The sequence below is a fragment of the Pantoea sp. PA1 genome, from assembly GCF_056856975.1.
Window position 1 is genome coordinate 905281 of record NZ_JBXGEE010000001.1, and the last position, 909165, is coordinate 1814445.

Annotated in this window: 848 protein-coding genes, 9 tRNA genes, 2 other RNA genes, 13 pseudogenes, 1 riboswitch and 3 other annotated features (2 of these 876 cut by a window edge); of the genes and pseudogenes, 408 read left to right on the forward strand and 464 right to left on the reverse strand. The window is 56.7% G+C overall.

The features are described 5' to 3' along the window. The 5 genes from AC1V0D_RS04475 to AC1V0D_RS04495 form a co-directional block, all read left to right on the forward strand. Nucleotides 1–790, forward strand: partial view of a sugar ABC transporter ATP-binding protein gene (locus AC1V0D_RS04475; protein WP_482907039.1) — the 3' portion only. It extends 737 nt beyond the left edge of the window; the window shows 790 of its 1527 coding nt (coding positions 738–1527); the start codon falls outside the window, past its left edge; it ends in the stop codon at nt 788–790. A 17-nt stretch (nt 791–807) separates the two neighbouring features. Then, entirely contained in the window at nt 808–1875 is a 1068-nt protein-coding gene (locus tag AC1V0D_RS04480) for an ABC transporter permease (protein ID WP_482907040.1), read from the forward strand. Nucleotides 1876–1886: 11 nt separating this feature from the next. Then, nucleotides 1887–2684, forward strand: coding sequence for an SDR family oxidoreductase (locus tag AC1V0D_RS04485; RefSeq protein WP_482907399.1), 798 nt, complete (start codon nt 1887–1889; stop codon nt 2682–2684). A gap of 173 nt (nt 2685–2857) precedes the next feature. Beyond that, on the forward strand, nt 2858–4285 hold the full coding sequence (locus tag AC1V0D_RS04490) for a YchO/YchP family invasin (RefSeq protein WP_009090579.1): 1428 nt from the start codon (nt 2858–2860) through the stop codon (nt 4283–4285). A gap of 177 nt (nt 4286–4462) precedes the next feature. Further along, complete coding sequence (locus AC1V0D_RS04495; protein ID WP_482907041.1) at nt 4463–5785, forward strand: methyl-accepting chemotaxis protein; 1323 nt, start codon at nt 4463–4465, stop codon at nt 5783–5785. A gap of 90 nt (nt 5786–5875) precedes the next feature. On the opposite strand, the gene AC1V0D_RS04500 is transcribed toward AC1V0D_RS04495, so the two are convergent. The 3 genes from AC1V0D_RS04500 to AC1V0D_RS04510 form a co-directional block, all read right to left on the reverse strand. Then, nucleotides 5876–6076, reverse strand: a complete 201-nt coding sequence (locus AC1V0D_RS04500; RefSeq protein ID WP_046101707.1) for a hypothetical protein — start codon at nt 6074–6076, stop codon at nt 5876–5878. 102 nt (nt 6077–6178) lie between these two features. Next, nucleotides 6179–6661 (reverse strand): MarR family winged helix-turn-helix transcriptional regulator, encoded by a 483-nt coding sequence (locus tag AC1V0D_RS04505; protein ID WP_009090576.1) that lies wholly within the window; start codon nt 6659–6661, stop codon nt 6179–6181. Between the two features lie 321 nt (nt 6662–6982). Beyond that, nucleotides 6983–8527 (reverse strand): methyl-accepting chemotaxis protein, encoded by a 1545-nt coding sequence (locus AC1V0D_RS04510; protein ID WP_140028458.1) that lies wholly within the window; start codon nt 8525–8527, stop codon nt 6983–6985. A 406-nt stretch (nt 8528–8933) separates the two neighbouring features. Between AC1V0D_RS04510 and AC1V0D_RS04515 the strand changes: the two genes are divergently transcribed. After that, entirely contained in the window at nt 8934–10505 is a 1572-nt protein-coding gene (locus AC1V0D_RS04515; protein WP_482907042.1) for a putative bifunctional diguanylate cyclase/phosphodiesterase, read from the forward strand. Nucleotides 10506–10544: 39 nt separating this feature from the next. Here AC1V0D_RS04515 and AC1V0D_RS04520 read toward each other — a convergent pair whose 3' ends face one another. Further along, on the reverse strand, nt 10545–11618 hold the full coding sequence (locus AC1V0D_RS04520; protein ID WP_046101710.1) for a porin: 1074 nt from the start codon (nt 11616–11618) through the stop codon (nt 10545–10547). A gap of 909 nt (nt 11619–12527) precedes the next feature. Here AC1V0D_RS04520 and AC1V0D_RS04525 point away from each other — a divergent pair. The 6 genes from AC1V0D_RS04525 (at nt 12528) to spy (ending at nt 19415) form a co-directional block, all read left to right on the forward strand. Continuing rightward, the gene (locus AC1V0D_RS04525; RefSeq protein ID WP_482907043.1) at nt 12528–13748 is read left to right on the forward strand and encodes a bifunctional succinylornithine transaminase/acetylornithine transaminase; all 1221 of its coding nucleotides are present in this window, start codon (nt 12528–12530) and stop codon (nt 13746–13748) included. Next, a complete protein-coding gene (gene astA, locus AC1V0D_RS04530; RefSeq protein ID WP_009090571.1) occupies nt 13745–14776 on the forward strand; it encodes an arginine N-succinyltransferase in 1032 nt (343 codons plus the stop codon). Before AC1V0D_RS04525 ends, astA begins: the two co-directional genes overlap by 4 nt. After that, nucleotides 14773–16242: a succinylglutamate-semialdehyde dehydrogenase gene (astD, locus tag AC1V0D_RS04535; protein WP_482907044.1), complete on the forward strand. Its 1470-nt coding sequence runs from the start codon at nt 14773–14775 to the stop codon at nt 16240–16242. Before astA ends, astD begins: the two co-directional genes overlap by 4 nt. After that, nucleotides 16239–17567 (forward strand): N-succinylarginine dihydrolase, encoded by a 1329-nt coding sequence (astB, locus tag AC1V0D_RS04540; RefSeq protein ID WP_140925177.1) that lies wholly within the window; start codon nt 16239–16241, stop codon nt 17565–17567. Before astD ends, astB begins: the two co-directional genes overlap by 4 nt. A 50-nt stretch (nt 17568–17617) precedes the next feature. Continuing rightward, nucleotides 17618–18613, forward strand: coding sequence for a succinylglutamate desuccinylase (gene astE / locus AC1V0D_RS04545; RefSeq protein WP_009090568.1), 996 nt, complete (start codon nt 17618–17620; stop codon nt 18611–18613). 307 nt (nt 18614–18920) lie between these two features. Beyond that, nucleotides 18921–19415, forward strand: a complete 495-nt coding sequence (gene spy / locus AC1V0D_RS04550) for an ATP-independent periplasmic protein-refolding chaperone Spy (RefSeq protein WP_009090567.1) — start codon at nt 18921–18923, stop codon at nt 19413–19415. 73 nt (nt 19416–19488) lie between these two features. Here the strand turns inward: spy and cho are convergent, their stop codons facing one another. From cho to AC1V0D_RS04570, 4 genes are all read right to left on the reverse strand, one after another. Then, on the reverse strand, nt 19489–20349 hold the full coding sequence (gene cho / locus AC1V0D_RS04555) for an excinuclease Cho (protein WP_009090566.1): 861 nt from the start codon (nt 20347–20349) through the stop codon (nt 19489–19491). 67 nt (nt 20350–20416) lie between these two features. Beyond that, nucleotides 20417–21301: an aromatic amino acid DMT transporter YddG gene (yddG, locus tag AC1V0D_RS04560; RefSeq protein WP_111207448.1), complete on the reverse strand. Its 885-nt coding sequence runs from the start codon at nt 21299–21301 to the stop codon at nt 20417–20419. A gap of 60 nt (nt 21302–21361) precedes the next feature. Then, nucleotides 21362–22186 (reverse strand): ammonia-dependent NAD(+) synthetase, encoded by an 825-nt coding sequence (nadE, locus tag AC1V0D_RS04565; protein ID WP_009090562.1) that lies wholly within the window; start codon nt 22184–22186, stop codon nt 21362–21364. A 118-nt stretch (nt 22187–22304) separates the two neighbouring features. Further along, nucleotides 22305–23507, reverse strand: coding sequence for a multidrug effflux MFS transporter (locus AC1V0D_RS04570; RefSeq protein ID WP_046101715.1), 1203 nt, complete (start codon nt 23505–23507; stop codon nt 22305–22307). A 296-nt stretch (nt 23508–23803) separates the two neighbouring features. On the opposite strand from AC1V0D_RS04570, the gene osmE reads away from it, so the two are divergent. Continuing rightward, complete coding sequence (gene osmE, locus AC1V0D_RS04575) at nt 23804–24139, forward strand: osmotically-inducible lipoprotein OsmE (protein WP_009090559.1); 336 nt, start codon at nt 23804–23806, stop codon at nt 24137–24139. A gap of 104 nt (nt 24140–24243) precedes the next feature. Here the strand turns inward: osmE and AC1V0D_RS04580 are convergent, their stop codons facing one another. The 6 genes from AC1V0D_RS04580 to hxpB all read right to left on the reverse strand — a co-directional run bounded on the left by AC1V0D_RS04580 (nt 24244) and on the right by hxpB (nt 29571). Next, nucleotides 24244–24654, reverse strand: a complete 411-nt coding sequence (locus tag AC1V0D_RS04580; RefSeq protein ID WP_482907045.1) for a DUF6515 family protein — start codon at nt 24652–24654, stop codon at nt 24244–24246. A gap of 187 nt (nt 24655–24841) precedes the next feature. Further along, entirely contained in the window at nt 24842–26233 is a 1392-nt protein-coding gene (locus AC1V0D_RS04585) for an L-cystine transporter (RefSeq protein ID WP_140028467.1), read from the reverse strand. 151 nt (nt 26234–26384) lie between these two features. Next, nucleotides 26385–26975, reverse strand: coding sequence for a metal-dependent hydrolase (locus AC1V0D_RS04590; RefSeq protein ID WP_009090554.1), 591 nt, complete (start codon nt 26973–26975; stop codon nt 26385–26387). 138 nt (nt 26976–27113) lie between these two features. After that, nucleotides 27114–27875: a 2-dehydro-3-deoxy-D-gluconate 5-dehydrogenase KduD gene (gene kduD, locus AC1V0D_RS04595; RefSeq protein WP_307744907.1), complete on the reverse strand. Its 762-nt coding sequence runs from the start codon at nt 27873–27875 to the stop codon at nt 27114–27116. Nucleotides 27876–27891: 16 nt separating this feature from the next. Further along, nucleotides 27892–28728: a 5-dehydro-4-deoxy-D-glucuronate isomerase gene (gene kduI / locus AC1V0D_RS04600; RefSeq protein WP_009090546.1), complete on the reverse strand. Its 837-nt coding sequence runs from the start codon at nt 28726–28728 to the stop codon at nt 27892–27894. 174 nt (nt 28729–28902) lie between these two features. Continuing rightward, nucleotides 28903–29571 (reverse strand): hexitol phosphatase HxpB, encoded by a 669-nt coding sequence (hxpB, locus tag AC1V0D_RS04605; protein ID WP_009090544.1) that lies wholly within the window; start codon nt 29569–29571, stop codon nt 28903–28905. A gap of 144 nt (nt 29572–29715) precedes the next feature. Here hxpB and AC1V0D_RS04610 point away from each other — a divergent pair, with 144 nt between their 5' ends. Beyond that, a complete protein-coding gene (locus AC1V0D_RS04610) occupies nt 29716–30252 on the forward strand; it encodes a YniB family protein (RefSeq protein WP_009090542.1) in 537 nt (178 codons plus the stop codon). Between the two features lie 8 nt (nt 30253–30260). Here the strand turns inward: AC1V0D_RS04610 and AC1V0D_RS04615 are convergent, their stop codons facing one another. After that, nucleotides 30261–31154, reverse strand: coding sequence for a fructosamine kinase family protein (locus tag AC1V0D_RS04615; RefSeq protein WP_009090540.1), 894 nt, complete (start codon nt 31152–31154; stop codon nt 30261–30263). Between the two features lie 78 nt (nt 31155–31232). Continuing rightward, nucleotides 31233–31553, reverse strand: coding sequence for a type V toxin-antitoxin system endoribonuclease antitoxin GhoS (gene ghoS, locus AC1V0D_RS04620; protein WP_009090539.1), 321 nt, complete (start codon nt 31551–31553; stop codon nt 31233–31235). Between the two features lie 350 nt (nt 31554–31903). Here ghoS and AC1V0D_RS04625 point away from each other — a divergent pair, with 350 nt between their 5' ends. The 15 genes from AC1V0D_RS04625 to AC1V0D_RS04695 all read left to right on the forward strand — a co-directional run bounded on the left by AC1V0D_RS04625 (nt 31904) and on the right by AC1V0D_RS04695 (nt 45691). After that, nucleotides 31904–32665, forward strand: coding sequence for a DUF481 domain-containing protein (locus AC1V0D_RS04625; RefSeq protein ID WP_009090538.1), 762 nt, complete (start codon nt 31904–31906; stop codon nt 32663–32665). A gap of 246 nt (nt 32666–32911) precedes the next feature. Then, nucleotides 32912–34840: a threonine--tRNA ligase gene (thrS, locus tag AC1V0D_RS04630; protein ID WP_009090537.1), complete on the forward strand. Its 1929-nt coding sequence runs from the start codon at nt 32912–32914 to the stop codon at nt 34838–34840. A gap of 3 nt (nt 34841–34843) precedes the next feature. Further along, entirely contained in the window at nt 34844–35395 is a 552-nt protein-coding gene (gene infC, locus AC1V0D_RS04635) for a translation initiation factor IF-3 (RefSeq protein WP_033736278.1), read from the forward strand. Between the two features lie 100 nt (nt 35396–35495). Beyond that, nucleotides 35496–35693, forward strand: coding sequence for a 50S ribosomal protein L35 (gene rpmI / locus AC1V0D_RS04640; RefSeq protein WP_009090535.1), 198 nt, complete (start codon nt 35496–35498; stop codon nt 35691–35693). A 40-nt stretch (nt 35694–35733) separates the two neighbouring features. Continuing rightward, nucleotides 35734–36090 (forward strand): 50S ribosomal protein L20, encoded by a 357-nt coding sequence (rplT, locus tag AC1V0D_RS04645; RefSeq protein WP_006118956.1) that lies wholly within the window; start codon nt 35734–35736, stop codon nt 36088–36090. 117 nt (nt 36091–36207) lie between these two features. Then, nucleotides 36208–36333: a sequence feature (Phe leader region), on the forward strand. After that, entirely contained in the window at nt 36213–36257 is a 45-nt protein-coding gene (pheM, locus tag AC1V0D_RS04650; RefSeq protein WP_106120997.1) for a pheST operon leader peptide PheM, read from the forward strand. (Overlaps the previous feature by 45 nt.) Before the next feature lie 71 nt (nt 36334–36404). Continuing rightward, entirely contained in the window at nt 36405–37388 is a 984-nt protein-coding gene (gene pheS, locus AC1V0D_RS04655; RefSeq protein ID WP_009090534.1) for a phenylalanine--tRNA ligase subunit alpha, read from the forward strand. A 14-nt stretch (nt 37389–37402) separates the two neighbouring features. Beyond that, on the forward strand, nt 37403–39790 hold the full coding sequence (gene pheT, locus AC1V0D_RS04660) for a phenylalanine--tRNA ligase subunit beta (RefSeq protein WP_482907046.1): 2388 nt from the start codon (nt 37403–37405) through the stop codon (nt 39788–39790). 4 nt (nt 39791–39794) lie between these two features. Continuing rightward, the gene (gene ihfA / locus AC1V0D_RS04665; RefSeq protein WP_003853259.1) at nt 39795–40097 is read left to right on the forward strand and encodes an integration host factor subunit alpha; all 303 of its coding nucleotides are present in this window, start codon (nt 39795–39797) and stop codon (nt 40095–40097) included. A 169-nt stretch (nt 40098–40266) separates the two neighbouring features. After that, the gene (gene btuC, locus AC1V0D_RS04670) at nt 40267–41250 is read left to right on the forward strand and encodes a vitamin B12 ABC transporter permease BtuC (RefSeq protein ID WP_058956573.1); all 984 of its coding nucleotides are present in this window, start codon (nt 40267–40269) and stop codon (nt 41248–41250) included. Nucleotides 41251–41290: 40 nt separating this feature from the next. Next, nucleotides 41291–41836 carry a glutathione peroxidase gene (locus tag AC1V0D_RS04675; RefSeq protein ID WP_058956572.1) on the forward strand — a complete coding sequence of 182 codons (546 nt, stop codon included), beginning with the start codon at nt 41291–41293 and terminating at the stop codon, nt 41834–41836. Continuing rightward, nucleotides 41837–42586: a vitamin B12 ABC transporter ATP-binding protein BtuD gene (gene btuD, locus AC1V0D_RS04680; protein ID WP_154928114.1), complete on the forward strand. Its 750-nt coding sequence runs from the start codon at nt 41837–41839 to the stop codon at nt 42584–42586. It abuts the gene before it with no gap. A 68-nt stretch (nt 42587–42654) separates the two neighbouring features. Then, the gene (locus AC1V0D_RS04685; protein WP_009090526.1) at nt 42655–43113 is read left to right on the forward strand and encodes a C40 family peptidase; all 459 of its coding nucleotides are present in this window, start codon (nt 42655–42657) and stop codon (nt 43111–43113) included. Between the two features lie 294 nt (nt 43114–43407). After that, nucleotides 43408–44154, forward strand: coding sequence for an EAL domain-containing protein (locus AC1V0D_RS04690; protein WP_046101724.1), 747 nt, complete (start codon nt 43408–43410; stop codon nt 44152–44154). Nucleotides 44155–44239: 85 nt separating this feature from the next. After that, on the forward strand, nt 44240–45691 hold the full coding sequence (locus tag AC1V0D_RS04695; protein WP_058956569.1) for a protein adenylyltransferase SelO: 1452 nt from the start codon (nt 44240–44242) through the stop codon (nt 45689–45691). A 7-nt stretch (nt 45692–45698) separates the two neighbouring features. On the opposite strand, the gene AC1V0D_RS04700 is transcribed toward AC1V0D_RS04695, so the two are convergent. After that, nucleotides 45699–46745 (reverse strand): 3-deoxy-7-phosphoheptulonate synthase, encoded by a 1047-nt coding sequence (locus tag AC1V0D_RS04700; protein ID WP_009090520.1) that lies wholly within the window; start codon nt 46743–46745, stop codon nt 45699–45701. 153 nt (nt 46746–46898) lie between these two features. Then, complete coding sequence (ppsR, locus tag AC1V0D_RS04705) at nt 46899–47726, reverse strand: posphoenolpyruvate synthetase regulatory kinase/phosphorylase PpsR (RefSeq protein ID WP_058956567.1); 828 nt, start codon at nt 47724–47726, stop codon at nt 46899–46901. Between the two features lie 430 nt (nt 47727–48156). Here ppsR and ppsA point away from each other — a divergent pair, with 430 nt between their 5' ends. Next, nucleotides 48157–50541 (forward strand): phosphoenolpyruvate synthase, encoded by a 2385-nt coding sequence (gene ppsA / locus AC1V0D_RS04710; protein ID WP_009090516.1) that lies wholly within the window; start codon nt 48157–48159, stop codon nt 50539–50541. 78 nt (nt 50542–50619) lie between these two features. Here the strand turns inward: ppsA and rprA are convergent. Further along, an RNA gene (gene rprA / locus AC1V0D_RS04715) (antisense sRNA RprA) lies at nt 50620–50727 on the reverse strand. A gap of 292 nt (nt 50728–51019) precedes the next feature. Then, nucleotides 51020–52138: an AI-2E family transporter YdiK gene (ydiK, locus tag AC1V0D_RS04720; protein ID WP_033736275.1), complete on the reverse strand. Its 1119-nt coding sequence runs from the start codon at nt 52136–52138 to the stop codon at nt 51020–51022. 204 nt (nt 52139–52342) lie between these two features. Here ydiK and ydiJ point away from each other — a divergent pair, with 204 nt between their 5' ends. Continuing rightward, nucleotides 52343–55396 carry a D-2-hydroxyglutarate dehydrogenase YdiJ gene (gene ydiJ, locus AC1V0D_RS04725; RefSeq protein ID WP_009090507.1) on the forward strand — a complete coding sequence of 1018 codons (3054 nt, stop codon included), beginning with the start codon at nt 52343–52345 and terminating at the stop codon, nt 55394–55396. Between the two features lie 33 nt (nt 55397–55429). Here ydiJ and AC1V0D_RS04730 read toward each other — a convergent pair whose 3' ends face one another. Then, complete coding sequence (locus AC1V0D_RS04730; RefSeq protein ID WP_482907047.1) at nt 55430–55834, reverse strand: hypothetical protein; 405 nt, start codon at nt 55832–55834, stop codon at nt 55430–55432. Between the two features lie 388 nt (nt 55835–56222). Between AC1V0D_RS04730 and sufA the strand changes: the two genes are divergently transcribed. Genes sufA through AC1V0D_RS04765 form a run of 7 tightly spaced genes read left to right on the forward strand, consistent with a single transcriptional unit; the run spans nt 56223 to nt 62885 of the window. Next, nucleotides 56223–56597 (forward strand): Fe-S cluster assembly scaffold SufA, encoded by a 375-nt coding sequence (gene sufA, locus AC1V0D_RS04735; protein ID WP_009090504.1) that lies wholly within the window; start codon nt 56223–56225, stop codon nt 56595–56597. Between the two features lie 7 nt (nt 56598–56604). Further along, nucleotides 56605–58098, forward strand: coding sequence for a Fe-S cluster assembly protein SufB (gene sufB, locus AC1V0D_RS04740; RefSeq protein ID WP_046101730.1), 1494 nt, complete (start codon nt 56605–56607; stop codon nt 58096–58098). Between the two features lie 42 nt (nt 58099–58140). Beyond that, nucleotides 58141–58887, forward strand: a complete 747-nt coding sequence (gene sufC / locus AC1V0D_RS04745) for a Fe-S cluster assembly ATPase SufC (RefSeq protein WP_009090499.1) — start codon at nt 58141–58143, stop codon at nt 58885–58887. Next, a complete protein-coding gene (gene sufD / locus AC1V0D_RS04750; RefSeq protein ID WP_482907048.1) occupies nt 58862–60142 on the forward strand; it encodes a Fe-S cluster assembly protein SufD in 1281 nt (426 codons plus the stop codon). The genes sufC and sufD overlap by 26 nt, the downstream gene beginning before the upstream one ends. Beyond that, the gene (gene sufS / locus AC1V0D_RS04755; protein ID WP_058956645.1) at nt 60142–61365 is read left to right on the forward strand and encodes a cysteine desulfurase SufS; all 1224 of its coding nucleotides are present in this window, start codon (nt 60142–60144) and stop codon (nt 61363–61365) included. The genes sufD and sufS overlap by 1 nt, the downstream gene beginning before the upstream one ends. A gap of 21 nt (nt 61366–61386) precedes the next feature. Beyond that, nucleotides 61387–61803 (forward strand): cysteine desulfuration protein SufE, encoded by a 417-nt coding sequence (gene sufE, locus AC1V0D_RS04760; protein WP_009090494.1) that lies wholly within the window; start codon nt 61387–61389, stop codon nt 61801–61803. A gap of 56 nt (nt 61804–61859) precedes the next feature. Beyond that, a complete protein-coding gene (locus AC1V0D_RS04765) occupies nt 61860–62885 on the forward strand; it encodes a L,D-transpeptidase family protein (RefSeq protein WP_482907049.1) in 1026 nt (341 codons plus the stop codon). Between the two features lie 76 nt (nt 62886–62961). On the opposite strand, the gene AC1V0D_RS04770 is transcribed toward AC1V0D_RS04765, so the two are convergent. From AC1V0D_RS04770 to AC1V0D_RS04795, 6 genes are all read right to left on the reverse strand, one after another. Next, a complete protein-coding gene (locus AC1V0D_RS04770; protein ID WP_009090492.1) occupies nt 62962–63198 on the reverse strand; it encodes a major outer membrane lipoprotein in 237 nt (78 codons plus the stop codon). 303 nt (nt 63199–63501) lie between these two features. Continuing rightward, complete coding sequence (gene pykF / locus AC1V0D_RS04775) at nt 63502–64914, reverse strand: pyruvate kinase PykF (RefSeq protein ID WP_009090491.1); 1413 nt, start codon at nt 64912–64914, stop codon at nt 63502–63504. Between the two features lie 351 nt (nt 64915–65265). Further along, nucleotides 65266–65342, reverse strand: a tRNA-Val gene (locus tag AC1V0D_RS04780). Nucleotides 65343–65353: 11 nt separating this feature from the next. Further along, nucleotides 65354–65430: transfer RNA gene (locus tag AC1V0D_RS04785), tRNA-Val, on the reverse strand. Between the two features lie 3 nt (nt 65431–65433). Beyond that, nucleotides 65434–65510, reverse strand: a tRNA-Val gene (locus tag AC1V0D_RS04790). Between the two features lie 153 nt (nt 65511–65663). Then, entirely contained in the window at nt 65664–67037 is a 1374-nt protein-coding gene (locus AC1V0D_RS04795) for an MATE family efflux transporter (RefSeq protein ID WP_140028477.1), read from the reverse strand. Between the two features lie 208 nt (nt 67038–67245). On the opposite strand from AC1V0D_RS04795, the gene AC1V0D_RS04800 reads away from it, so the two are divergent. Further along, nucleotides 67246–67905 (forward strand): riboflavin synthase, encoded by a 660-nt coding sequence (locus tag AC1V0D_RS04800; protein WP_009090489.1) that lies wholly within the window; start codon nt 67246–67248, stop codon nt 67903–67905. A gap of 238 nt (nt 67906–68143) precedes the next feature. Here AC1V0D_RS04800 and cfa read toward each other — a convergent pair whose 3' ends face one another. Both cfa and punC read right to left on the reverse strand, forming a co-directional pair. After that, entirely contained in the window at nt 68144–69292 is a 1149-nt protein-coding gene (gene cfa, locus AC1V0D_RS04805; protein WP_009090488.1) for a cyclopropane fatty acyl phospholipid synthase, read from the reverse strand. Between the two features lie 308 nt (nt 69293–69600). Next, nucleotides 69601–70803: a purine nucleoside transporter PunC gene (punC, locus tag AC1V0D_RS04810; RefSeq protein WP_482907050.1), complete on the reverse strand. Its 1203-nt coding sequence runs from the start codon at nt 70801–70803 to the stop codon at nt 69601–69603. Between the two features lie 106 nt (nt 70804–70909). Between punC and punR the strand changes: the two genes are divergently transcribed. Beyond that, complete coding sequence (punR, locus tag AC1V0D_RS04815) at nt 70910–71815, forward strand: DNA-binding transcriptional activator PunR (RefSeq protein WP_009090486.1); 906 nt, start codon at nt 70910–70912, stop codon at nt 71813–71815. On the opposite strand, the gene purR is transcribed toward punR, so the two are convergent. Then, on the reverse strand, nt 71812–72837 hold the full coding sequence (gene purR, locus AC1V0D_RS04820) for an HTH-type transcriptional repressor PurR (RefSeq protein ID WP_009090485.1): 1026 nt from the start codon (nt 72835–72837) through the stop codon (nt 71812–71814). The two genes, punR and purR, sit on opposite strands and share 4 nt — an antisense overlap. 281 nt (nt 72838–73118) lie before the next feature. On the opposite strand from purR, the gene cydH reads away from it, so the two are divergent. Continuing rightward, nucleotides 73119–73208, forward strand: coding sequence for a cytochrome bd-I oxidase subunit CydH (gene cydH, locus AC1V0D_RS04825; protein WP_122983609.1), 90 nt, complete (start codon nt 73119–73121; stop codon nt 73206–73208). Between the two features lie 47 nt (nt 73209–73255). On the opposite strand, the gene AC1V0D_RS04830 is transcribed toward cydH, so the two are convergent. Next, nucleotides 73256–74044 carry a C40 family peptidase gene (locus AC1V0D_RS04830; RefSeq protein WP_058956560.1) on the reverse strand — a complete coding sequence of 263 codons (789 nt, stop codon included), beginning with the start codon at nt 74042–74044 and terminating at the stop codon, nt 73256–73258. A 365-nt stretch (nt 74045–74409) separates the two neighbouring features. Here AC1V0D_RS04830 and AC1V0D_RS04835 point away from each other — a divergent pair, with 365 nt between their 5' ends. Continuing rightward, entirely contained in the window at nt 74410–74745 is a 336-nt protein-coding gene (locus AC1V0D_RS04835; RefSeq protein WP_179291196.1) for a Grx4 family monothiol glutaredoxin, read from the forward strand. 43 nt (nt 74746–74788) lie between these two features. Here the strand turns inward: AC1V0D_RS04835 and rnt are convergent, their stop codons facing one another. From rnt to AC1V0D_RS04855, 4 genes are all read right to left on the reverse strand, one after another. Continuing rightward, nucleotides 74789–75457, reverse strand: coding sequence for a ribonuclease T (gene rnt, locus AC1V0D_RS04840; RefSeq protein ID WP_009090480.1), 669 nt, complete (start codon nt 75455–75457; stop codon nt 74789–74791). Nucleotides 75458–75576: 119 nt separating this feature from the next. Beyond that, the gene (gloA, locus tag AC1V0D_RS04845; protein WP_482907051.1) at nt 75577–75984 is read right to left on the reverse strand and encodes a lactoylglutathione lyase; all 408 of its coding nucleotides are present in this window, start codon (nt 75982–75984) and stop codon (nt 75577–75579) included. 116 nt (nt 75985–76100) lie between these two features. Beyond that, on the reverse strand, nt 76101–77198 hold the full coding sequence (gene nemA / locus AC1V0D_RS04850; protein WP_482907052.1) for an N-ethylmaleimide reductase: 1098 nt from the start codon (nt 77196–77198) through the stop codon (nt 76101–76103). A 50-nt stretch (nt 77199–77248) separates the two neighbouring features. Then, nucleotides 77249–77845 (reverse strand): TetR/AcrR family transcriptional regulator, encoded by a 597-nt coding sequence (locus tag AC1V0D_RS04855; protein WP_482907400.1) that lies wholly within the window; start codon nt 77843–77845, stop codon nt 77249–77251. A 174-nt stretch (nt 77846–78019) separates the two neighbouring features. Here AC1V0D_RS04855 and AC1V0D_RS04860 point away from each other — a divergent pair, with 174 nt between their 5' ends. The 4 genes from AC1V0D_RS04860 to AC1V0D_RS04875 all read left to right on the forward strand — a co-directional run bounded on the left by AC1V0D_RS04860 (nt 78020) and on the right by AC1V0D_RS04875 (nt 80424). Beyond that, on the forward strand, nt 78020–78259 hold the full coding sequence (locus tag AC1V0D_RS04860) for a DUF1289 domain-containing protein (RefSeq protein ID WP_009090473.1): 240 nt from the start codon (nt 78020–78022) through the stop codon (nt 78257–78259). A 68-nt stretch (nt 78260–78327) separates the two neighbouring features. Then, on the forward strand, nt 78328–79224 hold the full coding sequence (locus AC1V0D_RS04865; RefSeq protein ID WP_336794912.1) for an aldo/keto reductase: 897 nt from the start codon (nt 78328–78330) through the stop codon (nt 79222–79224). 83 nt (nt 79225–79307) lie between these two features. Continuing rightward, nucleotides 79308–79826 carry a superoxide dismutase family protein gene (gene sodC, locus AC1V0D_RS04870; RefSeq protein ID WP_150029981.1) on the forward strand — a complete coding sequence of 173 codons (519 nt, stop codon included), beginning with the start codon at nt 79308–79310 and terminating at the stop codon, nt 79824–79826. A 130-nt stretch (nt 79827–79956) separates the two neighbouring features. Further along, complete coding sequence (locus AC1V0D_RS04875) at nt 79957–80424, forward strand: hypothetical protein (RefSeq protein WP_009090461.1); 468 nt, start codon at nt 79957–79959, stop codon at nt 80422–80424. On the opposite strand, the gene AC1V0D_RS04880 is transcribed toward AC1V0D_RS04875, so the two are convergent. From AC1V0D_RS04880 to AC1V0D_RS04890, 3 genes are read right to left on the reverse strand one after another with little or no spacing between them, the layout of a single operon-like run. Further along, a complete protein-coding gene (locus AC1V0D_RS04880) occupies nt 80425–82425 on the reverse strand; it encodes an FUSC family protein (protein WP_325975100.1) in 2001 nt (666 codons plus the stop codon). Continuing rightward, nucleotides 82422–83279, reverse strand: a complete 858-nt coding sequence (locus AC1V0D_RS04885) for an efflux RND transporter periplasmic adaptor subunit (RefSeq protein ID WP_009090458.1) — start codon at nt 83277–83279, stop codon at nt 82422–82424. Before AC1V0D_RS04885 ends, AC1V0D_RS04880 begins: the two co-directional genes overlap by 4 nt. Before the next feature lie 5 nt (nt 83280–83284). Next, a complete protein-coding gene (locus AC1V0D_RS04890; protein WP_009090455.1) occupies nt 83285–83521 on the reverse strand; it encodes a DUF1656 domain-containing protein in 237 nt (78 codons plus the stop codon). 150 nt (nt 83522–83671) lie between these two features. Here AC1V0D_RS04890 and slyA point away from each other — a divergent pair, with 150 nt between their 5' ends. Next, nucleotides 83672–84109, forward strand: a complete 438-nt coding sequence (gene slyA, locus AC1V0D_RS04895) for a transcriptional regulator SlyA (protein ID WP_482907053.1) — start codon at nt 83672–83674, stop codon at nt 84107–84109. Nucleotides 84110–84147: 38 nt separating this feature from the next. Here the strand turns inward: slyA and slyB are convergent, their stop codons facing one another. Then, on the reverse strand, nt 84148–84615 hold the full coding sequence (gene slyB, locus AC1V0D_RS04900; protein WP_009090452.1) for an outer membrane lipoprotein SlyB: 468 nt from the start codon (nt 84613–84615) through the stop codon (nt 84148–84150). A gap of 282 nt (nt 84616–84897) precedes the next feature. Between slyB and anmK the strand changes: the two genes are divergently transcribed. Then, nucleotides 84898–86019: an anhydro-N-acetylmuramic acid kinase gene (gene anmK / locus AC1V0D_RS04905; protein WP_046101745.1), complete on the forward strand. Its 1122-nt coding sequence runs from the start codon at nt 84898–84900 to the stop codon at nt 86017–86019. A 46-nt stretch (nt 86020–86065) separates the two neighbouring features. On the opposite strand, the gene AC1V0D_RS04910 is transcribed toward anmK, so the two are convergent. From AC1V0D_RS04910 to AC1V0D_RS04920, 3 genes are all read right to left on the reverse strand, one after another. Continuing rightward, the gene (locus AC1V0D_RS04910) at nt 86066–86299 is read right to left on the reverse strand and encodes a DUF4060 family protein (protein WP_009090450.1); all 234 of its coding nucleotides are present in this window, start codon (nt 86297–86299) and stop codon (nt 86066–86068) included. A 227-nt stretch (nt 86300–86526) separates the two neighbouring features. Further along, the gene (locus AC1V0D_RS04915) at nt 86527–87738 is read right to left on the reverse strand and encodes a diguanylate phosphodiesterase (protein WP_482907054.1); all 1212 of its coding nucleotides are present in this window, start codon (nt 87736–87738) and stop codon (nt 86527–86529) included. A 100-nt stretch (nt 87739–87838) separates the two neighbouring features. Next, entirely contained in the window at nt 87839–88360 is a 522-nt protein-coding gene (locus tag AC1V0D_RS04920) for a GNAT family N-acetyltransferase (RefSeq protein WP_009090443.1), read from the reverse strand. Nucleotides 88361–88656: 296 nt separating this feature from the next. Between AC1V0D_RS04920 and AC1V0D_RS04925 the strand changes: the two genes are divergently transcribed. Continuing rightward, a complete protein-coding gene (locus tag AC1V0D_RS04925; protein WP_009090441.1) occupies nt 88657–88893 on the forward strand; it encodes a hypothetical protein in 237 nt (78 codons plus the stop codon). A gap of 96 nt (nt 88894–88989) precedes the next feature. Here AC1V0D_RS04925 and AC1V0D_RS04930 read toward each other — a convergent pair whose 3' ends face one another. From AC1V0D_RS04930 to AC1V0D_RS04940, 3 genes are read right to left on the reverse strand one after another with little or no spacing between them, the layout of a single operon-like run. Then, the gene (locus AC1V0D_RS04930; protein ID WP_482907055.1) at nt 88990–90150 is read right to left on the reverse strand and encodes an MFS transporter; all 1161 of its coding nucleotides are present in this window, start codon (nt 90148–90150) and stop codon (nt 88990–88992) included. Then, the gene (locus AC1V0D_RS04935; protein ID WP_009090438.1) at nt 90150–90689 is read right to left on the reverse strand and encodes a TetR/AcrR family transcriptional regulator; all 540 of its coding nucleotides are present in this window, start codon (nt 90687–90689) and stop codon (nt 90150–90152) included. Before AC1V0D_RS04935 ends, AC1V0D_RS04930 begins: the two co-directional genes overlap by 1 nt. Before the next feature lie 3 nt (nt 90690–90692). Next, nucleotides 90693–90851, reverse strand: a complete 159-nt coding sequence (locus tag AC1V0D_RS04940) for a hypothetical protein (protein WP_482907056.1) — start codon at nt 90849–90851, stop codon at nt 90693–90695. A gap of 381 nt (nt 90852–91232) precedes the next feature. Between AC1V0D_RS04940 and AC1V0D_RS04945 the strand changes: the two genes are divergently transcribed. Next, nucleotides 91233–91505 carry a hypothetical protein gene (locus tag AC1V0D_RS04945; RefSeq protein ID WP_009090436.1) on the forward strand — a complete coding sequence of 91 codons (273 nt, stop codon included), beginning with the start codon at nt 91233–91235 and terminating at the stop codon, nt 91503–91505. Between the two features lie 98 nt (nt 91506–91603). Here AC1V0D_RS04945 and budC read toward each other — a convergent pair whose 3' ends face one another. From budC to treZ, 4 genes are all read right to left on the reverse strand, one after another. Then, nucleotides 91604–92368 (reverse strand): meso-2,3-butanediol dehydrogenase, encoded by a 765-nt coding sequence (gene budC / locus AC1V0D_RS04950; RefSeq protein ID WP_046101749.1) that lies wholly within the window; start codon nt 92366–92368, stop codon nt 91604–91606. A gap of 120 nt (nt 92369–92488) precedes the next feature. Beyond that, nucleotides 92489–94564, reverse strand: coding sequence for a glycogen debranching protein GlgX (gene glgX / locus AC1V0D_RS04955; protein ID WP_058956644.1), 2076 nt, complete (start codon nt 94562–94564; stop codon nt 92489–92491). A 50-nt stretch (nt 94565–94614) separates the two neighbouring features. Next, nucleotides 94615–97143: a malto-oligosyltrehalose synthase gene (treY, locus tag AC1V0D_RS04960; protein WP_482907057.1), complete on the reverse strand. Its 2529-nt coding sequence runs from the start codon at nt 97141–97143 to the stop codon at nt 94615–94617. Continuing rightward, the gene (treZ, locus tag AC1V0D_RS04965) at nt 97140–98924 is read right to left on the reverse strand and encodes a malto-oligosyltrehalose trehalohydrolase (RefSeq protein WP_058956552.1); all 1785 of its coding nucleotides are present in this window, start codon (nt 98922–98924) and stop codon (nt 97140–97142) included. The genes treY and treZ overlap by 4 nt, the downstream gene beginning before the upstream one ends. A gap of 413 nt (nt 98925–99337) precedes the next feature. On the opposite strand from treZ, the gene AC1V0D_RS04970 reads away from it, so the two are divergent. Continuing rightward, nucleotides 99338–99631, forward strand: coding sequence for a hypothetical protein (locus tag AC1V0D_RS04970; RefSeq protein WP_009090426.1), 294 nt, complete (start codon nt 99338–99340; stop codon nt 99629–99631). Between the two features lie 35 nt (nt 99632–99666). Here AC1V0D_RS04970 and AC1V0D_RS04975 read toward each other — a convergent pair whose 3' ends face one another. Next, nucleotides 99667–100923, reverse strand: a complete 1257-nt coding sequence (locus tag AC1V0D_RS04975) for a mechanosensitive ion channel family protein (protein WP_009090423.1) — start codon at nt 100921–100923, stop codon at nt 99667–99669. A 214-nt stretch (nt 100924–101137) separates the two neighbouring features. Here AC1V0D_RS04975 and AC1V0D_RS04980 point away from each other — a divergent pair, with 214 nt between their 5' ends. Further along, nucleotides 101138–102796 carry a methyl-accepting chemotaxis protein gene (locus AC1V0D_RS04980; RefSeq protein ID WP_150029975.1) on the forward strand — a complete coding sequence of 553 codons (1659 nt, stop codon included), beginning with the start codon at nt 101138–101140 and terminating at the stop codon, nt 102794–102796. 85 nt (nt 102797–102881) lie between these two features. Here AC1V0D_RS04980 and katE read toward each other — a convergent pair whose 3' ends face one another. Then, nucleotides 102882–105146, reverse strand: coding sequence for a catalase HPII (katE, locus tag AC1V0D_RS04985; RefSeq protein WP_140028490.1), 2265 nt, complete (start codon nt 105144–105146; stop codon nt 102882–102884). A gap of 386 nt (nt 105147–105532) precedes the next feature. Between katE and zinT the strand changes: the two genes are divergently transcribed. Then, nucleotides 105533–106183: a metal-binding protein ZinT gene (gene zinT, locus AC1V0D_RS04990; RefSeq protein ID WP_373682549.1), complete on the forward strand. Its 651-nt coding sequence runs from the start codon at nt 105533–105535 to the stop codon at nt 106181–106183. Nucleotides 106184–106262: 79 nt separating this feature from the next. On the opposite strand, the gene AC1V0D_RS04995 is transcribed toward zinT, so the two are convergent. Further along, the gene (locus AC1V0D_RS04995) at nt 106263–106628 is read right to left on the reverse strand and encodes an MmcQ/YjbR family DNA-binding protein (protein ID WP_482907058.1); all 366 of its coding nucleotides are present in this window, start codon (nt 106626–106628) and stop codon (nt 106263–106265) included. 102 nt (nt 106629–106730) lie between these two features. Here AC1V0D_RS04995 and AC1V0D_RS05000 point away from each other — a divergent pair, with 102 nt between their 5' ends. Continuing rightward, nucleotides 106731–107735, forward strand: a complete 1005-nt coding sequence (locus tag AC1V0D_RS05000; protein ID WP_482907059.1) for a UV damage endonuclease UvsE — start codon at nt 106731–106733, stop codon at nt 107733–107735. On the opposite strand, the gene AC1V0D_RS05005 is transcribed toward AC1V0D_RS05000, so the two are convergent. The 3 genes from AC1V0D_RS05005 to AC1V0D_RS05015 all read right to left on the reverse strand — a co-directional run bounded on the left by AC1V0D_RS05005 (nt 107732) and on the right by AC1V0D_RS05015 (nt 110051). Then, complete coding sequence (locus AC1V0D_RS05005; protein WP_009090416.1) at nt 107732–108595, reverse strand: glucose 1-dehydrogenase; 864 nt, start codon at nt 108593–108595, stop codon at nt 107732–107734. The genes AC1V0D_RS05000 and AC1V0D_RS05005 overlap by 4 nt on opposite strands. A gap of 71 nt (nt 108596–108666) precedes the next feature. Next, nucleotides 108667–109515: a manganese catalase family protein gene (locus AC1V0D_RS05010; RefSeq protein ID WP_482907060.1), complete on the reverse strand. Its 849-nt coding sequence runs from the start codon at nt 109513–109515 to the stop codon at nt 108667–108669. 278 nt (nt 109516–109793) lie between these two features. Then, entirely contained in the window at nt 109794–110051 is a 258-nt protein-coding gene (locus tag AC1V0D_RS05015; protein WP_033736266.1) for a biofilm development regulator YmgB/AriR family protein, read from the reverse strand. A 183-nt stretch (nt 110052–110234) separates the two neighbouring features. On the opposite strand from AC1V0D_RS05015, the gene AC1V0D_RS05020 reads away from it, so the two are divergent. The 4 genes from AC1V0D_RS05020 (at nt 110235) to umuC (ending at nt 113168) form a co-directional block, all read left to right on the forward strand. Beyond that, entirely contained in the window at nt 110235–110402 is a 168-nt protein-coding gene (locus AC1V0D_RS05020) for a hypothetical protein (protein ID WP_482907061.1), read from the forward strand. Nucleotides 110403–110601: 199 nt separating this feature from the next. Further along, nucleotides 110602–110826: a hypothetical protein gene (locus AC1V0D_RS05025; RefSeq protein ID WP_009090413.1), complete on the forward strand. Its 225-nt coding sequence runs from the start codon at nt 110602–110604 to the stop codon at nt 110824–110826. Nucleotides 110827–111477: 651 nt separating this feature from the next. After that, on the forward strand, nt 111478–111897 hold the full coding sequence (gene umuD / locus AC1V0D_RS05030; protein ID WP_009090412.1) for a translesion error-prone DNA polymerase V autoproteolytic subunit: 420 nt from the start codon (nt 111478–111480) through the stop codon (nt 111895–111897). Between the two features lie 2 nt (nt 111898–111899). Beyond that, nucleotides 111900–113168: a translesion error-prone DNA polymerase V subunit UmuC gene (gene umuC / locus AC1V0D_RS05035; RefSeq protein ID WP_482907062.1), complete on the forward strand. Its 1269-nt coding sequence runs from the start codon at nt 111900–111902 to the stop codon at nt 113166–113168. A gap of 120 nt (nt 113169–113288) precedes the next feature. Here the strand turns inward: umuC and AC1V0D_RS05040 are convergent, their stop codons facing one another. Beyond that, on the reverse strand, nt 113289–114170 hold the full coding sequence (locus AC1V0D_RS05040) for a LysR family transcriptional regulator (RefSeq protein ID WP_046101760.1): 882 nt from the start codon (nt 114168–114170) through the stop codon (nt 113289–113291). A gap of 346 nt (nt 114171–114516) precedes the next feature. On the opposite strand from AC1V0D_RS05040, the gene AC1V0D_RS05045 reads away from it, so the two are divergent. Together AC1V0D_RS05045 and AC1V0D_RS05050 are read left to right on the forward strand one after the other, a co-directional pair. After that, nucleotides 114517–115758: an MFS transporter gene (locus AC1V0D_RS05045; RefSeq protein ID WP_482907063.1), complete on the forward strand. Its 1242-nt coding sequence runs from the start codon at nt 114517–114519 to the stop codon at nt 115756–115758. A 197-nt stretch (nt 115759–115955) separates the two neighbouring features. After that, nucleotides 115956–116570, forward strand: coding sequence for a TetR/AcrR family transcriptional regulator (locus tag AC1V0D_RS05050; protein ID WP_482907064.1), 615 nt, complete (start codon nt 115956–115958; stop codon nt 116568–116570). Nucleotides 116571–116644: 74 nt separating this feature from the next. Here AC1V0D_RS05050 and ycgZ (AC1V0D_RS05055) read toward each other — a convergent pair whose 3' ends face one another. The 5 genes from ycgZ (AC1V0D_RS05055) to AC1V0D_RS05075 all read right to left on the reverse strand — a co-directional run bounded on the left by ycgZ (AC1V0D_RS05055) (nt 116645) and on the right by AC1V0D_RS05075 (nt 118826). Continuing rightward, a complete protein-coding gene (ycgZ, locus tag AC1V0D_RS05055; protein ID WP_009090377.1) occupies nt 116645–116884 on the reverse strand; it encodes a regulatory protein YcgZ in 240 nt (79 codons plus the stop codon). Nucleotides 116885–117108: 224 nt separating this feature from the next. Continuing rightward, nucleotides 117109–117381, reverse strand: a complete 273-nt coding sequence (locus AC1V0D_RS05060; protein WP_009090376.1) for a hypothetical protein — start codon at nt 117379–117381, stop codon at nt 117109–117111. Between the two features lie 377 nt (nt 117382–117758). Then, nucleotides 117759–117989, reverse strand: coding sequence for a YgdI/YgdR family lipoprotein (locus AC1V0D_RS05065; RefSeq protein WP_009090374.1), 231 nt, complete (start codon nt 117987–117989; stop codon nt 117759–117761). A gap of 15 nt (nt 117990–118004) precedes the next feature. Continuing rightward, the gene (locus AC1V0D_RS05070) at nt 118005–118238 is read right to left on the reverse strand and encodes a YgdI/YgdR family lipoprotein (RefSeq protein ID WP_009090372.1); all 234 of its coding nucleotides are present in this window, start codon (nt 118236–118238) and stop codon (nt 118005–118007) included. 384 nt (nt 118239–118622) lie between these two features. After that, the gene (locus AC1V0D_RS05075) at nt 118623–118826 is read right to left on the reverse strand and encodes a hypothetical protein (RefSeq protein ID WP_009090370.1); all 204 of its coding nucleotides are present in this window, start codon (nt 118824–118826) and stop codon (nt 118623–118625) included. Between the two features lie 189 nt (nt 118827–119015). Here AC1V0D_RS05075 and AC1V0D_RS05080 point away from each other — a divergent pair, with 189 nt between their 5' ends. The 4 genes from AC1V0D_RS05080 (at nt 119016) to pdxY (ending at nt 122344) form a co-directional block, all read left to right on the forward strand. Next, nucleotides 119016–119330, forward strand: coding sequence for an MliC family protein (locus AC1V0D_RS05080; RefSeq protein ID WP_009090369.1), 315 nt, complete (start codon nt 119016–119018; stop codon nt 119328–119330). A gap of 25 nt (nt 119331–119355) precedes the next feature. Beyond that, a complete protein-coding gene (pdxH, locus tag AC1V0D_RS05085) occupies nt 119356–120012 on the forward strand; it encodes a pyridoxamine 5'-phosphate oxidase (RefSeq protein ID WP_009090367.1) in 657 nt (218 codons plus the stop codon). A 140-nt stretch (nt 120013–120152) separates the two neighbouring features. Next, a complete protein-coding gene (tyrS, locus tag AC1V0D_RS05090; protein WP_009090365.1) occupies nt 120153–121427 on the forward strand; it encodes a tyrosine--tRNA ligase in 1275 nt (424 codons plus the stop codon). A 56-nt stretch (nt 121428–121483) separates the two neighbouring features. Next, a complete protein-coding gene (pdxY, locus tag AC1V0D_RS05095; protein ID WP_009090363.1) occupies nt 121484–122344 on the forward strand; it encodes a pyridoxal kinase PdxY in 861 nt (286 codons plus the stop codon). A gap of 32 nt (nt 122345–122376) precedes the next feature. Here pdxY and gstA read toward each other — a convergent pair whose 3' ends face one another. Further along, the gene (gene gstA / locus AC1V0D_RS05100) at nt 122377–122982 is read right to left on the reverse strand and encodes a glutathione transferase GstA (protein ID WP_009090361.1); all 606 of its coding nucleotides are present in this window, start codon (nt 122980–122982) and stop codon (nt 122377–122379) included. 147 nt (nt 122983–123129) lie between these two features. Further along, on the reverse strand, nt 123130–124626 hold the full coding sequence (gene dtpA / locus AC1V0D_RS05105; protein WP_154928133.1) for a dipeptide/tripeptide permease DtpA: 1497 nt from the start codon (nt 124624–124626) through the stop codon (nt 123130–123132). A gap of 578 nt (nt 124627–125204) precedes the next feature. On the opposite strand from dtpA, the gene AC1V0D_RS05110 reads away from it, so the two are divergent. Next, nucleotides 125205–125900: a CTP synthase C-terminal region-related (seleno)protein gene (locus AC1V0D_RS05110; RefSeq protein WP_046101764.1), complete on the forward strand. Its 696-nt coding sequence runs from the start codon at nt 125205–125207 to the stop codon at nt 125898–125900. Between the two features lie 55 nt (nt 125901–125955). Here the strand turns inward: AC1V0D_RS05110 and AC1V0D_RS05115 are convergent, their stop codons facing one another. The 10 genes from AC1V0D_RS05115 to ydgT all read right to left on the reverse strand — a co-directional run bounded on the left by AC1V0D_RS05115 (nt 125956) and on the right by ydgT (nt 134535). Then, on the reverse strand, nt 125956–126687 hold the full coding sequence (locus tag AC1V0D_RS05115; RefSeq protein WP_482907065.1) for an HPP family protein: 732 nt from the start codon (nt 126685–126687) through the stop codon (nt 125956–125958). A 161-nt stretch (nt 126688–126848) separates the two neighbouring features. Next, nucleotides 126849–127481 carry an endonuclease III gene (nth, locus tag AC1V0D_RS05120; protein ID WP_009090357.1) on the reverse strand — a complete coding sequence of 211 codons (633 nt, stop codon included), beginning with the start codon at nt 127479–127481 and terminating at the stop codon, nt 126849–126851. After that, nucleotides 127478–128182, reverse strand: a complete 705-nt coding sequence (locus tag AC1V0D_RS05125) for an electron transport complex subunit E (RefSeq protein ID WP_482907066.1) — start codon at nt 128180–128182, stop codon at nt 127478–127480. The genes nth and AC1V0D_RS05125 overlap by 4 nt, the downstream gene beginning before the upstream one ends. Beyond that, nucleotides 128175–128807, reverse strand: a complete 633-nt coding sequence (gene rsxG / locus AC1V0D_RS05130) for an electron transport complex subunit RsxG (RefSeq protein ID WP_482907067.1) — start codon at nt 128805–128807, stop codon at nt 128175–128177. Before rsxG ends, AC1V0D_RS05125 begins: the two co-directional genes overlap by 8 nt. A gap of 3 nt (nt 128808–128810) precedes the next feature. After that, nucleotides 128811–129869: an electron transport complex subunit RsxD gene (rsxD, locus tag AC1V0D_RS05135; protein WP_058956537.1), complete on the reverse strand. Its 1059-nt coding sequence runs from the start codon at nt 129867–129869 to the stop codon at nt 128811–128813. Next, entirely contained in the window at nt 129870–132491 is a 2622-nt protein-coding gene (gene rsxC / locus AC1V0D_RS05140; protein ID WP_482907068.1) for an electron transport complex subunit RsxC, read from the reverse strand. It abuts the gene before it with no gap. After that, nucleotides 132484–133062 (reverse strand): electron transport complex subunit RsxB, encoded by a 579-nt coding sequence (gene rsxB / locus AC1V0D_RS05145; RefSeq protein WP_009090345.1) that lies wholly within the window; start codon nt 133060–133062, stop codon nt 132484–132486. Before rsxB ends, rsxC begins: the two co-directional genes overlap by 8 nt. Next, nucleotides 133062–133643: an electron transport complex subunit RsxA gene (gene rsxA, locus AC1V0D_RS05150; RefSeq protein WP_003853423.1), complete on the reverse strand. Its 582-nt coding sequence runs from the start codon at nt 133641–133643 to the stop codon at nt 133062–133064. Before rsxA ends, rsxB begins: the two co-directional genes overlap by 1 nt. 123 nt (nt 133644–133766) lie before the next feature. Beyond that, nucleotides 133767–134210, reverse strand: coding sequence for a DUF2569 domain-containing protein (locus tag AC1V0D_RS05155; protein ID WP_009090340.1), 444 nt, complete (start codon nt 134208–134210; stop codon nt 133767–133769). 109 nt (nt 134211–134319) lie between these two features. Further along, a complete protein-coding gene (gene ydgT, locus AC1V0D_RS05160) occupies nt 134320–134535 on the reverse strand; it encodes a transcription modulator YdgT (protein WP_046101771.1) in 216 nt (71 codons plus the stop codon). Between the two features lie 685 nt (nt 134536–135220). On the opposite strand from ydgT, the gene ytfQ reads away from it, so the two are divergent. The 4 genes from ytfQ to yjfF all read left to right on the forward strand — a co-directional run bounded on the left by ytfQ (nt 135221) and on the right by yjfF (nt 139753). Further along, nucleotides 135221–136177, forward strand: coding sequence for a galactofuranose ABC transporter, galactofuranose-binding protein YtfQ (ytfQ, locus tag AC1V0D_RS05165; RefSeq protein WP_046101772.1), 957 nt, complete (start codon nt 135221–135223; stop codon nt 136175–136177). Between the two features lie 63 nt (nt 136178–136240). After that, entirely contained in the window at nt 136241–137761 is a 1521-nt protein-coding gene (locus AC1V0D_RS05170; RefSeq protein ID WP_482907069.1) for a sugar ABC transporter ATP-binding protein, read from the forward strand. Further along, nucleotides 137754–138770 carry a galactofuranose ABC transporter, ATP-binding protein YtfT gene (gene ytfT / locus AC1V0D_RS05175; RefSeq protein WP_009090336.1) on the forward strand — a complete coding sequence of 339 codons (1017 nt, stop codon included), beginning with the start codon at nt 137754–137756 and terminating at the stop codon, nt 138768–138770. The genes AC1V0D_RS05170 and ytfT overlap by 8 nt, the downstream gene beginning before the upstream one ends. Further along, a complete protein-coding gene (gene yjfF, locus AC1V0D_RS05180; RefSeq protein ID WP_140028500.1) occupies nt 138767–139753 on the forward strand; it encodes a galactofuranose ABC transporter, permease protein YjfF in 987 nt (328 codons plus the stop codon). Before ytfT ends, yjfF begins: the two co-directional genes overlap by 4 nt. 30 nt (nt 139754–139783) lie before the next feature. On the opposite strand, the gene AC1V0D_RS05185 is transcribed toward yjfF, so the two are convergent. The 3 genes from AC1V0D_RS05185 to AC1V0D_RS05195 form a co-directional block, all read right to left on the reverse strand. Beyond that, nucleotides 139784–140047: a GNAT family N-acetyltransferase gene (locus AC1V0D_RS05185; RefSeq protein WP_482907401.1), complete on the reverse strand. Its 264-nt coding sequence runs from the start codon at nt 140045–140047 to the stop codon at nt 139784–139786. 758 nt (nt 140048–140805) lie between these two features. Next, nucleotides 140806–142305, reverse strand: a complete 1500-nt coding sequence (gene araA / locus AC1V0D_RS05190; protein WP_009090330.1) for an L-arabinose isomerase — start codon at nt 142303–142305, stop codon at nt 140806–140808. 203 nt (nt 142306–142508) lie between these two features. Further along, a complete protein-coding gene (locus AC1V0D_RS05195; RefSeq protein WP_482907070.1) occupies nt 142509–144212 on the reverse strand; it encodes a ribulokinase in 1704 nt (567 codons plus the stop codon). Between the two features lie 365 nt (nt 144213–144577). On the opposite strand from AC1V0D_RS05195, the gene AC1V0D_RS05200 reads away from it, so the two are divergent. From AC1V0D_RS05200 to AC1V0D_RS05220, 5 genes are all read left to right on the forward strand, one after another. Then, on the forward strand, nt 144578–145561 hold the full coding sequence (locus tag AC1V0D_RS05200) for an arabinose ABC transporter substrate-binding protein (protein WP_009090326.1): 984 nt from the start codon (nt 144578–144580) through the stop codon (nt 145559–145561). Nucleotides 145562–145660: 99 nt separating this feature from the next. Then, nucleotides 145661–147181: an L-arabinose ABC transporter ATP-binding protein AraG gene (gene araG / locus AC1V0D_RS05205; RefSeq protein WP_058958391.1), complete on the forward strand. Its 1521-nt coding sequence runs from the start codon at nt 145661–145663 to the stop codon at nt 147179–147181. A gap of 12 nt (nt 147182–147193) precedes the next feature. Continuing rightward, entirely contained in the window at nt 147194–148177 is a 984-nt protein-coding gene (gene araH / locus AC1V0D_RS05210) for an L-arabinose ABC transporter permease AraH (RefSeq protein WP_009090322.1), read from the forward strand. 76 nt (nt 148178–148253) lie between these two features. Further along, nucleotides 148254–149171, forward strand: a complete 918-nt coding sequence (gene araC, locus AC1V0D_RS05215; RefSeq protein WP_009090320.1) for an arabinose operon transcriptional regulator AraC — start codon at nt 148254–148256, stop codon at nt 149169–149171. 79 nt (nt 149172–149250) lie between these two features. Next, nucleotides 149251–150297 (forward strand): oxidoreductase, encoded by a 1047-nt coding sequence (locus tag AC1V0D_RS05220; RefSeq protein WP_482907071.1) that lies wholly within the window; start codon nt 149251–149253, stop codon nt 150295–150297. 293 nt (nt 150298–150590) lie between these two features. On the opposite strand, the gene add is transcribed toward AC1V0D_RS05220, so the two are convergent. The 3 genes from add to manA form a co-directional block, all read right to left on the reverse strand. Further along, a complete protein-coding gene (add, locus tag AC1V0D_RS05225; RefSeq protein WP_046101778.1) occupies nt 150591–151586 on the reverse strand; it encodes an adenosine deaminase in 996 nt (331 codons plus the stop codon). Nucleotides 151587–151775: 189 nt separating this feature from the next. Beyond that, nucleotides 151776–153275, reverse strand: coding sequence for a YdgA family protein (locus AC1V0D_RS05230; RefSeq protein ID WP_482907072.1), 1500 nt, complete (start codon nt 153273–153275; stop codon nt 151776–151778). Nucleotides 153276–153406: 131 nt separating this feature from the next. Further along, nucleotides 153407–154582 (reverse strand): mannose-6-phosphate isomerase, encoded by a 1176-nt coding sequence (gene manA, locus AC1V0D_RS05235; RefSeq protein ID WP_285064878.1) that lies wholly within the window; start codon nt 154580–154582, stop codon nt 153407–153409. 197 nt (nt 154583–154779) lie between these two features. On the opposite strand from manA, the gene fumC reads away from it, so the two are divergent. Next, nucleotides 154780–156177, forward strand: a complete 1398-nt coding sequence (gene fumC, locus AC1V0D_RS05240) for a class II fumarate hydratase (RefSeq protein ID WP_009090312.1) — start codon at nt 154780–154782, stop codon at nt 156175–156177. Between the two features lie 39 nt (nt 156178–156216). Here the strand turns inward: fumC and tus are convergent, their stop codons facing one another. After that, nucleotides 156217–157146: a DNA replication terminus site-binding protein gene (gene tus / locus AC1V0D_RS05245; RefSeq protein WP_009090311.1), complete on the reverse strand. Its 930-nt coding sequence runs from the start codon at nt 157144–157146 to the stop codon at nt 156217–156219. Between the two features lie 200 nt (nt 157147–157346). Here tus and AC1V0D_RS05250 point away from each other — a divergent pair, with 200 nt between their 5' ends. From AC1V0D_RS05250 to AC1V0D_RS05265, 4 genes are all read left to right on the forward strand, one after another. Further along, nucleotides 157347–158531 (forward strand): MFS transporter, encoded by a 1185-nt coding sequence (locus AC1V0D_RS05250; RefSeq protein WP_482907073.1) that lies wholly within the window; start codon nt 157347–157349, stop codon nt 158529–158531. A gap of 207 nt (nt 158532–158738) precedes the next feature. Then, complete coding sequence (locus AC1V0D_RS05255; protein WP_046101782.1) at nt 158739–159233, forward strand: RrF2 family transcriptional regulator; 495 nt, start codon at nt 158739–158741, stop codon at nt 159231–159233. A 151-nt stretch (nt 159234–159384) separates the two neighbouring features. After that, on the forward strand, nt 159385–159666 hold the full coding sequence (locus tag AC1V0D_RS05260; RefSeq protein ID WP_009090306.1) for a type II toxin-antitoxin system HicA family toxin: 282 nt from the start codon (nt 159385–159387) through the stop codon (nt 159664–159666). Then, nucleotides 159659–160015, forward strand: a complete 357-nt coding sequence (locus AC1V0D_RS05265) for a type II toxin-antitoxin system HicB family antitoxin (protein ID WP_009090304.1) — start codon at nt 159659–159661, stop codon at nt 160013–160015. The genes AC1V0D_RS05260 and AC1V0D_RS05265 overlap by 8 nt, the downstream gene beginning before the upstream one ends. Before the next feature lie 68 nt (nt 160016–160083). Here AC1V0D_RS05265 and oqxB read toward each other — a convergent pair whose 3' ends face one another. Next, nucleotides 160084–163236, reverse strand: coding sequence for a multidrug efflux RND transporter permease subunit OqxB (gene oqxB / locus AC1V0D_RS05270; RefSeq protein ID WP_471803103.1), 3153 nt, complete (start codon nt 163234–163236; stop codon nt 160084–160086). Nucleotides 163237–163248: 12 nt separating this feature from the next. Then, complete coding sequence (locus tag AC1V0D_RS05275) at nt 163249–164403, reverse strand: efflux RND transporter periplasmic adaptor subunit (RefSeq protein WP_307743142.1); 1155 nt, start codon at nt 164401–164403, stop codon at nt 163249–163251. A 301-nt stretch (nt 164404–164704) separates the two neighbouring features. Here AC1V0D_RS05275 and AC1V0D_RS05280 point away from each other — a divergent pair, with 301 nt between their 5' ends. From AC1V0D_RS05280 to AC1V0D_RS05290, 3 genes are all read left to right on the forward strand, one after another. Then, nucleotides 164705–165046 carry a helix-turn-helix domain-containing protein gene (locus AC1V0D_RS05280; protein WP_009090299.1) on the forward strand — a complete coding sequence of 114 codons (342 nt, stop codon included), beginning with the start codon at nt 164705–164707 and terminating at the stop codon, nt 165044–165046. 86 nt (nt 165047–165132) lie between these two features. Beyond that, nucleotides 165133–165567 (forward strand): ribonuclease domain-containing protein, encoded by a 435-nt coding sequence (locus AC1V0D_RS05285; RefSeq protein ID WP_009090297.1) that lies wholly within the window; start codon nt 165133–165135, stop codon nt 165565–165567. Next, nucleotides 165567–165830 (forward strand): barstar family protein, encoded by a 264-nt coding sequence (locus AC1V0D_RS05290; RefSeq protein WP_009090295.1) that lies wholly within the window; start codon nt 165567–165569, stop codon nt 165828–165830. Before AC1V0D_RS05285 ends, AC1V0D_RS05290 begins: the two co-directional genes overlap by 1 nt. A 90-nt stretch (nt 165831–165920) precedes the next feature. Here the strand turns inward: AC1V0D_RS05290 and AC1V0D_RS05295 are convergent, their stop codons facing one another. From AC1V0D_RS05295 to AC1V0D_RS05310, 4 genes are all read right to left on the reverse strand, one after another. Next, nucleotides 165921–168284 (reverse strand): virulence factor SrfC family protein, encoded by a 2364-nt coding sequence (locus AC1V0D_RS05295; protein WP_482907074.1) that lies wholly within the window; start codon nt 168282–168284, stop codon nt 165921–165923. After that, nucleotides 168281–171244, reverse strand: coding sequence for a virulence factor SrfB (locus AC1V0D_RS05300; RefSeq protein ID WP_150041126.1), 2964 nt, complete (start codon nt 171242–171244; stop codon nt 168281–168283). Before AC1V0D_RS05300 ends, AC1V0D_RS05295 begins: the two co-directional genes overlap by 4 nt. Before the next feature lie 2 nt (nt 171245–171246). Beyond that, a complete protein-coding gene (locus AC1V0D_RS05305) occupies nt 171247–172668 on the reverse strand; it encodes an SrfA family protein (RefSeq protein WP_150029609.1) in 1422 nt (473 codons plus the stop codon). Nucleotides 172669–172839: 171 nt separating this feature from the next. Further along, complete coding sequence (locus AC1V0D_RS05310) at nt 172840–174015, reverse strand: benzoate/H(+) symporter BenE family transporter (protein WP_140028511.1); 1176 nt, start codon at nt 174013–174015, stop codon at nt 172840–172842. A 136-nt stretch (nt 174016–174151) separates the two neighbouring features. On the opposite strand from AC1V0D_RS05310, the gene AC1V0D_RS05315 reads away from it, so the two are divergent. The 3 genes from AC1V0D_RS05315 (at nt 174152) to AC1V0D_RS05325 (ending at nt 175774) form a co-directional block, all read left to right on the forward strand. Further along, nucleotides 174152–174709 (forward strand): helix-turn-helix domain-containing protein, encoded by a 558-nt coding sequence (locus AC1V0D_RS05315; protein WP_111208451.1) that lies wholly within the window; start codon nt 174152–174154, stop codon nt 174707–174709. 66 nt (nt 174710–174775) lie between these two features. Beyond that, a complete protein-coding gene (locus AC1V0D_RS05320; protein ID WP_009090285.1) occupies nt 174776–175207 on the forward strand; it encodes a MarR family winged helix-turn-helix transcriptional regulator in 432 nt (143 codons plus the stop codon). A gap of 9 nt (nt 175208–175216) precedes the next feature. Continuing rightward, nucleotides 175217–175774, forward strand: a complete 558-nt coding sequence (locus tag AC1V0D_RS05325) for an isochorismatase family protein (protein ID WP_009090283.1) — start codon at nt 175217–175219, stop codon at nt 175772–175774. Between the two features lie 73 nt (nt 175775–175847). Here AC1V0D_RS05325 and AC1V0D_RS05330 read toward each other — a convergent pair whose 3' ends face one another. Together AC1V0D_RS05330 and pqqU are read right to left on the reverse strand one after the other, a co-directional pair. Beyond that, a complete protein-coding gene (locus AC1V0D_RS05330; RefSeq protein WP_482907075.1) occupies nt 175848–178655 on the reverse strand; it encodes an autotransporter outer membrane beta-barrel domain-containing protein in 2808 nt (935 codons plus the stop codon). A 343-nt stretch (nt 178656–178998) separates the two neighbouring features. Next, entirely contained in the window at nt 178999–181119 is a 2121-nt protein-coding gene (gene pqqU, locus AC1V0D_RS05335; RefSeq protein WP_325953012.1) for a TonB-dependent receptor PqqU, read from the reverse strand. Between the two features lie 195 nt (nt 181120–181314). Between pqqU and AC1V0D_RS05340 the strand changes: the two genes are divergently transcribed. Beyond that, nucleotides 181315–182175 (forward strand): NAD(P)-dependent oxidoreductase, encoded by an 861-nt coding sequence (locus AC1V0D_RS05340; protein WP_325953014.1) that lies wholly within the window; start codon nt 181315–181317, stop codon nt 182173–182175. Beyond that, nucleotides 182172–182951, forward strand: a complete 780-nt coding sequence (locus AC1V0D_RS05345; RefSeq protein ID WP_058958239.1) for an AraC family transcriptional regulator — start codon at nt 182172–182174, stop codon at nt 182949–182951. Before AC1V0D_RS05340 ends, AC1V0D_RS05345 begins: the two co-directional genes overlap by 4 nt. Here the strand turns inward: AC1V0D_RS05345 and leuA are convergent. Together leuA and AC1V0D_RS05355 are read right to left on the reverse strand one after the other, a co-directional pair. Then, nucleotides 182872–184587 (reverse strand): 2-isopropylmalate synthase, encoded by a 1716-nt coding sequence (gene leuA / locus AC1V0D_RS05350; protein ID WP_482907076.1) that lies wholly within the window; start codon nt 184585–184587, stop codon nt 182872–182874. The two genes, AC1V0D_RS05345 and leuA, sit on opposite strands and share 80 nt — an antisense overlap. 253 nt (nt 184588–184840) lie before the next feature. Next, complete coding sequence (locus AC1V0D_RS05355) at nt 184841–185236, reverse strand: hypothetical protein (RefSeq protein ID WP_482907077.1); 396 nt, start codon at nt 185234–185236, stop codon at nt 184841–184843. A 159-nt stretch (nt 185237–185395) separates the two neighbouring features. Here AC1V0D_RS05355 and AC1V0D_RS05360 point away from each other — a divergent pair, with 159 nt between their 5' ends. The 8 genes from AC1V0D_RS05360 (at nt 185396) to AC1V0D_RS05395 (ending at nt 192741) form a co-directional block, all read left to right on the forward strand. Beyond that, nucleotides 185396–186412: a dipeptidase gene (locus AC1V0D_RS05360; RefSeq protein WP_265135896.1), complete on the forward strand. Its 1017-nt coding sequence runs from the start codon at nt 185396–185398 to the stop codon at nt 186410–186412. A 142-nt stretch (nt 186413–186554) separates the two neighbouring features. After that, complete coding sequence (gene pqqA / locus AC1V0D_RS05365; protein WP_009090272.1) at nt 186555–186626, forward strand: pyrroloquinoline quinone precursor peptide PqqA; 72 nt, start codon at nt 186555–186557, stop codon at nt 186624–186626. Nucleotides 186627–186678: 52 nt separating this feature from the next. Next, nucleotides 186679–187596 carry a pyrroloquinoline quinone biosynthesis protein PqqB gene (gene pqqB / locus AC1V0D_RS05370; RefSeq protein ID WP_140028520.1) on the forward strand — a complete coding sequence of 306 codons (918 nt, stop codon included), beginning with the start codon at nt 186679–186681 and terminating at the stop codon, nt 187594–187596. Between the two features lie 3 nt (nt 187597–187599). Beyond that, nucleotides 187600–188355 carry a pyrroloquinoline-quinone synthase PqqC gene (pqqC, locus tag AC1V0D_RS05375; protein WP_009090267.1) on the forward strand — a complete coding sequence of 252 codons (756 nt, stop codon included), beginning with the start codon at nt 187600–187602 and terminating at the stop codon, nt 188353–188355. Between the two features lie 3 nt (nt 188356–188358). Further along, nucleotides 188359–188637 (forward strand): pyrroloquinoline quinone biosynthesis peptide chaperone PqqD, encoded by a 279-nt coding sequence (pqqD, locus tag AC1V0D_RS05380; protein WP_111208444.1) that lies wholly within the window; start codon nt 188359–188361, stop codon nt 188635–188637. After that, nucleotides 188600–189766 carry a pyrroloquinoline quinone biosynthesis protein PqqE gene (gene pqqE, locus AC1V0D_RS05385; protein WP_167430856.1) on the forward strand — a complete coding sequence of 389 codons (1167 nt, stop codon included), beginning with the start codon at nt 188600–188602 and terminating at the stop codon, nt 189764–189766. The genes pqqD and pqqE overlap by 38 nt, the downstream gene beginning before the upstream one ends. Continuing rightward, nucleotides 189766–192072: a pyrroloquinoline quinone biosynthesis protein PqqF gene (gene pqqF / locus AC1V0D_RS05390; protein WP_482907078.1), complete on the forward strand. Its 2307-nt coding sequence runs from the start codon at nt 189766–189768 to the stop codon at nt 192070–192072. Before pqqE ends, pqqF begins: the two co-directional genes overlap by 1 nt. An 84-nt stretch (nt 192073–192156) precedes the next feature. Further along, a complete protein-coding gene (locus tag AC1V0D_RS05395) occupies nt 192157–192741 on the forward strand; it encodes a YceI family protein (RefSeq protein WP_046101799.1) in 585 nt (194 codons plus the stop codon). Between the two features lie 39 nt (nt 192742–192780). On the opposite strand, the gene AC1V0D_RS05400 is transcribed toward AC1V0D_RS05395, so the two are convergent. Continuing rightward, on the reverse strand, nt 192781–193695 hold the full coding sequence (locus tag AC1V0D_RS05400; protein ID WP_482907079.1) for a pyridoxal-phosphate dependent enzyme: 915 nt from the start codon (nt 193693–193695) through the stop codon (nt 192781–192783). Between the two features lie 574 nt (nt 193696–194269). On the opposite strand from AC1V0D_RS05400, the gene AC1V0D_RS05405 reads away from it, so the two are divergent. The 9 genes from AC1V0D_RS05405 (at nt 194270) to psrA (ending at nt 200607) form a co-directional block, all read left to right on the forward strand. Beyond that, the gene (locus tag AC1V0D_RS05405) at nt 194270–195250 is read left to right on the forward strand and encodes a 6-phosphofructokinase (protein WP_154928352.1); all 981 of its coding nucleotides are present in this window, start codon (nt 194270–194272) and stop codon (nt 195248–195250) included. 10 nt (nt 195251–195260) lie between these two features. Continuing rightward, complete coding sequence (locus AC1V0D_RS05410; protein WP_009090254.1) at nt 195261–195575, forward strand: PTS sugar transporter subunit IIB; 315 nt, start codon at nt 195261–195263, stop codon at nt 195573–195575. Continuing rightward, nucleotides 195568–196935 carry a PTS sugar transporter subunit IIC gene (locus AC1V0D_RS05415; RefSeq protein ID WP_009090252.1) on the forward strand — a complete coding sequence of 456 codons (1368 nt, stop codon included), beginning with the start codon at nt 195568–195570 and terminating at the stop codon, nt 196933–196935. The genes AC1V0D_RS05410 and AC1V0D_RS05415 overlap by 8 nt, the downstream gene beginning before the upstream one ends. Then, nucleotides 196922–197764: a class II fructose-bisphosphate aldolase gene (locus AC1V0D_RS05420; RefSeq protein ID WP_009090250.1), complete on the forward strand. Its 843-nt coding sequence runs from the start codon at nt 196922–196924 to the stop codon at nt 197762–197764. The genes AC1V0D_RS05415 and AC1V0D_RS05420 overlap by 14 nt, the downstream gene beginning before the upstream one ends. 86 nt (nt 197765–197850) lie before the next feature. After that, on the forward strand, nt 197851–198120 hold the full coding sequence (locus tag AC1V0D_RS05425; RefSeq protein WP_140925328.1) for a hypothetical protein: 270 nt from the start codon (nt 197851–197853) through the stop codon (nt 198118–198120). Between the two features lie 9 nt (nt 198121–198129). Further along, nucleotides 198130–198567 carry a PTS sugar transporter subunit IIA gene (locus tag AC1V0D_RS05430; RefSeq protein WP_046101806.1) on the forward strand — a complete coding sequence of 146 codons (438 nt, stop codon included), beginning with the start codon at nt 198130–198132 and terminating at the stop codon, nt 198565–198567. Continuing rightward, nucleotides 198564–199187, forward strand: coding sequence for a P-loop nucleotide/nucleoside kinase family protein (locus AC1V0D_RS05435; RefSeq protein ID WP_046101807.1), 624 nt, complete (start codon nt 198564–198566; stop codon nt 199185–199187). Before AC1V0D_RS05430 ends, AC1V0D_RS05435 begins: the two co-directional genes overlap by 4 nt. Beyond that, entirely contained in the window at nt 199156–199596 is a 441-nt protein-coding gene (locus AC1V0D_RS05440; protein ID WP_046101808.1) for a thiol-disulfide oxidoreductase DCC family protein, read from the forward strand. The genes AC1V0D_RS05435 and AC1V0D_RS05440 overlap by 32 nt, the downstream gene beginning before the upstream one ends. Nucleotides 199597–199707: 111 nt before the next feature. Then, nucleotides 199708–200607 carry an L-proline-binding transcription factor PsrA gene (gene psrA / locus AC1V0D_RS05445; RefSeq protein ID WP_009090241.1) on the forward strand — a complete coding sequence of 300 codons (900 nt, stop codon included), beginning with the start codon at nt 199708–199710 and terminating at the stop codon, nt 200605–200607. On the opposite strand, the gene AC1V0D_RS05450 is transcribed toward psrA, so the two are convergent. The 6 genes from AC1V0D_RS05450 to AC1V0D_RS05475 form a co-directional block, all read right to left on the reverse strand. Continuing rightward, entirely contained in the window at nt 200582–201376 is a 795-nt protein-coding gene (locus tag AC1V0D_RS05450; RefSeq protein ID WP_154928156.1) for a substrate-binding domain-containing protein, read from the reverse strand. The two genes, psrA and AC1V0D_RS05450, sit on opposite strands and share 26 nt — an antisense overlap. Before the next feature lie 10 nt (nt 201377–201386). Continuing rightward, nucleotides 201387–202694, reverse strand: a complete 1308-nt coding sequence (gene tcuC / locus AC1V0D_RS05455) for a tricarballylate/proton symporter TcuC (RefSeq protein ID WP_482907402.1) — start codon at nt 202692–202694, stop codon at nt 201387–201389. 321 nt (nt 202695–203015) lie between these two features. Next, the gene (locus AC1V0D_RS05460) at nt 203016–203726 is read right to left on the reverse strand and encodes an ArsR/SmtB family transcription factor (RefSeq protein WP_482907080.1); all 711 of its coding nucleotides are present in this window, start codon (nt 203724–203726) and stop codon (nt 203016–203018) included. Then, complete coding sequence (locus tag AC1V0D_RS05465) at nt 203704–204114, reverse strand: amino acid-binding protein (RefSeq protein WP_009090237.1); 411 nt, start codon at nt 204112–204114, stop codon at nt 203704–203706. Before AC1V0D_RS05465 ends, AC1V0D_RS05460 begins: the two co-directional genes overlap by 23 nt. Before the next feature lies 1 nt (nt 204115). Beyond that, on the reverse strand, nt 204116–204430 hold the full coding sequence (locus AC1V0D_RS05470) for an antibiotic biosynthesis monooxygenase family protein (protein ID WP_482907081.1): 315 nt from the start codon (nt 204428–204430) through the stop codon (nt 204116–204118). Nucleotides 204431–204703: 273 nt separating this feature from the next. Next, nucleotides 204704–204943: a hypothetical protein gene (locus tag AC1V0D_RS05475; protein WP_009090235.1), complete on the reverse strand. Its 240-nt coding sequence runs from the start codon at nt 204941–204943 to the stop codon at nt 204704–204706. A 320-nt stretch (nt 204944–205263) separates the two neighbouring features. Between AC1V0D_RS05475 and AC1V0D_RS05480 the strand changes: the two genes are divergently transcribed. From AC1V0D_RS05480 to AC1V0D_RS05495, 4 genes are all read left to right on the forward strand, one after another. Beyond that, a complete protein-coding gene (locus tag AC1V0D_RS05480; RefSeq protein ID WP_009090234.1) occupies nt 205264–206379 on the forward strand; it encodes an ABC transporter substrate-binding protein in 1116 nt (371 codons plus the stop codon). Nucleotides 206380–206541: 162 nt separating this feature from the next. Next, nucleotides 206542–206949 (forward strand): DUF2231 domain-containing protein, encoded by a 408-nt coding sequence (locus tag AC1V0D_RS05485; protein WP_046101812.1) that lies wholly within the window; start codon nt 206542–206544, stop codon nt 206947–206949. A 12-nt stretch (nt 206950–206961) separates the two neighbouring features. Beyond that, on the forward strand, nt 206962–208263 hold the full coding sequence (locus AC1V0D_RS05490; RefSeq protein WP_046101813.1) for a PQQ-dependent sugar dehydrogenase: 1302 nt from the start codon (nt 206962–206964) through the stop codon (nt 208261–208263). Nucleotides 208264–208893: 630 nt separating this feature from the next. Next, the gene (locus AC1V0D_RS05495) at nt 208894–209526 is read left to right on the forward strand and encodes a DapH/DapD/GlmU-related protein (protein ID WP_154928161.1); all 633 of its coding nucleotides are present in this window, start codon (nt 208894–208896) and stop codon (nt 209524–209526) included. Here AC1V0D_RS05495 and AC1V0D_RS05500 read toward each other — a convergent pair whose 3' ends face one another. Then, a complete protein-coding gene (locus AC1V0D_RS05500) occupies nt 209527–210411 on the reverse strand; it encodes an EamA family transporter (RefSeq protein ID WP_482907082.1) in 885 nt (294 codons plus the stop codon). Further along, nucleotides 210408–211541, reverse strand: a complete 1134-nt coding sequence (locus AC1V0D_RS05505; protein ID WP_482907403.1) for an MFS transporter — start codon at nt 211539–211541, stop codon at nt 210408–210410. Before AC1V0D_RS05505 ends, AC1V0D_RS05500 begins: the two co-directional genes overlap by 4 nt. A 206-nt stretch (nt 211542–211747) precedes the next feature. Here AC1V0D_RS05505 and AC1V0D_RS05510 point away from each other — a divergent pair, with 206 nt between their 5' ends. Then, nucleotides 211748–212203 carry a winged helix-turn-helix transcriptional regulator gene (locus AC1V0D_RS05510; protein ID WP_426606819.1) on the forward strand — a complete coding sequence of 152 codons (456 nt, stop codon included), beginning with the start codon at nt 211748–211750 and terminating at the stop codon, nt 212201–212203. Between the two features lie 169 nt (nt 212204–212372). Further along, nucleotides 212373–213788: a purine-cytosine permease family protein gene (locus tag AC1V0D_RS05515; RefSeq protein ID WP_482907083.1), complete on the forward strand. Its 1416-nt coding sequence runs from the start codon at nt 212373–212375 to the stop codon at nt 213786–213788. A gap of 79 nt (nt 213789–213867) precedes the next feature. On the opposite strand, the gene AC1V0D_RS05520 is transcribed toward AC1V0D_RS05515, so the two are convergent. The 3 genes from AC1V0D_RS05520 to AC1V0D_RS05530 all read right to left on the reverse strand — a co-directional run bounded on the left by AC1V0D_RS05520 (nt 213868) and on the right by AC1V0D_RS05530 (nt 216716). Then, entirely contained in the window at nt 213868–215190 is a 1323-nt protein-coding gene (locus AC1V0D_RS05520; RefSeq protein ID WP_009090229.1) for an MFS transporter, read from the reverse strand. A 177-nt stretch (nt 215191–215367) separates the two neighbouring features. After that, a complete protein-coding gene (locus AC1V0D_RS05525) occupies nt 215368–216378 on the reverse strand; it encodes a GT-D fold domain-containing glycosyltransferase (RefSeq protein ID WP_267369337.1) in 1011 nt (336 codons plus the stop codon). Between the two features lie 92 nt (nt 216379–216470). Then, entirely contained in the window at nt 216471–216716 is a 246-nt protein-coding gene (locus tag AC1V0D_RS05530; protein ID WP_267369336.1) for a hypothetical protein, read from the reverse strand. A 330-nt stretch (nt 216717–217046) separates the two neighbouring features. Between AC1V0D_RS05530 and AC1V0D_RS05535 the strand changes: the two genes are divergently transcribed. From AC1V0D_RS05535 to AC1V0D_RS05565, 7 genes are all read left to right on the forward strand, one after another. Then, the gene (locus AC1V0D_RS05535) at nt 217047–219404 is read left to right on the forward strand and encodes a membrane-bound PQQ-dependent dehydrogenase, glucose/quinate/shikimate family (protein ID WP_482907084.1); all 2358 of its coding nucleotides are present in this window, start codon (nt 217047–217049) and stop codon (nt 219402–219404) included. 296 nt (nt 219405–219700) lie between these two features. Next, a complete protein-coding gene (locus tag AC1V0D_RS05540) occupies nt 219701–220681 on the forward strand; it encodes a TIM barrel protein (protein ID WP_058958215.1) in 981 nt (326 codons plus the stop codon). Nucleotides 220682–220748: 67 nt separating this feature from the next. Next, complete coding sequence (locus AC1V0D_RS05545) at nt 220749–221789, forward strand: sugar ABC transporter substrate-binding protein (RefSeq protein ID WP_009090224.1); 1041 nt, start codon at nt 220749–220751, stop codon at nt 221787–221789. A gap of 16 nt (nt 221790–221805) precedes the next feature. After that, nucleotides 221806–223308: a sugar ABC transporter ATP-binding protein gene (locus tag AC1V0D_RS05550; RefSeq protein WP_482907085.1), complete on the forward strand. Its 1503-nt coding sequence runs from the start codon at nt 221806–221808 to the stop codon at nt 223306–223308. 32 nt (nt 223309–223340) lie between these two features. Beyond that, nucleotides 223341–224312: an ABC transporter permease gene (locus AC1V0D_RS05555; protein ID WP_482907086.1), complete on the forward strand. Its 972-nt coding sequence runs from the start codon at nt 223341–223343 to the stop codon at nt 224310–224312. Further along, on the forward strand, nt 224312–225169 hold the full coding sequence (locus AC1V0D_RS05560) for a MurR/RpiR family transcriptional regulator (RefSeq protein WP_009090221.1): 858 nt from the start codon (nt 224312–224314) through the stop codon (nt 225167–225169). Before AC1V0D_RS05555 ends, AC1V0D_RS05560 begins: the two co-directional genes overlap by 1 nt. A 2-nt stretch (nt 225170–225171) precedes the next feature. Beyond that, entirely contained in the window at nt 225172–226032 is an 861-nt protein-coding gene (locus AC1V0D_RS05565; RefSeq protein ID WP_046101822.1) for a PfkB family carbohydrate kinase, read from the forward strand. 42 nt (nt 226033–226074) lie between these two features. Here the strand turns inward: AC1V0D_RS05565 and AC1V0D_RS05570 are convergent, their stop codons facing one another. Then, nucleotides 226075–227106, reverse strand: a complete 1032-nt coding sequence (locus AC1V0D_RS05570) for an NADP-dependent oxidoreductase (protein WP_009090219.1) — start codon at nt 227104–227106, stop codon at nt 226075–226077. Between the two features lie 320 nt (nt 227107–227426). Here AC1V0D_RS05570 and AC1V0D_RS05575 point away from each other — a divergent pair, with 320 nt between their 5' ends. Next, the gene (locus AC1V0D_RS05575) at nt 227427–227825 is read left to right on the forward strand and encodes a VOC family protein (protein ID WP_167430839.1); all 399 of its coding nucleotides are present in this window, start codon (nt 227427–227429) and stop codon (nt 227823–227825) included. A gap of 126 nt (nt 227826–227951) precedes the next feature. After that, nucleotides 227952–228470 carry a glutamate racemase gene (locus AC1V0D_RS05580; RefSeq protein WP_482907087.1) on the forward strand — a complete coding sequence of 173 codons (519 nt, stop codon included), beginning with the start codon at nt 227952–227954 and terminating at the stop codon, nt 228468–228470. Here the strand turns inward: AC1V0D_RS05580 and AC1V0D_RS05585 are convergent. Next, on the reverse strand, nt 228463–229212 hold the full coding sequence (locus AC1V0D_RS05585; protein WP_140028690.1) for a DeoR/GlpR family DNA-binding transcription regulator: 750 nt from the start codon (nt 229210–229212) through the stop codon (nt 228463–228465). The genes AC1V0D_RS05580 and AC1V0D_RS05585 overlap by 8 nt on opposite strands. Nucleotides 229213–229295: 83 nt before the next feature. On the opposite strand from AC1V0D_RS05585, the gene AC1V0D_RS05590 reads away from it, so the two are divergent. Then, nucleotides 229296–229880 (forward strand): NUDIX domain-containing protein, encoded by a 585-nt coding sequence (locus AC1V0D_RS05590; protein WP_140028542.1) that lies wholly within the window; start codon nt 229296–229298, stop codon nt 229878–229880. A gap of 42 nt (nt 229881–229922) precedes the next feature. Here the strand turns inward: AC1V0D_RS05590 and AC1V0D_RS05595 are convergent, their stop codons facing one another. After that, entirely contained in the window at nt 229923–231023 is a 1101-nt protein-coding gene (locus tag AC1V0D_RS05595; RefSeq protein WP_167428205.1) for an NADH:flavin oxidoreductase/NADH oxidase, read from the reverse strand. Nucleotides 231024–231168: 145 nt separating this feature from the next. Then, nucleotides 231169–231918, reverse strand: coding sequence for an SDR family oxidoreductase (locus AC1V0D_RS05600; RefSeq protein ID WP_337021159.1), 750 nt, complete (start codon nt 231916–231918; stop codon nt 231169–231171). A gap of 152 nt (nt 231919–232070) precedes the next feature. On the opposite strand from AC1V0D_RS05600, the gene AC1V0D_RS05605 reads away from it, so the two are divergent. Continuing rightward, nucleotides 232071–233099, forward strand: coding sequence for a LysR family transcriptional regulator (locus AC1V0D_RS05605; protein ID WP_482907088.1), 1029 nt, complete (start codon nt 232071–232073; stop codon nt 233097–233099). Here AC1V0D_RS05605 and uraH read toward each other — a convergent pair. Continuing rightward, nucleotides 233017–233439, reverse strand: coding sequence for a hydroxyisourate hydrolase (uraH, locus tag AC1V0D_RS05610; RefSeq protein ID WP_009090208.1), 423 nt, complete (start codon nt 233437–233439; stop codon nt 233017–233019). The two genes, AC1V0D_RS05605 and uraH, sit on opposite strands and share 83 nt — an antisense overlap. Nucleotides 233440–235695: 2256 nt before the next feature. On the opposite strand from uraH, the gene AC1V0D_RS05615 reads away from it, so the two are divergent. The 7 genes from AC1V0D_RS05615 (at nt 235696) to AC1V0D_RS05645 (ending at nt 242633) form a co-directional block, all read left to right on the forward strand. Continuing rightward, nucleotides 235696–236310, forward strand: a complete 615-nt coding sequence (locus AC1V0D_RS05615; RefSeq protein ID WP_230200881.1) for a helix-turn-helix domain-containing protein — start codon at nt 235696–235698, stop codon at nt 236308–236310. A gap of 20 nt (nt 236311–236330) precedes the next feature. Beyond that, nucleotides 236331–236876, forward strand: a complete 546-nt coding sequence (locus AC1V0D_RS05620; RefSeq protein ID WP_482907089.1) for a fimbrial protein — start codon at nt 236331–236333, stop codon at nt 236874–236876. Between the two features lie 57 nt (nt 236877–236933). Continuing rightward, nucleotides 236934–237680, forward strand: coding sequence for a fimbria/pilus periplasmic chaperone (locus AC1V0D_RS05625; protein WP_009090204.1), 747 nt, complete (start codon nt 236934–236936; stop codon nt 237678–237680). Then, the gene (locus AC1V0D_RS05630) at nt 237652–240216 is read left to right on the forward strand and encodes a fimbrial outer membrane usher protein (protein ID WP_482907090.1); all 2565 of its coding nucleotides are present in this window, start codon (nt 237652–237654) and stop codon (nt 240214–240216) included. The genes AC1V0D_RS05625 and AC1V0D_RS05630 overlap by 29 nt, the downstream gene beginning before the upstream one ends. Beyond that, entirely contained in the window at nt 240191–241543 is a 1353-nt protein-coding gene (gene stbD / locus AC1V0D_RS05635; RefSeq protein ID WP_482907404.1) for a fimbrial usher protein StbD, read from the forward strand. Before AC1V0D_RS05630 ends, stbD begins: the two co-directional genes overlap by 26 nt. Continuing rightward, nucleotides 241509–242225: a fimbrial assembly chaperone gene (locus tag AC1V0D_RS05640; protein WP_482907091.1), complete on the forward strand. Its 717-nt coding sequence runs from the start codon at nt 241509–241511 to the stop codon at nt 242223–242225. Before stbD ends, AC1V0D_RS05640 begins: the two co-directional genes overlap by 35 nt. Nucleotides 242226–242297: 72 nt before the next feature. After that, complete coding sequence (locus AC1V0D_RS05645; RefSeq protein WP_167428199.1) at nt 242298–242633, forward strand: gamma-glutamylcyclotransferase family protein; 336 nt, start codon at nt 242298–242300, stop codon at nt 242631–242633. Between the two features lie 206 nt (nt 242634–242839). On the opposite strand, the gene AC1V0D_RS05650 is transcribed toward AC1V0D_RS05645, so the two are convergent. From AC1V0D_RS05650 to hipB, 4 genes are all read right to left on the reverse strand, one after another. After that, nucleotides 242840–244885 (reverse strand): FUSC family protein, encoded by a 2046-nt coding sequence (locus tag AC1V0D_RS05650; RefSeq protein ID WP_482907092.1) that lies wholly within the window; start codon nt 244883–244885, stop codon nt 242840–242842. 148 nt (nt 244886–245033) lie between these two features. Continuing rightward, nucleotides 245034–245678: a LysE family translocator gene (locus AC1V0D_RS05655; RefSeq protein WP_482907093.1), complete on the reverse strand. Its 645-nt coding sequence runs from the start codon at nt 245676–245678 to the stop codon at nt 245034–245036. Nucleotides 245679–245780: 102 nt separating this feature from the next. Next, complete coding sequence (locus tag AC1V0D_RS05660) at nt 245781–247094, reverse strand: type II toxin-antitoxin system HipA family toxin (RefSeq protein ID WP_336792693.1); 1314 nt, start codon at nt 247092–247094, stop codon at nt 245781–245783. Further along, entirely contained in the window at nt 247094–247342 is a 249-nt protein-coding gene (hipB, locus tag AC1V0D_RS05665) for a type II toxin-antitoxin system antitoxin HipB (protein WP_482907094.1), read from the reverse strand. Before hipB ends, AC1V0D_RS05660 begins: the two co-directional genes overlap by 1 nt. Before the next feature lie 187 nt (nt 247343–247529). Here hipB and AC1V0D_RS05670 point away from each other — a divergent pair, with 187 nt between their 5' ends. Further along, nucleotides 247530–247958: a GNAT family N-acetyltransferase gene (locus AC1V0D_RS05670; RefSeq protein WP_482907095.1), complete on the forward strand. Its 429-nt coding sequence runs from the start codon at nt 247530–247532 to the stop codon at nt 247956–247958. A gap of 34 nt (nt 247959–247992) precedes the next feature. On the opposite strand, the gene AC1V0D_RS05675 is transcribed toward AC1V0D_RS05670, so the two are convergent. From AC1V0D_RS05675 to AC1V0D_RS05690, 4 genes are all read right to left on the reverse strand, one after another. Beyond that, on the reverse strand, nt 247993–248787 hold the full coding sequence (locus AC1V0D_RS05675; protein ID WP_009090185.1) for an inositol monophosphatase family protein: 795 nt from the start codon (nt 248785–248787) through the stop codon (nt 247993–247995). 15 nt (nt 248788–248802) lie between these two features. After that, a complete protein-coding gene (locus AC1V0D_RS05680; RefSeq protein WP_482907096.1) occupies nt 248803–249873 on the reverse strand; it encodes an ABC transporter ATP-binding protein in 1071 nt (356 codons plus the stop codon). After that, nucleotides 249870–252092 (reverse strand): ABC transporter permease, encoded by a 2223-nt coding sequence (locus AC1V0D_RS05685; protein WP_267369324.1) that lies wholly within the window; start codon nt 252090–252092, stop codon nt 249870–249872. The genes AC1V0D_RS05680 and AC1V0D_RS05685 overlap by 4 nt, the downstream gene beginning before the upstream one ends. 90 nt (nt 252093–252182) lie before the next feature. Then, complete coding sequence (locus AC1V0D_RS05690) at nt 252183–253211, reverse strand: ABC transporter substrate-binding protein (RefSeq protein WP_111208408.1); 1029 nt, start codon at nt 253209–253211, stop codon at nt 252183–252185. A gap of 214 nt (nt 253212–253425) precedes the next feature. On the opposite strand from AC1V0D_RS05690, the gene AC1V0D_RS05695 reads away from it, so the two are divergent. From AC1V0D_RS05695 to AC1V0D_RS05705, 3 genes are all read left to right on the forward strand, one after another. Further along, nucleotides 253426–254460 carry a LacI family DNA-binding transcriptional regulator gene (locus AC1V0D_RS05695; RefSeq protein ID WP_482907097.1) on the forward strand — a complete coding sequence of 345 codons (1035 nt, stop codon included), beginning with the start codon at nt 253426–253428 and terminating at the stop codon, nt 254458–254460. A 264-nt stretch (nt 254461–254724) separates the two neighbouring features. Continuing rightward, nucleotides 254725–255618 (forward strand): SDR family oxidoreductase, encoded by an 894-nt coding sequence (locus AC1V0D_RS05700; RefSeq protein WP_009090177.1) that lies wholly within the window; start codon nt 254725–254727, stop codon nt 255616–255618. 90 nt (nt 255619–255708) lie between these two features. Beyond that, complete coding sequence (locus AC1V0D_RS05705) at nt 255709–257532, forward strand: glycoside hydrolase family 15 protein (protein ID WP_482907098.1); 1824 nt, start codon at nt 255709–255711, stop codon at nt 257530–257532. 17 nt (nt 257533–257549) lie between these two features. Here AC1V0D_RS05705 and AC1V0D_RS05710 read toward each other — a convergent pair whose 3' ends face one another. The 5 genes from AC1V0D_RS05710 to AC1V0D_RS05730 form a co-directional block, all read right to left on the reverse strand. Continuing rightward, nucleotides 257550–258020: an RES family NAD+ phosphorylase gene (locus AC1V0D_RS05710; RefSeq protein WP_046101846.1), complete on the reverse strand. Its 471-nt coding sequence runs from the start codon at nt 258018–258020 to the stop codon at nt 257550–257552. After that, the gene (parS, locus tag AC1V0D_RS05715) at nt 258020–258472 is read right to left on the reverse strand and encodes a type II RES/Xre toxin-antitoxin system antitoxin (protein ID WP_009090172.1); all 453 of its coding nucleotides are present in this window, start codon (nt 258470–258472) and stop codon (nt 258020–258022) included. The genes AC1V0D_RS05710 and parS overlap by 1 nt, the downstream gene beginning before the upstream one ends. Nucleotides 258473–258553: 81 nt before the next feature. Then, complete coding sequence (gene ampC, locus AC1V0D_RS05720) at nt 258554–259708, reverse strand: class C beta-lactamase (protein WP_482907099.1); 1155 nt, start codon at nt 259706–259708, stop codon at nt 258554–258556. Between the two features lie 29 nt (nt 259709–259737). Then, a complete protein-coding gene (locus tag AC1V0D_RS05725) occupies nt 259738–259983 on the reverse strand; it encodes a hypothetical protein (protein ID WP_009090169.1) in 246 nt (81 codons plus the stop codon). A 67-nt stretch (nt 259984–260050) separates the two neighbouring features. Then, nucleotides 260051–261232 (reverse strand): glycosyltransferase family 4 protein, encoded by a 1182-nt coding sequence (locus AC1V0D_RS05730; RefSeq protein ID WP_009090167.1) that lies wholly within the window; start codon nt 261230–261232, stop codon nt 260051–260053. Nucleotides 261233–261835: 603 nt separating this feature from the next. Here AC1V0D_RS05730 and hpxO point away from each other — a divergent pair. After that, the gene (gene hpxO / locus AC1V0D_RS05735) at nt 261836–262993 is read left to right on the forward strand and encodes an FAD-dependent urate hydroxylase HpxO (RefSeq protein WP_482907100.1); all 1158 of its coding nucleotides are present in this window, start codon (nt 261836–261838) and stop codon (nt 262991–262993) included. Nucleotides 262994–263031: 38 nt separating this feature from the next. On the opposite strand, the gene dcp is transcribed toward hpxO, so the two are convergent. The 5 genes from dcp to guaD form a co-directional block, all read right to left on the reverse strand. Beyond that, nucleotides 263032–265077 carry a peptidyl-dipeptidase Dcp gene (dcp, locus tag AC1V0D_RS05740; RefSeq protein ID WP_482907101.1) on the reverse strand — a complete coding sequence of 682 codons (2046 nt, stop codon included), beginning with the start codon at nt 265075–265077 and terminating at the stop codon, nt 263032–263034. A 61-nt stretch (nt 265078–265138) separates the two neighbouring features. After that, nucleotides 265139–265915: a xanthine dehydrogenase accessory protein XdhC gene (xdhC, locus tag AC1V0D_RS05745; RefSeq protein WP_046101852.1), complete on the reverse strand. Its 777-nt coding sequence runs from the start codon at nt 265913–265915 to the stop codon at nt 265139–265141. Further along, nucleotides 265902–268268, reverse strand: coding sequence for a xanthine dehydrogenase molybdopterin binding subunit (gene xdhB / locus AC1V0D_RS05750; RefSeq protein ID WP_482907102.1), 2367 nt, complete (start codon nt 268266–268268; stop codon nt 265902–265904). The genes xdhC and xdhB overlap by 14 nt, the downstream gene beginning before the upstream one ends. After that, entirely contained in the window at nt 268258–269700 is a 1443-nt protein-coding gene (gene xdhA, locus AC1V0D_RS05755; RefSeq protein ID WP_482907103.1) for a xanthine dehydrogenase small subunit, read from the reverse strand. The genes xdhB and xdhA overlap by 11 nt, the downstream gene beginning before the upstream one ends. After that, entirely contained in the window at nt 269697–271025 is a 1329-nt protein-coding gene (guaD, locus tag AC1V0D_RS05760; protein ID WP_482907104.1) for a guanine deaminase, read from the reverse strand. Before guaD ends, xdhA begins: the two co-directional genes overlap by 4 nt. A 400-nt stretch (nt 271026–271425) precedes the next feature. Between guaD and ydfG the strand changes: the two genes are divergently transcribed. Further along, on the forward strand, nt 271426–272172 hold the full coding sequence (ydfG, locus tag AC1V0D_RS05765; RefSeq protein ID WP_009090152.1) for a bifunctional NADP-dependent 3-hydroxy acid dehydrogenase/3-hydroxypropionate dehydrogenase YdfG: 747 nt from the start codon (nt 271426–271428) through the stop codon (nt 272170–272172). A 30-nt stretch (nt 272173–272202) separates the two neighbouring features. On the opposite strand, the gene AC1V0D_RS05770 is transcribed toward ydfG, so the two are convergent. Continuing rightward, entirely contained in the window at nt 272203–272529 is a 327-nt protein-coding gene (locus AC1V0D_RS05770) for a YnfA family protein (protein ID WP_058957952.1), read from the reverse strand. Between the two features lie 133 nt (nt 272530–272662). Here AC1V0D_RS05770 and AC1V0D_RS05775 point away from each other — a divergent pair, with 133 nt between their 5' ends. Next, nucleotides 272663–272986 (forward strand): DUF1283 family protein, encoded by a 324-nt coding sequence (locus tag AC1V0D_RS05775; RefSeq protein WP_046101855.1) that lies wholly within the window; start codon nt 272663–272665, stop codon nt 272984–272986. 45 nt (nt 272987–273031) lie between these two features. Next, a complete protein-coding gene (locus AC1V0D_RS05780; RefSeq protein WP_009090146.1) occupies nt 273032–273331 on the forward strand; it encodes a DUF1161 domain-containing protein in 300 nt (99 codons plus the stop codon). 39 nt (nt 273332–273370) lie between these two features. Here the strand turns inward: AC1V0D_RS05780 and AC1V0D_RS05785 are convergent, their stop codons facing one another. Continuing rightward, a complete protein-coding gene (locus AC1V0D_RS05785; RefSeq protein ID WP_471803141.1) occupies nt 273371–274837 on the reverse strand; it encodes an MDR family MFS transporter in 1467 nt (488 codons plus the stop codon). Between the two features lie 391 nt (nt 274838–275228). On the opposite strand from AC1V0D_RS05785, the gene AC1V0D_RS05790 reads away from it, so the two are divergent. The 4 genes from AC1V0D_RS05790 to osmV are packed head-to-tail and all read left to right on the forward strand — an operon-like array spanning nt 275229 to nt 278667. Further along, entirely contained in the window at nt 275229–275945 is a 717-nt protein-coding gene (locus AC1V0D_RS05790) for an ABC transporter permease (RefSeq protein ID WP_009090143.1), read from the forward strand. Nucleotides 275946–275962: 17 nt separating this feature from the next. Continuing rightward, entirely contained in the window at nt 275963–276874 is a 912-nt protein-coding gene (locus tag AC1V0D_RS05795) for a glycine betaine ABC transporter substrate-binding protein (protein ID WP_482907105.1), read from the forward strand. 9 nt (nt 276875–276883) lie between these two features. After that, nucleotides 276884–277531: an osmoprotectant ABC transporter permease OsmW gene (gene osmW / locus AC1V0D_RS05800; RefSeq protein WP_009090139.1), complete on the forward strand. Its 648-nt coding sequence runs from the start codon at nt 276884–276886 to the stop codon at nt 277529–277531. After that, nucleotides 277531–278667, forward strand: coding sequence for an osmoprotectant ABC transporter ATP-binding protein OsmV (gene osmV, locus AC1V0D_RS05805; RefSeq protein ID WP_009090137.1), 1137 nt, complete (start codon nt 277531–277533; stop codon nt 278665–278667). The genes osmW and osmV overlap by 1 nt, the downstream gene beginning before the upstream one ends. Nucleotides 278668–278875: 208 nt before the next feature. Here osmV and AC1V0D_RS05810 read toward each other — a convergent pair whose 3' ends face one another. The 4 genes from AC1V0D_RS05810 to AC1V0D_RS05825 all read right to left on the reverse strand — a co-directional run bounded on the left by AC1V0D_RS05810 (nt 278876) and on the right by AC1V0D_RS05825 (nt 283486). Beyond that, nucleotides 278876–280252 carry a uracil-xanthine permease family protein gene (locus AC1V0D_RS05810; RefSeq protein WP_150029564.1) on the reverse strand — a complete coding sequence of 459 codons (1377 nt, stop codon included), beginning with the start codon at nt 280250–280252 and terminating at the stop codon, nt 278876–278878. 180 nt (nt 280253–280432) lie between these two features. After that, complete coding sequence (gene bioD / locus AC1V0D_RS05815) at nt 280433–281131, reverse strand: dethiobiotin synthase (RefSeq protein WP_337021141.1); 699 nt, start codon at nt 281129–281131, stop codon at nt 280433–280435. A 113-nt stretch (nt 281132–281244) separates the two neighbouring features. After that, a complete protein-coding gene (gene mlc, locus AC1V0D_RS05820) occupies nt 281245–282462 on the reverse strand; it encodes a sugar metabolism global transcriptional regulator Mlc (RefSeq protein WP_111208396.1) in 1218 nt (405 codons plus the stop codon). 118 nt (nt 282463–282580) lie between these two features. Beyond that, nucleotides 282581–283486, reverse strand: a complete 906-nt coding sequence (locus AC1V0D_RS05825) for a LysR family transcriptional regulator (protein ID WP_482907106.1) — start codon at nt 283484–283486, stop codon at nt 282581–282583. Nucleotides 283487–283631: 145 nt separating this feature from the next. On the opposite strand from AC1V0D_RS05825, the gene AC1V0D_RS05830 reads away from it, so the two are divergent. The 4 genes from AC1V0D_RS05830 (at nt 283632) to AC1V0D_RS05845 (ending at nt 287285) form a co-directional block, all read left to right on the forward strand. Next, on the forward strand, nt 283632–284837 hold the full coding sequence (locus AC1V0D_RS05830; RefSeq protein WP_167431218.1) for an MFS transporter: 1206 nt from the start codon (nt 283632–283634) through the stop codon (nt 284835–284837). A 178-nt stretch (nt 284838–285015) separates the two neighbouring features. Next, a complete protein-coding gene (locus tag AC1V0D_RS05835; protein WP_009090129.1) occupies nt 285016–285276 on the forward strand; it encodes a hypothetical protein in 261 nt (86 codons plus the stop codon). A gap of 111 nt (nt 285277–285387) precedes the next feature. Next, entirely contained in the window at nt 285388–285927 is a 540-nt protein-coding gene (gene cybB, locus AC1V0D_RS05840) for a cytochrome b561 (protein WP_046101860.1), read from the forward strand. A 173-nt stretch (nt 285928–286100) separates the two neighbouring features. Continuing rightward, nucleotides 286101–287285, forward strand: coding sequence for a sugar transporter (locus AC1V0D_RS05845; protein ID WP_471803145.1), 1185 nt, complete (start codon nt 286101–286103; stop codon nt 287283–287285). 63 nt (nt 287286–287348) lie between these two features. Here the strand turns inward: AC1V0D_RS05845 and bhsA (AC1V0D_RS05850) are convergent, their stop codons facing one another. Together bhsA (AC1V0D_RS05850) and bhsA (AC1V0D_RS05855) are read right to left on the reverse strand one after the other, a co-directional pair. After that, entirely contained in the window at nt 287349–287606 is a 258-nt protein-coding gene (gene bhsA / locus AC1V0D_RS05850; protein WP_046101861.1) for a multiple stress resistance protein BhsA, read from the reverse strand. Between the two features lie 35 nt (nt 287607–287641). After that, complete coding sequence (gene bhsA, locus AC1V0D_RS05855) at nt 287642–287899, reverse strand: multiple stress resistance protein BhsA (RefSeq protein WP_482907107.1); 258 nt, start codon at nt 287897–287899, stop codon at nt 287642–287644. A gap of 308 nt (nt 287900–288207) precedes the next feature. Between bhsA (AC1V0D_RS05855) and AC1V0D_RS05860 the strand changes: the two genes are divergently transcribed. Further along, the gene (locus AC1V0D_RS05860; RefSeq protein WP_009090124.1) at nt 288208–288858 is read left to right on the forward strand and encodes a TetR/AcrR family transcriptional regulator; all 651 of its coding nucleotides are present in this window, start codon (nt 288208–288210) and stop codon (nt 288856–288858) included. Nucleotides 288859–288891: 33 nt separating this feature from the next. Here the strand turns inward: AC1V0D_RS05860 and rhaM are convergent, their stop codons facing one another. From rhaM to rhaB, 4 genes are read right to left on the reverse strand one after another with little or no spacing between them, the layout of a single operon-like run. Beyond that, nucleotides 288892–289206 (reverse strand): L-rhamnose mutarotase, encoded by a 315-nt coding sequence (rhaM, locus tag AC1V0D_RS05865; RefSeq protein ID WP_058957921.1) that lies wholly within the window; start codon nt 289204–289206, stop codon nt 288892–288894. After that, entirely contained in the window at nt 289196–290038 is an 843-nt protein-coding gene (gene rhaD / locus AC1V0D_RS05870) for a rhamnulose-1-phosphate aldolase (RefSeq protein ID WP_482907108.1), read from the reverse strand. Before rhaD ends, rhaM begins: the two co-directional genes overlap by 11 nt. 11 nt (nt 290039–290049) lie before the next feature. Continuing rightward, complete coding sequence (locus tag AC1V0D_RS05875) at nt 290050–291306, reverse strand: L-rhamnose isomerase (RefSeq protein WP_426606842.1); 1257 nt, start codon at nt 291304–291306, stop codon at nt 290050–290052. Further along, the gene (gene rhaB, locus AC1V0D_RS05880; RefSeq protein ID WP_482907109.1) at nt 291299–292771 is read right to left on the reverse strand and encodes a rhamnulokinase; all 1473 of its coding nucleotides are present in this window, start codon (nt 292769–292771) and stop codon (nt 291299–291301) included. The genes AC1V0D_RS05875 and rhaB overlap by 8 nt, the downstream gene beginning before the upstream one ends. A 291-nt stretch (nt 292772–293062) precedes the next feature. Between rhaB and rhaS the strand changes: the two genes are divergently transcribed. Together rhaS and rhaR are read left to right on the forward strand one after the other, a co-directional pair. Further along, on the forward strand, nt 293063–293884 hold the full coding sequence (gene rhaS, locus AC1V0D_RS05885; protein WP_058957918.1) for an HTH-type transcriptional activator RhaS: 822 nt from the start codon (nt 293063–293065) through the stop codon (nt 293882–293884). Between the two features lie 11 nt (nt 293885–293895). Further along, nucleotides 293896–294762 carry an HTH-type transcriptional activator RhaR gene (gene rhaR / locus AC1V0D_RS05890; protein ID WP_482907110.1) on the forward strand — a complete coding sequence of 289 codons (867 nt, stop codon included), beginning with the start codon at nt 293896–293898 and terminating at the stop codon, nt 294760–294762. A gap of 273 nt (nt 294763–295035) precedes the next feature. Here rhaR and rhaT read toward each other — a convergent pair whose 3' ends face one another. Beyond that, a complete protein-coding gene (rhaT, locus tag AC1V0D_RS05895) occupies nt 295036–296070 on the reverse strand; it encodes an L-rhamnose/proton symporter RhaT (RefSeq protein WP_009090114.1) in 1035 nt (344 codons plus the stop codon). A 359-nt stretch (nt 296071–296429) separates the two neighbouring features. On the opposite strand from rhaT, the gene AC1V0D_RS05900 reads away from it, so the two are divergent. Both AC1V0D_RS05900 and AC1V0D_RS05905 read left to right on the forward strand, forming a co-directional pair. Beyond that, on the forward strand, nt 296430–296753 hold the full coding sequence (locus tag AC1V0D_RS05900) for a hypothetical protein (protein WP_058957917.1): 324 nt from the start codon (nt 296430–296432) through the stop codon (nt 296751–296753). A 41-nt stretch (nt 296754–296794) separates the two neighbouring features. Further along, nucleotides 296795–296893: a YoaK family small membrane protein gene (locus AC1V0D_RS05905; protein ID WP_008925225.1), complete on the forward strand. Its 99-nt coding sequence runs from the start codon at nt 296795–296797 to the stop codon at nt 296891–296893. Nucleotides 296894–296956: 63 nt separating this feature from the next. Here AC1V0D_RS05905 and AC1V0D_RS05910 read toward each other — a convergent pair whose 3' ends face one another. Then, nucleotides 296957–297223, reverse strand: a complete 267-nt coding sequence (locus AC1V0D_RS05910; protein WP_482907111.1) for a DksA/TraR family C4-type zinc finger protein — start codon at nt 297221–297223, stop codon at nt 296957–296959. A gap of 197 nt (nt 297224–297420) precedes the next feature. Here AC1V0D_RS05910 and aldA point away from each other — a divergent pair, with 197 nt between their 5' ends. Then, nucleotides 297421–298857, forward strand: a complete 1437-nt coding sequence (aldA, locus tag AC1V0D_RS05915) for an aldehyde dehydrogenase (RefSeq protein WP_482907112.1) — start codon at nt 297421–297423, stop codon at nt 298855–298857. A gap of 46 nt (nt 298858–298903) precedes the next feature. On the opposite strand, the gene AC1V0D_RS05920 is transcribed toward aldA, so the two are convergent. Further along, complete coding sequence (locus tag AC1V0D_RS05920; RefSeq protein WP_482907113.1) at nt 298904–300499, reverse strand: ABC transporter substrate-binding protein; 1596 nt, start codon at nt 300497–300499, stop codon at nt 298904–298906. A 127-nt stretch (nt 300500–300626) separates the two neighbouring features. On the opposite strand from AC1V0D_RS05920, the gene pepT reads away from it, so the two are divergent. Further along, the gene (gene pepT, locus AC1V0D_RS05925) at nt 300627–301853 is read left to right on the forward strand and encodes a peptidase T (RefSeq protein ID WP_046101872.1); all 1227 of its coding nucleotides are present in this window, start codon (nt 300627–300629) and stop codon (nt 301851–301853) included. Between the two features lie 36 nt (nt 301854–301889). Here pepT and AC1V0D_RS05930 read toward each other — a convergent pair whose 3' ends face one another. Together AC1V0D_RS05930 and AC1V0D_RS05935 are read right to left on the reverse strand one after the other, a co-directional pair. Beyond that, a complete protein-coding gene (locus AC1V0D_RS05930) occupies nt 301890–302666 on the reverse strand; it encodes a transporter substrate-binding domain-containing protein (RefSeq protein WP_154928191.1) in 777 nt (258 codons plus the stop codon). Nucleotides 302667–302723: 57 nt separating this feature from the next. Continuing rightward, on the reverse strand, nt 302724–303890 hold the full coding sequence (locus tag AC1V0D_RS05935) for a methionine aminotransferase (protein WP_267369302.1): 1167 nt from the start codon (nt 303888–303890) through the stop codon (nt 302724–302726). 125 nt (nt 303891–304015) lie between these two features. Here AC1V0D_RS05935 and AC1V0D_RS05940 point away from each other — a divergent pair, with 125 nt between their 5' ends. After that, complete coding sequence (locus tag AC1V0D_RS05940) at nt 304016–304897, forward strand: LysR substrate-binding domain-containing protein (RefSeq protein ID WP_111207617.1); 882 nt, start codon at nt 304016–304018, stop codon at nt 304895–304897. On the opposite strand, the gene AC1V0D_RS05945 is transcribed toward AC1V0D_RS05940, so the two are convergent. The 4 genes from AC1V0D_RS05945 to AC1V0D_RS05960 form a co-directional block, all read right to left on the reverse strand. After that, nucleotides 304855–306519: a methyl-accepting chemotaxis protein gene (locus AC1V0D_RS05945; RefSeq protein WP_482907114.1), complete on the reverse strand. Its 1665-nt coding sequence runs from the start codon at nt 306517–306519 to the stop codon at nt 304855–304857. The genes AC1V0D_RS05940 and AC1V0D_RS05945 overlap by 43 nt on opposite strands. Before the next feature lie 217 nt (nt 306520–306736). Next, on the reverse strand, nt 306737–308257 hold the full coding sequence (locus tag AC1V0D_RS05950) for a carboxylesterase/lipase family protein (RefSeq protein WP_009090097.1): 1521 nt from the start codon (nt 308255–308257) through the stop codon (nt 306737–306739). 363 nt (nt 308258–308620) lie between these two features. Then, nucleotides 308621–309964 (reverse strand): 2-oxoadipate dioxygenase/decarboxylase HglS, encoded by a 1344-nt coding sequence (gene hglS, locus AC1V0D_RS05955; RefSeq protein ID WP_140925436.1) that lies wholly within the window; start codon nt 309962–309964, stop codon nt 308621–308623. Nucleotides 309965–310031: 67 nt separating this feature from the next. After that, nucleotides 310032–311366, reverse strand: a complete 1335-nt coding sequence (locus AC1V0D_RS05960; RefSeq protein ID WP_046101878.1) for an MFS transporter — start codon at nt 311364–311366, stop codon at nt 310032–310034. A 322-nt stretch (nt 311367–311688) separates the two neighbouring features. On the opposite strand from AC1V0D_RS05960, the gene AC1V0D_RS05965 reads away from it, so the two are divergent. Beyond that, nucleotides 311689–312609 carry a LysR substrate-binding domain-containing protein gene (locus tag AC1V0D_RS05965; protein ID WP_009090092.1) on the forward strand — a complete coding sequence of 307 codons (921 nt, stop codon included), beginning with the start codon at nt 311689–311691 and terminating at the stop codon, nt 312607–312609. Here the strand turns inward: AC1V0D_RS05965 and smrA are convergent. Further along, nucleotides 312606–313172 (reverse strand): DNA endonuclease SmrA, encoded by a 567-nt coding sequence (smrA, locus tag AC1V0D_RS05970; protein ID WP_009090089.1) that lies wholly within the window; start codon nt 313170–313172, stop codon nt 312606–312608. The two genes, AC1V0D_RS05965 and smrA, sit on opposite strands and share 4 nt — an antisense overlap. A gap of 315 nt (nt 313173–313487) precedes the next feature. Between smrA and AC1V0D_RS05975 the strand changes: the two genes are divergently transcribed. Then, entirely contained in the window at nt 313488–314240 is a 753-nt protein-coding gene (locus tag AC1V0D_RS05975) for an FNR family transcription factor (RefSeq protein WP_009090088.1), read from the forward strand. A gap of 117 nt (nt 314241–314357) precedes the next feature. Continuing rightward, entirely contained in the window at nt 314358–315314 is a 957-nt protein-coding gene (gene uspE / locus AC1V0D_RS05980) for a universal stress protein UspE (protein WP_046101879.1), read from the forward strand. 44 nt (nt 315315–315358) lie between these two features. Here the strand turns inward: uspE and pntB are convergent, their stop codons facing one another. Both pntB and pntA read right to left on the reverse strand, forming a co-directional pair. Next, nucleotides 315359–316747, reverse strand: coding sequence for a Re/Si-specific NAD(P)(+) transhydrogenase subunit beta (pntB, locus tag AC1V0D_RS05985; RefSeq protein WP_482907115.1), 1389 nt, complete (start codon nt 316745–316747; stop codon nt 315359–315361). A 3-nt stretch (nt 316748–316750) separates the two neighbouring features. After that, on the reverse strand, nt 316751–318283 hold the full coding sequence (gene pntA / locus AC1V0D_RS05990; protein WP_140925439.1) for a Re/Si-specific NAD(P)(+) transhydrogenase subunit alpha: 1533 nt from the start codon (nt 318281–318283) through the stop codon (nt 316751–316753). A 542-nt stretch (nt 318284–318825) separates the two neighbouring features. Between pntA and ydgH the strand changes: the two genes are divergently transcribed. Further along, nucleotides 318826–319779, forward strand: coding sequence for a DUF1471 family protein YdgH (ydgH, locus tag AC1V0D_RS05995; protein WP_046101882.1), 954 nt, complete (start codon nt 318826–318828; stop codon nt 319777–319779). A gap of 205 nt (nt 319780–319984) precedes the next feature. After that, entirely contained in the window at nt 319985–321376 is a 1392-nt protein-coding gene (locus tag AC1V0D_RS06000; protein WP_111207612.1) for a basic amino acid/polyamine antiporter, read from the forward strand. Between the two features lie 14 nt (nt 321377–321390). Here AC1V0D_RS06000 and AC1V0D_RS06005 read toward each other — a convergent pair whose 3' ends face one another. Then, nucleotides 321391–321804: a hypothetical protein gene (locus tag AC1V0D_RS06005; RefSeq protein WP_111207611.1), complete on the reverse strand. Its 414-nt coding sequence runs from the start codon at nt 321802–321804 to the stop codon at nt 321391–321393. Between the two features lie 178 nt (nt 321805–321982). Here AC1V0D_RS06005 and rstA point away from each other — a divergent pair, with 178 nt between their 5' ends. The 6 genes from rstA (at nt 321983) to AC1V0D_RS06035 (ending at nt 327229) form a co-directional block, all read left to right on the forward strand. Beyond that, the gene (rstA, locus tag AC1V0D_RS06010) at nt 321983–322708 is read left to right on the forward strand and encodes a two-component system response regulator RstA (RefSeq protein WP_009090075.1); all 726 of its coding nucleotides are present in this window, start codon (nt 321983–321985) and stop codon (nt 322706–322708) included. Next, on the forward strand, nt 322705–324006 hold the full coding sequence (rstB, locus tag AC1V0D_RS06015) for a two-component system sensor histidine kinase RstB (RefSeq protein WP_009090073.1): 1302 nt from the start codon (nt 322705–322707) through the stop codon (nt 324004–324006). Before rstA ends, rstB begins: the two co-directional genes overlap by 4 nt. Nucleotides 324007–324025: 19 nt before the next feature. Then, a complete protein-coding gene (locus AC1V0D_RS06020; protein WP_482907116.1) occupies nt 324026–325513 on the forward strand; it encodes a carboxypeptidase M32 in 1488 nt (495 codons plus the stop codon). 156 nt (nt 325514–325669) lie between these two features. Next, on the forward strand, nt 325670–326143 hold the full coding sequence (asr, locus tag AC1V0D_RS06025) for an acid resistance repetitive basic protein Asr (RefSeq protein WP_058957862.1): 474 nt from the start codon (nt 325670–325672) through the stop codon (nt 326141–326143). A gap of 82 nt (nt 326144–326225) precedes the next feature. Beyond that, nucleotides 326226–326306 (forward strand): small membrane protein YdgU, encoded by an 81-nt coding sequence (gene ydgU / locus AC1V0D_RS06030; RefSeq protein ID WP_009090068.1) that lies wholly within the window; start codon nt 326226–326228, stop codon nt 326304–326306. 113 nt (nt 326307–326419) lie between these two features. Then, nucleotides 326420–327229 carry a trypsin-like serine peptidase gene (locus tag AC1V0D_RS06035; protein ID WP_009090066.1) on the forward strand — a complete coding sequence of 270 codons (810 nt, stop codon included), beginning with the start codon at nt 326420–326422 and terminating at the stop codon, nt 327227–327229. 54 nt (nt 327230–327283) lie between these two features. Here the strand turns inward: AC1V0D_RS06035 and hrpA are convergent, their stop codons facing one another. Continuing rightward, the gene (gene hrpA, locus AC1V0D_RS06040) at nt 327284–331186 is read right to left on the reverse strand and encodes an ATP-dependent RNA helicase HrpA (RefSeq protein WP_337025162.1); all 3903 of its coding nucleotides are present in this window, start codon (nt 331184–331186) and stop codon (nt 327284–327286) included. Between the two features lie 256 nt (nt 331187–331442). On the opposite strand from hrpA, the gene AC1V0D_RS06045 reads away from it, so the two are divergent. Further along, entirely contained in the window at nt 331443–332042 is a 600-nt protein-coding gene (locus AC1V0D_RS06045) for an FMN-dependent NADH-azoreductase (RefSeq protein ID WP_009090062.1), read from the forward strand. A 64-nt stretch (nt 332043–332106) separates the two neighbouring features. On the opposite strand, the gene AC1V0D_RS06050 is transcribed toward AC1V0D_RS06045, so the two are convergent. The 3 genes from AC1V0D_RS06050 to AC1V0D_RS06060 are packed head-to-tail and all read right to left on the reverse strand — an operon-like array spanning nt 332107 to nt 335272. Beyond that, nucleotides 332107–332445 carry a YdbL family probable chaperone protein gene (locus AC1V0D_RS06050; RefSeq protein ID WP_009090060.1) on the reverse strand — a complete coding sequence of 113 codons (339 nt, stop codon included), beginning with the start codon at nt 332443–332445 and terminating at the stop codon, nt 332107–332109. 11 nt (nt 332446–332456) lie between these two features. Further along, entirely contained in the window at nt 332457–332645 is a 189-nt protein-coding gene (locus tag AC1V0D_RS06055) for a YnbE family lipoprotein (RefSeq protein WP_009090058.1), read from the reverse strand. Then, nucleotides 332642–335272, reverse strand: a complete 2631-nt coding sequence (locus AC1V0D_RS06060; protein WP_482907117.1) for a YdbH family protein — start codon at nt 335270–335272, stop codon at nt 332642–332644. Before AC1V0D_RS06060 ends, AC1V0D_RS06055 begins: the two co-directional genes overlap by 4 nt. A gap of 146 nt (nt 335273–335418) precedes the next feature. Here AC1V0D_RS06060 and AC1V0D_RS06065 point away from each other — a divergent pair, with 146 nt between their 5' ends. Next, a complete protein-coding gene (locus tag AC1V0D_RS06065; RefSeq protein WP_009090054.1) occupies nt 335419–336411 on the forward strand; it encodes a 2-hydroxyacid dehydrogenase in 993 nt (330 codons plus the stop codon). Nucleotides 336412–336442: 31 nt separating this feature from the next. Here the strand turns inward: AC1V0D_RS06065 and AC1V0D_RS06070 are convergent, their stop codons facing one another. Next, nucleotides 336443–336718, reverse strand: coding sequence for a putative hemolysin (locus tag AC1V0D_RS06070; protein ID WP_009090053.1), 276 nt, complete (start codon nt 336716–336718; stop codon nt 336443–336445). A 184-nt stretch (nt 336719–336902) separates the two neighbouring features. Here AC1V0D_RS06070 and AC1V0D_RS06075 point away from each other — a divergent pair, with 184 nt between their 5' ends. The 3 genes from AC1V0D_RS06075 to ttcA all read left to right on the forward strand — a co-directional run bounded on the left by AC1V0D_RS06075 (nt 336903) and on the right by ttcA (nt 340084). Further along, on the forward strand, nt 336903–337559 hold the full coding sequence (locus AC1V0D_RS06075) for an MgtC/SapB family protein (protein WP_033736241.1): 657 nt from the start codon (nt 336903–336905) through the stop codon (nt 337557–337559). 230 nt (nt 337560–337789) lie between these two features. After that, nucleotides 337790–338050, forward strand: a complete 261-nt coding sequence (locus AC1V0D_RS06080) for a hypothetical protein (protein ID WP_482907118.1) — start codon at nt 337790–337792, stop codon at nt 338048–338050. 1098 nt (nt 338051–339148) lie between these two features. Continuing rightward, entirely contained in the window at nt 339149–340084 is a 936-nt protein-coding gene (ttcA, locus tag AC1V0D_RS06085) for a tRNA 2-thiocytidine(32) synthetase TtcA (protein WP_009090046.1), read from the forward strand. Between the two features lie 46 nt (nt 340085–340130). Here the strand turns inward: ttcA and ynaL are convergent, their stop codons facing one another. From ynaL to AC1V0D_RS06100, 3 genes are all read right to left on the reverse strand, one after another. Then, nucleotides 340131–340457: a proline-rich small protein YnaL gene (gene ynaL / locus AC1V0D_RS06090; protein ID WP_140925444.1), complete on the reverse strand. Its 327-nt coding sequence runs from the start codon at nt 340455–340457 to the stop codon at nt 340131–340133. A gap of 116 nt (nt 340458–340573) precedes the next feature. Further along, nucleotides 340574–341557: a zinc transporter ZntB gene (gene zntB, locus AC1V0D_RS06095; protein ID WP_009090042.1), complete on the reverse strand. Its 984-nt coding sequence runs from the start codon at nt 341555–341557 to the stop codon at nt 340574–340576. 118 nt (nt 341558–341675) lie between these two features. Next, complete coding sequence (locus tag AC1V0D_RS06100; protein ID WP_150029542.1) at nt 341676–343295, reverse strand: peptide ABC transporter substrate-binding protein; 1620 nt, start codon at nt 343293–343295, stop codon at nt 341676–341678. A 152-nt stretch (nt 343296–343447) separates the two neighbouring features. On the opposite strand from AC1V0D_RS06100, the gene mpaA reads away from it, so the two are divergent. Continuing rightward, nucleotides 343448–344155, forward strand: a complete 708-nt coding sequence (gene mpaA, locus AC1V0D_RS06105; protein ID WP_482907119.1) for a murein tripeptide amidase MpaA — start codon at nt 343448–343450, stop codon at nt 344153–344155. On the opposite strand, the gene ycjG is transcribed toward mpaA, so the two are convergent. Further along, nucleotides 344130–345113: an L-Ala-D/L-Glu epimerase gene (gene ycjG / locus AC1V0D_RS06110; RefSeq protein WP_285064977.1), complete on the reverse strand. Its 984-nt coding sequence runs from the start codon at nt 345111–345113 to the stop codon at nt 344130–344132. The two genes, mpaA and ycjG, sit on opposite strands and share 26 nt — an antisense overlap. Nucleotides 345114–345259: 146 nt before the next feature. Here ycjG and tpx point away from each other — a divergent pair, with 146 nt between their 5' ends. Then, entirely contained in the window at nt 345260–345763 is a 504-nt protein-coding gene (gene tpx / locus AC1V0D_RS06115; protein ID WP_046101893.1) for a thiol peroxidase, read from the forward strand. Between the two features lie 50 nt (nt 345764–345813). On the opposite strand, the gene tyrR is transcribed toward tpx, so the two are convergent. After that, nucleotides 345814–347379, reverse strand: a complete 1566-nt coding sequence (gene tyrR / locus AC1V0D_RS06120; protein ID WP_046101894.1) for a transcriptional regulator TyrR — start codon at nt 347377–347379, stop codon at nt 345814–345816. A 229-nt stretch (nt 347380–347608) separates the two neighbouring features. Between tyrR and AC1V0D_RS06125 the strand changes: the two genes are divergently transcribed. From AC1V0D_RS06125 to AC1V0D_RS06135, 3 genes are read left to right on the forward strand one after another with little or no spacing between them, the layout of a single operon-like run. Further along, nucleotides 347609–347968, forward strand: coding sequence for a GtrA family protein (locus AC1V0D_RS06125; protein WP_111207623.1), 360 nt, complete (start codon nt 347609–347611; stop codon nt 347966–347968). Next, nucleotides 347965–348915, forward strand: coding sequence for a glycosyltransferase family 2 protein (locus AC1V0D_RS06130; RefSeq protein WP_111207602.1), 951 nt, complete (start codon nt 347965–347967; stop codon nt 348913–348915). Before AC1V0D_RS06125 ends, AC1V0D_RS06130 begins: the two co-directional genes overlap by 4 nt. 49 nt (nt 348916–348964) lie before the next feature. Further along, nucleotides 348965–350383, forward strand: a complete 1419-nt coding sequence (locus AC1V0D_RS06135; protein ID WP_482907120.1) for a hypothetical protein — start codon at nt 348965–348967, stop codon at nt 350381–350383. Between the two features lie 45 nt (nt 350384–350428). On the opposite strand, the gene AC1V0D_RS06140 is transcribed toward AC1V0D_RS06135, so the two are convergent. The 6 genes from AC1V0D_RS06140 to pspA are packed head-to-tail and all read right to left on the reverse strand — an operon-like array spanning nt 350429 to nt 354442. Further along, on the reverse strand, nt 350429–351490 hold the full coding sequence (locus tag AC1V0D_RS06140) for a TIGR01620 family protein (protein WP_482907121.1): 1062 nt from the start codon (nt 351488–351490) through the stop codon (nt 350429–350431). Further along, nucleotides 351487–352884 carry a YcjX family GTP-binding protein gene (locus AC1V0D_RS06145; RefSeq protein WP_009090026.1) on the reverse strand — a complete coding sequence of 466 codons (1398 nt, stop codon included), beginning with the start codon at nt 352882–352884 and terminating at the stop codon, nt 351487–351489. Before AC1V0D_RS06145 ends, AC1V0D_RS06140 begins: the two co-directional genes overlap by 4 nt. After that, nucleotides 352865–353113: a phage shock protein PspD gene (pspD, locus tag AC1V0D_RS06150; RefSeq protein WP_009090024.1), complete on the reverse strand. Its 249-nt coding sequence runs from the start codon at nt 353111–353113 to the stop codon at nt 352865–352867. Before pspD ends, AC1V0D_RS06145 begins: the two co-directional genes overlap by 20 nt. Before the next feature lie 53 nt (nt 353114–353166). Then, nucleotides 353167–353517: an envelope stress response membrane protein PspC gene (gene pspC, locus AC1V0D_RS06155; protein ID WP_482907122.1), complete on the reverse strand. Its 351-nt coding sequence runs from the start codon at nt 353515–353517 to the stop codon at nt 353167–353169. Beyond that, nucleotides 353514–353741, reverse strand: a complete 228-nt coding sequence (gene pspB, locus AC1V0D_RS06160; RefSeq protein ID WP_009090021.1) for an envelope stress response membrane protein PspB — start codon at nt 353739–353741, stop codon at nt 353514–353516. Before pspB ends, pspC begins: the two co-directional genes overlap by 4 nt. A gap of 35 nt (nt 353742–353776) precedes the next feature. Further along, entirely contained in the window at nt 353777–354442 is a 666-nt protein-coding gene (pspA, locus tag AC1V0D_RS06165; RefSeq protein ID WP_009090020.1) for a phage shock protein PspA, read from the reverse strand. 165 nt (nt 354443–354607) lie between these two features. Here pspA and pspF point away from each other — a divergent pair, with 165 nt between their 5' ends. Further along, a complete protein-coding gene (gene pspF, locus AC1V0D_RS06170) occupies nt 354608–355609 on the forward strand; it encodes a phage shock protein operon transcriptional activator (RefSeq protein ID WP_482907123.1) in 1002 nt (333 codons plus the stop codon). Nucleotides 355610–355657: 48 nt separating this feature from the next. Here the strand turns inward: pspF and AC1V0D_RS06175 are convergent, their stop codons facing one another. Then, nucleotides 355658–355801, reverse strand: coding sequence for a hypothetical protein (locus AC1V0D_RS06175; protein ID WP_162484736.1), 144 nt, complete (start codon nt 355799–355801; stop codon nt 355658–355660). Between the two features lie 170 nt (nt 355802–355971). On the opposite strand from AC1V0D_RS06175, the gene sapA reads away from it, so the two are divergent. From sapA to AC1V0D_RS06210, 7 genes are all read left to right on the forward strand, one after another. Then, nucleotides 355972–357594 carry an ABC transporter substrate-binding protein SapA gene (gene sapA / locus AC1V0D_RS06180; RefSeq protein ID WP_009090014.1) on the forward strand — a complete coding sequence of 541 codons (1623 nt, stop codon included), beginning with the start codon at nt 355972–355974 and terminating at the stop codon, nt 357592–357594. Beyond that, nucleotides 357595–358560, forward strand: a complete 966-nt coding sequence (sapB, locus tag AC1V0D_RS06185; RefSeq protein ID WP_009090012.1) for a putrescine export ABC transporter permease SapB — start codon at nt 357595–357597, stop codon at nt 358558–358560. It abuts the gene before it with no gap. Next, nucleotides 358547–359437 carry a putrescine export ABC transporter permease SapC gene (sapC, locus tag AC1V0D_RS06190; RefSeq protein WP_009090011.1) on the forward strand — a complete coding sequence of 297 codons (891 nt, stop codon included), beginning with the start codon at nt 358547–358549 and terminating at the stop codon, nt 359435–359437. Before sapB ends, sapC begins: the two co-directional genes overlap by 14 nt. Then, entirely contained in the window at nt 359438–360433 is a 996-nt protein-coding gene (sapD, locus tag AC1V0D_RS06195) for a putrescine export ABC transporter ATP-binding protein SapD (protein ID WP_009090009.1), read from the forward strand. Between the two features lies 1 nt (nt 360434). Beyond that, nucleotides 360435–361238 carry a putrescine export ABC transporter ATP-binding protein SapF gene (gene sapF / locus AC1V0D_RS06200; protein ID WP_009090008.1) on the forward strand — a complete coding sequence of 268 codons (804 nt, stop codon included), beginning with the start codon at nt 360435–360437 and terminating at the stop codon, nt 361236–361238. Between the two features lie 140 nt (nt 361239–361378). Further along, nucleotides 361379–362167, forward strand: coding sequence for an enoyl-ACP reductase FabI (fabI, locus tag AC1V0D_RS06205; protein WP_009090006.1), 789 nt, complete (start codon nt 361379–361381; stop codon nt 362165–362167). A 217-nt stretch (nt 362168–362384) separates the two neighbouring features. Then, nucleotides 362385–363497: a CMD domain-containing protein gene (locus AC1V0D_RS06210; RefSeq protein ID WP_482907124.1), complete on the forward strand. Its 1113-nt coding sequence runs from the start codon at nt 362385–362387 to the stop codon at nt 363495–363497. A 27-nt stretch (nt 363498–363524) separates the two neighbouring features. Here the strand turns inward: AC1V0D_RS06210 and AC1V0D_RS06215 are convergent, their stop codons facing one another. Continuing rightward, the gene (locus tag AC1V0D_RS06215; protein WP_033736237.1) at nt 363525–364421 is read right to left on the reverse strand and encodes a LysR family transcriptional regulator; all 897 of its coding nucleotides are present in this window, start codon (nt 364419–364421) and stop codon (nt 363525–363527) included. Between the two features lie 727 nt (nt 364422–365148). On the opposite strand from AC1V0D_RS06215, the gene AC1V0D_RS06220 reads away from it, so the two are divergent. The 3 genes from AC1V0D_RS06220 (at nt 365149) to AC1V0D_RS06230 (ending at nt 366409) form a co-directional block, all read left to right on the forward strand. Then, nucleotides 365149–365709, forward strand: coding sequence for a hypothetical protein (locus AC1V0D_RS06220; RefSeq protein ID WP_482907125.1), 561 nt, complete (start codon nt 365149–365151; stop codon nt 365707–365709). Between the two features lie 332 nt (nt 365710–366041). Then, nucleotides 366042–366188, forward strand: a complete 147-nt coding sequence (locus tag AC1V0D_RS06225) for a DNA polymerase III subunit theta (RefSeq protein WP_140925450.1) — start codon at nt 366042–366044, stop codon at nt 366186–366188. Continuing rightward, nucleotides 366185–366409: a hypothetical protein gene (locus AC1V0D_RS06230; protein WP_482907126.1), complete on the forward strand. Its 225-nt coding sequence runs from the start codon at nt 366185–366187 to the stop codon at nt 366407–366409. Before AC1V0D_RS06225 ends, AC1V0D_RS06230 begins: the two co-directional genes overlap by 4 nt. Nucleotides 366410–366489: 80 nt before the next feature. Here AC1V0D_RS06230 and AC1V0D_RS06235 read toward each other — a convergent pair whose 3' ends face one another. The 3 genes from AC1V0D_RS06235 to AC1V0D_RS06245 all read right to left on the reverse strand — a co-directional run bounded on the left by AC1V0D_RS06235 (nt 366490) and on the right by AC1V0D_RS06245 (nt 370672). Then, the gene (locus AC1V0D_RS06235; RefSeq protein WP_111207622.1) at nt 366490–367212 is read right to left on the reverse strand and encodes a YoaK family protein; all 723 of its coding nucleotides are present in this window, start codon (nt 367210–367212) and stop codon (nt 366490–366492) included. A gap of 167 nt (nt 367213–367379) precedes the next feature. Beyond that, nucleotides 367380–368924, reverse strand: coding sequence for a methyl-accepting chemotaxis protein (locus tag AC1V0D_RS06240; RefSeq protein ID WP_009089998.1), 1545 nt, complete (start codon nt 368922–368924; stop codon nt 367380–367382). Between the two features lie 161 nt (nt 368925–369085). Next, the gene (locus AC1V0D_RS06245) at nt 369086–370672 is read right to left on the reverse strand and encodes a PTS transporter subunit EIIC (protein WP_482907127.1); all 1587 of its coding nucleotides are present in this window, start codon (nt 370670–370672) and stop codon (nt 369086–369088) included. 261 nt (nt 370673–370933) lie between these two features. On the opposite strand from AC1V0D_RS06245, the gene AC1V0D_RS06250 reads away from it, so the two are divergent. The 5 genes from AC1V0D_RS06250 to pdeR all read left to right on the forward strand — a co-directional run bounded on the left by AC1V0D_RS06250 (nt 370934) and on the right by pdeR (nt 379979). After that, the gene (locus AC1V0D_RS06250; RefSeq protein ID WP_307743221.1) at nt 370934–373237 is read left to right on the forward strand and encodes an FdhF/YdeP family oxidoreductase; all 2304 of its coding nucleotides are present in this window, start codon (nt 370934–370936) and stop codon (nt 373235–373237) included. Between the two features lie 110 nt (nt 373238–373347). Beyond that, the gene (locus AC1V0D_RS06255) at nt 373348–375282 is read left to right on the forward strand and encodes an exoribonuclease II (protein ID WP_482907128.1); all 1935 of its coding nucleotides are present in this window, start codon (nt 373348–373350) and stop codon (nt 375280–375282) included. Between the two features lie 199 nt (nt 375283–375481). Next, on the forward strand, nt 375482–377551 hold the full coding sequence (locus AC1V0D_RS06260; RefSeq protein ID WP_482907129.1) for a carbon starvation CstA family protein: 2070 nt from the start codon (nt 375482–375484) through the stop codon (nt 377549–377551). Next, nucleotides 377544–377834, forward strand: a complete 291-nt coding sequence (locus tag AC1V0D_RS06265) for a YbdD/YjiX family protein (protein ID WP_482907130.1) — start codon at nt 377544–377546, stop codon at nt 377832–377834. Before AC1V0D_RS06260 ends, AC1V0D_RS06265 begins: the two co-directional genes overlap by 8 nt. 159 nt (nt 377835–377993) lie before the next feature. Continuing rightward, nucleotides 377994–379979 (forward strand): cyclic di-GMP phosphodiesterase, encoded by a 1986-nt coding sequence (pdeR, locus tag AC1V0D_RS06270; RefSeq protein WP_009089987.1) that lies wholly within the window; start codon nt 377994–377996, stop codon nt 379977–379979. A 12-nt stretch (nt 379980–379991) separates the two neighbouring features. On the opposite strand, the gene AC1V0D_RS06275 is transcribed toward pdeR, so the two are convergent. Continuing rightward, nucleotides 379992–380858 carry a crotonase/enoyl-CoA hydratase family protein gene (locus AC1V0D_RS06275; protein WP_009089985.1) on the reverse strand — a complete coding sequence of 289 codons (867 nt, stop codon included), beginning with the start codon at nt 380856–380858 and terminating at the stop codon, nt 379992–379994. A 357-nt stretch (nt 380859–381215) separates the two neighbouring features. Next, entirely contained in the window at nt 381216–381914 is a 699-nt protein-coding gene (gene araD / locus AC1V0D_RS06280; protein ID WP_009089984.1) for an L-ribulose-5-phosphate 4-epimerase, read from the reverse strand. A gap of 347 nt (nt 381915–382261) precedes the next feature. Between araD and osmB the strand changes: the two genes are divergently transcribed. Further along, a complete protein-coding gene (osmB, locus tag AC1V0D_RS06285; RefSeq protein WP_003853848.1) occupies nt 382262–382477 on the forward strand; it encodes an osmotically-inducible lipoprotein OsmB in 216 nt (71 codons plus the stop codon). Nucleotides 382478–382554: 77 nt separating this feature from the next. On the opposite strand, the gene yciH is transcribed toward osmB, so the two are convergent. The 5 genes from yciH to pgpB form a co-directional block, all read right to left on the reverse strand. Then, a complete protein-coding gene (gene yciH, locus AC1V0D_RS06290; RefSeq protein WP_140925457.1) occupies nt 382555–382878 on the reverse strand; it encodes a stress response translation initiation inhibitor YciH in 324 nt (107 codons plus the stop codon). Continuing rightward, nucleotides 382878–383597 (reverse strand): orotidine-5'-phosphate decarboxylase, encoded by a 720-nt coding sequence (gene pyrF, locus AC1V0D_RS06295; RefSeq protein ID WP_186806379.1) that lies wholly within the window; start codon nt 383595–383597, stop codon nt 382878–382880. Before pyrF ends, yciH begins: the two co-directional genes overlap by 1 nt. A gap of 196 nt (nt 383598–383793) precedes the next feature. Continuing rightward, on the reverse strand, nt 383794–384963 hold the full coding sequence (gene lapB / locus AC1V0D_RS06300; protein WP_046101908.1) for a lipopolysaccharide assembly protein LapB: 1170 nt from the start codon (nt 384961–384963) through the stop codon (nt 383794–383796). A 6-nt stretch (nt 384964–384969) separates the two neighbouring features. Next, nucleotides 384970–385278, reverse strand: a complete 309-nt coding sequence (locus tag AC1V0D_RS06305) for a LapA family protein (RefSeq protein WP_046101909.1) — start codon at nt 385276–385278, stop codon at nt 384970–384972. A 134-nt stretch (nt 385279–385412) separates the two neighbouring features. Next, a complete protein-coding gene (pgpB, locus tag AC1V0D_RS06310) occupies nt 385413–386171 on the reverse strand; it encodes a phosphatidylglycerophosphatase B (protein WP_267369280.1) in 759 nt (252 codons plus the stop codon). A 226-nt stretch (nt 386172–386397) separates the two neighbouring features. Between pgpB and ribA the strand changes: the two genes are divergently transcribed. Next, entirely contained in the window at nt 386398–386991 is a 594-nt protein-coding gene (gene ribA, locus AC1V0D_RS06315) for a GTP cyclohydrolase II (RefSeq protein WP_033783243.1), read from the forward strand. 243 nt (nt 386992–387234) lie between these two features. Here the strand turns inward: ribA and acnA are convergent, their stop codons facing one another. From acnA to topA, 4 genes are all read right to left on the reverse strand, one after another. Further along, nucleotides 387235–389916 (reverse strand): aconitate hydratase AcnA, encoded by a 2682-nt coding sequence (gene acnA, locus AC1V0D_RS06320; RefSeq protein WP_482907131.1) that lies wholly within the window; start codon nt 389914–389916, stop codon nt 387235–387237. Between the two features lie 598 nt (nt 389917–390514). After that, a complete protein-coding gene (locus AC1V0D_RS06325; RefSeq protein WP_009089968.1) occupies nt 390515–390673 on the reverse strand; it encodes a YmiA family putative membrane protein in 159 nt (52 codons plus the stop codon). Between the two features lie 495 nt (nt 390674–391168). Beyond that, nucleotides 391169–392143, reverse strand: coding sequence for an HTH-type transcriptional regulator CysB (gene cysB / locus AC1V0D_RS06330; RefSeq protein ID WP_009089966.1), 975 nt, complete (start codon nt 392141–392143; stop codon nt 391169–391171). A gap of 184 nt (nt 392144–392327) precedes the next feature. Continuing rightward, nucleotides 392328–394925 carry a type I DNA topoisomerase gene (topA, locus tag AC1V0D_RS06335; protein ID WP_154928219.1) on the reverse strand — a complete coding sequence of 866 codons (2598 nt, stop codon included), beginning with the start codon at nt 394923–394925 and terminating at the stop codon, nt 392328–392330. A gap of 372 nt (nt 394926–395297) precedes the next feature. Between topA and AC1V0D_RS06340 the strand changes: the two genes are divergently transcribed. Further along, on the forward strand, nt 395298–395546 hold the full coding sequence (locus tag AC1V0D_RS06340) for a YciN family protein (RefSeq protein ID WP_009089962.1): 249 nt from the start codon (nt 395298–395300) through the stop codon (nt 395544–395546). 28 nt (nt 395547–395574) lie between these two features. Here the strand turns inward: AC1V0D_RS06340 and sohB are convergent, their stop codons facing one another. Continuing rightward, nucleotides 395575–396621 (reverse strand): protease SohB, encoded by a 1047-nt coding sequence (gene sohB / locus AC1V0D_RS06345; RefSeq protein WP_009089960.1) that lies wholly within the window; start codon nt 396619–396621, stop codon nt 395575–395577. Nucleotides 396622–396794: 173 nt separating this feature from the next. Between sohB and AC1V0D_RS06350 the strand changes: the two genes are divergently transcribed. Together AC1V0D_RS06350 and cobO are read left to right on the forward strand one after the other, a co-directional pair. After that, on the forward strand, nt 396795–397556 hold the full coding sequence (locus AC1V0D_RS06350) for a YciK family oxidoreductase (RefSeq protein ID WP_046102053.1): 762 nt from the start codon (nt 396795–396797) through the stop codon (nt 397554–397556). Then, complete coding sequence (cobO, locus tag AC1V0D_RS06355; protein WP_140925463.1) at nt 397556–398146, forward strand: cob(I)yrinic acid a,c-diamide adenosyltransferase; 591 nt, start codon at nt 397556–397558, stop codon at nt 398144–398146. The genes AC1V0D_RS06350 and cobO overlap by 1 nt, the downstream gene beginning before the upstream one ends. Nucleotides 398147–398199: 53 nt before the next feature. Here the strand turns inward: cobO and rluB are convergent, their stop codons facing one another. Beyond that, nucleotides 398200–399090: a 23S rRNA pseudouridine(2605) synthase RluB gene (gene rluB / locus AC1V0D_RS06360; RefSeq protein ID WP_058958472.1), complete on the reverse strand. Its 891-nt coding sequence runs from the start codon at nt 399088–399090 to the stop codon at nt 398200–398202. Between the two features lie 780 nt (nt 399091–399870). On the opposite strand from rluB, the gene AC1V0D_RS06365 reads away from it, so the two are divergent. After that, on the forward strand, nt 399871–400518 hold the full coding sequence (locus AC1V0D_RS06365) for a hypothetical protein (protein WP_009089953.1): 648 nt from the start codon (nt 399871–399873) through the stop codon (nt 400516–400518). A 10-nt stretch (nt 400519–400528) separates the two neighbouring features. Here the strand turns inward: AC1V0D_RS06365 and AC1V0D_RS06370 are convergent, their stop codons facing one another. Continuing rightward, nucleotides 400529–401149: an L-threonylcarbamoyladenylate synthase gene (locus tag AC1V0D_RS06370; protein WP_009089952.1), complete on the reverse strand. Its 621-nt coding sequence runs from the start codon at nt 401147–401149 to the stop codon at nt 400529–400531. A 12-nt stretch (nt 401150–401161) separates the two neighbouring features. Then, nucleotides 401162–402046, reverse strand: a complete 885-nt coding sequence (gene rnm, locus AC1V0D_RS06375) for an RNase RNM (RefSeq protein WP_009089950.1) — start codon at nt 402044–402046, stop codon at nt 401162–401164. Nucleotides 402047–402199: 153 nt separating this feature from the next. Beyond that, nucleotides 402200–402301, forward strand: a sequence feature (Trp leader region). A gap of 23 nt (nt 402302–402324) precedes the next feature. On the opposite strand from rnm, the gene AC1V0D_RS06380 reads away from it, so the two are divergent. The 6 genes and pseudogenes from AC1V0D_RS06380 to AC1V0D_RS06405 all read left to right on the forward strand — a co-directional run bounded on the left by AC1V0D_RS06380 (nt 402325) and on the right by AC1V0D_RS06405 (nt 409352). Next, a complete protein-coding gene (locus AC1V0D_RS06380) occupies nt 402325–403890 on the forward strand; it encodes an anthranilate synthase component 1 (RefSeq protein ID WP_009089949.1) in 1566 nt (521 codons plus the stop codon). Beyond that, a pseudogene (gene trpD, locus AC1V0D_RS06385) lies at nt 403890–405484 on the forward strand (bifunctional anthranilate synthase glutamate amidotransferase component TrpG/anthranilate phosphoribosyltransferase TrpD). Before AC1V0D_RS06380 ends, trpD begins: the two are co-directional and overlap by 1 nt. Before the next feature lie 2 nt (nt 405485–405486). Then, nucleotides 405487–406848, forward strand: coding sequence for a bifunctional indole-3-glycerol-phosphate synthase TrpC/phosphoribosylanthranilate isomerase TrpF (gene trpCF / locus AC1V0D_RS06390; protein ID WP_482907132.1), 1362 nt, complete (start codon nt 405487–405489; stop codon nt 406846–406848). Nucleotides 406849–406894: 46 nt separating this feature from the next. After that, complete coding sequence (gene trpB, locus AC1V0D_RS06395; protein ID WP_009089941.1) at nt 406895–408085, forward strand: tryptophan synthase subunit beta; 1191 nt, start codon at nt 406895–406897, stop codon at nt 408083–408085. Then, nucleotides 408085–408888, forward strand: coding sequence for a tryptophan synthase subunit alpha (trpA, locus tag AC1V0D_RS06400; protein ID WP_111207582.1), 804 nt, complete (start codon nt 408085–408087; stop codon nt 408886–408888). The genes trpB and trpA overlap by 1 nt, the downstream gene beginning before the upstream one ends. A 149-nt stretch (nt 408889–409037) precedes the next feature. Continuing rightward, nucleotides 409038–409352, forward strand: a complete 315-nt coding sequence (locus AC1V0D_RS06405) for a BON domain-containing protein (protein ID WP_009089937.1) — start codon at nt 409038–409040, stop codon at nt 409350–409352. A 49-nt stretch (nt 409353–409401) separates the two neighbouring features. Here AC1V0D_RS06405 and ompW read toward each other — a convergent pair whose 3' ends face one another. Further along, on the reverse strand, nt 409402–410034 hold the full coding sequence (gene ompW, locus AC1V0D_RS06410; RefSeq protein WP_009089935.1) for an outer membrane protein OmpW: 633 nt from the start codon (nt 410032–410034) through the stop codon (nt 409402–409404). A gap of 254 nt (nt 410035–410288) precedes the next feature. On the opposite strand from ompW, the gene AC1V0D_RS06415 reads away from it, so the two are divergent. The 4 genes from AC1V0D_RS06415 to yciA are packed head-to-tail and all read left to right on the forward strand — an operon-like array spanning nt 410289 to nt 412540. Further along, complete coding sequence (locus AC1V0D_RS06415; protein ID WP_009089933.1) at nt 410289–410705, forward strand: YkgJ family cysteine cluster protein; 417 nt, start codon at nt 410289–410291, stop codon at nt 410703–410705. 27 nt (nt 410706–410732) lie between these two features. Further along, nucleotides 410733–411467 carry a YciC family protein gene (locus AC1V0D_RS06420; protein ID WP_009089932.1) on the forward strand — a complete coding sequence of 245 codons (735 nt, stop codon included), beginning with the start codon at nt 410733–410735 and terminating at the stop codon, nt 411465–411467. A 51-nt stretch (nt 411468–411518) separates the two neighbouring features. Next, nucleotides 411519–412058, forward strand: coding sequence for a septation protein A (locus AC1V0D_RS06425; protein ID WP_046101919.1), 540 nt, complete (start codon nt 411519–411521; stop codon nt 412056–412058). Between the two features lie 59 nt (nt 412059–412117). Next, entirely contained in the window at nt 412118–412540 is a 423-nt protein-coding gene (yciA, locus tag AC1V0D_RS06430; RefSeq protein ID WP_009089928.1) for an acyl-CoA thioester hydrolase YciA, read from the forward strand. A gap of 35 nt (nt 412541–412575) precedes the next feature. Here the strand turns inward: yciA and tonB are convergent, their stop codons facing one another. Continuing rightward, complete coding sequence (gene tonB / locus AC1V0D_RS06435; protein ID WP_482907133.1) at nt 412576–413337, reverse strand: TonB system transport protein TonB; 762 nt, start codon at nt 413335–413337, stop codon at nt 412576–412578. 195 nt (nt 413338–413532) lie between these two features. On the opposite strand from tonB, the gene AC1V0D_RS06440 reads away from it, so the two are divergent. Next, nucleotides 413533–413829 carry a YciI family protein gene (locus tag AC1V0D_RS06440; RefSeq protein ID WP_009089924.1) on the forward strand — a complete coding sequence of 99 codons (297 nt, stop codon included), beginning with the start codon at nt 413533–413535 and terminating at the stop codon, nt 413827–413829. 71 nt (nt 413830–413900) lie between these two features. Continuing rightward, on the forward strand, nt 413901–414086 hold the full coding sequence (locus AC1V0D_RS06445; RefSeq protein WP_312828859.1) for a hypothetical protein: 186 nt from the start codon (nt 413901–413903) through the stop codon (nt 414084–414086). An 83-nt stretch (nt 414087–414169) separates the two neighbouring features. Here the strand turns inward: AC1V0D_RS06445 and ycgZ (AC1V0D_RS06450) are convergent, their stop codons facing one another. Continuing rightward, a complete protein-coding gene (gene ycgZ, locus AC1V0D_RS06450; RefSeq protein ID WP_009089921.1) occupies nt 414170–414412 on the reverse strand; it encodes a regulatory protein YcgZ in 243 nt (80 codons plus the stop codon). Between the two features lie 344 nt (nt 414413–414756). On the opposite strand from ycgZ (AC1V0D_RS06450), the gene AC1V0D_RS06455 reads away from it, so the two are divergent. Next, nucleotides 414757–415074: a hypothetical protein gene (locus AC1V0D_RS06455; protein ID WP_009089920.1), complete on the forward strand. Its 318-nt coding sequence runs from the start codon at nt 414757–414759 to the stop codon at nt 415072–415074. Between the two features lie 78 nt (nt 415075–415152). On the opposite strand, the gene AC1V0D_RS06460 is transcribed toward AC1V0D_RS06455, so the two are convergent. Next, on the reverse strand, nt 415153–415326 hold the full coding sequence (locus tag AC1V0D_RS06460; RefSeq protein WP_427103536.1) for a YciY family protein: 174 nt from the start codon (nt 415324–415326) through the stop codon (nt 415153–415155). 158 nt (nt 415327–415484) lie between these two features. Here AC1V0D_RS06460 and cls point away from each other — a divergent pair, with 158 nt between their 5' ends. Next, a complete protein-coding gene (gene cls / locus AC1V0D_RS06465) occupies nt 415485–416945 on the forward strand; it encodes a cardiolipin synthase (protein WP_009089916.1) in 1461 nt (486 codons plus the stop codon). A 45-nt stretch (nt 416946–416990) separates the two neighbouring features. Then, complete coding sequence (locus AC1V0D_RS06470; protein WP_009089915.1) at nt 416991–417314, forward strand: HI1450 family dsDNA-mimic protein; 324 nt, start codon at nt 416991–416993, stop codon at nt 417312–417314. Between the two features lie 84 nt (nt 417315–417398). On the opposite strand, the gene oppF is transcribed toward AC1V0D_RS06470, so the two are convergent. From oppF to AC1V0D_RS06505, 7 genes are all read right to left on the reverse strand, one after another. Beyond that, nucleotides 417399–418400, reverse strand: a complete 1002-nt coding sequence (gene oppF, locus AC1V0D_RS06475; protein ID WP_009089913.1) for a murein tripeptide/oligopeptide ABC transporter ATP binding protein OppF — start codon at nt 418398–418400, stop codon at nt 417399–417401. After that, entirely contained in the window at nt 418397–419410 is a 1014-nt protein-coding gene (gene oppD, locus AC1V0D_RS06480) for an ABC transporter ATP-binding protein (RefSeq protein ID WP_009089912.1), read from the reverse strand. The genes oppF and oppD overlap by 4 nt, the downstream gene beginning before the upstream one ends. Nucleotides 419411–419421: 11 nt before the next feature. Further along, nucleotides 419422–420330 carry an oligopeptide ABC transporter permease OppC gene (oppC, locus tag AC1V0D_RS06485; protein ID WP_046101922.1) on the reverse strand — a complete coding sequence of 303 codons (909 nt, stop codon included), beginning with the start codon at nt 420328–420330 and terminating at the stop codon, nt 419422–419424. Nucleotides 420331–420344: 14 nt separating this feature from the next. Further along, nucleotides 420345–421265, reverse strand: coding sequence for an oligopeptide ABC transporter permease OppB (gene oppB, locus AC1V0D_RS06490; RefSeq protein WP_009089910.1), 921 nt, complete (start codon nt 421263–421265; stop codon nt 420345–420347). 93 nt (nt 421266–421358) lie between these two features. Further along, nucleotides 421359–422999, reverse strand: a complete 1641-nt coding sequence (oppA, locus tag AC1V0D_RS06495) for an oligopeptide ABC transporter substrate-binding protein OppA (RefSeq protein ID WP_482907134.1) — start codon at nt 422997–422999, stop codon at nt 421359–421361. 150 nt (nt 423000–423149) lie between these two features. Then, nucleotides 423150–424772, reverse strand: a complete 1623-nt coding sequence (locus tag AC1V0D_RS06500) for an ABC transporter substrate-binding protein (protein WP_482907405.1) — start codon at nt 424770–424772, stop codon at nt 423150–423152. A gap of 582 nt (nt 424773–425354) precedes the next feature. After that, nucleotides 425355–426002 (reverse strand): YchE family NAAT transporter, encoded by a 648-nt coding sequence (locus tag AC1V0D_RS06505; protein ID WP_009089907.1) that lies wholly within the window; start codon nt 426000–426002, stop codon nt 425355–425357. 459 nt (nt 426003–426461) lie between these two features. Between AC1V0D_RS06505 and adhE the strand changes: the two genes are divergently transcribed. Next, nucleotides 426462–429149 (forward strand): bifunctional acetaldehyde-CoA/alcohol dehydrogenase, encoded by a 2688-nt coding sequence (adhE, locus tag AC1V0D_RS06510; protein WP_009089906.1) that lies wholly within the window; start codon nt 426462–426464, stop codon nt 429147–429149. Nucleotides 429150–429216: 67 nt separating this feature from the next. Here the strand turns inward: adhE and tdk are convergent, their stop codons facing one another. Further along, nucleotides 429217–429837, reverse strand: a complete 621-nt coding sequence (tdk, locus tag AC1V0D_RS06515; RefSeq protein ID WP_009089905.1) for a thymidine kinase — start codon at nt 429835–429837, stop codon at nt 429217–429219. Between the two features lie 409 nt (nt 429838–430246). On the opposite strand from tdk, the gene hns reads away from it, so the two are divergent. Continuing rightward, nucleotides 430247–430654 carry a histone-like nucleoid-structuring protein H-NS gene (gene hns / locus AC1V0D_RS06520; protein ID WP_058958169.1) on the forward strand — a complete coding sequence of 136 codons (408 nt, stop codon included), beginning with the start codon at nt 430247–430249 and terminating at the stop codon, nt 430652–430654. A gap of 75 nt (nt 430655–430729) precedes the next feature. Here the strand turns inward: hns and AC1V0D_RS06525 are convergent, their stop codons facing one another. The 5 genes from AC1V0D_RS06525 to rssA all read right to left on the reverse strand — a co-directional run bounded on the left by AC1V0D_RS06525 (nt 430730) and on the right by rssA (nt 436237). After that, the gene (locus AC1V0D_RS06525; RefSeq protein ID WP_009089903.1) at nt 430730–431737 is read right to left on the reverse strand and encodes an NAD-dependent epimerase; all 1008 of its coding nucleotides are present in this window, start codon (nt 431735–431737) and stop codon (nt 430730–430732) included. 14 nt (nt 431738–431751) lie between these two features. Continuing rightward, nucleotides 431752–433092 (reverse strand): UDP-glucose dehydrogenase family protein, encoded by a 1341-nt coding sequence (locus tag AC1V0D_RS06530; RefSeq protein WP_009089902.1) that lies wholly within the window; start codon nt 433090–433092, stop codon nt 431752–431754. A gap of 22 nt (nt 433093–433114) precedes the next feature. Beyond that, nucleotides 433115–434023, reverse strand: a complete 909-nt coding sequence (gene galU, locus AC1V0D_RS06535; protein WP_009089901.1) for a UTP--glucose-1-phosphate uridylyltransferase GalU — start codon at nt 434021–434023, stop codon at nt 433115–433117. A gap of 193 nt (nt 434024–434216) precedes the next feature. Then, nucleotides 434217–435233 (reverse strand): two-component system response regulator RssB, encoded by a 1017-nt coding sequence (gene rssB / locus AC1V0D_RS06540; protein ID WP_009089900.1) that lies wholly within the window; start codon nt 435231–435233, stop codon nt 434217–434219. Between the two features lie 98 nt (nt 435234–435331). Next, the gene (gene rssA, locus AC1V0D_RS06545) at nt 435332–436237 is read right to left on the reverse strand and encodes a patatin-like phospholipase RssA (protein WP_009089899.1); all 906 of its coding nucleotides are present in this window, start codon (nt 436235–436237) and stop codon (nt 435332–435334) included. 96 nt (nt 436238–436333) lie between these two features. On the opposite strand from rssA, the gene AC1V0D_RS06550 reads away from it, so the two are divergent. From AC1V0D_RS06550 to xthA, 6 genes are all read left to right on the forward strand, one after another. Then, a complete protein-coding gene (locus tag AC1V0D_RS06550) occupies nt 436334–436789 on the forward strand; it encodes a YchJ family protein (RefSeq protein WP_072052716.1) in 456 nt (151 codons plus the stop codon). 56 nt (nt 436790–436845) lie between these two features. After that, on the forward strand, nt 436846–437694 hold the full coding sequence (gene purU, locus AC1V0D_RS06555; RefSeq protein ID WP_009089897.1) for a formyltetrahydrofolate deformylase: 849 nt from the start codon (nt 436846–436848) through the stop codon (nt 437692–437694). Between the two features lie 144 nt (nt 437695–437838). Further along, nucleotides 437839–437923: transfer RNA gene (locus tag AC1V0D_RS06560), tRNA-Tyr, on the forward strand. A gap of 37 nt (nt 437924–437960) precedes the next feature. Beyond that, a tRNA-Tyr gene (locus AC1V0D_RS06565) sits at nt 437961–438045 on the forward strand. A gap of 41 nt (nt 438046–438086) precedes the next feature. Further along, nucleotides 438087–438214, forward strand: a non-coding RNA gene (locus AC1V0D_RS06570) — RtT sRNA. Nucleotides 438215–438403: 189 nt separating this feature from the next. Beyond that, entirely contained in the window at nt 438404–439210 is an 807-nt protein-coding gene (gene xthA, locus AC1V0D_RS06575) for an exodeoxyribonuclease III (RefSeq protein ID WP_482907135.1), read from the forward strand. A 33-nt stretch (nt 439211–439243) separates the two neighbouring features. Here the strand turns inward: xthA and AC1V0D_RS06580 are convergent, their stop codons facing one another. From AC1V0D_RS06580 to AC1V0D_RS06590, 3 genes are all read right to left on the reverse strand, one after another. Continuing rightward, nucleotides 439244–439552: a YnjH family protein gene (locus tag AC1V0D_RS06580; protein ID WP_009089895.1), complete on the reverse strand. Its 309-nt coding sequence runs from the start codon at nt 439550–439552 to the stop codon at nt 439244–439246. Beyond that, nucleotides 439549–441465 carry a DNA topoisomerase III gene (locus AC1V0D_RS06585; protein WP_482907136.1) on the reverse strand — a complete coding sequence of 639 codons (1917 nt, stop codon included), beginning with the start codon at nt 441463–441465 and terminating at the stop codon, nt 439549–439551. The genes AC1V0D_RS06580 and AC1V0D_RS06585 overlap by 4 nt, the downstream gene beginning before the upstream one ends. 188 nt (nt 441466–441653) lie before the next feature. Beyond that, entirely contained in the window at nt 441654–442205 is a 552-nt protein-coding gene (locus tag AC1V0D_RS06590; RefSeq protein ID WP_009089893.1) for an NAD(P)H nitroreductase, read from the reverse strand. Between the two features lie 173 nt (nt 442206–442378). Between AC1V0D_RS06590 and sppA the strand changes: the two genes are divergently transcribed. The 3 genes from sppA (at nt 442379) to pncA (ending at nt 445966) form a co-directional block, all read left to right on the forward strand. Next, entirely contained in the window at nt 442379–444241 is a 1863-nt protein-coding gene (gene sppA / locus AC1V0D_RS06595; RefSeq protein ID WP_337025231.1) for a signal peptide peptidase SppA, read from the forward strand. Nucleotides 444242–444326: 85 nt separating this feature from the next. Beyond that, on the forward strand, nt 444327–445340 hold the full coding sequence (gene ansA / locus AC1V0D_RS06600; RefSeq protein ID WP_009089890.1) for an asparaginase: 1014 nt from the start codon (nt 444327–444329) through the stop codon (nt 445338–445340). A gap of 17 nt (nt 445341–445357) precedes the next feature. After that, nucleotides 445358–445966: a bifunctional nicotinamidase/pyrazinamidase gene (gene pncA, locus AC1V0D_RS06605; RefSeq protein ID WP_058957288.1), complete on the forward strand. Its 609-nt coding sequence runs from the start codon at nt 445358–445360 to the stop codon at nt 445964–445966. 29 nt (nt 445967–445995) lie between these two features. Here the strand turns inward: pncA and AC1V0D_RS06610 are convergent, their stop codons facing one another. Both AC1V0D_RS06610 and msrB read right to left on the reverse strand, forming a co-directional pair. Beyond that, on the reverse strand, nt 445996–446277 hold the full coding sequence (locus AC1V0D_RS06610) for a YeaC family protein (RefSeq protein WP_009089887.1): 282 nt from the start codon (nt 446275–446277) through the stop codon (nt 445996–445998). Nucleotides 446278–446282: 5 nt separating this feature from the next. Continuing rightward, nucleotides 446283–446693, reverse strand: coding sequence for a peptide-methionine (R)-S-oxide reductase MsrB (gene msrB / locus AC1V0D_RS06615; RefSeq protein WP_046101932.1), 411 nt, complete (start codon nt 446691–446693; stop codon nt 446283–446285). Between the two features lie 341 nt (nt 446694–447034). Here msrB and gapA point away from each other — a divergent pair, with 341 nt between their 5' ends. Continuing rightward, entirely contained in the window at nt 447035–448033 is a 999-nt protein-coding gene (gene gapA, locus AC1V0D_RS06620) for a glyceraldehyde-3-phosphate dehydrogenase (protein ID WP_046101933.1), read from the forward strand. 74 nt (nt 448034–448107) lie between these two features. Then, entirely contained in the window at nt 448108–449007 is a 900-nt protein-coding gene (locus tag AC1V0D_RS06625) for a D-hexose-6-phosphate mutarotase (protein WP_167428140.1), read from the forward strand. Here the strand turns inward: AC1V0D_RS06625 and AC1V0D_RS06630 are convergent. Then, nucleotides 449004–449855, reverse strand: a complete 852-nt coding sequence (locus AC1V0D_RS06630) for an aldo/keto reductase (protein WP_167430767.1) — start codon at nt 449853–449855, stop codon at nt 449004–449006. The genes AC1V0D_RS06625 and AC1V0D_RS06630 overlap by 4 nt on opposite strands. A 72-nt stretch (nt 449856–449927) precedes the next feature. Continuing rightward, nucleotides 449928–450677, reverse strand: coding sequence for a MipA/OmpV family protein (locus AC1V0D_RS06635; RefSeq protein ID WP_009089879.1), 750 nt, complete (start codon nt 450675–450677; stop codon nt 449928–449930). Between the two features lie 420 nt (nt 450678–451097). Here AC1V0D_RS06635 and yeaG point away from each other — a divergent pair, with 420 nt between their 5' ends. The 6 genes from yeaG (at nt 451098) to AC1V0D_RS06665 (ending at nt 459878) form a co-directional block, all read left to right on the forward strand. Next, the gene (yeaG, locus tag AC1V0D_RS06640) at nt 451098–453032 is read left to right on the forward strand and encodes a protein kinase YeaG (protein ID WP_009089877.1); all 1935 of its coding nucleotides are present in this window, start codon (nt 451098–451100) and stop codon (nt 453030–453032) included. A gap of 88 nt (nt 453033–453120) precedes the next feature. After that, a complete protein-coding gene (locus tag AC1V0D_RS06645) occupies nt 453121–454398 on the forward strand; it encodes a YeaH/YhbH family protein (protein ID WP_482907137.1) in 1278 nt (425 codons plus the stop codon). 277 nt (nt 454399–454675) lie between these two features. Continuing rightward, entirely contained in the window at nt 454676–456403 is a 1728-nt protein-coding gene (locus AC1V0D_RS06650) for a potassium/proton antiporter (protein WP_009089874.1), read from the forward strand. 78 nt (nt 456404–456481) lie between these two features. Next, on the forward strand, nt 456482–456715 hold the full coding sequence (locus AC1V0D_RS06655) for a DUF1480 family protein (RefSeq protein ID WP_009089872.1): 234 nt from the start codon (nt 456482–456484) through the stop codon (nt 456713–456715). 375 nt (nt 456716–457090) lie between these two features. Continuing rightward, a complete protein-coding gene (gene wbaP, locus AC1V0D_RS06660) occupies nt 457091–458557 on the forward strand; it encodes an undecaprenyl-phosphate galactose phosphotransferase WbaP (protein ID WP_033736229.1) in 1467 nt (488 codons plus the stop codon). A gap of 127 nt (nt 458558–458684) precedes the next feature. After that, complete coding sequence (locus tag AC1V0D_RS06665) at nt 458685–459878, forward strand: multidrug effflux MFS transporter (protein ID WP_267369268.1); 1194 nt, start codon at nt 458685–458687, stop codon at nt 459876–459878. Here AC1V0D_RS06665 and dadX read toward each other — a convergent pair. Both dadX and AC1V0D_RS06675 read right to left on the reverse strand, forming a co-directional pair. Beyond that, complete coding sequence (gene dadX, locus AC1V0D_RS06670; protein WP_482907138.1) at nt 459871–460941, reverse strand: catabolic alanine racemase DadX; 1071 nt, start codon at nt 460939–460941, stop codon at nt 459871–459873. The genes AC1V0D_RS06665 and dadX overlap by 8 nt on opposite strands. 19 nt (nt 460942–460960) lie before the next feature. Continuing rightward, the gene (locus AC1V0D_RS06675; protein ID WP_009089864.1) at nt 460961–462262 is read right to left on the reverse strand and encodes a D-amino acid dehydrogenase; all 1302 of its coding nucleotides are present in this window, start codon (nt 462260–462262) and stop codon (nt 460961–460963) included. Between the two features lie 504 nt (nt 462263–462766). Between AC1V0D_RS06675 and AC1V0D_RS06680 the strand changes: the two genes are divergently transcribed. Beyond that, a complete protein-coding gene (locus AC1V0D_RS06680; protein ID WP_009089862.1) occupies nt 462767–464302 on the forward strand; it encodes a SpoVR family protein in 1536 nt (511 codons plus the stop codon). Between the two features lie 35 nt (nt 464303–464337). On the opposite strand, the gene fadR is transcribed toward AC1V0D_RS06680, so the two are convergent. After that, nucleotides 464338–465057, reverse strand: a complete 720-nt coding sequence (gene fadR / locus AC1V0D_RS06685) for a fatty acid metabolism transcriptional regulator FadR (protein WP_009089861.1) — start codon at nt 465055–465057, stop codon at nt 464338–464340. Nucleotides 465058–465387: 330 nt separating this feature from the next. Here fadR and dsbB point away from each other — a divergent pair, with 330 nt between their 5' ends. Next, nucleotides 465388–465918, forward strand: coding sequence for a disulfide bond formation protein DsbB (dsbB, locus tag AC1V0D_RS06690; RefSeq protein ID WP_167428137.1), 531 nt, complete (start codon nt 465388–465390; stop codon nt 465916–465918). Between the two features lie 57 nt (nt 465919–465975). On the opposite strand, the gene AC1V0D_RS06695 is transcribed toward dsbB, so the two are convergent. The 3 genes from AC1V0D_RS06695 to AC1V0D_RS06705 form a co-directional block, all read right to left on the reverse strand. Continuing rightward, the gene (locus AC1V0D_RS06695; protein WP_009089856.1) at nt 465976–466422 is read right to left on the reverse strand and encodes a YcgN family cysteine cluster protein; all 447 of its coding nucleotides are present in this window, start codon (nt 466420–466422) and stop codon (nt 465976–465978) included. 64 nt (nt 466423–466486) lie between these two features. Continuing rightward, entirely contained in the window at nt 466487–467146 is a 660-nt protein-coding gene (locus AC1V0D_RS06700) for a fumarylacetoacetate hydrolase family protein (RefSeq protein ID WP_009089853.1), read from the reverse strand. 316 nt (nt 467147–467462) lie between these two features. Continuing rightward, the gene (locus AC1V0D_RS06705) at nt 467463–467738 is read right to left on the reverse strand and encodes a YcgL domain-containing protein (RefSeq protein WP_009089851.1); all 276 of its coding nucleotides are present in this window, start codon (nt 467736–467738) and stop codon (nt 467463–467465) included. A 155-nt stretch (nt 467739–467893) separates the two neighbouring features. Between AC1V0D_RS06705 and minC the strand changes: the two genes are divergently transcribed. Genes minC through minE form a run of 3 tightly spaced genes read left to right on the forward strand, consistent with a single transcriptional unit; the run spans nt 467894 to nt 469726 of the window. Next, nucleotides 467894–468607 (forward strand): septum site-determining protein MinC, encoded by a 714-nt coding sequence (minC, locus tag AC1V0D_RS06710; RefSeq protein WP_046101941.1) that lies wholly within the window; start codon nt 467894–467896, stop codon nt 468605–468607. Nucleotides 468608–468640: 33 nt separating this feature from the next. Then, the gene (gene minD, locus AC1V0D_RS06715; protein WP_046101942.1) at nt 468641–469453 is read left to right on the forward strand and encodes a septum site-determining protein MinD; all 813 of its coding nucleotides are present in this window, start codon (nt 468641–468643) and stop codon (nt 469451–469453) included. Between the two features lie 3 nt (nt 469454–469456). Then, the gene (gene minE / locus AC1V0D_RS06720) at nt 469457–469726 is read left to right on the forward strand and encodes a cell division topological specificity factor MinE (RefSeq protein WP_009089844.1); all 270 of its coding nucleotides are present in this window, start codon (nt 469457–469459) and stop codon (nt 469724–469726) included. A 53-nt stretch (nt 469727–469779) separates the two neighbouring features. Here minE and rnd read toward each other — a convergent pair whose 3' ends face one another. The 6 genes from rnd to AC1V0D_RS06750 form a co-directional block, all read right to left on the reverse strand. Next, nucleotides 469780–470901: a ribonuclease D gene (rnd, locus tag AC1V0D_RS06725; protein WP_482907139.1), complete on the reverse strand. Its 1122-nt coding sequence runs from the start codon at nt 470899–470901 to the stop codon at nt 469780–469782. A 98-nt stretch (nt 470902–470999) separates the two neighbouring features. Then, nucleotides 471000–472676, reverse strand: coding sequence for a long-chain-fatty-acid--CoA ligase FadD (gene fadD, locus AC1V0D_RS06730; protein ID WP_140028620.1), 1677 nt, complete (start codon nt 472674–472676; stop codon nt 471000–471002). A 205-nt stretch (nt 472677–472881) separates the two neighbouring features. After that, nucleotides 472882–473478, reverse strand: coding sequence for a Slp family lipoprotein (locus tag AC1V0D_RS06735; protein WP_033736224.1), 597 nt, complete (start codon nt 473476–473478; stop codon nt 472882–472884). 60 nt (nt 473479–473538) lie between these two features. After that, nucleotides 473539–474237, reverse strand: a complete 699-nt coding sequence (gene tsaB, locus AC1V0D_RS06740; protein ID WP_482907140.1) for a tRNA (adenosine(37)-N6)-threonylcarbamoyltransferase complex dimerization subunit type 1 TsaB — start codon at nt 474235–474237, stop codon at nt 473539–473541. Nucleotides 474238–474281: 44 nt separating this feature from the next. Further along, on the reverse strand, nt 474282–476198 hold the full coding sequence (gene yoaA / locus AC1V0D_RS06745; RefSeq protein WP_482907141.1) for a DNA repair helicase YoaA: 1917 nt from the start codon (nt 476196–476198) through the stop codon (nt 474282–474284). Between the two features lie 652 nt (nt 476199–476850). Then, the gene (locus tag AC1V0D_RS06750; RefSeq protein ID WP_009089835.1) at nt 476851–477018 is read right to left on the reverse strand and encodes a hypothetical protein; all 168 of its coding nucleotides are present in this window, start codon (nt 477016–477018) and stop codon (nt 476851–476853) included. Between the two features lie 318 nt (nt 477019–477336). Here AC1V0D_RS06750 and AC1V0D_RS06755 point away from each other — a divergent pair, with 318 nt between their 5' ends. Both AC1V0D_RS06755 and AC1V0D_RS06760 read left to right on the forward strand, forming a co-directional pair. Continuing rightward, complete coding sequence (locus tag AC1V0D_RS06755) at nt 477337–477696, forward strand: hypothetical protein (RefSeq protein WP_009089833.1); 360 nt, start codon at nt 477337–477339, stop codon at nt 477694–477696. Nucleotides 477697–477757: 61 nt separating this feature from the next. Beyond that, entirely contained in the window at nt 477758–478102 is a 345-nt protein-coding gene (locus tag AC1V0D_RS06760; protein ID WP_009089831.1) for a RidA family protein, read from the forward strand. A 12-nt stretch (nt 478103–478114) separates the two neighbouring features. Here AC1V0D_RS06760 and AC1V0D_RS06765 read toward each other — a convergent pair whose 3' ends face one another. Then, nucleotides 478115–478309: a YoaH family protein gene (locus tag AC1V0D_RS06765; RefSeq protein WP_009089830.1), complete on the reverse strand. Its 195-nt coding sequence runs from the start codon at nt 478307–478309 to the stop codon at nt 478115–478117. A 110-nt stretch (nt 478310–478419) separates the two neighbouring features. Between AC1V0D_RS06765 and pabB the strand changes: the two genes are divergently transcribed. From pabB to AC1V0D_RS06785, 4 genes are all read left to right on the forward strand, one after another. After that, nucleotides 478420–479799 (forward strand): aminodeoxychorismate synthase component 1, encoded by a 1380-nt coding sequence (pabB, locus tag AC1V0D_RS06770; RefSeq protein ID WP_482907142.1) that lies wholly within the window; start codon nt 478420–478422, stop codon nt 479797–479799. Further along, entirely contained in the window at nt 479783–480346 is a 564-nt protein-coding gene (locus AC1V0D_RS06775; protein WP_058957300.1) for a CoA pyrophosphatase, read from the forward strand. The genes pabB and AC1V0D_RS06775 overlap by 17 nt, the downstream gene beginning before the upstream one ends. A gap of 185 nt (nt 480347–480531) precedes the next feature. Continuing rightward, on the forward strand, nt 480532–481896 hold the full coding sequence (locus AC1V0D_RS06780; protein WP_046101949.1) for an L-serine ammonia-lyase: 1365 nt from the start codon (nt 480532–480534) through the stop codon (nt 481894–481896). 224 nt (nt 481897–482120) lie between these two features. Next, nucleotides 482121–483689 (forward strand): EAL domain-containing protein, encoded by a 1569-nt coding sequence (locus tag AC1V0D_RS06785; RefSeq protein WP_058957301.1) that lies wholly within the window; start codon nt 482121–482123, stop codon nt 483687–483689. 129 nt (nt 483690–483818) lie between these two features. Here AC1V0D_RS06785 and AC1V0D_RS06790 read toward each other — a convergent pair whose 3' ends face one another. Beyond that, nucleotides 483819–485399: a TerC family protein gene (locus AC1V0D_RS06790; protein WP_009089823.1), complete on the reverse strand. Its 1581-nt coding sequence runs from the start codon at nt 485397–485399 to the stop codon at nt 483819–483821. Nucleotides 485400–485903: 504 nt separating this feature from the next. Between AC1V0D_RS06790 and manX the strand changes: the two genes are divergently transcribed. The 4 genes from manX (at nt 485904) to AC1V0D_RS06810 (ending at nt 489145) form a co-directional block, all read left to right on the forward strand. Next, a complete protein-coding gene (manX, locus tag AC1V0D_RS06795) occupies nt 485904–486866 on the forward strand; it encodes a PTS mannose transporter subunit IIAB (protein WP_482907143.1) in 963 nt (320 codons plus the stop codon). Between the two features lie 66 nt (nt 486867–486932). Then, nucleotides 486933–487733 carry a PTS mannose/fructose/sorbose transporter subunit IIC gene (locus AC1V0D_RS06800; RefSeq protein WP_009089820.1) on the forward strand — a complete coding sequence of 267 codons (801 nt, stop codon included), beginning with the start codon at nt 486933–486935 and terminating at the stop codon, nt 487731–487733. Between the two features lie 15 nt (nt 487734–487748). Beyond that, nucleotides 487749–488594, forward strand: a complete 846-nt coding sequence (locus AC1V0D_RS06805) for a PTS mannose transporter subunit IID (protein WP_009089819.1) — start codon at nt 487749–487751, stop codon at nt 488592–488594. Nucleotides 488595–488686: 92 nt separating this feature from the next. Then, the gene (locus AC1V0D_RS06810; RefSeq protein ID WP_325953189.1) at nt 488687–489145 is read left to right on the forward strand and encodes a DUF986 family protein; all 459 of its coding nucleotides are present in this window, start codon (nt 488687–488689) and stop codon (nt 489143–489145) included. Here AC1V0D_RS06810 and rlmA read toward each other — a convergent pair. From rlmA to AC1V0D_RS06830, 4 genes are all read right to left on the reverse strand, one after another. After that, nucleotides 489142–489951, reverse strand: a complete 810-nt coding sequence (gene rlmA, locus AC1V0D_RS06815; protein WP_482907144.1) for a 23S rRNA (guanine(745)-N(1))-methyltransferase — start codon at nt 489949–489951, stop codon at nt 489142–489144. The genes AC1V0D_RS06810 and rlmA overlap by 4 nt on opposite strands. Nucleotides 489952–490088: 137 nt before the next feature. Next, nucleotides 490089–490298 carry a transcription antiterminator/RNA stability regulator CspE gene (gene cspE, locus AC1V0D_RS06820; protein WP_003852684.1) on the reverse strand — a complete coding sequence of 70 codons (210 nt, stop codon included), beginning with the start codon at nt 490296–490298 and terminating at the stop codon, nt 490089–490091. Nucleotides 490299–490947: 649 nt separating this feature from the next. Continuing rightward, nucleotides 490948–491952 carry an MBL fold metallo-hydrolase gene (locus tag AC1V0D_RS06825; RefSeq protein ID WP_482907145.1) on the reverse strand — a complete coding sequence of 335 codons (1005 nt, stop codon included), beginning with the start codon at nt 491950–491952 and terminating at the stop codon, nt 490948–490950. A gap of 18 nt (nt 491953–491970) precedes the next feature. Further along, the gene (locus AC1V0D_RS06830) at nt 491971–492243 is read right to left on the reverse strand and encodes a YebO family protein (protein ID WP_009089811.1); all 273 of its coding nucleotides are present in this window, start codon (nt 492241–492243) and stop codon (nt 491971–491973) included. A 212-nt stretch (nt 492244–492455) separates the two neighbouring features. On the opposite strand from AC1V0D_RS06830, the gene AC1V0D_RS06835 reads away from it, so the two are divergent. Beyond that, on the forward strand, nt 492456–492692 hold the full coding sequence (locus tag AC1V0D_RS06835; RefSeq protein ID WP_009089809.1) for a YobH family protein: 237 nt from the start codon (nt 492456–492458) through the stop codon (nt 492690–492692). A gap of 30 nt (nt 492693–492722) precedes the next feature. On the opposite strand, the gene kdgR is transcribed toward AC1V0D_RS06835, so the two are convergent. Further along, nucleotides 492723–493514, reverse strand: a complete 792-nt coding sequence (gene kdgR, locus AC1V0D_RS06840) for a DNA-binding transcriptional regulator KdgR (protein ID WP_046101956.1) — start codon at nt 493512–493514, stop codon at nt 492723–492725. 183 nt (nt 493515–493697) lie between these two features. Here kdgR and AC1V0D_RS06845 point away from each other — a divergent pair, with 183 nt between their 5' ends. Next, nucleotides 493698–495068, forward strand: a complete 1371-nt coding sequence (locus AC1V0D_RS06845) for an MFS transporter (RefSeq protein ID WP_058957305.1) — start codon at nt 493698–493700, stop codon at nt 495066–495068. Nucleotides 495069–495121: 53 nt separating this feature from the next. Here the strand turns inward: AC1V0D_RS06845 and htpX are convergent, their stop codons facing one another. The 4 genes from htpX to AC1V0D_RS06865 form a co-directional block, all read right to left on the reverse strand. Continuing rightward, nucleotides 495122–496006, reverse strand: coding sequence for a protease HtpX (gene htpX, locus AC1V0D_RS06850; protein ID WP_009089804.1), 885 nt, complete (start codon nt 496004–496006; stop codon nt 495122–495124). A 245-nt stretch (nt 496007–496251) separates the two neighbouring features. Next, the gene (gene prc, locus AC1V0D_RS06855) at nt 496252–498291 is read right to left on the reverse strand and encodes a carboxy terminal-processing peptidase (protein WP_482907146.1); all 2040 of its coding nucleotides are present in this window, start codon (nt 498289–498291) and stop codon (nt 496252–496254) included. 19 nt (nt 498292–498310) lie between these two features. After that, nucleotides 498311–499012: an RNA chaperone ProQ gene (gene proQ / locus AC1V0D_RS06860; RefSeq protein WP_009089801.1), complete on the reverse strand. Its 702-nt coding sequence runs from the start codon at nt 499010–499012 to the stop codon at nt 498311–498313. Between the two features lie 96 nt (nt 499013–499108). Then, a complete protein-coding gene (locus tag AC1V0D_RS06865) occupies nt 499109–499609 on the reverse strand; it encodes a GAF domain-containing protein (RefSeq protein ID WP_009089799.1) in 501 nt (166 codons plus the stop codon). A gap of 214 nt (nt 499610–499823) precedes the next feature. Here AC1V0D_RS06865 and yebS point away from each other — a divergent pair, with 214 nt between their 5' ends. The 3 genes from yebS to rsmF all read left to right on the forward strand — a co-directional run bounded on the left by yebS (nt 499824) and on the right by rsmF (nt 505407). Beyond that, a complete protein-coding gene (gene yebS, locus AC1V0D_RS06870; protein ID WP_009089797.1) occupies nt 499824–501068 on the forward strand; it encodes a membrane integrity lipid transport subunit YebS in 1245 nt (414 codons plus the stop codon). Continuing rightward, nucleotides 501037–503670 (forward strand): PqiB family protein, encoded by a 2634-nt coding sequence (locus tag AC1V0D_RS06875; RefSeq protein WP_009089795.1) that lies wholly within the window; start codon nt 501037–501039, stop codon nt 503668–503670. The genes yebS and AC1V0D_RS06875 overlap by 32 nt, the downstream gene beginning before the upstream one ends. 303 nt (nt 503671–503973) lie before the next feature. Next, complete coding sequence (rsmF, locus tag AC1V0D_RS06880) at nt 503974–505407, forward strand: 16S rRNA (cytosine(1407)-C(5))-methyltransferase RsmF (RefSeq protein WP_482907147.1); 1434 nt, start codon at nt 503974–503976, stop codon at nt 505405–505407. 2 nt (nt 505408–505409) lie between these two features. On the opposite strand, the gene AC1V0D_RS06885 is transcribed toward rsmF, so the two are convergent. The 4 genes from AC1V0D_RS06885 to AC1V0D_RS06900 all read right to left on the reverse strand — a co-directional run bounded on the left by AC1V0D_RS06885 (nt 505410) and on the right by AC1V0D_RS06900 (nt 510022). Next, nucleotides 505410–506057: a metallophosphoesterase gene (locus AC1V0D_RS06885; protein WP_111207559.1), complete on the reverse strand. Its 648-nt coding sequence runs from the start codon at nt 506055–506057 to the stop codon at nt 505410–505412. Between the two features lie 110 nt (nt 506058–506167). Continuing rightward, a complete protein-coding gene (locus AC1V0D_RS06890) occupies nt 506168–506380 on the reverse strand; it encodes a DUF1272 domain-containing protein (protein ID WP_111207558.1) in 213 nt (70 codons plus the stop codon). A 126-nt stretch (nt 506381–506506) separates the two neighbouring features. Continuing rightward, nucleotides 506507–507856: an MFS transporter gene (locus tag AC1V0D_RS06895; protein WP_111207557.1), complete on the reverse strand. Its 1350-nt coding sequence runs from the start codon at nt 507854–507856 to the stop codon at nt 506507–506509. A 135-nt stretch (nt 507857–507991) separates the two neighbouring features. Further along, a complete protein-coding gene (locus AC1V0D_RS06900) occupies nt 507992–510022 on the reverse strand; it encodes a choline transporter (RefSeq protein ID WP_482907148.1) in 2031 nt (676 codons plus the stop codon). A 261-nt stretch (nt 510023–510283) separates the two neighbouring features. On the opposite strand from AC1V0D_RS06900, the gene betI reads away from it, so the two are divergent. The 8 genes from betI to AC1V0D_RS06940 all read left to right on the forward strand — a co-directional run bounded on the left by betI (nt 510284) and on the right by AC1V0D_RS06940 (nt 517211). After that, nucleotides 510284–510877, forward strand: a complete 594-nt coding sequence (gene betI, locus AC1V0D_RS06905; protein ID WP_482907149.1) for a transcriptional regulator BetI — start codon at nt 510284–510286, stop codon at nt 510875–510877. 14 nt (nt 510878–510891) lie between these two features. Further along, nucleotides 510892–512364, forward strand: coding sequence for a betaine-aldehyde dehydrogenase (gene betB / locus AC1V0D_RS06910; RefSeq protein WP_482907150.1), 1473 nt, complete (start codon nt 510892–510894; stop codon nt 512362–512364). Between the two features lie 26 nt (nt 512365–512390). Beyond that, the gene (gene betA / locus AC1V0D_RS06915; RefSeq protein WP_482907151.1) at nt 512391–514073 is read left to right on the forward strand and encodes a choline dehydrogenase; all 1683 of its coding nucleotides are present in this window, start codon (nt 512391–512393) and stop codon (nt 514071–514073) included. Nucleotides 514074–514499: 426 nt separating this feature from the next. After that, nucleotides 514500–514850, forward strand: coding sequence for a multidrug/spermidine efflux SMR transporter subunit MdtJ (mdtJ, locus tag AC1V0D_RS06920; RefSeq protein ID WP_009089777.1), 351 nt, complete (start codon nt 514500–514502; stop codon nt 514848–514850). After that, complete coding sequence (gene mdtI / locus AC1V0D_RS06925; protein WP_009089775.1) at nt 514837–515166, forward strand: multidrug/spermidine efflux SMR transporter subunit MdtI; 330 nt, start codon at nt 514837–514839, stop codon at nt 515164–515166. The genes mdtJ and mdtI overlap by 14 nt, the downstream gene beginning before the upstream one ends. Before the next feature lie 199 nt (nt 515167–515365). Continuing rightward, nucleotides 515366–516508 (forward strand): acyltransferase family protein, encoded by a 1143-nt coding sequence (locus tag AC1V0D_RS06930; RefSeq protein WP_150029498.1) that lies wholly within the window; start codon nt 515366–515368, stop codon nt 516506–516508. A 147-nt stretch (nt 516509–516655) separates the two neighbouring features. Beyond that, a complete protein-coding gene (locus AC1V0D_RS06935) occupies nt 516656–516916 on the forward strand; it encodes a hypothetical protein (RefSeq protein ID WP_009089772.1) in 261 nt (86 codons plus the stop codon). Nucleotides 516917–517025: 109 nt separating this feature from the next. Next, nucleotides 517026–517211, forward strand: a complete 186-nt coding sequence (locus tag AC1V0D_RS06940) for a hypothetical protein (RefSeq protein WP_009089771.1) — start codon at nt 517026–517028, stop codon at nt 517209–517211. Nucleotides 517212–517290: 79 nt separating this feature from the next. Here AC1V0D_RS06940 and AC1V0D_RS06945 read toward each other — a convergent pair whose 3' ends face one another. From AC1V0D_RS06945 to AC1V0D_RS06980, 8 genes are all read right to left on the reverse strand, one after another. Next, the gene (locus AC1V0D_RS06945; protein WP_009089769.1) at nt 517291–517428 is read right to left on the reverse strand and encodes a hypothetical protein; all 138 of its coding nucleotides are present in this window, start codon (nt 517426–517428) and stop codon (nt 517291–517293) included. Between the two features lie 214 nt (nt 517429–517642). Next, nucleotides 517643–518662: an alcohol dehydrogenase AdhP gene (gene adhP, locus AC1V0D_RS06950; RefSeq protein WP_009089768.1), complete on the reverse strand. Its 1020-nt coding sequence runs from the start codon at nt 518660–518662 to the stop codon at nt 517643–517645. Nucleotides 518663–519311: 649 nt separating this feature from the next. Further along, entirely contained in the window at nt 519312–519485 is a 174-nt protein-coding gene (locus AC1V0D_RS06955; RefSeq protein ID WP_009089766.1) for a hypothetical protein, read from the reverse strand. A gap of 197 nt (nt 519486–519682) precedes the next feature. After that, nucleotides 519683–520045: an anti-adapter protein IraP gene (gene iraP, locus AC1V0D_RS06960; RefSeq protein WP_033736214.1), complete on the reverse strand. Its 363-nt coding sequence runs from the start codon at nt 520043–520045 to the stop codon at nt 519683–519685. Nucleotides 520046–520340: 295 nt separating this feature from the next. Then, complete coding sequence (locus AC1V0D_RS06965) at nt 520341–520781, reverse strand: WapI family immunity protein (RefSeq protein WP_482907152.1); 441 nt, start codon at nt 520779–520781, stop codon at nt 520341–520343. Nucleotides 520782–520798: 17 nt separating this feature from the next. Next, entirely contained in the window at nt 520799–521605 is an 807-nt protein-coding gene (locus AC1V0D_RS06970; protein ID WP_482907153.1) for a hypothetical protein, read from the reverse strand. 582 nt (nt 521606–522187) lie between these two features. Next, nucleotides 522188–522817: a hypothetical protein gene (locus AC1V0D_RS06975; RefSeq protein WP_482907154.1), complete on the reverse strand. Its 630-nt coding sequence runs from the start codon at nt 522815–522817 to the stop codon at nt 522188–522190. 446 nt (nt 522818–523263) lie between these two features. Beyond that, the gene (locus tag AC1V0D_RS06980; RefSeq protein WP_482907155.1) at nt 523264–523386 is read right to left on the reverse strand and encodes a helix-turn-helix domain-containing protein; all 123 of its coding nucleotides are present in this window, start codon (nt 523384–523386) and stop codon (nt 523264–523266) included. A 158-nt stretch (nt 523387–523544) separates the two neighbouring features. Between AC1V0D_RS06980 and AC1V0D_RS06985 the strand changes: the two genes are divergently transcribed. The 3 genes and pseudogenes from AC1V0D_RS06985 (at nt 523545) to AC1V0D_RS06995 (ending at nt 525756) form a co-directional block, all read left to right on the forward strand. Then, entirely contained in the window at nt 523545–523748 is a 204-nt protein-coding gene (locus AC1V0D_RS06985; protein WP_482907156.1) for a hypothetical protein, read from the forward strand. Nucleotides 523749–524044: 296 nt separating this feature from the next. Further along, nucleotides 524045–524377 (forward strand): annotated as a pseudogene (locus AC1V0D_RS06990) (replication endonuclease); the annotation flags it as partial. Nucleotides 524378–524544: 167 nt separating this feature from the next. Continuing rightward, a complete protein-coding gene (locus AC1V0D_RS06995) occupies nt 524545–525756 on the forward strand; it encodes an ATP-binding protein (protein ID WP_482907157.1) in 1212 nt (403 codons plus the stop codon). Here the strand turns inward: AC1V0D_RS06995 and AC1V0D_RS07000 are convergent. Next, nucleotides 525746–526294: pseudogene (locus tag AC1V0D_RS07000) on the reverse strand (phage portal protein); the annotation flags it as partial. The gene AC1V0D_RS06995 and the pseudogene AC1V0D_RS07000 sit on opposite strands and share 11 nt — an antisense overlap. A gap of 12 nt (nt 526295–526306) precedes the next feature. Here AC1V0D_RS07000 and AC1V0D_RS07005 point away from each other — a divergent pair. Both AC1V0D_RS07005 and AC1V0D_RS07010 read left to right on the forward strand, forming a co-directional pair. Continuing rightward, nucleotides 526307–526519, forward strand: a pseudogene (locus tag AC1V0D_RS07005) (tyrosine-type recombinase/integrase); the annotation flags it as partial. 45 nt (nt 526520–526564) lie between these two features. Continuing rightward, entirely contained in the window at nt 526565–526885 is a 321-nt protein-coding gene (locus AC1V0D_RS07010; protein WP_132499918.1) for a DUF4156 domain-containing protein, read from the forward strand. A gap of 409 nt (nt 526886–527294) precedes the next feature. Here the strand turns inward: AC1V0D_RS07010 and AC1V0D_RS07015 are convergent, their stop codons facing one another. The 3 genes from AC1V0D_RS07015 to copC are packed head-to-tail and all read right to left on the reverse strand — an operon-like array spanning nt 527295 to nt 528929. Beyond that, nucleotides 527295–527642, reverse strand: a complete 348-nt coding sequence (locus tag AC1V0D_RS07015; RefSeq protein ID WP_009089760.1) for a YebY family protein — start codon at nt 527640–527642, stop codon at nt 527295–527297. Between the two features lie 28 nt (nt 527643–527670). Beyond that, a complete protein-coding gene (gene copD / locus AC1V0D_RS07020) occupies nt 527671–528546 on the reverse strand; it encodes a copper homeostasis membrane protein CopD (RefSeq protein ID WP_482907158.1) in 876 nt (291 codons plus the stop codon). A 5-nt stretch (nt 528547–528551) separates the two neighbouring features. Then, entirely contained in the window at nt 528552–528929 is a 378-nt protein-coding gene (gene copC, locus AC1V0D_RS07025; RefSeq protein WP_482907159.1) for a copper homeostasis periplasmic binding protein CopC, read from the reverse strand. Between the two features lie 151 nt (nt 528930–529080). Between copC and AC1V0D_RS07030 the strand changes: the two genes are divergently transcribed. Next, nucleotides 529081–529314 (forward strand): DNA polymerase III subunit theta, encoded by a 234-nt coding sequence (locus AC1V0D_RS07030; RefSeq protein WP_009089756.1) that lies wholly within the window; start codon nt 529081–529083, stop codon nt 529312–529314. Next, on the forward strand, nt 529311–529982 hold the full coding sequence (gene exoX, locus AC1V0D_RS07035; RefSeq protein ID WP_482907160.1) for an exodeoxyribonuclease X: 672 nt from the start codon (nt 529311–529313) through the stop codon (nt 529980–529982). The genes AC1V0D_RS07030 and exoX overlap by 4 nt, the downstream gene beginning before the upstream one ends. On the opposite strand, the gene AC1V0D_RS07040 is transcribed toward exoX, so the two are convergent. Together AC1V0D_RS07040 and AC1V0D_RS07045 are read right to left on the reverse strand one after the other, a co-directional pair. Then, nucleotides 529976–532039 (reverse strand): prolyl oligopeptidase family serine peptidase, encoded by a 2064-nt coding sequence (locus AC1V0D_RS07040; protein ID WP_325973621.1) that lies wholly within the window; start codon nt 532037–532039, stop codon nt 529976–529978. The genes exoX and AC1V0D_RS07040 overlap by 7 nt on opposite strands. A gap of 116 nt (nt 532040–532155) precedes the next feature. Continuing rightward, nucleotides 532156–532812 carry a tellurite resistance TerB family protein gene (locus AC1V0D_RS07045; RefSeq protein WP_046101979.1) on the reverse strand — a complete coding sequence of 219 codons (657 nt, stop codon included), beginning with the start codon at nt 532810–532812 and terminating at the stop codon, nt 532156–532158. A gap of 167 nt (nt 532813–532979) precedes the next feature. Between AC1V0D_RS07045 and purT the strand changes: the two genes are divergently transcribed. Next, nucleotides 532980–534158: a formate-dependent phosphoribosylglycinamide formyltransferase gene (purT, locus tag AC1V0D_RS07050; RefSeq protein WP_482907161.1), complete on the forward strand. Its 1179-nt coding sequence runs from the start codon at nt 532980–532982 to the stop codon at nt 534156–534158. Nucleotides 534159–534192: 34 nt separating this feature from the next. Here the strand turns inward: purT and AC1V0D_RS07055 are convergent, their stop codons facing one another. After that, nucleotides 534193–534831 (reverse strand): bifunctional 4-hydroxy-2-oxoglutarate aldolase/2-dehydro-3-deoxy-phosphogluconate aldolase, encoded by a 639-nt coding sequence (locus AC1V0D_RS07055; protein ID WP_482907162.1) that lies wholly within the window; start codon nt 534829–534831, stop codon nt 534193–534195. Between the two features lie 212 nt (nt 534832–535043). Then, the gene (zwf, locus tag AC1V0D_RS07060) at nt 535044–536519 is read right to left on the reverse strand and encodes a glucose-6-phosphate dehydrogenase (protein ID WP_009089746.1); all 1476 of its coding nucleotides are present in this window, start codon (nt 536517–536519) and stop codon (nt 535044–535046) included. A gap of 364 nt (nt 536520–536883) precedes the next feature. On the opposite strand from zwf, the gene AC1V0D_RS07065 reads away from it, so the two are divergent. The 3 genes from AC1V0D_RS07065 to AC1V0D_RS07075 all read left to right on the forward strand — a co-directional run bounded on the left by AC1V0D_RS07065 (nt 536884) and on the right by AC1V0D_RS07075 (nt 540629). Further along, nucleotides 536884–537762, forward strand: coding sequence for a MurR/RpiR family transcriptional regulator (locus AC1V0D_RS07065; protein ID WP_482907163.1), 879 nt, complete (start codon nt 536884–536886; stop codon nt 537760–537762). Between the two features lie 107 nt (nt 537763–537869). Then, nucleotides 537870–539312 carry a pyruvate kinase gene (gene pyk, locus AC1V0D_RS07070; RefSeq protein WP_009089741.1) on the forward strand — a complete coding sequence of 481 codons (1443 nt, stop codon included), beginning with the start codon at nt 537870–537872 and terminating at the stop codon, nt 539310–539312. A gap of 84 nt (nt 539313–539396) precedes the next feature. After that, on the forward strand, nt 539397–540629 hold the full coding sequence (locus AC1V0D_RS07075) for an MdfA family multidrug efflux MFS transporter (RefSeq protein WP_482907164.1): 1233 nt from the start codon (nt 539397–539399) through the stop codon (nt 540627–540629). Nucleotides 540630–540656: 27 nt separating this feature from the next. On the opposite strand, the gene lpxM is transcribed toward AC1V0D_RS07075, so the two are convergent. From lpxM to znuA, 3 genes are all read right to left on the reverse strand, one after another. Further along, a complete protein-coding gene (gene lpxM, locus AC1V0D_RS07080) occupies nt 540657–541631 on the reverse strand; it encodes a lauroyl-Kdo(2)-lipid IV(A) myristoyltransferase (protein WP_267369182.1) in 975 nt (324 codons plus the stop codon). A gap of 125 nt (nt 541632–541756) precedes the next feature. Beyond that, nucleotides 541757–543088, reverse strand: a complete 1332-nt coding sequence (mepM, locus tag AC1V0D_RS07085; RefSeq protein WP_482907165.1) for a murein DD-endopeptidase MepM — start codon at nt 543086–543088, stop codon at nt 541757–541759. Between the two features lie 13 nt (nt 543089–543101). After that, a complete protein-coding gene (znuA, locus tag AC1V0D_RS07090; RefSeq protein ID WP_058957330.1) occupies nt 543102–544049 on the reverse strand; it encodes a zinc ABC transporter substrate-binding protein ZnuA in 948 nt (315 codons plus the stop codon). A 77-nt stretch (nt 544050–544126) separates the two neighbouring features. Here znuA and znuC point away from each other — a divergent pair, with 77 nt between their 5' ends. Beyond that, nucleotides 544127–544882 (forward strand): zinc ABC transporter ATP-binding protein ZnuC, encoded by a 756-nt coding sequence (gene znuC, locus AC1V0D_RS07095; RefSeq protein WP_009089732.1) that lies wholly within the window; start codon nt 544127–544129, stop codon nt 544880–544882. Further along, nucleotides 544879–545664 (forward strand): zinc ABC transporter permease subunit ZnuB, encoded by a 786-nt coding sequence (gene znuB / locus AC1V0D_RS07100; protein ID WP_009089730.1) that lies wholly within the window; start codon nt 544879–544881, stop codon nt 545662–545664. Before znuC ends, znuB begins: the two co-directional genes overlap by 4 nt. Here znuB and ruvB read toward each other — a convergent pair. From ruvB to aspS, 6 genes are all read right to left on the reverse strand, one after another. Continuing rightward, complete coding sequence (gene ruvB / locus AC1V0D_RS07105; RefSeq protein WP_009089728.1) at nt 545661–546665, reverse strand: Holliday junction branch migration DNA helicase RuvB; 1005 nt, start codon at nt 546663–546665, stop codon at nt 545661–545663. The genes znuB and ruvB overlap by 4 nt on opposite strands. Before the next feature lie 8 nt (nt 546666–546673). Continuing rightward, nucleotides 546674–547288: a Holliday junction branch migration protein RuvA gene (ruvA, locus tag AC1V0D_RS07110; protein WP_046101988.1), complete on the reverse strand. Its 615-nt coding sequence runs from the start codon at nt 547286–547288 to the stop codon at nt 546674–546676. Nucleotides 547289–547383: 95 nt separating this feature from the next. Further along, the gene (ruvC, locus tag AC1V0D_RS07115; RefSeq protein ID WP_009089725.1) at nt 547384–547911 is read right to left on the reverse strand and encodes a crossover junction endodeoxyribonuclease RuvC; all 528 of its coding nucleotides are present in this window, start codon (nt 547909–547911) and stop codon (nt 547384–547386) included. A 37-nt stretch (nt 547912–547948) separates the two neighbouring features. Next, nucleotides 547949–548692, reverse strand: coding sequence for a YebC/PmpR family DNA-binding transcriptional regulator (locus AC1V0D_RS07120; protein WP_009089723.1), 744 nt, complete (start codon nt 548690–548692; stop codon nt 547949–547951). Nucleotides 548693–548970: 278 nt separating this feature from the next. Next, nucleotides 548971–549402 (reverse strand): dihydroneopterin triphosphate diphosphatase, encoded by a 432-nt coding sequence (gene nudB / locus AC1V0D_RS07125; protein ID WP_111207755.1) that lies wholly within the window; start codon nt 549400–549402, stop codon nt 548971–548973. Continuing rightward, on the reverse strand, nt 549402–551180 hold the full coding sequence (gene aspS, locus AC1V0D_RS07130; RefSeq protein WP_267369180.1) for an aspartate--tRNA ligase: 1779 nt from the start codon (nt 551178–551180) through the stop codon (nt 549402–549404). The genes nudB and aspS overlap by 1 nt, the downstream gene beginning before the upstream one ends. A 211-nt stretch (nt 551181–551391) precedes the next feature. On the opposite strand from aspS, the gene AC1V0D_RS07135 reads away from it, so the two are divergent. The 4 genes from AC1V0D_RS07135 to cmoB all read left to right on the forward strand — a co-directional run bounded on the left by AC1V0D_RS07135 (nt 551392) and on the right by cmoB (nt 554454). Continuing rightward, nucleotides 551392–552213: a DUF72 domain-containing protein gene (locus AC1V0D_RS07135; RefSeq protein WP_482907166.1), complete on the forward strand. Its 822-nt coding sequence runs from the start codon at nt 551392–551394 to the stop codon at nt 552211–552213. 70 nt (nt 552214–552283) lie between these two features. Continuing rightward, on the forward strand, nt 552284–552679 hold the full coding sequence (locus tag AC1V0D_RS07140) for an MAPEG family protein (protein WP_009089714.1): 396 nt from the start codon (nt 552284–552286) through the stop codon (nt 552677–552679). An 81-nt stretch (nt 552680–552760) separates the two neighbouring features. Then, the gene (gene cmoA / locus AC1V0D_RS07145; protein ID WP_009089712.1) at nt 552761–553489 is read left to right on the forward strand and encodes a carboxy-S-adenosyl-L-methionine synthase CmoA; all 729 of its coding nucleotides are present in this window, start codon (nt 552761–552763) and stop codon (nt 553487–553489) included. Further along, entirely contained in the window at nt 553486–554454 is a 969-nt protein-coding gene (gene cmoB / locus AC1V0D_RS07150; RefSeq protein WP_058957334.1) for a tRNA 5-methoxyuridine(34)/uridine 5-oxyacetic acid(34) synthase CmoB, read from the forward strand. Before cmoA ends, cmoB begins: the two co-directional genes overlap by 4 nt. A gap of 4 nt (nt 554455–554458) precedes the next feature. Here cmoB and AC1V0D_RS07155 read toward each other — a convergent pair whose 3' ends face one another. After that, the gene (locus AC1V0D_RS07155) at nt 554459–555082 is read right to left on the reverse strand and encodes a LysE family translocator (RefSeq protein ID WP_267369179.1); all 624 of its coding nucleotides are present in this window, start codon (nt 555080–555082) and stop codon (nt 554459–554461) included. A 145-nt stretch (nt 555083–555227) separates the two neighbouring features. On the opposite strand from AC1V0D_RS07155, the gene AC1V0D_RS07160 reads away from it, so the two are divergent. Further along, complete coding sequence (locus AC1V0D_RS07160) at nt 555228–556325, forward strand: glycerol dehydrogenase (protein ID WP_267369178.1); 1098 nt, start codon at nt 555228–555230, stop codon at nt 556323–556325. Between the two features lie 30 nt (nt 556326–556355). Here AC1V0D_RS07160 and AC1V0D_RS07165 read toward each other — a convergent pair whose 3' ends face one another. Next, entirely contained in the window at nt 556356–557204 is an 849-nt protein-coding gene (locus AC1V0D_RS07165; RefSeq protein ID WP_154928298.1) for a hypothetical protein, read from the reverse strand. A 527-nt stretch (nt 557205–557731) separates the two neighbouring features. Here AC1V0D_RS07165 and AC1V0D_RS07170 point away from each other — a divergent pair. Then, nucleotides 557732–558730, forward strand: a complete 999-nt coding sequence (locus tag AC1V0D_RS07170) for a hypothetical protein (protein ID WP_265139143.1) — start codon at nt 557732–557734, stop codon at nt 558728–558730. Between the two features lie 668 nt (nt 558731–559398). Here AC1V0D_RS07170 and cutC read toward each other — a convergent pair. Then, a complete protein-coding gene (gene cutC, locus AC1V0D_RS07175) occupies nt 559399–560151 on the reverse strand; it encodes a copper homeostasis protein CutC (RefSeq protein WP_267369177.1) in 753 nt (250 codons plus the stop codon). A gap of 85 nt (nt 560152–560236) precedes the next feature. Here cutC and AC1V0D_RS07180 point away from each other — a divergent pair, with 85 nt between their 5' ends. Further along, the gene (locus tag AC1V0D_RS07180) at nt 560237–561382 is read left to right on the forward strand and encodes a MalY/PatB family protein (protein WP_150029844.1); all 1146 of its coding nucleotides are present in this window, start codon (nt 560237–560239) and stop codon (nt 561380–561382) included. Here AC1V0D_RS07180 and AC1V0D_RS07185 read toward each other — a convergent pair. Continuing rightward, the gene (locus AC1V0D_RS07185) at nt 561379–561939 is read right to left on the reverse strand and encodes a VOC family protein (protein ID WP_482907167.1); all 561 of its coding nucleotides are present in this window, start codon (nt 561937–561939) and stop codon (nt 561379–561381) included. The two genes, AC1V0D_RS07180 and AC1V0D_RS07185, sit on opposite strands and share 4 nt — an antisense overlap. Nucleotides 561940–562252: 313 nt before the next feature. Here AC1V0D_RS07185 and AC1V0D_RS07190 point away from each other — a divergent pair, with 313 nt between their 5' ends. The 6 genes from AC1V0D_RS07190 to AC1V0D_RS07215 all read left to right on the forward strand — a co-directional run bounded on the left by AC1V0D_RS07190 (nt 562253) and on the right by AC1V0D_RS07215 (nt 567354). Then, nucleotides 562253–562375, forward strand: coding sequence for a hypothetical protein (locus AC1V0D_RS07190; protein WP_009089698.1), 123 nt, complete (start codon nt 562253–562255; stop codon nt 562373–562375). 211 nt (nt 562376–562586) lie between these two features. Further along, nucleotides 562587–564317, forward strand: a complete 1731-nt coding sequence (argS, locus tag AC1V0D_RS07195; protein WP_009089696.1) for an arginine--tRNA ligase — start codon at nt 562587–562589, stop codon at nt 564315–564317. An 83-nt stretch (nt 564318–564400) separates the two neighbouring features. Further along, nucleotides 564401–565318: a LysR family transcriptional regulator gene (locus tag AC1V0D_RS07200; RefSeq protein WP_482907168.1), complete on the forward strand. Its 918-nt coding sequence runs from the start codon at nt 564401–564403 to the stop codon at nt 565316–565318. 233 nt (nt 565319–565551) lie between these two features. Beyond that, entirely contained in the window at nt 565552–566550 is a 999-nt protein-coding gene (locus tag AC1V0D_RS07205; RefSeq protein WP_482907169.1) for an aldo/keto reductase, read from the forward strand. A gap of 51 nt (nt 566551–566601) precedes the next feature. After that, on the forward strand, nt 566602–566937 hold the full coding sequence (locus AC1V0D_RS07210) for a type II toxin-antitoxin system RelE/ParE family toxin (protein WP_072052719.1): 336 nt from the start codon (nt 566602–566604) through the stop codon (nt 566935–566937). Nucleotides 566938–567021: 84 nt separating this feature from the next. Continuing rightward, on the forward strand, nt 567022–567354 hold the full coding sequence (locus AC1V0D_RS07215) for a HigA family addiction module antitoxin (RefSeq protein ID WP_046102057.1): 333 nt from the start codon (nt 567022–567024) through the stop codon (nt 567352–567354). A 130-nt stretch (nt 567355–567484) separates the two neighbouring features. Here AC1V0D_RS07215 and flhE read toward each other — a convergent pair whose 3' ends face one another. The 18 genes from flhE to otsB all read right to left on the reverse strand — a co-directional run bounded on the left by flhE (nt 567485) and on the right by otsB (nt 588457). Continuing rightward, nucleotides 567485–567877 (reverse strand): flagellar protein FlhE, encoded by a 393-nt coding sequence (gene flhE, locus AC1V0D_RS07220; RefSeq protein WP_482907170.1) that lies wholly within the window; start codon nt 567875–567877, stop codon nt 567485–567487. After that, nucleotides 567877–569976, reverse strand: coding sequence for a flagellar biosynthesis protein FlhA (flhA, locus tag AC1V0D_RS07225; RefSeq protein WP_046102007.1), 2100 nt, complete (start codon nt 569974–569976; stop codon nt 567877–567879). The genes flhE and flhA overlap by 1 nt, the downstream gene beginning before the upstream one ends. After that, nucleotides 569969–571120 carry a flagellar biosynthesis protein FlhB gene (flhB, locus tag AC1V0D_RS07230; protein ID WP_046102008.1) on the reverse strand — a complete coding sequence of 384 codons (1152 nt, stop codon included), beginning with the start codon at nt 571118–571120 and terminating at the stop codon, nt 569969–569971. Before flhB ends, flhA begins: the two co-directional genes overlap by 8 nt. Nucleotides 571121–571311: 191 nt before the next feature. Then, a complete protein-coding gene (cheZ, locus tag AC1V0D_RS07235; protein ID WP_009089682.1) occupies nt 571312–571953 on the reverse strand; it encodes a protein phosphatase CheZ in 642 nt (213 codons plus the stop codon). A 9-nt stretch (nt 571954–571962) separates the two neighbouring features. Then, nucleotides 571963–572352 carry a chemotaxis response regulator CheY gene (cheY, locus tag AC1V0D_RS07240; protein ID WP_003849158.1) on the reverse strand — a complete coding sequence of 130 codons (390 nt, stop codon included), beginning with the start codon at nt 572350–572352 and terminating at the stop codon, nt 571963–571965. Between the two features lie 39 nt (nt 572353–572391). Further along, nucleotides 572392–573441 (reverse strand): protein-glutamate methylesterase/protein-glutamine glutaminase, encoded by a 1050-nt coding sequence (locus AC1V0D_RS07245; protein WP_009089678.1) that lies wholly within the window; start codon nt 573439–573441, stop codon nt 572392–572394. Continuing rightward, a complete protein-coding gene (cheR, locus tag AC1V0D_RS07250; protein ID WP_009089677.1) occupies nt 573441–574313 on the reverse strand; it encodes a protein-glutamate O-methyltransferase CheR in 873 nt (290 codons plus the stop codon). The genes AC1V0D_RS07245 and cheR overlap by 1 nt, the downstream gene beginning before the upstream one ends. 78 nt (nt 574314–574391) lie before the next feature. Further along, nucleotides 574392–576068: a methyl-accepting chemotaxis protein gene (locus tag AC1V0D_RS07255; RefSeq protein ID WP_046102009.1), complete on the reverse strand. Its 1677-nt coding sequence runs from the start codon at nt 576066–576068 to the stop codon at nt 574392–574394. Between the two features lie 104 nt (nt 576069–576172). Next, entirely contained in the window at nt 576173–577735 is a 1563-nt protein-coding gene (locus AC1V0D_RS07260) for a methyl-accepting chemotaxis protein (RefSeq protein ID WP_150029838.1), read from the reverse strand. Between the two features lie 243 nt (nt 577736–577978). Further along, entirely contained in the window at nt 577979–579652 is a 1674-nt protein-coding gene (locus tag AC1V0D_RS07265) for a methyl-accepting chemotaxis protein (RefSeq protein ID WP_482907171.1), read from the reverse strand. 162 nt (nt 579653–579814) lie between these two features. Continuing rightward, nucleotides 579815–580309, reverse strand: a complete 495-nt coding sequence (gene cheW, locus AC1V0D_RS07270; protein ID WP_009089670.1) for a chemotaxis protein CheW — start codon at nt 580307–580309, stop codon at nt 579815–579817. A gap of 23 nt (nt 580310–580332) precedes the next feature. Further along, the gene (gene cheA / locus AC1V0D_RS07275; RefSeq protein ID WP_190311354.1) at nt 580333–582321 is read right to left on the reverse strand and encodes a chemotaxis protein CheA; all 1989 of its coding nucleotides are present in this window, start codon (nt 582319–582321) and stop codon (nt 580333–580335) included. 11 nt (nt 582322–582332) lie between these two features. Beyond that, complete coding sequence (motB, locus tag AC1V0D_RS07280) at nt 582333–583277, reverse strand: flagellar motor protein MotB (protein ID WP_009089667.1); 945 nt, start codon at nt 583275–583277, stop codon at nt 582333–582335. Next, nucleotides 583274–584161, reverse strand: coding sequence for a flagellar motor stator protein MotA (gene motA, locus AC1V0D_RS07285; protein ID WP_009089665.1), 888 nt, complete (start codon nt 584159–584161; stop codon nt 583274–583276). Before motA ends, motB begins: the two co-directional genes overlap by 4 nt. Before the next feature lie 132 nt (nt 584162–584293). Continuing rightward, complete coding sequence (flhC, locus tag AC1V0D_RS07290; RefSeq protein ID WP_009089663.1) at nt 584294–584872, reverse strand: flagellar transcriptional regulator FlhC; 579 nt, start codon at nt 584870–584872, stop codon at nt 584294–584296. Continuing rightward, the gene (gene flhD, locus AC1V0D_RS07295; RefSeq protein ID WP_009089661.1) at nt 584869–585222 is read right to left on the reverse strand and encodes a flagellar transcriptional regulator FlhD; all 354 of its coding nucleotides are present in this window, start codon (nt 585220–585222) and stop codon (nt 584869–584871) included. Before flhD ends, flhC begins: the two co-directional genes overlap by 4 nt. A gap of 1013 nt (nt 585223–586235) precedes the next feature. Continuing rightward, nucleotides 586236–587672, reverse strand: coding sequence for an alpha,alpha-trehalose-phosphate synthase (gene otsA, locus AC1V0D_RS07300; RefSeq protein WP_009089660.1), 1437 nt, complete (start codon nt 587670–587672; stop codon nt 586236–586238). Further along, a complete protein-coding gene (gene otsB, locus AC1V0D_RS07305; RefSeq protein WP_009089658.1) occupies nt 587669–588457 on the reverse strand; it encodes a trehalose-phosphatase in 789 nt (262 codons plus the stop codon). The genes otsA and otsB overlap by 4 nt, the downstream gene beginning before the upstream one ends. A gap of 453 nt (nt 588458–588910) precedes the next feature. On the opposite strand from otsB, the gene eptA reads away from it, so the two are divergent. The 6 genes from eptA to AC1V0D_RS07335 all read left to right on the forward strand — a co-directional run bounded on the left by eptA (nt 588911) and on the right by AC1V0D_RS07335 (nt 594069). After that, on the forward strand, nt 588911–590542 hold the full coding sequence (eptA, locus tag AC1V0D_RS07310) for a phosphoethanolamine transferase EptA (protein ID WP_482907172.1): 1632 nt from the start codon (nt 588911–588913) through the stop codon (nt 590540–590542). Continuing rightward, nucleotides 590539–591219 carry a two-component system response regulator PmrA gene (gene pmrA / locus AC1V0D_RS07315; protein WP_482907173.1) on the forward strand — a complete coding sequence of 227 codons (681 nt, stop codon included), beginning with the start codon at nt 590539–590541 and terminating at the stop codon, nt 591217–591219. The genes eptA and pmrA overlap by 4 nt, the downstream gene beginning before the upstream one ends. After that, on the forward strand, nt 591216–592274 hold the full coding sequence (pmrB, locus tag AC1V0D_RS07320) for a two-component system sensor histidine kinase PmrB (RefSeq protein WP_009089652.1): 1059 nt from the start codon (nt 591216–591218) through the stop codon (nt 592272–592274). The genes pmrA and pmrB overlap by 4 nt, the downstream gene beginning before the upstream one ends. Before the next feature lie 293 nt (nt 592275–592567). Further along, on the forward strand, nt 592568–593134 hold the full coding sequence (locus AC1V0D_RS07325; protein WP_482907174.1) for a flavin reductase family protein: 567 nt from the start codon (nt 592568–592570) through the stop codon (nt 593132–593134). Between the two features lie 59 nt (nt 593135–593193). Further along, a complete protein-coding gene (msrA, locus tag AC1V0D_RS07330; RefSeq protein ID WP_111207736.1) occupies nt 593194–593727 on the forward strand; it encodes a peptide-methionine (S)-S-oxide reductase MsrA in 534 nt (177 codons plus the stop codon). Between the two features lie 254 nt (nt 593728–593981). Beyond that, nucleotides 593982–594069 (forward strand) — tRNA-Ser (locus AC1V0D_RS07335). A gap of 339 nt (nt 594070–594408) precedes the next feature. Here AC1V0D_RS07335 and phoH read toward each other — a convergent pair. The 5 genes from phoH to putP form a co-directional block, all read right to left on the reverse strand. Further along, nucleotides 594409–595197, reverse strand: coding sequence for a phosphate starvation-inducible protein PhoH (gene phoH, locus AC1V0D_RS07340; RefSeq protein ID WP_009089645.1), 789 nt, complete (start codon nt 595195–595197; stop codon nt 594409–594411). A gap of 570 nt (nt 595198–595767) precedes the next feature. Continuing rightward, nucleotides 595768–597048, reverse strand: a complete 1281-nt coding sequence (efeB, locus tag AC1V0D_RS07345) for an iron uptake transporter deferrochelatase/peroxidase subunit (protein ID WP_140923184.1) — start codon at nt 597046–597048, stop codon at nt 595768–595770. A 2-nt stretch (nt 597049–597050) separates the two neighbouring features. Then, complete coding sequence (gene efeO / locus AC1V0D_RS07350; RefSeq protein WP_482907175.1) at nt 597051–598166, reverse strand: iron uptake system protein EfeO; 1116 nt, start codon at nt 598164–598166, stop codon at nt 597051–597053. 52 nt (nt 598167–598218) lie between these two features. Beyond that, the gene (gene efeU / locus AC1V0D_RS07355; RefSeq protein WP_482907176.1) at nt 598219–599043 is read right to left on the reverse strand and encodes an iron uptake transporter permease EfeU; all 825 of its coding nucleotides are present in this window, start codon (nt 599041–599043) and stop codon (nt 598219–598221) included. A gap of 190 nt (nt 599044–599233) precedes the next feature. After that, entirely contained in the window at nt 599234–600718 is a 1485-nt protein-coding gene (gene putP / locus AC1V0D_RS07360; RefSeq protein ID WP_482907177.1) for a sodium/proline symporter PutP, read from the reverse strand. 451 nt (nt 600719–601169) lie between these two features. Here putP and putA point away from each other — a divergent pair, with 451 nt between their 5' ends. Beyond that, on the forward strand, nt 601170–605117 hold the full coding sequence (gene putA / locus AC1V0D_RS07365) for a trifunctional transcriptional regulator/proline dehydrogenase/L-glutamate gamma-semialdehyde dehydrogenase (protein WP_482907178.1): 3948 nt from the start codon (nt 601170–601172) through the stop codon (nt 605115–605117). A 909-nt stretch (nt 605118–606026) separates the two neighbouring features. On the opposite strand, the gene AC1V0D_RS07370 is transcribed toward putA, so the two are convergent. From AC1V0D_RS07370 to AC1V0D_RS07420, 11 genes are all read right to left on the reverse strand, one after another. Then, nucleotides 606027–607109: an acyltransferase family protein gene (locus AC1V0D_RS07370; RefSeq protein WP_009089633.1), complete on the reverse strand. Its 1083-nt coding sequence runs from the start codon at nt 607107–607109 to the stop codon at nt 606027–606029. A 459-nt stretch (nt 607110–607568) separates the two neighbouring features. Continuing rightward, entirely contained in the window at nt 607569–608321 is a 753-nt protein-coding gene (gene tcyN, locus AC1V0D_RS07375) for an L-cystine ABC transporter ATP-binding protein TcyN (protein ID WP_009089631.1), read from the reverse strand. Then, nucleotides 608318–608986: a cystine ABC transporter permease gene (gene tcyL / locus AC1V0D_RS07380; RefSeq protein ID WP_009089629.1), complete on the reverse strand. Its 669-nt coding sequence runs from the start codon at nt 608984–608986 to the stop codon at nt 608318–608320. Before tcyL ends, tcyN begins: the two co-directional genes overlap by 4 nt. Then, nucleotides 608986–609786: a cystine ABC transporter substrate-binding protein gene (tcyJ, locus tag AC1V0D_RS07385; RefSeq protein ID WP_009089627.1), complete on the reverse strand. Its 801-nt coding sequence runs from the start codon at nt 609784–609786 to the stop codon at nt 608986–608988. The genes tcyL and tcyJ overlap by 1 nt, the downstream gene beginning before the upstream one ends. Before the next feature lie 113 nt (nt 609787–609899). Further along, nucleotides 609900–610886, reverse strand: a complete 987-nt coding sequence (locus AC1V0D_RS07390) for a D-cysteine desulfhydrase (protein ID WP_336792264.1) — start codon at nt 610884–610886, stop codon at nt 609900–609902. Nucleotides 610887–611078: 192 nt separating this feature from the next. Then, nucleotides 611079–611582, reverse strand: a complete 504-nt coding sequence (fliZ, locus tag AC1V0D_RS07395; RefSeq protein ID WP_009089624.1) for a flagella biosynthesis regulatory protein FliZ — start codon at nt 611580–611582, stop codon at nt 611079–611081. A gap of 50 nt (nt 611583–611632) precedes the next feature. After that, a complete protein-coding gene (locus AC1V0D_RS07400) occupies nt 611633–612355 on the reverse strand; it encodes an RNA polymerase sigma factor FliA (protein ID WP_058958307.1) in 723 nt (240 codons plus the stop codon). Nucleotides 612356–612499: 144 nt separating this feature from the next. Next, a complete protein-coding gene (locus tag AC1V0D_RS07405) occupies nt 612500–613468 on the reverse strand; it encodes an HNH endonuclease signature motif containing protein (RefSeq protein ID WP_482907179.1) in 969 nt (322 codons plus the stop codon). 183 nt (nt 613469–613651) lie between these two features. Next, complete coding sequence (locus AC1V0D_RS07410; RefSeq protein ID WP_482907180.1) at nt 613652–617044, reverse strand: glycosyltransferase family 2 protein; 3393 nt, start codon at nt 617042–617044, stop codon at nt 613652–613654. A gap of 106 nt (nt 617045–617150) precedes the next feature. After that, nucleotides 617151–620672, reverse strand: coding sequence for a glycosyltransferase (locus AC1V0D_RS07415; protein WP_482907181.1), 3522 nt, complete (start codon nt 620670–620672; stop codon nt 617151–617153). A gap of 209 nt (nt 620673–620881) precedes the next feature. Next, nucleotides 620882–622087: a FliC/FljB family flagellin gene (locus AC1V0D_RS07420; protein WP_009089615.1), complete on the reverse strand. Its 1206-nt coding sequence runs from the start codon at nt 622085–622087 to the stop codon at nt 620882–620884. Nucleotides 622088–622424: 337 nt separating this feature from the next. On the opposite strand from AC1V0D_RS07420, the gene fliD reads away from it, so the two are divergent. From fliD to amyA, 4 genes are all read left to right on the forward strand, one after another. Beyond that, on the forward strand, nt 622425–623840 hold the full coding sequence (gene fliD / locus AC1V0D_RS07425) for a flagellar filament capping protein FliD (RefSeq protein ID WP_009089613.1): 1416 nt from the start codon (nt 622425–622427) through the stop codon (nt 623838–623840). Nucleotides 623841–623848: 8 nt separating this feature from the next. After that, nucleotides 623849–624256: a flagellar export chaperone FliS gene (gene fliS / locus AC1V0D_RS07430; protein WP_009089611.1), complete on the forward strand. Its 408-nt coding sequence runs from the start codon at nt 623849–623851 to the stop codon at nt 624254–624256. Beyond that, nucleotides 624256–624621, forward strand: a complete 366-nt coding sequence (gene fliT, locus AC1V0D_RS07435) for a flagella biosynthesis regulatory protein FliT (protein WP_009089609.1) — start codon at nt 624256–624258, stop codon at nt 624619–624621. The genes fliS and fliT overlap by 1 nt, the downstream gene beginning before the upstream one ends. Before the next feature lie 103 nt (nt 624622–624724). Next, the gene (gene amyA, locus AC1V0D_RS07440; protein ID WP_482907182.1) at nt 624725–626206 is read left to right on the forward strand and encodes an alpha-amylase; all 1482 of its coding nucleotides are present in this window, start codon (nt 624725–624727) and stop codon (nt 626204–626206) included. Nucleotides 626207–626289: 83 nt separating this feature from the next. Here the strand turns inward: amyA and yedD are convergent, their stop codons facing one another. Further along, nucleotides 626290–626763: a lipoprotein YedD gene (gene yedD, locus AC1V0D_RS07445; protein WP_058958303.1), complete on the reverse strand. Its 474-nt coding sequence runs from the start codon at nt 626761–626763 to the stop codon at nt 626290–626292. 253 nt (nt 626764–627016) lie between these two features. On the opposite strand from yedD, the gene AC1V0D_RS07450 reads away from it, so the two are divergent. Next, complete coding sequence (locus AC1V0D_RS07450) at nt 627017–627340, forward strand: DUF6388 family protein (protein WP_482907406.1); 324 nt, start codon at nt 627017–627019, stop codon at nt 627338–627340. Nucleotides 627341–627409: 69 nt separating this feature from the next. On the opposite strand, the gene iraP (AC1V0D_RS07455) is transcribed toward AC1V0D_RS07450, so the two are convergent. Next, nucleotides 627410–627697, reverse strand: a complete 288-nt coding sequence (iraP, locus tag AC1V0D_RS07455; RefSeq protein ID WP_009089602.1) for an anti-adapter protein IraP — start codon at nt 627695–627697, stop codon at nt 627410–627412. Between the two features lie 177 nt (nt 627698–627874). Between iraP (AC1V0D_RS07455) and AC1V0D_RS07460 the strand changes: the two genes are divergently transcribed. Next, entirely contained in the window at nt 627875–628114 is a 240-nt protein-coding gene (locus AC1V0D_RS07460) for a DinI-like family protein (protein ID WP_009089600.1), read from the forward strand. 38 nt (nt 628115–628152) lie between these two features. On the opposite strand, the gene AC1V0D_RS07465 is transcribed toward AC1V0D_RS07460, so the two are convergent. The 3 genes from AC1V0D_RS07465 to AC1V0D_RS07475 all read right to left on the reverse strand — a co-directional run bounded on the left by AC1V0D_RS07465 (nt 628153) and on the right by AC1V0D_RS07475 (nt 629283). Next, complete coding sequence (locus tag AC1V0D_RS07465; protein WP_482907183.1) at nt 628153–628419, reverse strand: hypothetical protein; 267 nt, start codon at nt 628417–628419, stop codon at nt 628153–628155. Nucleotides 628420–628577: 158 nt separating this feature from the next. After that, nucleotides 628578–628913, reverse strand: coding sequence for a hypothetical protein (locus AC1V0D_RS07470; protein ID WP_033736205.1), 336 nt, complete (start codon nt 628911–628913; stop codon nt 628578–628580). Next, nucleotides 628897–629283, reverse strand: coding sequence for a hypothetical protein (locus AC1V0D_RS07475; protein WP_009089595.1), 387 nt, complete (start codon nt 629281–629283; stop codon nt 628897–628899). Before AC1V0D_RS07475 ends, AC1V0D_RS07470 begins: the two co-directional genes overlap by 17 nt. A gap of 136 nt (nt 629284–629419) precedes the next feature. Here AC1V0D_RS07475 and AC1V0D_RS07480 point away from each other — a divergent pair, with 136 nt between their 5' ends. After that, entirely contained in the window at nt 629420–630052 is a 633-nt protein-coding gene (locus tag AC1V0D_RS07480; RefSeq protein ID WP_111208690.1) for a helix-turn-helix domain-containing protein, read from the forward strand. Nucleotides 630053–630115: 63 nt separating this feature from the next. On the opposite strand, the gene AC1V0D_RS07485 is transcribed toward AC1V0D_RS07480, so the two are convergent. Further along, nucleotides 630116–630364 carry a hypothetical protein gene (locus AC1V0D_RS07485; protein ID WP_009089591.1) on the reverse strand — a complete coding sequence of 83 codons (249 nt, stop codon included), beginning with the start codon at nt 630362–630364 and terminating at the stop codon, nt 630116–630118. Nucleotides 630365–630571: 207 nt separating this feature from the next. Between AC1V0D_RS07485 and AC1V0D_RS07490 the strand changes: the two genes are divergently transcribed. Together AC1V0D_RS07490 and AC1V0D_RS07495 are read left to right on the forward strand one after the other, a co-directional pair. Continuing rightward, nucleotides 630572–630772, forward strand: a complete 201-nt coding sequence (locus tag AC1V0D_RS07490) for a hypothetical protein (protein ID WP_046102075.1) — start codon at nt 630572–630574, stop codon at nt 630770–630772. Nucleotides 630773–631019: 247 nt separating this feature from the next. After that, on the forward strand, nt 631020–631376 hold the full coding sequence (locus tag AC1V0D_RS07495; protein ID WP_482907184.1) for a hypothetical protein: 357 nt from the start codon (nt 631020–631022) through the stop codon (nt 631374–631376). Between the two features lie 113 nt (nt 631377–631489). Here the strand turns inward: AC1V0D_RS07495 and AC1V0D_RS07500 are convergent, their stop codons facing one another. After that, nucleotides 631490–631954, reverse strand: coding sequence for a hypothetical protein (locus AC1V0D_RS07500; protein ID WP_482907185.1), 465 nt, complete (start codon nt 631952–631954; stop codon nt 631490–631492). 101 nt (nt 631955–632055) lie between these two features. Then, nucleotides 632056–632367, reverse strand: coding sequence for a flagellar hook-basal body complex protein FliE (gene fliE / locus AC1V0D_RS07505; protein WP_009089566.1), 312 nt, complete (start codon nt 632365–632367; stop codon nt 632056–632058). Between the two features lie 232 nt (nt 632368–632599). Here fliE and fliF point away from each other — a divergent pair, with 232 nt between their 5' ends. From fliF to AC1V0D_RS07580, 15 genes are all read left to right on the forward strand, one after another. Then, nucleotides 632600–634327: a flagellar basal-body MS-ring/collar protein FliF gene (gene fliF, locus AC1V0D_RS07510; RefSeq protein WP_111208693.1), complete on the forward strand. Its 1728-nt coding sequence runs from the start codon at nt 632600–632602 to the stop codon at nt 634325–634327. Beyond that, nucleotides 634324–635316 carry a flagellar motor switch protein FliG gene (fliG, locus tag AC1V0D_RS07515; RefSeq protein WP_009089561.1) on the forward strand — a complete coding sequence of 331 codons (993 nt, stop codon included), beginning with the start codon at nt 634324–634326 and terminating at the stop codon, nt 635314–635316. The genes fliF and fliG overlap by 4 nt, the downstream gene beginning before the upstream one ends. Then, nucleotides 635309–636001 carry a flagellar assembly protein FliH gene (gene fliH, locus AC1V0D_RS07520; protein WP_046102078.1) on the forward strand — a complete coding sequence of 231 codons (693 nt, stop codon included), beginning with the start codon at nt 635309–635311 and terminating at the stop codon, nt 635999–636001. Before fliG ends, fliH begins: the two co-directional genes overlap by 8 nt. Continuing rightward, nucleotides 636001–637371 carry a flagellar protein export ATPase FliI gene (gene fliI / locus AC1V0D_RS07525; RefSeq protein WP_009089558.1) on the forward strand — a complete coding sequence of 457 codons (1371 nt, stop codon included), beginning with the start codon at nt 636001–636003 and terminating at the stop codon, nt 637369–637371. The genes fliH and fliI overlap by 1 nt, the downstream gene beginning before the upstream one ends. 19 nt (nt 637372–637390) lie before the next feature. Continuing rightward, nucleotides 637391–637834, forward strand: coding sequence for a flagellar export protein FliJ (fliJ, locus tag AC1V0D_RS07530; RefSeq protein ID WP_009089556.1), 444 nt, complete (start codon nt 637391–637393; stop codon nt 637832–637834). Continuing rightward, nucleotides 637831–639120 (forward strand): flagellar hook-length control protein FliK, encoded by a 1290-nt coding sequence (locus AC1V0D_RS07535; RefSeq protein WP_482907186.1) that lies wholly within the window; start codon nt 637831–637833, stop codon nt 639118–639120. The genes fliJ and AC1V0D_RS07535 overlap by 4 nt, the downstream gene beginning before the upstream one ends. 129 nt (nt 639121–639249) lie before the next feature. Continuing rightward, nucleotides 639250–639735, forward strand: coding sequence for a flagellar basal body-associated protein FliL (fliL, locus tag AC1V0D_RS07540; RefSeq protein ID WP_009089553.1), 486 nt, complete (start codon nt 639250–639252; stop codon nt 639733–639735). Nucleotides 639736–639739: 4 nt separating this feature from the next. After that, the gene (gene fliM / locus AC1V0D_RS07545; protein ID WP_009089551.1) at nt 639740–640747 is read left to right on the forward strand and encodes a flagellar motor switch protein FliM; all 1008 of its coding nucleotides are present in this window, start codon (nt 639740–639742) and stop codon (nt 640745–640747) included. After that, a complete protein-coding gene (gene fliN / locus AC1V0D_RS07550) occupies nt 640740–641147 on the forward strand; it encodes a flagellar motor switch protein FliN (protein ID WP_058957683.1) in 408 nt (135 codons plus the stop codon). The genes fliM and fliN overlap by 8 nt, the downstream gene beginning before the upstream one ends. Nucleotides 641148–641149: 2 nt before the next feature. Beyond that, complete coding sequence (gene fliO, locus AC1V0D_RS07555) at nt 641150–641548, forward strand: flagellar biosynthetic protein FliO (protein ID WP_046102081.1); 399 nt, start codon at nt 641150–641152, stop codon at nt 641546–641548. Next, a complete protein-coding gene (gene fliP, locus AC1V0D_RS07560) occupies nt 641548–642279 on the forward strand; it encodes a flagellar type III secretion system pore protein FliP (RefSeq protein ID WP_009089546.1) in 732 nt (243 codons plus the stop codon). Before fliO ends, fliP begins: the two co-directional genes overlap by 1 nt. A 25-nt stretch (nt 642280–642304) precedes the next feature. After that, nucleotides 642305–642574 (forward strand): flagellar biosynthesis protein FliQ, encoded by a 270-nt coding sequence (gene fliQ / locus AC1V0D_RS07565; protein WP_003854466.1) that lies wholly within the window; start codon nt 642305–642307, stop codon nt 642572–642574. Further along, entirely contained in the window at nt 642574–643359 is a 786-nt protein-coding gene (gene fliR / locus AC1V0D_RS07570) for a flagellar biosynthetic protein FliR (protein WP_009089544.1), read from the forward strand. The genes fliQ and fliR overlap by 1 nt, the downstream gene beginning before the upstream one ends. A 627-nt stretch (nt 643360–643986) precedes the next feature. Continuing rightward, nucleotides 643987–644622: a transcriptional regulator RcsA gene (gene rcsA / locus AC1V0D_RS07575; RefSeq protein WP_009089542.1), complete on the forward strand. Its 636-nt coding sequence runs from the start codon at nt 643987–643989 to the stop codon at nt 644620–644622. 142 nt (nt 644623–644764) lie between these two features. Further along, nucleotides 644765–646471 (forward strand): methyl-accepting chemotaxis protein, encoded by a 1707-nt coding sequence (locus AC1V0D_RS07580; RefSeq protein ID WP_140028908.1) that lies wholly within the window; start codon nt 644765–644767, stop codon nt 646469–646471. Between the two features lie 99 nt (nt 646472–646570). On the opposite strand, the gene dsrB is transcribed toward AC1V0D_RS07580, so the two are convergent. Next, the gene (dsrB, locus tag AC1V0D_RS07585) at nt 646571–646765 is read right to left on the reverse strand and encodes a protein DsrB (protein ID WP_009089538.1); all 195 of its coding nucleotides are present in this window, start codon (nt 646763–646765) and stop codon (nt 646571–646573) included. 62 nt (nt 646766–646827) lie between these two features. Further along, the gene (locus AC1V0D_RS07590) at nt 646828–646986 is read right to left on the reverse strand and encodes a YqaE/Pmp3 family membrane protein (RefSeq protein ID WP_009089537.1); all 159 of its coding nucleotides are present in this window, start codon (nt 646984–646986) and stop codon (nt 646828–646830) included. A 317-nt stretch (nt 646987–647303) separates the two neighbouring features. On the opposite strand from AC1V0D_RS07590, the gene AC1V0D_RS07595 reads away from it, so the two are divergent. The 3 genes from AC1V0D_RS07595 to AC1V0D_RS07605 all read left to right on the forward strand — a co-directional run bounded on the left by AC1V0D_RS07595 (nt 647304) and on the right by AC1V0D_RS07605 (nt 649934). Beyond that, complete coding sequence (locus AC1V0D_RS07595) at nt 647304–647537, forward strand: DUF2525 domain-containing protein (protein ID WP_482907187.1); 234 nt, start codon at nt 647304–647306, stop codon at nt 647535–647537. A 354-nt stretch (nt 647538–647891) separates the two neighbouring features. After that, nucleotides 647892–648683 (forward strand): mannosyl-3-phosphoglycerate phosphatase-related protein, encoded by a 792-nt coding sequence (locus tag AC1V0D_RS07600; RefSeq protein ID WP_009089533.1) that lies wholly within the window; start codon nt 647892–647894, stop codon nt 648681–648683. A gap of 30 nt (nt 648684–648713) precedes the next feature. After that, a complete protein-coding gene (locus AC1V0D_RS07605; RefSeq protein ID WP_009089531.1) occupies nt 648714–649934 on the forward strand; it encodes a glycosyltransferase family protein in 1221 nt (406 codons plus the stop codon). 163 nt (nt 649935–650097) lie between these two features. Here the strand turns inward: AC1V0D_RS07605 and AC1V0D_RS07610 are convergent, their stop codons facing one another. The 5 genes from AC1V0D_RS07610 to AC1V0D_RS07630 all read right to left on the reverse strand — a co-directional run bounded on the left by AC1V0D_RS07610 (nt 650098) and on the right by AC1V0D_RS07630 (nt 652353). Then, nucleotides 650098–650277, reverse strand: coding sequence for a YodC family protein (locus tag AC1V0D_RS07610; protein ID WP_009089530.1), 180 nt, complete (start codon nt 650275–650277; stop codon nt 650098–650100). A gap of 177 nt (nt 650278–650454) precedes the next feature. After that, nucleotides 650455–650586, reverse strand: a complete 132-nt coding sequence (locus tag AC1V0D_RS07615; RefSeq protein ID WP_003854444.1) for a hypothetical protein — start codon at nt 650584–650586, stop codon at nt 650455–650457. A gap of 33 nt (nt 650587–650619) precedes the next feature. Further along, nucleotides 650620–651531: a DUF808 domain-containing protein gene (locus AC1V0D_RS07620; protein WP_471803235.1), complete on the reverse strand. Its 912-nt coding sequence runs from the start codon at nt 651529–651531 to the stop codon at nt 650620–650622. A 10-nt stretch (nt 651532–651541) separates the two neighbouring features. Next, complete coding sequence (locus AC1V0D_RS07625; protein WP_009089527.1) at nt 651542–651817, reverse strand: hypothetical protein; 276 nt, start codon at nt 651815–651817, stop codon at nt 651542–651544. Nucleotides 651818–651873: 56 nt separating this feature from the next. Continuing rightward, the gene (locus tag AC1V0D_RS07630) at nt 651874–652353 is read right to left on the reverse strand and encodes a very short patch repair endonuclease (protein WP_471803236.1); all 480 of its coding nucleotides are present in this window, start codon (nt 652351–652353) and stop codon (nt 651874–651876) included. Between the two features lie 189 nt (nt 652354–652542). Here AC1V0D_RS07630 and dcm point away from each other — a divergent pair, with 189 nt between their 5' ends. Next, complete coding sequence (dcm, locus tag AC1V0D_RS07635) at nt 652543–653919, forward strand: DNA (cytosine-5-)-methyltransferase (protein ID WP_482907188.1); 1377 nt, start codon at nt 652543–652545, stop codon at nt 653917–653919. A 255-nt stretch (nt 653920–654174) separates the two neighbouring features. Here dcm and AC1V0D_RS07640 read toward each other — a convergent pair whose 3' ends face one another. Both AC1V0D_RS07640 and AC1V0D_RS07645 read right to left on the reverse strand, forming a co-directional pair. Next, a complete protein-coding gene (locus tag AC1V0D_RS07640) occupies nt 654175–654456 on the reverse strand; it encodes an Arc family DNA-binding protein (RefSeq protein ID WP_337021041.1) in 282 nt (93 codons plus the stop codon). A gap of 73 nt (nt 654457–654529) precedes the next feature. Continuing rightward, nucleotides 654530–655234: a phosphohydrolase gene (locus tag AC1V0D_RS07645; RefSeq protein WP_111208699.1), complete on the reverse strand. Its 705-nt coding sequence runs from the start codon at nt 655232–655234 to the stop codon at nt 654530–654532. 611 nt (nt 655235–655845) lie between these two features. Between AC1V0D_RS07645 and AC1V0D_RS07650 the strand changes: the two genes are divergently transcribed. From AC1V0D_RS07650 to AC1V0D_RS07660, 3 genes are all read left to right on the forward strand, one after another. Next, nucleotides 655846–656523, forward strand: coding sequence for an ASCH domain-containing protein (locus AC1V0D_RS07650; RefSeq protein WP_009089519.1), 678 nt, complete (start codon nt 655846–655848; stop codon nt 656521–656523). Between the two features lie 172 nt (nt 656524–656695). Then, the gene (gene mtfA / locus AC1V0D_RS07655; RefSeq protein WP_482907189.1) at nt 656696–657472 is read left to right on the forward strand and encodes a DgsA anti-repressor MtfA; all 777 of its coding nucleotides are present in this window, start codon (nt 656696–656698) and stop codon (nt 657470–657472) included. Between the two features lie 103 nt (nt 657473–657575). Continuing rightward, a tRNA-Asn gene (locus AC1V0D_RS07660) sits at nt 657576–657651 on the forward strand. Nucleotides 657652–657856: 205 nt separating this feature from the next. Here the strand turns inward: AC1V0D_RS07660 and AC1V0D_RS07665 are convergent. Further along, nucleotides 657857–658018, reverse strand: a pseudogene (locus AC1V0D_RS07665) (LysM peptidoglycan-binding domain-containing protein); the annotation flags it as partial. A 252-nt stretch (nt 658019–658270) separates the two neighbouring features. Between AC1V0D_RS07665 and AC1V0D_RS07670 the strand changes: the two are divergent. From AC1V0D_RS07670 to AC1V0D_RS07680, 3 genes are all read left to right on the forward strand, one after another. Continuing rightward, a complete protein-coding gene (locus AC1V0D_RS07670; protein ID WP_482907190.1) occupies nt 658271–658531 on the forward strand; it encodes a GlsB/YeaQ/YmgE family stress response membrane protein in 261 nt (86 codons plus the stop codon). A gap of 26 nt (nt 658532–658557) precedes the next feature. Then, nucleotides 658558–658938 (forward strand): YidB family protein, encoded by a 381-nt coding sequence (locus AC1V0D_RS07675; RefSeq protein ID WP_140028913.1) that lies wholly within the window; start codon nt 658558–658560, stop codon nt 658936–658938. Between the two features lie 303 nt (nt 658939–659241). Then, nucleotides 659242–659442 (forward strand): SymE family type I addiction module toxin, encoded by a 201-nt coding sequence (locus AC1V0D_RS07680; RefSeq protein WP_482907191.1) that lies wholly within the window; start codon nt 659242–659244, stop codon nt 659440–659442. Nucleotides 659443–659490: 48 nt separating this feature from the next. Here the strand turns inward: AC1V0D_RS07680 and AC1V0D_RS07685 are convergent, their stop codons facing one another. The 7 genes and pseudogenes from AC1V0D_RS07685 to AC1V0D_RS07715 form a co-directional block, all read right to left on the reverse strand. Beyond that, nucleotides 659491–659901 carry a hypothetical protein gene (locus tag AC1V0D_RS07685; RefSeq protein ID WP_337021038.1) on the reverse strand — a complete coding sequence of 137 codons (411 nt, stop codon included), beginning with the start codon at nt 659899–659901 and terminating at the stop codon, nt 659491–659493. A 5-nt stretch (nt 659902–659906) separates the two neighbouring features. Continuing rightward, nucleotides 659907–660131, reverse strand: a complete 225-nt coding sequence (locus AC1V0D_RS07690; protein ID WP_337021037.1) for a hypothetical protein — start codon at nt 660129–660131, stop codon at nt 659907–659909. A gap of 57 nt (nt 660132–660188) precedes the next feature. Continuing rightward, the gene (locus AC1V0D_RS07695; protein ID WP_482907192.1) at nt 660189–660797 is read right to left on the reverse strand and encodes a VENN motif pre-toxin domain-containing protein; all 609 of its coding nucleotides are present in this window, start codon (nt 660795–660797) and stop codon (nt 660189–660191) included. A 111-nt stretch (nt 660798–660908) separates the two neighbouring features. After that, nucleotides 660909–661442, reverse strand: a complete 534-nt coding sequence (locus AC1V0D_RS07700) for an immunity 42 family protein (RefSeq protein WP_471803241.1) — start codon at nt 661440–661442, stop codon at nt 660909–660911. A 2-nt stretch (nt 661443–661444) separates the two neighbouring features. Further along, nucleotides 661445–661879, reverse strand: a complete 435-nt coding sequence (locus AC1V0D_RS07705) for a hypothetical protein (protein ID WP_482907193.1) — start codon at nt 661877–661879, stop codon at nt 661445–661447. 989 nt (nt 661880–662868) lie between these two features. Next, a complete protein-coding gene (locus AC1V0D_RS07710) occupies nt 662869–663198 on the reverse strand; it encodes a zinc ABC transporter substrate-binding protein (RefSeq protein ID WP_482907194.1) in 330 nt (109 codons plus the stop codon). 343 nt (nt 663199–663541) lie between these two features. Continuing rightward, a pseudogene (locus AC1V0D_RS07715) lies at nt 663542–663649 on the reverse strand (barstar family protein); the annotation flags it as partial. A 284-nt stretch (nt 663650–663933) separates the two neighbouring features. Here AC1V0D_RS07715 and AC1V0D_RS07720 point away from each other — a divergent pair. Next, nucleotides 663934–664083 (forward strand): SymE family type I addiction module toxin, encoded by a 150-nt coding sequence (locus tag AC1V0D_RS07720; RefSeq protein ID WP_267369134.1) that lies wholly within the window; start codon nt 663934–663936, stop codon nt 664081–664083. A gap of 51 nt (nt 664084–664134) precedes the next feature. Here the strand turns inward: AC1V0D_RS07720 and AC1V0D_RS07725 are convergent, their stop codons facing one another. The 10 genes and pseudogenes from AC1V0D_RS07725 to AC1V0D_RS07770 form a co-directional block, all read right to left on the reverse strand. Further along, a complete protein-coding gene (locus AC1V0D_RS07725; RefSeq protein WP_150029808.1) occupies nt 664135–664491 on the reverse strand; it encodes a hypothetical protein in 357 nt (118 codons plus the stop codon). A gap of 270 nt (nt 664492–664761) precedes the next feature. Further along, nucleotides 664762–665100 (reverse strand): hypothetical protein, encoded by a 339-nt coding sequence (locus tag AC1V0D_RS07730; protein WP_150029807.1) that lies wholly within the window; start codon nt 665098–665100, stop codon nt 664762–664764. Nucleotides 665101–665247: 147 nt separating this feature from the next. Further along, nucleotides 665248–665542 (reverse strand): annotated as a pseudogene (locus tag AC1V0D_RS07735) (site-specific tyrosine recombinase XerC); the annotation flags it as partial. 117 nt (nt 665543–665659) lie between these two features. After that, nucleotides 665660–665950 (reverse strand): hypothetical protein, encoded by a 291-nt coding sequence (locus AC1V0D_RS07740; protein ID WP_150029806.1) that lies wholly within the window; start codon nt 665948–665950, stop codon nt 665660–665662. 246 nt (nt 665951–666196) lie between these two features. Next, nucleotides 666197–666475 (reverse strand): YrhB domain-containing protein, encoded by a 279-nt coding sequence (locus AC1V0D_RS07745; protein ID WP_482907195.1) that lies wholly within the window; start codon nt 666473–666475, stop codon nt 666197–666199. Further along, nucleotides 666475–666882, reverse strand: coding sequence for a toxin glutamine deamidase domain-containing protein (locus AC1V0D_RS07750; RefSeq protein WP_482907196.1), 408 nt, complete (start codon nt 666880–666882; stop codon nt 666475–666477). The genes AC1V0D_RS07745 and AC1V0D_RS07750 overlap by 1 nt, the downstream gene beginning before the upstream one ends. Before the next feature lie 729 nt (nt 666883–667611). Further along, a complete protein-coding gene (gene imm45, locus AC1V0D_RS07755; RefSeq protein WP_167428071.1) occupies nt 667612–667944 on the reverse strand; it encodes an Imm45 family immunity protein in 333 nt (110 codons plus the stop codon). A gap of 1 nt (nt 667945) precedes the next feature. Then, entirely contained in the window at nt 667946–668185 is a 240-nt protein-coding gene (locus AC1V0D_RS07760; protein WP_337021027.1) for a YncE family protein, read from the reverse strand. Nucleotides 668186–668193: 8 nt separating this feature from the next. Continuing rightward, complete coding sequence (locus tag AC1V0D_RS07765) at nt 668194–668574, reverse strand: hypothetical protein (RefSeq protein WP_167428069.1); 381 nt, start codon at nt 668572–668574, stop codon at nt 668194–668196. Between the two features lie 153 nt (nt 668575–668727). Further along, nucleotides 668728–669117 carry a VENN motif pre-toxin domain-containing protein gene (locus AC1V0D_RS07770; RefSeq protein ID WP_337021026.1) on the reverse strand — a complete coding sequence of 130 codons (390 nt, stop codon included), beginning with the start codon at nt 669115–669117 and terminating at the stop codon, nt 668728–668730. Nucleotides 669118–669305: 188 nt separating this feature from the next. Here AC1V0D_RS07770 and AC1V0D_RS07775 point away from each other — a divergent pair, with 188 nt between their 5' ends. Next, the gene (locus AC1V0D_RS07775; protein ID WP_167428067.1) at nt 669306–669500 is read left to right on the forward strand and encodes a type I toxin-antitoxin system SymE family toxin; all 195 of its coding nucleotides are present in this window, start codon (nt 669306–669308) and stop codon (nt 669498–669500) included. A 61-nt stretch (nt 669501–669561) separates the two neighbouring features. Here AC1V0D_RS07775 and AC1V0D_RS07780 read toward each other — a convergent pair whose 3' ends face one another. From AC1V0D_RS07780 to AC1V0D_RS07800, 5 genes and pseudogenes are all read right to left on the reverse strand, one after another. Continuing rightward, nucleotides 669562–669939 carry a CDI toxin immunity protein gene (locus AC1V0D_RS07780; RefSeq protein ID WP_167428066.1) on the reverse strand — a complete coding sequence of 126 codons (378 nt, stop codon included), beginning with the start codon at nt 669937–669939 and terminating at the stop codon, nt 669562–669564. A 199-nt stretch (nt 669940–670138) separates the two neighbouring features. Continuing rightward, a complete protein-coding gene (locus tag AC1V0D_RS07785) occupies nt 670139–670774 on the reverse strand; it encodes an SMI1/KNR4 family protein (RefSeq protein ID WP_337021025.1) in 636 nt (211 codons plus the stop codon). Nucleotides 670775–670987: 213 nt separating this feature from the next. Next, complete coding sequence (locus AC1V0D_RS07790) at nt 670988–671449, reverse strand: hypothetical protein (RefSeq protein WP_267369114.1); 462 nt, start codon at nt 671447–671449, stop codon at nt 670988–670990. Next, nucleotides 671436–671678 (reverse strand): polymorphic toxin type 25 domain-containing protein, encoded by a 243-nt coding sequence (locus AC1V0D_RS07795; protein ID WP_337021293.1) that lies wholly within the window; start codon nt 671676–671678, stop codon nt 671436–671438. The genes AC1V0D_RS07790 and AC1V0D_RS07795 overlap by 14 nt, the downstream gene beginning before the upstream one ends. Before the next feature lie 232 nt (nt 671679–671910). Further along, a pseudogene (locus AC1V0D_RS07800) lies at nt 671911–672266 on the reverse strand (site-specific tyrosine recombinase XerC); the annotation flags it as partial. 96 nt (nt 672267–672362) lie between these two features. On the opposite strand from AC1V0D_RS07800, the gene AC1V0D_RS07805 reads away from it, so the two are divergent. Next, nucleotides 672363–672539, forward strand: coding sequence for a SymE family type I addiction module toxin (locus tag AC1V0D_RS07805; RefSeq protein ID WP_072052735.1), 177 nt, complete (start codon nt 672363–672365; stop codon nt 672537–672539). 34 nt (nt 672540–672573) lie between these two features. On the opposite strand, the gene AC1V0D_RS07810 is transcribed toward AC1V0D_RS07805, so the two are convergent. The 5 genes from AC1V0D_RS07810 to AC1V0D_RS07830 all read right to left on the reverse strand — a co-directional run bounded on the left by AC1V0D_RS07810 (nt 672574) and on the right by AC1V0D_RS07830 (nt 677084). Beyond that, nucleotides 672574–672846, reverse strand: a complete 273-nt coding sequence (locus tag AC1V0D_RS07810; RefSeq protein ID WP_267369113.1) for a colicin immunity domain-containing protein — start codon at nt 672844–672846, stop codon at nt 672574–672576. A 40-nt stretch (nt 672847–672886) separates the two neighbouring features. Further along, complete coding sequence (locus AC1V0D_RS07815) at nt 672887–673804, reverse strand: colicin D domain-containing protein (protein ID WP_482907197.1); 918 nt, start codon at nt 673802–673804, stop codon at nt 672887–672889. A gap of 284 nt (nt 673805–674088) precedes the next feature. Beyond that, on the reverse strand, nt 674089–674244 hold the full coding sequence (locus AC1V0D_RS07820) for a hypothetical protein (protein WP_009089509.1): 156 nt from the start codon (nt 674242–674244) through the stop codon (nt 674089–674091). A gap of 138 nt (nt 674245–674382) precedes the next feature. Beyond that, nucleotides 674383–675495 (reverse strand): lactonase family protein, encoded by a 1113-nt coding sequence (locus tag AC1V0D_RS07825; RefSeq protein ID WP_482907198.1) that lies wholly within the window; start codon nt 675493–675495, stop codon nt 674383–674385. A 179-nt stretch (nt 675496–675674) separates the two neighbouring features. Further along, nucleotides 675675–677084, reverse strand: a complete 1410-nt coding sequence (locus AC1V0D_RS07830) for an EmmdR/YeeO family multidrug/toxin efflux MATE transporter (protein ID WP_140028916.1) — start codon at nt 677082–677084, stop codon at nt 675675–675677. A 464-nt stretch (nt 677085–677548) separates the two neighbouring features. Between AC1V0D_RS07830 and AC1V0D_RS07835 the strand changes: the two genes are divergently transcribed. Continuing rightward, nucleotides 677549–679003 carry an AMP nucleosidase gene (locus AC1V0D_RS07835; RefSeq protein ID WP_046102104.1) on the forward strand — a complete coding sequence of 485 codons (1455 nt, stop codon included), beginning with the start codon at nt 677549–677551 and terminating at the stop codon, nt 679001–679003. Between the two features lie 776 nt (nt 679004–679779). Here the strand turns inward: AC1V0D_RS07835 and AC1V0D_RS07840 are convergent. After that, complete coding sequence (locus AC1V0D_RS07840) at nt 679780–681078, reverse strand: NCS2 family permease (RefSeq protein WP_219854812.1); 1299 nt, start codon at nt 681076–681078, stop codon at nt 679780–679782. A 431-nt stretch (nt 681079–681509) separates the two neighbouring features. On the opposite strand from AC1V0D_RS07840, the gene AC1V0D_RS07845 reads away from it, so the two are divergent. Beyond that, complete coding sequence (locus tag AC1V0D_RS07845; protein ID WP_140028917.1) at nt 681510–682253, forward strand: response regulator; 744 nt, start codon at nt 681510–681512, stop codon at nt 682251–682253. Between the two features lie 178 nt (nt 682254–682431). Here AC1V0D_RS07845 and AC1V0D_RS07850 read toward each other — a convergent pair whose 3' ends face one another. From AC1V0D_RS07850 to AC1V0D_RS07865, 4 genes are all read right to left on the reverse strand, one after another. Next, a complete protein-coding gene (locus tag AC1V0D_RS07850; protein ID WP_140028918.1) occupies nt 682432–683115 on the reverse strand; it encodes a D-lyxose/D-mannose isomerase in 684 nt (227 codons plus the stop codon). 231 nt (nt 683116–683346) lie between these two features. Beyond that, nucleotides 683347–684285 carry an ABC transporter substrate-binding protein gene (locus AC1V0D_RS07855; RefSeq protein WP_046102116.1) on the reverse strand — a complete coding sequence of 313 codons (939 nt, stop codon included), beginning with the start codon at nt 684283–684285 and terminating at the stop codon, nt 683347–683349. Between the two features lie 88 nt (nt 684286–684373). Then, a complete protein-coding gene (locus AC1V0D_RS07860; RefSeq protein WP_009089493.1) occupies nt 684374–685354 on the reverse strand; it encodes an ABC transporter permease subunit in 981 nt (326 codons plus the stop codon). Nucleotides 685355–685364: 10 nt separating this feature from the next. Beyond that, nucleotides 685365–686879: a sugar ABC transporter ATP-binding protein gene (locus AC1V0D_RS07865; RefSeq protein WP_482907199.1), complete on the reverse strand. Its 1515-nt coding sequence runs from the start codon at nt 686877–686879 to the stop codon at nt 685365–685367. A gap of 147 nt (nt 686880–687026) precedes the next feature. Between AC1V0D_RS07865 and AC1V0D_RS07870 the strand changes: the two genes are divergently transcribed. Next, on the forward strand, nt 687027–689630 hold the full coding sequence (locus AC1V0D_RS07870; RefSeq protein WP_482907200.1) for an ATP-binding protein: 2604 nt from the start codon (nt 687027–687029) through the stop codon (nt 689628–689630). Here the strand turns inward: AC1V0D_RS07870 and phnE (AC1V0D_RS07875) are convergent. The 15 genes from phnE (AC1V0D_RS07875) to AC1V0D_RS07945 all read right to left on the reverse strand — a co-directional run bounded on the left by phnE (AC1V0D_RS07875) (nt 689584) and on the right by AC1V0D_RS07945 (nt 701659). After that, nucleotides 689584–690468: a phosphonate ABC transporter, permease protein PhnE gene (phnE, locus tag AC1V0D_RS07875; RefSeq protein WP_482907201.1), complete on the reverse strand. Its 885-nt coding sequence runs from the start codon at nt 690466–690468 to the stop codon at nt 689584–689586. The genes AC1V0D_RS07870 and phnE (AC1V0D_RS07875) overlap by 47 nt on opposite strands. Then, nucleotides 690465–691325, reverse strand: coding sequence for a phosphonate ABC transporter, permease protein PhnE (gene phnE, locus AC1V0D_RS07880; protein WP_482907202.1), 861 nt, complete (start codon nt 691323–691325; stop codon nt 690465–690467). The genes phnE (AC1V0D_RS07875) and phnE (AC1V0D_RS07880) overlap by 4 nt, the downstream gene beginning before the upstream one ends. Nucleotides 691326–691405: 80 nt before the next feature. Then, nucleotides 691406–692332, reverse strand: a complete 927-nt coding sequence (gene phnD / locus AC1V0D_RS07885; RefSeq protein WP_009089484.1) for a phosphonate ABC transporter substrate-binding protein — start codon at nt 692330–692332, stop codon at nt 691406–691408. A 26-nt stretch (nt 692333–692358) separates the two neighbouring features. Next, the gene (gene phnC / locus AC1V0D_RS07890; RefSeq protein WP_009089482.1) at nt 692359–693189 is read right to left on the reverse strand and encodes a phosphonate ABC transporter ATP-binding protein; all 831 of its coding nucleotides are present in this window, start codon (nt 693187–693189) and stop codon (nt 692359–692361) included. Between the two features lie 79 nt (nt 693190–693268). Then, nucleotides 693269–694039: a phosphonate metabolism protein PhnP gene (gene phnP / locus AC1V0D_RS07895; RefSeq protein WP_482907203.1), complete on the reverse strand. Its 771-nt coding sequence runs from the start codon at nt 694037–694039 to the stop codon at nt 693269–693271. Next, nucleotides 694036–694572, reverse strand: a complete 537-nt coding sequence (gene phnN, locus AC1V0D_RS07900; protein WP_482907204.1) for a ribose 1,5-bisphosphokinase — start codon at nt 694570–694572, stop codon at nt 694036–694038. The genes phnP and phnN overlap by 4 nt, the downstream gene beginning before the upstream one ends. Next, on the reverse strand, nt 694572–695708 hold the full coding sequence (gene phnM, locus AC1V0D_RS07905) for an alpha-D-ribose 1-methylphosphonate 5-triphosphate diphosphatase (RefSeq protein WP_009089476.1): 1137 nt from the start codon (nt 695706–695708) through the stop codon (nt 694572–694574). The genes phnN and phnM overlap by 1 nt, the downstream gene beginning before the upstream one ends. Next, nucleotides 695705–696418, reverse strand: a complete 714-nt coding sequence (gene phnL, locus AC1V0D_RS07910; RefSeq protein WP_111208191.1) for a phosphonate C-P lyase system protein PhnL — start codon at nt 696416–696418, stop codon at nt 695705–695707. The genes phnM and phnL overlap by 4 nt, the downstream gene beginning before the upstream one ends. Continuing rightward, nucleotides 696419–697180, reverse strand: coding sequence for a phosphonate C-P lyase system protein PhnK (gene phnK, locus AC1V0D_RS07915; RefSeq protein WP_058957653.1), 762 nt, complete (start codon nt 697178–697180; stop codon nt 696419–696421). Next, a complete protein-coding gene (locus AC1V0D_RS07920) occupies nt 697170–698018 on the reverse strand; it encodes an alpha-D-ribose 1-methylphosphonate 5-phosphate C-P-lyase PhnJ (RefSeq protein WP_009089470.1) in 849 nt (282 codons plus the stop codon). Before AC1V0D_RS07920 ends, phnK begins: the two co-directional genes overlap by 11 nt. Then, nucleotides 698011–699087 (reverse strand): carbon-phosphorus lyase complex subunit, encoded by a 1077-nt coding sequence (locus tag AC1V0D_RS07925; protein ID WP_482907205.1) that lies wholly within the window; start codon nt 699085–699087, stop codon nt 698011–698013. Before AC1V0D_RS07925 ends, AC1V0D_RS07920 begins: the two co-directional genes overlap by 8 nt. Next, nucleotides 699087–699662, reverse strand: a complete 576-nt coding sequence (phnH, locus tag AC1V0D_RS07930; protein WP_009089466.1) for a phosphonate C-P lyase system protein PhnH — start codon at nt 699660–699662, stop codon at nt 699087–699089. Before phnH ends, AC1V0D_RS07925 begins: the two co-directional genes overlap by 1 nt. Beyond that, the gene (gene phnG / locus AC1V0D_RS07935) at nt 699662–700108 is read right to left on the reverse strand and encodes a phosphonate C-P lyase system protein PhnG (RefSeq protein WP_111208189.1); all 447 of its coding nucleotides are present in this window, start codon (nt 700106–700108) and stop codon (nt 699662–699664) included. The genes phnH and phnG overlap by 1 nt, the downstream gene beginning before the upstream one ends. Further along, complete coding sequence (gene phnF, locus AC1V0D_RS07940; protein WP_140925587.1) at nt 700108–700821, reverse strand: phosphonate metabolism transcriptional regulator PhnF; 714 nt, start codon at nt 700819–700821, stop codon at nt 700108–700110. The genes phnG and phnF overlap by 1 nt, the downstream gene beginning before the upstream one ends. Nucleotides 700822–700954: 133 nt before the next feature. Then, nucleotides 700955–701659, reverse strand: coding sequence for an SDR family oxidoreductase (locus AC1V0D_RS07945; protein WP_471803260.1), 705 nt, complete (start codon nt 701657–701659; stop codon nt 700955–700957). Between the two features lie 102 nt (nt 701660–701761). On the opposite strand from AC1V0D_RS07945, the gene AC1V0D_RS07950 reads away from it, so the two are divergent. The 3 genes from AC1V0D_RS07950 (at nt 701762) to AC1V0D_RS07960 (ending at nt 704054) form a co-directional block, all read left to right on the forward strand. Then, entirely contained in the window at nt 701762–702637 is an 876-nt protein-coding gene (locus AC1V0D_RS07950; protein ID WP_009089458.1) for a LysR substrate-binding domain-containing protein, read from the forward strand. A 170-nt stretch (nt 702638–702807) separates the two neighbouring features. Then, complete coding sequence (locus AC1V0D_RS07955; RefSeq protein WP_482907206.1) at nt 702808–703623, forward strand: hypothetical protein; 816 nt, start codon at nt 702808–702810, stop codon at nt 703621–703623. A 122-nt stretch (nt 703624–703745) separates the two neighbouring features. After that, nucleotides 703746–704054: a chorismate mutase gene (locus AC1V0D_RS07960; protein WP_482907207.1), complete on the forward strand. Its 309-nt coding sequence runs from the start codon at nt 703746–703748 to the stop codon at nt 704052–704054. 126 nt (nt 704055–704180) lie between these two features. Here AC1V0D_RS07960 and AC1V0D_RS07965 read toward each other — a convergent pair whose 3' ends face one another. Together AC1V0D_RS07965 and AC1V0D_RS07970 are read right to left on the reverse strand one after the other, a co-directional pair. Continuing rightward, a complete protein-coding gene (locus AC1V0D_RS07965) occupies nt 704181–704471 on the reverse strand; it encodes a Bor family protein (protein WP_058957645.1) in 291 nt (96 codons plus the stop codon). Nucleotides 704472–704747: 276 nt separating this feature from the next. Beyond that, entirely contained in the window at nt 704748–705215 is a 468-nt protein-coding gene (locus AC1V0D_RS07970) for a GNAT family N-acetyltransferase (protein WP_009089450.1), read from the reverse strand. Nucleotides 705216–705681: 466 nt separating this feature from the next. Here AC1V0D_RS07970 and AC1V0D_RS07975 point away from each other — a divergent pair. The 3 genes and pseudogenes from AC1V0D_RS07975 to AC1V0D_RS07985 all read left to right on the forward strand — a co-directional run bounded on the left by AC1V0D_RS07975 (nt 705682) and on the right by AC1V0D_RS07985 (nt 707349). Beyond that, nucleotides 705682–706197 (forward strand): annotated as a pseudogene (locus tag AC1V0D_RS07975) (DUF2778 domain-containing protein). After that, nucleotides 706148–706447: a hypothetical protein gene (locus AC1V0D_RS07980; protein WP_482907208.1), complete on the forward strand. Its 300-nt coding sequence runs from the start codon at nt 706148–706150 to the stop codon at nt 706445–706447. Before AC1V0D_RS07975 ends, AC1V0D_RS07980 begins: the two are co-directional and overlap by 50 nt. 407 nt (nt 706448–706854) lie before the next feature. Further along, a complete protein-coding gene (locus AC1V0D_RS07985) occupies nt 706855–707349 on the forward strand; it encodes a hypothetical protein (protein ID WP_482907209.1) in 495 nt (164 codons plus the stop codon). Here AC1V0D_RS07985 and AC1V0D_RS07990 read toward each other — a convergent pair. From AC1V0D_RS07990 to AC1V0D_RS08010, 5 genes and pseudogenes are all read right to left on the reverse strand, one after another. Beyond that, nucleotides 707279–708880 carry a methyl-accepting chemotaxis protein gene (locus AC1V0D_RS07990; RefSeq protein WP_482907210.1) on the reverse strand — a complete coding sequence of 534 codons (1602 nt, stop codon included), beginning with the start codon at nt 708878–708880 and terminating at the stop codon, nt 707279–707281. The genes AC1V0D_RS07985 and AC1V0D_RS07990 overlap by 71 nt on opposite strands. A gap of 759 nt (nt 708881–709639) precedes the next feature. Next, nucleotides 709640–711199: a methyl-accepting chemotaxis protein gene (locus AC1V0D_RS07995; protein ID WP_009089444.1), complete on the reverse strand. Its 1560-nt coding sequence runs from the start codon at nt 711197–711199 to the stop codon at nt 709640–709642. Nucleotides 711200–711818: 619 nt separating this feature from the next. Beyond that, nucleotides 711819–712273, reverse strand: a pseudogene (locus tag AC1V0D_RS08000) (mechanosensitive ion channel family protein); the annotation flags it as partial. Between the two features lie 314 nt (nt 712274–712587). Next, nucleotides 712588–712929, reverse strand: a complete 342-nt coding sequence (locus AC1V0D_RS08005; protein ID WP_482907211.1) for a hypothetical protein — start codon at nt 712927–712929, stop codon at nt 712588–712590. A gap of 413 nt (nt 712930–713342) precedes the next feature. Then, nucleotides 713343–714209 carry an SDR family oxidoreductase gene (locus tag AC1V0D_RS08010; protein WP_482907212.1) on the reverse strand — a complete coding sequence of 289 codons (867 nt, stop codon included), beginning with the start codon at nt 714207–714209 and terminating at the stop codon, nt 713343–713345. Nucleotides 714210–714366: 157 nt separating this feature from the next. Between AC1V0D_RS08010 and AC1V0D_RS08015 the strand changes: the two genes are divergently transcribed. Further along, nucleotides 714367–714738, forward strand: a complete 372-nt coding sequence (locus tag AC1V0D_RS08015; RefSeq protein WP_072215496.1) for a winged helix-turn-helix transcriptional regulator — start codon at nt 714367–714369, stop codon at nt 714736–714738. Nucleotides 714739–715249: 511 nt separating this feature from the next. Here the strand turns inward: AC1V0D_RS08015 and AC1V0D_RS08020 are convergent. Next, entirely contained in the window at nt 715250–716362 is a 1113-nt protein-coding gene (locus AC1V0D_RS08020) for a mechanosensitive ion channel family protein (RefSeq protein WP_482907213.1), read from the reverse strand. A gap of 406 nt (nt 716363–716768) precedes the next feature. Between AC1V0D_RS08020 and AC1V0D_RS08025 the strand changes: the two genes are divergently transcribed. Then, nucleotides 716769–718955, forward strand: a complete 2187-nt coding sequence (locus tag AC1V0D_RS08025) for a putative bifunctional diguanylate cyclase/phosphodiesterase (RefSeq protein ID WP_482907214.1) — start codon at nt 716769–716771, stop codon at nt 718953–718955. Between the two features lie 62 nt (nt 718956–719017). Here AC1V0D_RS08025 and biuH read toward each other — a convergent pair whose 3' ends face one another. From biuH to AC1V0D_RS08040, 3 genes are read right to left on the reverse strand one after another with little or no spacing between them, the layout of a single operon-like run. Next, nucleotides 719018–719704 carry a biuret amidohydrolase gene (gene biuH, locus AC1V0D_RS08030; RefSeq protein WP_482907215.1) on the reverse strand — a complete coding sequence of 229 codons (687 nt, stop codon included), beginning with the start codon at nt 719702–719704 and terminating at the stop codon, nt 719018–719020. Beyond that, nucleotides 719685–721001: a purine-cytosine permease family protein gene (locus AC1V0D_RS08035; RefSeq protein WP_154927697.1), complete on the reverse strand. Its 1317-nt coding sequence runs from the start codon at nt 720999–721001 to the stop codon at nt 719685–719687. The genes biuH and AC1V0D_RS08035 overlap by 20 nt, the downstream gene beginning before the upstream one ends. Continuing rightward, entirely contained in the window at nt 720998–722434 is a 1437-nt protein-coding gene (locus tag AC1V0D_RS08040; RefSeq protein ID WP_482907216.1) for an amidase, read from the reverse strand. The genes AC1V0D_RS08035 and AC1V0D_RS08040 overlap by 4 nt, the downstream gene beginning before the upstream one ends. Nucleotides 722435–722800: 366 nt before the next feature. Here AC1V0D_RS08040 and AC1V0D_RS08045 point away from each other — a divergent pair, with 366 nt between their 5' ends. Together AC1V0D_RS08045 and AC1V0D_RS08050 are read left to right on the forward strand one after the other, a co-directional pair. Then, the gene (locus AC1V0D_RS08045; RefSeq protein WP_482907217.1) at nt 722801–723184 is read left to right on the forward strand and encodes a hypothetical protein; all 384 of its coding nucleotides are present in this window, start codon (nt 722801–722803) and stop codon (nt 723182–723184) included. Further along, entirely contained in the window at nt 723168–723389 is a 222-nt protein-coding gene (locus tag AC1V0D_RS08050) for a hypothetical protein (RefSeq protein WP_009089432.1), read from the forward strand. The genes AC1V0D_RS08045 and AC1V0D_RS08050 overlap by 17 nt, the downstream gene beginning before the upstream one ends. A gap of 81 nt (nt 723390–723470) precedes the next feature. On the opposite strand, the gene AC1V0D_RS08055 is transcribed toward AC1V0D_RS08050, so the two are convergent. The 24 genes from AC1V0D_RS08055 to AC1V0D_RS08170 all read right to left on the reverse strand — a co-directional run bounded on the left by AC1V0D_RS08055 (nt 723471) and on the right by AC1V0D_RS08170 (nt 754902). Further along, nucleotides 723471–724319, reverse strand: coding sequence for an oxidoreductase (locus AC1V0D_RS08055; RefSeq protein WP_482907218.1), 849 nt, complete (start codon nt 724317–724319; stop codon nt 723471–723473). Between the two features lie 96 nt (nt 724320–724415). After that, complete coding sequence (locus tag AC1V0D_RS08060) at nt 724416–726203, reverse strand: thiamine pyrophosphate-requiring protein (RefSeq protein WP_482907219.1); 1788 nt, start codon at nt 726201–726203, stop codon at nt 724416–724418. A 62-nt stretch (nt 726204–726265) separates the two neighbouring features. Beyond that, nucleotides 726266–728224: a hydantoinase B/oxoprolinase family protein gene (locus AC1V0D_RS08065; RefSeq protein ID WP_154927693.1), complete on the reverse strand. Its 1959-nt coding sequence runs from the start codon at nt 728222–728224 to the stop codon at nt 726266–726268. Between the two features lies 1 nt (nt 728225). Further along, on the reverse strand, nt 728226–730271 hold the full coding sequence (locus tag AC1V0D_RS08070) for a hydantoinase/oxoprolinase family protein (RefSeq protein ID WP_482907220.1): 2046 nt from the start codon (nt 730269–730271) through the stop codon (nt 728226–728228). An 18-nt stretch (nt 730272–730289) separates the two neighbouring features. Beyond that, the gene (locus AC1V0D_RS08075) at nt 730290–730736 is read right to left on the reverse strand and encodes a GNAT family N-acetyltransferase (RefSeq protein ID WP_009089424.1); all 447 of its coding nucleotides are present in this window, start codon (nt 730734–730736) and stop codon (nt 730290–730292) included. A gap of 293 nt (nt 730737–731029) precedes the next feature. Beyond that, nucleotides 731030–731542: an Lrp/AsnC family transcriptional regulator gene (locus tag AC1V0D_RS08080; RefSeq protein WP_009089422.1), complete on the reverse strand. Its 513-nt coding sequence runs from the start codon at nt 731540–731542 to the stop codon at nt 731030–731032. A gap of 208 nt (nt 731543–731750) precedes the next feature. After that, nucleotides 731751–733067: a 4-aminobutyrate--2-oxoglutarate transaminase gene (gabT, locus tag AC1V0D_RS08085; RefSeq protein ID WP_009089421.1), complete on the reverse strand. Its 1317-nt coding sequence runs from the start codon at nt 733065–733067 to the stop codon at nt 731751–731753. A 113-nt stretch (nt 733068–733180) separates the two neighbouring features. Then, entirely contained in the window at nt 733181–734314 is a 1134-nt protein-coding gene (locus AC1V0D_RS08090; RefSeq protein WP_482907221.1) for a M20 aminoacylase family protein, read from the reverse strand. 1 nt (nt 734315) lies between these two features. Further along, entirely contained in the window at nt 734316–735242 is a 927-nt protein-coding gene (locus AC1V0D_RS08095; RefSeq protein WP_482907222.1) for a 2-hydroxyacid dehydrogenase, read from the reverse strand. Further along, nucleotides 735242–736084, reverse strand: a complete 843-nt coding sequence (locus tag AC1V0D_RS08100) for a GNAT family N-acetyltransferase (protein ID WP_154927687.1) — start codon at nt 736082–736084, stop codon at nt 735242–735244. The genes AC1V0D_RS08095 and AC1V0D_RS08100 overlap by 1 nt, the downstream gene beginning before the upstream one ends. Nucleotides 736085–736094: 10 nt before the next feature. Beyond that, nucleotides 736095–737426: an NAD(P)/FAD-dependent oxidoreductase gene (locus AC1V0D_RS08105; RefSeq protein WP_325936151.1), complete on the reverse strand. Its 1332-nt coding sequence runs from the start codon at nt 737424–737426 to the stop codon at nt 736095–736097. A 56-nt stretch (nt 737427–737482) separates the two neighbouring features. Continuing rightward, nucleotides 737483–739147: an ABC transporter ATP-binding protein gene (locus AC1V0D_RS08110; protein WP_009089411.1), complete on the reverse strand. Its 1665-nt coding sequence runs from the start codon at nt 739145–739147 to the stop codon at nt 737483–737485. Beyond that, complete coding sequence (locus AC1V0D_RS08115; protein ID WP_009089410.1) at nt 739144–739995, reverse strand: ABC transporter permease; 852 nt, start codon at nt 739993–739995, stop codon at nt 739144–739146. Before AC1V0D_RS08115 ends, AC1V0D_RS08110 begins: the two co-directional genes overlap by 4 nt. Further along, entirely contained in the window at nt 739992–740948 is a 957-nt protein-coding gene (locus tag AC1V0D_RS08120; protein WP_482907223.1) for an ABC transporter permease, read from the reverse strand. Before AC1V0D_RS08120 ends, AC1V0D_RS08115 begins: the two co-directional genes overlap by 4 nt. A 27-nt stretch (nt 740949–740975) precedes the next feature. After that, nucleotides 740976–742583, reverse strand: a complete 1608-nt coding sequence (locus AC1V0D_RS08125) for an ABC transporter substrate-binding protein (protein ID WP_046102144.1) — start codon at nt 742581–742583, stop codon at nt 740976–740978. A gap of 81 nt (nt 742584–742664) precedes the next feature. Beyond that, complete coding sequence (locus AC1V0D_RS08130; protein WP_150029758.1) at nt 742665–743942, reverse strand: NAD(P)/FAD-dependent oxidoreductase; 1278 nt, start codon at nt 743940–743942, stop codon at nt 742665–742667. 9 nt (nt 743943–743951) lie between these two features. Next, nucleotides 743952–744620 (reverse strand): haloacid dehalogenase type II, encoded by a 669-nt coding sequence (locus tag AC1V0D_RS08135; protein WP_046102145.1) that lies wholly within the window; start codon nt 744618–744620, stop codon nt 743952–743954. Nucleotides 744621–744648: 28 nt separating this feature from the next. Next, the gene (locus tag AC1V0D_RS08140; RefSeq protein WP_482907224.1) at nt 744649–746118 is read right to left on the reverse strand and encodes an aldehyde dehydrogenase family protein; all 1470 of its coding nucleotides are present in this window, start codon (nt 746116–746118) and stop codon (nt 744649–744651) included. A gap of 446 nt (nt 746119–746564) precedes the next feature. Then, nucleotides 746565–748022, reverse strand: a complete 1458-nt coding sequence (locus tag AC1V0D_RS08145) for an NAD-dependent succinate-semialdehyde dehydrogenase (protein WP_154927681.1) — start codon at nt 748020–748022, stop codon at nt 746565–746567. A gap of 160 nt (nt 748023–748182) precedes the next feature. After that, on the reverse strand, nt 748183–749142 hold the full coding sequence (cbl, locus tag AC1V0D_RS08150) for an HTH-type transcriptional regulator Cbl (protein WP_009089396.1): 960 nt from the start codon (nt 749140–749142) through the stop codon (nt 748183–748185). Between the two features lie 900 nt (nt 749143–750042). Beyond that, nucleotides 750043–750960 (reverse strand): nitrogen assimilation transcriptional regulator NAC, encoded by a 918-nt coding sequence (nac, locus tag AC1V0D_RS08155; RefSeq protein ID WP_009089395.1) that lies wholly within the window; start codon nt 750958–750960, stop codon nt 750043–750045. A gap of 452 nt (nt 750961–751412) precedes the next feature. Next, on the reverse strand, nt 751413–752438 hold the full coding sequence (locus AC1V0D_RS08160) for an ABC transporter permease (RefSeq protein ID WP_181161923.1): 1026 nt from the start codon (nt 752436–752438) through the stop codon (nt 751413–751415). 23 nt (nt 752439–752461) lie between these two features. Then, nucleotides 752462–753946 (reverse strand): sugar ABC transporter ATP-binding protein, encoded by a 1485-nt coding sequence (locus tag AC1V0D_RS08165; protein ID WP_046102148.1) that lies wholly within the window; start codon nt 753944–753946, stop codon nt 752462–752464. 32 nt (nt 753947–753978) lie between these two features. Then, nucleotides 753979–754902 (reverse strand): sugar ABC transporter substrate-binding protein, encoded by a 924-nt coding sequence (locus AC1V0D_RS08170; RefSeq protein WP_009089392.1) that lies wholly within the window; start codon nt 754900–754902, stop codon nt 753979–753981. Between the two features lie 505 nt (nt 754903–755407). On the opposite strand from AC1V0D_RS08170, the gene AC1V0D_RS08175 reads away from it, so the two are divergent. The 5 genes and pseudogenes from AC1V0D_RS08175 to AC1V0D_RS08195 all read left to right on the forward strand — a co-directional run bounded on the left by AC1V0D_RS08175 (nt 755408) and on the right by AC1V0D_RS08195 (nt 757565). Further along, nucleotides 755408–755483 (forward strand) — tRNA-Asn (locus AC1V0D_RS08175). Nucleotides 755484–755684: 201 nt separating this feature from the next. Continuing rightward, nucleotides 755685–755924 (forward strand): annotated as a pseudogene (locus AC1V0D_RS08180) (integrase arm-type DNA-binding domain-containing protein); the annotation flags it as partial. A 215-nt stretch (nt 755925–756139) separates the two neighbouring features. Further along, a complete protein-coding gene (tssD, locus tag AC1V0D_RS08185; protein ID WP_476639585.1) occupies nt 756140–756628 on the forward strand; it encodes a type VI secretion system tube protein TssD in 489 nt (162 codons plus the stop codon). Then, nucleotides 756628–756990 (forward strand): tlde1 domain-containing protein, encoded by a 363-nt coding sequence (locus tag AC1V0D_RS08190; protein ID WP_154927679.1) that lies wholly within the window; start codon nt 756628–756630, stop codon nt 756988–756990. The genes tssD and AC1V0D_RS08190 overlap by 1 nt, the downstream gene beginning before the upstream one ends. Next, on the forward strand, nt 756987–757565 hold the full coding sequence (locus AC1V0D_RS08195) for a hypothetical protein (protein WP_482907225.1): 579 nt from the start codon (nt 756987–756989) through the stop codon (nt 757563–757565). The genes AC1V0D_RS08190 and AC1V0D_RS08195 overlap by 4 nt, the downstream gene beginning before the upstream one ends. A 96-nt stretch (nt 757566–757661) precedes the next feature. Here AC1V0D_RS08195 and AC1V0D_RS08200 read toward each other — a convergent pair whose 3' ends face one another. The 5 genes from AC1V0D_RS08200 to AC1V0D_RS08220 all read right to left on the reverse strand — a co-directional run bounded on the left by AC1V0D_RS08200 (nt 757662) and on the right by AC1V0D_RS08220 (nt 761494). Then, a complete protein-coding gene (locus tag AC1V0D_RS08200; protein WP_482907226.1) occupies nt 757662–757964 on the reverse strand; it encodes a helix-turn-helix domain-containing protein in 303 nt (100 codons plus the stop codon). A gap of 4 nt (nt 757965–757968) precedes the next feature. Continuing rightward, complete coding sequence (locus AC1V0D_RS08205; RefSeq protein WP_267371436.1) at nt 757969–758322, reverse strand: type II toxin-antitoxin system RelE/ParE family toxin; 354 nt, start codon at nt 758320–758322, stop codon at nt 757969–757971. A gap of 352 nt (nt 758323–758674) precedes the next feature. Further along, the gene (locus tag AC1V0D_RS08210) at nt 758675–758905 is read right to left on the reverse strand and encodes a hypothetical protein (RefSeq protein ID WP_369750590.1); all 231 of its coding nucleotides are present in this window, start codon (nt 758903–758905) and stop codon (nt 758675–758677) included. A 169-nt stretch (nt 758906–759074) separates the two neighbouring features. Beyond that, complete coding sequence (locus tag AC1V0D_RS08215; RefSeq protein WP_482907227.1) at nt 759075–760376, reverse strand: LLM class flavin-dependent oxidoreductase; 1302 nt, start codon at nt 760374–760376, stop codon at nt 759075–759077. A gap of 47 nt (nt 760377–760423) precedes the next feature. After that, the gene (locus AC1V0D_RS08220) at nt 760424–761494 is read right to left on the reverse strand and encodes an iron-containing alcohol dehydrogenase family protein (RefSeq protein ID WP_482907228.1); all 1071 of its coding nucleotides are present in this window, start codon (nt 761492–761494) and stop codon (nt 760424–760426) included. A 255-nt stretch (nt 761495–761749) separates the two neighbouring features. On the opposite strand from AC1V0D_RS08220, the gene AC1V0D_RS08225 reads away from it, so the two are divergent. The 3 genes from AC1V0D_RS08225 to AC1V0D_RS08235 are packed head-to-tail and all read left to right on the forward strand — an operon-like array spanning nt 761750 to nt 764747. After that, the gene (locus AC1V0D_RS08225; RefSeq protein WP_009089386.1) at nt 761750–762280 is read left to right on the forward strand and encodes a GNAT family N-acetyltransferase; all 531 of its coding nucleotides are present in this window, start codon (nt 761750–761752) and stop codon (nt 762278–762280) included. A gap of 11 nt (nt 762281–762291) precedes the next feature. Further along, entirely contained in the window at nt 762292–763446 is a 1155-nt protein-coding gene (locus AC1V0D_RS08230) for an amidohydrolase (protein ID WP_482907229.1), read from the forward strand. After that, nucleotides 763443–764747: an MmgE/PrpD family protein gene (locus AC1V0D_RS08235; protein ID WP_009089384.1), complete on the forward strand. Its 1305-nt coding sequence runs from the start codon at nt 763443–763445 to the stop codon at nt 764745–764747. The genes AC1V0D_RS08230 and AC1V0D_RS08235 overlap by 4 nt, the downstream gene beginning before the upstream one ends. On the opposite strand, the gene AC1V0D_RS08240 is transcribed toward AC1V0D_RS08235, so the two are convergent. The 4 genes from AC1V0D_RS08240 to AC1V0D_RS08255 are packed head-to-tail and all read right to left on the reverse strand — an operon-like array spanning nt 764729 to nt 769641. After that, nucleotides 764729–767038, reverse strand: coding sequence for a molybdopterin-dependent oxidoreductase (locus AC1V0D_RS08240; protein WP_482907230.1), 2310 nt, complete (start codon nt 767036–767038; stop codon nt 764729–764731). The genes AC1V0D_RS08235 and AC1V0D_RS08240 overlap by 19 nt on opposite strands. Nucleotides 767039–767070: 32 nt before the next feature. After that, nucleotides 767071–767832 (reverse strand): amino acid ABC transporter ATP-binding protein, encoded by a 762-nt coding sequence (locus tag AC1V0D_RS08245; RefSeq protein WP_009089382.1) that lies wholly within the window; start codon nt 767830–767832, stop codon nt 767071–767073. Then, nucleotides 767825–768748: an amino acid ABC transporter permease gene (locus tag AC1V0D_RS08250; protein ID WP_009089381.1), complete on the reverse strand. Its 924-nt coding sequence runs from the start codon at nt 768746–768748 to the stop codon at nt 767825–767827. Before AC1V0D_RS08250 ends, AC1V0D_RS08245 begins: the two co-directional genes overlap by 8 nt. Then, on the reverse strand, nt 768745–769641 hold the full coding sequence (locus AC1V0D_RS08255; protein WP_009089380.1) for an ABC transporter substrate-binding protein: 897 nt from the start codon (nt 769639–769641) through the stop codon (nt 768745–768747). The genes AC1V0D_RS08250 and AC1V0D_RS08255 overlap by 4 nt, the downstream gene beginning before the upstream one ends. Nucleotides 769642–770285: 644 nt before the next feature. On the opposite strand from AC1V0D_RS08255, the gene AC1V0D_RS08260 reads away from it, so the two are divergent. Beyond that, nucleotides 770286–772208, forward strand: a complete 1923-nt coding sequence (locus AC1V0D_RS08260) for a methyl-accepting chemotaxis protein (protein WP_482907231.1) — start codon at nt 770286–770288, stop codon at nt 772206–772208. 210 nt (nt 772209–772418) lie between these two features. On the opposite strand, the gene AC1V0D_RS08265 is transcribed toward AC1V0D_RS08260, so the two are convergent. Next, nucleotides 772419–772679 carry a hypothetical protein gene (locus tag AC1V0D_RS08265; protein WP_009089378.1) on the reverse strand — a complete coding sequence of 87 codons (261 nt, stop codon included), beginning with the start codon at nt 772677–772679 and terminating at the stop codon, nt 772419–772421. Nucleotides 772680–772903: 224 nt separating this feature from the next. Between AC1V0D_RS08265 and AC1V0D_RS08270 the strand changes: the two genes are divergently transcribed. Further along, nucleotides 772904–773602 (forward strand): RluA family pseudouridine synthase, encoded by a 699-nt coding sequence (locus tag AC1V0D_RS08270; RefSeq protein ID WP_265138963.1) that lies wholly within the window; start codon nt 772904–772906, stop codon nt 773600–773602. A gap of 16 nt (nt 773603–773618) precedes the next feature. Here the strand turns inward: AC1V0D_RS08270 and AC1V0D_RS08275 are convergent, their stop codons facing one another. Then, the gene (locus AC1V0D_RS08275) at nt 773619–774158 is read right to left on the reverse strand and encodes a DUF2058 domain-containing protein (protein ID WP_046102161.1); all 540 of its coding nucleotides are present in this window, start codon (nt 774156–774158) and stop codon (nt 773619–773621) included. A 139-nt stretch (nt 774159–774297) separates the two neighbouring features. Here AC1V0D_RS08275 and AC1V0D_RS08280 point away from each other — a divergent pair, with 139 nt between their 5' ends. From AC1V0D_RS08280 to AC1V0D_RS08290, 3 genes are all read left to right on the forward strand, one after another. Further along, a complete protein-coding gene (locus AC1V0D_RS08280; RefSeq protein ID WP_009089375.1) occupies nt 774298–774930 on the forward strand; it encodes a TetR/AcrR family transcriptional regulator in 633 nt (210 codons plus the stop codon). 83 nt (nt 774931–775013) lie between these two features. After that, nucleotides 775014–776396: a D-arabinono-1,4-lactone oxidase gene (locus AC1V0D_RS08285; protein ID WP_482907232.1), complete on the forward strand. Its 1383-nt coding sequence runs from the start codon at nt 775014–775016 to the stop codon at nt 776394–776396. A gap of 8 nt (nt 776397–776404) precedes the next feature. After that, entirely contained in the window at nt 776405–777235 is an 831-nt protein-coding gene (locus tag AC1V0D_RS08290) for a glycosyltransferase family 8 protein (RefSeq protein WP_009089371.1), read from the forward strand. A 68-nt stretch (nt 777236–777303) separates the two neighbouring features. Here the strand turns inward: AC1V0D_RS08290 and AC1V0D_RS08295 are convergent, their stop codons facing one another. Continuing rightward, nucleotides 777304–778425, reverse strand: coding sequence for a Gfo/Idh/MocA family protein (locus tag AC1V0D_RS08295; RefSeq protein ID WP_482907233.1), 1122 nt, complete (start codon nt 778423–778425; stop codon nt 777304–777306). 333 nt (nt 778426–778758) lie between these two features. Between AC1V0D_RS08295 and AC1V0D_RS08300 the strand changes: the two genes are divergently transcribed. Then, nucleotides 778759–778834 (forward strand) — tRNA-Asn (locus AC1V0D_RS08300). A gap of 162 nt (nt 778835–778996) precedes the next feature. Here the strand turns inward: AC1V0D_RS08300 and AC1V0D_RS08305 are convergent. Beyond that, nucleotides 778997–779962: pseudogene (locus AC1V0D_RS08305) on the reverse strand (helix-turn-helix domain-containing protein). Between the two features lie 901 nt (nt 779963–780863). On the opposite strand from AC1V0D_RS08305, the gene AC1V0D_RS08310 reads away from it, so the two are divergent. The 5 genes from AC1V0D_RS08310 to AC1V0D_RS08330 are packed head-to-tail and all read left to right on the forward strand — an operon-like array spanning nt 780864 to nt 786370. Then, nucleotides 780864–782471 carry an ABC transporter substrate-binding protein gene (locus AC1V0D_RS08310; protein ID WP_482907234.1) on the forward strand — a complete coding sequence of 536 codons (1608 nt, stop codon included), beginning with the start codon at nt 780864–780866 and terminating at the stop codon, nt 782469–782471. Nucleotides 782472–782524: 53 nt separating this feature from the next. Beyond that, nucleotides 782525–783484 carry an ABC transporter permease gene (locus tag AC1V0D_RS08315; RefSeq protein WP_140925560.1) on the forward strand — a complete coding sequence of 320 codons (960 nt, stop codon included), beginning with the start codon at nt 782525–782527 and terminating at the stop codon, nt 783482–783484. Continuing rightward, the gene (opp4C, locus tag AC1V0D_RS08320; RefSeq protein WP_181405400.1) at nt 783484–784431 is read left to right on the forward strand and encodes an oligopeptide ABC transporter permease; all 948 of its coding nucleotides are present in this window, start codon (nt 783484–783486) and stop codon (nt 784429–784431) included. Before AC1V0D_RS08315 ends, opp4C begins: the two co-directional genes overlap by 1 nt. After that, nucleotides 784428–785408, forward strand: a complete 981-nt coding sequence (locus tag AC1V0D_RS08325; protein WP_325936135.1) for an ABC transporter ATP-binding protein — start codon at nt 784428–784430, stop codon at nt 785406–785408. The genes opp4C and AC1V0D_RS08325 overlap by 4 nt, the downstream gene beginning before the upstream one ends. Then, the gene (locus AC1V0D_RS08330; RefSeq protein WP_426607633.1) at nt 785405–786370 is read left to right on the forward strand and encodes an ABC transporter ATP-binding protein; all 966 of its coding nucleotides are present in this window, start codon (nt 785405–785407) and stop codon (nt 786368–786370) included. Before AC1V0D_RS08325 ends, AC1V0D_RS08330 begins: the two co-directional genes overlap by 4 nt. Before the next feature lie 18 nt (nt 786371–786388). Here AC1V0D_RS08330 and AC1V0D_RS08335 read toward each other — a convergent pair whose 3' ends face one another. From AC1V0D_RS08335 to AC1V0D_RS08350, 4 genes are all read right to left on the reverse strand, one after another. Beyond that, nucleotides 786389–787597, reverse strand: coding sequence for an MFS transporter (locus AC1V0D_RS08335; protein WP_482907235.1), 1209 nt, complete (start codon nt 787595–787597; stop codon nt 786389–786391). After that, nucleotides 787594–788457: a hypothetical protein gene (locus tag AC1V0D_RS08340; protein ID WP_482907236.1), complete on the reverse strand. Its 864-nt coding sequence runs from the start codon at nt 788455–788457 to the stop codon at nt 787594–787596. Before AC1V0D_RS08340 ends, AC1V0D_RS08335 begins: the two co-directional genes overlap by 4 nt. Nucleotides 788458–788696: 239 nt before the next feature. Further along, complete coding sequence (gene katG, locus AC1V0D_RS08345; RefSeq protein ID WP_111208604.1) at nt 788697–790928, reverse strand: catalase/peroxidase HPI; 2232 nt, start codon at nt 790926–790928, stop codon at nt 788697–788699. A gap of 413 nt (nt 790929–791341) precedes the next feature. Further along, nucleotides 791342–792364, reverse strand: coding sequence for an LLM class flavin-dependent oxidoreductase (locus AC1V0D_RS08350; RefSeq protein WP_482907237.1), 1023 nt, complete (start codon nt 792362–792364; stop codon nt 791342–791344). Nucleotides 792365–792582: 218 nt separating this feature from the next. Here AC1V0D_RS08350 and AC1V0D_RS08355 point away from each other — a divergent pair, with 218 nt between their 5' ends. The 3 genes from AC1V0D_RS08355 (at nt 792583) to AC1V0D_RS08365 (ending at nt 795618) form a co-directional block, all read left to right on the forward strand. Then, the gene (locus AC1V0D_RS08355; protein WP_482907238.1) at nt 792583–793356 is read left to right on the forward strand and encodes a phosphate/phosphite/phosphonate ABC transporter substrate-binding protein; all 774 of its coding nucleotides are present in this window, start codon (nt 792583–792585) and stop codon (nt 793354–793356) included. A 153-nt stretch (nt 793357–793509) separates the two neighbouring features. Further along, a complete protein-coding gene (locus AC1V0D_RS08360) occupies nt 793510–794424 on the forward strand; it encodes a ketopantoate reductase family protein (protein ID WP_482907239.1) in 915 nt (304 codons plus the stop codon). Between the two features lie 132 nt (nt 794425–794556). Then, the gene (locus AC1V0D_RS08365) at nt 794557–795618 is read left to right on the forward strand and encodes a LacI family DNA-binding transcriptional regulator (RefSeq protein WP_482907240.1); all 1062 of its coding nucleotides are present in this window, start codon (nt 794557–794559) and stop codon (nt 795616–795618) included. Nucleotides 795619–795714: 96 nt separating this feature from the next. On the opposite strand, the gene tmaR is transcribed toward AC1V0D_RS08365, so the two are convergent. The 3 genes from tmaR to dacD all read right to left on the reverse strand — a co-directional run bounded on the left by tmaR (nt 795715) and on the right by dacD (nt 798685). Continuing rightward, nucleotides 795715–796041 (reverse strand): PTS system regulator TmaR, encoded by a 327-nt coding sequence (gene tmaR, locus AC1V0D_RS08370; protein WP_004571340.1) that lies wholly within the window; start codon nt 796039–796041, stop codon nt 795715–795717. Nucleotides 796042–796201: 160 nt separating this feature from the next. After that, complete coding sequence (locus AC1V0D_RS08375) at nt 796202–797260, reverse strand: FUSC family protein (protein ID WP_009089353.1); 1059 nt, start codon at nt 797258–797260, stop codon at nt 796202–796204. Between the two features lie 261 nt (nt 797261–797521). After that, nucleotides 797522–798685, reverse strand: a complete 1164-nt coding sequence (dacD, locus tag AC1V0D_RS08380; protein ID WP_009089351.1) for a serine-type D-Ala-D-Ala carboxypeptidase DacD — start codon at nt 798683–798685, stop codon at nt 797522–797524. Nucleotides 798686–799026: 341 nt separating this feature from the next. On the opposite strand from dacD, the gene sbcB reads away from it, so the two are divergent. Continuing rightward, nucleotides 799027–800454, forward strand: coding sequence for an exodeoxyribonuclease I (gene sbcB / locus AC1V0D_RS08385; protein WP_325973720.1), 1428 nt, complete (start codon nt 799027–799029; stop codon nt 800452–800454). Between the two features lie 56 nt (nt 800455–800510). On the opposite strand, the gene AC1V0D_RS08390 is transcribed toward sbcB, so the two are convergent. The 5 genes from AC1V0D_RS08390 to ltnD form a co-directional block, all read right to left on the reverse strand. Then, entirely contained in the window at nt 800511–801866 is a 1356-nt protein-coding gene (locus AC1V0D_RS08390) for a GntP family transporter (RefSeq protein ID WP_009089343.1), read from the reverse strand. 126 nt (nt 801867–801992) lie between these two features. Beyond that, nucleotides 801993–802778, reverse strand: a complete 786-nt coding sequence (locus tag AC1V0D_RS08395; protein ID WP_009089342.1) for an HPr family phosphocarrier protein — start codon at nt 802776–802778, stop codon at nt 801993–801995. After that, the gene (gene otnC / locus AC1V0D_RS08400) at nt 802778–803422 is read right to left on the reverse strand and encodes a 3-oxo-tetronate 4-phosphate decarboxylase (RefSeq protein WP_009089340.1); all 645 of its coding nucleotides are present in this window, start codon (nt 803420–803422) and stop codon (nt 802778–802780) included. The genes AC1V0D_RS08395 and otnC overlap by 1 nt, the downstream gene beginning before the upstream one ends. Next, a complete protein-coding gene (gene otnK, locus AC1V0D_RS08405; RefSeq protein WP_482907407.1) occupies nt 803415–804677 on the reverse strand; it encodes a 3-oxo-tetronate kinase in 1263 nt (420 codons plus the stop codon). Before otnK ends, otnC begins: the two co-directional genes overlap by 8 nt. Beyond that, nucleotides 804677–805582 carry an L-threonate dehydrogenase gene (gene ltnD / locus AC1V0D_RS08410; protein WP_033736190.1) on the reverse strand — a complete coding sequence of 302 codons (906 nt, stop codon included), beginning with the start codon at nt 805580–805582 and terminating at the stop codon, nt 804677–804679. The genes otnK and ltnD overlap by 1 nt, the downstream gene beginning before the upstream one ends. A gap of 253 nt (nt 805583–805835) precedes the next feature. Here ltnD and ygbI point away from each other — a divergent pair, with 253 nt between their 5' ends. After that, nucleotides 805836–806597 carry a DNA-binding transcriptional repressor YgbI gene (gene ygbI / locus AC1V0D_RS08415; RefSeq protein ID WP_009089333.1) on the forward strand — a complete coding sequence of 254 codons (762 nt, stop codon included), beginning with the start codon at nt 805836–805838 and terminating at the stop codon, nt 806595–806597. A gap of 50 nt (nt 806598–806647) precedes the next feature. On the opposite strand, the gene AC1V0D_RS08420 is transcribed toward ygbI, so the two are convergent. Next, nucleotides 806648–808006 (reverse strand): APC family permease, encoded by a 1359-nt coding sequence (locus AC1V0D_RS08420; protein ID WP_009089331.1) that lies wholly within the window; start codon nt 808004–808006, stop codon nt 806648–806650. A gap of 403 nt (nt 808007–808409) precedes the next feature. Continuing rightward, complete coding sequence (locus AC1V0D_RS08425; RefSeq protein ID WP_009089328.1) at nt 808410–809825, reverse strand: glutamine synthetase family protein; 1416 nt, start codon at nt 809823–809825, stop codon at nt 808410–808412. Between the two features lie 204 nt (nt 809826–810029). Between AC1V0D_RS08425 and puuD the strand changes: the two genes are divergently transcribed. From puuD to AC1V0D_RS08440, 3 genes are read left to right on the forward strand one after another with little or no spacing between them, the layout of a single operon-like run. After that, a complete protein-coding gene (puuD, locus tag AC1V0D_RS08430) occupies nt 810030–810794 on the forward strand; it encodes a gamma-glutamyl-gamma-aminobutyrate hydrolase (RefSeq protein ID WP_154927654.1) in 765 nt (254 codons plus the stop codon). Beyond that, nucleotides 810787–811344 carry an HTH-type transcriptional regulator PuuR gene (gene puuR, locus AC1V0D_RS08435; RefSeq protein ID WP_337025327.1) on the forward strand — a complete coding sequence of 186 codons (558 nt, stop codon included), beginning with the start codon at nt 810787–810789 and terminating at the stop codon, nt 811342–811344. The genes puuD and puuR overlap by 8 nt, the downstream gene beginning before the upstream one ends. A 19-nt stretch (nt 811345–811363) precedes the next feature. Further along, complete coding sequence (locus AC1V0D_RS08440; protein WP_337025328.1) at nt 811364–812641, forward strand: NAD(P)/FAD-dependent oxidoreductase; 1278 nt, start codon at nt 811364–811366, stop codon at nt 812639–812641. 164 nt (nt 812642–812805) lie between these two features. Here the strand turns inward: AC1V0D_RS08440 and AC1V0D_RS08445 are convergent, their stop codons facing one another. Beyond that, complete coding sequence (locus AC1V0D_RS08445; RefSeq protein WP_482907241.1) at nt 812806–813633, reverse strand: NAD-dependent epimerase/dehydratase family protein; 828 nt, start codon at nt 813631–813633, stop codon at nt 812806–812808. 179 nt (nt 813634–813812) lie between these two features. Between AC1V0D_RS08445 and hisL the strand changes: the two genes are divergently transcribed. From hisL to AC1V0D_RS08510, 13 genes are all read left to right on the forward strand, one after another. Next, complete coding sequence (hisL, locus tag AC1V0D_RS08450) at nt 813813–813860, forward strand: his operon leader peptide (protein ID WP_100396937.1); 48 nt, start codon at nt 813813–813815, stop codon at nt 813858–813860. Beyond that, nucleotides 813836–813956 (forward strand) — a sequence feature (His leader region). It overlaps the preceding gene by 25 nt. A 48-nt stretch (nt 813957–814004) precedes the next feature. Then, complete coding sequence (hisG, locus tag AC1V0D_RS08455) at nt 814005–814904, forward strand: ATP phosphoribosyltransferase (protein ID WP_009089318.1); 900 nt, start codon at nt 814005–814007, stop codon at nt 814902–814904. Between the two features lie 3 nt (nt 814905–814907). Next, nucleotides 814908–816212, forward strand: coding sequence for a histidinol dehydrogenase (gene hisD / locus AC1V0D_RS08460; protein ID WP_482907242.1), 1305 nt, complete (start codon nt 814908–814910; stop codon nt 816210–816212). Then, nucleotides 816209–817285, forward strand: a complete 1077-nt coding sequence (gene hisC, locus AC1V0D_RS08465) for a histidinol-phosphate transaminase (RefSeq protein ID WP_482907243.1) — start codon at nt 816209–816211, stop codon at nt 817283–817285. Before hisD ends, hisC begins: the two co-directional genes overlap by 4 nt. Beyond that, nucleotides 817282–818349 carry a bifunctional histidinol-phosphatase/imidazoleglycerol-phosphate dehydratase HisB gene (gene hisB / locus AC1V0D_RS08470; protein ID WP_009089312.1) on the forward strand — a complete coding sequence of 356 codons (1068 nt, stop codon included), beginning with the start codon at nt 817282–817284 and terminating at the stop codon, nt 818347–818349. Before hisC ends, hisB begins: the two co-directional genes overlap by 4 nt. Next, nucleotides 818349–818939 (forward strand): imidazole glycerol phosphate synthase subunit HisH, encoded by a 591-nt coding sequence (gene hisH / locus AC1V0D_RS08475; protein WP_482907244.1) that lies wholly within the window; start codon nt 818349–818351, stop codon nt 818937–818939. The genes hisB and hisH overlap by 1 nt, the downstream gene beginning before the upstream one ends. Then, on the forward strand, nt 818939–819676 hold the full coding sequence (gene hisA / locus AC1V0D_RS08480; protein ID WP_009089309.1) for a 1-(5-phosphoribosyl)-5-[(5-phosphoribosylamino)methylideneamino]imidazole-4-carboxamide isomerase: 738 nt from the start codon (nt 818939–818941) through the stop codon (nt 819674–819676). Before hisH ends, hisA begins: the two co-directional genes overlap by 1 nt. Next, on the forward strand, nt 819658–820434 hold the full coding sequence (gene hisF, locus AC1V0D_RS08485) for an imidazole glycerol phosphate synthase subunit HisF (protein ID WP_009089307.1): 777 nt from the start codon (nt 819658–819660) through the stop codon (nt 820432–820434). The genes hisA and hisF overlap by 19 nt, the downstream gene beginning before the upstream one ends. Next, nucleotides 820428–821039, forward strand: a complete 612-nt coding sequence (gene hisIE, locus AC1V0D_RS08490) for a bifunctional phosphoribosyl-AMP cyclohydrolase/phosphoribosyl-ATP diphosphatase HisIE (RefSeq protein WP_150028834.1) — start codon at nt 820428–820430, stop codon at nt 821037–821039. The genes hisF and hisIE overlap by 7 nt, the downstream gene beginning before the upstream one ends. Nucleotides 821040–821153: 114 nt before the next feature. Further along, nucleotides 821154–821630, forward strand: coding sequence for a YbaK/prolyl-tRNA synthetase associated domain-containing protein (locus tag AC1V0D_RS08495; RefSeq protein WP_482907245.1), 477 nt, complete (start codon nt 821154–821156; stop codon nt 821628–821630). Between the two features lie 66 nt (nt 821631–821696). Then, nucleotides 821697–822488 carry an ABC transporter substrate-binding protein gene (locus tag AC1V0D_RS08500; RefSeq protein WP_150028836.1) on the forward strand — a complete coding sequence of 264 codons (792 nt, stop codon included), beginning with the start codon at nt 821697–821699 and terminating at the stop codon, nt 822486–822488. Nucleotides 822489–822592: 104 nt separating this feature from the next. Then, nucleotides 822593–823891 (forward strand): succinylglutamate desuccinylase/aspartoacylase family protein, encoded by a 1299-nt coding sequence (locus tag AC1V0D_RS08505; protein WP_265138920.1) that lies wholly within the window; start codon nt 822593–822595, stop codon nt 823889–823891. A gap of 116 nt (nt 823892–824007) precedes the next feature. Beyond that, nucleotides 824008–825090 (forward strand): acyltransferase, encoded by a 1083-nt coding sequence (locus AC1V0D_RS08510; protein ID WP_482907408.1) that lies wholly within the window; start codon nt 824008–824010, stop codon nt 825088–825090. A 29-nt stretch (nt 825091–825119) separates the two neighbouring features. Here AC1V0D_RS08510 and gndA read toward each other — a convergent pair whose 3' ends face one another. The 25 genes from gndA to wbaP (AC1V0D_RS08635) all read right to left on the reverse strand — a co-directional run bounded on the left by gndA (nt 825120) and on the right by wbaP (AC1V0D_RS08635) (nt 858045). Beyond that, complete coding sequence (gene gndA, locus AC1V0D_RS08515; RefSeq protein ID WP_482907246.1) at nt 825120–826529, reverse strand: NADP-dependent phosphogluconate dehydrogenase; 1410 nt, start codon at nt 826527–826529, stop codon at nt 825120–825122. Nucleotides 826530–826668: 139 nt separating this feature from the next. Next, nucleotides 826669–829788, reverse strand: coding sequence for an FkbM family methyltransferase (locus AC1V0D_RS08520; protein ID WP_482907247.1), 3120 nt, complete (start codon nt 829786–829788; stop codon nt 826669–826671). Next, a complete protein-coding gene (locus AC1V0D_RS08525) occupies nt 829785–831131 on the reverse strand; it encodes an ABC transporter ATP-binding protein (RefSeq protein ID WP_482907248.1) in 1347 nt (448 codons plus the stop codon). Before AC1V0D_RS08525 ends, AC1V0D_RS08520 begins: the two co-directional genes overlap by 4 nt. Further along, the gene (locus AC1V0D_RS08530) at nt 831121–831921 is read right to left on the reverse strand and encodes an ABC transporter permease (protein ID WP_482907249.1); all 801 of its coding nucleotides are present in this window, start codon (nt 831919–831921) and stop codon (nt 831121–831123) included. The genes AC1V0D_RS08525 and AC1V0D_RS08530 overlap by 11 nt, the downstream gene beginning before the upstream one ends. Nucleotides 831922–831939: 18 nt before the next feature. Then, nucleotides 831940–832881 carry a glycosyltransferase family 2 protein gene (locus AC1V0D_RS08535; RefSeq protein WP_482907250.1) on the reverse strand — a complete coding sequence of 314 codons (942 nt, stop codon included), beginning with the start codon at nt 832879–832881 and terminating at the stop codon, nt 831940–831942. 66 nt (nt 832882–832947) lie between these two features. Further along, on the reverse strand, nt 832948–833814 hold the full coding sequence (gene rfbD / locus AC1V0D_RS08540) for a dTDP-4-dehydrorhamnose reductase (RefSeq protein ID WP_482907251.1): 867 nt from the start codon (nt 833812–833814) through the stop codon (nt 832948–832950). Next, on the reverse strand, nt 833811–834341 hold the full coding sequence (gene rfbC / locus AC1V0D_RS08545; RefSeq protein ID WP_482907252.1) for a dTDP-4-dehydrorhamnose 3,5-epimerase: 531 nt from the start codon (nt 834339–834341) through the stop codon (nt 833811–833813). Before rfbC ends, rfbD begins: the two co-directional genes overlap by 4 nt. Beyond that, a complete protein-coding gene (gene rfbA, locus AC1V0D_RS08550) occupies nt 834328–835209 on the reverse strand; it encodes a glucose-1-phosphate thymidylyltransferase RfbA (RefSeq protein ID WP_482907253.1) in 882 nt (293 codons plus the stop codon). Before rfbA ends, rfbC begins: the two co-directional genes overlap by 14 nt. Continuing rightward, nucleotides 835206–836279, reverse strand: coding sequence for a dTDP-glucose 4,6-dehydratase (gene rfbB, locus AC1V0D_RS08555; RefSeq protein WP_482907254.1), 1074 nt, complete (start codon nt 836277–836279; stop codon nt 835206–835208). The genes rfbA and rfbB overlap by 4 nt, the downstream gene beginning before the upstream one ends. A gap of 40 nt (nt 836280–836319) precedes the next feature. Beyond that, entirely contained in the window at nt 836320–837699 is a 1380-nt protein-coding gene (gene cpsG, locus AC1V0D_RS08560) for a phosphomannomutase CpsG (RefSeq protein WP_482907255.1), read from the reverse strand. 16 nt (nt 837700–837715) lie between these two features. Beyond that, on the reverse strand, nt 837716–839131 hold the full coding sequence (locus tag AC1V0D_RS08565) for a mannose-1-phosphate guanylyltransferase/mannose-6-phosphate isomerase (RefSeq protein WP_482907256.1): 1416 nt from the start codon (nt 839129–839131) through the stop codon (nt 837716–837718). Between the two features lie 549 nt (nt 839132–839680). Further along, complete coding sequence (galE, locus tag AC1V0D_RS08570) at nt 839681–840694, reverse strand: UDP-glucose 4-epimerase GalE (protein ID WP_009089272.1); 1014 nt, start codon at nt 840692–840694, stop codon at nt 839681–839683. Between the two features lie 42 nt (nt 840695–840736). Beyond that, on the reverse strand, nt 840737–841639 hold the full coding sequence (gene galF / locus AC1V0D_RS08575; RefSeq protein ID WP_009089271.1) for a UTP--glucose-1-phosphate uridylyltransferase GalF: 903 nt from the start codon (nt 841637–841639) through the stop codon (nt 840737–840739). A 278-nt stretch (nt 841640–841917) separates the two neighbouring features. Then, nucleotides 841918–843258 (reverse strand): lipopolysaccharide biosynthesis protein, encoded by a 1341-nt coding sequence (locus tag AC1V0D_RS08580; RefSeq protein WP_009089269.1) that lies wholly within the window; start codon nt 843256–843258, stop codon nt 841918–841920. Continuing rightward, the gene (locus AC1V0D_RS08585; RefSeq protein WP_009089267.1) at nt 843255–844478 is read right to left on the reverse strand and encodes a glycosyltransferase; all 1224 of its coding nucleotides are present in this window, start codon (nt 844476–844478) and stop codon (nt 843255–843257) included. The genes AC1V0D_RS08580 and AC1V0D_RS08585 overlap by 4 nt, the downstream gene beginning before the upstream one ends. 4 nt (nt 844479–844482) lie before the next feature. Beyond that, nucleotides 844483–845745 (reverse strand): colanic acid biosynthesis pyruvyl transferase WcaK, encoded by a 1263-nt coding sequence (wcaK, locus tag AC1V0D_RS08590; protein ID WP_482907257.1) that lies wholly within the window; start codon nt 845743–845745, stop codon nt 844483–844485. Between the two features lie 157 nt (nt 845746–845902). Further along, nucleotides 845903–848119, reverse strand: coding sequence for a phage tailspike protein (locus AC1V0D_RS08595; protein WP_009089264.1), 2217 nt, complete (start codon nt 848117–848119; stop codon nt 845903–845905). Nucleotides 848120–848201: 82 nt separating this feature from the next. Continuing rightward, nucleotides 848202–849236, reverse strand: coding sequence for a glycosyltransferase (locus tag AC1V0D_RS08600; RefSeq protein WP_482907258.1), 1035 nt, complete (start codon nt 849234–849236; stop codon nt 848202–848204). Between the two features lie 46 nt (nt 849237–849282). Further along, nucleotides 849283–850035 (reverse strand): glycosyltransferase family 2 protein, encoded by a 753-nt coding sequence (locus AC1V0D_RS08605; RefSeq protein WP_046102193.1) that lies wholly within the window; start codon nt 850033–850035, stop codon nt 849283–849285. A gap of 69 nt (nt 850036–850104) precedes the next feature. After that, a complete protein-coding gene (locus tag AC1V0D_RS08610) occupies nt 850105–851022 on the reverse strand; it encodes a glycosyltransferase family 2 protein (RefSeq protein WP_009089259.1) in 918 nt (305 codons plus the stop codon). A 114-nt stretch (nt 851023–851136) separates the two neighbouring features. Then, a complete protein-coding gene (locus AC1V0D_RS08615; protein ID WP_009089257.1) occupies nt 851137–852273 on the reverse strand; it encodes an EpsG family protein in 1137 nt (378 codons plus the stop codon). A 277-nt stretch (nt 852274–852550) separates the two neighbouring features. Next, nucleotides 852551–854728, reverse strand: coding sequence for a tyrosine-protein kinase Wzc (wzc, locus tag AC1V0D_RS08620; protein ID WP_009089255.1), 2178 nt, complete (start codon nt 854726–854728; stop codon nt 852551–852553). A 12-nt stretch (nt 854729–854740) separates the two neighbouring features. Then, nucleotides 854741–855175, reverse strand: a complete 435-nt coding sequence (locus AC1V0D_RS08625) for an arsenate reductase/protein-tyrosine-phosphatase family protein (RefSeq protein ID WP_009089253.1) — start codon at nt 855173–855175, stop codon at nt 854741–854743. 9 nt (nt 855176–855184) lie between these two features. Next, on the reverse strand, nt 855185–856324 hold the full coding sequence (locus tag AC1V0D_RS08630) for a polysaccharide export protein (protein WP_009089251.1): 1140 nt from the start codon (nt 856322–856324) through the stop codon (nt 855185–855187). A 287-nt stretch (nt 856325–856611) separates the two neighbouring features. Then, entirely contained in the window at nt 856612–858045 is a 1434-nt protein-coding gene (wbaP, locus tag AC1V0D_RS08635) for an undecaprenyl-phosphate galactose phosphotransferase WbaP (RefSeq protein WP_009089249.1), read from the reverse strand. 797 nt (nt 858046–858842) lie between these two features. On the opposite strand from wbaP (AC1V0D_RS08635), the gene AC1V0D_RS08640 reads away from it, so the two are divergent. Then, nucleotides 858843–860414, forward strand: a complete 1572-nt coding sequence (locus AC1V0D_RS08640; protein ID WP_482907259.1) for a TerC family protein — start codon at nt 858843–858845, stop codon at nt 860412–860414. Between the two features lie 18 nt (nt 860415–860432). Here AC1V0D_RS08640 and asmA read toward each other — a convergent pair whose 3' ends face one another. The 3 genes from asmA to udk form a co-directional block, all read right to left on the reverse strand. Next, nucleotides 860433–862256 carry an outer membrane assembly protein AsmA gene (gene asmA / locus AC1V0D_RS08645; protein ID WP_482907260.1) on the reverse strand — a complete coding sequence of 608 codons (1824 nt, stop codon included), beginning with the start codon at nt 862254–862256 and terminating at the stop codon, nt 860433–860435. Between the two features lie 12 nt (nt 862257–862268). After that, on the reverse strand, nt 862269–862850 hold the full coding sequence (gene dcd, locus AC1V0D_RS08650) for a dCTP deaminase (RefSeq protein WP_009089244.1): 582 nt from the start codon (nt 862848–862850) through the stop codon (nt 862269–862271). 81 nt (nt 862851–862931) lie between these two features. Then, nucleotides 862932–863573, reverse strand: coding sequence for a uridine kinase (udk, locus tag AC1V0D_RS08655; RefSeq protein WP_009089240.1), 642 nt, complete (start codon nt 863571–863573; stop codon nt 862932–862934). Nucleotides 863574–863857: 284 nt separating this feature from the next. On the opposite strand from udk, the gene AC1V0D_RS08660 reads away from it, so the two are divergent. The 5 genes from AC1V0D_RS08660 (at nt 863858) to AC1V0D_RS08680 (ending at nt 870909) form a co-directional block, all read left to right on the forward strand. Further along, nucleotides 863858–864472 (forward strand): phosphatase PAP2 family protein, encoded by a 615-nt coding sequence (locus tag AC1V0D_RS08660; protein ID WP_009089238.1) that lies wholly within the window; start codon nt 863858–863860, stop codon nt 864470–864472. Nucleotides 864473–864635: 163 nt separating this feature from the next. Beyond that, nucleotides 864636–867971: a diguanylate cyclase gene (locus AC1V0D_RS08665; RefSeq protein ID WP_267371604.1), complete on the forward strand. Its 3336-nt coding sequence runs from the start codon at nt 864636–864638 to the stop codon at nt 867969–867971. 75 nt (nt 867972–868046) lie between these two features. Beyond that, nucleotides 868047–869399, forward strand: coding sequence for a molecular chaperone (gene yegD / locus AC1V0D_RS08670; RefSeq protein WP_111208251.1), 1353 nt, complete (start codon nt 868047–868049; stop codon nt 869397–869399). A gap of 377 nt (nt 869400–869776) precedes the next feature. Then, a complete protein-coding gene (locus AC1V0D_RS08675; protein ID WP_482907261.1) occupies nt 869777–870481 on the forward strand; it encodes a hypothetical protein in 705 nt (234 codons plus the stop codon). Beyond that, nucleotides 870478–870909 (forward strand): hypothetical protein, encoded by a 432-nt coding sequence (locus AC1V0D_RS08680; protein WP_307743332.1) that lies wholly within the window; start codon nt 870478–870480, stop codon nt 870907–870909. Before AC1V0D_RS08675 ends, AC1V0D_RS08680 begins: the two co-directional genes overlap by 4 nt. Before the next feature lie 164 nt (nt 870910–871073). Here AC1V0D_RS08680 and AC1V0D_RS08685 read toward each other — a convergent pair whose 3' ends face one another. After that, complete coding sequence (locus AC1V0D_RS08685; RefSeq protein ID WP_482907262.1) at nt 871074–872417, reverse strand: carbohydrate porin; 1344 nt, start codon at nt 872415–872417, stop codon at nt 871074–871076. A gap of 208 nt (nt 872418–872625) precedes the next feature. Continuing rightward, nucleotides 872626–873585: an aldo/keto reductase gene (locus tag AC1V0D_RS08690; protein ID WP_009089229.1), complete on the reverse strand. Its 960-nt coding sequence runs from the start codon at nt 873583–873585 to the stop codon at nt 872626–872628. 240 nt (nt 873586–873825) lie between these two features. Here AC1V0D_RS08690 and AC1V0D_RS08695 point away from each other — a divergent pair, with 240 nt between their 5' ends. The 13 genes and pseudogenes from AC1V0D_RS08695 to AC1V0D_RS08755 all read left to right on the forward strand — a co-directional run bounded on the left by AC1V0D_RS08695 (nt 873826) and on the right by AC1V0D_RS08755 (nt 893551). Then, complete coding sequence (locus AC1V0D_RS08695) at nt 873826–875058, forward strand: MdtA/MuxA family multidrug efflux RND transporter periplasmic adaptor subunit (protein WP_058956690.1); 1233 nt, start codon at nt 873826–873828, stop codon at nt 875056–875058. After that, on the forward strand, nt 875058–878180 hold the full coding sequence (locus AC1V0D_RS08700; RefSeq protein ID WP_482907263.1) for an MdtB/MuxB family multidrug efflux RND transporter permease subunit: 3123 nt from the start codon (nt 875058–875060) through the stop codon (nt 878178–878180). Before AC1V0D_RS08695 ends, AC1V0D_RS08700 begins: the two co-directional genes overlap by 1 nt. Beyond that, nucleotides 878177–881251 (forward strand): multidrug efflux RND transporter permease subunit MdtC, encoded by a 3075-nt coding sequence (mdtC, locus tag AC1V0D_RS08705; RefSeq protein ID WP_482907264.1) that lies wholly within the window; start codon nt 878177–878179, stop codon nt 881249–881251. Before AC1V0D_RS08700 ends, mdtC begins: the two co-directional genes overlap by 4 nt. Nucleotides 881252–881291: 40 nt before the next feature. Next, nucleotides 881292–882710 (forward strand): annotated as a pseudogene (gene mdtD, locus AC1V0D_RS08710) (multidrug transporter subunit MdtD); the annotation flags it as partial. Further along, nucleotides 882707–884092 carry an envelope stress sensor histidine kinase BaeS gene (gene baeS / locus AC1V0D_RS08715; protein ID WP_058956693.1) on the forward strand — a complete coding sequence of 462 codons (1386 nt, stop codon included), beginning with the start codon at nt 882707–882709 and terminating at the stop codon, nt 884090–884092. The pseudogene mdtD and the gene baeS, both read left to right, overlap by 4 nt. Nucleotides 884093–884098: 6 nt before the next feature. Beyond that, nucleotides 884099–884806 carry an envelope stress response regulator BaeR gene (gene baeR / locus AC1V0D_RS08720; RefSeq protein ID WP_009089220.1) on the forward strand — a complete coding sequence of 236 codons (708 nt, stop codon included), beginning with the start codon at nt 884099–884101 and terminating at the stop codon, nt 884804–884806. 123 nt (nt 884807–884929) lie between these two features. After that, nucleotides 884930–886309 (forward strand): prephenate-dependent tRNA uridine(34) hydroxylase TrhP, encoded by a 1380-nt coding sequence (gene trhP / locus AC1V0D_RS08725; protein WP_009089218.1) that lies wholly within the window; start codon nt 884930–884932, stop codon nt 886307–886309. A 222-nt stretch (nt 886310–886531) separates the two neighbouring features. Further along, the gene (gene yegS, locus AC1V0D_RS08730; RefSeq protein WP_046102207.1) at nt 886532–887431 is read left to right on the forward strand and encodes a lipid kinase YegS; all 900 of its coding nucleotides are present in this window, start codon (nt 886532–886534) and stop codon (nt 887429–887431) included. A gap of 201 nt (nt 887432–887632) precedes the next feature. Further along, nucleotides 887633–888847 (forward strand): D-mannonate dehydratase ManD, encoded by a 1215-nt coding sequence (gene manD / locus AC1V0D_RS08735; RefSeq protein ID WP_154927630.1) that lies wholly within the window; start codon nt 887633–887635, stop codon nt 888845–888847. A gap of 10 nt (nt 888848–888857) precedes the next feature. After that, entirely contained in the window at nt 888858–889868 is a 1011-nt protein-coding gene (locus AC1V0D_RS08740) for a Zn-dependent oxidoreductase (protein WP_482907265.1), read from the forward strand. A gap of 80 nt (nt 889869–889948) precedes the next feature. After that, entirely contained in the window at nt 889949–891232 is a 1284-nt protein-coding gene (locus tag AC1V0D_RS08745; RefSeq protein WP_058956697.1) for an MFS transporter, read from the forward strand. 65 nt (nt 891233–891297) lie between these two features. Beyond that, nucleotides 891298–892764, forward strand: a complete 1467-nt coding sequence (locus tag AC1V0D_RS08750; RefSeq protein ID WP_482907266.1) for a mannitol dehydrogenase family protein — start codon at nt 891298–891300, stop codon at nt 892762–892764. Between the two features lie 100 nt (nt 892765–892864). Further along, nucleotides 892865–893551: a GntR family transcriptional regulator gene (locus AC1V0D_RS08755; RefSeq protein WP_337020945.1), complete on the forward strand. Its 687-nt coding sequence runs from the start codon at nt 892865–892867 to the stop codon at nt 893549–893551. A gap of 58 nt (nt 893552–893609) precedes the next feature. Here the strand turns inward: AC1V0D_RS08755 and thiD are convergent, their stop codons facing one another. Then, the gene (gene thiD, locus AC1V0D_RS08760) at nt 893610–894410 is read right to left on the reverse strand and encodes a bifunctional hydroxymethylpyrimidine kinase/phosphomethylpyrimidine kinase (RefSeq protein ID WP_337020944.1); all 801 of its coding nucleotides are present in this window, start codon (nt 894408–894410) and stop codon (nt 893610–893612) included. Next, nucleotides 894397–895194 (reverse strand): hydroxyethylthiazole kinase, encoded by a 798-nt coding sequence (thiM, locus tag AC1V0D_RS08765; protein WP_337020943.1) that lies wholly within the window; start codon nt 895192–895194, stop codon nt 894397–894399. The genes thiD and thiM overlap by 14 nt, the downstream gene beginning before the upstream one ends. 34 nt (nt 895195–895228) lie before the next feature. After that, a riboswitch (TPP riboswitch) is annotated at nt 895229–895325 on the reverse strand. Between the two features lie 306 nt (nt 895326–895631). On the opposite strand from thiM, the gene AC1V0D_RS08770 reads away from it, so the two are divergent. Both AC1V0D_RS08770 and AC1V0D_RS08775 read left to right on the forward strand, forming a co-directional pair. Continuing rightward, nucleotides 895632–895829, forward strand: coding sequence for a hypothetical protein (locus tag AC1V0D_RS08770; protein ID WP_071987797.1), 198 nt, complete (start codon nt 895632–895634; stop codon nt 895827–895829). A 99-nt stretch (nt 895830–895928) separates the two neighbouring features. Then, entirely contained in the window at nt 895929–896888 is a 960-nt protein-coding gene (locus AC1V0D_RS08775; protein ID WP_337020942.1) for an AEC family transporter, read from the forward strand. A gap of 63 nt (nt 896889–896951) precedes the next feature. On the opposite strand, the gene ahpF is transcribed toward AC1V0D_RS08775, so the two are convergent. Together ahpF and ahpC are read right to left on the reverse strand one after the other, a co-directional pair. Beyond that, the gene (gene ahpF / locus AC1V0D_RS08780) at nt 896952–898520 is read right to left on the reverse strand and encodes an alkyl hydroperoxide reductase subunit F (RefSeq protein WP_482907267.1); all 1569 of its coding nucleotides are present in this window, start codon (nt 898518–898520) and stop codon (nt 896952–896954) included. 71 nt (nt 898521–898591) lie between these two features. Then, nucleotides 898592–899155 (reverse strand): alkyl hydroperoxide reductase subunit C, encoded by a 564-nt coding sequence (ahpC, locus tag AC1V0D_RS08785; protein WP_009089196.1) that lies wholly within the window; start codon nt 899153–899155, stop codon nt 898592–898594. A 234-nt stretch (nt 899156–899389) separates the two neighbouring features. Here ahpC and AC1V0D_RS08790 point away from each other — a divergent pair, with 234 nt between their 5' ends. Beyond that, nucleotides 899390–899845, forward strand: a complete 456-nt coding sequence (locus tag AC1V0D_RS08790) for a GNAT family N-acetyltransferase (protein WP_058956703.1) — start codon at nt 899390–899392, stop codon at nt 899843–899845. Here the strand turns inward: AC1V0D_RS08790 and apbC are convergent. Continuing rightward, entirely contained in the window at nt 899842–900954 is a 1113-nt protein-coding gene (gene apbC / locus AC1V0D_RS08795) for an iron-sulfur cluster carrier protein ApbC (protein WP_009089192.1), read from the reverse strand. The two genes, AC1V0D_RS08790 and apbC, sit on opposite strands and share 4 nt — an antisense overlap. Before the next feature lie 175 nt (nt 900955–901129). Between apbC and metG the strand changes: the two genes are divergently transcribed. The 6 genes from metG to sanA all read left to right on the forward strand — a co-directional run bounded on the left by metG (nt 901130) and on the right by sanA (nt 908279). Then, nucleotides 901130–903163 carry a methionine--tRNA ligase gene (gene metG, locus AC1V0D_RS08800; RefSeq protein ID WP_337025344.1) on the forward strand — a complete coding sequence of 678 codons (2034 nt, stop codon included), beginning with the start codon at nt 901130–901132 and terminating at the stop codon, nt 903161–903163. Between the two features lie 206 nt (nt 903164–903369). Beyond that, nucleotides 903370–903762: a CidA/LrgA family protein gene (locus AC1V0D_RS08805; RefSeq protein ID WP_009089187.1), complete on the forward strand. Its 393-nt coding sequence runs from the start codon at nt 903370–903372 to the stop codon at nt 903760–903762. Beyond that, nucleotides 903755–904447 carry a CidB/LrgB family autolysis modulator gene (locus tag AC1V0D_RS08810; RefSeq protein WP_009089186.1) on the forward strand — a complete coding sequence of 231 codons (693 nt, stop codon included), beginning with the start codon at nt 903755–903757 and terminating at the stop codon, nt 904445–904447. Before AC1V0D_RS08805 ends, AC1V0D_RS08810 begins: the two co-directional genes overlap by 8 nt. A gap of 120 nt (nt 904448–904567) precedes the next feature. Continuing rightward, nucleotides 904568–905458 (forward strand): cytidine deaminase, encoded by an 891-nt coding sequence (gene cdd, locus AC1V0D_RS08815; protein ID WP_140922987.1) that lies wholly within the window; start codon nt 904568–904570, stop codon nt 905456–905458. 268 nt (nt 905459–905726) lie between these two features. Continuing rightward, complete coding sequence (locus AC1V0D_RS08820) at nt 905727–907424, forward strand: NAD-dependent malic enzyme (protein ID WP_307743343.1); 1698 nt, start codon at nt 905727–905729, stop codon at nt 907422–907424. Nucleotides 907425–907559: 135 nt separating this feature from the next. Further along, nucleotides 907560–908279 (forward strand): outer membrane permeability protein SanA, encoded by a 720-nt coding sequence (sanA, locus tag AC1V0D_RS08825; RefSeq protein WP_482907268.1) that lies wholly within the window; start codon nt 907560–907562, stop codon nt 908277–908279. Nucleotides 908280–908752: 473 nt separating this feature from the next. On the opposite strand, the gene mglC is transcribed toward sanA, so the two are convergent. Further along, nucleotides 908753–909165 carry the final stretch of a galactose/methyl galactoside ABC transporter permease MglC gene (mglC, locus tag AC1V0D_RS08830; protein WP_009089178.1) on the reverse strand. Its footprint extends 598 nt past the window's final position, so 413 of the gene's 1011 nt are visible here — the last part of the coding sequence; its start codon lies beyond the right edge, outside the window; its stop codon occupies nt 908753–908755.

A 909165-nucleotide genomic window follows, 5' to 3' on the forward strand; every position in this document is an offset into this window, starting at 1 on the left:
CCGGAAAAAACAGTTCGACTTCCAGCCTGCCCCGCAGGGGGAAACCGTGCTGGAGGTGGAGGTGCTGACTGCCCTGCATCAGAACGGTGGCTACAGGCTGAATGCGGTGAGTTTTACGCTGCGCAAGGGGGAGGTAATCGGCATCTATGGCCTGCTCGGCGCCGGTCGGACAGAACTGTTTAAAGGGCTGATTGGCCTGATGCCCTGCCAGTCGGGCCGGGTGCGGCTGGCGGGCCGCGATCTGGCCAGACGCAGCTTCCAGCAGCGGCTGAAAAGCGGTATTGCGCTGGTGCCGGAGGATCGCAAAGGCGAAGGGGTGATTGAACTGATGTCGATCACCGCCAACATGACGCTCTCGGACTTCAGCCTGCGCGGCTTTCGTCGGGCGCTGGGGCGGCTCAACCCGCGTCGCGAGCAGCAGCGGGTCAGTGAGATGATCGGCCATCTAGCGATTAAAGTCAGCGATCCCGACCTGCCGGTTACCTCGCTGAGCGGCGGTAATCAGCAGAAGGTGGTGCTGGGTAAGGCGCTGATGACCGGGCCGCAGGTGGTCCTGCTGGATGAGCCGACACGCGGCATCGACGTGGGCGCGAAGACCGATGTCTATCACCTGATTGGCAATCTGGCGCAGCAGGGGCTGGCGGTGATGTTCTCCTCCTCCGAACTGGATGAGGTGATGGCACTGGCGGACCGGATTTTAGTGATGGCCGATGGCCGGATAACGGCCGATCTGCCCCGCGCAGCGGCCACGCGCGAACACCTTATCGCGGCATCAACCCCGCTGGATTAAGCGGGCCGGAGAATCTGATGAACCAAAAATATCTGCTCTACATGTACCTGCTCAAAGCGCGCACCTTCATTGCGCTGCTGATCGTGGTCTGCTTTTTTAGCGTGATGGTACCGAACTTTCTCACCCCCTCTAACCTGCTGATCATGACGCAGCACGTGGCGATCACCGGGCTGCTGGCGATAGGGATGACGCTGGTGATCCTGACCGGCGGCATAGACCTCTCGGTGGGCGCGGTGGCCGGGATCTGCGGGATGGTGGCGGGCGCGCTGCTGACCAATGGCATTCCGCTATGGGGCGGCAACACGCTGTTCCTGAACGTGCCCGAAGTGATTCTGGTGGTGGCCCTCTTTGGCATCCTGGCCGGACTGATTAACGGCACGGTGATCACCCGGCTGGGCGTGGCGCCCTTTATCTGCACCCTGGGCATGATGTATGTGGCGCGGGGCGCGGCGCTGCTGTTTAACGATGGCGGCACCTACGCCAATCTGGTCGGACTGCCCGCCCTGGGTAACACGGGCTTTGCCGTGCTGGGGTCCGGCACCCTGCTGGGCGTCTATCTGCCTATCTGGCTGATGCTCGGCTTTTTACTGCTGGGACTCTACCTGACGCGCAAAACGCCGCTGGGGCGCTATATCTATGCCACGGGCGGCAACGAGTCCGCCGCACGGCTGGCAGGGGTGCCGATCATCAAAGTTAAAATCTTTGTTTACGCCTTTTCCGGCCTCTGCGCCGGGCTGGTGGGGCTGGTGGTGGCGTCTCAGCTGCAGACCGCGCACCCGATGACCGGCAACATGTTTGAAATGGACGCCATCGGGGCCACCGTACTGGGCGGCACCGCGCTGGCGGGGGGACGCGGGCGCGTCTCCGGCTCGATTATTGGCGCTTTCGTAATCGTCTTCCTGGCGGATGGCATGGTGATGATGGGCGTCAGCGATTTCTGGCAGATGGTGATTAAAGGGCTGGTGATTGTCACGGCCGTGGTGATTGATCAGTTCCAGCAGCGTCTGCAAAGCAAAGTGGTGCTGCTGCGTCGCCATGAAAAAAAGCCGCAGCCGACACCCCTCACTGATGTGCGTCACACGTAACAGGAGCAATGATGAGCGGAAAACAGCAGGGAAAAACTGTCGTGATTACCGGTGCCTGCCGGGGGATTGGAGCCGGTATCGCCGCGCGGTTCGCCCGCGACGGGGCGCGGCTGGTGATGGTGTCCAATGCGGACCGGGTGTTTGCCACCGCCGACCAGCTGCGGCAGCAGTATGGCAGTGAGATTCTGGCGCTGCAGGCTGACGTGACCGATGAAGCCGCGGTGCAGCAGCTCTATCAGCAGGCCGCCGAACGCTTTGGTCAGATTAATGTGTCGATCCAGAATGCGGGAGTCATCACCATTGACCGGTTCGATACGCTGCCAAAAAGCGACTTTGAGCGGATTCTGGCGGTCAATACCACCGGCGTCTGGCTCTGCTGTCGTGAAGCGGCAAAATATATGGTGACGCAGCGCAGCGGCAGCCTGATTAACACCTCGTCGGGGCAGGGGCGGCAGGGCTTTATCTACACGCCGCACTATGCCGCCAGCAAAATGGGGGTGATTGGCATCACGCAGAGCCTGGCGCTGGAGCTGGCCCCGTGGAACATCACGGTCAACGCCTTTTGTCCCGGTATCATTGAGAGTGAGATGTGGGATTATAACGATCGGGTCTGGGGAGCAATCCTCAGCAGCGAAAAGAAAACCTACGGCAAAGGTGAGCTGATGGCGGAGTGGGTCAACAACATTCCGCTGAAGCGCGCCGGACAGCCGGAGGATGTGGCCGGACTGGTGGCCTTTCTGGCCTCCGACGATGCGCGCTACATCACCGGTCAGACCATTAATGTGGATGGGGGGCTGATCTTCTCCTGACGGCGTCGTCGGACGCGGCTGGCCTGCCGCGCAGGCAGGCTTTTTCAGCCAGACTTTTCTGTTATATGCACATTTTGCCGCTGCTGTCCTGCATCGCCGTCACAATATGTTAAGGTAATGATTGATAATTTGGCTTTTGTTGCAGCAACGAATCAATCAATTTACCAGGTGACATGATACGGAAAACGGGTTTTCTCGCCTTAATCACACTGTCGCTCTCTGCGATACCCGCCGCGCACGCGTTTCAGACCGACACCGCCGTGTCAGAGACGCCATTCGACGATCCCGCGCGCTACAGCGATGCCCTGCCGACCCTCGGCAGTGTCAGCGATCAGGATGAGGCGTGGAGCAAAAAGCTGGCGGCCGTCGCCAAAAGTATCGGCGAGGCGAGCAAAAACGACAGCAACGTCACGTTTGGCCAGCAGGCGGGCATCTGGGCGTTCAATCATCTGCGGGATGAGGTGGCCGAACGGGTAGAGAGCGAAGGGCAGTCGCTGCTGTCGCCTTACGGCACTGCACAGCTCGATCTGAAAGTGGACATGGAGGGTAACTTCACCGGCACCGGCGGCGATCTCTTCAGCGCCCTGGCCGATGAAAACAGCCTGCTCACCTTCAGCCAGCTTGGCCTGCACGAAACTGACGATGGGCTGGTCGGCAATGCCGGACTGGGCCAGCGCTGGGAGGCGGGTAACTGGCTGCTGGGTTACAACGGCTTTGTCGACCGCACCTTCAGCAGCGGTCTGCAGCGCGCCTCGGTCGGCACAGAGGCGTGGAGCGATTCGCTGCGCCTCTCCGCCAACTACTATCAGCCTCTCTCCGGCTGGAAAAACCTGAGCGATTCCCGGCAGCAGCGGATGGCGCGCGGCTATGACATCACCAGCCAGAGCTATCTGCCGTTCTACCGGCAGCTCGGCGTCTCCGTGAGCTATCAGCGCTATCTGGGGGAGAATGTCGATCTGTTTAACAGCGGCAACCGCTATCACAACCCTTCCGCCATGTCGTTTGGTCTCTCCTACACGCCGGTGCCTCTGGTGACGCTCTCCGCCACCCACAAAACCAGCAGCGCCGGCGAGAGCCAGGATCAGCTGGGTCTGAAGCTCAACTACCGTTTCGGCGTGGCGCTGCGCCGCCAGCTTGATGCCGATAACGTCGCTGAAGCGCACTCGCTGCGCGGCAGCCGCTACGATACGGTGACCCGCAGTGAGACGCCGGTGCTCGCCTTCCGTCAGCGTAAAACCCTGTCGGTCTTTCTGGCGACCCCGCCCTGGCAGCTCAGCAGTGGCGAGAGTCTGCCGCTGAAGCTGCAGGTGCGCGCCAGTTATGCTATCCGGGCGGTGAGCTGGCAGGGCGATACGCAGGCACTGAGCCTGACACCGCCTGCCAACAATGCCGATCCGCAGGGCTGGAGTGTGATCCTGCCGCAGTGGGACCCGTCACCCGATGCCAGCAACGAATATCGCCTGTCGGTAACGCTGGAGGACAGCAAACAGCAGCGCGTCACCTCGAACTGGATCACCCTGAAGATTGCGCCACCGATGCCGATGGATGACGTGTCGCAGAACGATCGCTTCGATCTGATGGCTCCCGGCGCGGCGCTGTAATCACCACCGCGGCCTTTGCGGCGGCGTTGTCCCGCCCGCGCTGCCTGAGCCGGGCGGGGGCTGAAAAGCAGTAACATCAGGTTGCAATCATCAGCCGCAACTATCGCAGCAATGGATAAGGCGTGACGGGAAAATGCCGATAACTACAGCAGTTCCCACTCCTTTTCGGATTTGCTGATGCGCCTGAATGTACTGAAAACTCTGCTTCCTTCCTTTATTCGTCAGCGTGGCCTGCACGCTGCCGCGTCGTTCACCTCGCTGGGCGGCGCCATGGCCGTGATTGAGTTCACCCCGGCTGGCATTATCCGCCGGGCCAGTCCGCTGTTTCTGGCGACGATGGGATACCGGGCGGAGGAGATCGTGGGTCAGCATCACCGCATGTTCTGTCCGCCTGCGCTGGTGAACTCGGCTGAATATCAGCGTTTCTGGCAGCGCCTCGCGGCAGGGGAGAGCTTCAGCGACAAATATCTGCGGCTGGCTAACGGCATGCGCCCGGTCTGGCTGGAGGCCAGCTATATTCCGGTGACCGATCGACGCGGCCGGGTGTTCAAAATCATCAAGATCGCCGCCGATATCTCAGAGAGGATGCAGTCGTCGCTGGAGAAGGAATCCATCATAAACGCGATCAGCCGCTCGATGGCGATGATCGCTTTCAGCCCTGACGGGATTGTGCTGGAGGCAAACGACAACTTTCTCCAGGCCACCGGCTATCAGGCTGCGGAGGTGGTGGGACAGCATCACCGGCTTTTCTGTTCAGCGGAACTTTCAGGGAGCGAGGAGTACCGTCAGTTCTGGGCGCGGCTGAATCAGGGTGAATTCTTTTCGGGGCAGTTTCCCCGGCTCAACCGGCGGGGCGAACCGCTCTGGCTCAGGGCGACCTACAATCCGGTCTTCAACAGCGACGGGCAGCTCGACAAAATTGTGAAGTTCGCCACCGATGTGACGGAGCAGGTGCTGCGTAATCAGCAGGAATATGACGCGGCGCTGAACGCCTGGAATATGGCGGTTCAGACGCGGGGCAGTGCGCAGGCCGGGGCCAATGTGATTGAAAACAGCATTCAGAAAATCAGCCAGATCGCTCAGGAGATGGGCGTTGTGTCGGCCGATGTCTCGCGCCTTAACAGTCAGTCTGCCAGCATCGATGGCATGGTAGAAACCATCCGGCGTTTTGCTATGCAGACCCGACTGATCGCCCTCAATGCCGCCATAGAGGCGGCGCGGGCAGGTGCGTCGGGCCGCAGTTTTGCCGTCGTCGCGGCCGAGGTGCGCACCCTGGCCGCCAGCGTCAGCAGCGCGACCGAGGAGATCGAACGGGTTGTGGCGGGCAATAACGAACTGGCGCGAGAGGTGCTGCGTGGCATCGAAACGTCGCTGGCGAGTACCGGTCAGGGAGTGAGCCTGATGCGTGAGGCGGGCGAGGTTATCGCCAGCATTCAGAAAGATTCGGAGCGGGTTGAGAGCGCTGTGCGTGAGGTTGCCCGGGCGGCACACGGCGAGTAGTCGCGCATAAAAGGCGGGCTGAACAGTCCGCCGCAACAGCGGCCCGGCAGGGCCTGCATCCCGTCAGCCTGTCGTCCGGCAGCGCGTCTGTCAGCGCACGATGGCCATCACCACCCGTAATGCATGGGTATAGATATCTCTCTGGCCGTTGACGGAGCGCGCCTCCTGCTGCCGGAGAAACGCCAGGATCTCCTCCGCGCCCGCTGGCTGGCCAGACTTCAACAGGCTGGCGACCGCGTGGCCGACCACGGCATGCACCTCATCCATGTCGACCGGTTTATTCGTGCTCAAAGGCGACCCCCGCGCAACAGTGTTGCTGAATGTTTTCTGAAAGCGGTCTGCTGAGGCGATGCCGCAGGCCCGGGCTGGCCGCCGCCCTGATGTGTGCGGCCATCATGGCAACGCCTTCACTAATTTGTCCCGCAGTGTAGCGACCTGGGCTGTCAGATCGACGAGCTCATGGCAGGCCGTGTCCATCACCGAAATCATATCTGCTGGCACGCCCGCCGCCGTCACTTTAAGCTGGTGGCCCTGCTCGGTCAGGGAGACCCATACACGGCGCTCATCCTGGCCGGTATCACGCTGGCGGCAGATCACGCCCGCACTCTCCAGCCGCTTAAGAAGCTGACTGAGCGTGCCGGAGTCGAGCCGGACGCGCGCCCCGATTTCGGAAACGGTCAGGCGATCTTTTTCCCACAGCACCAGCAGCACCAGATACTGCGGATAGGTCAGCCCCAGCGGCTTCAGCCGTGACTGATACAGTTTTGTCATCGCGAGGGAGGCGGAGTAGAGCGCAAAGCAGAGAAACTGATCGATCGTTTCCGGTGCTGCGCCAGGCGGCGGCGTTTCACAGATCCCCGTGGTTTCATCGTTCATATGTTTACTCATTCTGAGTCGGGGACGGGGGGCGGCATCCTGATGCGTCTCCGCTGTAAGGGCACCGCAGTTGCTCCGGGTCGGCAACCCTGGCGGCCGCCTCGCTTTACGCTGTCGGGCTCCCGCTCTGTCGGGGGCCGTTGCGGCGGGAAGAAACCGGTTCCGTTGCCCCCGGATGGAAAGGCAAACCAGTATTGAGTCAAATTAAATTGAAGTCAACCCAACCGGCAGCCACGCCGGGTGCACAACGTGCTGAAGCGGCTGCGCGTTCAGCACGTCTCCACCCGCCACGTTCGGTGCGGCGTGGTCTGCCGGAGAGCGTTAAACCGTGAAGGTCTCGACCATGCCGCGCAGATCGCGCGCCTGGGCCAGCAGTGACTGCGAGGCTGACGAGGACTCCTCCACCAGCGCGGCGTTGTTCTGGGTAACCCCATCCATCTGACTTACCGCAACGCTGACCTGAGAGATACCCTGCATCTGCTCGCTGGAGGAGAGTGAGAGGTTGTCCATCGCATCGGCCAGTTCACCGACGCGGCTGACAATCTTCAGAATACGTTCACCCGTTCCCGCCGCGACGCTCACACCGCCTTCGACCTGCGTCACGGCCTGCTCAATCAGCTGTTTGATGTCACGGGCTGCTGTGGCGCTGCGCTGGGCCAGTGAACGGACCTCACCGGCAACGACCGCAAATCCGCGACCCTCTTCACCGGCGCGCGCCGCTTCCACGGCGGCGTTGAGCGCCAGAATATTGGTCTGGAAGGCGATCCCTTCAATCACCGCGGTGATATCCCGGACCCGGACCGCACTCAGCGAAATCTCCTGCATGGTCTGCGCCAGACGATGCACATCCGCTTCGCCGTCATGGGCCAGCATGGCCGCCTCGCGCGCAGAACCCGCTGTCTGCTGTGCGCCTGCGGCATTACTTTTCACCGTGGCGGTCAGCTGCTCCATACTGGCTGCGGTTTCCTGCAGGGCCGCGGCCTGCTCTTCGGTGCGTGAAGAGAGCTCCGTGTTACCCTGGGAAATCTCATCGGCCGCGAGTGCAACCGACGCCGACGCGTCTTTAATCTGCGTAACCATGCCGCGCAGGTGTGTCTGCATGCTGTTCAGTGAGGCGAGCAGGCTTGTCGTGTCACCCGTCCGCAGCGTGACCGGCGAGGTGAGATCACCGGCCGCGATCGCTGCCGCCAGCGTCTGCGCCTGAATCGGTTCGCCGCCCAGCTGGCGCATCAGCATCCGCACAATGAATGTGCAGGTGGCGACCGCCGCCAGCAGAGAGATGACCGTCAGGATCATCAGTATGCGGGTGGTGCGACCAATGCTGTTGCCATTCTCCACGACGGTCTCCTGGCTGCTGCGCATCTCAAGCTCGGTCAGATCGTTTATCGCCTTCAGCAGGCTTTGCTGTGCCGGTCGCGCGACGTTTAACAGATAATCTGTGACCTCCTGCTGACGGTTTTCCAGTCCCAGTTTCCCCGCCGTCATCAGCGTGGAGAGGGCCGCACCCTCGCTGGACTCAATCCGCTCCATCGCTTCCCGCCCGGCCTGCCCGGCGTCCGTCTGCATCATGCGTGCCAGCGCTTCGCGGTTGCTGATGTAAAGCGCCCGCTGTTTCTGCAGGCGTTCCCACTCAGGCTGCATCGCCTTCGGATCGGTCAGCAGGGCAAGGTTGCGCACGGCAATCGCCATATCACGGACGCCGCCCCGCATATCGAGCACCGTCTGATATTTTTTCAGCCGCACATTCACCACCTCGTTCATGCCATCGCGGGCACTGTCCAGGGCGTGAATCGCTGTGCCAGCACAGATAACTAACAGCAAAATCAGTAAACCAAAACCTGCACTCAGACGCGTTGAGATTTTCATGTGTTTTTCCGGAAGGGGTCATTAGTTAAGACGGTATCGGCCGTCAGCGGCAATTCTGGAGGGTTGCTATTAACTAAATTGAGCACTACTTATTACCGTGCTATTCAGTGACTTGCCGGGAAGAAACCCCGCAGGGGGATTAATTTATCCGGTCGGACCTGTTAAAACGCCCGCCGCTGCCGATAGATCCCTGACTGGTATGAGTGATCAGTTCTGCCCCTGCCGGTCAGGAGCGATCCTCTGCCTCACTGTCACACAGCCAGTGAGAACGCCTGATTGGTACCAGGCAGAACAAAAGGGGTCATTATTGTCAGCCACGTGCAGACCGTGTTTAACCATCACGCCCCGTTTTTTACAGAAAAATTAAAACAACACTCTGACACCTTTCATCACCAGGAATTAACGCATGCGCCTGAAACTTTTCTGGCTCGCAATGCTGAATATTGCGACCATCTTTTTACTTTCCACGTTGTGGGAATATGGGCTTGAGGCGCACCTCGCTCATCTGCTCGGCCTGAGCTATAACCTGGATTTTGAAACCAGCGAACGCTTACGGTTCATCCTGACATCGACCGCTTTCGCCGGGCTGGCGATGGTGATTCCGGCGCTGCTGATTGCGGGTCTGATCCGCAAAATGCTGCTGGCCGAAAAAAATGCGCTCAGGCTGGCCGGAACCGATGCGCTGACCGGCGTACTCAATCGCCGATCGTTCAATGCGCATATCGCCGCGCTGGATGCCTGCGGGATGCCCTATACCCTGACGCTGCTTAATATCGATGATTTCAAAACTATCAACGATCTCAACGGCCATCGTCAGGGGGACACTATCCTGGTGGCGCTCGCGTCGATGCTGACCGCGTCGGCTGGCACGGAAAGTCAGGTGTTTCGCATCGGTGGCGATGAGTTTGCCCTGGTCGTGGCGGCGTCTCAGGCCGAGCAGGCGCTGCTGGAGGCCGGCAGGATCTGTGAGCATGCCTCATCCATCCGCACCGGGCCGCATACCGTTATGCACCTCTCTGCCGGTATTGCCAGTTCTGACTGTCCGGGACAGGAGGATGTGGTGCGGGCCGCCGATCTGGCGCTCTGTGAGGCGAAGCGCAATAAAGAGGCCTGTCTGGCCCGTTTCACGCCGGATATGGCGTTGCGCTTCCTGCAGCGGGAGAAGCTGGAGCATGAGGTCGCCGCCGCCGTCAGCGGGCATGCCATCGTGCCTTTCCTGCAGCCGCTGGTTTCGCTGCGCACCGGCAACATCACCGGGTTTGAGATCCTGGCGCGCTGGATCACCGCCTCCGGTCAGACGGTAGCACCCGCTCAGTTTCTGCCCGTGGTGGAGCGGCTCGGGCTGATGGACAGCCTGACCGTGGCGCTGCTGCAGGATGCCGTCAGCGCCACGCGGGCATGGCCTGCCGGGCTCGGTCTGTCGCTGAATATCACCCCGGAGCAGCTGCTGAGACCTGCGCTGACCAACTGCCTCTCCGCCATTATGCAGCAGGCCGGGCCGGTGATGCTGGAGCTCGAAATCACTGAACAGAACGTAATGGCGATCTCCGACGATGCCCGTCAGGCGATCAGACGCCTCAGGGAGGAGGGGATTGGGGTCGTGCTGGATGATTTTGGCACCGGCTACTCCAACCTGTCGGTGCTGCTGGGGCTGGGGATTACCAAAATCAAAATCGATCAGTCGTTTATTGCCGGGATCGTCACCGGGTCGGAGCAGCGCAAGGTGGTGGAAACCCTGCTGACGCTCTGTCAGGAGCTGAACGTCATTATTACCGCAGAAGGTATTGAGGATGTCTCAACGCTGAGATGGCTGAGAAAGCGCGGTTGTGACTACGGTCAGGGCTATCTCTTCAGTCGTCCGATACCGGCTGAGCAGGCTACACTGCTGCTGGCGTCGGCGGATGCAGAGGGATTCATCCAGGAAGCCGCCGTCTCCGTTATTGAGCCAGACCCGGAGGCTCAGCTGGCACAGCGATAAAAAAACGGGCCCGGCAGCGTGTGCCGGGCCGCACGGGCATCAGAACTGATAGATCAGACCCACGGCCGTAATATCATCCGTGGCCAGATTAAGCGGGTTGTTGTCTTTCAACAGGTTGATGCGGTATTCGCCATAGACCGACATATTCTTGTTGAAGTAGTAGGTCGCACCCACCGCGGTGTATTTGACAATGTCGGCGTCGCCGATATTCTCAATCTCTTTACCTTTCGATGAGACGTAACCCACAGACGGACGGAAACCATTCAGGAACTGATACTGAGCAACGGCTTCAAAGTTCTGCGCCTTGTTCGCGAAACCGTTGGTGATCGGCGTGGCGTTCAGGGTTTCACCATACATCGCGGCCAGATAAACCTGGTTCGCATCATATTTCACTGAGGTCGCCCAGTGCTGCGCTTTTTCGCCTTCACCGCGTGGGGCGGCGTTCTGCGCCGTTGTGCGATCCAGGCTGGCAAAGGCCCCGGCGAAGCTCAGGCCGAAATCGAAGTCATAAGAGGCAGAGAGGGCAAAGCCATCGCCGTTAGAACGACGTACGCCGTCGGTGTTAGCGCTACGATCGTTTTTACCCTGATACTGCGCGGCAACGTTTAATCCCTGAACCAGGCCAAAGAAATCGCTGTTACGCCAGGTCAGCACGCCGGTTGAGCGGCCAGAGAGGAAGGCGTCGGTGTAGCCGGAATCGCCGCCAAAGAAGGGCAGCATATCGGTGTAACTCAGCGCGTCATACACCAGGCCGTAGTTACGTCCATAATCCAGCGCACCGGCTTCGCCAAACTTCAGGCCAGCGTAACCCAGGCGGGTACGGTTGCCGCTCTGCGCATCGCTGCCTTCTGAGTTGTGCAGGCTGTACTGATACTGCCAGAAACCGTAGCCGGTCAGCTGATCGGTAATCTTTGTTTCGCCTTTAAAACCCAGGCGGGAATAAGAGGAGGTATCACCGTTGTTCTTATCGTCGTCAGAAAAGAGGTGCGACACGTTAATCTTGCCGACCAGATCCAGCTTATTTCCATCCTTGTTATAAATTTCTGCGGCCTGCACTGAAGAGAGACCGAGCAGTAACGGCATGACAGCCGCCAGTAAAGTGCGCTTCATCATTTATTCATTACCCTGTATTCATTAATTATTATGCCCCCGTTGCGGGGAGAAAAGAAAATGACACAAAAAGTTAAAATTACAAAGCGCAATAAAAGTAACAAAATGTGATATGCATATTCAGTAAAGGAAAATGCGTGTCTGAAAGACGATTAAATTCGGATGTAATAAGCATTTCTTCTGATGAATTTTACCGAGTTTAATAAAAAAGTGATGATTATCAGTGTTTAATTTGTGGTTGTTGCTTTTCTGTCCCCGGCATTTTGTACGTTTTTAAATCATCATTCCCGCTGATTAAATTATGGATAAGACAATAAAGCAAATAAGCGATAAGGGTTTTATTCTAACCATTAGCCTGCGTAGTAATATCTGTTCATCTTTATTTCAAAGGTTATTCCGCTGCCAATCATCACGCCGGGAATAATGCAGAAGAAATCGTTTTCATTTTATTTATCCGCTTAAAAACTAATCAGGCCAGACGTCGGTCTGCTCGCTTAAATGAAAAGATTCTGTTAAATCCTGGCATGTCGGCATCCTCTCTCGCTGAATATTCTGCGCCTCATCCTGCACCGTTGCGAGGCAGGCTGCGCTAAAACAGGGCACTCCTCGGGCCTTTTGCGGAGTGATTGTTTATCAGCGATCACAAAAGCGATATTTCATCCCGCGATTGCATAATTCCGCTATTTAAAACCCGGCTCTGCCGCTGCAATCAGACAATTATTCACTATATATGCAAAAAAAGTGAATATCGACGGCGTGTAACTTATTGATATTGCGTCAGGGTGACGATTTTATGCAGTTAATTCTCTGGCTGGCACGTTAACTGCACTCTACAGTAGGGCTGCATTACAACATCCCTTAACAATTTTAAAACAATAGCTTTACCCGACCGGGAAAGCAGGAGAATGGGTTATGGCACTGCACGTTTCACGTCACGATTTCGATCAATGGATGATGCCGGTTTATGCACCCGCGACATTTGTCCCGGTTCGCGCGGAGGGCTCAACCGTCTGGGATCAGAATGGCAAAGACTACGTCGACTTCGCCGGTGGCATCGCCGTGAATGCGTTAGGGCATGCGCATCCGGCATTACAACAGGCGTTGCAGGAGCAGGCCGCCCGTTTATGGCACACCGGCAATGGCTACACCAATGAGCCGATCCTGCGACTGGCGAAGCAGTTAATTGATGCCACCTTTGCTGACCGGGTCTTTTTCTGTAACTCCGGTGCGGAGGCCAACGAAGCGGCGCTGAAGCTGGCGCGCAAAGTGGCCCACGATCGGGTCGGCCCGCAGAAAAGTGGCATTGTGGCATTTAAGAATGCGTTTCATGGCCGCACGCTGTTTACCGTTACCGCCGGGGGTCAGCCCGCTTACTCTCAGGATTTTGCGCCGCTGCCACCTGCCATCCAGCACGCCCCGTTTAATGACCTGGCGGCCGCGGCGGAACTCATCAATGACCAGACCTGCGCAGTGATTGTGGAACCCATCCAGGGGGAGGGCGGCGTGCTGCCTGCCGATCCGGCGTTCCTGCGCGGACTGCGTGAACTTTGCGACAGGCATCAGGCCGTGCTGATTTTTGATGAAGTGCAGAGCGGCGTGGGCCGCACCGGTTCGCTTTATGCCTATATGCACTACGGCGTCACACCCGATGTCCTGACCAGCGCCAAAGCGCTCGGCGGTGGCTTCCCCATTGGGGCGATGCTGACGCGCGACGATCTGGCGAGCGTGATGGGTGTCGGCACACACGGCACCACCTATGGCGGTAATCCGCTGGCGGGCGCGGTGGCCGGTAAAGTGATGGAACTGGTCAATCAGCCGGACTTTATGACGGGAGTGACAGAGCGTCACCAGTGGATCGTCTCGGCTCTGGCGGAGATCAACCAGCGTCTGCAGCTGTTTAAAGAGGTGCGCGGCCTGGGCCTGCTGATAGGTGCGGTGCTGAGCGATGCGTATGCCGGCAAAGCCAAAGCGATTAACCTGGCTGCCGCTGAGATGGGCGTCATGGTGCTGATTGCGGGCGCGAACGTGGTGCGTTTTGCCCCGGCCCTGAACATCAGCGAGCAGGAGGTGAAGCTGGGTATGGCACGCTTTGCCGAGGCCTGTGAAAGTCTGGTACGAGGGGCCGCATCATGATGGTAATCCGTCCGGTTGAACGCGATGATTTAAGCCAGCTGATGACGCTGGCAGGCAAAACCGGCGGCGGGCTGACCTCGCTGCCGGTCGATAGCGCCACGCTTCAGGCGCGAATCGATCGATCGCTGCAAACCTGGCAGGATACGCTGCCGCGCGCTGAGCAGGGCTACGTCTTTGTGCTGGCCGACAGTGAAGATAATCGCGCGGTGGGCATCTGCGCCATTGAGGTGGCGGTGGGCCTGCAGGACCCTTGGTATAACTTCCGCGTCGGCACCCAGGTGCACGCGTCGAAAGAGCTGAACGTCTACGCCGCGCTGCCGACCCTGTCGCTGAGTAACGACCACACCGGCAGCAGCGAGCTCTGCACCCTGTTTCTCGACCCTGAGTATCGTGACGGCAAAAATGGCTATCTGCTGTCCAAATCACGCTTCCTGTTTATGGCTAACTTCCGTGACCGTTTTATGGAGCGGGTAGTCGCGGAGATGCGGGGCGTCAGCGATGAGCAGGGCCACTCACCCTTCTGGGAGAGCGTCGGCAGCCGCTTCTTCTCAATGGACTTCAGCAAAGCGGACTTCCTCAGCGGCACCGGCCAGAAAGCCTTTATTGCCGAACTGATGCCGAAACATCCGCTCTACATCGACTATCTGACCCCGGAGGCGCAGGCGGTCATCGGCCAGGTTCACCCGCAGACGGCACCTGCCCGGGCCGTACTGGAAGCGGAGGGCTTCCGCTACCTCAACTATATCGACATCTTTGATGGCGGCCCGACACTGGAGTGCGACATTGACCGCATCCGCGCCATTCGCAAAAGCCGGCTGCGCGGCGCAGAGCGGGGTGAAAATCCGGCGGATGCACCGCTCTGCCTGGTCGCCAATAACCATTACCGCCAGTTCCGTGTGGCGCTGATCCCGGCAGATGCCGACGGTGACAGCATAAAACTGACGGACGAACAGATGCGGGCGCTCCACTGCCAGCCGGGCGACAGCCTGCGGGTGGTGACGCTCTGCAAAGAGGAGAAAACAGCATGACGCACCTGATTAAGGGAGAGTGGCAGAGCGGCGAGGCAGAGCACCTGACGAAAGCGGACCCGGTGAGAGGGGAACCGCTCTGGCAGGGGCAGGCGGCTTCAGCAGAGCAGGTCACCGCCGCCTGCGAGGCGGCGCGCGCCGCGTTTCCGGGCTGGGCAACCCGCCCGCTGGCGGAGCGCCAGGCCATCATCGAAAAATTTGCGGCCGGTCTGGACGCGCAAAAAGCGGAACTGGCCGACACCATTGCGCGTGAAACCGGGAAACCGCGCTGGGAAGCGCTGACCGAAGTGGCGGCGATGATCAATAAAATCGGCTTTTCAGTGAAGGCTTACCATAGCCGCACCGGTGAACAGCAGCAGGGCGAAAGTTCCCTGCGCCATCGTCCCCACGGCGTGCTGGCGGTGTTCGGCCCCTATAACTTCCCCGGTCATCTGCCAAACGGCCACATCGTGCCGGCGCTGCTGGCGGGAAACTGCGTGGTCTTCAAACCCAGTGAGCTGACGCCGCTGACCGCCGAAAAAACCGTGCGGATCTGGCTGGCGGCAGGCCTGCCTGCCGGTGTGCTGGGGCTGCTGCAGGGCGGACGTGAAACGGGCCAGGCACTGGCCAGCTGCAGCCAGATCGACGGCCTGCTGTTTACCGGCAGCGCCCATACCGGCTATCAGCTGCATCGCCAGTTTGCCGGTCAGCCTGAAAAGATGCTGGCGCTGGAGATGGGCGGCAACAATGCCCTGATTGTCGAGGATCCGGCGGACCTGGATGCGGCAGTCAACATCTCGCTGCAATCCGCCTTTATTACGGCGGGACAGCGCTGCACCTGCGCCCGTCGCCTGCTGGTGAAGCGCGGAGCGGCGGGAGAGGCGTTTCTGCAGCGGCTGGTGGAGGTCGCAGGCCGGCTGCAGCCGGCAGCCTGGGATGCCGAACCGCCCCCTTTTATGGGCAGCGTGATTTCAACCGGCGCGGCAGAGAAGATCATGACGGAGTGGCAGCGGCGGGTGGAGGCGGGCGGCGAGGTGCTGCTGGCGATGCGCTGGCCGGATCGCCACAGCGCGATCCTGACCCCCGGCATCATTGATATCACCGGCGTGCAGGGCATTCCGGATGAGGAGGTTTTTGGTCCGCTGCTTAACGTGATCCGTTACGACACCTTTGACGAGGCGATAGCACTGGCGAACCAGACCCGCTACGGCCTGTCGTGTGGCCTGATCTCCCCCCTGCGCCCGCAGTTTGATCAGCTGCTGCTGGAGGCGCGAGCCGGCATCGTCAACTGGAACAAACCGCTCACCGGTGCCGCCAGTACCGCGCCGTTTGGCGGCATTGGGGCCTCGGGTAACCATCGGGCCAGCGCCTGGTACGCGGCAGACTACTGCGCCTGGCCGATGGCCTCGCTGGAGTCGCCGGACCTGACGCTGCCCGCCACGCTCTCACCAGGCCTGGATTTCTCACCCTCGGAGACGTTGCTATGAAGGCCACCGAAGCGAACTTTGACGGACTGGTGGGGTTGACCCACCACTATGCCGGGCTCTCATTTGGTAATGAAGCTTCAACCCGCAATCAGCTGCAGCCCTCGAATCCCCGTCTGGCGGCAAAGCAGGGGCTGCTGAAGATGAAGGCGCTGGCCGATATGGGGTTTGTGCAGGGGGTGATCCCCCCGCATGAGCGTCCTAATATCGCGGCGCTGCGCCAGCTTGGCTTCGGTGGCAGTGACGAGCAGGTACTGGCGTCGGCCGGGAAAACCGCGCCGGGCTTACTCTCTGCCGCCAGTTCCGCTTCGGCGATGTGGGTCGCCAATGCGGCCACCGTGTCGCCGTCAGCCGACAGCGGTGATGGCCGGGTTCACCTGACGGTGGCCAACCTGAACAATAAATTTCACCGCGCGATGGAAGCCCCGGAAACCGCTGGACTGCTGCGCGCCATCTTCCGCGACAGAGACCATTTTGCGGTGCACGATGCGCTGCCTCAGGTGGCGATGTTCGGCGATGAAGGGGCCGCAAATCACAACCGCCTGGGAGGCGACTATGGCGAGCGGGGCGTACAGCTGTTTGTCTATGGCCGCGACAGCAGCCATGAGGGGAAAGCCCCGCAGCGCTATCCGGCGCGCCAGACGCGCGAGGCCAGTGAAGCGGTCGCCCGTCTGCATCAGCTCTCACCTGAACACCTGCTGTTTGCGCAGCAGAATCCGGCGGTTATCGACCAGGGGGTTTTTCATAACGATGTAATCGCGGTGAGTAACCAGCAGATGCTCTTCTGCCATCAGCAGGCATTTGTCGATCAGCCTGCACTGCTGGCGCAGCTTCGGGCACGCGTGCCCGGATTTGTGGCGCTGGAAGTGCCGGACAATCGGGTGTCGGTAAAAGATGCGGTCGACACCTATCTGTTTAACAGCCAGCTGCTCAGCCGTCCCGACGGCACCATGATGCTGGTGCTGCCGGAAGAGTCGCGTCAGCATCCGGACGTCTGGCGTTACCTGTGTGAGCAGGTGGAAGGGGATGGGCCGCTGAAGGATCTGAAGGTGTTTGATCTGCGTGAAAGCATGTACAACGGCGGTGGGCCAGCCTGCCTGCGTTTGCGGGTGGTATTGACGCCTCAGGAGCAGCAGGCCGTCAATCCCGCCGTGCTGATGAACGATCGGCTGTTCGCCGCCCTGAACAGCTGGGTCGACCGCCACTACCGCGATCGGCTGACCCAGGCCGACCTGGTGGATCCGCAGCTGCTGCGGGAGGGTCGTGACGCGCTGGATGAACTGACGAAGCTGCTAGACTTAGGAAATGTGTATGCATTTCAGCAGTGAAGGCGATGGCAGCACGGGCTGCCATCTGCCTGAGGCGTAAAGGAGGAACGATGCAGGACTTTTTGCAGCAGACGCTGTCCGGTGAGGCACCGCGAAAGCGCAGGGGTGAAACGGCGCATCTTCGCTGGCAGTGGTTGTATCACGGCATCCTGCTGATGGAGCCGGTTGTGCCCGTTAAGCAGGCGCTGGTGCTCTCCGCCGGGATCCACGGCAATGAAACGGCCCCGGTGGAAATCATGAATCAGCTGGTCAATGCGCTGCTTCGCGGTGAAAAGCCGCTACAGCAGCGGATGCTGGTGATTCTGGGCAATCCCTCTGCGCTGCGCACCGGCAAACGCTATGTCCGTTATGATATTAACCGGCTGTTTGGCGGACGCTGGCAGCAGGTGGACGATGGCGATGAGGCGCGCCGCGTGCTGCGGCTGGAGCAGGCGCTGGAGAACTTCTGGCTGCTGGGCGAATGTGATGAGACGCGCTGGCATCTCGATATGCACACGGCGATTCGCGGCTCATACCATCCGCAGTTCGGCGTCATGCCGCAAAACGATCGTCCCTGGCCTCCCGCGTTTCTCGACTGGCTGGCGGCTGCCGGTCTGGAGGCGCTGGTCTTTCATCGCGCGCCGGGCGGAACCTTTACCCATTTCAGCTGTGAACATTTCGGTGCGGCCAGCTGCACTCTGGAGCTGGGGAAGGCGCTGCCGTTTGGCGAAAACGACCTGAGCCAGTTCAGTGCGGCACAGCAGGCGCTGGCGGCGCTGCTCTTTGGTGACCCCATGCCCGCCACCCGCGTGAAGCCGCGCCACTATCGGGTTGCGCAGCAGATCACCCGGCTGAGTGAGCACTTCAGGCTGCACATGACGCCGGAGACGCTGAACTTTACCGCCTTTCCTCAGGGCACCTTGCTGGCCGAGGATGGGGATACCCGCTACTACGTGCAGCAGGCACGGGAATATGTGCTTTTCCCGAATCCCGGCGTTGCTGCCGGACTGCGTGCCGGCCTGATGCTGATTGAAGAAGGCGAACAGACCCAGGCGCTGCCTCTCTGACGGGGGGAACTAACGGGTTACAGCGATCCGCGCTAAAAATCGGCAGGAAAGCGGGAGATCCTCTTCCGCTTTCCTGCCGAAACCCTTACACTCCTCCACGATTTCTGCGAAATTCGCTGTAAATTCATAAAGTTTTTCAATTCCTCACGCCTTTCTTCTCATTCTCTTCATGATTGCCGGATTTTTGTCTTTTATGCTTTCACGGCTTTACTCAGGCTCTGAGTAGTTGACGTTCAGCGTCGTATTCTTGTTTCCGAAGACGCGACAGAGTGCTGTCGTCATTATCATGAATCATAAGGACACTATTATGCGCAAACTGACTTCCCTGTTACTGGCTTCTTCGCTGGCGTTTGGTGCAGCCAGCGCCGTCCATGCCGCCGCGGATTCCCTGACGCCTCCGCCAGCTGGCAGCGAAAAAGCGATGCATAAGCCGCCAATGCGCCACGGCATGGAGATGATGTTCCATGGTCTGAATCTGACCGACGCGCAGAAAACCCAGATGCGCGACATCATGAAAGAGAGCCACAAAGATATGCAGCGTCCGTCACAGGATGATCGCCGTGCGATGCACGACATCATCGCGGCTGACAGCTTCGATAAGAGCAAAGCCGAAGCGCAGGCAGAGAAGATGTCTGCTAACGGTAAAGAGCATGCGCTGAAGATGCTGGAAACCCAGAACAAGCTCTATAACGTGCTGACGCCGGCGCAGAAGAAACAGTACAACGCCAACTTTGAGCAGCGCCTGACTGAAAAAGGCCCGCGCGAAGGCAACATGGCGCCACCAGCACCACCGGCTGAATAATCTGAGCTAAGCGATACATTTGAGACCGCCGGTGCTGTCCACTGCAGGTAAGTGGACAGCACCGGCGGTTTTTTTATAGCGGCAGGATAGGGTAGTCACCCGAGAGGATAGGACGGCAGAGGATTTTGTAGCCGTCGTGGTCGAATCCCCCTTTGGGCCGCTGCAGTTTTTTTGCCTCTTCCATGCTGCTGACCGACCCCAGATAGAACCAGTGGTCGATGACGTGGATCTGCGTCATCTGTTTGCCTTCTTCCACCAGCCCCACGGCACCCTGCCACGGCCAGCAGAAGACCCGCACGTTCTCCAGCGCTTCCAGCAGCCGGTCCTGGTGATCGCTGACCGGCTCTTTACCGCAGCAGGCCCCGGCGCAGCGGCGCAGTGCCGAACGGAAGCAGCCCCGCTGCGGACTCAGGGCTTCCAGACCCAGCAAACCGTGACAGAGCTGATACTCATCGGCGAGTTGCTTGAGCCGTTCCAGCGCAGCAAACCGGCTGCGATAGAGCCCGAAGAGATTAGGTGACTGGCTGAAATCGAGATCCTTTGCGTAGACCACTTCGGGTTTGCCGTGGGTGATCTGCAATGAACAGAGCTGCCGGTTTTTGCGCAGGCGTTTATTAAACAGCGGCTGCTGGGTTTTGATCATCTGTGCTTCCAGCAGCAGCGCGCCGAGATCGCCCGCGGTGGGGATCCAGCTGACGCGTCGCGACTGGCGCAGCATCTTCGCCTCGTCAGGGGTGCGAAAATGGGACATCACCCGCGAGCGCAGATTCACGCTTTTGCCGATATAGAGCGGCAGCGACTCACTCTCGCCGTGGAAGGTGTAGACGCCAGGGTGATTCGGCAGGCCTTCCAGCCACTCACGCAGGTGTTCGGGATATTGATATAGCGCATTCGCGTCGGGTTCGAGGCGATGCGAGGCAGCACGTCTGACCAAAGTGGACTCCATTTACTGGTTGTCCATACAGCATAACAAACCGGTGAAATGATCGCCAGCCGTCTGATCAGCGCGGCCGTGTCGCCAGCCAGCAGATGAGGGAGCCCAGGGTGATCATCGCCACGCCCTGCCAGAAAGCGAGCGGTGGCGTCAGGCCGAGCCACAGCGATCCCAGCAGGGCCGACAGCACCGGCGTAAAGTAGGAGGCCGTCGCCAGCAGCGTCAGGTTTCCCTGCTGAATGCCGTGATTCCAGGCGGAGTAGGCGATGGCGGTGGAGAGGCCGACAAACAGGACTTCCAGCAGCGGCAGCGGCGCGAAGGTCAGCGGAGTCGGGTTGACGGCAAATTTCAGCCACAGCGCCAGCGCGGTCAGGATAAAAAAGAGCGTGACGCCGTTGGCACCGCGCGCATAGCGGCGGGTGAAATTGTTATAGAGCGCCCAGGTCAGGGCGGCCAGAAAGGCAAGAGCATAGGCGACGGGATTGCGCAGCATGTTCTGCCACAGCAGCGCCGGCGCGCCACTGCCGCTGCCTTTCATCACCCAGACGATACCCAGCAGCGACAGCAGCAGACCGGGCCACAGCCAGACGCGGAAACGCTGCTGATTAAACGGGATCGCCAGCACGATCGTCAGGCAGGGCCAGAGATAGTTGATCATCCCCAGCTCCAGCGACTGACGGCGATCGCTCGCCAGTCCGATAGCCAGCGCCAGCGCCATCTCATAGCCGACAAAGAGCGCGCCGCCGATCCAGAGATAGATCGCAGGCATCGCCCCTGGCCTGGGCAGACCCCGGGTCAGGCAGAGCAGACAGGCGGTGGTGGTGTAGATCAGCGCCGCGCCGCCGGTGGCACCAAAGGCCTCGCTGACACTGCGCAGCAGGCCGACAGTGGTGCTCCAGAGCAGAATGGCGATAAGCCCGATCAGGGTGGCGCGTGAAACGGTGGCAGGCATGCAGCGATCAACAGCGTGAGTGAAAGGAGCCTCCCTTGCCCGTGCAAAGGAGGCGCAGGATTACTTCCAGAAATCGTCGAAAACCGTGATCGGCGGACGACGTTTGTGCTCGGTTTTGAGATACCAGCCTTCAATGATTTTCGCGCTGTCAGGATGGATACTTTTTCCTTCCAGATAGTCATCAATCATCTCGTAGGTGACACCCAGCGCCACTTCATCCTGCAGGCCCGGACGGTCATCTTCCAGGTCGGCGGTTGGCTTCTTCAGATAGAGGTGCTCCGGACAGCCAAGATGTTTCAGCAGCTGCTTGCCCTGACGCTTGTTAAGGCGGAACAGCGGGTTAATGTCGGTGCCGCCGTCGCCATATTTGGTGAAGAAGCCGGTTACCGCTTCCGCGGCGTGATCGGTACCGACTACCACCCCTTTGGTCATGCCGGCGATGCTGTACTGCGCCTTCATGCGCTCACGCGCTTTTTCATTGCCGCGGATGAAATCGGACAGGGTAATCCCGGCCTCTTTCAGCGCGCGCTCGCTGGCCAGGACCGACTCTTTGATGTTAACCACCAGTGAGCGGTCAGGCTGAATAAAGGCCAGCGCGTCCTGGCAATCCTGCTCATCCGCCTGCACCCCATAGGGAAGACGCACGGCAATAAAGGTGTAGTCGTTATCGCCGGTCTCTTCACGCAGCTCCGTAATGGCCCGCTGCGACAGCGCGCCCGCCAGGGTAGAGTCCTGGCCGCCGCTGATCCCCAGCACCAGCGTTTTCAGTCCGCTGTGGCGTTTCAGGTAGGCTTTGAGAAAATCGATGCTGACCCGCACTTCCTGGTCGGCGTCGATAGTGGGCTTCACACCCAGGGCTTCAATAATTTCCTGCTGCAGTGACATGAACTTCTCCTCAGGTCAGTGGCCTGTCGGCTCGATGCGAACGTGTTATTAAAGCTAACGTGCCTTCACGAAAACAACAAGCCAAAGCGCTAACTGATTCGCGCTAACCATTGCGAAATCAGTGAGTTTTTAGCTGAGGCTCGGGTTTTTTCGCCAGCACGGTAAACATTAAAATGGCCAGCATAAAGCAACCGAAGATCGTGCCGCACATGCTCAGCACCGAGGTACCGCCGATGCCGGTGATGGGCACGGTAATCGCCCCCAGCGTGAACATGGTGACACCAATCACCGCAGAGGCGCTGCCGGCGCGATGGCCCTGACTCTGCATCGCCAGTGAGGAGGCGGTCGTGGCAATCACCCCATTGCTGGCGATGGTAAAGAACAGCGCGACCAGCAGCAGCGCCAGCGGGGCCTGAAACAGGGCGCAGAGCAGCAGCAGGCTGGAGGCGACAAAGGCCAGCGTCAGGCCGCCTTTCAGCACCCGATATTCACCCCACAACGGGCAGAGGCGGGCGCTGGTCTGAGAGGCGATCACCAGACCGATGCCGTTGGCCGCAAAGCAGAAGCTGAACGCCTGCGGCGACAGACCGTAGAGCTGCTGCAGCACGAACGGAGAGGCGCCGATGTAGGCGAACATGCCCGACATCATAAAGCCCTGGGTCAGGCAGAAGCCCATGAAAGGACGATGGGTCACTACCTGGCCGAGCGCGGCGTAAGCGGAGAAGATGGATCCTTTGCTGCGGCGGGCTTCCGGCAGCGTCTCATGCAGCTTCCAGCGCGCCAGCAGGATCAGCAGAATGGCAATGCCGCCCAGCACCATAAAAATGCCGCGCCAGTCGACGATCGTCATCAGCACGCCGCCCAGCACCGGTGCGCCGATAGGGGCCAGGCCATTGACCAGCATCAGCAGGGCAAAGAATCGCGTCAGTTCATGACCACTGTACATATCGCGCGCTATCGCCCGTGACAGCACCGCGCCACCGGCCCCGGCTAAGCCTTCGAACAGGCGCGCCACCAGCAGCTGGTGGATATCCTGCGCCAGTGCGCAGCCCAGCGAGGCGATAAACAGCAGCACCAGTGACAGGGTCAGCGGACGCAGACGGCCGAACTTGTCACTCATCGGGCCAAACAGCAGCTGGCCAACTCCCAGCCCCAGCAGGCCGGCGGTCAGACTCAGCTGAGCCGTGGCGGTTTCGGTGTTGAGGTCCCGCGCCATCTGAGGCAGAGCGGGCAGATAGAGATCGATACAGAGCGGGCCCAGTGCGGCCAGCAGGCCCAGCGTGATGGCATAAACCAGGCGGTTGGAGTGTGCAGGAGTCATTATTCCTCGGGGTCGTCAGCGATGGGGTGAAGAGAAAGCGGGCCAGCCTGCGCCAGAGAGCGTCCGGCAGTGCGGCAGGCACCCTGATCGGCATCCGCGCAGGACAGCGTCACGGAAACGGCGCAAAATCAGAGGGTTCGGATGCCGGGGAGTATACGTCTCTGCTGACAGCAAAACAGCCTTCTTTACGGAATCCTGACATTCCGTCTGCCACAAAAAGGCCGCCATAAACTTGATAAACCTGCATTTATGTTCCAGGCTTGATGCCACATGGACAATAAATGAGGAACAACAAGATGAAGAAGGTGATGGGATGTATCGCTGCGGCGCTGACACTGGCGGCACTGTCTGGTTGTACGACTTACGATCGTGCGGAAAGCTACGTGACTAAGCCAGTTGTTAAGGATGTTAAAAAGGGGATGACCCGCGATCAGGTTCGTCAGATCGCCGGTTCGCCTTCAACTGAAATTACCATGGTTCACGCGCGCGGCACCTGCCAGACGTATGTTCTGGGTCAGCGCGACGGTAAAGCACAGACTTACTTCGTGAGCTATAACGACACCGGCCGTGTTATGAACTACGGCTTCCAGAGCTGCGCGGAATATGACACCGATCCGCAGGTTCAGCAGTAATCGCTGCTTCTGAATGGTAAACGGCCCGTCTTCATGACGGGCCGTTTTTCGTTGGGGCACTGTTTCATGCCCTCCGGCGCGAAGAGTGGATGGCAAGCCTGCCGTTACAATCCTGCCGGGCGCGGCACCTCGACATAATCGCCGTCAATCTGCCGCTGGTAGTAGTGGCCATCCTGCACATAAAAACGCCTGCCGTTAAAATCCAGCACCCGCATCTCACCGCTGATCCGTGTCTCTGGCGGTGGCGCCACCACCACATACTCCTCACCGTGACGCTGATAATAGTTGCCGTTGAGCAGGTAGTAGGTCAGCCCGCCAATCAATACGGCGGTGGCGGCCTCGGGCAGAAAGCGCAACGGACCTGGCCCTCCCCAGCGCGGACCGGGGCCACCGTGCCGGCCCCATCCCTCATGCGGTCCCCATCCTCCTGGCGGGCCCCAGCCGCCGGGATGCGCAGAAGCCAGGGCGGGCGCTAAGAGTGTCAGCGTCAGAAGTGAGGCGATCGTTTTTTTCATCGGGCATTCTCCACAGACGAGTGGAGGCAGAATTCGCTTTTTACAGAAGAAAGACAAGCGCTAAAGCGGCGGATTTTCGCCTGTTTACCACGCTTAACGCTTTCTTAACGGCGTCGCCATGAACAGGGAAGATTATGGAGAGCGGGAAGGGATTAACCTGGCGCGGATGCGCCAGGTTGAGCAGAGATTAGCGGTGCGCCAGTTCGGCGTGGTCGTCACTTTCCAGCACGCGCCTGTCGGTCAGGCCTAACCAGCGGCTGGTGAGTGAACCGGCGGTCATGGATCCATTGACGTTCAGGGCGGTACGGCCCATATCGATCAGCGGCTCGATAGAGATCAGCAGCGCAACCAGGGTCACCGGCAGGCCCATCGCAGGCAGCACAATCAGGGCGGCAAACGTCGCGCCGCCGCCGACACCGGCCACACCGGCTGAACTCAGGGTGACGATCCCGACCAGCGTCGCAATCCACAGCGGATCAAACGGGTTGATGCCAACCGTAGGCGCCACCATCACCGCCAGCATGGTCGGATAGAGACCGGCACAGCCGTTCTGGCCGATCGTGGCACCAAAGGAGGCTGCAAAGCTCGCCACAGACTCTGGCACGCCCAGGCGACGGGTCTGAGTCTCTACGCTCAGCGGAATGCTGGCGGCGCTGGAGCGGCTGGTAAAGGCGAAGGTAATCACCGGCCACACTTTGCGGAAGAAGCGCAGCGGGTTGATGCCGTTTACCGACAGCAGCAGGGCATGAACCGCAAACATTATCGCCAGGCCGAGGTAAGAGGCGACCACAAAGCTGCCCAGCTTGATGATGTCCTGCAGGTTAGAACCGGCTACGACTTTGGTCATCAGCGCCAGCACGCCATACGGCGTCAGCTTCATCACTAAACGCACCAGCTTCATGACCCACGACTGCAGGGTGTCAATCGCCACCAGCACTCGCTGACCTTTCTCCTGGTCATCTTTCAGCAGTTGCAGAGCGGCCATCCCCAGGAAGGCGGCAAAAATGACCACGCTGATGATGGAGGTCGGACTGGCACCGGTCAGATCGGCAAACGGATTTTTCGGGATAAAGGAGAGCACCAGCTGAGGCACGCTCAGGTCGGAGACCTTGCCGACATAGTTGCTCTGGATCGCACTCAGGCGTGCGGTTTCCTGGACACCCTGCACCAGACCCTCCGCGCTGAGGCCAAACAGACCGGTCACGAAGACGCCGACCAGCGCAGAAATCGCGGTGGTAAAGAGCAGTACGCCAATGGTCAGTACGCTGATTTTTCCCAGCGACGAGGCGTTATGCAGACGGGCGACCGCACTCAGAATCGAAACGAACACCAGCGGCATGACGACCATCTGCAGCAGCTGGACATAACCATTGCCAACGATGTTAAACCAGCTGATCGACGTTTTGACCACGGCGCTGTTTTCACCGTAGATCAGCTGCAGCACCAGGCCGAACAGCACACCGATCACCAGACCGATCAACACTTTCTTCGACAGGCTCCAGCTATGGCGGCTGAAGCGGGAGAGTAATACCAGCAGCACCACGAAGGCCGCGATATTAAGCGTAAGAGGAAGGTCCATACCGAAACTCCAGAGTAATGCGGCCTGTCGTCCGGGAGAGGCCGCATAATGTTAATCACGAATTAAGACAGCAGGAATGGTAACAGCAGCCGGAGAGGCTGCCTTATATCCAAATGGCATGGTTTATAACTAACTGTTGATTTTTGCGGGTTTATTGCGCGGTATGACTGGAAATTAACCGTCCGACCCCATTCTGCAGCGTATCGAACAGCTGGGTCGGCCAGCCGTTTGCACCAAAGGAAGGCATTCCCACCGGAAACCAGAGCGCATAGCCCACCAGACCCAGACACAATACCCGCTCAAGCTGATTGCCTTTCTGGCTGCGCAGAATCGGCAGGCGGAAGCGCCAGCGGCAGGGCCACAGCAGTGGCACCCCGGCAGGCGTCAGCATATCGGCCACAATATGGCTGAGGTAGCCCAGGGTCAGACCCTGCAGGACATCAGGCGGTATGGGTGACGACTTGGGCAGGTTAATCTGAAAAAGCCATAAACCGGCGGCCACCGCCAGCAGGCTGTGGGTAAAGCCCCGGTGACCAAAAGCGCGCGCAATCGGCTGTGAGAGCCAGCGCAGCCGCTGTCCCAGCAGGGATTTAGGGTGATCGATGTCGGGCAACAGACATGTCAGCAGGGCTGAGGGAACGAGATGCCACCAGTCGGCCTGCGCCAGGACCGGGGTCAGCTCCGCACGTTTGGCAAAAATAGCGCTGGCAATGGCAAAAATGATGTGGCCTTCGCCCGTCATGATAGAACCTGGATGCTAAGAAACTGTCGATGCATCCAGTATAGGGATTTATCCAGTAAATGAGAACATGTGACGCTGTAACTAACAGTGAATTTTTTTACAGGGCGAGCCGCGGCATGTCACGGCTCACCCCGTCTTCTAGCGGGCCAGCCAGCCGCCATCAACCGCCAGCGTGTAACCATTAATATAGTCTGCTGCAGACGAAGCCAGAAAGACCACCGGCCCCATCATGTCATCCGGCACGCCCCAGCGGCCTGCCGGAATACGGTCAAGGATCTCAGCGCTGCGCGCCGCATCTTTGCGCAGGGGTTCGGTATTATCGGTCGCCATGTAGCCCGGCGCGATAGCATTAACATTGATGCCATGCCGTCCCCACTCGTTAGCCATCAGACGGGTTAAGCCCATGACAGCGCTTTTTGAGGCGGTGTAAGAGGGAACGCGAATGCCTCCCTGAAACGAGAGCATGGACGCAATATTAATGATTTTGCCGCCGCTTCCCTGCGCGATAAACCGCTGCGCGACCTGCTGTGAGAGGAAAAACACCGTCTTGCAGTTGATGTTCATCACATCATCCCAGTCCTGCACGCTGAATTTCAGGGCATCCTCACGACGGATAATCCCGGCATTGTTGACCAGGATATCCACTCTGCCCGCCGCGGCGACCGCCTTTTCCGCGACCTGCGGGATGACCTCAGGAGACATCAGATCGGCTGAGACGGACCAGAAGCGGCGGCCAAGTGCTTCCACTTTATGCTGCGTGTCAGCCGGTTCGATGCGGTTGATGCCCACAATGTCGCAGCCAGCCTGCGCCAGCCCCAGTGCCATCCCCTGGCCAAGCCCGGTATTACAGCCGGTCACGATGGCGACTTTGCCTGTTAAATCAAATCTGTTCAGTACCATTCGGCTTGTCCTCCGCTTAACGCAGTTCGCTAATTCTGACCGCGTCCATATCATCAAAGACCTGATTCTCACCCACCATTCCCCAGATAAAGGCGTAACGCTGGGTACCGACACCCGCGTGTATCGACCAGCTGGGAGAGATCACCGCCTGCTCGTTATGGACCAGCAGATGACGGGTTTGCTGCGGCTCTCCCATCATATGGAAGACGGCGTGATCTTCGCTCATGTCGAAATAGAAATAGACTTCCATGCGGCGTTCGTGGGTGTGACAGGGCATGGTGTTCCAGAGACTGCCCTCATGCAGCCTGGTCAGGCCCATCGTGAGCTGACAGGTAGGCAACACGTCGGGCACGATAAATTTGTGTATGGTGCGGCGATTAGCGCTTGCCGCATCGCCCAGTGTGGCGTTGACCGCCTCCTGCAGCGTGATCTTTCTGTCCGGAAAGGTGGTGTGCGCCGGTGCGCTGTTGAAATAAAATTTTGCGGGCTGCGATGCGTCGAGGCTGCGAAACAGCAGATCGCGCGCCCCTTTGCCGATATAGAGCGCCTCTTCGTGACCGATTTCCCACGTTTTGCCATCCACCTCCACCAGACCCGGGCCGCCAATATTGATCATGCCCAGTTCACGGCGTTCGAGAAACCAGGCGACGCCCAGCTGTTTGCCCATCTCATCCCCCATCGTGACCGGCTGATTCACCGGCATGACGCCGCCCGTAATGATGCGGTCAATATGGCTGTAGGTCAGGGTGTAGTGATCGGCGGTAAATATCTTTTCAATCAGAAATGCCTGGCGCAGTGCGTCAGTATCGAGTTGTTTAGCGTGATCGCTGTGAATGCTCTGGCGAATGTCCATCTCGTGCCCCTCTGGAGTCAGGTTATTCATCCCCCGATCAGGGGACGATGTGGGCATCTTAGGCAGGGTGAGACAGTGATTCAATAAAAATGAAACGCTGTTTTAATTTTTTGAGATTCAGATCAACCGCAGAACGCCTGAGCAAAAAAAAGCCCGCTTAAAGCGGGCGGGGGGTCAGCCTTTCAGATGGGTCGGGCTAAGCTGCGTCAGGGTGTCCAGCCGGACATCCGCCAGCGCCCAGCGGGGATCGTCGCGGTGCTCAGCGGCAGGTACCACAATCGACCGCATGCGGGCCGCTTTAGTGGCGATCATGCCGTTAAACGAATCCTCCAGCGTGACGCAGTTCAGCGGATCGATCCCCAGACTGGCGGCGGCATTGAGATAGACCTGCGGATGGGGCTTGCTGTAGGGCAGGGCTTCTGCGGAGGAGAGCACATCAAAATAGTGGCGCAGATTAAAGATCTCCAGCACCTGTTCCAGCATCGCCATCGGAGAGGCGGACGCCAGGCCAATCTTCAGTCCCTGCTCCTGACAGAGTTGCAGCGCGGTTTCCACGCCCGGCAACAGGGGGCGGGTCTGATCCACCAGCGTCATGGCGCGCACGATAATCCGCTCCGTGACCTCCTGCTGCGACGGTCCCTGCCACGGCAGCGTTTCGTACCACATCCGCACCGTCTGGTCGATGCGCAAACCCAGCGTGTCGGGCATTTCACTGCGACGTGACAGGTCAACATCCAGCGTTGAAAAGATATCCAGTTCAGCCTGATCCCACAGCGGCTCAGAATCGATCAGTAAACCATCCATATCAAACAGGGCGGCGAGGACAGGGCGGTGATAGGGCATCAGAGGTCTCCTTTTAAAGTCGGTTTTACCATAGCATCATTCCCGGCTGGCGCACGCTTCGCCCGTCGGCCATGCTTTTTTTGGGAAATTTCTTCATTGGCAGGTAGACTTACGGCAAATCGGATTTCGGGTTCAGGAGATATTATGACCTATCAACAGGCTGGCCGCATCGCCATCCTTAAGCGTGTGGCAGGCTGGGTGCTCTTTCTGGTGGCGCTGCTGTCGACCATTATTTCGGTGCTGAGCTTTATGTTTAAGCACAGTGAGAAGCAGCCAGGTATCGACGCGGTAATGCTCGATTTTGTTCATGTTATCGTCGATATGCTTCGCTTTAACACCCCTTTCCTGAACATCTTCTGGCACAACTCCCCGGTGCCGGAATTTAATGGTCAGATGAACCTGGGATTCTGGCTGATCTACATCCTGATTTTTGTCGGACTGGCCCTGGAGTCATCCGGCGCGCGCATGGGGCGTCAGGCCCGTCATGTCAGAGAGGGCATTGAAGATCAGATGATCCTGGAGCAGGCAAAGGGCAGCGAAGGGCGAAGCCGTCAGCAGCTGGAAGAGAAGGTGCGCGTACCCCGTCACACCATCTTCCTGCAGATCTTCCCGCTTTACATCCTGCCCGTGGTCATTGCGGTAGCCGGTTATTTCGTGCTGTCACTGCTCGGCTTTATCTGAGGGCGTCGTCAGGCCGGTCTGGCCTGACTGGCGCTCAGCGCATCCTCTTCCAGCAACTGGCCGATGGCGAACTGTGCGTCGTCCGGCCAGTGCCCGCCAAAGACGTTAGCCCGGTTCAGCAGGTAGTAGAGCTGATAGACCGGCAGACGCTGCGAGAACCCATCCGGTAACGGCCAGACCGACTGATAGCCGTCGTAAATCTGACGCGGCAGGTCGGGGTACCAGCTCAGCATGGCTAAATCGCACTCCCGGTCGCCCCAGTAGCAGGCAGGATCGAACACCCAGGGGCCACTGTGGCTGCTGGCACAGTTAGCTGGCCAGAGGTCGCCATGCAGCAGCGACGGCTGCGGATGATGGGAGGCCAGCACCCGCTGCACGGCGGCAATGATCAGCTCGGTATCCCCGTAGAGCACCCCTTTTTCTGCCGCCAGCTGTAACTGCCAGCCGATGCGCTGCTCGGCAAAAAAGACCGACCAGCGGCGCAGCCAGCTGTTGGGCTGAGGAGTCGTGGTGATGTTGTTGTCGAAATCGAGACCGAACTGTGTCTGCTCGCTCCACTGATGAAGGTGCGCCAGCTGCTGCCCGAGCCGCCAGGCACTCTGCTCATCAAGTGGCTGAGGCGGAATATATTCCAGCAGCAGGAAACTCTCCTCGCGGTGCTGGCCTACGCCATAGACCTCCGGCACGCGAACCGTGCCGGTGCGCGCCAGCAGCGCCAGCTGGTCAGCTTCCCAAGTGAAGAGTGACAGCCTGTCCCGGCTGTTACTTTTGACGAACACGTCGTGATCACCGTAGCGGATACGCCAGGTGGGATGGATGTCGCCGCCGGCCAGGGCGTGACGTTCGGTGATTTCGGCATTGCCTAACTGCTCGCTTAACAGACGACTAATGGCTGACCACATTGGGCTATCCTCGTTATTCGCTGCGTAAGACAGATTGTACTGCGTAAATATTCACCAAAACCAGCCCGATTGCACCTCTTATTCTGGTGCGGAGCGGGTGGGGCGATGTTCAGCGGTGTCGCGCAAAAACGCTTCGAAGGTCGTCACGGTCACGTCCGGCCGCTGACCCAGCACGCTTTCACCCGCCGCAGTGGCCTGCTGCTGCAGCGCTTCAGGCGACAGCGGGCTGACAATACCAAAGCTGTTGGTCCCGAGTTCATGCGGGTGGCCCTCATCGTCAGCCAGGGTGGTGGTGAAACCGGCCGCCGTCATGGCGCTGGTCAGCTCCAGAATGTCGCTTAATCCCGATTCCTGATAGTGAAAGGTCACGATATAGCGTGTTAGGGCGTTGTTGCTCATGAGGCACCTCCGGGGAAGGGAAACTGAACTGAGCGTAGACCATGGTGAAAAATCAGGCGAATTATGAAGGGGATGCGCGGTGTCTGCCGTGATGCCGGACGTAAATTCCTGTCAGGCAGGTGCGCGGGGGTGGAAAAATCTTCTGCGGCTACGGCTATCTTTTCCCTTTCGCAGCACTATAATGCGCGACGTTAATCAGATGAGTCCCAATTAACACGTGTTGCAGGGCTGATTCCACGCATTTCGGGTGAGTTAATATTTTTTTACAAAACTTACCGTAAATTGCATTGAATGCCGGGCAAAACGCTTCAGACTCTTCGTTTTTTAAACTGTCGCACGGATCACATTTAATGAAAGCCTATAACAAGCTGTCTGCTGTTCTTCTGCTCTCCGCCGGAGCATTTTGTCACCAGGCACTGGCCGATAACGCCGTATTCACCTCAATGGATGACCCCTCTACGGCGAAAAAGCCGTTTGAAGGCTCAGCTGCTGCGGGATACCTGGCGCAAACCGGTAACACCACCAGTTCATCAATGACCGCTCAGACCAATATGACCTGGTATCAGTCATCAATGGCTTACAGCTTGTGGGGTAACGCGGCCAACACCTCGTCAAACGATGAGCGCTCTTCCGAGACCTATAGCATCGGCGGTCGTTCACGTTACAACGTCAGCAACTATGACTACCTGTTTGGTCAGGCGAGCTGGTTAAGCGATCGTTTCAATGGTTACGATTCGCGCGACGTTCTGACAGCCGGTTACGGTCGTCAGATCCTGAACGGTCCGGTGCATTCACTGCGTGCGGAATTTGGTCCGGGTGTGCGCTACGACGATTTCCACGATGGCGGCCACGAAACCAAAGCGCTGGGCTATGGCGCGGTCAGCTATCAGTGGCAGCTCACTGACACCACCAAATTTGTCCAGGGTGTGTCTGTACTGAGCAGCTTCGGTGAAGATACCACCGTGAACTCTGAAACCGGCCTGCAGGTGGCAATTAACAGCCACTTCGCCCTGAAGCTGGCGTACAACGTGACCTGGAACAACAATCCGCCAGAATCTGCGCCGGATCGCACCGATACTAAAACCTCGGTTATGCTCTCCTACGCGATGTAAGCGCAATTTTAACCGTGGTCTTCCCGGCGGCCTGACACTCTGTCAGGCCGCTTTTTTTTGATCTCTCCACGGCTTAGCAAAAAGGGGATGGTTTTTCTCGACCAGGAAAACTGCTATCATCTGCCCCGCACGGCAATCCTGGCGACATTCCGACAATGTGGGTCTGATGTTACGCCAGGTCACCCATTTTACATGACGTTGCATGTAGGCTTTCGTGTGGCCTACCACTGCAAATAAGGATTAGAAATGCCTGTAATTACGCTTCCTGATGGCAGCCAGCGTGTGTTCGACCGCCCTGTCAGTGTGATGGATATCGCGCTGGATATCGGGCCGGGTCTGGCGAAAGCCTGTATCGCTGGCCGCGTGAACGGTGAACTGGTTGATGCGGTCGATCCCATCACCGAAGACGCCGCCGTAGCGATTATCACTGCTAAAGATGAAGCCGGTCTGGAAATCATCCGTCACTCCTGCGCGCACCTGTTAGGGCATGCCATCAAGCAGCTGTGGCCGGATACGAAAATGGCGATTGGCCCGGTCATTGATAACGGCTTCTATTATGATGTCGACATCGATCGTACGCTGACCCAGGAAGATATCGACCTGCTGGAAAAACGCATGCATCAGCTGGCTGAGACCAACTACGATGTGGTGAAGAAAAAGGTCAGCTGGCAGGAAGCCCGTGACGTCTTTGCGGCGCGCGGCGAAATCTACAAAACCACCATTCTTGATGAAAACATCAGCCACGACGATAAGCCTGGCCTCTATCATCATGAAGAATATGTCGACATGTGCCGCGGTCCGCACGTGCCGAACATGCGGTTCTGCCATCACTTTAAACTGCAGAAGATCTCCGGTGCCTACTGGCGCGGCGACAGCAGCAACAAGATGCTGCAACGCATCTATGGCACCGCATGGGCAGACAAAAAGCAGCTGGCAGCCTATCTGCAGCGTCTGGAAGAGGCGGCAAAGCGTGACCATCGCAAGATTGGTAAGCAGCTGGATCTCTACCACATGCAGGAAGAAGCACCCGGTATGGTCTTCTGGCATAACGACGGCTGGACCATCTTCCGCGAACTGGAAGTGTTTGTCCGCAGCAAGCTGAAAGAGTACCAGTACCAGGAAGTGAAGGGTCCGTTCATGATGGACCGCGTCCTGTGGGAAAAAACCGGGCACTGGGAAAACTATAAAGAAGCGATGTTCACCACCTCGTCTGAGAACCGTGAATATTGCATTAAACCGATGAACTGTCCGGGACACGTTCAGATCTTTAATCAGGGTCTGAAATCGTACCGTGACCTGCCGCTGCGTATGGCCGAGTTCGGCAGCTGTCACCGTAATGAGCCATCAGGTGCGCTGCATGGCCTGATGCGTGTACGCGGCTTTACCCAGGATGATGCCCACGTCTTCTGTACAGAAGAGCAGGTGCGTGACGAAGTGAACAGCTGTATCCGCATGGTTTATGACATGTACAGCACCTTCGGCTTCGAAAAGATTGTGGTCAAACTCTCTACCCGTCCTGAGAAGCGCATCGGCACCGATGAGATGTGGGACCGCGCCGAGGAAGATCTGGCTGCCGCGCTGAACGAAAACAACATTGAGTTTGAGTTCCAGCCAGGCGAAGGCGCCTTCTACGGCCCGAAAATTGAGTTTACCCTGTACGATTGTCTTGATCGCGCCTGGCAGTGTGGAACCGTTCAGCTAGACTTCTCCCTGCCAAAACGTCTTGAAGCGACGTATGTGGGTGAAAATAACGATCGTCAGACGCCTGTGATGATTCACCGTGCGATTCTGGGATCGATGGAACGCTTCATCGGTATTCTGACCGAAGAATTTGCTGGTTTCTTCCCAACCTGGCTGGCACCACAGCAGGTCGTGGTCATGAATATTACCGATGGACAAGCGGAATATGTTGAGTCTTTAACGCGTAAGCTGCAGAATGCTGGCATTCGTGTGAAGGCAGACTTGAGAAATGAGAAGATAGGCTTTAAAATCCGCGAGCACACATTACGTCGCGTCCCTTATATGCTGGTCTGCGGTGATAAAGAGGTGGAAGCAGGCAAAGTTGCCGTTCGCACCCGCCGTGGTAAAGACCTGGGGTCGATGGATGTCGATCTCTTTGTTGAGAAGTTGCAACAAGAGATTCGCAGCCGAAATCTTCATCAACTGGAGGAATAAAGTATTAAAGGCGGAAAACGAGTACTACCGACGCGTCCGAACAAAATTAACAGCGAAATCCGCGCAACTGAAGTGCGCTTAACGGGCATGGATGGCGAGCCACTTGGCATCGTCTCATTACGCGAAGCTCTGGAAAAAGCCGAGGAATCGGGTGCTGACTTAGTCGAAATTAGCCCGAACGCCGAACCGCCGGTTTGCCGTATTATGGATTACGGCAAGTTCCTCTACGAAAAAAGCAAATCTTCTAAGGAACAGAAGAAGAAGCAAAAAGTTATTCAGGTTAAGGAAATTAAATTCCGTCCTGGAACCGATGATGGCGACTATCAGGTCAAACTACGCAACCTGATTCGCTTTCTGGAAGATGGCGATAAAGCCAAAATCACGCTGCGTTTCCGTGGTCGTGAGATGGCGCACCAGCAGATCGGTATGGAAGTGCTTAACCGCGTCCGTAAAGACCTGTGTGAAGATCTGGATTTGGCCATTGTCGAATCCTTCCCTTCGAAGATCGAAGGCCGCCAGATGATCATGGTGCTCGCTCCTAAGAAGAAACAGTAGGCTTTCAAGTAACATTAACCGCGCAGCGTTCGCGTTGTGCGGTTTTCTGTTCGCCTGTCTGGGTCATGTTATCAACAATGCGAAGTGGATATTTTTAAAAATGCCAAAGATTAAAACTGTACGTGGCGCGGCTAAGCGCTTCAAGAAGACCGCTTCTGGCGGCTTCAAGCGTAAACACGCAAACCTGCGTCATATTCTGACCAAAAAATCTACTAAGCGTAAACGTCACCTGCGCCCTAAAGGCATGGTGTCAAAAGGCGATCTGGGTCTGGTTTCTGCCTGCCTGCCGTACGCATAAGTCCATTTTTTTAAACAGAATATAGAACAGGAGAGCTCACATGGCTCGCGTTAAACGTGGTGTAGTTGCTCGCGCACGTCACAAAAAAATCTTAAAACAAGCTAAAGGCTATTACGGTGCACGTTCACGTGTTTACCGCGTTGCCTTCCAGGCTGTTATCAAAGCTGGTCAGTATGCTTACCGTGACCGTCGTCAGCGTAAGCGTCAGTTCCGTCAGCTGTGGATCGCGCGTATCAACGCAGCGGCTCGTCAGAACGGCATGTCTTACAGCCGTTTCATCAATGGTCTGAAAAAAGCAGCCATTGAGATCGACCGTAAGATCCTGGCCGATATCGCCGTATTCGACAAAGTGGCCTTCACTGCACTGGTCGAAAAAGCGAAATCAGCTCTGGCGTAAGTCAGATGAAAAAGGGAGCTTGCTCCCTTTTTTATTGCCTGTAAGCTGCGCAAAAGATTGACATTTTCGTCTCCGCGCATTTCAATAGTGCCCTCGTAAAGCATGACAAGGTAACTGCAAGCATGAATGCTGCTATTTTCCGTTTCTTTTTTTACTTTAGCGCCTGACATCCGGGGGCTTTTGCGCATAAGAAAAGAAACGAAAAATCGCGCTAAAAGCCTCCCTCGTGGAGGCTTTTTTGTTTCTGGCGTTAGCATACTGGACCGGCAGGTCCCAACAAGAACTGACCAGCCTGACTGGAAAAAGAGGAAATTATGTCCCAACTCGCAGAACTGGTGGCCAGCGCCACGGCGGCTATCGACGGGGCGACAGATATCGCCGCCCTTGACGCGGTGCGCGTCGAATATCTCGGTAAGAAAGGGCATCTGACATTACAGATGACCACCTTACGCGAGTTGCCTGCTGAAGAGCGCCCTGCAGCCGGTGCGGTAATCAACGAAGCGAAACAGCAGGTCACCGACCGCCTGAACGCGCGTAAAGAGGCGCTGGAATCGGCGGCGCTGAATGCGCGTCTGGCAGAAGAGACCATCGATGTGTCACTGCCGGGTCGCCGCATCGAAAATGGCGGCCTGCATCCGGTCACCCGCACGATGGATCGCATTGAGACCTTCTTCGGTGAGTTAGGCTTTGCTGTCGTCACCGGGCCGGAAATTGAAGATGATTATCATAACTTTGATGCACTCAATATTCCTGCTCACCACCCGGCGCGTGCCGATCACGATACCTTCTGGTTTGACGCCACCCGTCTGCTGCGTACCCAGACTTCCGGCGTGCAGATCCGTACCATGCAGGCTCAGCAGCCGCCGATTCGTATCATCGCGCCAGGCCGCGTCTACCGTAACGATTACGATCAGACCCACACGCCGATGTTCCATCAGATGGAAGGGCTGATTGTGGATAAAAACATCAGCTTTACCAATCTCAAAGGCACGCTGCACGATTTCCTCAACAACTTCTTCGAAGAAGATTTGCAGATTCGTTTCCGTCCGTCCTACTTCCCGTTTACTGAGCCTTCAGCAGAAGTGGACGTCATGGGTAAAAACGGCAAGTGGCTGGAAGTGCTGGGCTGCGGCATGGTGCACCCTAATGTGCTGCGCAATGTCGGCATTGATCCGGAAGTTTACTCCGGTTTCGCCTTTGGTATGGGCATGGAGCGTCTGACCATGTTGCGCTATGGCGTGACCGATCTGCGCGCATTCTTCGAAAACGATTTACGTTTCCTCAAACAATTTAAGTAAGGGCAGGTTATCCAATGAAATTCAGTGAACTCTGGTTACGCGAATGGGTAAATCCAGCCCTGGACAGTGCCGCGCTGTCTGAACAAATCACCATGGCCGGTCTGGAAGTGGATGGCGTTGAGGCCGTCGCCGGTGCGTTCCACGGTGTCGTGGTTGGCGAAGTGGTGGAGTGCGGTCAGCACCCGAATGCTGACAAACTGCGGGTGACCAAAATTAATGTGGGCGGTGACCGTCTGCTGGATATCGTCTGCGGCGCGCCGAACTGCCGTCAGGGACTGAAAGTCGCCGTCGCCACCGTAGGTGCCGTGCTGCCGGGTGATTTCAAAATCAAAGCGGCCAAACTGCGCGGTGAGCCGTCAGAAGGGATGCTCTGCTCTTTCTCCGAGCTGGGAATCAGTGACGACCACAACGGCATTATCGAACTGCCTGCCGATGCGCCCGTGGGCACCGACATCCGCGCCTGGCTTCAGCTGGATGACAACACCATTGAAATCAGCGTCACGCCTAACCGCGCGGACTGTCTGGGCCTGATCGGTATCGCGCGTGATGTGGCGGTGCTGAACGGTCTGCCGCTGAACAAGCCAGAGATTCAGCCGGTCGCTGCCACGCTGAGTGACACCTTCCCGATTCAGGTTGATGCGGTGGAGGCCTGTCCGCGCTACCTGGGTCGCGTGGTGAAAGGCATCAACGTTGGTGCGGCCACGCCATTGTGGATGAAAGAGAAGCTGCGTCGCTGTGGTATCCGCTCAATCGATCCGGTGGTGGATATCACCAACTATGTGCTGCTGGAACTGGGTCAGCCGATGCACGCCTTCGACCTCGATCGCCTTAACGGCGGCATCGTGGTGCGGATGGCGAAAGAGGGCGAAAAGCTGACGCTGCTGGATGGCACTGAAGCCAGCCTGCAGGCAGACACGCTGGTCATCGCCGATCACCAGCAGGCGCTGGCGATGGCGGGTATCTTCGGTGGCGAACATTCGGGCGTGAACAGCGAAACGCAGAACATTCTGTTTGAGTGCGCCTGGTTTGACCCGCTGGCGATCACCGGCCGCGCCCGTCGTCACGGTCTGCACACCGACGCGTCACACCGCTATGAGCGAGGCGTTGATCCGGCGCTGCAACATATCGCGCTGGAGCGTGCAACCGCGCTGCTGCTCTCCATCTGCGGGGGTGAAGCCGGCCCGATCATCGATCAGACGCATCAGGCCGCCTTGCCGGTTCCGGCGACGATCACCCTGCGCCGGGAAAAACTGGATCGCCTGATTGGTCATGTCATCGCCGATGAGCAGGTTACCGATATTCTGACCCGTCTCGGCTGCGACGTCACGACAGGCGAAGGTGAGTGGCAGGCGATCGCCCCGAGCTGGCGCTTCGACATGGCGATTGAGGAAGATCTGGTTGAAGAAGTGGCCCGCGTTTACGGCTACAACAACATCCCGAACGTGCCGGTGCAGGCGGGGCTGGTCATGACTCAGCATCGCGAAGCGAACCTGTCGCTGAAACGCGTGAAAAACCTGCTGGTGGACAAGGGATATCAGGAAGCGATTACCTACAGCTTCGTTGATCCGAAGATTCAGCAGCTGCTGCATCCGGGAGAAGAGGCGCTGCTGCTGCCAAGCCCGATCTCCAGCGAGATGTCGACCATGCGTCTCTCACTGTGGACCGGCCTGCTGAGCGCAGTCGTCTACAACCAGAACCGTCAGCAGAGTCGCGTACGTCTGTTTGAGAGCGGCTTACGCTTTGTGCCCGACACGCAGGCAGATTTAGGCATCCGTCAGGATCTTATGCTGGCCGGTGTTATCAGCGGAAACCGTGTTGAAGAGCACTGGGATCTGGCGCGCCAGGCAGTTGACTTCTATGATTTAAAAGGCGATTTAGAGTCGCTGCTCGATTTAACCGGCAAACTGGATGCGATCAGCTTCCGGGCTGAAGCCAATCCGGCGTTGCATCCGGGACAGAGCGCGGCGATTTATTTGCACGATGAACGAATCGGATTTATCGGAGTCGTTCATCCTGAGCTGGAACGTAAGCTGGATCTCAACGGCCGCACCTTAGTCTTTGAACTGCTTTGGAATAAGGTCGCAGACCGCGTCCTGCCTGACGCGCGCGAGATTTCTCGCTTCCCGGCTAACCGTCGTGATATTGCTGTTGTGGTGGCTGAAAACGTCCCTGCAGCAGATATCATCGCGGAGTGTAAGAAAGTTGGCGTAAATCAGGTAGTTGGCGTAAACTTGTTTGACGTGTACCGCGGTAAGGGCGTTTCTGAGGGCTTCAAGAGCCTCGCAATCAGCCTGATTTTGCAGGATACCAGCCGGACACTCGAAGAAGAGGAGATTGCCGCGACCGTTGGCAAATGTGTTGCGGCATTAAAAGAGCGATTCCAGGCAACCTTGAGGGATTGAACCTATGGCGCTTACAAAAGCTGAGATGTCAGAGTACCTGTTTGAGAAACTCGGGCTGAGCAAACGCGATGCCAAAGAGTTAGTAGAGCTGTTTTTCGAAGAGGTACGTCGCGCTTTGGAAAATGGAGAACAGGTAAAACTGTCTGGGTTTGGCAATTTTGACCTGCGTGACAAAAACCAGCGTCCTGGCAGAAACCCGAAAACGGGGGAAGATATTCCGATCACCGCGCGTCGCGTAGTGACATTCCGCCCGGGACAGAAGCTGAAAAGCCGCGTAGAGAACGCTACACCCAAAGAGACTGACTGAATTTCAGCGTTTCAAAAAGGCCGCGCAAGCGGCCTTTTTTCATGGTCTCACCCGCCGGGACTGCGCTGAGGCCCCCGTCTGCCAGCAGGGCGCACACCGCCTCAACCACCTTTCTTTTTTCTGCAATCCCACTACAATCAAATCTCTGTTTTCTCAGCAAATCCAGCCTATGTCTCTGCTTGACCCGCTCGCGCTTCAGGCCGACCAGCGCGGCCAGAAATTGCTTATTACTTTAGCTCTTATGCTGCTTGCGCTGCTCTGTGGCAGCCTGTGTGCCGGTGACAGCTGGATCGCGCCCTCAGAGTGGTTTACGGAGAGCGGCCGGCTCTTTGTCTGGCAGCTGCGGCTGCCGCGCAGTCTGGCGGTGATGCTGGTCGGTGCATCCCTGGCAGTGTGCGGCGTCGTGATGCAGGCGCTGTTTACCAATCCGCTGGCCGAGCCTGGCCTGCTGGGCGTCTCAAACGGAGCGGGCATCGGTCTGGTGCTGGGCGTGCTGCTGGGCAGCGGCTCGCTGTGGAGCCTCGGCCTGGCCGCGATGGCCGGAGCACTCATGATTACGCTGATCCTGCTCTGTTTCGCGCATCGTCAGCTCTCGGTGACCCGGCTGTTACTCACGGGCGTGGCGCTGGGGATTATCTGCAGTGCCATCATGACCTGGGCCGTTTACTTCAGCACCAGCCTCGACCTGCGTCAGCTGATGTACTGGATGATGGGCGGCTTCAGCGGCGTTGACTGGCGCTATGGCGGCATGATGCTGGCGCTGCTGCCGGTGATGCTGGCCCTGAATGCGACGGGACCCATACTGAATCTGCTGGCGCTGGGGGAGATCTCCGCTCGTCAGCTCGGTCTCTCTCTTTTCTACTGGCGCAATCTGCTGGTGCTGGCGATGGGCTGGCTGGTCGGTATCAGCGTTGCCATGGCCGGTGCCATTGGTTTTGTCGGGCTGGTGATCCCGCACCTGCTGCGGCTGAGCGGCATCAGCGATCACCGTTATCTGCTGCCCGCCTCTGCGCTGGCTGGCGCAGGCGTGCTGTTAGCGGCCGATATTGTCGCGCGTCTGGCGCTGACATCGGCCGAATTACCGATAGGTGTGGTCACGGCGACACTCGGCGCGCCGCTGTTTATTCTTTTACTGGTAAAATCTTCGCGCTAGCTTTCGGCTGGCTACTCTGCATCCACAACAGGAATTCAGCATGAACATTTATGACACTGAACTGGTTACGCTTGATGGTGAAAAAACCACGCTCTCTGCGTGGCAGGGCAAGGTACTGCTGGTGGTAAACGTCGCCTCGAAATGTGGCCTCACCCCGCAGTATGAGGAGCTGGAGAATCTGCAGAAGGCCTGGCAGGATCACGGCTTCAGCGTACTGGGTTTTCCCTGCAATCAGTTTCTGGAGCAGGAGCCTGGCAGCAGCGAAGAGATCAAAACCTTCTGCAGCACCACCTATGGCGTGACATTCCCGATGTTTGCCAAAACCGACGTTAATGGGGCAGGGCGTCACCCGCTCTATGCTCAGCTGATCGCGGCCTTTCCTGACGCCGTTCGTCCCGAAGGCAGCGGTTTTTACGAGCGTCAGGTGAGCAAAGGGCGCGGACCGAAAGCGCCGGGCGACATCCTGTGGAACTTTGAAAAATTCGTTATTGGCCGGGACGGTCGCGTTGTCCAGCGGTTCGCGCCTGATATGACGCCGGAAGATCCCATTATTCTGGAAACCATTAAGCAGGCCCTGGCGAAATAGATGCTGCTGCGCCTGCAACAGGTGGCGCTCGCCGGGCGGCTGTGCTCACTGAACGGTGAGCTTGCCGCCGGTCAGTTGCTGCATGTCGCCGGTCCGAACGGCGCGGGAAAAAGCACGTTGCTCAGCGTTGTTGCCGGACTGGAGGGCGCGTCCGGCAGGATCGTGCTGGATAACCGTCCGCTGTCCGGGTGGAGCGGCCCGGCGCTGGCCCGGGCTCGCGGCTGGCTTCCCCAGCAGCAGGCCCCCCTGAGTCAGATGCCGGTCTGGCACTATTTACGGCTGCATCTGAAACAGAGGGGGGCGCAGGATGAAGATCGGCTCAGCACGCTGCTGCAGCAGCTTCAGCTGCAGGATAAACTCGCCCACTCACTGACCCGGCTCTCCGGCGGGGAGTGGCAGCGTGTCCGACTGGCGGCGGTCTGCCTGCAAATTGATCCGCGCATCAATCCAGACGGGCGGCTGCTGATTCTGGATGAGCCCATGACCGCGCTGGATATCGCCCAGCAGAAAGCGGTGGACGATCTGATCGCCGGACTCTGTGCGGCGGGCATCAGCGTGATCGCCAGCAGTCACGATCTTAACCACACGCTGCATCAGGCGAATCAGGTCTGGCTGATGGAGAGGGGACAGGTCATTGCGCAGGGCGAACCGGCCGCGGTTCTGACGCCGCAGCGGCTGACACCGCTTTATGGCATCGCCTTCCGGCAGATTGAGCTTGAAGGACGCAGGCTGCTGACCGTCCTGCCCTGACACTTGCTACCCGGCGGGCTTTACCGCTACATTAAACCGGTTGCAACTTCTGATAAGGACATTTGGCGATGCGCCTGGGTTTGCTGATTTTGGTTCTGCTGCTGACGGGATGCAGTCATCACGCCCCGCCGATTAATGGTCGTCTCTCCGACTCGATTACCGTGATTGCAGAGCTGAACGACCAGCTCGGTCACTGGCACGGCACGCCCTATCGCTATGGCGGCATGAGCCGCAACGGTGTCGACTGCTCTGGCTTTGTCTATCTGACCTTCCGCGACCGCTTTGCGCTGCAACTGCCGCGCACCACCTCAGCACAGAGTGATATCGGCACCCGTATCAGTAAAGATGAACTGCTGCCCGGCGACCTGGTCTTCTTTAAAACCGGTCGCGGGGAGAATGGCCTGCATGTCGGCATCTACGACAGTGATAATGCCTTTATTCATGCTTCCACCAGCCAGGGGGTGATCCGCTCCTCGCTGGACAACGTCTACTGGCGCAAAGTCTTCTGGCAGGCTCGCCGTATTTAACCGTAGAGTCTGAAATAAGACTTAAGTCCAATTTAAAATAGAGAAAAAACAGCCGTTAAAAGTTTTATTTTAAATGACAGTTTTTGAACGGGGATTTTATTAGGCATAATAAATGCTGGTTTAATTCCGCTAATAAGCGCAGTTTTGTCGTCACTATTTGGCTTAAGCGTCATCCCCGGCTGGCAAACGGTGGTGGAAGGGCAAAGAAGGTCGTCTCTTCAATGATTTGGCGCTATTGCCTGAGCCTGACCATTACTATACGATATCAACATCGCCGCATATTCTGGCATTAAAATGAAAATTCATCTTTCGGCCGACTATCAGTCGGAAATCTGGTTTTATCCTGTCTGTGATGCTGACGGACGGCTGGCTGCTGTTGAGCTGGTTACGCAGTTTGTGCATGAAAGTGCGCCAATCACACTGCCTCAGGATCTGCTGCTGCCGCAGCTCGATGAGTCGCAGCAGTTACGCCTGCTGCAAAGTCAGATTAGCCTGCTGGAGCAGAACCGTGCGTTATTCGAGTCGCATGACGTCTCCGCATTGATCCGTATTGATGAAGGGATGGCCCGGACGCTGCTGGCCAGCGAATTAGTGATGCGCAAAATAAAGCAGCTGCCCTTCATTCTGCTGAATATCACTGAAACGTTTCCGCAGCTGAAGCTTGGAAAAAATAATCCGCTGCTGGCGAGCCTGCATGATGAGTTTAATTTAGCGCTTTCCCATTTTGGGGCTGGCAAAACACCCTCGAATGCGGTCTACGATAATTTATTCAGCTGGATCTGTCTGGATAAAGAGTTTATTCACTCCCTGGCAAAGCGCGCGTCGTTTGTGCCGTTCATGCAGAGCATTATCGATAATTTCCGCACCCATTGTGACCGGCTGATTATTTGCGGCATCGACGATGATCGGCTGCTGGATAAAGTGAGCCAGCTCAGTGGGGTCGATTTTCAGGGCGCACTGTTCCCGGTGGTCAAATCTGACGCGTTGCGTTCCCTGATCCGCGCCGACAGTCGCCGACCCTCTTCTCAGCATCCTGGCTGATGGAACCTGTTTAATCCCCGATATCAGCGTTACACTGAAGGTTTTAGCAAACCGACGTCTCGCTGAGCATCGCATGGGAGAAACAATGTCCTCAGGCAAGCTATCTTTTGACAATACCTGGTTCCGGGAGCTTACCGGATGCTACACCGCGCTTAACCCTACGCCGCTGGCAGGCGGACGCCTGCTCTATCATAACGCCCCGCTGGCCGCCTCAATGGGGCTGGATAGCGCACTCTTCGCCGGTAACGGGCATGACGTCTGGCACGGCGCGGCACTGCTGCCCGGCATGCAGCCACTGGCCCAGGTGTACAGTGGCCATCAGTTTGGCGTCTGGGCCGGTCAGCTGGGCGACGGGCGCGGCATCCTGCTGGGAGAACAGCGCACAGAGGATGGCCAGAAACTTGACTGGCACCTTAAGGGCGCGGGCCTGACCCCGTATTCCCGCATGGGGGATGGGCGGGCGGTGATCCGTTCCAGCGTTCGCGAGTTCCTGGCCTCTGAAGCATTGCACCATCTGGGGATCCCCACCACGCGCGCCCTGACCCTGTCGATTGGCGATGAGCCGGTTTACCGTGAAACGGCGGAGCGCGGTGCAATGCTGATGCGCATTTCACCCAGCCATCTGCGCTTTGGTCATTTCGAGCATTTCTTTTACAGCCAGCAGCAGGAGAAAGTGCAGCAGCTGGCCGACTACGCCATCCGCCATCACTGGCCGCATCTGGTGGAGGAGGCGGATCGCTATCAGCGCTGGTTTACCGACGTTGTGGTGCGCACTGCCCGGCTGATTGCGCTGTGGCAGAGCGTGGGCTTCGCGCATGGCGTGATGAATACGGACAACATGTCGATTCTGGGCCTGACCATCGACTACGGCCCCTATGGTTTTCTGGATGATTATCAGCCTGACTTTATCTGCAACCACAGCGACTATCAGGGGCGCTACAGTTTTGAAAATCAGCCAATGATAGGCATGTGGAACCTTAACCGCCTGGCTCATGCGCTGTCAGGGCTGCTGACGACTGAACAACTGCGCACGGCACTCAGCGCCTATGAACCTGAACTGATGCGGGTGTGGGGAGAGCGGATGCGGGCTAAACTCGGTTTACTGACCCAGCAGAGCAGCGACAATCAGATCCTGACCGACCTGCTGGCGCTGATGACGCAGGAGCACAGCGATTACACCCTGACGTTCCGGAAACTGAGTGAGACGCAACAGGCGGAAAGCCGCTCACCGCTGCGGGATGAGTTCATTGATCGTGAGGCTTTTGACCGCTGGTATCAGCGCTACCGCAGCCGCCTGATGGATGAACAGGTCAGCGATGCGGAGCGTCAGGCGGTGATGAAGGCGGCAAACCCGGCGGTGATACTCAGAAATTACCTGGCACAGCAGGCGATTGAAGAGGCTGAGCGAGGAGAGCAGGGGGCGCTGGCGCGTCTGCACCAGGCGCTGCAGCAACCCTTTAGTGATGAAACAGCCGCCGACTATCGTCAGCGGCCACCAGACTGGGGTAAAACGCTTGAGGTGAGCTGCTCCAGCTGACAGAGACTCAGAGGCGGTGAGAAACCGCCTCGGCCAGCAGGGCGAGAACAGCTTCGCTATCCTCCCAGCCGAGGCAGGGATCGGTAATCGACTGGCCGTAAACCAGGGGCTCACCACTCACTACCTTCTGATTGCCCTCCTGCAGGAAACTTTCAATCATAACGCCTGCCACGGCACGCGAGCCTGCTTTGATCTGCTCCGCGACATCCGCGGCCACATCCCTCTGGCGACGGTGCTGCTTCAGGCAGTTGCCGTGACTGAAATCGATGACCAGCTGCTCTGGCAGATTAAAGGCTGACAGACTCTCAGCCGCCGCCGCGACGTCACTGGCATGATAGTTGGGCTGTTTACCGCCACGCAGAATTACATGACCATGCGGATTGCCGCTGGTCTGATAAATGGTCATCTGGCCCAGCTTATCCGGCGAGAGGAACATATGGCTGGCGCGCGCGGCACGAATCGCATCCACGGCAATCTGGACGTTGCCATCAGTGCCGTTTTTAAAGCCGACCGGGCAGGAGAGGGCGGAGGCCATTTCGCGGTGGATCTGGCTTTCGGTGGTGCGAGCGCCAATCGCGCCCCAGCTGATCAGGTCGGCAATAAACTGGCCGATCACCATATCCAGAAATTCGGTGGCGGTAGGCAGGCCCAGGGCGTTGATGTCGATCAGCAGCTTGCGGGCAATAGAGATGCCACGGTTCACATCATAACGACCATCCAGATCCGGATCGGAAATTAATCCTTTCCAGCCCACTACGGTGCGCGGCTTTTCAAAGTAAGCGCGCATAACAATTTCCAGTCGGTCGGCATAGCGACTGCGAAGCGCATTCAGGCGCTCAGCATACTCCAGCGCCGCTCGGGGATCGTGCAGCGAGCAGGGGCCGATCACCACCAGCAGGCGGGGATCTTCACCGGTCAGAATACGGGCAATACGTTTGCGGGCTGCGGTGACATTATCGGCAATCGCCGCAGAGACAGGGTGCTCAGCCGCCAGGCTGGCAGGCGTAATCAGATTACCAATGCGCGCGGTACGCAGTTCGTCAGTTTTATTCATGAGTTTCTCGAAAACGGTTCTTCGCAGCGGTGAAATACCGGGAAGTGATGGTGGTCACAATAAACCATCAGGGTGCGAATTCAACCCGGAATTTGATAATGAAATCAGAACCCACGGCAGCAATGCTTTACATCGTCTGCCCGCTCCCGCTTCCTAGTACATGCGGCGTGTCAGACCCATGATGTCGAGAATTTTTGTGGCTATCTCCTCCACCGAGTAGTTGGTGCTGTTCAGATAACGGATCTGGTGGGTGCGGAACAGGGCCTCCACTTCGCCCACTTCCAGCCGGCACTGGCGCATTGAGGCGTAACGGGTATTTTCCGCCCGCTCCTGGCGGATGGCCGCCAGCCGTTCCGGATCGATGGTCAGCCCGAACAGTTTGTTCTGATGCGCGCGCAGGGCGGGCGGCAACTTAAGGTTGTCCATGTCGTCAGCAATGAACGGATAGTTGGCAGCACGGATACCAAACTGCATCGCCAGATAGAGGCTGGTGGGCGTCTTGCCGCAGCGTGAGACGCCGATGAGGATCACCTGCGCATCCTCCAGCCCGCGCAGCGAGATGCCGTCATCATGGGCCAGGGCGTAATCGATCGCCGCGATGCGGGCATCATATTTCCCCAGGTTACTGGCATCCAGACCGTGGGTGCGGTGAGCCACTGGCGCAGGCGCTAAACCCAGCTCCTGCTGCAGCGGGGCGACCAGCGCCTGTACGATGTCCTGACAGAAGCCCTCGCTCTGCACGATGATGTCGCGCACTTCCGGTGTGACTATCGAGAAAAAGACCAGCGGCCGGACGCCGCTCTGCTGATACAGCGCGTTGATCTGAGCTTTAACCGCCAGCGCCCGCTGGACGTTTTCAACAAACGGCAGCGTCAGGCTGGTGATATTGACCGGGAACTGCGACAACACCGCATGGCCCAGCACTTCAGCCGTGATGGCGGTACCATCGGAAATATAGAAAACGCTTCTGTCAGTTGTCATAACCGCTTCTGTCCTGAACAAGAGTGAGTTATCAGCATGCGTCATGCGGCGAAAAAAATCATGCCGGATGTTCATTTCTGGAATCGCTATCCGGGTTATTTATCCGGAGATTCAAGGCACTGGCTAAAAAGCGAACGCGGGAATTTTGCTGTTTTAACCGTCTGAGGGGCGGTTTTCTGGCAGCGTCTGCGCGGGTTTGTTGCGCAACAAAAAACAGCGCCCTGATAAGGGAAAATTTAACTTACATTAAAATATCAATGAGTTAGGTAAAAATGGCGATTTTGCGCAACGGCAAAATAAACCGCTCACAATTCCGAAACTGCTTCTGAAATTCTGCTTTAACGATTCAACAGATCGTGATTGCTTAAGTGATATGCCAGGCTGAGGACAGATGACTCCCTGTCCCCATTCATTAAAAAGGATACGCTTAATGGCCAGTAATGACGCACAGCCACTTGTGCTCTGGTATAACCAGCTTGGCATGCATGATGTTGATCGGGTGGGCGGCAAAAATGCCTCTCTGGGTGAAATGATCACGAATCTCTCGTCGCTGGGTGTCTCCGTGCCCAACGGATTTGCGACGACCTCATACGCCTTTAACCTCTTCCTGGATCAAAGCGGGCTGAACCAGCGTATCTATGCGCTGCTGGATGAAACCGACATTGATGATGTCGAAGCGCTGGCCAAAGCGGGTAAACAGATTCGTCAGTGGGTGGTTGAGACCCCCTTCCTGCCGGAACTGGAGTCCGCCATTCTGGACGCCTACGAGCAGCTTTCTGCCGATGATCATGACGCCTCGTTTGCCGTCCGCTCCTCGGCAACCGCAGAGGATATGCCCGATGCCTCTTTTGCCGGTCAGCAGGAGACCTTTCTGAATGTGCAGGGTATTGACGCCGTCATGGTGGCGGTGAAGCACGTCTTCGCCTCGCTGTTTAACGACCGTGCTATCTCCTACCGCGTCCACCAGGGCTACGATCATCGCGGTGTGGCGCTCTCCGCCGGCATTCAGCGCATGGTACGCTCGGATCTGGCCGCGTCTGGCGTGATGTTTACCATTGATACCGAATCCGGCTTTGATCAGGTGGTGTTTATCACGGCTGCACTGGGGCTGGGTGAAATGGTGGTGCAGGGTGCGGTTAACCCGGATGAGTTCTATGTCCACAAACCGACCCTGGCAGCCGATCGTCCCGCTATCGTGCGCCGCAACATGGGGTCGAAAAAGGTTCGCATGGTCTACGCCGATTCTCAGGCCCACGGTGAGCAGGTGCGGATTGAAGATGTGCCCGAGGCCGAACGCGATCGTTTCTGCCTGAACGATGAAGAGGTGCAGGCGCTGGCGAAGCAGGCCGTGCTGATCGAACAGCACTATCAGCGCCCGATGGATATTGAGTGGGCCAAAGATGGTCACACCGGCAAGCTGTTTATCGTTCAGGCTCGTCCTGAAACCGTGCGTTCAAACGGTCAGGTGATGGAGCGCTACACCCTGCAGGCGCAGGGCAGCGTGGTAGTGGAAGGCCGTGCTATCGGTCATCGTATCGGCGCCGGTACGGTGAAGGTCATCCACGATATCAGCGAAATGAACCGGATTGAGAAAGGGGATGTGCTGGTGACCGACATGACCGACCCGGACTGGGAACCGATCATGAAGAAGGCATCCGCTATCGTCACTAACCGGGGCGGACGAACCTGCCATGCGGCGATCATCGCGCGTGAGCTGGGCATTCCGGCCGTAGTGGGCTGTGGTGACGCCACCGATCGGCTGAAAGAGGGGCACAACGTTACCGTCTCCTGCGCCGAAGGCGATACCGGCTATGTCTATGATGACCTGCTGGACTTCGATATCACCAGCTCTCAGGTTGACTCACTGCCTGAACTGCCGCTGAAAATCATGATGAACGTGGGTAATCCCGACCGTGCCTTCGATTTTGCCTGTCTGCCGAATGAAGGTGTCGGCCTGGCGCGGCTGGAGTTCATCATCAACCGCATGATTGGCGTGCATCCGAAAGCGCTGCTGGAGTTCGACCAGCAGACCCCGGAACTGCAGCAGCAGATTCGTAAAATGACCAAAGGATTTGATAATCCGGTGGAGTTCTACATCGCCCGCCTGACCGAGGGAATTGCTACCCTTGGCGCGGCATTCGCACCGAAACGCGTAATTGTCCGACTTTCCGACTTTAAAACTAACGAATATGCCAACCTTGTGGGCGGCGAACGCTATGAGCCGGAAGAGGAAAACCCGATGCTCGGTTTCCGGGGCGCAGGTCGCTATGTGGCCGATAGCTTCCGGGACTGCTTTGCGCTGGAGTGTGAAGCGGTAAAACGTGTCCGCAATGAGATGGGCCTGACCAACGTCGAAATCATGGTTCCGTTCGTGCGCACGGTGGACCAGGCGCAGGCGGTGGTGGAGGAGCTGGCGCGTCAGGGGCTGAAGCGCGGTGAGAACGGGCTGAAGATCATCATGATGTGCGAGATCCCATCGAATGCCCTGCTGGCGGAGCAGTTCCTGGCGCACTTTGATGGCTTCTCTATCGGCTCTAACGACATGACGCAGCTGACGCTGGGACTGGATCGCGACTCAGGCGTGGTTTCTGCGTTGTTTGATGAGCGAAACGAGGCGGTGAAGGCACTGCTGTCGATGGCGATCAGGGCCGCGAAAAAGCAGGGGAAATATGTGGGCATCTGCGGTCAGGGACCGTCCGATCACCAGGATTTCGCCGCCTGGCTGATGGAAGAGGGCATTGACAGTCTGTCGCTCAACCCGGACACCGTCGTGGAAACCTGGGTGAGTCTGGCGCAGTTAAAGAAAACGGCCTGACGGTCTCACCGCTGCTGTTGTCAAATCTTCAGGCCCGCATTGCGGGCCTTTTTCTTTTTATTGCTGGTCAGATTCAGGCAAAAAAAAAGCCCATCACAGGGGATGGGCAAAGACTACACACAGCAATTCTTTACTCTACTCAGGGGAATAAGGTTGTTTAGAAATCAGTAAGTTGATTTCGAACATAGGAAACATGTTATTCATATGGCTGGCTGGCGTCTTTAAGAATCCTCTTATTAGTTTAAAGCCGATAATCTTTTGCCCCCTAAACTCCCCCATTTGGCTTAAGAAACAGTGCAGAAAATAATCTTTTTTAGCCGAAAAAGGTCTGTTTTGGGCCGGAAATGGCTTTTTTCTTAAAAATCGCTAATGGAAAGGGAAATTTATCCGATCCGCAGGGGGGTGTGCGGTTAATCATCATTAACCGCACTAATCAATCGTTAAACAGGCCGTCGGGAGAACCTGTTACCGTTCCGTATCACACAGCGGGCGGGGTGCCATCGTGATCGGCAAGGGCTTCCGCCACCGCCTGCGGATCGTTATCCGGGGCCGGCGCTTCATGCACCCAGACGGAAACGAGACGATAAGAGACCGCCAGCACCACCGGTCCGATAAAAAGACCAATCATGCCAAACGCAAACAGGCCACCAATAACACCAGAGAGGATCAGGATCATCGGCAGATCGGCACCCATACGAATTAACATCGGACGCAGGACGTTGTCCATCGTGCCCACCACACAGCTCCAGACCAGCAGCACGGTTCCCCAGGTGGTGTCGCCGCTCCAGTAGAGATAGATGATGGCCGGAACCAGCACCAGCAGCGGGCCGAGCTGGACCAGACAGCAGAGGATCATCAGCACCGTTAAGAGCGTGGCGTAGGGAATACCGGAGATAGCCAGGCCGATACCGCCGAGCACGCCCTGCACCAGCGCCGTGACCACCACGCCCAGCGCCACGGCACGAATAGACTGCGCTGCCAGAAGCACGGCGGCATCTCCACGGCGTCCGGCCATACGAAAGGCAAAGTGGCGAATGCCCTGAGCGGCCTGCTCACCGCGCCAGTAAAGCAGCACGCTGAAAAGTAACATCACGCCCAGATGGATCATAAAGCGCCCGAAATGACCGGCCTGAGCGACAAAAAAGCCGGTGGTGCGTCCGATATAGGGCTGTATCTTGGCCATGATCCCGGCTCCGCCGCTCGCCACCAGGGTGTCATAACTGACATAAAGCTTTTTGCCGACCATCGGGATCTCTTTGAGCCACATCAGCTTCGGCATCGTGTGCCCCTGCGTGACCCACGCAATGACCGGTGCGCTGTTATCAATCAGGCTGCTGACCAGCAGGGCGATAGGGATGATAAACAGCAGCAAAAGCAGCAGGGTCATCACGATCACGGCCAGCGAACGGCGTCCCCACAGCAGTCGCTGAAATTTCAGCATCAGCGGCCAGGTAGCAATGACCACCATGCTGGCCCAGGCAAAGCCCAGAATAAACGGCTGCACCACCCACAGGCAGGCGACAATCAGCAGCAGAATGAACATCAGGGTAAAGAGAATCTGCGGTAAATCCATATCCCGGTACTGGCTTTTCATCATTGACTCATAACCTCGTCTTAATCCTTCATTTTCCGGCATAGCGATGCCGGTTTTCATCATGATCTATTTACTGAGGATTAAACAGCGTTACAGAGAAAGGTTTTGGCTTTTCTGAAAAAACGGCAGACGCAGAAAAAATATGTTAAAACGGGAAATCGCTAACGCATAAACGCAAACGTTTACAACACCTTCGGTCAGACAATCATGATCCCACAGATTTCGCAGGCACCGGGCCTCGTTCAACTGGTGCTGACGTTCCTTGAGTCGCTGAAAGAGCAGGGTTTTACCGGCGACATGGCCACCAGCTATGCCGATCGTCTCTCACTCTCCACCGATAACAGCATCTATCAGTTGCTGCCTGACGCGGCGCTGTTTCCGCGCTCCACCGCGGATGTGGCGCTGCTCGCCCGCGTGGCGGGAGAGGCCCGCTTCGCCAGCCTGGTGTTTACACCGCGCGGTGGCGGCACCGGTACGAACGGGCAGTCGCTGAATCAGGGGATTGTGGTCGACATGTCTCGTTATATGAACCGCATTCTGGAGATCAATACGGAAGAGCGATGGGTGCGGGTGGAAGCGGGCGTGATCAAAGATCAGCTCAATGCCTGGCTGAAGCCTTTCGGCTTTTTCTTCTCCCCGGAGTTGTCCACCAGTAACCGGGCGACGCTGGGCGGTATGATCAACACCGATGCCTCGGGTCAGGGATCGCTGGTGTATGGCAAAACCTCGGATCATGTGCTGGGCCTGCGGGCCGTGCTGCTGGGCGGCGATATCCTGGATACGCGGCCGATGGCCACCGCGCTGGCGGAAACGCTGGCGCAGACGGCAACACCCGAAGGGCGGCTCTATCAGCAGGTTCTGACCCGCTGCCGTGAACACCGGGCGCTGATTCTGGAAAAGTTTCCAAAGCTGAATCGGTTCCTGACCGGTTATGACCTGCGCCATGTCTTCAGCGATGACATGCAGACCTTTGACATGACGCGGCTGCTCTGTGGCGCGGAAGGGACGCTGGCATTTGTCACCGAAGCCCGGCTTGATATCACACCGCTGCCAAAAGTGCGGCGGCTGGTAAACATCAAATATGACTCCTTTGACTCTGCGCTGCGCAATGCACCCTTTATGGTGGAAGCCCAGGCGCTGTCGGTTGAAACCGTGGACTCTAAGGTGCTCAATCTGGCCCGTGAAGATATCGTCTGGCACTCGGTGCGTGAACTGATCGCCGATGTGCCCGATAAAGAGATGCAGGGGCTGAACATCGTTGAGTTCGCCGGTGACAACGCCGCACTGATCGACCAGCAGATTGAACGGCTCAGTGCCCGCCTCGATGCGCTGATGGCGCAGCAGCAGGGCGGTGTGATTGGCTATCAGTTCTGTAACGACCTGGAGGGCATCGAACGCATCTATAACATGCGTAAAAAGGCCGTCGGACTGCTGGGCAACGCCAGAGGGCGGGCAAAACCGATCCCCTTTGTGGAAGACACGGCTGTGCCGCCCGAGAAGCTGGCGGACTACATTGTCGAGTTTCGCGCGCTGCTCGACAGCCACGGTCTGAGTTACGGCATGTTCGGACATGTTGATGCGGGCGTGCTGCACGTCCGTCCGGCGCTGGATATGTGCGATCCGCAGCAGGAGATGATGATGAAACAGATCTCCGACGAAGTGGTGGCGCTGACCGCGCGCTACGGTGGCCTGCTGTGGGGAGAGCATGGTAAAGGGTTCCGCGCCCAGTACAGTCCGGCCTTCTTCGGCGAAACGCTGTTTAACGAACTGCGCCGCATCAAAGCGGCCTTCGACCCGCTTAACCGTCTTAATCCGGGCAAGATCTGTACCCCCTTCAACCGTCATGACGAGATGATGCAGGTTGATGCGGTCAAGCGTGGCACCTGGGATCGGCAGATTCCGTTAACGGTGCGGGATGAGTGGCGCGGCGCGATGGAGTGTAATGGCAACGGGTTATGTTTTAACTTCGATGCCCGCAGCCCGATGTGTCCGTCCATGAAGATCACCCGCAACCGTATTCATTCGCCCAAAGGACGGGCGAGCCTGACGCGGGAGTGGCTGCGACTGCTGGCCGGGCAGGGCGTCGATCCGCTGATGCTGGAGAAGCAGTTGCCGGAAAACCGTCTGTCGCTACGCGCCCTGATCGCCCGTACCCGCAACAGCTGGCATGCCAGCAAAGGGGAGTATGACTTCTCGCATGAGGTCAAAGAGGCGATGTCAGGCTGTCTGGCCTGTAAAGCCTGCTCCACCCAGTGTCCGATCAAAATCGACGTGCCTGCGTTCCGCTCACGCTTCCTGCAGCTCTACCACACCCGCTATCTGCGCCCGGCGAGCGATCACCTGGTTGCAGCGGTTGAGAGCTATGCGCCGCTGATGGCGAAGGCACCCAAAGTGTTCAACTTCTTCCTGCGCCAGCCGTGGCTGAAAGAGCTGAGCAAAACGCATATCGGTATGGTCGACCTGCCTCTGCTCTCTGCGCCCAATCTGAAGCAGCAGCTCAGCGGACATCCGGCGATGAACATGACCCTGGAGCAGCTGGAAGCGCTGACCGCCGCGGAGCGTGAGCGTTGTGTGCTGGTGGTTCAGGACCCCTTTACCAGCTTCTATGAGGCGCAGCTGGTCAGTGACTTCATCCGGCTGATTGAGAAGCTGGGCTATCGTCCGGTTCTGCTGCCATTCTCACCCAATGGTAAAGCGCAGCACGTTAAAGGCTTCCTGCAGCGCTTTGCCCGAACCGCAGCCCGGACGGCCGACTTCCTCAACCGGGTGGCAAAACTGGGCCTGCCGATGGTCGGGGTCGACCCGGCCACCGTGCTCTGCTATCGCGATGAGTATCGTCAGACGCTGGGCGACGCACGCGGCGACTTTGCTGTGTTGCTGGTGCATGAATGGCTGCAGCGGGCGCTGGCAGAGCGTGACGTACAGGCCACGGGCGGCGAGTCATGGTATCTGTTTGCGCACTGTACCGAGGTGACTGCGCTGCCCTCAGCCCCCGGTCAGTGGCAGGATATCTTTGCCCGGTTTGGTGCGAAACTGGAGAATATCAACGTCGGCTGCTGCGGCATGGCCGGAACTTACGGCCATGAAAGCAAAAACCTGGAAAACTCGCTGGGGATCTATGCGCTCTCATGGCATCCGCAGCTTCAGCGGCTGCCGCGTCAGCGCTGTCTGGCGACCGGCTACTCCTGCCGCAGTCAGGTCAAACGGGTGGAAGGCAACGGCATGCGCCATCCGCTTCAGGCTTTGTTAGCATTAATGTAAAAAAATTGTGCGCGACGTCACGGCATGGCTGGATTAGAATATCCAGCCTGCGTGACGTACGAAGTCGCTTTGCAACGCGGAGGCTTTGTTCCACTCGCCGATGAGAGCCAGTTGATGGCAGAGGCGGGTCAGGGAGAGGCGCGCCAGCTGGTAAGCCTGAATACGAAACAGGCGGTCGCGTTCGCTGTTTCCCATCTCCTGAACCAGGCGATGATGCAGTTTTCCCATCGCATGCAGGTAACTCTGGTCGTCACCATTCAACTGGCAGATCTCTGCCATATCCTGACAGGCATCGTTGAACTGACGCAGCTGATGTATGGTGCAGTCGGCCCGATCAAGCTTTGCCTGCGCCATGTAAAAGTCGACGGTGATATCGTGGATGCTGAACTGGTATTCATCGATTTTGTGCTGGAGCCAGGCTGAGACAGAGAGCGTCATGAAACCATCCTGAATGTTAATGATAATAATTATCATATTCAACTGTTCAGGGATTGCAATGTGCGGGAAGAAAAATTTAACGATTTATCCTGCCTGTCGGTATAATCGGAAATAACAATCTGTTTACATCGCAGAAAGGCGTAACCTATCAATAAGCCTTTTTATCAAAAAGGGTTATTTTAAAATGAGTGATTTATTAATAGGTTATCACTGGCTTATTAAGGCTGACGTTCTCACCACACAGTGAGCTGAAGAGGCTATGCTTAATTATTAAGCAAATAAAACAGCACAAGATGATTATCCCTGCAAAACAAGAGGTTGAAGTGATCGGTGAGATCACTACCATAGGGGGATAGCCTGAAAAGGTCCGGACTCAAGAGGTATCAATATGGCATCCGTTAATACAGACTCTTTCTCACCTGACGATTTCGTCTGGAAAGGGCTGACGCTGACTGAAACCGCAGCGCAACAAATTCTCAATCTGGCGGCTCAGGACCCTGATGTCAAGGGTCTGCGACTCAGCGTGAAACAATCCGGCTGCGCCGGGTTCGGCTACGTTATGGATTTGGTGAAAGAGCCTGTCGAAGACGATCTGCAGTTTTCATTCTACGGCGCAACGCTGTTTGTGCCGCTTCAGGCGATGCCATTCGTTGATGGCACCGAGCTGGACTATGTTCGCGAAGGCCTGAATCAGATTTTTAAATTCAATAACCCTAAAGCTCAGCACGCCTGCGGGTGCGGTGAGAGCTTTGGCGTCGAGTAAGTGAAATATGTCACGACACAGCGAAACATCTGACGATGTACAAATCTGGGAAGGCAAGCTCAACTACAAAGAGGGCTTCTTTACCCAACTGCAAACCGAAGAATTTGCCAACGGCATCAACGAAGATGTCGTGCGCGCGATTTCGGCCAAGCGTAACGAGCCAGAGTGGATGCTGGAGTTTCGTCTTAAAGCGTTTCATGCCTGGCTTGAAATGGAAGAGCCTCACTGGCTGAAAGCGCACTACGAGAAGCTCGACTATCAGGATTACAGCTACTACTCCGCGCCCTCATGCGGCAGCTGTGACGATAGCTGCGCGTCGGAGCCGGGTGCCACTCAGGCCTCAGGCAGCGCGCCCGCCAGTGAGTATCTGACGCAGGAAGTGGAAAACGCCTTTAATCAGCTGGGTGTGCCGGTTCGCGAAGGCCGCGAAGTGGCGGTTGACGCGATTTTCGACTCCGTTTCAGTCGCCACCACCTATCGCGGCAAGCTGGCGGAGCAGGGCATCATCTTCTGCTCTTTTGGCGAAGCGATTCAGGAACACCCTGAGCTGGTGAAGCAGTATCTGGGCACCGTCGTGCCGGCAAATGACAACTTCTTTGCCGCGCTGAACTCCGCGGTCGCCTCAGACGGCACCTTTGTCTATATCCCGAAAGGGGTGCGCTGCCCGATGGAGCTGTCGACCTATTTCCGCATCAACGCTGCGAAAACCGGTCAGTTCGAGCGCACCATCCTGATTGCGGACGAAGACAGCTATGTCAGCTACATCGAAGGCTGTTCAGCCCCGGTGCGTGACAGCTATCAGCTGCATGCGGCCGTGGTGGAAGTGATCATCCACAAAAACGCCGAAGTGAAATACTCCACGGTTCAGAACTGGTTCCCTGGCGGTGAAGGCGAGGGCGGTATCCTCAACTTCGTGACCAAGCGTGCGCTGTGTGAAGGTGACCACAGCAAGATGTCCTGGACACAGTCGGAAACCGGCTCTGCGATCACCTGGAAATACCCGAGCTGCATTCTGCGCGGGGACTACTCGGTGGGTGAGTTCTACTCCGTGGCGCTGACCAGCGGTCGTCAGCAGGCCGATACCGGCACCAAGATGATCCACATTGGTAAAAACACCAAATCGACCATCATCTCTAAAGGGATTTCGGCCGGTAAAAGTCAGAACACCTATCGCGGTCTGGTGAAAATCATGCCAACCGCCACCAACGCGCGTAACTTTACGCAGTGTGACTCGATGCTGATCGGCCCGGATTGCGGCGCCCATACCTTTCCGTATGTGGAGACCCGCAATAACACCGCTCAGCTGGAGCACGAAGCCACGACATCACGCATCGGCGAAGATCAGATGTTCTACTGTCTGCAACGCGGTATCAGTGAAGAAGATGCCATCTCGATGATCGTGAACGGCTTCTGTAAAGACGTATTCTCCGAGCTGCCACTGGAATTTGCCGTGGAAGCCCAGAAATTGTTAGCCATCAGCCTTGAGCACAGTGTGGGCTGATGCCGTCACACGCCTTGCCGGAAGCAACGTGAAGGAATAAGTATGTTAAGCATTAAAGATTTGCAGGTCAGTGTTGAAGATAAAGCCATTCTGCGTGGCCTGAATCTCGAAATTAAACCAGGCGAAGTACATGCCATCATGGGCCCGAACGGCTCAGGTAAAAGTACGCTGTCAGCCACGCTGGCAGGCCGCGAAGATTATGAAGTGACCGGCGGTTCGGTGAGCTTCAACGGTAAAGATCTGCTGGAGCTGGCACCGGAAGAGCGCGCTGGTGAAGGTATCTTTATGGCGTTCCAGTATCCGGTCGAGATCCCCGGCGTCAGCAATCAGTTTTTCCTGCAGACGTCGGTAAACGCGGTGCGCAAATACCGTCAGCAGGAAGAGCTGGATCGCTTTGATTTCCAGGACTTCATCGAAGAAAAAATTCAGCTGCTGAAGATGCCGGAAGATCTGCTGACCCGTTCCGTTAACGTCGGCTTCTCCGGCGGCGAGAAGAAGCGTAACGACATCCTGCAGATGGCGGCGCTGGAGCCTGAGCTCTGCATCCTGGATGAAACCGACTCCGGTCTGGACATTGATGCGCTGAAAATCGTTGCCAATGGTGTGAACAGCCTGCGTGACGAAAAGCGTGCCTTTATCATCGTGACCCACTACCAGCGTATTCTGGACTACATCAAGCCAGACTTCGTTCATGTTCTGTATCAGGGCAAAATCGTGAAATCTGGCGACTTCTCGCTGGTGAAACAGCTGGAGGAGCAAGGTTATGGCTGGCTTACCGACGAAGAGTGATTCTGCGCTGCAACAGTGGCATCACCTGTTTGAGTCGCGCGGCGACGTGCGTTCTCTGCAGGCTCAGCAGCACTGGCAGCAACTGATGCGCGTTGGTCTGCCAACCCGCAAGCATGAAAACTGGAAATACACCCCGCTGGACACGCTGCTGTCACAGCAGTTTGTGTTGCCTGACGTGCCTCAGATTCTGAGCGCTGAACAGGTTGATGCGCTGGCGCTGCCGCTGGATGCCATCCGCCTGGTCTTCGTTGACGGTCAGTTCCAGGCGGCGCTGAGCAGCCGCGACACCGGGCTGTTTGAGATTCAGCACAGCGTGGCCGCCGAGCGTCGTCCGCTGCCCGCCGCCGTTCAGCCGGAAGTGTTTCTGCATCTGACCGAAAGCCTGGCGGAAGAGGTGACTACCCTGCGTCTGGCACGCGGTAAATCTGCAGCGCGCCCGGTCTACCTGCTGCATATCACCAGCGGTCAGCAGACGGGCATGAACACTGTTCATTATCGTCATCACCTGCAGCTGGAAGAGAGCGCCGAAGCGGAAGTGATTGAGCACTACGTTTCACTCAACGATCAGGCCCATTTCACCGGTTCGCGCTTTACCTGTGCAATCGGAGATAATGCAAAGCTGACCCACACCAAACTGGCGTTTGAAAGCAGCAACAGCTATCACTTTGCGCACAACGATCTGGTGGTGGGTAACGATGCGCAGGTCAGCAGTACCAGCTTCCTGCTGGGTGCCGGTCTGTCGCGCCACAATACCAGCACGCAGCTGAACGGCGAGAACAGTACGCTGGCGATTAACAGCCTGGTGTTGCCGGTGAAACAGGAAGTCGCGGATACCCGTACTTACCTGGAGCACAATAAAGGCCACTGCGTCAGCCGTCAGATGCATAAAACCATCGTGCGTGACAAAGGCCGTGCGGTGTTTAACGGTCACATCAAAGTGGCACAGCATGCACTGAAGACAGACGGGCAGATGACCAACAACAACCTGTTGCTGGGCAAGCTGGCAGAGGTCGATACCAAGCCGCAGCTGGAAATCTATGCGGATGACGTTAAGTGCAGCCACGGCGCCACCATCGGCCGTATCGATGACGAGCAGATGTTCTATCTGCGTTCGCGCGGTATTGAGCAGGATGCTGCGCAGACCATGATTATCCACGCCTTTGCGGCAGAACTGACCGAAACACTGGAAAATCCGGTGATGCGTCAGGCCGTACTGCAGCGTATCGCGCAACGTTTTCCCGGAGGCGACGTATGATGAACTTCGATCTCGACCGCATCAGAGCTGATTTTCCTATCCTGAAGCGAGAGGTCAACGGTCATCCGCTGGCCTACCTTGACAGCGCCGCCAGCGCACAACGTCCCCTCTCGGTGATCAATGCCGAGAGTCATTTTTACCAGCATGGCTATGCGGCCGTGCATCGCGGCATCCATACGCTGAGCCAGCAGGCAACCAGTGATATGGAGAACGTGCGCGATCAGGCCGCCCGTTTCCTGAACGCTTCGTCGCAGGAAGAGATTGTTTTCGTCAAAGGAACCACCGAAGGCATCAATCTGGTGGCCAACAGCTGGGGCAGCAGTCAGCTCCGGTCTGGCGATAACCTGATCATTACTGAGATGGAGCATCACGCCAATATCGTTCCATGGCAGATGCTGGCTGAGCGCACCGGAGCCGAAGTGCGTGTGCTGCCGTTGAATGACAACGGTGAGCTGGCGCTTGAGCAGCTGGCGGGGCTGATTGACAGCCGCACGCGCCTGCTGGCCGTGACGCATGTTTCAAACGTGCTCGGCACGGTTAACCCGGTCAAAGCGATCGTGGCGCAGGCCAAAGCCGCAGGTGTTGTTACCCTGGTGGATGGTGCGCAGGCGGTAATGCATGACAAAGTTGACGTGCAGGATATCGGCTGTGATTTCTATGTTTTCTCCAGCCATAAACTCTACGGCCCGAACGGCGTGGGTATCCTTTATGGACGCAAAGCGTTGCTGGACCAGATGCCACCCTGGGAGGGCGGCGGGTCGATGATTGACCGCGTCATGCTGCCGACGGGCACCACCTGGAACAGCGCGCCGTGGCGTTTTGAAGCCGGCACCCCCAATACCGGCGGCATTATCGGCTTTGGTGCGGCACTGGCCTACGTGCAGGCGCTGGGACTTGATACCATTCATGAGCGTGAAACGGCGCTCATGAACTATGCCCTCGACAAACTGGGCACCGTCCCGGACATCCGCATCTATGGCCCGCAGTCGCGCGCCGGTGTTATCGCCTTCAATCTCGGTAAGCACCACGCTTACGATGTCGGCAGCTTCCTGGATCAGTATGGTATTGCCATCCGCACCGGCCATCACTGCGCCATGCCGCTGATGCAGCACTACAACGTGCCTGCGATGTGCCGCGCCTCCTTCACCTTCTACAACAGTGAAGAAGAGGTGGATCGTCTGGCAGCGGGTCTGACGCGCATTCATCGTCTGCTGGGCGGCTGAACAGTTTTAACGGAGTGACTGATGGCGAATTTGCCTGAAAAAGAGAAACTGGTGCGTAACTTTAACCGTTGCGCCAACTGGGAAGAGAAGTACCTGTACATCATTGAACTGGGTTCGAAACTTCCGGAATCCTCTGAAACCCTGCACCAGCCGGAAAACGTCATCTCGGGATGCCAGAGCCAGGTGTGGATCAGAATGACGCCGCAGGCCGATGGCACCATCGCCTTCGAAGGTGACAGCGATGCCGCTATCGTTAAGGGCCTGATTGCTATCGTAATTAGTCTCTATCAGAACCTGCCACCTGCCGAAATTCTGGCGCTGGATGTCCGCCACTGGTTTGGCGAACTGGCCCTGATGCAGCACCTGACGCCCACCCGGTCGCAGGGGCTGGAGGCGATGATTCGGTCTATTCGCCATACCGCTCAGAACCTCAGCTAAGCTACACTCGACAGACGCCATCCGGCGTCTGTTTTTTTATCTGACGAGAAAATTGCATGAAACCAGCTTTACGTTTAGCCGGTGCATTGCTGCTGACCTGTTTTGGGCTCTCTGCACCCGCATTCGCCACGGAATATCCGCTGCCGCCACCTGACAGTCGCCTGATTGGCGAAAACGTCCTGACTCAGGTCCCCGATAACAAACAGCCGCTGGAAGCGATTGCGGCCCGCTACCAGGTCGGTCTGCTGGGGATGCTGGAGGCGAATCCCGGGACCGATCCCTGGCTGCCCAAGGCGGGCACGCAACTGACGATACCGCTACAGATGATCCTGCCCGATACACCACGCGAAGGCATTGTGGTGAATCTTGCCGAGCTGCGTCTCTACTACTTTCCCAAAGGCGAAAACAAAGTCATCGTCTATCCCATAGGCATTGGCCAGTTAGGGGCAGCCACTCCCGTGATGGTCACCCGTATCAGCCAGAAGATCCCTAATCCTACCTGGACGCCAACCCCGAACATCCGCAAACGCTACGCGAAAGAGGGTGTCACGCTGCCCGCCGTGGTGCCTGCGGGACCGGATAACCCGATGGGACAGTTTGCCATGCGTCTGGCGCGCGGCACGGGCCAGTATCTGATCCACGGCACCAATGCGAAGTTTGGCATCGGCATGCGCGTCAGCTCCGGCTGTATCCGTCTGCGTTCCGAAGATATCGAAGCGTTGTTTAACGCCGTTCCAGAGGGGACACGGGTGCAGATTATCAATCAGCCGGTGAAGTACGCCATCGAGCCGGATGGTAAACGCTACGTTGAAGTGCACCAGCCGCTGTCACGCAATGACAAAGATGATCCGCAGACGCAGACCATTGCGCTCAGCGACGGACTCAGGCAGTTTATGAAAAGTGAGAAGAGTGACCGGGCGCTGATTAAAGCCAGCATCGCACGACGCTCAGGCATGCCTGTACTGGTCAGCAGTGGTGAACCGGTAGAGAGTGATACCGTGCCGCCCGAAGGGCTGGAAAGTGCCGCGGTGCTGACAGAGAGTGCGGCAGCAGGGAAGGAGGCGAAGAACGTTAAACCCTGACAGAAAGGTGCCGGATAGAGCCTGGCAGGGGCAAAAAAAATGGCGCCATAACGGCGCCATTTTTAAACCAGAACTCTTACTTACGGTAAGAGTGAGCCTGGTTGTCCAGACGCTGGTTAGCGCGTGCTGCGTCATCTTTAGCAGCCTGAACGTCTGAACGCACTGCGTTCACGTCGTTGCTCAGCTGGTCAACTTTCGCGTTCAGAGTCTGAACGTCTGAAGACAGCTGGTCGATTTTAGCGTTGCTTGAGCAACCAGCCAGCAGAGTTGAAGCCAGAACTACCGCGCCCAGTACCAGTTTAGTACGATTCATTATTTATACCCTCTAGATTGAGTTAATCTCCATGTAGCAATACAAGTATTACACAAAGCTTTTTAAGTTGAGAATAAATTTTTGATGAGAAGATGCTTAAATTTGATCGTTCGCTCAAAGAAGCAGCGAATCCCAGAATATGATAAAAAAATTTAGCGAAAACAGAGAGATTTAATCGGATTAACCTTAATATTAAGAGTATTTGAATAGTTATTTTCGATTGGAATTTTCTGGTATTTGGTTTAAGAGGAAATAAAAAAAGCGCCTCTTAAAGGCGCTTCTAAATAACCGCTGACGCAGGTTTTACAGGACGTGTACGGACGCGGTGTTGGTAGTTCCGCTTGGTACTAATGCACCGGAAACCAGCACTACGACATCCCCTTTCTGAGCGTAGCCGCTTTCCAGCGCCGCTTCTTTACCCAGACGATAGAAATCATCGGTCGACGCGATCTCAGAAACCAGACGTGTCTCAATGCCCTTACTCAGGATCAGCTGGCGTGCAGTGGTCTGATTGGTGGTCAGGGCCAGGATGGTGGCGTTCGGGAAGTATTTACGCACCGCTTTAGCCGATTTGCCGCCTTCGGTCGCCACCACAATCAGTGGCGCTTCCAGCTTCTCAGCGGTCTCAACCGCACCGCGGCAGACGGCTTCGGTGATACGCAGCTTACGGGTATCGTTCTGGCTGTCGATGCGCGATTTCATCACGCGGTCGGTACGCTCACAGATGGTCGCCATGATGGTGACCGACTCCAGCGGATAGCGACCTTTGGCGCTCTCACCTGACAGCATGACCGCATCGGTGCCATCCAGGATGGCGTTCGCCACGTCGCCGGCTTCTGCGCGGGTAGGGCGTGGGTTTTTGATCATGGAGTCGAGCATCTGGGTCGCCGTGATGACCACTTTGCGCGCTTTATTACATTTCTTGATCATCATCTTCTGCGCGAAGATCACCTCTTCAACCGGGATCTCAACACCCAGGTCGCCACGCGCAACCATGATGCCGTCTGACGCTTCGAGAATTTCGTCGAAGTTGTTCAGGCCTTCCTGGTTTTCGATTTTGGAGATGATCTGGATGTGCTCACCGCCGTGCTGTTTCAGGTGCTCACGAATCTCCAGCACGTCTGAACGCTTACGGATGAACGAAGCCGCGACAAAGTCCACACCCTGCTCACAGCCAAAAATCAGATCGCGTTTGTCTTTTTCAGCCAGCGCAGGCAGCTGGATTGAGACGCCTGGCAGGTTAACGCCTTTGTTCTCACCCAGGTCGCCGTTGTTCAGTACTTTACAGACTACGGTGTTTTCGGTGACTTCGGTCACTTCCATCCCAATCAGGCCATCATCAACCAGCACGGTGTTGCCGATCTTCAGGTCAGCCGTGAAGCCCGGGTAGGTGACAGCAACGCGCTCGCTGTTGCCGATCACGCTCTGATCGGTGGTGAAGGTAAAGGTCTGACCCGCTTTCAGCGCCGCGTCGTTACCGCCTTCCAGTTTCATGGTGCGGATTTCAGGGCCTTTGGTGTCCAGCAGGATAGCGGCCTGACGACCGGTTTTCTGCATCACGGCGCGCATATTGGTAATGCGCTGGCCGTGCTCAGCGTAGTCGCCGTGAGAAAAGTTCAGACGCATAACATTCATGCCTGCTTCAAGCAGCTGAGTCAGCATCTCTTCGGATTCGGTTTTCGGGCCGATAGTACAAACGATTTTAGTCTTTTTCATGACGGATTATCTGTAAGTTGTGATGGATGAATAAGGGCGGAATCCGATGGCAGCGCATCGAAGTGAAATTTCTGATTTGAGACTGAAACTGAAAAGGGCAGTACTGAATAAGAATAGGTGACGAAGGCCAGGCGTGCAGGGAAGTTGTGCGGCTACGATTGGTAACCACCACGCTGTTGTTGCGCAAATCATTTGAGTTATCGCAGTAAGCACGTGATCGCTGAAACCTTTCAAGTAAACAACGGGGGACAGTATAGACGCTAAGTATGCGAAAACCAATCAAAAAGCAGAAGGGGGACGCGATGCAGATCAATATAAAGGGAGTTGCGCAAGCTGAAGGAATTCTGAAAGTGGTGCGCTCTAATGGACTCGAACCATCGACCCCCACCATGTCAAGGTGGTGCTCTAACCAACTGAGCTAAGAGCGCATACTGAATATTGGTGCGTCCGAGTGGACTCGAACCACCGACCCCCACCATGTCAAGGTGGTGCTCTAACCAACTGAGCTACGGACGCACTTGGTGCGCTCTAATGGACTCGAACCATCGACCCCCACCATGTCAAGGTGGTGCTCTAACCAACTGAGCTAAGAGCGCAACATGCTGTCAGGGCGACAGCGGGGACGAATATTAACGGCAGCGTGTGAGGCTGGCAAGGGGAAAATCGTTTTTTCACTGTGACTGCGCAGCAACTGTGCTAACCGTCGTTTTTTTCGGCGCTGCGGGCCATAAATGGCCCGCTTTTGTGGATTATCGCGCCGCGCGGGCGAGGATAATGGCCGCCGGTGAACGCTGTAAGCGTCTGATGCGCCAGATCATCATCACCGCTGCCGAGGTGAGGCCGATAATGAAACCGCACCAGAAGCCCGCAGGTCCCATACGCGGCACCAGCCAGTCGGTCAGTGCCAGCAGATACCCGGCAGGCAGACCGAGCAGCCAGTAGGCAATAAAGGTGATGAAGAAAATGGATCGCGTATCTTTATAGCCGCGCAGAATGCCGCTACCGATCACCTGAATCGAATCGGAGAACTGATAAATCGCCGCCAGCAGCATCAGCTGTGCGGCCAGCGTCACCACCTCAGGATTGTCGTTGTAGAGCAGGGCGATCTGGTGACGGAACGTCACGGTAAAAATCGCGGTCAGCGCCGCCATGCTGATGCCGACACCCTGCGCCGTCCACGCGGCGACCCGGGCCTGCTCGGTGGAGCCCTGACCCAGGCGGTAGCCGACGCGGATGGTGGTCGCGACGCCCAGCGACAGCGGTAACACGAACATCAGTGAACTGAAATTCAGCGCGATCTGGTGGCCGGCGACATTGACGATGCCCAGCGGCGACACCAGCAGCGCCACCACGGCAAACAGGGTGACCTCAAAAAAGAGCGCCAGCGCCACCGGTAATCCCAGCGCCATCAGGCGGGTGAGAATGACACGCGAAGGCGGCGACCAGCGGCTCTCCATGCGGATATCACGCATCGAACCCATCCGGCGCACCCAGAAGCGCATGCAGATAAACATTACCCAGTAGACCGACGCGGTTGCCACACCACAACCCACCCCGCCCAGTGCCGGCATCCCGAAGTGACCATAAATAAAGATATAGTTGAGCGGGATGTTAAACATCAGGCCGAGAAAGCCCAGCACCATACCCGGCTTGGTTTTCGACAATCCTTCACACTGGTTGCGCAGCACCTGGAAGAAGAGGTAGCCGGGTGCGCCGAACAGCAGGGCATGCAGATAGCCTTCTGCCTTCAGGGCCAGCCGGGGATCGATATCGTGCATTGCGCGGATGAGGTAACCCGCGTGCCACAGCAGCACCATAATCAGCAGGGAGACAAAAAAGGCGAGCCAGTATGCCTGGCGAATCTGTTCACCGATGCGTTCGCGGCGACCTGAACCGTTGAGTTGCGCAACGGTGGGCGTCAATGCAAGCAGAAGACCATGACCAAAGAGGATGGCCGGAAGCCAGACAGAGGTGCCGACAGCAACGGCGGCCATATCCGTGGCGCTGACGGCGCCGGCCATAATGGTATCCACAAATCCCATTGCGGTCTGGGCCACCTGAGCAAGGATGACCGGAATCGCAAGGGCCAGCAATTGACGCGCTTCTGTTAAATACTTCTGCACGTTAACACCTGACGAGTTATAGGAAAGAAAAGGGGCAAAAAGCCCGGGGAATTTCGTGAGTTAGTGTAACTGGCGTAACCCCATTCGCCAATCTTTGTCACACAATGCGGTTTGCACTGACTCAACGCCGTGGCAGGGGCTGAAATCTAACAGCGGGCCTGAGCTGTGGTAAACTGGCACAAACGTCGGATTTTCAGAGGCAAAGAATATGTTTACCGGAATTGTGCAGGGCATGGCGGAGATCGTGTCCATCGAAGAGAAAGAGCTGTTTCGTACCCATACTGTCCGGCTACCGGAAGAACTCCTGCCGGGTCTGGCGCTGGGCGCATCCGTCGCGCATAACGGCTGCTGCTTAACCGTGACGGCAATCGACGGCGATCGCGTCAGCTTTGATCTGATCAAAGAGACGCTGCGGGTGACGAACCTCGGCGATTTGCGCGAGGGCGACGTGGTCAACATCGAGCGGGCAGCAAAATTCAGCGATGAAATCGGCGGGCATCTGATGTCGGGTCACATTATGACCACGGCTGAGATCTGCAAAATTATCCAGTCAGAACATAACCGCGAAGTCTGGTTTAAAATCCAGGACCCGGCGCAGATGAAATATATTCTGCATAAAGGGTTCGTCGGTATCGACGGCATCAGCCTGACGGTCGGGGATGTGACCAGAACGAAGTTCTGCGTCTATCTGATCCCGGAAACCTTGGAACGCACCACGCTGGGGGCGAAGACCTTTGGACAGCGGGTCAATATTGAGATCGATCCACACACTCAGGCCATCGTCGAGACCGTGGAGCGCGTGCTCGCCCAGCGTGATGCTGCGGCAGCCATGAGTGCGCTGACCGGGCAACCTGCCGCAGAGAGTTAATATCAGGCGCGACAGCGCCTGTTGAACCGCTGACCCGATTCGCTGTGAGATTGCACCTGCGCAGGAAACAGGATCAGATCGGAAAGACGCAAAAGCCGTCATCCCTGACACGCTCGACACGCGCCCTCCCTGGCGCGTGACGCTTTCCTCTTCTGACCCTGTTCCCTGCGCCTTTAGCTTCTCCGTTGCGGCTAACGCGGGTCTGACTTCGGCAGGCCTTGCGGCGCAACCGGGCCCTCTACCGCGCCACGCGCAATCCCCCCTCTACGCCACGACTGAAGACGATCTGCCACAGCTGAATATCACGCGCGCGGAATGCACCGGCACAGGCGTTGAGATAGTAGGCGAACATACGCTTAAAGCGATCGCCATAACTCTCAGCCAGCTGAGGCCAGGCCTGCAAAAAGCGTTCATGCCATGCCATCAGCGTCCTGTCGTAATCTGCGCCAAAGTTGTGCCAGTCCTCCAGAATAAAATGGGGCTCGCTGGCATCGGCCACCTGACGCACCGAAGGCAGGCAGCCATTGGGGAAAATATACTTATCGATCCAGGGGTCAACGCGCATATCGGTTTTAATCGCGCCGATGGTGTGAAGCAGGAAAATCCCGTCAGGCTTAAGATTACGATCGACCACGTCGAAATAGGTCGCGTAGTTTTTAGGCCCGACATGCTCAAACATACCGACCGACACCACGCGGTCAAACTGCTCGTTCAGATCGCGATAGTCCTGCAGCAGAATCGTCACATCCAGCCCTTCACAGCGCTGCTGCGCCAGCTTCTGCTGCTCGGCGGAGATGGTCACGCCATGCACGCTGACGCCATAATGACGTGCGGCAAATTCCGCCAGTCCGCCCCAGCCGCAGCCGATATCCAGCAGCGACATCCCGGGTTCCAGCGCTAATTTACGACAAATCATATCCAGCTTGGCTTCCTGCGCCGACGCCAGCGTCGTGGCCTCTTTCCAGTAGCCACAGGAGTATTGCATGTAAGGGTCAAGCATCAGTGAAAAGAGATCGTTGCCGAGATCATAGTGCTCTTTGCCCACGATCCAGGCCCGCTTGCGGGACTGCAGGTTGGTTAAGCGGGCGGCGGCGATGCGCAGGGTATCTTTGAAATGGTGCGGGAGCTGCTGATCCAGTTTATGTTTAAGCACCTGGTGGAAGAACATATCCAGACGGTCGCAGTCCCACCATCCCTCCATATAGCTTTCGCCCAGCCCCAGCGATCCCTCCTGCAGAACACGCTTAAAAAAACCGGGATGATGAATGCGGATGTCCCACGGACGTGAGCCATTTATTTCGATATCCGCTTTTTCCAGCAGTTCGTGAACGATGCGATACCAATGATTATCTTCAGGAGTCACTGCTTCTGCGTAAGATGAACTCATAGCTTTTCCACCACCTGTCCAATCTGAACCTGAACAAAGAATAGCCAATTCGTCAGGCATTGAGAAACGTCACGGAGGATTCCGCAAACCGATTATCTGTAAGATACAGAGGACTGGAACAGGCTGAAGCAGGGCCGGTAAGAGGGAATAACGCGTGCGAATACCGTCCCGGCAACAGCGTGCCAATCAGATTATTACGTTATTATATTGTTGATTTATTACAGATTTGTTGACCCGGATGAGTATATTCTCACGCGGGTCAATATTCAATGACTTATTGTTAGGGCGCTAACTAAAAGGTTAGCGTCTTAATGATTATCCTGGCAGGCAGGTTGCGCAGTGGCAACAACAGTTTGTGCGCTTGCGGCGCGTTGCATGACGTACCCGATCAGGGCGAGCAGAATCGTCACTGTCATAATCAGCGTGGTGGTCAGCAGTGCCTGAGTTAATCCCGCCGACACCGCCAGGCTGGCGAGGAAGCAGAGGCCTAACTGCAGCGTATTCTGCAACGCGGCGGCTTTGCCGGTAGCGTGCGGGAAGGGCATCAGCGCACTGGAGACCACAATCGGATAGATCGCTCCGTTAGCCAGCGCCATTCCGCAGAACGGCACCATGAGGCTGAGCAGCGTTCCCTGACCCGAAAGCGCGACCGCAAACAGTGCCAGAATGCTCAGGCTGTAGACCCCCAGCAGCCAGGGCAGCAGCTGTGCGCCGTTAAAGCGGTTGAGCAGGGCGCGACAGCCGAAGCCACCGATTAAAAAGGCGAGCGTCTGTGGCAGATAGCTCAGGCCAATGTCGGCGGGGGAAAGGCCCAGGCCCGCCAGAATAAAGGGTGAGCCGGTCAGCCAGGCAAAAAAGCTGGCGGAGCAGGCGGAGTAGATCAGTACGTTACCGCTGTAGACGCGGGATTTAAGCAGCGTGAAGAAGCCCGGCTGTGCCCCTTTCTCCTGCGGAGCGGGTTTCACCGTGGGCAGACGCAGCGTGACCAGAATCAGCGCCACCGCAATCAGGGTCAGCACCAGGAAAATCGAACGCCAGTGGAAATGGCCGATCAGCCATGCCCCAAGCAGCGGTGCCAGCGCCGGTGAGAGGGCCACCAGCGGCATGATCGTGGCGAACACTTTGCTGGCGCGCGCCGCCGGATAGCGGTCGATGACCAGCGCCTGCCAGCTTACGGCGGCAGCACAGACGCCTATCGCCTGAATGAAGCGCAGCGCCAGCATCAGAAAGATATCATTCACCCACAGCATACCCGCACAGCCAGCGGCGAACAGTGCCAGCCCGGCCAGCAGCACGGGTTTACGGCCGATGCGATCGGAGAGCGGGCCCCAGAAGAGCTGACCACAGGCGAAGCCGGCCAGAAACAGACTCATGCTGGCGCTGATCAGGCCGGGCGAGGTGCGGAACGTCTCCTGCATCGCGCCAAAGGCGGGCAGGTACATATCGGTGGCTAAAAAGCCCAGCATGCTGAGCAGAGCGAGGTAGGGCATAAATCCTATATTCGACAACATCAGATTCTCATTTTGCAGGGTAAACGCGGCAGAGTGTAAAAGGTGCGTTTGCGGCTGTGAAACGGTAATATTTGCCGGTTGCTGTTAAAATTTTTGAAGGCAGATTATGTGGTCAGAGTATGCACTGGAAGTGGTTGACGCGGTTGCACGCGGGGGCAGTTTCAGCGCCGCCGCGCAGGAGTTACATCGGGTGCCGTCTGCCATCAGCTATACGGTTCGCCAGCTGGAAACCTGGCTGGCGGTGCCGCTGTTTGAGCGTCAGCACCGTGAAGTGGTACTGACCCCGGCGGGGGAGCATTTTGTCAGGGAAGGGCGCAGCGTCATCAAAAAAATGCTCGCAACCCGGCAGCAGTGTCAGCAGCTGGCTAACGGCTGGCGCGGACAGCTAAGCATTGCCGTTGATCGCATCGCCAAACCGCAGCGTACCCGGCAGCTGGTTAACGATTTTTATCGCCACTTTCCGGACATGGAGCTGCACATCAGTTATGAGGTCTTCAACGGGGTCTGGGATGCCCTGGCCGATGGCCGGGTCGATGTCGCGATTGGCGCGACCCAGGCGATACCGGTTGGCGGACGGTTTGCGTTCCGGGATATGGGGAAGCTCAACTGGCGCTGCGTGGTGGCACCCGACCATCCTCTGACGCAGGCGACCCGGATTGATGATGACACGCTGCGTCACTGGCCGTCGCTGGTGCTGGAGGATACGTCACGGGCGCTGCCGCGGCGCATGACGTGGACGCTGGACAATCAGCGCAGGCTGGTGGTGCCGGAATGGCAAACCGGGCTGGAGTGTGTGCAGGCGGGATTGTGCGTGGCGATGGTGCCGGGCCATCTGGCCCGGCCACTGCTCGACAGCGGCGCGCTGGTGGAACTGACGCTGCCGCAGGCGTTTCCGGACAGCCCCTGCTGTGTCAGCTGGGCAGAGGATCGCGCATCACCGGCAACAGGCTGGTTACTCAGCTATCTGGGTGATGCGCAAACGCTTAATCAGGAGTGGTTAAGCGAGGATTAACGGCGATAGTCGCGGAACGGACCATCCGCAACTGAACGGCGTTCAATCAGCGTGGGATGGACTTCAATCGTTTGTGACACTTCGCGCTTGCTGGTGATGCGATCAAGCAGCATATCCAGCGCCTTCTCACCCAGCTGAGCCTTGGGCTGATGGACGGTGGTCAGTGCAGGCGCAAAATAGCGCGCGTTGCGCACATTGTCATAACCGATCACCGAAATGTCCTGCGGAACGCGCAGACCCATCTCGTCAGCGGCGCAAATCGCCCCCATAGCCATGATGTCGCCACCGCAGAACACCGCCGTCGGGCGCTGCTTCTGCGACAGGATCTGCTGCATCGCCTGATAGCCCGACTCCGGCTCAAAGTCACCCTGCACAATCCACTCGGCGCGCGGCTGAATGCCCGCCTCTTCCAGCGCCTTAAGGAAACCGGCATGACGTCCGCCCCCGGTGTTGCGCTCCATCTGACCGGGGATGGCGCCGATGTCGCGGTGGCCGCGCTCAATCAGATAGCGTCCCGCCAGATAGCCACCCTGGAAGGCGTTATCCAGCACCGTATCGGTGAAGTCGGCACGCGACTCGCCCCAGTCCATCACCACCATCGGGATATTGCGGTTCTCTTCCAGCATCTGCAGCAGGTCGTCCGGGTATTCAGAGCACATGACCAGCAGGCCATCGACGCGCTTCTGCGCCATCATGCTGAGGTAGGCGCGCTGTTTTTGCAGATCGTTATGCGCATTCCCCAGAATCAGCGTATAGCCTTTGTCAAAACAGTGATTCTCGACCGCTTCGATAATCTCAGCGAAATAGGGCGCTTCGCTGGAGGTGGCCAGCAGCCCCAGCGTCCGGGTGTGATTCACCTTCAGGCTGCGCGCCACGGCGCTCGGCGAGTAGTGCAGTTCCTTGATCGCCTGCCAGACCGCATCGCGCGTCTCTTCAGCCACGAAGCGGGTTTTATTGATGACGTGCGAAACCGTGGTCGTGGAGACGCCAGCGCGTTTTGCCACATCTTTAATTGTTGCCATGAAAATCGGACTCCAGGACTTATCTAACTGTATGATAAGCGTAGTGTTAAACGTTTGCGTCTGCTCAGGGTATTTTCCGCAAAAATGCCGTGTTATGGCGCATTAAACCGGCGGCCGACGGAGAATAAATGCCTGAAAAAGTGCGCAAACGGAATCAGGGCTGCGCGCGTTGCGCAACAAGGGCGGGATTCTAACAAGGCTGAACGGATAAAACGAGATTTTTACCCACGGCTGTGGGAAAATAGAATAACCACAATGATTACGTGGTTAAAGAGCAACCCATGAGTACCGATCTTAAACTGGCGTTAATGACCACTGTCGGCTGCCTGCTGATGATTGTGGCCTTTAGTTTTACCGCTGTACTGCACTGATAAAAAAGCCGGGACTTCTCTCGGCTTTTTTCTGACACTGCATCAGCTCAGCGAATGGTTTTCGGCGTCATTACACGACGCGCACCTATGTAGTGACGCTGCCAGTAATCTTCCCCTAACGCACTGATCTGAATATCTTTGCCGGTACGCGGTGACTGAATAAACTTGCCGTCACCCAGGTAAACCCCGACGTGATCCGCGGTTCCGCGGCCATTAATGCGGAAGAAGACCAGATCGCCTTTTTCCAGTGACTCACGTTTGATAGGGGCAGCGTCACGCAGGTGATACATCTCGTTAGCGGTGCGCGGAATTTTAAACTTCACCAGATCTTTATAGGCGTACCAGACCAATCCGCTGCAGTCGAAGCCGGTGTGGGGGGAGGTGCCGCCCCACTGATAAGGTTTGCCCAGCTGGCCCATGAGCTTGGTCATCGCTGTTTCACGCGCTTTCTGGTAGCGCTGACGGTGAGATTTGCTCATTTTAATGGTGCCGGTCTCGCTGGCATCCGCGTTTTTCAGCAGGCGCTGGTGGCCGTAGCGTTTTTTCTCTTTGGTGCTGAGTCGGGCGGTCTTAAGCGAGGTTTTTTTGGCAGGTGTCTGTTTAGCGGTCAGTTCAACTTTTTTCTGTTTTTTCGTTTTGAGCTTCTGAACCGGGCTGAGACGGGTTTTTTTTGTCGTGGTTTTCACCACGCGACGTTTGCGGCGCTCATCCTCGCGCGCACTCTTTTTCTCTGCTTTATGCGTACTGACGTTCACCGGAGCGTGCGGAGACGCGGCGGCGATGTTGAAGAACAGTTGCGCAAAGGCCAGCATAAAAAGCGTAATGATTAAACGCATAGTCCATTAAGTAGTTAAGTTGTCAGGGCCACTACGCACCGCGACAAAGTTGAGATTAATCTGATCCAGGATCAGCGCCGAAGCCATTCTAGTCCAGTTCTTTTAAAAACTGTAATGCCTTTTATTGTTAATCTTTGCAACCCACGCGATTGTGCTGAAAATGAACATTTTCAGCGTCTTATATCAACGAAATTATTACGAATTATTAATCTGTTACCGGCTGTTAATAATCAGGAATTCACGCTGTGCCTGTCATGACTTAACCAGGATGGCGATTTCAGCAGGCAGCGATCAAAATCTCGTTTTCAGTCACGCTGCGAAGTCGCTACAATAAACAAACACGAAGTGACGAATTAAGGAAGGCAATTATGAGTACTGTAGAAAAAATTCAGCGCCAGATCGCAGAAAACCCGATCCTGCTGTACATGAAAGGTTCTCCGAAGCTGCCAAGCTGCGGCTTCTCTGCACAGGCGGTGCAGGCACTGTCAGCCTGCGGTGAGCGTTTTGCTTACGTGGATATTCTGCAGAACCCGGACATTCGTGCAGAGCTGCCAAAGTACGCCAACTGGCCAACTTTCCCGCAGCTGTGGGTAGACGGTGAACTGGTCGGTGGATGCGACATCATCGTTGAGATGTTACAGCGTGGTGAACTGCAGTCGCTGATTAAAGAGACCGCAGAAAAATTTAAAGAAGCAGAATAAAAAAAGGCCGACGCAATGTCGGCCTTTTTCGTTGTGGCATTCCTCAGACGGAGGCGCTGGTGTCTGCATCGCCTTCGGCAAAGGGCAGGGGCCAGCCACCTAACCGCTTCCAGCGATTCACCAGCTCACAGAACAGCGTTGCGGTCTGCTGCGTATCATACAGCGCCGAGTGTGCCTGACTGCTGTCAAACTCCATTCCCGCAGCGATACACGCCTTCGCCAGCACGGTCTGACCCAGCACCAGCCCACTCAGGGCTGCCGTGTCAAAGGTCGCAAAGGGGTGGAACGGGTTGCGTTTCAGGCTGGCACGTTCAGCCGCCGCAGACATAAAGTTCAGGTCAAACGTGGCGTTGTGCGCCACCATGATGGCGCGATTGCAGCCGCTGTCCTTGATCCCCTTGCGCACCATTTTAAAAATGGCGTGCAGCGCTTCATATTCACTGACGGCACCGCGCAGCGGATTAGCGGGATCGATACCGGTAAAGGCCAGCGCTTCAGGGTGCAGCAGCGAGCCGACAAAAGGTTCGACGTTAAAATGCAGCGTCTGGTCTGTCTGAATCCATCCCTCTTCATCCATTTTCAGCGTGATAGCGGCAATTTCCAGTAACGCATCGGTTTGTGCGTTGAAACCGGCGGTTTCCACGTCGATGACCACCGGATAGAAGCCACGGAAACGTTGATTGAGTGCATTAGGGGAATTCGATTCAGACATCAGGATCTCGTTGCAGGAAAAGGGCAGCGCGCATTATGGCAAAAAACGGGGCCGGGTGCAGCAGATGAAGCGCAGAGAAGGGGATTCAGCCCGCCCGGGAGGGCAGGCTGGCGGCAGGATCAGTTGCCGAGGCCTTTACCGGCATCTTTGTTTTCGATCAGCTCGATTTTGTAGCCGTCCGGATCTTCAACAAAAGCGATAATGGTGGAGCCACCCATCACCGGGCCCGCTTCACGCGTCACGTTACCGCCATTCTGACGGATACGTTCGCAGGCGGCAGCCGCGTCATCCACGCCCAGCGCGATATGACCATAGGCGTTGCCGAGATCATACTTGTCCACGCCCCAGTTATAGGTCAGTTCGATAACCGCGCCTTCGCTCTCGTCGGTGTAGCCCACAAAAGCCAGGGTATATTTATATTCGGTGTTTTCGCTCTGACGCAGCACGCGCATGCCCAGCACACGGGTGTAGAAATCAATTGAACGTTGCAGATCGCCAACGCGCAGCATGGTATGTAGTAAACGCATAACATCCTCTTTGAAGTAAAACGCCATCGCCGGATGACCCAGGCGCTAAGTATAGCGATGAAAATCGCCATTGAATAATGGCCGCCGTCATCGTCCCGGACGGCAGCCAGACAGGTTTACAGTGTCGGGTAGTCGATGTAGCCTTCCGCGCCGCCGCCATAGAAGCTTTCCGGACGCTGAGGATTCAGAGGAGCATCCTGCTGCAGACGCTCAACCAGATCCGGGTTCGCGATGTAGTCGCGACCAAACGCGACGGCATCGATCAGACCGCGACCAATCAAATCGTCCGCTTTCTCGACCGTGTAGGCACCGGCACCGATAATCGCACACGGGAACAGGTCACGTACTTTCTGACGGAAGGCATCCGTGTAAGGCTTGCCGCCGGCCCAGTCTGGTTCTGAAAGGTGCAGGTAGGCGATGTTGCGTTTCGCCAGCTCGCCGATGTACCACAGCGCCGCTTCTTCTTCATCCGGGCCGTTATCCAGATTCTGGAAGCTGCCGATCGGCGAAACGCGGATACCGATACGATCGGCTGACCAGTTTGCAATGACCGCATCCACCACTTCCAGCGCGAAACGACCGCGTTTTTCGATGCTGCCGCCATATTCGTCGGTACGCTGGTTGGAATCCGGGGCCAGGAACTGATGAATCAGGTAACCGTGTGCCGAGTGCAGCTCAAGCAGGTCAAAATCCGCTTCACGCGCATTCGCAGCCGCCTGACCGAAATCGGCCACGATCTGCTGGATCTCAGGAATCGTCAGTTCGCGTGGCTCTGAGGTCTCTTCGCGGTAGACGCTGCCATCTTCAGCACGCAGTGAGGTTCGGGTACCCGCCGCAATCGCCGACGGGGCGACCGGGGCTTTACCTTCCGGCTGAACGCTGTTGTGGGAAATACGACCGGTGTGCCACAGCTGCACGGCGGTGTGGCCGCCCGCCTGATGGACGCCTTCGTTAATGCGTTTCCACGCCGCAATCTGCGGCTGCGTATGTAAACCCGGCGCACCGGCATAGCCTTTAGCCTGGAAAGAGACCTGCGTGGCTTCGGTGATGATCAGACCGGCGCTGGCGCGCTGAAGGTAATATTCCGCCATCATCGGCGTCGGGATATCGCCTGGCTCAATGCTGCGCAGACGGGTCAGCGGTGCCATAAAGACGCGGTTTGGGACGGTAATTGCGCCAACTTTCAGCGGACGAAACAGCTGGGTACTCGCCATAATAGCTCCTGATTAGTAGACCAGTCGTCTACAAACACGTTTTTTAAAAATCAGTGGCGTTCTAGCCACTGTTCGATGGTACTCAGTGCGAGGCGCAGGTGCTGCGCCTCGCGGGAAATTTTGCTCTGCAGGCTGGCACCCAGCCAGAGCAGCGACAGCAACTCCGCCATCTGTGCAGGCGGCTGCGGCAGGTTCAGCGACTCCTGCTGCACCGCCTCAGTCAGCGTCCGCGCATAGAGCGCGGTGATTTTCGCCGCACCCTGCTGCAGGGCATCGCGCATCGGCTCAGAGAGATCGCAGACTTCCGCAGAGACTTTCACGCCCAGGCAACCCACAATGTGGCCCTGCTGAACGAACAGATCGACCGCTAAACGGAAGTGGTTGAGCAGGCGTTCGCGCGGGGTGCCATCCGTCCGGCTGAGCTGTAATTCCACATCCTGCAGGAAGCGTGCAAAATAGCGTTCCAGTAACGCCACGCCAAACGCCTCCTTGGAACGGAAGTAATAGTAGAAGGAGCCTTTCGGTACGGCCGCCTGTGACAGCAGTTCGCTTAAGCCCATTCCGGTGAACCCGCGTTGCAGACAGAGTTGCTCACCTGTCTGAAGCAGGTGCTCGCGGGTTTCGTTGCGTTGTGGCGTCTTATTCATGGCACTGAGAGTAGTAGACCAGTCGGTCGGTTGCAACGATCGGCCCACACGATGGCACAGAGTGTTCACCCATTCGCGCGACAACCCGATTATTGTGACCGGCTGAGGCTCATTTTCTGTGCAACCAGGCTACGCTGTTACTCTGACTGGTTATTCTGTGACTCCGGAGACGTAGTGGCCGAGCAGCTTGAGTTTTTCCCGGTTCCCAGCCCCTGTCGCGGCATCTGCGAGAGCGATGCGCGCGGCTACTGCCTGGGATGTTTACGCAGCCGCGATGAGCGGTTTAACTGGCTGCGCTTCAGTGATGCCCAGAAGCGCGAGGTGATTCGCCTGTGCCAGATGCGGCGTCAGCGTCTGCTGCGCCAGCAAAAGGGCGAAGAGCCACCCGCACCGCAGCAGCCGGAGTTATTCTGACGGCCTGGCGCTTTCCGTTATACTCTCTGACACGCTAATGTCAGCCAACGTGCAACAGGGAGATCGTCATGTCACAACCGCAAGCCATTGCTCTGCAGGGGCCCGATTTTTCACCGCTGGTTATGGGGTACTGGCGTCTGATGGAGTGGGGCATGTCGCCTCAGGAGCGGCTCGCATTTATTGAGCATCACCTCAGCCTCGGTATTACCACCGTTGATCACGCCGATATCTATGGTGACTATCAGTGTGAAGCGGCGTTTGGTGAGGCGCTGAAGCTGGCTCCTGGCCTGCGCGATCGGCTGCAGATTGTGACCAAATGCGGCATCGCTACCCGCGCCCGCCCGGAAAACCAGATCGGTCACTACATCACCGATAAAGAGCATATCGTCCAGAGCGCAGAAAATTCGCTGCGTCACCTGCACACCGATCGTCTCGACCTGCTGCTGATCCATCGTCCCGATCCGCTGATGGACGCGGATCAGGTCGCCGATGCCTTTATGGCTCTGCACCAGAGCGGCAAGGTACTGCACTTTGGCGTCTCCAACTTTACCCCGGCCCAGTTCTCCCTGCTGCAGTCCCGCCTGCCGTTCTCGCTGGTCACTAACCAGCTGGAGATCTCCCCTGTGCAGCAGAGCGGACTGCTGGATGGATCGCTGGATCAGTGTCAGCAACTGCGTATCCGGCCGATGGCCTGGTCCTGTCTGGGGGGCGGTCGCCTGTTTAACGATCCCCACTTCCAGCCACTGCGCGATGAACTGGAGCATGTGCGCCAGGAGATCGGGGCGAGCAGCCTGGATCAGGTGGTCTATGCCTGGATTCTGATGCTGCCGTCGCGTCCGCTGCCGATCATCGGGTCGGGCAAAACGGCGCGGGTCAGCGACGCGGCCGGTGCGCTGAGCGTGACGCTGTCACGTCAGCAGTGGTTCCGCATTCGTAAGGCCGCGCTGGGCTACGATGTGCCCTGAGCGTAAAAGTGCGTCAATTCTCAGCAGAATAGCGCAACAGCGACCAGACTTATTGCACACCCTGGTATGCAAACGGAGTCATCATGAAAATGAAAGCAGTCGCGCTATTCGCGCTGATCGCCTGTGGGTCAGCCCACGCCGCCAGTGAACAGGTGACGGTTCATCAGGTCACCGCTGAGGGCATAGGAAAATCGCTGGGCACCGTAAAGATTGATGAGACAGAGTATGGTCTGCAGTTCACCCCAGATCTGAAAGGACTGACGCCGGGCATTCATGGATTCCATGTCCATGCCAAAGGCAGCTGTGAGCCGGGCGAGTCTGAGGGCAAAGTGGTGGCCGCCGGGGCGGCCGGTGGGCATCTCGATCCGGCTAACACCGGCAAACATCTGGGGCCGTATGCGGAAGGGCATCTGGGCGACCTGCCTGCGGTCTATGTTGATGACCAGGGTAACGCAACCTATCCGGTACTGGCACCACGACTGAAGTCGCTGAGTGAGATTAAAGGCAAAGCGCTGATGGTCCATGTCGGCGGTGACAACCATGCCGACCATCCCAAACCGCTGGGTGGCGGCGGGGCACGTTACGCCTGCGGCGTTATCTGAATTTTCGGGCGGCCTATGCCAGCCGCCCGCTTTTCTCCTGCCGGTTTATTAATTGTTGTACCATCCCCTGCATTTCCCCCCTATGATATTGATTCAGGTACGAAAGCGTGATGGGGAAAGGAGCAGGAACATGAAATTCAAGGGCGCATTACTGCTGAGTCTGCTGCTGGTGGGATGCGATAAACCCAATGATACGCAACTGGTTACTGAAACCGGGCGGGAGCTTCAGCGCACCATCGATACCAGCCCGATGCGTGTCACCTGCGAAAAGATTGCCAAAGGTCGCGAATGGCTGAGCCGCAGCACGGTGCGCAGGCTGGAAGCGAAGGGGTGCGATCAGGTCTTCCGCAGCGCCACGGAAACCAATTTCACTGAAACCACGATTTATCGCCGCACCATGACCATGGTGTGCGGCGGCATTCACGGTCAGAGTTTCACCGGCAGCGAACTGACGCGCCGCTTTATCTTCTCACCGGATGAGAAAGCGCTGGTGATCGAACCGATGACCGAGATGGATAAGACCCGTTTTGAGGGGCACAAGACGCTGCAACAGCTGCAGGACGATTTTAACCGCCAGCAGCAGCAGTATTGTCAGTAGTCAGGCCGGAACCGCCTGTTTCAGCTGTGCCAGCGAACAGCGCAGGCGCCAGATAATCCCCGCCAGTTCACTGGCCTCGTTGCTGCCCTGCGCCAGCAGCGAGGCGATCGTCTCCTCCAATTCCAGCAGCATCCGATCAAGCGAGCTGTGCTGCACACCACGGCTGCTGATAATCTGCTGTAAATTCTGTAGGCTCTCATCGCGAAACCGCAGCAGCGACGCCGGACCGGCATCCCAGTCACGCAGCTGCCAGACAATATGCGAGCAGTTGAGCAGCACCACCCCCCAGCGCAGCAGCCAGACCCGCGCCTGTTCATCCCGGCTGTGACTGAGCTGGCTGATGCGATGGTAGATCTGCGATTCAAAACGACTTTCGCTGAGCCGGGGCTGTCGCCGCAGCTGATCGAGGAACGCCAGCCGCAGTGCCCGGATATGCCGTCGGCTGCGCCGGGCATCGGAGCTGGGGCGCAGGATCTGGAAAGCCAGCCAGGCGAGCAGTACCCCGCACACTTTGGCAATATTATCGTTGAAGAACGCCTGATAGTCCCAGACGGGCGGGTTAGTGACCGCGATAAACGAGCCCATAAAGACGATGAACTGTCCCCACATCCCGGCACGCTGTTTCTGCTGTAACTTAAAGAGTTGCAGCGTCACCAGCAGCGGAAACAGAACCAGTAAAAAGGGCCACAGCAGGCTGATCTGCACCATCAGGCCGAACTTCATCACAAAACTGAAGGCAAACAGCCAGAGCAGCGTTTTCAGCAGCAGCGTCACGCTGCCGCCGGGTGAGGGCGCAGAGGCGTAGAGCACACAGGCGATCGCGGTCAGAGTCAGGGCGGAAGCGCCTGAAGACCACTGCGTGTTGATCCAGAAGGCGCAGCCCAGCACGATAACGCAGAAGGTGCGCAGGGCGCTCCAGCCCGCTTCGGCACTGTCACTGTCGCGCGCCAGCGCCGGAACCGGCGGAGGCTGAAAGCGGGTATCCGCATCGGCACGATCCAGCAGCCTGATCCAGCGCAGCACGTTGAGGTACATCCAGCAGAAGTAGCGCAGCCGGTGAGAGAATGCGCGCTGCCGATAGTCCCCCGACGCCGCCGGTGTCACGCTGCGCAGGATCTGTGCCAGCCGGTATTTGTCGCAGTCCGGTTTCGCCAGCTCCGCCAGCAGCTGTTGCAGCGCCTCAAACAGCGCGGCAGGGGCGTCGGGCCAGTTCAGCAGCATGCGGCGCAGACTGGAGAGCACGCTGGTGAGGCGCAGTTGCTGGTGCAGCACGTAGTTCAGGACGTTGTTCTGGCGGCGAAAGCGATAATGACTCCAGAAAGCCTGAATGCGCAGCAGATTCATGGTCAGGATCTGGCTGATGACCGTCTCATGCGCGGTGCGGACCCCCTCACTGGCGGAAGGCTGCAGCAGCAGGACCGCATGTTCCAGCAGCCGGGCGTGCATCTGTTTCAGCGAGGTAATCAGCGTCTCACCATCGGAAGTGCTCGGCAGCACCATCATCATCAATCCGGCGCACAGGATGCCGGAGATCACTTCGCAGACGCGCGCCTGGGCGATGGTCCACAATGCGGTAATGTCCGTAATATTGACGCTGCTGAAGGCGATGATGGCGGCGGTATAACCGGCCAGGGAGAAGGCGTAGGCGACATTATTCTGATAGTGGCTGGCAATGCCGGTGCAGAGCGCCAGCCAGCCTGCGATGGCAAAGGTGAACAGCCATGGTTCATTCAGCGTGTGACCGGCAATCAGCAGGGCGGCGCTCGCCCCGACCAGACTGCCGGCGATGCGGCCAAGGCTTTTACTGATTGCCCCGCCGACCGTGGGAAAGCTGATGACGGCGGCAGAGGTCATCGCCCAGTAAGGTTCATCGAGATCCAGACCGTAGGCGATACTCAGCGCCAGACACATTGATATCGCGTTGCGCAACGCGTAGCGCCACTGTCCACCCGTCGCCTTAATCCAGGGCAGCTGATCCCAGGCCAGCCACTGCATATTCATGGCTGGATGGAGATGGTGCAGCTGGTACCGGCAATCAGCTCAGTGTGTGCCGGAAGCGGGTCGAGACGAATGCGCACCGGCACCCGCTGCGCCAGCCGTACCCAGGGCACATTGGGTTTGATATCGGGCACCAGACCGCTGTCCGTCTCAATGCTCTGGTCGTAAATGGCGCGACCTATGCTCTCCACCTGGCCCTGCAACTGTGCGCCATTGCTGTAGAGCACCACCTGTGCCGCGGCGCCCGGATGAATATGGCGCAGCTTGGTCTCTTCAAAATAGCCCATCACGTAGTAAGAGTGACTGTCCACCAGCGCAAACAGGGGCGTTCCCGCCGCGGCATAGTTGCCCGGCCGCAGCGTCAGATTGGTGATCCAGCCATCTGTCGGGGCGGTCAGCGTCGTCTGCTGCAGGTTCCAGCGTGCCCGCTCCCATTCCGCCTGCGCCGCTTTGGCACTGGCAGCCGCGGCCCCGGCGCTGAGGCGTGCCGCATCGAGATCTTCTGCAGAGATAATGTTACGCGGCAGATGAGCGCGCCGGTTAAATTCATGCTGCGCTTTCGCCAGATCCGCCTGCGCTTTGCTCAGCTGGGCGGCTGCGTTGTCGAGCGCAATCTGCCACGGCACCGGGTCGAGCGTCAGCAGCTGCTGGCCCTGATGGACAAACTGATTATCGGTGACGCTGAGCTGAGCAATCCGGCCCGACACCTGAGGCGTAATATCCACCAGCTCTGCCCGCACTTTACCGTCGCGGGTCCAGGGCGACTGCATGTAGTAGTTCCAGAGCCAGCCCCCCGCCAGCAGCGCCAGGGCGAAGACGATGAGGGTGGAAAAATATTTTACCGCGTTAAATTTCATATCGATTATCCGTGACCGATGAGCCAGAGTGCGGCGGTAACGCACAGCACAAACAGGGAGAGATCAAACAGGGTGGGATGCCAGACGTCGCCGGAGTAGATCCAGCCGCGCACCAGTGGGTGGATCAGCAGCCAGAAAAAGAAGCCAAGGAGCACCGCCTTGAATATCGGCGGAAAAAACAGTGAGGCGCCCACAACCAGATCGGTCAGCGGTTTCGCGCCTGAAAAAGCGGAGGTGAGCACGTGATAACATCCCTCGTTAACCCAAACGGCAGGGGGAGAGCGCTGCCGCGATTTCCTGGCCTGGCCCGGGATTTGTAATTTGTCCTGTAAACTCGCAGAATAGTGTAGAATCTGGCTTGATAGCTAGCAAGCTAATTATAAGGAGATGAAATGGATACGCCCCTCGGAACGGATTTATCTCGCCTGGTGCGCATCTGGCGCGCGTTGATTGATCAGCGGCTGAAGCCGCTTGAGCTGACTCAGACTCACTGGGTGACGCTGCACAATATTCATCAACTGCCGCCCGAACAGTCGCAGATCCAGTTAGCCAAGGCGATTGGCATTGAACAGCCCTCCCTGGTCCGCACGCTGGATCAGCTGGAAGAAAAAGGGTTAATTACCCGCTCGACCTGTGCCAGCGATCGTCGCGCCAAGCGCATCAAACTCACGCAGCAGGCGGAGCCTATCATTGAGCAGGTGGAGAGCGTGATTGATGAGACGCGGGACGACATTTTGTCCGGCATCAGTCGGGATGAGATCAGCCAGATGGTGACGCTTATCGCCCGGCTTGAGAAAAACATTCTCGAACTGCAGAACAAAGAGAAATAAAAAACCGACGCCCAGGCGTCGGTTTTTTTTTTGCTATCTCAGCGAGGTGAAACGGTGACCTGGCTGCCGTTAGAGGCCATCACGACACGCTGGCCAACGGAGTAGCGTGAGGCGGCCTGTTTCTGAACCACCATGATGGTGTTGCCATCATCCTTGCGGATTTCCAGCTCAACGCCATCGGTTTTATTGATTGCGCCCTGAACGCCCTGGCCCGCAACGCCGCCCAGCACCGCACCACCGGCTGTCGCCAGGCTACGACCTGCGCCGCCGCCAATCGTGTTACCCAGGAAGCCACCCAGCACGGCACCGCCGATGGCACCGATAACGTTACTCTCATCGCCACCCTGGATTTTCACCGGGCGAACGGAAACTAACGTACCGTAAGAGACGCTCTGCACCTGCTTGGCTTCACTGGCACTGTAGGTATCACCCGACAGCGTACTGGTATTGCTACAACCTGCCAGCATGACACCGGTCAGAGCGACCACAATTACACGCTTAATCATCTGAAACTCCTTTAGTCGAGAAGGCGCCACGTTTACCGCTGTATCCTGCTCACAGTATAAGACACAAACCTGGCAAATTAATCCCTGTCCGAATAAAACACGGTTGAACGAAGCATAGACTATGTAAGATCAACAATAATTCAATCGTGGATCAAAAATAGTCCTGCGGCGTTACCGGTCAGCACATTTGGATAAAAACAAATTAATCATAGAATTAGCGGGTGTAATTTGTCAGGCTAGCCGCAGATAAATTGCACCTCCCGCCGGATGTAAGGAATGGCTATGAAATCAGGACGCTATATCGGAGTAATGTCAGGCACCAGCCTGGATGGAGTGGATGTGGTGCTGGCGGCCATTGACGAAAATATGGTGGCTCAGCAGGCGAGCTATTCGCATCCTATCCCCGCCGGGCTTCGCCAGGCGATCCTTGCGATTTGTCAGGGACAATCCCTGACGCTGTCGCAGCTGGGGCAGCTGGACACCCGCCTCGGCCAGCTGTTTGCCGAGGCGGTCGTCACGCTGATGAAGCGCGAATCCCTTGAGGCCAGCGATATCACGGCGATTGGCTGTCACGGTCAGACCGTCTGGCATGAGCCGCAGAGTGACGCGCCCAACACCCTGCAGATTGGCGACAACAACCAGATTGTGGCGGCGACCGGCGTCACGGTGGTGGGCGACTTCCGTCGCCGTGACATGGCGCTGGGCGGGCAGGGCGCGCCGCTGGTGCCGGCTTTTCATCAGGCCCTGCTGATGGATGCCACGGAACGCCGCATGGTGCTGAATATTGGCGGCATCGCTAACCTTTCGCTGCTGATACCGGGGCAGCCGGTGCGGGGTTTCGATACCGGTCCCGGGAATATGCTGCTGGATGCCTGGATCTGGCGGAATCAGGGCCTGCCGTATGACAAAGATGCACAGTGGGCGCGAAGCGGTACGCGGGTTCCGGCGCTGCTGGAGGCGCTCTTAAGGGAGCCCTGGTTTGCGCTTCCGCCACCGAAAAGCACCGGGCGCGAGCACTTTAATCTGGGCTGGCTGGAGCAGCATCTGCGCTATTTCCCGGGGCTGGCTCCGCAGGATGTGCAGGCGACGCTGGTGGAGCTGACCGCCATAACCATCACCCAGCAGATATTGCTCAACGATGGCTGTGACCGTCTGCTGGTGTGCGGCGGCGGCAGCCGCAATCCGCTGCTGATGGCGCGCCTGGCTGCTCATCTTCCCGGCACCGAAGTGACTACCACCGATGCGGCGGGTATCAGCGGGGACGATATGGAGGCGCTGGCGTTTGCCTGGCTGGCGTTTCGCACGCTCTCCGGGCTGCCGGGCAATCTGCCTGCGGTAACGGGTGCGCGGGAGAAAAGCGTGATTGGCGCCATCTATCCGGCCAATGCGCTCTACCGGCGTTAACCTGCGAACCGGGGGCGGTCAGCCCCCGCTGGGTAAGGGGTGACCGTCAGGCGGCACCGGGGAGATGAGTGAGGTTACGGACGCCGGTAATCACGGTTGCCACCATGGTTTCGCGTCGGGTAATGACTTCGACCTGATAAAAACGGCTGCGGTAGGCGATGGAGTAGATGATGGGATGGTACTTATTGCCTTCTCCGTAGCGGGCGTAGTGCGCTTCGAGCGCACGGGTTGCTGCCAGGATATGGGAGGGTTCTTTATCACCGCGGATGATTTGCTTCATTCAGTTCCTCAAATGCTGTCCCTGGAGTCACGTCGCACGCATGGCGCGTTGCGCTGGCCTAAACACTGAACATCTGACTGCTAAATCGGTAATCACAGACTGGGCAATAACTGACTCTGCCGGGCGAAGATGACAGAAAAATGATCGCCCGGCGCTGTTTATTATTTAGCAGTCGCCAGGGGATCCGGCAAGGCAGGAAAGCGCAAAATCATCCAAATCGCAGGGGGTTAAAGCAGCTCTGGCCAGGCGACGGCCGCAATGCGGTTCAGCTCAGGTTTTGAGAAGAGGAAGCCCTGAAACTGGGTCACGCCTGCCGCTTCGAGCCACATCCACTCTTCGGGCTGTTCGATGCCCTCCGCGATCACGCCGATTTCCAGTGACGAGCAGCATTTCAGAATGGCATGAATGATCGCCTGCTTCGGTCCGCTTTTATGCACGCCTGAGATAATCGCCCGGTCAATCTTGATCTTGTCGGGCTGAATGCGGGTCAGCAGCGACAGCCCGGCGAAGCCGGCGCCAAAATCGTCCAGCGCGAGGCTGATGCCCGCCGCCTTCAGCTGGCGAAGGGCCGCTTCAAAGGCATCCGGCTGCGAGATAATTTCATTCTCGGTGAACTCCACCATGATCTGCTCCGGCACCAGCCCCTGGGCCGCGATCGCCTCCAGCAAAAACGGAACCGCATCGGGCACTTCCACCAGCGTCATCGGCAGCAGGTTGATCGACAGGGTCATCCCCTCAATCCCCAGCTGTTTTGCCTGAGCAAACGCGATTTTTTTCGACTGCAGATCGGTCTGATAGAGCTGTTCACGTGACAGTCCGGCAAAATAATCCAGTGGCGGTTCACCCTGCGGGCCGCGCAGCAGTGCCTCCAGTGAAACGATTTCACAGGCAAAAGGATCGACGATCGGCTGAAACGCGAAGCTGACCTCATCCGTCGCCATCAGTGCGGTATCGCCTTCACGCTGCTCTGACTCGTCGCGGATAAAGGTCCAGCCGCTGGCGGAAGGGATCTCAAAATAGTTCTCTTTTTCCCGCGCTTCGACAAAGGTGCGCAGGAACTGCAGAGCGCGGTCGGAATAGGTCATCTGGTAGCGGGTGGTGCATTTCTCCAGCACCGCTTCCAGTACCGTCTCTTTATCGTGCAGACGGAGATCGAACAGTTCCATACCGACGTGACCAAACCGTCGCGCCGGGGCGTAGTCGCGCAACAGTTCAACCAGATTATGATGGCGCGGATCCTGGCAAATCCGGTTATAGACCGCTTTTACGGCCGCTTCCGGACCTTCCAGCAGCTGAAAAAAGTGTGTTCCATTGAACAACAGAATCCCGGTGACGCTGGATGATTTGTTGATTTTGTTCGCTTTTAATGCCAAATCATGCAGAAGCCCCAGTGACACATTTTCAGTGATGTGGCTTCTGTAGATGATTGTCGACAACATAAAGATTTCCGGGATTTTTTATTTTTTGTTAACACACCTTACCAGAAGGTTCTCCTGGGGAGAACGAGGGGGAGTGCGCCTTTCTTACTCTGGAACTATTTTAGTCGACAGGAAGCGCTGAATCACCTTTTCCCAGCGCACGCTGCATAAAAACCGTATCCAGCCAGCGGCCCTGTTTGAACCCGACCGAACGCAGGATGCCGGTCATCTCAAAGCCCGCTGCGCGATGCAGCGCAATGGAGCCCTGGTTCCCGCTGTCGCCCACGTTAGCGATCAGCTGACGAAACCCCGCCTGCTCTGCCCAGGCAATCGCATGATGTAACAGGCGTGACCCGACGCCACGCTGCTGAAATCCCGGATCGATATAGATCGAATCTTCCAGCGTGTGCCGGTACGCATGGCGCGGACGATAGGGGGCCAGATAGCAGAAACCGCGCACCTCACCGTCGCTGACGGCGATAAACCACGGCAGGCCCGCCTGCTGAATCTTGTGCATCCGCCCGGCGATTTCGGCGACGTCAGGCGGAACCGTCTCAAAGGAGCCGGTGCCATTAAGAACATGCCAGGCGTAAATCTGCTGAATCGCCGGGATATGAACATCCTCTGCTGCAAAAATTTCCATTGTCACGCTCCGGTATTATCTTTAACGGCTTTACCCGGTGAAAAAACAACGGTATAGCGGGTCGTCAGGGGACGCAATGAAAATCTTGCGGGTGCGCATTCTCTCCTGTCGGCTCGCTTACCAGGATTAATCCTGGCAAATCGGAGGGCAGAATGCCAGGCAGCATGAAAGAGGCGATATCCGGGGGTATTAAGCCTTTTCTGAAAACCGCGCCAGCCGGATGATTCATTCCAGGGTTAGGGCTATTATCTCTGCGGTTTCGGTTGAGCTGATTTAATATCCGGGGGTGCGGCGTGATGCGATTTGTTGATTTTCTGAAAAGTAAGCAGGGGCTGCGCGCCGCGCGAAATCACTGCTTTGAATTAAATGGTGTGGTGCTCGGTCATTTCACTGCGCTATTTCTGCACGATAACCAGATTATTTTTACCAAAGATGGCAGGCATTGCGTCGTGCCTTATTATCTTGGTGCTGATGACGATTTAACTGAGCAGACGATTAATCCGCGCATTAATAATATCCGGGCGCTGAACTGATTAATTCCGCTTTCGCCCGCCACGCTTAATAACCTCCGCGTGCGGAGGTCATATTAATTCGCCAGAAAATGTGCGTTATTCCTCTTTTCGCTCTGTTCACGGCTGCCGCCGATCGCGCTGTGGCGCTTTCACACGGCGCGGGGCAACAAACAGCAGCAGCAGGGCACTGGCAGTAAACAGCGTCAAAGCCGTAACGGCGCCCAGCGCGGCATAGAGCTGGCCAAACAGCAGCGATCCCACCACCTGACCTGCTGCCAGCATAAAGAACAGCATCCCGACGCCGGTTGCCGGATCGTCAGCGGTGGCCTGCGCGCCCCAGACCAGCAACACCCCTGACAGCGTGACATAGCCTGCGCCATAACAGGCCACCGCCACCATTAAGCCCGCAGAGTCGCCCCGGCTCAGGGCCAGCACCAGCAGCGGCACGGCCATTCCGCACAGCGCGAGCCGGTAGACCCCATTCAGTCCGATACGGGCAGCCAGCGGGCCGGTAAGCACACCGGCAATGCCCGCTCCTCCGGCAATCAGCCAGAGCAAACGGGCGCTCTCCGCATCCACGCCGACGTGCTGACGCAGCAGCACCGAGCCAAAACTCCACCAGGCCGCACTGATCAGGCCTGAAACAAGCGCAATGCCCATCAGCCGCCGCAGCGCGCGGCAGTACAGGCGCGGCTGCCCGTGACGCCTCTGCGGCCTGTGAGCAGCGGTGTGAGAGGATATGTGACGCATCACCGGCAGCGCACAGGCCAGAGCGAGCAGGGCGAACAGCCCGCAGGCGGCGCGCCAGCCGCCCGGCAGCGTGCCGAGAATGATAACGGAGAGAATAATCCCCGCGCTGGTACCGGCATTGATCAGGGTGTTGATGCGCGGCTGGCGCGCCGCGGGCACACAGGCACTGACTGCCGCCGCCAGGGCGGGAGACGCCAGGCCGGAACTGAATCCGGCGATAAAGAGCCCGGCCGCCAGCAGCAGCGGCGAGGTGGCGAGGGCAAGCAGCAGCAGACCTGCCGTCGCACAGAGTGAGGCGAGTAGCGCCGTCAGCCGCGCACCGTAGCGCCGGGCCAGCGTCGCGGCGCTGAGAATGGTCAGGCAGTAAGAGACAAAGCTGCAGGCGGAGAGCAGACCCGTCTGCTGCGGGCTTAACGGGATCGCTGCCGATATGGCGGGCAGCATCAGCCCCCATGAGAAGCGGGCCATGCCATAGGTTACCGCGATCAGGCTGAAGCCGGTCAGAGCCAGCGCAGCAGGCGACCTCATCAGGAAGCCCCTTTCTGAAGCAGCAGCTGGCTGGCGATCTGCGCCGCATGCTGCGCGGCGGCGGGGCCGGTAATCAGCGCGGTGGTAATCGCCCCTTCAAAGAGCATCCAGATGGCATCGCTCAATGATCGATCTTCGGCACCGTGCAGGCAGGTTACACAGTCGGTGATGTAGCGGCGCATGGTGGCGCGGAATGCCAGCGCCTGCTCTGCCAGCGCCTGATCCCGTCCGGCATATTCTCCCCAGGCTTTAAGGAAGAAGCAGCCGTGCGCACCGTTTGCCTCTGTCCAGCTGGCCAGCACGCTAAACAGCTGCGCGATCGCCTCCGGCTGGTGGGCCGGCAGCAGCTCAGCCATAAATCGCTGCTCACGCGCCGCCATCACCGCAGCGGTCATCGCCTCGCGTGAGGGAAAGTGATGATAGAAGGTTCGGGTGGAGACGCCCGCTTCCCGACAGAGCTGGTCGGTACTGGTGGCGTGGAACCCGTGAGTGTAAAACAGCCGCTCGGCAGCCTGAATGATGTCATCGCGTTTTTTCATCCTTTAAAAGTAAACCGTTCGTTTTACTTTTGCAAACCGGGCACGGCTGGATGCGTCCACCGGTATTGATAAATCCGCGAAGCCGAGGGATTTAGCGTTCCGCTTAAAGGCGCGCCCTCTGTCGCTTTCACACTTTTTCAGCTTCAGTTCATTAATACTCATAATTACCCCTGCGGGGGTAAGTGATTTCAGCGCTGCGTCTGATATGACCCGGACGGCAGAAGCGATTTTTCCGGAAGGTATTTGTAATAATATATTGATATTTATAGATAATTATACTTTTTCGCTGTTCTGGCATGCATTAGCACGGTAAATGCTTATGACGCGCTGAAGCGGCAGGCGGGGATCGGCGGCGATAAATAGCTGAAGCGAGTGAAGCGGGTAAAAAGGGCATATTCTCAAAGTCAGTCTGCCCTCTGTAATAAAGTGGTTTTAGGGATAATTCTCAGTTAGTTTAATAAAGCTTCAGATTACAAATAAAATCTCTTACGAATTTTGGTTCGTTTTTTTAAGACACATACAGCAACTATCAGGATGACTACCATGCTCAAAGCCAGCTATTATTATCTGTGCCCGCGTCCCATGGGTGGATGGATTTTACACAAAGAAGGTTGCGTTAATCTGTCAAAGAACGATAAGCGCGTGTTTATTGGTTCGCTTTATACCCGTCAGCAGGCGCTGGCCGTGGCGAAAATACATCATGCCAATGCCATTCTCTGTAATGCCTGCCTGAGTACTTTTATTTGTCCGGGCAGCAGTACGGTAATTAAACCGGCACGCGCTGCCACGCCAACCCGTCATACGCCAAAACATTAAGCGCCGCGCTCTTTTTCCGGCAAAGCAGATAAGGGCGGGAATAAAAGCGGGGTAGTCTGAAATAAAAAAAGGGCAGCGTTAAGACGCTGCCCTGAGGATTATGCCTGTTTAGGCTGTCCGTTTGATGCGGTCAGCCCGCCATCGACCGGCAGATTGACGCCGGTAATATAGCTCGCCTCATCGCTGGCAATAAAGACAATAGCCCTGGCGATATCATCCGCCTCACCCGCGCGACGCAGTGGAATACGATCGTAAAAGCGCTCAAGCAGCGCCGGATCCTGTTTGGCATCTTCCGTCAGATCGGTAAAGGTAAAGCCCGGGCAGATCGCATTGATGCGGACGCCGTCCGCGCCGTAGTCCATCGCCAGAGCGCGGGTAAAGTTGGTGATCGCCCCTTTGGCGGCATTGTAGATGCTCATGCCCCAGTCACCGCCTAAGCCGGAGACCGAGGAGATGTTAACCACGTTACCTTTGCTCTTCAGCAGGGCAGGCATGAAGTAGTGAACGCCGTGGAAAACCCCGTCCAGGTCGGTTTTCATCAGCGTTTTCCAGTCCTCAAGGTCCACTTCATGGATGCGGCCCTGGACAATCACGCCAGCATTATTCACCAGCACGTCAACCCGGCCATATTTGTTCAGCACGGTTTCTGACAGTTGTTTAACCTGGGCAGCGTCTGAGACGTCGCAGGCCGCTACCAGGTGGTCACCCGGCGTCAGTCCGGCCAGCGTTTCTTCGAGTTTCTGCGCGGTGCGTCCCACCAGCACCACTGACGCGCCTTCTTCTGCAAAGCGTTTTGCGCTCGCCTCACCAATGCCGGACCCGGCACCTGTCACAACCACAACTTTCTGCGTAAATCTGGACATTATGCCTCCTTATCAGCATCAATTTTCACGTTTAACAACCGGTTAAGCCTGGCAGTGATTGCCAGAAATTCAAGCGCAGCGTCAGAGGCGCTGCGCCTGAAGCCTTACCGTCATCCCTAATCAGGGACGTCTGAACAGTGCGAAGCTGCGTCCTTCCAGCTCAAAATCCTTCTCTTTGGTGATGACCAGACCGCGTTTCGCCACGTCGCTGGTGGTCAGCTCCAGCACCCAGCCCCCTTCACCAAACTGCGGGATGCGGAAGGGCACGTTGCCCTCAAACGGGTTAAGCAGCATCAGCACATCGTGCCAGATACCCTCTTCGGTCTGCAGGTCGGGCCGCCCGATATAGACGCCCAGCGTGGAGCCTTCATCCCACTGCTCACTCTGCTGGAACCCGCCGCCGGCGTTAAACCATTTGATATCCATGCCGTCGCGCCAGTTCTCCCGACGCAGCAGAGGCTGCTGAGCACGCAGGCTCAGGATCTGGCGGGTGAACGCGCGCAGCGCTTCGGCGGATTCCGGCAGGTTATCCCAGTGAACCCAGGAGATTTCACTGTCCTGGCAGTAGCCGTTGTTGTTGCCCATCTGGCTGCGGCCAAACTCATCGCCTGCCAGCAGCATCGGCGTGCCGTGTGAGAAGATCAGGGTGGCGAGGAAGTTACGCTTCTGGCGCTCACGTACGGCGTTGATGCCTTCGTCGTCCGTTGGGCCTTCTGCGCCATAGTTGTACGATCGGTTGTCATTGTGACCGTCGTTGTTATCTTCGCCATTCTCATCGTTGTGCTTGTCGTTGTAGGAGACCAGGTCGTTGAGCGTGAAGCCATCGTGCGCCGTCACGAAGTTGACGCTGGCCCACGGGCGACGGCCGTGCTGATCGTAAAGATCGCCGGATCCGAGCAGACGGGCGGCAAAGTCGGTCGAAACGTTGTTGCCTTTCCAGTAGTCGCGCACCGTGTCGCGATACTGGTCGTTCCACTCTGCCCAGCCTGGCGGGAAGCTGCCGACCTGATAGCCACCCGGTCCGATATCCCAGGGTTCTCCAATCAGCTTTTTCTGTGACAGGATCGGGTCCTGCATCACGGCATCGAAGAAGCCGCCGCGCGGGTCAAAGCCATCCGGTTCGCGTCCCAGAATGGTGCCGAGGTCAAAACGGAAACCGTCGATATGCATCGACTCAGACCAGTAGCGCAGCGAATCGAGCACCATCTGCAGCACGCGCGGATGCGAGGTGTTGACAGTATTGCCGGTTCCGGTGTCGTTGATGTAGTAGCGGTGCTGGTCCGGCAGGGTCCGGTAGTAGGAGAAGTTATCGATGCCTTTAAACGATAGCGTCGGCCCCAGCTCATTCCCCTCGGCGGTGTGGTTGTAAACCACGTCGAGGATCACCTCAATGCCGGCATCATGAAAGGCGCGAACCATGTCGCGGAAGCCCTGAATGCCGCGCGGGCCGAAGTAGCGGGTCGCGGGCGCAAAGAAGCCCAGCGTGTTGTAGCCCCAGAAGTTTTTCAGCCCTTTATCCAGCAGATGCTGATCGTCCGGGAACCAGTGCACCGGCAGCAGCTCGACCGAGGTAATGCCTAAGCTTTTGATGTAGTCGACGGTCGCTTTATGGCCCATGCCGTCAAAGGTGCCGCGCAGTTCGGGCGGCAGCGCCGTGTTGAGCTGGGTAAAGCCTTTGACGTGGGTTTCATAGATCACCGTTTTTGGCCATGGCACGTTCGGACGGTTCCTGTCCTGCCAGTCAAACTCATTGGGATCGACCACCCGGCACTTCGGTGTAAACGGCGCGCTGTCGCGGCTGTCAAAAGTGAGATCTTTATCGTCGTGATAGAGATCGTAGGCGAAGTGCGCCTCGTTCCAGGCGATGTCGCCCGCCAGTTCGCGGGCGTAGGGATCGAGCAGCAGCTTGTTCGGGTTAAAGCGATGACCATTCTCCGGGTCGTAGGGACCATAGACGCGATAGCCATACAGCGCACCTGGCTTCAGACCCGGCACATAGCCGTGCCAGATTTCATGGGTATATTCCGGCAGCTCCAGACGGGCGATTTCCGTTTTACCGCTGGGATCGTACAGACAGAGTTCCACCCGCTCGGCGTGGGCACTGAACAGGGCGAAGTTTACGCCCTGACCATCAAAGTTTGCCCCCAGCAAATGGCTGTAACCCGCCGTAATTTCAAAACGCTGACTGTTTGACATTGATGCCTCGTTATTCAGTGAACAGATTGACGCGTAACAGAAAAAAGATTTCAGCGTGCCACCAGCACGGCGCACCACTGCGACGCCAGGTCGCCCAGCGCCAGCGCATCGCCTGCATCGAGCGTGTTACCGCTCAGCACATCCTCATAATGGCGCTGACGCAGCCCGTCCGGCAGGGCGAGGCTGATCTCTGCCCAGCGCGCCGCAGGCGGCTGATCCAGGTTTTCCGGCAGGGCGTCAAAGACCCGGCGCGACACAATGACAATCACCGCCTGATCCCCATGGGTGCGGGCAAAGGCCAGCACCTTGTCCGGCTGCCCACCCCCGGCTTCCAGCGCCAGATAGTCGCCGTGGCGGAACAGGTCAGGTTGCTGCTGGCGCAGCGCCAGCAGCTTCACAATCGCCTGCTGATTAACCTGACCACGCCGCCAGTGGGTCTCACTGCCGTCGTGCTGCGGCGCACGGAGCATGGCGGCCAGCGCGTCAAAGTCGGGCTCGCGGCGGTTATCGGGGTCGACCAGGCTGAAGTCCAGCGCCTCGCTGCCCTGATAAATATCGGGCACGCCCGGCGCGGTGAGTTTCACCACGGTCTGGGTCAGACTGTTGACCAGGCCCGCGCGGATAAAGGGCTGCAGCGCCTCGCAGAAGTCATTAAGGAAGGCGTGACTGGCGGGCGAGAGCAGGTGACGGGCATAGCCCAGCACCGCCTCTTCATAGGCGTCATTGTTGTCGGCCCAGTCGGTGCGCAGCTTGGCTTCACGCAGCGCTTTTTCCACGTAAACCACAAAGCGGGCCTCCAGCGCCGCCAGACCTTCCGCGTCGTCCGGTTGCAGGGTGGTCGGCCAGACGCCGGCCAGCGCTTCATAGAGCATCCATTCGACCGCCGGCTCCGGTGCCGGGCCATCTTTCAGCCGGACGATCTGATCCTGATTCATCTCCCGCCAGCGGCTCACGCAATCCGCCCAGCGCTGCGGCGCTTCGGTCAGGGTATAGAGCCGCGCACGCGCATCTTCACCGCGTTTGGTGTCGTGCGTTGAGGTACCCGACAGTGCATCGGGCTGATGTTCGCGCCGCGCCTGCATTTCGGCGTGGAACTGCGCCAGCGAGAAGTGACGCGCCAGCGGTTCAGCGCCGACCTCATTCAGCGCCAGCGCCATGTGCTGACGGAAGAACAGCGTATCTTCGACAGACTTCGCCATCAGCGGGCCGGTCAGCTGCTGGAAGCGGGTGCGGAACTGCGTGGCATCCTCGCGGGCCGCAGAGGCGACCTCTGCCCGCAGAATCCGGGTCAGAAAGTCGAGCGCCGCGCTGTCTGGTGCCGTGGCGCTGGCTTTCACCTGACCGACCACCTGCTGCAGCAGCTGCTGGTCGGCAGGGGTCAGGCCCTCCGGGGTGCCGTAGGTGCGATAGACCGGGAAGGCCACCAGCAGCTCGCGCAGCGCATTTTTCAGCTCAGGTTCCGGCTGTGGCGTGCCCTCTGCGTCGGCAATCGTCAGCGCCAGCTGGAGTAACCGGTTAAATTCGCCGGCAAAATTACGGTTCGCCATCAACAGCTTGGCGGCGCGCAGCTCCGCTTTCATGTCCACGGTTTTGCCAATCACCGCCTGATAGGCTTTGCGCAGGCCACTCAGGCGATCGCTGTCGACCAGCAGGTTGGCGAGCGCCGCCATAAACTCATAGCCGGTGGTGCCGGAAACTGGCCACTCATCCGGCAGCTGTTCATCCTCACCCAGGATCTTCTCCACGGTGAGGTAGCAGTCGGGACCCGCCGCCTGGCGCAGCTGCTCCAGATAGCCGCGCGGATCGGCCAGGCCATCGACGTGATCCACCCGCAATCCCTGCACCGCGCCGGTGTGAACCAGTTCAAGAATCAGCTGGTGCGCTGCGTCAAAGACCGTTTTGTCCTCCACGCGCACGCCCACCAGACCGGTCACCTCAAAGAAACGCCGGTAGGAGAGGTCGCGCGGCGCATCGCGCCAGGACATCAGTCGCCACGGCTGCTGGTCATGCAGGGCCGCGATCTCTGCGGCATCGCGCAGGGCGAGCACCGCCTCTTCCCGATCCTGCCAGGTCCGTGGGTCCAGCGGGTAGAAATTGTCAAAGTAGGCCAGCGCCGGTTTGCCGCTCTGCGGGTCGCGCTGCACGCTGATCTCGCCATTCGCCAGCACCGCCTCAAAGGTGTCGCCGAGGAACGGCAGTGTCAGGCGACGTGACCAGTCGATATCAAAATAGGTGGCGTAGCGACTCTGTTCGCCATGTTCGATCACGTCGCGCCACCACGGGTTCTCCAGCGACGCGGCCATATGGTTCGGCACAATGTCGAGGATCAGGCCCAGTCCGGCAGCCTGCAGCGCGGCGACCATCCGATCAAATCCTTCGCGTCCGCCAATGGCGGGCTCGATCTCGTTGACGTCGGTGACGTCATAGCCGTGGGTGGACTCCGCGGTCGCGCTGAAGATCGGCGAGGCGTAGAGATGGCTGATCCCAAGCTGTTTCAGATAGGGCACCAGCGCCGCGGCGCGGTCAAAGGTCATGCCGTTGCGGAACTGGATGCGATAGGTTGCGGTTGGAATAGTCATGCGGTTTCTCCCTTAGCCAGACGCACCACGATAGAGTCAGGCGCAAGTTCAGTTGCGGCCTGCGGCCAGGCAAACAGGGTCTTACCCGGCAGATCGGGGATCGGCTGCGTGCGGTTGCTGACGTTCAGCGCCAGGGAGAGCGTGCCCGCCGGGAAATCCCAGCGCACCGCGAGGAAGCCCTCTGACGTCGTGATCACCTGGCCGGCGTCCCCCCCGGCGGTCTGCAGCAGCGGCACGATATGCTGCTGACGCAGGCTGAGCAGCTGGCGCGTCAGTGCCAGCCACTGCTGGCCTTCCGGCGTCTCCCTCTTCTGCCAGTTAAGTTTCGACTGTTCAAAAGTGGTCACATCATTAGGGTCCGGCACGGTTTCACCGTGACCGGCATGGCCTTCAAATTCTCTGGCGCGGCCTTCGCGCACCGCTTTAGCCAGATCGCCGTGGAAATCGGTGAAGAACAGGAACGGCTGGGTTTCGCCATACTCTTCGCCCATGAACAGCAGCGGGATATGCGGCGAGACCAGCAGGGTGGCCAGCAGCACCTGAGTGCGCGCCGCGCCAGCCAGGCTGATGAGCCTTTCGCCCTGCGCCCGGTTGCCCGTCTGATCGTGGTTCTGGATAAAGTCGACAAAGGCCACCGGCGGCTGGCTGCTGCTTTTCACCCCACGCGGTTCACCTGACTGCTTCGACACTTCGCCCTGATAGACAAAGCCTTCTGCCAGCGCCCGCGCCACCTGCTGCGCCGGATGATCGGCAAAGTCCTGGTAGTAGGCGTGATCTTCCCCGGTCGCCAGCACATGCACGGCGTTGTGGAAGTCATCGTTCCACTCCCCCGTGAACAGCGGAGCGTCGCCTTTTTCATCACGCGGATGAAGGAAGGTGACATTGCGGCAGTCTTCGGTGGTGAGATGGATAGGGCGATCGGTAATCGTCGAGCGGATACGCTCGGCAATCTCAATCAGCACATGCTTTTCGCTGGGATCGTCAATCTGATCGATGGCGTCAAAACGCAGGCCGTCGAGATTAAACTCCTGCAGCCAGTAGAGCGGCGCCTCCACAATGTAGCGACGAACCGCATCAACGTCATAGGCGATGCCTGCGCCCCACGGCGTCTTGCGCTCCTGATGGAAGAAGTCAGGCGAGAGCAGGGGCAGATAGTTGCCCTCCGGGCCGAAGTGGTTCAGCACGATATCGAGCACCACCGACAGACCGTGGCCGTGCGCTGCGTCGATAAAGGCTTTGAAATCATCGGGTGTGCCGTAGGCAGCGTGCGGTGCATAGAGCAGCACGCCGTCGTAGCCCCAGCCGCGGTTGCCGCCAAACTGCGACACCGGGAGCACCTCGATCATGGTAATGCCGGTTTCCGCCAGCACCGGAAGCTTTTCAATCGCGGCCCGGAAAGTGCCTTCGGGGGTAAAGGTGCCGATGTGCAGTTCATACACCACCGACTCCGTCCACGGACGACCGCGCCACGCCGTGTTCTGCCACTGATAAGCATCAGGATCGATCACCAGAGAGGGGCCGTTGACCTCCGCTTTCTGGGCGCGGGCGGCGGGATCGGGCACGGCTGTGCCATCGGCCAGCACAAAGTCATACTCCGCGCTGGCGGCCACACCGGCAACCTGCGTCTCAAACCAGCCGTCAGCCTGCGGGGTCATCTCTATGTCTTTACCGGAGAGGCGCAGCGTCACACGTTGCTGGCCGGTTGCCCAGAGGCGAAAACGCACCTCATCACGGGCAACCCGTTCAGCGCCCCAGCTTTTGGAAAAAGATTTGGATTCCATTCAGTTGCCTCATTTAGCCTGGAAATGCGCAATGGCGTCCATCGCGCGAAAAGGATGTTGATCATGCAAATGTCAAAAATCATAAACCTGCCAGCGAGACCAGGATGCCGGGTGGGCCGGCGCGTCTCTTCAGCCAGGAAGCTGGACTGGTATTCAGTGTGATGCGGTGGAAAAGGGCGGTGAGACCGCTTCCACGCGGCTACAGTGAATAATCATAGACTAAGATGTTGCCCTCGCCGGGCGGCGGAGGGGCTGGTGAACAAAATTTGCGTTTATGACGCTGAATCAGCGTGATCCGGGATGAGTGAAAGCGGGGGCGGCGCAGAAAAGGCTGACGCAGGGGGCGGATTCGCTATAAGCTCAGGCACGTCCGGACAGGCTCGCCCGTGACGCTGAATGTTTAAGGAGAGGATGTGAGGAAAAACGCCCTGTTAGCCGTGTTGCTGCTGCTTTCTGCCTGCTCTAACCGGGTCGGACACCGGCTGGACAATTCGCATCTGCAGCAGATTCATGCCGGTCAGACCACCAAAGCCCAGCTGATCGCCCTGTTCGGCCAGCCCGACAGTGAAACGCCCTACCCGGACGGGCAGCGGCTGCTGAAATGGACCTACAGTGAGGCGCGCACCCTGAATACCACCGAGGGGCAGACGCTGACCGTGCAGATGAAAAATGACAGAGTGCTGAACTATGCGCTGAGTAAAAGCTGAACCGCGCGGCAGCAGGGGCCGCCGCGCGTGGGGGGTTACTGTTCGCTGCTCTGCTGCGCGTCCCGGCTCCCGGGGTGCGGCTGAGCCAGCCGGGCGAAATCGGACCCCGCCGGATGCTGATAGATCTGCAGTTCAAACAGACGGGCCATCGAATAGATAAACTCAAAAATTTCCGCCTGGGTATTCTCATAGTCCACCCACAGAATGGAGGAGGTGAAGCAGTAGATCTCCACCGGTAACCCATCCGGTGACGGTTTCAGCGGCCGCACCACGATATACATCTCTTTCTGAATATCGTGACGCTGGGCGAGCCAGGCGGTCAGGAACTTACGAAATACCATCAGATTGGTAATGCCGTTCTCCATAAACCAGCGGTCGCCCACAGCGCTGATGTCGCGCCCGTCCAGCAGCCCGGTAATCGCTTCGCTGGCGATGCGGATCTGGCTCATCGACTGCAACATCTCCTGATTCACAAAGGTGATCGACTTCTGATCCAGATAAAAGCTGCGCATGATACGGCGCGCACCGGAGGAGAACATCGCCTGCCAGTTCGTGTAGGTCTCGGTCAGGAAGTTCTTGGTCGGGATGCGCGAAATGGTGTTGTCCCAGTTGCGGATGGTGATGGTGTGCAGCGCAATATCGATCACCTCACCACTGATATTGTTATCCGGCATCTCAATCCAGTCGCCCAGCTGCAGCACGTCGTTGGAGGAGAGCTGAATATTGGCCACCAGCGACAGCAGCGTATGCTGAAAGATCAGCATCAGGACGGCGGCCACCGCACCCAGCGAGGAGATGATGATCGCCGGTGACTTGTTGGACATAATCGCCAGAATCATGATCGCGGCGATAATGTGCACCAGGATTTTACCGATCTGGATGTAGCCTTTAATCGAGTGATTCTTGCGCTTCGATTTGCGCGAATAGGAGCTGTTAACGATCTCCAGCACTTCGTTGAAGAAGATCGACAGATAGATAAAGAACAGGATGCCGCAGATGGTCTGCACGGCGATCTTCAGATGCTCCGGCAGGCCGGGCATGAACTGCAGGAAATTGTAGACCACAATGACCGGCACAAAATTGGAGAGCTTCTGCGAGAGGCGAACATCTTTGTCCAGCGGCACGCCCTGTTTGTGGCTGCTGAAGAAGACTTTCCTGACCACTTTGACGATGAAGAATTTGCAGATCAGGTGTGTGACCATCCCGGCCATAATCAGCAGCAGCAGGCTGAAGCTGGCCGACAACACGCTGTTTCCCTCAATAAAACGCATCAGACTCTGTATGTAATGCATGATAACCACGTGCAAAAAATGTAAGGGGCGAATTCAACCACAGCAGAGGGGCGGATGTTAAGCGGCGAATGCGCTCAGAGGCCTTCGCGGCGCTTTTTTTGTCCGGCTGAGTGTGCCTGGCATCACGCCGTGAAAAAGCTTTTCCATCAGGCACTCAGATAAACGCGGCGCTGGCCGATAACGCTACTATCTCCTCTGATATGAGCCTGCTCACATGATAAAAAATCTTAAAATAACGCACGGTATTCTGGCGGTGCTGGCCGTCTTCATCATTTTACTCACCCTGACCGGTTTCCTGTTCTACAACGGCATGGCAAAAGCCGATAAAAACTTCGTGGCCGCTGAGCAGCTGACGCTGCAGCAGCAGCACCTGAGCGATGCCGTGAAAACCCTGATCAAAACCCGCGTCACCATCAACCGTGTGGCGATCCGTTTCCTGAAGAATCAGCAGGACCCGAAATCGCTGGCGGCGATGGCGACGCTGCTGGAGCAGGCGGGGCAGTCTGCGGCGGCGGCCGACGCCGACTTCACGGCCTGGCAGGGGCTGACGCAGCAGGAGAAACAGAGCGATGCGCAGGCGACGCAGGTGAAGGCGGCCTATCAGCAGATGCGTGAAACCATGCTCGCCTCCATCACCTTTCTGAAGCAGGGCAACTATCCGGCTTACGGCAACCTGGAGGCGCAGGCCGCCCAGGATCAGCTCGACAGCGCCTATCAGGCCTGGCGTGCGCTGAACATCCAGCTGATGAAAGCGACCTCCGAGCATAATCAGCGCAGCCTGACGGATGCGCTCTGGACGCTGCTGACCATCGGCCTGATTACCGTTGTGGTGGCCGCAGCGGTCTGGATCGGGCTGCAAAAACTGCTGGTTGGCCCGCTCGGCAGGCTGACCGGTTACATGCGTGCCATCTCGGGCGGTGATTTAACCTCCGCGATTCAGCAGGAAGGGCGCAATGAGATGGGGCTGCTGGTTCAGGAGCTGCAGCAGATGCGCGATGCGCTGGTGGTGACCATCACCTCGGTTGATGACGCTACCCGCTCAATCTTCACCGGTGCGGCGGAGATCTCCGCGGGCAGCAGCGATCTCTCCTCCCGCACCGAGCAGCAGGCCGCCGCGCTGGAGCAGACCGCGGCCAGCATGGAGCAGCTCACCTCGACGGTGAAACTCAACGCCGACAACGCCCGCCAGGCGACCACGGTGTCAAAAGAGGCGTCAACCACAGCGGTGCAGGGCGGCGAGACGGTGGCCCGGGTCATCGCCAACATGGATCAGATCAGCGAAAGCTCCGGTCAGATCGCCGGGATTATCGCTATTATCGACAGCATCGCGTTTCAGACCAACATTCTGGCGCTGAATGCGGCCGTTGAGGCGGCGCGCGCCGGGGAGCAGGGCCGGGGATTTGCGGTGGTGGCGGGTGAAGTGCGATCGCTGGCTGGCCGCAGCGCCACGGCCGCGCAGGAGATCCGCGGCCTGATTGACCGCTCTGCTGAGCGGATCAGAACCGGTGCCGGTTACGCCGCGCAGGCGGGCAGCGCGATGGAGAGCATCGTGACATCGGTAAGCCGGGTCACGCAGCTGATCGAAGAGATCGCCGCCTCCTCGACCGAACAGACCCGTGGCATTGAGCAGGTCTGCATCGCCGTCTCAGAGATGGATGGCGTTACGCAGCAGAACGCCGCGCTGGTGGAGGAGTCTGCCAGTGCCGCCGCCTCGCTGGAGGAGCAGGCAAGTTACCTGCGTAAAACGGTCGCGGTTTTCAAAACCGGCACGCTGCACGCCGCGTTTTCAGCCGCACCGGTCGCGAAGGCGATCGCCGCGCCACAGCGTCAGCCTGTTGCCGTGGCAGACAACGACAACTGGCAGAGCTTCTGACGGGAACGCCTTTTACGTCAGGGGTCCGCTTTCTCCGCCATAAAAAAAACCGCCCGGGGGGCGGTTTTTTTATTCACTTAACGCATCAGGCCGGAACAGACTGCGCCTTCTGGCTGCGGGACCAGACGCGGTGCGCTTTCATCGCCTGTGTAAATTCAGAGGTCAGGGCGCTTTCCGCCGAGTCACCCTGCACGATGCCTTCTTCCTGATCGCCATCACCCAGACCGAACTGCGCTTTGAAGCGGCGCGCGTCGCCCACCAGGCCAATGACCTTGAGGTGCTTGTAGGCTTCCAGCAGGAAGTAGCGGGCATCGCCACTTAACAGCAGCGCATCGATGTTGCCATCCGGTACGATCACCGCATCAAAGGTCAGCGAAGGCAGACCGGCGAAGGTGGCGTCGATCGGCAGTACGGAACCATCGTCGGCACGCACCTGGCCCATGTGCGGCGCCAGGAGTTTGGCGTGCACGCCTTCCGCTTTCAGCGCCTGCAGGATCGCCAGCACACCGTCCGCTTTCACGCCGTCGCTCAGCAGCAGTGCAACCTGACGGCCTTTGATCTCGCCATCCGGCACGGCATAGAGGCTCAGGCTGTCATCTTTGGTCAGGCCGTTGACCGGTGCCGGCGGCTGGATATTGCGCTGCTCGTCGGTCAGGGCGATGCCCAGATTATCGGCCACACCCTGCGCCAGTTTGGTATCAATGCGCGCCAGATGATCCACCACGCGCTCACGAATATAGGCACGTCCTACTTTGCTCAGCTCAAACGAGTAGGCACCGATGATGTGCTGCTGCTCAACCTCGGTCTGGCTCTGCCAGAACAGGCGCGGCTGAGCATAGTATTCGCCGAAGGAGGGACTGCGCTCGCGCACCTTGTGGCCTTCGATCCGCTCCTGATAGCTCTCGAAGCCGCCGCCTTTTGCCGCCGGTGGGGTTTCACGCGGCCAGTTGTCGTTGATCGAGTTCGGCTCGTAGTTAGCCGGGTTGGTGTCGATGTCCTGACGATGCATCCCCTGACGCTGGAAGTTATGGTAAGGGCAGGTCGGACGGTTAATCGGGATCTCGTGGAAGTTCGGGCCGCCCAGACGACTGATCTGCGTGTCGGTATAGGAGAACAGGCGACCCTGCAGCAGCGGATCGTTGGAGAAATCGAGCCCCGGCACGATATGACCCGGATGGAATGCCACCTGCTCGGTTTCGGCAAAGAAGTTGTCCGGGTTACGGTTCAGCACCATTTTGCCGACAATTTCAACCGGCACCAGCGCTTCCGGGATCAGTTTGGTGGCATCGAGAATGTCGAAGTCAAACTTGAACTCATCCTCTTCCGGGATCAGCTGCAGGCCCAGTTCATATTCCGGGAAATCGCCCGCCTCAATGGCTTCCCACAGATCGCGGCGGTGGAAGTCCGGATCGCGGCCGGTCAGTTTCTGCGACTCATCCCACAGCAGTGAGGCTTTACCGGCCACCGGCTTCCAGTGGAAGCGGACAAAGGTCGCTTTGCCTTCGGCGTTAATCAGGCGGAAGGTGTGAATCCCGAAGCCTTCCATGGTGCGATAGCTGCGCGGAATGCCGCGATCGGACATCGCCCAGATGACGTTGTGCATGGTTTCCGGCTGCAGGGAGACATAATCCCAGAAGGTGTCATGGGCACTCTGGCCCTGCGGGATTTCATTGTGCGGCTCCGGCTTAACGGCGTGCACAAAGTCAGGGAATTTATGCGCATCCTGAATAAAGAACACCGGGGTGTTGTTACCGACCAGGTCAAACACGCCCTCTTCGGTATAGAACTTGGCGGCGAAACCGCGGATATCACGCACGGTATCGGCAGAGCCAGCACCACCCTGTACGGTGGAGAAACGCACGAAAACCGGGGTGGTCTGATTCGGATCGCTGAGGAACTGAGCTTTGGTCAGATCTTTCAGTGAGCGGTAAGGCTGAAAGTAGCCGTGTGCCGCTGAGCCGCGTGCATGCACGATACGCTCAGGAATACGCTCATGGTCAAAGTGCGTGATCTTCTCACGCATGATGAAGTCTTCCAGCAGGGTCGGACCACGCGTACCGGCTCGCAGGGAGTTCTGGTCGTTGGCGATGCGGGTGCCCTGATTGGTGGTCAGCGGCTGGTTCGTGCCGTTTTTACGGCTGGCTTCAAGCTGGTCGAGTTTAGCGTTGTGGGTCTGTGGCGCTTTCAGGCTGCCTGGGGCAGTAGGCTGCTTGCCTGGCGGAGTGGGTTCGGCGGGTGGCTGATGCGAACCATCTTTCGGTGCCAGCGAACCCAGACCCGGCTCTGATGACTCTGGTCCGGTGGTGGGCGCACGGTGGCTCAGGGGTTTCTTCTCAGTTTCTTTCGACATTAATCCATGCTCCGGCTGTTGTTTTATTTTCGACGACACTAAATATAGAACAACCTGAACAATGCTGAGGGTAAACGGGGCATTTAATCCGGATGGCTGCCTCTTTTTCGTCCGGCTGAAAACGTACGCTTATCTGCGGGTACGCCTTGTCGCTTCGCTTATTCACCCCCTGTGCCGTCTGGCTTATCGGCGGGTCAGTGCCCGCCCGCCAGGTGATCCGCTTTGTTTTCCCTCCGCCGGCCTGACCTGCCATCTCTCCCCGCTGAGGCGCTGAACCGGAAAGATAACCATAAACAGATTTAATGTTGATAAAGCGGCAAACGGGTTGAACATGGAAATGTTATATCATAACATTTCATTTTGTAACTTTTACTGAGGGTCAGATTGTGGTGAATCATGCAGGTAAATGGATAGGGATCGTGGCGGCGCTGTTAATCACGCAGCAGGTGCAGGCACACGGCAGTCACGCACATGGCAAACCGCTGTCAGCGCAGGAGCAGAAAGCCGCAGAAGGGGTCTTTGCTGACAGCGACGTGAAAGATCGTTCGCTTTCTGACTGGGATGGGCTGTGGCAGTCGGTCTATCCGCTGCTGCAGAGTGGCGAGCTGGACCCGGTCTGGCAGAAAAAAGCGCAGCAGGACCCCCATAAAACGGCCGCAGAATATAAAGAATATTATCGCAAAGGGTATGCCACCCGCGTCGATACCATCGGTATTGAAAATGGCGTGATGGAGTTCCACGTGGGCGACCAGGTCAGCGCCTGTCACTATCGCTATGACGGCTATAAAATCCTGACCTACAGCTCCGGCAAAAAAGGGGTGCGCTACCTCTTTACCTGTGAAGACGCGAACAGCCGCGCGCCAAAATATGTGCAGTTCAGCGACCATACGATCGGACCGCGTAAGTCTGCCCATTTCCATATCTTCACGGGCAACGACTCTCAGCAGGCGCTGCTGGCGGAGATGGAGAACTGGCCGACCTATTATCCCTACCAGATGATGAATGCTGAGGTGGTGGAGGAGATGCTGCACCACTAAGCGCGGGGTAAGATGGCTCACGGGTGACGGCGGGTCGGGCTCCTGTCCGCCGTCCTTCTCCTGACCCGTGGCCGCGCTGTCAGCCCACCCAGACCGGGCGGCGCGAAGCGGGGATACCCCTCACGACCCGGCGATAAGCCTCCTCCACCAGTTGCTGAATCAGGCCGGGCGAGAGGCCGTCACCGGGCGAGACCGTGATCCAGTGACGCTTATTCATGTGATAGCCGGGGGTAATGGAGGGGTAGATGACCCGGTGCAGCTCCGCCTGCTGCGGCTCACATTTCAGCGTGATGATGGGCACCCCGCGCAGTTCGGTCAGCAGCAAAAACACTTTTCCACACACTTTATATACCTGATGTTTCGGCCCGAACGGATAGCTGCATTCTGCGGCGGGCAGCCGCTCCGCTGCGTCGATGGCGATGCGCTGGATTTCATGGCCCTGCATAGCGGTTCTCCCTGTCACTCTATAGCCTGCCTCTGCGCCCCCGCGACTGGCTGGTCGCCAGAGGCCTGTTACACTTCTGATAAGCATCAATCAGGAGCAGTCATGAAATTAGGCTTTGCATGTAAGTATCTCAACAGTGATGGCAAACAATTTTTTCCGTTTCGCGCCACCACCCGTAAACGGTTTCTGAGTTTATCGCATGATGAACGTTATCAGCTGCTCCATGAGATCAGCGTGACCAATCTGAATCATCTTTATCAGACGCTGGAGCAACTGGCTACCTTACCCGCGCCTCTCCGGATGATGCGTATCGGCAGCGATCTGCTGCCGCTTTACACCGTGCCCGAAGCCACGCCGCTGTTTGCGGCGTTTCTGCCCGAACTCCATCCGCTGTTTGCCCGCTGTGGTGAACTGGCGCGGGCAAACGATATCCGGCTCTCCTTCCATCCGGGCCAGTACACCGTGCTGGCCTCCGATAATCCCGATGTGGTGTCGCGCGCGCTGGAGGATGTGGAGTATCACACGCTCTGCGCCACGCTGATGGGCTACGGCAAACAGTTTCAGGATTTCAAAATCAACATCCATATGAACGGCAAGGCGGGGTTCGACGGATTTAAACGCGCCTTTGAGCAGCTCAGCCCGGAAGCGCAACGGATGCTGACGGTGGAGAATGATGAGATCTCCTGTTCGCTGGATGACGTGCTGCAGGCGGCACCGCTCTGTCCGGTGGTGCTGGATATTCATCATCACTGGGTAAAAGAGAGTGAGTTTATTCAGCCAGACGATCCGCGTGTTGCCCGCGTCATCGACTCCTGGCGCGGCGTGCGTCCGGTGCTGCACTACTCGATTTCGCAGGAGGGGATCATTCCGTCGCAGGGCTGGCCCGATCAGGCGGCGCTGGGGGTGAGCAAAAGCAAACTGCGGGCGCACTCTGACTACTTCTTTAACCCGACGCTGAATGGGTGGGCGCTGTCGTTTCAGGATTTCGACATTATGTGCGAAGTGAAAATGAAGAATCTGGCGCGGGAACCGCTCTACGCCTGGGCGATAGCGCAGCAGCGGATAGCCGATCCCCTGGCAGAGTGTGCCAGGGAAGCGTCCTGTTAAATAATCGCCACGCCGCCGGTGACGGCGATGGTTGCCCCTGAAATGTAGCTGCCTTCGTCACTGGCCAGCATCACATAGGTGGGTGCCAGCTCAGCAGGCTGACCGGCCCGCTGCAGCGGCACCTCACTGCCAAAGTTTTTCACCTGTTCAACCGGCATGGTTGAGGGGATCAGCGGCGTCCAGATAGGGCCGGGCGCGACCGCATTGGCGCGGATACCTTTTTCAGCCAGCAGAGCGGCCAGTCCGCCGGAGAAGTTGACGATGGCGGCTTTAGTGGCCGAATAGGCGAGCAGCTTCGGTTTTGGCTGATCGGCATTGATTGAGGCGGTGTTGATGATCGACCCGCCCGCCGGCATATGCCGGGTGGCGGCTTTGGTCAGGTAAAACATCGCGTAGAGGTTGGTTTTCATGGTGCGGTCAAACTCTTCATCGCTGATCTCATCCAGCGACATACGCGTCATCTGAAAGGCGGCGTTGTTGACCAGGATGTTAACCTCCCCGAACGCCTCTACGGCCCGATCGACCAGCGCATTACAGTGAGACGCCTCGGTAATATCGCCGGGCACCAGCACGGCTTTGCGACCGGCGGCCTCTACCAGCCGGGCCGTATCCTGCGCATCTTCATGTTCATCGAGGTAGGAGATCAGCACATCGGCACCTTCACGGGCAAACGCAATGGCGACAGCCCGGCCAATGCCGGAGTCGCCACCGGTAATAATGGCTTTTTTACCCGTCAGGCGGCCTGATCCCTGATAGCTCTCTTCGCCATGATCGGGCTGCGGCTGCATCGCGGCAGTGCTGCCCGGCCACGTCTGCTGCTGTTCGGCGAAAGGTGGCTGTGGACGCTGAGTGGATGACATGGCTATTCCTCCAGTAAAAGGGGCGAAACCTGTCAGGGCGTCACTCCCCGACAGGCGTGCAGCATGAGTGATTAAGGTTTCGGCGGCGTGATACCGTCAATCTGCTCTGCCTGGGCACCGGAACCCGGGCGGGCGTTACCGAGCAGCGGTTCGTCACCCAGAATATCGGGCTTCTGTTTCGCGCTGAACTGACCCTGACCATCGTAAGCCGGACCGCTGCTCCAGCGGCCCTCCGGCAGCGGTTTATCCAGTGAGGTGTTCAGGCAGTAGTAGGAGTGTTCCTGCGCCTCATTTTCCTGCGGGAAGCTGTTCGGGATCGGCAGTGAGGCGTTCAGTCCGCCCATCTCCTCAATCACCGCCAGCCACTGCTGCTGGTGCATGGTGTCCCTGGCGATCAGGAACGAGAGGAAATCCTTCATGCCTTTATCTTCGGTCATGTTGTAGAGACGGGTAGCCAGCACGCGACCGGTGGCCTCTGCGGTGACGTTGGCCAGCATATCCGCCGCGACGTTACCGGAGGCGTAAATGTGGCTCATGTCGAACGGCATTCCGTTGGCGTTCACCGGCATTGCGGCCAGGCCGGAAGAGAGAATATGGCGCGGGTTCATGCCACCCAGAATCGCATTGACCACCGGATCTTTCGCGGAGGCTTCCTGGTAAGAGAGGGGGGCACCTTCCAGATTAAGCGCCACGGCGTAGCCCAGCATTTCGATATGGCTCAGCTCTTCGGTGGCGGTTGAGATCAGCAGATCGCGAATCCGCACATCACCGCGTGCGCCCATTGCCTGGAAAAAGTATTGCATCGCTACACGAATTTCACCTTCGACGCCGCCGATCGCCTGCTGTAACAGCATGGCAAACTCTGGATCGGGTTTCTCTACACGAACCGGAAATTGAAGTTTTGATGAATGATGAAACATGATTATTTTCCTCGTCTGTGTTTGCAGGAGATGCAGAAAAAGCTTGGACACAGATATCGGATAAATAAAGCGAACCGAGAGCAATTAACCGCAATTGATGGTGAAATAAGCGGCAAAAATGGTTAAATCTGGCACGATATCTGGCTGTAAGAGAGGGAGGAAAAGAGGGGACAGAAAGGGGGTTTGCAGGACAAAAAAAAGCCCCTTATCAGGGGCAGATTCCGGACAGGAAACGCATCCATGCTAATTCGCGTTCCATCGTAACAGACACAGGTTTTTTAGCTGGCGCTGGCTGCCGGCGCACGCTGCAGAACATGTTCGAGAGCCTGACGGTAAACGTCCTGTTTAACCACGTCACGCTCACTCTCCAGGCGGTTAATCAGGCCCAGCACGACATCTTTATCGGAAACGTGGGCTTTAGCACGGGCGAGTTCAGCATGGACAGCCGCGATAACCTGTTTTTCAGTCGTCAGTGTCTTGCCAGAGTTCATGAAGTAATCAGAAATCTGAGACTCTGTATTCATCGTAGGTTGCATGTCAGGCCTCATAAGAAATTGGGGGTTGATGCGTCGATTCAGATCCGGTGACCGTCAGACGCAAAAAAAATTGCATCTGAAGGTGGAAATCCACAACACCTTCAGATGCGGTGCAAAGCACCCTTCGTTACAAGTGATTTATCGTCACGCAGTAAAGTTATACAAGAATGAGAAACTTGTACAATGAAATCTGATAAAAGTGTACTGGTCGGAGGTGTTGGCGGGGTGAGTTTTCCGGCAAAATGGCAGGTTTTGTTCTTTTATGTGAGTAAATACAGTGGGTTAATTTATCATCCCGGCCAGCGTAACGGGAAGGGCAAGGCACCCGTTTATTTTGCGGCCACCCGGTAAAAACGTTACAACTGCCTTTTTTACGCCGTTTTTCTCCAGAAACCTGTACAACCTGTACAGGTTTCTGCGATGCACAGGATCAGCGTGCAACGCGGCTGCTGGAATCCTGACCGTCCGGCCGGTCAGGACGCATAATTCACTTCACACGCCCGAGGCAGAAGACTAAGGTTGACCCCTAATTCATCACAAGGAAACAATCATGGTTCACGACTATTTCGCGATACCGCCTGCGGGCATCACTCAGGAGCAACACAAACGTTCGGTCGCCGTGGCGGCTGCCCTGTCAGTGGCAAAAGAGTCCGTCAGCGCCTCGACCTCGGCTACCGGCTCTAAAGCCTCCTGGGACCTGCAGGCAGTGGCCAATGAAATTGGCAATCTGGCCGACGCGATTCAGGATGCGCTGGAGAGCGACAGCGCGGTTTAAACGCTGACGGCGAGGCCACCGCCGCCGCTGAGACGGAAGAGAACAGGGCGGTGGCAGCGACCCGCACAGCCTGCGAACGGTCGCTGTCGGGCACTGTCGGAAAGGGGGTTATCTCATCGCCCCCGGCTCAGACTGAATAGCGTGGCAGAGCCTGTGATCTGCTTATTTCCTTTCTCCCGACCGCTCCGCGCTTCTTGTTTTTTGCGCACGATCACTCTCTTATCTGACCTCTTTTCATTCCCGGAATGATTCAGCGCACGCGGCTGAACATTCTCTTTTTCTGCCTGCGATAAATGTCCTTCAGCCAGCGTCACCGCATTAAGGCTGTCGCGCGTTGCCGTTTAAAAAAGCGAAATAATCAGGCTGCGTTGCCTGTTTAAATGGCCGCCGGGCGTGATCCGATTGTGCTTAAGTTAAAAAGTCAGCGGGTGAATTTATAAGAAGAATGAATGTAAGTCGCTCTCAGCGTTATTTTATCGCTGCGGAGAAAATCATCTGATTTCGCTTAATATCGCGGCAGCCAGAAAGAAAGATTAAAAAAAGTGTGTGGTTGTCAGGCGCTTTACTTAAAAACACCTCGTTTCGCTTGATTAAAAGGGGGATTCGATATTACTGTATTTATATACAGTAATCCGGAAGAGGAGAACAATGATGGAATTTATCAAACCTGCGGACATACGCGCCGCAATGGCCTTGCCGCTCTATATCGAACGTGTCCCGTGCGGATTTCCCTCCCCGGCGCAGGACTATGTTGAACAGCGTATCGATTTGAATACGCTGATGGTACAGCACCCCAGCGCCACCTATTTTGTCCGGGTCAGCGGCGAATCGATGATAGAGGCGGGCATCAATGATGGTGACATGCTGGTGGTCGACAGCTCCCTTACCGCCGGACATGGAGACATCGTGGTAGCCGCCGTCGACGGGGAATTTACCGTGAAACGCCTGCAGCTTCATCCCTGCCTGCAACTGATGCCGATGAACACCAAATTTAAGCCCATCGCCATCCAGACTGAAGATGTGCTGGAAGTGTTTGGCGTCGTCACCTTTGTGATTAAATCGACGCACTAAGCATGTTTGCGCTGGTGGATGTGAACTGCTTTTACGCGTCATGTGAAACAGTTTTCCGGCCCGATCTGAAAGGCAAGCCGGTTGTCGTGCTGTCGAATAACGACGGTTGTGTGATTGCACGCAGTGCTGAGGCGAAGAAACTCGGCATTAAAATGGGCGCTCCCTATTTTAAAATGCGTGAAGAGCTGACGCGTCACGCGGTACAGGTCTTCAGCTCAAATTACGCGCTCTATGCTGACATGAGCCATCGGGTGATGACCATACTGGAAGAGATGGCCCCATCGGTGGAGATCTACTCGATTGATGAAGCCTTTATGGATCTCACCGGCGTGCAGAACGCTGTGGCGCTGGAGACGTTTGGTCAACAGGTCCGGGAACGGATACGTAAAGAGACCCATCTGACCGTGGGTGTCGGCATTGCACCGACGAAGACGCTGGCCAAACTGGCAAATTTTGCGGCTAAAAAGTGGACAAAAACCGGCGGGATTGTTGATCTGTCAAACCCCGAACGACAGAGAAAGCTGCTGGCGCTGATTAATGTCGCCGACGTCTGGGGTGTCGGGCACCGTATCAGTAAACGGCTCAACGCGATGGGCGTGATGACGGCAAAAGATCTGGCGGATCAAAGTACCGATTTGATCCGCAGGCAATTCAGTGTGGTAATGGAACGTACCGTCAGAGAGCTACGCGGCGAATCCTGTCTGGATCTGGAACCGGACGAGCCTGATAAGCAGCAGATTATGTGTTCACGCTCATTCGGCTACCGCATCTCCGATTATCATCAGATGCGGGAAGCTGTCTGTGCCTATGCTGAACGTGCGGCAGAAAAGCTGCGTCGCGAGAAGCAATATTGTCGTCAGGTCGGGGTCTTCGTACGCACCAGCCCGCATGCCGTTGATGAGCCTTTTTATGGCAACCAATCGACCGCCCAGCTTCTGATCCCGACTCACGACACCCGCGACATTATTCGTGTCGCGATGGCGTGTCTGGATAATATCTGGATTGAGGGCCATCGCTATATGAAGGCAGGGATTGTGCTGACGGATTTTTTCAGTCAGGGAGTGGCTCAGCTTGATCTCTTCGATGAACATCAGCCACGCCGAAATAGTGAAGAGCTGATGCAGCTCATCGACAGGATTAACACGCGCGGTAGCGGGAAGCTGTGGTTTGCAGGTCAGGGCGTAAACAAAGCCTGGGCGATGAAGCGCGATATGCTGTCGCCTGCCTATACCACACGGGTAACGGATCTGCCTGTAGCGGCGCTTAAATAGAGACTTTCCTGTTTAGTTATGCGGTCCGCGTCGTAATGCCAGGCAAAAATGTCGGATAACGCCGCGACCCGATTTATTTCAGGTGCCTGGTAGTATGTACCTGATATTTATCTGATGCCCTTAGTCTCTGGCCCTGATTTCTTCGGCAAAACAGTGCTCCAGCGCCGTAATCACAGCCCTGATGCGTGCGACTTTTTGCAAATCGGGATGGAGCACCAGCCAGATATCAACCGGGTCGCGTTTTTCAGGCAAAACCGGGATTAATTCGGGATCGCTGTTAGCTAAAAATGTCGAAAGCAGACCGATACCCATCCCGCGTTTAATAGCGGACTGCATCAGCAACTGCGTGTTGCACTCCAGCACGACCTGCTGACTGTTAACTGTAAAGCCACACAGGTTTTGCCGATGACGTGGCACCCTGTCTGCCGGAAACATGACCAGCTGATGACCGCTTAATCCGTGTTCCTGATTCGGTGCTCCGAACCGATCCAGATAACGCTGGCTGGCATAGAGTCCCATCTCAATGGTCGCCAGGCGTTTAACGATTAACTCTTCTGAATCGGGGCGGGCACCACGAATGGCGATATCCGCGCCGCGGTATGAGATATCGGAGAAACCGATTCCGGTCAGCAGGGTTACGGTGATATCCGGATATTGTTCGCGCAGACGTTGAATGGCAGGCATGACAAATACAGTGGCAAGCGTGTCTGTGCTGGCGATGCGCACGTTACCTGCAAGGGTGTTATCGCCGCAGGCGGCTTTACGACTCATCGCCTGCATGGCACTTTCCATAGCCGTGGCTTCTGTCATCACCTGATCGCCAAACTCACTCAGCGTAAAGGCCCGGGGCGTGCGTATAAACAACCGCGAACCGAGTGCGCTTTCAAATGCGGCAATACGTCGTCCTACTGTCGCCTGGTCGACGTTCAATGATTTTGAAGCACCCCGCAACGTTTTTTGTCTCGCCAGCGCGAGGAAAAAACGGACATCATCCCAGTTCATCTCTTACCTTCTTCCTTAACATTGACACGTTCTTACCGCGGCAAGTGTCAACGTTAACGAATTCAGTATCAATCTTTTAACGGCAGAATAACCTGCCGGTACGGCGTAACGTTTGTGACTCCATTCGTATCCTGACGACACAGGCTGCAGGTTTATCCCATGCTGCGTAGTCTTAAAGCCTGAGCATGTCTGGACCGATGTGACAAGCAGCATTATTGAAGCCCTGTGATGCAGTTATGGGGATGTACCGGTTCTCTGCCAGGCCCTATGATGCCCGCCTCTCATTACGCCCGAACGTCAATATGACCCGGTCATGCTTATGAAGCATGCGCTCAGGATAATAAACATGTCAGAAGTTAACCTCATGGCGGATAGTTCTCATCACGCCACTGTAAAGATGCGCACCTTATGCTTTATTGCACTGGCGCTGGTTGCTGCCTTATTAAACAGCAGTGCACCAACGCCGCTTTATCCCCTCTATCAGCAGCAGTTGGGTTTGTCCGCTGTCAGCCTGACGATAATCTATGGCGCGTATGCGGGAGGGGTTTTAATTGCGTTATTCAGTGTGGGAAATCTTGCCGGTAAAGTGGCTGACCTGCGCAGTCTGATGATGCCTGCGCTGCTGGCCGTCTTTGTGGGTGCCTTGCTGTTTTCCCTGGCCGACTCGTTTGCCTGTCTGTTTATGGCGCGTCTGCTGGCGGGCCTCGGAACCGGAGCATTAACCGGCGCAGCCAATATTGCTCTTTTGCGTTTTGGCCCGAAAGATGGTGGTAAAGCTGCAGCTCTGATCGCAACGCTCTCTTTCACAACCGGTCTGGCGCTGGGGCCCGTTTTCAGCGGCGTGGCGATTCAGACAGATTTCTACAGCCAGACGCTGCCATTTGTACTGATTATGATGACGGCCGCGATCGCCCTTACTGGATTGCGCCTGAGCTGGCCAGCGCATCACCATGACCAGCCCAGGGTTGTGTCATCCTCGTCCGCCATCTCAGCGGATGCAGCACTAAAAACCGGACTGAAAGCGACGGGTATACGGTTTTTTCTGTGTGCAGGTGCGTTGTTTATGAGCTGGGCATTTGCCGCCAGCATTTTATCGATTGGACCGGCGGTCGCTGAGCATCTCCTCGACATTCATCGTCAGGGTGTGTATGGCTATGTAATAGCAGTCTATTTGGTGGTCGCTGGTATCAGCCAGATTTTAAGCCGTCGGATTAGCGCTCGCACCTCTCTCGCGGCAGGCTGTCTTACTCAGGTCATTTCTATCATGTTTTTTACCTGGGCTATCAGCACTCACTCTTTAACAGGGGCATGTGCCGGACTGCTCGTGGCCGGATATTCTTATGGTGCGATTTTTGTGGGAAGCGCGACGCTGGTCAATATGATCTCCCCAGCGTCCAGTCACGCAAAACTGATTTCACTGTTTTACGTCATTGCCTATATCGCTAACTGGGTGCCTGTGCTGTTAGGTGCGGTGGTGGATCACGCCAGCCTGAATCTGGCCGTTGATCTGCTGTTCAGCGTCGGTGCGTTTATCTGTTTACTGCTGAGCATCACGGTGTTCTGGATAAAGATGGAAAAACGCGACTAATCTTCAGCCATCAGGCGTAGCCTGATGGCTGCCGTGACGGCCATTACCGGCTGTTGCGCCTCATTTCCTGCAGCCTTGCCGCTTTTTATCGGAGGCGTATAACGCGCTGTCGTGCTGACCATCTGTACTTGTTGCCTGCGCCTGCGCTAGAATCCCCGGTTGATTTGACCGAAATGCACCTCTTCAGGCCGGTAATAATGATCACGACAGCGACAGCGCAAAAAAGCAGAGAGCGGGGACGGCCCAGAGAGTTCGATATCGAACAGGCTCTGGATCACGCGATGATCGTTTTCCGGCAAAAGGGGTATCATGCAGCCTCTATCGGCGATCTGAGTGAGGCGATGAACCTCTCTGCAGGCAGTATCTATAAGGCGTTTAAAGATAAACGCTCACTGTTTCTGCTGGTCTTCGAGCGCTATCTGCTGCTGCGCAATGCCGATCTGCGCCGTCGTCTGGCCCCCTGCGTGAGCGGGCGGGAGAAGATCACCGAGCTGTTACAGTTCTATCTGGATTCGGCGCGGGCGACGGAGGGACGGCGCGGCTGTCTGGTTGTCGCCAGTGCCATTGCGTTGCAGACAATGGATGAGGCGCTGGCGCAGCGCATCAATAAAGTTGTGCAGCGTAATCAGCGCTTCCTGGTTTCACTGCTGGAGCTGGGGCAACGGGATGGCTCTATCGATAACACGCTGGACAGTGAAGCGGCAGCGGGTCTGATTCTCTGCATTGCGTTTGGTATGCGGGTGACAGGCAAGGTGGGCGATATGGTCAATGAGCAGCAGACGCTGGCACTGGCATTGAAGGTGCTGGGGTAACAGCGAGCCCGCTGTGTGACGCGACACCGCCCGGAGCATCTCCGTCACGCGGGGGACTGAAACGCCCCCGACGATTAACGGCCGAACAGCAGGCTGATGAGCGCGTGATAGTGGCGCTCTTCTTCCTGTGAAGAGGCGGTTTCAAGGCGGCGCAGCAGTTTGGTGCAGATCGATTTGCGATTCACGTTCTGACCGGCATTCAGAATTTCCACCACCACCTGTCCCAGCGTCTCTTGCTGTGAAGGCAGGCTTGCCGCATTAAAATAACGGGCAATGTCGTCTGCCGTTTGTGGCAGTCTCTGGTTCGGGTACATGGGTCGTTTCCTGGCGGATAGTTCAGCATCTAACGAATAGGTACAAAGTTATACAATATTGTCTGAGTTGTACAGCTATTTCGGCAGAAATCGCCTGCTTTTTATTCAGCACGGCTGCGCTGACAGCGACAGGGAAAAAACAGGATGAGCGGAGTCGGCGCAGGGTGCAAAACCAGCAGGCGGGCGCAGACTGACAGCACCCGACAGCCTGGCCTGCAGCATAGCTAGCGGTAATCTTTCAGGAAAACCGGTGCCTGTCCGGTCTCAACCAGCCAGTTAAGTTCGGCGCGGTCGCGCGATGCGGCTTCGGTGAAACTTTTGAGCCAGTTTCGCGCATCGGCAATCTGGGCGACGCGTTCATCACTGCGCTCATGCTCGGCCATTTCACCCAGCTGGCGAATCAGTGAAACGAGCGTGATTTCCTGCTCTGTAAAAGCCAGATTAATTGCCGCTTCACCAAGAATCATATGACCGACGTTTTTGTCATAATACACCATATGTCATCTCCTGATTAATGAGCCATACGCCAGTTTAGTTAAAGGCGTCTCTGACTAAAAGAGCAGAAATAGCAGGTCAAAACGATCGGTCTTTTCCCAAAATAAACGGCCCCTCAAAGCGAAGCGCTAACCTGTTAATATTCCAGCATAAAAAATTTCAGATACCTCTGTTCATAAAATAACTGAGCGATTTTGACGGTTAAACAGAGAGGGAGATGCCTGAAATTCAGATAAGCCAGCGACTCCGGGCAGGCACAGGGTCCCATTAAAGCGCGTCTGTTTCAGCAACAGAGAAAGGAGAGGGGTTTATAAAAAGAGGCGGACGACTGACAGACAGAATAAAGCCGCCCGAAGGCGGCTTTATTCCACAGAGAGCGTTATTTATTCGGTACTTCGGAAACCGCTTTAACGTCGGCTTTATTAATCTGTTGCTTCACGCCGTTTGCATCGGTGTAAGCCAGCAGGCCTGCATCAGATTCTGACGGTTTGCCATCACTAATAATGGTGCGTCCATCGTTAGTCTGAATCGCATAGCTGGTGCGGGTGCAGCCAGTTAATACAGTCATACCAATCAATGCGGCGAGCGGTAAAATCAGCGCTTTTTTCATCTTATTCACCTTATATTAGTTATCGAGTTCACTCATATTACTGATCTCATTGCGATTGATTTGCTCAGTTTTTCCTGTCTGAGCATCGCGATAAGAAACCAGACCGGTATCTGAATCAATCTGCGGTTTACCATCGGTCACAATGGTGCGGCCATCAGTGGTCTTAATCGATTGATTGGAAGAGCAGCCTGCCAGTGTGCCTAAAGAGAGAGCCAGCAATGCGATAGCTGACAGGGATTTCATTTTCATTTTTTGTTCTCCATGAATTCATATCCAGACGTTTACAGCATAGACGCCTTTATAAATTTTGCTGGCCCTGACCCACTCCGTTGCGTTTTTTTTAAGCAAAAACAGTGGCCACTGTGATTATTTCCGACGCTGAGTCCGGGAAATAGCATTTATTGCAACTTTATATTGTCGGCACGGACGTTTTGCGCTGCTGGCCTCCCGTCACAATAAGCACAAAGCCAAAGGCGAAAATAAGATCGGAGATAAGGGCCGCTATTTTGTTAACGTCCGAACCGTCAGCAGGAGAATAGATCGCAGCGCGGAACGCGGGCGCCGTGGTGAGCTCTCCTGCAGGGAAGGATGAGTGGCCCGAAGCCGGTGCGAACCCGGGCCAGAGAGAGGCTATCAGAGGACAGAGTCTTCGCCCGCTTTGGCGGCCGCTTTTTCCGCCTTCATGGCGCTGACCGGATCGGAGGCGCTCAGCCAGCGGTCAAACTTCTGGTAGGTGTCGATAAAGGTCTTAAAGTAGCTGCTGGCAATGGTGGCATTCTCTTTGTGATTCATAAACGCCACGGCCAGCTTGAATGCATCTTCGTTATCAAATTTCATGTTGGTTTCCCTCGCTTAAGATGCATAGAGCGTAGCCTGATAACGCGACCTCTGCATTCAGACAACCGCCTGAAAAGCGACAATAATTCTCTCTGGTCAGCGCCATTCATCCGATTGGCGCGGATTCCCACTTACTTCACGCCAAATCCTTCTTATAATGCCAGCTTCACTTGTGAAGGGGACCCGCTTATGTCGAAAGGATTAATCGTTGCCGCTGTGCTGCTGCTGTCGGGTTGCAGCCTGTTGCATAAACAGCCGCCAGCGCCGCAGACGCTGCACTATCGCTGTGGGACGCTGCCGCTGACCGTGACGCTGGATGAGGGTCAGCAGCAGGTCAGTTTCATTATGGACGGCCAGCCGCTGACGCTGAAGCAGACCGTATCGGCGTCCGGTGCCCGTTACAGCGATGGCACCTATGTTTTCTGGTCTAAAGGCAACGGCGCATTTATTGAACGGAACGATAAAATTGTCGTGAACGATTGTGAGCTGCAACCTGCCAGCTGACTCTTTATCTGAAAAGGCGAGCATTATGAGCGACAGCGAAACGCTACACACCATTGCCCATCTGCGGCGTGAATATACCCGCGGCGGATTACGCCGGAAGGATCTGCCGGACGATCCCGTCGTCCTGTTTGAACAGTGGCTGAGCCAGGCCTGCGAGGCAAAACTGCCCGATCCGACGGCCATGACCGTCGCAACCGTGGATGAACAGGGCCAGCCGTGGCAGCGTATCGTGCTGCTGAAGCACTTCGATGCGCAGGGCATGGTGTTCTATACCAACCTCGGCAGCCGCAAGGCATTACAGCTGGCAAACAATCCGCGCATCTGCCTGCACTTCCCGTGGCACTACCTGGAACGTCAGGTGATGGTGCTGGGGGAAGTGGAAAAACTCTCGCCGCTGGAGGTGCTGAAATATTTCCACAGCCGTCCGCGTGACAGTCAGATCGGGGCCTGGGTGTCGAAGCAGTCGAGCCGTATTTCGGCGCGCGGCATTCTGGAAGGGAAGTTCCTTGAGCTGAAGCAGAAGTTCCAGCAGGGTGATGTGCCGCTGCCCAGTTTCTGGGGCGGCTATCGGGTGAAATTTCATACGCTGGAGTTCTGGCAGGGGGGCGAACATCGCCTGCACGATCGTTTCATCTACCAGCGCGATCACGATGGCTGGAAAATCGACCGTCTGGCACCCTGAATCTGCACGATTCCCCCCTATCAGCGCTGGCACAGAGAGCGTCAGCGCTTTATGCTATAGCCCTGATTTTTTTCGATTCCGCATCCCGGCGGAAAGCTGTGTACCAGCCTAGGTGCAGTCTGATCAATTTGGAGTCAGTAATGACCAGCAGTAACCTGATACAACAATTGCAGGAGAGGGGCCTTATCGCCCAGGTGACGGATGAAGAGGCGCTGACAGAGAAACTGGCGCAGGGGCCAATTTCGCTCTATTGCGGCTTTGACCCCACAGCCGACAGCTTGCATTTGGGCCATCTGGTACCGCTGCTCTGCCTGAAGCGTTTTCAGGATGCCGGCCACAAGCCGGTGGCACTGGTCGGTGGCGCAACCGGCCTGATTGGCGACCCGAGCTTCAAAGCCGCAGAGCGTAAACTTAATACCAGCGAAACCGTCGGTGAATGGGTTGAAAAGATCCGCCAGCAGGTGGCTCCCTTCCTCGACTTCGATTGCGGCAGCAACAGCGCAATCGCCGCCAATAACTACGACTGGTTTGGCAGCATGAACGTGCTGACCTTCCTGCGTGATATCGGCAAGCACTTCTCCGTCAATCAGATGATCAACAAAGAAGCGGTGAAGCAGCGTCTGAACCGTGACGATCAGGGCATCTCCTTTACCGAGTTCTCTTACAATCTGCTGCAGGGCTATGACTTTGCCTGCCTGAATGAGCGCCACGGCGTCTCGCTGCAGATTGGCGGATCGGATCAGTGGGGTAACATCACCTCCGGTATCGACCTGACCCGTCGTCTGCATCAGAACCAGGTGTTTGGCCTGACCGTGCCGCTAATCACCAAATCTGACGGCACCAAGTTCGGTAAAACCGAAGGCGGCGCAGTCTGGCTGGATGCGAAGAAGACCAGTCCGTACAAGTTCTATCAGTTCTGGATCAACACCGCGGACGCAGATGTCTATCGCTTCCTGAAGTTCTTCACCTTCATGAGCATTGAAGAGATCAACGCGCTGGAAGAAGAGGACAAAAACAGCGGTACCGCGCCACGTGCGCAGTATGTGCTGGCTGAGCAGGTCACGCGTCTGGTGCATGGCGAAGCGGGTCTGTCGGCGGCGAAACGCATCACGGCCAGCCTCTTCTCCGGCGCCGTAAGCGATATGACCGAAGCAGATTTCGAGCAGCTGGCGCAGGATGGCATGCCAACCATCACCCTGAGCGCTGAAGACGATCTGCAGCAGGCGCTGGTGAAAGCAGAGCTGGTGCCGTCACGCGGTCAGGCACGCACCATGATTGGCTCCAACGCCGTCTCTCTGAACGGTGAAAAGCAGTCTGACGCGGAATACCGCTTCAGCGACAGTGACAAACTGTTTAACCGCTTCACGCTGCTGCGTCGCGGTAAGAAACATTACTGCCTGATTAACTGGCAGTAAGATTTCAGGGCCGGTCTCCGGCCCTTTTTTATGGCAAGGCAGGACAGGGCAAACAAGTGAAAAATATTTTAGCGATTCAGTCGCACGTTGTTTTTGGTCACGCCGGGAATGCGGCGGCTGAGTTTCCGATGCGCCGCCTGGGTGCAAACGTCTGGCCGCTGAATACCGTGCAGTTTTCCAACCATACGCAATATGGCCACTGGACCGGCACGGTGATGCCAGCAACGCACTTAACCGACATCGTGAAAGGCATTGCGGACATCGACCGTCTGAAGACCTGTGACGCGGTGCTGAGCGGCTATCTGGGCTCGGCGGAGCAGGGCGAGCAGATTCTGGAGATTGTCCGTCAGGTCAAAGCGGCCAACCCGAACGCCTGGTACTTCTGCGATCCGGTGATGGGCCATCCGGAGAAAGGCTGTATCGTCGCCCCGGGCGTGGCAGAGTTTCACTGCAAAATGGCAATGCCTGCCAGCGACATCATCGCGCCGAACCTGCTGGAGCTGGAGATGCTGAGCGAACGCACCGTCACCGATGTAGACGCGGCGGTGGACGCAGCACGGGCGCTGATCGCTCAGGGGCCGCGCGTGGTGCTGGTGAAACATCTGGCGCGTGCGGGGCGTCGCAGCGATCGCTTTGAGATGCTGCTGGTGACGGCAGAAGATGCCTGGCACATCAGCCGTCCGCTGGTGGACTTTGGCGTCCGTCAGCCGGTCGGGGTGGGGGATCTGACCAGCGGACTGCTGCTGGTTAATCTGCTGCACGGTAAATCGCTGCAGGATGCGCTGGAGCACGTCACCGCTGCGGTTTATGAGGTGATGCTGAAAACCCATCAGATGGGTGAGTATGAGCTGCAGCTGGTGGCGGCACAGGATGCCATCGCCCATCCTACCCAGCACTTCGCGGCTGAAAAGCTGTAACGCATCAGGGCCGGTCATCCGGCCCTGTTCACTCAGGCTAATCCTTCGGCCCTGAGTGCCGCCTGCACCGCAGGCCGCTCTGCAACCCGCTCAAACCACGCCTTCAGCGCCGTATACTCAGACAGATCCAGTCCCAGCGCGTTTGCCCAGCGCGTCACCACGAAGAGATACGCATCGGCCACGCTGAAGTGCAGCCCCATCAGCCACTGTCTATCTCGCAGTGATTCATCGACAAAACGAAATTTTGCTTCCAGCTGGCTGCGGGTCTGCGCTTTTACCTCGTCAGAGTAACCCGGCCGGAACAGCGGCCCGAAACTTTTATGCAGCTCGCTGCCAACGTAACTGAGCCACGCGACGGTCTGGTAGCGCGTCAGGCTGCCAACCGGTGCCAGCAGGTGGCGATCGGGTTTGAGATCCGCCAGGTACTGCACAATGGCGACACCTTCCGTCAGCACGGTGCCATCGCTGAGCTGCAGGGCGGGCACCTGACCTTTGGGGTTAATCTGGCGAAAGTCGTCGCCGCGTTCGGTGAGCTTTGTAGCCAGATCAACGCTGACCTGGGTGAAGTCGAGCCCGCATTCGCGCATGACAATGTGAGGTGAGAGCGAACAGGCACCCGCTTTGCAAAACAGTTTCATAACCCGGTCTCCTTGTGGCAATGGGGTTACTGCATAGTAAATGCTCAGAGCAGAATTGCCAGTGACAGGGATCAGGGAATGATCAGGGGGAGACGTCAGCCATAAAAAAGCCGGGCAGAGCCCGGCTGAGAGATGACAGGGTGGCTGTCAGGCCTGCACATCCCGGGCTTTTGCTTCAGGGTCCTGCGTCATGCGGTTCAGCAGCGGCGCAGTAATCAGCATCAGCACGGCGATCACTGCCGTAGTGATACCAATCTCCTGGAACACACGGCTGTAGGTTGCCAGTGAAATCAGCGGATCGGTCACGTTTTCAGGCACAGCCATCAGGTTAGCGACTTTACCGGCAATCACCGCCGCACCGGCGGTAGTCAGGAACCAGGAGCCCATGATAAAGCCCATCAGACGCTGAGGCACCAGCTGCGCGACCATCGCCAGGCCGAGACCGGAGATCATAAGCTCACCGATACTCTGCAGCGCATAGCTCAGGATCAGCCAGTTCACAGAAACGATACCGGCGTCGCTGGCAAACTTCGCGCCCAGCGGCAGCACCAGGAACGCGGCGGAGCAGAGCACCATACCAAAGGCAAATTTGTGCGGCATCGGCAGCTTATCGCCCAGTTTGTTGTAGAGCGACGCCAGCAGCGGGCTGGCCAGCATGATCCAGAACGGGTTCAGCGCCTGGAACTGCTCCGGAGCAAAGGTAATGCCGAAGATAGTGTGCTCAACGTTACGGATAGCGAAGAAGTTCAGGGAGGTCGGCATCTGCATGTAGAGCACGAAGAACAGAATCGCTTCAACCATCAGCAGGAAGGCCACGATCATCTTACGACGCGCTGCGCCCTGCAGCGCAAAGGCTTCTTTGGCAAACACCAGCACGATGCCCAGTGCAATCACCGCCAGCACCACGCGTGCAATCGCCTGGTGATGCAGCATCCAGTTTGCCAGTGCGACCAGCACCACGACGCCCACGAGGGTCATCAGCAGTTTACCGACCTGCAGCGGCGCAAAGTCCGGTTTAGAACCGTAATCTTTGACCATGCGTTTGCAGAACAGGAAGTTGAACAGGGTGATGACCAGACCGATGACGCAGAGGGAGAAAGCGACGCTGTAGCCATATTTTGCGGCTAACCACGGTGTCAGCATCATCGAGAACAGCGAACCGATGTTAATCGACATGTAGAACATGGTGAACGCACCGTCGAGACGCGGGTCATCTTTCTCGTAGCAGGTCGAAAGCAGCGAAGAGGGATTCGCTTTAAACAGGCCGCTACCCACGGCAATGGTCGCCATACCGAGATAGACGATACTGACGTTGTGGCCGGAGAAGGCGACCAGCGCATAACCCAGCGCCAGCACCAGCACACCCAGTACGATGACGCGTTTGGTACCCAGCACCTTATCACCGAGCCAGCCGCCGATGGCGACCAGACCATAAACCAGCGCACTGAATGAAGAGAACAGGGTAATAGAGTCTGATTCAGACAATCCCAGCTGCTTCACCAGGTAAACCGCCATAATGGCCTGCAGGCCATAGAAGCCAAAACGTTCCCATAACTCAATCGAAAAGATTAAGTAGAACGCCTTTGGCTGTTTAAACGCATTGAGGCTGACAGCCTCATCAGTGTGTTTGTTTGCAGTTGACACTTGTACCTCAGTTTTGTCACATCCTGTTTCGGGACAGGAATTAAGTCTGCGTCATGTGAGTGTTCCATGCGCAAAATTGTTATCAGAAGGGAGGAGCGGCGACTAATTTGGCTGATTACGGGCAGCAGGGCAAGAGTTTTCTGACACCCCGTGTAACCTGATAATGTCAGGTTAAAAATCTTACAATAAACGATGAGGCAGATTTTAATATTGATCTGAAATATCATTTCAGTATAAAAATGCCAAATGAGGGCGGCTTACTGGATGAAATTAATATTAACTGCTAATGGCACCTTATGCAGATTAAACGTTTGCCGGATGATAATTCAACAGCACTAACCGGCAGAAGATGGCTATTTCCCAGGCGATCTGCCGAAAATTAAAACGTTAAGCCTGCCGCATTGATGAAAAAGCGTCCGGGTGACGATCCGGAACACAAAACGGCGATTTATTTCAGAAAGTAAAACAAGAAATCGATTGCGCGGGGCTGGCGGGTACGAAAACCCGTGTTGCTGAGTGCGCTCGACAGAATATTCACATTCCTGTAGCCTCTCAATTTCCCCTTACAGGAACTCGCTATGTCCTCCTCCCTGCGTTTATCACTGGTCGGTGATTACCGCGCCAGTGCGGTTGCCCATCAGGCTATTCCCCTTGCGATTGAACGTGCCGCCCGTCGGCTGAATATCACTGCGGAAGCAGAATGGATCCCCACTGAACAGCTTAGCGAGGCGCATCTGGCGCAGAGCGATGCTATCTGGGTCGTGCCGGGCAGTCCTTATCATAATGACGCGGGTGTCTTCGACACCATTCGCTGGGCGCGGGAAAGCGGCAAACCTTTCCTGGGCTCCTGCGGCGGATTTCAGTATGCGGTCATCGAATACGCGCGCAATGTGCTGGATTGGCAGGATGCGCGTCACGCCGAAACGGAAACGGGCGGGCGACAGGTGATTACGCCACTGAGTTGTTCGCTGGTGGAGAAGCGCGGCACAGTAAGATTTGAAGCGAACTCCCGTATCGCCCTGGCCTATGGGGCGCTCAGCAGCGATGAAGGCTACCACTGCAACTTTGGCGTCAACCCGGCATTCAGTACCGCACTGGGCGAGAACACGCTGCGCATTACCGCCTGGGACGAGGCGGGTGAGGTGCGCGGCGTAGAGCTGCCCGACCATCCCTTCTTTGTCGCGACGCTGTTTCAGTCAGAGCGCGCCGCCCTGCAGGAGAAGGACGCTCCGCTGGTGGTCGCGTGGATGCAGGCCGCGCTGGCGCAGCGCTGACGGGCTTCATCAGGTGACACCGTCACGGATAACCGGGCGGGCGCGATGATAACCGTCAGCGATTCAGCTGGCGGCGCTGCGCGATCTGTTCAGCGCGCAGCAGCAGGGCCTGCAGATCCTCTTCATCGATATCCAGCAGTTCACCGCCCTGAATCGCCTGATGCAGATCGGCGCGGGTCAGCGGCACCGGCATCGCCACCGGCTCAGGATTACTCTCTGCGGGAGCCAGCGGATGCGGATAGCGGCGACCGGCCAGATTATTAAACAGCAGCGCCAGCAGCGCGAGCGTCAGAGAGTTGAGCAGAACCGGCGTCAGAACAAACTGATAGCCCAGCTGCTGCACCGCAGGTCCGCCCAGAATGGCGGTCAACGCCACCGCGCCGCCGGGCGGATGCAGGCAGCGCAGCTGAAACATCAGCAGGATCGCCACACAGGCTGCCACGCCGCAGGCGATTGCCGGATCGGGGATCAGCAGGCTGACGGTCACGCCCGCCAGCGCTGACAGGCTGTTGCCGCCGACGATGGCCCACGGCTGCGCCAGCGGACTGGCGGGCACACCAAACAGTAACACGGCCGAGGCGCCGACCGGCGCGACAAACCAGAGGTTCAGCTCACCCAGCATCCAGTGGCTCAGCAGGCTGGTCAGCATCAATCCGCAGCCGGCACCCAGCGCGGCGAACAGGATATGCTTTTGCGTGACCGCCAGCGGGTGCGGCCAGAGTCGCGCCAGGAACTGGCGCAGAGGATGCCTCGCAGCAGGAGGTCGTTCATTCGTTGCTTTACTCACCGGGTCATAACATTTTCTTATCGTCAGGGGCGGCGATTTTCCATCATCAACAGCGAGGTAACAACCCGACAAACTGTGACGTTATTCAGAACGGCAGGGAGGGCGGTGGCTGAGAGAGAAGCAGAGGGCAATCAGGCCATAAAAAAACCCGCCGCAGCGGGTCAGTCCGTTTTTTCCGGATACTCGCAGAGATCCTCAATCAGGCAGGAGCCACAGCGCGGTTTGCGCGCCACGCAGGTGTAGCGGCCGTGCAGAATCAGCCAGTGATGACAATCGACCTTATACGCCGCCGGAACCACTTTCAGCAGCTTCTGTTCGACCTCCTCCACGTTTTTACCGGGAGCAAACCGGGTGCGGTTGCTGACGCGAAAGATATGGGTGTCGACAGCGATGGTTGGCCAGCCAAAGGCGGTGTTGAGGACCACGTTGGCGGTTTTGCGGCCGACGCCTGGCAGCGCTTCCAGCGCCGCGCGATCTTCCGGCACCTCGCCGTTGTGCTGTTCCAGCAGAATGCGGCAGGTCTTGATGACGTTTTCCGCTTTGCTGTTAAACAGGCCGATAGTTTTGATGTAGGACTTCACGCCATCCACTCCCAGCGCCAGCATGGCGGCAGGGGTGTTGGCCACCGGATAGAGTTTCGCGGTGGCTTTATTGACGCTGACATCGGTCGCCTGCGCGGAAAGCAGGACCGCAATCAGCAGTTCAAACGGCGAGCTGAAGTGAAGCTCGGTGGTCGGATGCGGATTATGTTCCTGCAGACGCCGCAGGATCTCGGTGCGTTTCGTCTGATTCACACGGCTTTCCCGGCTGCGCGCTGCGGTGCGGCGCTGGCCGCGGCTTCAGCACGCAGTGCCGCGCGCTGCTTCATCTTCTGATCGATCAGGTATTTGCCCGCCAGCATCATGCCGAGGCCAATAAACGCGCCAGGCGGCAGCATGGCCAGCAGCATCGGTGAATCAAAATGGACCACTTCAATGCGCAGCGATTTTGCCCACGGCCCCAGCAGCTGATCGGCGCCGTTAAACAGGGTGCCGCTGCCGATAATTTCGCGCAGCGAGCCCAGCACCACCATGGCGCAGGTCGCGCCCATGCCGATGGCGAAACCATCAAGCGCCGCCAGCGGAATGCTGCTTTTAGAGGCCACGGCTTCGGCACGGCCCACCACGATGCAGTTGGTCACGATCAGCGGGATAAAGATCCCCAGCGACTGATAGAGTCCATAGGCATAGGCGTTAATCAGCATCTGCACGCAGCTCACCACCGAAGCGATGATCATCACGTAGATTGGGATGCGGATTTCCGAAGGAACCCAGCGGCGCGAGGCGGAAATAAAACTGTTGGTCAGGGTCAGCACCAGCGTGGTCGCCAGCCCCAGACCGAGCGCATTGGTAGCCGTTGCGGTGACCGCCAGCAGCGGACAGAGGCCCAGCAGCTGCACCAGCGCCGAGTTGTTCTTCCACAATCCGCCAACCAGCAGACTTTTAGCTTCACTCATTTGCGTCTCCACATTGCGGTAACGAAGAAAGTTTCTCCGGCAGCGTTTTCATTAACAGCGCGGTGCGTTTGGTCGCATTGACCACCGCGCGTGGGGTAATGGTGGCGCCGGTAAACTGATCGAACTCGCCGCCATCTTTTTTCACAGCAAAGGCCTTATCGCCGGGTCCCTGAACCACTTTGCCGTTAAAGCTGTTGATCCAGTCAGAAATCCGCAGTTCGATCTTGTCGCCCAGACCGGGCGTTTCATGATGTTCAATCACGCGCACGCCCAGTACTTTACCCTGGAAATCGGCACCGACCAGCATCTGTATGGCACCAGAATAGCCGTCAGGCGCGGTGGTCTCCAGTGCGGCAGCCACCGGCCGATCGCCTTTGCGCGCCAGATAGAGGTGATGGGGCGCGCTGTTACCCAGTGCCGAATCGGTGACAACGTAACAATCCTGCTGAATGTTATTGTCATAGAGCGTGGTCGGAACCACCTGATCCAGCAGGTTTTTCTGCTGTAACTGCGTCTGATGTTCAACCGTGGGTTTGGTCACGGTGTTCACCACGGCGGTCGCCGCGGTGGTGATCGCGGCAAACATCGCCAGCGTTACCCCATTTTTACGAATCGTCTCCAGCATCGCTTAATCCTTCTGATGGCCGTAAACGCGCGGCTGGGTGTAGTAGTCGATAAGCGGCACGCAGATATTCGCCAGCAGCACGGCAAAGGCGACGCCATCGGGATAGCCGCCGAAGCTGCGGATCAGCCACACCAGCAGGCCAATCAGCGCACCATAGATCAGGCGGCCCCGGTTAGTGGTTGAGGCTGTCACCGGATCGGTCGCAATAAAGAACGCGCCCAGCATGGTGGCACCGGAGAACAGGTGGATCAGCGGGCTGTTGAGCGAGTCCGGTGAGAAGAACCAGCCCAGCGTGGCGCAGACGGCCAGCGACAGCAGCATCGCCGCAGGAATATGCCAGCGGATAGCATTTTTCCACAGCAGGAACAGGCCGCCCGCCAGATAGCCGACGTTGACCCACTGCCAGCCAAGACCCGCCAGCACGCCGCTGTAAATCGGCTGGGCCAGCAGATGTTCAGCGCTGTGACCCGCGCGTAAGCCGGTTTTGAAGGTATCCAGCGGGGTCGCCTGGCTGATGCCATCCACACCCATCTGCAGCTGCTGCATGGTATCGCCCGCCAGGGTATGTCCGCGGAAAACCATGCTCAGGCTGTCGAGCAGGCTGGGTTTGATCGCCTGAAGGGTATCGGGCGGCAGCCAGCTGGTCATCTGCACCGGGAAGGAGATCAGCAGCACCACATAGCCAACCATTGCCGGATTAAAGGGGTTCTGACCCAGCCCGCCATACAGCTGTTTCGCAATGACCACGGCAAAAAGCGTACCGACGACCACCAGCCACCAGGGCGCCAGCGGCGGCAGGCTGATGCCGATCAGCACGGCGGTCAGCAGCGCTGAGTTATCTGCCAGCGTGCTGGCAACCGGCGCTTTGCGCAGCCGCAGAATCGCCGCTTCGGTCAGCCAGGCGGTGAGCGTCGCCAGTAAAACCTGTAACAGGGTGCCGTAGCCAAAGAAATAACACTGTGCGGCAAAACCGGGCAGCGCAGCCAGCACCACCAGCAGCATGATATTGCCGGTGCTGCGGCGATTGTGGGTGTAAGGAGAACTTGCGATACGAAAAGCCATTTAATCCTCAAGCGTCGTAGACGACTGCGCTTTACGCGCTTTGGCACGGGCGATGGCGGCAGCAATAGCGGCTTTGCGCGCATCATCGGGTTGATTCAGTTCAGGTGCCTGTTCAGGTTCGGCATTCGCATTGTTTGCCTGCTCCTGAGCCTGCTCCGCTTTCTCCACCGCAAAATGCGCGGCGGTCGCCAGCGCGGCGGCGTCGCGTGACGCGGCGTCCGCCTCCTGTTCCGCCTGTGAGGGCTCAGGGGCGCTGTCGGTGGCGGGCGTAGCGGGTTCAGCGTGCTGCGCCTGCGCGGCTTTCTTCGCTTTGGCCCGGGCAATGGCGGCCTGCACGGCGGCCTTACGCGGATCGGTTTCAGCCGGTGCGTCTGCGGCGCCGTCAGTGACAGCCTGCGTGGACGCTTCAGCATTGTGCGCCTGCGCGGCTTTCTTCGCCTTGGCGCGGGCGATGGCGGCCTGCACAGCGGCCTTGCGCGGGTCGGTTTCAGCCGGTGCGTCTGCGGCGCTGTCGGTGACAGCCTGCGTGGACGCTTCCGCATTGTCCGCCTGAGCGGCTTTCTTCGCTTTGGCGCGGGCGATGGCGGCCTGCACAGCGGCCTTGCGCGGATCGGTTTCAGCCGGTGCGTCTGCGGCGCTGTCGGTGACAGCCTGCGTGGACGCTTCCGCATTGTCCGCCTGAGCGGCTTTCTTCGCTTTGGCGCGGGCGATGGCGGCCTGCACAGCGGCCTTGCGCGGATCGGTTTCAGCCGGTGCGTCTGCGGCGCTGTCGGTGACAGCCTGCGTGGACGCTTCCGCATTGTCCGCCTGCGCGGCTTTCTTCGCTTTGGCGCGGGTAATGGCAGCCTGTACGGCGGCCTTGCGCGGATCGGTTTCGGCCGGTGCGTCTGGCGTGGCTTCAGCAGATGGTTGCGCTGTTTCAGCCTCCGGCTGTGCCGCTTTCTTCGCTTTAGCGCGGGCAATCGCCGCTTCAACCGCCGCTTTACGCGGATCGGTGGTCTGACGCGTGACCGGCTGGGTTTCAGCCTGCGCCTCGGCCTGACGCAGACGCGCCTGCGCGTGGCGGGCTTCACGCTGCGCCTCAAGCGTCGCTTCATCCGGCTGGGCAACCTGACGCGCGTTCACCCGCGCTTTTGCAGCGGCCAGTTCGCCGTTATCCGTACGAGTCACACGCTGCTTCGCCTCTTCGTGGCGTGCTTCGCGGGCCTGTTTTTCGCGCTCCAGTCGCGCCTGACGCGCTTCAAAGCGCGCTTTCGCTTCCAGCGTGCGTTTGGCTTCCAGATCGATGGCGCGCAGTTCCGCTTTTTCCTGCCGGTAATACTGCACCAGCGGGATGTTACTCGGGCAGACATAGGCGCAGGCACCGCACTCAATGCAGTCATCGATATGGTGAGCGCGCGCTTTATCGTGATCGCCGCCCTGGCTGAACCAGTAGAGCTGCTGTGGCAGCAGCTTAGCCGGACAGGCATCGGCGCAGGCTGAACAGCGAATGCAGGACTGCTCTTCGTCGTTGTTGCCCATCTCACTGGCAGAAGGCGCCAGAATACAGTTAGTAATCTTCACCACCGGCACATCCAGCGACGGCAGGGTAAAGCCCATCAGCGGACCGCCCATGATCACCATCTGGCGCGGCGCAGGGGTGAATCCCACCTGATGCAGCAGATGACTGATGGGGGTACCCAGACGGCTCCAGACGTTACGCGGCTGAGCAATCGCTTCACCGGTCAGGGTGACCACGCGTTCGGTAATCGGTTCGCCGTTGATAATGGCGCGCTTCACCGCCCACGCGGTGCCAACGTTCTGCATCAGCACGCCGATATCGGTTGAGCGCCCGCCGTGTGGCACTTCCTTGCCGGTCAGGATGCGGGTCAGCTGCTTGGCACCGCCCGAGGGGTATTTGGTCGGGATCACCCGGATTTGCAGATCACGCTCACTGCCCAGCGCCTGCTTCAGGGCGGCAATCGCTTCGGGTTTGTTATCTTCGATGCCGATCAGCACCCGCTCAGCCTGCAGCACCCAGCCGAGAATGCGGCTGCCTTCCAGCACCTCGGCGGCATAATCCTGCATCAGGCGATCGTCCGCGGTGATGTAAGGCTCGCACTCTGCCGCATTGATAATCAGGGTTTTTACCCCGCGCAGGCCACCTTTCAGTTTCGTGGCGGTCGGGAAGCCCGCGCCACCCAGGCCCGCCACGCCCGCATCGTGAATGCGCTGCACGATATCGGCGCGCGGATGCTGGCGATAGTCAGGCAGGGGATCGAGCGGCACCCAGCGATCTTCGCCATCGGGCGTCATAAAGATGCAGAGTTCGGACAGACCGGAAGGATGCGCGGTCATGTGCTGGCCAATCGCATCAATCACCCCGGAGGTGGGCGCATGAACCGGCAGCATACGGCCGGTTCCAAACGTCAGCGGCTGACCGCGCAGCACCTTATCGCCAGGCGCCACGCAGATCTCGCCTTCATGGCCGATATGCTGTTTTAACGGAATAACGAAACGGTCCGGCAGGGGCAGTTCGCTCAGCGGCGTGCCGTTGGACTGGGTTTTCATTTCGGGCGGATGAATGCCGCCCTGAAAATCCCAGACCTTCTCTTTTTTCAGGAAGTTAAACAGATTAAGCATGAGTTTCTACCGGGATCACCCGTACAGGAATGGTATTCAAATCCCACTTCCAGTTAGCTGGCGTGGTGGCAACCGGACGCATTTCGATGCAGTCAGTCGGGCAGGGGGCGACACAGAGATCGCAGCCGGTGCAGACATCGCTCAGCACGGTGTGCATGGCGCGGGTGGCCCCGACAATCGCATCCACCGGACAGGCCTGAATACATTTGGTGCAGCCAATACAGTTGGCTTCATCAATAAAGGCCACGGTGCGCACCGGCTCTTTCGCCGTTTCGTCGCCATCGATGGGCTGCGGTTCAACGTTGAGCAGGGCCGCCAGCTTGAGCATGGTCTGCTCACCGCCCGGCGCGCACTTGTTGATCGCTTCACCGTTGTTTCCGACCGCATCGGCATAGGGACGGCAGCCAGGATAGCCGCACTGGCCGCACTGGCTCTGCGGCAGAACGGCATCAATCTGCTCAACAATGGGATCTTCTTCCACCTCAAAGCGGCGCGAGGCGTAACCCAGCAGGCCGCCGAACACCAGGCTCAGCGCACTCAGTACAGCAATAGCAATCCAGATCGCGGTCATCAGAATTTCACCAGCCCGCTGAAGCCCATAAAGGCCAGTGCCATCAGGCCTGCGGTAATCAGGGCGATGGAGTTACCTTTGAACGGGGCGGGAACATTGGCCAGCACCAGCCGCTCACGCATACCGGCGAACAGTACCATGACCAGCGAGAAGCCGATAGAGGCGCTGAAGCCATAGAGCGCGGCCTGCATAAAGGTGTGGTTGAGGTTGACGCTCAGCAGGGGCACGCCCAGCACCGCACAGTTGGTGGTGATCAGCGGCAGAAAGATCCCCAGCAGACGATAGAGCGACGGACTGGTTTTACGCACCACCATCTCGGTGAACTGCACAACGACGGCGATCACCAGGATATAGGCCATGGTACGCAGATAGACCAGATCCAGCGGCAGCAGGATCAGATGGTTGACCAGCCAGGCGCAGATCGAGGCCAGCGTGATCACAAAAGTCGTGGCGAGACCCATGCCAATCGCCGTTTCCAGTTTTTTGGAAACGCCCATAAAAGGGCAGAGGCCGAGAAACTTCACTAAAACGAAGTTATTTACCAGCACGGTGCCAACAAAGAGAAGCAGATAATCGGTCATTTTTTCGCCTGGGAGCCAGAAAGCGGCTTATTATCATTGATAGCGCGGCGTATCTCAACACCCGCGCCATCGGCAGAGCGGCAGACCGCACTCAGAATTAAATTCCTGACATAACTCACAGCGTTACGGCGCAATGAAGGTCGCTTTCACCCGCTTTGAACGTTTGAAATAGGGCGCGAAAACCGCCGCGGCCAGCAGCGACAACAGCAGCGTCTGTAGTGCACGGCTGTCGGCAACCGGCGTGAACGCAAAGGTTTTCAGCGCTAACAGCACCGTAATCAGCAGCCAGAGCAGGTAGTGACGCGGCAGGCGATGCGATCGTTTGAAGAACAGCCAGCTGATCCAGAGGCTGTAGGCCCAGACCGCGACGGCCGTAAGCAGGGAAATGGCCCAGTAGGAGAAGAGTGTGCTGCCGTGCGAAAACAGCGCCACACGCCATTCAGCATTGAACAGCGGGGTGAGATACATCGCCAGCACCAGAACGGTGGTTAACAGAGTCATTATCAGCCAGGCCAGCGGCAGCAAAAGCCAGCCGCCAATACGTGGCGCAGCAACCTGTTCATTCATCGGGAGTTATTCCTGTCTCGGAGAGTCGAAGCGCAGCAGGATAACATGTCCGGAAGGGCTCGCCCATCCGGACAGGTCAGGGGGTAAAAGAGCGGTTAACAGCAGAAAGTCAGACCACGTAACGCCACACTGTTTTCGGGACACAGCCGAGATCGTACAGGCGTCCGCCGGAGACCAGCTCAGCACGCCGGTGGTCGGCAGCCCGATACATGTTGATGATCTCGATATCATTCGTCAGTGAGTAGTTGAGGTGGTCGAAAAGCTTTTCCAGACTGTCTGAATTATTTACTTTGCGGAATTTAAGCAGGTAATCGTGCGCAGTCATCATTGCCATAACAGATAGAAGTAACAAAGGAGTGCTCAGTATAGGGGGCGGGCCTTGCCTGTCCAGATCGGGCAGGTAAGAAAAGGTGAAAATCAGACTAACGCACCGTAAACGTAATGAAAATTCGTAGTTTTATTTTTTTACCACTGTCCACAGCCATTACCCCGTCTCTGGCTGCGCGTGAATGTTTCATCCTCAACGGCAGAACCGGTAAAAAACCGCTTTGCCTGCCACGATAAAAGCCGGTTTTTGCGCTCCCGGCGCGAATCGTCCGTCAGTGGCTTTTTTTCGTAGTTTTTACTCCAGCGTTATCCTGAAACTTTTCGCAATCGTCAGAGAAACGTTTCGCTCCCGGACAGTGTCAGCAGGCGACTGTGCGGGCAGTCACAAAACCTGTTTTTTGTTGCGGCTCAGCGTCATAACCCGTTTTGTACGCCTGGCTGTAATCGTTTCCAGCGCCATTACACATAAGCGATTCTGTTTATTACAATTATTTAACCGCAAAGTTTTTATTTCTCAGCAGATCTCTCCATAACGTCACGGCCAGTAAACCCCTGCCGTTACACGTAACTCCTTTAAATTGCTCTGTTTTGTGAGGCGCGTCGCCATTATGCACCCTTTTTTAGTCCAGGCTAAGCGTGCTCTCTACCCTAAACAGCAAACGCCCTTCAGAGGAATGAAAACTATGTGGAAACGTTTACTTCTGACCACGCTGGTCAGCGCCGCATTAACCGGCCCGGTGCTCGCGGCAGACATGACGGTCGGCTTCTCGCAGGTCGGTTCAGAATCTGGCTGGCGCTCGGCGGAAACCAATGTGGCGAAAAGCGAAGCGAAAAAACGCGGCATCACCCTGAAAATCGCCGACGGACAGCAGAAGCAGGAGAATCAGATCAAGGCCGTACGTTCATTCATCGCGCAGGGCGTGGATGCCATCTTCATCGCGCCAGTGGTGCAGACGGGCTGGGAACCGGTGCTGGAAGAAGCCAAAGACGCCAAAATTCCGGTCTATCTGCTGGACCGGGCCATCGTTGTGAAAGACAAGTCGCTTTATCAGGCGGTGGTTACGGCGGATAACGTGCTGGAGGGCAAGCTGATCGGTGACTGGCTGGTGAAAACCGTCGGCGACAAGCAGTGTAACGTGGTGGAGCTGCAGGGCACCGTCGGGGCCAGCGTCGCGATCGATCGCAAGAAAGGCTTTGCTGAAGCGATCAGCAACCATCCAAACATTAAAGTGATTCGTTCTCAGTCCGGTGACTTTACCCGCAGTAAAGGTAAAGAGGTGATGGAGAGCTTCATCAAGGCGGAGAACAACGGCAAGAATATCTGCATGGTCTATGCGCACAACGATGATATGGCGATCGGTGCCATTCAGGCCATTAAAGAGGCGGGTCTGAAACCGGGCAAAGATATCCTGACCGGCTCGATTGACGGGGTGCCGGATATTTACAAAGCGATGCTGGCGGGTGAGGCAAATGCCAACGTGGAGTTGACGCCGAACATGGCTGGCCCGGCGTTTGATGCGCTGGAGAAATTCAAAAAAGATGGCACGCTGCCGCCAAAAGTGATCAAGACCGAGTCGAAACTGTTCCTGCCTGCTGACGCTGAGAAGGAGCTGGAGAGGAAAAAAGGCATGGGCTACTGATCCGCAGACCAGCCGCAGACCGCCCTGTGGGGCGGTTTTTTATGACCAGGCGGAGTGAGCAGAATGACCACGCAAAATGAAGCACCGCTGCTGTCCATCAGCGGCGTCAGCAAAGGGTTTCCCGGCGTCAAAGCACTGAACAATGTCTCCTTTGATATCCGCAAAGGGGAGATCATGGCGCTGCTGGGTGAGAACGGTGCCGGTAAATCGACCCTGATCAAAGTGCTGACCGGCGTCTACAGCCGGGATGCCGGCACCATCATCCTGAATGGCGAGGCGATTACGCCGCACAACACCGCGCAGGCGCAGGAGATGGGCATCGGCACCGTCTATCAGGAAGTGAATATGCTGCCGAACATGTCGGTGGCGGATAACCTCTATATTGGCCGTGAACCACGGCGTTTCGGTATGATCGATCGCCGCCGGATGGTGCGTGATGCCGATGCGCTGATGCGCAATTACGGTTTTTCGCTCGATGTCACCCGTCCGCTGGGCCACTATTCGGTGGCGATGCAGCAGATTATCGCGATCTGTCGGGCGGTCGATCTCTCGGCGCAGGTGCTGATCCTGGATGAGCCAACGGCCAGCCTGGACGCCAGCGAGGTGGAGATGCTTTTTATCCTGATGGCGCAGCTGAAAGCCCGCGGAATGAGCCTGATTTTTGTTACCCACTTTCTCGACCAGGTGTACCGCATTACCGATCGGATTACCGTGCTGCGCAACGGGCAGTTTATTGCCACCCGCGATACCGCCACGCTGCCGCAGATTGAGCTGATCAAGCTGATGCTGGGACGCGAACTGCTGGAGACGGCGCTGCAGCGTCAGGGCAGCACGCTGCGCAGCAATCAGCCGGTCGTCTCGTTTGAAGATTACGGCAGAAAAGGCACCATTGAACCCTTTAACCTGACGGTCCGCCCTGGCGAAGTGGTCGGGCTGGCGGGGCTGTTAGGATCCGGACGCACCGAAACCGCTGAAGTGCTGTTTGGCATCCGGCGCGCCGATCGCGGCACGGCGAAGATCAAAGGTAAGGTGCAGCGCATTACCAACCCGGCCAGAGCCTCACAGCTGGGAATGGGTTTTTGCCCGGAGGATCGGAAGACCGACGGGATTATTGGCGCAGCCTCGGTTCGCGAAAACATCATCCTGGCGTTGCAGGCGCAGCGTGGCTGGCTACGGCCGATTAAAAAACGCGAGCAGCAGGCGATTGCCGACCGTTTCATTAAAAGTCTGGGCATCCGCACACCGCACGCGGAGCAGCCGGTAGAGCTGTTATCGGGCGGCAACCAGCAGAAGGTGCTGCTGTCGCGCTGGCTGGTGACGAAACCGCAGTTTTTGATCCTCGACGAGCCGACGCGCGGCATTGATGTGGGCGCGCACGCCGAGATTATCCGTTTAATCGAATCCCTGTGCGCCGACGGTCTGGCGCTGCTGGTGATCTCCTCTGAACTCGAAGAGCTGGTGGGCTATGCCGATCGGGTGTTGATCATGCGCGATCTGAAGCAGGTGGCTGAAATCCCCCTGGAGCAGCTTTCGGTCGCGTCGATTGTCAATGCCATCGCTGACGGAGGAGTAAAACATGCTTGAGTCTCCTATGACTTCTGAAAAAACGCCGCGTCGCAAGCTGAAGCTGCCGCAGGGGATGCCGCAGATTGCGGCGCTGCTGCTGGTGCTGTTGATTGACAGTCTGGTGGCGAATAACTTTTTTGCCGTGCATCTGCAGGAGGGTCGTCTGTTCGGCAGCCCGATCGATATCCTGAACCGCGCGGCGCCCGTCGCCTTGCTGGCGATTGGTATGACGCTGGTGATCGCAACCGGCGGCATCGATCTTTCCGTGGGTGCGGTGATGGCGATAGCCGGCGCAACCGCCGCGACGCTGACCGTAGCCGGTCACGGGGTGCCGTTTATCATCCTTGCCACGCTGGGAACCGGGCTGGCCTGCGGCGTGTGGAACGGGGTGCTGGTAGCGCTGCTGCGCATTCAGCCGTTTGTCGCCACGCTGATCCTGATGGTGGCCGGACGGGGTATCGCCCAGCTGATTACCCAGGGGCAGATTGTGACCTTCGACAGCGACAGTCTGGGCTGGTTTGGTAACGGCGCGCTGTGGATGTTGCCGGTGCCGGTCTGGATTACGCTGGTGGTGGCGCTGGCGGTGTGGCTGCTGACGCGCAAGACCGCGCTGGGTCTGTTCATCGAAGCGGTTGGGATCAACCTGCGCGCGGCCCGCAATGCCGGGGTGACAGGCTGGCTGGTGGTGATGTCGACCTACGCGATCAGCGGTGTCTGTGCCGCCGTGGCGGGGCTGATTGTGGCGGCCGATATTCGCGGAGCGGATGCGAACAACGCCGGTTTATGGCTGGAGCTGGATGCGATTCTGGCCGTGGTGATCGGCGGAGCCTCGCTGATGGGCGGTCGCTTTAATCTGGTGCTGTCGCTGATTGGTGCGCTGATCATTCAGTCGATGAATACCGGGATTCTGCTCTCCGGTTTCCCGCCTGAGCTGAACCAGGTGGTGAAAGCGGTGGTGGTGATGTGCGTGCTGTTACTGCAGTCACCGCGATTTATTGCGATGTTGAAACGGAGACGGCCGACATGATCAAACGTCATCTTCCGCTGATGATCACCTTGCTGGTGTTTGTGGCGGGTTACCTGTTTTGCCTGACGCAGTTTCCGGGCTTTGCCTCAACCCGGGTGATTTGCAACATTCTGACCGACAATGCGTTTCTGGGCATTATCGCGGTGGGAATGACCTTCGTGATTTTATCGGGGGGTATCGATCTGTCGGTCGGCGCGGTGATCGCCTTTACCGGCGTATTTCTGGCGCGGGCAATTGGCGATTTTCATCTCAATCCGCTGCTGGCGTTTGCGCTGATTCTGGCGCTGGGGGCGCTGTTTGGTGCCATGATGGGCTGGCTGATCGATGCGCTGAAGATCCCGGCTTTTATTATTACGTTAGCAGGGATGTTTTTCCTGCGCGGATGCAGCTATCTGGTGTCCGAGAATTCGATTCCCATCGATCATCCGTTTTATACGACGCTGTCGGGTCTGGCGTGGAAAATACCGGGCGGCGGGCGGCTGAGTCTGCTGGCGGTGATTATGCTGCTGGTGGTGGTGGGCGGGATTATTCTGGCGCACCGCACCCGCTTTGGTAATCGGGTTTACGCCATCGGCGGCAATCTGACATCGGCGCAGCTGATGGGGGTGTCGACACGCGCTACCACCATTAAGATCTATATGCTTTCCACCACGCTGGCCACGCTGGCCGGGATTGTGTTTTCAATCTATACCTCAGCAGGCTATGCGCTGGCCGGGCTGGGGGTGGAGCTGGATGCGATCGCGTCGGTAGTGATTGGCGGCACGCTGTTGTCAGGCGGTGTCGGCACGGTGTTAGGCACGCTGTTTGGTGTGTTGATTCAGGGGCTGATTCAGACATGGATAAATTTCGACGGCACGCTGAGTTCCTGGTGGACCAAAATCGCCATCGGGATTCTGCTGTTTGCCTTTATCGCCCTGCAGCGGTTACTGACGGTGATCTGGGATCGTCAGCAGAACGCACCGGTTAAGCGATTGAGTTCCTGATATGAGAGGGCGGCTCACAGTAGCCGCCCGTTACTGCGCAAGGTTAAGCACCATCACGGTCACCTCTTCTCCGGCTATGTGCCGCTGCTCCACCGCCTGCCATCCTGAACGCTGATAGTACGCCTGCTGGTCGGGGGTATAGAGCCAGAGTTCAGCGATCTGCTGTTGTCTGGCGCGTGCAATCGCCCGATGAATCAGCGCCTTTGCCACGCCCTGGCCGTGGAATTTTTTGTCTGTCACGACCTCACCCAGCCAGTATTCCCTTGCCGCGATGTCATCCAGTTCATAACGAATAACGCTGCAGAATGCGGCCCTGGTATTTAGCTTTTAAAGACAAGCTCAAATACCACATAAAGGAGAGAATGATGGGCAGTGGAGTAAAGCGTCCGCCGCATGGACAAAAACGCCTGGAGCGTTTTTGAACAATGCGAAGCGTTGGCCCGCTTGCGGGCGAGCCTCAGGGATGAGGCGAGTCGTCCGGCGGCCGAGCCTACAGGGATGTATTTACGGCGACTTTACGGAGCGCCCATTATTTCCGACTGAAAAGCACGGGATTGTGCGCTTATGGCACGAAAAGGCGTCGCTGTTGATGGCAGGTGAAAGGTCAGGAAAGGTATGCCTGATCGCAAAGGGTTCCCGCATCCATGCGGATCGGCCGCGCCATCCCTGGCGCGGACGCTTTGCTCTTCAGGCATACCATTCCTTCCCGGTCGCGCTTGATCATTGCTGTACAAAATTCGTGCGGAATTGCGTTGCGTGAGGGGATGACGAGTAGTGAACTTAAGTATCCAAAATATGAGGTTTGGCTTACTCGCCAGATGACCCTGGCTTTTAAATAATTCGCTCAGGAACTGAAAAAAGGAGGGGATGGCGGGTAGTGGAGTAAAGCGTCCGCCGCATGGATGCGGCGGCCGAGCCTACAGGGAGGTATTTACGGCGACTTTACGGAACGCCCGCCATTCCCGACTGAATAGCACTGGTTTTTGACATACGGCGGCTTCCGGGCCCTGCATCTCTCTTTTAAAGAGATGCAAAGCGCCAGGAATCACTCATTAACGTTTTAACCGGTAGTACGCCTCGTTCCAGCGCAGCGCGTCTTTAAACGCAGGCAGGCGGGTATGCTCATCAATCACCAGCACCTCGATATCGTTCATCTCGCCGTACAGATACATGTCGTCGAGCGTCAGTGCCTGGCTGAACACCGTATGGTGTGCGCCACCCCCGAGAATCCACGCTTCAGATGCGGTCGCCAGTGACGGCTGCGCTTTCCAGAGTGCACGGGCAACCGGCAATTTCGGCAGCGGTTTCGGCTGTTCAATCGCATCGACCACATTCACCAGCAGACGAAAACGGTCGCCCATATCGATCACGCTGGCATTAATCGCACGACCGGCCGGGGTGGAGAAGATCATCCTCGCCGGGTCAGCTTTATTGCCAATGCCCAGGAACTGCACATCGATCAGCGGCTTCTCTTCAATGGCGATCGACGGGCAGACCTCCAGCATGTGCGAGCCGAGCACCAGGTCGTTGCCGGGTGAGAAGTGATAGGTGTAATCCTCCATAAATGAGGTGCCACCTTTGCGATCGCCTGCCAGCACTTTGAAAATACGCAGCAGCGCAGCGGTCTTCCAGTCGCCTTCACCCGCAAAACCATACCCCTGACCCATCAAACGCTGCACCGCAAGACCCGGTAACTGGGTCATGCCATGCAGAGTCTGGAAGTTGGTGGTAAAAGCGTGGCAGCCTTCCGCTTCAAGGAACTGCTTCAGACCCAGCTCGATACGAGCCGCATCCAGCACGTTCTGCCGCTTTTCACCTCCGGCGGCGGCGACATCGGAAAAGCGGTAGAGGCTTTCATACTCGTCGATCAGCGCATTCACATCGCCATCGCTGACGCCATTGATCACCTCAACCAGATCGCCCACGCCCCAGCCATTCACTGAATAACCAAACTGAATCTGTGCGGCGACCTTATCGCCTTCGGTCACGGCCACTTCACGCATGTTGTCGCCAAAACGCGCCACTTTCAGCTGCTGACTGGCCTGTTTCGCCAGGGCCGCACGCATCCAGTTGCCCAGACGCTGCTGGCTGGCGCTATCCTGCCAGTGTCCGGTCACCACGCTGTGCTGCAGACCCATGCGGGCACCGATAAAACCGAACTCACGACCGCCGTGCGCCGTCTGGTTCAGGTTCATAAAATCCATGTCCATGCTGTCCCATGGGATCTCCGCATTGAACTGGGTGTGAAATTGCAGCAGAGGCTTATTCAGCACGCTCAGGCCGCCAATCCACATTTTGGCCGGAGAGAACGTGTGCAGCCAGGTAATGATGCCGGCGCACTGCTGGTCATAGTTAGCGTCGCGACACAGGGACAGCGCTTCATCCGGTGATTTCACCAGCGGTTTCAGCTCAAGGCGCAGCGGTAAACCGGACTGATTCAGGCCCTCGACGACCTGACGCGCATGCTGTTCAACCTGGCGTAACGTTTCCGGCCCGTAGAGGTGCTGCGTGCCGATGACAAACCATACGCTGTAGCTGTTTGACTGTTCCATAAAACCACTCCTTTACTTTGCGCCTACCTTAGCAGGCTAATTAATTTGTCATTCTGAACCCGGGCAGTGCTCACACAGGCTGCTTTAGCAACCTGAACGCCCTGAAGTGCGGCCCTGAAGGGCGAGCACAGCGAGTAATCCTCACCTACTCCGTGTACGTTCCGGTTGTTCCGCGCTGTCCGTATCCAGACTGCCTGCAACAATTACGCCTGCTGGGCCAGGCTCGTAGCGGAAGCGGGGCGGGCGGCGTACTGCGGTTCAGCCGTCACGCACCATTGTTGATAGCGTTGATAGAGTTGCTGATAGCGGGCGACACGTGCCGGATCGGGTTGCAGCGTGACGGCGATCGGGCTGGCCATCACCTGCTGCGCCTCGGCAACGCTGGCGTGAACACCGGCAGCGACGGCGGCGAAAATGGCCGCACCCAGCGCACAGCACTCATCAGAGGCGACAATATCCAGTGGCCGGTTCATCACGTCACAGCAGGCCTGCATAATCGCCGGGGATTTGCGCGCGATGCCGCCCAGCGTCAGAATGCTCTCGACGGGGATCTGCTGCTGCTCGAAGCACTCCATAATGGCGCGCGCACCAAATGCTGTCGCCGCGACCAGACCGCCAAACAGCGCCGGGGCATCGGTACCCAGATTCAGATCGGTAATCACCCCTTTCAGCCGCTGATTGGCATTCGGCGTGCGGCGACCGTTGAACCAGTCCAGCACCACCGGCAGATGGTCGAGCTGCGGATTAGCAGCCCAGGCGTCGGTCAGATCTTTAATCAGACTCTTTTGCATCTCCACCAGCTGAGGTTTCAGCTCAGGGTGACGCTCAGCCGCCTGTTGCAGCGGCCAGCCCAGTAACCGGCTGAACCAGGCGTAGATATCACCAAAGGCGGACTGACCCGCCTCCAGCCCAATCGCTCCCGGTATCACGCTGCCATCCACCTGACCACAGATGCCTTTAATATCGCGATCGCCGACCTTTTCGCTGTCAGCGATCAGGATGTCGCAGGTTGATGTGCCGATCACTTTCACCAGGGTGTAAGGTCTGGCACCGCCTCCGACCGCGCCCATATGGCAGTCAAACGCGCCACCGGAGAGCGTGACGGTCTGCGTCAGCCCCAGACGCTGCGCCCATTCCGGGCTGAGCGTGCCGACCGGCAGATCGGCGGTCCAGGTCTCAGTGAAGAGAGGCGAGTCCAGCTGTTGCGTTAACAGCGGGTCCAGCGCGTTAAGGAAATCGGCATCCGGCAGGCCGTTCCAGTCGCCATGCCACAGGGCTTTATGCCCGGCTGCGCAGCGGCCACGGCGCAGCCTGTCGGGCGCGGTCGTGCCGCTTAACAGGGCAGGCACCCAGTCGCACAGCTCCACCCAGGAAACCGCCGCGTCACGCACCGCCGCATCTTCCCGCGACACGTGCAGAATCTTTGCCCAGAACCATTCAGAGGAGTAGATGCCGCCGATATAGCGGCTGTAATCCGTGAAACGGCCGCTGTGACAGAGCTGATTGATCTCTTCCGCTTCTTCTATTGCAGTGTGATCTTTCCACAGCACAAACATCGCGTTGGGGTTGTCAGCGAACTCCGGGCGCAGCGCCAGTACATTGCCGTCGCGATCGATGGGCGCCGGGGTCGAACCGGTGCTGTCGACGCCAATGCCGACGACGGCGTTGCGCTGATCTTCGCTCAGGGCGTTCAGTACGCCGAGCAGCGCCTGCTCCATGGCGTCGATGTAATCCTGTGGATGGTGACGAAAACGATTGGTGTGCGGATCGCTGTACAGACCCTGCTGCCAGCGCGGGTAACTGCACACCGCACTCTGCAGCTCGCTGCCGCTGTGACAATCGACGGCCAGCGCACGCACCGAATCACTACCAAAGTCCAGCCCAAGGGTGATGGCTCCAGCACGCATCGGAATCTCCTGTAGTTAGTTAACTCCTGTATCCTGGGTTCGGCGCGCCGGAACAGTTAGTCATGGCTGGCTGACAATATGCACTTTCCTGCCATCGGCAGTGATTTTGTGATCCATTGCAAAAGTTAAGCTCCGGTTAAATTTGCTGAATATATGGATCATTTTGTCGTGATTTTAAGATGTGATACCGCTCTACATTTTTCTCCGCCAATACCGCTAAAACTAGCCCAGCGTCTGGACAGGCTGACAACACATAGCAACCTAACGCACTGATTTATGGCTGTACCCTCAAAACAAGACCAACTGGTAGCGCTTACACCGATTCGTTATGAGCAGCGAAAAATAACCTGGTACCGGAGAGCATCATGCATAAATTCACTAAAGCATTCGCGGCCATCGGCCTGGCAGCGGTTATGTCACAATCCGCTATCGCCGAGACCATGAAGCTGGGTTTTTTAGTCAAGCAACCAGAAGAACCCTGGTTCCAGACGGAATGGAAATTTGCCGATAAAGCCGGCAAAGATCTCGGCTTCGACGTCATCAAAATTGCCGTCCCGGATGGTGAAAAAACCCTGAATGCTATCGACAGCCTTGCCGCAAACGGCGCGAAAGGCTTCGTTATCTGTACGCCCGATCCCAAGCTGGGCTCCGCCATCATGGCGAAAGCGCGGGGCTACGGCCTGAAAGTCATTGCCGTGGACGATCAGTTTGTGACCGCCAAAGGCAAACCGATGGATACCGTGCCGCTGGTGATGATGGCCGCCACCAAAATCGGCGAGCGTCAGGGGCAGGAGCTTTATAAAGAGATGCAGAAGCGCGGCTGGGATGTGAAAACCACCGGCGTGATGGCGATTACCGCCAACGAACTGGATACCGCACGCCGTCGTACCGGTGGATCGATGGACGCCATCAAAGCTGCGGGCTTCCCGGCCGCTCAGATCTATCAGGTTCCGACCAAATCCAACGACATCCCTGGCGCCTTTGACGCCGGTAACTCCCTGCTGGTGCAGCATCCTGAGGTCAAACACTGGCTGATTGTTGGCATGAACGACAACACTGTGCTGGGCGGCGTGCGCGCGACGGAAGGTCAGGGCTTTAAAGCGGCTGACGTCATCGGCATCGGTATCAACGGCGTGGATGCGGTCAGTGAACTGTCGAAAGACAAAGCGACGGGCTTCTACGGCTCGCTGCTGCCAAGCCCGGATATCCATGGTTATAAGAGCAGCCAGATGCTCTACAACTGGGTGAGCAAAGGCGAAGAGCCGGCGAAATTCACTGAGGTCACCGATGTGGTGCTGATCACCCGTGACAACTTCAAAACTGAACTGGCGAAAAAAGGACTGATGTAACCCTGAGCCTGCCAGGCGTTTCGCCGCCTGGCATCCTGCATAGCCTGCTTCACGTCGCCCGCCCGCACAGGCCGGCGACGTGCAAGAGTGAGGATAAACATGAACACTGATTCAGCTTTTCTGTCGTTTCATGGCATCAGTAAAACCTTTCCTGGCGTGAAAGCGCTGCAGGATATCTCCTTCGACTGCCGGGGCGGTGAAGTCCATGCGCTGATGGGCGAGAACGGCGCAGGCAAATCGACGCTGTTAAAAATACTCAGCGGCAGTTATCAGCCGAGCGGCGGTGAGATTCGGATCAAAGGCCAGCCGATGAACTTTCAGCGTACCACCGATGCGCTGGATGCGGGCGTGGCCATTATTTACCAGGAGCTCCATCTGGTGCCGGAAATGAGCGTGGCGGAGAACATCTATCTCGGTCAGATCCCGCACAAACATGGACTGGTCAACCGCCGGCTGATGCGTTATGAAGCCGGCCTGCAACTGAAAAATCTCGGCATGGATATCGACCCCGATATGCCGCTGAAATATCTGTCGCTGGGACAGTGGCAGATGGTGGAGATTGCCAAAGCGCTGGCGCGCAACGCGCGCATTATCGCCTTTGATGAGCCGACCAGCTCCCTGTCGGCGCGTGAAATCGACAACCTGTTCCGCGTCATCCGCCAGCTCCGCCAGGAGGGCCGGGTGGTGCTCTATGTGTCGCATCGCATGGAGGAAATTTTTGCCCTCAGCGACGCCATCACCGTCTTTAAAGATGGCCGGTATGTGCGCACCTTTACGGATATGGCCAATACCCATCACGACGATCTGGTGCAGGCGATGGTGGGCCGTAACCTCGGCGATATCTATGGCTATGCGCCACGGCCTGTGGGTGCGGTGCGGCTGGAGCTGGATCGGGTCGAAGCGAAGGGCGTGCGGACGCCGATTTCACTGAAAGTCCATGCCGGGGAAATTGTCGGGCTGTTTGGTCTGGTCGGCGCGGGACGCAGCGAACTGCTGAAAGGCTTGTTTGGCGGCACCCGTCTGCGCGGTGGTCAGGTGATTCTGGACGGCAAACCGCTGCCGCTGCGCGAGCCGATCGACGCCATCCGGGCGGGGATCATGCTCTGTCCGGAGGATCGCAAAGCCGAAGGCATCATCCCGGTTCACTCGGTGCGTGACAACATCAACATCAGCGCCCGTCGCCACAACCTGACCGCCGGATGCCTGATTAAAAATGGCTGGGAAAGCAAAAACGCCGACAGCCATATCCGCTCACTCAACATTAAAACGCCCAGCGCCGATCAGCTGATCATGAACCTTTCCGGCGGCAACCAGCAGAAGGCGATCCTGGGGCGCTGGCTCTCGGAGGAGATGAAAGTGATCCTGCTCGATGAACCGACGCGCGGTATCGATGTCGGCGCCAAGCATGAAATCTATAACCTGATTTATCAGCTGGCGAACCGGGGCATTGCGGTGCTGTTCGCCTCCAGTGACCTGCCGGAGGTGATGGGCCTGGCCGACCGGATTGTGGTGATGCGCGAAGGTGCTATCGCCGGTGAACTGCTGCACGACGACGCCACGGAGCAGCAGACGCTGAGCCTGGCCATGCCCAAAACCACTCAAGCGGCCGCCGTGGCCTGACAGGAGATCATCATGGCTTCATCCACGACCTCAAATACGCCACAGCCTGCATCACGCGGCGGCCTGCAGTTAGGTCGCATCTGGGACAACTTCGGCATGCTGGTGGTATTTGCACTGCTGTTTATTGTCTGTGCGATTTTTGTGCCGAACTTCGGCTCGTTTATCAATATGAAAGGCCTGGGCCTGGCGATGTCGATGTCGGGCATGGTCGCCTGCGGCATGCTCTTCTGCCTGGCTTCCGGCGATTTTGATCTCTCGGTCGCCTCGGTGATCGCCTGCGCAGGTGTGGTTACCGCGGTGGTGATCAACATGACCGAAAGCCTGTGGATTGGCGTTGCCGCCGGTCTGGTGCTCGGCATGATCACCGGCTTTATCAACGGCTTTGTGATTGCCCGTCTTAAAATCAATGCGCTGATCACCACGCTGGCCACCATGCAGATCGTGCGCGGTCTGGCCTACATCTTCTCTGACGGCAAGGCGGTCGGTATTGAAGATGAGCGCTTCTTTGAACTGGGCTTTGCGAACTGGTTTGGCGTGCCGGCCCCAATCTGGCTGACCCTGGCCACGATGCTGATCTTCGGCTTCCTGCTCAACAAAACCACCTTTGGTCGCAACACCCTGGCGATCGGTGGCAATGAAGAGGCGGCGCGGCTGGCGGGTGTGCCGGTGGTGCGGACCCGCATCATTATCTTTGTTCTCTCCGGCCTGGTGTCGGCGGCGGCGGGCATCATCCTGGCGTCGCGTATGACCAGCGGCCAGCCCATGACCTCCATCGGCTATGAGCTGGTGGTGATCTCCGCCTGTGTTCTGGGTGGCGTATCGCTGAAGGGCGGCATCGGTAAAATCTCCTACGTGGTGGCGGGCGTCCTGATCCTCGGCACCGTTGAGAATGCGATGAATTTACTGAATATCTCGCCATTCTCACAGTATGTGGTGCGCGGTCTGATACTGTTAGCTGCGGTGATATTCGACCGTTACAAACAGAAAAAAGCCTGATTGCGCGAGCCGTTGGCCCGCAGACGCTGACGTCTCTGCGGGCTATCTGAACAATAACAGACTGAGTGAGGACGCTATGTATCACCGCGAATTACCGGCCGGGCAGCAAAACCCCCTGTTGCCCGGCTATTCATTCAATGCCTGGCTGGTGGCAGGGCTGACGCCCATCACCGCAGAAGGACCGCTCGACTTCTTTATCGATCGTCCGCACGGCATGAAAGGTTACATTCTGAATCTCACCATTAAAGGAAAAGGGCGGGTGTTTGATGGCGAGCGGGCCTTTGACTGCGAGCCCGGCGAAATGCTGCTGTTTCAGCCTAAGACCGCCCACTATTATGGCCGCGCACCGGACAGCCCGCAGTGGTTCCATCGCTGGGTTTACTTCCGTCCTCGCGCCTACTGGCACGACTGGCTGCGCTGGCAGGATGAGCAGGAAGGCGTCGGCCGCCTGCTGCTGCCGGAGTCGCTGCGCGGTGAGTTCGACCGCCTGTTTGCCAGTATCGAACAGACACATAACTCCGGCCGCCGCTTTGCTGAAGAGCTGGCGATGAACCTGCTGGAACGGCTGCTGCTGCGTGCGGTAGAAGAAGATCCGCGCAGCCATCAGTTAATCCGCGATCCGCGCGTCATTGAAGCCTGCCAGTATGTCACCAACCATCTCGCCAGCGAGGTCAGGATAGAGGAGGTGGCGCGCCACGTCTGTCTGTCACCGTCGCGGCTGGCGCACCTGTTCCGTGAGCAGATGGGCGTTAACCTGCTGCGCTGGCGTGAAGATCAGCGGGTCATCCGTGCAAAACTGCTGCTGCAGACCACCCAGGAGCCAATCGCTTCGGTCGGCCGTGAAGTGGGCTATGACGACCAGCTTTACTTTTCCCGGGTATTCCGCAAGCGGGTCGGCGTCAGTCCCAGCGATTTCCGCCGCCGCAATCAGGATGCACACGACAGTCTGGCCGCCCAGACCGCCTGGCCGCTGGCCCGAAGTGCTATCTCTTAGTTTTTTCGGGGAATTCCGCCTTGTTCTCACCTGGTTAATGGTCTTAAATCAATCAGGTTAGCGACAACGAGGAACCAAAATGAGCGATAAATTACGTGTTGGTCTGATCGGCTACGGCTTTGCCAGTAAAACGTTTCACGCCCCGCTGATCGCGGGAACGCCGGACGTTGAGCTGGCCGCCATCTCCAGTAGCGACGCCAGCAAAGTCCACGCCGACTGGCCCGCCGTTCAGGTCGTGTCCGATCCTCAGGCACTGCTGGACGACCCGACCCTGCAGTTAATTGTGATTCCTACCCCGAACGACACGCATTTTCCACTGGCGAAAGCGGCGCTGAATGCCGGTAAGCATGTCGTCGTCGATAAGCCCTTTACCGTGACGTTGTCACAGGCGCGCGAGCTGGATGCGCTGGCGAAAGCCAAAGGGCTGCTGCTCTCCGTGTTCCACAACCGCCGCTGGGACAGCGACTTTCTGACGCTGAAATCCCTGCTGGAGGCAGGCACGCTGGGCGAGGTGCGCTACTTCGAGTCGCACTTTGACCGCTTCCGTCTGGAAGTGCGCAACCGCTGGCGCGAAATGAAAGGCGCAGGCAGCGGCATCTGGTATGACCTGGGGCCGCACCTGCTGGATCAGGCGCTGCAGCTGTTTGGTCCGCCGGTCGCCATCAACGTTGACCTGGCGGAGATGCGTCCGGGCGCGCAGACCACAGACTACTTCCACGCCACGCTGACCTATCCGCAGCGTCGGGTGGTGTTACACGCCAGCATGCTGGTGGCAGCGGAATCAGCCCGCTATACCGTTCACGGCACGCAAGGCAGTTACATCAAATATGGTCTGGACCCGCAGGAAGATCGTCTGAAGTCGGGGAACTTACCGCCACAGGAGGATTGGGGCTACGACATGCGCAATGGCACCCTGACGCTGGTTGAGGGCGATGCTCTGACGGAAACCATCCAGCTGACTCAGCCGGGAAATTATCCGGCCTATTATGCGGGCATCCGGGATGCAATCGCCGGACGCGGAAACAATCCGGTCACCGCGGAAGAGGCGATTCAGGTGATGGAGTTAATCGAACTGGGTCTGCAATCCGCCGAGAAGCGCCAGACGATGTCGCTGAAGCGCGTCTGATCCGCAGCGTGTGACGCAGCACTGAAAACGGGCCGGATTTCCGGCCCGTTTTGTTAGCGGGTGCAACTGTAAGATCGAGACAGCGCAGGGAACAGGGGCAGATCGGAAAGTCGCAAAAGCCGCCATCCCTGGCTCGCTCGGCCCGCGCCGTCCTGGCGCGGGACGCTTTCCTCCTCTGACCCTGTTTCCTGCGCGTTAAGCCTGTACGTGTTTGTCATATTTTCCGGGAGTGGAGGGATGGCAGCAAAATAACGGGCCGGATTTCCGGCCCGTTTTTTATGGCTTACAGCAGATTACTGCACGCGGGCGCGGATAGCCGCTTTCTCTGCTTCGCTGAGGAACGCAATCGTCAGACCGTTTTCCTGCGCCTGACGGATCTGTGCGGCGCTCAGTCCCGCTGCCGGGGCGGCATGATGATACTCGTGGGCGAGTTCGATCCCCTGAACCGCCGGGTCATCGGTGTTGATGGTCGCCAGAATGCCATGCTCCAGGAAGGTCTTCAGCGGATGCTGTGCCAGTGACGACACGGTGCTGGTCTGAATATTGGAGGTCAGGCAGGATTCAATGCCGATATGATGCTCCGCGAGGAAATCCATCAGCGCGCGATCTTCAATGGCTTTCACGCCGTGGCCGATACGCTCCGCGCCCAGCTCCCGAATCGCCTGCCAGATGCTCTCCGGGCCGGCCGCTTCACCGGCATGCACCGTGACGCGGAAACCGGCGTCGCGCGCCTGGTTAAAGTGGCTCAGAAACTCACTGCCCGGGAAGCCCAGCTCATCACCCGCCAGATCGACCGCCGTGATGTGATCGCGATGGGCCAGCAGACCGTCGAGTTCACTCAGGCAGGCCTCTTCGCCAAAGGTGCGGCTCATGATGCCAATCAGGCGCACATCAACATCATGCTGCTGACGGCCTGCACGCACGCCGTCGATCACCGCTTCAACCACGCCGGCAATCGGCAGATTGTGGGTCATCGCCATATAGCCTGGCGAGAAGCGCAGTTCCGCATAATGAATGCCCGCACGGGCCGCATCTTCCACATTCTCCTGCGCAATCCGGCGGCAGGCGTCCAGGTCGCCCAGCACTTTCACGCCCCAGTCGAGCTTTTGCAGAAAGCTCACCAGATCGGGTTCATTCTCGCCAACCTGCACATGCGGGCGCAGGGTCTCCAGCGTTGAGGCGGGCAGGGCAAGGTTAAACTGGCGGCCTAAATCGAGAATGGTTTGTGCACGAATGTTGCCATCAAGGTGGCGATGAATGTCAGTCAGAGGAATTTTAGAATCGATCATGGCGCACTCGCTGAGTTGTCGGTGAAGTGCAGAGCATTATAAAAATATCTTGCGCAACCACGCCAGTTATTTGCGCAACAGCGGCGCCGGATGCTGCTTAATTACGCACTACCGGCGTTAAACAGGGGGGCCGCGGCCTTCAGGCATAAAAAAGGCGACACGAAGGTCGCCTTAAGGGGCTCAGAAAGATTACTGGGGCATCCCTTCGCTGGTTGGCATGCCCAGCATATAGCGGGAGAGGAACTGTTCCAGCGTCATCTTATCGCCGTTCATGTTCACCTGGCCGTTAGCATACTGCAGGCTGGTCACGATATTGTTATCCTGCTGCTGAGTAAGACGGAACATCTGCCCCATGGCTGCCAGACCTTTCACCTGCTGATCGGCCAGCTTCTGCGCGTCATCCGCCTGATAACCTTCGGCCAGACCCACTTTATGCATGGTTTCAGTCGCCATTGGCATATTGATGGTCAGCTTGCTGTCCAGGGTTTTCAGCACCCGATCCACCATCGCGCTGAGACTCTGCGCTTCGCCGGTCACGGTCGACGGATCGTTGAAATTCGCCGTCAGGTTAAAGGTGCTCTCGCCTTTATCATTTTTCCAGCTCAGTGGCGCGATGCTGACAGAGGGCGAGCCCTTCAGCAGCAGGGGCAGATTGCTCATCAGAATCTGATGGACGCCCGCCTGATAACGCATCGGGTCCTCGGTAATCCCCGGCTGATTCAGCAACGTCTGCATCTGCGCATTGTAACGATCGGAGAAGGCTTTCACCGCCTGCGCATCAAACTGTGACAGCTTCATCTTCAGCGCCGCCTGACCAAAGTTCTGCTTCTGGAGCTGCACGCTTTCCACTTTATAGTCGATATTGCCGCCAATCTTGCCGTTGCTGTTATCGAAAGAGGAGCTGCCTTTCATCCTGTGAAGCGTCAGAGCGTCCTGACCGTTGATGCTGGCATTGACCTTCTCTATATCCACCGCCTGGTCACCGATCCGTACGCCTTCCGGGCTGAGGTGCGTATTCCCGCTCAGTTTCAGTCCATTGACGGTAAACAGAACCGGCTGGCCCATCTCATTTTTAGTGGTCAGTGCCAGGCTATCGACGTCACTGTCCAGCGAGACTTTATCGCCTTTATTGTCCGCACTGACATTAAAGGTTCCGCCATTGGTCGCCAGACGCTCACCGGTTTGTGCATTCTGATAATCCACGGGCAGTATGCGCAGCGCCGTATCGGTAGCACCGCTGTAGCCAATGCGGGTATCTGCATTAATCAGCGACTTATTGCCGGTCAGCTCAAACAGCTTCTTCACCGCATCGGTGTTAGCCAGTTCGGTATGAACCGACGCCATGCTCGGGATCAGATTGAAGTGCTTAAGCTGAGCGAACGGGAAGGGGCCATGGTCGATGGTTTCATTCAGGATAACGCTCTGACCCGGCTTCAGCAGGGGATTATCTTCCGTCTGCGAGTCAGCCTGCACCACCAAGTTTACTTTACTGCTGAACACGCCGCGCTGGTAATCCTGATAGCTGATCTTCAGTCGGCTGTTTGGGGCATAAGCATTCAGCTGAGCATTGGCATTCTGTACCAGCTCATCCCTGTGACTTTCGATTTGCTTGCCGGTGAACCATGCCGCGCCTGTCCAGATCACGCCCAGTGCGATGATGACACCTACGGCAACATTGGTCTTTTTCATTGCTGATTCGTCCTTATCCTTGAGTCCGCTTATGCCGCAGGTTAACCCCGACGACCGAAGAAAAACGCCCGCAGGCGTTTAGCGCTAATAGATTGAAATAATAGCAGTTAACCGCGATGCCGTCAGCCGCTTCACCCTAACTCGTTAAATACCCGTGCCAGCCGGCCTGTCCCGGCGACCGTAACCGGCGATTCGCTGGCCGCAATAAAGCATGATTCGCCCGGCTTCAGGGTCAGCTGCTGCGCCTCGCTGGCGATCACGGCCTGACCTTCAATACAGAACAGCACCGCGGCGCTCTGCTGCGCCAGCGGCTGCGGTTCTGCATTCAGGGTATGAATGGCAAAGGCAAAATCTTCCACCGGGATTGGGAAGCACAGCGCGTTACCCTGCTGGACCGGCTGGGTCAGTAGCGCGCTGGCAGGCTTCTCCTCAAATTTCAGGTTCGCCATCAGCTCAGCAATATCGATATATTTCGGGGTCAACCCGGCGCGTAAAACGTTATCCGAGTTCGCCATCACCTCCAGCGCCACGCCGTTAAGATAGGCATGCGGAGTTTCGGCATAGAGGAACATCGCTTCGCCCGGCTGCAGGGTAATCACATTCAGCAGCAGCGGGGAAAACAGTCCGCTGTCGTCCGGGTATTCCGCCGCGATAACGCGGATGGTCTGCCAGGGCTCACCCTGTTGAGCGTCAAGTGCGGATTTCAGCACGCCCAGCGCCAGCGATTTGGCGTCCCCCTCCAGAGAGAGCAGCGTCCGGAAGAGGGTGGCCAGCGTCTCCCTGTCGGGATGCTGCAGGAAGTGGGCAATCTGCGGATGTGCGCCCGCCACAGGCTCCAGCAGGGAAACCATCTCCGTCATGGGACGAAAACCGTTCATCGCCTGAAACGGGGTCAGCGCATAGACCAGCTCCGGCTTATGGTTAGCATCTTTGTAATTGCGCTCGGCGGCCGTCAGTGGAATACCCGCCGCGTTCTCACGGGCAAAGCCCGCTTCCGCGGCGTGTTTGCTGGGATGAACCTGAATGGAGAGCGGCTGGTCGGCGCACAGCACTTTGAACAGGAAGGGTAACTCACCAAAACGCTGTGCCACCGCCTCGCCCAGCATGGCGTCAGGCGCAGCATCAATCACGTCGCGCAGCGAACGTTCGCGGCCCTGATCCATAACGGCAGAGGGACTTTTCGGGTGTGCACCCATCCAGAGTTCCGCCATCGGCAGACCCTCCGGATTCGCGATACCGTAGAGCGCCGTCAGCGCAGTTTTACTGCCCCACGCATAATTCTGCAGCGAGTTGTTCATTTTTTGCATCGTTTAACTCTTTCTCACGGAGAATAATTGCCGGTATTAAAGCAGAAACTGGCAGTGAAAATACATATCCAGCGCAAAAGGACGCTAAGCTCTGATAATGTTAAATTATTGTGTATTACTATCCTGAACGCCCTGGTGCCAGACGCGAAGCGCGGCCGGGCGGTCATTTTTAAAACCAAAGCTAAGGAGACGTATTCATGGCAGCCAACCGCATTGAGAAAGATTCAATGGGTCCCATCGACGTACCGGCAGACAAACTGTGGGGCGCGCAGACGCAGCGCTCGCTGGAACACTTTCGCATTTCAACAGAAAAGATGCCGACGGCACTGGTTCATGCTCTGGCGCTGACCAAGCGCGCCGCGGCGAGCGTTAACCGGGATCTGGGGCTGCTGCCTGCTGACCGCGCAGACGCGATTGTCAGCGCGGCAGATGAGGTACTGGCTGACAAACATGGTGATGAGTTCCCGCTGGCAATCTGGCAGACCGGGTCCGGCACCCAGACCAATATGAACATGAATGAAGTGCTGGCGAACCGCGCCAGTGAGATCCTCGGCGGGGAGCGGGGGATGTCGCGCCTGGTCCATCCCAATGATGATGTGAACAAGAGCCAGAGCTCCAACGACGTTTTCCCGACCGCCATGCACGTTGCCGCCGTGATCGCCCTGCGTGAACAACTGATCCCGCAGATCCACGTGCTGAAAGCTACCCTGAGCCAGAAGTCCGACGCCTTCAAAGATATCGTTAAGATTGGCCGTACCCATCTGCAGGATGCCACGCCGCTGACCCTGGGGCAGGAGATCTCGGGCTGGGTAGCGATGCTGGAGCACAACCTGAAGCATATCGAGCAGAGCATTCCGCACGTGGCAGAACTTGCTCTGGGCGGAACCGCCGTCGGCACCGGCCTCAACACGCACCCGGAATATGCGGTGCGCGTGGCGAAGGCGCTGGCCGAACTGACGCAGCAGCCGTTTGTTACGGCCCCTAACAAGTTTGAGGCACTGGCCACCTGTGATGCGCTGGTGCATGCGCACGGCGCGCTGAAAGGTCTGGCCGCGTCCCTGATGAAAATCGCCAACGACGTTCGCTGGCTCTCGTCCGGCCCGCGCTGCGGCATCGGGGAAATCGCTATTCCGGAAAATGAACCTGGCAGCTCAATCATGCCGGGCAAAGTGAACCCGACGCAGTGTGAAGCGATGACCATGCTCTGCTGTCAGGTGATGGGCAATGACGTCGCGATCAACATGGGCGGCGCATCCGGTAACTTCGAGCTGAACGTTTTCCGTCCGATGGTTATCCATAACTTCCTGCAGTCGATTCGCCTGCTGGCGGATGGCATGGACAGCTTCAACCATCACTGTGCGATCGGCATTGAACCGGTGCGCGAGCGGATCGATCAGCTGCTCAACGAGTCCCTGATGCTGGTGACCGCGCTCAATACCCATATCGGGTATGACAAAGCGGCCGAAATTGCCAAAAAGGCGCATAAAGAGGGGCTGACCCTGAAAGGCTCAGCGCTGAAGCTCGGCTATCTTACCGAAGAGGAGTTTGACGCCTGGGTGCGGCCGGAAGAGATGGTTGGCAGCATGAAGTCGTAACGTGATGCGCGATGAGGCCGGTTCGTTCCGGCCTCTCTGTTAAACCGGGCAGTCAACCCAGAGGTGCAGCCGGGGGATCAGCAGATTGAGCGGCTCAGCGGCCGGTTTATGACGATAGGTAATGTTATCGGCGTCATAGTTGAGCAACTCGCCCAGTACCGGAACCTGACTACGATCGCGGCAGATCACCAGAATCGGTGACGGGCAGGCCAGCTGAGTCTGCTTTTTCTCCTCTGCGCGCCAGACGCGCGCCACCGGCTGGACTTTCACCGGACGCTTGATCTTCAGGCGGGCTGAAGCGGGCAGGGCGCGCACGCTGGCCAGCTCCTCCTGCACTTTCTCCGCCCACTGTTCGCGCGACCACGGGGCCTGGGCGCGTCCCGCCTTCAGGCTTTTTTCCAGCTGGGCAATGACCTCTTCGCGCTTAAGATTTTTGATGATGTGTTTGTTGGCCCAGCCAAACCGCAGACTGTCCGGGGCGCTGAGCAGGGTGATGGTGCGATAGGCATTCAGGGTAATCAGCCCGCGCAGATGCTGGTGAACGAACTCGAATCGCGCTTCACTCGGCAGGCCGGACTCCACCGTAATCAGCTGCTCCAGCCGGGCTTTGAGCTGGTTGATGAGATCGACCAGCGCGCCGATCTCCGCTTCCCGTTCTGCATCGCATTCAATGCAGAGGGCACCGGGCAGACGCACGGCGGCCTTGGTACTCAGTTGCTCTGACTGATGCTGCATAAAGAGGCGGCAGTAGTGGTCGAGCGCCATCTTCCGCGCGCTGTCGCCCAGATGCTGCTCAACGGCAATGCGGGTTATCGCGTCATGCTCGCGACCTTTCACCACCGGCGGAAGGCTGAAAACGCGGGCGATCAGCAGCGGCTGCGCTTCAATCTGCTCCCGCAATTCTCCCAGCGCCTGCTCCAGGTCGTTAACACATTGATGCATATCAGCCACTAAGTCGTAGCGCGTCATAATGAGCCTCCATAGTTACAACGTCCACAATGTGGCAGAAGCCTGCGGCAGTTGCAAGTGCCTTATAGTTACAACATACTTTAAAGCTGCTATACAAAAACGTGCGGGCTGCCGGTCATCAGGTCAGAAGTGCGTGATGCATGCAGGCTGCCTGCGGAACATGATATAAAACGGTTTGCCTGCTAACGAAGAGAGTCGATGTGAATCAGAACATTAAACCGGGCATCGCGGCCATTTTTACCCTGGGCTGTGTGCAGATCCTTTCCTGGGGAGGATCGTTCTACCTGATGGCGGTAATGGCGAACCCCATCGCGGCTGAAACGGGCTGGTCCCAGCAGTGGATTTACGGTGCGCTGTCGCTCGGGATTCTGGTGTCGGGCCTGCTGTCACCGCTGGCAGGCAGAATAATAGCCCGTACCGGTGGCCGTCTCCTGCTGGCACTCAGTGGGCTGGTGATGGCGGTGGGGCTGGTCATCATGGCGCTCAGCCACGCGTTGCCACTGTTTCTGTTTGCCTGGGTCATTATCGGCGTGGGTATGGCGATGGGCCTGTATGATGCACTGTTTGCCACGCTGGGCACCTGCTATGGCGGTCAGGCTCGGGCTGCCATCACCGGGATCACGCTGATTTCCGGTTTCTGCACCACGCTGGCCTGGCCAGGAACGGCTCTGCTTATCCACGGTTTTGGCTGGCGGGAGGCCTCGCTGATCATTGCTGCGCTGATGGTGGCGTGCGTGCTGCCTGCTTATCTGTTTGCCTTGCCTGCCGGTCATCTCACCCGGTCATTAAAAAAGCGTCCGGCGCAGCCGGCCACGGCAGAGATCGCGCCAGCGTTGTTCTGGCTGCTCTGCGCCATTTTTACCCTGGCTTCGGTGATCATGACCGCCGTTTCCGTGCAGCTTATTACGCTGTTGCAGGCGAGTGGCCACACGCTGGCTTCGGCGCTGGCGATCAGCGCCGTGATCGGCCCGTGTCAGGTGGGCTCCCGTATTGTCGATGTCGCTTTTAAACGCAGCCATCCTATCCGTACCGCCTTTTTTTCTGTCGGGCTGGTGGCGCTGGGCCTGCTGTTGCTGGCATTAATGCCGCAGATGGCGCTGCTGAGTATGGTGCTTTATGGCGCAGGAAATGGCCTACGTGCCATCGTGCGTGGAACTTTACCGCTGGCGATGGTCAAACCAGAGTCTTACGCCATCGTGATGGGTAAGATGGCGCGCCCGGCATTGATGGGGCAGGCACTGACGCCGCTGATTGGCGGATATGTCTTTGAAAGCATGGGCGCAACGGCGACGCTGTGGTTGCTTTGCGGCCTGGCAATCTTTAACGTGGTACTGGTAATAGCGCTGAAGCAGCAATTACCGGCGGCATCGCCCCGTTCTGCGTGAAGGCGTCCGGCTCCAGATTCCGCCGGAACAGGGCAGTGAACAGGCTAAGCAGCTTGTGCTATCGGGCCTCTGCCTTTGGTGAATACGTGCCTTGTGACTGCCGGTTTGCTTCAAAAAAGCAACAGTGTTTGTTATATTTATTGCTCATTGATTGTTCATTTATGCGGCAATAAAACAAGAAGATGCACCGCAACTCAGGATAAATAAATGCTTGATTACCGCTTCCCGACAGCTTTGCAAATGGTTCTGAGCGTAGCGATGGCGGAGCAAATGGGAAAACGCTCTACCAGCGCGATTCTGGCCTACGGGCTGGAAGCGAATCCCAGTTTCATACGAAAATTGATGGTCCCGCTGACCCGTGATGGCATTATCGTCTCCACGCTGGGCCGTACCGGCTCGATTCATCTGGGCCGTCCGGCTGCGGAGATTACCCTCAAGGATATCTATGTCTCCGTCATTGAGGATAAAAAAATCTGGGCTGCGCGTCCCGACGTCGCTCCGCGCTGTCTGGTCAGTGCTAACCTCTGCTGGTACTTTAAATCGATAGCCGATGAAGCCGAGCAGGCGTCACTGGATGTGCTGGCAAAACGCACCGTCGCCGATGCGCTGAATGAGCTGAAAAAGCGCGATACCAGCAACTGCACCGCCGTGCCGGAACCTGAACCCGAAGAGATTGACGATCTCTGCAAAAAGAGCCGCTGATGAGCGGCTTTTTTTATGGCTGTTTAATAGACATTTCTAAACTATTTTTCATCAGATCTGTCACTCAGACATTTTTCTCCGTTAATACCATCTTGACCTCTTAATTCATCGTAATAGAATGACTTCATGGTATGAAGTCGCGGAGATCAGGATGAACGCCGCCGTCAGGAAATTACGGAAGAAACAGCGTGAAACACTGGAGCAGATTTTTCAAACGCCACCGCCGTCCGGCTTAAAATGGCAGGCAGTTGAGTCACTCATCAGGGCGCTGGATGGCGAGATTAAAGAGGGTAGTGGTTCACGGGTTCGCTTTCTGCTTAACGGAAAAATAGCGCGTTTTCATCGCCCACACCCCTCGCCAGACACGGATAAAGGCGCAGTTGTGAATCTGCGCGAATGGCTGGAAAGTATCGGAGTCGATCCCTATGAATAATCGTTCAAATTCATCAATCACTGTCGCCGGGCAACCTGCCGTCATCACCTATGTCCCTGAAATCAATATGTTCCGTGGACGCTTTACTGGTCTGTCAGGCTACTGTGATTTTGTCTCAGACAGTGTGCAGGGTCTGCACAAAGAGGGTGAGATATCGCTGCGCGAATACCTGGAAGATTGCGCTGCCTCCGGCATCAATCCCTATGCGGAGCAGGAAAAAATTAAGACCTTCACGCTGCGCTACCCTGAATCGCTCGGCGTACGGCTGTCGCAGGCTGCGGCCCAGAATGAAACCTCGCTGAATGCCTTTATCATTGAAGCGCTCAACGAAAAATTAAAGCAGCGTTAACCGGCATGATGCCAGTCTCAGACAAAAAAAGGGGCGATCATCCGATCGCCCCTTTTTACGTTGAGGGTTTATGCCGTCACGGTTTCGGCATCACCTGACCGGCGCGTCACCAGCTTACGCAGGGCGACGTAGAACACCGGCGTCAGGAACAGGCCGAAGAGCGTCACGCCGAGCATCCCGGAGAAGACGGTAATACCGGTCACGCCGCGCACCTCTGCGCCCGCGCCTTCACCCAGAATCAGCGGCACCGTACCGGCGATGAAGGCGATGGAGGTCATCACAATCGGACGCAGACGCAGACGACAGGCTTCCAGCGCCGCCTCTACAATGCCTTTGCCCTGAATCTCCAGCTCGCGCGCAAACTCGACAATCAGTATCGCGTTCTTACAGGCCAGCCCCATCAGCACCACCAGTCCGACCTGAACAAACACGTTGTTATCTCCACCGGTCAGCCAGACGCCAAACAGGGCAGAGAGCAGGGTCATCGGCACAATCAGAATCACCGCCAGCGGCAGCGTCCAGCTCTCATACAGCGCGGCCAGCACCAGGAAGGCCAGCAGTACCGCCATCGGGAAGACAATCAGTGCGGTATTGCCCTGCGTTGACTGCTGATAACTCAGGTCGGTCCACTCGATGTTCATGCCGTTAGGTAATAGCTGACCGGACATCGTTTCCAGCTGACGCATCGCCTGCGCTGAAGAGAGCACGCGCGGATCGGCATCGCCAATCAGATCGGCCGCCGGGTAGCCGTTGTAGCGGATCACCGGATCGGGGCCGTAGGTGGTGGTGATGTTGACCATGCTGCCAATCGGCACCATCTCTCCGCGGTCGTTGCGGGTGCGCAGGTTAGCGATATCCTCGACGCTGTCGCGGAATTCGCCGTCGGCCTGCGCCATCACCCGCCAGGTGCGACCAAAGCGGTTAAAGTCATTCACGTAGGAGGAGCCGAGATAGGTCTGCAGCGTGCTGAACAGCGCCGTCAGTGACACCCCCTGCGCTTTGGCTTTATCCCGATCCACCTGCACATCCAGCTGTGGCACATTGGCCTGATAGGAGGAGATAGGGAAGTGCATCCCCGGCGTCTGCATGATGCTGCCCGACAGCGTATTAATCGCCGTCTGCAACGCACCGTAACCCAGACCCGCGCGGTCCTGCACATAGAGCGAATAGCCTGAGCCCTGACCCAGCCCCAGAATCGGCGGTGGCATAATCGAGAAGCCAAAGCCCTGCTGGATTTGGGCAATCTTCGCATTGATTTCCGCGTTGATCTCCGGCGCGGTGTGCTTACGCTCGCTGAACGGTTTCAGGCCAAAGAACACCGTGCCGCTGTTAGGCGTATTGGTGAACTGCAGGGCATTCAGGCCGGGGAACGCCACCGCATAGGCGACGCCTTCGGTCTGCATCCCGATTTCGCTCATCTTACGGATCACTTCATCGGTGCGCGCCAGCGAGGAGCCTTCCGGCATCTTCACGCCACCAATCAGGTAGAGCTTATCCTGAGTCGGAATAAAGCCGCCCGGCACGGTGTGGAACATAAATCCGGCACCGGCCAGCAGCAGCAGGTAAACCGCGAACACCGCGCCACGCCGACGCAGCGTCCGGCCAACCAGTGATTCATAGCCATGTGCGCTGCGCTGGAAGAAGCGGTTGAAGGGCCGGAACAGCCAGCCAAACAGCGCATCAATCATCCGCGTCAGCCGGTCTTTCGGCGCGTGGTGATCTTTCAGCAGCATCGCCGCCAGCGCCGGAGAGAGCGTCAGGGAGTTAATGGCGGAGATGACCGTGGAGATCGCGATGGTGGTAGCGAACTGCTTATAGAACTGCCCGGTCACGCCGGAGAGGAACGCCATCGGCACAAATACGGCACAGAGCACCAGCGCAATGGCGATAATCGGGCCGGAGACCTCACGCATCGCCTGATGGGCTGCCGCGCGCGGCGACAGGCCCATCTCGATGTTACGCTCAACGTTCTCCACCACCACAATGGCGTCATCCACCACGATCCCGATCGCCAGCACCAGCCCGAACAGGCTCAGGGTATTGAGCGAGAAGCCGAGCAGATAGAGCACGCTGAATGTTCCGACCACCGACACCGGCACCGCCAGCAGGGGAATGATGGAGGCGCGCCAGGTCTGCAGGAACAGAATGACGACCAGCACCACCAGGATCACCGCTTCCAGCAGGGTCTGCACCACCGCTTTGATCGAGTCACGAACAAACACCGTCGGATCGTAAGGAGCCGCCCATTTCACATCATTGGGGAAACGGGTTGCCAGCTCATCCATTTTGGCGCGCACCGCATTGGAGAGATCGATGGCGTTGGCACCCGGAGCCTGGAAGATACCGATACCGACCGCATCTTTGTTGTTCAGCTGTGAGCGCAGGGCGTAACTGCCGGACCCCATCTCAATACGCGCCACATCACGCAGGCGCACCAGCGAACCATCTTCTGAGGTTTTCAGGATAATGTCGCCAAACTGCTGTTCGCTCTCCAGCCGTCCCTGCGTGTTGATCGACAGCAGAAAATCGCTCTGTTTTTTCAGCGGCTCGGCGCCGAGCTGACCGGCAGAAACCTGCACGTTCTGCTCCTGCATCGCGGTCACTACGTCTGAGGCGGTTAAGCCACGCGCCGCCACCTTGTTCGGGTCCAGCCAGACGCGCATCGCATATTCGCCCGCGCCAAAAATCTGGATCTGACCGACGCCCGGCAGACGCGCCAGCTCATCTTTCACCTTCAGGGTGGCGTAGTTACGCAGGTAGAGTGAATCGTAGGTATTGTTGGGTGAGAACATGTGGACGACCAGCGTCAGGGTCGGCGACATCTTCTGGGTGGTGACACCCAGACGCCGCACATCTTCCGGCAGACGCGCTTCAGCCTGCGCAACGCGGTTCTGCACCTGAACCTGCGCCTGATCGGGATCGGTGCCGGGACGGAAGGTGACGGTCGTCACCAGCACGCCGTCAGAACCGGCCACAGATTTCATGTACATCATGTTTTCGACGCCGTTGATCGCCTCTTCCAGCGGCGTCGCCACGGAATCTGCAATCACTTTCGGGTTAGCGCCGGGATACTCGGCGCGCACCTGCACGCTGGGTGGCACCACGTCGGGATATTCGCTGATCGGCAGCAGCGGGATAGCAATCACCCCGGTCACGAAGATCAGGATTGACAGCACCGCCGCAAAAATAGGCCGGTCGATAAAAAAGCGGGAAAAGTCCATAGCGGCCTCGAATTAGTGAGCGGCTGCCGCACGCATGGCGACCTGCTGAGCAGTGACCGGCATGCCGGGCATAAACACTTTCTGCAGTCCGGCGACGATCACCCGGTCGCCCGATTGCAGACCCGATTTGACGATGCGCAGACCTTCCACCATCGCGCCGGGCTGAATATCGCGCCGCTGAGCTTTTCCTTCCCCATCCACCACGTAGACATATTTGCGATCCTGGTCGGTCAGCACCGCCTTATCATCGATCAGCATGGCCTCGAACTGCGCGCTGCCTGGCAGACGCACGCGGGCAAACAGACCGGGCGTAAACTGACGCGCCTGATTGTCGAGCAGGGCGCGCATACGAATGGTGCCGGTGCTGGCGGTCAGCTGGTTATCCAGGAAATCGACCTTGCCCTGATGCGGGAAACCCTGATCGCCGACCAGCGCGATCTCAACCGGCAGCGCATGACGCTGCTGGCCCTGACGCGCCATCGCCTGATAGTGCAGGAAGGTGTTTTCATCGACGTCGAAATAGACATACATCTGCTGCTGCGACACCAGCGTGGTCAACACACTGGCGCTGTCACCGGCGGTCACCAGATTGCCGGGGGTGATCATGGCGCGGCTGGCGCGACCGTCAATCGGCGCGGTGACGCGGGTAAAGTCCAGGTTCAGCTGCGCCATATCGACGGCGGCTTCGGCGGCCAGTACATCCGCCTGCGCCTGACTGGCGGCAGCGCGACGCTGTTCCCACACCTCACGCGAAATCGCCTGGGTGCCAATCAGCTTCTCGCTGCGACCCGATTCGCTGCGCGCCAGACTCGCCTGGCTGCGCGCCCGGGCCAGCTCCGCCCGGGCCTGTTCCAGCGCCGCACGGTAACTCCGGTCGTCGATGGTGAAGAGCACCTGACCTTTTTTAACCTCATCCCCTTCGCGATAGTTCACTGACTCGATGTAGCCAGAGACGCGCGGACGCAGCTGCACGCTCTGCACCGCTTCAACGCGACCATTAAAGTTGTCCCACTGGCTCACCGGCTTGATGAGCACCGGCGCGGCGCTTACTTCAGGCGGTGGCGGCGGGGCGCTCTGCGCCACACCCTTATCACAGCCGCTAAGCAGGCTGATAAACATGACCATCCCTGACAGGGTCAACCCCTGACGAACCCGGTTCGTAATCATTGTTGTTATTCCGCGATAAATAGAAAAGACGACCTGCAGGCCAATATTTGCAACTTTTAAGATTGCAATTAATCGCAGGGAGTGTAGGCTTGCGTCGCGGGCAACTGCAAGAATAACAGATACACTTTATGTGCGGTTTAGTGCGGGGCGATGAAAGCCTGAGCAATCCGGGAAAAACCCTGAAAAAAGTGCGGCATTTAATGTACCAATAAAACTTGCATTAAATGGCATAGTCAGCCACCCTTAAGTGTAACTGCAACTGATACTAATACTTTTCGCTACAGCGACAGGAGAGACTGGAATGATGAGTGACGCCTTTATCCACGATTTAATCGACTGGATTGATAACAACATCGAAGCACGTCTGGATCTGGATACCGTTTCAGAGCGCGCGGGCTACTCCAAGTGGCACCTGCAGCGCATGTTCAAAGAGCACACCGGCTATCCACTGGGTGAGTACATCCGGGTGAAGAAGCTGAAAAAGTCTGCCGATCGGCTGACCAGCACCGATGAACCGATTCTGAACGTCGCGATTTCCCTGGGCTTTGACTCTCAGCAGTCTTTCAACCGCAGCTTTAAACGCCAGTATGGTGTGGCACCGGGTGCATGGCGTCGTCACAGCGGTGATTCGCACGCTGCATAACTTCGCCAGGGCCAGCCTGTCTGGCCCGCGCTTTCCTCCGGGCGCAAAACTGGTATCATCTGCATCCTGTCGTCACGGATGCCATCATGTCAAAAAAACTCTGGATTGGACTTTTCTTTGTCCTCGCGGCCTGCTTTTACGGCCTTAAACCTTATCTCAACACCGTTTCTGCGCCGGCTCAGGCCGATATCGCCACCCTGACCGATGCCCACACCGTGGCGCGCTGGGTGCTGCAGCATCAGCAGTTACCGGACTACTACCTGACCAAAAACGAAGCGCGGCAACGCGGCTGGAATCCGGCCAAAGGTAACCTGTGTGAGGTTCTGCCTGGCAGAGCCATCGGCGGTGACCGTTTTGCTAACCGCGAAAAGCGGCTGCCCCCGCGTGCGGGTCGCCAGTGGTATGAAGCGGATGTGAATTACCGCTGCGGACATCGCGACGCCGATCGTCTGGTCTACTCCTCTGACGGGCTGGTGTTTCTCTCCACCGATCACTACCGCAGCTTCAGACAGGTGCCCTGATGCTTGAACTGAACTTTGATCTGCGCGAGCTCACCACGCGCGCGGCTTTTTATCGCGAGTTTGCCGGGCAGAGCGGCTGCCCGCCGACCTTTGGTCATAACCTGGATGCGTTGTGGGACTGGCTGACGGGCGGCATGGCGCTGCCTGCCACACTGCGGTTGCAGCATTACGCGGCGCATCAGGCTGATTTAGCGCCGGTGCTGGCGCTGCTGGAAGAGGCGGCACAATCGCTGGAAGGCGAACTGCACCTGATCGTGGAGTAAGCCGGCAACGTTTTTTATTGCCGTCTCAGACTCAGTTCGGCCGGGAAGCGGGGGGCAGCCGCACAGAGGCGAACTGCACCCGGTTATCGATTACGTGCGCAGTGGCTTCAGCAGCGCAATCAGCGCCTCGCGGGCCGCCAGCGGCAGATCGCCACCGCCGGTATAGCCGTTGTTCTCAACGATCACCTGATTCAGTCCCACCAGCCAGTCGTAGATGTAATAGGCGGTGTGATTCGCCGGTGCCGCTGAGAGTCGGGTCAGCCGCTGACCGGCACCGAAGCTGACGCTGGGAGCGGGCGGGCGCGAGAAAATCACCTGGCCGCGGTTGACGCGGCTGGCGGGACGTTCTGATTCCGGGCGCTGTAAAAAGCCGAGCCAGGCCACAAAATCGCCCAGCACCGTCATCGCCCGCGTCACCTGCCGGTCGGCGCGGGATTCGTGCGTCACGCTTTGCGTGTCAGGTTCGTGCAGCGCCTGCTGCAGTTTTTGCGCAATATCGGTGCGGAACCCGGCGGTGATCAGCTCTTCTACCAGCCACTCCATCGTCGCCTTATCCACGTTAAGTAACGCCAGCAGGCTGCGGTTTTCCGGCAGCTGACGCAGGTGATCCAGCCACAGCAGCAGCACCTGGCGCGGAAACTGCTGGCTGCTGTGCAGGCTCTGACGCGGTTGAGCCGGTACGTCAGCGGGTGCGTCACTGAACAGGTCAAATTCAAACCCGATGCCGAACTGATTCTCCGGCGCCTGATGGGCCGGTTTGCTGCCCGGCAGGGTCGCCTGATTGAGCCACAGCTGACGCAGGGCTTCACGCGGCGGCTGCAGACGCTCCAGCAGCTCGCCATGCAGACCGGTACGATGCTGTAAACATTTCAGCAGCGTGTCGGCGATGTTCTGCTTGCGTGCCGCCTGTTCCGGGCTGGCACCCGCTTCGGTCCACGGCAGTAAACGCCGCTCTACGACGGTGTGCTGAATCTGCGCGAGCTGGGCCAGCAGCATGTCGCGGCGGGCGTCAGGCTGCATCTCATCCTGCAGCCAGCTCGCCATGCGATCGACGCCCGCGCGATCCAGGGCCAGCATGGAACCCCAGTGCTGACCGGGCTGTCCCATCTGCCGCTGCACCGCCTCATCCACATTAATCTGCTGATGACGGGCGTCGAAGGGGGTGATGGCCCAGATGAGGCGCGGTTTCTCTGCGGCCTCCTGAGCAGGCTGCTGGCGCTGCCATTCGCGCAGCGTTTCGCTCACCCGATCCGCATCCTGACGCTGGCTGGCCGCCGTGCAGACCAGCAGCAGATCGATCGCCTGTCGCGCGGCATAAAAGCCCGGCAGCAGGGCGCGTTTCTGTTCCAGCAGCTGTGCGCGCAGCGGGTCCTGCTGCTGCAGGCGCTGACGATCTTCCTGGGTCGCCACATCGCTGGAGTGACCGGGCGCAGGCAGCTCCAGCATATCAGCATCATCATAGAGCGCGGTGCGCGGAGTGGAGCTCAGCGGCACCAGCACTTCCAGCGTCAGCAGGGCCAGCAGGCCCAGCGGGACGCGCTGGGCCTTGCCGATGCGGTTGCCGTTCAGCGGGCAGACTTCCACCGGCTGCTGCTGATCCTGTTCGCTGGCTGGCACAATCAGCTGCCCGGCAGGCAGCAGGGCGTTATCGACCAGCAGGCTCAAGGGGGCGAGCACCCGGCTGCTGTTACGCAGCTGATGGCGCAGATGCAGCAGCGTGCGCAGCATCTCGCTCAGCGCCGGTTCAGCGGGCCAGAGCAGGGAGAACAGCTGCACCCGATCGTCGACGCTCAGCCAGGGCGCCAGTTCAACCGCCTGTGGCCAGAAGTGCCGATCCAGGCGCGCATCGTAGTGCGGACGGCGACGGCACCATGACCAGAGCGTGACCAGCGCATCACTGTCCAGACCGGCCAGCGGCGAGGCGAGGCGATGGCGCTGCAGACGCTGCAGCCCGCTGTCGATCTGCGCCACGTCGGGTGTGCCCGCAGCAGAACAGGCGAGCATCAGACGGATAACTTCCGCGTCATTCAGCAGGGTCAGTTCAACCGGCCACTCAGTCGAGAGCGGCTCGCGCTGATGGCTGAAGCGGGTGGCGGTGGCAAAATCCAGGTTGCCGGGATTGACATGCTGGAACCAGTAGAGCTGTTTGTCGCCCATGCGGGTCACCAGCTGGCCCTGTGCATCGGCCACCATCTCGTTAAGCAGCCAGGCTTTGCCGGCCTGCGACTGACCAAACAGGGCCAGCGTCACCGGACGGGCGACCTGCTGAGCCAGCGCCTGGGTCTGCACGCGAGCCTGACGCAGTTGCAGCGTCAGCGTTTCCGCCTCCAGCGCCAGACGCGGCGACTGCTCACGGCTGTTCTCAATCCATTCCAGACTGTTGTTCAGGGCGTCCTGTAACAGGCCCAGACGTTTTGCCAGCGTCTGAGGCTGGCGGGGTTTCAGGGCTTTCATCGTTTACACACGCTCCCGCTGTCAATCCAGTATTGCGCATTGGCGTTGCCGGTCGCCGACAGGGTATTCAGCTTCAGACTCAACTGCTCCAGCGGCACTCGGGTGCCATCATCCAGCTGCGCATCGCTCAGTACCAGGTTTTCCGGACCGGACGCACCGGGGCCGGCTTTGACTGCCAGGCGGATGCGCAGCACGCTTTCGCCCGCCACTTTACGCGCCAGCGTCGGGTCGTTCAGCGTCAGGCTGTAAAGCGGTGAGGCGGGCCAGCGATCGTTATCGAGCTGGCGGAAGCCCAGACAGACGTTACCCCGGATACGGAAACTGCGTTTCCGGTCCAGCGCAAAGCCGGGATCGTCGAGGTCAATGTCGCTGTAGCAGAGATTCTCATCCGTCAGGGCCTGGTTTTCATCCAGCATGCCCAGATAGCGGATGGTCGAGTAAGGTTCAAAATCACCCGCGCGGAACCAGAAGCTGCTGAGGCGCAGATCCAGCGCCAGCAGGCAGAGCATCGCGCCGACGGCGGCGGTCGATTTCGGGTTGTCGATGCGGCCATGCTTGTTAAACGGATACCAGTCGCTGGTGTGATAGCCTTCCAGTGACAGAATGCGGCTGCCCGGCAGCGGCTGCAGATGGCGCACCAGCGCCTGAATGCCAGGGAAGCGTGACGGACGCCCGGTCAGCAGCAGCACATCGCACTGGTAGAGCGAGACCACCTCACACATGGAGCGCAGCGCCGGGATGATGGCCATCCGGTGCTGCATAAACTCGCCGTGCAGCTGCGCGAGGCTCACGACCAGCGGCACCTGCAGCAGATCAAAGCGGCTGTTGCCGCCCAGCTCGCGCTGGATCTCGCCGTTGACAAAGGCGAGCACCGCCTCGCCAGGCGTCTGCTCAACCAGTTCGCCGAACAGGGCGTTGATTTCCGCGTGGCTCTCCAGCGGATCCCAGTTCTCATAGCGCTCCAGCACCGCCTGCGCCAGCGGAATAAACAGCTGCAGTGTAACCTGCTGACGCAGCGTGGCCTGACCGTCCATGCGGCTGTCGTGACCAAACAGCTTGTTCATCAGCGGTTCCGCCAGCGTCAGGCCCGCTTTCTGCAGGTGCTGCTGCAGCGCCGGTAAGATCCACAGCTGAATCACATCCAGCAGGATGTCATCGCCCGCCACCTTAAAGCCTTCACGAAACAGCAGGCGCGGCGTGATTTTAACGTTGTTGCCCTGACCATCATCCAGACGATACTGGGTAATCGCCAGGTCGGTGGTGCCGCCGCCGATGTCAATCGAGGCGATGCGCAGGCTTTTACCTGGCAGTTCGCCCTCATCGCGCGGCCGATCCGGACGCGCCATGCTGCTGAAAAAGTCTTCAGCGCGACCGGCAAAGTTGACCTGCGTCTCATTGAACAGCCAGACCATCTGCCCACAGGTGGCTTCATCCCACTCCATCTGCACATCCGGCAGCGGTTTCGGGTTCTGACGGGAGACGGCCGGCGCCAGGTCATCCTCATCTGCGAGCCAGCCTTCGGCTTTCCAGACCAGCGCCAGCGCCTCCTGCATCCGGCGACGGAAGATTTCACGCTCCGGCTTGGGCATCGCGGACGGCAGCGTCAGGATCACATGGCGCAGCTGACGCGGCGCGTGACTCTGTGGCATACGCTGACGCTGAGCCGCGCTGTTCATCTGCATCAGCGCCTGAGCCAGTAGCTCACAGAGCATAAAGGTCATCAGCGAACTGCGGCTGTAGTGCGGTGAAAAGACCGGCAGACGATCGTCCGGCGCCAGCGTCGACAGCGGCTGGCCTTCATCGTTCAGCAGCGTGGTAAAGGGGGCACCATAAGCCAGCGGTTCCGCCTGCTCGCCTGGCGTATTAAAGCGCCAGCCCGGCTGATAGCGTGCCTCATCCCACAGATAACGGCGCGGGCTGGAGAGGCCGGTGCTGCCTTCCAGTCCCGCACGCTGCAGGGCCAGACGGCTCGCCTCACGACCGACACGCGTCAGCGACGGCCACATAAACGCCTGTTCGCGCCCGCTCTCGAGCGAAAAGTTCGCTTTACCAAAGCGGGTTTCGGCAAATTCCAGACGGCTGTCAAACAGCTCGTTGTAGACCTGATGCGGCTGAGAGAGGTCGCGCAGCTGCAATTCATAGGTCTGCTTCAGGCCGTTGCTCTCTTCCGGGTGATCTTCCACCAGGATGCCGCAGGTGTGGGAGTTGCCCACATCAAGGATGATATCGACGTTAACCGCCGGGGTCTGCAGTGTGGCGGCCTGAATGTGGATCTCGCTGAGGTCGAGCTGCTGGCCCAGCAGCTCCAGCAGATTCAGGTAGTGCGCCTGATACTCAAATTCACGCAGCGCCTGTTTGATCGCCTGCTCGCGGCGGTCGCTGACGCGGTCGGTAAAGGATTCGCGCAGCCAGCCATCGACCCAGGTCAGATCGAGAAAGTCGCCCAGCTCGTAGTTGTGCCAGGCGAGGGCAAAGGTGACCCCATTCTGCGCATCCGCCGGGGTAAGGCCCAGTTGCTCGCCGCCATCCTCTTCCGCCACGCAGCGGGTATCAAAGGCAAGGGTAACGCGATGGGTATTGCCCGCCGCGTCCGGTGCGGGCAGGGCAACCAGACGCATCCGCGCCCAGTTTTCAGGGCCACCGATAAAACGACGTCCGCTGGCGCAGCGCAGCATGGGCAGCGGCAGCCAGCAGGCTGACAGCAGCGTCAGGGAGTCCGCCAGCGCGATATCGGATTCCGGGCGCACCACTTCGGCAGCGCCGCCATCTTCCGGATAGAGCAGGAATTTTCCGCTGTTGCCATCGACGTTCAGGCGCAGCAGCGGGCCGTTGGCCGTCTGGCGCACAAACTGACGGCGCGCCGGGGTATCTGAGAGTTGCAGGCCAAAATCCAGGAACTGCACGCCGCTGTTTTCAATCAGCGAAATTTTTTGTTTGTCATCGATCAGGGGAGCCAGCATCGTTATTTACTCTCACGCTTAATCGTCATCGGGAAGACCCGGTCTTCAGCAAACTGCGCTTCGCACTGCGCGGCGCCAATGCTGGCGTGGCAGACAAGCAGCGGCATACGGTAGCGCGAATTGTTCTGACACTTCGCGGTGTAACGGCTCTCAATCACCAGATTACCGGCGCTGGTCATGGCGGCGCTGACATCGGCTTTACAGCTGGTATTACCCTGAGTGACCTGCACGCTGCCTTTACCATTCTTAAACTGGAAACGCATCACGGGTGGCTTACCGGTTGGCGTCGGCATCTGGTTGATGGTGACCCGCCAGCGGCCATCGATCACCTGCACCTGCCCGTCACGCACCGCATCCGGCGTCACAATCAGATCGTCTGGCTTCGCCGGTACCGTCGGGGTCGCCTCACTGGCAAGGGTAGCAGACGCGGCGGCAGGCGGCGTCTCTGTGGTGCTGGCCGCTGTCTGCGGCTGTGTGTCGGGGCGCGCTTCAGCCGTGGCCGTCACCGCTGGCGGGGTGAGGGTGGCCGGCGTCGTCACCGCGGGCGCGCTGGAGGCCTCGGTCGGTGCAGCAGCTACCGGAGGCTGGCTCGCCGTGACTGCCGGCGTGGCGGGAGCCGGCACCGTCGCCGGGGTCGCCGCTGGCTTCGCCGTTGCCACCGGGGTGGACTCAGAGGGTTGACGATGCAGCAGCACGGCCACCATGACGGCGGCGGCAATCGCGACCGGTGGGAGCAGATACCAGACGCGGAAACGCCGACGCGCCGGGAGAGGCGCAACGGGCTGAGTGTCGACGGGCGCAGCAGGCTGGGGTTCCGGTTCAGGCAGGATCTCAGGTTCCGGAACCGGTGGCGGCGCGAGGGTCTCCGGCTCTGCCACGACAGGCGCGGCAGGCAACACAGCCGGTGGCGGTTCAACCAGCGCCACCGGCAGATTCTCTTCCAGGGTGTCACGCAGGCAGGCCAGTGCGTCATCGCGGCTGCGCGCCTGGGCATCGACAAAGCCCCAGAACGTGATCACCGGTTTACCATCGACCAGATAAACATACTGCTGGTCGGGAAATTGCAGGGTTTTGCTCAGCAGCGCGCCAAACAGGCGCATCGACGGGTTCTCTGCCGCGCGCGCGCGCGTACTGAGATCCTGCATATCCTGCTGGCAGGCGGTAAGGTGCTGCAGCGCCGCGCGACGCTCATGATCGCTGGCACCCAGCCAGGATTTCACCCGGCCGCTGAAAGGGGCATACCAGTCGAGGCGGTCGCCCCGGTCGTTGGCCTGGGGAATGGCCAGGCAATCTGCCAGTGCGCTTTGACGGCGCAGGCGCAGGGTTTCACGAATTTGCAGTGCTGAGGCGTAGACCGGCTGGCCATTTTCACCTAATGCCAGAACTGCATCTAAATTACCGCTGCGCAGAAAAGTTTTTGCCACCTGTTGGGCCCTTATCGGTCGTTGTCTGAGGCAGAAAATCGCGTGTTATCGACGATTACGTTGATTTTACGCGGGGCAATGACAAATCAAACGGCAGAAAAGGGGCTAAATCCAGCGTTTTTTTCACTGGCTGGCGGAAAAACAACCGCCAGTTCAGTGAGATCAGCAGATTCAGGCGCGTCTGCGCACCAGCAGCAGATGGGCGACAATGCCGCCCACCAGGCCCCAGAAGGCCGGACCAATACCCAAAAGCGAGACTCCGGAAGCGGTGATCAGAAAAGTGATCAGCGCGCTGTCGCGTTCAGCAGGCTGTTCGAGCGCGCGCTGCAGGCTGCCGCCCAGCGTGGCAAGCAGAGCCAGTCCCGCCAGCGCTTCAATCAGCACTCCTGGCAGGGCGCTGAACAGCACGGCGATCAACGCCCCGGACGCACCCGCCAGCAGATAGAAAATCCCGGCCAGCACCGCCGCGCGCCAGCGTTGCTGCGGATCGGGGTCGACCTCATCACTCATGCAGATCGCCGCGGTAATGGCCGCCACACAGACGGAAAAACCGCCAAACGGTGATAACAGCAGCGCCGTCAGGCCAGTCCAGCTCATCAGGGCAGACACCGGTGCACGATAACCGTGCGCCTGTAAGGTCGCGATACCGGGGGCGTTCTGCGACGCCATCGTAACCAGGAAATAGGGCACACCGATCCCCAGCAGGGTGGTCAGGGTAAAGTGCGGCATCACCGGTTCGGGCAGCATTACGCTTAAGGGCTGCGGCGGAAAGTGAATGGCGTGTTGCGCCAGCGCGACGGCGATACCGATCAGCAGGGTGACCAGAATGGCATAGCGGGCCAGCCAGCGGCGGGCCAGCAGCCAGGCGAGACACATGCTGCCGCAGAGCACAAAGTTGGTCTGCAAATCGGCAAAGGTCTGCAGCCCGAAGCGCAGCAGAATCCCGGCCAGCATCGCCGCCGCCAGCGAGGCGGGAATGTGATTCATCAGTCGGGCAAACAGTCCGGTGACCCCGCACAGGACGATGAGAAGATTGGAGAACACAAAGACGCCCACTGCCTCGTTCAGCGAAATGCCATGAAAACTGGTGGCCAGCAGCGCCGCGCCGGGTGTTGACCAGGCGGCCAGCACCGGCATGCGGTAGCGCAGCGACAATCCCAGCGAGGCGATCCCCATCGCGATGCCGAGTACGGAGAGCCAGCCGCCGATCTGCGCCGGTGTGGCGCCCGCCGCCTGAAACATCTGATAAATAATGGCGCCGCTGCTGCTGTAGCCCACCAGCACGGCGACAAAGCCGGAAACCACCATCGGCAGGGTAAAACGGGGATGTCCCACTCTTTTCATCATCGCTCTCTCTCACCCTCAGCGAAGGTGAATCTGTGTTGTGCGTTATAGCGCACATGATTGCATGATACGCTATAACGCACAAGTGCTACACTGGCAGCATAACGTCAGCTCATTGACGAAAAATGCAGGAGAAAAAATGGCAGATTTTCAGCAACACCTGAGCGCCGCGCTCAGACAGTTGCGCCAGGCCAACGGCTGGAGCCTGACGCTCACGGCGGAGCGAACCGGCGTCAGTAAAGCGATGCTGGGGCAGATTGAGCGCGGCGAATCGAGTCCGACCGTGGCCACGCTGTGGAAGATCGCCACCGGTTTCAGCGTTCCCTTTTCCTTTTTTATCGATGGACGGGTGCTTCCCTCTGGCGCGGTCGCCGGGTTCAGCCAGGCCAACGCCGAGATGACGGTTCATCCGCTGCTGCCTTACGATCCGCAGCTGCGTTTTGATCTGCTGGCGGTTGAGCTGGCAGCGGGCGCGCAGAGCCAGTCGTCACCCCATGAAGCGGGCTGTGTCGAGCAGGTGGTGGTGATTGAAGGCGAGCTGCTGCTGGGCGTCGGTGATATCTGGCGACGACTGGTGGCGGGAGAGGCGTTCCAGTTCAGGGCGGATGTGACACACAGCTACCGTAATCCGCTGGCGACGCCACTGCGTTTTCACAGTCTGATCCACTATCTGCAGCGGCCGGACGTTACAAATTGATACCTGAGCAAACTACACAGTTTACCTTCGTATCTCTATACTTTCGCCTGGCTATGGAGACCGGCAATGAGCGATCTGACTGAATCGGCAGCCCTGCTGCGCATGCTGGTGGGTAAGCTGAGTCGCCGCCTGCGCGAATCGGCCCCACCCGGTGAGTTAACCTGGTCACAGGTGGCGGTACTGGGCCATCTGGTGCGGGACGGGGCGATGACGGTGACGCAGCTGGCCGCGGCGGAAGGCGTGCGCAGCCAGTCGATGGGCAGCACCGTTGCGGGGTTACTGGCGGCGGATCTGGTGACAGGGGAACCCGACCCGCACGATGGCCGCAAGACCCGTTACCTGCCGACCGCGGCCAGCCTGGCGGTGATTGCTTCCAGCCGCGCGATGCGTGACGACTGGCTGGTACGGACGCTGGAGGCCCGGCTGACGCCGGCTGAACAGCAGCAACTGACCGATGTTCTCCCTTTACTGCAGCGACTCGCTGACCATTCACTTTAAGGATTTAATATGGCTGTAACCACACTTGATGCAAAAACGGCGCTGATTGTTATCGACCTGCAGCATGGCATTGTGGCGCTGCCACTGGTTCATGAGCCGCAGCCGGTGATCGAACGCTGTGCCGCGCTGGCGGCGGCATTCCGCCAGCATAATCTGCCGGTTGTGCTGGTTAACGTGGCCGGTGGTGCGCCAGGCCGCACTGAGCAGGCCCGTCACAGCGGTGAACTGCCTGCCGACTGGGCGACGCTGGTTCCGGCAATGACGCCGCAGCAGAATGACATCACCATCACCAAAAAGAGCTGGGGCGCGTTTCAGGCCACGGCGCTGCACGAGGAATTGCAGCAGCGCGGCATCACCCAGGTGGTGATCTGCGGGATCGCGACCAGTATCGGCGTGGAGTCCACGGCGCGACAGGCCTATGAGTCAGGTTACAACGTCACGCTGGCGACCGATGCGATGACCGATCTCAACATTGATACGCACAACAACAGCATCAATCTGATCTTCCCGCGCCTGGGTGAAACCGGCAGCAGTGAGGAGATTGTTGCGCTGCTGCCGCAGGCCTGATCTGACTGAGTATCAGGCAAAAAAGTCCTGCCACGGAGGGCAGGACAGGGATGGCTGAACGTTAATTCTTCAGTTAAAAGCTAAAACGGTAACCGGCATTGAGCTGGCGTTGATCAAAGCGCTGACCGGTCGTTAAATCGGCTTCCAGATAAAGATGATGTGCGGTGTCTATATCGGCACTGACTCCCAGTCCGTTGCGCAAGGCATTTCCGCTGAAATCCGCTTTCTCCGTTGAACCGTTCAGAGCATATTGCATGCTGGCTGAAAACTCGCGTTCCACGCCGGTTTTGAAATAGACAGTGTAATTCGTTGCTCCACTTTTCTGACTGTATCCTGCCAGCGCGCCTGCCCGACCGTTAACAGAATCATAATCTTTAAACGCGATAACCAGACCGTTGCTGGCCCGGGTCTGCGACCCTTTCTGCCGGCCTGCGGTAATCTGAGCCTGAGGTTCGAGATAAAAGCCCTGATCATCAGGAGAGAAGTGAAAACGCCTGCCCGCCTCAACGGAAAATGTGAATCCGGTTGATTTGGCCTGACCGGAAACCAGATTCTGCTGGCTATCTTTCACCATGAACTGATTGCGGATGCGGTTGATCTTAACGACCTGGTCGATGTAAAAACCGTTGTCGGCGACCCAGGTCAGATAGCCCCCCACATGTTCTGATTTGGCCGTACCCTCGCCCCCGCGGTAGTGAGGTGAGGCGTGGGTGGTCCCCATAAACAGGCCGCCTGACACGTTTATATCGTCGGCCAGGTGCTTATCTGCGCCAAACTGATAGCCGCTGTAGCCCATTTCAAACTTACTCAGTCTGCCGCCTGAGAAGGTGTTCAGTTTACCGCCGAAGCCCCGCAGCCAGACATTCCCTTTCGCATGGTCCTGACGGATGTCGCCCAGGCGCTGAAACAGGGTTTGCGTTTCGACATAGTTCATCAGGTAACTGATATGCAGGAAATTACCGCCTGCATCTGCCGTGGTCGTAATTGGGGGCGTCGGTGCCGGTTCAGGTTCAGGTTCAGGTTCTGGCGCAGGCTGCGGAGCAGGGGCTGGATCTGGTGCCGGATCCGGAGCGGGTTCTGGTTCCGGTGCTGATGCGGCGCTGGAAGAGTAGAGTTCCCAGTTCGTGCCGGTTTTACGCACTGAGTAGAGATAGCCGCCCAGTTCAATATCCGATGCTGTGGTAAAATTTGCTATTCCGTCAGGGGTTTCTGCCACGGTTAATAACTCATGGCCTGTTGTCGCCAGACTGCCCTGATTAACAAATGACAATGTGAAGTCACCCTGGCTGCTGTTTGTGACAACCAGCTTATCGCCACGGTTATTAACGCCATCACCTTCACCCACCGGATCAACACGCATATTGAAATTACCGCTACCTGACAGATCGGCAACGGTTAAGGTGGAATAGTCGGATGCAGAGATTGGCCGGGTAAAATCAATCTGCCCCTTATTCATGTTTAACCGGTCTACATTTGAATTTGCGCTGACATACCAGTCACTTTTATCCAGTGTCGTATTCAGATACCCCTTATTCACACCGTCGCTGATGGCTGCGCCTTGCCAGACCGAGCCGGGCTGCAGCGCTAAATCAACGAAGCCGCCGCGGGAATAAACGGATCCTGTCATATTCAGTTTGCCGTCGATATTAACCACGCCCTGTGCATAACCTTCGTTATATTGCGTGGCTATGGCGAACTGATCTGCCGAAGCCATAGCGATATCGACATTACCGGTCAGATTGATCTCGCCGCCTGTCATTGCATAAAGCGCCGCTCTGGGAGTCACTGAACTACTGATGGAAACATTATTCGCCGAGATATGACCCTCGTTTAGCGCCCACAGCGCCATGTCGGCGCTGGTAATATCGGTCTCATCAAGCGTAACAGAGGAGCCAGGCGTCTGGGCAGAAGCGGCATAAGCACCGCCTGAATGAAGGCTGTTTCGCTGTTCTGCTGTTCCTTTGTAGTTAATGATTGCTGACGTGCCGCTGGCGACGATGCTGCCAGCCTGTTCAGACGTCACATGGCTGCCGGGACCAATATCAGCAACGCCATTCTGACGCACCTCAAGACCAACAGAGCCGCTTCCTGTCGTATTAATGGTCAGATTATCAGCGGCAAGTTCACCAAAGTTCCAGATACCAAAGGCGTTCGCGCCAGTTGTCGTGATGGTGCTTCCGGATCCCAGATTCGCGAGCGAATCGGCCTGCAGATTGAGGCCATAAGCAGAATCGCCTGTCGTGTTGAGCGTCAGTTGATTTGCGGTCAGTGATGTGCGGCGGGATGACTCTCTCCCATTCAGGGCATGGACCCTGATAGCGTGGCTTCCTCTGCCCTGAGTCGATAGGGTGCTGCCACTCCCCAGGTCCACGCGGGTGCCCGCATTGCTGACGCTGAGGCCAAAACCACCGTCTCCTGTCAGATTCACCGTAAGGGCTTCCGCTTTCAGCGATGACGCTCCCCGAATCAGGATACCGGAAGCGGTAGCGGTTCCGGTCACATTGACAGTGGTTCCCGTCCCCAGATCGGCAGTAATATCCTGACCCGTAATATTAATGCCCAGGGCACTATTTCCACTGATATTGAGAGTAAGTCCTTCCGCAAACAGCTGGCTCTCATTCCCCCAGATGACTACGCCGCGTGCATAATTATCGGCATCAGTAACGTTTATAAAAGCGCGACGACCCAGATTAACAATTCCGGTCTGATTGTAGGGATTGACGACGCCATATAGGCCACCTGAATAGGTGGCGTCTCCGGTCAGAATGTCGCCATCATTCAGGGTTATATTCGCCCCTGTCTGGCTTCCGATATTCTCACCCGCCACGTTACCGCTCATCATAAATCCTGTCAGTAACGCCAGCGGCGTTAAACGACTCATTATCTTATTCATCAGCAAAACATTCCCTGTGTGGCACGAAAAATCAACGCGCACACAGAAAAATTAATTATTCAATGTGCGGCTAAGCAGATACGTTTGAGCTGATAATAATTTATCAGGGAAGGCGGATTCTATTTTTGATTTATCCCAAATGCGCCCCGGTTTCTATTATCAAAAGAGGGTTCTGGTTGCAATAAGGTTACGGGGGTGGGTAAATAAGGGGCTTTTTTTATGAGTGCGGGCTTGTGTGGGTTATTAATTAACTAAGAAGGTAACGGATATTATTAATTGGCAATACAGGGTTGGGCGGTAATAAGTGGCTTTATAAAAGCCACTTATTAAATTAGTTAAATGCGTAACTCACCGTGAATCCAGCGCTGTAATTACGACCGGGCGCAGACTCGAAATAACGGCCATTACTCTCGTTCACAATCACCGACCCCACGTAATGCCTGTCAAACAGGTTATCGACCCGCCCAAACAGATCCAGCGTCCACGCGTCCAGTTTCCATTTATAGCCACTGTTCAGTGCGGCCACCGTGTAGGAGGGGGTGTTAACGCTGTTTTGATCTTCAGCGGCAATCTGGCTCAGGTAGCGCACTTCACTTCCCGCATAGAAGCCCTCTTCGGGCAGGTAGCCCAGGCCTGCGTAGGCCATGTTGCGGGCAATACCCGGAATGCGGTTGCCGTCACAGCTGTCACTGCCGCAGGCGTTGCTGCGATAGCGCGCATCCAGCAGGGTGTAAGCCATCTTCAGCCGCCAGTCCCAGGCAAACTGCTGGTCCAGGCTCAGCTCAAGACCGCGACGGCGTGTCTGACCGGCGTTTTTATAGGTGGTACGACCGCCGCTGCTGGCATCTGCCACAATCTCATCGCGGGTGTCAGTCTGGAACAGCGCCGCGCTCAGCAGGCCATTGCCGATACGTTTTTTGGTGCCTGCCTCCAGCGTGTCGCTGGTGGCGGGTTTCAGTCCCAGGTTCAGGCCGGTCGCATTATCCGAACGATAGGAAAGCTCATTGATGGTCGGGGTTTCAAAGCCGCGCCCGGCAGAGATCCACACGTTCCAGCCGGGATCAACGGCATACTTCAGCGCCGCCGCGGGCAGCCACTTGTGATAGCGCGCATTCCCGCTGTCGTCGCCGTTGCCGGGACGAATGTAGAAGTCATTCGAGTCAAAGTTGACGGTGCTAAAGCGCACGCCCGCATCGAGCGAAAGCTTATCCGTCAGTTGCCAGGCGGTCTGCAGGTAGGGATCGAGCGTCCACATCAGGTTGCGCTCGTTGCGTCGCAGATTGCCCTGTTCGCCCAGGTGCGTAACGCCATCACTGACGGTGAAGTTCTCGTAGCCCTTACGGCGCTCGCTCATGGTTTCATAGTCGAGGCCACCGGTCAGCGCTACCGGAATGGACAGCAGGGTATCGCGATGAGTCCAGCGGGTGTCTGCACCCTGATAATGGCGGGTCAGGGCGATCACGCCACCGGGATGGGAAGGTTTAAGCTGCACGGCGGCGGGAATCGACTGGAACTGGGTCGTTTCGCGCATGCCCGCATAGAGCATGACGCTGAGGTCGTCATTTTCACTCATCTGGCGCTGATAGCGCAGACCGCCCTGGGTCTGATCGACCGTTTTGCGGGTGTTATAGAGCGAGACATTGTTCACCACCTGACGCGGATTGTCGCGCCACTGTGCCGCGGTCAGGCCGCCCGGGTCCTGTGCGTCGATGTGAACGCTGTTAAACAGCAGCGTCAGGGTACTGACATCATCAATGCGCACGCCGAGTCTGGCGTTTCCGAGGTTTTTCTGGGCGGAGCTGTGGTCGCGATAGCCGTGGGTGGTAAAGCGGGAGGCAGAAACGGTGTAGTTCACATCGCCGGCATGCGTGCCATCACCGGTCGCGCCGCTGGCTTTGACACTGTTGCGCCAGCTGCCGTAACTGCCGTACCAGCTGCCGGCTTCCAGCGTCGCCGGCTGCTGCCCCTGCTGTGTTGTGACGTTGATGACCCCGCCTGACGCATTGCCATAGAGTGCTGAGAAGGGGCCGCGCAGCACTTCAACATGGTCAACCGAGCCGATATCAATATTTGAGGTCTGTGACTGCCCATCCGGCATGGTCGCCGGAATGCCATCCACATAAATGCGCAGGCCGCGCACGCCATAGGTGGAACGGGAGCCAAAGCCGCGCATCGAAATCTGCAGGTCCTGGGCGTAATTCTGCCGGTTCTGGATCTGCAGACCGGGCACGCTGCTGAGGTTTTCCGACAGGTTCACGCGCGGGGCGGCCTGGCGCATATCGTCGCCGCTGACCACGCTCAGAGCCGCGGGGGTATCGAGTTCGTTGAGTCCCTGTTCTGACGGTGCGGCGGTGACGACCAGGGTCGCGTCGTTATCCGCCGCCAGCAGCGGCAGCGGCAGCATGGCGGGCAACATGACCAGCGTCATCTGACGCAGAGAAATTATTTTCATTATAAGTCGCCTGGAAAAGAGAAGAGGTATTGAACCAGATGGAACAATTGTCGCGTATGGTAAGGGTTTGCCCGGTTGGGGTACACCGTTTCGGGCTGGATTTTTTCTCTGTTTACCGCCAGGCTGAAACGCAACTTTACTGGTCACGGGCATCCACCGTTGTGGGGTGCCGTCAGATAACTCAAGGGAGTCAGCATGAAACAACCTGAAGTGGCGGTTCTGGGATTAGGCGCAATGGGGCACGCATTTGCCGCTAATCTGCTGAAGAAGGGCTTTACGGTGCATGGCTGGAATCGCACCCGCGCACGCGGCGAAGATTTGCTGGACGCGGGGTTGCAGCTGGCTGACTCGCCGGACGAGGCGGTGCGGCAGGCGGATGTCGTGATCGCCATGCTGGCGGACGGTGATACCACTGAGCAGGTGCTGCATCAGGTTAAGGAAGCCCTTAAACAGGGTGCAACGCTGTGCCAGATGGGCACCATCGGGGTGGAAAAAACGGACGCGCTGATCGCCTTTTTTGCAGAGGCCCGTCCCGATCTGCTGTTTATTGATGCGCCGGTTTCCGGCACCAAGGCACCGGCCGAAAACGCGCAGATTCTGGTGCTCGCCAGTGGCGAACAGAGCCGGGCGCAGGCGGCAGAAGCGGTGTTTGCCGCCATCGGTAAAGGTACGCAGTGGCTGGGCGAAGCGGGTAAAAGCAGCCGTATGAAGCTGGTGATCAACAGCTGGCTGATTGGCATGATGCAGAGCCTGGCAGAGAGTACCCAGCTGGCAGCGCAGTTCGGCTTCTCCACCGACGATCTCTGGCAGGTGCTGGAGGGCGGTCCGCTCGCGGCCCCTTATGCAAAAATGAAGCTGGAGATGATGGCCCGCGATGACTACACCCCGCAGATGCATCTGGTCTGGGCGCTGAAGGATGCCCGACTGGCGCTGGATGCCGCAGAAACGCCGCTGCCGGCGCTGGAGAATATTTCCCGGCTCTGGCAGCAGGCGGTTGATGAAGGACACGGTGAAGAGGATCTGGCGGTGATCTACCGCTATCTGAAGGCGCAATGAGCCAGCAGCCGGTTGACTTCAGCCATCGTCCGCTGGTGCCGCTGGCGCACGACTACCTGCACGGTGCCAGTGAGCCCTGGCACCACCATACCTGCGCACAGCTGATCCACACGCTGAGCGGCGTGGTGCGGGTGGAAACGGAGTATGGCAGCTGGATCGTGCCACCCAGCCGCGGCGTCTGGCTGCCCGCGTTTACCCGTCATGCGTTGCAGATTACCGGCAGCGTGGCGGCGCGCACGCTGTTTATCGATCCGCTGGCACGCGCCGATCTGCCCGCCAGCTGTCAGGTGGTGCAGATTTCGCCGTTGCTGCGTGAGCTGATTGTTACCGCACTCGCGCTGCCGGTGCATTACGAAGCAGGCAGCCGGGCTGAGCGGGTAATGGAGTTGATTCTGGATGAAATTCGCGGCATGGATGTGCTGCCGTTTGCGCTGCCGACGCCACACAGCGCCCGGCTTCAGGCGCTGTGTGAGCGGATCCAGCAGACCCCCGGCGAAAACTGGACGCTACTGCGCGCCAGTACCCACCTTAACGTCTCGGGCCGGACGCTGGCCCGCCATTTTATGCGCGAAACCGGATTGCAGTTCAGCGACTGGGTGCGACGCGCCCGGCTGGCGATCGCCCTGACGCGACTGGCGCAGGGCGATGCGGTGCTGCGGGTGGCGCTGGAGCTGGGCTATGAAAGCCCCAGCGCCTTCAGTGCGATGTTTCGTCGTCTGCTGGGCGTGTCGCCGACGGACTACTTTCCGCCGCCAGAAAGCAGCCCGCCGCGCTGAGCAGTGCCTGCAGGGCCGCACGGGTCGTGTCATTGTCGATGCTCACACCCCAGGCCCGCACCCCTCGCGCATCCACACAGCTGATATAGGCCACGGAACGGCTGTCACTGCGCCGCCCCAGCGTATGTTCATGATAATCCTCAATGGTCAGATGAAGATCGAACGCACCCGCGAGGGCATTGACCGCCGCCGACAGCCAGCCATTGCCCCGGCCGGTGAGCGTCACGGGACGCTCCTGACAGCGGACGCTGGCGCGCATCTGCGTCTGTCCGGCGCTGTCGCTCTGGCTGTCAGCCTGCTCCAGGGTGATTGCAGGCTGCGTCACACCATAGCGGCGGCAAAAGAGCTGCCACAGCGCGTAGTGCGTCATCTCTCCACCGTGCCGGTCTGTCTCCTGCTGCACACAGCGGCTGAAATCCTGCTGCAGGGCACGCGGCAGCTGTAAACCGTGATTCTGTTCCAGCAGCCAGGCGGCTCCGCTTTTGCCTGACTGGCTGTTGACACGGATCACCGCCTCATAGCTGCAGCCGATGTCGGCCGGGTCAAGGGGCAGGTAGGGCATCTGCCACAGCGTTTCCTGCTGTTCGGCGCGAATGGCGAACCCTTTTTTGATCGCGTCCTGATGCGAACCGGAGAAGGCGGTGAAGACCAGTTCCCCCGCGTAGGGATGGCGGGGATGCACCGGCAACTGGTTGCAGCGGGTCACCACCTCAATCACCTCCTGCATTTTGCTGAAGTCGAGCTGCGGCGAAACGCCCTGCGTGTAGAGATTCAGCGCCAGCGTGACCAGATCGACATTGCCGGTGCGCTCGCCGTTGCCAAACAGGCAGCCTTCAACCCGGTCAGCGCCTGCCAGCAGAGCCAGCTCCGCGCAGGCGACGCCGGTGCCGCGATCGTTATGCGGATGGACGCTGATACAGACGGCATCGCGGCGGCTGAAGTGGCGGCAGAAATACTCGATCTGATCGGCATAGACATTCGGCGTATTCACCTCCACCGTGGCGGGCAGGTTGATGATCATCGGCCGCGTGACATCAGGCTGCCAGACATCCGCCACCGCCTCGCAAATCTCCAGAACGAACGCCGGTTCGGTGAAACAGAACGTCTCGGGTGAATATTGAAAGGTCCAGTGGGTTACCGGCTGCGCCTCGCATCCGGCGCGGATCTGCCGCGCGCCTGCGGTGGCGAGGGCGATAATCTCCGCTTTGCTCTGTTTAAAAACCCGTTCGCGAAACAGCGGCGCAGTGGCGTTATAGAGATGCACAATGGCGCGCGGTACCCCCAGCAGCGATTCGAAGGTGCGGGCGATTAGATCGGCGCGCGCCTGTGTCAGCACCTGCAGCGTTACATCCTGCGGAATGCGCTGCTGTTCAATCAGATCGCGAACGAAATCAAAATCTGTCTGCGATGCTGAGGGAAAGGCGACCTCGATCTCCCGGAAACCGCAGCGCAGCAGCAGATCCCAGAAGGCCATTTTGCGCTCGCGATCCATCGGCTCCGCCAGCGCCTGATTGCCATCGCGCAGATCGGTAGAGAGCCAGCGCGGTGCCTGAGTGAGCTGGCGTGAAGGCCACTGACGATCGGGCAGCGACATCAGCGGGGCGGGACGGTATTTATCAGCGGGTTGCGTCAGCATAGGGTTCTCCTTGTTTTTTATCAGTCTGCCGCCAGCGCCTCTCCGCCGCGCGCGCAATGCTGACAACCTGATGCGCAAAAGTGACAACACACAGCAAGGTGAATATGCAAGCAGCGCTGTTCCGCCTGAAGACGAAGAAGGCTGAAAAGGGAAGGCTCTGAGTTGATGTCAGATAGGTGAGCAACAGGCGCTGTAGTCAAAGACGATGCCTACAGCGTGGGCTGGTAAGATTACGTCGTGATCAGTGTCGTTCTCACCTGAGGACAATCAGAGTCAGAACAGCGAGCGCTGTGCCGAGATAGCAGATTCCTGCAAACATCCACAGACGCACTAACGAGATCATCCAGCGGCTGACAGTGAGGCTGTTTTCGCCGAAAAAGGAGTAAGCAGGACTCTCCTTGCTGAGGGAGGCTATTGGTTTATTCCTGCTGAGATTAATGAAAAATCTGCACACCTGATAGGCGCCAAAAAAACCGGCCATGTGATAGAACGAACAGGGTGGCGGAAACTGATATTTCTCCAGGAACAGGGAAATGAGTCTGTCATACGCTTTTCTGTTAAAAGCGTACAGAAAGAAAGAGACGAAAATCAGAAAGCTACCAGCCAGGCCAGAAATCAGCCCCGCTCTTGAGATATAAAACTCTGTCACCTGTTGACCCCAGTAAATAATCCACTTCAGACCGGCGCACAAGAAATATTCTCTGCACTATATCCTGAAATATTCAGGACAACACCCTGCGTGCGCTCCGGTTTGATGAATCTGCCGGGCGGGGGTAGCATGATCGCCTGTTTCTCCGGGTGAACACTTATGCTGATTTTTGACGGTCACAACGACCTGCTGCTTAACCTCTGGCTGCACCATCGCGATGCGCCTGTGCAGGCGTTTTATCAGGGTATTGAACGGGGCCACCTCGATTTCCCGCGCATTCAGCAGGGCGGCTTTGGCGGCGGGCTGTTTGCGATTTTTGTGCCGCCACAGGAGTACATTGCCCGCACCGTGCCAGCCCGTGCCGGTGAACCCTGGCAACCGCTTGAGATCATGTGGCAGCAGCTGCAGATCCTGCAGCAACTGGCCGATGAATCAGGGGGCCGGGCGCGTCTCTGCCGCAGCGTGGAGGAGATTGCAGAGTGCCGGGCGGCGGGTGTGCTGGCGATGGTGGCGCATATCGAAGGGGCCGATGCGCTGGATGAAGAGGGCGAACAGCTGCACGCCTTCTGGCAGGCGGGGGTGCGCAGCATCGGGCCGTTCTGGAATCTGCCTAACCGCTTTGGTCAGGGCGTCAGCGGCAGCTTCCCCGGCTCGCCCGATACCGGGCCGGGGCTGACCCCGGCCGGTGAACGGCTGATCCAGCAGGCCAGCGCGCTCAATATGATGATCGACGTCTCTCACATGAATGAAAAGGCCTTCCAGGATACTGCCCGGATCGCCGCTGCGCCGCTGGTCGCCAGCCACTCTAACGCGCATGCCCTCTGCCCGCAGCCGCGCAATCTCACGGATGCGCAGCTGATGGCGATCCGTGACAGCGGGGGGCTGGTCGGCATCAACTTCGGCAACGCGTTTCTGCGGGCCGACGGTAAACGCGACGCCGACACGCCATTAACAGAAATTGTTAAGCATTGTGATCACCTGTTGAGGATAATGGGCAGCGACCATGTGGCCTTTGGCTCCGATTTCGACGGCATCACCCCTCCGGATGCGCTGGGGGATGTCAGCGGGATGCCGCGTCTGCTCGCGGCTTTCCGGGAAGCGGGCTATGATCAGACACTGACAGAGAAGCTGGCATGGGGAAACTGGCAGCGGGTTTTACGTCTGACCGGGCTGTGATAACAATTTCCTTACGTCCGGACTTGATCCCGACGCGCCATTGGCGCACCATCTGCCTGGAAATTGTGACAGTGCTCTCATTTAATCGCTGTCACGCTGATTCCAGGCAGCTAAATTACTGTTAATAAAGAGGATATAAATTATGTGGAAAAAACCAACCTTCGTTGATCTGCGTCTCGGTCTGGAAGTGACTCTCTACATCTCCAACCGTTAATCGTTATGCCCGCCTTCTGAGCGGGCATTTTTTCAACTTCTGGTTTTCCTCTATGTTTATCAAAATCCTCGGTTCGGCCGCGGGTGGCGGGTTTCCGCAGTGGAACTGCAACTGCGCCAACTGCCACGGCGTGCGAAACGGCACGATTCAGGCCAGCATGCGTACACAGTCGTCGATTATCCTCAGCGATAACGGCGAGGACTGGGTGCTGTGTAATGCCTCTCCCGATATCAGTCAACAGATCCTGCATACGCCCGAGCTGACCCGCAAAGGGGTACTGCGCGGCACCGCGATAGGTGCCATTATCCTGACCGACAGTCAGATCGATCACACCACCGGGCTTCTCAGCCTGCGTGAAGGCTGTCCGCATCAGGTATGGTGCACCCCTGAGGTGCATGCCGACCTCAGCACCGGCTTCCCCATCTTTCCGATGCTCAGCCACTGGAACGGCGGCTTACAGCACCGGCCCATTGCGCCACTGACGCCGTTCAGCGTTGATGTCTGTCGCGATCTGGTGTTTACCGCGATTCCGATCATCAGCAACGCGCCGCCATACTCGCCCTATCGCGATCGGCCGCTGCCGGGTCACAACGTGGCGCTGTTTATCGAAAACCGCGCCAGCGGCCAGACGCTGCTCTATGCACCCGGTCTGGGAGAGCCTGATGACGTCATCCTGCCATGGCTGCACAAGGCAGACTGCCTGCTGATTGACGGCACCGTCTGGCAGGATGATGAGCTGCTCGCCACCGGCGTAGGCCACAACACCGGCAAGGCGATGGGCCATCTGGCACTGGCAGAAGAGCAGGGGCTGATGGCGCTGCTGGCGTCGCTGCCGGCAAAACGCAAAATTCTGATCCACATTAACAACACCAATCCGATCCTTAACGAGCAGTCACCCCAGCGTCAGTTTCTGACAGAGCAGGGCATCGAGGTGAGCTGGGACGGAATGGCGATCCACCTTCAGGGCTAAATCATGCAGATCACCGAAACGCTGTCGCCACAGGCTTTTGAACAGGCTCTGCGCGACAAGGGTGCGTACTACCACATTTATCACCCCTATCACATTGCGATGCACAACGGTCAGGCGACCCGCGAGCAGATTCAGGGCTGGGTGGCCAACCGCTTCTATTACCAGACCACCATTCCGCTGAAAGATGCGGCGATCATGGCGAACTGTCCCGATCCGGCTACCCGGCGCAAATGGGTGCAGCGCATCCTTGACCATGACGGCAGTAATGGCGAAGAGGGCGGCATCGAAGCCTGGCTGCGGCTGGGCGAGGCCGTCGGTCTGACGCGTGAGGAACTGCTGTCGGAGCAACACGTGCTGCCCGGCGTGCGTTTTGCGGTGGATGCCTACATTAACTTTGCCCGCCGCGCTAACTGGCAGGAGGCCGCGTGCAGTTCACTGACCGAGCTGTTCGCGCCGCAGATCCATCAGTCGCGGCTCGACAGCTGGCCACAGCACTATCCATGGATCAAAGAAGAGGGCTACTTCTACTTCCGCAGCCGCCTGGGTCAGGCGAACCGCGATGTGGAACATGGCCTGGCGCTGGCGCTGGACTTTTTCACCACCGCAGAGAGCCAGAACCGCATGCTGGAAATTTTGCAGTTTAAGCTCGATATTTTATGGAGCATGCTGGATGCGATGACCATGGCTTACGAGCTGAAACGTCCGCCTTACCACACCGTCACTGACAAGGCGGCGTGGCACACCACCCGACTGGTATAACAGATGAATGAGAACTCGATTGCCGTGTTTCGTCGCGGCTACCGCATGCAGTGGGAAGCCGCCCAGGAGAGCCACGTCGTGCTCTATCCGGAAGGAATGGCGAAACTGAATGAAACCGCCGCCGCCATTCTTGAGCTGGTGGATGGCAAACAGGATATCGCCGCGATTATCGCGACGCTCGACAGCCGTTTCCCGGAAGCGGGCGGCGTGGGTGCAGACGTTTTAGAGTTCCTGCAGTCAGCCTATGAACAGAAGTGGATACAGTTCCGTGACCCCGCATAAACCTGGCGTAAATCCGCCGCTCTGGCTGCTGGCCGAGCTGACCTATCGCTGCCCGCTGCAGTGTCCTTACTGCTCGAATCCGCTCGACTTTGCGCAGCAGGAGAAGGAGCTGACGACGGCGCAGTGGATTGAGGTGTTTCGCCAGGCGCGCGCCATGGGCAGCGTGCAGCTCGGTTTTTCCGGCGGCGAGCCGCTGACCCGCAAAGATCTGCCGGAGCTGATTAAGGCCGCGCGCGATCTCGGCTTCTATACCAACCTCATTACTTCCGGCATCGGCCTGACAGAGAAAAAGCTGGATGCCTTCAGCGAGGCGGGTCTGGACCATATCCAGATCAGCTTCCAGGCGAGTGATGAAACCCTGAATGCCGCGCTGGCAGGCTCGAAAAAGGCGTTTCAGCAGAAGCTGGAGATGGCGAAGGCGGTGAAGGCCCACGGCTATCCGATGGTGCTTAACTTCGTGCTGCATCGCCACAACATCGATCAGATCGATAAAATTATCGACCTCTGCATCGAGCTGGAAGCGGATGACGTCGAGCTGGCGACCTGTCAGTTCTACGGCTGGGCGCAGCTGAACCGCGAGGGCCTGCTGCCTACCCGTGAGCAGATCGCGCAGGCGGAAGCGGTGGTAAACCGTTACCGTGAGCGCATGAGCGACAGCGGCAGCCTGACCAATCTGCTGTTTGTGACCCCGGACTATTACGAAGAGCGGCCCAAGCCCTGCATGGGCGGCTGGGGTGCCATCTTCCTCAGCGTCACGCCGGAAGGCACCGCGCTGCCGTGTCACAGTGCGCGCCAGCTGCCGGTGGAGTTTCCGTCGGTGCTGACGCAGAGTCTGGACGATATCTGGTACAACTCGTTCGGTTTTAACCGCTATCGCGGTTTCGACTGGATGCCAGAGCCGTGCCGCTCCTGTGACGAGAAAGAGAAAGACTTCGGCGGCTGTCGCTGCCAGGCGTATATGCTGACCGGCAACGCCGACAACGCCGATCCGGTCTGCAGCAAATCACCGCATCATGGCAAAATCCTTGAGGCCCGCCGCGAGGCGGATTGCAGCGACATCAGGATTGGTCAGCTGCAGTTCCGCAACCGCAGCAACTCACAGCTGATCTACAAAACCCGGAACCTCTGATGATAACGCGCGGCCTGACGATCAATGGCCTGACGATTGAGCTGGTGCATCACGCCGACGCCAGCCAGGCCGCGGCGCTGATTCAGGTGGCGGCAGGCAGCCACGACGAGCCTGACCGCTGGCCGGGCCTGGCGCATCTGCTTGAGCATCTGCTCTTCACCGGCAGCACCGGCTGGCCTGATGAGGGGCGGCTGATGAGCTGGATCCAGGCGCAGGGTGGCAGGGTTAATGCCACCACGCAGGCCCGCCGCAGCGCCTTCTTCTTTGAGGTTACGCCGTCGCTGCTGGCTGACGGGCTGCTGCGATTGCAGGATATGATTGCCCATCCGCTGCTCGACAATCAGGCGATCGGGCAGGAAGTGGCAGTGATCGACGCAGAGTATCAGCTGTTACAGCGCCATCAGCCGACACGCACGGAGGCGGCACTGCTGCACGCCGCCACATCACCCCCCGCATTCCGCCGCTTCCAGGCAGGAAGTCGCGCCACCTTTGGCGATGATCTCCCCGCTCTGCAGCGGGCGCTGCGCCAGTTCCACCAGCGCTATTACGTTTCCGGCAATATGCGGCTCTGGCTGCAGGGACCGCAGACGCTGGATGAGCTGGAGCAGCTGGCGCGGGATTTTGCCGCCGGGCTGCCGTCCGGTCACGCGCAGCAGGATCTGTCGCCGCCCGGACTGACAGGTGAGGCTGTCTGGCAGCTGGCGGAGGGCGCACCCGCGGCGCTGTGGCGCAGCTGGCTGCTGAACAGTAGTGACGGTGTCACGTTATGGCGTGAGTTTCTGCTCGATGAAGCGCCCGGTTCACTGCTGGCGACGCTGCGCGAGCGGAAGCTGGCGGAGGCGCTGGATCTGCAATGGATCTATCAGGCCGATGACGCGCACTGGCTGGCCCTGAAGGTGGATACCGACCAGCCTGAGCTGACAGACAGCGTGATCGATGACTATCTGGCCGCGCTGCGCCAGACCACTGAATCGCAGCATCAGCACTATCAGCGGCTGGCACAGCAGCGTTTTGCCGCGCTCGCGCCGCTGGATCAGTTACGCCAGCGCGCCTTCGGCTTTGCGCCGGATGAGGCAGAGTCTGCGTTGCCGCTGCTGCTGGCGTCGCTCTGCCGCGCGCCGCAAAGCTGGCTGATCTGCTCGCCGCAACCGGCGGCGGAGAATCTGGTCACGCAGGGATTCAGCCTGGCGCTCTCCCCACGGAATGCGTTTCCCCGCACGAAGCCATCCCCGGCCTCATTCACCTTCTATCCGCTCAGCAGCGCCGCCACCGCTGAACCGCTGCCTGCCACAGCGGTAGACTTACCGCATCATCAGCCTGACGACGGGGACGCTACGCTGATCCTGCGCCCGGAGTTCTGGACAACCTTTACGCCGGAGAGGGGCCTGGCGCTGGAAAAACGGCTGCGTCCGCTGTTTGCCGCGCTGCGCCATCAGGGCGGTCATGGGCGCTGGCAGGAAGTGGAGGGGGTGTGGCAACTGACGCTGCAGCTGCCGCCGGATGCGGCGGTGGCCGACAGGGCGCTCAGCCTGATGGTGCCTGCTCTCACGCCGCCTGCCGAATCCGGGCCGACTCCGCCTGTGGAGAGCATCGCCATTCGTGCGCTGCTGCAGCAGTTACCCTATGAGCTGGCGGTAAACGTTGCGCCCGGCAGCTGGCGGGCGGCACTGAAAGGGGGCAACGCGGCGCTGCACGCCCTGATCGCCCGACGGCTGAGTGCGCTGTCGCTGCCGGTCAACCCGGCCACGCCGCCGACGCGCATGACGCCCCGGACCGGTCTGACGCGTCTGCCCCATGCCAGCACCGATAATGCGCTGCTGCTCTTTATCCCGCTGCAGCAGAGTGAACAGCTGGCTGCGCTGCGGGCGCTGGCCCTGATCTACGAGCCGCGCTTTTTCCAGCGCTATCGGGTCGAACAGCCGGTGGGCTACGTGGTCAGCAGCCGCTATCTGCGCTGCGCCGACGAAGACGGGGTGCTGTTTGCGCTGCAGTCACCCGACTACAGCGCGCTCTCCCTGCTGCGCTACTGCCGCAACTTCCTGCGCTCGCTGACGCCGACGCTGGCCGAGTGCGATCTGGTGGCACTGAAAACCCGCCTGCTCAGCAGAGAAAGCGATCAGCCGCTGGCACGGCTGCGTCAGGAGAATGGCCTGGCCGAACCCGATGCGGCGCAGATCCAGGCGCTGGATCTCAGGGATCTGCAGCAGCTGCATCGCACGCTGATGCAGGATCGCCGCCGCTGGCGGGTGCTGTTCACGGACGGAGAGCGGACGCAGGCCTGGCAGAGAGTTGCTGAATTTATTTGAAAATTACCGACAAATCTCTTCACTGTCTAAAACGGGAAATTTGCACCACACTTAGTGCACTTTTGTCCGCATAAGGAATTGACCGTGAAGAACTTCAAACGTATTGCACTGCCCCTGTTAGCCGCTGCGACCCTGTATGCTCCCCTGTCCCAGGCTGAGGCGATGCACTACCAGCTGAACCCTGAGCATACGTCTGTTATCGTTGCCTGGAACCACTTCGGCTTCTCCAACCCGACCGCGGATATCCCGGATGCCACCGGTACGCTGGTGTTTGACAAAGATCATCCGGAAGCTTCACGCGTTGACGTGACCCTGCCGGTCAGCAAAATCGACAGCCACGTTGCGGCACTGACGAAAGAATTCAAAGGCGCGGACTATTTCGATACCGCGAAATACCCGACGGCCACCTTCCACAGCACCAAAGTGGTCGCGAAAGGCGACAACAAATTTGATGTTGAAGGTAACCTGACCCTGAAAGGGATCACCAAACCGGTTACGCTGCACGCTACGCTGAACAAGCAGGGCGAACATCCGATGGTGAAGAAGCAGGCGATTGGTTTTGATGCCACCGGCACCATCAAACGTTCTGACTTCAAACTGGATAAATATGTGCCAGCGGTCAGCGACGAGGTCACCCTGACCCTGTCTACCGAAGCCTACGCGAAGTAACAGGCCGGCGGCGCAGCCCGTGCGGCTGCGCCACGTTTCTCACGCTGTCAGCCAGCCCTGCAGGCTCTCCAGCGTGACAGAAGCCCCGCCACAGACGATAACCAGCACCTTCTCTTCCGGCTTAAAGCTAATCTTCCCGTCATAGAGCATCGACAGCGACACGCCACAGGCAGGTTCTGTCAGAACACGATGATCGTCCAGAAAGCGGCGACAGGCGTTCACGGCTTCATCATCGGTCACCACCATTCCCCGGACGTCTGAACGGCGCGCCACCGTAAACGCATTTTCACACACCTGGCTGGCCGCCAGCGTCGTGGCAATTCCGCTGACGCTCTCCAGCGTGACCCGCTCGCCCGCCTTCAGCGCGGCGTTAAGGGAGGCGGTTCCCTCTGTTTCCACCGCATAAACCGGAATATGGCCGAGCTGATGTTTTTCCAGTCCCTGCATCACGCCGGAGAGCAGGCTGCCACCGCCTGTCGACAGGATGACGGCATCCGGACGCAGCCCTTCGTCGATCACTTCATCCACCAGCTTACTGATGCCGTCCCACAGCAGCGGGTTGTCAAAGGGGTGAATATAGATATTCTCCGCTGTCGCCAGCGACAGGGCATACGCATTCGCTTCACTCCAGACCCTGCCGTGGACGATGAGCCTGGCGCCTTCCTGTTCAATAAGCTGTCTGGCGCGCGCCGAGGTGGTTTCAGGCACCACCACAGTGACCGGCAGCCCCAGCCGGCGGCCACTGTGGGCCACGGCAATACCCGCATTGCCGCCGGAGGAGCTGATAAAGGCTTTTGCGCCCTGCGCGGCGTAATGGCGGCAGATGTGGGCCGCACTCCGGAGCTTAAATGATCCGGTCGGCTGCGCTGATTCCATTTTCAGCCAGACATGGCTCCCGCTGTGCTGACTGAGTGGCAGGGAGTAAATGAGCGGGGTGCGGATAGTGATTTCCATGCGTCTTATCCTGGTCAAAGGCGTTGATGACAAACCGGCTGACTGTCAGGCCGGGGGTGCGGGAGAGCAGCGTCGGACAGAGGAGGCCTCCGCCTCGCCGAAGACAAGGCGCACGATTCTCCTTACAAATCATCATGCTTCTGCTGCATTTTCTGTCGGCTTTATTCGTTATACAGAAGAGTGTTACCTGTTCGCAACAGCGATGCTGAATCTGATTAACATGACGATGCGCAGGGGATATCGGTATCCCTTTATCCGCCGGCCGGCGGCGAAACCGGGAAAAATGAGGTGAAAGTCACAAATTCGCAACATCACTGTCTCGCCTGATTCCGCCTTTTTCCGCCGTTCTCCCCATCCCGCCAGCCCGCACGCTAACCCGATGATTTATATCGATTCGTCTCAGGCGTAATAAGTCGGAATAGCGTGACTCACATCACAAATCATGCGCCTCACAACCCGCTGTCAATATTCCGGCCAGTGAAAAACCGCTCATAAATGTGACCTCACCTGCAAAGTGCAACTCCGCTTACCGGAAGAATGACCCTCAGCAGATTCAGCCAGCGAGGAGAGGGTGATGCGGATTGGAATGGTCATCAGTGGCGGCGATGTCACCGGGATTAATAATTTTGTTTTCCAGATTGGCCGTCTGACCCAGGCCGGGATGGTGATATTTGACGGCGGCATTCCCGGCCTGCTGGCCAATAACCACCGTGAAATCAGCCAGCGCGATCTGCTGGACTTCTCCATCGCCGCGATTCCGATCATTCAGTCGGGACGCACCGAAAAAAAACTGGTGCAGAGCGAGTACGAGCTGATTGCACGCCAGCTGAAAAACGCCCGGATTGACGTATTGATTCTGGCGGGCGGTGACGGATCGCTGCAGTTTCTTCACACGCTCTCACAGAGCGGTGTGAACTGCTTTGGTGTCGGCATGACCATCGACAACGATGTTTTCGGCAGTGATTACACTCTGGGCTTTTCCACCGCCTGCGAGCAGGTCTTAAAAGAGGTGGCGAAGCTGCGTAATACCGGGCGCGCCTTACCGGGCCGGGTATTTATGGTGGAGCTGCTCGGCGGCTACTGCGGTGAATTGACCCTGCAGTCCGCGATTAAAGCCAACGCGGACATTGCGCTGATCCCGGAGTGCCAGATCCCGGTGCCGCAGCTGGCGCAGCGCATTACCCGGCGGCTGGAACAGCAGAACAGCGTGGTGATTCTCTGTTCAGAAGGTTACACCCGGGAATATTCGCCCGGTTTTCAGGGCGCTATCGACACCTTAATCAAACAGCTTGAACCCCTGATTGGCGTTCGGATCCGTAAAACCATTCTCGGTTACGGACTGCGTAATGGTGACCCCACCTGCGAAGAGATTTATCAGGGCACCATTATGGCCAGTGAGGTGGTGCGTTGTATTCAGTCAGGCATGCGGAATAAAGCGGTCATTATTAACGGCAGCAATAAACCGATCCCGATTGATTTAATAAGCATGCAAAAACGCCTGGTCGATATTGACGGGCACTATTACAAACTCGCTAAACAACTCAACATCGTGTGAGGAGAAGAACATGCTGAAAATATTATGTGTCTGTGGTTGTGGATTAGGCTCCAGTTTTGCCATTGAGATGAGCGCAAAGGCCGTTTTAAAAAAACTGGAAATTGAAGCCGATATCGATCACACCACCATTTCAGAAGCGAATGCGTTTAAGTCAGATATGATCCTGACGCAAAAAGCCTTTGCCGATGTATTAAATGCGGATGCCACACCAGAGCAGATTAAACGGGTCATTATTCTTAACCGGCTCACCGATAAAGCGGAAATAGAGCAGAAGATCCTGGCCTTTTTAAAAGAACGCAACCTGAAGGTCGCCGCCCATGAATAGTGTGATTGATTTTCTGGTCAAAGATCTGCTGGGACAGGCATCGATTCTGATCGCCTTTATTGCCCTTATCGGTCTGCTGCTGCAAAAAAAATCGGCAGGGAAGGTGATGGAAGGCACCTTTAAAACCCTGCTCGGATTTTTAATTATGATGGCGGGTATCAATATTATCGTCGGCACGCTGACCTTCCTGAATACCATCTTTACCCACGGCTTCGGCATGCGCGGCTATATCACCGATGTGGCCGCCATTGCCGGGCTGGCAAACCGTGAGCTGGGGTCGGAAGTGGCGCTGACGCTGCTGGCGATCTTTATCGTCAATATCATCATCGCGCGCCTGACGCCCTTTAAGTACATCTTCCTGACGGGACAGGCGCTGCTCTGGATGGCGACGATCGGCGCCGTCATCGGTTACAAAGCGGGACTGACCGGCCTGCCGCTGATCCTGACCGGCGGCATCTTCGGCGGCATCATGGCGGTCATCATGCCTGCGCTGGCGCAGCCGGTGGTGCGGCGCATTACCGAGTCGGATGATGTCGCGCTGGGTCACTTCTGCACCATTGGCTATCTGGTCACGGCTGCGGTCGCCAGAGTGGTCGGCAAAGGCTCCCGCTCAACCGAAGATCTGAAGCTGCCGGATAACTTTAAGTTTCTGCAGGACACCTATCTGTCGATGGCGCTGGTGATGGTGCCGATGTATCTGATCCCCGCCCTGGCCGCCGGCCCGGCCTTCATCGCACAGTACAGCAACGGCATGAACTACCTGATGTACGCCTTTATGCAGTCGATTCAGTTTGTTGCCGGGGTGTTTGTGCTCTACAGCGGCGTTCGCCTGCTGCTAAACGAACTGGTGCCTGCGTTCCGCGGTATCGCCATGCGCGTGGTGCCGGATGCGAAACCGGCGCTGGACTGTCCGGTGATGTTTCCTTACGCCCCTAATGCGGTGATTGTCGGCTTCCTCGCCACCACGCTCGGCTCCATCGTCGGCATGCTTCTCTTCCCGATGATGGGTCTGGCGATGATCCTGCCGGGTCTGCTGACCAACTTCTTTGCCGGGGGCACCGCCGGGGTCTTTGGTAACGCCATGGGCGGGCGGCGCGGCGCGATGATCGGCGGCTTTGTTCACGGCCTCTTTATCACGTTCCTGCCCGCCATCCTGGTGCCGATGCTGGAAAGCTACGGCTTTACCGGCGTGACCTTCAGCGATTCCGACGTCATCAGTACCGGACTGGTACTCGGCCACGCTTTCCAGAACAACTGGCTGTTCGTCGCCCTGTTTATTGCCTTTGTTACCGCGCTTGCCTGGTTTGTTAATGGCAAATCCACCCGACCTCACGAGGAAAAAATCCATGAAACTTTATAATTTCGCCGACCTGCTTCAGCTGGCTAAACAGCGTGACTTTAAAGCGGTGGGATCTTTCAATCTGCACTGTCTGGAGATGCTGCCCGCCTATTTTAAAGCGGCAGAGAAAACCAGCAGCCCGTTAATGATCCAGATCTCCACCGGTACGGCGAAATATCTCGGCCATAAGCTGCTGGTCGACGCCATTAAATCGCTGTCAGAGAGCACCGGCGTGCCGACGTGTCTGCATCTCGATCACTGCTCGGATCTGACGGCTATTCAGACGGCGATCGACGCCGGCTTCAGCTCTGTCATGTATGACGGCTCTCATCTGCCGATTGAGGAGAATATTGCCAACACCCGTCGGGTGATCGATATGGCGCGACCGCACAACGTCTCGGTCGAGGCGGAGCTGGGGGCGATTGGTGGCTCGGAGGATGGCAAAAGCCTGGAGATGGAGGCGATTGCGTTTACGCCGGTGGAGGATGCGCGTCGCTTCGTGGAGGAAACCGGCGTCGATATGCTGGCGATCTCCATCGGCACCGTGCACGGGCTTTACACCGGCAAGGCGCACATTCAGCATCAGCGGCTGGCCGATATTACGGCGGCCACCCGCACGCCGCTGGTTCTGCACGGCGGCACCGGGGTCAGTGACGAAGATATGCGGCTGGCGGTGAGCAGCGGGATTGAAAAGGTCAACGTCGGAACGGAAATGAACGTTCAGTGGGTGGCACAGTGCAAATCGACCTTTGAAAAAGGCAAGGTCAATGACAGCGTGCGTAACTTCCTGGTGCCGGCAAATGACGCGGTGACCAATGTGCTGGTGGAGAAGATGCAGTTATTCCGCTGATCGGCGGATCGGTTATCAGTCAGTCGTAACGTTTTTATTTTCATGCCTTAACTGAACCCCTGAAATAATCCGGGGCAGGAGAGCCTATGTTTGGATTTCTGAAAAAGTCATCGGCGGGTGAACCGGTCAGCCCGCAGCAGCAGGACCATCTGGCGGAACTCAGCCGCGGCAAAATAACGCAGCTGGAGCAGCAGCTGGCTATTAATCCGCGCGATGGCGCAACGCAAAAAGAATTAATGCTGGAATATAACCGGGCGTTAAGCTTATTTGCGAAAAGCCCTCGCTACCGCAATGAAATCGATGCGCTGTTTGTCAAAATAGATGAATTGCGCAATGTGGTTCGCCAGTCGATCTGAGGAGAGCGGATGACCATTAAGCAGTTATTACAGGAGGCCGACGCCATTCAGACCGGCATTGACGCCACGGACTGGCGTCAGGTTATCGCCCTGGCCGCGGCTCCGCTGGTCAGCGGCGGCTATCTTCACGCCTCCTATCCGGAGGCGGTGATTGCCAATACGCTGACGCATGGCGCGTACTATGTCTTTGAGGAGGGCATTGCCATTCCTCATGCGCGACCGGAAGCGGGGGTGATCCGCGACTGTTTCAGTCTGATCCTGCTGAAGGAACCGATCTCCTTTGCGGGCAGTGATAAGGCGGACATTGTGATCATGTTTGGTGCGCGCGACAGTAACGCGCACATCGAAGAGGGGATCCGGGCCATTGTGTCGCTGCTGGAGGATGAGGAGACGCTGGTCAGGTTACGTCAGGCCAGCAGCGCAGCGGAGGTCATCGATATTTTATGACGCTGACAAATACGGTAAAACGGGTGGTGCTGGTGAACGGCATCCCGGCGTCGGGTAAAAGTACCCTGACGCAGGCGCTTTCTCACCATTTTGGCTGGCCGGTGCTGACGCTCGACGCGCTCAAAGAGCCGTTTATGCGCTGCTTTACCCCGGTCGACCGCGCGCGAAACCGGCAGCTGGGCTGCGCGGCCTACCAGGCGATCTGGAACATCGTTGGTCAGGCACCGGCCAGTCAGATCTGGCTGATCGACGCCTGGTTCGGGTTTCAGCCGCGTGCGCTGCTGGAGCAGGGGCTGAAACAGGCCGGCGTGGAGGAGGCGCTTGAGCTGTGGCTGAAGATCGATCCGGAGGTGGCGGTGGCGCGCTATCAGGCACGGCTGTCGCAGCGGCTGCCGGGACATCCCGGTGCCGAGTATCTGCCGGAGCTGCGCCAGCTGGCGCGTCAGGCCAGGCCGATGGCGCTGGGGCCGGTCTGTGAGACTGACGCCTGCGCCCGGGACGACACGGCCGTTATTCACTGGCTGCAACATCAGCTGACCAGAACCCGCTACACTTCAGCTCATCATGAGCGACGTGAAGAGCGGCAGGATGACATCACCCCCCTATCTGCAAACCGGTGAAAGCGCCGTGCTCTATGACGGCGTCTGTAAGCTGTGTAACGGCTGGGTTCAGTTTCTGCTGCGCCACCGGCTGGCGCGGCAGGTTCGTTTTGCCTCGGTGCAGAGCGAGCAGGGCAAGGCGCTGCTGCGCTGGGCCGGACTGCCGGAAGAGAAGATCAGCACCATTGTCTACATTAAAGGTGACCAGCACTGGCTGCGGGCGCAGGCGGTATTCCGCGTTATGCAGCATCTCCCTCTGCCGTGGCGCGGGCTGGCGGTGCTGCGTCACTTCCCCGACACCCTCAGTAACTTTGCCTATGACCGCATCGCGTTAAACCGCTACAGGCTGTTTGGCCGTTACAGCAGCCAGCATGCGATTGTCCCCGATTATCCCGGACGTTTTCTGCATCAGGTTGATGCCCCGCGCTGAAGTGTGAAAGGTGGCTGTGGGCGGCAGTGAGATCAATGATATCCTTGGGGTTATTGTTGCTGCCCATGACCACAGCACGCCTGTGCTGCCAGACAACGGATAGAGGGATGCATGCCGGTTAACTTCGATCTCAACGATCTCTACGCGTTTCGCGCGCTGGTGGAGTTTGGTAACTTTCGCCTGGCGGCGGAATCGATCTGTCTCTCCCAGTCGGCGCTGAGCCGCCGGATCGATAAACTGGAAACCACACTGGGGATCAAACTGTTTGAGCGCACCACGCGCCGCGTAACGCTGACGCTGAAAGGGCATGCGTTTGCGCAGCGCTCAGACAAGCTGCTGACAGACTTCGAAGAGGTGATGGCCGATCTCAGTGAGGTCAGCCTGGCCCGCACCGGGCTGATTACGGTCGCCTGCGTGCCGTCAGCGGCCTACTACTTCATGCCCAATATCATCCGGCTGTTTCAGGTGCGCTACCCCAGAGTGCGGGTGAAACTGATCGACAGCAGTGCGGCCAATGTCTATGACGCGGTGATTGGCGGGCAGGCGGATTTCGGCATCAGCTTCTCCAGCCGTTCGCAGCCGGATGTCCATTTTCAGCCGCTGAGGGAGGACCCTTACGTGGCGGCCTGTCGGCGCGATCATCCGATTGCCGGAAAAAAGAGTCTGAGCTGGCAGGCGTTTTATCAGTATGAGTGGATTGGGCTGGATAAGACTTCGGGTAATCGCAATCTGCTGGATCAGGCATTACAGGCGATCGTGCCGGAGAAGCCCTGTGTCTGCGAAACCCGGCACGTCACGACCATGCTGGGAATGGTTGAGGCGGGGCTCGGCATTGCTGCCGTCCCCGCCATGTCGATGCCGGGTTACGATCACGCCCTGCTGACGGGCGTGCCGTTAACCGACCCGGAGGTGAAACGCACCATCGGCCTGCTGCGCAAAAATGGCCGGATGCTGTCGCATATCGCGGGCGAACTGGAAAACCTGATTACTGAACAGTATCAGCTTCTCTGACCGGTTTTGAGGCCGTCACGCTGTGCAGTCCGCTGGCCAGCACGGCCTTCTGGTTTTCCGGCGACGCGAGCCAGTGCAGCAGCTTACTCGCCTCATCCGGCTGCCCGGAGGTGCGCACCACGGCACCGGCAAAGCGGGTGGTGTATTGCAGCTTCGCCGGCAGCTCCCCAATAAAGGTGACGCCTGGCACGGGCAGTAACTCACTCACCTGCTGAAACCCGATACTGTATTTCCCGGCCGCCACCTCTGACGCCACCGGAATGCGCTCAACCTTCACGGCTTTATTCCTGACCTGATCCTCAATACCCAGCCGGCTGAAAAGCTGGCTGCTGACATATTTGCCGCTGGCGCTGTCGGAATAGGCGATGGAACCGGCCTTCAGCAGGGTGGCGCGGAGTTCACTTTCGCTGCCGATTTTAACCGGCGTCGCCCCCTGCCTGATGACCGCGCCGATGCGCGAGTCGGCGAGTTCTACCCGTGAACCCGGCAGCGTCTCACCCTTTTTCTCCAGTCCGGTCAGCGCGTCGCCGACCATAATCACCACATCGGCCGGTTCACCGCGCGCCAGTCGCGCCGGGATCGCCTGTGGGGTCTTGCCCATCGACGGACCGGCAACCGTATTGATGGTAATCCCTTCCTGCCGGGCGAAGCGGGGCGAGAGGGTATCCCAGGCCGCTTTAAACCCGCCGGAGATCATCACCGTCAGTTCTTTGGCCTGCGCACCGGCACTGCCCAGCAACAGGGGGATTAACAGTAAAGCAGATTTCATTCTCAGTTCCTCAGCTAAAGGTCTTACCGGCGTGGGATAACGCACGGCTGGTAAGGCGATAGAGGTAGAGGGTGGCCAGCAGGGCGCAGACAGCCGCAAAGCTCATCCAGTAGCCGGGCGACGCTTTATCGCCGGTCAGCTCAATCAGGCCGGTGGACATCACCGGGGTAAAGCCGCCGAACAGGGCAGTCGCCAGGCTGTAGGCCAGTGAAAAGCCCGCGACGCGCACTTCAGCCGGCATGATTTCGGTCAGGGCCGGGATCATCGCACCGTTGTAGAGACCGTAGATCATCGAAAGCCACAGCAGCACGCCCAGCATCATTGAGAAGCCCGGGGCCGCCGCCAGCAGGCTCAGCGCCGGATAGCTGGTCGCCATCGCCAGCAGGGTCATCGCCACCAGGATCGGCTTACGGCCAAAGCGGTCGGAGAGCGCGCCGCCGATAGGCAACCAGATAAAGTTCGATACCGCCACCAGTAACGTTACCAGCAGGCTGTCAGAGGCGCTGAGCAGCAGCACTTTCTTGCCAAAGGTCGGGGCGTAAACCGTGATCAGGTAAAACGCGGTGGTGGTCATCGCGACCATCAGCATGCCGGCAATCACGACCTGCCAGTTAGCGAGCAGAATACGGAACACCTGCTTCACTTCGGGATGGCTGCGACGATTGTTGAACTCCTGCGTCTCTTCCAGCTTGCGGCGCAGCACGAAAATAAACGGCACGATCAGACAGCCAAACAGGAAGGGAATACGCCAGCCCCACTCGCGGATTTCACTTTCTGCCAGTACGGCGTTGAGGATAAAGCCCATCGCGGCAGCGACCATAATGGCTACCTGCTGGCTGCCTGACTGCCAGCTGGTGTAGAAGCCTTTGCGGCCCGGCGTGGCGATCTCGGCCAGATAGACCGACACACCACCCAGCTCCGCACCGGCCGAGAAGCCCTGCAACAGGCGGCCGATCAGCACCAGCAGCGGCGCCCACAGGCCAATGCTCTGGTAGGAGGGGATCAGCACGATCAGAAAGGTGCCCGCCGCCATAATGGAGAGCGTAACGATCAGTCCCTTACGACGGCCGACCTTATCGATGTAGGCTCCCAGCACGACCGCGCCGATAGGGCGCATCAGGAAACCGGCCCCAAAGACGGCAAAGGTCATCATGAGGGAGGCGAACTCACTGCTGGCCGGAAAGAAGGTGTGAGCGATATAGGTGGCATAGAAACCGAACAGGAAGAAATCGAACTGTTCGAGGAAGTTGCCAGAGGTCACACGGAAAATTGCGCCAATCCTGGCGCGGTGAGTCATGGGTGAGGTGGTCTGCATCAGAAGCTCCAGTAAGGTATGACGCTTTTTGCCGCGCCTGTGACTGAAGAGTGGATCAGCGCCCGGCGCTAAATAAGTGCAAAATGAGAATCAATTGATGTGTCAGCCGCATGATTGCCCGGCGTTATCAATTTAAAGGCTTACGATTCAGAAGGTTGGACAGCTGCGCGTTTTGACTGCTTCTGTTACCGGTGCTGACGTGAGTTTGCGGAAATGTGACAGGATTCATAGGCGTGTTACAGGTTCTGGCAGGGGATGCGCCGGTTGTCGTGCCGCCAGAAGGGGTCTGGCGGCAGGAATAAAACGGTCAGGTCATGTTATGCGTTAACGCGAGGTGACACCGAAAATCTGTTGCAGATGGCGGAGACCCGCCACGGTGAAAGCCACTTCCCGATAGCCTGCCTGCCGGGTCAGCCAGCCCTGCTGTTCAAAGCCGGTCAGCAGCGCGGCGCCCGCGTAGCCCCCGAGATGAAACTGCCGCTCACTCCAGTCCAGGCAGCCACAGCACGCTTTCCGTCGTCCGGGTTGTGACAGGTCAATCTGCAATGCCAGAAACTGCTGTCTGCCGTGAAGCGTGACCGCGCTGCCTTCGGGCGTGATCCAGCCCTGATGCACCAGTGAGGCATAGATCTGCACCGCAATTTCACCTGCCAGATGGTCATAACAGGTGCGGGCGGTGCGAAGCGCGCGTGGCGCTGTGCTCTCAGGGGCGGCAATCCGTTGCCACGACACGCCCATCATGTTCTCAATCAGCGTGGCGATATCACTGCCATTCAGCCGGTAATAACGGTGACGGCCCTGCGCCAGGCACACGATCAGCCCGCTATTCATCAGCCGGGTCAGATGTGCGCTGGCGGTGGAGGGCGCGACATCCGTGACGGCACTGAGCTCCGTGGCCGTCCATGCGCGTCCATCCATCAGCGCTGACAGCATCCTGACCCGCGAGGGATCGGCCATCGCGGCGGCGACACCGGCAATGGCGTTTTCCAGCGCGTCACTGTCGTCGGGGGCATTATGGGGTTGCGGTGTTGCCATCGGAGGATACGGCCCATTCTGTAGTCAGCCCGGCGGCTGAGAGGTTGTTGTCGGTGATCAGGATCAGCCGGTTGGCGTGGTCACTGTACTGCACCAGGATATTTATCCCTGCCGCGGCCAGGCGGGTGGTAATGGCACCCAGTTCGCCGGGACGCTGCTGAGGGAGCCGGCGGATGAGTGGAACATGGACGGCTTCAACCGCGATCCCTTCCGCTTCCAGCACCCTTCGGGCCCGTTCACCCTCTGCCACCAGAAAATGGGCGTGGCTCAGTGTGCCGGACGAGAACATGCCACCGCCTTCCAGTCCAATCCCCTGATCGCCCAGCAACGTGGTAAGCCGGGAGAGCGTGCCCGGGCTATTCTGCAGGATCACATGAATGTCGAACATATTACATTTCTCCCGGGTTAAACGCATATTCTCTGACGAGGGTGACGATGCGCAGATGATAAGCGGCAAAAAGCGTCTCACGGCCTTCGCGCTGGGCAGCCTGATGGCACAGATTGCGCTTCCAGGCCCTGATCGACTCTTCATCGCGCCACCAGGAGAGTGAAAGGATTTTTTTCTCATCGGTCAGGCTCTGAAAACGCTCCAGAGAGATGAATCCCTCGTTTTCCATCAGCAGCGGTTTAAGGTTCGCCGCCAGCTGCCTGTAACGCATCTGGTGTTCCGGCAGGGCTTCAGCTTCAAATAATACGGCAATCATTGCGCTTCTCCTTGGGGTTGATAGCCGGAAAATAGCGGGCGGGAGACGTTAATGCTTCGGCCGGAAACGAAATAAGCGCGGCTGCTCTGGTCGCGGACAGATGTGACAAACCCACGCATCCGGCATATCCGGCTAATGCAGAAAAGGGTCTGGCTGAATGAGATCGAGGTTTACAGGCGGGGAGAAGGCAGAGCGAACTGCGCCTGAACCCGGAGAGGAGTCAGGCGAGAAGGAGAGAGAGGAACACGGAGCGGGAACAAAAACGGGCAGGCATCATTTCCGCGCCATCAGCATGGTCAGCAGTTCACGGCAGCACGCTTCTTCTTCGGCACTGTCTGCGGAGGCGAGATAGCGCAGCAGTTCCATGCAGCTTTTTTCCTTGCCCGCTTCCAGTAACTCCTCGATCAGGAAATTAAGTTTGTCCTGTTCAGAGGCAGCAAAGGAGGAGCTGAACCCGGTTTGGGTCGGGAGAGTGGGATTGACCGGCAGGGTCAGGGTGTTTTGCATCGGCATATTATTGTCCTGTTTCGGGTTAAAAAATGCACTGGTGTTGCTATTAAACTTATACAGCGATCCTTATTTTGTACAGGAATAGGATGGATTGATTTTTAACCCGGGCCTAAGCGCAGCGCGGGATGCAGAGGAAATCCCGGCTAATCATTCAGTTATCTGACAACCCTTTTCAGAAAATTTTTTCTCTGTTCCGACCTGAATTCACCTCACACGACGGCAAAAAACTTTTCATTCACGCTCTTCCCCTGATCGCTGATTTAAGTGATAGTAACGCCGCTTTACATTAATAATTCTCATTATCATCTGTGTGGGTTTTTACAATGAAAAAATGGTTTTTCGCGCTGGGGATGCTCACGCTGTCAGGAATGGCGTCGGCCAAAATGATTACTGATGTCGCAGGCCGTCAGGTTGAGGTGCCGCAGGAGGCGAAGCGCATCATTCTGGGTGAGGGGCGTCAGATCTATCTGCTGGCAGCCTTTGACACCGACGCGCCCTTCAAGCGGGTCATCGGCTGGCGGGACGATCTCCACAAGGCAGACTGGGACGGCTATCAGGCTTATGAGAAACGCTATCCGCAAATCAGGAAACTGCCGACCTTCGGCGGGGCGAAAGATGGTACCTTTAACATTGAGCAGGCGTTAACCCTGAAGCCCGATCTGGTGCTGATGAATCTGGAGTCGAAAGCGGCCACGGATGAAGGCAAGCTGACAGAAAAACTGCAGGCGGTCGGTGTGCCGGTGGTGTTTATCGATTTCCGTGAAGCGCCGATGGTGAACGCCGAGAAAAGTATCCGCATCATGGGCGAACTGGTGAACAAACCGGCGCGGGCGCAGGAGATCATTCAGTTCCGTCAGCAGCAGATTGAGAGGGTGACCTCGCGGCTGAAGAACTTTACCGGCTATCGCCCGAAAGTGATGATCGATCGCGCCGGTGGCTACAGCGATGAGTGCTGCATGTCGTTTGGTAATGAGAACTTCGGTCAGATGGTGGAGATAGCGGGCGGACGTAATATTGCCAGAGATCTTATCCCCGGCACCTTCGGCACCGTGAACCCGGAGCAGATCATCGCCAGTCAACCCGATGTGGTGGTGGTCACCGGGGCCAACTGGAAGAACTACAATACCGTGGGCAAATGGGTCGGCGTCGGGCCGGGCGCCAATGTGACCGAGGCGACGGCGCGTCTGAAGGCGCTGATGATGCGCGATGCGTTTAAAACCCTGCCGGTCGCCCACAATGGCAACGTCCACGCGATCTGGCATCAGTTCTACGACAGTCCTTATCAGTTTGTGGCTATCCAGGCGCTGGCGAAGTGGCTGCATCCCGATCTGTTTGCCGATCTCGATCCCGACGCAACGTTCCGCGAATTTCATCAGAAGTTCCTGCCGCTGCCTTACCAGCCAGGCTACTGGGTGACGCTGCCCGCAGATAAACCCTGACTGACCGGCGATGACAGGGATGTCATCGCCAGCATTGCACTTCCCGCCGAATAAACCCGCTCTTTCCCTTCAGATTTACTAACCTTTTACAGGCGCGGCCTCGTTTGCTCTGAGCAGCATGACGTGTCGTCGTCCGCATTCACGCTAAAAATGGAGAGAAACATGCGCAATACCTCGGGAAGATCGGCCTTTGCCGTGACGCTGTACGCTCTGCTGGAGCCGGTGCCGCTGGGCTTTTTTGTTGCGGCCTGGCTGTTCGACATTTTCTACAGTCAGACCTTTGTACAGTTCTGGACTGACGCCGCAGGCTGGCTGATTGCGCTGGGACTGATTCTGGCCATTGTGCCGCGACTCATCGCGCTGGTTTATCTGTTTCGCGGCAGTGACAGTGCGGAGAAGAGCCATTTCTGGCTCTGGCTGGTGGCGGTTGTGATCGCTGTCATCAATGCGTTTATTCACAGCCGTGATGCCGCCGCGGTGATCCCGCTGGGTGTGACGCTTTCGACGCTGGTGGTGGCGCTGCTGCTGCTGGCGAATGTGCAACTTGCGTTACGTCAGCGTAGCGCTTAAGGAGGAGCCACCATGAAGATACCGCATAAAACGCTGCTCGCGCTGACCCTGGCAGCCCTGCTGGCAGGCTGTGATGATGGTGCACAAATCGACCCCCAGAAGCAGACCGGTCCGAATCCTGAACTGCCAAAGGCGAAGAGTTTCTTTATGCCGCCGATGCAGGTGCCGGAAGGCACGCCCTGGAAGGCGGGTGAGATGCCCAAAGTGGCTGACGGGCTGAAGATTGAAAAGATCGCTGACAATCTGCAGCATCCGCGTCAGGTCTATGTCCTGCCGAACGACGACGTGCTGGTGGCGGAATCAAACGGCCCGGCCAAACCGACGACCCGGCCGAAGCAGCTCATCATGGGCATCGTACAGAAAGCCTCAGGTAAGGGCGGTGCAGGCGGCAACCGGATTACGCTGCTGCGCAAGGTGAACGGCAAATGGGAGCAGCACCGCTTCATTGAGAATCTGCATTCTCCGTTTGGCATGCAGCTGATTGGCAACACGCTCTATGTCGCCAATGCGGACAGCCTGGTGAAGTTCCCGTATCGCGAAGGGGAAACCGAGATTCGCACCGCGCCGGAAGAGGTGACCGAACTGCCGGGCGGCCCGATTAACCACCACTGGACCAAGGCGCTGCTGGCCAGCCCCGATGGCAGCAAGCTCTATGTCGGGGTCGGTTCCAACAGTAACGTCACCGAGAACGGCATTGGCGCAGAGTATCGCCGTGCCGCGGTGCTGGAAGTGGATGCCGCCACCGGCGCCAGCCGCATCTTTGCCAGCGGGCTGCGCAATCCAACCGGCTTACAGTGGGAACCTCAGAGCGGCAAACTCTGGGCTATCGTCAATGAGCGTGATGAAATCGGCTCGGACCTGGTGCCCGACTACATGACCTCGGTGCAGGACAAAGGGTTCTACGGCTGGCCCTACAGCTACTTCGGTCAGCATGTTGATACCCGCGCCGAACCGCAGCGTCCCGATCTGGTGGCGAAGGCGATCAAACCCGATTACGCCCTGAGCTCACATGTCGCTCCGCTGGGTCTGCTCTTCTATGGCGCAGATAACATGCCGCAGTATCGTGGCGGTGCCTTTATCAGTGAACACGGCAGCTGGAACCGGACACCGCTGAATGGCTACAAAGTGGTGTGGGTGAAATTTGAGAACGGCAAACCGGTGGGGCAGCCGCAGACGGTGGTCTCGGGCTTCCTGACGGATGATCAGAAGCAGGTGCGGGGATTGCCGGTGGGTCTCGCCAGCGACAGAGAGGGGGGTGTGCTGATTGCGGATGACGCAGGGAACACCATCTGGCGGGTCAGCGCCGCCAGGTAATCCGGACGGGTCCGTTTTCCCTGCCGGAAAGCAGGCATAAAAAAAGGATTTGGCATCGCGCCAAATCCTTTATTTTTTTGTTCGCTACCCGGCTGGTAACCGCGCTGCGAACGGGGTGCTCAGCACTCTCCACAGAACAGATTGTAAAATGTGCGGCTAAGGATTTCAAGTTTCGCCAAAATACTGTATGTTTATACATGTGTTGAGTGTTGAGCCTCGCCTCATTGTCGACTGGCCGCTCCCAGGGGCACGGTTTTAAAATCCCGGCAGGTATCAGGTGGTGCTGGCCTGTGGCTTTAACCTTGAGTGCCGCTCAGCCCTCTCCACAAAGATGTGCTTAGGCGCCCGGCGGGTAGAGTCAAAGCCCTGGTTGCCGAACAGCGCGCTCCTGTAAAAGGAGAAGGAAAGTGATGGAACTGACTAAGCTGATTCTGGATCTTATCCGGGTCATCTTGCAGATCATCGTTGCCCTTATGCAACTGACCGGTCACGCAGGTTAACCGGAACTTGAAACAAGGCGGAGCTAACCACTCCGCCTTTTTTCTTTGTCAATTCTCTGTCATGCGCAGCGGGTAAGGTGGGGCGACAAAAGCACGCCAGCGGGGCGTGGCTTACCTGACCGGAACGATTATGTCTCTTGCCGCCGTTATGCCTGCCCGGCTTGCGCACACCTGGATCGACGACAGTGTGCGGATGCGGGAAACCACCGTGGGACAGCAGTGTGAAATTCTGGCGCACAGCCTGCTGGAATACAGCGAGCTGGGTGACTTCTCCTATGTTGGCGAACACTGCTGCCTGGCGGATACCCGCGTGGGCCGCTTCTGCGCTATCGCGAATCAGGTGCGCATCGGCGCGCCGAATCATCCGATGGATCGCGCCTCACAGCACCGCTTTACCTACTGCCCGGAGTATTATCACGCCAGCGCCCGCCGCGATCAGGGCTTCTTTGCCGCCCGCCGGGCCGACCGGGTGGTGATAGGCAATGATGTCTGGATCGGGCATGGGGTGATTGTGCTGCCCGGCGTGACCGTCGGTGACGGTGCGGTGCTGGCGGCGGGCGCGGTGGTGACCAGAGATGTCGCCCCCTACAGCGTGGTGGGGGGCGTGCCGGCGCGTCCGCTGCGGATGCGCTTTACCCCTGCGATTGCCGCCCGCCTGCAGCGCATAGCCTGGTGGAACTGGCCGCTGGAGAAACTGCTGGCGAACCTGCCTGACTTTCAGCACGGCGATATCGACGCGTTCTGCCTGCGGCACGGAGAGTAGTCAGCCGCTTCGCACGCCGATCAGGCGCGCGACACGCGCGCCATAAAGCCCGACGGCCAGCCCGGCGACAATCAGCAGCAGCGCGACAATCTTCTGCGCAGAGACCGTCTCACCAAATATTGCCACGGAACCCAGAATACCGAACACCGGCACCAGCAGGGAGAGCGGCGCAACGGTAGAGACCGGGTAGTGCTTAAGCAGCCAGTTCCACACCCAGTAGCCGAACAGCGTGTTGGGATAGACCTGGAAAAGAATCGACAGCAGCGCCCGCGTGTCCAGATGGCTGAACAGTGCCTGATAGCCGCGGGTGCCGTTAACCAGGCCGTCGAGCAGAAACAGCGGTACGGGCGCGAAGGCGCTCGACCAGACCAGAAAGGCGAAGACCTGTTTTGTCCCCGCTCTCTTATTAATGATGTTGGCAACACTCCAGGCCAGCGCACCCGCCAGCACCAGCAGCATACCGGAAAAAGTCACGGACCCGTCGGTGATGAAAAAGATGCTGAGTAACCCTGCACAGGCCAGCAGACAACCGGCAATCTGATAGCGACTGAGCCGCTCGCGGAATACCCAGCCGCCGAGCAGCAGCGTGAAAAAGGCGCTGAACTGCAACAGCAGTGAAGCGATGCCCGCTGACAGCCCGGTCTTAATCCCCAGATTGACCACGCCCCACAGGCCGATCCCGAAAATCAGGCCATAGCTGATGAGATAGCGCCACGGCACATCCGGTCTCCGGATAAAGAACAGGGCAGGCACGGCGCAGAGCGTAAAGCGGATGCCAGCCAGGATAAAGGGATCGATCGCGTGCAGCCCCAGTTTGATGACGGAAAAGTTAATGCCCCAGATGGCGGTGATCAGCACGGCGAGCAGCAGATGCGGGAGTTTCATGCGTGACGTGCTCCATACCAGCAGAGAAAGGCAGAGGCGCTGACTGCACCACCCGCATAGCAGACGGCCTGCCATCCCCAGTGGGCGTAAAGCTGCGTGGCGGCAATCGCCCCCAGCGCACTGCCCAGCGAGTAAAAGCACATATAGGCACCGACCAGACGACTTGCGGCTTCGGGCCGGGCCGCGACGATCAGGCTCTGGTTTATCACATGCACCGTCTGTACGGCGAAGTCGAGCAGGATCACGCCAGCAATCAGGAACAGCAGGGAGCTCTGAAGCGCGGCTATCGGCAGCCAGGAGAGTGTCAGCAGCGCCAGGGCGAAGCCGGTCGCAGGCGGCCCCCATCCCCGGTCAGCCCATGCGCCCGCTCTGGACGCCGCCAGCGCACCGGCCAGACCCGCCAGTCCGAACATGCCGGTGGCGGTATGAGAGAGGGAAAGCTCCGTCAGCGGCAGCACCATCGAAGACCAGAGCATACTGAAGGCGGCAAAAATCAGCAGCGCCAGCAGACCGCGCCTGCGTAACAGCGGTTCCGTGAGGAGCAGCCGGAAAACCGACAGAAACCGCTGAGCAGAGGATGTGCGCTGCGGCGGGCGGGGTGTGGCCGGCAACGCTTTTGCCAGCACAAAGCTGAGCAGCAGGAGCAGCCCGGCCGCCGTCAGATAAACCGCCCGCCAGCCCGCCAGGTCGGCAATCATCCCGGCAACCAGCCGCGCGAGCAGGATGCCGATCACAATACCGCTGGTGACACTGCCCACCACCTGTCCGCGCTGCGCTGGCGAGGCGAGCAGGGCGGCCCACGCCACCATGACCTGCGTAACCACCGCCATTAATCCCACCAGCAGCATCGCCCAGAGCAGCGTCATCAGGTCGGGTGCACAGGCCGCGCCGGTTAACGCCAGTACGGAAAGCAGCAGCTGGGTGAGCACCATTTTTTTGCGGCTCACGCAGTCGCCCAGCGGCACCAGAAAAATCAGCCCGAGGGCGTAGCCCGCCTGCGTGGCCGTTACTACCGTACCCGTCGTGCCGGGGGAAACCTGCAGGCTGTCGGCTATCGATTCCAGCAGCGGCTGAGCGGAATAGACATTGGCGACGGCCAGAGCCGAGGTGAGGGAGAACAAAAAGATCATCCGTTGCGGGAGCGGCGGCGTCGCAGCGGCAGGCAAATCTGTCACCGTTGCAGAAACCCTGCCAGTCGAAGAAGTCATATCCTTGCCCTTGTGGTTTTTATTTGAAACCAGTGTGGCAGCATAATTATCAGTAGTGGTTTTTTTTTGCAACTTCTTTTCCGGATGACTAAGCTGGCATGATGGAATGAACAGAGTGAGAGATGAGAATGGCTAAACAGGACGCCCTGAGGACCAGCGAGTGTCCGGTCGCCAGAACGCTGGAGTCGATTGGGGAACGCTGGTGCATGATGATCGTGCGCGAAGCCTTTGATGATGTGCGCAGATTTGGCGACTTCCAGCGCAACCTGGGGCTGGCAAAGAATATCCTGGCGTCACGGCTGAAGCAGTTGGTGGAGATAGGGGTATTTGAGGTTGTGCCAGCCTCTGATGGCAGCGCGTACCGGGAGTATATCCTGACCGAGCGCGGCCGCGCGTTGTTTCCGGTCGTGGTGGCGATGCGCCAGTGGGGGGAGCGTTATCTGTTTGAGAAGGGCGAAACGCACTCGGTGCTGCTGGATAATGCGCAAGGGAAACCGCTGCCGCGTCTGGAGGTTTACTCCTCGCAGGGGCAGAAGCTGGAACCTGCCGACTGCCATCGTCAGCGGGTCATCGCGCAAGGATAATCGACCTGGCGGACCTGTCGTTATCATCACATTTTCGAATGACAGGTTGCCTTGTAACTTTCCGGTGCGCATGACACCATCGATACATGTATAGACATGTATCTTCAACCGTCTTACTGACTGATCTCTTTTTACTCAACGCATCTCTCACTGTTCCAGCGAGGACTCTATGTCGGTCAAACCCTCTGTATCAGACTATCCGGGCGCAGAGAAACCGCGCCTGTCGGAAACCCGTTCGATTGATTACATTCCCTTGCAGGAGCGTCACGGTCATCCCTTCAGCCAGTTCACGCTCTGGTTTGGCGGCAATCTGCAGATTACGGCGATCGTGACGGGTGCGCTGGCTGTCGTACTGGGCGGCGATGTGGTGTGGTCGCTGGCCGGTTTACTGGTGGGGCAGATCCTGGGGGCGGGGATCATGGCCCTGCATGCGATTCAGGGACCGCGCCTGGGCTTACCGCAGATGATTACCAGCCGTATGCAGTTTGGCGTCTATGGTGCCGTGATCCCGCTGGTGCTGGTCTGTATTATGTATGTGGGCTTTTCAGCCAGCGGGACGGTATTAGCGGGACAGGCGCTGGCCAGACTGATTCACGTCAGCAACGCCACCGGCATGGTGGTGTTCAGCGTCCTGATTGTGGTCATAGCGGTACTGGGTTATCGCGTCATCCATCAGCTGGGAAAACTGGCGAGCGTGATTGGCGTGGCAGCCTTTGCCTATCTCTTCATTACCCTGTTTACCACCCATGATTTATCGGCGGTGTGGCAGAACCGGCACTTTACCCCGGCAAATTTTCTGCTGGCGGTTTCCCTCTCTTCCTCCTGGCAAATCGCGTTCTGTCCCTACGTCTCCGACTATTCCCGCTATCTGCCCGCGCAGGTTTCCGCGAAGAGACTCTTCAGTGCCGTCTTTTTTGGCACCGTGCTGGGCACCCAGGCGTCGATGACGCTGGGGGTGATCGTGGCGGCAATTGCCGGCAGCGCGTTTTCAGGCAATGAGGTCGGCTACATTGTGAGTCTGGGCAGCACGGCCACGATGGCGATGGTGATCTATTTCGCGATCTGCTTTGGCAAGATTACTTTTACCACGCTGAATGCCTACGGCAGTTTCATGTCCCTGACCACCATTGTCTCTGGCTTTCGGCAGCAAACGACGCTGAGCCAAGACGGGCGCATTCTGTTTGTGGTGCTGATGGTCACGCTGGCCTGCGTCATCGCTCTGCTCAGTGAACCGGCCTTCCTGAAATCCTTTACCCACTTCCTGCTCTTTCTGCTGGCGTTCTTTGTGCCCTGGAGCGCCATCAGCCTGACGGATTTCTACCTCGTTACCAAAGGCCGCGTCGATATCCCGGCCCTTTCCCGGCCCGAGGGACGCTATGGTCGCTGGAACCTCACCGGCATCGTGGTCTACTTTCTGGGCGTGGCGGTGCAGTTGCCGTTTATTGACAACCCTTTGCACCATGGCTCACTGACGTGGATTTTTGCCGGCAATGATGTCTCCTGGATCATCGGCTGGTGTGTCACCGCACTGCTATGGCTCGTCGCCAGCCGCTGGGATCGCCGCGGCACGCCCTCTGCGGGATAAAAAAAGCCGCCCTGAGGGGCGGCTTTTTTGACTGTCATGCTGAGATGGTGCAGGCGGGTGCGCCCCTGCGGCTGACCTGTCAGGCAGCAGAAACGTCGGCGGTGCCGCTCCCGGCGTCAGCCACCAGCGGTTTTTCCGGCTGCAGCAGCGTCATGGCCAGCATGCTGCCAAAGGCGATAAGCGCCGTCACGGTGAACATCGCGTTATAGCCGTAATACTCCGCCAGCCAGCCGCACAGCATCGGTGAGATAATCGCCGCCAGATTGGCAATCGCCAGCGTCATACCGCTGAAGGTGCCTACCGAGGCTTTCGGGCTGACATCGATCACCACCGACCAGTAGACATTATTCACCAGCGCATTGAGGGCATTGCCCAGGGTCATCAGCGCAATAATGCCGGCGGCCGACTGCATATAGGGGATCGCCATAAAGCAGCAGGCGGTGCCGCAGAGCGTCACGGCGGCGAACAGGTTGCGCGCCAGCCGCAGGTTATGGAAGCGCGCCAGCAGCGCGTCGGCGATGCGACCGCCCAGCAGGACCGTCAGGCAGGCACCGCTCCACGGGATCATCGCCACGTACCACAGCGAGTGCAGATCGTAGTGGAAATTATCCTGCAGATATTTCGGCATCCAGGTCACCAGCGTGAAGGTGATGTAGAGGAAGGAGAAATAGCCCAGCGCGTTGCAGACCAGCGTCCGGCTGGTGAAAAAGCGCCACCAGGGCAGCGGCACACTGTCGGCCGCGCTGCGGCGCTGCCCGGCGTGGATCAGCGCGCGCTCGGCCGGATTGGTGGCGGCGCTCTTTTCCGGGCTGTCGCTGAAGGTCCGGGCAAACAGCGCCATCGCCAGCAGGGAAAAGACCCCCAGCAGAATAAACATCATGCGCCAGTCATGGGTCAGCAGCAGCAGGCCCACGGCGATTGGGGCGGTCAGCAGCGCGCCGACCTGGGTCGAGAGCAGGCCGATGCCCAGCGCAAAGCCACGCTCGTTGTCGGGTGCCCAGTGGGCAATCGCCTTGTTCATCAGCGCGTAGGCCGGGCCTTCGGAAAAGCCGAACAGAATGCGCAGGGCGGCAAAGCCCATAATGGCTGAGCCGCCAAACAGTGCCATACCGAGCTCACCCGCCCAGGCGGTGGCGATCTCCAGTAACGACCAGAGTACGCCCGCCAGCAGCCAGACTTTTTTGGTGCCGATGCGGTCAGCCAGAAACCCGCCGCACAGCGAACCAAACAGATAGCCAAAGCCAAAGTAGCCCAGCACGGCGCCGAGCTGCACCTTACTGAAATGGTATTCTGCCGCAATGGCGTTGGCTGCAAATGAGAGGGCGCCGCGATCGATATAGTTAATCAGCGCGATCAGGAACAGCAGTGAAAATATGGTGTAACGGTAACGGCTGGGTGTCATCTCACTTCTCCTGATTGATAGTTTCAGGAGAGCTGAAGCAAAATTGATGCCGGAAAAGCGCATCGTCCGGCAAAGCCCGGCGGGCCGGGGAGCCCGCCTGCCACATCAGGCAGTGATCGCGCTAATTATTCGCCTGCGCATCAATGCAGTGCAGCCACTGCCTGCCGATGGGGAGTCTCAGGCCGCATTATGGTGAGTCGTGCTGACATGTGGCAGGGGAACCACGACCGCGACCACCGCGGCATCAGAACCCGGCTTTGCCGGTGGCATTTCGCCAACGTGCTGCAGGATCTGCTGCTGATAGGTTGCATCTTCCACCGTGGTCTGTTCACCCAGCAGTACGCCCGCCTCATTCACGTTTTTGCCTTCGACTTTCATTTTATGTGTGGCGCTGGCCAGCATCCATTCATATTCAATATCAACGTGTCCGCTATCAATACAGCGAATACCGTGCTGACTTAAATCATAGGCCAGCACGGTAGCGGTCGGGCCTAATGAAATTAAGACCAGATCAAAGCTGACCGCCTGCGCTAATACCGTGTCAAAAAGACGATCGTAAACAGAAAAGGCATTACGGTTCAGCGTGGTAATACGTTTCACCTCCAGGGCACCATCCAGTAAATCGTTGCCTAATCCCAGACGTGTTCCGCTGCCTTCCACAATTAATACCCGGCGGCCCTTATAGAGCTGTTTAAATTTATCAAATATCGTCCGGGATAACTGTTTGCCTTTATAGTCGTGATAAGGGCGGGTCACGGAAGTATTTCCATAGCGGTACTGACTATTCAGCAGCGCATCATAATGCCTGAAATAAAAGGATTTATGGAAGAACCAGAACAGGGCCGATCCACTGCGCATATTACGGGTGGTGCGAAAGGCATCGGGCAGACAGATCAGACAGTTCGGGTTGGCCTGTGGCTCCTGCTGCAGCAGGGCCTTCAGCCGCGCAGAGAGGTTCGGATCAAAGGGCTGAAAGCCGATGTTTTTATACCAGGTCATCTCCAGTTCACCGTCACCATAACGGGCCAGCGATAATTGAGGATTACGCAATAACAGGTCAATCGTCTCTTCTATCGACATAACAGAATAACGTTTTACCCGCGCCTGGGCGGCAGGGTAACGAATCGCGGCGTGTATAAATTTAAACGGAAAACGAAGCTTGCGATAAATCGCATTCAATGCGGACATAATTACCTGCCTGAGTTATTGCTGCATGAAAAAAATCCTGCCTGCTGGCCGGATAAACTGGAAAGATAATGCTGATATATATCACAGATAAATTAAGCGGCAGGCTGCGGAAAGTCTGAAATCGTTTTCAGCGCCGGAATGCCTTCCTGCATTAATGTATTAATTATTGCTTTCCGGCCGGTTAAACAGGGCGGTGATAAATGTCTGTCCCGAATAAACGGGCGAAAAATAATTTCGCGCTGCGCCAGTCGGGGCTCGCTGGAAAATAAAAGATGCGGAACAGTCGCGTTGCCAGTTTCAGCAATAAGATTAAACCCTGAACAGGGATTAAAAAGCATTATGATTATTTGACACTCCTTTTAATTCAGCGATGACGCATAAGTGAGCATTACTGAAGCCCGGCTTGTCTGATATTTCTCCACTTTTGAACAAAAGGTGCGATAACCTGCGGCCTGAGCTTAATTTATTGTGATGAATATCGCGTTATTGTCCCTTCCGGAAGCAGAAAAAGCGGCAATACCGGTCTGGATCGGGTGCGGTTAAATAAAATTCATTAATGATTTACGTCTGTACACGTTTTTACATATTTCATGTGTAAGTTAAAATCTCGTTGAAATTATGTTTCACGTTTAACGTTTCTGACGCCGCTAATGACCCGAGGAAGGATCATGATCAATAAAATAACCAGTATAATCATGGTGATACTTGCTATTGCCCTGATTTACATGGGAGGACAACTCCTGCTGGCAGGAGGCAGCGCATTTTATGCGCTGATGGGTGTGGGCGTGCTGCTTAGCGCAGTTCTGCTGTGGATGGAGAAACGCAGCGCGCTGACGCTCTATGCGCTGCTGATGTGGATCACACTGTTCTGGATGATCCGGGAAGTGGGCTTCGATAAGTGGCAGTGGATCCCGCGCGGGGATCTGTTCGGGGTGCTCGGCGTCTGGCTGGCGCTGCCCTGGGTGGTACGTCCTCTGTTTCAGGGACAGCGCCGCTTTCATCCTTTCCTGGGCAGCTCGGTTATTGTGATGCTGCTGCTGGTCGCCGGCCTCTGCTTCTACGATCCGCTGCCGCAGCAGGGGACCATCACGACAGCCCGAAACAACTCCGTCACCGGTGGCGCAGATGAGGAGTGGCGCGCCTATGGCGGGACAGCGGAGGGTAAGCGTTTTTCGGCGCTGAAACAGATCACCAAAGATAACGTGAAAAATCTGGAAGTGGCGTGGACCTATCACACCGGCGATCTGCGTCAGGAGGGCGATGCCACCGAGTACACCTTTGAAGCGACGCCGCTGAAAGCTAATGGCATGCTCTACTTCTGTACGCCGCACAACGAAGTGCATGCGCTTGACCCGGAAACCGGGGCGGTGAAATGGAAAGCCGTCCCGGATAAAAACCGCTCCTGGCTGCAGCAGCATCAGACCTGTCGCGGTGTGAGCTACTTCGATGCCGGTCAGCTGGCGCAGCAGGCGACGGAAAGGGCACCGGCCCTCTGCCGCAAGCGAATTTTTAACGCCACCACCGATGCCCGCCTGCGGGCGCTGGATGCCGACACCGGCAAACCCTGCGCTGACTTCGGCAACAACGGTGAGGTGGATCTGCGCGCTAATATGGGCGAGCTGCGCCCGCACGCACTGATGCAGACGGCCGCACCGCTGGTGGCCGGTAATCTGGTGATTGTGGGCGGTTCGGTCATGGATAACGGGTTCAACACCGGCAATCCGTCAGGTGTCATCCGTGCCTATGATGCGGTCACCGGGCGTCTGGTGTGGAACTTCGATCCGGCTAACCCGGAAAAGAGCGCGCCTGTTGCTGACGCGGTCATCTATCCGCAGGACACCCCGGTCGCCTGGGCAACCCTGAGCGCCGACCTGAAGAACGGTCTGGTCTACGTTCCCTTTGGTAATGCTTCACCGGATGAAGTCGGCACGGCTCGCGATCCGGCCAGTAATACCGAGAAATTCCGTGATGCGCTGGTGGCGCTGGATCTGAAGACCGGTGCTTTCAGGTGGCGTTATCAGAGCGCAAACCACGACCTCTGGGACCGCGATAATCCGTCGCAGCCCTCGCTGGTGGACATCAGCTATCAGGGCAGGCCACAACCGGCGGTGATCCTGCCGACCAAAACCGGCAACCTGTTTGTGCTGAACCGTCTGACCGGCGAGCCGGTATATCCGGTTGAGCAGGTGAAGGTCTCCACGGACGGTATCCCGGGCGAGCAGTATGCGGCAACCCAGCCGGTTTCCAGCCTGAACTTCATTCCGCAGCCGCTGACGGAGAGCGCCATGTGGGGCATTACGCCGTTTGACCAGATGGCCTGCCGCATCACGTTCCGCGAGCTGCGCTATGATGGCAATCCGTGGACGCCGCCAACGGAGAAAGGATCGCTGATCTTCCCCGGCAACATCGGTGTCTTTAACTGGGGCTCTGTCGCTGTCGATCCGCAGCGTCAGATGCTGATAGCGACCCCGGTGCGTCTGGCCTACAAATACAACCTGATTAAACGCACGCCGGAAACGGAAACGCAGCGGACCTTCACCAAAGATGGCACGCCATACTGGAATGAGAACTTCCACGGTGACTACGCGATCCATATTCAGCAGATGGCTTCCGGGCTGGGCATTCCCTGCATTGCGCCGCCGTGGGGACGGATGGTGGGGGTGGATCTCACTACCGGTAAAACCGCGTGGCTGCGCCGCGTCGGCACCACCAAAAACCTGAAGACCCGTTTCCTGCCCGGCCGCTTCCCGCTGGGATTCCCGATGGGCATGGTGGCGCACGGTGGGCCGCTGCTGACGGCGGGTGATCTGGTGTTCCACGGTGCGACGGCGGATAACTTCTTCCGGGCTTACGACAGCACCACCGGCGAACTGCTGTGGCAGACGGAGCTGAGTGCCGGTGCGCAGGCCACGCCATCAACCTTTATGGGTAAAGATGGCCGGCAGTATGTGGTGATTGCGGCGGGGGGGCATGGCTCGCTCGGCACCACGGCGGGCGACAGCGTGGTCGCTTTCCGCCTGAAGTAACCTCAGAGACTGAGCGCCATACGGGCGCTCAGTTTTTTTTACTTTTCAGTCTGCCCGATTCGCCCTCTCTCTCTGCATTACAACCCGTTGTATTACCTTTCTATTCTTCAAGCAAAACCTGCCTGACCGATGATACCGTATCGAAACTATTTCGTGACAGCGCTCGCGGTTTAGCGATTTGCCTGGCCTGTCCGACTTGCGCATTGAGCCGCGAAGCGTAGAGTAAACCATAACTTCACAACTAATCGTTAATATGAAAAGTACTTCACAATACGCACTCTGAAGGATTGACGCTCATGTCGGAACTGAAATTTGCTACCCGTCTTAACTCTTTCGCCTCGGGGGCGCACCTCTACTGGCCCGGCCAGCAGGGCAAGCCCTCGGTACTGCAGATGGTGGCCCGTGCAGGTAAGGTTAAAGGTCTGACGCATCTCGACCTTAACTATCCGCAGCATCTCACCAGCGACATTCCCACGCTGCGCCAGGCGATCAGCGATGCGGGTCTGGCGGTCAACGGGATGCAGATGCGCTGGGATGCGCCCCAGTTCAAAATTGGCGCGTTCACTCATCCTGACGCCAGAGTGCGTCGCGAAGCGATCGAGCTGACCAAACGCGGTATCGACGCCGGTCGGGAGTTTGGTTCCCGGCTGATGACGCTGTGGATGGGGCAGGACGGTTTCGATTACTGCTTTCAGGCGGACTATAAGAAGATCTGGGAGGATGCCGTCAGCGCGGTGCGTGAGGTGGCGGAGTACGCCCCGGATGTGGATGTCAGCATTGAATATAAGCCCAACGAGCCGCGCGCCTACAGCATCTTTCCCAACGCCACCACCTGTCTGCTGGCGGTGGAAGAGGCGGGCTGCGCCAATCTGGGGATCACTCTGGATTTTGCTCACGTGCTGTTTGCCAATGAGATCCCGGCCTTCGCCGCCGCGATGGTGGCACGCCGCTCGCGGTTGCTGGGGCTGGACCTGAATGATGGCTGGGGCAAACGCGACGACGGGCTGATGGTCGGCTCGGTCAATCCACGCGCCACGCTGGAGTTTCTCTGGCAGATGCAGCGCGACGGCTACCGCGGTGCCTACTACTTCGATACGTTCCCGGATGCCAGCGGCCTTGACCCGATTCGGGAAGCGGAAAGCAATATCGCGACCGTCACCCGCTTGCTGAGGTTGTGTGACCAGCTGCATGGCAACGCGGCATTACTGGCGGCCATCGAGCGTCAGGATGCCGTTGCCTCCCAGCAGATCGTCAATGACATCATGCTGGCGCGATAACGGCCCGCTTCTGCGTAACCTGAGTCTGTAGAACAAAAAACGTTACCCACACCCTGAGAATAAAAAAATGAAAAAACGCCTGCTTGCTCTTATCGCCTCATCACTGCTCTGCAGCACCGTCTATGCGGCAGACCTGGCCCCGTTGCAGTCAGATACGGAACCGGATCGTACCGACTGGACGCAGCTCGACAGCAAATATGGTGCCCTGCCAAAAGTCGACAAGGCGCTGAAGATTGGCGGGGTGTCAAAAACCCTGACCAATGAATACTGGCGCTCACTCGGCCAGGGCTACCAGAACGCAGCAAAGAAATATGGCATCACGGTGGCTTATCAGGCGGCGGCTAATGAAGACGATCAGCTTGGTCAGCTGTCGATTGCGGAAACCCTGATCTCGCAGGGCTTCAATGGCCTGCTGGTCTCGCCGCAGACCGACATTAACCTGCAGCCTGCGCTGGAGAGTGCCAGCAGTAAAAATATTCCGGTGGTCAACGTCAATGACGCTGTGATGCCGGATGCGCGCTACTACGTCGGCAACGTCCAGAAAGATAACGGCGTGCGGGTAGCAAAATGGTTTATTCAGCACCATCCGCAGGGCGGCAAAGTGGCGGTCATTGAAGGGCAGCCGGGGGTGTATGCCGCCGGTCAGCGAACCCGTGGATTCAAAGAGACGCTGGACAGCGCCGGGAAGTTCACCATTGTCGCCAGCGTGCCGGCGAACTGGAGTCGCGAGCAGGCCTTTAATGCCGCGTCGACCATTCTGCAGCAGCACCCTGATCTGATCGGCATCTACGCCAACAACGACACGATGGCGCTGGGCGTGGTGGAAGCGGTGCGTGCGCAGAACAAAGCGTCACAGGTGGCGATTTTTGGCACCGACGGCATTTCTGATGCTTACGCCTCGATTAAACGCGGTGAACTCACCGGCACGGTAGACAGCTTTCCGGTTCTTACCGGTGAAGTGGCAATGGACGTCATGATCCGTCTGATCAACGGTCAGAAGCTGTCGCGTGTGGTTTCAACGCCTCAGGCGCTGATTACCAAAGAGAATGTCGACGCGTTCTCAACCAAAGATAACGCGCGGTTGCGTCAGTTGCTGGTTCAGCAATAAGTCAGCGGGAGCGGGTATGGAACAGTTTCGCTTAATGATGCGCGGCATCAGTAAAAGTTACGGTAACGCCGCCGCGCTGCAGGATGTCGATTTTACGGTGCGGCCCGGCGAGGTGCATGCGCTGATCGGAGAAAATGGCGCGGGCAAGTCGACGCTGCTGAACATCCTCTCCGGCGTACGCGGCGCGGACAGCGGAGAGATCAGCGTCAACGGCAACCGGGTTCAGATCCGCAGCCCCCTCAGCGCCCGGCAGGCCGGGATTGCGATGATCCATCAGGAGTTGCAGCACGTTCCGGAGCTTTCCGTCGCGCAGAACATGTTTCTGGGTCGCCCGATAACCTGCGCCGGAGGCTTATGGGTGAATAAAAAAGCGCAGCTGGCGCGGGCTGCGCTGATTCTGAAGACGCTGGATCCCACTATCGATCCCGATACGCCGATCCGGAATCTCAAAGTGTCGCAGCAGCAGATTGTTGAGATTGCCCGTGCGCTGCTGGACGACGCAAAAATCATCGCGATGGATGAGCCAACCTCCAGCCTGACGCCACGGGAGTTTGACCGTCTGGCCGAGCTGATTGGCGATCTGAAGTCGACGGGCGTTTCGCTGATCTACGTGTCGCACAAGATGAATGAGATTTTCCGGGTCTGCGACCGCGCGACCATTATGCGTGACGGTAAGCAGGTCGGCGTGGTCAATATCCGTGAGGAGAATGAAGAGAGCATCGTCGCGAAGATGGTCGGACGGAAGATCGACAAACTCCATCATCAGACGTTTGTCAGCGATCGCGAAGTGCTGCGGGTCGAGGATCTGACGCGCGGCAAGGAGGTGGTTGGGGCGAACTTCAGCGTGCGGGCTGGCGAGGTGCTGGGGATCGCCGGGCTGGTCGGCGCGGGTCGCACTGAACTGCTGAAGCTGATTGCCGGTATTGACCGGCGTACGCGCGGCTCAGTGAGCGTCAATGGCAACCCGGTGCAGAACCACAACGTGCGCGCCGCCATTAAGGCGGGCATTGGCCTGGTGCCGGAAGATCGCAAAAAAGAGGGCATCATCAAAGAGCGGGCCGTGAAGATGAATATGGCGCTGCCATCGATGCACCGTTTCACGTTGGCGGGGCTGATGAACCAGGCCCGGCTCGATCGGGAAGCGCTGCGCGTAATGGGCGATCTGAAGCTGCGCCCGCTCGATATCGAAAAAACCATCGGCACGCTGAGCGGCGGTAATCAGCAAAAGGTGATCATCGGCCGCTGGGTGGCGGCGGACGCCAATGTGTTTCTGTTTGATGAGCCGACGCGTGGCATCGACATTGGCGCCAAGTCTGAGATCTATCATCTGATTGAAAAGCTGGCGCAGTCGGGCAAAGCCATTGTGGTGGTCTCATCAGAGATGACCGAGATTATGCGCATCTCAGACCGGGTGCTGGTGATGCGGGAAGGGCGGATCACCCGAGAGCTTACCGGCAGCGCCATCACCGAAGAGAACATTGCCCGTTATGCCATTAAAGAGAGCGACCAGCCTGCCTGACCGCTTACCTGACATTCACCAAGGTGATAACTATGACCACTCAGACCTCTACCGGGCCGGATACCCGTCCTGCGCTGCGGCTTAAATTTAACGTACGGGATGCCGGTACCTTAATCGGCTTACTGATTATCGCGGTGACATTTTCGTTTCTGTCGCCGGTGTTTTTCACACTGCCAAATCTGCTGAACATTCTGCAGCAGTCTTCGATCAACGCCCTGATTGCACTGGGCATGACGCTGGTGATCATCTCCGGCGGGATTGACCTTTCGGTCGGCCCCACCGCGGCTCTCTCGGCGGTGCTCGGGGCGACCCTGATGGCGTCAGGTGTACCGGTGCCGCTGGCGATCCTCGCCACGCTGGGCGTCGGCGCGATGTGTGGTCTGTTCAGTGGGTCACTCATCGCTTATGCCGGGCTGCAGCCGTTTATTGTGACACTGGGTGGCCTGTCGCTGTTCCGGGCCATTGCGCTGATCTCGACCGGCGGAAATCCGGTTTTCGGTATTCCGCTGGCGTTTCGCAGCCTGATCAACAGCACGATTTTAGGTATCCCGACCCCCATCGTGATTGTGGCGATCATCGCGCTGCTGCTGTGGACGGTCATGAATAAAACCCCGCTGGGGGAATATATTCTGGCGATTGGCGGCAACGAAGAGGCGGCACGGGTCGCCGGTGTGCCCGTGAAGCGCACCAAGGTGACGGTTTACATCTTCTCCGGCCTGCTGGCCTCACTGGCCGCGCTGATTCTGATTGGTCGTTTGGGTGCTGCCGAGCCAACCATCGGTAACCTGTGGGAGCTGGACGCTATCGCGGCGGCGGCCATTGGTGGGGCTTCACTGATGGGGGGGAAAGGGAGCATTTTCGGGACGCTGATTGGCGTGGTGATCCTCGGCGTGCTGCGTAATGGCTTGACCTTGCTGAATATTCAGGCCTTTTACCAATTGCTCGCTACCGGCCTTATTATTATCATAGCGATGTTGATTGACCGGGCGACCCGAGGCAGGTAATGAAGCAAGATCCGCGAGCCATTGGTGCTCAGATTCGTATGCGTTTGCCCCAGCTGACGCCGTTAGAACGTCGGGTGGCTGAGGCCATCATTGCCCGAACCGACATTACCGAGCAGTCATCCTTAAAAGAGATTGCGCAGGAAAATAATGTCTCTGAAGCGATGATCGTTAAGATCACCAAAAAGCTTAACTTCACCGGCTTCAGACATTTCAGAAGTGGTCTGATCTATTACAACCAGTCTGAAGTGGCGGGGCTGCATGCGGAAATTGAGCCGGATGATTCGTCGGAGCAGTTGCTGGCCAAAGTGTTCAGAACCTCAATCCAGGCGATTGAAGAGACCTTATCAATTCTGGATGTTTCTGAGTTCAATCGGGCGGCGGACATTATCTTTAAAGCGCGTCATATCGATCTCTATGCCGTTGGCGGTTCTGCCGCCGTCGCGCGGGATCTGTCACACAAGATGCTGAAGATAGGCATCAAGTCGACCGCCTATGATGACGCCCATATCATGCTGATGTCAGCCGCCGTGTTATCTGATGACGATGTGGTTATCGCCATCAGCCACTCGGGTGCAACACGCGCAGTGAACGATCCGGTCAAACTGGCGGGAAGAAATGGTGCGAAAGTGATCGCCATTACCAACTACGCCGAATCGCCGATCGCGCAGAGTGCGCATGTGGTCCTCAATTCAACCTCTCAGGGATCGCATCTGTTGGGTGAAAACGCCGCGTCACGCATCGCCCAGCTCAATATTCTGGACGCGCTGTTTGTCGCTATCGCCAAGAAAGATCTGAAGCGGGCGGAGAAGAACCTGATGAAAACCCAGCATGCGGTTCAGGATCTGCGGGAATTCTAGCTATGAGCAAAATTGCAGTCACCGGCAGTCTTCATTACGACATTATGCTGGACGCGCCTCATCGTCCGGAGAAAGGCGAAACGGTGATGGGCAGTGCCTGTCACTATAAGTCTGGCGGCAAGGGCGGAAATCAGGCGGTGGCGGCGGCCCGGGCGGGGGCTGCGGTGCGGTTCGCCGGTTCGGTGGGACGCGATCAGCAGGGCCAGTTTCTGCGGGACTTTCTGCAGCAGGCTGGCGTCGATTGCACGGCGGTGAGTGTGATCGAGGCGATACCTTCCGGTATGAGTGTCGCGATTACCGATGCCGAAGGGGATTACGGTGCCGTCGTGGTGTCCAATGCCAATCAGCACATTCCGCTGGAGACTTTCGAACAGCCAGGCTTCTGGCAGGATGTCTCTCTGCTTGTGCTGCAAAACGAGGTGCCGGAAGCGGTCAATCTTTGTGCGGCCCGGGCGGCGCAACAGCGAGGGATTAGGGTCTGCGTCAATGCCGCGCCCGCACGCCCCCTGTCGGCGGCGTTTGAAGCGTGTATCGACCTGCTGGTGGTCAATGCCATTGAAGCGCGCGATATGTGCGGGATAAGCGTACAGGATCTGACGTCAGCCCGCGCGGCCGCGGAATCGCTGGCGGGACGCTTTGCCAGGGTGGTCGTGACCGCAGGGGAACACGGCGTCGCTTTCAGCGAGGCGGGAGAGACGCACACGCTGGTGGCGCAGAAGGTGACGCTGGTCAGCACCCATGGTGCCGGGGACTGTTTTGTCGGTGTGTTGTGTCAGCGTCTGAGCATCGGGGCAACGCTGAGAGAAGCGGCAGAAGAGGCTAACCGAGCGGCTGCCGAACACGTTTCCCGGCAGCCACACTGATCGAGACGTGTGCCACGTCACTGACGTGGCACACAAATTCCATCAGCCGCCGACCTTCACTACGGTCTTGCCGAAGTTTTTGCCGTTCAGCATATCGATAAACGCCTGTGGCGCGTTCTCTAATCCCTCAATCATGTGCTCGCGATAGTGGATCTTTTTGCTCTCCACCAGCGGCGTCATCGCCTTCAGGAACTCAGGGTAGCGGTCGCCGTAATCCTGAAAGATGATAAAGCCCTGCATACGGATACGACGTTTCAGGATACCCGCCATGATCAGGGAGGTTCTGTCCGGGCCTTCCGGCAGCTCGCGCTGGCTGTACGCCGACACCAGACCACAGACCGGCACACGCGCGGCGGTGTTCAGCAGGGGGAACACGGCATCAAAGACTTTACCGCCCACGTTTTCGAAATAGATATCGATGCCATCCGGGCAGGCGTTCTTCAGCTGCTCTTCAAAGTCGGCACTGTGGTGATCGAGGCAGGCATCAAAGCCCAGGGTTTCAATGGCATAACGGCATTTTTCTTCACCGCCCGCCACACCGACCACGCGACAGCCTTTCTGTTTCCCCAGCTGGCCCACCGTTGCGCCGACCGGACCGGTTGCGGCGGCGACCACCAGGGTTTCACCGGCTTTCGGCTGGCCGATGTCCATCAAGCCCATATAGGCGGTAAAGCCTGGCATACCGAGAATGCCCAGCGCCCAGGAAGGGTTGGGCAGGTCGTTGCCCAGCTTCGCGATCTCTTTGCCATCGGAAACGGCATACTCCTGCCAGCCATTCTGCGACAGGACCCAGTCGCCTTTATGAAACTCGCTGTTTTTTGATTCGGCCACCTGACAGACGGTGCCGCCCACCATCGGCTGATCCAGCTCTGCTGGCGGGGCGTAGGATTTCCCCTCATCCATCCGGCCACGCATGTAGGGATCGAGCGACAGGTAGATCGTCTTCAGCAGAATTTCACCCTCTTTCAGTTCCGGCACGGGCTGCGCCACATGGCGGAAATTCTCTTTGGTCGGCTCGCCGTGTGGGCGTGAAGCCAGTAACCAGGCGTGATTCTGAGGCGCGTGTTCAGTCATATTGTCATCCTTTTATGGCCTGGCAATGCACAGGGCATCGCCGTATGAATACCGGAAAAGTGTAGATGACGGAGAGGGGAATGCCTTTAGCACGATGAGCGGCAGACCGTTCCCCTCATCAGCGATTGCAGCGTTGCGGGCGGGGTGACACAGCGTCTGTCAGGCGATGACGGCCCCTTGCCCGGACAGCGTGATATTCACATTCGCTTGCAAAATCGCGCCCTGATTAAACTGCTTCGCGCGATTCTGCAGCGCATCCGGGGCCACGGGACGGGCGGATGAGTGTGATAGAACTCAGTAAACAGAGAGGAGAGAGAACCATGCACATTCAGCACATGCGAATCGCACGGCCGGTTACCAGCCTGACAGAAATGTCTCAGCGCTATTGTCACGGGTTAGGATTGCAGAAAATCGGTGCCTTTACCGACCATGAGGGATTCAGTGGCGTGATGCTGGGCGCGCCGGGTCTGGCCTGGCATCTGGAATTTACGCAGTCACTTACGCATCCCCTGACGCCGTCACCGTCGCAAGAGGATCTGCTGGTGCTTTACCTGCCGCATCGGCCTGACTGGCTGGCCCGTTGCGCCGCGATGGATGAGGCAGGATTCCGGCGGGTGCCTTCTTTTAATCCTTACTGGGATCGGCAGGGCGTGACATTCAGTGACGATGATGGTTATCGTGTGGTAATTCAGCATGCAGCCTGGCATGTCGAAAGCTGATCTTTTAATGAAACGGAGTGTCCCCTGAACATACTTTGCTTCCACACCGCGGCCAGTAACATTGCGATTTTTGATGCTGCTGCCGCCTCGCTGGCGCGTCACACCCCGCCGCTGAATCATCTGGTCATGCCTGCACTGCTGGCTGAGGCCGAAGAGCGCGGCGGGATGGACAGTGACTTACGTCTGCGGATGGCCCGGCTGATTGAGGGCGTGCTGCCGCAGTTTGATGCCATTCTGATCACCTGTTCGACGCTGGCCCCGGTAGCTGACGATTTCCCCGTGCAGGACAGGGTCATGCGCACCGACAAAATGCTGGCGGAGGCGCTGCATCGCCAGGCGGGGCCTGCGGTGGCGCTCTGCGCGGCAGAATCGACCGTGGCGGCCACCCGGGCGCTGTTCTGTCAGCCCGGCACGCAGGTGAACACGGAGCTGGTGGCGGGGGCATGGGATGCCTTTAAGGCGGGTAACACGACCCGCTATTTTAACCTGATTGCGGCGGCGGCAGAACGGGCCTATCAGCAGGGCGCGGTGGCGGTGGCTCTGGCGCAAAGTTCAATGACGCCGGTGGCGCAGCGGTTTCCCGCCACACAGCGTCCGCTCACCGGCCCCGATCTGGCGCTGCAGGCCTGCTACGATCTCAGATAACTGTGACACCCTGCCGGGTCAGCGCCTGCTGTAACGGCTCATCCGGCGGCGTTTCCACGACCAGGGTTGAAGCAAGCGACAACTCGCCAATGGCAAAAGGAGAGGCGGCGTTCAGCTTCTCTGCTGACGCCAGCACCACGGTTTCCGCTGCGCGTCCGGCCAGTGCCCGCTTCACCGTGGCCTCTTCGAAATTACCGGTGGTCAGTCCGGCAGCCGGGTGCACACCGGTGACACCCATAAAGAAGAGATCGGCGTTGATGCGACTTATCGACTCCAGCATCGCGGCGCCCACCGTCACCACGGAGTGTTTATAGAGCTGCCCGCCAATCAGGATAATCTCCACCTGCGGATGATCGACCAGCGCCAGTGCCACGCTCGGGCTGTGCGTCACGGCGGTGAAGCTCAGCGTCGGCGGTAAGCGTCGCACCAGTTCCGCGCTGGTGGTGCCGCCATCAATGAGTACGATCTGCCCCGGCTGGATCAGCGAAACCGCCTTTTGCGCGATCGCCTGCTTCGACGCGGTCTGCACGTTTTTGCGTGTTTCAAAGGTGCCCAGCGCGGCAGAGACCGGCAGGGCACCGCCATGCACCCGTTGCAGCAAACCCTCTGCCGCCAGCTCACGCAGGTCACGGCGGATGGAGTCCTCAGAAAGGCCGAACCGCTGGCTGAGATCGCGCGACTGCACCTGTTTTTCACGGGCGAGCAGCGCCAGTATTGCCTGTTTCCGCTGGCTGGAAAGCATCGTTGTCCTCTGCATGATTTTTCTTGAATGTGCACGATTGTGCATGATAGCGTGAAGGCTGTCTATCACTCCCGGAGCCTGTCATGCCGCAAGCCTCTTCCCGTGTGCGTATCCTCAATGAGCAGTTGCTGTCAGATAACTGGTATACCCTGAAAAAATATACGTTCTCACTGCTGCGCCGCGATGGTCGCTGGCAGGAGCAGAGCCGTGAAGCTTATGACCGTGGTAACGGCGCGGCGATTCTGCTCTACAACCGTGAAAAACGCAGCGTGGTGCTGACCCGCCAGTTCCGTTTCCCCATCTTCCTCAATGGACACGATGGCTTCCTGATCGAGGCGGCGGCTGGTTTGCTGGATAACGCGTCGCCGGAAGCCCGGATTGTTGCAGAAGCCGAAGAGGAGACCGGATATCGGGTAACCCGGGTAGAGAAGGTGTTTGAAGCCTTTATGAGTCCCGGCTCCGTTACCGAGAAGCTCTATTTCTTTATTGCCGAATATGGGGATCAGCCGCGAAGCGGTGAGGGCGGCGGCATCGAAGAGGAGGGCGAGGATATTGAGGTGCTGGAGCTTGATTTCGATCAGGCGCTCAGGGCGATTGACCAGGGCGAAATCATGGATGCCAAGACCATCATGCTGCTGCAGCATCTGCGGCTGAAGGGCATTTTATAAGTTAACGGCAGACCCCTGTATAAGCGGTCTGCCGGGAAAGGCTTACTGATCCTGGGTCAGAATGCCTTTTACGTCATGCGGTTCGGAGCGCAGATACTGAGGTGGCACCTGCACCTTGCCATCCAGCGCGGCGGCCGCATGCCATGGCCAGCGCGGGTCGTAGAGGATCCCGCGCGCCAGAGCCACCAGATCGGCTTCGCCCTGTTGCAGCAGATCCTCGGCCTGCTGTGGCTCAGTGATCAGGCCGACCGCGATCACCGGAACGGAAACCTGCTCACGGATATCGCGGGCAAACGGAACCTGGTAATTAGGGCCGACGCTGATTTTCTGATCTTCCGACAGTCCGCCGCTGGAGACATGGATATAGGCGCAGTTCAGCGCTTCCAGCTCACGCGAGAAGGCGATGGACTGTTTGATTTCCCAGCCGCCTTCGACCCAGTCCGTCGCGGAAATGCGAACGCCTACCGGCAGTGAGGCCGGAACCGCGTCACGAACCGCTTTGAACACTTCCAGCGGGAAGCGCATACGGTTCTCCAGCGATCCGCCATACTCATCGGTGCGCTGGTTCGACAGCGGAGAGAGGAACTGATGCAGCAGATAGCCGTGCGCGGCATGGACTTCAATAAGATCCAGCCCCAGACGCTCTGCACGCAGGGCGCTCTCCACAAAGGCCTGCTTCACCCGGGCCAGGTCATCGGCGCTCATCGCGACCGGTCTGACTTCATCCGCGCTGTAGCTCACGGCTGACGGGGCAATGGTCTGCCAGCCGCCGGCATCCGGTGCAATTTGTTTGCCGCCTTCCCAGGGCACCGCGCACGACGCTTTGCGTCCGGCATGGCCCAGCTGAATTCCCACCGGAATCGAGGAGTAACGGCGCACATCCTCCAGCACCGTTTTCAGTGCGGCTTCATTCTCATCATTCCACAATCCGAGATCGCCGGGAGAGATGCGGCCAATGTCTTCTACCGCCGTGGCTTCGATAATCATCAGGCCTGCGCCGGAAAAAGAGAGCTGACCCAGGTGGATGCGGTGCCAGGCTGTAGCATTACCGGCTTCGGCTGAGTACTGGCACATCGGCGCAATCACAATGCGGTTATCCAGCGTAAGGTCGCCCAGTGAGACAGTGGAAAAAAGTTGGCTCATGTGATCTCCATGGTGTTATGACGAATGTGACAGGCAATAACTATAGCGGGGGATTGAGGAGACCGTGGGTAATGCAACGTGACATTTTGTGATTGTGTCCCGGTTCAGACCCTGCTGTGACAGCCACAGGGTCTGAAGCGTAACGTTACACCTGCGCCATTCCGCCATCGACAAACAGCTCTGTCGCATTGATAAAGCTGGCGGCATCTGACGCCAGGAAGGCAACGGTTCTGGCCACCTCCTGCGGCTCACCCAGGCGACCCAGCGGTATCTGCGCAGCCAGCGCATCAAACAGGCCCTGACGCTGATCATCACTGACCAGCCCGCCCAGGCCCGGAGTACGGACAGGGCCGGGACTCACCACATTCACCCGGATGCCGCGATCTTTCAGATCCAGCGCCCATGAACGGGCAAAGTTGCGCACGGCGGCTTTACTGGCGCTGTAGACACTGAAGGCTGCGGTACCCTGAGCCGAGGCGGTAGAGCCGGTAAGAATAACCGACGCGCCATCAACCAGCAGTGGCAGAGCTTTCTGAACCGTAAACAGCACGCCGCGTACGTTGGTGTCGAAGATACGATCGAAATGCGCCTCTGTGATCGCCCCCAGTGGCAGCATGTCGCCTCCGCCGGCGTTGGCGAACAGGATATCCAGATGGCCCGACTGTGACGCAATCCGGGCATACACGTCGTCGAGATCGTGCAGCTGTGACGCATCGGCCCGGATACCGGTGACCGTTCCACCGATGTCCGCGACGGCGGCATCCAGTTCCGCCTGACGGCGACCCGTAATAAAGACCTGCGCGCCCTGTGACGCCAGTTCCTGTGCGGTGGCCAGGCCAATTCCGCTTGTTCCGCCTGTGACCAGGGCAATTTTTCCTGCGAGTGATGCGCTCATAAAGTCGTCTCCGGAGTCGGTCAGTGAATGAGGATAAGCTTCCCGGTCAGCGTCGCTGCCGGACAGGGGGCCACTGTAAAAGAGCGGAATTGATGGATAAATCCGCTAAAATGAAAATGACTATCCACACGGGTGGACAATAGGGGCAGAGAATGGATCAGTTGCTGGCGATCAGAGCCTTTTCACGGGTGGTAGAGAGCGGCAGTTTTACCCGTGCTGCAGATACGCTGAACATGCCGAAAGCGACGGTGAGCAAGCTGGTGCAGGAGCTGGAGGCGCATCTCTCCGTCAGGCTTTTGCAGCGGACCACACGGCGCGTGACCGTGACTGCGGAAGGGCGGGAATATTATGAGAAGGCGCTGCGTATTCTGCACGACCTTGAGGATGTGGATGCCTGTTTTAATGCACTGCGCAGTAAGCCGCGCGGGCAGTTACGCATTGATGTCGGCGGTTCGACTGCCCGGGACGTTCTGATTCCGCTGCTGCCCGATTTCTTTGCCCGCTATCCTGACATTACGCTGGATCTCGGCGTTTCGGATCGTCCGATCGACCTGATCAGTGACAATGCTGACTGTGTGATCCGCGGCGGTCCGCTGATGGACTCCTCTCTGATCGCCCGTCTGATTGGGCACGCCACGCTGATCACCTGTGCGACGCCCGCCTATCTGAAAGCCTTTGGCGTACCGGCCTATCCGGATGAACTGCGCAACGGCCACCGGCTGGTGAGCTATCTCTCTCCGCAGACCGGCAGGCCATTTCCGTTTCGGTTTGAACGTGACGGGGAAAAAATCGAGGTAACCAGTGCGCATCGCATTGGCGTCAATGAGAGCAACGGGCATCTGGCTGCGGGGCTGGCCGGGCTGGGGATCATTCAGACCTTCAGCTATTCGCTGTCGTCGATTCTGCGGCAGGGTGAGATGGTGGAGATCCTGTGCGACTGGCGTCCTGCCGGGTATCCGTTTCATCTGGTTTATCCGCAGAACCGGCACGTCACGCAACGCCTGCGGGTGTTTATCGACTGGCTGGTGGCCTGTTTTCCGGCGCGGATAGCGGGAGAGACCCAATCCGGCACCTTAATGCCGGATTGGGCAGAATCAATCAGTTGCCGCGATAGGTTGAGTAACCAAACGGGCTTAGCAGTAAGGGAATATGGTAGTGCTCACCGCTGGCTTCCATGTTGAACTCCACCGGGATCTCCGGGAAGAAGGTTTTCTGGCTGCTCTTCTTATAAAAATCACCGGTTTTGAATACTACGCGATAGCTGCCGGCGCTGGCCGTTTTGTCCTGCGGGAACAGGGCGCTGATGCGGCCATTGTTATCCGTCACGCCAGAAGCCAGTTTCACCCAGTTATCCTGCTGCTTCTGATCCAGCTCGACTTCAATGCCCGCGGTGGGCTGACCGGTCTGCAGGTTGAGCACGTGTACGCTGAGTGGATTTTTCGCAGCGGCAGGCTGAGCGGCGACAGCAGATACGCCAGAGGTCATCAGTAAGGTGGCAATCAGAGCCGTTGTCTTTTTCATCAATGTTTCCTTTATTGACTGTTGGAGTGCGTGTTGTTGTGCTGAAGCGTAATCGGGCTGAGGCGAAAGGGACATTTAACGGCGCTAAATGTGAAATTTCCCAGAAGTGCATGTCTTTTTAGTTACATCATACATATTCTCTCTCATTACCTGAGTTGAGCTTTGTGCTGAAATCGCTGATCAGGATGAAGCAGCGGCAAGGTATGTAAAAGAAGAGGGCAGCAGAATCGCAGGGTGGGAAAACAGTGACAGAAAGTGTGACATTGTCACAGAAAATCTTCAGGTGTCAGAGATTCATTCTGTTGCAGCTCCGGGATTGTAGCCCCTGGCGGGTGATAAAATCCAGCTGATTCAGAGGGATGAGAAGATTCAGGGCCATGCTCACCGAACGGCCCGTAAACCACGCGGTTTGCGTCATCGGGCCGGTATGCCTGCGCGACGCACGCTGAATGCTTTGCCTGTCAGGGCGTCATCTGCGCCCGTTACTGAACTGGCCGTGAAACAGAATCCGTTGCCAGCAGAGGTAGCCAGGATGCATTTACCCAGGATCGTACCGGCATCATCAGCCGTAAAGTCACGCATGCACGCCAGCAGCGCTGGCTTTCAGGGACGCCGGGAATAATGGTGATGGCTGGGAAAGAGGAATCATCCGGGAAGGTGGGCGTTTTTCGGAGAGTGCGAAGAGATTGATAAGGCTTCAGTGCAGGCAGCTCAAAACAGTGGAAGCAAAGAATCGCCTGATGTTAATCAGCAGACGTGCCGGAAGATGAATACGCGGAAAGTTATCGCCGCTAAGGGAACAGCCGGTATCGGGTTGACCGGGAATCATAATTGCCTCATCAGACGGGCAGGAACGAAGTCGGCAGCAGCACGGCAGGGAACGAGATAACGCAGCCACAGCCGTATTCATATATCCTATTTAACATAATATACATTATGCGCATCTTTTCCGTTATCAGGGTTGGGCTTCGCTGTTTACCTTTCGGCACCGATCCTGGCTGTTTTTGCCTGGCCGTAAATCTCTGTGCAACTCGGCCTCATCTTCTCACCGCCACGCATCCGCTTTTCTGAATGCCTTGTGGTTTGCTGCGCATCCGTACGGCATCCTCTTCGCAGCCTGATTCACTCACTCTCTTCAGTGCGCGATGCCGAAGATATCACACCCGGCTAAGTGAATGAATTGAGCGCTCACGACATGCTGCGCGCTCAGCTTTTCAATCGCTTTCCGCTTTGCTCTGAATTGGGCGTCCGGTCTGCACGTCTCTGCGCTTTGTTCGTTTAACGCCATCCGGCGGCTTTACTCACTCTGCCAGAGACGTCGCTACGTGAAAATTAGCGCTCCTATCAGGGCTGACGGCCACAAAAATGCTGTAAATGCGTCTCCTGAACGCCTGCTTTTTCTCTCGCTCAGCTGCACCAACAACGCCTGGTCCTGCACACATCCGCGCATCGTCATGATAAAGCCTGCCGCATCGGCCGCGCCTGTTGATGACCTGCAGAGATTCGGTCAGGGACAGCCGGTTTTGATAAGACGTTTACGGGAGACAAAAAAACATAACATCCCTGCTCTGTCTGTTCAGTAATCAGCCTTACTGGTTTATTAAAACCGGCCAGAGCAGCCAAACGTCAATGCGCGGCGATTATTTTATACAAAAGCTGAATAATCATTTCCTGCGTAAAATTAAATAGAGAATTAATGACAATGCTGAAAACAGAACAGATAACACGCGCTAAATTACTGATTTAGATCAATATTTTTAGCAGATGCGTCAATTAACATCTTTGTTACCAGGACTTTTCTTAATTAAAGTATTTCCTGAGCGATAAATAGTATTTTTGAGGTTCTGACTCAACAGGATTAGAAAAATAACCAACGGGTATTAATAAGAGGATTTGCATTAAGAGCGACAAAAACAGGTATTCCTCAACCACAATCCGGCGTCAAAAATATACAAAAAATGACACTGATCAAAATTCGCGCATATTTAGCTTTGCGTGCGGAATTTTTATTGATCAAAACAGCGTTATTTGCGAAATATTCCTAACGGACGTAAAAAAATCCAGGTCTCTCAGTACGACTGAGTGGGCGGCAGACGTTTTTGTCCCGAATTTTCAATCAATATTACGCCAGGCCACAGAGGAGGTGCGTTAAGAAAAATCCGAATGCAGGAAATAGCGGGTAATTTTCATCGCCTTGAAACGCGGAGATTTTTATCGATAAAATAAATACAACTCTCGCAACAGCACCAGAATATTATGATAAAGATAACCAGAGAGGAAATTCGCTGCGCCAGTTGTAAATATGGCTGTGATCTCGCCCATCGCGCATCAGACATTTATAACCGATGTCCGCTGCAAAAAATAACCACCTGGCCCGGAGGAAATCATTTTTTCTCTTCATCCCTGCTTAGCATGGTGGCGGGTAAATATGAAAGCATCTTTTGCCGGGGATGCATATTTGTTGACTTCTCAAGAGAGAATATCAGGTATTTTACCAACAGTAACTGGATTGAATATTTAAAAAACACCGGATTGATGCTGATTATCGTCAGCGATCGCTATATGCAATCCCTTGCCGCGTTCTGGCAAAAAGAAGACCTGCGTATCCAGACCGTTATTTATGCCGATCAGTCGCGTGAAGAGATAAGCCGTCAGATTAATGGCTGCTATTTCGGCCTGAAGGGCGACGTCAGAAAAAAAGTGAATGCGTTTAAACAGGATGAAGTTCAGTTCCTTGATCTGGCAGTGAATGGACTCTCACTGCCGATTATTGCCAGAGAAATGGGAGTTGAAATCAAGCGTGTTTATAACATCAAAGAGGCTATTCGCCGGAAAATGGGCATCAGCCTCAACCAATTGCTTTCCGTATAACGATGATAAAGGAGTATGACATGAACACCCATTTCAGAACGCTTAATCTTGCTGTGTTAATCAGTGCCGCGCTGGTTTCAGCCAGCGTCTCTGCGGCTTCTGATAACACCATCAACTTCCAGGGCGAAGTGACCACCGAAACCTGTTCGGTGTCGGTGAACGGTAACAACGCTTCACCTGTCGTTCTGCTGCCAACCGTGAGTACCTCTGACCTTGCGGCCTCAGGTGCGACAGCGGGCGACACTCCCTTCACCGTGGGCGTGAGCGGCTGCACCGGTGACAGCACCAAGACCACGAAAATCTCCACGGTCTTTGTGGGCAATAACGTCAGCGCTGCTGGTAACCTGTCGAACACCGGCACCGCGAAAAACGTTGAAGTTCAGATCCTCGACCCGAAAGATACCGTCGTCGATCTGACCAGCGGTTACACCGGCAGCGGCGATATGACGCTTCAGGCAGGGGAAACCTCAGGCTCAGCCACCTACTCTGCCCGCTACTATGCATCAGGCACACCAACGGCCGGTACCGTGACCGCATCACTGCAATACGCCGTGACTTATCAGTAATCGTTTTCGTGCGTATCCGGTATCCCGGGTACGCACGCCACGCTTGAGATCTCTGACATGTATTCACGCATTGTGCTCTACCCCTCACTGTTCGTCATTTTCATTCTGTTGATGACGTTTATTTCGGATAAAGTCCAGGCGAGCGTCACGATTCTGGGTAGCCGTATTATTTATCCCGGCAATGCTCTCTCCGTCGATGTTCAGTTAAAGAACAACGATAATATTCCGTATGTTATTCAGGCCTGGTTTGATAATGGCAATATGGATTCGCAACCGGGCGATAAGAGTGACGTGCCTTTTATTATCACCCCTCCGTTATTCCGGATTCAGCCTCTGACCGGTCAGGTGCTGAGAATCCGCTTCACGCCAGAGACCTCTTTACCGCAGGATCGCGAAACTGTCTACTGGTTCAACTCCCTGCAAATTCCGCCCGCCAATATTCAGGGCGAGTCAGGCCGTAACAGTATCGTTTTAATGTTACGTAACCGCATGAAACTCTTCTACCGGCCTAAGGCGATTGGTCAGCCGGGGGATATTTTCAGCGGAATAAAAATAACGGCGAAAAAAGAGGGCCTCGAAATCAATAACACCCAGCCCTGGTTTTTTTCGCTGACCGACGTAACCCTAAAAACAGCAGACAAAAAAATAGCCTGCGACGCCGATATGATTGCGCCCTTCTCTAAAAAAATTGTCAGGTGCAAAGCGGCAACGCACGCGTTACCCGCGAACAGCGTGGTCTCTCTTTCAGCAATGAATGACCAGGGAGCGAAAGTCAGTGAAGATTATCCGCTTGCAGCCAGGTAATATCTGCACCCTTTTTTTACCTCTCTGTGCCTCCTTCACTTTTTCAACGTATGGACACGCTGAGGAATATTATTTTGATCCTTCGCTGTTTAAAGGTTCGGCTTTTGGCCAGAACATCGAACAGTTTAATCATCAGACGATTGCCCCCGGCAGCTATTATGTCGACATTTATCTCAATAATAAGCTGATCAAAAGCGGTGTCACCCTCACCTTTTTATCAGCAGAAAAAGGCCAGCCCATTGAACCCTGCCTTCCCCTGAAGGTGGCGGAATCACTGCGCCTTAAGTCACTGAATAAAACCGCAGCCAGCGAGCAATGCCAGCCTTTGCGTCACTGGTCCTCCGCGGCCAGCTGGCAATTTGATCAGTCATCACTGCGGCTGCAATTGACGATTCCGGATGCGGAGTTAATCCGTCTGCCTCGCGGAACCATCCCCGTTTCCGAGTGGGATAAAGGGATCACCGCCCTTTTCATCCGGCATAACACCAACTACAGCTGGACGGAAAATACTGCCTCCGGTTACCGATATCAGTATCTCTGGAGCGGTGTCACGGCGGGCACCAATATCAATAACTGGCAGCTGCGCCATCAGGGCAATCTGCGGGTTATCGACAATAACGTCACCGGCAGCGACGCGCGTTATACCACGGTCAGAACCTGGCTTCAGCGCCCCATCGAACCGCTGAACAGTGTGCTGACCGTTGGCGACAGCTACACAGAAAGTTCGCAGTTTGGCAGCCTGTCCTATAACGGGATTAAGCTGACAACGGATGAGAGGATGCGCCCGCAAAGCCGTCGGGGTTACGCGCCGGAGATCCGGGGCGTGGCCTCTTCCAGCGCGCGGGTTATCGTCAGGCAGCTCAATCGCGTTATTTATGAGACCAGCGTGGCTCCGGGGCCTTTTGTCATTAACGATTTGTACAATACCCGCAGCCAGGGCGATCTCGACGTGGAGATTGTTGAAGCGAGTGGCAAAACGTCCTCGTTTACCGTCCCCTATGCCTCGGTGCCCGATTCGGTCAGGCCGGGTAACTGGCACTACTCCGTTGCCCTGGGACGGGTGCGACAGTTCTACTCCGTCAATAACACCTTCTTTGAAGGATTGCTGCAGCGCGGTATCAGCAACCAGCTGACCGCGACGGCGGGTTCGCGCCTGGCTGAGGATTATCAGGCCTGGCTGCTTGGTGGTGTCTGGAGCTCTGCGGCGGGCGCCGTGGGACTGAATACCACATTCTCGGATGCCAAGGTGGCACAGAACCAGACTGCCACGGGATGGCGCGCTGAACTGAGCTACAGCAAAACCTTTACCACCGGCACCAATGTGGTCCTGGCTGCCTATCGCTACTCAACCCGCGGTTATCGCGACCTGCAGGATGTGCTGGGCGTGCGTCGCCAGCAGGATGGTGGCCTCAGCTACTACTCCGACACGCTGCATCAGCGTAATAACTTTTCTGTCACGCTGAGTCAGACAATGGCTGACTATGGCTTGATCAGCCTGAGTGCCAGCACAGCGGATTATTACAATAACCGCTCCCGCATTACCCAGCTTCAGCTCGGTTACAACAACAGCTGGCATAACATCAGTTACAGTCTCAACGTCGCCCGCCAGCGCACCACCTGGAGCAGCGATCGCTTCGGGCTGAGCCTGGACGAAGGCGATAATAGCTATCGGGAAAAGTACACCGAGAATACTGTTGCCCTGAATGTTTCCGTCCCGCTGAACTGGAGCAATCACAACGCCTCCGTGGCCTACAACTACAACCAGTCTAAAGAGACGCGCAATTCCACGCTCTCACTCACCGGTTCATCGGGCGAGAATAATCAGCTCTCCTGGTCGCTGTATGGCGGAACCGGCCAGACGCAGAATAGCGGCAGCCAGCACGCCTCGTTTGGCGGAAACGTGCAGCAGAATACCCGCGTGGGCGGCGTCAGAGCGAACTATGGCCAGGGTGATAACTACCGTCAGGCGGGTCTGGGTCTGTCAGGCACGTTGCTGATCCATTCCGGCGGCATGACAGCCGGCCCCTATACCAGCGATACCTTTGCGCTGATTCATGCGGAAGGCGCTCAGGGCGCCAGCGTGCGTAACGGTCAGGGCGCAGTTATCGATCATGCGGGTTACGCCATCCTGCCTTCGCTCACGCCTTATCAGGCGAATACCGTCAGCCTGGATACCCGCTACATGAATAGCGATGCGGAATTAAGTGGCGGCAGCCAGCGCGTGGTGCCCTATGCCGGTTCCGTGACGCGGATTCATTTTGCCACCCTGCAGGGCAAGGCGGTCTTGATCGCGCTGAAGAGTGACGATCAGGAGATTCCGCCGATGGGGAGTGAAGTCCGTGACGCGGATAATACCGTCATCGGCATTGTCGGTCAGGGCGGACAGGTCTATGCCCGCGTTCCGCATGATTCCGGCACCTTAAGGGTCAGCTGGCAAAATAAAGGCCATAAAACCTGCCTCGTTAATTATCAGATAACCGGACGCGTGAATGAGAATATCGTTCGCCTGGATGCCGTCTGCCGCAAGGGTGAATAGTGTGAGAATCGAAAAATTACTCCTGTATATCGTGTTACTGCTGCTTAATGTGCCCGCCTGGGCGAACTGCAGCGTGGTCACCTCCACCTCTTCGCTCTCTCAGAGCGCCATCGCGGCGGGCTACACCGCCGCCAGCTGGACCGGTGCCTGCGACACCTGTTCCGGGAATGTCGGGCTGCCGTCCGTGATCAGCATTAACAGCGGAAAGACCTTTCAGCCCTCCGGCACCCTGCTGGCCAGTTCGGTGGGGAGCTTTCTCTCCTCGGCCAGCAACGTTCCCTACTCGGCTAATCAGATTCTCTACCGCTGCGCCGTGGCGGATGCCGACAGCCTGTATGAGATGTACGCCACCAACGGCGACAGTCCCTATGCCGGGCAATACATCACGTCTGAAGTGGACGGGGCTTATTATGATGTCGCCGCAAATGTCGCGGTCAGGCTGACTAACCTCTCAACCGGCGAATATTACAGCCGCTACTGGAAAGCGCGTCAGCTGACGGCCAGCGACTGGTATTCCGATGGCACCTATATCTACATTCCGGCCAGCGCCTTCAGCAATGTGCTGTATGAGATGTTTAAAATTGACTCAACCCGCTATTACGCCAGCAACAGTAATCGCTACGTGGACACCTGGACACAGCCGCGGGGTTACATCGCTTTCAAAGGTCCGGGACTCGACACCAATAGCCTCCAGGTAGGCCAGGACAGCCTCTCTTACTGGTACGGCTGGTACCGTAACTGGCCGGCAGCGTGGAGCACCTACTCTAACGTCACCTATGTGCGCGGCGCACTGTGTGAAGTTCAGGATTATCCGTCGGTGGTACTTCTGCCTACCGTGAGCGCCAGCACCCTCGCGGCAGGCGGAAAAAGCCAGGCTCCATTTACGATCTCCATTCAGTGCGAATCGGGCGCACTCTCCGGCACCGCCACGTCGACGACCACTTCGGCCAATGTCGCCATGGGCTTTCTGGTTAACCAGTCTAATGCGGTTATACAGGCGAGAAATCTGGGGCTGACCACCTCGGGCGGCGGGTTAACCTGGCTGCTGGATAGCCATTATGGCAGCAGCACTGCCGCCTCCGGCGTCGGTATCAGAATTTATGACAGCAACAATACCCCCATCAATTTACTGCCGGACCGCGCCAGCACCGGCACCGGCAACAGCCGCGGCTGGTATGCCTACAAAGATTTAACCTCGCAGGTCTCCTCCGGAGGCAGTGATATCTACAGCGGTGATTTTACCGCCTCCCTTGAAGCCATCAGTGGGCAAACCCTTACAGCAGGAGCAGTAAATGCGCAATTACAGGTTGTGGTCAGTTTTCAGTAACCTCATTGTGTTATCTGGCGTTCTGCTCTCGTCCAGCGTCTGGGCGGTAGTCAACGTCGATAAGACCCGGATCATCTTTAATCAGGCCGATCTGACGCAGTCGATTAACGTCGTCAACAGCGGCAACACCGAAACGTTTCTGCAACTCTGGACGGATGATGGTAACGTGACGCTGTCACCGGATGCCAGCATCACGCCCGTGCTTGTCTTGCCGCCAGTGGTAAAAATGGTTCCGGGCGAGATGCGATCGCTGCGCCTGATGCTGACCTCACGTGATGCGCTGCCCGCCGGTAAAGAGAGCCTCTTCTGGCTGAATATTTACCAGATTCCGGCGCTGAAAAAAGCGCCTGACGCGGCTGAGCGCAGAGTCGTGCTGCCGCTGCGAATCCGGCTGAAGATTTTTATCCGGCCTGCGGGACTTCACGCGCCTCAGGCGACCGACCCGGAAAAGCTTCGTTTCGCCGTCACGGGAGATAAAATCACGATAACTAACCCGACGCCCTGGTTTATGAGCCTGAATGTCAAACCTCAAGGTCAGGCAGCGATTAAAAACCTGATGATCGCCCCGCACGCGGAACTGCAGGCAGAGAGTCAGGCCGCGCTCTCTCACGGAACGGCGCTGAACTATACGGTGATCAACGACCAGGGCATTCCGGTTAACTACACCACGGCTTTTAAGTGAATGTTTTGCAGGACAATGGCGTCCCGGCACGCTAAAGTTGCCTGTTTCTGTTTGCAGTCTGGATGAGGGAAAATGAAACGTTTATTTGTTTACGGCACGCTCTGCCCTGGACGTGAAAATGCGCATATCCTGGAGAATATCGGCGGAGAGTGGCTCGCCGGTTCGGTCACGGGCACCTTCTATGAACGCGGCTGGGGGGCAGCGGCTGATTTTCCTGGCATTATTCTGGATGAGCACGGCCCGCAGGTGCCGGGTTTTCTCTTTACCTCCGATAAGCTGGCGGCTCACTGGCCGATGCTGGATGCGTTTGAGGAGGGCTATGATCGCGTCGAAGTGTGCGTTTCTACCCACGATAATCAGCAGCTCAGCGCCTGGATCTATCAGCTTCAGCCCCGTGAACAGGGCTGATACCCCGGTTCTGCAATTCGCGCCCTGCTTCCGGGCGCGATTCTGTCAGCCTGTTTCCCTTTCCTGCAAGACCTGACAAACAGGCACTATGCCGAATTCAAGTTATACGAAGAGATCTAATGTATGATGTAACTAAAATAGAGTGCCGTTAAGACCTGTTCCGGGCCACCAGCCTCTTCAGACCACCAGCCCGCGTTTCTACCCTTTCATTCCGGCCAGCGCTGATGCGGAAACAGCGAGACCCGGATGTTAAACAGGTGGATCAGGGGCGCGACGGCTTCACTCTCCTGCCGGGCCAGGGTCTCCAGACGCAGCAGCAGCAGATCAAGCTCCTCCAGCAAATCCTGATGCGGTGTTAACTGCAGTGACTTCATCTTACGCTTCAGATAGAGCGCCAGCTCGTGAAACATCTGCCCGCTATCAATCCCATGCCGTTCCAGCACCTCGCGATAGCGCGCATAAAAGTCATAGCAATTCGCCCCCAGCCAGGTTTCTGTAATCAGATAGCCCCCCACCACGATATCCGGCACCGGGTCGAGCCGTTTCCGCGGCAGAATGACATTCACCCTGTCGAGCATGCGTGCAATAAACTGCTGCCGTGACAGCAGCGTAGCGGCGTTACGCTCCACCATTTTGATAAACCCTAACAGATCGCGCAGGCCGCGCTGTACCGCTCTTCGCGCTATCCATGAAGGTCGTTTGTTGCGGATCAGCGCCGTCAGCACAACGGCAAACATAATCCCCACCATCGAAGAGATCGCCGCATTCAGGGTAACGATAAGATTGGGCACGAAGTGGTGACTCAGTCCGATAAAGCCGGGGATCTGAATCGCCACGCTCAGCCCGATCAGGTTGGTGGCCGGATTCGCAATCACCAGGCTCAGCAGCATCAGACCGGGCAGCAGACAGATCATCAGCGCCTGTAAGGTGTTCGCCTGCGGGATGAGAAAAGCGATGTAAAACAGGCTCACGACCAGCGCAATCATCACCCCTTTGACAAACAGCTTCATCGGCGTCACCGGCGAATCGACACCGGCAAAAAACGAACTGATAATCGCCGCCATCAGCGGTGCATTCGCCCCGTCGGCCCAGCCGCTGCCAATCCAGAACAGACTGGAGAGAAAGGTCGCCAGAAAAGCCGTCAGCGCCGACAGCCTCAACAGCCCTTTGTCGATATGGCGATGCTCACGGATATTACGGATAGCCGCCCCGTCGCCATGACTGTAGAGATCCCCGGCGCGGGCGCTGACATTCTCATAGGCATCGGCAATGCGCACAAAGTTTGCCAGCCGCTCCAGCAGACCGATCAGCAGCAGGCTCTCCTCGGTCGCCAGTTCCCCTGCCCGCCACGACTGCTCAAGGTTCGCCTGCCCGGCATTGATCGCCTCACGCAGTCCGTTGATGTCATTGACGCGATCGTGATGCAGCCACAACAGAAACTGCTGAAACACATCGGTCACGCACGCTGGAAAACGAATGTTCAGCTCCGCCAGTACGCCCAGCCGTGACTCAATCGCGGTGAGCGTCGGCAGCAGATAGGTCAGATGCTGATACTGCACGCTGACCAGACGGATGACGTTACGCGCCGCCTCCCCCTCATAGACACAGTGGGTCAGCAGTGTTTCAACGTTCAGCGGATAACCGGCCATCTGAATCAGGATATCTTCCCGCTCCAGCGATTTGTTCTTTGCCATTCCGCTGATCAGCTCATCGCATAGCCTGCGCGCATTCTGAAACCAGAGATTCACGCTCTGGCCGAGCAGATGATGCATCGACACCGGAAACACCAGCCGGTGAACCAGGGTGCTGCAGAGAATGCCGAGCGTGATCTCCTCAATACGTGAAATGACCGTATTGATAATGGCTGACGGCGTATCCACGTCGGGAAAGCCCATAATGGCGGCGCTATACCCGCCCAGCATAAAGATGTAGCTCTTTGGCGTGCGGTCATGCAGGGAGAGATAGAGGCAGACCGTTACCCACAGTGACACGCAGAGGCTGAACAGAACCGGCGACTGCACCGTTTCGGGGTAGATCAGCAGAATAAAGAGGCCCCCCAGCAGCGTACCCAGCAGACGAAACAGGGATTTCGACACGGTTGAGGCCGCATAGAGCTGTGAAGTCACAAAAACGGTCGTGAGCGCCCAGGCAGGTTTTTCAAAGTTAAGAAGCAGCGCCACAGAGAGTGCAATAAACGCGGCAAGAGAAGTTTTGCAGGCAAACAAAACCGCGTTTTTGGTAAACCATTTCATCGAATGAGAGCAACCAGGAGCTTTCTGAGGCGCGTATCCTGACAGATGCGCCTGCGTTTTACTCTCAGTTAACTTATACAAATTATTACCGGCCTGACGGGGCCGGTTTCAGGGGAGACAGGTCTGGTTCGGGCGGGATGAAAAGCGGCTAGCGACGCGTCAGCGCCAGACGGATGCCCAGCCCGATAAAGGTGGCACCCACCACCCGATCGAGCGCCTTCTGCAGGGTCTGATTCTTCGCAACGGCGCCGGCGGCACCGCCTGCCAGCAGGGCAAACAGCACATCCGTTATCAGGCCCGTCAGCGCATAGGCCAGACCCAGCAGCAGAAAGGAGACGGCATGATGATCGCCCTCCACCGTCACAAACTGAGGAAAGAAGGCGATGAAGAACAGCAGCACTTTGGGATTGGTTATCGAGGTAATAAAGCCGCGCAGCAGCAGCTGACGGGTTTCGGTCTGTGCGACCGCCTCCGCGCCCTCCGGCCTGACGACGTGACGGACGCGGATCGTCGCCACGATCATCTTCGTCCCCAGATAGATCAGGTAGGCTGCACCCGTATATTTAATGACGGTGAACAGCAGCGGCGAGGCCGCAATCAGCGCCGTTAAGCCCAGCGCACTGGCAACCGCATGCGTACAGCTTCCCAGCGCCACGCCCGACGCCGAGAGAATACCGGCCTGTCGCCCCCGAGCCACACTTTGTCCGACAACATAAGCGAGATCGGGGCCCGGCGTAATGCAGAGCAGCACCACCGACGCCAGAAACAGCGGAAAATGAACAATATCCAGCATGAAGACTCCTGACAGCAATAAGATTTAACCTTTCGTTAACTTATCAGCCCGGAGGCCCTTTTCCAAATGCCATCATCCTCTTACCGGTGTGCGCGCTCTCCATCACGTTCTGTGCCGTAACCGCTCCAGCATGATCAGGGAGTGACTGAAAATGGCGTCGGCGATGTGCTGCGGAAAATCGGCGGGCAGCGCCTCCCGCACCGAGATCACCGCCTGCGGAAAGGCCCGGATAAAGAAGTCAAAAATCTCCTCCATACTGGCCGGATCAAAACTGACGCGCTTTGCCGTGGCGATAAAATGGCGCGGATAGATTTTGTCGATCGCCATCTTTTTACCTTTGGTGGCGCACAGCCCCATCGCCAGCTTCAGCGCCCGCTTGTTGAGGCCGGTGCCACCCAGTACCGGGTAGGCTGAGATGACGTCATAAAATGGCGTCAGCCGGTAACTGCCGCCGCGCTCAATAAACAGGGAGAAGTTTTTTGCATGGCCATCGGTTGCGCCGATCAGCCACTGGAAAACCTGAAACTGCATAAAGCGGTAGCGATCCGCTATCGCCTGGCTGGAGCCCATCAGCAGCTGCATGATCGTCTCTATGCCCGGCCCGCCGTCTGACTCATATTTGGTTGAGGATGGCAGCCCCAGCGCCTGGCAGATATCCTCCTGCGGCAGCCGGATCAGCCGGGTCTTATCGCGGGACCAGCGCCGGTCAAACCGCTCCACCGCCAGCGCCCGCATCGCCCCGGCGCGGATAATGGTCGCCTGTGGCACCGCCATTCCCAGCGCCCGGGCCAGCGCCAGACAGAGATACTCATTCTCCACGCTTTCGCGCATATCCAGGGTGGCGGCAGGCTGCTTAATCTCCCCGATGGGCAGCTTGATGATGTGGGAGGTTGGCGTCGCCCCGGCCGGAATGCTCCAGCCCTCATCGGTCAGCAGCAGGGCCGTTTTCTCCTGCGCGCCGGCCACCGAGATGCGAAAATCGGTCTCTTCACGCAGCATCCCCAGCGGAATATCGGACTGATAGGCCGACAACACCTTCTCCAGCCGCGCCTCATCCAGCACCTCATAGCGTGCCTGCAGCGGCGGCAGCGGCATCTCCGGCGGCAGCAGCATGGTCGCGCCGACGCTGTCACGTCCCACCTCCTGCAGCAGATCAAACGGCTGGCGGGATTTTATCTGATAGCGCGCCACAATCCGGTCACGGATCGCCGGGCTGTCGGGCAGCAGGTTATCGAAAAAGTTAATCACGGCGGCGGAGGTGATCGGCCTGACCTGCAGCGGCATAGAGAGGGAAAGGGGACGCGCCAGCGGACTGCGCAGCCAGCCTGCATCATACTCAAACTCATGTGCGCCGTTTCGCTGCCGGGTCAGCACCCCCACCCGCTCGCCGTTCATCCAGGCCATCAGCTTCTGCATCACCAGTCATCCTCGTCATTGAGTGGCACCGGCGCCGGTGTCGCTTTTTCCTGAACCTCCAGGCTCAGCTCCAGCGACTGCAGCAGCTTAAACAGCGTTGCCAGTGAGGTGCTGTCAGGTGCATTTTCAAAGTGAGAGATCGTCGCCTGCTTCAGGCCCACTTTTTTTGCCAGCTCACTCTGGGTCCAGCCGTTGCGCTGGCGGATAAGTTTCAGCCGGTTTGCCAGCTGAATCGGACTATATATCATGGGTGACTCCTTCTGGATCACAGAGGGTAAGCATAGCGCAGCTGCATTATCCCCGAAAGGGTATAAATGTGCATTTATCCCCTTTAACGGATAATTTGTTTTTTAGCCCCTTAAAGGGATAAAGATATTATTATCCCTTGTGAGGGATAATTCAGGACGCATAATCCACGGAGAAGAGAGGAAGAGAATGAGCAGATTCAGCATCACTCATCTGATCAGCGAGCAGGACCGCGAAGCACTACTGGCGGGACTCGGCGGCTACAACCGGCAGTTTATCCAGACTGAGAACTGGGGGCCGCTGTCGGTCATGCATCGCGACACGCAGGGGACATTACGGGGCGGGTTAATCGCGTCCCGCAAGGGAAACTGGCTCTGTATCGATTTTCTGTGGGTGGACGAGACGCTGCGGGGCAGCGGTCTGGGCAGTGAACTGCTCAGCGCGGCGGAACAGGCGGCGATGGCGGATGGATGTCTCTGTGCGCTGGTGGATACGTTCAGCTTTCAGGCGCTGCCGTTCTATCAGAAGCAGGGATATCAGCAGCAGATGTCCCTGCCCGACTTTCCGCAGACCGGCATGCAGCGTCACTATCTGACGAAGAGACTCCGGCCGGCATAATTACATAAATACGTATCGCGCTGGCGTGACAGGGTCACAGCCCGGCGATGCGGCGCAGGTCGGCTTCGGCACCGGGTGCCACGGCAAGGACCTGCGCACCGCGGGTAAGGCGGTCGCCTTCAGTATTAAACGGGTGATACCAGCCGCCCGCCTCTTTCACCAGGCAGTAGCCCGCCAGACAATCCCAGGCGTGCATATAGGGCTCGTAGTAACCTACCACCCGTCCGGCGGCCACCCATGCCAGCATCAGCGCGCCGGAACCCAGTCGGATAAAGTTACCGCCTGCCGTCAGCAAAGCGGCCACGATCTCGCCAACCTGCTGTGGGGTCACGTGACTGTTCGCCCCGAATCCGGTGACGTGGTTTTGCAGCGTGCGCGCCGGATCGACGGCCAGACGGCGGCCGTTGAGCGTCGCGCCCTGCCCCAGCGCCGCGACGTAGCATTCATCATAGAGGGGGGCAAAGATCACCCCGATGACCGGCAGGTCGCCGCGCAGCACGGCCACCGAAACACACCAGTTTGGCATCCCGTTCAGAAACGGGCTGGTGCCATCGATAGGATCGACCACCCAGGTGTAGTCCGATGCTCCCGGCTGCAGACCGCTCTCCTCACCCAGAAATCCATCATCGGGAAAGGCGGCGCGGAGATGGGCCGCGATCTGCTGCTCCACGTCACGATCGGCAATCGAAACCACATCCTGCAGATCATATTTGGTTTCCACCACCAGCGTCTCGCGACGGTTAAAGTAGGAAAGCGCGGTCGCGCCGCCTTCACGGGCAACGGCCTCAGCGACAGCCAGACGCGCCATTATTTCATCATGTGATGCCATGCCAGCTCCTCAGTTTTAATCAGATTCGTGCGCGATCAGGGCCAGCCCCTGCGCCCTGAAGTTAACGCCAACCCTGGTGGCGAGCGGGAGACGCTGCTCCATCAGCGGATCGATAATGAACAGCGCGCCCAGTTCGGTGGCCACTTCATATTCGATATGGTCACCCAGCCAGGTGCTGTGGGTGATCTCTCCCTGCAGTGCGCCCTGTCCGTCGCCGGAGAGGGTCATGAAGCGGGGCCGCACCGCCAGCTGAGCCGGGCCGGTCCGCACTCCCGTACCGGGCAGCCGGAAGCGCTGCGTGCCGAGACGGACCAGCGCCTCTTCCGCGCCGGCCTGCTCTACCTCACAGGGCAGGATGTTCGCTTCCCCCATAAAGTCCGCGATAAAGACCGAACGGGGGGAATGGTAAAGCGTCTCCGGCGTCCCCTCCTGAGCAATATCCCCCTCTTTCATGACAATAATCTTATCGGAGACCGCCAGCGCCTCCTCCTGGTCATGGGTGACATAGACCGCAGTAAAGCCGAGCCGCTGCTGCAGATCGCGGATATCGGTGCGCACCTGACGGCGCAGACGCTCATCCAGGTTCGACAGCGGTTCATCGAGCAGCAGCACCTGCGGCTCCAGCACCAGCGCACGCGCCACCGCAATGCGCTGCTGCTGCCCGCCGGAAAGCTCCGAGGGCAGCCGCTGCCCCTGATTCTCCAGCCCCACCAGCTTCAGCCCCTCACGCGCCCGGTCCTGCGCCTCGCGCCGGTTCATGCCCGCGGCGCTCAGCCCATAGAGAATGTTGTCGAGGGCGTTCATGTGCGGAAACAGCGCGTAGGATTGAAACACCATCGCCACGTCCCGCGCGTTGGCGGGCAGATGGGTAACATCCTTACCGCCTATCAGGATGCGGCCCGCGTCAGGATGTTCCAGCCCGGCCAGCAGCCGCAGCGTGGTGGTCTTGCCGCAGCCGGAGGGCCCGAGCAGCGTCACCAGCGTGCCGGGCTCCACGGTGAGTGACAGATCCGGCACCGCACTGAAGCCGGCAAAACGTTTTGAGACATGGTCAAAAACCACCGATCCGGCCTGATGTGTCGTCATACGGTGCTCTCCTGAGTCAGGGTGGATGCAGAGGGAGTGGCGGCGAGGGCCGCCGGTCGGGTGACACGGCGCAGGCGGCGTTCGCCCACCAGCAGCTGGAAGAGACCAATAATCAGCAGCATCACCAGAATCAGGACCGAGGAGTAGGCAATGGCGACGCCATATTCACCGTTCTCCACCAGCCCGACAATGTACGAGGTCGCCATGTTGTACTGCGCGCTGACCAGGAAGATCACCGCGCTGATGGAGGTAATGGCACGCACAAAGGCGTACACCAGCGCCGCGCTGATGGCCGGTTTCAGCAGCGGCAGCACCACCTTGCGCAGGGTACGGAAACTGGTTGCGCCCAGCGTGAGTGACGCTTCATCCAGGCTTTTATCCAGCTGGCTCATCGCCGCAATGCCGCCACGCACCCCGACGGGCATGTTACGGAAGACAAAACAGGCAATCAGGATCATCGCGGTGCCGGTTATCTCCAGCGGCGGCAGGTTATAGGCCATGACATAGCTCACGCCGATAACCGTACCGGGAATGGCAAAACTCAGCATCAGCATGAACTCAAAGGTCTGCCGTCCGGCAAAGCGCTGACGCACGATTAGCCAGGCGGTCAGCAGCCCGACAATCGCCGTGAGGGGAGCCGCAATCAGGGCAATCTCCAGCGTCGTCCAGAAGGAGTTCCACGCCACGCCCTGCCACACCAGTTCCCCCTGAGTGAGGGTGACACGGAAGGCACGGATGTAGTGATCCAGCGTCAGGCTGTTGTCGAGCCCCCAGGAGTGGACAAAGCCACCAGTGAGGATCATGCCGTAGATCACCAGAGTAAAGAGCCCCCATGGGATCACCATCCCGTATACGCCAAATCTGACCGGACGCGGCAGCATGGCATGACGGCCGCCGTCGCCTTTCCCGGTGACGGTGGTAAAACTTTTCCCGGCAAGCCAGAGACGCTGCAGCAGAAAGGCCGCCAGCGTGAAGGCCAGCAGGATCATCGCCAGCACCGCCGCGCGGCTCGGGTCGTTTTGCGCGCCGACCACTGAAAAGAAGATCTCCGTAGAGAGCACGCCGTGACTGCCGCCCAGCACCATCGGATTGCCGAAGTCCGCCATGCTTTCGATAAAGCTGATCAGAAAGGCGTTGGCCAGCCCCGGAGCCATCAGCGGCAGCGACACGCGGGAGAAGGTCCGCCAGCGGCTGGCTCGCAGCGTCTGCGACGCCTCCTCCAGTGAGGGACTGACGCCCTCGACTACCCCGATCAGCACCAGAAAGGCCACCGGCGTAAACGAGAGCACCTGCGCGATCCAGATCCCGGTCAGCCCGTAGAGCCAGCGTCCCGGCGCAATGCCGAACAGCGACGCCAGCGATTCGGTGACGACGCCAGAGCGGCCAAACAGCAAAATCAGCGCCAGACCGATGACAAACGGCGGCGTGATAATCGGCAGGACGGTGAGCATCCGCAGCGCTTTCTTACACGGCAGTGCCGTGCGCGTCGCCGCCAGCGCAAACGCCAGCCCCAGCAGCGTCGAGCCGCTGGCCGTCATCAGCGCCAGTCCCAGCGTTCGCCAGGCAGTTCCGCAGTTGCCGCCGGTAAAACAGCCGAGGCTCCAGATGGCCGGGTCCTGCAGGCTGGCGATCAGCCCATCGGGTTTAAAGCTGCCATCGCTGTCCTGCACCGCGGCGACAAACAGGCTGAGCACCGGATAGAGCACGAAGGTGGTGACCAGCGCCACCAGCAGCACAATTGCCGCCACCACAAAGGCATCGCCTTTCAGGACACCGCGCTCTGCCAGCGCAAAGGCAAAGATCAGCAGAAAAACGGTCAGCAGCAGTAAGGCCCCGGCGCCCATGGCGGGCTGTCCCTGAGCCAGCGGCCCGGTAAGGTGCTCCAGCCACAGCCAGTTCCAGCCGCTGAAACCAATGGCATGTCCCTCCAGCAGCAGAAACAGGATGCCGGATACGCTGAACAGCAGCAGCAGCGTGCTGCGGGTCCGGCCGGGAGGCAGAAAGGCGCAGGCGGTAACGCCTCCCCACAGCGCCACGGCGACCAGAAGCCAGGGCTGCTGGGCGAGTTGCCACAGGGCCGGTGCGCTGTTCTCCTCCGCAGAACGAAAGAGCCAGTCACCCGCGAAGAATCCCTGCTCCAGGCTGTACCAGGGCAGCAGCGTCAGGGCCACAGCCCCCGCCAGCAGCGCGCCGGTTAAACGGCGATTGTGCGCATTCATACATCACCTCGATTGGAGAAGCGGACAACTGGCTGATGCCACCGCGGTTCGGCCCGTGCCCGGCGTCTGACGGCCGGGCAGTGCCACGCTTCAGTGCGCGCTGGCACCAATCTCTCTGTCCCAGCGCCCCAGCAGCGCCCTGCGTTTCGCCGAGTCGCCATAGGTTTTGAAGTCATAATCGATCAGGCGGATGTTCTCGAAACGCGGCGCATACTCGGAGATTTCCGCCTGACGGTTGGAGGGCAGCTGGAACGATTTCGCCTCTTTCATATGGGACTGCGCATCCGCACTCAGCGCCCAGTCATACCAGGCCCGGGCATTCGCCAGGTTGCGCGCCCCTTTGATAATCGACATGGAGCCAATCTCATAGCCGGTGCCTTCACAGGGGGCGACAGGTTTGATCGGGAAGCCTTCGACTTCCATCGCGACCGCATCGTGCATAAAGACAATCCCGACGGTGGTTTCACCGCGCGCTGCCGCTTTTACCGGTGCCGAGCCGGACTTGGTGTATTGCGAGATGTTGGCGTTGAGCTTCTTCAGGTAGGCAAAGGCGTCATCTTCCCCCATGATCTGCACCAGCGTCGCCAGCGTGTTGTACGCCGTGCCGGAAGAGTTAGGGTTGGCGATCTGAATCTCGCCCTTAAAACCGGGATCGAGCAGATCCGCCCAGCAGGCAGGCACCTTCAGCTTTTTCTCCGCCAGCAGGCGGGTGTTGTAGCCCCAGCCCAGCGCACCGGCATAAACGCCAACGGTCCGGTAACCGGAAATCTCCGCCACCTTTTGTGACCAGGGCTGCTGCTGGTCAAGTAAAGGGGACTTGTAGGGCTGGCTCAGCCCCTCTTCTGCGGCCTGCATGTGCGGATCGCCGGTGCCCGCCCACCAGATATCGGTGCGGGGATTGCGCGCCTCGCTGCGGATTCGGGCGTAGGCTTCACCGGCTGAGAGCCGCACCATGCTGAGCCGAATATCGGGATGAGACTGGCTGAACAGCGTGGTCATCTGTTCACACACCACCACATCGGCGGAGCAGATCATATTAAGGCTGCCCGCCGCCGTGGCCGCAAACGGCAACACCGGGCAACTGACGATAACAGCAGCGAGCAGAGAGGAATAACGCATGGGATTCTCCTTGAGGCCGGATGATGAGGGCGTGCGCCAGCTTTTGCACATGTGTGCAAAGTAGTACGGCGACCCTGTCATGCTGTCAATTCACTTGTTGAGCAATTGTCAGTCGCTGTCACAAATTTGAAACATTCGCTGCCCTGTTATCTTTTGCACACCCTTGCATTTTCAGGCAGACTCAGTGCGGTTAACGGCAGGATGAGGAGAGAAGATGCAGCAGCCCAGGGCAGTGGTGAGTGCACAGGATGTGGCAGATCGGGCGGGCGTGTCGCGCTCGGCGGTCTCCCGCACCTTTACACCGGGGGCCAGCGTGTCGGACGCCACCCGGCAGCGGGTAATGAAGGCGGCGGAAGAGCTGGGCTATCACGTCAATCATCTGGCGCGCGGCCTGGTACGAAACCGCAGCGGCATTGTCTGCCTGATCGCCTCAGAGGTGGATACGCCCTACCGTGCCAGCCTGGTGCGCTGGATGACCCAGTATCTGCAGGAAGCGGGCAAGGTGGCGATGCTGATTAACACCGACCGGTCGGATGAGCGGGTTTCCGCCGCGCTGCAGCAGGCGATCCATTTCCGCGCCGACGCCTCGATCATTCTCTCCGGCATGCCTGACAGTGGCATTACCCGGCTCTGCTACCGGCACGGTCAGCAGTTGGTGCTGATTAACCGTGACGACGCCCTGCCCGGCACGCTCAGCCTTAACCTCGACTCCCGTCCGGCGGCGGAGATGGCGGTTAACGCCTTTCTGCGCGCGGGCTGCAGCCGCATCGCCTTTGTGAATTCGCTGGCGGGAACGCCGAGCCTGCTGAAACGCGAAGCCGATTTTCTGACTGCGGCGCAGCAGGCCGGCATTGCCGTGCAGGTGGAACGGTTCGGCAGCACCTCCTATGAGAGCGGACAGATTCTGGCGCAGCGTCTGCTGACGCGCAGCGTCCGCCCGGATGCGGTCTGTTGCGCCACCGACCTGCTCGCCTGCGGCTTTATGGATGAGGCGCGTCACCGTTTTGCGCTGCGTATCCCGGAGGATCTCTGCATCATCGGACACGACAACATCGCGCAGTCGGGCTGGAGCGCCTATGACCTCACCACCTTTGCGCAGCCGGTAGAGCAGTTCGCCCGCGATGCGATTGACTGGCTGGTGGCGGTGGAGGCGCAACCGGAAACTCTCCTGCCGCGAACAGAACAGCCGCAGGCACGGAAAATATATCCGGTCGATGTGGTCTGGCGGGGATCGGTGCGCGGCGGATGAGCGCCATTCATTATTTTCAGCCGGTACGTTATTTCTCAGCGAAATAATTGAGTACCGGTTTTACGCTTCGCTTTAAATAGCGCTCTCCTGCCCCGAAAAATATTCGGCCGCTTCGCCCCGCAATCGCGATTTCCTGTCTACGCTTTATCTGCATTATTAATTTACTCTGGTTTTATCTGCTCAATGAATCAGCAGTCAGATGTGACAAACATCACATTTGTGCCAGGCTTACAGTCTCAGATAACACTGTTCAAGGAGCATACAATGGCCACACCCACTAACAAGACGCTCGATCTGGATCACTTTCCTAAGCCTCCTTTTGAGGATCAGCCCCAGCAGGCGCCAGGCCTTGCCAGCAAAATGGTTCCGGTTCCCGATCACGGTGAAACCAGCTACCGTGGCACCGGTCGTCTGACCGGACGTAAAGCGCTGATCACCGGCGGCGACTCCGGGATTGGCCGTGCCGTTGCGATTGCTTATGCCCGTGAAGGCGCCGATGTGGTGATTAACTACCTGCCGGAAGAACAGCCGGATGCCGATGAAGTGGTTAAATTAATCGAAGCGGAAGGCCGTAAAGTTTTCGCTATTCCCGGTGACATTCGTTCAGAAGAATTCTGTCAGCAGCTGGTCAAAGAGGCGGCCGACAAATTAGGTGGTCTGGATATTCTGGTTAATAACGCTGGTCGTCAGCAATTTAATGAGTCCATTCGTACCCTGAGTACAGAAGATTTTGACGCGACGTTTAAAACCAACGTTTATGCAATGTTCTGGATCACCAAAGCGGCTCTGGAATATCTGCCACGCGGCGCATCCATTATTAATACCTCGTCAGTGCAGGCGTTTAAACCCAGCGATATCCTGCTGGACTATGCGCAGACCAAAGCGGCGATTGTGGCCTTTACCAAATCCCTGGCGAAACAGCTGGGCGGCGACGGCATCCGCGTCAACGCGGTAGCGCCGGGTCCATACTGGACCGCACTGCAATCCAGCGGCGGGCAGCCTATGGAGAAAGTGAAGCAGTTTGGTGCCGACTCCCCGATGGGCCGTCCGGGCCAGCCGGTTGAGATCGCCCCGCTCTACGTCACCCTGGCCTCGACCGAGAGCAGCTACTCCTCCGGTCAGGTCTGGTGCTCTGATGGCGGCACCGGCACCCTGTAATCCCCTTCTGGTGGCCGCGTAAAGCGGCCATTTTTTTGTCCTGCCTCTCTCCCCCTCCGAATCGTTGTGCCTGGTATAAGGAAAAAGAACATGGAAAACCCGGTTTTTCATTCGCCGGTCAGAAAAGAAGGTTTTGCGGGGCTGGGCGACTATGCCGCCATTGGTGAAGGCCGTTCGGTGGCGCTGATTGCGCCGGATGGCTCCATTGACTGGTGGTGTGCCCCCAATCTCGATGCGAAACCGCTGTTTGATCGCCTGCTGGACGCCGGGCTGGGCGGCTACTTTCAGGTCGTCCCGCGCGGCAGCTATCAGGTTACGCGACGCTATCGTGACAATAGCAACGTGCTGGAGACCCGCTTTGACACCGACAGCGGCGCCGTCCTGCTTACCGAATCGATCAACAGCACGCTGGCGGGCCGTCTGCCCTGGTGTGAGCTGGCCCGCCGCATCGAAGGCGTTGAGGGCGAGGTGGAGTTGCAGATCACGCTGCGCTTCGGCACCGCCGCTGAAACCCGTTCCCCCTGGGTGGCCGACAATGAGAAAGGCAAGGTGTTTCACATCGCCGAAACCATGGCGATGTTCCGCACCAGCGACGACATCACCATCACCGAACTGGATGATGAACAGGTCTGCGCCACGCTGCGCACCACCGCCGGTTCCCGCTCGCTCTGCGCCCTGCTGATCACCGAAAAAGAGCCGCTGGCCGTGCCGCCGCTGGAGGCTATCGACCAGCGGATTGAAACCAGCCACACCGGCTGGACCAGCTGGGTGGAGAGCCTGAGTTATGATGGCAGCTACCCGGCGCTGGTCAGGCGCTCTGCCCTGTCGCTGAAGTTTCTCTGGTACTCCCCGACCGGCGCGCTGGCCGCCGCTGCCACCACGTCGCTGCCGGAGGGCATCGGCGGCGAGAAAAACTATGACTACCGCTACGCCTGGGTGCGGGACGCCTGCCTGATTATCAAAGCCTTTGTCTATCTCGGCGCGCTGGAAGATTGTAAGGCGGCCTTCTCCTGGCTGTCGCAGACCATCATCCGTCACGGCGTCAGGCTGCGGGCCTGCTATACCCTGAATGGCGATGAGGTGCCCGCCGAGCGTTATCCGCCCCTGAGCGGCTATCAGCATTCTCAGCCGGTGCGCATCGGCAACAATGCCCGCGATCAGCTGCAGCTCAGTATGTATGGCGATATGCTCATGACCGCGCAGCGCTTTATTGAAGCGGGCCACGTGCTGGATATCACCACCTCACGCCTGCTGGGCGACCTGGCGAACTGCTGCGCCGACAACTGGCGACAGAAAGATTGCGGCATCTGGGAGCTGCCGGAGCTGCAGCACTATACCCACTCCAAAATGGCCTGCTGGATAGCGCTGGATCGGGCGGTGGCGCTGGCGGAAAGTAAACATATCGAACCGACCTGGCTGGGCCGCTGGCAGCGGGAACGTGACCGCATCCGCGACTGGATTGAGTCGCAATGCTGGTCGGAAACGCAGCAGGCTTACCTCTTCTACGTCGGCAGTGATGCACGCCTGGACGCCTCGCTGGCGCTGGTGCACAGCTATGGCAATGCGGTTAATCCGCAGCGGATGCTCTCCACCTACCACGCTATCCGGCAGAAGCTGGGCGACGGCAGCGCCATGCTCTATCGCTACAGCGGCGTCAGGCAGGAGGAGAGTACCTTTCTCGCCTGCGCCTTCTGGCTGGTGGAAGCCTGGGCGGAAATGGGTGACCGGGATCGGGCGGAACAGGCGATGCAGGAGATTCTGGCGACGCTGGACGGTCAGGGTAACGTCGATATCTTTAATGAGATGTATGACGTCCGCAGTCAGAGCTGGCGTGGCAACATGCCGCAGGGACTGAGCCATCTGGCGCTGATCTGCGCGGCCCAGGCGCTATCGGAATCAAAAGGAGAGGTTTAAGAAAGGCATCAGGGCGACTATTGCAGCCGGAAGCGCGGGTCGAAGAAAAACGGCTCCACTACCGCTTTCGCAATGATGCCCGCCGCTGCCGGATGACGGGGATTGAACAGCGCATTCCACTCACCGGTCAGCGTGCTGGGCACTTTGAGTATCAGCCCGTTCTCCGGGCTGGCGAGCCACTCATCGCCGATCTGCCGGGTGGACGCGGGCGCAGGATCGGCCTGCCACTCATCCGGCAGCGCCGTCAGTGCCAGTTCGGTGATCAGGGACTCCGGCACGCTGATCGCGATCATGCTGTAGTCGCGTGACAGATCCTGAATGGTGAGATGCACCAGCGCCTCCAGCACGCAGAGCGCCCGGCTCGACCCCAGGTAGACACAGACCGATCCCACCGAATTCCAGCGCCCGCCATACGTCCGGGCGCCAAAACCATCAAAGGCGGTCATCGCATATTCACGCTTCACCAGGCGAAAAAAGGGAACCGCCATCAGGTGATGACACCGTGCTCGAGCTGGCCGATCAGATTTATCACCGCTTCCGCCCCTGCCACCGTGGTGGTCATCTCCGCCGGTTTTTTTCCGCCCAGCGCTTTGGCGGGCGTTTCCAGCCACTGCACCAGACGCGCCCTGTCGTCGCGGAACAGGTTGCTGGCGGCAGAGAGAACGCGAATCAGCATGTAGATGCGTCCGCTCTGGTCGGGCGAAAAGGTCTGCGCCGGATCTTTCACTTTGCGGTTGTAGGTGGTGCGATCGATGCCCGCCAGACGGCACAGCCACCCCTCGTCGAAGGTGGACAACGACGCGGTGCGTTTCAGCACGCCGCTGCTGAATCCTGTCGCGATACGCTGATGCGCATCCGGCAGGGTTTCCGGCAGGTTAAGGGCATGCAGCAGCGACGCGTGGCGGCGAGGCTGAGCGGGTGTGTAGATGGCGATGGACATAGCAGCCCTCCTGTTCATTTGATTTTTATTTTAGCGCAAATGAACAGAAGGTACCACCGCAAGTCCGGCGCGTATCCGTCCTTATTCTGCTGCGCCCTGCTCCAGCGCCTGCATAATCTGCCACGCCGCCCTGATGCGCAGCGGATTGGGGTAGCTCTTGTTGGCCAGCATCACAATGCCGGTGTTCTTCTCCGGGATAAACGCGATATAGGCACCAAACCCGTTGGTCGAACCGGTTTTATGCACCCAGCTGGCGCGTCGGGAGGGCCCGACCGGTTCCACGCGGGTCACCGGTTGCGGCTTCAGCGCCACGCTATTCTCACTGTCGGCGATCAGCGTGTCAGCACTGACGGGCCAGTCATAGATCTCCCAGCCCAGCCCCTGATAGAAACTGGCGGTTCTGAAGTAGCGCGACTGCGCCGTGCGGATGGCATTGCGCAGCACAGCATTGCCGGCAGAGAGGCCGTTTGGATCGCTGTTGGCCTGCATGAAGGTGAGCATGTCGCGAGCGGTCGATTTGACCCCATAGGCTTCGGCATCCAGCATGCCGGGGGAGACACGCACCGGCTGGCCATTTTTGTAACCCCAGGCGTAATTAATCATCATCGACGGCGGCACGGTAATAAAGGTACGTGTCAGGCGTAGCGGCTGAAACAGCGATTTCACCATCGCCGCCTCAAAGTCCCCCTTCACCATCAGCGCGCCGAAGAGACCGATACTGGCGTTAGAGTACTGGCGAACCGTACCGGGTGCCGCCTGCGGTTGCCACTCCTGATAGAAGCGAAGCAGCGACGCCTGATCGGTGACCGCCTCCGGCAGTTGCAGCGGCAGCCCGCCCGCCGTGTAGGTCGCCAGGTGCAGCATCCGGACCGGACGCCACTGCGCCCCCGTCAGCTGCGGCCAGACCTTCTGCACCGGATCGTTCAGGCGGAGTTCACCGTTGCGGATCAGAATCCCCGCCAGGGTGCCGGTGAAGGTTTTACTCACCGAGCCCAGCTCAAACAGCGTGTTTTCTGTGACCCGGCGGCCCGAATCGGTGTCGGCCACGCCCGCATTCACAAACTGCGTCCGGCCTTTGTAAAGCACAGCCACCGACATACCGGGGATCGCCTGCTGCTCCATCAGCGGTTCAATCGCGGCTTTAACCAGAGAAGTGACCTGCTGTGAAGAGAGATCGGCGGCGACACAGCGGACAGAAAGCGAAAACAGAACAAAACAAAACAGAGACTTTTTCATTAGCAACGAAGGGGGTTCACCGGGTCAGATTATTTACACTGGTCAGCACATGCCTGCACGCAGATCTGCGCCTGCGTACTGCAGGCACCGCTGTCGCGGGTATTACAGTGGGAGCGTTCGACATAGCAGTTGGACTGACAGGCCGCCAGATCGCAGCGGGCCGCCGCGGGGGTCAGCTGAACCAGGGGGGCGCGGGCCGGAAAAGGCGAAGCGGGCTGAGCGAAAGCGCTGCTGCCCAGTAATCCGGACAGCAGCAGCGTGATGATGCGTTTCATAAGAGTTCTCCTGTAGGACGCTGCCCCTAGTATGGCCAGTCTGGCGGGCAGCGTCAGGGAAATCTTATCAAATTGAGACCACAGGCGGGTGTTGGGTGGCATTTATTACGCCACGGGTGTAGATATCGTTCAGTCTGGCGATGTAACGCTGGGTATCATGCTGCTCTTTGATGCGCAGGATCGCCGCCTCGCCTTTCTCCTGCAGCCGTTCCGGCTGCTCAACGATCTCCAGCAGCGTCGCTTTCAGCCCCTCCACCAGCGACCGGCGCAGCTGCGATTTCTGCTCCGGCGTGGTGATGCTGTATTCGCGATCGGCGTTCAGCGGACTGGCAATGACCCAGCCCGCGCTGGCAGGATTGATCTCCGGCAGGGCCCGCACATTACTGGTGATCACCGGACAGCCGTTAGCCTGCATCTCCAGCACGGAAAAGCCGTAGGTCTCCTGCCAGGTCGGCAACAGGCCGACGTCGCTCTCGCGGAACAGCTGCATCAGTTCACGGTTATCCATCCGCGCCTGATGCGTGAAACAGCGGTAACGCGCGATGCGGCTCTCGATGCCGCGATAAAAGGCGTCATCATCCTGAAACTGGCGATGGGCGACGTTGTGACGTTTGGTGAGTTCGCCGATCAGCTGCACGTCCAGCTGCGACTCCTCCAGGCGGCGCTCTTCAATCAGCTCACTGATCGCCAGCACCACTTCCGCTCCGCCTTTGCGATAAAACTCATTACCGGCAAAGACCAGCTTCAGCACACCCGGCTGGCGTGGCGCCTTATGCTGCACAAACAGCGTCTGGGGCGGATGCAGCACCAGCGTTTTCCGCCGGATTTTCTGCGCCTCATCCGGGCTGAACAGCTTCATCTGAATATTCAGCGTCGCGTCGGAGATCGCAATCAATCCGAGGCAGTTCTCTTTTAACAGATGAGGAATTAAGCGCTTCAGCTCCGGGTTATCCCGCTTGGCGACGCCGGGCACCGGCAGCACGCGCGGCAGCTCGGTTTCAAACGAGGCGACCCACTTCTGGTGGGTGATCGCAACTTCATTGAACAGATGGAGGATGTCAGCCCGTGAAGCGCCTGAAAACGGCACCGGCTGAAAGACGAAGGTTTTGTTTTTCTTAAGCAGGCGGGTCCGGAGGGGATTAATAAAATAGAACAGATTGCCTTTTTTCAGATTGATATATTCATTTGCCGGATTCACTAAAATGTTACGCTGCTCCGGATATTGATTATTCGTAATTCCAATTTTCATGCACGCTCTCCAGAGTCCTTGTATACGGCATCATCTATAGCATGCAGCTGCGGCTGTTTCGTCTGAGCAATATCCTAAAAAGGCCCGCGTGGCGCGGCCTCTCCGCTTTTGCTAATGATTGCTTACGGTGATAAAGCAGGCATAACAGCGGTCTTTTCCCAGTTTCGTAACACCTGTGTTTTTTTGTGTCAGGCTAACCCCTTGTTGAATATCCCGCTATTTATACGGGCAATAAACGGACCATTTGTTATGTGAATGTTTAATTATTTGTGAAAATTAATATCGCCTGAAATGACGCATATAGTTTAAAACTTTTAAACAAACGAAACAGAAAACGGACGGTTCTCCCCACGCGCTGATGATTACGCCAGGTGGTCAGCCCGCTGCCGATGAAACAAATGATACAGCGCACGCGCGCCTGCACCACGCTGACCCGCTGCATTGCCACATCATGGTGCAGTTTCAGGTGTCAGGCCCTGCGCCATAAACGCCTTTTACACCCTCTAACCCAATGAATTAACGATAAATTATTAACGTGCACTCTGAATGCGCCGGTCTGGTACAAAAGTTGCAAAAACCTCTCTAAGCAGACAGGAGAGCATTATGAAAGCAATCGTGATTGGTGGCGGGATTGGCGGTATGAGCAGCGCCATTGCGCTGGAAAAAGCCGGAATAGAAGTTGAGGTGTTTGAAGCCGTGCAGGAGATGAAGCCGGTCGGCGCAGCGATCTCTATCTGGCCTAATGGCGTAAAGTGCCTGAATGCGCTGGGCATGAAAGAGCAACTGCGCGCACTCGGCGGCAACATGGCCTATATGGCCTATCACGACGGCGCAACCGGCGCGCCCCTGACCCGCTTCAGTATGGCCCCGCTGGTGCAGCAGGTCGGCGAATACCCCTGCCCGGTGGCGCGTGCTGAACTGCAGGCGATGCTGATTGATACCTTTGGCCGTGAACGGGTGCAGTTTGGCAAGCGGGTCATCCAGGTCGAAGAGACCGCAGAGGGCGTCATTGCCACCTTCACCGACAACAGTCAGGCACGGGGCGACTTTCTGATTGCCGCCGACGGCACCCATTCGGTGGTGCGCGAGTATGTGCTGGAGCAGAAGCTGGAGCGTCGCTATGCCGGTTACGTTAACTGGAACGGACTGGTGACCATCGATGAACGCATCGCGCCTGCCGATCAGTGGACGACATTTGTCGGTGACGGCAAGCGGGTATCGCTGATGCCGGTCAGTGGCAACCGGTTCTACTTCTTCTTTGACGTGCCGCTGCCGAAAGGATTGCCGCAGGATCGCAGCACGGTGAAAGCCGATTTAACCGGCTATTTCCAGGGCTGGGCTGAGCCGGTTCAGCAGCTGATCGCGGCCATCAGTCCCGAGACCACCAACCGGGTTGAGATCCATGACATTGAGCCGTTCAGCCGTTTTGTAAAGGGCCGCGTCGCCCTGCTCGGCGATGCGGCGCACAGCACCACCCCCGATATCGGTCAGGGCGGCTGCGCGGCGATGGAAGATGCGGTGGTGCTGGCCGCGACGCTGGCGTCTCACTCACTGGGGATCGAAGATGCGCTGCTGCGCTATCAGTCGCGACGGGTGGAACGGGTCAAAGATCTGGTGCTGAAAGCCCGTAAACGCTGCGAGGTGACCCACGCGCACGATCCGGCGATCACCGCGGCGTGGTATCAGTCACTGAAAAGCGAAACCGGCGAGCGGGTGCTGGCCGGTATGTGTGAAACCATCGAAGGTGGCCCGCTGGGCTGAGATCCTGAACCGGGCTGTCAGTGAGACAGCCCGTCACCTTACTCCTCCGCCAGACCGCGATTTTTCAGCATCGGCTCCAGCTGAGGCGCGGCGCCCCGCCAGCTTTCATACAGCGTTTTCAGATCGCTGCTGTTGCCCCGCGACAGAATTTTCTGCCGGAAGATCTCGCCGTTTTCCCGCGTCAGCCCGCCATGCTCCACAAACCACTGATAACCATCGTCCGCCAGCATCTGTGTCCAGATATAGGCGTAATACCCGGCAGCATAGCCGCCGCCCCAGATGTGCTGGAAATAGCTGGAGCGATAACGCGGGGGCACCGCCGCCAGCGCCAGGTTGTCGCTCTGCAGCGACTGCTGCTCAAATCCCGCCACGCTTTGCGGTGCGTTGTCCGGCGTCAGGCCGTGCCAGTGCTGATCCAGCAGGGCGGCAGCCAGCAGCTCGCTCATCTCATAGCCTTTGTTGAACTGAGCGGCGCGGACGATCTTCTCATGCAGCGCATCCGGCATCGCCTCCCCGGTCTGATAGTGACGGGCGTAGTGACGGAACAGCGACGGCTCGCTGGCCCAGTGCTCATTAATCTGCGACGGAAATTCGACGAAATCGCGCGGGGTTTCGGTGCCTGAGAGACCCGGATAGCGCTGCGTGGCAAACAGGCCGTGCAGCGTATGACCAAATTCGTGGAACATCGTGATCACGTCATCCCAGCTCAGCAGCGCCGGCTCACCGGCAGGCGGTTTCGTGTAGTTGCAGACGTTGTAGATCACCGGTTTGCTGTCGAGCAGCGTCGACTGATTTACAAAATTACTCATCCAGGCGCCGCCGCCTTTGCTGTCGCGCTTAAAGAAATCGGTGTAGAAGAGCGCCATCGGCGTCTCATCAGCATCGAAAATCTCATAGACCTGCACATCCGGATGATAGACCGGCAGATCCTGACGCGGCGTAAAACGGATGCCATAGAGCCGTGTTGCCGCCTCAAAGACGCCATTGTGCAGCACCGCGTTCAGCTCGAAATAGGGTTTGATCTGGCTTTCATCCAGATCGTAACGGGCACGCCGCACCTGTTCGGCATAAAAACGCCAGTCCCAGGCCTGCAGGAGAAAATCGCCCTGCTGCTGATCGATCGTCTGCTGTATCGCGGCGGCTTCCCGTTCCGCACGGGCGCGCGCGGCAGGCACGATGTTGCGCATAAAGGCCAGCGCCGCCTCAGGGGTTTTTGCCATCTGATCCTGCAGCTTCCAGGCGGCATAGCTGGTAAAGCCCAGCAGCCGGGCCTGCTCCGCCCTGACCTGCGCCAGCCGTAACACCAGCTCGCGGGTATCGTTGTCATCCCCTTTTTCCGTGCGCGTCACGCCCGCCTGAAACAGCGCTTCACGGGTCGCCCGATCGGAAAGACTCTGCAGCGCCGGTTGCTGCGTGGTGTTCTGCAGCACCAGCAGCCAGCTGTTTTCCAGCCCGCGCGCCCGCGCTTCCGCCTGCGCCACCGCGAGGTCGGCCGGCGAGAGCCCCGCCAGCTGCTGCGCATCCCGGACCACCAGCCCGCCCGCCTGCGTCGCCGCCAGCAGTTTATTGGTGAAGCGGGTGCTGAGACGCGCCGCCTCCTGATTCAGCGTTTTGAGCTGCAGTTTCTGCGCCTCCGGCAGGTTAGCTCCCGCCAGCTGAAAGCGCTGCCAGACCACCTCGACCAGCCGCTTTGATTCGCTGTCCAGGCTGGCGCGCTGCAGATAGACAGCGTCAAGCCGGGAAAAGAGCGGCCGGTTGAGCATGATGTCATCGTTAAGTGCGGTGAGCTGCGGCGCAATCTCCTCATCCACCTGCTGCAGCAAGGGGCTGGTATGCGCGGAGGTCATGGCGCTGAACACCAGATTGACCCGGTTGAGCAGTTGTCCACTCTTCTCCAGGGCCTCATAGGTGTTGGAAAAGGTGGGAGCCTCGCTGTTATGGGCAATCGCATCGATCTCCCGGCGCTTTTCCGCAATGCCCGCCTCAAGTGCGGGCAGGAAGTCCTGCTCTTGGATCTGATCAAAAGGGGGCGCCTGATAAGGCAGTGTGCTGACGCTGAAGAAGGGATTCTGACGGGCGTTCATGGTTCGCTCCTGATGGGCATCGCAAAGACCTATCCTGACAGGTTGCGGCTGAGGCGACAACTCAGGCGATGCGCTGCTGATAGACGCTGATTATTTCACCTGCAATCGCCACGGCGATTTCGGCGGGCAGCTTGCCTTTGACGTCAGGCAGACCGATCGGACAGCGCAGCCGCGCCAGCGGTTCCGTGCCAACGCCACGGCCAGCGAGCCGGTAGCGAAAACGCTGGTTTTTCGTTTCTGAACCGATCACCCCGGCATAGGCAAAGTCGTTGCGTTTCAGCACCGCTTCACACAGCGCAAAATCGAGCGGATGGTGGTGGGTCATGATAATGAAGTAGCTCCCGGCGGGAGCCTCCGCCACGCACTCGATCGGCTCCTCCGGCTGCTGGGTCACCACACCGGCAGGCACGTGGCCGAACTGACCGGGACGACTGTCGATCCAGTTGATGTGACAGGGTAACGTAGAGAGCAGGTTCACCAGCGCCTGGCCGACATGCCCGGCGCCGAACAGATAGATTTCCGGCTGCGCCTGCAGCAGAGGCTCAAACAGCAGTGTGGTTTTGCCGCCGCAGCACTGGCCCAGTCGTGCGCCCAGGCTGTACTCCTCGGTGTGGGGCGCGCCTGCCCCGCTCTGCAGCATCGCTCTGGCCTGGGCGATGCACTGAAACTCCAGATGACCGCCGCCAATGGTGAGGAAGCTCTCCTGCTGCGTCACCACCATTTTGCTGCCGCTGTCACGCGGCACCGAACCGTGCTCGCTGAGCACGGTGACCAGGACGCAGCTCTGCCGCTTCTCCCGCAGCTGATGCAGGACGCCTATCCAGTCATGGTAAATCATGTTCTGCTCCAGCCAGACGCTGCACGCCCCAGAAGATCCGCTCCGGCGTGGCAGGGGCATCCAGATGAGGGTGCTGCCGGTAGTCGGCGACGCTGGCGACCGCATCCTGCAGCGCACACCAGGCGGCAATGCCCAGCATAAACGGCGGCTCACCCACAGCTTTGGAGTGAAACACCGTATCCTTTGGATTCCTGCGGTTCTCCACCAGCGTGACCCTGAGATCGGCTGGCACATCACTGATGGCCGGAATTTTGTAGCTCGCCGGCCCATCGGTCAGCAGCTGACCTTTGTCGTTCCAGACCAGCTCTTCACAGGTGAGCCAGCCCACGCCCTGCACAAATCCCCCTTCCACCTGACCGATATCGATGGCCGGATTCAGCGAGGCCCCGACATCATGCAGGATGTCGGCACGCAGCAGGCGCGATTCGCCGGTTAAGGTGTCGATCACCACCTCGCAGCAGGCGGCACCGTAGGCGAAGTAGTAGAACGGCTTGCCGCGCCCCGCCAGCCGGTCGTAATGGATCCCCGGCACGCGGTAGTAGCCGGTGGCGGAGAGCGGCACCTGATTCAGCCACGCCAGCTTTGCCACCTCGGCGAAGGTGTAATGCTTCTCACCGGCGCGCACCACGCCGTTGCGGAAACTCACCGCGCTGGCATCACACTCATGCAGCCTGCAGAGCATCTCCGTCATTCTGTCACGCAGGATCTCAGCGGCATTCTGCGCCGCTTTGCCGTTGAGATCCGCGCCGCTGGAGGCCGCGGTTGGCGAGGTGTTAGGCACTTTACCGGTGTCGGTGGCGGTGATCTGGATCTTATCGACCTCAATCTGCAGCACCTCGGCGACAATCTGGATCACTTTGGTGTTCAGTCCCTGGCCCATCTCGGTGCCGCCGTGGTTTAGCTGCACCGTGCCGTCGGTGTAAATCAGGATCAGGGCACCTGCCTGATTGAGAAAGCTGGAGGTAAAGGAGATGCCGAATTTCACCGGCGTCAGCGCCAGTCCGCGCTTCAGCAGCGGGCTGCGGGCGTTGAAGGCGCTGATCTCCGCCCGGCGCGCCTGATAGTCGCTGCTGGCCTCCAGCTGCGCCGTGATCTCATCCAGCAGATTGTCCTCTACCTGCTGGTGGTAATGAGTGATGTTGCGCTCCTGCTTGCCATAGTAGTTACGCTTGCGCAGTTCCAGCGGGTCCAGCCCGCGTTCCCGCGCGATGTGATCCATAATCTGCTCGATGGCCACCATTCCCTGCGGGCCGCCAAACCCGCGATAGGCGGTGTTAGAGGCGGTATTGGTGCGGCAGCGATAGCCGGTGATCCGCGCATCGCCAAGGTAATAGGCGTTATCGGCATGAAACATGGCACGATCGACAATCGATCCACTGAGATCCAGTGAATAACCGCAGTTTCCCGCCAGATCGATTTTGATACCGCACAGCCGGCCATCTTCCTCCACGCCCGCCTCGTAACGCACAAAGAAGGGGTGACGTTTGCCGGTGACACGCATGTCGTCGCGGCGGGAGAGCCGCATCTTCGCCGCCCGCCCGGTCTGACGGGCGACAATGGCGCAGAGGCAGGCCACACCGGCCGCCTGCGTCTCTTTGCCGCCAAAGCCGCCGCCCATACGCCGCATATCAATGGTCACCTGATTCAGGCTGATGCCCATCACCTCTGCCACCAGCTTCTGCACTTCGGTGGGGTTCTGCGTTGAGGAGAAGACCTGCAGCTGGTGATCTTCGCCGGGGATCACCATCGCCGTCTGGGTTTCCAGGTAAAAATGCTCCTGTCCGCCGATGTGAAACGCGCCGCTGACCCGATGCGGCGCGCGTGCCAGCGCCGCTTCCACATCACCGCGCTGATGCACGTGCGGTTCCTGAACGAAACTGCGCTGCGCCAGCGCCTGCTCCACATCCAGCAGCGGTTCCAGCACCTCATAGTCAATCACTGCGGCGGCGGCACCGAGTCGGGCCGCCTCGGGCGACTCCGCCGCCACGGCGAGGACGATCTGCCCCAGATAGTCGACTTTGTCATGCGCCAGCAGCGGATCGCCCGGCTCCAGCGGTCCGACATCATTGATACCGGGAACGTCCTGCCAGGTTAACACGCTGACCACGCCCGGCACGGCGTAGCAGGGCTGCACGTCGATGCGCACAATCCGCGCATGTGCATGCTCGCTCAGGCGCGGACAGAGATGCAGCAGACCCGGCAGCTCCGGCTTGTCGTCGATGAAGCGCGCTTCCCCGGAGACATGTTTTTCCGCACTTTCATGGCGGTTACAGCGGCCCACGCCGCTCTGCAGATCGGCGGCATACTGCGCCTTGATTACCGCTTCGTTGAGTTCAGGACGGTTATGAGACATAGCGGGTCACCTCGGTACAGGTTATTTCGCCGTTATAGCGATGAAGAAAGCGGCGCAGCAGGTTACGCGCCACCTGCAGCCGATAGGCGCTGCTGGCACGAAAATCGGAGAGCGGCTGGAAATCGTCGGCCAGTGCGGCCGCTGCACGTGACACCGTCACGGCATTGAGGGGCTGACCGATCAACGCCTGTTCACAATGGTGCGCCCGCTGCGGCGTGGCCGCCATGCCGCCAAAGGCGACGCGGGCGTCGGTCACGATGCCCTGATCGGTGTGCAGGTTAAAGGCGGCAAAGACCGCTGAGATGTCGTCATCCAGCCGTTTGGAAACTTTCCAGGCGACAAAGTCAGGTGACACTGTCACCTTATCGATACGAATCGCGCGGATAAACTCGCTTTTTTCCAGCCGGGTCTGCCGGTAGCCGGTAAAAAAGTCGTTCAGCGGCAGGCAGCGCTGCTGCTCGCCGCGTTGCAGTATCAGGCTGGCGTTCAGCGCCAGCAGCATGGGCGACGCGTCTCCGATCGGGGAGGCGTTGCCGATATTACCGCCCAGCGTGCCCTGCAGACGGATTTGTAGGGAGGCAAAGCGTTGCAGCATCTCGCTCACGCCCGGGATGCGGCTGGCCAGAAAATCGCTGACCTGTTGCAGCGACGCGCCTGCGCCCAGCAGATAATGGTCATCAAATTCACTGCAGACCTTGAGCGCGGCAACCTGCTCCAGGGCGATGAGCAGCGGCAGCCTTTTATGCTGCTGGGTGATCTGCAGGCTGAGATCGGTGCCACCGGCAATCAGTACCGCTTCGGGATGCGCCAGATAGATCTCCGCCAGCTGCGCCGGGGTTTTAGGCAGGAAGCAGCGCCGCCCTGCTGCGCCCGTCTCCTGCATCTCCGGGGTCGCCAGCGCTTCAAGACGCTGCACGGTACTCGCGGCGCTGTGATCAAACTGATCCGTCACCGGCTGCGAACAGAGCTGCTCGGCGGCCGCCATGATGGGCCGGTAGCCGGTGCAGCGGCAGAGATTGCCCGCCAGCGCGGTTTCTGCCTGATGACGATCCCAGCCCGTGGCATTTTTTTGCAGCGTGAACAGCGACATCACAAAGCCCGGCGTGCAGAAGCCGCACTGCGAGCCGTGGCAGTCAACCATCGCCTGCTGCGCCGGGTGCAGCGCCCGTCCGTGACGTAAATCTTCAACCGTGATCAGCTGTTTACCCTGCAGCGTGGAGACCAGGGTCAGGCAGCTGTTGACCGTTTCATACTGCATCCTGCCATCCACCGCTTTGCCCAGGGTGACGCTGCAGGCGCCACAGTCGCCTGAGGCGCAGCCCTCTTTGGTGCCGGGCCGCTGCTGGCGGGTACGCAGATAGTTAAGGATAGTGAGATTGGGGTCGAGCGCAGTTTCGCTGACCAGCTGGTTATTGAGCAGAAACTGGATCATGCGGCTTGCTCCTGTGCGTCACGCTGCCAGACCGGGCGACCGGCCACCCAGGTCTGGGCAATATTGCGGTCGTCGCCCAGCGTCATTAAGACAAAAAGTTTTTCCCAGATATCTTTGCTGTTGCCGATGCGCAGCTGCTGCAGGGCAGAAACTGCCGGATCGAGCACCACAAAATCCGCCTCTTTGCCGGTGTTGAAATTCCCGATGGCGTGGTCGAGATCGAGTGCCCGCGCCCCGCCCAGCGTCGCGTGATAAAAGGCTTCGGCGGCGCTGAGCCGGTAGTGCTGCAACTGGCCCACCTTGTAGGCTTCGCCCAGGGTCTGCAGCATGTTAAAGGTGGTGCCCGCGCCGACATCGGTGCCCACTCCCACCTTCACGCCCTGCTGCCAGCTGCGTTTCAGATTAAACAGGCCGCTGCCGAGGAACAGGTTAGAGGTGGGACAGAAGGCAATTGAGGAGTCGGTGTCGTGCAGACACTGCCACTCCTTCTCTTCCAGATGCAGGCAGTGGGCAAACACGCTGCGGCGGCCGGTGAGCTGATGATGGTGGTACACATCCAGATAGCCGTCGCGTTCCGGAAAGAGTGCTTTAACCCAGGCCACCTCCTGCGGGTTTTCGCTGAGATGGGTGTGCAGCCAGGTGTCGGGAAACTCCTGACGCAGCTGCTGCACTTTTTCCAGCAGCTGCGGCGAAGAGGTCGGGGCAAAACGCGGCGTCAGCGCATAGCTCAGTCGGCCGCGCTGATGCCAGCGTTCAATCAGTGCCCGGGTCTGCTGATAGCTCTGTTCCGGGGTTTCCGTAAGGTTGTCGGGCGCATTGCGATCCATCATCACTTTCCCGGCAATCAGCCGCATGTTCAGCGCTTCGGCGGCGCTGAACAGCGCCTCGACCGACTGCGGGTGCACGGTGCCAAAAACCAGCGCGCTGGTGGTGCCATTGGAGAGCAGCTGATGCAGGAAAAAGGCGGACATCCGGGCGGCATGATCCGGGCAGTGATACTGCGCCTCCACCGGGAACGTATAGTGATTCAGCCACTCCAGCAGCTGTTCGCCAAAGGCGCCGATCATCTCCGTCTGCGGATAGTGTATGTGGGTGTCCACAAAGCCCGGCACGATCAGCCGGCCGCGAAGGTCAGTGACCGGCAGATCCGCCAGCTTCGCCTCAGCCGTTTCCCAGCTCTCCAGCCCGGCCACACGTCCGTCACGCAGCAGCAGCACGCCATCCTCCAGATAGCGGGCCTGCGTTGCCAGATCGTCGGGATGATCCACCACGCCGGTGAAGTCAAAGAAGCTGGCGCGTATCGCCGTGTCGGTTGCTGGGTGCATGCTGTTTCCTTTCTGAAAGCGCGATGAAGTGGTGCAGTTAACTCTCTGTTTAACTCTTTGCAACCTGCGTGCCAGATTTACCCTGCTTTATAACCTATATATATCAAGTGCTTAGATAAGCTCGCGCCTGTTGCGCAACAAAAAAGCCTGTAAAAAGCATAGCAACCGTTTGCTTTCATGTCGCAATCGGTTGCGAAGCGCAATTGCCAATTCTGGCGGCGTGTCTGACGCACAGGCTGGCTGCTGCCCTGCCCCTTAACGGTGCAGTGCGCCCCGAAAAGGCGCAGAACGTTGCCCGTAAAAAGGGATTTCCCCCCTGCCCGTTTTTCTGCGCGCAGAAGCCGAAATGGCATGCTATGGTGAAGCCATCGACGTTGAAAATGGCATAAGGAACAGTGAGATGATTATTTTTGTCACCGGTGCGACGGCCGGTTTTGGTGAAAGTATTACCCGCCGCTTTATCAAAAACGGGCACAAAGTGATCGCCAGCGGACGCCGCGCCGAACGCTTAAAAGCGCTGAAAGATGAGCTGGGTGAGAATCTCTACACCGTCCAGCTGGACGTGCGGAACCGCGCCGCCATCGAAGAAGCTGTGGCGCAGTTACCGGCGGCGTGGCGCGCTATCGATATCCTGGTGAACAATGCCGGTCTGGCTCTGGGCATAGAGCCCGCGCACAAAGCCAGTGTGGAAGACTGGGAAAACATGATCGATACCAACACGAAAGGCCTGGTCTATATGACCCGCGCCCTGCTGCCACAGATGGTCGAGCGTAACGTGGGCCATATCATCAATATCGGCTCGATTGCCGGTAGCTGGCCCTATGCCGGCGGCAACGTCTATGGGGCCACAAAGGCGTTTGTGCGGCAGTTCAGCCTGAACCTGCGCACCGATCTGCACGGCACCGCGCTGCGCGTGACCGATATCGAACCGGGGCTGGTGGGCGGCACCGAGTTCTCTAACGTCCGCTTTAAAGGTGATGATGACAAAGCTGGTCAGGTCTATGAGGGTGCCACCGCCCTGACCCCGGAAGATGTCACGGAAGCGGTTTACTGGGTGGCCACACTGCCAGCGCACGTCAATATCAACACGCTGGAGATGATGCCGGTCAGCCAGACGCTGGCGGGCCTGAAGGTGCACAAGCCTTAATCCTCTGCGCGCCAGCTCTCCCGGCTGGCGCTAACCACGTCCCCAGCCCAGAACGATTATCAGCATGCCGCTGAACGCGATCAGTGCGCCACTCCAGTCCCAGACGCTCAGCTTCACGCCATCCACCACCCGCAGCCAGAGCAGCGCGGTGAGCACATAGACGCCCCCATACGCGGCATAGACCCGGCCGCTGGCGGCAGGATGCAGGGTCAGCAGCCAGACAAACAGCGCCAGGCTGGCCGCCGCCGGCAGTAACAGCCAGATCGGGCCGCCTTTTTTCAGCCATAACCACGGCAGAAAGCAGCCCGTGATCTCCGCCAGGGCGGTGATGAAAAACAGCAAGGCGGTTTTAATCAGCACCCATACCTCTCCTGAACTTAAACAAACCACGCACCACTGGTGAGCAAAGAAACGGCGATGATATACTACCCGGACCCGCTGCAACAGCCGTCCCGGATGGCGATGTTGGCGATAACGAAAGGATAGTCTGATGAAAAAAATGATCCCTGCTCTGCTTCTGGTTCTGCTGTCTGGTACCGCCTTTACGGCGGGTGCGACCACCAACCGCCTGATCATCGAAGATGGCAGTTCTGCGCTGAGTAACGAAGCGGCTCGCCAGAATAAAGAGCAATGGAATGACACGCGGATGCTGCGCAACAAGGTGAACAGCCGCGTAGAAAAAGAGTTTGATAAAACCGACCGCGCGTTCGACACCCGCGACAAGTGCGAGCAGAGCCTCAATCTGAACGCCTACTGGGAGCCCAACACCCTGCGCTGTCTGGACCGCCGTTCAGGCCGCCCGGTCACTCCCTGAATTTGCGCTATAGTAATGACGGACGACTAACATAAGGAAGACGTGATGAAGCTACAGAGGGTTTTGTTCACCGCAGCGTTGTTCTCGCTGCCGCTGATGGCGCAGGCTTCCTGCGAATCGGTAAAAGCCGACATCAGTCAGAAAATTGTTCAGAACGGCGTGCCTGAATCGGGCTTCACTCTCGACATCGTCGCCAACGATCAGGTCGATCAGGCGGGCGGTCAGGTGGTCGGGCATTGTGAAAACGACAGCCAGAAGATTGTTTACAAGCGCACCGGCCGGGATGACGAGGCCAGCGTGCCCGCCAGTGCAGGCAGTTCTCAGGACGCGCCTGCGCAGCAATAAACCTGTGTTAATCAGGGCGACGGTCTGTCGCCCTGCCGTTTACTCCGCCTGTTCCGGCCGCTGACGCGGCATCATCCACGCTACACCCAGCGCAAACAGCGCAATCACCAGCGCCACCACAAACACCCAGTGCAGTGAGGCTGCAATCGCCTGCACCATCTCCTGCAGCGCCTGCGGCGCCAGCTGCTGACGGCTGGGTTCAGACATAATCTGCTGCACCGGATCGGCCACCTGCGGCAGCCGCCACTGCAGATTGAGATTGAGCACTGCTCCCATGATCGCCGTGCCCACCGCCGAACCGATCATCCTGCTGAACATCACCGAGGCGGTACAGATGCCGCGAATCTGATAGTCCGCCTCGTTTTGCACGGAGACCAGAAACGTGGTGCTGGTCATCCCCATGCCGGTGCCAATCAGGAAGGCCGTAAAGCCCGCCTGATAGAGTGAACTGGCGGGCTGCAGCAGCAGCAGTAAGGCGCTGCCGCTGACCAGCAGCAGCGCGCCGAGCTGGGCGGTAAAGCGATAGGAGGTCAGCAGCATCAGCCTGCCGCTCAGGGTGCTGGCCAGCGGCCAGCCAATCGACATCATCGCCAGCGCGCTGCCCGCCTGTAACGGCGTGCCGCCGCGGATCCCCTGAATCCAGGTCGGCAGAAACGCACTGATCCCCATCATGGCCGCCCCGATAATCAGGTTGCCCGCATTACCGGCAATGATCAGCCGGCTGCGCCAGATCACCAGCGGAAACAGCGGTGCCGCGGCCCGCTGCTCGTGGCGTTTCAGCTGCCAGCCTGCCAGCAGTGAACAGAGCAGAAAAGGAATCAGCCAGTATCCGAGCAGCTCCGCCTGCAAAAGCGCCACCAGCAGCGCGGAGACGCAGAGCATCAGCCAGCCGCTGCCCGCGAGGTTGAGGGGAGCCGATTTCTCCTCCTGCTGATGCGCCGGTAACCAGCGCGCCAGCATCAGCATGCTGATCAGGCCAATCGGCAGATTGACCCAGAAAATCACGGACCAGCTGAAGTGCTGCACCAGCCAGGCTCCGGTCAGCGGCCCGACGATGGCCGCCACTCCCCAGACGCTGGAGAGCCAGCCCTGAACGCTGGCGCGCTCGCGCGGCGAATAGATGTCCGCCACGATGGTGGAGCTGATCGGCATGATGGCCCCCGCCCCCAGCCCCTGAAACGCCCGGAACAGGATCAGCCAGGTCATGGAGTGGGCGAAGCCACACAGCACCGATCCGATCAGGAAAAGGGAGGTGCCGGTAAAAAACATGGTTTTACGCCCCACCTTATCCGCCAGCCGGCCATAGAGCGGCACGCTGACCGCCTGCGTCAGCAGATAGATGGAGAAGACCCAGCCAAACTGCGAAAAACCGCCGAGGTCGGCAATGATGGTGGGCATGGCGGTGGCCACGATGGTGACTTCGATAGCCGCCATAAACATCGCCAGCATGCAGGCAATCAGTATCCAGTGGCGGTGTCCGGTCCGGAGTTGTGCGCTTTCAGTCATAGGGTTCCTTTTTTATCAGCAAGGCTAGCTGAAAATCAGCCCGTGCAGTTTCCTGAACGTGCGCATTTCCTGCACCATCTGTGACGGTGTCACTAAAAGTCGATGAATTTTTTTTATTGACGCATCAGCCCAGTGGCTACGCGGCCTTAACACCATTTTAACCAGTTTCTCACTCGCCTGAGAAAGGCTGAAAAGCTGGCTTGCCGGGTAAAGGGCTGCTATAGCAGTAAAGCATCTTTCTCAGTGTTGACTGAAAAAGAGTAGGTAAATACGCATTTTGTCTACATTTTATCGCAGTTTCGGTTTTGGGTGCGGCGGCCTTTTTTGCGGCGTCTGTCGGACTGTTTAGCGCTGTTATAACAATTGAGATCGTTATCAGGGAGATTCTCCTATGCAAAATGCTTCACTGGCCCGACGCGCCGGTCTGGCACTGCTTGCAGTGGTCGCAGTGATTGCGGTGCTGATCTGGGGCCTCGGCTGGGATCAGCTGGTCGCCCGTAAGGTCGACCTGCTTTATCTCGGGCAACAACACCTCTTCTTAGTGTTCTGGTCAATGCTGTTCGCTCTGCTGGTCGGTATTCCCAGCGGCATCCTGCTCAGTCGCCCGTTTGCCCGCCGCTGGGCCGAGTATGTGATGCAGATTTTCAACATCGGTAACACCCTGCCGCCGCTGGCGGTGCTGGCTCTGGCGATGGTCATTATCGGGATTGGCGACCGTCCGGCGCTGATAGCCCTGTTTCTGGCCTCGCTGCTGCCTATCGTCCGCAACACCTTCTCGGGCCTGAGCGCCGTTCCCCCGTCACTGATTGAGGCCGCCAACGGCATCGGTATGACTAAACTGCAGCGTCTGCGCCGGGTGGAACTGCCGAATGCCCTGCCGGTGATCCTCTCCGGCGTGCGCATCGCGACGGCCATCAATGTCGGAACCGCTCCGCTGGCGTTCCTGATCGGGGCCAGCAGCTTCGGCGAGCTGATCTTCCCCGGCATCTATCTGAATGACTTTCCGACGCTGATCCTCGGCGCTGTTGCTACCGCACTGGTGGCACTGGTGCTGGATATGTTGCTGGCTGCACTGGGCCGCTTACTGAGCCCGCACGCGGCGGTCTGACCACAAGGAGCTTTGCAATGCTAACGCACTGGATAAAGAAGAGCGTGGTGGCGCTTACCGCGACGCTGCTGCTAAGCCAGACGGCACAGGCGGCTGCCCCGCTGGTGATGGCGACCAAGAGTTTCACCGAGCAGCATATTCTCTCCGCCATGACCGTACTGTGGCTGAAGAAGTCAGGCTTTGAGGTGGTGCCCAAACGGAATATTGCCACCACCATCGGCCGTAACGCGCTGCTGAATAAGCAGATCGATATGGTCTGGGAGTACACCGGGACTTCACTGATTATTTTCAACCACATCAGCCAGCCGATGTCGTCTCAGCAGGCCTATGAGACGGTGAAAAAACTGGATGCAAAACTGGGGCTGGTCTGGCTTGACCCGGCACCGATGAACAACACCTACGCCTTTGCCATGACCCGGAAACGGGCCGAAAAAGAGGGTATCAGCACGATGTCGCAGCTGGTCGCAAAGATTGAGCAGGTGCGGAAGACCGACCCGGACCATAACTGGCGACTCGGGCTGGACCTGGAGTTTTCAGGGCGTTCCGACGGCATGAAGCCGCTGCAGAAAACCTACGACCTGGCGCTGGATCGCCCGCAGATCCGGCAGATGGACCCCGGTCTGGTCTATAACGCCATTCGCGACGGCTTTGTCGATGCCGGTCTGATCTACACCACCGATGGCCGGGTAAAAGGATTTGACCTGAAAGTGCTGGAAGATGATAAGCATTTCTTCCCCAGCTACAACGTGACGCCTGTTGTGCGTCAGGATGTGCTGGCAAGCCATCCGGGTCTGGACACCGCGCTCAATCAGCTCTCGGCGCAGATCACCGATGAGGCGATTACCGAGCTGAACAAGCGGGTCGACATCGATCACCAGTCGCCGGAGAAAGTGGCGCGTGATTTCCTTCAATCCAAAAACATGCTGTAAGGAGGCACTGTGGATACCCTTCACTACATCATGGATAACTGGAATACCCTGCTGACCCTGAGCTGGCAGCACAGCTGGCTGGTGCTGGTCGCGGTCGGACTGGCGATTGTCATTGGCGTGCCGCTCGGCATTCTGATTGTCCGGGTCCGGTGGCTGGCGGCCCCGATCCTCGGCATCGCCACCGTGGTGCTGACCATCCCGACCATTGCGCTATTTGGTCTGATGATCCCGCTCTTTTCACTGATCGGTCAGGGCATCGGTGCGCTGCCCGCCATCACCGCTGTGTTCCTCTATTCTCTGCTGCCGATTGTGCGCAACACGCACACCGCACTGGAGAACCTGCCAGGCGGTCTGCGTGAGGCGGGTCGTGGTATCGGCATGACCTTCTGGCAGCGTCTGCGCTGGGTGGAGATCCCAATGGCGCTGCCGGTTATTTTTGGCGGCATCCGCACCGCCGTGGTGATGAACGTCGGCGTCATGGCGATTGCCGCCGTGATTGGAGCCGGCGGCCTGGGCCAGCTGCTGCTGGATGGCATCAGCGGCAGTGATATTCGCATGTTAATTGCCGGGGCACTGATGATCTGTCTGCTGGCTATTGTTCTTGACTGGCTGCTGCACCGTTTGCAGCAGGCGCTGACTCCTAAGGGGATTCGATAATGATCACGCTGGAAAACCTGACGAAAACCTTTACCCAGAAAAACGGTACCACCAATAAAGCCGTCGATAACGTCAGCCTGCATGTGCCAGCCGGTGAGATGTGTGTCCTGCTGGGGCCATCGGGCTGCGGAAAAACCACCACCCTGAAGATGATTAACCGCCTTATCCCTGCCACCAGTGGCCGGATTCTGATTAATGGCGAAGATACCAGTACGCAGGACACCACCACCCTGCGTCGCAACATCGGCTATGTGATCCAGCAGATTGGACTGTTCCCGAACATGACCATCGAAGAGAACATTACCGTGGTGCCGCGCATGCTGGGCTGGGATAAGAAGCAGTGTCACGAGCGCGCGACCGAGCTGATGAGTATGGTGGCGCTGGACCCGACTAAATTCCTGCATCGCTATCCGCGAGAGATGTCCGGCGGTCAGCAGCAGCGCATCGGGGTGATTCGTGCGCTGGCGGCGGATCCACCGGTGCTGCTGATGGATGAGCCTTTCGGGGCGGTTGACCCGATTAATCGTGAAGTCATTCAGAACGAGTTTCTCGATATGCAGCGCCAGCTGAAGAAAACCGTGATGCTGGTGAGTCACGATATCGATGAGGCGCTGAAGCTCGGCGACCGGATTGCGGTATTTGGTCAGGGTAAGATCGTGCAGTGCGCCAGCCCGGATGAGCTGCTGGCCACACCGGCGAACGATTTCGTCGGCTCGTTTGTCGGTCAGGACCGCACGCTGAAGCGCCTGCTGCTGGTGCAGGCGGGCGACGTCACCGATCAGCAGCCCACCATTACCGTGCGTCGTTCTACGCCGCTGGAGGAAGCCTTTGGCACCATGGATGAGAACGATATGCGCTCGATTACCGTGGTCGATGAGGATGGCAAACCGCTGGGCTTTGTGAAGCGTCGCGAGGCACGCAACGTCAGCGGCCGCTGTGAAGAGCGCCTGCACACCTTTAAGGTGACCGGCAAAGCGGAAGAGAACCTGCGCGTAGTGCTGTCAAAGCTCTATGAACACAACACGGTCTGGATGCCGATTGTTGATGAGGAGGGTCGCTACAGCGGTGAGATTTCACAGGATTATATCGCCGACTACCTGAGTTCAGGCCGCACGCGTCGTCGTCTGAATACGTAAAAGCTTTTATTGGGGGGTGACACCTCCCATTGTCTGTTAATGCGTTATTTGCTCAGGGAGCATACGCCCTCCGCAAAGACGCAAACCCGCCATCCCTGGCGGGCTCAGCGCGGGCCATCCATGGCCCGCTATGCTTTGCTCCGGGCGTATGCTCCCATCGCCTCAATAATTCAGTCGTCTGTCAGAACACACTCAGCACGGCGGCCGGTCATCCCTCCGTCAGCGTCTCCGCCTCAACCTCTTCCACCGTCCGCGCCTCATCCGGCAGCACCAGATTCAGCACAATGGCCAGGATGCCACCGGTAGTGACTGCATGACCAAACAGGCTGCCGATCAGCGGCGGGAACTGCTTCAGCACGTCCGGCACCGCTTCTACACCCAGCCCGATGCCGAAGGCGATGGCGACGATCAGCATCTCGCGGCGACCAAGCGGTGTCTGGGTCATCACCCGGATACCGGCCGCAACCACGCTGCCAAACATCACTACGGTCGCGCCGCCCAGTACCGGCGGTGGGATCTGCTGCAGCAGGGAGCCAACCGCCGGAAAGAGCCCCAGCAGCGCCAGCATAATGCCCAGCAGCATCCCCACGTAGCGGCTGGCAACGCCGGTCATCTGGATGACACCGTTATTCTGCGCGAACGTGGTGTTAGGAAAGGCCGAGAAAACCGCGGCCAGCACGCAGCTCAGGCCATCGGCGACGATACCGCCCTGCAGCCGCTGCTGGAACGGCTTACCGGTAATCGGCTGCTGTGAAATAAGACAGTTGGCCGTCAGATCGCCCACCGCTTCAATCACCGCAATGACAGATACCAGCGCGATAGGCAGAAAGATGGTCCAGTCGAAGGCGAAACCAAAGCGGAAAAAGGCCGGCAGCACCAGCCAGCTGCTCTCCGGCGCAGCCTTCAGCTGCAGATGGCCGGTTAACGCCGCCGCCACACACCCCACGGCGATACCCGCGACCACGGCAACCAGCCGCGCCCAGCGGTTTCGCGAGCGGTTCAGCGCCACAATCACCAGCAGCGTCAGCGCACCCAGCGCCAGATTTCCCGGCGCGCCAAAGTCCGTGGCATTGTGACCGCCCGCCCAGTCGGTGATGCTCACTTTGATCAGGCTGATACCAATCAGCGTAATCACTGTGCCGGTGACGACCGGCGTCAGCACCTTGCGCAGCGCGCCGACGCAGCGGCTGATGACCACCGGGATCAGTGCCGCCACCAGGTTGCAGCCAAACAGCATCGCCAGAATCTCTTCAGGTGAACCGCCACGCCCCTTGATCATTAACCCACCCGACAGGATCACACCCAGAAACGCAAAGCTGGTGCCCTGCAGACAGATCATCCCGGCACCGACGCCATAAAAGCGCCGGGCCTGCATAAAGGTGCCCAGACCGGAAACAAACAGGGACATGCTGATCAGATAAGGAATATAGGCCTGCAGTCCCAGCACCGAACCGATAATCAGCGGCGGAGTGATAATGCCGACGACGCTGGCAAGCAGATGCTGCAGTGCGGCAAAGAATGCCGGTACGGGACCAATGCGGGCTTCAAGCCCGTATAACAAACCTTTCTCGTGCGAGTGCGACATGGTGGTGCTCCAGCTCTGTGTGGTTAGCGGAGTTAATGCATTTTCTGCGCCATCACGTCGGGAATTCGCGGTTAACGATCCAGGTCATTCAAATATAAGCGGAAATAGTTACAGAAAACGGGTCGTGAGCCTGAAACTTTAGGCTCACGACCTGCTCAGATGACTTGTTTTGTTTCAGTATCAGGCGATCTTTGCACTCGCAGCGTGCAGATCGGGCTGCTCCAGCAGAGAAATATCGATCCAGGAGGTCAGATCGCGTTGTTCAGGACGGGGCAGATAAGGAAGCTCACCCAGCAGCGGTGCCGCAATCTTTTCACGCAGCACCTCAATGATGTCACTGTAGTGCGCCAGCCCCGGATTGACGCGGTTAGCCACCCAGCCCACCAGCGGCAGGCCATCGTGCGCGATGGCTTCCGCGGTCAGCAGCGCATGACTGATGCAGCCCGACTGGATACCCACCACCAGCACAACCGGCAGCTGCTGTTCTGCGACCCAGCGCGAGAGCGGACGTCCGTCGTTCATCAGACTGCGCCAGCCGCCAGTGCCCTCCACCACCACCCGATCGGCCTGCTGCGTCAGATGTGTCAGACCCTGAGTCAGCCGGGAATAGTCGATTATCTGGCTGGGATGGGTGCAGATCTCCTCCTCCTCAAACACCAGCGGATTAATCGCCTCATAAGGCAGGTCGATGGATGAAGCGCTTTGCAGAACCTGTGCATCTTTGTTACGCAGGCCATCAGCGGTTTTGACCGCGCAGCGCGCGACAGGCTTATAGCCGACGGCACTGACGTTGCTCTGAATAAAACATTGCAAAAGGGCGCGGGACACCACCGTTTTGCCTGTAGCTGTATCGGTGCCGGTAACAAATAGTCTGTTCACTCCACTTCTCCTCTCAAAGCGTTGCGGCTAATCGGTGATTAGCCCTGCTGCGAAACGGCATTTTAAGGAATCCAGAATGAGAACAGATTGCGTTAGCGCAAGTTCAGGCCCGCTTAACCTTGCAACAGTTTCACTAACAGGTGTCCGTTATAGAGAGCGTCTTTGATCAGCGCGGCGGCACCGAGTGTGCCCGGTTCGCTGAATTCAGTGGGGGCCAGCTGAATGCCTGCACTGTAGGCAGGCAGGGACTGCTGCAGAATCGTGTTGCTCACCGCCGGAAACAGCACCTCTGCCGCCGCATTCAGCGGAGAACCGATAAGAATATGTTGTGGATTAAAAATATTAACCATCATCGCCAGAATCCGGCCTGCGTGATGACCGACGCTGGCGATGGTGTCGCGCGCCAGGCGGTCGCCCGACAGGGCGGCCTCACATAACGATGACAGCGTCAGCTCCTGACGATTAAGCAGGCTGTCGGGCTGGGCCGCCAGACGCTGCGCCGCCAGCGCCAGCAGACTGCCGGTGCTGGCGACCGTCTCCAGACAGCCGTGATTGCCGCAGTAGCACTGCTGACCATAAGGATCGATTTGCGTATGGCCGATCTCGACCAGCGCCCGCCCCCGCTTATGCAGCAGCTGGCCGCCGCTGATCACCCCGGCACCGACCGTTTCATCGATCACGATCTGAATCACATCCTGCGCGCCGCGCGAAGCGCCGAACAGCGACTCCGCCAGCGTCCAGGCGGAGATATCGTGCTGCACAAACACCGGTAATCCCGTGTGCGCCTCCAGCGCATCGCCCAGCGGCATATCACGCACCTGATAGCCCGGCAGCCGATGCACCACGCCTGACGCGGCGTTAATCAGCCCCGGCAGCGTGATGGCGATGGCCGTCAGACGCTCCAGCTTTTTCTGATGACGGATAAAGAAGGCATCCACCTGTTCAATCAGAGCGGTCAGCAGCGGCTGAGCGGATTCATCGGGCAGCGGCAGGCTATCTTCGGCCAGCGCCTGACTGCTGAGATCGCGCAGCGTAAAGGTCATGGCACCGCGATGCAGACGAATGGCCAGATAGTGCCAGGCCTCCGTGTCCAGAATCAGCCCGATAGCCGGACGGCCACGACTGCCGGGCTCCTGAAACTCCGTCTCCTGCACCAGATGCGCGTCCAGCATTTCACGCACAATTTTTGTGATGCTGGCTGGCGCAAGCTGGGCACGGCGGGAAAGTTCGATACGCGAAATGGGACCATAACGGTCAATCAGCTGATATACGACACCTGCATTGGTCTGCTTGATCTGGTCAATATGGCCAGGTTGACTGTCCGGATTCACAACCCTGCTCCCGGTTATTTTCGCGCTTCTAAATAAACATGCGCCATGGTGAGGCAGATCAGGCAACAGCGTCAAATATTTGATTAGAAATGTGATTTATCGCACATATTGGCCTCTGTCAAGGTGCGCTTCCGGGCCGTTTTTCCCGCAGTAGCGCCATCATATTCGCCATCGGTGCGGTGATTTCGCGGCTGGCTGACCAGACCAGCCACAGCTCTGAAATGGCATCCTCTTCCGTCAGCGGCAGCCAGACCAGATCGGCCAGCTGCGCCCGGCGGAAGGAGGCGGGCAGGATGGAGACGCCAAGACCGGTTGCCACCAGCCCCAGAATGGTCATCGCTTCCCCCACTTCCTGGGTGATATAGGGCTGGATCTGATAGCGATGCAGCAGCGCCAGGATATCGCTGTAGAGCGCGGTTCCGCCCTGGGCATCAAAGAAGACGAAAGGTTCGGCGGCCAGCGCGGTGACGGAGATCGCGCCGGCATCCGCCAGCGGATGCGCTTTGTGCACCACCGCACACAGCGGCTCGCTCATCAGCAGCTGATGCGCGAGATCGGCGGGCAGCGGCGTGTTGCGCATCACGCCAAGATCGAGCCGCCCCTCATGCAGCGGGGCCAGCTGCTGGCGGGTATTAATTTCCTGCATCTGAATATGCACCTGCGGCCAGCGCTGGCGAAAGCGAAACAGCGCGTCGGAGACCACCGCGGTAAAAGGCGCCGAGGAGGTGAACCCGATTCGCAGCCCGCCCTCTTCTCCCCGATGCAGCCGGGCTGCCCGGTCGGCCGCCTGCTCGACCTGCAGCAGGATGGCGCGGGCATCGTTCAGCAATTGCTGTCCGGCAGCGGTCAGCTGAACGCTGCGGTTGGTCCGGTTAAAGAGTCGGGCCCCGGTTTCTGCCTCCAGTTGCAGTATCTGCTGACTGAGTGGCGGCTGGGAGATGTTCAGCCGCCGGGCCGCGCGCCCGAAATGGAGCTCCTCGGCCACTGCAATAAAGTAGCGCAGGTGACGCAACTCAATATTCATATCTGAAATGTCTCATTTAATATTATTAATATATTAGACATCATAATGATGCCTGCCTAAGCTGACGACAGGTTTTTTTACTGTTAAAGGAAAGTGTGTGAGTCACTCAACAGAGGCCGCCGCGGTAAATGAAGAGGCGGGTTGTATGCCTTCGGAACCGGTGGCTGCGTCAGGTTATATCCGTCGGGGTTCGCGGCAGTTTATGCGCGTGACGCTGGCCCTCTTCTCCGCCGGTCTGGCGACCTTTGCCCTGCTCTATTGTGTCCAGCCGATTCTGCCGGTGCTCTCGCATCAGTTTGGCATCTCACCGGCGACCAGCAGCCTGTCACTCTCTATCTCAACCGGCCTGATGGCCCTGGGCCTGCTGGTGACCGGGCCGCTTTCGGATGCTGTCGGCCGTAAATCGGTGATGGTGACAGCCCTGATGCTGGCCGCCATCTGCACGCTGATCTCAGCCACCATGAGCAGTTGGCACGGCATTCTGATCATGCGGGCGCTGATGGGGCTGTCGCTCAGCGGAGTGGCGGCGGTGGGCATGACCTACCTCAGCGAGGAGATGGATGCGCGGGTCGTCGCCTTCTCTATGGGGCTCTATATCAGCGGAAACTCTATCGGCGGCATGAGCGGGCGTCTGCTGAGCGGTGTACTGACCGACCTCTTCTCATGGCGGATCGCCGTGGCGGTGATTGGCCTGTTTTCGCTGGCTTCGGCGCTGATGTTCTGGAAGATCCTTCCCGCGTCACGTCATTTCCGCCCCATCACGCTGCGTCCGCGCAACCTGCTGATTAACTTCCGGCTGCACTGGCGCGATCCCGGCCTGCCCTGGCTGTTTGCCGAAGGGTTCCTGCTGATGGGTGCCTTTGTCACGCTGTTTAACTACATCGGCTACCGGCTGCTGGATGCCCCCTGGCATCTGAGTCAGGCCGTGGTCGGGTTGTTGTCGGTGGTCTATCTCACCGGCTCGTGGAGTTCGCCGAAAGCGGGTGCGCTGACCAGCCGGCTGGGACGGGGACCGGTGATGCTGGGTGCGACCGCCATTATGCTGCTGGGACTGCTGATCACGGCGTTCAACTCGCTCTGGCTGATCCTGCCGGGGATGATGCTGTTCACCGCCGGCTTCTTTGCCGCCCATGCGGTTGCCAGTGGCTGGATTGGCCCGCGCGCACGCCGGGCGCGGGGCCAGGCCTCATCGCTTTATCTGTTCAGCTACTACGTGGGTTCCAGCGTCGCCGGGACGCTGGGCGGTCTGTTCTGGCATAACTTTGGCTGGCACGGCATCACGCTGTTTATCAGCACCCTGCTGCTGCTGGCGTTGCTGGTGGCCTGGCATCTGCACCGCAAAAAGCTCTGATTTCCCTCTTCTGCCAGGCCCGGATGGCCTCACCAGGCCTGGCAGCACCACACGCTGACTGTCGCTCATCCTCTTCCCTGAAAATCCCCCGCGAAAAAACCCCACAATTCCCGCTATAATCGGTTTTATTGAATCATTTCATCTGCTTTGCCTCTTAACACGGCAACAAGGAACGCCTGTGGCTCTCTACTACTACGTCAATAAACAATCGGGATATAACGATAATCATGTGGTGCATGCCGCTGGCTGCCCGCATCTTCCCGACATGGAAAACCGACTGTTTCTGGGCAGTTTTTATCACGTCAATGCCGCCATTCTTCAGGCAAAAAAATATTACGTGGGGGCTATCGGCTGTGAGAACTGCTGCCCGATTAATGCCAGCCACCTACCGGAGACGCCGCTCAGCGTCGCCCAGAAACATACGCCGGGGTCACGCTAAGCTGTCGGAGGGTGTTGGCGTGAAATCTACTTACCGCTGCGCTAATTTGTTAAGCATCAGCGCCGTTTTCCGTTATGTTACTCTTCCTGACTCTTTTTGATGGAAAGCACGATGCGGGATAAGTTTGCGCGTTCTCAGATCGCCCTTCACTGGCTGACCTTTTTACTGGTCGTGACAGCCTACGCCACCATTGAGCTGCGCGGCTTTGTGCAGCGCGGCTCCTGGCAGGGGTACGCCATGATCATCACCCACTTCAGCGCAGGTGCGACCGTTCTGGTGCTGATGATCGCCCGCCTGTTTCTGCGTACCCGTCATCGCACGCCACCCATTACGCCAGCCGCACCGCGCTGGCAGACCGGGGTGGCTCATCTGACGCACACCCTGATCTATGCCCTGTTTATCACCCTGCCGATCCTCGGCCTGTCGTCGCGCTACCTCAAGGGGCGGGAGTGGTGGCTGTTTGGCATCAGCATGCCGGTTGCACCGGAGCCCAATTTTGACCTGGCGGATACGCTGATCGACTGGCATGAAACCCTGGCACCGCTGGGATACTGGCTGATCGGGCTGCATGCGGCGGCGGCGCTGTTTCATCACTATCTGCTTAAAGACAATACCCTGCTGCGCATGATGCCGCCTCGCCGCGGTCAGTAATCTCGTCCCGTCGCCCCTGAACGGGGCGATAAAAAAATTTCCGCCTTAAAAGCCGGTTATCAGGTTTCGCTTCCCGCTTTATTCACTACAATGGTCTGTAATTTGTGACGCAGGTCACTTTCGCTGGATGTCTGCCACATCCGAATTCGCTGTACTGACAGATTTGACACCTCATGCAACCAACAACTGTTTCACGTAAAACTGCCTGGCTACGCGTGGTCTTGCTGGCCATCGCGGCTTTTGTATTTAATACCACCGAATTTGTACCGGTGGGTCTCCTTTCGGACATTGCGGCTGACTTTTCCATGCAGACGGCGGATGTCGGGATCATGCTGACGATCTACGCCTGGGTAGTCGCGCTGCTGTCACTGCCGCTGATGCTGCTGACGCGCAACGTGGAGCGGCGACTGCTGCTGGGGGTGCTGTTTACGATCTTTATCGTCAGTCACGTCCTGTCGACTTTCGCCTGGGACTTTCGGTCGCTGATGGTTTCACGCGTCGGCATCGCCCTCTCTCACGCGGTGTTCTGGTCGATCACGGCTTCACTGGCTATTCGCGTGGCCCCGGCCGGAAAGAAAACGCAGGCGCTGAGTATGCTGGCGACCGGAACCGCACTGGCCATGGTGCTGGGGGTGCCGATTGGCCGTGTGGTGGGTCAGTATCTTGGCTGGCGAACCACCTTCGGCGCGATTGGCCTGTCGGCACTGGTACTGATGATCATGCTGGTACGGATACTGCCGCGTCTCCCCAGTGAACACACCGGCTCGCTGAGCAGCGTGCCGATGCTGTTTCGTCGTCCGGCGCTGGTCAGCATGTATCTGCTGGTGACCATTGTGGTGACCGCGCACTACACGGCCTACAGCTACATCGAGCCCTTTATGCAGAGCGTGGCGCAATCCAGCGGCAATTTCACCACCCTGCTGCTGCTGCTGTTTGGCTCTGCGGGTATTCTGGGCAGCGTGCTGTTCAGCACCCTGGGCAATAAATTCCCTTCCGCGCTGCTGATTGCCGCGATTGCGCTGATCACCCTCTGCATGGGACTGCTGATCTTTGCTGCGGTTCGTCCGGCGGCGATCGCTATCCTGTGCATCGTCTGGGGCATGGCGATGATGATGATTGGACTGGGTATGCAGGTGAGGGTGCTGTCTCTGGCGCCGGATGCAACGGATGTGGCAATGTCACTCATGTCCGGCATCTACAATATCGGCATAGGCGCAGGCGCGCTGCTGGGAAGCCAGGTCAGTCTCTATCTGAATATGTCGGAAGTCGGCAACGTCGGGGGGATGATCGGTCTGGTGGCGTTACTGTGGTGTGTCTATATTTTCCGCCGTTATCCTCAGCTTCGCAGTAATGGCTAAGACCGGCGCGGAGAGGATAAAAAAAAGGCTTCAGATAATCAGGTTATCTGAAGCCTGTTTCTCTTATTTATAGAGAATGGCGGTGCCATGCAGGTTGTTGCTGCCAGAGGTCGAAGTGATGCGGAAAGACTTTGCTCCGGCATCGCTGGCCTTTTCTGACAGTTGCTGCTCAAGCGAGGTCAGATTGCTGCTGCCCGTCGCGCTGATGACGCCCACGCGTTGCTGATCCAGTGGCGTGCTGCTCACCTGCTGCGCCGCCACGCTGGTGAACGAGAGGCCACTGAGCAGGGCCGCCGCCACTATCATACTGATACGTTTCATAACGAACCCCTTCTTCATATCTGCCGGATGCCAGGTTACTGATAAATCACAGCCGTGCCGTGCAGTTTGTTCTGACCGCTGGTTGAGGTGATGCGGAATGATTTCGCACCGGCTTCATCCGCTTTGGCCTTGAGCTGCGCTTCGACTGAACTCAGGTTGGTGCCGCCCAGCACAGAGATGGTGCCGACAGGCTGCTGATTAGCCGGTTCGCTGGTAACCAGGTCAGCGGCAGACGCGCCAAAAGTCAGTGTGGTGAGTGCCAGAACAGCCAGGGTAGTTTTGATGGTTTTCATAATCTTCTCTCTTTTCAGTGATCGTGTTCAGTGGGTCTGAAATCGGTTGTCGCTATTTAATTAACGACCGTTAAATAAATGATAGACCCCGATCAGGCTGGCCGTCAATATTTATTTAATGAGCGTTATTTTAATCGCGAAGTGGCGTGATTATGGGCTTCAGCCCCTTTTCTGACTTAACCATAGGGGCGATAAAACCGGGCTGGCGCACAAAATGGCAACCCCGGAGGATGGCCTGCCTCTCTGCCCTTGCACATTTTTATAATGATCGGTAATTTAATAGAGTGTTCCCCAGTCAGAGAGGATGTATGAGTCAGGTTCAGGATTGCGATACCCGGAAATGTCGTGGCCGTCCCAAAGTGTTCGATCGTGAAGCCGCTCTCGATAAGGCACTGACCCTGTTCTGGACCCACGGGTACGAAGGCACCTCGCTCGCCGATCTGGTGGCCGCTACCGGTGCTAAAGCGCCGACGCTCTATGCGGAGTTCGTCAATAAAGAGGGATTGTTCCGCGCCGCGATGGAGCGCTATGTTGAGAAATTCAGCGCCTGGCGTGACGCGGCACTGGGCGATGATAAGCTGGCGGTCTCTGAGGCGGTTGAGGCCTATTTCCGCGCTACCGCGGCCTGCTTTACCGAACGCGATTCGCCCGGCGGCTGCTTCTTTATCTGCACCTCAAGCGCCCTGTCGGCGGCTTCCGCGGATATTGCGGCCATGCTGCAAGAGCAGCATCAGTCACAGGAGCAGGTTTTAAAGGATTTCCTCTGCTCGCGTCAGCAGCGTGGTGAACTGGGAGAGTCAGTGGACATTGCTGCGCTGTCACGCTATCTGAGCTGTCTGCTTCAGGGCATGTCGGTGCGGGCGCGGGAAGGTGCGGAGCGCGCAGACCTGGAGAGTATTATTGATACGCTGATGGCGATGTGGCCCACCCTGACAGGACTCTGTCAGGCTCAGCGGTAAGATTCAGGGCGGGATTCCCGCCCTGTTGCACGTTCAGCTGAGAAAGAAGACCGGCCGGAGCGGCTGACTGACGGGACTGTTGTCCGCATGAGAGGGCATCAGATCCTTCATGGAGGCCCACCAGCGCTGACAGACCGCCGTTTGCGCCACTGCGTTCCAGCGCGCTTCCGATTCAATCTCCACGCTGGCAAAGAGCAGATGCCGCTCCTCATCCAGCCAGATGGCATAATTACGGGCACCATGTGCTTTCAGCGTTTCAGCCAGTTCGGGCCAGATGGGTGAGTGACGACGCTCATACTCCGCATGACAATCCGGATTGACCTGCATCACAAAGGCTTTACGCAACATGGGCAGGCCCCGCATCCAGTGCTGGTTGCCAGGGCGTGACACCAAAACGTTTACCCAGCGCGACCAGCTGTTCTGTGGTGATGCTCTGACGTATCCCGCCCATCGACAGCACCTTAACCATCACTTCAGATGATTTCTCGGCGGTGTCAATCAGCCCAAACGTCTCATCGAGCGTCGGGCCGGTGCCAAAGACGCCGTGGAACGGCCACATCACCAGCGTGTGCGACTGCATCTGCGCCGCCGTCGCGGCGCCGATCTCATCGGTGCCGGGCACCATCCAGGGCAACACGCCCACGCCATCCGGGAAGACCACCAGACACTCGGTGCTCCCCTCCCACAGCAGGCGGGTAAAGCGCGCCGACTCCATCTCAACCACATAACTCAGGGCCATAAAGTGGGTGGCATGACAGTGCATAATCACCCGATCTCTGCCGCCGCTGACTGCCTTGCGCACCGCATGCGACTGAAAATGTGACGCCAGCTCGGAGGTCGGCAGCCCGCCATTGACCAGCCCCCAGTGAATTTTGCAGGAGAGCCCCTGGCTGTCGACCTGCAGCAGTGCCAGGCAGTCCGCGGGGTCCAGCTGAACGTTGCGCATAAATTTTCCCGACCCGGTCACCAGAAACCAGTCGTTTGCCAGCGCCGGGGCGGGCTGACTCAGCTCGAAACAGCGTGGCTCCTGGCAGAAATCAGCCCTGTAGGGGCTCACCTCCTCCTCGCTCAGCCGCAGGCTGACGTTGCCACCATTGCGTTCATCCCATCCCTTCAGCCACATGTCGCTGGTTGCCTTAACCATTCCCTTTACAAACTCTGAAGCAAGAATGCTTTGCATAATGAAATCCCTTAACGTTGGCTCAAAATCTGCTGTTCATAATGGCGCACATCACTTAACCAGCTGGCGTCAGCCGGAACGTCATGACGCAGGCACCAGGCTTCCCACACCGCCTGCCACGGCAGTGATTTCTGCTCTTCCAGCCAGACCAGCCGCGCGGTGTAATCCCCGCCATTCTCAGCCTGACGCAGACGATCGGTCGGCTCCAGCAGGGCGCGCAGCAGCGCCTTCTGGGTGTTGCGGGTGCCGATAACCCAGGCCGCAATCCGGTTGATCGACGCGTCAAAGAAATCGAGGCCGATATGCACTTTGTCGAACAGCCGGTGACGGACGATCTCACTGGCAATAGCCTGCGTTTCATCATCCAGCAGCACCACATGATCGCTGTCCCAGCGCACCGGACGGCTGACGTGCAGCAGCAGGCGCGGCACATAGAGCATGGCGGCGGAGATCTTGTCGGAGATCACCTCGGTAGGATGGAAATGGCCCGCATCCAGGGTCAGTGCCGTCTGACGGCTGGCGGCGTAGCCCAGATAAAACTCATTTGATCCTACGGTGTAGCTCTCTGCGCCGATACCGAACAGCTTGCTCTCTACCGCATCGATGTGATGCTGCGGGTTGAGTTTTTCCGCAATGACCTCATCCAGGGCGCTCATCAGACGCTGACGCGGCGCCAGCCGATCGACGGTGATATCCTTCATGCCGTCCGGTACCCAGATGTTCATCACTGAAGGCGTGCCCAGCTGCTCACCAAAGTGGGCTGAGATGCGGCGACTGGCTTTGCAGTGGTCGATCCAGAACTGGCGCACGGTTTGATCGCTGTGCGACAGCGTAAACCCGTCAGCACTGAGCGGATGTGAGAAGCAGCTGGGGTTAAAATCGAGCCCCACGCCCCGCTCCCTGGCCCATTCGACCCAGCGCGCGAAATGCGCCGGCTCAATAGCGTCCCGTTCAACCGGCCTGTCGCTCTCCAGATAGAGTGCATGCAGGTTCAGGCGCTTGAGGCCGGGGATCAGCGACATCGCCTTATCGATATCACCGCGCAGTTCGCTGGCGTTGCGTGCACGTCCCGGATAGTTGCCGGTCGCCTGAATACCGCCGGTGAGGGCGGCCTGCGGGTTTTCAAATCCCCGCACATCGTCGCCCTGCCAGCAGTGCATGGAAACCGGGATCGTGTCGAGCTGGCGAATAGCCTGTTCAGCATCAACCCCAATATCGGCATAGCGTTGTTTAGCCAGTTCAAAGGCCTGTTCTGTCTGCTTAGTCATAAGCGGGTTCCTCTGCGGGTTGACTCAGCGTCGCGAAGCGGGCCTGACTGGCCGCGAAGACGTCTGAAATGTGTGGTTCGAATGTTTCGAGGGGGAAGGTGTTCATCACGCAGTTGCGGAAATCGGCGACATCCGTCAGTTCGCCGAGGGCAATCAGCTGGCAACCGACGTTACCCAGCGTGGAGGCCTCGACCGGCCCGGCCAGCACCGGAATCTCACAGGCATCCGCACAGAGCTGATTCAGAAAACGATTCTGGCTGCCACCGCCGACCACATGCAGCCGGGTGAAAGGCTTCCCGCGCAGCGCCGCGAGTTCGCTGATGACCTGACGGTAGAGCAGCGCCAGGCTGTCAAAAATGCAGCGGGCCAGCGCAGCGGCGGATTGCGGCACGGGCATGTCCTGCTCTGCGCAGGCTTTCTGAATCTCGCTGACCATGTTGTCAGGATTGATAAAGCGCGGATCGTTGGGGTTAATCAGCGAAAGACAGGCGGGCTGACGGGCGGTCTCAGCGATCAGCGCACAGAGGTCGTCAATCTGCCATTCAGCACAGAGACGCTGCAGCAGCCATAAACCCATGATATTTTTCAGGACGCGATAGCCTTCAGCGCCGCCTTCGTTGGTAATATTGGCGCGCAGTGCCGCCTCGCTCGCATAGGGTTGCAGGCTTTCAAAGCCCATCAGCGACCAGGTGCCGGAGCTGAGATAGGCGGCATCCTCCTGCAGCAGCGGCGTGGCCAGCACTGCGCTGGCGGTGTCGTGGGTGGCCACCGCAATAACCGGCACCGCCTCGCCCCGCTGACTCCGCCAGTGTCCCACTGTGTTGCCCGGCGCCTGCGGCTGACCGAACCAGCCTGCCTCAATCCCCGCCCAGCCAATTAAATCGCGATCCCACTCGCCGCTGTGAATATTGAGCATCTGGGTGGTGGTGGCGTTGGTGTACTCCCAGTTGAGGTTGCCGGTCAGGCGGAAGTGCAGGTAATCCGGGATCATCAGCGCATGTGCCACACGCGCCTGCCAGTCAGGCTGCTGCTGATGCAGGGCGCGCATCTGATAGAGCGTATTGAAAGGCAGAAACTGAATGCCGGTTTTTGCATAGATGGCGCTGTGGCCCAGCTCCTGCTGCGCCTGCGCCATCAGGCCGTGGGTGCGTGCATCACGATAGCTGATCGCTTCACCCACCGGCTCACCCTGCGCATCCAGCAGCACCATATCCACGCCCCAGGTGTCGATGCCGATACTGTCTGGCACGATCCCCTCCTCAACAGCCTGCTCCAGCCCGGCACGGATCGCCTGCTCCAGCATCGCCAGATCCCAGCAGTCATAGCCGGCACGACGCAGACGCCGGTTTTCAAAACGGCGGATTTCACGCAGATCCAGCTGGCGCTGCGCGTCATCCCAGCGGGCGAGCATGACCCGGCCGCTGGATGCGCCGAGATCGATAGCAATGATATTTCGCCTGGTCATGGTGGCTTTTCCCTGTGATTAAGTGGTCACAGAGTAAAAATCGGGTCGCCTGAACACCTTCCCGGCAGTGCCAGCGGCCGGGGTGCCCTGGCAGACCTGCAAAGAATGTCGTGAGAGAGATCACAGAGGCAGCAGTGAGCACGATGTGACCCCTGCCGCAAATCTGTTAACTACCGGGGATTTCTTGAAAAATCAGCAGGATTCCTGCTGAGACGTGCTGAAAATTCAAGGTAAGGTAACGGCGTCCTGATTAGACTGCGTTGCAGTTTTGTTAATCAGAGAGGGACGATCATGACTCTGTTGCACAGTGCGGATTTTTTTCCTGACGGCAATTACGCGATTGCGATTGAACCCCGCATCCCCCAGGCCCCCTTTCCGGAGCATCATCATGATTTTCATGAAATCGTTCTGGTTGAGCACGGCGCCGGGATTCATGTGTTCAATGGTCAGCCACAAACGCTCTGCGCCGGCTGTGTCTGCTTTATCCGCGATCACGATCGTCATCTTTATGAACAGACGGATAACCTCTGCCTGACCAATGTGCTCTATCGCAGCCCCGGCGCGTTCCGTTTTCTCTCCGGATTGCAGGCGCTGCTGCCGTGCGAACGGGATGGGGATTATCCTTCTCACTGGCGCATCAATCAGAAGGTGATGGCGCAGGCCCTGAGTGTGGCAGCGCAGATGCAGCAGCACGAGGCCTGGTCACTGGACAGGCAGGCGCGGCAGGAGCAGCTCTTTTTACAGCTGCTGGTGCTGTTACGTGAAGCCTGTCGTGATGGCGGTCGTCAGGATCAGGAGGCGCGTCTGCATCGCCTGCTGGACTGGCTGGCGGATCATTACAGTGATGAGATTGTCTGGGATGAACTGGCCGACCGTTTCTCTCTGTCGCTGCGCACGCTGCACCGACAGATGAAGCAGCAGACCGGCAGTACGCCGCAGCGTTATCTGAACCGTCTGCGTCTGTTACAGGCGCGTCACCTGCTGCGTCACAGCGATCTGCGCATTACCGATATCGCCTTCCAGTGTGGATTTGGAGACAGCAACCATTTCTCTACCCTGTTCAGGCGCGAATTTGGCTGCGCCCCGCGAGCGGAGCGCCAGCAGATGAGGTAAAGGAGCCGACTATGGCGTTGATACTCAGTCGTGATGACTATTTTCCCGCCCCCAGTTTACCGGTGGCGGTTGCCGAAAGGATGCCACAGCCCTCTTTTCCGCCGCACCGACACGAGTTCAGCGAAATCGTCATCGTCTGGCGCGGTAATGGCCTGCACGTCCTCAACGATCGCCCCTGGCTCATCACCTGCGGCGACCTCTTTTTTATCCGCGACAGCGACTGCCATAGTTACGACAGCGTTAACGACCTGGTGCTGGATAACATCCTCTACTGCCGCGACCGTTTTGGTCTGGCGCTTGACTGGGATAGCCTGCTGCCGCCACAGGGCCCCGAAGCCCCTGGCTGCTGGCGTCTGACCACGCGCGGTATGGGGCTGGCGCGCGGTGTGATCAGCCAGCTGGAGCGTGAAAGTCGCAAGAGCGATCCCCTGTCGGTTCAGCTCTCTGAAGCCCTGTTTCTGCAGCTGGTGCTGATTCTGCGGCGCCACGGTTACGCCGCCGATCGCCCCTGGGTTCTGCCGGAGGGGGAACAGCTCGATCTGCTGATGTCAGCGTTGCAGGGGGCGATTTCCCGGCCGTTTGATCTGGCTGCGTTCTGCCAGCAAAACCAGCTGAGCGAACGGGCGCTGAAACAGCTTTTCCGTCAGCAGACCGGGATGACCATCGGCCATTACCTGCGTCAGTTACAGCTCTGTCAGGCAAAATATCTGCTGCGAACGCAGGCGTGGCTGATTAGCGAAGTGGCGGCCCGCTGCGGCTTCGATGACAGTAACTATTTTTCCGTGGTTTTCACCCGTGAAACCGGCCTCACGCCCAGTGCCTGGCGTCAGCGATTTCTCCCCTCCGGGCCAGCGCTGAAAAGCGCTGAACCGGAATAACACGGCTCTGCAGAGCGGGCTCGTAAAGATCTGTTCCGTATCGCTGTGAGGGGGAGCCAGTACAGGGAACAGGGTCAGATCGGAAAGTCGCTTAAGCCATCCATGGCCGCTCGGCCCGCGCCGTCCCTGGCGCGGGACGCTTTCCTCCTCTGCCCCTGTTCCCTGTACCCTGAATTTGTGCGTCGCGGCCTGATCCGCCCGGTCAGATGGAAACCTGATGATTGGGCCTGTCAGACAGGCCCGTTCTCCTCCGCGCCGCAGGATGCCTGCGGCTTACGCTGCCATACCCAGCCCAACGATGTTTGCCGCGATGATAATGACCACGCAGCCAATCGATAACACACTGACCGGGCGGCGGCCCGCTGACTTCCACTCTTTCAACAGCAGGCCTACCAGTCCCCCGCACAGCACATACAGGCTCATGTGCAGCATCCAGCTGACATAGTCATACTGCGGCGGGATTCGGGCATGGCCCCAGGCGTAAAAGAAAAACTGCAGATACCACATGGTGCCGCCAAGCACGGCGAACGCGGTATTAGCAATAAGCAGCGGCCTGGCGACGGAAAAGTCCCTGCGAACTGACAGATCGGGTCGGGTAGCCAGCCGCCAGAAGCAGAAGCCCAGGTTCACCAGCGCCCCGCCGCCCATGATGATCACATAGCTGGGTAACGCTACATAGAGCGGGTCGATCCCCAGATTCGCGGCGGCCTGATGCATCGGCTTCGCGGCATCCATCGCAAAGGACATCCCCGCCGAGAAGATGCCGCACATCACCGCCAGCAGCAGACCCTTCCTGAGATTAAACTCTTCGGCGTTGATTCCCAGCGCCCGCTCCTTCAGCAATCCGGCACGCGACACAATCCCGACGCCAGCCAGGGCCACCAGCACGCCCAGTAAGGTCAGCCGCCCTCCCGCAGAGGCAAATAACTCGCCAAAGCGCCCCTGCAGCAGCGGCGTCATCAGCGTGCCGACCACCAGCGTAATACCAATCGCGATGCCGATGCCCATCGACATGCCGAGATAGCGCATGGTCAGTCCGTAGTTGATATTACCGATGCCCCACATCGCGCCGAAGAGAAACACGGGTGTCAGCTGCGACAGCGTGAAGCTGCTGTAATAAGCCCGGAAGTCGGGCAGCAGAATGGCACTGACCGCCCACGGCAGGATCAGCCAGGAGATCAGGCCCCCCACCGACCACATGGTTTCCCAGGACCATCGTTTTACCTGCTTAAACGGCGCGTAGAAACACGCGGCGCTGGCAGCGCCGACAAAATGCCAGAAAATCCCCGCAATAATGGCACTGTTCATTGTTATTCCCCGGTTTGGTTGAGGTCTGTCGGAAAGCACTCAGCTTCCGCTCAGCAGGCAGTCTACGGTTTGCATCGATTCCTCAGCCTTTGGATGAATGCCGGAAGCCCGCGCGGAGTGGCAATATTGACCCGATGCTGCTGTCAGGGATCACAATTCTGCAGTTGTCAGAGGCCGGGCTGCCTGAACAGGTAAGTGCCTTATAATTCACTGTTTTTCCCCTTTCTGCTGTGTGGCGCAGCACAATTCCCGCGTCACTGCCATGCACGCCACCCGCGTGGCAGAGGCGCAAAGAAGCCTTTCATTCCCACCTGTAAGGTCGTATACACTGGGGAAAATTGATCGGTTCAGGGTTCAGGATGACGACTAAGTGGTTAACACTGTTTCTTTCGCAGGCAGTCAGCCGGGTGATGCTGGATGATATCCGCGCGATAGTGCCTGCTGAGGCGCTAAAGGTGTTTGTGAATGGCATGGATGAAGCCCACTACGCCACCATCGAATGTATACAGGCGGAGCAGCACTGCGCGCTGATCGCCTCCGCGATTGTGGTCTGGCGTCAGCTGGGGCATATCGAGCATATTCTGTATAAGAAGGGAGAGGTGTTAAGGGAGGAGACGGAGGCCACGCAGTTTCAGCTCTTTACGCTGCTGAAAACCCATCGCGCAGTGCTGCAGATCTCATGATAAGATTGCGCCCCCATAGTGCTGTTTGCAGCAGGTAGAGTATGAGAATTGGCATCCTGTTTCCGATCGCCATCATTGTGGCAGGCGTCGGCTTTCTGGCGTGGTTTATCGGCAGCGGTCTGGCCATGCCAGGCTCGTAACGGCTAAGGCAGCAGCGTGACGCGCGCTGCCCGTCCCCCGGCGTGGCCGACTGCGGGTCAAGGCTAGCGCAGCTGACTGTCTTTACTGCCCCGACGGTTATATAAACTGCGGGTCTGCTGCTGTTTATCGATTTTTTCCTGACAGGCTAAGCAGTAGCGTACCCCTTTCAGCGCCTGGCGGCGGGCTTCAGGAATCGGCTCGCCACAGAGTTCACATTCGGTCGCGCTTTCGCCATGACCCAGCGACTGCCTCACCCGCTCGATGCCATCATTGACGGTGCTGTCAATCTGCTCCTGTACTGCGCCTTCTGACGCCCATCCGTTAGCCATGATACACCCCCTTTTTTCATTACGTTGCTTCTATAAATCTACAACATATTGACGTTTTTGCCGCAGAGCAGCGCACTATCTGTCACTGGCTGCCAGCCAGACGCCGACACTGGCACTCAGCATAAGGTCACCCGCCCGCATCTGCTTCACCCTGCAATCACATTACTGCAACGTGTCGATAGCGGAGAGTTAAGTAAATGACAACACATCATCAACATTACATAAATGGCCAGTTTGTCGGTTCGCAGGGTGACCAGTGGATTGAGGTGATCAACCCGGCCACCGAGGCGTTGCTGTCACGCATCCCGCAGGGAAGTCGTGAGGACGCCCGTCTTGCCATCCGCGCGGCAGAAGCCGCTCAGCCGGACTGGGAGGCGCTGCCTGCGGTAGAGCGTGGTCTCTGGCTGCATAAAATCGCCTTGGCCATCCGTGAGCGCGAACCGGAGCTGACGGCCACGATTGTGGCCGAAGGCGGAAAAACGCAGGGACTGGCGAAGACCGAAGTGCTGTTTACCGCCGACTATCTCGATTACATGGCGGAGTGGGCGCGGCGTTATGAAGGCGAAATCATCAACAGCGACCGACCCGGTGAGCATATCTTCCTGTTCAGAAAGGCGATTGGGGTGACAACCGGGATACTGCCGTGGAATTTCCCCTTCTTCCTGATCGCCCGTAAAGCCGCACCTGCCCTGATCACCGGCAACACCATCGTCATTAAACCCAGTGAGCTGACGCCAAACAATGCGGCGATCTTCGCCGATATTCTGCAGCAGACAGGCCTGCCCGCTGGGGTGATCAATATCGTCTATGGTTTCGGGCAGGACGTGGGCCAGGAGCTGGCGGCAAACCCGAAAGTCGGGCTGGTCAGCCTGACGGGTAGCGTCGGTGCAGGCATCGCCACCATGCAGGCCGCAGCACAGAACGTCACCAGCGTCTCCCTGGAGCTGGGCGGTAAGGCCCCGGCGATTGTCATGGCGGATGCTGACCTGGAGCTGGCCGTGCGCGCCATCGTCGCTTCGCGAATGATAAACAGCGGCCAGGTCTGTAACTGCGTTGAACGGCTCTATGTGCAGGAGGCGATTTATGACCGCTTTATCAACGCGCTCACGGCGGCTTTTCAGCAGGTGACCCTGGGTGACCCCGCCGAACAGAGCGATATTGATATGGGGCCGCTGATCAGCGCTGCGGCACGGGATCGCGTTGAGCACAAGGTGGCTGAGGCGGTCGCCGCAGGTGCCAGCGTGGTGCTGGGCGGCCGGCGCGCCGGCGAGAAAGGCTTTTTCTTCCAGCCCACGCTGCTGACCGGGGTTCGTCAGGAGATGCCGATTATGCAGGAGGAGATATTCGGGCCTGTGCTGCCGGTGATGAGCTTCAAAACGCTGGATGAGGCGATAGCCCTGGCAAACGACTGCCAGTATGGGCTGACCTCTTCCCTCTATACGCAGGATCTCAACACCACGCTCTACGCCCTGCGTAAGCTGAAGTTTGGCGAAACCTATGTTAACCGTGAAAATTTTGAGGCCATGCAGGGCTTTCATGCCGGATGGCGCAAATCGGGCATTGGCGGTGCCGATGGTAAACATGGTCTGGAGGCCTATCTGCAGACCCATGTCGCCTATCTGCAGGGCCATTAACAAAACGGGCCGCACAGGCGGCCCGCTTAATCTTTCTGTTCGCGACTCACTGACTGATGTCGACCGGATAGAAGATGTGTTTGCCAAAGGGATCGACCTGATAGCCGCTGACCGATTTGCGCACCGGCTCGAAGATCGTCGAGTGCGCAATCATCACCGCCGGCATCTGGTCATGCATCATCTGCTGCGCCTGCAGATAGAGCGCGGTGCGTTTGCCCTGATCCGGTTCGGCACGCGCTTCGGTAATTAACTTTTCAAATGGCTGATAGCACCATTTCGACGAGTTAGACCCGCCCTGCGCCGACGTGCAGCTGTAAAGCGGGCCAAAGAAGTTATCCGGATCGCCGGTCGCAGTGGTCCAGCCCATAAGTGCCGCCTGATGCTCGCCGCTGCGTACCCGTTTCAGGTACTCGCCCCACTCGTAGCTGACGATGCTGGCTTTGATGCCGACTTTGGCCCAGTCCGCCTGAATCATCTCCGCCATGCGGCGCGCGTTAGGGTTATAGGGGCGCTGCACCGGCATCGCCCAGAGCGCGATCTCCGTGCCCGGTTTGACACCCGCCTGCTGCAACAGGGCTTTGGCCTGCTCTGGATCGTAGTCGTAATCTTTCAGATCCTTGTCGGCGCTCCAGACGCCCGGCGGCAGGATATTTTTTGCGACCGTGCCGGTGCCTTTGAAAATCGCCTCGATGATGGCCGGTTTGTTAATGGCCATCGCCAGCGCCTGGCGCACTTTGACATTGTCGGTGGGAGCTTTAGTGGTGTTAAACGCCAGGAAGCCGGTGTTCAGCCCCGCCTTCTGTTCCAGGGTGATGTCGGGGTTAGCGCGCATCTTCTCCAGATCGGCGGGATTAGGGAACGGCATCACCTGACACTCGTTCTTCTCCAGTTTGGCATAGCGCACGGAAGCATCCGGCGTAATGCTGAACACCAGCCGATCAATCTTCGCCTTGCCCTGCCAGTAGTCAGGAAACGCCTTGTAGAGAATGCGTGAATCCTTCTGATACTGCACCAGCTCAAACGGACCGGTGCCAATCGGATTCATATCCACCTTCTCCGGCGTCCCCGCCTTCAGCATGGCATCAGCATATTCGGCTGAGTGGATCGAGGCGAAATACCAGGCGAGATCGGCCAGAAACGGCGCTTCAGGATGTGAGAGCGTAAAGCGGACGGTGTGATCGTCCACCCGGTCGATGCTTTTGATCAGGGTGGAGAGTTCCAGACTTTCAAAGTTCGAGTAGGCGCCGCCAGAGACGTTGTGGTAGGGGTTTTTCGGGTCCATCTGGCGCATAAACGAGAAAATCACATCATCGGCATTAAAGTCGCGGCTGGGTTTAAACGCCTTATTACTCTGAAACTTTACGTTCTGCCGCAGATGGAAGGTATAGACCTTGCCGTCAGGGCTGATCTCCCAGCGTTCAGCCAGACTGGGCACCAGCTCGGTGGTGCCGGGGGTGAAGTCCACCAGCCGGTTGAACACCGGCACGGCGCTGGCATCCACACTGGTCCCGGAGGTGTAGAGCTGAGGATTGAAGTTTTCTGGCGAACCTTCAGAGCAGTAAACCAGGGTTCTGGCGTTCACGCTGCCAGCCAGCGCGACGCCTGCCGTCATCAGCGCTAAGGTGGCTATCTTTGTTTTCATTATCATCCTCGCTTTGTATTGACTTCTGGTGGGCACAATATCTAAATGAATCATTCAGATGCTTCATTGATAGCACGATTCGGCACCATAGCGAACCCTGCCTGTAGCTGACTAATAAGGAATAGTGATGACAGACAAACCTGAGTCGCAGCTCACCGAACGTTTTTTCCGTTACCTCGCCGTCAGCAGCCAGAGCGATGCCAAATCCACCACCCTGCCCAGCACACCGAGCCAGCACGCCATGGCCGCGCTGCTGGCGGAGGAGCTGCGTGCGCTAGGACTGGATCAGGTGGTGGTGGATGAACATGCCACCGTGACCGCCGTGAAGCGCGGCAACCGCCCTGACGCGCCACGCATCGGCTTTATTACCCATATCGACACCGTTGATGTCGGTCTCTCGCCCGATATCCATCCGCAGATCCTCACCTGGCAGGGCGAGGATCTCTGTCTCAACGCACAGCAGGATATCTGGCTGCGCCGCGATGAACATCCGGAGATCGCGCCCTACATCGGTGAGCCGGTGATTTTCAGCGACGGCACCAGCGTGCTGGGCGCAGACAACAAAGCCGCCGTGGCTGTGGTGATGACGCTGATGGCAAACCTCAGCGGCGACCATGGCGATATCGTGGTGGCCTTTGTGCCGGATGAGGAGATCGGCCTGCGCGGGGCGAAAGCGCTGGATCTGGAAACGCGCTTTAACGTGGACTTTGCCTGGACCATAGACTGCTGTGAACTGGGCGAAGTGGTCTATGAGAACTTCAATGGCGCCGCCGCAGAAATCGTGTTTACCGGCGTGCCGGCGCATCCGATGTCGGGCAAAGGGGTGCTGGTAAATCCCCTGCTGATGGCGCACGACTATATCAGCCTGTTTGACCGCCAGCAGACCCCGGAGCATACCGAAGGACGTGAAGGCTATATCTGGTTTAACGAGATTCAGGCCAACGCCAGCCGGGCGACCCTGAAAGCCTCCATCCGCGACTTTGACCTGACCCGCTTTGCGGCACGCAAAGAGCAGTTAGAAGCGGCAGCCAGGGATATTGCGGCGCGTTATCCGACCGGTGAGGTCAGCATCACCATCAGTGATATTTACAGCAACATCAGCAATGCGCTGGGTGAGGATCGGCGGGCGATCGATTTAATCTTCACGGCTTTTGCCGCGCTGGAGATTGAACCCAAAGTGATCCCGATGCGCGGAGGAACGGACGGCGCGGCCCTCTCGGCCAAAGGCTTGCTGACGCCAAACTTCTTTACCGGCGCGCATAATTTCCATTCGCGCTTTGAGTTTCTGCCCATCTCCTCGTTTGTGAAGTCCTATCAGGTCGCGGAGAAACTTTGCCATCTGGCGGCAGAGTAAAGCGGAAAGTCGGGCGCATTTCGCGCCCGATTAAGGTCAGGGTTTCGCGCTGACATCAATGCCAGGGAAATACTTCTCCGCCAGCTTTTTAATGGTGCCATCGCTCTGCACTTGGGCAATTGCCGCATCCAGCGACTGTTTCAGCTGGGTGTCATCCTTACGCAGTCCGTAGCCGATGCCGGAACCAAGAATCGCGTCATCCTCGACCGGTTTGCCGACAAAGCCGAAACCTTTGCCCTGTGGCTTATCGAGAAAGCCGGACTGACCGGCAGCAGACATCACCAGCGTGCCGTCAAGACGCCCCGCGACCATGTCGTTGTAAACCTGGTTCTGATCCTGATAAGAGGTCACCGTCACGCCCTGCGGCTCCCAGTGCTTCTTCGCGTAGGTTTCCTGAATGGACCCCTGCAGAACCCCGATATTTTTGCCCTTCAGACCGTCAGCGGTCGGGGCCAGATTCTCGCCGGTCTTCGCCACTAACATCGTCGGAATACGGTAGATGGGCTGGGTAAAGGCGATGCTTCTGGCGCGCGCTTCAGTAATGTTCATCGCCGAGTTAATTGCGTCGAACTTCTTCGCCTGCAGCGCCGGGATCAGCGCATCAAAGCTGCTCTCAACCCAGTGGCAGGTAAATTTGCCCGCCTGACAGATTGCATTACCCAGCTCAATGTCAAAGCCTTCGAGTTCGCCCTTCGCGTTGCGGCTTTCAAACGGGGGATATTGTGACTCCACGCCGTAACGTAAATCCTGTGCCAGTGCCTGTAGCGATGTCATCATGCCCAGAGCGAGGAAAAGCGCGTTCAGTTTCTTCATTATTAGCCCCGAAAAGTATTATTTACCCGTTTCCCCGGCTTCACGCTGTCGCGTGATTCAGCAGGAAAACGCACTCAGCGCTGCTGCGCCAGCTTCCAGCGTCGCCTCGTCCTTTGCAAAAGAGAGACGAATCAGTTTGTTGTCTGTGCCATCCATATAAAACGCCGACAGCGGAATGGTCGCCACGCCGTGATCGACAATAAGACGTTTTACCATTTCACTGTCGGGTTCGTCACTGAAATGTCCGTAGCTGGCGAGCATAAAGAACGAACCGGCGCTCGGCAGCAGCCTGAAGGGCGAATCCTGCATCAGCGCAATCAGCCGGTCGCGTTTCTGCTGATAGAACGCGCTGAGCGACAGATAATGATCCGGTGTCTGCAGATAATGTGCGAAGCCCACCTGCATCGGCGTATCGGCGGCGTACATCATGAACTGATGCACTTTAACCAGTTCGCTCATCAGCGCCGCCGGGGCCAGACAGTAGCCCACCCGCCAGCCGGTCACGTGAAAGGTCTTGCCAAACGAGGAGACGATGACGCTGCGCGCAGCCAGCTCCGGATGCGTCGCCATCCCGCAGTGCGGGCGGCCATCAAACAGAATGTGCTCGTAAACCTCATCCGAGAGCACCACGATGTCTGTGTTGCGGATTAAGGCTGCCAGCTGGTTCAGATCCTCAGACGTCAGCACCTGTGCGCTGGGGTTGTGTGGCGTATTGATGATGATCATGCGGGTGCGCGGCGTAATCGCAGCCCGTAACGCCTCCCAGTCGATTGCAAAGGAAGGCACCGCCAGCTTCAGCCCGACCGGCTTTCCGCCCTGCAACCGGACGACTGGCGCATAGCTGTCGAAGGCTGGCTCAAAGAAGATCACCTCATCCCCCTGATGCACCAGCGCGGTGATCGCCATATAGATCCCCTGACTGGCGCTGCCGGTGATCAGCACTTCGCTGGCGGGATCGTATTTCGCGCCATAAAGCGCCTCGACTTTCGTGGCGAGCGCATCACGCAGGGCGGGCAGCCCCATCATGGGAGCATACTGATTGTGCCCCTCCTCCATCGCGCGGCTGACGGAGGCGACCAGCGCCGGGTCACAGGGAAAACCCGGTGCGCCCTGCGACAGGTTAATCGCCTGATGCTGCGCTGACAGCTGGCCAATCACGCTAAAAATAGTGGTGCCGACATCCGGCAGTTTTGAGTGAACAGCAACAGGCGTTGTCAGGGACATACTCTCTCCATCAGAAACATAGCCGGTCTGATCCGGTAAAAAACTATTCAACGGGCTGCGGCTTGAGTCGGCAAGCGAAATGTCGTCATAATAGCCATGACAAAAATGCATAGCTGAGGTTTATCGTGTCGCGCTCATCGCTGCCGCTTAATGCCATCCACGCTTTTCTGGTGACCGCCCGCCATCTCAACCTGACCCACGCGGCGGGTGAACTCTGTCTGACCCAGGGGGCCGTGAGCCGCAAAATTGCCGCCCTGGAGCAGTGGCTGGGGGTGACGCTGTTCGACCGTCATGCCCGCGGGCTGCGGCTGACCGCCCAGGGCAGCGCGCTGCTGCCGGAACTGCGTCAGGGATTTGAGATGATGGTGCAGGCCAGCGAGAAGGTGCGGCGCACGCAGGTCAGCATTCGGCTGAAAGCGCCGAGCTGCGCGATGCGCTGGCTGGTTCCCCGGCTGATCGCGCTGGAGCAGCAGCGTCCGGAACTGCATGTGGCGCTGACCACCACGCTGGATCACGCAGCCCGGCTGGGAAACTTTGATGCGGCGATTGTGTATGGCAAGCCACAGCCCGACGGGATCACCCTGTTCAGCGAGTCACTGACGCCGGTCATGGCGGCGGTTCAGCCCGCACCAGACGACCCGGCGGCGCTGGAGACGATGACGTTTCTGCATCCCACAGAGGACAAACGTGACTGGCAGTGCTGGCTGGAGGCGCAGCAGGTGACGCTGAAGATGCAGCGCAATCAGCATTTTTCCACCATGGATTTAGCGATCAGCGCGGCGATTCAGGGATTCGGGGTGGCGATTGCCGACAGCAATCTGGTGGAGAGTGATATCGCCAGCGGCAGGCTGATTAAGCCGTTCGCTGGCGAGGTGAAAACCGGCGCCGTTTACAGTTTACTGCAGCGGGCGCCGCAGGATGCGCCACCCTTCCTGGCGGAACTGGTGGCGTGGCTGTGCCGGGATCAGAAGGTGACCCAGTCGCCATTATCCACAGGTTTAGCCTGAGACACGCTCAGCGCCGGCGCTTTCGGCGCGGTGGGCTTGTGGCTGATGACCGTAGCAGGCTGGCTGGTGCCGGAAAGACGGAACTTCGACACCGACGCCTGGAGCGCTTCCGTCTGCAGGGCGAGCGCACTGGCCGCCGCAGAGACCTCTTCGACCAGTGAGGCGTTCTGCTGGGTCACGCTGTCCATTTCGGTCACTGCCGTGCCAACCTGAGAGATGCCCTTGCTCTGCTCTTCCGAGGCAGAGGCGATCTGTTTCATGATGGCATCCACATCCTGCACCGATTTCAGGATGTTGTTCATGGTGCCACCCGTGGTGCTGACCAGTTCGGCGCCTTTATCCACCCGCTGAACCGACTCTTCGATCAGCGTGGCGATCTCTTTGGCGGCGTTAGCACTGCGCTGAGCCAGACTCCGCACCTCTGAAGCCACCACCGCAAATCCGCGCCCCTGTTCCCCGGCACGCGCCGCTTCAACCGCGGCGTTGAGGGCCAGAATGTTGGTCTGGAAGGCGATACCGTTAATCACGTTGGTGATCTCAGCAATTTTCTTCGAGCTTCCGGAGATGCCATCCATGGTGCTGATCACTTCACTCACCAGCTGACCACCACGCTGCGCTGTCGTGGTCGCGGTCTCGGCCAGCAGGCTGGCCTGACGCGCATTGTCGGCGTTGAATTTCACGGTCGCCGTCAGTTCCTCCATGCTGGCCGCAGTCTGTTCCAGCGCGGAGGCCTGCTCTTCGGTACGGGAAGAGAGATCGTTGTTTCCGGCAGAGATCTCCGCCGCGCCACGGGAGATATTTTCCGTGCCGTTGCGAATCGCACTGACCGCTTCGCGCAGGCTGTCCTGCATGGCACCCAACAGCGGCACCAGTTTACCGACGCAGTTGCGGCCAAAATCGGTCACCGGCTGGCTCAGATCGCCCGTGGCAATGACCGCGAAGTGCGTGCGGATGCTCTCCAGCGGACGCACCAGCATCGCCACCAGATAGCGATCGGTAAACAGCAGAATCAGCAGGCCGATGATCACTGCAATGGTGATAATCGTCTTGGTAATGGAGGTGAGATGATCGACTTCCACGCGGGTGGTATCGAGTTTTTCAGCCGCACCCTGGTTAAATTTGTCGGCACTCACGCCAAAGGCGCGGCTCAGCGGCGGGGTCACGTTGTTCGCCTGCTGGCGATAGGCATCCGGCGACGCCTGACGGGCCAGCTGCAGCTGCGGGGTCACGCCTTCGTCCAGCAGTTTCTGCCAGCTCTGAATCACGCTATCCACCACCTCCGGGTTCATCGGGCCCGGTGCCAGCTGCTTAAAGCGCGCCAGTTGCTGCGTCATGCTGTCCAGCGCCTGCTGCACCGGGGCATAGGCTTCATCCGTTAATGTTTTACCGGCAGCTTTACCTTCCATAACGCGCGACAGGCGCGTCACGACGCGGAAATATTGATCGTTCCCTTTGCTCAGAACCGTCATCTGTTCAACCAGATGACGGTCAACATCGTTGCCTTCGCTCAGCGCGCCAAGCGAGTGGATGCTATAGAGCCCGACGCCGCTCCAGAGTAAGCAGAACAGTCCCAGAATGGAGAGCATCACTGCTCTGATGGTAAAATTTTTAAGCATTCCCATACCAAAATCCTATACACGTTGACCCGCGAGTGTCGGGCATAGGAGGTTTATCGGCATGGAATTGTGAAGATGTAACTGTTTTGTTACCTAATATTTTACAGCGTCCGGATGTCAGATTTCGGTTAAAAAAACGCTACATCAATCAGTTAGGATTAAAAAAGCAGATTTTTTCCATTCGCTTTATTTAATGGTTAGCGAGCTAATCATTAAATCCCCACTAAAGCCTGACCATGCGCGTCATCAGTAACCGGAAGAGGCGCAGACGGGCACGCATAAAGTTTCGCTTCAGCTTCAGGGCGTGCTGGCGGTCGTCACCAAGTGACATTGTCACGTCATTGCCGGGGTGCCACGCGGGCCAGACTACCTCACCGTCCAGCTGATGCGTATATTCCGTGGCGTCGCGGGCAAACCTGAACCAGTAGTCGCTGACCTGCGCCGCAAACGCCCTGTCCGCCTCACTGAACGGCCGGGCTTCGTTGGGATCGGGCATCTGACTCAGCGTATCCAGCACATACGGCACTTCATTACCGTGCCAGGCACCGTGGGGATAGAGGTCGCGGGCGTGCTCAGAGACATAATCAAACCAGTAGCGCCAGCCCGGCATGCCGACACGATACTGCGCCCGCATCACCAGCCACGGCATCAGGCTGAAGGCCATATCGCGCGCCACGGCCCGTCCCAGCAGTCGGTCGTCATGGATGTCATACATCCATTTAAGTGTCCGGTAGGTCAGCCGGTTTTTGTCACGCAACTGATGCAGCACGGCAGTGGCATCCACACCAAAATAGTCCAGCACGCTGGCCTCATCACTGTTGCTGCCCGCCATCAGCGGCAGACGGTGCTGTTTAGCCGCCAGGAAGGTTTTCAGCATCGGCTCAGGCAGAACGGCGTCCCCGGCAATCGGCACCGGCGGGATCGCCAGCGTCCCCTCCAGCGACCAGAAGGCATCGGCAGGCAGCGCGCGCAACTGCTCTGCGGTGACATCAGGCGGCAGGCCAAAGTGTCGTGCCACCGCCACCCCCTGCTGACGCGCCTTTTTCAGCGGGGTATCGGGCAGGCTGTAGGCGCTCTGGACAATGCCCTTGTGAAACAACCCTTCCGCCAGCGGCGAACAGCAGAGTGACAGCACGCTGCGCGCGCCGGCCGATTCACCGAACAGGGTCACATTGCGACGGTCGCCGCCAAAAGCGGGAATATTGCGCTGAACCCACTGCAGGGCGGCGATCTGGTCGAGCAGACCAAAATTGTTCACCGTGCCGGCAACAGGGTATTCCGCATCCAGCGCGGGATGAGAGAAGAAACCAAGATGGCCCAGCCGGTAGTTCAGGGTCACCACCACTGCGCCACGTGACGCCAGGGGTTTGCCGTTATAGGGGGCCAGTCCGCCTGCGCCAATGGTAAAGCCACCGCCGTGCAGCCAGACCATCACCGGCAGCGGTCGGGCTGGCTCCACATCGGGTGTCCAGACGTTAAGATAGAGGCAGTCTTCACTGAACTCGCCGGGATTGCCTCCGCCGACAGCCTCACACCAGGCCCGATTCTGCCAGCCCGAGGCACCAAACTGTGTCGCATCACGCACCTGCTGCCATGGTGTGACCGGCTGGGGTGGCCGCCAGCGTAACGCGCCCACGGGAGGGGCTGCATAAGGTATGCCTTTGAATACGAAAAGGTCATCGTCCATGCTTCCACGTAACTCCCCTTCGGCAGTCATGATCCTCAGACCTGTTTCGTTTTTCATTCCTGATTCCCTGTTTACTCGTTCCTCCATTATTTGCAGGCCCGTCTGCATTGTCCAGGTTCAGGCGGGATTTGCAGAATATGCTGAACAACGCCCGGCAGCCCTCATCATGCTCAGCAGCCACTTGCGGGAGTCAGGGGCGGTTTCCGATTAATTCTGTTTATCTTTAAAATGGCGGGAGAGTGAGGTGACCGCACAGCGCTGAGAGGTGACTGACGGTTTTCCCCGCCAGCCGGCGCGCCGGATCCCCTGATGGCATTAATCAATCGGGGTAATCACAGCGCTAAACCTGTGCAGGCCGGTAAAGCGAGGATTTGCGCTTTACCGGCATGGGTCTGCAGACAACGTGAATCTGCGCTGGATCTATGCCGGGCGTAACCCACACTGCGCCAGCGAGCGCTGCTGGCGCGCTTCGTAAAGCGCCATCTCATCCAGCACCTCACAACCCAGCGCCGCCTCAAAGGCCTGTCGGCTCGCCTGTCCCGCAGAACGCACCTGCGCCTGGTCTCCCAGGTTAGACTGAAAGATCCCCGCCGCACTGACCGGCAGAAAGTCCTCATAGACGATGGGATCGGCCACCACCCGGCCCTGGGCAATCAGGGTATCCAGGGATTCACCCTGAGCGGGCGGTGTCATCATGCCCTTTTCACTCAGGCGATAATGGAACCAGGCCAGCCCCTGCTGACGCAGCGTCGTCTCATCGTCGGGGAAGTCACGGAAAATCGCGGCCAGGTGCTGCTGATGCTGCTCGTTATCCTGACCGCTGCCCGCCTCACTCAGCAGCCGGTCGTAAAGCGCCCGGCCTTTCGGCGTCAGCGCAACGCCTCGCTGCTCAATTTCCCCGAAGCGCGCAGTGTGGGTGCCCGGATGTCCATCCTGAAAGATGATCGCTTCTTCAAGCGCCCTGAAGCTGGTCTGACGCAGCAGGATCGGCACCTGACGACGTGGCGGCCCCTCGATCAGCGTTTTCGGATCGATGCCGCGCGACGGCATCAGCTGCTGGACACGGTCGATATCCAGCGTGCGCGGCGTAAGATGGTTGATGTGGCAGCCGGGAAAGCAGACCACATCGGCGATCAGGCGATGCTGCTGATTAAGCGCCTGATAGGTCTGACTGTCGACAGGGCTGTGAGCGTGCCAGCGAAACGTTTCCAGCGCTTCGGTAACAAAGGCCTCCGCCTGGTCGGCGGTGAAGCCGCCCTGCTCCTGATGCACCCGCAGCAGCGCCCGGCAGCGGGGAGTAAAAATGTCACGCGCGGCCAGAATCGTTGTCGCCTTCTCGCGCAGCGCGGGATCGTCGATCAGTTCAGGACGCAACAGTGAGGTGAAAACCCGGAAGGGATTGCGACGTAGCGCCGCGTCATCGACCGGTCGGAACGCGGTGGAGTGAACCGGCACGCCTGCCTGAGAGAGATCGTAATAGCCCACCGGGGACATGCCCATGACCGCAAACAGCTGGCGCAGCGTGGCGAGTTCATCCGCCGTCCCGACCCGAATGGCGCCGTGACGCTCAATGTTGAGCCGGTCAATCTCATCTGCGGCCGTAAGGCGATCTTTCAGCGCACAGTCTGCGTCCAGCGTGCGTTCGTTGACGGTGGCGACCAGCTGCATCAGCGTGCCGTACTGCGGCACCTCCTGCTGATACATTGCTGACATCGCCTGAGAGAAACGGGTACGGATGCGATCCGCACTGAGAAAGTTTTCCATCTTATCCACCTGACACCGTGAGCGTTGCAGCTAATGTAATGCAACGCGCCGGTCTCAGCGGAAAAAATCACGAATCTGTGATCGGCTTAAAGCCGTAACGGTTTTTCAGCAGCAGCATCAGGGTGGTGATCACCGCCGGTATCGCCAGCAGCAGAAAGATCACGCTGAACGACCAGCCCAGGGACATCATCTCTGCTCCCACGAAAGCGCTCAGGATCGCCCCGACGCGACCCACAGCGTGCATCCAGCTGGAGCCGGTGGCGCGGGCATGGGTGGGATAGTAGCTGGCAGATAACGCATTCATCCCGGTGTTGGCCCCGTTAAAGCAAAAGCCACTGCAAAAAGCGATGGCGCTCATCATACCGACTTCGGCCGGTGAGAATCCCAGGGCGACAATAAACAGGCCGCCACAGCCGTAGATCGCCGCCAGCGCCAGATTGGCGTTGAACCGATCCATCATCCAGCCCGCAAAGAGCGACCCGAGGGTCCCACCCGCCTGATACATCGCAGTAATGATCGCCGCTTCGGTGACCGACATACCCAGGGTGTTGACCAGTGAGGGCAGCCAGCTGCCAATCAGGTAGACCATGAACAGGCCCATAAAATAGCCGCCCCACAGCATCACGCTGCCAAACAGATAGCGGCGCGAAAGCACGGTACCGATTGCGCCCCGCACCGGCACGCTGGCTTCCGGCGCGTGAAAGGCGCAGTCGGGTGCGGTCTTGCCCGGCAGCATCCGCTCCAGGATGGCGTGAATGCGTGCAGCCGGCGCGCCACGACCGATCAGAAATCGCACCGACTCCGGCAGGCCACGGATCAGAAAAGGGAGTACCAGCAGCGGCAGGATACCGCCCAGCAGCAGTACCGAATGCCAGTCATAGCGGGGCAACAGCCAGGAGGCGGCAAAACCGCCGCTGGCCGCGCCGAAGGTGAAACCGCAGAAGACCACGGTGATAATGAAGGCGCGACGACGTTCGGGCGCATACTCCGCGACCAGCGTGCCAACGTTCGGCATCGCGGCCCCCAGTCCCAGCCCGGTCAGAAAGCGAAACAGCATCATCTGTTCGATGTTCTGAGAAAAGGCGGTTGCCAGCGTCCAGAGACCAAAAAAGAAGACGCTGAAGATAATCATCATGCGCCGGCCATAACGGTCAGCAAGCGGCCCTGCCACCATCGCACCCAGTGCCAGGCCAATCAGCGCGGCGCTGATGACGCCCCCCAGCTGATGATTGCTTACGCCCCAGGCTGCTTTCAGCGTTGGCGCGATAAATCCCATAATCGCAATGTCCATGCCATCGAGTGCCACCACGATAAAACAGAGTGCAATAAGCCGCTTTTGCCAGTGGCTGAGCCCCTGCTGGTTGATAAGCTGGCGGACATCTACCGCCTCGACGCTGGTCAATGGACACTCCTCGGGAGTAACGGGATCGGACATCAGTTTAAGTAAAAAAAACGGCGCTTATGATAGCCCATCGTTAACCTTAAGCGGTCAGATTTTTATCGGGTGATGAGAATTCTTCAGTTTCAGCGCGGTAAGTGCCTGATATTACACTGGCGCGTTATGGGCGGTGACGGCGGGAGGGATTGCATAAGTCAGTCAGATCAGTCAGTTAACTAAAGAAAGGCCAGATTTACCCTTTTTGTTAAATAAAATTTGCAGCAAAGTTAACAGATTTCATTTTAAAGTATTGCTTAATGTTGGCCATTCTCATTAAGTATACGCTATGGACAAAAATATCCTTTTCAATCAGCGCATTCGCTTGCGCCACCTTCACACCTTTGTTGCGGTTGCGCAGCAAGGCACGCTTGGACGGGCGGCAGAGACCCTCAGCCTGAGTCAGCCCGCCCTCTCAAAGACCCTGAACGAGCTGGAGGAGCTGACGGGTGCCCGCCTCTTTGAACGCGGGCGGCTGGGCGCGCAGCTGACCACCATGGGAGAGCAGTTTCTGACCCATGCGGTTCGGGTGCTGGACGCCCTGAACCATGCCGGACAGAGTTTCAATGAGCAGCCCGGTGATGCCCCGGCCATTATCAGGCTGGGGGCGCTTACCACGGCGGCGATGGGCATGCTGCCACGTATCCTGGATCGTTTTCATCAGCTGCAACCCAATACCACTATTCAGGTGGCGACGCTGCATAACAACGTCCTGCTGGCAGGCCTGCGCGGCGGCGAGTTCGATATCGGTATCGGCCGTATGGCTGACAGCGACATGATGACCGGTCTCACCTATGAATTGCTGTTTCTGGAGTCCCTGAAGCTGGTGGTGAGGCCGGAGCATCCCCTTTTAAGTGACAATGTCACCTTATCCCGGGCGATGCAGTGGCCGGTGGTGATCTCACCGGAAGGCACCGCCCCGCGCCGCATCGCGCAGCAGATGCTTGATGAACAGGGCTGCACGCTGCCGCCCCACTGTATTGAAACCTCCTCCACCTCACTGGCGCGTCAGCTGGCGCTGCGCTACGACTACATCTGGTTTGTGCCATCCGGGGCCATCAAGGAGGACCTCAGCCACAATGCCGTCTGTGCCCTGCCGATTCACTCCTCCGGACCGGGTGAACCGGTCGGCATCATTACCCGCACCGGCGCGGAACTGAGCCTGAGTGCCGAAGTGTTAATGTCGACCATCCGTAAATTTCACAGCTAGCGGCTGCGTTTGGCATGCCGCTCGCGGTTTTCCAGTCGCGCCTTGTCCGTTTTCCGCAGCCCGACATAGAGCGCCCCGGCGCCACCGTGCCGGGTCTGCGCCACACAGAAAGTCTGAACGTCATCGAACTGCTGCAGCCACCGCGCCAGATAGCTGCGCACGATGTTAGCGTGCGATTCATCATCGCGCCCCTTGCCGTGGATAATCAGCAGATTGCGTAAACCCAGTTTGTGCGCCTGCATCATAAAGTTAAACAGCGCCTGACGGCAGGTTTCGACCGGTTGCCGCAGCAGGTTGAGACTGGCATCCAGCTTATACTCCCCTCTGCGCAGCTTATCGACGATGCCCTGCTGAATGCCGTCGGCTTTATACTCCAGCGGCGTATTGAGCGGAATAATCTCCAGATCGCCCCGGGTAAGAAAGTTCTCCAGCACCGACTCATCGGGTGCTTTGCGTGGCGCTTTGGTTGAGGGGGATTTAAGCCACAGGGTTGTGGTGGTGTCTTTCAGCGGCGTGACATCACCCATGGCATCCCGAAACAGATCGTTATCATCAAGGTTCATGGTTTTCTCACACCTGATTAAAATTGATAGCCTACAAAAACAGGTCTTACCCGATAGCGTAGCAAAAGGTGGAAACACCGGGCCAGCCCACTTTTCTGATTATGACTGGCCGCAGCTTTTCGGGTAACGGATCAAAAAAACGGAAACTTTTCGTGACACTTTTGACGCGCGCGTTCTGAGAAGCCCGTCACATCTGCGTTTAGCGATGTGTGAATCATCCCTGGTTTTTGTAAGTGTAAAACTGCTCGGATGAGTTCCCTTCAGCTCAAAAAATGTTAAAATTGACCCCAGTCAATAATCGTCGAGCGAACCATTATGATCCCTGAAAAACGCAGCATTCGTCGTATTCAGTCGGGCGGTTGTGCCATTCACTGCCAGGATTGCAGCATCAGTCAGCTCTGCATCCCCTTCACGCTAAATGAACATGAGCTGGATCAGCTCGACAACATCATTGAGCGTAAAAAACCGATTCAGAAAGGGCAAACGCTTTTCAAAGCGGGTGACGAACTGAAGTCACTGTACGCCATCCGTTCCGGCACGATCAAAAGCTACACCATTACTGAGCAGGGTGATGAGCAGATTACCGGTTTCCATCTGGCGGGTGATTTAGTCGGCTTTGATGCCATTATGGGTGCCAGCCATCCCAGCTTTGCGCAGGCGCTGGAAACTGCCATGGTCTGTGAAATTCCTTTTGAAACCCTGGATGACCTGTCAGGCAAAATGCCTGCCCTGCGTCAGCAGATGATGCGTCTGATGAGCGGTGAAATCAAAGGCGACCAGGATATGATCCTGCTGCTCTCCAAGAAAAACGCAGAGGAGCGCCTGGCGGCCTTTATCTGGAACCTCTCCCGCCGCTTCGGCCAGCGCGGCTTCTCACAGCGTGAATTTCGCCTCACCATGACGCGTGGCGACATCGGTAATTATCTGGGCCTGACGGTGGAAACGATCAGCCGTCTGCTGGGTCGATTCCAGAAGTCCGGTATGCTGGCGGTGAAAGGCAAATATATCACCATTGAGAACCACGCCCTGCTGGAAGAGTTAGCAGGTCAGAGCCATCAGGCCGCCTGATCCGCCGCCGGATCAATAAATCTTATTTTGTTGATCCGGCAGTAACTTTTTCACTTCTTCCCCTGTGCAACATAGGCTATCTTTATTCCAGTCGCTCTGGTTTAAGGAGAACGCCTCATGTCCCAGTACCAAAATATTCTGGTCGCCATTGATGCCCAGCAAGACGATCAGCCCGCGCTGCGACGTGCGGTCTATCTGAATCAACGTATTGGCGGGAGAATCAAAGCCTTTCTGCCTATCTATGACTTTTCCTATGAGATGACCACCCTGCTGTCGCCGGACGAACGCGCCTCCATGCGTCAGGGCGTCATCAGCCAGCGCACCGAATGGATTCGTGAACAGGCCCGCGCCTATCTGGATGCCGGTGTCGAAATCGACATCAAGGTTATCTGGCATAACCGCCCCTATGAAGCGATTATTCAGGAAGTGCTCGCCCATCAGCATGACCTTGTGCTGAAAATGGCTCACCAGCATGACCGCCTGGAGTCCGTGATTTTTACCCCCACCGACTGGCATCTGTTGCGTAAATGCCCCTGCCCGGTCTGGATGGTGAAAGATCAGCCCTGGCCGGAGGGCGGTAAAGCTATCGTCGCCGTCAACCTTGCCAGCGAAGAGCCGCATCATGATGGCCTTAATCAGAAGCTGATTCGTGAAACGGTGAAGCTGGCCGAAAAGGTCAACCAGACCGAGGTGCATCTGGTGGGTGCCTACCCGATTACGCCGATCAACATCGCGATTGAGCTGCCTGATTTCGACCCCAGCGTCTATAACGACGCCATCCGCGGTCAGCATCTGGTGGCCATGAAAGCGTTGCGACAGAAGTTTTCCATTGGTGAAGAGTTCACCCACGTTGCCAAAGGGCTGCCTGAAGAGGTTATCCCGGATCTGGCTTCGCATCTGGGAGCCGGTGTGGTGGTGCTGGGCACCATCGGACGCACCGGACTTTCGGCAGCGTTCCTGGGTAATACCGCGGAACAGGTGATCGATCACCTGCGCTGCGATCTGCTGGCGATTAAGCCAGACGATTTCAAATCGCCGATTGATCTGGATGATGAAGAGGATGAGGAGGATTAAACCTCCGCAAAAAAAGGGGCGGCTGATTAGCCGCCCCTTTTCTGTTACAGCGCTTTGATAATCGCTTCGACGCTGGCTTTGGCATCGCCAAACAGCATCTGACTGTTCTCTTTGAAGAACAGCGGATTCTGCACCCCGGCATAGCCGGTGTTCATGGAACGTTTGAAGACCACCACATTGTGTGCTTTCCACACCTCCAGCACCGGCATGCCGGCAATCGGGCTGCGGGGATCATCCTGCGCCGCCGGGTTCACCGTGTCATTCGCGCCGATAACCAGCACCGTATCGGTTTCACTGAAGTCTTCGTTGATCTCATCCATCTCCAGCACCACGTCATAGGGCACTTTGGCCTCTGCCAGCAGCACGTTCATGTGTCCTGGCAGGCGGCCCGCCACCGGATGAATCCCGAAACGCACCCGGATGCCGAGTGCACGCAGTCGGGCGGTCAGATCCGCTACCGGATACTGGGCCTGTGCCACCGCCATGCCGTAGCCTGGCGTGATAATCACCGACGCAGAGGACTTCAGCATCTCAGCCGTCTCTTCAGGAGAGATCTCGCGATGTTCTCCTGCTTCCTGACTCTCATCGCCGCTGCTGGCTTCGGTGCCAAAGCCGCCCGCAATCACGCTGATGAACGAACGGTTCATCGCTTTACACATGATGTAGGAGAGGATCGCACCGGATGAGCCCACCAGCGCACCGGTCACGATCAGCAGGTCATTGCTGAGCATAAAGCCGGCCGCGGCCGCAGCCCAGCCTGAGTAAGAGTTAAGCATCGACACCACAACCGGCATATCTGCACCGCCAATGGAGGCAACCAGATGCCAGCCAAAGGCCAGCGCAATGATCGTCATCAGCAGAAGGGCAAACACCTGAGCCGCGGTGCTGCTGGTGTCAACAAACCAGAGCAGCAGCAGGAAGGAGACGACCAGCGCCAGCAGATTGAGCTTATGACGGTGGGGCAGCGTCAGCGGTCGTGAGGAGATTTTGCCGCACAGCTTGCCAAACGCCACCAGTGAGCCGGTAAAGGTAACGGCACCGATAAAGATCCCGATAAAGACTTCGCTGAGATGGATATTCTCCATCGCGGCAGGCAGGCCTGGCGCATGGTCGATATAGCTGTTAATCCCGACCAGCACCGCGGCCAGACCCACAAAGCTGTGCAGAATCGCCACCAGCTCTGGCATTTCGGTCATTTCGACTTTTTTTGCCAGGCGAATGCCGATTGCACCGCCAATCACCATTGCCAGCAGGATCCAGGCCACATTGCCGCTGTCCGGGCCGAAGATGGTTGCGATGAGGGCAAGCGCCATCCCGCTGATGCCGAAAATATTGCCCCGTTTAGCGGTCTCATGACGCGAAAGACCGGCAAGACTACAGATGAACAGAATGGCAGCCACAATATAGGCTGCAGTGACTAATCCGCCAGACATGAATTACCCCTTACGAAACATTTTCAGCATGCGCTGCGTGACGGTGAAGCCACCAAAGATATTGATGCTGGCAATCAGCACGGCAATAAAGGAGATGAAGGTGACCCAGCCACCGTGCCCCATCTGCAAAACCGCTCCGATGACGATGATGCCGGAGATGGCATTGGTCACGGACATCAGCGGGGTATGCAGCGCATGGCTGACGTTCCAGACCACGTAGTAGCCAACCACGCAGGAGAGCGCGAACACGGTAAAATGGGAGAGGAACTCCGCCGGTGCCACGCTGGCCAGCCAGCCAAACAGCACGATTGCCAGAGCCATCAGCAGCGCGGTGCGCCACGGCGAGGCCGGTTTTGCTTCCGGTTTCTCTGCGGGTTTTGCGGCAGCAGGTCTGGCCTGAGGGGCAGCAGAGACCTGAATCGGGGGCGCGGGCCAGGTGATTTCGCCGTCGCGCACCACCGTCACGCCCCGCACCACCACATCCTCAAAATCGACCTGGATTTCGCCATTTTTCTCTTTGCAGAGCAGCCTGAGCAGGTTGACCAGATTGGTGCCATACAGCTGGGAGGACTGCGTCGCCAGCCGGCTGGGCAGGTCGGTATAGCCGATAATTTTCACGCCATTCGGGGTCACGGTCACCTGATCGGCGACGGTCAGCGCACAGTTGCCGCCGGTCTGCGCCGCCAGATCCACAATCACACTGCCCGGCTTCATGCTGGCGATCATCTCTTCGGTGATCAGTTTCGGAGCCGGTTTGCCTGGGATGAGCGCGGTGGTGACAATGATGTCCACCTCTCTGGCCTGGCTGGCGAACAGCGCCATCTCCGCTTTGATAAAGGCGTCGGACATGACTCTGGCATAGCCATCCCCACTGCCCGCCTCCTCTTCAAAATCGAGTTCGAGGAATTCGGCGCCCATACTCTGCACCTGCTCTTTGACTTCGGGACGGGTATCAAAGGCCCGGACGATGGCGCCCAGGCTGCCCGCCGCGCCTATCGCAGCCAGTCCCGCCACGCCAGCCCCAATCACCATCACTTTTGCCGGTGGCACTTTACCTGCCGCGGTAATCTGACCGGTAAAGAAGCGGCCAAATTCATGTGCCGCCTCGACGATAGCGCGATAACCGGCGATGTTGGCCATCGAGCTCAGGGCATCCAGCGACTGCGCGCGCGAAATACGCGGCACCGAATCCATCGCCATCACCGTCACCTGACGGGCAGCCAGCTTTTCCAGCAGCGCCGGATTCTGGGCGGGCCAGATAAAACTGACCAGCGTGCTGCCTGCACGGGTCAGCGCAATTTCGTCGTCATCGGGGGCGTTTACCTTCATGACGATATCGGCCTGCCAGACCTGCTGACGGTCGCTGAGGGTGGCACCCGCAGCAAGGTAACTTTCGTCATCAAAACTGGCGCGTTTACCGGCGTCGTGCTCAAGCGTGACGCTGAAACCCAGTTTGATCAGTTGTTCCACGGTCTTTGGCGTGGCTGCCACGCGCGACTCGTTTGGCAACCTTTCCTTGGGTATTCCAATTAACATAGTGTTTCCTTTCATCGGTTAAAGGATGATGGCCCGAATCCGCACCACGACAGCGCAGCCGAAACGCGGTTTCAGCTGCTTATAGTCGAATTGCAGATATTTCAAAGTGTTTATAACCTACTTAAATTGTGACGCCTGATCCACAGCGGTAACCGCAGATGGAGACATTCACCTGATTATTCAGTATTCGCTTTGAAATCCTGCATTATTACGCTATTAAAACGCGTCATCAGCAGATAATCTGCTATGAAAATTGCGCTCCGGACGAATTAATCAACAATAAAAACCCTTAATTAACAATACATTAACTGTTATAGCGCTAAGTGTTACCGCTTTTAGTGGTAACAGCGCCCATAAATGACGCCTTAAACGCATTTCATGACAGTCAGATGAAAAACAGGGAGTTGAATAACGCGATATCGCGCAAAAAATCGCTGCGACAGTCTGTTTATAACATGCAATAATCAGCGGCTAATCTGTTATACATCAAGAGTCCAGCACGTTTTCGTACTCATTTTTGCGTAAGGCGAAGGATTATTTTTATGAAGCTGAAGAACACTATTCTGGCGTCCACTCTGTTGTCCCTGCTGGCAGCTAATGCATTCGCTGCGCAGGAGTTAACGCCAGAAAAAGCGGCCGCGTTGAAGCCATTCGAACGTATTAATATCACCGGCCGTTTCAACGCAATTGGCGACGCAGCCGATGCGGTCTCTAAGCGTGCAGATGAGATGGGCGCTGCTTCTTTCTACATTCAGGGGATCAACGACAGCAACGGCAACAGCGGCAACTGGCGCGTTACCGCCGACCTCTACAAGGCTGATGCCCCGGCCGCTTCCGAAACCACCCAATACCGTCGCTTTAACGGCGTCAACGAACTGCCAAAGGCTGAAGCTTATAAGCTCGAACCTTTCGACACTGTTTCCGTCAGCGGCTTCTTTGCCAGCCAGCCTGATGTCAACGATGCGATTTCAAAAGCGGCTAAAGAGAAAGGCGCCGCCTCATTCTTTATTGTTCGTCAGATTGACGCCAACAGCGGCGGCAACCAGTACATCACAGCCTACGTCTATAAAGCGGATGCTAAAGCGCGTGTGGTTCAGACGCCGAACGCGATTCCTGCCGACTCAGAAGCGGGTAAAGCTGCACTGGCTGCGGGTGGCGCAGCGGCCGCTCAGGTTGAAATCCCTGGCGTCGCCTCCTCTGAGACACCGAGCAATAAAGTGGGCCGCTTCTTCGAAACCCAGAGCTCAACCGGCAAGCGTTACACGGTCAATCTGCCAAACGGCAAATCCGTGCAGGAAGTGAACGCGATTACGGCCGCGCAGATGCAGCCATTCGACACCGTGACGTTTACCGGTCACTTCGGTTCCCCTACCGAAGTTTCTGAAGAAGTGGCGAAGCGTGCGTCTGATAAAGGTGCGAAGTTTTATCACGTGACCCGTCAGTGGCAGAACCAGAGTGGCGGTAACCTGACCGTCACCGCTGACCTGTTTAAGTAATCTCTTCAGGGCGGCGCCCGCCGCCCTGCTGTTTGCATAATTCCTGCGCGGATTTGCATAGTCACGCATTGCCATCCCCCGCCACACTCCGTAAAATCTGCCGCCTGTTTTGCCGGAGTTTGTCCCTGTTTTCTGCCGCGAGTCTGCGATAACCCAGCGATGAAATCCGATTTATCCAGCCATATATGCTAGCGGGAAGGTTGTTTTGGAGAAAAAATTAGGTCTCGGTGCGCTGACGGCGCTGGTACTCAGTTCCATGCTGGGTGCCGGCGTGTTCAGTCTGCCGCAAAATATGGCTGCGGTGGCGGGTCCGGCGGCGCTGCTGCTGGGCTGGCTGATTACCGGCGTCGGCATCATCTTTCTGTCGCTGGCGATGCTGCTGCTGACCCGCCTGAAACCAGAACTCGACGGCGGCATTTTCACCTACGCCCGCGCCGGGTTCGGTGAACTGACAGGCTTCTGCTCCGCCTGGGGCTACTGGCTCTGTGCTGTCATCGCCAACGTCTCCTATCTGGTGATCGTCTTCTCCGCCCTGAGCTTTTTCACAGATACCCCGGATCGGGTGATCTTTGGGGATGGCAACACCTGGCAGGCGATGCTGGGGGCCTCGGTGCTGCTGTGGCTGGTTCACTGGCTGGTACTGCGCGGGGTACAGACTGCGGCCAGTATCAATCTGATGGCGACGCTGGGCAAACTGGTGCCGCTGCTGCTGTTTATCGTGCTGGCGGTGATGGCGTTTAACTACGATCGCTTCCGGGTCGACTTTTCCGGCGTCACGCTGGGGCAACCCCTGTGGGAACAGGTCAAACAGACGATGCTGATCACCCTGTGGGTCTTTATCGGGGTTGAGGGTGCCGTGGTGGTTTCTGCCCGCGCACGTCAGAAAAAAGATGTGGGACGCGCTACCCTGCTGGCGGTGCTGGCCGCCCTGCTGGTTTATCTGCTGGTGACGCTGCTGTCGCTGGGCGTGGTGCCCCGTGCCGAACTGGCCGGGATGCGCAACCCCTCCATGGCAGGACTGATGACGCGACTGATGGGACACTGGGGCGATGCGGTGATTGCCATCGGCCTGATCATCTCCGTCTGCGGCGCCTATCTGAGCTGGACGATTATGGCTGCCGAAGTGCCGCTGATTGCCGCGCAGCAGGGTGCCTTTCCACGCAGCATTGCCCGGCAAAATCGCCACAACGCGCCCGCCGCCTCATTGTGGCTGACCAACGGCAGTATTCAGGTCTGCCTGATTCTGATCGCCGTGACCGGCGCGGATTACAACAATCTGCTGACCATCGCCTCGGAGATGATTCTGGTGCCCTATCTGCTGGTGGGGTTGTATCTGATCAAAGTCGTGCGGGGACAGCACAAGCCGCTGGCAATGGCGATCGGTCTCGGTGCCAGCCTGTATGGCATCTGGCTGCTTTATGCCTCAGGCCCCCTGCATCTGATGATGTCGGTGGTGCTCTATACGCCGGGCCTGCTGCTGTTTCTCTTTGCCCGCCGGGGAGGCCGCGCGACCTCTGCACTGACCGCACCGGAGCGGATTGTGATGGGATTACTGATCGCGGCGACGCTGCCCGCCGTGTGGCAGCTGACGAGGTAACGCGGAAGGTGCGCTTAGTGTGACTGCACCGGAATCGACACACACAGCAGGTCATCCTGCTGTGTGAGATTCAGCGGCTTGGCATATTCATGATGAATGGCATCCAGCTGCTCCGCCGACAGCGGATAAGGGAGCTGGATATCAAAGCGGCTGATCTGCTGCTGTTCCGCGAGAGTGACCAGGCGCGCGATGTTAATTTCGTCACTCACCTGGGTAGAAATGATTTGTAATGCTAATTCTTTTAACGGGTCGTCACTGCCCTGTAAGCGGTGTGCTGATTTCCGTGTCACCATGCCAAATATCGGCATCACGCCATAAATCGCATCGACAAAGCTCCAGCGTTTTTTGCAGGAAGCGGAAAGAAAGTCACTGTAATTGAAGCAGATGCGGTCAGGGTATATGGCTGATGCCAGCTCTTTATCAGACACACTAATGCTCCTCATAATAATCAACGATATCCCAAACCTGGCGCAAAAAGGCCGCGCTAATGATTGCACATTTTGCCGGTTATATACCAGCAAGCTAAGGATATTTCGTGCGGTAGCGTAGAGCTCAGGACCAGGAAAAGATATGCTTTCGTCCATCCCTGTCTCTGCTTTGTAAACTATGAACAAAATTGTTTATGTAGAAGATGAACCCGAAGTGGGTTCACTGATTGCGGCCTACCTGGGCCGTCATGACATTGAAGTGATTGTTGAGACGCGCGGCGACCGCGCTGAAGCGGTGATTGCCGAACAGCAACCCGATCTGGTGATGCTGGATATCATGCTGCCAGGCAAGGATGGCATGACGATCTGCCGTGATTTACGGGCCAACTGGCAGGGGCCCATTGTGCTGCTCACCTCACTCGACAGCGACATGAACCATATTCTGGCGCTGGAGATGGGCGCGCAGGATTACATCCTGAAGACCACGCCACCCGCGGTCCTGCTGGCCCGTCTGCGCCTGCATCTGCGTCAGTCTCAGCAGACGCAGCCGGAGGATGCGCCCGCAATTCCTGCCGCGAACCGTATGCTGCGTTTTGGATCGCTGACCATCGATGCCCTCAATCGACAGGTGACGCTGTTTGACGAACAGATCGCCCTCTCTACGGCCGATTTTGACCTGCTCTGGGTCCTCGCCAGCCATGCCGGTCAGACGCTTAACCGCGATGCGCTGCTGAAAACCCTGCGTGGCGTCAGCTATGACGGTCTGGATCGCAGTATCGACGTGGCCATTTCCCGTCTGCGTAAAAAGCTGCACGACAGCGCCACCGAGCCATTTCGTATCAAGACCATCCGCAACAAAGGCTACCTGTTTGCGCCTCAGGCCTGGGATACCCGCGTCCTATGAGAAAGCTTTTTATTCAGTTCTATCTGCTGCTGTTTGTCTGCTTTCTGGTGATGGCGCTGCTGGTGGGACTGGTCTATAAGTTCACCGCCGAGCGCGCAGGCCGACAGTCGATGAATGACCTGATGGCCAGCTCGCTCTACCTGATCCGCAGCGAACTGCGGGAGATCCCCCCGCGCGACTGGAACAAAACCATCAAGAGCCTCGATCTTGGCCTCTCGTTTGACCTGCATATCGAGCCGATGAACAAATTCCAGCTCGATGAGACCAATATGCGCCGCCTGCACGCCGGTGAGATTGTGGCGCTCGACGACCAGTACACCTTTTTGCAGCATATCCCGCGCAGCCACTACGTGCTGTCGGTGGGGCCTATCCCCTATCTGTTCTATCTGCATCAGATGCGGCTGCTCGATATTGCCCTGCTGGTCTTTATCGGCATGTCACTGGCGCTGCCAGTGTTTATCTGGCTGCGCCCCCACTGGCAGGAGATGCAGCGGCTGGAAAAAGCGGCTCAGCGCTTTGGTCGCGGTGAGCTGGATGTGCGCACCCATTTTGACAGCACCTCCAGCCTGTTCCGGCTCGGTATCGCCTTTAACCAGATGGCCGAAAACATCAACACCCTGGTCGCCAGTAAGAAGCAGTTGATCGACGGCATCGCTCATGAGCTGCGGACGCCGTTGGTGCGTCTGCGCTACCGGCTGGAGATGAGCGATAACCTCACGGACGCCGAACGGGTGGCGCTGAACCGCGACATCGGCCAGCTCGAAAGCCTGATTGAGGAGCTGCTGACCTATGCGCGGCTGGATCGGCCACGCGTGGATCTCAATCTGAAATCGCAGGATCTCGCCAGCTGGCTGCGCGAGCGCCTCGATGACTTCCGCACCATCAATCCCGATGTCCGGATCGATCTCGACCTGCCACAGCGTGAAAATATCGGGATTTCTGACAGCCGCCTGATGGAGCGGGTGCTGGATAATCTGGTCAATAATGCGCTGCGTTATGCGCAGCAGCGACTGCGGGTGAGCTTATGGTTCGACGGCGCAACCGGCTGCCTGCAGGTGGAGGATGATGGTCCGGGCATTCCGCCAGAAGAGCGGGAACGGGTTTTCGAACCTTTTGTCCGGCTCGATCCGAGCCGCGATCGCGCCACGGGTGGCTGCGGACTGGGGCTGGCGATTGTCCACTCTATCGCGCAGGCGCTGAGCGGCCAGGTCACCATTGAGGCCAGCCCGCTGGGCGGAGCCAGCGTTCGCTTTTGCTGGCCGGTTGATCTACCCTTGCGGGAAATTCCGCTGCGTTAAACACTACAAGGAGTCTCACGTGACCTCAGCGTATCAGCACCTTAGCGCGACCTTCCAGCGCCTCTCCCGTTTCAGCCATGTCACGGCCATCGCCGGCTGTGATATGCAGACCACGATGCCGCCAGGCGGCAGTCAGGCGCGGGGTGAAGCCCTGGCCGAGATGAGCGTTCTGCAGCATCAGATCCTGACGGCTCCCCAGGTCGGAGAGTGGCTGAAGGCCGCAGAGCAGGCGTCGCTGAACGATGTTGAGCGGGCCAATCTTCATGAGATGCAGCGTGCTTACCAGCAGGCCAGCCTGCTGCCTGACGAGTTCGTGGAAGCCAAATCGATTGCCGGTTCGGTTTGTGAACATGCGTGGCGCACTCAGCGCCCGGCTAACGACTGGCACGGCTTTGCCACCAACCTGAAAGAGGTGGTGCGTCTGAGCCGCGAAGAGGCGCAGCGACGCGCCGATGCCAGCGGCTGCTCGCGTTACGATGCTCTGCTCGATCTCTATGAACCGGGCATGACCCGCGCCAGGCTGGATGCGACGTTTGGCGAACTGAAAAGCTGGCTGCCCGATCTGTTACAGCAGGTCGTGGAGAAGCAGGCACAGCAGCCGATCGTTACGCCGCAGGGGCCATTCGCCGTGCCTGCGCAGCGCCAGCTCGGACTGAGCATCATGGAAACGCTGGGCTTCGACTTTAATCATGGTCGCCTGGATATCAGCGCGCATCCTTTCTGCGGCGGCGTGCCGGAAGATGTACGTATTACCACCCGTTACAATGAGGCTGAGTTTCTCAGCGCCATGATGGGTGTGATCCATGAAACCGGCCACGCCCGCTATGAGCAGAATCTGCCGCAGCAGTGGCGGGGGCAGCCGGTGGCGCTGGCGCGTTCTACCGCCATCCACGAGTCACAAAGCTTGTTCATGGAGATGCAGCTCGGTCGCAGCCGCGAATTTTTGCAGCGCATTCTGCCGACCATCATCGCCACCTTTGGCGACCAGCCTGCCCTGCAGGCGGATAATTTCATCCGTCTGACCCAGCAGGTGAAGCCGGGCCTGATCCGGGTGGACGCCGATGAGCTAAGCTACCCGGCTCATGTCATTCTGCGCTACGAAATCGAACAGGCGCTGATTGAAGGGGAGATAGAGGTTGAGGATATTCCGGCGCTGTGGGATGAGAAGATGATGCAGTCGCTGGGTCTGGATACCCGCGGCAACTATCGCGATGGCTGTATGCAGGATATTCACTGGACCGATGGCGCGTTTGGCTACTTCCCCACCTACACGCTGGGCGCGATGTACGCCGCGCAGCTGTTCCGCTCCGTCCAGACCGCCATTCCTCAGCTCAGCGAACTGATTCAGCACGGCGAACTGCAGCCGGTATTCGACTGGCTGCAACAGAACATCTGGCAGCACGGCAGCCGCTTCTCCACCGACCAGCTGCTGATCAATGCGACAGGCGAAGCGCTGAACCCGGCTTATTTCCGCCAGCATCTTGAACAGCGTTATCTGAAGAACTGACCCTACGGGCGGCCATCACGCCGCCCTTTCCCCCTTTGTACAATCGGTTACACGCCGATACCAAACACCCACGGACAGGCTTTGTTGATTTCCCTATAGTCTCTTCACCGGCCCCGCAGTGGGCTACACATGAAAAAAGAGTCCGAGGGATTTGCAATGAAAAAATTATTTGCACTGGTTGTCGCCGCTGCTATGGGTATGTCTTCTGTTGCTTTCGCTGCTGAAACCACAGCTGCGCCAGCCGCTGCGCCAGCCGCAACAGCGACCACCACAACCACCGCAGCTGCACCGGCTAAAACCGTTCACAAAACTGCACACAAGAAACACCATAAAGCAGCACAGAAAGCGCAGGCTGCTAAAAAGACTCACCACAAAAAAGCGGTGAAAAAAGATGCTGCTCAGAAAGCGCAGGCAGCTAAAAAAGTTCACCACAAGAAAGCGGTAAAACCTGCTGCCCAGAAAGCGCAGGCAGCTAAAAAAGTTCACCACAAAAAAGCCACTCAGCCCGCTGCACAGAAAGCCCAGGCTGCGAAAAAAGTTCATCACAAGAAAGCGGTAAAACCTGCTCAGAAAGCGCAGGCAGCTAAGAAAGTTCACCACAAGAAAGTTGTTAAATCAGCGGCTAAATAAGATCGCCCTCAGGCGCACAGCCACGCGATAATGCTTAAAAACACCCGGTTCTGCCGGGTGTTTCTTTACTGGAGTGGATGAAATGGTGCGTCGCTATCGCTTCGAAATTATTCTGCTTGTGATGATCCTGTGTGGCATCGTTGCTGCCAGCTTCTTTATTTAACTGCTGTAGCGTACTGATTAACCGATAAAACTCCCTTTTTTAACGCTCACCGACTATAGTTACCGTTCTTACGTGATAACAATAACGTCTATTTTCTCGCCATTGAGATTTCTATGCGCCTGGCTACCTTGTTAATGGTTGGACTTTTCAGCTTTGCCACGACGGTTCATGCCGATGATGACGATGATTCGCCGACACCGGCTGAAATTAAGATGCTGTTCTTCGGCAAGGATCATCGCCAGGCAATCACGGATATCACCGCTGCTCCCTGGGATGCGATTGGTCAGCTCGAAACAGAAAGCGGTAACCTCTGTACAGCCACGCTCATCTCTCCCCATCTGGCGCTGACGGCCGGACACTGTCTGCTCGCCCCGCCGGGTAACTTTGATAAGCCGGTTGCGCTGCGTTTTATGGCCAGCGACAAAGGCTGGCGCTATGAACTGCATGACATTGATGCGCGGGTTGAGCCCTCGCTGGCCTCCAAGTTAAAGGCGGATGGTGAAGGCTGGATCGTGCCGAGCAGTGCGGCGCCGTATGACTATGGCATTGTGATATTACGCAATCCACCGTCGGCCATTACCCCTATCCCGCTGTTTGAGGGCTCGCGCAGCGACCTGACGGCCGCCCTGAAGCTGACCGGCCGTAAAGTGACGCAGGCGGGCTATCCGGCCGATCACCTGGATACCCTCTATTCCCACAGCAACTGTCTGATTACCGGCTGGGCGCAGCGCGCCGTGCTGTCACATCAGTGCGATACCCTGCCCGGCGACAGCGGTTCACCGCTGCTGCTCAACAGCGACAAAGGCTGGCAGCTGATTGCGGTGCAGAGCTCCGCTCCCGCGGCAAAGGATCGCTATCTGGCGGACAACCGCGCGATTGCGGTCACCTCATTTAAAGATAAGCTGGAATCCCTCGCGCAGTAATTGCGTGCAGCCTGAGTGGTTGTCGGGTGCGCACGCTCCGTGCGCACCCGGCTTTCAGCCCGCTATCTGCTCCATCGTCTGCAGAATACGCTTATCTGAGATTGGATAAGGCGTACCCAGCTGCTGAGCAAAGTAGCTGATGCGCAGCTCTTCAATCATCCAGCGAATGCTGAGCACCTCTTCATCATCCTGACGCTGCGGCGGCAGCTTGTTGCGCCACGCCTGGTACGCCTGTTCCACCGCCTGAACTTTCAGCATCCGCGCCCGATCGCTGTGCGGATCGGCAGGCAGTTTCTCCAGTCGCCGCTCGATACCCTGCAGATAACGCAGCGTGTCGGCCAGTCGCTGCCAGCCGTTGCCGGTGACAAAGCCCCGATAGACCAGTCCGTTTAACTGCGCTTTGATATCGGACAGCGCCAGCGCCATGGTCATATCCACCCGGCCTTTCAGCCGTTTATTGATGTTAAAGACCGCCGTCAGAATCTGCTCTACCTGCTTAGCTATCGTCACCACGGTCTCATTAAGCTCACCGCGGACTTTGTCACGCAGCTGCTCGAACGAGGCCTGATCCCAGGCAGGGCCGCCCGCTTCCCCCATCAGTTTATCGATGCCGCAGGCGATGCAGTCGTCGATCAGCTCCAGCACTTTGCCATAGGGGTTAAAGTAGAGTCCGAGTTTGGCCTTGTTCGGTAACTTCTCGTGCAGATACTTCACCGGCGACGGCACATTCAGCAGCAGCAGACGACGCTGGCCACGCCACATCATTTTTTGCTGCTCCTGCTCACTGTCAAACAGGCGGATCGCGACGCTCTCTTTTTCATCCACCAGCGCAGGCCAGGCTTTCACCTGGTAACTGCCGCGCTTCTGTTCATAGCTGCGAGGCAGTTCGCCAAAGCTCCAGAGATGCAGCCCGCTCTGTTCCAGCCCGTCATCGGCCACTTTCGACAGCGTCTCCTGCACCTTGTCCTTCAGCTGGGCCTTGAGCGCGGTGAGGTCCTTGCCTTCCAGCAGTTTACGGTTGTGCTCGTCGACTACCCGGAAGGTCATTTTCAGATGATCGGGCACCTGTTCCCACTGCCAGTTCTCCCGCTCCAGCGTAACGCCGGTCATGCGGCGAAACTCGCGCGCCAGCGCATCTGCCAGCGGCATCTCCATCGCCGTCACCCTTCCCAGAAACGCCTCGGCGTAGTTAGGAGCAGGCACCAGATGGCGGCGCAGCGGTTTCGGCAGCGACTTAATCAGCGCAATAATCAGCTCACGGCGCACGCCGGGGATCTGCCATTCAAAGCCGCTATCCTCAACCTGATTCAGCAACGGCAGCGGTATATGGACCGTCACGCCATCGGCATCTGCGCCTGGCTCGAACTGGTAACTCAGCTTCAGTTTCAGGTTGCCCTGATGCCAGAAGTTGGGATAGTCGAGCTGACTGACCTTGTCCGCGCCCTCTTTGATCAGCATCTGCCTGTCGAAGTTGAGCAGGTCGGCGTTATCGCGGCTGGCCCGTTTCCACCAGCTGTCAAAATGTCTGGCCGAGACCACCTCTTTGCCGATACGCTGATCATAAAAAGCAAACAGCGTTTCGTCATCGACCAGAATGTCGCGGCGACGGGATTTATGCTCCAGATCTTCCACTTCGCTGCGCAGTTTCTGATTGGCGCGGAAGAAAGCGTGACGCGTCTGCCAGTCGCCCTCGACGAGGGCGTGGCGGATAAAGAGTTCGCGGCTCAGGGTGGGATCGATACTGCCGTAGTTGACCTTGCGCGCGGCAACAATCGGCAGGCCATAGAGCGTGACCTTCTCGGTTGCCATCACCGCCCCCTGCGATTTCTCCCAGTGCGGTTCGCTGTAGCTGCGCTTCGTCAGATGCTGCGCCAGCGGTTCAATCCACTCCGGCTCAATGCGTCCCGCCGTCCGCCCCCAGAGGCGGCTGGTTTCGACCAGCTCTGCCACCATGGTCCACTTCGGCGGCTTCTTAAACAGCCCGGAGCCGGGGAAGATGGCGAAGCGGGTATTGCGCGCGCCGGTGTACTCCTGCTTGTCGGCATCTTTCTGTCCGATGTGCGACAGCAGACCACTCAACAGCGCACAGTGAACCTGCTGTAACGGGGCCGGTTCGCTGTTGACCGGAATACCCAGTTCGCGCACCACCTGCCGCAGCTGGGTGTAGATATCCTGCCACTCCCGCACGCGCAGATAGTTGAGAAAGTCGCTTTTGCACTGGCGTCGGAACAGGTTGCCGGACAGGGCTTTCTGCTGCTCCGCCAGATAGTTCCAAAGATTGACATAGGCCAGGAAATCGGAATCTTTGTCAGCAAAGCGCCGGTGTTTTTCATCAGAGGCCTGCTTCTTCTCTGCCGGACGCTCGCGCGGGTCCTGAATCGACAGGCCCGCAGTGATGATCATCACTTCGCGCACACAGCCCAGCCGCTGCGCCTCCAGCACCATTCGCGCCAGGCGCGGATCGACCGGCAACTGCGCCAGCTGTCGCCCGGAGCCGGTGAGGGTGTAGTGACCCGTCTCTTCATTCAGCGTCAGCGCGCCCAGCTCTTCCAGCAGGCGGATACCATCCTGAATATTGCGCTTATCGGGCGCTTCCACAAAGGGGAACGCCGCGATATCGCCTAGCCCCAGCGAGGTCATCTGCAGGATCACCGACGCCAGGTTGGTGCGCAGAATTTCGGGGTCAGTAAAGGCCGGACGACTCAGGAAATCCTCTTCCGAGTAGAGGCGGATACAGATACCGTCGGAAACACGTCCGCATCGTCCTTTACGCTGATTGGCCGAGGCCTGAGAAATCGGCTCAATCGGCAGACGCTGCACTTTGGTGCGGAAGCTGTAGCGGCTGATACGCGCGGTGCCGGGGTCAATCACATATTTGATGCCGGGCACCGTCAGCGAGGTTTCCGCCACGTTGGTGGCCAGCACGATGCGGCGGCCACTGTGCGACTGAAACACCCGGTTCTGTTCGGCGTTCGACAGTCGCGCATACAGCGGCAGCACTTCAGTGTGCGGCAGGTCGCGTTTATTCAGCGCGTCGGCGGTATCGCGGATTTCGCGCTCGCCGCTCATGAAGATCAGAATATCGCCCCGGCTCTCCTGTCCGAGTTCATCGACGGCATCAAAGATCGCCTGCAGCTGGTCACGGTCGCCATCCTCCGCCTCTTCAACCACCGGCCGGTAGCGCACTTCCACCGGGAAGGTGCGGCCGGAGACTTCGATAACCGGCGCATCGTTGAAATGCCGCGAGAAACGCTGCGGGTCGATGGTCGCAGAGGTGATGATCACCTTGAGATCGGGACGCCGCGGCAGCAGCTCACGCAGATAACCGAGCAGGAAGTCGATATTCAGGCTGCGCTCGTGGGCTTCGTCGATGATGATGGTGTCATATTGCATCAGCAGGCGATCCTGCTGGATCTCCGCCAGCAGGATCCCATCGGTCATCAGTTTGACCTGGGTCAGCTCGCTGACCTGGTCATTAAACCGCACTTTATAGCCGACACAGCCGCCGGGCGAGGTGTTCAGCTCATCGGCGATGCGATTGGCCACGGTGCGTGCCGCCAGGCGACGGGGCTGGGTGTGACCAATCAATCCGGTCACGCCGCGCCCCAGTGCCAGACAGATTTTCGGCAGCTGCGTGGTTTTACCCGAGCCGGTTTCCCCGGCCACAATCACGACCTGGTGATCGCGAATCGCCTCAGCGATATCCTGCTGTTTCTGGCTGACAGGCAGATTGTCCGGGAAGGTGATGGCTGGCGTCGCCGCGCGCCGCTGGGCTACACGCTGTTCAGCGGCGAAAACGTCCTGCTCCAGCTCGCGGGCTATGCCCTGTTGTGCCTCGGGGCTTTTGACTTTTCTGGCCCCCTGCAGACGGCGCTGCAGCCGCTGGCGATCGCGAAGCATTAAGCCGTCGAGCCGGGCCCGGAGCGCGGTCAGTGGAGACGTATCGGGAGATGACATAATAGTGACGTACCTTACTCAGACAGTGTCGCTGCAGAAACAGCGCCCTGGACGCCGGGATAACCAGCTGATTCAGTGAAAATAATTGCGCGCATAATAGCACATTCTGAACTGTTCCGGGGACGCGCCCCGGTTACGCTTATTCAATAAATTCGAACATAGCTCTCGAAATATTGCGCTTTCACCGCGCCATTGATAACCGTAGAGTGTAAACCATTGAGCGGAAACCCTTCCGCGTTACAGACAGGAAATCACCATGAGCAAAGTTTTAGTTCTGAAATCAAGCATCCTCGCAGGCTACTCACAATCAGGCCAGCTTGCTGACTTCTACGTTGAACAGGCAAAAGCCCAGGGTAAAGACGTGACCGTTCGTGATCTGGCGGCGAACCCGATTCCGGTTCTGGATGGTGAACTGGTCGGTGCTATGCGTCCTTCTGACACGCCGCTGTCTCCGCGCCAACAGGAAGCGCTGGATCTCTCCAACGCGCTGATTGAAGAACTGCAGGCACATGACGAAGTGGTTATTGCGGCACCGATGTACAATTTCAACATCCCGACCCAGCTGAAAAACTATTTCGACCTGATTGCCCGTGCAGGCGTGACGTTCCGCTACACCGAAGCAGGCCCGGAAGGTCTGGTTAAAGGGAAAAAAGCGGTTGTGATCACCAGCCGTGGCGGGATTCACAAAGACACCCCGACCGATCTGCTGACGCCATACGTTAAGCTGTTCCTGGGCTTCATCGGCATCACTGACGTTGAGTTCGTGTTTGCTGAAGGTATCGCCTACGGTCCTGAAGTGGCCAGCAAAGCGACCGCTGAAGCGAAAGACGCGATCAAACAGATCGTCACCGCTTAAAAGGCGCTCATCTCAGGATGAGACGCACAATCAACCGGGCCACGCGCCCGGTTTTTTTTGCGGCTTACGGCGTGCCCGGAGCCTCTTTTCTCAGCCACTGACCGTTAATGCCCCGCACATATTCCCCCACCGCCGCCCGGCTCACCAGTTTCTGCCCGGCAATGCTGGCGATATCTGCCGTGGAGAGATTGTTCTGTTCTGCCAGCCGCTGATATTGCTGATGCCGTCCGGCGTTGATGCGCTGCACCAGTGCCTGGGTTTCGCTGTCTCCGGCGCGCGCCGCAAGGTAGCCGGAGAGCGTTTCGCCCACCAGCCCCGACTGCCGGGCCTGATCCAGCGTCAGCGCCCAGGCGGGCTGCATCATCATCAGCGCGAGTAGCAGCGCCGCGCTTTTGCGTCTCATACGTGCTCTCCTCAGAACAGACCGCTCTGGTTTTTCAGTAACGCTTCCACGTCTTTATCCACCTTGATGTGGATCTCATGCTCAATTTTTACGTTCATATTGATGGTGATGGGATCTTTGGGTGCCGTAACCTCAATGCGCGGCACGCAGCCGATGCTCAGCAGTCCGGCTGCCAGAACCAGTAGTGCCCTCAGGCTCATGGTGAAGTGTCCTTGTTCGATGGCAAAGTCGCGTGTTGTTCCAGCCAGGATTGCAAATTATCGCCAAAGCGCAGGCTGCGCCAGAGCTGAAACAGATTTTCCTGATGATGGTAGTTAAGATTCACCGTCTGACGACGGTTGCTGAACCGGCTGACGCCCTGCACCTCTGCCGTCATGCTCAGGTCGCCGAGGTTATCCAGATTAATCGTCGCCCAGCTGCGGGAGATCTCCATATAGCGTAGCCAGTCCAGCGCCGCGCCAGTGGCGACGTTATTACGGGTAATCGCATCCGCCATATCGTTGTCCAGCCGGAAAGTCAGAGGGCCGCTGTTGGCTATCCACCCTTTCTCGACCAGCCAGCGGGGATTATTGAGCCACAGCGGCAGTTCACCGTTAACCCGTCCCGACATGGCGAACTGCTTAGGCTTCAGTGCGGTCACCAGCTCGCTGAGGCTGATTTGACGCAGCGTTACCCGCGCAGGCTCATGCTGTGGCATCTGCAATGCGGGCAGCGTAATCTGCCCGCCGAGGAGTTCCAGACTGACATCCTGCAACCTCAGCGGCGCGGCTTCGCTCCACGGCCAGCTGCCCTGCAGATCGGCACGGATATTCTGCATCGCAAACTGGTTTTTTACCTCGGCAATGCGCAGGGAAACCGGGCCATGCTGACCAAACTGCCACTGCCCGGCCCTGAAGCGAAAGGGCAGTGAGAAGTCGATACCATTGATCTGGCTGTCCGGCGTCCAGACGCTGCCCTGCTTCACCGACCAGTGTCCACCAGCCTGAAAACCCTGCCCGGGGGCAGCGGAAAAGGCGAACTGCGCCTGCAGCTGACCATCCTGAATCTGCATTTTCATGTCCGGGCTGATCAACGGCTGAAACACCCGGAGCGACTGTGACGGCCACCAGGCCTGACCGCGCAGCCGTTCGCCATCCCAGCGACCATTGACCCGCAGCGGGCCAATCCTGCCGGCATTCAGGCTGCCCCGCCAGATAAAGTCGCCGGGGTCACGGCCTTTCGCCTCGAAATCGAGCGTTGAATCAGCCAGCCTGCCGCCATAGCTGAACCGGGTCTCGCCCGCCTGCAGCCGGAAATGGCCATTAAACGCCGGGTGGGCCGCATTGCGCTGCCAGTTAACCGGTTCAGTGAGCGTCAGACGCGGACTGGCGACGTTGACACTGCCGTAGGCCAGTTGATTAAACCCGGTGGAGAGCGTATCCAGATGGATCAGCGTATCGTGCCAGCCGCCCGTGCCTTTGACATCCCAGCGTGCCTGAAGCGGCAGCATCTCGCCTCCGCCCCAGTAGCGCCAGTTCCATTCGCCCTTATCAGGCCAGAAGTCGCTGGCACGCCCATCGAGATGCAGCCGGAAACGGCCAAAACTGGCATCGTGCGCGTTAAGAATCGCCTGCAGACGGCCATCAATTCCCTGCGATGAGAGGCGCACGCCCGCCAGCGGCCAGCGCGCCTCGTCCACCTCCAGCGTGGAGAGCAGGCGGCCCCGCAGGCGCAGCAGCGATTTAGGCTGGAGTTGCAGCTGAGGATCGAGGAGCGACCCGCTGAGCACGCCCGGAATGGAGCCGTAGAGTTGCAGATCCGCCAGCTTACTTTCGCCGGTCAGCTGAAACGGCAGATGGCTCTCTGTCAGGCTGAGGTGGCCGGGGCCGAGACCCAGCACAACGTTGCCCTTGCCGCCGCGCCCCCGGGTCAGCAGATTGAGGCGTCCGCTGATCTGGCTCTGTTCAAGCCCCGACTGCCAGTTCTCCAGCGTCAGATTAACAAAGCCGGAGAGCGGCTGGGCGGTGAACGGCCAGTAATATTCCCCCTTCTCAATCTGAATCTGGTCGCGACTGATCTGCCAGGGCAGACGCAGAAGCGGGCGATCCTGTTCCGCCGTCGTTGCGACAACTACGCCCTGCTGCTGCTGCCAGCTGAGGCTGAGCTGAAGCGGATGCGGCAGCGCAGCCAGCGCCAGTTGTCCGGCCACCTCGCCATTTACCGGCAGGTCACTGGCAAAGGTGGGAAGTTCAAGATGACCCTTGAGGGTGATGGGTTCAGAGAGTGCCGGATGGGTCAACGTCAGATGGTCGACTGCCAGCTGCTGACCGGTCAGCGTTGCCGCCAGCTGCAGATTGTCACCCCGATAAGTCAGACGCTGGCGATCTTTTTCCAGCGTGAGATCCAGTGCACCCGCGTAGGTCTGCCACGGGGCCACCGTCAGCTTATCCAGATGGACATCGGCACCCGGCAGCATTGCCTGCCATTCGGCCAGCGTTCTGGGCGAACCGGGATTGTCGTCGGCCGCCGGCAGTTTTTGCAGGCAGGCGCTGTCCAGCGTCAGCGCGGCCGCGTTAAGTTTCCAGCGCGACTGATGCCAGCCCAGCGAGACGGCTTCTACCGTTGCCAGCGTACAGTCGCCCGCCAGATAACGAATTTCTGGCAACCACAGGCCTCCCTCCCGCCAGCGCGGTGCGCCAGACAGCTCAATGCGTGTCTCCTGCGGCAGCCAGATCCCGACCAGCCGGGGCAGCCATTGTGTCACTGTTAACATCAGGCCGAGCAGCAGCAGAATCAGCGCCAGAATAGCCGCCAGCCGCCGCCGGACTCTCCGTGGCATAAAAGCCATAATCCTTTTCCTCACCCTATCCTGACCATGATGATGGCATGTAAATTGCGCGAGGTGAAGGTCTGCCCCGGACGCATTTCAGCGGTTTCAGCAAAGTCCGTCAGAAAACGTTATCCTTGGTCTATCACCTCTGCAGGAGCACAACGATGAAGATCGCGGTTTACAGCACCAAGCATTACGATCAGAAATACCTTGAGCAGGTCAATCAGCAGTTCGGCTTTGAACTGGTGTTCTTCGACTTTTTACTCACTGAAAGCACCGCAAAAACGGCAGTGGATTGCGATGCGGTATGCATCTTTGTCAATGATGATGGCAGCCGACCGGTGCTGGAAGAGCTGGCCGCGCTGGGTGTGAAGTATATCGCGCTGCGCTGTGCCGGTTTTAATAATGTCGATCTGGACGCTGCAAAAGAGCTGGGCCTGGAGGTGGTGCGTGTGCCCGCCTATTCGCCGGAAGCGGTCGCGGAGCATGCTATCGGCCTGATGATGACGCTGAACCGCCGTATTCATCGCGCCTATCAGCGCACCCGTGACGCGAACTTTTCACTCGACGGCCTGACCGGCTTTAACATGCATAACAAAACGGCGGGCGTGATAGGCACCGGTAAAATCGGCATTGCGACCATGCGCATCCTGAAAGGCTTTGGCATGCGGCTGCTGGCGTTTGATCCCTGGCCGAGCGAGCAGGCGCTGGAACTTGGCGCGGAGTATGTCGATCTGAAGACGCTGTTTGCGGAGTCGCACGTCATTACGCTGCACTGCCCGCTGACGCCGGAAAATCACCATCTGCTCAACGCCGAGGCGTTCAGCCAGATGCGTGACGGCGTCATGATTATCAATACCAGCCGCGGTGGCCTGATCGATTCACAGGCGGCGATTGATGCGCTGAAGCAGCAGAAGATTGGCGCGCTCGGCATGGATGTTTATGAGAACGAACGCGACCTGTTCTTTGAAGATAAGTCGAATGATGTGATTCAGGACGATGTCTTCCGCCGTCTGTCGGCGTGCCATAACGTGCTCTTCACCGGCCATCAGGCGTTTTTAACCGCCGAAGCCCTGACCGCCATTTCTGAAACCACGTTAAGCAATCTCAGTCAGCTCGATCGCGGTGAAAACTGCCCGAACCGACTCTCCGTCTGAGGGTGCGGGCCGGAGCAATCCGGCCTGTCTATCAGCGCGCGCAGTGCCCGCCGATCAGCGCCTGCTCATCACAACGACGCCCGTTCACTAACTGACACATCCCCACCCGGGATCCATCCAGCTGATGCGAAAAAGCCAGGGTTCCGCCTGCATTTTCACAGGTGCTTTCTGCCAGAGAAGACATCACCACGCGGGGCTGAACATGGGCGGCGGTGGCTTGTTGCGGTGGCTCGTTATCATCACTGTGGCTGCTGCAGGCAGAGAGGAATAACGCGGCACCGGCCAGCAAAAAGGTGGCTGCTTTCATCAGTCGAACTCCGGGAATTGGGATAATAGGCTGGCTCAGCATATGTCAGGCAGCACAAGGGGTCGAGAGGTGAAACAGCTTTTTACAAATTTCTGCGGCGTGTTTTGCAAGCAGAATTATCTTGTTTACCTGGTAACACTGAACTGTCACCCTTTTCCGGCCCCCCTTATTTCGGAGTAAAGCCATGTTAATGGATATGTTAATTCGCATTGCGCTGGCCGGTATTCTTGGCGGACTCATCGGCCTGGAGCGGCAGATGCGGGCCAAAGAAGCCGGACTTCGCACCCACATCCTGGTCGGGATCGGCAGTGCGATGTTCATGCTGGTGTCGAAATATGGCTTTGCCGATATGCTGAACAGTGACCATGTCGCGCTGGACCCCAGCCGTATTGCGGCGCAGGTGGTCAGCGGCATGGGCTTCCTGGGCGCGGGTACCATCATGATCCAGAAGCAGGTGGTGAAGGGCTTAACCACGGCGGCGGGTTTATGGGTAACCGCAGCGATTGGCCTGGTCATCGGCAGCGGCATGTATGAGATCGGCATCTATGGCACCGTACTGGCGCTGGTCGTGCTGGAAGTGTTCCGCCGTCTGAGCCACGTTTTAATCGGTAAACACCATACCCTGCTGGTATTCCTGAAGCCGAAGAGTGTACCGCTGGTGCTGCTGGTGATGCAGCGGGAAGGCATCCGCTACGGCAACGTGACGGTGATTAATCGCGATCAGGAAAGCGGACTGTGTGAACTCAGCGTGCAGGTTACGCTGTCGCGCAGGTCAAATGACGCGCATCTTTACGATAAGGTGATGGAGATTAAAGGGGTGCAGTCGCTGGAGATGATGTGAGCATCTGTCCTGTCTCACCGGGCCGGTGCGCCAGCCCGGTGGGTTCAACCCCCCTGAAAATGTCGGCGCAGACGATGGCGCTCCCCTTGCCTGCTGCCAACATTGTTAACAGCCTGATCCACTGTCACCCTTCAGAATGGCCATCCCCTGACCTGACACATGGAGCCGGTCAGAAATTAATGACATAATCCGGTATTATTTATCAGCGAAATGATGACAGCCGGAGACCAATGCGCCCTGACTCTGACCCTGCAGACAATGCCCTGTCCGCTACCGCACGTAAAAGTAACTGGCGCGGGTTAAGCCTGCTGACGATTATCCTGATCGTGGCTGCGGTGGCGATTATCATGATTCTGGACCATCGCAACTCGGTGAATAATGCGCTCGAAACCGGACAATGTCTGGCTGAGGAAGGCGCTGAAAACATTCTTGGCGTACTCAGGCATTTTTTACACCATGCCTATCGCTGGATCTTTAAAGCCTGCGGCTAATTAAATTCAGTGCAGCAGAAAATGGAGTAAGCCGTGCCGGTTCAGCAGCAGCAGAACGCCACCATACATTACGGCGACATAACAGATTAAAAAAAGCAGCAGCGTCATGATAAATTTCACACCAGACTTTTTTATTTTGTGATCGTTATCCGGCTTTCTCATCGCGGTTAATCACCACTCCTTTTTTTAACCTGATTGCACAGCGGGATATTAAACGGTTCCCCTGTTCCGCTGTATTGCCGAAATGTGCGAAACGACGCCCTGGACGTCTGTCTGTTGATTTTACGTTGGATAAAACCAAGCCCGGCGACGTTATGCTTTTTCATCCGGGTGGACACGTTCTCAAGAAACAGACAACTGATTGTTTACTCTCTCTTTTTTTAGAGAATAAAGTGCAGTCTGAAATTAACAGAGAGTTCGATTCAGGCCATTAAACCAGCCTGTCGATGAAGCTGATTATAATCTTTTCCGCTCAACACAGATTAAACCGCGTGCGACTTTCAGATCACTCCGTTTAATCTGTCCCAGCCTGACTCACGCAGAACCCCCGATTTAAAAAGCAAAATATTTAAATTTGATATGGGTCAAATTTCACTCCCGATATAATAGTGCCTGTTTATGTCTGATTGATCTTTACCTGCTCATGCTGGTTAATTTGCTGAACCGGTGGCGTCAATGAAATATCTGTTAATCCTCCCCTTCATTTTTATGATCGCAGGCTGCGCGACAAAGAACGATAGCGCGCGAACCGCGACTGACCAGGCTTCATCCCCCTCCTGCTCCTCGCACAGTGATGAAATCGACTGCCAGTGGAAAGAGGTCCCCGCCAGCTGAGGAGGTAACGCTGACTTTTCTCCGCCGCATGCGCCACTGCGAAATGCTGCAACATCCCTTTCTCTCCCCGTTTGCCTTTACGCAACGTGCGGAAGGTGAACTCTGGCGTCTTAATCCGCGGATTACTTCACTCCGGCACTGGCATTCGCGGCAACAATCCGTACCATACGCTGCATATTCGTGACACCGCAGAGAAGTGGCTGGCTGAATGCGCACGTTGATTTGCCCTCAGGCTACGCTTTCTGGTTTTAGAGATAGGTAAAAATGCAAGATAATCAAACGGTTGACAAGAAAGAACAGTACAACCTCAATAAACTGCAGAAACGCCTGCGCCGTCATGTCGGCGAAGCCATTGCAGATTTCAATATGATCGAAGAAGGTGACCGCATCATGGTCTGCCTGTCGGGCGGAAAAGACAGCTATACCATGCTGGAAATTCTGCGCAGTCTGCAAAAAAGCGCCCCGGTCAGTTTCAGCCTGATTGCCGTTAACCTGGACCAGAAGCAGCCTGGCTTCCCTGAGCATATCCTCCCGGCCTATCTGGAGTCTCAGGGGGTGGAGTACCGGATTATCGAAGAAGATACCTACTCCATCGTCAAAGAGAAGATTCCGGAAGGGAAAACCACCTGCTCTCTCTGCTCACGCCTGCGCCGTGGCATTCTGTACCGCGTTGCCACGGAGCTGGGCTGCACGAAAATTGCGCTGGGCCACCACCGCGATGACATTCTGCAGACGCTGTTCCTCAACATGTTCTATGGCGGGAAAATGAAAGGCATGCCACCGAAGCTGATGAGCGACGATGGCAAGCAGATTGTGATCCGCCCGCTGGCCTACTGCCGCGAAAAAGATATCATCCGCTTCTCGGAAGCGCGTCAGTTCCCGATTATCCCCTGCAACCTCTGCGGTTCTCAGCCAAACCTGCAGCGTCAGGTGGTAGCCGATATGCTGCGTGACTGGGATAAGCGCTACCCGGGCCGTATCGAAACGATGTTCAGTGCGATGCAGAATGTCGTGCCATCGCACCTCGCCGATGTCAATCTGTTCGACTTCAAAGGCATCAAGCATGGCGATGCAGTGGTGGACGGAGGCGATATCGCCTTTGACCGCGAAACGCTGCCGTTACAGCCGGCAGGCTGGCGGCTCGATGATGAAGATGCCCCTGTCACAGGCGCACGTCTGGATGTGCTGCAGATTAAGTAAGTGCCGGAAAAACAGAAGGGCGTGCTGCTGGCAGCACGCCCTTTTTTTATATGTTGCGGTGTGGCGGCGGATCCATTATCGGCGGAAACTCCGGATCCGTCGGCGGATCGGGCTGAGGTTGCGGATGGGGGATCGGGTCAGGAATCGGGGTCGGATCCGTGGGGATCGGCTCGCTGTTATAAATCGCGCTCATGCCGTACTCCTTTTCTTGCGAATGGACTTTAAGCTTAGGTAAGGAACGGCGTTCCAGCCAGCCAGGCAAAAAAAAGCCGGCGCACTGGCCGGCATGTTTCGAATTAAATGTGCTATGCATTAATTCTAAATCAGGAAGTAAGACAATATGGAGCGCAACGCCCATCGCTTGACGTTGCATTCACCTGCGGGAGAGAGTTTGCGTCAACGGCAACATCGGGTTCTTGATATCGATCAGCTTTTGCCGCCTTTCCTCGAATTTCAGCGCCTGGACTGAGATGGTCCCTCCCCGTCGCGCTACAGCCAGTGCCGTTTACGCAGATAACCGGCGACGCCGACAGCCAGAACCACCAGCAGCAGGCAGAAAATGGAAAAGCCGTATCGCCATTCTCCGCCCGGAATGCCGCCGAGGTTGACGCCGAACAGACCGGTCAGGAAGGTGGCTGGCAGGAAGATCATCGCCATAACTGACATGGTATAGGTGCGCCGGTTCATCGATTCGGCCATGGCAGAGGCTACCTCGTCGGCCAGAATGGCGGTTCGCGCCACGCCGGCATCCAGGTCATCCAGCCCGCGTCCCAGCCTGTCGGCAATCTCCTGCATCCGACGCCGCTCGTTGTCATCCATCCAGGCCAGTTTTTCGCTCGCCAGCCGGGCATAGACATCGCGCTGCGGGGCCATATAGCGCCGCATCACAATCAGCTGTTTGCGCAGCAGACCCAGCTCACCCCGCGCGGGCATCCGCTGATCCAGTAGCGCATCCTCCAGCTCAATGATTTTGTCATGCAACTCTTCGATAAATTCGCTGGTGTGATCGGTCAGGGCATCACAGACATCGACCAGCCAGCTGCCGCAATCGATCGGGCCGTTGCCGTTCTGCAGGTCGGTCAGTACTTCATCCACGGCAGAGACTTTGCGCCGGCGGGTCGAAACAATCAGCTTGTCGTTGATAAAGACCCGCATCACGACCAGCTGGTCACGGCGCGCGTCGCTGTTGTGGTTAACGCTGCGCAGCACAATCATGAAGCCATCACCCAGACGGCTGACGCGCGGACGCATACTGTCACCCGCCAGGGCATCACGGACGGCATCGGGGATTTGAGGCGTCGACTGCAGCCACTCTGCGCTTTTACGATGGGTGTAGTTCAGATGCAGCCAGCAGGGCTGCTCGCACTGAATCACCTCATCTTCCGCGATCGGGATCATGCCGCCCTTGCCATCAAGCTGGCAGGAAATGATGGCGTCTGAAACCTGCAATGCTTTTCCTTCAATTACGTCCACACCGTCCCCTCACTATCAAAATCAATACGATACAGTCTAGCGTGGCGGCGATGAGTTGCAATCTCCGGGCTGTGTAGAAAGATGTCAGCCGGTGGCCGGATGAACAGCCACCGGAGGCTTAATGTTTCTCGATCCAGAGCTCGCGGCTGTAGGCGACATCTTCGGGGTTGGTGATGGGATACCCTTTGACCCAGGGTTTAATCAGGCGGCCATTGGTGTACTGATAGATCGGGGCAATGGGTGCCTGATCCGCCAGAATCTGTTCCGCGCGGTTGTAATCGCTGTTGCGCGCCTCGTCACTGGTCTCGCGACTCGCTTTGGCCAGCACGGCATCGTAATCCGCGTTGCTGAAGCGGGGAATGTTGCTGCTGTTGCCGGAGGTCAGCAGATTCAGGAAAGTGGACGGCTCATTGTAATCGCCGACCCAGGATGCCCGGATCACATCGAAATTGCCGCTGTTACGACTGTCGATGTAGGTTTTCCACTCCTGATTTTCCAGCGAGACATCCACGCCAAGATTCTTTTTCCACATGGACGCCACCGCGATAGCAATCTTCTGATGGCTCTCCGAGGTGTTATAAAGCAGCTTAAGCCTGAGCGGTTTACCCGGCCCATAGCCCGCTGCGGTGAGCAGTGCTTTTGCCTGCGCGTTGAGATTGTTCTGGTCATGTTGCTGCAGGAAAGAAGGCAGCGGCCTGAAGCCAGCGGTGACATCCGGGGTAAAGTGCCATGCGGGTTTTTCACCGGTTCCCAGCACTTTTTCCGCAATAATCCGGCGATCAATCGACCAGGAGAGCGCTTTGCGCACCCGCGCATCAGCGGTCGGCCCCTTCTGCGTATTAAACGCATAGTAATAGGTGCCCAGCTGGTCAGGCGTGTAGACCTCACCCGGCAGACTTTTCTTCAGCAGACCATACATCTCTTTGGGAAAAGATTCGGTGATATCGATGTCGTTGGCGCGATAACGCTTGGTGGCACTCGACTCTTCATTGATCGGAACAAACGTCACCCGGGTCAAAACCGAATGGGCATCATCCCAGTAGTGCGGATTGCGCGTCAGGACAATTTTCTCGTTTACCACCCGCTCGCTGAGCTGATAGGCCCCGTTGCCGACCAGTTTACCGGGCGCGGTCCAGCTGTCGCCCTGCTGCGCCAGGGTCTTCTGCGGCACCGGAAAGAGCGCCACGTTAGCCACCAGCGCCGGGAACCACGGCACCGGACGATCCAGCGTGACCTTCAGGCGGCTGTTATCCTGCGCCACCACGCCCAGCTTATCCGGTGTCATCTGACCTTTGGCGATCGCCGCCGCATTCTCAATACCGCTTAAGGCGGCGAACGACGCCGACGGTGAACTGTTTTCAGGGTCGACAAGGCGCTGCCAGCTGTAAACAAAATCCTGCGCGGTGACCGGCTCGCCATTCGACCAGCGTGCGTTGTTGCGCAGCGTAAAGATCCAGGTTTTGTTGTCGCTGCTGCTCCAGCTCTGGGCCACGCCCGGTACGATTTTGCCGTGCGCATCCTGATTGGTGAGGCCTTCAAAGAGATCGCGAATGACCTGAATCTCTGGCAGGCCGACCGCTTTAAGCGGATCGAGCGAAGCGGGTTCATCCTTAATATGACGCACGATCTGCTGCTGCTCAGCCAGCTGCGCGCCAGCGGGTGGATTCGCCGCGAGGGCGGGTGTGAAGAGGCTGCTCAGACTGATGGCGGCCAGCGTCATGCGAAAGGTTTTAACCATAATCACTCCTTTACCTCAAAGAAGCGCTGCACGATGCCGATCGCGATGCAGCTTGTGCAGGGCACTTTAACGCAAATCGCTGATGGATAAATAACTATTTTCCGCCTTCTGCTTTTCCGCTACTTTTAATAAAACCCTTCGAGGAAATCATTATGTCGCCACTTCATCCGCGCCCGCTGCGTGGCAGGCTGGACGTTCCGTATCAGCAGTATGGTCGCTCACTCCTGGGCGCACCGCTGCTCTGGTTTCCGGCTCCGCTGGGCGATTCGGAGAGCGGGCTGATCCTGGCAGGCACCCATGGGGATGAGAATGCGGCTATCGCCACGCTCTCCGCGGCATTGCGGACGCTGCACGATGGCATGCGGCGGCATCATGTGGTGTTAGCGGTTAATCCAGACGGCTGTCAGCTGGGGTTGCGCGCGAATGCCAGTGGCGTGGATCTCAACCGTAACTTTCCGGCCGCAAACTGGCAGTCGGGCGATACCGTTTATCGCTGGAACAGCGCCGCCGATGCGCGCGATGTGGCGCTCTCAACCGGCAATCATCCCGCCTCAGAACCGGAAACCCAGGCGCTCTGCGCCCTGATTCATCAGATCAAACCTCGCTGGATCGTCTCCTGGCATGAGCCGCTGGGGTGCATTGATGACCCGCATCAGTCAGAGATAGGCGGCTGGCTGGCCGACCACACCGGCCTCCCCCGCGTCACCAGCGTCGGATATGACACTCCCGGCTCCTTCGGCAGCTGGTGCAAAGATCTCAGCCTGCCCTGCGTGACCGCGGAACTGCCGGTAATCTCCGTGGATGAAGCGACGGAAGTCTACCTTGAGGTGATGGTTAACCTGCTGCGCTGGCAGCAATGAGTAACTGACCGTTCCGCACGTTAATCGGTGGTTCGGCATCTACTGCCAGCCAGGTCGGGCCATCAAGATCGGCAAAACGAGTCTGCGGCACCAGCGGCAGTGCGGCGCGTATCGCCCGCGAGGTGCAGAGCATGCAGCCAAGCATGACCGCAAAGCCCTGCTGCTGCGCCGCTTCGGCCAGCGCCAGCGCTTCGGTCAGCCCGCCAGCCTTATCCAGCTTGATATTGACCATCTCATAACGGCCGCGCAGCGCTGGCAGGCTGTCACGCGTGTGACAGCTCTCATCGGCACAGATCGGCAGGGGATGAATAAAGTTTTCCAGCGCCGCATCTTCACCGGCGGGCAGCGGCTGCTCCAGCATCGCCACGTCGATATCGGCCAGCAGCTGGCAGCGCGCCGCCAGCCCTTCTGCATGCCAGGATTCGTTCGCATCGACAATCAGAGTGGCTTCCGGCACCGCTGCGCGGATCGCCATCAGCCGCTCGGTAATGAAATTATCATCCAGCTTAATTTTCAGTAGCGTGGCACCATGCTGCCACAGCGCCAGCGCGCTGCTGGCCATCGCTGCCGGTGTGTCGATGCTCACCGTCTGGGCGGTCACCACCTCCGGGGGCGCGATCACGCCATTCAGCTGCCACAGGCTGCTTTTCTGCTGATGAACGGCGAGATCCCACAGCGCGCTGTCGATAGCGTTACGCGCGGCACCGGCGGGCAGCGCCTGCTGCAGTGCCTCGCGCGTCATGCCCTGCTGCAGCGCGGGCAGCAGAGAGGCGATCTGAGCCAGTACAGAGGCCTCGGTTTCGCCGTAGCGGGCATAAGGCGTCGCCTCACCTACCCCCTTGACGCCCGCCTCTTCAATCTCAACCACCACCACCTTCGCTTCGGTTCGGGTTCCACGGGCAATGACAAACGGGGTATGCAACGGCCAGGCTTCGGGATAACTTTTTACCGTTCTCATTTCCACTCCAGAATGAAAGATGCAGTGGCAGACCGCCACAGAGATTTCGACAATTGAACTCGTAAACCCTTAACATTTATGTCATAAACAACGGCTAAGTTTAGCCTTTTTGTATCAGCGCTTTTTTATCATCAAAAGGAATCACTATGTCTCAGACTGTTCATTTTCAGGGTAATGCCGTCCCGGTTGCAGGTCAGTTCCCTCAGGCGGGCGATAAAGCCAAAGCGTTCACCCTGGTGGCGAAGAACCTGGTTAACGTTGCGCTCTCTGAGTATGCAGGAAAACGCAAAATTCTGAACATTTTCCCGAGTGTGGATACCGGCGTGTGTGCGTCATCAGTGCGTAAATTCAATCAGGCAGCCAGCGAACTGAATAACACCGTGGTGTTATGTATCTCTGCTGACCTGCCGTTTGCCCAGTCGCGCTTTTGTGGCGCAGAGAACCTGAGCAACGTGGTGACCCTGTCGACGCTGCGCGGCTCAGAGTTTAAGTATGATTATGGCGTGGAAATTGCCGATGGTGCGCTGGAAGGGCTGACCGCGCGTGCGGTGGTGGTGCTGGATGAGAATGATAAAGTGCTTTACAGCCAGCTGGTGGATGAAATCACCAACGAACCTGATTATGACGCAGCGCTGGCCGCGCTGAAGTAATAAAAAAAGCGGATAACCAGGTTATCCGCTTTTTCCCTTTCGCGCATAGCCTATTCGCTGTCGCTGCGCTTCTGCCCCAGACCATATTCCCGCAGCTTATTGGCAATCGCCGTGTGCGACACGCCGAGCCGTTTTGCCAGTTTTCGGGTGCTGGGATAGGAGAGGTAAAGCCGCGTCAGGATTGAGCGCTCGAAACGGCTGGTGATTTGATCCAGCGTTCCTTCCAGTGCCTCATCACCCAGCGACACATCCAGCGCCTGCTCAGGCAGTATGATGTCCTGAGGACGCAGTTCGTAACCCTCCAGCTGGGTTAACGCCCGGTAAAGCGCATTCTTTAACTGACGTACGTTGCCCGGCCAGGCATAGCGGGTCAGAAACGCGTTGAGCTGCGGAGAGAGGCGTGGACGTGCCATCCCCTGCTCATCCGCAAAGCGGGCAACAAACATCTCGGTCAGCGGCAGAATATCCTGCGGACGGTCGCGCAGAGGCGGCAACTGCAGCGTCAGGACGTTGAGACGATAGAAGAGATCTTCGCGGAACTCTCCGCGCTGTACCAGCTCAATCAGGTTCTTCTGCGTGGCGCAGATCACCCGCACATTCACATGCACTTCATGCTCTTCACCGACGCGGCGGAAGGTGCCGTCATTGAGAAAACGCAACAGTTTGGTCTGCATTCTCGGCGACATCTCACCGATTTCATCCAGCAGCACCGAGCCGCCGTTCGCCTGTTCGAAAAAGCCCTTCTTGCCTTCAAGCGCATTAGGATAGGCGCCGGCAGCATGTCCAAACAGCTCGCTTTCCGCAACGTCGTCAGGCAGTGAAGCGCAGTTCAGCGCCAGGAAAGGATTCTTGCCGCGGGCGCTGCGCAGATGGCAGGCGCGCGCGAGCATGTCTTTCCCGGTGCCGGTGTCGCCCACAATCAGCAACGGCGCATCCAGCATCGCCAGCTTGCGGGCCTGATCCACCACCTGCCGCATTTTCGGCGTCACGGCAATGATGTGATCAAACTCCGAATCGTCGGTGACCACCAGATTCTGCAGCTGACGGCCCATGCGGGCGGTCGACTTCAGCATCACCATCGCGCCGACCGGCCGGTCGCTCTGGCCCTCTTCACCCGGCAGATAGATGGGACGCGCTTCCATCAGAAAATCCCGGCCCTCAATAACGACATGCTGCGCCTGCGCTTCCACCCGATCGCTCTCGAGCCAGCGCATAAAGTTAAAGCCGGTGATCAGATGACCGGCGCTGAAATTGCGCATCTTCTCTTCATCGAGATTGAAGAGGTTCTGTGCCGCCGGATTAGCTAACTCAACCTTACTTTTCAGATCGACAGAGAACACGGGATCGGGCATCGCCACCAGCAGCGCACTCAGCGCACGGTGTTCCCGCTCAGAAGGCATGTACGTGACAGTGCGCACATCTGTCACGCCGGGCGTACGCCGGATTTCAGCCATCAGATTGCTGAAGGCATCAAATTCCAGTGCAGCAAAGTTGAGATAGATGCGCCCAATCGCCGTAATTTCGATACCGCGTAAATCAATATTGCGTGCCACCAGCAGGTCGAGCAGTTCACGCGTCAGACCGATACGGTCCTGACAGAACACTTCCAGACGCATTGCGTTCGCCTTAATCAGGTTCAGATGGTTCAATGATACGCTAAGTCGCGCACTGGCAGAAAGGACTCTGTCAGGAAAAGTTGACACTTCTGGCGTGGATGATGGCGTTTTGTACTGCGCCGCTGAGATCATGATTCTGTCTCAGAGTGTCAGGATTTGTCAGCGCCGGAGTTTTTATCCCATCCGACTTGCTGTATATTTTTCAAAACCGAATAAAAACCACTATAAAATGCTGACTTTCTTCGCAAAATATCTGACGGTAGGTGTCATCAATACCCTGCTTCACTGGGTCACCTTCTTTATCTGCCTTAGCCTGGGCCTTTTCCAGTCAACCGCTAATCTGTTGGCGTTTTGTCTGGCCGTCACCTTCTCTTTCTTTGTGAATGCACGCTGGACCTTTAATCAGCAGGCAACAGCCTGGCGCTATCTTCTTTACGTCCTGTTTATGGGGGCAATGGCCTTTAGCGTGGGTTATCTCGCTGACCGGCTCGGCCTCTACCCTCTGATAACGCTGATCGCCTCATCCGCCCTGAGTCTGGCGTGTGGCTTCCTTTTTTCCCGCTTTATCGTCTTTAAAGGAGAGTCATGAACATCTCTTTGGTGGTACCGGTATTCAATGAAGAAGAGGCTATTCCCCATTTTTATCAGGCCGTGAGAAAAGATGAGGCGCTTGCGGCCTGGCAGGTTGAGATTGTTTTTATCGATGATGGCAGCACGGACGCAACGCGTGCGCTGATTACTCAACTGAGCCAGCGTGATCCGCTGGTGCGCAGCCTGTCGTTTATTCGTAATTTTGGCAAAGAGCCGGCGCTGTTTGCCGGACTGGAAGCGGCAACCGGCGAGGCCATAATTCCAATCGATGTCGATTTACAGGATCCGATTTCGATAATTCCCGAAATGGTCCGTAAATGGCAGGCGGGTGCCGATATCGTTTTAGCCAAACGGATTGACAGAAGTGCTGATGGCCATCTGAAGCGCAAAACCGCCCGCTGGTTTTACAAGCTGCATAACAAAATCAGCTATCCGCAGATTGAAGAGAACGTGGGTGATTTCCGGCTGATGTCGCGGGAAGTGGTTGAGAACATTAAACGGCTACCCGAAAAAAATCTGTTTATGAAAGGCATTCTGAGCTGGGTCGGCGGACAGACTGACATTGTTGAATATGTCCGGACTGAGCGGGTCGCGGGGCACAGTAAATTCGGAGGCTGGAAATTGTGGAATCTGGCGCTGGAGGGACTGACCTCTTTCTCAACCGTACCGCTACGTATCTGGTCTTACCTGGGTTTCCTGGTTGCCTCGCTGGCCTTCCTTTATGGGCTCTGGATGATCGCAGATAAACTCCTGTTCGGTAATCCGGTGCCTGGCTATCCCTCTATCCTGGTTTCCGTCCTGTTTCTTGGCGGAGTTCAGCTGATTGGCATTGGTGTACTGGGTGAATATATTGGCCGCATCTATATGGAAACCAAAAACCGGCCTCGCTATATTTTGCGAAAACCCGTGGAAAATAAATCAAGCCCGCCCGAAAACATCGATTAGATTGTCCGGTAAACGGGCAGAGATAATGGTCAGAATAAAAGGATGACAAATGATCGCCACCGATAACGGCCTGACCCGCCGTCAGGTTTTTTTACTTTTTGCGTTAGTTTTTCTGGTGGCCTACAGCCCCGCCTGGCTGACCCAATACGCCTATACCGATGACTGGACTAATCTCTACTGGGCCAATTTTGACAGGCTCAGTATTTTAAACTGGGACACCCTGTCGGGCAGACCGGTCTATGGCATTATTCAGTACAGCGCCTCATTCCTGGTCGCGAGCATAGAACGCCTGGCACTCCTGCGTGCTGTCGCCATTATTCTGCTTATCTTTACCGGCTATTATCTCTATACCCTTTGCCAGAAATATCAGCTGATGGAAAACCAGGCTCAGCGGATAACCTTTGCGTTATTACTCTGCCTGCTTCCCTCCTTTCAGGTTTATATTGCCTGGGCATCCTGCTTCCCTTACATCGCGGCCATTTTACTGGCAGGTGCCAGCTACCACTTCTCGACTAAACCCGGCGTGACAGGTCGCGTGTCAGCGGTGTGCCTGCTGACCGTTGCCTTTTGTCTCTATCAGCCAGCCGCAATGAGCTTTACCTTTTTTGCCGCGCTGGATCTCTGCCTTTCAGCACGAAGAATTGACAGGAAGCGGGCTGCAATCTCTCTGATTGTACTGGGTGCCGGTATGTTTGCGGCGCTGCTCGCATCAAAGGTTCTCCCGGTCCAGCTTTATGGCCACACGCTGCCGCGCTCCGCCTTCAGCTATGACGTCCCGACTAAGCTCAGCTGGTTTTTCACGGAATACCTTAAGAACGTGATCTGCAATTTTGACCTCGGCGCAAAAACGGTTTCAGTCATCATCTCGTCGATCATTATCGGTTTTGGACTGAAGAAAATTAAGGCAGCCGGTAACGACAAATTTTATCTGATGTTTATCTTACTGGTTATCGCCGCTCTGCCTAACCTGATTGTCAGTGAGAGCATGGCGGCCTACCGGACGCTTATTGCCGGTGCGCTGATGACTACCAGCGCCTTTATTCTGGGTCTGTTTGAACTCAGTAAAAAGCTGAAGTGGAAAAAGACATTCTATGCCCTGCTGGTTATCGCGGCGGCCTCACTGTCGATCAGTCACCTTATCAACGGTTATTCCGTACCTGCCCGCAAGGAGTTTGCCCTGCTCGAACGGGCGATCACGCAGCAGGTGCCGAAAGCGTTCAACGGGGCGCTCTACTATCGCCTGACTGGGGAGTATTTACCGAAAGTCGCTACGCTGCGGAAATATGATGATTTTGGCGGACTGGGCCTGAGCATGTCATGGACCTTTGCCGGGATGGCCCATTTTATCCGCGAGAAAAATGGCATGGCTTATACCCTACCCGAGAATCCGGTTATCACAGATGATGGACATTGTCCGGGTGACTGTCTGATTATCGATTCCCGTCAGGTTATGCGTCAGACACCGTAATCGGCATAAAGGCGGCCTGGCCGCCTTCATGCTTACAGACGCGCTTCAGGAGGATTTGTTGTTGCCCTTCTGCAGCGCCTCTTTCATCTGTCCCAGCAGCTCACGCCGGAAATCGCCCAGCCGGGGCTTATCCTGCTCCAGCCAGGGTAGCGGACGGCAAAGCTCCATCGCTTTCACACCCAGACGTGCGGTCAGTAAACCGGCACCAATGCCCTGCGCGGCACGCGTTGAGAGCCGGGCGGCGATATCCTGCGACATCCAGTCCATCCCCACCTCCCGCACCAGCTCTGACGCCCCGGCAAAAGCCATGTTAAGCAGCACCAGACGGAACAGGCGGATACGGCTGAAATAGCCCAGCTCGATGCCGTAGATGGCGGCGATACGGTTGACCAGCCTCAGATTGCGCCAGGCGATAAACGCCATATCGACCAGCGCCAGCGGGCTGACCGCAATCATCAGGGTGGACTCGGCTGCATGGCGACTGATTTCACGCCGCGCCTGGCGATCCAGCACCGGCTGCACCAGCTGCGCATACAGACGAACAATCTCACTATCGTTTTGGGTTTCATGCAGGGACGCGTGCCAGCGCTGCAAAGCCGGATGCGCCTGGTCCAGTTCCGCCTGCTGCGCTAGCTTTTCACAGAAGGCCCGGCCTTTGCCGATGCCATGACTGTGCAGCAGTTCACGGCCGACATCCCGCTCTTCAGCGCGCTGACGCAGCTGATAGAGACGACGCCACTCCGTGGTCAGGGCACCCACCCCCGCCAGGACGATCAGGCCACCGGCCACACCGCTGCCCAGTGAGAACCAGTCGCGGGTCAGCCAGGCGTCATGGGTCCACTGCACGCCCTGGGCAATGACGCTGACGCCAAACAGCAGTGCGCCTGCAGTCACCAGTTTACGCCACAGGCTGCGCTTCGGTTTCAGCGCGGCCTCCACTGCCCGTTCGCCTGCGCCCTCCTCTTCAACGGCGACATCTTCCTCCTGTACCGCCAGAAAGGCGGCATCGGCCTCTGCATCAAAGGCGTGTGCCGGGCGCAGTGGCGTGGCGCGGCTCTCCTCCAGCGGACGGGCAAAATCGATACGCGGCTTCAGCGGATCACTCATCGCAATTTATCTCCCAACAAAAATTCCAGCGCGGCATCCATGCGGATATGAGGCAGCGGACGATCGACGTCGAGCTGCTGCGGACGGAATTGTTCAAACTGAAAACCCTGCTGCTGCCAGAAGGCATTGCCGGGCAGACGCGGCGGAACGTCGCCAGGATAGACGGTCAGCGGCTCGCCATTATCCAGCCGGTTACCGCGCAGTGCCGGGATCTTTTCGCCACGGTGATCGACCAGCCCGCTCTGCGTCGCCTGAACCGAAGCCAGTCCGATGCATTCCATCGTGATCCCTTCAAACGCCGCGTTCTGCCAGGCATCCTGCACCAGCTGCTGTAACAGCGAAACCATATTGCCATGCTGATCGCTGGTGATGTGATCGGCCTTGGTGGCAGCAAACAGCAATTTATCAATTACCGGCGAGAAGAGCCGGCGAAACAGCGTGCGCTGGCCGTAATGAAAACTCTGCATCAGCTGTGTCAGGGCCAGACGCATGTCGTTAAACGCCTGCGGTCCGCTGTTCAGCGGTTGCAGGCAGTCAACCAGAACAATCTGGCGGTCGAAACGCAGAAAATGGTTCTTATAGAAGCCTTTCACGACATGCTGACAGTAGTAGTTAAACCGCTGCTGCAACATGCCGAAGTTACTGCCCTTGTCCGCCTGCGCCAGCTTCGTCAGCCGGGCCTCATCGGTGGTCGGCCAGGGGAAGAACTGCAGCGCAGGCGCGCCCGCCATATCACCGGGCAGGACAAAGCGGCCAGGCTGGATAAAGTGTAAGCCTTCGGCTTTACAGCGGTGCAGATAGTCGGTCCAGGCGGCGGCGATTTCTGCCAGCCGGGTTTCATCGGCGGGAGCCAGCGGGTCCAGGTTCTCGCAGAGGGCGCGCCACGGCGCGGCCCACTCCGCGCGGTCGCCCTGCAACAGTCCGTTCATCTGCCGGGACCAGGCGAGGTAGTCCTGTGCCAGCATCGGCAGATCCAGCAGCCACTCACCGGGATAATCAACAATTTCCAGATAGAGGGTCGCGGTCTCTTTCAGGTGGCGCAGCAGGGAATCGCTGGGACGGTAACGCAGCGCCAGACGCATTTCGCTGACGCCACGGGTGGGCACAGGCCAGGCGGGAGGCGTGCCGTAGAGCTGTGCCAGCCCTTCGTCGTAGGTAAAGCGTGCGGTGCCCATGTCGCGCTGCGGCACCCGCTTGACACCTAACAGACGCTCATCCCGCACAACGGAAAACAGCGGCAAACGAGCGCCGCTGTGAACGGTTAACAGCTGGTTGACCAGAGAAGTGATAAAGGCGGTTTTACCGCTGCGGCTTAATCCGGTGACCGCCAGACGAAGATGGCGATCGACGCCGCGGTTCATTAACGCCAGTAGTTCAGTTTGCAGTCTTTTCATCTTTCTCCCTGATGAAGCGCGACGCAACCCGATTCATCACCCGCTTCAGCAGTGGCTCCAGCGCCACGGCCAGCAGCAGACGTAACGGGCGTCGCGCTACCGATTTCACCGCCCAGCCCGTCACACCGGCCGGACCATAGGTAACAGCATTGATAATGATGAATCTGGCCGCCGACTTCAATGCAGGTGCCGCGCGGTGACGGAACATTGTGGATCGCGAAAAAGACATAACACCTCCATTGCGTGAACGAACGGGCCTGAAGCGGCCCGGTACAGGCGGTTTCAGATCTGGCGGAAGCGGCTGCGTACGCTGAACGTTTCAGACGTTACGTATCGTTCCACATCGCGCACGCTGCGTTCATCACGCTGCAGTGCGCTTTCCAGCTGGTCCAGCAGTTCGCTGGCGCTGGGCGGGCGTTCCCCGTCTGCGGCCGAGGCGGGCTTCTCATCCAGCACAAACCCCAGCACAAAGTAGGCGATAATCGTAAAAACAAACAGACCAAAGAACAGGGATAACACCACGATGACCCGCAGCAGGCGAACCGGGATGTCGAGATACTCGGCCAGCCCTGCACAGACCCCCATCAGCTTTCCTTCGTCTGGCTTACGCCATAACTTACGGCCTTTCATCATGGCTGCCTCCAGTTAGGATGCTCTGCGTCCAGAATCGCTTCCAGCGCGTCAATCCGTTCGCGCATCCGTTGCGCATCCTGGGTCACACGCTGCAGGCGCTGAAGTTCGCTTTGCGACAGTTCCGAACCGCCGTTGCGTTTGTTGCTGTAATGCAGCCATAACCAGATGGGTGCCACGAACAGCACGAAAATCGTCAGCGGTATGGCGAGAAAAAGTGCGCTCATTGACTCTCCTTAATCACTTTTTGCAACGTCGAAGGTTACTCACTGCGGTTCATTTTGGCTTTCAGCGCGTTAAGCTGCTGGCTGATCTCATCGTCCGCTTTCAGATCGGTAAACTGCTGGTCCAGGGTTTTGGTTTTACCAAAGCCGTGACTTTCCGCTTCCGCTTCCATGTGGTCAATACGGCGTTCAAAGGATTCAAAACGCGCCATCGCTTCATCGATTTTACCGCTGTCCAGCTGACGACGCACATCACGTGACGACGACGCCGCCTGATGACGCAGCGTTAAGGCCTGCTGACGGGCGCGCGTTTCGCTCAGCTTTTTCTCCAGCTCGCCAATTTCGCCCTTCATGCGTTCCAGCGTCTCTTCAACATGAGTGACTTCCTGCTTCAGCGAGGCGATAAGGTCGGTCAGCTTCTGTTTTTCAATCAGCGCAGCGCGGGCCAGGTCGTCTTTATCTTTGCGCAGCGCCAGCTCGGCTTTTTCCTGCCACTCCGCCTGCTGAATCTCCGCCTGCTCAATGCGACGGGACAGCTGTTTCTTCTCTGCCAGCGCCCGCGCAGAGGTAGAACGCACTTCGACTAAGGTGTCTTCCATTTCCTGAATCATCAGCCGCACCAGTTTCTGTGGATCTTCCGCACGCTCCAGCAGCGAATTGATATTGGCATTCACGATGTCGGCGAAACGAGAAAAAATACCCATAATGATGTTCCTCTTTTAAAAGTCTTAAACGGTGTTGCCCTGCCTGATTAATACAAGATGCGTGCCAATTTTACATCTAATTGATTTTAATCATCTTTTAAATTTTACACCCTCTCCCGGCTGCTTTAAGATAGTCAAAATGATTAACGGGTAGCGAAATTCATCATGACCGGAACTAATGATAATCTTCTCGGTGAGTCGAACAATTTTCTGGAGGTGCTGGAGCAGGTTTCTAAACTCGCCCCGCTGGAGAAACCCGTTCTGGTTATTGGCGAGCGCGGCACCGGTAAAGAGCTGATCGCCAGCCGGTTACACTATCTATCCGATCGCTGGCAGGGGCCATTTATCTCGCTGAACTGCGCCGCCCTTAACGAGAATCTGCTGGATTCGGAACTGTTCGGGCATGAGGCGGGCGCGTTTACCGGCGCGCAGAAGCGTCATCTTGGGCGTTTTGAACGGGCCGATGGCGGTACACTGTTTCTGGATGAGCTGGCAACCGCACCCATGCTGGTGCAGGAGAAACTGCTGCGGGTGATTGAGTATGGTCAGCTGGAGCGGGTCGGCGGCAACCACTCCCTGCAGGTCAATGTACGTCTGGTCTGCGCCACCAACGAAGATCTCCCTGCGCTGGCAGCAGCGGGCAAATTCCGCGCCGATCTGCTGGATCGTCTGGCTTTCGATGTGGTGCAGTTGCCGCCACTGCGCGAACGCCGCAGCGATATTCTGGTGATGGCCGGACATTTCGCCATCCAGATGTGCCGGGAGCTGGGGCTGTTACTCTTTCCTGGCTTTACGGCCCGCGCGCAGCAGACGCTGCTCGATTACCAATGGCCCGGCAACGTGCGTGAACTGAAAAATGTGGTGGAGCGTTCGGTCTACCGGCATAACAGCAGCGAGCAGCCGCTGGATAACATCATTATTAATCCCTTCGCTTCGCGCCAGCAACCGGTCGCCAGAATGCCGTTAAACCCGGCTGCGGATAGCGCTGCGCTGCCCGGACTGCCGCTGGATCTGCGACAGTGGCAAAACCAGCAGGAGCGGGATCTGGTAGAAGCGAGTCTGCAACAGGCACGCTACAACCAGCGCCGCGCTGCCGGTCTGCTCGGCGTCACCTACCACCAGCTGCGCGCAATGATGAAAAAGCACGATATCAAAGCCGAGAACTGATCCGCCTGCTGCACGGCTGGTTGTTGCACCGGGGTAAAGCCGGGTTCCCTATCCTGCTTTCTTTCCCACCCGGGCTGCGTCAGGCAAAAAAAAGCCCGCCATCAGGCGGGCAACAATACTGGAAGCAATGTGAGCAATGTCGTGCTCCTCTTCGGCAGAGCCACCGTCGAAGTGCATATGAATAATAATCATTCTTATTATCATCTGTAAAGGTGTAATTGAGAATATTTCTCATTACCCCACCTTCTGTGCGCCCTTTTGCCCCGCAGAGGATGAAAATCAGGCTGACAGCGGTTGCAGGTTTTGGGACAACGCCCGCTTTGCGATACACTCTGTTCAATGCCTCAAAATCGTTGAGTTCTATGTCAAAACTACTAAGTTCGCTGTTGCTCAGCCTCAGCGTGTTGAGTGCCCCTGCATGGTCAGCACCGGCGGGTGATATCCGCCAGTCCGGCTTTGTCTACTGCGTCAGCGGCACGCTGAACACCTTTAATCCGCAGATGGCCAGCAGCGGGCTGACGGTGGATACCCTGGCGGCTCAGCTTTATGACCGTCTGCTGGATGTCGACCCCTATACCTACCGGCTGAAACCCGATCTGGCCTCCAGCTGGGAAGTGCGCGATAACGGCGCGACCTACCGCTTTCACCTGCGGAGTGGTGTCGCGTTCCAGCAGACGAATCAGTTCCGCCCCACCCGCACCCTCAATGCTGACGATGTGGTCTTCAGCTTCGCCCGCATGTTTGATCGCCATCACCCGTGGCATAACGTGAATGGCGGCAACTACCCCTACTTTGACAGCCTGCAGTTCGCCGATTCTGTTCAGAGCGTGAAGAAGATCGATAACCGGACGGTCGAGTTCCGGCTCAACAGCCCGGACGCGTCGTTCCTGTGGCACATGGCGACGCACTATGCGCCGATCCTCTCGAAAGAGTATGCCGATCAGCTGACGGCGCAGGGGCATCAGGAGGAGCTGGACCGGCAGCCGGTGGGCACCGGCCCTTATCAGCTCAGCGAATATCGCACCGGCCAGTACATTCGTCTGGCGCGCAATCCGCATTACTGGAAAGGCGTGCCCCGTCTGCAACAGGCGGTCATCGATCTCGGTTCCGGCGGCACCGGGCGACTCTCTAAACTGTTAACCGGTGAGTGCGACGTGCTGGCCTACCCGGCCGCCAGTCAGCTCAGTATCCTGCGCGATGACCCGCGCCTGCGGATGACGCTGCGCCCTGGCATGAACATCGCCTATCTGGCCTTCAATACCCGCAAGCCGCCGCTGGACCGGCCTGAGGTGCGGCATGCGCTGGCGCTGGCGATCAATAACGAACGCCTGATGGAGTCCATCTATTACGGAACGGCCGAAACGGCCGCGTCGATATTGCCGCGCGCCTCCTGGGCCTATGACAATGATGCGCGTATCACTGGCTATGACCCGGCGAAGTCACGCGAAGCGCTGGCCGCGCTGGGCATCAGCGATCTGCATCTGCGGCTGGTGGTGCCCGCAGCGTCACAATCCTGGAATCCCAGCCCGCTGAAAACGGCTGAACTGTTGCAGGCGGATCTGGCCCAGGTGGGTGTCCGGCTGACGATTGTGCCGGTGGAGGGGCGCTTCCAGGAGGCGCAGCTGATGGCGATGAATCACGATCTGACTCTCTCTGGCTGGGCCACTGACAGTAATGATCCGGACAGCTTCTTCCGTCCGCTGCTCAGCTGCGCGGCTATTCGCTCCCAGACCAATTACGCGCACTGGTGCTCGCCCGCCTTTGATGAAACGCTGCAGAATGCCCTGCTGTCGCAGCAGCTCTCTGGCCGCATCGACAGCTATGACAAAGCGCAGCAGATTCTGGCGCAGGAGCTGCCGGTGCTGCCGCTGGCCTCCTCGCTGCGTCTGCAGGCATTCCGCCATGATATTAAAGGGCTGGTGCTGAGTCCGTTTGGCAACGCCTCGTTTGCCGGGGTTTATCGTGAAAGCGATAAGGAAAAGTAAGTGATTATCTATCTTCTGCGGCGTCTGCTGCTGCTGGTCATTACCCTGTTTCTGCTGTCGCTGGTCAGCTTCAGCCTGAGCTACTTTACCCCCAACGCCCCGCTGGAAGGCGCTGCGCTTTCGGACGCCTGGTGGTTCTGGTTTAAAGGAATGCTGCAGTTCGACTTTGGCGTCTCCAGCACCAACGGTCAGGAGATTGGCCTGCAGCTGCGCGAGGTGTTCCCGGCGACGATGGAGCTCTGCATCCTGGCGTTTCTGTTCGCGCTGCTGGTAGGGATCCCGCTGGGGATCTGCGCCGGGGTGATGCGCAATAAATGGCAGGATAAAACCATCAGTGCGCTGGCGCTGTTCGGCTTCTCCGCGCCGATTTTCTGGCTGGCACTGCTGTTCACGCTTTTCTTCTCGCTGACGCTCGGCTGGCTGCCGGTGTCGGGTCGCCACGATCTGCTCTACCCGGTGCAGAATATCACGGGCTTTGCGCTGATCGATGCCTGGCTGAGTCCTTCGCCCTGGCGTCACGAGATGATCATCAGCGCGCTGACCCACCTGATTCTGCCGGTGCTGGTGCTGGCGATGGCCCCCACCACAGAGGTGATCCGCCTGCTGCGCAACAGCACCAGCGACGTGATGGATAAAAATTATATTAAAGCAGCCGCTACCCGGGGGCTGTCGCGCTTTACGGTGATCCGCCGGCACGTGCTGCATAACGCCCTGCCGCCAGTCATCCCGCGTCTGGGGCTGCAGTTTTCCACCATGCTGACGCTGGCGATGATTACCGAGATGGTGTTCAACTGGCCCGGACTGGGCCGCTGGCTGATCAATGCGATTCGTCAGCAGGATTATGCGGCTATCTCCGCCGGGGTGATGGTGATTGGCGGGCTGGTGATCCTGGTCAACGTCATCTCTGATGTGATTGGCGCGGCAATGAATCCGCTGAAACATAAGGAATGGTATGCCCTTAGATAATATCTATGCCGAGAAACGCCTGCCCAGCGCGTTTCGTCAGAGCTGGCACCATTTCTACGGCAATCCGATTTCGATGGTCGGGTTGTATGGCTTTGGCGCCCTGCTGCTACTCTGCCTGTTCGGCGGGCTGATCGCGCCTTACGGCATCGATCAGCAGTTCCTGGGGTATCAGCTGCTGCCGCCGTCGTGGTCACGCTATGGCGACGTCTCCTTTTTCCTCGGCACCGACGATCTTGGGCGGGATGTGCTGAGCCGCCTGCTGAGCGGTGCAGGCCCGACGGTAGGGTCAGCGATGCTGGTCACGCTGTTCGCCACGCTGGGCGCCCTGATACTGGGCGTGCTGGCCGGCATGACCCACGGCATCCGCTCGGCGGTAATGAACCATGTACTGGATACGCTGCTCTCTATTCCTTCGCTGCTGCTGGCGATCATTGTCGTGGCTTTTCTCGGGCCGCGACTGGAGCATGCGCTGCTGGCGGTCTGGCTGGCGCTGATGCCTCGCCTGGTGCGTGAGATATACAGCGCGGTGCATGATGAGCTGGAAAAAGAGTATGTGGTCGCCGCGCGTCTGGACGGGGCCAGCGGCCGCAACATCCTGCGCTACGCCATTATGCCGAACATTCTGCCGCTGCTGATCACGGAGATCACCCGTGCGCTGTCGATGGCGATTCTGGACATTGCCGCACTCGGCTTTCTCGACCTGGGCGCGCAGCTGCCCTCACCCGAGTGGGGCGCGATGCTGGGCGACTCGCTGGAGCTGATCTACGTGGCCCCCTGGACCGTGATGCTGCCGGGCGTGGCGCTGATGGTCAGCGTATTGATTGTTAACCTGCTCGGTGACGGCATCCGTCGCGCCGTCGAAGCGGGAGTGGAATAGATGCCGTTACTCGATATCCGTAATCTCACCATCGAATTTATGACCGCTGACGGACCGGTCAAAGCGGTGGACCGCGTAAACCTGACGCTGGGCGAAGGGGAAATCCGCGGTCTGGTCGGGGAGTCCGGCTCAGGCAAAAGTCTGGTGGCAAAGGCCATCTGCGGCGTAACCAATGACAACTGGCGCGTGACCGCAGATCGTATGGTGTTTGATGATGTGGATCTGCTGCGCCTGACGCCGCGCGAGCGCCGCCGTATTATCGGGCATAACGTCTCGATGATTTTTCAGGAGCCGCAATCCTGTCTCGATCCCTCTGAAAGTATCGGTCGTCAGCTGATGCAGGTGATCCCGCGCTGGACGTATAAAGGGCCGTGGCTGAAACGCTTCTGGTTCTGGCGCAAAACCCGTGCCATCGAGCTGCTGCATCGCGTCGGTATCAAAGACCACAAAGATATCATGCGCAGCTTCCCCTATGAGCTCACCGAAGGCGAGTGCCAGAAAGTGATGATCGCCATTGCGCTGGCGAATCAGCCGCGTCTGCTGATCGCGGATGAACCGACCAACGCCATGGAGCCGACCACGCAGGCGCAGATTTTCCGCCTGCTGAGCCGCCTGAATCAGAATAACAACACCACCATTCTGCTGATCAGTCATGACCTGCGCACCATGAGCCAGTGGGCGGATCGGATTAACGTGATGTACTGCGGCCAGACGGTAGAAACCGCGCAGAGCGACGATCTGATGAGCACACCGCATCACCCCTATACCCAGGCGCTGATCCGGGCGATGCCCGATTTCGGGCGTGCGCTGCCGCACAAGAGTCGTCTCAACACCCTCTCCGGGGCGATCCCTTCGCTGGAGAGCCTGCCGATAGGTTGCCGGCTGGGGCCGCGTTGTCCTTACGCCCAGCGCAAATGTATTGAAACGCCAAGGCTGACCGGCAGCAAAACGCATCTTTATGCCTGCCATTTCCCGCTCAATATGGAGGGCCAGTAACATGGAAACCCTGCTGGAAGTGCGCAACCTGAGTAAAACGTTTCGCTATCGCACCGGTTTGTTCCGCCGTCAGCATGTCGAGGCGGTGAAATCGGTGAGCTTTACCCTGCGTGAAAGGCAGACGCTGGCCATCATCGGCGAGAACGGGTCAGGCAAATCCACCCTGGCTAAGATGCTCAGCGGCATGGTCGCGCCGACGGAGGGTGAGATTCTGATTGACGATCATCCGCTGACCTTCGGCGATTATGGCTACCGCAGTCAGCGCATCCGCATGATTTTTCAGGACCCCTCCACCTCCCTGAATCCGCGCCAGCGCATCAGTCAGATTCTTGATTTTCCGCTGCGGCTCAACACCGATCTCAATGCGGAAGCGCGCGAGAAGCGCATCATCGCAACCCTGCGGCAGGTGGGATTACTGCGCGATCACGCCGGTTATTATCCCCATATGCTGGCCCCCGGTCAGAAGCAGCGTCTGGGTCTGGCCCGTGCGCTGATCCTGCAGCCCAAAGTGATCGTGGCCGATGAAGCACTGGCCTCGCTGGATATGACCATGCGCTCCCAGCTGGTGAATCTGATGCTGGAGCTGCAGGAAAAACATGGTATCTCCTACATTTATGTGACGCAGCATCTGGGCATGATGAAACACATCAGCGATAAGGTGCTGGTGATGCATCAGGGCGAAGTGGTCGAGCGCGGTGGCACCGCGGATGTGCTGGCCTCGCCGCTGCACGATCTGACCCGACGCCTGATCAGCAGCCATTTCGGCGAAGCGCTGAGTGCCGAAGCCTGGCGACGCGAACGCTGATTTTGCTGCCCGTCGCGGAAATTGCGGGCCGGTTTACCTGATTTATGAGAGACGTGCTAGAATCCGCACGTCGATTAACGTCGGTCGCTTACTTTTTAATCATGCGGCCGCCAACAACAATGACCATAAGGATTACAGCTATGGGTTTTCTTTCCGGTAAGCGCATTCTGATTACTGGCGTTGCCAGTAAACTTTCCATCGCCTACGGTATTGCACAGGCGATGCACAAACAGGGCGCAGAACTGGCTTTCACCTACCAGAACGACAAGTTAAAAGGTCGTGTGGAAGAGTTTGCTAAAGATTTGGGTTCAGACATCGTGCTGCCATGTGACGTCGCAGAAGATGAGAGCATCAAATCTCTGTTCACTGAACTGGCAAAAACCTGGCCGAAATTTGACGGTTTCGTTCACTCTATCGGCTTCGCGCCTGGCGACCAGCTGGATGGCGACTATGTGAACGCCGTTACCCGCGAAGGCTTTAAAATCGCGCATGACATCAGTGCTTACAGCTTCGTTGCGATGGCGAAAGAGTGCCGTGAGATGCTGAATCCAGGCTCCGGTCTGCTGACCCTCTCTTACCTGGGTGCTGAGCGCGCGATCCCGAACTACAACGTGATGGGTCTGGCGAAAGCGTCCCTGGAAGCGAACGTGCGTTATATGGCAAACGCCATGGGCCCGGAAGGCGTGCGTGTTAACGCCGTCTCTGCAGGTCCAATCCGCACCCTGGCCGCCTCAGGCATCAAAGATTTCCGTAAGATGCTGGCGCATTGCGAAGCGGTCACCCCGATTCGCCGTACCGTCACTATCGAAGATGTCGGCAACTCTGCCGCGTTCCTCTGCTCTGATCTGGCAGGCGGCATCACCGGTGAAGTCGTTCACGTTGATGGCGGCTTCAGCATCGCCGCGATGAACGAACTGGAACTGAAATAAGTTCCCTGAGGGCGAGCCTGGCTCGCCCTCTTTTTTTGCCCCCGCCCCTCCTCACTCCATGATTTTTCTGCCGTTATAGCGTAACGCTATTAATTATCACCGATCATTCTTTTGCCCCGGACCGGCCATCAGCGACGATAAGCCTGCCTTTCGGTTTATGCACATTTTCAGATTCTGCCGCCTGCATACCGAACCCGAATCTGCAAAAGGATTGATCATGGAACAACGCCGCTATCCGGGCCATAACCACTGGTTTTACGAGAGCCAGACCAGTCCACGAACCTCTCAGGCCGCGCCGCTGGTGCCCGAGGCCGCCCATATCGATGACCGTTTTCTGCTGGGCTGCCACGCCGATCACGCCGGGATGCACGCCCTGTTGCGATCGCAGCAGGCCGCCCTGCTGGCCGCACGCGATCTGGCGCAGCTGCTGTTTCCCGATCGGGTGACCACGTCGCTCACCCATACGTTAACGCTCTACGACCGCCTCAGCACCGCCCTGACCGTCGCGCAGGTGGCGGGGATCCAGCGGTTGTGTAACCACTACTCTGCCCGCCTGAATCCGCTGCCCGGCCCCGACTCTTCACGCGAGAGTAACAACCGCCTGACCCAGATCACGCAGTACGCCCGTCAGCTGGCGATGCAGCCTGAGCTGATCAACGGCAGCGCCATTACCGCACTGGATGGGGTTGGCCTGACCGAGCCCGATATCGTGACGCTGAATCAGGTGATCGGGTTTGTCAGTTATCAGGCGCGGGTGGTGGCGGGCTTACAGGCACTGCAGGCTCAGCCGGTTCGCTGGCTGCCCGGCAGCACCGCGCCCCCCGATGCAGAGGCAACCGGCTTCGATCAGCCCGCCCGCTGGCAGCCGGTGCTGAAGCCGCTGGAGCTGCGTTATGCCAGCGCGGAGCAGCTCGCAGCAATCACCCGTTGCCAGTCACTGCCGGGTATGCAGGAGGCAGTCTGGGTGCTGGCACACGATCCTGCGGCGTTATATGGCTGGGCGCAGCTGCGTCAGCACCTCTCTGACGAACCTGCCTTGCCAGAGGCGGTCGCCGCCCGCATCCTCGGCAGTCGCTGGCTTTTCCGGCTGCTGGACGGTCAGGCGGGTCTGATTGAAGGGGTCGATGATGCCGGATCACGCGGCGCAGAACAGCAGATTATTGCACTGGCGGCGCAGCTTACCCGCTCACCGGAGCGCTTCAGCGCGGCCCATCTGCAGCCCCTCATGGAAGCGGGCTGGGAGAATGATGCGCTGTTCGCGCTGATTCAGCGTGTCGCGATAGGCAACTGGAACAGTCGCCTCTTTTACGCGCTGGGCGAAGCGCAGTAAGCGTAAAAAGTGCGAGCCTGCCGCCGGTTACATCGGCAGCCGCGCGCGCGCTTCATCGAAAAAGTGCTGGGCCAGCGGGGTGGCACGGCCAGGCTCGGCGATAACCAGCGCCGCCTGACGTGCCATGGGTGGCAGCGTGATGGCGCGCTGCTGCAGCCCCTGAAGTGAAGCGGGCAACAGATGCCCCACTGGTGAAACCAGCAGCCCCAGCCCGACCTGGGCGCACTGCATCAGCTGCATGACGGAAGCGCTCTCGACGATCACCCGTGGCACCAGCCCCGCCTCACGAAAGGCCATGTCGAGATAACGGCGAAAATAGCGGGTCGGCTCCGCCAGGCAGAGCGGCTGTTGCGCCAGATCCGACAGCGCCAGCGGCGTATCACCCACCAGCGCCGGGAAATGGTCAGGATGGAACACCGCTTCAACGCCGCGGTCCGCCAGCAGCTCGGTCTGAAAATGGAGTTCGCGCAGGGTCGCCATCTCAAAAAAGCCGATACCGACATCCACGGTGTGACTGTTGAGCGCATCCAGCAGCTGATCAGCACTCAGCACCGCGATGCGGTAGTCGAGCTGCGGATATCTCTCCTGAACCACTTTCAGCAGCAGCGGCAGGGCCATGCTGCACTGCGGAACCACTCCCACCCGCAGCGTGCCGTTTACCCCATGTTTCAGTGATTCGACTTCCAGCTTCAGCCCCTGATACACCGAAACGATTTCCCGCGCCCATGCCAGCACGCGATCGCCCTCTGGCGTAAATCCGGCGAAGTTATTACTGCGGTTAATCAGCGGCAGGCCCAGCTCTCGCTCCAAGTTTTTCAGGCGCATAGAGAGTGTCGGCTGTGTAACGAAACTGGCTTCCGCGGCGCGCCCGAAATGGCGTTCGCGCTCCAGGTTACACAAATAAATCAGTTGTTTAATGTCGATTTTAATTACCAATCAATAAGTCAGGTGTTAATTAAATTTCCATCTGGTGTTTTACGTACTACGCGATGACCTAAATGAAATTTCACCTCAGATTTCTTTTCTTCTCACATCATACTATGCCTGTTGCTGGTGAGCTTCAAATTGTGGGTCGGTTTGACTCGAACACTGATCAAACTTCAGCTGTAACTTTACCCAGCACGATGATGCCCTGTAGTGCATGAACCTGTATCGTCTCGCCATCAGTAATCCCCTTCTGATAAGTACTGTATTGATAAACAGCAGTATCGATAGATGGATTTAATCAAGGTGAAACAGGAGGCATAATTGCAAAGCTGCGGCTGGTGCTGAATTTATGCTCTACAATACGGGCGCTGCCTCGTTTTACATGGCGAACATACATAACGTGCTCACGCTTCGCTATTGCCATATTCATCACTATCTATTGGACCGAAACACTGTATGGTGCGACTGTCAGCGAATGCTGATACTGAGATTTTTCCTTTTTGTGCCAATTCATGCCTGCGTAACGCGGGCTTTTTTGCGCTCTGATTTCGCTGGATAAACAACCATTAAAAGCGAGACGTAAGAGGTAAATTTTTTCTACGGCCTGGCGATACCTGGCCCGGTCGGCGGGCTTTTATAAGGTAGAGATACTTTGAATTAAGGTATTGTATGACTTAATAGGATAATGTTGTTGCTGATTTGCAGAACGGGAAAGTTTATGAGGATGAAAAAAATGCTGGGCTTGTTCAAAAAAGACAAATCGGATAATTATGTGGGATCAGTCCTTAACATTCCTTCTTCGTCCGAACAATGGCTTCCGGTTTTACAGGTCTCTGTAGGAGGCTTAACGGAAGTTGGCTTTTCCCAACAACAAAATCATTTATTGTTAGTCGTATCATCCTCTGGACGCAGTGTATATAACTGTATTAATGGTGAAAAGCTTGCCAGAGATTACGATGAATATTCAGACTGGTATTCTCCCTTAAGCCTTTCCTGTAAAGGGATTGGCCCTTTATCCCATGAAGACATCTCGATTTGCGGATTATGCGGTGGCGGTTTACCAATGTATAACCGCTATGGCGAAAGTTTAGTCCGTGTAGCTCCGGAATGGCCTATTGAATTACTAATATGGTGTCCGAAAAACAAAGATGCTTTAGCGACTGGTCATCAGGATGGTTGTATCACACTTGCCAGGGACTATTTCATTTGCGCCGGGTTTTCATGGGATGGTGAGTTTATAGTTTCTGCTACAAGTAGTGATTTTACAGTTTGGTGTAGAAAATAATGCTCTTCTTCGTGTAAATAACCTTCAACGCCCTACCTTTTCAAATGTTGCAGTTAGCTCATGCTGATTGCCATTTTTATTTAGTGACCATGATCGGCACACATACAGTCTTTGGAATCCAGTATCAGATGGCGTCCAGCAGAATGCCTCAACAGCCATAGCCATTCGCACTTTCAGTAATGCTTCGGCCTGTTTGGCTATGTCAGGGCGTATGCACTTAGCATCATCGAAGCCTGTTAATGACCTATTGACACAGGTTATTATGATGGGCATTTGCAAAGTTGTGCTGGAGACTTCCAATTGGTCTGCAAATAAGACAAGGAGTGTATGATATGCCTGTTATCCCGCATGAAGTGGAGATGCAGCAGCCTGAGAACCAGCGTGAATATTTCAGGGAGAGATTGCAACATTACAGGAACGTCTCTCTACATTACCCTCGCGACACTGACGCGATCTATCAGAAGGAGGAAGGTAAGTGATCATCCTTTTCATTCCGTCCCTTATCAGCCTGCTTGTCTCTAAAGCCGAGGAGAAAGGCTCTCCTTTGACTAATGAGGAGGTGTTGGCTATTCGTGATAATGCCACGGCTATTGTCACGGATGCTGAAGGAGTTTTAGCTGTGGCTGAGCGTCGTGGGTATCAGGATATCGACCCGGAACATTGCTGGGAGGAATGGCTGGACTTTAATAAGCAGGCTTGAGGTTCACAACATGGGGCCGATGAGTTTTCTAAGGTGAGCGGCCCCGGCTTATCAGATTTTACTCAGCAACTGCCGGGCCATCAGCTTGCCGTCTTTACCGGCCGCCGGAAAATTGCGTTCAGCGCCAGGCAGATCAGGCCGAACCCCACCAGCAGCAGAAAGTCGTAGCTGAGCAGCCTGTAGAGCCCTATTCCGGCTATACCGCCCGCCAGGAATGCGAGTAGCGTCAGCACATGCAGCCGCAGCCGGCTCAGGTAGAGCGGTGCCTCTTTCGGGGAGATTTTACGCCGCAGCACCTCAAACAACATCGCCAGCTCAATCCCGATATCGGTCGCCGTGCCGGAGACATGGGTGGTACGGACGCGGGCGTCCGAAATCCGTGTCACCACCGCATTCTGCAGCCCCATCAGAAAGCTCAGGCTCAGTATTAACACCACGCCCGGCGACAGCGGCGGAAAATGATTTTCTATCACCCCCAGAACCATCAGCGCAGCGCCTTCAGCCAGGATGACAAAGGCATAAATAGTGCGGATGTTTCTGCGGCGACCGGAATTGATAACCAGGGTGGAGAGCGCCGACCCGGCGATGAAGAGGATGACGATGGCGAGAAAAAAGAGGCCGGTTCCCGGATTCGCTTTTGCCAGATGATCGGAGAGCAGCGAGACATTGCCGGTCATGTTGGCAGAAAAGAAACCGACAATCTCAAAGGCGGCGGTGTTCAGCGCCCCCGCAGCGGCCGCCAGCGTACAGGCCAGACGGGTGTCGGCGCTGTGGCTACGGGCACTTTCTGTACTGATTAGCATGACCACCACATATTCAGAGGAAAGCCTTATCATCCGCCGTTTCCCGGCCGGCGACAAGGCGCTGAATCAAACTCTCCCGGCGCACTGACCTCAGGGCAAGCTGCCCGGATAACATGCCTTACCGGCAGCAGGTTCCGCGCGGCACTGGCACCGCGCGGAACCGCCGGTTAATGGCTGGCGAGACGGAACGTGGATACCGACTGCGTCAGGTACTGCACCTGCTCTTCCAGCGAGGCGGAGGCTGCTGCAGACTCCTGCACCAGCGCCGAGTTCTGCTGCGTCACGCTGTCCATCTCGGTCACGGCCTGTTCAATCTGGCCGATGCCGCGACTCTGTTCATCTGACGCGGTAGAGATATGCTCCATCAGCAGGTTAACCTGGCTGACCGAGGAGATAATCGCGCTCATCGCCTCACCCGTGCGGCTGACCTGATCAGAACCGGCGTGAATGATGGCGACCGATTCGGCAATCAGGCTCTCAATCTCTTTAGCGGCCGTGGCGCTGCGCTGCGCCAGGTTCCGGACTTCGCCCGCCACCACCGCAAAACCGCGACCCTGCTCCCCGGCGCGGGCCGCTTCCACCGCTGCGTTCAGCGCCAGAATATTGGTCTGGAAAGCGATGCTGTCGATAACGGTCGTGATCTCTTCAATCTTCTTCGAGCTGGCGTTAATCAGCCCCATTGAAACCACCACTTCCTGCGACACTTTCTCACCGCTTTCGGCATTTTTCACCGCTTCACTGGTCAGGCGGCAGGCTTCAAAGACGTTTTCGGTGTTCTGTTTCACCGTTGCGCCCAGCTGCTCCATGCTGGCGGCGGTCTCGGTCAGTGCGGCAGCCTGCTGCTCGGTGCGTGAGGCGAGATCGATGTTGCCCGCAGCAATTTCCTGTGACGCGGTGGAGACGGAGCGGGTCGAGTCACGAACCTGCAGAATGATAGAGGTCAGCGCGCTGCGCATCTGCTCCAGCGAGCCCATCAGCAGCTGAATTTCACTGCGGGAGTTCGCCCTGACCGGGACGCTGCTGTCCAGCACGCCCGCCGCAATAAGCCTGCAGTGTTCCTGCGCATCATTCAGCGGAGAGAGCACGTAGCGCTTCATGAAGATGTAGATCGCGATGATGATGGCAAAAAAGAGCACGCCAAACAGTCCCAGCAGGGTAATGCCGGTGGTGAAATGACTCTGCGCATCACTGTTGAGTTTTCTGGCGTAGGTTTCATGCTGCGCTAGCACCCGATCCAGAATAATTTCATACTGGCGATCCAGACGCACCACGGTGGCAATCTGGTTTTTGAATCGCAGCTGGTCGTGCGCTTCTGCTGCCTCAATTAACGGCTGCAGGCCCTGCTGGCGATAGGCCTGATAGGCCTGACGATAGGCTTCCGCTTCAGCCTCTTCGCCCGGCAGACGCGGCGCGTTCATATAGGCTTCAAACGCCGCATCCGCCTTACCGGCAACGGTGCGAACGCTGTCCAGCGTGGCCGGGTTATTCGCCTCACTGCCCTCTATCGACTTCATGTACTCCATCAGGCGGACACGCAGTGTACGGCTGTGGTTGATAGGGTCGATCACCGACAGCACAACGCGGATCTCCTTGTTAACCGCATTCAGGGAGTGATTGCTCTGAACAAGCAGCCAGGTACTGATTGCCACGCTGGTAAGAAACAGCGCCAGCAGGAAAGAAAAAATAATCAGGGAGGACTTTTTTAACGACATCGCTACGTTCCGGAAATTGGGAGGATGAGTGGCTATATCGGCAAAAAAAAGCAGCCCATTAGGGCTGAACTTTTTTTAGTTACAATAAGCGGAGCGGCAGCGTGCAGCCTTTCTCCCCCTTTCCGGCAGACCGCCCGCTGATGACCCGAAACAGGCTGTCGCTAAGCCACGCCGAGCGCCCGCTTTATCTCATTGGCGACTTTCTCAACCTGCGGCCCGTAAATCACCTGAACATCATGCTCGCTGACGCGATTGACGCCGTTGGCACCGGTGCTCATCAGCGTCTGATCCACCACCTGATTCATCTCTCTGACCCGGACCCGCAGTCGGGTAAAGCAGCAATCGACATCCTCGATATTGGCCTGCCCGCCCAGCCCGCTGATAATCACCTGAGTGCGCTCATCCGCAGCGACCTGCTGCGGTTTCTCCTCTTCCGATTCCCGGCCCGGCGTTTCGACATGCATCCGGGTGATTACCAGCCGGAAAGCGTAGTAGTAGAGCGGTGCATAGACCGCTCCCAGCGCCAGTGTCCACCACCAGTGCGTTTTCGCCCCGCCCAGCATGCCGAACACCACCAGGTCGATGATGCCGCCCTGCACATTGCCAATCATCAGGTGCAGCATCGACATCAGCATGAAGGAGAGACCGGTCAGGAAGGCGTGCAGGAGATAGAGTACCGGCGAGACAAAAATAAAGCAGAACTCGAGCGGTTCCGTAATACCGGTCGTGAACGAGGTCAGCGCGCCCGCCATCACCAGCGCTTTGACCCGCTGTTTATGCTCTGGCCGTGCGGTGTGATAGATCGCCAGGGCAGCGGCGGGCAGGCCAAACATCATGACCGGAATTTTACCCTGCGCCAGAAACTGCGTGGCGGTGCGCAGCGTCGCATCCGGGATCGACCCCGGGTGGGTCAGAGACGCGTTGAAGATGTTGAGCGCACCGACAATGGTCTGGCCATCCACCACCGCCATACCGCCGATCGGGGTGAAGCGAACGGTTTCGTTGAGGATATGGTGCAGGCCGGTGGGGATCAGAATGCGTTCAAATGCCCCCAGCAGGAACGCGCCATACTGACCACTTTTGCCGATCATCGCGCCGATCCAGGCGATCCCCTGGCCGATGGTCGGCCAGACCAGCGCCAGCAGCACCCCCACCAGCGGCAGGCAGACGACGGTGACGATCGGCACAAAACGCCGCCCGCCAAAAAAGCTGATCGCAGTAGGCAGTTGCTGGGTGTAAAAGCGGTTGTGCAGCGCGACCGTTATCAGCCCGGCAATCACCCCACCCAGCACGCTCATGTTGTAGGTAAAGACCCCCAGCATGCTGATATATTCCGCCGAGGTCATCATCGCCGTCGTCTGATCCATCCCCGCCTGCTGCAGAGCGGCCGGTGTGGTGGTGGCGGCCGTGATCCCTTTGGCCGCCAGAGTGGCGCTGATGCCGACATTCATCACGATGTAGCCAATCACCGCAGCAAACGCGGCGGTGGGCTTCTCCGCTTTTGCCAGCCCGATAGCACTCGCCACGGCAAAGAAGAGCGGCAGGTTTGTAAACAGCGCACCGGCGATCTTGCGGATAAAGCCGATGATGACCTGCGGCACCGCCATCTGGACAAATGCCTCACCGGTCACCGCCGGGTTCTGCATCGCCGCCGCCAGTCCGAGAAAGATCCCTGCAGCGGCGATCACTGAGATTGGCATCATTAGCGCTTTGCCGAACGCGTGGATCTGGCTGGTCAGCTGTTTCATGGTGTCGCGCCCTCTCTGATGATAAAGAGCAAGTATTAGCCCGTTACCGAGAGAACTCCCGTTATCAGCGCGTTAAAACTGGGTAAAATCTGACCAGCATCACACTTCTGGCCGATGCACGATAAACGCCAGCTATCGCACCATTATGTCAATCAATTAGACAAGGTATGACGATAATTGCACACTCCCCTTCACCATCAGGCTATAACCTGATAACAATCATCAAACAATTATTCCTACTATAAAAAGCCTGCACTCAATATGAAATTTAAACGCCAAATCAAACCCTACCGCGCGGCTGCGGGCGGCTGGGGTTCACTGGAAGCCACCACGCGTTTCGTTCTTGACAGCAAAGCGGCCCTGAAAAATATGCGCAACCTGATGCGCATGAACAAAGCACGCGGTTTTGACTGTCCGGGCTGCGCCTGGGGTGATGACAATAAAAGTACCTTCAGCTTCTGTGAAAACGGCGCCAAAGCGGTGACCTGGGAAGCGACGCGCCGGGTGGTTGATACCGACTTTTTCGCCCGCCACAGCGTAACCACCCTCTACACCCAGAGTGACTACTTCCTGGAATATCAGGGTCGTCTGACGCATCCGCTGCGCTACAACGCCGAAACTGACCATTATGAGCCGATCAGCTGGGACGACGCCTTTGCGCTGATCGCGCAGCACATTAAGGCGATGGACAATCCGGATCAGATGGAGCTTTACACCTCCGGTCGCGCCAGCAATGAAGCCTCCTGGCTCTATCAGCTGTTTGGTCGCCTGGTGGGCACCAATAACTTTCCTGACTGCTCCAATATGTGTCACGAAGCCAGCGGCACCGGGCTGAAGCGCAGCATTGGCGTCGGTAAAGGCACCATTCGTCTGGACGATTTTGACCATGCGGATGCGATTTTTGTCTTTGGTCAGAATCCCGGCACCAACCATCCGCGCATGCTGCACAGCCTGCGTCACGCTGCCGACCACGGCGCAAAAATCGTGACCTTTAACACCCTGCGCGAACGCGGTCTGGAGCGCTTTGCCGATCCACAGAAACCGCTGGAAGTGGTGACCTCTAAAGCCGGCACCATCAGCTCCTCCTACTACCAGCCGAATCTGGGCGGAGATATGGCCGCCGTGCGCGGCATGGTGAAATCCCTGCTGGAAACCCACCGTGCCCGCCTGGCGGCAGGTGAAAGCGGCCTGTTCGATCAGACCTTTATCAATGCCAAAACCAACGGCATTGAGGCCTACCTCGACGCCGTAGACAACACCAGCTGGATGCAGATTGTGGCGCAGTCGGGCCTGACGCAGGCGCAAATCCGTGAAGCGGCGGCTATCTATCAGAGCGCTGACCGGGTGATCTGCACCTGGGCGATGGGGATCACCCAGCACAAGCATTCGGTAGACACGGTGCGTGAAATCACCAACCTGCAGCTGCTGTTTGGCCAGCTGGGCAAAAAAGGCGCAGGCCTCTGCCCGGTGCGCGGTCACAGTAACGTGCAGGGCAACCGGACGATGGGCATTGATGAAAAACCGACGCAGGCGTTCCTGGATGCGCTGGGCAACCATTTCGGTTTCGAGCCACCACGTGCCGCGGGCCACAACACCGTTGAAGCGCTGAATGCCATGCTGCGTGATGAAGTCAAAGTGCTGATTGCGCTGGGTGGCAACCTGGCCGCGGCGGCGCCCGATTCACCGCGCACGGAAGAGGCGTTATCGCGCTGTGGTCTGACCGTACACATCAGCACCAAGCTGAACCGCAGCCACCTGGTGCCGGGTCATGAAGGGCTGATTCTGCCGACGCTGGGCCGCACGGAACGTGACCGCCAGGCAACCGGCAATCAGTTTATTACCGTCGAAGACTCGTTCAGCATGGTGCACGCCTCCGAAGGGATCGGCATTCCGCTGGCGGAAACGCAGCGCTCTGAAACGGCCATCGTCGCCGGGATCGCGCAGGCGGTGCTGGGTGATGACAAAGTGAAGTGGCGCGACCTGGCGGGTGACTACAACCTGATCCGCGACCATATCGCCGCGACCATTCCGGGCTTTGCCGACTTTAACGCGAAATGCGATATCCCTGGCGGGTTCTACCTGGGCAATGCCGCTGCGGAGTTACGCTTCAATACGCCGAGCCAGAAAGCGGAATTTAATGCGTCGATGCTGCCGGACTCACTGTTCCCGGCGCTGGATCAGGCGGTGCCGTTTACCCTGCAGACCCTGCGTTCACACGACCAGTACAACACCACCATCTACGGCCTCGATGACCGTTATCGTGGCGTGTTTGGTCAGCGCGAAGTGGTGTTTATCAATCCGGACGATATGGCGGATCTGGGCTTTACCGAAGGCCAGAATGTCGATATCGAAACGCTGTGGAATGATGGCATCACCCGTCGCGTGAGCGGTTTCAAACTGGTTCCTTATAATATTCCGCGCGGAAATCTGGCGGCCTACTATCCGGAAACCAACCCGCTGGTGCCGCTGAACAGCTTTGGTGATGGCAGCGGTACACCGACCTCCAAATCGGTGCCCGTGAAGCTGGAACTCTCCCAGGCGCAGGCCGATCAGCGCATCGCCTGATCCCCTGTCAGCCCCTCTGAAAAGCCGGTTCGTCCGGCTTTTTGCCTTGCCGCGCGGCGTCGATTCGCGTAAAACTGTCAGCCGCATTCAGGCCACGAAACGTAAAAATTATGTTCCAGGATAACCCGCTGCTCGCGCAGCTGAAAGAGAAGCTCCATTCACAGACACCACGTGCAGAAGGCGTGGTAAAAGGCACCGAAAAAGGCTTCGGCTTTCTGGAAGTCGATGCGCAGAAAAGTTACTTCATTCCGCCTCCGCAGATGAAGAAAGTGATGCATGGCGATCGTATCGTCGCCGTGATCCACACCGATAAAGACCGCGAAAGTGCTGAACCGGAAACCCTGGTTGAGCCGTTCCTGAGCCGTTTTGTCGGCCGGGTACAGAAGAAAGACGATCGCCTGTCGATCGTGCCGGACCATCCCCTGCTGAAAGAGGCTATCCCGTGCCGCCCGGCGCGCGATGTCAGCCATGAGTTTGAGAATGGCGACTGGGCTGTCGCTGAAATGCGTCGTCATCCTCTGAAAGGCGACCGCGGTTTTTACGCCGAAATCACTCATTTTATCGTCAAAGCGGATGACCATCTGGCGCCGTGGTGGGTGACGCTGTCGCGTCACAACCTTGAGCGTGAAGCGCCGGATGTCAGCTTTGGCGAGATGATGGATGAGAATCTGACGCGCGAAGATCTGACCGCGCTCAATTTTGTCACCATCGACAGCGCCAGCACCCAGGATATGGATGATGCGCTTTATGTGGAAGCGCAGGCGGATGGCTCGCTCTCCCTGACCATCGCTATCGCCGACCCGACCGCTTATGTCGCGGAAGGCAGTCAGCTGGATAAGCTGGCAGCGAAGCGCGCCTTCACCAACTACCTGCCGGGCTTTAACATCCCGATGCTGCCGCGCGAACTCTCTGATGATGTCTGCTCGCTGCGTCCGAATGTCCGCCGTCCGGCGCTGGCCTGCCGCGTCACCGTGGCCGCCGATGGCAGCCTGGCGGATGATGTCACCTTCTTTGCAGCCTGGATCGAGTCCAAAGCCAAGCTGGCTTATGACGACGTTTCTGACTGGCTGGAAAACAGCGGCAGCTGGCAGCCGGAGAGTGACGCGATTGCAGAACAGATTCGTCTGCTGCATCGCCTCTGCCAGGCGCGCAGCGAGTGGCGTCAGACCCACGCGCTGGTGTTCAAAGATCGTCCTGACTACCGCTTCCTGCTGGGAGAAAAAGGTGAAGTGCTGGAGATCGTCGCGGAACCGCGTCGCATCGCTAACCGCATCGTTGAAGAGGCGATGATCCTGGCAAACATCTGTGCGGCGAAGGTGCTGCGTGACCGTCTCGGCTTTGGTATTTACAACGTCCATGCCGGTTTCGATGCCACCAATGCTGAACAGGCCGCCGCAGTGCTGGCGAATCACGGCATCACCGTGGATGCTCAGGCGATTACTACCCTGGAAGGCTTCCGCGTGCTGCGTCGTGAACTCGATGCCCAGCCGACGCCGTTCCTCGACAGCCGCATCCGTCGCTTCCAGACCTTTGCCGAGATCAGCACCGAGCCGGGCCCGCACTTCGGGCTGGGACTGGAGGCGTACGCCACCTGGACCTCACCCATCCGTAAGTTTGGCGACATGATCAACCATCGCCTGCTGAAAGCGATTATCCGTGGCGAGACGATCGCCCGTCCGGACGATGCCGTGACGGTCACGATGAGCGAGCGCCGTCGTCTGAACCGCATGGCCGAACGTGATGTGGGTGACTGGCTCTACGCCCGTTATCTTGCGCCGTTTGCCGGCACCGATCGTCGCTTCAGCGCCGAGATCATCGACGTGTCACGCGGCGGTATGCGCGTTCGTCTGCTGGAGTATGGCGCGGTGGCCTTTATCCCTGCTCCGTTCATTCACGCGGTGCGTGATGAGATGGTCTGTAGCCAGGAAAATGGCAGCGTTCAGATTAAAGGCGACGTGGTTTATCGTGTGACTGACGTGATTGATGTCACCATCGCCGAAGTCCGCATGGAAACCCGCAGCGTCGTGGCGCGTCCCGCCGTCTGAGTTCCAGCTGACTTACGCCATCTGGCGGGATAACTCCGGTTATCCCGCCCGTTCCCGTCCCCGTTCAGGTTGTAAACAGGTTATATTTGTACCCCGCTTCACACTTCTCCACTGATTAACTTTCACTTACATTCCATTACATTAAGTTTAACTCGTTGTTTTCGATCGCCTTCCTCTCGATCCCTTCAAGGAGTTAGTCATGAAAAACGTCAAAACCAGCGCGATCTGGTTAGTGGTGGCGTTAATCGGCGCAGGCGCTTTTGCCATGCTGGCCCTCAGCCGCGGCGAACACGTCAACGCAGTCTGGCTGGTGATAGCCGCTGTCGCCTGTTACAGCATCGCGTATCGTTTCTACAGCCTGTTTATTGCCCGTAATATCTTCGAGCTGGACGACCGCCGGATGACCCCGGCCGAGCGGCTGAGCGACGGGCTGGATTATGTCCCGACCAATAAATGGGTGCTGTTCGGTCATCACTTTGCGGCGATTGCCGGTGCCGGTCCCCTGGTCGGGCCGATTCTGGCGGCGCAGATGGGCTTTCTGCCCGGTACTATCTGGATCCTTGTGGGGGTAATGCTGGCGGGCGCGGTTCAGGATTTCCTGATCCTGTTTATCTCAACCCGCCGGGATGGTCGTTCGCTGGGTGAGATGGCCCGTCAGGAGCTCGGCGCGTTTGCCGGTGTGGTGACCATGCTCGGCGCCCTGGGTGTAATGATCATTATCCTGTCGGCGCTGGCGCTGGTAGTGGTGAAGGCGCTGGCTAACAGCCCGTGGGGGCTGTTTACGATAGCCGCCACCATTCCTATCGCGCTGTTTATGGGCATCTACATGCGCTTTATCCGTCCGGGTAAAATCGCGGAGGTATCGCTGATTGGCTTTGTGCTGATGATGGCGGCGATTATCTATGGCGGCGATGTGGCGCAACACCCTTACTGGGGCCCCTTCTTCACCCTGAAAGGCACCACGCTGACCTGGGTGCTGGTCATCTACGGCTTTATCGCCTCAGTGCTGCCGGTCTGGCTGCTGCTGGCACCGCGTGACTATCTCTCGACCTTTCTCAAAATCGGCGTGATTGTCGGCCTGGCGGTGGGCATTGTCTTTGCCATGCCGGAGATGAAAATGCCGGCGGTGACCCGCTTTATCGACGGCACTGGCCCGGTCTTCTCCGGGGCGATGTTCCCCTTCCTGTTTATTACCATCGCCTGCGGCGCGATCTCAGGCTTCCATGCGCTGGTGTCCAGCGGCACCACGCCTAAACTGGTGGAGCGCGAAAGCCATATCCGCTTTATTGGCTACGGCGCGATGCTGATGGAATCTTTTGTGGCCATTATGGCGCTGATCTGCGCCTCGGTGCTGGACCCCGGCGTCTACTTTGCCATGAACTCGCCAGCGGCGCTGATTGGTACCACCGTGGAGAGCGCCTCACAGATGATTAACGGCTGGGGCTTTGTGGTGACGCCTGAAATGCTGAGCGGCATCGCCCGTGACGTGGGCGAAGGCTCAATTCTGTCGCGCGCCGGCGGAGCGCCAACTTTCGCCGTGGGGATGGCCCATATCATCACCGAGATCTTTAACAGCCGGGCGATGATGGCGTTCTGGTACCACTTCGCCATCCTGTTTGAAGCGCTGTTTATCCTGACTGCGGTCGATGCCGGCACCCGCGCCTGCCGTTTTATGGTGCAGGATCTCGTGGGCACCGTGGTGCCTTCCATGGCGAACAACCGTTCCTGGCTGGGCAATATGGCGGGCACCACCGTCGCCGTTGCGGGCTGGGGCTTCTTTGTTTATCAGGGCGTGGTGGATCCACTGGGCGGCATTAATACGCTCTGGCCACTGTTCGGTATCGGTAATCAGATGCTGGCGTCGATGGCGTTGATCCTCGGCACCGTCGTGCTGTTCAAAATGAAAAAGCAGCGCTACGCCTGGGTCACCATCCTGCCCACCGTCTGGCTGTTTATCACCTCCATGACTGCAGGCTGGCAGAAAATCTTTCATGAGAAACCCGCTATCGGCTTCCTGGCGCAGGCCAGCAAGTTCCGCAAAGGCGTGGAGGACGGCGTGATCATCGCCCCGGCAAAAAGCGTGGCGGACATGCAGACCATCGTGTTCAGCAATCAGATCAACGCGGCGCTGTGTGCCTTTTTTATGCTGGTGGCCGTGACGATGCTGATCGCCGCGTTCTTTGTTATCCGCAAGGCGCTGCGCAGTGACGAGCCAACCACCCATGAGTCATCGGTGGCGCTGCGTAACAAGGAGGTGCGCCATGTCTGATGCGATTCATCAGTTCCAGCGGCCGCAGGGGAAATGGCAGATTATCGGCTGTCATCCCCTTACCGCCTCTGCTCCTGTCTCGTTCAGCTGGCGCGGCTTCTGGCGCGGCCTGCAGCAGTGCTTTCGCTTAATGGTCGGCGTACAGGATTATCAAACATATCTGCAGCATATGCGGCAGCATCATCCTGGCCAGCCGACGATGAACGAGCGCGATTTCCACCGTTACTGTCTGGATGCGCGCTTCCCGAGTCAGGCGGGAAAACTGGGGAAATGTCCCTGCTGATCATGGCTTAATGCTCCGCACCGTCGGGGCTTTTTTGTGCCATTCTTATCTGGATGGAAAAATATATTTGGTTTGCATCTTGTGCTGGCGTCAGATGATGAATACTGTTGCTAAAATAATGAGATAACGCCTGCAGAGCACTTCCCGGAGGAAGTTTCCATGACCGATGAACAAGGGCAAACCTTGTTGTACACCCTGTTTGGTACAACCAGCCCTCATTGGCGTCTGACCGCGGACAGCGATGCGCTACATTTTGCTGAAGATGAGTCGTCACAGACCAATATTGCCCTGCCGCTGACCCCCGGCCAGGCCGCGATGATTCGCGCGATGCCCGTCATCACGTCAAGCATTAACCTGACCATGACCTTACAAGGCATTGATGTGCCTATGCATTTTGTCGGGCGTAAAGTGAACCAGGCATCCTGGGCAGGCACCGCCTCCGCCTGGGGCGACACCTCGGCGGTTGCACGCGATTTAACGCTGGGACTCTCTTTCGCCGAACAGGTGGTTTCTGAAGCCAACTCGGTGATTGTCATCCTCGACCAGCGCGGCAATATTCAGCGCTTTAATCGTCTCAGTGAAGAATATACCGGCCTGAATGAGCATGAGGTGATTGGCCGCAACGTCTTCCAGCTCTTTATGACCAAACAGGAAGCGTCCCAGTCGCGCCGCAACATCGCGGGCTTCTTTCGCGACGGCAACTCCTATGAGGTCGAACGCTGGGTCAAAACCCGCAAAGGCCAGCGACTCTTTCTGTTTCGTAATAAGTTTGTTCATAGCGGCAGTGGCAAAAATGAAATTTTCCTCATCTGTTCCGGGACCGACATCACCGAGGAGCGTCGGGCTCAGGAACGGCTCCGGGTACTGGCTAACACCGATACGGTGACCGGTTTGCCTAATCGCAACGCCATCCATCAACAGATTAGCCTGGCGCTGGAGCGTTCCGGGGGAGATGAGACCGGTGTGGTTTACCTGGATCTCGATAACTTCAAGAAAGTGAATGACGCCTACGGCCATATGTTTGGCGACCAGCTTCTGCAGGCGGTGTCGCTGGCGATCCTGAGCTGTCTGGGCAAAGATCAGACGCTGGGCCGGCTGGGCGGTGACGAGTTTGTGGTGCTGGCCGAGCACACCAGCCAGGCCGCGCTGGAGGCGATGGCCTCACGCATTCTGGAGCGGCTGCGTCAGCCGTTCCGTATCGGCCTGATCGAAGTCTACAGCGGCTGCTCAATCGGCATCGCGTTCGCGCCGCTGCATGGCGAAGATCGTGAAAGCCTGATTCGTAATGCGGATACCGCGATGTATCACGCCAAAGAGAACGGTCGCGGCAAATTCTGCGTTTTTGCCGCCGAGATGAACCAGCGGGTTTTTGAATACCTCTGGCTGGACACCAATCTGCGCAAGGCGCTGGAACTCGACCACTTGCTGGTCTACTACCAGCCCAAAATCGACAGCGATGGCGAAGTCCGCAGTGCGGAAGCCCTGGTTCGCTGGAACTCACCGGAACGGGGCCTGGTCTCGCCGGCGGATTTCATTCCCTATGCTGAAGAGTCGGGACTGATTGTGCCGCTGGGCCGCTGGGTGATGCTCAACGTGCTGAAGCAGATCATTGCCTGGCGCCAGGAGGGCATTTTTCTGCGCGTCGCCGTGAACGTCTCAGCCCGCCAGCTGATCGATCAAAGCATCTACACCGACCTGAAGCAGGCGCTGCATGAGGCGGGGCTTACCGACTGCCCCATCGACATTGAGCTGACTGAAAGCTGCCTGATTGAGAATGAGACCGAAGCACTGAAGCTGATGAAGCAGTTTCAGGATCTGGGCGCGAAGATTCATCTTGATGACTTCGGCACCGGTTACTCCTCGCTGTCGCAGCTGGCCCGTGTGCCGATTAATGCCATCAAGCTCGATCAGAGCTTTATCCGCAATATTAGTACGCAGCCGGTTTCCCAGTCGCTGGTGCGCGCCATCGTCGCCGTTGCCAAAGCGCTCGATTTGCAGGTCATCGCGGAAGGCATTGAAACCCCGGATGAAGAGTCGTTTGTTCTCAAAAGTGGTGTGGATGGGCGTCAGGGTTACTACTACGCAAAACCAATGCCCGCGGAGCAATTTGGGCATTGGCTGGCTAAGCATCCTGCCCGCGTTTAACGCTGAGTCCGATTATCCCGCTTTACGCAGTGATGCGCTGTGGCGGTTTTGTAACTGAACCAGGCGTTCCATGTAAGCAATGTCTTTAGGTTCGAGCGTAAAGGCGTAATCGACCCAATCCTCGGTGATATCCATCAGCTCGGCGCGTGACAACTGCAGCACGCGCTGACGCGCTTTCAGCATCGCCCGCACGCCATTCAGCTTCGGCCGTAAGGTATCGATAAAGGTGCGGGTGGCACGGTAGCTGTCGCCCGGCTGGAAGACTTTGTCCACCAGACCGCGCGTTTCATACCACTCTGCGCTGTGGGACTCCCCTTCACAGATTAACTCCTCGGCCAGCTTCATGCCGGAACGACGGGCCACCAGCGAGTAACCGCCCATGCCAGGGAACAGGTTAAAGGCGATTTCCGGGAACCCCATCCGTGCATTGTTTTGCGCCAGAATGAAGTGATGCGCCAGCGCCGCTTCAAATCCTCCGCCCAGGGCACTTCCCTCGATCATCGCCAGCGTTACCGCTCCCGTATCAAATCCGCGCGCCGCCGAGTGGATGCAGTCCACGCAGGCACGGGCATAGGCCCGCAGCGCCTCACGGCGGTTATTGCGAATGCACTCGACGAAGAAGCGCAGATCGCCACCGGCGTTGAACATCTGCGGCACCAGTGACCCGGTGACCCAGAAATCGATGGGCAGACCAGAACGCTGTGCGGCGTAGCTCAGATTCATGATCTCCTCAATCAGTTCATGGTTGAAACTCGGGCGCGGCTGCGCACGTAGCATCATCCACATCGTCCGACGCCCTTCTTCGTAATAGGCGACTAACTGCGTGGTGTTGCCGGCTTCGGTAAATAATCTGCAAGTAGGTTGGTTAATTACTGTCATTGTCTCATCCTCTGTTTATATTTGATGCGTTTAATACGCGACATCAGCGTAATGCAGAGTGAGGCCAGACCAAATGAGAGATTGATTTACAACACAAAATCCAGAGTGATCCCTGACAGGCTCGTCAGAAATAGATTAGGCACGTTACACATTGTCAGCATGTGGTCAGGCAGCACCAGGCCGATGCTTAACGCGCACTGAATAGATAAAGCGGACCGGCGTGCAGTCATCCGGCAGTCGTCTTAAAAAGGGGTGGCCGCAGGTTTCGGCTGTTGAAAAGTCAGAAAAAAGCAGAACAGAGAACGTGCCGCCCTGCGTAAAGCGGGTAAAAAAAAGGACGCCGAAGCGTCCTGATGATTATTTCTGTCCGTACCAGGCATTTTCGCCGTGCTTTCGCAGGTAGTGAAGGTCAAGCAGCGGTTGCTGGATGGGCGGCAGGTTTGCTGTCAGCTGCTGGCTGAATAAGCCCATGTAGGCCACCTCCTCCAGCACGACGGCGCTGTGGACAGCCGCGTGGGCATCCTTCCCCCACGCAAACGGGCCATGCGAGTTGACCAGCACCGCCGGAATCGCGGAGGGAGACAGGCCACGCTGCGCAAAGGTTTCAATAATCACCTCTCCGGTGTTCCACTCATAATCGTGCTGAATCTCTTCGCTGCGCATGGAGCGGGTACAGGGGATCTCTCCGTAGAAATCATCGGCATGGGTGGTTCCCCAGGCGGGAATCGGTCGTCCTGCCTGCGCCCAGATCGTCGCATGCCGTGAATGGGTATGGACGATGCCCCCCACCTCCGGCCAGGCGAGATAGAGCGCCCGGTGCGTCGCGGTGTCAGATGAGGGACGCTTGTCGCCCTCCACCACCTCACCCGTCGTGAGATCGACCACGACCATGTCGTCGCGCTTCATGACCTCGTAGCGCACGCCGGAGGGTTTAATCACCAGCAGGCCCTGTTCGCGGTCAATCGCGCTGACATTGCCCCAGGTGAAGGTCACCAGGTTGTATTTGGGTAGATCCAGATTCGCTTCCAGGACCTGTTGTTTAAGGTGTTCCAGCATGCCTCTTCTCCTGCTGACAATCGTCCCTGAATTTTGCGGAGTTGGCCGCCAAAGGGTTATGGAGCGAATAGCTATAAACGCAGAAGGAATGGCTGTGAATGCAAATATGTGCCGTGATTTAAGAATTTTCTATCTTCGGAATTTCCGCAGAACGATTAAAATTCTCTCCGGCAATGCATGGACCTGTTGGGACAGCATGGCTACTCATCCGCTACAAACGGTTTGTCCATGGTGATCACATTTCGATGCCGTCACGGACGCGGCAATGATGCGGCACAAGCGGGCTGAGTCAATATCGGAGCTATACTAAGAGTGTTGCCTCTGTGAGCACATCAAAGGAGAAGTGTATGACAACAACAATGAAACGAATCACTGCCGTTGTACTGGCGACCACCTTAGCCGTCGCACTGAGCGGCTGCTCTAACTGGTCCAAACGTGACCGTAACACCGCGATTGGCGCGGGTGCGGGCGCAATTGGGGGTTCAGTTCTGACCAATGGTAGCGCACTCGGAACAGTCGGCGGCGCCGCTGTGGGTGGTATTATCGGTCATCAGGTCCACTAAGGACCTTATTAAAACTATAATCGGCTACGCTAAGCATCTGCGTTACAATCGGGCTACGTCTGTAGCCCGATTTTTTATCAGCCGCCCGCCAGTTTCACCTTCATGCCTTTGGCTTCCAGCAGACTTTTCAGCAAATCGCGTTTATCGCCCTGAATCTCGATCACGCCCTCTTTAACGGATCCGCCACAGCCGCACTTCTTTTTCAGCTCCGCCGCCAGCAGTGCCAGTGCCGCATCATCCAGGTCAATCCCGCTAATCAGGCAGACTCCTTTGCCTTTACGACCGCTGGTCTGACGCTGGATGCGCACAATACCATCCCCTTTGGGGCGTTCCGCTTTCGGCTGCGGCTGAGCAATTCGGCCGCTGTCGGTTGAGTAAACCAGTGGATTATCATTGGCCATTAGCGTATCTCCAGAGAGTGCAGAATTGCCTGCAGTGCGGCAGCCGGATCGGTCGCCTGGGTAATCGGACGACCAATAACCATATAGTCTACGCCTGCCTGCTTCGCCTGCTGAGGCGTCATGATGCGGCGCTGATCTCCTGCCTCACTGCCTGCCGGACGAATCCCCGGCGTGACCAGCGCGAAGTCGTTGCCCATCACCTCTTTGAAGCGAACGGCTTCCTGCGCAGAGCAGACGACGCCATCCAGCCCGCAGGCGTGAGTCAGTTTCGCCAGTCGCTCCGCCTGTTCAGCCGGCGAGAGCGTGATGCCCAGACCATTCAGATCGTCGGCATCCATGCTGGTCAGTACGGTGACCGCAATCAGCAAGGGGGCATCGTTGCCATAAGGAACCAGCGCTTCACGCGCCGCATTCATCATCCGCGCCCCGCCGCTGGCGTGGACGTTGACCATCCAGACACCGAGATCGGCCGCGGCCGCCACAGCATGCGCGGTAGTGTTAGGAATATCGTGAAATTTCAGGTCGAGGAAGATCTCAAAGCCGCGCTGCTGCAGGGTTCTGACCAGCGACGGGCCAAACAGCGTAAACATCTCTTTGCCCACCTTCAGGCGGCAACTGCGGGGGTCGATCTGGTCGACAAAACGCAATGCGCTGTCGAGGTCATGATAATCCAGCGCTACCAGAATCGGCGAGGCGGTCACGTGGTGGGGTGAAGGCATGGCATTTCCTCTGCAGTAGGCACCCGCAGGCGCAATAGACAAACGGCAAGCATTCTACCTGCGGCTCCGGAGCATCACAATCGCCGTGCCCCTCTGCCAGGCAATAAATGCACGGCTGCCTCTCCCGGTGCCAGCTTACTCTTATAGTATGTTGTAACTATAATGCGATGATTTACACCGGAGTGCGTCGGCCGGATTACTGGCCGTCGAGTCCCCGGATAGGCTTAACGGAAGACCAGGTGCGGCAGGATGGGCAGTGCCAGTAAAGCGCGTGAGCGGTGAAACCACACTTCTGGCAGCGATAGCGCGGCTTGGTGCGAATCTGTTCACCCACCATGTCACGCAACACCATCAGGCTCTCTTTGGCCCGGCCATCTTCGGCTTCAAGCAGGTTGAGATCCATCAGACGATGGAACACCCGCATGGTGGGATGACGCTGCAACTGACGACTGATGTAGTTCTGGGCCGCCTCTGAACCCTGCTGCTGCTCAACAATATCGGAGAGATAGAGCTCCGCTGCCGCACCGGTGTTCTCATCGACGCAGCGCTGCAGAAACGCCGCCCAGGCCTCGGGCTGGTTGAGTCGCTGGTAGCAGGTTTCCAGCATCGCCAGTGTTTCACTGACCAGCTCTTTATCCTGATCCAGCACCCGCTGCAGATGCCCCACCGCACGGGCGAAATCCTCTTTTTCCATCAGGATACGGCCCATCATGATGGAGATGCGGGCGCTGTTGCGATCGGCCGCCTCCCCTTTCTTCAGCAGGCTTATGGCACGATCCAGGTCGTCGCTGCTCATCGCCTGCAACGCCAGTTCACAGTAGAAATGAGCGATTTCGCCTTTCTGTTTCTCTTTGCCGAGCTTAACCAGCCGCTCTGCCACTTCAATCGCCTGCTGCCAGTCGCTGGTGGCCTGATGGATTAACAGCAGCTGCTGCAACGCCCCCACCCGAAAGTCGGTTTCATCGGTAAGCTGTTTAAACATATCTTCGGCGCGGTCATACAGGCCCGCCGCCATGTAGTCCCGGCCCAGTTGCTGCACGGCAAGCAGGCGCTGCTCGTAGCTCAGAGAGGCACTTTCCATTAAAGCCTGATGGATTCGGATGGCGCGGTCTACTTCGCCACGCGACCGGAACAGATTGCCCAGTGTGAGGTGTGCTTCTACGGTGCCGCTGTCCTCTTTCAGCATGTCCAGAAAGAGGTCGACCGCTTTGTCCTGCTGGTTAGAAAGCAGGAAGTTTACGCCAGCAACATATTCACGCGAGAGTCTGTTGGCTTCCTGTTGCTTATCCTGATGCGCGCTGCGGCGGCCCATATACCAGCCATACGCAGCCGCAACCGGCAGTAACAGAAACAGCAATTCATGCATCGGGGATTATTCCCGGCCGGCCGGAGAGGATGGCGTGGTCGCCAGCGCGGTGCTCTGTTCAATCTGCGTCTGCATACGCCTGATTTTACGGTTGGCATTCGCCAGTGCGACGCGGGTACGTAACCAGAACAGGCCGCAGATGACCCAGCCGAGGACAAACCCTGCGCCAAACAGTGATGCCAGTAAGGTCGAGATGCTGAACTCACCCTGCGCCAGCAGATAGTTAAAAGTAATGACCTGGTCGTTATGCGCGCCTAAGGTGACGGAAACAATGAAAATGACCAGTACTACTAAAAAAATCAGCAAATATTTCACAGTGCGTCCTGTTGTGAGGTTGTCAGGTAGAATTATGCCAAAACTACAGCAAAAATGCTGCTCCCAGCAGCATTGGCCGAGTCGCTTTTGCGCAAGACCGATCAATAATATGGGGTCTTCGCGGGGAATTACAATCAGGGCTCCCGCTGTGCCACCTCTTTTTGCTCTTCAGGTGGCAGCGTGAGCGGGCCGCAGACGCGCTGGGCCAGCCAGGTCGCCAGGGTCACCAGTATCCAGGAGATCACGGTGGCCATCGCCAGATCGCGAGGCCAGTGCATGCCCAGCAGCATCCGGCTCGCCATGACGCCCGTGGCCCAGATGAAGATCACCACCACGGTTTTATAGTGACGGCGCGGCCACAGCAGCCCTAAAGCCAGTAGCGCCCAGCTGGCCGCAAACATCGTATGGCCTGACGGAAAGGCAAAACCGGTTTCAAAAGCCCAGTGCCGTTTCAGCCAGCCGGGTATCTGCGTCTCATCGGCGATCAGCGACGTTACCATCTCACCACGCTGTTTGCGCTTCAGTTCATAAAAGGTTTTTTCATCCAGTCCGTGATGCTGTTCCAGCCAGATGACATAGGGACGCGGCTCCTGGATCTGCTCTTTGATGAAAGATTTGGTGTACTGCCCCGCCAGAATAGTGGCATTCATGATCAGCAGCAGCAGGATCGCCGGCTTCAGGCGAAAGCGCAGGCACCAGAGCATCCAGGCGCTCAGCAGCACGCTGGTGACAATGCCCCACGGGCTGGTGACCGTTTCGGTCATGAAGAACAGCGTTTTCAGCAGGGCGTTGCTTTCGCCGGGTTGCCAGCGCCAGCCGCTAAGCCAGACGGTAACGGGCATGATCAGCAGCAGCAGCATTCCCAGGGTGGTACGGCGCGAAATCTTAAACATCTCTTCCCTTATCCCGGTGTCAGGTCACAAAGCATGCATAACTTTAGCTTAAAAAAGAATAACATACCTGTTGCAGATTGGATAATTGTGCTTTATCAATGCAATTGGTATGAGAGATTACCAGCCCGACTCAGGGTTGTGGCACAATATTGCACGTTTGTCAGGCCACACTGGCCTGTGCACTATCATGATGATAGTGCATCCTCTGAAGGTTCTGGAGAGTCACATGCAGCTTAAACGGGTGGCAGAAGCCAAACTGCCCACGCCATGGGGAGATTTCCTGATGGTTGGTTTTGAAGAACTGGCAACCGGACATGACCATGTTGCCCTGGTCTTTGGCGATATTAACGATAATGAGCCGGTACTGGCGCGCGTTCACTCCGAATGCCTGACCGGCGACGCACTCTTTAGCCTGCGTTGCGACTGTGGGTTTCAGCTGGAAGCCGCCCTTAACGCCATCGCAGAAGAGGGTCGCGGCGTCCTGCTCTATCATCGTCAGGAAGGCCGTAATATCGGTCTGCTGAATAAGATCCGCGCCTATGCGCTGCAGGATAAAGGTTACGATACTGTCGAGGCGAACCATCAGCTTGGCTTTGCCGCTGATGAGCGCGACTTTACCCTGTGTGCCGACATGTTCAAACTGCTGGGCGTGAATGAAGTGCGCCTGTTGACCAACAACCCACGCAAAGTGGAGATCCTCAGCGAAGCCGGGATCAATATCGTGGAGCGTGTGCCGCTGGTTGTGGGCCGTAACCCGAAAAATGCGCACTATCTCGACACCAAAGCCGAGAAGATGGGACATCTGCTGCCGAAGTCGTAAGGACTGAGTGCGCTGACGAAGCCACATCCGGGCGAGCCTCACCGCCATGGCTAACGTAAAGCGCAGGGAAGACGGTCAGAAGAGGAAAGCGTCCCGCGCCAGGGACGGCGCGGGCCGAGCGGCCATGGATGGCTTAAGCGACTTTCCGATCTGACCGTCTTCCCTGTGCCGCTCCGGTCTTACAGCAGACTGGAAATTGCTCTTCAGTAAATTAAAGCCGGGTTTCCCCGGCTTTTTTGTCACTCAGTTCAGCATGTTGCGAATCACATAGTGCAGGATGCCGTCGTTGCGGTAATAGGTCAGCTCATTACTGGTGTCGATGCGACAGCGGGTATCCAGCTCTTCCTTGCTGCCATCGGCGCGGGTCAGTGTCACTTTAACGCTGCAGCCTGGCGTCAGGGCCTGCAGATTTTCCACGTCGATGCGCTCTTCGCCCGTCAGTCCCAGGCTTTTGCGGGTCACGCCCTGCGGGAATTCCAGTGGCAGGATACCCATACCAATCAGATTTGAACGATGAATACGTTCAAACGATTCAGCAATGACGACCCTGACCCCCTGCAGACGCGGCCCTTTTGCCGCCCAGTCGCGGCTTGAGCCCGAGCCATACTCTTTACCGGCGATCACGGCCAGCGGGACACCGTCCGCCTGATACTTCATCGCCGCATCATAGATGGCAAGCTGTTCGCCACTCGGATAGTGTCGGGTATAACCGCCCTCCACACCCGGCACCATCTCGTTGCGGATACGGATATTGGCAAAGGTACCGCGCATCATTACCTCATGATTACCGCGCCGCGAACCATAGGAGTTAAAGTCGGTGCGCTCCACGCCGTGAGAGAGCAGATAGCGTCCGGCCGGACTCACCGCTTTGATGCTGCCCGCTGGCGAGATATGGTCAGTGGTGACGGAATCACCCAGCACGGCAAGGATCCGCGCGCCGCGGATATCCTGCACCGGCTTCGGCTCTTTCTCCATATCATCAAAGAAAGGCGACAGCCGGATATAGGTTGACCCTTCGTCCCAGTCGTAAGTCGCCGCCTCGCTGACTTTGATCTGTTGCCACTCCGGCGTGCCGTCGAAGACTTCAGCGTACTCTTTATGGAACATATCGCTGGTGACCTGCTGCACCGCCGTGGCAATTTCTTCCGGGGTCGGCCAGATATCTTTCAGGTAGACCGGCTGGCCCTGCTGATCCTTGCCCAGCGGTTCCGTCTGCAGGTTGATCTTCATATTACCCGCCAGTGCATACGCCACCACCAGCGGCGGTGACGCCAGCCAGTTGGTTTTGATCAGCGGATGAATGCGGCCTTCAAAGTTGCGGTTACCGGAGAGGACAGCCCCGACGGTTAGATCGCCTGCTTTGATAGCGGACTCGATTTCATCTTTCAGCGGCCCGGAGTTGCCAATACAGGTGGTGCAGCCATAGCCGACCAGGTTGAAGCCCAGCTTATCCAGCCACGGGGTCAGCTGTGCCACGGCCAGATAGTCTGACACCACTTTAGAACCGGGAGCCAGGGAAGCTTTGACCCACGGCTGACGTTTCAGGCCGCGCTCAACCGCTTTCTTCGCCAGTAAACCGGCCGCCATCAGCACGCTGGGGTTAGAGGTGTTGGTACAGGAGGTGATAGCACTGATTACCACGGCACCGTCTGAGAGGGTATGTGTTAGGCCGGTGTCACTGTCGGTATAGGTGACATTTTTATGGGGTTTCTGCGCCTGGTTGACTTCCAGCTCGTTGCTGGCATCAAACGCGGCAGGCACATCCCCCAGCGACACCCGATCCTGCGGACGTTTGGGTCCGGCGAGGCTGGACTCCACGTCGTTCATATCCAGCGCCAGAGAGCTGGTAAAGCGTGGCTCATCCCCGGCATGACGCCACAGGCCCTGCGCTTTGGCATAGGCCTCCACCAGCGCGACCTGCTCCGCATCACGCCCCGTCAGCGTCATATAGCTCAGGGTAACATCATCTACCGGGAAGAATCCGCAGGTGGCGCCATACTCGGGTGCCATATTGGCAATGGTGGCGCGGTCAGCCAGGGGCAGATCGGCCAGGCCATCGCCATAGAACTCAACAAATTTGCCGACCACACCGTGCTTGCGCAGCATCTGGGTCACGGTCAGAACCAGGTCGGTTGCCGTGATGCCGGCGCGCAGTTTGCCGGTCAGCTTAAAACCAACCACATCCGGGATCAGCATAGAAACCGGCTGACCGAGCATGGCCGCTTCAGCTTCTATCCCCCCCACGCCCCATCCCAGCACGCCCAGCGCGTTGATCATGGTGGTGTGGGAGTCCGTACCGACCAGCGTATCGGGCCAGGCATACTCTTCACCATTCAGGGTTTCATGCCAGATTGCCTTGCCGAGATACTCCAGGTTCACCTGGTGACAGATACCGGTGCCCGGCGGCACGACGCGGAATTTATCGAACGCTTTTTGCCCCCAGCGGAGAAAGACGTAGCGTTCATGGTTGCGCTCCATCTCCAGCCGGACGTTCTCTTCAAACGCATCATCGTCGCCAAAATGGTCAACGGTCACGGAGTGGTCAATCACCAGATCGACCGGCGACAAGGGGTTCACCTTCGCGACGTCGCCGCCCAGCCGGTTCACCGCTTCGCGCATGGCCGCCAGGTCAACGACGGCCGGCACGCCGGTAAAATCCTGCATCAGAACACGGGCTGGCCGGTAGGCAATTTCGCGATCGGCATGCGCCTCTTTTTGCCAGTCAACCAGCGCCTGGATATCCTCCGCGGTGACGGAGTCGCCATCCTGCCAGCGCAGCAGGTTTTCCAGCAGAACTTTGAGCGATTTCGGCAGGTTATCGATATTGCCGAGGTGTTGAGCAGCGCGGGGAAGACTAAAGATATGATATTTTTTGCTGTCGACCTGCAGTATTTCCTGACTCTGCTCGCGTAGGGTAGACGACATAGCTCCTCCTTTCATTCATGGTCTTTAAACCTTAGAGAGACAAAGGTTTATGTTAAAGATAGTCCACAAATTCGTTAACGTTTTGATTACAACACAAATTGCTACAATCGCCCATAAACGAAAATGCCCCGTGAAAATCACGAGGCATCATAAAAAGGGAGGTAATTCAGATTAAAGCGTTATCCACACCGCCGCAGACCAGAACGCAAAGGAGAACGCATACGCGCTAAGCCAGGACATTTTAATCATATTCATTTGGTTCACTCCTTCGCCGGAATCGGGCGTAAAAGTTTTTGCGGTCACCTTACTCTGGTGACACCCTTGGGTCGTACTGGATGTGGAAAGGGGCATTTAAAAAAGCCCGCCGGAATGTCCGGTAATAAAAGAGCGGTGACTAAAGAGAGTCAGACAACGTTATTTAGTTTCAGGCTGCAGAAACGACTCAATAAAAAGTCGCTGGTTATCACTCAAATCCCATGACTCGGGGATAGACACTTTTTCGTCCTTTGCAAGCGGCTCTTTCGCTTTGCAGCTGACCGGCTTGGTCTGACGCGCCGTCAGAGAACGTTTATGGCTGAGTGTGTTTACCCACATGGCTTTAGCCCCAGATACGCCAAATCATTAACGCGACAACCACCCAGAACAGCGCAGAGGCAGCGAATACGGTTAACCAGGCTTTGCGACGGGTGTTACCAGTACGCTCAACCTTGGTGCTTTTTACCGGGAAACCCGGTTCTACAGTCAGTCGTGTATTCATAGTTTCTGATAATCACTCTCAACAAAATGATTGATAACAACGATTAAGATTTAGGAGGAATCCTAAACGCGTTAAGGCCAAAAATCCAGTTATTTTTATTGAGTAAAACGATTAACGGTATTAATCAATAGTCTTAAATAACGCCAGAAATCATTAACAGCGGAACCACTCTTTAATTAAATGAAGCACTAATCAATTTGAGTTAATTCCATTTCAGATCCATTTAAAACTAAAGAGCAAACCCCAGAGCCTGATGTTTACTGGCTTCCAACACAGGCGGTTAACTGGAGTATGGGAATAATCCTGGCATGTCGCAAAGTGACATAGTTAAAAATGTGTTGTGATTCGCATTTAAGAAAGCCGAACCGGAAAACATGTGATCAATGTTTCATTTACAAAAAAATCATAAAAACTTTCAGTCTCATCTGGCGCTAAAGGCTGGCAACAAAAAAGGCTGCACCAGGCAGCCTTATGTTGTCGCGCAGGGGATAAACCCTATTTAAACGGCAGCTTGATATCTTTAAACATCGCTTCAATGTCTTCGTTAGAGCGGAGCGCAACGGCGGTATCCACCACGTCACGCGTCAGGTGCGGGGCAAAACGCTGGATGAAATCATACATATAGCTGCGCAGGAAGGTGCTGCGACGGAAGCCTATTTTGGTGGTGCTGTTGGTAAAGATATCCGCGGCTTCAATGCGAATCAGATCGGGATCGGAGACCGGGTCAACCGCCATACTGGCGATGACGCCGACACCCAGCCCCAGACGGACATAGGTTTTGATGACGTCTGCGTCGGTGGCGGTGAAGACGATGCGGGGTGTTAACCCGGCGCGGTTGAAGGCGGTATCCAGTTCTGACCGCCCGGTAAAGCCAAAGGTGTAAGTCACCAGTGGATACTCCGCCAGCTCTTCAATGGTCACCTGCCCTTTTCCGGCCAGCGGGTGATCGGCAGTGACCACAATCGCCCGATTCCAGTGGTAGCACGGCAGCATGATGAGATCGTCATAGAGATGCAGCGCTTCGGTGGCAATGGCAAAATCGGCATTGCCTTTGGAAACGGCTTCGGCAATCTGGGTCGGCGATCCCTGATGCATATGCAAAGAGACGCGTGGATAGCGTTCGATAAAGCCTTTGATCACGCCGGGCAGCGCGTAGCGCGCCTGGGTATGGGTGGTCGCCACATAGAGCGAACCTTTGTCGGGCCAGGTGTGCTCACCGGCAACCGATTTAATGGCATCCACTTTGGAGAGCACTTCACGCGCAATACGAATGATCTCTTCCCCGGCTGGCGTGACCTGCGTGAGATGTTTCCCGCTCCGGGCAAAAATCTGCACACCCAGTTCATCTTCCAGCATCCGGACCTGCTTACTGATGCCGGGCTGCGAGGTATAGAGACCTTCCGCCGTCGAAGAGACGTTGAGGTTATGGTTCACCACTTCGACGATATAGCGCAACTGCTGTAATTTCATATCTGTTTTGTCCTGGTAAGTTACAGAGTCGCATCCCCGCTTGACCGACAGTCGCAAGGGTGAAGAAAGGCTATGCATCAGGAAAGGTCGGAAATGCTATAACAACTATATCAGTTTAAGTGTGAGAATAGAACGGATTGATATAAGGCTCAGAAAAAGGCCAGCGAACGCTGGCCTGATAAGATTACTTTTTCGCTTCCTGCCATTTGCCATCAATAAAGAAGGCTGACCAGCCGGTGGCTTTACCCTCTTTTTCTGAGGAGACATACTGCTGTTTAGTCTTGCGGCTGAACCGCACCAGCGTTTTATTCCCTTCCGGATCGGCGACCGGCGCGTCTGCCAGATATTTCAGCTTCTCAGGCAGACGATCTTTGAAGCGCAGCAGCTCTTCCACCAGCGGCGCACGGGTTTCGCGCGATTTCGGGAACGTATTGGCTGCCAGGAAGACGCCCGCCGCCCCGTCGCGCAACACGAAATAGGCATCTGACTTCTCACACGCCAGCTCAGGCAGCGGCACCGGATCTTCTTTCGGTGGCGCCACTTCCCCACTGCGCAGAATTTTGCGGGTGTTTTTGCACTCTTCGTTGGTACACGCCATGTACTTGCCAAAGCGTCCCATCTTCAGATGCATCTCCGAACCGCACTTCTCGCACTCCACGACCGGGCCGTCATAACCCTTGATGCGGAACTCGCCTTTCTCGATTTCGTAACCATCACACTCCGGGTTATTACCACAGACGTGCAGTTTGCGTTCATTGTCGATCAGGTAGCTGTCCATCGCTGTGCCGCACTTCTGGCAGCGACGACGGGCACGCAGGGCGTTGGTTTCGGCATCGTCCCCTTCCAGAATGTTCAGAACTTCGTTTTCCGGAATCAGGTTGATGGTCTGCTTGCAGCGCTCTTTCGGGGGCAGCGCATAGCCGGAACAGCCCAGGAAGACACCGGTACTGGCGGTGCGGATCCCCATCGGACGACTACAGGTCGGACAGTCAATCGAGGTCAGCACCATCTGATTGGGCTGCATGCCGCCCTCTTCAGGATCTTTTTCAGCTTTTTCAAGCTGCTCGGTAAAGTCGCTGAAGAAGTGGTCCAGCACCGCTTTCCATTTCGCCTGGTTATTGGCGACCTGGTCCAGGCTGTCCTCCATGCGCGCGGTGAAATCGTAGTTCATCAGCTCGCGGAAGTTCTCTTCCAGACGATCGGTGACGATTTCACCCATTTTTTCCGCATAGAAACGGCGGTTTTCTACCCGGACATAGCCACGGTCCTGAATGGTCGAGGTAATGGCGGCGTAGGTCGACGGACGGCCGATACCGCGCTTCTCCAGCTCACGCACCAGCGAGGCTTCGCTGAAGCGTGCCGGTGGCTTGGTGAAGTGCTGACCCGGCAGCAGCTGTTGCAGGTCGAGGCTATCCCCCACACTGACCGCAGGCAGCGTGCGATCTTCATCGTTCTTACGCAACGCAGGCATCACTTTAGTCCAGCCGTCGAAGCGCAGAATACGGCCTTTCGCTTTGAGTTTAAACTCACCGGCGGCGGCCGTGATGGTGCTGGAATCATATTTGGCCGGGGTCATCTGGCAGGCGACAAACTGACGCCAGATCAGCTGATAGAGCTTCTGCGCATCCGCTTCCATATCCTTCAGTTTTTCCGCCACGACTTCCACATCGGAAGGACGAATCGCTTCGTGCGCTTCCTGAGAGTTCTCTTTGCTGGCGTAAGTGACGGGGCTGTCTGGCAGATATTTTTTACCGAAGTTGTTTTCGATGTAGCCCCGCGCCATGGCGACCGCATCCTGACTCAGGTTGGTCGAATCGGTACGCATGTAAGTGATGTGACCCGCTTCGTAGAGGCGCTGCGCCATCATCATGGTCTTTTTAACGCCAAAGCCCAGACGGGTGCTGGCCGCCTGCTGCAGCGTCGAGGTGATATAGGGCGCACCCGGCTTACTGCTGGTCGGCTTATCTTCACGATCCACAATTTCAAAGCGCGCTTTTTCCAGCAGCGCCACTGCGGCGTAAGTTTCGTCACGGTTGACCGGGCGGAACACCTTGTCGCCTCGGTGTGTCACATCCATCGACAGCTCATCGCCGTTTGGCGTGGTCAGCGCAGCATTAACTTCCCAGTACTCTTCGGGAACAAAGGCTTTAATTTCACGTTCACGTTCCACTACCAGGCGAACGGCCACTGACTGCACACGACCGGCTGAGAGGCCACGGGCGATCTTTTTCCACAGCAGCGGTGACACCATGTAACCCACCACGCGGTCCATAAAGCGGCGCGCCTGCTGAGCATTAACCCGGTCGATGTTGAGTTCGCCCGGCTTTTCAAACGCCTGACGAATCGCATTTTTGGTAATTTCGTTGAACACCACGCGGCTGAAGCGTGAGTCATCGCCTCCGATCACTTCCCGCAGGTGCCAGGCAATGGCTTCCCCTTCGCGGTCAAGGTCGGTTGCGAGATAGATGTGGTCAGCATTGGCGGCCAGCGCCTTCAGTTCTGCCACCACCTTCTCTTTGCCGGGCAGGATCTGATAATCCGCTTCCCAGCCATGATAGGGGTCAACACCCATGCGGCTGACAAGGGCGGCTTTCTCATCTTTTTTAACTTTTTTGACTTTCTTATCTGTCGAGGCGTCAGCACTTTTCTTTGCGGTTGAACCACTGGTCGGCAGATCCCGGATATGACCCACGCTGGATTTCACCACGTAGTCATTGCCCAGATATTTATTGATTGTTTTGGCCTTTGCCGGGGACTCAACAATAACGAGTGCTTTACCCATATTTACCTTTACCTAATGAAAACATCCTGCTTAACGGGAGAGGATTGGATGCCCAAAAACCCATCGGGTTCAATATTGCTGCGCCTGTCTAACATTTCAAGGCGGAGGGGTCAATCTCAGAACAGATGATCCGGCTAAATGCAACTGCATGATAAAGCATGATTTTTCCATCTGAACTCTTCGCACATCCTGGTGCAAAATCCCTGAAATCGGAATCGCCCACACTCTACCTGATAAAATCTGTTACGCAACTTAATTAGCATTCAGCCCGTCGTTACGCCAGGTTTTCATCGGTCAGGGCGGGTTGTCATGCCAGCAGACTCGTCAGTAATATAGAAAGGATTCGAGTGCTGTCAAAAAAGGAGCAAATAAATGCAGACACCGACCCAGGCTATTTCCCGCCAGGCGTTGCTGGAAAAGGCCAACGCCCTGATTAAAGAACATGATGATTATTTAGCGGGCATGCAGGCGGATGACGTCAGTCAGCAGGGGGATGTGCTGGTTTTTCGCGGCCCGTTTTTTCTCGACGATCAGGGATTACCGACGGCTAAAACCACAGCGGTGTTTAACGTCTTCAAACATCTGGCGGTGGTCCTGTCGCCGCACTATCACCTGGAATAAAAAAACCCGGCACAGGCCGGGTTTCGCATCACAGCAGCGGCTTTTCGCCGCGCTGCCAGAGTTTCAGCAGCAGACGCTCTGCCACCGAGCCCGCGCTCTGAGTAAAGCGATCCATCATTTTACGACGGCGGGCGAAGTGCACCCCCAGCACGTTGAACTGATCCATCTGGCGGATGATTAAATCATCGCTGGTGCCGATCTCATCAATCAGCCCCAGATCCAGCGCCTGGCGGCCATACCAGTGTTCACCGGTCGCGACCTTATCAATATCCAGCGACGGGCGCATCTGATGCACAAACTGCTTGAACAGCAGGTGCGTTTCGTCGAGATCCTGCTGGAATTTCTCCCGCCCTTCTTCGCTGTTCTCGCCAAACAGCGTCAGCGTTCGCTTGTACTGACCGGCCGTGTGCAGCTCGATATCGATGTCATTGCGCTTCAGCAGACGGTTGAAGTTAGGGATCTGGGCCACCACACCGATTGAACCAATAATGGAGAACGGGGCCGCCACAATGCGATCGGCCACACAGGCCATCATATATCCGCCGCTGGCTGCCACTTTGTCCACGGCCGCGGTGATGCGCAGCCCGTGGTCGCGCAGACGCTGCAGCTGTGACGCGGCCAGACCATAGCCATGCACCACACCGCCAGGGCTTTCCAGACGCAGCAGCACTTCATCGCCCGGTTGCTGCACCGCCAGCACGGCTGAAATCTCTTCACGCAGTGACGTGACCTCACTGGCATCCATGCTACCTTTGAAATCAAGCACATAAAGCGTCGGCTTCTCACCCCCGCGCGCGCCCTGCTTCGCCGCCTGCTTTTCCGCTTTGGCTTTCAGCTTTTCGCTCTTTTTATGGTTTTTCAGCCAGACCTTCTGCGCCTGCGGTTTCATTTTTGCCAGCTGCAGATCTTCTTTCATCTGTTGATAGTCATCACCCAGATGGGTCAGGCGCAGCTGACCACTTTGCGAGCGTTTACGCAGTGCCGCATTCATCACAATCATGACAATCGCCGCGACCGCAACCACCAGCGTCACCGCTTTCGCTAAAAAGAGTCCATACGTTGAAATAAAATCCATCAGGTCGCCTTAGTAAAAAAGAATCAAAAACAGTTCGCCAGTTTAGCCGTTTTACCCTGCCTCGTCGCCTGAAATGCCAGCAGCTGGCACAGATTGCGCGGGCTGGCGATTGCACCCATTCGTAAATTCAGGCATAAAGCGGAATCATGCTGTTTTCGCCGGAGGACCCCGCTGTGCATTATCAACCGAAAAGTGACCTGCTCAATCATCGTATTATTCTGGTCACGGGCGCGTCAGATGGCATCGGCCAGGAAGCGGCGCTGACCTATGCCCGCTATGGCGCAGAAGTGATCCTGATGGGCCGCAACCCGGAAAAACTCGAACGGGTCAGAACGTCGATCAATCAACTCAATAAACGTCCTGCTCACCAGGTGGTACTGGACCTGGCCGAGGCCACACCAGAACGCTGCCAGCAGGTTGCCGACCAGCTGGCGCAACAGTTTCCGCGTCTCGACGGCGTGCTGCATAATGCCGGTCTGCTCGGTGAAATCGTGCCGCTGGCTGAACTCGATCCGCAGATCTGGCGTCAGGTGATGGATGTCAATCTGGATGCGACTTTCTTCCTGACTCAGGCCCTGTTGCCGCTGCTGCTGAAGTCAGAGGCGGGTTCGCTGGTATTCACCACCTCCAGCGTGGGCCGCACCGGTCGTGCAGGCTGGGGCGCTTATGCGGTCTCTAAATTTGCAACGGAAGGAATGATGCAGGTGCTGGCGGATGAGTATAAGAGCCAGTCGCTGCGGGTGAACTGTATCAATCCGGGCGGCACGCGAACCAAAATGCGCGCCAGCGCCTTCCCGCAGGAAGATGCAAATAAACTGAAAACGCCTGCCGATCTGATGCCGCTCTATCTCTATCTGATGGGCGATGACAGCCGCCGCAAGACGGGGATGAGCTTCGATGCGCAGCCGGGCAGGAAACCCGGAGCCGCGGAATAATGGCTGACGATCGTCATCAGCAGCGTCAGCAGCGCCTGAAAGAGCAGGTGGATGCGCGTATCGCCGCCGCGACAGCGGTTCGCGGCATTCTGATGGTGTTTACCGGCAACGGCAAAGGCAAAACAACCGCGGCCTTCGGCACGGCACTGCGCGCCACCGGCCATGGCAAGCGCGTGGCGGTGGTCCAGTTCATCAAGGGTGACTGGCCGAACGGCGAGCGAAACCTGCTGGAGCAGCACGGGGTGGAATTTCAGGTTATGGCCACCGGCTTCACCTGGGAGACGCAAAACCGTGAGACGGACACCACCGCCTGTCTGGCAGTCTGGCAGCATGCCCAGCGGATGCTGGCCGATGCGCAGATCGATCTGGTGGTACTGGACGAAATTACCTATATGGTGAGCATGGGTTATCTGCCGCTGGAGGCGCTGATCGCCGCGCTGCAGCAGCGCCCGGCGCAGCAGAGCGTCATTATTACCGGACGCGGCTGTCACCGCACCCTGACTGAGATGGCCGATACCGTAACGGAGATGCGCCCGGTTAAGCACGCCTTTGATGCCGGTATACAGGCCCAGCAGGGTATTGACTGGTGACAGAAAAAGAAAACGCAGCCCGGAGGCTGCGTTTTTTTATCCTGCCGGCATAATTAACCGGAATTGCGTTTGCTGCCCGGATTGCGGCGCGGCGTACGAGGGGTCGAGCTGACTTTACTGTGGCGTTTTACCGCACGACGGATCTGGTTTGCTTTGGTGCGACGACGATCTTTCTCAACGACCAGTTTGGTCACCGTCTCATCATCCATCTCTACCAGGTTACGCAGATAGTTTACCGCCGGCAGATCCAGCTCCGTCCAGCCGCCGCGCGGCAGGCCTTTCGGTAAGGTAATATCGCCATAGCGAACGCGCATCAGACGGCTGACCTGGACACCAACCGCTTCCCATAACCGACGCACTTCACGGTTACGTCCTTCGGTCAGGGTCACGTTATACCACTGGTTGATCCCTTCTCCGCCGCCAAAACGCAGGGTTTTGAACGCAGCCGGGCCATCCTCCAGCTGAACGCCCTTGCTCAGCTGACGAATTTTATCATCATCCACCTGGCCAAAGACGCGCACCGCATATTCCCGTTCCACTTCACGGCTGGGATGCATCAGACGGTTCGCCAGCTCACCGTCCGTGGTGAACAGCATCAGACCACAGGTGTTCACATCCAGACGGCCGACGGCAATCCAGCGTGACCCGCGCAGACGCGGCAGGCGATCGAAGACCGTCGGGCGCCCTTCAGGATCGCTGCGGGTACAGAGTTCACCTTCCGGTTTGTAATAGGCCAGCACGCGGCAGACTTCGGTTGCTGATTCAGCAATCGAAACCAGATGGCCATCAATACGGATTTTCAGGGATTTGCTGCTTTCGACACGGTCGCCCAGGGTGGCGATCTTTCCGTCGACGCTGACACGGCCAGCGGCAATCATTGATTCGATTTCACGACGCGAGCCATGACCGGCACGCGCTAAGACTTTCTGTAACTTTTCGCTCATTGAGCTTCCTCTTTGTCGCCTTCCCAGGCGTCATGGCAGGGTGATAATTCTTTCTTTATCAACAGGTTAACCTATTAACTTGGGCCCATTATACAGGCATTTAACCCCGATGTAACGCCCTTTGTGCTTCTGCAAATAACCACTAAAAAAGCATAGAGACCGGATAATGATATTCCTCATTATTTACATACATGATTAAAATAACAGCAGACTCAGTTAAGGAAATATACTGAATAAAACGCCGGTGGCGAAAACTTTATAGCTGAAGAAAATTAAATTTTTTAAACACTGGCGGGGCAATGAAAAGAGGCCGTAACGATCAAAAACTTAACACTATCTTAAACTTCCAGAGATTTATCTGCGAATCTAATCCTCTGGCTTCTCTCTCAAAGGCAGCATAAAAAAACGTAAGATTATCTTTAGTTAGCCTGATAAGCTGAATAAACGGCCTGGGTAAGATTATTCCTAATGAAGATTCTGTTAAAACCCTATTTTCAGGGGTATTTAATTCTTATTAGCTTTAATAAATTGTCTGACACTATTAAGCTGATACACTTTCTCTCAGCAGCACAATAAAAAAGCAGCACCTGAAATTTCATGGTCCTGCATCATAACAGTACCGCCCTTTGTTATTCGTTAATAAAAATCGTGTTTTCAGATAATCCAATAAACCGGCGCATCCGGAATTGTTGCGTTAATACGGTTCACTGATGAACCTTGCTTGCATGTCATGAGTCTTCACCAGGGATTTTCCGACATGCCGGAATAAAGAATGCCATCATGAGAAACCTGTTTCTGTGCCCGGTGCTGGCTGCACTGGTGCTGAGCGGGTGTTCCGTGGGCCATACTGAGTACAGTCGTACGGCGATGCAGCACGTAGATATGAGCGTGACCGGCATCCCGACGATCCTCGGTTTCGGCACACTGGGCACCAGCATCCCACTGACGCCTGAATATAGCCTTACCGCAGCGCACGTCGCCAAAACCGCCGTGCAGCGCGTGAAGTCTTATCATCCCTATTGCGACCTTGCGATTATTTATCACAAGAATGATGCCACCACCCTGGCAAAATTCCGCAGTGGTGATATTGGCGATCCCGTTAAAATGTACGGATACAGCTTTATTTCCGCGATGCCGGTAGAGTCGACGGGGGTGAATTTAGCCCGCACGGCTATTCGGAATAAATGGAATAAAAGTCCCTGCATTGCGATGGCCTCTAATGCAGGCGTGGTTCAGGGAATGTCGGGCGGCGGTGTTTATAACCGCGATGAAACGCTGAGCGGCGTGATTGTCGGTTATTCCGATGCCATTAAGAATGGCCGTAACGGGAAAGTGATCCTGAAAGACGTTTCACTTTATATTCCCTACGGCCAGTTTAAAAGCTGGTTGCAGTCAAATCTGGCCCCGACACCGACGCGCGGTGTCTGAGCCGGATTGATTACAGGAACGGGCGGGTATCACCCACACCTTCACGCACAATTTCCGGCGTATCGGTGGTCAGATCGACCACCGTGGTCGGCTGCTGCCCCAGCGTTCCGCCGTCGATGATCAGATCGACCAGCTTGCCAATGGTGTGCTGAATCTCCTCCGGATCGGATTCCGTAAAATCGTTGCCCGGCAGGATCAACGAGGTCGACATCATCGGCTGATTCAGAGCTTCCAGCAGCGCCAGCGCCACCGGATTGGACGGCACACGCAGACCGATGGTCTTACGCTTTTCGTTCATCAGACGGCGCGGCACCTCTTTGGTCGCCTTGAGAATAAAGGTGTAGTTACCTGGCGTGTTGTTTTTCAGCAGGCGAAAGGCCGAGTTTCCCACCTGAGAATAGACCGACAGCTCGGAGAGGTCACGGCACATCAGGGTGAAATTGTGGTGTCCATCGAGCTGACGGATACGGCAGATACGCTCCATCGCGCCCTTCTCTTCCAGCCGGCATCCCAGCGCATAGCCGGAATCGGTGGGATAGACGATGACGCTGCCTTTGTTCAGGTAGTCGACCGCCTGGTTGATCAGGCGCGGCTGCGGATTGTCCGGATGAATATGAAACAGTTGACTCATAGAAACCTCGTGTCACCTTTCCGTGATTGCCACTGCGGGAGCGAGGTCCGGAAAGCGTTCCCAGACCGGCTCAACGTCGCCGGGCAGCCAGAGTTTGCGGCCCAGCTCAATCCACGGGCAGGGTTGATGAAAATCTGAACCTTGCGATGCGGCCAGGTCATTCTCTCTGGCGTACTGCGCCAGTTGCGTGCGCTCATTGGGTGGCTGCTGGCACTGTGCCACTTCCATGGCATCGCCCCCCGCTTCGCGGAAGTGGGCGATCAGCCGTTTCAGCCACTTCGCCGATAAACCATACCGGCCCGGATGAGCCAGCACGGCGCAGCCACCAGAATGATGAATCGCATCAATGGCTTGTTTAATTGTACACCATTGTGGCGGCACGTAGCCGGTTTTGCCTCGCGCCAGATAATTTTTGAAAACCTGGGCCATGTCACCGGCTTTGCCCTGCTCTATCAGGAAGCGGGCAAAGTGTCCGCGGGTAATGATGCCGCCCCCGGCCAGTCGGGTCGCCCCCGCCAGTGCGTCGGGAATACGTGCCTTCGCCAGCCGCTCACCGATCTCTTCCGCGCGCCGCTGCCGGCAGGCCAGTTGCCCCGCCAGAAAGGTCACCATCGCCGGATGATGGATATCGATGTTCAGCCCCACGATATGGATCTCATGATTCTCCCACAGGGTAGAAATCTCAGCACCGGCCAGCACTTTTATCGGCAGATCCTGGTCACGGGCGGTCTGCTGCGCCTCGCTCACCCCGTCCACGCTGTCGTGATCGGTGATCGCCAGAACGCCAACCCGCATCTCTACCGCGCGCTGCACCAGCACGGCGGGCGTCAGTAAACCATCGGAGGCGCGCGTGTGGCTGTGTAGATCATAAACCGGGAAACGGGCGATATCGCTCAAGAGAACTCCTGCTGAAACTAAACCGGCCAGCATGATAACGATTTTAACGCTCAGTGAAAAAGTGTATTGACATTTCCGTCCTGAACCCGTTAACTAGTACACAAGTTCACACGTAACGGGTATTTCATCATGGCGATTACAATTACGCATTTACATGGCTGGCGCGATGTTCCCGAAACCGGGCGACATGGTCGTGCACATTTTGCGTAAACGCTGTGCAGATACCTGAGCCCGCCACCGAGCGGGCTTTTTTTTGAGCGAAATTCAGAGAAATCATCATGCCAAATGCGAAACCTACAGTGAAGTTGATTACCGGCACCGCGCCCTACCGCGAAGATCCGGCCGCAGTGTTTCACCAGCTGTGCGGCGCACGTCCGGCAACCCTGCTGCTCGAATCCGCTGATATCGACAGCAAGCGCAATCTGAAAAGCCTGCTGATTGTCGACAGTGCGCTGCGCGTCAGCGCACTGGGCAGCGAAGTCACCGTGCAGGCGTTGTCAGAAAATGGCCGCGCCCTGCTGCCGCTGCTGGATGAAGCCCTGCCCGCGTCAGTGATGAATCAGGTGCGTCCCGATGGCCGTGTTCTGACCTTCCCGCAGAGCAGCGATCAGCAGCAGGATGAAGACTCCCGCCTCAAGGCCCTGTCGGTGTTTGACGCGCTGCGTCTGATTCCGCAACTGGTTAACGCCCCTGCCGACGAACGGGAAGCGGTGCTGCTGGGCGGTCTGTTTGCTTATGATCTGGTTGCCGGTTTTGAAACCCTGCCGGCGCTGGATAATCAGCAGCGCTGCCCCGACTACTGCTTCTACCTGGCCGAGACCTTACTGGTGATCGATCACCAGAGCCGCAGCGCACGTCTCCAGGCCAGCCTGTTCTGTCCGTCCACCAGCGAATTCCAGCGCCTGCAGCGCCGCATTGAGCAGCTGCATGGCCAGATGCTTCAGCCCGCACCTGTACTGCCGGTACAAAAGGTGGAGCAGATGACGCTGACCACCAGCCAGAGTGATGAAGAGTATTGCGACGTGGTGCGCAGCATGCAGCAGGCAATTCGCATCGGCGAAATTTTCCAGGTCGTCCCTTCACGCCGTTTCTCGCTGCCATGCCCTTCACCGCTGGCGGCATATGACACGCTGAAGAACAGCAATCCCAGCCCCTACATGTTCTTTATGCAGGATCAGGATTTCTCGCTGTTTGGTGCCTCGCCGGAGAGTTCACTGAAGTATGACGCCATCTCGCGTCAGATTGAGATCTACCCGATTGCCGGTACCCGCCCGCGTGGCCGCCATGCAGATGGCTCGCTGGATCGCGATCTCGACAGCCGTATTGAGCTGGAGATGCGAACCGACCATAAAGAGCTGGCGGAACACCTGATGCTGGTGGATCTGGCGCGGAACGATCTGGCGCGTATCTGCGTGCCGGGCAGCCGTTACGTGGCAGACCTGACTAAGGTAGACCGTTACTCCTTCGTCATGCATCTGGTCTCCCGCGTTGTGGGCACGCTGCGTGACGACCTTGACGTGCTGCATGCCTATCGCGCCTGTATGAACATGGGCACCCTGAGCGGTGCGCCGAAGGTGCGCGCCATGCAGCTGATAGCCGGGGCGGAACGCACCCGCCGCGGCAGCTACGGCGGTGCGGTGGGCTACTTCACGGCTCACGGCGATCTCGATACCTGCATCGTGATCCGTTCGGCCTACGTTGAAGAAGGCGTGGCCACCGTCCAGGCGGGTGCCGGTGTGGTGCTGGACTCCAATCCGCAGGCTGAAGCGGATGAGAGCCGCAACAAAGCCCGCGCCGTTCTGCGCGCTATCGCGACTGCCCATCACTGCAAGGAGATCTTCTGATGGCCGATATTCTGCTGCTCGATAACATCGATTCCTTTACCTATAACCTGGTTGATCAGCTGCGGACGTTTGGTCACAACGTGGTGATCTACCGAAACAACCTGCCTGCGGAACTCTTAATTGAGCAGCTGCAGCGGATGGAAGACCCGGTGCTGATGCTCTCGCCCGGCCCCGGCGCGCCAAAAGATGCCGGTTGTATGCCGGAGTTACTGCGGGTGCTGCGGGGACGGTTGCCGATTATCGGCATCTGCCTGGGGCATCAGGCGATCGTTGAAGCCTACGGCGGCCACGTGGGTCAGGCCGGTGAGATCCTGCACGGCAAAGCCTCCTCTATTGACCACGACGGCGAGGCGATGTTTGCCGGCCTGAGCAATCCGCTGCCGGTGGCGCGCTACCACTCACTGGTGGGCAGCAACACGCCGGATGAGCTGACGGTCAACGCCAGTTTCAACGGGATGGTGATGGCGGTGCGTCATGAAACCGACCGGGTGTGCGGGTTCCAGTTCCATCCTGAATCCATTCTGACTTCTCAGGGCGCGCGTCTGCTTGAGCAGACGCTGGCCTGGGCGCTGGCGAAGTAACAGGGAGAATGACTATGCAACAGACACTGGAAAAACTTTACCAGGCGCAGACGCTGAATCAGGCTGAGAGTCATCAGCTGTTCAGCGCCATTATCACCGGCCAGCTGGAACCGACGCAGCTCGCCGCCGCCTTAATCGCCATGAAGGTGCGGGGCGAAACGCCGGAAGAGATTGCCGGGGCCGCGACCGCGCTGCTGGAAGATGCCCGCCCCTTCCCGCGCCCGGATTATACCTTTGCCGACATCGTGGGCACCGGCGGCGACGGCAGCAACAGCATCAATATCTCCACTGCCAGCGCCCTGGTCGCGGCGACATGCGGTCTGAAAGTGGCGAAGCATGGCAACCGCAGCGTCTCCAGCAAATCGGGCTCCTCCGACCTGCTGGCGGCCTTTGGCATCAATCTTGATATGCCTGCTGACCGGGCGCGCAAGGCGCTGGACGATCTTAACGTCTGCTTTCTGTTTGCGCCGCAGTATCACACCGGATTCCGCCATGCGATGCCGGTGCGTCAGCAGCTGAAGACCCGCACGCTGTTCAATGTGCTGGGTCCGCTGATCAACCCGGCGCGTCCCCCGCTGGCGGTGATTGGTGTTTACAGCCCGGAACTGGTGATGCCGATTGCTCAGACCCTGAAAGTGCTGGGCTACCAGCGTGCAGCCGTGGTCCACGGCGGCGGCATGGATGAGGTGGCCCTGCACGATGTGACGCACGTCGCCGAGCTGCGCGAGGGGGAGATCACCTGTTATCAGCTCTCACCTGAAGACTTTGGCTTTGGCTTCCACCCGAAAGAGGCGCTGGCGGGCGGCACCCCGGAAGAAAACCGTGACATTCTGACAGCTTTACTCCAGGGTAATGGCCAGCAGGCTCATGAGGAAGCCGTCGCCGTTAACGTGGCGATGTTGCTTAAAGTATTTGGTCAGGAAGACCTGCGTGAAAACGCACAGCAGGCGCTTAACGCCATCCGCAGCGGACAGGCTTATGAGCGCGTTGTCGCACTGGCAGCAAGAGGGTAATCATGAAAGGCACCGTGTTAGAAAAAATTGTTCAGGACAAAGCGATCTGGGTTGAAGCCCGTCAGCAGCAGCAGCCTCTCTCCACCTTTCAGAACAGCATTGAGCCTTCCAGCCGTCATTTTTACGACGCGCTGCAGGGGGCCAGAACCGCGTTTATCCTGGAGTGTAAAAAGGCCTCTCCGTCGAAAGGCGTGATTCGCGAGGACTTCGATCCGGCCGCGATTGCCGGGGTCTACCGCCACTATGCGTCAGCGGTCTCTGTGCTGACCGATGAAAAATATTTTCAGGGTGACTTCGCTTTCCTGCCGATTGTCAGCGCAGCCATCACGCAGCCGGTGCTGTGCAAAGATTTTATTATCGATCCTTACCAGATCTATCTGGCGCGTTACTATCAGGCGGATGCGATTCTGCTGATGCTGTCGGTTCTGGATGATGAGCAGTATCGTCAGCTGGCCGCGGTGGCACACAGCCTGAAGATGGGCATTCTGACTGAGGTCAGTAATGAAGAGGAGCTGGAGCGTGCTATCGCCCTGCAGGCGAAAGTGGTGGGCATCAACAACCGCGATCTGCGCGACCTCTCTATCGACCTTAACCGAACCCGCCAGCTGGCGCCTCGCCTGTCGCATGGCGTGACGGTGATCAGCGAATCGGGTATCAACAGCTATGCGGACATTCGCGAGCTGAGCCACTTCGCCAATGGTTTCCTGATCGGCTCCTCACTGATGGAAGAGACAGATCTTACAGCCGCGGTGCGTCGGGTTACCCTGGGCAGCAACAAAGTGTGCGGACTGACCCGTGCCGAAGATGCGCGTGCCGCCTATGAAGCGGGTGCACTCTTTGGTGGTCTGATCTTTGCTGAAGGATCGCCGCGTCAGATTGATACCGCCACGGCGCAGAGCGTGATGGCCGCGGCCCCGCTGCGTTACGTTGGTGTGTTCCGTAACGCCAGCGTGAGTGACATTGTCACACAGGTCAGCGCCCTTTCTCTCTCTGCGGTTCAGCTGCATGGCGATGAAACGCCGGCGTTTGTCGCTGATCTGCGCGCCGCCCTGCCTGCCACCGTGCAGATCTGGAAGGCACTGCGCATTGAAGGCCATCTCCCGGCTCGCGACTGGCCACACGTTGACCGTTATGTGTTTGACAATGGTATCGGTGGTACCGGTCAGCGTTTCGACTGGTCCCTGTTGCAGGGTCAGACGCTGAATAATGTACTGCTGGCCGGTGGCCTCGGTGCGGACAACTGTGTTGAAGCCGCGCAGCTGGGCTGTGCCGGACTTGACTTCAACTCTGGCGTGGAAAGCGCGCCCGGCATCAAAGATGCCCGTAAAATTGCCGCCGTGTTCCAGACACTGCGCGCGTACTGATTTGCCTGGCCTGCCCGACGGCGGGCCTGAGAAAGGAAGAGAAAAGATGACGTTACTGAATCCCTACTTTGGCGAATTTGGCGGAATGTATGTTCCGCAGATCCTGATGCCTGCCCTGCGCCAGCTCGAAGAGGCGTTTGTCGACGCGCAGAAAGATCCTGCCTTCCAGGAAGAGTTTACCGAACTGCTGAAGAACTATGCGGGTCGTCCGACCGCGCTGACGCTGTGCAAAAACCTGACCAAAGGCACCAAAACGCGCCTCTACCTTAAGCGAGAAGATCTGCTGCACGGCGGTGCGCACAAAACTAACCAGGTGCTGGGTCAGGCACTGCTGGCTAAGCGCATGGGTAAAAACGAAATTATCGCCGAGACCGGCGCCGGTCAGCACGGTGTGGCCTCTGCACTGGCCTGTGCGCTGCTGGGCATGAAATGCCGTATCTACATGGGCGCGAAAGATGTGGAGCGTCAGTCGCCTAACGTCTTCCGTATGCGACTGATGGGCGCGGAAGTGATCCCGGTTCACAGCGGCTCTGCCACGCTGAAAGATGCCTGTAACGAGGCGCTTCGCGACTGGTCTGGCAGCTACGAAACGGCGCACTACATGCTCGGCACCGCCGCGGGCCCGCACCCCTTCCCGACCATCGTGCGTGAGTTCCAGCGCATGATCGGCGAAGAGACGAAAAAACAGATTCTGGAAAGAGAGGGTCGCCTGCCCGACGCTATTCTCGCCTGCGTGGGCGGGGGCTCCAACGCTATCGGCATGTTTGCTGACTTTATCGATGAAACCAGCGTGAAGCTGATCGGCGTTGAGCCTGCGGGTCACGGCATCGAAACCGGCGAGCATGGCGCACCGCTGAAGCATGGTCGCGTCGGTATCTACTTCGGCATGAAAGCGCCGATGATGCAGACGGAAGATGGCCAGATTGAAGAGTCCTACTCCATCTCTGCCGGTCTCGACTTCCCGTCGGTCGGGCCACAGCATGCGCACCTGAACAGCACGGGTCGGGCGGATTACGTCTCGGTTACCGATAACGAAGCGCTGGCTGCCTTCAAACAGCTCTGCCGGGCGGAAGGGATTATTCCGGCGCTGGAATCCTCTCACGCCCTGGCGCACGCCCTGAAGATGATTCAGGAGGAGCCGGAGAAAGAGCAGCTGCTTGTGGTTAACCTTTCCGGCCGCGGCGATAAAGATATTTTCACCGTTCACGACATTCTGACTGCGCAGGGAGAAATCTGATGGAACGTTATAATCAACTGTTTTCGCGCCTGTCAGCCAGCAACGAAGGCGCTTTCGTCCCGTTCGTCACGCTGGGCGACCCCTCACCTGAGCTCTCCCTGCGCGTGATTGACGCGCTGGTTGAAGGCGGTGCGGACGCGCTGGAGCTGGGCATTCCTTTCTCCGACCCGCTGGCGGATGGCCCGACCATTCAGAATGCGACCTTACGTGCGTTCGCCGCAGGCACCACCACCAGCCAGTGCTTTGAAATGCTGGCGACAATCCGCCGCAAATATCCTGACCTGCCGATTGGCCTGCTGATGTATGCCAACCTGGTCTTCACCAACGGCGTGGATGCGTTTTATGCACGCTGTGCCGAAGCCGGTGTCGATTCGGTTCTGGTCGCCGATGTGCCGGTTGAAGAGTCGGCGCCGTTCCGCCAGGCGGCGCTGCGTCACGGCGTGGCCCCTATCTTTATCTGTCCACCCAATGCCAGCGATACGCTGCTGCGTGAGATCGCGTCGCACGGCCGGGGCTATACCTACCTGCTGTCACGTGCCGGGGTGACCGGGGCTGAAAACCGTGCCAGCCTGCCGCTACAGCACCTGATCGACAAGCTGCGCGAATACCATGCCGCTCCGCCACTGCAGGGCTTTGGTATCTCAGAACCTGAGCAGGTGAAGGAAGCGATTGCCGCCGGTGCAGCCGGGGCCATCTCCGGTTCCGCCATTGTCAGAATCATTGAGAAGCACCACGCCGAGCCGGACGTGATGCTGAGCGAACTGAAGAACTTTGTCAGTCGCCTGAAAGCCGCCAGTCGTTAATCCTGTCAGCATGCCTTATCACGCGATAAGGCATGATTTGTTTCCTTTTTTTTCATTCCGCCATTTGCCCTTTTTTCAGAATCTGCACCACAATGACAAAGCGCCGTTACGGTAACGTCGCATCCATTTTGTGACAGGGAGAGAAAGCAATGAAATTCGTTAAACTGCTGACAGGTGCTGTACTGGCGGGTGTGGTTGCGCTGACACTGAGCGCCTGTGCGCCAACGGCAACCAAAGAGGGAACCGGTGGCTACATCGATGACACCGTTGTGACCACGAAAGTGAAAGGTGAACTGCTGAAGGATGACTCGCTGAAATCGACTGAAATCAACGTAGAAACCTTTAAGGGTAAAGTTCAGCTGAGCGGTTTTGTGTCATCGCCACAAATGGCTAATCGTGCTGTTCAGGTGACGCGCAGCGTACCGGGCGTGAAATCTGTCGTGAACAACATGCAGATTAAATAACGTTGTTACAGACACAAAAAAGGCCGCTGAATCAGCGGCCTTTTTCTCATCAGAAGCGGTAACCTGCCCCGAAGAAGAAGACCCACGGATCGATGCGCATATTGATGTTCTGCTGCTCGCCTCCCGCTTTAAACTTCACTTCCGTGTCGATATCCATGTACCACACCGACGCATTCAGCATCCAGTCGCGGTTGATCTGATAATCCAGGCCGACCTGACCCGCCACGCCCCACGAATCCTTGACGCTGAGATCGGTCAGGCCTGCGTCGCGACCGGTCTGGTTGAAATCGGCATCATAGAAGGTGGTGTAGTTGACGCCCACGCCCACGTAGGGACGGGCTTTGCTTTTGCTGTCGAAGAAGTAGTACTGCGCCATCAGCGTCGGCGGTAACTGGCGCACGGTAGCCAGCGTGCCGGTCGGGCCAAGACCCACTTTGTGACGGAACGGCGTGGCGGCGAGAAGTTCCACCCCGATATTGTCCGTCGCCATATAGGTAAAGGTCAGGCCGAGCTGCGTGTCGTTGGAGGCGCTGAACTCCCCCATGCCTAACACATTATCGGAGCCTTCGGTGGGGCGTACGGTTGCACTGCCGGCACGCATAAAGAAGTCGCCTGCTTCATGGGCCATCGCCAGCTGGGGTAAAGCCAGCGCCAGCAGCATCGCGCATTTTGCCAGTTTCATTATCACTCCTTTGCTTAATGTTGATGTCGCGGGGGATTATCATTTTTTTGCTGGCAGTTATTTAACGCGATTTACAGGAAATTGCACTCTGAACGCTTCAGATAAATTGCTTAAAAAACAATGAATTGATTTAGATCAATTTCGGCACGCTTCGGCGCCCGCAAATTCCCCTTGCTGAAAAATTCCGGCGGCCCTATTTTGCTTCTCTTCCTGGTTGATTTTGGTTCGATGCCTCGGGAGGGGCGGGTGATCAAATGAGTGACACATTAAATCCTTGTATCAGCTGTGGCGCCTGCTGCGCCCATTTTCGCGTCTCATTTTACTGGGCGGAAGCCGACGATGCGGGCGGTCTGGTGCCGACCGACCTGACCGAGCCGCTCAGCCTGCTCATGCGTAACATGCGGGGCACCAACGATCGCACCCCGCGCTGTGTCGCCCTGCAGGGAGAGATCGGCGGATGCGTTTCATGCGGAATCTATGAACAGCGTCCCACTCCCTGTCGGGAGTTCTCGCTGTCAGGAGAAGGCGGCATTCACAACGAAGCCTGCGATCGGGCCCGCGCCCGCTATGGCCTTCCCCCGCTTTTTTCGCCATCTTTACCTGTCGTGACAGAAAGTTATGCCACAGCGGGTGCCCGTGAGCTGCCAGAACATGTACAATCGCCGGGTTAATTAACCCGGTTCCTCCAAGGAGTGTACATGTCTATCACGGCAAGCTCGTTATACCGTGACACTGGAAATTTTGCGCGACATCAGCTGGCTACCCTGCTGCTGCTGTCGCTGCTGACCGCTTTTATCACCGTCATGCTGGTGCATGTGCTGACGCCTGGTGTCGATGAGATGGCCATTCTGCAGCAGGGTGACGACAGTGCCAGATCGTTGTTTGAGATAGTGCAGAGCATGTCGCCGGAACAGCAGCAGGTTCTGCTGCGGGCTTCGGCTGCCAGCACCTTCGCTGCGCTGTTGGGTAACACGCTGCTGCTGGGCGGCATGCTCTGCCTGATTCCGATGGTCTCTTCCGGTCAGCGGGTCAGCGCTTTGCGGGCTATCGGGACTTCTGCGCCGCTGCTGCCCAGACTGCTGCTGCTGACCTTTCTGATGACGCTGGTGGCCCAGCTTGGCTTTATGGTGCTGGTCGTCCCCGGTATTCTGCTGACGATCCTGCTGTCACTGGCGCCGGTGATGCTTGCCAGTGAGAAGATGGGCGTGTTTGCCGCCATGCGCGCCAGCATGCGCATGGCCTGGAAGAACGTGAAGCTGATCGCCCCCGCCATCCTGCTCTGGCTGCTGGCGAAAGTGGTCGTGATGCTCTTTTTCGCTTCGCTGACCGTGCTGCCGCTGAATGTTTCGTCGGTCATTTTTACCGCGGCCGGCAATCTGGTTTCAGCCCTGTTGATCATCTATCTCTATCGGCTCTATATGCTGTTACGTTGACGGACGGTGCGCCTGCGGGCGCACTGGCATGCAACCCTGACGGGAATCACTATGAAGCAGTTACTCGACTTTCTCCCCCTGGTAGTCTTTTTCATCTTCTATAAGCTCTACGACATCTTTGTCGCCTCGGGCGCACTGATTGTCGCGACCGGTCTGGCGCTGGTCGTCAGCTGGGTGCTCTATCGCAGACTGGAAAAGATGACCATTTTCACCTTTGTGCTGGTCGCGGTCTTTGGCACCCTGACGCTGGTGTTCCACAACGATGAGTTTATTAAGTGGAAAGTGACGGTCATCTACAGCCTGTTCGCGCTCGCCCTGCTCTACAGCCAGTGGTTTATGAAGCAGCCGCTGATCCAGAGCATGCTGGGTAAAGAGCTTCAGCTGCCGGACGCGGTCTGGCGTCGTCTGAACGTTGCCTGGGCACTCTTCTTTCTGATTTGCGGCCTGGTGAACATCTACGTCGCCTTTTGGTTATCCCAGGCGTTTTGGGTTAACTTTAAAGTGTTTGGTCTCACCGGTCTGACCTTACTGTTTACCCTGCTTAGCGGGCTCTATATCTGGCGACAGATGCCGCAGCAGGAACAAAAATAATCATCCGCCCGGTTCGCCGGGCTTTTTTTCAGCATTCATCTGCATAAGAACGGGAAGCAATGGGCGAAAAACATAAATTACCGCAAGGTGAAATGGTGCTGCGTACGCTCGCCATGCCGGCAGACACCAACGCTAACGGCGATATCTTTGGTGGCTGGCTGATGTCACAGATGGATATGGGCGGCGCGATTCTGGCTAAAGAGATCGCGGAAGGCCGCGTGGTGACGGTACGCGTCGACGGCATGTCATTTCTGAAGCCGGTGGCGGTAGGGGATGTCGTGAGCTGTCATGCGCGCTGTATCCGGACCGGCAACAGTTCGATGACCATTAACGTCGAGGTGTGGATCAAGAAAGTGTCGTCTGAGCCGATTGGACAGACTTATTGTGCCACCGAAGCGGTCTTTATCTATGTGGCCGTGGACAGTGCGGGCAATTCCCGTCCGCTGCCAGCCGGCCGCGCCAATCAGCAGCCCGGCGAATAAAAAACGGGTCAGGCATCTCCGCCTGACCCGGCCTCTTACTCTATGCTGGCCCCGCCTTTAAGCTTAAAGACGATATTCATTGTGAGTCCCTGACCCGGGCGACCGCTCTGGTAACGCCACTTTTTCATCGCCTGCCTGACGTCGCGCTCAAACATATTGCGCGGTTCCGCAGAGAGGATCTGAATGTTCTCTACCCGACCGTCACTGTCCACGTCAAACTTCACCCGCACGCGCCCTTCAACCCGCAGCGCATAAGCGCGCTGAGGATAGCCTGGCTTACTGACGCTCAGCGCTTTCGGGCCGGTTGATACCGATGCTGTCGGTGACGGAGTCGCTTTTGGTGCAGTGGCTGGGCGGGTCTGGGTCGCCGGCGCCTCCTGCCGGAACGGATTATCCTGCGGTTTACTCTCCTGACGCGGCTTCACGTCGCGTACAGGTTTCTCCCGCTTGTGCTCGGTTTTAGGTTTGGGTTTTGGTTTGGGCTTCGGCTCAGGTTTTGGTATCGGCACCGGTTCCGCTTTCGGCGGTTCCGGCGCCAGCTGAGGTTCCGGTTCTGGCTGAGGTTCTGGCTGCGGCTCAGGCTCTGGTGCAGGCGGCTGCACAACAGCCGGAGCAGGCTCGGGCTGAACTTCCGGGGCAACCATGGTGACGCTGATGGGCTGAGAGGCCTTTGGCACTTCCGTCACCTGCTGGAATGACGCATACAGAATTCCGGCAATGACGGCCCCATGCAGAACAACAGACAGCAACATGGAGAGTGGCGTGCGTTTGGGTAAGGGCATAGTCAGCGTGGTCATAACAGTCGCAGTGATTGAATGAAGCAGCGATTTTAAATGCAAATAGCAATCAGTTTCAATAACTCCCGCCTTCAGGCCATCAGAAAAGCGCATTTAGCCCTTTATGCTGCGCCTCCCAGCCGCCGGAGTTTTCGTTTGCACTCTGAAGGGCAATCCCTTAACGTGTGCAAAATTCTGGTTAATGGGAGTTCCTGAGTGCTTTACGTCATTTATGCAGAAGATACTGCAGATTCACTGGAAAAGCGTAACGCCGTGCGCCCTGCCCATCTGGCACGGCTCAAACTGCTTCACGAAGAGGGACGCCTGATTATCGCTGGCCCGATGCCTGCCGTGGACAGTAACGATCCCGGCGTGGCGGGCTTTACCGGTTCCACCGTCATTGCGGAGTTCCCGTCGCTGGAAGCGGCGCAATCCTGGGCGCAGGATGATCCCTATATTGCGGCGGGCGTCTACAGTCAGGTCGCGGTTAAGCCGTTCAAACGCGTCTTCTGATTGCATCTGAATATTAAAAATGGCTTCTGTGCCTGGCGCAGAAGCCATTTTTTTTCGCAAAGAGAGGGAATATGCAGATTGTTATTCTGGCGCTGCTGCTGGTCATCGCTTTACTGCTTGGCAGAGCTATTTATCTCTGGCGGACGCAGGGCTGGCGCAGCAAGAAACAGACGATCGTGATGCTGATTGTGCTGGCAGCAGCGTTGCAGCTGGTAAATGTCACGCTGATGATGACGAAGCCGTTTCATCCCGGCTGACCATAAAGCCGCTGGGGTAAAAGGCATTAAAGAACAGTACAGCTGAATGACTGTCCTGTTCTTCATACTCTGTTATCTTTATATCAGCCGCGATCCAGAATCAGACCAATCAGCGCGTGATAGTGCTGTTCTTCTTCCGGGCTGGTAACATGCTGCAGGCGGCTAATCAGTTTTGAGCAGATCGCTTTGCGGTTCAGGCTGCGACCGGAACGAATAATTTCCGTGACAACCGACCCCAGGATCGCCTGCTGTGAAGGCTGTGCAGCACTGTGCAGATAGGCGGTAATGTCTGAAACTGAAGCGGGAATATGTACGTTAGTCTGCATGATTGTCCCTTAAAGGCGTCGTTAAAGTTACTAAGCGATGCGGTAAAGTTATACAAAAACGCCCCTCCTGTACAGGTATTTAGCGCGAAAAATCACCCAGAGCGTGACATTTTTCATTAAATTCATTTAATACATAGACTTAAAACAATGTAAAGTTGTACAAGTTTCTTCTCGCTTTGTACACATCCCCTGTCAGCCTCCTTAGACCCGCCCCTTTTTCGCCTGATCCTTTTAACTTACGGCTTTTTTTAACCGGCGAGAGGATTTATCTGTTACCTCTGTCTACATTTACTATTCGTGATTTACACCTCTGAATGGATGCACAGCACTGTCGCGAGCTCACTATGAATAAAACCTATCCTGTTCCGGTTCTCACTCTGGCTGACACGCTTTTATCCCGGCTTGCCGCGCTGGCCGATCCTAAAATAGAAGTATTAAGTGGTTATCCGGCGAACTGCTCTGCCTGGCTGACGATCTACTATCAGCGCAAATCAGGCCGGTGGAGTTACGAATGGTACGATCGGGAGGGTTATCGCCGGCCAGCGGCGCTGGGCAGCGCAATGCCCTGTCTGATGCTCGAGGTCAACGATCGGGGAGCGTCGCCTCAGGAGCAGGCTCAGGCGCGCCGGTTACTGGCCGAGCAGGGCTTTTTTGAAGCCTGAGGGTGCCCCGGACAATGCGCAGCCCGCCTGCTGCCTCACAGGGTATCGGCCTACAGGGCGGGCTGAAGAGGTGCGGGATTAGACCATCTGCGTAATGAACAGAATTGATCGGCGCTGCTGCTGGGCCAGCTGGTGGCGGATACAATGGATGCGCTTATAGCGGCGTGAATGCCCTTCCAGCCAGCGTGAACGGCGACGGTGAACCTGTCGTAACATTCTCCAGCGTGCCACTTCATTTCTGCTTCGTTTCATCACTTCCTCTCTGCCATCGTCTACGCCGCCGCATTATAGAGATCTCTGCGACAATACCCAATCTGTTCTCTCATTATTCTCGTCAGGGATAAAGGTTTCGTTAGCCGTCATCTGCACGTAAACTTGCCAGACGGAAGCGCGAACGGGATGTCCACTTTATGACCACTTTTTATACGCTGATCAGTTGGTTGCTGCTGTTTGGTTACTGGCTGCTGATTGCCGGTGTCACACTGCGCATCCTGATAAAGCGCCGGGCTGTCACGTCGGCGATGGCCTGGCTGCTGGTTATCTATATTCTGCCGCTGGTCGGCATTATCGCTTATCTCTCCTTTGGCGAACTGCACCTGGGTAAACGTCGCGCGGAGCGCGCCCGCACCATGTGGCCGTCAACGGCCCGCTGGCTGAATGATCTGAAGCAGTGCCGCGAGATTTTCGCGACGGAACACAGCGACGTCGCGCGCTCGTTATTTGAGCTTTGCTACCATCGGCAGGGCATTGCCGGGGTAAAGGGAAACCAGCTGCAACTGTTAACCAGCGCCGATGATGTGATGCAGGCACTGATTCGTGACATCCAGCTGGCCCGCCATAATATCGAGATGGTGTTTTATATCTGGCACCCCGGTGGTCTGGCAGATGAAGTTGCCGAATCGCTGATGGCGGCGTCGCGCCGTGGCGTCCACTGCCGTCTGCTGCTGGACTCTGCGGGCAGCGTAAACTTTTTCCGCAGCCCCTGGGCGGGCATGATGCGCAACGCCGGCATTGACGTGGTGGAAGCGTTACAGGTGAGCCTGCTGCGCGTCTTCCTGCGGCGGATGGATCTGCGCCAGCATCGTAAAATCGTGCTGATTGATAACTACATCGCCTACACCGGCAGTATGAATCTGGTCGACCCCCGCTTCTTTAAACAGAGTGCCGGTGTGGGTCAGTGGATTGATCTGATGGCGCGTATGGAAGGCCCGGTCGCGACCGCGATGGGGATTGTTTTCAGCTGCGACTGGGAAATAGAGACCGGTAAGCGCATTCTGCCGCCCCCGCCCGATCGCAACATCATGCCGTTTGAACAGGAGAGCGGCCACACCGTGCAGGTGATCGCCTCCGGTCCCGGTTTTCCGGAAGATATGATCCATCAGGCCCTGCTGACCGCCGTCTATTCGGCGCGTGAGCAACTGATCATGACAACCCCCTACTTTGTGCCCAGCGACGACCTGCTGCATGCGATCTGTACGGCGGCGCAGCGTGGCGTCAGCGTCAGCCTGATCCTGCCGCGTCACAATGACTCGCTGCTGGTCGGCTGGGCCAGCCGCGCCTTTTTCAGTGAATTGCTGGAGGCGGGCGTGAAGATTTACCAGTTTGAAGATGGCCTGCTGCATACCAAGAGCGTGCTGGTGGACGGACAGCTGAGCCTGGTCGGCACCGTGAATCTCGATATGCGCAGTTTATGGCTTAATTTCGAGGTGACGCTGGTGGTGGATGATGCGGGCTTCGGCAGTGACCTGGCCTGCGTACAGGATGACTATATCGCGCGGTCGCGCCTGCTGGAGGGTAAGCGCTGGGCAAAACGTGCCTGGTGGCAGCGCATTGTTGAACGACTGTTTTACTTCTTCAGCCCTTTACTGTAAAACGAGCCAGATTGTGTAAATGGCCGCAGGCAGACAGGACAGACTATGGATTTAAATAATCGCCTTACCGAAGATGAAACGCTGGAACAGGCCTACGATATTTTTCTCGAACTGGCAGGTGACAATCTCGATCCGGCAGACATCATTCTCTTCAATCTGCAGTTTGAGGAGCGCGGTGGCGCAGAGCTGTTCGACCCGTCTGAAGACTGGAAAGATCATGTTGATTTCGATCTGAACCCTGACTTTTTCGCCGAGGTGGTGATTGGGCTGGGTGAAGCGGACGGTGAGCCGATCACCGACGTCTTTGCGCGCGTGCTGCTGTGCCGTGAAAAAGATCACAAGCTGTGTCATATCCTGTGGCGTGAATAGACCGTAGATGCGCGGTGACGTGAATGACATCGTGGCGCAGCATCCCACAACAGAAAACGCCGGGCAATTGCCCGGCGTTTTGCTTCAGAGCGGGTCGACCTTGAGACAGGAGACCGCATGGTGGAAACTGCCTTCCAGCAGCGGACGGGTTTTCGCACACTCCGGTCCGGCAATCGGACAGCGGGTGCGGAACACACAGCCTGACGGCGGATTGATCGGCGACGGCAGCTCCCCTTCCAGTAGCTGAATCTGCTTGTTCTTCTCCAGATCGGGATCGGGAATCGGCACGGCAGACATCAGCGCCCGGGTATAAGGGTGCTGCGGATTGCCATAGACCTCGCTGTAGGTGCCCAGCTCCACCGCATGTCCCAGATACATTACCAGTACGCGATCAGAGATATGTTTCACCACGGCCAGATCGTGCGCGATGAAGATCAGTGACAGTCCCATTTCACGCTGCAGCTGCTGCAGCAGATTCACTACCTGCGCCTGAATGGAAACGTCGAGTGCCGACACCGGCTCATCACAGATAATGAGCTTTGGCTCCAGAATCAGCGCACGGGCAATGCCGATACGCTGACACTGGCCGCCCGAAAACTCATGCGGATAGCGGTTAATCAGGTTCGGCAGCAGGCCCACCTTCATCATCATATTTTTGACGCGGTCTTTGACTTCCTGACGCGCCATCTTCGGATGATAGGTGCGCAGCGGCTCGGCGATGATATCGCCGATAGTCATACGCGGATTCAGAGAGGCCAGCGGGTCCTGGAAGATCATCTGAATGTCGCTGCGCGCCTTGCGCCACTCCTCTTCGCTCTGACCGAGCAGATCGCGGCCTAACCAGGCGACACGCCCTTCTGTGGCTTTGACCAGCCCGATAATGGCGCGTGCCAGCGTCGATTTGCCGCAGCCGGACTCGCCCACCACGCCCAGGGTTTCCCCTTCATAGAGACGCAGGCTGACTCCGTCCACCGCTTTCAGGGTCTTTGAAGGTTGCCAGAACCACTGCTTGCCATCTTTGATGTCGAAATGCACCTTCAGGTCGGCGATTTCCAGTAACACTTTCTTTTCAGCTACGGTGCTCATACTAACTCCTCCACCGGCTTAAAGCAGGCACGCAGACGGCCATCGCCAAACGGCTCCAGCGGCGGCGACTGGGTGCAGATATCCATCGCGTGCGGGCAGCGCGGCTGGAACGGACAGCCCTGCGGCAGACGCAGCAGATTGGGTGGATTCCCCGGAATGGTCGTGAGGCTCTCGCCCTCGGCATCCAGGCGTGGTACGGCATTGAGCAGGCCGATCGAATAAGGATGGGCGGGCTGATAAAAAACATCGCGGGCGCGGCCATACTCCATGGTGCGTCCGGCGTACATCACCAGCACTTTGTCGCAGATCCCCGCCACCACGCCGAGATCGTGGGTGATCATGATGATGGCGGTGTTGAACTCGCGCTTCAGATCATTGAGCAGCGTCATGATCTGCGCCTGCACCGTCACATCCAGCGCCGTGGTGGGTTCATCGGCAATCAGCAGCTTTGGACGGCAGAGCAGCGCCATGGCGATCATCACGCGCTGGCGCATCCCACCGGAGAACTCATGCGGATACATTTTCATTCGCTTGCGCGCTTCCGGCATCTTCACCGCATCCAGCATTCTCACCGACTCTTCGAAAGCCTGTGCGCTGCTCATCCCCTTGTGCAGTTTCAGCACTTCCATCAGCTGCTCGCCGACCCGCATATAGGGATTGAGCGAGGTCATCGGGTCCTGGAAAATCATCGCGATCTGCTCAGCGCGCAGCCGGTTAAGCTGGCTTTCCGGCAGATTCAGGATCTCTTTGCCGTTGAACAGCGCAGAACCGCCAATGCGCCCGTTTTTCGCCAGCAGCCCCATCAGGGCAAAGGCGGTCTGTGACTTGCCCGAACCGGACTCACCGACAATGCCCAGCGTCTCCCCTGCACGCAGCGAGAAGTTCAGATTGTTCACCGCGGTGACATCACCATCGTGTGTGCCAAAGGTGACGCGTAAATCTTTGACCGTAAGTAGCTGTTCGCTTCCCGCGCGGGCCGCCATCGCTGGCTGAAATTCATGAATAGTCATCGGGAAACTCCTTAACGATCTTTCGGGTCGAGGGCATCACGCAGGCCATCGCCGATAAAGTTGAAACAGAACAGCGTGACCACCAGGAAGCCCGCCGGGAACAGCAACAGCCACGGCGACACTTCCATGGAGTTGGCTCCGTCGCTCAGCAGTGCGCCCCAGCTGCTCAGAGGTTCCTGTGTGCCCAGACCCAGGAAGCTCAGGAAGGATTCAAACAGGATCATACTGGGCACCAGCAGTGAGGCGTAAACCACCACCACCCCCAGCACGTTGGGCACGATATGGCGCACCACAATTTTCCAGGTCGATACCCCACCCACATGGGCGGCTTCGATAAACTCTTTGCGCTTCAGGCTCAGCGTCTGGCCGCGCACAATACGCGCCATATCCAGCCATGAAACCATGCCGATGGCGGCAAAGATCAGCAGGATGTTACGACCAAAGAAGGTCACCAGCAGGATCACGAAGAACATGAACGGGAAGGAGTTGAGGATTTCCAGAACACGCATCATGGCCGAGTCGGTTTTGCCGCCCAGGTAACCGGCAATGGAGCCATACAGCGTACCGACCACCACGGCGATCAGGGCGGAGGCGACGCCGACCATCAGGGAGATACGGCCGCCGATGGCCACACGCACCAGCAGGTCACGCCCCGACGAGTCGGTGCCGAACCAGTGACCGGAAGTGGTATCCGGCGGTGAAGACATCATCGCCCAGTCGGTATCGTCGTAGGTGAACTGCGCCACCATCGGCGCGATAATCACAAACAGCGTAATGACCAGCAGCACCAGCAGGCTGATCAGCGCGGCCCGGTTATGGATAAAACGACGACGCGCGTCCTGCCAGAGACTGCGCCCTTCTACTTCCAGCTTCTCACTGAACGCATCAAGAGCTTCGCTGTTTTTCTTACTTAACATCATGGCGAACTCCGCAATCAGTAACGAATTTTGGGATCGATGACGGCATAGAGCACGTCGACAATCGCGTTAAACAGGATGGTCAGCAGACCGACCAGAATCGTCAGGCTCATCACCAGCGAGTAGTCGCGGTTCAGTGCGCCGTTAACAAACAGCTGACCGATGCCCGGCAGACCATAGATCGATTCGATCACCATCGAACCGGTGATGATGCCGACAAAGGCGGGTCCCATATAGGAGATGACCGGCAGCAGAGCCGGTTTCAGCGCATGACGCAGCACAATGCGGCGCAGCGGTAAGCCTTTGGCGCGAGCCGTGCGGATAAAGTTGGAGTGCATCACTTCAATCATCGATCCACGGGTGATACGGGCAATACTTGCAATGTAAGCCAGTGAGAGTGCCACCATCGGCAGCAGCATGTAGTTCCACTGCCCGCCATTCCAGCCCCCGCCCGGCAGCCATTTCAGGCTGATCGCGAACAGCAGGACCAGCAGCGGCGCGACCACAAAGCTGGGTATCACCACGCCGGTCATCGCCACCCCCATCACCGCGAAGTCCCATAAGGTGTTCTGTTTCAGCGCGGCGATGACCCCGGCCGTGACGCCGAGCACGATCGCCAGCAGGAACGCGGCCAGACCCAGTTTTGCCGAGACCGGGAACGCGTGCGCGACCAGATAGTTAACCGAATAATCTTTGTATTTAAAGGATGGGCCGAAATCGCCGTGGGCCAGCTGGACCAGGTAATCGACATACTGCTTACCGATAGGATCGTTGAGGTGATATTTCGCCTCAATGTTGGCCATCACTTCCGGTGCCAGGGTGCGCTCGCCGGTAAAGGGGCTGCCGGGTGCCAGCCGCATCATAAAGAAGGAGATGGTAATCAGGACGAACAGCGTCGGAATCGCTTCAAGCAAGCGACGCAGGATGAATTTTAACATTGCCGTACCTACCAGGCTGTTGCTTCACAACATATAAAAAATAGTAAAAAGGCGGCGCGAGAGGCGCCGCCACTGCTGATAGCCTGAACGCTATTAGTGTTTAATGATGTAGAAGTCTTTAGACAGCGTTTTATCCAGCGGATCTTTACCGGTGTAACCACCAACGTAAGGTTTCACCAGACGCGTATTCACGTAGTAGTAAACCGGTACGATGGTGCTGTCTTTATCCAGGATCTGCTCGGCCTGCTGATAGTCCGCTGCACGGCCTTTGGCATCCGGCGCTTTAATCGCGTCACGCACCACTTTGTCAAACGCATCGCTCTTATAGTGCGAGGTGTTACTGCTGCTGTTAGAGAGCATGATGTTCAGGAAGGAAGTCGGTTCGTTGTAGTCCGCACACCAGGCCGCACGCGCCACATCGAAGTTACCCTGATGACGGGTGTCCAGGAAGGTTTTCCACTCCTGGTTTTCCAGCTTGATATTCACACCGATGTTTTTCTTCCAGATCGACGAGGCGGCAATCGCCAGCTTCTTGTGCAGATCGGAGGTGTTGTAGAGCAGGTTGAAGGTCAGCGGTTTATCCGCCGTGTAGCCCGCTTCAGCCAGCAGTTTTTTCGCTTCGGCGTTACGCTTATCCTGTGACCACTTGAACCAGTCTGGCGGCAGGATTTCCATACCGTCGGTGGCTGGCGGTGTGAAGCTGAAGGCCGGCTTCTGACCCTGGGCCAGCACTTTATTCACCATGATGTCACGGTCCAGACCCAGCTTCAGGGCGGCACGAACGCGCGGATCGGTAAATGGCGCTTTCTGGTTATTGATTTCGTAGTAGTAGGTGCAGAGATAAGGATCGACATGCAGCTCTTTACCGTTTTCACGCTGCAGCTTTTTGAACAGCTCGATCGGCAGGTTGTTATAGGTCATGTCGCTGCCGTTCTCGGAGAAGTAACGGTTGACGTCACTGACTTCAGAACTGATTGGCAGGTAGGTAACCTTGTTCAGCACGGTGTGCTCGTTGTCCCAGTAGTTCGGGTTACGCACCAGCGTGATGCGTTCGTTGATGACGTGTGCGTCGAGCTTAAAGGCACCGTTACCGACCCAGTTTTGCGGCTGAGTCCACTGTTCGCCGAACTTCTCAATCGCCGGTTTATAAACCGGTGACATCACGGAGTTGATCAGCAGCTTATCAAAATAGGGAACCGGCTCACTCAGGGTCACTTCCAGCGTGTGGTCATCAATCGCTTTCACGCCCAGATCGGTAATGGGCTTTTTACCTGCGATGATGTCATCAACGTTCAGGATATGACCATACTGAGGATAGCTGGCGTAGGGTGAAGCCGTTTTCGGGTCAACCAGACGCTCCCAGCTGTAGACGAAGTCCTGCGCGGTTACCGGCTCGCCGTTAGACCATTTAGCATTTTTACGCAGGTGGAAAGTCCACACCTTGAAATCTTTATTTTCATAGCTTTCCGCCACGCCCGGGATCGGTTTGCCGTTGCTGTCATTGACCAGCAGACCTTCATAGAGATCGCGCGCCACGTTGTCTTCCGGCACGCCCTCGATTTTGTGCGGGTCGAGCGACTGCACTTCATCGCCATTGCCGCGAACGAGCTCCTGTTTGGCTGCCAGTTCAACGCCTGCAGGCACGGTCGCCGCGAAAGCCGCATTCCCTGCCAGGGCACTCATTGCGGCGAAGACGCCCGCTGCTATCAGGCTTTTTTTCGTGATGTTGTTCATTATTACACTCCAGTTTTATTATCGTCACCGCAGCGCTGTTCTGCCGCGGCGTCCCCCGTTTCCGGGCTCCCTTAACCCGGGAGAGTGACCCAAAAAATTGGTCTGTTTGCTGATGCGCTTCCCGTCTGTCTCGCCAGGACGGCGAGCAGATCAGTGTTTTTTAATAAAATAGTACTTCAGGTCTGTCATATCCTGCGGGTCTTTGCCCGTGAAACCGCCAACCCAGGGCTTCACCAGGCGCACACTGACGCGGTAGTAAACTGGCACAATGGGTGAGTCTTTGTCGAGTTGTGTTTCAGCCTGCTGATAGAGCTCCGCGCGCTGCGCCTCACTGCCCGCCGTCAGGCTCTTCGCCATCAGCTCGTCAAAGGCCGCACTGCTGTAAAAGGCGGTATTGATCGAGGCGTTGCTGATCAGCATGTTGAGAAAGGTTGAAGGCTCATTGTAATCGGCGCACCAGGTGGCTCGCACCACGTCATACTGGGCCTGATGGCGGGTCTCCAGCATCGTCTTCCACTCCTGATTCTGCAGGGTGACTTTTGCGCCGAGATTTTTCTGCCACATTGAAGCGGCCGCAATCGCCTGCCGTTTATTCTGATCGGAAGTGTTATAGAGCAGCGTAAAGGTCAGCGGATTGGCGGCGTTGAATCCCGCCTCTGCCAGCAGCTTTTTCGCCGCCTCATTGCGTTGCGCCTGCGTCCAGGTAAACCAGGCTGGCGGTGTCAGCTTAATACCGGCGGTAAAGGGCGGCGTCAGGCTGTAAGCCGGAATCTGTCCCTGCCCCATAATTTTTCTGGCAATCACCTCACGGTCGAGGGTCATCTTTAGGGCGGCGCGCACCCGTGGATCGGTGAACGGCGCCTTTTTGTTATTGATTTCATAATAAAACGTGCAGAGCAGCGGACTGATCTTCACCTCATTGCCGAGATCCCTGCGCAGCTTGCCAAACATTTCCGGCGGCAGGGCGCTGTTGGTGATGTCCGTTCCGCCACTGCGGTAGCGGTTGATATCGCTGTTTTCAGAGGCGATGGGCAGGAAGGTCCCCTGCTCAATCACCGTATGGGCATTGTCCCAGTAGTGAGGATTGCGCTTCAGAACAATTTTTTCATTCACTACCCAGTCGCTTAAGGTATAAGCACCGTTACCGATATAGTGACCTGGCCGGGTCCAGGCATCGCCCCACTCTTTGATAGCGGGTGCATAAACCGGCTTCAGCGCCGTGTGCGCCAGCATGGATACCAGATAAGGCACCGGTTCAGTCAGCGTAATCTGCAGCCGGTGGTCATCCAGCGCTTTCACGCCCAGCTGATCGGGTGACGCTTTACCAGCCAGAATCGCATCGATCCCGGCAACATGGGCGGCCTGCAGATAGCTGGAGTAAGGCGACGCGGTGGCAGGGTCCACCAGCCGACGCCAGCTGTAGACAAAATCTGCGGCGGTCACCGGCTCACCATTACTCCACTTAGCATCATCCCGCAGGTTAAAGATCCAGACGGTGGGCTGCGGATTCTCCCAGCTCAGGGCAACGCCGGGGACGACCTTACCGAAATTATCGGTGTTAACCAGACCGTCCAGCAGGTTGTGAATAATATTGGATTCCGGCACACCTTCGGTTTTATGGGGATCCAGCGAAGAGACTTCACTGCCATTGTTAATCACAATCTGTTGCTGCGCGGCCAGCGTCGTTCCGGGGGGAACCGTGGCGGCATAAGCCGGCGTAAACGCTATTAACAGTGCGGCGAGAGTCAGCCGCTGTTGCTGCACATTCATCATCCCAGTCATCCGAAACGCCAACCTTTTTTAAGTAACCCGACAGGCTTAAGCAAAAAGCGTTCTCACTTTGCACTTTCGGAGAAAAAAATTCACGCTGGGCCAGAAATTATCAGAAGCCATCAGAGGGCGCCAAAGTAAAATAGCTAAAATGTTAACTAATTCTCTTTTATCACGAGTTGTCACGCAGCGGAAGTGTTAATTTTCGACCTGAAAATATCATATCGATATGAAAAATAGGCGTTTTAGTCGGAAACCCTGTGCAGACGTGCTTTGCATCATGAATACGCACGGTTTTTGGCACTTATCTTCCAAAGTCGGCATCTGGCGTGAGGAAAATCCAGCCTGATGGCTCTCAGGCGGGCATTTATGAGGGAGGAAAGAAACAAAACAGAAGAATATGGTGTGAAAATCGTGACATTATTTCGCTGACAAAAATCTGTGAACCGGCCAGCAGTAATGAAATTTATAATCGACTGAATCTTTTAAGCGTGACGAATAATTGCATTGCAATGGTGCAATAAAACCGTCGATTGCACCATTACGGATCAGGTTTACGCTTCGCTGCCTGAAATAAGTGAGGCGTTAATTGAGCAGTCCGGGAAATATAGACTTCAGGCCGGTAACAACAAACTCAATACCCAGGGCCATCAGTAACAGTCCCATGATGCGGGTAATAACGTTAATGCCGGTCTGTCCCAGTATCCGCACCATTAAAGGCGCGGCCCGAAACAGCAGCCAGCAACATAAGGCAAAAATGGCAATCGCCAGCGTAAAGCCCAGCAGGTTAAGCCAGCTGTGATAGCGCGTGCTCCAGACAATCGTCGAACTGATGGCACCCGGACCGGCCATCAGGGGCAGCGCCAGAGGCACCACGCCAACGCTTTCACGAATGGCCGTTTCTGACTTCTCCTGTTTGTTCTGCTTATCCTCGCCCAGCTTGCCACTGATCATCGACATCGCAATGGTCACGACCAGAATCCCGCCCGCAATGCGGAACGAGTCAATCGAGATGCCAAACACCCGCAGAATCGCATCGCCGAGGAACAGCGAGGTCCAGAGGATAATGGCCACCGCCAGATTGGCGGTTAAATTCGTTTTATTGCGTTCAGCTGCCGCCTGATAGCGGGTCATACTGATGAACACCGGAATAATGCCGACCGGATTAACCAGCGCGAACAGCCCGACAAAGAATTTTATATAGCCTGAAAGATCTAACAGTGCAGGGTTCACGACATGGCTCCGTAACGCAGGGGGGAAATCGCGCCTAATGTAAGTGAAAAGCGGCACAGACGCCAGATGCATACGCCGCTATTTATGCCACTTAAGGCGGAACCCATAGCGGATTCCCCCAGTGTTCCGAATGAGACTGGATTTTGTCGCTATGGCCAGCCGACTTACATGGTGCAAACAGATTCGAAACAAGGTGGCGCAAAAAGCCCGGCTGAAAGGTGTCAGCTTGGGGTTAAATTGATCTGCATCAAAATTACCCTACCCCAAACCAGGTAATCTTTTCGTAACGGAAGTATTAGCAGTCTCAATGAAAATCAGACGGACTGCCTGACAAGACTCTTTCAGTAAACATTTGAAAATCCATGCATTTCGGGCCGATCGGACGCGTTATGACAGCGTGACTATACTCAGGGCGCAGGATTGTTTACTAAAAAAGTTTAACTTCCTCAGGAGAACACCATGGCCGTTACGAATGTCGCTGAACTCAATGCACTGGTTGAACGTGTAAAAAAAGCCCAGCGTGAATATGCCAATTTTTCTCAACAGCAGGTCGACGCCATTTTCCGTGCCGCCGCCCTCGCCGCCGCAGACGCCCGCATTCCTCTCGCCAGAATGGCCGTTGCCGAATCCGGCATGGGCATTGTCGAAGACAAAGTCATTAAAAACCATTTTGCGTCAGAATATATCTACAACGCCTATAAAGATGAAAAGACCTGCGGTGTGTTAGCCACCGATGACACCTTCGGCACCATCACTATCGCCGAACCTATTGGTCTGATTTGCGGTATTGTGCCGACGACTAACCCCACCTCTACCGCCATCTTTAAAGCGTTAATCAGCCTGAAAACCCGCAACGGTATTATCTTCTCGCCACACCCCCGTGCCAAAGATGCCACCAACAAAGCGGCGGACATCGTGCTGCAGGCTGCCATTGCAGCCGGTGCGCCAAAAGATATTATCGGCTGGATCGATGCCCCCTCTGTTGAGCTGTCAAACCAGCTGATGCACCACCCTGACATTAACCTGATCCTCGCCACTGGCGGTCCGGGCATGGTGAAAGCGGCCTACAGCTCCGGTAAACCCGCCATCGGCGTCGGTGCCGGTAATACGCCAGTGGTGATTGATGAAACCGCCGACCTGAAACGGGCCGTCGCCTCGATTCTGATGTCCAAAACCTTTGATAACGGGGTGATCTGCGCCTCGGAACAGTCGGTCATCGTGGTTGATGCGGTCTACGACGCAGTGCGTGAGCGTTTTGCCAGCCACGGCGGTTACCTGCTGCAGGGCGCGGAGCTGAGCGCAGTGCAGAATATCATTCTGAAAAACGGCGGTCTGAATGCCGCCATCGTCGGCCAGCCCGCGTTCAAAATTGCGGAGATGGCAGGCATCAGCGTGCCACCCAGCACCAAAATCCTGATTGGTGAAGTGAAACTGGTGGACGAATCTGAGCCCTTTGCCCATGAAAAACTTTCGCCAACCCTCGCAATGTACCGGGCGAAAGATTTCAACGACGCGGTAGATAAAGCAGAAAAACTGGTCGCCATGGGCGGTATCGGCCACACCTCGTGCCTCTATACCGACCAGGATAACCAGACCGAACGTGTGCACTACTTTGGCGACAGGATGAAAACCGCACGTATTCTGATCAATACGCCCGCTTCTCAGGGCGGTATCGGGGACCTCTACAACTTCAAGCTGGCCCCCTCTCTGACGCTGGGTTGTGGTTCCTGGGGCGGCAACTCGATTTCAGAGAACGTCGGTCCGAAACACCTTATCAACACCAAAACTGTCGCCAAGCGAGCTGAGAATATGTTGTGGCATAAACTTCCTAAATCTATCTACTTCCGTCGCGGTTCCCTGCCCATTGCGCTGGAAGAGGTGGCAACGGACGGCGCGAAACGGGCCTTTATCGTGACTGACCGCTTCCTGTTCAATAACGGTTATGCCGATCAGGTCACCCGCGTCCTGAAATCGCACGGTATTGAAACGGAAGTCTTCTTTGAAGTTGAAGCCGATCCGACGCTGAGCATTGTGCGTAAGGGTGCCGAGCAGATGAACAGCTTTAAACCGGACGTGATCATCGCGCTGGGTGGCGGCTCCCCGATGGACGCAGCGAAAATCATGTGGGTCATGTATGAACATCCGGAAACCCACTTTGAAGAGCTGGCGCTGCGCTTCATGGATATCCGTAAACGTATCTACAAGTTCCCGAAAATGGGCGTCAAGGCGCGCATGGTGGCCATCACCACCACATCCGGCACCGGTTCAGAAGTGACACCGTTTGCCGTCGTCACCGATGATGCGACCGGCCAGAAATATCCTCTCGCTGACTATGCGCTGACCCCGGATATGGCGATTGTCGATGCCAACCTGGTGATGGAAATGCCCCGCTCACTCTGTGCCTTCGGCGGCCTGGATGCGGTTACCCATGCGCTGGAAGCCTATGTGTCTGTGCTGGCGAATGAATACTCAGACGGCCAGGCACTGCAGGCACTGAAACTGCTGAAAGAGAACCTGCCCGCCAGCTACGCGGAAGGTGCCAGAAATCCGGTGGCGCGCGAACGTGTTCACAATGCGGCCACTATCGCCGGTATCGCCTTTGCTAACGCCTTCCTTGGGGTCTGTCACTCCATGGCGCATAAGCTGGGTTCAGAGTTCCACATTCCGCACGGTCTGGCTAACGCCCTGTTAATCTCGAACGTCATCCGCTACAACGCAAATGACAACCCGACCAAACAGACCGCGTTCAGCCAGTATGACCGCCCACAGGCGCGCCGTCGCTACGCGGAAGTTGCTGACCACCTGGGCCTGAGCGCCCCAGGCGACCGCACCGCGCAGAAAATTGAGAAGCTGCTGGCCTGGCTGGATGAGATCAAGACTGAGCTCGGCATTCCGACCTCTATCCGTGAAGCCGGCGTACAGGAAGCGGACTTCCTGGCCAAAGTCGACAAGCTGGCCGATGATGCGTTTGATGATCAGTGTACCGGCGCAAACCCACGCTATCCGCTGATTGCCGAGCTGAAACAGATTATGCTCGACACCTACTACGGCCGTGAGTTTGTCGAACCTTTCTCAAGCGTTGCCGAAGCGGTTGCTGAACAGCCGGTAAAAGAGGTTAAAGCGGAGAAGAAAGCGAAGAAAGTCTGATAGTACCGTTCTGATAACCTGATGAAAAAACCCGCCGCGGCGGGTTTTTTACTGGCTGAAAAATGTGTCAGATGACGGGCGTATGTGCGCCGTGAATCGCCTGCAGCGAGCCCTGCTCTATGGCCTGTTTATAGTGCTTACGGCAGACCGAGATGTAGCGTTCATTCCCCCCGATAACTACCTGCTCACCTTCACTGAAAGGCTTCCCTTCGCTGTCCAGTCGCAGCACCATGCTGGCCTTGCGGCCACAGTGACAGATGGTTTTGAGTTCGACCAGCTTATCGGCCCACGCCAGCAGATACTGACTGCCAACAAAGAGTTCGCCGCGAAAATCGGTACGCAGGCCATAGCAGAGCACCGGAATATCAAGATCGTCGACCACATCAGAGAGCGCTTTGACCTGCTCACGGGTGAGAAACTGGCTTTCATCGACCAGCACGCAGTGAATAGGCTGTGCGGCATGTTCCGCCGCAATGTCGCTGAACAGCGCGGTATCGGCATTATAGAGCAAGGCTGGTGACGAAAGTCCGATACGGGAGCTTACCTGACCGGCACCAAAACGATTGTCGATTTCGGCAGTGTAAACCAGCGAGCGCATGCCCCGCTCCTGATAGTTATAGGAGGATTGTAACAGTGCGGTCGATTTCCCTGCGTTCATCGCAGAGTAATAGAAATAGAGTTGGGCCATAGGAGCGTATCTTCATCAGGACTGAACAGAATGGTGCGCATATTATCACAAAGCACAGCCCATGCGTTGCTGCTGAGAGAGGGAGAATGCCTGACAGATAGCCGGAATTTTCATCAGGAACCGTTTCCAGTGCCGATGGGCTCTGTCGCAGAGTGAAATAGGTTTTTCTTATTTTAACCGCAATAAAAGAGATGACATTATTTGCAGCAACTTAAATACATTAAATTTATTTCATAACGACAGAGGGGAGATTATTTCTTCCGGGCATCGCTTTGATTTTTTATGATCAACATTATTTTTTAATTTTCATTTTATTCGCTGAAGAAATACGTTTGTGATTGAAGTTATTTAATGTCACCACTACTATTAGCGGGCAACACAACTTCTCCCTTATTCAGAGACCAGGACAATGAGCGAAGCACTAAAAGTTCTTAATAATATTCGTACGCTGCGCGCCCAGGCCAGAGAGTATTCCATTGAAACACTGGAAGAGATGCTGGAAAAACTGGACGTAGTGGTAAAAGAACGTCGCGAAGAAGAGTCGCATTTCCAGGCTGAAAATGAAGAGCGCGCGCGCAAGCTGAATCAGTATCGTGAAATGCTGCTGGCTGATGGTATTGACCCTTCTGAGCTGGTCAGCATGCTGACTGATACCCGCGCGACAGCAAAAAGCAAACGTTCGGTGCGTCCGGCTAAATATGGTTATACCGATGAAAAAGGTGAGTCAAAGACCTGGACCGGTCAGGGCCGCACGCCAGCCATAATTAAAAAAGCGCTGGAAGAAGAGGGTAAAAAGCTGGACGATTTTTTACTGTAACGGCGCGTTATTTTCCTGCCCGACGGGCAGCCTGAGGTGGAATAAAAAAAAGGAAGCGTACGCTTCCTTTTTTATTCAGACGCGATAGAAATCACGATACCAGTCAACGAAGCGCTTTACGCCCTCCTCCACACTGGTCTGAGGTTTAAAACCAATCGCCTTAAACAGGGCTTCGGTGTCGGCACTGGTTTCCAGCACATCACCGGGCTGCATCGGCATCAGATTTTTCTTCGCGGTCATCCCCAGTGCTTTTTCAATCGCCTCAATATAGCTCATCAGCGTTACCGGCTGACTGTTACCGATATTATAAACACGATACGGTGCTGAACTGGTTGCTGGCGATCCCGATTCAACCGTCCAGTGATCGTCCTGCTGCGGAATCACATCCTGCAGACGCACAATCGCTTCAGCAATGTCATCAATATAGGTAAAGTCCCGCTTCATCTGCCCCTGGTTATAGACATCAATCGCCTCACCGGCAATCATTGCGCGGGTGAATTTAAAGAGGGCCATATCCGGACGGCCCCACGGGCCATAGACGGTGAAGAAGCGTAATCCAGTGGTCGGCAGCTGATAAAGGTGCGAGTAAGTATGAGACATTAACTCGTTCGCTTTCTTCGTCGCTGCATATAAAGAGACAGGATGATCCACACTGTCGTCCGTTGAGAACGGCATCTTACGATTCAGGCCATAAACGGAACTCGACGACGCGTAGAGCAGATGTTCAATTTTATGATGACGGCAGCCTTCAAGAATATTGAGGTGACCCGTCAGATTGGAATCTGCATAAGCATGGGGATTTTCGATGGAGTAGCGGACGCCAGCCTGCGCGCCAAGATGAATAACGCGCTGAAAATTATACTGCCCGAACAGTGACGCTATCGCGTCACGGTCGGCCAGATCCCGCTCGATAAAAGTAAAGCCAGGTTCAGCATTAATTAAATCGAGACGGGCACGCTTGAGATTTACGTCGTAATAATCATTCAGGTTGTCGATACCGACAACCTGGTGACCGGCGGCCAGCAGACGCTGACTGACATGAAAACCAATAAAGCCTGCGGCGCCGGTGACCAGAAAGTTCATAAATCCCTCGTTAATTATGCAGTTTGAATAGACGCTCCGCGGCCGATTGCATAATAAACGAAACCGCGTTTGCTGATACGCTCTGGATCATACAGGTTACGACCATCAAAAATCACGGCTTCTTTCAGCGCATTTTTGATAACGTCGAAGTCTGGCGCACGGAAGTTCTGCCACTCCGTACAGATGACCAGACCGTCTGCGCCCTGCAGTGCCGCTTCTTTGGTTCCCATAAGCTTAAGATCGCTGCGGTGACCATAGATACGCTGCGCTTCATCCATTGCTTCCGGGTCAAACGCCTGAACAGACGCGCCTGCTTCCCACAGCGTTTCCATCAGCACACGGCTGGAGGCTTCACGCATGTCGTCAGTGTTCGGCTTAAATGACAGGCCCCAGAGAGCAAACGTCTTACCCTTCAGATCGTCGCCAAAATGGCGTTTGATGAAGGTTGGCAGCTTGTTTTTCTGGTTGTCATTGACATCTTCCACAGCCTGCAACAGACGTGGCTGATAGCCAATAGACTCCGCTGTACGGATTAACGCCTGCACATCTTTCGGGAAGCAGGAGCCACCGTAGCCACAGCCAGGATAGATGAAGTGGTAGCCGATACGGGGATCGGAACCGATGCCCTGGCGTACTTTTTCAATATCCGCGCCTAAACGCTCAGCCAGGTTGGACATCTCATTCATAAAGCTGATTTTGGTCGCCAGCATGCAGTTTGCTGCATACTTGGTCAGCTCTGCGCTGCGGATATCCATCATGATCATGCGATCGTGATTGCGGTTAAACGGCTCATAAAGCTCGCGTAACAGCTCGACCACCTCATCGTTGTCGGTACCGACAACGATGCGCTCAGGACGCATGCAGTCATTCACTGCCGCACCTTCTTTCAGGAATTCCGGGTTCGACACCACATCAAAGGTGATGTTGGCGTCACGCGATTTCAGCGTTTCCGCCATCACCGCACGAACTTTGTCTGCTGTGCCAACCGGTACGGTTGATTTGTCGATAACCACTTTGTGATCGTTCATATGCTGCGCAATGGTGCGCGCTACGGCGGTCACATATTTCAGATCGGCAGAGCCGTCTTCATCCGGTGGTGTACCTACTGCAATAAACTGCATAACACCATGGTTTACGCCCTGTGCAGCATCAGTGCTGAACTTCAGACGACCCGCTTCGTAATTGGACATTACCAGCGGGGTTAAACCTGGTTCGAAAATAGGAATGATGCCTTTTTTCAGATTTTCGACTTTGTTTGCGTCGACATCAATGCAGAGAACGTCATGTCCGACTTCGGCTAACACCGCAGCCTGAACCAGACCGACATAGCCGATACCAAATACAGTGACTTTCATCGAGTTATCCTGTGTTTATAAATTACTTTTTGTTGCCAACTGCGCTATCGAGCCATTCAGAGAAATCTTTGCCCAATACCGGATGACGAACACCGTACTCAACGAAAGCCTGCATGTAGCCCAGTTTGTTACCACAGTCATGGCTTACGCCTTTCAGGTGATAAGCTTCAACGGTCTCTTTTTCCATCAGCATGGCGATAGAGTCGGTCAGCTGAACTTCGCCGCCCGCACCCGGAGGCGTCTTCGCCAGCAGTGGCCAGATGTCTGCAGACAGAACATAACGACCTACGACCGCCAGGTTAGATGGCGCTTCGGTCGCTTTTGGTTTCTCAACCACACCCACCATTGGTGCGCTGTCGCCTGGGTTCAGTTCTGCGCCCTGGCAATCGACAACACCGTAAGCGGTTACATCGGCAACCGGCTCAACCATAATCTGGCTGCGGCCTGACTCTTCATAACGGGTCAGCATCTCGGCCAGGTTATCTTTGGTTGGGTTAGATTCATATTCGTCGATGATGACGTCTGGCAGGATAACGGCAAACGGCTCGTTACCGATCAGTGGGTGTGCACACATCACTGCGTGGCCCAGGCCTTTCGCGATACCCTGACGAACCTGCATGATGGTCACGTGTGGCGGGCAGATTGACTGGATTTCATCCAGCAGCTGACGCTTAACACGTTTTTCCAGCATAGATTCCAGTTCGAAGCTGGTATCAAAATGGTTTTCGATGGCATTTTTAGATGAATGTGTAACCAGCACAATCTCGTTGATGCCTGCAGCGATACACTCGTTAACGACATACTGGATTAACGGCTTATCAACCAGCGGTAACATCTCTTTTGGAATCGCTTTGGTGGCCGGGAGCATACGCGTACCCAAACCCGCGACCGGGATTACCGCTTTTTTTACTTTGGTATTATTGGCAGACATTAAGTTACCTCTCTCATAGGCCGTTCAAGTTAATACTTGATATGTCGGTTTAAAATCGAAAATGAGTATATCAGTTAGTATCGAACGGATTTATCCTGGAAGGCATCAATCCGTCGAAATTAAGACTATTACCCAACTGTAAAGCTAAGTTCTGGCCCTGTCCTCAGCGCCAGAATCTTTCCATTTTTGCCGTTTATTCTTCTGCTGACAGCATCAGCCGAATGCGACCACCCGCGCCCCAGACGTGGCACTGCCAGTTGTCTGCGCGCTGACTGATTTGATTGAGGTGGGTGCTACCCATAGTGCCAAGGGGAACACCATTACTGAGCTGAATCTGATGGGTATCAACGTGAAGCGTGGCGTTTAATCCGGCCGAGACCAGGATCAGATTTTTCAGACCACGATGATAGTAGCCCACCAGCAGAGGGAACTGGCCGCTGAGGTTCGCCTGGCGCAGCAGCAGATTGACCTGTCTGAGCAGCCCGTTAAGTTCCGGCAGACGCTGTTTTTGCCCGGAGAGCTGCTCCTGAAGCAGGCCGTTAAACAGCGCACGCAGCAGCAGAGCGGCCAGCACGCCATTATCACCCGCACGGGTGACGTCCAGACAGTAGAAGGCCAGGTCCTTTTCAGAGAGCGCCGCAATGTCGAGCACCAGGCCCGGCTGTTCGGCCATCGTCAGCTGACGATAGTTGACCCGGCAGTTGGCGACGGTCTGCTGCACCGGCGGCTGGAGTTGTTTGAGCAGTTTGGCGGCCGCTTTCGGGTCGCGGACCAGGGCATCCCAGTCCTGAAACAGCTGCTCATCCTCTTCCACCTTTGAGGTGAACATGGAGGGATAGAGACATTCATAGACCGCTTCGCGGAAGCGTTCCAGATTTTTCAGTGGCTTAAGCAGCACATCCTGCACGCCAAGGCGCAGCACATGTGCGATGTCAGACATATTTTCTGTCGCTGAGATAATCAAAATCGGCACAACGTTACCGCGGGTACGAATGTGCTCAACGAACTGAATGCCGCTCATACGGGGCATTTCGAGATCGCTGATGATCAGGTCGACAGTATGCTGTTGTAGTTGTGCAATTGCTTCCAGTCCATCTTCCGCTTTTAACGTTACAGCACCCATCGATAACAAAAATTGGTCCAGCAACGAACGGAAAACAGCCTCATCTTCGACAATGAGTATCTTTTTGCCGAGTAGTGGTTTTTCCATTCTTTCCCCCTGCCTGCCAGATAATTCAATAGTGGTTCATAAAACGCAGTTGCGCCTTCAGAATTGCGTAAAGTCACCGTTTTGAATGAACAACCTGATTATCTGCCACGGACCAGTGGTAACAGTTCATCCATTTTCTTTTCCACGGCGGCCCTGCCTGCCTCAATGGCCTCTTCAGCCCGATGAAAGTCCAGCGTTGAAATCTGCGGACAGACCGGCTGTATTAAAACATCGGGTGGATCGCCTGCCATACGGTTGCGCTTCAGGCGATTTTCCAGCACCTGGATAGAGGTTGACATAATCTCCATCGCACCCGGTGACTGAGACGCACGGCGCTGGGTGAAACTCACCAGTCGCTGACGCAGCTTTCCACCCCAACTCAATGCCGCTGCAGCGGCTTCTTCTTCACTATTTTTAGGCGTAACGGAAAACAGATCCTGCTGCATTAAATGCGCGTCATGCTGCAGGTCAACCGCAATCACAATGTCTGCACCCAGCGCGCGGGTCAGTGAGATCGGCACCGGATTGACGACGGCACCATCCACCAGCCAATACCCATTGTAGCCCACCGGCGGTAATAAACCTGGCATACTGCAGGAAGCGCGAACCGCCTGATGCAGATCACCCTCCGTCAGCCAGAGCTCCCGCCCCGTGCTGAGATTGGTGGCCACCACGCCGAAAGGTTTGCTGCACTGCTCTATCGCATCATTGGGGATCAGCTGGCGCACATGGTTAAAGACCCGCTCACCGCGCAGCAGTCCGCCCCGTTGCCAGGAGACATCCATCAGCCGGATCACATCCCAGTAGCGAAACGCACTGACCCACTTTTCCATCAACGGCAGCCGGTTATTCACATAGGCTGACCCGACTAGCGCGCCGACAGAGCAACCTGCCACGACGTCGATCCCGATACCCGCACGCTCCAGTGCGTTGATCACGCCAATGTGCGCCCATCCTTTCGCTGCGCCGGCCCCCAGCGCCAATCCTATTTTTACCTTTCTCATTTGTATCTGGTCCTGCCGTCAATACGTAGCGTCACAGCGTGGGGTCAGCTAACATAGCGCGCTTATGAAACCGACTCATCATTTTCGGGAGCTAATGTGTCAGAAACCTGCCCATGTTGTAGCGGACAGCAGTATAGCGTATGTTGCGAGCCCTTTCTGCAGGGTAACCAGATTCCTGTTACGGCTGAACAACTTATGCGCTCCCGCTATTGTGCCTATGTTAAGCACAATGCCGAATATCTGGTCGCGACCTGGCATCCTGACAAACGTCATCCGGAGATGTCAGGGCTTTTATCTGAAAGTTTTTCCGGTACCGATTGGCTTAGCCTGAATGTAACCCGTTGTAATCATGGAAGCCATGATAATGAAGCGTTCGTGACTTTTTTTGCGCGATACCGCGAGAAAACGAACATTCATGCCATTCATGAGTGTTCCCGCTTTCTTCGCGAGGATCAACGCTGGTACTATGTTGACGGTTCCGTGCCGCCCGTTGGGCGTAACGATCGTTGCCCGTGCGGCAGTGATAAGAAATACAAAAAATGTTGTGGTTGAGCTGAAGGCTGAGCCCGCAGTTTAACCCCTAATGCTTTGACAGGACTCTGATTGAGATGCAAGCGCAAACCATGCAAAGAAAAGTTTTACGAACCATTTGTCCCGATGCAAAAGGTCTGATCGCCAAAATCACCAATATTTGTTACAAGCACGAACTCAATATCGTGCAGAACAATGAGTTTGTTGATCATCGCACCGGGCGTTTTTTCATGCGTACCGAGCTGGAAGGCATCTTCAACGACAACACCCTGCTGGCCGATCTCGACAGCGCCCTGCCCCAGGGATCAGTGCGTGAACTGCACAGCGCCGGTCGCCGTCGCGTGGTGATTCTGGTCACCAAAGAGGCGCACTGCCTGGGTGACCTGTTAATGAAGAGCGCGTTTGGCGGTCTGGATATGGAGATTGCCGCGGTCATTGGTAACCATGACACGCTGCGTTCGCTGGTTGAGCGGTTTGATATTCCCTTCGTTCTGGTGAGTCACGAGGGACTGACGCGGGAAGAGCACGATAACCGCATGGTGGAAGAGATTGACCGCTATCAGCCCGATTATGTGGTGCTGGCGAAATATATGCGCGTCCTGACCCCTGCCTTTGTGCAGCGCTTCCCGAACCAGATTATTAATATTCACCACTCTTTCCTGCCTGCCTTTATCGGTGCCCGGCCTTATCATCAGGCCTACGAGCGTGGCGTGAAGATCATTGGTGCCACCGCGCACTACGTGAATGACAATCTCGATGAAGGCCCGATCATCATGCAGGATGTGATTAATGTCGATCACAGCTATACCGCTGACGAGATGATGCGTGCGGGTCGTGACGTCGAAAAAAATGTGCTGAGCAACGCCCTCTATAAAGTGCTGGGGCAGCGCGTCTTCGTTTACGGCAACCGTACGATTATTCTTTAATCAGCCAGCGCGCTGAATTGACTGCGGATTCAGCGCTACGCGTAAAAAGTGGGCAAACAGTTCCTGTTTTGCCAGTGGGCGCTTTACACCCTTATCGCATTTGGTATGATGCGCCCCGCTTTGAGAGTGAAAGATTCAGGCCATGGTGGGATTCCCGAGCGGCCAAAGGGAGCAGACTGTAAATCTGCCGTCACAGACTTCGAAGGTTCGAATCCTTCTCCCACCACCATCTGAATCTGAATACGCCTCAAGCCAGCATTATCCCCGGTGGGATTCCCGAGCGGCCAAAGGGAGCAGACTGTAAATCTGCCGTCACAGACTTCGAAGGTTCGAATCCTTCTCCCACCACCATCCTGCATTCAGCACATTTCCCCCAAATCGATACATCAGCTTCCTGTTCTGCGGGGAGAGGGATGAGAACCTTCGACTAAGGTTCGGGTCGAGCATCGCGAGACAACGCGCTACAGCGCGGCCCGCAGGGTGAGGCGCAACGCGCCGAATCATCCTTCTCCCACCACCATCCTGCATTCAGCACACTTTCCCCAAATCGATACATCAGCTTCCTGTTCTGCGGGGAGAGGGATGAGAACTCCCTGCTAACAGAGCACCTCCACGTTTTTCAAACGTTCTGCCCCCTCTTCTGCCATGACTTTTTCAGTAAAAATCGCTACCATCACCGCCTCTCATTTTCTGAACCATGGTTGACCTCATGAAATTTGTTTCATTCAACATCAATGGGTTGCGCGCCCGCCCTCATCAGCTTCAGGCGCTGGTTGAACAGCATCAGCCCGATGTCATTGGCTTACAGGAAACCAAAGTCCATGACGAAATGTTCCCGCTGGAAGAGGTCTCAAAGCTGGGTTATCACGTTTTCTATCACGGTCAGAAAGGCCACTACGGCGTGGCACTGCTCACCAGAATGCAGCCGGTTTCAGTGAGCCGGGGCTTCCCGGGAGAGGATGAAGAGGCACAGCGCCGGTTGATCATGGCGGAAATTCCCAGCCCAATCGGCGACATCACGGTCATTAATGGCTATTTCCCGCAGGGTGAAAGCCGCGACCATCCCACCAAGTTTCCGGCAAAAGAGAAGTTCTATCGCGACCTGCAGCGTCTGCTGACCGAAGATCTGCCTGCCGATAAACCGGTTCTGATCATGGGTGACATGAACATCAGCAGCACCGATCGGGATATTGGAATTGGCGAGGATAGCCGCAAGCGCTGGCTGCGAACCGGTAAATGCTCCTTCCTGCCGGAAGAGCGCGAGTGGATGGATCGGCTGCTGGGCTGGGGCCTGGTTGATACCTGGCGTGAACATAACCCGGAGGTCGCCGATCGCTTCTCCTGGTTTGATTACCGTTCAAAAGGTTTCGATGATAATCGCGGCCTGCGCATCGATCTGGTGCTGGCAAGCAAAAATCTGGCAACACACTGCGTTGAGACCGGCATTGATTATGAGATCCGTGGCATGGAGAAGCCCTCTGATCACGCTCCCATCTGGTCGCTGTTTCGCTTTTAACTGATGATCGCGTGGCAGAGCGCCACGCGACACTTATTTCACGATCTTCCAGATCAGGTTGTTGGTGCCGATGGAGTGCTCATCCCGGGCGCACTGCAGCAGCACCCCTTCCGACTTCACCACCGCGCCTTCACTGTAGTTACGGTTTTCAAAAATACAGCAGCGCAGGCAGTCTGGCTGACGTCGCTCTGCCTGCGTCCAGGCTTCCGGCGGCATATCCACTACCACATCGGTGTTCACACCGTTATTACCGGGTGGCATCGATTGATAGCGACCGTTGGCCTGTACTGCGCTGGTTGCCAGCGACAGGGCCAGCACCATCAATACTGAGTAACGCCTCATTCCGTCTCCTTCACTTTACGTCTGGTTTTGCGCACCGGACGCTTCTGTCCGGTGGAGAGTAATCCCCGAAAGGCATGCGCCGCAGGCTGCTGTCGCGCCTGGTGGATCAGACCGGTTAAGGTCTGGACCAGCGGTTGCATAAATTCCTCATAACGACAGGCCTTTTCGCTGATACGGGTCAGTGTGGACTCCCACTGCGCCGTCATATCCGGGCGGGCAGCCAGATCGGGCAACGAGTGAATCAGGGCGCGTCCGGCCTCGGTCGCGTTGATGTATCGCCCTTTCTTCACCAGGAAACCACGACGAAACAGCAGTTCAATAATGCCAGCCCGCGTCGCTTCCGTTCCTAAACCATCGGTCGCACGCAGCACTTTCTTTAATTCTTTATCCTGAACGAACCGGGCAATACCGGTCATCGCAGAGAGAAGCGTGGCATCGGTGAACGGACGCGGCGGCTGAGTTTGCTTCGCCAGCACCTCGCCGCGCTCGCACAACAGCGTATCCCCTTTCGCCACCACCGGCAGCGGCATGCCGTCATTCTCCTCGTCACGCTCTTTGCTGCCCAGCAGTGCACGCCAGCCCGCCTCCGCCAGGAAACGCGCTTTCGCAACAAATTTTCCCCCGGCAATTTCGAGGTCGATGACGCACTTACGGAACACCGCATCCGGGCAGAACTGCATCAGATACTGGCGCGCCACCAGCTCATAAATATGCTGCTCGTTTTCTGTTAGCTTTACCGCGCCGGCGCGGGCCGTCGGAATAATGGCGTGGTGGGCATCCACCTTTTTATCATCCCAGCAGCGGTTGCGCCGATCCGCATCGAAATCAGCGGGCGGGGTCAGCTGTGACTGATGCGCCTGAATCGCCTTAAGTACTGCATGACGCCCGGCAAAATGCTCTTCGGGCAGATAGCGGCTGTCCGAACGGGGATAGGTAATCAGCTTGTGGGTTTCATACAGCCGCTGACAGGTATCCAGTACCGTCTGCGCACTCAGCCCGTAACGTTTTGCCGCCTCAATCTGCAGGCTGGAGAGGGAGAATGGCAGTGGTGCCCCCTCATTTTCCCGTTTATCGCTGTAGGCCGTGACCGTCGCTGGCTGGCCGGTAATCCGGGCCACCACATGATCTGCCAGGGCGCGTCTGAGCAGACGGCCCTCTTCATCCTGCCACGGCTCACAGGCTTCGCTGGGGATCCAGCTGGCCACAAACCGGGTGCCATCAGGCGTGACGATATGGGCTTTAACTTCGAAATATTCTTTCGGCAGGAAGTTTTCAATCTCTTCATCGCGCCGCACCACCAGCCCGAGAACCGGGGTCTGCACCCGGCCAACCGACAGCACGCCATCATAGCCTGCATTTCGCCCCAGCAGTGTCCAGGCGCGGGTCATGTTAATGCCATAGAGCCAGTCTGCCCGCGCGCGAGCCAGCGCCGAAACACACAGCGGAATAAATTCGCGATTCTCACGCAGACGGTTGACCGCCCGATCCACCGCCTGCGGATTGAGATCGTTGATCAGGCAGCGCTGCACTTTGCTGCGCTTTTCCGCGGGCAGTTTCAGATAGTCGAGCACTTCATCGACCAGCAGCTGACCTTCGCGATCCGGGTCACCGGCATGCACCACTTCTGTCGCTTGTGCCAGCAGTCCCTCGACCACCTTCAGCTGTTTCGCGACCGACGGGCGCGGTTGCAGCTGCCATTTTTCGGGAATAATCGGCAGGTCCGCCAGCGACCAGCGTGCATAGCGGCTGTCATAAGTGTCGGGCTGCGCCTGCTCCAGCAGGTGCCCCACGCACCAGGTGACAATCTGATCGTTGCCGCAGGCAATAAATCCATCACCCCGTCGATGCGGTTTCGGCAGTACATCGGCAATCGCACGTCCCAGGCTCGGTTTTTCCGCAATAAACAAACGCATTGAATCAGCTATTCCTTAACATCAGGGAAACGGAGAGTAACCGGCTCGGCTGTCGGTGTAAATTCAGGGCTATGTTAGCCTGGCAGGCCTGCTGGCGTAAGCATGACGCGCAGTGTTAGCGATCGTTCGCACAGGAACCGTGCAAAAAGCAGGGCTGAGAACGCCCTGCTGCCAGCGGATAAAGAGGATCAGAAATAACGCACGAAAGGCGTGGTGTCAGGCGGGAGAACAGTGGTGCTCGATTTCAGTTGTGGCGTGCCCAGATAGAGGAAACCGACAATGGCATCCTGCTCCCGGCAGCCAAATGCCTGCCGCACCTGCTCGTCATCGGTCCAGGGACCGCTGCGCCAGATGCCGTTGTAACCCTGCGCGACGGCGGCCATCTGCATTGCCATGACCGCACAGCTGGCTGAGGCAATCTGCTCCCAGCGCGGCACTTTATGATGCTCCTCGCAGTGGGCCACCACCGTGATGATCATCGGGGCGCGAAACGGCGACTGACTTGCTTTGTTAATCGCCTTTTCATCCAGCTGTTTTTCCCGTGCCGCCCGCTCCAGCAGCTGGCTCATCCGGTCGCGCCCCTCCTTTTCCACAATGACGAAGCGCCAGGGTTGCAGGGTGCCATGATCCGGGGCGCGCATGCCCGCCCGCAGGATATTTTCAAGGATCTCACCCGCCGGGGCAGGTTCACTCAGGCGTGAGGCCGAACGACGATTTACCAGTAATTCAAGGGCGTCCATGTTTCTCTCCCGATCTCTGTATTGTTGCCTTCATCCTGGCACAGCCAGATTTTTTGTAACAGTGCGCGGTGATTTCCTGCTGACTTTTAACACGGCGCTCTTTAGGATGAGCTCGTCGGGGAAGCCGGGGCCGCGCGGCGGCCACTTCCTGCTACATATTTATGGAGAGTCTGATGCGCACATTGTGGCGAATAATCGCAGGTCTGTTCCGCTGGAGCTGGCGGGTATTAAATTTTATCAGGGAATTCATTCTGAATATTTTCCTGATTTTGTTGATTGTGGTGGGTGTAGGGATCTGGCTGCAGGTCAGTGGCTCAGGCAGCAGCTCAGCCCCCATTCAGCAGGGTGCACTGAAAGTCGATCTCAGCGGTGTGCTGGTCGATAAACCCTCAGTGAGCAATCGCCTCAGCAAAATTGGCCGTCAGTTACTGGGTGCCAGCAGCGACCGTTTGCAGGAAAACTCACTGTTTGATGTGGTCGATGCCATTCGCCAGGCGAAAGATGACAGCAACATCAAAGGGATGGTACTCGATTTACGTGAGTTTGCGGGCGGCGATCAGCCGTCACTGCAATATGTGGGTAAAGCGCTGCGGGAATTTCGTGACAGCGGCAAGCCGATTTATGCCCTGGGCGACAGCTACAGCCAGGCGCAGTACTACCTTGCCAGCTATGCCACCAGAATCTATCTCTCACCGCAGGGCACCGTGGATCTGCACGGTTTCGCCACCAACGGGCTTTATTACAAAACCCTGCTGGAGAAGCTGAAAGTGACCTCGCACGTTTTCCGCGTCGGCACCTACAAATCGGCGGTCGAACCTTTCCTGCGGGATGATATGTCCCCTGCCGCCCGTGACGCAGACAGCCGCTGGATTGGTCAGCTGTGGCAGAACTACCTGAACACCGTGTCGGCGAATCGTCAGATTACGCCGGAACAGCTGTTCCCGGGTGCGGCGGCGATTATTGCCGGGTTGAATGCAGTCAAAGGTGACACCGCGCAATATGCGCTGGATAACAAGCTGGTCGATGTTCTGGACTCGCGCGCGGCGGCCGATCAGGAGCTGGTAAAAACCTTTGGTCTGGATAAGCAGACTAACGATTACCGCAGCGTCAGCATCTATGACTACAGCGTGAAGTCCGCCTCAGCACAGCAGGATGGCAACATCGCCGTGGTGCTGGCAAGCGGTGCCATCATGGATGGTGAAGAGACGCCGGGCAACGTCGGTGGCGACACCACGGCGGCGCAGATCCGCGATGCGCGTCTCGATCCCAAAATCAAAGCGATTATTCTGCGGGTGAACAGCCCGGGCGGCAGCGTCACCGCCTCTGAAGCGATTCGCGAAGAGCTGGCAGCGGCGCAGGCAGCGGGCAAACCGATTGTGGTTTCGATGGGCGGTATGGCCGCATCCGGCGGCTACTGGATTTCAACGCCTGCCAGTTATATCGTGGCGAACCCCAGCACCCTCACCGGCTCGATTGGCATCTTCGGGGTCATCAATACCCTGGAAAACAGCCTGGACAGCATCGGTGTTCACACCGATGGTGTCGCAACCTCGCCGCTGGCGGATATTTCCACCACCAAGGCACTGCCTGCTGAAGTGCAGCAGCTGATGCAACTGACCATCGAAAATGGCTACCGCAACTTCGTTGGCCTGGTGGCGAAGTCCCGCCATAAAACGCCGGAACAGATCGATGCGATTGCTCAGGGCCACGTCTGGACCGGCAGCGATGCGAAAGCCAATGGTCTGGTGGATGCGCTGGGTGACTTTGACGATGCGGTGAAGAAAGCGGGTGAGCTGGCCAAAGTCAGCAAGCCGCAGCTGAGCTGGTATCAGGATGAGCCGGGCTTCCTGGATCTGATCCTGGGTCAGATGAATGCCTCAGTGCAGGCCGTGCTGCCTGCCACGCTTAAGACCTGGCTACCCGCCCCTATGCTGGATGTGATGAGTGCGATGAAAGCCCAGCCGGGTCTGCTGGACCATCTCAACGATCCGCAGAACCGTTACGCATTCTGCCTCAACTGCGGCGAAGTGCGATAAACCTCGCAGCCCGGCCGCTGGTCGGGCTGCTTTTCCCCGCTATTCCCCTTATACTGCGCGTTTTACGGCAAGTCTGAGTGTTTTCATGCAAAAGAAAAATATCTATGTAGCCTACACGGGCGGGACAATCGGTATGCAGCGTTCGGCGCAGGGCTATATTCCGGTTTCCGGCCACCTGCAACAACAGCTGGCAGACATGCCGGAGTTCCACCGCCCTGAAATGCCTGATTTCACGATTCACGAATATCAGCCGCTGATCGACTCCTCTGACATGACGCCGGAGGACTGGCAGTCTATCGCTGAAGATATCCGCCAGAACTACGATCGCTATGACGGCTTTGTGATCCTGCATGGCACAGACACCATGGCCTTCACCGCCTCCGCGCTCTCATTTATGCTGGAGAATCTGGCCAAGCCGGTTATCGTCACCGGCTCACAGATTCCGCTAGCGGAATTACGCTCGGACGGTCAGCAGAATCTGCTGAACTCCCTTTATGTGGCGGCCAACTATCCGATTAGCGAAGTGTCGCTGTTTTTCAACAACACGCTCTATCGCGGTAACCGGACCACCAAGGCGCATGCCGATGGCTTTAACGCCTTTGCCTCGCCTAACCTTCCGGCGCTGCTGGAAGCGGGCATTCATATCCGCCGCCTTAACACGCCGCCAGCCCCTGCCGGTCAGGGAGAGCTGAAAGTTCACACCATTACCCCGCAGCCGATTGGCGTGGTCACTATCTATCCGGGCATCTCTGCGGATGTGGTGCGTAACTTCCTGCGTCAGCCAGTAAAAGCGCTGATCCTCCGCTCCTATGGCGTAGGTAATGCGCCACAGAACAAAGAGTTTCTGGCTGAACTGCAACAGGCCAGCGAACGTGGCATCGTCGTGGTGAACCTCACCCAGTGTATTTCAGGCAAGGTCAATATGGGCGGCTACGCCACCGGCAATGCGCTGGAACATGCGGGCGTGATCAGCGGATCGGATCTGACCGTGGAAGCGGCATTGACCAAACTACACTTTTTACTCAGCCAGGATCTCTCTGCCGATCAAATCCGCGCCCGGATGCAGCAGAATCTGCGCGGCGAACTGACCGAAGACTGACTACGGAGCGAATCAGAATGAAGCGGGCACTCATCATTATTGATATACAGAACGATTTTTGCCCCGGCGGCCCGATGGCAGTCCATGAGGGAGACCAGACGGTCGACGTGGCAAATCGCTATGCGCGAGCCTTTCGCGAGAACGGGGAATGCGTGCTGGCCCTGCAGGACTGGCATCCGGCCGACCATGGCAGTTTCGCCTCGGTCTCCGGTGAGCCGGTCTATACCCTGGGTGAGCTGAACGGTCTGGCACAGATCTGGTGGCCGGATCACGGCATACAGGGCTCGGCCGGTGCAGACTTTCACCCCGGCCTGGATCGTTCGCTGTTCGATGCAACCTTCCACAAGGGTCAGGACCAGGATGTCGACAGTTACAGCGCCTTTTTTGACAATGGTCATCGCCGTAAAACCGAGCTGGACAGCTGGCTGCGCGAGCGTGGCATCACACATCTGGTGATGCTGGGGCTGGCGACCGACTACTGCGTTAAATACAGCGTGCTGGATGCACTGGAGCTGGGTTATCACGTTGAGGTGGTCAAAGAGGGTTGCCGCGGCGTGAATCTGAATCCTGAAGACAGCGAGATCGCCTTTGCGCAGATGACCGCGCAGGGCGCGGTTCTGATTTAAAACAGAGCTGGCAGGACGCCAGCTTTTTTTTAGTGCAGATGAATACGGGTCACATCCGATTCAATGCCGAACTCTTCCTTCAGCTCTTTTTTTGACTTCATCACCATCTCCCCCCCTTTGCCGATGGTCATATGCTGCGGCGCATCGTTGTGTCTCGCCTGCCACATCATGACCAGCTGCAGGCAGTTGTCACGCTGCTCCTGGGTCAGGGCCACGCCGTCCGGCCACTTACCAATCTCCACCGCCGTTGCCAGACGCTGATAGACTTCCGGCGTCATTGACGCCAGCATGGCTTCCAGTTGTTCCTTCATCGCCTTTACCCTCTGGTCTGTTCGCCCTGCTCATCGGTGAAATTCAGCGAGGCGGAGTTTACACAGTAGCGTTCGCCGGTAGGCTGCGGACCATCCGGGAAAACATGCCCGAGGTGCGCGTCACAGCTGCCGCAGCGGATCTCCACGCGCTGCATACCGTGAGAGTTGTCTTCGATATAGCGAATCGCCTCATCACTGACCGGCTGATAGAAACTGGGCCAGCCACAGCCTGAGTCATATTTGGTTTCTGACAGAAAAAGGGGCGCTTCACACACCAGACAGTGATAGATGCCCTCCTGCTTGTTGTGCAACAGGGCGCCGCTGTAAGGCGGTTCCGTTCCGCGATGCTGAGTAACGTAGCGCTGCATTTCAGTCAGCTGCGCAATTTTTGCTTCGGGTGCGGTCTCTTTAGCCATTTTAGGATTCCGGGCAGTGCCATTCTGAAAATTTCGTCTATTATTCTAACAAATGATCAACATAATCCGGGTCTTTTTTTGTGCTCACCCTTTCAGTCTGCCCATCGCAAAGCGGATTTGTGACTTCGATCACCTTTTATCCGGAGCATCCCTATATATTCGGCGATTGATTCAATGAAGCGCGATATCATTGGCGGCGCGCAAGCGGTTGCGCACCGAATAATTCCTCTCAGGCGAATTGATTTGTCGCAACAATTGACACGATTCCGCTTGACGCCTGGTAAGGTTTTTGTAATTTTACAGGCAACCTTTTATTCACTAACAAATAGCTGGTGGAATATATGACTATCAAAGTAGGTATCAACGGTTTCGGCCGTATCGGTCGCATCGTTTTCCGTGCTGCACAGAAGCGTTCTGACATCGAAATCGTTGCTATCAACGACCTGCTGGACGCGGATTACATGGCGTACATGCTGAAGTATGACTCTACTCACGGTCGTTTCGACGGCACCGTAGAGGTTCAGGATGGCGCACTGATCGTAAACGGTAAAAAAATCCGTGTTACTGCTGAACGTGACCCGGCTAACCTGAAGTGGGATGAAGCAGGCGTTGACGTTGTTGCAGAAGCAACCGGTATCTTCCTGACCGACGAAACCGCACGCAAACACATCACCGCAGGTGCTAAGAAAGTCGTTCTGACCGGTCCATCTAAAGATGACACCCCAATGTTTGTTCGTGGTGCAAACTTCGACAAATATGAAGGCCAGGATATCGTTTCTAACGCATCCTGTACCACTAACTGCCTGGCACCGCTGGCAAAAGTCATCAACGACAAGTTTGGTATCGTTGAAGGCCTGATGACCACCGTTCACGCGACCACTGCTACGCAGAAAACCGTTGATGGCCCGTCTCACAAAGACTGGCGCGGCGGCCGCGGCGCATCGCAGAACATCATCCCTTCATCAACTGGCGCAGCGAAAGCCGTTGGTAAAGTTCTGCCAGAGCTGAACGGCAAACTGACCGGTATGGCGTTCCGCGTGCCTACCCCTAACGTTTCCGTTGTTGACCTGACCGTGCGTCTGGAAAAAGCGGCATCTTACAAAGAAATCTGTGCTGCGATTAAAGCTGCTGCAGAAGGCGAGATGAAAGACGTTCTGGGCTACGTTGAAGATGACGTGGTTTCTACCGACTTCAACGGCGAAGTCCTGACTTCCGTGTTTGACGCTAAAGCGGGTATCGCGCTGAACGACAACTTTGTGAAACTGGTTTCCTGGTATGACAACGAAACTGGCTACTCAAACAAAGTTCTCGACCTGATTGCACTGGTTTCTGCTAAATAAGGCAGCCAGACCTCAGTGAGAATAAGGGCGACTTCGGTCGCCCTTTTTTTGATCCGCACAGGAAGGAATCGAACATGCAAGACAAATTGTTTTCTCTGCCGGTGGTCACGCAGATCTCCCCTTACCTCTCGCAGCGCCAGGTGGGTGAATTGCCGACCATTGTCGTCAGCCATCCTAAAGTCCGGGCGGCGATTACGCTGCAGGGCGCACACCTGATCGCCTGGCAACCCAGCGGTGAAAAGCCGGTGCTCTGGCTGAGTGATAAGAGCCTCTTCTCACCGGGTAAAGCCATTCGCGGCGGCGTGCCAATCTGCTGGCCCTGGTTTGGCCCCGCTGGTGAACCGGCACACGGTTTTGCCCGGGTTCAGCCGTGGAAGCTGACCGCGCATGACGAAAATGACGAGGGGGTGATGCTGACGCTGGTGCTGGAGAGCAATCCCCAGACGCTGAAACTCTGGCCACATGAGTTTACCCTGATTGCCCGCTTCCGCCTGGGTGAGCATTGCGAGATTGAGCTGGAAGCCTATGGTGACTATGAGGCCACGGCGGCGCTGCACAGCTACTTCAGCGTGAGCGATATCAGTGGTGTAGAGGTCTCCGGTCTCGGCAACAGCTATATCGATAAAGTGAACAACGGCGAGACCGGCAGCAGCGACGGCAGACAGCGTTATCCTGGCCGCATCGACCGCATCTTCACCGCGCCGGAAAATTGCTCGGTGATTCATGACACAGCGGGTCAGCGTCAGGTCGAGGTTTATCATCACCATCAAAGTGACGTTGTCACCTGGAACCCCGGCGTAGAACTCTCCTGTAGCATGGCCGATATGGCGAATGAGGGTTATAAAACGATGGTCTGCGTGGAAACCGCGCGCATCAGTAAACCGCTGCGCAGTGCGGGCGAGAAACCGGCACGGCTGGCCACGACGTTCCGTCTGAAAAAGAAAGCCGCCGCCAGCGACAAGGCTATCGGCTAAACGATATCCAGCGGTAATTTATGCTGCGGTGCAGGCCAGGCGCGATCGATAAGCTGAAGCTCTTCGTCGGTCAGCACCACCTCCAGCGCCGCAGCATTCTCCTGCACGTGGGCCACAGAGCTGGCTTTAGGGATAGCGATCACGCCAGGCTGACGAATCACCCACGCCAGCAGAAGCTGCGCCACGCTGATGCCTTTCTGCTGTGCAATCTGAGTCAGCAGAGGATCGGTAAAGAGCGTATCCCGCAGCCGACCCGCCTGCGCCAGGGGACAGTAGGCCATCACCGGCACGCCCCGCTGCTGACAGGCTGGCAACAGATCAAACTCAATACCGCGTGACGCCAGATGGTAGAGAACCTGATTGGTCGCACAGTGCTCCCCATTGGGTTCGTCCCACAGTTCGGCCATGTCATCTGTATCGAAGTTTGACACCCCCCAGAAACGAATCTTGCCCTGCTGCTGCAGCGTTTCCATCGCGCGCAGTGTCTCTTCCAGTGGAATATTTCCGCGCCAGTGCAGCAGGTAGAGGTCGAGGTAATCCGTCTGTAACCGGCGCAGACTGCGCTCGCAGGCTTCAATCGCATCCGAATGACCTGCATTCCAGGGATAGACTTTGGAGACCAGCAGGGCCTGATCGCGGCGACCGCGCAGCGCCTCACCGACGACCTCTTCTGCGCCGCCATCCGCATACATTTCGGCCGTATCGATCAGCCGTAACCCGCAGTCGAGTCCGGCCTGCAGGGCAGCGACTTCACGGGCACGCTGCGACGGATTTTCACCCATAAACCAGCTGCCCTGACCAATAACCGGCAGCGACGCATGGCCGGCAAACGTGATTCTGTTGCGCATTCTCTTCCCTTACCCCATTACGGGGCCCTGTAAAAGAACAGAGGGCGGTAAACGCCCTCTTTTAGTGCATACTCAGAAGCTGTAGCTGACGCCGGTCCAGACCGTCGCCTGCCCGCTTTTATCAATCATCGGGCTGTCTTTGATTTCGCTGTCAAAGCGGGTGTAACGCCCTACTACTCCGACGTTCCACTGCGTGTCAATCTGATAGCTGGCGCTTAGCTCAACATAAGGTGACCAGCTGTCATCCGGATTATAACGACTGATGCCGGTCCGGGCGCTCTCATGACCGGAGACACCGTAGTAATAACGGTTCTGATTGGCACTGTTCCACATGGCACCGATGCCTGGCGTCAGGCTGAAGTCGCCCATCTGGAAGCGATAAAGATAGGTCAGGTCCCAGATGACGCCGTTGCTGTTGTTCAGCACATCACCCAGCAACGCGGTGCGGACAATCCCCCAGTCCGCCGTGTGACGGTAAGTGGCACCGCCCATCAGCGTCATGCGGCGCTTATCCAGTCCTTTCATGTCGCCCAGATCGTTGTCGCTGGGTTTGTACTCCTGCGGTGACCCCAGCAGGGTCAGCGACAGCTGATTCTGCGGATCTTTCCACAGGTAGTAACCGCCCTGCAGGCTGCGGAACCAGAAGTTTTCACCTTCGTAGTTGATCACCGGAACCGGAAGATACCGGTCCTGTCCGCCGCGATACGGTGACTCTGCGTAGATGACCGATGCCCCCAGAGAAAGCGGATCGGCACTCGCCTGCCCGGTGAGTAAATAACAGGGCAGAAGGGCAACAAGCGTCTTAAATTTGAATTGGTTCACAATTTATTCATTCCATAAATATAACAATCAAACCCTAAGTCTAACGGTTTTTTACCGCTGGATTAACTTATATCAAAATCCTTTAAGTCAGTTACCGATGCAGGTGGCATTAAAGGTTAAAAGTACGTTAAGTTAATGCTTCAGTCAGTTGAACCCATCTCACAACAAATCAAAATTGCCGTTGATCTTCCCCTCATTCACGCAAACCCACGGAGGAAATTTCTTAGAAGCCATCTACAGTTAGAAGTAACAGCAAAGAGTTTGGACGAGCAGAGTAACCACAAACGTTGTGTATCCCGATAAAAAAGATCAGGTTGGCATAAGGGTTGCTGTACTCAACAGAGAATATCTTCCGGGAGCTGCTACAAGCCTCTAATTACGCTCCTTACCTGTGCTAAAAACGAAAGGACGGGCATCGCTATGAATATATTCGATCACTATCGTCAGCGTTATGAAGCTGCCAAGGACGAAGAGTTCACACTGCAGGAATTTCTTGCCATCTGTAAGCAGGATCGCAGTGCATACGCCAACGCTGCAGAACGACTGTTAATGGCTATCGGAGAGCCGGTAATGGTCGACACTGCTCAGGAGCCACGCCTTTCCAGAATATTCTCCAATCGTGTGATGGGACGCTATCCGGCGTTTGAGGAGTTCTACGGTATGGAGGAGGCAATTGAACAGATTGTCTCCTACCTGAAACATGCCGCCCAGGGACTGGAAGAGAAGAAACAGATTCTCTATCTGCTCGGCCCGGTCGGTGGCGGTAAATCGTCACTGGCGGAACGACTCAAATCGCTGATGCAGCGGGTGCCCATCTATGTGCTGAGCGCCGACGGCGAGCGCAGTCCGGTGAACGATCACCCCCTCTGCCTGTTTAACCCGCAGGAAGATGCGCACATTCTTGAGAAAGAGTATGGCGTACCGCGTCGTTATCTGGGCACCATCATGTCGCCGTGGGCCGCTAAACGACTGCATGATTTCGGTGGCGATATCTCCCGCTTTAAGGTGGTAAAAGTCTGGCCATCCATCCTGGAACAGCTGGCCATCGCGAAAACCGAACCGGGTGATGAGAACAACCAGGATATTTCCGCGCTGGTGGGTAAAGTGGACATCCGTAAACTGGAGAACCACGCGCAGAACGATCCGGATGCTTATGGTTACTCCGGTGCCCTCTGCCGCGCCAACCAGGGGATTATGGAGTTCGTGGAGATGTTTAAAGCGCCGATCAAGGTGCTGCATCCGTTACTGACCGCCACCCAGGAGGGGAACTACAACGGCACCGAAGGAATTTCGGCGCTGCCCTTCAACGGCATCATTCTGGCGCACTCCAACGAATCCGAATGGGTCACCTTCCGCAACAACAAAAACAACGAGGCGTTCCTTGACCGTGTCTACATCGTTAAGGTGCCTTACTGCCTGCGCGTCTCTGAAGAGATCAAGATTTATGACAAGCTGCTGAATCACAGTGAGCTGGCTACCTCGCCCTGTGCGCCCGGTACGCTGGAAACGCTGGCCCGCTTCTCCATCCTGTCGCGTCTGAAAGATCCGGAGAACTCCAGCATCTACTCCAAAATGCGGGTCTACGATGGTGAAAGCCTGAAAGATACCGACCCGAAAGCGAAGTCGTGGCAGGAGTATCACGACTACGCCGGTGTGGATGAGGGAATGAACGGCCTGTCGACCCGCTTTGCCTTTAAGATTCTGTCGCGGGTGTTTAACTTTGACCACACAGAAGTGGCGGCTAACCCGGTCCATCTCTTCTATGTGCTGGAGCAGCAGATTGAACGTGAGCAGTTCCCGCAGGAGCAGGCTGAGAAGTACCTTGAGCACCTTAAAGGCTATCTGATTCCTAAGTATGCTGAGTTCATCGGCAAGGAGATTCAGACCGCCTATCTGGAATCCTACTCTGAATATGGTCAGAACATCTTTGACCGCTACGTTACTTACGCCGACTTCTGGATTCAGGATCAGGAGTACCGCGATCCCGATACCGGACAGCTGTTCGATCGTGAATCGCTCAACGCGGAGCTGGAGAAGATCGAGAAGCCCGCCGGGATCAGTAACCCGAAAGATTTCCGTAACGAGATCGTGAACTTCGTGCTGCGTGCCAGGGCACACAATAACGGTCGTAATCCAAACTGGACCAGTTACGAGAAATTACGCACCGTCATCGAGAAAAAGATGTTCTCGAACACGGAAGAGTTACTGCCGGTCATCTCGTTCAACACCAAGACCTCTACCGATGAGCAGAAAAAGCATGATGATTTTGTCGATCGCATGATGGAAAAAGGCTATACCCGCAAACAGGTTCGCCTGCTCTGTGAGTGGTATCTGCGAGTGCGCAAGTCGTCCTGATAAGAGTCTGTAAGCATGCCGGGTTGTCAGACCGGCACCACAGGTCGGGTTCGCCCGGCCTGCTTACAATGCAGTTTGGGGGAATACCATGGCCTATTTCATCGATCGCCGGCTGAACGGCAAAAACAAGAGCGCGGTCAACCGTCAGCGCTTCTTGCGCCGTTACAAGTCACAAATCAAGCAGTCGATCTCCGAGGCCATCAATAAACGCTCGGTGACCGACGTCAGCAGCGGTGAGTCTGTCTCAATCCCGATTGACGACATCAATGAGCCGATCTTCCATCAGGGACGGGGCGGAAATCGCCATCGGGTCCATCCGGGTAACGACCATTTTGTGCAGAATGACCGCATCGAACGGCCTCAGAGTGGTGGAGGCGGTGGTGGCAGTGGTCAGGGCAATGCCAGTCAGGATGGTGAAGGTCAGGATGAGTTTGTCTTTCAGATCTCGAAAGATGAGTATCTCGACCTGCTGTTTGAAGACCTCGCCCTGCCTAACCTGCGCCGCAACCAGCATCGTCAGCTGAACGAGTATAAGACCCACCGGGCGGGTTTTACCTCTAACGGCGTACCCGCCAATATCAGCGTGGTGCGCTCGCTGCAGAACTCGCTGGCGCGGCGTACGGCGATGACGGCGGGCAAGCGCCGGATGCTGCACGAACTGGAAGAGACGCTTCTGCAGGTGGAGAACACCGAACCGGCACAGCTGCTGGAGGAGGAGCGGCTGCGCAAAGAGATTGCCGAATTGCGGGCCCGTATTGAGCGGGTGCCCTTTATCGACACCTTCGACCTGCGCTACAAAAACTTTGAGAAGCGCCCGGAGCCCTCCAGCCAGGCGGTGATGTTCTGTCTGATGGATGTCTCCGGCTCCATGGATCAGGCGACCAAGGATATGGCGAAACGCTTCTATATCCTGCTCTACCTGTTCCTGAGCCGCACCTACAAGAACGTCGATGTGGTCTACATCCGTCACCACACCCAGGCGAAAGAGGTGGATGAGCAGGAGTTCTTCTACTCGCAGGAGACGGGCGGAACCATCGTCTCCAGTGCGCTGAAACTGATGGATGAGGTGGTGAAGGATCGCTATGACCCGGCGCAGTGGAACATCTATGCGGCGCAGGCGTCCGATGGCGATAACTGGGCCGACGATTCGCCCCTCTGTCATGAGATTCTGGCGAAGCACATTCTGCCGGTGGTGCGCTATTACAGTTATATCGAAATCACCCGCCGCGCCCATCAGACGCTGTGGCGCGAATATGAGCATCTGCAGGCGATGTTCGACAACTTTGCGATTGAGCACATCCGTGAACCGGAAGATATCTACCCGGTGTTTCGTTCACTGTTTCACAAACAGGCCACGGAAGCCTGATTCGCAGACATTGCAAAGTGACGCTCTTTTTTACACGAAGCCGGTTAACCACCGGCTTTTTTATCAGCTGAATAACCTGTTAAAACAACCTGTTTTCCTCCCCTTGCCTGCCAACCCCCTCATTCTTCACATTAATCTGATTCCATATACGTTTAAGCAATTCGTATAATGTGCATTTTCACAATGACAACTCCTTGATAAACCATTATCTTTCAGAGATAGCATGGATATTTATCACCGCTTGGGCATCGCACCGTCATATCTCAGGAGACCGGGTTTGAACCACACTATCGTCTACAGTCTGTTTATCATCGGTTCCGTGCTGGTCGCATCGAGCATTCTGCTCAGCTCTTTCTCATCCAGGCTGGGCATTCCTATTCTGGTCATCTTCCTTGCGCTGGGTATGCTGACCGGGGTCGATGGTATCGGAGGCATCGCCTTTGATAACTATCCGGCGGCCTATCTGATTTCCAACCTGGCGCTGGCCATTATCCTGCTGGATGGTGGCATGCGCACCAAAGCCAGCTCGTTTAAGGTCGCGCTGGGGCCCGCGCTGTCACTGGCCACCATCGGCGTCATGATCACCGCCGGCTTAACCGGTGTGGTTGCCGCCTGGTTGTTTAAGCTGGATATGATGCAGGGATTCCTGATTGGCGCGATTATCGGCTCCACGGATGCCGCCGCGGTCTTCTCCCTGCTGGGTGATAAGGGCCTGAACGAGCGCGTCAGCTCGACACTGGAAATCGAGTCCGGCAGCAACGACCCGATGGCGGTGTTTCTGACCATCACCCTGATTGAGATGATCGAACAGGGCCGCAGCGGACTTGACTGGATGTTTCTGGTGCACCTGGTGCAGCAGTTCGGCCTGGGGATCGTGCTGGGCCTGGGCGGTGGCTGGGCGCTGCAGCAGCTGATTAACCGCATCAGCCTGGCGGGTGGCCTCTATCCGCTGCTGGCGCTGAGTGGCGGCATTCTGGTGTTTGCGCTGACCACCGTACTGGAGGGCAGCGGCATCCTGGCGGTCTATCTGTGCGGCTTTTTACTCGGCAACAGTCCGATTCGCAACCGCCACGGTATTCTGCAGACCTTTGATGGTATGGCGTGGCTGAGCCAGATTGGCATGTTCATTGTGCTGGGGCTGCTGGTCACCCCTTCTGACTTGTGGCACATCGCCGTGCCGGCGATGATCCTCTCACTGTGGCTGATTCTGGTGGCGCGCCCCCTGTCGGTGTTTGTTGGCCTGCTGCCGTTCCGAAGTTTTACCACCCGTGAACGCTTCTTTATCAGCTGGGTCGGGTTACGCGGAGCGGTGCCGATTATCCTGGCGGTGTTCCCGATGATGGCCGGATTAGAAAACGCCTCACTCTATTTCAACATCGCCTTCTTTGTGGTGCTGGTCTCGCTGATGTTGCAGGGAACCTCGCTGGGCTTTGCGGCAAAAAAAGCGAAGGTGGTGGTGCCGCCGACGGCCTCCCCCATCAGCCGTATCGGTCTGGATATCCATCCGGAGAATCCGTGGGAGCAGTTTGTTTATCAGCTCAGCGCCGACAAGTGGTGTATTGGAGCTGCGCTGCGCGATCTGAAGATGCCGCGTGAGACCCGCATCGCCGCCCTGTTTCGTGACAATGTGCTGATGCATCCCAACGGCGGGACACGCCTCAGAGAGAATGATGTGATCTGCGTGATTGGCCGTGAGCGCGACCTGCCAGCCCTGGGCAAAATGTTCAGTCAGTCGCCGCCGGTTTCGCTCGACCAGCGGTTCTTTGGTGACTTTATTCTGGATGCAGAAGCACGCCTGCGCGACGTCGCGCAGATCTACGGGCTGGAACTGGATGAGAGCACCAACGATCAGCAGTCGCTGGGACAGCTGATGCTGGGCATGCTGGGTGGCGCGCCCGTGGTCGGGGATCAGGTTGAATGGAATGAGCTGACCTGGACCGTGGCGGAAAAAGAGGATAATCGTATCGTGAAAATTGGTGTCCGGCCGGCAGAAGAGAAGGAATAATCCTAATCATTCAGCCACGTTATTTTCTGTTGATACGCTAAGCTTACAGCTCTGTGCCAGAAAAAACGGGAGAAATGAATGGGACACGTGGTTAAAATTGGTCGTTATGAGATTGTTGATGCCGATCTTGACGGTGAGCACCCTGACACCGTCAGCATTCCCTGTCACACCAATCCCGGCTTAATTACCCAACTCGACGGCTGGGATCGCGATACCAGCGTACCGGCGTGGATTGATGGAAAACCGGTGGATCTGCAGATTGGTCATTATGATAAAGAGCAGGACCGCTGGATTTTAAAAAGACCCGCCTGATGCCTTATCACTACCGCCAGTCGCGAGATTTGGCGGTAATTCCTAAAAGCGTCTTAAACAGTTTAGTTATAACTGCACCCCTGCTTATTTTATCCATATAGTACATGACGTTAGCCGTTTAAAACTTTAATCACTTTTGTTGTTTTCAGATTTTTTCCGTATTAACGCCGTCAAATATCTCCTGCATACTCATTCTCAATGCTGCAACATTTCGTGAGTACCATCACGCTTTAATCTTCATCTTTTTTGCAGCTGTACTGGCTTTACTGACTGCAACAGACTGAAAATTATTTTTTAATTTTTCGGTGGCTCACTCCTGAGCGCGTCCCTGATTCTGGTCAGGCCATCTTTTACTTAAGAAAGAGAGCAGGTTTTATGGCAAGTACATTGATAATGAATAGCCCGAGCCGCTCATGGAGCGGCACGCGTAAAAATATCATCGTGAAATTCGCCCTGAGCTTTTCCGATCTGATTGCACTCAACCTCGCATTATTTTTATCCGCCGCAACCATTCAGGGTATCTGGGGCGAGCTGGATACGTTTATTCCCCCGCATCAGATCGAATACCGTTTTGTGGCGCAGTTTATTATGTCCGTGATGTGCACCGGCTGGTTCTGGGTTCGTCTGCGTCACTACACCTATCGCAAACCCTTCTGGTTCGAGCTGAAGGAGATTGTGAAAACGCTGTTTGTTTTCTCACTGCTCGACCTCGCGCTGATCGCGTTTTCGAAATGGGACTTCTCCCGCATGGTGTGGGTTTTCAGCTGGACATATGCCCTGCTGCTGCTGCCGCTGATGCGAACGCTGGTCAAACGCGCCATTAACCGGGCGGGCCAGTGGCAGAAAGAGACCATCATCATCGGCTCCGGCCGCAACGCTACCGAAGCTTATGCTGCCCTGCAGAGTGAGGAGATCCTGGGCTACAACGTGCAGGCCTTTATCTCTGTCGACGATGAGCCCTCTCAGCAGAGCGTCAATGGCGTGCCAGTGATCACCTGGAAAGACATTAACTGGCAGACCATTGACCGCGACAACGTGCAGTTTATTGTGGCCATGGAGTATGAGCAGCAGCCGATGCGTGACCGCTGGCTGAAATTCCTGTCGAAGATGAACTGCCGTTCGGTTTCCGTGATCCCGACGCTGCGCGGCGTGCCGCTCTACGGCACCGACATGTCCTTTATCTTCAGTCATGAAGTGATGATCCTGCGTGTCAGCAACAACCTGGCGAAGCACTCTTCGCGCTTCCTGAAGCGGACCTTTGATATTGTCGTCGCCTCCATGCTGCTGCTGTTCCTCGGCCCGATCTTCGCCCTGCTCTGCTTTATGGTGAAGCGCGATGGCGGCAATGCGATTTATGGGCATGAGCGTGTGGGTCAGGATGGCAAAAAATTCAAATGTCTGAAATTCCGTTCCATGGTGACCAACTCTAAAGAGGTGCTGGAGAAGCTGCTGGCGACCAGTGAAGAAGCCCGAATGGAGTGGGACAAAGATTTCAAACTGAAGAATGACCCGCGCATTACCCGTATCGGTGGCTTCCTGCGTAAAACCAGCCTCGACGAGTTACCGCAGCTGTGGAACGTGATCCGCGGTGAGATGAGCCTGGTCGGCCCGCGCCCGGTGATTGAGGCGGAGCTGGAGCGTTACGCCGGCGATGTGGATTACTACCTGATGGCCAAGCCCGGCATGACCGGCCTGTGGCAGGTCAGCGGACGCAACGATATCGACTACGATACCCGCGTCTACTTTGACTCCTGGTATGTGAAAAACTGGGCACTCTGGACCGATATTGCGATTCTGTTTAAAACCGCAGGCGTCGTGTTACGTCGCGACGGCGCTTACTGAGTTAAACCCGCGATGCCTGTAAAAAGCAGGCATCGCACTTTCCGCACAGCTTACGCTTTCTTTTTCCCCTCTGAATCATTACCCTCTTCGGCTCGTTTTTTAACAGAACGTTTACCCTCTGGTTGTTATGCAAAAATTTACTTTATTGTTATTGAGCCTGGTGCTGCTGGCACCCTTAGGCATCGACCTCTATTTGCCCACGCTGCCGCAGATTGCTGAAGGGCTGAATACCCCGGTCAGTCTGGTGCAGACCACCATTCCTCTCTTTCTGCTGGTGATGGGGCTGGGACAGCTGGTGACCGGGCCGCTGGTGGACAATTATGGCCGTAAGCCCATCGCCCTGCTGGGGCTGGCGCTCTACATCGCCGGCAGCGTGATTGCCGCCACCGCCACCTCCTTCCCGCTGTTCGTGATTGCCCGTCTGGTGCAGGGCTGCGGCGTCTGCTGCAGCGCGGTCGTCGCCTTCAGCGGCGTGCGTGACCGCCTCAGTGGCGATGCCGCCGCCCGCGCTTACGGCTTTCTGAATGGCGCACTGAACATTGTCCCGGCGCTGGCCCCGCTGCTGGGCGGCCTGCTGGCCAGCGCCTTCGGCTGGCGCGCGCCCTTCTGGTTCCTCTGCGCCTATGGTGTGGTGATTACGCTGCTGGTGCTGATCGGCCTGCCCGAGACGCGTCCGGCAGATACCCTGCGGGTGAAAGGCTTACCGGTGAAGCAGTACGCCGCTATCCTGCGTCAGCCACGCTTTCTGGCGTTTGCGTTCGCCAATGCCGGTGCACTGGGCATGGTGCTGACCTACGTATCGCTGGCACCTCAGGTGCTGATGACCGAAGGCGGGCTGACGCCGATCCAGTTCTCCTTTGCTTTTGGCGCAAATGGTTTCTGGATCATGTTTGTCAGCATGTTCGTCAATAAAGCGATTCGCAAGGCGGGCCGGCCTTTCTGCCTGGCGATGGGATTCTTCACCATGCTGCTGGGCGCGGTGCTGCTGGTTGCCGGGATGCAGATCTTCCCGGCGGCGATGCAGACGCACTGGGCGCTCTACATGTTCCCGGTGGCGGTTTCTGTTGCCGGTCTGGCCTTCACCGTTGGCCCGGCCACCAGCTATGCGCTGGAGCCTTACCAGCAGCAGGCGGGTGTGGCGTCGGCGTTACAGGGATTTATTCAGATGGCGGGCGGTGCCGCAGGCAGCCTGGTTGTTGTCACACTGCCGGTGGCGGAGAAGCTGTCACTGAGTCTGATGATGCTGCTGGGTGCAGCGCTGGCCTTTATCGCCTGGCGCTGCAGCAGAAAAATGCGCGGCAGTCTGACCGCACTTAGCTGAGAGTGACCGGAACGCGGGGTGCCAGCGCGCACATCAGCTCGTACCCTACCGTTCCGGCTGCTTTCGCCACCTGATCGATTTTCACCTGCTCGCCCCACAGCTCAACCGCTGAGCCGATTCCCGCCTGGGGACAGGGGGTCAGATCCACCGTGATCATATCCATCGACACCGCGCCGACAACCTGGGTCATCACGCCGTCGACGCAGACAGGGGTGCCGGTCGGGGCATGCCGTGGATAGCCGTCGGCATAACCACAGGCGACCACGCCAATCCGCTGCGCGGCGCTGGCATGATAGCGGTAGCCGTAGCCGACCCCGTCGCCCGCCTGCAGCTGCTGCACGGCGATAATCTCACTGCTTAACGTCATCGCCGGTTTCAGGCCGCTGCCCGCGATATCCTGCCAGTCGCCGCTGGGTGACGCACCATAGAGTACGATACCCGGGCGAACCCAGTCGAAATGCGCTTCGGGATGCCACAGCGTACAGGCGGAGTTGGAGAGCGACCGCGGACAGTTGAGTCCTTCTGCCGCCTGCTCAATGCGCTGCATGGGCGCAATCAGTCCCTCGGGGTTTTCGGCGTCAGCAAAATGCGCCATCAGCGTCATCTCGCCTGTGTTGCTCAGCGCACGCAGGCTCTGCCAGGCGCCGCTGACCTGTTCCGGCCGAAAACCGAGCCGGTTCATCCCGCTGTTGACCTTAAGATAGATATCCACCGGCGCTGAGAGTCTGGCGTTCGCCAGCGCTTTGATCTGCCAGTTACTGTGAACGCTGGTGGTCAGGCGATAGCGGTCGATCAGCTGCAAATCTTCAGGTCTGAAAAAGCCTTCCAGCAGCAGAATCGGTTTGTTCCAGCCGCGCTCGCGCAGCAGGATCGCCTCTTCCATATTGAGCAGCGCGAAGCCATCGGTGTCAGACAGCGGCTCGCGTACCCGATCAATACCGTGGCCGTAAGCATTGGCTTTAACCACTGACCAGACGCGGGATGCGGGGGCGGCCTGGCGCACGATAGCCAGGTTATGACGTAACGCCTCCGGGTTGATGGTCGCGACAATCGGACGTGACATCCTCTCTCTCCCTGAATACTTAACGAGTTGCGCTGGCGTTACGCAGCGGCGATGAGGTCGCCGCGAAACCAGGTAAGTAGCGGAATACCGCTAAGTCATCCGCCGCAATCGCCGGCGTTTTACCGGAGATCAGATCGGCCAGTAACTGTCCTGAACCACACGCCATCGTCCAGCCCAGCGTTCCGTGACCGGTGTTGAGCCAAAGATTAGAGATGGGGGTGGCGCCGACAATTGGCGTACCGTCTGGCGTCATCGGACGTAAACCGGTCCAGAAACTCGCCTGTGCAAGATGACCGCCTTCAGGATAGAGATCACTGACCACCATCTCCAGCGTTTCCCGCCGCGCTTCGGTCAGTTTGGTGTTAAAACCAACAATCTCTGCCATCCCGCCAACGCGGATGCGATCGTCAAACCGGGTCACCGCCACTTTGTAGGTTTCATCAAGGATGGTGGAAACCGGTGCGGCATCGGGATTTTTGATTGGAATGGTGAGTGAATAACCCTTGAGCGGGTAGACCGGGATGCTCAGAACGTTCTTCAGCAGCGCCGTCGAGTAAGAGCCAAAGGCCACCACATAGCTGTCTGCTTTGATGATCTCATCACCGCACTTCACGCCATAAATGCGATTTCCGTCGCGCAGCAGATGATCGACCGGAGTGTTGAAGCGGAATACCACGCCCGCCTCTTCAGCCATTTTGGCCAGCCGCTGGGTAAAGAGCTGACAGTCGCCGGTTTCATCGTTGGGGAGACGTAATCCGCCGGTGAGTTTATGCCGGGTTGCCGCCAGTGCAGGTTCCACGCGTGACAGCTCATCGGCCTGCAGCAGTTCATAAGGCACCCCCGCGTCACGCAGCACCGCAATATCCTTGCTGGCGCTGTCAAACTGTTGCTGGGTGCGGAACAGCTGCAGCGTTCCGCCCTGCCGGCCTTCATAGGCGATGCCGGTTTCACTCCGCAGCGCTTTCAGGCAGTCCCGGCTGTATTCGGCAATCCGCACCATGCGGCTTTTATTCTGCTGATAGTGGTTGATGTCGCAGTTGCGCAGCATGTGCCACATCCACTCCAGCTGAAAGCTGCTGCCATCCAGCCGGATAGCCAGCGGTGCGTGGCGCTGGAACATCCACTTCACCGCTTTCAGCGGCACGCCGGGCGCGGCCCAGGGGGCGGCATAACCTGGCGAGATCTGACCGGCATTGCCCGCGCTGGTCTCCATCGCCGCGGCAGGCTGACGATCGATGACGGTGACCTGATGTCCGGCTCGCGCCAGATACCAGGCACTGGCTACGCCGACAACCCCACTTCCAAGAATCACTACGTGCATAGTTTCCCCATCCAACGTCTAAAAGCATAATTCACTGTTCAGAAGATGATAGTCAGCGGATCACCGCAGCGGACACCACCCCGAAATCACAGCATCCATTTCACATCTTTTTCACTTTTCAGGTAACTAAAATCTTGCTGCACGATGAATTTCAGCGCTTTATGCGCCTTATTCCTTAAACGCAGAAATAAATGACAACAAAGGCAGTTAAATCTGCGCATGGCAGGAGAATCATTCAACCTCATACATTCCACTTATAAACAGGATTTTATTCCGCAATCGGGCGTATGGGTCGAATTAAAAACGGTTAAATTCCCTGTTGCCTCACACTTAATGATTTTGTGCCAAAGATTTCATTTGAGTTCGCATTTCGGATAGGCGACAGTGGGCTATCATTGTTGTGTTCGCTCAGTTTTTTTCGGGTTCCCTTTTTCAGGATGAAGCCTTAAATAACCAGAACGGGTTGTCTTTCGGGTCAGCCGGTTTGCCACAAAGAGGTGCGCTATGACGACAATCTTTGACGAAGCCATCAGAGACAGCAAACGACTCAATGACGGACCAGACTGGACATTCGAACTGCTTGATGTCTACTTAGCGGAGATCGACCGCGTTGCGAAGCTCTACCGTCTGGATACCTACCCGCACCAAATCGAAGTGATTACCTCTGAACAGATGATGGATGCCTATTCCAGCGTCGGCATGCCAATCAACTATTCACACTGGTCATTCGGCAAAAAGTTTATCGAAACCGAGCAGCGCTATAAGCACGGTCAGCAGGGCCTGGCCTACGAGATTGTCATCAACTCCAATCCCTGCATCGCCTACCTGATGGAAGAGAACACCATGACCATGCAGGCGCTGGTGATGGCACATGCCTGCTATGGTCATAACTCTTTCTTCAAAAATAACTACCTGTTCCGTAGCTGGACGGATGCCGGATCGATTGTCGATTACCTGCTGTTTGCCAAAAACTATATCAGTGACTGCGAAGAGCGCTATGGCGTTGAAGAGGTGGAGCGGCTGCTCGACTCCTGCCACGCCTTAATGAATTATGGCGTGGATCGCTATAAACGCCCGCAGAAGATCTCCCTGCAGGAGGAGAAAGCCCGTCAGAAAAGCCGGGAGGAGTATCTGCAGAGTCAGGTGAACACGCTCTGGCGCACGCTGCCGCGGCGTGAAAAAGAGGCGGTCACGTTCGAAGCTGCACGCTACCCTTCTGAGCCGCAGGAGAACCTGCTCTATTTCATGGAGAAGAATGCGCCGCTGCTGGAGCCGTGGCAGCGTGAGATCCTGCGCATTGTGCGCAAGGTGAGCCAGTATTTCTATCCACAGAAGCAGACTCAGGTGATGAATGAGGGCTGGGCAACCTTCTGGCACTACACCATCCTTAATCACCTCTATGACGAAGGTAAAGTGTCGGAACGCTTCATGATGGAGTTTCTGCACAGCCATACCAATGTGGTCTATCAGCCGCCCTACAACAGCCAGTGGTATAACGGCATTAACCCCTATGCTCTGGGCTTCGCGATGATGCAGGATATCAAGCGTATCTGTCAGTCCCCTACCGAAGAGGATCGCTACTGGTTCCCGGATATTGCGGGTTCTGACTGGCTGGATACGCTCCATTTTGCGATGCGTGAGTTTAAGGATGAGAGCTTCATCAGCCAGTTCCTGTCGCCGAAGGTGATGCGCGACTTCCGGCTGTTTACCGTGCTGGATGATGACCGCAACAACTATCTCGAAATCGCCGCCATTCACGATGAGGCTGGCTATCGGGCGATCCGCCAGCAGCTCTCTGCCCAGTACAACCTGAGTAATCTCGAACCCAATATTCAGGTTTATAATGTCGATCTGCGAGGTGACCGTTCGCTGACCCTGCGCTATGTGCCGCAGAGCCGCACGCCGCTGGACAAGAGCCGTCGCGAGGTGCTGAAGCACGTGCATCGGCTGTGGGGATTTGATGTGATTCTGGAGCAACAGAATGAGGATGGCAGCGTTGAGCTGCTGGACCGCAACCCGCCGCGAAATACCTCACTCTGACCGCATAAAAAACCGGACGCGATGTCCGGTTTTTTTTATCGTTTATTGCCGAGATCGTCAGGCAGATTCTTCTGCATGCTGTGCCAGATTTCACCGCTGCGGCGACCGTAGTTGCGCACCACCTCCACAATCTCATCCTGTCCCGGCGATGTGTCACACAGCGCCAGCAGCGTCAGATAAAAATCACGCGCCACCTGACGGGCTTCGGGATTTGAGAAGTAGTGACGTCCCACACGAGTGTAGAGCCCTTTCAGGCCGTTAAGGATCAGACCATAAATCGGGTTGCCGGAAGCAAACGCCAGACCGCGGAAGACGCGGTAGTCGAGTTCGGTATAGGCATCCGCCTGGTCGGCCGTCGCATCGACCGTCTCCAGCACCTCACGCGCCTTGTCAGGATGATGACGCAGTGCTCGGCTGATAAAGATGGAAGAGATATTGCTGCGCACTGACAGCAGGTTGTCGATCAGCACCGGCACGCTGTCGTGGTCGAGGCGCGCCAGGGTTTCGAGGATATTCAGGCCAGAGGTCTCCCAGAAATCATTCACCCGGGTCGGTTTACCGTGCTGAATCGTCAGCCAGCCATCACGCGCCAGGCGCTGCAGCACTTCACGCAGGGTCGTACGTGTCACCCCGATCAATTCAGAAAGCTCACGCTCAGCAGGAAGAATCGACCCCGGGGGAAAGCGGCTGTTCCAGATGCTTTCAATAATGTACTCTTCAGCAAATCCCGCTGGACTCTGCGCCTTTATAACCATAGCAATGTGTTCTCGTTGCTTTTCTAATCGTGATGGGCACTCATCATACCAGACGCCCTATAGCGGATATAGCCTGCGCAACCATTAAAACCGGGCGCAGCGCATATTTCAGGTTGCCTCTCCGGTGCTCCTGGGGGCTAACGGAGTAAAGCTGATTGCGCAGCAAAATGCCAGACGCCCCATAATCGCAAAACACGCGGCTTATTTTCACATAACCTGTTCTGGATCAGTCTGAGGTCATGTCCGGATACGATTTTTCGCTGGCCCGGGCTGGTTTGCCCCCGCTTTTGGTTTACACTGCGTGGCATTAACGTTTACAGGGAATGCAATATGTTGCGATATCTGAATCACTGTTCCCGGGGCCGCGGAGCCTGGTTATTACTGGCACTGACTGCACTGGCGCTGGAGCTCACGGCATTATGGTTTCAGCATGTGATGGGCCTGAAGCCCTGCGTCATGTGTATCTACGAGCGCAACGCGCTGTTTGGTGTGATGGCCGCGGGTCTGGTCGGCGCGATTGCGCCAAAATCGCCGTTGCGTCTGGCGGCGCTGGCGTTATGGATCTACAGTGCCTGGGAAGGTCTGCGTCTCTCCTGGGAACACACCATGATTCAGCTGCACCCTAACCCCTTTACCACCTGTGACTTTGCCGCCCGCTTCCCCAGCGGTCTGCCGCTGGATAAGTGGCTGCCGTCGGTGTTTCTCGCCAGCGGTGACTGCGCCGAGCGCAGCTGGACCTTTCTGACGCTCAGTATGCCGCAATGGATGATTGGAGTATTTGCCGCTTATCTACTGGTGGCGGTGCTGGTGCTGATTGCCCAGCCTTTCAAAGCAAAACGGCGCGACCTGTTTGGTCGCTGAACAGAAAAAAGGCTGCCCGTGGCAGCCTTTTTTACATCCTGTCCGGGACAGCGGCACTCAGCCGTTGCGATCGGGCCGATCGATGATGTGATCTTCCCAGTCCCGCACTTCACTCTCGCGAACCGCAATGTAGCGCACCGAAATACGCTGTGCGTGCATCTGCGCTTTCGAACCGGCGCGCAGCGGATGCCAGGCCGGTAAGCCCTTGCCCTCGCCCAGCAACCGGTAGGCGCAGGTGCGCGGCAGCCAGTTGAAGGTGGTCAGGTTTTCACGCGTCAGCTTGATGCAATCCTCTTCTAACTCGAAGCGGCGCTCATAGTTGCGGCACTGGCAGGTTTTGATATTGAGCTGGTTGCAGGCGACGTTAGTGAAATAGATCTCATCCGTGTCGGCGTCCTGCAACTTGTTCAGGCAGCACTGGCCGCATCCATCACATAAGGATTCCCATTCCTCATCGCTCATTTGTGCCAGGCGTTTATGTTGCCAGAAAGGGGTGTCAGTCATGATGATTGTCCGCAGTGTGCCTAAACCGCACCTTATAAAGCCTATGCGGTGGTGATGCAAGTCTTTAGAGCACGCGCGTGCTGATCCCACGCCCCGCCAGAGAGACTTCGAGCTGATCGCCTGCGCGCATCGGACCCACCCCTTCCGGCGTACCGGTCAGAATCACATCGCCGGCGCGCAGGGTGAAGTAGCGACTCATGTGGGCAATCAGCGGCAGAATTTTATGAATCATATCTGCCGTGCTGCCCTGCTGACGCACTTCACCATTCACCAGCAGCTTAAGCTCCACATTCTGCGGATCGTCGCTGAACTCCGCAACCGGGATAAAACCGGAGATGGGGCAGGCATTGTCGAAGCCTTTCGATTTTTCCCACGGCTGGCCCGCTTTTTTCAGCCCGGCCTGCAGGTCACGCAGCGTCAGATCCAGCGCCACACCATAGCCTGCAATGGCCTTCGCCACATGCTCTTCGGTTGCCTGTTTCAGGGTTGCGCCAATCAGCACGGCCAGTTCAACTTCATGATGCACTTCGCCAAACGCATCCGGGATAGAGAGCGGCTGGCGCAGATCACAGAGCGCCGTTTCCGGCTTGATGAAGATCACCGGTTCTGTTGGGGTGGCGCTCCCCATCTCTTTGATGTGTTTTGCGTAGTTACTGCCGACGCAAACCACTTTGCTGACCGGAAAATCTAACAGAGCGCCTTGCCAGTTACGATGCTGATACATGCTCATCCCCTGTTCAGGTTAGGTGTGATGCCAGCACTGCTGGCGGGTTGATGTTTGCTTTTGCGCTGGTCGATCTGCCAGCCTCATGGCGAGATAATAAGATCCTTTTAACGGTCCGGGGTGCGGAATTTGTCAAAAAGCGTAAACAGCACCGCCGAAGTGCTGAATAATCGTACAAATAAGGGCAAAAAGCCGGGCAGGAAATTTAATGAGAGTGAAAACAGATAAGCTGCGCCGTTAATTCTGCGCAGCCTCAGAGCAATATTATCCTGACAAAATCGCGACGGCAGGATTTATATTTACAGAAGAATCCGAGTTAAACTTTTTTATCGGCCTCTAAATGAATTTTCAGCAGACTTTCGATCGGCGGTGGAATCTGCAAATAATAGCCCTGCTCGCTCAATCCCTGCTTAACTTTATTGATATCCGCATTTGCCAGCCTGTCGCGCCCCGCCAGCTTTAGCACCATCGCCAGCTGAGGCTTGCCAAACCCTTTCAGCAATTCCTCCGGCACGCGGGAGAAATCGTCCTTTTTTTCAACATAGAGATAAGTCTGGTCACGTAACGGGCTTCTGTAGATCACACAAAACATATTTTTTACTCGAATTAACCGGGGTTGAGGCTTGTCTGAATATAGCTGTAACTATAACATGCTTGCAGAACTTCGAATATTCACCGTTAGCGCTTCAGTGACGATTTTATCATCGCCTGGCTGACGGTAGTGAAAACAGGACTGAGTCGGGACAGATGTCGCAAACGCCAATCGAATTCAAAGGTAGCAGTTTCACCCTGTCTGTCGTCCATTTGCATCACCATGACCCGGCGGTGATTCGCAAGGCACTTCAGGACAAGATTGACCAGGCTCCGGACTTCCTGAAAAACGCCCCGGTGGTGCTTAACGTTGCCACCCTGAGTGCCGATGTTAACTGGAAGCAGTTGCAGCAGGCGATTCTTGCCACCGGCTTACGTATTGTTGGCGTAAGCGGCTGCAAGGATGAGGCGCTGAAACGTATGATCGCCCGTGCCGGTTTGCCGGTGCTGGCAGAAGGTAAAGAGGCCAGGCCGCAGGCGCAAGCCCCTGCCCCCGCCGCTGTGCCTGAACCGCAGCCGGTGGCAGCGGAAGCGGTGGCCGCGAAAACCCGCATCGTGAACACCCCGGTGCGCTCAGGCCAGCAGATTTATGCACGTGATGCCGATTTGATCATCACCAGCAGCGTCAGCGCCGGTGCCGAACTGGTTGCTGATGGCAATATTCACATTTACGGCATGATGCGCGGTCGTGCCCTGGCGGGTGCCAGCGGTGACCGCAACTGCCAGATATTCTGTACTAACCTGGCCGCTGAGCTGGTTTCGATTGCCGGGGAGTACTGGATCATGGATCAGATCCCGCAAGAATTTTTTGGTAAAGCTGCGCGCCTGTGCCTGCAGGATGGCGCGCTGACTATCCAGACACTTAATTAGGCCCCTTTTCTTTTGTTAAGGAAATCAACATTTATGGCACGCATTATTGTAGTTACATCCGGTAAAGGGGGCGTTGGTAAGACCACGTCAAGCGCGGCCATCGCCACCGGTTTAGCGCAGAAAGGCAAGAAAACGGTCGTGATCGACTTCGATATCGGTCTGCGTAATCTGGATTTGATCATGGGCTGTGAGCGCCGTGTGGTCTACGATTTCGTCAACGTCATTCAGGGCGATGCCACCCTGAACCAGGCGCTGATCCGCGACAAACGCACCGAGCAGCTCTATATTCTGCCTGCGTCACAGACCCGCGACAAAGATGCGCTGACCCGTGAAGGCGTTGAAAAAGTCCTGAACGATCTGGCCGCGATGGAGTTCGATTTCATCGTCTGCGACTCACCGGCAGGGATTGAAACCGGCGCCCTGATGGCGCTCTATTTTGCCGATGAAGCCATCATCACCACCAACCCGGAAGTCTCTTCAGTCCGTGACTCCGACCGTATCCTCGGCATCATCTCCTCTAAATCCCGTCGCGCAGAAAACAGTCAGGAGCCGGTGAAAGAGCACCTGCTGCTGACCCGCTACAACCCGGGTCGCGTCAGCCGTGGCGATATGCTGAGCATGGAAGATGTACTGGAAATCCTGCGCATTCCTCTGGTCGGCGTCATCCCGGAAGATCAGTCGGTGTTACGTGCCTCCAACCAGGGCGAACCGGTGATCCTGGACGGTGAATCTGATGCTGGCAAAGCCTATGCCGATACCGTTGAACGGTTGCTCGGTGAAGTACGCCCCTTCCGCTTTATTGAAGAAGAGAAGAAGGGTTTCCTGAAACGCCTGTTCGGGGGATAAACCATGGCATTACTTGATTTCTTTTTATCCCGGAAGAAGAACACTGCCAACATAGCCAAGGAAAGGCTGCAGATTATCGTGGCAGAACGGAGAAGGGGCGACAGTGAGCCCCACTATCTTCCGCAACTTAAGCGCGACATTCTGGAAGTGATTTGCAAATATGTGAAGATCGATCCAGAGATGGTCACGGTACAGCTCGATCAGAAAGGTGATGATATCTCGATTCTGGAGCTGAACGTGACGCTTCCGGAAACGGAAGACGCGACTAAATGATTCTGACCGCAGCCTGAATTTCCCCTGCGCAGTGGCAGGGGAAATTTATCCGGTCAGCAACCCGCCAGGATCTCATCGATGCCGGGTTTCAGCAGTTCGCCCCGCCATCCGGTCAGTAACTCCGGTGGACGCCCCTGCGGCTTAATGCCCCAGTGCTGACTCAGCACCTGATTAATCTGACGGCGTGACGCCAGCAACTCCTGACTGAAGCCACTCTGCTCACTGACCTGCTGCACCAGCGCCTTCATCGCTTTGAAGACCGATTTGTAATTCGGATGGTCGATCAGATTTCCCAGCGGAGCCGGTAATTCACTCTCCTCCAGTGCCGCCGCTTCCGCCACCAGCGCGACCAGCGTTTTGCCGTGAAAACGAATTTCGTGTCCTGACAGCCCCAGATGATCGAGTTCACCCAGCGAGCCCGGCATAAAGCGCGCCACCTTCCACAGGTTTTCTTCGCGCACCACAAAGTTAACCGCCATATCCTTTTCACGCGCCAGCGTCAGACGCCAGGCCGCCAGACGCTGCAGCGCCGCCAGCTGACGCGGACGCAGTTGCCAGGCGTTGGTGATATCGCGCCACGCCTCTTCCGGGGACAGACTGTCCAGACGGCGCTGACAGAGGTTATCGCACTCGCTGAGTGCGGCGGCCATGTTGCCCGCCTCTTCCGTATTGACCATCAGCTGACGGGCAATCGGCAGCAGGTAGTGAACGTCGGCTGCCGCATAGACACACTGGCGCTCCGTCAGCGGGCGGGCTAACCAGTCGGTGCGCGATTCGCTTTTATCGAGTTCAACCTGAGTGAAGTGCGCCACCATCGCGGCGAAGCCCCAGGAGAGTGGCTGGCCGGAGAAGGCCGCCAGAATCTGGGTGTCGATCATCGGAGTCGGCAGCACGCCAAAACGGTGCAGGAACACCTCCAGATCTTCGCCGCCCGCATGCAGGAATTTGGTTACGGCGGTGTCGGTCAGCAGCGCCACAAAGGGTGACCAGTCGCGGATGTTGAGCGGGTCTATCAGCACCAGTTGTTCGTCGTCAAACAGCTGGATCAGGCCAAGCTGAGGGTAATACGTGCGGGTACGCACAAACTCGGTATCCAGTGCCACCGCCGCGTGCTGGCGCGCTTTCTGGCACACGTCTGCCAGTTGATCATCCTGGTCGATAAGGGAATAGTTCACGTCTGATTTCCACCGCAGCAGACTCCGCGCGGCGCTCCATGTTAAAAACAATAAAAACGCCGGACATGCCGGCGTTCAACCTCAATTCTTATCCGGATTCAGCGGGTGCCGGATTTCACCTCATCACGCAGCTCGCGCCGCAGGATCTTGCCAACGTTGGTCTTGGGAAGCTCATCACGAAACTCAATGATTTTGGGTACCTTGTAGCCGGTCAGCTGACGGCGACAGTGATCGAGCACCTCCTCCTTCGTCAGCGACGCCTCTTTTTTCACGATGCAGACTTTGACCGCCTCACCGGAAAGATCGCTGGGAACCCCGATGGCCGCGGCTTCGCGCACTTTCGGGTGCTGCATCAGCACATCTTCGATTTCATTCGGATAGACATTAAAGCCTGACACCAGAATCATATCTTTTTTACGGTCGACGATGCGAATAAAGCCTTCCTGATCAACGGTAACAATATCACCGCTATGGAGCCAGCCATTTTTCAGGACTTCCGCCGTCGCTTCCGGATGCTGCCAGTAACCCAGCATCACCTGCGGGCCGCTGATGCAGAGCTCACCCGGCTCGCCTGGTGCCACTTCATTTCCCGCTTCATCCAGGATCAGCACATCGGTCGAGGGCACCGGCAGGCCGATGCTGCCGGTATGACAGCTGATGTCGTAGGGATTGACCGAAACCAGCGGCGAACACTCCGTCAGGCCGTAGCCTTCCAGCAGATAGTGCCCGGTCAGCTTTTCCCAGCGTTCAGCCACGACTTTCTGCACCGCCATCCCCCCGCCCGCGGAAAGCCGCAGCGTGGAGAAATCGAGTTTCGTAAACTGCTCATCGTTCAGCAACGCATTAAACAGCGTGTTGACCCCGGTGATGGCGGTAAACGGAAACCTGCTCAGCTCTTTAACGAAGCCAGGAATATCGCGCGGATTGGTGATCAGCAGGTTCTGGCCGCCCAGCTCAAGGAAAAGCAGCCCGTTCACCGTTAATGCAAAGATGTGATAGAGCGGCAGCGCGGTGACGACGCACTCTTTGCCGTCACGCAGCAGTTTGCCGTAGGTCGCTTTCGTCTGCTCGAGATTCGCCTGCATGTTGCGATGCGTCAGCATCGCCCCTTTGGCCACCCCGGTGGTGCCGCCGGTATATTGCAGGAAGGCGAGATCGTCATTCGACACGGTCGGACGGCGATAATTGAGCGTCGCCCCCACGTCCAGAACCTGACGGAATGAGATAGCGCCCGGCAGATGGTATTTCGGCACCAGCTTTTTGACATACTTGACGACGAAATTCACCAGCGTCGCCTTAATGGGGGCGAGCTGGTCGCCCATCCGGGTCAGGATGACGTGACGGACCGCGGTTTCCCCCACCACCTTTTCCAGCGTGTGCGCGAAGTTGGAGACGATAACGATGGCGCTGGCGCCGCTGTCGTTAAGCTGATGCTTCAGCTCTCGCGGCGTGTAGAGCGGATTGACATTGACCACCACCATTCCCGCGCGCAGCACGCCAAACAGGGCCACCGGATACTGGAGCAGGTTAGGCATCATTAACGCCACCCGGTCACCCGCTTTCAGGCCCAGTTCATGCTGGAGATAGGCGGCAAAGGCGCGGCTCTTCTCCTCCAGCTGGCGATAACTCATTTTCTGACCCATGTTCAGGAACGCGGGTTGATCGGCGTAGCGTTTTGCGGCCTGCTCAAACAGATCCACCAGAGAGGTATAACGATCTGCACTTATTTCGGCAGGCACATCTGCCGGGTAGCGTTTCAGCCAAACCTTATTCAAGGATCCACCCCGATAATTATGTTGTATTTCCATCGCCGCCTCAGCCAATCTGGTTTGTTAACAATATTTTAACTGATTGTACCAGTTTGCCTGTTTCGGCATGTTGAGGTTGCGAAGTCCATCACTAAATTTCGTGCTGTGAAAACAGACAAATAAAAAGCCCGGCAGCGAGCACCGCGACCGGGCTGAATAGCAGGTCTTAATGTTACTCGGTCAGTATGGTCTGCACCTCGGTCGGGCCACTGTTAACCATGCCCCAGTAGGGATTGGGTCCCCAGTATCCCCCGCGATGGCGGGTCGGACCGTACCAGATCCAGGGGTCCATCGGCTGTGGCGGGGCGGTCACCTGCTGGGCGAGACGCCAGCGCTGATAACCACGCACATCGATGACGGCAAATTTGTAATCTGCCTCGCCGATTTTGCCCTGCTCCGTGCCTTTCAGCGTGCCCAGCACCGTGACGTACTGATTTCTGACATCCACCGGATCAACAAAACCGTGGATGTCAGCATAGATCCGGCCGACTGACGCCGCGCCCAGACGCGGTCTGGCGCTCTCATCCAGCGGCTGTGCCGCAATCTCCAGACGGGTTTTGCCGTTCAGGTTGGTGACGTTCACCACCTTACCGCCAAAGCGCGACTCCTGGCCGACATAGATAGCAGGGTCATTCATCACCCGCAGCAGATCCTGCTGAGGCTGAGGGGAACTGCCCTGCAGCGTGTCAGGAATAGAGACACAACCCGTTAACACCAGCACACAGGTCAGCAGCAGACCTGAAAGCCCTTTACCACACATTGACGACATAGACGCTCTCCCGTTAGGTAAAGTCTTAGACTGGACGCATAACAATAAGTTGCGTGCGACTTAGCGGCCAGGTAACTTTTTCCAGGCAACTTCATTGCGCAGGTAGGTCGGCTCCGCCGTTTCCGGCAGCAGGGTATCCCCGTCCGCCAGCGCCAGCGTTGCCAGCGGCAGCATATCCTGTGCGGCAGGCAGGGTCACCTCACTGGCGGTCAGCGTCAGTGCGTGCCCCTCCTGCAATGCCGGGAAGGCTTCCCAGCCGGTGCCGGCGGTCATCCACTCACCGGTAAGCGCCTGCATTCTGGCCACCGCCGCCTCGGGCGTCAGCACGCTTTCGCTGGCTTCACCCTGCCAGCGCCCCTGCTCATCCCGCTGATACTCTGCCCAGTAAACTTCACCCATTCGCGCATCAATGGCGGTCAGTACGCGACGGGCGCCGTGCAGACGCCACGCCCCTTCTGCCATCGTCGCCAGCGTCGAGACCGCAATCATCGGCAGGGCTGCGCCCAGTGCCAGGCCCTGCGCAATACCAATGCCGATACGGACGCCGGTAAAGCTGCCGGGGCCGCGCCCAAAGGCCAGCGCGTCCAGATCGGTCAGTTCCAGCTGACCGGCGAGCAGGAGCTCTTCGACCAGCGGCAAAATACGCTGGGTATGATCGCGCGGGGCGATTTCGAATCGGGCATCGATCTGTTGCTGATTCAGCAACGCGGCTGAACAGGCTTCTGTCGCCGTATCCAGCGCTAAAATTCGGGCTGACATGACTACCTCAGAAGAAAGAAAACGGCGCGCATCTTAGCACAGAATTATGCGTCTGGTTCGGGTTGCTGGCGGATAAAGGCGATGGCGCGACGGATGTCCCGGGTGCGCGGCGTCGGCGGCAGACTGTTCAGGAACAGCGCGCCGTAAGGGCGTGACACCAGCCGTTGATCGCAAATCACCAGCACGCCGCGATCGTCGGTGTCACGGATTAACCGTCCCACGCCCTGCTTCAGGGTGATCACCGCGTCCGGCAACTGCACATCCGCAAAGGGATCGCCGCCGCGAATCCGGCAATCTTCCATCCGGGCTTTCAGCAGCGGATCTTCCGGTGAGGTGAAAGGCAGTTTGTCGATGATCACCAGCGACAGGGCATCCCCGCGCACATCCACCCCTTCCCAGAAACTGCTGGTCGCGACCAGCAGCGCATTCCCCTTCTCAATAAACTGCTGCAGCAACTGGCCTTTGCTGGTTTCACCCTGCACAAGCACCGGCAGCGTCATGGAGGCGCGAAATTCGGCCGCCAGCTCACGCATCATCAGGTGTGAGGTACAGAGGAAGAAGCAGCGACCTTTGTTGGCATCAATCAGCGGCTTCATCATCGCGGCCAGCTGGCGGGCGCCCCCCGGACGGTTAGGCTCCGGCAGATTGCGCGGCACGCAGAGCAGCGCCTGCTTCGCAAAGTCGAACGGGCTGTTGAGGATCAGGCTTTTTGCCGCATTGACACCCAGCCGTTCCGAGAAGTGCGCCATCTTCTCATCCACTGCCAGGGTGGCTGAGGTAAAGATCCACGCGGCTTTACGGTTATCCATCACTTCACGAAAACGCTCCGCGACGGAGAGCGGCGTCAGCGCCAGGATAAAGTGACGTGAGGTACATTCATACCAGTAGCTGTAGCCTGGCTCGTTGATGGCCCGCAGCCGTTTCAGCCGGGTACGATAGAGCGCGGCGCGCTCAAAAGCGGCATCCAGCAGGGCTGAACGTCCCAGAGAGAGCTTGATGACGTCGTAACAGAGTTCGAGTGCATCATCCAGCAGCGTAAACATCCGCAGAATGGCGTTGTCGCTCAGCAGCTCACGCAGATTCCCGCGATAGCCGGGATCGCCCAGTGACAGGCGAAAGTCCTGCGCGCACTGCGCCAGACGGTCAGCGGATTTCTGCAGCTGCTGGGCATCGCGCACCTCGGTGCGGTAGGCGATGATGATATCTTTGGCGAGGTCGAGCAACTGACGGCTGGAGAGCTGCTGGCCAAAGTACTGGCTGGCGATGTCGGGCAGCTGATGGGCTTCGTCAAAGATCATCACATCCGCTTCAGGGATCAGTTCCCCAAAACCGCCCTCTTTAACCACCAGGTCGGCGAGAAAAAGATGGTGGTTCACCACCACCACATCCGCGTCCATGGCGCGCTTTCGCGCCTTCACCACAAAGCACTCTTTGTAACGCGGGCAGTCGGTGCCCAGGCAGTTATCGTTGGTGCTGGTGACCAGTGGCCAGACCGGGCTGTCTTCGGTCACGCCCGCGCAGCTGCTGATGTCGCCATCTTCGGTCTGTGATGACCAGCTGCGCAGCGTCACCAGATCGGTGAGCGCCTGCGCGGTGAGATCGCCACCCGCCATCGACTGCTGTTCCATGCGTTCCAGACAGAGGTAGTTAGAGCGGCCTTTCAGCAGCGCGGTTTTGCCTTTAAACCTCAGCGCCCTGACCATGGTGGGCAGATCGCGCCCATAGAGCTGATCCTGCAGCGCTTTGGATCCGGTCGAGACAATCACTTTTTTATTGGCCCGTAAGGCGGGTGCCAGGTAAGCGTAAGTTTTACCGGTACCGGTACCGGCTTCGACGACCAGTTCACCCTGCTCTTTTACGGCTTCAGAGACCGCCTGCGCCATCTCGCGTTGTGCTTCCCGCGGCTTAAAACCCGGGATACCCAGCGCCAGCGCGCCATCCACTGCAAAATCGTCTGCCACATACCCTCACTAAGAACGGCAAAAACACTGTAATTATGTCAGTATTGCTCAGACAAAGCAAAACGGAGGCTTATCAATAATTTATGCAGGAATGGTCAGTTCTCCGACAGCGTGCGTGTTCTCCTGAACGTGCTGTTAGTGCTTCCCCTGCGGCATAAAGTCACATCCACTGAACGTTTAATTCGCGTGTCCGTGAATGCGGGGAAGAAACGGAGAGGAAATAACCCAGTGACGACGGAAGAGAGGCGGGTTTCATTAACGTTATGCGTGCGCAGGATTATTTAAGCCGGGATTGAACGCTATTTTCATCGCACATGAATCTGCTGCGGAAATAAAGAACCGCAAAACGGCGCACAGGCGGTTTTGCGGTGTAAGCAGAGGGGGCGACCGGTGTCAGACATCCCTTACGGTCGGATCGTCTTCCTCATCCTCTTCTTCATCTTCCGGGTAGATCTCAGCATCATCTGGCAATGGCTCATCGTAATCTGGACGTTCAGACATAATTACCTCCGGTGATAAATAGCAGCACTGCTATTTGATCTGATCATAGTTAACCGGCGCCGGAGGCCGCTGAGTTTCCTTGTGAACTGTGAGCCAGGCGTAAGATCGTTGTAACAGATTGAAAACGATCGCGAGGTGACGCCGCGCTGTGCTAGTGCCGGATATAAAACGCGCCCGCCAGCATGGCAATAAACAGCAGAGCAAAGGTGATAAAACCCTGCTTACTGCCTTTAGAGAGACCGACAAAGGCCGATATCACAATAAACAGCAGCGTCAGTGCGCCCGCCATCACCCAAAACAGATACTGCGTATTCGCCATGTGCTCATCCTCATCCTGTGGCGCGATATTTCGCTGATTTATACCATTTTTACGACTGGCCTGTCCTGCATTCCCGCGCCTCGCCAGCCGGCCGCTGCCGCATTCCGTCCCCCGCCTGCCCGCTAAAGCCTGTGACGCAGTCAGCAAATGCAGAGGATAACAGCAGGAAATAACCGCCCGGATTATAATGATTAAATCGGCTTACCGTTGGGATGTGGCACCCGTAAGCTGACGTGCTGAGACTGGCTTAACGTTGTCTTCAGGCTGCGTTAAGCAGATGGCCTTAACCCGACTGCCTGACTCAGGCGGAGGATTGCTATGAATACTTTCCGCATCGGCTCTCTGACTGGCGTGCTGCTGCTCTGCAGCTGTCAGGCCCCCACCCCCGATCAGGCGCGTCTGCAGGAACCCCTCTTTCAGGGCCAGAGCACCCGCACCGTTCCTCAACTCAGCGACTGCATTTATCGCGGCTGGTCCACGACCAGCGTGGTTGCCCGCGATGACACGACCCATACCCGGCCCGGCGGCAGTGCGATCAGCGTCTTTACCTGGGAGGATTCTATCTTTGCGGATGTCTCGCCTCACGGGCGAGGGGCAGAGGTCAAATATTTTACCACCTTCCGGATGGCACCTCAGGTGATGGCAGACAGGCAGGCGATTGTTAAGCGCTGCCTGTGAGGGGTGACAGCGATGCGGGGAATATGGCAGGCTAACTGCCACTTTATTCAGGGAGAAGCCGATGAGTATTACCCGTATTGACCCGGAACACCGTATGTCCGAAGCCGTGATTCACAATGACACGATCTACTACACCAGCGTGCCGGAAAACCTGGACGCCGACGCCGAAGCGCAGACGGCCAATGCGCTGGCGGTGATTGATGCGATGCTGACGCGTCTCGGCAGTGACAAGAGCAAAATTCTTGATGCCACGCTGTTTCTGGTGGATAAGGCTGATTTCCCTGCCATGAACCGCGCCTGGGACGCCTGGGTCTCTCCCGGTAATGCACCGGTGCGCTGTACGGTTCAGGCCGGGCTGTTAAATCCAAAGTACAAAATTGAGATAAAAATTATCGCTGCACGTTAAGCAGAGCGGGCGTTATTCTTCTTCGTTTTCGTCATCTTCGTCGTCGAAGAGCGCCCGGATCTGTTCGCCCGAGTGAGTCTGCCGGATCTCCTGCGCCACCTGGGCGATAGCCTGACCACTCGATAAACCCCCTGCCATCAATTCCTGAATACGCTCGACGGCCTGCTGCTGCTGCTCATGAGAGAGCGCCGGTAATCCTGTAAACATGTTCTGCTCCTGTGTTGGGTCAGACAGTATCCCACGCGGAACTAACAGGTGCCAGTCAGGAAAAAATATGTCAGTCTGACCGCCTCTTTGCTTGCTGATTTTTCTGCCCGATGATTGTTGAAACCCTCACGCTTGATTATACCGCGGATGCGCTGACCCGGCGTTTTGCCCCCATTGCCCATCTGCCCTGGGCGATGCTGCTCTCCTCCGCCCAGGCCAGCCACAGCGATAACCGCTTTGATATTCTGACGGCTAATCCCCGCGCCACCCTGGTGACCCGCGGGGCGATCACCTCGATCAGCGATCGCAGCGGCACCCGTGAATCGGCCGCCGACCCTCTGCTGCTGGTGCAGCAGCAGTGCGATGCGCTGGGCGTGACGCCTGCCGCCAGTGAGACGCTGCCGTTTCAGGGCGGGGCGCTGGGTCTGTTTGGCTACGACCTGGGCCGCCGGTTTGAAACGCTGCCCGCCAGGGCCGACGCCGACCTCATCACGCCCGATATGGCCGTAGGGATCTATGACTGGGCGCTGATTGCCGATCACCATCAGCAGACCCTGACCCTAGTGGCGCTGGAGGCGGCGCAGGCGCGGCTCGCCTGGCTGACACAGTGGCCCGCGCGTGAGGCGCTGCCCTTTTCACTGACCAGCGGCTGGCGTTCTAATCTGAGCTACGCCGACTATGCCGCCCGCTTCGCGGCGGTTCAGGACTATATCCAGGCCGGTGACTGCTACCAGGTTAATCTGGCACAGCGTTTTCAGGCGGCTTATCAGGGAGATGAGTGGCAGGCGTTCTGTCAGCTGAATGACGCTAACCGTGCGCCGTTCAGCGCTTTTCTTCGCCTGCCGGAGAGTGCCATCCTCAGCCTGTCGCCGGAGCGTTTCCTCTCGCTGAATAACCGGCAGATCGAAACCCGCCCGATTAAGGGAACCCGGCCACGCTGCGCGGACCCGATAGCGGATGCCCAGCAGGCGGAGGCGCTGCGCCATGCGGAGAAAGATCGGGCCGAGAACCTGATGATCGTCGACTTACTGCGTAATGACATTGGCCGCGTGGCGCAGCCCGGCTCCGTTACCGTTCCGGCACTGTGTGAGGTGGAACCCTTCCCCGCCGTGCATCATCTGGTGAGTACGGTTCGTGCGCGGCTGCCCGACCCTCTGCAAGCCACCGACCTGCTGCGGGCCTGTTTTCCGGGAGGCTCGATTACCGGCGCGCCCAAGATCCGGGCCATGGAGATCATCGATGAGCTGGAGCCCCAGCGGCGCAATGCCTGGTGCGGCAGCATTGGCTATCTCAGCCTCTGTGGGCGGATGGATAGCAGCATCACCATTCGCACCCTGATTGCCGAGGGCCAGCAGCTCTACTGTGCAGCCGGTGGCGGCCTGGTGGCAGACAGCGATCCGCTCGCGGAATATCAGGAGACGCTGGATAAAGTGAGCCGGATCTTACCGGCACTGGAACAATCGGGAGGTTCAGTTGGCTCTGACGCTTGAGACTTTTCGCTGCCGCTTTCTGTTGCAGCAGCCGGCGCGCACGACGCAGCGCCTCTCTGGCCGGCACGCGGCAGTCCTCGTGCCCATCGTGGCGCGGCCTGAGCCGGGCCTGTTGCTGACACAGCGCTCGCACGCCCTGCGCAAACATGCCGGACAGGTCGCCTTTCCCGGCGGAATGCAGGATGACGACGACGCCTCGCTGATCGCCACAGCACTCCGCGAGGCCCATGAAGAAGTGGGCATCGAACCGCAGCAGGTCGAGATACTGGGTTCGCTGCCTGCGGTGACCAGCAGTACCGGTTTTCAGGTGACGCCGGTGCTGGGGATTATTCCGGCCAATCTGCGTTTAACCCTCAACCCGGATGAGGTGCACAGCGCCTTTGAGATGCCGCTGGCTGAGGCGTTACAGCTCAGCCGCTACAGTTCGCTGGAGGTTCATCGGGCCGGTGTCCGGCACCCGGTGTGGCTGTCACGCTATCAGGATTATCTGGTGTGGGGGATGACCGCCGGAATAATCCGCGCACTGAGCACGCAGATCGCTTTCTGACCCCTTTTCCCGCACGAACCTCATGGAAGCCCGTCAACTCCCTGCCGGGCCCCGCTATAATATTTTCTATCGGTTTTGATAAGTTTATTTCATGCGAAAAGCTGCTCTTTTCCGGTGCATGACCATTACTATTAGCGCCATAAACTGCCCCGGCAGAGTGAGAATAATTGTGAGGAGTGTCACCTGTGATTAGTGTTTTCGACATGTTCAAAGTGGGCATCGGCCCCTCGAGTTCGCATACTGTCGGCCCGATGAAAGCGGGTAAACAGTTTGTGGACTTGCTGTGCGAACAGGGAAAGCTGCAGGAGGTCACCCGGATCGCTGTGGATGTCTATGGTTCCCTGTCGCTGACCGGCAAGGGTCACCATACCGACATCGCCATCATTATGGGTCTGGCGGGCGAATCGCCGGACACCGTCGATATTGATGCGATCCCTGCCTTTATCAAAGACGTTGAGCAGCGTGAGCGACTGCTGGTGGCGAAAGGTGCACACGAAGTCGACTTCCCGCGCGAAGGCGGCATGGTATTTCGCAGTGAGAATCTCTCGCTGCATGAAAATGGCCTGCGCCTGCTGGCTTTTGCCGGCGACCTGCTGATCCTGTCAAAAACCTACTATTCCGTGGGTGGCGGGTTCATTGTTGATGAAGAGCATTTCGGCCAGTCGGCGCTGGATGAGGTCTCGGTTCCGTGGCCGTTCCACTCTGCCAAAGATCTGCTGGCGCACTGCCGTGAAACCGGCCTGTCACTCTCCGGTCTGGTGATGAAAAATGAGCTGGCGCTGCACAGCCGCGACGAGATCCATGCCTACTTCGCCACGATCTGGCAGACGATGCAGGCCTGTATCGATCGCGGTCTGAATACCGAGGGCGTCCTGCCCGGTCCCCTGCGTGTGCCGCGCCGCGCCGCGTCGCTGCGTCGCCTGCTCACCTCCTCAACCAAACACTCCAGCGACCCGATGATTGTGATCGACTGGATCAATATGTTTGCGCTGGCCGTCAATGAAGAGAACGCGGCGGGCGGCCGGGTGGTGACCGCCCCGACGAACGGTGCCTGCGGTATCGTGCCTGCGGTGCTCGCCTACTACGATCACTTTATCGAACCCGTAACGCCCGATATCTTCCTGCGTTACTTCCTCGCCTCGGGGGCGATTGGCGTGCTCTATAAGATGAACGCCTCCATCTCGGGCGCAGAAGTGGGCTGCCAGGGTGAAGTCGGCGTTGCCTGCTCCATGGCGGCGGCCGGGCTGGCAGAGCTGCTGGGCGGCAGCCCGGAGCAGGTCTGCGTGGCGGCTGAGATCGGCATGGAGCATAACCTGGGTCTGACCTGTGACCCGGTCGCCGGACAGGTTCAGGTGCCCTGCATTGAGCGTAATGCTATCGCCTCTGTCAAAGCGATTAACGCCGCGCGTATGGCCCTGCGCCGCACCAGTGAGCCGCGCGTCTCTCTGGATAAAGTTATCGAGACGATGTATGAAACCGGCAAGGACATGAATGCCAAGTATCGTGAAACCTCCCGCGGCGGTCTGGCCATTAAAGTACAGTGTGATTAAGCGAAACGTATAAACGTTCAAATAACGTGCAAACGTAATCAAATCCGCATCCTGCGCTATCTCAGCGCAGGTTTACACGGTAGAGTATTTTCCGCGCAGCCGTCCGGCCTGCGCAGCTATCCAGACCCGCTTTTCTGCATTCCGGCCTCAATATTAATGGGGCCGTGCCGATATTAACCCCGATATTTTTTGCTTTTTTCTGGCTTTAGGGAAGGTGGATACTGATGTATATGGCCCAGCAATTTGTTGGACAATTCAGACGAAAGCGTTTGCTTATTGCACTGTCAATCGCCACCGTAGTGCTGATACTCACGCTGGCCTTTCGCTATATCGAAGAGAAGTCACGTATTGAGCAGCAGGCAATGGATTTTGCCGACAAAGCGATTATGCGCTTTGACCGGATGTTCTCGCCGCTGGAGGTATCCGCCAATAACACGCTGGGTCTGGTCGGCGTCCCCTGTCAGGACGTTCGCTTTCCGCTGATTGAAAAAATCTCTTCCCTGCAGACCGTCCGGGCGATTCTGCTGGTGGATAACGACAGCATCTACTGCTCCAGTATTTACGGGCCTCGCGCCATCCCCTTCAGCCAGACCTACCCCGATTTAGCTTTTAATAACCAGCGCATGACCCTGTCCACCGACCAATACCTGCTGAAAGGCTCGCCGGTTCTGCTGCTGTGGACCCCCAGAAGCCTCGATAACCGCGCCGGGATTCTGCAGGTAATTAACATCGAGATGATGAGCAACTATGTGCTCGAACCGCAGCTGCCCTGGGTGGAACGTGCCGTGTTCAACGTTAACGGCCAGAGTCTGGAGTATGGTAATCCCCTTATTGAGCCGACCGTACCCTCGGAAGATGAGGTGAGCTATGAGCAGGGCTCGCTGCGTTACCCCTTTACTCTGACGCTCTATGGCCCCTCACCGACCCGACTGGCGCTGGCAACCCTCCCCTCGCAACTGCCGCTGGCGCTGCTGCTCAGTCTGCTGATGGGCTACATTGTCTGGCTGGCGACCGCAAACCGGATGAGCCTGAGCTGGCAAATCAGTTATGGCATCACGGCTAATGAGTTTATGGTCTACTGTCAGCCGCTGATCAACAGCAGCAGCGGCGAGTGCGACGGCATCGAGCTGCTGCTGCGCTGGCATAACCCCCGCCAGGGCTGGATTGCACCGGATGTTTTCATCCCGCTGGCCGAACGTCAGAACCTGATTAAGCCGCTGACCCGCTTTGTGCTGAATGAGGTGGTCAGGCAGTTACCCCAGTTACCGGATGACCGCGACTTCCATATCGCTATCAACGTCGCTGCCAGCCATTTCCGGGACCGTGCCATCCTGCAGGATCTGCAGAACCTCTGGTGGCCTGCCAATCCGGTGCCAAAACTGGTGGTCGAGCTGACCGAGCGGGATGCCCTGCCGGTGGTCGATCAGTCGGTGATTGCGCAACTGCATGAGATCGGCGTACGGCTGGCAATTGATGACTTCGGCACCGGTCACAGCTCGCTCTCCTATCTGAAGGATTTGCAGCCTGACGTGCTGAAGATCGACAAGATATTCACGGCGGCCATCGGCACGGACGCGATCAACGCGACGGTGACGGATATGGTGATTTCCCTGGCGCAGCGCCTGAACATCAGCCTGGTGGCCGAGGGAGTAGAAACGGCTGAGCAGGCCGCCTACCTGTGCGAACGCGGGGTGGATCATCTGCAGGGCTACTATTTCGCCCGCCCGATGCCGCTGGAGGACTTTCCGGCCTGGCTGACGCAGCACCGGCTGGAGGTGCGGCAGCCCTCATAACCGGACGCGTCGGAAGCGATGTGCCCTGGCGCTTTGCCGCCACCGATAAAAAAACAGCCGCGGCGGTCAGGCAGCGGCTGTCGGAGAGAGTCAGCGCGGCCTCAGTAACGGACCGCGCATCGAAAAGCGTTACGCCTCTTCATCCTCATCGTGTGGCTTATCTTTGGTAACGCGCACCAGATCGATACGGTAGTCGGTCGCTTCGATAATCTGAAAGTGCAGCGGGCTGATATCGATCACGTCGCCCGGAAGCGGCAACTGCCCTTTCTGCGCAATCAGCAGACCCGCCAGCGAGGCGTGATCTTCGGTCGGATCGACCAGCTCATGGAAGTCGAGCAGCTGCTGCAGCGAGTGCAGATCGGTGCCGCCCTTCACTAACCAGCCATCCCCATCAGCCACGATCTCCGGCGTTTCATCTTCATCCGGGAATTCACCCGCAATCGCTTCCAGCACGTCCAGCGGCGTAATCAGCCCCTGCACGACGCCAAACTCATTGGTGACGATGACGAAGCTGCCACGTGCACGACGCAGCACGCCAAGCAGGTTAATCGGGTCCAGCGTTTCAGGCACCACGATGGTAGGCGTATTCGCTGCAAACGTCGCCACATCCACGCCATGCTCCAGCGCCACCAGCAGCTCTTTCGCCCGCACTACACCGATAATTTCATCCAGCTCGCCCCGGCAGACCGGGAAGAGGCTGTGAGGCGTATCCAGCAGCTGATCGCGAATCTCATCCAGCGGACGGTTCGCATCGACCCAGGAGATCTCGCCACGCGGCGTCATGATGCTGCGGATGGAGCGGGACGCCAGCGTCAGTACGCCATTAATCATGAAGCGCTCTTCATCTTTAAAGGCTTCCTGCGGCATCGCCTCGGCCAGCGCAGACTCTTCGCTGCTGCCTGCATTATTGCTGCTCGCCGTCTGCGCGCGGTTGCGACCGCCCATCAGGCGCAGAATCGCCTCTGCGGTGCGCTCACGCATCGGCCGGTTTGACTGATGGCGGATAAAGTTCCGGCGTGCAATCTGGTTGAACAGCTCAATCAGGATTGAGAAGCCAATCGCCGCATAGAGGTAACCTTTCGGAATATGGAAACCAAAGCCTTCTGCCACCAGCGACAGGCCGATCATCAGCAGGAAGCTCAGGCAGAGCACCACCACCGTCGGATGCGCGTTAACGAAGTTGGTTAATGGCTTGGACGCCAGCAGCATCACACCCATCGCAATCACCACGGCGGTCATCATCACCGGCAGGTGGTTCACCATACCCACGGCGGTGATAACGGCATCCAGTGAGAACACCGCGTCCAGTACCACAATCTGTGTCACCACGGCCCAGAAGCTGGCATAACCGCGATTCCCGCCGCCCTCGAGCTGACGGTTCTCCAGCCTTTCGTGCAGCTCCATGGTCGCTTTGAACAGCAGGAACAGGCCCCCGGCCAGCAGGATTAAATCACGACCGGCAAAGCTGAAACCGCCGACGCTGAAGAGCGGCGTGGTAAGCGTAACCATCCAGGAGATCAGCGAGAGCAGACCCAGACGCATCACAAGCGCCAGCGACAGGCCGATCAGGCGCGCTTTATCACGCTGCTTCGGCGGCAGTTTGTCGGCCAGAATGGCAATAAACACCAGGTTGTCGATGCCCAGGACGATTTCCAGTACGACAAGCGTCAGTAAACCCGCCCAGATTGAGGGGTCGAATAAAAATTCCATTATTTATGACTCCTGAACAGGGAAAAGAGTAAGCCGGTGTCTGTCGGCGCAGCGAGGCGTGACATCCGGGTCGTCGGGAAAACAGAGAAAACGCCGTCAGGCGAAAGGTGACGCGCCAGCAGGCGCAAAGAACAGATTAAGCGACGTCGGTGACGATCCATAAAGGTGGGCTGAAGCCCGACACTCCTGAGTAATAAACAGAAGGCTAATGTATCAGGTCGGTAAATGGCGTCAAAAAATTTTCTTATTTTTACAATCTGCAATGAGGTTGATCGTATGCATAAAACGATTCACTCGTTCTGCCGTGGGGTAAATAACTGACCAATGTCACAAAATTTATTTTTTCGATCACTAAAATAAATCGCGACCTAACCGCCTTAACGGTGTTAACCGATGATTTCTGGCGCTCAGCCAGTCATCGCCAGCACCCTGTTAAAAATAACCGAAACGATTCTGACAGGGCCATTTACTCAGATGAGCTTCTTTAGTGAACGGAGGTAGCACGTGACCATTGCGATTGTAATTGGTACTCACGGCTGGGCAGCGGAACAACTGCTTAAAACGGCAGAAATGCTGTTAGGTGAGCAGGAGAACGTCGGCTGGATAGACTTTGTGCCGGGTGAAAATGCAGAAACACTGATCGAAAAATATGAAACGCAGCTGGCAAAACTGGATACGACGCAGGGGGTACTCTTTTTAGTCGATACCTGGGGTGGCAGTCCGTTTAATGCGGCCAGCCGTATCGTGGTGGATAAACCGCAGTATGAGGTCATCGCCGGGGTCAATATCCCGATGCTGGTCGAAACGCTGATGGCGCGCGATGACAACCCGACGCTTGCCGAGCTGGTGGCGGTGGCGGTTGAGACCGGCCGTGAAGGCATTAAAGCGCTGAAAGCCAAAGAGGAGGCACCCGCACCCGCTGCCGCAAAACCGGCTTCGCCCGCGCAACCGGCTAAGCCGATGGCTCCCGGCGACCATATGAAGATTGGGCTGGCACGTATCGATGATCGCCTGATCCACGGCCAGGTCGCGACGCGCTGGACCAAAGAGACAAACGTTCAGCGCATTATTGTGGTCAGCGATGAGGTGGCAAAGGATCACGTCCGCAAAACCCTGCTGACGCAGGTCGCGCCGCCCGGCGTGACGGCGCATGTGGTCGATGTCGATAAGATGGTTCGGGTGTGGAATAACCCAAAGTATGGTCAGGATCGGGTGATGCTGCTGTTTACCAACCCCACCGACGTTCTGCGCGTGGTGGAACAGGGTGTCGATATCAGGACCGTCAACATCGGCGGGATGGCGTTCCGTCAGGGAAAAACCCAGGTCAACAATGCGGTTTCGGTGGATGAAAAAGATATCGCCGCCTTCCGCAAACTGAATGAACGCCATATCGAACTGGAAGTGCGTAAGGTTTCCAGCGATCAGAAACTGAAAATGATGGATCTGATTGCGAAAGTAAACGCGTAACAGAAGAGCTGCTGCGCCTGCGTTTCCGGGCTCATTTTCGCTATCCTGCTGAGGACAAGAAGTATGATGGAAATAACCTCGCTACAAATTATTCTGATTTTTATTGTTGCCTGTATTGCCGGCATGGGGTCGATTCTGGATGAGTTCCAGTTTCACCGTCCGCTGGTGGCCTGTACCCTGATTGGTATCGTGCTGGGAGATATGAAAACCGGCATTATCATCGGCGGGACGCTGGAGATGATTGCGCTGGGCTGGATGAACATCGGTGCCGCCGTGGCCCCCGATGCCGCTCTCGCCTCCATCATCTCCACCATTCTGGTGATCGCGGGCGGTCAGAGTGTGGGAGCCGGTATCGCGCTGGCCATCCCGCTGGCCGCAGCCGGACAGGTGCTGACCATCATCGTTCGAACCCTGACCGTTGCCTTCCAGCATGCCGCGGACAAAGCCGCAGAGAAAGGCAACCTCACTGCTATCTCCTGGATCCATGTCTCTGCCCTGCTGCTGCAGGCGATGCGTATCGCTATCCCGGCACTGATTGTGGCGATCTCCGTCGGCACCAGTGCGGTTCACGCCCTGCTCAGTTCGATCCCTGAGGTGGTCACCAATGGTCTGAATATCGCGGGCGGCATGATTGTGGTGGTCGGTTACGCGATGGTCATCAACATGATGCGCGCGGGCTACCTGATGCCCTTCTTCTATCTCGGCTTTGTCACCGCGGCCTTTACCAACTTTAACCTGGTGGCGCTGGGGGTCATTGGCGTGGTGATGGCGGTGCTCTACATTCAGCTCAGCCCGAAATACAACCGTGTAGCGGGGGCCCCTTCCGGCCCGGCGACCGCGAACGATCTTGATAACGAACTCGATTAAGGAACAGGTGATCACATGGTTGATATTACGAAAGTCGAAAAGAAACTGACACCCGGTGACGTCCGTGCCGTCTTTATGCGCTCGAACCTGTTTCAGGGATCGTGGAACTTTGAACGTATGCAGGCGCTGGGCTTCTGCTTCTCAATGGTGCCGGTGATCCGCCGTCTCTATCCGGAGAATAATGATGAGCGCAGGCAGGCAATCAAGCGCCATCTGGAGTTCTTCAACACCCACCCTTATGTGGCCGCGCCGGTGCTCGGTGTTACCATGGCGATGGAGGAGCAGCGTGCCAACGGCGCGCCTATCGACGACGGTGCCATCAACGGCCTGAAAGTCGGTCTGATGGGCCCGCTGGCCGGTGTCGGCGACCCGATCTTCTGGGGCACCGTGCGTCCGGTGTTTGCCGCGCTGGGTGCCGGCATCGCGATGAGCGGCAGCCTGCTGGGCCCTCTGCTGTTCTTTGTGCTGTTTAACCTGGCACGCCTGCTGACCCGCTACTACGGCGTGGCGTATGGCTATCGCAAAGGGATCGATATCGTCAGCGATATGGGCGGCGGATTTCTGCAGAAACTCACGGAGGGCGCCTCGATTCTCGGCCTGTTTGTGATGGGCGCGCTGGTAAACAAGTGGACGCACGTCAACATCCCGCTGGTGGTGTCGCGTATCACCGACTCCACCGGTAAGACCACCGTCACCACGGTGCAGTCGATCCTCGATCAGCTGATGCCAGGCATCGTGCCGCTGCTGCTGACCTTCGGCTGTATGTGGCTGTTGCGCCGTAAGGTCAACGCGCTGTGGATTATCGTCGGCTTCTTTGCCATCGGTATTTTTGGTTACTGGATCGGCCTGCTCGGTCTGTAATCTCAACCGGCCGGGCGCGCTGGCGCCCGGCTTTTAAGCGTAGTGAGCTGAGCCACAACCGGCTGAGCTCACCCCGTTTGAGGCCAGATGTTATGTCATTAACTGATGCGCTTATCGCGCTCTGCATTGCCGCCCTGCTGCTGTTCGCCCTTTATGACGAGGTGATTCTGCCGCGTCGACGCGGGCCTGTCCGCTTACGGGTCGCCCTGCAGCGACGGCACAAAATCGACAGCCTGATTTTCATCGGGCTGCTGCTGATTCTGCTGGGAAACAACATCAGCCATCACGGCCCGCAGCTCACCACCACCCTGCTGATGGTGCTGAGCTTTCTGGCGTTCTGGCTTTTCTGGCTGCGCAGGCCCACGCTGCTGATGAAAGCCGAAGGGTTTTTTTATGCTGGTGTCTGGATTGATTACCGGCGGATTCAGGGCATGAATCTCTCTGAGGATGGCATTCTGGTCATTCAGCTGGAGCAGCGCCGGCTGCTGATTGCGGTGCAGCAGCTCGACGATCTGGAGCGCATCTATAATACGCTGGTTGAGGCGCGCTAGTCGCGCTGCCACTGCGTCAGGGTAAAGTCGGCATCACAACTGAACGACTCGCTCTGCTGCAGCGTCTCCCAGACCGCTTCCCGCGCCCGCCACGCAAAAGGCGTCATCTGCAGCAGGGTCGTTGCGGCCCCGCCCGTCAGCGCCATCGGATAACGCAGCGTATGCTGCGCCACCTGCCGGAAGCCCGGGTAGGTTTTCTGCTCTGGCGCATGCAGCTGCACGTCGCGATAGATCAGGGCTTTGAACTGCTGCAGATGATGCGGTCCCGGCGTTACCGTCAGTACCGTGCCGCCGGGCTTCAGGACGCGGGCCAGTTCCGCTTCATTGCAGGGCGCGTAAATCCGCACCACGGCATCCAGCGAGCCATCGGCAAAAGGCAGACGCTGGCTGGAGGCCACGCAGAACCGCACCGCGGGATAACGCTTAGCGGCGAGGCGGATAGCCATTCTGGCCACATCCAGTCCATACACCTGTCCGCCTTCCCCTGCCGCCTCTGCCAGCGCAGCGGTGTAGTAGCCTTCGCCACAGCCGATATCCAGAATCTGGCTCTCCGGCAGGTTCAGCACCGGTTGCAGCAGCGCGACGACCTGCTCACGCAGCGGCTGATAGTAGCCCGCCTGCAGAAATTCCCGTCGAGCCTGCATCATCTCTGCACTGTCACCTGGCTCACGCGACCGTTTATGCTGAACGGGCAGCAGATTGACATACCCCTCTTTCGCCTGATCAAACTGATGGCGATTCTCGCAGGACCAGCTGCGGACATTGAAAGTCAGAGGAGAGTGGCAAAGCGGGCAAATCAACGACATAGGGGACTCCGGCATCAGATAACGCGGCGCAGTGTAACCTTATCGTTTACGCATCGGAAGCATAAAGAAAGCCCCGGCCGACCGGCCAGGGCTTTGAGAATCCATATCAGGGTGCGATGCACCGAGGCGGAGTCGAATCAGATAGCAGTGACGTTAACAGCTGCCGGGCCTTTCTGGCCATCCTGAATTTCGAACTCAACGCTCTGGCCTTCAGCCAGGGTTTTGAAACCATTGCCCTGGATGGCAGAGAAGTGTACGAACACATCTTTGCTGCCGTCTGCAGGGGTGATAAAACCAAAACCTTTAGACTCGTTGAACCACTTAACCTGACCTTTAATCTTTGCCATTTTGCAAATTCCTTTAGATGTTTATTTAGCCCGAAGGCTGTCTTACAGAAAAACCAGAGACGTTACTGCATGAGGCACTAATTAAGGTTCGGCAAGGAAGCGGTATTCAACGTCAACGTCTTTACTCGTACTTCTTCACTGAAGATGCCATGCATAAACAGAACTGTACCTCGTTTAACCCACGAATTGTTATCACATATCCTAAAAACAATGGCAAGCCATTTTTAAAGTCTCAGAGAGGCAGCACGCACAATTGCCAGAAGGCTCACACAGCCTGTTCTGTCGCGGCGCTAAAACCCGGCATAAATATAATGAACCCGCAGGTTCATTTCCTCCGGATGCCTTCTCGTCCGGGCTAACTCAATGGATACCATAAGAAATTAATATTTCACAAATATGGCAGTAAGCGAATTGATAAGCGAAGCGACAGGAAAGCGAAGCAGCAATAACCTGACGTTAATCCTGTACGACACTTTTTATTTGGTACAGGTATCTTCTCTACTGCACCAAAAACAGGAAACTGCTCTGAGCTCTGCTCCAAATAAAAGCAGCCGCGCGACTCCGGCTTATTAAAAATTTAACCATTAATGTGATAAAAAGAGATTTCTGTTAAAAAAAGCCGGTGTAACCGGCTCCCCCGGCTCCAGGATTATTCCTGGGGTGGATTATTCAGGCTGCGGCTTTCGCCTATTCGCCATGGCGTGAAGCTGCCCTGCTCCTCCTCTGCCCGCCGCAGTGCCGCAGCCAGTTCCTGCGGAGGCGCATCCAGTGGCTCATCAGCCAGTTCAAATACGCCCCAGTGAATAGGCAGCGTCAGCGGTCTGCCCGCCGCCTGCCAGAGTGCCACGGCCTGATCGGGGTCCATATGCTGGCCTGCCATGAACCATTTCGGTGCATAGGCGCCAATCGGTAAGGCTGTCACGCTGAAGGGGCCAAGTCGGGCGGGGATGGCCAGCAGGCTGTCGCTGTAGCCACTGTCACCGGAGAACCAGAAGCGCACGGAGGATGAACGTACGACCCAGCCGCACCAGAGCGAACGGTTGCGATCGCGGGGCGACCGCATACTCCAGTGACGCGCCGGAACCGCATCAAAACAGAGATCGCCCACCCTGACCTGCTGCCACCAGTCAGCCTGATGTACCTGCTGCACTCCCCGGGCGCGGCACCACGCAGCCAGGCCCAGCGGCACAACAAAGGTGGCCTGCGGGAAACGCCGGACAATCGCTTTGACCGTCGGCCGATCCAGATGGTCGTAATGATTGTGAGAAATCAGCACGACATCCAGATGCGGCAGGTCGGCAATGCTGAGCGGCGCGGGGGTTTTGCGCTGCGGTCCGGCAAAAGAGAACGGCGAGGCGCGGGATGAGAGGGCGGGATCGATCAGAATGTAACGCTGATTGAGCCGCAACAGCACGGCGGCATGGCCCAGCCACCAGAGGCGATCGTCACTGCCGCTGAGATCGGCGGGTTGCCACCACTCTTCAACAAAAGCGTCATAGCCCTGTTGCGGTGGCATCGGAAGACCCTGCGCTTTTCGCTCCCGACGCCAGCGCCGGAGATCGCCAGGCTGACGCTCTTCCGGCTCCGGGTTACGGAAACCCTCTGGCGTATGGTGCGCTTTGCTGCTGTCATACCACGGATTCTTCCCGCTCATCCCGCCTCTCTGTTCTGATTAACGTTCCGGGATTAACCGGATAAAGTCGCGCTTCTCCCGCTCATCCTCGGGTTTTTTACTCTCCGCGCCAGGCTGCAGCTCAATCAGACGACGCAGCAGCTGATTCTGTTTTTTCTGCTCTTCCAGCAGCGATTCCAGCAAACGAATCTGTTCACCGGCTCGAACGCTGGCACGATTAACGAAGAACCAGGCGATAAACGCCACAATCAAAATGATGACCAGCAGGCCATAGCTGACCAGGGGGCCCGGATTTGCGGCTAACTCATTCATAACTGCCTCATAAAACAAAGTGAAAACGCCAGAACATGACAACCGCGTATTCTACCTGTCGCCATCACAAAAGATAATGGGGTTAACGGCAAAGCAGAATTTGCCGTTTCAGTTATCTCTGATCGATTCCCGCCGAAAAGCCAGGCATGCTGCTATCATTCTGACCGGCAGCACCAGGTGGAGCGCTGAGTTACCTTTCACAAGGAGATACAATGAAACTGTTTATTCGCATGGTAGGCTTGCTGGCGGTGATCTGGCTGGCGATGCTCTTTACCGGTTATGGCGTGTTAACCGGCAGCACTAAGAATGCAGCGGGACTGGGCCTGCAGTGCAGCTATCTTACCGCACGCGGTGTGATTAACGCCCAGTATCTGCACACGGACAGCGGCGTGGTCGGCGTAACCGATTGTCCGCTGCTGAAGAAAAGCGGAGAAGTGATCGATAACTGATGAAAGCGCGGGCCGCATGGCCCGCGCTGTTCAGAAAGGATAGGCGTGAAAGCCCATTTCCGAGGAAATCGTTCGCGCCGCCCGCTGCAGCATCTCCACATAATCCTGACGCGCCTCTTCTGAAAAACGGATCGTGGGGAAAGAGAGGCTGAGGCCGGCAATTACCACCCCGAAGCGATCAAAGACCGGCACCGCGAGGCAGCGTAACCCTTCCTCCTGCTCTTCATTATCTTCGCCATAACCCTGCGCCTTCACCTCGTCCAGCGCCGCCAGCAGGGCGTCCGCGCTCATCAGCGTATTCGGCGTGCTGCGTCTGAACTCTACCTGCCGCAGAATCTCTTCCGTTTCCTCGCGGTCGCGCCAGGCGAGCAGCACCTTGCCAATCGCGGTGGAATAGAGCGGATTGCGGCGACCAATGCGCGAATACATGCGCAGGTTATAGAGCGAGTCGATTTTATGGATGTAGACAATGCTCTCCTCTTCCAGCGCGCCCAGATGCACAGTCTCACGGGTCAGACGCGACAGCTCCCGCATCTGCAGATCCGCGCTGCGGATCAAATCGACATTCTGCAGCGCCTTCGCCCCCAGCTCGAACAGTTTGAGCGTCAGGGAGTACTTTTCGCTCTCACCTTCCTGGGTGACATAGCCCAGCGTTTTCATGGTTTGCAGAAAACGGTAGACCGTGCTTTTTGACATCATCACGCGCTGCGCCAGCTCAGTGATGCTGTGGTCGCGCTCTTCACCCAGCGCCTGCAAAATGCCAAACACTTTCAGCACGGAGGAGACGGAATCGGGCTGTTTGCCATTTTCAGCAGAGGACATCGCGCACCTTGTTCAATCAGTTACAAAAATAAGACAGAACGCCAGTATAGAGTGACGCAGCGGAAAGCGGCAATGGTTTCACCCTGGTGTCGCCGGTCACGCGATCTTTTTCACCTCCGGACGCTGCAATTTCGCGTCAACTTCATTAGCATGATGATATTCACCCTCTTTAGTAATTAACCTATGACACTCTCCCCTCCTCAGGATGGTTTACCCGGCGCTCAGCGCTATATGGCGATTATCACCATCGCGCTCGGACTCACGATGGCGGTATTAGATGGCGCGATCGCCAACGTGGCGCTGCCCACCATCTCACGTGAACTGAACGCCAGCCCGGCGCAGTCCATCTGGATAGTGAACGCCTATCAGATCGCGATTATCGTCTCGCTGCTGTCGCTCTCCTTCCTCGGTGACATGCTGGGCTATCGTCGCGTGTATCAGACAGGGCTGGCGCTGTTTATTGTGACGTCGGTCTTCTGCGCCTTCTCCACCTCACTCACCATGCTGACCTGCGCCCGCGTTCTGCAGGGGCTGGGCGGCGCGGCGCTGATGAGCGTCAATACCGCCCTGATACGCATTATCTATCCGCAGCGCTATCTGGGGCGCGGTATGGCCATCAACTCGCTGGTGGTGGCGGTTTCGACGGCGGCGGGCCCGACGGTGGCGGCCGCCATTCTGTCGGTGGCGAGCTGGAAATGGCTGTTTCTGATTAACGTCCCGCTGGGTGCCGTGGCACTCTGGCTGGCGCTGCGGACGCTGCCCGATAATCCGCAGAAAGCCACTACGCAGAAATTTGATGTGCCCAGCGCCATCATGAACGCCCTGTTCTTTGGGCTGATCATCTCCGCATTGAGCGGTTTCGCGCAGGGTCAGAGTCACCTGCTGGTGCTGTCAGAAGTGATCGGACTGCTGGTTGTCGGGTGGTTCTTCATCCGTCGCCAGCTTGCGATGACGGTGCCGCTGTTACCGGTTGACCTGCTGCGTATCCCGATTTTCAGCCTGTCGATGGGGACGTCGGTCTGTTCGTTCTGCGCGCAGATGCTCGCCATGGTGTCGCTGCCCTTCTTTCTGCAAAACGTCCTGCAGCGTGATGAGGTGGCCACTGGTTTACTCCTGACGCCCTGGCCGCTGGCCACCATGGTGTTTGCGCCGATTGCCGGCCGGCTGATTGGGCGGGTGCACGCCGGGCTGCTGGGAGGCATCGGTCTGGCGATGTTCGCGCTGGGGCTGTTTCTGCTTGCCTGGCTGCCGGCTAATCCCGGCGACGGCGATATCATCTGGCGCATGATGCTGTGCGGTGCCGGTTTCGGGCTGTTTCAGTCGCCCAACAACCATACCATTGTCACCTCAGCGCCCCGTCATCGCAGCGGCGGTGCCAGCGGCATGCTGGGTACTGCGCGTCTGCTGGGTCAGAGTGCGGGAGCCGCGCTGGTTGCGCTGATGTTTAATCTGTTTGATGAGCAAGGCACGCACGCCTCGCTACTGCTGGCGGGCAGTTTTGCCGCCGTGGCGGCGCTGGTCAGCGTGTCACGGATGACGCAGAACCGCGCCTGAGGGCCGAAAAAGAAAAGGCGACCCGGGGGTCGCCTTTTTTATGCCGCTCAGGGCTATTTCAGATACTGGCCGCTGCGCAGGGCTTCAATACGCTTGTCCAGCGGGGGATGCGACATAAACAGCTCGCTGAACGACTTGCCTTTGCCGTTGATGCAGAACGCCATCATGCTGCTCGGCTCCTGCGGTTCGTAGCTGGTTTTCAGACGCTGCAGCGCCGCAATCATCTTCTCACGGCCGACCAGCTTCGCTGAACCGGCATCGGCGTGGAACTCGCGGTGACGGGAGAACCACATGGTGATGATGCTCGCAAGAATACCAAACACCAGCTCCAGCACCATCGACACCGCAAAATAGACCAGCGGGTTGCCGTTGCTGCTCTCTTCGCCATCGTCACGGTTGCCGGACATGAAGCCCGCCGCGATCTGCGCCAGAATACGGGACACGAAAATCACGAAGGTGTTCACCACACCCTGAATCAGGGTCATGGTGATCATGTCGCCGTTCGCGATATGCGACACTTCGTGCGCCAGAACCGCTTCAGCCTCATCGCGGCTCATGTTCTGTAGCAGACCGGTTGAAACCGCCACCAGCGAGGCGTTACGACGTGCACCCGTGGCAAAGGCGTTGATGTCAGGCGCGTGATAGATCGCGACCTGTGGCATCGCAATGCCCGCCTGTTGAGCCTGACGGCCGATCGTCTCCATCAGCCAGCGCTCCGTTTCATTGCGCGGCTGTTCAATCACTTCACCACCCACCGATCGCAGTGCCATCCACTTCGACATCAGCAGTGAAACAAACGCACCGCCGAAGCCAAACAGGCCTGCCATGATCATCAGGCCCTGGACACTGCTTGACTGGATCCCTGTCAGGCTGAGAATCAGCCCGAATACCAACATCACAGCCAGGTTGGTCATCAGGAAAAGAGCAATACGCATCATAATCGTTAATCTTCCTCAGTAGTTCACGCGCCTATACGCGGATAGATATCCTATGTGCATTGGGCCGCTTTTCAAGCGACCTTAACGTTTAAGTGCCTAAAAAGACATAACTTTACATTTTGTCACGCCTGCTGCGCCGACCGTCACGCTGGCACGATTACAGCGGCTAATGATTACGGCGGAATGGCCCTCCCGCAGGCAAAAAAAAAGCACCGCCAGGCGGTGCTTTTTCTCATAGCCGCGGGTTATTTCGCCGCGGGCGCTTCCGGCTGGGATTTCTCCAGTTGCGCCAGATCGTTCGCAATCTTCACCGTCTCATCGAGGTAAGGATCGGGCTCTTTATAATCTTTCGGCAGCTCGTCCAGGTTTTTCAGCGGTTTTTTGCCTTCAGCCTGATAACGCGCGTTGATACGCTCCAGACGTAACGCATCATCTTCGTGATTCTCTTTCTCGCGCTGAGCAAGGTTGAGCGACACAATGTTGCGTTTATCTTTCAGGGCATTGAAACGCGCAATGTCCTTCATGATGTACTGGAACTCACGATCCTGGGCAATACGTTCAGCGTGGTGCTTCGTCAGCTGCGCCACCAGCGGTTTGACGTCGCCGGTTTTGACGTAGGTCGCCGCTTTGATGCTGTCCCACGGCAGTGCGTTATCTTCGAACTTCTCACCGGTTTCAGCCGCTTCCACCCCGGTTGGCATCAGCAGATCGGGCGTGACGCCTTTACGCTGAGTACTGCCACCGTTAATCCGGTAGAACTTCTGAATGGTATAGGAGACGGAGCCTAACGCCGGCCACTCCGGACGCAGCATCTGATCGTAGATGCGGTTCAGAGAGCGATACTGCTGCACGGTGCCCTTCCCGAAGGTCGGCTCGCCGACGATCACTGCACGTCCGTAATCCTGCATCGCCGCAGCGAAGATCTCAGAGGCGGAGGCACTGAAGCGGTCAACCAGCACCACCAGCGGCCCTTTGTAGTAGACCACGCCGTCGTTGTCGCTGTCTTCACGCACCCGACCATTGTTGTCGCGCACCTGAACAACCGGACCACTCGGAATAAACAGACCGGAGAGCGAAACCGCTTCGGTCAGCGCACCGCCGCCGTTGGTCCGCAGATCGATCACGACGCTGTCAACGTTCTGCTTCTGCAGCTTCTGCAGCTGAACCTTCACGTCATCGGTGAGACCGACATAGAAACCAGGAATGTCGAGCACGCCCACTTTCTGTTTACCGACATTCTTGATGCTCATTTTGACGGCGCGATCTTCCAGACGGATTTTCTCACGCGTCAGCGTCACGGTGCGGGTTTTGGTGCCCTTACCGGCTGGCAGGATCTCAAGGCGCACTTTGCTGCCTTTCGGTCCTTTGATTTTCGCCACCACGTCATCCAGACGCCAGCCAATCACATCTTCCATCGGCTTGCCGGGCTGACCGACGCCGACGATGCGATCGCCCACCGTGATGGATTTACTTTTCGCTGCCGGTCCACCCGCAACCATCGAGTTGATGACGGTATAGTCGTCATCCATCTGCAGCACGGCACCGATCCCTTCCAGAGACAGGCTCATCTCGGTGTTGAACTGCTCGGTGTTACGTGGCGACAGGTAGCTGGTGTGCGGATCGATTTCGCGGGCAAAGGCGTTCATCACCAGCTGGAAAACATCCTCACCGTTGCTCTGGGCGAGACGGCGAATCGCGAAGTTATAACGCTTGGTCAGAACGTCGCGAATCTCCTGGTCGGTTTTACCCGCCAGCTTCAGGCTCAGCTGATCATATTTGACCTTGGCATCCCACAGAGCATTCAGCTCGGCTTCATCTTTCGGCCAGGGAGCCTTGCCGCGGTCAATGTCGATAGTGTCATTGCCGCTGAAGTTCATCGGACGCGCCAGCACCGTCAGCGCATACTGATAGCGCTCAAAACGGCGTTTCTGCGCCAGATTATAGAGATCGTAAAAGAGATCCAGCTTGCCACTGCGCAGCTCATCGCCGACGGTGGTTTTTTTGCTGGCAAACTGCGCCACATCCGACGCCAGCAGCACGTTGTGGCTGTAGTCGAGCATGTTCAGATAGCGATCGAAAATCTTCGCTGAAAAGTTCTGATCCAGGTCGAACTGGCGGTAGTGGGAACGGGTGAAGCGTGAGGTGACACGCTCACTTACCGTCGGGTCCTGAGGGTCTTCGTGAAGCTGGGGGATCTGATCGGCGCGGGTGATATTCTCCGCGCCGAACGTTGGGCCTGCTAACAGCAGGCCCGCAATAAGTCCAACTTTGAAAAGGGTGTTCATGCCGGGGTTAGCCTCCGTTTCAGAACTGCAAGTGTTCTGCGCGCACAATCATTGCCATGCCGGAAGCGAGCTGGACCCGAACGCCGTCTTTTGATACTTCAAGAACGGTAGCGTCCATCGCACTTTTGCCTGCTTTAACTTTAATACTCTGGCCGGGTTGCAAAGTTGAGGTATCAGTGATGGGTCGGGCTTCCTGCTCCGGACGTGGGGCTGGTTTGCGATGCTGTGAGGCGGTCGCACGCGGTGCAGCAGTCTGCGGACGCGGTTTGCGTGCGGCGTCGCCCTCGGCAGGCTTACGTGCAGCAGGCTTGCGCGCGCGACGCGGTGCCGCGCCCTCTTCGCTTTCACCCGCTTCACGACGGGCGGCACGCTGCTGATCGCGCTGTGCCTGCACACGCGCTTTCGCTTCTTCAAGCTGCTTACGCGCATGCTCGACGTGCTGCTCATCCAGCACGCCACAGGCGTTACCGTCGAGATCGACACGGATAGCACCGGCTTTGATGCCGTAGAGATAACGCCAGCTCGACGTATAAAGACGCAGCGCGGAACGCAGCTGTGTTTTGCTCAGGCTCATTTCGCCCTGAACACGCTCGACCAGATCCTGAAAGATACCGATTTTGAGCGGACGCGCTTCACCTTCAGCGCTAAAGCAGTGCGGAAAGCGCTCCGCCAGAAAAGTGATGACTTCTTTACTGCTATTCAACTTAGGTTGATTTTCCATGAAATTTCCTGATTACAACGGGTTTGCCGACCAGCGCAGGCATGAACAGGCGACATTATAATGACAACATCGCTAAATGCCATGTGATCCAGTCGATTAGCTGCGCGTCAGCTGCAGATATTTTTCTAAGTCGCTGTTCGCAAGCACTTCACAAAGCCCATCAGTCAGTGTGACCAGCCCTGATTCGTCATCGCTGTCAAAACGATTGTAATCCACGCTGTCGATGTCCAGCACCCCAACCACAGTGCCATTCACTTTCAGAGGAATCACAATCTCAGCGTTGCTGGCAGCGTCGCAGGCGATGTGGCCCGGGAAGGCATGCACATCATCCACACGTTGCACTTTCTCTTCTGCCAGCGCCGTGCCACACACACCTTTACCGACCGGAATGCGCACACAGGCGATTTTGCCCTGGAACGGGCCCAGCACCAGCGTATCGGCTTCCGTCAGCAGGTAGAAACCTGCCCAGTTCACGCCATCGAGACGTTCATACAGCAGCGCGCTAAAGTTTCCCATCGCGGCGAGAAACGCCGTTTCGCCCGCCAGCAGGGCTCGCATATCGCGATTTAGATCGGCGTAAAAGGCAGTTTTGTTCATTATTCAACCGTTACCAATGACATCTGAACGGGTTTATTGAGACCGTTCGTTAAAAATAAGTTTTAATTATCCAGAGCGACAAGGTGAATCATAGCGTTAGTTACTATAACCTTAGCATTCTGTGGATCGAAGCGTGATGCCCGAGACAGGCACACAGACAATGTCTTAATGACCGATATCTGTTACTTCTGACGAGCGAAAATTGCACCACCCTATGAAAATTCACGCTATCAGCCAGACATTGCCTCACGCACGTTATCAGCGTTGCCCGCAATGCGATACCCTTTTTTCCTTACCGGATGTGAAATCGCATCAGGCGGCCTACTGTCCGCGCTGCAACGCCCGGATAGTCAGCGGTCACGACTGGTCGATGACACGTCTGATGGCCATGGCCGCCACCATGATGGTGCTGATGCCGTTCGCGTTTTCCCTGCCGCTGGTGGATATCCGTCTGCTGGGGATGCGCATCAATGCCAGCGTGCTGGAAGGCGTGATTCAGATGACGCAACAGGGGGATGTCCTGACGGCGTCAATGGTGGCCTTCTGTACCCTGGGCGCGCCGATCACCCTGGTGGCCGGCATCTGCTATCTCGGTATCGGTCACCGGCTGGGCATGAACCTGCGGCCCGTGCTGCTGATGCTGGAGAAGCTGAAAGAGTGGGTGATGCTCGATATCTACCTGATCGGCATTGCCGTGGCGTCGATTAAGGTGCAGGACTATGCTTCGCTGGAGATTGGGTATGGGCTGGCGGCTTACATCGCCCTGACGGTGCTGAGCGTGCTGACGCTGATCCATCTCAACATGGAGCAGCTGTGGGAGCATTTCTACCCGCAGCAGCCCGGCAATATGGCGCGTGACGAGATGCAGGTCTGCCTGAACTGTCACCATACCGGCCTGCCGGACGAGCGGGGGCGCTGCCCGCGCTGCCACACACCGCTCGACTTCCGTCGCCGCCACAGCCTGCAAAAATCCTGGGCGGCGCTGATTGCCTCGATTGTGCTGCTGATCCCGGCGAACCTGCTGCCTATTTCCGTGGTGTACCTCAACGGTTCACGGCGTGAGGACACCATCTTCTCGGGCATTCTGTCGCTGGGTGAAGGTAATGTGCCGGTCGCCGCGATTGTGTTTATCGCCAGTATTCTGGTGCCCTTTACCAAAGTGCTGGTGATGCTGACTCTGCTGCTCAGCATCCATTTCCGCTGTGAACAGGGGCTGCGCACCCGCATCCGGTTACTGCGGTTTGTCACCTGGGTTGGCCGCTGGTCAATGCTGGATCTGTTTGTCATTTCGTTAACCATGTCGCTGGTCAATCGCGATCAGCTGCTGGCTTTTACCATGGGACCGGCGGCGCTCTTTTTTGGCGCCGCCGTTATCCTGACCATTATGTCTGTTGAGTGGCTGGACAGCCGCCTGCTCTGGGATGCACATGCAACAGGAAACGCCGACTACACCGACTAACGCCACGCTGCGCAATAAGCGTAAAGTTTCGCCCTTCTGGCTGCTGCCGATTATTGCGATGCTGATCGCCTGCTGGCTGCTCTGGACCAACTACCAGGAGCGCGGCACCACCATCACCATCAATTTCCAGACGGCGGATGGAATTGTGCCGGGCCGTACCCCGATCCGTTATCAGGGTGTGGAAGTGGGCACCGTGCAGGGCATTAATCTCAGCGACGACTATCGCCGCATTCAGATCAAAGCCAGCATCAAGAGCGATATGCGCGACGCGCTGCGCGAAGACACCCAGTTCTGGCTGGTGACGCCGAAAGCCTCACTGGCCGGCGTGTCGGGACTGGATGCGCTGGTCGGCGGTAACTATATCGGGATGATGCCCGGCAAAGGGAAACCCAGCGAGGCCTTTACCGCCCTCGATACCCAGCCGAAATATCGGGTGAACACCGGCGAACTGCTGATCCATCTGCATGCCCCCGATCTCGGCTCGCTCAATACCGGTTCGCTGGTCTACTACCGCAAGATTCCGGTTGGCCGGGTCTATGACTACAACATCAACAGCAAATCCGACGGGGTGGCGATTGATGTGCTGATTGACCGTCGCTTCACCCATCTGGTGAAAACCAACAGTCGCTTCTGGAACGTCTCCGGCGTCAATGCTGATGTCAGCCTGAGCGGTGCTAAAGTGCAACTGGAGAGCCTGGCGGCGCTGGTGAATGGCGCGATTGCCTTTGACTCCCCGGAAAATGCCGGAGAGGCCAAAGCGGAGCAGAACTACCGGCTCTATCCTGACCTGGCGCACAGTCAGCGCGGCGTGCTGATTACCCTGGATCTGCCCAACGGCAATAACCTTAAAGCGGGCAGCACGCCGCTGATCTATCAGGGACTGGAGGTCGGCACGCTGACTAAGCTCAACCTGCAGGATGGCGGCAAGGTGACCGGCGAGCTGACGATTGATCCGTCGGTGGTCGGTCTGATGCGCAGCGGCACCCGCATTGAGATGCACAGCCCGAAAATCAGCCTGACCGATACCAGCCTCAGTGCGCTGCTGACCGGTAACACGCTGGAACTGGTTCCCGGCGAAGGTGAGCCGCAGCAGCACTACACCGTGCTGGCGTCAAATGAGACGCTGCTGCAGAAACCCAACGTGCTGACGGTCAGGCTGAGTGCGCCGGAGAGCTACGGTATCGATCAGGGGCAGCCGCTGATGCTGCACGGCATGCAGATTGGTCAGGTGATGTCGCGCTCTCTGGATGAGAATGGCGTCAATTTCGTGGTCGCGGTGAATCCTGAGAATCGCAGCCTGGTGCACGGGGACAGCAAATTTATCGTCAACAGCCGGCTCGATGTGAAATTTGGTCTCGACGGAATGCAGGTGTTAGGTGCCAGCGCCCGTGAATGGGTCGATGGCGGCATCCGGCTGGAGCCGGGCAGGAAAGGCGAGCCGAAAACCGCCTATCCGCTGTTTGCCGATGCGGAAAAAGCGGAAGAAGGCATTACCGGTGATGGCCCCTCCACCACCCTGACGCTGACCGCCAACAGTCTGCCTGACGTGCAGGCGGGTTCGGTGGTGCTGTACCGCAAGTTTCAGGTCGGTGAGATTGTGAAAGTCACGCCGCGCGCTGACGCCTTTGATATCGCGGTGCACATTCAGCCGGAGTATCGCAAGCTGCTGACCAGCGAAAGCGTCTTCTGGGCCGAGGGCGGCGCCCGCGTCAGTCTTAACGGCAGCGGCCTGACAGTTCAGGCATCGCCGCTTAACCGGGCGCTGAAAGGTGCAATCAGCTTCGACAACATGACCGGTGCGAAGTCGGCCAAAGGGGTCAAGCGTGTGCTCTACCCGTCTGAAACCGCCGCCCGCGCGGTGGGCAGTCAGATTACCCTGCACACCTATGACGCCAGCAAGCTTTCAGCCGGGATGCCGATTCGTTACCTGGGCATCAATGTCGGCCAGGTGGAGTCGCTTTCGCTCAGTAAAGATAACAATCAGGTCGTCGCCAAAGCGGTGCTCTATCCCGAATATGTGGATGATTTTGCCCGCCTCGGCAGCCGTTTCTCGGTGGTCTCTCCAGAGATTTCCGCAACGGGGGTGAATCATCTGGAAACGCTGTTGCAGCCTTACGTAAACGTGGACCCGGGCAAAGGCGGTGCCGTGCGCACCTTTGAGCTGCAGGAGAGCACCATTACCGATTCGCGCTACCTGAATGGCCTGAATATTTACGTTGATGCCACCGAAGCCGGTTCCCTGTCGCTGGGCACCCCGGTGCTGTTCCGCGGCGTGGAAGTGGGCACCGTGACCGGCACGTCGCTGGGCAATATGGCGGATCGCGTGCAGATTGCCCTGCGTATCAGCAAGAAGTATCAGCATCTGGTGCGGAATAACTCGGTGTTCTGGCTGGCGTCCGGCTACAACCTCGACTTCGGTCTGATTGGCGGCGTGGTGAAAACCGGCACCTTCCAGCAGTTTATTCGCGGCGGCATCCAGTTTGCCACCCCGCCAACGGTGCCGCTGGCTCCGCAGGCGACGCCCGATAAACACTTCCTGCTGCAGGATGAAGCGCCGAAGGATTGGCGCAACTGGGGAACGGCAATTCCGTCTCCGCGCTAAGTCAGGTCAGGCGGGCAGTCTGATGCTGCCCGCATAGCTGCTTTGTACCGCAGGCTCAGGGAGCAAACGCCCTCCGCAAAGACGCAAAAACCGCCATCCCTGGCGGGCTCAGCGCGGACCATCCCTGGCCCGCTATGCTTTACTCCGGGCGTATGCTCCCATCGCTTCATCTTTCCGCGGGCTGTATGCCTGAGCAATCTCATCTGCGCAAAACCGCGCCAGACTTATTCCTCCTGAGACGGGCAACCTGGCTGCCCGTTTCCTTTCTGCATGGTACACTGCCGCCTTTGCCTTAACTGGAATGTGCCCGTGTCAGATGCTGCTTCGCTTTTCCCCGCCGATTTTCTCTCTTTAATGCGCCAGAGCCTGCCCGATGAGGCCAGCTTCGCGCAGTTCCTCGCCATCAGTCAGCAGCCGCTGCGCCGCACGCTGCGGGTGAATACCCTGAAGATCAGCGTGGCTGACTTCCTGCGTCTCACCGCTGACTATGAGTGGCAGCTTACGCCGGTGCCGTGGTGCGAAGAGGGATTCTGGATCAGCCGGGAAGATGAGAGCCTGCCACTGGGCAGCGTCGCGGAACACCTCAGCGGCCTGTTCTATATTCAGGAAGCCAGCTCCATGCTGCCGGTCACCGCCCTGTTCGACGCTCAGACCGCGGTCAGCGCCGTGATGGATATGGCGGCGGCACCGGGTTCAAAAACCACCCAGATTGCGGCCAGGATGGGCAATCAGGGTATCATTCTGGCCAATGAGTTCTCCTCCAGCCGGGTGAAAGTCCTGCACGCCAATATTACCCGCTGCGGCGTCACCAACAGTGCGCTGACACATTTCGACGCCCGGGTTTTCGGTCCTGCGCTGCCGGAACAGTTTGACGCCATCCTGCTTGACGCCCCCTGCTCAGGCGAAGGGGTGATGCGGAAAGATCCCGATGCCCTGAGAAACTGGTCGCTGGCCAGTACAGAAGAGATTGCCGCCACCCAGCGCGACCTGCTCGACAGCGCCTTCCATGCCCTTAAACCGGGCGGCACGCTGGTCTACTCGACCTGCACCCTGAATCAGATTGAGAATCAGCAGGTCATCGCCTGGCTGCTGCAGCGTTACCCCGACGCCGTGGAGATCCTGCCGCTCAACGAACTGTTTGCGGGGGCGGAGCTGGCCGCTACGCCAGAGGGCTATCTGCACGTTTTCCCGCAGATGTTCGACAGCGAAGGCTTTTTTGTGGCCCGGTTGCGCAAAACTGCGTCGGTCGACCCGCTGCCTGCACCGGGCTATAAAGTCGGCAAGCTGCCCTTCTCGCACGTCAGCCGCAAGCTGGAGAGCGACATCATTCAGGCCGCCGCCGCCGTCTCACTCCGCTGGGACGATTCGCTGGTGCTGTGGCAGCGTGATAAAGAGATCTGGCTGTTCCCGGAGGCCGTCACCCCGCTGCTGGGCAGAGTGCGTTTCTCAAGAATTGGCCTGAAGCTGGCTGAAACCTTCGCGAAAGGCTATCGCTGGCAGCATGAGGCGGTCATCGCGCTGGCGCAACCGGATGCGAAGCACGCCTTCGAACTGACGGCAGCCGAGGCAGAAGAGTGGTATCGCGGGCGGGATATCTATCCGGAAAGCGAACCCGCCGGTAATGAGATGATTGTCACTTATCAGCAGCAGCCGCTGGGGCTGGCAAAGAAAGTCGGCAGCCGTATCAAGAACAGCTACCCCCGCGAGCTGGTGCGGGACGGGCGTCTGTTCCGCTGAAGTCACTGCAGCTGAACCATCGTCAGATGATGGCCAAACACCGCACCGGTGTCGATATAGTGCAGGTTGGCCACCGTCAGCGGCTCCTTCAGCGGTGTATGACCAAAATAAAAGGCATCTGCCCCGCGGATGCCGCTTTCTGCGCCGGACTGAAGCCCCTCCAGCCGCTGACGGCTCCAGACCACCTGCTCCCAGTCCAGCGGTTTATCCAGGGCGTACTCCGCGGCGGGGTAATCCGCATGGGCAATCACCACGGTGCGCGCACCCAGCTGTAAATGCACGATCAGCGGCAGATCGCGACAGCGCAGCAGCGCGTGACGCGCCGAAATGATAGCACTGCCGCGCAGCCGCCAGAACCAGCCGCCGCCGTTCATCTGCCAGCGCTGCTTTTCGTGACCCTGTAACGCTGAAAGGGCCATCTCCTCATGGTTGCCCTTCACGCTGCGAAACCAGGGCTGCTTCAGCAGCGCCAGGCACCCCAGGCTGTCGGGCCCGCGATCGATGAGGTCACCCACGGCAATCAAGAGGTCCTGCTGCGGATCAAACTGATGCTGCTGTAACCGCGCATCCAGTTCAGCGCGGCAGCCGTGCAGATCGCCCACGACCCAGATATGCCGCCACGCTGACCCCTCCAGAAACTGGTAAGACATTGATCCTCCGCCTGCGTCGCTAAAGCCTCTGCACAGTATAGCCAGATCCGCCTCTGCACCGACACAAGCAACGGCAGCGCAGTGGGAAAGCGGGCAGGCCCCGCGGCAGATCAGGGGCGCGTTTTCGCCGGATACGCCTCCAGCTTCTCCGCCGGACGCACCGGGCGGCGCACCATCTCTCCGCCGCAGTTGGGGCAACGATGTTGCAGGTGTTCGGCACATTCCGCGCAGAAGGTGCATTCAAATGAGCAGATCCGTGCCGCCAGGGAAGATGGCGGCAGGTCACAGTCACAGCGTTCACAGCGGGGGCGAAGTTCAGGCATGGCGGCACTCCTGTCAGGATGATGCGTCAGCTTCGCGCGTGGCGGCCCGGCTGTCGAGTCAGCGGAGAGACAAAGTGGGGTCAGATCGGGACATTCTGCCTCAAGGGTGCAGACCGTGGCCCGGCGCTAGGGCTGCGTCTTATCCGTGGCGCGATGGTCCGGCTCTTTCCCGGCTTCTGGCTGCTCTTCAGATTCATCGCTCTCCTCTTCCGGCTCCTGACCGCCCATTGACGCCTGGATCACCTCCTCTTCCAGCGTCGGGTTCAGGGCCGCACCCAGCGGTGAGGTTGCCAGGCTATCAGGCATTACCACATGCGGCAGCGGCACTTCGGTTGTCGGCAGCGGACGTGGCGTTCGCACATAGCTCAGCCCGCCCGTTACCAGCGCGCAGACGGCAAAGAAGAGATAGAGCATATTGCTGCCCAGCGGCTGCATCAGCGCCCCTACCACCAGCGGCCCGATACTGGCACCAATCCCAAACGCCATCAGCAGACAGGCGGTTAACGACACCCGTCGCTCGGGGGCAACCTGATCGTTCGCCAGCGCAACCTGCAGCGGATAGAGCGCGAACTGCATCATACTGGCCACAAAGGCGATGCCTATCATCCAGTGAAAGGTAAGATGCGGCAGCATAATCAGCGGCACGCAGGAGACGGCAAACAGCAGCGCGATGATAAATAACAGCCGCTGACGGTCGTAGCGGTCGGAAAGCCAGCTCAGCGGGAACTGTGAAACCAGACCGGCAAAAATCGTCAGGCTCATAAAGTAGCCGGTCTGACTGGTGGTGAAGCCTTTGCTGCTGCCGTAAACCGGCGCCAGCCCGTAAAACGCCCCGATCACCATGCCGGTTACCAGCGTGGTGCCGAGCAGTTTGGGAATGGTGCGGATAAAGTAGCCCAGCTCCATCGGCGCGGGGGTCATAGGCCTGACATGGGTACGGGTGGTCAGCGCAATCGGCACCAGACAGAGCGCGAAGCAGAGTGCCACGATCAGCAGCGTACTCACGCCAAAGCCACTCTGCAGGCTCAGCACCACCTGACCGCCGCTCAGCCCCAGATAGGTCGCGACCATATACAAGCCGAAGATCATGCCGCGCTGAGAGGATTCCGCCTGGTCGTTGAGCCAGCTCTCCAGCACCATGTACTGGCACATCATGCAGAGCCCGATGATCAGACGCAGAAACACCCACAGCGGAATAAAGTCGGTCAGCCCGTGGCCAATCACCGAGGCGGTAATGATCCCGGCACAGGCGACATAGGCGCGGATATGGCCGACGCGGGCGATCAGGTTGTGCCCGACTTTGCCTCCAATCACCAGACCAATATAGTTTGCCGCGATGATGGCACCGATAAGCGCCCCGTTCACCTGCTCGCTCGCCAGCCGGAGTGAAACATAGGTGGTGAGCAGACCGGAGCCCAGCAGCATCAGCAGCGTGGTGGTGTAGAGCGGCAGAAACGTACTGAATATTTTTCCCATATGACTCTCTGTCTACACCTTCAGGCATCAGGCCAGTTAAGCCCTAAAGATAGTTGATATCCGCGTCCGGCGCGGCATTGCCTGCCGCTGGCGGCAAAAAAAAAGCCCGCCCGCAGTGTGCGGACGGGCCTGGCATCAGGCGCTCGGGAAACTGATATTGCTGCCCGGTGCCTCACGGTTGAGATGGATGAAGTTCAGGTGCCGCTCGTACTGATCCAGAATGTCGATGATCACCTGCTCTTTGCTGTAGTCCATCAGGTCGTTACCCTGGCTGCCCTCCATCAGGAAGGTTTCCAGCCGGTAGTAAGTCGATTTACCGCTGCGGGCGCGATAGGTAAAGCCCGGAATCGAGTACTGCTGCGGCCAGACCTGATAGATGAAGTCCTGCTCCTCGCCCAGATGCACGCGCAGATCCAGATAGCCGATCGGGTTGGCCGCATCCGGCGCGACGCTCTCCAGCGACACCCGGCCACCCCGCAGCTCCAGCTCTTTCGCAACCTCTTCCATCGCCGGAAAGATGGTTTTTTCCATCATCTGCTGGGTATAGCGCGACCCCGGATAGTTCATCAGCCGCGACAAGCGCTTTTTCCAGGTGCGGCGATCCGTAGCGTGGGCCAGATAGGGCGCGGTGTCACGCGTGGCGCTGGCGCGACGGTGATCTTCAATCTTCAGCGATTTATAGAGCCCCGCCATCACAAAGAAGATCACAAAGCTGAACGGCAGACCCATGATCACGGTGGTGTTCTGCAGGGCCGAGATGCCATTCGCCATCAGCATACTCAGGGTCAGAACCCCGATCGCCACCGACCAAAAGATACGCAGCCAGTTGGGCGCATCGCTGTTGATGTCTTTGAGACGGGAGGTGAAGTTCCCCAGCACCAGCGATCCGGAGTCCGCAGAGGTGACGTAGAAGAGCATACCGGTGATCGTCGCGACAGAGGCGCTGAGTTTAAAGGCCGGATATTGCGCCAGCAGGCTGTAGAAGCCACGCTCTGCATGATTCATCACCTCCTGAGCGAAGCCCGCATTGCCATGAATAATCTGATAGAGCGCGGCGTTACCAAACACCGACAGCCACAGCAGCGTAAAGGTGAAGGGAATGATCAGGGTGCCGAGCACGAACTCGCGGATGGTACGACCGCGTGAAATACGCGCCAGGAAGAGGCCGACAAAAGGCGACCAGGCCACCCACCACGCCCAGAAGAAGAGCGTCCAGCTGTTCATCCATTGTGTCGGACGATCAAAGGCAAAGGTGTTGAGCGTCATGCCCATAAAGCGGTTGATGTAGTCCCCCACGTTCAGCACCAGCGCATTCAGCAGAAATTCGGTGTTGCCGAAGAAGAGCACAAAGAGGATCAGCCCCAGCGCCATCACCACGTTGAGCTCGGAGAGGATACGGATACCTTTATCCACGCCGGAGGTCACCGAAATGGTGGCGATCACCACCGAGAGGATGATCAGCGCGGTCTGCGCGGTCAGTCCTTCCGGGATATCAAACAGCACCTTCAGGCCATAGTTAAGCTGCACCACCCCGATGCCGAGCGTGGTCGCAATACCGAAGATCGTACCCACCACTGCGGCGATATCGACGGTGTGACCAATCGGGCCATTGATGCGTTTGCCGAAGATGGGATAGAGCGCGGAACGGATGGTCAGCGGCAGGTTATAGCGATAGCTGAAGTAGCCCAGCGCAATGCCCATCAGCGCATACATTGACCAGCCGGTCAGGCCATAGTGAAACAGCGTCCAGACCATCGCCTGACGGGCCGCCTCCAGCGTCTGCCCCGCCCCTTCCGGCGGCTGCATATATTGCGTCACCGGTTCAGCCACCGAGAAGAACATCAGGTCGATCCCGATCCCGGCGGCAAACAGCATGGCGGACCAGCTGAGGATGCTGAATTCTGGTTTGGCGTGCTCCGGCCCCAGCTTGATCGAGCCAAAGCGCGAGCAGGCCATGTAGAGCACAAAGACAATGTAGAGCGTGGCAGCCAGCATGTAGTACCAGCCGAAGGTGGCGGAGACCCAGTTAACCGCCTTGAGGATCCAGCTCGCGGCCAGTTCACTGTAGAGAATCGTCACAAGTGAAAACGTCAGAATCAATCCGGCAGAGGTATAAAATACAACGGGATTGAGTCTGTCTTTTTCACCGGCAGGTGGATTATTCATCGATTACCTCTGGTTAATATCCTGAAAATACGCAATGGATAACATTTGCCGCTCACGGGGTGTTCAGGCCGTGCGGCCTCCTATCGTTCTGTTACTTCCTGTTTAAGCGTAACGGCTGACAGTGAGCTTAGCACTCATTGCCGTTTCGCTTACGCTACATTTAAAGAACACTACACTAACAAAGTTTCTTTTTATATTGAACGTGCAATCAAAAAAAGTTTAAATAGGGGTTCAATTTGAGGGCGGAGCCGGAGCGGAGCTATGCCAAAAGTAGGGATGCAGCCGATACGACGTCGGCAACTGATTGATGCGACCCTGAGTACGATTAACGAAGTTGGAATCAATGATGCCACCATCGCCCAGATCGCCCGGCGGGCGGGGGTTTCTACCGGCATCATCAGTCACTACTTCAAAGATAAGAACGGCCTGCTGGAAGCCACGATGCGTGATGTGACGCGGCAGCTGCGCGAAGCGGTTCTGACGCGGTTACGGCCGCTGGCCGATGCCCCGGCTGAACAGCGTCTGTGTGCCATCGTTGACGGGAATTTTGATGAAACCCAGGTGCACAGCGCCGCGATGAAAGCCTGGCTCGACTTCTGGTCAAGCAGCATGCATCAGCCCCAGCTCAACCGCCTGGAGCGGGTCAGCAGCCGGCGGCTCTACTCCACCCTGGCGGTGGAGTTACGGCGTCAGCTGCCGCTGGAAAAAGCGCGTCTGGCCGCGCATGGCCTGGCCGCCCTGATAGATGGTCTGTGGCTGCGCGCAGCGCTGAGCGGTAAGCCTTTTGACCCGGTCATCGCCCGCACACTGACCACCCAGTTCATCCGTCAGCAACTGGCTGGCGAGCACGAATAACGGAAGGAGAAAACATGTCCCGATTCAACGAGCAGAAACTCTACATCGATGGCGCTTATGTGGCCGCAGCGTCTGGCGAAACGTTCCAGACGATCAATCCGGTCAACGGCGACGTACTGGCAGAGGTTCATGCCGCCGGCCAGGAAGATGTCGATCGCGCCGTTGCTGCCGCCAGAAAAGGCCAGAAGGTCTGGGCCGCGATGACCGCGATGGAGCGTTCGCGCATTCTGCGCCGCGCCGTCGATATTCTGCGTCAGCGTAACGATGAGCTGGCCGAGCTGGAGATGCTCGACACCGGTAAACCTTACAGCGAAACCTCCGCTGTCGATATCGTCACCGGTGCAGACGTACTGGAATATTACGCCGGGCTGATCCCCGCCATCGAAGGCCAGCAGATCCCCCTGCGCGACACCTCTTTTGTCTACACCCGCCGCGAACCACTGGGCGTGGTGGCCGGGATTGGCGCCTGGAACTATCCGATTCAGATCGCCCTGTGGAAATCTGCGCCTGCGCTGGCCGCGGGTAACGCGATGATTTTTAAACCGAGTGAAGTGACCCCGCTCACCGCCCTGAAACTGGCGGAAATCTACAGCGAAGCGGGCCTGCCGGATGGGGTCTTCAACGTGCTGCCAGGCCTCGGCGCGGTCACCGGTCAGCTGCTGACCGAACATCCGGGTATCGACAAAGTCTCCTTCACCGGTGGCGTCGTCAGCGGCAAAAAGGTGATGGCCAATGCCGCAGGATCAACCCTGAAAGAGGTCACCATGGAGCTGGGCGGTAAATCTCCGCTGATCGTCTTTGATGATGCTGACCTCGATCTGGCCGCCGACATCGCCATGATGGCGAATTTCTACAGCTCCGGTCAGGTCTGCACCAACGGCACCCGCGTCTTTGTCCCCGCGTCGCTGAAGGCAGCTTTTGAGGCAAAAATCAGCGAGCGCGTTGCCCGCATCAAGGCTGGCAATCTGCGCGACCCGGCCACCAATTTTGGTCCGCTGGTCAGCTTCACTCATCGCGACAACGTAATGCGTTACATCGAATCGGGCATCGCTGAAGGCGCGCGCGTGCTGTGCGGCGGCAAACGCCTGACCGGCGGCGACTTCGATCAGGGGGCCTGGGTAGCTCCCACCGTCTTCACCGACTGCCGTGATGAGATGAAGATTGTGCGTGAAGAGATCTTCGGACCGGTGATGTCGATCCTGAGCTATGACAGCGAAGAGGAAGTGATCCGCCGCGCCAATGACACCGAATATGGCCTGGCTGCCGGAGTGGTGACGCAGGATCTCAACCGTGCGCACCGCGTCATCCACCAGATTGAAGCCGGCATCTGCTGGATCAATACCTGGGGTGAATCGGCCGCAGAGATGCCGGTCGGAGGCTACAAGCACTCCGGTATTGGCCGTGAAAATGGCCTGATGACCTTACAGAGTTACACCCAGGTGAAGTCAGTGCAGGTTGAGCTGACGCGTTTTCAGTCAGTCTTTTAATCACCCTTTAACCTGAGGAACGATGAATGGAATTTGATTACATTATTATCGGCGCTGGATCCGCAGGAAACGTTCTGGCTACCCGTCTGACCGAAGAGAGCAACGTCAGCGTCCTGCTGCTGGAAGCGGGCGGCCCGGATTATCGTTTTGATTTCCGCACCCAGATGCCTGCCGCCCTCGCCTATCCGTTACAGGGCAAACGCTACAACTGGGCCTATGAAACGGAACCTGAGCCTTACATGAACAATCGCCGCATGGAGTGTGGCCGTGGTAAAGGCCTGGGCGGCTCGTCGCTGATCAACGGGATGTGTTACATCCGTGGTAACGCCATGGATCTCGATAACTGGGCCAGCGCGCCGGGGTTAGAGGACTGGAGCTATCTGGACTGCCTGCCCTACTACCGCAAGGCGGAGACCCGCGATATCGGCCCGAACGATTTCCACGGCGGTGACGGCCCGGTCTGCGTCGCAACGCCAAAAGCGGGCAACAACGTGCTGTTTGAAGCGATGATTGAGGCGGGCGTGCAGGCGGGCTATCCGCGCACGGATGACCTCAATGGCTATCAGCAGGAAGGATTTGGCCCGATGGACCGCACCGTGACGCCGCAGGGACGCCGCTCCAGCACCGCGCGCGGCTATCTCGATCAGGCTAAAGGCCGCGCCAACCTGAAGATCATTACGCATGCCACCACCGACCGTATCCTGTTTGACGGTAAGCGTGCGGTGGGCGTGGAGTTTCTGCAGGGCGACAGCAACACCCTGAACAAAGTGACCGCACGCCGTGAAGTGCTGCTCTGTGCCGGGGCTATCGCCTCGCCGCAGATCCTGCAACGCTCTGGCGTCGGTTCGCCCGAACTGCTGAAGCAGTTTGATATTCCGCTGGTTCACGACCTGCCAGGCGTGGGAGAAAACCTGCAGGACCATCTGGAGATGTATCTGCAGTATGAGTGTAAAGAACCGGTCTCCCTCTATCCGGCGCTGAAGTGGTGGAATCAGCCTAAAATCGGCGCCGAGTGGATGTTCAATGGCACCGGTGTCGGCGCCAGTAACCAGTTTGAAGCCGGTGGCTTTATCCGCAGCCGTGAAGAGTTCAGCTGGCCGAACATTCAGTATCACTTCCTGCCGGTGGCGATTAACTACAACGGTTCTAATGCCGTTGATGCCCACGGCTTCCAGTGTCACGTCGGTTCGATGCGTTCACCCAGCCGCGGTCATGTGCGCCTGAAATCACGCGACCCGCGCCGCCATCCTGCCATTCTGTTTAACTACATGTCGCATGAGCAGGACTGGCATGAATTCCGCGATGCGATTCGCATCACCCGCGAGATCATCAACCAGCCCGCGCTGGATAAGTATCGCGGCCGTGAAATCAGCCCGGGCATTGAATGTCAGACGGATGAGGAGCTGGACGAGTTCGTGCGTAACCACGGCGAAACCGCTTATCACCCGTGCGGCACCTGTAAAATGGGCAACGACCCGATGGCGGTCGTCGATGGCGAAGGTCGGGTGCATGGCCTGCAGGGATTACGCGTTGTGGATGCGTCCATCATGCCGCTGATCATCACCGGTAACCTGAATGCCACCACCATCATGATCGGTGAGAAGATTGCTGATAAGATCCGCGGACGCGAGCCGCTGCCGCGCAGCACTGCGGCCTACTACGTGGCCGGAGAGGCGCCTGTGCGCACCACCCCACAGCGCAGCGACTAAATCGTGACATTGTCACTTTAAATCTCGCCGGGCATCTTATTGTCCGGCTTTTTTATTCCCCCATCTCATGCCACACATTGTTTTCCGTAAACCTGCATCCGCAAATCATCAAACCTTAATCAAAATCAAACAAAGCAGCATCTGCTGTTGATTTCACGATATGCCGGATGCTATAAATCCTGCGTGTAGATAACCGGAGGCACTTTCCGTCCACTGATGAGAAGCAACAATGTGGATGCGTTGTAAACTTTATGCGCAAACTTTTTGTGTTTTATTCCCTGATTTCCCCTGCTTTCCTTTCCGCCCGGAACGTCGCTGATAAGCACTGGCGTAACGCCCTGTAGTCCCCTTCCGCTTCGATATGGTTCTGAGTCTGCGCGCAATCACGCGTGGCAGGTCGTCATTTATTCGTTGCTGGAGATCCCCATGTACGCCTGGGTTTTATTATCACTTGCTATCGTGACTGAAATAATCGGTACGCTGTTTATGAAATGGTCCAGCCTCAGCGGCAGCCAGTATGGCTACCTGATGATGCTGGCTATGATTGCCTGTTCTTATATTCTGCTGAGTTTCGCCATCAAACATATCGCCCTGGGCGTGGCTTATGCCCTGTGGGAAGGTATCGGCATCCTGCTGATTACGCTGTTCAGCGTGCAGCTGTTTGGCGAGTCGCTGTCACCGCTGAAAATTGGCGGCCTGATGACACTAATTGCTGGAATCGTCCTGATCAAAACCGGCACCGAATCATCAGCGGAGGTTAACCATGGTCATCACTGATTTTGTCCATGCGGCCTGGCTGGCACTCGCCATCCTGCTGGAGATTGCCGCCAATATATTCCTTAAATATTCTGATGGATTCAAAAAACGTCTATTCGGGCTGCTTTCGCTCTGCTGTGTGCTACTCGCGTTCAGCGCGCTTGCTCAGGCGGTGAAAGGGATCGACCTGTCGATAGCCTATGCGGTCTGGGGTGGCTTTGGCATTATCGCCACCGTCGCGGCGGGCTGGGTACTGTTTGGTCAGCGACTGAACCGCAAAGGCTGGGCTGGCCTGAGCCTGCTGCTGGCCGGTATGCTCCTGTTAAAACTGGCCTGACAGAGGTCCCGGGCTGTAATAATGGTTAAGGGTGTGCGGCTGCGCGCCCTTAACTTTCTGTGCGTTTTTACCCTTTTCAAGTTGATTTTTTCAGCATTCTCTTCTTCAGATTCCTCTTACTTTTGTAAAGGGCCGTTTACATATCTGTTGCCTTGAGGCTTAGTGAGCGCCGAAGGTCGGATAAAAACGAGGAAGAGTTATGTCTGCAACACGAGGTTGGTCAACTGAGCTTGAGGGATTACGCGGCATCGCCTCTCTCTGGGTACTGGTAGGTCATATCAGCCTGCTGATTCACTGCCATATCACACTGATTTCATCCCCTGGCATCGGTGTCGATCTGTTTATTCTGCTTTCGGGCTACCTGATGGCGAAAAACTATGTCGAGCGACAGCAGAAAGAGCCATGGCAAAGCGCCGCAACGATCAAAAAGTTCTGGATCCGTCGCTTTTTCCGCATCGCGCCGCTCTACTATCTGCTGTTAATCATCGCCCTGATTTACGGGCCGTGGTTTGGCGAGATGCGTGACACCATCGCGCATTTCTACTCCGGCACGGCAACCGAGTCGTCACGTTACACCGACCAGTCGCTGGCAAATGTGCTGACCCACTTCAGTTTCCTGTTCGGCATGCTGCCCGAGTACGGCTTTAACACCGTACTGCCTGACTGGAGCATCGGACTGGAGATGCAGTTCTATCTGCTGTTCCCGTTCATCATGCTGGTGACGATGCGGTTTGGCTATGCCGCCTCCCTGATCGCTATCATGGTGCTCTGCTGCGCCGGACGCTATCTGCTGGCCGATTATTATGAGGCATTTGAGATGCCTTCGATGATTCTGATCAAGCTGAACATGTTCCTGTCGGGCATGCTGCTGGCAGAAGCCATCCGCCGCAAATCGCTGCTTTACGTCGCCTTTGCGCTGCTGGGACCGGTTGCCAGCGTGGCAATGGGTCTGGGGTTCATCAAGCTGCAGGTGATTATGGAAGCGCTGATGATCGTCGGTATGACAGCCATTCTCTGGCAGTATCCACAGGGCAGCCGGATGGCGCAGCTGATTGCTCTGCCGCGTAAGCTGCTGAACAACCGTCTCAGCACCTGGCTGGGCGACGTCTCGTTCTCGGTCTACCTGCTGCACCTGCTGATTGTCATTCCATTGATCGCGCTGCTGCTGAATCACACGGATATCGAATTCAAAAGCGATCTGACGCGCTTTCTGATTGTCTGCGTCTCTGCCATCCCGGTGACCTATGCGCTGGCGTCGCTGCTCTACAAATATGTTGAGAAGCCCGGCATCCGCATGGGTAAACGCGTTCTGGCCCCGAAGCTGGCTGACCAGACCAGCTGAGTGACAGATGGATTCAGAAGCCCCGTTCGCGGGGCTTTTTTATGGCCTGCGATGTCGCGACCAGCAGGGAACCACGTCTTACGCCCTGCACTCCTGCCGGAGTGAACTACACTTTCCCGGTCAGCAATCCGACGGAGAGGAAAATCTATGCGCATTCAGCATCTGTTGTTGTCCAGCGACGGTGGCGCGTTAATCATTGAAGCCGATCAACTTGAAAGTGAGCTGGTGATCCCGCCCCATCTGCAGACCGCCACCGGCGGCGAAGCGGACAGCGATACCGGCCACCGCGTTGCGGTGACCCGGCACTACTGCAAAGGACGCTACTACGCTGTCGCCCTCGATCGTCATGCGGCCAGTAACGAGATCGATGATGTGATCGACCTGCTCCATCCCGCACCGCTGGATTAAACCCTGTCATCAGCCCTGACAAGCGCGGCATCACGCTATTCGCCATGCCGGACAGCACGCGACCGATTGCCCGCTTTTAACGCGTTATAGCATCAGAAGGAGAAGCATCATGCAGAAGAAAAAGTGGTTTGTGTCTTACGTCATTAAGCCGGAAGGTGAACATCATGTCACCACGCACGCCTTTATCGAAGGGGATGATGTGGAAGAGGCGCTGGAACAGTTTATGTTCGAAACGAAAAAAAGTCTGTCACTGGACACGGAAGAGCTCACGCTGCTTTCGGTCAGTCTGGTGTAACCCGGTATTCCGCCTCACAGGTGTGGGCTGGGGGTTATCTGTTTATAATATTGATGATTTTCCCTGGTGCTGCATTCAGTTACTTAGTGGGGTAAGGCCAGGCGTGGTCCATACCTGTTGAGGACAAAATCCCGGTGATCGCCAGATACGCCAGTATCAGGACAAACAGCACAATGGCTGCAATTTCAATGGATTTAAGCAGATGATGTTTCGCCATAAATAACCCTCCTTCAGTTGTGTGTAATCCGACATCACCTCTTAAACTATAATGTTACCGGTAAAGTGCAAGCCAAAAAAACATCATGAAACATAAAGCAGTGCTTATTAATGTTTTAACCCTGGCGGTAACTGCGTAACCCGTGGCATTTAACACTTCAGTCACAAAAAAGCCCGCTCGGGGCGGGCTTCAGCATCAGGTAAGGTGCGTCTGATCAGGCAGAGTGACCGGTGAAGTCGATCACCATCCTGCCGCGAATTTTGCCGTGGATCATCTCATCGAAGATGTCGTTCACCTCGCCAATCTTTCTTTTGGTGACTTTAGGCACCACTTTTCCTTCCGCCGCAAACTGGAAAGCTTCCGCCAGATCGTTGCGGGTGCCGACCAGTGATCCCACCACCTGAATGCCATCGAGTACCAGACGCGGGATATTCAGGCTCATCGCTTCCGGCGGAAGTCCGACTGCCACCACCCGTCCCCCGGCTCTGACCGCATCTACCGCCGAGTTAAAGGCCGCTTTGGCCACGGCGGTCACGACGGCCGCGTGCGCCCCGCCGGTTTTTTCCTGAATAAAGCGCGCCGCGTCTTCACTGGCGGAGTTCACCACCAGGTCGGCACCCATCTCTTTCGCCAGCGCCAGCTGGCCGTCGCTCACATCAATGGCGATCACTTTGGCGTTAAAAACATTTTTGGCATACTGCAGAGCGAGATTACCTAACCCGCCGAGACCATAAATCGCCAGCCACTGGCCCGGTTTGACCTCAGAGACCTTCACCGCTTTATAGGTGGTGACGCCGGCGCAGGTCACGCTGCTGGCGGCAAAAGGGTCCAGCCCCTCGGGAACCTTGACCGAGTAATCTGCAACCACGATACACTCTTCAGCCATACCACCATCGGCGGTATAACCCGCATTAACTACCTCCCGGCAGAGCGTTTCATTACCGGAGTTACAGTATTCACAGTGACCGCAGCCCTTGAAGAACCAGGCCACGCTGGCGCGATCGCCCGGCTTGAGAGAGGTCACATCCGGCGCAACCTCCTCAACAATCCCGATACCTTCGTGACCCAGCGTGACACCGGTTTTATCGCCGAAGTCCCCGTTCTTCACATGCAAATCGGTATGGCATACACCACAGCATTCCATCCTGAGCCGAGCTTCGCCGGTTTTGAGAGGACGCAGTGTCTTCTCAACAACTTCAACCTGGTGTTCACTATTTGCTATTGCCGCTTTCATAAACGTTCCTCCATTTGATTGAACGTTCAGAATAAGCCAAACGGCCGTGATAACAAGCTGACCGTTGAGCTTTGGGTGCGAGCCAGTGAGGTTGTGTTGCATTCTGTGAAGGCGGTGCCACATGCGTGGCGCTTATGCATGCCAGCGATGGATGCCGCTGTCAGAGGACGGTGCCGGCGGCGGGCCCATATGCTGAGAGGGGTTCCGGACAGGCGGGGGGCCCATATGCCGGGATGCCGCAGGCGCAGGCGGCGGCCCCATGTGCTGCGACGCATCTGGCATAGCCGGTCGGCCATGATGATGCCATTCAGAAGCGTGACCATAATGATGACGACCACCTTCCGCCATCACACAGCCGGACATAGCTGAACTTGCCAGCGCTAAAATCAGACAGGGTATAACTTTTTTTAAAAACATAACGCATCCTGGTTGAATATCACCGCCTCAGGGTAAGTCTGCTTTTTTATACGCGGGATAAACGCCTTTACGCGTTTGCGGAGGCTCGCAGAGTACATTGACTATGGTCAACGTGAAGCGATTACGGATGAGATTTTGCGGTGCTTCTGACCCTGCTACGTTACGACAATGTGTCCTCTCCGGGTGGTTCCCGGGCTAAGAATCAGGGCGGATTACACGCAGGACGTTATCACTATCCGCGACTGTATCGGATATAGAGATAAGAAATGGTGACAACCCATGCAACACTGAGCAGCGTTGCATGCTGCGGCACAAAGCTAATGAAGAGATAGATGCCCGCCACAATAACGGCAATAGCAATCCAATCTGAAAAAGAGTGAAGCAGCCACAATAATGCACGTTTCATGGGTGTCTCTGATTGCGCTGCATAACGTTCCTTTGATAATGACAGAGCCTTTTTTGTCCTGTCGCTTCATTTAACGCCCTGCCCTGCACTGGAAATCTCTTACCCTGGGGGAAGGCCTGTCTGAAAGGCATCTGAGAGCGTTGCTCAAAGAGAAATGGAACTGAAAAGCCCGCGCGCGGCGGGCCAGAGGCAACGAATCAGTTATCTTCCTGAAGAAGCTGTGCGGGTGAGGTCACCCCGGCCAGTTCATTGAGTGCCTCATGATTGATTTCTTCATCTGCGCCATCAACCGCGCGGGAGATAATCAGTAAATCCTGAAGTTCGCTTAGAAGAAGCGCCGCATCAGACTTGAGCATTTCATCTGAGTCTGCGGAGTCGATTACCGTGTTGATCGCCTTGTTCGCGCCCTCGATCATCTCCGTTACGCCGCCCTGCTTACTTACCGCGAGCACCAACGCACTGATCAACAGAGACTGCGCCTCAACGCGCGCGGTGAGTTGTTTGGTGCTTGCATCTATTTGTGAAATCTTGGCAAGCATACTTAGCACAACATTCTTCATGGTATATCTCCCTGTTAAACCAGCATTTTATAATTCTGCGGATATGGTGAAAATATCATTATTCTGAAAAGGGGGAGTGATTAATGACCTGCGCAATAAAATCAGCAAAAAGCGGCAAATGAGCGAACGGGTCATCGTGAACCAGACAGATTAAGAATGCAGTGACTCCTGCTGGCGAGCATCCGTAGCCGAAAAAGGACGCCGGTGCTGTGCATCACGCATCAGCCCGTCGCCTGCAGTATTCAGGGTGACAGTTCTCTCGCATGAGAGGAAACAGATGTAATGAATAACCAGCCTAATTCTGCCATTCAATCATTTCATCAAGTCGCTTTAAAATATCGGGAAAATAGGTTTCATCAAGGCCAAAACTGCCTTTAACCTGAACACTGTCGGCATGGGGCTCCGGGCGAAGAATAAATTCAATAGTGACACTATCAATACTGTTTTCATTTGCTACTATCATGTCAAGCTGATGAACATCACTCTGATATTTGAACGATTTGATCTTTTGCTGATTAATTATCGCCCGCTGGAAAGCTGTAAATTCTTTTTTCAATAGTTTCAATTCTCCAACGGTAAATTCCGTTTTAAACGCTAAGTTAAGGCCGCTTACCGAGAATTCTACCCAGGACTTTATCCAGTCCCAGTTATGGTTAACAGGATCGACTTCATTCTCCACCACGCGTTCATAAGGCGCGATTGCGAAAGTAAATTCTTCACTCCTGAGATCAAACATGGAAATGTTCCTGTTAGTTAATAAAAATATTTAAAATGAGATATTGTCCAGTCATATTCTCTGACAATCACCTCAAATCTGTACTTCTGATAAACATACTCGCGACGGTGCTTATCGAAGCGCAATTTATAGATATCTGTTTCGTAACGGAACATTCCTTCTCCTTCACGAGGATCTGGCATGCGCTTGCCATAACGAATAGTTTTTTCCTGAATTTGCAAAGGAACATATCGAGCAGGATCGTACATATGCTTTGCGGCTGCTTCCGTCATTTTGAGACTGCGCGCATGCAGACCGAATTTTAACCGCCCTCGCAAAAGAGATACCGTACCCTGACTAATTTTTGCTGAAAGTGCCGCACGTGCCCCTGATTCAAACAGAACTCGTCCCGTTCGAAGAATACGGAAAACCCCTAATCCAAAAAGGGCAATATCAGTTGGATCAAATAATGGTGTTTCAAGTGGTGCTTCTTCCAGCCTGACAAAATGCCCCTGGACATCATAAACCTGCCATAATCCCGGGGCCTGTGCGACCGTGTATCCGATACACATACCACTGGTTTCATCGGTTACAGGCTTTGCGTTTCGGGGCAAACCGCTGGGGCGAAACTCAAAAAAAACGCCCTCAGGCAATGTCGACTCAAAAGTATAGTAACGTCCGGGTTCCTGCCTCGCTGCTGTTCCTGAAGTCATACTCAATCCCTCGTTTATGACAATGGCTGTTTTATAGTGCCACAGGAAGATAAAACGATCATTACCTGATAGCTTATCACCAAAGTTTGATCGCAAACCTTCCCTTTCCCCCCTGAACACCTTTAAAACCAAGTGTCTCTTCTGTCTGATCAGACCTATGTCCTTATCTTTAAAGATGCCTGACTGATGACTTCGTTGTCCGCTGCGGATCGTTCGGGCCGTGCAGCGTCAAGGGGTGAAACGGCTTGAGCCAGCGCAAATAATGTCGGCAGAGATGCTGTGAAGCCATCTTCACCTGTAGTGAGACGGGAGCGTTAGTCGCCTGAACAATTTCTGTCAATACGACAGAGGGCAGAAAGCGGGGCACGGTTATGCCATATGCGTTGAACATTTCACAAAATATTAAGGTCTGTCAGGCGAAGGTATGAGGTGGCAAATGAGGAGTATTTTGCGCAAAAACTCTTCGCTAAAAATAACTTATTATAACGAAAAAGTGTCTCAATATATTAGGTCAGAAATATGTGATGGGTATAGATCGGACAGGACAGATTCGGGATTTATTGCACACTCATAAATACTCCATATTAATTAGCCAAAAACCGAATACTATTTAATGTTGTTTACTTCACAGCGTGTGGTTATTCGGTGGCGATGAAATGGTTTTACTCAACTGAGCACTGTTGCGGTTATTATTTCACCGCCACCTTATTGTGGCTAATCAGCAGTGTGACGTTTAATGAGTCTTGAAGAGTCGATCAGCCTTACAGCAGCGGAAAGATTTACATACGCTAAAAATGCTCCAGCGGATAGTGCATATAAGGCCATACCTATCTTTGCCAGTGCAGAAAAATCACTCAACTTCTCTAAAATAAAATTAGGCAGTAATGCACTGTAAAGCAGCGGCAATAAGAATATTAGCGCCCCGATCGTGTAGAGTGTTACCTTAACAAAAATAGATACAATAAAATAAAACTTATTAGCATACCTCCTTTTTTTCCAAACGAACGCAAGTGGTTCAGTTTTAATATCTAACAACCCTCTGCACTTTACAAACAAATCAATATCATTAGTGGGATTTTCACTTCTGACTAAAGCTTTTCGTTGTTGCTGACTTAGAAAGTTCTCTTTAGTTATTGCAGCATAGCCATACTCAATGGATAACCGCTTTAAATCTTCATCATCAGTTATTTTATAGAGATCGTAACTCAATTTGCTTAGCTTTTCTCTTTCTTCAAATATTCGTCGTTTAGTTAGAAACATTTCTTTGAAAAAAGAAAGAACCGCTACTAAAGCCAAAATAATTGGTAATACTACTTTGACAAATGTTTCAAGTATCTCCGCCATGCAACTTCTCCTTTTGTTAGAAAATGATCTTGCTTCCATTTGAGCAGCCCGCTCAGTAGTAAAAATGGATTCGCCTGTGTCTCGAATGATGATTTCACCTTCGACTCTATCGAGCCTAAATGTCTTGAATTTACGTGAAAACTCGTAACAACACCACCAAGAAAATAAGTTCGTCTTACCCAAACATTGACAGTGCCTGAGGAAATATCCAGAAATTCATAGAGCTACTTTTGTTGTGTTAACATTATGCATCGAGTATACGGCGAAGCACAGATTTTTCCACCATTAGCCATAACTTCATCATAAACAGTCTTACCAGTTAGGTTTGGCATTTCGCATTGCGGATTAGCTTTTTCAAGTTCGCCAGTAACCAGTCAATTAACATCAGCGCCATTATCAAGAGGGCTTTGTAAAATTATATTGCCCGGAACCTAGCCACGCGCTAACTAACTCGCGACATTGCTCTTAGCAACTTCAAGCCTTTCACTTAACTGTTTATGCATGATGAATCCAGACGCTGAGAGGATTCTTTCTAAAACATCGCACGCAACTGCACTTTCAAGACGCATTATTTTCACCAACAAATGCAAAAATATGCTTACAGCTAAAAAAATGCGATATTAAGTGTTGGTACGACACATGCACTAACATAGTACACGTTTAACTAACAAAGATACTGCGTTATTCATACTGAAAATTAAAACAGTTATAACGCATTTGCCTGTCAGTGCTGGAAGAATGGATTGCTAACGGTGTAGTGCTGCTCGCCCCTATCCCATCTTTCGCCTACACGCAGAACCCTACCAATCGTAAGACCGGCGAAGTGGTAGATATCACCATGACGAAACAAGGCAAGCCGCTTATCAATGTTGCTGCTCGGCCTGAGAAGAACTACCAGCAAGCAATCAAATGCCGCTACATCAAACCGTAACTTGATTTTGCAAGTTAAGAAGGAACTAAGCATTTTTGATTTCAAGGTTTCTACCCATACCCATTACGACGATGCCTGTCGTAAATTAGCGTTAGCTCACAATTTATGAGATGTAGCTAAATAGTCTTGCATGCTTGCGCAAACGCTGCGTAATAAACTGAATCCATACCAGCCGCATTAGCTTTACCGTCTTAGACGATTTTAGCCTATACCGATATTACTAAGGGTGCAACTTCTACAGAACCTATAGGGTCATCCCTGTCGACGCGTAGCGTTATCTCTGCAACGTCTGGTAGAAAATCCCCGTCAAAATGCACCGCGAAGAAATCCGCATCTTCAGGGTCAGTGTTGCTAAGCCTCATTATGATGCAATACCGCACTAGTACATGCTCGTGTTTATGCGCCATGAGCAGGCTGATCACGTGCGCGAGAACATGCGCGACTAGCCCTGCCAAAAAGACGGCAGCGAACTGACAGCCGATAAAGCCAGTTTGCATGCCGAGGCTATTGAACCGGACAAAGGTAGCGCGACAGGTTACGTTGCTAAATAAATTTCAAAGAATATCGATGGCTATGCGCTGGACGGCGAAACGGACGACGAAAGCGGCAAAGACCTTAAGAAAACCGCCTTAAGATACCTCATAAATGATAAAATTAGGTTTGTCAGACGATTAAGAATGCTCTCGCTAGAATTTAACTTCATAAAATTTTGCCTATGGAAATTTTCTCTTGCCTATAAACCTGAAATTATATTTAATAAGAAAAATCTCATTTCACTTTTAAACGAAGGAATGTCATGAATACTGGGAATGGTGTTTTCGCACAGTTTAAAGCGCAAAAGGCAAAAATAGTTGACGTAGATCTCTATTTTACGCCATCAAAACCTATTGAAGCATACACGCATCTAAAAGGAAGAGATGACGAAGTAAAACATATCTTAAGTACATTAACTACCGCTGGCCAGCACTGCATGATTTATGGCGAACGTGGGATAGGTAAAAGCTCCCTTGCGTTATCAACCCTTGAAGGTGGTAGAGAAACCGGTATCTTTTCACAGCCCTTTTTTATAAAAAGATGCGATAAAAAAACAAGATTCAAAGATATAATTCAGCAGCCAGCTATATATCTTGATGAAGATTATGCCGCTCAAAAGAAAGAAACAACAACCAAAACCGGCATAGGTTTGAATCTATTGAAGCTATTCCGTGCTGATGTAGCTGTCGAAATTAAAAAAACAATTGAAAAAGAAGATCTGACAGCAAGTAAAGTTAGCCAAGCCTTTGCAGATATGGAAGGAATACTGTTAATAGATGAATTCGATGTTGTTGAGGATAATGTTAAGCACGAAGTTGCGGAATTAATTAAGCAACTAAGCGATAGTAACAGCAAACTAAAGATTCTTTTAGTAGGGATAGCTAGCGATGGTGGTTCGTTAATTGCTGGCCATCAATCTGTTAACCGATGCCTGCATGAAATTAAATTATCCCGAATAGAAGATAAGTATCTCTATGAGATAATAACTACTGGAGAAGCTGGCCTAAACATTACCTTTAACGATGATGTTAAGGATAAGATAGTGGAGATAAGCAATGGCTTTCCTTACTTCACACATCTAATTGGTAAAGAATCGGCAGAGATATCACTAACGGATTACAAAAATCCGATAGACCAAGAGGTATTAACAAAGGCTTTGCAGAAAGCAGTTATTAATACAGAAGGTCTATTAAAAAGGGCCTATGAAGAAGCTGTAACCTCTTCACGAACAGATGTTTATCCATACATCCTATTTGCTGCTGCTAAATTTGCTGACAATAGATTTACCATCCAAGAGTGGATTGTTCAGATTAAAGAGGATACAGGCATACAATACAATAATAATGGTATGAGTAACTACATAGGTCGATTTACCAGAGAGGACAAAGGGAAAATAATAACTAAAGCAGCTCGGGGAGTTTATAGAATTACTGATCCGCGCATGCCCAGTTATATTAGAATGGTTAATAGTTAATAGTATTCAACCGATTATATAAGTATATAAGTATATAAGGCTGAAATTGGATTACTTCCTCTTTCAGCCAGTAAAGCATCTCTTTATATTCTCTCCTGTAATGGCGTTAACTCATTCCTTACAAATATCTGTGCCGCTTTCGCCGCGTCACCGCTCCCCAGAGTTGTCCGGGATAATCCCCTTCATCTGCGGTGGTACGCGGCGCGCTTAACAGATCTTCGCGGCTGGTCTTCTTGATGTAAAAGAAATCGTCTTTCGTTGCGACTTCGCTGATCGGCAGAATATTGATTTCGTCCGGCTTTACGTGGGCACGTACAGAAACAAGTTACGCAGGTTACCTAGGCCTTTCGTGTCACGTATCGCCTGGCGCATCCAGTCTACGTCGCTATTGCTCTGCGCCGCGTCGGTCATATACAGGATGTAACCAGCGGGCGCGCCATTCTGGTAATAGTTGCGTCGGAACAGCGTCGCCGCCTCATTCAGCCATGCAGAATTTAGCGCTAAGGTATTCTGGCAGGCCGCACAGCTTTAATTTTATCAGGTCATTCGCCTGGCAGGTATTCAATTACGGGAAGGCCAGATGAGCTATGTACTGCGCCATAGCTTTGCCAGTCACTTTATGATGGGCGGTGGAAATATCATTGTACTGCAACGCATTCTCGAGCATTCCGACATCAGGGTGACTATGCGTTATGCGCATTTTGCGCCAGATCATCTCGAAGACGCTATCAAGCTGAACCCAATTGCAAATTTTATTTGCTGAGCGAATAATCGGTCATACGTTTATTCAAGATAAAAAAGGTATCAAATGAAACTTGGAAGGTTAGGTTCAGTTTTGGTAGTCATTACTATGCTGGCTGGTTGTGCTACCAACATGTCGGAAAGAGCATCTCGCGTGCAAATAATCTCTGCAGAAGATGCAAAACAATATCAATTTGTCGCTAACTTAACGGGCACTTCTACCCTGACCGGGGTAGCAAGACATACCGGTTATCAAAATGCATTAAATGAAGTATTAGATAAAGCTGCTACAGCTGGCGCGCAATATGTTGTTCTCGATCCTAATAGTGCGCCTTCGTATTGGACAACAAGTGAAGTTGTTAGAGGCACCGCTTACAAGAATAAATAATCGCCATGATAGTTCAAAATAGATGATTACAAGCACGTTCCGCCACTGTTTAATGCCAAACATTGGCGGTTAGAGAGTGACGACAAAATGGCGACTCAGAGTCCAGCAGAGTAGAACAGAAGGTAACAGGAAAGGGTTTAACTGATTGTTTTTTTATAAGTTACTATCTTTAAATGCCAACCAAAAAAAGACCGAATACGATTCCTATATTCGGTCCAGGGAAATGGCTCTCAAGGAGCCGTGCGCTAAAAGTTGGCATTTATGAAGGCGATAACGCCTTGCAACTTAAGATTAGAACAGCGCAGAGGAATTGCCAGCTGAGGCATGGCACAGGGCCATAAACAGGATCAGTTTGTGATCGCAACGGCAAAAAACAGTCGGGCGCAGCGTGATGCTGCACCCGGCAGGCCTACTTACCGCACAGCGCCTGAGTGCGCTCAACAATCGGCTGCAGGCTCATCATCTGGCCCGGATGCGCTTTATCCTCGCTCTGGATCACGCTGATCGGCTGCGCTTTCACCTGGTTGCTTTTAAACAGCGCATCCGCTTTGTCGTTCAGCGGGTATTGCATCAGCGTGCTCGGGTTGATGGCAAACATGGCACCGTCCTTCTCGCAGGTCAGCATCACCTCTTCACGATTAAACGGCCACTTATCTTTACCGATCTCAAAGCGGCTGACGGTAATGATTTGTGCCGCCAGCGCCTGGCCGCATACAGATAATAACAGGATTGCGGGGACCACTTTCTTCAGCAACATAACTGCCCTTTTCTCTCTTAAATCACATTCAGGCTGGCGACAGCGTGGCAAACACGCTGACCAGCCCAACCACGCCACACGCCAGCAGCAGTTCGAGCTGTGTCATGCGGATAAATTTTTGCTGGGTGCCGCTACCCGCGACGCGGAAACGCGGCACCAGCCAGTAGCGGTTAATCAGCGCCACTCCCACCATCAGGGCCACCAGCAGCACTTTCCCCAGCAACAACAGACTATAGCGGGATTCGTGCCACGTCAGCGGCCAGCCCAGGATCATCAGGCTGTTCACACCGCCGGTCAGCAGCGTTAACGCGACCGCCAGATGACCGTAGCGCGAAAAGCGCATCATGGTGCGGATCGCATCGGTGCGGCGTTCGATCTGGCGCGCTTCACGCATCAGCAGCAGAAGCGGAACAAGTCCCCCCACCCAGAACGCTGCCGCAATCAGGTGCAGCGCATGGTTGATGTGATGCAGCAGGCCAGGCCAGCCTTCCCGCATCGCGGCATGCCCCGTCAGGGCCATACAGGCCAGTTGCAGCACGCCTGCCAGCAGTAAGGCCTGCTGGCGCAGTTGCGCGGTCAGTAATAACGCCGACACGGCGAGCACGCTGAACACGATTTCCCACTGCCACACCGCACCGAAATGGGTGCCCAGCACCGCCAGCCAGATGTCAGGCTGAAGCAGATTGGCGCTGTCGCCACTCATCAGCACATTCTGGCAGGCCAGCATCGCCAGCGCGCTGAGCAGGGCCAGCCACGCACTTCCGTTTACCAGCGGATTAAGTCGCCGCGCCAGTTGTGGACGATAACGTTCTGGTGCCAGCAGCGCGCTGTAGCAGGCGCTGGCGGTCAGCAGCATCACGGCAGCAAAATGGAGCGCACGCAGCGCTGGCCAGAGGGTTATCACGACGCTTACTTCACGCTGAAGCGGTAGCTTCCTGCGGTTTTGTGTCCATCCACCGACAGGACATGCCAGTTAACCTGATAGCGCCCCGCTTTCAGTGGCTGAGGCAGGCTGACAATCAGCCGATCTTTGTGGCCGGATGCTACGCGCGCCTTCTCCGTCGCAACAGGCTTCTGATGATCGTCAAGCAGCGTAACGCCGCTGAACGCGGGTTCAATCTCTTCAGTGAAAGTCAGCGTCAGCGCATCGGTAGCGGTTGTTACTTCTGCTTTGGCCGCCGGCGTGGAGGCGCGGAGATGGGCATGCGCAGCGGCCAGCGAGCTGAATGCCATCGCACCGGCTGCTGCCAGCGTAATAACCATGCGGGAAATGTGTTTTTTCTGCATCAGATCATCCTTTTAGCCGCCGCCAGGGCGATAAACGAGGCAAAAGGATACGCTGCTGCATTTGCACTGTCGAGGCCAGCAATGCGATCCTTAATCCTTGATTCAGACCGGCGAAAACATTACTTTTGCCCCCTGTCATCAGGAGAATATTATGAGCCATAACCTTGCCCTGCTGTCCCAGGACGAGAAAGATAAGTTAAATGTCGATTTAGCGGCTGCGGGCGTGGCGTTTAAAGAGCGCTATAACATGCCGGTCGTTGCCGAGATGGTAGTGCAGGAGCAGCCCGAAGCGCTGCGTGACTGGTTTCGTCAGCGTCTGATGCATTACCGCCAGGCGTCACTGAGCCTGTCACGCCTCCCTTACGAACCGAAGATGAAGCAATGATGTTTCGCGTCATAGATACCGAAACCTGCGGCCTGCAGGGTGGCGTGGTGGAAGTGGCCTCCGTCGATGTGGTTAATGGTCAGATTGTGAATCCGATGAGCGATCTCATCCTGCCTGACCGCCCCATCAGCCGTCAGGCGATGGCCGTGCACCGCATCACCGAAGCGATGGTGGCCGGAAAACCGACCATCGAAGAGGCGATCCCGCGCTACTACGGCAGTGCCTTCTATGTGGCACATAACGCCAGCTTTGACCGCCGGATGCTACCGGAGATGTTTGGCGAGTGGATCTGCACCATGCAGCTGGCGCGTCAGCTCTGGCCGGGCATCAAATATGGCAACCAGGCCCTGCGTCATTCCCTGAAGCTGGATGTTACTCCTCCAGCCGATCTGCATGCGCATCGCGCGCTCTATGACTGCTATGTGACGGCGGCCCTGCTGATCCGCATTATGGAGACTTCGGGCTGGAACGCCTCCGAGATGATTGTGCGCTCACAACCGGCGGCCCAGCGCGACGACATTCTGCCATTCGGCAAATACCGTGGTCAGGCGATTGCGGTGGTGGCGCGCAAGGATCCGGGCTATCTGAAGTGGATGCTGGACAACGTCAGCGATCTGCGCCCGCCACTGCGGCAGGCGCTGCGTAAATACCTGACTGAGCCTCAGTAATCCTCTGCCGGGGGCAGGGTGCCCTGCGCCAGCCCCAGCAGGAAGGCATACTCCATCGCGATCCCTTCATAGGCTTTAAAGCGCCCCGATTTGCCGCCGTGTCCGGCATCCATATCGGTGCAGAGCAGCAGCAGATTATTATCGGTTTTCATCGACCTCAGTTTCGCTACCCATTTGGCCGGTTCCCAGTACTGAACCTGCGAATCGTGCAGGCCGGTGGTTACCAGCAGATGCGGATAGGCTTTTGCCTCAATGTTGTCATAGGGGCTGTACTGGCGGATGTAGTGGTAGTACTCCGGATCGCCGGGATTGCCCCACTCATCATATTCGCCGGTCGTCAGCGGGATCGACTCATCGAGCATGGTGGTGACAACATCCACAAAAGGAACCTGCGCCACAACGCCATGGAAGCGCTGCGGTGCCATGTTGATCACCCCGCCCATCAGTAAGCCGCCCGCGCTGCCGCCCATGGCGTAGAGACGTTCCGGATGCCCTATCCCGCGCGCCACCAGCGCATTGGTCACGTCGATGAAATCCGTGAAGCTGTTCATTTTGTTCAGCAGGCGACCGCCGTCATACCACTGCTGCCCCAGCTCCCCGCCGCCGCGCACCTGAATCAGGGCAAACACAAAGCCGCGATCCAGCAGGCTCAGACGGCTGACGCTGAAATCGGCATCCATGCTGCTGCCATAGGCGCCGTAGCCATAGACCAGCATTGGATTCTGGCCGGGCTGATAGTGTCTGCGATGATAAACCAGCGACACCGGCACTTCGGTACCATCGCTGACTTTTATCCAGTGGTGCTCGCTTTTGTAATCGTCGGCGTTGAACCCTTTCACCGCGCTCTGCTTCAGGATGCGGCGCTCGCCCGTGTCCATATCCAGCTCAAACAGCGTGGTCGGTGTGGTCATTGAGGAGTAGCCGTAACGCAGTTTGCTGGTGCGCGGCGTCGGATTGTAAGCCAGCCAGGTGACGTAAGTGGGATCGTCAAAGGCGATGCCACTGGTTTCGCCGCTGGCCCAGTTAATCTGGCGCAGGCTGGTCAGGCCGCGCTGGCGCTCTTCAACCACCAGCCAGTCGCGGAACAGCTGGAAATCTTCCATCACCACATTTTCACGCGCCGGGATGAGCGTCTCCCAGCGGGATTCATCCAGATAACGGCTGCGATAGAGCCCGAAGTTTTCGCCTTCCCGGTTAGACCGGATAAAGAACTGATGCTCGTAGTGATCGATGCTGTATTCATGATCGCGGCGGCGCGGCAGAAACACATGCGGCTGCGCATCAGGGAAATCAGCATCGATCAGCTGAATCTCGCTCGTGTTGGTGCTGTAGAGCGCAATCATGATGAACTGCTTTGAGGTGGTCTTGTGGACGCTCAGATGATAGGTGTCATCCTGCTCTTCATAAACCAGCTGATCATCAGACTGCGGCGATCCCAGCTCGTGTCGCCATACCTGATAAGAGAGCAGCGTCTGCGGGTGTTTCCGCACGTAGTAGAGCGTGCGGGAGTCGTTACCCCAGGCGAAGCTGGAGGAGGCGTTGCTCAGCACTTCAGGATACCAGCTGCCGCTCTCAAGGTTGCGGAAGCGGATGCCATACTGGCGGCGCGAGAGAAAGTCCTCGGCCAGCGCCATCACGCGGTTGTCCGGGCTGATATGCAGCGCGCCCATGGTGTAAAAGTCGCTGTGTGACGCGCGCTGGTTGGCATCCAGCAGCAGGGTCCACTCCGCCGACTCCTCGCTCGCCGCGGGCTGACGGTAATAGGCCGGATACTCATTGCCGCTCTGATAACGACTCTGATAGCGGTAGCCGTTTTTGACATAGGGCACTGAGTGATCTTCCGGTGGCAGCCGGTCGATGATCTCTTTTAAAACCCGGTCCTGCAGCGGCTGCTGTGACGACATGACTTTTTTGCCGTAATTATTCTCGGCCCGCAGGTAATCAAGCACTTCGCTGTTTTCGCGCTTATCGTCGCGCAGCCAGTAATAGTTGTCGACGCGCGTCTCGCCATGCAGCGTCATTTCATGAGGAATTTTTTTTGCAATGGGAGCTTTCATCCATCCGTCTCCGTGAACGTCATGATCTGTAAGCGTAACACTTAAGTGGCGGGAAGCCAGGGGGCAGCGAGGAAGCGGCGGCAGGCGGGGCCTCTTCTGAGGCCCGCCAGGAGAAGTTAACTGGCCGGAAGACGGGCTTTTTCGGCCTGGATATCCTGCTGAATGCCGTCGCGCACATCCTGAGGGATTTTCAGCGCGTCACCCAGCGCAGAGAGGTAGCTGCGTTCCATGAAATGATCGACATCAATGGCGGCGCAGCTGAGGAAATAGAGCTCCAGCGCCTCTTCCTCGTTCTTCACGTCAGCGGCCAGCCACTGCGGGTCCAGCGGGCGATTCATCGCTTTCTGGATCAGCTTTTCCGCATCCTGACCGTAGCCGGACTGATGAATATTCTGCTCAATAGCGGCACGTTCCTGATCGTCGATGTGTCCGTCGCTTTTGGCGGCAAACACCAGCGCCGTGACCAGACGCTCAGCGCGCAGATCGACCGGTGTCTGCGACACGCCGAAGTCCGGTTCGCTCTGATGCGCGTCGCTGACCCGCTGTTTATATTTGTTCCACAGTACCGCACCCGCCGCCGCCCCGCCGCCGATAATCAGCGCCTGGCCGCCATATTTCGTCAGCAGTTTGCGGGAAGACTTACTGCTGATCAGCATCGCGGCCAGCCCCCCCAGCGCGCCTGGTGCCAGCATATCGCTCAGGCCTCCGCCCGATTTACCGTCACCGCCCTTCTTCGCCAGTACCGACTGAATCTGTTGCAACCAGTTGTTCATCATCCGCTCCTGTTCACGATGTCAGCCTGCTATCCTGGCGAAAGGGTTGTCAGGAAACGTCAGAGCGGGAAAAGTAAGGCAAATAGCGGCGTTATACGGACGAAGCGTGAGAACGCAAACGTTTTCGTTTATACTTGCGCGCGAATTTTGACTGCTTAGGTGAATGTATGACAACTCTCGGAACGGCGCTGCGTCCGGCGGCAACACGTGTGATGCTTTTGGGTTCGGGTGAACTGGGTAAAGAGGTGGCGCTGGAGTGTCAGCGTCTGGGTGTGGAAGTGATTGCGGTCGATCGCTACCCGGATGCCCCGGCCATGCACGTGGCGCATCGCAGCCATGTGATCAACATGCTGGATGGTGCGGCCCTGGCTGCGTTAATCGCGCAGGAGAAACCTGACTTTGTGGTGCCGGAAATCGAGGCTATCGCCACGGATACCCTGGTTGAGCTGGAGCAGCAGGGCCAGCGCGTGGTCCCTACAGCCCGTGCCGCACGGCTGACCATGAACCGTGAAGGGATTCGTCGACTCGCCGCGGAAGAGTTATCCCTGCCGACCTCACGCTATCGCTTTGCCGACAGCAAAGCGCGCTTTGATGAAGCCGCCGAAGAGATTGGCTTTCCGTGCATCGTAAAACCGGTCATGAGCTCCTCCGGCAAAGGCCAGAGCTTTATCCGTGACGCCAGCCAGCTCGACAGCGCCTGGGACTATGCGCAGCAGGGTGGCCGCGCCGGAGCCGGTCGCGTCATCGTAGAGGGCGTGGTTAACTTCGATTTTGAAATCACCCTGCTCACCATCAGTGCCGTTGACGGCATCCATTTCTGTGCGCCGATTGGTCATCGTCAGGAAGATGGCGACTACCGCGAATCCTGGCAGCCGCAGCAGATGAGTGATGTGGCGCTGCAGCGGGCCCAGGATGTCGCCGCGCAGGTGGTCAAGGCGCTGGGTGGCTATGGTCTGTTCGGCGTCGAGCTGTTTGTCTGTGGCGATGAGGTGGTGTTCAGTGAAGTGTCACCGCGTCCACATGATACCGGCATGGTCACGCTGATTTCGCAGGATCTGTCAGAGTTTGCGCTGCACGTGCGGGCGTTCCTGGGTCTGCCGGTTGGCGCAATTCGTCAGTATGGTCCGTCCGCCTCGGCCGTTATCCTGCCGCAACTGACCAGCCAGAATGTGCAGTTCGTCAACATCGAAGCGGCGCTGGGTGCCGGTCTGCAACTGCGCCTGTTCGGTAAGCCGGAGATCAGCGGTCAGCGTCGTTTAGGCGTGGCGCTGGCGAGCGGTGAGACGACGGATGAGGCAATTGCGCGTGCCGTTGCCAGCGCAGCAGCGGTGACGGTTCAGGGGTAACAGCGTGCGGTGAGCAGACGCTCACCGCTTCAGCTTACTTCGCGCCTTCAACGGCTTCACGCGCCAGGCGGGTGATGCGATCCCAGTCGCCCGCTTCCAGCGCATCATTCGGCACCAGCCAGGAACCGCCGATGCAGAGCACGCTTTTCAGCGCCAGATAGTCACGGTAGTTTGCCGGAGAGATCCCGCCAGTCGGGCAGAAACGGACCTGCGGGAAAGGCCCGCCAATGGCCTGCAGCGCTTTGACACCGCCATTCGCCTCGGCCGGGAAAAACTTAAATTCGCGCAGACCGTAGTCCATTCCGGTCATGAGTTCAGAGACAGTGCAGATACCCGGAATCAGGGGAACCGGCCCTTCCACCGCGGCCTTCAGCAGTGATTCCGTAATCCCCGGACTGATAACAAACTGCGCGCCGGCATCGGTCACCTGCTGAAGCTGCTGCGGATTGATGACGGTTCCCGCCCCCACAATCGCCTCCGGCACCTCTTTGATCATCGCACGCAACGCCTCCATCGCGACAGGCGTGCGCAGCGTCACTTCCAGCACCCGGACACCGCCCGCCACCAGCGCTTTTGCCATCGGCACGGCATGTTCCAGCTTATTCACGACGATGACCGGCACCACAGGCCCGGTGGTCAGAATCTGTTCAGCACTCATCTTCCAGTTTTTCATCAGTTCCCCTTGATTAATAACACCGGGATAGCAGCCCGGTCACGGAGCCTCGGCTCCTGCCCTGTAATGATGACACTACCATACATGATCGGCTTCCGAAGCGTCCATTACCCTGCTCTCATTTTGAAACAGCAGTTCAGTTTTATCTGCCTGCGCCAGTCGGATGACGGGCAAAAAAAAAGCCCGCGTTGCGGGCTTCTTCATCACTACCGTTACTCGAACTCGTTCCAGGAACGGCCATCGCGGGTGATCATCGCGACTGAGGCCACCGGACCCCAGGTGCCAGCCTGATACGGTTTAGACGAGTCACCATCCGCAGCCCAGGCGTTGATGATGGAGTCGACATAGGTCCATGCCGCTTCAACTTCATCGCGACGCACAAACAGCGCCTGAATCCCGCGCATGCTTTCCAGCAGCAGACGCTCATAAGCATCGGCCAGGTGCGACTGGTTAAACGTCTCAGAGTAGCTCAGATCCAGCTTGGTGGTCTGCAGCTTGTGCTTGTGGTCGAGGCCTGGCACTTTGTTCAGGATTTCGATATCCACCCCTTCGTCCGGCTGCAGACGAATGGTCAGCTTGTTCTGCGGCAGCTCTGAGTAAGAGTCTTTAAACAGGTTCATCTCAGGATTTTTGAAATAGACCACGACTTCAGAACACTTGGTTGGCAGACGCTTACCGGTACGCAGGTAGAACGGAACACCCGCCCAGCGCCAGTTATCGATATCGACGCGAATCGCCACAAAAGTCTCGGTCGCGCTCGATTTGTTGGCGCCCTCTTCCTCCAGATAGCCGGGGACTTTTTTACCCTGTACAAAGCCGGAGGTGTACTGACCGCGCACGGTTTTCTCACGCACGTTGGTCTGGTCGATGCGACGCAGCGAGCGCAGCACTTTAACTTTCTCATCGCGGATGCTGTCTGCGCTGAGATCGGACGGCGGCGACATGGCGATCATGGTCAGGATCTGCAACAGATGGTTCTGGATCATGTCACGCATCTGGCCCGCTTTGTCGAAGTAACCCCAGCGACCTTCGATACCCACCTCTTCGGCCACGGTGATCTGCACGTGGTCAATGGTGCGATTGTCCCAGTTGTTCACGAAGATGGAGTTCGCGAAGCGCAGCGCCAGCAGGTTAAGCACCGTCTCTTTGCCCAGATAGTGGTCAATACGGAACACCTGGCTCTCATCGAAGTATTCGCCAACGCTGTCGTTGATCTCCTGTGAGGTTTCCAGTGAAGTGCCGAGCGGTTTCTCCATCACAACACGCGCCGGTTTGGCGTTCAGTTTCGCCGTGCCCAGTCCCTGACAGATGGCTCCGAAGGTGCTCGGCGGCATGGCGAAATAGTTGATGGTGGTGCGGTTTTTCTGATCGAGCATCTTGCCCAGTTTAGGGAAGTGCGTGGTGTCGTTGACATCGAGGTTGCAGAAGTCGAGACGGTTGCTGAGTTTATCCCACAGCGCTTCGTCAACTTTCTCCTTCATGAAGGTTTCCAGCGCTTCACGTACCACTTTGGTGTATTCCGCTTTGTCCCACTCAGCACGTCCGACACCAATAATGCGGGTTTCCTCATGGATCTGACCCGCTTTCTCTAACTGGTACAGTGAAGGCAACAGTTTACGGCGTGCAAGATCGCCTTTGGCACCGAAAATCACCAGATCGCATGCCTGGGCTGTTTGTGTTACCGCCATTTTCCTCTCCTCGTTGCAGGATAGTCCGGTGGTGATGCATCCTCTGCCACCGGGTCCAGGTTATTATTTTCTTTCCGCACAATGTACTTTTTTCCCTGCGCCAGGTAAACCGACTCGCCGGGCTAACCGCATTAACTCTGTACCGGATAAGCAAAACCGGTGTGATGACGCGTGCGGATTGTCGGTTTTTTCTGTATCCGGGGGTGTCAGTGAAATTTGCCCGGGGTCAAAGTATCCCAAAAAAAATGCAAATCGGCTTGTCCGTCACTGCGCCCGCCCCCCGCTGACGCGATATAGTCTCTATTAATCAGCTCTGACGACAGGGATTTCTGAAATTGCTAAAAATGATAATGGTCATCGGCTTATGAACATGCTGGAAAAAATTGAGGTGCAGCTCGTTTCGCTGAGTAAAGCGGAACAGAAAGTCGCCCGGCAGATTCTGGCGGCGCCGCAGGCGGCGATGCACGCCAGCATTGCCACTCTGGCACGCGAAGCCTGCGTCAGTGAGCCCACGGTAAACCGCTTCTGCCACCGTTTAGGCGCACGCGGTTTTCCCGACTTTAAACTGCAGCTGGCGCAAAGCCTGGTGCAGGGCAGCAACTGGGTGAGCCGGGGTGTGGAGGAGGATGACAGTGTGGAGAACTACAGCCACAAAATCTTTGACTCCGCGCTGGCAGGTTTGCAGCGGGTTCGGGATCAGCTGGAGAGTTCGCGGCTGCAGCAGGCGATCACTCAGCTTGCGCAGGCCGATAAAGTTGCCTTCTTCGGTCTGGGCGCCTCCGCCGTGGTGGCCCATGACGCCTTTACCAAATTCCTGCGCTTTAATATTCCTGTCATCTGGTCTGACGATATTGTGATCCAGCGCATGAGTTGCATAAATAGTCGAGCCGGTGACGTTTTTGTTCTCATTTCACATACTGGGCGCACAAAAAATATGGTAGAACTGGCTCGCCTGGCCCGTGTAAACGGTTCCACCGTTATTGCCATCACCTCTCCCGATTCACCCCTTGCCGATGAAGCCGCCATCGCTTTAGTGCTTGATGTCCCGGAAGATACTGATGTCTATTTGCCGATGGTGTCGCGCCTGGCGCAGTTAACCGTGATCGATGTTTTAGCGACCGGCTTTACCCTTGAACGGGGTGCGCCGTTCCGCGAAAACCTGAAGCGCGTGAAAGAGGCGCTGAAAGCGTCGCGTTACGAAAAGCAGTCTCCAGGGAAAGAGGATGCACCGCAAAAAAATTAACATCGCATTTACAATGTGAGTCGTATCACACGCTGTCGATCATATAGAATAGATAACCATGCTGTGTCCACTGATCCGGACACGCTTAAATGTTTACGGAGTCCCCGATGTCAAGACGTCTCAGAAGAACCAAAATCGTTACTACCCTCGGTCCGGCCACCGATCGCGACAACAATCTTGAAAAAATCATCGCGGCGGGCGCGAACGTTGTACGACTCAATTTCTCTCACGGCACGCCAGAAGATCACCAGCTTCGTGCGGATAAAGTGCGTGAGATTGCCGCTAAACTGGGCCGCCATGTTGCGATCCTTGGCGACCTCCAGGGGCCAAAAATTCGTGTTTCGACCTTCAAAGAAGGCAAAGTTTTCCTGAATATCGGCGACCGCTTCCTGCTGGATGCCACCCTGGGTAAAGGTGAAGGCGATAAAGAGCGGGTGGGCATCGACTATAAAGGCCTGCCGGAAGATGTGGTGCCAGGCGATATCCTGCTGCTGGATGATGGCCGCGTGCAGCTCAAAGTGCTGGAAGTTCAGGGCATGAAAGTCTTCACCGAAGTCACCGTGGGTGGCCCGCTGTCGAACAATAAAGGCATCAACAAGCTGGGCGGCGGCCTGTCGGCGGAAGCGCTGACTGAAAAAGATAAGGCGGACATTATTACCGCCGCCAGAATCAAGGTCGATTATCTGGCCGTCTCCTTCCCGCGCTGTGGCGAGGATATGAATCTGGCGCGTCGCCTGGCGCGTGAAGCGGGTTGTGATGCCCGTCTGGTCGCGAAGGTAGAGCGGGCTGAGGCGGTCGCCAGCCAGGAAGCGATGGATGACATCATTCTCGCCTCTGACGTGGTGATGGTAGCCCGTGGCGACCTGGGCGTCGAAATTGGCGACCCGGAACTGGTCGGCATTCAGAAGGCGTTGATTCGCCGCGCCCGCCAGCTTAACCGCACCATCATCACCGCGACTCAGATGATGGAGTCGATGATCACCAATCCGATGCCGACCCGTGCCGAAGTCATGGACGTGGCGAACGCCGTACTGGATGGCACCGACGCCGTGATGCTCTCCGCGGAGACCGCCGCAGGCCAGTATCCGGCTGAAACCGTCTCGGCGATGGCGAAAGTCTGCCTGGGCGCGGAAAAGATCCCAAGCGTCAACGTTTCCAAACACCGTCTGGACGTGCAGTTCGATAACATCGAAGAAGCGATTGCGATGTCATCCATGTACGCCGCGAACCATCTGCAGGGCGTTACCGCGATCATCACCATGACCGAGTCGGGCCGTACGCCGCTGATGACCTCGCGCATCACCTCAGGCCTGCCGATTTTTGCCATGTCACGCCATGAGCGCACGCTGAACCTCACCGCGCTCTATCGCGGCGTCACCCCGGTCTACTTCGACAGCAACAACGACGGTGTGGCTGCGGCACACGATGCCGTCAATCTGCTGCGTGACAAAGGTTTCCTGGTATCAGGCGATCTGGTCATCGTGACGCAGGGTGATGTGATGGGTGCCACCGGCACGACCAATACCAGCCGCGTGCTGCGCGTGGATTAATTAAGCCCGGATTGACATTGTCAGTGTAGAATCAGTAACGCGACTGCCAGCCAGTCGCGTTTTCTTTTCTGACAAGGAGGCCAGATGGCCCGTTTTCAACCCATCAGCCAGCTGACCGGCCGGATTCTGCTTTTCCCTCTGGCATTAGTGCTGTTTGAGTTTGCCACCTATATTGCTCACGACATGATCCAGCCGGGCATGCTGATCGTCACCAGCGAATTCGCTGTCGGCCCGGAGTGGGTCTCCACCTCACTGACCGCCTACCTGATTGGCGGCGTGGTACTGCAATGGCTGCTTGGCCCGCTCTCTGATAAGTTTGGCCGCCGCCCGGTGATGCTCGCCGGCATCCTGTTTTTTGCCATCGCCTGTATCCTGACCAACTGGGTCAGCTCCATTGAAGAGTTTGTCAGCCTGCGCTTTGTTCAGGGCATCAGCCTCTGCTTTATTGGCGCAGTGGGTTATGCCGCGATTCAGGAAGCCTTTGATGAGGCGCTGGCGGTGCGCATGATGGCGCTGATGGCCAACGTGGCGCTGCTGGCTCCCCTGGCCGGCCCGCTGGCCGGTGCTGCCTGGCTGACCGTCGGCAGCTGGCGCAGCATGTTCTGGCTGTTTGCCGCCTGCAGCCTGGTGGCGTTTGCGGTGCTGTGGCGGGTCATGCCCGAAACCGCGGGCGACCGCAGCCACTCTATCGCCCTGCCCAGCCTGGCGCGCAACTATGGCCGGCTGATGAAGGATCGGCTGGTGATGTCCGGCTCTTTTGCCATCGGCATGGTCTTTATCCCGATCCTCACCTGGGTTGCCCTCTCGCCGGTGATCCTGATGCATGACGAAGGCCTGTCGCGGATGCAGTATGCCCTGCTGCAGCTTCCGGTCTTTATGGCGATGATCGCCGGTAACCTGACGCTGAGTAAGCTGGCGGGACGCGTGCCGATTGAGCAGCCGGTTAAGTTTGCTGCCTGGCCGATTCTGATCGGTCTGAGCCTGGCGCTGGTGGCGAGCCTGCTGAACAGCCATGGCTATCTGCTGATTACGGCCGGTCTCAGCCTCTACGCTTTTGGTGCAGGCATGGTGAACGCCGGGCTCTATCGCCTGACGCTGTACGCCAGCAATGAGGGTAAAGGCAGCGTGGCAGCGATGCTGGGGATGATCAGTATTCTGACGCTGGCGGTGGGGATTGAACTGGCGAAGAGTGGCTACTTCAGCGGTGGCACACTCTGGTTCTGCCTGATCAACTTTATCAGTGGCTTACTGTGGTTTGGTCTGGTGATCCTGTTTATGCGCGAGAGAAAGCGTCGCAGCAAACTGGAAGCGTTATAAAAAAAGGCCGCTTGCGCGGCCTTCAGACTATTTGCGTGGATAGAGCTCTTTGCGCGAGTAGGGTTCGATGTCACCCTCTTTGCGGGTCTTCAGCAGCTTGAGGATCCACGTGTACTGCTCGGGATGCGGGCGGACAAAAATTTCCACCTCTTCATTCATCCGGCGAGCCAGCTGATGATCATCCGCTTCCAGCAGATCATCCATCGGCGGACGCACATAGATTTCAAGAATATGCCGCTCACTGTTATAGACCGGGAACAGCGGCACCACGCGGGCGCGACACACTTTCATCAGCCGCCCGACTGCGGGCAGCGTTGCTTTGTAGGTCGCGAAGAAGTCAACAAACTCGCTGTGCTCGGCGCCATGGTCCTGATCGGGCAGATAGTAGCCCCAGTAGCCCTGGCGCACCGAACTGATAAACGGCTTAATGCCATCATTTCGGGCATGCATCCGGCCACCGAAACGACGACGCGCGCTGTTCCAGGCATAATCGAGCAGCGGATCGCTCTGATTATGGAACATCGCCGCCATCTTCTGCCCTTCTGACGCCAGCAGCATGGCCGGAATATCCACCGCCCAGCCGTGGGGTACCAGAAAAATCACATTCTCCTGCGCGGCTTTCATCTGGTCGATAATTTCACGACCATGCCATTCGACACGCTGACGAATGCGGGCCGGATCGCGCAGCACCAGCTCGGTCATCATCGTCATCGCCTGCGGTGCAGTCGCAAACATTTCGTCCACCAGCGTGGCACGTTGCGCTTCGCTGAGTTCCGGCAGGCAGTAATAGAGGTTAATCAGCGCACGACGACGCGCCCCCTTTGCCAGCTTACCGGCGAACCGGCCTAAGCGGCTTAACAGCGGATCGCGCACTTTTGGCGGTAAATAAGCCAGGCCGGCCAGTGCGCCAATCGCCAGCCAGCTGCCCCAGTATTTCGGTTTGAGAAAAGATCGTTCAAAAACGGGAATGAATTCAGTGTTATTTTTTTTACGGGTTTCCATGCACTCGCCTCAAGCAATGACCGGCTAATGATAGTGGCGGCAAACAAATTTGCAATCATCACGGTCCGGATAACAAAAAACCGACGGGGAAACCGTCGGTTTTTGTGCAACCTGATGAAAATCGCTTACTTAAGGCCCAGCTGCGGCAGCCAGGATTTCACCTGCGCCAGATACTCGCTGCGCTCTTTACCGGTCAGGCCTTCCATGCGCGGCAGTTTCGCCGTTAATGGATTAACCGCCTGATTATTGATCCAGATTTCAAAATGCAGGTGCGGCCCGGTTGAACGTCCGGTATTACCGGACAAGCCGATACGGTCACCGCGCTTCACTTTCTGACCCGGCTTCACCAGCACTTTCTTCATGTGCATATAGCGCGTCATATACTGACGGCCATGACGAATGGCAACATAGTTACCGGCGGCACCGCCATTTTTCGCCACGACGATCTCGCCATCTCCGACAGCCAGTACCGGCGTGCCGATCGGCAGTGCAAAGTCGACGCCCTTGTGCGGCGCAATACGCCCCGTCACAGGGTTCAGACGGCGCGGATTAAAGTTAGAGGAGACACGATACTGCTTAACCGTCGGGAAGCGCATAAAGCCGCGCGCCAGGCCGGAGCCGCTGCGATCGTAGAACTTGCCATCTTCGGCACGGAACGCGTAATAGTCTTTGCCCCCGCTGCGCAGGCGCACGCCCAGCAACTGGCTCTGCGCACTTTTACCGTCCAGCATTTCGCGCGACATGAGAACACTGAACTGATCACCGGCACGCAGCTTGCGGAAGTCCATCTGCCACTGCATCGCTTTGATGACGGCGCTTGCTTCAGCGCCGCTCAGTCCGGCCCGCATGGCACTGGCAGCAAAACTGCCACGCACTTCGCCCTGCATGACACTGTTGCGCCATTCGCCCTTCTGCATCTCCGCTTCCATCTTAAAGCCACCCTTCGGGGTGCGCTCATAGGTGCGGGTTTCACGACGGGAGATTTCCCAGCTCAGGGTTTTCAGACCGCCATCATCATCCAGCGTCCAGCTCAGCTGCTGACCCACCTGAAGATTTCGCAGATCGCGGTCGCTTACCACCAGCGCATTGATGTCAGCGATGTCGATGCCATACTGATTCAGGGCGCTGCTCAGCGTATCGCCGGAAGAGACGGTGTAGTCATGCACGCCTGCCGTATCCGACACGTCGGTGTCGACATCATCTGCAGGCAGCTCTTCGTCCGGTTCCGGTGTGCTCTGATCGATAGGCTCACTGGCTTCTGGCAGCAGCGTACGAAGTTCACTTTTGTCCAGCTCGATCGTTTTGACGATAGGCGTCACGTCATCGGTGGGATGGTAAACATAAGGCCGCCAGACAGCGACGGCCAGAGTGACTACAGTTAAAGAACCCAGCATTACGCGGTGGGGGCGCGGCAAATTATTAAATGCGAGGGCGACAGAGCGGGCTATCTGCTGCACTTTTACCTATTCCTCATGCTCCTTTCAGGCAGCTTTCATACTGGCCCGACAGCTGTGAGAGGAATTTCACATAGCTGTCTTTTGCCAGACTGATGTCTGTCCCCAGCGGGTCGAGCGTGCCTTTATGCACCTGCGTTCCGCGGGCAACAGCATCGATGACTGCTGGCCTGAATTGTGGCTCAGCAAAGACGCAGACCGCCTTTTGCTCAACCAACTGTGTTCGTATCTGGTGTAAACGCTGTGCGCCCGGCTGAATTTCAGGATTCACGGTAAAATGCCCGGCAGGCGAGAGACCGTAGTGCTTTTCAAAGTACGTGTAAGCGTCGTGAAAAACGAAATATCCTTTATTTCTGACCGGAGCAAGTTGTGCGCTAACGCGTTTGTCCGTGTCTGCCAACGCTACCTCAAACTGCTGGAGGTTGGCGTCAAGTTTGGCTTTATCTTGCGGCATAAGTTCCAATAATTTTCCATGGATTGCAACCGCGGTCTTGCGCGCGATCTCTGGCGACAACCACAGGTGCATATTAAACTCACCGTGATGATGGTGATGTGCACCGGCATCCTGTTCTTCAGAATTTTCCGCTGCGTGTTCATCTTCATCTTCACCGCCGCTAATCAATAACGGTTTTACGCCGTCGATGTCGACCATAGCGAGATTTTTTTTGGCCGGAAGTTCAGATGCAGACTTCGCCATAAACGCTTCCATTTCAGGGCCAACCCAGACGACTAAGTCCGCGTTTTTTAAGCGTTTTGCATCAGAGGGGCGCAGGGCATAATCGTGTTCAGAGGCACCATCTGGCAGCAGAACATCAACCGGGGTAACACCATCGGCAATGGCTGCGGCGATAAAACCGACCGGTTTTAATGAGGCGACGACGTTGGCCTCTGCAGGAAGGGTTAACGAAGCTGAAACAGCGAGGGCCGATAAGGCGAAAATTGCGCCTTTTTTATTATGTAACATATTGCGTCATTCCATCGTGACCATGAAGTGGAATGTGATATTATAACATTCGAAATTCTGTGCAACCTGTAAATACTATGACCTCACTTGTCACACTTGATAACGTTTCGATAAAATTTAACCAGCGCAACGTCTTATCGGGCGTCAGCCTGGCGTTGCAGCCTGGCCGTATTCTCACCCTGCTCGGGCCTAACGGCGCCGGTAAGTCTACGCTCGTCCGTGTGGTGCTGGGTTTGCTCGCCCCCACCAGCGGGACGGTTCAGCGCCATGCCGATCTGCGTATTGGCTATGTGCCACAGAAACTGCATATCGATCCGACGCTGCCGGTGACCGTCGAACGTTTTATGCGTCTGACCCGCGGCAGTAAACAGGCGGAGATCCTCCCCGCTCTGAAACGCGTGCAGGCGGGCCACTTACTCAACGCCCCACTGCAGAAACTCTCGGGCGGCGAAACGCAGCGTGTACTGCTGGCCCGCGCCCTGCTCAACCAGCCTCAGCTGCTGGTGCTGGACGAGCCGACGCAGGGGGTGGATGTCAACGGTCAGGTCGCCCTCTATGATCTGATCAATCAGCTGCGCGTTGAACTGAACTGCGGCGTGATGATGGTCTCTCACGACCTTCACCTGGTGATGGCCAAAACCGATGAAGTGCTCTGCCTGAATCACCACATCTGTTGTTCCGGTACCCCCGAAGCGGTGTCACAGCATCCTGAATTTATCGCCATGTTTGGTCCGCGCGGTGCGCAGGAGCTGGCGATCTACCGTCACCATCATAATCACCGTCACGACCTTCAGGGACGTATCGTTTTACGCAAAGGACAGAGTTCATCATGATTGAGTTGTTATTACCGGGCTGGATAGGCGGCGTGATGTTAGCGCTGGCTGCCGGCCCGCTGGGTTCGTTTGTCGTCTGGCGCAAGATGTCCTACTTCGGTGACACTCTGGCACACGCCTCCCTGCTCGGCGTGGCGTTTGGCCTGCTGTTTAACGTTAATCCTTACTATGCGGTCATTCTGGTGACGGTCTGCCTGGCGCTGGGTCTGGTCTGGCTGGAACGGCGCCCCCATCTGGCAATCGACACGCTGCTGGGGATCATGGCGCACAGCGCGCTGTCACTGGGTCTGGTGGTCGTCAGCCTGATGAAGAATGTGCGCGTCGATCTGATGGCCTATCTGTTCGGCGATCTGCTGGCGGTGACGCCAGACGATCTCTGGATGATGGGCGGTGGCGTGGTGGTCGTGCTGCTGGTGATGGCATGGCAGTGGCGTTCGCTGCTGTCGATGACCATCAGCCCGGAGCTGGCGCAGGTGGATGGCGTCAATATTCAGCGCACCCGGCTGATCCTGATGCTGATCACCGCACTGACCATCGGCGTCGCGATGAAGTTCGTGGGTGCGCTGATTATCACGTCGCTGCTGATCATACCGGCGGCGACCGCCCGGCGTTTTGTTCGTTCGCCGGAAGGCATGGCAGCCGTCGCGGTGGTGATCGGGGTCATCGCTGTAACCGGCGGGCTGACCTTCTCCGCGTTCTATGATACGCCAGCCGGCCCGTCAGTGGTGCTGTGCGCCGCCATCCTGTTTATCTTCAGCATGGTGCGCAAGCCCGCCGTTTAATCTTCGCGCGTAATGCCGAAGTGACGATAAGCATGCTGCGTGGCGAGACGGCCACGCGGTGTGCGCTGAATGAAGCCCTGCTGAATCAGGAAGGGTTCAATCACATCTTCGATGGTTTCGCGCTCTTCACCGATGGCGGCCGCCAGGTTGTCCAGTCCGACCGGCCCACCCATAAACTTATCGATAATGGCCAGCAGCAGTTTGCGGTCCATATAGTCAAAGCCTTCACTGTCCACATTGAGCATATCAAGCGCACTGCAGGAGACTTCACCGCTCATCTCACCGTTGGCCCGGACTTCGGCGAAGTCACGAACCCGGCGCAGCAGACGGTTGGCGATACGCGGCGTGCCGCGGGCGCGGCGGGCGATCTCTAACGCACCGTCGTCACTCAGCGCCAGACCGAGACAGGCGGCGCTGCGGCCCACGATGTGCTGCAGATCCTTAACCTGATAGAACTCCAGCCGCTGCACAATGCCAAAGCGGTCGCGCAGTGGCGAGGTCAGTGAGCCGGCACGGGTGGTGGCACCAATCAGGGTAAACGGCGGCAGGTCGAGCTTAATCGAACGGGCTGCCGGGCCTTCACCAATCATGATATCCAGCTGATAATCTTCCATCGCCGGATAGAGCACCTCTTCCACGACCGGCGAGAGGCGGTGGATTTCATCAATGAACAGCACGTCGTGCGGCTCAAGGTTGGTCAGCATCGCCGCCAGATCCCCGGCTTTTTCCAGTACCGGGCCCGAGGTGGTGCGCAGGTTAACACCCATCTCATTAGCGACGATGTTCGCCAAGGTGGTTTTACCCAGCCCCGGCGGACCGAAGATCAGCAGATGATCAAGCGCATCACCGCGCAGCTGCGCGGCCTTGATGAAGATCTCCATCTGCTCACGCACCTGTGGCTGTCCGACATACTCATTCAGCAGCTTTGGCCGGATGGCGCGATCGATAATCTCTTCTTCGTTAACGCTGGCAGCGGAGACCAGACGGTCGGCTTCTATCATCACTTACCTCAAATGGCGGCGCGTAGCGCTTCGCGGATCAGGGTTTCACAATCCGCATCCGGTCGACCGACTTTACTGATCATACGGCTCGCTTCCTGCGGTTTATAACCCAGTGATACCAGCGCTGCAACCGCTTCCGCTTCCGCATCGTTGGTTTCCGCTTCCGGCCCTGGCGTGGTGAGTGTAAAGGCTGAATCACCGCCAAACAGGTCGCCGTGCATCCCTTTAAAGCGGTCCTTCATCTCCACCACCAGACGCTCGGCGGTCTTTTTACCCACGCCGGGCAGTTTCACCAGCGACGCGATCTCCTCTTTTTCCACCGCGGTCACAAACTGCTGCGCCGACATGCCGGAGAGGATCGCCAGCGCCAGTTTTGGCCCGACGCCATTCACTTTGATCAGTTCACGGAACAGCGTGCGCTCCTGCTTACTGTTAAAACCAAACAGCAGCTGGGCATCTTCGCGCACCACAAAGTGGGTAAAAATCACCGCTTCGTGCTGAAGTTCAGGCAGCTCATAAAAACAGGTCATAGGCATGTAAATTTCATAGCCGACGCCGTGTGCCTCAAGCAGCACCAGTGGCGGCTGCTTTTCCAGAATGTTGCCCCGTAAACGACCTATCACCTGAATGCTTCCTTAACTTACGAATGTGGCGGATTTTATAACATAAAAAAGGCTGGATGAATATCCAGCCTGAGAGTGAGACGGTGCCGCGGCCGTTAACCGGATCGCAATCGTCCTCGCGTGAGTACCAGCTTGCTGTCACTCATCCGCGTCGCATTCTGTGCCACGTGACAGTGCGTAATCGCAATGGCCAGGGCATCAGCGGCATCCGCCTGCGGGTTTGCCGGTAACTTCAGCAGGGTCCGCACCATGTGCTGCACCTGGCTTTTCTCGGCGCTGCCGATGCCAACCACCGTCTGCTTAACCTGACGGGCGGCATATTCAAACACCGGCAGGTCGTGGTTGACCGCAGCAACAATCGCCGCACCGCGAGCCTGACCCAGCTTCAGCGCCGAGTCAGCATTCTTTGCCATAAACACCTGTTCAATGGCGAAGTAGTCGGGTGCGAACTGGGTGATGATTTCGCAGACGCCCGCATAAATCAGCTTCAGGCGGGCGGGAAGCTCGGCGGTGTTGGTGCGGATACAGCCGCTGCCCAGGTAGGTGAGCTGGCGGCCAGTCTGACGAATAACCCCATAACCGGTGATGCGTGAGCCGGGATCGATACCCAGGATAATCGACATTACGCCTCTCCGGTTGAAGCGGTGATGGCCAACGCCATTACAGCGTTTCCGCCACCTCGTCGGAGATTTCACCGTTGTGATAAACCTCCTGCACATCGTCGCAGTCTTCCAGCATGTCGATCAGACGCAGCAGTTTCGGCGCGGTTTCCGCATCCATTTCCGCTTTGGTGGTCGGGATCATCGACACTTCTGCGGTATCCGCTTTCAGGCCGACGGCTTCCAGTGCATCACGCACGCTGCCCATCTCTTCCCATGCGGTGAAGACATCAATCGCGCCATCGTCGTAGCTGACCACATCTTCAGCACCCGCTTCCAGCGCCGCTTCCATGACCGCATCTTCATCCTGGCCTGGCGCATAGGAGATGACGCCTTTTTTGTTAAACAGGTAGGCCACGGAGCCGTCAGTTCCCAGGTTGCCGCCGGTTTTGGTGAAGGCGTGACGCACTTCGCCAACTGTACGGTTGCGGTTGTCACTGAGGCATTCAATCATAATGGCGGAGCCACCCGGACCGTAACCTTCATAGATGATGGTTTCCATGTTGGCGTTGTCATCGCCGCCCACACCGCGCGCGATGGCGCGATCCATGGTGTCACGCGTCATGTTGTTAGACAGTGCTTTATCCATCGCCGCACGCAGACGGGGGTTAGATCCCGGATCGCCGCCGCCCAGCTTGGCTGCCGTCACCAGTTCACGAATGATTTTGGTGAAGATTTTGCCGCGCTTCGCGTCCTGCGCCGCCTTACGGTGTTTGGTGTTAGCCCACTTACTGTGTCCTGCCATTTTCTCTTCTCTCCGATCTTTTACAGGGTGCGGGCGATCTGGCTGCGATCCTGTCCTCCGGCGTAGCTCAGACAGGTCGTAACCTGTCAGCCCGTGACGGGCGAGCCTGCGCGTCATCCTCGCGGTCAACCTGACGCGGGTGCCCTCTTGCTGGCGGGGAACATTGTCGCGGCGGCGATGACGCCCGACTGTTTAATAGTGTGGTGTCGTTGTGTTAACACTCACCCGATTCAACTTATCATCTCTCCGTCGCCGGAATAGCGTGCGGCGACAGGTTTTCAGGCGAACTCTTCGATTGCCTGGCGGTTACTCCATGAACGGGTCAATGCTGCCGCCTCCGCCGCTGCCAGCCAGCGAAAGGCCAGATGTTCGGTCAGCCTCACATCGCGCTCCGCTGGCAGTTGCAGGCGAAACCAGTGCTCGTGATTATGGGTGACATCCGGTGCATAGCGATGGCGGAAATGGGGAAAGATTTCAAAGTCGATTTGACGCTGACAATCTTCCATCTCCAGACGCTCAGCCAGCACATCAATACCGACCTCTTCATTCACTTCGCGACAGGCGGTCGCCAGCGGAGACTCACCCGGCTCCAGGCTGCCGGTGACCGACTGCCAGAACGCGGGATCGTCACGCCGCTGCAGCATCAACACCCGGCCAGTATCACGCGCCGAAATCACTACCAGCACTGAAACCGGGTGTTTATAGCCCATTATTTATTCTCAGGCTTTTCTTTTTTAACCACCTGAATGCCCAGCTCCAGCAGGGAAGCCGGGTTCGCTTCGCTTGGCGCTTCGGTCATCATACAGGCGGCTGCCGTGGTTTTCGGGAAGGCGATCACGTCACGGATGTTGTCGGTGCCGGTCAGCAGCATGGTCAGGCGGTCCAGACCAAATGCCAGGCCTGCATGCGGCGGCGTACCGAACTTCAGCGCGTCCAGCAGGAAGCCAAACTTCTCACGCTGCTCATGCTCTTCAATACCCAGAATGCTGAACACCGTCTGCTGCATGTTGCCGTTGTGGATACGCACAGAACCGCCGCCCACTTCGTAACCGTTGATCACCATGTCGTAGGCGTTCGCCACGGCACGGGTCGGATCGGTCGCCAGCTCTTCGGCGCTCATCTCTTTTGGCGCCGTGAACGGATGGTGCATCGCGGCCAGACCGCCCTCTTCGTCCTCTTCGAACATCGGGAAGTCAATCACCCACAGCGGTGCCCAGGCGTTCTCGTCGGTGAGGTTCAGCTCGCGACCGACTTTCAGGCGCAGGGCACCCAGTGCGTCAGCCACTACTTTAGCGCGGTCAGCACCAAAGAAGATGATGTCGCCATCCTGCGCGCCGGTACGGCTCAGGATGCCCTCAACGATCTCCGCAGTCAGGAATTTGGCAACCGGGCTCTGCACGCCCTCCAGTCCATCGGCACGGACATTGACCTTCATCCACGCCAGGCCTTTCGCGCCGTATATTTCGACAAACTTGCCATACTCATCAATCTGCTTACGGCTCAGCTGTGCACCGGTCGGCACGCGCAGCGCGGCGACGCGGCCTTTTTCATCGTTGGCCGGGCCAGAGAAGACCTGGAATTCGACGTTTTTCAGCAGGTCGCCTACGTCCACCAGCTCCATCGGGTTACGGAGGTCCGGCTTGTCGGAGCCGTAGCGGTGCATCGCTTCCGCAAAGGTCATCTGCGGGAACTCACCGAGATCCACACCCTTGACGTCCAGCCACAGGTTGCGAATCAGACGCTCCATGGTTTCCCGCACCTGTGGCGCGGTCATGAATGAGGTTTCAACATCGATCTGGGTAAATTCAGGCTGACGATCGGCACGTAAATCTTCATCGCGGAAGCATTTCACGATCTGATAGTAGCGGTCAAAACCGGACATCATCAGCAGCTGTTTGAACAGCTGAGGTGACTGCGGCAGTGCATAGAATTTCCCTTTGTGAACCCGGCTTGGCACCAGATAGTCACGCGCACCTTCCGGTGTCGCTTTGGTCAGCATCGGGGTTTCAATATCCAGGAAGCCTTCGTCATCCATAAAGCGACGCACAAAGCTGGTGATGCGGGCGCGGGTTTTCAGACGAGCCACCATCTCCGGGCGACGCAGATCCAGATAGCGATACTTCAGACGTGCTTCTTCGCTGTTGGTCTGATTAGAGTCCAGCGGCAGGGGTTCAGAGCGGTTGATGATGGTCAGTTCCTGGGCGAACACTTCCACTTCACCGGTCGCCATGTCGCTGTTTTTGTTCTTCTCATCACGCGCACGCACGGTACCGGTAATCTGGATGCAGAATTCGTTACGCAGTTCAGAAGCCAGCTTAAACGCGTCCTGACGATCGGGATCGAAGAACACCTGTACGATGCCTTCACGGTCGCGCATGTCGATAAAAATCAGACTGCCCAGATCGCGACGGCGGTTTACCCAGCCGCAAAGCGTGACTTGCTGACCCACATGAGACAGATTGAGCTGTCCGCAATATTCTGTACGCATAACACTATCCTTTTAACTTCGCCGCTGCAGCTGACAGCATCCGGCCGCGTTACCTGATGCGATGCTGTCGCAAAAATGGCGGCCATTATAATGGAAAAAGCCAGGCAGGATAAACATATCCGCGCCAAAGCACCGATTTCCTCTGTGCATTTGCCCCCCTGCCTGAGCCTGACAGATAATAGGGTATCTTAACCGGCCGCGAGGAGCGCGCGTGACACTGCGTATTGGCCTGCCCCAGTGGCAGCACTCACACTGGAAACGCTGGGGCATTGAAAGCCTGGCGGACTATGCCCGCTATTTCCATTGTGTGGAGGGAAACACCACGCTGTATGCGCTGCCGAATGCCGAAACGGTGATGCGCTGGCGCGACATGACGCATGAGGCATTTCGCTTCTGCTTTAAGTTTCCCAACACCATCAGCCATCAGGCGGCGCTGCAGCACAGCGACGATCTGCTGACCGATTTTCTGCGCCTGATGGAGCCACTGGCCGATCGCATCGGTCAGTACTGGCTGCAGCTGCCTGCCAGCTTCTCCCCGCCGCAGCTCGATGACCTGTGGCGTTTTCTCGACAGCCTGCCGCGCCGTTTTCACTACGGGGTGGAGGTGCGCCATCCCGCGTTCTTTGCCAAAGGCGAGGCTGAGCGGGCGCTGAACTGCGGCCTGCTGGCACGCGGCATCAATCGCGTGATGCTCGACAGCCGTCCGGTGCATGCTTCCACCTCACAGAGTCCGGCCGCGCTGGCCGCCCGGGCGCAGAAGCCGCGGGTGCCGCCCCACGCGCTGCGCACCGGTTCACAGCCGATGGTGCGCTTTATCGGCAGCGACAGCGTGGAAGAGAGCGTGCCGCTGTTTCAGATCTGGCGCAGCAAACTGGCCGAGTGGCAGCAGCAGGGTGACGCCATGCTGTTTCTGCACACGCCCGATATGGGCCAGGTTTTTCCACTGGTGCAGGCGCTGTGGCCGCAGCTGCAACAGATCGATCCGGCCATCGGTGACGGGCCAGACTGGCCGCAGCAGGCATCACTGTTTTAAACGCCATACGGGACAGCGCGCCGAACGCTGGATAGAATAGCCTCTCTTCTGAATGCGTACCGGAGTGACAATGATAAGCGCGTTATACGTGGTACTGGGTGCCTTACTGATCATGAAATTCACGCTGGACGTCGTGCGTTTCCGCCGTTTTTATCGCGTGGCGTATGGCGACGGCGGCTATCACGACCTGAAAATGGCGATCCGCATTCACGGTAACGCCATCGAAACCATTCCCCTGGCGCTGCTGCTGCTGGTCGTAATGGAGATGAACGGCGCGGATATCTGGATGGTGCACCTCACCGCGCTGCTGTTTTTCATCGGCCGGTTTCTGCACGCCTGGGGATTACGCAACAGCGCAATGACCGGCCGCAAATATGGCATGATGCTGACGCTGTTTTCCCTCTGCGGCATGGTTATTTTTAACCTGATCTATCTCCCCTGGGATCTGGTGCTGTCGCTCCATTAAGCGGGGCGGGGTTAAGGGGTGCAGCCTGCCCCACTTTCTGCCAGAATAGCGCCCTTTCCGTCGTCTCTTCGGATTTTCGATATGTCTGACCGCGATCAACTCTTCTCAGCGCCCATTGCAAAACTGGGCGACTGGACTTTTGACGAGCGCGTGGCTGAAGTCTTTCCTGACATGATTCAGCGCTCGGTGCCTGGCTACTCCAACATCATTTCGATGATTGGCATGCTGGCAGAACGTTTTGTTACCCCGCAGAGCCGGGTGTATGACCTGGGCTGCTCACTGGGCGCAGCCACCCTGTCGGTGCGCCGCAATATTCATGTGCCGGGTTGTGAGATCATCGCGGTGGATAACTCGCCCGCGATGGTGGAACGCTGCCGTCGTCATCTGGATGCCTTCCGCGCCGATACGCCGGTGACGGTGCTGGAAGCGGATATCCGCGATATTGAGATTGAGAACGCCTCGCTGGTGGTACTCAACTTCACGTTACAGTTTCTGGAGCCGCCTGCGCGCCTGGCGCTGCTGACGAAAATCTGGCAGGGACTGAAACCGGGTGGCGCGCTGGTGCTGTCTGAGAAGTTCAGTTTTGAAGATGCGGAAGTTGGTGAGCTGTTATTTAACATGCATCACGACTTCAAGCGCGCCAACGGGTACAGCGAACTGGAAATCAGCCAGAAGCGCAGCATGCTGGAAAACGTGATGCTGACCGACAGCGTTGAAGCCCACAAAGCCCGCCTGAAGCAGGCCGGTTTCCCGCACGCCGAACTCTGGTTCCAGTGCTTTAATTTTGGTTCACTGGTGGCGTTGAAATGATCGACTTTGGCCGTTTTTATCAGCAAATTGCGGTAGGCCCGCTGGCGAAGTGGCTGGAAGTATTACCGGCTCAAATCAGCGAATGGCAGCGGGAAAACCTGCACGGTCACTTCCGGGACTGGTACAAGTCGCTGGAGTATCTGCCGCTGCTCGCGCCCCAGAAGCTGGACCTGCTGCACAGCGTCACCGCCGACCGTGATGACATCAGCGATCGCCATCGTCAGGGCATTGAGAAATTACTGCGTAACCTCATGCCGTGGCGCAAAGGGCCTTACTCCCTCTATGGCACGCACATCAACACCGAGTGGCGATCTGACTGGAAGTGGGAGCGCGTATTGCCGCACATCTCCCCCCTGGCGGGCCGCACCGTGCTGGATGTGGGCTGTGGCAGCGGCTATCACATGTGGCGCATGATCGGTGCCGGTGCGCATCTGGTGGTCGGCATCGATCCGATGCAGCTCTTCCTGGTGCAGTTTGAAGCCGTGCGCAAGCTGCTCAATGACGATCGCCGGGCGCACATGCTGCCGCTGGGGATCGAGCAGTTACCGGCACTGCAGGCGTTTGATACCGTCTTCTCTATGGGCGTGCTCTATCATCGTCGCTCCCCGCTGGATCACCTGTTACAGCTCAAAAACCAGCTGGTCAGCGGCGGCGAGCTGGTGCTGGAAACGCTGGTGATTGAGGGCGATGTGAATCAGGTTCTGGTGCCCGGCGAGCGCTATGCCCAGATGCGCAACGTCTTCTTTATTCCGTCAGCCGAGGCCCTGAAGAGCTGGCTGGAAAAAAGCGGGTTTGTGGATGTGCGGATCGTTGATTTTGCCCGCACCACTACGGAAGAGCAGCGCCGGACCGACTGGATGACCAGCGAATCCCTGGCAGAGTTTCTCGACCCCGATGACGCCAGCAAAACGATTGAGGGCTACCCCGCTCCCCTGCGTGCCGTGCTGGTCGCCACTAAACCCTGACGTCTCAGCGGCGGGACAAGGCCAGTTTCGCCGCAAATCCAATAAACACGCAGCCGGTCAAACGATCCATCACCTTCAGCACCGCAGGTTTTTGCAGATGACCGGCGAAAAAGTGGCTGCCGCCAATCAGCACCGCATTCCAGACCAGCCCCAGCAGCATGTGAGCCAGCGCCATCAGGCTGCACCAGAGCGCCACTGACGCTCCGGCCGGAATGAACTGAGGCAGAAAGGTGACGTAAAAGACCCCCACTTTTGGATTCAGCAGGTTGCCCATCAATCCCCGACTGAAGCAGGCCAGATAGCCCTGCTGGCGAATCGCGGGCTGAGCTACAGCAGGCGACTGCTGGCGCGGGGTGACCAGCAACCTGACGCCGAGATAGCAGAGCCAGGCCGCGCCGAGCCATTTCAGCAGGTTATAGGCGATCTCAGACGCCATCAGCAGCGCCCCCAGCCCCAGCCCGACGGCGATCCCCCAGAGCAGACAACCCAGCGTCACACCCAGCGCTGTCGCCCAGGCGCGCTGCCAGCCCTGCGCGATGGCCGTTCGCAGCACCAGCGCGGTGTCAAACCCAGGCGTGAGCGTCAGAATGGTTATCGCAAACAGAAATGAAAAGAGCGTGGCGCTCATAATGATTCTCCGTTGTTTCTCCCGGTAAGGGGTGTTCAGGCAGCTTAACAGCCCTGACAGCGTAATGCGCGGGATCACCTGCCATGCCGGGCGGATTGTGCCAGGCTGGATCGGGTCGGGCTATTCATATTAAGGAGACGTGATTATGAGTAAATTTATTTTTTCATCACCCCGTAAATATGTGCAGGGCGCAGGTGTACTGGACGAGCTGGGAACGTTGCTGACTGAACTGGGCGATCAGGCTTTTCTGGTGGCGGATGAGGTTGTCTGGAAACTGATTGGTGAACGGACGCAACAGACGTTGCAGTCCGCGGGAGTGAAATTCAGCTGGCAGCAATTTAACGGCGAGGCCTCCAGCAATGAGATCACCCGTCTCAGTGCGCTGGCGAAGCGCCAGGGTTGTAACGTGATTGTCGGGCTGGGCGGCGGCAAAACGCTGGACACGGTTAAGGCAGTGGCGGACGAACTTCAGCAGCCGGTAGCCATCGTGCCGACCATTGCCTCTACCGATGCCCCCTGCAGCGCCCTGTCGGTCATCTACTCTGACAGTGGCGTATTTGAGAGCTATCGCTTCTACAGCAAAAACCCTGATTTGGTGCTGGTGGATACGGCTGTCTGCGCCAGTGCGCCTGCGCGACTCTTTGCCTCTGGCATTGCCGATGGGCTGGCCACCTGGGTTGAAGCGCAGGCCGTGGCGCATTCCCATGCGAAATCCATGGTCAACGGCGATCCGACCCTTGCCGGACTGGCGATTGCCCGTGCCTGCGAAGAAACACTGCTCAAGTGGGGTTACAGCGCCTATATCGCCGTGAGCGAAAAACGGGTCACGCCCGCCGTGGAAGCGGTGGTTGAGGCGAATACGCTGCTCTCAGGACTGGGCTTTGAAAACGGCGGGCTGGCAGCCGCTCACGCCATTCACAATGGTTTTACCGCCATTGATGGTGATATTCATCATCTGACCCACGGCGAAAAAGTTGCCTATGGCACACTGACGCAGATGGTGCTGGAGCAGCGTCCGGACGAGGAAATTGCGCGCTACATCCGTTTCTATCGCTCTATCAACATGCCGACCACGCTCCGCGAGATGCATCTTGAAAATGAAAGCTGGGAGAATCTGGTGAAAGTGGGCGCTCTGGCCAACAGTGAGGGGGATACGCTGAAAAACCTGAATCCTCATCTGTCACCGGAAGATATTGCCAACGCCCTGCTGGCGCTGGATGCCTTTAGTCAGACAGTGAAATAAGCCGCCAACGGGCGATGATCCGATCGCCCGTTACTCCTCCGCCGCAGGCTGATCCCAGTACTCATATTTATAGGCAGAACTGAGGTGGCGTTCGATGGTGCCGCGCGTGAAAATTTCGGTCTCATGCAGGTAGCTCAGGGTGCAGTTACCGACCTCATCCCATGACTGGCACTCGTCCACCGAGCGGATCGTGCTCAGCGGCGTGCTGGCCGTGCCGTTCAGACGCACTTCACGCCATTGCGGATCGTAGGTGTAGTTGTCCGTGCTGCGGGCGGAAGTGGTGCGTGTCACCAGTCCCTTTGGATTCCAGTGATAGTGAAACTCGCCGTTGGTCGTCGGGTCGCTGCCGCGCGCCACGCTCTTCTCCAGGCGCAACTGGCGATCATAGCGATAGGTCGTGTCGGTAAAACCGCTTTTTCCCATGCTGATAAATTTATCAGAGGCGCTGGTGATATTGCCATGCTCCCCTTTCTGCCAGTTAATCGTCCCCTGTCGGTTGTCGACCACGACTTCCTTGCCCTCTTTCAGCACTTTCACCAGCCAGGCATATTCCGCCACCCAGCCGCCCTGCACTCTGGCAATGTGCTGCTCCATACTGAGGATAACGTTGCGCTCATTTTTGTCATAGCTGACGTCAGCCACGGTCAGGTCGCCGCAGGCGTCAAACTGGCCCAGCACCCGCTTTTGAGAATTCACATCCTTACCAAATTCCCCCGCAATCACCTGCTTCACTGCGCCTTTGGCATTGCCGCCGAGCAGAATCAGGTTATTGCTGTTGGTGATGGTTGTGCTCTGCGGCCGGCATGCGCTGGCCGCCACGCTGCCACTGCACAGCGCAGTCAGCAACAGGATGAGAGCGGCACTCTGATTGCGATTCATAGGGTCAGTTCCGGGCAACGTTGCTGTAAGTGTAAACCCTGCCGTGAAAAAGAGCGGCAACCGGTGACGAATTGAAGCTGCCGCCCGGAGTTATGCCTGAAGCGGTGCGGTGATGTAAGCGTAACGGATAGCGCGGCGGTTTGCGTGGCTCTCTGCGGTAAAAGTCCCGGATGGCAGTGAATAATTCATCTGAACGACGGCTGCGCATCGTGCGGGTGGTCTACCCGGCTGATAGGCTGTAAGGGATATGAAAACACGCTGAAGCGGCGGCACGTATTTTCCTCGTCCGGATTCAGCAGGGAAAGCGAGGGAGCCATTCCGTATCAAGCTGGATAGCAAGTATTGGGCTGAAAACCGTCAGACAGTTATTTTCAGGCTGTCGCTATAATCGCCTTTGGCAGGGCTCAACACTTTTGCGTTGCTTAACGGAATTATTTATATTTACCCCAGCTTTTTATCCATACCGGTACTGCCGTCTGTCTGTATTACTCATCATGTCGGGTTTATAACGAACGGAGAAAGGAATCATGGCGCGTAATATTGCCCCCGGATATTGTGTTGTGGAGAGACCCGGAACACTGGAATACCAGGCGCGAGAATTGTTCAGGGACGTTCAATCTCCAGCAGTCAGCCTGTTTATGAAACTTAATGCAGATACCCGCTATCTTAAGCCTGGGCAGATTCTGATTGTCGCTGATCCAGAGACACCCGCTCAAATCACCCTGCAAATGTTGCATTCACTCAGGCAGGCGAAAGACAAGACCAATAACGCCTTTACAGGGATTGATGGTGACGATGCCAGTTTTCTGCAAAAGCATTACGGTCTGATTGCCGCTTTGACTGGCGCGGGAGATAAGATTTTCAGCACAGCAGGCGATGCCGGTGAAAGATACTTCAGAGCCATTGAGCAAACTTTGACGAAAATTGAGGCCAGTTATCAGAATCAGTTCCGTTCGCAGGGAACGCTCATCAGCCAGCAGTTTTTCCTCGAGCGTAATCAGTTGCTAAACCAGCTTAGAGAACTGGTCAATAAGCCACTGTTAAAATCACTATCACGTTCTGTCGTTAAGTTCCGACAGTACGAAAATCTGAAGCGAGCCTTAAATCTTTCCAGTCGTTCAATCGTGCATGAGTGGTCAACGGTGGGCCTGGGCGGCATTCCCGGTTATTCATTCTATGTAGGCAATGCAGCCAGAGCGGCGCGATTCCTCAAATCCGGAGGATATATCGGAATAGGCTTTGCCTTTTTAGGAACCACAAACGAAGTCGCTAATGCCTGCAAGATTGGGCGAGAAGGTGAATGCAGTAAGATAGCATTTAAGGAATACGCTAAATTTGCCAGTGGTACATTTTCTGGCATGGCTGGAGGCACACTGGGTGCATCTGCTGGTATGGGCGTTTGCTTTGCAGCAGGTATAGTTACCGCTGGTGCCGGGGGGGTTGCCTGTGCTGCAGTGGGTTCGCTAGTCGGCGGGACCGCTGCAAGTGCAGTAAACGATTATTTTATGGATATGTGGTTACAATAATATGGAAAATAGGCTTTTTTATCTCGCTATGGGCTGTGCCCTTGTGCCTTTCTTTATTACCATTATACAGTTCGTGATCTTTTCCATTAACAAAGAGAAATATGAATCTTTGTTATCTTTTTACCATGATGCCAGGTTTGAATTACCACCCCTTTACAGGTTTTATGGGTCTATGGGTTTTTTGGGGTCGTTTGGTATGTCCTATTTCTTCTCAAGACTCAGAAAAGGAAAAAAGGTCATTTTTCAGCCCAGACAACACGTCGCTATTACCGAGCATCTGAAAGGCATGAACTACAACCTCACTGGATGGATTGATAATTACTATTACCTTTCACTCTTATCGCTGTTTTTGTATGCCGTTTTTTTAATAATTTCTTTAGTGAAAGCTATCATCACACAATTCTGAAACCCGCCTTTATCAGACGCAAAAAGAGCCAGAAAGTCATACGTGTAATACATAGTCCTGGCCTTACTTGTACAGACTATCCAGCCAGAGACAGGTAGTGCGTTTTAAAGAAACCTCAGGCTTTTACAAAGCCTGAGCCGACGCTAATTTGATCCTAAACCTTAATTTCAGACAAAAAGAACCCCAGCAAGCATACTGGGGTTTGGTACTTGCAAACACCACGTCAATGATCGGCGTGCTGCGCGGCAAAATCTGTTGTAGCTCAGGCGACCCGGACGCTGCTCATCTGCATCACGCTTTTCATCGCCTCAACCACATCGCCGTCGACGCAGTAGCGGCTGAACTCGTCGGTTTCGGCTTCTGAACACATAGAAACACCCGCTTTGCGGTAGCGCATCGGCGAGGCCATCAGGCGGCTGGCCGAGCTGTGAACTTCGCGAATGCCCATATCGAGAAACTTTTGCAGGTTGCTGAGACGAACCCCGGCACCCGCCATAATAGTAGGACCCTTGCTGGTCTCATTAAGTTCCCGGAGTAATGCAATTCCGTTTTCGGCGCTTTGCTGCTGCCCGGAGGTCAGAATCCGTGCCACCCCCAGATCGGTTAATGTTTCCAGGGCGCGCTTAGGGCTGTGACAGAGATCGAAGGCCCGATGAAAGGTGACGCTCAGGCCATCACACAGCGCCATAATCTGACGCATCTGCCCCTGATGAATATGGGCATCTTCATCCAGCATACCAATCACCAGCCCCGGGAAACCGAGTTCACGGATCAGCGCCACGTCCGATTTCATCGCTTCAAATTCACGTGCGGTGTAACAAAAATCGCCCCCGCGTGGCCGGACAATAGGATGAACCGGAATCGAAACCGCCTGACGGGCCACCTTCAGCATCCCCGCAGACGGGGTCAGACCGCCTTCGCGCGGGGCGGCACAGAGTTCAACCCGATCGGCACCCGCCTGTTGTGCGGTCACGGCGCAGTCCACGCCATAGCAGCAAATTTCCAGTGTGGTCATTCTCTTCTCCTTTACATGACTCTGGTTCAAGGCAGATTCATCAGTTAGTCTGGCTGCTGGAATGAGTTTACCGGGAAAGTTAACTATGGCATTCAATTTCGACCAACGGATAGACCGCCGTCACAGCGATAGTCTCAAATGGAACAAATATGCGGACCAGGACATTCTGCCGTTGTGGGTCGCGGATACCGATTTCCGATCGCCGGATTGCATCATCAACGCGATAAAAGCCCGTGCCGAACATGGGATTTTTGGTTACGGCGACACGCCCGTTGAGTTTATCGACAGCGCGATCGCCTGGCTTGCCTCACGCTATCAGTGGCACGTAAATCCGGAGTGGATTGTGGTACTGCCCGGCGTGGTGAGCGGGCTGAACCTGGCTGTCCGTGCCTTTACGGCCTCAGACGAACGCACGATAGCGCCGACCCCGATTTATCCCCCGTTTCGCGGGGCGTCAAAGCTGGCGGAGCGCACTCAGCTGAATCTGCCGCTGACCCTGAACGCGGGACGCTGGCTGCTCGATCTGACGGCAGCTGAGGGTGAGATGACGGGCAGCGAGCGGCTGTTAATGCTCTGCAATCCGCAGAATCCGGGCGGCACCGTCTATCGCCGGGATGAACTGCTGGCGCAGCTCGCCTTTGCGCAGAAGCACGATTTGATTGTCTGCTCTGACGAGATCCACAGCGATCTGCTGCTGGAGCCGGGTGTTCAGCACATCCCGTTTGCCAGCCTGAGCGAAGACGCCGCGCAGCGCAGCGTAACCCTGATGTCGCCGTCCAAAACCTTTAATATTGCCGGGCTTGGCGCATCCATCGCCATTATTCCGAATCCCGAACTGCGCGCGCGTTTTACGCGGTTGCGGCGCGGCATTGTGCCTGATGTCGATATTCTGGCGATTACGGCAGCGGCGGCGGCGTGGCGCGAGGGTGAATCCTGGCTGGACGCGCAGAACCTCTACCTGCGCAGCAACCGCGACTGGCTGGTGTCGCAGGTCAATAAAATGACCGGTCTGTCACTCGCCGCGCCGGAAGCCACCTACCTGGCCTGGATCGACGCCAGCGAACTGGGCGTCGCCAGCCCGGCGCTCTACTTCGAAAAACACGGTCTGGGCTTAACCGCAGGCCGCGAATTTGGCAATGACCAGTTTGTCCGGCTCAATTTCGGCTGCACGCGCGCGCTGCTTGACGAGGCGGTCGCCCGCCTGAAACGCGCGGTCGCCGCCCGGATTTAGTTCTGCTCGCTGGCGACAATCTCTTCCAGTCGCCACGGATGAAACTTGATTGTCGTCTGTCCATCCGTCACCGCCAGCGTCGGATTGGGCAGGCGCTCATTCTCTCCCTTCGGCGCGCTGGTTTTAAACGAAATGCCCGGCTGCGTCAGTGCCGCGTCAGAGAGCAAGGCCATTGCGCGCATGCCCAGCGACTCAGGATCGCCGCGTAACACGACCTCAACGTGTTCCCAGCCTTCATGGCTATAGCGCTTTTCACCCGGCCACGGCAGTTCCACCACATCAATCTGACACCCTGCCACGGTTAAGGGTTGATCGAGCTTAAACAGACAAATCGGTCGCCCGTTGATGACGGCGGAGGAAAATTCTGTGCCCATCTGCTGCAGACCCTTCTGCCAGCGTGCCGCCGTGGTGTCCTGATGACAGCGCACCGCAATATGGTCGATTTCGTGATCGTAAAGAGACAAACCCAGGCGCTGCGCAAAGTTTTGCAACGATTCTTCAAAACGCTCTAAATCTGACTTTAAATCATCCAATTCTGCCGGAAAAGTATGCTTCACAACCCTCATTCCTCTCTCTTTATTTAACTTTTGTGACCAGTCTGCTTTATTGTGCGCCGGGAGTTAAGCGTAATAAATGATAAGATTCATCTTATTTGACCGGAAATTTAACGCAAAACCGCATAATAACATCTTTCATTTCGGATTTATCTCCTGTTTAGGACCATGAGTTCCTTGATGAAGTTATATTAAATATATGATTAAATTAGACTTCTTTATTACAATAAGATAACTCTCATTTCAAACCCAATCAATTGCAGCTCTCCCTGCCTTCCTATAAATTTGACCTAACACAACCAAAAGGAATGGCTCTATGTCTATGCTCATCGTTGTCGCTGTCCTGATCGCACTGATGGGATTTGCAATTTCCCGCCACTGGAAGGTGCGTGAAGATAAAAGCGTTAAGAACCCTCGCCGTCATCTGAGACGTCGTTAATGCCTCCGGGAAACATCTTCTCTGGCTCTGTTTCCCCGCTTCATCCAGCTACTGACGCCCACTGACATTTCACGTATACTTTCCCCCTCATTTTTTTCCGTTTTGTCTGCCTCATCCGTTTCTGCCCGTCCGTGACGCGATGCTGTCAGGCAAGATGATGACAGTCCGGCTTAGCAGGCTCGGGCGTTGTTCAGCTTATGAAGGTAACTCGGTGAATATTCAGGCACTTCTTTCCGCAAAAGTCAGTCAGGCAATGGTTTTAGCCGGCGCACCCGCCGATTGCGAACCGCAGGTTCGTCAGTCCGCCAGGGTCCAGTTTGGAGACTATCAGGCCAACGGTATTATGGCCGTGGCGAAAAAGCTGGGACAGGCTCCGCGACAATTAGCGGAAGCGGTGATCCAGCATCTCGACCTGACCGGCATCGCCAGCAAAGTCGAAATCGCCGGACCGGGCTTCATCAATATTTTCCTTGACCACGCCTGGCTGGCGAAGCATGCCCGTGAAGCCCTGAGTCTGCCGCGTCTGGGCGTGCAGCTGGCTGAGCCTCAGACGATCGTAGTCGACTACTCTGCGCCTAACGTCGCCAAAGAGATGCACGTGGGCCACGTCCGTTCCACCATCATTGGTGATGCCGCCGTTCGTACGCTGGAGTTTCTCGGTCATCGGGTGATCCGTGCGAACCACGTCGGCGACTGGGGCACTCAGTTCGGCATGCTGATCGCGTTCCTGGAAAAGCAGCAGAACGAGAATCACGCAGAGATGGCGCTGGCCGATCTCGAAGCCTTCTACCGTGAAGCCAAGCGCACCTATGACGAAGATCCTGAGTTTGCCGAGCGCGCACGCAGCTACGTGGTAAAATTACAGGGTGGCGATCCTTACTGCCGTGAGATGTGGAAGAAGCTGGTCGACATCACGATGAGTCAGAACCAGAAGATTTATGACCGCATGAACGTCACCCTGACCCGCGACGATGTGATGGGTGAGAGTCTTTACAACGATATGCTGCCTGGCATCGTGGCTGACCTGAAACAGAAAGGGTTAGCCGTGGAGAGTGAAGGCGCGACCGTGGTGTTCCTGGATGAGTTCCAGAACAAAGAAGGTGAGCCGATGGGCGTCATCATCCAGAAGAAGGATGGTGGCTACCTCTACACCACGACCGATATCGCCTGTGCGAAATATCGTTATGAGACCCTGAAAGCTGACCGTGTGCTCTACTACATTGACTCCCGTCAGCATCAGCACCTGGTGCAGGCCTGGACTATCGTGCGTAAAGCCGGTTATGTTCCGGAGTCAGTGCCGCTCGAACACCATGCCTTTGGCATGATGCTGGGCAAAGATGGCCGTCCGTTCAAAACCCGCAGCGGTGGCACCATCAAGCTTTCCGACCTTCTGGATGAAGCTTATCAGCGTGCTTACACGCTGGTGCGCGAGAAGAACCCGGAGATGAGCGAAGCGGAAGTCAAAACGCTGGCGGAAGTGGTCGGGATCAGCGCGGTGAAATATGCCGATCTTTCCAAGAGCCGCACCACCGACTATATCTTCGACTGGGACAACATGCTGGCCTTCGAGGGTAACACGGCGCCCTATATGCAGTATGCCTACACCCGCGTACTCTCGGTGTTCCGCAAGGCGGGTATTGATGCCGATTCGCTGGATGCAGAGATTGTCATCAGCGAAGAGCGCGAAGCCCAGCTGGCGACCCGCCTGCTGCAGTTCGAAGAGATCATCACTCAGGTTGCCCGTGACGGCACTCCCCATGTGATGTGTGCCTATCTCTACGATCTGGCCGGTCTTTTCTCCGGCTTCTACGAGCACTGCCCGATCCTGACGGCAGAGTCAGAGTCAACCCGCCTGAGCCGGCTGCAGCTGGCTGCACTGACCGCGAAGACGCTGAAGCAGGGTCTGGATACGCTGGGCATCGACACCGTCGAGCGCATGTAATCGTCGCGACGGAGAGGGCCTTCCCTCTCCGTCGCTGACCCCGCCTGCCTTATTTCCCCTTCTCTGAGTGGCAGAACGACCTCATGTCTGTAGCAGCGCATCTCATCAGCCGTCACCTCCCTGCGGTAAAGCAGTTGCAATGCTTTCTGGCGGTCGCGCATGAGCTCAACTTTCGCCGGGCCGCCGAACGCCTCAGAATGACGCAGCCTCCCCTGACCCGCCAGATTCAGAGTCTGGAAGATCTGCTGGGGCAGCCGCTCTTCAGCCGGACGCCCCACAAGGTGACGCTCACCGAATACGGGCAGGCCCTGGTTGCTAAAGCGGAAGCGATCCTCATCGCCCTCGAAGCCTTAACCCAGGACGCGGGCCCTGTTGCCTCGCGCCTGCGTATTGGCGTAACCCGAACGCTGAACTTTGAAGCTATCACGCCGCTTAACCAGCAGCTCGTGGCACTTCATGCCAGTGAAGAAATGGAGATGCCCAGCCTGACCTCCGCGCAGCTGCTGCAGAACCTGGCCCGTAACACGCTCGATTTAATCCTCACCGGAGAAAAAGGCGCGGAGGCTGATGAGGCCGTCCATTACGCCTGGGTTTACCGCGAGCCGCTGCTGGTCGTCCTGCCCGCCTCTCATCCTGCCGCACTGGCGGAACAGGTTTCGCCTGAGGCTGTGGCTGACCTGCCCCTGTTCTGGTTTGCGCGCAGTGCCAATCCGCTGTTCTACGACAAATGTGAGCGCTACTTCGCTACGCTTCGCGTGACGCTGAAACGGCAGCGGGAGCCGGAAGATTCACTGCTGATGCTGTCCCATATCGCCAGAGGCAAAGGTTTCGCCCTGATGCCCCGCTCAAAATGTACCTTCAATCAGGCCGGACTCTGCTATCGGCCGCTGAGCGAACGCGCGGCCCGGCACCTGGCAATTGATGTGTATGCCGCTATCCGTGCCGATGAAAAAAACGAGGCGGTTCTCGCAGCGCTGGAAAAATTATCCCCTCAAAAGTAAGCCATTCGGTTAAAAACAGCTGCACTCCATCAGAGAAAATATATTTACGCTGCTCTCAAAAAGAAGCGTTAATTTCCCATTCCCGCCGTTTTCAGTTGTGCAATTAATAACCTCCCCCGTCGCTTATCCGCTTATTTATTCACCTGCCTGATACCTTTCTGGTATTGCCAGAACAGCAATTCATGGCTGCCGGCATGAGTGAAACAATGGCGGCTCACTCACGAGGAGAGACAATGAAAACACGCACGTTATCTCAGGGGCTGGACGTCAGCGCGATCGGTTATGGCGCAATGGGGCTGAGCGAATTTTATGGTCAGACCGACGACCGCCACGCCCTGCAGCTGCTTAACCAGCTACGCGAAACCGGCATCACCTTTATCGACACCGCCGACCTTTATGGCCGCGGCCACAACGAGCAGTTGATCGGTCAGTTTCTCGCCGGGCTGAGCCCGGCCGACCGGCAGACATTTACCGTCGCCACCAAATGTGGCATCGTCCGGCCAGCGGATGAGGCTTATGCCCGCACCATCAATAATGAGCCGGACTACATTATTCGCAGCTGCCACGCGTCGCTGAAACGGCTGGGGGTTGAGCGCATCGACCTGTTCTATCTGCATCGTATCAGTCCGGCGACACCGATTGAGGAGAGCATGGCGTGCCTCAGCAGTCTGGTGCAGCAGGGTAAGATTGCACAGATTGGATTGTGCGAAGCCTCCGCCGCCACGCTGAAGCGGGCGCATGCCGTGCATCCTCTGGCCGCATTACAGACGGAGTATTCACTCTGGACGCGGGACATTGAGGCGGCGATCCTGCCAATGGTGAAACAGCTCGGCATCGGACTGGTGCCCTACTCGCCGCTGGGCAGAGGTTTTCTTACCGGTAAATACCGTAATAACAGCGATTTTACTGCAGACGACTTCCGCAAAAATAATGACCGCTTCCAGCAACAAAATCTCGACCACAATCTCAGCCTTCTTAACGCGATTGCGCCGCTGGCTGAGAAATATCACGCCACCAGCGGGCAGATTGCGCTGGCGTGGTTACTGGCTCAGTATGAAAAAGTGGTGCCGATCCCAGGCACGAAGCAGCTCGTCTGGCTTCATGAAAATGCCGGGGCCGCAGAGATTGAACTGGAAGAGGCCGATGTCCGGCTGCTGAATGGCCTGCATCAGCAGATTGAGGTCAAAGGTGGCCGCTACTCTGAGGAGGGAATGAAGGGGGTAAATGGCTGACCCCGATTAGCACTTGCGCACTGTGCAGCGGTGCACTAAGCTGATTTCAACATGATACAGGGAGGTCATGATGTGGCAACGTTAAGGAACATCGACAGTTTCAGGGATGAATGGCTCAGGGACTTTTTTTTATATGGGAAACATTCCGGAAAAATCCCGATGACACTCTCATCAGCCCTGGCCAGAAAGCTCGATATTATTAATGCCGCGGTAAACTATCAGGATCTGAGATCACCACCAGGCAATCGTTATGAGGAGCTGAACCCACCCCTGAAAGGATATGCGGCAATCAGAGTCAATGAGCAATACCGGCTGATTTTCAAATGGATCGACGGTAAGGCTGTTGATCTCTATCTGGACCCGCATAGTTACAAAAGACACAAATGATAATCACCAGACATCCTGATGTCGGACGCTGCCACCCTGCCGGCAGCTTCATCAGACGCTGAAAGAGATGAAGAGAGCAACGATATGAATCAGGCGACCCGAAAACCGACCACTGTTGGCGACGTGTTACTTTACGAATACCTGGAGCCAGCTGGCCTGAAAATTCTTGATTTAGCAGAGATGCTGAAGGTACACCGTAACACCGTCAGCGCTCTGGTGAACAATAACAGGAAGCTGACACCGGATATGGCTTTCAGACTGGCTGCGGCCTTTGAGACCAGTGTGGAGTTCTGGCTTAACCTGCAGAACAGTGTTGATGTCTGGGAAGTGATGCACGATGCACGCGCTCAGGAGGAGATCAGTCGCGTAACCCCGCTGAAGACGTTTCTGGCGCAGAAAGAGAATCAGGTGGCGTGAAAGTGAAGAATGTCGCCCTGACGGCGCGTTTACAGGCAAATCTTTCAACGGACACCAGGGCCGCGCTGAGCGCGCCCTGATATCACATCTCCCGGACCTCAGGCTTCTTTCAGGCTCTCCGGTAACCGCCCTACTCGTAGTTGACCATCACTTCGCTGCTGACCACCCGCAAACCTGGCGGCAGCGCCCCGCTTCCGGCAAAACCAAACACCATATGCAGCGGTTCATCGGCACTCAGATGGGCCAGCCCGCGCGTCACGCCACTGGCCCCCTCCAGCGTTGCGCAGCGCTGCACGCCGCAGAGCCGCACCTCCAGACCGGAAGGCGCCGGCCGGCTCAGCTCATAACGCCAGCTGATTACGCTGACCTCACCGCCCACACCGGTGGGGGGGGTCAGCGGCTGCGACCGCATCCAGCTGCCCCGGTTTGCCAGCGGTGGCCCGCTGGCACTGCCACTCCAGGCCCCGCCGGCCGCCTGTGCTATCAGCGGCAGCAGCAACAACAGAACAATTGGCCAGCGCATTATTTGCCTCCGATAGTGGCGGTCATGCGGATCTGGCGGTTGTCGCTCAGCTCCAGATTTGAAATTACCACCAGCTGTGGCAGGTTGCGGCGCAGGAAACGCGCCAGCAGCGCACGCAGCGGATGATTGACCAGCAGCACCGGTGGCGCGCCCAGCATCTCCTGACGCTGCAACGCCGCCTGAGCCTGGCTTAACAGCCGATCGGCCAGCCCCGGCTCCAGCCCGCCGCCACCCTGCAGGGCCTGCAGCAACAGCCGCTCCAGCGTCGAGTCCAGCCCGATCACCTGCACCTCATCATTACCCGGGAACCACTGCTGGGTAATCGCACGGCCCAGCGCCACACGAACGACGCTGGTCAGCTCCTGCGGATCGCTCTGCACCGGCGCATGCTCCGCCAGCGTTTCAATGATGGTTCGCATATCACGAATCGACACCCGCTCAACCAGCAGGTTCTGCAACACTTTATGCAGTGTCGTCAGCGTGATCACACCCGGCACCAGATCCTCGGTCAGCTTCGGCATCTCCTGCGTCACCCGATCCAGCAACTGCTGCGCTTCCTGACGACCAAACAGCTCGCTGGCGTACTGACCAATCAGGTGATTAAGATGGGTCGCGACGACGGTACTGGCTTCCACTACGGTAAAGCCCTGAATCTGCGCCTGCTCTTTCAGCGCGCTGTCAATCCAGACCGCCGCCAGGCCAAAGGCGGGATCGACTGTCGCTTCACCCGGCAGCGAGCCAGCCGCCGTGCCTGGGTTGATCGCCATCCAGCGGCCAGGGTACGCATCCCCGCTGCCAATCTCCACCCCTTTCATCAGAATGCGGTAGCGTGCAGGCGGCAGCTCCATATTGTCGCGAATGTGCACGACCGGCGGCAGGAAACCCACATCCTGAGCGACCTTCTTACGGATACTGCGGATACGCCCCAGCAGCTCGCCATTTTGCTGATGATCGACCATCGGAATCAGGCGGTAGCCCACTTCCATGCCCAGCGTGTCTTCCAGCTGCACATCGGTCCAGGAGGCTTCCGTAGTGGCAGGCGTGTCCGCCGCCGCTTTGTTACTGATGCTGCCTGCACTGTCCACTTTCTTCTTCGGCTGCATTTCGCGGCCGCGCAGCCACCAGGCCAGACCCAGTAAGGCCGCGGTAAACAGCAGGAAGACAAAGTTAGGCATGCCCGGCACCAGGCCCAGCAGACCGATTACCCCGGCGCTGAGCATCAGCACGCGCGGATCTTTGAACAGCTGGGTGACCATCTGCTCGCCCACATCCTGATCGGTGGCGACGCGCGTCACGATAACACCGGCCGCGGTGGAGATAACCAGCGCCGGGATCTGGGCGACCAGACCATCACCGATGGTCAGCAGGGTATAGGTTTCTGCGGCATGACCCACATCCATACCGTGCTGCACCACGCCGACCAGCAGGCCGCCGATGACGTTAATCACCATGATCATGATGCCTGCGATGGCATCCCCGCGAACGAACTTACTGGCACCGTCCATCGAGCCATAAAAGTCCGCTTCCTGGGTCACTTCCGCACGGCGACGCTTGGCCTCATCTTCGCCGATCAGACCGGCGTTGAGGTCGGCATCGATTGCCATCTGCTTACCGGGCATCCCGTCCAGCACAAAGCGCGCGCCAACTTCCGCGATACGCCCGGCACCCTTGGTAATAACCATGAAGTTGATGATGACGAGGATGATAAACACCACAATACCGATGGCGAAGTTTCCGCCCACCAGGAAGTGGCCGAACGCTTCCACCACCTGCCCCGCCGCCGCGGCCCCCGTGTGTCCTTCCATCAGGATGATACGGGTCGACGCGACGTTGAGCGCCAGGCGCAGCAGCGTAGAGAAGAGCAGGATGGTCGGGAATGCCGCAAACTCCAGGGTCCGCTGGGTGAACATCGACACCAGCAGGATCATGATTGACAGCGCAATGTTAAAGGTAAACAGCAGATCGAGGATGAATGGCGGTAAAGGCAGCACCATCATCGACAGGATCATCAGGATCAGCACCGGACCTGCCAGCACCTGCCACTGCATCTCTTTAAAGTTGCCCGGTAAACGTAGTTTTGCGGCCAGGTTGTTAGCCATCGTTTTTGCTCTCTCCTGCAAAGTCCATCTCTGCCGGAACCGGCAGGTTTTTTGGTTTGGCTGGGATCAGGCCGCCTTCACGCTTCCAGCGGCGTGACTGCCAGACCCATGCCAGTACCTCTGCCACGGCAGCATAAAGCGCGCCGGGGATGTGCTGACCAATCTCAGTGTGTCGATACAAAGCACGCGCCAGCGGCGGTGCTTCCAGAACCGGGATGCGGTGCTCCGCGCCCAGTTCACGAATTCTCAGGGCTATCTCGCCTGCGCCTTTGGCGACGACTTTTGGCGCACTCATCTTCTTCTCGTTGTACTGCAGCGCCACCGAGTAGTGCGTCGGGTTGGTGACGATAACGTCAGCTTTCGGCACATCCGCCATCATGCGGCGGCGCGCGGCGGCGCGCATCTGCTGGCGGATACGCCCCTTAACGTGCGGGTCACCCTCCTGCTGCTTATGCTCGTCGCGGATCTCCTGCATCGACATCTTCAGCTTTTTGAAGTGGCTGTAGAGCTGCCAGAAGACGTCATACCCCACCATCGGCACCAGCCCCAGCATCACCAGCGAACAGCAGACGGCGATCATCTCCATGCCGTGGATCAGCGCGTTAATCGGGGCTTCGCTGATCAGCCGCAGCATCTCCGGCCAGTGGCTCCAGATGTACCACCAGCCCACGGCACCGACGAGAATGGTTTTGAGCACGCCTTTAAACAGTTCGGTCCAGGCCTGAGCGGCAAACATCCGCTTGAAACCGGCCATCGGACTCAGTTTTTTCAGGTCGAACTTGATCGATTTGCCACTGAACACGATACCGCCCAGCAGCATGGGGGCGGCAATCGCCACCAGCACCAGCCCGCCCATCAGGGGCAGCAGCGCCATCAGCGCCTGGGTGATCAGTCCGCCGATGTGGCTGACAATGATTTTGTCATCTCTGACCATGCCATGATCAAAGCGGAGGCCGGTGGCCACCATCGCGGCCAGCCGGTGCGCCATCATGTTGCCGCCTACCCACAGGATCATGATGCCGGCCAGCAGCATCAGTAATGACGTCAGTTCGCGCGAACGCGGAATCTGGCCCTCTTCACGCGCTTTCTCAAGTCGGTGGGCCGTGGGCGATTCTGTTTTGTCTTCGTCGCTTTCTTCAGCCACGACAAACCTCAGCTGGCAGGAATTCTGAGCATAGGATGCCAAATCTGGCTTAAGTCAAAGCGGAGATAAGATGGGGAAAAAGGGCGTTCTTTCGGGGATGAATCTGGCAATGGGGAACGGGGCCACCGGAGGGTGACCCTGTTTCAGGGGAGTACAGCGCTGTTGCCCGCCCGCAGGCGGACAACATCGGGTCAGAACCCTAAGCTGTCCAGCAGGTCATCAACCTGATCCTGGTTCGCTACCACGCCCGGAGCATCGGCGTGGATCTGCGGCCCGTTCAGCAGGCTGGTGCCTTCCTGGCGCTTCTCTGCGCTGACTTCTGGCATGTTCTCCAGCAGCACCATCAACAGCTGGCGCTCAATCTCCTGGATCACATCCATCATGCGCTTGATCACCTGACCGGTCAGATCCTGGAAATCCTGCGCCATCATGATGGCCAGCAGCTGTTTGTTGGTGAAGGAGGTATGCTCTGGCACAGCGTCGAGGAATGCACGCGTATCCGTCACCAACTCCCGCGCATCACCCAGTTCAATCGGGTTCTCAAACCACTCATCCCAACGCCCTTTCAGCTGAGTTGCCCCGGCTTCCATTTTATCCTGATGTGGCTGAGCTGCTTCAACACAGTTCAGCGCACGGTCGGCGGCCTGCGCCGTCATCTGCACCACGTAATCCAGACGGTCGCGGGCATCAGGAATAGCTTCAGCGGCATCGGCGATGGCTTTATCCAGCCCCAGCTCGCGCAGGCTGTCGCGCAGCATGCGGGTCAGAGACCCGATGCGACTGATGATGTCGTGTGCCGAGGCATCCATAGTTGGTTTCGGAAGGTCGCTCATCACATCTCCTTACATGCCCAGTTTTTCAAAAATTTTACCCAGCTTCTCTTCCAGGGTAGCGGCGGTGAAAGGCTTCACCACATATCCGCTGGCGCCTGCCTGAGCAGCGGCGATAATGTTCTCTTTCTTCGCTTCTGCGGTCACCATCAACACCGGCAGCGTGCTCATCGCCGCGTCGGCACGAATGGTCTGCAGCAGCTGCAGGCCATCCATGTTTGGCATGTTCCAGTCAGAAATGACGAAGTCGAAACCGCCTGCTTTCAGTTTGCCAAGGGCATCCACACCATCTTCTGCTTCTTCTACGTTATTGAAGCCCAGCTCTTTCAGCAGGTTACGGACAATACGACGCATCGTATTGAAGTCGTCTACTACCAAAAAGCGCATGTTTTTATCAGCCATATCTACTCCTGAGTTGTCTCGCCCGGCAGGACGGGCCTGTTAAATACGCAATGCCTGTCCGGCGCTAATTTTCGCCAGCATGTGCTGGCTGATGTTGCTTAAATCCACGACTTCATTCACACCGCCTGTGGCAATTGCCTCACGCGGCATGCCAAATACCACACAGCTGGCCTCGCTCTGGGCGATGGTCCAGGCTCCCGCCCGGTTCATCTCCAGCATCCCGGCGGCGCCGTCGTTGCCCATTCCGGTGAGGATCACCCCCACCGCATTTCGTCCGGCGTTGATCGCCACCGATTTGAACAGCACATCCACCGACGGTTTGTGCCGGTTAACCGGCGGGCCGTCATTGAGCTTCACAACATAGTTGGCACCGCTTCGGGCCAGCTCCATATGCATCGCGCCTGGCGCGATATAGGCGTGACCCGGCAGAATACGCTCGCCATCTTCCGCCTCTTTCACCGTGATCTGACACAGCTTGTTCAGACGCTCGGCAAAGGAGCGGGTAAAGCCTGGTGGCATGTGCTGGGTAATCAGCAGTGCCGGGCTGGTCGCCGGTAACGGCTGCAGCACATGACGGATCGCTTCGGTGCCGCCGGTAGAGGAGCCAATCGCAATCAGTTTCTCACTACTCAGCAGCGGCCCTGCTTTCAGCGTTACCGGGGCCGGCATCGCGGCGCGGTTATGCAGACGGGCACGGGCCGCGGCGCGGATCTTGTCGCCAATCATCTGGCTGTAAGCCAGCATCCCTTCGCGGATGCCGAGCTGGGGCTTGGTGACGAAATCGACCGCCCCCAGTTCCAGCGCCCGCAGCGTAATCTCGGAGCCTTTTCCGGTCAGCGAGGAGACCATCACGACCGGCATCGGGCGTAACCGCATCAGTTTTTCCAGGAAATCGAGGCCATCCATGCGCGGCATTTCCACATCCAGCGTCAGCACCTGCGGATTGAACTGCTTAATCAAATCGCGGGCGACCAGCGGATCCGGCGCCGTAGCGACCATCTCCATATCCGGATGACTGTTGATGATTTCCGTCATCAGTTGCCGCATCAGCGCAGAGTCATCTACGCACATCACGGTGATTTTGCTCATCATCTTTCCTTCGTCAGTCCATAGACGGTTTGTCCGCGCAGCCAGAACTCTTTACTGATCTGACTGAAGTTCTCTGAGTGACCGGCGAACAGAATGCCGCCCGGCTTCAGCAGCGGGACAAACCGACGCAGAATCTTCTCCTGCGTCTCTTTATCGAAATAGATCATCACATTGCGACAGAATATGGCGTCAAACGGCCCCGGCAGCGCCCACTCGTTAGCCAGCAGGTTAAGCTGGGCGAACGTGACCAGGCCACTGAGCTCAGGGCGCGCCCGCACCATGCCCGCATGCGGCCCGGTTCCGCGCAGGAAGAAGCGCTGCATCTGCGCCGGTGACAGCGTGCGCAGCTCCTCCTGGCGATAGACGCCGGAGACCGCTTTTTCCAGTACCTGGGTGTCGATATCGCTGGCGTGAACCTGAAATTTGCCGGGTCCGGTCCCCAGCGTTTCGGCCAGCGTCATGGCGATCGAATAGGGTTCTTCGCCGGTTGACGCCGCGGTGCTCCAGACGCTGAAGTTGCCCTGGCGCTTACGTGCATGCTCCGCCAGAATCGGGAAGTGATGCGCTTCACGGAAGAACGCGGTCAGGTTGGTCGTCAGGGCGTTAATAAACGCCTGCCACTCGGCACTGTTCGGGTCGGACTCCAGCAGCGCCAGGTAGCGACCAAAATCGTCGATGTTCAGCGTGCGCAGACGGCGAACCAGACGGTTGTAAACCATCTCACGCTTGTGATCGGCCAGTACGATACCGGCACGCTGATAGATCAGCTGGCTGATACGGCGAAAATGCGCATCGGAGAGCGGCAGGCGCTGCACCATCTGTGACAGCAGCGTTGTCGTCTCATTTTGATCTAATATCGTCGATTTTTTCATCTCTGCACCTGGCCCGAACTGAATACATTAACTCTGCTGCGATGTCCGGCCGCGAAACGGCGGCCGGACGACGGGCGATTAAAAGGTTTCCCAGTTGTCGTCACTGCGCGCAGCAGACTGACGGCCAACGGCTAACGGCGCATCAAGCTGTAGGGTTTTTGTCGCCGTTGTCTTGTTAACGGCCTGAGCGACAAATTCTTTACCAATATTGAACACTGAAACCGCCTGTTTTAAGTGACTTGCCTGATCTTCGAGCGCCGCAGCGGCTGCCGCTGACTCTTCGACCAGTGAGGCGTTCTGCTGGGTCACGCGATCCATCTCGGTAACCGCCAGGCCAACCTGGTCGATACCGCGGCTCTGCTCGTCTGACGCAGAGGCGATTTCACCCATGATGTCGGTCACGCGGGTCACCGCGCTGACGATGTTGCTCATGGTGTCACCGGCGCTTTCTACCAGCACCGAGCCGGTGTTCACGCGACTCACGGAATCTTCAATCAGGCCTTTGATCTCTCTTGCGGCCTGGGCGCTGCGCTGCGCCAGGCTGCGCACTTCACCGGCAACCACGGCAAAACCGCGCCCCTGTTCACCCGCACGGGCGGCTTCAACCGCCGCGTTCAGCGCCAGAATGTTGGTCTGGAAGGCGATACCGTCGATGACGCTGGTGATATCGGCAATTTTCTTCGAGCTGCCCGCAATCTCTTTCATGGTGGTGACCACGCCATCCACCACTTTGCCGCCCTGCTGCGCGGTTTCCGAGGCGGTCAGCGCCAGCTTGGACGCCTGACGGGCGTTTTCGGCGTTCTGCTTCACGGTGGCCGTCAGCTGCTCCATACTGGCCGCGGTCTGCTCCAGAGAGGCCGCCTGCTCTTCCGTACGCGAAGAGAGATCGTTGTTGCCGATAGCGATTTCGCTGGCACCGGTGTAGATGGCGTCAGAGCCATCACGCACGGTACGTACGGTTCGCACCAGCTCCTGCTGCATGTGCTGCAGAGAAGTCAGTAACTCACCGATTTCGTTTCGCACGCTAATCTCGATCGGCTGAGTCAGATCGCCACGCGCAATGTGCTGGATATGTTCCATGCTCTGACGCAGCGGACGGATCAGCACCGAGCGCATCACATTCCACACCAGGATAATCATCAGCAGCGTGACTGCCAGCGTGGCAACCACGATGGTGATTGAGCGGGTATAGGCCTGCTGGTTAGCTTCGACACCCTGCTTCGCCAGGACCTGGTTGTACTCAAGCCAGGCGGTGTAATCTTTCTGGAACTTGTCCTGATAGCTCTGGGTGGGCTGATCGACAAAGCCCTTGAAGTTGCCGGTGGTGAAGAAGACCATCAGCTCCGCCAGCGCATCGTGATAGGCCTTGTAGTTCGCCTGCAGTGCCAGGACGTTTTCGGCCGTTTTGCCCTTCTCCGACAGGTTATCGTTGAAGATCTGATAGTTGATTTCCGCCTGTTTCAGCTCTTCACCCGCCAGTGCCACCAGCTCTTTCACGCTGGCACCCGATCCCGCCATCTGCGCATCCTGCAGAAAACGAATACCGGCGCGGTTGAGGGTGTTGCGCGCCTGAACAAGCGAAACCCATGAGGTGCCCATAGCCTGCTGCAGCGTATTCAGACGCTGGTTGTAGGCAAAGTTATCTTTATCTGAACTGACAGTTTTGAAGAACATTCCGCCGGAAAACAGCTGCAGCAGCGCAAACAGCGCCAGCACACACAGCAGGCCGGAAACAACGCGTACTCGACTAAACATAAACACCTCATTGGTTGCGATTCGTTTTGTTTATCGGCGCAACGTGAGGGAACTTTATGGATGGCGACGGCTTTACGCCGTCACCAGAGTCAAAGGAAGGAAAATCAGGCGCGGGAAATTTTGAAAACGGAGACCGCCTGCATCAGTACGCTGGCCTGCTGCTCCAGTGCGGCGGCAGCGGCGGCCGACTCCTCAACCAGCGAGGCGTTCTGCTGCGTGACGCGATCCATCTCGGTCACCGCCTGTCCGACCTGCTCAATACCGCGGCTCTGCTCATCCGATGCCGAGGCGATTTCGCCCATGATGTCGGTGACGCGGGTGACCGCCCCGACGATCTCGCTCATGGTGCTGCCGGCGCTTTCCACCTGCAGTGAACCACTGTTGACGCGCGACACGGAATCTTCGATCAGGCCTTTAATCTCTTTGGCGGCCTGCGCGCTGCGCTGCGCCAGGCTGCGGACTTCACCGGCCACGACCGCAAAACCGCGACCCTGTTCACCGGCTCGCGCTGCTTCCACGGCGGCGTTCAGCGCCAGGATGTTCGTCTGGAAGGCGATGCCATCGATCACGCTGATGATGTCAGCAATTTTCTTCGAGCTGCCTGCGATCTCTTTCATGGTGCTGACCACACCATCAACCACTTTTCCGCCCTGCTGCGCGGTTTCCGAGGCGGTCAGCGCCAGCTGAGAGGCCTGGCGGGCGTTGTCCGCATTCTGCTTCACGGTGGCGGTCAGCTGTTCCATGCTGGCTGCGGTCTGCTCCAGCGAGGCGGCCTGCTCTTCGGTGCGGGCCGACAGATCGTTGTTACCGGCCGCGATTTCGCTGGCGCCGGTAAAGATGGCATCAGAGCCGTCGCGCACATTGCCGACCGTCATCACCAGTGACTGCTGCATCTCATGGATGCCTGCGGCCAGCTGGCTCATCTCGTTGCGGCCTTCAACCACAATCGGCTGTGTCAGATCGCCAGACGCGATAGCGCGAATCTGGGTCAGCAGCTGGTGCAGCGGCTGAATCAGCACCTGACGCAGGCCAAACCAGCAGGCGACGATCACGGCAATGACCGTAACGCCAATCGCGCCCAGCAGCCACATCATCTGGGTAAAGGCACGCTGGTTCTGCGCCATGCCCTGATCGGAAAGCTCAGTCTGACGTTCACGCCATGCGCTGTAACTCTCCTGCATGGCAACCTGCTTCTGCTCGATGTTCTGTTTGAACATCCCTTCCAGATCGCGGGCCTGCAGGCTCGCCACCATCCCTTTCAGCCCTTTTTCATATTGCGCATAATCCGCTTCGAGTCTGTCACGCAGCGCCACTTCCAGGCCCGGCGTGGCAGGCAGATCGTAGTAGACTTTGAAGTGACGATCGGCTTCCGCTAACTGACTGTTAGCGCGGTTCATCAGATCATCCAGCTGACCGCCGTTCATCTGCGCCGCCATGCTGGTCTGCAACCGCAGCATGGCGCGGTTCAGTGTGGTGCGGCTGTTGTTCAGAGAGATATAGGCATCCGTCATCGAGGTGACGTTGCGGTTAGAGACCTGCGACAGTGCAAAAGCCGCTTTGTCATTATTCAGAGCGGACCAGAAAAGGCTGCCAGACATTAACTGGAGCGCGCCAAAGATAACCAGTACGGCGATTAAACTGGTCACCACTTTTATTTTTTTTAACATCTCGTTCCCCTGCAGGTTGATTAAGGTGCAGCGGCTATATCGGCGTGATTACGGGATTAATTAACGCTTTTCGGCACCTGAAGACCGAAAATGGCTTTTGTAATTATTTTTATCAGCGCGGGGCTATCAGTTTGACTTTAGTCAGAAAAATCACGGAGGGCGCTGCGCAGCCCGCAGGATGCGCAGCGTTAAATCGCACGGATCGCCAGTGCGTTTCACTGGCGTGTGGCGTTCTGTCAGCGGTCAGAAGGTTTCCCAGTGGGTGTCACTGACCGGTGCCGTCAGGGCTTTACGTGAGACAGGCAGCGCGGTCACGGGGGCGGCGATCGGCACATGCTTCGTCAGGGTCTGTGGGGCAGCGTCGCGTCTGATTTTAAACAGCGATACGGAGTGGCTTAACCGGCTGGCCTGATCTTCCAGCGAGGCCGCCGCGGCCGCAGACTCCTCTACCAGCGAGGCGTTCTGCTGGGTGACACGATCCATTTCGGTGACCGCCTCCCCCACCTGATCGATTCCCCGACTCTGCTCATCAGAGGCCGAGGCGATTTCGCCCATGATGTCGGTGACGCGTGTCACCGCGCTGACGATATCGTTCATGGTTTCACCGGCGGTGCCGACCAGCTGTGAGCCAATGCTGACCCGGTTGACCGAGTCGTCGATCAGCCCTTTGATCTCTTTGGCCGCCTGGGCGCTGCGCTGCGCCAGGTTGCGCACTTCCCCTGCCACCACCGCAAATCCGCGACCCTGTTCACCGGCGCGGGCCGCTTCCACGGCGGCGTTCAGCGCCAGAATGTTGGTCTGGAAAGCGATGCCATCAATCACGCTGGTGATGTCGGCAATCTTCTTCGAACTACCGGCGATTTCACTCATGGTTTTCACCACCCCATCCACCACGCTGCCGCCTTTTTCTGCGGTTTGCGAGGCACTGAGTGCCAGCTGTGACGCCTGACGGGCGTTTTCGGCGTTCTGTTTCACGGTGGCGGTCAGCTGCTCCATGCTGGCTGCGGTCTGCTCCAGTGAGGCGGCCTGCTGTTCCGTCCGGGCGGAGAGATCATTATTCCCGGCAGAGATCTCACTGGCGCCGGTGAAAATCGCATCTGAGCCATCGCGCACCTGGCTGACGGTACGCACCAGCGACTGCTGCATCTCATGCAGACTGGCGGCAAGCTGCGTCATCTCGTTGCGCCCTTCCACGACGATGGTATGGGTTAAATCACCCCGGGCGATATGCCGGATGTGATCGATGCTCTCATTCAGCGGCGTCAGAACGATTTTACGCAGTCCGGACCAGCAGAGCAGAATCACCGCCAGCACGGCGACCAGAATCGTGCCCAGGATCCACATCATCCGGCTGTAGGCCGCGCTGTTCGCCTCTGCGCCCAGCGAAGCCAGGCGATTCTGATCGGCACGCCACTCACGATAGAGGGTTAAAAAGGCACTCTGACTGGGGGCGACCGGAATTTTACCGGCGGCGGTGAGATCGCCCGCCTGCAGCGCCGTCTGCATGGCACCCAGCGCCCCGGCATAATCCGCGTAGCGCTGGTCGAGCTGGCTGTTAAGTTGCTGATTCTGTCCCGGAGTGTCCGGTGTCTCTTTGAACAGCCGGTAAAAGCCCTCTGCCGACTGCTGGAATCCTTTGCTCTCTTCAAACAGCCCCGCGACGTCGGCAGTTTTGCCCTCCAGTTTGCTGGTGGCGAAACGTAACTGAACACGCGTCAGCAGGACCCGGCTCTGATTCAGGCTGAGATAGGCGTCGTTCAGTGCCTCAGTATTTTTGGCCGCCAGCTGGGAGACCGCGAAACTCTGCTTGTCGTGGCTCAGCGCGGAGTAGAAAACAGAACCGGAGATGGCCTGTAAAAGCCCAAACACCAGCAACACCAGCAACAGACTGGTGACAACACGGATTTTCGTTAACATGATTAACCCTGAAAAAAGTAAGTGATTTGAAGTGACGTCTGAAGTATCGGCAGGAGGAGGCAAAAAATCAGAGGGGCAGACGTGTTTATTATCTGAACAGAAAGGGATAATTACCGGTGAGAATGATCACGGGCCGGTTAAGACCGGCCCGTGATAAAGACATTACGCGCGCAGGTTATCGACCAGCGCCATCTCGTCGCTGCTCAGCAGCTTCTCGATGTCGACCAGAATCAGCATACGCTCGCCGAGCGCACCCAGACCGGTCAGGTATTCGGTAGACATGGTGACCGCGAACTCCGGGGAAGGACGGATCTGATCCTGGGTCAGCGACAGCACATCAGAGACGCCGTCAACCACAATGCCGACCACGCGGTTTTCCAGATTCAGCACGATGACCACGGTGTTGTCATTGTACTCCACATCGGGCTGTGCAAACTTCACGCGCAGATCGATGATCGGCACGATAACGCCGCGCAGGTTGGTTACACCACGGATAAAGTCAGGGGTGTTTGCGATACGGGTAACCTGATCGTAACCGCGGATCTCCTGCACTTTAAGGATATCGATGCCGTACTCTTCGTCGCCCAGCGTGAAAACCAGGAACTCCTGACCTACGGTTTCGCCAGCAATTTTTGTCACGGTTGCCATTCCATTCATGTTATTTACCTTTTCGTTTTCAATCAGGCGGCAGCGCCGGCCACACGTTTTTCACGGTTCAGAGATTGCAGGGCGGAGACATCGACAATCAGCGCGACGCTACCGTCACCCAGAATGGTCGCGGCAGAGATGCCCGGCACCTTGCGATAGTTGCTCTCCAGGTTCTTCACCACCACCTGATGCTGACCAATCAGCTGGTCGACCAGCAGCGCATAGCGTTTGCCCGCGCTCTGCAGGATCACGACGATCCCCTGCGTGGCTTCCGTTTTCGCGCCCTGCACATCAAAGACGTTCCACAGTTCAACCAGCGGCAGATATTCGCCACGCACTTCCAGCACGCACTCGCCACCCGCCAGCGGCTTCAGCTCTTCGGCGCGCGGTTGCAGCGACTCCATCACCGCATTCAGCGGCAGAATGAAGACTTCGTCAGCCACACGAACGGACATGCCGTCGAGGATGGCCAGCGTCAGAGGCAGCAGGATGCGAATGGTGGTGCCTTTGCCCTGCTTCGAGGCGATTTCAACGTGACCGCCCATCTCCTGAATGTTTCGTTTCACCACGTCCATTCCGACGCCGCGTCCGGAAACATCTGTCACCTGCTCTGCGGTGGAGAAGCCTGGCGCGAAGATCAGCATGCCGACCTCTTCATCGCTCATGTTCTCGCTGACCGGCAGGCCGGATGAGAGCGCTTTAGCCAGAATACGTTCACGGTTAAGGCCGGCACCATCGTCGGAGACTTCGATACAGATGTTGCCGCCCTGGTGTTCCGCGGAGAGCGTCAGGTTACCGGTCGCAACCTTGCCAGCCGCCACGCGTTTCTCAGGCGTTTCGATACCGTGGTCCAGGCTGTTACGCACCAGGTGCGTTAACGGGTCGATGATGCGCTCAATCAGGCTCTTATCGAGTTCGGTCGAGCTGCCCAGCAGGGTCAGTTCAACCTCTTTGCCGAGCTTGCTGGCCAGGTCACGCACCAGACGCGGGAAGCGGCTAAAGACATATTCCATTGGCATCATACGAATCGACATCACCGATTCCTGCAGATCGCGGGCATTACGCTCCAGCTGACCCATGCTGTTCAGCAGGTCACCATGCGCGACCGGGTCCAGCTCGCCGGAACGCTGCGCCAGCATGGACTGGGTAATCACCAGCTCGCCCACCAGGTTGATCAGCTGATCAACCTTCTCTACCGCCACGCGGATACTGGTGGATTCGCTTGATTTGGCCGGGGCCGCGGCGCGCTTGCTTTCACGCTTCGCCGGTGCCACCGGCAGTTCGGTGACGCTGGCCGTGTGGACTTCTTCCACCACGGGCGCGGCAACCGCCGCCACCGGTGCGGCAACGGCGTCGTCCGCCTCCGGGAAGCGGATCTGGGCTTCGTCGATGACGAAGCAGAGCACCGCCACGATGTCATCTTTGCCCACGCCATCGATGCAGACATCCAGCGTGGTGCTGCCTTTCTGCACGTTGGTCAGGGTGCCGAGATTGCCCATCTCTTCCAGCATCAGATCGACTTCTTTCTCTTTGAGGTCGATCAGCTGAACACGCAGGCCACTGCTGCTGGTGCTGGTGCTGACAGGTTCTTCACTGACAGGCACCACGCTGACCGGCAGTTCTGCCGGCAGACCTTTAGCCTCCAGCGCCAGCTGGCGCAGTGCTTCACAGATATATTTGAAGCTTTCCGCGTTCGGCTCCTGCGCGGTTTTATATGCATCGAGCTGTTCCTGCATAATATCTTTGGTTTCCAAAAACAGGTTGATGATGTCGGTGCTGAGCTGCATCTCGCCGCGACGAGCACCATCCAGAATGTTTTCCAGGATGTGAGTCGTTTCCTGTAATACCGTAAAACCAAAGGTTCCGGCCCCACCCTTTATGGAGTGAGCGGCACGGAAGATGGCGTTGAGCTGTTCAGAATCTGGCTCCTGCGGGTCAAGGCCCAGCAGGTGTTGTTCCATATCCGCTAATAGCTCATCGGCTTCATCAAAAAACGTCTGGTAAAAATCGCTGATGTCCATACTCACGGGAATCACCTCGGCTGTGAGGGGGCTGCTGTATTCACCGCGCTGCCCTGGGGTGCTGGCGGTGCGGTAATTTTTTCAATGGCCGCCGGATCGCTGATCTGGACGGCATCACTTTCTGCGTTCTCTTTTTCTATTGCCGCTTCGGTGTCATGGTTCAACACCAGCAGGCTGATGCGGCGGTTCACTGCATCATTCCCGCCGCGATTTTTCAGGCGCATGGTGTCGGCCATACCCAACACCCGCAAAACTTTGCCGCTGTCCAGGCCACCCATCACCAGTTCACGGCGGGAGGCGTTAGCGCGGTCGGTCGAGAGTTCCCAGTTGCTGTAGCCTTTGTCGCCGCCGGCATACTGGAAGTCATCGGTATGTCCGGCCAGGCTGATGCGGTTCGGGATGTCATTGAGGATCGGCGCTATCGCACGCAGAATGTCGCGCATATAAGGCTCCACCTCGGCACTGCCGGTCTTAAACATCGGGCGATTCTGGCTGTCGATAATCTGAATACGCAGCCCCTCTTCCACCATGTTAATAATCAGATGCGGACGCAGCGTTTTCAGACGCGGATCGGCCTCAATCATCTGATCGAGCTTCTCCCGCAGCCGGTTGAGACGGATCTCATCCAGCTGACGTTTCTGCGCATCCATATCGACCTTTTTGTTCACTTCGCCGATCTTTTTCGTCGGATCATCCCCGCCGCCGGGGATCGGGCTTTCGCTGTCGCTGCTGCGCTGCCCGCCGGTGATCGCCACTTTCAGTGGCGTTTTAAAGTAGTCTGCTATCTGCACCAGCTGCTGCGGGTTTGCGATCGACAGCAGCCACATCACCATAAAAAAGGCCATCATCGCCGTCATAAAGTCGGCGTAGGCAATCTTCCACGAACCGTGGCTGCCTTCATGGCCTTTATGTTTGCGCTTTTTGATCAGCACAATTGGGCGATTGCCGTGTTTCATGAAGCCTCGTCCGAAGTCTGTTTAGCCGGGTTCTTAGCGTTACGCACATGCTCTTCCAGTTCGCTGAACGACGGGCGCTCGGCGGAATAGAGCGTCTTACGACCAAACTCCACCGCAATCTGCGGGGCATAACCGTTCAGGCTCGACAGCAGCGTCACCTTGATGCACTGCATCATCTTGGTGGTTTCCGCACACTTCTGACGCAGAACGGACGACAGCGGAGAGATAAATCCGTAGGCCAGCAAAATGCCCAGGAAGGTTCCCACCATCGCATGGGCCACCAGTGCACCCAGTTCCGCCGCCGGACGGTCGGCCGACGCCAGTGCGTGCACCACGCCCATGACCGCTGCCACGATACCGAATGCCGGCAGTCCGTCACCCACCGCCGCTATACTCTGCGCTGGTACGTCACACTCATGTTCGTAAGTCTCAATCTCTTCATCCATTAACGCCTCAATTTCAAAGGCGTTCATGTTGCCGCTGACCATCAGACGCAGATAGTCAGTAATGAAATCGACTAACTGTTTATCGGCAAGAATGCGGGGATAATTAGCAAAAATTTCACTCTGGCTGGGATCTTCGATATCGCGTTCCAGCGATAACATCCCCTGCTGACGCGATTTGGCCATCAGCCGATAAAGCAGCGCCATCAGATCCATGTAAACCGCTTTGTTGTACTTTGAGCCGCGAAATAACAGCGGCAGCGCTTTCATGGTCTTTTTAATCGACTTGCCGTTGTTGCCGACTAAAAAAGCACCGGCACCCGCGCCGCCGATCATTAATAATTCGGCTGGCTGATAAAGCGCGCCCAGATGGCCACCGACCAGTGCATATCCGCCCAACACGGAGCCTAAAACAACCAGGTAACCTATAATTATCAGCACAAAAAATCCTTACGTCCGTAACGTGTTGGTGGAAGTTAAGCCAGAGAGCCGCAGGCGTTATTCTCAAACCGGAAGCAAAAAAAAAGCAGCGGTATTAACCGCTGCTGGATGGCTTCCACAGTGCGAACAAACTTAAACGGCGTGTTTAACCTGTTCATCCAGCAGTTGTGGAAACATATCGGCAGATTCTGCAGAAAGTTTACGTCTTTTTACGGCACGTGATGGTGGCTGGCACAGGCTGCAGGTAAAGCTGCCAACCGGCTGATGTGCATGGTTAATAAAGCTGCCATTGCAGCATTTGCAGTCAGCCAGTTCCAGCATGCCACTTTCAACAAATCGGACCAGGGTCCAGGCGCGGGTCAGCGCCAACAGCGGGCCCTCGTCCGATTGCGGACACTGCTCAAGGTATAACCGGTAGGCTTTGATGACGGCATCGACGCCACTGCACAGGCCGGTTTTCAGCAAAAATTTCCAGGCGTTACAGAACATGGAAGCGTGGATGTTCTGCTCCCAGGTCATGAACCAGTCCGTGGAGAACGGCAGCATGCCTTTTGGCGGCGGGCTGCCACGCAGTTCTTTATAGAGCTTAATCAGGCGACCCCGGCTCAGCTGGGTTTCGCTCTCTAACATCTGTAAGCGTGCGCCTAACGAGATCAACTCCATTGCGAGCTGAATGTCACGCGCTTCCTGAACAATACTTTTCTCACTCATGACATTGCTCTCTTTTTAGCAGGCAGATCTTCTTTAGACGCATTACGCAGTAAACGGCTGGATAATAAAATGCCGGTATGAATCTGCTGTAAATCATCCACGCGGGATTCCTGCGTCAGGCGATTAATCGTGCTGCTGTCGGTAAAACGAAACTGGCAAACCAGCTGATTGGTTTCCGCCATTTTTACCATTTCAGGCAATGTTAATTCTGATAATGCATTCGCCATTTTTTCGTCAATGCCGAGGCGAAACATTGCAGAAGCTTTATCCTGGTTAATTAAACGCTGCGCAAGCAGTAAATAAGACAAGTTGAGATCGTAAATATGTTTCAGTACTTCAGAGGTGCCCATTATTTTCCATCCTGAGAGATGCGACGTAACTGTATCGCAGAATATGATCTGCGGTTCGAGCTGCTGTTTGATAAATCAAAAGATGGCAAAAAAATTTCACATAAATTTGATGTCACTGTTTTTCGCCTTCTGTTTTTTGTGAGTTTCAGACCCACCGAAGGTCGAAAATCCATGCCATTTTATTTTCGAGTTCCGGACATCTTCCGTGACGCCTTCTTACTTTTTTTAGGACTATTCCGAAAACAACGCAAATCTATATCGTCTGATTTCGGGTTACAACGACAGCCAGGAGAAATTTTAGATAAAGTGTGACGCAGATCACACTTTTAAGGCAAATTTCTTCAGCAACCCTTTACCATTGCTTATCGAGTGGTCATTTTTTGAGCAAAAAAGAGCGATTTTAAGTCCAATTTGTCCTGAGAAAGGTTTAATAGGGGGTAAAAGCAGCGTTATTCGACGGTTTGCGCAGTCCGGAATGAATAATGGGTGTTAATCGTTTTAACACCCTATTTAGAACCATTTAAAGATGAGTAATCAGCATTTTATGCTGAAATACAGGCCGGGTATTTACTGTGAAATTAGTTACTTAAGGGGAGCAACGCTGCGGGTATGTAAATAAATCGTCAGGGTATAACGGCTGTGAGAAGGCCTTCTGACAACCTGGCGTTAACAGTGACAAGGGGTCGCTAAGGAACCGGCACCTGATGTAACAAGGGTTTACATAAGAAAGCCGAATGAGTTGAGGGGTACGCATACGATGGCACTATGAGTATCGGCACGTCGGGCTAAAACTTGAGTTAAAAAGGTAAAGAAAGCGGATAAGCCCCACAGACCGGGATTTCTGCGTGGGTTGCATTTATCGGGCCAGCCTCACGCCCTGATCGGCCTGCCAGAGGCAATGCGCCGAAAACGGCGTATCAGACAAGGTGTGGTGCCTGCAGAAAGGTTTGAAAAGCGGTGGGACGAAAAACGGCGGCGATATCGCAGGGATATCGCCGCCGTTGTTAACAAGGTCAGGCGAGTTTCGGGAAGGTCGCGACCTTATTATCGGTGCCGTGGTCAGCGCTGCGCGGGGAAATGGCTTCCAGGTCTTTCAGGAAGTTTTCACGCCAGGCGGTGATATCGTTCTTACGCAATACCGCCATCATGTCGTTGTAGCGCGAGATCCTTTCCGTCCGCGGCATGGTAATCGCTTTATCCAGTGCCGCCGCCACTTCATCGCGGTCATAAGGGTTCACGATCAACGCTGAGGTCAGCTCGTTGGCGGCCCCGGCAAAGCGGGAGAGTACCAGAACGCCGGGATCGTCCGGGTCCTGAGCGGCGACATACTCTTTAGCGACCAGGTTCATCCCGTCACGCAGCGGCGTGACCAGGCCGACGTCAGTCAGGCGGAAGATTTTCATCAGCAGGCGACGGTCAAAATGCTGGTTAAGGTAGTAAAGCGGGGTCCAGCCCAGCGTACCGTACTTACCGTTGATACGCCCGGCTTCGGTCTCCAGCTGATGACGGATATCCTGATACGCCTGCACATCTCCGCGCGAAGTCGGTGCAATCTGCGAGTAGCGGATTTTGCCGCGGTGCTGCGGGAAATTTTCCAGCAGCGCTTCGTAAGCCAGAAAACGCTCCGGCAGACCTTTGGAATAGTCGAGACGCTCACAGGCGATAATGTTGCGCGCATCGCCCAGCTCTTTTTTCATCGCCGCCATTTTAGGCGGCAGAGGTCCTTCGGCCATCTCTTTAATACTGTCCGGCTCAATCCCGATAGGGTAAACCTCAGTCATAAAGGTATTGCCAAAGGCACGATGCTTTTTATCGCCCTTATTCTGCAACTGCGTTAGCTGGCTGACGCTGTCGAGGAAGGCCACGCGGTCAGATTCGGTCTGGAAGCCGAGCAGATCATACTCGCACAGCATCTCCAGCAGCTCTTTATGCGGCGGCAGTGCATTGAATATTTCCGGGGTCGGGAACGGAATATGCAGGAAGAAACCAATGCGGTTATTAATGCCCGCGCGGCGCAGCGCGGCGGCAAACGGTAAAAAGTGATAATCGTGGATCCAGACAATATCATCAGGCTTAATCAGCGGTTTCAGACGCTGCGCAACCATATCGTTTACGTCACAATACCCTTCCCAGGCTTCACGCTGGAACTGCACCAAATCGAGACGATAATGGAAAGCGGGCCAGATGACGGTATTGGAGAACTGGCAATAGTAGAGATCATATTCGTTCTGGTTAAGCGGGAAGGAGGCATACTCAATACCCTCATGTTCCTGAACGCTGACCTGCTCCTCTTCTTCACCAGAAAACTCGCTGATTTCACCGTTCCAGCCAAACCACAATCCACCCGTGCTTTTCAGGGCATCGAGGATGCCGACGGCCAAACCGCCTGCACTGGTTTTAGACCCATCTGGCATGGCGACACGGTTAGATACAACCACTAAACGACTCATAACCTAAACTCCTTACCGACGTTGTCTTGCTCTAATAGTAATAATGTTTTTTCCAGCCAGCCGTAAACCGCATCGACATCAGTAAGCCGATAATGGGCCTGGCTGGAACCTTCACCGACCTTAATCGAGATGCCCTGCTGCGCGTTAACCGCCACAAAGCCCTTCTCGTCGGTCAAATCGTCACCGATAAAAACGGGGGTACGTCCGGCAAACGGGGCCTGCTGCATAAGGTCGCTGATCGCAGCGCCCTTATCGATGCCTGCCGGTTTAATTTCAACGACACATTTCCCCGGCTGCAGAGCCAGTCCGGGAAAACGCTTCACGGACTGTTCGGCCAGTCGCATCACATCCTGCTCATGCTGCATCGCCTGGCGATAGTGGAGCGCAAAGGCCATGCCTTTTACCTCCAGCTGCGTACCTGGCCAGCCTGCCATGGCATCCTGCAGTTCCTGTCGGAGCGCCTGCTCGACCTCGGCAGGCAGGCTGATGCGATGCAGCTCACCCTGCGCATTGCGGCGCTCTGCACCATGGACGCCCGCAGCGGGTCCGTGCCAGGGCGCGGCCAGCGCATCAAGCTGTGCAATGGGTCTGCCGGAAACCAGCGCGAGGGCGCCCTGACAATGGTCAGAAAGCTGTTGCAGTTGCGCGATGACCTGCTGAGGAATGAATACCGCTTCGGGACGGGACTGTATCGCTGCCAGCGTGCCGTCGACATCAAAAAAGAAGGCGTACTGTCCGCTGCGTAATGCCGGATACGTGGGATGTGTCTCTTCCACCTGGGTCACGTCACTTCTCCTGAAAATCAGATTTAATAAAACATTGAGTTGAAACAAGAATGTCCTGACGCAGTCAGGTCAGCAAGCGGGAAATTCTGATAAAGCGGTGATTGAGGGGCAAAGCTGGGTGAATAGATAGGTCACTCTCCTCAAACGTGCAAACGCGTTGCTGACAATACTGACTCACTGAGAACATCTTCAGATTAAGTGTAGTCATTAATAGGGGTAATGCCAGAAAGATGCACTTTTCATGCCAGCCGCTGCGGTTAATTAAGCAGAAAAGTAGCCCAGACAGGGGGCGTGCTGTTTCCCCCGCTGCCCCGCAGGGCCGTGCTGACCGGAGCTGCGGCCGTTTCGCTTCGGGAATCCGGCGGCCTGAAACGAAGCTTAAGCTTCTTAAGGTATTCCTAATATTGAAAGCGCACTCTCAGCACACTTTCTTTTTCTCGGGTGCCTGCACACATGGCGTTTACACTGAAGAGGCCGCTGATTAGCCGACTGACTCTGCTCCTCCTGGCGGCGATCTATATCGCGGTTTTCCTTAATCTGGTCTATTACCGTCAGGTGCTGGCGGTGATGCCGCTGACGAGCCTGCATACCACGCTGGTGTTTTTATCCATGCCGCTGGTCGCCTTCAGCGTCATCAATATCGTGCTTACGCTGGCCTCATTTTTCTGGCTGGATCGCCTGCTGGCGGCGCTCTTTATTCTGCTCTCCGCGTCGGCGCAGTATTTTATCCATACCTACAACATCGTGATCGATCGCTCGATGATCACCAACATGATGGATACCACTGCCTCCGAGTCTTTTGCCCTGCTGACACCGCAGCTGCTCCTCACCCTGCTCACCTCAGGCGTGCTGATGGCGCTGATGATGTTCTGGCCGCGGATAAAACGGCAGCAGTGGCACGGGGTGCTGGCACGCCTGCTCAGCATTGTGCTGTCAGCGGCGCTGATCGCGCTGATCGCCCTGCTCTTCTATAAGGATTACGCCTCGCTGTTCCGCAACAACCGCGAGCTGGTCAAAGCGCTGAGCCCCTCTAACAGCATCGCCGCCACGCTCTCCTGGTATAAGCATCATGAGTTGCAGAATGTGCCGCTGGTGCGGATCGGTGAAGATGCCCATCTGAACGCCAGCCACAGCCGGGGCAAACCGAACCTGACGATTGTGGTGCTGGGTGAAACCTCACGCGCGCAGAATTTCTCGCTGGGCGGATATGACCGGCTGACCAATCCCCTGCTGGCGAAAGATGATGTGATTTACTTCCCGCACACCACCTCATGCGGTACGGCGACGGCGGTGTCCGTGCCCTGCATGTTTTCCAACATGCCGCGCGCCCACTATGATGATGTGCTGGCGGCCCATGAAGAGGGAGTGCTGGATGTCATTCAGCGCGCCGGGGTCAGCGTGTTGTGGAATGAGAATGACGGTGGCTGTAAGGGGGCCTGCGATCGGGTGCCGCATCAGGATATGACCAGCCTGAACCTGCCCGGCATGTGTATTGAGGGCGAATGTTATGATGACGTGCTGTTCCACGGCCTGGATGAGTACATCAGCCAGCTAAAAGGCAACGCGATTATTGTTCTGCACACCATAGGCAGTCATGGCCCGACCTACAGCCATCGCTACCCGCCACAGTTCCGTCAGTTTGAGCCGACCTGTGACACGAATCAGATTCAGGACTGTTCACAGCAGCAGTTGATCAACACCTACGACAATACGCTGCTCAATGTGGATCACATCGTGGATAAGGCGATTGGCGTGCTGCGTGCGCATCAGGATCGCTTTACCACCAGCCTGGTCTATCTCTCTGACCACGGCGAGTCGCTGGGGGAAAACGGGGCTTACCTGCATGGCCTGCCCTATGCGATAGCGCCCGATACGCAAAAGCATGTGCCGCTGCTGATCTGGCTCTCCCCGGATTATCAGCAGCGTTATGCGGTTAACCGCACCTGCCTGAATAAACTGGCGGCGACAGACGATTTCTCACAGGATAATCTGTTCTCAACGCTGCTGGGATTAACCGGCACCGCAACCCACGAATATGTGCCTGCGGATGATATTTTGACGTCGTGTCGGAGCCAACACGAATGAAGATACTGATAGTGGAAGATGACGCCCTGCTGCTGCAGGGTCTGATACTGGCGCTGGAAGGTGAAGGTTATGTCTGCGATGGCGTCACCAGCGTACGGGATGCGGAAGCGCATTATGCCAGCGGCCTCTACAGTCTGGTGGTGCTGGATCTCGGCCTGCCGGACGAGGATGGACTGCACTTCCTGATCCGTCTGCGGCGGCAGAAGAAGATGATCCCGGTCCTGATCCTCACCGCCCGCGACACCATCAGCGAACGCATTGCCGGACTGGACGCGGGTGCCGATGATTATCTGATCAAACCGTTCTCGCTGGATGAGCTGCTGGCGCGCATCCGTGCGCTGATCCGCCGCCACGTCAATCAGGGCGACAGTCAGGTCAGAGTGGGCGCGCTGGCGCTGGATATGACCCACCGTCAGATCACGCTCAGCGATGAGCTGCTGGATCTTACCCCCAAAGAGTTTGCGATCCTGTCTCGGCTAATGCTCAAGGCCGGCAATCCGGTTCACCGCGAAATTCTCTACCAGGACATCTATAACTGGGAGACCGAGCCGTCGACCAATACGCTGGAAGTTCATATTCATAATCTGCGCGACAAAATCGGCAAAAGCGCCATCCGCACCGTACGCGGATTTGGTTATGCGCTGGTCACGCAGGAGACCCCGCGCGAGGCAACATGACAGGACGATTCGATCACCGCAGTATGCGCTTTCGCCTGATCCTGACCATCGGCCTGATCCTGCTGGTCTTTCAGGTGATCAGCGTGGTCTGGCTCTGGCATGAGAGTAAAGAGCAGATTCAGTTTCTGGTGGAAGCGCAACTGCAGAAGCGCAACATGGACAGCCACGTCAAGCGCGAGGTCCATGAAGCGGTCGCCAGCCTGGCGGTGCCGAGCCTGGTGATGATTACGCTGACGCTGCTGCTCTGCTATCAGGCGGTGAAATGGATCACCCGGCCGCTCTATCAGCTACAGCGTGAGCTGGAAAGTCGGGGTGAAGATAATCTCCATCCCATCACCTGCCACAGTCAGGTTCATGAAATCGAGGCGGTCACCCTGGCGATCAATCAACTGGTAGCGCGCCTTAACACCAGCCTGGAGCGTGAACGTCTGTTCACCGCCGATGTGGCGCATGAGCTGCGCACGCCGCTGGCCGGCTTACGGCTGCATCTGGAGTTAATCGAGCGCAACAGCGATGTGAAAGTGCAGCCGCTGGTGCAGCGACTGGATCAGATGACGCACAGCGTCTCGCAGCTTTTAAGTCTGGCACGCGCCGGCCAGTCCTTTACCTCCGGCACCTACCAGAACGTGGGACTGATTGCAGATGTGATCCTGCCGATGGAGGCGGAGCTGAGTATCATGCTGGAGGCGCATCAGCAGACGCTGCTGCTCGATCTGCCGGAGGAGCAATTTGTGCGCGGGGATGCGACGCTGCTGAAGATGCTGCTGCGCAACCTGGTCGAGAATGCCCATCGCTACAGCCCGGACAACAGTACGATCACCGTCCAGCTGCTCGCGTCTCCGCAACCGATGCTGGTGGTGGAAGATCAGGGGCCGGGCATTGATGAGAGTAAAAGTGGTGAGCTGAGTAAAGCGTTTATCCGCATGGACAGTCGCTACGGCGGCATCGGACTTGGGCTGAGCATTGTCAGCCGCATTGTCCAGTTACACCGGTTTCAGTTTTTTCTGGAGAACCGCCGGGACAGAAGCGGTTGCCGGGCCGTGGTCAGATGTTAGGCGCTGAACCAGGCACTGAGGAACAGAATAAGGGTCGCTGCGGTAATCAGCAGGGCAGCATATTCACTCAGCGGACGCGGAGCCGCAACGGGCAGGGAAGCAGACACAGTTTTCATAGTAACCTCCTCAACAGGAGCCGCCAGTATCGCGACTGCAGATTAAGGAAACATTAAGATCGCGGCGCGGGCGAAAAAATATCCGCGCTGCCCGCCCTCGCCCCTCTGCCTTACCCCCTGCTGCATGCGCTGCGTGCTCTACACTTAATGGCGACATTCCGTTAAAGGAGTTAAGCCATGAGCCAACGCATGCACAAATATGCCTTTCCGGTCAGTAAAGCCCGTAAATATCTCGAACCGGGTCCGGTGCTGCTGCTCAGTTCGCAGTACAACAATGAGCAGGACATCATGACGCTCGGCTGGCATACGGTGCTGGAGTTCTCGCCCTCTCTGGTGGGCTGCATGATTGCCGGTATGAATCACAGCCACGCGCTGATTCGCAACAGTGGCCAGTGCGTCCTCAATATCCCGGCCGCTTCACTGATTGATGAGGTGGTGGCGGTCGGCAACAGCCACGGCGACCAGCTGGATAAGTTCGCCGCGTTCGGCCTGACGCCGGAGCCGGGTCAGGTGGTCAACGCCCCCATGATTGCCAAATGTTTTGCCAGCTTTGAGTGCCAGCTCTATGACGACTCGATGGTGGCTAACTACAACCTGTTTATTTTTGAGATCGTTAAGGCACATGTGGCCGAACAGCCCGAATACCCGGCGACCCTGCACTACACCGGCGAAGGCCGCTTCAGCGTGATGAGCGATAAAATGCTGGATAAGAGCGGAGATTTTAAACCGGAGATGCTGATCTAGTTGAAAGCCCTCCGCTGCGCCCCCATTCACCTCTTTCGACCTGACAGGAGTAAAATATTATGGCAATCGAATACGCAGTTATCGCGGGTGGCTGTTTCTGGTGTACCGAAGCAGTCTTTAAGGATGTGATCGGCGTAGAGTCGGTTGAAAGCGGCTATACCGGCGGCGCGCGCCCGAATCCTACCTATGAGCAGGTCTGTAGCGGCGCGACCGGCCACGCGGAAGCGATCCGCATTGGGTTTGACCCCGAGCAGGTGAGTTTTGGCGACCTGCTGGATATCAGCTTCGTGACGCACGATCCGACCCAGCTTAACCGCCAGGGTAACGATATCGGCACTCAGTATCGCTCTGCCATTTTCCCGGCCAATGCTGAGCAGGAAGCAGAAGCGCGTGCCGCCATTGAACGAGCTCAGGCCGACCATGATGTGCCGGTGGTGACGACCATCGAGCCGCTGAAGGAGTGGTATCCTGCTGAAGCCTATCATCAGGATTACTGGGAAGGCGCGGGTCAGCGCAACGGCTACTGCATGGCGGTCATCCCGCCGAAGCTGCAGAAGCTGCGCAAAAGCTTCGCTAACCGGGTGAAGAGCTGATTTCAGCCATCCGCGGGACGGCATCCGGTTTGAGACGTTGCTCAGGATGTCGTCCTGCCCGCTGCCCTGCTCTGTCTCACTGCGCGGACAGGACGGGAAATCAGCCGGAGAAATGGCCAGTTTCAGGCCGGAATAAATCAATTCGTTCAGAGCTTAAGCGAATAGATCAAAAGAGAAAAATAGTGCTTGACCGTTTTCAGCCGACTCCCTATAGTACCGCCCCGTTGACCCAGCGCGGTCAGCGAAACAAATGTGGTGAGGTGTCCGAGTGGCTGAAGGAGCACGCCTGGAAAGTGTGTATACGGCAACGTATCGGGGGTTCGAATCCCCCTCTCACCGCCACATTCCGAAGAAGAGCCTGAACGAAAGTTCAGGCTTTTTTTTTGCATATTGCACGGAGAGGGGGTGAGAAGCCCCGCCGGGGTTCGACAGCGGGCGCAGCCCGATGGACAGCGGAGCCTGCGACGCTGCCCGCAGGGTGAGCGAAGCGAATCAATCCCCCTCTCACCGCCACATTCTGAAGAAGAGCCTGAACGAAAGTTCAGGCTTTTTTTTTGCATATTGCACGGAGAGGGGGTGAGAAGCCCCGCCGGGGTGCGACAGCGGGCGCAGCCTGCCCTCCATAATAAGAAAACCCGGCCGGAGCCGGGTTTGGGCGCTACACTTCTACTCAATCGAACACTAGCTGTACGCGTGCAGGGTGCGCTGACACAGCGCTGAACGCACACAATCCTCTTTGCCAAAGCGCACAATGCCAACCATCTCGTCCTCTTCAAACCGCGCCAGCGCGTCTGCGAGACCAGAAGGCACCCCAGCGGGCAAGTCGCACTGGGTAATATCGCCGTTAACAATGACCGTGACGTTTTCGCCCAGTCGGGTCAGGAACATTTTCATCTGCGCGGCGGTCACGTTCTGCGCCTCGTCCAGAATCACCACAGCATTTTCAAAAGTGCGGCCTCGCATATAGGCGAAAGGCGCAATCTCAACTTTGGCAATTTCCGGACGCAGACAATATTGCATAAAGGATGCGCCAAGACGTTTAACCAGAATGTCATAAACCGGACGGAAATAAGGGGCGAATTTCTCAGAAATATCGCCGGGCAGGAAGCCCAAATCCTCATCTGCCTGCAGTACCGGGCGCGTAACGATAATCCTGTCGATATCCTTATGAATCAGGGCCTCAGCCGCTTTCGCGGCGCTGATCCAGGTTTTACCGCATCCGGCTTCACCGGTTGCGAAGATCAGCTGCTTCGTCTCTATGGCATTAAGATAGTGCGCCTGAGCCTCATTCCGGGCTTCAATCGGCAGCCGGTCGCGCGCATCGCGTGCCATGCCAATCGAATCCAGTCCGCCCATATGCACCAGCGAAGTGACCGACTCTTCTTCGCGCTGACGATGACTCCGTGAGTCATTGCGAAGCACTCTTCTCGCTTCACGACGCGCTTTGATCACTGCTTTCTGTCTTCCCATAGTGGCACCTTTCAGTTGGTTTCATTTCCCGTGTCAGGCCGGTGGCCCGTTACGATTACGTGAACGCTTTAGAGGTTTCAGTGGCTTCCTTTTAAGCCATGACAGGACAGGATAGTGGGTATGCAGCAGCGCAGAAGCGTGGCTGAACACCGGATAAAAAAGGAAACGGTAAGACAAAAGAGTTGGTTGAAGGAAGGAAGAAATAACGAGGCAGAATGGCCCTCGCGGTCAGGCGCAATCTATTTACTGACAATGACTTTCCATAAAAGACTCGACCCATGCGCGAACTCCAGTGTGATACATCGACACGTCCGATTACGCCTGTTTAATAAAGTGCATCATTTTGCTGAACCTTTGCAACAGTAATTTTAACTGCTGGCAAAGGAATTGCTATTCGCGGGTAAGCCTTTATTTTACCACTGCGTGTAAAAATCAGCTATTTCAGTCAGTTAGATTATTTTAATTCGGCGAAGCCCCGGCTGATTCTCAGTTAAAACTCAGTCAGTCAGGTTACGGGAAAGAAAAGTCGGACGGCCAGAAATCGGGCCGCCCGCAGTGGTTAAAATTTAATCAGGCTTCCAGCAGGGATTGCGCTAAATAATGGCTGGCGTCCGGGACACCCGGCAACGCAAAGAAATAACCGCCGCCAAAGGGCCGGATATATTCTTCCAGCGCCTCGCCGTTCAGTCGCCCCTGCACCGTCAGAAATCCGCGCTCCAGATCGTGCTGATAGCAGACAAACAGCAGGCCCATCTCCAGCTGCCCTGACGCCGAGATCCCGGCGGAGTAACTGTAGCCGCGGCGCAGCATCAGACTGCTGGCCGTCTCTGGCGTGCGGGGGTTAGCAAGGCGAATATGCGCATCCAGCGCAATCACCTGCCCGTCCGGATCGCGGGCATAGTCAGGAACATCATGCTCATGCTGCATCCCCAGCGGAGCTCCACTCAGCTTATCGCGACCAAAGATGGTCTGCTGCTCGCCCAGCGGGGTGCGATCCCACATCTCCACGTGAAAGCGAATCAGCCGCACCGCCTGATAGCTGCCATGACGTGCCCAGACCGGTTCATCCTGATCCGCCGTCACCCACAGCAGCTGATTCATCAGGGCAGCGTCGTGCGTATCCGGATTCGCGGTGCCATCCTTAAAGCCCAGCAGGTTAATCGGCGTCTCCTGCCCCTGACTGCGTGCCGCGTGGTCAGAGATAAAGCCTTCCCGTCGCCAGCGAACCCCAAGCAGGTCGGGGGTGTGCTTGATGATATCGCGCAGGGCATGGATCACCGTATCCTGGGTGTTGGCGCAGATCTGCAGCAGCAGATCGCCATGACACTGAGCGGCATCCAGCGAATCGTTAGGGAAGCGCGTCATCGGCTGCAGTTTTTTCGGCTTATGCGGGGCCAGACCAAAACGCTCATCGAACAGGCTGCTGCCGACCGACACGGTGATGGTGAGATTATCCGGCGCGATCGTCGGGCCGAGAATGCCCGAATCCATTGGCGGCAGCTGCGGGTTGGTGACGACAGGTGCCGGCCCGCCCGCGGTAAGAAAGGCGATGCGCTGGGTCAGCAGCCGGAAGAGCCGCTCCAGATCGGCTTTATCACTGCTGAGCAGGTCAAAGGCCACCAGCATCATCGATGCCTGTTGTGGCGTGATAATCCCCGCCTGATGCTGACCATAAAACGGCTGCTTTTGCTGCCGCGCCTGAGGCGTCACCGTACCCGGTGAAAACGTGTCGGCGGCGGCGGCATGAAACGGGCAACCTCCGGAGAAGGCAGCGGCGCCGCCCAGCAGGCCCAGCCCTTTTAATAAACGACGACGCGCAGGCTGCTGCGCGTCCTCTGGCTTACGACTCATGATTAATCCAGACCCAGCGTGCCACGAAGTAAGGAAAGATCTTCCGCCAGGGCGGTGACAGGCCCTTTCAGCGCATTGCGGTCAGCTGTGCTCAGTTTCTCGTACGATTCGAAACCGGTTTTCGTGCGGTATTTGCTCAGGATCGCATCCACTTTTTTGAAGTTGGCATCGACCTTCGCCAGCAGCTGCGGATTGGCTTTGCTGACCAGCGGGCGCAGCAGATCAACGATTTTCTGAGCTCCATCAATATTTGCCTGGAAGTCCCACAGGTCGGTACGGCTGTAGCGATCTTCTTCGCCGGAGATCTTGCTGGAGGCAACCTCTTCAATCAAACCGGCCGCGCCGCCCACCACTTTGGCCGGCGGGAAGGCCAGTTCACTGATGCGCACCTGCAAATCTTTCACATCTTTGTTGAGCTGGTCGGCATAGCCCGTCATCCCTTTAGTGCTGTTCTCCGCAAACAGCGCTTTCTCCAGACGGTGGAAACCGGTGAACTTAGGATCCTCCGCTTTCTTTTCATAGTCATCTTCACGGGCATCAATGCTGCCATCGAGATCGGAGAAGAGTTCAGCAATCGGCTCAATGCGCTCGTAATACTGGCGGGTCGGGGCAAACAGCGCTTTGGCTTTTTCGACATCCCCGGCTTTGACCGCATCGGTGAAGGCCTGCGTCTGGCTCACCAGCTGATTAACCTGCTCCGTCACCCAGGCTTTGTATTGCGTGATCGGGCCTTCCAGCTGCATCCGCGCGGAGGTTGCGCCGGGCGTCGCGCTCTCCCCCGCCTGCACAATCAGTTGGCCCTTTGGATTGCTCAGCAGACCGCAGGTCATCTCATATTCCCCGGCCTCCAGATTAGCGGTCAGCTTCTGGCTGAAGCCCGGCGCAATGTTTTCACGCTCTTCCACCACCAGCACACCTTTCAGAATCTCCCACTCCAGCGCTTTCTGGCTGTTATTTTTAATCAGAAACTGAGTTTTACCGGCCTTCACCGTTAAGCTCATCGGCTCACACTGCCTGTCGTTGACGCTTACGGTAACCTGAGGAACGGCTGCCGCCGCAGAAGCAGAAATCGCCAGCAGAGGAAGCAGCAGTGCCTTGCGGCGGAAACGCATTGTCATCTCTTTTTCCCTATCACGTTGCGGGCGTAAGATGCGCCCGTTAAAGGTCGTATTACACAGTGGCCGACGCAGCAGGACGCGCAGGCATAAAAAACAGAATCAGGGCCGGGATCAGGTAGACGAAATAAAGGGTCACTTCACTGACGCTGGGGGCCTCCTGATAACCCAGCACGCCTTCCAGCAGGGTGCCAAACAGCGAATGGGTCGATAAGGTATTGCTGAGATCGAAGGCCACATCCTGATAGTGATTCCACAGACCCGCCTCGTGGAAGGCGCGAATCGCCCCTGCGGCCAGACCGGCCGCCACAAACAGGATGAAGACGCTGGTCCAGCGGAAGAAGTGCGCCATGTTCAGGCGGATACCGCCCCAGTAGAGCAGCATGCCCAGCACCACCGCCGTCGCCAGCCCCAGCACCGCGCCAATCGGCGGCGCATAACCGACATCCTGCGTAAAAGCGGCCAGCAGGAAGAAGACTGACTCCAGGCCTTCCCGCGCCACGGCAAGAAAGACCATCAGAACCAGTGCCAGACCGCCCCGGCCCGAACGTTGCAGCGCCTGGTCGACCGCCTGCTCCAGCTCAACTTTGATATTGCGCGCCACTCTGCGCATCCAGAACACCATGGAGGTGAGGATCACGACGGCGATCAGCGCCACAATGCCTTCGAACAGCTCCTGCTCTTTTTGCGGGAACTCGCCGGTGGTGGCATCGATAAACAGACCCAGCCCCAGGCAGAGTGCCGCGGCGACAAAGACGCCTGCCCACATGGCCGGAAACCACTGGGTGCGCTGGGTGCGTTTGAGGTAGCTGGCGATCAGGCTGACAATCAGCGCGGCTTCAAGTCCTTCGCGCAGCATGATGAGAAAGGGAACGAACATTGCCAGCCTCTTGAATGTTAAGCAGCGTCAATTAACGGTAAATTCAGGTAAAGTGTAAACGATACCGATTATCATTATCGCTGCGAAAAAAACAAGTTGCCGATGGAGATAATTGCAATTTTGAGGCTTTTATCTTTGTAACAAAAAGGCCCGCCCCCTGCGGGACGGGCCTTCACTCCTGACGTTCTGCTTATTTGGTCTGGAACTCCGCCTCAGCGGCGGCAAAGCGCTGCTGCGCTTCGGCTGAAGGTTCACGTCCCATCAGGCTGAAGAGCACAATCGCGATGCTGGCGAAGATGAAGCCCGGGATGATTTCATACAGACCCAGCCAGCCATACTGCTTCCACACCAGCACGGTCAGCGCACCGACAATCATACCGGCCAGCGCGCCGTTGCGGTTCATGCGCTTCCAGCAGACGCCGAACAGCACGACCGGTCCAAAGGCCGCCCCGAAGCCCGCCCAGGCGTAGCTGACAAGACCCAGTACGCGGTTTTCCGGGTTAGACGCCAGTGCAATCGCGATCAGCGCCACCAGCAGCACCATCAGACGCCCTACCCACACCAGCTCCTGCTGGCTGGCGTTTTTACGCAGGAAGCCTTTGTAGAGATCTTCAGTCAGGGCACTGGAGCAGACCAGCAGCTGACAGCTCAGGGTTGACATCACCGCCGCCAGAATCGCTGACAGCAGAATACCGGCAATCCATGGGTTAAACAGGATGCGTGCCAGTTCGATAAAGACGCGCTCTGCGTTGTCGTTGACGCCGGTCGCCAGCGTCGGGTTGTTCTTGAAGTAGGCGATACCAAAGAAGCCAACAGCGACCGCCCCCGCCAGACAGAACACCATCCATGCCATGCCGATGCGACGTGCGGTGCGGATTGAGCGATGCGAATCCGCCGCCATAAAGCGCGCCAGAATATGCGGCTGGCCGAAGTAGCCCAGGCCCCAGCCGAGCAGCGAGATCACCGCAACGAAGTTCAGCCCTTTCAGCATGTCGAGATTTTCCAGGCTTTTCGCCTCAATCACCGCCAGCGAATCAGACCAGCCGCCCACCGCGATAATCACAAACACCGGCGTCAGGATCAGGGCGAAAATCATCAGGCTGGCCTGAACGGTATCCGTCCAGCTCACCGCCAGAAATCCCCCCACCAGCGTATAAAGGATGGTGGCTGCCGCCCCCGCCCACAGTGCGGTCTCATAGCTCATGCCAAAGGTGCTTTCAAACAGACGCGCACCGGCAACCACGCCAGAGGCGCAGTAGATGGTGAAGAACACCAGGATCACAATGGCCGAAATCACGCGCAGAATTTTGCTGTGATCTTCAAAGCGGCTGGTAAAGAAGTCTGGCAGCGTCAGCGCATTGTTGTGGTGTTCGGTCTGAACACGCAGGCGGCCGGCGACGATTTTCCAGTTCAGCCAGGCACCGATGGTCAGACCGATCGCAATCCAGCTCTCAGAGATCCCTGAGATGAAGATCGCCCCCGGCAATCCCATCAGCAGCCAGCCACTCATATCTGAGGCACCCGCAGAGAGTGCGGTGACCACACTACCCAGACTGCGGCCACCCAGGATGTAGTCATCAAAGTTTTTGGTCGAACGGTAGGCCACAAAACCGATTAACACCATCCCAAGTATATAAACCACAAAGGTCACCAGCATTGGTGTACTTACACTCATCTGTCTCTCCACTTATTATTTGATATCCCAGAGAAATCGCCAGCTACCCGCCTGCCGGAACGGGGCAGAACGGGCCGATTGTTTTCGTCAGGGCGTCAGTCATTTCCCAGCGGCGCGGTATCCTGCCGGAAAGGCGTGGCGCGCACAATGGATTTAACACAGGCGTTACAGTGATTTCACTAACCGGTTGTGAAAAAGTCTCCAGAGGTTGCACTCGCTCACAGTTATCCGGTTGCACCACTGTGTAACCTGCCGGAAACCCGCATTTTATCGGGTCTGCCAACCTGGCGAGGATCTTGCAGCAATATCCGTGCCGAATTGTCAGATTTAACAATTGGCGATGTCACAGGGGTGTTAACTGGCTCACATTTAACACGGTTGCACAAAGTTGCAACTTAAGTGATAGTGCAGCCCACGCCGTATCGAACCACTATTAAGGAGCCTGGAAGTCATGGGTACAACCACCATGGGTGTAAAACTGGATGACGCGACACGTGAGCGCATCAAACTGGCTGCGCAGCGCATCGACCGCACGCCACACTGGCTGATCAAACAGGCGATTTTTAACTACCTGGGCCAGCTGGAAACCGGGGATGCCGTGCCGGAGATCCCTCTCACTGCACAGGCCGCCGCCGAGTCTGACGACATCCAGCCAGAGGAGCTGCATCAGCCGTTCCTTGACTTCGCAGAGCAGATTTTACCGCAGTCCGTGACCCGTTCCGCCGTGACCGCCGCCTGGCGTCGTCCGGAGACGGATGCAGTGCCGATGCTGCTGGAGCAGGCACGCCTGCCGGCGCCGCTGGCAGAGAAAACCCATCAGCTCGCTTATCAGCTTGCCGACAAGCTGCGGCACCAAAAAGGTGCAACCGGACGCGCCGGTATGGTGCAAAGCCTGCTGCAGGAGTTCTCATTATCGTCTCACGAAGGCGTGGCGCTGATGTGCCTTGCCGAAGCGCTGCTGCGTATTCCCGACAAGCCAACCCGCGATGCGCTGATCCGCGACAAAATCAGTAACGGGAACTGGCAGTCACACCTGGGACGCAGCCCGTCCCTGTTTGTCAACGCGGCCACCTGGGGTCTGCTGTTTACCGGCCGCCTGGTCTCAACCCACAACGAAGCGAACCTGTCACGCTCTCTGAACCGCATTATTGGTAAGAGCGGTGAGCCGCTGATCCGCAAAGGTGTGGATATGGCGATGCGACTGATGGGCGAGCAGTTCGTGACCGGTGAAACCATTGCCGAAGCCCTGGCAAACGCCCGCAAGCTGGAAGAGAAAGGCTTCCGCTACTCCTATGACATGCTGGGCGAAGCGGCACTGACCGCAGGCGATGCCAAAGCCTACCTGCTCTCCTATCAGCAGGCGATCCACGCGATTGGTAAAGCCTCCAATGGCCGGGGCATCTATGAAGGCCCGGGCATCTCCATCAAACTGTCAGCCCTTCATCCCCGTTACAGCCGCGCGCAGTATGAGCGGGTGATGGAAGAGCTCTACCCGCTGCTGAAATCACTGACGCTGCTGGCGCGCTCCTATGACATCGGCATCAACATCGACGCCGAAGAAGCTGACCGGCTGGAACTGTCGCTGGATATGCTGGAGAAACTCTGTTTCGAGCCGGAGCTGGAAGGCTGGAACGGGATCGGCTTCGTCATCCAGGCGTATATGAAACGCTGCCCGTTTGTCATCGATGAGCTGATCGACCTGGCTCAGCGCAGTCGCCGCCGCCTGATGATCCGTCTGGTAAAAGGCGCATACTGGGATAGCGAAATCAAACGCGCGCAGATGGAAGGTCTGGAAGGCTATCCGGTTTACACTCGCAAGGTCTACACCGATATCTCCTATCTGGCCTGCGCCCGCAAGCTGCTCTCCGTGCCGAACCTGATCTATCCGCAGTTTGCCACGCACAATGCCCATACCCTGGCCGCCATCTATCAGCTGGCGGGCAACAACTACTATCCGGGACAGTATGAGTTCCAGTGTCTGCACGGCATGGGTGAACCGCTCTATGAGCAGGTGGTCGGCAAAGTGGCGGACGGGAAGCTGAATCGCCCCTGCCGCATCTATGCGCCGGTGGGGACGCATGAAACCCTGCTGGCTTATCTGGTGCGTCGTCTGCTGGAGAACGGAGCCAACACCTCCTTTGTTAACCGCATCGCGGATACCTCGCTGCCGATTGACGAGCTGGTTGCCGATCCGGTGCTCGCCGTTGAGAAACTCGGGGCCAGTGAAGGCGCGATCGGCCTGCCGCATCCGAAGATCCCGCTGCCGCGTGACCTCTATGGCGAGAACCGCGTCAACTCTGCGGGTCTGGATATGGCCAATGAACACCGCCTCGCCTCGCTCTCCAGCGCCCTGCTGAGCAGCGCCGCCCACCCTTACCTGGCCGAACCGATGATCGATGGCGAAGCGGGCACCGGTGAGCTGCACGACGTGCTGAACCCGGCCGTGCCTGGCGATCGCGTGGGTCAGGTGCGTGAAGCGACAGAGCAGGAAGTGTCTGTGGCGCTGGATGCCGCCGTGAACAGCGGGCCAATCTGGTTTGCCACCCCGCCGCAGGAGCGTGCCGCGATTCTGGAGCGCGCGGCGCAGATCATGGAAGGCCAGATGCAGAAGCTGATGGGCATTCTGGTGCGTGAAGCGGGCAAGACCTACAACAACGCCATCGCGGAAGTGCGCGAAGCGGTCGATTTCCTCTATTACTACGCTGGCATGGTGCGCGACGATTTCGACAATGAAACCCATCGCCCGCTGGGCCCGGTGGTCTGCATCAGTCCGTGGAACTTCCCGCTGGCGATCTTCACCGGTCAGATTGCGGCAGCACTGGCAGCAGGCAACAGCGTGCTGGCCAAACCTGCCGAACAGACGCCACTGATTGCCGCGCAGGCGGTGCAGATCCTGCTGGATGCGGGCGTACCACCAGGCGTGCTGCAGCTTCTGCCAGGTCAGGGTGAAACCGTTGGCGCACAGCTGACCGGCGACAACCGGGTGCGCGGTGTGATGTTTACCGGCTCCACTGCCGTGGCAACCCTGCTGCAGCGTAATCTCGCCGGTCGTCTTGACCAGCACGGCCGCCCAGTGCCGCTGGTTGCGGAAACCGGCGGGATGAATGCGATGATCGTTGACTCCTCCGCGCTGACCGAGCAGGTGGTGGTTGATATCGTTGCCTCGGCGTTCGACAGCGCCGGACAGCGCTGCTCCGCCCTGCGTCTGCTCTGCATCCAGGAAGATGTCGCCGACCATACGCTGAAAATGCTGCGCGGTGCGATGGCAGAGTGCCGCATGGGTAATCCGGAGCGCTTCTCCACCGATATCGGCCCGGTCATTGACGCCGAAGCCAAAGCCAATATCGACCGCCATATTCAGGCGATGCGTAACAAGGGCTTCACGGTCTATCAGGCGGTGCAGGATAATCCGCAGGACAGCAAAGAGTGGAACAGCGGCACCTTTGTCAAACCCACGCTGATTGAGCTGGATCAGGTCAGCGACCTGGATAAAGAGATTTTCGGACCGGTGCTGCACGTGGTGCGCTTCACCCGCAACACGCTGCCGCAGCTGGTTGAGCAGATTAACGCTTCCGGTTACGGCCTGACGCTGGGTGTCCATACCCGTATCGATGAGACCATTGCGCAGGTCACGGCGAGCGCCCGGGTCGGTAACCTCTACGTTAACCGCAACATGGTGGGCGCCGTTGTTGGCGTGCAGCCGTTTGGGGGTGAAGGCCTATCCGGTACCGGTCCGAAAGCGGGCGGTCCGCTCTATCTCTACCGCCTGCTGGCACATCGTCCGGATGGCGCGCTGCGTCTGACCTTCGATCGTCAGGATGCGGAGCGCCCGGCTGACAGCACACTGCGTCACGCTCTGCTGGCTCCGCATCAGGCACTCAGCAGCTGGGCCAAAGATAAACCGGCGCTGGCTGAACTCTGTGAGCGCTATGACCAGCTGGCTCAGGCCGGTGTGGTACGGCTGCTGCCCGGCCCGACGGGTGAGCGCAATACCTTCTCGCTGTTGCCACGCGATCAGGTGCTCTGCCTGGCTGACAACGAGCAGGATGCGTTGATTCAGCTGGCGGCCGTGACCAGCGTCGGCAGTAAAGCGCTGTGGCAGGATGATGAGCTGCATCGCACCCTGCGTGCCTCGCTGCCGGACGCGGTGAAAGCGCGCATTACGCTGGCGCGAGACCCGCTGACGGCGGAGTTTGACGCGGTAATCTATCACGGCGATGCCGATCAGCTGCGCGCCCTGTGCGAACAGATTGCCGCGCGTGACGGCGCGATTGTGTCGGTGCAGGGCTTCGCCCGCGGCGAGACGAATCTGCTGCTGGAGCGTCTGCTGATTGAGCGCTCACTGAGTGTGAATACCGCGGCCGCAGGCGGTAACGCCAGCCTGATGACTATCGGGTAAGGGGGTGGGTTGCCAGCGAGGTCGCTGCGCGGGCGGAGTCTGAGCAGGTTTCGTTCAGCTGGACGCTGGGCTGATGGGGTTTGCTGCGCGAGCGGGCTATGAGAAGGTTTCGTTCGCCGGGTAAACCGGGCAGTTTCAGCTTTGCCTCTGCAGGCGACCGACAAGGGGGCGCCAGTCGCCACGCCCCCTTGACCCCGCGCTCCGGCCTGCCTCACCGCCGCTTCGCGGTCCCTTCGCTTCTTCCGGATTTCTCACGGACCGGCAGGACGCGCCATCCCTGGCGCGACCCTGCCTCTTCGCGACATCCCTGTCGCTCGTCCTGAAATCCCTCATCCGCTCAGCGGTTCAGACGGCCTCCCTCCCCGCTGTTAACCTTTCTATTTATCTGGCTCTCTTATCGCGGAGAGAATTGCGTAGGCGTTTTTCGCTTTCAGGCCAGCAGATAGCTCTGCATCCCGGAAAACATAAGATTTCAAAGGCGGGGGGTGTGGGAGAGGCATCCGGCGCGCTGAGGAGCAACCGGAGGCCAGGATGAGCCGACAGGACGTCGGCGAGAGGACGGCACGAGCCAGGGATGGCGAGTCCGGACGGTCCGTCGGCCGCAGGGCGTGACGAAGGCACCCCGCAACGCGGGGCGCGGAGGCTGCCGGACGCCGGGATTGTTAAGGGGCGGGCGTCCGCCCCTTGACGCGTCCGCCTGCACGGGCGAACTGAAACTCCCTCACGCCTGGCGGGCGAAACCCTCTCAGAGCCAGCCCACCGCCAGGTAATAACTCCCACGCCCGACAGGCGAAACCCTCTCAGAGCCAGCCCACCGCCGGGTAATTACTCCCTCCCCCCGACAGGCGAAACCCTCTCAGAGCCAGCCCACCGCCAGGTAATCACTCCCCGCCGCCAGGCGCTCCCCTTTTACTGCGAAACCGCATTCCGCTGCCGCTTAAGCAGCGTCGGAAACAGAAACAGCGACTGCCCCACCCCACGGTTGGTCAGCGACCAGATCGCCACGGAACAGAGCGAGCAGAGCGCCACGATCACCACCGGATAGAAACAGGCCCAGAAAAATGAAAACCACGCCTGTTCAAACAGGTGATGCCGCTGCGCGAAGAGGATCGCGGACATACCAAAGAACTCGATAAAGATGCGGTGAATCACATAAATCTGCAGGGTATTGCGGCCCACCCAGTTGAGATAACGCATGCTGAAATGCTGATTCAGCCAGCGACAGGCCGCAATGCTGAACAACACCGCCAGCACACACAGGAACAGACTCTTATCCAGACCGAAGATCACATGGATACCCGCCACGGCGGCCAGTATCGCCCAGGGCATGACGTTCTCACGACGCCATTCACTCAGACGCAGCATGGTCTGGCTCCAGAACGCGCCCAACAGGAAGAACAGGAAATACTGGGCCAGGCTCTGTGGTCCCCAGAACGGGATCACTTTCTCGACCGCCAGATAATTAAGCAGGATAGCCACCGCCACCAGGGCCAGCTTATATTCACGGAAAATTTTAGCGCAGAGGAAATAGAGTCCTAAGCCATAGAGATACCAGGAGGTACTCATCGCCATAAAGGTCAGCTTGAGAAACTCAAACAGCGAACCGGCATACGCAGCATTCAGGTTCTGTGAAATACGCTGCCCGGTAATTTCCGTAGAGATACCAATAATGGACCACCACTGAATAAAGCCCCACAGAATATAGAGATAAAAAAGATTGGTAATACGACTGGTAAATACCTGTTTCCAGGGCCGGTTCAGGATACCGTTGGCGGCCAGCAATCCCGAAACAAAGAAAAAGGCTGGCATCCGTAAGGGTGACAGAACCGTATTAAACTGTATCCATATTTCGGCCGGGACCCATCCGGCGGAGAGATATTTTATTGTCCCTTCAAAACCGGGTAACACGGTGTGGTACAGGACCACCAGCAATATGCAGGCACCCTTCAGGGTGTCTACCCACAATATCTGGTCTGATTTCGTCTGGCTCATTAATTGACTCCTGCTGCGTAGGTCAGAATGCGGAAAAGGAAAGCGAGGAAATCTCTGTGGCTTTTATGATTATCCAGCGATTATTCGCCATTGATGCCGCATTGAATGTAGCGAAACTCCTAAAACCCATTATCTGGCCCTGACGTTACCGTTATTTACTTAGCAGAACGTTTCCTTACACTTATTGATTTTCCCTGCTCTGCGCCCGATATCATCCGAAGCGATGAATTAAAGGAAAATAATCTTTGATAATGCTGACGGGGTAAATAAGAGAAAGCGGAAGAAATAAAAACCAGTCAGCCGTTGATGAAAAGAAAAGATTTGTCAGATGTGGCAAAAGGTTTAACCGCTTATCAGCGCATTATGGTACGGCGACCCGAAATAGCATGAGAGCGCGCTATTCCGGATTAAACAGAGAGGAGTAAAAAGCAATGCGGCCTTCCGGAGAAGGCCACTGAATTACTGACTGAGGAACTTGTCGAGGAACTGGCGGGTACGCGGCTGCTGCGGGTTACTGAACAACGCTTTCGCGTCGCCCTGCTCCACAATGCGCCCCTGATCCATAAAGATGGCGCGATCTGCCACGTCGCGTGCAAAGCTCATCTCATGCGTGACGATCACCATGGTGCGTTTCTCTTCGGCCAGTGCGCGGATGGTGCTGAGCACCTCCCCCACCAGCTCCGGATCCAGCGCCGAGGTGGGTTCATCGAACAGGATCACCTCCGGTCGCATCGCCAGCGCACGCGCAATGGCCACACGCTGCTGCTGTCCACCCGACAGACGGCGCGGATAGCTTCCCTCTTTGCCGTGCAGGCCGACCTTCTCCAGCAGCGTGCGGGCGCGTGCGACGGCCTCCGCCTTCGCTTCGCCTTTTACGATCACCGGTCCTTCAATAATGTTCTCCAGCACCGAACGGTGGGGAAACAGATTGAAGTTCTGGAAGACAAAACCGACCTGCTGACGCAGACGACGCACCTGCTCTTTCTGTTTGCTCTGCGCCAGCGCGGCATCCACCGTAATCTCGCCGACCCGGATAGTGCCGCTGTCCGGCACTTCCAGCAGGTTAATACTGCGCAGCAGCGTGGTTTTACCTGAGCCGCTGGGGCCGATAATCGCCACCACTTCACCGGCGGCCACATCAAGATCGATGTCGTGCAGCACCGTCTGGCCATTAAATGATTTCACCAGCTTTCTGACTTCGATGGCACTCATTTCGACTCCGAATCCTGACGGTTAACATGCTGTTCCAGACGACTCTGCAACGCAGACAACACCGTGGCCATCACCCAGTAGATCAGCGAAGCCGCCAGATACATGGTAAAGACTTCCAGTGTACGCGAGGTGATCAGCTGCGCCTGACGGAACAGCTCCGGCACCTGGATGGTCGCGGCCAGCGAGGTATCTTTTACCAGGCTGATAAAGCTGTTGCCCAGCGGTGGCAGTGCGGTGCGCGCCGCCTGCGGCAGGATAACCCGGCGCAGGGTTTGCCAGCGCGTCATGCCGATACTCGCCGCCGCCTCCCACTGTCCGCGCTCAATCGCAGCGATGGCACCACGCAGGGACTCCGAGGCGTAAGCCGCGGTGTTGAGCGAGAGACCAATCATCGCCGAGGGGATCGGGTCCAGCTCAATGCCAAACTGCGGCAGGCCGTAGTAAATCATAAACAGCTGGGCGATTAGCGGGGTGCCGCGAAAAATCGAGACATAGATCCGCGACAGCACGCGAAACGGCCAGAAGTGAGACAGCCTCATCAGCGCCAGCAGAAAGCCCAGCAGCAGGCCGAAGAACATCCCACCGATGCTGAGCTGCAGCGTGAACAGCGCGCCCTTTAATAAAAAAGGTGCTGAATCCAGCACCAGTTGAAGGCTTTCCTGCATTATTTCGTCACGTCCGCGCCAAACCATTTCTGAGACAGCTTGCTCAGCGAGCCATCTTTCTGCATATCAGCAATGGCCTGGTCGATCGCCTTCAGCAGATCGTCGTTGCCTTTACGCACGGCAACGCCCGCTTCCTGACGGGAGAAAGCGTCACCCGCTACCGCCATGGTATCGCCGGTTTTCTTCACCAGATCCAGCGCCGCCAGACGGTCAACCAGGATGGCATTCAGACGTCCTGAGCGCAGATCCTGATATTTAGTCGGGTCATCATCATAGGTACGCACGTCCACGCCCTTGACGTTCTCACGCAGCCACTGCTCGTAGTTAGTGCCGAGACCCACGCCAACCTTTTTACCCGCCAGATCAGCGGGTTTGCTGATGGTGCTGGCGTTCGCCTTCATGGTCAGCGCCTGAATACCGGAGATGGTGTAAGGCGTAGAGAAGTCATACTTCTTCTTACGCTCATCGGAAATGGTCACCTGGTTAATCACCACATCGATGCGCTTTGCGTCGAGGGAAGCCAGCATGCCATCCCATTTGGTCGGTTTCAGACTCGCTTTAACGCCCATGTGCTGTGCCAGCTGCTGCGCAAATTCCACTTCAAAACCGGTCAGCTTGCCCTGCTCATCCTGGAAGCTGAACGGCGGATAGGTGCCTTCCAGACCCACCAGCAGCGTGCCGCGCTCTTTAATCTTGTTCAGCAGATTTTCCGCTGCAAAGGTTTTAACGTTGACGCCAGCAATCAGCGCCACGGCCATAACGCCCATCACCATCTGACGACCTGCACGAGAAAAGGACATATTTACCCCATTTTTGACAGTATTGTGTGTGTGTTTTTATAAGGGCAGCACGGCGAGTCGCTGCCAGTCCAGAATGATAACGCCCGGAGTATAAACTGTTTTATTCGCTTGTCTCAGATCGAAGGATGATAAGCAAATAACGCGGGCGCGCCGCCAGTATGAATAAACAGCAACGGGCCTTCTCGACGGAAGCGGTTCTGACTGATCCCATCAATCAGGCCGGCCATCGCCTTGCCGGTATAGACCGGGTCCAGCAAAATGCCTTCCAGCCTTGCCAGCAGTTTCACCGCCTCCATGCCCTCCTCATTGGGCTCACCATAGCGAGGCGCAAAATACTCATCCCACAGCGTGATCGGGGCTGTTGCCTGCACCTCCAGTGAGGCTGCCAGCGACTGACGCAGCCGCTCAACCAGCGGTAACTGCGCGTCGGTCTGACGTGAAACGGTGACGCCAACCAGCTCGGTTTCCGGCAGCAGCTGCTCCAGGCCGACCGCCAGCCCCGCATGGGTGCCCGCGCTGCCTGATGCCACCACGACGGCGGCAAAATCCACCACGCCTTCGCTCTGATGTGCAATCTCCTGGGCGCACTCCACATAGCCTAGCGCACCCAGCGCATTTGAGCCGCCGACCGGAACGATATAAGGACGGAATCCCTGCGCTTCCAGACGTGTAGCCTCTTCAGCCAGCTGTTCGGCGGGATTATGCAGCGCATCCACGGCGATCACCTCCGCATCCATCAGATCCAGCAGCAGGCGGTTGCCATTGCTCAGGTAGTTTTCAGCGTGGGTACCCATCGGGTTTTCCAGCAGTGCCACGCACTTCAGGCCGAGGCGGGCTGCCACGGCCGCGGTCTGGCGCACATGGTTGGACTGAATCGCACCCGCCGTCAGCAGCACATCCGCCCCTTCGCGCAGCGCATCGGCCGCCAGGAATTCGAGTTTACGCAGCTTGTTGCCGCCCATCGCCACTGGCGTGAAGTCATCACGTTTGATGAAAATATCGCGACCCAGATAGTCGGAGAGGCGTGGCAGGTGTTCTAACGGTGTCGGGGCGCCCAGCAGTTCAAGACGCGGGAATTGGTGTAACAGATGTAAAGACAATGCTGCCTCCGTTCGGGCATTCAAATTATCCTTACAGTGTTGCAGAAGATGCGCAAAGGATCACTCTGATTCAGGTGACCGTCGATGCGGTGAGGAAGCGGCGCCGTGCTCCCCCCTTCTCCGTTACCCGGCAGGCGGATAACAGAGTAACGTGCCGCAGGCACGCGGGGGAGCCCTCGGTGCAGACCAGGGTTACCCCTGCTGCCAGCCTAAGAATTGATCGTACTTGCGCAGCGCAATGCGGTAATTATTATTTCCGGCATCCGGCAGATCGCTTTCCAGACACTGATGCCAGCTCTCTCCCTTAAGCCTGTCGGCGGGGAAATTTTTGGCTTTGAGCATCTCATCCAGCCGACGCAGCCGCACCACATATTCGCGAATCGTGCTGGGGCTCATTTCTGTCTGTTCAAACAGGTACTGTTTGAACGCCATAATGTCGAAATAATTCGGATGAGTATTGCAAAAAATATCGCTGCAGAAGCGACAGAGCGCGGTCAGCTCTGGCTGAAGCTTCAGCCACAGTTGTTCATCAATCATCTGGTCCATCCGAGCGATGGCCTCTTTATTGATGATCTGACCACGAAAAACGAGCGCCATTCGATCTAATACCTTGCCACAATGCGAACAGTTGCTCTGGCTGTGTTTATAGTCTTTAAGATAACGACTTAACGGTCTGGCCTTGGTCTTGGCTCCCATTACTGAGTCCCCGGTTTCTTATATTTTTGAATCGCCAGGAACTGATACTGCTAGCGCGCTCCCGTAAGCCGGGCCCGCAGGCGTTTAATCGCCTGACTGTGCAGCTGACTGACGCGGGATTCACCCACATCAAGCACCGCGCCAATCTCTTTCAGGTTCAGTTCTTCCTGGTAGTACAGTGTCAGCACCATCTTTTCACGATCGGGTAACGCTTCGATCGCTTCAATGACGCGCTCACGCAGACTCCCTTCAAGCAACTGATGAAGCGGATTAGCCTCCTCATGGCCTTCCGTCACCAGCTCCGCACTGTCGCCGTGCTCTTCCCGATACTCGTCGTAGGAGAAAAGTTGACTGTTGTTGGTGTCCAGCAGGATCTGCCGGTACTCCTCCATGGAAACGTTCAGCTGCTGCGCCACTTCCTGCTCGGAGGCGGAACGCCCCAGCGACTGTTCTACCTTGTGCATCGCTCCGGCCACCTCACGCGCGTTGCGGCGCACGCTGCGCGGTGCCCAGTCCCGACTGCGAAGCTCGTCGAGCATTGCGCCACGAATACGCTGCACGGCGTAGGTGGTAAAGGCTGTTCCCTGTAGCGCGTCATAACGCTCTACGGCATTCAACAGCCCTATCCCCCCGGCCTGCAGCAAATCGTCAAGTTCAACGCTGGCCGGCAGGCGAACCTGCAGACGCAGCGCTTCATGGCGCACCAGCGGCACGTAGCGCTGCCAGAGCGAATGCTTGTCCATCACGCCTTCGGCGGTATAGAAATCGTTCACGTTGACTACCCTGCGTTAATGATGTTATCGGCATGATTATCCAATTCTGTAGCGTTTTCGATTGGAGGAATAGGCGGGGTAAAACGAGGCTATTTCACTTTTGTTACTTCAGAATGCAGATCCTTCTGCACTCTTCAGCGGGGATTATCGACGGACGCGCAGCCGTTGCCGCGTGGCGGGTGGCACCGCAGCCCACAGGCTGCAAATCCGGCCATCCAGCTCTTGATACCAGGGCGAAATATGTTGTTGTGCATCCTCGCCGGGATGCACGGTGATCTGTCCCGACTCACCATCAATGCTAATCAATCGGTTAATAAACAACCGCTGCAAATCACTGCGTAAAAACAGGCCGTTATCGATGCTGTTGTCCGCCACCAGCCCGTCATCGCTCTCCTGGGTGTCGATATGGCAGGCTTCGACCCAGGGCCAGCTATGCCGTTCGGTCAGCTCTGTGCCGGTCATGACACAGGCACCGTAGCGGGCTTTTACACCGGCGATAAACTCCGCCTGGCTGGCCCGCTGCAGCACCCGCGCCTTGACGCGTCGTCCGACTTCCGTCCCCGGCATCACCGCCGCAGGCACCTTGTGCTCTGGCGTACTCAGCACCACGATAAACTGGATAGTCTGCGACTGCGGAAAACAGGGGTTCGCCTGCGGGTTAAAGAGCTGCCAGTAGGCCTCATCCTCATCCTGATGCATCATCACCAGTTTATAGCCGCGACTCTGCAGCAGATTCTGCGCCGTGGCAGATTGCGGATCGATCATGGCAAAAACCTGACTGCTGCCCATCACTTTCCACAGGTTGTCGCGCTTTTCGTTCTCGCTGCGGCGGAAATAGAGGAAAGAGAGATTCTGCTTCAGATAGTGCTCAAAGCGGCGCAGGTAATTCTTGCGCTCATTATCACTGGAGATAAACAGCAGATCCTCCAGCGGGCTGTTGCTCTCTTCCTGGGCGAAGACCGCGCGTATCTTCAGGGTTCGCAACCCGGTTGAGGGACTCAGCAGTGCACGTGCCGTCAGCTCTTTTTCATCAGGGTATTGCTGGGCATAACGCCGGGCGATCTCTTCAAACGTCAGCCGCTCACCCGGCAGCAGGTCATAGTTGAAGCGCATAGACACTCCACAAAAGTTAACATCGAAAGTTATAGTGTTCTGTGAAGAGTTATCGGCAAGCGTGGCGGGAACTGTAACGGGCGGGGGAAGTTGTGATGCAGGTACAGGCAGCCTGACCGAGGCTGGTTCTGCAAAAAACCGAAGTCGTCTGAGCGGCTTTGCTACATGCCGCTCCGACGGAATTTATGAGGATTGCGTCTTCAGCCATGCGGGGCGTTCACCCGGAAGATGAATCCAGCATGTATTGACTTCCTCATACAGAGCCTCACCCAGGCTTCGCATCATAGAGGGATTGTTAATCAGTTTATTAATCATAAATCGCCACTGAGACGTTTTATTTTTAATGCGCTTAACACTGACAATCGCTTTGTAGGCCTCATGATCGCTGGCAAGCACCGGATAACCGCAGGCTCCTAACTGCGCAATGACCCGATGGCCTTCTGCCTGGTTAGGAAGTATCTCTGCAAGAGGTGCCAGCGCCAGGTCCAGTTTCAGTGACTGAAACATCGCCGGGAGCCTGCTGTGCGGAACTTTACGATGATATTCGTGGACCGTATGCTTCCAGGCATCAGGACAGGCCCCGTATATAATCCAGTCAACACGTTCGCTCATTTCTCTGATAAGGGTATCAATCAGCATCCAGTCTTCTGTCATTAAATCTGTCAGCACCACCCCCACTCTGGGCTTGCCTGAATGTTCAGACGGACGATCCTCAGGAGGAGCGAGCCGCTGCCATGCTGTACTGAGTTTGTCAGCCTGAAGCACCGCGTGTTTATCACGAAATAGTGTCAGCGCCGCACTGTTTCTGACCAGTAACGTATCAGCATTCTGCAGGCCTTCATCAGGACACTGCCCGTTGCGAAACGACTCTCTGGTGACTTCAACGACGAAACGGGTCTCCGGAAGCACTGCTTTGTTTTTAATCAACTGCGCATGGCGGCTCGCCACGCTATCGCTGAACACAATATGCGCCGGGTTCAGCCGATAAAGTTCAACAGGCGTTGAGCGTTGACAGTCCAGTGCGGCAATCAGGCTGTCCGACGCTGTAGTCAGCCGGGAAAGTTCTTTCACACGCTGAGCTTCGTCATGGTCGTCGGCATTAAACACCCATAAGGCGCTGAGTGGAAAGCCTAATCTGGCGGCCAGCAGCGGACGATTATTTTCCCTGACAACCTCCCCCTCCTTACGGCTGATATTGGGATTCGAGGCGGGGTCGTGGGCTATATATCGAAGCCATTTCTCTGTAAAAAGGCTATTTCCGGAAACTAACGACACATCCGTCAGTACGTCGTCATAACCGACTCTGGAGAGCGGAACCGCTATCTTAACCGCGCCAGGCACTGAAGCCCGCAACAGCAGATCGCTGATGGCCTCAGGAAGAGTCGCATACTGCTCATCCAGCCCTCCTGCCTGCTGACAGGATGAGGTACGGATCATAATACATTCAGTCGTCAGCAGCAGATGTTGCTGCGGAGCAACCCGGTCAGCCTGGCCTGGCGAGTCTGTTGACGATGCGGTTTCAGCCTGACCATATTTCCGGCGAAAGCCGCCATTAATTCGTCCGGAAGAGTAAAGATCTTCACGGTTGTCGACCAGAAAAGGCGCACTGGCGAGGAGTTCAGCGCGGCCACAGTGTTCCAGTAAGGCTTCCAGCCAGCGCGTATGATTAAAATAAATACCCGCAGAGAGGCAGAGTGTAAATTCGCCTCGCGCCACTGAAATGCCATAATTCATGGCGCTGACAGCATTAATTTTTTCGTCTACAAAAAAGACCCTGAAGATAGCGTTATTCATCGTTGCCAGAGAGGAGAGCCACTCTCTGACCGCCGGGTCCGTTGAGCCGTTATCAATAAAAATGATTTCATAGTCGACATCCACAACGGTATCGACAAAGGTCGCTACTGCTCGCTTAGTGCGGTTAATGTCATCTTCCACGAGAAGAATAACGGTTAACTTACTGATTCCGCTGGCGCCGTATCGGACAGTAAAAACAGAGCCCTCTCTTTCAACCGACGCCTGGCTGTACTCGCTGCCCGCGAGATATTCAGCCAGCAGAGATTCCTTTAAAGAGGTATGCTCACGTTCTTTTGATAACAGCTGAATCAGCGGAACCGGAACGTGCCGGATATCGGCAGCAAGGCCAGCACTGACCAGCTGTAATAAAAACGCTGTTTCGACAGTGTGAGGAGAAATATTTCGCGCGCGGACAATCTCCAGGCACAATTCTCGCCTGAAGAAGGCTCCACGGGCAAATCGCTCGGGCAGCGCCAGAAAATAATCCCGATCAAAATCGGGTAAAAACATCTCACACAGGCCGTCAGCCTGCCGGACGACGCGGTCAGAATAAAATGCCAGTGACGCCGCGGTTTGCTCTTTGAAATGCCAAAGGCTGGAAAACAGCTCCGGATAAATGAGGTCACCGGATCGCAGAAATAATACCCATTCACACGGGTCTTCGATAAGCAGTTGATGTAACCAGCCGCTAAAGTGGCCCTTGCCCTGCTCCTGTTCAGCGGAGGCATCAACAGCATAAATTTCAGCCTCCAGTCCCACATACCTCAGTGATGAAAGTATGCTGTCGCACGCAACGGCAGGATTATCGTCCAGAATGATAACGCGAACAGAGAGAGCCGTTTCTGCGCTGCTGTGCGCGTACCTTTTTACCGGGTAATCGGCAAGCCACTTTTGCGTTGAGACAACCTTCTCTTCATTTTTAATACCGGCAGCCGTCTGCGTTTTAATAAAAAAGTGACGAAGCTGCTGTGAGAAATCCGCTTCAAATTTTCTCATGTGGTCACGAACTTTCCAGAGCCGGGCACGCTCGCGCTCTAATTCAGCGGCATCATCACTGAAGCAGACCCCGGCCCCTCCCATATCGCGAATCGACGCCTCCGAGATCGCGAGTTTCTCATACCCCTGTGCAACCATTGAGACGACGGGCGTTCCACAAAGCGCAGCAAGATTACAGGTCCCGGACCATTCAAAGGTGTACATCACGCTGGCCGATTTCAGAATCTCAGCCAGTTCCGCCAGAGGACGGGGATTCTTCACCGATATGATGACGATGTTGTCCGGTAAGGTTGTAAAATCCACCTTCTCTACCGGCACGCGATTCAGATAAAGAAGCGTCGTCGTTTTTGCTCTGCCATCGTCATAAAACAGTTCTAAATCCGGCCCCACCATCGTCAGAAAATCAACGTCAGGTTCATTGATGATCAGTTGGGAGCTATACCAGAAAAAGAGATCCTCTTCGGATTCGTTTAACCGGTTTCCATTGAGTAACCCTTCATGATTTAACATGTAGCGCACGCAGACGTCAGCGTTAAGCGGATTGCCCGAATAGATCTCCGGGTAGACCGCGATGGGGGTAAGCTGAGCTTTTTTATGCTGACGCCAGGTTTCCGCATCCAGTCTGGGCGTCTTCCAGGCGGGATTAATCACATTGCAGTCGACCATCCAGGCGTTACCGCCCTGCAGGTTTATCTGATGGCAGAGCTTGTGCAAAGCCTGAATCCCACCGGATGACTCCCGATAGTCAGGTGAAACAATATAATACGGATGTTTTAATTCAGACATGACCATTCCCGCCTGCCACGTTAATGGCATCTCCAGACCGCGTCACCATGACATTACATCAGGCTATCTGACGTGATAACCCGACATTATCTTTTGCTGAAACTGATTAGGGCCGCCACGCCTGTGCCCATAAACGCAGATTTTCGCCTGTCAGCATCCAGTCTCGCCGGACGATGGCCTGCAATTCTCTGCCCATTTTTGCGCTGGCGTCGGGATCGGCCAGATGCATGCGGATAGCTTCGCGCCAGTCGATAAATTTGTTATTAACCCGCGTGACCGGCAGATCATCCTGCTGGTAGCAGGCCACGTTGCTGCAGATAACCGGCACGCCGCATGCACCATATTCCAGTAACCGCAGATTACTTTTACAGGCGTTGAATATGTTGTCTTCAACAGGTGCCAGCGCCAGGTCCAGATTCAGTGCCGCCAGTGCGGCCGGGTAGAGAGGCAGATCGACGCCACTGTGAATTTCGTGCACATAGGGTCGAAGTTTATCCGGGCACATGCCCATAAACACCCATTCAACCTCTCCCGACAATTCCCGCACGATGTCAAAAATCATCTCAAGGTCGCCCCGATGGCTGATCCCTCCGGCCCAGCCTACACGCGGTTTCCTGCCCTGATTGCGCAGGGATTGCAGTGTGCCCCAGGCTTCTGACGGCAGGCGGTTTTTTACGACAACGATATCCGGATGCATATCCCTCATCGCTTCCGCCAGTGGAGCTGTCGACACCACAAAGCGGTCAAAGAAGCTCAGGCTCTTGCGTATTAATTTTGCCGTCTCCTGCTTGTACGCCTGACGACCATGATGCTTCATAGGGAGGTTAATAATGTAGTCATCCAGCTCGAACACTTTAAAGACGTTGTGTAGTTTACCGACCCGTTCCATCCAGGTGTGAAAAGCCGGTGAATAGCGACGCTGAATAATCAGACTGTCCGGTCTGAACTGCCCCATTTCACTTAACGTCAGCAGCGTCATGCCGCTACTACCCTGAGCGACGCCCTCCGCTATCATCGCTTTAAGCGGTTGGGTAATACGGTAGTGACCGCAGCCGTAGATATCGGCATTGTGCGCCAGGAATGAAGGCAGATTTTCTGCCCTGAGTGGCTGCCAGCTGAACTCATCATTTCTTAATTCAAAATGCCGGCTTCTCAGGGAGAGATTCGGGTTATAGGCAGGATCGCTGGCGATGACCGGCATCCATTGCGCGTAGACCTTATCTTCTTCCAGTTGCTTTAATTTCGTGGAGGCGTGTACCGTTTCATCCGGGAAAGGACTTTTGCGGGCAGCCGGCCGATGCAGTCGGGCATAGGGGGTCCAGACTGTCAGATACCCTTGCTCGCGCGCCTTCAGGCAGAGATCAACATCGCCATAAAGACGTTTGTTGTCGTCAAATCCTCCCAGCTCGTCAAAGACTGATTTACGCATCAGCACCAGATCGCCAGACACCGCACTGTAATTCTGGTCGAGATGCATGCGTCCCAGATAATTGGGTTCATTATCATCGTTGCCACGGAAAACCTCACCGACCGCTCCGTTAACACCGAGAACATAGCCCGCATGACGAATTTTATTGTCAGACGAAAGATGTTTTGCGCCTGTGGCAAACACTTCCGGCCTCTGCCCATGATTAAGAAGATTGTCGAGCCACTCGCCATCAGTAACCGCCATTTCACAATGCATAAACAGCAGATAGTCACCCACGGCCAGTTCAGCGGCACGATTCGCCATGGCACCGTGACTGAATCCGCCGTCGAACATCACCGTTTTTATCCGCTGAGGATCGACGCTGCCAATATCGGACAGCCATCTATCCCGCTCAGGCGTTCCCTGGTTATCGCAGATAATGATCAGTTCATAGCGGTGATAGGTGGTTTTCTCGAGCAGCGTGGTGACACAGCTAATCAGTGAGGCAAGGTGCCAGTTCGCCAGGATAACGATCGAGACGACCGGCTTATCAGGATGGTTATACCGTAAGCGGTAATTGAAAAATTTATCTAACGCCGCCCGCCCATCGGGATAGCCACGGTTCTGCAGATGGCGTTCAAGAATGGCCACATCTTCCAGGATAGATCGGCTTTTAAGCTGCCCTGTCAGCAGCGGCTCAGCCACGTGACCGATGGCCTCGAAACCCTGAGACTCAATCAGTTTAACAATAAGATCAAACTCAGCTGATGACGGATAGTCAGCATCCAGGCCCCCCGCCGCTAAAAGTAATTCGCGCCGGAACAGCCAGTGTTGCGCCATTGTTTTCGGTGAACTGAGTAAGAGATCGAGATTCAAATCAGGCCGGAAAGCGGCCCCCACGGGCGCATTATCAATATAGAAAAACTCATCCGCGTAAAGCGCCAGATAACTGTTTTGCGCGACCAGCCTGGCGCTGAGGGCGGTCATTCCTGAATCATGCATCGTGCAGGAGGCATCCAGAAACATCACCCAGTCATCGTGACGTGCGTCGATAATCTGATTGATCACGCTTATTCGAGTCTGCTGTGTCGCAGCATAGCATTCCGCGTCAGCGGCACAGTCCAGATCCAGCGTCACGATGACGGGTTCGAACCGGACTCCGGTTCTCTCACCTTGTCTGATTGAGTTAAGCAGCGTTTCCAGATCGGCGACATTCTCTTCCGTCACGGTGATGATCACCAACACGCTCACATCATGGGCGTTAGCGGCGGCCATATCCGTTAACCTGTTTTGCTGCATGGCATTCAGCGTGCGCGAACGTCGCCAGGCTGCCAGCACATCCAGCGTAAAATTCTTTTGTTGCTCCTCCGCCAGATTTCTCAGACTAAAGTGATCGGGCTGATCTAAACAGGCCACCTGCGCCAGATGGGGCGCATGGTCAGCCTCCCCGAACCAGCTCTCCTGACGGATTTGCTCATATAAATATTCACGACCGCTTGTAAACAGCTCATCACTTTCGCGTTGATGAGGCTGGCGCTCAACATCTGAAGCACGCACGCAGCACAAAGGCGCAGAAAACCAGAGGAGATGAGTATGACTCAGAAGGCTGTAGCAGAAGGCCAGTGCCGGAATGGCCTGCAGTGCCGGATTACCCTGAGTAAGCAGCGCCTGGTCGATAAGGCTGGCGCTGATGTCGTCGCGGTAAAACAGCGCTGCCGTCAGTTCTCCCGGCAGACTGTATGCTTTCAGCGTCTGATTACGCAGAAAATCTCTGCCATTGATAATGAGATTTTCCTGGCTCAGGGCGGAAGTGGAGAGAAGCCCGTCAAGCCTTTCACCCTGTGGCCCCACCCGCTCACGCCGTGTCAACGCGACCCGGCAGTCAGGAAAGGCTTTCAGTCCAGCAACGCATGTTGAGATATTGTCAGGCTTAAGGAGATCGGCATCAGAGAGAAACTTGATATATTTTCCACGGGCAGCACAGACCGCTGTCTCCAGAAGCTGAACGACCGTACCTTCTGTTTTTAAATAGCGGATAACATCGCAGTGCCGGGGAAGATACCGTTGCAGCGTCTGATGAATGAATTGCGCGTCACTGTAATCAGCCACAATGATTTCGATCGGCTGATAATCCTGATTGAGCGCGCTCTCCAGCGCCTCAGTAAACCAGGTGGCAACGTCTGCGGTAATGATGATGCTGACAAGGTCTTGTTGATGCATTTTGCTCTCTCTCACTGACTCCTCTTAGTCACAGCCGGCTAAGAGCAGCGCATATTTTGCTTTAGCATAGGCTTTGTGCCTGGGTTCAATCGGTGAAGTAAAAGAGCAAAAAGGGCCCATTCTGTCAGAACAGCCAGGCGCTTCTGTTTTACGCCCATAAAAAAACCCCGCCGAAGCGGGGTTTTTGCATCCATTCCTCAGGGGAATGATTAGCCCTGCAGCAGAGACAGAACCTGCTGTGGAACCTGGTTCGCTTTCGCCAGCACGGAGTTACCTGCCTGCTGTACGATCTGCGCTTTAGACATGTTTGAAACTTCAGTTGCGTAGTCAGCATCCTGAATACGAGACTGTGCAGCTGACAGGTTAGTGGTGGTGTTGCTCAGGTTAGTCACGGCTGAGTTCAGACGGTTCTGAATCGCACCCAGTGAAGAACGGAACTTATCCACGCTTGCAATCGCATCATCCAGCTTAGCCAGTGGGTTAGCTGATGCACCTGAAGTCAGGCTGGACAGGCTCATGTTAGTCGTGTCCAGTTTGAACGCTGCGGTGCCAGTAGTGGTTGAGGTATCAGCTGACTGTGGATCTACAGCAACATAGAAAGTTTTAGCATTTGCAGCGCCGCTCGCGATGTCAAAGCCATTTGCTTTCAGGTTGTTGGTTTCAGCATCGCTTGCTGAAGTTACGGTGACTTTAGCAAACATTTTGCCGTTGTCATCTTTGTAGACGGTACCAGAGTCTACAGCCACACCTGAAGCAGCCACACCCAGACGGGTAGACAGCTCATTAGCAGTTGATTCAGCAACAGTTGCGCCAGTTACGTTAGTGGTAGAACCGTAAGCAGCTTTGAACTCAGTTGCGCCAGCTGCAGTCGGGGTACCAGCAGGACCGTTGACGTTGAAGCTGTCCAGACCCAGGGTCTTGGAGTCGATTTTTTTCAGGTCGATAGTGATGGTTTCGCCATCGTTAGCGCCAACCTGGATGTTCATTTTGCCGTCTTTAGCCAGCACGTTCACGCCGTTGAACTGAGTCTGACCAGAAACGCGGTCAATCTCGTCCAGACGTGATTTGATTTCGTCCTGGATTGAAGATTTGTCAGAATCTGAGTTAGTACCACTTGCAGCCTGAACAGTCAGTTCACGGATACGCTGTAAGTTGTTGTTGATTTCTGACAGCGCGCCTTCAGTAGTCTGCGCAGCAGAGATACCGTCGTTGGCGTTACGGGCAGCCTGAGTCAGACCTTTGATGTTAGAGGTGAAACGGTTGGCAATCGCCTGACCAGCAGCGTCATCTTTCGCGCTGTTGATACGTAAACCAGAAGACAGACGCTCCATTGAAGTAGACAGAGCTGACTGGTTCTTGTTGATGTTGTTCTGAGTGATCAGCGAGAGGCTGTTGGTGTTAATGACTTGGGCCATGATAAATTTTCCTGTTAATCAAGTCTTTCGGTTAAGGTGTGGGCTTCAACCCGCCGGCTTCAGCGCCGTCAAAGTTGTTATCGTCTGCCGTCAAACAACCTTTAGAATTTTTTTAGTACCAGGCGAAATTTTTTGCTTCTGCCTGTCACGTTTGAGGTTATCGCCACCCTTTCCGACTTCTTTAGACCTGATTCATTAATTTTCTAACCGCTGAATTACCCTTCTCTATAGTGCCTGTTTAACTCATTACACTAAGGCAAATACCTTTAAACTTTCCGCATTCAAGGCCGATAACCCAGGTATTCATTTTCCCTGTCGACCTTATAAAGGAATTAACATGGCTAGTATTTCCAACCTTGGTGTGGGTTCCGGCCTGCCACTCAGTACCATGCTTGACAGTCTGCAGACCGCTGAAAAAGCCGCGCTGAAACCGATTTCTACCCAACAGTCAGCGTATACCGCTAAGCTCAGCGCCTACGCGACGCTGAAAAGCTCACTGACGACGTTCCAGACGGCGAACAGTAAGCTCAACAGCGCCGATCTCTTTACTGCAACGACGGCGACCAGCAGCTCCAGCGCATTCAGCGCCACCACTTCTGGCAGCACCGTGGCGGGTAAATACTCTATCAGTGTTACTCAGCTGGCACAGGCACAGGTCCTGACCTCAGCGGTGCAGAGCAGCAACACCGCCGCGCTGGGTGACAGCTCCGCGTCCAGCCGCAGCATTGCCATTACCTTGAAAGATGGCACCAGCAAAAGCGTGACGCTGACCAACGAACAGACCTCCCTGACCGGTATGCGTGACGCCATTAACGGTGCCAACGCTGGCGTCACTGCCAGCATCATCAAAGTCTCGGATGGCAGCTTCCGTCTCTCTGTCAGTGCGAATAAAACCGGCAGCGACAATGCGGTATCAACGATTGCCGTGACCGGAGATGACACGCTGCAGGGGATCGTTGGCTACGACGCCTCCGCCAGCAGCAATGCGATGACGCAAAGCGTTACCGCGCAGAACGCTAAACTGACGGTAAACAACATCGCGATTGAGAACAGCAGCAATCAGATCAGCGATGCGCTGGAAGGAATTACCCTGAATCTTACCGCGCAGACGGTAGGCGACCAGACGCTGACCATTACGAAAGACACGTCAAAAGCCTCAAGCGCCATCAGCACCTGGGTCGACGCTTACAATACGTTGCTGGATCAGTTCAACACGCTGACCAAATATACCAAAGTCGACACCAACAGCGATGCGCAGGACTCCAGCAATGGCGCCCTGCTGGGTGACAGTACCTTACGCACCATTGAAACCCAGCTGAAGAGCATGCTGACCAATGCGCAGAGCTCGTCCGCCTACAAGTCACTGGGTCAGATTGGTGTCACCACGGACCCTACGACTGGCTCACTGAAGCTGGACTCTACCAAGCTGAGTGCAGCCCTGGATAAAGATGCCGCTGGCGTCAAAGAGATGATCGTCGGTGATGGTAAGACCGGCATCAGCGCGAAGATAGACAGCAAACTGACTGAATGGCTGGCCTCTAAAGGGATTGTTCAGGCCGCGACCGATGGCGTAAGTAAAACACTGAACAACTTAACCGCCCTTTATAACACCACCAGCGACCGCATCGACGCAGATATCGCGCGCTATAAAACGCAGTTTACCCAGCTGGATCTGGCGATCAGTAAACTGAACTCAACCAGTACCTATCTGACGCAGCAGTTCGATACGTCAAGTTCTTCTGAAAAATCATAGGAGTGACCATGTACACCGCTACAGGCACCAAAGCCTATGCAAAAATTGGCGTCGAAAGTGCCGTGATGAGCGCCAGCCAGCAGCAGCTGGTCGTGATGCTGTTCGACGGCGCACTGAGCGCGCTGATCCGCGCCCGTCTGTTTATGCAGGATGGCAATATTGAAGGTAAAGGCACCTCAATTTCTAAAGCTATCAATATTATCGAAGCTGGTCTGAAAGAAGGGCTTGCTGAAAACAGTGGTGACGAACTGGCAGATAACCTGCTGGATCTTTACAACTACATGACGCGTCGCCTGCTGCAGGCCAACCTGCACAACGATGTTGAAGCGGTCGGGGAGGTCGAAGGCCTGCTGCGCAACATCGCGGACGCGTGGAAAGAAGTGGTTCAATCTAACCTGATTCAGGACGCCGTTTAATGACTACTGCACCGCATCTGATTGCCGTTTACCAACAGTTACTCGATCTCAGCCAGGGCATGCTGCGTCACGCAGCACAGGGCGAATGGGATGAATTGATCAGCAGGGAGATGGAGTATGTCAGCGCGGTGCAGAATTTAGCCCAGTCGACAGATAAGGCCTCGCCATCGGCGCAGACGCAGGAGCAGCTGCGCCCGGTGTTGCGGCATATCCTGGATAACGAAAGTGAAGTGAAACGTCTGCTGCAGGCGCGGATGGATGAGCTGGCCGCGCTGGTGGGTCAGAGCAGCCGCCAGAAATCTGTCATGTCCGCCTATGGTAACCAGGGCGGTGTGGTGATGGTGCCCCGCGAAACCCTCTCCTGATCCCCTGCTCTGCCACGCCGCCAGATTTATTTTTCTGCGCGGCGTCTCTTTTCTGCCGCTTACTCCATACTTGATTTTCATCATCCCCCCTGGAGAGCGGTACATGCAAAACCCAACGTTATTACAGTTTTTCCATTGGTATTACCCGGATGGCAGCAAACTGTGGCCTGAAGTCGCCGATCGCGCGGCGTGGCTCAGCGAAACTGGCATTACGATGGCGTGGTTACCACCGTGTTACAAAGGGGGTTCGGGTGGTTATTCTGTCGGTTACGACAGCTATGATCTTTTTGACTTGGGGGAATTCGATCAGAAAGGCGGGGTTGCCACCAAATATGGCGACAAACAGCAATTACTGGCCGCCACAGAGGCGCTGCGCAGCCATAGCATCGGGGTGCTGCTCGATGTGGTGGTGAACCACAAAATGGGCGCGGACGAGAAAGAGGCGATCAGCGTTAACCGCGTTAATCCGGACAACCGCGATGAAATTGACGATGAGGTCGTCGAATGTGAAGCCTGGACCAAATTCACCTTTCCGGCGCGCGCCGGGGAGTATTCGAAATTCATCTGGGATCACAAATGTTTCAGCGGCGTAGACCACATCGAAAATCCGGACGAAAACGGTGTGTTCAAAATCATCAACGATTACACCGCGGAAGGCTGGAACGACCAGGTGGATAACGAACTGGGTAATTTCGATTATCTGATGGGGGCCAACATCGATTTCCGCAACAATGCGGTCAGAGAGGAGCTGAAATACTGGGCGCGCTGGGTGATGGAACAGGTTCCCTGCACCGGTTTCCGCCTGGATGCGGTAAAACATATCCCGGCGTGGTTCTACAAGGAGTGGATCGACCATATTCAGGAGGTGGCTGAAGAGCCGATGTTTATCGTCGCTGAATACTGGTCGTTTGAAACGGAGAAGCTGCAGGAGTATGTGCATCAGGTGGAGGGCAAAACCATGCTGTTTGATGCCCCGCTGCATATGAACTTCCATCAGGCGTCAACCGCAGGCAGTGCCTACGATATGAGCCAGATTTTTGCCAATTCTCTGGTGGTCGCTGACCCGTGGCATGCCGTGACTATCGTGGCGAACCACGACACTCAGCCGCTGCAGTCACTGGAGGCGCCGGTTGAAGCCTGGTTCAAACCGCTGGCCTATGCCCTGATCCTGCTGCGTGAACAGGGCGTGCCAACCGTTTTCTATCCTGACCTGTTCGGCGCGACGTACGAAGATGAGGGTGGCGACGGTGAAATGCACAAGATTGAGATGCCGGTGATCCCGGAACTCGAAGGCCTGATCCGGGCGCGGCAGCAGTATGGCTGGGGTGTGCAGACCGACTACTTTGATCATCCCAACTGTGTCGCCTTCAGCCGCAGCGGCACGGAAACCCAGCCGGGTTGCGTGGTGATTATGTCAAACGGTGATGCGGGTGAGAAAAGCGTGCCCATGGGTGAAGGCTTTGCCGGTAAGGTGTGGCGCGACTATCTGGGTAACCGTGAAGAGACAATCACCGCCGATGAGCACGGCACCGCAGTGTTTGCCTGCAACGGCGGCAGCGTCAGCGTCTGGGTAGTGGCGGACTGATTTTTTGCTGACCTCAGTATGAAGCCCCGGCAGTCAGAGCATCAGGATGGCTCTGCCCTGCCGGGGCTCTTTTACAGCTGGCGTTATGACTGAGCGTTGTGCTCGGTAATCGATGTACGCAGTAACTGGGGTTCGATATTCTGGATCACCGTGGCTTTAGGTTGCTTTGCCATCTCCTCCAGCGCCTGCTGACACTCAACCGTCGGACGGGCCACTTTTCGCAGCGTCAGGCCATCGTAGCTAAGCTCGCCATTGTCGACATCCAGCGGCATCACACGCAGCTGACGCGTCACGTTAACGTAGTCGCCATTCAGTCGGGTCAGCTTGCCGGGCTTGGCGATCACCCGCTGCCACTGACGGCAATCCAGCGTGCTGCCATCCGCATTAATAATGATGCTGCCTGTCGCCTGGCTGCTGATCAGACCGCTCTGCGGTCCGACGGTTTGCCAGTTGCCCTGCAAATCGGCAGGTGCCGGGGTCTGCACCGCATTTTCATAATCGTTGATTTGCGCACAGCCACCCAGTGCCAGCGCCGCAATCAGCATCCACTTTTTCATGTTTAATCCCTAAAATCGCGTTAATGGCGGCTACGTTATAATTTTTTCCCCGCGCTGCGCAAGATATCTGACGGTTCGGGCTGCTGCTTCCCCCCGGATTGCAGCCCATTTCTCACCTTATCCGTTACCCGGCGTTCCCGGCGCGGCCGTCTGCGGGCGGCCCCCGCCGCGACATTCCGGCGCGACGGTGCCTGACAACCGTAAGACAACCCGTTACACTGGCGCGCTGCAACAGACTTTCAGGAACAGAATGATGAAAACCCCAGAAGCCTACTACGCGCAGGCACGCGAGATGTTTTTTACCGCCCACCCGGACTTTCAGGCTGCCCTTGATGAACTGACTGAAAGCGATGCCCGCGCGGCCAATCTCTCACTGCGAGAGCTGCGCGAATGGCATGCTGAACGCATCTATGCGGCCTTCCTGCGTCAGAAGAATCTGGATGGCATGATTTTTTCTATCCAGCTCGCTGAGCCGGATAAAGCGGTGGCGGCTGAAGCTATCGAGACTTATCTCAAATCCCATGCTGCGTCACTGGGGATGAGCTGGGAAGAGTTCTGCATTAAAAACGAACTCTGATTGAGGCGACCTCTGAAGAAGCGTACCGGTTAACCTTCTTCAGAGGTCATTTTCACCCTGCCCGCGCGTTCAGGGGGTCCTGCCCTTCACCTCAACATAACTGGCCACGGCCAGCAGACGATTAATGTGGGTCAGCAGCAGATCAACATCGGACTGCATAAATTCGGCTGAAGAGCGGGAGGCGGTGACAATCGCATCCTGTACGGTTTCGGTAATGGTCAGGGAGTTATCCTGTTTTGCCTGTACCAGCAGCGCCGCAACCAGCAGCGACTGGGCTTCAATCTGAGCGGTCAGCTCTTTCGCATCCACATCCATTTTCGCCAGCTTAAGCAGAATATCGATTACCAGTTGTCGCATCGCGCAGGCCTCCTGAAGAGTAAGCCGCCATTATGTCGCGATGCGCGCGCATTTTTCCAGCTGAAGATGGCGGCCCGGACGGCATAAAAATTTGCGTCAAAACCGGCGCGCAACCTTGCTACTGTTTTTATTTACAGTATTATAGATCAGCGATTTTGCCCTGAATGGATTGCCATCATGTTTGTTGAATTGATTTATGACAAGCGCAACGTTGCCGGTTTACCGGGTGCTCGCGAGATGATTCTTGAGGAGCTGGAAAAGCGGGTGCATCGGGTCTTTCCTGACATTGAAGTTAAGGTTAAGCCGATGGAGCGTAATGCGATTGACACAGATTTGAGTAAGAACGATAAAGCGACGGTTGCGCGTATCGTGGAAGAGATGTTCGACGAAGCGGAAATGTGGCTGGTGGCCGATTAATCCCTGATCGGCCACCGCATCAGTTAGCGGGAGAGGAATCAGCTCTCCTGCTCACTGTGATTGATTTCAATCTCAATATCCTTAATAGCAGCATCCAGGTCGTCCAGCAGTTTACCCTGTTTATTGAGCAACGCGTCGATTCGGTCAGCGTTGGTCTTGTCTTTATATTCACCGGCATCAAAGGCTAACCAGTGGCTGGAGAGAGTTTCAGTATTGGTCTGCGCATAGTGGCGCATCTCTTTCAGCTGCGACGCTACGTCACGCAGATAATCGTTTTTGGTCTTGGTTTCGGTTGAATCGCTCATGCTAATTTTCCTTCTGGTCAGTTTTCCAAAGTGATTAGGCTTTGCGGTTCATCAACCAGCCAATCAGCGGGCCTGCATTTAAGACAGAAAATGTCGCCCGGAGATTTAAACGTAGTTGATAATAGCGAAGCCGCCCTAGGAATAATCGGAAGTTACGGCTATTGCCCCGTTTCGGCCGAAGGTAAATCGCCCTCTTTCACCACCTCTTTGACTTTGTTGACCGTTTTATCTGCTGTGCGATCGGGCAGCGCATCAAGCTTATGCTGCAACGCCGCAACCTGATCCGTGAGCAGATCGACTTTGTCCTCACGGCGGGCGGCGATGACCCGGTAATCCGCCCGGATCTCCTCGACCCGTTTATTTGCGGTGTTGCTGACATAGAGAAAAATGATGGTCATCAGGATGCAGATCATCGAACAGCTCAGCAGAATCCCGCCAAGAATCACTTTTCGCCGGTATGTCAGAACGGTCAAAGGACTATTTATCGGTGTCATCACTGCGATCCTCCAGAGTTGAGATAAGCCGATCAATTTCATTACGAAACTTATCGTTCTGATCGGTTTCGGTCATTGCCAGTAAAATACCCACTGCGTTTTTGATTAACCGGAGATCGGTTTCAAGCGTGGCAATACGCCGCAGATTTCTGTCGTGCCGTTCGCGTAACTCATCATTCTCCTCCCGTATCAGCGCATTGCTCTCTTTCAGCAACACCACCTGCTCTTTGTAACTGGTAATAATTTCGCCGCCTGCCCGATTACTGGTCACGATTGAGGCGATCCCCGCCAACAACGGTTTCCAGAAAAGTGCTGCGGCGCCCCCACCCAGAACTAACGCCCCCATACTGGTAATCAGACTACTTTCCATGCCACACCCCTTTTTCCGGTAAGGTCTCTGGAACTCACGGCATGCTTAACAGCCACCTTTTCCCCCACGAATTTAAGATTGCTTAAATACCAGGTTTAAGTATACTTAAGTCACTCTTAACCAAAAAGTCAAGCAGATGAAAAACGAAACCCTGGGTGATCGCATCCGACTCCGACGCAAGTCACTGCAGTTAACGCAGAAGCAGCTGGCGCAGCAGGTAAACGTGTCCCATGTGGCCGTTTCGCAATGGGAAAAAGAGGAGACTCTGCCGCGTGGCGAAAACCTGCTCCGGCTCTCTGAAGCACTGGGCTGCGCACCGGCCTTTCTGATAGAGGGTGATGGCCCTGTTTTCAGCGAAAGCGCCTGGGCCGGGCTGCACCAGATTCCTTTGCTGGCGCAGCGCGATGTGGCGCAATGGCTGAGTGATGCCGGTTCTGTCCGGCAGGATCGTCTGATGCATAACGATATGGCGCTGTCTCAGCAGAGTTTTGCCTTTCGGGTAGAGGATCAGTCGATGGCACCGGCGATTCTGCGCGATGATGTGGTGATTATCGATCCCAGCCTGTCACCGCAGCCTGGCGACAGCGTGCTGGCGCTACAGCAACAGGTCGCCCTGCTGCGAACCTGGCGTCAGCGAGGCAGTGAAGAGGGTGTCACGCAGTTTGAACTCGCACCGGTCAATATCAATTTCCCTGAGCTGCACTCCAGGCGCGATAACCTGAAGCTGATTGGTACACTGGTCGAACTGCGCCGCTTTCGTCAGCCATAAAAAAACCCGCCGGGTGCGGGTTATCGGTTCTGCATTTAACCGTGGTGGCAATATGTCGGGAAATCAGAGTGCGTCGGTCAGCCGATCGACAACCACATTGCCCTGCAGGTCAGTCTGCATAATCCGGTAGCTGACCGGCCATGAGCGGCGGGTTGTGAGTTTATCGAACAGCGTGACGCCGCCCTTTTTAATCCCTTCGCGGTTAACAATAATCCACTCGGTGACCTCTTCCTGACCCCGATTTCGCAGGCTCAGCGACCGCTGCTCGATTAACTGGTCTTCCGCTTCAATCTTTAAATGATCTCGTAACATAATCTCTATCTCCTGGTAACGCAGCTCACTATATGCCTTTTATTAATCAGTTCAATCGAATATTTTAATCGAAGTCACTTGCAGCCTGGTGCTGGAGTTGCCCGCAGTGAAGAGAGATCCTTTCACGTCGATGTCTCTGACAGGGCCGGAGGCGAGATCTCAGCGCTGGTCTAGACTTACAGCACTGGGAACCAAAAGGAGCGAATGATGTTTAAGCATAAAACGAACGAAGAACGTAAGCATGAAGGTGATGTGAGCAAGAGTCTGCCGGAAGCAGCGCCGCACGTGGGCAACGCTTATGAGGAAGATGATCACCCTGCGACGGATGCCCCAAAAGATCACGGGGAAGTGCCGCGCAAAAATGATGACAGCCAGGATGATAAAAAAGATCCTTTCAAGGCGCAGTAACTCCTGTGAGGCGCGTCCTCCGGGCGCGCTGGTCTGTCACGCTCTCTGTCGCCCTACCAACTGTTAATTGACCGGTCTGATGCGCTGCCCGCTTTCTCCCCTTCTCTTTTACGACGCCTTAACAGCACACGACCATCGTGATGCAGCCGGATTATCATTGTGTAATTCGCTATTATCTGTCCGGAATGACAGGGAGCCGTTTTCTTTGTCACGACGCAGAGCGTCAGCAACGATGAGAGTATATGGAATGAAAAAAAGCGTTATTTCCCTGAGCCTGATTCTGCTGAGCGGATGCGTGGACATGGGACGCGTCGGACTTCATCCTCAGGTAAAAATGGCGTATTTTGACGGGCATCCCTGGCAGCTTGAGTCTTGCCTGAGTGAGGCGGCACAGAATCAGCAGCTTTACCTGGCTCAGGATGATCCGCTGCCGGGAGGAACAAAAAGATTTAACCTCGAACAGGATGGCGAAACGGTCGCGTGGGTCGAGATTGACAGGTTTAGCCGCAATCAGACCAGTGCCACCTTCTACGCTGACCCGAAGGCGTCTGACGTTCAGGCCGCGATTTCAGATATGGTCACAGCGTGCCGGACATCATATTAGTCTGACCATGATTACAGCGTTTGCATCCAGGCAGCAAAGCATGGCCTGCCCTGGTCCGATGCTGATCAGCGGAAGCGGCGACACGCTGACAGAGGCGGCCAGGGCAGCCCGGCTTACTCCGCCTGTACACAATCGTACGAACCGCGTATCCGAATCTGATTCTGGCTGGTTCGGACGATTTCAGCCCTGAGCTCTGCTTTCCCCGCAAGCGTTGTCTGCTCTAAATCAACCATGCCCGGCGCCCGGGCGTTTTTGGCCCGCAGCTTTACCGTTGCGTTTTCGTAATCCCCCTTCTCCTTACTGAACGTCACTTTCTGCGTTTTCGCACGTTCGCCATTGACGGAGAACCAGTGATTTTTATCCGCTTTCAGATAGAACGGCCCGCACTGCATGGCAGAGAAGGCGGGGGCTGACAAGGCGAACAGACAGGCTATCAGGGTAACTCTTTTATTCATAATGCTGGCGTCCTGCTGGAGCGAAGGGAAACAGATCAGCGATGCAGGGGAAACCGTGTTTCCTCCCTCGCCGCCCGGGATGTGAAGGAGTATAGCGAAGGGTGGCGCGATTGTTGATGCCACCGTTCTCAGCCCCACCCTTCTGTGCAGACCTGGGAGGAAGATCCATTATGCGACCTCAACCTCCACACGCTGTTTTTACCCGTCCAGCCGGTTCAGCTTTGCTACACCTGCATATTCATAATCTCGCTGTACGCCGAGACCAGCTTGTTCCTGACCTGAATCCCCATCTGCATGGAGATAGAGGATTTCTGGAGATCGACCATCACATCATTCAGCGCCACGCCGGGTTTCCCCATCTCAAAATCCTGCGCCTGGGTGCGTGCGGTCGTCTGCGTTTCGCTGATCTTATCCAGTGCGGCTTTCATGGTTGCACCAAAGTCGATCTGATTTGTAGCTTCACTGCTGCGGTTGCTGGCCTGCAGTGAGGTGACCTGAAGCTGCTGGAGTACGCCGTCAATAGCCTGAATAGACATGAACGATACCTTATAAAAGAGGGTGGGATTTTTTCTGTGGGCAAAAGTTAACACGTTGTCAATGAGACAAAGGCGCTAAATGACAGCAAAAAACCTACCTTATCCACGCATCGAATTTTGCTTATCACCTAATAATGCCTGGCATTGAAGTGGAAATTTTATCTACGCAGGTCAGGGAGTCTGTTTTGCCATCTCAACTTACCCGGTCAATTACGTCAGGCAGGAATCGGTCATGAATGCGAGTACAGCCGCCACACCAGATCAAGAAAAGAAAGGCTTCGGTGACCTGCTCGCTCGCCTGCGCGCCAATCCGCGTATTCCTCTTATCGTCGCCGCCGCCGCCGTTATCGCGATTGTCATCGCGATGGTGCTGTGGGCAAAACAGCCCAGCTACAGCGTGCTTTACAACAACCTCTCTGATGAAGATGGCGGGGCTATCGTCACGCAGCTGACGCAGATGAACATCCCCTATCGCTTCGCTGAAAACGGCGGCGCACTGATGGTGCCTGAGGCTAACGTGCACGAGCTGCGTCTGCGTCTGGCTCAGCAGGGTCTGCCGAAAGGCGGCTCGGTGGGGTTTGAACTGCTCGATAAAGAGAAGTTCGGCATCAGCCAGTTCAGCGAGCAGGTTAACTATCAGCGCGCGCTGGAAGGCGAACTGGCCCGCACGATCGAATCACTCGGCCCGGTTAAAAGCGCCCGTGTCCATCTGGCGATGCCAAAACCGACCCTGTTCGTGCGTGAGCAGAAAGCCCCGTCTGCTTCTGTCACCTTAACGCTGCAGCCGGGCCGTGCGCTCGATGAAGGCCAGATTCAGGCCATCGTCCATATGGTCTCCAGCAGTGTCGCCGGTTTACCGCCGGGCAACGTGACGGTCGTTGATCAGACCGGTCGCCTGCTGACCCGCTCCGACTCAGTTGGTCGCGATCTGAATGATGCACAGCTGAAATATGCCTCTGAAGTGGAAGCGCGTTATCAGCAACGTATTGAAGCGATCCTGAATCCTATCGTGGGCCAGGGCAACGTGCATGCGCAGGTCACCGCGCAGATTAACTTCGATACCAGCGAGCAGACTGACGAGAAATATCAGCCTAACGCGAATCCGTCGAATACGGCGATCCGTTCGCGTCAGACCAGCACCAGCGATCAGTCGGGCAGCCCGTATCCGGGTGGCGTGCCAGGCGCACTCTCTAACCAGCCTGCACCAGCTAACTCAGCGCCGGTCACAACGCCAAATAACACTGCGGCCAATGGCCAGAACGCCAATGGTCAGAATGCTAACGGACAGAACAATGCCGGCCAGACCACCAGCACGGCCACAGCCAGCGCGACGCCGACCAACTCACGTCGTGATGACACCGTGAACTACGAGCTGGACCGCACCATTCGTCATACCAAACTCAACGTGGGTGACGTGCAGCGGCTTTCCGTTGCGGTGGTAGTGAACTTCCGTACCGACGACAAAGGCAAAACGGTCGCGCTGAATGAAGCGCAGCTGAAGCAGATTGAAGATCTGACCCGTGAAGCGATGGGTTACTCCCAGACACGTGGCGACAGCATCAACGTGGTGAACTCGCAGTTCAACTCGACTGAGCCGGTGAGCACCGACCTGCCCTTCTGGCAGCAGCAGTCCTTCTTTGATCAGCTGATGAGTGCGGGTAAATGGCTGTTGATTGCACTGGTGGCCTTCATTCTCTACCGCAAGATGGTGCGTCCGCATCTGGTGCGTAAGCAGGCTGCCGAGAAAGCCGCCGCCGAAGCCGTTGCCGCCCGCGCCACGCAGCAGGAAGAAGAGGAAGCCTTTAGTGTGCAGCTCAGCAAAGATGAGCTGGAGCAGGAACGTAAGTCTAACAACCGCATGAGCGCAGAAGTGATGAGTCAACGCATCCGCGACATGTCAGAAAACGATCCGCGCGTTGTTGCGCTGGTGATTCGCGAATGGATGAGTAAAGAGCTATGAGTCTGACCGGAACTGAAAAAAGCGCCATCCTGATGATGACCATTGGCGAAGAGCGCGCCGCGGAAGTGTTTAAACATCTGAACCAGCGCGAAGTGCAGCACCTCAGCGCCGCGATGGCCAGCATGCGTCAGGTGTCACACAAGCAGCTGACCGAGATACTGCGTGAGTTCGAAACCGATGCCGAGCAGTTTGCGGCGCTGAGCCTGAACTCCAACGAATACCTGCGCTCGGTGCTGACCCGTGCGCTGGGCGAGGAGCGTGCCGCCAGTCTGCTGGAAGATATTCTCGAAACGCGGGAAACCACCAGCGGGATGGAAACGCTCAACTTTATGGAGCCGCAGGCCGCTGCCGACCTTATCCGCGACGAGCATCCTCAGATCATCGCCACCATCCTGGTTCACCTCAAACGGGGTCAGGCGGCCGATATTCTGGCGCTGTTCGACGAGCGTCTGCGCCACGATGTGATGCTGCGTATCGCGACCTTTGGTGGGGTGCAGCCTGCCGCGCTGGCCGAACTGACCGAAGTGCTGAACGGCCTGCTGGATGGCACCAACCTCAAGCGCGCGAAGATGGGCGGCGTGAGAACCGCAGCCGAGATCATCAACCTGATGAAAACCCAGCAGGAAGAGGCGGTTATCGAAGCCGTTCGCGACTTCGATGGCGAGCTGGCGCAGAAAATTATCGACGAGATGTTCCTGTTCGAAAACCTGGTGGAAGTGGACGACCGCAGCATCCAGCGCCTGTTGCAGGAAGTGGAGTCCGAGCAGCTGCTGGTGGCACTGAAAGGGGCCGAACAGCCGCTGCGCGAGAAGTTCCTCAAAAACATGTCAGCCCGTGCGGCCGACATTCTGCGCGACGATCTGGCCAACCGCGGTCCGGTGCGGATGTCTGCTGTAGAGAACGAACAGAAAGCAATCCTGCTGATTGTTCGCCGCCTGGCCGAATCTGGCGAGATGGTGATTGGTGGTGGCGAGGAAACCTATGTCTGATGCATTTTCTGCCCGCCCGTGGCAGCTGTGGCAGCCTACCGATCTGGGTCGTTTTGATGAGCCTGAACCGGAGGCACTGCCGGAGATCGCTGAATCTGACGACGGCGTTGATGAGCAGCAGCAGCAGCTTGAACGTCTGCAGCAGCAGATGCGCAAAGAGGCGCAGGGCCAGGGTTACAACGAAGGCTTTCAGCAGGGCGTCACCGAAGGCCAGAAAGCGGGCTACGACGCCGGTTTTCAGCAGGGTCTGGCCGATGCTCAGCAGCAGCAGGCCCCCCTGCAGGCGCGGATGTCCCAGCTGGTCACCGAGTTTCAGAACACGCTGGAGTCGCTGGACAGCGTCATCGCTGCCCGCCTGATGCAGCTGGCGCTGGAAGCCGCGCGCTCGGTGATTGGCCAGGCCACCACGGTGGATGGCACCGCCCTGCTGCGTCAGATTCAGGGTTTACTGCAACAGGAACCGATGTTCAGCGGCAAACCTCAGCTGCGCGTCCACCCTGACGATCTGCAGCGCATTGAACAGACCCTGGGTCCGACGCTGGACCTGCACGGCTGGCGGCTGATCGCTGACAGCACCCTGCACCCTGGCGGCTGCAAACTCAGCGCGGAAGATGGCGATCTGGATGCCAGCGTCGCGACACGCTGGCAGGAACTCTGCCGCCTCGCCGCACCGGGAGAAATCTGATGACCACCCGTCTGAACCGCTGGCTGGGCTCGCTGGACGCCTTTGAAAAACGCATTTCCCAGGTGCAGCCGGTACGCCGTTATGGCCGTCTGACCCGCGCGACCGGCCTGGTGCTGGAAGCCACAGGCTTACAGCTGCCGCTGGGCGCAACCTGCATCATTGAACGCAACGATGGCAAAAACATCAGCGAAATCGAAAGCGAAGTGGTGGGATTCAACGGTCAGAAGCTGCTGATGATGCCACTGGAAGAGGTGGACGGCATTTTACCCGGTGCGCGGGTCTATGCGCGCCAGAGCGGCGACAATCCGCAGGCGGGCAAACAGCTGATGCTGGGCCCCGAACTGCTGGGCCGCGTACTCGATGGCAGTGGCCGGCCGCTGGATGGTCTGCCATCACCGGATACCGGCTATCGCGCCCCGCTGATCACGCCGCCTTTTAACCCGCTGCAGCGTACGCCGATTACCGACGTACTGGATACCGGCGTGCGTGCCATTAATGCCCTGCTGACGGTGGGTCGCGGGCAGCGTATGGGCCTGTTTGCCGGTTCAGGCGTGGGTAAAAGCGTGCTGCTTGGCATGATGGCGCGCTACACCAAAGCGGACGTGATCGTGGTTGGCCTGATTGGCGAACGTGGTCGCGAAGTTAAAGATTTTATCGAGAACATTCTCGGGGCTGAAGGTCGCGCCCGTTCGGTGGTCATCGCCGCCCCGGCAGACGTTTCACCGCTGCTGCGTATGCAGGGTGCCGCCTACGCGACCCGTATCGCGGAAGATTTTCGCGACCGCGGCAAGCATGTGCTGCTGATTATGGACTCCCTGACCCGCTACGCCATGGCGCAGCGTGAAATTGCCCTGGCGATCGGCGAACCCCCGGCAACCAAAGGCTATCCGCCTTCCGTGTTCGCCAAACTGCCTGCGCTGGTTGAGCGTGCCGGTAACGGTATCGACGGCGGCGGTTCCATCACCGCGTTCTATACCGTTCTGACCGAAGGTGACGATCAGCAGGACCCGATTGCCGACTCCGCGCGTGCGATTCTCGACGGCCATATCGTGCTGTCGCGCCGGCTCGGTGAAGCGGGTCACTATCCGGCCATTGATATTGAAGCGTCGATCAGTCGTGCGATGACCTCGCTGATCGATGAGAACCACTATGCCCAGGTGCGCCAGTTCAAGCAGTTGCTCTCCAGCTTCCAGCGTAACCGCGATCTGGTCAGCGTGGGCGCCTATGCCGCCGGCAGCGACCCGATGCTGGATAAAGCCATCCGGCTCTATCCGCAGATGGAAGCTTTCCTGCAACAGGGCATCTTTGAGCGCAGCGATTATGACGACGCCAGCCTGCATCTCCATGCGCTGTTTGGCGCCTCAACCTGATTAACGCGAGGTAATGGCTATGAAAACGGCAAATGCTATCGATACGCTGCGCGACTTAGCGGAGCAGGATCTCGAACGGGCCGCCATCTATCTGGGCGATATGCGCCGCGGCCAGCATGCCGCCAACGAACAGCTGACGATGCTGCTCGACTATCAGGATGAATATCGCAACAAACTTAACGATGACATGTCGAGCGGCATTGCCAGCACCCGCTGGACTAACTATCACCAGTTTATTCAGACGCTGGAAAAAGCGATTGAGCAGCACCGTAATCAGCTTAATAACTGGAATCAGCGCCTGGAGCAGGCGCTGATCAACTGGCGTGACAAACAGCAGCGGCTGAACGCCTATCAGACCCTGATAACGCGGGCAGCGGAAAATGCATTACGACAGGAAAACCGTCTCGACCAGAAACGGATGGACGAATTTGCCCAACGGGCCGCATTGAGGAGAGGCGAATGATTACGCTGCCAAACATTGCCATGAAAGCGACGGCTAAAACCGACGCAGAACCATCAGTCGCAACCGACGCTGCGGCAGGGTCAGATGCCCTGCCACAGGACTTTCTGACCGCGCTGGGAAACCAGCTGCTTGGCCTGGCAAAACAGCAGGGAAAAGCGGCGCAATCCGCTGACGCAAAAGCAGAAATGGCCGATGAGCGTCGACCTGCTTCTCCGCTCAGTGCGCTGCTGGCAACACGGGATAATCCTGCTGCCCTGGCTGCCCTGCTGAAACCGGAAAATATTAAAGCTGGGTCAAAATCAGCCGATGATAAAGAGAGCCCGGACGCGGCATCCTTAAGCGCCAGCGAGATACAGAATGTGCAGGCGCTGTTCGCCATGTTGCCGGGTGCGGCCACGGCAACAGCCAGCGCGCCACCGCCCGTCAGCAGTGAATCGGGTGAGGTGATCAGCCAGAGCGATGGCGGCCGTAAAGCGCTGACCGCGCTGACACAGATGCTGAACACAGCACCGGAGAGCAGCTCATCGCAGAGCACTGCACCGGGTAAAGATGAGAAGCACGAGATAAAAGGTGCGGCGCTGAACGCGCCTGCGGCGAGCAACGCGGCGAGCCAGAGCAGCAGCACCGCGCAGAGCAGCAACAGCAGCCTGAACTTGGCCTCAGACAGCCATTTCCAGCAGGCGCTGAGTGCGATGATGAAGCAGGATGATCAGGCCGCGACGCACAGCAGCGCCAGCGACAGTAGTGTGAACATCAGCGGCCCGATTACGAGCGCCAGCACCCTGCCCGCGCCGGTGACCGCGTCAGCGACCAGCAGCACCCCCTCAACGCCGATGCTGAATGCGCAGCTGGGCAGCGACGAGTGGCAGCAGGCGCTGAGTCAGCAGATTGTGATGTTCAGTCGCAACGGCCAGCAGAACGCGGAGTTGCGTTTACATCCGGAAGACCTCGGCGCTATCCAGATCAGCCTGAAACTGGATAACGACCAGGCACAGATTAGTCTGGTTTCCAGCCACAGCCACGTCAGATCGGCGTTGGAAGCCGCGATACCGCAGCTGCGCAGCGCGCTGGCAGAGAGCGGTATCAACCTGGGCGAGAGTCAGGTGAGCAGTGACAGTTCCGCGCAGAGCCAGAGCTTCCAGAATCAACAGGAGGCGCGCCGCGACGGACAGCATGGCCGCTTCTCCCTCCCCCAGGACAGTGACACCGACATTACGCCGATTGCCGTCCCCGCCGCCCTTCAGGCTCGCGTCAGCGGTAACAGCGCCGTCGACACTTTTGCCTGACAGCGATAAACGCTGAAGGTAAGCGTAAAACCCGCGTCTATTCTGCCCATTGGTTTGACTTAAGACGCGGGATAATCTGTCCCGTGAGCCGAGAGGCTTGCCCATAATTCACAGGAAGTAACTGCAACCATGTCTGATAACGCGAAAGCTAAAGGCCGCAAACGTAAACTCTTAATACCGGTGTTGCTCATTGTGACGCTGGCCGCTTGCAGCGTGGCAGGCTATGCAGTCTGGCGAATGATGAACAAACACGAGGGCGATAAGCCTGAGGTGGCGAAAGTTGAACCGCCTCCCGCTCCGGTCTTTTTTGCACTTGATACATTTACGGTTAACCTGGTCAATCCCGACAACGATCCTGACCGCGTGCTGTACGTAGGCTTTACCCTGCGTCTGGCCGATGAGGATACCCGTCGTCGGATGAATGACTATCTGCCTGAGGTGCGCAGCCGTCTGCTGCTGCTGCTCTCGCGTCAGAGTGCTTCGGCCCTGGCGACAGAGCAGGGAAAACAGGCGCTTGTTGAACAAATCAAACAGGCGCTGACACCTCCGCTGGTGAAAGGTCAACCTCCGCAGGCTGTAAACGACGTGCTGTTTACCGCCTTCATTTTGAGGTGAATCAATGGGCGATAGCATTCTCTCCCAGGCTGAAATTGACGCCCTTTTAAACGGCGACAGTGGCAGCGCGGAAGAAGAAAAGAAACAAAGCGGGCCGGAAGGCGATATTCGTCCTTACGACCCGAACACCCAGCGCCGCGTGGTGCGCGAGCGTTTACAGGCGCTGGAGATCATTAACGAGCGTTTTGCCCGTAGTTTCCGTATGGCGCTGTTTAACCTGCTGCGCCGTAGCCCGGATGTCAGCGTCGGGGCGATCAAGATTCAGCCGTATCATGAGTTTGCCCGCAATCTGCCGGTGCCAACCAACCTGAACCTGATCCACCTGAAACCGCTGCGCGGCACCGCGCTGGTGGTGTTCTCACCCAGCCTGGTCTTTATCGCCGTTGATAACCTGTTTGGTGGCGACGGACGGTTCCCGACCAAGGTCGAGGGCCGTGAGTTCACCCATACCGAGCAACGGGTTATTCGCCGCATGCTGAAGCTGGCGCTGGATGGTTACAGCGACGCCTGGAAGGCGATTTATCCCCTGGACGTCGAATATGTACGTTCAGAGATGCAGGTAAAGTTCACCAACATTACCACCTCACCGAACGATATCGTGGTTAACACGCCGTTCCAGGTGGAGATTGGTAACCTGGTGGGTGAGTTTAATATCTGCATCCCGTTTTCAATGATTGAACCGCTGCGCGAGCTGCTGGTGAACCCACCGCTCGAAAACTCCCGCCAGGAAGATAACCACTGGCGTGACAACCTGGTCAAACAGGTGCAGCACTCTGAGCTGGAACTGATCGCTCACTTTGCCGAAACCTCGCTGCGTCTGTCACGGATCCTGCAGCTGAAACCCGGCGATGTGCTGCCGATTGAGAAACCGGAACGCATTATCGCCCATGTCGATAGCGTCCCGGTTTTAACCAGCCAATATGGCACGATGAACGGCCAGTATGCGCTCCGTGTCGAACACCTGATTAACCCGATTTTGAATTCGCTGAACGAGGAACAGCCCCATGACTGACAGTAATAAACCGTCTGACGATATCTCTGCGGACGATCTGTGGGCTGAAGCGATGAATGAGCAGGTCGGCAGCAGCAGCGCGCCGCAAACCGATGACGTCTTTAAGTCATTCGACAGCCCGAATGTGGCAGGCTCACTGCAGGACATCGATCTGATTATGGATATCCCGGTGAAGCTCACCGTGGAACTGGGCCGCACCAAGATGACCATCAAAGAGCTGCTGCGTCTGACGCAGGGTTCCGTGGTGTCACTGGATGGCCTGGCGGGTGAACCGCTTGATATCCTGATTAATGGCTACCTGATCGCTCAGGGTGAAGTCGTGGTCGTGAACGACAAATATGGCGTTCGCATCACCGATATCATCACCCCGTCTGAACGTATGCGTCGTCTGAGTCGCTGAATATGACCAGCCAGAATCAAACGCTGCAACCGGCTGCACCTCAGGCCCAGGCGATCTCCACCGGCTCGATGCTGGCTCAGGTCAGCAGCGTATTAGCGTTAATTATTTTACTGATTCTGGCCTGCGCCTGGCTGGCACGCCGTGTCGGCTTCGCGCCGAAAAAGGTCAGCAGCCAGGAGCTGAAGCTCACAGCCAGCGTCTCCGTGGGCCAGCGTGAGCGGGTGGTGATTGTGGATACCGCCGATGCCCGTCTGGTGCTGGGCATTACCGCACAGCAGATTACTCACCTGCACACCCTGCCGCCGGGTGAACCGGCGTCAGTGACGCCGGTCAACAGTGCACCACAGGATTTTCGTCAGCTGTTACAGAACCTGGTTAAACGTCCCGGAAAAAACCCATGATGCGTCGACTGCTTCCTTTACTGCCACTCCTGTTACTGGCACCGGTTGCCCATGCCCAGCTGCCGGGCCTGGTGAGTCATTCGCTGCCCAATGGCGGTCAGAGCTGGTCGCTGCCGGTGCAGACGCTGGTCTTTATCACGGCGCTGACCTTTATTCCGGCGGTGCTGCTGATGATGACCAGCTTCACCCGTATCATCATTGTGTTTGGTCTGCTGCGTAACGCGCTGGGCACGCCCTCTGCCCCGCCGAATCAGGTGCTGCTTGGCCTGTCGCTGTTCCTGACCTTCTTTATCATGGCGCCGACCTTTGACCGGATTTATCAGGATGCCTATCTGCCCTTCAGCCAGGACAAGATCAGCATGGATGTGGCGATTGAGAAAGGCGCCCAGCCGCTGCGTGATTTTATGCTGCGCCAGACGCGTGAAGCGGACTTAGCCCTGTTTGCCCGGCTGGCAAACGTGGCACCGATTGCCGGTCCGGAAGCCGTGCCGATGCGCATTCTGCTGCCCGCTTACGTGACCAGCGAGCTGAAGACCGCGTTCCAGATTGGCTTTACCGTCTTTATCCCGTTTCTGATCATTGATCTGGTCGTCGCCAGCGTGCTGATGGCGCTGGGGATGATGATGGTGCCGCCCGCGACCATCTCACTGCCGTTTAAACTGATGCTGTTTGTTCTGGTCGATGGCTGGCAGCTGCTGGTCGGTTCACTGGCGCAAAGCTTCTACTCCTGATCCCCTTTTCTTCCCGGAGCAACACATGACACCCGAATCAGTAATGGTAATGGGACAGGAAGCGATGCGCGTCGCCCTGATGCTGGCCGCCCCGCTGCTGCTGGCTGCGCTGGTTAGCGGCCTGCTGATCAGCCTGATCCAGGCGGCAACCCAGGTCAACGAACAGACCTTATCCTTTATTCCCAAGATTCTGGCGGTGGCGACCACCGGGATTATTGCCGGCCCGTGGATGCTGAATCTGCTGCTGGACTATATCCGCACCGTCTTTACTAACCTGCCTTACATCATCGGCTGATGATTACTCTCGACAGCAGCCAGCTGGTTCAGTGGGTCAGCCAGTTCTTCTGGCCACTGGTGCGTATCATGGCGTTGTTTGCCACCGCACCGATCCTCAGTGAACGTTCCGTCAGTAAGCGTGTCAAAATCGGGCTGGCGGTGATGATCACCTGGCTGCTGATGCCGCTGCTGCCTGCTGTTAATGTCACGCTCTTTTCGCCTGCCGGATTCTGGCTGCTGATCCAGCAGATGCTGATTGGCATCGCACTGGGCTTCACCATGCAGTTTGCCTTCGCTGCCGTGCGCTGCGCCGGGGAAGTGATTGGCCTGCAGATGGGTCTGTCGTTCGCCACCTTTTTCGACCCCGGCAGCCGTCTGAACATGCCGGTGCTGGCCCGCTTTCTCGACATGCTGGCGATGTTACTGTTCCTGACCTTTAACGGACACCTGTGGCTGATGTCGTTACTGGCGGACAGTTTTCATACCCTGCCGATTGGCGGTCACCCGCTGAATGCCAATGCTTTTATGGCGCTGGTGAAATCGGGCGGATTAATTTTCCTTAATGGCATGATGTTAGCGCTGCCCTTAATCGTTTTGTTACTCATGCTAAATCTGGTACTGGGTTTGTTAAACCGCGTTTCACCACAGTTATCGATCTTCGCAATTGGCTTCCCGATTACCTTATCAGTCGGAATTTTAACCATCAGCCTGCTGATGCCCCTTCTCGCCCCGTTCTGTGAGCATTTGTTCGGTGAAGTATTTGATTTACTCGCCCTGTTCCTGACAGAACTATCCCGAACCTGAACATTAACTTTCTAACTATCTTTCCATCACCACACTTAAGTATCGCAAAACCATCCGTGCATTTTCCGAACCATGTTTTCCAGAATGCAACTAAGGATATTCTGATAAATGTGCTGAGAGTCTGAAAATAATTCTTATTAAACCGGGCTTCGCGTATTTTAGTTGGGTGGTTCACAGAAGCTCTCAGACTGTGAATGTGCAGGCAAATCGGTCAAACCATTGAAATTGCGAAGAAAAAAACTTTAACGAATTTTTCTTGTTAAAAAATGTTTTTTCCGGCATTGTCAACGCACGCTGAGACATCACACTTTCGTAAAACAAATGTTTTTGAGAATTGTCCTATCAGAAAACTCCGGGTTTTCAGGGATAGTGACAAGGCTCCCAAAAATTGAGTAATACTTAACCTCCGGCATTTCACTGGCACTCCCCGCCACAGTCGGAGAATGTGTGACGTCAGGGCAGCACAAATTTTTTGCAGAACGGGTCAGGGATGAAGACTTTTACGGGCGATTGCCTGTTACCACACTGCACGAGCAGAATAAAAAAGTACCTAAGAAATCTCTCTCGTATCGCAACGCGTATTCATCGTTGATTTAAACGGATAACAAATTGGTGAGGGTCGCTATTATGCCAACTATTATTATGGATTCCTGCAACTACACACGCCTGGGATTAACAGACTACATGTCTTTGAAAGGAGTTAAGAAGAAAAATATCTCTTCCGTCTCCGACATTGAGCAACTACAGCAGAAATGTGAGCAATTAAATCCTGGTGTCGTATTTATTAATGAAGATTGTTTCATTCATGAATCCGATTCCAGTGAGCGTATCCGCAGCATTATTACGCAGCATCCCGATACACTCTTCTTTATCTTTATGGCGATTAGCAATATCCATTTTGAGGAATATCTCTACGTTCGTAAGAACCTGATTATTACATCAAAATCGATGAAAACGTCGACCCTGGATTCCTTACTCAGCACCTATTTGCAGAAGAAACTCAACCAGTCTGCGCGTATCTCTTCGGGCATGGATGTTCACCCGCTGACGCTGAGCCAGACCGAGTCAAACATGCTGAAAATGTGGATGTCAGGTCATGACACCATTCAGATTTCAGATAAAATGCAAATTAAGGCCAAAACGGTATCGTCACACAAAGGTAATATTAAACGCAAAATCAAAACCCATAATAAACAGGTGATTTATCATGTGGTGCGTTTAACCGATAATGTGACCTCGGGTATTTACGTTAATATCCGCTGATCGTTAAACCAGAAAAACCGGCTCCGATGGGCCGGTTTTTTTTTGCTCAGAATTGGGAGCCACGTCTCACTCTTACTGCTAAGCCTTTACTCTCCTTTGCCGATGCTAAGCCTTATAACAACAGCCCTGAGAGAGCAAGGATATGAACACTGCATTAGATAATGATGGACAAAAAAGCGCGGGCATCTGGCAGAATCTCCGCCTGGTGCCGCTGTTTAGCCTCATCTTCGGCGGCATTCTGCTGCTGTTTGCACTCTGTATTGGCGTCGCCAGTTACTTTCTTACCTTAAGCAATCACTCCCTCGATGATGCCACCGACGAAATTCAGGTTCGTATGGGGCTCGCCAACAGTTCAAACCATCTGCGTACGGCACGTCTGACGATTATTCAGGCCGGTGCGGCTGCCCGCATTGGCGAAATGGATGAGTTTCGCGCGAACGTCGCGGCAGCCGAAAAACGTATCCAGCAGGCCAAAGAGGGCTTTGCGGTCTATGAAGCGCGTAAGGTGAAGTCGCCCTCTGATACCGAACTCGATGCCACGCTGCAGGCACGCTTCAATAACTACATTACTAAAGGCCTGCTGCCGATGATCAATGCCGGTAAGCAGGGCAGCTTTGAGGGGATTATTGCTCAGGAGACGGATGTCACCCGCAAGCTGGATGATGAATATAATCAGGTGCTGCTGAAGGCGATTAAAATCCGGACCGACCGGGCGAATGCCATTACCGCTGAAGCCGATGCGCAGTCACGCATCGGTTTTATTGCGATGGGGGTCGCGTTTGTGGCCGCACTGGTACTGGTTCTGCTGACCTTTGTCTTCCTGCGGCGGATTGTGATCAATCCTTTACGGCAGTCAGTGGAACGCATTGAACGCATCGCGCAGGGCGATCTGACCTCCGCTCCCCTGCCCTGTGGGCGCAGTGAAATCGGTACGCTGATCCATAACCTGCAACTGATGCAGCAGGCACTGGTCACCACGGTTGGAACGGTGCGAGAAGGCGCTGTCGCCATTTATCAGGGATCCAGCGAAATCTCCGCCGGTAACACCGACCTCTCTTCCCGCACCGAGCAGCAGGCCGCCGCGCTGGAACAGACCGCGGCCAGCATGGAAGAGCTTACCGCCACCGTGAAGCAGAATGCGGAGAACGCGCATCACGCCAGTCAGCTGGCTGCCGATGCCTCCGGCAAGGCACGCAGCGGCGGCGAGCTGGTCAGCGGTGTGGTGAAAACCATGACCAATATTTCCGGCAGCTCGAAGAAGATTGCGGAGATCACTAACGTCATTAACAGCATTGCGTTTCAGACTAACATCCTGGCGCTGAACGCGGCCGTCGAGGCGGCGCGTGCCGGTGAACAGGGGCGCGGTTTTGCGGTGGTCGCCAGCGAAGTGCGGAATCTGGCCCAGCGGAGTGCACAGGCGGCAAAAGAGATTGAGTCCCTGATTGCCGAGTCAGTCGCACTGATTAATGACGGTTCACAGCAGGTGGGCGCAGCCGGGAATACGATGGGTGAGATTGTCGAGGCGGTGCGTCGGGTGACCGATATTATGTCAGAGATTGCGGCCGCCTCCGACGAGCAGAGCCGCGGGATTCAGCAGGTCAGCCAGGCGGTGACTGAGATGGATAACGTCACTCAGCAGAACGCCTCGCTGGTAGAAGAAGCGACAGCCGCCGCCGCGTCACTGGAGGATCAGGCGGGTAAACTGACCCAGGCCGTCGCCGCTTTCCGCCTGCAGGCTTCACCGGCGGCCACCGCGATGGCTTCCCGTCCGGCTGCACCGGTCAAAACGGTAGCCGTCGCGCCCCGCCAGGCGCTGGCTGGCAGCAACGAAAACTGGGAAACTTTCTGAGTCATTAAGCGGGGTCGCGGGCGACAGCGCTCAGGGCCCTTCTATGCAAAAAGCCGCCTCCGGGAGCCGGAAAGGCGGCTTTTTTTATGCGCGTCAGGCTCAGGCGTCGTGGTAAGGCTCAACGAAGATCCCATCCGGCTGATGCGTCTCATTAAAAAACCAGATACCCAGCGGATAATCTTCGAGCGCAACCAGAAACATTGTGCCCTCGTTGAACGGCTCCATCGCCAGAATGGTGCCCACGCGACGCGGGCCGCCATCCGTTCTGACGCTGACGCGGTCATTTACCTTCATGTCGGTTCTCCTGATGATTTACTGCGTACAGTCTAACCGAAGAACCTGAGGGATGCAGCGCGTTAGCGGCGGGCAATGACCCATACGGCATGGATAATGCCGGGGATGTAGCCACAGAGGGTCAGCAGGATATTCAGCCAGAACGCGCCGCCAAAACCGACCTGCATGAACACGCCCAGTGGGGGTAGCAGGATAGCGATAATAATTCTTAAGAGGTCCATAACCATTCCTTTAGGTATTGAAAAAAATCAGCTTTATTCTCAACTATAGCTGAATCTGCTCTGTTAACAGGAAAAGTCAGGTAAATCTGAGTAAGGATGCCCTTTTTCGATTCTTTAACAGTGCACGGCAGGATTTCTTACGCGCCTGACCGTTACACTCTCCCTGCTGCATCGCCCCCCCGGCAGCGCAGCATTCCTGCAATAACAAGGATTTTGCCCGCACTCTGCGGGCTTTTTTTGATCTGCGATTAACCCTTCCTCGCCTTTCTCTGCCGCCTTCTATACTTACAGTTCTGTTTGCTCTCAGGAGTCTGAAAATGACAGAGGAAAAGCACGACAGCGCGGCGCAGCCAGCCGAACTCAGAGTGGATATGGAAGGATTACTGGCGGCGATTCAGGCCAGAACGTCGGATGAGATACGGGACGCTATGGAAGCGGGACCGTCGCCACGACGCGAGATTGATGGTCAGTTTATTCGTTCCGGCTCCGAACTGGGGGAGGCGTTTGAGATCGACATCAGTGACTGTCGCGCCTGTGAAGCTAACCGCTGAAATCGATTTCAAAAAAATACCCGGCATGGAAGCCGGGTAAAAATTCAATTCGTTACACCAGGGAATTCTTAACACCGTTGCAGAATACCTGATTGCCCGGACTGAACAAGTATCAGATATGCACGTTTCTGCAACCGCCCCACTCACGCTGACGCGATACAGGTTAAAAACACCGCGCTGCACAGTCACTTAGCCCTGCACAATTCCTGCATCCCCCACTTTCCTGCGGGCCTGTTTTTAAGAATAATCCTGGATTTCTGGCCGGTGTGGCAGGAAAAAAAGTGTGCGACATATTCAACTATAATATTGAAAAATCGCTGCTTTAGCGGCGAACGTGATGAAAGGAGCCTGTTCATGCCCGATCTTCAGCACCCCTTAATGGTAATTACCGATTTGGATGGTTCACTGCTCGACCATCACAGCTATCGCTGGGATGCGGCCACGGAATGGCTGACCACACTCCGGGAGCATGCGGTGCCGCTGGTCATCTGCTCCAGCAAGACCGCAGCTGAAATTGTCCCGCTGCAGAAAAAGCTCGGCATCGCCGGTTCCCCCTTTATTGCGGAAAACGGTGCCGTGGTGCAGACCCTGGATCAGCAACGGATTCGTCTGCCTGATAGCGCCCTCAGCTATGAGGCACTCTGTGAGCGTCTGGCTGGACTGAAAAGCCACTTTCGCTTCACCGGATTTCACGACTTCTCCGATCCGGAGGTGGCCGCCATGACCGGTCTGAGTGAAGCGGATGCGGCCCTCTCCCGTCAGCGGGATGCGTCAGAAGTGGTGGTCTGGCGCGACAGCGATGAGGCCTTTGACCGCTTTCATGAGGCACTGCATGCAGAAGGGCTGGCGCTCACTCAGGGCGGCCGTTTCTGGCATGTGATGCCGGCAGGCAGTGGCAAAGGCGAAGCCCTGCGCTGGCTGCTGGCACACTCTCCCGGCGAGTCCCGCGTCACTATCGGGCTGGGGGATGGGCCAAACGACGCCCCGATGCTGGATGCGGTGGATTATGCGGTCGTCATCAAAGGCTACAGTAAAACGCCGGTGACCCTCAGCCGCACCGATCAGCAGCAGGTTTATCACACCGCTCACCACGGCCCTGAAGGCTGGCGTGAAGGGCTCGACTATTTTTTGACTCAACCTCAATGAGCTGCCCACGGGCATGAAAAGGATGAAGCGATGAGTGACTTTTATCAGAATGGCGTAATCACCAACTTCCATAACCTCACCCACCGCAGCGTGGAGTCGCTGGAAAAAGAGATGGTTCGCTTTGCCCGCAAACGCAAAATGGGGCTGATCCTGCCGTCGCTGTTTTCCGAACTTGAAGGCCCGGCGCTGACCAATATCGTCGATGAGCTGGCAAAAGTGCCCTACCTGGATGAAATTGTGATCGGGCTGGATCGGGCCGACCGCGACCAGTTCCTGTTTGCCCGCGACTTTTTCTCCCGGCTGCCGCAACGCCACCGCATCCTGTGGAACGATGGCCCGCGCCTGAAGGCGATCGATGCGGAGCTGGATAAAGAGGGACTCTCTCCCACCAATCCGGGTAAGGGGCGCAACGTCTGGTTCTGTACCGGCTACACGCTGGCCTCCGACCGCACCAGCTGTGTGGCCCTGCATGACTGCGATATCGTCACCTATGAGCGCGGCATGCTGGCACGTCTGCTCTATCCGCTGGCGAACCCGGCGTTCCAGTATGAGTTCTGTAAGGGCTTCTATGCGCGCGTGGCCGACGGCAAGCTGAATGGCCGCGTGGGCCGCCTGCTGGTCGGGCCGCTGCTGCGCTCGCTGCAGAAAGTCTATGGCCACTCAGAGTATCTCGATTACCTGTCGAGCTTCCGCTATCCGCTCTCCGGCGAGTTTGCTATGCGCACCCATGTCCTCAACGGCATTAAAATTCCTGGCGACTGGGGACTGGAGATCGGCGTGCTGTCGGAGATTTACCGCAACTACACCACCCGCCAGTCGTGTCAGGTTGAGATCGCCGATAACTATGACCACAAACATCAGCCGCTGGCCGAAGATGATGGCACAGGCGGCCTGAAGCGAATGAGCAGCGACATTGTTCAGTCACTGCTGCGTAAGCTGGCCACCATGGGCGTTCCGCTCACCAGCGACTCATTCCGGGTGCTGAAAGCGACCTACTACCGCAATGCGCTGGATATGATGGAGACCTACAACCACGAAGCGGTCATGAATGGCCTGAAGTTCGATCAGCATGTGGAAGAGGCGGCGGTCGAGATGTTTACCCAGTCGATTCTGGAGGCGGGTCAGGCGTTTATCGAGCGTCCGAATGACAAGCCCTTTATTCCGAGCTGGAGCCGCGTCCAGTCAGCGTTTCCTGACGTGCTGCAGCGTATCTATCAGGCGGTAGAGGAGGATAACGATGGTAACGTCTGAGCAGGAGCGGCACAGGGAGTGTGTCCGCGTTCACAAGGAGGAGGCGCAGAGCCTCGATAAAGCTTCAGGATAGAAAAGAGGCCTGCAGAGTGGCAGGCCTTTCAGGGATAAAGCGCCGCAGCCTGACAGGCCCGTTCTTCGCGGCGCGCTGTCTGCCTGCGGGTCAGCTCGCCAGCTGCTGCTCAGGATTCAGCGCGCAGAGTTCATCGCTGCGAAAGGCTTCACGGCGCACCGCATAGCCGTCATACCAGCGACACTCGACCATGCCACTGGCGTAGCCGGTCACCACCATGGTGTGCCCTTCTTCCTTGTGCTGAACCTCTTCACTGATTGCGAAAACCATGCTGCGCTCCTTTTTATTAACCTGAGTGATTATTTTCTTTATAGCAGGCGAATGCGGTTCCTGCCTGTTAAGGCACGCATAAAAAGGGCAAATTCGGAATTAAGCAGATGGATATATTGAAAATAAAAAAAGCGGATAAAAAATATTATCCGCTTTGATGAGGAACCGACGCTGACGTCAGATTTTACAGCCTTCGCAATCGGCTTCATCACCGAGATCGTCCGGCACTTCGCTGGCTTTTTTCTCGGCTTTCGCTTCCGCCTGCTCAAGCTGTGCGTCAATATCAAATTCAAACATATCGTCGTTCATCGTCATTCTCCTGACCGTAAATCGCAGTGCGCTTTATACCGATTTTCCACGCACTCTGGCAATAAGGTTGACCACTAACAGCACGATCGACCCAATGATAAAACCGAGCACCAGGTTCGCGCCATTGCTGAGCAGCGTCGCAATCCAGCCGCTGAAGCCAGCGCTGACCTCTTCAATCAGGTGATGCAGCGGCGCAATGCCATGCACCACAATGCCGCCGCCCACCAGGAACATGGCGATGGTGCCCACGACCGAAAGGATTTTCATCAGCCAGGGCGCCGCCGCCAGCAGCACGCTGCCGATGCCCTGCGCAACGCGCGACGATTTCTCCCGCAGCCAGAAGCCCAGATCATCAATTTTTACAATGGCCGCCACGATGCCGTAGACGCCAACCGTCACCAGAATGGCGATGCCCGCCAGGATAATCACCTGATTGAGCAGCGGTGATTCGGAAACGATGCCCAGGGTAATGGCAACGATTTCGGCCGACAGAATAAAATCGGTGCGCACTGCGCCTTTGATTTTCTTTTTCTCAAACTCTGCCGCGTTCTGCTTCGCCAGTGAATCAAGTCGCTGCTGGCGCGCCTCCGGCGATTTGCTCTGCTTGTCATGCTGCAGGCTGTGCATCACCTTCTCGACCCCTTCATAGCAGAGATAGGCCCCGCCCAGCATCAGCAGCGGCGTAATCAGCCAGGGCGCAAACGCAGAGATAACCAGCGCCAGCGGCACCAGGATCAGTTTGTTCAGAAACGATCCTTTCGCCACGCCCCATACCACCGGCAGCTCCCGGTTGGCTTTCACGCCGGTGACCTGCTGGGCATTCAGCGACAGATCGTCGCCCAGCACGCCGGCCGTTTTTTTCGCCGCCACTTTCCCCATGACGGAAATATCGTCCAGAAGTGTTGCAATATCATCAAGTAAAGTCAGTAAACTGGTTCCCGCCAAAATTGTATCCTTAGTCTGGTTCGTTATGTTGACAACATGGGCAGCGCTCAATTTCCGTTACGGTCATGTCGGCGATGCCCTCACATTCCCACTCCACCCGAATCGTCTCGCCTGCTGTTCCTTCAGCATGCAGGTATTTGCTGACCGGGCTTTCGGTCATGCCGGTGATCTCCTCCGTGGCAATCAGCCTGTCGCCGCTGTAGACCCGCGCAGTGGCGCGGGTATTCACCATCCGCTCGTCGCGAAGCTGGTAAAGGCGTTTTACCGTCAGTTTTATGCTGCTCATCTCAGGCTCCTTCCTGGCCACGGAGAAAAGGTCGATCTAATCAATTATGACTCTGATTAGCAATCAGCGTTGTAATGATGAATGCCCTGATGGTCGATTTCGGCACTCTGCGACATGACCAGCAGCCACTCCTCCAGCCGCTCCAGCAGATCCTGATCCGCCAGCCGCAGTTTGCCGCGCAGCGCGCACTCCCAGATGATCAACACTTTCCAGCCACTCGCCTGCAGCTGCTGCACATAGCGCCGGTCACGTTCAACATTGCTGTTAATCTTGCCCGTCCAGAACTCTGTGCGGGTGGCCGGCAGTTTAAACAGGTAGCAGTGATGGCGATGCCAGAAGCAGCCGTGAACAAAAATAATCGCCTGCTGGTCGTTGAGAACAAAATCGGGCCGTCCCGGCAGGTTTTTATCCTGCACACGAAAGCTGAACCCCCGGTCTTTCAGCAACAGCGCAATACGTTGCTCAATGGCCGTATCCTGAGCGCGAATGGCACGCATATTTTTGCTGCGCGTTTCGCTGGAGTGAACATCAGCCATAGCCTCTCCTTTTTTGCTGGTTCTTCAACTTTAGTCTGCGCCACGAAAAGCGAAAGCTGGCAACCGAACCTTCACAGCGTACGCCGCAAAAACAGACGATTCCGGCGCGCTGGCTCAGGGCACATCGGGGCAATTTCCTCACTGCCTCAGGAGTGATAGCATAGGCGCCTCACTGTTAAGGAAAAACGCATGCATCCCGCCGCCCTCGCTGAACCACTTTCTGCTGCACATTCACTTCCTGAAGCGTCCGATCGCTTACAGCAGGTCCTGGCAATCTATTCGGTTCGTGATCTTACGGCCCGCCTGCAGCAGGCGGGTTTCTCCCGCTGGAGCCCTGCGTTCCTGAACCGGATCCGCCAGGGCAAATGCGCCGTGCCGCCGCTGAGTGAAGCCGAACAGCTTCTGCTGCAGGATCTGCTGCCGGCCCGGCCCGCCCATTATGATAATCCTGAATTTCGCTTTATCGATCTCTTTGCCGGGATTGGCGGCATTCGCAAAGGATTTGAGGCGATAGGCGGCAAGTGTGTCTTCACCAGTGAATGGAACAAAGAGGCGGTTCGCACTTATAAAGCTAACCACTACAGCGATCCGCTGGAGCATCATTTCAATACCGATATCCGTGAGGTCACGCAGCCAGCGGGCCTGAGCGACGATGAGGCGATCTATCGCGCTATCGATGCTGCCATCCCCGATCATCAGGTGCTGCTGGCAGGCTTTCCCTGCCAGCCCTTCTCACTGGCGGGTGTCAGCAAAAAGAACGCGCTGGGCCGCGCACACGGGTTTGAATGCCAGGTGCAGGGGACGCTGTTTTTCGACGTGGCGCGCATCCTTGCCGCGAAGAAACCGCCCTTTTTCGTGCTGGAGAACGTGAAGAATCTCAAGAGCCACGATAAGGGCCGCACCTTCGCCATTATCATGGAGACGCTGGATGAACTGGGCTATGACGTCGCGGATGCCGGTGACACCAGCCCGGATGCCAAAGTGATCGATGCGCGTCATTTCCTGCCGCAGCATCGCGAACGGATTGTGCTGGTCGGGATCCGCCGTGACCTGAAAAAACAGGATTTCACGCTGCGCGATATCCGCCGCTTCTTCCCGGCTCAGGTCCCTGCGCTGCAGAGCCTGCTGGAGAGCGACCCGGATGACAAATATATCCTCTCGCCGGTGCTCTGGCGCTATCTCTATCAGTATGCGAAAAAGCATAAGGCGAAAGGCAATGGCTTTGGCTTTGGCCTCAACGATCCGCGTAATCCGCACTGCTGCGTGCGCACCCTGTCGGCGCGCTACTACAAAGATGGCTCGGAGATCCTGATTGACCGCGGCTGGGACAGCGCACTGGGGGAAGCGGAGTTTCACGATGCCGCAAACATGGCGCGCAGACCGCGCCGTTTGTCACCACGCGAATGTGCGCGGCTGATGGGCTTTGATGTACCGGGCCACGAGCCGTTCCGCATCCCGGTCTCAGACACGCAGGCTTACAAGCAGTTTGGTAACTCGGTGGTGGTCCCGGTGTTCGCCGCGGTGGCGCAGCTGCTGCTGCCCCATATCCGTCAGCTGAAACCCTGATTCCTGAAAAGAAAACCCATCTAATGATGCAGGCCCAGACAAAGCGAGTTCAACAGCAACGAATAAGCTCAACGCGCAGGGAACAGGATCAGAAGAGGAAAGCGTCCCGCGCCAGGGATGGCGCGGGCCGAGCGTGTCAGGGATGACGGTTTTTGCGTCTTTCCGATCTGACCCTGTTCTCTTCGCAGGCACAGTCTCACCACAAAACAGTCCAGCCTAATGCAAAAAAAACCCGTCTGGCGACGGGTTTCATGTTTATTTCTTCTTCTTGCTCTGCTTTTTCAGCAGCAACCGTATCTGTTTCAGTTCGCTGGCGCTTAATCCATCGGCCTGTGCATCAGAAGCGGCTGAGGTTTCCACCGCCGCTTCGGTAATGTCCTGATTATCAATCGCCGGATGCGGATGCGTTTCCAGGCTGGCCTGCAACCGCTGCACAATCTCCTGACTCATGGAAATCTGGTTTTCCAGCGCCAGCTGTTTAATCGTTTCTTTTAATTCAGGATCAATTTTAATCGTTAAATTAACAGTTTCGGTCATCAGGCAGCTCCTTTTTTGTTATTGCTGACACGCTACCGGATGACCGTTTCGATTAACATACTGTCATAAAAATTTAATATTCACTGCGCAGCGGCGTGAAATCCCGCAGTACGGCCTCGTCCATTCCCACCAAATTTCCCTGAAGCTCTGCATAGAGTTTCGCCATGTAGCGCACCAGGAAGTCTGCGTTATGTTCAGCTAGCATCCGCCCCGCTTCCGTGTGCATCGTTTCCGGCAGACGCAGCAGCTTTTTCTGGAAATGATCCAGCGTCCACAGCGCATCATTCAGTTCGCGATCTTTTGCCAGCGGGTCCTGACTGTCGAACAGCGGACGGTTCAGGGCCCCGGCGGTATAGAAAACCCGAGCCAGACCGATGGCGCCCAGCGATTCCAGCCGGTCAGCATCCTGAACGATTTTCGCTTCCAGCGTCTGAGGCGGGATACCGGCGCTGAAACTGTGAGTTTTCACAGCGTGCATTACCGCCTCTATCTTTTCAGCCGGGAAATCGAGGAAATCCTGCTGCAGAATGCGCTGGGTTTCCGTGGCGGCATAGGTGGAGGCCAGATGACGTTCCGGATGATTCTTCGGCAGATTGACCACATCGTGAAAATAGCAGGCGGTGAGCACTACCAGCGGATCAGCAGGAGTACCGTTCAGGATACGCTGTGCGCTCATCCAGACACGGCGCAGATGGGCGATATCGTGCGCGCCGTCGTCATGGATCCAGTTCGCCTGAAACCAGCTTTCATAACGGGATTGCCAGAGTGTAAGTGACATAGTCTATCTCCCTGTGGTGGTCGACAGCTGATTCTCTGTCGTGATCGGTGCGCGAACGTCAGACCATCATAGCGACTGGCTAATGACATTTTTTTTACAGAACGGTTGATAAGAGCGGGGCTGCCAGCGATTTCCGGCAGAAAAATGAGATCTGGATCATCTGTATAGCATCTCTGTCAGACAATAACCGCAATTTCATCGGTTTTCAGTCTTTCCTTAATAAATTGTGGCTAAGAAGATTAGTTTAACGGGGGTAATGTTTAATCTGAACAGGATAGCCTTGCCAGAGGGTACGAAAGAGGCTTTTGTCACGTCATTATTTGTAAAAGTGTGGCCGCTGACAGGGGAAAAAATCTGAAAAGGTTCCCATTTTTACCGTTATAACGTACTGTATCCCGGCTATTCGTCGTCTGGCGAAGGTTGCATGATAAGCTCTGGTGCACTTTTTGCATTTTGCGGAATACTGACTACCTCTGTGACAATTTTAAAGTGACTGTCAGGCGACAAATTATTAAGCAAAATGATTTAAAGCTTTTATGATAGTTATGAGATGTGAAGCAAATGGACGTATACAGCAGTAACCGGGTTTTACTAATAACAAGAGGTATTCCATGAAAGAACGGCCGATTCTTTTTTCCGAACAGCGTGTCCGTGCCCTGTTGGTTGGCCAGCAAACGCAAACCCGGCGCATTATGAAAACTCAGGCTTTTGGTCCGGGTCAGGATCATCATGAAGGCGTACACGCTTTTGATGTCAGTGCGAATCATCTGCACGGCTATAAACTGATGTCGATGAGCGACATCAGCTATCACTGTCCTTATGGTAAACCGGGTGATCTGCTGTGGGTACGTGAAACCTGGCGCGGTCCGATGGTGCCGGAGAACGATCTGGCCGAATATGAGCGTGACCCGACGCCGTTCCGCCTGCCGGAATATTGTCAGTACCGTGCCGACAGCAATGAGCTGGGCCAGCACGCGATGAGCACCCCGGAAGCGGAAGAGTTTGGCTGGCAGACCGCCATCCACATGCCGCGCTGGGCCAGCCGCATCAATCTGGAGATCACCGGCGTTCGCGCTGAGAAGATTCAGGATATCAGCGAAGATGACATTATGGCGGAGGGCGTACAGACCGATTCGCACTTCCTCAATAACTTCTTCACCATGAACGTGAACTCAGAGTCGCCGAAAGAGGCCTATCGCAAAGCCTGGCAAAAACAGTATGGCGCGACCAGCTGGGAAGTGAATCCCTGGGTCTGGGTGATTGAGTTTCAGCGGGTGGGTCGCAACTAGCCATTCAGCCCTGCGCTTTGCGGGCTGTATCACAGACAACGGCCGCGCTAACGGGTTGAATAGACAGCCCTCAGGCCTGCAGCCGGATCAAAGGTGCCAGCATTCGATGCTGGCATTTTTATATCTGGCGCGTCAGGATAGCGAAAGAGTCCGGTTCTGTGCAGGAGTTGCGATGTTTAAATGGCCCTGGAAAACGCAAAACGACACCCTTCTGGCTGCGCTGCCCTGGCAGCAGGGGCTGTCCCAGCCTATCTTCAGCCTGCTCAGTGAAGACGAAAAGCAGACGCTTACAGCGCTGGCGCAACGCTTCCTGCAACAGAAGAAGCTGGTGCCGCTGGAAGGAACAGCGCTGGATGAACTGCGCAGCGTGCGCATCGCCCTGCTCTTCTCTCTGCCGGTGCTGAAACTGGGTCTGGAATGGCTGGACGGTTTTCATGATGTGCTGATCTATCCAGAGCCGTTTAAAGTTGACGATCAGTGGCAGGATGAGGATGGGCTGGTTCACAGTGCGCCTGCCGTTCACGCCGGTCAGAGCTGGACGCAGGGGCCGGTGGTGCTTAACTGGCTCGATATTCAGGACTCTTTCGATCTCTCTGGCTTCAATCTGGTGATCCATGAAGTCGCCCACAAACTTGATGCGCGCGGCAGTGGCTACACCAGCGGCGTACCGGTGATCCCGCTGCGCGACGTGGCGCAGTGGGAAAAGGATTTACATGCCGCGATGGCGGAGATAGAGAGTGAAGTCGAGCTGGTCGGAGAACAGGCGGCGACAATCGACCCCTACGCCGCCAGCGATCCGGCAGAGTGCTTCGCCGTACTCTCCGAATACTTTTTTACCGCTCCGGTTCTGCTGGCTGAGCGCTTTCCGGCCATGTATCAGCATCTGCGTCAGTTCTATCAGCAGGATCCCCTGAGCCGAATCGCCACTGACAGCGTGCAAATTGCTTAAATCGCGATCGCTTTGTGTTAATCCTAGCCAGTTGAATGATAATGTATTTTTTGCTGTTGACACCTCGGGGCGACCCCGTTAATATTCGCCTCGTTCCAACGATTCCTCTGTAGTTCAGTCGGTAGAACGGCGGACTGTTAATCCGTATGTCACTGGTTCGAGTCCAGTCAGAGGAGCCAGATTAGAAAAAGCAGCTATCCCCGGATAGCTGCTTTTTTGCTTTTCAGATGCCCCACTCTTTGTTCACTTCAACAGCCCTGTTCTCTCGCAACGCTGACTAAACCAGAACACCGTAAATGCTCTCTGCCCTGTCAGAAATCCTTTATCACTGTAAGCGGCAAATAAATACCAGCAGGCCACGCTCTGTGAACTGCTGGCTGCTGATTATTCCGGAATAATCAACACCTGACCTGGCACGATGTTATCCGGACTGCTGAGAATATTTTTGTTGGCCTCGAAGATTTTCATATAATGAGAGGCATCGCTGTAGAATGCTTTTGCAATGGCGCTGAGCGTGTCACCGGATTTTACCGTGTAGGTGCGCTTGCCTGCTGCGGTGATATCAGGCTTATTTTCAACATTCTTATTATCGGTATTTAACAACTCCTCACCTATATTTTTAATACTATCCAGAATGCTCATAATTCTTCTCCCGTCGTTTCCGATACGTTTAATTTAATTAAGAAAACACCATTGCCAGATAAAAGGCAGGCGGCGTACGATACACCCGCTTTTAATTGACGAATTAAACCACGGTTAAACACCAATATGATTAATAAAAAATAAAGGATGCAGGATATGGGTCTCTTGTCATGGGTAGTATTTGGGTTGCTGGCTGGCATCATCGCCAGATGTATTATGCCGGGTAAGGAAAATATGGGTATTTTCATGACCATGATACTCGGTATTGTGGGTGCGTTGACGGGGGGGTTAGTCAGCACCTTTCTGGGCTTTGGCAAGGTCAGTGGTTTCAATATTTTCAGCATTGCTATTGCGACAGCGGGATCAGTTATCGTGCTGTTCGTCATTCATAAAATCAGAGCCTGCAGGCAGTCTTGATATATTTTAAATCGGGGATTAACGGAATGGTTTTACTGGACCAGGTGCTGGCCATGTGCGGCCTGAATAATCAGACCAGTCAGGAAGTGAAAGGTGTGCTGGAGTGGGTTGAGCAGCAAGGCGGTTTACACGCGATTGTGAACCATCTTCAGAGTGGTGAATACAGTGAGGTAGTCAACTCCTGGCTTGGCAATGAGCAGAATGTTGCCCTGAGCCGCGACATGGTGCAGAAGATGATTAACTCAGAAGCAATTGAACAGCTCGCTTCACGACTGGGTATCAACACCGATGATGCACTGAATCTGCTGGTGAAATATCTGCCTCAGCTGGTGGATAAGGCTTCAGCGGAAGGTGTCGTTAATAAAAAATTCGATGTGACCGGCGTGATTAGCCAGTTGATGCATTGAGGATGAGATAAAAGGAAGATAAAAGCCTGTTGCGAAAGTATGAGGCTTTTATCTTTTAAATGAGTCAGGATGAATTAAGACAATTACTGAAAAACCCTGCTAAAGGTTAATGAAAGGCATTCATTTACTTTTATAAAAAAATTTTTATCTTATCCTTCACTCTCTGCCAGACGAAATCTATAAATTATTTTACTACCCACCTGAATGAATGATACTGCTTTTTCCTACCTTCTGGTCAGGCACATAATAATATTTAGTTTAGGAACTAATTAAGGCTGACACGCATCATAATCAGTGATATGCATGCCCAAAACCGCCGCCAGCAGATCACGGTCGCATGATTACGCAGTAGGATGCCCGGCTAATAAAGGCCAGTCAAACCCGCTGCCACAGCTGACCATCAAGGGGTGCTGGCTGGAAGCGCTGGGCTTTACGACCGGGCAGAAGATCGAAGTGATCACCGGGCCGGGACAGCTGATTATCCGGCTGGCGACTGAAGGGTAACTGGCTGATAAAAGTAAAATCCCAGCCACAAAAGCTGGGATTTTGTCATTAACGTAACCAGAACGGTGATTCATTAGGCTTTAATACATCGTATTGTTCTAAAGGGCGGTTTTTATCTTCTATATAATAAGGTACGTCGGTCACAGCAATTTTAAGCGGTTGATAAATTCCCCAACTGTTATAGAACATCTTCGCCGACTCGATACATGTTTCTATACCTGACAAATACTTAAGATATTTATCCTCATCAGAGGATAGTGCCAATTTAATATCTTTTATTATCGAATTCAGTTTTTCTAATTGTTCAAGCTTTATATATTTATTATAAAGTCGGTTTGATATCTCAATGTTTTCATTGCCTTCCACTTTTTTATTAAAAAAATCCAAAAAGTCAATCATTTCAGAGGCAGTCCCTAGTTCTACTAGTGAACTCCCCCCCATAAACCCAATATGCCTCATTCTCATTACCTCTTAAATTGAATATCTGTAGGTTTAATTGCCCCGTTGGATTTTTGAACAATCCCTTTAATGATTGCATCTTCCTGAATGGAGGTGACCTTTTGGCCACGGATATCAATTACAACCTCTTGCCGCATTCCAGCAGGTAGATTCTCAGCACGTTGTACCGCCTGTTTTGCTACGTTGTTAATCAGACCATTCTTGTTAGTCGTAATATTATAGTTCTTCACTTCAACACTACAGACATTTCCCTTACACCAGTCAGGGCGAACCCCACCTTTTGTGCCTTAGGGAACTTCTTTACCATCTTTGAAGCTGACCTGTTCGCGCCATCCATCACCGAGATCTTTACCTACATCTATTTCAGACTGTCTGTGGCTTGGGCGTGTAACCGACGTCATCTCATCGCTGGCTTTATTAATCAGCTTCGAGACTTCAGCCACATCGCCTTTAGCCAGCGCTTTCTCTGCCGCTTTCAGCACGCCCGCTGCAACACGCTCTCCCGCTATCAGGGAAGCGGCCACGTTGAGATAATCCAGTGCTGACTGTGCCTCCGCTGCACTTTTTATAGTACCCACGACAGGCACGAAGTCAGCGCCCAGTGACACAGTTTCTTTCAACGCTTCACGCCGTTCCGTGTACATCTTCACCGAGCAGGCTTCGGCGCTCATGCCGCCGCAGTTCGCCTTTTTATAGCGCTCGTTTTCGGCCTCAACGTACTCACCGGCCTTCTGCTCCAGCGTTTTACCTTCAGCCTGCGCCTGCGTGATATCGGCGAGAGAGTTATTCTCAACCTCAGTTCTGCCAGCAAACGCACCGCTACCCACACCAGCGCTGCCATCAACCGTACCGCCTGCTGTTGCGCCCGCCAGCGTTACAATGTTTGCAATCAGCATCTTGTCATCGGTTGATTGTTCCGATACATCTTTACCGTACAGAAGGTAACTGAGTGCGTAATTATAGCTGAGCTTCCCGGTAAGCAGTTCGTACTAAGCTAAAAATGATAGCTAAAGCAAATCAGACGAATATTTCTTCAAACTCGTAATAATTTCACTTATCTCTTTTTTTGGAATAGTAATATCTTCAAGTTTTGGTTGTTCTATGTCCTCCCATGCTCTTCCGTTTTGTCCATCAACTAACTCAGTTATTTTACCCCCAACAATCCTCACTGAACTTTCATTTGAAACAGCAAAAAAATATGCCCCTGACTCATTGATTATTGCAGGAGACGCACAATAATCAAACACTTGCTCAGGATATTCATCATCTTGTGTCGATTCTGGGTAAGTCAGTTTAAATAAGGCATTAAAAGCTTCGATTGTAGTGGCCTTGAAAATATCATCATTGCATGGAAAAGAAAGAAGCGCATTTTTTTCATCAATAACATCATTAACATCAACAGATAACGTTGATGTTCTTAAATCTTCCGGGTACATATGTCCATTTATAAAAAAATAAAAAAAACCATTTTTATATGATTCACTCCATCGAGGAATACACTCTATCCAGATAGCAAACCGATATGGATCACCAAAAATCATATTTATCTCCATTTCCCAGGTAGCCCAAATTCTTTTTTAACATCATTGGGTATGTCGCTCTTTTTGATGGGGACTGATGCATCTTCCGTGCTCCCTGACCAATGCCACGAACCATCATTTGTATTCGTAAACTGATGTACATTACCATTCTCGTCCAATGCATATCTTTTATTCCCATTCTCTACTGAATTACAAAACAACTGAATAGAGTTTGCAGGTTCTGTTCCAGCGTCTCTATGATAACCAACTTGCCCGGGTGTGTGTTTACCATTCGATTTATATACCAGGCCATTTTCAGCCCTTGTCGGGGTAGGAACAGGTATCGCGCTTCCTTTACTTTTCCCGATTCCAGCAGCTATCCCTGCGGCGCTGGTTCCAGCCGCCTGAACGAGCGAGTTTATCGCAAGCTGCTTCGCTTCAGGTGAATCATCAGACATCAATGCGTTATGGATCGCCGCATTTCTGTCCGCCTCAAGCTGGATTACTGTCACATGAAGGATTGAAAGCTCGTTCTGATCTACCGCGCTTAGTCCGCCATTGACTCGCGCTTTTCCAGCAACTCACTGGTGCGATTAGCATATTCAGTCCGCAATATGCTGACTTTTTGAGAATTTCTTTTTTTGAATTCTATTATCGCATCATGGATGAGCTTAGGGTCATATCCTTTATCCAGCATATTTTTTCAATGCATTTCTGTATCGAGACATTCTGCACCACAGAGATCTATTGCATCTTTTTTATCTGGAATGGCGTACTTTTACCACCATAAGTATGGCCCGCCTAATGCACTTCTTTAGGTACTTCAATAGCTGTTGCATTATTGTATAGGTTTTTTTCTTCAGTTGGAGTTAACTTTCTTCCCAACTCGTTTTCTTTTGCCTGACGAATAGCACAAATGATGGGATATGGTCGTGCTCTAATTCATCGCCCAGCGAAGCAGTTCCTTTCAGCTCTTCACGCCGTTCCGTGTACATCTTCACTGATTATAGGCTTCGGTTATCATGCCACTATGGTTGGCCTTTATATAGCGCTCGTTTTCGGCCTCAACCTGCTCACCGGCCTTTTGTCCGTGGGTTTTGCCTTCAGACTCGGCCTGCGCGCCCGCCACCGCACCGCCCGAGCTGTCTCCGGTAGTAATACCACTATTCAGGGCGGTTAACAGCGTCGGGTACTTACGTTGGCGCTGTTAACCGCTCAGGTCGGCACGTTTAACGACCGGTTACAGCTACTGAGCGACGTCATTGAGATTTGTTTCTATATAGGCTCTTGATGGATCTTTCATGCTGTACCACGTTGATTTGCTGGCTCCGATCAATAACCGAATTTTGCCAGGCAACCCACACTGAGACAGGGTCATTTTTTTAGTACGGGATTTTTTCCAGCAATACTCAGCGCATTATTATGAACCCTGCCCGAGACCGGGGTTTTATAAATGACCAGCCCACGTTAATTTAGATTTCAAAGCGTCAGGAACTAAATTGAATAAATCTTTTATGTAAACAAGATGCTGATTGTAGTTTGGTGATATATCTTCATTGCATTTTTCAACATAGCATTTCGCCTGACTATTCAAAAACCATACATCGTGCTCGGTAAAATTCTTATCCAGAATAGTAACAGCCAAATTATGAACAAGCTCAACTTCCAGATAGCAAGATAAACTCAAGATTTTACCTTTCTTTTCGATTAATTGCAGATTGCGTATGTAAGGCAGTGCAAGCCCTAACATTTTCACGTATATTTCACTCTTAGACATATAGTCACCTCTATGATTAACATGATAAATTTCTTCTTTCTTACCGGTATGGAAGAAAATTCATCTGGAACATTTTTAGCCTGAACACATAATCCAGTTTGTATAATATTTACAAGATAAGAAGCACCTCTTGCTTTCGTACATATGCCCTGAGCTTTAATCATCTGACGATTAAATTTATAGATATAATAAACCTTTTACTATCAATATCGTTTCATTTCAGGATATAATCGAAATTATTATCAAATGCAAATTTGACATCCTTTTTTCTTATCCTCCCTCACACTCCCACTATTGAATCAAATGTATCTCCTAAGTGCTGTCGGGATATATCCGAGTTTTTTCATACCAGCGTGACTGGCCGCTCGACGTCAGTGCTTAATCGTTCCCAGATCGCATCAAGGTTTCTTCCATAATAAACACTAAAACCTGGCTTCTCCGAAAGAACACCATGAACATCAGATCCGGTTTATATGTTTAAGCCATCTAAAATATTTTTTTCTCACTTCGATCAACTATTAATATTACTTCTTCGTTGCGGCCAGTAGTAATTTACAACAGATCATCGCTCGAATATAATAATTTTTCCTGGTTAATTGCTTCCCGATATTATATTATTCAATCTTATATCAGCTTCGCGCTATAATCGCTGAGGAGTTTATTAGGACTGACACGTATCAGTAGTCATAGACATCCACAACCGCCGACAGCCAATCACAGGCGCATTATTACAAAGTGGGATACCAGCTGAATGAGGGCCAGCCGGACCTGCTGCCACAGATCACCTTTAACCGCCGCTGGCTGGAAGTGCTGGGTTTTACGACCGGACAGAGGATTGAAGTGATTACCGGGCCAGGACAGTTGATCATCCGGCTGGCGACTTAAGGGTAAATGGCTGATAAAATTAAAATCACGGTTTGATAGCCGGGATTTTAATCAGTAAGCGATTACAGGATAATCACCCTGGCTTGTAGTAATTACATAAGATTCAAAGCCGTTGTTTTCAGGAACGATATACATATTTTTCTCGTTGCCAAAGAATAATTTTAAAATTTCACCATTTAGCAAAGAGCACAACTCAACCCTCTGATTAAGATATGAAAACAGGAGATTACTTGTTGATATATCCTCTCCATGCCCTATATGAAAAGCGTTTTTTTCCTCACATCTAAAGGGACACTGGATCAGTATGCGTGTTCCTGATGAGAACAGCAAAATCAATGACCCTACTCCAACGGTAACCCCAGTTAATATCGCTTCCTCAAATTCATTGAGCTCATTCTCAGTAATCATTTAACCTTCCCTTTTTAGCGGTATCTTTGGCACTGAAGTTTTAGACATTTCCTTTATCTGAGCTTCTCTATACGCGTTAAAAATCCCCGGAGCCATCGGATTTATCGGTATGTTTTTTAATGAATAATCCCCACGCTCCTCTTTCCGCTCATTTTCATCATGTCCGGTCTTGCCCCTCAAAGCATTACTCCCAACAGCATTTTTTCCGGTAGTTCTCCGCAACAATATCTGTAGTGATGTCACTCATTACGCTGCCAGCGCACTGATCGTTTACCACTGCTCTTCTCTCAGGTCGTCACACTTAACGCCCGCATACAGCTGCTGCGCGATGTACTCGCCCATCACCGCGCCCGATGCTCTGGACTGCGCTACGTAGCCCGCCGCATACGAGATTTCCGCGCCCAGCACTGCGTGCGCCATCAGGTCTGCTTCGGTATTCACCTTACCGTTCGCGTCCGTTATCAGAGCATCTATTTTTTCCGCAAGATAAGGTGCCGACGCGCCGCTAATCAACTGCGCCACGTTTCCTCCCGACAGGTTCTGTACCTTCGCCGTCACCGCGCTGGTGCTCAGCTGAAGTGCTGCACCCGATCCGGAACTATCTATCACGGGTGGCCAGCTGGCCACGCTCGAATTTCTACCGACACGCCGATCCGGCTGGTGCTGCGGGATAGCACTCTGTAGGTAACAACCGTGACCGATAAAACAGAGTGGAAAGAACTCTGCGAGCGCCAGGATTCAGGCGCGGGCCGGGTGCAGGAGCTCCCCGTTCTGCTTGCGGTACTGGTACAGGTGACGCTGATAGTGCTCCAGTATCGGTAAGGTGATGTCACGTCCATAGTACAACCTGCGCCCCGCCGCCCACAGGATGAACCGATACTCATGATGGGTTTGCGTCTTCAGCGTGGTCTCCGACCAGTTCCGCTCCCGACGCCACGAACCGCAGCAGCAGCGCATACAGGCTTTTCGGGTCGCTGGCCGGGCCGATGGGCTTTCTGTACACCTCATCCACCGTCAGCAGCGCATCGGCGTGAGGTTTACGGTTGCCCATGGGTCACCCTCGTTTTTCCGACCGCAGGCAGCGGCGCGGATGACGATTTTTCTTTTCCCCTGATTACCACGTCCGGCGTCACCCCGACCGGTTCGGTATCCGGGATCACATTGTTGACTATTTATAAAACAAACTATTTGACTTTATTATTTTATATACTTCATTTGTTATTTCATCTATATATTGATCACCATACAACCCTCGATCAACCATCATTCTAAAATCACCCATGATATGATTATATAAATTTGGAAGGCCATTACGCTGATTGCCCTCAAGTATTCTTAAAGACTTAAGGATTCCCTTATAACGCAAGTCATTACCTTCGTTTTCAACGGCATATGCGATGACCTTATTTAACAGATCTATAAGCCTTGATATATCCTGCATGTCATTCTCTGTTAACATCTAATCACCTTTTATTTGTCACTTGATCAGGAAACGACTTTCTAAATTTATCATAGGTATAAACTTTACCAGTCTTACCGTCACGCAACGACTTTATCCATTCTGATGGATAATTTCCTGGCATAAAAATTTGATCAGCCCCACCATCATATTTCGGTTTTTCAATACCTGGCTTCTGTTGAGCATCCGACTGGCTGAAGTGTAATCGGCAGATAAAAATATCCTGGCTCGATGGCCGGAATTCTTCTAACTTAGGTTATTTTTCTTTTCTTCATAATCTTGCAAGTATTTTTCAATAGGATACGCAGTTCCAAGTTCATGTATTTCACCTGTATCCTTATCTACTAGAAATGGCGAATTACCTGCGAGTTGAGCAGAAAACTCTCCCGTTTCAAGATATTCTCGAGATTGAAAACAAAAAAACCATCCCTCAGAAAAACGGCCTTGAAGAGTAATAACAACCGGAATATCTGTATCTTTTATATATTCTTTCGCTTTTTCTACAGCCTCTACAAAATTAACCATTAATTCGTCCTCAGTAATTGGAATGATTTAAATTGGCTGAGATCAGCAGGCTTACCCGTTTGCCCATCAAGGAATCGGACTGTTCCGTTTTGGTTTACAACATTAAACACATGTCCAGGTTGACCCGGCCCATATGAACCAAAAACAATTCCTCGGGAATCTGAGCCTGCACTATTCATTTGCTGTGTAATGCTTTCGGACGAAGAAATATACTTAAATTTCGTACCGTATTGGATTTCCAAAACGGCCAACGGGATACCGTTTTTATGATTTACAGGCAACGCCGATGCAGGATTTCCAGCCAAAGTAGCACCAGTGGAAACAGAACAGTTCACACAGTTATGTGTTCTGCCTGGTTCCGGGTATCCTGGATTAACATTTTTAATAGAGCCAGCATTCCCCCCCACTTGCTCCTGTACCCTTCATCCCATAAACCGCACTACCTATCGCCGCCGTGGTATGAACGCCAGCCATCGCGATATAGTCGAAGGGCTGAGCATCGAACCCTTTGACCCGGACGCCGCCGGGGGTTTTTGTTTTAACCGAGGGGTGTCGGGGCATCGCCCTGACCGGGTGGTTTTGGTGACACGGCCCACGGGCAGTGGCCACAAAACATTTCCTGTCCGAGGGTTGATGCTTTTTCAGGCAACCCCGCCGATCAGGCTCAAGGACACCATGATGACGGCGGCACGGAGAGTCTGACTGTTAATAACGACGATCCCTGCACGAGGGCTGGGATCTTGCTCAAGGCTGATAATCTTCATACTACCAGGCAAAAACGCGGGAGAGCTTTTACGCTATCTCCATCCAGTCTTCACCTTCACACTGGTCGATATAATACTCATATGGCCGTTACCAACACGTACGCGCTCTCCGATTGCCGGATTTATTTGTATGTTTCAAAATTAGCCTGTATACCCGTTGGGTTTGAATGTGCTGGATCATTTGGTGTTGTATCAGGGTAACGATATCCCCCTAAACCATAAGCACTAATCAACCCTTTTCGATCAGCAACATCGTCAACCCACAGCCGGTTATCGTCATCGTCGAGCGTGGGCGGCTGGTAATTGAGGCGGAAATTAGGATCTAACCGGTCAAAATATCGATCCCGACGCAATGGCCGGGGTCGTTATTACTCATTGAGAATGAAGGATCTCATATCGGTCTATTACATATACGTCTTTCACATCGCACTCTGGGTAAATCCATTTATCCCAGTTATCTATTACCCATTCAACACTGAGGCCTCTAACCTCTGATAAACAACATTCAGCAGGTAATTTAACTAATATCAGACCAGCCTTATGACCGGATGACACGATTAACCCATAAGGTCTGTCAGCATTAGACAAATCAACAACCATAAAATCGACCAGGGCTTCATATGGCCACACAGCAGGAAGGCGAAAAATGTTTCCATGTCTTAACGCTATGTTTTTTATTTCAATTAATTTTACTGGCTCTTGCATATTATTTTACCTTTAAATCATGGCCGCCTGATTTATCCATACTATTACTTATTGGCATCATCCCCATATCAACTTCTCCCTGATGTTTGCCCGTCTGAGCATTCACCCGTTCAAATCGACCATGTGATGTATCTACCGTATATAAGTGACCATCATCACCAGGATAACCATCCCTGTTATTTATCCTGGTCAGTTTATTATTTTTTACCATTCCATTCGATGGCGCTACCTGCTCCACCATTTGCTTAACTAGAGCAGCCCGTTCTCCAGGCGGAAGATCATATAAACTCTCTTCAAAATGATTAACCTGCTGTCCGTTAGGTAATTTTTAAATATTACCACCTTGTTTTTTGAGCCATTCGCACCACCTTTCGATATCCCTTCGGCAGCTCCCGCTTCCGAGACAATCGCCGCGTGGCCCATCACATTGGTGGTTTCCGCCGAGACCTCCACCGAACTACCTATTGTCTGCGCACGGTGCAACGACAGGTTTTTCTGCGAATCTAATTCCGTCAAAGCGCTACGGGCTGCAATCCACTCTTTTTGCTCCGCCTCGCTTAACGAGCCAACTCCTTGTGTACGTGCTTTTTCTGCCAGTGCCGATTCCTGCTGGCTGTACTCTGCACGCATGGACTTCAGCTCCTGCTCAACTGTGTAACAGTCTGCCGCACTGAAACAGGTTTCTACCCGCTGCCGCTGTTCATCCGATTCCGGCCCAAACTCCCGACGAACCTCCGCAACACAAGCTTTGTCGCCATCACATGCAGCCAGTTTCTCTTAACGCTACTGACTACGTTTGGCAGACAAAAGGTTATTCTCCACAGCATTCTTACCGGCAACCGTACCGCTCGTCGCTGTAGCAATGCTGTTACCCGCCAGTCCTGCTGCCAGCGTGCCGAGGAGGCTCAGCTGCTCACGGTCTTCCTGCCCCAGTGCCGCTATCTTCTCCGGCGTGTCCGCGCCCAAGTATTTCTCTGCGATGTACTCGCCCATCACCGCGCCCGATGCTCTGGACAGCGCTGCGTAGCCCGCCGCATACGAGATTTCCACCCCCAGCACCGCGTGCGCCATCAGTTCCGCTTCGGTATTCACCTTACCGTTCGCGTCCGTTTTCAGAGCATCTATTTTTTCCGCAAGATAAGGTGCCGACGCGCCGCTAATCAACTGCGCCACGTTTCCTCCCGACAGGCTCTGTACCTTCGCCGTCACCGCGCTGGTGCTCAGCTGAAGTGCTGCACCCAATCCGGAACTATCTATCACGAGTGGCCAACTGGCCACGCTCGGATTACTACCGATACGCCGATCCGGCTGGTGCTACGGGATAGCACGCTGTCGGTAACAACCGTGACCGATAAAACAGAGTGGAAAGAACTCTGCGAGCGCCAGGATTCAGGCATGGGCCGGGTGCAGGATACCGGCCTGATGAAGGCCAGTCGAACCCACTGGCACTGCTCACCTTCAACAGCCGCTGGCTGGAGACGCTGGATTTTACGACCGGGCAGAAGATCGAATTGATCACCAGTCTGGGGCAGTTGATCATCCAGCTGACGACTTAAGAATAACTGACTGAAAAATCAGCCCCAGCCAACCGTCTGAGGTTTATTTTTAGATTATATTTCATCTGGATCTTATTCCCAAACGGAAGGTTTCTGTTGGAAATAAAGGTTGTAGTATAATTTCATCATTAAAAATAAATAACCTTGGTGATAAAGCTATTACATCATAAATATTTTTAGCTATCAGACTCAAGTTTGTCCTGAAAACCGGAATGCTGGCATCATCAATAAGAACGTATACTTCTGTATTTTTCATGGTAGTTACATTTAATAAATCATAAATGCTTTCATAATCTGCATGTTCAATTTCTTCCCACGAAATAACTCCTTTTACAAAAGAGTAGCTATTAAGAATATCAACAGCTTTTTTCTCATCCTTTCCTTCAAAAATTTCGAAATCGGCACTTAGTGCCTTTTGACACTCTTCAAATAAAGTCATATTCTCTATCTTCTTAGCTGTTTCAATACCTTTCCAAATGCTGTCTCGCCAGCCAAAAGGATATGATGCTGGCGACACCCCCTGCCATGATGGTAGCCCGAATCCTGAACAGCACTCCGACAATCAGCTTTCCAGGTTTGAGAGAAACTCAGCAAGTAAATTGTAATTTAAAAGTCCTTCAGGTTGAAATACAGAACATTTAATTTATTACAATTATTTTTACACTACTACCATTCGGAGTGTCTCTTATTTGTAATGCGATATTAGCTGCGGCTTTCATCAACTCAAGTGACTTGCAAATATGAAGATTATCAAGCTCGTATAAACCTCCAGCAACGAATGGAATTTTCGGAGCCAAACGATATCCTGATGGTATGGGGCCATTTATTTTTTGCCATGAATGAGCCAGTGTGTACCCAGTAATGACTTGATAATCAGATAATACCATCTCGCACCATTCATTTATGGTATTAGTCAATTTCTTGAACTCTGCAGTTTCAGGCTCGAAGAAATAAACACCATCACTCTTCAAACAAAATTGACCACCAAAAATATCCTCAGCAAAATATAGTGCACCAATCGCCATATCTCCATAAGAAGAAATCCAGAGATTTTTGTTATTCCAGTCTACTAAACCGATTTCCTCATGGGTTGTTTGATAGGGAAAAACGTGTAAAGCTGACTCAAACCCATAGCATCCGTTTTTTCTATCTAGCAGAGTATTGAGTTCACAGGATAATGGGGAGCTAAAAAACTTCGAGCAATCTTTAACCCCTTCCAGTGGTGAAAGAGGGTTGCTACAAATTGACAGCAGTTTTTCAACGGAATCATTCATTCTTTATTTTCTCCATCCATTTTAATGATTAAAGATGTAGTCTCTCCTGCTGCAAGCGCATCCTGAATATGCTTAGCAGAATCTGATTTATTTATAATAACCATACCCCCCGACTGCCTGTATATTCTCTCTTTCATCCACGAATTCACTTTTCACCAAATTCATTCTGCAACTCATCATCATCTTTACCCAGTGCATTATGCCCAACAATTTTTAGTTGCTAATAAAAACAATGAGCCATGTTACATACGCTATTCTCGATAACCAAAGAAAAATCGAGCCGAAGGATAGGTCTGCTTTTGTCAAAAAAACCTTAATAAAATAAAATGGTTTCTCATCATCAGTTAATCTTTGGTGAAAAAACTTCCCATACATTGCAAAGAGAAGAAATGAAATCCCGCCGCAAAGATTGGATATTAAAAATAGATTATTAGCCTCTCTTCGATATTCAGCTATTGCTGCAGCAATATATCCAAGAACAAGAAAAACCAATGCGTAGTTTGATAAAGCATTCCGTTTAAAAAAAATATAATTAAAATAAAGCAAGGAATCTTTACCTACCTTAGCCCCACCAAGATACCTATAAACAAAAATAAAAAAACAACCGCCCCATAAAATCAAAAAAAACAACAACATAAAAGATGATACATTTAAAACTAAATCATTTGAAATCATAGTGATATCTTTCCTTAGTGGAGTCACCGTTCAGATCTACTTTTTCGGCATGAGAACCAGTGGCAGAACCTGTAAAACCAATGCCTGGCCCAATAAAAAAGGAAATACCAATACCATCTTTTCCGCCAGAGATTCCTACAGAACCGGGACCAAAACCTGCGTTAGCTGAATAATCATGACTTAAGTCTCCAGACAATTCCGGGAAATATGGATCAAAATTATTACCGATTGAAGCTCCAGCCTTAAAACCAAATTCATTAGTGTATTAACCGGCACGCAGTCTGGCGACGAACCACCTTTTCCCTGTGCTTTCCCCCACTTTCAGCCGCTTATTGCTGTCGCGTTTCAGCTGCGATATCTTTTTGCCCTGACGCGCCCTTTTCTGCCGCGCACGCTACCGCCCCGGCATGGCGCTGCGCCTGCACCCGGTCAACTTTTTCACCCCCGCCACAGCTGTCATTACCCGTTGACCACAGCAGCTCCCTCAGCGCACGGTCACGGACGCCCTGAAGCGTCGTCAGGTTGCACAGGCTGAGTATATCTTCTACCTGCTCCAAGCTCAGGATGGTGCGCGGCAGATGCTTCTTCAGCCGGGGCAGCTCCGGGTCTGCCGCCGGATTTGCCAGTATCAGACTCTGTCACGTCATCCAGCGGAACCAAACCTGAAGTGGCTGGAGCGCCGTCCGCTGTGTCCAGCTCGAGAACGGCTTCAACCTCTCCTTGCGGTACAGGTACAGATACCGCTGCCAGCTCTCCAGTACCGGCATTGTCATCTCCGACGCATAGTGGATGCTCGCTCTGCCGCCCAGCAGATAAACACCGCTAACCATCACCAACTATCTGAGAGTTGATCATGGCTGCGCAAGATACTAAGCCAGAAGTGAGTATTTCCAAGGCGTTACGGCGGCTTTAGATGGGATATACCAGCATCCCTCACGTAGACCGAAAAGACATAACTACCTATTACAGTCGCTGCCCCAGCCTTAACCTGAAGGTGAACTGGCTGGAAGAGGCGGGGTTTATGACCGGTGTGCCAGTGACAGTCACAGTTGAACACGGGCAACTGATAATAAGGCCGCTGGCTGAGTGACAGTTAAAAGATGCCGGCGTAAATCCTGGACCTCTCATTCCTTTTCGTAGACTAATACAAGTTTATTAACTTCATTTAGTAACTCTACATCGTCAAATTCATATTCTTCACGGTCATCATCAGGGTTATACATGTCAGCTGCACAAAAAGTACTGGATAATAACTCACTTAACTTATCCTCATCATTTCCAAGTAAATTACCATCTCTTTCCTGTTTCCATTTACACATGTAATTATCTGCAAATTCGCTTGCTACTATTTTTCCTGATATAAAACTTTTAATGTAATCTTTAAGTTCAAGACTCATCTTAACGTTCCATTTTTAATGAAGTTTTCATATTGCTTTGTTACTGGATCCTTTTCCATCCACTGACAAAATTTCCCGCATTATCAATCACTACAACATTGTTTGTCTGGGGATTATAAAACACTTTCGATTCAGGAACCAACAAATAAGTACCATGTTCATATGTTGATGTATTATCTAAATGAGATTTAATAGCTGTCTGATATTGAGCAATAGTTTCACTATTTTTCTTGGTTGTAACCACTCCAAAATCACCTGCATGCTTAAACTTTTTATCCAGTTGTTTTGAACTAAAGGCAACATTATCAGAAATATTACTAAATGTACCTTTCCCAGTATTCTTCGCCGCATTAGCCGCCACAGCTTCCACTTTCGCCGCCGTGGCTTCTACCGCTGTCTTTCCAACGCCTATAGCGCCAGCAGCACCTTTACCTCCCGGCGTAACAGCTTCAGCAACCTGTAAACCGGCATTATTCAGACAAATTGTTGGGGCGGTTTTACATCCCTCCAAAGCAGTTTTAGCAAGAGCGGCTATTTCTGGAGTAGCAGCAACAATCATTGCTCCTCCGCCTGCTGTACCTACGCCAGCAGAGACAATAAGATTCCCCTCTGCAACACCTTTGGCTATACCGGCCTTACATGCCGTATCACAGTCCGATGTTTTACCCAGCCAGAACCCAAGATCCGAGCCAGCCATTGCTACCAGCGCATTATTCTCAATCGCATTCTTTCCAGCAACCGCCCCCTGAACCCCGCCCTCTATAGAACCGGACGTCACTCCTGCCGATAGTTGTGCTGCCAGCTGGCTGAGCGAGCTGACTACCTGCTTCTCATCCTGCGTCAGGTCGCTGGCCTGCTTGCCAGGATACATCGTGCTGAGGATAGCGCGGGCCATAAGCTTGCCACCTGCCGCACCAGCTGCCCCTGCAGATGTGTTGTTGCCCGCCAGCTGCGACATTCTGCGTCTGCTCCTGACTAAAGCACCGTGATGGTGCCATCCGCTACGGCGGAACGGGCATTATTTACAAAGGGCGTTTTTTCGAGTGTTAACGATATGAATGTAATCAGATGCGGTTGTGAAGGAATATCGACGCAGGATGTCTGATTTAAGTAACAGCGTTGAGGATTGAGCGGGAATTAAATGTTGTCTCGCTCAGGGTTGCGGGCGGAAGTCATTGCCGCTTTTAAAACGCAAAAAGGCCCGCTCAGTAAGCGGGCCTTTAACCAGTAAGACAACAACCGCTATTTTTCATGGTAGCGATGCACCGCCGGGTAATATTCCAGCCCATAGAGCTGGCTCAGCGGCAGCAGCAGTTCGACGTTAATATCGCGCCCGGCGTCATCCGCCGCAGGGCCGCTCAGCAGCTGTTCAAACCAGGCTTTCAGTTTCTGTTTCATCTCAGACTCTCCGCATCAGTTGATGCCCTGAGTAAACCTGCTTATCCGCCGGATCTGAACCAAAAATTTCTGCACTGCTTATGCCGGAACTGGCATAACGCGCCCTGCCCGGCCAGCCACCAACCGGATGGCGCCGCTTTACTGCGCGATGAGCGTAACCCAGTTAGCCCCTTTACCGGCGGGGGCTTCTGACACCCGTTTCAGCTCGCCGCTGGCGGGATCGATGGCGTAGCTGCTTATCACTGCGCTTTTCTCTCCACTGACGATCAGCCATTTTCCCTGTGCATCAATCGCGATACTGCGCGGCTGTTTCTCCACCGGCCAGCTGCCGATCAGCGTTAACTCACCAGACGCTTTATCGACCCGGTAGCCGCTGACGGTGCTGGATGTCCGCTCGGTCACATAGATAAAGTGCCCGTCCGGCGTGATGTGAATGTCTGCCGCCCAGATACGTGGCGTGGGATCGCTGTAGCCCGCCGGGCGCTGCTCGCCGTGCTGCAGGTTATAGCGCTTCGCCACCGCATTCGGCCAGCGCTTCAACGCCGTCAGGGAGCCATCCGCCGCCCGCCGGAACTGGGTGACGGTGCCGCTCATCTCCGCAAGGTTATAGACAAAGCGATTATCCGGTGAGATCACCGAATGCCGCGCCCCGCTGTTTTTCTCGCCCTGAACGAACCCTTTACCCAGCGGGGTGATGACGCCATCGTCACTGAAGGCATACTGCAGCACCCGATCGGTCCCCAGGTTGCCGACGTACAGGGCGTGATTGCTGACGTCGGTGATCACCGAATGGGCATGCGGCCCGGTCTTCACCTTCCCCGTGACCTGCTCCGTCACTCTGCCCTGGCTATCGATCCGGTTGCTGGTGACGATATCGCTGTCATAGGAGGCCGCCAGCAGAAAGTGACCGCGCCGGTCGGTAGTGATCCACGGAAAACTGGCCGCGACCGGTGTCACCGCCATTCTCTGCAGGTCGCCATGGGGACGGGTCACGCGCCAGCTGACGATAGCGTAAGGCGGGCTGCGCAGTGCGCCATAGAGGTGCTGGCCATCCGGGCTGGCCGCCAGCGGCATAATCTTTCCCCCGGCGGGGGTCTCGCCGCGCCAGTGCAGGCTGCCAGTGGCCTCATTAAGCGCATAGCGGGAGACGGTGCCCGACTCCGCATTCGAAACATAAACAAAGGTCGTTGCCCATACTGACGGGCTACAGAGCAGCGGCAGAAGCGCCAGCGCCGTTTTAAAACGGTTCATAAAATCACCTTTCCGATTATCGGGTCCGGGCATCCGAATGACGATAGCCAGGTCGGGCGCGTCGCGCATTGTGCAACTGCCTGAACGGTAGCGTAAAAGTCTGGAGATGTGACGGCGGAAGTGTTTCAGACCGGAATGCGCCACGCCTTCCCCGCACCGGAGAAGGCGTGAGCAGGCCGCTAGCCGATTCTGGCGAGCATCTGACGATAGCGATCGAGCCACTTACCGCTGTTGAGTCGCCACCAGAAGAAGACGCCGCGCACCGTCCAGTCGAGGAACATCCCCAGCCAGACTCCGGTGACGCCCATGCCCAGTTCAATGCCGAGCAGATAGCCCGCGACCACGCGCGCGCCCCACATACTGAACATCGACACGTACATGGTGTAGCGCGCATCGCGTGCGCCCTTGAGCCCGGCGGGCAACACCCAGGAGGCGGCCCAGAGCGGCATGAACAGGGCATTGAGCCAGAGCAGGTGTTTCGTCACGTTTATCACCTCCGGATCGCTGGTGTAAAAGCGCGCCAGCAATCCGGCCAGCGGCACCGTCATCAGCGCTATCGCGCTCAGACAGATCGTCGCCAGCCAGAAAACATGCCGCACCTGGCGCTCCGCCTGAAACACCTGATTTTTACCCAGCCGGGTGCCGGTAATAATGGTCGAAGCAGAACCCAGCGCATTGCCCGGCAGGTTGATCAGCGACGCCACCGAGAAGGCAATAAAGTTACCGGCAATCTCGCTGGTGCCCATCCCGGCGACAAAGACCTGAGTCAGCAGTTTACCGCCGTTGAACAGCACCGACTCGATGCTGGCAGGCACGCCGATACCTAAAACTTCCATCAGGATGCTGCTGTTCCAGCGCCGGAAATAGCTCGACAGAGTGATTTTCAGGGAGGCGTTAAAGCCGATCATCAGCACGTAAATCACGGCGATTGCCCCGATATAACGGGTAATGGTCAGCCCCAGCCCGGCACCGATAAACCCTAAACCGTCCCAGGAGAAGCAGCCGTAGATCAGCACGCTACTGATGATGATGTTAAGGATATTCATGCCGCCGTTAATCAGCATCGGGATTTTGGTGTTGCCTGCGCCGCGCAGCGCCCCGCTGCCAATCAGAGTGATGGCGGCAGCCGGATAGCTCCAGGCGGAGGTCTGGAGATAGCTCAGCGCCAGCGCTTTGACTTTGGGTTCGGCCGATCCCGCAATCGCATCAATAATCAGATGCCCCCAGAACTCGATGGCGATCACCAGTACGAAGGCGAGTATCGTCATCATGGCCAGCGACTGACGCGTGGCGGCGCGGGCGCGCTTGCCGTTGCGTTTAGCCAGGCTGAACGCCACCACCACCGTGGTGCCGAGATCGATGGCGGCAAAGAACGAGATGATCACCATGTTGAAGCTGTCGGCCAGGCCCACGCCCGCCATCGCCTCTTTGCCCAGCCAGCTGACCAGGAAGGTGCTCAGTACGCCCATCAACAGCACACAGGCGTTCTCGAAAAAGATAGGCACTGCTAATGGCGATATTTCACGCCAGTAGAGCGTGCGATAAGCGCGACGTTTCGGGTACCACGCCGTGCGCCTGATCGCCTGCATCACTGCTACGCCGGGATTTTGCAAAGGATTACCAAATCAGAAGAGACTGGACAGGAGTTCTAATGATGATAGTGGGCAGAGAAATATGCAAAGTCTTTCCGGGACAAATTAATCATCGTTACAAACTTTTTCGGGCTGTCACGGCATTTTCTGCCCCGTCGCCCTGCCCGCTGTAGCAATCCTGTTTATTTCCCCGACGTTACGAACGCACAGCGCGCGCGAGCGGGTACCCCTCCTGCCCTCTTTTCGCCTTTATAATGCGGGCAGCGTAAACAAAACCACGGCCTGGATCGTGAAGATTTTCTTATGGGCTTTCAGCGCCGCTGACGGGCGCATCCGGTCACGCTGCTCAGATTATCCGCCGGGTTCGTGCAAAAAAAAGGCGATCACACATTCTTCACCAATCTCTGCAACAAACCCGCTAAGCTTGGGGCAAACTGCGGAAAAAAATGGAAGGAGAAACCATGCCGACATTACGGAAAAACCTGACCAGCCAGCAGGCGCTGGATGAACTTGAACGCCTTTACAGTGGCGCGGTCGATGCACTGCGTGCGGCGATTAAAACCTTTACCGAAAACGGCACGCTGCCCGATGCCGACGCCCGGGAGCAGGGACTGTTTGTTTACCCGGAGCTGCGCATCACCTGGCGCGGTGACGGCCCGCAGCAGAATCGCACGCGCGCCTGGGGACGCTTTACGCATACCGGCAGTTACAGCACTACCATTACCCGCCCGGCGTTGCTGCGCCACTACATTGCGGAACAGCTGGCGATGCTGGAGAAGGAGTATGAGCTGGAGATTGACGTGGTGCCTTCCCGCCAGGAGATCCCCTATCCTTACGTGATTGACGGCTCCGATCTCTCGCTGGATCGCACCATGAGCGCCGGAATCGCACGCCACTTCCCGACCACCGAGCTGTCGCAGATTGGGGATGAGACCACCGACGGGCTGTTCCACGCCGACGCTCAGTTTCCGCTCTCCCACTTCGACGCGCTGCGCACCGATTTCTCGCTGGCCCGTCTGCGCCACTACACCGGCACCAGCGTGGAACATTTCCAGCCGTTTGTGCTGTTCACCAACTACACCCGTTATGTTGATGAGTTTGTTCGCTGGGCGATCGAGCAGGTGCGCGACCCGGAGACACCCTACGACAGCCTGGCCTGCGCCGGGGACGTGGTGCTGACGGCCGACACGGCCGACAGCGAGGCGATGCTCTCCGATCTGGCGTGGAAGAAGCACCAGATGCCCGCCTGGCATCTCACCTCACCCAACCGTCGCGGCATTACGCTGATTAACATCGGCGTTGGCCCGTCGAATGCCAAGACCATCTGCGATCATCTGGCGGTCATGCGCCCGCACGCCTGGCTGATGATTGGTCACTGCGGCGGTCTGCGCGAAAGTCAGCGGATTGGCGACTATGTGCTGGCTCACGCCTATCTGCGCGACGACCACGTGCTCGACAGCGTACTGCCGCCTGACATCCCGGTGCCGAGTATCGCCGAGGTGCAGCGTGCGCTGTATGACGCCACCAAAGCGGTGAGCAACATGCCGGGTGAAGAGGTCAAACAGCGGCTGCGTACCGGCACCGTGGTGACCACGGATGACCGCAACTGGGAGCTGCGCTACTCTGCGTCGGCGCTGCGTTTTAACCTGAGCCGCGCGGTGGCGGTCGATATGGAGAGCGCCACCATTGCCGCTCAGGGATACCGGTTCCGGGTGCCTTACGGCACGCTGCTGTGCGTCTCCGATAAGCCGCTGCACGGTGAAATCAAGCTGCCGGGTCAGGCCAACCGTTTCTATGAAGGTGCGATTTCGGAGCATCTGCAGATTGGTATCCACGCGGTAGAACTGCTGCGCGCCGAGGGTGACAAGCTGCATTCGCGGAAGCTGCGAACGTTTAATGAGCCGCCTTTCCGGTAAGTGTTGCTGCCGGGGGATTCACTACGCGGGTTGAGTCTGAGCAGGTTTCGTTCGCCGGGTGAATCCGGCAGTTTCAGCTTCGCCTCTGCAGGCGACCGACAAGGGGGCGCCAGTCGCCGCGCCCCCTTGACCCCGGGCTCCGGCCTGCCTCACCGCCGCTCCGCGGTCCCTTCGCTTCTTCCGGATTTCTCACGGACCGGCAGGACGCGCCATCCCTGGCGCGAACCTGCCTCTTCGCGACATCCCTGTCGCTCGTCCTGAAATCCCTCATCCGCTCAGCGGCTCAGACGGCCTCCCTCCCCGCTGTTATCTCTTCTCTTAATGTGGCTCTTTTATTGCGGTAAGAGTTGCGATGAGTTTCCGTCACTGGCTTCCGCTTTCAGGCCAGCAGACAACGCTCCATTCAGGAGAAACGAAGATATCAAAGGCGGGGGTGTGGGAGAGGCATCCGGCGCGCTGAGGAGCAACCGGAGGCCAGGATGAGCCGACAGGACGTCGGCGAAAGGACGGCACGAGCCAGGGATGGTGAGTCCGGACGGTCCGTCGGCCGCAGGGCGTGACGAAGGCACCCCGCAACGCGGGGCGCGGAGGCTGCCGGACGCCGGGATTGTTAAGGGGCGGGCGTCCGCCCCTTGACGCGTCCGCCTGCACGGGCAGGCTGAAACTCCCTCACGCCTGGCGGGCGAAACCTTCTCGGAGCAGCCCGCCGCCAGGTAATAACTCCCTCCCCCCGACAGGCGAAACCCTCTCAGAGCCACCCCGCCGCCAGGCCACCATCAGGCGCTCAGCCAGCCCAGCTTAATTACAAACAGAATCGACAGGATAATCAGCGCGGCATTGACCTCTCTGGCGCGACCGCTCAGCAGTTTCACCAGCGTCCAGGTAATAAATCCAAAAGCGATACCGTTGGCGATGGAATAGGTCAGTGGCATGGTCAGCGCGGTAACCGTCACCGGGGCAGCAGTCGTGATATCTTTCCAGTCAATATCCGCCAGACTGGATGTCATCAGCACGGCCACAAACAGCAGCGCGGGCGCGGTGGCATAGACCGGCACGCTGGAGGCCAGCGGTGAGAAGAAGAGCGCCAGCAGGAACAGCACGGCGACCACGATCGCCGTCAGGCCGGTGCGGCCACCCGCACTCACGCCCGCCGCCGACTCCACATAGCTGGTGGTGGTTGATGTGCCCAGCAGCGAACCAAACAGCGCAGCCGCACTGTCAGCAATCAGCGCACGGCCCATCTTCGGCACGTTACCCTGCTCATCCGCCAGACCGGCGCGCTTGGTGACGCCCAGCAGGGTGCCGGTGTTATCAAACACATCCACAAACAGGAAGGCAAAAATCACGCTGACCAGGCCGACGTTAAACGCGCCAGCGATATCAAGCTGCATAAAGGTCGGTGCGATCGACGGTGGTGCAGAGAAGACCCCGGCAAACGGCGACAGGCCAATGCCCATAGAGATAAAGGTTACCAGCAGAATACCGATCAGCACGGCACCGGTTACGCGACGCGCTTCCAGCACCACAATCACCACAAAGCCAAGCATCGCCAGCAGCGGACCCGGTTTTGTCAGATCGCCAATGCCCACCAGCGTCGCCGGGTTATCGACCACAATGCCTGCGCCTTCCAGCGCAATGATCGCCAGAAACAGGCCAATACCGGCACCAATCCCCGCGCGCAGCGGCAGCGGAATACTGGCAATAATCCACTCACGGATTTTAAACAGCGACATCGCAAAGAAAATCACTGCCGAGAGAAACACCGCACCCAGCGCAATCTGCCAGGTGTAGCCCATGTGCAGTACGACGGTATAGGTGAAGAAGGCGTTCAGCCCCATGCCCGGTGCCAGTGCAATCGGGTAGTTAGCGATCAGCCCCATCAGCGCACAGCCAATCGCCGCTGCCAGACAGGTCGCGACAAATACGGCGCCCTTATCCATGCCGGTCGCGCCCAGAATGCTCGGGTTAACAAACAGAATATAGGCCATCGCCAGGAAGGTGGTGATCCCGGCGATAATCTCGGTACGAACCGTCGTGTTATGCGCTTTGAGTTTGAATAGTTTTTCTAACATCATCATCTCTCGATACAGGAGACCGCACCGGTGTGGGTCTCGCTTGCCAAAGGGGGTTGCATGCTGATTATTCTGTTTTCGGGATGCGGATACCGGCCGCTGCATACTGACCTGCCGGAATCGTCTGAAATCCCTGACTGACCCACTGCCCAAAGCAATTGCCATGCCACTTACCGACGCAATCGATTACCTGGCAGAGCCGGATGCGCCTCAGAGAATTCCGAACCAAAACGAGGCGCGATTATGGTGCAATGCACCGATGATGCGCAATCGTTTTCCTGCCTCCCTTTGCCACCCCCGCAAAACTCTGCGCCAGCGCACGCTTCCGCACAGTCACGGGCGAGGCGTGTCACGTTTCAGCACGCTGCCTCAGCGCACTTTTCTGGCCTGTGTAGACTCCTGAATTAACTCTTTCGTAACATTGAGGCCGCGCCATGAAGCCAGCGATTTTGGTGGTGGATGATGATCCTGCTGTCTGCGACGTCCTGCAGGATGCGTTAGGTGAACATCAGTTAAAGGTCTACTGCTGTCATCAGGGAAAAGAGGCGCTGTTGATGCTCAGCACGCACCCGGAGATCACGCTGGTGATGCTGGATATGATGCTGCCCGACACCAACGGACTGCTGGTGCTGCAGCAGTTGCAGCGTCAGCGCCCCGAGGTGCTGGTGATCATGCTGACCGGTATGGGTTCCGAAGCGGAGATGGTGGTCGGCCTGGAGATGGGTGCCGATGATTATATCGCCAAACCCTTTAATCCGCGCGTGGTGGTGGCGCGCACCCGGGCGGCCCTGCGGCGCGGCGCACGTCCTGTCCAGAGCGAAGCGGAACCGGCGGGCTGGCGATTCGGCGGCTGGCAGCTGGACGACAGTCGCTGCCAGCTGTTCAATCCGCAGCGCGAGCTGGTGCCGCTGACCCAGGGCGAGTTCAGCCTGCTGCGGGCGCTGGTGCGTCACGCCCGCAAGGTGCTGACCCGCGATCAGCTGCTGGAGCTGACCCACAGCGAAAGTCTGGATGTGTTTGACCGCACCATCGACGTGCTGATCATGCGCCTGCGCCGCAAAATCGAAATCAACCCGCATCAGCCCGATCTGATCCGCACCATTCGCGGGCTGGGCTATGTCTTTTCGGCTGACGTAATGAAACCTGAAACCGCCCCGCGCACCAGCCAGATCGCCTGAGTCGCGCTGCGTCCTGGCAATGTCGCCGCCGTGGCGGCGGATGTGGGCGATGAAAGTCTGACGCAGTTTACGCGCGAGTACGCACGGCTGTCTGGTGAACCGCCTGCCCGCAGTATAAGAAAGATGAGGCAGTCCGATCCCGGAGACCATGCGAAGGGATGATCAGCGTCCGGGAGGGTCAGGTAAAGCCGCGGGCGTAGTCATTACAGAGCAGCCAGCGCGGCGCTTCATCCTCTTCAAGCGGATTGAAGCGGGCCAGTGGCGTCAGGAACACGTTGTCGTTTTCGTCATCATTGGGCATCGACACCTCGCCCACCAGCACGTCGCCAAAACCCGGTTCGCCCCAGAAGCTGTGCCAGAGGCCCGCCTCAAGGGTCACGCTTTCACCCGGTGAGAGCCGCAGCTGCGAACCCGCAGCGTGGGTCTGGCGCAGACCATCCAGCGACACCGTGACCGGCGAGTCAGCCAGTGCCGCGCCGTCGCGGTTATGCAGTTCGACAATCAGATTCCCGCCGCCGCGATTGATGATGTCTTCCATCTTGCGCGGATGATAGTGCATCGGCGTCAGCTGCCCGTCGCGCACGTGCAGAATCTTCTCCGCATAGGGTTTGTGCCACGGCTGTCCGCCGGGCGAACCGTTGCGCAGCGTAAACAGCGTCAGCCCGGTCTGCAGAAAGTCGTCCGCGCCAAAACTGGTGAGATCCCAGCCCAGCCGCAGTGCCAGAATCTCCGCCATCGCGTCAGGTGACTGCGCCCGCCACTGACCTGACCCGAAATCGGCCCACGGCGGCAGATGCACATCCTGCTGGCGGAAAAATTCGCGTGTCTGCTGCAGGTAGTGATTGACCTCTGAACGTTGCATGGTGGCCTCCTGAGGGTGCTGACAAAGTCTGCCCCGGTTAGCTGCAGGACAGAGCCTGCGCAGGAAACACGGTCAGATCGGAAAGTCGTTTAAACCATCCCTGGCCACTCGTCCCGCGCCGTCCCTGGCGCGGGACGCTTTCCTCCTCTGCCCGTGTTCCCTGCGCGATGAAGTTATGCGTAGCTGGCAGATGCAGTCTGAAGCGGCACCCGGAGGGTGCCGCATTAAAGCCTATTTCACCGTCCAGCCCTGATAGCTGCCGATGTTGTCACGATCGATCAGCTTCACCGGGATCAGCACCGGCTTTTCGGGTGCCGGTTTGCCCTGCAGAATGTCGTAGCCAATCTCCACCGCCTTCGCCGCCATCACCTGCGGGTCCTGCGCCGGGGTCGCGACAAACAGGGAGTTTTTGCGCTTCAGCGCCTCTTCGCCATCCGGCGATCCATCGACGCCGACGATAAAGAACTCGCTGCGCTGCGCCTGTTTCGCGGCTAAATCCGCGCCGATGGCGGTGGGATCGTTAATGGCAAACACCGCATCGATTTTAGGGTTAGCGGAGAGCAGACCGGTCATCACCTCCAGTCCCCCTTCTCGACTGCCTTTGGCATTCTGGTTGTAAGAGAGCAGCTTGATGTCGGGATGGGTTTTCAGTTCGTTCATGCAGCCTTCAACACGGTTCTGCACCGCAGACACCGGCGGGCCGTTGATGATCACGACGTTGCCTTTCGCTTTCAGGCGGTCAGAGATATATTTGCAGGCCATCGCGCCCGCCTGGGTGTTATCGGAGGTAATGGTCGCATTCGCCCCATCGGCCGCCACGTCGACCGCCACCACCACGATACCGGCATCACGCGCCCGCTTCACCGCCGGGGCAATGCCTTTCGAGTCGGCGGCATTGAGGATAATCATGTCCACTTTTGCCGCAATAAAGTTATCGATCTGCCCCACCTGCTGGCCGAGATCGTAGCCGCTGGAGACCAGCGTCACGTTGACCTTGTCCCCCGCCAGCTCACGCGCCTTCATCTCCGCCCCTTTGGTGATCTGCACGAAGAAGGGGTTAGCCAGATCGCCGACCGTGACGCCGATGGATTTGAGTTCTTTTGCCTGAGCCAGCCCGGCGCTGAACAGCGTTGCCGCCAGCAGCCCGGTTACAATCGGATTAAAACGCATAGACCTTCTCCTGCTGTTATCAGAGTGCCAACCGCTTAATGGCGTTTTTACAGAGACGGCGGCGACATCGCGCCTCCGCCTTTCAGCCTTAACTCACATGATGACGGGTACGGTATTTGTCGATCAGGACGGCGATGATAATCACCGCGCCCTTGATCACCAGCTGCCAGAAGTAGGAGACGCCCATCAGCGTCATACCGTTATTGAGCGTGGCGATAATCAGCGCGCCAATCAGGGTGCCGGTGATGGTGCCGATGCCCCCGACGAAGCTGGTGCCGCCCAGGATCACCGCGGCAATCGCATCCAGCTCATAGCCGACGCCGAGGTTGCCGTTGGCGCTGTAAAGACGGGAGGCGCTCATCAGACCGCCCAGCCCCGAGAGCAGGCCGCTCATGCCGTAGACAAACAGCAGCACTCCGCCCACCTTGATGCCGGTGAGTCGTGCCGCCTGAATGTTGCCGCCGACCGCATAGATATGGACGCCCAGCGTGGTGCGCCGCAGGATAAACCAGCAGAGGGCGATCACCGCGAAGGCAATCACAATCAGCCACGGCACCGGGCCGAGGTAGCCGTTGCCAATCCACTCAAAATTGATGTCGGAGTTGATGACCGTGGTGCCATCCGCCAGCAGATAGGCCGCACCACGCAGGGCGGTATAGGTGCCGAGGGTGACGATAAAGGGCGGCAGTCCGGCCCAGGCGACCAGCACGCCGTTGAACAGCCCCATCACCAGACCCGCGCCCAGCGCCATCGGAATGGTCATGGAGGCGAGCATCGGGTCGAGCGAAGCCACCAGCGCCACCACCGCGGTGGTGCCGAGCATCGACCCCACCGACAGGTCGATGCCGCCGGTGAGAATGACAAAGGTCATCCCCGCCGCCAGGACGATATTGATCGACGCCTGACGGGTAATGTTCAGCAGGTTCGCTTCGGTAAAGAAGTTGGGGGTAACGAAGCCAAAAACCGCCACGATGAGGATCAGAATCGGCAGGATCCCCACCGTCTGCAGCAGATCGCCCATCAGGGCGCGTTTCAGCGTGGGCGCGGGGGTGCGGGCCAGTTGTGTCATGGTGATCTCCTCAGATTCCGCCTGCTGCTGCGCTGTGCGCACCGGTTGCCAGCGTCATAATATTTTCCTGACTGATGTGGCTGCCCTCCAGCTCACCGACGATGGTGCCTTCGTGCATCACGTAAACGCGGTCGCTCATCCCGACCACTTCCGGCAGTTCGCTGGAGATCATCAGAATCGCCACGCCCTGCCGCGCCATCTCCTGCATCATGCGGTAGATCTCGCTTTTGGCCCCGACGTCGACGCCGCGCGTCGGTTCATCCAGGATCAGGATGCGCGGGCCAATCGCCACCCAGCGTGAGATCAGCAGCTTCTGCTGATTCCCCCCGGAGAGGCCGCCCGCCCGGACCTGCGCATGCGGCACGCGGATATTCAGGGAGGCGATCGCCTCGCTGGCGATGGTCTGCCCTTTGCGGCGGTTGAGCATGCCGTAACTGGCATCCCGCTCCAGCGTCGCCATCACGATGTTCTCCTGCGCCGCCATCTCCAGAAACAGCCCCTGCTCTTTGCGGTTCTCGGTGAGGAAACCGATGCCGCGCGCAATCGCATCGCGCGGTGAGAGGATGGTGACCTTCTCGCCGTCGATCCAGATCTCGCCCTCCTTCGGCTTGTGAACGCCGAAGATCAGCTGCGCCAGCTCGCTGCGGCCTGCACCGACCAGCCCCGCCAGCGCCACGATCTCACCGGCGCGCACCGCCAGGCTGCTGGGGTGCACTTTGCCGCCGTCGGTCAGGTGATTCACCGCCAGCCGGATATTACCCAGCGGAATCGACCGGTCTTTATTAAAGAGATCGCTGAGCGGCCGTCCGACCATCATCCGCACCAGTTCACTGGCGTTGAGTTGATCGCGCGTCAGGCTGCCGACATACTCGCCGTCGCGCAGCACGCTGACGCGATCCGACAGCTCATACACCTCTGCCATGCGGTGGCTGATGTAGATAATCGCCATCCCCTCGCTGCGCAGCCGTTTGATCAGCGCGAAGAGCTGTTCGGTTTCGCGGTTCGAGAGCGCGGCGGTCGGCTCATCCATCACGAGGATACGGCTGTTGCGCTGCAGCGCCCGGGCGATCTCCACCTGCTGCTGCTCGGCAATGCTGAGGCGGCTGACCACATCCCAGGCGCTGAACTGCGCGCCGAGCCGGTCAATCACCCGCTGCGCCTCCTCCGCCATCTGCCGCCGCTTCACCAGCCCGCCGGGGGCAATTTCGCTGCCGAGAAAAATGTTTTCCGCCACCGTCAGGTTGGGGGCCAGGTTAATCTCCTGGTAAATCAGGGTGATCCCGGCGGCCAGCGCGGCTTTCGGCCCCTTCAGCGCCCGCGGTTTGCCTTCGATCAGAATCTCTCCGCCGCTGGCGCTGTAGGCCCCGGCCAGAATCTTCATCAGGGTGCTTTTACCCGCGCCGTTCTCCCCCATCAGCGCATGAACCTCGCCGGGCCAGACCGTGAGATCCACCCCCTTCAGGGCGTAAAAGTTGCCGAAGCGCCGGGTAATGCCGCGCATTTCCAGTATCGGTGTGGCTGTCATCGCCTCGCTCCTGCGGACTGTGGATAGCCGTCAGTTAAGCAACGCCAGATAAATGGAAAATGTCAGCGGCCATTCATATTTGTCATATTCACCCGGCTGCCCGCTCCTATACTCGGCCCATCGTTGCCGTGATAAAGAGGGCGTGAGATGCAGCGCACCTATCCGTGGCAGGCTGGCGCGCGGGGCCGCCTGTTGATGTTCAACCTGCTGGTGGTCGCCGTCACGCTGATGGTCAGCGTGGTGGCGATCGTCGGTTTTCGCCATGCCGGTACCATTCAGGAGCAGGCACAGGCGCAGACGCTGGCGGACATGAACGGCAGTCTGGCGCTGGCGCGTGATACCGCCAATGTGGCGACGGCAGCCGTGCGGCTGTCGCAGGTTGTGGGCGCGCTGGAGTATCAGAGCGAATCACAGCGGCTTCAGCAGAATCAGCAGGCGCTGCAGCAGTCGCTGAGCCTGCTCGCCAGCGCCCCGCTGGCCGCGCGTCAGCCGGAGCGCATCGCCCGTATCCGCGCCCGCAGCCTGGAGCTGGAGCAGACGATTAACCGCCTGCTGCTCACCGGCCATCAGCGCCACCTGCAGCGCAATAACATGCTGAGTGACCTGTGGCAGTCGCAGATTCTGCTCGGCCACATCAGTCAGCGGCTGCAGCGGGAACCGCAGCGCGCGCCGGATAGCGCCCTGCGTGAGCAGACTGAGCGGCTGCTCAGCATCGCCATCCGTACGCCGTCGCCGATTGCGGTGATTGAGCAACTGCAGCAGGTGATGACGCAGTGGCGCAGCGTGCCGCTGACAGGCGTCACCGGCGAGAATATTGCGCGACTGCTGGCGACCCAGCAGCGCCTGCTGCCGCTGGCGGAGGCGCTGGAACAGAGCGATCTGGCGATCGCCTACGCCACCTACCGGATTAAGGCGCTGGTGGCGATGCTGAATGAGGATATCAGTGCCTCAGTGCAGCAGGTGGCGTTGCAGAGCGAAGCGCGAACCCTGGCGACCCACCGCGAGCTGGATTCCATCATCGGCTTTATCGCCCTTTTCGTGCTGCTGGCGCTGGCGATCACCGGCTATGCCGGGATCTACATCTACCGCAATTTGGGGTCGAGCCTGACGGCGATTGCCGCCGCCATGACGCGGCTGGCACAGGGTGAGCAGAACGTCAGCGTGCCGGGTTTGCAGCGCCGCGACGAACTGGGCGAACTGGCGCGGGCCTTCAACGTCTTTGCCCGCAATACCGCCTCGCTGGCGCACACTTCACGCCTGCTGAAAGAGAAGAGCAGCCAGCTGGAGTCCACCTTTCTGGCGATGCGCGACGGCTTTGCCCTGTTTGACCATCAGGGTCAGCTGGTGGTGTGGAACGCGCAGTATGCCGAACTGCTCGGCATCGCGCCGCGCGAGCTTCATCGCGGCGTCCACTATCAGCAGCTGCTGGCTCCGCTGGCGGGAGATCTGCACGATCCCGGCGAACCGCAGGAGATCCGGCTGGCCGATGGCCGGACGCTGGAGCTGCGCTTCAGCCCGATCCCCCGGCGCGGCATGGTGAACACCGTCCTTGATCGCACCTCGCGCAAAACGCTGGAGGAGGCCCTGCAGCACAGCCAGAAGATGAAGGCGGTGGGCCAGCTGACCGGCGGCCTGGCGCACGACTTCAACAATCTGCTGGCGGTGATTATCGGCAGCCTGGCGCTGACCGAAGGGCAGCTGATGCCCGGCCCGCTCGCCAGCCGGATTGAGCGGGCGCGCCAGGCTGCGGACCGCGCCGCCCAGCTGACCCAGCGGCTGCTGGCCTTTTCTCGTAAGCAGGCGCTGTTTCCGCGCGCGGTGTCGGTGGTCACGCTGGTGGACAACCTGCAGGGATTATTACAGCACTCGCTGCTGCCCGGACAGCAGCTGATTATCGATGCGCAGCGTCCCGGCTGGCCCGCGTGGATCGATGCCGGTCAGCTGGAGAATGCGCTGATGAACCTGGTGGTCAACGCCCGCGATGCGATGCAGCAGCAAAGCGGCGAAATCCGGCTGCGCATCTGGAATCAGCGGCGGATCGAGGGGAGTGAAAAACGTGACCGGGTCACAATTGAGGTGACTGACACGGGCTGCGGCATGTCGGCGGAGGTGCGTGAACAGGTTTTCGAGCCCTTTTTTACCACTAAGGCCACCGGCAGCGGCAGCGGGCTGGGCCTGTCAATGGTCTACGGTTTTGTGCGGCAGTCGGGCGGTCAGATCGAGCTGGAAACCGCGCCGGGCCAGGGCACCACGGTGCGCCTTCTGCTGCCGCGCGCGCAGGAGGCGGTCGCCGCAGCGGTCGCGCCGTCTCCCCCGCCAGCCCTGCCGGCGGTGGCCAGCAACCGGCTGGTGCTGGTGCTGGATGATGAACCGGCGGTGCGGCAGACCCTGTGCGAACATCTGCACCAGCTGGGCTATCTGACGCTGGAGTGCGGCGACGGCGAAGCGGCGCTGGCGCTGCTGCGCCAGACACCCGATATCGACCTGCTGATCAGCGACCTGATGCTGCCCGGCGAGATCAACGGCGCGGAGGTGGTGCGTCAGGCACAGCAGAACTGGCCGCATCTCGCCACGCTGTTAATCAGCGGTCAGGATCTGCGCCACCAGCCGGTCACGCTGCCGCTGTGTGAGCGGCTGGGCAAGCCCTGGCAGCAGGCGCAGCTGGTGCAGGCGTTACAGCGCGCCTGGCAGCGCAGCGAACGACTTAATCGCGCGCAGCAGGCTGCCACAGCGGCACCGGCTTCCCGGTGATATAGCGTTTGCGCAGGCGACTGGAGATCATATCCATGACCATCACCACCCCGACCAGAATCAGCGTCAGGAACATCACCACATCCCAGTTCCAGAGCCGCATATTCTCGGCGTAGACCAGGCCTACCCCGCCCGCGCCGACAAAGCCGAGCACCGCCGCAGAGCGGGTGTTGGACTCAATCTGATAGAGGCTCAGCGCCAGAAACTGCGGAAAGGACTGGGTGAAAATGCCGAAACGGTGTTTCTGCAGGCTGTTAGCGCCCACCGCCCCCAGCCCGCGGCCCGGTGAACGTTCGACCGCCTCATGCCCTTCGGCGTAGAGTTTGCCGAGCAGGCCGACATCCTGCAGGATAATCGCCAGCACCCCGGCCAGCGGCCCCATGCCCACCGCACGGACGAAAATCAGCCCCCAGATCGCCATGTCGATGCCGCGCAGCAGGTCGAACAGCCGCCGCATCAGAAACGCCAGCGGCTTCGCGGCGCGATCGTGCATCACGTTGCGCGCCGCCAGGAACGACAGCGGCAGCGCAATCAGCGAGGCGGTCAGCGTACCGGCAAACACGATCCCCAGGGTGATCCCGACCTGCGACAGATAGTAGCTGAAGGGCCAGTTCATGAAGTCATGCCAGACAAACATCCGCAGAAAGTAGCGCCCCAGCTGCTGGCAGCCCGCCAGCAGGCGCGATCCCTCCAGCCCGAACACCGAAAAGAAATAGAGGTAGTAGAGCAGGAGTGCCAGCGCTATCAGCGCCAGACGCCGCAGATAGCGCGGCTGCGCGGCAAACAGCTCGCGATGCTGCTGCTTCAGCTGCGCGATAGCGGGAACGGAACGGATCATGCGCGCTCTCCTGTGACACGACGACGCAGCTGACCGGACAGCGTATCCAGCAGCGACACCACAATCAGAATCAGCAGCAGGGTGATGCTGACCTGGTCGTAGCGGTCGAGTTTGATGTTGGTCATCAGCTCCTGGCCGATGCCGCCCGCCCCCACCAGCCCGAGGATGGTGGAGGAGCGGAAGTTAATCTCCAGCCGCATAAAGCTGTAGGAGAGAAAGGCGGGTTTTACCTGCGGCCAGAAGGCAAAACGCATCCGCTGCAGTTTACTGGCTCCGCAGGCGGCCAGGCCGCGCACCGGCTTATCCGACGCGGACTCAATCGCCTCATAAAAGAGCTTGGTCAGGCTGCCCAACGTGTGCAGCGCCAGCGCCAGGAAGCCGGGTATCGCCCCGATACCAAACGCCATGACAAACATCACCGCCCACGCCAGTTCCGGCATGGTGCGCAGAAAGGCGACAAAGGCGCGAATCGCCATCCGCACGCTGACCGGCGTCTGCGTATTATCGGCGGCGAAAAAGGCGAGCACTGCCGCCAGCCCCACCGCCAGCAGCGTCGCCGCCAGTGCCAGCTGCAGGGTTTCCCAGATCAGCGGCAGCTGGATCGGCAGACGGTAGCCCCAGTAGGCCAGTGAGCCTTCTGTTTTGCCGTCGGCAAACAGCAGCGGCAGATGCAGCACCGGCAGGATCTCATGCAGGTAGTCAAAGAAGTGCGGCAGCGACTGCCAGACAGTAAGCAGATTAAATTCTGCCACCCTGCCCGCCGCCAGATAGAGCGTGACCAGCAGCAGTGACCAGATAAGCGTGTCACGTTTTTGCTGACGGCGGATGCGCTGGTAATAGTGTTCGAAGTCGGTCAAGGGGGATCTCCGGCGTGAAAGCAGCGGGACGCTGGCCGCGTCCCGCTCTCCCCGCGAGGCGGGGAAGTCAGGAAGGTTCGTCAGCCGCGGCTGCCTTTCATCAGGTCGCGCTTCATATCAATAATGCTCTGATAGTCGGCAACGGTGGCCGGGCCGATATGCTGCTTACCGCCCACCGCTTTCACGAAGCAGTCGTGATCGTCTTTATCCAGCTTTTTAATCGCCGCCACCACTTTCGCTTTAAAGTCGGCAGGCAGTTTGTTGCTGACCAGTACCGGACCGTTGGGGATCAGCGGCGACTGCCAGATGATACGGATCTGCTTCATCAGGTCGGGGTGATCCATGCGGATCAGGCGGCCAAACGCGCCCGAGGTGTAGCCGCTGTTATAGTCGCCCACCAGCGAAGTCCAGGTGACCGCGCCGTCAAACTGGTTGTTCAGCACGCCCAGAATGTCCTGCTCATGGCCGCCGGAGAAGGTGACGCTGGAGAAGGTGTTGTTATATTTGTCATCCACCGAGCCGCCGAACATCTTCTTAAACGCCTGATTCGGCATCAGGAAGCCGGAGGTCGAGTCCGGATCGGCCATGCCGAACGATTTCCCCTTCAGGTCTTCCAGCTTTTTGTAGGGGCTGTCCGCTTTGACGATCACCACTGAGTGGTAGCCGCGTGAGTTGTCTTTGTCATCCACCACGATGCCGACCACCTCCACCGCTTTCGGGTCCTGCAGGTAGACCGAGGCGAAAGAGGCGGGTGACATGCTCAGCACCATATCGATTTTGCCGCCCAGCAGTCCCTGAATCACGCCCGAATAGTCAGAGGCGTTGCGCATCTGAGTATCCACACCCAGCTCTTTATCAAAGAAGGTCTTCACGCACTGATTATCACCAATCTGCTGGGTGGCGTTCTGACCGCCCAGAATCCCCAGATTCAGCTGTTTTGGCGCATCCGCTGCGCTGACACCCGACGCCATAACGCCGATCAGTAGTGCTAAAGAAGTCAGTTTCATTCGGAGTTGTTCTCTTGCTGTGGAAGTTAATGGATCTGGTTAAGTTCATCGCCGTACAGCTGTTGCAGCAGGCTGTCAGTCAGTCGGGAAGGATGACCGTCAAACAGCACCACGCCGCGCTGGATGCCTATCACCCGGGTGCAGTAGCGTTTCACCAGCTCAATGGAGTGCAGGTTGACCATCACGCTGATGCCCTGCTCGCTGACCTGCCGCAGCACATCCATGATGCGCGTCGTGTTTTTCGGATCGAGTGACGCCACCGGCTCATCGGCCAGCAGGATTCGGGGGTTCTGCATCAGCGCCCGGCAGATCGCCACCCGCTGCATCTGTCCGCCGGAGAGATTCTCTGCCCGCTGCAGCGCCTGCGGCAGCATGTTCATCCACTGCAGCAGTTCGATAGCGTGCGCCCGGTCGTGGTCGGAGAAGATTTTAAAAAAGGATTTCAGCGTGCTGGTCTGGCTCAGGCGGCCCAGCAGCACATTGGTCAGCACGTCGAGGCGCGGCACCAGGCAGAAATCCTGAAAGATCATGCCGCACTGGCTGCGCCATTCCCGCATCTGGCGGCTGTTGAGGGTGACCACGTTACGCTCGGCTTCCCCTTTATGCAGGCTGATAATCGCCCCCGCCGTCGCGCTGATGGTGCCGTTAAGCATATGCAGCAGCGTCGATTTCCCGGCGCCGGAGCGGCCGATCACCGCCACCAGCTCACCGGCATGGAGATCGAAACTGACCCGATCCAGCACCGGCGTGTCACCGTAGGTTTTGCTCAATCCCTGCACCGACAACACTTTTTGTCCGCTGAAACTGACCGGAGGCCGATCGTGGTCGACCACCGTTTTCAGAAGTGCCTGTGCCATGCTGTTCTCCGTCATCTCTGATTGCGTTCTGCCGGTTATTAAGGCGTGGCACGATGAAAGCGGGATGACAATCAGATGATCAAACTGTGACAGGCCAGGGCGCGCCGCACAGCAGCGTCTGGCCATCACGCGCAGCCTGCACCCCCTCCGGCAGCGGATTTTCCGCCAGCCAGTTATCCATCTCATGACTGAGATGGGTCAGCCAGCTCTGGCGCGGCCGCAGCAGCGCCACAATGGCCAGGGCCTGGGTGACATCGTTGTGGTTGCGCGCCCTGGCAGACGGCGGGTCGTTGCAGTCGATCACCAGCTGATCCAGCGACTGACCGCGCAGAAAGTCGGCGGTGTCGGGGGGCAGCCCGCAGGTGTCACACAGCCAGGCGAGCCGGTGACCCTGCCAGTCGAACAGATAGCCGTGCGTCAGCTTCGAGTGCTGAAGTGGCAGCGGCGTCACCTGTAACTCGCCAAAGGCGTGTGCCACAAACGGGGTTAAGGCGGGACGAAAGTCGAGCAGGCCGGGATGTTTATAGAGATCGTCACAGCCGCGCGGGTCGGGCGGCCCCCAGACCGGAATCGGTGCCCCCCGCCCCCAGCGCAGCGCAAACAGTCCCTGCACATGGTCCATGTGGTAGTGGGTGAGCAGAATACGCGTCAGCGATCCGGGCGGAAAGCGCAACGCCAGCAGTGGCAGGCCGGCATCCAGCAGGATGCGCTCGCGCCCGGTCTCAATCAGCGCACTGCAGGGCGCACGGGCATAATCGCTATGGCGCTGCGCCCGCTGGCAGGCACGGCAGTCGCAGCCCGGCAGCGGCGCGGCGGTCACCCCACCGGTGCCGAGAAAAGTGAGTTTCATTGCGCCGTCTCCACTATCTGACGCAGCTGCCGGACGGTCTCTGCCAGCGCGCCATCGTTGTTAAGGATCAGGCAGCCATCGGGCTGCGGCTGGGCGGCACGTGCCAGTCGCCGGGCGATTGCCGCCTCATCTTCCCGTCCGCGCTGGCGCAGGCGCGCCGCCAGCACCGCTGGCGTGACCTGCAGGCAGACCGGCAGCAGCTGCGGACCAAAGCGGGCCTGCGCCTGCGCCAGATGCAGCCGCGACCCGTTGACCACCACGTTCTGTCCGCGCAGCAGCCACTGCTCTGTCTCACAGCCAATGCCATAGCTGAAACCGTGCGCCTGCCAGCTCACCGCGAACAGCCCCAGCGCCGCGCGGCGGGCGAACTCCGCCTCAGTCAGCGCCACGTGGTTTTCACCGCCCGCATCCGCTGCGCGGGTGATATAGCGATGGGCGATCAGCAGGCGCGGCGGCGGTGCCACCCGCAGCGCATCCAGCAGGCTATCCTTGCCTGAGCCGGAGGGACCGGTGAGCCAGATCAGCCGCGCCATCAGTAGACCTGCCGGCCTTTGCTCCAGACGTGGCGCACATGCGGGTAGCCATGTGCGGTGTGCGCCAGCACCAGATCGGCGCGACACCCTTCCGCGATCACCCCGCGATCCTCAAGCCCCAGCGCGCGGGCCGGATTGCAGGTGACCAGCGCAATCGCCTGCGCCGTGCCGAGCGTGTTGCGCTCATCCTCAGCCAGCCGGAACGCCGCATCCAGCAGGCTGGCCGGGTAGTAATCGGAGGAGAGAATGTTCAGCAGGCCGTGAGACGCCAGCTCCCAGGCGGCGACGTTGCCGGAGTGCGAGCCGCCGCGCACGATGTTGGGCGCCCCCATCAGCACCTGCATGTTGCGATAGCGCGAGGCGCGCGCCGCCTCCAGGGTGGTGGGAAATTCGGCGATGCGGCTGCCCGCCGCATGGGACTCCTCCACATGCGCGGCGGTGGCATCATCGTGGCTGGCAATGGCGATGCCATGTTCCCGGCAGAGTCCGGCGATCGCCTGACGATTGGGCTGCGACCAGGCCGCCGCCAGCGTGAGCTGCTCGTGCTCAAACTGATCCATCTCCGCGTCATTCAGCTGGTATTTGCCCTGGTAATATTCGCGATATTTTGTCAGCGACGCATACTGCCGCTGCCCTGGCGAATGATCCATCAGCGAGACCAGCGCCAGTTCCGGCGTGCCCATCAGCGCCTCAAACAGCGGCGCGGTGGTCGGGTGCGGCAGTTCACAGCGCAGATGCAGCAGATGCTCGGCGCGGTTCAGCCCTTTGCGGTTGCTGTCGCGGATGGCGTCGATCATCCTGCTGAGATTCTCCAGCCGGTGACCGCCGTCGCGCACATCGCCGACGCCAATGGCGTCCAGCACGGTGGTAATGCCGCTGGAGACCATCAGCGCATCGTGGCTGCTCATCGCCGAATGCGCAGGCCAGTCCACTTTGGGTCGCGGGGTGAAAAACTTGTCGAGGTTGTCGGTGTGCAGCTCCACCAGCCCCGGCAGCAGCCAGGCCCCCTCGCCGTCCAGCGCGCCCGGCTGCTGGCTGCGGGTTTCGCTGAAGCTGCTGATACGCTCATCGCGGAACTCCAGCGACCCGCTGATGACCTCATTTTCCAGCACCAGTCTGACATTGTTGATGATCATGCCTGCGCTCCTGTCTCAATGGGGTGCATCAGATGCAGCCGATCGGCCACCTGCTCGCGCACCGCCCGATCGTGAAAAATGCCAACAATGGCGGCACCCCGGGCGCGCGCCTCTTCAATCAGACTCACCACCGCCGCGCTGTTGACGCTGTCGAGGGAGGCGGTGGGTTCATCCAGCAGCAGCACCGGATAGTCAGCGATAAAGCCGCGCGCAATGTTCACCCGCTGCTGCTCTCCGCCGGAGAAGGTGGACGGTGCCAGCGACCAGAGGCGCTGCGGCACGTTGAGCCGGCTCAGCAGGTCGGCGGCGCGCGCTTCGCAGAACCGGCGGTCGACGCCGCGCTCCAGCAGTGGCTGCATCACAATCTCCAGCGTCGGCACGCGCGGAATGACCCGCAGAAACTGACTCACCCAGCCCAGCGTGTCGCGGCGCAGCGCGATAATCTGCCGCGCCGGGGCCTGCGCCATATCGACCCATTCCCCCTGGTGCGCGACCCGGATATAGCCGCTGTCGGGCTGATAGTTACCGTAGAGCGTGCGCAGCAGGGTCGATTTGCCGCTGCCCGAGTGACCGTGCAGCACCACGCATTCGCCCTCGCCTACCGTCAGGCTGGCGTTGTGCAGCACCGGCAGCGCCGCGCCGTTCTGGTTGTGCAGCACAAAGGTTTTACACAGGTTTCCGACCTGCAGACGCGGATTGATAGTCGTCATTTAATTGAGCACCGAAGAGACCAGCAGTTGTGTGTAAGGATGATGAGGATCGTCAAGCACCCGGTCGGTCAGACCGCTCTCCACCACCCGCCCCTGTTTCATCACCAGCAGACGATGTGCCAGCAGGCGCGCCACGCCGAGATCGTGGGTGACGATCACCACCGCCAGGTTCAGCTCCCGCACCAGGGTACGCAGCAGATCCAGCAGGCGTGCCTGCACCGAGACATCCAGCCCGCCGGTCGGCTCATCCATAAACAGCAGCTGTGGCTGCGTCACCAGGTTGCGGGCGATCTGCAGACGCTGCTGCATGCCGCCGGAAAAGGTGGTGGGCAGATCGTCGATGCGGCCGGGGTCAATCTCCACCGCCTGCAGCCAGCGGCTCGCCGTTGCGCGGATGTCGCCATAGTGCCGCGCGCCGGTCGCCATCAGCCGTTCGCCGATGTTGCCGCCCGCGCTGACCTGCGGACGCAGGCCGTCCATCGGATGCTGATGCACCACGCCCCACTCGGTGCGCAGCAGGTGACGGCGCTCGCTTTCACTCATCTGCCAGAGGTTGCGCCCCTGATAGAGAAGCGTGCCCTGCTGCGGTGCGAGGCGTGCCGAGAGGCTGTGCAGGAGCGTGGTTTTACCGGAGCCGGACTCGCCGACGATGCCCAGCACCTCGCCGGGATAGAGATCAAAGCTGACCTGCTCAAACCCTTTGCCCGGCGCATAAAGATGGGTGAGCTGGCTGACCGCAAGCAGCGGCTGTTCACTGTGCATGTTGCTGTTCCTGCTGCTGGTGGCAAAAGTCGGTGTCGGAGCAGACAAACATCCGCGTACCCTGATCGTCCATCACCACCTCATCGAGATAGCTGTGGCGCGAGCCGCACAACGCGCAGGGTTCATCCCACTGCTGCACGGTAAACGGGTGATCGTCGAAATCGAGGCTTTCGACGCGGGTGTAAGGCGGCAGCGCGTAGATGCGCTTTTCACGCCCGGCACCAAACAGCTGCAGCGCGGGCATCATGTCCATTTTCGGGTTGTCGAATTTGGGGATGGGTGACGGGTCCATCACATAGCGCCCGTTGACCCTGACCGGGTACGCATAAGTCGTGGCGATATGGCCATAGCGGGCGATATCTTCATAGAGTTTCACCTGCATGATGCCGTACTCCTCCAGCGCATGCAGGAGGCGGGTTTCGGTTTCGCGCGGTTCGATAAAACGCAGCGGCTCCGGGATCGGCACCTGGAAAATCAGGATCTGATCCTCCTCCAGCGGCGTTTCGGGGATGCGGTGACGCGTCTGGATCAGCGTGGCATCGCTGGTGCGTTCGGTGGTGGCCGCACCGCTGACCCGCTGAAAGAAGTGGCGGATCGACACCGCATTGGTGGTGTCATCAGCCCCCTGGTCGATCACCTTAAGCACATCCTGATCGCCAATCACACTGGCGGTGATCTGGATGCCGCCGGTGCCCCAGCCGTAAGGCATCGGCATCTCGCGCCCGGCAAACGGCACCTGATAGCCGGGGATCGCCACCGCTTTCAGGATAGCGCGACGAATAGTGCGTTTGGTCTGCTCATCGAGATAACCGTTGTTGTAACCCGTGAGTTCAGCCATGGTTGCGCTCCTGATAGTCATCCTGCAGCTGTTTGAGCAGCGCCAGCTCCGCCTGGAAATCGACGTAGTGCGGCAGCTTGAGATGGGAGACGAAGCCTGCCGCTTCCACGTTGTCGGCGTGCGACAGCACAAACTCCTCATCCTGCGCCGGGCTGGTGATGCGCTCCTGCTGTTCGCGGCTTTGCAGCGCCCGGTCCACCAGCGCCATCGCCATCGCCTTGCGTTCCGCGCGGCCAAACACCAGCCCGTAACCCCGGGTAAAGTGCGGTGCGGCATCTTCGCGGTGGGCCACGCCGTTGACCATCTCACACTCGGTCAGCAGCACTTCCCCAATCTCCAGTTCAAAGCCCAGCTCTTCAGGACAGATGCTGACGCTGACATAGCCGGTGCGGATCTCCCCGGCGAACGGGTGGGTGCGCCCATAGCCCCGCTGCGTCGAGTAGCCGAGCGCCAGCAGAAAGCCTTCGTCGCCGCGCACCAGCTGTTGCAGCCGTGCCGCGCGTGAGGCGGGAAACGCCATCGGTTCGCGGGTAATATCGGTCGGCTCACTGCCGTCATCCTCCTCCGCGGCCGCCAGCCCTTCGCGGCTCATCATGCTGAACATGTGCGGGCAGGTTTCCGCGACCGGCCGATCATCCCGCGGCGCGGCAGGCGTTTCGCCATTGGCCAGCAGCGTGAAGTCGAGCAGACGGTGGCTGTAGTCACAGGTAGGGCCGAGCACCTGGCCGCCCGGCAGATCTTTATAGACCGCCGAAATGCGGCGTTCGATACGCATCGTCCCGGTCGCCAGCGGGCGACTCTCCGCCAGCCGTGGCAATGTGGTGCGATAGGCGCGCAGCAGAAAAATTGCCTCGACCAGATCGCCGCTGGCCTGCTTAATCGCCAGCGCCGCCAGTTCCGGATCGTAAATCCCCCCTTCGGTCATCACCCGATCCACCGCCAGACCCAGCTGCTGCGCCACCTGATCGCAGCCGAGTTCAGCCACGGCCCGATCGCCACGGCGCAGATCGGCCTGCAGCTGGTGGGCATGCGTAATCGCTTTTTCACCCCCTTTTACCGCGACATACATCAGCACACCTCCACAACGGTGGTACGCGGCACGGCCATGATCGCTTCGCCGCAGGTGAAGATGAGATCCACGCCCTGCGGAAACGGATGCGGCCGGGTGCGCAGATAGTCCAGCACGCTCTCCGGCAGCTGCGGCGCAATGGCGCGGGTTTCGCGCAGGCCGGGGCCGGAGAGTCGCAGCGTCAGACCGCCATTCAGCGAGGGCACTTCGATAATCAGCGTGGTGCTTTTTTCCGGTGACAGGTTATCCCCCGCCGCAAACGCCGTCGGGTCGGGCTGCGCCGCCGCATGGCTCAGGGCAAAAGGCGCATCCTGCCGGGTGGTGATCGGCGCGCCGGTATGGAAGCGCAGATTGTTGCGCAGCTGTTCGTTGTCGATTTTCGCATCCAGCCAGACCGGACTCTCCTGATCGACCAGCGTCAGCAGCAGCGCCGTGGCCGCCGGCGAGAGCGCACCCCAGCCCTGCTGCAGCGGCAGCGAGACCATCACGCCCGGCTCACTCATCGCCTTCAGGATGCGGCGAAAGGCGCGCTGCGCGTCCGCAACAGGGTGGTTGAAACTTGCCAGTAAAGTCATCAGTTATCTCCGCGAACCAGCGTAAAGAAATCCACTTTGCTGCTGGCGATTTCGCGCGCGCGCAGCTGTCGCTGCTCTTCACGCCACGCCGCCAGCGGGGTAATAATCTTCTCTTCCAGCAGCGGCCGGGTTTCCGGCTGCTGCAACAGTGCATCCAGCAGGGCGCAGCGCTCAGCGTGCGCCTTGTCGCGTCCTAACAGGTAGCTGTATCCCAGGGTGCCGTCGCTCAGCTGCACCACGGCGCGGGTCACCGTGGCATCACCCATCACAAAGCGTTTCCCGGTGGCCCCCATTCGCGCCTGCAGCCGCGTCATGCCGATTTCGGCCGGGCGGATCAGGGTAAACTCGGGGTGAAGATTCAGCGCCTGCCAGTGCGCTTCAAGCCGCGCGGCGTTGCTGTGTGCCAGCACCGACAGCCAGCGCTGGCGATCCGTTTGCTGTTCCATCAGTGCTCCAGAGTCAGTTCGATCATGTCACCGCGGGTCAGGCTGACGGAGTATTCTGCCAGCGCACCATCTGCGGTTTTGTTCAGGGTCCGCACGCAGAGCAGCGGCGCATGGAGTGCGATATCGAGCTGACGGCACTCCTTCGCCTGCGCCCGGCGGGTGCTGATGCGGGTCTGGGTGCGCACCAGCTGCTTGCCGGTGTGCTCCACCAGAAAGTCGTGCAGCGAGCCGCTGTTAAAGCGCTGAAGCTGCGGCCACCAGCTGAGGTCGGCAAGGAAGTGGTTAATCAGGCAGAGCGGCACGCCGTTGGCGCGGCGCAGGGTACGCAGATGAATGACGTTATCGCCCTCTTTCACGCCCAGCGCACTGGCCACGTCACTGCTGGCCGGACGCAGCACCGCCAGCAGCCGTTCGCTGGTCGGGTGACTTCCCTGCTCCAGCAGGTTCTGACTGAAGCGCGCCTGGGAATGCAGCGGATAGTCATACGGGCGCATCAGCACCAGGATGCCCACGCCGTGACGGCGTTGCAGCAGCCCTTTCTGCACCAGCTCATCGACGGCCCGGCGCAGCGTGTGGCGATTCACTTCGTAGTGGTCGGCCAGCTGCTGTTCGGAAGGCAGATAGTCGCCGCAGCGGTAACGCTCTTTCAGCGCCTGCTCCAGCTGCGCGGCAACAGCCTGGTAGACAGTGGTCGGATGTCTGGATAACTCCATCACGATGAAATCCTCACGGGTTACGGAGTGGGAACGCAGTGAAAAATCACTGCGGGATGGCGTTACCTTGACGGCTTCAGATGACAGCAGCGTGACGGCGGGGTGAAGGTGCGGTGAACGTGGGAATGGGGTGTCAGACGCTGCGGGTCAGTCCCCCATCAATCCGGATATTCTGCCCGGTGATGTAGGCGGCACCTTCGGACAGCAGAAAGGCGATCGTGGCGGCCACCTCTTCAGCCTTGCCGTAGCGTTTCATCGGCACGCTCTGGCGGCGTTCGTCGGTGGCGGGCAGCGAATCAATCCAGCCGGGCAGCACGTTGTTCATCCGGACGTTGTCCGCGGCATAGCGGTCGGCAAAGAGTCTGGTGAAGCTGGCGAGACCGGCGCGAAACACGGCGGAGGTCGGGAACATCTCTGTCGGCTCAAAGGTCCACGCCGAAGAGATATTGACGATGGCCCCGCCACCCTGAGCTGCCATGATCGGTGCCACCAGACGCGCCATGCGCACGGCGCTGAGGAAATAGACCTCCATGCCTGTCTGCCACGCGTCATCCGTCAGGTCGGGAATGTCGGCTCGTGGGCCATGACCCGCCGAGTTGACCAGGCCGTCAATCCGTCCCCAGCGTTGCATGACCTGCTCTACCAGCTGCTGCACATCCGCCTGTGACTGATTGGAACCCGTCACGCCGATTCCCCCCAGCTGCCGCGCCAGCGCTTCGCCCTTACCGGAAGAGGATAAGATTGCGACGCGGTATCCCTCATCCGCCAGCCTGTGCGCGGCGGCTGCGCCCATGCCCGATCCGCCAGCCGTAATGATGGCGACTTTTTCTGCGGTCATCTTCTGCTCCTTTTGCTGTGAAAAACGCATCTTCGCAGGAAAGCGGTGTATTATCGCGCGATAAATAAACCTCTGAGCATGTAGAAAAACTACAGGATAACTATGCCACTCTCACGTCGCGGTCTGCCCTCACTGAATGCCCTGCGGGCGTTTGAAGCCGCTGGCCGGAAGCTGAGTTTCCGGGCGGCGGCGGCGGAGCTGGGCGTCACGCAGGGGGCGGTTGCGCAGCAGATTCGCGCACTGGAAGATCATCTGGGCATCCGCCTGTTCAACCGGCTTGCGCGCGGGCTTTCGCTGACGCCGCAGGGGGCAGCCTGGCTTGCTGACGTGACGCGCGCGTTTGATATGCTGGTCGAATCAACGGACCGATTGCTGGCGCGCCCGGACGTGGTGACGATCAGCGTGACGCCGACCGTCGCCGCCAGACTGCTGATCCCCCGGCTGGGCCAGCTTCAGGCAGATCTTCCTGACATTGAGTTGCGCACCGTCGCCACCGAGGCCCTGTCCGATTTTTCCCGTGACCAGGTGGATATCGCGGTGCGGCTGTCACGAACTGCCCTGCCCGCGACTCTGGAGAGCGCGCTGCTGTTTCGTCAGCATCTGATCGCCGTTGCCAGCCCACATCTGCTGGAGGGGCTCAGCCTGCCGCTGACCGCCCGACAGATCGCGTCGCTTCCGCTGTTGCATGACGCGCATGACGGCTGGCCACGCTTCCTGCAGCAGGAGGGAAAGCTGCCCGGCGCCCGCTTTAACCAGACCACCCTTGCACTGGATGCCGCGATGGCCGGACAGGGCGTGGCGCTGACGAGCCGGGCTTTTGTGCAGGCCGATATCAAAGCGGGTCGGCTGGTCGTGGTGGCTGACGCGGGCGATAGCGCAGGTGACTATTATCTGGTGCGCAAACGTACGGATCTGCCTGGCAGGGCTGCGCAGGCGGTGTGGGAATGGTGCCTGGATCATCTCGGCGAATGTCCCTGAACCGCGCATCGCCACTTAAACGCGTTAACCTTCTGATTATCCGTTGATCACAGATAATCACTGACTCAACAGATGAAATCTGCTTCCCTCTTCTGTCCGTTAAGCGTCAAGTTTTCTTATGAACACCCGATATTATTATCAGGCTTCTTTCACACAACATGGAGAGAGTAATGATTAGCTCAATCGATAACGGGTTTAAAGAGAGTGACGTTTTCAGCAAGCAGGAGAGTATGCCCAAAACTATTCCGCTTGCCCGGGAGACGGTAAACAGGCTGATTGCAGATGCCCCTTCTTCGACCACACAGCTCAGCAAGGAGGCAATAGATAAAAACCTGAAAGAAGTGATTCAGATACGCAACAGCACTATCGAAAAAAACAGCAGCACGACGAACGGCATTACCAACGATATCGACACCTGGTTTTCCGCTTTACAGTCCCACTCCTCTCTTTCTGAAACCGATATGTCCGGACTGATTTCCGATGCCCTGCACTCCTATACCGGCTCCGGTAACTCCACAACGCTTTCAATGGATCTGGCCGTCACCCAGGGCATGTTAAATAAACTGGTTGAGCGATTTGTTCCTGCGGATCAGCAGGCTGAGAGTTACCGTGAAGTAGAAAAGTTTGTGTCAGATAAGGCCTCTGCGCAGGATGCTGTCCTGCAGGATCTGACCCAGCGCTCACTGGATATCGCCCGCCAGTACGGCGACACGGCAGGCATCACGCAGTTTGAGCAACAGCTGGATAGCATCAGTCACGGTGAGCATGCGACGCAGAAAGAACGGGATGCCATGCTCAGCATCACTGACACCACAGCGAGCAGCGCCGGCTGGTTATCCGCCTTCACGCAGCTGGTGCACAACAGCGGTGATAATGATTTTTTCAAACGCATCAGCTATGACCATATTTCACAGCTGGCAACCCGGATCGAGCAGTTCAATAACAAGGCAAACCATTTTGACGCGGGCTTCTCGCTGACGCAGTAACGTGGCCTGAGCCGGGTAACGAGGGGTAAGCCTGACGGGCTTACCTTTTCCCGTTGCCGCTGGTTTTCAGCCGTCACATGCTGTATCTTTTCGAACTATCGTACTAGTTCACAGGTGCACAAATGATGTTCGCCACACTTGAAGAGGTCAGAAAAGAGATTGATCGGATCGATGTTCAGCTGGTGAGCATGATTGCTCAGCGTGCTGAATGTGTGAAAGCTGCGGCAACGTTCAAAGCCGATCACGCCGCAGTGCGCGCGCCAGATCGGGTGCAGCAGGTCATTGATAAAGTCTGCCGACTCGCGGCGGAGAAAGGACTTCCTGAAATCATTATTGCGAAGGTGTACAGGAGCATGATTGAGGCGTTCATAGAGTATGAACTTGCGCACCATGCGCAGATCGGCGACAACCCACCTGACCCGGTGAATTAATCCCTGCGTGCGTGTTATTGCCGGGACAGAGGCTGTCTGATGGGGCGAACATGGCGACAGCTATCAGCAGCTTGATCATTTAATGAAAGGCGCAGAATGAGGCCGGCGAACCGGCCTCAGGCATGATCAGATGGCGCAATAAACGCGCGCTTCACGTGGCGTGTAGATACCAAACGTCACCACGCCCAGTAAGCCATTAACAAAGGTCTGCTGCACTTCAACCCGACTGACTTTTTCCTGGCCGCCGCACACCTGCGCCGCATCAATGCTCTTACGCTGACCGATACCTGAAACAAAGAACGGCTGGCTGGTGGTTTTCGTCGCCGCGCCAACCTGATTCTGTTTCATTACGAAAGTCTGCTGCGCACAGCCGGTTAAACTCAGAGCCAACAGCGCCGCAACACAAAGCTTGTTCATAAATATCCTTATCGTTTGAAATGTACAAATAAATGCTGAGTGAAATCATCACTCAGCCAGCCATCAGGTTATCGACAGCGAAAACGCAAACATTAGAAATATTTTTGAATGCGGACTGTGCTTGTCGCTCGCTCCAGCACAAAAGCTCTGTTCCAGCTCATGTAGCAGCGACGCAGGTTTCCTGCTTATAGCGGATTCTGGCTTGCCGTGGTCTGTTTTGGGCCAGAAGTGGACATTCTGATGACAGGCGGAGATAATCAACAGAGAGCAGGTCAGTTAACCAGACTTTTTCACACAGGAATAAATGTCAGGCCTTGTGATACTCCATGCATAGTTTTCCCGATTAACAGGTTCATAGCCAAATTTTTCATAGAGCCAGGGAGCTGTGGTAGTAAACAACATGATTCTGCGAAGCCGCTCGAAAACAGGATGATGGTGTATGCATTGCATCATCCACCTACCCAGCCCTTCTCCCTGATATTCTTCAAGGATATAAACATCACAAAGGTAGGCGAACGTAGCGTAATCTGTGATTAAACGCGCGAAACCAATCTGAGCGTCATCGTGATAAACACCAAAATTAAGGCTGTTTTCGATTGATAGACTGACAATATTCCGATCAATCCCTTTAGCCCAGGTCGACCGCGTCAGATAACGATGGATGGCCTGCACATCCAGCCTTTTCCTGTCTGTACTTACCAGATAGTTATCCTTGTGCCATTCATACTTCTCTAACGTGCCCACGTTCACTCCTGTTTATGAATTTCCGGGAAACCCGACCTTATCACCTGATGAAAAATCGCACTATGCGTGCCTATTTTAAAACGCATTCCTGAGCGCTTCTCCATGAGATACAGTATCCGTTTTCGCTCCTGCCATACTTCCTCTTTCATTTAATGAATTAACCCGAAATTCACCCTGAATTTGCTCTATTTAACGTTCACTTTTCACTCACAGCGGACACTAGCCTGCCGAATTCCGCGTTGTACCAGAAGCGGACGTGAGTATTTGTGCTCAAGGATCGCGCCGAGGCCCCCTGACGGAGTGCGGCAAGTAGTCTTATGATAAATAACGCTGTCTGGCTCGCAGAAGAGCTCTGGCTGTCAAGAGCCAGCCTGCCCGTTAACTTCTCTATGGAGTAATGATAGCATTGCCCGGTTCAATGGGTTGCCTTATAACTTACAGGGAGTGTTTAATGCAATTAATGAGAATGAGCTACGACGATCTGACTAAGGGCGGTGGCGAGGCAAAGCTGCACGTTTATGGCGTGGGTACCTTTCCGGTCTTTTCCGGCCAAAAGCCCTATACCAATGACCCAAACTGTACCTACAGGCCTGACAGTGCCATTCCGGTCGGGCCCTACTGGATTGTTCCGCGTCCTGAAGGCAGTATCGCTAACCGGATCAGAGGATGAGCCGTCGACACCTGGAACAGCTCAAATCATTCAGAGTGGTTTGCGCTGTTTAATTCGGAAACGATGAGTGATTCCATCTTCATCAATGGCGTTGCCCGCGGCGGTTTCCGCCTGCATCCTCTTCGTCCAGACGGCTCCGGAGAAAGTGAAGGGTGTATCACCTTCGTACGGCGTACTGATTTCTATACGGTAAGACAGGCGCTGCTCCGGAGAAAAAAAATTCGCGTGCCGGGTTCGCGAAACAGCCTGATGGCGCACGGCTATGTTGACGTTCAGGGAGAAAGTAACTTTGCAAACTGCCAAACTCGCTAGAAAAGCAGCGGTTTTTTTCGTCTGCTTTATTGTGGCCTTTATGGTTTCGCGTTACGGGATGCCACTCTATCCGCTGACGGCGTGGCTCGTTGAGCATTCTCACCAAATTTTCAGCAGTTATCAGGATGACGTATACGAAGCTGGTACGGATCCGGTTACGTTCTTTTCCCTTTTAATCGTTATCGCGTTTTACGCTTTAGCCATATATTGGTTAGTAAAAATGGCAATTAAAAAAGTTAAACGTGGATAGGCTAATTGCAGTAAAAAACGGAGGTTTATACTGCCCTGCACTTCTGTCTGAAAATCAACACCAAAAAGGGTTCGCGAGCGGGTTGTTATATTTATTATGGCAGAACGTCCCTGCTACTATCATTTTGACGTCCGCTTCTCGCTCACAACAGCCCCTCACTGATTAATTGTGCCAAATCAACAAAACCTGTCAGCTAAAGTCTGAGCTGATGCACCTCCATGCGAGTGTCAACACGGTCAATATGCAACGCCTACTGATAAATAGCCTGTGGAAGCGAAAGCATTTTGACTGGTCTGGCGTGATGGGGGGTGCCCTGAGTGAATGCTGGAACCCGGTCTGCAGTGATACCATCGCGGAAGACACGGCTGAATTTTATATGCGTCTGCTGCTCCCCCACCCGTCCCGATGTGAAAATTAACGGCTTCAACGGTGGCCTGCTGTACGGCGTACCGGGCGGTTATGAGTTTTATATCGCGCAGTACGGCGTGAAGAGGCCGGTGGGATATGCTCTGGAGGTGACTGATGGCGTGCCGGACTTTCTGGTGGTGGCTTTTGACACCCCTGGTCTCCGCCGGACAACCGGGTGTTTGAAGCCCCTTTTTAAGAAACCTGCCCTTTATCTGAGAAGTCAGCTGAGCCTGCTGTCGGGGGAATATACCGCGAATAATAGAAGAGATAATGGCGATGGCTTCAGGGCTGGCGCTGCCGGAAAGAATAACGCGACATTCCCCCAGGGCAGTAAAAAAGAGGCCGCAACGTTATCTGTTGCGGCCCCCATTAAGATCTTAACTGACAGGTATTACGTCATTCACGAGCTTTTTATCTCTGCACTTAAGCTGCATCGACGCGGAATTGCTGTGCCCGCTGCGCGAGGCGATCAGAGAGTTCACGCAATTGCGTAGCAGAATTGACCTGATGGGCGTTGAGCGCTTCGTTTTGCTGCAGCTGGTTACTCATCTCCACCACTTCTTGCGCAATTTTACTGACGCGATGACTTTGCGCGATGCTATTTTGCTGTAACTCATCCAATTGTGTTACTACCCCCGAAACCGCGCCGCTGATTTGCGTGAACAGCACTTCCAGCGCCTTAACTTTGTCAAAACCATCATTCACATGCTGCTGAGTGTGCTGAATTAAACCATCAATCTGACGTGTTGATTCACCACTCTTTTGCGACAGCAGTCCCATCTCTTTGGCGACAACGGAGAAACTGCGGCCGTACGTTCCGGCGTGAGCGGATTCAATGGCGGCATTTAACGACAGTAATCGGGTTTGCATTGACAGACTATCCAGCATGGCGACAATCCCGGCGATATCGCCCGAGGAAGCAACGATCTGTTGCATTTTAAGTTCCATATTGTCGACTTCCGTGACGCAATTGCGCATCAGAGCATCAGCTGACTGCGCCTCCTGTGTGGCCTGCTGTGAGAGCTGTGCACCAATTTCGACTTCTTCAGACACGCGGTATAAACGCTGTGACAGATAGTGAAAGCTGGCATTCTGCGCCTGATGTTGCTGCATGAACTGTTCGTTATGCTGCTGCATATCTTCTGCACCGGCCGCCACGCTGACCGCAACATTATTAATGTCACTGACAATCTGCTGCAGACCGAAGCGCATCGATTCGATCGACTGAAACAGCTGGCGCGTCTCTAAAGACTGGCGACCCGGCGTGTCATGGTTCGGTACCAGGTCGCCTGTTGCAATCTGTTCCAGCTGTTGGTTGGCTCGTCGAAGCGGCAATAGCACGCCGCGCATCAGCAGGCTGGAGGCCAGCACCAGTAGCGCCATCAAAATGGCACTGACGATCAGCGACATATTGCGGCTCTGCTTCAGTGTACTGAGGGTAAGTTGATTCACGCTGCTCAACTGATGGTTGGCCTGTTCAAGCTCGCTGAACCAGGCATCGTTAAACTGCTGCTGGAATGCCTGCATCGGCACAATAAAAAAGGCATTAATGTCATTGGCCGCTAACCCTTTTAACTGCTCTTGCAAACCCTCCGCTAACATCGCGAAGTCCTGAGCCAGGGGGCTGTCCGCTTTAGCATGGTAGGCGGTGAACAGCGACTGGGCTTTTGTTAACGAATTCCTGGAGGCGGCCGCCAGACTTTTCCAGCTATCGACCGAGCCGCTTTGCTGATCCTGCATTAAATAGATACCGGCGCGGTGGCTGTTATCACTGGCGGTGAGCAACTCGATACGCGCTTTATCCAGCAGGGCCAACCTTTCCCGCAGTTGATTGGCTTGCTCAAGTGAAATTTGCGTCTGATTAACGTGATTACTGAGCAGCAGTACGCCCGCGAACTGCAGTAAACAAAACAGCACGATAAACAGCAAAAACTGGCTGCGAAGGCTGGTGAGCCAAAGCGGCATACGCCAGGTAAGACGCGTGCGTAAACGTAGCGGTAACGAGATTACAGAAAGGAGTGACATCTAACGATCCCAAAAAAATAAAAAAGAGTATTGGGAGTGGGCATGACAATTTGGTGACAGCGGACGCAATTCACCGCAAAACAGCATAATGCGCGGCCTTAAAAAAAATTATGGCCCTGTGGCGCTAAGTTTTTTGGCTAAGATGTTGTTCGATGAGGGGCAAAAGTAGCTGCTCCACAGCAATAAAAACCGGAACCACCATGGAGTTTCCAAACTGCCCGTACGCCTGAGTATCCGAGAGCGGAATAAGGAAATGAGCTTTGTTCCGAAGCCTCAAATTCCATCAGTCCGCTGGCTGAACATTCGGCCAGCGCGGCGCCTTCCCTTGAGGAGCAAGCTGTCCTTCTGCGTCAGGCCGTTGCGATCTTTAAAGCCGGCAGGTCTGACGAAGAACTTACTGAAGTTGTAACCCCTGTAAAATCTGTAAAAAAGACGAGCGTGATGACCACAAAAAGCTCATAGCGGCCGTTGCGGCGCAACGGTCTGTCCAAGACAGAAGCGGATGTTTCCAACAGTGCATTTGCTAATCCGCGTAGAACAGATCTTACCGCGTAGTAATGCAAACATGCCGGGATCATCAGGGACGTCTTTTCAGGATACGGACAGGGAAAGGTGCCGGAAACGGCCGACAGGCAGCAAACAGGCGCTGAGAAGTCTTAATGTAAATGTCACTATTGACGTAAAGCAAGGATATTCAAAACTTGTTTTCAGCATTTGAATACCCCGCCATCTGATTTATTCGTTAAGCGACATATCGAATTAGCCGGTTTTAAATGAATCAACCACGCGATTCAGATTCACGGTTTCACTCTCAACAAGCATTACTGCTGATGAGGTCTCTTCAGCCAGTGCAGAGTTTTTTTGGGTAACAGTGTCAAGTTCAGAAATAGCAATGTTGATTTGCTCAAGCCCCTTGCTTTGTTCATCCGTAGCGGTTCTGATGTTGTGCATTACATCATGTATCTCCAGTATCGCATCATAAACGCCTGAAATTGAATCCTGAGCGACATCAGATAGCTTTGCACCTTCTTCAATTTCCGTTACTGAATCGCTAATAAGATCGCTGATTTCCTTCGCTGACGATGAGCTTTTTTGCGCAAGATTCCTGACTTCTCCGGCTACGACAGCGAATCCTTTCCCGTGCTCGCCCGCCCTCGCTGCCTCAACGGCCGCATTCAGTGCCAGGATATTGGTCTGAAAAGCGATGCTTTCAATAATGCCGGTGATATCGTTAATTTTTGACGATTTTTCCTGCATGGTTTTCAACCTGTCTGACAGTGACAGGACTACGGATTTACCCTGTTCAGACTTTGTTCTGGTGTCGTTAATCAGTTCAGAGACATCAGCAGAGTTTTGCGCGTTATTTTTAACCGCCACAGTCATTTCCTCCATACTGGATGCTGTCTGAACAATGGACGCTGCCTGCTGTTCCGTGCGGGCTGAAAGTTCATTGTTGCCGGAACTCACTTCACTGATACCCTTGACAATATTCAGTGACCCCTCTTTTATCTCGGAAATTACCCTGATAAGGCCTGACTGCATCTCACTGAGTTTAAAGAATAATCCCCCTATTTCAGTTTTGCGAGGGAATTCTGTTTTAACCTCACTGGTAAGATCGCCTGACTGAATACGTTCCAGTTGCGCATACACCTGTGACAGGGGTTGGATAAGCACGTTTTTAAACACCCTGATAAGTCCGAACATAAATATGAGATTGAAAATTATCATTCCATAGAAAAACACAGTCACCTTAGAGTAAGTCTCGCTGCTTTTTTCGGAAATATGGACGCTGATATCTGCCACCCTGCTTCGCCATGCATCATAATCGCTTTGCATTTTATCCTTATAGGGGCCGGCATTAATCGAGAACATAAGATTTGCATCCTTCTTATAGCCATTACTTAACGACTGCTGCAAAATGGCCGAATATGCCTGAAAGCTTTTCTGGAGAGATTTTTGTATATCTTCTGGTACTCCCCTGATATCAGCCAGTTGCTGATAGCTGGAAAAATCTTTTCTTGCCTGACTAAGGATCTTTTCTCCATGGGCAATAAAATAATTTACTTTTTCACTGCCCGGACCATCTTTGATCAACCACAGAGCAATCCGGTTAGTGTCTGCTCTCACCTCGTTTAACTGTGTCCAGATGTCGCTCAAAAGCCGTACTTTTTTACTCACAACGTCAGCGTTTCTGAAATTATCTCTGTCAGACTTTAAATAGTTGAGAAATACTAATCCTACGCAAAGCTGAATAACGATGATGAATATGCCACTGGTGAGAAGTACTCTTGAAAGTTTAAATTTTCTGATGGCCGACATTTTAATCTCCCTCTAAAAGATAAAATTTCTATCGGCAGAGTTACCGGTAACATTAGCTTTTTCTGATGATATGAATGCGCTATTAATTTGAGAAAATGCTGATAAAACAACCAAATTACTTTATTGTTATCTTTAGATTAAATTTGTTGCATTCTTGTCAAAAACAAATGCAAAGGTATCTGCCGTGAAGGCAGGATAAAATTTTGGAGATTTGTTTTTTTACAGTAACCCAACCTCTGAATAATGAAAAATGCTTTAAAATGTAACTAAGATGTGTATTTAAATATCTAGATGTAAGCAGACGTTTACTCTGGGTGGTTTCTGGCAAATTAATAAAATGTATATGACTTCGTTCGAAAGGCGTAGGAAACACTGCCAGAATCTGCTTCTCGCTCATAGCAGACACAACCCTGCCTACAGCACCTGGTCTGTGGCTACGCTTTGTAACACCCTTACAAACGTCCGGTATCCACGGGATATGCATCCGCCTGGTGTGAATTTTCTGCACCGCCACTCAAGTATCGGCACCCGAAGCAACCAGAAGCACAAATGAGCCTGTCAGGGCTCATTTGTGTCATTCAGGGGTGACATTCACCCTCCCTGGAGCGCTCAAAACCACTCAGTCCGCCATGCCTGAAACCTGCTCAGCCACTCCTCTCTCTCCCTTTTCACGCCCGCTATCCGTGAGCGATGCCCTCACCTGCGGCAGGCTTTCCGGATAGTTCTGCTGAATAAACTCGATCATCTTTTCCCGCACGTAGCAGCGTAAATCAAAGGCGATTGGTGAGTTCTGCGCGGTCATCAGCATCCTGATGGTCATGGTTTTCTCGGTGGTATCGGTCACCTGAAGCACCTGAGTTTCCCCATCCCAGAGTCGGGTTTCGCTCAGCACCTTTTCAAAGTGCGTCCGCAGAGGCTCAAGCGGCATTGAATAGTCCACATAGAGAAAGACCGAACCGAGAATCTGAGCGTTGTTGCGCGTCCAGTTCTGGGAAGGATTTTGGGTAAAGTCGGTAATCGGCAGCAAAGATCCCAGATCCGTACCACCACATAGCTCAGGGTAATCTCCTCAATCGAAAAAATTGACCGGGTTAGTATCCGCTTCATCAATGTCAGCCTGATAGCCACTGAATCTGATAAGCATGATCGACAAGCCACGCCGTCTATTCTCTCACTGAACGTCAATATAGCCGTAAACGATGTGATATCCGCTCATTTATTGCTGAAGGAGGGATTGGGCTGTCGGGACAGGGATTAAGCATTGCAGGATATATACAGCTGTTATCATCTGGGCCGGTCTTACGGCGTCATTTATCACTGGCGTTACTCATAAGGTCACCTCAAGATCTTCGCGTTCGCCTGAACTGCCGGTTGCCTGCAGAGGGGTTTCATTGGTGACGGAACATCTCATTGAGGTAATACCTAACATCCTGCGCAAAAAATTTAAACCAGCGCAGCTTATAAGTAATAAACCCTATGCGAATGAATCCTTCATTTTTTAAACTTAAATTGGCACAGGAAGTAGTGAGGCTGCATCCTGAAATGACTAAGTTCTTAGCCACAACTTCATAATATCGCGGATATTTTTCTTTTCCACCATTGATTTCTGACTTAGAAAGCGCGAAATCATGACTTTCTCCCGACTCTGCGTTAGAAAACGTCATAAAAAAGAAGCAAAAAGACGCTACCGACGCTTTCATTAAAGTCTTTTTTATATTACGAATATTCAATCCTTATTTCCCCTCAGCCTCACCTTATGCATATCCATAGAGATACACAAAGAGATATATTTGCATAATACTTCTGAAGAAAGCATCGCTTACTTTTCTATTTCACAACTATTATGATGAATGACTTTATCAAATTTTTCTAAACCCGAAATTTACCTAAAGGCAAAATATTGTCACCCGAAGATAAATAAAGCAACTCAGGCTAAGCGAACGTTGTTCCCTCGTGCTGGTATGATGATCTTTCCACACCAGTCCTGGCTAGCATGACTAAACTGGATATTCTAAAGCTTTACATGCTTGTAAAACAGGGCCATATAACCGGGTATTGATAAAATCAAATGGGCTTCCCTGCCTGTCTCAATACCAGACAATAGAAAAACTTAGCTTAACATCGACACCAGACCTTGATTGAATTAGCCCAGTCTTTTTTGTTTAATTTCGTTAATAATCACCTGCTGAATAGGTAGCGTTTTTCTTCCTAACAGGTTAGAGAGATCATTACTGTCGCTATATAATTCATCCAATTGCGATAGCTTATCTGCTTCAATAACAACATCTGCAATCATTTCAGGTATGTTAACTGATAAAAGCACTTGCTTAAGATCATGATAGGATAAATTGAGATAGTCGATTTTTTTTCCGATCAACTCGCTAACCTGATCAGCTAACTCAGACATGGTGTAAGCATCGCTACCCGCAAGCTCATATAGTTTTCCAATGTGCCCATCCTGAGATAACACTACAGCAGCAGCTTCAGCATATTCCTCTCTGGAAGCAGAGGAAAAGCGTCCTTTTCCTGATGAGCCTAACAGTACACCATGCTGGAAAGCTTTATTAAGATTGTCGGTATGGTTCTCTATATACCACCCATTACGCAGGATGGTGTACGCCATTCCACTTTTTTTAATATAACTCTCCGTCTCTCTGTGACTTTTTGCCAAAGAGAACGACGAAGTATCCGCACGTAACTGGCTGGTATAAGCAATTAAATTAACGCCAGCCTGATGCGCAGCATCGATGACGGCTTTATGCTGCCTGGATCTTTCACTGGGAATCACAGCTGAAATCAATAACAGCTTTTCAATGCCAGTTAACGCTGCTGATAATGTTTCAGGTTTATCGTAGTCGGCTTGTTTAACCTGTATACCTAATTCGATAAGGTCTCCTGCGTCTTGAGGATTTCGCACAAGCCCAACAATTTTTTCTGCAGGATAAAAGGAAAGAAGCTTTATAATGACTTGCTTACCCAATTTACCGTTTGCACCTGTCACTGCAATCATATTTAACCCTTTAAATTTAACATCAACGTATAAGAGAAAAGTGATCTGACCTAAGAGGGTTTAGTTTCACTGGAATCAGATTCGATGATATACAGAATGCAGAACAGGTCAATCAGGCACTTTTTACCTACTAAGTAGCAAACAGGAAACCGGGTTTATGACAACGTCAAATAGAATTGCATCTTGTCCTAATAGGATTATTTTAGACCAGATATCCGATAAATGGTCCGTACTGGTAATATTGACCGTGAGCGAAAAGCCAATAAGATTCAACGAGATAAAGCGTAAAATCGGTGGGATAACTCAGAAGGCTTTGACGCAATGTTTGCGCAAACTTGAACGAAATGGGATTGTGGAAAGATGCGTAGTGGCCACTTCACCTATTGCCGTCGAATACCGAATGACACCCTTAGGTCACTCGCTAGACAAAATTTTTCACACTTTACTTGAATGGACTAATGAAAATCTTGAAGCAGTAATAGCAGCACAGCATGAATATGATAGTCAGTTATCCCAGCCTGTAAGTTAAATTGCCTGAAATTAATAGCCTCATTATTTATTAATGAAATGTTAAAAAAATTGATATCAGGTGACGGTAAGGAGTTTTTCAGGCTTTGACATTTCTTTCAATACTTTAATGACACAGGTATAAATACTATAACGCCAGACAGGCATAGATGAGGTGATTTGTGTTATTTGGCGTTAACACATTTAACATTCACAGCGATTATTTCCGCAAACAGGCGGCTCAGTTAGCCTATGTCATCTCGCTCGGAGCATTGAATGCCATTGACGATTCTCGTCTGCTTCTCGCCCATAGCAGACACTACCCTGCTTACAGTACCTGTTCTGTGGCTACGCTCTGTAACACCCTTACGAACGTCCGGTATCCACGGTATGCGCATCCGCCTGGTGTGAATTTTCTGCACCGCCACTCAGGTCACGGCACCCGAAGCAACCAGAAGCACAAATGAGCCTGTCAGGGCTCATTTGTGTCATTCAGGGGTGACGGTCACCCTCCCTGGAGCGCGAAAAACCACTCAGTCCACCATGCCTGAAACCTGCTCAGCCACTCCTCTCTCTCCCTTCTCACGCCCGCTATCCGTCAGCGATGCCCTTACCTGCGGCAGGCTTTCCGGGTAGTTCTGCTGAATAAACTCGATCATCTTTTCCCGCACGTAGCAGCGTAAATCAAAGGCGATTGGCGAGTTCTGCGCGGTCATCAGCATCCTGATGGTCATGGTTTTCTCGGTGGTATCGGTCACCTGAAGCACCTGCGTTTCTCCATCCCAGAGTCGGGTTTCGCTCAGCACCTTTTCAAAGTGCGTCCGCAGAGGCTCAAGCGGCATTGAGTAGTCCACATAGAGAAAGACTGAACCGAGAATCTGAGCGTTGTTGCGCGTCCAGTTCTGGAACGGATTCTCGGTAAAGTAGGTGATCGGCAGCACCAGGCGGCGCAGATCCCAGATCCGCACGACCACATAGGTCAGGTTAATCTCCTCAATCCAGCCCCACTCTTTCTCTACCACCACCGCATCATCAATTTTAATCGGCTGGGTAAAGGCGATCTGGATACCGGCGAACAGATTGACCAGCGACTTCTGTAGCGCAAAACCTATGATAATCCCCGCCACACCGGCCCCTGCCAGGATGGTGGTGCCAAATTTACGCACGCTCGGGAAACTCAGCAGAATCAGCGACAGGCAGAATAACACCAGAATGACAATAACCACTTTTTTGACGTAGATAATCTGTGTGCGGATTTTACGCGCGCGCAGATTATTAGAGATATTGATGTCGTAGCGGATATAAAGCATATCCTGCGCCACATTGGTCAGGCGTATTAACACTGAGCAAAACGACATAATAATAAAGACATTGATGATGTTGGTAATTAGATCCAGCGAGTCTGGATGGAAGTTAATGTAATTAAGACCCACATTGATCATTAATAACGGGATGAAAAAGAACATCGACCCACTGAGGTGCTTCTCCAGCGATTTGAACAGCTTCCGGTCGCGACTTTGCCAGTAGCGGATAAACGCGAGCAGGATAAGACGGCCCAGGAAACCCAGTACAAATGAAAGCGAGACGAGTAATACAACAGGTACCCACGACGGGAAACCAGATAACTCACCGAATAACAATGGCATTATTTTCCCTTTTAGTAAGCTGACAACACCGGGTTGTCAGATAAGTGACACATGCAGTAACCGTTGTCTTCACGGTCATCCGTCTGTAATACAATCAATGGGTTCAAGTATGAACCATACCTGCAAAGTTGACAGGAAAAGCCTCGCCAGCCCGCGCCCCGGATGCGCCTCTTTTGCCTTTCAGCCGGGACAGGCAACGTGACGGACAGTGACAGAAGTTGCCTGCGGCCCTGGCCGATATCATTAACCTGCCTGATATAACCGTTTCGCTTTTCTGACCCTTTTCGTTCCTTTGGGACAACAAAAATTGCTGCCGGACTCACTATAACCCCCGCTGACTGTAGACGACAGAGTCTTGTCTGCTAATTTTAAACTGTGCCCCGCCGTAGCTGAGAAAAACAACAATATGATTAATAGCATTAAACTTTCTGCTGATTTCCGCCGCAGCTTTCTGCGTGAAGTGCTGGTACCGCTGGTCGCCATCCTGCTGCTCACCTTTGCGGGTGCGGGCGCGGCGCTGTTTATCGGCACCTCTCTCACTAACGCCGAAGCCCGGCAGCAACAGCAGCGGATGATTGAAGCCTCGTTTTCGCAGAGCCTGAATGAACATCTGCGCCAGCTGCACAGCCTGTCGCGCTGGGCGCCGCTTGAGCAGCACCTCTCAGCGAGCAACAGCGACCGCTGGCTGGATGAGAACATCGGTGAATGGCTTTACGAAATGTTCGGACATCAGCTGATTATGGTGCTGGATCAGCAGAACCAGATCATCAGAGTCTGGCGCGAGGGCCAGCCGGTCGCTGCGCCGGATAGCGATCTGCTGGCGGCTGAGGTATTGCAGAGTACGCTGGTCACCGATCCGGCGCGCCCGGACAGGGCCGACTATGCACGGGTCACGAACCGTGCCGCCGCTCTGGCCATCGGCAATATTCAGCAGGAGAACCGCACCCTGCCCCGTTTCCGGCTGGTGAGCCTGAAATTTCTGGATGATGGCTATCTGGCGAGCCTGGCGGAACGCAATCAGCTTCAGGATCTGCACTTCACAGACGGCACGGCGCAGCCAGGCAGCGCGGCGCGCTATCTGCTGGTGGCGCAGGCGGGCGATCCGGTGGGGTATCTGGAGTGGGTTCCCTCCCGTCCCGGTGCGCAGATGCTGCGGACCATCGGCCCCTCAACCGGGCTGGCGGTGCTGGCGATCTCCCTGCTGTGTCTCTATATGGTGTGGCGGCTCTGGCATTCGCTGGTCAGCCTGTCGCAGTCGATGCTGCGGCTCGGCGCCTCTGAGGCGCAGGCACAGCATCTGGCGTTTCATGATGTGCTGACCGGTCTGCCCAATCGCGCGCTGGTTGAAGAGCGCATGACGCAGGCACTGGCGCTGGCGACGCGCCACGATCAGCGGGTGGCCCTGCTGCTGATCGATCTTGACCGCTTCAAAACCATCAACGACACCTATGGTCATCACGCCGGCGATGAGCTGATCATCGCCGTGGCGCAGCGCCTGAGCCGGATCGTGCGCGCCAGCGACACCGTGGGACGCATCGGGGGCGATGAATTTATTGTGGTGATGCCGGATGTCGAAAACCTGGGCCAGGCGCAGAGTCTGGCCCAGCGCATCGTCGACGAGCTGGCCCTGCCTGTGACGCTGTTTGGCAGCGAGGTGTGGAGCGGTGCCAGTATCGGGCTCTCCCTCGCGCCCAGAGACGGTATCGATCGGCTGGAGCTGATGCGCAAAGCGGATATCGCGCTGTATGAAGCCAAAAGCGGCGGGCGTGGCAAATATCGGCAGTTTGAACGGGCGATGGATGAGTCGGTGCGCACCCGCCAGGCGATTGCGGCGGATCTGCGCTCGGCGCTGCAGAGCCGTCAGGGGCTGGAGGTATGGTATCAGCCGCTGATGGATATCGGCGGTCAGCAGATGGTCGGAATTGAGGCGCTGCTGCGCTGGCACCACCCGACACGCGGCCTGATCGCACCCGGTGAGTTTATTGCGATTGCCGAAGAGACCGGCCTGATTATGCCATTGGGTGAGTGGGTGCTCGCTGAAGCCTGTGCCACGCAGCAGCGTTTCCCGACGCTGCTGGTGGCGGTCAACGTCTCGCCCGTGCAGTTCCGATCGGCGGGCTTTGTCGAGCGGATCATGGCGATTGTCAGCCAGCACGGCGGCGACCCGAAGCGCCTGGAGCTGGAGATCACCGAAGGCGTGCTGATTGAGGATGAACGGGAGGCGCGCGCGATTATCGTGGCGCTGCGTGAAGCGGGTTTCCGCATTGCGCTGGATGATTTCGGCACCGGCTACTCCAGCCTCAACTATCTGAGTACCTTCCCGGTCGATAAAATCAAAATCGATCGCTCTTTCACCCAGTCGCTGGGCGTGGCGGAAAATTCCGTGGCGATTGTGGAGTCGGTGGTGAAACTGGGGCATGCCATGGGCCTGATGGTGACGGCGGAGGGTGTCGAGACGCCGGGACAAATGTCGGCGCTGGCGGATGCAGGCTGTAATCAGTTGCAGGGCTATCTCTTCAGTCAGGCGGTGCCCGCCGATCAGCTTGCGGCGCTGATGACCTCCGCCGCGCCAGAGACGACGCCGCAGGCGTAACGGCCGGGAGGATAGCCTGAGCGCGCCGGTGCGCCCGGGCTATCCGTATCAGCAGCAGACCGCTATGCGCCCAGGCTGTCCAGCAGCGCCGCAGACGAGGCGACCGCGCCGAAAATGCCGCCCTGCATATGGATCATGCTCAGCGCCGCCTCGTGGTGACGCCGTTCGGTTGCCGCGCAGCAGTCGGAGAGCACCAGACACTCAAAGCCGCGATCGTTGGCTTCGCGCAGCGTGGTGTGAACGCAGACATCCGTCGTGATGCCGGTCAGGATCAGATTGCGGATGCCGCGACTGCGCAGAATCAGCTCCAGATCGGTGGCGTAAAACGAGCCTTTGCCCGGCTTATCCACCACCACCTCGTCCGGCAGCGGCGCCAGCTCCGGGATAATCTCCCAGCCCGGTTCACCCCGCACCAGAATGCGGCCACACGGCCCCACATCGCCAATCCCGGCATTCATCCGCCGCGACCGCCAGCGCTTATTGGCTGCCAGGTCACTGAGATCGGGCCGGTGCCCTTCGCGGGTATGAATAACCGGAAACTGCCGCGCACGCATCGCGGCCAGCACCTGCTGCAGCGGGGCGATGGGCGCACGGGTCAGGCTGATGTCATAGCCCATGCTATCGACATAGCCACCCACGCCGCAGAAGTCGGTCTGCATATCAATGACGATCAGGGCAGTGTCAGCCGGGGTAAAACGGCCATCGAACGGCCAGGCGTAGGGGGTGGAATTAACGCTGTAGTCGGGCATGACTGTTCTCCATTTCCGGGCGCGGCATGCGCAGTTTGCTAATCAGGCTGTAACTGAGGGCGGCTGTGACCAGGCCGATGACGGCTTCACCGAACTGCGGAAAGGCCACATGAGCGATGACCGCACAGAGGCTGCCAATCGCCCAGGCGGCGAACGCGGTACCGCGGAAACGCTCTGCCGGACGCTGTTCGCTGATACGCGCCATAAAGATCAAATCCACGATCATCACTGCGCCAAACGGCGGCACCACGATGCCCAGCAGGCTCAGCCACTCCAGGAAGTAAGACCAGACCCCCGCCAGTGCCAGCACGCCGCCGATGCCACCCAGAATCAGCGTCCAGAGCCGCATTTTGCTGCTGAAGAGATGACTGAATCCCACCGCGCCGTTGTAAAGACAGTGTGTGCAGACCGATCCGAGGTTAATAAAGACAAACAGACAGGCGACCACCGAGAGAAACGCGCTGTGGCCCATCAGCATCGGCAGGAAATTTCCGCCGTTGGTCAGCGGGTCAACCGCCGCGCCTACCGCCACAATCACCACGCCGAACAGGTAGGAGATCACGTTGGCAACCGGGAAAGCGGAAAAAGCCGCGATCACCGCCGAGCGGCCATTCTTCGACCAGCGGGTAAAGTCCGCGGTCATGGTGCCGGAGTCGGCGAAACCGGCGACCACCATCGTGACCGCGGTGCCCATACTCATGGCACCCGCCGCGCTGGCGCTGCCCTGCCACTGCGTGACGACGGCGAAATCATGATCCCGCCCTATCAGCCACAGCGCCACGATGCCGAGCACCACAAACAGCGGCGCGGCGATCATCCCCAGCACCGACAGCGCCCGCACGCCAAGAAAGGTGATGCCGGTGTAGAGCAGCATGGCAAAGGCCGTCACCGCCAGCGCGTTCCAGCCAAAGGTCTGATTAATCACCGTGCCGGTGAGGCCGGTCTGAAAGGCATACCAGCCGATCACCACCGTCGAGAGAAAACCGGAGACCAGGATATAGCCTTTGCTGCCAAAGGTGCGCCGTGCCTGCAGGGCGAAATTCATGCCGCTGTTGCCGGCGAACCAGCTCAGCGCGCCGACATAGGCAAACAGCACCAGATTCCCCAGCAAAATGGCGATCAGTGCAGGCCAGAAGCCCAGATGCCAGGTGATGATGCCGCCAAATAACGCATTGGTGAGGATCATCGGAAAACCGAACCAGACTGCCGAGACCGAGCGGGTGGAGTGACGATGCGACACTGGCACCGGCTGGTGTTCAAACTCCTGCTCCAGCGCAGGTGAAGACGATGTTTTCATTGTGTGATTCCCGGTTGAAGGTGATTCCACGGCTGAATGCGCTCGAAAGCGGCACTGGCAGCCAGCACTAAGGCATCATCAAGATGCCGTCCGACAATCTGGAGACCCACGGGCAGGCCGCGGGCGGTAAAACCGGCGGGCACCGACGCCGCGGGCTGACCGGTGAAGTTGAACGGATAGCAGAATGAGAGCCAGTGGTCGCTGCGGACCATCCGCCCCGCAATGATTTCCGGCCCCTGGCTTCCCAGCGGAAACGGCGGCACTGCCAGCGTCGGAGTGATCAGCAGGTCGTAATGCTGCATAAAGCGCCACAGGCTGTTGCTGACCGCTTTGCGGACCGCGATGGCGTCAGTGAAGTTTTCCGCCCGCCACTCGCGCTGCAGCATGGCGATCAGATGGGGTGACATGGCGCTGCCCTGCTCCGCCATCATCTGACGCATGCCGGTAAGATCGCTCTCCATCGCCACCAGCGCACCGAAAGCGGCGGCCGGATCGCTGAAGCCCGGATCGGCCAGCTCCAGTTCCGCGCCGGTTTCAGCGGCAAAGCGCTGCACGGCCGCACTGACCACCGCCCGCACTTCCGGGTCCACCGCGACATAACCCAGGTCTGCGCTGAACGCGATGCGCAGTTTGCTGGCTGGCTGCCGGAGCGCGCCCAGCCAGTCAACGTCGCTGCAGGGGATGGAGTGACGATCCCGCATGTCCGGGCCCGCCATCAGTGACATCATCAGGGCGGCATCGCGCACGCTGCGCGTCATCGGGCCGATGTGCTCCAGCGACTCCCAGCTCGACACGCCGGGATAGCGTTCATCGCGGCAGCCGGGCCAGAGCGGTACCCGCCCCATCGACGCCTTGAAACCAAAGATGCCGCAGTGCGCCGCCGGAATGCGAACCGATCCGCCCCCATCACTGCCCAGCGCAATCGGACAGAGCCGCGCCGCAACGGCCGCACCGGACCCGGCACTGGAGCCGCCGGGCGTCATCTCAGGATCCCAGGGATTACGCGGCGACGGAAACAGCGGATTGTGCCCGACCGCGCTGTAGCCAAACTCCGGTGCGGTGGTTTTACCCAGCAGAATGGCATCGGCGGCCAGCAGGCGTTCTACCGTGATGTCATCCTCTTCCGGCACGAAATCCCGGTAAGCCGCCGAACCGGAGGTGGTTCTGACACTGGCCGTGCAGATCAAATCCTTCACCGCCAGCGGCACCCCTGCCAGCGCGCCCAGCGTCTCTCCGCGAGCGCGACGGGCATCCAGCGCCCTGGCCTGCGCCATCGCCAGTTCGGGCGTGGGGGTACAAAAGGCCTGTATTGCCGGTTCCCGTTCCGCCATCCGCTCCAGTGCGGCCCCGGTCAGCTCGCAGGCTGACACCTCCCCGCTGCGAATAAGTGCGGCCATCGTGGTGGCATCTTCGTCTAATAAGGAGTCAAACATGGATTACCTCGCCAGAATTGTACCCGTCAGGTAGTGCATGAACCGTGCCAGCTGACACCAGGCCGGGCGCTCTGAAGCAGGGATGCCAGATGGAATACGGCCTGGGATACAAGATCGAATTCTTATGGTGGCGGACGGGCACGCCTGTTTATTTTTTCAGCACGATGATGGCGCAGGGCTGCGCGATAAGGGGGCGTGAAAGGTGAATGGTTTTGCGGGCTGGCTTACAAAACGGTGTTGTTAATCCGCAACGGCGGCTGAAATGCTGGAATGAATAACCTTATTTTTACCATGGATGTTTGACGGTGCTGCGCAGGAACTGAAAATCGGGTTTCAGGGATTTATAAGTTACGACAGGGATGAGAAGTGCGCATTGAAGAAGATATTTATGAAGTTTGTTTTGACGTCTTTGATGGTATGGAATGCCTGGGTGATTTCCGCCATATCAGCTTTGCAGGATTAGGCAGTGCTGTCGTTATCAAACGCGTACTCCTGGCATTAATGGCACACCATGAAAGCTTCTTTGTGGGCGGTTTTGTTTTCCAGGCTGCATCAGGAGAGATCGTTGACCGCAATCGTCCGACAGCCCTTGAGGAGATCTACGACGCTTTGCCTGGGTTAAAAAATGAACTGCGCTACAATCGCCGGACCGGGTTGCCGAAGAAAGCGCCGCAACCTTTAATCCCGGACTATTTCCAGGCTTATAAAACAGTGACTACAGGGAGAGCTTGCTATGTCGTTTTACGATAAACACAATGGCATCACAGATGCGGCTGATGCCGAGAACAGGGAGTTAAGGGCACTTTTGATTGCTGAGTGGCTGGACAGGCCCGATCTACCCGCCATTAAAGCCCAGTTAGCTCAGGCGAGAAAACGTTCCTCATCTGCCCTGTTGCGCCGTAAGTTAAAAGAACTGAACGCGCGCGAAAGGCAGGAAGCTAACATCCCCGATTAGCGCTTAAAGGCCCATATTCGGGCCTTTCCTGTTTTTAAACCGCTTCTGGTTAAACCGCAGCGGCTTCATGCCACCTGCAACTCACTGCGATTCCGGAAAATCGGTTTCCACCGATGTCTGTTTCCACGCCTCAATCTCCGCCAGCCGCTCTTTGAGTTTGCTGGTCACGGCGTCATGGCCCCAGGCTCCCATCACCAGATGCCGGGGCGGATGATCATGTTCAGTAATTGCGATCATCGCTGCGGCGGCGCGCGCCGGATCGCCCTTCTGCGTGCCGCTGTAGTCGGCAGTGGCTTTCATTCGCGCGGCGGCGGTCTCTGCATAGTCCGGCAACGTGCTTGGCGTCTGATGCAGCGAGCGTCCGGCCCAGTCGGTGCGGAACGGGCCTGGCTCGACGCAGGTGACATGAATGCCCAGCGGCCCGGCCTCCTGGGCCAGCGCATCGGACCAGCCCTCCACCGCATGTTTGCTGGCGGCGTAATAGCCTGAGCTGGCAAAGCCGATCAATCCGGCTACCGAGGTAATGTTGATAACGTGCCCCCTGCGCGCCTGGCGCATCGCGGGCAGCACGGCGCGCGTCAGGGCAAACAGACCGAAGACGTTAGCGTCAAACTGGGCGCGGATTTCGCTCTCCACCCCCTCTTCAATCGAACTCTGATAGCCGTAACCGGCGTTGTTCACCAGCACGTCAATCGTTCCGAACGCACCGATGGCCGCCTGCACCGCCTGATCGATACTCGCCTGCTGCGTGACATCCAGCGCGACCGCCAGCGCATTATCATGACCTTCCACCAGATCGGCCACGGCCAACAGGTTCCGGGCCGTCACCACCACGTTAAAACCTCGCGCGATAGTCTGCTGCGCCAGTTCCCGACCAAAACCGGTCGAACATCCTGATATAAACCAGACTGAGCCTGATTGAGCCGCCATAGTAGGACTCCTGTTGCGTTTGATGAAGCAATAAGACCCGGATACGAACGTATCCGGGGAGAGACAGATAAGGCTAGCGAGGCGCCGTCGCCTGGCTTAGCCCTTCGTGCTTTTATGGAACAGCTGGCTGGCGGTGTCGCTGATGATCTGCGCTGCGCCCCGATCGCCCTTCGCCATGGAGGCCATAAAGGCTTTTGCCTGTTTAAAGGTGATATGCGGCGGTAACGGCGCCACTTCCGGATCGGTTTTCACCTCCAGCAGCACCGGGCGATCGGCGCTGAGCGCCTGCTGCCAGGCCCCTGCGAGGTCGTCAGGGTTATCCACGAAAATCCCGACCATGCCCAGCGAGCGGGCAAATTCCGCGTACTTCACGTCCGGCACCTGCTGCGAGGCGTCAAAGCGGGGGTTGCCCTCCATCACGCGCTGCTCCCAGGTCACCTGGTTGAGATCTTCGTTGTTAAACACGCAGACGATCAGGCGCGGATCGGCCCACTGTTGCCAGTATTTCTGGATGGTGATCAGTTCAGCCATGTTGTTCATCTGCATGGCGCCGTCACCCACCAGCGCCACCACCGGTTTATGCGGGTGCGCAAATTTCGCTGCAATGGCGTAAGGCACCGCCGCGCCCATACAGGCCAGCCCGCCGGAGAGCGAGGCCCGCTGCCCCTGTTTAACGCGATAGTCGCGGGCAAACCATTTGGCACAGGAACCGGAGTCAGAGGTGACAATGGCGTTGTCCGGCAGCTGCGGGGACATCTCCCACACCACCCGCTGCGGATTGACCGGGTTCGCCGGTGCCATCGCGCGCTCCTCCATCAGCGTCCACCAGTCACGCACCTGAACCGCAATCTCTTCCTGCCAGCTGCGATCCTCTTTGTGCTCCAGCAGCGGCAGCAGCGCGCGCAGGGTTTCTGCCGCATCGCCGTGCAGATTCACTTCGCTGGGATAGCGCAGGCCGAGCATGGCGGGATCGATATCGATCTGCACCGCTCGCGCCTTGCCCTCCTCCGGCAGAAATTCGGTCCAGGGGAAGCCGCTGCCGATCATCAGCAGGGTGTCACAGTTCTGCATTAAATCGGATGAGGGCTTGGTGCCGAGCAGGCCAATCGAGCCGGTTACAAAGGGCGCATCGTCCGGCAGCACATCTTTGCCCAGCAGCGCTTTTGCCACACCGGCCCCCAGCACATTGGCGACCTGCACCACCTCGACAGCGGCATTGCGTGCGCCTGCCCCGATCAGAATCGCCACTTTTTTACCGGCGTTGAGCACCTCAGCGGCGCGTTGCAGATCCTCCTCATAGGGGATCACTTTCGGCCGCTGATAGCCACTGCCAGAGTGGGTGAAGCCGTGCAGATGCTGCGGCGGCTGCCAGGCTTCATCCTGAATATCTTTCGGCAGGATCACCACCGCCACGCCATTCTGCGCTTTGGCAATCCGCACGCCACGATCAAGCAGGTGACGCACCTGCGCCGGGGTGGCGGCTTCCTGAACGAAGTTCGCCACATCCGAGAAGATGCGGTCCAGGTTCATCTCCTGCTGATAACTGGCCCCGCGCGCGGTCGCTTCCGCCTGTCCGGCAATCGCCAGCACCGGCGCATGATCCATTTTTGCATCATAGAGCCCGGTCAGCAGATGGGTCGCACCCGGCCCGCCGGTTGAGAGGCAGACACCCAGCTCACCGGTGAACTTCGCGTGACCGGCCGCCATAAAAGCGGCCATCTCTTCGTGCCGCACCTGAATAAATTCGATGCCGTCCCCTTTGGCGTTCGCGCGCTGAATGGCCCCCAGCACGCCATTGATCCCGTCCCCCGGATAGCCGTAAATGCGGCTCACACCCCACTCTTTCAGGCGCTGGACAAAAAAATCACTGGTTTTCATGCTCATCGTCGCGGTTCCCCTTGTAGTCCATGCAGACTTAAAGCGTAGTCGACGATGCGCCATCGCCGTTAATTGTTCGCCATAGCCGGGTAGCGCTGACGCAAATCACTGAATATCTGCGCCATGTCCGCCGTTTCGCCTGCCTCTGCGACCGCCCGGAAAACCTGGGTTTTCAGGAAGTGACGCCAGCTGACCGGCGCGGCGGCAAGAAAGGTGGTCAGTGACTGATAGCGCTGCGGTGTCCAGAGTTTTTCAAAGCGCTGACGCGCCTCGCCATGCTCAAAATGGTGCGTGACCCGCTGCGGCATGACAGCACGCAGTTGCTCAGTCGCGACCCGATCCACGCGGTTATTCACCACTACCACGCCATACTGCGCCCTGGCGGCGTCTAGGCTGAGGTAACCGCAGCGCACATCCTGCAGGACCGCCTCCGCATCTCGCTGTGACGGCAGCCCGTAGCCCCCGGCACCCGGCCCGCGGACTTCGACCACGTCCCCCGGCTGGCAGTGGATCACATCGGTGTTGCCGTGCCGGATGACCTCGCCATTGCGTCGGGTCTGGAAGTGCGAGAGCGCCCCGCTCTGTCCGCCCACAACCCCCGCCGAGGCGAAGACCGAGCGGTTGCGGTTGCGCGCGGTAATCGTGGTGTTGGGCGAGAAGATCTCGAACGCCATCTCTGTCGCCAGGCCGCCGCGATAGTGGCCCGCTCCGGCGCTGTCCTGCGCCAGTCCGTAGCGATGGAAGCGAATCGGCACTTCCGCTTCGTTGATCTCAATCGGGGTATTTTTCAGGAAGGCAGACAGGCCGCCGGAACCGTCGGGGCCGTCATGACGCGGCGTACCGCCCGCACCGCCGCCCACCGGGCCCAGCGAGGCCACCACGCTGCGGTTGTGCGTCTGGGTGCGGATATTCATGATCGAGTTGCCACCGGGCGAGTTGGCGGGCAGACGGTCGGGCATCGCCAGTGAGAAGACGCCGACGGTGGCAATCTGCGACAGCGCACAGGTCAGCGAACGCATGCCTACCGCAGCGGGCGCCTCGCAGTTCATGACCGTGCCTGGCGGCAGAATGGCGCGGGTGGGCCGCAGTGTGCCCGCGTTAAGCAACAGGGAGCGATCCAGCGTGGAGAGCACATAGGTGACGCCGACCAGCGCCAGCGGATGTCGCTCCCGTCCGCCCGTGGGCATGTTCAGCGACGAGGCCAGCTGCGGGTCGCTGCCAGTGTAATCCAGCTCAAGCCGATCGCCCTGCACCCGCAGCGTGACGGCGATGCGGCAGGGATAGCCCCCCTCGCCATCCTCATCGGCGTAGTCGGCATAAAAGTATTCACCGTCGGGAATGGTCGCGATGATCGTGCGCGCCTGCGCCTCGGCGTAATCCAGAATGCCTTCAATGCCCTGCAGGAAATCGTCGATGCCAAAGCGGGCAATAATGTCGTGAATTTTCCGCTCGCCCACGTTGACCGAGGCCAGCTGTGCCTTGAAGTCACCCCAGTTCTGGTCCGGCACCCGCACGTTGAGCCGCATGATGCTGGCGACCTCTTCGTTGAGCTGACCCTGTCGCATGATCTTCAGCGGCGGGATGCGAATCCCCTCCTGCACAATGTCGGTCAGCGAACGCGACAGCGAGGCGGGCACGGCACCGCCAACATCGGTGTTGTGAATATGTCCCACCACGAAACAGACAATCTCGCCCTGGTGGAACACCGGTTTCCAGATGTGGATGTCGGGGGAGTGGGTCGCAACGTTTCCGGCGTAGGCGTCGTTGGTGATGCAGATGTCACCCTCGGCGTACTCCTCTATCAGCGCCAGCACCGGCGCATAGTCAATGCCGCTGTACCAGGGCGCACCAAAACTGCGGGGTGAGGCAAACGCCAGCCCGCTGCGGCTGACAATCTGGCAGGAGAAATCTTCCGTCTCCTTAACGAAGGTGGAGTGCGCAGTGCGCATCAGCGTAAAGGCCATCGCATCGGCGGCGGCAGCGCAGTAGTTCGCCAGGATCTGTAAGTTACGTCCGTCAATCGCCATGTTATGCCTCGTTCGCCGTAATCAGCAGGTTGCCAAAAGTGTCGACCGTGACGCCCATGCCGGGCGGCACACAGGTGGTACAGTCATCCTGAGCAATGATGGCCGGGCCGCTGAGCTGATGGCCGGCGCGCAGCCCGGACCGCAGCACCAGATCAACCTGATGCCAGGCCCCGTCAATCCACGCTTCCGTCTGCTTCAGCACCGGCACCGGTTCCGTCGCCGGGGCCAGCGGGGCAATAACCGGTTTCGGCGTCGGTGAGGTGATCACCAGCCGCAGGTTAATCAGCTGCACCGGGGCCTGCGGATCACAGTGACCAAACAGCTGCTGATGCTGGCGATCAAAAGCGTCATGCAGCGCCGTAAAATCGGCCTGCGTCAGCCAGCCTGCCTCCAGCGGCACGTCGATCTCAAACGACTGTCCCTGATAGCGCATATCGGCGCTGAACTGCAGGCTGTAAGGCATCGCGCTGCCGTGCTCCTCAGTCAGCCAGTTGCAGGCGCGCTGCTGTAATGCCTGCGCTTCCGTGGCCAGGGTGTCGGCCAGGGCAGGAGTCAGATCGCTGTAGAGGGTGCGGATAAAGTCATTACGGATGTCAGCCACCAGCCCGCCCAGCGCCGACAGCACTCCGGGCGTCGGCGGCACAATTACCCCTTTCAGGTTGAGTTCACGGGCCAGGAAACAGCCCATCATCGGCCCGGCGCCTCCAAAGGCGAGGAACCAGAATTCACGCGGATCGAGGCCGAACCGTGACAGCAGGCCGCTGGTGTCGCTGTACATACCGGAGATGGCCAGCTCAATGGCGTTTTGCGCGGTCTCCTGCACCGTCAGGCCGAGGGCATCGGCTAGCGGCTGCCAGGCGGCACAGGCGGCCGCGACATCGACGGCAACAGCGTTGTAGCCCAGCGCGCCATGCCCCATCATGCCGCAGGCGGCAAAGGCGTCGGTGGCGGTCGGCTGCGTGCCGCCACGCCCGAAGCAGACCGGGCCAGGCAGCGAGCCGGCACTGTCCGGGCCCATCTGCAGCACGCCCTGCCCGTCAATCCACGCCAGCGAGCCGCCGCCCTGGCCTACCGAGGTAACGGCAACGGAGGGAATGTAAATCGGGAAGTCCCCGATGATTTCACCGTTGCCCTGCGCCACGTTGCCGTCGATGATCACCGCCACGTCAGCACTGGTGCCGCCGATATCGAGGCTGAGAATGTTGCCGAACCCACAGGCGCTGGCGAGATAGCTGGCCCCGATGACCCCGGATGCGGTGCCGGAGAGAACCATCTGCACACATTCACGTTTCGCCTGGTCGACGCCCATGACGCCACCGTTCGATTTGGTGATGCGCGGCGGCGGCTGCACGCCGAGCCGCTGTAGCGCCTGCTCAAAGGATTCAAGGTAGTGGATCACCATCGGCTGCACGTAGGCGTTGATGGTCGCGGTAATGGTGCGTTCATATTCGCGGATAATGGGCCAGATGTCGGCAGAACAGGAGGTCAGCAGCTCGGGTGCCTCCGCATTGATAATCGCTTTCACGGCCGCTTCATTGTGCCGGTTGCGATAGCTGTGGAGCAGGGAGACCACGATGCCCTGGCAGCCCGCAGCGCGCGCCTGCGCGATAGCGTCGAGTACGCTCTGGCGGTCCACCGGCTGGAGTACCCTGCCCTGCGCGTCCATGCGTTCACGGATGGCAAAAACCCGGTCGCGCGAGATCAGCGGTGCAGGACGCCGCGAAAAGAGGTCATGGATATGGGGAATTTTCAGCCGGGCCAGCTCCAGCACATCGCAGAAGCCCTCGGTGGCGAACAGCGCCAGCCGCACGCCACGCCGCTGGATCACCGCGTTGATGCCGACCGTGGTGCCGTGGGTAAAGTAGCCAATCTCCGCGGGGTCGATTCCCTGACGCTGCTGAAACTGCGCCAGCCCGGTGGTGATTTCACTGCCGGGCTGATCCGGGCGCGACAGGACTTTCAGGGTATGAATCTGGTTCGTTTGCTGATCGAGCACGGCAAAATCGGTAAAGGATCCGCCAATATCCACGCCAACGCGGTATCGCATCTCGGGTTAACTCCTGAGTCAGGGAGGGGGAAATTCCATCAGCGTCCCGGGGTGTTGCACCACACGCCAGCCGAGACGCTGGTAGACCTGATGCGCATCCTGGGTCGACAGCATCCAGCGATGCACCGTTTGCAGCTCCGGATGATCACGGACGCAGGTCGCCAGCCAGCTGCCCAGTCCGTGTCCACGCCAGTTTTCGTCAATGATGACGTCGCACAGCCAGCCAAAGCGGGTGTAATCGGTGATAAGACGGGCGAAGCCAATCTGCGCCTGCTGGTGATAGAGGCCAAACGGCAGCGAACCGGCGATCGCCCGCAGGGTTTTCTCGCGCGGCTGGCCCTGTGCCCAGTAGGACTTCTCCGCCAGCTGGTGGTGTATCCACGCCAGGTCGAGCCGCTGACGGTCGGTGGAGACGGTGAACGCATCGCGCTGCCACTGCTGGTCAGCAATCAGTAATGAGCTCATAACAACTCCTGATAACGGTTAAAAACAGTCTAAGGGGGTTCGCTGATCGGGTGAGGCTGAAGCGCGCCCTGAAACCGGATGCAGCGACTGAATTTTGCGCCGGGAAGAAATTTTATGCTGAGGGGAGTCAGGCCGATGCATGATGCAGAGTGAACGGGCGGGTAAGGGAAAAATCAGGGTAAAGCGTGCAGGTCTGCACATCTCCCGGAGCGCGGTCTGCGCCGGGTGCGGTGAATGGAGATAGTGACCCTCTGCCGTAAAAAGCGCAGAGGATCGGCCCCCGGCTCTGGTCACTACGCCCCGAGTTCGACAGAATTCTGCTTGTCGATAAGTGAACGCAACGGCACGCTGCTTTTCATGATGGGCGATTTGATCACGATATAACTGAAATATTTGTCGATGCCGATCTGCGCATCCAGCATTTTCTCAATCACTTCCTGGTAATGTTCAATGCTGCGGGTAATAAAGCGCAGCAGATAGTCGTAGCCGCCGGTGATCAGATGGCACTCCATCAGCTCATCGACACTGCGCATCGCCGTTTCAAACTTCATAAAATCTTCGCGGCGATGACCCGACAGCGTGACTTCGGTAAAGACCGTCACAGAATCGGTAATGCGGGTGAGATTGATGTGGGCTTCATAACCGGTAATAAAACCAGCCTGTTCCAGACGTTTGACCCGTTGCAGACAGGGGCTGGGGGAAAGGCCTACTGCGTCGGCGAGGTTAACGTTGCTGATACGGCCATCTTTCTGGAGTTGCACCAGAATGTTGATGTCGATGCGGTCGAGTTTCATTAAGCCGTTCATAGCACCCCTCATTGTCAGAGCCTGGCCCATCAGGCGTCAGTATTGCAGGCTGGCAATAACCTGGCCTGACGGGCCAGGCGCTTAAGCAAATGTTCAGAACCTCCGGAAGATATATCACGCTTTACGGTAAATGCGCCAGCGCTTCGCAGTGGTTATACCAGCAGGAGGTTTTTAAATTACTTCAATAAAATCAATGAGGAATCGCAGTTTAACCCAGACGGCCTGTGGCACGCGCCAGCGCGATATCGAAGATATGCAGCGCCTCTTCCAGCTGGGAGTCGGTCGTCACCAGCGGGGCCAGGAAACGGATCGTATTACGATGCAGACCACACTTGATCAGCAGCAGTCCTTCCTGACAGGCGCTGTCGAGGATCTTCTGCGTCAGGGCCGCATCCGGGCGGCCGGTTTCGAAATCGAGGATTTCCACCGCCTGCATAAAGCCCACGCCGCGCACATCACCGATGCAGGCATATTTATCCGCCAGCTGCCGCAGCCGGGCATTGAGCTGTTCACCGAGCTGGCAGGAACGCTGTAGCAGGTTCTCCTGCTCAAACAGATCCAGCACCGCCAGCGCCGCCGCACACCCCAGCGCATTGCCGCCGTAGGTGCCGCCCAGTCCGCCCGGCGCTGGCGCGTCCATGATCTCCGCCCGTCCCACCACACCGGAAATCGGCAGGCCGCCACCCAGGCTTTTCGCCAGCGTGATCAAATCCGGTTTAATGCCCAGCTGCTGGAACGCGAACATGGTGCCGGTTCGCCCGAAGCCGGACTGCACTTCATCACAAATCAGCAGAATGCCGTGCTGGCTGGTAATGCGGCGCAGCGCCTGCATAAAGGCCGGGCCTGCAGGCAGGAAGCCCCCGTCGCCCTGCACCGGCTCGATAATGATCGCCGCCACCCGCTCAGGCAGGATCTGCACTGCGAAGAGCTGCTCCAGCGCCTTGAGGCAATCCGCCTCCGTAATGCCATGCAGCGGATTGGGGAAAGGCAGCCGGTAAATCTCGCCAGGGAACGGGCCAAAGTTCTGTTTATAAGGGGCGGACATGCCGGTCAGGGTGACCCCCAGCAGGGTGCGGCCATGGAATGCACCGTCAAAGGCGATGATGCCGGGGCGCTGCGTGTGGGCGCGGGCAATCTTCACCGCATTTTCTACCGCTTCGGCGCCGCTGGTGAAAAAGACGCTCTTGTAGGCTTCGTCTCCGCCTACCAGCCGGTTCAGCCGCTCCGCTAACGCGATGTAGCCCGGATAAGCCACCACCTGAAAACAGGCGTGCGAGACCAGACCGAGCTGGCGGGTCACGGCGTTGACCACCGCCGGGTGATTGTGACCGACATTGAGCACGCCGATGCCGCCGACAAAGTCGAGATAGCGATTGCCCTCCACGTCCCATACTTCACTGCCTCTGGCGCGCTCGATCACCAGCGGATGCGCGGTGACGACGCCACGCGGCACGTTCTGCTCACGTGCATCCAGTAACAGGTTGTTATCGGAGTATGCTTGCTGCTCTGCCATGACATTCTGCATTTTAAACCCTCATCCACGTAACGTTCGGTTGGCTCAAGTATCGCAACCTGTTGGTTTCCGACGCTGCCGTAATTCCGCAGGCAGCGGCATTTCCTGTCAAAATCCCGCTGCTTTCAGCAGGGAAATTTCTCTGCCAGTGCCTGACGAATCAGGGTGACAAACACGTTAACGCCATGCGGGATCAGCGCATCGTTAAAGTCGTAGGCGGCGTGATGTAACGGTCTGCAGGGCGCAGACCCCAGCCAGAGATAGGCACCGGGCCGCGCCTGCAGCATAAAGGCGAAATCTTCGGAGGTGAGCGCGGGCTGCGGCGCGGTTTCAGCGGCGATGCCCGCCTGTTTCAGCGCCTGCAGGCAGAACTGCGCCTCATCCGGGCTGTTCAGGGTCGCCGGGTAGTAGCGCAGATAGCGCACCTCGGCATGCAGGCCATGCGCGGCGGTGACATGTTCCGCCATCTGACGCAGTCGCGCTTCAATCGTCGCCTGTGCAGTCGGGCTGAAGGTGCGCACCGTACCGGTGATGTTCGCCTCTGCCGGGATCATGTTGTGGGAAAAGCCGCCCTCCATCCGGGTCACGGTGAGCAGCGCCGTTTCACAGGGGTCGAGCGCGCGTGAGACCAGGGTATTCAGCTGAACCACCAGCTCGCTGGTCGCCAGCAGGGTATCGCGGGTCAGGTGGGGCTGAGCGGCATGGCCTCCCCCGCCCAGCACCCGGATATCGAAGCGGTCTGCCGCCGCCATGATCGGGCCGGGCCGGGTCTGCACCTGGCCCAGCGGCAGTTCCGGCCAGTTGTGAATGGCGTAGACCGCCTCACAGGGAAAGCGGCTGAACAGCCCCTCGTCGATCATCGCCTTCGCGCCCGCCAGCCCCTCTTCGGCGGGCTGGAAAATGAAGCAGACGGTGCCGTCAAAACTGACGTCACGCGCCAGTTTTTCTGCCGCCCCCAGCAGCATCACGGTGTGACCGTCGTGCCCGCAGGCGTGACTGACCTGCGTCACGCTGCTCTGCCAGGCGGTGCCGCTCTGATCCTGCATCGGCAGGGCATCCATATCGGCGCGCAGGCCAATCATCCGCTCGCTGTTACCCTTTTTCAGGATGCCGACCACGCCGGTCTGACCGATACCACGATGCACCTCAATTCCCAGCTGATGCAGAAAGTTCGCCACCCTGTCGCTGGTGCGGTGCTCCTGAAAACCGAGTTCCGGGTGCGCATGCAGTTCGCGGCGCAGTGCCACTAAATGTTCCATCTCAATATCCTCGTGAGCGGTCGACCAGACCGTGCAGCGGCTCACCACGCTGATAACGGCGCAGGTTCTCCAGCAGCGCCGCAATGGCGCTCTCATTCTGTGTCTGGCTGGCAATGTGCGGCGTCAGCCACACGGCGGGATGGTGCCAGAAGCGGTGGCCCGGCGGTAACGGCTCCGGGTCGGTGACATCAATCACGGCGGCGCGGAGCTGGCCGCTCGCCAGCGCCTGCAGCAGATCGTCATGATTAAGCTGCTGACCGCGCCCGGCCTGCACCAGTGCCGCACCCTGCGGCATCTGCGTAAACAGGGTGTGATTAAGCAGACCCTGGGTGGTGTCGGTCAGCGGCAGCAGACAGACCAGAATCTCGCTGTGCGCCAGAAAGTCCGCCAGCTCTCCGGCACCGTGCCAGCAGCGCACGCCGGGCACGTGGCGCGGGGTACGGCTCCAGCCAGCGCAGTCAAACCCCAGTGCGACCAGCTGCTGCAGCGCAGCCTGACCGAGTTCGCCCAGCCCCATTACGCCCACCCGCCGCTGAGCCGCAGGCTTCACCTGATGCGGCTGCCACTGCTGCTGGCGTTGCTGATGAAGATAGCGTGGCATGTCACGATGCAGCCCGAGCACCGCGAAGGTGACATATTCCACCATGCCCTGCGTCAGGCCTGGCTCAATCATTCGTATGACCGGCAGATCGGGCGGCAGCGCGCTGAAGTCAAACTGATCGGCGCCGGCGCCGACAGAAAACAGCAGTTTCAGCCGGGGAAACAGCGCCGGAATATCGGCGGGGGGCTGCCAGGCTACCAGCGCCTCAACCTCTGCCGGATCGCCGGTCTCCGGCCAGATATGCAGCTGAATGTCGGGGGCATGCTCCGCCAGCCAGCGCTGCCAGATCCGTCCCCGCTCCGGTTCCGATTTATAGACGATGTGCATCAGGCCATCGCCTGGGTCATTAAGCCAAAGGCCTGCATCCCCTGCGGCGTCCAGGGGGTGCCCCGCACCATCGTGGTCGGCGCATCCACCTGATCCAGACCGAGGGTATTGAGCCAGCTGGCCAGCGGCAGGCTGGCGTCGGTATCAATGCGCAGAAACTGGCCCTGCAGTGGCTGCATCAGGGTTGCCACCAGCGCCTGTGCCACCGGCAGCTCCGCGGCAATCACCGGACCAATCGCCCAGCCGTGCCCAAACCGGCGCAGGCTGGCGAACCCCTGAATCTGCTGCTGATCGTCCTGTAACAGCAGGGTCTCACAGTCGCGCAGCAGATGGTCGAACAGCGCCGGACGATGCATGCCGTGCGCCTGCTGATCCAGCTTCACCAGCGCGGCGTGATCCGCCGGGGTCGCCGGTCGCAGATGCAGTCCGGCCGGGATCACCACGTCGGGCAGTGACGCCAGTGCGCGGGTCTGGTGCTGGCGGATCTCGCCGCAACTGACAAAGCCGAGCTTTTCATACAGCCCTTTGCCCATTTCGGTGGCGTGCAGCCGCACGTTGCCGTCGGGGACTTTTTCCAGCTGCGCCAGCATCAGCTGTTTGCCGAGGCCCCGCCCCTGCTGCTGATTATCCACAATCACCAGTCCCAGCGTGGCGGCGTGTTCGCCCCAGCGCCAGAGCACGGCGCTGCCAATCACTCTGCCCTGCTCTTCAATCACCGTGCCTTCGCCCAGCTGCAGCGCCAGCTGCCAGTCTTCGCGTCGGTGGGGCCACTTCAGCGCCTGCGTCATGCGGTAGCACTGTTCAATATCATCTGGCGTCATTGCACGTAGTGTCAGGCTCATTGCGTTCTCCTTACATCATGCCTGGGGTGTCTAATCCGCTGCCGTCAACCAGACGGCTGTAGCGATAAGGGGTGGGGTCGACAATCGGGGTGGCCCCGGTTGCCAGATCGGCAGCCAGGCGTCCGGCACCCGGCCCGATGCCAAAACCGTGCGCGCTGTAGCCCGCCGAGAGCACCAGCCCCGGCAGTTTCGCCACGGTGGAGATCACCGGAATGGCGTCCGGCGTGCTGTCGATCATGCCGCCCCACGCCTGGGCCAGCCTGAGATTCGCCAGCGCCGGATATTCGCGGCGCATCGCGGCCAGCCCCTCTTCCACGATTCGGCTGTCTGCCGCCGGATCGAGAATGCGCACCCGCTCAAACGGCGACGGGCGATCAAAGGCCCAGCGCCCCATCGCTTCGGGGCCTTTGAAAAAGGGCGACAGGCCAAGGTTGAGGGTGAGATTCTTGCGGCGGCTTTTAAATGTCGGATAGAACTGGCGGGCATAACGCAGCCCCTGCGCACCCGGCTCCAGCCGTCCGCGCCCCGACACCGAGACGGTATAGCTGCCGTCCATTTGCGGGCGGCAGGCGAAGCCCGGCGTATAGAGCGGCATCGCAATCGCCTGCTCTATCGGCTGCGTGCGGAAGGCCGTGCCGATGACATTGCCCAGCGGCAGATCGATGCCGTGACGACGGCAGAACATGGATGTCCAGGCCCCGGCGGCACAGATCACCCGGCTGGTTTTGATCAGCCCGCGTTCGGTCCAGACGCCGCTGACCTGACCCGCGGCGATATCCAGCCCGCGCACTGCACACTGCTGAAACAGCAGCGCACCTTTTTTCATCGCGCCCGCCACCAGGCCCGGCGCCGCCAGGCGGGGTTCCGCATGGCCATCCGTTGGCGCTGAGAGGCCGCCCCGCCAGGCGGTGGTACTGCCGGGCGTCATCGCTTTTGCCTGCTCAGCAGTAAGAATCGAGCTGTTGACGCCATACCCCTTAGCCATCTGGATCCAGGCATCCCAGGCGGCGATGTCTGACTCTTCCCGCGTGGCGTAAACCAGCCCGCTGCGACGGAATCCCAGCTCTTCGCCGGTTTCCGCGTTCAGCTCCCCCCAGCGTTGCAGGGCATAGATGATCAGCGGCAGCTCCCGCTCATCGCGGTTCTGCTGACGACACCAGCCCCAGTTGCGGCTCGACTGCTCGGCCCCCACCAGGCCTTTTTCGATCAGCACAACCTTAACGCCCTGCTTCGCCAGTTCCCAGGTGGCGGCGGCCCCGGCAATACCGGCGCCAATCACCACCACATCGGCGGCGTCGGGAAAGTCCGTACTGTCCTGTACATAACGAATCGGTGCAGGCATAACAAAACGACCTCTGTTGTAAATGAAAAGGAGCACGCCATGACGCCAGCGGCCACCTACTCTGCTTTTAAAATCTCTTCATGCTCATCCAGCCAGCCCTGACGCAGCTCCGGCACAGCGCGTTTCAGCCGCTCAAAGTAGAGCTCGCTGGTGGGCTTGTCGTAGTCGCTGCGGGCCAGCTGGGTCACGATGCGCCCGCTTTTCATCACCACAATCTCGTCGCACACGGCGCGCACCGCATGCATGTCGTGGCTGATGAAGATCACGGAGAGGCCCAGCTCCCGGCGCAGTTCACTGATGAGGTCGAGCACGGCGGCCGCCACCACGGTGTCCAGCGCCGAGGTGACCTCATCACACAGAATCAGATCGGGCTCAGCCGCCAGCGCGCGCGCCAGATTAACGCGCTGCTTCTGGCCGCCCGACAGCGCCCAGGGACGCCGTCCCAGCACGCTGCGCGGCAGCTGCACCAGATCCAGCAGCTGATTGAGCCGCTGCTGACGGGCCGCACCGCTCAGACCATGAAACAGCGTCAGCGGACGCGACAGAATGCGCTCAACGCTGTGAGCCGGATTCAGGGCGGTATCCGCCATCTGGAACACATACTGAATGCGTCGCAGCTCGTTGTCAGGGCGTTTCTGCATATCGCCCGCGATATAGTGACCGTTAAACAGGATGTGACCGTGACTCGGGGCGTTGAGCCCGGCGATGGCGTGCGCCAGCGTGGTTTTGCCCGAGCCGGACTCCCCGATAATGCCAATCGCCTGCCCTTTCCATAGCCTGAGGTTGACGTCTTCCAGGATGCGCACCTTCGGGTGGCCCTCCCTGTCGCGCGGGCCATAACCGGCGCAGAGATCGCGCACTTCCAGCAGCGGCTGAATATCGGCCGCCGCCGGACACCAGCTGCTGGGCCGCTCTTTCTGGCGCGCCGCATCCATCAGCAGGCGGGTGTACTCCGCCTGTGGCGCGCCAATCAGGTGTGCGGTGGTGCCATATTCCGCCATTTTGCCGCGCAGCAGCACCAGAATCCGATCGGCCATCTGCGCCACGACCGCCAGATCGTGACTGACGTAAATGGCGGTGACGCCGCGCTGCACCACCACCCGGCGAAAGGCTTTCAGCACCTCGACCTGGGTAGTCACATCCAGTGCGGTGGTGGGTTCATCCAGAATCACCACGTCCGGGTCGCCAATCAGCGCCATCGCCGTCATCAGACGCTGCAGCTGACCGCCTGACACCTGATGCGGATAGCGGTCACCGATGCTCTCCGGATTGGGCAGCGCCAGCTCACGGAACAGGCCAATCGCTTTTTCCCGCGCCGCTTTGCGGGTCAGGGTGCCGTGAATGACCACCGGCTCAATCACCTGATCGAGGATTTTCATGCCCGGATTAAACGACGCGGCGGCGCTCTGAGCGATATAAGCCACTTTATTACCGCGAAAGGCGCGCAGCTGGCCTGGCGTCAGGCTGCTGACGTCGGTGCCGGCGACGTGAATATTGCCCCCGGCAATCCGGCAGCCGCTGCGGGCGTAGCCCATCAGGGCCATCGCGATGGTGGTTTTGCCCGAGCCGGACTCGCCAATCAGCGCCAGCACCTCGCCCTTCTGCACGGTAAAGTGAATGTCGGAAACCAGGTCAATCTCTTCGCCGCGATCGGTCTGCGCGGTGACGCGCAGTTTATCGACCGAAATCACCGGCATGGCCGTATGGGGTGTCACGTTCATGCTCCCTCCTTCGCCAGCGTCAGCGGACGCATCGCCTGCAGGCTGTCGATAAACAGGTTGGCGCCAATGGTCAGGCTGGCAATGGCCAGCGCGGGCATCAGCACCGCCGGTGAGCCGTCAAACAGGCCCTGCATGTTTTCACGCACCAGCGTGCCCCAGTCGGCATAGGGTGGCTGCACGCCCAGGCCGAGAAAGCTCAGGCCGCTGAGCAGCAGCACGATGTAAACAAAGCGCAGGCCAAAGTCGGTCAGCATCGGGTGCACCATGTTAGGCAATATGTCGTGAATGGCGATATGCCAGCGGCTTTCGCCCCGCAGCCGTGAGGCGCGGACGTAGTCCATGCTGCGCAGCGAGCTGGCCATGGCAAAGGCGATACGGAATGCGCCCGGCCAGTAGGTAAAGACCGCCGTCAGGATCAGCATCGGCAGCGACGAGCCAAAGACGGCGACGATCATCAGCGACAGCACTTTTCCCGGTAGCACCAGCAGCGCATCGTTGACGCGGCCCAGTAACTCCTCCAGCCAGCGTCCCGTTACCGCCGCCAGCAGCGCCAGCAGCGTGCCGACCAGGCTGGCCAGCAGCGCCGCGCTCAGCGCCAGGCCGATTGAGAACTTCGCGCCATAGAGAATGCGGCTCAGCATGTCGCGGCCAAGATAGTCGGTGCCCAGCAGGTTGTCCGCCGTCAGCCCGCCCATCAGCGGCCCGCCGCCGATATCGTCGATGCTGTGCGGGGCCAGCGCGGTGCCGAACAGCGCCATCAGCAGCCAGAACAGGGAGATCAGCAGTCCCATCCGGCCAGACCAGGAGAGTGACTGTAAGAAACGCCAGGGCAGCAGAAGAGTATTCATGCGCTTCTCCATTTCGGGTTAAAGGCGATAGTCAGGATGTCGGCCAGCAGCAGCAGCACCAGATAGCAGGCGGCGAACAGCATGACGCAGAGCTGCACCACCGGCAGATCGCGGTTGCTGACGGCATCCACCAGCTGACTGGCCAGACCGGGATAGCTGAAGATGGTTTCGATGAAGATCACCCCGCCAAACAGATAGGAGAGGCTGAGTGAAATCGCGTTGGCAATCGGGCCAACCGCGTTAGGCAGGGCGTGACGCAGCACGGCTCTGAGCGGTGACACCCCTTTCAGCCGCGCCATCTCCAGATAGGGGCTGTCGAGCTGATTGATGATCGCCGCCCGCGTCATCCGGGCCATCTGCGCCACCAGCACACAGCAGAGCGTCAGCACCGGCAGCGCATAGGCTTTGAGGTAACTCAGCAGGTCGCTGTCCGGGCTGCCGAACGACATCGCCGACACCCAGTGCAGCCTGACGGCAAAAATCAGCACCGCAACCGTCGCCACCAGAAACTCCGGGACGGCGACCGTCGCCATAGTGCCGATAACCAGCGCCCGATCGAGCCGTGACCCGCGATTCATCGCCGCGATGATGCCGATGAGCAGCGCCAGCGGCACGCAGATCAGCGTGGTAATACCCGCCAGTTCAAACGTCGCCGGAATGCGCTGGGCCACCAGCTGTGCGACCGGCAGATGGCTGGCAAACGAGGTGCCGAAATCGCCCTGCAGCATGCCTGTCAGCCAGTGGACGTAACGCATCAGCAAAGGCTGATCCAGCCCCAGCTGCTGCCGTAACGCCGCCACCGTCTCCGGCGTGGCGTTCTGCCCGAGGATCATCTGCGCCGCGTCACCCGGCAGCAGGCTGGTGATGAAAAACACCACCGCCGAGACGATAAGCAACGTCAGGATGCCGGCACCGGTTCGCCGGGCAATCAGGAACAGCATATATCGGTTCATCGGCGTTCTCCTTACTCAGGTTCCGGATCAGGCGGTCAGCCAGGCAAACTCATGGAAGCGATACCCCATCATCATGCCCGACGGCCAGGCTTCCACCCCTTTGACCTTTTTGCTGTAGCCATCGGTGGAGCTGATAAAGGTCGGGATGAGGGTGCCGCAGTGGTCATAGATCAGCGTCTGCATGTCGCCATACATCTGCTTGCGTTTCGCCTGATCGCGTTCTCCCCGTGCCGCCACCACCAGCTGGTCAAACTGCGGATTCTTCCAGCCCGACTCGTTGCTCGGCGCGGTAGAGAGATAAAACTGTGAGAAGAGCATGTCGAGCGTCGGACGCGGGTTTATCGAGCCATATCCCACGGGATCTTTAGTCCAGTGCGACGACCAGTAGCCGTCATACGGCACACGTCGCACTTTGATGTTGAGCCCGGCCCCGCGCGCAATCTGCTGGATCATCTGACCGCCTTCGGTTGCCCCTTCAATGTTGGGCGTGGTTACGATCTCCACCGTTGACCCGGCCATCCCGGCTTTTTTGATGTGGAATTTCGCCTTTTCCACATCCAGCGGGCGCGGTTTCAGGTCGGCGTTGTAGAGCGGATGCCACGGTGGCACCGGGGTGTCATTACTGACGTCGCCGTAGCCCTGCAGGACCGTTTTCACCAGCATTTCGCGCGGCTGCAGATATTTCATCGCCAGCACAAAATCTTCGTTGCTTCCCGGCTTCACGTCGGTGCGAATAATCAGGTTGGTGTACATCCCCGATTTGCTCTCCAGCACGCCGAAGTCGCTGCTGGCTTTGATGCGCTTGCAGTCGGCGGCGGTCATGGCCGCGACGATCTGCAGATCGCCCGACATCAGCGCATTGACGCGCGCGGCACCGTCGGTGACGCCTATCAGCTCCACCTCATCCAGGTGCGGCAGGCCCGGCTTGTAATAGTTGGGATTTTTCGTGCCGATGGCGCGCACGCCGGGCATAAAGGCTTTGCAGATGAACGGCCCGGTGCCGATCCCTTTGCTGAAATCTTTGGTGCCATCCTGCACGATTAAAAACGGCGGCGTGGCCAGCATGTAAGGGACATCGAAGTTGGCGCTGTTCAGCTCCAGCAGCACCTCATTGTCATTGACCGCGGTGAAGGTTTTGAACTGGTCGGCCAGCTTGAAAGCGATGGAGGCGATAGCCGGATCTTTGTGGCGGCTGAGTGAGTAGATGACATCTTTGGCGGTCAGCGGTTTGCCGTCATGGAAGGTCACGCCCTTACGCAGCTTAATATGCCAGGTGACGCCATCGCCCGACTCCACCGATTCCGCCAGGGCCGGTTGCACCATCAGATTTTTATCCAGCTCGGTCAGGCCGCTGTAAAACATAAACTGGCGGGTATAGTCGGCGCTGTTGTTACTTTTGGCCGGGTCGAGTGTGTCGGTGGCCGACGCATTCGACATCGCCGCGCGCAGTTTACCGCCCTTCACGGGCTTATCATCCGCCTGTGCTGCCCCGGAAAAACCGATCAGGCCGCTGCTCATCACCGCACCCGCGGAGAGGATTTTCATCAGGCTGCGGCGTGACAGTGTGCCTTCAGTGATCATGCGCGTCAGTGCCGGATTTACCGCATCAGCGTCGTTATTATCAAATTTACTCATCTCTGTACCCTCAATAGTCAGGCGAACCGGGGATCATTTTCTGACGGTGCTGGCAACCTGGCAGCCAGCCTCCGACGGGGGTTATGAAAGGCGATCCTTTGCTTTGTAATAGAGTCCTGCGAGCGGTAAAAACCATGGCTTACCGTGATAACCGGGCAGCGCGGGCCATGTCTCACGCTGCCAGGGATTGTCCGTCGCTTTTTCAGCCAGCAGGTCGGCCATGACCCGCCCCATCCAGACCGACATCTGGGTGCCGTGACCGCTGTAGCCCAGCGAGTAGAAAACGCCATCCTGTTCACCGGCGTGAGGCAGACGGTCGGCCGTCATATCGACCATGCCGCCCCAGCAGTAGTCCACCTGCGCCTGGCCGAGCTGGGGCAGCATCTGCGTCATCGCCCGGCGCAGGATCTCGCCACTGCGGGAGTCCGAGGTGGGATTGCTGACCGCAAACCGGGCGCGCCCGCCAAATACCAGCCGGCGATCGGCAGTGGTGCGGAAGTAGTTGCCGATATTCAGAGAGGTGACGTAGGTGCGGTCCTGCGGCAGCACCTGTTGCAGCAACGCCGGGTCCAGCGCTTCCGTCACCACAATAAAGCTGCCGACCGGCACGATGCGGCGCTGAAACCAAGGAAAGGGACCGACGTTGGAGCAGCCGGTCGCCATCAGCACCTTATCCGCCAGCAGCGAGCCCTGCGCGGTGTGGACCCGGTGCTGATACCCCTTCAGCCGCTCTAATTTCGTCACGGCGTGATGGGGGAAAATTTTTGCGCCGCTGCGGGCGGCCGCTTCGGCCAGACCGACCCCAAACTTGCCCATGTGCATCTGACCGCCACGCTGCTGCAGCAGGCCACCGTGAAAGTCATCGCTGGCGATCTCGTCACGCACCGCCGTTTTGTCGAGCAGGGCGATCTCCGGGTCAACGGTGCGGCGCATCAGTTCATAAGCCTCCCGCAATCCGGCCATATGTGACGCTTTGCTGGCGAGCTTAAGCTTGCCGCACAGCCGGAAGTCACAGTCGATCGCTTCGTCCTGGATCAGTTGCCGGACATAGCTCACGGCATCGTCAAACGCCCGGTAGAAGCGGCTGGCCTGCTCCAGGCCCTGACTGGCCACCAGCGCGGCGAAGTTCTGCGCCACACCGGTGTTGCAGTGGCCACCATTGCGCGCCGACGCCTGGCTCATAACTTCGCCACTCTCCAGCAGCACAACGCTGATCCCGCTGCGCGCCAGGCTGAGCGCCGCCGAGACGCCGGTGAAGCCGCCGCCGATCACCACCACGTCAGCGTGGGCTGGCAGCGGTTCGCGGGCGGCGCCGGTAAAGGCGGGAGCCGTGGCCTGCCAGAACGATTCCAGTTTCATGGGGGTTCCTCAGAGTCCGACGACGCCAGGCAGGCCGCCGATGTCGTTGATTTCGGTGTACCCATAGTAGGGATTTGCCGGCTCATGGCCGCGATTGACCCAGACTTTGTTTTTGATGCCGAGATCGTGTGCGGTCATCAGGTCATAGCGGAAACTGGAGGAGACGTGCAGGATCTCCTCCGGGCCGCAGCCGAGCTTATCCAGCATGTACTCGAAGCCCTTCATCTGCGGTTTGTAGGCACCCGCCTCTTCTGCCGTAATGGTCATGTGGATGGGCGCGCCCAGACGCGGGATATGATGCGGGATCAGATCTTTCATTGAGTTGGTAAGCAGCACGAGCGGAAATGCTTCGGCGACTTTCGCCAGACCGGCCGGCACGTCGGGATGCGGACCCCAGCTCGCGCAGTCGGTGTAGATAAAGTCGCTGTCGGCTTTCTCCCAGCGAACACCCCATTTTTTACAGGTGCGCTGAATCGCATTGCTGACCACGTCGTAGTAGGGTTTCCATGCACCCAGCACTTCATCCAGCCGGTAGGCTGAAAAGTCCCGGGTAAAGGCGTCCATGTCGGCCGGGTCGACGCGGTCGCTGAAACAGCGCTGCGCGGCGCCGGCCATATCGAAGCGAATCAGCGTGCCGTAACAGTCGAACGTGATAAATTTCGGTTTAAACAGAGCCATGTCACACCCTCATAGTCGTCAGTTGTGCTTAGAAATCGATAAGAACGCTCTTCTGGCGCTGGCAGGCCTGAAACGCCTGACGCCCTAAATCTTTACCAATGCCGGAGCCGAGAAAGCCGCCGGTGGGGATGATGAAGTCGCCGGAGCGGCCATAGCGGTTGATCCAGACGGTGCCGGCGTCAATGGCGCGCATGGCGCGCAGCGCACGCGGCAGGCTCAGCGTGTGTACCCCGGCACAGAGGCCGTAGATCGCATGTGCCGCCATCGCCAGTCCCTGCTCTTCATCATCAAAGGTCTGCACCGTCAGCACCGGGCCAAAGATCTCCTGCTGCACCGCCGGGTTATCCTGAGTGACGTGGCTGAGCAGCGTAGGCTGCCAGAACCAGCCCTCGTCGGTGTCGGCAAAACGCGCGCCGCCGACAATCACCTCGGCGCCCTGCGCTTTCGCCGCCTCAATGACCGAGCTGACTTTGTTGCCCTGGCGCGCATCAATCAGCGGTGCGTAGCGGCTGCTCTCCTGCCAGGTGACGCCCGGTTTCACTTCCCGGCAGAGCTGCGCCAGCCGCTCAACCAGCGGTTCGGCGATGTTGCGCTGCACAATCAGGCGGGTGCCTGCCACACAGGCCTGACCGCCGTTAGCGGTGAAGCCGCGCAGAATGCGCTGGGCCAGCACGTCAATGTCGCCTGCATCATCAAAGACCAGTTGCGGACTTTTGCCGCCCAGCTCCAGCGTGACCGGTTTCATGCCGAACTGTGCCGCGTCGCTCATGATGCGTGCACCGGTCTGCGTCGAGCCGGTAAACGAGACTTTGCGCACCAGCGGGTGTTTCACCAGCGCACTGCCGGTGACCGCCCCACTGCCCTGCACGATGTTCAGCACCCCGGCCGGTAAGCCCGCCTGAATCGCCAGTTCGGCCATGCGCACGGTGGAGAACGGCGTCAGTTCAGACGGCTTGAGCACCACCGCATTGCCCGCCGCCAGCGCCGGACCGCATTTCCACGACGCCATCGACAACGGGAAATTCCACGGGGTAATCGCGCCAATCACGCCATAGGGTTCAGCGATCAGCATGCCGAGGCTGCTGTCGCGGGTGGGAAAGAGATCGCCGCTGTATTTGTCAGCGCATTCGGCATAGAAGCGAATCGCTTCGGCCGTGAAAGGGATTTCGTGCTGCACCACGTCGCTGATGGGTCGGGTCGATCCCAGCGCTTCCAGCTGGGCCAGCAGGGGATCCTGCTCAATCAGATCTGCCCAGCGGCGCAGAACCCGGCCACGTTCCCGTGGCGCGCAGCCTGACCAGCCGCTGGTTTTCAGCGCCTGATGCGCCACGGTCACGGCGTGATCGACATCTTCTGGCGTGGCGTCCCGTAGCTGCGCATAGACCCGGCCGTCTGAGGGGCGTTTAACCTCAGACAGGGCGCCCTGGCCTTGCACGTGCTGGCCGCCAATATAATGGCCAGCCGGAAGAGAAACGTTTTCAGGGTCGAAACTTAACATGGAATAATTCCTTATTTGTTACACCCATCAGTTGCTGGTTAATTCGTTTTTTCAGCCGCCGATTTCTGCGCGGGTAATAAGCTAATGCAGAAAGTATGCCAGCCGGGCAAAAAATAAAAATGCGTTTAAAACAGCGCAAAAAAATTTTCTGCCGTATTGCCGGATGATTTTTTGCGGAATTGCCGAACAATTAAACAGATGATTTACTTCACAAAAATCCTGCGCTCTGCTGGTGCAGCCTGCACGGAAATTGCACCAAAGCGGATATTCCGGGCAAGGCGGGTGATTAACTGAAGCCTGCGCCGCCGGTTTACTGACGCGCTTCACATCCCGGATCATTTCTTATGTTTTAAACCCGATACGTTGACGCCGAAAAAAATTATCCGGAATCGCCTCCAAAAAAAACGCCAGGCGGATGACCCGGCTGGCGTTTAATTACTCTTTATTCACAGACTGCCGATATGAAACGTTTTTTGTTCCAGATATTCGTCAATGCCGTAACGTGATCCTTCCCGGCCAATGCCGGAGAGTTTCACCCCGCCAAAGGGAGCCACTTCCAGGGAGATCGCACCGGTATTGAAGCCGACCATCCCGAACTCCAGCGCTTCCGCGACCCGCCACGCCCGCCGGATGTTTTCGGTAAAGAAGTAGGCCCCCAGACCATAGGGCGTGTTATTCGCCATGGCGATCGCCTCCTCTTCACTGTCAAAAATAAACAGTGGCGCGACCGGGCCAAAGGTCTCCTCATGTGCGATGCGCATCGAGGCGGTCACCTCACCCAGAACCGTAGGCTGTACAAAGGTGCCGTTGCCCTGGCTGATGCCGCCGGTCAGCAGGGTGGCGCCCTGGCTCAGCGCATCATCAATATGACCATTCACTTTTTCCACCGCGCGGTCATTGATGAGCGGGCCGATGGTGCTGTCAGGCGCAAAACCATCGCCGACTTTCAGGGTGGCGACCGCCTCCAGCAGTCGTGCGGTAAAGCGCGCATAGATGCTGCGCTGCACCAGAATACGGTTGGCGCAGACGCAGGTCTGTCCGGCGTTGCGAAATTTGCTGAGCATGACCCCGGCCACCGCAACCTCAATATCGGCATCCTCAAAGACAATCAGCGGTGCGTTTCCGCCCAGCTCCAGACTCAGGCGTTTGATGCTGTCGGCACTCTGCTGCATCAGTAACTGCCCGATCCGGGTAGAGCCGGTAAAGGAGATTTTGCGCACCGTGCGGCTCCCGGTCAGGGCCGCGCCAATCTCCGTGGGCAGGCCGGTTACTACCTGCAAAACCCCGGACGGGAAACCGGCGCGCTCTGCCAGCACGGCCAGCGCCAGCGCGGAGAGCGGCGTCAGTTCTGAAGGTTTGACGATGATCGGACAGCCAGCCGCCAGCGCAGGGGCCACCTTGCGCGTGATCATCGCAATCGGGAAATTCCACGGCGTAATCGCGGCGGCCACGCCGACCGGCTGTTTCAGCACCAGAATGCGGCGGTCATCGCTGGGCGCGGGAATGGTATCGCCATAAATGCGGCGCGCCTCTTCGGCGAACCATTTCACAAAGCTGGCCCCGTACAGCACTTCACCTCTGGCTTCTGCCAGCGGTTTACCCTGTTCGGCGGTCATGATGATTGCCAGGTCATCGGCATTCTCAATAATCAGCTGATGCCACTTCTCCAGCAGCGCGGCACGGCTGGCATTGGGTGTCCTGCCCCAGCTGATGCGTACCGTTTCCGCATAAGCAATGGCCTGCTCCGTTTCGGCGTATCCCAGCGCCGGGATCGTCGCCAGCGTTTCACCCGTGGCGGGATTGGTAACCGGCAGCGTGGCCCCCTGCTGCGCATCCTGCCAGCATCCGGCAAACAGCGCCTGCTGGCGCAGCAGATCGCTGTCGTTGAGTTGAAGTTGCGACATAACATCCCCCTGTAGTGAGCTGCTTCCACTTTATCGCGCCCGGTCAGCGCAGGATGTTGTTTCAGGGTGAGAGAGAGGCTGGCGAAGAGGTTTTAAGCAGGCTTTTGAAATTTTATGCCGTGGGGGAAACCCGGCGCATCCAGGCGGATGCGCGGAGTGATTAAATCTGGAAGTCGATAACCGGCTCGTCGTCGCTGCTGTACGAGAGCGCCTGACGCTTGATCTCCTCCAGTGACAGGTTGGCGTTGCAGAGTTCCAGGAACTGCCAGACATAGTTGCGTTGCAGCTGACCGCGCTTCAGGCCGAGCCAGACGGTACTGGCATCAAACAGATGGGTGGCATCAATGCGCACCAGCTCTTCACTCTCTTCGGTTTCACACGCCTGGTCGGCCAGAATCCCGACGCCTAATCCGAGCTTAACGTAAGTTTTCACCACGTCGGAGTCCTGAGCGCTGAGTACGATGTCCGGTTTCAGACCGGCGCTCTGGAAGGCGCGATCCACCCGGGAACGGCCGGTAATGCCCTGCCGGTAGGTAATAAGGGGATGGCGGCTAAGGGTGCTCAGCGAAACGGGCTGGTTCTGTACCAGCTCATGCCCTTTCGGCACCAGTAAGGCGTGGTGCCAGCTGAACCAGGGAAAGGCCGCCAGGCTGCTGTTGTTGACCAGCATCTCACTGGCGATGCCGACATCTGCCTCTCCCGCCAGCAGCATCGATACAATCTCCTGCGGGGAGCCCTGATTGAGTTCCAGCCGGACATTCGGATAGAGCTGGCGAAACGCTTTGATGATCTTCGGCAGGCTGTAGCGCGCCTGAGTATGGGTGGTGGCGATAGTGAGGATACCGCTGGTTTCATTGGTAAACACATCGGCCAGGCGGCGGACTTTGCCCGCTTCATCCAGGATGCGTTCGGCAATGGTCAGCAGCGCCTTACCCGGCTCGGTCATCCCCAGCAGACGTTTACCGCGGCGGATAAAGATCTCCACGCCAAGTTCATCTTCCAGATCCCGGATGTGCCGACTCACACCCGACTGGGAGGTAAAGAGCGTGTTAGCGACTTCCGTTAAATTAAATTCACAGCGGGCCGCCTCGCGGATAATTTTAAGCTGCTGGAAATTCACGGTATTTACCTCCCTTTACATAATCTGATTCTGTGATGGTAAGAACTATTATTGATAACGGGAAATACTAAAAAATTTGGCTTTATGACTTTAGGGAATAAAGAGGTGGGGTTGTTCGTTGCGTGAATGCGGTGAGAAGACTGGCCTGGCAGGGCGGGCTTGAGTGGTGTTCGTTGCGTGGTGGGGGCACAGGGATTGTTCGCTGCGCGAACGTGCTATGAGCAGGTTTCGTTCGCCGGGTGAACCGGGCAGTTTCAGCTTCGCCTCTGCAGGCGACCGACAAGGGGGCGCCAGTCGCCGCGCCCCCTTGACCCCGCGCTCCGGCCTGCCTCACCGCCGCTTCGCGGTCCCTTCGCTTCTTCCGGATTTCTCACGGACCGGCAGGACGCGCCATCCCTGGCGCGAACCCGCCTCTTCGCGACATCCCTGTCGCTCGTCCTGAAATCCCTCATCCGCTCAGCGGCTCAGACGGCCTCCCTCCCCGCTGTTATCTCTTCAATTTATCTGGCTTTCTTATCGCGGTGAGTTAATGAGACTGCCTTAGCCTTCAGGCCAGCAGACGACGCTCCATTCAGGAGAAACGAAGAGATTAAAGGCGGGGGTGTGGGAGAGGCATCCGGCGCGCTGAGGAGCAACCGGAGGCCAGGATGAGCCGACAGGACGTCGGCGAGAGGACGGCACGAGCCAGGGATGGCGAGTCCGGACGGTCCGTCGGCCGCAGGGCGTGACGAAGGTACCCCGCAACGCGGGGCGCGGAGGCTGCCGGACGCCGGGATTGTTAAGGGGCGGGCGTCCGCCCCTTGACGCGTCCGCCTGCACGGGCGAACTGAAACTCCCTCACGCCTGGCGGGCGAAACCTTCTCAGAGCCGGCCCACCGCCTGGCAGGCAACCCCCCACCATTAACTCACTAACATCAGCTCCCGCTCCTCGTTCAGCGGCGTGTTCAGCAGCGACAGCAGGATGTTTTTCACCGCCTGTGCGGAAGGCGACAGCGGCAACCGCGCGGAGATGTTCAGCGACAGCGGCAGGCTGAGTGAGGGACTGTTGATGCGCGCCATCCAGGCATCCGTCGACCCCACCAGCGAACGGGCGGCGGATTCCGGTAATACGGTTACGCCCATGCCGCTGGAAATGGCGGCGGTCAGGGTAGAAATCGATTCAATCTCACCGATAATGCGGGCGCTCAGGCGACGCAGGGAGAACGCCTCATCAACCCGCTTACGCACCGCACTGTAGTCGCGCGGCAGGAACAGGCTCATCTGCGCCACATCCGCCAGATCGACACTGGCACCCGGGCAGTCGGTGGCGCCCACCAGATAGAGATCCTCTTTCATCAGCGGCATGCTGTTGATCCCGGCTGTGGGCGCGCGGTCGTAGAGCACCGCCATATCCAGCTGACCGGACATCACTTTCTCATTCAGTACGCTGCCGCTGTTTTCGTGCAGGTAGACCAGGACTTCAGGAAACTGATCGCGAACGGTCTGCAGCAGCGGCATCGTCAGCGAAGAGGCCGCGGTGCCTGGTGCCAGACCAATTGAAACCTGACCACTGAGGATCTGACCGGCATTGATGACCGCCGTCTGGGCCTGCTCACACTGGCGCAGAATGGTGCGCGCATGACCGTAGAGAATCTTACCGGCCTCTGTCGGCGTGACGCCCCGCTTGGTGCGGATCAGTAACTGCTGATCCAGTTCATTCTCCAGCGTGGCGACCTGCTGACTGAGTGCAGGCTGGGCGATATGCAGCACTTCCGCTGCCTGCGTCAGACTGCCGATATCGACGATTTTCACAAAGTATTTCAGTCGTCTTAAATTCATCTTGCCTCCGTCACTAGCCCTGAATAGCGAATAGGATCTGCGTCCTTCGCCTGATGAGAGGGATTTTGCAAGATGCAGGCCAGGTTTAAATCTCGCTCCCTGACCAGGCTCAGGATTTTTCCTAACGGCCCGGAAAATAAGCGTTTCTGATTACCTCTTAGGGGTTAATAAGGATCGGGAATGGCTGAGCCGGGAAGCCAGACCGCCCGGACGCACTGTGACAGTGCATTTGCTGCGAGGCGGGTGTGCAGAAAAGTGATGACGGGTTGTACAGTTTTAGTGCAGTGAAAGGGCATGACATCGGCTGAAGGCCTGTCTGGCCTGCATTGCGGCTTAACAGGCCTGAAAACAATGTAACCGCTATCAGCGGGATTTCTTATCATGAAGCGCCGTGATGGATAAACAGCAGGCGCTGCCCTCTCCCTGTCGCTAAAGAGGGCAACGGTTGCCGGTCAGCGTTTTTTGCGGTTGCGATGCATATCGATAGAGACGGCGGCCACGATAATGATCCCTTTAATAATGTCCTGAATGTAGGCATCGACACCCACGAAGGTAAATCCGCTTTTAATCAGGCCGAGGATCACCGCACCAATCAATGTACCCGTGATACGCCCGACGCCGCCCATCAGACTGCTGCCACCGATAACGGCTGCGGCAATGGCGTCCAGCTCGTAGGACATCCCCATGCTTGACTGACCGCTGCTGACGCGCGCCGCCAGAACCACACCGGCCAGACCCGACAGGGCACCCGCAATGGTGTAGACAATGATCAGATACTTATTAACGTTGATCCCGGAGACTTTCGCCGAGGTCATGTTGCCGCCGATGGCATACACATATTTGCCGTAGCGGGTATGTTTCAGGGCGATATGGAACAGCAGCGCGACCGCCAGGAAAATCACGACCGGCATGGCGCCCTGGCCTATGGCGGTAAAGCCGTCAGAGAGGAAGCTGATCGGATTGCCCTGAGTGTAGTACTGCGCCAGGCCGCGAGCCGACACCATCATACCCAGCGTGGCGATAAAGGGCGGAATACCGGTGCGGGTAATCAGCACCCCGTTGACCAGCCCTGCCAGCAGCCCGACCCCGATACCGGCAGCAACCGGGATGACCGCGGGCATATTGACCAGTGAGGGAAACATCGGCGAGAGACTGTCGGAGGTCTGCGCCAGACTTGCAGCCACCACCGCCGCCAGGGCGATCACGGAACCGGAGGAGAGATCGATGCCGGTCGTAATGATGACCTGGGTCACGCCGACGGCAATAATCCCGATAATCGCCACCTGCAGCACAATCAGGATCAGGCGGTTGGTGTTGAGCAGGAAAGACTGGTCACGCACATACCAGCCGAACATTTCAAAAATCAGTGCAATCCCCACCATCACCACAAAAATGCCGGTATCTTTCGGCAGCTTATGACGCAGACTGGCAAAAAAAGAGGGTTGCTGCGGGGCTGCCGGGGTGGCAGTAACTTTCATATTGCTCATAGTGGTTTCGCGCCTCATTCGGATGCCAACGACAGAATGGTTTCCTGATCGGCTTCTTCTTTATCGAGGATGCCGGTTATACGCCCGCCGTGCATGACCATCACCCGGTCGCTCATGCCAAGGATTTCCGGCAGTTCAGAGGAGACCATGATGATCGCCACGCCACGGTTGGCGAGTTCACTGATTAAGCGGTAAATCTCCGCCTTTGCGCCGACGTCAATGCCACGGGTCGGCTCGTCCAGAATCAGAATCTTCGGCTGAGCCAGCAGCCAGCGGGCAATCAGGACTTTCTGCTGATTTCCGCCGCTGAGGTTATTGATGATCTGATCCATGGTCGGGGTTTTGATATTGAGACGGCGGATTTGGTCCATGCAGTCCTGCGCCATCTTCACATGGCTGACAAAGCCGCTTTTACCGCTGTACTCCGGCATATTGACAATGCTCATGTTCTCCATCACCGAAAGCACCAGAAAGAGTCCGGATTTCTTACGGTCTTCGGTCAGGAACGCCATGCCCTTTTCGATCGCGGTGGACGGCGAGTCGATCGTCACCGGTACGCCATCAATTAAGATCTCGCCGCTGTCGAAGCTCTCCATGCCAAACAGACTCTCCATCACCTCGCTGCGACCGGCGCCCACCAGCCCGGCGACGCCGAGGATCTCTCCGCGCCGCACGCTGAAGCTGACATCGGTGAAACGATCTTTGCAGGTGAGGTTTCGCACCGTCAGCACCTCTTCGCCAATGGCGCTGTTAAATTTCGGAAACAGCTGGGTCAGTTCACGCCCGACCATCTGGGTGATCAACGACTGGCGGGTGTACTTCTCCGTCTGATCGCTGGCGATCCAGCTGCCATCGCGGAAAATGCTGACTTCATCGGTGATGGTGAAAATTTCATCCATCTTGTGACTGATGTAGATGATCGCTTTGCCCTGCTCGCGCAGGTCGCGAATGATGGTGAAGAGATGCGCCACTTCGGTTTCCGTGAGCGCGGAGGTGGGCTCGTCCATGATGACGACGTCCGAGTCCCAGGAGACCGCTCTGGCAATCTCGACCATCTGCTGTGAGGCGATGCTCAGTTCGCCCACCATCCGATCGGCTTTCAGGCGGATATTCAGGCGGTTGAGCAGCTCCTGTGTCACCTGATTGAGCCGGGCGTGATCGACAAAACCAAATTTCATCGGCTCGCGGCCCAGCCAGATATTCTCAGCGACGGTCATGTAGGGCACCAGGTTAAGCTCCTGGTGAATCATCGAAATGCCGGAACGCAACGCGTCCATGGTGTCGTGAAACTGCACCGGCTCCCCTTTAATTTTGATGGTGCCCTTATCGGGACGATAGATCCCGATAAGGCACTTCATTAAAGTGGATTTGCCCGCGCCATTTTCGCCCATCAAGGCATGTACCGTTCCCGGACGCACCCGCAACGAGACGTTGTCGAGGGCTTTCACGCCGGGGAAGAACTTGCTGATGCCTTCGGCTTCAAGCGCAAACGCGTTCATACATCACCTCCGTCAGGCTGAGTCGGGAACGATTATTTCAGGTTACGCTGGGTAAACTGTTCCATGTTCTCTTTGGTAATCAGCTGGTAAGGGATGTTGATAATTTTCTGAACCTGTTCGCCTTTCACCAGTTTGATCGCCGTCTGCACCGAGCCTTCGCCCTGCCCCTTCGCATCCTGGAAGACGGTGGCGACCATCTTGCCCTGCTTCAGCATCTGCAGTGCATCCGGTGTACCATCGACGCCAGCAATCAGGATTTTGTTCGGGTTTTTACCCAGTGCCTGCAGCGCACCGATTGCCATTTCATCGTTGTTCGACGCGATAGCATTGATTTCATCACCGGCCGTCATCCAGTTACTGACCACATCCACCGCGTCGTTACGGGTAAATTTGGCGGTCTGCTTCTGAACAATTTTGATGCCAGGATATTTAGCGGCCACTTCTTCCACACCTTTGGTACGGTCGCGGGTCGATTCATTCGCCAGGTCACCCATCAGAATGGCGACGTTGCCTTTGCCGTTCATTGCTTTAGCCAGTGCTTCCATCTGTAACCGCCCGGCCAGTTCTGAATCGGACCCCACATAGGCCATTTTGCCGGTAAGTTCAGCTCCTGGACGGCGGTTAACAAAGATTAGCGGGATACCCGCTTTGCTCGCCTGATCCATAATCGGTTTTACCGCGTTGGTGTCGACCGGGTTGACGATCAGGGCATCGACACCCTGACCGATAAAGTTCTGCACCTGCTGCAGCTGCTGTGAAACGTCGCCTTTTGCATCCTCAACCTGCCCTTTAACGCCATCTTTCTGCATCTCTTTCTGCATAGCCGTGCGCAGAATGGTGAGGAAGTTGTCATCAAACAGCGCCATTGAGACGCCGACCGAAATATCTTTTGCCATAACCGCGGCAGGTAACATGCAGGCTAACAGTGAGGCGACAATCGTTTTTTTGATGTTCATAGGGACCCTTCTTATTTGTTAACTTGCTCAGCGGCTGTGACCGCGAATGAAAAATATCTTTTACATTCACCCAGCCTGTCTGGCGTCTGTTTCGGGAATTTTGAGGTTAGACTTCGGCTTCTGGCTATTTTTGTGATCGACCACTCCTTTTCACAATCACTTGATCTGCAAACAGTTACTTCCGACCTGCCGTTTCAGTTTCCGGGAAAAGTGGCGACCGTAACGCTAAGCAGTTTATTTATTCCATAAAATCTCGTTTTGAAATTTTTATCATAAAAGCACTGAAACGGCTGTTTTGACATCGGCAAAGAACAAAACTTTGACATGCCTCTAACATCTGCAGAGAAATGCCCGCAAAGTGAGATCCTGTTGGCAGTTTGAAAAGCCAGCAGATTCGGGAAAAATTCACCAATCCGCTGCTTTTACGAGCATCCGAACGCATTTCGTTAAACAGGGCTTTGACAAGCGGGATCGGCGCCGCTAATATTCGCCCCGTTCAAGCGATTCCTCTGTAGTTCAGTCGGTAGAACGGCGGACTGTTAATCCGTATGTCACTGGTTCGAGTCCAGTCAGAGGAGCCAGAATTAGAAAAGCCCGCTCAGGGAAACCTGAGCGGGTTTTTTGCTTTCTGTCTATGGGTTACTCCTTCTTTCACGTTCACCCTCGTTCACTAAAAACCACTCGAAGCCCTGTCCTTTGATGATAAAAATGCTGGGAATGCGGGTTCGATTTCCCCTTTAAGCAACAAACGAGGGGGGTTTTCATGTCACTGACTGATATCAGAGCAAAAAATCTTCTCTGTCGGTGTTTACCCTGCTGTTTCACTTGCTGATGCGAGACAATGGCCTGGTGAGGCCACAAGGCTTCTTGCTCAAGGCATCGACCCTGATGCTTAGAATGAAGAGCTAAAGGCCAGATGTGATAAGACACGCTGCTTCGCTATAGTGGCCAAAGCCGGTTTTGACACGAAAACAAAATGGTCAAATGATTCGGGTGATTCCGTATGGAAGCGTCCTGAAACCTGAGTCTTTCCGGCGATGGGAGATAAGGGTGTTGTTCATACAGGGCGTGGCAGAAAATGGAAGCGCAAATGCCCTTAATATGAGTCTGTTATTCTTTCTTTGCGTATCACTCAGCATTTAATTGACCTTTATCAATTAAAAATTGATAAACATTTTACCTTTTAAGGCGACCATGAAGATAATTCCCTCTTTATCCTGACAAGGGAGTTTGTCGAATGGCTGTTCCGGTTTATTTATGGATTGAAGATGATGGTGGAACACTAATAAAGGGTAGTGTTGATGCGAGTGGCAGAGAGGGAAGCATCGAGGTAAGCGAACTGATGCACTCTGTAGAACAACCTATCGATCCCCTGACGGGAAAAGCTACAGCAAAACGTTTACATAGCTCATATGCATTTATGAAAAACGTCGATAGTTCATCTTCTTATCTGTATAAAGCGCTCTCTTCTGGTCAAACCCTTAAAAAGGCCGTATTCAAATTCTACCGAATAAACTATAACGGGCAGGAAGAGGAATATTTCATAACTACACTGGAGAATGTGAAGGTAACAGAAATTGAGCCGTTCATGATGGATATAAAAAATCCTCAGTGGGAAAGACATGATTATTTTGAATATGTAGATTTAGCTTACGAGAAAATTACGTGGCACTATCTGGATGGCAATATTATTCACTCTGACTCATGGAAAGGACGGGCTGCATAATGGCGTGGGAATACGATGTAGCAACACACACCTTCACCCGTAATGGTGAAAAGCACACAGCAGATTACGCAGGTGCAACAGGTTATAAGAATGATAGCTCTCAGGAATGTGTCATTGGTAAAGGTCCACTTCCCAGAGGCACTTATACAATCGGAGCTCCTCATAACTCAGCCCATACAGGAAAATACACGCTCAACCTTACACCCAATCTGAGTAACTCTATGTGTGGACGTTCTGCGTTCCGTATTCATGGTGCAAGTAAAAAGCATCCACTGGATTCATCAGAAGGCTGTATTATCGCCCCACTCAGCGTCAGAAAAAGCATTTGGGCTAGCGGTGACACGGAGCTAAAGGTGAAATGAAATATCTCCTCTTTGCTCTTTGCGTAACATCCTGCGTTGCGACGGCTACGCAGATGGAAGGTTTTGGTGCCAGCTACTACCAGGACGATTCATCCATCTCTGACTACGACACTCACAAAAGCTTAGTGCCGAGTATTATTGTCGGAGATAATGTTTATACGATGGAATTAAGCAGACTTACAGACATGGCAAAAACGACTGGCGTGACTGTTAATCAAGACAACCATGCATCGTGGCTGTGCCTCGCTTCTGAAGGTGTTAACTACTGGTTTATCTCTGATAATGAGATGGGACATGGGGATGTAACATCAATTGCCATTGCCAGGACAGAGCAACAAGGAAACTGCTCTCCTTATAAGGGTCATTTGAGCATTACAATCAAGGGAACGCCTTTACTGGATGCTTCATTTGAAAAGATCTCGTCAATCTTCCTGAACAAACCAGATGGAAATATAGTCCAGTACTGTACTAACACAAAAAACTATGGTGATTTTACTCAAATGAACTGCCTCCAGTATTTTTTTGAAAACAAAAGTATTAAGGGTGTGATTATTAGTCAGATTACATCGAACTAAATATCAGCCTTTCAGAAAAGCCCGCTCAGGGAAACCTGAGCGGGCTTTTTGCTTTCTCTCTCCGGGCAATACGGGAGGTCCTCCAGGGCGGGAGGATTACACCTCAAACCCGTAGTGTGAGCCGTCCGGCAGTTCCACAACCAGGCGCAGTTTACCGCCTGCCGCATCAACATAGCGTTTCAGGGTTGAGAGCTTCAGGTCACGGCCTGGTTTCTCCATTCCGGCAACGGTAGGTTGTCTGATGCCCAGCGCTTCCGCCATTTCAACCTGCGTTTTCTGCACTTTTTCGCGCAGTTCAGCAAGGTATATGTTAAGAAGGATATCCGTTGCCTTCCCCTCAGCGTCAGCAACGACGTCCGGTTTTTCATCCGCAATAAGCTGTTCCAGCGTTCTGCCCATCACGTTACTCCCTATATTTAAAGGTGTTCAGCCAGTGTGTGAATTCCCGATCGGCAATCGGAAGCATCTCCCGATAAAAGCGTTTGTCGCTGCCGGCCTTATTTCCGGCACAGAGCACGACCGCAATACGATTCGGGTCAAAAGCAAAAAATGCCCTGATGGGATCGCCCCGGCTCTGAATACGCAGCTCCTTCATATTGATATAGGCTGAACCTCTGAGCGTATCTGCATAAGGTCTTGCCAGGCCCGGCCCTTTCTCCCGCAATACCATTAATGCAGCCAGCACACAGGCACGGTCGGTGTCATTAAGTAAGCTAAACCAGCGATCAAACCTGTCGGTCGTTTTAACCATCCACACAAGATATCCTTATCAATATAGTTCAGGGGCTATATAGGTGTAAAGCGATAATCGAGTGTGATGAAGAATCAGCCGGAATGCATGCGTCCCTGGCGCGAACAGCGAGAGGTATTCCGCCTTATCAATGAAGAACGCATAATAATTTCACTGTTTTGCGACCCACGCCGGATCAGATAAGGGTGCGGCTCAGGGGATGGCTACACTAAATGAAAAAGCCCGATCGGGCTGACTGAGCGGGCTTATAAATCAGGAAGGTTTGAAACTGGATGGTAAGCGGTTGCAGAATATGCGCCTTCTTACTGACGCTATGCTCTCTCTTAGTCCGGCTTCTGCAAAATGAAGCCGGTTCACTTCAGCGCTTTTTTCGCCAGAACAGAAAAGTTGCCAGCGCGGTCAGTACACCGATCAATGGCATCGTCGCCGCACCGGCAAGGAAGTTATGCTGATCGATATCCTGGTTTCTGCGCATATCTGCCAGCCGTGTCAGTGCCTGCTGCTCATCCGGGGCGCGGACCTCCTCAAACTGTTTTTTATACCCCTGCTCCGTCAGCGCGACGGCACGGGTGACGTCTGATCGATTCACTGCAACCGTGTGTCTGCCCCTGGTGTAAAAGTTATAGTCTGACATTCATGTAAGCTCGCGTGCGTAAAGGTGAGTTTAAAAAATATCGTATATGAGCAAATACGGGTAAGGCTTTTAGACAGAGAGGCGGCAGAAACAACAGGCCGCCTGCGGTGATGAATCCTCTTCCTTATAGCCCCGCCAGTCCCAGATTCTCCCGCAGTGTGGCAAACTCATACTCCTCGCGAAACAGCCCGCGACGACGCAGTTCAGGGATAACCAGCGCCACAAACAGATCCAGCTGCTCTGGCATGATGGCGGGCATGATATTGAAACCGTCTGCGCCGCCCTGCTCCAGCCACAGCTGAAAATCGTCGGCGATATCTTCAGCCGTACCGACAATCACGCGGTGCCCGCGCGAACCGGCAGCAATGGCGGCCAGCTCACGCAGCGTCAGGTTCTCGCGTTTCGCCATATCGGTCATGAGTTTGACGCGGCTCTGATTCCCCTCGCCCAGCGGCACCTCCGGCACTGGCCCGTCCAGCGGATAGTGACTGAGATCCATGCTGAACCGCAGTGAGAGCTGACGCAGCCCATTCTCAATATCCACCAGCGCATTCAGCTCTTTCCACAGCGCTCTGGCTTCCTCGCGCGTGCGGCCAATAATGGGCATTACGCCAGGCATAATAACCACCTGATCTGCGTGACGACCGGCAGCCACCACCTGCGCCTTCTGTGACCGATAAAAGGATTGCGCCTCTTCCAGGGTAGCTGAGGCGGTAAAAATCACTTCTGCGGTCTCTGCCGCCAGCTTCTGACCATCCGCAGAAGAACCCGCTTCAATAATGACCGGACGTCCCTGCGGCGAACGGGTAATGTTTAACGGGCCCTGCACCTGAAAATGCTCACCCTGGTGATTAATTGACCTGATTTTCTCATCGACAAAATAGCTTCCGGTCGTTTTGTCAGGCTGAACGGCGTCCGCTTCCCACCCTTCCCAGAGTTTGTAAGCCACCTCAAGAAATTCCCGCGCCCGGGCGTAGCGCGAAGCATGATCGGGCATATCGCTGCGGCTGAAGTTACGGGCAACGTCAGTGGAGAACGAGGTCACCATGTTCCACGCGGCACGCCCCCGGCTGATGTGATCCAGCGATGAGAAGCTGCGTGCCAGCGTAAAGGGATCGCTGAAAGTGGTGGATGCGGTCGCCGCCAGACCAATACGTTTCGTGTTAACCGCCAGCGCTGCCAGCATCGTCAGCGGTTCAAGACGGGCCATCGTCGACGGCAGACGATACATGCTGGTCGCCAGCGCATCACCCACAAAGAAGAGATCGAACTTACCCGCTTCGGCTTTTTGAGCAAGCGTGATCAGCCAGTCGATGTCGGTGGGATCGCCGAGCTGTTCTGTCAGCCGCCAGCCGCTGACGTGCTGACCCACCGGCTGAACAAACAGGCCGAGCCGCAGGCGACGCACAGACGCTACATCATTCATAAACGGTTCCTGGTCTTTAAAGTGAAAAGGCGCGCCGCAGCACGCACTTAAAAAAGGGCATCGGTTGCCCGGAGCGCCTGTTCCAGCGCACCGGCAGAAACGTTAAACGGCAGGCGCTCTGCGGAGGCAGCGGGAAACGTTACCTGCTGCGCAAGCGTGCGCAAAGCGGTCTGGCGATCGCCCGGTAAGGCCGGCAGACGCAAGGGCATATCGTAGTGGCGTAGCAGGGCCAGCAACTCCGCATCCGCTTCGCCTTCATTTTCCATCAGTGACTGCACCAGCAGGCTGAAACCCACTTTTTCCCCATGCAGCCAGTGATGCAACTCAGGCTGGTGCGTCAGGCGATTATGAATGGCATGGGCGAAGCCCGGCGTCGGCAGGACGTCGCGCACGCTGTTCGACAGCCCGGCGAGCACAATAGTGGCATCAACCACCTTCACCAGCTCCGGCGTCACCCGCTGCTGCTGGCAATGCGCAAGAGCGGCATCGCCCTGCTGCAGAAAAATGTCCAGAGCCTGCCGCGCACTCATCATCTTCAGATCCAGCGCCAGATCATCCGGGTTGTGCTGCTGATAGGGGCGAAACTCATAATATTTTGCCAGCGCATCGACGATCCCCGCTTTCAGGTAGCGTACGTCGCTACGGGCAATCACCTCACTGTCCACCAGCACCTGCTCAGGCATTTTTGCCAGAGGCTGGCTGCGCAGATGCCCGCCTGCCTCGTTGTAAATGATCGCTACCGGTGACCAGGCGGCACAGGTGGCGGCCTGGGTGGCGAAGTTGATTAGCGTCAGCCCCGGTAGCTGGCTGGCCGCGGCTTTCGCTGCATCCAGTACCCGCCCCCCCCCAATCGCGAGTAAAAGTTCTGCTCCCTGCTGTTCGATAGCTTGCTTTACGCTGGCGATGGCCTGTTCAGTACATTCGCCGGGTAAATAGTTCAGCTGGAAGCGAATTCCTTCCGCTTCCAGACTCTGACTTAATTCCGGATTAACGGCCTGCCAGGCATGGGGTGAAGTCAGAATATGAATCTGCGTGGCGAAAGGTTTAATTAACTGACCGACGCGGTTGCGCAGGCCCGCCTCATGCAAATAAGCACGCGGAGAAATAATGGCTAACACAGCGGCATCCTGAGTCAAAGATATAAGAATAAACGTATTATTTACAGCGAGTTAACCAGAAAATTTTATTCATATTTTCTTTTTTAAATAGTACGGTAAATAACAATTTAATCAATCAAAAACCGGTGAATTCATATTCACAAATCTGCATGAGATTAGTTATTTTTCACATATAGAGACCCGGCATTTTACTGTTACTCTCTCATTCTGGCTGAATTAATTAGCCGTCCACTGGGCGGTTTTCCGGTAAAGATTATGCAACTCAATTTTCGTCAGGTCAGAGAGGATGAAGTGGACGTGTATCTGGCGCTGATGCATGCCGCGTACGCGCCCGTAAAAGCTATGGGTATTAACTTTGATGCCGCCACTGCCGACCGCAGCATGGCACAGCAGCATCTCCGGTCTCACGGCGTCTATGCGCTCTATGCCAGCCAGGAGATGGTTGCTTCTGTCACCGTTCGCTATCCCTGGGGGCCGCTGCCGGGTCCCTTTGGGCTGCCGCATATCGGCTGGTTTGGCGCCCACCCCGACCATTCCGGTCACCACTATGGCCGCCAGATTCAGGACTGGCTTGAGCGGGAGATTCTGACAGGTCAGCTGCGCGCGCCTGCGGTCTCCCTCGGTACCGCCGTCCAGCATCCCTGGCTGAAAGAGATGTACCTGAAGCGAGGCTTTCAGCCGATCCATACCCGCGATCTTGGCAAAGGCCACCTCACCCTCTATATGAAAAAAATTCTGGACCCGGCGGCACATGATATCTGGCTTCGCCGCCAGACAGCCGCATAAGGAAAGCCGTTATGAGTCGTGATATCTCTGCAACCCTGGGCGAACAGCTGATCGCTCTTCGCCATGAACTGCACCGTTTTCCGGAGTTGTCGAATCAGGAGTTTGAAACCACAGCCCGTCTGCGTAAACAACTTGAGCAACATCAGATACGTATTGTTAACCTGCCGCTGAAAACCGGGCTGGTCGCAGAGATTGGTCAATCGCCAGGACCGTTAATCGTGCTGCGGGCCGATATCGATGCGCTGCCGATCGAAGAGCAATCAGGCGTCAGCTATCAATCCGAACGTCCCGGCGTAATGCACGCCTGCGGTCACGATTTTCACAGCGCGGCGGCGCTGGGCGCGGCGATCCTGTTAAAACAGCAGGAATCCGCGCTGCCGGGCCGGGTACGGATTCTTTTTCAGCCTGCAGAGGAGACTGGTCAGGGCGCACCTGAAGTGATTGCCAGCGGCGCACTGCACAATGCCGTCGCAATTTTTGGTCTTCACAACGATCCCTCACTGCCGGCGGGCGCAGTCGGCACCCGACCCGGACCGCTGACCGCTGCGGTGGATCGTTTTGACATCGCCATTACCGGGACGGGCAGCCATGCCGCTAAACCCGACCAGGGTAACGATCCGATTGTTATCGCTGCGCAGATCATCTCAGCCGCGCAGACCCTGATCAGCCGCAATGCCCCCTCTGCCGATAACGCTGTGGTCTCCATTACCCAGATACACAGCGGCAGTACCTGGAATGTCATTCCGGAGAGTGCCTGGCTGGAGGGCACGGTGCGTACATTCTCACAACAGACGCGTGAGCAGCTTGAGCTGCGCTTCAGGCGTATTGTAGCGGGTATCGCTTCGGCCTTTGATGCTCAGGTCCGCTTTAACTGGCATGCCGGGCCACCCTCAGTGGTGAATGATGCCCACTGGGCGGCATTTGCATTACGGCAGGCGGAGGAAAGCGGACTCAGCGCACGCGTGGTGGAAGCCAGTCCGATCGGCGAAGACTTTGCCTTTTATCAGCAGCAACTGCCGGGCGCCTTCATCATGGTGGGCACCGGTGAACCTTATGCACTGCATCATCCCGCTTTTCGCGTCAATGATGCGGTATTGCTGCCGACAGCACATTATCTCGCCGACCTGGCAGTGGCAGCACTGATCTCCCCGGAGCGATCACAATGAATCTGAGTGCGGCACTGGCGGACCAACTGCTTAACAGCCAGCCTGATGCGACTGCGCGCAGGCACGCACGTGAAGGCGTGCAGGATTTTCTGGCGGTAAGCTGGCCGGTATTACAGGGTGACGTGCCGGATAGCGGCCTGCCAGCCCTGCGCGCCCTGTATCATGACGGAAGCGTGCGCTCGCAGGCGCTGCTGCTGGGCTATGCCGGGCATGCGCTGGACTACGATGATTTTCATGCCGATTTTCGCGGTCATCCCAGCGTAGTGATCCTGCCAGCCCTTTTCGCCTGGCAGCACGACCAGCCGACAAGCCTGAACGCGTTTCTGGATGCTTATGTCAGCGGCGTGGAGATGGCGGGCCGTCTCGGACTGGCTGTCAGCCAGCAGCACTATGCGCTGGGCTACCACAATACAGCGACACTGGGCACCGTGGCCGCGGCAGCGGCACTGGCTCGTTTGCTGGCGCTGGATAGCGTTGCCACCACGACTCTGCTGGGCATTGCCACGACGCAGGCGAGTGGCTTGCGTGCGCAGTTTGGCTCCGCGGTTAAACCGCTGCACGCTGGCTTCGCGGCAGAGCGCGCAGTGGTAGCGGCTCAGCTGACGCTGGCCGGCATCGATGGCCGTAAAGAGGGAGTGCTGGAGGCCTTTCTGACCGCCACCAGTGCCGGTCAGGCACAACCGGAGAAACTGCTGGAGAACTGGGGTATGCCCTGGCGGATTAGCTCGCCCGGCCTGGAATTTAAACCTTTTCCGACCTGCGCGGGAACGCACAGCGCGGCAGAGGCCGCACGGATACTGCGTCAGCAGTGGCTGGAAGCCGGAAACCCGCTCGATAGCCTGCTGAATCAGATTGAAGCGATCACCGTTGCCTTTCCCCCGGGAGGTGATATCGCCGCGTCGATTCAGCATCCCCTTAACGGCCTTGAAGCGCGGTTCAGCCTGGAATATGTGATTGCCGCTATGCTGATCTATGGCGATCTGCGTCTGTCAGATTTTGCCGAAGGCGCGCTCAATCATCAGATTATGCCACTGGCCGCCCGGGTCCGCCGCGCCCCGGATGACAATGCGCCGCCCGATGCGATCAATCCTGCTCTGCGCTTTCATGACGTCACACTAACACTCAGGGATGGCACCCGGCTTCATCAGCGCCGCACGCGCCAGCAGTCACTGGCGGAGGGCGTCGATGTTAACCGTAAACTGCAACGGGCATTAAAAAGGCGCTCGCCTGACCTGCTGGCCGCCAGTGAACTGCGTTCAACGGCAGATCTGCAGCAACTGGCTCAGGCACTGACTCGCTGAACCGACCCGTGTGGTGGGATGAAAGCCTGCACCGGTGTCACCTCTCCGGCATATTTACGCACCTGAACCACCGTAATCTGCCCGCTGCACCCCTGCGTGAGTGATGATGTCCCGACATCCAGGGTGAGGACATTAGGATTACCGTGACGACAAAGCGGACGGGCCGCCGTGGGATCGATCGGATCGTACCAGGCGCCTGTTGGCAGCTGAACTACGCCGGTCAGGAGGCCATCCGTGAGGCGTGCGCTGGCCAGCACATGGCCCCGTTCGTTGTAGAGTTCAATGATGTCATCCTCCGCGATGCCCAGCGCGGCGGCATCCTGGCGATTCAGGCTGCAGACCTCCCGCCCGCCCCGTTTGGCCCCCTGACTGTAATCGCCAAAGTCGAGCTGGCTGTGCAGGCGTGTCGCAGGCTGATTGGCTATCAGCCAGAAGGGATAGTCGGTACTGGGTTTTTGCTGTGGTTCGCGCCACACCGGATGGCCAGGGCAGTTTTCATAACCAAAGCTGGCTATCTTCGCCGAAAAAATCTCAATTTTACCGCTGGGTGTTGGCAACGGCGCGCCGTCGGGATTGGCGCGAAACGCATTGATCATTCGTCCCCCGTCTTTGAGCTGAGGTAACGTCAGCATGCCCTGCTGCCAGAACTCACTGAATTCAGGGGTCTGCACCTGGTGAGCAGTCAGTTTCTCCCGGAGCTGTTGATAAAGATGCTGCAGCCAGCCACGCGCATCCCGTCCTTCGCTGAACGCCTCTTCCCTGCCGAGTTGCCGGGCCAGCTCACGAAAAATTGTGTAATCATCGCGCGCTTCACCATAAGGCTCAGCAACCGGATGCATGGCGATTAAATGGCGATCGGTGGGGGCGCCGCCAATATCCTCGCGCTCCAGCGTCATGGTAGCGGGCAGAACGATATCCGCGTGACGCGCACTGGCGGTCCAGGCACTTTCATGCACGATCAGCGTATCCAGCTGGCAAAATGCCTGACGCAGCCGGGCCAGATCCTGATGATGATGAAAAGGATTGCCACCCGCCCAGTAAGCCAGACGGATATGTGGATAGGTCAGCCGCTGGCCATTGTAATCAAACGATGCGCCGGGATTGAGCAGCATATCGGCGATACGGGCCACCGGAATAAAGAGGTCGATGCCATTTTTTCCCTGTGGCAGGGCCGGGAAACTGACCAGGTTATGGTGTTTGCCATAGTGACCCAGCGCCCCCAGTGCATAGGTAAAGCCACCACCAGGCAGCCCAGGCTGCCCCAGCGCCGCTGCCAGCACCAGACCCAGCCAGACCGGCTGTTCGCCATGCTCGGCGCGTTGCAAGGCATGGGCCACCGTCACCAGAACGCGCTTACCTGCTAGCTGTCGCGCGAACTGCGCTATCCGGTCACTGCTGATGCCACAGATGCTGGCTGCCCACTGCGCGTCACGCACCACCCCATCCTCTCTGCCGCAGAGGTAAGCCACCATCTGCGGCCAGCCGACACAGTAGCGAGCCAGGAAAGCCTCATCGGTTAATCCCCCGGCGATCAGCACCGACAGCACACCGAGCATAAATGCGGCATCCGTGCCAGGCCGTAGTGCCAGCCACTCGCCCTGCGCCTCCTCAGGCAGATCGCTTTGCAATGGGCTGACTGAGATAAACCGTGTGCCGCGCCGGGCCGCCTGCTGCATAAACCCACGCTCGGTATGTTCACTCAGACCGCCGCTGGCCACCTGCGCATTTTTCAGCGCCAGCCCGCCAAATGCCACGACCACCTCGCTGTGATGCGCAATTTCCTCCCAGCTTACGCCACGTCGCGCGATTTCATTCATGTCGCCGACAATGTGGGGTAACAGTACCGAGGCCGCTCCGGAACTGTAGCTATTCACCGAGCGCACATAGCCGCCCAGTGTTGTGTTCAGAAAACGATGCACCTGACTTTGCGCATGATGAAAGCGCCCTGCACTTGACCAGCCGTAGGAGCCGCCAAAAATCCCTGCAGGCCCATACGCATTTCCGACCCGTTTAAGTTCCTGTGCTACACGTTGCGTCGCCTCTTCCCAGCTGACCGTCACATACTCGTCTGCCCCACGGCGCCGATCCGGGCCGGGTCCGTTTTCCAGCCAGCCGCGTCGAATCATCGGCCGGGCCACCCGTGCCGGGTGGTTCAGCGCACGATGAAAGTTTTGCAACAGCGGACTCGGATCGGGATCGCTCCGGAACGGCTCAATCAGCAGATGTTCGCCACTGCGCTTTGCCTGAAAAGCCCCCCAGTGGGCGCTGTGCATAACCGATTTCTGCGTCATCCTGATTTCTGCCTTTGTAAAAGAAACGGTGCTCAGAGCACCGTTGCAATAAAGTTTCTGACACGTCCATTGTCCGGATCGTCGAGTACCTGCTGCGTCGGGCCAGCCGCCACAATTTTGCCGCCCTCCATAAAGACAATATTGTCTGCAACCTCCCGGGCAAAGCCGATTTCATGCGTGACCACGACCATGGTGATCCCGGAATGCGCCAGCTGCTTAATCACCTGCAGGACCTCTCCCACCAGTTCAGGATCAAGCGCGGATGTCGGTTCATCAAACAACATCACGCCCGGATCCATCGCCAGCGCACGGGCAATCGCCACACGCTGCTGCTGACCGCCAGAGAGATTCTGCGGCCACTCCGCTTCGCGCCCCGCCAATCCTACCTGCTTCAGCAGCGCCAGTGCTTTACTGGTCGCCTGCTGGCGGGACTGCTTTTTCACCCGCATCGGTGCATCAATGATGTTCTGCAATACGGTGCGATGCGGGAAGAGATTGAACTGCTGGAACACCATGCCAATCCCGGCACGCTGGCGCGCAACCGCACGGCTGCTGAGTTCATGCAGCGCCTGGTCTTTCTGTCGGTAACCCACCATCTCGCCATCAATACGGATAGTGCCGCCATCCAGTTTTTCAAGATGATTAATGCAGCGCAGCAGGGTGGATTTACCGGAGCCGGAAGGTCCCAGAATCACCGTGACCGATCCGGCAGGAATATCCAGATTTACATCGTCGAGGATGGTCACACCGGAGAAACGCTTGGTGACCCTGCGCAGGGCGATTGCTTCAGCCATTGCTTACGCTCCTTTGCGTTTTCGGCAGTGAAAAGCGCGGCATAGCCAGCCACGCACGACGCTTTTCACGCCGCGTGACGCTACGCCCAAAGTAACGCTCCACATAGTACTGGCCCACCGACAGCACCGAAGTCATCAGCAGATACCACAGCGTCGCGACCAGCAGGAGCGGAATCACTTCATAGGTGCGCTGATAGATAATCTGCGCTGAAAACAGCACATCCTGCAGAGAGATAACGGACACCACTGCGGTGGTTTTCAGCTGGCCGATGATTTCGTTGCCCGCGGGGGGCAGAATGGCACGCATCGCCTGCGGTAACACGGTGTGACGAAAAATCTGTGCCGGGCGATAGCCCAGCGCGCGCGCAGCTTCAATCTGGCCATTGCCTACGCTCTGGATACCGGCACGCACAATTTCTGCGGCATAAGCGGATTGATGCATCACCAGGGCGATGACCGCCGCACTGAAGGGGCTGACCAGCGCGTTAGACTGCGCGCTCCAGATCTCTCCCAGCCCCGGAATGGCGAGTGCGATTCGGGGGTAGAGTGCGGCAATGTTGTACCAGAGAAACAGCTGCACCAGCATCGGAACGCCGCGGAAAAACCAGGTGTAAGCCCAGCTCACTGCGACCAGCACCGGATTGGATGAGAGGCGCATCAGCGCCAGCAGCGTGCCAAATGCAAATCCCAGCACCACCGAAATTGCGGTAAGCTGCAGTGTCATCAGCACCCCCTGCAGAATAGAGGGAGCCGTAAAGTTTTCTGCTATCACGCCCCACTCAAAACGGGGATTGTTCACCATAGAATGCGCCATCGCCGCCAGGCATAACAGCACGACCAGCGCACTCAGCCAGCGTCCGTAGTAGCGTTTACCGACGATTTTCAGTTCGTTGGTATGGTCCTGAATTTCACTCATTTAAAAATCTCTTCGTTGCGACGGGCTTCGGTCACGGCACCAAAACCGATGCCCCACTTATCGAGGATTTTCCGGTAGCTGCCATCTTTAATTAAGGAGTTCAGTGCGGCCTGCACGGCGGGTTCCAGCGGCGAAGCTTTTGGAAACGCGACAGAGACCGGGGCATCGCTGACGGTGATTTCTCCGCTCATGGTCAGCGGTTTGATGACGTTAACCTGCCACAGCAGTCCTTCATAAGGCCCCAGGAACATCGGAACACGCCCGCTGACTACGGCCTGCACGCCCGCCGGGCGATCCGGGAAAATCGCTACTTTGATCGGCTGTTTACCGGCCGCCTCGCAGGCCTTGCTGGCTTCCTCCAGCCGCGTGACCTGCGTGGTGCCGGATCCCGCCCCCACCTCTTTCCCGCAGACATCGCTGAGCGATTTGAAAGGCGTAATGCCGGCATCTTTTCGCGCAATAATGCCGAGCAGGCTGGCGTTGTAATAACCGACAAAATCGATCTGTTTCAGACGGGTCGGCGTGGCGTTGATGTTTGACAGTGCCACGTCGTATCGTCCGGTTTTCAGACCGGGAATAATATTGTCAAACCCACCAGTGTCACGCCACTGCACGGCAATGCCCAGACGCTCCCCTACCGCATTCATGATGTCAATTTCGCGACCGGCGAGGGTTTTGTTGTCTTCTTTGTAAAATGTTGTCGGCGGTGTATTGGGGTTAGTGCCTGCGATGATGTAGCCACGTTTAAGGAAATCATCAGGTATCAGGCTTTTCAACGCCGGATCGGCGCTGACATGCAGACTGATTTCGGTCGGAACCGAAGGTTCGGCAGCAAAGCTGGTGTGTGCACCGATCGCGAACGCGAAAAGGGTTATGCCTTTTGTAATTTTCACTGGAACCTTTCTCCTGATAATTAAAATGTTCCCCCAGAGGGAAAAATCATCGTGATTTATTGTCAGTCCTGAAGAGCGGATTAACTCTGCTCTTCAGCACTATTATCATCCTCTTAACCTTCTGTTCTCATTCTCAGTGAAGACAGACAGCGATCACAAATGCTTAAAACGGCAATATTTTGCTGAAATCCGGCAATGCAGAGAGTCGGGTGGGTGTGCAGAAAGTGACAGGCAAGGAATAATGGCCAACCGTGAATACCGTAGTGAGTCAGACAGTCAAAAGAGTGAGCATGAACAGCATTGCATTGATCACTGCTGTGCAACAGATTCACCTCTGCTGGTGACTGATACTTTTTAAGGTTTAAATAAATTGATCTTAATCAATAAAGTCTTCTTCAGTTAACGTAAAGAAATTTTGCGCAAACAATTCTGTTTTTAATAATGAAATCAATATTTTTTACAAGCAACCCCAAATTAGCAGGCTTATTATTCCCTTTAAAAACAATGGAACTCTAATTAAGAAGATAAACTGAAATATATAATTTTTATTAAAGCTTCACCCCACCCTGACGATAAGAAGAAGATGACAGAGATTATTTAATCGCCTCTCTCCCGCTTCAGAAACCTCATTAAAGGTGAAACTTATGGGCCTTGCTCAACACATCTCCGGTATTAAAATTGGGAAAAAACTGGGTGCCGGTTTTATCATCGTCATCGCCGCCTCTCTGGCTATTACCTGGCTCGCTTTCGATTGCTTCAGTCGTATCAAAGATAACTCGGCACGACGCACCATCACCGTTCAGATGGTAAACACCTTAAGTAATGCGCGCCTTAACCGCACGCTCTACCAGTACACCAAAGACCCTGAATTTGCTGCCCGTAACGTACACGCGCTGAAGGAGTTGGATACGCTGTATCAACGCCTCAGTGGCTTTCAGTGGGACGAACTCGGTCAGCAGAAAGTCGCGCTGATGGGGCAGTTGCTTAACGATTATCAGAAGCAGCGACAGAAATTTGTCACCGCCGCACAGACCACATCTCACGTCTTTGATGCCATTAAACCGGACGCCCTGATTGCCCTTGCGCATCAGTCGGAGTCGCTGGATCTGGCACTGACCCCTGATGCCGGATTACCGGTCATACGTCTGGCCGCCGCGCTGTTTGATGCCGCAAACATTGAACAGGCGTTCCTGGAAAAACCGTCTGAGGCCAGCAGAGCGTCGGTTGTTGAGGAGTTCACGGCGATCACCACGCTGAGTGAGCAGCTGGACAGCTTTGCACAGCCTGCAATTAACGAGGTGTCCCGCACGGTTCTCAGCACCCTTGCGCAGCAGCGCGAGGCGTTAATGCGCTATGTCGATGCTGCAGAGAAAGAGAAAAGTGAGTCGGCGGGTCTGACCACCAGCGCTGAGCGTCTTAATGCGGCGGTTTCCGATACATTCGCTTTCCAGTCGCAACTCTCTGCGGAATTTATTAAACAGGCAGAGTGGCGCATTGCCTTTGCCGCACTGATTTGTGTGGTACTGAGTCTGCTGATCGCCTGGCGGATCACCCGCAGCATTACCCAGCCTCTGAAAGAGACGCTGAGCGCCGCGCAGCGTATTGCCGGGGGAGATTTAACCACCTCGCTGACCACAACACGTGGCGATGAATTCGGTCAGCTGATGCTGGCGGTCGATGCCATGAACAGCAGCCTGCAGAACATCATCACCAACGTGCGTGACGGCGTCAGCAGCGTGGCACGTGCCTCAGCGGAAATCGCAGCAGGCAATACCGATCTCTCCTCCCGTACAGAACAGCAGTCTGCGGCCGTGGTCCAGACCGCAGCCAGTATGGAAGAGCTGTCGTCGACGGTTAAACAGAATGCGGAAAATGCGCATCATGCGAGTCAGCTGGCGACAGAGGCGTCAGTGAATGCCGGTCGTGGTGGCGAGATCATCCGTGATGTGACGGTGACAATGAACAACATCAGCCAGAGTTCGGGCAAAATTGGTGAAATCATTCACGTCATCAACAGCATCTCCTTCCAGACCAATATCCTGGCGCTCAACGCCGCGGTCGAAGCCGCACGTGCCGGTGAACAGGGACGCGGGTTTGCGGTGGTCGCGGGTGAAGTGAGAAATCTGGCACAGCGCAGCGCGCTGGCGGCCAAAGAGATTGAGACGCTGATCCGTGAGTCACTGGACCGGGTCAGTGAAGGGTCCGGATTTGTAGAACGCGCAGGGTCCACCATGGATGATATCGTCCGCTCCGTCAGTCAGGTGAAAGATATCATGGGCGAAATCGCTGCGGCCTCGGACGAGCAGAACCGGGGGATCTCCCAGATCGCCGTGGCGATGGCAGAGATGGACACGACGACCCAGCAGAACGCCGCACTGGTTGAGGAGTCCTCGGCCGCAGCGAGTTCACTGGAAGCACAGGCAGAGGAGCTGGAAAAAACGGTGGCGGTCTTCCGCCTCTCTGGTGCTCAGCACGCCGTCAGCCGCCCCGCGCCGGCTTCAGCGCCTCGCCTTGTACCGGCCGTGCCGCTTAAGGCTTCTGCAGAGAGCAGCTGGGAAAGTTTTTAACAGGGTATCGTCTGGCCAGTCCTGATCAACAGGGCTGGCTGCGCGATGATCGTTCAGGCTGAGGGGAGATCAAAAGGGTCTGGCGAGAGGAGTGTCGTCCATGACAGTTTCTCCGGCCGGTATACGCTTTCGCGCAACCTGTGAGGTTATTCGCTTCGTCGTTTTCCGGCCGGAGCCGGACTACGTCCACTGGTGTCAGTTCAGTTACAGCTAGTTCAGTTCGTCGTTCAGGCCTGTAAGTGTCTGCAGATACGGCACCTGTTGCTGGGCAATCGCCGGAGACGTAAAACTGCTCAGCCAGCTTCTGGCCTCGGAGATTTGCGTCAGCCGGTCGGGGTTGCTCTCGGATTTCGCCATGTATCCCAGTTGAGTAAAGAGTGATGCGATACTGATTTCTTTCTCACCCAGGGCAAGGCTCAGTGCCGCTTCGCCAATAATTACGTGGCCTTTCTCGTCGTTTTGAATTAACACAGAAAATCCTCCATTGGTACGAATTGAAAACAACCTCACCAGAGACTGTAGTCGTAAAAGGGAGAACTGCCCGAATTTATCACTAAAAATCGCGCAAGTTGCTGAACAAAATACTAAATGTTTTTTTGGCATCCCTTCAGTTTGTCTCTGCCCTGACAGGCCGGGAGTCGTCACTCAACACGCAATCGGTTATGATCCTCTGCCCTTCATCGTCCGGTTTCACTATGTCTGCCATTATCGATACGTTTATTGCTCCGCCCTGCCATGACGAGATCACCTTTCTGTTTCAGGATGATCATCTGCTGGTGGTGAATAAACCCAGCGGGCTGCTCAGCCTTTCCGGTAAGAATCCGCAAAACCTCGATTCAGTGCATCACCGGCTGGTCAGACTGTTTCCGGGCTGTACGCTGGTGCACCGGCTCGATTTTGGCACTTCGGGACTGATGGTCGTCGCGCTGAATAAAGCGATCAACGCGGCGCTCAGTCAGCAGTTCAGCCAGCGCAGCGTGAGCAAAACGTATCAGGCGCTGCTGTGCGGCCATCTGGCTGAGGATGAAGGTGTGATTGATGCCGCCATCGCGAAAGATCCGGCGCAGTTTCCCCGCATGACAATCTGCCCGCTTAAGGGCAAGCCTGCGCGATCGCGCTTCCGGGTTATCGCGCGCGGCCACTGGCAGGGACGAGAAGGAATGGAGGTGGCGGCTACACGGGTTGAGCTGACGCCGGAAACGGGGCGTACCCATCAGCTGCGCATTCACTGTCAGCAGCTGGGGCACCCGATTCTGGGCTGTGATCTCTATGGCGGGCAGGTGCTGCCGGGCGCTGAGCAGGCGGAGAGGCTGATGCTGCACGCCAGTGGATTAGCGTTTACACATCCGGTCAGCGGTGAGCCTCTACACTTCTCAGCCGCCAGCCCCTTCTGACTGCCTCAGTCCGCGGTTACCACATTAAGTCGTCCGGCACTTTGAAATCGGCATAGGGATCATCTTCGTCCTGCACGTCTTCGCTCAGTGCGCTGTTCAGGACGATAGCACTGGCATCACGCTGGGCAATTTTATCCGCCACGCTGGCCGGGATGATGGCGTACTGGCTTTCGCCATTTTTGTCAGCAGTCAGGCGGGCAATGGCGAGACGGCCGTTAATCAGCTGGGTCTGCGTCAGCTTATCCACCACGATTTTTTTAATCAGGTTGTTGTCGGTAAAGTTAAAGCTGATGTCGCCTTTTGCCACCTCGATTTTGTTCATTTCGATCAGCTGTTTGACCTGTGCTTTGTACTCTTTCGACAGGACGGCCAGTTTCTGCTGCTCATTAAGTTGCTTATCGCGCTCAAGCTGCGCTTTTTTGTTGTCTTCGACCGCCGCTCTGGCTTCACGCGCCTGAACCCGGGATTTCTTCGCTGTGCGCTGAACCTTATCCATTTTTTTGCTGGATACCAGGCCTGCTTTCAGCATCTGCTCTTGTAAGGTGAGTTTTGTCATTGTCGTCTCTGAATCTGTTAAATATTGTTCAGGATTATACCTGTAATCTTTCGGGCTGTGCCAGGCTGACGCCGCGATTGCGGGCTACGCCTCAACACTGTGCTACCATTCCCCGGTCAGAATCACCTTATTGAGCACCATGTCCGAAATTACGAAACGCAAAAATGACCCGGAAGGGCTGAAAAAACGCATCATCGCAGGCGCACTGAAAACCTTCGCAGAGTTTGGTATGCAGGGTGCCAGACTGGAGCAGATCGCCGAACACGCTCAGACCACTAAACGCATGGTGGTCTATCACTTCGGCAGCAAGGAGCAGCTCTACATCGAAGTGCTGGAGCAGGTCTATCAGCAGATACGTGCGCATGAAACCGACCTGAACCTGGCCGCCATGACGCCGGAGCTGGCCATGACCCGCCTGGTGGAAGCGAGCTTCGATTACCACGTTGCCCATCCCGACTTTATGCGGCTGGTCTGCAGTGAGAACCTGCTGCGCGGTCGCTACATCACGCAGTCACCGCAGATTAAAGCGCTTAACCGCAGCGCGCTGGATCTGCTGGATGACATTCTTGCCCGCGGTCAGCAGGAGGGCGTGTTTATCGCCGATGTGCAGACCATCGACGTTCATCGTCTGATCAGCAGTATCTGTGTTCATCACGTCTCAAACCGCTACACCTTCAATGCCCTCTTCAGTCCGGATAACAGCGAAGAAGAGAGTATCCGGCGCAATCGTCAGCTCGCTGTCACCGCCACACTGCGCTATATCCGCAAATAATTGCTCACCGCTCTGGCTCCGCTTACTCATGGTCTACGCTTAGTAAACATTCGTCATTAAATTGCCATAAAAGGAACGCTGTTGTGAGCAGAGACGCACGCCTCTATCCGCTTCGCCAGACTCATGTTGAACCCGATGATGATGCGCTCTGGAACTGGGCGCAGAACGCTAAAATCGGCAGCCGTCATCAGGTTCAGCGCCCTGCCAGCGAAGCGGAATTACAGAAGCTTATCCGGGAGTCACGCGGCCAGATTCGGGTCATCGGCAGCAAGCTCTCCCCCGGACGGATGCTGCACGTCAGTGAAGATGATTTACTGCTCGACCTCAGCGCGCTCAGCGGTCAGCTCGCCAGCGATGAGGACAGCGTGACCTTCGGGGGTGCCACCCCGCTGGAACAGGTTTATCGCACCCTGACCCGCATGAACCGCATGCTGGCGTCGTCGCCGGGTGTGATTGCCATTCAGACCCTGGCAGGGGCAATGGCCACCGGCACGCACGGCCAGGGATTGCAGCAGAGTTCGATTGCCGATGAAGCACTGGCCATCCGCATGGTGCTGGCCGACGGCAGCGTGCGCGAGTTTGTCCGGGGCGACGCGGATTTCCCGGCAGCTCAGGTCTCTCTGGGGGCGCTGGGTATTGTCACCGCCGTGACGCTGCGCACCGGGCCATACCGCATCTTCACCTGCCATAAGAATGCGGTCTCTGCCGATACGCTGGAAGAGGATCTGCTGCGCTGGAACAACGACTACCCTCTCAGCAAAGCCTGGTGGTTCGTTGACGACAATCTGATGCATGTCTGGAACGCCCATGAAGCCAGCGAGGAGGAGCGCCAGCGCTATGAGCAGCAGGGGCGCAAAGTGGTCGAGCATGAGGGCGAGGCGGATGACAGTCTGAACGAGACGATCGATCAGACCCTGGCGCACATGCACCGCGATACCCAGATTCAGGGGAAAGGCGGCAAGCAGTTTCGCACCGTGACCCGTTTTCGCGACTTCACGGATGTTACCGGTGACATCTATCAGCTCTTCTGCCGGGGCATTGCGGTGCCACAGATCAACGTGGAGATCGGCGTCCCGCTGGCAAAAACGCCAGCCATCATCCGCCGGATAAAGCAGTGGTATGCAGAGAACCGGCCGCATATGCACTACCCGATTATCCTGCGCTGCACCGGCGCCTCCTCGGCCTGGCTCAGTCCGGCCGCCGATCAGCCCACCTGCTTTTTCGGCTTTGTCGTCTATTACGCCGACGATGGTTCGCTGTCGCAGGAGGGACTGCACTTCCTGACGGAAGTGGAGAAACTGCTGGCCGAAGAGGGAGGACGCCCGCACTGGGGCAAATATTACGATGAAGAACGCTACAACTGGCGTGAGATCTATCCGCAATGGGACGCCTTCCGCGCCCTGCGCAGCCAGCTCGATCCACAGGGACGACTGGGTAACGACTACATCACGCCACTTTTTGACTGAGGAAAGCCATGTTTGCCTGGGTAACGCTGTTAACACAACCCGATTATCTGGTGGGCGTACAAGCGCTGCACCGTTCGCTGCAACAGAGCCACAGCCAGTGGCCACTGGTGGTGATGACGACTCCCGCCATTTCTGAGGCGGACTGTCAGCGTCTGCAGGATGCAGGCTGCGTGATTGAGCCGGTTGAGCCACTCTATCCGCGTGAAGATCTGGATCAGCACTACGCCTCGGCGCAGTTCGGCGAGGTCTGGACCAAGCTGCGCGCCTGGCAACTGACGGACTATGAGCGCGTCGTTTTTCTGGATGCGGACATGCTGGTGCTGCAGAACATGGATGAGCTGTTTACCCTGGATCTGGGTGATAATCTGCTGGCGGCCTGCCACGCCTGCCGCTGCAATCCCAACCAGATCGCCTCCTATCCGCCGGAATGGCAGCCGGAGCAGTGCCACTACACCTGGCAGGCACGCGGTGAGACAGCACCACAGAGCGTGGATCTCTACCTCAACGGCGGTTTTCTGGTGCTGAAGCCCGATAATGCGGTGTTTGAGGCGATGGAAAAACGTATCGCCGCCATTGATGACCTGAGCGCCTATCCTTTCTCGGAGCAGGATCTCCTGAATGAAATCTTTGCCGACCGCTGGAAGCCGCTCTCTTATATCTACAATGCGCTGAAAACGCTGCCGTTTCAGCACCGCGGGCTCTGGCAGGACGATGAGGTGAAAAACCTGCACTACATACTGGCCAAGCCGTGGAAGCGCGATCTTAACCAGCCTGAGAGCCAGCGCGATCGCTTCTATGCGCTGGATAAGCTGTGGTGGGAGAAAAGCGGCCTGATCTGATTTTAAAGGGCGGGAAACTCTCTTCCCGCCTTGTCCCCTTCTTATCTGACAGCCTTCCTGATCTGCCGTTACACTTCCACCCAGCGCCGCTGCTCAGCAGAGTGCGCGATCGCTTCCAGCACCTTCTGCACCTGTAACCCCTCGGCAAAATCGGGCCACATGCGGTCGTCCGCCGCGATACCGTTAATCAGATCGCGGACCTCCACCGTTTTCTGGTCGTTAAAGCCGATGCCATGTCCGGCTGAAACACAGAAGTTCGCATAGTCGGGATGGGCGGGTCCTGTCAGGATCGTTTTAAATCCCTGTCGCCCGGCGGGCTCGTCATGCAGATAAAGCTCAAGTTCAGCCATGCGCTCCTGGGTGTAACGCAGCGTGCCTTTGGTCCCGGTCACAACATAGGTCAGGCCCATTTTCGCGCCGCAGGCGATACGCGAGGTTTCAATGACGCCGTGCGCGCCATTGCGGAAGCGCAGCAGCGCACTGGCCTGATCTTCGTTTTCCACCGGTAACTGACGTCCGGGCGCTTTCGGGTCGGGTCGTGCGGTAATGACCGTCATCATGTCACCGCTGACTTCCGCAATATCACCGACCAGATAGTGCGCCATGTTGACGATATGCGCCGCCAGGTCACCCAGCGCACCCAGCCCTGCCAGCGCTTCCTGACAGTGCCAGTCGAGCGGTGTCTCCGGTCTGGCAAGATAATCCTCGTTATGCGTGCCGTAAAAATGGATCACCTCGCCAATTTCTCCGCGGGCAATGATCTCTTTCGCCAGCTGGCTGGTCGGGTTCTTCATGTAGTTAAAGCCGACCAGCGTTTTCACCCCCGCCGCCTGCGCAGCGCTTACCATCTCCTGCGCATCCGCCACGCTTAAAGACAGCGGTTTTTCTGAGTAGACATGCTTGCCGTGGCGTATCGCCGCCAGCGCCATCTCTTTGTGCAGAAAATTGGGCGCACAGATATCCACCACATCAATGGCGGGATCGCTGACCAGCTCGCGCCAGTCTCCCGTAGAACGCGCAAAGCCAAAGGTGGCTGCCTGACGGGCCGCCAGCTCTGGATTTACCTCGGCCAGCATCTCCCGCACGATCTCACCTTTCAGCGCAAACACGGTCGGGGCCTGAGCATAAGCAATCGCATGGCAGCGCCCGATATAACCACTGCCGATCATGCCAATTCGGACTTGTTTCATTTCAGCTCCGGATATTCATTTCAGGGTTAAAATGAAATCTACGTTTCGTTTTATCTGCTGACAAAGGCGTAATGAAAACTTTGTGACGGCAGTAAAAAACTATCCGGGCAAACCACGCCTCGTGCCGCCTGGCAAGAGAGGCAGAACGGTAAAACACCTCATAAATACCTCAGTCTGCCGCACGGGCTGTGACACCCCTGTTCAGCGTCTGACGGACTTCTTCTGGTTTATTAAACGCCGCACTGGCGACTATTTCAGCAGTCGCGCAGATTTATGAAAAAGAGCTTTGACATGGCTCAGCGTGGCCGTTACTATGCGCCCCGTTCAAACGATTCCTCTGTAGTTCAGTCGGTAGAACGGCGGACTGTTAATCCGTATGTCACTGGTTCGAGTCCAGTCAGAGGAGCCAGATTTAAGAAGCCTGCTTACGAGCAGGCTTTTTGCTTTTCAGCATTCAGAGATCATCAGCACCGGGTTGCTCCGACACCATGCATTAACCTGCCTGGATGCGCAGCGGCGCGGTGGCGGCAATCAGCCAGATGCTGCGCCAGAGTGGTGTTGAGATAACGCATCACAAACTTTGCTTTTCCTTTGCCAGCAGGGAGCGAGGTGAGACGCCAAAGGCTTTGCGGAAGGCGTGGCTGAAATGAGAGAAATCAGAGAAGCCGAAATCCAGTGCCGCCTGTGACACACTTTTTACCTTTCCACGTTCGATAGCCTCGCGGCTTGCCCGCAGTCTCTCCTGCCAAATCACTGCCATCGGCGTTTTTTTATGGCGGGCGAAAGCGCGCGTGACGGTACGAACGGAAACGTGGTGTGCCCGTGCCAGACTTTCGATGTTCAAATCAGGCTCGACAAGTTGCCGCCTGATGTAATTCATCATGCGGGCATAGAGATCGCGCTCAGCACTGACGTTGTCAGGATCCTGCAATTCCAGACTCAACACCAGTAGATCCAGCAGCGTCTGGGAGAAACGACCAGAAATTTCCGGGTTGTCCAGATAGCTGGGCATTACCGTCGCCTGACGCAGCATTTCACGCAGCGGGATCACGCCGGGGCGGCGGTCATCCAACACCACAGCAGTGAGGTTTTCAATCCCCGGCAAACGACCACTCAGCAGATGTCGCGGGACCCGCACCAGATGGTTATCGTGTCCACCCAGACTGAAACGGAAAGTCTGTGCGGCGTCGTAGAGCACCAGACTATCCGCCACCAGCGCCGCCTTGCGTCCACCCTGCTCAAGCTGGCCGTATCCTCCCTACATATAGCCCAGCCACAGATCATCATCGGGGCCTTGTCTCAGATATCGGGCGGTGCGATCACAGCGGTGCAAAGGTGCGGACAACGAACAGATATCCACCATGCCCACGCCACGCACCGCAAGCCGGGCGTCAAAGTCGACCCCTGCTATGGGCACGCTGGCTGCCGGAATGCAGTGACGTAACACGACGTCGTTCCAGTATTCGAAGCGGCGTGACTCGGCAACGCCAACGGTCGAATAGTGGGTGCTGCCCGCAGACTGCATGAAGCTATTCATACTTGCTCACCTCGCGACGTGAATCCCGCATAAACAACAGAAACATGTTCAGAGGCAGCAACTATCGTGTCAGCAGGGCGATTCCCCCTCCCTCTCCCACGCATTTCTTCACTAACTCACTCAAAACAGGCCTTAAAACCTGTCGTCTCAGCTCGCCTGCCATCCTGTTGCTGGTGGCGTCGGAGAGCGGAAGCCTGACTCCAGGCATGTGCATTTGCACTAAGACGGAGCACCATGCTATGGAATTTTCAGGCTTCGCGCCCGTTGTCCCTGCCAGCCAAGGCCTTCTGATTTAGATTGATTATCAGCCAGTTATGGCAAAGTCGATACTGGTCTGGCATCCGCACAAATTTCCCACAACCCATATTCAACAAGTTTTTGTAAGAGTCTTTTCTGTGAATGATATTAAATCCCTTTGTCTGACACCTTTCACTTAAGCATTCTGATTTTCCAAATCTCCTGGTCTCTATCTTTTGATCAATCCCGAAGATCTACGTCTCTGGGAGCTCAGAACTCACACATCTCACGCATGTTGGGGCCGTATGACATCCACGAAGAAAGCCAGCGGCAAATTGCGGTATCGCGGCTTCCAGCCTGACGCATTAAATCAGCATGGACGACTGAACTTTTCCACGTACCGTAACATTGATCTGAGTCGCATCCTGATAATAGAGAGAATTACTCCCAAGCTTATCCATAAATAACATAAGGACATTTTGTTATTTGTTATAGCGTTTGATTGTTAGACACCGGATCAGGGTGAGATTAATTTTCAGTTTTTGTAAATGCACATTGCCATTATATTGTTGAGGGATCTCTTTTGGTCAGTTTAATAAACAAACAAAATATTCAGTTCAGACTTAAAATAGCACTCTTCAGCAGCCTGACAGCCTTCAGCGCGATGACGTTTGCCGAAGACGCCCTTAAAGAAGGCATTACCCCGGCCACCGATTCCAGCCAGATTCCGGCAGCGGCGAAACTGCGCAAAGATACGGTGGTGGCAGGCATTTCTGAACCTCAGGGGATTTTTAACCCTTACTTTTTTGTCAACGGCTGGGATGAAAATGTCACCAACGTTATTTTTTCACGCCTGATTGACTGGAACAGCCACGGCAATCTGGTGCCGGGTCTGGCAAAAAGCTGGACGGTAAGCCCGGATAACAAAGTCTATACCATCAAGCTGCGTCCTGATTTGACGTTCAGCGACGGTTCCCCACTCACTGCCAAAGACGTCGCCTTTACCCTTACCGTCCTGTACGATCCGAAATATGATGGCGACACCGACATCACCCTCGCGAATATAGCCGGGGGCGCGGAATATAAAGCAGGAAAAGCCGACAGTGTCAGTGGCCTGAAAGTCATTGATCCTCTCACGCTACAGATCACCACCACCCAACCTGGCGCAACCACACTGGCAAAAATTGGCGGGCCGGTGCTGTCGGAAGCTTATTACGGCAAAGGCTATCAGCGCGGCAATCTTGACTATCTGCGTACCCTGCATGGCAAACCGCTGGGCAATGGTCCCTATGTCTATGATAAATATATCCCCGGGCAGGAAATTCGCTTTCATGCCAATAGCCACTTTTATCGTGGCACACCGCCGACGCCTCGTTTTATTTATCGCGTCACAAACCCATCAACCAATTTCCAGTTGTTCCAGACCGGTGAAACGGATTACGACGCCTTTACGTCACGACCGGATGATATTGAACAGCTGAAACTGCTCGGCTTTGCCAATATCAACCTCTACGGGTCCAGTGATTACAGCAAGGTCGAGTTCAATGTTCGTCGCCCGGCGTTGCAGGATGTGAAGGTGCGTCAGGCACTGATTTATGGGCTGGATCGTCAGAAGCTGATCGATGTGGTGTACCAGGGGTATGGCAAGGTTGCCGTGGAACCTATCGCACCCATCTCCTGGGCGTATAACCCGGATGGCGTGAATCCCTACAAATACGATCCGGCACAGGCGAAAAAGTTGCTTGATGAGGCGGGCTGGAAACCCGGAGCCGATGGTATTCGTGTGAAGGACGGAAAACGTCTTGAACTGACCTTACTGGCGAGCAAAAAGGTGCTGAACGACGCGCTCATCCCGATCGCTAAAGAGAACTGGAAACAGATTGGTGTGCTGCTGAAACCCCAGGTGGTGGACTTCAACGCCCTGATGGCCCAGCGCAAGGCGGGCAATTACGACCTGGCATCCTTTAGTACCAGCACGCTCAACGATCCGCATGATGGGGTATGGGATTACTACAGCACCGAGGCGAAGGAGTCCGGCTATAACAATCCGCAGGTGGATAAACTGATTAATGAAGGCAACGCGGTGCTGGATGTGGCCCAGCGCAAGCCGATTTACCATCAGCTGTACAAAGTGCTGGCAGATGACCCACCGGTAATTCTGCTCGGCTATCGCCAGATCCTCTCCGCCAGTAGCGCCCGCGTGACCGGCTTTAAACCGGATATTTATAACGGCCTCACCGGCAGTCTGCCGGACGTCAGAATCGTTAAATAACCTTGCCAGCTGTTCAGCCGTCAGGACTGCCTGACGGCTGATATGAGAATACCATGCGAAATTTTATCCTGAGGCGGCTGCTGAACACCCTGCCCATGCTGCTGTTTGCTTCCTTTATCATCTTTATGTTATTTGCAAAGACACCCGGTGACTTTATCGATGGCAACGTGACGCTGACTGCAGCGCGCGCGGCCGAACTGAAAGCGATTTATGGCCTTGACCAGCCCCTGTTCACCCGCTATCTGCACTGGCTTGGCCAGCTGTTAAGGGGTGATTTAGGGTTTTCTCTGCAATACCAGATCCCTGTGACTCAACTGCTCAATCAGTATGTCTGGAATTCATTTCTGCTCGCCAGTGTCGCCCTGGTGTTTTACTGGGGGATCGGCCTGGCCGCCGGTATCGCGTCTGCACTCAGACCCAACGCGTGGTTTGATCATCTGGTCAGCGTGCTGGTGTTTGCCGCGATGTCTTTTCCGACCTTTTTTCTCTGCCTGCTGTTAATCAAATGGTTCGCGGTAGATCTGCACTGGTTGCCGGTCGGCGGCATGACCAATACCGGAAGTGATGACAGCGGCTGGGCCTATATTGTCCAGGTGGCGGCCCACCTGATGTTGCCGGTGCTGGCACTGGTGATGCTGCAGGCGGGCAGCCTGACGCGTTATTTTCGTGCCAGCATGCTCGACGTCATCAAAATGGATTTTATTCGTACTGCCCGGGCAAAAGGTTTGCGCGAACGTAAAGTGATCATGAAACATGCATTACGCAATGCGCTGCTCCCCATCATTACCCTGCTTGGTTTTGAGCTGCCGGGCCTGTTCTCAGGTGCCATTATCACCGAAAAGGTCTTCAACTGGCCGGGTGCGGGGCATATTCACATCGATTCGCTCGCTGCCCGAGACTATCCGGTGCTGATGGGCTTTACGCTGTTTCTGGCAGTGTTAACTATCCTTGGCAATCTGCTCGCCGACGTGCTTTACGCGTGGGCTGACCCACGTATTCGGGTGAAGTCATGATGGTCCGTTCACTTTTTTCCACGCAACGCCGCCTGCGCAACGCGGTGATCCCGGCGCTGGCGCAGGCTACACCCTCACCCTGGCGCCAGGCCTGGCGGGTATTACGGCGCAACCCTCTGGCGATGGTGTGCCTGGTTTTACTGATTATCATGGCGTTCTGGTGCGTGCTGGGGCCGATCTGGTCGCCGTGGCAGGATGACACCACAGATGCGCTGATGATCAACAAACCGCCAGGGGCGCAGCACTGGCTGGGAACTGATTTTCTCGGGCGGGATGTCTACACCCGTCTGCTCCTTGCCGGGCGCATTTCACTGACCATTGGCCTGCTGACGATGTTGCTGTCGGTGACGCTGGGTTATCTGCTTGGTGCCGTGTCGGGCTACGCGGGTGGCCTGACCGACAAGCTGATCATGCGTCTGGCCGATCTGGTCATGACCATTCCCAGCCTGCCGCTGCTGATTGTCGCTGGCGCCATGCTGTCAGAGCTCGATTTCTCCGCGGATGCGCGCATCTATATGGTGGTTATCATGCTGAGTCTGCTGGAGTGGCCCAAACTGGCGCGGCTGGTGCGCGGACAAATCCTTTCGCTGCGCGAGCGTGATTTTATGCTGGCAACGCATGTGCTGGGCCTGTCCTCACGTCGCCGTTTGTTTGGTCACCTGCTGCCGAATACCATCCCGATTCTGGTGGTCATGGCGACAATGGCGGTGGCAAACGCCATTCTGAGCGAGTCTGCGCTGAGCTACCTTGGTCTTGGCGTCGTCCCGCCAACCCCCTCATGGGGCAACATGATGGATGCCGCTAATAGCCTGATCGACTTCCAGCGTCGCCCGTGGCTGTGGATGCCACCGGGCATCGCCATCTTTGTCACCGTGGTTGCCATTAACGTACTGGGGGATGGTTTGCGTGATGCGCTCGATCCCCGCATGAAACGGAGCCTGAAATGAGCCAGCCGCTAATTACCTTTGAGCAGTTATCCGTCTCCTTTGCCTCGGAACATGGCCGTGTGCAGGCCGTGCAGGAGGTCTCTTTTACCCTCTATGCAGGACAGACACTGGGTATCGTGGGCGAATCCGGCTGCGGCAAAAGTGTTACCGCCATGTCGTTGATGGGACTGTTGCCGCCGCAGGCTGCGCGCATTGATGGCGGAGCCATCCGCTTCCAGGGGCAGGATCTGCTCACACTCAATCCTGCCAGGATGGCCGACCTGCGCGGCAACCAGCTGGCAATGATTTTTCAGGAACCGATGAGTGCCCTGAATCCGGTGCTGACTATTGGCGAGCAGCTGTGCGAGCCGTTGATTCGCCATCGGGGGGAATCGCCTGAAGCCGCCTGGCAGCAAGCGATCGCGCTGATTAGCCAGGTCGGACTGGCGCGCGCCGGAAGTCTGATGACCAGCTATCCGCACCAGCTTTCCGGCGGCATGCTGCAACGCATTATGATTGCGATGGCACTCAGCTGCCAGCCGAAATTGCTGATCGCTGATGAGCCAACTACCGCGCTGGATGTCACCGTTCAGGCCCAGATTCTGCGTCTGCTGCGCGATCAGGCCCGTGCCAGCCAGATGGCACTGATGCTTATCACCCACGATCTGGGCGTCATTGCCCGTATGGCTGAGCAGGTAGCAGTGATGTACGCCGGGCGGATTGTTGAATATGGCCCCACCGCAGAGGTATTGCGTGATCCGCTGCATCCTTATACCCGGGGGCTGATCGCGTCCCGACCGGTTCCCGGCGAGCGGCGACGTCGGCTCTACTCCATCCCCGGTCAGGTGCCGGACCTTGCCGCGCTGCCCGCATTCTGCGCTTTTTTTGATCGCTGCGAACGCGCCAGCGAAATTTGCCAGACAGGCATACCGCCGCTGGTGGGGCAAACGCGGCAGGCCGCCTGTTTTCATCGTGAAAAAGTGGAATCTTTCGCATGAGTGATGAGTACATGATTGAAGTGGATGCACTGAAAAAGTACTTCCCGATACGTGATGGCCTGTTTGGTCAGGAAACCGGACAGCTGCGCGCCGTTGACGGTGTCAGCTTTCACATCCGCCCGGGCACCATCTTCGGTCTGGTCGGCGAATCCGGCAGCGGCAAAACCACCGTAGGTCGGACATTGCTGGGGTTATATGATAAAACCGCTGGTACGATTAAGTACCACGGACAGGACCTGTCGACGCTGACGGCGCGGCAAATGCAGGCGCTGCGCCCCAAAATCCAGCTGGTGTTTCAGGACCCCTACAGCTCACTCAATCCACGTAAGCGTATCGGCGATGCCATTGGTGAGGCGCTACTGGCACACAAACTCTGCACCAGAGCGGAGTTATATGACAGAGTGATCGCGGTGATGAAGATTTGCGGACTGGCTCCGCAACATTACCCGCGTTTCCCACACGAGTTCTCGGGGGGGCAACGCCAGCGCATTGGCATTGCCCGGGCACTGATTCTCAACCCGGACTTTATTATCGCCGACGAGCCAATTTCAGCGCTGGATGTCTCCATTCAGGCTCAGATTATCAACCTGTTTTCCGATCTGCGTGATAACCACGGCGTTACTTTCCTGTTTATTTCACATGACCTCGGTGTAGTGGAACATCTTTGCGATGACGTAGCGGTGATGTATCTCGGGCAACTGGTGGAGACCGCCAGCCGCGATGCCCTGTTCAGTCAGCCGCTGCATCCTTACACGCAGGCGCTACTGGCCGCCGTACCAACGCTCGACCCGCAAAATGACCCCCCCGAGGTGATTAAGGGGGAGATTCCGGATCCGTCACGGCCACCCTCCGGCTGCCGCTTCTCGTCACGTTGCCCGCGGGCGGAAGCACAGTGCCGCGAGGCAGTGCCTGAGTTACGAGAAGTGTTACCCGGGCACCAGGTGGCGTGTCATTTAATTTAACAACATCAGACGCGGGATTCAGGAGCCTCTGGCTGTTACCACCCTGTTTTTCTGGCGAATGCCGGTAAGGTATAAAGCACATCCCAGCAGGGCGAACAGAATCAGTAAATAGAAGATGGCAGATGGCGGGATAAGATGACTATTGAGCAGGTAGCCGAACAGAATCGCGTTAGCTCCGCCCCCTAGCATTGCAATATTTTGCACACCGAAATAGGCCCCTTTCATATCGTCTCTGGCAATAGAGTCGATAAAAAGAAACTCCGACGGCACAAGCACCACCTCGCCTAATGAAAAAAGTACGGTACCGACAATCCAGAACAGGGTCAGCTCAGAGACGTGATAGAAATATGAACCCATCACCAGTAATCCGGTTCCGATCATCACGCTAAATACCATATTTTTTCGGGTAATCTTTTTGCCAATAACGTACTGCAACAGAATGACCGTTGCTGCGTTGATACTGACAATCAGCGTAATTAACCTCAGCGCTTCTGCCTCGCTGACCACATAGCCCAGATACTGCGATAAATACGTCGCAAAACGGGCATAGACCAGTGCACTGAACAGCCCCCCCAGGGTAAAAAGCTGCAACCGATAATCGCTGATTAACACGCTGACTGTCTCCCTGAGGCTGGTTTTCGGCCCGTTAACGGGAGAGGTGATGTGCAGATGCGCATCGTAACGTCGGTAATAGAAGCTGAGTATGCAGAGCGAAATAAAACTCAACCCTGCGGACAGCCACATCGGCGCATGTACGGCATAGTGACTGGCAAGAATACCGAGAACCGGCGCACTGCAAAAAGCGATATTGATCAGGGTATAGGTAACAGAAAAGGCGGCGCCCCGTTGGTTCTCAGGCAGTAAGCCTGACAGAAGCGATTTCACTGCGAGGTGCATGGTCGTGAAGGCGACCTCAATCATGACCAGTAAAATAAAAACCTGAATGAAATGTTGGGCCCGCGTTAATAAGCCATAGACAATAACCGAGATGAGCGTCGCCAGAAAAAGCGACCGCTGAGGAGTGAAGCGATCAACCAGCATGCCGCACCAGACACCCGCCACCGTGGCGATCACCAGACTGCCTCCCAGTGCATAGCCTGTCATCAGCGGATTAAACTGCAGCGTCTGTGAGAGATAAATAGGGAAAAACGTGAAGGTGAGTGCTCTGCTGAAATGTAATATGAAATCCAGAATAAAGAGCGGCCATAAAAAGGCAGTCCTGATCATAGTGGCATTGCTCCTTCAGATAATAAGGTAAGACTTTCCAGCGCGGCAACACGGTCAACGGGATGTCCCAGCGTTTCAAGTGTGAGCGCTAATGCATTCACCAGGCGAAAAACATTTTCTGCACGACACTGTTCACCCATCTGACCAATACGTAACAGCGGTGAACCAAATGACGCTGAGATCTCAATCTTATGCTCTACAAGAAGATGTTCAATCAGATCTGGAGAGGCTATCCCGGCAGGAAGAAAAAATCCGACTACCGCATTTAATCTGGTCACTTCCGGAGCTGCCAGAGCCAAGCCCAGCTGAAGCAAAGCGTGTTGCAGGCCTCGTGAACTGTTGCGATGACGAATGATGCGAACAGAAAGAGTTTCGGCGTTTAACAGGCGCAATGCTTCATGCAGGGCAAAGATGGATTCCCCAGCCTGTAGCTGGACTATTCGGGTTAGCGCCACCCAGGCGGTAAGCCCTGTTCCCCCCAAAACACTCAGCCAGGCCCGTAAAGGCACGCCCTCAATGGGTTGGATTACTCTGACCTCATCAGGTTTTACCTGAGCATAGGTGCGCCAGCCCTCTCGATGAAAAACCCAGTCACCCGGCACAAGACGCGGGGTAGCAGACTGGACCACCTGCCCGATCGTTCTGCCTTCCAGCGGCGTATTCAGTTCCCAGTCTCCATCCATGCACTCTCTCATATAAGGGTCGACTGAAAAATGCACATTTTTGACCCAGGCAGCCCCCTCCTCCAGCGGTTCCAGAGGTTGCTCAACAAAGCGAAAATGCTCAGCTAACGGCTCGCCATTCGGGCGAGAAACCTGATAGACAAAGGTGTTCGTTGCTTCATACCGATCCTTACTCATAACCGCACATCCATCAGCTTTGTTAATAATAATGTCACCCTATTCCCTTAAATCTCCTTTTCCAAAATACCGATTAAGCAATAACATTTATGTTTTTTGTTCAACTCTGTTTCATCGCTGGCAGGCTGGTGAAAGATAATGTCCGACAGAAGCTTTGGAATTGCTGTCTCGCAGCTGTTTTCAGACACAAAAAAACCCGCTGACATCAGCGGGTTCAGATTTCACAACATCAACAGCAATCAGAGTTCAAAGCGATCCAGATTCATCACTTTGGTCCAGGCGGCCACAAAGTCTTTGACGAATTTTTCACGGGCGTCGCTGCTGGCGTAAACTTCCGCCGAGGCGCGTAACACCGCGTTGGAGCCGAACACCAGATCGGCGCGGGTCGCGGTGTAGCGGGTTTCACCGCTGACGCGATCGCGTCCGATAAAGGACTCGTTGCTCGCATCGGCAGCCTTCCACTCGGTGCGCATATCCAGCAGATTGACAAAGAAGTCCGTGTTCAGCGAACCCACCTTGTCCGTGAAGATGCCGTGCTGGCTGCCATCGAAATTAGCGCCCAGAGCACGCATCCCGCCCACCAGTACCGTTAACTCCGGCACGGTCAGGGTCAGCTGCTGCGCCTTGTCGATCAGCAGGTTTTCGGTGGTGGTTTTGCCGAAGCCGGTGCCATAGTTACGGAAACCATCGGCACGCGGTTTCAGCAGGTTGAACGACTCAATGTCGGTCTGATCCTGACGCGCATCGACACGTCCTGGCGTAAAGGGCACATCAACGGTCACGCCTGCCGCTTTCGCCGCCTGCTCAACCCCGACAACACCGGCCAGCACAATCACATCCGCCAGCGAAGCCTTGTTCACTTCACGCTGAACCGCTTCCAGCGTCGGCAGCACGCGCGCCGCAACGGCGTTAACGTCCCACTCGCGCTGCGGCAGCAGTGCCAGTCGGGCACCGTTGGCACCACCCCGTTTGTCGCCACCGCGGAAGGTTGACGCCGAGGCCCAGGCAACGGAAACCAGCTCGCTGACGCTGAGACCGGATGCGGCAATCTTCTCTTTCAGCTGCGCAATATCCGCGACGGTCGGATGATAAACCGGTGCAGGCAGCGGATCCTGCCAGATCAGATCTTCCTGTGGTACTTCAGGTCCGATGTAGCGCGCTTTCGGCCCCATATCACGATGCGTCAGCTTAAACCATGCACGGGCAAACGCTTCGTTGAACGCCTGCGGGTCGTTGAGGAAGCGACGCGAAATTTTTTCAAATTCCGGATCAAAACGCAGCGTCAGGTCGGTCACCAGCATGGTCGGCTTGTGTTTTTTCGCCGTGTCAAAGGCATCCGGGATAATTTCCGGCGCATTGACCGCTTCAAACTGGATAGCGCCTGCCGGGCTGCGCGTCTGCACCCACTCATATTTGAACAGGTTCTCGAAGAAATAGTTACTCCACTGGGTAGGCGTCTGCGACCAGATCACTTCCAGGCCAGAGGTAATCGCATCGGCACCTACGCCGCTGCCGTGGCTGTTAACCCAGCCCAGACCCTGCGCTTCAATCGGAGCGGTTTCCGGATCGACACCGACATGGCTGGCCGGAGCGGCACCGTGGGTTTTACCCAGCGTATGGCCACCCGCAATCAGTGCCACGATCTCTTCGTCGTTCATGCCCATGTTGCCAAAGGTGGCACGAATAGCCGGGGCGGCAGAGGCGGGATCGCCACTGTGTTCCGGGCCTTCCGGGTTCACGTAGATCAGACCCATCTCGGTTGCGCCAAGCGGTGACTGCGCCAGCGATTCCGGATGACGGTGTTCCAGCCAGGTCGCTTCTTCGCCCCAGTTCACATCCATATCCGGTTCCCAGACATCTTCACGCCCGGCACCAAAGCCGAAGGTGCGGAAGCCGGAATTTTCCAGCGCGACGTTACCCGCCAGGATGTAGAGGTCGGCCCAGGAGATCTTCTGACCATACTTTTGTTTTACCGGCCACAGCAGGCGGCGGGCTTTATCCAGGCTGACGTTGTCCGGCCAGGAGTTTAACGGAGCGAAACGTTGCTGACCACGACCTGAACCACCACGTCCGTCTACGGAGCGATAGGTTCCGGCGCTGTGCCAGGCCATACGAATAAAGAGACCGATATAGCTGCCCCAGTCAGCGGGCCACCAGGCCTGTGACTCCGTGAGCAACCCTTTGATGTCCGCTTTCAGCGCTGAGTAGTCTAGTTTTGCAAATTCTTTGCGGTAATCGAAGGATTCATCAAGGGGGTTTGAACGGGATGAGTGCTGATTCAGCAGGTCAACGCGCAGCTGATTAGGCCACCAGTCACGGTTCGTTGTTCCGCCGCCCGGCGCCTGATTTGGCTGCGCTGACTTCCCTGCATGAAAGGGGCATTTGCCCGCTGGTGCTTCGCGATCAGCTTCACGGTCGGCTTCGACGATTGGCTTTGCATCTTTTGCATCTTCATCAATGGAATTGCTCATGGTCACACCTCTTTTTGTATTTTCATCGCTACTCTATAGAGGATTTTCAGGCAGGCACACCTGTCTTATCCTATATGATTGATAGCTTATCCCTTTGAATAAGGTCTTATTTAACAGCTCCCAACGATGGCAAACGGCTGTTATCCGCGTCACCTTCAGCGAAACGACACCGTTCTTCATCAGACTATTCTGACAAAACGCGTTTAACAACCGGCTGATGAAAGAGTTGCTGACCGGTGACGCAATCCGGTGCATAAAGCGCGCGTGCTCGGCTGCCAGAACAGCCTGTAAAAGGCGTGGGAATACAGAGAAAAGAGAACAGGCAGAGCGGAAGAGAAAAGAGGTGGGGCTGACGAGGGGATCGGATCAGGGATAAAACCGCAGCGCCCTCCGCAGGAGAGCGCTGCCGGTCATTAACGCCAGCCCAGCTCCGGGGCGACGTACTTCAGAATCGCTTCAATCACATGGGCGTTATAAGCCACACCCAGCTGATTTGGCACGGTAAGCAGCAGCGTATCGGCTTCAGCAATCGCCTCATCCTGCGCCAGTTGCTTAATCAATACCTCTGGCTCAGCGGCATAGCTGCGGCCAAAGATGGCGCGGGTTTTCTCATCGAGAAAACCGACAGAGTCACGGTCGTTGCCACTGCGGCCAAAGTAGGCGCGGTCCATGTCGTTGACCAGCGCAAAGATGCTGCGGCTGACAGAGACACGAGGGGTATGCTGATGCCCCGCCGCTTTCCAGGCTTCACGGTAGGCGCGGATCTGCTTCGCCTGCTGAATGTGGAACGGCTCGCCCGTTTCATCATCTTTCAGCGTCGAACTCTGCAGGTTCATACCCATTTTCGCCGCCCACTCCGCCGTTGCGTTGGAGCCGGAGCCCCACCAGATACGGTCGCGTAACCCTTCAGACAGCGGCTCCGGGCGCAGCAGACCTGGCGGGTTCGGGAACATCGGCTGAGGGTTCGGCTTAGCAAAGCCTTCCCCGCGCAGCACCTCCAGAAACTCCTCGGTGTGACGACGGCCCATATCGGCATCGCTTTCCCCTCGTTTAGGTTCAAAACCAAAGTAGCGCCAGCCATCAATGACCTGCTCCGGTGAGCCGCGGCTCAGACCGAGCTGCAGACGACCGTTGGAGATCAGATCGGCTGCGCTGGCATCTTCCACCATATAGAGCGGGTTTTCGTAACGCATGTCGATTACGCCAGTGCCGATCTCAATCCGGCTGGTGCGTGCCGCGACCGCCGCCAGCAGCGGAAACGGTGAGCTGAGCTGACGGGCAAAGTGGTGGACACGGAAGTAAGCGCCATCGGCACCCAGCTCTTCCGCGGCAACCGCTAAGTCGATCGACTGCAGTAACACATCCTGCGCCGTGCGGGTGGCAGACTGTGAAGAGGGGGTCCAGTGACCAAAAGATAAGAAGCCGATATTTTTCATCTGTCATTCTCCTGACGGGGTAAACGCCCGTGGATGTAAGGCAATTTCTGATAGGCAAAGGTTACGCCCTCCGCGCTGCAACTGATAGTCAATATCTTTCAGCGCTATATTCAGGAATTTCGACATAGCCAGGCTGATTATCTGCTTTGCTTATTTATCCCCTGATGCAGCCCGATCTTCGCGCGGGGGGCTACCCTATCCTGACCGGGAGAAACCTGATGACTAACCGGCTCGCGCTGCCCATGTATGCGATTCACCCGCCCGCCACCCGGGCGCTGATGCAGGCCATTAAGACGCTGCTGGCGCGGCGTGGCATAGAAGCGCAGCCGGTCTGGCCTGACGACCTGCAGGCACACTGGCAGGATGCGCATCTGCTGCTGAGTCAGACCTGTGGCTATCCACTGGTCACCCGGCTTACCGCGGTCCAGCCTGTCGGCACCTTTCACTATCGGGCGCCCGGCTGCAGCGGTCGCGACTATCGCAGCTGGCTGGTGGCGCGGGATAAACAGGCGACGCTGGCCGATTTCACTGACCAGCGGGCGGTGGCGAACAGCCTGGACTCTCACTCCGGCTATAACGCACTGCGGTTTGTCGCGGCGCGTCAGGGCGTCACCTTTTCTCAGCTCATCCTGAGCGGCGGGCATCGCCGGTCGCTGGCTGCGTTGCAGCAAGGCCATGCCGATATTGCTGCGATCGACTGCGTCAGCTGGACGCTGCTGGCGCGTTATAAACCGGAAGCACTGGAGGGCCTGCATATTATCGGTGAAACACCCCTGGCACCCGGACTGCCGCTGATCACGGCAGCGTCAACCTCCTCCATCCGGCTGGCACATCTCCGGCTGGCGCTGTACCAGCTGGTGCAGGAGACGGCCTGGCGTGACGTCTGCGACGACAATCTGATCGGCGGATTCAGCCCGGCAGAGCGGGACGATTATCAGATTGTGCTGGACTGGGAGCACGACGCGGCTGCGCAGGGCCTCCCCCGGCTTTAACGTGTTACGCCCTTCCGGCCCGCCGCTCCGTCAGCGGAAGCCCTGCTCTGCCCGTCGGTGACGACCCGCATCGATCCTTTTCTGCTGACGTCAGCACTGGTAAGCCCGCTCACACCGCTTTAAGGTAGAGGTTTTCAGCAACGGGAGATGCAGATGCGCATTCTGATGGCAGGAGCCGGCGCGACCGGCGGATATTTTGGTGCCCGACTGGCTCAGGCGGGTCAGGACGTCACGTTTCTGGTGCGCGAACGCCGTTTTCAGCAGCTACAGATGAATGGACTGGTGTTACAGACGCCGCAGGGAACGGAAAAGCTGGAGCCGCAGCTGATCCAGGCCCGCTCGCTGAGCGACCACTATGACCTGATCATAATTACCGTAAAGAGTTTTGCGCTTGAACAGCTCATGGAGGATATCGCGCCTGCGGTCGGCCCTGACACGCTGATCATGCCGATTCTCAACGGGATGCGACACATCGCGACGCTGCAGCAGCGTTTCGGTGACAATAAGGTGATAGGCGGCCTGTGCAAAATCAACGCCACGCTGGGTGAGAGCGGTGAAGTGATCCAGATGACACCGCTGCATCAGCTTTACTACGGTGCGCTGGATGGCAATAACGATGCGCGCCTGCAGCGGGTTGACGCCGCCCTGCGCACCAGTCAGGTCGATAACCGCTTCAGCGATAACATTATGGATGAGCTGTGGGAGAAGTGGCTGCTGCTGAGTACGCTCGGGGCGGTCTGCTGCCTGGCGCGTGGCGATACGCAGCAGATACTGACCACCCGCGGGGGCGAAGCGCTGCTGCAGGGGATCTTCAGCGAGATTCTGGCGGTGATTTCCGCCGAAGGGTATCAGCCGCGTCCGGCCGTCACCGCCCGCATTTTTGAACTGCTGAATAACCCGGAGACCCCGATGACCTCCTCGATGTATCGTGACCTGACTCAGGGATTTGATATCGAAGCCGATCAGGTGATCGGTGACCTGCTGCTGCGGGCAAAACGAAAAGGTCTGATAACTCCGCTGCTTAACGCGGTCGATGTGAATCTGCAGGTCTATCTGCAGCAGCGCTAAGCCGGATAGCGATAATCCGTTCTGACCGGGGCCGCATGGGTCCCGGCTGGCAAAAGAGTGAATGTGTAATGAGCAGCAGCAGTGTGGCAGGAAATTTTGTTACACTCGGCGCTTCATCTTTTGGAGAGTGCAATGACTTCCCGCTCCGTGACCCTTGATGATGTCGCGCAACTGGCCGGCGTCTCATACCAAACCGTTTCACGTGTTTTAAACCGTTCTGAACAGGTGTCAGCCCGCACGCGGGAAAGGGTTGAGGCGGCGATGCAGCAGCTCAATTATGTGCCTAATCGCGTGGCACAGCAGCTGGCAGGCAAGGCGACGCGCACGCTGGGTCTGGCTACCAGCGACCTGGCGCTGATGGCACCGGCTCAGATCGCCTCGGCGATCCAGCAACGGGCCGCCGCCGCGGGGTATCATCTGGTGATTGCAATGGAGAGCGGTCATGATGCGGCCGCTACCGTGAATGAACTGCTGGCGCAGCGGGTCGACGGACTGCTGATCAACCTGCCACTGGCGGCAGATGAGGCGCAGCAGATTCAGCTGTTGTGTGGCAGTAAGCCGGTGCTGTTTCTGGATGTCGAACCGCGTGCCGCGGTGGCGCAGTGTCAGTATCCGAACGCCTCCGGCGCGCGCGCCGCGGTTGAACATCTGGTGGCGCTGGGTCATCGCCGGATTGGCCTGCTCAACGGGCCACTGCGGTCGGTCTCGGCGCGTCAGCGTGAAGCGGCCTGGCTTCAGGCGCTGGCTGACCATCAGCTTACCCCGCACTGCTCTCTGCGCGGCGACTGGAGCGCGCAGTCGGGCTATCAGGCGCTGATGTCGCAGCTGCCGGACGCCCTGCCCCAGGCACTGCTGGTGGCGAACGATCAGATGGCGCTGGGTGCCATGCGGGCGCTGCATCAGTATGGCGTAACGATTCCGGGCGAGATCTCAGTGATTGGTTATGATGACACCGCGGAAAGTGCCTGGTATCAGCCGCCGCTGACTACGGTGCGCCAGGATTTGCATTATCTGGGCGCGCAGAGCGTTGAGCGGATGCTGGCCCGTCTGCGCGGCGAAGAGGTTTCTGACGCTGCGCTGGAAACCACGCTGGTTATCCGGGAAACCACCGCCCCGGCAGCCGATAACTCGCTCGATTTAGCTGCGCTGTCCCAACAGCTTCAGGCGATCGCCCGTCGGCTGTCCGGCCAGTAGCACCAGGCTTTCCCGCTGCCATAAAAAAACCCGCGCCACCGGGGTGGATGCGGGTCATCTTCAGTAACCGGAGCCGCTGCGCTCCGTTATCGGCTATCAGGCTTTAGGATGTTCACCCACGCCCATAGCTTTGATCTTTTTCGACAGCTCGCGACGCTCTTTTGAGAGGTCGGCGTTTTTGATGATGTACTCATCCACGCGATCTTCATAATCCACGCGCATGCTGGCAATGATCTCCTGAATAGCCTCAACGCTCATGCCCGGCTTGATGTATTCGCTCAGGTTGTCGAGCAGCAGAACGCGCTTCTGGTTGTCACGAATTTTCTTCTCGTTGTCGACAATTTCACGCTGCAGTTTGTTTTTGCGGCGGAACATACGCACGAACTCCAGTACGTCCTGAAATGACTGCTTGGCATTTTCCATGATGGCACCTTTCTTTAAGCCTGCTGACGCAGGGAGAGAGTCAAAACGATCAGCTTAGCGGCTAGCCCGCCAGGTAAGCAATTTTCACAGCTAAATTCAGACTGGCTCTTATCTTAGCGCAAAGAAACCCCGTTTCACATTAAGTCATTGTCTGAGGTGATTATTTGCGCAGCGCCATCCGCATCAGATCGGTCATCCGCTCCAGCTGTTTCGCCAGTTCCAGCGTCAGCCAGACGTAGCCGTAGATCGGCGTCTCCTCCAGCGCGTCGCTACCCGCCTCCGCAATCAGGCGCCGCAGTTCATCACTGATTTCGGTGAGTTCGTGACTGTTGGCGACCACCTCTTCCGTTTCCCCCTCGATTGCCATGACGGACAGCGCGCGCAGCGTGTTCTCGGTCATCTGCTGGGTGCGGCGTAAGGCGGGTGCGTTGAGCATAATCAGGTGGCTTTCACGCGACGCCCACCAGGCATTAATCTGCATCTCAATGGTGTAAACCATATTACGGTTAATGGTCTGAATGGCTTCCAGCACCGACTTCGGGATGCGCGTCTCTTTGCTGGACGGCTCCAGCAGCGCCCGCATTTTGATGACGCTGCTCAGCAATTTGCCCAGCGGCTTGTTAAGGCGCGGCTTTTCGACCAGATTGGGTGAGAAACCGGCGTGGTAAATTTTTGCCATCTCCGCCAGCGTGTCAGAGAGCTGGATGCGCCAGTGGGTATAGGCGCGCTGCGCCCAGATAGCGGTGAACAGCAGCGCCATCAGCGACCCCAGGATCACATCCCCGCCGCGCCACAGCGCCATCGTGAAGTCACCGGTCGGTGCACCGACGACGACGCTGAGCGTAATCCCGATCAGCAACGCCATATAAGGGTGCTTGCCCAGCGTCAGGAAGCCACTGATGAACATGATCATGCCGCACCAGGCCAGCATCATCGGCATGGAGATCAGCTCCAGCTTCAGCGCAATCAGACCGGAAATCGAGCCGGCTACGGTGCCGCTGATGCGCTGCAGGGCGCGTGGGAAGACGTTTCCCCACGTAGAGATGGGCCCCATCACCACCACCAGCGTGATCAGGGGCCAGGTGCCTTCAGGGATATGAGTGGCCCGGACAAAGATAAAGCAGAGCAAAAAGGCGATGGCAATGCGCACGCCATGAACGGCGCGATAGTGACGGTAAAACCAGAATTCCAGTTTTGAAATGGGTTTATCAGAACGCAAAGTGACTTTCCGGTTGCGGGATTATGTTGCCGCTATCTTAACCCCGAACGGGGTTCAGGCTTAGCCTGCGCCCGCTATTTCCAGACCATTTTGACGTTATCTTACAAATATCAACATCCGGCTCACATTGCCGCCCGTAAATTAAAAACAATTTATTACTGCTCGTTAACCTTGACGGACGCCGGATCAGACGGGAAGCTGCTCCCCTGTAAAAACGGGCAGCTCAGAGGCTGCCCGTTTCAGTGGTGACCCATTGACCGATCAGAACTTCTGTTTGAGATAGTCGGTCAGTCGGGTAATGACACCGGCGGGTTCAACCGCACTCAGCGCCACCAGCGGATAATGGGCGATCTCCTGATCTTTATCCATCACCTGAATTTCACCGATCACCTCATTGGCTTTCAGCGGCGCCTCCAGATCTTTGCGGTCGATGACATATTTCGCTTTCACGTTCTGGACTTCACTGCGCGGCAGCGACAGATAGATATCCTCTGCAGTGCCGACCTCGACCTGATGCGGATTGCCGTACCAGACGTTTTCGCTGCCAATCTTCTTACCGGCGTGGAACAGCTGAACGGTATCGAAGGTGTTCTGGCCCCAGACCAGCAGTTTACGCGCCTGCTCTTCACGCCCTTTCGCGCTTTTCCCGCCCATCACGACAGCAATCAGGCGATGCTTACCCACCACGTTGGAGGCGATGATGTTAAACCCGGCCGTTTCGGTGTGGCCGGTTTTCAGCCCGTCAACATGCAGGTTATTGTCCCACAGCAGACCATTACGGTTGTTCTGGGTGATGCCATTCCAGGTCAGGGTCTTCTCACTGTACATCGCGTAGAAGTCAGGCTCACCGTCAATAATCGCGCGGGAGAGTTTCGCCATATCCAGTGCGCTGGAGTACTGACCCGGCGCATCCAGACCGTGAACCGTTTCAAAATGGGTATTCTGCAGGCCGAGTTTCTCAACGTAGTGATTCATCATACCAACGAAATTTGCTTCGCTGCCTGCGACATAGTCGGCCAGGGCCACGCAGGCGTCATTCCCGGAATCAATGATGACCCCGCGGCTTAAATCCCGGACGCTCAGCTTATCGCCGGGCTTCAGGAACATCAGCGAGGAGCCTTTGAACACCGGATTTCCCGCCGCCCACGCATCTTTTCCCACCGTAACCATGTCGTCACGGCTGATTTTCTTCTGGTCAATGGCGCGGTCGACCACATAGCCGGTCATCAGTTTGGTCAGGCTGGCGGGATTGCGGCGCTCATCGGGATTACCGGCAGTCAGAACCTGCCCGGTCATGGCATCCATCAGCACCCAGGAAGCGGCATCAATTGCCGGCGGCGTCACAGGAAACGGGATCGCATCGGCCTGTGCCAGCGAGGCCCAAAAAACAGTAGCGGTAACAGTGAACAGCAGACGCCTTTTCAACACTTCATCCTTAATTACACGGGAGAGAAAATTTCTAAAACGAAACGGAAACAGCCGCACGTTTTACGGCAAAAGCGTTGTGAAGGTTTGAATAAATTGAAAAAAAGTATGAACTGGGGTGCCTCTGCCTTATTCGGGACAGCCCTTAACTTCTGACGCGTGACAATATGGTTTACCATATAGACAGGCCCGGAACCGCTATAGCGGTTCGGTCACGCTGAATCATTAAGGCGTGTAACAGACAACGATCTTCACTCACCCTGCTGCGTGCAGAGGCGCAGAGAGCAGGTTTATCGCTTTCTGTTTTTTCACCCAGTGAACGCAATGAACGGATATGAAATTTGAAAAACGACCCCGGACAACCTACCTTCCTCTTTCACGATTACGAGACCTTCGGCACCAGCCCGTCGCGCGACCGGCCTGCTCAGTTTGCCGGGCTGCGCACTGACAGTGACTTTAATCCGGTGGGTGAACCCGAAGTCTTCTACTGCCGTCTGCCTGATGACTATCTGCCGCAGCCCGAAGCGGTGATGATTACCGGTATCACGCCTCAGGTGGCGATGACGCGCGGCGTGAATGAAGCGGAGTTTGCTGAACGTATCCATTCCCTGTTTACCACGGAACAAACCTGTGTGGTGGGCTACAACAACGTGCGCTTCGACGATGAAGTCACACGCAATATCTTCTATCGCAACTTCTACGATCCCTATGGCTGGAGCTGGCAGAATGGCAATTCCCGCTGGGACCTGCTCGACGTGATGCGTGCCTGCTATGCGCTGCGGCCGGATGGCATCAACTGGCCGGAGAATGAGGAAGGCTTTCCCAGCTTCCGGCTGGAGCATCTGACCAAAGCCAACGGTGTGGCGCATGAAAATGCGCATGATGCGATGTCCGATGTGTACGCCACGCTGGCGATGGCGAAGCTGGTGAAAGAGAAGCAGCCAAAGCTGTTTGAGTTTTTGTTCACCCATCGTAACAAGAACAAGCTGATGACGCTGATCGACATCCCGCAGATGAAGCCGCTGGTGCATGTCTCAGGTATGTTCGGTGCCGCGCGCGGGAATACCAGCTGGATTGTGCCGCTGGCCTGGCATCCCGATAACCGGAATGCGCTGATCGTGGTGGATCTGGCGGGTGATATGTCGCCGCTGCTGGAACTGGATGCCGGAGCACTGCGTGAACGCCTCTATACGCCGAAAAACGATCTCGGCGATCTGCCGGCCGTGCCGGTTAAACTGGTGCATATCAATAAGTGTCCGGTTCTGGCCCCGGCCAGCACGCTGCGCCCGGAAGATGCTGCCCGGCTGGGCATCGATCGTCAGCACTGTCTGGCGAATCTGGCCCTGCTGCGCCAGCAGCCCGACGTGCGGGAGAAACTGGTGACGCTGTTTGCCGAAGCCGAGCCGTTTACGCCATCAGACGACGTAGACACGCAACTCTATGATGGCTTCTTCAGTGATGCGGATCGCGCGGGGATGAACATCATCCGCCAGACCGCCCCGGCGAATCTGCCTGCGCTGGACCTGACCTTTGAGAGTGCGCGGGTGGCGAAACTGCTGTTCCGCTACCGGGCGCGTAACTTCCCCGGCACGCTGGATGATGCCGAGCAGCAGCGCTGGCTGCAGCATCGGCGTGAAGTGCTTAACAGCGATCGGGTGCAGGCGTTTATGCAGGAGCTGGAGTCGCTCGCCAGTCTGCATGAAGCCGATGCGGAAAAACTCGGACAGCTGAAAGCGCTCTATCTCTACGCGCAGGAGCTGGTCTCCTGAATCCTGAATGCCGCCCGGCATCCTCTGCCGGGTCTGGCACCGGGCTGTGTCGTGGATTACAGCAGCGTCCACGCCAGCCAGGTCAGGGCAAAACCGCTCAGCCCCATTAAGGTGGTCAGTACCGTCCAGGTGCGCAGACCGTCAGCCACTGACAGCCCGAGATAGCGCGTCACCACCCAGAAACCTGCGTCATTGACATGTGACAGTCCCAGCCCGCCAAAGCAGGCCGCCAGCGTCACCAGTACCCGCTGCATGTCCGTTACGCCGGTCACCGCCTGCGTCAGCAATCCGCTGGTTGTCAGGATCGCCACGGTGGCGGAGCCCTGTGACGCACGCAGCGCCAGCGACAGGATGAACGCCGCAGGCACCAGCGGCAGATGCAGCGTTTCAAGCGTGACCGCCAGCGCTTTGCCGACGCCCGACTCCACCAGCACTTTGCCGAAAGCGCCACCGGCACCCGCCACCAGTATCACACTGGCAGACGTGGGGATCGCCCGGCCGGTCAGGTCTTCCAGCTTATCTTTGCTCCAGCCACGTCGTACCCCCAGCAGCCAGGCCGCCAGCCCCAGGGCAATCAGCAGAGCAATGGGTGGGGTACCGATTACGGTCATCACGCTCCGCAGCAGATTGCCCTCATCCATCAGGGTGTGGGACAGCGTGCCCAGCACAATCAGGACAATCGGCACCACAATCAGCCCGCTGATGGTCAGCGCGCCAGGCGGTGCGGGCTCATTCTTCTTTTCCTGTCCCTCGGGTTTTGCCATCTGCAGCTGTTCGAGCACGTCCACTGAAAGATGATAGTGGCGACGGTTCATCACCTTCGCCACGTAGTAGCCGATGATCCCGACCGGAATCGAAATGGCGATACCCAGCATCATCAGCCAGCCCATGTCGGTGTGCAGGATCCCCGCGGCGGCGGCGGCACCGGGATGGGTCGGCAGCGCCACGTGCACCGTCAGCATCACGCCCGCCATCGGCAGGCCAAACTTCAGGGGTGAGACCCGCGCCACTTTGGTAAATCCATAGATCAGCGGGATAACAATGATGAAGCCTACTTCAAAAAAGACCGGGATTCCGAGGATAAAAGCCGCCATGGTCAGGGCCGCCACGGTCCGTTTTAACCCCAGCGTCTTACTGAAACGCTGCGCCAGCGACTCGGCGCCCCCCGAGGCTTCTATGATCGCGCCGAGCATGGCACCGAGAACGATAATAATGGTGATGTGACCGAGCAGCCCCCCCATACCGGTAACAATCGTCTCCATGATTTTTTCGGCCGGGATGCCCGTGGCGATCGCCACCAGCAGACTGACAATTAACAGGGCGACAAACGGATGGACTTTAGCTTTGATCACCAGCAGCAGCAGGATCACAATGCTGGCGGTCGCTATGGCTAACAGCAGTGCGGTGGACATAGTAAGCCTCAGAAAGTGTTATATTTTTTAGGTTATCGGGGTACAGGAAGAGCAGGTGCAGGGCCGGAAAAAGGGCAAGCCGCTCCCTGCCGGTGCCGGAACACCGGTTTTTTACAGCGCGTTAAATCAGGCTTTTATCTTCCAGGGCGAAAACCAGCCCAGCCCCTCGTTAGTGCGACCGCGCGGGATATACTCGCAGCCCACCCAGCCGCTATAGCCGACTTCATCCAGCAGCGAGAAGAGATACGGATAATAGATTTCACCCTCATCCGGCTCATGACGGTCCGGTGCTGAGGCGATCTGCACGTGGGCATAGCGCCCGGCATAGTGACGAATCAGGTGCGTGAGATTGCCATCCACACGTTGTGCGTGGAAAAGGTCGAGCTGAGTAAAGACGTTAGGGCGATCGATCTGTTCTGCCATCTCCAGCGTCTGATACTGGCTGGCGTAGAGATACCCCGGTTTGGTGGTCGGATTCAGGGCTTCAATCAGCAGGTTGATGCCGTGTGGCGCGAAGCGCTCCGCGGCATAACGCATGTTGTGAATGAAGGTGTCGGCATAGCGCTGACGGTCAGCCCCCGGCGGCACGGTGGCCGCCATGACATGCACCTGCGGGCAGTTCAGCGCCAGCGCATAGCTCAGGGCGCGATCGATGTCTGCTCTGGCATCCGCTTCCCGGCCAGGAATAGCGATGACGCCCCACTCTCCCGCTGCGACGTTGCCGGGAGCAGTATTGAAGAGCACGAGCTGTAGCTGATGCTCATCCAGCCACGTTTTGATCTGGCTGGCGGGATAGTCATAGGGAAACATAAACTCTACGGCGCGGAAGCCCGCATCAGCCGCCGCCGCGAAGCGCTCCGCGAACGGCAGTTCCGTAAACAGGGTGGTCAGGTTAGCAGCAAACTTTGGCATTATCGGCTCCTTAATTCCGCCACTTCGGCAGCATTGAGATAACGAATGGGCCGGTCACCCAGCGTAAAGATTAACCGGGCCGTCTCTTCCAGTTCTTCCGTGTTATCGGCGGCTTCCTGCAGTGATTTTCCCACCACCACCGGGCCATGATTCGCCAGCAAAAAGGCGCGATAGCGGGGGGCCAGCCGCGCCAGATCCTCCGCCAGTCGCCCATCGCCGGGCTTATAGTAGGGCACGACCGGCACATCCCCGACACGCATCACCACATAGGGGGTGAACGGCCGGATACAGTTGTCCGTGTCCAGCCCCTGCAGACAGGAGAGCGCCGTCAGGTAGTGGCTGTGCAGATGCACCACCGCCCGGCAGTCGGGATTATTCAGGTAGAGCGCGCGGTGGAAAGCGATCTCTTTGGAGGGTTTGTCGCCAGAGAGCCACTCTCCCTCCGGCGTCACTTTTGCCAGCCGATCAGCCTGTAACTCGCCGAGGCAGGAGCCGGTCGGCGTCGCCAGCAGATTACCGTCTTCAAGCAGCAGGGAGAGGTTGCCCGCCGAACCGGTGGCATAGCCGCGCTGAAAAAATGAGGCCCCCAGCCGCACCATCTCATCACGCGCCTGCTGCTCAGTTAAAGAGAAAGATTCAGTCATAGGTAAACTCCGTTTGCGCGCGGCGGAAAAAGTCTTCGTCGCCAAAATTCCCCGACTTCAGTGCCAGAGAGAGCGGCTGGTGGATATCACGCACCCAGGGTACGCCCGGCGAAATTGTCGGGCCGATGTGAAAGGCGGTCACGCCCAGCGTCTGCGCCACCACACCGGAGGTTTCTCCCCCGGCCACAATAAAGCGCTGCCAGCCGCGCCGTTTCAGCTCCCGCGTCACGGCGGCAAACAGCTGCTCAACGGCCTCACTGCTGCGCTGCGCACCATAGCGCTGCTGGATCGCCTGCAGCTGCTGTGCGTCGGTGGTGGCATAAAGCAGCGGAGCCAGAGAGTGCTGGCTATTGGCTTCCGTCCAGTCACAGAGCTGGCGGGCATAGTCATCTGAATTCTGCATGCAGGGTTCGACCTGCACTTCGCAGGCCGGTGCCTGCTGGCGATAGAGGCTGACCTGCCGGCAGGTCATCTGCGAACAGGAGCCGGACAACACCACGGCGCGCCCACCCTGCGGACGCCCTGCCTGCTCTGCCTGAGCATCCGCCCCGGCTCTCGCCCACTGCCGCGCCAGACCGATAGCCAGCCCGGAACCGCCGGTCACCAGCCGCAGATCGCTGAGGGCCGCGCCCAGCGTCAGCAGATGCTGGTGATGCAGCGTGTCGATCACCACGTAGCTGACGCCCTGCTCTGCCAGCTGATGCATCGCCTGCCGGACGGAGTCGGCGCCCTGGTCGACCTGTGCCGCCGCGATCAGTCCGGCTTTGCCCGTCGTCTGTGATGCCATCAGACGCAGCAGGTTGCTCTCGCGCATGGGCGTAACCGGATGATGACGCATCCCCGACTCCGACAGCAGCTGGTCACCAACAAACAGATGGCCCTGATAGACCGTGCGGCCATTGACCGGCAGAGCCGGACAGATAACGGTCTGCGTCTCACCCAGCGCCTTCATCAGGGCATCGGTCACCGGACCAATATTGCCCTGGGCGGTGCTGTCGAAGGTGGAGCAATATTTAAAATAGAAGCGCTGGCAGCCCTGCTGCTGTAACCATGCCAGCGCAGCCAGCGACTGAGCAACCGCCTGCTCTGCCGGACAGGAGCGACTCTTCAGGCTGATCACCATCGCCTGGGCATCGGTGGCGATTTCACCGCCGGGAATGCCGTTGAACTGAATGGTGCTCAGCCCGTTCTGCACCAGAAAGCTGGCGATGTCGGTGGCACCGGTAAAATCATCTGCGATTACACCAAGACGCATCATCCCTCCTCCTTCGCCTGCGGCAGCGTTATGCCGCTGAAGATCTTGATCACGGCGCTGTCATCCTCACGACCATAACCGGCGTTGCTGGCTTCGGTGAACATAGTAAGCGCGGTGGAGGCCAGCGGCAGCGGAAAATGCAGTGCTTTGGCGGTGTCGGCCACCAGGTTAAGATCTTTCACAAAGATATCGACAGCCGATTTCGGGCTGTAGTCACCGTCTACCACATGCTTCATACGGTTCTCGAACATCCATGAATTACCCGCAGCGTTGGTGACCACTTCATACATCGTTTCCAGCGGAATACCGGCTCGTGCCGCCAGCGCCATCGCTTCTGCCCCCACCGCGATGTGAACGCCCGCCAGCAGCTGATGGATAATTTTGACGGTGGAGCCCGCCCCGATCTCACTGCCCACGCGATAGACTTTGGCCGCGACCGCATCCAGTACCGGTTGCAGCTGGCTAAACGCCGCCTCACTGCCGGACGCCATGACCGTCATCTCACCGCTGGCCGCTTTGGCAGCCCCGCCGGAGACCGGTGCATCGAGCATCAGCAGCTGATGCTGCGCCAGCTGCTGCTCAATCTGCTGCGCGTCGCTGGCTGACAGCGTGGATGAGACCATCACCACGGTCCCCGGACGCAGCTTTGCCGCCAGGCCATTTTCACCAAACAGAACCGCGTTCACCTGCTGTGCATTGACCACCAGCAGCAAAACAGCATCGAGCTGGTCAGCAAAGGCAGATGCCGAGGGCTGCGCATCGCGCGCACCTGCCCGTCGCAACGTCTCAAGTGCGGCCGGATTTAAATCGACGCCCCAGGTGTTGAGACCGGCGCGCAGGCAGGATTGTGCAGCCCCCATGCCCATGGATCCTAACCCGATAACACAGATGTTCTTCGCTGGCACGTTACGCCCCCTGTTAAATTAAGTGATTATTTGTTTGTTACTGTTAATCGTGCCAGCATCCGGCGGCTGAAAATGTGTCACGTCTCACAAAAAACATCACAGCTTCGTCAGAGAACAATTTTTAACACGGTCGGGCTTCCCTTTTATGTCTGGGAATCTGAACATACTCTCAGCCCTGACCCTGTGATTATCTGTTCTGATAAACCATGAAATACACTACAATGTGAAAAAATGGTAAATAGCAGGAGCAGGTATGATTCCGGTTGAACGTCATCAACAGATCCTTGCCTTGGTGGCCGATCGTGGTGTGGTGAGCATCGCCGAGCTGACGGAGCGGCTGGGAGTCTCACACATGACGATACGTCGTGATGTGCAGAAACTGGAGGAACAGGGTGCGGTGCTGTCAGTCTCCGGCGGCGTACGCACTGCCGATCGGCTGGCGGCTGAGCCTTCACATCTCACCAAAAGTACCCTCTTTAACGATGAGAAATATGCGATTGGCCGCACCGCCGCCCGGCACATTCCCCGCAATAGCTGCATCTATCTGGATGCCGGCACCACCATGCTGGCCCTGGCGAGAGAGGTAGTGGATCGTGATGATTTACTGGTGGTGACCAACGATTTCATGGTCGCGAATCTGTTGATGGAGGGCAGTCAGTGCAGAGTGATCCACACCGGCGGAACGGTCTGCCGGGAAAACCGCTCCTGCGTCGGCGAATCGGCAGCAAGAAGCCTGCGTCATCTGGCGATTGATATCGCGTTTATCTCTGCCTCCTGCTGGGGGCCGCGAGGCCTGTTTACGCCCGATGAAGATAAGGTCACCGTGAAGCAGGCGGTCAGCGAGGTGAGCAGTAAGCGCGTGCTGCTCAGTGACAGTTCGAAGTACAGCCGGATAGCAACGTTTCTGGCGTTGCCGCTGGAGAGGTTTGATCAGATCATTACCGACAAAAAGTTGAGTGAAGCGGCGCTGGAACAGTTAAAGGCGGGGAGCTGGGAGCTGGTACTGGCAGGTTAGGTTATTGCCGCCTTCCCGGAAGAGCCGGAAAGGCGGCAACGTCTTCGCGATTAAATCTCTTCGCTGAACTGCGGCACCGGATTACGGAAGCTGCGGGTCACGAAGGCCAGGTAGATAATCCCGATGGCGGCCCAGATCAGGCCCAGCACCATAGAACTCTCTTCCAGGTTCACCCACAGCGCACCGACCGTCAGCGCACCGAGCAGCGGCAGCAGCAGATACTGAACGTGATCTTTCAGCGTGCGGTTACGCTTCTCACGGATCCAGAACTGCGCGATCACCGACAGGTTCACAAAGGTAAACGCCACCAGCGCACCGAAGTTGATCAGCGCCGTCGCCGTGACCAGGTCGAAGTTAATCGCCATCAGCGCAATCGCGCCCACCAGCAGCACGTTGAGCGACGGGGTACGCCATTTTGGATGGATGTAACCGAAGAAACGCTCCGGGAACACGCCATCACGACCCATGACATACATCAGGCGCGAAACGCCCGCATGCGCCGCCATACCGGATGCCAGCACCGTGACCACCGAGAAGATCAGGATGCCGACCTGCAGCGCTTTACCGGCGACGAACAGCATGATTTCAGGCTGTGACGAGTCCGGGTCCTGGAAACGGCTGATGTCCGGGAAGTAGAGCTGCAGGAAATAGGATGCCGCGATAAAGATCACACCACCGATCAGCGCCGTCAGGAAAATCGCGCGCGGGATGGTGCGTTCTGCATCTTTGGTCTCTTCCGACAGCGAACTGATGCCGTCAAAGCCGAGGAACGAGAAGCAGAGGATCGTCGCACCGGTAATCATCGGCACCACGTGCGCATTCTCAGACCAGAACGGTCTGCTGCTCACCAGAGTGCCCGAACCCACGCCGCTTGCCACACCGTAGATCACCATACCGGTGATACCGAGCATAACAACAACCTGCAGCACCACAATGACGCTGTTGAAGTTGGCGACAGTTTTGATGCCCTTCAGGTTAGAGAGCGTCATGAAACCGACCAGCAGTACCACAAAAATCCACGACGGGATGCCGGGCACCAGCGACTCAAAGTAATTTTTTGCCAGCAGGATGTTGATCATCGGCATGAACAGGTAGTCCAGCAGAGATGACCAGCCAACCATAAAACCGACGTGCGGACTGATTGCCTTCTGAGCGTAGGTATAAGCGGAGCCCGCAGAGGGGAAGCGGCGTACCAGCTTACCGTAGCTCACGGCAGTGAACAGAATCGCAATCAGCGCGAAAGCATAAGCAGTGGCAACGTGACCATCGGTCAGACCAGAAACAATACCAAATGTATCGAACAGGGTCATAGGCTGCATGTAGGCTAAGCCCATCATGACGACCGGAAGTAACGTTAGCGTTTTTTTGAGTTGCGCACGCTGCGGTGCGGCGGAGGTATTAAGCGACATGCTTCAGTCCCCCATGTGCGACAACCTGGCTGGGCTGGGTCACAGGGCAACTGCGCATCAAGCGACAGGGAGTAGGGTTAGCGGTTAACGCGGCGCCGTAATCATCACGAAAACGCGTGCCAGCATTGACTGGCAGTGTGGTAAACATCCCCATCTTTGTAATCCTCAATCTCACGCGTGTGCGTGTTTTCAGTGTTTATCTATCCGGGTGCGTGCCCGGCCTCGGTTAAGTCAGCAAAAATGCTCTGTTAAAACTGAATGCAAAAAAAATAACCGGCGCTTAAAGCGTCGGTTATCGTCTGATTTTGCAGGCCGCGTATTCTGCCCAACCACGGGCAGAAATTCAAGCCGTCGGGGCATCATAAGCAAAAAAAGCAATTCAGATTAGCGATTAACGCCCCGGTCAGGCATTTTTCAGCATCCAGTCAATTTCCGTGGCGGTGATCAGCCGTTCAAACTGCATCAGCTCATGGTGTTTGCAGCTGTGCCAGACGCTGGCAAAGCGTTCGCCGAGTAACTTCTGCAGCGGATAGCTGCTGTCAAATTCATACAGGGCATCGCTCTGCCGGATCGGCAGGGCCAGCCCTTCCGCATGATGCCCGTTGCCGGTCACCGGCTGCGGCAGCGGCAGTTGCGTATCCAGTCCGTGCAGCATACCGGCAAGAATAGCAGAAACCACCAGATAGGGGTTGGCATCCGCCCCCGCCACCCGATACTCAATGCGATGATTGTCGATATCTCCACACGGCACACGCAGCGCGACGGTGCGATTGTTATGGCCCCATGAGGCCTGTAACGGCACATACGCATCCGGCACAAAGCGGCGATAGGCATTCACGTTGGGCGCCAGCAGTGCCATCGACGCCGGCATCAGGTCGATCATGCCAGCCAGCGCCCGCTTCATCAGCGGCGAATCACTGCCGTCGTCACAGGCGAAGGCGTTATGATCGGCGGCATCCAGCATGCTGATGTGCACATGCATCCCGCTGCCCGCATACTCTTCATAGGGCTTAGCCATAAAGGTGGCGGTCATACCGTGGTTCTCCGCCACCTGCCGAATCAGCCGCTTAAGCTGCACCGCATGGTCGCAGGCGCGCAGCACGTCGCGGGTATGATGCAGGTTGATTTCAAACTGTCCGGGCGAGGCTTCAGCCAGTGCGCCATCGGCCGGTATCCCCTGCTGACGCGCCAGATCGTCGATATCACGCAGCACATCCGCAAAGTGATCGAGGTTATCAACCGAATAAACCTGGCTCTGCATGTTGCGTTCATCACTGCCCGGCGCACAGGGCGGCTGGATAAACCCTTCAGCATCGCGCTTTTTGTCAACCAGATAGAACTCCAGCTCTACCGCTACCACCGGAAAAAGGCCTCGGTTGCGCAGCTGTTGCCACAGCCGGTTGAGGACATTTCGGGGTTCAACGTCAAAGGGAGTGCCATCTTGGTTGCACATGGTTAACAGCAGCTGCGCAATGTGTTGAGGATCGGAGGCGGAGGGAACTAAGGTGCCGCTGACCGGCAGGCAGAGATTGTCGGGTTCGCCCAGTGACTGGCCAAGTCCCGCTTCTTCCACCGTATTGCCGAGGATATCCATGGCGAATACCGAGGCGGGGAAATAACACCCTTTTTCCAGCTTGGGCAGCGCGGAGACCGGAATGCGCTTGCCGCGAAACACACCATTTAAATCATTTAACAGGATGTCGACATACTGCGTTTCAGGATGGCGCTCCAGCCAGGTTTTCACCTCAAGCTGGAACGCGCTGGTTCGTTTCTCTTCACTGTGAAGCGTGAAGTCTTCCACTTCTACCAGGTTAGTCATGATCTCACCCGCCCCTATAAGGTTTGCGTAATGCTCAAAATAACGGCCACACCACTAACATAGCGCCAACATAAAAAGTGTGCAAATGTAACAAATCTGTTTGAAGAACAAACAGCAGATTGCTAGATTGAAAAAATATTGAACACTTAACCGCCAGACGTGCCCTTTCGGTAGATATTTCGAACAGCGAAGCGAGGACGTGAGATGGGCATTATTTTTGACAAGCCGTTGATTGGCGTAGTGATGTGCCAGAAGGATACCGGCGGTCATCCGACTCAGACGGTGCATAACAAATATTGCGATGCACTCGTTCAGGCAGGAGGCGTACCGCTCGCCCTGCCCCACAGTCTGATTAACGCCCCTCATCTATTAGAAAACGCTATGGCTGTGCTGGATGGTCTGCTGCTGACCGGCAGTCCCAGCAATATCGAACCCTGGCACTATGGCGAGGCCGGTGAGGAGCCGCACGCCGATCCGGGTCGTGACCGCCTCGCCTTTCAGCTGATCACCTGGGCCACCAGCCACAAAATGCCGATGTTTGGCATCTGCCGGGGACTGCAGGAGCTGGTGGTGGCGAATGGCGGCAGCCTGTGGCGGGATCTCAGCGCCCGGCCTGACGTTCAGCGTCATCATGAAGATGAGACGCGCCCCCTGGCTGAGCAGTATGCGCCCGTGCATCAGGTGACTGTCGAACCGGACGGCGTGCTGGCGACGCTGTTTGCCGACAGCTCCCTGAAGGTCAATTCTCTGCATCATCAGGGCATCCGCGAGCCGGGACCGCAGCTGCGCATTGAAGCACGCGCAGCCGATGGTCTGGTCGAAGCCGTGAGCCTGCGTCATCACCCTTTCGCCCTGGCGGTGCAGTGGCATCCTGAGTGGCAGCCGGAAACGACGCCGGGATCGCAGGCGCTGTTCAGCGGATTTATTCAAGCTGCCATTCGTTATCACAGGGGAAAAGACGATGAGTGATGCCACGCTGGCACCGGGACGGCGGCTGGCGGAGATCCGGCAGACGCTGGGGCTGTCGCAGCGCCGCGTGGCTGAGCTGGCCGGATTGACCCACAGCGCAATCAGCACCATCGAACAGGATAAGGTCAGCCCGGCGGTCAGCACCCTGCAGAAACTGCTGAAGGTCTATGGCCTCTCCCTGTCGGAGTTCTTCTCCGATCCCAGGCCGGATGCAGAGCCGAAAATTATTGTCCGGCCCGGCGAACTGCTGGAGATTGGCAGTCAGGGGGTCTCGCTGAAACTGATCGATAACGGTAAAACCCAGCGTTCGCTGGGGATGCTGCTGGAAACTTACCAGCCCGGTGCCAGTACCGGTGAGAAGCTGCGTCATCCTGGTGAAGAGACCGGTACGCTGCTGGAGGGGGAAATTATCCTGATGATCAACGGGCAGCGCTTTCATCTCTCTGCCGGAGAGAGTTATGTGATTGATACCGGCTTACCGCACAGCTTCACCAACAGTGCCGATATCCCCTGTCGCATCGTCAGTGCCCACACGCCCGCTAACTTTTAGGCGCATTCAGGAGGTTGTTATGAATTATGTGGAGAGTTATTACGCGGCAACCGCCAATGCCCATGATCCCTGGCCGACGTTGCAGGAGAGCATCCAGTGTGACGTCTGCATTATTGGCGGCGGCTTTACCGGCCTCTCTGCGGCGCTGCATCTGACCGAAGTTGGCTATGACGTGGTCGTGCTGGAAGCCGCGCGCATCGGCTTTGGTGCCAGCGGACGTAACGGCGGCCAGGTGGTCAACTCCTACAGCCGCGACGTGGATGTAATTGAGCAGCGCTACGGCAAAGAGAGCGCCCGCATGCTGGGCAGCATGATGTTTGAAGGCGCAGCGATCATCCGCGATCGCATTGATCGTTACGCGATTGACTGCGATTACCGGCCTGGCGGCATCTTTGCCGCCCTGAATACACGCCAGATGGCACATCTGCAGAAACAGAAAACCCTGTGGCAGCAGTATGGCAATCACGATCTGGAGCTGCTCGATGAACGGGGGATCCGCCGCGAAGTGGCGACCGAACGTTATGTCGGCGGGCTGCTGGACCGGCGTGGCGGCCATCTGCACCCCCTGAACCTGGCGCTGGGCGAAGCGGAAGCGATACGGCGACATGGCGGACGCATCTACGAACAGTCTGCGGCCCTGAAGGTGATTTATGGCTCACCGAATCGGGTAAAAACCGCCCACGGTGAGGTCAGCGCCACCTTTGTCATCTTCGCCGGTAACGCCTATCTCTCGCCGCAGCTTGAGCCGCGACTGAGCAGGAAAAGCATGCCGTGTGGTTCACAGATTGTGGTTACCGAGCCGCTTTCACCCGATCAGGCGTTGTCGCTGCTGCCTAACAACTACTGCGTGGAAGATTGTAACTACCTGCTGGATTATTTTCGTCTGACGGCGGATAACCGGCTGCTCTATGGCGGCGGCGTGGTCTATGGGGCACGGGAACCGGCAGACATTGAAGCGTTGATTCGTCCCAAACTGCGTCGCACCTTCCCCCAGTTGCAGAACGTCAGGCTGGACTTTAGCTGGAGCGGCAATTTCCTGCTGACGCTCTCGCGCATGCCGCAGTTTGGCCGGCTGGAGAACAATGTCTATTTCATGCAGGGTGACAGCGGTCATGGCGTGACCTGTACCCATCTGTCCGGCAAGCTGATCAGTGAAGTTTTACGCGGCGATGCTGAGCGTTTTGACGCCTTTGCCCGTCTGCCCCATCTGCCCTTCCCCGGCGGCAGACGCTTTAAGGTGCCACTGACGGCGATGGGCGCGGTGTGGTATGCGCTGCGGGATCGGCTGGGGGTATGAGGTAAGTGACGGTCACTGCTGCCTGCCCGACTGAACTACCGGATTTCAGACGGGCACGGTTTTTCCCCTAAATCCTGCTAATAGTATGTTGTAACTACAAAGCAGTCAGAACAGGAGAAGATGCAGCGGGAGCAGCCGGCTCCCGCAAAACGGTGTTCAGCGCCTTACTCCAGCGGCATCTTCACCGGATCGTCATAGCGATACTCAAACCCCAGCTCGCTGCAGATACGCGACCCGTCAATCAGCTTACCGCTCTCTTTCACTGCCTCTGGCGCGAACTGCGGCGGCTGCAGGCCAAGCTGGCGCGTCACCGCCGGGTAAAAGGTGTCACGGGAGGGGTGCTTCGGCGCACAGAGGTTATAGGTCCGGCCCCCTTTCGGCGACTGCAGCAGCAGCGTAATCGCCTCAACCACATCATCGAGGTGCACCAGATTGACGCCCTGCGAACCATTTGCCACATCCTGTTTCCCCGCCAGGAAGCGTCCCGGATGGCGTTTGGGCCCGACCAGCCCCGCCAGACGCATAACATCGACGCTGGTGCCAGGCAGATCGTGCAGCCAGTTTTCCAGTTTCACCAGCGTCTTTCCGGCGACGGTTTCAGCGGTCAGCGGGCTGTTTTCCCGCTTAGGCCCGGAGCTGCTGCCATACACAGAGGTGGAGCTGGTAAAGATAATGCGTGGCACCCTGTAAACCAGCGCGGTGTCGACCACATTCTGCACCGCCTGCAGATAGGCCTCGCCCCCTTCTGCTGTGCGGCTGGCGGGCAGCGTAACGATCAGCGCATCAACATTGAACAGCGGTTCGATATCGGCGGCATCACACACCAGCTCAGGCGTCAGCTCCAGCTGAAAGGCCTCAATGCCGCAGCGGCGGGCCGCCTCAACACCGTCCGGCGTGGTTTTACTGCCTGTCACCTGCCAGCCCCGCGCCGTTAACGCCGTGGCCAGCGGCATGCCCAACCAGCCCAGTCCCACAATCGCGACCTTCTTCATATTGACTCCTGACGTAAAACATCCACCCTGACTTCACCGTAGTTTGCCCCCGGATTGCAAACCAGGACAACCTGTTTCAGTGCTTTCCGAACCGGGTCTATAAAAAAGTGTTGCCAACGGCACGCATCTTCGCTAGGTTAAACCCCACAAATGAATACTCATTCATCGACGAGATTATTATGACACGCGTTCAGTTTAACCATCACCACCACCATCATCCTGACTAGTCTTTCAGGCGATTGGTGCTGGAAGACTTTCAAGATCTTCCAGTGGTGCGAACGCAAGAGAACCCCCGGAAGATCGTCTTCCGGGGGTTTTTTTATGGGCTGACGTAATCACACATTCAGGACAGGATTAAGAGGACAGGAACCATGTTAGATAACACCCGTTTACGCATAGCTATGCAGAAATCTGGCCGTTTAAGTGATGATTCACGCGAACTGCTGGCGCGCTGCGGCGTTAAAATCAACCTTCAGCAACAGCGCCTGATTGCGTTTGCGGAGAACATGCCCATCGACATCCTGCGCGTGCGCGATGACGATATTCCTGGCCTGGTCATGGATGGCGTGGTCGATTTAGGCATCATCGGTGAGAACGTGCTGGAAGAGGAGTTACTCTCACGTCGGGCGCAGGGTGAAGACCCGCGTTATTTCACCCTGCGCCGCCTCGACTTCGGCGGCTGCCGCCTGTCGCTGGCGATGGGAACCGATGACGAGTACACCGGTCCGCAGTGCCTCGACAACGCCCGTATCGCCACCTCCTATCCGCACCTGTTAAAGCAGTACCTCGACAAAAAAGGCGTCAGCTTCAAAACCTGTATGCTGAACGGTTCCGTTGAAGTTGCGACCCGCGCCGGTCTGGCTGACGCCATCTGCGACCTGGTCTCCACCGGGGCCACGCTGGAGGCCAATGGCCTGCGTGAAGTGGAAGTGATCTATCGTTCAAAAGCCGTCCTGATTCAGCGCGACGGCGAGATGCCTGCCGCCAAGCAGGAGCTGATTGACAAGATGATGACCCGTATTCAGGGCGTGATCAAAGCGCGCGAATCGAAGTACATCATGCTGCACGCGCCGAGTGAGCGCCTGGAAGAGGTGATCAGCCTGCTGCCTGGCGCAGAGCGCCCGACTGTGCTGCCGCTGGCGGGTGATGTCAGCCGCGTGGCGATGCACATGGTCAGCAGCGAAACCCTGTTCTGGGAAACGATGGAAAAACTGAAGTCACTGGGTGCCAGTTCGATTCTGGTGCTGCCAATTGAGAAGATGATGGAGTAAGCCATGGCCTTTTCTACCCCGATTGAATGGCAGCAGTGCACCCCGGAACAGCAGCAGGCGCTGCTGTTACGTCCTGCGATTGCCGCCTCTGACAACGTCACACAGACGGTGCGCGACGTCCTGGAGCAGGTGAAGTCCGGTGGTGATGAGGCGCTGCGCCAGTTCAGCGCCCGGTTCGACAAGGCGCAGGTTGACCATCTGCGCGTGACCCCGCAGCAAATCGCAGAAGCCAGCGCCCGTCTGAGTGACGCGCTGAGGCAGGCGATGGCTGTGGCGGTGAAGAATATCGAAACCTTCCACAATGCCCAGATCCTGCCGCCCGTGGATGTGGAAACACAGCCTGGCGTGCGCTGCCAGCAGATTACCCGTCCGGTGAAATCGGTCGGGCTCTATATCCCCGGCGGTTCCGCCCCGCTCTTCTCAACCGTGCTGATGCTGGCAACTCCAGCACGCATCGCCGGATGCGGGCGCGTGGTACTCTGTTCACCTCCGCCAATTGCCGATGAGATCCTTTATGCCGCGCAGCTGTGTGGTGTTGAAGAGGTCTTTCAGGTGGGCGGCGCGCAGGCTATCGCCGCCATGGCTTTCGGCACGGAAACGGTGCCGAGAGTGGACAAAATTTTTGGTCCGGGCAACGCGTGGGTCACCGAGGCAAAACGTCAGGTGAGTCAACGCCTGGATGGCGCGGCAATCGATATGCCGGCAGGCCCCTCTGAAGTGCTGGTGATCGCCGATGAGGGGGCGACGCCCGCGTTTGTCGCCTCTGATCTGCTTTCACAGGCGGAGCACGGCCCCGACTCACAGGTGATTCTGCTGACGCCTTCCCTGAAGCTGGCTGAGGCAGTTGCGGACGCGGTTGAACAGCAACTGGCACAGCTTCCGCGTGCGGCCACCGCCCGTCAGGCGCTGGAGAGCAGTCGCCTGATCGTGGCGCGTGACCTTGAAGAGTGCGTGGCGATTTCTAACCTCTACGGCCCGGAGCACCTGATTCTGCAGACCCGTCAGCCGCGCGAACTGGTGGACACCATCACCAGCGCCGGTTCCGTCTTCCTGGGCGACTGGTCGCCGGAGTCGGCGGGGGATTACGCGTCAGGCACTAACCACGTCCTGCCAACTTACGGTTACACCGCAACTTGTTCCAGCCTGGGACTGGCCGATTTTCAGAAACGCATGACGGTGCAGGAGCTGACGCCGCAGGGTTTCCTGAACCTGGCCGCGACGATTGAAACCCTGGCCGCCGCAGAGCAGCTGGATGCCCACAGGAATGCCGTCACCCTGCGCGTTGCCGCACTGAAGGAGCAAGCATGAGTCAGGATATTGAGCAGCTGGCGCGCGCCAATGTGCGCGCTCTGACCCCCTATATGTCGGCGCGTCGTCTGGGTGGTAACGGCGATGTCTGGCTTAACGCCAACGAGTTTCCGCTGCCGGTGCCGTTTGAGCTGTCGCAGCAGACGCTGAACCGCTATCCCGAGTGTCAGCCGAAAATCGTGATTGAGCGCTACGCCGCCTACGCAGGCTTAACCCCCGAGCAGGTGCTGGTGAGCCGCGGCGCGGATGAAGCCATTGAACTGATCATGCGCGCCTTCTGTGAGCCGGGTCAGGATGCGATTCTGTTCTGTCCACCGACCTATGGCATGTACAGCGTCAGCGCCGAAACCATCGGCATCGAATACCGCACCGCTCTCGCGCTGGACGGCTGGCAGCTGAACCTGCCCGCGATTGCAGAGCAGCTGGAAGGCGTTAAAGTCGTTTATCTCTGCAGCCCCAACAACCCGACCGGTAATTTGATCAATCAGGAAGATATCCGTCAGTTGCTGGCAATGACCGCCGGAAAAGCGCTGGTCGTGGCCGATGAGGCCTATATTGAGTTCTGCCCGCAGGCGACCCTGACCGGATGGCTTAAGGATTATCCGCATCTGGTGATCCTGCGTACGCTCTCGAAAGCCTTTGCGCTAGCAGGCCTGCGTTGTGGTTTTGCGCTGGCGAATAAGCCGGTGATCGACCTGCTGATGAAGGTCATTGCCCCCTACCCGCTGGCGACGCCCGTGGCCGACGTTGCGGGTCAGGCACTCAGCGAGCAGGGTATCGCCCTGATGCGTGAGCATGTGGCGCAACTGAATGCCAGTCGCGGCTGGCTGCTGGATGCACTGGCTCAGCTCAGCTGCGTGGAGCAGGTTTTCCCCAGTGAAACCAACTATGTGCTGGCGCGCTTTACCGATTCGCCTAAAGTCTTCAAAACCTTATGGGATCAGGGCATTATCCTGCGTGATCAAAACAAAAACCCAGGCCTGTCGGGATGCCTGCGCATCTCCATCGGCACGCGTGAAGAGTGCGAACGAGTGATCGCCGCGCTGCAAGCCTTTTCTGTGGAGCAAGCATGAGCCAGAAGACCCTTTTTATTGACCGCGATGGCACCCTCATCTCTGAGCCGCCTGAAGATTATCAGGTTGACCGACTGGATAAGCTGGCATTTGAGCCAGACGTTATTCCGGCGCTGCTGGCGCTGCAGGCCGCCGGTTATCGGCTGGTGATGATCACCAATCAGGATGGTCTGGGCACCGCCAGTTTCCCGCAGGCGGACTTCGATGGCCCGCACAATCTGATGATGCAGGTGCTGACCTCACAGGGTATCGCGTTTGATGATGTGCTGATCTGCCCGCATATGCCTGACGACCACTGCGACTGCCGCAAGCCGAAAACCAGAATGGTGGAAGCCTGGCTGGCGGAAGGCGCGCTCGATACCGCCAACAGCTACGTCATCGGCGATCGCCTGACCGACGTTCAGCTGGCGGAGAACATGGGCATTCAGGCTATCCGCTACGGCGCAGATGGCCAGAGCTGGCAGACCATCCAGCAGCGTCTGACCCAGCGCGACCGCCATGCGCTGGTGCAGCGCAACACCAAAGAGACGCAGGTTCGGGTTGAACTGTGGCTGGACCGCGAAGGCGGCAGTAAGATCAATACCGGCGTGGGCTTCTTCGACCACATGCTGGATCAGATTGCGGTGCACGGCGGTTTTCGCATGCACATTGAAGTGAAAGGCGATCTCTATATTGACGATCATCACACGGTGGAAGATACCGGTCTGGCCCTGGGGGAAGCGCTGCTGAAAGCACTGGGCGACAAACGCGGTATTGGCCGTTTTGGCTTCGTGCTGCCGATGGACGAATGCCTGGCGCGCTGTGCGCTCGATATCTCCGGCCGTCCGCACATCGAGTTTAAAGCCGAGTTCAACTACCAGCGTGTGGGTGACCTCAGCACCGAGATGGTCGAGCACTTCTTCAGCTCGCTCTCTTACGCCATGATGAGCACCCTGCATCTCAAAACCAAAGGCAAGAACGACCATCACCGTGTCGAGAGCCTGTTCAAAGCCTTTGGTCGTACGCTGCGCCAGGCGATTCGCGTAGAGGGTAATACCCTGCCGAGCTCGAAAGGAGTGCTGTGATGAACGTGGTAATCATGGATACCGGGTGCGCCAACCTCTCCTCGGTGAAATGGGCGATTGAACGTCTGGGCTATACCCCGGAAGTCAGCCGCGATCCTGATGTGGTCCTGCGCGCTGACAAACTGTTTCTGCCGGGCGTCGGCACCGCGAAGGCGGCGATGACGCAGCTGGAAGAGCGTGACCTGATCGATCTGGTGAAAGCCTGCACCCAGCCGGTGCTGGGGATCTGTCTGGGAATGCAGCTGCTGGGACGCGGCAGCGATGAAAACGGCGGCGTGCCGACGCTGGGCATTATTGATGAACCGGTTTCGTTGATGGACACGCAGGGTCTGCCGCTGCCGCACATGGGCTGGAACCAGATTACCGCGCAGGCGGGCAATCACCTGTTCCGCGGCATCGACGATGGCAGCTATTTCTACTTTGTTCACAGCTACGCCATGCCGGTCAACGCCAGCACCATCGCACAGTGTCACTACGGCGAAGCCTTCACCGCAGCGGTGCAGAAGGATAACTTCTTCGGCGTCCAGTTCCACCCGGAGCGTTCGGGCAAAGCGGGCGCACAGTTGCTGAAAAATTTCCTGGAGATGTAATGATTATCCCCGCGTTAGATTTAATCGACGGCAAAGTCGTTCGTCTGCATCAGGGCGATTATGGGCAGCAGCGCGATTACGGCAGTGACCCGCTGCCGCGTCTGCAGGATTACGTTCGTCAGGGCGCAACCGTTCTGCATCTGGTGGATTTGACCGGCGCGAAAGATCCGGCGAAGCGTCAGATCCCCCTGCTGAAAACCCTGCTGGAAGGGGTGGATGTGACGGTGCAGGTCGGTGGAGGCATCCGCAGCCGTGACGATGTGCACGCCCTGCTGGAAGCCGGTGCCAGTCGTGTGGTGGTGGGTTCCACCGCCATCAAACAGCCGGAAGAGGTCAAACGGTGGTTTGCCGAGTTTGGCGCTGAGGCGATCGTGCTGGCGCTGGATGTGCGTATCGACGCCAGTAACCGTAAAGAAGTGGCCATCAGCGGCTGGCAGGAAGCGGCTGGCGTGACGCTGGAAGAGGTGATTACCGATTTCCAGCAGGTGGGCCTGAAGCACGTGCTCTGCACGGATATCTCCCGTGACGGCACCCTCAGTGGCTCCAACGTCGCCCTCTATCAGGAAGTGACCGCACGCTTCCCGTCCGTCGCCTTCCAGTCCTCTGGCGGCATTGGCGAACTTAATGATATCGCCGCCCTGCGCGGCAGCGGTGTTCAGGGCGTCATTGTCGGTCGTGCGCTGCTGGAAGATAAATTCACTGTTTCGGAGGCGATCTCATGCTGGCAAAACGGATAATTCCCTGCCTTGATGTGCGTGACGGCCAGGTGGTCAAAGGCGTACAGTTTCGTAATCACGAGATCATCGGTGACATCGTGCCGCTGGCCCAGCGCTACGCCGCCGAAGGGGCTGACGAACTGGTGTTCTACGACATCACCGCCTCCTCCGATGGCCGGGTCGTGGACAAGAGCTGGGTGTCGCGGGTAGCGGAAGTCATCGATATTCCGTTCTGCGTCGCGGGCGGTATCAAAACCCCCGAAGATGCGGCACGTATCCTGGAATTTGGTGCGGATAAGATTTCGATCAACTCACCGGCGCTGGCTGACCCGACGCTGATCACCCGCCTCGCGGATCGTTTCGGCGTGCAGTGTATTGTGGTCGGGATCGACACCTGGTTCGATGAGAGCAGCGGCAAATATCAGGTTAATCAGTACACCGGTGACGAAGCGCGCACCCGCGTGACCCAGTGGGAAACGCTGGAGTGGGTGCAGGAAGTGCAGAAGCTGGGCGCGGGTGAAATCGTGCTGAACATGATGAATCAGGATGGCGTGCGTAATGGCTATGACCTGGTGCAGCTGAAGAAAATGCGGGATGTCTGCAAGGTGCCGCTGATCGCCTCTGGCGGCGCAGGTACGATGCAGCACTTCCTGGAAGCCTTTACCGAAGCCAATGTTGATGGGGCGCTGGCCGCCTCGGTATTCCATAAGCAGATTATTAATATCGGTGAGCTGAAGAGCTTCCTGATCGACAACGGAGTGGAGATTCGCGCGTGCTAACCGAACAACAACAGGCTCAGCTCGACTGGGACAAAACAGAGGGCATGATGCCGGTCATCGTGCAGCACAATGTCTCAGGCGAAGTCCTGATGCATGGCTACATGAATCCGGCGGCACTGGAAAAAACGCTGGCTGAAGGCAACGTCACCTTTTTCTCCCGTACCAAAAACCGTTTATGGACCAAAGGTGAAACCTCCGGCAACTTTCTGCAGGTAGTGAGCATTACGCCAGACTGCGACAACGACACGCTGCTGATCCTGGCCAATCCGATTGGCCCGACCTGCCATCTGGGCACCAGCAGCTGCTTCTCCCCCGCGGCACCGGAGTGGACCTTCCTTTATCAGCTGGAGCAGTTGCTTGCTTCGCGCAAAACAGCCGATCCGGAGAGCTCTTACACCGCCCGCCTCTACGCCAGCGGCACCAAGCGTATCGCGCAGAAAGTGGGTGAAGAAGGGGTGGAAACCGCGCTGGCGGCAACCGTCAACGACCGGCATGAGCTCACCAATGAAGCCTCAGACCTGGTCTATCATCTGATGGTGCTGTTGCAGGATCAGGATCTCGACTTCAGCACGGTGATCAATAACCTGCGCGCCCGCCATCAGTAAATGTGCAACATACTGCTCAGAATCCCGTTTTTATGCGGATTCTGAGCAGGATTCTTCTCACATCCTGCACCGCTCCCCCTTCGTGATCACCGCCCATCTACCCGGGAGAAGACCATGACCACCCATGAAAAGTTAATCGCCCTTCTCGACCAGCATCAGGCACGCTACCGCCTGATGGAGCATGAGCCGACCGGTAAGTGCGAGGCCGTCGCAGCAATACGTGGTACCGAGATCGGTCAGGGCGCGAAGGCGCTGGTCTGTCATGTCAAAGGCAACGGCGTTAGACAGCATGTGCTGGCGGTGTTACCGGCCGATCGGCAGGCCGATCTGAATAAGGTTGCCGACGCGGTGGGCGGACGACGCGCGTCACTGGCCAGTCCGGCAGAAACCGACCAACTGACCGGCTGTGTGTTTGGTGCTATCCCGCCATTCAGCTTTCATCCCGACCTGCTGCTGATCGCGGATCCCAGCCTGTTTGAACGTTACCCGGAGATCGCCTTCAACGCCGGCCTGCTGGCGCGATCGGTGATCCTCAATACCGACGATTACCGGGCGCTGTGCGGCGCCCGCGTGGTGAACATAATCCGCTAATTGCTATCCCGTCTGCCCGGCGTTACTCTTCATGAACCTTCATCACGACAAAATAAGAGAAAAATCATGAACATTTTCACGCAACGCCTGCGTCAGACGCTGGCTGTCACCCTTCTGGCAGGCTGTGCATTTGGCGCGCAGGCAAAAATTGAACAGGTGCGTTTCGCGGTCGACCCGACCTATCCGCCATTTGAATCGAAAACGCCCCAGGGCAAGCTGGTCGGCTTTGACATTGATCTGGGCAACGCACTCTGTAAACAGATGCAGGCGAAATGCGTCTGGGTCGAAAGCCAGTTTGACGGCATGATCCCCGCGCTGAAAGCACGTAAGTTTGATGCCATCCTGTCAGATATGGGCATCACGGAAGAGCGCCTGAAGCAGATTGACTTCACCGTCCCGCTCTACGACACCCACACTCAACTGATTGCCCGTAAAGGCGCCGGCATCCTGCCCACCGTCGAGTCTCTGAAAGGAAAAACGGTTGGCGTGGAACAGGGAACGGTTCAGGAGCGCTATGCCCTGGCGAAATGGCAGCCTCATGGTGTGACCGTCGTCCCTTATGGCGATCAGGCACAGGTAGAAAGCGATCTGGTTTCAGGCAGGCTGGACGCGGTCTTTACCGATGCGGCACAGGCGGCTATCGGATTCCTCAAACAGCCACAGGGCAAAGCGTTTGAGCTGGCCGGTCCGATTATTCAGGATCCGATCATCGGCCCCGGCACGGCGATTGGCCTGCGTAAAGGCGACAGTGAGCTGAAAACCGCGCTGGATAACGCCTTTGCCGACATCAAAAAGAACGGCACCTTTGATGAGATTCAGAAGCGCTACTTCGCCACGGATATCTCTATTCAGCAGTAGTGTCGCGGGCCCCATTTTCGTCCTCACCGCGATCCGGCACTATACTCTAACCTTTTCGGGACGGCGCGCTGTCGTCCTTTGCCGATTAAGGACATTAACACGGTATGCATCAACAACATCATCCACTGTTAAGCGCCTCTTTAGGCACCCAGCGTGAAATCATCAGCTTTCACTTTGCTCAGGAGCATGAGCGTCAGGTCTATATCCAGGCGGCATTGCACGGCGATGAACTGCCGGGGATGGCGGTGGCGTGGTTTCTGAAGCAGAGGCTGCAGGCGCTGGAATCCGCCGGGCAACTCAAAGCCGCCTTTACGCTGGTGCCGGTTGCCAATCCTCTGGCACTGGGCCAGCACTGGCACGGTACTCACCTCGGACGTTTTCATACCCTCTCCGGTCAGGATTTTAATCGCCGTTTCCCCTCACTGGGCACCACCCTGGCGGCCGGGCTGGCTGAGAGCCTGACCCAGAGTGAATCGCAGAACAGAAGCCTGATCCGCGAGGCGATCGATCGCCATTACCGCGATACCGTCCCTAAGACCGAACTGGATGCACAGCGCTACACGCTGATGCGAATGGCCAGCCAGGCCGATCTGATGATTGACCTGCACTGCGACTGGGAAGCCGTACCGCACCTCTACACCACCCCGCATGCGTGGCCGGATATTGAGCCGCTGGCACGCTGGCTGGGCAGTGAAGTGCAGTTGCTCGCGCAAATCTCCGGCGGCGAACCCTTTGATGAAGCCTGCTGCGAACCCTGGCTGACGCTGGCGGAGCGGTTTGGCAAAGCGTATCCGATGCCACGCGGGCTGCTGCCGGTGACGCTGGAGCTGCGTGGCGTGCGCGATGTCTCGCCTGAGCAGGCGGAAAAGGATGCGGATGCCATTATTTCAGCGTTGCAGGAGGGCGGCTATATCGGCTACAGCGAACCTTCGATTTCGGTGGAAGTGGCCGCGCCCGTTATTGGCGGTGATGAGCTGGTCCCGGCGAGCGCAGGCGGGGATGATGTGGTGGCCATCAATGACGGCCCCATCGGTTTAACCGTACCCGATGCGGCTGAAGCGCCGGGAGAAGCAGGCGTGATCAAAGAACGCCATAGTGAGGGTTCCGCGGCCTCCTCCCCAGCCCTGAAAAACCCGCCGACACCTCTGGCTGGCTGTGAATATATTCACTCGCCGGTGTCAGGATTGATTCTGCATCGTAAACCGCTGGGCGCAGAGATTCGTCCGGGAGAAGTGGTGGCTGAGATTGTCGATCCACTGACGGACCACATCACCCCGCTGGTGGCGGAGCATGGCGGTATTCTGTATGCACGGCACTGGGTGAGGTTTGCCACGGCAGGTATGCTGGTGGTGAGGCTGGCGGGAGAGAAAGAGATTCGCAGCGGGGATTTGCTGGTGGGGTGATTCTGAGAAACCTAAAAATTATTAATATGAGACAAGAGAATTCCTATGAATTTTCTTGTCGATTTGTGTGCAAAAATTTACAATGAGCTAACATAAACTTTACATGAGAAATTGTGATGGATTCCCCGAAAAGCGAAATCTTTCATACTGCTGCTAAAAAAACCATAACCTCTCCTACAAAGATACTAAATCTTAATATTGAAATCGGCAGGTCGTTAGCAATAATCAGTGTGATTGTAGTTCATATGTCAATGGGTTACTTCAATAACAAACTGCTAATTGGAACTAGTGATTGGTATATATCTAACTTATTTTATTCAATCACCCGGTTTTGCGTCCCATTTTTCTTAATTACTACGGCCTATATATATCATATAGACGAAGAACAAATTAAAAAACCACTGATTTATAAATTCAAGAGGTTAATTATACCATTTTTATTCTGGTCAGTTGCTTACTATTTTTATGCAGGTTATGTTTCAAACGAGAAAGATATTGGAAGTTTCATCATAATGATGATAACGAGCGGAACAGCATTTCATTTGTGGTTTTTCTACAGCTTTTTCTTTTACTTAATATCTGTTCCAGCATTCAAAATAATTTATGACAATATGACAGAAAGAAACTATAACTTTATATTATATTTTTTGACTATATTCTTAATTATTATTCCATCGCTAACCAACTATTTTGGCATAGACAATGGCATCATCCCTTCATTTGATGGAAACAAAATAAAGCCTGATTTTATTATTTATTCTGCCCTAACACCTTGGGCAATGAAAAAATTCAGCAATACTTCGTCAAAAAAATTGCTGTTCATCTTCATAACAACCTGTGCGATTAATTTTATTGCAACTTCAATTATATCCAATAAAAATTTCCAACCTTACGAGACAGCATACAGTTATACTAATTTACTTGTCCTTATTGGCTCTTATTCTTTATTCCTGTATGTAACAAAAATAAAAAGAAACTTTAGTCTGAAAGAAGAAAAATTAATAATTAATGTAGGTAGAAGTAGCTTTGGAATATACCTTTCTCACTGGATGGTATATATAACGCTTGATCAGGCTGGTTTTTTTATCCATCGAACTGCTTTACCATCAATAATACTCGATAGTTTGTTACTTTTAACAGCTACAATATTGTTAGTACAATTAATGCTAAAAACACCTTACCTAAAAAAAATAATCTAAAAAAAAGCTCCCCAAAGGGAGCTTTTCTATTAACTCAACCACTCGGTGTGGAACACACCGTCTTTATCAATGCGCTTGTAAGTATGGGCTCCGAAGTAGTCACGCTGCGCCTGAATCAGGTTAGCAGGCAGGACTTCTGAACGGTAGCTGTCGTAGTAAGCAATCGCTGCCGAGAAGGTCGGCGTCGGGATACCGTTCTGAATGGCGTAAGAAACGACATCACGCAGCGCCTGCTGATACTGATCCGCGATATCTTTGAAGTAAGGCGCTAGCAGCAGGTTAGCAATACCCGCGTCTGCTTCATAAGCATCAGTGATCTTCTGCAGGAACTGGGCACGAATGATGCAGCCAGCACGGAAAATCTTCGCGATTTCTCCGTAGTGCAGATCCCAGTTGTTCTCTTCTGATGCCGCACGCAGCTGTGAGAAGCCCTGCGCATAAGAGACGATTTTACCCAGGTACAGAGCACGACGAACTTTCTCGATAAACTCAACTTTGTCGCCGGTGAAGGCCTGCGCCTGTGGACCGCTCAGGACTTTAGACGCCGCGACACGCTGGGTTTTCAGCGAAGAAAGATAACGCGCGAAGACAGATTCGGTGATCAGGGACAGAGGTTCGCCCAGATCCAGCGAGCTCTGGCTGGTCCACTTACCGGTGCCTTTGTTCGCTGCTTCATCCAGAATCACATCAACCAGGTATTTACCGTCTTCATCTTTCTTGGTGAAGATATCTTTGGTGATGTCGATCAGGTAGCTGCTCAGCTCGCCGTTGTTCCAGTCGGTGAAGGTTTCAGCCAGCTCTTCATTGCTAAGACCCAGCGCACCTTTCAGCAGTGCGTAAGCTTCAGCAATCAGCTGCATGTCGCCATATTCGATGCCGTTGTGAACCATCTTCACATAGTGACCCGCGCCATTTGGACCGATGTAAGCCACACAGGCTTCGCCATCTTCCGCACGTGCTGCAATCTTATCCAGGATTGGCGCAACCAGCTCATAGGCTTCTTTCTGGCCACCAGGCATGATAGATGGGCCTTTCAGTGCGCCCTCTTCCCCACCAGAAACACCGGTACCGATGAAGTTGAAGCCCTGGTCAGACAGCTCTTTGTTACGACGGATAGTATCTTTGTAGAAGGTGTTACCACCATCAATCAGAATGTCGCCTTTATCCAGGTGTGGAGTCAAAGAGGCAATAGTCTTATCGGTCGCTTCACCCGCCTGAACCATCAGCAGGATACGACGAGGTTTTTCCAGCGATTCGACAAACTCTTCAACGGTGTAAAAAGGAGCAAGTTTCTTGCCCGGGTTCTCAGCGATGACTTCATCAGTCTTTTCGCGTGAACGGTTGAAGATTGAAACAGTGTAACCGCGGCTCTCAATATTAAGTGCCAGGTTGCGGCCCATCACTGCCATACCTACAACGCCGATCTGTTGCTTGGACATTACATACTCCTTTTGAAGGTCTTTTAACAACCACAAATGATTGTGAACGTATAGTCATACACTTTATCTTATTGTGAAACTCATAAGAAAGTAATTAATGCTGTTACACTCCAAAGAAGAATCTCACCAGTTTAAATGCTTATTTTTTTGATGCTTTTTTATACGCACGCCATGCTTTCCTGCTGTAATTATAAATTGATTGATTACGCAACAGTCTTACAATCACATGCTGGACTTTGCCAGCAATGCGATTAGCAATATTAGTAGGTGTATCATTAGACTGATTAACGGAAAGAGAGTTATTTCTGCAAAAAGCAAGCTCAAACCATCTGATTCTTTCAGTAACTTTACTAAGGCTAACTTGCTGCATAGCATCTTCAACTGCAGTAAGAATTTCCTTAGCAGAGCGATTCCATCCATCTTTTTCACCAACTGCCTTATTACCATTCCAGGAAAGGCTAACAGAGTGAATTTTTTCAATTAATTCGTCTAGGCTTTCGAAAAATAATATATTTTCACCACCAACTATTACTTTATCTTGGATCTCATGATAGACGGGTAAATCACGGACAAATATTTTTTTCTTATGCGCCAGACTATGAAGTAGTGGGAAGCCGAATCCTTCGTAATGACTTGGGAAAACAATAGCATCCACTCTATCATAAATTGCATCTATCTCGGCATCAGAAAATTGGCCTGTAGCTATAGAAGTAACATTTGCAAGATCATATTGCTCACCGCCTAAGACGGTAAAATTGTAATTACTAAATGATTTAGAAAGTAATGGCACCGCATACTTCAATGCTTTATGATCAAATTTATTTCCAATTATTAACACTTCAGTATTAACTTTATCGCTTAGTGATTTAACTTCAGCATCAACATCTTTATAATAATCATCCAGCGTGATTGAATGCAATGAAGGTTTAATTACTGATGTATCACTTATTTGATATCTACGTACAAACTGACTCGCAGTAAAAAAAGAATTAGTGAAGATAACATCCGCCCAGTTAAGCATAAACCTCCACAGATTCTCATCAAAATCTAATTTTAAATATCCACAGTCTGCAGCAATCGTATCAAGCATAAAACAACTAGAGACAGGTGCTCTATAGATGTTGTGAGATATAGCTTGTGAAGAAAAAGGCTGACCAATTCTGATGATTGCAGCAAATTTGTCATCAAAATGTTGTGGGTCTGTCCAAGAAACCCTTGAACTTAAACTGCTTTTAAGTTCGTGGAATTCATATGCTGGCTCACTGCAGAGAAGAACAATATCATATTTATCAGGCCACACTTTGTCTGCAGCATGGATAAGTTTCTTTCCTGCCTCGAAAGTACCGTTATGATAGGTCCCTAAAGAAGTAAACTCGAAAGCAATCTTGAGTTTGTTATTACTATCTGGCAATAAGCCTTCTAAAATTGATTCTGCCCTGTACTCAACTGAATTAAAATAGTTACTAATCAGACGAGGGAACTCTGGATAACGTTCATGTAAAATTTTGGCATTTTCTTCTTCTCGTAAATTTCTTTTTACTTCTAAGCCAGAAAAAGATTTTTCACCTTCATGCCATATGAATGCATGATTAGCTAAGACTGCATTATACCCACATCGATTAGCACGCATGATAAAATCGTTTTCTTCATTATAGCCTTTGCCATAAGCATCATCTAAAAGACCAAATTCCTGAACGATTTTACTTTTTATGAAAAGACAAAAACCTACACAGGTAGGTACGAATGTAAATCTGGGGAAAGCAAACCTCAGATTCATATATTGCTGATATGTCTCATCAGGGGTTAAAGAAATATTTTTAGCTTTATGAGGAAAAGTACATATGGTTGCATTGTTGGACCTTGGAGATACAAATCCAATCATCGGGTCGGCATAAGCTACTTCAACAAGCTCTTTAATGACACCGGGAAAAAAAAGGGTATCTGAATTTAGTAATATGATGTCTGAATGTTGTTTTTTTGCATAGAAGATGGCTTGATTCATGGTCCCAATAAAACCAAGATTTTCTGAATTTCTTAGAACGTTAATTTTAAAACCACTATTCATCCCTTCAATTTTTTTAAATTCACGTTCGAGTTCCGGGTCGTCAGGGCTATCGTTATAAAATATTACTTCAACGTTATAGTCGATTAAATCCTGGTAGCATTTACAAAGCGAAGCATAAAGTGGTTCTACTAATTCTGAACTTTTATAAAACGGAACTGCCAAAACAATGTTGTTAGTTTTCCTCACCTCGGCGACATCGAAGTTTGTAGTTTGTAAATTCGGATTAAATCCTTGATAATCCAAAAGCTCTTTATCCTCATAAGGCAATTCTTCAACAAATTGTTTTTTGGATAATAGAACTAGAAAGATATCGTTGGTAGTCGTGACTCGCTTAAAGAGGTAACCACGCATTGCATATACTGCAAATGCTTCCTTTTCAGCAGGCACAAGAACAAGTGAAACTTCAGATGCCCCATTAAAGAAATCATCGCTGCTTTTGTTGAAATTCGTTCCATTATAAGCAGGTATATTAATTACATAAGTTTTATAACCTGATTCTTTAGCCCATCTGAACGTCTCGCTCCCACTAGCCAGATCATTACATTCGCAAAAAATTATTGGCCTGGAATGAATTATAGTGTTTGTACCACCTTGTAAAACTTCAAACTCCATACCTTCTGCATCGATTTTAATGAAATCTACTTTGGTCAGTTTTAAATCATCAAGCTTTTGAATTTCAATTTTTTTACCGCTATAGTGATTTGTAGCTTCATTATCATCAATGACATTCTCATTGCTTATATTTTCTTCATTGTCAGGAATACTGCGACTCTTAGCCATACGATTCTTTAGTGAAAATGAACCGTGATTAAATGATTCAACATCTTCGCCCAGACTGCCATCAACAAATGAAGGCGATGCCCCTAATGCAAAATTGTTAAGAATGGCATTTTCAAGATTGTTAATTGATATAGTATTGCATGTAAGTCTATACGATTCTGAATGAGGCTCAAAACCAATGACTTTGCCTGTTTTGCCAACGAATCTAGCATAGGCAGTTAGATGCGTTCCTAAATAAGTGCCGATATCAAGAACTACATCACCTTCATTTATTAGCTTGCGATGAACATTAAGTTCATTGTCAGCCCATTCTCCATAGAGGTTTAAACTCTTGGTTATAAGATCCTTATCCCCGGAGGTAGTAATGTGGCCATAGCGGGCTAGAACAACTTGCATACTCAGTTCAGAATTCATTTAATTTCCCAATCTATTTTTAAATCATCAAACCCAAGGATTCCATGAACCTGCCGACCTTTGATACATTCGATAGCTATACCATCATGAATCCAATGGATCTGATAATGGTCGTCGCCAATTCCATTAGCAAAGGCTATATCAAGGGTGTAATTACCTCTGATTAAAACAGGCATCTTAAATTTGAAATATATACTAGCATCACTGCCATCTTCAATGACTTTATCAATGGACCTGAAGTGAGGGTCAGTACTTTCCGTGAATAAAAACTGGCCTTTGCTATCTTTAAGTATTATACCTACCGCGGGATTTTCAATAATTTGATCTGCATGGATATCAACCTTTAAAATGACATCATCTCCGGAGCTAATGGAAGTTAGCTGTTCATAGGTTGTATTCAAGAAAGCAACATCGATTATTGCTCCCCCTCCCTGACCAAACGAATCTGCATTTTTATTAAAATCTGAGACATAATAAATTGAAGGGTCAATAGCAGTGCCTTGATAATTAACACTAGCTGCACCAGAAAATTTATTCTTTTCAATGGTTTTAGTAATATTATTCTTAAGCCTTTCAGGATCGGCATACAGATCACGCAAATATTCCTGGCAGACGACATCTGCGCTACCTTTGATGGTTTCAGTTTTACCATCATCACTGCGTCTAATTAAAACCGCCTTATCACATAGAGCCATAACTGCTGAAGTATCATGTGAAACAAACAGTATTGTTCCACCGTTATCCTGAAAATTCCTAAGGAATCTCATGCACTTTTGTTGAAAGAAAACATCTCCAACAGCTAAAGCTTCATCGATCACCAGAATTTCAGCGTCCACATTAACAATTAAGGCAAAAGCTAAGCGTACAAACATACCGCTTGAGTAATTTTTTACGGGCTGGTCAATGAAATTTCCTATATCTGCAAATTGTTCTATCTCATAAAACTTTGCATCTATTTCCTTACGTGAAAGTCCATATATAGCACCTGATATATATATATTTTCTCTTCCTGTAAACTCATTATTAAAGCCTGCACCAAGTTCCAGAAGTGCTGCTATTTTACCAGTTCGATGTATAACTCCGGTTGATGGGGAAAGAGTATCGCAAATGAGTTGTAAAAGAGTCGACTTACCCGCACCATTCCTTCCGAGGATAGCAACTGTTTCACCTTTATGAATTTCAAAACTAATATCTTTAATCGCCCAAAATTCATTATAAAGTTTGAATCTTTCCCCTAAAAAAAACTGATATAACCTATGATTGTTCTTTTTAAAAATCCGATAGGATTTTCCTACGTTTGAAACTTTAATAGCAATAGGTTGTTTGGCCACATCAAAGGACATCAGCAAATCCTTTTTTAGTTTTGGTAAAAAAAGCAAAGCTCAAAATCAAAAACACTATAGATACGAAAGTGTTGACACTCAGGCTCTCAAAATCAAGCATTTTACCCCAATACATCACATCGCGTAGACTTTCAACAGCAGGGGTCAACGGGTTTAATTTCATTACTAACTGGAAACTAACTGGTACCGAACTCACAGGATAGAATATAGGAGATAAAAACATTAAGGCAGTGGCAATTAAACCTGTTAATTGATTGATGTCTTTAATATAGGTTCCTAGTGATGCCAGCAAATAACTTAACCCTAATGAAAAAATCACCAGCGGTAGCATTGCTAAAGGAAAAGCTAGCAGTGTAATTTTAGGTACACCAATAATTAAAAAATAACAAATAATCCAGACCACTAACGTAATTAACGCATTAAATAAAGCAGACATAACATAAACAGCAGGGAGAACGTTTAATGGAAAAACTACTTTTTTCACATAATTTGGGTTACTACTAATAATGGTCGGACTTCTGGTTATACACTCAGATAAAAAATTATAAGCAATTACTCCTATAAATAATATCAATGCAAATTCTGATTTTGGCGCATCATATCCGTGTGTTCCCCACTTTGCTTTAAAAATATTGCTAAAAACAAACGTATAAATTGAAAGCATGAACAAAGGCATCAATACTGCCCAAGCTGAACCGCCAATAGAGCCTTTATATTTAAGAGCAATTTCTCGCTTAATTAATGACAACATTAGCTTTTTATTTCTATATATTTCTTCAAGCGGCGACATTTCATTACCTCTTTCTAATCAAAGCTTATTTAAGAATATGGCCAAATAAAGTCCAGCTTCGCCTAATAAAGTTTGTCTGTAAAGTTTTGCTCTGAATGCGTAATAGAGTCGTTTCGGTAATGATGATCCTCGAATCTTTTTAAAATCACCTATAAGATATTTTGATCTTTCAGTAAGATTTGAGTGGTAGAGTTCAAGTACTTTTAAGTTAGCTTCATTCCATTCAGACATGCTACCTGACAGCATGATTTTGAATCGTAATAACAGATTCCCTAAACCTTTATTAGACCCTATAATGTTATTTTCATGTTGTCGGTATAGGATGGTCGGCTTTTCAGAATATATTACTAATCCGCCACATGCCGCGACAATTTGATATGTTATCCAGTCATGGGAAATCACTTTCATCTCCAGAGGAATTTTAGCGAGAAGCTCTCTGGTTTTAGTATTGAATAACATAGTATTCCCACCGCCAATACTTTGAATTAAGGCATTGTTAAGTGAGGGTTTTCTACTGAAAAGTGGCGAAAATCCGATAAACTCATTTACTTCATTGATTAATTCTGTTCTGGAGAAAAATACCGTAGCTCTATCTTCTTCTTCAGACCTTACACAATTCAGGGCATATGAAATTTTATCTTGCTTCCATACATCATCCTGGTCACAAAATGCGAAATAACTCGCCGAAATATTAAAGTTACGGACTAAATTCAAAAAATTCTGAGCGAACCCTCTTTTTGGTCCTTTATAGACCTTAACTGATTGCACTACGCTACTAGAAAACTCCGCGATTATATCAAGTGTTTTGTCGGTTGAACCATCATCGGTGATATGCAGAGTCCAGTTCGTATAGTCTTGATTTTTAATCGATGCTAATTGTTCCTTAAGATATTTCTCACCATTATAAGTAGCAAGAAATATAGCTACTTCTTCATCACATCTTTCAGAGCTTCTATTCATGAAAATATTCTTATCTAATATCCCGTAAAAACATAGTAAGCAATTTAATTACTTGCAAATTAGCCCCTAGCCTAATAATTTAGGTATGACTTTTTCCAAAGCTTTGTTCCAGTCAGACGTTTTAATACCGAATTTCTTTAACTTTTCACAACTCAGTTGTGAATAGTGAGGTCTTTTGGCAGGAGTTGGATAATCAGCGGTTTTGATGCTTTTTATTATTATATTTTTTGAAGGTTTTTTTAGTTTGTTAAATGTCTTGAATATTCTATCCGCAAAAACTTTCCACGTTACAGCCTCATTTCCACAGTAATGATAAATTCCGCCTGGAACATCCTTTTCTGCACATTCCAAAATAGCAGTCGCCAGGTCTCCGGCATAAGTAGGACAACCTGACTGATCATCAACAACAGATATTTCTTCCTTTGTACTGGCAAGAGCTAGCATTGTTTTAACGAAGTTTTTTCCATACTCACTAAACACCCAGGATGTCCGGATGACTACTGCCTCAGCGTTTGCCGACAGTACATTCTGTTCACCACTTAACTTACTAAGACCATAAATGCTTTTAGGATCAGCAATACTTTCTTCATCATAAGGCATAGATCCATCACCTGAAAAAACATAATCAGTAGAAACATGGATAAATTTTACTTCGTTTTTTTTACAAACCTGCGCAATTATCCCCGGGGCGTTGCTGTTTATTTGATAAGCTAAATGTGTTTCTTTTTCCGCCAAGTCGACAGCAGTGTAGGCAGCAGAATTTATAGCGACATCAGGTTTATATTCTGAGAATAATTTTTCTAATTCACTTAAATCACATAAATCCAATTGTTTTGAATTTAGAGAGATTATATCGTAGTGTTCAGGCACTCTATCCTGGATGCAACGGCCTAACTGCCCGTTAGCCCCTATCAGTAATATTTTCTTTTTCATAGTTCTTCAAGCCTTTTTCCAGCTTTATCTTTTTCAGAGAGTAAAGGATCAAAGTTCGGCCATGTGATGCCTATATCAGGATCATTCCAGATTAGGCATTCTTCTGAAGTAGGGTCATAATAATTAGTACATTTATATTCGAAGTCAGCAATATCACTTAGTACAATAAAGCCATGAGCGAGACCCGGTGGGATCCAGAACTGAACTTTGTTCTCATCTGACAATTCTATACCCTCCCACTGGCCGTATGTTGGAGAATCTTTTCTTATATCAACTGCGACATCAAAGACTGCCCCCCTCACAACACGGACTAACTTGCCTTGTGGGTTATTTTTCTGGAAGTGTAATCCTCGAAGCACGCCTTTTTGAGAGCGTGAATGGTTGTCTTGTACGAAATTTACTTCAGTTCCCAAAATTTCATCGTATTTTCTTTGAGAATATGTTTCAAGAAAGAACCCTCTCTCATCGCCGAAGACTTTAGGCTTAATAATTTTGACACCTTCGATTCTGGAATTAATTATTTCCATAATATTCCTCTGCTCTTCTCATTAAGTATTTTCCATAGTTAGTCTTTTTCAGTATTTCGCCCTGTGACCATACTTTTTCTTTTGTAAGCCATCCTTTAATCAGAGCAATTTCTTCCAGACAGGCAACTTTGAATCCTTGCCGGTTCTCAATTGTGTGAACAAACTGCGAAGCTTCTAATAAGCTGTCATGAGTACCTGTATCAAGCCAGGCAAAACCACGACCAAGCAATTCGACATTTAACAATCCTTTGTTAAGATAAATTTCATTAAGAGTTGTGATTTCAAGCTCACCTCTGGAAGAAGGCTTAACCTGCTTAGCAATATCGACAACCTGATTATCATAAAAGTATAAGCCTGTGACAGCCCAAGAAGACTTGGGATTCACCGGCTTTTCTTCAAGGGAGATGGCTTTATAATCTTTATCAAATTCGACAACACCAAATCTTTCCGGATCCATTACCTGATATCCAAAAACAGTCGCACCTTGATTTGATAAAGTAACTTGTTCCAGTTTTTTCCCGAAACTTTCACCAAAGAATATATTATCACCGAGGACAAGGGCACATGAATCATCACCAATGAATTTATCACCGATGATAAATGCCTGAGCCAGGCCATCAGGACTTGGTTGAATAGCATAATTGAGGTTAATACCAAATTCTGAACCATCTCCCAGCAGTCTCTGAAATGACGACTGATCTTCAGGAGTAGTAATGATAAGTATATCCTGTATTCCTGCAAGCATAAGTACTGAAAGAGGATAATATATCATTGGCTTGTCATAAATAGGGAGCAGCTGTTTGGAGACCCCTTTTGTGATTGGATATAACCGGGTTCCTGAACCGCCGGCTAAAATAATTCCTTTCATGACTTATCCTCTTTTAAACCCAATCTCTCACCTGAATAGCTTCCATCCAATACTGCTTGCCACCAGTCTGTATTAGCAAGATACCATTCAATTGTTTTTCTGATACCGGATTCAAAAGTTTCTTTGGGTGTCCAGCCTAACTCTTTTTTAATTTTCGTTGCATCTATCGCATAACGATAATCATGACCTGGACGATCTTTTACATATGTAATAAGATCGCTGTATTTCCCAACCCCATCTGGCTTAGTGGGTTTTAGTATTTCAAGAATTTTACATATTTCATTAACTACATCTATATTTCTTCGCTCATTGTGGCCGCCTATATTATAAGTCTCGCCAATAGCTGATTTTTTCAAAACAATATAAAGAGCTTCTGCATGATCTTCAACATATAACCAGTCCCTGATTTGCTCACCCTTACCATAAACAGGTAATTGTTTACCATTAATTGCATTAATTATAGTTAACGGAATAAGTTTTTCAGGAAAGTGATAAGGGCCGTAATTATTTGAGCAGTTCGTAATAATACATGGAAGATTATAGGTTCTGAACCAAGCGCGAACTAAATGGTCAGATGCAGCTTTAGATGCCGAATATGGACTGCTGGGCGCATAAGGCGTTTCTTCTGTAAAAAGATCGTCTGTTCCATGTAAGTCACCATACACTTCATCAGTTGAAATATGATGAAAGCGGAAGCTTTCTTTTTTAAATCGTTCTAAACTCATCCAATATTTTCTTGCTACTTCTAGCAGATTGAAAGTCCCATCAACATTTGTCCTGATAAACGTATCCGGGCCATCAATTGATCTATCTACATGGCTTTCAGCAGCCAAATGCATTACTGCATCAGGTTGATGTTCTTCAAATACTCTTTCGATTTCTGTCCTGTCGCATATATTGACTTTTTCAAATGCAAAACGTTCATTGCCCTCTAAATCTTTGAGAGAGTTTAGGTTTCCAGCATATGTCAAACAATCGACGACAACAGCACTGTCCTCAGTGCCGTTAATTATTTTCCTTACCACAGCTGAACCGATAAAGCCTGCACCGCCAGTTACGAGTATTTTCATTTTTCTTCACTAATATAATGTTTGTTGAGAAGCTATAATATCAGATTATATCCTGTAATAAATTTAATAGCTCTAAGGTTTTAGTTTCCAATAATTTTTTATTATTTTTAGTTTCAACATTCAGTCTTATCAGAGGTTCTGTATTCGAACACCTTAAATTAAAACGCCAATCTTCAAATTCTTTACTCAGCCCATCTGTAAGATCGTACTTTGTAAATCCTTTAGCGTAATGGGAATCAACATGTTTTATTCTTTCTTCCGGACGCTCGATTTTTGCGTTAATTTCACCACTGCAAGGGTATGCACTCATTCTTTCCGCAACCAGACTCGATAACGTCATCTTTTTCACTGCCAGAAGCTCTGCCACTAATAGCCACGGAATCATGCCGCTGTCACAGTAAGCAAAGTCACGGAAATAGTGATGTGCACTCATTTCCCCACCATAAACTGCATCTTCCTCACGCATACGCTCTTTGATAAAGGCATGGCCGGTTTTGGACATTACCGGAATACCGCCCGCTTTAGTCACCACATCAATGGTGTTCCAGGTCAGGCGCGGATCGTGAATAATTTTTGCTCCTGGTTCTTTCTTAAGAAATGCCTCAGCTAACAACCCTACAATATAGTAGCCTTCAATAAATTCTGCATTCTCATCAAACAGGAAACAGCGGTCAAAATCACCGTCGAAGGCGATACCTATATCAGCTTGGTACTCACGAACCGCATCAGAGCTATCTTTGCGACACTCGGGCAATAAGGGATTTGGGATACCATTCGGGAAGTTGCCGTCTGCTTCATGATGTAATTTGATAAATGACACAGGCGCATTTGCCTGCTTAAAACGTTTTTCAATCTCATCGATAATATGACCCGCAGCACCATTACCTGAGTTAATCACCAGTTTCATCGGCTTGGTAAAATTATTCAGGTCAATGTAGCCCATCAGATGATCGACATAAGAATCCAGAACTGAAATCTGCTTATAGCTGCCGCGTTTTCCCTCTTCTACTGAAGCAAAATCATTGGCTTCCGCCAGACGCTGAACATCACGCAGACCGGTGTCACCGCTGACCGGGCGAGCACCTTCCCGAACCAGTTTCATCCCGTTGTAGTTCATCGGGTTATGGCTTGCCGTTACTTCAATGCCGCCATCGATACCTAAATAAAATGTGGCGAAGTAAATCTCCTCAGTACCGCTAAGTCCGATATCCAGTACGTTTGTGCCAGCATCCATCAGGCCTTTAGCCAGCGCCATTTTCAGCGCTTCGCTGGTTAATCGGACATCGCCCCCAACAACAATTGTTGTTGGCTTAAGAAATTCACCATAGGCTCGCCCAATGCGATATGCGATATCTTCATTCAATTCTTTGCCTAATTCACCGCGAATGTCATAAGCTTTAAAACAATTAAGTATTTCCATTTTCTACGGCGCCCTTTTAAATACGCTCTATTTGCTTTCTGATGAGAATCAGATCGTCGTCATTAAGGTATGAACCAGACTGAATTTCTAACAATTCAAGGGGAATTTTACCTGGGTTTTCCAGCGTGTGCTGATGACCAATCGGAATAAAAGTTGATTGGTTCTCAGTTAACAGCAATGTTTTATCCTGAATGCTTACTTTGGCCGTTCCAGAAAGGATGACCCAATGCTCCGTCCGATGATAATGCATCTGTAATTCAAAAGATTCGCCTGGCTTGACTGTTATTCGATTAACCTTAAAACGACCTGTATTAACCACTAAGTCACAACGTCCCCATGGCCAGTACGTTTCCCGATGGCGGCGGTATTCGCTGCGGCATTCGCTTTTCAGGAACTCAACCACACGCTTAACATCTTGTACCTGATCTTTATGCGCAACCAGCACTGCATCCTTGGTATTTACAATCACCAGATTTTCAACGCCAATGGCAGCAACCAGCTGATCTTCACTATTGATGTAGCAGTTTTTAGCGTTATGCAGGAAGGTGTCACCCTTCAGGGAATTGCCGTGTTCATCTTTATCATTCACTTCCCACAGCGCAGACCAGGAGCCCACATCACTCCATCCGGCCGCCAGCGGGATAACCACTGCCGCATCGGTCTGTTCCATAACGGCGTAATCGACTGATTCATCCGGACAGGCGATAAAGTCATCTTTATCAATACTGATGAAATCGTTGCCTTCTTTGACGTTAGCCATGGCACGACGGCAGGCTTCAAGGATATCCGGACGGAATTTCTCCAGCTCCTGCAGATAACGTTTAGCCCGGAACATGAACATGCCGCTGTTCCAGTAATACTCACCTGACTCGAGGTACTGCTCAGCAGTGCTCTGATTAGGTTTTTCGACAAAGCGCTGAACCTGATAAGGACCATTTTCTGAGCCTGGCAGCGCTTCGCCACGCTGAATATAGCCATATCCGGTTTCTGGACCGGTTGGCACGATGCCGAAAGTCACCAGCTTGCCCTGTTTGGCATAAGCGGTAGCGACTTTGATAGCCTGATGAAACGCAACGCGGTCTTCAATCACGTGATCAGCAGCCAACACAAGCAGAACCGGATCATCGCCCTGCTCTACAGCGTTCAGCGCAGCCAGTGCGATGGCAGGAGCTGTGTTGCGCCCTACCGGCTCAAGAATAATGTTATGTGATAGCTTGTTGATTTGTCGCAATTGCTCTGCAACCAGGAAACGGTGCTCCTCGTTGCAGATGACCATTGGTGCGCGTGCCTCGACGCCGCTCAGGCGATTGACAGTCTCCTGCAGCATGGAGTGCTCGCCATGCAGACAGATAAATTGTTTAGGGTAAAGCTCGCGGGAAAGGGGCCATAAGCGGCTGCCGGTTCCTCCGGCCATGATTACGGGAAGTAACATTCCACATCCTCTAACAAATTTAAACATGCTATGCATATAAGCGGGTCAATATTTATTCATCATAAATAAACAGCCACGCTACCGCCCCTGGCTTGCAGCAACCAATGCGCTGTGTGATAGGAATTTCGCCTTCACAGGTTAGCTTGTCGATGCGCTGATGATATTTCATTCAATCGCATACGGGTTCCGGGATAACTACAAATAGTACATTTTGTGCAGCAAAAATAATATGCCTAATCTTTCCATGTGGATGACAAAACTTAAGACTGACTAAACAATAATCGTGCCCAGCATGATGAGATGTAAGCACTGGCAAAACAGCATAGTCGCTCAGGAAAAATCACGCATAGTGCCTCTTCACAGAGTCGAACTACACTCTATTGTCATCAGCCTCTCTTTTCGAAAGACCAGGATAATTCTGTATTAAGCGTCGAGACATCCATAAACTGCCAGTAAAGTGAATGAGCGAACCACGAATCTGAAGTTCCTCTTAATGCAGGCATAAAAAAACCCGGTCAAAACCGGGTTTTTTGATTATTACGTCGTCAACTACCGAAACCCATCCGGGTTCTTACTCTGCCAGTTCCACGTATCGCGCATCATTTCATCGATGCCGCGTGTTACGCGCCAGTCGAGCTCACGGTTCGCCAGGGACGCATCTGCCCAGAAGGCAGGCAGGTCGCCGTCACGACGGGGTTTGATTTCAAACGGAATTGCTTTGCCGGAGGCCTGCTCAAACGCCTTGATCATCTCCAGAACCGAGAAGCCTTTACCGCCGCCGAGGTTAAAGGCGGTGTAGCCCTCAACTTTGCTCAGATGGTCCAGCGCTTTCAGGTGTCCTTCAGCCAGGTCAACCACATGGATGTAGTCACGCAGGCAGGTGCCGTCTGGCGTATCGTAGTCACCGCCAAACACACCCAGCTTCTCCAGACGACCAATCGCGACCTGTGCGATGTAAGGCAGCAGGTTATTCGGGATGCCGGTCGGGTCTTCGCCGATTTCGCCTGACTCATGCGCGCCAACCGGGTTGAAGTAGCGCAGCGCAATCGCCTTAAACTTCGGCTCTGCCTTAGCAAAGTCGCGCATGACGAACTCGATCATCAGCTTAGAAGTGCCGTAAGGACTGGTAGTGCCGCCAATCGGGGTCGTTTCCACATAGGGAACCGGTGCATCCGCGCCATAAACGGTGGCAGACGAACTGAAGATGAAGTTCCACACGCCCGCGTTGCGCATCTCTTCCAGCAGCACTACCGTACCCGCGACGTTGTTCTCGTAGTACTCCAGAGGCATACGCGTCGACTCACCAACCGCTTTCAGCGCGGCGAAGTGGATGACGGCGGAAATGCTGTTTGAGGCAAACAGGTCGCGCAGGCAGGCGCGGTCACGGATGTCGCCTTCGACGAAGGTCGCTTTCTTCCCCGCCAGCTTTTCAACGCGGTTGATCGCTTCGCGTGAGGCATTGCAGAGGTTATCCAGCACCACCACATCATCACCGCGCTGCAGCAGCGCCAGTACGGTATGGGAACCGATATAGCCTGCCCCGCCCGTTACCAAAATAGCCATGTGCACTCCTTGTAAGCTGCCGCGCAGTGCGCGGCAAAGTAATTACTGTTGTTTTGCCAGGATGTTCTGAATCGCTTCGCGGAAATCGCGGCCCTGGGCGTTGTTACGCAGTCCGTAAGAGACGAACGCCTGCATGTAACCCAGTTTACGACCGCAGTCGAAGCTGTGGCCGGTCAGCAGTGAAACATCAACAGGTTTGTTTTTGCTCAGGCTGGCGATCGCATCGGTCAGCTGGATACGGCCCCAGGCGCCCGGTTCAGTGCGCTCCAGTTCAGCCCAGATATCCGCAGAGAGCACATAGCGTCCTACCGCAGCCAGGTCAGAGTTCAGCTCAGCCGGATGCTCTGGCTTCTCAACAAAGTTGGTGATACGGCTGATATCGCCTGGGTTGTTGATCGGCTCTTCGGTGGTGATCACGGAGTACTCAGAGAGGTCGGAGGCAGGCATATGCTGTGCCAGAACCTGACTGTGGCCAGTCTCTTCAAAACGGGCAACCATCGCCGCGAGATTATAACGCAGGTGGTCAGCAGTGGAATCATCCAGCAGCACATCCGGCAGCACCACGACAAACGGATTATCACCGATCATCGGACGGGCGCAGAGGATCGAGTGGCCCAGACCCAGCGGCTGTGCCTGACGCACGTTCATGATGGTCACACCCGGCGGGCAGATAGACTGCACTTCGCTCAGCAGCTGACGCTTCACACGCGCTTCCAGCAGCGCTTCCAGCTCATAAGTGGTATCGAAGTGGTTCTCGACCGCATTTTTCGATGCATGCGTGACCAGCACGATCTCTTTAATACCTGCGGCAACACATTCGTCAACGATGTACTGGATCATCGGTTTGTCGACGACAGGCAGCATCTCTTTCGGAATGGCTTTAGTCGCAGGGAGCATATGCATACCGAGGCCCGCAACCGGGATTACTGCTTTAAGCTTGGTCATATTTATTCCGTTTAATAAAATGAAGATGTGGGTCGATTATGCAGGATCGGCCGGAAGAGCAAGTATAATCTTTATCTGAAAAGCGGACAGTAACTCTCTGTCATAACTTAGAAATTCGGCATTTTGCCCATTGCACGCGATACCATAAACTGAGTAAAGACAATCAGTAATCGCAGATTGCTACTGTGATCTGCAGCACTGTTCGTTGCATGGCTGAGACCAGCCATAAATGAAAACGGGCGACCCTTAGGTCACCCGTTAATATCGCTGTGTGATGATTACAGCCAGCCTTCAAACCACTCCGGCATGATGAAGAGATTGAAGTGGTTCACCAGCACCATCAGGCCGACAAAGACCACCGACACCGCCACCCACTGCCGGGCATAGGGCATAAAGCGAATGCCAATCACCGGCTTGATAAAGAACGGGTGGGCCAGCGCCGAGATCAGGATCTGCGAGATGGAGAGCGTCAGCGCCACATAGAGCACGTTAGGCCAGATAAAGGTGGTCGCCAGCACGCCCAGCACCACGATACTCGCCACGATGTTCCAGTAGAACTCGACGTTGGTGCGTCCGTTAGCCTGCGAAATGGCACCGGTCAGTCCCCCCATCGGCCGCAGCATACCGAACAGCAGCATCAGCGGGATCAGGTGGTAAACCTGCTCGTGTGACGCGCCATAGAGTATACGAACGATAACTGGTGAGAAGATGCCAATGACCAGATACATCGCGCTGCTGAACAGCATGATCCCCAGCGTGCCCTTGAGAAACAGCTTTTTCAGCTGCTCGGCATCGTGCTGCTTCTCAGCAAAGCGCGGCAGCGCCAGACGGTTGATGACCGGCGTCACCAGTTTCAGCGGTTGCAGCACCAGCTCTTTCGCCAGCGAGTAGACACCCAGCATCTCTGCGCCCATCACCTTACCGACCACCAGCGCATCCGCCTGGGTGCGCAGCTGGTTAATGGTCTGGGAGCCAAGCTGGTAGCTGCCGTAACGAATCGCCCCGAAGAAGGTCGCTTTGTCGAACTCCCAGGTCGGGCGCCATGACTTCTCACCCAGTGCAATCATGCAGAGGATACGGGTAAAGGCGTTGATAAACAGGCCGAGAATCGCTGCCGCTACGGTCAGTGAGGTGAACTCCAGCATTGCCACCACACAGAGGAAGGCAAACAGCTTGGTGCCCATCTCAATCTTCGCCAGCGACACCATCCGCTTGGTCTTGATGTAGTGCGCCTGATACTGCGACAGATGTCCCAGCACGAGGAAGTTGAGACTGGTCAGCATGATCAGCCCCGTCAGCTCCGGCAGGTGATAGAACCAGGCCACCGGGAAAGCGATCAGCAGCATGATCAGGCCAGTGCAGAGACTGAGTGATACGTTAACCCAGTAGATGGTGCTCTGCTCACGGCGGGTGATGTTCTGGCGATGCACCAGATAACTGCTCATCCCCATATCCTGCAGGACACCCGCCACCGCCAGAATGGCGTTGATGATGGCCAGCAGTCCCAGCTCGTGGGTTTCCAGTTTGCGGGCGAGAAAGCTCAGCTGTGCAACCTGCAGCACCGCAGAAAAGCAGGTGCTGCCAAACAGCCAAATCGCCTGTGACTTAAATCCACTCACACCAGTCGCTCCAGAATCTGTGCCAGTTCGCCATAGGCGATATGCTGATTGAACTCCGTCTCAACTTTATGCCGCGCAGCAGCGACCACCGGGGCCACATCCACTTCGCCCTCAGAGAGCTTAAGCAGCGTCTCTGCCAGCGCCTCGGGATCGTCCTCTTCCACCAGCCAGCCGGAGACGTTGTTCTCAATCAGTTCGGGAATACCGCTGTGGAAGGTGGAGACCACCGGCAGGCCGACCGCCATCGCTTCCATCAGCGCAACCGGAATCCCCTCCATGTCGCCATCGGCGGCAGTTTTGGAGGGCAGCAGGAAGATGTCCGCTTCGCTCAGCGCACGACGGATCTCCTCCTGCGGTTTAAAGCCCGGCATACTGACGCAATCTTCCATCCCCTCGCGGGCGATGAAATCACGCATCATCTCATCCTGATCGCCATTGCCGATGATGGTGTACTGGAACTGACCGCCCCGCTGCTTCAGGATGGCGCTGGCTTTCACCGCCACATCCAGTCCTTTCTTCTCGGTCAGACGCGCCACCGAGACGATACGCAGCGGCTTGTGAAATGCCTGTCGCGGCTGGAAGTTAAACTTCTCTGGCTCAATCCCCATGCGTGTCACATGAATTTTTTCCGGCGGGCAGCCCATCTCAATCAGCTTGTTTTCCCACAGGTGGCTGATTGGCAGCATCAGTTCGCTCTGGCGGAACAGGTTGACGTAGTCGAGCTTGTGCTCTTCCAGAATGTGACGACGGGAAATATCGGCGCCGTGGAACACGGTCGCCTGCTTGCCCTTCAGTACGCCCAGCTCACGCAGCTTGTTCGCCAGCGCACCGGCATAGCCGAAATGCACCAGGAAAACATCCGCAGTGAACGTCTGCTTCGCATTGGCCACGATCGACGGCAGCAGCAGCTTGCTGGACTGCGCGCCATATCGACGCATGTTCAGCGAACGCAGCAGCGACGGTTTGGTCACGTTCGGCAGCACCAGCCTGATGCGCTGGTTGAGCTTATCGACAATCGAGATCTTCTCTTCCGGCAGCAGATAATGCGTCTTCGCCGCCAGACCATACTCATCAAACGCGGCGTGCCGGTTCACTAAATCGCCGGGAAAGACTGAAATAATCTCCACCTCGTAACCGGCATCAATAAAATGGGTTACCTGATTCAGAACGAATGTCTCAGAGGCAACCGGGAAACGCATGGTGAAAAAAGTCAGTTTCATCACATTACCCTAATACTTTGAGAATCTCTTCAGTGATCCGGTTGCCAATTTCCCTTTCATTCGCAACGGCCGTATTGACCTTCAGCTTAATGTTGTCGTAGTCGGCAAGCACACTTTTCACCTTGTCGATCAGCGAGCCATCCATCAGGCTTTTCACATCGGTTGCCATCTGCGGCAGACCCAGCTGGTTCATCACACCCATCGACTTGTGCTCATAGTTGATCGCCACGGCCGGGGTGCCAAAGTTCATGGAGATAATCGCCGAGTGCAGGCGGGTACCAATGGTCAGATGGCAGTGGCTCAGCAGAATGCCCAGCTCCAGGTCATTAAACTCATCCATGATGACATGGTAATGCTCAGGCTGCTCCACGTGATCGCGCAGGGTCAGCGCCACCATGCGGTCATCTTTGGCATAGCTGTCGATGCCGGTACAGGTGGAGAACGCCACGACCTGGTAACCTTCTGCGATCATCGCATTGATCACCCGACCAAAGGCTGCTTCATACTCTTTCTGTGTGACGCCCAGACGTTTATCAAACGGCGCCAGTTCGCGCACGGTGATGGCGATGGTTTTACGGCTGCTGATAATCCCCTGCCAGTGAAGCAGGTTATGGCTCGGATTTTCCACTTCACGCGCGCGCACCAGGAAAGCGGTGTCGACGCCGGCCGCGACTTTCGAGCTGGTCACGCCATCACGTTTCATCAGATCGAGGCTGACCGACTCACGCAGAACCAGGCTGTTAACGCGGTCAAAAACAAAGTTCGCCAGCGCATTGACGCGCGGGTTCTGGAACGGACCCACCGAGTGACCAATCAGGTAAATAGGCTTTTTCGCCATCAGCGCACAGAGCGCGTGGTCAAACTGGGTGACGCCATAGAGATCGACGAAGAATGACCCGCCAACCTGAATAATGGCGTCATATTTCGCCAGGCTTTCGGTAAAGGCTTTGAGGTGCGGTGGCACGGCAAACGACTTAAAGATGCCGCCCTTGCCCAGGTGCGCCATCATGATGTCGGGCATCAGACGGTTCGCGACTTTACGCTTAAACGAACCGACCAGACCTTTGCCTGACTTGCTGTTGTGCAGAAACAGCGCATCCTGCTGAATATCCTGCTGGAGCAGATAACCGGAGCTGGTTGGATAACGGCTAATCACATCAATGTCTAAATCACTGCGTGCAGACTTCATAGAATCAATCAGTCCACGAAGAATCGCGCCATCCCCACGATTCCCACACGTATGGTTACCCACCAATAAAATTTTCATAACAACTCCGAATAAATTTTTTTAATTCTGTAAGCCGCCCGGATCCGTCATGGGCAAAATGAGCTCTGTTCAAAATAATGCTTACGGGATAACGCACCCAAAGGTACCGCTCCTGTTAAAACCGGCCGCCTCCGTTGTGGCGGCCGTCATGCAAGGGTTATGACTTAATGGCAAAGTAAGGCAGGGCAACCTGTTTCCCGTTGATGACCACGGAAACAAAGCCTTCCGGCTTGCTGGTATCGACCTGGTCGGCAGAGAGCGGACGCGACGCCATCAGCAGGTCGCCCTGCTCGTTGGCCCCGACACCCGCTTTGCCGTTGTGCAGACTGAAGCGCTGCGGCGCGCGTTTGGTCTTATCGCCCGCCGGCGGATTGCCTGGCTCCATCCGCGCGTTAACGCGCGCGCAGCGACCGGTAACAAAGCGATCCTTGCCGGTGGTTTTCACCAGCACGGCGGCCGACGGCGTCCAGCCCGCCAGTTTGACGAAGAGGCGAACGTCGGTGTCATGTTCAGCGACATAGCGCACATCGAGGACCGGGCTGCTGCCTTCGGCTGACCAGCTCGCTTCAGAGAGGTCTTTCTTGCGCTGCACGTGGATCACGGCGCGGCCACCGGTGGTTTTGTCGCTGATCAGGTTCATCAGGGGCTTGTCGCCGCTGCCGTTGCTGAACTGCGCCTGACCAAAGATTTCGATCTCCCAAGAGTCGCCCACCGTGGGTGAGTAGAGGCTGCCGAGATCAAACCAGGTCTCCTGGTTGGTATTGTTCTCCAGACGCCAGCGCGAGGTGATGTAGTTGTACTTCAGGCTGCCATCCAGCGCGACGCCGTAAGATTCAACGCGGGTCGACCCCATCTCCCAGATGCTGAGCAGACGATCGCCCTGCATCGAGTTATCGATCCAGCTGCCCGACTGCAGGCTGGTCTGGCGCATATTCAGACGGGTGTTGTGGGCGATCAGCGGGTTCTTACAATCCTCCAGGCTCAGCGCATCAACGATCCACTGACCGTTGGAGAGATCGCCCGGGTTGTCACAGTGCTCAATCCAGCCGTTGTGGATAATCGACTGACCGCAGCGCGGCAGGTTGAGGACTTTGCCCCCACGGCAGTACTGCGCGTTGAAGTTCGACAGCTCGATAGCGGTGCTGTGGTCCCATTTGCCCTGCTTCTGTCCTGACCAGCCCGATTTGATGACGTCGCCGCTGCAGCGGGAGGCGTACCACTGGTCGATTTTACAATCGAGGGTATCCTGCAGGCTGATCGCGGTACCGCCGACGGCGTTAAAGCGCAGGCAGGCACCCCGGAAATATTGTCCGCCCGGGCAGATGTTGTGGAAAAAGCCCTGCTGGTTCGGACTCTTATCGCTGTTGCCGTTAAAGATCAGGTTGGAAAGCTCGACCCGGCGGGCATTCATCTGGAAGACGAACTCTGACTTACCATCGGAAACGAGGGTGGTCGCCGGGAAGTAACCAAAGTTGACCATCGCACCGGACATGCGGAAGAAGTTGAGATACTTGTCGCCCAGGTTGCAGGCGGAGACCATAAAGGTCCCGGCCGGGAACTGAACGCAGATCTGCTGGTTCGCCTGCTGCGACCACTGGAACATCGCCATAATGGCGGGTGCCGTATCGGTTTTCCCATCGGCGATGGCACCGAAATCAAACAGCGTCAGGCGGTTGAAATCGTCTACCACACGACGCCAGTGAAAGCCGTCACCGGCAAAGTTGACGCCGCCATCATTCTGCGCGGGCTGGAAGCTGCCGACGAACTCGCCGCCGCCCACTTCCCGTCCCTCGTGCCAGCTTTTGAGTTTAATCTTGGCCCCTTCAAACAGCGGACGGGTCTTGCGTAACTCCGCCACGGACGGGATCTCGCCAATCAGCTGATAACCCGCTGGCTGTGACAGGCGCTGACTGAAATCAGCGGCACCCGGGCGACTGACATCCGCGATGTTAAACAGGGTCTGCCCGTTATTATCTTCTACCGTCATCGAATGCGAAGGATCGGCAATCAGCGCAGCATTATCCTGGATAAACTGCGCAAAGTTGCCCTTGTTCAACGCGATAGGCTGAGCAATCTCGGAGACCTTACCGCTGGCGTCACGCAGGAAGACCGGAATCTGGTTGCCAGGCTTGCTGGCATCCACACCGGCTTTACCAATCCAGAGCTTACCCTCAAAGCTCTGCCAGAACTGCGGTGGCATCGCGTAAACATTTTCCGGCGTCAGGATCGGCACGTCTCCTTTCGGTACGGCGGTGGCATCAACCGGTTTCAGGGCAATGCCGTTACTTTTAGCAGCGTAGCTGGAAAAGGTGCTCACGGAGAGAGCCCCCACCAGAGCGGAGGCGGCGGTCTGTAACACTTCTCTTCTTTTCATGCATCAATTCCCGTAGTCAATAAGGCCATTGGCCATGGCGGTGTCCCTGAGGCACGTCGCAAGTGAGCGTTTCCAGCTCCGGTTAAACCAATGACAGCCAGCTTTTTTTGATCTGATTACCGTCGAATTTCAGCGCGGTCTGTTTCGTTTTTTCGCTCATGGCATAGAGCAGCGCATCATCTGTCGCCAGCTGCTCCATTCGCGCCAGAAACGTGGCTTTGTCATTCATGGGCACCAGGAAACCATCTTCGCCGTGGTTGATGATCTCCTGAGGCCCGGTCGGGCAGTCGTAGGCGACGACCGGCAGTGACCAGGATTTTGCTTCGAGCAGCACCAGCGGTAATCCTTCATAGCGGGAGGTCATCAGCGCCATGTCGCTGTCGCGATAGTAGTCATTGATGTTGCTGACCTTGCCGACAAACTTCACGCTGTCCGTGATCCCCAGCACTGCCGCCTGATCGTGCAGCTGCTGACGCAGTTCACCGTCACCGGCAATCACCAGCGTCCAGTCCGGGTGTTTTCTGGCAAAGTCGCGCCAGATATCCAGCATCAGGTCAAACCCCTTCTGGTTATCCAGACGTCCGACGGCCAGCGCCTGACGGGAGCGGGTCTGGCGCTGATAGCCTTTGTAAACCACCGGATTGGGGATTTGCATGCTGGGAATGCGCCAGCGGCTGAACACCTGATGATCTTTGTCGGTCAGAACAATCACGCGGTCGTAGTAGCGCAGCAGCAGGAACTTGAGGAACTTAATCGGTTTGCTGAAGGAGTTAATGGCGATATGTTCGCAGGCGTAGGCTTTGCCACGCTTCTTCTTCATCAGCAGCAGATTCCAGAAGGCGAACATCACGCTCAGGCGGCCCATGCTGATCAGGAAGACGGTGTCGAAACCCTCTTCATGGATTCGGGCAACCGCGCTTTTGATAGGGTTGCTCTGCCCTTCAAAGCTGACAATCTCTTTGACATGCTCAAACGGGTAGAAGGTTTTTCCGGTGCCTTCCAGCGAGTAGATGGTGACGTCATGCGTTTCGCCAAGACATTCTGACATAAAGTTACAGATGTTCTCGGTGCCCGCATAGGAGTAAGCATCTTTGATCACCAGGACAATTTTTTTCATGAAACGCTATCCACCTCAAATTTTAAAGACAATCCTGCCGACGGGCTTAACGATGCTTAAGGGTAAACAGCACACCATTCACCATATACCAGGCGTAATAGTAATAGATTTTTAAAGGATTGTTTTTATAGATAATTCTTAATAATTCGAGGTGCCACTGGGCCGCTTTATTCTTATTACGTGAAAGGGAATCCCCTAACTCGTAATAGTTGACCAGAATCGTCTGAATTACGCGTGCCTGCTTGTAGCGGGTGAACAACTCATAGAGAAACAGGAAATCTTCGTGCCCTTTGCGCTGGAAGAAGAGTCCCTGAGGCGGGCGGCGGAAGCAGACGGAAGAGAAGCAGACGCGATACTGCTTTTTCACGAAATTTTCCTGCTGCAGATAAGGTTTGCCGTAGGTGATGTCGTGCTCAGCCTTGCGGGTTTTGTAGTGATACTCGGTAATGACAAAATCATCACCGGCCTCAATGGCGGCCACCTGCTGAGTCAGCTTATCCGCATGCCATTCATCATCACTGTCGAGGAAGGCGATGATCTCTTCCGTGGCCGCACGCAGCCCGACGTTGCGGGTCTCTGCTGCGCCCATGTTGACCGCGTTGTCCAGAATGGTGATGCGCGGGTCCTGGCAGTGCTCGCGCACAAACGCCAGCGAGTCGTCAGTGGATTTATCGTTGACCAGATAGAGGTGCCAGTCGGTATAGTGCTGGTTGATCACCGATTGCACGGCGCGTAATACCGTCTGACGGGCATTATACATAGGCATCACAATGCCAACGGTTCCAACAGAAGTCTTCATCTTCAACCCTGAATTAAATGAAAAGAGAGTGGCTCCTGATATCAGGAGCAGAGCGGGACGCGCCGCGCGTCAGGAGATCGCTTTCTCACCACCGAAACGTGCTCTGACCTTGTCTTTGACCCGGTTCATGAAATAGGCACGGTTATCTTTGTTGGTGAGGAAGAAGTAGCGGGCAAAGCTCAGGCTCGCCATCAGCGACTTGCCATCCATCTTGTAGCGCAGCGGCAGCTTAAAGGCTTTGTAGGTGTGGATATCACGCGGGGTCAGATGCGGCTTCATGGTATCAAGCCAGAACATCGAATATTTCACCGATTCGCCTTTGTGCTTGGAGCCAAATTTGGTGACCAGATGATAGTTCGCCAGCGGCGCGGCAATCATCACGAAGTCATAGCCCATGCGGTCGGCACGAATACAGAAATCATAATCCTGATGGCGGATATAGCGGGTATCGAACTGAATTTTTGCCGCGTCTTCCCGCTTCAGCACGATGGTGCTGGTCTGGATAAAGCCGTAGCAGCCGAACAGATACTCGGCGACGGTTTCGTTTTTGCCTGGTGGCTGCATCGGCATCACTTTCAGGAACGATCCATCCTGATAGATATTGACCTGACTGAAGATGACAAATTTCTGTCTGCCCTGCCCCTCCAGCTGCGCGATTTTCTCGCTCACCTGCTGCAGTTTGTCAGCGGCCCACTCATCATCGGCGTCCAGGAAGCTGACATAGTCGCCGGTGGCCAGCTCAATGCCTTTGTTGCGCGCACCGGCGCCGTTAAGTTTCACCTCAGAGAGCACCAGATTGATATCCAGCTCCTGATAGCGTTCGCTGCGAACAACGTCCGCCAGCGCTGCGGCATCCGCCGACTTATCATCAACGATGATGACCTCAAAATTGCGATACGTTTGAGCTTTAACGCAATCCAGCGTCGTGACAATCGATTCTGACGCGTTATAAGCCGGAATTACGATAGAGAAACGAATGTCCTTCATGGCCAGCACCTCATCAAAATAATTCAAAAATAAACAGTTCAGTCGACAACCGTCGAAGAAAAACCGGGGATCTGACAGGCGGCTGCCTCTCTGGAGAGTCCAGCCACCCGGTAATCAGTGAATCAACCAAAACTCCCGCGCCACTTCATAGCCGGTCACCGCCTGCTTGGTTGAAATGGTGTTGTAGTAGAGGTAATAGAGCAGGAAGAACACCAGCATGCCAAACAGCGCGGGTTTCCATGACCGTCTGGCCTGATAAATCAGCGAGGTCAGGATGATCGGTTCAACCTGCTGCAGATAGTTAGACAGACGCGAACCGGATGGGAAGTTGTACAGGAAGATCCTGATCGCGCCGCCGATGGCAAAACTTAAAATCAGCAGATAGTTAAGACGATACTGGGCGTAATTTTCGCGCTTCAGTTCATCGGTCAGCATGAAATAGAAAAACACAAACACCAGCATGATGTTTTTCAGGTTCGACACCGCCAGGATACTGCCACCCATCGCATAAGAGGGGTCATTGTTATAGCCCGACGCCCTCTCACCCAGCGATCCCAGATGTCCGGCAATCAGGGCAATAAAGCTGGAACCGCCCACGACGGAGAGCGGCAGGCTGGCCACGATGATGATCACCGGCCACCAGCGCCAGTCACGAATAAACAGGAACGGCACCAGCGTCACGACCATGATCCCGGTGTTGTGACTGGTGAATGACAGCACGAAGAAGGCAAACGCCCACCAGTAGCGCTTGAGATAGATCGACCACAGGACGCCAAGGAACAGCGCCGAGCTCAGGCCAAAGCGAATCTGGTTGATGTCTTTGTTGATAAAGATGTGCGCCGAATAGAGCATCAGCGCCAGCACCGGATAGGGTGACATCTTCCGGAAAAAGTAAGTGTTAATGAAAACGGCAATGGCGCAGAAGACAAACAGAAAGATGCTGGCATTGTGCGAAAACAGGCTGGTCAGCCAGGCGATCGCAAAAATCAGCGGTTCATAACGGAAAAATGCGACGGTTTTAAAGAAGCCGTTAATCTCGATACGTCTGACAAAGTCTTCAAAGAAACTCCGGTACTGGAAATCATCCATGCCGGTGCCGAGACCGCGAATCCCCCCGAAAACAATCAACAGTATGGCGGCCACACAGAGCAGCCAGGTCAGAATATGATTTGTGCGTTCGTCTTTTTTTAGCGCGATTTCAAACAGCGCAAGCAGCAGTAAAAAGCCTGATACATACCAATAGGGAGCCATGGTGTGATTCCTTAATTCCACAAGTTCTCATGCCAGCAATCATCCTGCTTCGCCTTCCCGGCCGGCTTTTCCGCGAGCCAGAGAGCACGATCACAAATGACGTGCGGGCGATGCCCTGCTGGAGATGAAGTCTGTTGAGTGACGCTCGCCATGCGATTTATCGTTTTATCGCTTTTCCGGGTCCGGACAGAATAACCTGTGTCAATTGATGCGTGTCGTCATTCAAAGGGACGATAAAAAGGGGCGGTCAGACCGCCCCCTGTTGCTTACTCAATGATCAGCTTTTGTTGGTCTTGCCGTAGTCGTAGGCGTAGTAGTCGTACCCATAGCCATACGCGTTGGCCGCTTTACGCACCACGGCGTTGAGGATCACACCTTTAATCTCAATACCGTTCTGGGCAAAGCGTTTGAAGCTGACGTCCACTTCTTTCGTGGTGTTGGCTTCGAAACGCGCCACCATCAGCGAGGTGCCTGCCAGCTTACCGATAATTGACGCATCGGTAACGGCCAGGATAGGTGGCGTATCGATTAATACCAGGTCGTAGTTCTTGCTCGCCCAGTCCAGCAGCTCACCCATGCGACGATGCATCAGCAGCTCAGACGGGTTCGGCGGCACCTGACCACGAGGCAGGAAGTCGAAACCGTATACCCCCTGCTGAATCAGCGCCGGGCTGAACTCCGTTTTACCGGACAGGACGTTGGACAGGCCTGATTTGTTATCCGCGCCCAGCAGTTCGTGGGTGTAGCCACGACGCATGTCGCCATCGATGAACAGGACACGCTGACCCGCTTTCGCGACCAGGGTCGCCAGGTTGGCACAGATAAAGGTTTTACCAATACCCGGGCTGGCGCCGGTGATCATCAGGATGTTGTTTTTCGCTTCCATCATGGCGAAGTGCAGGCTGGTACGCAGACTACGAATCGCTTCGATAGAGAGGTCGGTCGGGTTACCCAGCGCCAGCAGCGTTTCGTGCGGGTCGGTTTTCACCTTGCTGCCGCGACGCGCCAGGGCTTCGGTATCCTTCTTACGCTGCCAGTCTGACAGAGGCACGCTGGCATAGACATTCATGCCCAGCTCTTCCAGCTGATCCGGGTTCTCGATGCCGTGATGCAGCAGCGCTTTCAGCAGAACCAGACCGACCGACACGAACAGACCCAGAATCAGGCTTGCGGCGATGATCAGCATCTTCTTCGGTGCAACCGGCGCGTTTGCTGTCTGCGCGCTGTCGATGATGCGGACATCACCCACGGTGCTCGCTTTACTGATGCCCAGCTCCTGCTGACGGTTCAGCAGCTGCATGTAGATCTCCTGACCAGACTGAACGTCACGGGTCAGACGCAGGATTTCCTGCTGAGTCTGAGGCATGCCAGAGATTTTCTTGTTCAGCTGAGCCTGCTCATTCTCCAGCGTTTTACGTTTTTCCAGCAGCGCACGGTAGGTCGGGTGATCTTTGGTGAACAGCTGGGAGACTTCCGCTTCACGGAAGGTCAGTTCGTTCAGCTGGCTCTGCACGCTGACAGAGGAGTCCAGGGCAGATTTCGCTTCCAGTGACAGGTCAACCGATTCGTTCTGACGACGGAAGGCGTTCAGTTTGTTTTCCGCATCATCCAGCTTGCTGCGAACGGCAGGCAGCTGAGTGCGCAGGAACTCCAGACTTTTCTCGGCCTGCTCAGACTTGCGCTCAACGTTCTGCAGCAGATAGTTGTTCACGATCTGATTCAGGACTTTGCTGATCTGCTCCGGATCTTCACCCAGGTACTCCAGACCCAGCACGCCGGTATCTTTACCTTTGTCAGCTACGGTCAGGTTGGAGAGAACAGAACGGATCGCCTGCAGGTCGTTCAGCTTGGTGACGGTGAAGCTGGTGCCTTCGTCAGCGTGGATCTCGCTGACCAGCATGGTGACGTCGCCGTGCGACTCCAGCTGACCGACTTTACCTTTAAACAGCTCATCACCATCTTTAGAGACGGTGTAACTCTGCGGGCCGGTCACTTCCAGTTCCACGTTACGCTTGTCGATGGTGCGTGGGATTTCCAGGCGGGAAATCGCGATGCTGGCAGGTTTATTCCCCATCAGGCGCGACAGACCCTTACCGATAACCGGGAAGTAGTTCTGCTCAACCACGGTATCCAGACCCAGATCGTCAACCGTTTTGCCGATGACCATACGGGATTCGAGGATCTCGATTTCCGTATCAGACGCCGGGGTCGGTGGCAGAATGCTGTCAATTTCGTTCAGAACGGTGCTGGCGTTCTTCTGCTCAACCTGAACCAGCGCATCTGCGCTGTAAATCGGTGTCGCAAACAGTGTGTAGAGTGTTCCCGCCAGCATGAAAAAAGCGGTAACGGCAACAATGATCCAGCGATGATCAATTAGCTGTCCCACAAGATGCGCCAGATCCCATCCATTCGACTCCTCTCCCGGCGCGGTTCTGACCTTATTTTTTATATTCATGGATAATCCCAACTATCGGCTTAATACGTTGACCCACTTCTGGGTAGCGTTTTCCAGTAACCCGTAAATCTCTTCAAAGGCCTCACGGCTTTTTCGATACGGATCCGCAATTTCTTTCTGATTGAGCCAGTGCCCAAGCAGCATAGTTTTGCCACGCGCAGCGGGGTCGATGCGATTCACCTGTTCAATCTGTCGCTTTTCCATCACCAGAATCAGATCGGCCTGACGGCACATCTCGGCCGTCAGCTGCTGCGCCTGGTGACCGTCCAGCGACAGACCCTGCGCAGCGGCGACGTCAGAGGCTGTCTGGTCGGCCGGGTGGCCTACCAGCGCCCCCAGGCCAGCAGAACGAACATCCAAATCGGGCAGCGCGCGTTTAAACAGGCGCTCTCCGGTGGGAGAGCGGCAGATATTGCCGACGCAAACGACTAACACGGACGTAATCATGGTCAGACCTTAGTTCGACCAGTTGCGGATACGCAGCGCGCTCTCGCTCACATCGTTGATACCCGCAATGGTTGGCAGTAATTGCGAGATCACACGGTTCCAGCGCGTCAGCGGTGTAGAGGTGACATAAACGATGTCGTAAGGCTGAAGCTGGAAATCGGTGCCCATCACCATGGATGCCGCATCTTTGGTGTTCAACTGATAGATGTTGGCAATCTTGCTGCGATCGGTACCGTGCAGTGGACGGATAACGAAGACACCGGTGGCGTCAGAGGTGGTCTGGTCCATCCCGGCCGCATTACCCAGCGCTTCCGCCAGCGTCATGCCGCTGCGGTCCATTTTCAGGGTCGCCTGCTGCTTCACTTCGCCCATGACGAAGATTTTCAGATCGTCATTACGTGGAACGTAGAGGATATCGCCCGGATAGAGGAGATGGTTCTGGCTCAGGTCACCATTCTGCATCAGCGCCTGCAGAGAGACACGCTGCTCACGACCATTGTGCGTCAGCACGACGTTACGCCAGTCTGCATCGGCAGCCAGGCCGCCCGCGGCGTTAATCGCATCCAGAATCGTCAGCGGCACGTTGGTAATCGGCTGCTGGCCTGAGGTGGTGACAGAACCGGTCACGTAGGCTTTCTGTGATTTGAACGAGGCGATGCTGACATCAACCTGAGGACTTTCGATGTACTGTGCCAGGCGACGGGCGACTTCGTTACGAACGTCGCCGACGGTACGGCCCGCGACACGCACACGACCGATGTAAGGATAGAAGATGGTGCCGTCTGAGTGTACCCAGTTGCCGGTGTCGCTGGCGCTACGATACTGACCGGCTGGGGTGGTCAGCTCCGGGTGATCCCAGACCGTGATGGTCAGGACATCGCCCACACCGATACGGTATTCGTAGTTCTGAATTTCGTTCTGGAGAGTCGGGTTCGCCTGGGCCACCAGTGGCTTAGGACGCATCTTCTCAACCAGTGAAGGGGTTAACGGAAAGACGTTGACGTATTTGTCGATGTCAAAGTTGCTATCCTGCTGCTCAATGACATCTTTTCCCGACGTAGAAAGGCGCTGACCTGGTTCGATCGTACACCCGCTGAGGAATGTGGCGGATACCAGCAAGGGTATCAATTTCATTTTGATTGTAATCATTTAGATCTTCGCTATCAGTTATTTATTGATAGAGGCGAAACCGCCGCTGTGTAAGCGTCCAACAAAAAAAGTAAATCCTGCCTGACTTAAGCTCTGAACCTGTCGTTCATTATCCTTGCTCCACTTGTTATACGTTGTCGCCATCTGTCAGGGCGAATCTGCGTGCCGTGCATCATAGTAGACTAATAATGCACGACGATATCCCTGACGATGGCGCCAACAACGACACGCCTGACAACGGCACAACACCTCTGAGTGCGCGTTAACGCACTCCTTTCGACTCACACTTAATACGCACCGTCACGTTTCAGGACGACACCCACTGTTTTGAACAGAATGGCGATGTCATTCCACAGTGACCAGTTTTTTACGTACCACGAGTCGAAATAGACGCGGGTTTCATAGTCAACATCATTACGACCGCTGACCTGCCACAATCCCGTCATGCCTGGCTTAGCCATCAGGTAATAATCAACATCACCAGCATAACGGCAGAGTTCATCTTCAATGACCGGACGAGGACCGACCAGGCTCATATCACCGCGCACCACATTCCAGAGCTGAGGTAACTCATCCAGACTGGTTTTACGAATGAAGTGGCCCACTTTAGTAATACGTGGATCATTTTTAAGTTTGAAATCTTTATCCCATTCCGCACGTGCAATCGGGTCAGTACGAAGGACCTCTTCCAGCACTTCTTTGGAATTAATCACCATCGAGCGGAACTTCAGGCATTTAAATTTACGGCCATTCATTCCTACACGTTCGTGACCATAAATCGGCGGTCCACCATCACGGCCAACCAGGAAGCCGAGCACCAGCAGCGCAGGCATCAGCATCAGAATAATCGACAGCGCACCGACAATATCGAATGTCCGCTTCAGGAAGCGCGACGTGCGTTTCGCCAGGTTGTTCTGAACACGCAGAATCATCACTTCATGGCTGAAGATGTAGGCCATGTCGGTCCCGTAGAGCGGCACACCGCGCAGGGTAGGGATAACGGAGACGGAACGGCAGTTGTGCATCGCCAGCGACTTCAGCCACATATCGCGGTACTGACTCTGCTCAAACTCCACCGCCACGATGAACTGGGTTTCACTGCTGGCCAGATGCCAGAGTTCCTGCTCGTCGCGCAGCACCGGCACGCCATTCATGATCTCCTGCGGGCAGGTTCCATCAACGTCATAGAAGGCCACTACGTCAAAGCCCATTACCTCTTCGCTTTGCAGCGCCTGCCAGGCTTCGTGGGCATTTTTACTGCTGCCAATAATAATGGTCTGTTTTTTCCACAAGCCATTTTTATTAAGCAGACGTTTTGCCAGGGCGCGACAGGTCGGAATGAAAATCAGCGCCAGTACCCAGGTCAGCAGCCAGACAAAACGCGACATCTGCCACTGCGACAGCGCGGTAATCGACAGGTCAATAACAGAAAATATAAGAATGGTACGAAAAACTTCTTTTAATTCGAACCAGAAAGGTTTGCGGTAAGTGTAGTGACGAAGTCTTACCCAGAACCAGCCGATGCAAATAATTGACAGACAAATGTGCGTGGCAATTTGTAGATTCATTTCTTTTTCAGAAATATCTGCCAGCGGCGAATCTGACTGAACATTAATTAGCATCATCGCTATAAATAAAGCTGCGTTGAAACAAATTAAATCTGAACAGGCCAGCGTTAATTTGGTAATAAGACTTTTAAACGTAAATTGTGTATCGCGCATATTTAACTCTTTATTTTATTTCCTTTAACCCGCAACGGCTATCGCCTGTTTAATCGCTGAACGATGAAGCCTCTTCAGACTGAGCCGTTTCTAAGGGGAGCTCCTGCGGCGTTTACGCCCATGATCTTAACCATAAATCCAATAATATTGTGATGAATACCAACAGATTACTCTGACTTTAATCACCGCCAGCGCTGCTCATTTTATCAACGAAAAACACGATTCAGGCACGCTACCGCCCTTGGCTGTCGCTGCCAATATCGCTGTCATCATTCATATTGCTCCCCATAATGCGTCAGCGTTACCGGAACGCATCATACAGACGTTCGCGCTCAAATTACGCAATCCGGACATTGCGATTAATGTCGAATTGGTACGCAAATTACGACTCTGGGGAAGAGTTTGCTAACTTGTTGCTATACTAGTTATTACTGGCTTGTTTACAAGCAGGTCCCGCTATCCCTGGACTATTTTAGGAAAAAGACTACCAGCGATTAGTATTGAAGCCAGACAGGCAGTGCAATCCTTTCGTAATAATTCGGATTAATGCCATACTCCCGCTGCGATAAATCGCATAAGCCCCGCAGGTGAATATCGTTTTCACGGTGCAGAATGAGTAAGAATTATCTCCCCTCCCCTCTGCAGAGTTAATCAAACCGTCACACCGTTATGCTCATCTTTTGCACGATAAATCCGGGCTATCCGGCTGTAACGCCCCTGCCCTGCCATTTGTACCGGGCTTCGCACTCCACTATCATCAGAGAAAACGCAATTTAAAATATTCAGGTGAACACGAGATGCTGGACGCAATGGCGGATCCCTCGCTCTGGGCAGGATTAGTAACGCTAATCGTTCTGGAACTGGTTTTAGGTATCGACAATCTGATCTTCATCGCTATTCTGGTTGAAAAGCTTCCCGGGCCCCTTCGTGACCGGGCACGCGTGATCGGGCTGCTGCTGGCGCTGCTGTGCCGGTTGCTGCTGCTGGCTTCGCTCTCCTGGCTGGTTACGCTGAAGGAACCCTGGGTTACGCTGGCGGGCCATCCCTTCAGTGCGCGCGATTTGCTGCTGCTGTCAGGCGGGATTTTCCTGCTATTTAAGGCCACAACAGAGTTGAATGCGCGGCTGGAAGGCCATGATGAAGAGAGCGGTCAACAAAAAGGCGGCGCTAAATTCTGGCCGGTGGTGGCGCAGATTGTGGTGCTGGACGCCATCTTTTCACTGGATGCCGTGATTACGGCCGTCGGGATGGTCAACGACCTGCCGGTCATGATGATTGCGGTCACCATTGCCATTCTGCTGATGCTGCTGGCCAGTAAGCCCTTAACCCGCTTTGTGAACAGCCATCCGACGATTGTCATCCTCTGCTTAAGCTTTTTACTGATGATTGGCTTCAGTCTGGTGGCGGAGGGCTTTGGCTTTGTGATCCCGAAAGGGTATCTCTACGCCGCCATTGGCTTCTCGGTAATTATTGAGGCGCTGAACCAGCTGGCTCACTTCAACCGCAGGCGGGTCCTCTCGGCGGGCCGCCCGCTGCGTCAGCGAACGGCGGAGGCGGTGCTGCGACTGCTGCGTGGCGCGGCGGAACCGGCGGAGCTGGACGCAAAGACCTCGTCACTGATTGCAGACAGCGATGACAGCATGCTGTTTAACCGGCAGGAACGGGTGATGATTGCCCGGGTGCTGGGTCTGGGTCAGCGCCACGTCAACAGCATCATGACCTCGCGCCATGACGTCGAACATATCGATCTCAGTGACGACCCGGCAGAGATCATGTCACGCCTCGACCGCAACCAGCACACGCGAATCCTGATTACCGACCACTCCAGCGAACCGCTCGGTGTGGTTCACGTCATCGATCTGCTACATCAGTCACTGCACAACGTGTCGCTCGACCTGCGCGCCCTGATCCGCCAGCCGCTGGTATTTCCTGAACGCCTGACGCTGCTGCAGGCGCTGGAGCAGTTTCGCCAGGCGCACACGCACTTCGCCTTTGTGGTGGATGAGTTTGGTTCGGTGGAGGGCGTCGTCACCCTGAGTGATGTGATGGAAACCATCGCCGGCAATCTGCCGAACGAAGCCGGTGAAATCGACGCCCGTTACGATATTCAGATTCTGGCTGAAGGTCACTGGGTGGCTAACGGCCATATGCCGCTGGAAGATCTGGCGCTCTATGTGAAGCTGCCGCTGGATGAACAGCGCGACTATCATACGCTGGCAGGATTACTGATGGACAAGCTGCAGCACATCCCGCAGGCCGGCGATGCGCTGCAGCTGGGCGACTATCTGCTGAAAACCCTGCAGGTTGAAAACCACCGGGTTCAGAAGGTGGAGATCCTCTTCCAGCCCCCTGTTGTTGAGGAGGTGTAAGATCCTGCGCCCGTTACGTTACGGGCGCAGGATTTTCTTCAGGTTCTGTTTGTTCTCGTCATCTTTCTGGCGATCGATCCACTGATTGAGCCGGGATTTCGCTTCACTCTGCAACCGGTCACGCAGCACGGCATCCACCGGCAGTGAATATTGCAGACTGTCCCAGTCGCCATACATACGCAGCGGAATCGGCTGAGCAGAGAGCGTCTTCACCAGCGCGTCGTCGCCCTGCCAGCCGCTGATTTTCAGACCCAGCGTGACGTCCAGCTGACGCTGCGCCAGATCCACCCTGCCCGCGCCCTGTAAGCCGAGATCCTGACCATTGCCTTCGATGTCGCTGAAGCTGAGCACACCTTTATTCAGGGCGACCTGCGCACTGATCGACTCAATGCCTTCATCGGACTTCTCTGTATTGCTGACTTTGTCGCTCACCCGCGCCACGGCGCGCTGCACCATCTGCTGAAGGTTAATCTGAGCCAGCTTCAGGTTACTGGCGCTGATCGTCGCCCTGCCCTGCCAGCGACGTTTGGCCGCCTCGACATTCAGCGTGTCGCCGGCCAGTTCGCCATCAAGACTCAGATTGCCCTGCAGACTCTCCGGCAGCGCAAATGCCTTCAGCAGCGGCTGAATGGCAATCAGCCGGAGCTGGGGCTTCAGGGCCACCTGCGTCTCCGGCTGACGGATATCAATGCTGCCGGGGATCGAGAAGCTGCCATTGCCCAGTTTGCCGCGCAGGGTGTGCAGGGTCATCAGCCCCTGCTGGTTGCTGGCATCGACGGTGAGGCCGGTGAGCGACAGTCCGCGCCAGACCGCACTGTCCGCCTGTAATTTCAGGGCCAGATCCATCTCGTTCAGCGGGGAATCGGCATTGCGGGTTTCACGCGGCGCAGCAATCACCGGCGACCGTGCGACGGTCGCACGCTGCACGCCGGGCGTCTCGGCAACGGGGGCACCGTTCAGCAGATTATCGAGGTTCAGCGTGGTCGCTTTCAGATCCAGCGCCAGCCGCTGCGGCGGCGCAATATGGCCCTCACCCTGACCGGTCAGCGTGGTGTCATTTGCCGTGAGTTGCAGGTTGCTGAAGGCAAACTGCTGGCGGTCGCCATTCCATTCGCCCTGCAGGGTCAGCGAACCTTTAATGCCCTGAGGCGGGATATCGGCACCGGAAAGGGTGTAATCAAACTGCTGGAGCTGGCCGGTGAGACGATGAGGATACTGGGCGGCATCCAGCTGACCTTTGAGGGTGACGGTGGCGTTACGCTGGTTGCGCATCAGCGTGGTGCTCAGCGCCAGCGTCGCCTGTTTGTTCGCGTCCTGCTCCATGTTCATGTTGAGGTCGCGGAAATTGTATTCGTCGCCGCCTGGCTGCTGCCAGATCAGCAGGCTGTCTGCCACCCGCAGTTTCGCGATGTCAAACGACCAGCCGCCGGAGGGGGCAACCGGATCGGCATCACGGGGTCCCTGGGGGGCATTTTTGCTCAGCCGGGCAGCGCTGTCTGGCGTGACGCGTACCACCGCATTTTTCAGCATCACCTGGCTGACGCTCAGCTGATGGGATAACAGCGGCCAGAGATCCACATCCAGCCGCATATTGTCGGCCGAGACCAGCGGCTGGCTGGCACCCGGCGCGGTCAGACTCATCCGGCCGGAGAGAATGCTGAGCTGCGGCCAGACGTGCCAGCGCAGATCGCTGCTGACCTGAAGCTGATAACCACTGCGTTGTTCGACCTGCTGCACCATATAGGCACGGAAGTCGTTGGGATTGACCAGCAGTACCAGCGCGCTCATTCCCGTTACGACCACCACTAACAGGATGGCCAGCGTGGTTATCACTCTTTTCATCAAATCCTCAGATCAGTCTTTGTCGATACGACTGGCGTCAGCGCCCTGCTGACCCCGATATTTGGCATCTTCACGACGGTTATAAGGGCGTGCAGCCGGGCCAGAAAGCGGCTCGAAACTCAGCGCGCCGATAAGCATACCGGGACGCAGCGCCAGCGGCAGTTTACCGGAATTGTAGAACTCCAGCACGATCCGGCCCTGCCAGCCGGGATCGATGCGGTGCGCCGTGACATGCACCATCAGTCCGAGCCGGGCCAGCGAAGAGCGACCATCCAGCCAGCCCACCAGATCGTCCGGCAGCGTCACCGACTCCAGCGTTACCGCCAGGGCCAGCTCACCCGGATGCAGGAAAAAGGCTTCGCCATCCGCCAGCACGATCTCATCGCTCATCACGCGATCCAGTGCCGCGCTCACTTCCTGTTTCGGGCCGCTCAGATCGATAAAGGCTGCGGTATGACCGCTGAAGGTACGGAACTGATTGCCCAGGCGCACATCGACCGTGGCGCCGTTGATGCGCTCGACCGGCGGACGCGGCTCAATCGCCAGCTTGCCGCTGTCCAGCCAGGCTTCGATATCGCGATCGCATAATCTCATTGCGGTAACTCCATGACATGAGTGTAGCAAACCGGCAGGCGTGCCTGCCGCCGGTCTGCCTCACGTCCTCAGGGACGTGAACTATTCAAAAAACTGGTTGATTTTCGCCTTGAGGATATCGATGGCGATACGGTTCTTCCCGCCGCGTGGCACGATGATATCCGCGTACTGCTTAGACGGTTCGATAAACTGCAGGAACATCGGACGCACGGTCTTCTGATACTGGCTCATTACCGAATCCATGGAGCGGCCACGCTCATTGACGTCACGTTTCATACGGCGCATCAGACAGATGTCGAGCGGCGTGTCCACGAAGATGGAGAAGTTGAGCTCCTGGCGCAGGCGCGCGTCGGTCAGCAGCAGGATCCCCTCAAGGATAATCACCTTCTTCGCCTTGAGGATCTGCGTTTCCTGGGTGCGGGTGTGCTCAACATAGCTATATACCGGCAGCTCAATATCCTGCCCGGCTTTGACGGCCTGCAGATGCTGCAGCAGTAAATCATGATCCATCGCGCTCGGATGGTCATAATTGGTTTTAACCCTCTCTTCCATGGTGAGGTGACTTTGATCTTTGTAATACGCATCTTCCGGGATAACCCCGATATGCTCGCCACCAACCTGATCACGGATTTCACGATAGAGCGTGCTGGCAATTAAACTTTTACCGGATGCGGAAGCGCCGGCAATGCCTACAATCACGCACTGATGGGACTTGTCAGTCATACTTTTTTAAGACCTGATAACTGGAGCCTGCCACTGGTCACACATTACGCGGGCAGCTGACGGGCCGAAATGGAGAGGGTGTGTTCGCGCTAAGTATAGGGATTTCGGCCTTTTGATGCCAGAGAAATGGCGTCTGCGACTTTTCAGACTTTCTCCTTTGGACGCCACTCATTTCACCGATAAACTAGTGTCACCCCCTACTCAGAAAAAAATGGCCTGCGCAGCGGGCCGTTCAGATAACCCGTGTCGCGAACGTGACGACCGAATGATGCATCAGGAGTTGTATGCACTGGAAGACTTTGACCTATTTTGGCGACAGCATGCTGTTGATTCCGACAGCGGTGATTATTGCGCTGATTCTGCCGTGGAAGAGTGATAACCGTCTTACGGTGTTTTACTGGATTGTGGCATTTGGCCTGGCCGGTCTGACCGTCAGCCTCTCTAAAATTCTGTTTCTGGGCTTTGGCATCGGCAGCGCCCGCTTCAACTTTACCGGCTTCAGCGGTCACAGCGCCATGTCTGCCACCCTGTGGCCAGTGATGCTGTGGCTAATCTCCGGGCGCTGGCCTGCGCTGCTGCGAGTGGCGGCGATTGGCGTTGGCTATCTGATCCCGCTGATGGTCGGTTTCTCCCGTCTGGTTATCCACGCACACTCGAAAAGTGAGGTGGCGACCGGTCTGCTGCTGGGCTTCACGCTGAGCACCGCGTTTCTGATCTCCCAGCGACGCACCGCGCTAAAGGGCTTCAGCTGGCCGCAAATCGGGGCCGCGCTGCTCGTGCCGTTTGTCCTGATGAGTCACGGTCGCGTTGCCACTACCCAGCAGTTTCTGGAGCGCTTCTCCGCCAGCCTGGCGGGTCTGGAAAAACCCTACACCCGGGCCGATCTTTTTCGCCAGTAATCAACAGGCTGCCCATCGATATTTCCCTGCCCGTCAATTCGCTGAATAACGGGCAAACTCGATTTCCTCCCTTTTTTCTTTGCCGAATGTGCTAGCATGCAGTCAGAGAATGACCGGTGCCTGATTCGCCATTGCGGAGCCCTGCACCCTGCCGGAAGTCTGCATGACGATTGAGATCTTTGCCCCGCAAAATAGCACACCTGGCCGCTGGCTCTCGGCCCTGCTCCTGGGCTGTGCGGTATTTGTCCTGACGCTGTTCTGTCTTGAACTGATCGTGGTGAGCGTGAAAATTTCACCGCTCTGGTTCCCGACCACCTTCATGACCATTGTGGTGTTTCGCTGCCCGTTACGTCAGCTGCCGCTGCTGCTGACGGCCTGCGTGCTTGGCACCGCAGCCGCTAATGCCATCGTCATCGGCCCTGCCCTCTCTAACATTAAATTCGCCCTGCTCAACCTGGTGCAGGCAGGCGTGGGCGGGATGCTGCTGCGCGCCCTGCTCGATCGGCGTGCGCCGCTGAATTCGCTGCACGACTGGGCACGGCTGGTGCTGTCGGTGGGCATTGTGACCCCGCTGCTCGGCGGGCTGATGGCGCTGTGGATGCTCAGGGTCAGCGGGCATGCGTCGTTTCCCTTCTTCTATACCTGGGTGATCTCTGAAATCATCGGCATGCTGGTGTTAGGCCCGATGTTACTGCTGATGCCATGGCCGCTGCGTCGCGCGCACTTCAGCGATCTGCGTCCGGCGGAGTGCGTGCTGACGCTGCTTATCACTTTAGGCGCCAGCTACCTGGCACTGCGTTTTATGCCGTGGCCCTTTACCTTTATCGTGGTGATCCTCTTCTGGTGCGCCGTTCGCCTGCCCAAGCTGCAGGCGTTTGTGCTGTTCTTCCTCAATGCCAGCTTTATCGCATTATTGCTGGCCTGTAACCTGGTCAGCGTGGTGAATAACAACACCGCGCTGGGCCCGGTTTCCAGCTGGTTACCCTTCCTGCTGGTCCTGATCCCCAGCCATATTATGTCGCTGGTGATGGATGCGTTCCGGCGCGAAAAGCTGCATATCACCGACAGTGAAACCCGTTTCCGTCATGCGATGGAGTACTCCGCGATCGGTATGGCGCTGGTCGCGCCGGAGGGTAACTGGCTGCAGGTGAACCGTTCGCTTTGCCAGATCCTGGGCTACCCGGCGGAGGAGCTGAAGCGGCTGACGTTTCAGCAGATTACCCATCCCGACGATCTGGCCCTCGACCTGCAGCATGTAAACCAGCTGCTGGAAGGTGAGATTGATACCTACACCTTTGAAAAACGCTATTTCCGCAAGGATGGCGAGATCGTCTGGGCGCGGCTGACGGTGTCGCTGGTGCGTGACGGCGACACGGCACCGCTCTATTTTATTGCGCAGATCATCGACATCTCCGAGCTGAAAAAGAGCGAGCAGGTAAACCGGCGCCTGATGGAGCGCATCACGCTGGCGAATGAGGCGGGCGGCATCGGCGTCTGGGAGTGGAACCTGCTGACCGGCGAGATGCTGTGGGACAAGCGCATGTACGCCCTGTTTGGTCTGGCTCCGCACGAGTCGCCCAGTTATGACCTCTGGCTCCATCTGCTGCATACCGCCGATCGCGAATATGCCGCATTGACGGTGCAGCAGGCGATAGAGCTGCGCAGTGCGTTCCATATGGAGTATCGCATCGTGGACGCGCAGGGTCAGCGCTGGATCCGCACGCAGGCGAACCGGCAGCTGAGTAAAGAGGGCCGTATCGAGCGTATGCTCGGCATCTGTCAGGACATTACGCCGCTGCGCGATCTTAATGAAGCGCTGTTTCAGGAGAAAGAGCGCATGGCGATCACCCTGGACTCGATCGGCGAGGCGGTGATCAGTACCGATGAAGCGATGCGCGTAGCCTTTATGAATCCGGTGGCAGAGAAGATGAGCGGCTGGTCTCAGGAGCAGGCCGCCGGCAAGCCGCTGAGCGAGCTGCTGCACATCACCCAGGGACAGACCGGCCCTGAGGTGGAGAATCTGCTACTGTGCCAGTTACCGCCGGAAAAAATCACCCCCGACCTGGATGAAGATCTGGTGCTGCACACCCCGGATGGCGGCCATATCGATATTCACTACAGCATTACGCCACTGCGCTCCGAGGCGGGTCTTGAACAGGGCGCGGTGATGGTTATTCAGGATGTGAGCGAGTCGCGAAAACTGATGAAGCGCCTGAGCTACAGCGCGCTGCATGACACCCTGACACGTCTGCCTAACCGGGCCAGTTTTGAGCTGCAGCTTAAGCGACTGCTGTTTGACGCGGCTGAACATCATCATCAGCACGTGCTGGTGTTCATCGACCTGGATAAGTTTAAAGCGGTCAATGACAGCGCCGGCCATGCTGCGGGCGATGCGTTACTGCGGGAACTTTCAGAGCTGATGCAGCACCATCTGCGCAGCAGTGATTTCCTGGCCCGACTGGGCGGCGATGAGTTTGCCCTGCTGATGGCCGACTGTCAGGTCGACCAGGCGCGTGACGTGGTGCAGCGGATTGTGGCCGCCGTAAACGACTATCGTTTCCAGTGGCAGGAACGCCGCTATCAGGTGGGGGCGAGCGCGGGCGTCACACAGATTTCCGCCGACAACTGCGTCAGCGGTGATGTGCTGTCGCAGGCAGACATCGCCTGCTACAACGCCAAACGCAGCGGGCGCGGACGGCTGGTCGTCTTTGAACAGCACCGCCTGCCGCTGCCGGGCAACCCTCAGGGAGTAGATGCTGCGATGATTGATGCGCTGCAAATTGAGCTGCCCGCCTGGGCTGTCGCCCCACCCAAAACGCCTCAGTCAGCCTTTATCTGGCTGCTGGAGGTCCAGCTATTGACTGCGGAGGGGATACTGGTGGATGAAACCCTGCTGCGTCATAACCTGCCGGATGAAACGCTGCGTCGCCGGCTCGATAGCAATATCATCGAGGCCTTTTTCCGCCAGGACGTCGGGACGCTGAATAAAAAAGGGATCCCGGTCATCCTGCCGCTGAGTGAAGAGCTGCTCGGTGACGCCGCTTTTGTGCAGCAACTCTGTCAGCGCTTTGTCGCCGCAGGTCTCGCCAGCAGCCGCTGTGGTTTTGCTTTTCCGGCCGCCAGCGTACTGAGTAAAAGCGATCGGTTCTATACCGCGCTGCTGCAGCTGCGTGAGTGTGGCTGTCGCATCGCGCTACACCATTTTGGCCGCAATCTGGACGCCTTTAATCTGCTGAGTGACGAAGTGGTCGATTACCTGGTGCTGGCACCGGAATTGGTCGCTAACGCCCACACCAGCCTGATGGATGAGATGCTGCTGACCATCATTCAGGGCCAGGCAACGCAGCGCCATATTTCGGTGCTGGCGGGTCCGGTTTCCGTTCCGGCGGTGCTTAGCACGCTGGCTGATCTTGACGTCGATGGCGTCTGGGGCAGCGCGGTAACCGAGCGTCAGCCGCTCCGTTCCCTGGCGGAAGATCGCCTCTTTGCTATCCGCTGATTCCCGCGCTGGCCGCTTGCCACCCTGCTGAAGCTGCGCTAAAGTCGCCCCCTTTTTTCCGGCATGGGGGCGAAAATGTTCATAGGATTCGATTACGGCACGGCTAACTGCTCCATTGCAGTGAGCGAAAATGGCTCGCCGCGTCTGTTAACGCTGGAAAATGGTCAGCGTCTGCTGCCGTCAATGATCTGTGCACCGACCCGCGAGTCGGTCAGCGAATGGCTCTATCGCCATCATCAGGTGGCAACCCCTGACAGTGAAACCACCGCGCTGCTGCAGCGCGCGCTGCGTTACAACCGCGAAGAGGATATTGAGGTTCAGCCCGGCAGCGTGCAATTTGGTCTGACCGCCCTGCAGCACTACATGGTCGATCCCGAAGATGTCTGGTTCGTTAAATCCCCCAAATCCTTTCTGGGTGCCAGTGGCCTGAAGCCACAGCAGATCGCCCTGTTTGAAGATCTGGTCTGCGCCATGATGCTGCACATCCGCCAGCAGGGTGAAAGCCAGCTCGGGCAGACCCTCGATCAGGCGGTGATCGGTCGCCCTGTCAACTTCCAGGGGCTGGGCAGCGATGAGTCGAACCAGCAGGCAGAGGGTATCCTGCTGCGTGCCGCCCACCGCGCCGGATTCCGTGACGTTGAGTTTCAGTTTGAACCCGTCGCCGCCGGACTCGATTTCGAAGCGACCCTGCAGCAGGAGACGCGGGTGCTGGTGGTGGATATCGGCGGCGGCACCACCGACTGCTCGATGTTGCTGATGGGCCCGCAATGGCGCAACAGAGCCGATCGTCGTGAAAGCCTGCTGGGCCACAGTGGCTGTCGCGTCGGGGGTAACGATCTCGATATCATGCTGGCCTTTAAGACGCTGATGCCGCTGCTGGGTCTGGGTGGCAACACTCAGAAGGGCACCGCCCTGCCCGCGCTGCCGTGGTGGAACGCGATTGCCATCAACGATGTGCCGGCGCAGAGCGACTTTTACAGCGCCGCCTGCGGGAAATGGCTGCGGGATTTAGTGCGTGACGCGGAACAGGGTGACATCGTGGCGCGTCTGCTGAAAGTGTGGCAGCAGAAGCTGAGTTACCGCCTGGTGCGCGCGGCGGAAGAGAGCAAGATTGCGCTGTCAGACGCCCCGGTGCATACCGCCTCACTCGACTTCGTGGCCGCCGCGCTGCAGACAGACGTGAGCGTGGGTCAGCTGCAGGAGGCGATCAGTCAGCCGCTGGAGAAAATTCTGGAGCAGGTGCAGCTCGCCTTAGCCACCAGCCAGATTAAGCCTGATGTCATTTACCTGACCGGCGGCAGTGCGCGTTCGCCTCTGCTGCGCGCGGCGCTGCAGCAAACGCTGCCCGACACGCCGATTGCCGGTGGCGATGATTTCGCCTCGGTCACGGCCGGTCTGGCCCGCTGGGCAGAAGTGTTGTTCCGCTAGGCTGGCACTGTAATACTAAAAACGGCACCTGAGGGTGCCGTTTTTTTTGCGGGTAACGCTGCCCCCACTGGCTCATTCAAACATATCCATTGCTCTGCCCGCGCCGTTCAGGGAAAAGCCTGAACCGGACGCTCTCTTACGGCAGGAACCCTCATTTCTGTTTTCAGCGATCTGCCACACGGACACGCTATTGCAACGTCGTTTAGCCTGTCACAGGAAGCGTTTATCTGTAAGGTCGCTTCGTTTTACCTGTTAAGCCACTATTGCTGGAGCTCTGTGTTCACAGCGAACGCTCCCTCTCCTTCACAGTGGTCCGGCGATCCCGTGTCAGAGAACATCAGACCGCCATAAATAGATAACGTATGGAGAGACTCAGGATGAGTAATCGGTCAGACATTATTGAAGGCGCTCAGGCACCTTATGCAAACAGAGGGCTGGTTTATACCGAAGTGCTGGGCTGGGTAGATTTAGGCCACGCGCAGGGTACAGATATTCGGGAACTGTTGAGGTTAATCACGCAGGGTGAGTCCTCAGGAAAGCACTATTATGAGGTCAGATATTCGCAGGGCATGAGCGGAATCCGGGGCGAGTTTCGATCAGGAAAGATGACGACCTGGCAGATCCGACATGGCCGGCCTGGCTGGGAGCAAAAAAGTATCGCGCTGGCGATGATGATGAGCATAGCTCGAAAATTTGAGGATTTTCAGAGCGCGTTTCCCTATCACCTTGGCACTGACAGCGGTTTTAGTGGCGAAGACCTGGTCTCAGACCTGCTGGGTTTTTATCGTGTCGTGTCGATCCAAAACCCCTTTGAAATGCTACGTCCGGTGAGTAAAAATGAAGCGCTGAAACGCTGGGATTACTACGGTAACATCGGTCGCTGGAAAAACGAGACCTTCAGGCCTTTGCTGTTCCCTGACCCGGAAAAATTCCCTCATTCATCTCCCCGGAGCGGAGTGCTTCCCGCCTTCATGCGCACGGTGATTCCCTATCACGATTTTTTGTCTGGAAACGTCATTTTGCCCCGGCACGATAAAACATTCATGATTTTAGGCTCAGTTGAAAGCAGGATGGGATTATGAGAAGAGGCAGCGCCGTTCTGATGAGCGTCTTTGTCATGGGGATGGTTGTGGTGGCGATGGGATGGCCCTATGTAAGGATGGCTTTTGCCAGTAGCGCTCATTATTCCCAGCAGGATAAGCGCCAGTACAACTATTACACGCCCGATTTACTGAAAGAGATGCCTCGCCTGTCTGACAATTATGAATTCAGCTACAGCAATATCAGTGGTCCACAGGCTTTTGTTTATGGTCTTCAGTTTAAGGGTACAACCGATACCAGCAGAATCCGTGACTATCTGCTCTCCAGAGGATATGAAAAACAAAAGCAGTGCCAGACCAAAGCTGAATGCTGGCGGTCCTCACAAAATCAGGACGTTGTTTCATTTTACAGTCTGGCTGAGTTAAATATGGTGAGTGTTGAACTCTATCGACGCGGACATAATGAGTAAAACGTCAGAAGATAAAAACAGACGCCTGTAGCAAGGTATGGCGGGCCGGGAATGGCCCGCCATAAATCTGTCCGCTATAGCGATTTTGCGTATGGCTTGTGCTCACCGCCTCAGATCGCTATCCCCGTCCAAATCGCCCTTCCGGATAAGGCCTGAGCAGTGGATCAGAAGGCAATATTGGCGCTGATACCGCCGATAAAGGCATCTTTGACTTCACTCACCGCGCCCGGTGCCACCACATACTGCAGGTTAGGCCGCAGTGACATCCAGTTCGTCACTTTGGCGTTGTAGTAAACCTCATAGTTATACTCTGACCCTTCCTGAATCGGCAGATAGGTCGGGCTGTCAAAGCGGCTCTCACCATTAGCCTGATTCTGCTGACGCAGTGAGCGGGTATAGTCGCTGTTCACATGAATGCGTGATGCGCCGACGCCAATCTCATCCTGCGGACGGGCATCAAACGGACCGGTCCAGGTAAAGGCGACAGACTGGTAGTTGTCGGTTTTCGAGGTCTTGTGATCGTTCATCACAGCCTGCACCCGCACGCCCAGACCGCGATTCACATCGCCATCCTGCGCGGTCAGCTGCTGTTGTAACAGCAGATAGCCACCATAGGCGTGAGCCTGATCCTGATAGCCGCCGTTGCGCCAGCTGCCATAAACATCGCCATCCACTGACGAGTAGTAGTAGCCGATGCGGTAGTTACCCGGTAATTTCTCCGGCCCGAACGTCGGTTTCCAGCCCAGTTCGACCGGCACCAGATTGCCTTCAGAGTTGCTGGTATCCAGCCGGAAGCCATCGCCGCGATCGTAGTTGGCGCGGTTCTGGTTGTAGAAACCTACCTGGAAGAACAGCTCGGGCGTCATATTGATTTTTACCCGACCGCCCCACTGCGAGACCGGCCAGTTGAACCAGCGGTCGCCGCGCCAGTTACCCGCCTGGCCGCTGCCAAGCGCCAGGTTCTGGAACAGGTTGCCGTCGAAGTTATCGAAGTCCTCGCCCACGGTGACCCGCCCGGCTTTCAGATCAACCACATCGTTGAACAGCCCTTTGCGCAACCAGAACTGCGTCAGCCGCCAGGTCTGACCGCGACCGTACACCTCCTGAACCGATGAGAGCATACCGGTGCGTTTATCCGCCACCTGCTCAGAGAGATTCTGTCCGTCGCGGTTAGTGACGGTCATCTGAAACTCTGCATCCTGCCAGTTCAGCAGTTTTTCCAGATCGAAGTTGGTGCCAAACGTCCACTGATCGCTGTAGCGCATGGTGGTGTTGGTATCTGCGCCGCCACCCAGATTGGCGGCACTTTCCATGGTGTAGTTAACGTCAAACTTAATCCCTTCGTCCTGCAGCTGCGTTCGGTAACCGTCCCAGTCACCAAACATCCATTCGGAATCCGGGCTCAGAGCGTCAGCCGCCATAGCGGGCGCGGAGAGAATAGCCAGGATCAGGGTGCCGGTTGCCACACGGCGCAGCGGAAAAGCGTGCTCTGCTTGTCTGTTTTGCATGGTGCGTTTTCTTATGTGAGTGACAGGAAGTGACGCGCAGAGGATAGTGCTGGATAAGCTTCAGTTTTTGTAAATACGTGCGCATAATTTCCTGAAACATCAGTTTATTAACGCATTTGTGATCGGGATCGCTGAATGGTTATTCTGCGGGCAGAATGCGCATTTTTTGACAGGCGTAATCGATAAAGGGGCGCTAGCGCCCCCTGAATCAGCGGCTGGCCTCGTCCAGCTGTGCAATCTGCTCTGGGGTCAGGGTCAGCTGTGTCGCCCCCACCAGGTCGTCGATCTGCTGAAGCGAGGTGGCGCTGACGATCGGCGCGGTAATCCCGGGACGGGCAATCTGCCAGGCGAGTGCGACCTGCGTCGGCGTCACCTGATGCGCCTCGCTGATAGCATCCAGCGCGTCGAGAATCCGCAATCCGCGCGGATTGAGGTATTTCTCTACCACGCCCTGCCCCCGTGCGCTTTTTCCGGCATCAGCCGCATCACGGTATTTGCCACTGAGAAAACCGCTCGCCAGCGAGTAGTAGTTGATGACGCCCAGACCCTGTGCCATGACCACCGGCTCAAGCTCCGATTCATAGGGCTGACGGTCGTAGAGGTTATATTCAGGTTGTAAGGTCTCATAGCGCGCCAGCCCCTGGCTCTCACTCACCTGCAATGCCTCCTCAAGCCGCGCCGCACTGTAGTTAGAGGCTCCGATGGCGCGCACTTTCCCTTCACGGATCAGGCTGTCGAAGGCACTCAGGGTGTCGGCCAGCGGCGTATCCTGGTCGTCGCGATGCGCCTGATAGAGATCGATATAGTCAGTCTGTAACCGGCGCAGTGAATCTTCGACCGCCTGGCGAATATATTGCGGCTTCAGCCCGGTTTTCTCGGGTGACAGCTCCATGCCGACCTTGGTCGCCAGTACGATCTGGTCACGTTTACCGCTTTTTTTCAGCCACTCACCAATAATGGTTTCCGATTCTCCCCCTTTGTTGCCCGGTGCCCAGCGGGAATAGACGTCGGCGGTGTCGATAAACCAGAGTCCTTTCTCCACCAGCGCATCCAGCAGCGAAAAGGAGGTCGGCTGATCCACCGTCCAGCCAAATACATTGCCACCAAACGTCAGTAACGGCACCGCGATACCACTGTCACCTAACTGCCGGGTTTGATTCTGACTCATCCTCTGCTCCTTATTTGCCTGATAAAGGGTCTTTATTTCAGCATAGCAAAGGGATTTTCATGGCTTAATGACGATTGTGCTGCGATTAATGAAAGAACAGGCATAATTACGCCGTCCTGACAGATATCCTTAATTCCTTCAATTTCTGCCTGTCAGAGGCGACTACACTCTGTCGTTTGCAGGCTCCCCCTTTGATGCCTGCGCCTGGGACTACGTCACTGCTGGAGAGCATCAACAATCATGAGCACCCGACATCCTGTAATGAAAAAAACCCTGATCGTGCTGGCCCTGATCGCCGTGGCCGCTGGCGGCTATTACGTCTGGCAGCGCCCCGCTGAGCCGCAGAGCAGCCAGAGTGGCTCGCCAGCCCCACGCGGTAAGGGTGGCGATGACGGCGCACGCCGTTCGCTGGCACCGGTTCAGGCCGCTACAGCGACCCGCCAGAGCGTGCCGCAATATCTGAGCGGTCTCGGCACCGTCACCGCCGCCAATACCGCCACGGTGCGCAGCCGGGTGAATGGCGATCTGCTGGCGATCCATTTTACCGAAGGTCAGCAGGTCAAAGCGGGCGAGTTGCTGGCGGAAGTCGATCCGCGGCCTTATCAGGTAGCCCTCACGCAGGCGCAGGGCCAGCTGGCGAAAGATCAGGCGACGCTGGCTAACGCCCGCCGGGACCTGGCACGCTATGAAAAGCTGGCGAAAACGTCGCTGGTGTCGCAACAGGATCTGGATACCCAGCGCTCGCTGGTCAGCGAAACGCTCGGCACGCTGAAAGCCGATGAGGGCAGTGTCGCCAGTGCGCAGCTTAACCTCACCTACAGTCGGATTACCGCCCCCATTGCCGGCCGGGTTGGTCTGAAACAGGTGGATGTCGGCAACTACGTGACCAGCGGCGACACCAACGGCATTGTGATCATCACCCAGACGCAGCCGATCGATGTGGTCTTTACCCTGGCAGAAAACAGCATCACGCCGATTCTGAAAGCGCAGAAAAGCGGTGAGCCACTGCTGGTGGAAGCCTGGGATCGCAGTAACCAGAATCTGATTGCCAGCGGTAAGCTGCTGAGCCTGGACAACCAGATTGATGTCACCACCGGCACCATCAAAATCAAAGCGCGTTTTGACAATCAGGATGACACGCTCTTCCCCAACCAGTTCGTCAATGTGCGCCTCAAGGTCAACACCCTGCAGGATGCGATTGTGATCCCGCCTGCCGCGCTGCAGATGGGCAACGAGGGCCACTTTGTCTGGGTGGTCAACAGCGACAACAAGGTCAGTAAGAAAAGCGTGATGGCCGGGCTGCAGGACAGCCAGAAGGTGGTGGTCAGCGCCGGTCTGGAAGCGGGTGAGCGTGTCGTCACCGATGGTCTGGATCGCCTGACTGAAGGTGCGAAAGTCGAGGTCGTGACCGCCCAGAGCAGTGCACCGGGCAGCAGCCGGGCCACCCTGCCGTCAAAAGGAGAGCGTGAGTAATGCAGGTCATGCCTCCCGATCACAGTGGCGGGCCGTCACGGCAGTTTATTCTGCGTCCGGTTGCCACCACGCTGTTGATGATTGCGATTTTACTGGCCGGGGTGCTGGGTTATCGCTTCCTGCCGGTGTCGGCCCTGCCAGAAGTAGACTATCCGACCATCCAGGTGGTCACGCTCTATCCGGGCGCCAGCCCGGATGTGGTCACCTCTTCCATTACCGCCCCGCTGGAGCGCCAGTTTGGCCAGATGTCCGGCCTGAAACAGATGGCGTCGCAAAGCGCGGGGGGCGCCTCAGTTGTGACCCTGCAGTTCCAGCTGTCGCTACCGCTGGATGTGGCGGAGCAGGAGGTGCAGGCCGCCATTAACTCCGCCACCAACCTGCTGCCCAACGATCTGCCCAATCCACCGGTTTACAGCAAAGTGAACCCGGCCGATCCGCCGATCATGACGCTGGCGGTCACCACCAGCAGCATGCCGCTGACGCAGGTTCAGGACATGGTGGAAACGCGGGTGGCGCAGAAGATTTCTCAGGTCAGCGGCGTCGGCCTCGTCACCCTGTCGGGCGGTCAGCGTCCGGCCGTGCGGGTAAAAATGAATGCCCAGGCGCTGGCGGCGCTGGGTCTGACCAGCGAAAGCGTGCGCACCGCAATCAGCAATGCCAACGTCAACTCCGCCAAAGGGAGCCTGGATGGCCCGACCCGCTCAGTCACCCTGTCAGCCAATGACCAGATGAAATCTGCTGAGGATTACCGCCAGCTGATTATCAGCTATAAAAATGGCGCACCGGTGCGGCTTGGCGACGTGGCGACCATCGAACAGGGCGCGGAAAACAGCTGGCTGGGTGCGTGGGCCAACCGCGATGCGGCGATTGTGCTCAACGTTCAGCGTCAGCCCGGAGCCAATATCATCGCCACCGCCGACAGCATTCGCGCCATGCTGCCAGCGCTGACGGCGACGCTGCCAAAATCGGTGGAGGTGAAACTGCTCACCGACCGCACCACCAATATCCGCGCGTCGGTCAGTGACACACAGCATGAGCTGATGCTGGCGATGGCGCTGGTGGTGATGATTATCTACCTCTTTCTGCGCAATGTGCCGGCCACCCTGATCCCGGCAGTCGCCGTGCCGCTGTCGCTGATCGGCACCTTTGCCGCGATGTATTTCCTCGGTTTTTCGATCAACAACCTCACGCTGATGGCGCTGACCATCGCCACCGGCTTTGTGGTCGACGATGCCATCGTGGTGATTGAGAACATCTCACGCTATATCGAGAAAGGAGAAAAGCCGCTCACCGCTGCGCTGAAAGGGGCTGGCGAGATCGGCTTCACCATCATCTCCCTCACCTTCTCGCTGATTGCGGTACTTATCCCGCTGCTGTTTATGGGGGATGTGATTGGCCGCCTGTTCCGCGAATTTGCCGTGACGCTGGCGGTGGCGATTCTGATTTCTGCCGTGGTCTCGCTGACGCTGACGCCGATGATGTGCGCCAGAATGCTGAGCGCAGAGTCGCTGCGTAAACAGAACCGTTTCTCCCGGGCCAGTGAAGCGATGTTTGACCGCATCGTGGCCGTTTACGGTCGCGGCCTGAGCCGGGTGCTGAATCACCCCTGGCTGACGCTGTCGGTGGCGCTGGGCACGCTGGTTCTGACACTGGTGCTCTGGATGATCATCCCCAAAGGCTTCTTCCCGCAGCAGGACAACAGCATTATTCAGGGCACGCTGCAGGCTCCCCAGTCCGTTTCCTACGCCAGCATGGCGCAGCGCACCCGCGACGTCGCCTCGGTCATCATGAAAGATCCGGCGGTGCAGAGCCTGACCTCCTTTGTCGGCGTGGATGGCACCAACGCCTCGCTGAACAGCGCGCGGCTGCAGATCAACCTGAAACCGCTGGATGAGCGCGATGACCGTATTCCTGAAATCGAGCAGCGCCTGCAACAGCAGGTCAGTCAGCTGCCGGGCGTCCAGCTGTGGCTGCAGGCGGTGCAGGATCTCACTATCGATACGCAGGCGAGCCGCACCCCCTATCAGCTCACGCTGCAGTCGGGTTCCCTGTCGTCGCTCAGCACCTGGGTGCCCGCCCTGCTGAACCGGCTCAGAACCCTGCCGCAGCTGCGCGATGTCAGCAGCGACTGGCAGGATCAGGGGCTGGAAGCCTACGTCAATGTCGATCGCGACAGCGCCAGCCGCCTCGGCATCAGCATGGCGGATGTCGATAATGCGCTCTATAACGCCTTCGGCCAGCGGCTGATCTCTACCATCTACACCCAGGCCAATCAGTATCGCGTGGTGCTGGAGCAGGACAATCACGCCACGCCGGGTCTGCAGAGCCTGGACGCGATTCGCCTGAACAGCACCGACGGCGGCAGCGTGCCGCTGAGCGCCATTGCCCGCATCGAACAGCGCCATGCGCCCCTCAGCATCAGCCATCTCGACCAGTTTCCTTCGGCGACCTTCTCTTTTAATGTCGCTGACGGCTACTCGCTGGAAGATGCGGTGAAAGCGGTGTCGCAGGCTGAAGCAGAGCTGGGAATGCCGGCGGAGATGATGACCCAGTTCCAGGGCAGCACCCTGGCGTTCGAAGCGGCGCTGAGCAGCACCGTCTGGCTGATTGTGGCGGCGATTGTCGCGATGTATATCGTGCTGGGTGTGCTCTATGAGAGCTTCATCCACCCCATCACCATCCTCTCCACCTTGCCCACGGCCGGTGTCGGCGCGCTGCTGGCACTGATGCTCAGCGGTAACGAGCTGGATATTGTGGCGATCATCGGCATCATCCTGCTGATCGGTATTGTGAAAAAGAATGCCATCATGATGATCGACTTTGCGCTGGCGGCCGAACGTGAACAGGGAATGAAACCCTATGACGCCATCTATCAGGCCTCACTGCTGCGCTTCCGTCCGATTCTGATGACCACGCTGGCGGCCCTGCTGGGTGCACTGCCGCTGATGCTCAGCACCGGCGTCGGCGCGGAACTGCGTCATCCGCTGGGGATTGCGATGGTCGGCGGCCTGATTCTGAGTCAGGTGCTGACGCTGTTCACCACGCCGGTGATCTACCTGCTGTTTGATCGCCTGGCGCACGCCACCCGCCGCCGCTTCGGCCGCACGGAGGCCGCAGAGTGAAGTTCTTTGCCCTGTTTATTCACCGGCCCGTCGCCACCACCCTGCTGACGCTGGCCATCGCGCTGGCCGGAATTCTGGGGTTCCGGCTGCTGCCGGTTGCCCCGCTGCCGCAGGTCGATTTTCCGGTGATCGTCATCTCCGGCTCGCTGCCGGGGGCCTCACCCGAGATCATGGCGTCGTCGGTCGCCACGCCGCTGGAGCGGTCGCTGGGACGTATCGCGGGCGTCAGTGAAATGACCTCGATGAGCTCGCTGGGCAGTACCCGCATCATTCTGGTGTTCGATTTCGATCGCGACATCAACGGTGCCGCGCGCGACGTGCAGGCTGCGCTCAACGCGGCGCAAAGCCTGCTGCCGACCGGCATGCCCTCACGTCCGACTTACCGCAAAGTGAACCCCTCTGATGCGCCGATTATGATCATGACGCTGACCTCGGATACCTACAATCCGGGCCAGCTCTACGATTATGCCTCGACGCAGCTGGCGCAGAAGCTGTCGCAGATTCAGGGGGTCGGCGACGTTACCGTGGGGGGCAGTTCGCTGCCCGCCGTGCGCGTGGCGCTGAATCCGCAGGCGCTGTTTAATCAGGGTGTCTCGCTGGATGCGGTGCGCACCGCCATTTCCGACGCCAACCAGCGCCGCCCGCAGGGCGCAGTGGATGATTCACAGCAGCGCTGGCAGTTGCGCACCAATGACGCGCTGCAGACCGCCCGCGAGTATCAGCCGCTAATCGTGCATTATAAAAATGGCGCGGCGGTGAAGCTGTCTGATGTGGCGACCGTGGAAGATTCGGTTCAGGACGTACGCAACGCCGGGATGTCACGCGGTAAACCGGCCGTGCTGCTGCTGATCCGCAAAACCCCTGACGCAAACGTCATTGAGACGGTTGACCGCATCCGTGCCGAGATGCCGCTGCTGCATGAGGTGATCCCGGCCGCCATCGACCTGCAGATTGCCCAGGATCGCTCCCCTACCATCCGTGCTTCGCTGCATGAAGTGGAGCAGTCGCTGTTAATCGCCGTCGGGCTGGTGATTCTGGTGGTGTTCGTGTTCCTGCGCTCCGGGCGCGCCACGCTGATCCCCGCCATCGCCGTGCCGGTCTCGCTGATTGGCACCTTCGCGGCCATGTACCTGTGCGGCTTCAGCCTCAACAACCTGTCGCTGATGGCGCTGACCATTGCCACCGGCTTTGTGGTGGACGATGCGATCGTGGTGCTGGAGAACATCGCCCGCCATGTGGAAGCGGGTATGAAACCGCTGGCCGCCGCGCTGAAGGGCGTGCGCGAAGTGGGCTTTACCGTGCTGTCGATGAGCCTGTCGCTGATTGCGGTTTTCCTGCCGCTGCTGATGATCGGCGGGCTGATTGGCCGTTTCTTCTCGGAATTTGCCATTACCCTGTCGGTGGCGATCGCCATCTCGCTGGTTATTTCGATCACCCTGACGCCGATGATGTGCGCGTATCTGCTGAAGCCTCACGCGCCACGCAGCCAGCCGCGCCGGCGCGGTGCAGGTCGGCTGCTGATGGCGATTCAGCAGGGCTATGGCCGATCGTTAAGCGTGGTGCTGAATCATGCGCGCTGGGTGCTGCTGCTCTTTTTCGCCACGATTGCCCTGACCGGCTGGCTGTTTGTCTCAATCCCGAAAACCTTTATGCCGGAACAGGATACCGGGCGACTCGCCGGGTTTATCTCCGCCGACCAGAGCATCTCGTTTCAGGCGATGCGCAGTAAGCTGCAGGATTTCATGGAGATCGTTGGAGCCGACCCGGCGGTGGACAGCGTAGTGGGCTTTACCGGCGGCATGCGCACCAACAGCGGCTCCATGTTTATCTCCCTGAAACCGCTCTCTGAGCGTAAAGAGAACGCGCAGGCGGTTATCGCCCGGCTGCGCGACAAGCTGGCGAAAGAGCCGGGTGCCAGCCTCTATCTGAATGCGGTGCAGGATCTACGCGTCGGCGGCCGGGAGTCGAACGCCGGATACCAGTATTCGCTGCTGTCGGACGATCTCAACGCGCTGCGCACCTGGGAGCCGAAAATCCGTCAGGCGTTCTCTGCCCTGCCGCAGCTGGCGGATGTGAACTCCGATCAGCAGGATAAAGGCAGTGAGATGGCGCTGACCTACGATCGTGAAAGCATGGCCCGCCTGGGCATCGATGTCTCCGAAGCCAATGCGCTGTTAAATAACGCCTTTAGTCAGCGGCAGATCTCCACCATCTACCAGCCGCTTAACCAGTACAAAGTGGTGATGGAGGTGGATCCGCGCTATACCCAGGATATCAGCGCCCTGTCACAGATGTTTGTGATAAACAGCGAAGGCAAAGCGATTCCGCTGTCGTGGTTCGCTCACTGGCAGCCCGCCAATGCTCCGCTGTCGGTGAACCATGAAGGGCTGTCGGCCGCCTCGACCATCTCGTTCAATCTGCCGGAAGGGGTCTCACTGTCACAGGCCTCTGACGCGATTGAGCGCACCATGACCGCGCTGGGCGTGCCTTCCAGCGTACGCGGCAGCTTTGCCGGCACGGCGCAGGTGTTTCAGCAGTCGCAAAGCAGCCAGCTGTGGCTGATGCTGGCGGCGATTGCTGCGGTCTATATCGTGCTGGGGATCCTCTATGAGAGCTATGTGCATCCGCTGACGATCCTTTCCACGCTGCCTTCGGCGGGCGTGGGCGCGCTGCTGGCGCTGGAACTGTTTGATACGCCCTTCAGCCTGATTGCCCTGATTGGTATCCTGCTGCTGATTGGTATCGTGAAAAAGAACGCCATCATGATGGTCGATTTTGCGCTGGAAGCTGAGCGTAACGGCCAGCTCAGCGCACGGGATGCCATTTTCCAGGCGTGTCTGCTGCGCTTCCGGCCGATCATGATGACCACACTGGCGGCGCTGTTTGGCGCGCTGCCGCTGGTGTTATCCAGTGGCGACGGGGCGGAACTGCGTCAGCCGCTGGGGATTACCATTGCAGGGGGTCTGGTGATGAGTCAGTTACTGACGCTCTACACCACGCCGGTGATCTACCTGATGATGGATAAGCTGCGGCGCAGAAAGCGGTCGCGGTCAGCCGCACCGCAGACGTAACGCCTGAGGCTGCAGCAGGCCACCGGGCAAACCGGCTGAATCGGGGGAAGGGATGAGTACGCAAAGCACGAACGTCCGCTGGCAGCTGTGGATTGTCGCCATCGGCTTTTTTATGCAGACGCTGGACACCACCATCGTGAATACAGCTATTCCGGCGATGGCGCACGATCTGGGCGTCAGTCCGCTGCACATGCATGCGGTGATCGTCTATTACGTCCTCACCGTGGCGGTGATGCTGCCGGTCAGCGGCTGGCTGGCGGATCGCTTTGGCGTGCGCAACATCTTCTTCAGCGCGATCCTGCTGTTCAGTCTGGGATCGCTGCTGTGTGCCCTCTCCGGCACGCTGGATCAGCTGGTGCTGGCGCGGGTGGTTCAGGGGATTGGTGGTGCCATGATGGTGCCGGTGGGGCGACTGACGGTGATGAAAATCGTTCCGCGTGAGCAGTATATGTCCGCCATGACCTTTGTCACCCTGCCCGGCCAGATTGGCCCGCTGCTGGGCCCGGCGCTGGGAGGGGTGCTGGTCGAATACGCCAGCTGGCACTGGATCTTCCTGATCAACATCCCGGTCGGCATCGCCGGCGCGATTGCCACCCTGATGCTGATGCCCAACTACAGCATGCAGACCCGCCGCTTCGATTTTGCCGGTTTTTTTCTGCTGGCCGCCGGTATGGCGACCCTGACGCTGGCGCTGGACGGTCAGCGCAGCAGCGGCGGCTCCGCCCTGCTGCTGGGTGCGATGATCCTTGCGGGCCTGTTCTCGCTGCTGTTCTACCTGATGCACGCGCGCGGCAATGATAACGCGCTGTTCAGCCTGAAGCTGTTTGATAACCGCCTCTACGCTATCGGCCTGCTGGGCAGTTTTACCGGCCGTATCGGCAGCGGCATGCTGCCCTTTATGACGCCCATCTTCCTGCAGCTCGGCATGGGCTACAGCCCGTTCCACGCCGGTCTGATGATGATCCCGATGGTGCTGGGCAACATGGGGATGAAGCGTATTGTGGTGCGCATCGTTAATCGCTATGGCTACCGCAACGTGCTGGTGATGTCGACCGTGGCGCTGGCGCTGGTGGTGCTGCTGTTTCCGCTGGTGGCGATCCTGGGCTGGGTCTGGCTGCTGCCGCTGGTGCTGTTTCTGCAGGGCATGGTCAACGCCATTCGCTTCTCCTCGATGAACACGCTGACGCTGAAAGAGCTGCCGGACACGCTGGCGTCGAGCGGAAACAGCCTGCTGTCGATGATTATGCAGCTGTCGATGAGTATTGGCGTCACCGTCGCCGGGCTGCTGCTGGGCGCCTTTGCCCAGGAGGGCGCAGCCAACAGCGCAGCAGAACATCAGATGTTTATTTACACCTACCTGTGCATGTCACTGATTATTATCCTGCCCGCGCTGATCTTCTGGCGCGTTCCGCCGCAGGTGAGCAGCAACGTCGATTTGCGACGCCGGAGAAAACAATGAGAGTTAACCTGCGCCTGGGTATCGGGGCCAAACTGTTTATGGCGATTTTCGCCACCTGCATGCTGGTACTGATTACCATGCACTGGGGAGTCCGCCTCAGCTTTGAGCATGGCTTCGTCGACTATATCAAGCGCGGCAATCAGCAGCGCCTGAGCCTGCTCGGCGATGCGCTGGCCGATCAGTATGAGCAGCACGGCAACTGGGATTTTCTGCGCCACAACGACCGCCTGGTGTTCACCATGCTGCGTTCGCTGGAGCAGAATCCGGGCAACAGTCAGCTGCCGCCGCATGGCTGGCGCACCCAGTTCTGGATCCTCGACCAGCAGTACAGGGTGCTGGTCGGGCCGCCCACGCCGGTGCCGCCTGAGGGCACGCGACGCAATATCACCACCAGCAACGGTAAGGTGGTCGGCTGGGTTATCGGCTCCCCGCCGGAGCGGCTGACGCGCAGCACCGACATTAACTTCGATCAGCAGCAGCGCCGCACCAGCTGGATTATCGTTGGCCTCTCGACGCTGCTGGCGGCGCTGGCCACCTGGCTGATGGCGCGCGGGCTGCTGGCTCCGGTCAAACGGCTGGTCGACGGCACCCATCATCTGGCCGCGGGCAACTTTGCCACCCGCGTCGAAGTCAGCAGCCGGGACGAACTGGGCCAGCTGGCCGGTGACTTTAACCTTCTCGCCAGCTCGCTGGAGAAAAACGAAAGCATGCGCCGCGCCTTTATGGCGGATATCTCCCATGAGTTACGCACGCCGCTGGCCATTCTGCGCGGTGAACTGGAAGCGATGCAGGATGGCGTGCGCAAACTGACGCCGGAAGCGATCGCTTCGCTGCAGAGTGAAGTGGTGGTGCTGACCAAGCTGGTGGATGACCTGCATCAGCTGTCGCTGTCGGATGAGGGTGCCCTGGCTTACCGCAAACAGGCGACCGACCTGGTGCAGCTGCTGGAAGTCACGGCGGGCAGCTTTGCCGAACGCTACCGCGCGCATGGCCTGACGTTAAAGCTGAACCTGCCCGATGATGCTCCCTTCTTCGGCGATCCCGATCGCCTGATGCAGCTCTTCACTAACCTGCTGGAGAACAGCCTGCGCTACACCGACAGCGGAGGCCGGGTTGAGGTGACCCTGAAGTATCAGGCTCCGCACTGGCGGGTAGAGTTTGATGACAGCGCGCCGGGCGTGGATCGGGAACATCAGGCGCAGATTTTTGAACGCTTCTTCCGCACCGAAGGCTCCCGTAATCGTGCCAGCGGCGGATCGGGACTTGGCCTCGCCATCTGTAAGAACATTGCAGACGCTCACGGCGGCGATATCTCTGCGTCGCACTCTGATTTAGGTGGACTGAAAATCGCGCTACACTTGCGCTATGTTCCCCTTGCGTAGACGCTTATGAGCCTGGAAAACCACGACCCGCTGATTCTGGTGGTCGAAGATGAGCCCAAACTGGCGCAGCTGATGATCGACTATCTGCACGCCTCCAATTACCGCACCCATCACATCGCCGACGGCAACGGCGTGCTGGATTATGTGCGCCAGACCCCACCCGACCTGATGCTGCTGGACCTGATGCTGCCCGGCACCGACGGTTTAACGCTGTGCCGGGAAATCCGCCGGCATTCGGAACTGCCGATTATTATGGTCACCGCCCGCACCGAGGAGATCGATCGGCTGCTGGGGCTGGAGCTGGGTGCCGATGACTATATCTGCAAACCCTTCAGCCCGCGGGAAGTTGTCGCGCGGGTTAAGACCATTCTGCGCCGGGTAAAACGTTCGGCGGAAGAGCCGCAGAGCAGTTCGCTGCTCAGAGTCGATGAGAGCCGCTTTTCGGCCAGCTGGCGTGATAAGCCGCTCGATTTAACCCCGGCCGAGTTTCGGCTGCTGAAAACCCTGTCGCTGGAACCGGGCAAGGTCTTTTCGCGCGAGCAACTGCTCAACCATCTCTATGATGATTACCGCGTGGTAACCGATCGGACCATCGACAGCCATATCAAGAATCTGCGGCGCAAGCTGGAGAATCTCGACAGCGAGCAACCTTTTATCCGTGCCGTCTACGGCATGGGCTATCGCTGGGAAGCGGATGCCTGTCATTTGATCTAGTTTGATCCCGATCAATTTACTTCCCTTTTCTCACTGCCTACAATTCCGCACCTTTTGCAGGGCTTCACGGCCCTGCCTCTGCCGCCTCTGGCGGCATACTGACCTGACATCAGTGAGAACCCCATGAAACCTGAACTGCTCTCCCCCGCCGGGACGCTGAAAAACATGCGTTACGCCTTCGCCTATGGTGCCGATGCCGTCTATGCCGGTCAGCCGCGCTACAGCCTGCGGGTGCGCAATAATGAATTTACCCACGAAAATCTCGCGCTGGGCATCAACGAAGCGCACGCGCTGGGCAAAAAATTCTACGTGGTGGTCAACATCGCGCCGCACAACGCCAAGCTGAAAACCTTTATTCGTGACTTAACGCCGGTGGTGGCGATGCAGCCTGATGCGCTGATCATGTCCGATCCGGGTCTGATTATGCTGGTGCGTGAGGCCTTCCCGGCGATGCCGATCCATCTCTCAGTGCAGGCCAATGCGGTCAACTGGGCCACGGTGAAGTTCTGGCAGCAGATGGGGCTGAGCCGGGTAATTCTGTCGCGCGAGCTGTCGCTGGAGGAGATCGCCGAAATCCGTCAGCAGGTGCCGGAGATGGAGCTGGAAGTCTTTGTTCATGGTGCGCTCTGTATGGCCTATTCCGGCCGCTGCCTGCTCTCCGGCTATATGAACAAACGCGATCCGAACCAGGGCACCTGCACCAACGCCTGCCGCTGGGAATACAAAGTGGCCGAAGGCCAGCAGGATGAGGTGGGCAACATTGTCGGCATCCACCAGCCGGTGACGGTGCAGGAGGTGACGCCAGCGCTGGGCATCGGTCAGCCGACCGACAAGGTGTTCCTGCTGGAAGAGAAGATGAAACCTGGCGAAGTGATGAGCGCGTTCGAAGATGAGCATGGCACCTATATCATGAACTCGCGGGATCTGCGTGCAGTGGCACATGTGGAGCGGCTCAGCGAGATGGGCGTCCATTCGCTGAAGATTGAGGGACGCACCAAGTCCTACTACTACTGCGCGCGCACCGCCCAGGTGTATCGCCGCGCGATTGACGATGCCGCCGCGGGAAAACCCTTTGATGCGTCACTGCTGCTCACCCTGGAGGGTCTGGCACATCGCGGCTATACCGAAGGCTTTCTGCGTCGTCACACTCACGACAGCTACCAGAACTATGAGCAGGGCTTTTCCGTCTCCGATCGTCAGCAGTTTGTGGGCGAGTTTACCGGCGAACGCCGGGGCGAATGGGCCGAAGTGGCGGTAAAAAATAAGTTCATGCTGCACGACAGCGTGGAGATCATGACGCCCGACGGCAACCTGCAGTGCCAGCTCGATGCGCTGCAGGACAGCCGTGGCGAACCGACCGACGTAGCACCCGGCGACGGTCATCGCGTCTGGCTGCGGGTGCCTGAGGCGGTGGATCTGCGCTTTGCGCTGCTGCTGCGTAACTTCGATCACGGCGAAGATACCCGGGCGCCTCATAATCGTTTACCAACGGAAACAAATTGATGAAATCAGAACAGGATCACAGACCCCTGCGCCGGGCTGCTTTATAGTCCCGCCTGCTGCTAACGAGTAACAACAAACGGCAGATTTACCAGGAACCACCTCATTTACCCGCCCGGCTCCCCCGTGCGGGTTTTCTTTTTTCATGCTTTCGCCAATAATCTGGTGCTGGAAGCTGTGTTATACCTTCCCCCTCCTACTCTGTAGATCATCAAGGAACGCACAATGGACAATAAACCGCTTACGCTGCTCATCCTGAATGGGAAAGGCGCCGGTAATGACGATCTGCGCGATGCTATCACGACCCTGCGGGAAGAAGGCTTTGAGATTGCGGTGCGCGTCACCTTTGAGAAAGGCGACGGCGATCGCTATGTCAAAGAGGCGATTACGCTGCGGGCTGCTACCGTCGTTGCCGGTGGCGGCGATGGCACCATCAACGAAGTTGCGACGGCGCTGGCGGCTTCGGAAGCGGAACATCGCCCGGTGCTGGGCATTCTGCCGCTGGGCACCGCCAACGACTTTGCCACCAGCGTCGGTATCCCGGAAGAGATGGAGCCGGCACTGCGGCTGGCGATTCAGGGCAAAGCGAGTGCCATCGATCTGGCCCGGGTCAACCAGAGTCACTACTTCATTAACATGGCGACTGGCGGCTTCGGCACCCGGATCACCACAGAAACCCCGGAAAAGCTGAAATCGGCGCTGGGGGGTGTCTCCTACTTTATTCACGGCCTGATGCGCATGGACACGCTGAAACCCGACACCTGTGAGATCAGCGGTCCCGATTTTGCCTGGCAGGGTGATGCGCTGGTGATCGGCATCGGAAACGGGCGTCAGGCAGGCGGCGGACAGCGACTGTGTCCCTCTGCCCTGATTGACGACGGGCGGCTTGATGTCAGCATCGTCACCGCGCAGGAGCTGCTGCCGACCCTGTTCCATTCTCTTACCGGCGATGATGACAATCCCGGCATCGTCACCACGCAGCTGGAATCACTGACGATCCGATCGCCTCATGAGATGACCTTTAACCTGGATGGTGAACCACTCTCCGGACGCGAATTTGTGATTGAGGTAATGGCAGGCGCGCTGAGCTGCCGTCTGCCTCCGCAGTGTGCCTTACTCTCCTGATGCTGAGGGGGCAGCGCCCCCTTTTTGTTTCTCCCTCCCCTCCTGATGTTACCTTTATTAACATACACCCCTGTTTTCTCACGCTTTTTCTGGCGATAAAAACAGCATGTGACTGGCTTCACAACTCTGCCCTTTTAACTTGTATGGTAGTATTAATGCGCGTACGTTTTCATCATCGAAGGCTGACTCAAGGCAAACAGGATGAAGATTGTAAAGGCAGAAGTATTTGTAACCTGCGCAGGCAGAAACTTTGTCACCGTCAAAATCACCACCGATCAGGGCCTGACCGGCATTGGTGATGCAACCCTTAATGGCCGGGAACTGCCGGTCGCCTCCTACCTGAAAGATCATGTCTGCCCGCAGCTGATCGGCCGCGATGCGCATCAGATCGAAGACATCTGGCAATACTTCTATAAAGGGGCCTACTGGCGTCGTGGCCCGGTCACCATGTCTGCGATCTCGGCGGTCGATATGGCGCTGTGGGATATCAAAGGCAAAGCGGCCAACATGCCGGTTTATCAGCTGCTGGGCGGCGCCTCCCGCACGGGCGTCATGGTCTATTGCCACACCACCGGTCACTCCATCGATGAAGTGATGGATGACTACGCGAAGCACAAAGAGCTGGGCTTTAAGGCGATTCGCGCCCAGTGCGGCGTGCCGGGCATGAAGACCACCTACGGCATGGCGAAAGGGAAAGGACTGGCCTATGAACCGGCGACCAAAGGTAACTGGCCGGAAGAGCAGCTCTGGTCAACGGAAAAATACCTCGATTTCACCCCGAAACTGTTCGCCGCGATCCGCGATAAGTTCGGTTTCGATGAGCATCTGCTGCATGACATGCATCATCGTCTGACGCCGATTGAAGCGGCGCGCTTTGGCAAAAGCGTGGAAGATTATCGTCTGTTCTGGATGGAAGATCCGACGCCGGCTGAGAATCAGGAATGCTTCCGCCTGATTCGCCAGCACACCGTCACACCGATTGCGGTGGGCGAAGTGTTCAACAGCATCTGGGATTGTAAGCAGCTGATTGAAGAGCAGCTGATCGACTATATCCGCACGACCATTACCCACGCGGGCGGCATCACCGGCATGCGACGCATCGCTGATTTTGCATCGCTCTATCAGGTGCGCACCGGCTCACACGGCCCCTCTGACCTCTCCCCGATCTGCATGGCCGCGGCGCTGCACTTCGACCTCTGGGTGCCCAATTTCGGCGTGCAGGAGTATATGGGCTTCTCTGAGCAGATGATGGAGCTGTTTGACGCCAGCTGGAGTTTTGACCAGGGCTATATGCATCCTGGCGACAAGCCGGGCCTCGGCATCGACTTCAACGAAAAACTGGCGGCGAAATATCCCTATGAACCCGCCTATCTGCCGGTCGCCCGTCTTGAAGATGGCACCCTCTGGAACTGGTAAGGAGACCGTTATGAAAAGCGTTGTGATTGAAGAACCGGGCAGGCTGGTCATCGCTGAACGTCCCCTGCCGCAGCCTGCGCCAGGGGAAGTCCGGGTGAAGGTGGCCTATGCCAGCATCTGCGGCTCAGATGTGCATATCTGGCACGGCCATAATCCCTTTGCGAAATATCCACGGGTGATTGGTCATGAATTTTTCGGCGTGATCGATGCGGTCGGTGACGGTGTTGATACTGCCCGTCTGGGGGAACGCGTTGCCGTCGATCCGGTGGTGAGCTGCGGCAGCTGCTATCCCTGCTCGGTGGGCCGCCCCAACGTCTGCACCACGCTGCAGGTGACGGGCGTGCATCGTGACGGCGGCTTCAGTGAGTATGCGCTGACGCCGGCTAAAAATGCCTGGCGCCTGCCGAACACCATTCCCGACCAGCTCGCCAGTCTGGTCGAGCCGTTTACCATCGCGGCCAATATCACGGCCTTTCTCAGGCCGCAGCCGGACGACGTGGCGCTGATCTATGGTGCTGGCCCGATGGGACTGACCGCGATTCAGGTGCTGAAAGGCGTCTATAAGGTGAAAAAGGTAATGGTGGTGGATCGGCTGCCGGAACGTCTGGCGCTGGCTGAACAGAGTGGTGCCGACCAGCTGTTCGACAACAGCGCGATCCCGCTGGCAGCGCAGCTGGAGGGCGTGCAGCCCACGCTGATTATTGATGCGGCCTGCCATCCCGCCATTCTGGCGGAAGCCGTCGCACTCGCCTCACCGGCGGCGCGTATCGGCCTGCTCGGCTTCTCCGGTGAACCCTGCAGCCTGACCCAGCAGAGCCTGACCAGTAAAGAGCTGTCGCTGTTTACCTCACGTCTGAACAGCAACCGCTTTCCGCAGGTGATCGACTGGATAGAAAAAGGGTTAATCCAGCCGGAAAAACTGGTCACACACACTTTCCCCCTGCAGGAGATTGAGCGCGCGATGACCCTGTTCGAAAAAGATCCGCGCACCTGCTGCAAAGTGATCCTGCAGATGGGGTAATGCGTTGCTGAACACCAGGTGTCCTGAGCCAGCGTTCGCGCTGGCACACTTAAAAAGAGAAAACAGATCACGGAGTTTTTATGTTCAAGAATCTGCGCTGGACCCTCGTTTTACTGCTGTTTCTGGTTTACATGATCAATTACCTCGATCGTGTCGCGCTCTCCCTGACGGTTCCGCTGGTTGAAAAAGATCTGGCGATCAATGCGGAGCAGTTCGGCATGATTTTCGGCAGCTTTTTCTTTGGCTACGCCCTGTTCAACTTTGTCGGCGGCCTCGCCACCGACCGCTTTGGCCCTAAGATTGTGCTGGCCGTAGCGGTAGCCGCGTGGTCAATCTTCTGCGGTATGACCGCGCTGGCCACCGGCTTCTGGTCGCTGCTGATCCTGCGCGTGCTGTTCGGCATGGCCGAAGGCCCCATCTGCTCCTCGGCTAACAAAGCGATTAACGGCTGGTTCCCGAAAAAACAGGCCGCAACGGCCATGGGCTTACTGAGTGCCGGATCGCCACTGGGCGGTGCCGTCGCCGGTCCGATTATTGGCTATCTGGCACTGGCTTACGGCTGGCGTCCGGCGTTTGTGATTGTCTGCTGCATCGGGCTGGTCTGGATGACATTCTGGCTCTTCTTCGCGGCGGACAATCCGGCGAAGAGCAAGCGCGTCACTGAAGAAGAGCGGCTGCTGATCGAACGCCTCAAGGCGACCAGCCCGAACGATGAGGTTGACCTGTCAGAAACGGCTCATCCGTTTGGTTACTACCTGCGCCAGCCGATTATCCTGGTCACGGCGTTTGCCTTCTTCTGCTACAACTACATCCTGTTCTTCTTCCTGAGCTGGTTCCCGGCCTATCTGGTGCAGGCACACGGCCTGGATATTAAATCGATGAGTATCACCACCATGATCCCGTGGATCGTCGGTTTCGTCGGCCTGGCGCTGGGCGGCTGGATCTCCGATAAAATCTTTAACATCACCGGCAAGCTGTTGTTGTCACGCAAAATTGTGCTGGTGGTCTCACTGCTGGCCGCGGCAATTTGCGTGGCGCTGGCGGGTACGATAAAAGAGGTCGTGCCTGCCGTGATTATGATGTCGGTATCGATTTTCTTTCTCTACATCACCGGCGCGATCTACTGGGCCATCATTCAGGATGTGGTACATAAGAGTCGCATCGGCAGCATCAGCGGCTTCATCCATCTGACAGGCAGCCTCTCCGGCATCATCGGGCCGATTGTCACCGGCTTTATTGTTCAGCACACCGGCAAATTCGACAGCGCCTTCGTGCTGGCCGGTTGTGTCGCCGCGCTGGGCGCCTTCCTGGTCTTGTTTGTGATTCGCAGTCCGAAAACCCAGGACAAACCGGTTTCGGTCTGAGTGTTGTTCCGCTAACAGAACGCTGACTGGGGCGCTGAGCGCCCCGCTTTTCAAAAGGACGGATTATGTTACAGATTGATCGCCTGCCTGCTGAGGTTAAACGCCCCTCCTACGACCGCAGCAAACTGAAGACCCGCATGGTACACATCGGTTTTGGTGCCTTTCACCGCGCACATCAGGCGATGTGCAGCGACAGGCTGGCCGAAGAACAGGGCAGCGACTGGGGCTACTGTGAGGTCAATCTCATGAACAGCACCGGACTGATTACGGCGCTGCGCCAGCAGGACCTGCTCTACACCCTCACTGAGCTGGCGGATGGTTCTCAGCAGACCCGGGTGATCGGCGTCATCACCAGCGCCCTGAAAGGCGACAAAGACGGTATCGAAGCTGTGATCAACGCCATGAGCCAGCCGGATATCGCCATCGTCTCCATGACCGTGACCGAAAAGGGTTACTGCCATCTGCCCGCCAGCGGCAATTTAAACAGCGATCATCCTGATATCGTCCATGACCTGCAGAATCCGCAAGCCCCCCGCACGGTGCCCGGTGTCATTCTGGCGGCGATCCGCCGTCGCCGCGAGCTGGGATTACCGCCCTTCACCGTGATGTCCTGCGACAACATGCCGGAGAATGGGCATGTGACCCGCAATGTAGTGACCCAGCTGGCGGAGCGTCAGGATCCTGCGCTGGCAGAGTACATTCAGCAGCACATCACCTTTCCTTCCACCATGGTGGACCGCATCGTTCCGGCCATGACCGACACCGCACTGGCCGCGCTGCACAAGCGTCTGGGATGTGAAGATCCGGTCGCGATTGAAGCAGAACCCTTCTTTCAGTGGGTGATAGAAGATAACTTCGTTAATGGTCGCCCGGCGTGGGAGAAAGCGGGTGCGGAACTGGTCAGTGATGTACTGCCCTATGAAGAGATGAAACTGCGCATGCTGAATGGCAGTCACTCTTTCCTGGCCTACCTCGGCTTTCTGGCGGGGTATGAGTACATCAGCGACTGTGTGGCCGATCCCCATTTCCGCGCCGCCGCCCGTTCACTGATGATTGATGAACAGGCACCGACGCTGCGCACCCAGGGCGTGGATCTGAATGCCTATGCCGATTCGCTGATCGCCCGCTATGAAAACCGTGCGATTAAACATCGCACAGGGCAGATCGCCACTGACGGCACACAAAAACTGCCGCAGCGCCTGCTCGACAGTCTGCGCTGGCACCTGCAGCGTGGCAGCCGCTGCGAACTGCTGCTGCTCGGCGTCGCGGGCTGGATGCGCTATGTGGGCGGCGTTGATGAACAGGGCCAGCCGATTGAGATCCGTGATCCGATGCAGAAAAAACTGGCGGAGTGCGTTGCCGCCAGCGAAGAGGGTGAAGCGCGCGTGCGGGCGCTGCTCGCCCTCCGCGAAGTGTTTGGCGATGATTTGCTGCAGAACGACGACGTGGTCGCCCGACTGACGGCCTGGTATCAGCAACTGACCACCCAGGGCGCGCGTGCCACTGTGCATCAGTGCCTGAATCGCGGCTGAAGGCGGGACAATAAAGCGCTGGCGCAGACGCAGCGTGCTGATTAGACTGACACTTTGCCAACGCGCTGGCGTCTGCCAGCCGTAATAGGGATATTGCTGCATGTCGAGCGCCTATACCATTACCACCAGCGAACCGGTCAATCAGCAGATTTACCGTTTTCTGCGCAAAGATATTGTCACCTGCGCGATTCAGCCAGGTTCGCTGCTCTCTGAAAAAGAGGTCTCCGCACGCTTCAGCGTTTCACGTCAGCCGGTGCGCGAAGCGTTTATCAAGCTGGCGGAAGCCGGACTGGTACAGGTATTGCCGCAGCGCGGCACGTTCGTGCGTAAAATCTCCGCTAAGCGGGTCGCGGATGGCCGCTTTATCCGTGAGGCGGTGGAAGTGTCGGTGGTTCGTCGTGCCGCGCTGGAGATTGGTGACTCGGGACTGATGACGCTGGAGCACAATCTGCAACTGCAGCGGATGGCGGCGGAGCGGCATGACAGCCAGGCGTTCCTCACGCTTGACGATGAGTTTCATCGTCTGATCGCGGAAAGCATTGACTGCAAGCTGGCCTGGGAAACAGTCGAGAATATCAAAGCGACGATGGATCGGGTGCGCTTCCTGACGCTGAGTGAAGTCTCACCGCCGGAAAAGGTCATTGAGCAGCATGAAGAGATTTATGCCGCCCTGAAACAGCACGATGCCGATGCCGCCGAAGCGGCCATGCGTCATCACCTGCAGGAGATGATCTTCTCCATCACCCCGATTGCTGAGCGCAACAGCGCCTGGTTTGAAGCCCCCTGAATCCCTCCCGAGGGGTGCCCGCCTCGCCTGATTATCCGGGCGAGACGGGCAGTCTCTCTTACCACCATTGATGAAAATGGTGAACCGGCCCGATGCCCTTGCCGACCTCCAGCGAATCCGCCTGCATCAGCGCCTGCTGCAGCCAGTTTTTCGCTTCCTCAATCGTCGTCTCCCATCCGCCATGACGCGGACGTAATGCGGCCAGTGCCGCCGACAGCGTGCAGCCGGTGCCATGCGTATGACGGGTCTCTACACGCGGTGTGCTGAACCGCTGCTCTGCCGATGGCGTAATCAGCCAGTCGGGACTCTCCGCCGCTGTAAGATGCCCTCCTTTCATCAGCACAGCCTGACAGCCCAGCGCCAGCAACGCCCGCCCCTGTTCGCGCATCTCCGTCTCATCGGTGGCAATGGCGCAACCCAGCAGGGCCGCCGCCTCTGGCAGGTTTGGAGTGATCAGCGAAACCTGCGGCAGCAACCGCTCACGAACGCTGGCAACGGCGTCCGGTGAGAGCAGCGCATCACCACTTTTCGCCACCATCACCGTATCCAGTACCACAAAAGGGATCGCCGCCTGCTTCAGCCGCGCCGCCACCTGCTCCACGATAGCCGTTTCTGACAGCATGCCGATTTTCGCGCTGTCGATACGCACGTCATTCAGCACAGAATCGAGCTGGGCGGCGACAAAGTCCGGTTCGATGCGATAAACAGCCTGCACGCCCTGCGTATTTTGTGCCACCAGCGCAGTGATGACGCTGGTGCCATAAGCGCCCAGCGCCGAGAACGTTTTCAGATCGGCCTGGATCCCTGCGCCACCACTGGGATCGGTGCCGGCAATGGTCAGGGCATTAATGCGTTTCATGATCGCCCTCCAGGGTCCAGAGTGCATCCAGAAACGCCGTGGCAAAGCTGCCCGGCCCATTCGCCTGCCCCGCGGCCTTTTCACCGGCTGTCGCCATCACCTGACAGGCCGCGGCAATATTCAGCAGGCCATCGCCGGGCAGCGCGCTGAACCCGGCCACCACCGCCGAGAGCGCACAGCCGGTTCCCACGACCCGCGTCAGCATGGGAGAGCCGCCACGAATGGCAAAAGTGCGCTGACCATCGGTTGCGTAGTCCACTTCACCGGTGACGATGACCCGCGAGTTCCACTCTTTCGCCAGCTGCCGCGCCGCGTCGAGCGCCGCATCTGCCGGGTGAAGCGTATCCACGCCGCGTCCGCCACTGGCCTGCTGCGCCAGCGCCAGAATCTCTGACGCATTGCCGCGTATCACCGCCGGTTGCTGACTTAATAATTGCTGGCAGAAGTCGCTGCGCAGCGTCAGGGCACCGACTGCGACCGGATCGAGCGTCCAGGGCGTGCCCGCCTCCCGCGCCGCGCTAACCGCTGCCTGCATCGCCCGCTGACGCTCGCGCGTCAGCGTCCCGACGTTAATCAGCAGGGCATCCGCAAAGCCGCTGAACTGTGCCGCTTCGTCAGCATCGATCACCATCGCGGGTGACGCATTGAGTGCCAGCAGGACGTTGGCGGTAAAGTTCTGCACCACGTCATTCGTCATGCAGTGCACCAGCGGTGACTGACGGCGAAAGGTGTGCAGAAGGGGCGCGAACTGCGCGGCAGAAAGGTGTTGAGATGGCTGTATCATCGTAGCTCCCAACCGGCGGACAAGAAGGCGAATGCGGTCAGGCATCAGACTTCCCTACGCTGGCATTATCCAGATCAGGTAATACGGGTATTTCTCAGCCTTCACAAAGAAGGGCACCCCGAGTCGAATTACGGTTTGCAGCATAGGCAAGCCGTTCTCTGAAAGCAAGCAACAGCCGCCAGCGAAATGACCGGAACGGAACCTTACGCATGATCCCGATCAACGTTCCATGGTGCAAAAAAAGGCTTAATGCTGCGGGCCTCAGGGATACCTCTTAAGAGGTACTTCTGCTGTCAGGCCTCATGAGCCCTGGCCATCGCTCGGACTCTGACCATTTCATAATAATTAACCTGCGCGAAACACCGTTGTAAAAAAACACTTTATTTCATGGAGTTATCGACTCCTGAAGCGGAACTTCATACTACTCAGGATGTATGATGCGATTGTCAGCGCTTATTCCTCACCGCCATCGATGGCAGGATATTCAAATCGAACGCCAGGGCGCCATCGCCCCTAATGGCCGACATTACCTTTCCACCTATATTTCGGCCCGTTGTGCGGGCTGCGGCGAAACCATCCATCGTGTTTATTACCGGGACATCAGTGACCAGCAGGCGCGTCGCTGGTTAGGCTGACAGCCCGCCCGACGGCCTGTTCCAAAGCAGGGATGAGTTAACAGTTAGTTAGCGATTTGTTAGTCTGATAACTATCCATGGTTTACCCAGACGCCTCTTATGCCACTGCTGTTTGAAAGCCTGAGCCATCAGATTTACCTGTCAGCCCCGCTGTTTATCCTGATCCTGCTCGGATATGGGCTGACACGCTTCGGAAAATGGCCTGCCAGCATCAGCGAAGGCATGAACCGCTTTGTGTTTAACGTTGCGCTGCCCTGCATGCTGTTTCGGGTGATGAGTACCTTCTCGCAAAGCCCGCCGGTGGATGCGCGCCTGCTGCTGGCCTTCTTTGGCAGTTGCCTGCTGGTGTTTATCGTGGGACGCCTGCTGGCGACGCGGCTGTTTAAGCTTGACGGCGTGGCCGCCTCGGTCTTTGCGCTGGGGGGTATCTTCTCCAACAACGTGATGCTGGGGATCCCGGTGGCTACCGTCCTGCTCGGGCCAGAAGCGCTGCCACCGGTGGCGCTGGTGCTGGTGTTTAACAGCCTCATCCTCTGGACCCTGCTGACCGTTTCGGTCGAGTGGGCAAAACAGGGCAGCTTTTCCCTGACAGGTCTCTGGCGCACCCTGATCGGCGTGCTGAAAAATCCGCTGATCGTCGGCATTCTCAGCGGCACGGCCTGGAGCTTTCTTCAGCACCCCTTGCCGCAGATCGCCGCTGAACCGCTGCGGATGCTGGCCTCGCTGGCGGCCCCCCTGTCGCTGGTCACGCTGGGCATGAGCCTGGCACATTATCGGGTGCGGGAGGGTTTAAAAGAGAGTTATACGATCTGCCTGCTGAAGCTGGTTCTGCAACCGATGACGGTATGGGCTATCGCGTGGCTGACCGGTCTACCCCCGCTGGAGAGTAAAGTGGTGGTGTTACTGGGGTCGATGGCGGTCGGGGTTAACGTCTATCTGATGTCGCAGAAATTCAATGTCATTACCGGCCCGGCGGCGGCCAGTATGCTTTTCTCTACGGTGTTTGCGGCCGTGACGACGCCGGTATGGATGATGCTGATGACGCTGGCGGGCTATTAACAGGCGCATAAAAAAAGCCCCTCAGCACTGGGGCTGAAGGGCTTATTGCCTGGCTGATGAAACTTACTCAGCCGTTTTGGTACGGATCAGATAGTCAAAGGCACTCAGTGACGCTTTCGCACCTTCGCCGCTGGCAATGATGATCTGCTTGTACGGCACGGTGGTGCAGTCGCCTGCTGCGAAGACGCCTTTCAGGCTGGTTTCGCATTTCGCATCGATGATGATTTCGCCCATTTTGTTGCGCTCAACCGCGCCTTCCAGCCATGGGGTGTTCGGCAACAGACCAATCTGGACAAAGATACCGGAGAGCGGCAGCTCATGGGTGGTCTGCGTCGTACGGTCAATGTAGTGCAGGCCGGTCACTTTGCTGCCGTCGCCTTTCACTTCCGTGGTCTGCGCGTTCAGGATCACATCAACGTTCTTCAGGCTGCGCAGTTTATCCTGCAGCACGCGGTCAGCACGCATCTCACCAGCAAACTCCAGCAGCGTCACGTGTTCCACGATACCGGCCAGATCAATTGCCGCTTCCACGCCAGAGTTACCGCCGCCGATGACCGCGGTACGCTTGCCTTTAAACAGCGGGCCATCACAGTGCGGGCAGTAGGTAACACCTTTGGTGCGATACTCTTCTTCACCCGGCACGCCCATGTTACGCCAGCGTGCGCCGGTCGCCAGGATGATGCTGCGTGATTTCAGTACGGCGCCAGAGGCGGTTTCGATGGCGTGCAGTCCGCCCTCTTTCGCCGCCGGGATCAGTTTAATGGCGCTCTGGCTGTCGATGACATCCACATTGTAATCATCAACGTGTGCACGCAGTGAACCTGCCAGTTTTGCACCTTCGGTTTTTGGTACAGAGATATAGTTTTCGATATCGACTGTATCCAGCACCTGCCCGCCGAAACGCTCGCCCATCAGGCCGGTACGGATACCTTTACGCGCGGAGTAGATGGCTGCTGCTGCGCCTGCCGGGCCGCTGCCGATAATCAGAACTTCATATGCGTCACGCTTGTTCAGCTCTTCCGCTGCGCGTTTGTCCGCGTTGGTATCCACTTTGCTGACGATTTCCGCCAGGCTCATGCGACCCTGACCAAACTCTTTACCGTTAAGGTAAACCGCTGGCACGCCCATCACGTTGCGTTCCTGAATCTCATTCTGGAACAGGCCACCGTCGATTGCGGTGTGGCTGATGCGCGGGTTAATCACCGCCATCAGGTTCAGCGCCTGCACCACATCAGGACAGTTGTGGCAGGAGAGTGAATAGTAGGTCTCGAAATGGAGATCGCTGTCCAGCTCAGCAACCTGATCCAGCAGGCTCTGTGCTTCTTTAGACGGATGCCCACCGGTCTGTAACAGTGCCAGCACCAGTGAGGTAAATTCGTGACCCAGAGGTGAACCGGCAAAACGCGGGCCGCTGTTCGAACCTGGGTTAGTGATCAGAAACGAGGGCTTACGCACCTGACGATCGTTCTCTTCGCGGAAGCTGACTTTGTCAGACAAACCGGCGATATCAACCAACAGTTCACGGATCTCGGTTGATTTTGCACCCTCATCCAGGGTGGCGAGCAACTCAACAGGTTTGGTTAATTTCTCAAGGTAAGCCTTGAGCTGCGTTTTCAAATTTGTGTCGAGCATAGTGATATCCTGGTCAAAAAATCGGGTGCCGTGGCACCCGATTGGAGAATGGTCGAAAGGCCGAAGCGGGATTAGATTTTGCCAACCAGGTCCAGAGATGGAGCCAGCGTTGCATCACCTTCTTTCCATTTCGCCGGGCAGACTTCACCTGGGTGAGAAGCAACGTACTGAGCCGCTTTCACTTTGCGCAGCAGGTCAGAGGCGTCACGGCCAATGCCTTCAGCGGTGATTTCGATAGCCTGGATAACGCCTTCCGGGTCAACGATGAAAGTACCACGGTCAGCCAGACCTTCTGCTTCACGCATGATTTCGAAGTTGCGGGTCAGCGCGCCAGTCGGGTCGCCGATCATCGCATACTGGATCTTCGCGATGGTGTCAGAAGAACCGTGCCAGGCTTTGTGGGTAAAGTGGGTGTCGGTAGAAACAGAGTAGATATCTACGCCCAGTTTCTGGAACTCTTCGTAGTGATCAGCCACGTCACCCAGCTCGGTCGGGCAGACGAAGGTGAAGTCAGCAGGATAGAAGAAGAACACACTCCATTTACCTTCAACGTCTTTCTCGGTTACGTCGATGAATTCGCCGTTTTTGAATGCTGCGTTTTTGAACGGCTTGATTTTGGTATTGATAATAGACATCTGTGGCCTCCGTTAAAATATGTGATGCAGGTTACATAATTTTCGGGCCAACATCTAATATGCAGACGTTATCAATCTGATTAACGAAAGCTATCAAACGCTGAGAGCCTGATGCTCTCTGGCCCGCCGGGCAGTGTACAGCGATTTTCATGACATTAAACCCGCTTTGTCTTTCCCCCTTTCTTCCCGAATCGCTGCTAGTTTTGTAAGACCGGATAAAAAGGGAGCAGAGCTGTGGAGATACGTCCGTTTACTGAAGCCGATCGTCCTTTCCTGCGAACGCTGTTTCTGGCGGCGCGACGGCATAACTGGCGCTGGCTGGATGGCAGCGAGTGGCAGCTGGAAGATTTTGATGGGGTGATTTTGGGGGAGACGGTGCTGGTCGCCGAGGCTGAGGGGCAGCGCGTCGGATTTGCCGGACTGCTGGAGAACGACAACTTTCTGCACAGTCTCTATGTCGATCCCGACTGGCAGGGGCGCGGCGTGGGCAGTGCCCTGCTGGAGAACGTCCAGGCGCGCTTCACCTCAACCGGGGCGCTGAAGTGTCTGCAGATGAACAAAGCAGCCCAGGCGTTTTACCTGAAACATGGCTGGAAGATGATTTCGGAAGGCGAAGGGGAGCATGGCGGCTACGTGCTGATGCACTACCCGCTGGCCTCGGCCTATGCCAGCGGGTCGGGTCGGGCTTAGAGTGCGCGGAAGGCGATCTCGCCAGGGATCACCTCACCCTGCCAGTAGAGCTGGGCGGCGACGCGTCCGGCCAGCTGGCGATAGAGCGCGGTAAAATCGCTGTCTGGCCGGCGGATCACCGTCGGTTCGCCTTCATCGAGATCTTCGCGCAGGTCGATGTGCAGCGGCAGCTGGGCCAGCAGCTGCGTCTGGTAATCCTCAACCAGTTTCTGCGCCCCGCCGGTGCCGAAAATCGGCTCGTGATAGCCGCACTGACTGCAGATATGCAGGCTCATATTTTCCACCACGCCCAGCACCGGAACATTGACCTTCTCAAACATCACCAGCCCTTTGCGGGCATCAATCAGGGCAATATCCTGCGGCGTGGTGACCACCAGCGCCCCGGTGACCGGCACGTTCTGCGCCAGCGTGAGCTGAATGTCGCCGGTACCCGGAGGCATATCCAGCACCAGATAATCCAGTTCCGGCCACAGCGTCTCGTTCAGCAGCTGCATCAGCGCTTTACTGGCCATCGGGCCGCGCCACACCATCGCGTTATCATCGGTGACCAGATAGCCAATCGAGTTCGTTGCCAGCCCGTGCGCCATAATCGGGGCCATATGGGTGCCATCCGGCGAAGTCGGCCGCTGGTCCTGCGTGCCGAGCATGTTCGGCACTGACGGGCCATAGATGTCGGCGTCGAGGATCCCGACGCGCGCGCCTTCGGCAGCCAGCGCCAGCGCCATATTTACGGCAGTGCTCGATTTGCCGACGCCCCCTTTGCCGGAGCTGACCGCGATGATATTTTTTACACCGTTCACGCCCGGCTGATTTTTCACCCGCTTCAGGGTGGCAATATCATGACTGAGCCGCCAGTCGATCGCACGCGCGCCGGTCTGGCGCAGCAGTTCGGCGCTGACCTGCTCTTTCAGGGCGTCGAACCCGCTGGCCCAGGCAAAAGGCATCATCACTTCAATGTGCAGCGTACCGTCAAGCTGCGCCACATGATGCAGCGCCTTCAGCGCGGTCAGGTTCTGGTGCAGGGTCGGATGCTCAAAGCGTTTCAGTACGCCAGCCACGATGGCGCGCAGCCCTTCTGGCGTATGCGGTTCCCGGGATTGTGCTGTCATCCCTCACTCCTTATTTCTGCTCTGCTTACGCTGTTTTCAGCGAGGTAACCTCAATGATATCAGAAGCACATGGATTCGCGGCGACTGGCGGGATGAATCCCTTGTGTTTACGCAGGAGAAGCCTTCAGTTACCATCTAAGCCCGTTTTTTCAATCAACAGAAAGCTACGCAAACTATGACTCAAGTCGCTAAAAAAATTCTGGTAACGTGCGCCCTGCCCTACGCGAACGGATCAATCCATCTCGGCCACATGCTCGAGCATATCCAGGCAGACATTTGGGTGCGTTATCAGCGAATGCGTGGCAATCAGGTTTATTTCATCTGCGCCGACGATGCGCACGGTACCCCTATCATGCTGAAAGCGCAGCAGCTGGGGATTGCACCGGAGCAGATGATTGCAGAAATGAAACAGGAGCATGAAACGGACTTTGCCGGTTTCAATATCAGCTATGACAACTATCACTCAACGCATGGCGACGAAAACCGTGAGCTGGCCGGGCTGATCTACGGCCGCCTGAAAGAGAACGGTTTCATCAAGAACCGCACGATTTCGCAGCTGTATGACCCGGAAAAAGGGATGTTCCTGCCGGATCGCTTTGTGAAAGGCACCTGTCCGAAATGTAAGTCACCTGACCAGTATGGCGACAACTGCGAAGTCTGCAGCGCGACCTACAGCCCGACAGAGCTGATCGATCCGAAATCCGTGGTGTCCGGTGCGACGCCGGTGCTGCGTGATTCCGAACACTTCTTCTTTGATCTGCCCTCCTTCAGCGAGATGCTGCGTGCCTGGACCCGTTCTGGCGCACTGCAGGATCAGGTTGCGAACAAAATGCAGGAGTGGTTTGAGTCGGGCCTGCAGCAGTGGGATATCTCCCGCGACGCGCCTTACTTCGGCTTTGAAATTCCGGGTGCGCCGGGCAAATATTTCTACGTCTGGCTGGATGCGCCTATCGGCTATATGGGCTCGTTCAAAAACCTGTGCGATAAGCGCGGCGACATCGACTTCGACGAGTTCTGGCGTAAAGACTCCACCACCGAGCTGTACCACTTCATCGGTAAAGATATCGTCTATTTCCACAGCCTGTTCTGGCCCGCGATGCTGGAAGGCAGCAACTTCCGCAAGCCAAACAACCTGTTTGTGCACGGCTATGTCACCGTCAACGGTGCAAAAATGTCGAAGTCGCGTGGCACCTTTATTAAGGCCAGCACCTGGCTGCAGCATCTGGATGCCGACAGCCTGCGCTATTACTATGCGGCGAAACTCTCTTCACGCATCGACGATATCGACCTGAACATGGAAGATTTTGTTCAGCGCGTGAACGCCGACATTGTCAATAAAGTGGTTAATCTGGCGTCACGTAACGCGGGCTTTATCACCAAACGCTTTGACGGCAAACTGGCGGCTGAGCTGGCCGATCCGGCCCTTTATCAGACCTTCGTGGATGCCTCAGAGAAGATTGGTGAAGCCTGGGCCAGCCGTGAGTTCAGCCGTGCGATTCGTGAGATCATGGCGCTGGCCGACCTGGCTAACCGCTATGTCGATGAGCAGGCACCATGGGTGGTGGCGAAGCAGGAAGGCCGCGATGCCGACCTGCAGGCTATCTGCTCAATGGGTATCAACCTGTTCCGCATCCTGATGACCTGGCTGAAGCCGGTGCTGCCTTCCCTGAGCGCACGCGCCGAAGATTTCCTGAAGTGCGAGCTGAGCTGGGATGCTATCGCCCAGCCGCTGCTGGATCACCAGGTCGCGCCGTTTAAAGCGCTCTACAGCCGCATTGAAATGGCGAAGGTTGAGGGACTGATTGCGGCCTCAAAAGAGGATGCTGCCGCCGCAGCTGCACCGGCCGCAAGCGGCCCGCTGGCAGATTCACCTGTCGGTGAGCCCATCACCATCGACGATTTCGCCAAAGTGGATATGCGCGTGGCGCTGATTGAGCAGGCGGAACTGGTTGAGGGCTCAGACAAGCTGCTGCGTCTGCAACTTGACCTGGGCGGGGAAAAGCGTCAGATCTTCTCCGGCATCCGCGCCGCTTACCCTGATCCGTCAGTGCTGGTCGGTAAAATGACCATCATCGTCGCCAACCTCGCACCACGTAAGATGCGCTTCGGCATCTCTGAAGGCATGGTGCTGTCAGCAGGACCGGGCGGCAAAGATCTCTTCGTGCTCTCCGTGGATAGCGGTGCGGTACCGGGTATGCCGGTTAAGTAACCCGCGGCTGACGGAATCAGTTCCGGACTGAAACCCTTTGCGCCTCTGCGGGTGCGAAGGGTTTTTTTATATCGGTCAAGCACGCTCTCTTCCTGCACAGGTGAACGCGGCCTCCTCTCCTGCCGCTTTCCGGCGCATAAATGTGATCGCTAGCACGCTAAGCGGTTAATGCGTATGATGAAGCTCAGTAAAAACAGGAGCCTGCCATGCTCACCGTGCTGTCTGTCTGCGGGCGCTATCTGCGCGCCTTTATCATCATTTATCTCTGCCTGTATGCCGGAATCGGCATCGCCTCGCTGCTGCCCATTACCCTGCCCGGCAGCATTATCGGCATGTTAATTCTGTTTGCCCTGCTCGCGTCGCAAATCCTGCCGGTAAGCTGGGTGAAACCGGGCTGTCATCTGCTGATTCGCTATATGGCCCTGCTGTTTGTGCCGATCAGCGTCGGGGTGATGAACTACACCGATGTCCTGACCGCGCAGTTTGGCCCTATCGTGATCTCCTGTGTCGTCAGCACCCTGCTGGTGCTCTCGATTGTCGGCGTGAGCGCCCACAAGCTGCACAGCCGGAAGCCGGCCGGGGAGTCGGGCGATGAGTGAAATCTGGTGGTCACTGCCGCTGACGCTGGCGGCCTTTTTCCTGGCGCGCAAACTGGCAATACGGCTGAAGCTCCCGCTGCTCAATCCGCTGCTGGTCGCGATGGCGATAATTATTCCGATACTGCTGCTGTTGCAGCTGCCCTACTCGCGCTATTTCGCTGGCAGCCAGATTCTCAATCAGCTGCTGCAACCGGCGGTGGTGGCCCTGGCACTGCCGCTCTATGAACAGATCCATCAGATCCGCGCCCGCTGGAAATCCATTATCGGCGTCTGCTTTATCGGCAGCCTGACCGCCATGACCTCGGGCACGGCCATTGCGCTCTGGCTGGGGGCAACGCCCGAAATTGCGGCCACTATCGTGCCGAAATCGGTGACCACACCGATTGCCATGGCCGTCTCCGGTTCATTGCACGGTATTCCGGCCATCAGCGCCATCTGTGTGCTGATCGCCGGGGTGCTGGGTGCGGTCTTCGGTCATATGGTGCTGAACCTGCTCGGTGTGAAGTCTAAAGCCGCACGCGGTCTGGCGATTGGCAATGCGTCACATGCACTCGGCACGGCGCGTGCAGCCGAACTCGATTTTCAGGAGGGCGCCTTCAGTTCGCTGGCGCTGGTGATCTGCGGCATCATCACCTCACTGCTGGCCCCCTTTGTTTTTCCGCTGCTGCTGCACTGGTTTGGCTAAAACTTTGCGAGAGATCTCGCAAAGTTGAAACATGCAACACAGGTTACATTGTCAGAGCGACCTGGATCACATATAAACCGGTGACCGGCACGTCGCCCTGCTGAATTTAATGAGGCTCTCATGCAATCCCGTTTCCTCTCCGCTTTTGAGGCATTGCCATCAACGCTGCAAACGGCGCTGGCTCCCCTGCTGGACGATCCTGACTTTGAGGCGCGACTGAGCGCCAGCCAGGTCGCTGCGCTGCAGCAACAGACGCAGATGGACGCCGATACGCTGGCGCTGGCGCTGCTGCCCCTGGCAGCGGCCTGCGCTGTCGCCACCGTCTCCCACTTCAACGTCGGCGCGATTGCCCGCGGCGTCAGCGGTGCCTGGTACTTCGGGGCGAACATGGAGTTTGTCGGCGCCCCTCTGCAGCAGACGGTTCACGCCGAGCAGAGCGCGATCACCCACGCCTGGCTGTGTGGCGAGCCGCAGCTGGAGAGCATCACCGTCAACTACACGCCGTGCGGTCACTGCCGCCAGTTTATGAACGAGCTGAACAGCGGCACCGCTATTCGTATCAGCCTGCCGCAGCGCGCGGTGAGTACACTGGCTGACTATCTGCCGGATGCGTTTGGCCCGCGCGACCTCGACATCAGCACTTTCCTGATGGACCACGTTGATCACGGCTACGTCGCTGCGGGTGACGAACTGGTGCAGGCTGCCGTTGCCGCCGCCAATGCCAGTCACGCCCCCTACAGCCAGTCGCACGCCGGGGTTGCGCTTCTGACCGTAAGCGGTTCGATTGTCACCGGCCGCTATGCGGAAAACGCCGCGTTTAATCCCAGCTTCCCGCCCCTTCAGGCGGCGCTGGTGCGGCTGAACATGCAGGGCGGCGATGTCCGTCAGATAAAAAGAGCGGTATTAGCGGAAGCAGAAAATGCCACGCTGAGCCAGTTTGCCGCCACGCAAGCCACGCTGCAGACATTTGGCTGCAGTGAGCTGCTGCATGTGACGCTGAACAAAGCATAACCGGCTGTCAGAAAGGCCACAGTTTTGTGAGCTTTTATGAACAAACGCTGTACTTCTGCGGGAAATTTCATAGGATCTGGCGCCAGAATTCACGTCATGACAAATTACTCTGAATAATTCAGGTTGCAGGATGGCAGCACGGTCGTGAATTTTCCCGCAGCGGTGACCCTGCCGCTACAGGCCTGCAGTCTGAGCTATAACGGGTAAGAAAACTGGCGCTACCTTTCCGGCGTGACGCCAGACAACACTGCAACCGGAGCATCACCGCATGGAACTCGACTACGAAAGTAAACGCCCGCTTTATATCCCATATGCTGGCCCGATTTTGCTTGAATTTCCCCTGCTGAACAAAGGCAGCGCCTTTACCCTCGAAGAACGTAACGAATTTAACCTCAATGGTCTGCTGCCTGAAGCGGTGGAATCGATTGAAGAGCAGGCAAAGCGCGCCTGGCGTCAGTTCCAGGACTTTAAAAACAATAACGATAAGCACGTCTACCTGCGAAACATCCAGGACACGAACGAAACGCTGTTCTACCGCCTGCTGGATAACCATCTCGAAGAGATGATGCCCATCATCTACACCCCGACCGTCGGCGCAGCCTGCGAACACTTCTCTGAAATCTACCGTCGTGCGCGTGGCGTTTTCATCTCCTACCCGAACCGCGATCGCATCGAAGATATGCTGCAGAACGCCACCAAACAGAATGTGAAGGTGATTGTGGTGACCGATGGCGAGCGTATCCTGGGTCTGGGCGACCAGGGCATCGGTGGAATGGGGATTCCGATTGGTAAGCTTTCACTCTATACCGCCTGCGGCGGCATCAGCCCGGCTTACACCCTGCCGGTCGTGCTGGATGTCGGCACCAATAACCAGCAGCTGCTGAACGACCCGCTCTATATGGGCTGGCGTCATCCGCGTATCACCGGCGAAGAGTATGACGCCTTCGTCAATGAGTTCATTCAGGCCGTTAAGCGCCGCTGGCCGAAAGTGCTGTTGCAGTTCGAAGATTTCGCCCAGAAGAACGCGATGCCGCTGCTGAACCGCTATCGCGAAGAGATCTGCTGCTTCAATGATGATATCCAGGGCACTGCCGCCGTCACCGTCGGCACGCTGATCGCCGCCAGCCGAGCAGCCGGCAGCCGTCTGTGCGAGCAGAAAGTGGTCTTCCTGGGAGCCGGTTCCGCGGGTTGTGGTATCGCTGAGCAGATCATTGCGCAGATGAAATCTGAAGGTCTGAGCGACGACGAAGCGCGTAGCCGGGTGATGATGGTGGATCGTTTTGGTCTGCTCACTGACAAACTGCCTAACCTGCTCGATTTCCAGAGCAAGCTGGTGCAGAAGAGCGAAAACCTGCAGAACTGGGATGTCGCCAGCGACGCAATCTCGCTGCTGGACGTAGTGCGCAATGCACAGCCCGATATCCTGATTGGTGTCTCCGGTCAGCCGGGTCTGTTCACCGAAGAGATCATCCGTGAGATGCACAAGCACTGTAAGCGCCCTATCGTGATGCCACTGTCGAACCCGACATCACGCGTGGAGGCGACGCCAGCCGATATCATCGCCTGGACTGACGGTGCAGCACTGGTCGCCACCGGCAGCCCGTTCTCGCCAGTAAGCTGGAACGGTAAAACCTACCCGATCGCGCAGTGCAACAACTCCTACATCTTCCCGGGAATTGGTCTGGGTGTGATTGCCTCAGGCGCCAGCCGCGTCACCGACAGCATGCTGATGACCGCCAGCCGCGCACTGGCTGACTGCTCTCCGCTGGTCAACGAAGGCGAAGGCCCGGTACTGCCCGAGATCAAAGATATTCAGGGCGTGTCGAAGATCATTGCGATGGAAGTGGGTAAAGCCGCTCAGCTGGCGGGCGTTGCCGTGGTGACCTCAGAAGATGTGTTGTCACAGGCTATTGCCAACAACTTCTGGCTACCGCAGTACCGTCACTATCGCCGTACCTCGATTTAATCTTCAGCCTGCCGGACCTGATAGGGTCCGGCAGTGTTCAAAAAGCGCACAGCCAGCCGGCAGTAACTTGCTTCGCTGCGACGCCTCAAGTAGCCTTGTGCCATCTCAACATTCTGATACCGAGTCTCCAGGCGCATGCTGAAACGCGTTTTCATTGGTCTGCTTTTCATCATCTCACTGATGGTGGCAACTGCGCTCGGCCTCGATCGCTGGATCAGCTGGAAAACGGCGCCTTTCATCTACGAAAATGTCTCTTCTCTGCCGCATCGTCAGGTGGGCGTGGTACTGGGAACGGCAAAATATTACCGCACCGGCGTGATCAATCAGTATTACCTCTATCGTATGCAGGGTGCGCTGAACGCCTACAACAGCGGTAAAGTCAATTATCTGCTGCTGAGCGGGGATAATGCGCTGCAGAGTTATAACGAGCCGATGACAATGCGCCGTGATTTAATCAAAGCGGGCGTCGATCCGGCCGATATCGTGCTCGACTACGCCGGATTCCGCACGCTGGATTCGATCGTGCGTACCCGTAAGGTCTTTGATACCAACGACTTCATTATCATCACGCAGCGTTTTCATTGTGAGCGCGCGCTCTTCATCGCCCTGCAGCTGGGCATTCAGGCGCAGTGTTATGCCGTGCCCTCGCCGAAGAACATGCTTAGCGTGCGCTTCCGTGAAGTGGGGGCCCGGCTGGGTGCGCTGGCAGACCTCTTCCTGCTCAAGCGTGAACCTCGTTTTCTCGGCCCGCTGGTGCCGATTCCCGCCGTGCGAACCGTTCCGGATGATGCGCAGAGTTATCCTGCTGTGACGCCGGAACAGTTGCTGGAGCTGGAACAGAAGTTACGGAAATAGCTCAGTTGCCAGCACCGTGTTGCAGTCTGGCATTCATGTTAAAGGCTCAGTGAATTCTGACAGCAACCACTAAGCTCAACGCGCAGGGAACAGGGTCAGAATAGGAAAGCGTCCCGCGCCATGGACGGCGCGGGCCGAGCGTGTCATGGATGACGGCTTTTGCGTCTTTCCGATCTGACCCTGTTTCCTGCGCAGGCTCCGTCTCAAAGCAATGACCTCAGCCTTTAAGCAGGCCGAGCGTGTCATGGATGACGGCCTTTGCGACTTTCCGATCTTACCCTGTTTCCTGCGCAGGCTCCGTCTCAAAGCAATGACCTCAGCCTTCAAGCAGGCCGAGTGTGTCACGGACAACGGCTTTTGCGTCTTTCCGATCTGACCCTGTTCCCTTCGCATACTCCGTCTCACATCAACCGCCCAGCGCCATCCTCATAAAAAAAGCGACCCGAAGGTCGCTTTTTTCGCAGCAGAGAACGTTACTTCTTACGCGAATACTTCAGTGAATCCAGCGCCACGGCGAAGATGATGATGCCGCCTTTAATAATGTACTGCCAGTAAGGGTTAACGCCGATATAGGTCAGACCGTAGTTGATAACGGTGAAGATCAACACACCGGTTACCACACCCGCCACGCTACCCACACCCCCGGCGAACGAGACGCCGCCGACCACACAGGCTGCAATCGCATCCAGCTCATACATAAAGCCGAGGTTGTTAGTCGCCGAACCGATACGACCCGCTTCCAGCATCCCGCCAAAGGCGTAGAACACACCAGACAGCGCATAAATCAGGATCAGGTTCAGCGGCACGTTCACGCCTGACACTTTCGCCGCTTCCGGGTTACCCCCGATAGCGAAAATGTTTTTGCCGAAACGGGTTTTGTTCCACA

What these genes read in the sequence shown, in the direction of transcription:
- AC1V0D_RS04480 (WP_482907040.1), top strand. Translation starts at nt 808, where the DNA reads ATGAACCAAAAATATCTGCTCTACATGTACCTGCTCAAAGCGCGCACC.
- AC1V0D_RS04485 (WP_482907399.1), top strand. Translation starts at nt 1,887, where the DNA reads ATGAGCGGAAAACAGCAGGGAAAAACTGTCGTGATTACCGGTGCCTGC.
- AC1V0D_RS04490 (WP_009090579.1), top strand. Translation starts at nt 2,858, where the DNA reads ATGATACGGAAAACGGGTTTTCTCGCCTTAATCACACTGTCGCTCTCT.
- AC1V0D_RS04495 (WP_482907041.1), top strand. Translation starts at nt 4,463, where the DNA reads ATGCGCCTGAATGTACTGAAAACTCTGCTTCCTTCCTTTATTCGTCAG.
- AC1V0D_RS04505 (WP_009090576.1), bottom strand. Translation starts at nt 6,661, where the DNA reads ATGAACGATGAAACCACGGGGATCTGTGAAACGCCGCCGCCTGGCGCA.
- AC1V0D_RS04510 (WP_140028458.1), bottom strand. Translation starts at nt 8,527, where the DNA reads ATGAAAATCTCAACGCGTCTGAGTGCAGGTTTTGGTTTACTGATTTTG.
- AC1V0D_RS04515 (WP_482907042.1), top strand. Translation starts at nt 8,934, where the DNA reads ATGCGCCTGAAACTTTTCTGGCTCGCAATGCTGAATATTGCGACCATC.
- AC1V0D_RS04520 (WP_046101710.1), bottom strand. Translation starts at nt 11,618, where the DNA reads ATGATGAAGCGCACTTTACTGGCGGCTGTCATGCCGTTACTGCTCGGT.
- AC1V0D_RS04525 (WP_482907043.1), top strand. Translation starts at nt 12,528, where the DNA reads ATGGCACTGCACGTTTCACGTCACGATTTCGATCAATGGATGATGCCG.
- astA (WP_009090571.1), top strand. Translation starts at nt 13,745, where the DNA reads ATGATGGTAATCCGTCCGGTTGAACGCGATGATTTAAGCCAGCTGATG.
- astD (WP_482907044.1), top strand. Translation starts at nt 14,773, where the DNA reads ATGACGCACCTGATTAAGGGAGAGTGGCAGAGCGGCGAGGCAGAGCAC.
- astB (WP_140925177.1), top strand. Translation starts at nt 16,239, where the DNA reads ATGAAGGCCACCGAAGCGAACTTTGACGGACTGGTGGGGTTGACCCAC.
- astE (WP_009090568.1), top strand. Translation starts at nt 17,618, where the DNA reads ATGCAGGACTTTTTGCAGCAGACGCTGTCCGGTGAGGCACCGCGAAAG.
- spy (WP_009090567.1), top strand. Translation starts at nt 18,921, where the DNA reads ATGCGCAAACTGACTTCCCTGTTACTGGCTTCTTCGCTGGCGTTTGGT.
- yddG (WP_111207448.1), bottom strand. Translation starts at nt 21,301, where the DNA reads ATGCCTGCCACCGTTTCACGCGCCACCCTGATCGGGCTTATCGCCATT.
- nadE (WP_009090562.1), bottom strand. Translation starts at nt 22,186, where the DNA reads ATGTCACTGCAGCAGGAAATTATTGAAGCCCTGGGTGTGAAGCCCACT.
- AC1V0D_RS04570 (WP_046101715.1), bottom strand. Translation starts at nt 23,507, where the DNA reads ATGACTCCTGCACACTCCAACCGCCTGGTTTATGCCATCACGCTGGGC.
- osmE (WP_009090559.1), top strand. Translation starts at nt 23,804, where the DNA reads ATGAAGAAGGTGATGGGATGTATCGCTGCGGCGCTGACACTGGCGGCA.
- AC1V0D_RS04580 (WP_482907045.1), bottom strand. Translation starts at nt 24,654, where the DNA reads ATGAAAAAAACGATCGCCTCACTTCTGACGCTGACACTCTTAGCGCCC.
- AC1V0D_RS04585 (WP_140028467.1), bottom strand. Translation starts at nt 26,233, where the DNA reads ATGGACCTTCCTCTTACGCTTAATATCGCGGCCTTCGTGGTGCTGCTG.
- AC1V0D_RS04590 (WP_009090554.1), bottom strand. Translation starts at nt 26,975, where the DNA reads ATGACGGGCGAAGGCCACATCATTTTTGCCATTGCCAGCGCTATTTTT.
- kduD (WP_307744907.1), bottom strand. Translation starts at nt 27,875, where the DNA reads ATGGTACTGAACAGATTTGATTTAACAGGCAAAGTCGCCATCGTGACC.
- kduI (WP_009090546.1), bottom strand. Translation starts at nt 28,728, where the DNA reads ATGGACATTCGCCAGAGCATTCACAGCGATCACGCTAAACAACTCGAT.
- hxpB (WP_009090544.1), bottom strand. Translation starts at nt 29,571, where the DNA reads ATGCCCTATCACCGCCCTGTCCTCGCCGCCCTGTTTGATATGGATGGT.
- AC1V0D_RS04610 (WP_009090542.1), top strand. Translation starts at nt 29,716, where the DNA reads ATGACCTATCAACAGGCTGGCCGCATCGCCATCCTTAAGCGTGTGGCA.
- AC1V0D_RS04615 (WP_009090540.1), bottom strand. Translation starts at nt 31,154, where the DNA reads ATGTGGTCAGCCATTAGTCGTCTGTTAAGCGAGCAGTTAGGCAATGCC.
- ghoS (WP_009090539.1), bottom strand. Translation starts at nt 31,553, where the DNA reads ATGAGCAACAACGCCCTAACACGCTATATCGTGACCTTTCACTATCAG.
- AC1V0D_RS04625 (WP_009090538.1), top strand. Translation starts at nt 31,904, where the DNA reads ATGAAAGCCTATAACAAGCTGTCTGCTGTTCTTCTGCTCTCCGCCGGA.
- thrS (WP_009090537.1), top strand. Translation starts at nt 32,912, where the DNA reads ATGCCTGTAATTACGCTTCCTGATGGCAGCCAGCGTGTGTTCGACCGC.
- rpmI (WP_009090535.1), top strand. Translation starts at nt 35,496, where the DNA reads ATGCCAAAGATTAAAACTGTACGTGGCGCGGCTAAGCGCTTCAAGAAG.
- rplT (WP_006118956.1), top strand. Translation starts at nt 35,734, where the DNA reads ATGGCTCGCGTTAAACGTGGTGTAGTTGCTCGCGCACGTCACAAAAAA.
- pheS (WP_009090534.1), top strand. Translation starts at nt 36,405, where the DNA reads ATGTCCCAACTCGCAGAACTGGTGGCCAGCGCCACGGCGGCTATCGAC.
- pheT (WP_482907046.1), top strand. Translation starts at nt 37,403, where the DNA reads ATGAAATTCAGTGAACTCTGGTTACGCGAATGGGTAAATCCAGCCCTG.
- ihfA (WP_003853259.1), top strand. Translation starts at nt 39,795, where the DNA reads ATGGCGCTTACAAAAGCTGAGATGTCAGAGTACCTGTTTGAGAAACTC.
- btuC (WP_058956573.1), top strand. Translation starts at nt 40,267, where the DNA reads ATGTCTCTGCTTGACCCGCTCGCGCTTCAGGCCGACCAGCGCGGCCAG.
- AC1V0D_RS04675 (WP_058956572.1), top strand. Translation starts at nt 41,291, where the DNA reads ATGAACATTTATGACACTGAACTGGTTACGCTTGATGGTGAAAAAACC.
- btuD (WP_154928114.1), top strand. Translation starts at nt 41,837, where the DNA reads ATGCTGCTGCGCCTGCAACAGGTGGCGCTCGCCGGGCGGCTGTGCTCA.
- AC1V0D_RS04685 (WP_009090526.1), top strand. Translation starts at nt 42,655, where the DNA reads ATGCGCCTGGGTTTGCTGATTTTGGTTCTGCTGCTGACGGGATGCAGT.
- AC1V0D_RS04690 (WP_046101724.1), top strand. Translation starts at nt 43,408, where the DNA reads ATGAAAATTCATCTTTCGGCCGACTATCAGTCGGAAATCTGGTTTTAT.
- AC1V0D_RS04695 (WP_058956569.1), top strand. Translation starts at nt 44,240, where the DNA reads ATGTCCTCAGGCAAGCTATCTTTTGACAATACCTGGTTCCGGGAGCTT.
- AC1V0D_RS04700 (WP_009090520.1), bottom strand. Translation starts at nt 46,745, where the DNA reads ATGAATAAAACTGACGAACTGCGTACCGCGCGCATTGGTAATCTGATT.
- ppsR (WP_058956567.1), bottom strand. Translation starts at nt 47,726, where the DNA reads ATGACAACTGACAGAAGCGTTTTCTATATTTCCGATGGTACCGCCATC.
- ppsA (WP_009090516.1), top strand. Translation starts at nt 48,157, where the DNA reads ATGGCCAGTAATGACGCACAGCCACTTGTGCTCTGGTATAACCAGCTT.
- ydiK (WP_033736275.1), bottom strand. Translation starts at nt 52,138, where the DNA reads ATGATGAAAAGCCAGTACCGGGATATGGATTTACCGCAGATTCTCTTT.
- ydiJ (WP_009090507.1), top strand. Translation starts at nt 52,343, where the DNA reads ATGATCCCACAGATTTCGCAGGCACCGGGCCTCGTTCAACTGGTGCTG.
- AC1V0D_RS04730 (WP_482907047.1), bottom strand. Translation starts at nt 55,834, where the DNA reads ATGACGCTCTCTGTCTCAGCCTGGCTCCAGCACAAAATCGATGAATAC.
- sufA (WP_009090504.1), top strand. Translation starts at nt 56,223, where the DNA reads ATGGCATCCGTTAATACAGACTCTTTCTCACCTGACGATTTCGTCTGG.
- sufB (WP_046101730.1), top strand. Translation starts at nt 56,605, where the DNA reads ATGTCACGACACAGCGAAACATCTGACGATGTACAAATCTGGGAAGGC.
- sufC (WP_009090499.1), top strand. Translation starts at nt 58,141, where the DNA reads ATGTTAAGCATTAAAGATTTGCAGGTCAGTGTTGAAGATAAAGCCATT.
- sufD (WP_482907048.1), top strand. Translation starts at nt 58,862, where the DNA reads ATGGCTGGCTTACCGACGAAGAGTGATTCTGCGCTGCAACAGTGGCAT.
- sufS (WP_058956645.1), top strand. Translation starts at nt 60,142, where the DNA reads ATGAACTTCGATCTCGACCGCATCAGAGCTGATTTTCCTATCCTGAAG.
- sufE (WP_009090494.1), top strand. Translation starts at nt 61,387, where the DNA reads ATGGCGAATTTGCCTGAAAAAGAGAAACTGGTGCGTAACTTTAACCGT.
- AC1V0D_RS04765 (WP_482907049.1), top strand. Translation starts at nt 61,860, where the DNA reads ATGAAACCAGCTTTACGTTTAGCCGGTGCATTGCTGCTGACCTGTTTT.
- AC1V0D_RS04770 (WP_009090492.1), bottom strand. Translation starts at nt 63,198, where the DNA reads ATGAATCGTACTAAACTGGTACTGGGCGCGGTAGTTCTGGCTTCAACT.
- pykF (WP_009090491.1), bottom strand. Translation starts at nt 64,914, where the DNA reads ATGAAAAAGACTAAAATCGTTTGTACTATCGGCCCGAAAACCGAATCC.
- AC1V0D_RS04800 (WP_009090489.1), top strand. Translation starts at nt 67,246, where the DNA reads ATGTTTACCGGAATTGTGCAGGGCATGGCGGAGATCGTGTCCATCGAA.
- cfa (WP_009090488.1), bottom strand. Translation starts at nt 69,292, where the DNA reads ATGAGTTCATCTTACGCAGAAGCAGTGACTCCTGAAGATAATCATTGG.
- punC (WP_482907050.1), bottom strand. Translation starts at nt 70,803, where the DNA reads ATGTTGTCGAATATAGGATTTATGCCCTACCTCGCTCTGCTCAGCATG.
- punR (WP_009090486.1), top strand. Translation starts at nt 70,910, where the DNA reads ATGTGGTCAGAGTATGCACTGGAAGTGGTTGACGCGGTTGCACGCGGG.
- purR (WP_009090485.1), bottom strand. Translation starts at nt 72,837, where the DNA reads ATGGCAACAATTAAAGATGTGGCAAAACGCGCTGGCGTCTCCACGACC.
- cydH (WP_122983609.1), top strand. Translation starts at nt 73,119, where the DNA reads ATGAGTACCGATCTTAAACTGGCGTTAATGACCACTGTCGGCTGCCTG.
- AC1V0D_RS04830 (WP_058956560.1), bottom strand. Translation starts at nt 74,044, where the DNA reads ATGCGTTTAATCATTACGCTTTTTATGCTGGCCTTTGCGCAACTGTTC.
- rnt (WP_009090480.1), bottom strand. Translation starts at nt 75,457, where the DNA reads ATGTCTGAATCGAATTCCCCTAATGCACTCAATCAACGTTTCCGTGGC.
- gloA (WP_482907051.1), bottom strand. Translation starts at nt 75,984, where the DNA reads ATGCGTTTACTACATACCATGCTGCGCGTTGGCGATCTGCAACGTTCA.
- nemA (WP_482907052.1), bottom strand. Translation starts at nt 77,198, where the DNA reads ATGGCGAGTACCCAGCTGTTTCGTCCGCTGAAAGTTGGCGCAATTACC.
- AC1V0D_RS04855 (WP_482907400.1), bottom strand. Translation starts at nt 77,845, where the DNA reads ATGAATAAGACGCCACAACGCAACGAAACCCGCGAGCACCTGCTTCAG.
- AC1V0D_RS04865 (WP_336794912.1), top strand. Translation starts at nt 78,328, where the DNA reads ATGTCACAACCGCAAGCCATTGCTCTGCAGGGGCCCGATTTTTCACCG.
- sodC (WP_150029981.1), top strand. Translation starts at nt 79,308, where the DNA reads ATGAAAATGAAAGCAGTCGCGCTATTCGCGCTGATCGCCTGTGGGTCA.
- AC1V0D_RS04875 (WP_009090461.1), top strand. Translation starts at nt 79,957, where the DNA reads ATGAAATTCAAGGGCGCATTACTGCTGAGTCTGCTGCTGGTGGGATGC.
- AC1V0D_RS04880 (WP_325975100.1), bottom strand. Translation starts at nt 82,425, where the DNA reads ATGAATATGCAGTGGCTGGCCTGGGATCAGCTGCCCTGGATTAAGGCG.
- AC1V0D_RS04885 (WP_009090458.1), bottom strand. Translation starts at nt 83,279, where the DNA reads ATGAAATTTAACGCGGTAAAATATTTTTCCACCCTCATCGTCTTCGCC.
- slyA (WP_482907053.1), top strand. Translation starts at nt 83,672, where the DNA reads ATGGATACGCCCCTCGGAACGGATTTATCTCGCCTGGTGCGCATCTGG.
- slyB (WP_009090452.1), bottom strand. Translation starts at nt 84,615, where the DNA reads ATGATTAAGCGTGTAATTGTGGTCGCTCTGACCGGTGTCATGCTGGCA.
- anmK (WP_046101745.1), top strand. Translation starts at nt 84,898, where the DNA reads ATGAAATCAGGACGCTATATCGGAGTAATGTCAGGCACCAGCCTGGAT.
- AC1V0D_RS04910 (WP_009090450.1), bottom strand. Translation starts at nt 86,299, where the DNA reads ATGAAGCAAATCATCCGCGGTGATAAAGAACCCTCCCATATCCTGGCA.
- AC1V0D_RS04915 (WP_482907054.1), bottom strand. Translation starts at nt 87,738, where the DNA reads ATGTTGTCGACAATCATCTACAGAAGCCACATCACTGAAAATGTGTCA.
- AC1V0D_RS04920 (WP_009090443.1), bottom strand. Translation starts at nt 88,360, where the DNA reads ATGGAAATTTTTGCAGCAGAGGATGTTCATATCCCGGCGATTCAGCAG.
- AC1V0D_RS04925 (WP_009090441.1), top strand. Translation starts at nt 88,657, where the DNA reads ATGCGATTTGTTGATTTTCTGAAAAGTAAGCAGGGGCTGCGCGCCGCG.
- AC1V0D_RS04930 (WP_482907055.1), bottom strand. Translation starts at nt 90,150, where the DNA reads ATGAGGTCGCCTGCTGCGCTGGCTCTGACCGGCTTCAGCCTGATCGCG.
- AC1V0D_RS04935 (WP_009090438.1), bottom strand. Translation starts at nt 90,689, where the DNA reads ATGAAAAAACGCGATGACATCATTCAGGCTGCCGAGCGGCTGTTTTAC.
- AC1V0D_RS04940 (WP_482907056.1), bottom strand. Translation starts at nt 90,851, where the DNA reads ATGAGTATTAATGAACTGAAGCTGAAAAAGTGTGAAAGCGACAGAGGG.
- AC1V0D_RS04945 (WP_009090436.1), top strand. Translation starts at nt 91,233, where the DNA reads ATGCTCAAAGCCAGCTATTATTATCTGTGCCCGCGTCCCATGGGTGGA.
- budC (WP_046101749.1), bottom strand. Translation starts at nt 92,368, where the DNA reads ATGTCCAGATTTACGCAGAAAGTTGTGGTTGTGACAGGTGCCGGGTCC.
- glgX (WP_058956644.1), bottom strand. Translation starts at nt 94,564, where the DNA reads ATGTCAAACAGTCAGCGTTTTGAAATTACGGCGGGTTACAGCCATTTG.
- treY (WP_482907057.1), bottom strand. Translation starts at nt 97,143, where the DNA reads ATGACTATTCCAACCGCAACCTATCGCATCCAGTTCCGCAACGGCATG.
- treZ (WP_058956552.1), bottom strand. Translation starts at nt 98,924, where the DNA reads ATGGAATCCAAATCTTTTTCCAAAAGCTGGGGCGCTGAACGGGTTGCC.
- AC1V0D_RS04975 (WP_009090423.1), bottom strand. Translation starts at nt 100,923, where the DNA reads ATGCATTACATACAGAGTCTGATGCGTTTTATTGAGGGAAACAGCGTG.
- AC1V0D_RS04980 (WP_150029975.1), top strand. Translation starts at nt 101,138, where the DNA reads ATGATAAAAAATCTTAAAATAACGCACGGTATTCTGGCGGTGCTGGCC.
- katE (WP_140028490.1), bottom strand. Translation starts at nt 105,146, where the DNA reads ATGTCGAAAGAAACTGAGAAGAAACCCCTGAGCCACCGTGCGCCCACC.
- AC1V0D_RS04995 (WP_482907058.1), bottom strand. Translation starts at nt 106,628, where the DNA reads ATGCAGGGCCATGAAATCCAGCGCATCGCCATCGACGCAGCGGAGCGG.
- AC1V0D_RS05000 (WP_482907059.1), top strand. Translation starts at nt 106,731, where the DNA reads ATGAAATTAGGCTTTGCATGTAAGTATCTCAACAGTGATGGCAAACAA.
- AC1V0D_RS05005 (WP_009090416.1), bottom strand. Translation starts at nt 108,595, where the DNA reads ATGTCATCCACTCAGCGTCCACAGCCACCTTTCGCCGAACAGCAGCAG.
- AC1V0D_RS05010 (WP_482907060.1), bottom strand. Translation starts at nt 109,515, where the DNA reads ATGTTTCATCATTCATCAAAACTTCAATTTCCGGTTCGTGTAGAGAAA.
- AC1V0D_RS05015 (WP_033736266.1), bottom strand. Translation starts at nt 110,051, where the DNA reads ATGCAACCTACGATGAATACAGAGTCTCAGATTTCTGATTACTTCATG.
- AC1V0D_RS05020 (WP_482907061.1), top strand. Translation starts at nt 110,235, where the DNA reads ATGAAATCTGATAAAAGTGTACTGGTCGGAGGTGTTGGCGGGGTGAGT.
- AC1V0D_RS05025 (WP_009090413.1), top strand. Translation starts at nt 110,602, where the DNA reads ATGGTTCACGACTATTTCGCGATACCGCCTGCGGGCATCACTCAGGAG.
- umuD (WP_009090412.1), top strand. Translation starts at nt 111,478, where the DNA reads ATGGAATTTATCAAACCTGCGGACATACGCGCCGCAATGGCCTTGCCG.
- umuC (WP_482907062.1), top strand. Translation starts at nt 111,900, where the DNA reads ATGTTTGCGCTGGTGGATGTGAACTGCTTTTACGCGTCATGTGAAACA.
- AC1V0D_RS05040 (WP_046101760.1), bottom strand. Translation starts at nt 114,170, where the DNA reads ATGAACTGGGATGATGTCCGTTTTTTCCTCGCGCTGGCGAGACAAAAA.
- AC1V0D_RS05045 (WP_482907063.1), top strand. Translation starts at nt 114,517, where the DNA reads ATGTCAGAAGTTAACCTCATGGCGGATAGTTCTCATCACGCCACTGTA.
- AC1V0D_RS05050 (WP_482907064.1), top strand. Translation starts at nt 115,956, where the DNA reads ATGATCACGACAGCGACAGCGCAAAAAAGCAGAGAGCGGGGACGGCCC.
- ycgZ (WP_009090377.1), bottom strand. Translation starts at nt 116,884, where the DNA reads ATGTACCCGAACCAGAGACTGCCACAAACGGCAGACGACATTGCCCGT.
- AC1V0D_RS05060 (WP_009090376.1), bottom strand. Translation starts at nt 117,381, where the DNA reads ATGGTGTATTATGACAAAAACGTCGGTCATATGATTCTTGGTGAAGCG.
- AC1V0D_RS05065 (WP_009090374.1), bottom strand. Translation starts at nt 117,989, where the DNA reads ATGAAAAAAGCGCTGATTTTACCGCTCGCCGCATTGATTGGTATGACT.
- AC1V0D_RS05070 (WP_009090372.1), bottom strand. Translation starts at nt 118,238, where the DNA reads ATGAAAATGAAATCCCTGTCAGCTATCGCATTGCTGGCTCTCTCTTTA.
- AC1V0D_RS05075 (WP_009090370.1), bottom strand. Translation starts at nt 118,826, where the DNA reads ATGAAATTTGATAACGAAGATGCATTCAAGCTGGCCGTGGCGTTTATG.
- AC1V0D_RS05080 (WP_009090369.1), top strand. Translation starts at nt 119,016, where the DNA reads ATGTCGAAAGGATTAATCGTTGCCGCTGTGCTGCTGCTGTCGGGTTGC.
- pdxH (WP_009090367.1), top strand. Translation starts at nt 119,356, where the DNA reads ATGAGCGACAGCGAAACGCTACACACCATTGCCCATCTGCGGCGTGAA.
- tyrS (WP_009090365.1), top strand. Translation starts at nt 120,153, where the DNA reads ATGACCAGCAGTAACCTGATACAACAATTGCAGGAGAGGGGCCTTATC.
- gstA (WP_009090361.1), bottom strand. Translation starts at nt 122,982, where the DNA reads ATGAAACTGTTTTGCAAAGCGGGTGCCTGTTCGCTCTCACCTCACATT.
- AC1V0D_RS05110 (WP_046101764.1), top strand. Translation starts at nt 125,205, where the DNA reads ATGTCCTCCTCCCTGCGTTTATCACTGGTCGGTGATTACCGCGCCAGT.
- AC1V0D_RS05125 (WP_482907066.1), bottom strand. Translation starts at nt 128,182, where the DNA reads ATGAGTGAAGCTAAAAGTCTGCTGGTTGGCGGATTGTGGAAGAACAAC.
- rsxG (WP_482907067.1), bottom strand. Translation starts at nt 128,807, where the DNA reads ATGCTGGAGACGATTCGTAAAAATGGGGTAACGCTGGCGATGTTTGCC.
- rsxD (WP_058956537.1), bottom strand. Translation starts at nt 129,869, where the DNA reads ATGGCTTTTCGTATCGCAAGTTCTCCTTACACCCACAATCGCCGCAGC.
- rsxC (WP_482907068.1), bottom strand. Translation starts at nt 132,491, where the DNA reads ATGCTTAATCTGTTTAACTTCCTGAAAAAAGAGAAGGTCTGGGATTTT.
- rsxB (WP_009090345.1), bottom strand. Translation starts at nt 133,062, where the DNA reads ATGACCGCGATCTGGATTGCTATTGCTGTACTGAGTGCGCTGAGCCTG.
- rsxA (WP_003853423.1), bottom strand. Translation starts at nt 133,643, where the DNA reads ATGACCGATTATCTGCTTCTCTTTGTTGGCACCGTGCTGGTAAATAAC.
- AC1V0D_RS05155 (WP_009090340.1), bottom strand. Translation starts at nt 134,210, where the DNA reads ATGAATGAACAGGTTGCTGCGCCACGTATTGGCGGCTGGCTTTTGCTG.
- ydgT (WP_046101771.1), bottom strand. Translation starts at nt 134,535, where the DNA reads ATGACTGCGCACGATTACCTGCTTAAATTCCGCAAAGTAAATAATTCA.
- ytfQ (WP_046101772.1), top strand. Translation starts at nt 135,221, where the DNA reads ATGTGGAAACGTTTACTTCTGACCACGCTGGTCAGCGCCGCATTAACC.
- AC1V0D_RS05170 (WP_482907069.1), top strand. Translation starts at nt 136,241, where the DNA reads ATGACCACGCAAAATGAAGCACCGCTGCTGTCCATCAGCGGCGTCAGC.
- ytfT (WP_009090336.1), top strand. Translation starts at nt 137,754, where the DNA reads ATGCTTGAGTCTCCTATGACTTCTGAAAAAACGCCGCGTCGCAAGCTG.
- yjfF (WP_140028500.1), top strand. Translation starts at nt 138,767, where the DNA reads ATGATCAAACGTCATCTTCCGCTGATGATCACCTTGCTGGTGTTTGTG.
- araA (WP_009090330.1), bottom strand. Translation starts at nt 142,305, where the DNA reads ATGGAACAGTCAAACAGCTACAGCGTATGGTTTGTCATCGGCACGCAG.
- AC1V0D_RS05195 (WP_482907070.1), bottom strand. Translation starts at nt 144,212, where the DNA reads ATGCGTGCTGGAGCCATCACCCTTGGGCTGGACTTTGGTAGTGATTCG.
- AC1V0D_RS05200 (WP_009090326.1), top strand. Translation starts at nt 144,578, where the DNA reads ATGCATAAATTCACTAAAGCATTCGCGGCCATCGGCCTGGCAGCGGTT.
- araG (WP_058958391.1), top strand. Translation starts at nt 145,661, where the DNA reads ATGAACACTGATTCAGCTTTTCTGTCGTTTCATGGCATCAGTAAAACC.
- araH (WP_009090322.1), top strand. Translation starts at nt 147,194, where the DNA reads ATGGCTTCATCCACGACCTCAAATACGCCACAGCCTGCATCACGCGGC.
- araC (WP_009090320.1), top strand. Translation starts at nt 148,254, where the DNA reads ATGTATCACCGCGAATTACCGGCCGGGCAGCAAAACCCCCTGTTGCCC.
- AC1V0D_RS05220 (WP_482907071.1), top strand. Translation starts at nt 149,251, where the DNA reads ATGAGCGATAAATTACGTGTTGGTCTGATCGGCTACGGCTTTGCCAGT.
- add (WP_046101778.1), bottom strand. Translation starts at nt 151,586, where the DNA reads ATGATCGATTCTAAAATTCCTCTGACTGACATTCATCGCCACCTTGAT.
- AC1V0D_RS05230 (WP_482907072.1), bottom strand. Translation starts at nt 153,275, where the DNA reads ATGAAAAAGACCAATGTTGCCGTAGGTGTCATCATCGCACTGGGCGTG.
- manA (WP_285064878.1), bottom strand. Translation starts at nt 154,582, where the DNA reads ATGCAAAAAATGAACAACTCGCTGCAGAATTATGCGTGGGGCAGTAAA.
- fumC (WP_009090312.1), top strand. Translation starts at nt 154,780, where the DNA reads ATGGCAGCCAACCGCATTGAGAAAGATTCAATGGGTCCCATCGACGTA.
- tus (WP_009090311.1), bottom strand. Translation starts at nt 157,146, where the DNA reads ATGACGCGCTACGACTTAGTGGCTGATATGCATCAATGTGTTAACGAC.
- AC1V0D_RS05255 (WP_046101782.1), top strand. Translation starts at nt 158,739, where the DNA reads ATGCTTGATTACCGCTTCCCGACAGCTTTGCAAATGGTTCTGAGCGTA.
- AC1V0D_RS05260 (WP_009090306.1), top strand. Translation starts at nt 159,385, where the DNA reads ATGAACGCCGCCGTCAGGAAATTACGGAAGAAACAGCGTGAAACACTG.
- AC1V0D_RS05265 (WP_009090304.1), top strand. Translation starts at nt 159,659, where the DNA reads ATGAATAATCGTTCAAATTCATCAATCACTGTCGCCGGGCAACCTGCC.
- oqxB (WP_471803103.1), bottom strand. Translation starts at nt 163,236, where the DNA reads ATGGACTTTTCCCGCTTTTTTATCGACCGGCCTATTTTTGCGGCGGTG.
- AC1V0D_RS05275 (WP_307743142.1), bottom strand. Translation starts at nt 164,403, where the DNA reads ATGATTACGAACCGGGTTCGTCAGGGGTTGACCCTGTCAGGGATGGTC.
- AC1V0D_RS05280 (WP_009090299.1), top strand. Translation starts at nt 164,705, where the DNA reads ATGATGAGTGACGCCTTTATCCACGATTTAATCGACTGGATTGATAAC.
- AC1V0D_RS05285 (WP_009090297.1), top strand. Translation starts at nt 165,133, where the DNA reads ATGTCAAAAAAACTCTGGATTGGACTTTTCTTTGTCCTCGCGGCCTGC.
- AC1V0D_RS05290 (WP_009090295.1), top strand. Translation starts at nt 165,567, where the DNA reads ATGCTTGAACTGAACTTTGATCTGCGCGAGCTCACCACGCGCGCGGCT.
- AC1V0D_RS05295 (WP_482907074.1), bottom strand. Translation starts at nt 168,284, where the DNA reads ATGAAAGCCCTGAAACCCCGCCAGCCTCAGACGCTGGCAAAACGTCTG.
- AC1V0D_RS05300 (WP_150041126.1), bottom strand. Translation starts at nt 171,244, where the DNA reads ATGCTGGCTCCCCTGATCGATGACAAACAAAAAATTTCGCTGATTGAA.
- AC1V0D_RS05310 (WP_140028511.1), bottom strand. Translation starts at nt 174,015, where the DNA reads ATGATGAAAAGAGTGGGACATCCCCGTTTTACCCTGCCGATGGTGGTT.
- AC1V0D_RS05315 (WP_111208451.1), top strand. Translation starts at nt 174,152, where the DNA reads ATGGCAGATTTTCAGCAACACCTGAGCGCCGCGCTCAGACAGTTGCGC.
- AC1V0D_RS05320 (WP_009090285.1), top strand. Translation starts at nt 174,776, where the DNA reads ATGAGCGATCTGACTGAATCGGCAGCCCTGCTGCGCATGCTGGTGGGT.
- AC1V0D_RS05325 (WP_009090283.1), top strand. Translation starts at nt 175,217, where the DNA reads ATGGCTGTAACCACACTTGATGCAAAAACGGCGCTGATTGTTATCGAC.
- AC1V0D_RS05330 (WP_482907075.1), bottom strand. Translation starts at nt 178,655, where the DNA reads ATGAGTCGTTTAACGCCGCTGGCGTTACTGACAGGATTTATGATGAGC.
- pqqU (WP_325953012.1), bottom strand. Translation starts at nt 181,119, where the DNA reads ATGAAAATAATTTCTCTGCGTCAGATGACGCTGGTCATGTTGCCCGCC.
- AC1V0D_RS05340 (WP_325953014.1), top strand. Translation starts at nt 181,315, where the DNA reads ATGAAACAACCTGAAGTGGCGGTTCTGGGATTAGGCGCAATGGGGCAC.
- AC1V0D_RS05345 (WP_058958239.1), top strand. Translation starts at nt 182,172, where the DNA reads ATGAGCCAGCAGCCGGTTGACTTCAGCCATCGTCCGCTGGTGCCGCTG.
- leuA (WP_482907076.1), bottom strand. Translation starts at nt 184,587, where the DNA reads ATGCTGACGCAACCCGCTGATAAATACCGTCCCGCCCCGCTGATGTCG.
- AC1V0D_RS05360 (WP_265135896.1), top strand. Translation starts at nt 185,396, where the DNA reads ATGCTGATTTTTGACGGTCACAACGACCTGCTGCTTAACCTCTGGCTG.
- pqqB (WP_140028520.1), top strand. Translation starts at nt 186,679, where the DNA reads ATGTTTATCAAAATCCTCGGTTCGGCCGCGGGTGGCGGGTTTCCGCAG.
- pqqC (WP_009090267.1), top strand. Translation starts at nt 187,600, where the DNA reads ATGCAGATCACCGAAACGCTGTCGCCACAGGCTTTTGAACAGGCTCTG.
- pqqD (WP_111208444.1), top strand. Translation starts at nt 188,359, where the DNA reads ATGAATGAGAACTCGATTGCCGTGTTTCGTCGCGGCTACCGCATGCAG.
- pqqE (WP_167430856.1), top strand. Translation starts at nt 188,600, where the DNA reads ATGAACAGAAGTGGATACAGTTCCGTGACCCCGCATAAACCTGGCGTA.
- pqqF (WP_482907078.1), top strand. Translation starts at nt 189,766, where the DNA reads ATGATAACGCGCGGCCTGACGATCAATGGCCTGACGATTGAGCTGGTG.
- AC1V0D_RS05400 (WP_482907079.1), bottom strand. Translation starts at nt 193,695, where the DNA reads ATGGAAATCACTATCCGCACCCCGCTCATTTACTCCCTGCCACTCAGT.
- AC1V0D_RS05405 (WP_154928352.1), top strand. Translation starts at nt 194,270, where the DNA reads ATGCGGATTGGAATGGTCATCAGTGGCGGCGATGTCACCGGGATTAAT.
- AC1V0D_RS05410 (WP_009090254.1), top strand. Translation starts at nt 195,261, where the DNA reads ATGCTGAAAATATTATGTGTCTGTGGTTGTGGATTAGGCTCCAGTTTT.
- AC1V0D_RS05415 (WP_009090252.1), top strand. Translation starts at nt 195,568, where the DNA reads ATGAATAGTGTGATTGATTTTCTGGTCAAAGATCTGCTGGGACAGGCA.
- AC1V0D_RS05420 (WP_009090250.1), top strand. Translation starts at nt 196,922, where the DNA reads ATGAAACTTTATAATTTCGCCGACCTGCTTCAGCTGGCTAAACAGCGT.
- AC1V0D_RS05425 (WP_140925328.1), top strand. Translation starts at nt 197,851, where the DNA reads ATGTTTGGATTTCTGAAAAAGTCATCGGCGGGTGAACCGGTCAGCCCG.
- AC1V0D_RS05430 (WP_046101806.1), top strand. Translation starts at nt 198,130, where the DNA reads ATGACCATTAAGCAGTTATTACAGGAGGCCGACGCCATTCAGACCGGC.
- AC1V0D_RS05435 (WP_046101807.1), top strand. Translation starts at nt 198,564, where the DNA reads ATGACGCTGACAAATACGGTAAAACGGGTGGTGCTGGTGAACGGCATC.
- AC1V0D_RS05440 (WP_046101808.1), top strand. Translation starts at nt 199,156, where the DNA reads ATGACATCACCCCCCTATCTGCAAACCGGTGAAAGCGCCGTGCTCTAT.
- psrA (WP_009090241.1), top strand. Translation starts at nt 199,708, where the DNA reads ATGCCGGTTAACTTCGATCTCAACGATCTCTACGCGTTTCGCGCGCTG.
- AC1V0D_RS05450 (WP_154928156.1), bottom strand. Translation starts at nt 201,376, where the DNA reads ATGAAATCTGCTTTACTGTTAATCCCCCTGTTGCTGGGCAGTGCCGGT.
- AC1V0D_RS05460 (WP_482907080.1), bottom strand. Translation starts at nt 203,726, where the DNA reads ATGGCAACACCGCAACCCCATAATGCCCCCGACGACAGTGACGCGCTG.
- AC1V0D_RS05465 (WP_009090237.1), bottom strand. Translation starts at nt 204,114, where the DNA reads ATGTTCGACATTCATGTGATCCTGCAGAATAGCCCGGGCACGCTCTCC.
- AC1V0D_RS05470 (WP_482907081.1), bottom strand. Translation starts at nt 204,430, where the DNA reads ATGATTGCCGTATTATTTGAAGCTGAAGCCCTGCCGGAACACCAGATG.
- AC1V0D_RS05475 (WP_009090235.1), bottom strand. Translation starts at nt 204,943, where the DNA reads ATGCCGATGCAAAACACCCTGACCCTGCCGGTCAATCCCACTCTCCCG.
- AC1V0D_RS05480 (WP_009090234.1), top strand. Translation starts at nt 205,264, where the DNA reads ATGAAAAAATGGTTTTTCGCGCTGGGGATGCTCACGCTGTCAGGAATG.
- AC1V0D_RS05485 (WP_046101812.1), top strand. Translation starts at nt 206,542, where the DNA reads ATGCGCAATACCTCGGGAAGATCGGCCTTTGCCGTGACGCTGTACGCT.
- AC1V0D_RS05490 (WP_046101813.1), top strand. Translation starts at nt 206,962, where the DNA reads ATGAAGATACCGCATAAAACGCTGCTCGCGCTGACCCTGGCAGCCCTG.
- AC1V0D_RS05495 (WP_154928161.1), top strand. Translation starts at nt 208,894, where the DNA reads ATGTCTCTTGCCGCCGTTATGCCTGCCCGGCTTGCGCACACCTGGATC.
- AC1V0D_RS05500 (WP_482907082.1), bottom strand. Translation starts at nt 210,411, where the DNA reads ATGAAACTCCCGCATCTGCTGCTCGCCGTGCTGATCACCGCCATCTGG.
- AC1V0D_RS05505 (WP_482907403.1), bottom strand. Translation starts at nt 211,541, where the DNA reads ATGATCTTTTTGTTCTCCCTCACCTCGGCTCTGGCCGTCGCCAATGTC.
- AC1V0D_RS05510 (WP_426606819.1), top strand. Translation starts at nt 211,748, where the DNA reads ATGGCTAAACAGGACGCCCTGAGGACCAGCGAGTGTCCGGTCGCCAGA.
- AC1V0D_RS05515 (WP_482907083.1), top strand. Translation starts at nt 212,373, where the DNA reads ATGTCGGTCAAACCCTCTGTATCAGACTATCCGGGCGCAGAGAAACCG.
- AC1V0D_RS05520 (WP_009090229.1), bottom strand. Translation starts at nt 215,190, where the DNA reads ATGACACCCAGCCGTTACCGTTACACCATATTTTCACTGCTGTTCCTG.
- AC1V0D_RS05525 (WP_267369337.1), bottom strand. Translation starts at nt 216,378, where the DNA reads ATGTCCGCATTGAATGCGATTTATCGCAAGCTTCGTTTTCCGTTTAAA.
- AC1V0D_RS05530 (WP_267369336.1), bottom strand. Translation starts at nt 216,716, where the DNA reads ATGCTTTTTAATCCCTGTTCAGGGTTTAATCTTATTGCTGAAACTGGC.
- AC1V0D_RS05535 (WP_482907084.1), top strand. Translation starts at nt 217,047, where the DNA reads ATGATCAATAAAATAACCAGTATAATCATGGTGATACTTGCTATTGCC.
- AC1V0D_RS05540 (WP_058958215.1), top strand. Translation starts at nt 219,701, where the DNA reads ATGTCGGAACTGAAATTTGCTACCCGTCTTAACTCTTTCGCCTCGGGG.
- AC1V0D_RS05545 (WP_009090224.1), top strand. Translation starts at nt 220,749, where the DNA reads ATGAAAAAACGCCTGCTTGCTCTTATCGCCTCATCACTGCTCTGCAGC.
- AC1V0D_RS05550 (WP_482907085.1), top strand. Translation starts at nt 221,806, where the DNA reads ATGGAACAGTTTCGCTTAATGATGCGCGGCATCAGTAAAAGTTACGGT.
- AC1V0D_RS05555 (WP_482907086.1), top strand. Translation starts at nt 223,341, where the DNA reads ATGACCACTCAGACCTCTACCGGGCCGGATACCCGTCCTGCGCTGCGG.
- AC1V0D_RS05560 (WP_009090221.1), top strand. Translation starts at nt 224,312, where the DNA reads ATGAAGCAAGATCCGCGAGCCATTGGTGCTCAGATTCGTATGCGTTTG.
- AC1V0D_RS05565 (WP_046101822.1), top strand. Translation starts at nt 225,172, where the DNA reads ATGAGCAAAATTGCAGTCACCGGCAGTCTTCATTACGACATTATGCTG.
- AC1V0D_RS05570 (WP_009090219.1), bottom strand. Translation starts at nt 227,106, where the DNA reads ATGACTGAACACGCGCCTCAGAATCACGCCTGGTTACTGGCTTCACGC.
- AC1V0D_RS05575 (WP_167430839.1), top strand. Translation starts at nt 227,427, where the DNA reads ATGCACATTCAGCACATGCGAATCGCACGGCCGGTTACCAGCCTGACA.
- AC1V0D_RS05580 (WP_482907087.1), top strand. Translation starts at nt 227,952, where the DNA reads ATGCCTGCACTGCTGGCTGAGGCCGAAGAGCGCGGCGGGATGGACAGT.
- AC1V0D_RS05585 (WP_140028690.1), bottom strand. Translation starts at nt 229,212, where the DNA reads ATGCTTTCCAGCCAGCGGAAACAGGCAATACTGGCGCTGCTCGCCCGT.
- AC1V0D_RS05590 (WP_140028542.1), top strand. Translation starts at nt 229,296, where the DNA reads ATGCCGCAAGCCTCTTCCCGTGTGCGTATCCTCAATGAGCAGTTGCTG.
- AC1V0D_RS05595 (WP_167428205.1), bottom strand. Translation starts at nt 231,023, where the DNA reads ATGAGCCAACTTTTTTCCACTGTCTCACTGGGCGACCTTACGCTGGAT.
- AC1V0D_RS05600 (WP_337021159.1), bottom strand. Translation starts at nt 231,918, where the DNA reads ATGAGCGCATCACTCGCAGGAAAAATTGCCCTGGTCACAGGCGGAACA.
- AC1V0D_RS05605 (WP_482907088.1), top strand. Translation starts at nt 232,071, where the DNA reads ATGGATCAGTTGCTGGCGATCAGAGCCTTTTCACGGGTGGTAGAGAGC.
- uraH (WP_009090208.1), bottom strand. Translation starts at nt 233,439, where the DNA reads ATGAAAAAGACAACGGCTCTGATTGCCACCTTACTGATGACCTCTGGC.
- AC1V0D_RS05615 (WP_230200881.1), top strand. Translation starts at nt 235,696, where the DNA reads ATGATAAAGATAACCAGAGAGGAAATTCGCTGCGCCAGTTGTAAATAT.
- AC1V0D_RS05620 (WP_482907089.1), top strand. Translation starts at nt 236,331, where the DNA reads ATGAACACCCATTTCAGAACGCTTAATCTTGCTGTGTTAATCAGTGCC.
- AC1V0D_RS05625 (WP_009090204.1), top strand. Translation starts at nt 236,934, where the DNA reads ATGTATTCACGCATTGTGCTCTACCCCTCACTGTTCGTCATTTTCATT.
- stbD (WP_482907404.1), top strand. Translation starts at nt 240,191, where the DNA reads ATGCCGTCTGCCGCAAGGGTGAATAGTGTGAGAATCGAAAAATTACTC.
- AC1V0D_RS05640 (WP_482907091.1), top strand. Translation starts at nt 241,509, where the DNA reads ATGCGCAATTACAGGTTGTGGTCAGTTTTCAGTAACCTCATTGTGTTA.
- AC1V0D_RS05645 (WP_167428199.1), top strand. Translation starts at nt 242,298, where the DNA reads ATGAAACGTTTATTTGTTTACGGCACGCTCTGCCCTGGACGTGAAAAT.
- AC1V0D_RS05650 (WP_482907092.1), bottom strand. Translation starts at nt 244,885, where the DNA reads ATGAAATGGTTTACCAAAAACGCGGTTTTGTTTGCCTGCAAAACTTCT.
- AC1V0D_RS05655 (WP_482907093.1), bottom strand. Translation starts at nt 245,678, where the DNA reads ATGCTGGATATTGTTCATTTTCCGCTGTTTCTGGCGTCGGTGGTGCTG.
- AC1V0D_RS05660 (WP_336792693.1), bottom strand. Translation starts at nt 247,094, where the DNA reads ATGCAGAAGCTGATGGCCTGGATGAACGGCGAGCGGGTGGGGGTGCTG.
- hipB (WP_482907094.1), bottom strand. Translation starts at nt 247,342, where the DNA reads ATGATATATAGTCCGATTCAGCTGGCAAACCGGCTGAAACTTATCCGC.
- AC1V0D_RS05670 (WP_482907095.1), top strand. Translation starts at nt 247,530, where the DNA reads ATGAGCAGATTCAGCATCACTCATCTGATCAGCGAGCAGGACCGCGAA.
- AC1V0D_RS05675 (WP_009090185.1), bottom strand. Translation starts at nt 248,787, where the DNA reads ATGGCATCACATGATGAAATAATGGCGCGTCTGGCTGTCGCTGAGGCC.
- AC1V0D_RS05680 (WP_482907096.1), bottom strand. Translation starts at nt 249,873, where the DNA reads ATGACGACACATCAGGCCGGATCGGTGGTTTTTGACCATGTCTCAAAA.
- AC1V0D_RS05685 (WP_267369324.1), bottom strand. Translation starts at nt 252,092, where the DNA reads ATGAATGCGCACAATCGCCGTTTAACCGGCGCGCTGCTGGCGGGGGCT.
- AC1V0D_RS05690 (WP_111208408.1), bottom strand. Translation starts at nt 253,211, where the DNA reads ATGCGTTATTCCTCTCTGCTCGCTGCTGTTATCGTCAGTTGCCCGGTG.
- AC1V0D_RS05695 (WP_482907097.1), top strand. Translation starts at nt 253,426, where the DNA reads ATGCAGCAGCCCAGGGCAGTGGTGAGTGCACAGGATGTGGCAGATCGG.
- AC1V0D_RS05700 (WP_009090177.1), top strand. Translation starts at nt 254,725, where the DNA reads ATGGCCACACCCACTAACAAGACGCTCGATCTGGATCACTTTCCTAAG.
- AC1V0D_RS05705 (WP_482907098.1), top strand. Translation starts at nt 255,709, where the DNA reads ATGGAAAACCCGGTTTTTCATTCGCCGGTCAGAAAAGAAGGTTTTGCG.
- AC1V0D_RS05710 (WP_046101846.1), bottom strand. Translation starts at nt 258,020, where the DNA reads ATGGCGGTTCCCTTTTTTCGCCTGGTGAAGCGTGAATATGCGATGACC.
- parS (WP_009090172.1), bottom strand. Translation starts at nt 258,472, where the DNA reads ATGTCCATCGCCATCTACACACCCGCTCAGCCTCGCCGCCACGCGTCG.
- ampC (WP_482907099.1), bottom strand. Translation starts at nt 259,708, where the DNA reads ATGAAAAAGTCTCTGTTTTGTTTTGTTCTGTTTTCGCTTTCTGTCCGC.
- AC1V0D_RS05725 (WP_009090169.1), bottom strand. Translation starts at nt 259,983, where the DNA reads ATGAAACGCATCATCACGCTGCTGCTGTCCGGATTACTGGGCAGCAGC.
- AC1V0D_RS05730 (WP_009090167.1), bottom strand. Translation starts at nt 261,232, where the DNA reads ATGAAAATTGGAATTACGAATAATCAATATCCGGAGCAGCGTAACATT.
- hpxO (WP_482907100.1), top strand. Translation starts at nt 261,836, where the DNA reads ATGAAAGCAATCGTGATTGGTGGCGGGATTGGCGGTATGAGCAGCGCC.
- dcp (WP_482907101.1), bottom strand. Translation starts at nt 265,077, where the DNA reads ATGAACGCCCGTCAGAATCCCTTCTTCAGCGTCAGCACACTGCCTTAT.
- xdhC (WP_046101852.1), bottom strand. Translation starts at nt 265,915, where the DNA reads ATGATTTACCATGACTGGATAGGCGTCCTGCATCAGCTGCGGGAGAAG.
- xdhB (WP_482907102.1), bottom strand. Translation starts at nt 268,268, where the DNA reads ATGTCTCATAACCGTCCTGAACTCAACGAAGCGGTAATCAAGGCGCAG.
- xdhA (WP_482907103.1), bottom strand. Translation starts at nt 269,700, where the DNA reads ATGATCCAGTTTCTGCTCAATAACCAGCTGGTCAGCGAAACTGCGCTC.
- guaD (WP_482907104.1), bottom strand. Translation starts at nt 271,025, where the DNA reads ATGCACCCAGCAACCGACACGGCGATACGCGCCAGCTTCTTTGACTTC.
- ydfG (WP_009090152.1), top strand. Translation starts at nt 271,426, where the DNA reads ATGATTATTTTTGTCACCGGTGCGACGGCCGGTTTTGGTGAAAGTATT.
- AC1V0D_RS05775 (WP_046101855.1), top strand. Translation starts at nt 272,663, where the DNA reads ATGAAAAAAATGATCCCTGCTCTGCTTCTGGTTCTGCTGTCTGGTACC.
- AC1V0D_RS05780 (WP_009090146.1), top strand. Translation starts at nt 273,032, where the DNA reads ATGAAGCTACAGAGGGTTTTGTTCACCGCAGCGTTGTTCTCGCTGCCG.
- AC1V0D_RS05785 (WP_471803141.1), bottom strand. Translation starts at nt 274,837, where the DNA reads ATGACTGAAAGCGCACAACTCCGGACCGGACACCGCCACTGGATACTG.
- AC1V0D_RS05790 (WP_009090143.1), top strand. Translation starts at nt 275,229, where the DNA reads ATGCAAAATGCTTCACTGGCCCGACGCGCCGGTCTGGCACTGCTTGCA.
- AC1V0D_RS05795 (WP_482907105.1), top strand. Translation starts at nt 275,963, where the DNA reads ATGCTAACGCACTGGATAAAGAAGAGCGTGGTGGCGCTTACCGCGACG.
- osmV (WP_009090137.1), top strand. Translation starts at nt 277,531, where the DNA reads ATGATCACGCTGGAAAACCTGACGAAAACCTTTACCCAGAAAAACGGT.
- AC1V0D_RS05810 (WP_150029564.1), bottom strand. Translation starts at nt 280,252, where the DNA reads ATGTCGCACTCGCACGAGAAAGGTTTGTTATACGGGCTTGAAGCCCGC.
- AC1V0D_RS05825 (WP_482907106.1), bottom strand. Translation starts at nt 283,486, where the DNA reads ATGAATATTGAGTTGCGTCACCTGCGCTACTTTATTGCAGTGGCCGAG.
- AC1V0D_RS05830 (WP_167431218.1), top strand. Translation starts at nt 283,632, where the DNA reads ATGCCTTCGGAACCGGTGGCTGCGTCAGGTTATATCCGTCGGGGTTCG.
- cybB (WP_046101860.1), top strand. Translation starts at nt 285,388, where the DNA reads ATGCGGGATAAGTTTGCGCGTTCTCAGATCGCCCTTCACTGGCTGACC.
- AC1V0D_RS05845 (WP_471803145.1), top strand. Translation starts at nt 286,101, where the DNA reads ATGCAACCAACAACTGTTTCACGTAAAACTGCCTGGCTACGCGTGGTC.
- bhsA (WP_046101861.1), bottom strand. Translation starts at nt 287,606, where the DNA reads ATGAAACGTATCAGTATGATAGTGGCGGCGGCCCTGCTCAGTGGCCTC.
- bhsA (WP_482907107.1), bottom strand. Translation starts at nt 287,899, where the DNA reads ATGAAAACCATCAAAACTACCCTGGCTGTTCTGGCACTCACCACACTG.
- AC1V0D_RS05860 (WP_009090124.1), top strand. Translation starts at nt 288,208, where the DNA reads ATGAGTCAGGTTCAGGATTGCGATACCCGGAAATGTCGTGGCCGTCCC.
- rhaM (WP_058957921.1), bottom strand. Translation starts at nt 289,206, where the DNA reads ATGTTGCGTAAAGCCTTTGTGATGCAGGTCAATCCGGATTGTCATGCG.
- rhaD (WP_482907108.1), bottom strand. Translation starts at nt 290,038, where the DNA reads ATGCAAAGCATTCTTGCTTCAGAGTTTGTAAAGGGAATGGTTAAGGCA.
- AC1V0D_RS05875 (WP_426606842.1), bottom strand. Translation starts at nt 291,306, where the DNA reads ATGACTAAGCAGACAGAACAGGCCTTTGAACTGGCTAAACAACGCTAT.
- rhaB (WP_482907109.1), bottom strand. Translation starts at nt 292,771, where the DNA reads ATGACCAGGCGAAATATCATTGCTATCGATCTCGGCGCATCCAGCGGC.
- rhaS (WP_058957918.1), top strand. Translation starts at nt 293,063, where the DNA reads ATGACTCTGTTGCACAGTGCGGATTTTTTTCCTGACGGCAATTACGCG.
- rhaR (WP_482907110.1), top strand. Translation starts at nt 293,896, where the DNA reads ATGGCGTTGATACTCAGTCGTGATGACTATTTTCCCGCCCCCAGTTTA.
- rhaT (WP_009090114.1), bottom strand. Translation starts at nt 296,070, where the DNA reads ATGAACAGTGCCATTATTGCGGGGATTTTCTGGCATTTTGTCGGCGCT.
- AC1V0D_RS05900 (WP_058957917.1), top strand. Translation starts at nt 296,430, where the DNA reads ATGACGACTAAGTGGTTAACACTGTTTCTTTCGCAGGCAGTCAGCCGG.
- AC1V0D_RS05905 (WP_008925225.1), top strand. Translation starts at nt 296,795, where the DNA reads ATGAGAATTGGCATCCTGTTTCCGATCGCCATCATTGTGGCAGGCGTC.
- AC1V0D_RS05910 (WP_482907111.1), bottom strand. Translation starts at nt 297,223, where the DNA reads ATGGCTAACGGATGGGCGTCAGAAGGCGCAGTACAGGAGCAGATTGAC.
- aldA (WP_482907112.1), top strand. Translation starts at nt 297,421, where the DNA reads ATGACAACACATCATCAACATTACATAAATGGCCAGTTTGTCGGTTCG.
- AC1V0D_RS05920 (WP_482907113.1), bottom strand. Translation starts at nt 300,499, where the DNA reads ATGAAAACAAAGATAGCCACCTTAGCGCTGATGACGGCAGGCGTCGCG.
- pepT (WP_046101872.1), top strand. Translation starts at nt 300,627, where the DNA reads ATGACAGACAAACCTGAGTCGCAGCTCACCGAACGTTTTTTCCGTTAC.
- AC1V0D_RS05930 (WP_154928191.1), bottom strand. Translation starts at nt 302,666, where the DNA reads ATGAAGAAACTGAACGCGCTTTTCCTCGCTCTGGGCATGATGACATCG.
- AC1V0D_RS05935 (WP_267369302.1), bottom strand. Translation starts at nt 303,890, where the DNA reads ATGTCCCTGACAACGCCTGTTGCTGTTCACTCAAAACTGCCGGATGTC.
- AC1V0D_RS05945 (WP_482907114.1), bottom strand. Translation starts at nt 306,519, where the DNA reads ATGGGAATGCTTAAAAATTTTACCATCAGAGCAGTGATGCTCTCCATT.
- AC1V0D_RS05950 (WP_009090097.1), bottom strand. Translation starts at nt 308,257, where the DNA reads ATGAAAAACGAAACAGGTCTGAGGATCATGACTGCCGAAGGGGAGTTA.
- hglS (WP_140925436.1), bottom strand. Translation starts at nt 309,964, where the DNA reads ATGGAAAACTTTCTCAGTGCGGATCGCATCCGTACCCGTTTCTCTCAG.
- AC1V0D_RS05965 (WP_009090092.1), top strand. Translation starts at nt 311,689, where the DNA reads ATGGACAAAAATATCCTTTTCAATCAGCGCATTCGCTTGCGCCACCTT.
- smrA (WP_009090089.1), bottom strand. Translation starts at nt 313,172, where the DNA reads ATGAACCTTGATGATAACGATCTGTTTCGGGATGCCATGGGTGATGTC.
- AC1V0D_RS05975 (WP_009090088.1), top strand. Translation starts at nt 313,488, where the DNA reads ATGATCCCTGAAAAACGCAGCATTCGTCGTATTCAGTCGGGCGGTTGT.
- uspE (WP_046101879.1), top strand. Translation starts at nt 314,358, where the DNA reads ATGTCCCAGTACCAAAATATTCTGGTCGCCATTGATGCCCAGCAAGAC.
- pntB (WP_482907115.1), bottom strand. Translation starts at nt 316,747, where the DNA reads ATGTCTGGCGGATTAGTCACTGCAGCCTATATTGTGGCTGCCATTCTG.
- pntA (WP_140925439.1), bottom strand. Translation starts at nt 318,283, where the DNA reads ATGTTAATTGGAATACCCAAGGAAAGGTTGCCAAACGAGTCGCGCGTG.
- ydgH (WP_046101882.1), top strand. Translation starts at nt 318,826, where the DNA reads ATGAAGCTGAAGAACACTATTCTGGCGTCCACTCTGTTGTCCCTGCTG.
- rstA (WP_009090075.1), top strand. Translation starts at nt 321,983, where the DNA reads ATGAACAAAATTGTTTATGTAGAAGATGAACCCGAAGTGGGTTCACTG.
- rstB (WP_009090073.1), top strand. Translation starts at nt 322,705, where the DNA reads ATGAGAAAGCTTTTTATTCAGTTCTATCTGCTGCTGTTTGTCTGCTTT.
- asr (WP_058957862.1), top strand. Translation starts at nt 325,670, where the DNA reads ATGAAAAAATTATTTGCACTGGTTGTCGCCGCTGCTATGGGTATGTCT.
- ydgU (WP_009090068.1), top strand. Translation starts at nt 326,226, where the DNA reads ATGGTGCGTCGCTATCGCTTCGAAATTATTCTGCTTGTGATGATCCTG.
- AC1V0D_RS06035 (WP_009090066.1), top strand. Translation starts at nt 326,420, where the DNA reads ATGCGCCTGGCTACCTTGTTAATGGTTGGACTTTTCAGCTTTGCCACG.
- hrpA (WP_337025162.1), bottom strand. Translation starts at nt 331,186, where the DNA reads ATGTCATCTCCCGATACGTCTCCACTGACCGCGCTCCGGGCCCGGCTC.
- AC1V0D_RS06045 (WP_009090062.1), top strand. Translation starts at nt 331,443, where the DNA reads ATGAGCAAAGTTTTAGTTCTGAAATCAAGCATCCTCGCAGGCTACTCA.
- AC1V0D_RS06050 (WP_009090060.1), bottom strand. Translation starts at nt 332,445, where the DNA reads ATGAGACGCAAAAGCGCGGCGCTGCTACTCGCGCTGATGATGATGCAG.
- AC1V0D_RS06055 (WP_009090058.1), bottom strand. Translation starts at nt 332,645, where the DNA reads ATGAGCCTGAGGGCACTACTGGTTCTGGCAGCCGGACTGCTGAGCATC.
- AC1V0D_RS06060 (WP_482907117.1), bottom strand. Translation starts at nt 335,272, where the DNA reads ATGGCTTTTATGCCACGGAGAGTCCGGCGGCGGCTGGCGGCTATTCTG.
- AC1V0D_RS06065 (WP_009090054.1), top strand. Translation starts at nt 335,419, where the DNA reads ATGAAGATCGCGGTTTACAGCACCAAGCATTACGATCAGAAATACCTT.
- AC1V0D_RS06070 (WP_009090053.1), bottom strand. Translation starts at nt 336,718, where the DNA reads ATGAAAGCAGCCACCTTTTTGCTGGCCGGTGCCGCGTTATTCCTCTCT.
- AC1V0D_RS06075 (WP_033736241.1), top strand. Translation starts at nt 336,903, where the DNA reads ATGTTAATGGATATGTTAATTCGCATTGCGCTGGCCGGTATTCTTGGC.
- AC1V0D_RS06080 (WP_482907118.1), top strand. Translation starts at nt 337,790, where the DNA reads ATGCGCCCTGACTCTGACCCTGCAGACAATGCCCTGTCCGCTACCGCA.
- ttcA (WP_009090046.1), top strand. Translation starts at nt 339,149, where the DNA reads ATGCAAGATAATCAAACGGTTGACAAGAAAGAACAGTACAACCTCAAT.
- ynaL (WP_140925444.1), bottom strand. Translation starts at nt 340,457, where the DNA reads ATGCAACGTCAAGCGATGGGCGTTGCGCTCCATATTGTCTTACTTCCT.
- AC1V0D_RS06100 (WP_150029542.1), bottom strand. Translation starts at nt 343,295, where the DNA reads ATGGTTAAAACCTTTCGCATGACGCTGGCCGCCATCAGTCTGAGCAGC.
- mpaA (WP_482907119.1), top strand. Translation starts at nt 343,448, where the DNA reads ATGTCGCCACTTCATCCGCGCCCGCTGCGTGGCAGGCTGGACGTTCCG.
- ycjG (WP_285064977.1), bottom strand. Translation starts at nt 345,113, where the DNA reads ATGAGAACGGTAAAAAGTTATCCCGAAGCCTGGCCGTTGCATACCCCG.
- tpx (WP_046101893.1), top strand. Translation starts at nt 345,260, where the DNA reads ATGTCTCAGACTGTTCATTTTCAGGGTAATGCCGTCCCGGTTGCAGGT.
- tyrR (WP_046101894.1), bottom strand. Translation starts at nt 347,379, where the DNA reads ATGCGTCTGGAAGTGTTCTGTCAGGACCGTATCGGTCTGACGCGTGAA.
- AC1V0D_RS06125 (WP_111207623.1), top strand. Translation starts at nt 347,609, where the DNA reads ATGCTGACTTTCTTCGCAAAATATCTGACGGTAGGTGTCATCAATACC.
- AC1V0D_RS06130 (WP_111207602.1), top strand. Translation starts at nt 347,965, where the DNA reads ATGAACATCTCTTTGGTGGTACCGGTATTCAATGAAGAAGAGGCTATT.
- AC1V0D_RS06135 (WP_482907120.1), top strand. Translation starts at nt 348,965, where the DNA reads ATGATCGCCACCGATAACGGCCTGACCCGCCGTCAGGTTTTTTTACTT.
- AC1V0D_RS06140 (WP_482907121.1), bottom strand. Translation starts at nt 351,490, where the DNA reads ATGAGTGATCCGCTGAAGCCGCGTATCGATTTTGCCCGTCCGCTGGAG.
- AC1V0D_RS06145 (WP_009090026.1), bottom strand. Translation starts at nt 352,884, where the DNA reads ATGAAAAGACTGCAAACTGAACTACTGGCGTTAATGAACCGCGGCGTC.
- pspD (WP_009090024.1), bottom strand. Translation starts at nt 353,113, where the DNA reads ATGTCTTTTTCGCGATCCACAATGTTCCGTCACCGCGCGGCACCTGCA.
- pspC (WP_482907122.1), bottom strand. Translation starts at nt 353,517, where the DNA reads ATGATGAAAGGCCGTAAGTTATGGCGTAAGCCAGACGAAGGAAAGCTG.
- pspB (WP_009090021.1), bottom strand. Translation starts at nt 353,741, where the DNA reads ATGAGCGCACTTTTTCTCGCCATACCGCTGACGATTTTCGTGCTGTTC.
- pspA (WP_009090020.1), bottom strand. Translation starts at nt 354,442, where the DNA reads ATGGGTATTTTTTCTCGTTTCGCCGACATCGTGAATGCCAATATCAAT.
- pspF (WP_482907123.1), top strand. Translation starts at nt 354,608, where the DNA reads ATGACCGGAACTAATGATAATCTTCTCGGTGAGTCGAACAATTTTCTG.
- AC1V0D_RS06175 (WP_162484736.1), bottom strand. Translation starts at nt 355,801, where the DNA reads ATGATTATTATTCATATGCACTTCGACGGTGGCTCTGCCGAAGAGGAG.
- sapA (WP_009090014.1), top strand. Translation starts at nt 355,972, where the DNA reads ATGTCAAAACTACTAAGTTCGCTGTTGCTCAGCCTCAGCGTGTTGAGT.
- sapC (WP_009090011.1), top strand. Translation starts at nt 358,547, where the DNA reads ATGCCCTTAGATAATATCTATGCCGAGAAACGCCTGCCCAGCGCGTTT.
- sapD (WP_009090009.1), top strand. Translation starts at nt 359,438, where the DNA reads ATGCCGTTACTCGATATCCGTAATCTCACCATCGAATTTATGACCGCT.
- sapF (WP_009090008.1), top strand. Translation starts at nt 360,435, where the DNA reads ATGGAAACCCTGCTGGAAGTGCGCAACCTGAGTAAAACGTTTCGCTAT.
- fabI (WP_009090006.1), top strand. Translation starts at nt 361,379, where the DNA reads ATGGGTTTTCTTTCCGGTAAGCGCATTCTGATTACTGGCGTTGCCAGT.
- AC1V0D_RS06210 (WP_482907124.1), top strand. Translation starts at nt 362,385, where the DNA reads ATGGAACAACGCCGCTATCCGGGCCATAACCACTGGTTTTACGAGAGC.
- AC1V0D_RS06220 (WP_482907125.1), top strand. Translation starts at nt 365,149, where the DNA reads ATGAAAAAAATGCTGGGCTTGTTCAAAAAAGACAAATCGGATAATTAT.
- AC1V0D_RS06225 (WP_140925450.1), top strand. Translation starts at nt 366,042, where the DNA reads ATGCCTGTTATCCCGCATGAAGTGGAGATGCAGCAGCCTGAGAACCAG.
- AC1V0D_RS06235 (WP_111207622.1), bottom strand. Translation starts at nt 367,212, where the DNA reads ATGCTAATCAGTACAGAAAGTGCCCGTAGCCACAGCGCCGACACCCGT.
- AC1V0D_RS06240 (WP_009089998.1), bottom strand. Translation starts at nt 368,924, where the DNA reads ATGTCGTTAAAAAAGTCCTCCCTGATTATTTTTTCTTTCCTGCTGGCG.
- AC1V0D_RS06245 (WP_482907127.1), bottom strand. Translation starts at nt 370,672, where the DNA reads ATGAAACAGCTGACCAGCCAGATCCACGCGTTCGGCAAAGCGCTAATG.
- AC1V0D_RS06250 (WP_307743221.1), top strand. Translation starts at nt 370,934, where the DNA reads ATGAAATTTAAACGCCAAATCAAACCCTACCGCGCGGCTGCGGGCGGC.
- AC1V0D_RS06255 (WP_482907128.1), top strand. Translation starts at nt 373,348, where the DNA reads ATGTTCCAGGATAACCCGCTGCTCGCGCAGCTGAAAGAGAAGCTCCAT.
- AC1V0D_RS06260 (WP_482907129.1), top strand. Translation starts at nt 375,482, where the DNA reads ATGAAAAACGTCAAAACCAGCGCGATCTGGTTAGTGGTGGCGTTAATC.
- AC1V0D_RS06265 (WP_482907130.1), top strand. Translation starts at nt 377,544, where the DNA reads ATGTCTGATGCGATTCATCAGTTCCAGCGGCCGCAGGGGAAATGGCAG.
- pdeR (WP_009089987.1), top strand. Translation starts at nt 377,994, where the DNA reads ATGACCGATGAACAAGGGCAAACCTTGTTGTACACCCTGTTTGGTACA.
- AC1V0D_RS06275 (WP_009089985.1), bottom strand. Translation starts at nt 380,858, where the DNA reads ATGACAGTAATTAACCAACCTACTTGCAGATTATTTACCGAAGCCGGC.
- araD (WP_009089984.1), bottom strand. Translation starts at nt 381,914, where the DNA reads ATGCTGGAACACCTTAAACAACAGGTCCTGGAAGCGAATCTGGATCTA.
- osmB (WP_003853848.1), top strand. Translation starts at nt 382,262, where the DNA reads ATGACAACAACAATGAAACGAATCACTGCCGTTGTACTGGCGACCACC.
- yciH (WP_140925457.1), bottom strand. Translation starts at nt 382,878, where the DNA reads ATGGCCAATGATAATCCACTGGTTTACTCAACCGACAGCGGCCGAATT.
- pyrF (WP_186806379.1), bottom strand. Translation starts at nt 383,597, where the DNA reads ATGCCTTCACCCCACCACGTGACCGCCTCGCCGATTCTGGTAGCGCTG.
- lapB (WP_046101908.1), bottom strand. Translation starts at nt 384,963, where the DNA reads ATGCATGAATTGCTGTTTCTGTTACTGCCGGTTGCGGCTGCGTATGGC.
- pgpB (WP_267369280.1), bottom strand. Translation starts at nt 386,171, where the DNA reads ATGTTTAAGATTTCGCGCCGTACCACCCTGGGAATGCTGCTGCTGCTG.
- ribA (WP_033783243.1), top strand. Translation starts at nt 386,398, where the DNA reads ATGCAGCTTAAACGGGTGGCAGAAGCCAAACTGCCCACGCCATGGGGA.
- acnA (WP_482907131.1), bottom strand. Translation starts at nt 389,916, where the DNA reads ATGTCGTCTACCCTACGCGAGCAGAGTCAGGAAATACTGCAGGTCGAC.
- AC1V0D_RS06325 (WP_009089968.1), bottom strand. Translation starts at nt 390,673, where the DNA reads ATGAATACACGACTGACTGTAGAACCGGGTTTCCCGGTAAAAAGCACC.
- cysB (WP_009089966.1), bottom strand. Translation starts at nt 392,143, where the DNA reads ATGAAATTACAGCAGTTGCGCTATATCGTCGAAGTGGTGAACCATAAC.
- topA (WP_154928219.1), bottom strand. Translation starts at nt 394,925, where the DNA reads ATGGGTAAAGCACTCGTTATTGTTGAGTCCCCGGCAAAGGCCAAAACA.
- AC1V0D_RS06340 (WP_009089962.1), top strand. Translation starts at nt 395,298, where the DNA reads ATGCAGACACCGACCCAGGCTATTTCCCGCCAGGCGTTGCTGGAAAAG.
- sohB (WP_009089960.1), bottom strand. Translation starts at nt 396,621, where the DNA reads ATGGATTTTATTTCAACGTATGGACTCTTTTTAGCGAAAGCGGTGACG.
- cobO (WP_140925463.1), top strand. Translation starts at nt 397,556, where the DNA reads ATGGCTGACGATCGTCATCAGCAGCGTCAGCAGCGCCTGAAAGAGCAG.
- rluB (WP_058958472.1), bottom strand. Translation starts at nt 399,090, where the DNA reads ATGAGCGAAAAGTTACAGAAAGTCTTAGCGCGTGCCGGTCATGGCTCG.
- AC1V0D_RS06365 (WP_009089953.1), top strand. Translation starts at nt 399,871, where the DNA reads ATGAGAAACCTGTTTCTGTGCCCGGTGCTGGCTGCACTGGTGCTGAGC.
- AC1V0D_RS06370 (WP_009089952.1), bottom strand. Translation starts at nt 401,149, where the DNA reads ATGAGTCAACTGTTTCATATTCATCCGGACAATCCGCAGCCGCGCCTG.
- AC1V0D_RS06380 (WP_009089949.1), top strand. Translation starts at nt 402,325, where the DNA reads ATGCCAAATGCGAAACCTACAGTGAAGTTGATTACCGGCACCGCGCCC.
- trpCF (WP_482907132.1), top strand. Translation starts at nt 405,487, where the DNA reads ATGAAAGGCACCGTGTTAGAAAAAATTGTTCAGGACAAAGCGATCTGG.
- trpB (WP_009089941.1), top strand. Translation starts at nt 406,895, where the DNA reads ATGACGTTACTGAATCCCTACTTTGGCGAATTTGGCGGAATGTATGTT.
- trpA (WP_111207582.1), top strand. Translation starts at nt 408,085, where the DNA reads ATGGAACGTTATAATCAACTGTTTTCGCGCCTGTCAGCCAGCAACGAA.
- AC1V0D_RS06405 (WP_009089937.1), top strand. Translation starts at nt 409,038, where the DNA reads ATGAAATTCGTTAAACTGCTGACAGGTGCTGTACTGGCGGGTGTGGTT.
- ompW (WP_009089935.1), bottom strand. Translation starts at nt 410,034, where the DNA reads ATGAAACTGGCAAAATGCGCGATGCTGCTGGCGCTGGCTTTACCCCAG.
- AC1V0D_RS06415 (WP_009089933.1), top strand. Translation starts at nt 410,289, where the DNA reads ATGAGTGACACATTAAATCCTTGTATCAGCTGTGGCGCCTGCTGCGCC.
- AC1V0D_RS06420 (WP_009089932.1), top strand. Translation starts at nt 410,733, where the DNA reads ATGTCTATCACGGCAAGCTCGTTATACCGTGACACTGGAAATTTTGCG.
- AC1V0D_RS06425 (WP_046101919.1), top strand. Translation starts at nt 411,519, where the DNA reads ATGAAGCAGTTACTCGACTTTCTCCCCCTGGTAGTCTTTTTCATCTTC.
- yciA (WP_009089928.1), top strand. Translation starts at nt 412,118, where the DNA reads ATGGGCGAAAAACATAAATTACCGCAAGGTGAAATGGTGCTGCGTACG.
- tonB (WP_482907133.1), bottom strand. Translation starts at nt 413,337, where the DNA reads ATGACCACGCTGACTATGCCCTTACCCAAACGCACGCCACTCTCCATG.
- AC1V0D_RS06445 (WP_312828859.1), top strand. Translation starts at nt 413,901, where the DNA reads ATGCAGATTGTTATTCTGGCGCTGCTGCTGGTCATCGCTTTACTGCTT.
- ycgZ (WP_009089921.1), bottom strand. Translation starts at nt 414,412, where the DNA reads ATGCAGACTAACGTACATATTCCCGCTTCAGTTTCAGACATTACCGCC.
- AC1V0D_RS06455 (WP_009089920.1), top strand. Translation starts at nt 414,757, where the DNA reads ATGAATAAAACCTATCCTGTTCCGGTTCTCACTCTGGCTGACACGCTT.
- AC1V0D_RS06460 (WP_427103536.1), bottom strand. Translation starts at nt 415,326, where the DNA reads ATGAAACGAAGCAGAAATGAAGTGGCACGCTGGAGAATGTTACGACAG.
- cls (WP_009089916.1), top strand. Translation starts at nt 415,485, where the DNA reads ATGACCACTTTTTATACGCTGATCAGTTGGTTGCTGCTGTTTGGTTAC.
- AC1V0D_RS06470 (WP_009089915.1), top strand. Translation starts at nt 416,991, where the DNA reads ATGGATTTAAATAATCGCCTTACCGAAGATGAAACGCTGGAACAGGCC.
- oppF (WP_009089913.1), bottom strand. Translation starts at nt 418,400, where the DNA reads ATGAGCACCGTAGCTGAAAAGAAAGTGTTACTGGAAATCGCCGACCTG.
- oppD (WP_009089912.1), bottom strand. Translation starts at nt 419,410, where the DNA reads ATGACTATTCATGAATTTCAGCCAGCGATGGCGGCCCGCGCGGGAAGC.
- oppC (WP_046101922.1), bottom strand. Translation starts at nt 420,330, where the DNA reads ATGATGTTAAGTAAGAAAAACAGCGAAGCTCTTGATGCGTTCAGTGAG.
- oppB (WP_009089910.1), bottom strand. Translation starts at nt 421,265, where the DNA reads ATGTTAAAATTCATCCTGCGTCGCTTGCTTGAAGCGATTCCGACGCTG.
- oppA (WP_482907134.1), bottom strand. Translation starts at nt 422,999, where the DNA reads ATGAACAACATCACGAAAAAAAGCCTGATAGCAGCGGGCGTCTTCGCC.
- AC1V0D_RS06500 (WP_482907405.1), bottom strand. Translation starts at nt 424,772, where the DNA reads ATGATGAATGTGCAGCAACAGCGGCTGACTCTCGCCGCACTGTTAATA.
- adhE (WP_009089906.1), top strand. Translation starts at nt 426,462, where the DNA reads ATGGCCGTTACGAATGTCGCTGAACTCAATGCACTGGTTGAACGTGTA.
- tdk (WP_009089905.1), bottom strand. Translation starts at nt 429,837, where the DNA reads ATGGCCCAACTCTATTTCTATTACTCTGCGATGAACGCAGGGAAATCG.
- hns (WP_058958169.1), top strand. Translation starts at nt 430,247, where the DNA reads ATGAGCGAAGCACTAAAAGTTCTTAATAATATTCGTACGCTGCGCGCC.
- AC1V0D_RS06525 (WP_009089903.1), bottom strand. Translation starts at nt 431,737, where the DNA reads ATGAACTTTCTGGTCACCGGCGCCGCAGGCTTTATTGGTTTTCATGTC.
- AC1V0D_RS06530 (WP_009089902.1), bottom strand. Translation starts at nt 433,092, where the DNA reads ATGAAAGTCACTGTATTTGGTATCGGCTATGTCGGTCTGGTTCAGGCT.
- galU (WP_009089901.1), bottom strand. Translation starts at nt 434,023, where the DNA reads ATGTCTGCCAATAATACCAAAGTAAAAAAAGCGGTAATCCCGGTCGCG.
- rssB (WP_009089900.1), bottom strand. Translation starts at nt 435,233, where the DNA reads ATGGAAAAACCACTACTCGGCAAAAAGATACTCATTGTCGAAGATGAG.
- rssA (WP_009089899.1), bottom strand. Translation starts at nt 436,237, where the DNA reads ATGAGAAAGGTAAAAATAGGATTGGCGCTGGGGGCCGGCGCAGCGAAA.
- purU (WP_009089897.1), top strand. Translation starts at nt 436,846, where the DNA reads ATGCAAGCGCAAACCATGCAAAGAAAAGTTTTACGAACCATTTGTCCC.
- xthA (WP_482907135.1), top strand. Translation starts at nt 438,404, where the DNA reads ATGAAATTTGTTTCATTCAACATCAATGGGTTGCGCGCCCGCCCTCAT.
- AC1V0D_RS06580 (WP_009089895.1), bottom strand. Translation starts at nt 439,552, where the DNA reads ATGAGGCGTTACTCAGTATTGATGGTGCTGGCCCTGTCGCTGGCAACC.
- AC1V0D_RS06585 (WP_482907136.1), bottom strand. Translation starts at nt 441,465, where the DNA reads ATGCGTTTGTTTATTGCGGAAAAACCGAGCCTGGGACGTGCGATTGCC.
- AC1V0D_RS06590 (WP_009089893.1), bottom strand. Translation starts at nt 442,205, where the DNA reads ATGGACGCCCTTGAATTACTGGTAAATCGTCGTTCGGCCTCACGCCTG.
- sppA (WP_337025231.1), top strand. Translation starts at nt 442,379, where the DNA reads ATGCGCACATTGTGGCGAATAATCGCAGGTCTGTTCCGCTGGAGCTGG.
- ansA (WP_009089890.1), top strand. Translation starts at nt 444,327, where the DNA reads ATGCAAAAGAAAAATATCTATGTAGCCTACACGGGCGGGACAATCGGT.
- pncA (WP_058957288.1), top strand. Translation starts at nt 445,358, where the DNA reads ATGAAGCGGGCACTCATCATTATTGATATACAGAACGATTTTTGCCCC.
- AC1V0D_RS06610 (WP_009089887.1), bottom strand. Translation starts at nt 446,277, where the DNA reads ATGAAGGAACAACTGGAAGCCATGCTGGCGTCAATGACGCCGGAAGTC.
- msrB (WP_046101932.1), bottom strand. Translation starts at nt 446,693, where the DNA reads ATGGCTAAAGAGACCGCACCCGAAGCAAAAATTGCGCAGCTGACTGAA.
- gapA (WP_046101933.1), top strand. Translation starts at nt 447,035, where the DNA reads ATGACTATCAAAGTAGGTATCAACGGTTTCGGCCGTATCGGTCGCATC.
- AC1V0D_RS06625 (WP_167428140.1), top strand. Translation starts at nt 448,108, where the DNA reads ATGCAAGACAAATTGTTTTCTCTGCCGGTGGTCACGCAGATCTCCCCT.
- AC1V0D_RS06630 (WP_167430767.1), bottom strand. Translation starts at nt 449,855, where the DNA reads ATGCGCAACAGAATCACGTTTGCCGGCCATGCGTCGCTGCCGGTTATT.
- yeaG (WP_009089877.1), top strand. Translation starts at nt 451,098, where the DNA reads ATGAATATATTCGATCACTATCGTCAGCGTTATGAAGCTGCCAAGGAC.
- AC1V0D_RS06645 (WP_482907137.1), top strand. Translation starts at nt 453,121, where the DNA reads ATGGCCTATTTCATCGATCGCCGGCTGAACGGCAAAAACAAGAGCGCG.
- AC1V0D_RS06655 (WP_009089872.1), top strand. Translation starts at nt 456,482, where the DNA reads ATGGGACACGTGGTTAAAATTGGTCGTTATGAGATTGTTGATGCCGAT.
- wbaP (WP_033736229.1), top strand. Translation starts at nt 457,091, where the DNA reads ATGGCAAGTACATTGATAATGAATAGCCCGAGCCGCTCATGGAGCGGC.
- AC1V0D_RS06665 (WP_267369268.1), top strand. Translation starts at nt 458,685, where the DNA reads ATGCAAAAATTTACTTTATTGTTATTGAGCCTGGTGCTGCTGGCACCC.
- dadX (WP_482907138.1), bottom strand. Translation starts at nt 460,941, where the DNA reads ATGTCACGTCCGATTGTCGCGACCATCAACCCGGAGGCGTTACGTCAT.
- AC1V0D_RS06675 (WP_009089864.1), bottom strand. Translation starts at nt 462,262, where the DNA reads ATGCACGTAGTGATTCTTGGAAGTGGGGTTGTCGGCGTAGCCAGTGCC.
- AC1V0D_RS06680 (WP_009089862.1), top strand. Translation starts at nt 462,767, where the DNA reads ATGACGACAATCTTTGACGAAGCCATCAGAGACAGCAAACGACTCAAT.
- fadR (WP_009089861.1), bottom strand. Translation starts at nt 465,057, where the DNA reads ATGGTTATAAAGGCGCAGAGTCCAGCGGGATTTGCTGAAGAGTACATT.
- dsbB (WP_167428137.1), top strand. Translation starts at nt 465,388, where the DNA reads ATGTTGCGATATCTGAATCACTGTTCCCGGGGCCGCGGAGCCTGGTTA.
- AC1V0D_RS06695 (WP_009089856.1), bottom strand. Translation starts at nt 466,422, where the DNA reads ATGACTGACACCCCTTTCTGGCAACATAAACGCCTGGCACAAATGAGC.
- AC1V0D_RS06700 (WP_009089853.1), bottom strand. Translation starts at nt 467,146, where the DNA reads ATGTATCAGCATCGTAACTGGCAAGGCGCTCTGTTAGATTTTCCGGTC.
- AC1V0D_RS06705 (WP_009089851.1), bottom strand. Translation starts at nt 467,738, where the DNA reads ATGTTTTGTGTGATCTACAGAAGCCCGTTACGTGACCAGACTTATCTC.
- minC (WP_046101941.1), top strand. Translation starts at nt 467,894, where the DNA reads ATGTCGCAAACGCCAATCGAATTCAAAGGTAGCAGTTTCACCCTGTCT.
- minD (WP_046101942.1), top strand. Translation starts at nt 468,641, where the DNA reads ATGGCACGCATTATTGTAGTTACATCCGGTAAAGGGGGCGTTGGTAAG.
- minE (WP_009089844.1), top strand. Translation starts at nt 469,457, where the DNA reads ATGGCATTACTTGATTTCTTTTTATCCCGGAAGAAGAACACTGCCAAC.
- AC1V0D_RS06735 (WP_033736224.1), bottom strand. Translation starts at nt 473,478, where the DNA reads ATGTCGTCAATGTGTGGTAAAGGGCTTTCAGGTCTGCTGCTGACCTGT.
- tsaB (WP_482907140.1), bottom strand. Translation starts at nt 474,237, where the DNA reads ATGTCAGCCCGAATTTTAGCGCTGGATACGGCGACAGAAGCCTGTTCA.
- AC1V0D_RS06750 (WP_009089835.1), bottom strand. Translation starts at nt 477,018, where the DNA reads ATGGCGAATACGCAGTATCTGTTTTGGGTGATGGCGGGCGCACTGACG.
- AC1V0D_RS06755 (WP_009089833.1), top strand. Translation starts at nt 477,337, where the DNA reads ATGAATACTTTCCGCATCGGCTCTCTGACTGGCGTGCTGCTGCTCTGC.
- AC1V0D_RS06760 (WP_009089831.1), top strand. Translation starts at nt 477,758, where the DNA reads ATGAGTATTACCCGTATTGACCCGGAACACCGTATGTCCGAAGCCGTG.
- AC1V0D_RS06765 (WP_009089830.1), bottom strand. Translation starts at nt 478,309, where the DNA reads ATGTTTACAGGATTACCGGCGCTCTCTCATGAGCAGCAGCAGCAGGCC.
- pabB (WP_482907142.1), top strand. Translation starts at nt 478,420, where the DNA reads ATGATTGTTGAAACCCTCACGCTTGATTATACCGCGGATGCGCTGACC.
- AC1V0D_RS06785 (WP_058957301.1), top strand. Translation starts at nt 482,121, where the DNA reads ATGTATATGGCCCAGCAATTTGTTGGACAATTCAGACGAAAGCGTTTG.
- AC1V0D_RS06790 (WP_009089823.1), bottom strand. Translation starts at nt 485,399, where the DNA reads ATGGAATTTTTATTCGACCCCTCAATCTGGGCGGGTTTACTGACGCTT.
- AC1V0D_RS06800 (WP_009089820.1), top strand. Translation starts at nt 486,933, where the DNA reads ATGGAAATAACCTCGCTACAAATTATTCTGATTTTTATTGTTGCCTGT.
- AC1V0D_RS06805 (WP_009089819.1), top strand. Translation starts at nt 487,749, where the DNA reads ATGGTTGATATTACGAAAGTCGAAAAGAAACTGACACCCGGTGACGTC.
- AC1V0D_RS06810 (WP_325953189.1), top strand. Translation starts at nt 488,687, where the DNA reads ATGTCATTAACTGATGCGCTTATCGCGCTCTGCATTGCCGCCCTGCTG.
- rlmA (WP_482907144.1), bottom strand. Translation starts at nt 489,951, where the DNA reads ATGTCGTTGATTTGCCCGCTTTGCCACTCTCCTCTGACTTTCAATGTC.
- cspE (WP_003852684.1), bottom strand. Translation starts at nt 490,298, where the DNA reads ATGGCAAAGATTAAAGGTCAGGTTAAGTGGTTCAACGAGTCTAAAGGT.
- AC1V0D_RS06825 (WP_482907145.1), bottom strand. Translation starts at nt 491,952, where the DNA reads ATGAGCGGGAAGAATCCGTGGTATGACAGCAGCAAAGCGCACCATACG.
- AC1V0D_RS06830 (WP_009089811.1), bottom strand. Translation starts at nt 492,243, where the DNA reads ATGAATGAGTTAGCCGCAAATCCGGGCCCCCTGGTCAGCTATGGCCTG.
- AC1V0D_RS06835 (WP_009089809.1), top strand. Translation starts at nt 492,456, where the DNA reads ATGAAACTGTTTATTCGCATGGTAGGCTTGCTGGCGGTGATCTGGCTG.
- kdgR (WP_046101956.1), bottom strand. Translation starts at nt 493,514, where the DNA reads ATGTCCTCTGCTGAAAATGGCAAACAGCCCGATTCCGTCTCCTCCGTG.
- AC1V0D_RS06845 (WP_058957305.1), top strand. Translation starts at nt 493,698, where the DNA reads ATGACACTCTCCCCTCCTCAGGATGGTTTACCCGGCGCTCAGCGCTAT.
- htpX (WP_009089804.1), bottom strand. Translation starts at nt 496,006, where the DNA reads ATGATGCGTATTGCTCTTTTCCTGATGACCAACCTGGCTGTGATGTTG.
- prc (WP_482907146.1), bottom strand. Translation starts at nt 498,291, where the DNA reads ATGAACACCCTTTTCAAAGTTGGACTTATTGCGGGCCTGCTGTTAGCA.
- proQ (WP_009089801.1), bottom strand. Translation starts at nt 499,012, where the DNA reads ATGGAAAATCAACCTAAGTTGAATAGCAGTAAAGAAGTCATCACTTTT.
- AC1V0D_RS06865 (WP_009089799.1), bottom strand. Translation starts at nt 499,609, where the DNA reads ATGAACAAAACTGCCTTTTACGCCGATCTAAATCGCGATATGCGAGCC.
- yebS (WP_009089797.1), top strand. Translation starts at nt 499,824, where the DNA reads ATGAAAATTCACGCTATCAGCCAGACATTGCCTCACGCACGTTATCAG.
- AC1V0D_RS06875 (WP_009089795.1), top strand. Translation starts at nt 501,037, where the DNA reads ATGCAACAGGAAACGCCGACTACACCGACTAACGCCACGCTGCGCAAT.
- AC1V0D_RS06885 (WP_111207559.1), bottom strand. Translation starts at nt 506,057, where the DNA reads ATGTCTTACCAGTTTCTGGAGGGGTCAGCGTGGCGGCATATCTGGGTC.
- AC1V0D_RS06890 (WP_111207558.1), bottom strand. Translation starts at nt 506,380, where the DNA reads ATGCCTGAACTTCGCCCCCGCTGTGAACGCTGTGACTGTGACCTGCCG.
- AC1V0D_RS06895 (WP_111207557.1), bottom strand. Translation starts at nt 507,856, where the DNA reads ATGGGAAAAATATTCAGTACGTTTCTGCCGCTCTACACCACCACGCTG.
- AC1V0D_RS06900 (WP_482907148.1), bottom strand. Translation starts at nt 510,022, where the DNA reads ATGAATAATCCACCTGCCGGTGAAAAAGACAGACTCAATCCCGTTGTA.
- betI (WP_482907149.1), top strand. Translation starts at nt 510,284, where the DNA reads ATGCCAAAAGTAGGGATGCAGCCGATACGACGTCGGCAACTGATTGAT.
- betB (WP_482907150.1), top strand. Translation starts at nt 510,892, where the DNA reads ATGTCCCGATTCAACGAGCAGAAACTCTACATCGATGGCGCTTATGTG.
- betA (WP_482907151.1), top strand. Translation starts at nt 512,391, where the DNA reads ATGGAATTTGATTACATTATTATCGGCGCTGGATCCGCAGGAAACGTT.
- mdtJ (WP_009089777.1), top strand. Translation starts at nt 514,500, where the DNA reads ATGTACGCCTGGGTTTTATTATCACTTGCTATCGTGACTGAAATAATC.
- mdtI (WP_009089775.1), top strand. Translation starts at nt 514,837, where the DNA reads ATGGTCATCACTGATTTTGTCCATGCGGCCTGGCTGGCACTCGCCATC.
- AC1V0D_RS06930 (WP_150029498.1), top strand. Translation starts at nt 515,366, where the DNA reads ATGTCTGCAACACGAGGTTGGTCAACTGAGCTTGAGGGATTACGCGGC.
- AC1V0D_RS06935 (WP_009089772.1), top strand. Translation starts at nt 516,656, where the DNA reads ATGCGCATTCAGCATCTGTTGTTGTCCAGCGACGGTGGCGCGTTAATC.
- AC1V0D_RS06940 (WP_009089771.1), top strand. Translation starts at nt 517,026, where the DNA reads ATGCAGAAGAAAAAGTGGTTTGTGTCTTACGTCATTAAGCCGGAAGGT.
- AC1V0D_RS06945 (WP_009089769.1), bottom strand. Translation starts at nt 517,428, where the DNA reads ATGGCGAAACATCATCTGCTTAAATCCATTGAAATTGCAGCCATTGTG.
- adhP (WP_009089768.1), bottom strand. Translation starts at nt 518,662, where the DNA reads ATGAAAGCGGCAATAGCAAATAGTGAACACCAGGTTGAAGTTGTTGAG.
- AC1V0D_RS06955 (WP_009089766.1), bottom strand. Translation starts at nt 519,485, where the DNA reads ATGAAACGTGCATTATTGTGGCTGCTTCACTCTTTTTCAGATTGGATT.
- iraP (WP_033736214.1), bottom strand. Translation starts at nt 520,045, where the DNA reads ATGAAGAATGTTGTGCTAAGTATGCTTGCCAAGATTTCACAAATAGAT.
- AC1V0D_RS06965 (WP_482907152.1), bottom strand. Translation starts at nt 520,781, where the DNA reads ATGTTTGATCTCAGGAGTGAAGAATTTACTTTCGCAATCGCGCCTTAT.
- AC1V0D_RS06975 (WP_482907154.1), bottom strand. Translation starts at nt 522,817, where the DNA reads ATGGCGGAGATACTTGAAACATTTGTCAAAGTAGTATTACCAATTATT.
- AC1V0D_RS06980 (WP_482907155.1), bottom strand. Translation starts at nt 523,386, where the DNA reads ATGCGTCTTGAAAGTGCAGTTGCGTGCGATGTTTTAGAAAGAATCCTC.
- AC1V0D_RS06995 (WP_482907157.1), top strand. Translation starts at nt 524,545, where the DNA reads ATGAATACTGGGAATGGTGTTTTCGCACAGTTTAAAGCGCAAAAGGCA.
- AC1V0D_RS07010 (WP_132499918.1), top strand. Translation starts at nt 526,565, where the DNA reads ATGAAACTTGGAAGGTTAGGTTCAGTTTTGGTAGTCATTACTATGCTG.
- AC1V0D_RS07015 (WP_009089760.1), bottom strand. Translation starts at nt 527,642, where the DNA reads ATGTTGCTGAAGAAAGTGGTCCCCGCAATCCTGTTATTATCTGTATGC.
- copC (WP_482907159.1), bottom strand. Translation starts at nt 528,929, where the DNA reads ATGCAGAAAAAACACATTTCCCGCATGGTTATTACGCTGGCAGCAGCC.
- AC1V0D_RS07030 (WP_009089756.1), top strand. Translation starts at nt 529,081, where the DNA reads ATGAGCCATAACCTTGCCCTGCTGTCCCAGGACGAGAAAGATAAGTTA.
- exoX (WP_482907160.1), top strand. Translation starts at nt 529,311, where the DNA reads ATGATGTTTCGCGTCATAGATACCGAAACCTGCGGCCTGCAGGGTGGC.
- AC1V0D_RS07040 (WP_325973621.1), bottom strand. Translation starts at nt 532,039, where the DNA reads ATGAAAGCTCCCATTGCAAAAAAAATTCCTCATGAAATGACGCTGCAT.
- AC1V0D_RS07045 (WP_046101979.1), bottom strand. Translation starts at nt 532,812, where the DNA reads ATGAACAACTGGTTGCAACAGATTCAGTCGGTACTGGCGAAGAAGGGC.
- purT (WP_482907161.1), top strand. Translation starts at nt 532,980, where the DNA reads ATGACAACTCTCGGAACGGCGCTGCGTCCGGCGGCAACACGTGTGATG.
- AC1V0D_RS07055 (WP_482907162.1), bottom strand. Translation starts at nt 534,831, where the DNA reads ATGAAAAACTGGAAGATGAGTGCTGAACAGATTCTGACCACCGGGCCT.
- zwf (WP_009089746.1), bottom strand. Translation starts at nt 536,519, where the DNA reads ATGGCGGTAACACAAACAGCCCAGGCATGCGATCTGGTGATTTTCGGT.
- AC1V0D_RS07065 (WP_482907163.1), top strand. Translation starts at nt 536,884, where the DNA reads ATGAACATGCTGGAAAAAATTGAGGTGCAGCTCGTTTCGCTGAGTAAA.
- pyk (WP_009089741.1), top strand. Translation starts at nt 537,870, where the DNA reads ATGTCAAGACGTCTCAGAAGAACCAAAATCGTTACTACCCTCGGTCCG.
- AC1V0D_RS07075 (WP_482907164.1), top strand. Translation starts at nt 539,397, where the DNA reads ATGGCCCGTTTTCAACCCATCAGCCAGCTGACCGGCCGGATTCTGCTT.
- lpxM (WP_267369182.1), bottom strand. Translation starts at nt 541,631, where the DNA reads ATGGAAACCCGTAAAAAAAATAACACTGAATTCATTCCCGTTTTTGAA.
- znuA (WP_058957330.1), bottom strand. Translation starts at nt 544,049, where the DNA reads ATGTTACATAATAAAAAAGGCGCAATTTTCGCCTTATCGGCCCTCGCT.
- znuC (WP_009089732.1), top strand. Translation starts at nt 544,127, where the DNA reads ATGACCTCACTTGTCACACTTGATAACGTTTCGATAAAATTTAACCAG.
- znuB (WP_009089730.1), top strand. Translation starts at nt 544,879, where the DNA reads ATGATTGAGTTGTTATTACCGGGCTGGATAGGCGGCGTGATGTTAGCG.
- ruvB (WP_009089728.1), bottom strand. Translation starts at nt 546,665, where the DNA reads ATGATAGAAGCCGACCGTCTGGTCTCCGCTGCCAGCGTTAACGAAGAA.
- ruvC (WP_009089725.1), bottom strand. Translation starts at nt 547,911, where the DNA reads ATGTCGATTATCCTGGGTATCGATCCCGGCTCACGCATCACCGGTTAT.
- AC1V0D_RS07120 (WP_009089723.1), bottom strand. Translation starts at nt 548,692, where the DNA reads ATGGCAGGACACAGTAAGTGGGCTAACACCAAACACCGTAAGGCGGCG.
- nudB (WP_111207755.1), bottom strand. Translation starts at nt 549,402, where the DNA reads ATGGGCTATAAACACCCGGTTTCAGTGCTGGTAGTGATTTCGGCGCGT.
- aspS (WP_267369180.1), bottom strand. Translation starts at nt 551,180, where the DNA reads ATGCGTACAGAATATTGCGGACAGCTCAATCTGTCTCATGTGGGTCAG.
- AC1V0D_RS07140 (WP_009089714.1), top strand. Translation starts at nt 552,284, where the DNA reads ATGATAAGCGCGTTATACGTGGTACTGGGTGCCTTACTGATCATGAAA.
- cmoA (WP_009089712.1), top strand. Translation starts at nt 552,761, where the DNA reads ATGTCTGACCGCGATCAACTCTTCTCAGCGCCCATTGCAAAACTGGGC.
- cmoB (WP_058957334.1), top strand. Translation starts at nt 553,486, where the DNA reads ATGATCGACTTTGGCCGTTTTTATCAGCAAATTGCGGTAGGCCCGCTG.
- AC1V0D_RS07155 (WP_267369179.1), bottom strand. Translation starts at nt 555,082, where the DNA reads ATGAGCGCCACGCTCTTTTCATTTCTGTTTGCGATAACCATTCTGACG.
- AC1V0D_RS07160 (WP_267369178.1), top strand. Translation starts at nt 555,228, where the DNA reads ATGAGTAAATTTATTTTTTCATCACCCCGTAAATATGTGCAGGGCGCA.
- AC1V0D_RS07165 (WP_154928298.1), bottom strand. Translation starts at nt 557,204, where the DNA reads ATGAATCGCAATCAGAGTGCCGCTCTCATCCTGTTGCTGACTGCGCTG.
- AC1V0D_RS07170 (WP_265139143.1), top strand. Translation starts at nt 557,732, where the DNA reads ATGGCGCGTAATATTGCCCCCGGATATTGTGTTGTGGAGAGACCCGGA.
- cutC (WP_267369177.1), bottom strand. Translation starts at nt 560,151, where the DNA reads ATGACCACACTGGAAATTTGCTGCTATGGCGTGGACTGCGCCGTGACC.
- AC1V0D_RS07180 (WP_150029844.1), top strand. Translation starts at nt 560,237, where the DNA reads ATGGCATTCAATTTCGACCAACGGATAGACCGCCGTCACAGCGATAGT.
- AC1V0D_RS07190 (WP_009089698.1), top strand. Translation starts at nt 562,253, where the DNA reads ATGTCTATGCTCATCGTTGTCGCTGTCCTGATCGCACTGATGGGATTT.
- AC1V0D_RS07200 (WP_482907168.1), top strand. Translation starts at nt 564,401, where the DNA reads ATGTCTGTAGCAGCGCATCTCATCAGCCGTCACCTCCCTGCGGTAAAG.
- AC1V0D_RS07205 (WP_482907169.1), top strand. Translation starts at nt 565,552, where the DNA reads ATGAAAACACGCACGTTATCTCAGGGGCTGGACGTCAGCGCGATCGGT.
- AC1V0D_RS07210 (WP_072052719.1), top strand. Translation starts at nt 566,602, where the DNA reads ATGATACAGGGAGGTCATGATGTGGCAACGTTAAGGAACATCGACAGT.
- AC1V0D_RS07215 (WP_046102057.1), top strand. Translation starts at nt 567,022, where the DNA reads ATGAATCAGGCGACCCGAAAACCGACCACTGTTGGCGACGTGTTACTT.
- flhE (WP_482907170.1), bottom strand. Translation starts at nt 567,877, where the DNA reads ATGCGCTGGCCAATTGTTCTGTTGTTGCTGCTGCCGCTGATAGCACAG.
- flhA (WP_046102007.1), bottom strand. Translation starts at nt 569,976, where the DNA reads ATGGCTAACAACCTGGCCGCAAAACTACGTTTACCGGGCAACTTTAAA.
- cheZ (WP_009089682.1), bottom strand. Translation starts at nt 571,953, where the DNA reads ATGAGCGACCTTCCGAAACCAACTATGGATGCCTCGGCACACGACATC.
- cheY (WP_003849158.1), bottom strand. Translation starts at nt 572,352, where the DNA reads ATGGCTGATAAAAACATGCGCTTTTTGGTAGTAGACGACTTCAATACG.
- AC1V0D_RS07245 (WP_009089678.1), bottom strand. Translation starts at nt 573,441, where the DNA reads ATGAGCAAAATCACCGTGATGTGCGTAGATGACTCTGCGCTGATGCGG.
- cheR (WP_009089677.1), bottom strand. Translation starts at nt 574,313, where the DNA reads ATGAAAAAATCGACGATATTAGATCAAAATGAGACGACAACGCTGCTG.
- AC1V0D_RS07255 (WP_046102009.1), bottom strand. Translation starts at nt 576,068, where the DNA reads ATGTTTAGTCGAGTACGCGTTGTTTCCGGCCTGCTGTGTGTGCTGGCG.
- AC1V0D_RS07260 (WP_150029838.1), bottom strand. Translation starts at nt 577,735, where the DNA reads ATGTTAAAAAAAATAAAAGTGGTGACCAGTTTAATCGCCGTACTGGTT.
- AC1V0D_RS07265 (WP_482907171.1), bottom strand. Translation starts at nt 579,652, where the DNA reads ATGTTAACGAAAATCCGTGTTGTCACCAGTCTGTTGCTGGTGTTGCTG.
- cheW (WP_009089670.1), bottom strand. Translation starts at nt 580,309, where the DNA reads ATGAATGGAATGGCAACCGTGACAAAAATTGCTGGCGAAACCGTAGGT.
- cheA (WP_190311354.1), bottom strand. Translation starts at nt 582,321, where the DNA reads ATGGACATCAGCGATTTTTACCAGACGTTTTTTGATGAAGCCGATGAG.
- motB (WP_009089667.1), bottom strand. Translation starts at nt 583,277, where the DNA reads ATGAAACACGGCAATCGCCCAATTGTGCTGATCAAAAAGCGCAAACAT.
- flhC (WP_009089663.1), bottom strand. Translation starts at nt 584,872, where the DNA reads ATGAGTGAGAAAAGTATTGTTCAGGAAGCGCGTGACATTCAGCTCGCA.
- flhD (WP_009089661.1), bottom strand. Translation starts at nt 585,222, where the DNA reads ATGGGCACCTCTGAAGTACTGAAACATATTTACGATCTCAACTTGTCT.
- otsA (WP_009089660.1), bottom strand. Translation starts at nt 587,672, where the DNA reads ATGAGTCGTTTAGTGGTTGTATCTAACCGTGTCGCCATGCCAGATGGG.
- eptA (WP_482907172.1), top strand. Translation starts at nt 588,911, where the DNA reads ATGGCGTTTACACTGAAGAGGCCGCTGATTAGCCGACTGACTCTGCTC.
- pmrA (WP_482907173.1), top strand. Translation starts at nt 590,539, where the DNA reads ATGAAGATACTGATAGTGGAAGATGACGCCCTGCTGCTGCAGGGTCTG.
- pmrB (WP_009089652.1), top strand. Translation starts at nt 591,216, where the DNA reads ATGACAGGACGATTCGATCACCGCAGTATGCGCTTTCGCCTGATCCTG.
- AC1V0D_RS07325 (WP_482907174.1), top strand. Translation starts at nt 592,568, where the DNA reads ATGAGCCAACGCATGCACAAATATGCCTTTCCGGTCAGTAAAGCCCGT.
- msrA (WP_111207736.1), top strand. Translation starts at nt 593,194, where the DNA reads ATGGCAATCGAATACGCAGTTATCGCGGGTGGCTGTTTCTGGTGTACC.
- phoH (WP_009089645.1), bottom strand. Translation starts at nt 595,197, where the DNA reads ATGGGAAGACAGAAAGCAGTGATCAAAGCGCGTCGTGAAGCGAGAAGA.
- efeB (WP_140923184.1), bottom strand. Translation starts at nt 597,048, where the DNA reads ATGAGTCGTAAGCCAGAGGACGCGCAGCAGCCTGCGCGTCGTCGTTTA.
- efeO (WP_482907175.1), bottom strand. Translation starts at nt 598,166, where the DNA reads ATGACAATGCGTTTCCGCCGCAAGGCACTGCTGCTTCCTCTGCTGGCG.
- efeU (WP_482907176.1), bottom strand. Translation starts at nt 599,043, where the DNA reads ATGTTCGTTCCCTTTCTCATCATGCTGCGCGAAGGACTTGAAGCCGCG.
- putP (WP_482907177.1), bottom strand. Translation starts at nt 600,718, where the DNA reads ATGAGTGTAAGTACACCAATGCTGGTGACCTTTGTGGTTTATATACTT.
- putA (WP_482907178.1), top strand. Translation starts at nt 601,170, where the DNA reads ATGGGTACAACCACCATGGGTGTAAAACTGGATGACGCGACACGTGAG.
- AC1V0D_RS07370 (WP_009089633.1), bottom strand. Translation starts at nt 607,109, where the DNA reads ATGAGCCAGACGAAATCAGACCAGATATTGTGGGTAGACACCCTGAAG.
- tcyN (WP_009089631.1), bottom strand. Translation starts at nt 608,321, where the DNA reads ATGAGTGCCATCGAAGTCAGAAAGCTGGTGAAATCATTTAATGGCCAG.
- tcyL (WP_009089629.1), bottom strand. Translation starts at nt 608,986, where the DNA reads ATGCAGGAAAGCCTTCAACTGGTGCTGGATTCAGCACCTTTTTTATTA.
- tcyJ (WP_009089627.1), bottom strand. Translation starts at nt 609,786, where the DNA reads ATGTCCTTTTCTCGTGCAGGTCGTCAGATGGTGATGGGCGTTATGGCC.
- fliZ (WP_009089624.1), bottom strand. Translation starts at nt 611,582, where the DNA reads ATGGGAGCCAAGACCAAGGCCAGACCGTTAAGTCGTTATCTTAAAGAC.
- AC1V0D_RS07405 (WP_482907179.1), bottom strand. Translation starts at nt 613,468, where the DNA reads ATGCGCTTCAACTATGACCTGCTGCCGGGTGAGCGGCTGACGTTTGAA.
- AC1V0D_RS07410 (WP_482907180.1), bottom strand. Translation starts at nt 617,044, where the DNA reads ATGTCTGAATTAAAACATCCGTATTATATTGTTTCACCTGACTATCGG.
- AC1V0D_RS07415 (WP_482907181.1), bottom strand. Translation starts at nt 620,672, where the DNA reads ATGCATCAACAAGACCTTGTCAGCATCATCATTACCGCAGACGTTGCC.
- AC1V0D_RS07420 (WP_009089615.1), bottom strand. Translation starts at nt 622,087, where the DNA reads ATGGCCCAAGTCATTAACACCAACAGCCTCTCGCTGATCACTCAGAAC.
- fliD (WP_009089613.1), top strand. Translation starts at nt 622,425, where the DNA reads ATGGCTAGTATTTCCAACCTTGGTGTGGGTTCCGGCCTGCCACTCAGT.
- fliS (WP_009089611.1), top strand. Translation starts at nt 623,849, where the DNA reads ATGTACACCGCTACAGGCACCAAAGCCTATGCAAAAATTGGCGTCGAA.
- fliT (WP_009089609.1), top strand. Translation starts at nt 624,256, where the DNA reads ATGACTACTGCACCGCATCTGATTGCCGTTTACCAACAGTTACTCGAT.
- amyA (WP_482907182.1), top strand. Translation starts at nt 624,725, where the DNA reads ATGCAAAACCCAACGTTATTACAGTTTTTCCATTGGTATTACCCGGAT.
- yedD (WP_058958303.1), bottom strand. Translation starts at nt 626,763, where the DNA reads ATGAAAAAGTGGATGCTGATTGCGGCGCTGGCACTGGGTGGCTGTGCG.
- AC1V0D_RS07450 (WP_482907406.1), top strand. Translation starts at nt 627,017, where the DNA reads ATGAAAACCCCAGAAGCCTACTACGCGCAGGCACGCGAGATGTTTTTT.
- iraP (WP_009089602.1), bottom strand. Translation starts at nt 627,697, where the DNA reads ATGCGACAACTGGTAATCGATATTCTGCTTAAGCTGGCGAAAATGGAT.
- AC1V0D_RS07460 (WP_009089600.1), top strand. Translation starts at nt 627,875, where the DNA reads ATGTTTGTTGAATTGATTTATGACAAGCGCAACGTTGCCGGTTTACCG.
- AC1V0D_RS07465 (WP_482907183.1), bottom strand. Translation starts at nt 628,419, where the DNA reads ATGAGCGATTCAACCGAAACCAAGACCAAAAACGATTATCTGCGTGAC.
- AC1V0D_RS07470 (WP_033736205.1), bottom strand. Translation starts at nt 628,913, where the DNA reads ATGACACCGATAAATAGTCCTTTGACCGTTCTGACATACCGGCGAAAA.
- AC1V0D_RS07475 (WP_009089595.1), bottom strand. Translation starts at nt 629,283, where the DNA reads ATGGAAAGTAGTCTGATTACCAGTATGGGGGCGTTAGTTCTGGGTGGG.
- AC1V0D_RS07480 (WP_111208690.1), top strand. Translation starts at nt 629,420, where the DNA reads ATGAAAAACGAAACCCTGGGTGATCGCATCCGACTCCGACGCAAGTCA.
- AC1V0D_RS07485 (WP_009089591.1), bottom strand. Translation starts at nt 630,364, where the DNA reads ATGTTACGAGATCATTTAAAGATTGAAGCGGAAGACCAGTTAATCGAG.
- AC1V0D_RS07490 (WP_046102075.1), top strand. Translation starts at nt 630,572, where the DNA reads ATGTTTAAGCATAAAACGAACGAAGAACGTAAGCATGAAGGTGATGTG.
- AC1V0D_RS07495 (WP_482907184.1), top strand. Translation starts at nt 631,020, where the DNA reads ATGAAAAAAAGCGTTATTTCCCTGAGCCTGATTCTGCTGAGCGGATGC.
- fliE (WP_009089566.1), bottom strand. Translation starts at nt 632,367, where the DNA reads ATGTCTATTCAGGCTATTGACGGCGTACTCCAGCAGCTTCAGGTCACC.
- fliF (WP_111208693.1), top strand. Translation starts at nt 632,600, where the DNA reads ATGAATGCGAGTACAGCCGCCACACCAGATCAAGAAAAGAAAGGCTTC.
- fliG (WP_009089561.1), top strand. Translation starts at nt 634,324, where the DNA reads ATGAGTCTGACCGGAACTGAAAAAAGCGCCATCCTGATGATGACCATT.
- fliH (WP_046102078.1), top strand. Translation starts at nt 635,309, where the DNA reads ATGTCTGATGCATTTTCTGCCCGCCCGTGGCAGCTGTGGCAGCCTACC.
- fliI (WP_009089558.1), top strand. Translation starts at nt 636,001, where the DNA reads ATGACCACCCGTCTGAACCGCTGGCTGGGCTCGCTGGACGCCTTTGAA.
- fliJ (WP_009089556.1), top strand. Translation starts at nt 637,391, where the DNA reads ATGAAAACGGCAAATGCTATCGATACGCTGCGCGACTTAGCGGAGCAG.
- AC1V0D_RS07535 (WP_482907186.1), top strand. Translation starts at nt 637,831, where the DNA reads ATGATTACGCTGCCAAACATTGCCATGAAAGCGACGGCTAAAACCGAC.
- fliL (WP_009089553.1), top strand. Translation starts at nt 639,250, where the DNA reads ATGTCTGATAACGCGAAAGCTAAAGGCCGCAAACGTAAACTCTTAATA.
- fliM (WP_009089551.1), top strand. Translation starts at nt 639,740, where the DNA reads ATGGGCGATAGCATTCTCTCCCAGGCTGAAATTGACGCCCTTTTAAAC.
- fliN (WP_058957683.1), top strand. Translation starts at nt 640,740, where the DNA reads ATGACTGACAGTAATAAACCGTCTGACGATATCTCTGCGGACGATCTG.
- fliO (WP_046102081.1), top strand. Translation starts at nt 641,150, where the DNA reads ATGACCAGCCAGAATCAAACGCTGCAACCGGCTGCACCTCAGGCCCAG.
- fliP (WP_009089546.1), top strand. Translation starts at nt 641,548, where the DNA reads ATGCGTCGACTGCTTCCTTTACTGCCACTCCTGTTACTGGCACCGGTT.
- fliQ (WP_003854466.1), top strand. Translation starts at nt 642,305, where the DNA reads ATGACACCCGAATCAGTAATGGTAATGGGACAGGAAGCGATGCGCGTC.
- fliR (WP_009089544.1), top strand. Translation starts at nt 642,574, where the DNA reads ATGATTACTCTCGACAGCAGCCAGCTGGTTCAGTGGGTCAGCCAGTTC.
- rcsA (WP_009089542.1), top strand. Translation starts at nt 643,987, where the DNA reads ATGCCAACTATTATTATGGATTCCTGCAACTACACACGCCTGGGATTA.
- AC1V0D_RS07580 (WP_140028908.1), top strand. Translation starts at nt 644,765, where the DNA reads ATGAACACTGCATTAGATAATGATGGACAAAAAAGCGCGGGCATCTGG.
- dsrB (WP_009089538.1), bottom strand. Translation starts at nt 646,765, where the DNA reads ATGAAGGTAAATGACCGCGTCAGCGTCAGAACGGATGGCGGCCCGCGT.
- AC1V0D_RS07590 (WP_009089537.1), bottom strand. Translation starts at nt 646,986, where the DNA reads ATGGACCTCTTAAGAATTATTATCGCTATCCTGCTACCCCCACTGGGC.
- AC1V0D_RS07595 (WP_482907187.1), top strand. Translation starts at nt 647,304, where the DNA reads ATGACAGAGGAAAAGCACGACAGCGCGGCGCAGCCAGCCGAACTCAGA.
- AC1V0D_RS07600 (WP_009089533.1), top strand. Translation starts at nt 647,892, where the DNA reads ATGCCCGATCTTCAGCACCCCTTAATGGTAATTACCGATTTGGATGGT.
- AC1V0D_RS07605 (WP_009089531.1), top strand. Translation starts at nt 648,714, where the DNA reads ATGAGTGACTTTTATCAGAATGGCGTAATCACCAACTTCCATAACCTC.
- AC1V0D_RS07610 (WP_009089530.1), bottom strand. Translation starts at nt 650,277, where the DNA reads ATGGTTTTCGCAATCAGTGAAGAGGTTCAGCACAAGGAAGAAGGGCAC.
- AC1V0D_RS07615 (WP_003854444.1), bottom strand. Translation starts at nt 650,586, where the DNA reads ATGAACGACGATATGTTTGAATTTGATATTGACGCACAGCTTGAGCAG.
- AC1V0D_RS07625 (WP_009089527.1), bottom strand. Translation starts at nt 651,817, where the DNA reads ATGAGCAGCATAAAACTGACGGTAAAACGCCTTTACCAGCTTCGCGAC.
- AC1V0D_RS07630 (WP_471803236.1), bottom strand. Translation starts at nt 652,353, where the DNA reads ATGGCTGATGTTCACTCCAGCGAAACGCGCAGCAAAAATATGCGTGCC.
- dcm (WP_482907188.1), top strand. Translation starts at nt 652,543, where the DNA reads ATGCATCCCGCCGCCCTCGCTGAACCACTTTCTGCTGCACATTCACTT.
- AC1V0D_RS07640 (WP_337021041.1), bottom strand. Translation starts at nt 654,456, where the DNA reads ATGACCGAAACTGTTAATTTAACGATTAAAATTGATCCTGAATTAAAA.
- AC1V0D_RS07645 (WP_111208699.1), bottom strand. Translation starts at nt 655,234, where the DNA reads ATGTCACTTACACTCTGGCAATCCCGTTATGAAAGCTGGTTTCAGGCG.
- AC1V0D_RS07650 (WP_009089519.1), top strand. Translation starts at nt 655,846, where the DNA reads ATGAAAGAACGGCCGATTCTTTTTTCCGAACAGCGTGTCCGTGCCCTG.
- mtfA (WP_482907189.1), top strand. Translation starts at nt 656,696, where the DNA reads ATGTTTAAATGGCCCTGGAAAACGCAAAACGACACCCTTCTGGCTGCG.
- AC1V0D_RS07670 (WP_482907190.1), top strand. Translation starts at nt 658,271, where the DNA reads ATGGGTCTCTTGTCATGGGTAGTATTTGGGTTGCTGGCTGGCATCATC.
- AC1V0D_RS07675 (WP_140028913.1), top strand. Translation starts at nt 658,558, where the DNA reads ATGGTTTTACTGGACCAGGTGCTGGCCATGTGCGGCCTGAATAATCAG.
- AC1V0D_RS07680 (WP_482907191.1), top strand. Translation starts at nt 659,242, where the DNA reads ATGCCCAAAACCGCCGCCAGCAGATCACGGTCGCATGATTACGCAGTA.
- AC1V0D_RS07685 (WP_337021038.1), bottom strand. Translation starts at nt 659,901, where the DNA reads ATGAGGCATATTGGGTTTATGGGGGGGAGTTCACTAGTAGAACTAGGG.
- AC1V0D_RS07695 (WP_482907192.1), bottom strand. Translation starts at nt 660,797, where the DNA reads ATGCTGATTGCAAACATTGTAACGCTGGCGGGCGCAACAGCAGGCGGT.
- AC1V0D_RS07700 (WP_471803241.1), bottom strand. Translation starts at nt 661,442, where the DNA reads ATGATTTTTGGTGATCCATATCGGTTTGCTATCTGGATAGAGTGTATT.
- AC1V0D_RS07705 (WP_482907193.1), bottom strand. Translation starts at nt 661,879, where the DNA reads ATGTCTGATGATTCACCTGAAGCGAAGCAGCTTGCGATAAACTCGCTC.
- AC1V0D_RS07710 (WP_482907194.1), bottom strand. Translation starts at nt 663,198, where the DNA reads ATGTCTAAGAGTGAAATATACGTGAAAATGTTAGGGCTTGCACTGCCT.
- AC1V0D_RS07725 (WP_150029808.1), bottom strand. Translation starts at nt 664,491, where the DNA reads ATGATTACTGAGAATGAGCTCAATGAATTTGAGGAAGCGATATTAACT.
- AC1V0D_RS07740 (WP_150029806.1), bottom strand. Translation starts at nt 665,950, where the DNA reads ATGTTAACAGAGAATGACATGCAGGATATATCAAGGCTTATAGATCTG.
- AC1V0D_RS07745 (WP_482907195.1), bottom strand. Translation starts at nt 666,475, where the DNA reads ATGGTTAATTTTGTAGAGGCTGTAGAAAAAGCGAAAGAATATATAAAA.
- imm45 (WP_167428071.1), bottom strand. Translation starts at nt 667,944, where the DNA reads ATGCAAGAGCCAGTAAAATTAATTGAAATAAAAAACATAGCGTTAAGA.
- AC1V0D_RS07760 (WP_337021027.1), bottom strand. Translation starts at nt 668,185, where the DNA reads ATGGTGGAGCAGGTAGCGCCATCGAATGGAATGGTAAAAAATAATAAA.
- AC1V0D_RS07765 (WP_167428069.1), bottom strand. Translation starts at nt 668,574, where the DNA reads ATGCGTGCAGAGTACAGCCAGCAGGAATCGGCACTGGCAGAAAAAGCA.
- AC1V0D_RS07780 (WP_167428066.1), bottom strand. Translation starts at nt 669,939, where the DNA reads ATGACTTTATTTGAAGAGTGTCAAAAGGCACTAAGTGCCGATTTCGAA.
- AC1V0D_RS07785 (WP_337021025.1), bottom strand. Translation starts at nt 670,774, where the DNA reads ATGAATGATTCCGTTGAAAAACTGCTGTCAATTTGTAGCAACCCTCTT.
- AC1V0D_RS07790 (WP_267369114.1), bottom strand. Translation starts at nt 671,449, where the DNA reads ATGATTTCAAATGATTTAGTTTTAAATGTATCATCTTTTATGTTGTTG.
- AC1V0D_RS07805 (WP_072052735.1), top strand. Translation starts at nt 672,363, where the DNA reads ATGGGATATACCAGCATCCCTCACGTAGACCGAAAAGACATAACTACC.
- AC1V0D_RS07810 (WP_267369113.1), bottom strand. Translation starts at nt 672,846, where the DNA reads ATGAGTCTTGAACTTAAAGATTACATTAAAAGTTTTATATCAGGAAAA.
- AC1V0D_RS07815 (WP_482907197.1), bottom strand. Translation starts at nt 673,804, where the DNA reads ATGTCGCAGCTGGCGGGCAACAACACATCTGCAGGGGCAGCTGGTGCG.
- AC1V0D_RS07820 (WP_009089509.1), bottom strand. Translation starts at nt 674,244, where the DNA reads ATGAAACAGAAACTGAAAGCCTGGTTTGAACAGCTGCTGAGCGGCCCT.
- AC1V0D_RS07825 (WP_482907198.1), bottom strand. Translation starts at nt 675,495, where the DNA reads ATGAACCGTTTTAAAACGGCGCTGGCGCTTCTGCCGCTGCTCTGTAGC.
- AC1V0D_RS07830 (WP_140028916.1), bottom strand. Translation starts at nt 677,084, where the DNA reads ATGCAGGCGATCAGGCGCACGGCGTGGTACCCGAAACGTCGCGCTTAT.
- AC1V0D_RS07835 (WP_046102104.1), top strand. Translation starts at nt 677,549, where the DNA reads ATGCCGACATTACGGAAAAACCTGACCAGCCAGCAGGCGCTGGATGAA.
- AC1V0D_RS07840 (WP_219854812.1), bottom strand. Translation starts at nt 681,078, where the DNA reads ATGATGTTAGAAAAACTATTCAAACTCAAAGCGCATAACACGACGGTT.
- AC1V0D_RS07845 (WP_140028917.1), top strand. Translation starts at nt 681,510, where the DNA reads ATGAAGCCAGCGATTTTGGTGGTGGATGATGATCCTGCTGTCTGCGAC.
- AC1V0D_RS07850 (WP_140028918.1), bottom strand. Translation starts at nt 683,115, where the DNA reads ATGCAACGTTCAGAGGTCAATCACTACCTGCAGCAGACACGCGAATTT.
- AC1V0D_RS07855 (WP_046102116.1), bottom strand. Translation starts at nt 684,285, where the DNA reads ATGCGTTTTAATCCGATTGTAACCGGGCTGCTGGCGGCAACGCTGTTC.
- AC1V0D_RS07860 (WP_009089493.1), bottom strand. Translation starts at nt 685,354, where the DNA reads ATGACACAACTGGCCCGCACCCCCGCGCCCACGCTGAAACGCGCCCTG.
- AC1V0D_RS07865 (WP_482907199.1), bottom strand. Translation starts at nt 686,879, where the DNA reads ATGACAGCCACACCGATACTGGAAATGCGCGGCATTACCCGGCGCTTC.
- AC1V0D_RS07870 (WP_482907200.1), top strand. Translation starts at nt 687,027, where the DNA reads ATGCAGCGCACCTATCCGTGGCAGGCTGGCGCGCGGGGCCGCCTGTTG.
- phnE (WP_482907201.1), bottom strand. Translation starts at nt 690,468, where the DNA reads ATGATCCGTTCCGTTCCCGCTATCGCGCAGCTGAAGCAGCAGCATCGC.
- phnD (WP_009089484.1), bottom strand. Translation starts at nt 692,332, where the DNA reads ATGAAACTGACTTCTTTAGCACTACTGATCGGCGTTATGGCGTCGGGT.
- phnC (WP_009089482.1), bottom strand. Translation starts at nt 693,189, where the DNA reads ATGGCACAGGCACTTCTGAAAACGGTGGTCGACCACGATCGGCCTCCG.
- phnP (WP_482907203.1), bottom strand. Translation starts at nt 694,039, where the DNA reads ATGAAACTCACTTTTCTCGGCACCGGTGGGGTGACCGCCGCGCCGCTG.
- phnN (WP_482907204.1), bottom strand. Translation starts at nt 694,572, where the DNA reads ATGGCGCGGCTGATCTGGCTCACCGGTCCCTCCGGCTCAGGCAAGGAT.
- phnM (WP_009089476.1), bottom strand. Translation starts at nt 695,708, where the DNA reads ATGATCATCAACAATGTCAGACTGGTGCTGGAAAATGAGGTCATCAGC.
- phnL (WP_111208191.1), bottom strand. Translation starts at nt 696,418, where the DNA reads ATGACGACTATCAATCCGCGTCTGCAGGTCGGAAACCTGTGTAAAACC.
- phnK (WP_058957653.1), bottom strand. Translation starts at nt 697,180, where the DNA reads ATGCACAGTGAACAGCCGCTGCTTGCGGTCAGCCAGCTCACCCATCTT.
- AC1V0D_RS07920 (WP_009089470.1), bottom strand. Translation starts at nt 698,018, where the DNA reads ATGGCTGAACTCACGGGTTACAACAACGGTTATCTCGATGAGCAGACC.
- AC1V0D_RS07925 (WP_482907205.1), bottom strand. Translation starts at nt 699,087, where the DNA reads ATGTATGTCGCGGTAAAAGGGGGTGAAAAAGCGATTACGCATGCCCAC.
- phnH (WP_009089466.1), bottom strand. Translation starts at nt 699,662, where the DNA reads ATGACTTTACTGGCAAGTTTCAACCACCCTGTTGCGGACGCGCAGCGC.
- phnG (WP_111208189.1), bottom strand. Translation starts at nt 700,108, where the DNA reads ATGGAACAGCAAACGGATCGCCAGCGCTGGCTGTCGGTGCTGGCACAC.
- phnF (WP_140925587.1), bottom strand. Translation starts at nt 700,821, where the DNA reads ATGGAGTTATCCAGACATCCGACCACTGTCTACCAGGCTGTTGCCGCG.
- AC1V0D_RS07945 (WP_471803260.1), bottom strand. Translation starts at nt 701,659, where the DNA reads ATGACCGCAGAAAAAGTCGCCATCATTACGGCTGGCGGATCGGGCATG.
- AC1V0D_RS07950 (WP_009089458.1), top strand. Translation starts at nt 701,762, where the DNA reads ATGCCACTCTCACGTCGCGGTCTGCCCTCACTGAATGCCCTGCGGGCG.
- AC1V0D_RS07955 (WP_482907206.1), top strand. Translation starts at nt 702,808, where the DNA reads ATGATTAGCTCAATCGATAACGGGTTTAAAGAGAGTGACGTTTTCAGC.
- AC1V0D_RS07960 (WP_482907207.1), top strand. Translation starts at nt 703,746, where the DNA reads ATGATGTTCGCCACACTTGAAGAGGTCAGAAAAGAGATTGATCGGATC.
- AC1V0D_RS07965 (WP_058957645.1), bottom strand. Translation starts at nt 704,471, where the DNA reads ATGAACAAGCTTTGTGTTGCGGCGCTGTTGGCTCTGAGTTTAACCGGC.
- AC1V0D_RS07980 (WP_482907208.1), top strand. Translation starts at nt 706,148, where the DNA reads ATGTTGACGTTCAGGGAGAAAGTAACTTTGCAAACTGCCAAACTCGCT.
- AC1V0D_RS07990 (WP_482907210.1), bottom strand. Translation starts at nt 708,880, where the DNA reads ATGTCACTCCTTTCTGTAATCTCGTTACCGCTACGTTTACGCACGCGT.
- AC1V0D_RS07995 (WP_009089444.1), bottom strand. Translation starts at nt 711,199, where the DNA reads ATGTCGGCCATCAGAAAATTTAAACTTTCAAGAGTACTTCTCACCAGT.
- AC1V0D_RS08010 (WP_482907212.1), bottom strand. Translation starts at nt 714,209, where the DNA reads ATGATTGCAGTGACAGGTGCAAACGGTAAATTGGGTAAGCAAGTCATT.
- AC1V0D_RS08015 (WP_072215496.1), top strand. Translation starts at nt 714,367, where the DNA reads ATGACAACGTCAAATAGAATTGCATCTTGTCCTAATAGGATTATTTTA.
- AC1V0D_RS08020 (WP_482907213.1), bottom strand. Translation starts at nt 716,362, where the DNA reads ATGCCATTGTTATTCGGTGAGTTATCTGGTTTCCCGTCGTGGGTACCT.
- AC1V0D_RS08025 (WP_482907214.1), top strand. Translation starts at nt 716,769, where the DNA reads ATGATTAATAGCATTAAACTTTCTGCTGATTTCCGCCGCAGCTTTCTG.
- biuH (WP_482907215.1), bottom strand. Translation starts at nt 719,704, where the DNA reads ATGCCCGACTACAGCGTTAATTCCACCCCCTACGCCTGGCCGTTCGAT.
- AC1V0D_RS08035 (WP_154927697.1), bottom strand. Translation starts at nt 721,001, where the DNA reads ATGAAAACATCGTCTTCACCTGCGCTGGAGCAGGAGTTTGAACACCAG.
- AC1V0D_RS08040 (WP_482907216.1), bottom strand. Translation starts at nt 722,434, where the DNA reads ATGTTTGACTCCTTATTAGACGAAGATGCCACCACGATGGCCGCACTT.
- AC1V0D_RS08050 (WP_009089432.1), top strand. Translation starts at nt 723,168, where the DNA reads ATGTCGTTTTACGATAAACACAATGGCATCACAGATGCGGCTGATGCC.
- AC1V0D_RS08055 (WP_482907218.1), bottom strand. Translation starts at nt 724,319, where the DNA reads ATGGCGGCTCAATCAGGCTCAGTCTGGTTTATATCAGGATGTTCGACC.
- AC1V0D_RS08060 (WP_482907219.1), bottom strand. Translation starts at nt 726,203, where the DNA reads ATGAGCATGAAAACCAGTGATTTTTTTGTCCAGCGCCTGAAAGAGTGG.
- AC1V0D_RS08065 (WP_154927693.1), bottom strand. Translation starts at nt 728,224, where the DNA reads ATGGCGATTGACGGACGTAACTTACAGATCCTGGCGAACTACTGCGCT.
- AC1V0D_RS08070 (WP_482907220.1), bottom strand. Translation starts at nt 730,271, where the DNA reads ATGCGATACCGCGTTGGCGTGGATATTGGCGGATCCTTTACCGATTTT.
- AC1V0D_RS08075 (WP_009089424.1), bottom strand. Translation starts at nt 730,736, where the DNA reads ATGAGCTCATTACTGATTGCTGACCAGCAGTGGCAGCGCGATGCGTTC.
- AC1V0D_RS08080 (WP_009089422.1), bottom strand. Translation starts at nt 731,542, where the DNA reads ATGAACGGCTTAATGAAACTCGACCGCATCGACATCAACATTCTGGTG.
- gabT (WP_009089421.1), bottom strand. Translation starts at nt 733,067, where the DNA reads ATGCAGAATGTCATGGCAGAGCAGCAAGCATACTCCGATAACAACCTG.
- AC1V0D_RS08090 (WP_482907221.1), bottom strand. Translation starts at nt 734,314, where the DNA reads ATGGAACATTTAGTGGCACTGCGCCGCGAACTGCATGCGCACCCGGAA.
- AC1V0D_RS08095 (WP_482907222.1), bottom strand. Translation starts at nt 735,242, where the DNA reads ATGCACATCGTCTATAAATCGGAACCGGAGCGGGGACGGATCTGGCAG.
- AC1V0D_RS08100 (WP_154927687.1), bottom strand. Translation starts at nt 736,084, where the DNA reads ATGAGCCTGACACTACGTGCAATGACGCCAGATGATATTGAACAGTGC.
- AC1V0D_RS08105 (WP_325936151.1), bottom strand. Translation starts at nt 737,426, where the DNA reads ATGCCTGCACCGATTCGTTATGTACAGGACAGTACGGACTTTCCCGAC.
- AC1V0D_RS08110 (WP_009089411.1), bottom strand. Translation starts at nt 739,147, where the DNA reads ATGAACGTGACACCCCATACGGCCATGCCGGTGATTTCGGTCGATAAA.
- AC1V0D_RS08115 (WP_009089410.1), bottom strand. Translation starts at nt 739,995, where the DNA reads ATGAATACTCTTCTGCTGCCCTGGCGTTTCTTACAGTCACTCTCCTGG.
- AC1V0D_RS08120 (WP_482907223.1), bottom strand. Translation starts at nt 740,948, where the DNA reads ATGAACCGATATATGCTGTTCCTGATTGCCCGGCGAACCGGTGCCGGC.
- AC1V0D_RS08125 (WP_046102144.1), bottom strand. Translation starts at nt 742,583, where the DNA reads ATGAGTAAATTTGATAATAACGACGCTGATGCGGTAAATCCGGCACTG.
- AC1V0D_RS08130 (WP_150029758.1), bottom strand. Translation starts at nt 743,942, where the DNA reads ATGAAACTGGAATCGTTCTGGCAGGCCACGGCTCCCGCCTTTACCGGC.
- AC1V0D_RS08135 (WP_046102145.1), bottom strand. Translation starts at nt 744,620, where the DNA reads ATGGCTCTGTTTAAACCGAAATTTATCACGTTCGACTGTTACGGCACG.
- AC1V0D_RS08140 (WP_482907224.1), bottom strand. Translation starts at nt 746,118, where the DNA reads ATGTTAAGTTTCGACCCTGAAAACGTTTCTCTTCCGGCTGGCCATTAT.
- AC1V0D_RS08145 (WP_154927681.1), bottom strand. Translation starts at nt 748,022, where the DNA reads ATGTCGCAACTTCAACTCAACGACAGCGATCTGCTGCGCCAGCAGGCG.
- nac (WP_009089395.1), bottom strand. Translation starts at nt 750,960, where the DNA reads ATGAATTTAAGACGACTGAAATACTTTGTGAAAATCGTCGATATCGGC.
- AC1V0D_RS08160 (WP_181161923.1), bottom strand. Translation starts at nt 752,438, where the DNA reads ATGAAAGTTACTGCCACCCCGGCAGCCCCGCAGCAACCCTCTTTTTTT.
- AC1V0D_RS08165 (WP_046102148.1), bottom strand. Translation starts at nt 753,946, where the DNA reads ATGAACGCGTTTGCGCTTGAAGCCGAAGGCATCAGCAAGTTCTTCCCC.
- AC1V0D_RS08170 (WP_009089392.1), bottom strand. Translation starts at nt 754,902, where the DNA reads ATGAACATCAAAAAAACGATTGTCGCCTCACTGTTAGCCTGCATGTTA.
- tssD (WP_476639585.1), top strand. Translation starts at nt 756,140, where the DNA reads ATGGCTGTTCCGGTTTATTTATGGATTGAAGATGATGGTGGAACACTA.
- AC1V0D_RS08190 (WP_154927679.1), top strand. Translation starts at nt 756,628, where the DNA reads ATGGCGTGGGAATACGATGTAGCAACACACACCTTCACCCGTAATGGT.
- AC1V0D_RS08195 (WP_482907225.1), top strand. Translation starts at nt 756,987, where the DNA reads ATGAAATATCTCCTCTTTGCTCTTTGCGTAACATCCTGCGTTGCGACG.
- AC1V0D_RS08200 (WP_482907226.1), bottom strand. Translation starts at nt 757,964, where the DNA reads ATGGGCAGAACGCTGGAACAGCTTATTGCGGATGAAAAACCGGACGTC.
- AC1V0D_RS08215 (WP_482907227.1), bottom strand. Translation starts at nt 760,376, where the DNA reads ATGAATGATGTAGCGTCTGTGCGTCGCCTGCGGCTCGGCCTGTTTGTT.
- AC1V0D_RS08225 (WP_009089386.1), top strand. Translation starts at nt 761,750, where the DNA reads ATGCAACTCAATTTTCGTCAGGTCAGAGAGGATGAAGTGGACGTGTAT.
- AC1V0D_RS08230 (WP_482907229.1), top strand. Translation starts at nt 762,292, where the DNA reads ATGAGTCGTGATATCTCTGCAACCCTGGGCGAACAGCTGATCGCTCTT.
- AC1V0D_RS08235 (WP_009089384.1), top strand. Translation starts at nt 763,443, where the DNA reads ATGAATCTGAGTGCGGCACTGGCGGACCAACTGCTTAACAGCCAGCCT.
- AC1V0D_RS08240 (WP_482907230.1), bottom strand. Translation starts at nt 767,038, where the DNA reads ATGACGCAGAAATCGGTTATGCACAGCGCCCACTGGGGGGCTTTTCAG.
- AC1V0D_RS08245 (WP_009089382.1), bottom strand. Translation starts at nt 767,832, where the DNA reads ATGGCTGAAGCAATCGCCCTGCGCAGGGTCACCAAGCGTTTCTCCGGT.
- AC1V0D_RS08250 (WP_009089381.1), bottom strand. Translation starts at nt 768,748, where the DNA reads ATGAGTGAAATTCAGGACCATACCAACGAACTGAAAATCGTCGGTAAA.
- AC1V0D_RS08260 (WP_482907231.1), top strand. Translation starts at nt 770,286, where the DNA reads ATGGGCCTTGCTCAACACATCTCCGGTATTAAAATTGGGAAAAAACTG.
- AC1V0D_RS08270 (WP_265138963.1), top strand. Translation starts at nt 772,904, where the DNA reads ATGTCTGCCATTATCGATACGTTTATTGCTCCGCCCTGCCATGACGAG.
- AC1V0D_RS08275 (WP_046102161.1), bottom strand. Translation starts at nt 774,158, where the DNA reads ATGACAAAACTCACCTTACAAGAGCAGATGCTGAAAGCAGGCCTGGTA.
- AC1V0D_RS08280 (WP_009089375.1), top strand. Translation starts at nt 774,298, where the DNA reads ATGTCCGAAATTACGAAACGCAAAAATGACCCGGAAGGGCTGAAAAAA.
- AC1V0D_RS08290 (WP_009089371.1), top strand. Translation starts at nt 776,405, where the DNA reads ATGTTTGCCTGGGTAACGCTGTTAACACAACCCGATTATCTGGTGGGC.
- AC1V0D_RS08295 (WP_482907233.1), bottom strand. Translation starts at nt 778,425, where the DNA reads ATGAAACAAGTCCGAATTGGCATGATCGGCAGTGGTTATATCGGGCGC.
- AC1V0D_RS08310 (WP_482907234.1), top strand. Translation starts at nt 780,864, where the DNA reads ATGACGTTTGCCGAAGACGCCCTTAAAGAAGGCATTACCCCGGCCACC.
- AC1V0D_RS08315 (WP_140925560.1), top strand. Translation starts at nt 782,525, where the DNA reads ATGCGAAATTTTATCCTGAGGCGGCTGCTGAACACCCTGCCCATGCTG.
- opp4C (WP_181405400.1), top strand. Translation starts at nt 783,484, where the DNA reads ATGGTCCGTTCACTTTTTTCCACGCAACGCCGCCTGCGCAACGCGGTG.
- AC1V0D_RS08325 (WP_325936135.1), top strand. Translation starts at nt 784,428, where the DNA reads ATGAGCCAGCCGCTAATTACCTTTGAGCAGTTATCCGTCTCCTTTGCC.
- AC1V0D_RS08330 (WP_426607633.1), top strand. Translation starts at nt 785,405, where the DNA reads ATGAGTGATGAGTACATGATTGAAGTGGATGCACTGAAAAAGTACTTC.
- AC1V0D_RS08335 (WP_482907235.1), bottom strand. Translation starts at nt 787,597, where the DNA reads ATGATCAGGACTGCCTTTTTATGGCCGCTCTTTATTCTGGATTTCATA.
- AC1V0D_RS08340 (WP_482907236.1), bottom strand. Translation starts at nt 788,457, where the DNA reads ATGAGTAAGGATCGGTATGAAGCAACGAACACCTTTGTCTATCAGGTT.
- katG (WP_111208604.1), bottom strand. Translation starts at nt 790,928, where the DNA reads ATGAGCAATTCCATTGATGAAGATGCAAAAGATGCAAAGCCAATCGTC.
- AC1V0D_RS08350 (WP_482907237.1), bottom strand. Translation starts at nt 792,364, where the DNA reads ATGAAAAATATCGGCTTCTTATCTTTTGGTCACTGGACCCCCTCTTCA.
- AC1V0D_RS08355 (WP_482907238.1), top strand. Translation starts at nt 792,583, where the DNA reads ATGACTAACCGGCTCGCGCTGCCCATGTATGCGATTCACCCGCCCGCC.
- AC1V0D_RS08360 (WP_482907239.1), top strand. Translation starts at nt 793,510, where the DNA reads ATGCGCATTCTGATGGCAGGAGCCGGCGCGACCGGCGGATATTTTGGT.
- AC1V0D_RS08365 (WP_482907240.1), top strand. Translation starts at nt 794,557, where the DNA reads ATGACTTCCCGCTCCGTGACCCTTGATGATGTCGCGCAACTGGCCGGC.
- tmaR (WP_004571340.1), bottom strand. Translation starts at nt 796,041, where the DNA reads ATGGAAAATGCCAAGCAGTCATTTCAGGACGTACTGGAGTTCGTGCGT.
- AC1V0D_RS08390 (WP_009089343.1), bottom strand. Translation starts at nt 801,866, where the DNA reads ATGTCCACCGCACTGCTGTTAGCCATAGCGACCGCCAGCATTGTGATC.
- AC1V0D_RS08395 (WP_009089342.1), bottom strand. Translation starts at nt 802,778, where the DNA reads ATGCCAAAGTTTGCTGCTAACCTGACCACCCTGTTTACGGAACTGCCG.
- otnC (WP_009089340.1), bottom strand. Translation starts at nt 803,422, where the DNA reads ATGACTGAATCTTTCTCTTTAACTGAGCAGCAGGCGCGTGATGAGATG.
- otnK (WP_482907407.1), bottom strand. Translation starts at nt 804,677, where the DNA reads ATGCGTCTTGGTGTAATCGCAGATGATTTTACCGGTGCCACCGACATC.
- ygbI (WP_009089333.1), top strand. Translation starts at nt 805,836, where the DNA reads ATGATTCCGGTTGAACGTCATCAACAGATCCTTGCCTTGGTGGCCGAT.
- AC1V0D_RS08420 (WP_009089331.1), bottom strand. Translation starts at nt 808,006, where the DNA reads ATGTCGCTTAATACCTCCGCCGCACCGCAGCGTGCGCAACTCAAAAAA.
- AC1V0D_RS08425 (WP_009089328.1), bottom strand. Translation starts at nt 809,825, where the DNA reads ATGACTAACCTGGTAGAAGTGGAAGACTTCACGCTTCACAGTGAAGAG.
- puuD (WP_154927654.1), top strand. Translation starts at nt 810,030, where the DNA reads ATGGGCATTATTTTTGACAAGCCGTTGATTGGCGTAGTGATGTGCCAG.
- puuR (WP_337025327.1), top strand. Translation starts at nt 810,787, where the DNA reads ATGAGTGATGCCACGCTGGCACCGGGACGGCGGCTGGCGGAGATCCGG.
- AC1V0D_RS08440 (WP_337025328.1), top strand. Translation starts at nt 811,364, where the DNA reads ATGAATTATGTGGAGAGTTATTACGCGGCAACCGCCAATGCCCATGAT.
- AC1V0D_RS08445 (WP_482907241.1), bottom strand. Translation starts at nt 813,633, where the DNA reads ATGAAGAAGGTCGCGATTGTGGGACTGGGCTGGTTGGGCATGCCGCTG.
- hisG (WP_009089318.1), top strand. Translation starts at nt 814,005, where the DNA reads ATGTTAGATAACACCCGTTTACGCATAGCTATGCAGAAATCTGGCCGT.
- hisD (WP_482907242.1), top strand. Translation starts at nt 814,908, where the DNA reads ATGGCCTTTTCTACCCCGATTGAATGGCAGCAGTGCACCCCGGAACAG.
- hisC (WP_482907243.1), top strand. Translation starts at nt 816,209, where the DNA reads ATGAGTCAGGATATTGAGCAGCTGGCGCGCGCCAATGTGCGCGCTCTG.
- hisB (WP_009089312.1), top strand. Translation starts at nt 817,282, where the DNA reads ATGAGCCAGAAGACCCTTTTTATTGACCGCGATGGCACCCTCATCTCT.
- hisH (WP_482907244.1), top strand. Translation starts at nt 818,349, where the DNA reads ATGAACGTGGTAATCATGGATACCGGGTGCGCCAACCTCTCCTCGGTG.
- hisA (WP_009089309.1), top strand. Translation starts at nt 818,939, where the DNA reads ATGATTATCCCCGCGTTAGATTTAATCGACGGCAAAGTCGTTCGTCTG.
- hisF (WP_009089307.1), top strand. Translation starts at nt 819,658, where the DNA reads ATGCTGGCAAAACGGATAATTCCCTGCCTTGATGTGCGTGACGGCCAG.
- AC1V0D_RS08495 (WP_482907245.1), top strand. Translation starts at nt 821,154, where the DNA reads ATGACCACCCATGAAAAGTTAATCGCCCTTCTCGACCAGCATCAGGCA.
- AC1V0D_RS08500 (WP_150028836.1), top strand. Translation starts at nt 821,697, where the DNA reads ATGAACATTTTCACGCAACGCCTGCGTCAGACGCTGGCTGTCACCCTT.
- AC1V0D_RS08505 (WP_265138920.1), top strand. Translation starts at nt 822,593, where the DNA reads ATGCATCAACAACATCATCCACTGTTAAGCGCCTCTTTAGGCACCCAG.
- AC1V0D_RS08510 (WP_482907408.1), top strand. Translation starts at nt 824,008, where the DNA reads ATGGATTCCCCGAAAAGCGAAATCTTTCATACTGCTGCTAAAAAAACC.
- gndA (WP_482907246.1), bottom strand. Translation starts at nt 826,529, where the DNA reads ATGTCCAAGCAACAGATCGGCGTTGTAGGTATGGCAGTGATGGGCCGC.
- AC1V0D_RS08520 (WP_482907247.1), bottom strand. Translation starts at nt 829,788, where the DNA reads ATGAATTCTGAACTGAGTATGCAAGTTGTTCTAGCCCGCTATGGCCAC.
- AC1V0D_RS08525 (WP_482907248.1), bottom strand. Translation starts at nt 831,131, where the DNA reads ATGTCCTTTGATGTGGCCAAACAACCTATTGCTATTAAAGTTTCAAAC.
- AC1V0D_RS08530 (WP_482907249.1), bottom strand. Translation starts at nt 831,921, where the DNA reads ATGTCGCCGCTTGAAGAAATATATAGAAATAAAAAGCTAATGTTGTCA.
- AC1V0D_RS08535 (WP_482907250.1), bottom strand. Translation starts at nt 832,881, where the DNA reads ATGAATAGAAGCTCTGAAAGATGTGATGAAGAAGTAGCTATATTTCTT.
- rfbD (WP_482907251.1), bottom strand. Translation starts at nt 833,814, where the DNA reads ATGAAAAAGAAAATATTACTGATAGGGGCTAACGGGCAGTTAGGCCGT.
- rfbC (WP_482907252.1), bottom strand. Translation starts at nt 834,341, where the DNA reads ATGGAAATAATTAATTCCAGAATCGAAGGTGTCAAAATTATTAAGCCT.
- rfbA (WP_482907253.1), bottom strand. Translation starts at nt 835,209, where the DNA reads ATGAAAGGAATTATTTTAGCCGGCGGTTCAGGAACCCGGTTATATCCA.
- rfbB (WP_482907254.1), bottom strand. Translation starts at nt 836,279, where the DNA reads ATGAAAATACTCGTAACTGGCGGTGCAGGCTTTATCGGTTCAGCTGTG.
- cpsG (WP_482907255.1), bottom strand. Translation starts at nt 837,699, where the DNA reads ATGGAAATACTTAATTGTTTTAAAGCTTATGACATTCGCGGTGAATTA.
- AC1V0D_RS08565 (WP_482907256.1), bottom strand. Translation starts at nt 839,131, where the DNA reads ATGTTACTTCCCGTAATCATGGCCGGAGGAACCGGCAGCCGCTTATGG.
- galE (WP_009089272.1), bottom strand. Translation starts at nt 840,694, where the DNA reads ATGGCTATTTTGGTAACGGGCGGGGCAGGCTATATCGGTTCCCATACC.
- galF (WP_009089271.1), bottom strand. Translation starts at nt 841,639, where the DNA reads ATGACCAAGCTTAAAGCAGTAATCCCGGTTGCGGGCCTCGGTATGCAT.
- AC1V0D_RS08585 (WP_009089267.1), bottom strand. Translation starts at nt 844,478, where the DNA reads ATGAAACTGACTTTTTTCACCATGCGTTTCCCGGTTGCCTCTGAGACA.
- wcaK (WP_482907257.1), bottom strand. Translation starts at nt 845,745, where the DNA reads ATGAAAATTTTATTGGTGGGTAACCATACGTGTGGGAATCGTGGGGAT.
- AC1V0D_RS08595 (WP_009089264.1), bottom strand. Translation starts at nt 848,119, where the DNA reads ATGAAAAGAAGAGAAGTGTTACAGACCGCCGCCTCCGCTCTGGTGGGG.
- AC1V0D_RS08600 (WP_482907258.1), bottom strand. Translation starts at nt 849,236, where the DNA reads ATGAAAAAAATTGTCCTGGTGATCAAAGATGCTTACTCCTATGCGGGC.
- AC1V0D_RS08605 (WP_046102193.1), bottom strand. Translation starts at nt 850,035, where the DNA reads ATGAAGACTTCTGTTGGAACCGTTGGCATTGTGATGCCTATGTATAAT.
- AC1V0D_RS08610 (WP_009089259.1), bottom strand. Translation starts at nt 851,022, where the DNA reads ATGAAGGACATTCGTTTCTCTATCGTAATTCCGGCTTATAACGCGTCA.
- AC1V0D_RS08615 (WP_009089257.1), bottom strand. Translation starts at nt 852,273, where the DNA reads ATGGCTCCCTATTGGTATGTATCAGGCTTTTTACTGCTGCTTGCGCTG.
- wzc (WP_009089255.1), bottom strand. Translation starts at nt 854,728, where the DNA reads ATGAATATAAAAAATAAGGTCAGAACCGCGCCGGGAGAGGAGTCGAAT.
- AC1V0D_RS08625 (WP_009089253.1), bottom strand. Translation starts at nt 855,175, where the DNA reads ATGATTACGTCCGTGTTAGTCGTTTGCGTCGGCAATATCTGCCGCTCT.
- AC1V0D_RS08630 (WP_009089251.1), bottom strand. Translation starts at nt 856,324, where the DNA reads ATGATTACAATCAAAATGAAATTGATACCCTTGCTGGTATCCGCCACA.
- wbaP (WP_009089249.1), bottom strand. Translation starts at nt 858,045, where the DNA reads ATGCGCGATACACAATTTACGTTTAAAAGTCTTATTACCAAATTAACG.
- AC1V0D_RS08640 (WP_482907259.1), top strand. Translation starts at nt 858,843, where the DNA reads ATGCTGGACGCAATGGCGGATCCCTCGCTCTGGGCAGGATTAGTAACG.
- asmA (WP_482907260.1), bottom strand. Translation starts at nt 862,256, where the DNA reads ATGAAAAGAGTGATAACCACGCTGGCCATCCTGTTAGTGGTGGTCGTA.
- dcd (WP_009089244.1), bottom strand. Translation starts at nt 862,850, where the DNA reads ATGAGATTATGCGATCGCGATATCGAAGCCTGGCTGGACAGCGGCAAG.
- udk (WP_009089240.1), bottom strand. Translation starts at nt 863,573, where the DNA reads ATGACTGACAAGTCCCATCAGTGCGTGATTGTAGGCATTGCCGGCGCT.
- AC1V0D_RS08660 (WP_009089238.1), top strand. Translation starts at nt 863,858, where the DNA reads ATGCACTGGAAGACTTTGACCTATTTTGGCGACAGCATGCTGTTGATT.
- AC1V0D_RS08665 (WP_267371604.1), top strand. Translation starts at nt 864,636, where the DNA reads ATGACGATTGAGATCTTTGCCCCGCAAAATAGCACACCTGGCCGCTGG.
- yegD (WP_111208251.1), top strand. Translation starts at nt 868,047, where the DNA reads ATGTTCATAGGATTCGATTACGGCACGGCTAACTGCTCCATTGCAGTG.
- AC1V0D_RS08675 (WP_482907261.1), top strand. Translation starts at nt 869,777, where the DNA reads ATGAGTAATCGGTCAGACATTATTGAAGGCGCTCAGGCACCTTATGCA.
- AC1V0D_RS08680 (WP_307743332.1), top strand. Translation starts at nt 870,478, where the DNA reads ATGAGAAGAGGCAGCGCCGTTCTGATGAGCGTCTTTGTCATGGGGATG.
- AC1V0D_RS08685 (WP_482907262.1), bottom strand. Translation starts at nt 872,417, where the DNA reads ATGCAAAACAGACAAGCAGAGCACGCTTTTCCGCTGCGCCGTGTGGCA.
- AC1V0D_RS08690 (WP_009089229.1), bottom strand. Translation starts at nt 873,585, where the DNA reads ATGAGTCAGAATCAAACCCGGCAGTTAGGTGACAGTGGTATCGCGGTG.
- AC1V0D_RS08695 (WP_058956690.1), top strand. Translation starts at nt 873,826, where the DNA reads ATGAGCACCCGACATCCTGTAATGAAAAAAACCCTGATCGTGCTGGCC.
- AC1V0D_RS08700 (WP_482907263.1), top strand. Translation starts at nt 875,058, where the DNA reads ATGCAGGTCATGCCTCCCGATCACAGTGGCGGGCCGTCACGGCAGTTT.
- baeS (WP_058956693.1), top strand. Translation starts at nt 882,707, where the DNA reads ATGAGAGTTAACCTGCGCCTGGGTATCGGGGCCAAACTGTTTATGGCG.
- baeR (WP_009089220.1), top strand. Translation starts at nt 884,099, where the DNA reads ATGAGCCTGGAAAACCACGACCCGCTGATTCTGGTGGTCGAAGATGAG.
- trhP (WP_009089218.1), top strand. Translation starts at nt 884,930, where the DNA reads ATGAAACCTGAACTGCTCTCCCCCGCCGGGACGCTGAAAAACATGCGT.
- yegS (WP_046102207.1), top strand. Translation starts at nt 886,532, where the DNA reads ATGGACAATAAACCGCTTACGCTGCTCATCCTGAATGGGAAAGGCGCC.
- manD (WP_154927630.1), top strand. Translation starts at nt 887,633, where the DNA reads ATGAAGATTGTAAAGGCAGAAGTATTTGTAACCTGCGCAGGCAGAAAC.
- AC1V0D_RS08740 (WP_482907265.1), top strand. Translation starts at nt 888,858, where the DNA reads ATGAAAAGCGTTGTGATTGAAGAACCGGGCAGGCTGGTCATCGCTGAA.
- AC1V0D_RS08745 (WP_058956697.1), top strand. Translation starts at nt 889,949, where the DNA reads ATGTTCAAGAATCTGCGCTGGACCCTCGTTTTACTGCTGTTTCTGGTT.
- AC1V0D_RS08750 (WP_482907266.1), top strand. Translation starts at nt 891,298, where the DNA reads ATGTTACAGATTGATCGCCTGCCTGCTGAGGTTAAACGCCCCTCCTAC.
- AC1V0D_RS08755 (WP_337020945.1), top strand. Translation starts at nt 892,865, where the DNA reads ATGTCGAGCGCCTATACCATTACCACCAGCGAACCGGTCAATCAGCAG.
- thiD (WP_337020944.1), bottom strand. Translation starts at nt 894,410, where the DNA reads ATGAAACGCATTAATGCCCTGACCATTGCCGGCACCGATCCCAGTGGT.
- thiM (WP_337020943.1), bottom strand. Translation starts at nt 895,194, where the DNA reads ATGATACAGCCATCTCAACACCTTTCTGCCGCGCAGTTCGCGCCCCTT.
- AC1V0D_RS08770 (WP_071987797.1), top strand. Translation starts at nt 895,632, where the DNA reads ATGCGATTGTCAGCGCTTATTCCTCACCGCCATCGATGGCAGGATATT.
- AC1V0D_RS08775 (WP_337020942.1), top strand. Translation starts at nt 895,929, where the DNA reads ATGCCACTGCTGTTTGAAAGCCTGAGCCATCAGATTTACCTGTCAGCC.
- ahpF (WP_482907267.1), bottom strand. Translation starts at nt 898,520, where the DNA reads ATGCTCGACACAAATTTGAAAACGCAGCTCAAGGCTTACCTTGAGAAA.
- ahpC (WP_009089196.1), bottom strand. Translation starts at nt 899,155, where the DNA reads ATGTCTATTATCAATACCAAAATCAAGCCGTTCAAAAACGCAGCATTC.
- apbC (WP_009089192.1), bottom strand. Translation starts at nt 900,954, where the DNA reads ATGACAGCACAATCCCGGGAACCGCATACGCCAGAAGGGCTGCGCGCC.
- metG (WP_337025344.1), top strand. Translation starts at nt 901,130, where the DNA reads ATGACTCAAGTCGCTAAAAAAATTCTGGTAACGTGCGCCCTGCCCTAC.
- AC1V0D_RS08805 (WP_009089187.1), top strand. Translation starts at nt 903,370, where the DNA reads ATGCTCACCGTGCTGTCTGTCTGCGGGCGCTATCTGCGCGCCTTTATC.
- AC1V0D_RS08810 (WP_009089186.1), top strand. Translation starts at nt 903,755, where the DNA reads ATGAGTGAAATCTGGTGGTCACTGCCGCTGACGCTGGCGGCCTTTTTC.
- cdd (WP_140922987.1), top strand. Translation starts at nt 904,568, where the DNA reads ATGCAATCCCGTTTCCTCTCCGCTTTTGAGGCATTGCCATCAACGCTG.
- AC1V0D_RS08820 (WP_307743343.1), top strand. Translation starts at nt 905,727, where the DNA reads ATGGAACTCGACTACGAAAGTAAACGCCCGCTTTATATCCCATATGCT.
- sanA (WP_482907268.1), top strand. Translation starts at nt 907,560, where the DNA reads ATGCTGAAACGCGTTTTCATTGGTCTGCTTTTCATCATCTCACTGATG.